853 protein-coding genes, 11 tRNA genes, 7 pseudogenes, 1 riboswitch and 1 other annotated feature (2 of these 873 cut by a window edge) are annotated in these 913232 nt (G+C 65.9%); of the genes and pseudogenes, 428 read left to right on the forward strand and 443 right to left on the reverse strand.

Annotated elements, in window-relative coordinates; all coding sequences use genetic code 11:
• A protein-coding gene (locus QGN17_RS02195; RefSeq protein WP_281042885.1) for an alpha/beta hydrolase family protein crosses the window boundary here: on the forward strand, positions 1-1970 show its 3' portion. It extends 58 nt beyond the left edge of the window; only the last 1970 of its 2028 coding nucleotides appear in the window; its start codon lies beyond the left edge, outside the window; its stop codon occupies positions 1968-1970.
• Positions 1971-2034: 64 nt separating this feature from the next.
• Here QGN17_RS02195 and rpsD read toward each other — a convergent pair whose 3' ends face one another.
• Positions 2035-2649 (reverse strand): 30S ribosomal protein S4, encoded by a 615-nt coding sequence (gene rpsD / locus QGN17_RS02200; protein ID WP_022688480.1) that lies wholly within the window; start codon positions 2647-2649, stop codon positions 2035-2037.
• A 209-nt stretch (positions 2650-2858) separates the two neighbouring features.
• Here rpsD and QGN17_RS02205 point away from each other — a divergent pair, with 209 nt between their 5' ends.
• Positions 2859-3167, forward strand: coding sequence for a chorismate mutase (locus tag QGN17_RS02205; protein ID WP_281042886.1), 309 nt, complete (start codon positions 2859-2861; stop codon positions 3165-3167).
• Here QGN17_RS02205 and QGN17_RS02210 read toward each other — a convergent pair.
• The 4 genes from QGN17_RS02210 to rpiB form a co-directional block, all read right to left on the reverse strand.
• Positions 3158-4255, reverse strand: a complete 1098-nt coding sequence (locus tag QGN17_RS02210; protein ID WP_281042887.1) for a TrmH family RNA methyltransferase — start codon at positions 4253-4255, stop codon at positions 3158-3160. The genes QGN17_RS02205 and QGN17_RS02210 overlap by 10 nt on opposite strands.
• Complete coding sequence (gene nrdR, locus QGN17_RS02215) at positions 4252-4713, reverse strand: transcriptional regulator NrdR (protein WP_281042888.1); 462 nt, start codon at positions 4711-4713, stop codon at positions 4252-4254. The genes QGN17_RS02210 and nrdR overlap by 4 nt, the downstream gene beginning before the upstream one ends.
• 122 nt (positions 4714-4835) lie before the next feature.
• Positions 4836-6140: a serine hydroxymethyltransferase gene (gene glyA, locus QGN17_RS02220; protein WP_281042889.1), complete on the reverse strand. Its 1305-nt coding sequence runs from the start codon at positions 6138-6140 to the stop codon at positions 4836-4838.
• Complete coding sequence (rpiB, locus tag QGN17_RS02225) at positions 6137-6589, reverse strand: ribose 5-phosphate isomerase B (protein WP_281042890.1); 453 nt, start codon at positions 6587-6589, stop codon at positions 6137-6139. The genes glyA and rpiB overlap by 4 nt, the downstream gene beginning before the upstream one ends.
• A gap of 74 nt (positions 6590-6663) precedes the next feature.
• On the opposite strand from rpiB, the gene QGN17_RS02230 reads away from it, so the two are divergent.
• From QGN17_RS02230 to QGN17_RS02245, 4 genes are all read left to right on the forward strand, one after another.
• Positions 6664-7200: a hypothetical protein gene (locus tag QGN17_RS02230; protein WP_281042891.1), complete on the forward strand. Its 537-nt coding sequence runs from the start codon at positions 6664-6666 to the stop codon at positions 7198-7200.
• A gap of 120 nt (positions 7201-7320) precedes the next feature.
• Complete coding sequence (locus QGN17_RS02235) at positions 7321-8424, forward strand: phospholipase A (RefSeq protein ID WP_281042892.1); 1104 nt, start codon at positions 7321-7323, stop codon at positions 8422-8424.
• A complete protein-coding gene (locus tag QGN17_RS02240) occupies positions 8421-8912 on the forward strand; it encodes a DUF3429 domain-containing protein (protein ID WP_281042893.1) in 492 nt (163 codons plus the stop codon). Before QGN17_RS02235 ends, QGN17_RS02240 begins: the two co-directional genes overlap by 4 nt.
• 62 nt (positions 8913-8974) lie before the next feature.
• Complete coding sequence (locus QGN17_RS02245; RefSeq protein ID WP_281042894.1) at positions 8975-10495, forward strand: thioredoxin family protein; 1521 nt, start codon at positions 8975-8977, stop codon at positions 10493-10495.
• A 43-nt stretch (positions 10496-10538) separates the two neighbouring features.
• On the opposite strand, the gene QGN17_RS02250 is transcribed toward QGN17_RS02245, so the two are convergent.
• The 3 genes from QGN17_RS02250 to murI form a co-directional block, all read right to left on the reverse strand.
• Positions 10539-10916: a hypothetical protein gene (locus QGN17_RS02250; RefSeq protein WP_281042895.1), complete on the reverse strand. Its 378-nt coding sequence runs from the start codon at positions 10914-10916 to the stop codon at positions 10539-10541.
• 176 nt (positions 10917-11092) lie between these two features.
• The gene (gene hemA, locus QGN17_RS02255; RefSeq protein ID WP_281042896.1) at positions 11093-12307 is read right to left on the reverse strand and encodes a 5-aminolevulinate synthase; all 1215 of its coding nucleotides are present in this window, start codon (positions 12305-12307) and stop codon (positions 11093-11095) included.
• Positions 12308-12420: 113 nt separating this feature from the next.
• Positions 12421-13215, reverse strand: a complete 795-nt coding sequence (gene murI / locus QGN17_RS02260) for a glutamate racemase (protein ID WP_281042897.1) — start codon at positions 13213-13215, stop codon at positions 12421-12423.
• A 106-nt stretch (positions 13216-13321) separates the two neighbouring features.
• Here murI and plsY point away from each other — a divergent pair, with 106 nt between their 5' ends.
• The 5 genes from plsY to topA are packed head-to-tail and all read left to right on the forward strand — an operon-like array spanning position 13322 to position 18545.
• Complete coding sequence (gene plsY, locus QGN17_RS02265; RefSeq protein WP_281042898.1) at positions 13322-13939, forward strand: glycerol-3-phosphate 1-O-acyltransferase PlsY; 618 nt, start codon at positions 13322-13324, stop codon at positions 13937-13939.
• Between the two features lie 17 nt (positions 13940-13956).
• Positions 13957-15081 (forward strand): DNA-processing protein DprA, encoded by a 1125-nt coding sequence (dprA, locus tag QGN17_RS02270; RefSeq protein ID WP_390902671.1) that lies wholly within the window; start codon positions 13957-13959, stop codon positions 15079-15081.
• A 22-nt stretch (positions 15082-15103) separates the two neighbouring features.
• Positions 15104-15598 carry a hypothetical protein gene (locus QGN17_RS02275; protein WP_281042900.1) on the forward strand — a complete coding sequence of 165 codons (495 nt, stop codon included), beginning with the start codon at positions 15104-15106 and terminating at the stop codon, positions 15596-15598.
• On the forward strand, positions 15595-15951 hold the full coding sequence (locus QGN17_RS02280) for a DMT family protein (RefSeq protein ID WP_390902630.1): 357 nt from the start codon (positions 15595-15597) through the stop codon (positions 15949-15951). Before QGN17_RS02275 ends, QGN17_RS02280 begins: the two co-directional genes overlap by 4 nt.
• A gap of 59 nt (positions 15952-16010) precedes the next feature.
• Positions 16011-18545, forward strand: a complete 2535-nt coding sequence (topA, locus tag QGN17_RS02285; RefSeq protein ID WP_281042901.1) for a type I DNA topoisomerase — start codon at positions 16011-16013, stop codon at positions 18543-18545.
• Positions 18546-18679: 134 nt separating this feature from the next.
• On the opposite strand, the gene QGN17_RS02290 is transcribed toward topA, so the two are convergent.
• From QGN17_RS02290 to QGN17_RS02315, 6 genes are read right to left on the reverse strand one after another with little or no spacing between them, the layout of a single operon-like run.
• Positions 18680-18871: a YqaE/Pmp3 family membrane protein gene (locus QGN17_RS02290; protein WP_281042902.1), complete on the reverse strand. Its 192-nt coding sequence runs from the start codon at positions 18869-18871 to the stop codon at positions 18680-18682.
• Between the two features lie 59 nt (positions 18872-18930).
• Positions 18931-20187 carry a TolC family outer membrane protein gene (locus QGN17_RS02295; RefSeq protein WP_281042903.1) on the reverse strand — a complete coding sequence of 419 codons (1257 nt, stop codon included), beginning with the start codon at positions 20185-20187 and terminating at the stop codon, positions 18931-18933.
• A 7-nt stretch (positions 20188-20194) separates the two neighbouring features.
• Complete coding sequence (locus QGN17_RS02300) at positions 20195-22615, reverse strand: ABC transporter permease (RefSeq protein WP_281042904.1); 2421 nt, start codon at positions 22613-22615, stop codon at positions 20195-20197.
• Positions 22616-22630: 15 nt separating this feature from the next.
• Positions 22631-23314, reverse strand: a complete 684-nt coding sequence (locus QGN17_RS02305; protein ID WP_281042905.1) for an ABC transporter ATP-binding protein — start codon at positions 23312-23314, stop codon at positions 22631-22633.
• Between the two features lie 11 nt (positions 23315-23325).
• Positions 23326-24585 carry an efflux RND transporter periplasmic adaptor subunit gene (locus tag QGN17_RS02310; protein WP_281042906.1) on the reverse strand — a complete coding sequence of 420 codons (1260 nt, stop codon included), beginning with the start codon at positions 24583-24585 and terminating at the stop codon, positions 23326-23328.
• Entirely contained in the window at positions 24585-24869 is a 285-nt protein-coding gene (locus QGN17_RS02315) for a UrcA family protein (protein ID WP_281042907.1), read from the reverse strand. Before QGN17_RS02315 ends, QGN17_RS02310 begins: the two co-directional genes overlap by 1 nt.
• 221 nt (positions 24870-25090) lie before the next feature.
• Between QGN17_RS02315 and QGN17_RS02320 the strand changes: the two genes are divergently transcribed.
• Positions 25091-26485 carry a sigma-54-dependent transcriptional regulator gene (locus QGN17_RS02320; RefSeq protein ID WP_281042908.1) on the forward strand — a complete coding sequence of 465 codons (1395 nt, stop codon included), beginning with the start codon at positions 25091-25093 and terminating at the stop codon, positions 26483-26485.
• Positions 26475-27815, forward strand: a complete 1341-nt coding sequence (locus QGN17_RS02325) for a sensor histidine kinase (RefSeq protein ID WP_281042909.1) — start codon at positions 26475-26477, stop codon at positions 27813-27815. Before QGN17_RS02320 ends, QGN17_RS02325 begins: the two co-directional genes overlap by 11 nt.
• Here QGN17_RS02325 and QGN17_RS02330 read toward each other — a convergent pair.
• The 3 genes from QGN17_RS02330 to QGN17_RS02340 are packed head-to-tail and all read right to left on the reverse strand — an operon-like array spanning position 27805 to position 29897.
• Complete coding sequence (locus QGN17_RS02330; protein ID WP_281042910.1) at positions 27805-28599, reverse strand: kinase; 795 nt, start codon at positions 28597-28599, stop codon at positions 27805-27807. The genes QGN17_RS02325 and QGN17_RS02330 overlap by 11 nt on opposite strands.
• Entirely contained in the window at positions 28589-29554 is a 966-nt protein-coding gene (locus QGN17_RS02335; protein WP_281042911.1) for a 2-hydroxyacid dehydrogenase, read from the reverse strand. The genes QGN17_RS02330 and QGN17_RS02335 overlap by 11 nt, the downstream gene beginning before the upstream one ends.
• Before the next feature lie 49 nt (positions 29555-29603).
• Positions 29604-29897: a hypothetical protein gene (locus QGN17_RS02340; RefSeq protein ID WP_281042912.1), complete on the reverse strand. Its 294-nt coding sequence runs from the start codon at positions 29895-29897 to the stop codon at positions 29604-29606.
• Positions 29898-30167: 270 nt separating this feature from the next.
• On the opposite strand from QGN17_RS02340, the gene QGN17_RS02345 reads away from it, so the two are divergent.
• Complete coding sequence (locus QGN17_RS02345; RefSeq protein ID WP_281042913.1) at positions 30168-30542, forward strand: hypothetical protein; 375 nt, start codon at positions 30168-30170, stop codon at positions 30540-30542.
• On the opposite strand, the gene QGN17_RS02350 is transcribed toward QGN17_RS02345, so the two are convergent.
• Positions 30539-31945 carry a helix-turn-helix domain-containing protein gene (locus QGN17_RS02350; protein ID WP_281042914.1) on the reverse strand — a complete coding sequence of 469 codons (1407 nt, stop codon included), beginning with the start codon at positions 31943-31945 and terminating at the stop codon, positions 30539-30541. The two genes, QGN17_RS02345 and QGN17_RS02350, sit on opposite strands and share 4 nt — an antisense overlap.
• Positions 31946-32057: 112 nt before the next feature.
• Here QGN17_RS02350 and QGN17_RS02355 point away from each other — a divergent pair, with 112 nt between their 5' ends.
• The 10 genes from QGN17_RS02355 to QGN17_RS02400 all read left to right on the forward strand — a co-directional run bounded on the left by QGN17_RS02355 (position 32058) and on the right by QGN17_RS02400 (position 43585).
• The gene (locus tag QGN17_RS02355) at positions 32058-33584 is read left to right on the forward strand and encodes an acyl-CoA carboxylase subunit beta (protein WP_281042915.1); all 1527 of its coding nucleotides are present in this window, start codon (positions 32058-32060) and stop codon (positions 33582-33584) included.
• Positions 33581-33952: a contact-dependent growth inhibition system immunity protein gene (locus QGN17_RS02360; protein WP_281042916.1), complete on the forward strand. Its 372-nt coding sequence runs from the start codon at positions 33581-33583 to the stop codon at positions 33950-33952. The genes QGN17_RS02355 and QGN17_RS02360 overlap by 4 nt, the downstream gene beginning before the upstream one ends.
• Before the next feature lie 10 nt (positions 33953-33962).
• Positions 33963-35144: an acetyl-CoA C-acyltransferase gene (locus tag QGN17_RS02365; RefSeq protein ID WP_281042917.1), complete on the forward strand. Its 1182-nt coding sequence runs from the start codon at positions 33963-33965 to the stop codon at positions 35142-35144.
• Positions 35144-35584: a methylmalonyl-CoA epimerase gene (gene mce, locus QGN17_RS02370; protein WP_281042918.1), complete on the forward strand. Its 441-nt coding sequence runs from the start codon at positions 35144-35146 to the stop codon at positions 35582-35584. The genes QGN17_RS02365 and mce overlap by 1 nt, the downstream gene beginning before the upstream one ends.
• A gap of 117 nt (positions 35585-35701) precedes the next feature.
• Complete coding sequence (gene scpA / locus QGN17_RS02375; RefSeq protein WP_281042919.1) at positions 35702-37849, forward strand: methylmalonyl-CoA mutase; 2148 nt, start codon at positions 35702-35704, stop codon at positions 37847-37849.
• A 92-nt stretch (positions 37850-37941) separates the two neighbouring features.
• Positions 37942-38952 (forward strand): biotin synthase BioB, encoded by a 1011-nt coding sequence (gene bioB / locus QGN17_RS02380; protein ID WP_281042921.1) that lies wholly within the window; start codon positions 37942-37944, stop codon positions 38950-38952.
• A 31-nt stretch (positions 38953-38983) separates the two neighbouring features.
• The gene (locus tag QGN17_RS02385) at positions 38984-39319 is read left to right on the forward strand and encodes a lysozyme inhibitor LprI family protein (protein WP_390902672.1); all 336 of its coding nucleotides are present in this window, start codon (positions 38984-38986) and stop codon (positions 39317-39319) included.
• Positions 39320-41314 carry an acetyl-CoA carboxylase biotin carboxylase subunit gene (locus QGN17_RS02390; RefSeq protein WP_281042922.1) on the forward strand — a complete coding sequence of 665 codons (1995 nt, stop codon included), beginning with the start codon at positions 39320-39322 and terminating at the stop codon, positions 41312-41314.
• Positions 41315-41459: 145 nt separating this feature from the next.
• On the forward strand, positions 41460-42551 hold the full coding sequence (gene wecB, locus QGN17_RS02395; RefSeq protein ID WP_281042923.1) for a non-hydrolyzing UDP-N-acetylglucosamine 2-epimerase: 1092 nt from the start codon (positions 41460-41462) through the stop codon (positions 42549-42551).
• Positions 42548-43585 (forward strand): enoyl-CoA hydratase/isomerase family protein, encoded by a 1038-nt coding sequence (locus tag QGN17_RS02400; RefSeq protein WP_281042924.1) that lies wholly within the window; start codon positions 42548-42550, stop codon positions 43583-43585. Before wecB (QGN17_RS02395) ends, QGN17_RS02400 begins: the two co-directional genes overlap by 4 nt.
• A gap of 56 nt (positions 43586-43641) precedes the next feature.
• Here QGN17_RS02400 and QGN17_RS02405 read toward each other — a convergent pair whose 3' ends face one another.
• Positions 43642-43833, reverse strand: a complete 192-nt coding sequence (locus tag QGN17_RS02405) for a hypothetical protein (RefSeq protein ID WP_281042925.1) — start codon at positions 43831-43833, stop codon at positions 43642-43644.
• Between the two features lie 118 nt (positions 43834-43951).
• Between QGN17_RS02405 and QGN17_RS02410 the strand changes: the two genes are divergently transcribed.
• Genes QGN17_RS02410 through QGN17_RS02420 form a run of 3 tightly spaced genes read left to right on the forward strand, consistent with a single transcriptional unit; the run spans position 43952 to position 47590 of the window.
• Complete coding sequence (locus QGN17_RS02410; protein WP_281042926.1) at positions 43952-46288, forward strand: ribonuclease R family protein; 2337 nt, start codon at positions 43952-43954, stop codon at positions 46286-46288.
• A gap of 3 nt (positions 46289-46291) precedes the next feature.
• Positions 46292-47383, forward strand: coding sequence for an AI-2E family transporter (locus QGN17_RS02415; RefSeq protein ID WP_281042927.1), 1092 nt, complete (start codon positions 46292-46294; stop codon positions 47381-47383).
• A 24-nt stretch (positions 47384-47407) separates the two neighbouring features.
• Positions 47408-47590 (forward strand): YegP family protein, encoded by a 183-nt coding sequence (locus QGN17_RS02420; protein WP_281042928.1) that lies wholly within the window; start codon positions 47408-47410, stop codon positions 47588-47590.
• Positions 47591-47694: 104 nt separating this feature from the next.
• On the opposite strand, the gene dcd is transcribed toward QGN17_RS02420, so the two are convergent.
• The 3 genes from dcd to QGN17_RS02435 all read right to left on the reverse strand — a co-directional run bounded on the left by dcd (position 47695) and on the right by QGN17_RS02435 (position 52530).
• Positions 47695-48249 carry a dCTP deaminase gene (gene dcd, locus QGN17_RS02425; protein WP_281042929.1) on the reverse strand — a complete coding sequence of 185 codons (555 nt, stop codon included), beginning with the start codon at positions 48247-48249 and terminating at the stop codon, positions 47695-47697.
• Positions 48250-48629: 380 nt separating this feature from the next.
• Positions 48630-52103, reverse strand: a complete 3474-nt coding sequence (gene mfd, locus QGN17_RS02430; RefSeq protein ID WP_281042930.1) for a transcription-repair coupling factor — start codon at positions 52101-52103, stop codon at positions 48630-48632.
• 139 nt (positions 52104-52242) lie between these two features.
• Complete coding sequence (locus QGN17_RS02435) at positions 52243-52530, reverse strand: FAD assembly factor SdhE (protein WP_281045127.1); 288 nt, start codon at positions 52528-52530, stop codon at positions 52243-52245.
• A 71-nt stretch (positions 52531-52601) separates the two neighbouring features.
• Here QGN17_RS02435 and recG point away from each other — a divergent pair, with 71 nt between their 5' ends.
• Positions 52602-54665 (forward strand): ATP-dependent DNA helicase RecG, encoded by a 2064-nt coding sequence (recG, locus tag QGN17_RS02440; RefSeq protein ID WP_281042931.1) that lies wholly within the window; start codon positions 52602-52604, stop codon positions 54663-54665.
• Between the two features lie 402 nt (positions 54666-55067).
• On the opposite strand, the gene QGN17_RS02445 is transcribed toward recG, so the two are convergent.
• Positions 55068-55397: a low molecular weight protein tyrosine phosphatase family protein gene (locus QGN17_RS02445; RefSeq protein ID WP_281042932.1), complete on the reverse strand. Its 330-nt coding sequence runs from the start codon at positions 55395-55397 to the stop codon at positions 55068-55070.
• A 693-nt stretch (positions 55398-56090) separates the two neighbouring features.
• Between QGN17_RS02445 and QGN17_RS02450 the strand changes: the two genes are divergently transcribed.
• On the forward strand, positions 56091-57284 hold the full coding sequence (locus QGN17_RS02450; RefSeq protein ID WP_281042933.1) for an HD-GYP domain-containing protein: 1194 nt from the start codon (positions 56091-56093) through the stop codon (positions 57282-57284).
• 18 nt (positions 57285-57302) lie between these two features.
• Here the strand turns inward: QGN17_RS02450 and QGN17_RS02455 are convergent, their stop codons facing one another.
• Together QGN17_RS02455 and tyrS are read right to left on the reverse strand one after the other, a co-directional pair.
• Positions 57303-57635: a PilZ domain-containing protein gene (locus QGN17_RS02455; RefSeq protein ID WP_281042934.1), complete on the reverse strand. Its 333-nt coding sequence runs from the start codon at positions 57633-57635 to the stop codon at positions 57303-57305.
• Positions 57636-57745: 110 nt separating this feature from the next.
• Positions 57746-58978, reverse strand: coding sequence for a tyrosine--tRNA ligase (tyrS, locus tag QGN17_RS02460; RefSeq protein ID WP_281042935.1), 1233 nt, complete (start codon positions 58976-58978; stop codon positions 57746-57748).
• Between the two features lie 31 nt (positions 58979-59009).
• On the opposite strand from tyrS, the gene QGN17_RS02465 reads away from it, so the two are divergent.
• On the forward strand, positions 59010-60110 hold the full coding sequence (locus QGN17_RS02465) for an anhydro-N-acetylmuramic acid kinase (RefSeq protein WP_281042936.1): 1101 nt from the start codon (positions 59010-59012) through the stop codon (positions 60108-60110).
• A gap of 14 nt (positions 60111-60124) precedes the next feature.
• A complete protein-coding gene (locus tag QGN17_RS02470; RefSeq protein ID WP_148287171.1) occupies positions 60125-60409 on the forward strand; it encodes a hypothetical protein in 285 nt (94 codons plus the stop codon).
• A gap of 7 nt (positions 60410-60416) precedes the next feature.
• Here QGN17_RS02470 and QGN17_RS02475 read toward each other — a convergent pair whose 3' ends face one another.
• The 5 genes from QGN17_RS02475 to QGN17_RS02495 form a co-directional block, all read right to left on the reverse strand.
• Positions 60417-61082 (reverse strand): DUF6975 family protein, encoded by a 666-nt coding sequence (locus QGN17_RS02475; protein WP_281042937.1) that lies wholly within the window; start codon positions 61080-61082, stop codon positions 60417-60419.
• Between the two features lie 235 nt (positions 61083-61317).
• Positions 61318-63360, reverse strand: a complete 2043-nt coding sequence (gene rpoD, locus QGN17_RS02480) for an RNA polymerase sigma factor RpoD (RefSeq protein ID WP_281042938.1) — start codon at positions 63358-63360, stop codon at positions 61318-61320.
• Between the two features lie 8 nt (positions 63361-63368).
• Entirely contained in the window at positions 63369-65243 is a 1875-nt protein-coding gene (gene dnaG, locus QGN17_RS02485; RefSeq protein WP_281042939.1) for a DNA primase, read from the reverse strand.
• Positions 65240-65641: a GIY-YIG nuclease family protein gene (locus QGN17_RS02490; RefSeq protein ID WP_281045128.1), complete on the reverse strand. Its 402-nt coding sequence runs from the start codon at positions 65639-65641 to the stop codon at positions 65240-65242. Before QGN17_RS02490 ends, dnaG begins: the two co-directional genes overlap by 4 nt.
• A gap of 108 nt (positions 65642-65749) precedes the next feature.
• Positions 65750-66202 carry a GatB/YqeY domain-containing protein gene (locus QGN17_RS02495; RefSeq protein WP_281042940.1) on the reverse strand — a complete coding sequence of 151 codons (453 nt, stop codon included), beginning with the start codon at positions 66200-66202 and terminating at the stop codon, positions 65750-65752.
• Positions 66203-66337: 135 nt separating this feature from the next.
• Between QGN17_RS02495 and carA the strand changes: the two genes are divergently transcribed.
• The 5 genes from carA to QGN17_RS02520 all read left to right on the forward strand — a co-directional run bounded on the left by carA (position 66338) and on the right by QGN17_RS02520 (position 72584).
• Positions 66338-67519: a glutamine-hydrolyzing carbamoyl-phosphate synthase small subunit gene (gene carA / locus QGN17_RS02500; protein ID WP_281042941.1), complete on the forward strand. Its 1182-nt coding sequence runs from the start codon at positions 66338-66340 to the stop codon at positions 67517-67519.
• Positions 67516-67926, forward strand: coding sequence for a ribonuclease E inhibitor RraB (locus tag QGN17_RS02505; RefSeq protein ID WP_281042942.1), 411 nt, complete (start codon positions 67516-67518; stop codon positions 67924-67926). Before carA ends, QGN17_RS02505 begins: the two co-directional genes overlap by 4 nt.
• Positions 67927-67935: 9 nt before the next feature.
• Complete coding sequence (gene carB, locus QGN17_RS02510; RefSeq protein WP_281042943.1) at positions 67936-71271, forward strand: carbamoyl-phosphate synthase large subunit; 3336 nt, start codon at positions 67936-67938, stop codon at positions 71269-71271.
• Between the two features lie 85 nt (positions 71272-71356).
• A complete protein-coding gene (gene greA / locus QGN17_RS02515; protein WP_022689044.1) occupies positions 71357-71836 on the forward strand; it encodes a transcription elongation factor GreA in 480 nt (159 codons plus the stop codon).
• Between the two features lie 106 nt (positions 71837-71942).
• Positions 71943-72584 (forward strand): rhomboid family intramembrane serine protease, encoded by a 642-nt coding sequence (locus QGN17_RS02520; protein WP_281042944.1) that lies wholly within the window; start codon positions 71943-71945, stop codon positions 72582-72584.
• Between the two features lie 10 nt (positions 72585-72594).
• Here QGN17_RS02520 and QGN17_RS02525 read toward each other — a convergent pair whose 3' ends face one another.
• From QGN17_RS02525 to QGN17_RS02550, 6 genes are all read right to left on the reverse strand, one after another.
• Positions 72595-72810: a DUF4170 domain-containing protein gene (locus QGN17_RS02525; protein WP_022689046.1), complete on the reverse strand. Its 216-nt coding sequence runs from the start codon at positions 72808-72810 to the stop codon at positions 72595-72597.
• A gap of 291 nt (positions 72811-73101) precedes the next feature.
• The gene (locus QGN17_RS02530) at positions 73102-73704 is read right to left on the reverse strand and encodes an MlaC/ttg2D family ABC transporter substrate-binding protein (protein WP_281042945.1); all 603 of its coding nucleotides are present in this window, start codon (positions 73702-73704) and stop codon (positions 73102-73104) included.
• A gap of 113 nt (positions 73705-73817) precedes the next feature.
• On the reverse strand, positions 73818-74351 hold the full coding sequence (locus tag QGN17_RS02535) for a hypothetical protein (protein WP_281042946.1): 534 nt from the start codon (positions 74349-74351) through the stop codon (positions 73818-73820).
• Between the two features lie 12 nt (positions 74352-74363).
• A complete protein-coding gene (locus tag QGN17_RS02540; RefSeq protein WP_281042947.1) occupies positions 74364-74735 on the reverse strand; it encodes a DUF3618 domain-containing protein in 372 nt (123 codons plus the stop codon).
• Complete coding sequence (locus QGN17_RS02545) at positions 74732-75067, reverse strand: phage holin family protein (RefSeq protein ID WP_281042948.1); 336 nt, start codon at positions 75065-75067, stop codon at positions 74732-74734. Before QGN17_RS02545 ends, QGN17_RS02540 begins: the two co-directional genes overlap by 4 nt.
• Positions 75068-75090: 23 nt before the next feature.
• On the reverse strand, positions 75091-75669 hold the full coding sequence (locus QGN17_RS02550; RefSeq protein ID WP_281042949.1) for a hypothetical protein: 579 nt from the start codon (positions 75667-75669) through the stop codon (positions 75091-75093).
• A 163-nt stretch (positions 75670-75832) separates the two neighbouring features.
• On the opposite strand from QGN17_RS02550, the gene eno reads away from it, so the two are divergent.
• From eno to QGN17_RS02570, 4 genes are all read left to right on the forward strand, one after another.
• Entirely contained in the window at positions 75833-77119 is a 1287-nt protein-coding gene (gene eno, locus QGN17_RS02555; protein ID WP_281042950.1) for a phosphopyruvate hydratase, read from the forward strand.
• A 55-nt stretch (positions 77120-77174) separates the two neighbouring features.
• Positions 77175-77489 (forward strand): FtsB family cell division protein, encoded by a 315-nt coding sequence (locus tag QGN17_RS02560; protein ID WP_022689556.1) that lies wholly within the window; start codon positions 77175-77177, stop codon positions 77487-77489.
• A gap of 310 nt (positions 77490-77799) precedes the next feature.
• Positions 77800-78861, forward strand: a complete 1062-nt coding sequence (pdhA, locus tag QGN17_RS02565) for a pyruvate dehydrogenase (acetyl-transferring) E1 component subunit alpha (RefSeq protein WP_281042951.1) — start codon at positions 77800-77802, stop codon at positions 78859-78861.
• 1 nt (position 78862) lies between these two features.
• Positions 78863-80293 (forward strand): pyruvate dehydrogenase complex E1 component subunit beta, encoded by a 1431-nt coding sequence (locus tag QGN17_RS02570; RefSeq protein ID WP_281042952.1) that lies wholly within the window; start codon positions 78863-78865, stop codon positions 80291-80293.
• A gap of 25 nt (positions 80294-80318) precedes the next feature.
• Here QGN17_RS02570 and QGN17_RS02575 read toward each other — a convergent pair whose 3' ends face one another.
• Genes QGN17_RS02575 through QGN17_RS02585 form a run of 3 tightly spaced genes read right to left on the reverse strand, consistent with a single transcriptional unit; the run spans position 80319 to position 83595 of the window.
• Positions 80319-81020: a TadE/TadG family type IV pilus assembly protein gene (locus QGN17_RS02575; RefSeq protein ID WP_281042953.1), complete on the reverse strand. Its 702-nt coding sequence runs from the start codon at positions 81018-81020 to the stop codon at positions 80319-80321.
• Positions 81020-81637 carry a TadE/TadG family type IV pilus assembly protein gene (locus QGN17_RS02580; protein WP_281042954.1) on the reverse strand — a complete coding sequence of 206 codons (618 nt, stop codon included), beginning with the start codon at positions 81635-81637 and terminating at the stop codon, positions 81020-81022. The genes QGN17_RS02575 and QGN17_RS02580 overlap by 1 nt, the downstream gene beginning before the upstream one ends.
• The gene (locus tag QGN17_RS02585; protein WP_281042955.1) at positions 81634-83595 is read right to left on the reverse strand and encodes a TadE/TadG family type IV pilus assembly protein; all 1962 of its coding nucleotides are present in this window, start codon (positions 83593-83595) and stop codon (positions 81634-81636) included. The genes QGN17_RS02580 and QGN17_RS02585 overlap by 4 nt, the downstream gene beginning before the upstream one ends.
• A gap of 139 nt (positions 83596-83734) precedes the next feature.
• Between QGN17_RS02585 and QGN17_RS02590 the strand changes: the two genes are divergently transcribed.
• The gene (locus QGN17_RS02590) at positions 83735-84409 is read left to right on the forward strand and encodes a squalene/phytoene synthase family protein (protein WP_281042956.1); all 675 of its coding nucleotides are present in this window, start codon (positions 83735-83737) and stop codon (positions 84407-84409) included.
• Between the two features lie 30 nt (positions 84410-84439).
• Complete coding sequence (locus QGN17_RS02595; protein ID WP_281042957.1) at positions 84440-84934, forward strand: EF-hand domain-containing protein; 495 nt, start codon at positions 84440-84442, stop codon at positions 84932-84934.
• A 140-nt stretch (positions 84935-85074) separates the two neighbouring features.
• Here QGN17_RS02595 and trmFO read toward each other — a convergent pair whose 3' ends face one another.
• The gene (trmFO, locus tag QGN17_RS02600; protein WP_281042958.1) at positions 85075-86400 is read right to left on the reverse strand and encodes a methylenetetrahydrofolate--tRNA-(uracil(54)-C(5))-methyltransferase (FADH(2)-oxidizing) TrmFO; all 1326 of its coding nucleotides are present in this window, start codon (positions 86398-86400) and stop codon (positions 85075-85077) included.
• 78 nt (positions 86401-86478) lie between these two features.
• Here trmFO and QGN17_RS02605 point away from each other — a divergent pair, with 78 nt between their 5' ends.
• The 4 genes from QGN17_RS02605 to QGN17_RS02620 all read left to right on the forward strand — a co-directional run bounded on the left by QGN17_RS02605 (position 86479) and on the right by QGN17_RS02620 (position 88543).
• Complete coding sequence (locus QGN17_RS02605) at positions 86479-87027, forward strand: HdeD family acid-resistance protein (RefSeq protein ID WP_281042959.1); 549 nt, start codon at positions 86479-86481, stop codon at positions 87025-87027.
• A gap of 60 nt (positions 87028-87087) precedes the next feature.
• Positions 87088-87360 carry a PadR family transcriptional regulator gene (locus QGN17_RS02610; RefSeq protein ID WP_281042960.1) on the forward strand — a complete coding sequence of 91 codons (273 nt, stop codon included), beginning with the start codon at positions 87088-87090 and terminating at the stop codon, positions 87358-87360.
• Positions 87357-87992 carry a hypothetical protein gene (locus QGN17_RS02615; protein WP_281042961.1) on the forward strand — a complete coding sequence of 212 codons (636 nt, stop codon included), beginning with the start codon at positions 87357-87359 and terminating at the stop codon, positions 87990-87992. The genes QGN17_RS02610 and QGN17_RS02615 overlap by 4 nt, the downstream gene beginning before the upstream one ends.
• A gap of 65 nt (positions 87993-88057) precedes the next feature.
• Positions 88058-88543: a hypothetical protein gene (locus QGN17_RS02620; protein WP_281042962.1), complete on the forward strand. Its 486-nt coding sequence runs from the start codon at positions 88058-88060 to the stop codon at positions 88541-88543.
• Positions 88544-88580: 37 nt separating this feature from the next.
• Here QGN17_RS02620 and gyrA read toward each other — a convergent pair whose 3' ends face one another.
• Positions 88581-91373 (reverse strand): DNA gyrase subunit A, encoded by a 2793-nt coding sequence (gene gyrA, locus QGN17_RS02625; RefSeq protein WP_281042963.1) that lies wholly within the window; start codon positions 91371-91373, stop codon positions 88581-88583.
• A gap of 315 nt (positions 91374-91688) precedes the next feature.
• Positions 91689-92447, reverse strand: coding sequence for a peroxide stress protein YaaA (yaaA, locus tag QGN17_RS02630; protein WP_281042964.1), 759 nt, complete (start codon positions 92445-92447; stop codon positions 91689-91691).
• 184 nt (positions 92448-92631) lie between these two features.
• Between yaaA and QGN17_RS02635 the strand changes: the two genes are divergently transcribed.
• Positions 92632-93921 (forward strand): tetratricopeptide repeat protein, encoded by a 1290-nt coding sequence (locus QGN17_RS02635; RefSeq protein ID WP_281042965.1) that lies wholly within the window; start codon positions 92632-92634, stop codon positions 93919-93921.
• An 82-nt stretch (positions 93922-94003) separates the two neighbouring features.
• Here QGN17_RS02635 and QGN17_RS02640 read toward each other — a convergent pair whose 3' ends face one another.
• On the reverse strand, positions 94004-94483 hold the full coding sequence (locus tag QGN17_RS02640; RefSeq protein WP_083891551.1) for an Lrp/AsnC family transcriptional regulator: 480 nt from the start codon (positions 94481-94483) through the stop codon (positions 94004-94006).
• Between the two features lie 171 nt (positions 94484-94654).
• Between QGN17_RS02640 and QGN17_RS02645 the strand changes: the two genes are divergently transcribed.
• The 3 genes from QGN17_RS02645 (at position 94655) to QGN17_RS02655 (ending at position 97520) form a co-directional block, all read left to right on the forward strand.
• Positions 94655-96367, forward strand: coding sequence for a sensor histidine kinase (locus QGN17_RS02645; RefSeq protein ID WP_281042966.1), 1713 nt, complete (start codon positions 94655-94657; stop codon positions 96365-96367).
• A 15-nt stretch (positions 96368-96382) separates the two neighbouring features.
• Positions 96383-97414, forward strand: coding sequence for a polysaccharide deacetylase family protein (locus tag QGN17_RS02650; protein ID WP_281042967.1), 1032 nt, complete (start codon positions 96383-96385; stop codon positions 97412-97414).
• Positions 97415-97444: 30 nt separating this feature from the next.
• Positions 97445-97520: transfer RNA gene (locus QGN17_RS02655), tRNA-Ile, on the forward strand.
• Between the two features lie 409 nt (positions 97521-97929).
• Here the strand turns inward: QGN17_RS02655 and QGN17_RS02660 are convergent.
• Together QGN17_RS02660 and QGN17_RS02665 are read right to left on the reverse strand one after the other, a co-directional pair.
• On the reverse strand, positions 97930-99132 hold the full coding sequence (locus QGN17_RS02660) for an amino acid aminotransferase (RefSeq protein ID WP_281042968.1): 1203 nt from the start codon (positions 99130-99132) through the stop codon (positions 97930-97932).
• A gap of 2 nt (positions 99133-99134) precedes the next feature.
• On the reverse strand, positions 99135-101393 hold the full coding sequence (locus tag QGN17_RS02665; RefSeq protein WP_281042969.1) for a TonB-dependent receptor: 2259 nt from the start codon (positions 101391-101393) through the stop codon (positions 99135-99137).
• Positions 101394-101650: 257 nt separating this feature from the next.
• Between QGN17_RS02665 and QGN17_RS02670 the strand changes: the two genes are divergently transcribed.
• From QGN17_RS02670 to QGN17_RS02705, 8 genes are all read left to right on the forward strand, one after another.
• On the forward strand, positions 101651-102586 hold the full coding sequence (locus tag QGN17_RS02670) for a LysR substrate-binding domain-containing protein (RefSeq protein WP_281042970.1): 936 nt from the start codon (positions 101651-101653) through the stop codon (positions 102584-102586).
• A gap of 69 nt (positions 102587-102655) precedes the next feature.
• Positions 102656-104083 (forward strand): 3-isopropylmalate dehydratase large subunit, encoded by a 1428-nt coding sequence (gene leuC / locus QGN17_RS02675; RefSeq protein ID WP_281042971.1) that lies wholly within the window; start codon positions 102656-102658, stop codon positions 104081-104083.
• Entirely contained in the window at positions 104080-104688 is a 609-nt protein-coding gene (leuD, locus tag QGN17_RS02680) for a 3-isopropylmalate dehydratase small subunit (protein ID WP_281042972.1), read from the forward strand. The genes leuC and leuD overlap by 4 nt, the downstream gene beginning before the upstream one ends.
• Positions 104685-105596: an alpha/beta fold hydrolase gene (locus QGN17_RS02685; protein WP_281042973.1), complete on the forward strand. Its 912-nt coding sequence runs from the start codon at positions 104685-104687 to the stop codon at positions 105594-105596. Before leuD ends, QGN17_RS02685 begins: the two co-directional genes overlap by 4 nt.
• A 96-nt stretch (positions 105597-105692) precedes the next feature.
• Positions 105693-106994, forward strand: coding sequence for an MFS transporter (locus tag QGN17_RS02690; protein WP_281042974.1), 1302 nt, complete (start codon positions 105693-105695; stop codon positions 106992-106994).
• 4 nt (positions 106995-106998) lie between these two features.
• A complete protein-coding gene (locus QGN17_RS02695; protein ID WP_281042975.1) occupies positions 106999-108204 on the forward strand; it encodes a M20 aminoacylase family protein in 1206 nt (401 codons plus the stop codon).
• 23 nt (positions 108205-108227) lie between these two features.
• Positions 108228-110234 carry a S9 family peptidase gene (locus tag QGN17_RS02700; RefSeq protein WP_281042976.1) on the forward strand — a complete coding sequence of 669 codons (2007 nt, stop codon included), beginning with the start codon at positions 108228-108230 and terminating at the stop codon, positions 110232-110234.
• Positions 110231-112627: a penicillin acylase family protein gene (locus QGN17_RS02705; protein ID WP_281042977.1), complete on the forward strand. Its 2397-nt coding sequence runs from the start codon at positions 110231-110233 to the stop codon at positions 112625-112627. Before QGN17_RS02700 ends, QGN17_RS02705 begins: the two co-directional genes overlap by 4 nt.
• A gap of 664 nt (positions 112628-113291) precedes the next feature.
• Here the strand turns inward: QGN17_RS02705 and QGN17_RS02710 are convergent.
• Positions 113292-113768: an Lrp/AsnC family transcriptional regulator gene (locus QGN17_RS02710; protein WP_281042978.1), complete on the reverse strand. Its 477-nt coding sequence runs from the start codon at positions 113766-113768 to the stop codon at positions 113292-113294.
• Between the two features lie 131 nt (positions 113769-113899).
• On the opposite strand from QGN17_RS02710, the gene QGN17_RS02715 reads away from it, so the two are divergent.
• The 12 genes from QGN17_RS02715 to QGN17_RS02770 all read left to right on the forward strand — a co-directional run bounded on the left by QGN17_RS02715 (position 113900) and on the right by QGN17_RS02770 (position 130374).
• Positions 113900-115129, forward strand: a complete 1230-nt coding sequence (locus QGN17_RS02715; protein WP_281042979.1) for a thiamine pyrophosphate-dependent enzyme — start codon at positions 113900-113902, stop codon at positions 115127-115129.
• A gap of 4 nt (positions 115130-115133) precedes the next feature.
• Complete coding sequence (locus QGN17_RS02720) at positions 115134-116147, forward strand: alpha-ketoacid dehydrogenase subunit beta (protein ID WP_281042980.1); 1014 nt, start codon at positions 115134-115136, stop codon at positions 116145-116147.
• Between the two features lie 2 nt (positions 116148-116149).
• Complete coding sequence (locus QGN17_RS02725) at positions 116150-117367, forward strand: dihydrolipoamide acetyltransferase family protein (RefSeq protein WP_281042981.1); 1218 nt, start codon at positions 116150-116152, stop codon at positions 117365-117367.
• A 4-nt stretch (positions 117368-117371) separates the two neighbouring features.
• Entirely contained in the window at positions 117372-118463 is a 1092-nt protein-coding gene (locus QGN17_RS02730; RefSeq protein WP_281042982.1) for a branched-chain amino acid aminotransferase, read from the forward strand.
• A 51-nt stretch (positions 118464-118514) separates the two neighbouring features.
• A complete protein-coding gene (locus tag QGN17_RS02735) occupies positions 118515-119648 on the forward strand; it encodes a M20 aminoacylase family protein (protein ID WP_281042983.1) in 1134 nt (377 codons plus the stop codon).
• Between the two features lie 91 nt (positions 119649-119739).
• On the forward strand, positions 119740-120606 hold the full coding sequence (locus QGN17_RS02740; RefSeq protein ID WP_281042984.1) for a helix-turn-helix domain-containing protein: 867 nt from the start codon (positions 119740-119742) through the stop codon (positions 120604-120606).
• A gap of 157 nt (positions 120607-120763) precedes the next feature.
• Positions 120764-122284, forward strand: coding sequence for an aldehyde dehydrogenase family protein (locus QGN17_RS02745; protein ID WP_281042985.1), 1521 nt, complete (start codon positions 120764-120766; stop codon positions 122282-122284).
• A gap of 86 nt (positions 122285-122370) precedes the next feature.
• On the forward strand, positions 122371-124704 hold the full coding sequence (locus QGN17_RS02750; protein ID WP_281042986.1) for a TonB-dependent receptor: 2334 nt from the start codon (positions 122371-122373) through the stop codon (positions 124702-124704).
• A 40-nt stretch (positions 124705-124744) separates the two neighbouring features.
• Positions 124745-125851, forward strand: a complete 1107-nt coding sequence (locus QGN17_RS02755) for a M14 family metallopeptidase (RefSeq protein ID WP_281042987.1) — start codon at positions 124745-124747, stop codon at positions 125849-125851.
• Between the two features lie 39 nt (positions 125852-125890).
• Positions 125891-127498, forward strand: a complete 1608-nt coding sequence (locus tag QGN17_RS02760; protein WP_281042988.1) for a GMC family oxidoreductase — start codon at positions 125891-125893, stop codon at positions 127496-127498.
• Positions 127499-127538: 40 nt separating this feature from the next.
• Positions 127539-128936, forward strand: coding sequence for a M20/M25/M40 family metallo-hydrolase (locus tag QGN17_RS02765; RefSeq protein WP_281045129.1), 1398 nt, complete (start codon positions 127539-127541; stop codon positions 128934-128936).
• A gap of 58 nt (positions 128937-128994) precedes the next feature.
• Complete coding sequence (locus tag QGN17_RS02770) at positions 128995-130374, forward strand: MFS transporter (protein ID WP_281042989.1); 1380 nt, start codon at positions 128995-128997, stop codon at positions 130372-130374.
• A 16-nt stretch (positions 130375-130390) separates the two neighbouring features.
• On the opposite strand, the pseudogene QGN17_RS02775 reads toward QGN17_RS02770, so the two are convergent.
• The 6 genes and pseudogenes from QGN17_RS02775 to QGN17_RS02800 form a co-directional block, all read right to left on the reverse strand.
• A pseudogene (locus QGN17_RS02775) lies at positions 130391-131144 on the reverse strand (IS5 family transposase).
• 274 nt (positions 131145-131418) lie between these two features.
• Positions 131419-131760, reverse strand: a complete 342-nt coding sequence (locus QGN17_RS02780; RefSeq protein WP_281042990.1) for a hypothetical protein — start codon at positions 131758-131760, stop codon at positions 131419-131421.
• Between the two features lie 77 nt (positions 131761-131837).
• A complete protein-coding gene (locus QGN17_RS02785) occupies positions 131838-132239 on the reverse strand; it encodes a DUF6481 family protein (RefSeq protein WP_281042991.1) in 402 nt (133 codons plus the stop codon).
• A gap of 217 nt (positions 132240-132456) precedes the next feature.
• Positions 132457-132744 (reverse strand): hypothetical protein, encoded by a 288-nt coding sequence (locus tag QGN17_RS02790; RefSeq protein WP_281042992.1) that lies wholly within the window; start codon positions 132742-132744, stop codon positions 132457-132459.
• Between the two features lie 32 nt (positions 132745-132776).
• Positions 132777-133475: a spermidine synthase gene (locus tag QGN17_RS02795; protein ID WP_281042993.1), complete on the reverse strand. Its 699-nt coding sequence runs from the start codon at positions 133473-133475 to the stop codon at positions 132777-132779.
• Positions 133476-133586: 111 nt separating this feature from the next.
• Positions 133587-133793 carry a cold-shock protein gene (locus QGN17_RS02800; RefSeq protein WP_281042994.1) on the reverse strand — a complete coding sequence of 69 codons (207 nt, stop codon included), beginning with the start codon at positions 133791-133793 and terminating at the stop codon, positions 133587-133589.
• A gap of 824 nt (positions 133794-134617) precedes the next feature.
• On the opposite strand from QGN17_RS02800, the gene QGN17_RS02805 reads away from it, so the two are divergent.
• Positions 134618-135613: a phosphatase PAP2 family protein gene (locus QGN17_RS02805; RefSeq protein ID WP_281042995.1), complete on the forward strand. Its 996-nt coding sequence runs from the start codon at positions 134618-134620 to the stop codon at positions 135611-135613.
• Between the two features lie 618 nt (positions 135614-136231).
• Positions 136232-136696 (forward strand): VOC family protein, encoded by a 465-nt coding sequence (locus QGN17_RS02810; protein WP_281042996.1) that lies wholly within the window; start codon positions 136232-136234, stop codon positions 136694-136696.
• A 228-nt stretch (positions 136697-136924) separates the two neighbouring features.
• On the opposite strand, the gene QGN17_RS02815 is transcribed toward QGN17_RS02810, so the two are convergent.
• A complete protein-coding gene (locus QGN17_RS02815) occupies positions 136925-137470 on the reverse strand; it encodes a TetR family transcriptional regulator (RefSeq protein WP_281042997.1) in 546 nt (181 codons plus the stop codon).
• Positions 137471-137481: 11 nt separating this feature from the next.
• Between QGN17_RS02815 and QGN17_RS02820 the strand changes: the two genes are divergently transcribed.
• The 3 genes from QGN17_RS02820 to QGN17_RS02830 all read left to right on the forward strand — a co-directional run bounded on the left by QGN17_RS02820 (position 137482) and on the right by QGN17_RS02830 (position 140806).
• Positions 137482-138594 carry an NADP-dependent oxidoreductase gene (locus tag QGN17_RS02820; RefSeq protein WP_281042998.1) on the forward strand — a complete coding sequence of 371 codons (1113 nt, stop codon included), beginning with the start codon at positions 137482-137484 and terminating at the stop codon, positions 138592-138594.
• Positions 138595-138827: 233 nt separating this feature from the next.
• Positions 138828-140408, forward strand: coding sequence for a winged helix-turn-helix domain-containing protein (locus QGN17_RS02825; protein ID WP_281042999.1), 1581 nt, complete (start codon positions 138828-138830; stop codon positions 140406-140408).
• A gap of 212 nt (positions 140409-140620) precedes the next feature.
• Entirely contained in the window at positions 140621-140806 is a 186-nt protein-coding gene (locus QGN17_RS02830; protein WP_281043000.1) for a hypothetical protein, read from the forward strand.
• A gap of 304 nt (positions 140807-141110) precedes the next feature.
• Here the strand turns inward: QGN17_RS02830 and QGN17_RS02835 are convergent, their stop codons facing one another.
• Positions 141111-143270, reverse strand: a complete 2160-nt coding sequence (locus tag QGN17_RS02835) for a TonB-dependent siderophore receptor (RefSeq protein ID WP_281043001.1) — start codon at positions 143268-143270, stop codon at positions 141111-141113.
• Positions 143271-143342: 72 nt separating this feature from the next.
• Positions 143343-143549 carry a hypothetical protein gene (locus QGN17_RS02840; RefSeq protein ID WP_281043002.1) on the reverse strand — a complete coding sequence of 69 codons (207 nt, stop codon included), beginning with the start codon at positions 143547-143549 and terminating at the stop codon, positions 143343-143345.
• Positions 143550-143747: 198 nt separating this feature from the next.
• Between QGN17_RS02840 and QGN17_RS02845 the strand changes: the two genes are divergently transcribed.
• The 5 genes from QGN17_RS02845 to QGN17_RS02865 all read left to right on the forward strand — a co-directional run bounded on the left by QGN17_RS02845 (position 143748) and on the right by QGN17_RS02865 (position 147406).
• On the forward strand, positions 143748-144662 hold the full coding sequence (locus tag QGN17_RS02845; protein WP_281043003.1) for a LysR family transcriptional regulator: 915 nt from the start codon (positions 143748-143750) through the stop codon (positions 144660-144662).
• 202 nt (positions 144663-144864) lie between these two features.
• Entirely contained in the window at positions 144865-145740 is an 876-nt protein-coding gene (locus QGN17_RS02850; protein ID WP_281043004.1) for an MBL fold metallo-hydrolase, read from the forward strand.
• A 109-nt stretch (positions 145741-145849) separates the two neighbouring features.
• A complete protein-coding gene (locus QGN17_RS02855) occupies positions 145850-146116 on the forward strand; it encodes a hypothetical protein (RefSeq protein WP_281043005.1) in 267 nt (88 codons plus the stop codon).
• Positions 146117-146163: 47 nt separating this feature from the next.
• Positions 146164-146796 carry a hypothetical protein gene (locus QGN17_RS02860; RefSeq protein ID WP_281043006.1) on the forward strand — a complete coding sequence of 211 codons (633 nt, stop codon included), beginning with the start codon at positions 146164-146166 and terminating at the stop codon, positions 146794-146796.
• Positions 146797-147007: 211 nt separating this feature from the next.
• The gene (locus tag QGN17_RS02865) at positions 147008-147406 is read left to right on the forward strand and encodes a MarR family winged helix-turn-helix transcriptional regulator (RefSeq protein WP_281043007.1); all 399 of its coding nucleotides are present in this window, start codon (positions 147008-147010) and stop codon (positions 147404-147406) included.
• A gap of 16 nt (positions 147407-147422) precedes the next feature.
• Here the strand turns inward: QGN17_RS02865 and QGN17_RS02870 are convergent, their stop codons facing one another.
• Together QGN17_RS02870 and QGN17_RS02875 are read right to left on the reverse strand one after the other, a co-directional pair.
• Positions 147423-147731 (reverse strand): hypothetical protein, encoded by a 309-nt coding sequence (locus QGN17_RS02870; RefSeq protein WP_281043008.1) that lies wholly within the window; start codon positions 147729-147731, stop codon positions 147423-147425.
• Between the two features lie 68 nt (positions 147732-147799).
• A complete protein-coding gene (locus QGN17_RS02875) occupies positions 147800-149563 on the reverse strand; it encodes a chloride channel protein (protein ID WP_281043009.1) in 1764 nt (587 codons plus the stop codon).
• 137 nt (positions 149564-149700) lie between these two features.
• On the opposite strand from QGN17_RS02875, the gene QGN17_RS02880 reads away from it, so the two are divergent.
• The 15 genes and pseudogenes from QGN17_RS02880 to QGN17_RS02950 all read left to right on the forward strand — a co-directional run bounded on the left by QGN17_RS02880 (position 149701) and on the right by QGN17_RS02950 (position 171793).
• Positions 149701-150282 (forward strand): ANTAR domain-containing response regulator, encoded by a 582-nt coding sequence (locus tag QGN17_RS02880; RefSeq protein WP_281043010.1) that lies wholly within the window; start codon positions 149701-149703, stop codon positions 150280-150282.
• Positions 150279-151481: a CmpA/NrtA family ABC transporter substrate-binding protein gene (locus tag QGN17_RS02885; protein ID WP_281043011.1), complete on the forward strand. Its 1203-nt coding sequence runs from the start codon at positions 150279-150281 to the stop codon at positions 151479-151481. Before QGN17_RS02880 ends, QGN17_RS02885 begins: the two co-directional genes overlap by 4 nt.
• A gap of 199 nt (positions 151482-151680) precedes the next feature.
• On the forward strand, positions 151681-152925 hold the full coding sequence (locus tag QGN17_RS02890; RefSeq protein WP_281043012.1) for a nitrate/nitrite transporter: 1245 nt from the start codon (positions 151681-151683) through the stop codon (positions 152923-152925).
• A gap of 60 nt (positions 152926-152985) precedes the next feature.
• Positions 152986-154203, forward strand: a pseudogene (locus tag QGN17_RS02895) (hypothetical protein).
• A 238-nt stretch (positions 154204-154441) separates the two neighbouring features.
• Positions 154442-156970, forward strand: coding sequence for a nitrite reductase large subunit NirB (gene nirB, locus QGN17_RS02900; protein WP_281043013.1), 2529 nt, complete (start codon positions 154442-154444; stop codon positions 156968-156970).
• Positions 156971-156975: 5 nt separating this feature from the next.
• Positions 156976-157314, forward strand: a complete 339-nt coding sequence (gene nirD, locus QGN17_RS02905) for a nitrite reductase small subunit NirD (RefSeq protein WP_281045130.1) — start codon at positions 156976-156978, stop codon at positions 157312-157314.
• 1 nt (position 157315) lies between these two features.
• Positions 157316-159922, forward strand: a complete 2607-nt coding sequence (locus QGN17_RS02910) for a nitrate reductase (RefSeq protein ID WP_281043014.1) — start codon at positions 157316-157318, stop codon at positions 159920-159922.
• Positions 159919-160737 carry a uroporphyrinogen-III C-methyltransferase gene (gene cobA / locus QGN17_RS02915; RefSeq protein ID WP_281043015.1) on the forward strand — a complete coding sequence of 273 codons (819 nt, stop codon included), beginning with the start codon at positions 159919-159921 and terminating at the stop codon, positions 160735-160737. The genes QGN17_RS02910 and cobA overlap by 4 nt, the downstream gene beginning before the upstream one ends.
• A 31-nt stretch (positions 160738-160768) precedes the next feature.
• Positions 160769-160996 (forward strand): hypothetical protein, encoded by a 228-nt coding sequence (locus QGN17_RS02920; protein WP_281043016.1) that lies wholly within the window; start codon positions 160769-160771, stop codon positions 160994-160996.
• A 282-nt stretch (positions 160997-161278) separates the two neighbouring features.
• Entirely contained in the window at positions 161279-161827 is a 549-nt protein-coding gene (locus QGN17_RS02925) for an RNA polymerase sigma factor (RefSeq protein ID WP_281043017.1), read from the forward strand.
• A 36-nt stretch (positions 161828-161863) separates the two neighbouring features.
• Positions 161864-162820 (forward strand): FecR family protein, encoded by a 957-nt coding sequence (locus tag QGN17_RS02930; RefSeq protein WP_281043018.1) that lies wholly within the window; start codon positions 161864-161866, stop codon positions 162818-162820.
• Positions 162821-162839: 19 nt separating this feature from the next.
• The gene (locus QGN17_RS02935) at positions 162840-165164 is read left to right on the forward strand and encodes a TonB-dependent receptor (RefSeq protein WP_281043019.1); all 2325 of its coding nucleotides are present in this window, start codon (positions 162840-162842) and stop codon (positions 165162-165164) included.
• A gap of 171 nt (positions 165165-165335) precedes the next feature.
• The gene (locus tag QGN17_RS02940; protein WP_281043020.1) at positions 165336-169967 is read left to right on the forward strand and encodes a beta strand repeat-containing protein; all 4632 of its coding nucleotides are present in this window, start codon (positions 165336-165338) and stop codon (positions 169965-169967) included.
• A gap of 57 nt (positions 169968-170024) precedes the next feature.
• A complete protein-coding gene (locus QGN17_RS02945; RefSeq protein WP_281043021.1) occupies positions 170025-171176 on the forward strand; it encodes a TIGR03032 family protein in 1152 nt (383 codons plus the stop codon).
• 17 nt (positions 171177-171193) lie between these two features.
• Positions 171194-171793: an OmpH family outer membrane protein gene (locus QGN17_RS02950; protein WP_281043022.1), complete on the forward strand. Its 600-nt coding sequence runs from the start codon at positions 171194-171196 to the stop codon at positions 171791-171793.
• A gap of 218 nt (positions 171794-172011) precedes the next feature.
• Here QGN17_RS02950 and QGN17_RS02955 read toward each other — a convergent pair whose 3' ends face one another.
• From QGN17_RS02955 to QGN17_RS02980, 6 genes are read right to left on the reverse strand one after another with little or no spacing between them, the layout of a single operon-like run.
• Positions 172012-173472 carry an aldehyde dehydrogenase family protein gene (locus QGN17_RS02955; protein ID WP_281043023.1) on the reverse strand — a complete coding sequence of 487 codons (1461 nt, stop codon included), beginning with the start codon at positions 173470-173472 and terminating at the stop codon, positions 172012-172014.
• A gap of 2 nt (positions 173473-173474) precedes the next feature.
• Positions 173475-174239 carry a sugar isomerase domain-containing protein gene (locus tag QGN17_RS02960; RefSeq protein ID WP_281043024.1) on the reverse strand — a complete coding sequence of 255 codons (765 nt, stop codon included), beginning with the start codon at positions 174237-174239 and terminating at the stop codon, positions 173475-173477.
• A gap of 25 nt (positions 174240-174264) precedes the next feature.
• A complete protein-coding gene (locus tag QGN17_RS02965) occupies positions 174265-175020 on the reverse strand; it encodes a nucleoside phosphorylase (RefSeq protein WP_281043025.1) in 756 nt (251 codons plus the stop codon).
• A 21-nt stretch (positions 175021-175041) separates the two neighbouring features.
• The gene (locus QGN17_RS02970; RefSeq protein ID WP_281043026.1) at positions 175042-175902 is read right to left on the reverse strand and encodes a carbohydrate kinase family protein; all 861 of its coding nucleotides are present in this window, start codon (positions 175900-175902) and stop codon (positions 175042-175044) included.
• Complete coding sequence (locus tag QGN17_RS02975) at positions 175899-176486, reverse strand: isochorismatase family cysteine hydrolase (RefSeq protein ID WP_281043027.1); 588 nt, start codon at positions 176484-176486, stop codon at positions 175899-175901. Before QGN17_RS02975 ends, QGN17_RS02970 begins: the two co-directional genes overlap by 4 nt.
• Positions 176486-177283: a GntR family transcriptional regulator gene (locus tag QGN17_RS02980; RefSeq protein ID WP_281043028.1), complete on the reverse strand. Its 798-nt coding sequence runs from the start codon at positions 177281-177283 to the stop codon at positions 176486-176488. The genes QGN17_RS02975 and QGN17_RS02980 overlap by 1 nt, the downstream gene beginning before the upstream one ends.
• Before the next feature lie 290 nt (positions 177284-177573).
• On the opposite strand from QGN17_RS02980, the gene QGN17_RS02985 reads away from it, so the two are divergent.
• The gene (locus QGN17_RS02985) at positions 177574-179841 is read left to right on the forward strand and encodes a TonB-dependent receptor (RefSeq protein WP_281043029.1); all 2268 of its coding nucleotides are present in this window, start codon (positions 177574-177576) and stop codon (positions 179839-179841) included.
• Between the two features lie 36 nt (positions 179842-179877).
• Entirely contained in the window at positions 179878-181059 is a 1182-nt protein-coding gene (locus tag QGN17_RS02990; RefSeq protein ID WP_281043030.1) for an MFS transporter, read from the forward strand.
• A 340-nt stretch (positions 181060-181399) separates the two neighbouring features.
• On the opposite strand, the gene QGN17_RS02995 is transcribed toward QGN17_RS02990, so the two are convergent.
• From QGN17_RS02995 to QGN17_RS03070, 16 genes are all read right to left on the reverse strand, one after another.
• Positions 181400-182374, reverse strand: a complete 975-nt coding sequence (locus QGN17_RS02995) for a YncE family protein (RefSeq protein WP_281043031.1) — start codon at positions 182372-182374, stop codon at positions 181400-181402.
• 58 nt (positions 182375-182432) lie between these two features.
• Positions 182433-183734 carry an MFS transporter gene (locus QGN17_RS03000; RefSeq protein ID WP_281043032.1) on the reverse strand — a complete coding sequence of 434 codons (1302 nt, stop codon included), beginning with the start codon at positions 183732-183734 and terminating at the stop codon, positions 182433-182435.
• Positions 183735-183801: 67 nt separating this feature from the next.
• Positions 183802-184539, reverse strand: a complete 738-nt coding sequence (locus QGN17_RS03005) for an IclR family transcriptional regulator (protein WP_281043033.1) — start codon at positions 184537-184539, stop codon at positions 183802-183804.
• Between the two features lie 39 nt (positions 184540-184578).
• Positions 184579-185688 carry an alpha/beta hydrolase gene (locus QGN17_RS03010; protein WP_281043034.1) on the reverse strand — a complete coding sequence of 370 codons (1110 nt, stop codon included), beginning with the start codon at positions 185686-185688 and terminating at the stop codon, positions 184579-184581.
• A gap of 38 nt (positions 185689-185726) precedes the next feature.
• Complete coding sequence (locus QGN17_RS03015; RefSeq protein WP_281043035.1) at positions 185727-186491, reverse strand: SDR family NAD(P)-dependent oxidoreductase; 765 nt, start codon at positions 186489-186491, stop codon at positions 185727-185729.
• An 11-nt stretch (positions 186492-186502) separates the two neighbouring features.
• On the reverse strand, positions 186503-187984 hold the full coding sequence (locus QGN17_RS03020) for an aldehyde dehydrogenase (protein ID WP_281043036.1): 1482 nt from the start codon (positions 187982-187984) through the stop codon (positions 186503-186505).
• An 86-nt stretch (positions 187985-188070) separates the two neighbouring features.
• The gene (locus QGN17_RS03025; protein WP_281043037.1) at positions 188071-188979 is read right to left on the reverse strand and encodes an alpha/beta hydrolase; all 909 of its coding nucleotides are present in this window, start codon (positions 188977-188979) and stop codon (positions 188071-188073) included.
• A gap of 11 nt (positions 188980-188990) precedes the next feature.
• The gene (locus QGN17_RS03030) at positions 188991-189380 is read right to left on the reverse strand and encodes a cupin domain-containing protein (RefSeq protein ID WP_281043038.1); all 390 of its coding nucleotides are present in this window, start codon (positions 189378-189380) and stop codon (positions 188991-188993) included.
• A gap of 89 nt (positions 189381-189469) precedes the next feature.
• Positions 189470-190732, reverse strand: coding sequence for an FAD-dependent oxidoreductase (locus tag QGN17_RS03035; protein WP_281043039.1), 1263 nt, complete (start codon positions 190730-190732; stop codon positions 189470-189472).
• On the reverse strand, positions 190729-191214 hold the full coding sequence (locus QGN17_RS03040; protein WP_281043040.1) for a hypothetical protein: 486 nt from the start codon (positions 191212-191214) through the stop codon (positions 190729-190731). Before QGN17_RS03040 ends, QGN17_RS03035 begins: the two co-directional genes overlap by 4 nt.
• 156 nt (positions 191215-191370) lie before the next feature.
• A complete protein-coding gene (locus QGN17_RS03045; protein ID WP_281043041.1) occupies positions 191371-191817 on the reverse strand; it encodes a hypothetical protein in 447 nt (148 codons plus the stop codon).
• Between the two features lie 22 nt (positions 191818-191839).
• The gene (locus QGN17_RS03050) at positions 191840-192793 is read right to left on the reverse strand and encodes an ornithine cyclodeaminase family protein (RefSeq protein WP_281043042.1); all 954 of its coding nucleotides are present in this window, start codon (positions 192791-192793) and stop codon (positions 191840-191842) included.
• Entirely contained in the window at positions 192790-193731 is a 942-nt protein-coding gene (locus tag QGN17_RS03055; RefSeq protein WP_281043043.1) for an acetamidase/formamidase family protein, read from the reverse strand. Before QGN17_RS03055 ends, QGN17_RS03050 begins: the two co-directional genes overlap by 4 nt.
• Before the next feature lie 28 nt (positions 193732-193759).
• A complete protein-coding gene (locus tag QGN17_RS03060; RefSeq protein ID WP_281043044.1) occupies positions 193760-194269 on the reverse strand; it encodes a hypothetical protein in 510 nt (169 codons plus the stop codon).
• 82 nt (positions 194270-194351) lie between these two features.
• Positions 194352-195020, reverse strand: a complete 669-nt coding sequence (locus QGN17_RS03065) for a M24 family metallopeptidase (protein WP_281043045.1) — start codon at positions 195018-195020, stop codon at positions 194352-194354.
• A gap of 136 nt (positions 195021-195156) precedes the next feature.
• The gene (locus tag QGN17_RS03070) at positions 195157-196359 is read right to left on the reverse strand and encodes a CaiB/BaiF CoA transferase family protein (RefSeq protein WP_281043046.1); all 1203 of its coding nucleotides are present in this window, start codon (positions 196357-196359) and stop codon (positions 195157-195159) included.
• A 191-nt stretch (positions 196360-196550) separates the two neighbouring features.
• On the opposite strand from QGN17_RS03070, the gene QGN17_RS03075 reads away from it, so the two are divergent.
• Positions 196551-197495 carry a LysR family transcriptional regulator gene (locus QGN17_RS03075; protein WP_281043047.1) on the forward strand — a complete coding sequence of 315 codons (945 nt, stop codon included), beginning with the start codon at positions 196551-196553 and terminating at the stop codon, positions 197493-197495.
• On the opposite strand, the gene QGN17_RS03080 is transcribed toward QGN17_RS03075, so the two are convergent.
• Genes QGN17_RS03080 through QGN17_RS03090 form a run of 3 tightly spaced genes read right to left on the reverse strand, consistent with a single transcriptional unit; the run spans position 197410 to position 202004 of the window.
• The gene (locus tag QGN17_RS03080) at positions 197410-198750 is read right to left on the reverse strand and encodes a cytosine permease (protein ID WP_281043048.1); all 1341 of its coding nucleotides are present in this window, start codon (positions 198748-198750) and stop codon (positions 197410-197412) included. The two genes, QGN17_RS03075 and QGN17_RS03080, sit on opposite strands and share 86 nt — an antisense overlap.
• Positions 198735-199841: a DUF917 domain-containing protein gene (locus tag QGN17_RS03085; RefSeq protein ID WP_281043049.1), complete on the reverse strand. Its 1107-nt coding sequence runs from the start codon at positions 199839-199841 to the stop codon at positions 198735-198737. Before QGN17_RS03085 ends, QGN17_RS03080 begins: the two co-directional genes overlap by 16 nt.
• 15 nt (positions 199842-199856) lie before the next feature.
• Positions 199857-202004, reverse strand: a complete 2148-nt coding sequence (locus QGN17_RS03090; protein ID WP_281043050.1) for a TonB-dependent siderophore receptor — start codon at positions 202002-202004, stop codon at positions 199857-199859.
• Between the two features lie 377 nt (positions 202005-202381).
• On the opposite strand from QGN17_RS03090, the gene QGN17_RS03095 reads away from it, so the two are divergent.
• Positions 202382-203719, forward strand: coding sequence for a metal-dependent hydrolase family protein (locus QGN17_RS03095; RefSeq protein ID WP_281043051.1), 1338 nt, complete (start codon positions 202382-202384; stop codon positions 203717-203719).
• 15 nt (positions 203720-203734) lie between these two features.
• Here the strand turns inward: QGN17_RS03095 and QGN17_RS03100 are convergent, their stop codons facing one another.
• From QGN17_RS03100 to QGN17_RS03115, 4 genes are read right to left on the reverse strand one after another with little or no spacing between them, the layout of a single operon-like run.
• Positions 203735-205441: an amidohydrolase gene (locus QGN17_RS03100; RefSeq protein ID WP_281043052.1), complete on the reverse strand. Its 1707-nt coding sequence runs from the start codon at positions 205439-205441 to the stop codon at positions 203735-203737.
• Between the two features lie 26 nt (positions 205442-205467).
• On the reverse strand, positions 205468-206766 hold the full coding sequence (locus tag QGN17_RS03105) for a cytosine permease (RefSeq protein WP_281043053.1): 1299 nt from the start codon (positions 206764-206766) through the stop codon (positions 205468-205470).
• A complete protein-coding gene (locus QGN17_RS03110; RefSeq protein ID WP_281043054.1) occupies positions 206766-207869 on the reverse strand; it encodes a DUF917 domain-containing protein in 1104 nt (367 codons plus the stop codon). The genes QGN17_RS03105 and QGN17_RS03110 overlap by 1 nt, the downstream gene beginning before the upstream one ends.
• Positions 207859-209502, reverse strand: a complete 1644-nt coding sequence (locus tag QGN17_RS03115) for a hydantoinase/oxoprolinase family protein (RefSeq protein ID WP_281043055.1) — start codon at positions 209500-209502, stop codon at positions 207859-207861. The genes QGN17_RS03110 and QGN17_RS03115 overlap by 11 nt, the downstream gene beginning before the upstream one ends.
• A 224-nt stretch (positions 209503-209726) precedes the next feature.
• Between QGN17_RS03115 and QGN17_RS03120 the strand changes: the two genes are divergently transcribed.
• The 3 genes from QGN17_RS03120 (at position 209727) to QGN17_RS03130 (ending at position 215837) form a co-directional block, all read left to right on the forward strand.
• Positions 209727-212408: a helix-turn-helix transcriptional regulator gene (locus tag QGN17_RS03120; protein WP_281043056.1), complete on the forward strand. Its 2682-nt coding sequence runs from the start codon at positions 209727-209729 to the stop codon at positions 212406-212408.
• Positions 212409-212659: 251 nt separating this feature from the next.
• Positions 212660-214768, forward strand: a complete 2109-nt coding sequence (locus QGN17_RS03125) for a TonB-dependent siderophore receptor (RefSeq protein ID WP_281043057.1) — start codon at positions 212660-212662, stop codon at positions 214766-214768.
• Between the two features lie 55 nt (positions 214769-214823).
• Complete coding sequence (locus tag QGN17_RS03130; RefSeq protein WP_281043058.1) at positions 214824-215837, forward strand: YncE family protein; 1014 nt, start codon at positions 214824-214826, stop codon at positions 215835-215837.
• Between the two features lie 9 nt (positions 215838-215846).
• On the opposite strand, the gene QGN17_RS03135 is transcribed toward QGN17_RS03130, so the two are convergent.
• Together QGN17_RS03135 and QGN17_RS03140 are read right to left on the reverse strand one after the other, a co-directional pair.
• A complete protein-coding gene (locus QGN17_RS03135) occupies positions 215847-217904 on the reverse strand; it encodes a M13 family metallopeptidase (RefSeq protein ID WP_281043059.1) in 2058 nt (685 codons plus the stop codon).
• Positions 217901-218995, reverse strand: a complete 1095-nt coding sequence (locus tag QGN17_RS03140; RefSeq protein WP_281043060.1) for a PepSY-associated TM helix domain-containing protein — start codon at positions 218993-218995, stop codon at positions 217901-217903. Before QGN17_RS03140 ends, QGN17_RS03135 begins: the two co-directional genes overlap by 4 nt.
• Before the next feature lie 255 nt (positions 218996-219250).
• Between QGN17_RS03140 and QGN17_RS03145 the strand changes: the two genes are divergently transcribed.
• Positions 219251-221395, forward strand: a complete 2145-nt coding sequence (locus tag QGN17_RS03145; RefSeq protein ID WP_281043061.1) for a TonB-dependent receptor — start codon at positions 219251-219253, stop codon at positions 221393-221395.
• 84 nt (positions 221396-221479) lie between these two features.
• Here the strand turns inward: QGN17_RS03145 and QGN17_RS03150 are convergent, their stop codons facing one another.
• The 3 genes from QGN17_RS03150 to pdxR all read right to left on the reverse strand — a co-directional run bounded on the left by QGN17_RS03150 (position 221480) and on the right by pdxR (position 225238).
• Positions 221480-223144 carry an amidohydrolase gene (locus QGN17_RS03150; protein WP_281043062.1) on the reverse strand — a complete coding sequence of 555 codons (1665 nt, stop codon included), beginning with the start codon at positions 223142-223144 and terminating at the stop codon, positions 221480-221482.
• Positions 223144-223650, reverse strand: a complete 507-nt coding sequence (locus QGN17_RS03155) for a hypothetical protein (RefSeq protein ID WP_281043063.1) — start codon at positions 223648-223650, stop codon at positions 223144-223146. The genes QGN17_RS03150 and QGN17_RS03155 overlap by 1 nt, the downstream gene beginning before the upstream one ends.
• 94 nt (positions 223651-223744) lie before the next feature.
• Complete coding sequence (gene pdxR / locus QGN17_RS03160; RefSeq protein WP_281043064.1) at positions 223745-225238, reverse strand: MocR-like pyridoxine biosynthesis transcription factor PdxR; 1494 nt, start codon at positions 225236-225238, stop codon at positions 223745-223747.
• A gap of 180 nt (positions 225239-225418) precedes the next feature.
• Here pdxR and QGN17_RS03165 point away from each other — a divergent pair, with 180 nt between their 5' ends.
• From QGN17_RS03165 to QGN17_RS03180, 4 genes are read left to right on the forward strand one after another with little or no spacing between them, the layout of a single operon-like run.
• The gene (locus QGN17_RS03165) at positions 225419-226030 is read left to right on the forward strand and encodes an FMN-binding negative transcriptional regulator (RefSeq protein ID WP_281043065.1); all 612 of its coding nucleotides are present in this window, start codon (positions 225419-225421) and stop codon (positions 226028-226030) included.
• The gene (locus QGN17_RS03170) at positions 226030-227430 is read left to right on the forward strand and encodes an amidohydrolase family protein (RefSeq protein ID WP_281043066.1); all 1401 of its coding nucleotides are present in this window, start codon (positions 226030-226032) and stop codon (positions 227428-227430) included. The genes QGN17_RS03165 and QGN17_RS03170 overlap by 1 nt, the downstream gene beginning before the upstream one ends.
• Positions 227427-228710, forward strand: a complete 1284-nt coding sequence (locus tag QGN17_RS03175; RefSeq protein WP_281043067.1) for an amidohydrolase family protein — start codon at positions 227427-227429, stop codon at positions 228708-228710. The genes QGN17_RS03170 and QGN17_RS03175 overlap by 4 nt, the downstream gene beginning before the upstream one ends.
• The gene (locus tag QGN17_RS03180; RefSeq protein WP_281043068.1) at positions 228707-231988 is read left to right on the forward strand and encodes an amidohydrolase family protein; all 3282 of its coding nucleotides are present in this window, start codon (positions 228707-228709) and stop codon (positions 231986-231988) included. The genes QGN17_RS03175 and QGN17_RS03180 overlap by 4 nt, the downstream gene beginning before the upstream one ends.
• A 129-nt stretch (positions 231989-232117) precedes the next feature.
• Here QGN17_RS03180 and QGN17_RS03185 read toward each other — a convergent pair whose 3' ends face one another.
• The 9 genes from QGN17_RS03185 to QGN17_RS03225 form a co-directional block, all read right to left on the reverse strand.
• On the reverse strand, positions 232118-233314 hold the full coding sequence (locus tag QGN17_RS03185) for a histidine-type phosphatase (protein WP_281043069.1): 1197 nt from the start codon (positions 233312-233314) through the stop codon (positions 232118-232120).
• Positions 233314-235563: a TonB-dependent receptor gene (locus tag QGN17_RS03190; RefSeq protein WP_281043070.1), complete on the reverse strand. Its 2250-nt coding sequence runs from the start codon at positions 235561-235563 to the stop codon at positions 233314-233316. The genes QGN17_RS03185 and QGN17_RS03190 overlap by 1 nt, the downstream gene beginning before the upstream one ends.
• A gap of 36 nt (positions 235564-235599) precedes the next feature.
• Entirely contained in the window at positions 235600-237012 is a 1413-nt protein-coding gene (locus tag QGN17_RS03195; RefSeq protein ID WP_281043071.1) for a sensor histidine kinase, read from the reverse strand.
• Complete coding sequence (locus QGN17_RS03200) at positions 237009-237707, reverse strand: response regulator transcription factor (protein ID WP_281043072.1); 699 nt, start codon at positions 237705-237707, stop codon at positions 237009-237011. Before QGN17_RS03200 ends, QGN17_RS03195 begins: the two co-directional genes overlap by 4 nt.
• 259 nt (positions 237708-237966) lie before the next feature.
• Positions 237967-239214: an MFS transporter gene (locus QGN17_RS03205; RefSeq protein WP_281043073.1), complete on the reverse strand. Its 1248-nt coding sequence runs from the start codon at positions 239212-239214 to the stop codon at positions 237967-237969.
• A 61-nt stretch (positions 239215-239275) separates the two neighbouring features.
• Positions 239276-239890 carry a glutathione S-transferase family protein gene (locus QGN17_RS03210; protein ID WP_281043074.1) on the reverse strand — a complete coding sequence of 205 codons (615 nt, stop codon included), beginning with the start codon at positions 239888-239890 and terminating at the stop codon, positions 239276-239278.
• A gap of 85 nt (positions 239891-239975) precedes the next feature.
• On the reverse strand, positions 239976-240869 hold the full coding sequence (locus tag QGN17_RS03215; RefSeq protein ID WP_281043075.1) for a phosphate ABC transporter substrate-binding protein: 894 nt from the start codon (positions 240867-240869) through the stop codon (positions 239976-239978).
• Positions 240870-240890: 21 nt separating this feature from the next.
• Complete coding sequence (locus tag QGN17_RS03220; RefSeq protein ID WP_281043076.1) at positions 240891-241871, reverse strand: ABC transporter substrate-binding protein; 981 nt, start codon at positions 241869-241871, stop codon at positions 240891-240893.
• Positions 241872-241911: 40 nt separating this feature from the next.
• On the reverse strand, positions 241912-242763 hold the full coding sequence (locus QGN17_RS03225; RefSeq protein ID WP_281043077.1) for an amidohydrolase family protein: 852 nt from the start codon (positions 242761-242763) through the stop codon (positions 241912-241914).
• A 218-nt stretch (positions 242764-242981) separates the two neighbouring features.
• Here QGN17_RS03225 and QGN17_RS03230 point away from each other — a divergent pair, with 218 nt between their 5' ends.
• Positions 242982-243887 (forward strand): LysR family transcriptional regulator, encoded by a 906-nt coding sequence (locus QGN17_RS03230; protein ID WP_281043078.1) that lies wholly within the window; start codon positions 242982-242984, stop codon positions 243885-243887.
• A 30-nt stretch (positions 243888-243917) separates the two neighbouring features.
• On the opposite strand, the gene QGN17_RS03235 is transcribed toward QGN17_RS03230, so the two are convergent.
• From QGN17_RS03235 to QGN17_RS03250, 4 genes are read right to left on the reverse strand one after another with little or no spacing between them, the layout of a single operon-like run.
• On the reverse strand, positions 243918-244775 hold the full coding sequence (locus tag QGN17_RS03235; protein WP_281043079.1) for an HpcH/HpaI aldolase family protein: 858 nt from the start codon (positions 244773-244775) through the stop codon (positions 243918-243920).
• Positions 244776-244793: 18 nt separating this feature from the next.
• Positions 244794-245867 carry a phosphotransferase family protein gene (locus QGN17_RS03240; protein ID WP_281043080.1) on the reverse strand — a complete coding sequence of 358 codons (1074 nt, stop codon included), beginning with the start codon at positions 245865-245867 and terminating at the stop codon, positions 244794-244796.
• Complete coding sequence (locus tag QGN17_RS03245; protein ID WP_281043081.1) at positions 245864-247045, reverse strand: acyl-CoA dehydrogenase family protein; 1182 nt, start codon at positions 247043-247045, stop codon at positions 245864-245866. Before QGN17_RS03245 ends, QGN17_RS03240 begins: the two co-directional genes overlap by 4 nt.
• A 14-nt stretch (positions 247046-247059) precedes the next feature.
• The gene (locus QGN17_RS03250) at positions 247060-247806 is read right to left on the reverse strand and encodes an SDR family NAD(P)-dependent oxidoreductase (RefSeq protein WP_281043082.1); all 747 of its coding nucleotides are present in this window, start codon (positions 247804-247806) and stop codon (positions 247060-247062) included.
• A 101-nt stretch (positions 247807-247907) separates the two neighbouring features.
• Here QGN17_RS03250 and QGN17_RS03255 point away from each other — a divergent pair, with 101 nt between their 5' ends.
• The gene (locus QGN17_RS03255; RefSeq protein WP_281043083.1) at positions 247908-251396 is read left to right on the forward strand and encodes an indolepyruvate ferredoxin oxidoreductase family protein; all 3489 of its coding nucleotides are present in this window, start codon (positions 247908-247910) and stop codon (positions 251394-251396) included.
• 16 nt (positions 251397-251412) lie between these two features.
• Here QGN17_RS03255 and QGN17_RS03260 read toward each other — a convergent pair whose 3' ends face one another.
• Positions 251413-252132: a GntR family transcriptional regulator gene (locus QGN17_RS03260; protein WP_281043084.1), complete on the reverse strand. Its 720-nt coding sequence runs from the start codon at positions 252130-252132 to the stop codon at positions 251413-251415.
• A 117-nt stretch (positions 252133-252249) separates the two neighbouring features.
• The gene (locus tag QGN17_RS03265) at positions 252250-254409 is read right to left on the reverse strand and encodes a TonB-dependent receptor (RefSeq protein WP_281043085.1); all 2160 of its coding nucleotides are present in this window, start codon (positions 254407-254409) and stop codon (positions 252250-252252) included.
• Between the two features lie 367 nt (positions 254410-254776).
• On the opposite strand from QGN17_RS03265, the gene QGN17_RS03270 reads away from it, so the two are divergent.
• From QGN17_RS03270 to QGN17_RS03290, 5 genes are all read left to right on the forward strand, one after another.
• Positions 254777-255799, forward strand: coding sequence for an amidohydrolase family protein (locus QGN17_RS03270; RefSeq protein WP_281043086.1), 1023 nt, complete (start codon positions 254777-254779; stop codon positions 255797-255799).
• Between the two features lie 312 nt (positions 255800-256111).
• Complete coding sequence (locus QGN17_RS03275) at positions 256112-256894, forward strand: ABC transporter permease (RefSeq protein ID WP_281043087.1); 783 nt, start codon at positions 256112-256114, stop codon at positions 256892-256894.
• Between the two features lie 3 nt (positions 256895-256897).
• Positions 256898-257674 (forward strand): ABC transporter ATP-binding protein, encoded by a 777-nt coding sequence (locus QGN17_RS03280; protein WP_281043088.1) that lies wholly within the window; start codon positions 256898-256900, stop codon positions 257672-257674.
• A complete protein-coding gene (locus QGN17_RS03285) occupies positions 257671-258222 on the forward strand; it encodes a cysteine dioxygenase family protein (protein WP_281043089.1) in 552 nt (183 codons plus the stop codon). Before QGN17_RS03280 ends, QGN17_RS03285 begins: the two co-directional genes overlap by 4 nt.
• On the forward strand, positions 258219-259451 hold the full coding sequence (locus QGN17_RS03290; protein ID WP_281043090.1) for a rhodanese-like domain-containing protein: 1233 nt from the start codon (positions 258219-258221) through the stop codon (positions 259449-259451). Before QGN17_RS03285 ends, QGN17_RS03290 begins: the two co-directional genes overlap by 4 nt.
• A gap of 43 nt (positions 259452-259494) precedes the next feature.
• On the opposite strand, the gene QGN17_RS03295 is transcribed toward QGN17_RS03290, so the two are convergent.
• From QGN17_RS03295 to QGN17_RS03330, 8 genes are all read right to left on the reverse strand, one after another.
• On the reverse strand, positions 259495-260844 hold the full coding sequence (locus tag QGN17_RS03295; RefSeq protein WP_281043091.1) for an LLM class flavin-dependent oxidoreductase: 1350 nt from the start codon (positions 260842-260844) through the stop codon (positions 259495-259497).
• A 24-nt stretch (positions 260845-260868) separates the two neighbouring features.
• Entirely contained in the window at positions 260869-263214 is a 2346-nt protein-coding gene (locus tag QGN17_RS03300) for a TonB-dependent receptor (protein WP_281043092.1), read from the reverse strand.
• 174 nt (positions 263215-263388) lie between these two features.
• Entirely contained in the window at positions 263389-264327 is a 939-nt protein-coding gene (locus tag QGN17_RS03305; RefSeq protein WP_281043093.1) for an aliphatic sulfonate ABC transporter substrate-binding protein, read from the reverse strand.
• Entirely contained in the window at positions 264324-264986 is a 663-nt protein-coding gene (locus QGN17_RS03310; RefSeq protein ID WP_281043094.1) for a peroxiredoxin family protein, read from the reverse strand. The genes QGN17_RS03305 and QGN17_RS03310 overlap by 4 nt, the downstream gene beginning before the upstream one ends.
• 102 nt (positions 264987-265088) lie before the next feature.
• Positions 265089-265925 (reverse strand): LysR substrate-binding domain-containing protein, encoded by an 837-nt coding sequence (locus QGN17_RS03315; RefSeq protein WP_281043095.1) that lies wholly within the window; start codon positions 265923-265925, stop codon positions 265089-265091.
• Between the two features lie 185 nt (positions 265926-266110).
• Entirely contained in the window at positions 266111-266305 is a 195-nt protein-coding gene (locus QGN17_RS03320; protein ID WP_281043096.1) for a helix-hairpin-helix domain-containing protein, read from the reverse strand.
• Between the two features lie 11 nt (positions 266306-266316).
• Positions 266317-268410 (reverse strand): catalase, encoded by a 2094-nt coding sequence (locus tag QGN17_RS03325; protein ID WP_281043097.1) that lies wholly within the window; start codon positions 268408-268410, stop codon positions 266317-266319.
• 295 nt (positions 268411-268705) lie between these two features.
• Positions 268706-269578: a LysR family transcriptional regulator gene (locus QGN17_RS03330; RefSeq protein WP_281043098.1), complete on the reverse strand. Its 873-nt coding sequence runs from the start codon at positions 269576-269578 to the stop codon at positions 268706-268708.
• Positions 269579-269661: 83 nt separating this feature from the next.
• Between QGN17_RS03330 and QGN17_RS03335 the strand changes: the two genes are divergently transcribed.
• The 3 genes from QGN17_RS03335 to QGN17_RS03345 are packed head-to-tail and all read left to right on the forward strand — an operon-like array spanning position 269662 to position 271815.
• Positions 269662-270159, forward strand: a complete 498-nt coding sequence (locus QGN17_RS03335; protein WP_281043099.1) for a lactoylglutathione lyase family protein — start codon at positions 269662-269664, stop codon at positions 270157-270159.
• A gap of 10 nt (positions 270160-270169) precedes the next feature.
• Positions 270170-271288, forward strand: coding sequence for an NADH:flavin oxidoreductase/NADH oxidase (locus QGN17_RS03340; protein WP_281043100.1), 1119 nt, complete (start codon positions 270170-270172; stop codon positions 271286-271288).
• A gap of 17 nt (positions 271289-271305) precedes the next feature.
• Complete coding sequence (locus tag QGN17_RS03345) at positions 271306-271815, forward strand: SRPBCC domain-containing protein (RefSeq protein WP_281043101.1); 510 nt, start codon at positions 271306-271308, stop codon at positions 271813-271815.
• A 121-nt stretch (positions 271816-271936) separates the two neighbouring features.
• Here QGN17_RS03345 and QGN17_RS03350 read toward each other — a convergent pair whose 3' ends face one another.
• Entirely contained in the window at positions 271937-272953 is a 1017-nt protein-coding gene (locus tag QGN17_RS03350) for an aldo/keto reductase (RefSeq protein WP_281043102.1), read from the reverse strand.
• A gap of 26 nt (positions 272954-272979) precedes the next feature.
• Positions 272980-273324, reverse strand: a complete 345-nt coding sequence (locus QGN17_RS03355; protein ID WP_281043103.1) for a carboxymuconolactone decarboxylase family protein — start codon at positions 273322-273324, stop codon at positions 272980-272982.
• A gap of 89 nt (positions 273325-273413) precedes the next feature.
• On the opposite strand from QGN17_RS03355, the gene QGN17_RS03360 reads away from it, so the two are divergent.
• Positions 273414-274313 (forward strand): LysR family transcriptional regulator, encoded by a 900-nt coding sequence (locus QGN17_RS03360; RefSeq protein ID WP_281043104.1) that lies wholly within the window; start codon positions 273414-273416, stop codon positions 274311-274313.
• Positions 274314-274394: 81 nt separating this feature from the next.
• Here the strand turns inward: QGN17_RS03360 and QGN17_RS03365 are convergent, their stop codons facing one another.
• Entirely contained in the window at positions 274395-275264 is an 870-nt protein-coding gene (locus QGN17_RS03365) for a LysR family transcriptional regulator (RefSeq protein ID WP_281043105.1), read from the reverse strand.
• Between the two features lie 126 nt (positions 275265-275390).
• Here QGN17_RS03365 and QGN17_RS03370 point away from each other — a divergent pair, with 126 nt between their 5' ends.
• From QGN17_RS03370 to QGN17_RS03410, 9 genes are all read left to right on the forward strand, one after another.
• Positions 275391-276068, forward strand: a complete 678-nt coding sequence (locus QGN17_RS03370) for a peroxiredoxin-like family protein (protein WP_281043106.1) — start codon at positions 275391-275393, stop codon at positions 276066-276068.
• A gap of 221 nt (positions 276069-276289) precedes the next feature.
• Positions 276290-276529, forward strand: coding sequence for an acyl carrier protein (locus QGN17_RS03375; protein ID WP_281043107.1), 240 nt, complete (start codon positions 276290-276292; stop codon positions 276527-276529).
• On the forward strand, positions 276526-277746 hold the full coding sequence (locus QGN17_RS03380) for a beta-ketoacyl-[acyl-carrier-protein] synthase family protein (RefSeq protein ID WP_281043108.1): 1221 nt from the start codon (positions 276526-276528) through the stop codon (positions 277744-277746). Before QGN17_RS03375 ends, QGN17_RS03380 begins: the two co-directional genes overlap by 4 nt.
• Positions 277743-278843, forward strand: coding sequence for a type III polyketide synthase (locus tag QGN17_RS03385; RefSeq protein WP_281043109.1), 1101 nt, complete (start codon positions 277743-277745; stop codon positions 278841-278843). The genes QGN17_RS03380 and QGN17_RS03385 overlap by 4 nt, the downstream gene beginning before the upstream one ends.
• Positions 278840-279547: a methyltransferase domain-containing protein gene (locus QGN17_RS03390; RefSeq protein WP_281043110.1), complete on the forward strand. Its 708-nt coding sequence runs from the start codon at positions 278840-278842 to the stop codon at positions 279545-279547. Before QGN17_RS03385 ends, QGN17_RS03390 begins: the two co-directional genes overlap by 4 nt.
• Entirely contained in the window at positions 279544-280626 is a 1083-nt protein-coding gene (locus QGN17_RS03395; RefSeq protein WP_281043111.1) for an NAD(P)/FAD-dependent oxidoreductase, read from the forward strand. The genes QGN17_RS03390 and QGN17_RS03395 overlap by 4 nt, the downstream gene beginning before the upstream one ends.
• 242 nt (positions 280627-280868) lie before the next feature.
• The gene (locus QGN17_RS03400) at positions 280869-283028 is read left to right on the forward strand and encodes a TonB-dependent receptor (RefSeq protein WP_281043112.1); all 2160 of its coding nucleotides are present in this window, start codon (positions 280869-280871) and stop codon (positions 283026-283028) included.
• Positions 283029-283170: 142 nt separating this feature from the next.
• Positions 283171-283656, forward strand: a complete 486-nt coding sequence (locus QGN17_RS03405) for a heparan-alpha-glucosaminide N-acetyltransferase domain-containing protein (protein ID WP_281043113.1) — start codon at positions 283171-283173, stop codon at positions 283654-283656.
• 66 nt (positions 283657-283722) lie between these two features.
• Positions 283723-284295 (forward strand): acyltransferase family protein, encoded by a 573-nt coding sequence (locus tag QGN17_RS03410; RefSeq protein WP_281043114.1) that lies wholly within the window; start codon positions 283723-283725, stop codon positions 284293-284295.
• Positions 284296-284325: 30 nt separating this feature from the next.
• Here QGN17_RS03410 and QGN17_RS03415 read toward each other — a convergent pair whose 3' ends face one another.
• From QGN17_RS03415 to QGN17_RS03445, 7 genes are all read right to left on the reverse strand, one after another.
• Complete coding sequence (locus QGN17_RS03415; RefSeq protein ID WP_281043115.1) at positions 284326-285096, reverse strand: GntR family transcriptional regulator; 771 nt, start codon at positions 285094-285096, stop codon at positions 284326-284328.
• A gap of 81 nt (positions 285097-285177) precedes the next feature.
• Positions 285178-287271, reverse strand: a complete 2094-nt coding sequence (locus QGN17_RS03420; RefSeq protein ID WP_281043116.1) for a family 20 glycosylhydrolase — start codon at positions 287269-287271, stop codon at positions 285178-285180.
• A complete protein-coding gene (locus QGN17_RS03425) occupies positions 287268-288083 on the reverse strand; it encodes a sulfotransferase family protein (protein WP_281043117.1) in 816 nt (271 codons plus the stop codon). Before QGN17_RS03425 ends, QGN17_RS03420 begins: the two co-directional genes overlap by 4 nt.
• Positions 288084-288146: 63 nt before the next feature.
• Positions 288147-290627, reverse strand: a complete 2481-nt coding sequence (locus QGN17_RS03430; RefSeq protein ID WP_281043118.1) for a TonB-dependent receptor — start codon at positions 290625-290627, stop codon at positions 288147-288149.
• Between the two features lie 148 nt (positions 290628-290775).
• On the reverse strand, positions 290776-291483 hold the full coding sequence (locus QGN17_RS03435) for a hypothetical protein (protein WP_281043120.1): 708 nt from the start codon (positions 291481-291483) through the stop codon (positions 290776-290778).
• Positions 291480-292619: an N-acetylglucosamine-6-phosphate deacetylase gene (nagA, locus tag QGN17_RS03440; protein WP_281043121.1), complete on the reverse strand. Its 1140-nt coding sequence runs from the start codon at positions 292617-292619 to the stop codon at positions 291480-291482. Before nagA ends, QGN17_RS03435 begins: the two co-directional genes overlap by 4 nt.
• Positions 292619-293668 carry an SIS domain-containing protein gene (locus QGN17_RS03445; RefSeq protein WP_281043122.1) on the reverse strand — a complete coding sequence of 350 codons (1050 nt, stop codon included), beginning with the start codon at positions 293666-293668 and terminating at the stop codon, positions 292619-292621. Before QGN17_RS03445 ends, nagA begins: the two co-directional genes overlap by 1 nt.
• A gap of 150 nt (positions 293669-293818) precedes the next feature.
• Here QGN17_RS03445 and ptsP point away from each other — a divergent pair, with 150 nt between their 5' ends.
• Together ptsP and nagE are read left to right on the forward strand one after the other, a co-directional pair.
• The gene (ptsP, locus tag QGN17_RS03450; protein WP_281043123.1) at positions 293819-296338 is read left to right on the forward strand and encodes a phosphoenolpyruvate--protein phosphotransferase; all 2520 of its coding nucleotides are present in this window, start codon (positions 293819-293821) and stop codon (positions 296336-296338) included.
• 13 nt (positions 296339-296351) lie between these two features.
• Positions 296352-298052: an N-acetylglucosamine-specific PTS transporter subunit IIBC gene (gene nagE / locus QGN17_RS03455; protein ID WP_281043125.1), complete on the forward strand. Its 1701-nt coding sequence runs from the start codon at positions 296352-296354 to the stop codon at positions 298050-298052.
• Positions 298053-298066: 14 nt separating this feature from the next.
• On the opposite strand, the gene QGN17_RS03460 is transcribed toward nagE, so the two are convergent.
• Both QGN17_RS03460 and QGN17_RS03465 read right to left on the reverse strand, forming a co-directional pair.
• A complete protein-coding gene (locus QGN17_RS03460) occupies positions 298067-298627 on the reverse strand; it encodes a cytochrome b (RefSeq protein WP_281043126.1) in 561 nt (186 codons plus the stop codon).
• Entirely contained in the window at positions 298627-299775 is a 1149-nt protein-coding gene (locus QGN17_RS03465) for a catalase family peroxidase (RefSeq protein WP_281043127.1), read from the reverse strand. The genes QGN17_RS03460 and QGN17_RS03465 overlap by 1 nt, the downstream gene beginning before the upstream one ends.
• Before the next feature lie 315 nt (positions 299776-300090).
• On the opposite strand from QGN17_RS03465, the gene QGN17_RS03470 reads away from it, so the two are divergent.
• Positions 300091-303543 (forward strand): DUF3857 domain-containing protein, encoded by a 3453-nt coding sequence (locus QGN17_RS03470; protein ID WP_281043128.1) that lies wholly within the window; start codon positions 300091-300093, stop codon positions 303541-303543.
• Between the two features lie 31 nt (positions 303544-303574).
• Here the strand turns inward: QGN17_RS03470 and virB11 are convergent, their stop codons facing one another.
• From virB11 to QGN17_RS03510, 8 genes are read right to left on the reverse strand one after another with little or no spacing between them, the layout of a single operon-like run.
• On the reverse strand, positions 303575-304552 hold the full coding sequence (gene virB11, locus QGN17_RS03475) for a P-type DNA transfer ATPase VirB11 (RefSeq protein WP_281043129.1): 978 nt from the start codon (positions 304550-304552) through the stop codon (positions 303575-303577).
• A complete protein-coding gene (locus QGN17_RS03480; protein ID WP_281043130.1) occupies positions 304549-305613 on the reverse strand; it encodes a TrbI/VirB10 family protein in 1065 nt (354 codons plus the stop codon). Before QGN17_RS03480 ends, virB11 begins: the two co-directional genes overlap by 4 nt.
• Positions 305610-306398 carry a TrbG/VirB9 family P-type conjugative transfer protein gene (locus tag QGN17_RS03485; RefSeq protein ID WP_281043131.1) on the reverse strand — a complete coding sequence of 263 codons (789 nt, stop codon included), beginning with the start codon at positions 306396-306398 and terminating at the stop codon, positions 305610-305612. Before QGN17_RS03485 ends, QGN17_RS03480 begins: the two co-directional genes overlap by 4 nt.
• Positions 306395-307594, reverse strand: coding sequence for a type IV secretion system protein (locus QGN17_RS03490; protein ID WP_281043132.1), 1200 nt, complete (start codon positions 307592-307594; stop codon positions 306395-306397). Before QGN17_RS03490 ends, QGN17_RS03485 begins: the two co-directional genes overlap by 4 nt.
• Positions 307591-309990: a VirB4 family type IV secretion/conjugal transfer ATPase gene (locus QGN17_RS03495; protein ID WP_281043133.1), complete on the reverse strand. Its 2400-nt coding sequence runs from the start codon at positions 309988-309990 to the stop codon at positions 307591-307593. The genes QGN17_RS03490 and QGN17_RS03495 overlap by 4 nt, the downstream gene beginning before the upstream one ends.
• The gene (locus tag QGN17_RS03500) at positions 309987-310262 is read right to left on the reverse strand and encodes a type IV secretion system protein VirB3 (protein WP_281043134.1); all 276 of its coding nucleotides are present in this window, start codon (positions 310260-310262) and stop codon (positions 309987-309989) included. The genes QGN17_RS03495 and QGN17_RS03500 overlap by 4 nt, the downstream gene beginning before the upstream one ends.
• Positions 310262-310570: a TrbC/VirB2 family protein gene (locus QGN17_RS03505; RefSeq protein ID WP_281043135.1), complete on the reverse strand. Its 309-nt coding sequence runs from the start codon at positions 310568-310570 to the stop codon at positions 310262-310264. The genes QGN17_RS03500 and QGN17_RS03505 overlap by 1 nt, the downstream gene beginning before the upstream one ends.
• Positions 310567-311175 carry a lytic transglycosylase domain-containing protein gene (locus QGN17_RS03510; protein ID WP_281043136.1) on the reverse strand — a complete coding sequence of 203 codons (609 nt, stop codon included), beginning with the start codon at positions 311173-311175 and terminating at the stop codon, positions 310567-310569. Before QGN17_RS03510 ends, QGN17_RS03505 begins: the two co-directional genes overlap by 4 nt.
• A 369-nt stretch (positions 311176-311544) precedes the next feature.
• Here QGN17_RS03510 and QGN17_RS03515 point away from each other — a divergent pair, with 369 nt between their 5' ends.
• The 3 genes from QGN17_RS03515 (at position 311545) to QGN17_RS03525 (ending at position 317364) form a co-directional block, all read left to right on the forward strand.
• A complete protein-coding gene (locus QGN17_RS03515; protein ID WP_281043137.1) occupies positions 311545-313347 on the forward strand; it encodes a phospholipase C in 1803 nt (600 codons plus the stop codon).
• Positions 313348-313433: 86 nt separating this feature from the next.
• Positions 313434-314870: a cytochrome-c peroxidase gene (locus QGN17_RS03520; protein WP_281043138.1), complete on the forward strand. Its 1437-nt coding sequence runs from the start codon at positions 313434-313436 to the stop codon at positions 314868-314870.
• Between the two features lie 124 nt (positions 314871-314994).
• Complete coding sequence (locus QGN17_RS03525) at positions 314995-317364, forward strand: TonB-dependent receptor (RefSeq protein ID WP_281043139.1); 2370 nt, start codon at positions 314995-314997, stop codon at positions 317362-317364.
• An 84-nt stretch (positions 317365-317448) separates the two neighbouring features.
• Here the strand turns inward: QGN17_RS03525 and pyrC are convergent, their stop codons facing one another.
• Positions 317449-318489, reverse strand: a complete 1041-nt coding sequence (pyrC, locus tag QGN17_RS03530; protein ID WP_281043140.1) for a dihydroorotase — start codon at positions 318487-318489, stop codon at positions 317449-317451.
• Positions 318490-318567: 78 nt separating this feature from the next.
• Between pyrC and QGN17_RS03535 the strand changes: the two genes are divergently transcribed.
• Positions 318568-319245 carry a hypothetical protein gene (locus QGN17_RS03535; RefSeq protein ID WP_281043141.1) on the forward strand — a complete coding sequence of 226 codons (678 nt, stop codon included), beginning with the start codon at positions 318568-318570 and terminating at the stop codon, positions 319243-319245.
• A 70-nt stretch (positions 319246-319315) separates the two neighbouring features.
• A complete protein-coding gene (locus QGN17_RS03540) occupies positions 319316-321328 on the forward strand; it encodes an SPFH domain-containing protein (RefSeq protein WP_281043142.1) in 2013 nt (670 codons plus the stop codon).
• Positions 321329-321434: 106 nt separating this feature from the next.
• Here the strand turns inward: QGN17_RS03540 and QGN17_RS03545 are convergent.
• Positions 321435-321511: transfer RNA gene (locus tag QGN17_RS03545), tRNA-Arg, on the reverse strand.
• Positions 321512-321592: 81 nt separating this feature from the next.
• Here QGN17_RS03545 and QGN17_RS03550 point away from each other — a divergent pair.
• Positions 321593-322105, forward strand: a complete 513-nt coding sequence (locus QGN17_RS03550; RefSeq protein ID WP_281043143.1) for a hypothetical protein — start codon at positions 321593-321595, stop codon at positions 322103-322105.
• On the opposite strand, the gene QGN17_RS03555 is transcribed toward QGN17_RS03550, so the two are convergent.
• Positions 322102-322734, reverse strand: coding sequence for a response regulator transcription factor (locus QGN17_RS03555; protein WP_281043144.1), 633 nt, complete (start codon positions 322732-322734; stop codon positions 322102-322104). The two genes, QGN17_RS03550 and QGN17_RS03555, sit on opposite strands and share 4 nt — an antisense overlap.
• Positions 322735-322962: 228 nt before the next feature.
• Here QGN17_RS03555 and QGN17_RS03560 point away from each other — a divergent pair, with 228 nt between their 5' ends.
• Positions 322963-323460: a BLUF domain-containing protein gene (locus QGN17_RS03560; RefSeq protein WP_281043145.1), complete on the forward strand. Its 498-nt coding sequence runs from the start codon at positions 322963-322965 to the stop codon at positions 323458-323460.
• Between the two features lies 1 nt (position 323461).
• Here the strand turns inward: QGN17_RS03560 and QGN17_RS03565 are convergent, their stop codons facing one another.
• The 7 genes from QGN17_RS03565 to QGN17_RS03595 form a co-directional block, all read right to left on the reverse strand.
• Positions 323462-323659, reverse strand: coding sequence for a hypothetical protein (locus QGN17_RS03565; RefSeq protein WP_281043146.1), 198 nt, complete (start codon positions 323657-323659; stop codon positions 323462-323464).
• A gap of 154 nt (positions 323660-323813) precedes the next feature.
• Positions 323814-325949 carry a M3 family metallopeptidase gene (locus tag QGN17_RS03570; protein WP_281043147.1) on the reverse strand — a complete coding sequence of 712 codons (2136 nt, stop codon included), beginning with the start codon at positions 325947-325949 and terminating at the stop codon, positions 323814-323816.
• A gap of 196 nt (positions 325950-326145) precedes the next feature.
• Positions 326146-326742: a 50S ribosomal protein L9 gene (rplI, locus tag QGN17_RS03575; protein WP_281043148.1), complete on the reverse strand. Its 597-nt coding sequence runs from the start codon at positions 326740-326742 to the stop codon at positions 326146-326148.
• Positions 326743-326754: 12 nt separating this feature from the next.
• A complete protein-coding gene (gene rpsR, locus QGN17_RS03580) occupies positions 326755-326979 on the reverse strand; it encodes a 30S ribosomal protein S18 (RefSeq protein ID WP_019833151.1) in 225 nt (74 codons plus the stop codon).
• Positions 326980-327008: 29 nt separating this feature from the next.
• The gene (gene rpsF / locus QGN17_RS03585; protein ID WP_281043149.1) at positions 327009-327437 is read right to left on the reverse strand and encodes a 30S ribosomal protein S6; all 429 of its coding nucleotides are present in this window, start codon (positions 327435-327437) and stop codon (positions 327009-327011) included.
• A 162-nt stretch (positions 327438-327599) separates the two neighbouring features.
• Positions 327600-328235 carry a cell wall hydrolase gene (locus tag QGN17_RS03590; RefSeq protein ID WP_281043150.1) on the reverse strand — a complete coding sequence of 212 codons (636 nt, stop codon included), beginning with the start codon at positions 328233-328235 and terminating at the stop codon, positions 327600-327602.
• A gap of 103 nt (positions 328236-328338) precedes the next feature.
• Positions 328339-329115, reverse strand: coding sequence for an acid phosphatase (locus tag QGN17_RS03595; protein WP_281043151.1), 777 nt, complete (start codon positions 329113-329115; stop codon positions 328339-328341).
• A gap of 74 nt (positions 329116-329189) precedes the next feature.
• On the opposite strand from QGN17_RS03595, the gene fabD reads away from it, so the two are divergent.
• On the forward strand, positions 329190-330125 hold the full coding sequence (gene fabD, locus QGN17_RS03600; protein WP_281043152.1) for an ACP S-malonyltransferase: 936 nt from the start codon (positions 329190-329192) through the stop codon (positions 330123-330125).
• A gap of 14 nt (positions 330126-330139) precedes the next feature.
• Positions 330140-330880, forward strand: coding sequence for a 3-oxoacyl-[acyl-carrier-protein] reductase (fabG, locus tag QGN17_RS03605; protein WP_281043153.1), 741 nt, complete (start codon positions 330140-330142; stop codon positions 330878-330880).
• Between the two features lie 71 nt (positions 330881-330951).
• Here the strand turns inward: fabG and QGN17_RS03610 are convergent, their stop codons facing one another.
• On the reverse strand, positions 330952-332196 hold the full coding sequence (locus QGN17_RS03610) for a glycosyltransferase family 87 protein (protein ID WP_281043154.1): 1245 nt from the start codon (positions 332194-332196) through the stop codon (positions 330952-330954).
• 132 nt (positions 332197-332328) lie between these two features.
• Here QGN17_RS03610 and QGN17_RS03615 point away from each other — a divergent pair, with 132 nt between their 5' ends.
• The 4 genes from QGN17_RS03615 to QGN17_RS03630 all read left to right on the forward strand — a co-directional run bounded on the left by QGN17_RS03615 (position 332329) and on the right by QGN17_RS03630 (position 335386).
• A complete protein-coding gene (locus tag QGN17_RS03615; protein WP_019833157.1) occupies positions 332329-332565 on the forward strand; it encodes an acyl carrier protein in 237 nt (78 codons plus the stop codon).
• Positions 332566-332701: 136 nt separating this feature from the next.
• Positions 332702-333958 carry a beta-ketoacyl-ACP synthase II gene (gene fabF / locus QGN17_RS03620; RefSeq protein WP_281043155.1) on the forward strand — a complete coding sequence of 419 codons (1257 nt, stop codon included), beginning with the start codon at positions 332702-332704 and terminating at the stop codon, positions 333956-333958.
• A gap of 10 nt (positions 333959-333968) precedes the next feature.
• The gene (gene mltG / locus QGN17_RS03625) at positions 333969-334928 is read left to right on the forward strand and encodes an endolytic transglycosylase MltG (RefSeq protein ID WP_281043156.1); all 960 of its coding nucleotides are present in this window, start codon (positions 333969-333971) and stop codon (positions 334926-334928) included.
• 119 nt (positions 334929-335047) lie between these two features.
• Positions 335048-335386, forward strand: a complete 339-nt coding sequence (locus tag QGN17_RS03630) for a hypothetical protein (RefSeq protein ID WP_281043157.1) — start codon at positions 335048-335050, stop codon at positions 335384-335386.
• 40 nt (positions 335387-335426) lie between these two features.
• Here the strand turns inward: QGN17_RS03630 and argC are convergent, their stop codons facing one another.
• From argC to serS, 9 genes are all read right to left on the reverse strand, one after another.
• Entirely contained in the window at positions 335427-336365 is a 939-nt protein-coding gene (argC, locus tag QGN17_RS03635; protein WP_281043158.1) for an N-acetyl-gamma-glutamyl-phosphate reductase, read from the reverse strand.
• Positions 336365-337288: a C40 family peptidase gene (locus QGN17_RS03640; protein WP_281043159.1), complete on the reverse strand. Its 924-nt coding sequence runs from the start codon at positions 337286-337288 to the stop codon at positions 336365-336367. Before QGN17_RS03640 ends, argC begins: the two co-directional genes overlap by 1 nt.
• Positions 337212-337544: a MarR family transcriptional regulator gene (locus QGN17_RS03645; protein ID WP_281045131.1), complete on the reverse strand. Its 333-nt coding sequence runs from the start codon at positions 337542-337544 to the stop codon at positions 337212-337214. Before QGN17_RS03645 ends, QGN17_RS03640 begins: the two co-directional genes overlap by 77 nt.
• 125 nt (positions 337545-337669) lie before the next feature.
• On the reverse strand, positions 337670-339055 hold the full coding sequence (locus QGN17_RS03650; RefSeq protein WP_281043160.1) for a leucyl aminopeptidase family protein: 1386 nt from the start codon (positions 339053-339055) through the stop codon (positions 337670-337672).
• 18 nt (positions 339056-339073) lie between these two features.
• A complete protein-coding gene (gene rimO / locus QGN17_RS03655) occupies positions 339074-340408 on the reverse strand; it encodes a 30S ribosomal protein S12 methylthiotransferase RimO (RefSeq protein ID WP_281043161.1) in 1335 nt (444 codons plus the stop codon).
• A 48-nt stretch (positions 340409-340456) separates the two neighbouring features.
• Positions 340457-341590 carry a GGDEF domain-containing protein gene (locus QGN17_RS03660; RefSeq protein WP_281043162.1) on the reverse strand — a complete coding sequence of 378 codons (1134 nt, stop codon included), beginning with the start codon at positions 341588-341590 and terminating at the stop codon, positions 340457-340459.
• Between the two features lie 52 nt (positions 341591-341642).
• Positions 341643-342743, reverse strand: coding sequence for a peptidoglycan DD-metalloendopeptidase family protein (locus tag QGN17_RS03665; protein ID WP_281043163.1), 1101 nt, complete (start codon positions 342741-342743; stop codon positions 341643-341645).
• 78 nt (positions 342744-342821) lie between these two features.
• Positions 342822-343580: a 5'/3'-nucleotidase SurE gene (surE, locus tag QGN17_RS03670; protein WP_281043164.1), complete on the reverse strand. Its 759-nt coding sequence runs from the start codon at positions 343578-343580 to the stop codon at positions 342822-342824.
• Positions 343580-344860: a serine--tRNA ligase gene (gene serS, locus QGN17_RS03675; RefSeq protein ID WP_281043165.1), complete on the reverse strand. Its 1281-nt coding sequence runs from the start codon at positions 344858-344860 to the stop codon at positions 343580-343582. Before serS ends, surE begins: the two co-directional genes overlap by 1 nt.
• Before the next feature lie 87 nt (positions 344861-344947).
• Between serS and QGN17_RS03680 the strand changes: the two genes are divergently transcribed.
• Both QGN17_RS03680 and QGN17_RS03685 read left to right on the forward strand, forming a co-directional pair.
• Positions 344948-345388: a host attachment family protein gene (locus QGN17_RS03680; protein ID WP_281043166.1), complete on the forward strand. Its 441-nt coding sequence runs from the start codon at positions 344948-344950 to the stop codon at positions 345386-345388.
• Positions 345389-345503: 115 nt separating this feature from the next.
• Positions 345504-346127, forward strand: a complete 624-nt coding sequence (locus QGN17_RS03685) for a hypothetical protein (RefSeq protein WP_281043167.1) — start codon at positions 345504-345506, stop codon at positions 346125-346127.
• A 72-nt stretch (positions 346128-346199) separates the two neighbouring features.
• Here the strand turns inward: QGN17_RS03685 and QGN17_RS03690 are convergent, their stop codons facing one another.
• Complete coding sequence (locus tag QGN17_RS03690) at positions 346200-346922, reverse strand: glycine-rich domain-containing protein (RefSeq protein WP_281043168.1); 723 nt, start codon at positions 346920-346922, stop codon at positions 346200-346202.
• A gap of 421 nt (positions 346923-347343) precedes the next feature.
• On the opposite strand from QGN17_RS03690, the gene dksA reads away from it, so the two are divergent.
• Positions 347344-347802, forward strand: a complete 459-nt coding sequence (gene dksA, locus QGN17_RS03695; RefSeq protein ID WP_281043169.1) for an RNA polymerase-binding protein DksA — start codon at positions 347344-347346, stop codon at positions 347800-347802.
• Positions 347803-347888: 86 nt separating this feature from the next.
• A complete protein-coding gene (locus tag QGN17_RS03700) occupies positions 347889-348290 on the forward strand; it encodes a PilZ domain-containing protein (RefSeq protein WP_281043170.1) in 402 nt (133 codons plus the stop codon).
• A 59-nt stretch (positions 348291-348349) separates the two neighbouring features.
• Here the strand turns inward: QGN17_RS03700 and QGN17_RS03705 are convergent, their stop codons facing one another.
• Positions 348350-348502, reverse strand: coding sequence for a YdcH family protein (locus QGN17_RS03705; protein ID WP_281045132.1), 153 nt, complete (start codon positions 348500-348502; stop codon positions 348350-348352).
• Positions 348503-348730: 228 nt separating this feature from the next.
• On the opposite strand from QGN17_RS03705, the gene QGN17_RS03710 reads away from it, so the two are divergent.
• Positions 348731-348928 (forward strand): YdcH family protein, encoded by a 198-nt coding sequence (locus QGN17_RS03710; protein WP_022690155.1) that lies wholly within the window; start codon positions 348731-348733, stop codon positions 348926-348928.
• 61 nt (positions 348929-348989) lie between these two features.
• On the opposite strand, the gene QGN17_RS03715 is transcribed toward QGN17_RS03710, so the two are convergent.
• Positions 348990-349463, reverse strand: a complete 474-nt coding sequence (locus QGN17_RS03715; RefSeq protein WP_281043171.1) for an Hsp20 family protein — start codon at positions 349461-349463, stop codon at positions 348990-348992.
• 204 nt (positions 349464-349667) lie between these two features.
• On the opposite strand from QGN17_RS03715, the gene QGN17_RS03720 reads away from it, so the two are divergent.
• Entirely contained in the window at positions 349668-350123 is a 456-nt protein-coding gene (locus QGN17_RS03720; protein ID WP_281043172.1) for a DUF1465 family protein, read from the forward strand.
• Here QGN17_RS03720 and QGN17_RS03725 read toward each other — a convergent pair.
• The 3 genes from QGN17_RS03725 to QGN17_RS03735 form a co-directional block, all read right to left on the reverse strand.
• A complete protein-coding gene (locus QGN17_RS03725) occupies positions 350120-350407 on the reverse strand; it encodes a 4a-hydroxytetrahydrobiopterin dehydratase (RefSeq protein WP_281043173.1) in 288 nt (95 codons plus the stop codon). The two genes, QGN17_RS03720 and QGN17_RS03725, sit on opposite strands and share 4 nt — an antisense overlap.
• Positions 350404-351408: a fumarylacetoacetate hydrolase family protein gene (locus QGN17_RS03730; RefSeq protein ID WP_281043174.1), complete on the reverse strand. Its 1005-nt coding sequence runs from the start codon at positions 351406-351408 to the stop codon at positions 350404-350406. Before QGN17_RS03730 ends, QGN17_RS03725 begins: the two co-directional genes overlap by 4 nt.
• Positions 351409-351476: 68 nt before the next feature.
• Positions 351477-353846: a putative bifunctional diguanylate cyclase/phosphodiesterase gene (locus QGN17_RS03735; protein ID WP_281043175.1), complete on the reverse strand. Its 2370-nt coding sequence runs from the start codon at positions 353844-353846 to the stop codon at positions 351477-351479.
• A 152-nt stretch (positions 353847-353998) separates the two neighbouring features.
• Between QGN17_RS03735 and QGN17_RS03740 the strand changes: the two genes are divergently transcribed.
• From QGN17_RS03740 to QGN17_RS03755, 4 genes are all read left to right on the forward strand, one after another.
• Positions 353999-354262 (forward strand): hypothetical protein, encoded by a 264-nt coding sequence (locus tag QGN17_RS03740; protein ID WP_281043176.1) that lies wholly within the window; start codon positions 353999-354001, stop codon positions 354260-354262.
• A gap of 41 nt (positions 354263-354303) precedes the next feature.
• Positions 354304-356559, forward strand: coding sequence for an FdhF/YdeP family oxidoreductase (locus tag QGN17_RS03745; RefSeq protein WP_281043177.1), 2256 nt, complete (start codon positions 354304-354306; stop codon positions 356557-356559).
• Positions 356560-356659: 100 nt separating this feature from the next.
• A complete protein-coding gene (locus tag QGN17_RS03750) occupies positions 356660-357412 on the forward strand; it encodes a class I SAM-dependent methyltransferase (RefSeq protein ID WP_281043178.1) in 753 nt (250 codons plus the stop codon).
• A gap of 132 nt (positions 357413-357544) precedes the next feature.
• A complete protein-coding gene (locus QGN17_RS03755; protein WP_281043179.1) occupies positions 357545-357850 on the forward strand; it encodes a hypothetical protein in 306 nt (101 codons plus the stop codon).
• 11 nt (positions 357851-357861) lie between these two features.
• Here the strand turns inward: QGN17_RS03755 and QGN17_RS03760 are convergent, their stop codons facing one another.
• The gene (locus QGN17_RS03760; RefSeq protein WP_281043180.1) at positions 357862-358341 is read right to left on the reverse strand and encodes a pyridoxamine 5'-phosphate oxidase family protein; all 480 of its coding nucleotides are present in this window, start codon (positions 358339-358341) and stop codon (positions 357862-357864) included.
• 147 nt (positions 358342-358488) lie between these two features.
• On the opposite strand from QGN17_RS03760, the gene QGN17_RS03765 reads away from it, so the two are divergent.
• Positions 358489-358674 carry a hypothetical protein gene (locus QGN17_RS03765; RefSeq protein ID WP_281043181.1) on the forward strand — a complete coding sequence of 62 codons (186 nt, stop codon included), beginning with the start codon at positions 358489-358491 and terminating at the stop codon, positions 358672-358674.
• 3 nt (positions 358675-358677) lie between these two features.
• Here QGN17_RS03765 and QGN17_RS03770 read toward each other — a convergent pair whose 3' ends face one another.
• The 6 genes from QGN17_RS03770 to QGN17_RS03795 all read right to left on the reverse strand — a co-directional run bounded on the left by QGN17_RS03770 (position 358678) and on the right by QGN17_RS03795 (position 363916).
• Positions 358678-360039: an amino acid permease gene (locus tag QGN17_RS03770; RefSeq protein WP_281043182.1), complete on the reverse strand. Its 1362-nt coding sequence runs from the start codon at positions 360037-360039 to the stop codon at positions 358678-358680.
• Between the two features lie 95 nt (positions 360040-360134).
• Complete coding sequence (locus tag QGN17_RS03775; RefSeq protein ID WP_281043183.1) at positions 360135-361220, reverse strand: FAD:protein FMN transferase; 1086 nt, start codon at positions 361218-361220, stop codon at positions 360135-360137.
• Entirely contained in the window at positions 361121-362050 is a 930-nt protein-coding gene (locus tag QGN17_RS03780; RefSeq protein ID WP_281043184.1) for a DUF4198 domain-containing protein, read from the reverse strand. The genes QGN17_RS03775 and QGN17_RS03780 overlap by 100 nt, the downstream gene beginning before the upstream one ends.
• Positions 362051-362061: 11 nt before the next feature.
• Positions 362062-362550 carry a DUF2271 domain-containing protein gene (locus tag QGN17_RS03785; protein ID WP_281043185.1) on the reverse strand — a complete coding sequence of 163 codons (489 nt, stop codon included), beginning with the start codon at positions 362548-362550 and terminating at the stop codon, positions 362062-362064.
• A gap of 11 nt (positions 362551-362561) precedes the next feature.
• On the reverse strand, positions 362562-363209 hold the full coding sequence (locus QGN17_RS03790; protein WP_390902673.1) for a PepSY-associated TM helix domain-containing protein: 648 nt from the start codon (positions 363207-363209) through the stop codon (positions 362562-362564).
• Between the two features lie 134 nt (positions 363210-363343).
• Positions 363344-363916, reverse strand: coding sequence for a TetR family transcriptional regulator (locus QGN17_RS03795; protein WP_281043187.1), 573 nt, complete (start codon positions 363914-363916; stop codon positions 363344-363346).
• A gap of 161 nt (positions 363917-364077) precedes the next feature.
• Here QGN17_RS03795 and QGN17_RS03800 point away from each other — a divergent pair, with 161 nt between their 5' ends.
• Entirely contained in the window at positions 364078-364743 is a 666-nt protein-coding gene (locus QGN17_RS03800; RefSeq protein ID WP_281043188.1) for an O-methyltransferase, read from the forward strand.
• 46 nt (positions 364744-364789) lie between these two features.
• Here the strand turns inward: QGN17_RS03800 and QGN17_RS03805 are convergent, their stop codons facing one another.
• Positions 364790-366772, reverse strand: a complete 1983-nt coding sequence (locus tag QGN17_RS03805; RefSeq protein WP_281043189.1) for a TonB-dependent receptor plug domain-containing protein — start codon at positions 366770-366772, stop codon at positions 364790-364792.
• A gap of 237 nt (positions 366773-367009) precedes the next feature.
• Here QGN17_RS03805 and QGN17_RS03810 point away from each other — a divergent pair, with 237 nt between their 5' ends.
• Positions 367010-367483, forward strand: coding sequence for a hypothetical protein (locus QGN17_RS03810; protein ID WP_281043190.1), 474 nt, complete (start codon positions 367010-367012; stop codon positions 367481-367483).
• Here QGN17_RS03810 and QGN17_RS03815 read toward each other — a convergent pair.
• Entirely contained in the window at positions 367468-368103 is a 636-nt protein-coding gene (locus QGN17_RS03815) for a TetR/AcrR family transcriptional regulator (RefSeq protein ID WP_281043191.1), read from the reverse strand. The genes QGN17_RS03810 and QGN17_RS03815 overlap by 16 nt on opposite strands.
• Positions 368104-368223: 120 nt before the next feature.
• On the opposite strand from QGN17_RS03815, the gene QGN17_RS03820 reads away from it, so the two are divergent.
• Genes QGN17_RS03820 through QGN17_RS03830 form a run of 3 tightly spaced genes read left to right on the forward strand, consistent with a single transcriptional unit; the run spans position 368224 to position 372357 of the window.
• Positions 368224-369687 (forward strand): efflux transporter outer membrane subunit, encoded by a 1464-nt coding sequence (locus tag QGN17_RS03820; protein ID WP_313790150.1) that lies wholly within the window; start codon positions 368224-368226, stop codon positions 369685-369687.
• Positions 369680-370810: an HlyD family efflux transporter periplasmic adaptor subunit gene (locus tag QGN17_RS03825; RefSeq protein ID WP_281043193.1), complete on the forward strand. Its 1131-nt coding sequence runs from the start codon at positions 369680-369682 to the stop codon at positions 370808-370810. The genes QGN17_RS03820 and QGN17_RS03825 overlap by 8 nt, the downstream gene beginning before the upstream one ends.
• Positions 370811-370827: 17 nt before the next feature.
• Positions 370828-372357, forward strand: a complete 1530-nt coding sequence (locus QGN17_RS03830; RefSeq protein ID WP_281043194.1) for a DHA2 family efflux MFS transporter permease subunit — start codon at positions 370828-370830, stop codon at positions 372355-372357.
• An 18-nt stretch (positions 372358-372375) separates the two neighbouring features.
• Here QGN17_RS03830 and QGN17_RS03835 read toward each other — a convergent pair.
• The 6 genes from QGN17_RS03835 to QGN17_RS03860 form a co-directional block, all read right to left on the reverse strand.
• Positions 372376-372451: transfer RNA gene (locus QGN17_RS03835), tRNA-Lys, on the reverse strand.
• A 96-nt stretch (positions 372452-372547) separates the two neighbouring features.
• A complete protein-coding gene (rodA, locus tag QGN17_RS03840) occupies positions 372548-373663 on the reverse strand; it encodes a rod shape-determining protein RodA (protein ID WP_281043195.1) in 1116 nt (371 codons plus the stop codon).
• Positions 373660-375774: a penicillin-binding protein 2 gene (gene mrdA, locus QGN17_RS03845; protein ID WP_281043196.1), complete on the reverse strand. Its 2115-nt coding sequence runs from the start codon at positions 375772-375774 to the stop codon at positions 373660-373662. The genes rodA and mrdA overlap by 4 nt, the downstream gene beginning before the upstream one ends.
• A 4-nt stretch (positions 375775-375778) precedes the next feature.
• Entirely contained in the window at positions 375779-376315 is a 537-nt protein-coding gene (gene mreD / locus QGN17_RS03850) for a rod shape-determining protein MreD (protein ID WP_281043197.1), read from the reverse strand.
• Positions 376315-377199, reverse strand: coding sequence for a rod shape-determining protein MreC (gene mreC, locus QGN17_RS03855; protein ID WP_281043198.1), 885 nt, complete (start codon positions 377197-377199; stop codon positions 376315-376317). Before mreC ends, mreD begins: the two co-directional genes overlap by 1 nt.
• A 139-nt stretch (positions 377200-377338) precedes the next feature.
• Positions 377339-378382 (reverse strand): rod shape-determining protein, encoded by a 1044-nt coding sequence (locus QGN17_RS03860; protein ID WP_281043199.1) that lies wholly within the window; start codon positions 378380-378382, stop codon positions 377339-377341.
• A 152-nt stretch (positions 378383-378534) separates the two neighbouring features.
• Between QGN17_RS03860 and mutL the strand changes: the two genes are divergently transcribed.
• Positions 378535-380307: a DNA mismatch repair endonuclease MutL gene (gene mutL, locus QGN17_RS03865; protein ID WP_281043200.1), complete on the forward strand. Its 1773-nt coding sequence runs from the start codon at positions 378535-378537 to the stop codon at positions 380305-380307.
• A 123-nt stretch (positions 380308-380430) separates the two neighbouring features.
• Positions 380431-380739: a hypothetical protein gene (locus QGN17_RS03870; RefSeq protein WP_281043201.1), complete on the forward strand. Its 309-nt coding sequence runs from the start codon at positions 380431-380433 to the stop codon at positions 380737-380739.
• A 157-nt stretch (positions 380740-380896) separates the two neighbouring features.
• On the opposite strand, the gene QGN17_RS03875 is transcribed toward QGN17_RS03870, so the two are convergent.
• From QGN17_RS03875 to miaA, 9 genes are all read right to left on the reverse strand, one after another.
• Positions 380897-381175: a hypothetical protein gene (locus QGN17_RS03875; protein WP_281043202.1), complete on the reverse strand. Its 279-nt coding sequence runs from the start codon at positions 381173-381175 to the stop codon at positions 380897-380899.
• 176 nt (positions 381176-381351) lie between these two features.
• Entirely contained in the window at positions 381352-382890 is a 1539-nt protein-coding gene (locus tag QGN17_RS03880; protein WP_281043203.1) for a 2-isopropylmalate synthase, read from the reverse strand.
• 244 nt (positions 382891-383134) lie between these two features.
• A complete protein-coding gene (locus QGN17_RS03885) occupies positions 383135-383755 on the reverse strand; it encodes a YceI family protein (RefSeq protein ID WP_281043204.1) in 621 nt (206 codons plus the stop codon).
• A gap of 72 nt (positions 383756-383827) precedes the next feature.
• A complete protein-coding gene (locus QGN17_RS03890) occupies positions 383828-384436 on the reverse strand; it encodes a YceI family protein (RefSeq protein WP_281043205.1) in 609 nt (202 codons plus the stop codon).
• A 241-nt stretch (positions 384437-384677) separates the two neighbouring features.
• Complete coding sequence (ilvC, locus tag QGN17_RS03895; protein WP_281043206.1) at positions 384678-385697, reverse strand: ketol-acid reductoisomerase; 1020 nt, start codon at positions 385695-385697, stop codon at positions 384678-384680.
• Positions 385698-385751: 54 nt separating this feature from the next.
• Complete coding sequence (gene ilvN / locus QGN17_RS03900) at positions 385752-386267, reverse strand: acetolactate synthase small subunit (RefSeq protein WP_110156212.1); 516 nt, start codon at positions 386265-386267, stop codon at positions 385752-385754.
• A gap of 4 nt (positions 386268-386271) precedes the next feature.
• Positions 386272-386607 (reverse strand): hypothetical protein, encoded by a 336-nt coding sequence (locus tag QGN17_RS03905; protein WP_281043208.1) that lies wholly within the window; start codon positions 386605-386607, stop codon positions 386272-386274.
• Positions 386607-388358 carry an acetolactate synthase 3 large subunit gene (locus QGN17_RS03910; RefSeq protein ID WP_281043209.1) on the reverse strand — a complete coding sequence of 584 codons (1752 nt, stop codon included), beginning with the start codon at positions 388356-388358 and terminating at the stop codon, positions 386607-386609. The genes QGN17_RS03905 and QGN17_RS03910 overlap by 1 nt, the downstream gene beginning before the upstream one ends.
• 73 nt (positions 388359-388431) lie before the next feature.
• Complete coding sequence (gene miaA / locus QGN17_RS03915) at positions 388432-389370, reverse strand: tRNA (adenosine(37)-N6)-dimethylallyltransferase MiaA (protein ID WP_281043210.1); 939 nt, start codon at positions 389368-389370, stop codon at positions 388432-388434.
• Between miaA and serB the strand changes: the two genes are divergently transcribed.
• Complete coding sequence (gene serB, locus QGN17_RS03920) at positions 389369-390244, forward strand: phosphoserine phosphatase SerB (RefSeq protein WP_281043211.1); 876 nt, start codon at positions 389369-389371, stop codon at positions 390242-390244. The genes miaA and serB overlap by 2 nt on opposite strands.
• A gap of 16 nt (positions 390245-390260) precedes the next feature.
• Here the strand turns inward: serB and QGN17_RS03925 are convergent, their stop codons facing one another.
• Both QGN17_RS03925 and QGN17_RS03930 read right to left on the reverse strand, forming a co-directional pair.
• Complete coding sequence (locus tag QGN17_RS03925; RefSeq protein WP_281043212.1) at positions 390261-390575, reverse strand: hypothetical protein; 315 nt, start codon at positions 390573-390575, stop codon at positions 390261-390263.
• A gap of 54 nt (positions 390576-390629) precedes the next feature.
• Positions 390630-391661, reverse strand: coding sequence for an SPOR domain-containing protein (locus QGN17_RS03930; RefSeq protein ID WP_281043213.1), 1032 nt, complete (start codon positions 391659-391661; stop codon positions 390630-390632).
• Positions 391662-391793: 132 nt separating this feature from the next.
• Here QGN17_RS03930 and QGN17_RS03935 point away from each other — a divergent pair, with 132 nt between their 5' ends.
• From QGN17_RS03935 to QGN17_RS03945, 3 genes are read left to right on the forward strand one after another with little or no spacing between them, the layout of a single operon-like run.
• Positions 391794-392507 (forward strand): ParA family protein, encoded by a 714-nt coding sequence (locus QGN17_RS03935; RefSeq protein WP_281043214.1) that lies wholly within the window; start codon positions 391794-391796, stop codon positions 392505-392507.
• A 15-nt stretch (positions 392508-392522) separates the two neighbouring features.
• Positions 392523-393125: a hypothetical protein gene (locus tag QGN17_RS03940; protein WP_281043215.1), complete on the forward strand. Its 603-nt coding sequence runs from the start codon at positions 392523-392525 to the stop codon at positions 393123-393125.
• A gap of 23 nt (positions 393126-393148) precedes the next feature.
• Entirely contained in the window at positions 393149-394567 is a 1419-nt protein-coding gene (locus QGN17_RS03945; RefSeq protein ID WP_281043216.1) for an SPOR domain-containing protein, read from the forward strand.
• Between the two features lie 31 nt (positions 394568-394598).
• On the opposite strand, the gene QGN17_RS03950 is transcribed toward QGN17_RS03945, so the two are convergent.
• Positions 394599-395849 carry a dihydroorotase gene (locus QGN17_RS03950; RefSeq protein WP_281043217.1) on the reverse strand — a complete coding sequence of 417 codons (1251 nt, stop codon included), beginning with the start codon at positions 395847-395849 and terminating at the stop codon, positions 394599-394601.
• The gene (locus QGN17_RS03955) at positions 395846-396835 is read right to left on the reverse strand and encodes an aspartate carbamoyltransferase catalytic subunit (protein ID WP_281043218.1); all 990 of its coding nucleotides are present in this window, start codon (positions 396833-396835) and stop codon (positions 395846-395848) included. The genes QGN17_RS03950 and QGN17_RS03955 overlap by 4 nt, the downstream gene beginning before the upstream one ends.
• A gap of 90 nt (positions 396836-396925) precedes the next feature.
• On the opposite strand from QGN17_RS03955, the gene mddA reads away from it, so the two are divergent.
• Complete coding sequence (mddA, locus tag QGN17_RS03960; RefSeq protein WP_281043219.1) at positions 396926-397663, forward strand: methanethiol S-methyltransferase; 738 nt, start codon at positions 396926-396928, stop codon at positions 397661-397663.
• A 27-nt stretch (positions 397664-397690) separates the two neighbouring features.
• On the opposite strand, the gene ruvX is transcribed toward mddA, so the two are convergent.
• Both ruvX and QGN17_RS03970 read right to left on the reverse strand, forming a co-directional pair.
• Positions 397691-398155 (reverse strand): Holliday junction resolvase RuvX, encoded by a 465-nt coding sequence (gene ruvX, locus QGN17_RS03965; protein ID WP_281043220.1) that lies wholly within the window; start codon positions 398153-398155, stop codon positions 397691-397693.
• On the reverse strand, positions 398152-399270 hold the full coding sequence (locus QGN17_RS03970) for a DUF3089 domain-containing protein (protein WP_281043221.1): 1119 nt from the start codon (positions 399268-399270) through the stop codon (positions 398152-398154). Before QGN17_RS03970 ends, ruvX begins: the two co-directional genes overlap by 4 nt.
• 82 nt (positions 399271-399352) lie before the next feature.
• Here QGN17_RS03970 and gatC point away from each other — a divergent pair, with 82 nt between their 5' ends.
• The 3 genes from gatC (at position 399353) to gatB (ending at position 402711) form a co-directional block, all read left to right on the forward strand.
• Positions 399353-399652 (forward strand): Asp-tRNA(Asn)/Glu-tRNA(Gln) amidotransferase subunit GatC, encoded by a 300-nt coding sequence (gatC, locus tag QGN17_RS03975; protein ID WP_110156200.1) that lies wholly within the window; start codon positions 399353-399355, stop codon positions 399650-399652.
• Entirely contained in the window at positions 399652-401133 is a 1482-nt protein-coding gene (gatA, locus tag QGN17_RS03980) for an Asp-tRNA(Asn)/Glu-tRNA(Gln) amidotransferase subunit GatA (RefSeq protein ID WP_281043222.1), read from the forward strand. Before gatC ends, gatA begins: the two co-directional genes overlap by 1 nt.
• A 117-nt stretch (positions 401134-401250) precedes the next feature.
• Positions 401251-402711 (forward strand): Asp-tRNA(Asn)/Glu-tRNA(Gln) amidotransferase subunit GatB, encoded by a 1461-nt coding sequence (gatB, locus tag QGN17_RS03985; protein ID WP_281043223.1) that lies wholly within the window; start codon positions 401251-401253, stop codon positions 402709-402711.
• A 31-nt stretch (positions 402712-402742) separates the two neighbouring features.
• On the opposite strand, the gene QGN17_RS03990 is transcribed toward gatB, so the two are convergent.
• Positions 402743-403627: an aldose 1-epimerase family protein gene (locus tag QGN17_RS03990; protein ID WP_281043224.1), complete on the reverse strand. Its 885-nt coding sequence runs from the start codon at positions 403625-403627 to the stop codon at positions 402743-402745.
• Positions 403628-403730: 103 nt separating this feature from the next.
• Between QGN17_RS03990 and QGN17_RS03995 the strand changes: the two genes are divergently transcribed.
• A tRNA-Leu gene (locus QGN17_RS03995) sits at positions 403731-403815 on the forward strand.
• 57 nt (positions 403816-403872) lie between these two features.
• A complete protein-coding gene (tig, locus tag QGN17_RS04000) occupies positions 403873-405549 on the forward strand; it encodes a trigger factor (RefSeq protein ID WP_281043225.1) in 1677 nt (558 codons plus the stop codon).
• A 60-nt stretch (positions 405550-405609) separates the two neighbouring features.
• On the opposite strand, the gene QGN17_RS04005 is transcribed toward tig, so the two are convergent.
• Positions 405610-406986 (reverse strand): hypothetical protein, encoded by a 1377-nt coding sequence (locus QGN17_RS04005; protein WP_281043226.1) that lies wholly within the window; start codon positions 406984-406986, stop codon positions 405610-405612.
• A 121-nt stretch (positions 406987-407107) separates the two neighbouring features.
• Between QGN17_RS04005 and QGN17_RS04010 the strand changes: the two genes are divergently transcribed.
• The 21 genes from QGN17_RS04010 (at position 407108) to QGN17_RS04110 (ending at position 426132) form a co-directional block, all read left to right on the forward strand.
• On the forward strand, positions 407108-408049 hold the full coding sequence (locus QGN17_RS04010) for a glycosyltransferase family 2 protein (protein ID WP_281043227.1): 942 nt from the start codon (positions 407108-407110) through the stop codon (positions 408047-408049).
• A gap of 73 nt (positions 408050-408122) precedes the next feature.
• A complete protein-coding gene (locus QGN17_RS04015; RefSeq protein ID WP_022689051.1) occupies positions 408123-408779 on the forward strand; it encodes an ATP-dependent Clp protease proteolytic subunit in 657 nt (218 codons plus the stop codon).
• Between the two features lie 113 nt (positions 408780-408892).
• Positions 408893-410161: an ATP-dependent Clp protease ATP-binding subunit ClpX gene (clpX, locus tag QGN17_RS04020; RefSeq protein ID WP_281043228.1), complete on the forward strand. Its 1269-nt coding sequence runs from the start codon at positions 408893-408895 to the stop codon at positions 410159-410161.
• A gap of 240 nt (positions 410162-410401) precedes the next feature.
• Complete coding sequence (locus QGN17_RS04025) at positions 410402-411289, forward strand: OmpA family protein (RefSeq protein ID WP_281043229.1); 888 nt, start codon at positions 410402-410404, stop codon at positions 411287-411289.
• A 199-nt stretch (positions 411290-411488) separates the two neighbouring features.
• Positions 411489-412964, forward strand: a complete 1476-nt coding sequence (locus QGN17_RS04030) for a DUF389 domain-containing protein (protein WP_390902674.1) — start codon at positions 411489-411491, stop codon at positions 412962-412964.
• Between the two features lie 90 nt (positions 412965-413054).
• The gene (lon, locus tag QGN17_RS04035) at positions 413055-415451 is read left to right on the forward strand and encodes an endopeptidase La (RefSeq protein ID WP_281043231.1); all 2397 of its coding nucleotides are present in this window, start codon (positions 413055-413057) and stop codon (positions 415449-415451) included.
• A 165-nt stretch (positions 415452-415616) separates the two neighbouring features.
• A complete protein-coding gene (locus tag QGN17_RS04040) occupies positions 415617-415889 on the forward strand; it encodes an HU family DNA-binding protein (RefSeq protein WP_281043232.1) in 273 nt (90 codons plus the stop codon).
• 175 nt (positions 415890-416064) lie between these two features.
• A tRNA-Val gene (locus QGN17_RS04045) sits at positions 416065-416139 on the forward strand.
• A 44-nt stretch (positions 416140-416183) separates the two neighbouring features.
• Positions 416184-416744, forward strand: a complete 561-nt coding sequence (locus tag QGN17_RS04050) for an NAD(P)H-dependent oxidoreductase (protein WP_281043233.1) — start codon at positions 416184-416186, stop codon at positions 416742-416744.
• Positions 416744-417217 carry a nuclear transport factor 2 family protein gene (locus tag QGN17_RS04055; protein ID WP_281043234.1) on the forward strand — a complete coding sequence of 158 codons (474 nt, stop codon included), beginning with the start codon at positions 416744-416746 and terminating at the stop codon, positions 417215-417217. The genes QGN17_RS04050 and QGN17_RS04055 overlap by 1 nt, the downstream gene beginning before the upstream one ends.
• A 177-nt stretch (positions 417218-417394) precedes the next feature.
• Positions 417395-417471: transfer RNA gene (locus QGN17_RS04060), tRNA-His, on the forward strand.
• An 89-nt stretch (positions 417472-417560) separates the two neighbouring features.
• A complete protein-coding gene (locus tag QGN17_RS04065) occupies positions 417561-418607 on the forward strand; it encodes a Leu/Phe/Val dehydrogenase (protein ID WP_281045133.1) in 1047 nt (348 codons plus the stop codon).
• A gap of 73 nt (positions 418608-418680) precedes the next feature.
• Complete coding sequence (gene ccmC, locus QGN17_RS04070; RefSeq protein WP_281043235.1) at positions 418681-419400, forward strand: heme ABC transporter permease CcmC; 720 nt, start codon at positions 418681-418683, stop codon at positions 419398-419400.
• Positions 419397-419525: a heme exporter protein CcmD gene (ccmD, locus tag QGN17_RS04075; RefSeq protein ID WP_281043236.1), complete on the forward strand. Its 129-nt coding sequence runs from the start codon at positions 419397-419399 to the stop codon at positions 419523-419525. The genes ccmC and ccmD overlap by 4 nt, the downstream gene beginning before the upstream one ends.
• Entirely contained in the window at positions 419522-419959 is a 438-nt protein-coding gene (gene ccmE, locus QGN17_RS04080; RefSeq protein ID WP_281043237.1) for a cytochrome c maturation protein CcmE, read from the forward strand. The genes ccmD and ccmE overlap by 4 nt, the downstream gene beginning before the upstream one ends.
• Positions 419956-421893, forward strand: a complete 1938-nt coding sequence (locus QGN17_RS04085) for a heme lyase CcmF/NrfE family subunit (protein ID WP_281043238.1) — start codon at positions 419956-419958, stop codon at positions 421891-421893. The genes ccmE and QGN17_RS04085 overlap by 4 nt, the downstream gene beginning before the upstream one ends.
• Entirely contained in the window at positions 421890-422429 is a 540-nt protein-coding gene (locus tag QGN17_RS04090) for a DsbE family thiol:disulfide interchange protein (RefSeq protein ID WP_281043239.1), read from the forward strand. The genes QGN17_RS04085 and QGN17_RS04090 overlap by 4 nt, the downstream gene beginning before the upstream one ends.
• A gap of 26 nt (positions 422430-422455) precedes the next feature.
• Positions 422456-422833, forward strand: a complete 378-nt coding sequence (locus tag QGN17_RS04095; protein WP_390902675.1) for a cytochrome c-type biogenesis protein — start codon at positions 422456-422458, stop codon at positions 422831-422833.
• Positions 422830-423483 (forward strand): tetratricopeptide repeat protein, encoded by a 654-nt coding sequence (locus tag QGN17_RS04100; RefSeq protein ID WP_281043241.1) that lies wholly within the window; start codon positions 422830-422832, stop codon positions 423481-423483. Before QGN17_RS04095 ends, QGN17_RS04100 begins: the two co-directional genes overlap by 4 nt.
• Positions 423484-423679: 196 nt before the next feature.
• Positions 423680-425608, forward strand: a complete 1929-nt coding sequence (locus QGN17_RS04105; protein ID WP_390902676.1) for a potassium transporter Kup — start codon at positions 423680-423682, stop codon at positions 425606-425608.
• A gap of 5 nt (positions 425609-425613) precedes the next feature.
• Positions 425614-426132, forward strand: a complete 519-nt coding sequence (locus QGN17_RS04110) for a 2'-5' RNA ligase family protein (protein ID WP_281043244.1) — start codon at positions 425614-425616, stop codon at positions 426130-426132.
• Between the two features lie 2 nt (positions 426133-426134).
• Here the strand turns inward: QGN17_RS04110 and QGN17_RS04115 are convergent, their stop codons facing one another.
• Entirely contained in the window at positions 426135-426542 is a 408-nt protein-coding gene (locus QGN17_RS04115; protein WP_281043245.1) for a DUF3775 domain-containing protein, read from the reverse strand.
• A 152-nt stretch (positions 426543-426694) separates the two neighbouring features.
• On the opposite strand from QGN17_RS04115, the gene QGN17_RS04120 reads away from it, so the two are divergent.
• Both QGN17_RS04120 and trxB read left to right on the forward strand, forming a co-directional pair.
• A tRNA-Met gene (locus tag QGN17_RS04120) sits at positions 426695-426771 on the forward strand.
• Between the two features lie 102 nt (positions 426772-426873).
• Positions 426874-427848 (forward strand): thioredoxin-disulfide reductase, encoded by a 975-nt coding sequence (gene trxB, locus QGN17_RS04125; RefSeq protein ID WP_022688505.1) that lies wholly within the window; start codon positions 426874-426876, stop codon positions 427846-427848.
• On the opposite strand, the gene QGN17_RS04130 is transcribed toward trxB, so the two are convergent.
• From QGN17_RS04130 to QGN17_RS04145, 4 genes are read right to left on the reverse strand one after another with little or no spacing between them, the layout of a single operon-like run.
• Positions 427797-428612, reverse strand: coding sequence for a hydrolase 1, exosortase A system-associated (locus QGN17_RS04130; protein ID WP_281043246.1), 816 nt, complete (start codon positions 428610-428612; stop codon positions 427797-427799). The two genes, trxB and QGN17_RS04130, sit on opposite strands and share 52 nt — an antisense overlap.
• A complete protein-coding gene (locus tag QGN17_RS04135) occupies positions 428597-429259 on the reverse strand; it encodes a hypothetical protein (RefSeq protein WP_281043247.1) in 663 nt (220 codons plus the stop codon). Before QGN17_RS04135 ends, QGN17_RS04130 begins: the two co-directional genes overlap by 16 nt.
• Positions 429256-429510, reverse strand: coding sequence for an acyl carrier protein (locus QGN17_RS04140; protein ID WP_281043248.1), 255 nt, complete (start codon positions 429508-429510; stop codon positions 429256-429258). The genes QGN17_RS04135 and QGN17_RS04140 overlap by 4 nt, the downstream gene beginning before the upstream one ends.
• An 11-nt stretch (positions 429511-429521) precedes the next feature.
• Positions 429522-430520, reverse strand: coding sequence for a GNAT family N-acetyltransferase (locus QGN17_RS04145; protein WP_281043249.1), 999 nt, complete (start codon positions 430518-430520; stop codon positions 429522-429524).
• 38 nt (positions 430521-430558) lie between these two features.
• Between QGN17_RS04145 and QGN17_RS04150 the strand changes: the two genes are divergently transcribed.
• The 12 genes from QGN17_RS04150 (at position 430559) to QGN17_RS04205 (ending at position 445791) form a co-directional block, all read left to right on the forward strand.
• Complete coding sequence (locus QGN17_RS04150) at positions 430559-432079, forward strand: acyl-CoA ligase (AMP-forming), exosortase A system-associated (RefSeq protein WP_281043250.1); 1521 nt, start codon at positions 430559-430561, stop codon at positions 432077-432079.
• Complete coding sequence (locus tag QGN17_RS04155; protein WP_281043251.1) at positions 432076-433317, forward strand: pyridoxal-dependent decarboxylase, exosortase A system-associated; 1242 nt, start codon at positions 432076-432078, stop codon at positions 433315-433317. The genes QGN17_RS04150 and QGN17_RS04155 overlap by 4 nt, the downstream gene beginning before the upstream one ends.
• Positions 433318-433421: 104 nt before the next feature.
• Positions 433422-434063, forward strand: coding sequence for an XrtA/PEP-CTERM system exopolysaccharide export protein (locus QGN17_RS04160; RefSeq protein WP_281043252.1), 642 nt, complete (start codon positions 433422-433424; stop codon positions 434061-434063).
• A gap of 29 nt (positions 434064-434092) precedes the next feature.
• On the forward strand, positions 434093-435631 hold the full coding sequence (locus QGN17_RS04165) for an XrtA system polysaccharide chain length determinant (RefSeq protein WP_281043253.1): 1539 nt from the start codon (positions 434093-434095) through the stop codon (positions 435629-435631).
• 14 nt (positions 435632-435645) lie between these two features.
• Positions 435646-436587 (forward strand): AAA family ATPase, encoded by a 942-nt coding sequence (locus QGN17_RS04170; protein ID WP_281043254.1) that lies wholly within the window; start codon positions 435646-435648, stop codon positions 436585-436587.
• Positions 436584-438191 carry a hypothetical protein gene (locus tag QGN17_RS04175; RefSeq protein WP_281043255.1) on the forward strand — a complete coding sequence of 536 codons (1608 nt, stop codon included), beginning with the start codon at positions 436584-436586 and terminating at the stop codon, positions 438189-438191. The genes QGN17_RS04170 and QGN17_RS04175 overlap by 4 nt, the downstream gene beginning before the upstream one ends.
• 11 nt (positions 438192-438202) lie before the next feature.
• Positions 438203-439240, forward strand: a complete 1038-nt coding sequence (locus QGN17_RS04180) for an XrtA/PEP-CTERM system-associated ATPase (protein WP_281043256.1) — start codon at positions 438203-438205, stop codon at positions 439238-439240.
• A gap of 41 nt (positions 439241-439281) precedes the next feature.
• On the forward strand, positions 439282-440133 hold the full coding sequence (locus QGN17_RS04185; protein ID WP_281045134.1) for an XrtA system polysaccharide deacetylase: 852 nt from the start codon (positions 439282-439284) through the stop codon (positions 440131-440133).
• The gene (locus QGN17_RS04190) at positions 440130-441188 is read left to right on the forward strand and encodes a FemAB family XrtA/PEP-CTERM system-associated protein (RefSeq protein WP_281043257.1); all 1059 of its coding nucleotides are present in this window, start codon (positions 440130-440132) and stop codon (positions 441186-441188) included. The genes QGN17_RS04185 and QGN17_RS04190 overlap by 4 nt, the downstream gene beginning before the upstream one ends.
• A gap of 4 nt (positions 441189-441192) precedes the next feature.
• Positions 441193-442374 carry a TIGR03087 family PEP-CTERM/XrtA system glycosyltransferase gene (locus QGN17_RS04195; protein ID WP_281043258.1) on the forward strand — a complete coding sequence of 394 codons (1182 nt, stop codon included), beginning with the start codon at positions 441193-441195 and terminating at the stop codon, positions 442372-442374.
• Positions 442371-443891, forward strand: a complete 1521-nt coding sequence (xrtA, locus tag QGN17_RS04200; protein WP_281043259.1) for an exosortase A — start codon at positions 442371-442373, stop codon at positions 443889-443891. Before QGN17_RS04195 ends, xrtA begins: the two co-directional genes overlap by 4 nt.
• Positions 443892-443895: 4 nt before the next feature.
• Positions 443896-445791, forward strand: coding sequence for an XrtA/PEP-CTERM system amidotransferase (locus QGN17_RS04205; protein WP_281043260.1), 1896 nt, complete (start codon positions 443896-443898; stop codon positions 445789-445791).
• Positions 445792-445794: 3 nt separating this feature from the next.
• Here the strand turns inward: QGN17_RS04205 and QGN17_RS04210 are convergent, their stop codons facing one another.
• Genes QGN17_RS04210 through fmt form a run of 3 tightly spaced genes read right to left on the reverse strand, consistent with a single transcriptional unit; the run spans position 445795 to position 447885 of the window.
• Positions 445795-446184 (reverse strand): DUF1801 domain-containing protein, encoded by a 390-nt coding sequence (locus QGN17_RS04210; RefSeq protein ID WP_281043261.1) that lies wholly within the window; start codon positions 446182-446184, stop codon positions 445795-445797.
• Positions 446185-446239: 55 nt separating this feature from the next.
• Complete coding sequence (truA, locus tag QGN17_RS04215) at positions 446240-446983, reverse strand: tRNA pseudouridine(38-40) synthase TruA (RefSeq protein ID WP_281043262.1); 744 nt, start codon at positions 446981-446983, stop codon at positions 446240-446242.
• Positions 446980-447885, reverse strand: coding sequence for a methionyl-tRNA formyltransferase (gene fmt, locus QGN17_RS04220; RefSeq protein ID WP_281043263.1), 906 nt, complete (start codon positions 447883-447885; stop codon positions 446980-446982). Before fmt ends, truA begins: the two co-directional genes overlap by 4 nt.
• A 53-nt stretch (positions 447886-447938) precedes the next feature.
• Between fmt and recR the strand changes: the two genes are divergently transcribed.
• The 7 genes from recR to QGN17_RS04255 all read left to right on the forward strand — a co-directional run bounded on the left by recR (position 447939) and on the right by QGN17_RS04255 (position 453408).
• The gene (gene recR, locus QGN17_RS04225; RefSeq protein ID WP_281043264.1) at positions 447939-448535 is read left to right on the forward strand and encodes a recombination mediator RecR; all 597 of its coding nucleotides are present in this window, start codon (positions 447939-447941) and stop codon (positions 448533-448535) included.
• A 74-nt stretch (positions 448536-448609) separates the two neighbouring features.
• Positions 448610-449146 (forward strand): peptide deformylase, encoded by a 537-nt coding sequence (def, locus tag QGN17_RS04230; RefSeq protein ID WP_281043265.1) that lies wholly within the window; start codon positions 448610-448612, stop codon positions 449144-449146.
• A 63-nt stretch (positions 449147-449209) separates the two neighbouring features.
• Positions 449210-450607 (forward strand): DNA recombination protein RmuC, encoded by a 1398-nt coding sequence (gene rmuC, locus QGN17_RS04235; RefSeq protein WP_281043266.1) that lies wholly within the window; start codon positions 449210-449212, stop codon positions 450605-450607.
• Positions 450608-450675: 68 nt separating this feature from the next.
• Positions 450676-450837: a hypothetical protein gene (locus QGN17_RS04240; protein WP_281043267.1), complete on the forward strand. Its 162-nt coding sequence runs from the start codon at positions 450676-450678 to the stop codon at positions 450835-450837.
• Entirely contained in the window at positions 450837-451505 is a 669-nt protein-coding gene (locus QGN17_RS04245) for a DUF969 domain-containing protein (protein ID WP_281043268.1), read from the forward strand. Before QGN17_RS04240 ends, QGN17_RS04245 begins: the two co-directional genes overlap by 1 nt.
• Entirely contained in the window at positions 451502-452413 is a 912-nt protein-coding gene (locus QGN17_RS04250) for a DUF979 domain-containing protein (protein ID WP_281043269.1), read from the forward strand. The genes QGN17_RS04245 and QGN17_RS04250 overlap by 4 nt, the downstream gene beginning before the upstream one ends.
• Positions 452410-453408: a DUF2891 domain-containing protein gene (locus QGN17_RS04255; RefSeq protein WP_281043270.1), complete on the forward strand. Its 999-nt coding sequence runs from the start codon at positions 452410-452412 to the stop codon at positions 453406-453408. Before QGN17_RS04250 ends, QGN17_RS04255 begins: the two co-directional genes overlap by 4 nt.
• On the opposite strand, the gene QGN17_RS04260 is transcribed toward QGN17_RS04255, so the two are convergent.
• The 7 genes from QGN17_RS04260 to QGN17_RS04290 all read right to left on the reverse strand — a co-directional run bounded on the left by QGN17_RS04260 (position 453398) and on the right by QGN17_RS04290 (position 459813).
• Positions 453398-453709 (reverse strand): PilZ domain-containing protein, encoded by a 312-nt coding sequence (locus QGN17_RS04260; RefSeq protein ID WP_281043271.1) that lies wholly within the window; start codon positions 453707-453709, stop codon positions 453398-453400. The genes QGN17_RS04255 and QGN17_RS04260 overlap by 11 nt on opposite strands.
• 64 nt (positions 453710-453773) lie before the next feature.
• Positions 453774-455024 carry an N-succinylarginine dihydrolase gene (locus QGN17_RS04265; RefSeq protein WP_281043272.1) on the reverse strand — a complete coding sequence of 417 codons (1251 nt, stop codon included), beginning with the start codon at positions 455022-455024 and terminating at the stop codon, positions 453774-453776.
• Positions 455011-455970 (reverse strand): arginine N-succinyltransferase, encoded by a 960-nt coding sequence (locus tag QGN17_RS04270; RefSeq protein ID WP_281045135.1) that lies wholly within the window; start codon positions 455968-455970, stop codon positions 455011-455013. Before QGN17_RS04270 ends, QGN17_RS04265 begins: the two co-directional genes overlap by 14 nt.
• A gap of 53 nt (positions 455971-456023) precedes the next feature.
• A complete protein-coding gene (locus QGN17_RS04275; RefSeq protein ID WP_281043273.1) occupies positions 456024-457229 on the reverse strand; it encodes a hydrolase in 1206 nt (401 codons plus the stop codon).
• Between the two features lie 54 nt (positions 457230-457283).
• The gene (locus QGN17_RS04280) at positions 457284-458375 is read right to left on the reverse strand and encodes a DUF481 domain-containing protein (RefSeq protein WP_281043274.1); all 1092 of its coding nucleotides are present in this window, start codon (positions 458373-458375) and stop codon (positions 457284-457286) included.
• Positions 458376-458401: 26 nt separating this feature from the next.
• Positions 458402-458869: an RNA pyrophosphohydrolase gene (locus QGN17_RS04285; RefSeq protein ID WP_281043275.1), complete on the reverse strand. Its 468-nt coding sequence runs from the start codon at positions 458867-458869 to the stop codon at positions 458402-458404.
• Entirely contained in the window at positions 458866-459813 is a 948-nt protein-coding gene (locus QGN17_RS04290) for an alpha/beta hydrolase (RefSeq protein WP_281043276.1), read from the reverse strand. Before QGN17_RS04290 ends, QGN17_RS04285 begins: the two co-directional genes overlap by 4 nt.
• A gap of 98 nt (positions 459814-459911) precedes the next feature.
• On the opposite strand from QGN17_RS04290, the gene QGN17_RS04295 reads away from it, so the two are divergent.
• From QGN17_RS04295 to QGN17_RS04310, 4 genes are all read left to right on the forward strand, one after another.
• The gene (locus QGN17_RS04295) at positions 459912-460835 is read left to right on the forward strand and encodes a histone deacetylase family protein (RefSeq protein ID WP_281045136.1); all 924 of its coding nucleotides are present in this window, start codon (positions 459912-459914) and stop codon (positions 460833-460835) included.
• Between the two features lie 60 nt (positions 460836-460895).
• Positions 460896-462791, forward strand: coding sequence for a 2-oxoacid:acceptor oxidoreductase subunit alpha (locus QGN17_RS04300; RefSeq protein WP_281043277.1), 1896 nt, complete (start codon positions 460896-460898; stop codon positions 462789-462791).
• 91 nt (positions 462792-462882) lie between these two features.
• Positions 462883-463914, forward strand: a complete 1032-nt coding sequence (locus tag QGN17_RS04305) for a 2-oxoacid:ferredoxin oxidoreductase subunit beta (RefSeq protein WP_281043278.1) — start codon at positions 462883-462885, stop codon at positions 463912-463914.
• A gap of 16 nt (positions 463915-463930) precedes the next feature.
• Positions 463931-465304 carry a cryptochrome/photolyase family protein gene (locus QGN17_RS04310; RefSeq protein WP_281043279.1) on the forward strand — a complete coding sequence of 458 codons (1374 nt, stop codon included), beginning with the start codon at positions 463931-463933 and terminating at the stop codon, positions 465302-465304.
• 115 nt (positions 465305-465419) lie between these two features.
• Here the strand turns inward: QGN17_RS04310 and QGN17_RS04315 are convergent, their stop codons facing one another.
• From QGN17_RS04315 to purF, 3 genes are read right to left on the reverse strand one after another with little or no spacing between them, the layout of a single operon-like run.
• Positions 465420-466250, reverse strand: coding sequence for a TIGR00266 family protein (locus tag QGN17_RS04315; protein WP_281043280.1), 831 nt, complete (start codon positions 466248-466250; stop codon positions 465420-465422).
• Between the two features lie 51 nt (positions 466251-466301).
• Entirely contained in the window at positions 466302-467015 is a 714-nt protein-coding gene (locus QGN17_RS04320) for an SDR family NAD(P)-dependent oxidoreductase (protein ID WP_281043281.1), read from the reverse strand.
• A 25-nt stretch (positions 467016-467040) separates the two neighbouring features.
• Entirely contained in the window at positions 467041-468498 is a 1458-nt protein-coding gene (gene purF / locus QGN17_RS04325) for an amidophosphoribosyltransferase (protein ID WP_281043282.1), read from the reverse strand.
• Between the two features lie 96 nt (positions 468499-468594).
• Between purF and hisI the strand changes: the two genes are divergently transcribed.
• From hisI to QGN17_RS04340, 3 genes are read left to right on the forward strand one after another with little or no spacing between them, the layout of a single operon-like run.
• The gene (gene hisI / locus QGN17_RS04330; protein ID WP_281043283.1) at positions 468595-468954 is read left to right on the forward strand and encodes a phosphoribosyl-AMP cyclohydrolase; all 360 of its coding nucleotides are present in this window, start codon (positions 468595-468597) and stop codon (positions 468952-468954) included.
• Positions 468955-468992: 38 nt separating this feature from the next.
• Entirely contained in the window at positions 468993-469403 is a 411-nt protein-coding gene (locus QGN17_RS04335) for a MerR family transcriptional regulator (RefSeq protein WP_281043284.1), read from the forward strand.
• A gap of 12 nt (positions 469404-469415) precedes the next feature.
• Positions 469416-471206, forward strand: a complete 1791-nt coding sequence (locus QGN17_RS04340; RefSeq protein WP_281043285.1) for an acyl-CoA dehydrogenase C-terminal domain-containing protein — start codon at positions 469416-469418, stop codon at positions 471204-471206.
• Here the strand turns inward: QGN17_RS04340 and QGN17_RS04345 are convergent.
• The 9 genes from QGN17_RS04345 to QGN17_RS04385 all read right to left on the reverse strand — a co-directional run bounded on the left by QGN17_RS04345 (position 471203) and on the right by QGN17_RS04385 (position 480511).
• Positions 471203-471661, reverse strand: a complete 459-nt coding sequence (locus QGN17_RS04345) for a GNAT family N-acetyltransferase (protein ID WP_281043286.1) — start codon at positions 471659-471661, stop codon at positions 471203-471205. The two genes, QGN17_RS04340 and QGN17_RS04345, sit on opposite strands and share 4 nt — an antisense overlap.
• 40 nt (positions 471662-471701) lie before the next feature.
• Positions 471702-472031: a hypothetical protein gene (locus tag QGN17_RS04350; protein WP_281043287.1), complete on the reverse strand. Its 330-nt coding sequence runs from the start codon at positions 472029-472031 to the stop codon at positions 471702-471704.
• A 113-nt stretch (positions 472032-472144) separates the two neighbouring features.
• Positions 472145-473065: a cysteine synthase A gene (gene cysK / locus QGN17_RS04355; RefSeq protein ID WP_281043288.1), complete on the reverse strand. Its 921-nt coding sequence runs from the start codon at positions 473063-473065 to the stop codon at positions 472145-472147.
• Positions 473062-474342 carry an MFS transporter gene (locus QGN17_RS04360; RefSeq protein WP_281043289.1) on the reverse strand — a complete coding sequence of 427 codons (1281 nt, stop codon included), beginning with the start codon at positions 474340-474342 and terminating at the stop codon, positions 473062-473064. Before QGN17_RS04360 ends, cysK begins: the two co-directional genes overlap by 4 nt.
• Positions 474343-474434: 92 nt before the next feature.
• Positions 474435-475805: an MFS transporter gene (locus QGN17_RS04365; protein ID WP_281045137.1), complete on the reverse strand. Its 1371-nt coding sequence runs from the start codon at positions 475803-475805 to the stop codon at positions 474435-474437.
• A gap of 65 nt (positions 475806-475870) precedes the next feature.
• Positions 475871-478159, reverse strand: a complete 2289-nt coding sequence (locus QGN17_RS04370; RefSeq protein ID WP_281043290.1) for an ATP-dependent helicase — start codon at positions 478157-478159, stop codon at positions 475871-475873.
• Positions 478160-478209: 50 nt separating this feature from the next.
• A complete protein-coding gene (locus QGN17_RS04375; protein WP_281043291.1) occupies positions 478210-478749 on the reverse strand; it encodes a hypothetical protein in 540 nt (179 codons plus the stop codon).
• A gap of 23 nt (positions 478750-478772) precedes the next feature.
• Positions 478773-479312, reverse strand: coding sequence for a 16S rRNA (guanine(966)-N(2))-methyltransferase RsmD (rsmD, locus tag QGN17_RS04380; protein ID WP_281043292.1), 540 nt, complete (start codon positions 479310-479312; stop codon positions 478773-478775).
• The gene (locus QGN17_RS04385) at positions 479309-480511 is read right to left on the reverse strand and encodes a pseudouridine synthase (protein ID WP_281043293.1); all 1203 of its coding nucleotides are present in this window, start codon (positions 480509-480511) and stop codon (positions 479309-479311) included. Before QGN17_RS04385 ends, rsmD begins: the two co-directional genes overlap by 4 nt.
• A 126-nt stretch (positions 480512-480637) precedes the next feature.
• Between QGN17_RS04385 and QGN17_RS04390 the strand changes: the two genes are divergently transcribed.
• Complete coding sequence (locus QGN17_RS04390; RefSeq protein WP_281043294.1) at positions 480638-481036, forward strand: response regulator; 399 nt, start codon at positions 480638-480640, stop codon at positions 481034-481036.
• Positions 481037-481089: 53 nt separating this feature from the next.
• Entirely contained in the window at positions 481090-482430 is a 1341-nt protein-coding gene (locus QGN17_RS04395) for an AmpG family muropeptide MFS transporter (protein WP_281043295.1), read from the forward strand.
• Position 482431: 1 nt separating this feature from the next.
• On the opposite strand, the gene QGN17_RS04400 is transcribed toward QGN17_RS04395, so the two are convergent.
• The 10 genes from QGN17_RS04400 to QGN17_RS04445 all read right to left on the reverse strand — a co-directional run bounded on the left by QGN17_RS04400 (position 482432) and on the right by QGN17_RS04445 (position 491446).
• Entirely contained in the window at positions 482432-483760 is a 1329-nt protein-coding gene (locus QGN17_RS04400) for a bifunctional folylpolyglutamate synthase/dihydrofolate synthase (RefSeq protein WP_281043296.1), read from the reverse strand.
• Between the two features lie 4 nt (positions 483761-483764).
• The gene (gene accD, locus QGN17_RS04405; protein WP_281043297.1) at positions 483765-484619 is read right to left on the reverse strand and encodes an acetyl-CoA carboxylase, carboxyltransferase subunit beta; all 855 of its coding nucleotides are present in this window, start codon (positions 484617-484619) and stop codon (positions 483765-483767) included.
• A complete protein-coding gene (gene trpA / locus QGN17_RS04410) occupies positions 484616-485428 on the reverse strand; it encodes a tryptophan synthase subunit alpha (protein ID WP_281043298.1) in 813 nt (270 codons plus the stop codon). Before trpA ends, accD begins: the two co-directional genes overlap by 4 nt.
• On the reverse strand, positions 485425-485616 hold the full coding sequence (locus QGN17_RS04415) for a hypothetical protein (protein ID WP_281043299.1): 192 nt from the start codon (positions 485614-485616) through the stop codon (positions 485425-485427). The genes trpA and QGN17_RS04415 overlap by 4 nt, the downstream gene beginning before the upstream one ends.
• On the reverse strand, positions 485613-486857 hold the full coding sequence (gene trpB / locus QGN17_RS04420; RefSeq protein ID WP_281043300.1) for a tryptophan synthase subunit beta: 1245 nt from the start codon (positions 486855-486857) through the stop codon (positions 485613-485615). The genes QGN17_RS04415 and trpB overlap by 4 nt, the downstream gene beginning before the upstream one ends.
• 97 nt (positions 486858-486954) lie before the next feature.
• A complete protein-coding gene (locus QGN17_RS04425) occupies positions 486955-487587 on the reverse strand; it encodes a phosphoribosylanthranilate isomerase (protein ID WP_281045138.1) in 633 nt (210 codons plus the stop codon).
• Between the two features lie 46 nt (positions 487588-487633).
• Positions 487634-488050 (reverse strand): GFA family protein, encoded by a 417-nt coding sequence (locus QGN17_RS04430; RefSeq protein WP_281043301.1) that lies wholly within the window; start codon positions 488048-488050, stop codon positions 487634-487636.
• The gene (gene pyrF / locus QGN17_RS04435) at positions 488047-488727 is read right to left on the reverse strand and encodes an orotidine-5'-phosphate decarboxylase (RefSeq protein WP_281043302.1); all 681 of its coding nucleotides are present in this window, start codon (positions 488725-488727) and stop codon (positions 488047-488049) included. Before pyrF ends, QGN17_RS04430 begins: the two co-directional genes overlap by 4 nt.
• On the reverse strand, positions 488724-489053 hold the full coding sequence (locus QGN17_RS04440) for a LapA family protein (protein ID WP_281043303.1): 330 nt from the start codon (positions 489051-489053) through the stop codon (positions 488724-488726). The genes pyrF and QGN17_RS04440 overlap by 4 nt, the downstream gene beginning before the upstream one ends.
• A gap of 74 nt (positions 489054-489127) precedes the next feature.
• Positions 489128-491446, reverse strand: a complete 2319-nt coding sequence (locus QGN17_RS04445; RefSeq protein WP_281045139.1) for a patatin-like protein — start codon at positions 491444-491446, stop codon at positions 489128-489130.
• 102 nt (positions 491447-491548) lie between these two features.
• Between QGN17_RS04445 and QGN17_RS04450 the strand changes: the two genes are divergently transcribed.
• The gene (locus tag QGN17_RS04450; RefSeq protein ID WP_281043304.1) at positions 491549-492037 is read left to right on the forward strand and encodes a DUF4142 domain-containing protein; all 489 of its coding nucleotides are present in this window, start codon (positions 491549-491551) and stop codon (positions 492035-492037) included.
• A gap of 4 nt (positions 492038-492041) precedes the next feature.
• On the opposite strand, the gene rnd is transcribed toward QGN17_RS04450, so the two are convergent.
• Positions 492042-493220, reverse strand: coding sequence for a ribonuclease D (rnd, locus tag QGN17_RS04455; RefSeq protein WP_281043305.1), 1179 nt, complete (start codon positions 493218-493220; stop codon positions 492042-492044).
• Positions 493221-493313: 93 nt separating this feature from the next.
• On the opposite strand from rnd, the gene aspS reads away from it, so the two are divergent.
• Together aspS and QGN17_RS04465 are read left to right on the forward strand one after the other, a co-directional pair.
• Entirely contained in the window at positions 493314-495125 is a 1812-nt protein-coding gene (gene aspS / locus QGN17_RS04460; RefSeq protein ID WP_281043306.1) for an aspartate--tRNA ligase, read from the forward strand.
• A 109-nt stretch (positions 495126-495234) separates the two neighbouring features.
• Complete coding sequence (locus tag QGN17_RS04465; protein ID WP_281043307.1) at positions 495235-496020, forward strand: polyphosphate kinase 2 family protein; 786 nt, start codon at positions 495235-495237, stop codon at positions 496018-496020.
• A gap of 45 nt (positions 496021-496065) precedes the next feature.
• On the opposite strand, the gene QGN17_RS04470 is transcribed toward QGN17_RS04465, so the two are convergent.
• The 4 genes from QGN17_RS04470 to QGN17_RS04485 are packed head-to-tail and all read right to left on the reverse strand — an operon-like array spanning position 496066 to position 501712.
• Positions 496066-497277, reverse strand: a complete 1212-nt coding sequence (locus QGN17_RS04470; protein WP_281043308.1) for a glycosyltransferase family 87 protein — start codon at positions 497275-497277, stop codon at positions 496066-496068.
• Positions 497278-497295: 18 nt separating this feature from the next.
• Entirely contained in the window at positions 497296-499119 is a 1824-nt protein-coding gene (locus tag QGN17_RS04475) for a hypothetical protein (protein ID WP_281043309.1), read from the reverse strand.
• Between the two features lie 44 nt (positions 499120-499163).
• Positions 499164-499643 (reverse strand): transcription elongation factor GreB, encoded by a 480-nt coding sequence (gene greB / locus QGN17_RS04480; protein ID WP_281043310.1) that lies wholly within the window; start codon positions 499641-499643, stop codon positions 499164-499166.
• Positions 499644-499648: 5 nt separating this feature from the next.
• The gene (locus QGN17_RS04485) at positions 499649-501712 is read right to left on the reverse strand and encodes a lytic transglycosylase domain-containing protein (RefSeq protein WP_281043311.1); all 2064 of its coding nucleotides are present in this window, start codon (positions 501710-501712) and stop codon (positions 499649-499651) included.
• Between the two features lie 93 nt (positions 501713-501805).
• Between QGN17_RS04485 and dapA the strand changes: the two genes are divergently transcribed.
• The 13 genes from dapA (at position 501806) to QGN17_RS04550 (ending at position 516754) form a co-directional block, all read left to right on the forward strand.
• Entirely contained in the window at positions 501806-502681 is an 876-nt protein-coding gene (gene dapA / locus QGN17_RS04490) for a 4-hydroxy-tetrahydrodipicolinate synthase (RefSeq protein WP_281043312.1), read from the forward strand.
• Positions 502681-503163 (forward strand): SsrA-binding protein SmpB, encoded by a 483-nt coding sequence (gene smpB, locus QGN17_RS04495; protein WP_281043313.1) that lies wholly within the window; start codon positions 502681-502683, stop codon positions 503161-503163. Before dapA ends, smpB begins: the two co-directional genes overlap by 1 nt.
• Before the next feature lie 107 nt (positions 503164-503270).
• Positions 503271-505328: a M13 family metallopeptidase gene (locus QGN17_RS04500; protein ID WP_281043314.1), complete on the forward strand. Its 2058-nt coding sequence runs from the start codon at positions 503271-503273 to the stop codon at positions 505326-505328.
• A 137-nt stretch (positions 505329-505465) separates the two neighbouring features.
• Positions 505466-507943: a hybrid sensor histidine kinase/response regulator gene (locus tag QGN17_RS04505; RefSeq protein WP_281043315.1), complete on the forward strand. Its 2478-nt coding sequence runs from the start codon at positions 505466-505468 to the stop codon at positions 507941-507943.
• Between the two features lie 41 nt (positions 507944-507984).
• A complete protein-coding gene (locus tag QGN17_RS04510; protein WP_281043316.1) occupies positions 507985-508332 on the forward strand; it encodes a response regulator in 348 nt (115 codons plus the stop codon).
• A 2-nt stretch (positions 508333-508334) separates the two neighbouring features.
• The gene (locus tag QGN17_RS04515; protein ID WP_281045140.1) at positions 508335-508784 is read left to right on the forward strand and encodes a DUF3455 domain-containing protein; all 450 of its coding nucleotides are present in this window, start codon (positions 508335-508337) and stop codon (positions 508782-508784) included.
• A 106-nt stretch (positions 508785-508890) separates the two neighbouring features.
• Positions 508891-509976, forward strand: a complete 1086-nt coding sequence (gene recA / locus QGN17_RS04520) for a recombinase RecA (RefSeq protein WP_281043317.1) — start codon at positions 508891-508893, stop codon at positions 509974-509976.
• A 222-nt stretch (positions 509977-510198) separates the two neighbouring features.
• The gene (locus QGN17_RS04525) at positions 510199-511032 is read left to right on the forward strand and encodes a class I SAM-dependent methyltransferase (protein WP_281043318.1); all 834 of its coding nucleotides are present in this window, start codon (positions 510199-510201) and stop codon (positions 511030-511032) included.
• Complete coding sequence (locus QGN17_RS04530; protein WP_281043319.1) at positions 511029-511649, forward strand: glutathione S-transferase family protein; 621 nt, start codon at positions 511029-511031, stop codon at positions 511647-511649. Before QGN17_RS04525 ends, QGN17_RS04530 begins: the two co-directional genes overlap by 4 nt.
• Before the next feature lie 143 nt (positions 511650-511792).
• A complete protein-coding gene (locus tag QGN17_RS04535) occupies positions 511793-513043 on the forward strand; it encodes a M24 family metallopeptidase (RefSeq protein WP_281043320.1) in 1251 nt (416 codons plus the stop codon).
• 53 nt (positions 513044-513096) lie between these two features.
• The gene (locus tag QGN17_RS04540) at positions 513097-513642 is read left to right on the forward strand and encodes a site-2 protease family protein (RefSeq protein WP_281043321.1); all 546 of its coding nucleotides are present in this window, start codon (positions 513097-513099) and stop codon (positions 513640-513642) included.
• Positions 513639-516302: an alanine--tRNA ligase gene (gene alaS, locus QGN17_RS04545; RefSeq protein WP_281043322.1), complete on the forward strand. Its 2664-nt coding sequence runs from the start codon at positions 513639-513641 to the stop codon at positions 516300-516302. The genes QGN17_RS04540 and alaS overlap by 4 nt, the downstream gene beginning before the upstream one ends.
• On the forward strand, positions 516299-516754 hold the full coding sequence (locus tag QGN17_RS04550; RefSeq protein WP_281043323.1) for a hypothetical protein: 456 nt from the start codon (positions 516299-516301) through the stop codon (positions 516752-516754). The genes alaS and QGN17_RS04550 overlap by 4 nt, the downstream gene beginning before the upstream one ends.
• Before the next feature lie 288 nt (positions 516755-517042).
• Here the strand turns inward: QGN17_RS04550 and QGN17_RS04555 are convergent, their stop codons facing one another.
• Together QGN17_RS04555 and QGN17_RS04560 are read right to left on the reverse strand one after the other, a co-directional pair.
• Positions 517043-518815, reverse strand: coding sequence for a cation:proton antiporter domain-containing protein (locus tag QGN17_RS04555; protein WP_281043324.1), 1773 nt, complete (start codon positions 518813-518815; stop codon positions 517043-517045).
• 98 nt (positions 518816-518913) lie between these two features.
• A complete protein-coding gene (locus tag QGN17_RS04560) occupies positions 518914-520134 on the reverse strand; it encodes an NADP-dependent isocitrate dehydrogenase (protein ID WP_281043325.1) in 1221 nt (406 codons plus the stop codon).
• 119 nt (positions 520135-520253) lie between these two features.
• Between QGN17_RS04560 and QGN17_RS04565 the strand changes: the two genes are divergently transcribed.
• A complete protein-coding gene (locus QGN17_RS04565) occupies positions 520254-520988 on the forward strand; it encodes a phosphatidylserine decarboxylase (protein ID WP_281043326.1) in 735 nt (244 codons plus the stop codon).
• Between the two features lie 56 nt (positions 520989-521044).
• Positions 521045-521899, forward strand: a complete 855-nt coding sequence (locus tag QGN17_RS04570; protein ID WP_281043327.1) for a CDP-alcohol phosphatidyltransferase family protein — start codon at positions 521045-521047, stop codon at positions 521897-521899.
• Here QGN17_RS04570 and QGN17_RS04575 read toward each other — a convergent pair.
• Complete coding sequence (locus tag QGN17_RS04575) at positions 521832-522056, reverse strand: hypothetical protein (RefSeq protein ID WP_281043328.1); 225 nt, start codon at positions 522054-522056, stop codon at positions 521832-521834. The two genes, QGN17_RS04570 and QGN17_RS04575, sit on opposite strands and share 68 nt — an antisense overlap.
• A gap of 294 nt (positions 522057-522350) precedes the next feature.
• On the opposite strand from QGN17_RS04575, the gene rpsB reads away from it, so the two are divergent.
• The 11 genes from rpsB to fabZ all read left to right on the forward strand — a co-directional run bounded on the left by rpsB (position 522351) and on the right by fabZ (position 533319).
• A complete protein-coding gene (gene rpsB / locus QGN17_RS04580; RefSeq protein WP_281043329.1) occupies positions 522351-523103 on the forward strand; it encodes a 30S ribosomal protein S2 in 753 nt (250 codons plus the stop codon).
• 105 nt (positions 523104-523208) lie between these two features.
• Positions 523209-524141, forward strand: a complete 933-nt coding sequence (gene tsf / locus QGN17_RS04585) for a translation elongation factor Ts (RefSeq protein WP_281043330.1) — start codon at positions 523209-523211, stop codon at positions 524139-524141.
• 165 nt (positions 524142-524306) lie between these two features.
• The gene (pyrH, locus tag QGN17_RS04590) at positions 524307-525029 is read left to right on the forward strand and encodes a UMP kinase (RefSeq protein ID WP_022691143.1); all 723 of its coding nucleotides are present in this window, start codon (positions 524307-524309) and stop codon (positions 525027-525029) included.
• Position 525030: 1 nt separating this feature from the next.
• A complete protein-coding gene (frr, locus tag QGN17_RS04595; RefSeq protein ID WP_281043331.1) occupies positions 525031-525594 on the forward strand; it encodes a ribosome recycling factor in 564 nt (187 codons plus the stop codon).
• Positions 525595-525641: 47 nt separating this feature from the next.
• Positions 525642-526334 (forward strand): isoprenyl transferase, encoded by a 693-nt coding sequence (locus QGN17_RS04600; protein WP_281045141.1) that lies wholly within the window; start codon positions 525642-525644, stop codon positions 526332-526334.
• Positions 526331-527128 (forward strand): phosphatidate cytidylyltransferase, encoded by a 798-nt coding sequence (locus QGN17_RS04605; RefSeq protein ID WP_281043332.1) that lies wholly within the window; start codon positions 526331-526333, stop codon positions 527126-527128. Before QGN17_RS04600 ends, QGN17_RS04605 begins: the two co-directional genes overlap by 4 nt.
• A gap of 5 nt (positions 527129-527133) precedes the next feature.
• Complete coding sequence (locus tag QGN17_RS04610; protein ID WP_281045142.1) at positions 527134-528288, forward strand: 1-deoxy-D-xylulose-5-phosphate reductoisomerase; 1155 nt, start codon at positions 527134-527136, stop codon at positions 528286-528288.
• A complete protein-coding gene (gene rseP, locus QGN17_RS04615) occupies positions 528285-529409 on the forward strand; it encodes an RIP metalloprotease RseP (protein ID WP_281043333.1) in 1125 nt (374 codons plus the stop codon). Before QGN17_RS04610 ends, rseP begins: the two co-directional genes overlap by 4 nt.
• Positions 529410-529532: 123 nt before the next feature.
• Positions 529533-532229: an outer membrane protein assembly factor BamA gene (gene bamA / locus QGN17_RS04620; protein ID WP_281045143.1), complete on the forward strand. Its 2697-nt coding sequence runs from the start codon at positions 529533-529535 to the stop codon at positions 532227-532229.
• Positions 532229-532843: an OmpH family outer membrane protein gene (locus tag QGN17_RS04625; protein ID WP_281043334.1), complete on the forward strand. Its 615-nt coding sequence runs from the start codon at positions 532229-532231 to the stop codon at positions 532841-532843. The genes bamA and QGN17_RS04625 overlap by 1 nt, the downstream gene beginning before the upstream one ends.
• A 53-nt stretch (positions 532844-532896) precedes the next feature.
• A complete protein-coding gene (fabZ, locus tag QGN17_RS04630; RefSeq protein WP_281045144.1) occupies positions 532897-533319 on the forward strand; it encodes a 3-hydroxyacyl-ACP dehydratase FabZ in 423 nt (140 codons plus the stop codon).
• On the opposite strand, the gene mobA is transcribed toward fabZ, so the two are convergent.
• On the reverse strand, positions 533285-533830 hold the full coding sequence (gene mobA / locus QGN17_RS04635; RefSeq protein ID WP_281043335.1) for a molybdenum cofactor guanylyltransferase: 546 nt from the start codon (positions 533828-533830) through the stop codon (positions 533285-533287). The two genes, fabZ and mobA, sit on opposite strands and share 35 nt — an antisense overlap.
• A gap of 97 nt (positions 533831-533927) precedes the next feature.
• Here mobA and rpmE point away from each other — a divergent pair, with 97 nt between their 5' ends.
• Positions 533928-534161 carry a 50S ribosomal protein L31 gene (gene rpmE / locus QGN17_RS04640; protein WP_281043336.1) on the forward strand — a complete coding sequence of 78 codons (234 nt, stop codon included), beginning with the start codon at positions 533928-533930 and terminating at the stop codon, positions 534159-534161.
• A 16-nt stretch (positions 534162-534177) separates the two neighbouring features.
• Here the strand turns inward: rpmE and QGN17_RS04645 are convergent, their stop codons facing one another.
• From QGN17_RS04645 to QGN17_RS04660, 4 genes are all read right to left on the reverse strand, one after another.
• A complete protein-coding gene (locus tag QGN17_RS04645) occupies positions 534178-535347 on the reverse strand; it encodes a CaiB/BaiF CoA transferase family protein (protein ID WP_281043337.1) in 1170 nt (389 codons plus the stop codon).
• 4 nt (positions 535348-535351) lie between these two features.
• Positions 535352-536542 (reverse strand): acyl-CoA dehydrogenase, encoded by a 1191-nt coding sequence (locus tag QGN17_RS04650; protein WP_281043338.1) that lies wholly within the window; start codon positions 536540-536542, stop codon positions 535352-535354.
• Between the two features lie 71 nt (positions 536543-536613).
• Positions 536614-536931: a PilZ domain-containing protein gene (locus tag QGN17_RS04655; RefSeq protein WP_281043339.1), complete on the reverse strand. Its 318-nt coding sequence runs from the start codon at positions 536929-536931 to the stop codon at positions 536614-536616.
• A 72-nt stretch (positions 536932-537003) separates the two neighbouring features.
• Positions 537004-537093: transfer RNA gene (locus QGN17_RS04660), tRNA-Ser, on the reverse strand.
• Between the two features lie 142 nt (positions 537094-537235).
• On the opposite strand from QGN17_RS04660, the gene QGN17_RS04665 reads away from it, so the two are divergent.
• The 8 genes from QGN17_RS04665 (at position 537236) to QGN17_RS04705 (ending at position 545037) form a co-directional block, all read left to right on the forward strand.
• Positions 537236-538282 carry a lytic murein transglycosylase gene (locus QGN17_RS04665; RefSeq protein WP_390902632.1) on the forward strand — a complete coding sequence of 349 codons (1047 nt, stop codon included), beginning with the start codon at positions 537236-537238 and terminating at the stop codon, positions 538280-538282.
• Between the two features lie 82 nt (positions 538283-538364).
• Positions 538365-539147 carry a septal ring lytic transglycosylase RlpA family protein gene (locus tag QGN17_RS20875; RefSeq protein ID WP_313790151.1) on the forward strand — a complete coding sequence of 261 codons (783 nt, stop codon included), beginning with the start codon at positions 538365-538367 and terminating at the stop codon, positions 539145-539147.
• A gap of 2 nt (positions 539148-539149) precedes the next feature.
• The gene (locus tag QGN17_RS04680; RefSeq protein ID WP_281043340.1) at positions 539150-540346 is read left to right on the forward strand and encodes a D-alanyl-D-alanine carboxypeptidase family protein; all 1197 of its coding nucleotides are present in this window, start codon (positions 539150-539152) and stop codon (positions 540344-540346) included.
• A gap of 2 nt (positions 540347-540348) precedes the next feature.
• A complete protein-coding gene (gene tmk / locus QGN17_RS04685; protein WP_281043341.1) occupies positions 540349-540972 on the forward strand; it encodes a dTMP kinase in 624 nt (207 codons plus the stop codon).
• On the forward strand, positions 540969-541955 hold the full coding sequence (locus QGN17_RS04690) for a DNA polymerase III subunit delta' (RefSeq protein ID WP_281043342.1): 987 nt from the start codon (positions 540969-540971) through the stop codon (positions 541953-541955). The genes tmk and QGN17_RS04690 overlap by 4 nt, the downstream gene beginning before the upstream one ends.
• Positions 541952-543463: a methionine--tRNA ligase gene (metG, locus tag QGN17_RS04695; protein ID WP_281043343.1), complete on the forward strand. Its 1512-nt coding sequence runs from the start codon at positions 541952-541954 to the stop codon at positions 543461-543463. Before QGN17_RS04690 ends, metG begins: the two co-directional genes overlap by 4 nt.
• A 33-nt stretch (positions 543464-543496) precedes the next feature.
• Positions 543497-544273, forward strand: a complete 777-nt coding sequence (locus QGN17_RS04700) for a TatD family hydrolase (RefSeq protein ID WP_281043344.1) — start codon at positions 543497-543499, stop codon at positions 544271-544273.
• Positions 544270-545037, forward strand: coding sequence for an MBL fold metallo-hydrolase (locus QGN17_RS04705; RefSeq protein WP_281043345.1), 768 nt, complete (start codon positions 544270-544272; stop codon positions 545035-545037). Before QGN17_RS04700 ends, QGN17_RS04705 begins: the two co-directional genes overlap by 4 nt.
• A 579-nt stretch (positions 545038-545616) precedes the next feature.
• Here the strand turns inward: QGN17_RS04705 and QGN17_RS04710 are convergent.
• Positions 545617-545690, reverse strand: a tRNA-Cys gene (locus QGN17_RS04710).
• A 141-nt stretch (positions 545691-545831) separates the two neighbouring features.
• Here QGN17_RS04710 and QGN17_RS04715 point away from each other — a divergent pair.
• From QGN17_RS04715 to QGN17_RS04740, 6 genes are all read left to right on the forward strand, one after another.
• Positions 545832-546461, forward strand: a complete 630-nt coding sequence (locus QGN17_RS04715) for a protein-L-isoaspartate O-methyltransferase family protein (RefSeq protein ID WP_281043346.1) — start codon at positions 545832-545834, stop codon at positions 546459-546461.
• 20 nt (positions 546462-546481) lie between these two features.
• Positions 546482-547948 (forward strand): TolC family outer membrane protein, encoded by a 1467-nt coding sequence (locus tag QGN17_RS04720; RefSeq protein WP_281043347.1) that lies wholly within the window; start codon positions 546482-546484, stop codon positions 547946-547948.
• A 7-nt stretch (positions 547949-547955) separates the two neighbouring features.
• The gene (locus QGN17_RS04725) at positions 547956-548549 is read left to right on the forward strand and encodes a DUF2497 domain-containing protein (RefSeq protein WP_281043348.1); all 594 of its coding nucleotides are present in this window, start codon (positions 547956-547958) and stop codon (positions 548547-548549) included.
• Between the two features lie 103 nt (positions 548550-548652).
• Entirely contained in the window at positions 548653-551298 is a 2646-nt protein-coding gene (locus QGN17_RS04730) for a valine--tRNA ligase (RefSeq protein ID WP_281043349.1), read from the forward strand.
• On the forward strand, positions 551295-551702 hold the full coding sequence (locus QGN17_RS04735) for a GNAT family acetyltransferase (RefSeq protein WP_281043350.1): 408 nt from the start codon (positions 551295-551297) through the stop codon (positions 551700-551702). Before QGN17_RS04730 ends, QGN17_RS04735 begins: the two co-directional genes overlap by 4 nt.
• Positions 551703-551839: 137 nt before the next feature.
• Positions 551840-553273: an MATE family efflux transporter gene (locus tag QGN17_RS04740; RefSeq protein ID WP_281043351.1), complete on the forward strand. Its 1434-nt coding sequence runs from the start codon at positions 551840-551842 to the stop codon at positions 553271-553273.
• Here QGN17_RS04740 and QGN17_RS04745 read toward each other — a convergent pair.
• A complete protein-coding gene (locus tag QGN17_RS04745) occupies positions 553242-554162 on the reverse strand; it encodes a diacylglycerol/lipid kinase family protein (protein WP_281043352.1) in 921 nt (306 codons plus the stop codon). The two genes, QGN17_RS04740 and QGN17_RS04745, sit on opposite strands and share 32 nt — an antisense overlap.
• Positions 554163-554218: 56 nt before the next feature.
• Here QGN17_RS04745 and fdhD point away from each other — a divergent pair, with 56 nt between their 5' ends.
• Genes fdhD through QGN17_RS04760 form a run of 3 tightly spaced genes read left to right on the forward strand, consistent with a single transcriptional unit; the run spans position 554219 to position 556539 of the window.
• On the forward strand, positions 554219-555013 hold the full coding sequence (gene fdhD, locus QGN17_RS04750) for a formate dehydrogenase accessory sulfurtransferase FdhD (protein WP_281043353.1): 795 nt from the start codon (positions 554219-554221) through the stop codon (positions 555011-555013).
• 9 nt (positions 555014-555022) lie between these two features.
• Entirely contained in the window at positions 555023-556015 is a 993-nt protein-coding gene (hemB, locus tag QGN17_RS04755; protein WP_281043354.1) for a porphobilinogen synthase, read from the forward strand.
• A complete protein-coding gene (locus QGN17_RS04760) occupies positions 556012-556539 on the forward strand; it encodes a GNAT family N-acetyltransferase (protein WP_281043355.1) in 528 nt (175 codons plus the stop codon). The genes hemB and QGN17_RS04760 overlap by 4 nt, the downstream gene beginning before the upstream one ends.
• Positions 556540-556570: 31 nt before the next feature.
• On the opposite strand, the gene QGN17_RS04765 is transcribed toward QGN17_RS04760, so the two are convergent.
• The 7 genes from QGN17_RS04765 to QGN17_RS04795 all read right to left on the reverse strand — a co-directional run bounded on the left by QGN17_RS04765 (position 556571) and on the right by QGN17_RS04795 (position 562161).
• Positions 556571-556990, reverse strand: coding sequence for a secondary thiamine-phosphate synthase enzyme YjbQ (locus QGN17_RS04765; RefSeq protein WP_281043356.1), 420 nt, complete (start codon positions 556988-556990; stop codon positions 556571-556573).
• Positions 556987-558834 carry a DUF885 domain-containing protein gene (locus QGN17_RS04770; RefSeq protein ID WP_281043357.1) on the reverse strand — a complete coding sequence of 616 codons (1848 nt, stop codon included), beginning with the start codon at positions 558832-558834 and terminating at the stop codon, positions 556987-556989. The genes QGN17_RS04765 and QGN17_RS04770 overlap by 4 nt, the downstream gene beginning before the upstream one ends.
• A gap of 29 nt (positions 558835-558863) precedes the next feature.
• Positions 558864-560684 (reverse strand): DUF885 domain-containing protein, encoded by a 1821-nt coding sequence (locus QGN17_RS04775; protein ID WP_281043358.1) that lies wholly within the window; start codon positions 560682-560684, stop codon positions 558864-558866.
• Positions 560685-560752: 68 nt separating this feature from the next.
• Positions 560753-561223 carry a phage regulatory CII family protein gene (locus tag QGN17_RS04780; RefSeq protein ID WP_281043359.1) on the reverse strand — a complete coding sequence of 157 codons (471 nt, stop codon included), beginning with the start codon at positions 561221-561223 and terminating at the stop codon, positions 560753-560755.
• A gap of 95 nt (positions 561224-561318) precedes the next feature.
• Positions 561319-561395 (reverse strand) — tRNA-Pro (locus tag QGN17_RS04785).
• Positions 561396-561446: 51 nt separating this feature from the next.
• Positions 561447-561713: a hypothetical protein gene (locus tag QGN17_RS04790; RefSeq protein WP_281043360.1), complete on the reverse strand. Its 267-nt coding sequence runs from the start codon at positions 561711-561713 to the stop codon at positions 561447-561449.
• Between the two features lie 163 nt (positions 561714-561876).
• Positions 561877-562161: a hypothetical protein gene (locus QGN17_RS04795; protein ID WP_281043361.1), complete on the reverse strand. Its 285-nt coding sequence runs from the start codon at positions 562159-562161 to the stop codon at positions 561877-561879.
• Between the two features lie 266 nt (positions 562162-562427).
• On the opposite strand from QGN17_RS04795, the gene QGN17_RS04800 reads away from it, so the two are divergent.
• The 4 genes from QGN17_RS04800 (at position 562428) to QGN17_RS04815 (ending at position 568649) form a co-directional block, all read left to right on the forward strand.
• A complete protein-coding gene (locus QGN17_RS04800; protein ID WP_281043362.1) occupies positions 562428-564710 on the forward strand; it encodes a glycosyltransferase family 4 protein in 2283 nt (760 codons plus the stop codon).
• Positions 564711-564761: 51 nt separating this feature from the next.
• Entirely contained in the window at positions 564762-566024 is a 1263-nt protein-coding gene (locus QGN17_RS04805; protein ID WP_281043363.1) for a glycoside hydrolase family 130 protein, read from the forward strand.
• Between the two features lie 100 nt (positions 566025-566124).
• Positions 566125-567804 (forward strand): energy-dependent translational throttle protein EttA, encoded by a 1680-nt coding sequence (ettA, locus tag QGN17_RS04810; protein WP_281043364.1) that lies wholly within the window; start codon positions 566125-566127, stop codon positions 567802-567804.
• Positions 567804-568649, forward strand: coding sequence for a hypothetical protein (locus QGN17_RS04815; protein ID WP_281043365.1), 846 nt, complete (start codon positions 567804-567806; stop codon positions 568647-568649). The genes ettA and QGN17_RS04815 overlap by 1 nt, the downstream gene beginning before the upstream one ends.
• A gap of 32 nt (positions 568650-568681) precedes the next feature.
• Here QGN17_RS04815 and QGN17_RS04820 read toward each other — a convergent pair whose 3' ends face one another.
• The 3 genes from QGN17_RS04820 to QGN17_RS04830 form a co-directional block, all read right to left on the reverse strand.
• Positions 568682-569131, reverse strand: a complete 450-nt coding sequence (locus QGN17_RS04820; RefSeq protein ID WP_281043366.1) for a hypothetical protein — start codon at positions 569129-569131, stop codon at positions 568682-568684.
• A 76-nt stretch (positions 569132-569207) separates the two neighbouring features.
• On the reverse strand, positions 569208-570725 hold the full coding sequence (locus QGN17_RS04825; protein ID WP_281043367.1) for a hypothetical protein: 1518 nt from the start codon (positions 570723-570725) through the stop codon (positions 569208-569210).
• A 35-nt stretch (positions 570726-570760) separates the two neighbouring features.
• Positions 570761-571393, reverse strand: a complete 633-nt coding sequence (locus QGN17_RS04830; RefSeq protein WP_281043368.1) for a carbonic anhydrase — start codon at positions 571391-571393, stop codon at positions 570761-570763.
• A gap of 66 nt (positions 571394-571459) precedes the next feature.
• Between QGN17_RS04830 and lipA the strand changes: the two genes are divergently transcribed.
• Both lipA and QGN17_RS04840 read left to right on the forward strand, forming a co-directional pair.
• Entirely contained in the window at positions 571460-572386 is a 927-nt protein-coding gene (gene lipA, locus QGN17_RS04835; protein ID WP_281043369.1) for a lipoyl synthase, read from the forward strand.
• Between the two features lie 24 nt (positions 572387-572410).
• Positions 572411-572857: a type II toxin-antitoxin system RatA family toxin gene (locus tag QGN17_RS04840; protein ID WP_281043370.1), complete on the forward strand. Its 447-nt coding sequence runs from the start codon at positions 572411-572413 to the stop codon at positions 572855-572857.
• Here the strand turns inward: QGN17_RS04840 and QGN17_RS04845 are convergent.
• Genes QGN17_RS04845 through QGN17_RS04855 form a run of 3 tightly spaced genes read right to left on the reverse strand, consistent with a single transcriptional unit; the run spans position 572833 to position 575062 of the window.
• Positions 572833-573393, reverse strand: a complete 561-nt coding sequence (locus QGN17_RS04845; protein WP_281043371.1) for a CinA family protein — start codon at positions 573391-573393, stop codon at positions 572833-572835. The genes QGN17_RS04840 and QGN17_RS04845 overlap by 25 nt on opposite strands.
• The gene (locus tag QGN17_RS04850) at positions 573390-573911 is read right to left on the reverse strand and encodes a hypothetical protein (RefSeq protein ID WP_022690488.1); all 522 of its coding nucleotides are present in this window, start codon (positions 573909-573911) and stop codon (positions 573390-573392) included. Before QGN17_RS04850 ends, QGN17_RS04845 begins: the two co-directional genes overlap by 4 nt.
• Complete coding sequence (locus QGN17_RS04855; protein WP_281043372.1) at positions 573908-575062, reverse strand: bifunctional 2-C-methyl-D-erythritol 4-phosphate cytidylyltransferase/2-C-methyl-D-erythritol 2,4-cyclodiphosphate synthase; 1155 nt, start codon at positions 575060-575062, stop codon at positions 573908-573910. The genes QGN17_RS04850 and QGN17_RS04855 overlap by 4 nt, the downstream gene beginning before the upstream one ends.
• An 89-nt stretch (positions 575063-575151) precedes the next feature.
• Here QGN17_RS04855 and dusB point away from each other — a divergent pair, with 89 nt between their 5' ends.
• The 7 genes from dusB to hflX all read left to right on the forward strand — a co-directional run bounded on the left by dusB (position 575152) and on the right by hflX (position 584685).
• Positions 575152-576156, forward strand: a complete 1005-nt coding sequence (gene dusB / locus QGN17_RS04860; RefSeq protein WP_281043373.1) for a tRNA dihydrouridine synthase DusB — start codon at positions 575152-575154, stop codon at positions 576154-576156.
• Entirely contained in the window at positions 576132-577241 is a 1110-nt protein-coding gene (locus QGN17_RS04865; RefSeq protein WP_281043374.1) for a two-component system sensor histidine kinase NtrB, read from the forward strand. Before dusB ends, QGN17_RS04865 begins: the two co-directional genes overlap by 25 nt.
• 4 nt (positions 577242-577245) lie before the next feature.
• Positions 577246-578688 (forward strand): nitrogen regulation protein NR(I), encoded by a 1443-nt coding sequence (ntrC, locus tag QGN17_RS04870; protein WP_281043375.1) that lies wholly within the window; start codon positions 577246-577248, stop codon positions 578686-578688.
• A 180-nt stretch (positions 578689-578868) separates the two neighbouring features.
• Positions 578869-581154 carry a sensor histidine kinase NtrY-like gene (locus QGN17_RS04875; RefSeq protein WP_390902633.1) on the forward strand — a complete coding sequence of 762 codons (2286 nt, stop codon included), beginning with the start codon at positions 578869-578871 and terminating at the stop codon, positions 581152-581154.
• A gap of 1 nt (position 581155) precedes the next feature.
• Positions 581156-582541 (forward strand): nitrogen assimilation response regulator NtrX, encoded by a 1386-nt coding sequence (gene ntrX / locus QGN17_RS04880; RefSeq protein WP_281043377.1) that lies wholly within the window; start codon positions 581156-581158, stop codon positions 582539-582541.
• A gap of 363 nt (positions 582542-582904) precedes the next feature.
• Entirely contained in the window at positions 582905-583390 is a 486-nt protein-coding gene (gene hfq / locus QGN17_RS04885) for an RNA chaperone Hfq (RefSeq protein WP_281043378.1), read from the forward strand.
• Positions 583387-584685, forward strand: a complete 1299-nt coding sequence (gene hflX, locus QGN17_RS04890) for a GTPase HflX (protein WP_281043379.1) — start codon at positions 583387-583389, stop codon at positions 584683-584685. The genes hfq and hflX overlap by 4 nt, the downstream gene beginning before the upstream one ends.
• Positions 584686-584793: 108 nt before the next feature.
• On the opposite strand, the gene gmk is transcribed toward hflX, so the two are convergent.
• Positions 584794-585474, reverse strand: a complete 681-nt coding sequence (gmk, locus tag QGN17_RS04895) for a guanylate kinase (RefSeq protein WP_281043380.1) — start codon at positions 585472-585474, stop codon at positions 584794-584796.
• A gap of 424 nt (positions 585475-585898) precedes the next feature.
• Positions 585899-586684: a nucleoside triphosphate pyrophosphohydrolase gene (gene mazG / locus QGN17_RS04900; RefSeq protein ID WP_281043381.1), complete on the reverse strand. Its 786-nt coding sequence runs from the start codon at positions 586682-586684 to the stop codon at positions 585899-585901.
• Between the two features lie 199 nt (positions 586685-586883).
• Between mazG and QGN17_RS04905 the strand changes: the two genes are divergently transcribed.
• Positions 586884-589286 (forward strand): DUF3772 domain-containing protein, encoded by a 2403-nt coding sequence (locus QGN17_RS04905; RefSeq protein ID WP_281043382.1) that lies wholly within the window; start codon positions 586884-586886, stop codon positions 589284-589286.
• A gap of 13 nt (positions 589287-589299) precedes the next feature.
• Here the strand turns inward: QGN17_RS04905 and QGN17_RS04910 are convergent, their stop codons facing one another.
• Genes QGN17_RS04910 through QGN17_RS04920 form a run of 3 tightly spaced genes read right to left on the reverse strand, consistent with a single transcriptional unit; the run spans position 589300 to position 592688 of the window.
• Positions 589300-590484 carry a BaiN/RdsA family NAD(P)/FAD-dependent oxidoreductase gene (locus QGN17_RS04910; protein WP_281043383.1) on the reverse strand — a complete coding sequence of 395 codons (1185 nt, stop codon included), beginning with the start codon at positions 590482-590484 and terminating at the stop codon, positions 589300-589302.
• A 40-nt stretch (positions 590485-590524) separates the two neighbouring features.
• Positions 590525-591019, reverse strand: a complete 495-nt coding sequence (locus QGN17_RS04915; protein ID WP_281043384.1) for a PaaI family thioesterase — start codon at positions 591017-591019, stop codon at positions 590525-590527.
• A gap of 22 nt (positions 591020-591041) precedes the next feature.
• Entirely contained in the window at positions 591042-592688 is a 1647-nt protein-coding gene (locus QGN17_RS04920; RefSeq protein ID WP_281043385.1) for a S10 family peptidase, read from the reverse strand.
• 109 nt (positions 592689-592797) lie between these two features.
• On the opposite strand from QGN17_RS04920, the gene ppk2 (QGN17_RS04925) reads away from it, so the two are divergent.
• Positions 592798-593727, forward strand: a complete 930-nt coding sequence (gene ppk2, locus QGN17_RS04925; protein WP_281043386.1) for a polyphosphate kinase 2 — start codon at positions 592798-592800, stop codon at positions 593725-593727.
• Positions 593728-593878: 151 nt separating this feature from the next.
• Here the strand turns inward: ppk2 (QGN17_RS04925) and QGN17_RS04930 are convergent, their stop codons facing one another.
• From QGN17_RS04930 to QGN17_RS04950, 5 genes are all read right to left on the reverse strand, one after another.
• Positions 593879-594889 (reverse strand): CorA family divalent cation transporter, encoded by a 1011-nt coding sequence (locus QGN17_RS04930; protein WP_281043387.1) that lies wholly within the window; start codon positions 594887-594889, stop codon positions 593879-593881.
• Between the two features lie 10 nt (positions 594890-594899).
• Positions 594900-596504, reverse strand: a complete 1605-nt coding sequence (locus QGN17_RS04935) for an inorganic phosphate transporter (protein ID WP_281043388.1) — start codon at positions 596502-596504, stop codon at positions 594900-594902.
• A gap of 64 nt (positions 596505-596568) precedes the next feature.
• Positions 596569-597987, reverse strand: a complete 1419-nt coding sequence (locus QGN17_RS04940; protein WP_281043389.1) for an efflux transporter outer membrane subunit — start codon at positions 597985-597987, stop codon at positions 596569-596571.
• Positions 597974-599164 (reverse strand): efflux RND transporter periplasmic adaptor subunit, encoded by a 1191-nt coding sequence (locus tag QGN17_RS04945; protein WP_281043390.1) that lies wholly within the window; start codon positions 599162-599164, stop codon positions 597974-597976. The genes QGN17_RS04940 and QGN17_RS04945 overlap by 14 nt, the downstream gene beginning before the upstream one ends.
• The gene (locus QGN17_RS04950; protein ID WP_281043391.1) at positions 599157-602342 is read right to left on the reverse strand and encodes an efflux RND transporter permease subunit; all 3186 of its coding nucleotides are present in this window, start codon (positions 602340-602342) and stop codon (positions 599157-599159) included. The genes QGN17_RS04945 and QGN17_RS04950 overlap by 8 nt, the downstream gene beginning before the upstream one ends.
• A 183-nt stretch (positions 602343-602525) precedes the next feature.
• On the opposite strand from QGN17_RS04950, the gene QGN17_RS04955 reads away from it, so the two are divergent.
• The 3 genes from QGN17_RS04955 (at position 602526) to QGN17_RS04965 (ending at position 605690) form a co-directional block, all read left to right on the forward strand.
• The gene (locus QGN17_RS04955; protein ID WP_281043392.1) at positions 602526-603437 is read left to right on the forward strand and encodes a LysR family transcriptional regulator; all 912 of its coding nucleotides are present in this window, start codon (positions 602526-602528) and stop codon (positions 603435-603437) included.
• A gap of 70 nt (positions 603438-603507) precedes the next feature.
• Complete coding sequence (locus QGN17_RS04960; protein WP_281043393.1) at positions 603508-604623, forward strand: glycosyltransferase; 1116 nt, start codon at positions 603508-603510, stop codon at positions 604621-604623.
• A complete protein-coding gene (locus QGN17_RS04965) occupies positions 604620-605690 on the forward strand; it encodes a glycosyltransferase family 4 protein (RefSeq protein ID WP_313790152.1) in 1071 nt (356 codons plus the stop codon). Before QGN17_RS04960 ends, QGN17_RS04965 begins: the two co-directional genes overlap by 4 nt.
• Here QGN17_RS04965 and QGN17_RS04970 read toward each other — a convergent pair.
• Together QGN17_RS04970 and QGN17_RS04975 are read right to left on the reverse strand one after the other, a co-directional pair.
• The gene (locus QGN17_RS04970; RefSeq protein ID WP_281043394.1) at positions 605687-606580 is read right to left on the reverse strand and encodes a glucosamine inositolphosphorylceramide transferase family protein; all 894 of its coding nucleotides are present in this window, start codon (positions 606578-606580) and stop codon (positions 605687-605689) included. The two genes, QGN17_RS04965 and QGN17_RS04970, sit on opposite strands and share 4 nt — an antisense overlap.
• A 37-nt stretch (positions 606581-606617) precedes the next feature.
• A complete protein-coding gene (locus tag QGN17_RS04975; RefSeq protein ID WP_281043395.1) occupies positions 606618-607847 on the reverse strand; it encodes a hypothetical protein in 1230 nt (409 codons plus the stop codon).
• Between the two features lie 205 nt (positions 607848-608052).
• Between QGN17_RS04975 and QGN17_RS04980 the strand changes: the two genes are divergently transcribed.
• Positions 608053-609396 carry a lipopolysaccharide biosynthesis protein gene (locus QGN17_RS04980; RefSeq protein ID WP_281043396.1) on the forward strand — a complete coding sequence of 448 codons (1344 nt, stop codon included), beginning with the start codon at positions 608053-608055 and terminating at the stop codon, positions 609394-609396.
• A 4-nt stretch (positions 609397-609400) separates the two neighbouring features.
• On the opposite strand, the gene QGN17_RS04985 is transcribed toward QGN17_RS04980, so the two are convergent.
• From QGN17_RS04985 to QGN17_RS05000, 4 genes are all read right to left on the reverse strand, one after another.
• Entirely contained in the window at positions 609401-610423 is a 1023-nt protein-coding gene (locus QGN17_RS04985) for a LacI family DNA-binding transcriptional regulator (protein WP_281043397.1), read from the reverse strand.
• Positions 610420-611613 (reverse strand): MFS transporter, encoded by a 1194-nt coding sequence (locus QGN17_RS04990; RefSeq protein ID WP_281043398.1) that lies wholly within the window; start codon positions 611611-611613, stop codon positions 610420-610422. Before QGN17_RS04990 ends, QGN17_RS04985 begins: the two co-directional genes overlap by 4 nt.
• A 7-nt stretch (positions 611614-611620) precedes the next feature.
• Positions 611621-612415 (reverse strand): transporter, encoded by a 795-nt coding sequence (locus tag QGN17_RS04995; RefSeq protein ID WP_281043399.1) that lies wholly within the window; start codon positions 612413-612415, stop codon positions 611621-611623.
• A 74-nt stretch (positions 612416-612489) separates the two neighbouring features.
• Positions 612490-613134: an RBBP9/YdeN family alpha/beta hydrolase gene (locus QGN17_RS05000; protein WP_281043400.1), complete on the reverse strand. Its 645-nt coding sequence runs from the start codon at positions 613132-613134 to the stop codon at positions 612490-612492.
• 210 nt (positions 613135-613344) lie between these two features.
• On the opposite strand from QGN17_RS05000, the gene QGN17_RS05005 reads away from it, so the two are divergent.
• From QGN17_RS05005 to QGN17_RS05025, 5 genes are all read left to right on the forward strand, one after another.
• A complete protein-coding gene (locus QGN17_RS05005) occupies positions 613345-613791 on the forward strand; it encodes a hypothetical protein (RefSeq protein ID WP_281043401.1) in 447 nt (148 codons plus the stop codon).
• 40 nt (positions 613792-613831) lie between these two features.
• Entirely contained in the window at positions 613832-615358 is a 1527-nt protein-coding gene (cysS, locus tag QGN17_RS05010) for a cysteine--tRNA ligase (protein ID WP_281043402.1), read from the forward strand.
• 74 nt (positions 615359-615432) lie between these two features.
• Positions 615433-616602, forward strand: a complete 1170-nt coding sequence (wecB, locus tag QGN17_RS05015; protein WP_281043403.1) for a non-hydrolyzing UDP-N-acetylglucosamine 2-epimerase — start codon at positions 615433-615435, stop codon at positions 616600-616602.
• An 11-nt stretch (positions 616603-616613) separates the two neighbouring features.
• On the forward strand, positions 616614-617987 hold the full coding sequence (locus QGN17_RS05020) for a class II 3-deoxy-7-phosphoheptulonate synthase (protein WP_281043404.1): 1374 nt from the start codon (positions 616614-616616) through the stop codon (positions 617985-617987).
• Positions 617988-618048: 61 nt separating this feature from the next.
• A tRNA-Glu gene (locus tag QGN17_RS05025) sits at positions 618049-618124 on the forward strand.
• Positions 618125-618342: 218 nt separating this feature from the next.
• Here the strand turns inward: QGN17_RS05025 and QGN17_RS20900 are convergent.
• From QGN17_RS20900 to QGN17_RS05110, 16 genes and pseudogenes are all read right to left on the reverse strand, one after another.
• Positions 618343-619401 (reverse strand): annotated as a pseudogene (locus QGN17_RS20900) (Arm DNA-binding domain-containing protein); the annotation flags it as partial.
• A gap of 346 nt (positions 619402-619747) precedes the next feature.
• Positions 619748-619990, reverse strand: coding sequence for a DUF2274 domain-containing protein (locus tag QGN17_RS05040; protein ID WP_281043407.1), 243 nt, complete (start codon positions 619988-619990; stop codon positions 619748-619750).
• Positions 619987-621138 carry a TrbI/VirB10 family protein gene (locus tag QGN17_RS05045; protein ID WP_313790153.1) on the reverse strand — a complete coding sequence of 384 codons (1152 nt, stop codon included), beginning with the start codon at positions 621136-621138 and terminating at the stop codon, positions 619987-619989. Before QGN17_RS05045 ends, QGN17_RS05040 begins: the two co-directional genes overlap by 4 nt.
• 56 nt (positions 621139-621194) lie before the next feature.
• The gene (gene trbG, locus QGN17_RS05050; RefSeq protein ID WP_390902678.1) at positions 621195-622061 is read right to left on the reverse strand and encodes a P-type conjugative transfer protein TrbG; all 867 of its coding nucleotides are present in this window, start codon (positions 622059-622061) and stop codon (positions 621195-621197) included.
• Positions 622062-622117: 56 nt separating this feature from the next.
• A complete protein-coding gene (trbF, locus tag QGN17_RS05055) occupies positions 622118-622885 on the reverse strand; it encodes a conjugal transfer protein TrbF (protein WP_281043410.1) in 768 nt (255 codons plus the stop codon).
• Between the two features lie 4 nt (positions 622886-622889).
• A complete protein-coding gene (gene trbL, locus QGN17_RS05060; protein WP_281043411.1) occupies positions 622890-624170 on the reverse strand; it encodes a P-type conjugative transfer protein TrbL in 1281 nt (426 codons plus the stop codon).
• Between the two features lie 113 nt (positions 624171-624283).
• Positions 624284-625000: a P-type conjugative transfer protein TrbJ gene (trbJ, locus tag QGN17_RS05065; protein WP_313790154.1), complete on the reverse strand. Its 717-nt coding sequence runs from the start codon at positions 624998-625000 to the stop codon at positions 624284-624286.
• Positions 624997-627444, reverse strand: a complete 2448-nt coding sequence (trbE, locus tag QGN17_RS05070) for a conjugal transfer protein TrbE (RefSeq protein WP_281043412.1) — start codon at positions 627442-627444, stop codon at positions 624997-624999. Before trbE ends, trbJ begins: the two co-directional genes overlap by 4 nt.
• The gene (locus QGN17_RS05075) at positions 627438-627722 is read right to left on the reverse strand and encodes a VirB3 family type IV secretion system protein (protein WP_281043413.1); all 285 of its coding nucleotides are present in this window, start codon (positions 627720-627722) and stop codon (positions 627438-627440) included. The genes trbE and QGN17_RS05075 overlap by 7 nt, the downstream gene beginning before the upstream one ends.
• Positions 627719-627949: a TrbC/VirB2 family protein gene (locus QGN17_RS05080; protein WP_449325355.1), complete on the reverse strand. Its 231-nt coding sequence runs from the start codon at positions 627947-627949 to the stop codon at positions 627719-627721. Before QGN17_RS05080 ends, QGN17_RS05075 begins: the two co-directional genes overlap by 4 nt.
• Before the next feature lie 101 nt (positions 627950-628050).
• The gene (gene trbB / locus QGN17_RS05085) at positions 628051-629037 is read right to left on the reverse strand and encodes a P-type conjugative transfer ATPase TrbB (RefSeq protein ID WP_281043415.1); all 987 of its coding nucleotides are present in this window, start codon (positions 629035-629037) and stop codon (positions 628051-628053) included.
• Positions 629034-629438, reverse strand: a complete 405-nt coding sequence (locus QGN17_RS05090) for a ribbon-helix-helix domain-containing protein (RefSeq protein WP_281043416.1) — start codon at positions 629436-629438, stop codon at positions 629034-629036. The genes trbB and QGN17_RS05090 overlap by 4 nt, the downstream gene beginning before the upstream one ends.
• 1 nt (position 629439) lies before the next feature.
• Positions 629440-631458, reverse strand: coding sequence for a conjugal transfer protein TraG (locus tag QGN17_RS05095; RefSeq protein WP_281043417.1), 2019 nt, complete (start codon positions 631456-631458; stop codon positions 629440-629442).
• Between the two features lie 386 nt (positions 631459-631844).
• The gene (locus tag QGN17_RS05100; RefSeq protein WP_281043418.1) at positions 631845-632969 is read right to left on the reverse strand and encodes a hypothetical protein; all 1125 of its coding nucleotides are present in this window, start codon (positions 632967-632969) and stop codon (positions 631845-631847) included.
• Positions 632970-633088: 119 nt separating this feature from the next.
• Positions 633089-635350 carry a hypothetical protein gene (locus tag QGN17_RS05105; protein WP_281043419.1) on the reverse strand — a complete coding sequence of 754 codons (2262 nt, stop codon included), beginning with the start codon at positions 635348-635350 and terminating at the stop codon, positions 633089-633091.
• Positions 635347-636501 (reverse strand): hypothetical protein, encoded by a 1155-nt coding sequence (locus QGN17_RS05110; RefSeq protein WP_281043420.1) that lies wholly within the window; start codon positions 636499-636501, stop codon positions 635347-635349. Before QGN17_RS05110 ends, QGN17_RS05105 begins: the two co-directional genes overlap by 4 nt.
• A 352-nt stretch (positions 636502-636853) precedes the next feature.
• Here QGN17_RS05110 and QGN17_RS05115 point away from each other — a divergent pair, with 352 nt between their 5' ends.
• Positions 636854-641050, forward strand: coding sequence for a radical SAM protein (locus QGN17_RS05115; RefSeq protein ID WP_281043421.1), 4197 nt, complete (start codon positions 636854-636856; stop codon positions 641048-641050).
• A gap of 96 nt (positions 641051-641146) precedes the next feature.
• Here the strand turns inward: QGN17_RS05115 and QGN17_RS05120 are convergent, their stop codons facing one another.
• A complete protein-coding gene (locus QGN17_RS05120; protein ID WP_281043422.1) occupies positions 641147-641338 on the reverse strand; it encodes a hypothetical protein in 192 nt (63 codons plus the stop codon).
• A 211-nt stretch (positions 641339-641549) separates the two neighbouring features.
• Here QGN17_RS05120 and QGN17_RS05125 point away from each other — a divergent pair, with 211 nt between their 5' ends.
• Genes QGN17_RS05125 through QGN17_RS05135 form a run of 3 tightly spaced genes read left to right on the forward strand, consistent with a single transcriptional unit; the run spans position 641550 to position 645622 of the window.
• Positions 641550-641843, forward strand: a complete 294-nt coding sequence (locus tag QGN17_RS05125; RefSeq protein WP_281043423.1) for an XRE family transcriptional regulator — start codon at positions 641550-641552, stop codon at positions 641841-641843.
• Positions 641844-641897: 54 nt separating this feature from the next.
• A complete protein-coding gene (locus tag QGN17_RS05130) occupies positions 641898-644912 on the forward strand; it encodes an HsdM family class I SAM-dependent methyltransferase (protein ID WP_281043424.1) in 3015 nt (1004 codons plus the stop codon).
• Positions 644909-645622 carry a hypothetical protein gene (locus QGN17_RS05135; protein ID WP_281043425.1) on the forward strand — a complete coding sequence of 238 codons (714 nt, stop codon included), beginning with the start codon at positions 644909-644911 and terminating at the stop codon, positions 645620-645622. Before QGN17_RS05130 ends, QGN17_RS05135 begins: the two co-directional genes overlap by 4 nt.
• A 202-nt stretch (positions 645623-645824) precedes the next feature.
• Here the strand turns inward: QGN17_RS05135 and QGN17_RS05140 are convergent, their stop codons facing one another.
• The 3 genes from QGN17_RS05140 to groES form a co-directional block, all read right to left on the reverse strand.
• A complete protein-coding gene (locus tag QGN17_RS05140; RefSeq protein ID WP_281043426.1) occupies positions 645825-646040 on the reverse strand; it encodes a hypothetical protein in 216 nt (71 codons plus the stop codon).
• Positions 646041-646104: 64 nt separating this feature from the next.
• On the reverse strand, positions 646105-647727 hold the full coding sequence (gene groL, locus QGN17_RS05145) for a chaperonin GroEL (protein WP_281043427.1): 1623 nt from the start codon (positions 647725-647727) through the stop codon (positions 646105-646107).
• 59 nt (positions 647728-647786) lie between these two features.
• Positions 647787-648101 carry a co-chaperone GroES gene (groES, locus tag QGN17_RS05150; RefSeq protein ID WP_281043428.1) on the reverse strand — a complete coding sequence of 105 codons (315 nt, stop codon included), beginning with the start codon at positions 648099-648101 and terminating at the stop codon, positions 647787-647789.
• Positions 648102-648373: 272 nt separating this feature from the next.
• On the opposite strand from groES, the gene QGN17_RS05155 reads away from it, so the two are divergent.
• The gene (locus QGN17_RS05155; RefSeq protein ID WP_281043429.1) at positions 648374-648610 is read left to right on the forward strand and encodes a hypothetical protein; all 237 of its coding nucleotides are present in this window, start codon (positions 648374-648376) and stop codon (positions 648608-648610) included.
• Entirely contained in the window at positions 648607-648876 is a 270-nt protein-coding gene (locus QGN17_RS05160) for an usg protein (RefSeq protein ID WP_281043430.1), read from the forward strand. Before QGN17_RS05155 ends, QGN17_RS05160 begins: the two co-directional genes overlap by 4 nt.
• On the opposite strand, the gene QGN17_RS05165 is transcribed toward QGN17_RS05160, so the two are convergent.
• On the reverse strand, positions 648863-649015 hold the full coding sequence (locus QGN17_RS05165) for a hypothetical protein (protein WP_281043431.1): 153 nt from the start codon (positions 649013-649015) through the stop codon (positions 648863-648865). The genes QGN17_RS05160 and QGN17_RS05165 overlap by 14 nt on opposite strands.
• Positions 649016-649062: 47 nt before the next feature.
• Between QGN17_RS05165 and QGN17_RS05170 the strand changes: the two genes are divergently transcribed.
• The 5 genes from QGN17_RS05170 (at position 649063) to QGN17_RS05190 (ending at position 651867) form a co-directional block, all read left to right on the forward strand.
• Positions 649063-649542, forward strand: coding sequence for an Hsp20 family protein (locus QGN17_RS05170; RefSeq protein WP_281043432.1), 480 nt, complete (start codon positions 649063-649065; stop codon positions 649540-649542).
• A gap of 95 nt (positions 649543-649637) precedes the next feature.
• Positions 649638-650153: an Hsp20/alpha crystallin family protein gene (locus QGN17_RS05175; protein ID WP_281043433.1), complete on the forward strand. Its 516-nt coding sequence runs from the start codon at positions 649638-649640 to the stop codon at positions 650151-650153.
• 118 nt (positions 650154-650271) lie between these two features.
• Positions 650272-650577: an NADH dehydrogenase ubiquinone Fe-S protein 4 gene (locus tag QGN17_RS05180; protein WP_281043434.1), complete on the forward strand. Its 306-nt coding sequence runs from the start codon at positions 650272-650274 to the stop codon at positions 650575-650577.
• Positions 650570-651181, forward strand: a complete 612-nt coding sequence (locus tag QGN17_RS05185; protein ID WP_281043435.1) for a hypothetical protein — start codon at positions 650570-650572, stop codon at positions 651179-651181. The genes QGN17_RS05180 and QGN17_RS05185 overlap by 8 nt, the downstream gene beginning before the upstream one ends.
• Positions 651182-651201: 20 nt before the next feature.
• Positions 651202-651867, forward strand: a complete 666-nt coding sequence (locus QGN17_RS05190) for a MarC family protein (protein ID WP_281043436.1) — start codon at positions 651202-651204, stop codon at positions 651865-651867.
• Positions 651868-652046: 179 nt separating this feature from the next.
• Here QGN17_RS05190 and QGN17_RS05195 read toward each other — a convergent pair whose 3' ends face one another.
• Together QGN17_RS05195 and QGN17_RS05200 are read right to left on the reverse strand one after the other, a co-directional pair.
• Complete coding sequence (locus QGN17_RS05195) at positions 652047-652373, reverse strand: hypothetical protein (RefSeq protein WP_281043437.1); 327 nt, start codon at positions 652371-652373, stop codon at positions 652047-652049.
• A gap of 594 nt (positions 652374-652967) precedes the next feature.
• Positions 652968-653873: a LysR family transcriptional regulator gene (locus QGN17_RS05200; protein WP_281043438.1), complete on the reverse strand. Its 906-nt coding sequence runs from the start codon at positions 653871-653873 to the stop codon at positions 652968-652970.
• Positions 653874-653950: 77 nt separating this feature from the next.
• On the opposite strand from QGN17_RS05200, the gene QGN17_RS05205 reads away from it, so the two are divergent.
• Positions 653951-654775: an oxidoreductase gene (locus QGN17_RS05205; RefSeq protein WP_281043439.1), complete on the forward strand. Its 825-nt coding sequence runs from the start codon at positions 653951-653953 to the stop codon at positions 654773-654775.
• On the opposite strand, the gene QGN17_RS05210 is transcribed toward QGN17_RS05205, so the two are convergent.
• Positions 654772-655233 carry a MarR family winged helix-turn-helix transcriptional regulator gene (locus tag QGN17_RS05210; RefSeq protein WP_281043440.1) on the reverse strand — a complete coding sequence of 154 codons (462 nt, stop codon included), beginning with the start codon at positions 655231-655233 and terminating at the stop codon, positions 654772-654774. The two genes, QGN17_RS05205 and QGN17_RS05210, sit on opposite strands and share 4 nt — an antisense overlap.
• Before the next feature lie 133 nt (positions 655234-655366).
• Here QGN17_RS05210 and QGN17_RS05215 point away from each other — a divergent pair, with 133 nt between their 5' ends.
• From QGN17_RS05215 to QGN17_RS05230, 4 genes and pseudogenes are all read left to right on the forward strand, one after another.
• Complete coding sequence (locus QGN17_RS05215) at positions 655367-655783, forward strand: organic hydroperoxide resistance protein (RefSeq protein ID WP_281043441.1); 417 nt, start codon at positions 655367-655369, stop codon at positions 655781-655783.
• A gap of 55 nt (positions 655784-655838) precedes the next feature.
• Positions 655839-656342 carry a DUF1097 domain-containing protein gene (locus QGN17_RS05220; protein WP_281043442.1) on the forward strand — a complete coding sequence of 168 codons (504 nt, stop codon included), beginning with the start codon at positions 655839-655841 and terminating at the stop codon, positions 656340-656342.
• Between the two features lie 15 nt (positions 656343-656357).
• Positions 656358-656804 (forward strand): annotated as a pseudogene (locus tag QGN17_RS05225) (DUF6130 family protein).
• Between the two features lie 23 nt (positions 656805-656827).
• A complete protein-coding gene (locus tag QGN17_RS05230; RefSeq protein WP_281043443.1) occupies positions 656828-657859 on the forward strand; it encodes an alpha/beta fold hydrolase in 1032 nt (343 codons plus the stop codon).
• Positions 657860-657863: 4 nt separating this feature from the next.
• On the opposite strand, the gene QGN17_RS05235 is transcribed toward QGN17_RS05230, so the two are convergent.
• The 3 genes from QGN17_RS05235 to QGN17_RS05245 form a co-directional block, all read right to left on the reverse strand.
• Positions 657864-659447, reverse strand: coding sequence for an ABC-F family ATP-binding cassette domain-containing protein (locus QGN17_RS05235; RefSeq protein ID WP_281043444.1), 1584 nt, complete (start codon positions 659445-659447; stop codon positions 657864-657866).
• A 688-nt stretch (positions 659448-660135) separates the two neighbouring features.
• A complete protein-coding gene (locus QGN17_RS05240; RefSeq protein ID WP_281043445.1) occupies positions 660136-660321 on the reverse strand; it encodes a hypothetical protein in 186 nt (61 codons plus the stop codon).
• 54 nt (positions 660322-660375) lie between these two features.
• Positions 660376-660723: a hypothetical protein gene (locus QGN17_RS05245; protein WP_281043446.1), complete on the reverse strand. Its 348-nt coding sequence runs from the start codon at positions 660721-660723 to the stop codon at positions 660376-660378.
• Between the two features lie 115 nt (positions 660724-660838).
• Between QGN17_RS05245 and QGN17_RS05250 the strand changes: the two genes are divergently transcribed.
• A complete protein-coding gene (locus QGN17_RS05250) occupies positions 660839-662542 on the forward strand; it encodes a chloride channel protein (protein WP_281045149.1) in 1704 nt (567 codons plus the stop codon).
• Positions 662527-662895 carry a hypothetical protein gene (locus QGN17_RS05255; protein ID WP_281043447.1) on the forward strand — a complete coding sequence of 123 codons (369 nt, stop codon included), beginning with the start codon at positions 662527-662529 and terminating at the stop codon, positions 662893-662895. Before QGN17_RS05250 ends, QGN17_RS05255 begins: the two co-directional genes overlap by 16 nt.
• On the opposite strand, the gene QGN17_RS05260 is transcribed toward QGN17_RS05255, so the two are convergent.
• On the reverse strand, positions 662874-663272 hold the full coding sequence (locus tag QGN17_RS05260; RefSeq protein WP_281043448.1) for a MarR family winged helix-turn-helix transcriptional regulator: 399 nt from the start codon (positions 663270-663272) through the stop codon (positions 662874-662876). The genes QGN17_RS05255 and QGN17_RS05260 overlap by 22 nt on opposite strands.
• A 398-nt stretch (positions 663273-663670) precedes the next feature.
• Between QGN17_RS05260 and QGN17_RS05265 the strand changes: the two genes are divergently transcribed.
• Positions 663671-664921, forward strand: coding sequence for an arsenic transporter (locus QGN17_RS05265; RefSeq protein WP_281045151.1), 1251 nt, complete (start codon positions 663671-663673; stop codon positions 664919-664921).
• Between the two features lie 303 nt (positions 664922-665224).
• Here the strand turns inward: QGN17_RS05265 and QGN17_RS05270 are convergent, their stop codons facing one another.
• Complete coding sequence (locus QGN17_RS05270; RefSeq protein WP_281043449.1) at positions 665225-665638, reverse strand: hypothetical protein; 414 nt, start codon at positions 665636-665638, stop codon at positions 665225-665227.
• Between the two features lie 850 nt (positions 665639-666488).
• Here QGN17_RS05270 and QGN17_RS05275 point away from each other — a divergent pair.
• The 3 genes from QGN17_RS05275 to QGN17_RS05285 all read left to right on the forward strand — a co-directional run bounded on the left by QGN17_RS05275 (position 666489) and on the right by QGN17_RS05285 (position 668823).
• A complete protein-coding gene (locus tag QGN17_RS05275; protein WP_281043450.1) occupies positions 666489-667283 on the forward strand; it encodes an SDR family oxidoreductase in 795 nt (264 codons plus the stop codon).
• Positions 667280-668245: a glycosidase gene (locus tag QGN17_RS05280; RefSeq protein WP_281043451.1), complete on the forward strand. Its 966-nt coding sequence runs from the start codon at positions 667280-667282 to the stop codon at positions 668243-668245. Before QGN17_RS05275 ends, QGN17_RS05280 begins: the two co-directional genes overlap by 4 nt.
• A 323-nt stretch (positions 668246-668568) precedes the next feature.
• A complete protein-coding gene (locus QGN17_RS05285) occupies positions 668569-668823 on the forward strand; it encodes a hypothetical protein (protein ID WP_281043452.1) in 255 nt (84 codons plus the stop codon).
• Between the two features lie 9 nt (positions 668824-668832).
• On the opposite strand, the gene QGN17_RS05290 is transcribed toward QGN17_RS05285, so the two are convergent.
• Positions 668833-669015, reverse strand: a complete 183-nt coding sequence (locus tag QGN17_RS05290; protein ID WP_281043453.1) for a hypothetical protein — start codon at positions 669013-669015, stop codon at positions 668833-668835.
• Between the two features lie 439 nt (positions 669016-669454).
• Between QGN17_RS05290 and QGN17_RS05295 the strand changes: the two genes are divergently transcribed.
• A complete protein-coding gene (locus QGN17_RS05295) occupies positions 669455-669961 on the forward strand; it encodes a peptidase S14 (RefSeq protein WP_390902634.1) in 507 nt (168 codons plus the stop codon).
• Positions 669962-670005: 44 nt separating this feature from the next.
• On the opposite strand, the gene QGN17_RS05300 is transcribed toward QGN17_RS05295, so the two are convergent.
• From QGN17_RS05300 to gntA, 4 genes are all read right to left on the reverse strand, one after another.
• Complete coding sequence (locus QGN17_RS05300) at positions 670006-670302, reverse strand: hypothetical protein (RefSeq protein ID WP_281043454.1); 297 nt, start codon at positions 670300-670302, stop codon at positions 670006-670008.
• A gap of 134 nt (positions 670303-670436) precedes the next feature.
• Complete coding sequence (locus QGN17_RS05305; RefSeq protein ID WP_281043445.1) at positions 670437-670622, reverse strand: hypothetical protein; 186 nt, start codon at positions 670620-670622, stop codon at positions 670437-670439.
• Positions 670623-671452: 830 nt separating this feature from the next.
• A complete protein-coding gene (locus tag QGN17_RS05310; RefSeq protein WP_281043455.1) occupies positions 671453-672085 on the reverse strand; it encodes an urea carboxylase-associated family protein in 633 nt (210 codons plus the stop codon).
• On the reverse strand, positions 672082-672789 hold the full coding sequence (gene gntA, locus QGN17_RS05315) for a guanitoxin biosynthesis heme-dependent pre-guanitoxin N-hydroxylase GntA (RefSeq protein WP_281043456.1): 708 nt from the start codon (positions 672787-672789) through the stop codon (positions 672082-672084). The genes QGN17_RS05310 and gntA overlap by 4 nt, the downstream gene beginning before the upstream one ends.
• A gap of 375 nt (positions 672790-673164) precedes the next feature.
• Here gntA and QGN17_RS05320 point away from each other — a divergent pair, with 375 nt between their 5' ends.
• The gene (locus QGN17_RS05320) at positions 673165-673800 is read left to right on the forward strand and encodes a Crp/Fnr family transcriptional regulator (RefSeq protein WP_281043457.1); all 636 of its coding nucleotides are present in this window, start codon (positions 673165-673167) and stop codon (positions 673798-673800) included.
• A 738-nt stretch (positions 673801-674538) separates the two neighbouring features.
• Here the strand turns inward: QGN17_RS05320 and QGN17_RS05325 are convergent.
• Positions 674539-675483 carry a LysR family transcriptional regulator gene (locus QGN17_RS05325; RefSeq protein ID WP_281043458.1) on the reverse strand — a complete coding sequence of 315 codons (945 nt, stop codon included), beginning with the start codon at positions 675481-675483 and terminating at the stop codon, positions 674539-674541.
• Positions 675484-675582: 99 nt separating this feature from the next.
• On the opposite strand from QGN17_RS05325, the gene QGN17_RS05330 reads away from it, so the two are divergent.
• The 4 genes from QGN17_RS05330 to QGN17_RS05345 are packed head-to-tail and all read left to right on the forward strand — an operon-like array spanning position 675583 to position 677789.
• The gene (locus tag QGN17_RS05330) at positions 675583-676104 is read left to right on the forward strand and encodes an SRPBCC domain-containing protein (RefSeq protein ID WP_281043459.1); all 522 of its coding nucleotides are present in this window, start codon (positions 675583-675585) and stop codon (positions 676102-676104) included.
• A complete protein-coding gene (locus tag QGN17_RS05335; RefSeq protein WP_281043460.1) occupies positions 676101-676784 on the forward strand; it encodes a type 1 glutamine amidotransferase domain-containing protein in 684 nt (227 codons plus the stop codon). The genes QGN17_RS05330 and QGN17_RS05335 overlap by 4 nt, the downstream gene beginning before the upstream one ends.
• A 26-nt stretch (positions 676785-676810) precedes the next feature.
• The gene (locus tag QGN17_RS05340) at positions 676811-677287 is read left to right on the forward strand and encodes an oxidoreductase (protein ID WP_281043461.1); all 477 of its coding nucleotides are present in this window, start codon (positions 676811-676813) and stop codon (positions 677285-677287) included.
• Positions 677262-677789 (forward strand): hypothetical protein, encoded by a 528-nt coding sequence (locus QGN17_RS05345; protein ID WP_281043462.1) that lies wholly within the window; start codon positions 677262-677264, stop codon positions 677787-677789. The genes QGN17_RS05340 and QGN17_RS05345 overlap by 26 nt, the downstream gene beginning before the upstream one ends.
• On the opposite strand, the gene QGN17_RS05350 is transcribed toward QGN17_RS05345, so the two are convergent.
• The 16 genes from QGN17_RS05350 to QGN17_RS05425 all read right to left on the reverse strand — a co-directional run bounded on the left by QGN17_RS05350 (position 677758) and on the right by QGN17_RS05425 (position 691058).
• A complete protein-coding gene (locus QGN17_RS05350; protein WP_281043463.1) occupies positions 677758-678090 on the reverse strand; it encodes a DMT family transporter in 333 nt (110 codons plus the stop codon). The genes QGN17_RS05345 and QGN17_RS05350 overlap by 32 nt on opposite strands.
• Before the next feature lie 172 nt (positions 678091-678262).
• The gene (locus QGN17_RS05355; protein ID WP_281043464.1) at positions 678263-680557 is read right to left on the reverse strand and encodes an FdhF/YdeP family oxidoreductase; all 2295 of its coding nucleotides are present in this window, start codon (positions 680555-680557) and stop codon (positions 678263-678265) included.
• Between the two features lie 44 nt (positions 680558-680601).
• Complete coding sequence (locus QGN17_RS05360; RefSeq protein ID WP_281043465.1) at positions 680602-680790, reverse strand: hypothetical protein; 189 nt, start codon at positions 680788-680790, stop codon at positions 680602-680604.
• A complete protein-coding gene (locus QGN17_RS05365) occupies positions 680783-681535 on the reverse strand; it encodes a Crp/Fnr family transcriptional regulator (RefSeq protein ID WP_281043466.1) in 753 nt (250 codons plus the stop codon). The genes QGN17_RS05360 and QGN17_RS05365 overlap by 8 nt, the downstream gene beginning before the upstream one ends.
• A gap of 5 nt (positions 681536-681540) precedes the next feature.
• Positions 681541-682440 (reverse strand): glycosyltransferase family 2 protein, encoded by a 900-nt coding sequence (locus QGN17_RS05370; protein ID WP_281043467.1) that lies wholly within the window; start codon positions 682438-682440, stop codon positions 681541-681543.
• On the reverse strand, positions 682437-683021 hold the full coding sequence (locus QGN17_RS05375) for an SAM-dependent methyltransferase (protein ID WP_281043468.1): 585 nt from the start codon (positions 683019-683021) through the stop codon (positions 682437-682439). The genes QGN17_RS05370 and QGN17_RS05375 overlap by 4 nt, the downstream gene beginning before the upstream one ends.
• Positions 683018-683686 (reverse strand): PIG-L deacetylase family protein, encoded by a 669-nt coding sequence (locus tag QGN17_RS05380; RefSeq protein ID WP_281043469.1) that lies wholly within the window; start codon positions 683684-683686, stop codon positions 683018-683020. The genes QGN17_RS05375 and QGN17_RS05380 overlap by 4 nt, the downstream gene beginning before the upstream one ends.
• Positions 683680-684786: an acyl-CoA dehydrogenase gene (locus QGN17_RS05385; RefSeq protein ID WP_281043470.1), complete on the reverse strand. Its 1107-nt coding sequence runs from the start codon at positions 684784-684786 to the stop codon at positions 683680-683682. Before QGN17_RS05385 ends, QGN17_RS05380 begins: the two co-directional genes overlap by 7 nt.
• Complete coding sequence (locus tag QGN17_RS05390) at positions 684783-685538, reverse strand: glycosyltransferase (protein ID WP_281043471.1); 756 nt, start codon at positions 685536-685538, stop codon at positions 684783-684785. Before QGN17_RS05390 ends, QGN17_RS05385 begins: the two co-directional genes overlap by 4 nt.
• Before the next feature lie 301 nt (positions 685539-685839).
• A complete protein-coding gene (locus QGN17_RS05395) occupies positions 685840-686751 on the reverse strand; it encodes a glycosyltransferase family 2 protein (protein WP_281043472.1) in 912 nt (303 codons plus the stop codon).
• On the reverse strand, positions 686748-687860 hold the full coding sequence (locus QGN17_RS05400) for a glycosyltransferase family 4 protein (protein WP_281043473.1): 1113 nt from the start codon (positions 687858-687860) through the stop codon (positions 686748-686750). Before QGN17_RS05400 ends, QGN17_RS05395 begins: the two co-directional genes overlap by 4 nt.
• 101 nt (positions 687861-687961) lie before the next feature.
• Complete coding sequence (locus QGN17_RS05405; RefSeq protein ID WP_281043474.1) at positions 687962-688453, reverse strand: nucleoside deaminase; 492 nt, start codon at positions 688451-688453, stop codon at positions 687962-687964.
• On the reverse strand, positions 688450-689013 hold the full coding sequence (locus tag QGN17_RS05410) for a ferritin-like domain-containing protein (protein ID WP_281043475.1): 564 nt from the start codon (positions 689011-689013) through the stop codon (positions 688450-688452). The genes QGN17_RS05405 and QGN17_RS05410 overlap by 4 nt, the downstream gene beginning before the upstream one ends.
• A 319-nt stretch (positions 689014-689332) precedes the next feature.
• On the reverse strand, positions 689333-690202 hold the full coding sequence (locus QGN17_RS05415) for a formate/nitrite transporter family protein (RefSeq protein ID WP_281043476.1): 870 nt from the start codon (positions 690200-690202) through the stop codon (positions 689333-689335).
• Positions 690203-690215: 13 nt separating this feature from the next.
• On the reverse strand, positions 690216-690680 hold the full coding sequence (locus QGN17_RS05420; RefSeq protein WP_281043477.1) for a DUF4126 domain-containing protein: 465 nt from the start codon (positions 690678-690680) through the stop codon (positions 690216-690218).
• Positions 690681-690770: 90 nt separating this feature from the next.
• Positions 690771-691058: a hypothetical protein gene (locus QGN17_RS05425; protein ID WP_281043478.1), complete on the reverse strand. Its 288-nt coding sequence runs from the start codon at positions 691056-691058 to the stop codon at positions 690771-690773.
• A 36-nt stretch (positions 691059-691094) separates the two neighbouring features.
• Here QGN17_RS05425 and QGN17_RS05430 point away from each other — a divergent pair, with 36 nt between their 5' ends.
• The gene (locus QGN17_RS05430) at positions 691095-691610 is read left to right on the forward strand and encodes a DNA -binding domain-containing protein (RefSeq protein WP_281043479.1); all 516 of its coding nucleotides are present in this window, start codon (positions 691095-691097) and stop codon (positions 691608-691610) included.
• A gap of 137 nt (positions 691611-691747) precedes the next feature.
• Here the strand turns inward: QGN17_RS05430 and ppk2 (QGN17_RS05435) are convergent, their stop codons facing one another.
• Positions 691748-692506 (reverse strand): polyphosphate kinase 2, encoded by a 759-nt coding sequence (gene ppk2, locus QGN17_RS05435; RefSeq protein ID WP_281043480.1) that lies wholly within the window; start codon positions 692504-692506, stop codon positions 691748-691750.
• Between the two features lie 352 nt (positions 692507-692858).
• Here ppk2 (QGN17_RS05435) and QGN17_RS05440 point away from each other — a divergent pair, with 352 nt between their 5' ends.
• On the forward strand, positions 692859-693062 hold the full coding sequence (locus QGN17_RS05440; protein ID WP_281043481.1) for a DUF5818 domain-containing protein: 204 nt from the start codon (positions 692859-692861) through the stop codon (positions 693060-693062).
• Here QGN17_RS05440 and QGN17_RS05445 read toward each other — a convergent pair.
• Both QGN17_RS05445 and QGN17_RS05450 read right to left on the reverse strand, forming a co-directional pair.
• On the reverse strand, positions 693059-693583 hold the full coding sequence (locus tag QGN17_RS05445) for an alpha-ketoglutarate-dependent dioxygenase AlkB (RefSeq protein WP_281043482.1): 525 nt from the start codon (positions 693581-693583) through the stop codon (positions 693059-693061). The genes QGN17_RS05440 and QGN17_RS05445 overlap by 4 nt on opposite strands.
• Before the next feature lie 56 nt (positions 693584-693639).
• Complete coding sequence (locus tag QGN17_RS05450) at positions 693640-693870, reverse strand: hypothetical protein (protein WP_281043483.1); 231 nt, start codon at positions 693868-693870, stop codon at positions 693640-693642.
• A gap of 91 nt (positions 693871-693961) precedes the next feature.
• Between QGN17_RS05450 and QGN17_RS05455 the strand changes: the two genes are divergently transcribed.
• The 3 genes from QGN17_RS05455 to QGN17_RS05465 are packed head-to-tail and all read left to right on the forward strand — an operon-like array spanning position 693962 to position 695350.
• Positions 693962-694381 carry a DUF1810 domain-containing protein gene (locus QGN17_RS05455; protein WP_281043484.1) on the forward strand — a complete coding sequence of 140 codons (420 nt, stop codon included), beginning with the start codon at positions 693962-693964 and terminating at the stop codon, positions 694379-694381.
• Positions 694378-695190, forward strand: coding sequence for an exodeoxyribonuclease III (gene xth / locus QGN17_RS05460; RefSeq protein ID WP_281043485.1), 813 nt, complete (start codon positions 694378-694380; stop codon positions 695188-695190). Before QGN17_RS05455 ends, xth begins: the two co-directional genes overlap by 4 nt.
• 10 nt (positions 695191-695200) lie before the next feature.
• On the forward strand, positions 695201-695350 hold the full coding sequence (locus tag QGN17_RS05465) for a hypothetical protein (RefSeq protein WP_281043486.1): 150 nt from the start codon (positions 695201-695203) through the stop codon (positions 695348-695350).
• Positions 695351-695703: 353 nt separating this feature from the next.
• Here the strand turns inward: QGN17_RS05465 and QGN17_RS05470 are convergent, their stop codons facing one another.
• Complete coding sequence (locus QGN17_RS05470) at positions 695704-697542, reverse strand: CHASE3 domain-containing protein (protein ID WP_281043487.1); 1839 nt, start codon at positions 697540-697542, stop codon at positions 695704-695706.
• Between the two features lie 100 nt (positions 697543-697642).
• Between QGN17_RS05470 and QGN17_RS05475 the strand changes: the two genes are divergently transcribed.
• Both QGN17_RS05475 and QGN17_RS05480 read left to right on the forward strand, forming a co-directional pair.
• Positions 697643-697882 carry a hypothetical protein gene (locus tag QGN17_RS05475; protein WP_281043488.1) on the forward strand — a complete coding sequence of 80 codons (240 nt, stop codon included), beginning with the start codon at positions 697643-697645 and terminating at the stop codon, positions 697880-697882.
• An 11-nt stretch (positions 697883-697893) separates the two neighbouring features.
• Positions 697894-698673, forward strand: coding sequence for a hypothetical protein (locus tag QGN17_RS05480; RefSeq protein WP_281043489.1), 780 nt, complete (start codon positions 697894-697896; stop codon positions 698671-698673).
• Positions 698674-698690: 17 nt separating this feature from the next.
• Here QGN17_RS05480 and QGN17_RS05485 read toward each other — a convergent pair whose 3' ends face one another.
• The 3 genes from QGN17_RS05485 to QGN17_RS05495 form a co-directional block, all read right to left on the reverse strand.
• Positions 698691-698840 carry a hypothetical protein gene (locus QGN17_RS05485; protein ID WP_281043490.1) on the reverse strand — a complete coding sequence of 50 codons (150 nt, stop codon included), beginning with the start codon at positions 698838-698840 and terminating at the stop codon, positions 698691-698693.
• A gap of 157 nt (positions 698841-698997) precedes the next feature.
• Positions 698998-699525, reverse strand: coding sequence for a DUF1543 domain-containing protein (locus QGN17_RS05490; protein ID WP_281045153.1), 528 nt, complete (start codon positions 699523-699525; stop codon positions 698998-699000).
• The gene (locus QGN17_RS05495) at positions 699522-701261 is read right to left on the reverse strand and encodes an FAD/NAD(P)-binding protein (protein ID WP_281043491.1); all 1740 of its coding nucleotides are present in this window, start codon (positions 701259-701261) and stop codon (positions 699522-699524) included. The genes QGN17_RS05490 and QGN17_RS05495 overlap by 4 nt, the downstream gene beginning before the upstream one ends.
• Positions 701262-701452: 191 nt before the next feature.
• Between QGN17_RS05495 and QGN17_RS05500 the strand changes: the two genes are divergently transcribed.
• The 3 genes from QGN17_RS05500 to QGN17_RS05510 all read left to right on the forward strand — a co-directional run bounded on the left by QGN17_RS05500 (position 701453) and on the right by QGN17_RS05510 (position 704384).
• Positions 701453-702007: an inorganic diphosphatase gene (locus QGN17_RS05500; protein WP_281043492.1), complete on the forward strand. Its 555-nt coding sequence runs from the start codon at positions 701453-701455 to the stop codon at positions 702005-702007.
• Positions 702004-702342 (forward strand): low affinity iron permease family protein, encoded by a 339-nt coding sequence (locus tag QGN17_RS05505; protein WP_281043494.1) that lies wholly within the window; start codon positions 702004-702006, stop codon positions 702340-702342. Before QGN17_RS05500 ends, QGN17_RS05505 begins: the two co-directional genes overlap by 4 nt.
• A 251-nt stretch (positions 702343-702593) precedes the next feature.
• Positions 702594-704384 carry an AsmA family protein gene (locus QGN17_RS05510; RefSeq protein ID WP_281043495.1) on the forward strand — a complete coding sequence of 597 codons (1791 nt, stop codon included), beginning with the start codon at positions 702594-702596 and terminating at the stop codon, positions 704382-704384.
• A 15-nt stretch (positions 704385-704399) separates the two neighbouring features.
• Here the strand turns inward: QGN17_RS05510 and QGN17_RS05515 are convergent, their stop codons facing one another.
• Both QGN17_RS05515 and tcuC read right to left on the reverse strand, forming a co-directional pair.
• On the reverse strand, positions 704400-704765 hold the full coding sequence (locus QGN17_RS05515) for a hypothetical protein (protein ID WP_281043496.1): 366 nt from the start codon (positions 704763-704765) through the stop codon (positions 704400-704402).
• A gap of 72 nt (positions 704766-704837) precedes the next feature.
• Positions 704838-706109 (reverse strand): tricarballylate/proton symporter TcuC, encoded by a 1272-nt coding sequence (gene tcuC, locus QGN17_RS05520; RefSeq protein WP_281043497.1) that lies wholly within the window; start codon positions 706107-706109, stop codon positions 704838-704840.
• Between the two features lie 162 nt (positions 706110-706271).
• On the opposite strand from tcuC, the gene QGN17_RS05525 reads away from it, so the two are divergent.
• Entirely contained in the window at positions 706272-706397 is a 126-nt protein-coding gene (locus QGN17_RS05525) for a hypothetical protein (RefSeq protein ID WP_281043498.1), read from the forward strand.
• Positions 706398-706420: 23 nt separating this feature from the next.
• On the opposite strand, the gene QGN17_RS05530 is transcribed toward QGN17_RS05525, so the two are convergent.
• From QGN17_RS05530 to QGN17_RS05595, 14 genes are all read right to left on the reverse strand, one after another.
• A complete protein-coding gene (locus tag QGN17_RS05530) occupies positions 706421-706705 on the reverse strand; it encodes a cytochrome C oxidase subunit IV family protein (protein ID WP_281043499.1) in 285 nt (94 codons plus the stop codon).
• Positions 706705-707337 (reverse strand): cytochrome c oxidase subunit 3, encoded by a 633-nt coding sequence (locus QGN17_RS05535; protein WP_281043500.1) that lies wholly within the window; start codon positions 707335-707337, stop codon positions 706705-706707. Before QGN17_RS05535 ends, QGN17_RS05530 begins: the two co-directional genes overlap by 1 nt.
• Positions 707334-709001, reverse strand: coding sequence for a cytochrome c oxidase subunit I (gene ctaD / locus QGN17_RS05540; protein ID WP_281043501.1), 1668 nt, complete (start codon positions 708999-709001; stop codon positions 707334-707336). Before ctaD ends, QGN17_RS05535 begins: the two co-directional genes overlap by 4 nt.
• Positions 708998-709927 carry a cytochrome c oxidase subunit II gene (coxB, locus tag QGN17_RS05545; protein ID WP_281043502.1) on the reverse strand — a complete coding sequence of 310 codons (930 nt, stop codon included), beginning with the start codon at positions 709925-709927 and terminating at the stop codon, positions 708998-709000. The genes ctaD and coxB overlap by 4 nt, the downstream gene beginning before the upstream one ends.
• On the reverse strand, positions 709917-710729 hold the full coding sequence (locus QGN17_RS05550; RefSeq protein ID WP_281043503.1) for an SCO family protein: 813 nt from the start codon (positions 710727-710729) through the stop codon (positions 709917-709919). The genes coxB and QGN17_RS05550 overlap by 11 nt, the downstream gene beginning before the upstream one ends.
• Entirely contained in the window at positions 710717-711007 is a 291-nt protein-coding gene (locus QGN17_RS05555) for a hypothetical protein (protein WP_281043504.1), read from the reverse strand. The genes QGN17_RS05550 and QGN17_RS05555 overlap by 13 nt, the downstream gene beginning before the upstream one ends.
• Positions 711004-711927, reverse strand: coding sequence for a hypothetical protein (locus tag QGN17_RS05560; RefSeq protein ID WP_281043505.1), 924 nt, complete (start codon positions 711925-711927; stop codon positions 711004-711006). The genes QGN17_RS05555 and QGN17_RS05560 overlap by 4 nt, the downstream gene beginning before the upstream one ends.
• Entirely contained in the window at positions 711924-712412 is a 489-nt protein-coding gene (locus QGN17_RS05565; protein ID WP_281043506.1) for a c-type cytochrome, read from the reverse strand. The genes QGN17_RS05560 and QGN17_RS05565 overlap by 4 nt, the downstream gene beginning before the upstream one ends.
• A complete protein-coding gene (locus tag QGN17_RS05570) occupies positions 712409-712924 on the reverse strand; it encodes a quinol:electron acceptor oxidoreductase subunit ActD (protein ID WP_281043507.1) in 516 nt (171 codons plus the stop codon). The genes QGN17_RS05565 and QGN17_RS05570 overlap by 4 nt, the downstream gene beginning before the upstream one ends.
• Entirely contained in the window at positions 712921-714273 is a 1353-nt protein-coding gene (gene nrfD / locus QGN17_RS05575; RefSeq protein ID WP_281043508.1) for an NrfD/PsrC family molybdoenzyme membrane anchor subunit, read from the reverse strand. Before nrfD ends, QGN17_RS05570 begins: the two co-directional genes overlap by 4 nt.
• Positions 714270-717044 (reverse strand): 4Fe-4S dicluster domain-containing protein, encoded by a 2775-nt coding sequence (locus QGN17_RS05580; protein ID WP_281043509.1) that lies wholly within the window; start codon positions 717042-717044, stop codon positions 714270-714272. Before QGN17_RS05580 ends, nrfD begins: the two co-directional genes overlap by 4 nt.
• On the reverse strand, positions 717032-717658 hold the full coding sequence (locus QGN17_RS05585; protein ID WP_281043510.1) for a cytochrome c3 family protein: 627 nt from the start codon (positions 717656-717658) through the stop codon (positions 717032-717034). The genes QGN17_RS05580 and QGN17_RS05585 overlap by 13 nt, the downstream gene beginning before the upstream one ends.
• A 112-nt stretch (positions 717659-717770) precedes the next feature.
• On the reverse strand, positions 717771-720059 hold the full coding sequence (locus QGN17_RS05590; protein WP_281043511.1) for an FdhF/YdeP family oxidoreductase: 2289 nt from the start codon (positions 720057-720059) through the stop codon (positions 717771-717773).
• Between the two features lie 50 nt (positions 720060-720109).
• The gene (locus QGN17_RS05595; protein ID WP_281043512.1) at positions 720110-721198 is read right to left on the reverse strand and encodes a transporter substrate-binding domain-containing protein; all 1089 of its coding nucleotides are present in this window, start codon (positions 721196-721198) and stop codon (positions 720110-720112) included.
• Positions 721199-721321: 123 nt separating this feature from the next.
• Here QGN17_RS05595 and QGN17_RS05600 point away from each other — a divergent pair, with 123 nt between their 5' ends.
• A complete protein-coding gene (locus tag QGN17_RS05600; RefSeq protein WP_281043513.1) occupies positions 721322-721534 on the forward strand; it encodes a hypothetical protein in 213 nt (70 codons plus the stop codon).
• A gap of 4 nt (positions 721535-721538) precedes the next feature.
• Here the strand turns inward: QGN17_RS05600 and QGN17_RS05605 are convergent, their stop codons facing one another.
• Together QGN17_RS05605 and QGN17_RS05610 are read right to left on the reverse strand one after the other, a co-directional pair.
• A complete protein-coding gene (locus QGN17_RS05605) occupies positions 721539-722948 on the reverse strand; it encodes a dihydrolipoyl dehydrogenase (protein ID WP_281043514.1) in 1410 nt (469 codons plus the stop codon).
• On the reverse strand, positions 722948-723586 hold the full coding sequence (locus QGN17_RS05610; RefSeq protein ID WP_281043515.1) for a glutathione S-transferase family protein: 639 nt from the start codon (positions 723584-723586) through the stop codon (positions 722948-722950). Before QGN17_RS05610 ends, QGN17_RS05605 begins: the two co-directional genes overlap by 1 nt.
• Between QGN17_RS05610 and QGN17_RS05615 the strand changes: the two genes are divergently transcribed.
• The 5 genes from QGN17_RS05615 to QGN17_RS05635 all read left to right on the forward strand — a co-directional run bounded on the left by QGN17_RS05615 (position 723542) and on the right by QGN17_RS05635 (position 728928).
• Positions 723542-725281: an MFS transporter gene (locus QGN17_RS05615; RefSeq protein WP_281043516.1), complete on the forward strand. Its 1740-nt coding sequence runs from the start codon at positions 723542-723544 to the stop codon at positions 725279-725281. The genes QGN17_RS05610 and QGN17_RS05615 overlap by 45 nt on opposite strands.
• Before the next feature lie 7 nt (positions 725282-725288).
• Positions 725289-726398: an HlyD family secretion protein gene (locus QGN17_RS05620; protein WP_281043517.1), complete on the forward strand. Its 1110-nt coding sequence runs from the start codon at positions 725289-725291 to the stop codon at positions 726396-726398.
• A complete protein-coding gene (locus tag QGN17_RS05625; RefSeq protein ID WP_281043518.1) occupies positions 726395-727813 on the forward strand; it encodes an efflux transporter outer membrane subunit in 1419 nt (472 codons plus the stop codon). Before QGN17_RS05620 ends, QGN17_RS05625 begins: the two co-directional genes overlap by 4 nt.
• Before the next feature lie 174 nt (positions 727814-727987).
• Positions 727988-728470: a DUF4142 domain-containing protein gene (locus QGN17_RS05630; RefSeq protein WP_281043519.1), complete on the forward strand. Its 483-nt coding sequence runs from the start codon at positions 727988-727990 to the stop codon at positions 728468-728470.
• Complete coding sequence (locus QGN17_RS05635) at positions 728467-728928, forward strand: YidH family protein (RefSeq protein WP_281043520.1); 462 nt, start codon at positions 728467-728469, stop codon at positions 728926-728928. The genes QGN17_RS05630 and QGN17_RS05635 overlap by 4 nt, the downstream gene beginning before the upstream one ends.
• 31 nt (positions 728929-728959) lie before the next feature.
• Here the strand turns inward: QGN17_RS05635 and QGN17_RS05640 are convergent, their stop codons facing one another.
• Genes QGN17_RS05640 through QGN17_RS05660 form a run of 5 tightly spaced genes read right to left on the reverse strand, consistent with a single transcriptional unit; the run spans position 728960 to position 732828 of the window.
• Positions 728960-729253: a plasmid stabilization protein gene (locus QGN17_RS05640; RefSeq protein ID WP_281043521.1), complete on the reverse strand. Its 294-nt coding sequence runs from the start codon at positions 729251-729253 to the stop codon at positions 728960-728962.
• A 17-nt stretch (positions 729254-729270) separates the two neighbouring features.
• Positions 729271-730164, reverse strand: a complete 894-nt coding sequence (locus QGN17_RS05645; protein ID WP_281043522.1) for an SDR family oxidoreductase — start codon at positions 730162-730164, stop codon at positions 729271-729273.
• 28 nt (positions 730165-730192) lie between these two features.
• Positions 730193-730789, reverse strand: coding sequence for a flavodoxin family protein (locus QGN17_RS05650; RefSeq protein ID WP_281043523.1), 597 nt, complete (start codon positions 730787-730789; stop codon positions 730193-730195).
• A gap of 52 nt (positions 730790-730841) precedes the next feature.
• Complete coding sequence (locus QGN17_RS05655) at positions 730842-731981, reverse strand: glutathione-independent formaldehyde dehydrogenase (RefSeq protein WP_281043524.1); 1140 nt, start codon at positions 731979-731981, stop codon at positions 730842-730844.
• Between the two features lie 25 nt (positions 731982-732006).
• Positions 732007-732828, reverse strand: a complete 822-nt coding sequence (locus QGN17_RS05660) for an alpha/beta fold hydrolase (RefSeq protein WP_281043525.1) — start codon at positions 732826-732828, stop codon at positions 732007-732009.
• Between the two features lie 214 nt (positions 732829-733042).
• Between QGN17_RS05660 and QGN17_RS05665 the strand changes: the two genes are divergently transcribed.
• Positions 733043-734131 carry a catalase family protein gene (locus QGN17_RS05665; protein WP_281043526.1) on the forward strand — a complete coding sequence of 363 codons (1089 nt, stop codon included), beginning with the start codon at positions 733043-733045 and terminating at the stop codon, positions 734129-734131.
• A 77-nt stretch (positions 734132-734208) separates the two neighbouring features.
• Here the strand turns inward: QGN17_RS05665 and QGN17_RS05670 are convergent, their stop codons facing one another.
• The 4 genes from QGN17_RS05670 to QGN17_RS05685 form a co-directional block, all read right to left on the reverse strand.
• Positions 734209-734703, reverse strand: coding sequence for a nucleoside deaminase (locus QGN17_RS05670; RefSeq protein ID WP_281043528.1), 495 nt, complete (start codon positions 734701-734703; stop codon positions 734209-734211).
• Positions 734700-735263 (reverse strand): ferritin-like domain-containing protein, encoded by a 564-nt coding sequence (locus QGN17_RS05675; protein ID WP_281043529.1) that lies wholly within the window; start codon positions 735261-735263, stop codon positions 734700-734702. The genes QGN17_RS05670 and QGN17_RS05675 overlap by 4 nt, the downstream gene beginning before the upstream one ends.
• Positions 735264-735508: 245 nt before the next feature.
• Positions 735509-735673, reverse strand: coding sequence for a DUF3309 family protein (locus tag QGN17_RS05680; protein WP_281043530.1), 165 nt, complete (start codon positions 735671-735673; stop codon positions 735509-735511).
• Between the two features lie 200 nt (positions 735674-735873).
• Positions 735874-736518, reverse strand: coding sequence for a glutathione S-transferase family protein (locus QGN17_RS05685; protein WP_281043531.1), 645 nt, complete (start codon positions 736516-736518; stop codon positions 735874-735876).
• A 181-nt stretch (positions 736519-736699) separates the two neighbouring features.
• On the opposite strand from QGN17_RS05685, the gene QGN17_RS05690 reads away from it, so the two are divergent.
• On the forward strand, positions 736700-737122 hold the full coding sequence (locus tag QGN17_RS05690; protein WP_281043532.1) for a DUF2231 domain-containing protein: 423 nt from the start codon (positions 736700-736702) through the stop codon (positions 737120-737122).
• Positions 737119-738444, forward strand: a complete 1326-nt coding sequence (locus QGN17_RS05695) for a PQQ-dependent sugar dehydrogenase (RefSeq protein ID WP_281043533.1) — start codon at positions 737119-737121, stop codon at positions 738442-738444. The genes QGN17_RS05690 and QGN17_RS05695 overlap by 4 nt, the downstream gene beginning before the upstream one ends.
• A gap of 11 nt (positions 738445-738455) precedes the next feature.
• Here QGN17_RS05695 and QGN17_RS05700 read toward each other — a convergent pair whose 3' ends face one another.
• Both QGN17_RS05700 and QGN17_RS05705 read right to left on the reverse strand, forming a co-directional pair.
• Positions 738456-739262, reverse strand: a complete 807-nt coding sequence (locus QGN17_RS05700; protein WP_281043534.1) for an exonuclease domain-containing protein — start codon at positions 739260-739262, stop codon at positions 738456-738458.
• 159 nt (positions 739263-739421) lie between these two features.
• Positions 739422-739757 carry a hypothetical protein gene (locus QGN17_RS05705; protein WP_281043535.1) on the reverse strand — a complete coding sequence of 112 codons (336 nt, stop codon included), beginning with the start codon at positions 739755-739757 and terminating at the stop codon, positions 739422-739424.
• Positions 739758-740065: 308 nt separating this feature from the next.
• On the opposite strand from QGN17_RS05705, the gene QGN17_RS05710 reads away from it, so the two are divergent.
• Positions 740066-741094 (forward strand): aldo/keto reductase, encoded by a 1029-nt coding sequence (locus QGN17_RS05710; RefSeq protein WP_281043536.1) that lies wholly within the window; start codon positions 740066-740068, stop codon positions 741092-741094.
• Positions 741095-741176: 82 nt separating this feature from the next.
• Positions 741177-741791, forward strand: a complete 615-nt coding sequence (locus QGN17_RS05715) for a DedA family protein (RefSeq protein WP_281043537.1) — start codon at positions 741177-741179, stop codon at positions 741789-741791.
• Positions 741792-741836: 45 nt separating this feature from the next.
• On the opposite strand, the gene QGN17_RS05720 is transcribed toward QGN17_RS05715, so the two are convergent.
• The 8 genes and pseudogenes from QGN17_RS05720 to QGN17_RS05755 all read right to left on the reverse strand — a co-directional run bounded on the left by QGN17_RS05720 (position 741837) and on the right by QGN17_RS05755 (position 747848).
• Positions 741837-742268: a DUF488 domain-containing protein gene (locus QGN17_RS05720; RefSeq protein ID WP_281043538.1), complete on the reverse strand. Its 432-nt coding sequence runs from the start codon at positions 742266-742268 to the stop codon at positions 741837-741839.
• Positions 742269-742553: 285 nt separating this feature from the next.
• Positions 742554-743564: a GlxA family transcriptional regulator gene (locus QGN17_RS05725; RefSeq protein ID WP_281043539.1), complete on the reverse strand. Its 1011-nt coding sequence runs from the start codon at positions 743562-743564 to the stop codon at positions 742554-742556.
• Positions 743557-743931: a hypothetical protein gene (locus QGN17_RS05730; protein WP_281043540.1), complete on the reverse strand. Its 375-nt coding sequence runs from the start codon at positions 743929-743931 to the stop codon at positions 743557-743559. Before QGN17_RS05730 ends, QGN17_RS05725 begins: the two co-directional genes overlap by 8 nt.
• The gene (locus tag QGN17_RS05735; RefSeq protein ID WP_281043541.1) at positions 743916-744839 is read right to left on the reverse strand and encodes a DJ-1/PfpI family protein; all 924 of its coding nucleotides are present in this window, start codon (positions 744837-744839) and stop codon (positions 743916-743918) included. Before QGN17_RS05735 ends, QGN17_RS05730 begins: the two co-directional genes overlap by 16 nt.
• A gap of 461 nt (positions 744840-745300) precedes the next feature.
• Positions 745301-745594, reverse strand: coding sequence for a plasmid stabilization protein (locus QGN17_RS05740; RefSeq protein ID WP_281043542.1), 294 nt, complete (start codon positions 745592-745594; stop codon positions 745301-745303).
• Positions 745595-745652: 58 nt separating this feature from the next.
• On the reverse strand, positions 745653-745841 hold the full coding sequence (locus QGN17_RS05745; protein WP_281043543.1) for a hypothetical protein: 189 nt from the start codon (positions 745839-745841) through the stop codon (positions 745653-745655).
• Between the two features lie 202 nt (positions 745842-746043).
• A pseudogene (locus QGN17_RS20880) lies at positions 746044-746181 on the reverse strand (DUF1543 domain-containing protein); the annotation flags it as partial.
• On the reverse strand, positions 746178-747848 hold the full coding sequence (locus tag QGN17_RS05755; RefSeq protein ID WP_281043544.1) for an FAD/NAD(P)-binding protein: 1671 nt from the start codon (positions 747846-747848) through the stop codon (positions 746178-746180). The gene QGN17_RS05755 and the pseudogene QGN17_RS20880, both read right to left, overlap by 4 nt.
• A 157-nt stretch (positions 747849-748005) precedes the next feature.
• Between QGN17_RS05755 and QGN17_RS05760 the strand changes: the two genes are divergently transcribed.
• Positions 748006-748191, forward strand: a complete 186-nt coding sequence (locus tag QGN17_RS05760; protein ID WP_281043545.1) for a hypothetical protein — start codon at positions 748006-748008, stop codon at positions 748189-748191.
• A gap of 59 nt (positions 748192-748250) precedes the next feature.
• Here the strand turns inward: QGN17_RS05760 and QGN17_RS05765 are convergent, their stop codons facing one another.
• Positions 748251-751091, reverse strand: a complete 2841-nt coding sequence (locus QGN17_RS05765; RefSeq protein ID WP_281043546.1) for a PAS domain S-box protein — start codon at positions 751089-751091, stop codon at positions 748251-748253.
• Between the two features lie 195 nt (positions 751092-751286).
• On the opposite strand from QGN17_RS05765, the gene QGN17_RS05770 reads away from it, so the two are divergent.
• Entirely contained in the window at positions 751287-751700 is a 414-nt protein-coding gene (locus QGN17_RS05770) for an MgtC/SapB family protein (protein WP_281043547.1), read from the forward strand.
• A 65-nt stretch (positions 751701-751765) separates the two neighbouring features.
• Here the strand turns inward: QGN17_RS05770 and QGN17_RS05775 are convergent, their stop codons facing one another.
• The gene (locus QGN17_RS05775) at positions 751766-752167 is read right to left on the reverse strand and encodes a hypothetical protein (protein WP_281043548.1); all 402 of its coding nucleotides are present in this window, start codon (positions 752165-752167) and stop codon (positions 751766-751768) included.
• A 504-nt stretch (positions 752168-752671) separates the two neighbouring features.
• On the opposite strand from QGN17_RS05775, the gene QGN17_RS05780 reads away from it, so the two are divergent.
• From QGN17_RS05780 to QGN17_RS05790, 3 genes are read left to right on the forward strand one after another with little or no spacing between them, the layout of a single operon-like run.
• The gene (locus QGN17_RS05780; protein WP_281043549.1) at positions 752672-753214 is read left to right on the forward strand and encodes a type 1 glutamine amidotransferase domain-containing protein; all 543 of its coding nucleotides are present in this window, start codon (positions 752672-752674) and stop codon (positions 753212-753214) included.
• On the forward strand, positions 753211-753561 hold the full coding sequence (locus QGN17_RS05785; RefSeq protein WP_281043550.1) for a hypothetical protein: 351 nt from the start codon (positions 753211-753213) through the stop codon (positions 753559-753561). Before QGN17_RS05780 ends, QGN17_RS05785 begins: the two co-directional genes overlap by 4 nt.
• A 17-nt stretch (positions 753562-753578) precedes the next feature.
• Positions 753579-753761 carry a hypothetical protein gene (locus QGN17_RS05790; protein WP_281043551.1) on the forward strand — a complete coding sequence of 61 codons (183 nt, stop codon included), beginning with the start codon at positions 753579-753581 and terminating at the stop codon, positions 753759-753761.
• A 30-nt stretch (positions 753762-753791) separates the two neighbouring features.
• Here the strand turns inward: QGN17_RS05790 and QGN17_RS05795 are convergent, their stop codons facing one another.
• From QGN17_RS05795 to QGN17_RS05810, 4 genes are all read right to left on the reverse strand, one after another.
• A complete protein-coding gene (locus tag QGN17_RS05795) occupies positions 753792-753986 on the reverse strand; it encodes a hypothetical protein (protein ID WP_281043552.1) in 195 nt (64 codons plus the stop codon).
• A gap of 118 nt (positions 753987-754104) precedes the next feature.
• Positions 754105-755052 (reverse strand): TIGR03557 family F420-dependent LLM class oxidoreductase, encoded by a 948-nt coding sequence (locus QGN17_RS05800; RefSeq protein ID WP_281043553.1) that lies wholly within the window; start codon positions 755050-755052, stop codon positions 754105-754107.
• 213 nt (positions 755053-755265) lie between these two features.
• Complete coding sequence (locus QGN17_RS05805; RefSeq protein WP_110156056.1) at positions 755266-756642, reverse strand: sensor histidine kinase; 1377 nt, start codon at positions 756640-756642, stop codon at positions 755266-755268.
• Complete coding sequence (locus QGN17_RS05810; protein ID WP_110155897.1) at positions 756642-757304, reverse strand: response regulator; 663 nt, start codon at positions 757302-757304, stop codon at positions 756642-756644. The genes QGN17_RS05805 and QGN17_RS05810 overlap by 1 nt, the downstream gene beginning before the upstream one ends.
• A 122-nt stretch (positions 757305-757426) precedes the next feature.
• Here QGN17_RS05810 and QGN17_RS05815 point away from each other — a divergent pair, with 122 nt between their 5' ends.
• A complete protein-coding gene (locus tag QGN17_RS05815; protein WP_281043555.1) occupies positions 757427-757981 on the forward strand; it encodes a hypothetical protein in 555 nt (184 codons plus the stop codon).
• Positions 757982-758033: 52 nt separating this feature from the next.
• Here the strand turns inward: QGN17_RS05815 and QGN17_RS05820 are convergent, their stop codons facing one another.
• Entirely contained in the window at positions 758034-758645 is a 612-nt protein-coding gene (locus QGN17_RS05820; RefSeq protein WP_281043556.1) for a glutathione S-transferase family protein, read from the reverse strand.
• Positions 758646-758750: 105 nt separating this feature from the next.
• On the opposite strand from QGN17_RS05820, the gene QGN17_RS05825 reads away from it, so the two are divergent.
• Positions 758751-759470 carry a helix-turn-helix transcriptional regulator gene (locus QGN17_RS05825; RefSeq protein WP_281043557.1) on the forward strand — a complete coding sequence of 240 codons (720 nt, stop codon included), beginning with the start codon at positions 758751-758753 and terminating at the stop codon, positions 759468-759470.
• A 137-nt stretch (positions 759471-759607) separates the two neighbouring features.
• Here the strand turns inward: QGN17_RS05825 and QGN17_RS05830 are convergent, their stop codons facing one another.
• The 6 genes from QGN17_RS05830 to QGN17_RS05855 form a co-directional block, all read right to left on the reverse strand.
• The gene (locus tag QGN17_RS05830; protein ID WP_281043558.1) at positions 759608-760375 is read right to left on the reverse strand and encodes a PP2C family protein-serine/threonine phosphatase; all 768 of its coding nucleotides are present in this window, start codon (positions 760373-760375) and stop codon (positions 759608-759610) included.
• Positions 760372-761388, reverse strand: coding sequence for a type VI secretion system-associated FHA domain protein TagH (gene tagH, locus QGN17_RS05835; protein WP_281043559.1), 1017 nt, complete (start codon positions 761386-761388; stop codon positions 760372-760374). The genes QGN17_RS05830 and tagH overlap by 4 nt, the downstream gene beginning before the upstream one ends.
• 11 nt (positions 761389-761399) lie before the next feature.
• Positions 761400-763064, reverse strand: coding sequence for a serine/threonine-protein kinase (locus tag QGN17_RS05840; RefSeq protein WP_281043560.1), 1665 nt, complete (start codon positions 763062-763064; stop codon positions 761400-761402).
• 82 nt (positions 763065-763146) lie between these two features.
• A complete protein-coding gene (locus QGN17_RS05845; RefSeq protein WP_281043561.1) occupies positions 763147-763884 on the reverse strand; it encodes a LysM peptidoglycan-binding domain-containing protein in 738 nt (245 codons plus the stop codon).
• On the reverse strand, positions 763881-765218 hold the full coding sequence (locus tag QGN17_RS05850; RefSeq protein WP_281043562.1) for a putative bifunctional diguanylate cyclase/phosphodiesterase: 1338 nt from the start codon (positions 765216-765218) through the stop codon (positions 763881-763883). The genes QGN17_RS05845 and QGN17_RS05850 overlap by 4 nt, the downstream gene beginning before the upstream one ends.
• Positions 765219-765779: 561 nt before the next feature.
• Positions 765780-766412, reverse strand: coding sequence for a tyrosine-type recombinase/integrase (locus tag QGN17_RS05855; protein ID WP_281043563.1), 633 nt, complete (start codon positions 766410-766412; stop codon positions 765780-765782).
• Between the two features lie 362 nt (positions 766413-766774).
• Between QGN17_RS05855 and QGN17_RS05860 the strand changes: the two genes are divergently transcribed.
• From QGN17_RS05860 to QGN17_RS05870, 3 genes are read left to right on the forward strand one after another with little or no spacing between them, the layout of a single operon-like run.
• Positions 766775-767953 carry an HlyD family secretion protein gene (locus tag QGN17_RS05860; protein WP_281043564.1) on the forward strand — a complete coding sequence of 393 codons (1179 nt, stop codon included), beginning with the start codon at positions 766775-766777 and terminating at the stop codon, positions 767951-767953.
• Positions 767954-767956: 3 nt separating this feature from the next.
• The gene (locus tag QGN17_RS05865; RefSeq protein WP_281043565.1) at positions 767957-769570 is read left to right on the forward strand and encodes a DHA2 family efflux MFS transporter permease subunit; all 1614 of its coding nucleotides are present in this window, start codon (positions 767957-767959) and stop codon (positions 769568-769570) included.
• Entirely contained in the window at positions 769570-771135 is a 1566-nt protein-coding gene (locus QGN17_RS05870; protein ID WP_281043566.1) for an efflux transporter outer membrane subunit, read from the forward strand. Before QGN17_RS05865 ends, QGN17_RS05870 begins: the two co-directional genes overlap by 1 nt.
• A 75-nt stretch (positions 771136-771210) precedes the next feature.
• Here QGN17_RS05870 and QGN17_RS05875 read toward each other — a convergent pair whose 3' ends face one another.
• Positions 771211-771705, reverse strand: coding sequence for a fasciclin domain-containing protein (locus tag QGN17_RS05875; RefSeq protein ID WP_281045155.1), 495 nt, complete (start codon positions 771703-771705; stop codon positions 771211-771213).
• Positions 771706-772131: 426 nt separating this feature from the next.
• Between QGN17_RS05875 and QGN17_RS05880 the strand changes: the two genes are divergently transcribed.
• Genes QGN17_RS05880 through QGN17_RS05890 form a run of 3 tightly spaced genes read left to right on the forward strand, consistent with a single transcriptional unit; the run spans position 772132 to position 778697 of the window.
• A complete protein-coding gene (locus QGN17_RS05880; RefSeq protein WP_281043567.1) occupies positions 772132-776781 on the forward strand; it encodes a hypothetical protein in 4650 nt (1549 codons plus the stop codon).
• Positions 776782-776837: 56 nt separating this feature from the next.
• A complete protein-coding gene (locus QGN17_RS05885) occupies positions 776838-777890 on the forward strand; it encodes a TIGR03032 family protein (RefSeq protein ID WP_281043568.1) in 1053 nt (350 codons plus the stop codon).
• Between the two features lie 51 nt (positions 777891-777941).
• Entirely contained in the window at positions 777942-778697 is a 756-nt protein-coding gene (locus tag QGN17_RS05890) for a Crp/Fnr family transcriptional regulator (RefSeq protein WP_281043569.1), read from the forward strand.
• A gap of 186 nt (positions 778698-778883) precedes the next feature.
• Here QGN17_RS05890 and QGN17_RS05895 read toward each other — a convergent pair whose 3' ends face one another.
• The 3 genes from QGN17_RS05895 to QGN17_RS05905 all read right to left on the reverse strand — a co-directional run bounded on the left by QGN17_RS05895 (position 778884) and on the right by QGN17_RS05905 (position 780898).
• On the reverse strand, positions 778884-779264 hold the full coding sequence (locus tag QGN17_RS05895; protein ID WP_281043570.1) for a response regulator: 381 nt from the start codon (positions 779262-779264) through the stop codon (positions 778884-778886).
• Positions 779264-780313 (reverse strand): sensor histidine kinase, encoded by a 1050-nt coding sequence (locus tag QGN17_RS05900; protein WP_281043571.1) that lies wholly within the window; start codon positions 780311-780313, stop codon positions 779264-779266. Before QGN17_RS05900 ends, QGN17_RS05895 begins: the two co-directional genes overlap by 1 nt.
• A 177-nt stretch (positions 780314-780490) precedes the next feature.
• Positions 780491-780898 (reverse strand): alpha/beta hydrolase, encoded by a 408-nt coding sequence (locus QGN17_RS05905; protein ID WP_281043572.1) that lies wholly within the window; start codon positions 780896-780898, stop codon positions 780491-780493.
• Positions 780899-781036: 138 nt separating this feature from the next.
• Here QGN17_RS05905 and QGN17_RS05910 point away from each other — a divergent pair, with 138 nt between their 5' ends.
• Positions 781037-783580 carry a PAS domain-containing protein gene (locus QGN17_RS05910; protein WP_449325350.1) on the forward strand — a complete coding sequence of 848 codons (2544 nt, stop codon included), beginning with the start codon at positions 781037-781039 and terminating at the stop codon, positions 783578-783580.
• A 112-nt stretch (positions 783581-783692) separates the two neighbouring features.
• On the opposite strand, the gene QGN17_RS05915 is transcribed toward QGN17_RS05910, so the two are convergent.
• The gene (locus QGN17_RS05915) at positions 783693-786284 is read right to left on the reverse strand and encodes an HWE histidine kinase domain-containing protein (RefSeq protein ID WP_281043574.1); all 2592 of its coding nucleotides are present in this window, start codon (positions 786282-786284) and stop codon (positions 783693-783695) included.
• 407 nt (positions 786285-786691) lie between these two features.
• Here QGN17_RS05915 and QGN17_RS05920 point away from each other — a divergent pair.
• Positions 786692-786940 (forward strand): annotated as a pseudogene (locus QGN17_RS05920) (PAS domain S-box protein); the annotation flags it as partial.
• A 24-nt stretch (positions 786941-786964) separates the two neighbouring features.
• Here the strand turns inward: QGN17_RS05920 and QGN17_RS05925 are convergent.
• Positions 786965-787117, reverse strand: a pseudogene (locus tag QGN17_RS05925) (ATPase domain-containing protein); the annotation flags it as partial.
• A gap of 148 nt (positions 787118-787265) precedes the next feature.
• Positions 787266-789065, reverse strand: a complete 1800-nt coding sequence (locus tag QGN17_RS05930) for an ATP-binding protein (RefSeq protein ID WP_281043575.1) — start codon at positions 789063-789065, stop codon at positions 787266-787268.
• 224 nt (positions 789066-789289) lie between these two features.
• Here QGN17_RS05930 and QGN17_RS05935 point away from each other — a divergent pair, with 224 nt between their 5' ends.
• Positions 789290-789436, forward strand: coding sequence for a hypothetical protein (locus QGN17_RS05935; RefSeq protein ID WP_281043576.1), 147 nt, complete (start codon positions 789290-789292; stop codon positions 789434-789436).
• Positions 789437-789464: 28 nt separating this feature from the next.
• Here QGN17_RS05935 and QGN17_RS05940 read toward each other — a convergent pair whose 3' ends face one another.
• Positions 789465-789638 carry a hypothetical protein gene (locus tag QGN17_RS05940; RefSeq protein WP_022690264.1) on the reverse strand — a complete coding sequence of 58 codons (174 nt, stop codon included), beginning with the start codon at positions 789636-789638 and terminating at the stop codon, positions 789465-789467.
• Positions 789639-789677: 39 nt separating this feature from the next.
• Positions 789678-790028 carry a hypothetical protein gene (locus tag QGN17_RS05945; protein ID WP_281043577.1) on the reverse strand — a complete coding sequence of 117 codons (351 nt, stop codon included), beginning with the start codon at positions 790026-790028 and terminating at the stop codon, positions 789678-789680.
• A 357-nt stretch (positions 790029-790385) separates the two neighbouring features.
• Between QGN17_RS05945 and infA the strand changes: the two genes are divergently transcribed.
• The 7 genes from infA to QGN17_RS05980 all read left to right on the forward strand — a co-directional run bounded on the left by infA (position 790386) and on the right by QGN17_RS05980 (position 793075).
• Positions 790386-790643 carry a translation initiation factor IF-1 gene (gene infA, locus QGN17_RS05950; RefSeq protein WP_022690262.1) on the forward strand — a complete coding sequence of 86 codons (258 nt, stop codon included), beginning with the start codon at positions 790386-790388 and terminating at the stop codon, positions 790641-790643.
• 204 nt (positions 790644-790847) lie between these two features.
• The gene (locus QGN17_RS05955; protein WP_281043578.1) at positions 790848-791045 is read left to right on the forward strand and encodes a hypothetical protein; all 198 of its coding nucleotides are present in this window, start codon (positions 790848-790850) and stop codon (positions 791043-791045) included.
• A 48-nt stretch (positions 791046-791093) separates the two neighbouring features.
• A complete protein-coding gene (locus QGN17_RS05960; RefSeq protein ID WP_026094902.1) occupies positions 791094-791300 on the forward strand; it encodes a cold-shock protein in 207 nt (68 codons plus the stop codon).
• 81 nt (positions 791301-791381) lie between these two features.
• Positions 791382-791594, forward strand: a complete 213-nt coding sequence (locus tag QGN17_RS05965) for a hypothetical protein (protein ID WP_281043579.1) — start codon at positions 791382-791384, stop codon at positions 791592-791594.
• A 103-nt stretch (positions 791595-791697) separates the two neighbouring features.
• A complete protein-coding gene (locus QGN17_RS05970; protein ID WP_281043580.1) occupies positions 791698-791856 on the forward strand; it encodes a hypothetical protein in 159 nt (52 codons plus the stop codon).
• A gap of 438 nt (positions 791857-792294) precedes the next feature.
• Positions 792295-792654, forward strand: a complete 360-nt coding sequence (locus QGN17_RS05975) for a response regulator (RefSeq protein ID WP_281043581.1) — start codon at positions 792295-792297, stop codon at positions 792652-792654.
• Positions 792655-792688: 34 nt separating this feature from the next.
• The gene (locus tag QGN17_RS05980; protein WP_281043582.1) at positions 792689-793075 is read left to right on the forward strand and encodes a DoxX family protein; all 387 of its coding nucleotides are present in this window, start codon (positions 792689-792691) and stop codon (positions 793073-793075) included.
• A gap of 13 nt (positions 793076-793088) precedes the next feature.
• Here the strand turns inward: QGN17_RS05980 and QGN17_RS05985 are convergent, their stop codons facing one another.
• Positions 793089-793946: a transglutaminase family protein gene (locus QGN17_RS05985; protein WP_281043583.1), complete on the reverse strand. Its 858-nt coding sequence runs from the start codon at positions 793944-793946 to the stop codon at positions 793089-793091.
• A gap of 91 nt (positions 793947-794037) precedes the next feature.
• Positions 794038-794628 (reverse strand): ferritin-like domain-containing protein, encoded by a 591-nt coding sequence (locus tag QGN17_RS05990; protein WP_281043584.1) that lies wholly within the window; start codon positions 794626-794628, stop codon positions 794038-794040.
• Positions 794629-794829: 201 nt separating this feature from the next.
• Between QGN17_RS05990 and QGN17_RS05995 the strand changes: the two genes are divergently transcribed.
• A complete protein-coding gene (locus QGN17_RS05995; RefSeq protein WP_281043585.1) occupies positions 794830-795561 on the forward strand; it encodes a spermidine synthase in 732 nt (243 codons plus the stop codon).
• An 896-nt stretch (positions 795562-796457) separates the two neighbouring features.
• Here QGN17_RS05995 and QGN17_RS06000 read toward each other — a convergent pair.
• The gene (locus tag QGN17_RS06000) at positions 796458-796670 is read right to left on the reverse strand and encodes a hypothetical protein (RefSeq protein WP_281043586.1); all 213 of its coding nucleotides are present in this window, start codon (positions 796668-796670) and stop codon (positions 796458-796460) included.
• 392 nt (positions 796671-797062) lie between these two features.
• On the opposite strand from QGN17_RS06000, the gene QGN17_RS06005 reads away from it, so the two are divergent.
• The gene (locus tag QGN17_RS06005) at positions 797063-797329 is read left to right on the forward strand and encodes a hypothetical protein (RefSeq protein WP_281043587.1); all 267 of its coding nucleotides are present in this window, start codon (positions 797063-797065) and stop codon (positions 797327-797329) included.
• A gap of 718 nt (positions 797330-798047) precedes the next feature.
• Here the strand turns inward: QGN17_RS06005 and copD are convergent.
• Positions 798048-798977, reverse strand: a complete 930-nt coding sequence (gene copD, locus QGN17_RS06010) for a copper homeostasis membrane protein CopD (protein ID WP_281043588.1) — start codon at positions 798975-798977, stop codon at positions 798048-798050.
• 3 nt (positions 798978-798980) lie between these two features.
• Entirely contained in the window at positions 798981-799355 is a 375-nt protein-coding gene (copC, locus tag QGN17_RS06015) for a copper homeostasis periplasmic binding protein CopC (RefSeq protein ID WP_281043589.1), read from the reverse strand.
• A gap of 130 nt (positions 799356-799485) precedes the next feature.
• On the opposite strand from copC, the gene QGN17_RS06020 reads away from it, so the two are divergent.
• From QGN17_RS06020 to QGN17_RS06040, 5 genes are all read left to right on the forward strand, one after another.
• On the forward strand, positions 799486-799764 hold the full coding sequence (locus QGN17_RS06020; protein WP_281043590.1) for a hypothetical protein: 279 nt from the start codon (positions 799486-799488) through the stop codon (positions 799762-799764).
• Positions 799761-800201, forward strand: coding sequence for a periplasmic heavy metal sensor (locus QGN17_RS06025; RefSeq protein ID WP_281043591.1), 441 nt, complete (start codon positions 799761-799763; stop codon positions 800199-800201). The genes QGN17_RS06020 and QGN17_RS06025 overlap by 4 nt, the downstream gene beginning before the upstream one ends.
• A complete protein-coding gene (locus QGN17_RS06030; RefSeq protein ID WP_281043592.1) occupies positions 800198-800782 on the forward strand; it encodes an RNA polymerase sigma factor in 585 nt (194 codons plus the stop codon). Before QGN17_RS06025 ends, QGN17_RS06030 begins: the two co-directional genes overlap by 4 nt.
• Before the next feature lie 67 nt (positions 800783-800849).
• A complete protein-coding gene (locus tag QGN17_RS06035) occupies positions 800850-802622 on the forward strand; it encodes a copper resistance system multicopper oxidase (protein ID WP_281043593.1) in 1773 nt (590 codons plus the stop codon).
• The gene (locus tag QGN17_RS06040; protein ID WP_281043594.1) at positions 802619-803695 is read left to right on the forward strand and encodes a copper resistance protein B; all 1077 of its coding nucleotides are present in this window, start codon (positions 802619-802621) and stop codon (positions 803693-803695) included. Before QGN17_RS06035 ends, QGN17_RS06040 begins: the two co-directional genes overlap by 4 nt.
• A gap of 200 nt (positions 803696-803895) precedes the next feature.
• Here QGN17_RS06040 and arsH read toward each other — a convergent pair whose 3' ends face one another.
• From arsH to QGN17_RS06065, 5 genes are read right to left on the reverse strand one after another with little or no spacing between them, the layout of a single operon-like run.
• A complete protein-coding gene (gene arsH / locus QGN17_RS06045; RefSeq protein ID WP_281043595.1) occupies positions 803896-804636 on the reverse strand; it encodes an arsenical resistance protein ArsH in 741 nt (246 codons plus the stop codon).
• The gene (gene arsN2 / locus QGN17_RS06050; protein ID WP_281043596.1) at positions 804633-805070 is read right to left on the reverse strand and encodes an arsenic resistance N-acetyltransferase ArsN2; all 438 of its coding nucleotides are present in this window, start codon (positions 805068-805070) and stop codon (positions 804633-804635) included. Before arsN2 ends, arsH begins: the two co-directional genes overlap by 4 nt.
• Positions 805067-806134, reverse strand: a complete 1068-nt coding sequence (gene arsB, locus QGN17_RS06055; protein ID WP_281043597.1) for an ACR3 family arsenite efflux transporter — start codon at positions 806132-806134, stop codon at positions 805067-805069. Before arsB ends, arsN2 begins: the two co-directional genes overlap by 4 nt.
• A gap of 1 nt (position 806135) precedes the next feature.
• Positions 806136-806561 carry an arsenate reductase (glutaredoxin) gene (gene arsC, locus QGN17_RS06060; protein WP_281043598.1) on the reverse strand — a complete coding sequence of 142 codons (426 nt, stop codon included), beginning with the start codon at positions 806559-806561 and terminating at the stop codon, positions 806136-806138.
• 14 nt (positions 806562-806575) lie between these two features.
• Positions 806576-806905, reverse strand: a complete 330-nt coding sequence (locus tag QGN17_RS06065; RefSeq protein WP_281043599.1) for an ArsR/SmtB family transcription factor — start codon at positions 806903-806905, stop codon at positions 806576-806578.
• A gap of 188 nt (positions 806906-807093) precedes the next feature.
• Here QGN17_RS06065 and lldD point away from each other — a divergent pair, with 188 nt between their 5' ends.
• A complete protein-coding gene (gene lldD, locus QGN17_RS06070) occupies positions 807094-808245 on the forward strand; it encodes an FMN-dependent L-lactate dehydrogenase LldD (RefSeq protein ID WP_281043600.1) in 1152 nt (383 codons plus the stop codon).
• A 93-nt stretch (positions 808246-808338) separates the two neighbouring features.
• On the opposite strand, the gene QGN17_RS06075 is transcribed toward lldD, so the two are convergent.
• Together QGN17_RS06075 and QGN17_RS06080 are read right to left on the reverse strand one after the other, a co-directional pair.
• On the reverse strand, positions 808339-808803 hold the full coding sequence (locus QGN17_RS06075; RefSeq protein WP_390902635.1) for a DoxX family protein: 465 nt from the start codon (positions 808801-808803) through the stop codon (positions 808339-808341).
• A 71-nt stretch (positions 808804-808874) separates the two neighbouring features.
• On the reverse strand, positions 808875-809147 hold the full coding sequence (locus QGN17_RS06080) for a BufA1 family periplasmic bufferin-type metallophore (RefSeq protein ID WP_281043601.1): 273 nt from the start codon (positions 809145-809147) through the stop codon (positions 808875-808877).
• A gap of 217 nt (positions 809148-809364) precedes the next feature.
• On the opposite strand from QGN17_RS06080, the gene QGN17_RS06085 reads away from it, so the two are divergent.
• The 4 genes from QGN17_RS06085 (at position 809365) to QGN17_RS06100 (ending at position 811407) form a co-directional block, all read left to right on the forward strand.
• Positions 809365-809904, forward strand: coding sequence for a sigma-70 family RNA polymerase sigma factor (locus tag QGN17_RS06085; protein ID WP_281043602.1), 540 nt, complete (start codon positions 809365-809367; stop codon positions 809902-809904).
• Entirely contained in the window at positions 809901-810542 is a 642-nt protein-coding gene (locus QGN17_RS06090; protein WP_281043603.1) for a DUF1109 domain-containing protein, read from the forward strand. The genes QGN17_RS06085 and QGN17_RS06090 overlap by 4 nt, the downstream gene beginning before the upstream one ends.
• Before the next feature lie 71 nt (positions 810543-810613).
• Positions 810614-810877: a BufA2 family periplasmic bufferin-type metallophore gene (gene bufA2 / locus QGN17_RS06095; protein ID WP_281043604.1), complete on the forward strand. Its 264-nt coding sequence runs from the start codon at positions 810614-810616 to the stop codon at positions 810875-810877.
• 56 nt (positions 810878-810933) lie between these two features.
• The gene (locus QGN17_RS06100; RefSeq protein ID WP_281043605.1) at positions 810934-811407 is read left to right on the forward strand and encodes a DoxX family protein; all 474 of its coding nucleotides are present in this window, start codon (positions 810934-810936) and stop codon (positions 811405-811407) included.
• 6 nt (positions 811408-811413) lie between these two features.
• On the opposite strand, the gene QGN17_RS06105 is transcribed toward QGN17_RS06100, so the two are convergent.
• Positions 811414-812301, reverse strand: coding sequence for a LysR family transcriptional regulator (locus tag QGN17_RS06105; protein WP_281043606.1), 888 nt, complete (start codon positions 812299-812301; stop codon positions 811414-811416).
• A gap of 124 nt (positions 812302-812425) precedes the next feature.
• Here QGN17_RS06105 and QGN17_RS06110 point away from each other — a divergent pair, with 124 nt between their 5' ends.
• From QGN17_RS06110 to QGN17_RS06120, 3 genes are read left to right on the forward strand one after another with little or no spacing between them, the layout of a single operon-like run.
• A complete protein-coding gene (locus QGN17_RS06110) occupies positions 812426-813403 on the forward strand; it encodes an alpha/beta fold hydrolase (RefSeq protein ID WP_281043607.1) in 978 nt (325 codons plus the stop codon).
• Positions 813404-813427: 24 nt separating this feature from the next.
• Positions 813428-814042, forward strand: a complete 615-nt coding sequence (locus QGN17_RS06115; RefSeq protein WP_281043608.1) for a glutathione S-transferase family protein — start codon at positions 813428-813430, stop codon at positions 814040-814042.
• Positions 814043-814070: 28 nt separating this feature from the next.
• A complete protein-coding gene (locus QGN17_RS06120) occupies positions 814071-814478 on the forward strand; it encodes a VOC family protein (protein WP_281043609.1) in 408 nt (135 codons plus the stop codon).
• Positions 814479-814540: 62 nt separating this feature from the next.
• Here QGN17_RS06120 and QGN17_RS06125 read toward each other — a convergent pair whose 3' ends face one another.
• Positions 814541-817306 (reverse strand): bifunctional aconitate hydratase 2/2-methylisocitrate dehydratase, encoded by a 2766-nt coding sequence (locus QGN17_RS06125; protein ID WP_281043610.1) that lies wholly within the window; start codon positions 817304-817306, stop codon positions 814541-814543.
• Positions 817307-817548: 242 nt separating this feature from the next.
• On the opposite strand from QGN17_RS06125, the gene QGN17_RS06130 reads away from it, so the two are divergent.
• Positions 817549-818676, forward strand: coding sequence for a zinc-binding dehydrogenase (locus tag QGN17_RS06130; protein ID WP_390902680.1), 1128 nt, complete (start codon positions 817549-817551; stop codon positions 818674-818676).
• Between the two features lie 14 nt (positions 818677-818690).
• Here the strand turns inward: QGN17_RS06130 and QGN17_RS06135 are convergent, their stop codons facing one another.
• Positions 818691-819941, reverse strand: a complete 1251-nt coding sequence (locus QGN17_RS06135) for a TetR/AcrR family transcriptional regulator (protein WP_281043612.1) — start codon at positions 819939-819941, stop codon at positions 818691-818693.
• A gap of 235 nt (positions 819942-820176) precedes the next feature.
• On the opposite strand from QGN17_RS06135, the gene QGN17_RS06140 reads away from it, so the two are divergent.
• The 17 genes from QGN17_RS06140 (at position 820177) to QGN17_RS06220 (ending at position 839121) form a co-directional block, all read left to right on the forward strand.
• Complete coding sequence (locus QGN17_RS06140) at positions 820177-821424, forward strand: acyl-CoA dehydrogenase family protein (RefSeq protein WP_281043613.1); 1248 nt, start codon at positions 820177-820179, stop codon at positions 821422-821424.
• A complete protein-coding gene (locus tag QGN17_RS06145) occupies positions 821421-822443 on the forward strand; it encodes a phosphotransferase family protein (protein WP_281043615.1) in 1023 nt (340 codons plus the stop codon). Before QGN17_RS06140 ends, QGN17_RS06145 begins: the two co-directional genes overlap by 4 nt.
• Before the next feature lie 14 nt (positions 822444-822457).
• On the forward strand, positions 822458-823234 hold the full coding sequence (locus tag QGN17_RS06150) for an SDR family NAD(P)-dependent oxidoreductase (RefSeq protein ID WP_281043616.1): 777 nt from the start codon (positions 822458-822460) through the stop codon (positions 823232-823234).
• Complete coding sequence (locus QGN17_RS06155; RefSeq protein WP_281043617.1) at positions 823234-824031, forward strand: SDR family NAD(P)-dependent oxidoreductase; 798 nt, start codon at positions 823234-823236, stop codon at positions 824029-824031. The genes QGN17_RS06150 and QGN17_RS06155 overlap by 1 nt, the downstream gene beginning before the upstream one ends.
• Positions 824032-824044: 13 nt before the next feature.
• Positions 824045-826078 carry a 3-hydroxyacyl-CoA dehydrogenase NAD-binding domain-containing protein gene (locus QGN17_RS06160; protein ID WP_281043618.1) on the forward strand — a complete coding sequence of 678 codons (2034 nt, stop codon included), beginning with the start codon at positions 824045-824047 and terminating at the stop codon, positions 826076-826078.
• Positions 826079-826113: 35 nt separating this feature from the next.
• Entirely contained in the window at positions 826114-827769 is a 1656-nt protein-coding gene (locus QGN17_RS06165) for a fatty acid--CoA ligase (protein ID WP_281043619.1), read from the forward strand.
• Positions 827770-827773: 4 nt separating this feature from the next.
• Positions 827774-828919: an iron-containing alcohol dehydrogenase gene (locus QGN17_RS06170; protein WP_281043620.1), complete on the forward strand. Its 1146-nt coding sequence runs from the start codon at positions 827774-827776 to the stop codon at positions 828917-828919.
• On the forward strand, positions 828916-829347 hold the full coding sequence (locus QGN17_RS06175; RefSeq protein WP_281043621.1) for an acyl-CoA thioesterase: 432 nt from the start codon (positions 828916-828918) through the stop codon (positions 829345-829347). The genes QGN17_RS06170 and QGN17_RS06175 overlap by 4 nt, the downstream gene beginning before the upstream one ends.
• Positions 829347-830546 carry an acyl-CoA dehydrogenase family protein gene (locus QGN17_RS06180; RefSeq protein WP_281043622.1) on the forward strand — a complete coding sequence of 400 codons (1200 nt, stop codon included), beginning with the start codon at positions 829347-829349 and terminating at the stop codon, positions 830544-830546. The genes QGN17_RS06175 and QGN17_RS06180 overlap by 1 nt, the downstream gene beginning before the upstream one ends.
• 1 nt (position 830547) lies before the next feature.
• The gene (locus QGN17_RS06185) at positions 830548-831654 is read left to right on the forward strand and encodes an acyl-CoA dehydrogenase family protein (protein ID WP_281043623.1); all 1107 of its coding nucleotides are present in this window, start codon (positions 830548-830550) and stop codon (positions 831652-831654) included.
• On the forward strand, positions 831651-832103 hold the full coding sequence (locus QGN17_RS06190; RefSeq protein ID WP_281043624.1) for a MaoC family dehydratase: 453 nt from the start codon (positions 831651-831653) through the stop codon (positions 832101-832103). The genes QGN17_RS06185 and QGN17_RS06190 overlap by 4 nt, the downstream gene beginning before the upstream one ends.
• Positions 832104-832123: 20 nt before the next feature.
• Complete coding sequence (locus QGN17_RS06195; RefSeq protein WP_281043625.1) at positions 832124-833296, forward strand: acetyl-CoA C-acyltransferase; 1173 nt, start codon at positions 832124-832126, stop codon at positions 833294-833296.
• Entirely contained in the window at positions 833296-834300 is a 1005-nt protein-coding gene (locus tag QGN17_RS06200) for an NADPH:quinone oxidoreductase family protein (RefSeq protein WP_281043626.1), read from the forward strand. The genes QGN17_RS06195 and QGN17_RS06200 overlap by 1 nt, the downstream gene beginning before the upstream one ends.
• A 308-nt stretch (positions 834301-834608) precedes the next feature.
• Positions 834609-837158 carry a TonB-dependent receptor gene (locus QGN17_RS06205; RefSeq protein ID WP_281043627.1) on the forward strand — a complete coding sequence of 850 codons (2550 nt, stop codon included), beginning with the start codon at positions 834609-834611 and terminating at the stop codon, positions 837156-837158.
• Between the two features lie 7 nt (positions 837159-837165).
• Complete coding sequence (locus tag QGN17_RS06210) at positions 837166-838143, forward strand: alpha/beta fold hydrolase (RefSeq protein ID WP_281043628.1); 978 nt, start codon at positions 837166-837168, stop codon at positions 838141-838143.
• 73 nt (positions 838144-838216) lie between these two features.
• A complete protein-coding gene (locus tag QGN17_RS06215) occupies positions 838217-838759 on the forward strand; it encodes a pseudouridine synthase (RefSeq protein ID WP_281043629.1) in 543 nt (180 codons plus the stop codon).
• Positions 838744-839121, forward strand: a complete 378-nt coding sequence (locus QGN17_RS06220) for a reverse transcriptase-like protein (RefSeq protein WP_281043630.1) — start codon at positions 838744-838746, stop codon at positions 839119-839121. Before QGN17_RS06215 ends, QGN17_RS06220 begins: the two co-directional genes overlap by 16 nt.
• Before the next feature lie 7 nt (positions 839122-839128).
• Here the strand turns inward: QGN17_RS06220 and QGN17_RS06225 are convergent, their stop codons facing one another.
• The 3 genes from QGN17_RS06225 to metE form a co-directional block, all read right to left on the reverse strand.
• Positions 839129-839935 (reverse strand): TrmH family RNA methyltransferase, encoded by an 807-nt coding sequence (locus tag QGN17_RS06225; RefSeq protein WP_281043631.1) that lies wholly within the window; start codon positions 839933-839935, stop codon positions 839129-839131.
• Between the two features lie 3 nt (positions 839936-839938).
• Positions 839939-840091, reverse strand: a complete 153-nt coding sequence (locus QGN17_RS06230) for a hypothetical protein (RefSeq protein ID WP_281043632.1) — start codon at positions 840089-840091, stop codon at positions 839939-839941.
• A 472-nt stretch (positions 840092-840563) separates the two neighbouring features.
• The gene (metE, locus tag QGN17_RS06235) at positions 840564-842888 is read right to left on the reverse strand and encodes a 5-methyltetrahydropteroyltriglutamate--homocysteine S-methyltransferase (protein WP_281043633.1); all 2325 of its coding nucleotides are present in this window, start codon (positions 842886-842888) and stop codon (positions 840564-840566) included.
• A gap of 267 nt (positions 842889-843155) precedes the next feature.
• A riboswitch (cobalamin riboswitch) is annotated at positions 843156-843390 on the reverse strand.
• Between the two features lie 242 nt (positions 843391-843632).
• On the opposite strand from metE, the gene QGN17_RS06240 reads away from it, so the two are divergent.
• The 6 genes from QGN17_RS06240 to QGN17_RS06265 are packed head-to-tail and all read left to right on the forward strand — an operon-like array spanning position 843633 to position 848033.
• Positions 843633-843962 carry an EF-hand domain-containing protein gene (locus QGN17_RS06240; RefSeq protein ID WP_281043634.1) on the forward strand — a complete coding sequence of 110 codons (330 nt, stop codon included), beginning with the start codon at positions 843633-843635 and terminating at the stop codon, positions 843960-843962.
• 39 nt (positions 843963-844001) lie between these two features.
• Positions 844002-844556 (forward strand): RNA polymerase sigma factor, encoded by a 555-nt coding sequence (locus QGN17_RS06245; protein ID WP_281043635.1) that lies wholly within the window; start codon positions 844002-844004, stop codon positions 844554-844556.
• Positions 844549-844935, forward strand: coding sequence for a hypothetical protein (locus tag QGN17_RS06250; protein WP_281043636.1), 387 nt, complete (start codon positions 844549-844551; stop codon positions 844933-844935). Before QGN17_RS06245 ends, QGN17_RS06250 begins: the two co-directional genes overlap by 8 nt.
• 9 nt (positions 844936-844944) lie before the next feature.
• Entirely contained in the window at positions 844945-845409 is a 465-nt protein-coding gene (locus QGN17_RS06255; protein ID WP_281043637.1) for a periplasmic heavy metal sensor, read from the forward strand.
• 42 nt (positions 845410-845451) lie between these two features.
• Complete coding sequence (locus QGN17_RS06260; protein WP_281043638.1) at positions 845452-846888, forward strand: DUF1800 domain-containing protein; 1437 nt, start codon at positions 845452-845454, stop codon at positions 846886-846888.
• Between the two features lie 5 nt (positions 846889-846893).
• Entirely contained in the window at positions 846894-848033 is a 1140-nt protein-coding gene (locus QGN17_RS06265) for a DUF1501 domain-containing protein (RefSeq protein WP_281043639.1), read from the forward strand.
• A gap of 4 nt (positions 848034-848037) precedes the next feature.
• Here QGN17_RS06265 and QGN17_RS06270 read toward each other — a convergent pair whose 3' ends face one another.
• From QGN17_RS06270 to QGN17_RS06330, 13 genes are all read right to left on the reverse strand, one after another.
• Positions 848038-849153 (reverse strand): alpha-hydroxy acid oxidase, encoded by a 1116-nt coding sequence (locus QGN17_RS06270; protein ID WP_281043640.1) that lies wholly within the window; start codon positions 849151-849153, stop codon positions 848038-848040.
• Positions 849138-849818 (reverse strand): Fe2+-dependent dioxygenase, encoded by a 681-nt coding sequence (locus QGN17_RS06275; protein ID WP_281043641.1) that lies wholly within the window; start codon positions 849816-849818, stop codon positions 849138-849140. Before QGN17_RS06275 ends, QGN17_RS06270 begins: the two co-directional genes overlap by 16 nt.
• 71 nt (positions 849819-849889) lie before the next feature.
• Complete coding sequence (locus tag QGN17_RS06280; protein ID WP_281043642.1) at positions 849890-852238, reverse strand: TonB-dependent receptor; 2349 nt, start codon at positions 852236-852238, stop codon at positions 849890-849892.
• A gap of 173 nt (positions 852239-852411) precedes the next feature.
• Entirely contained in the window at positions 852412-853158 is a 747-nt protein-coding gene (locus QGN17_RS06285) for an energy transducer TonB (protein ID WP_281043643.1), read from the reverse strand.
• Positions 853159-853320: 162 nt separating this feature from the next.
• Complete coding sequence (locus QGN17_RS06290) at positions 853321-853599, reverse strand: DUF3325 family protein (protein WP_281043644.1); 279 nt, start codon at positions 853597-853599, stop codon at positions 853321-853323.
• Positions 853596-855098 (reverse strand): PepSY-associated TM helix domain-containing protein, encoded by a 1503-nt coding sequence (locus tag QGN17_RS06295; RefSeq protein WP_281043645.1) that lies wholly within the window; start codon positions 855096-855098, stop codon positions 853596-853598. Before QGN17_RS06295 ends, QGN17_RS06290 begins: the two co-directional genes overlap by 4 nt.
• Before the next feature lie 20 nt (positions 855099-855118).
• Positions 855119-855394 carry a hypothetical protein gene (locus QGN17_RS06300; RefSeq protein WP_281043646.1) on the reverse strand — a complete coding sequence of 92 codons (276 nt, stop codon included), beginning with the start codon at positions 855392-855394 and terminating at the stop codon, positions 855119-855121.
• A gap of 67 nt (positions 855395-855461) precedes the next feature.
• Complete coding sequence (locus tag QGN17_RS06305; protein ID WP_281043647.1) at positions 855462-857624, reverse strand: TonB-dependent siderophore receptor; 2163 nt, start codon at positions 857622-857624, stop codon at positions 855462-855464.
• Positions 857625-857784: 160 nt separating this feature from the next.
• Positions 857785-859116: a M28 family metallopeptidase gene (locus tag QGN17_RS06310; RefSeq protein ID WP_281043648.1), complete on the reverse strand. Its 1332-nt coding sequence runs from the start codon at positions 859114-859116 to the stop codon at positions 857785-857787.
• A gap of 63 nt (positions 859117-859179) precedes the next feature.
• The gene (locus QGN17_RS06315; RefSeq protein WP_281043649.1) at positions 859180-859746 is read right to left on the reverse strand and encodes a DUF308 domain-containing protein; all 567 of its coding nucleotides are present in this window, start codon (positions 859744-859746) and stop codon (positions 859180-859182) included.
• A 94-nt stretch (positions 859747-859840) separates the two neighbouring features.
• Positions 859841-860482: a DUF1109 domain-containing protein gene (locus QGN17_RS06320; protein ID WP_281043650.1), complete on the reverse strand. Its 642-nt coding sequence runs from the start codon at positions 860480-860482 to the stop codon at positions 859841-859843.
• Entirely contained in the window at positions 860472-860975 is a 504-nt protein-coding gene (locus tag QGN17_RS06325) for a sigma-70 family RNA polymerase sigma factor (protein WP_390902681.1), read from the reverse strand. The genes QGN17_RS06320 and QGN17_RS06325 overlap by 11 nt, the downstream gene beginning before the upstream one ends.
• A gap of 181 nt (positions 860976-861156) precedes the next feature.
• Positions 861157-862002 (reverse strand): oxidoreductase, encoded by an 846-nt coding sequence (locus QGN17_RS06330; RefSeq protein ID WP_281043652.1) that lies wholly within the window; start codon positions 862000-862002, stop codon positions 861157-861159.
• A gap of 49 nt (positions 862003-862051) precedes the next feature.
• Here QGN17_RS06330 and QGN17_RS06335 point away from each other — a divergent pair, with 49 nt between their 5' ends.
• The 15 genes from QGN17_RS06335 to QGN17_RS06405 all read left to right on the forward strand — a co-directional run bounded on the left by QGN17_RS06335 (position 862052) and on the right by QGN17_RS06405 (position 875938).
• Complete coding sequence (locus tag QGN17_RS06335) at positions 862052-862654, forward strand: TetR/AcrR family transcriptional regulator (RefSeq protein WP_281043653.1); 603 nt, start codon at positions 862052-862054, stop codon at positions 862652-862654.
• Between the two features lie 93 nt (positions 862655-862747).
• On the forward strand, positions 862748-863323 hold the full coding sequence (locus tag QGN17_RS06340; RefSeq protein ID WP_281043654.1) for a hypothetical protein: 576 nt from the start codon (positions 862748-862750) through the stop codon (positions 863321-863323).
• Positions 863324-863484: 161 nt separating this feature from the next.
• Positions 863485-863796: a hypothetical protein gene (locus QGN17_RS06345; RefSeq protein WP_281045158.1), complete on the forward strand. Its 312-nt coding sequence runs from the start codon at positions 863485-863487 to the stop codon at positions 863794-863796.
• Positions 863797-863887: 91 nt separating this feature from the next.
• Entirely contained in the window at positions 863888-864607 is a 720-nt protein-coding gene (locus QGN17_RS06350; RefSeq protein ID WP_281043655.1) for a hypothetical protein, read from the forward strand.
• Positions 864608-864704: 97 nt separating this feature from the next.
• Entirely contained in the window at positions 864705-865727 is a 1023-nt protein-coding gene (locus tag QGN17_RS06355) for a LacI family DNA-binding transcriptional regulator (RefSeq protein WP_281043656.1), read from the forward strand.
• 168 nt (positions 865728-865895) lie between these two features.
• The gene (locus QGN17_RS06360) at positions 865896-867122 is read left to right on the forward strand and encodes an MFS transporter (protein WP_281043657.1); all 1227 of its coding nucleotides are present in this window, start codon (positions 865896-865898) and stop codon (positions 867120-867122) included.
• The gene (locus QGN17_RS06365; RefSeq protein ID WP_281043658.1) at positions 867119-868261 is read left to right on the forward strand and encodes a Gfo/Idh/MocA family protein; all 1143 of its coding nucleotides are present in this window, start codon (positions 867119-867121) and stop codon (positions 868259-868261) included. Before QGN17_RS06360 ends, QGN17_RS06365 begins: the two co-directional genes overlap by 4 nt.
• The gene (locus tag QGN17_RS06370) at positions 868258-869343 is read left to right on the forward strand and encodes a sugar phosphate isomerase/epimerase family protein (protein WP_281043659.1); all 1086 of its coding nucleotides are present in this window, start codon (positions 868258-868260) and stop codon (positions 869341-869343) included. Before QGN17_RS06365 ends, QGN17_RS06370 begins: the two co-directional genes overlap by 4 nt.
• Complete coding sequence (locus tag QGN17_RS06375; protein WP_281043660.1) at positions 869340-869705, forward strand: c-type cytochrome; 366 nt, start codon at positions 869340-869342, stop codon at positions 869703-869705. Before QGN17_RS06370 ends, QGN17_RS06375 begins: the two co-directional genes overlap by 4 nt.
• A gap of 4 nt (positions 869706-869709) precedes the next feature.
• Complete coding sequence (locus QGN17_RS06380; RefSeq protein WP_281043661.1) at positions 869710-870621, forward strand: hydroxypyruvate isomerase family protein; 912 nt, start codon at positions 869710-869712, stop codon at positions 870619-870621.
• Positions 870622-870634: 13 nt separating this feature from the next.
• The gene (locus QGN17_RS06385) at positions 870635-871204 is read left to right on the forward strand and encodes a gluconate 2-dehydrogenase subunit 3 family protein (protein ID WP_281043662.1); all 570 of its coding nucleotides are present in this window, start codon (positions 870635-870637) and stop codon (positions 871202-871204) included.
• A gap of 2 nt (positions 871205-871206) precedes the next feature.
• Positions 871207-872037: a sugar phosphate isomerase/epimerase family protein gene (locus QGN17_RS06390; protein ID WP_281043663.1), complete on the forward strand. Its 831-nt coding sequence runs from the start codon at positions 871207-871209 to the stop codon at positions 872035-872037.
• A 17-nt stretch (positions 872038-872054) separates the two neighbouring features.
• Positions 872055-873737 carry a GMC family oxidoreductase gene (locus QGN17_RS06395; protein ID WP_281043664.1) on the forward strand — a complete coding sequence of 561 codons (1683 nt, stop codon included), beginning with the start codon at positions 872055-872057 and terminating at the stop codon, positions 873735-873737.
• Positions 873738-873746: 9 nt separating this feature from the next.
• Positions 873747-875153, forward strand: coding sequence for a Gfo/Idh/MocA family protein (locus QGN17_RS06400; protein ID WP_281043665.1), 1407 nt, complete (start codon positions 873747-873749; stop codon positions 875151-875153).
• Positions 875150-875938, forward strand: a complete 789-nt coding sequence (locus tag QGN17_RS06405; protein ID WP_281043666.1) for a 3-keto-disaccharide hydrolase — start codon at positions 875150-875152, stop codon at positions 875936-875938. Before QGN17_RS06400 ends, QGN17_RS06405 begins: the two co-directional genes overlap by 4 nt.
• Before the next feature lie 63 nt (positions 875939-876001).
• Here QGN17_RS06405 and QGN17_RS06410 read toward each other — a convergent pair whose 3' ends face one another.
• The 4 genes from QGN17_RS06410 to QGN17_RS06425 form a co-directional block, all read right to left on the reverse strand.
• On the reverse strand, positions 876002-879586 hold the full coding sequence (locus QGN17_RS06410) for an ABC transporter permease/M1 family aminopeptidase (RefSeq protein ID WP_281043667.1): 3585 nt from the start codon (positions 879584-879586) through the stop codon (positions 876002-876004).
• A gap of 11 nt (positions 879587-879597) precedes the next feature.
• The gene (locus QGN17_RS06415; RefSeq protein ID WP_281043668.1) at positions 879598-880491 is read right to left on the reverse strand and encodes an ABC transporter ATP-binding protein; all 894 of its coding nucleotides are present in this window, start codon (positions 880489-880491) and stop codon (positions 879598-879600) included.
• Between the two features lie 106 nt (positions 880492-880597).
• On the reverse strand, positions 880598-880870 hold the full coding sequence (locus tag QGN17_RS06420; protein WP_281043669.1) for a hypothetical protein: 273 nt from the start codon (positions 880868-880870) through the stop codon (positions 880598-880600).
• A gap of 201 nt (positions 880871-881071) precedes the next feature.
• Complete coding sequence (locus tag QGN17_RS06425; protein WP_281043670.1) at positions 881072-881716, reverse strand: glutathione S-transferase family protein; 645 nt, start codon at positions 881714-881716, stop codon at positions 881072-881074.
• Between the two features lie 100 nt (positions 881717-881816).
• Positions 881817-881872: a sequence feature (sul1 is cis-regulatory element that is thought to sense ions involved in sulfur or methionine metabolism; They are found in Alphaproteobacteria), on the forward strand.
• Positions 881873-881937: 65 nt separating this feature from the next.
• Between QGN17_RS06425 and QGN17_RS06430 the strand changes: the two genes are divergently transcribed.
• On the forward strand, positions 881938-883428 hold the full coding sequence (locus QGN17_RS06430; RefSeq protein WP_281043671.1) for a SulP family inorganic anion transporter: 1491 nt from the start codon (positions 881938-881940) through the stop codon (positions 883426-883428).
• Between the two features lie 14 nt (positions 883429-883442).
• On the opposite strand, the gene QGN17_RS06435 is transcribed toward QGN17_RS06430, so the two are convergent.
• Entirely contained in the window at positions 883443-883991 is a 549-nt protein-coding gene (locus QGN17_RS06435) for a MarR family winged helix-turn-helix transcriptional regulator (protein ID WP_281043672.1), read from the reverse strand.
• Between QGN17_RS06435 and QGN17_RS06440 the strand changes: the two genes are divergently transcribed.
• From QGN17_RS06440 to QGN17_RS06450, 3 genes are read left to right on the forward strand one after another with little or no spacing between them, the layout of a single operon-like run.
• Complete coding sequence (locus QGN17_RS06440) at positions 883990-885126, forward strand: HlyD family secretion protein (RefSeq protein WP_281043673.1); 1137 nt, start codon at positions 883990-883992, stop codon at positions 885124-885126. The two genes, QGN17_RS06435 and QGN17_RS06440, sit on opposite strands and share 2 nt — an antisense overlap.
• On the forward strand, positions 885123-886685 hold the full coding sequence (locus QGN17_RS06445; protein WP_281043674.1) for an MDR family MFS transporter: 1563 nt from the start codon (positions 885123-885125) through the stop codon (positions 886683-886685). Before QGN17_RS06440 ends, QGN17_RS06445 begins: the two co-directional genes overlap by 4 nt.
• 1 nt (position 886686) lies before the next feature.
• Positions 886687-888156 (forward strand): efflux transporter outer membrane subunit, encoded by a 1470-nt coding sequence (locus tag QGN17_RS06450; protein ID WP_281043675.1) that lies wholly within the window; start codon positions 886687-886689, stop codon positions 888154-888156.
• Between the two features lie 21 nt (positions 888157-888177).
• Here QGN17_RS06450 and QGN17_RS06455 read toward each other — a convergent pair whose 3' ends face one another.
• From QGN17_RS06455 to QGN17_RS06485, 7 genes are all read right to left on the reverse strand, one after another.
• Positions 888178-888720 (reverse strand): nucleotidyltransferase family protein, encoded by a 543-nt coding sequence (locus QGN17_RS06455; protein ID WP_281043676.1) that lies wholly within the window; start codon positions 888718-888720, stop codon positions 888178-888180.
• Complete coding sequence (locus tag QGN17_RS06460; RefSeq protein ID WP_281043677.1) at positions 888717-889643, reverse strand: XdhC family protein; 927 nt, start codon at positions 889641-889643, stop codon at positions 888717-888719. Before QGN17_RS06460 ends, QGN17_RS06455 begins: the two co-directional genes overlap by 4 nt.
• Before the next feature lie 17 nt (positions 889644-889660).
• The gene (gene paoC, locus QGN17_RS06465; protein WP_281043678.1) at positions 889661-891871 is read right to left on the reverse strand and encodes an aldehyde oxidoreductase molybdenum-binding subunit PaoC; all 2211 of its coding nucleotides are present in this window, start codon (positions 891869-891871) and stop codon (positions 889661-889663) included.
• 3 nt (positions 891872-891874) lie between these two features.
• Positions 891875-892825, reverse strand: coding sequence for an FAD binding domain-containing protein (locus QGN17_RS06470; RefSeq protein ID WP_281043679.1), 951 nt, complete (start codon positions 892823-892825; stop codon positions 891875-891877).
• Complete coding sequence (gene paoA, locus QGN17_RS06475) at positions 892822-893457, reverse strand: aldehyde dehydrogenase iron-sulfur subunit PaoA (RefSeq protein WP_281043680.1); 636 nt, start codon at positions 893455-893457, stop codon at positions 892822-892824. The genes QGN17_RS06470 and paoA overlap by 4 nt, the downstream gene beginning before the upstream one ends.
• Positions 893458-893561: 104 nt before the next feature.
• Positions 893562-893873 (reverse strand): hypothetical protein, encoded by a 312-nt coding sequence (locus QGN17_RS06480; protein WP_281043681.1) that lies wholly within the window; start codon positions 893871-893873, stop codon positions 893562-893564.
• Between the two features lie 14 nt (positions 893874-893887).
• Positions 893888-895285, reverse strand: coding sequence for a L,D-transpeptidase family protein (locus QGN17_RS06485; protein ID WP_281043682.1), 1398 nt, complete (start codon positions 895283-895285; stop codon positions 893888-893890).
• A 254-nt stretch (positions 895286-895539) separates the two neighbouring features.
• Here QGN17_RS06485 and QGN17_RS06490 point away from each other — a divergent pair, with 254 nt between their 5' ends.
• Entirely contained in the window at positions 895540-897105 is a 1566-nt protein-coding gene (locus QGN17_RS06490) for an MFS transporter (protein WP_281043683.1), read from the forward strand.
• Between the two features lie 3 nt (positions 897106-897108).
• On the opposite strand, the gene QGN17_RS06495 is transcribed toward QGN17_RS06490, so the two are convergent.
• From QGN17_RS06495 to QGN17_RS06535, 9 genes are all read right to left on the reverse strand, one after another.
• A complete protein-coding gene (locus QGN17_RS06495; RefSeq protein WP_281043684.1) occupies positions 897109-898164 on the reverse strand; it encodes a LacI family DNA-binding transcriptional regulator in 1056 nt (351 codons plus the stop codon).
• A 5-nt stretch (positions 898165-898169) separates the two neighbouring features.
• Positions 898170-899660: a tryptophan halogenase family protein gene (locus tag QGN17_RS06500; protein ID WP_390902636.1), complete on the reverse strand. Its 1491-nt coding sequence runs from the start codon at positions 899658-899660 to the stop codon at positions 898170-898172.
• Between the two features lie 11 nt (positions 899661-899671).
• Entirely contained in the window at positions 899672-900703 is a 1032-nt protein-coding gene (locus QGN17_RS06505) for a cupin-like domain-containing protein (protein WP_281043686.1), read from the reverse strand.
• A complete protein-coding gene (locus tag QGN17_RS06510) occupies positions 900696-901415 on the reverse strand; it encodes a SapC family protein (RefSeq protein WP_281043687.1) in 720 nt (239 codons plus the stop codon). The genes QGN17_RS06505 and QGN17_RS06510 overlap by 8 nt, the downstream gene beginning before the upstream one ends.
• Positions 901415-902977, reverse strand: coding sequence for a tryptophan halogenase family protein (locus QGN17_RS06515; RefSeq protein ID WP_281043688.1), 1563 nt, complete (start codon positions 902975-902977; stop codon positions 901415-901417). Before QGN17_RS06515 ends, QGN17_RS06510 begins: the two co-directional genes overlap by 1 nt.
• A gap of 118 nt (positions 902978-903095) precedes the next feature.
• The gene (locus tag QGN17_RS06520; RefSeq protein ID WP_281043689.1) at positions 903096-906134 is read right to left on the reverse strand and encodes a TonB-dependent receptor; all 3039 of its coding nucleotides are present in this window, start codon (positions 906132-906134) and stop codon (positions 903096-903098) included.
• Between the two features lie 179 nt (positions 906135-906313).
• The gene (locus tag QGN17_RS06525) at positions 906314-907150 is read right to left on the reverse strand and encodes a glycoside hydrolase family 16 protein (protein ID WP_281043690.1); all 837 of its coding nucleotides are present in this window, start codon (positions 907148-907150) and stop codon (positions 906314-906316) included.
• Positions 907147-908916 (reverse strand): adenylyl cyclase, encoded by a 1770-nt coding sequence (locus QGN17_RS06530; protein ID WP_281043691.1) that lies wholly within the window; start codon positions 908914-908916, stop codon positions 907147-907149. Before QGN17_RS06530 ends, QGN17_RS06525 begins: the two co-directional genes overlap by 4 nt.
• A 57-nt stretch (positions 908917-908973) precedes the next feature.
• A complete protein-coding gene (locus tag QGN17_RS06535) occupies positions 908974-909879 on the reverse strand; it encodes an aldo/keto reductase (RefSeq protein WP_390902637.1) in 906 nt (301 codons plus the stop codon).
• Between the two features lie 104 nt (positions 909880-909983).
• On the opposite strand from QGN17_RS06535, the gene QGN17_RS06540 reads away from it, so the two are divergent.
• From QGN17_RS06540 to QGN17_RS06550, 3 genes are all read left to right on the forward strand, one after another.
• On the forward strand, positions 909984-911366 hold the full coding sequence (locus tag QGN17_RS06540) for an RNB domain-containing ribonuclease (RefSeq protein WP_281043692.1): 1383 nt from the start codon (positions 909984-909986) through the stop codon (positions 911364-911366).
• Between the two features lie 36 nt (positions 911367-911402).
• A complete protein-coding gene (locus tag QGN17_RS06545; RefSeq protein WP_281043693.1) occupies positions 911403-912014 on the forward strand; it encodes a TetR/AcrR family transcriptional regulator in 612 nt (203 codons plus the stop codon).
• 115 nt (positions 912015-912129) lie between these two features.
• Entirely contained in the window at positions 912130-912996 is an 867-nt protein-coding gene (locus QGN17_RS06550; RefSeq protein ID WP_281043694.1) for an SGNH/GDSL hydrolase family protein, read from the forward strand.
• 3 nt (positions 912997-912999) lie between these two features.
• Here the strand turns inward: QGN17_RS06550 and QGN17_RS06555 are convergent, their stop codons facing one another.
• On the reverse strand, positions 913000-913232 hold the 3' portion of the coding sequence (locus QGN17_RS06555; protein WP_281043695.1) for a DUF4139 domain-containing protein. 1288 nt of this gene lie beyond the right edge of the window; only the last 233 of its 1521 coding nucleotides appear in the window; its start codon lies beyond the right edge, outside the window; the stop codon is at positions 913000-913002.

The raw sequence follows: 913232 nt of genomic DNA on the forward strand, positions 1-913232 counted from the left end.
TGTTGGCGACCGCCGCGCTGGCGGCGGACAAGGCTCCGCCCAGCACATCGGGCGCCACGCGGGACGCCGCCGATATCTTTGGCGCGCGCGAGGCGATCATCGGCGCGGCGATGTCGCCGGACGGCAGCAAGGTCGCGTATCTTGCCGCCGATCACACCACCGGCACCGCGGTAATGGTCGCCGCTTCGGACGGCAGCAGCGCTCCGCACGTCGCCATGACATCGGACGGTGCCGAATCGATCCTGCGGTGGTGCGACTGGGCCGACAATACGCGCCTCGTCTGCGAGGCGACGGGGGCGACGAGCTACATGGGCAACCAGTTGGTCGGCTTCCAGCGGCTGATGGCTGTCGGTGACGACGGCAAGAACGCCAAGTTGCTGTCGAACCAGTCCTCCACCGCAATACAGGTGCGCCTCGCCCAGTATGATGGCGACGTGATCGACTGGATGGAGGGGACGACCGGCAAGCTGCTGATGGCTCGCGATCACGTTCCCGAAATGGATATCGGCACCAAGCTCGCCAAGACGGCGGACGGGCTTGGCGTTGATCTGGTCGATACGCATACGCTCGCGGCTTCCAAGGTGGAACAGCCCGATCCCGATGCGGTCAACTACATCAGTGACGGCAAGGGCACCGTCCGCCTCGTGGAACGCGAGGCATCGGGCAGCGGCGGGCAGCTCAGCGGTGTCCACCAGTGGTTCTATCGCCGGCCGGGAAGCCGACAGTGGGAGAGCTTCTCCACCCGCACGCTCGACGGCCCCGGTCTGCGCCCTCTCTCGGTCGATTATGCGACCGATAGTGTCTATTGCCTCGACAACAGGGAAGGGCGCGACAAGCTCTATCGCGTCGCCCTGGACGGATCGATGAAGACCGATCTGGTTTTCGAGGATCCGAAGGTCGACGTCGACGATGTCGTCCGGCTTGGTCGGCAGGCCCGGCTGGTCGGCGCCCGGATCGCGAGCGAGAAGGGCAGCGTCGTCTATTTCGATCCCGAATATCAGAAGCTGGCGGCCGCCTTATCCAAGGCGTTGCCGGGCCTGCCGCAGATCAACTTCGTCAGCAGCAGCGCGGACGAGAGCAAGCTGCTCCTCTCGGCCGGCAGCGACAGGGATCCGGGCCGTTATTTCGTGTTCGACAAGACGACCAAGCATCTCAACGAGATCGCGCTTGTCCGGCCCCAGCTGGAGAATGTGCCGCTGTCCGAGATGACGCCCGTGAGCTTCCGGGCATCGGACGGTACGATGATCCCGGCCTATCTGACGCTCCCGCCGAACGGCGTGAAGAAGGGCCTGCCGGCGATCGTGATGCCGCATGGCGGCCCGGCCTCGCACGACGATTGGGGTTTCGACTGGCTGGTCCAGTATTTCGCGCATCAGGGCTATGCGGTGCTGCAGCCCGAATTCCGCGGATCGACCGGATATGGTGACGGCTGGCTGCTCCAGAACGGCTTCAAGAGCTGGCGTACCGCGATCGGCGATGTGGTGGATGCGGGCCACTGGCTGGTGTCGCAGGGGATCGCGGCGCCGGACAAGCTGGCGATCGTGGGCTGGTCCTACGGCGGCTATGCGGCGCTCCAGTCCAACGTGGTAGATCCGGATCTGTTCAAGGCGGTCGTAGCGATCGCGCCGGTGACGGACCTCGATGCGCTGAAGCAGGAGTCCACCTTCTACACCAACCATGCGGTCGAATCCGATTACATCGGGTCGGGTGCCACCGTCGTCGACGGCTCACCGGCCCGGCATGCGGATCGCTTCAAGGCGCCGGTGATGATGTTCCATGGCACCAGGGACCAGAATGTCGGCGTCGCCGAATCCCGCCTGATGAACGACAAGCTGCGCGCGGCCGGCAAGCAGAGCGAGGTGGTGATCTACCAGGGTCTCGATCACCAGTTGCCGAGCGGCGAGATGCGCGCCGACATGCTGCGCCGGGCGGATGGCTTCCTCCGCCAGACCATGCACATCTCGGGCTGAGGACAAAAGAAAGGGGCGGCCCCCGCGATGGAGCCGCCCCTGATCTTTCGCCGAAGCGAAGCCGTTAGCGCGAGTAGAACTCGACGACCAGGTTCGGCTCCATCTTCACCGGATAGGGCACCTCGTCGAGGGCCGGCACGCGCTGGTAGGACACCTTGGTGGTGCCGTCCTGCGCCAGATAATCCGGAACCTCACGCTCGGAGAGGCCCTGCGCCTCGATCACCAGCGCCATTTCGGCGGCCTTGGCGCCCAGCTCGATCACGTCGCCGACCTTCACGAGGCGCGAGGCGATGTTGCACTTCACGCCGTTGACGCGAACGTGGCCGTGGCTGACCAGCTGGCGGGCCGAGAAGATCGTCGGCGCGAACTTGGCGCGGTAGACCACCGCGTCCAGACGGCGCTCGAGCAGGCCGATCAGGTTCTGGCCGGTGTCGCCCTTCATGCGGGCGGCCTCGACATAGGCCTTCTTGAACTGCTTCTCGGTGACGTCGCCGTAATAGCCCTTGAGCTTCTGCTTCGCCTTCAGCTGGATGCCGAAGTCCGAAACCTTGCCCTTGCGGCGCTGGCCGTGCTGGCCGGGACCGTACTCGCGCTTGTTCACCGGGGACTTCGGACGACCCCAGATGTTCTCGCCCATGCGGCGATCGAGCTTGTACTTGGCGCTGGAGCGCTTCGACATATGTCTTCCTTCAATTGCGTTCAGACCGTCCGGGGACGATCGGGAAATGCCCGGTACCGCGCTGGCGACTCGATGATGGAGACGACAGGGCACCCGCTTCACCAGGCGTGCGGGGCCAATTGCGAGCGGCCCCCTTAGCGATTGCTGCGTGAAACGCAAGTGTCATCATGCGCTGGCGGCGGGGTGGGTGGCCCCGCTAAGGGGGCGGGATGACGAATGTTCTTTCCCCCGAAGGCTGCACGAACATGATCGAGGTCCGCGCCGGCGTGGACGCCACCGACCGCGCGATCGCAGCACTGCTCGCCACCCGCTTCGGCTACATGCGCGCCGCCGCCCGCATCAAGCCCGAGCGTGGGCAGGTGCGTGACGAGGCCCGCAAGCGCGAGGTGATCGACAACGCCATGGCGGACGCGCGGGCGCAGGGCTGGCCGGAGCAGGTCGCCGCCGACCTGTGGGAGACGCTGGTCGAGGCCTCGATCGCCTACGAGCTGGATCGCTGGGACGAAACTCAGCGCTGACGCGGATTGGCCAGCGCGGACAGGACGCCGCGCAGGGTGCGGACCTCCTGGCTGTTCCAGCCCGGCTTGGTGAGCATGGTGCGCAGCGTCCGCCTGGTCGCAGGGGTGCGATCGGGCGGGAAGAAGAAGCCGGCGGCGTCGAGCATGCCGTCGAGTTGGTCGATCATCCCGTCCAGCTCCGCCTGCGGGGCGGGGGGATCGATATCGACCGCTGGGGGCTGTGCGAGTGCCTGCCCCTTCGACCATTCGTAGGCGACGAGGATCACCGCCTGCGCGAGGTTGAGCGAGCCGAATTCCGGGTTGATCGGCACCGTCAGGATCGACCGCGCGATGGCTACGTCGTCGGTCTCCAGCCCCGAACGCTCCGGCCCGAACAGGATCGCCGAACGGCCGGGCGCCTTCCAGATCTCGTCCGCCGCCTCGACCGGCGTGACCACCGGCTTGGTGACGCCGCGCTTGCGCACCGTGGTGGCGTAGACGTTCGAGCAGTCGGCGATGGCCTCGGCGACCGTCTCGAACACCTGCGCCTGCTCCAGCACGATGTCGGCGCCGGATGCGGCGGGGCCGGCCTCCGGATTGGGCCATCCGTCGCGCGGGGCGACGAGGCGCATCTCGGTGAGGCCGAAGTTCAGCATCGCGCGCGCCGCCTTGCCGATATTCTGGCCAAGCTGGGGGCGGACGAGGACGATGACGGGGGGCTTGGTTTGCGTTGCGGCTGTGCTTCGACTGCGCTCAGCACGAACGGATGTTTCCACGTCTTCGACCTCCGTTAGCCCTGAGCGAAGTCGAAGGGCACGCGAATCCCTCTCCGCAGGCGGTATTGCCAGCGCGCTGATCGTCGCCCAATCGCTCGCGATCAGCGCTTCCTTCTTGGTACGCGACCAGCCCTTGATCTGCTGCTCGGCGGCAAGAGCCTCGTCCCGCGTCGCGAAGCTCTCGCTCCACACCAGCTCCACAGGCCGCCGATCATGCGTGTACCCCGGCAACCCGCCCGCCTGATGCTGCGCGACGCGGCGCTCTAGATCGTCGGTATGCCCCGCATAATAGCTGCCGTCCGAGCAGCGGAGCAGATACGCCGAGAAGCTCACGCCTTCCCCACCTCGTTCACCGTGCCGGCGAACTCCTCGAAATCCCTGGCCTCGGTGAAGTCCTTGTAGACGCTGGCGAAGCGGATGTAGGCGACGGGATCGAGGCCCTTCAGCCCGTCCATAACCAGGCCACCGATCTGGGTGGCCGTGACCTCGCTCTCGCCCGATGTCTCGAGCTGGCGCTGGATGCCGGAGACGAGCTTGTCGATCTGCTCGGCGGTGATCGGGCGCTTGCGGCAGGCGATCTCGATCGAGCGTTCCAGCTTGGTTCGCTCGAACGCTTCGCGCTTGCCACCCGACTTGGCGACCGTCACCTCGCGCAGTTGCACGCGCTCGAAGGTGGTGAAGCGGCCGCCGCACCCTTCGCACTGCCGGCGCCGCCGGATCGAGGCGCCGTCCTCGGAGGGGCGGCTGTCCTTGACCTGGCTATCCTCGTGTCCGCAGAAGGGGCAGCGCATTCTCTGTTTCTCCGCACCGGCCCGCTCCCCCACCCGGCCTCCCAAACAGCGTATCCTAGATGGGAGGCCGGGTGGGGGAGCGGGCCGGTGCCGTTATCCGCGTGAGCGGATCAAAAGACTCATCAGTAGATCGGGAAGCGCTCGCAGAGCGCGCGGACCCGCTCGCGGACATTGGCCTCGATCTGCGCGTCGCCCTGCTCGCCATTCTTGCGCAGGCCTTCCAGCACGTCGGCGATCATGTCGGCGATGTCGCGGAACTCCGCGACGCCGAAGCCGCGCGTGGTGCCGGCAGGCGAACCGACGCGGATGCCGCTGGTCTTCACCGGCGGCAGCGGATCGAACGGGATGCCATTCTTGTTGCAGGTGATCGCCGATCGCTCCAGCGCCTCGTCGGCATCCTTGCCGGTGACGCCGAGCGGGGTAAGGTCGATCAGCGCAAGATGCGTGTCGGTGCCGCCCGAGACGACCGCCGCGCCACGCTCCTGCAGACGGCTGGCGAGCGCCTTGGCATTGTCGATCACGGCCTGGGCATAAGCCTTGAACTCCGGCTGGAGCGCCTCGCCGAACGCGACCGCCTTGGCGGCGATGACGTGCATCAGCGGGCCGCCCTGGAGGCCGGGGAACACCGCCGAGTTGATCTTCTTGGCGATCGCCTCGTCATCGGTGAAGATCGCGCCGCCGCGGGGCCCGCGCAGCGTCTTGTGGGTGGTGGTGGTCACGACGTCGGCGTGGCCGAAGGGCGAGGGGTGCGCGCCGCCCGCGACGAGGCCGGCGAAGTGCGCCATGTCGACCATGAACTTCGCGCCGACCTTGTCCGCGATGGCGCGGAAGCGGGCGAAGTCGATGTGGCGGGGGTAAGCGGAACCGCCGGTGATGATGAGGGTCGGCTTGTGCTCGATCGCCATCGCCTCGACCGCGTCGTAATCGATGAGGTGGGTGTCGCGGGTCACGCCATACTGCACGGCATTGTACCACTTGCCCGACATCGCCGCCTTGGCGCCGTGGGTGAGGTGGCCGCCGGCATCGAGGCTGAGGCCCATGATCGTGTCGCCGGGCTTGGTCAGCGCCAGCATCACGGCGCCGTTGGCCTGCGCGCCGGAATGCGGCTGGACGTTGGCGAAGCCGCAGCCGAACAGCTGCTTGGCACGCTCGATGGCGAGGGTTTCCACCTCGTCGGAGGGGGCGCAGCCCTGATAATAGCGCTTGCCCGGATAGCCCTCGGCATATTTGTTGGTGAAGACCGAACCCTGCGCTTCCAGCACCGCCTTGGAGACGATGTTCTCGGACGCGATCAGCTCGATCTGGTGGCGCTCGCGCGACAGCTCATGCTCGACGCCGGCGAAGACTGCGGGATCGGAATCCGCGAGGCTCTGCGTGAAGAAGCCGCTCTTGCGGATCTCGGGGATGGAGGCGGGCTGGGTGCTCATGCTGGCTCCTTCGCGAAGCTGGGGTGCGTCAGTTTCTCGACGCGGCCGGTGTGGCGGTCACCGGCGAAGCCGGTGGTGAGGAAGGTGGTGATGCAGGCCTTGGCCTGTTCGATGCCGATCAGCCGGGCGCCGAGCGCAATGGCGTTGGCGTCGTTATGCTCGCGGCAGAGCTGGGCGGACAGCGGCTCGGAGACGAGTGCGCACCGCAGCGCCGGGTGGCGGTTGACCGCGATCGAGATGCCGATGCCGGAGCCGCAGAGCGCGATGCCGTGCTCTGCACGGCCATCCGCCACCGCCTCGGCCAGCTTGTAGCCATAATCGGGATAGTCGACGCGGCCATCGGTCTCCGGCCCGAGATCGAGCACGTCATGACCTTCCGAGCGCAACCAATCGGCGATCTCGGCTTTCATCGCGAAGGCGGCGTGGTCGGATGCGATGGCTATGGCCATGGGCTTTCGGCTCCGTCGAGTCGGGAATGGCGCCTCCTTAGGGGCGAGGGTCCATGAAGGCTAGGGAGTATGACGTGACGAAGACAGGATGCGCGATCGCGGCCTTGATGCTGCTCGCGGCTTGCAAGCAGACGGCGGGCAACATCGGCAACTCGGCGAGCGCGACGGCCAATCGGGTCGGCAATGCCGCCGACACTCTCGCGGACCGCACCGACGACTGGGGCGACCGCGCCTCCAACCGGATCGACAATGCCACGGCGCAGGATCAGGCGCGGATCGGTAGGCTCAATGACAGGATGGCCGTGCTCGCTGATCCGGGCGTGCCGACCGACAAGTGGGTCGGTCGCTGGCGTGGGGTGGAAGGCCTCAATCTCGTGATCGCGAAGGATGGGAAGAAGGGCGCCGGCCACTACACGCTCACCCAGCAATATACGCTGGACGACAAGGGCGTGTTCGAGGGGACGGGGGTGGGGAACACCATCCAGTTCACGCGGCCCGACGGCGATCAGGTGCTGCGCGAGACCGATGGCGCCGCCACCGGCCTGAAATATCTCGCGACCAAGAAGGATTGCCTCACGGTGAAGCCGGGTGAGGGTTATTGCCGCGATTGATGTGACAGATCGGGCACGGCCGGTAAGGGGGATCGTATGAGTATCGTCGCTTTGTCCATGGCTCTGGCCGCAGCAGCGGCGCCTCCGCCGCCTCCGGTGACTGTCCCTTTGCCGCCGCCGATGTCCACCGTGATGTCGGTGACGGTGACGGCGGATCACCGCATCGTCGCCCGCATCGCGCTGATGAACGTGATGGACGATATCGCCATCCGCACGCCCGACGACTTCGATGTCGTCCTTCACGCGGGTGGACGCGACCTGCCGCTCACCCTCACGCGAAGCGACGGGCCGACGCAGGTGAAGGGGCATGATTATGCCACCGTCGATTATGCCGGCGCCGTGCCGGGCGACGTGACCGGGCGCGCGATCCTGTCGCTCGACAATCGGGCGGACGGCTATGCTTTCTCGATGGGCGAGCCGGCCAGCGGCACGCAACTCGCTGCGCAGGTTCCGGTCGCGGCGCCGACGCCGCAACCTGTCGCCGCACCGGCCAACCCGCCGCCTCCGCCGCGGATCGGCAACGGCTTCCTGCCCAATCTCTCGGCCTACAACCCGATCTACGCGGTCACCGGTCATGGCACCGACACCAACACGCGGCTGCAGCTGAGCTTCAAGTATCAGCTGCTGGGCCACCCCGACGACGGCAACTGGTACAGCGGCTTCCACCTCGCCTACACGCAACGCATGTTCTGGGACACGGCAGCGAACAGCGCGCCGTTCCGCGATGTGAACTACCAGCCCGAATTCCTCTATTTCTACACGCTGCCGAAGAACGAGGCGGGTGACCAGCTGGGCGTGCGCGGCGGCTTCCTGCACGAATCCAACGGGCGCTCCGGCACCGCCTCGCGCAGCTACAACATCGTCTACATCCAGCCGACGCTGGACCTGCCGATCGGGAGCTGGACCGCCTCGATCGGGCCGCGCATCTTCCACTATGTCGGCAGCCGCGACGGCAACGAGGATATCGCGCGCTATCGCGGGCATCAGGCGCTGGCCTTTTCGATCGCCCAGCCGGATGGCTTCAAGCTGTCGACCTGGAGCCGGCTGAACGTCTCGACCGGCAAGGGCTCCGTCGATGCCGATCTTAGCTATCCGTTGACGCACATCTGGCATGACCTGCCGCTCTACGTCGTCGTCCAGGGCTTCACCGGCTATGGCGAAGACCTTCTGGACTATGACCGCAAGCAGACGCGGTTGCGGGTGGGGATCGGGATCGTTCGATGAGCGAAGGCGAACTGGTGGCATTCGGGCGGGGGCGCAGGCCGCCGATGCAGGCGATCGTGCTGGGCGCCATGGGCCTGCTGCCGATGGTGATCGCGTTGTTCGTGCGGCTGGCGGCGGGGATGGACCCGGATACGCCGCTGCCCGGCAAGATCGGCGGCCTCGCGCTCACCTATGCGGCGATGATCCTGAGCTTCCTTGGCGGCATCTGGTGGGGCGTCGCCTCGACCCGCGCCAGCGAGGAGGAAAGATCGCGCCTGATGGTGATCGCGGTGGCGCCAGCCATTCTCGCGACCCTTCTCTACGGCCTGTCGGCGGACATGCCGGTTATGTGCTCCACTTTGCTCGGCCTCGTCATCGCACTGACTCCGCTGGTCGATCGGATGCTGGAGAAAAAGCGCCTCGTCCCGGCCTGGTGGATGAACCTGCGCCTGCCGCTCTCGCTCGCACTCGGTGCTTTGACCATCGGACTGGGCTTCGCGCTCACCTGAACCGGCTGCTTGCCCTTTGCCGGCGCTGGTCTACATATGTCGCCCTTCTGAGGGAGGCGTGGATGCGTAGTTCGGTAAGCCTGATGATGCTCGGTGTCGCGCTGGCGGTGGCGGGATGCCACAAACAGGCCGATCAGGCGCAACCGGGAGCGACCGAAACCTCCGCCAAGACGATTGCCTGGCGCGAGGGGGACGTCGACGACGCCTTCGCCGAGGCCAAGGAGAAGAAGAAGCCGGTCCTGCTCTATTGGGGCGCGAAATGGTGCCCGCCGTGCAACCTGATGAAGCAGACGTTGTTCAAGGATCCGGCGTTCATCGCCGAGACGGCGAACTTCATCCCCGTCCACCTCGACGGCGATGCCAAGGACGCACAGCTGTGGGGCGAGAAATTCGGCATCCAGGGCTATCCGACCGTCATCATCCTCACGCCCGACCGGCAGGAGGTGACGCGCCTCGCCGGTGGATCCACCGCCGGCCAGCTGGCCGACGTGTTGAAGGTGGCTGCCAACCGCACCAGCTCGACCGAGGATCTGCTCAAGCGCGCCGACGATCCGGCGAAGCTGTCGGCGGACGACTGGCGGTTGCTCGCGAGCTTCGACTGGTTCGACGATCCCAAGCATTTCGGAGACTATAAGAAGGGGGCCGCTTTCGTCGCGAAGCTCGCTGCCGCCGCGCCGGACCCCGCGCTCAAGCGTCACTTCGCGCTGACCAGCCTGTTCATGGCGGGCGACGGCAAGGATGTCGCCAAGCTCACGCCCGATCAGCTGGCGCAGGTGCGCGCCGTGCTGCCACCGATTCTCGACAGCTATGACGAGGTGAAGGCCAACCGGCAGGAGCTGAGCTACGGCACCACGCCGCTGATCCTCGCGCTGCCCGATCCGGCCGAGAAGCAGGCGCTGTCCGCGAAGCTGGTCGCGGCGATGGACCGGATGGCGGCGGACACGTCGGTACCGCTGGGCGACCGGCTCTCCACGATAAACCCCGAAATCGCGCTGTCCAAGGCGGCGAACGGCGGCAAGGTCTCGCCCGACGTGGTGGTCAAGGTGCGCGACCGCGTCGCGATGGTGAGCAAGGCGGCGACCGATCCCTCGATGCGGCAGGCGGTGATGCCCAATGCGGGCGACGCGCTGGCCGAGGTGGACGACAAGGCGGGCGCGGAGAAGCTCTGGAAGGCCGAACTGCCCAAGGCGGTCGCGCCTTATTACTTCATGGTCGATCTTGCCGGGCTGAAGGAGGACGAGAAGGATTATCCCGCCGCGATCGGCTGGCTGAGGCAGGCGGCCGAGGCCGCGCAGGGGCCGGCGACGCGCATCCAGTGGGCGATCTTCTATTCCAATGGCGTGATGCGCATGACGCCGAACGACAAGGCGGCGGTGGAGCACGCCGCCACGATGGTGATCGACGCGCTCGGCGCCAACGACGCGGGCTATGCCGAGCGCACACAGAAGAAGGCCGACGACTGGGCCAAGAAACTCCATGAGTGGAGCGGCAAGCATGATGGCCGCGAGGTGCTGACGCGCCTCGACGCGAAGATGGGCGCCGCATGTGCCAAGGGCGGCTGCAAGGACGTGCTGAAGGCGTAGAAGCCCTAGGCTACCGCTGCGGCTCAGGCCGCAGCGGTGCGGATCAGGGCTGCGTGCCCCCGTGCATCAGGCTGCTGACGGTCCAGTTCACGGGGGCGGCGCCCGGTGCCACGCTGCTGCCGTCCGCATTCACTGCGAGCGGATTCTGGTTGAGCAGGACCCGGCGATAATCGTCATTGATACGGTCGAGCTTGCGATCGAGCGCGGCCTGGTGATCGGCGGTGAGCGTGCCGCCGTCCTTGGCCTGCTGGGCGAGCGCGTCGCGGCGGAGCTGTTCGAGATTCTGGCGGTATCCGGCCTGAATCTGGCCTGGCAGCAGCTGAACCGCACCGCTCGCGCTCATCGTTACCGGGCCTGCCACGGCGGCGGTGGAAGCGAGAAGGACGACACCGACAAAAGACGGGACAAGGGATTTACGCATGATCGACTCCTCGATCCCCCCGAGGCGGGAAGCCAGTCCAGATCGCTTCCCACAATAGAAATAAGTTTGATTGTCGGCGCCCGCAATGGTCCGAAAGAAAAAGATGGATCAATATTGATCGTCGCGGCCGCCCCGCGCGATCCGCAGGACGTCAAGGTATCTGGAATGCGCCGAGCTTACGCCGCCTGGCGCAGCTCCAGACGGTCCCAGATCTCAACCAGCGCGCCGACCAGTTCGACCATCATCTCTTCGCTGTGGCTGGGGCCGGGCGTGAAGCGCAGACGCTCGGTACCGCGCGGGACGGTCGGGTAGTTGATCGGCTGCACGTAGACGCCGTATTCGGCAAGCAGGATGTCGCTGATCCGCTTGGCCTTCACCGGATCGCCGACCAGCAGCGGCACGATGTGCGTCACCGATGGCATCACCGGCAGCCCGGCATCCGCCATAAGCCGCTTGAGCGTCGCGGCGGCGGCCTGCTGGCCGTCGCGCTCGGCGGACGATCCCTTGAGGTGCCGCACGCTCGCCAGCACGCCCGCCACCAGAACGGGCGACAGCGAGGTGGTGAAGATGAAGCCGGGCGCGTAGCTGCGGATCACGTCGATGATCTGCCTGTCGGCCGCGATATAGCCGCCCATCACGCCGAACGCCTTGCCCAGCGTCCCCTCGATCACGGTGAGGCGATGGGCCACGCCGTCGCGTTCCGAAATGCCGCCGCCGCGCGCGCCGTACATGCCGACGGCGTGCACCTCGTCGAGGTAGGTCAGCGCGTTGTATTTGTCGGCGAGGTCGCAGATTTCCGCGATCGGGGCGATGTCGCCGTCCATCGAATAGACGCTCTCGAAGGCGATCAGCTTGGGCGCCTCGGGATCCTCGGCCGCCAGCAGTTCCTCCAGATGGACGAGATCGTTGTGGCGGAAGACGCGCTTCTCGCAGCCCGAATTGCGGATGCCCGCGATCATCGAGGCGTGGTTCAGCTCGTCCGAAAAGATGATGCAGCCCGGCAGCACCTTGGCGAGCGTGGAGAGCGTCGCCTCGTTCGAGACATAGCCCGAGGTGAAGAGCAGCGCGCCCTCCTTGCCGTGCAGATCGGCGAGCTCGGCCTCGAGATCGACATGGTAATGGGTGTTGCCGCCGATGTTGCGGGTGCCGCCGGCGCCGGCGCCGACATCGTGCAGCGCCTCCTCCATCGCGGCGATCACCTTGGGGTGCTGGCCCATCGAGAGATAGTCGTTCGAGCACCAGACCGTGATCGGCTTCGGCCCGTTATGGCCGTGGAAGCAGCGCGCGTTCGGGAACATGCCCTTGTTGCGCAGGATGTCGATGAAGACACGGTAGCGCCCCTCGGCATGGAGTCGGTCGATCGCCTGGGCGAAAACGCGCTGGTAATCCAAAGCTGCCACCTCAATCCCGCGTCCGGTCTCAGGCCGGCTGGTTAGCCGGTCATGCCCTATTATTCCATCCATACCTAGGGAGGAATTGCGATGGGACAAATCGTCCCAGTCGGTCAGAGCCGCTCGATCCGGGACAGACCGCGCGCGGCCAGAGCAGGGCGAAGCGTCTCCACATCGATGTCCGACGTGAACACCGCGAGGCCTTCCGGCGTAGCCTCGGGCCAGGGCTGGCCATCGGTGAGATGCGCCACGCGGCGCGCGATCCCCTCCGCGCCATCGACGAAGTGGACGGGGTGCGGGCTGGCCGCCGCCAGCTGATCGGCGACCAGCGGGAAATGAGTGCAGGCGAGTACCACCGTATCCACCTTGTCGCCGCCTGGCAGGCTGAACAGGCCGTCCATCACCCGCTTGTAATCGGCGGGGTCGCCCGGATGCCCACGCAGCGCCGCCTCGGCCAGTTCCACCAACCGCGCGGAACCGTGGCGGAGCACGATGCAATCGGACGCGAATTCGGCGGCCAGGCGATCGACATAAGGCTGGCGCACGGTCGCGTCGGTGCCGAGCACGCCGATCGCCCGCGTCTGGCTCGCGAGCGCGGCGGGCTTGATCGCGGGGACGGTGCCGACGATCGGCAGGTCCAGCGCGGCGCGCACCGCCGCCAGCGCGATGGTGGAGGCGGTGTTGCAGGCGATCACGATCAGGCGCGGCCGATAGCGCTCGACCAGCCGCCCCAGCAACGCCGGCACGCGTGCGGCGATCTCGACCTCGGTCTTGGTGCCGTAGGGGAAACCACCCGAATCCGCGGCGTAGACGATCGGCGCCGTCGGCAGGCGGCGGCGGACCGCGTCCAGTACGGAAAGGCCGCCGACACCGGAATCGAAGACGAGCAGGGGGCGTGTCGCATCCATGGCGGGCGATGTAGGCGGGGCGGGGATGGCGCGCCACCTAAATCCAGATTGTTGCGCTGGCGGCACCAGCCCCTATGCTTGGGCACCCTAGGAAGAGGTCGCGTCCTTGATTGCTACGAACTGGCTGGTGCTGGGCGCTGCCGCCCTGATCGGCTACCTGCTGGGATCGATCCCGTTCGGCCTGCTGGTCACCCGCGCTGGCGGCGCTGAGGATCCGCGCACCATCGGCTCCGGCAATATCGGCGCCACCAACGTGCTGCGCACCGGGCGCAAGGAATTGGCGATCATCACCCTGCTGCTGGACGCCGCCAAGGGCGCGGTGGCGGTGGTGCTGGTCGGTCATGTCTGGCCCGATCCGATGCCGCCCTCGCTGCCGGCGATCGTGGCGGGGGCCTTCGCCTTTCTCGGCCATGTCTATCCGGTCTGGCTGCGCTTCCAGGGCGGCAAGGGCGTGGCGACCTTCCTCGGCATCGCGCTGGCTCTGTCGTGGCCGTGCGGCCTTGCCTTCGCGCTGGTGTGGCTCGCGGCCTTCGCGATCACCCGGCACAGCTCGGTCGGCGGCATGACCGCCGCGATCGCCACCCCGGTTGCGGCCGCGATCATCAACCGGTCCGACCTGACGCTGACCTTCCTGCTGCTGGCGCTGATCGTGCTGTGGAAGCACCGCGCCAACGTCGAGCGGCTGCTCGACGGCACCGAGCCACGCTTCGGCAGCAAGGGCTAGAGCCGGTGCACGGGGGGATCGACGAGGCGGATGGTGGTGGATCCTCTCCGCGCGTCGATCGTGAGGATCGCATAGCCCGCCTTCGCCTGATGCGCACGCCGACTGTCGGCCCGGTCACCTACGCGCAGTTGCTGGCCCGGTTCGGCACCCCGGCGGCCGCGCTGGAGGCGGTCCCTGATCTTGCCCGGCGAGGCGGGGGCAAGCCGCCGACCGTTCCGCCGCGCGGCTCGATCGAGCGCGAGGTGGAGGCGGTCGAGAAGGTCGGCGCGCGCTACCTTTTCCTCGGCTTGCCGGGTTATCCGGCGATGCTGGCGACCATTCCTACCGCCCCGCCCGCGCTGATCGTGCGGGGCAGGCGGGCGCTGCTCGATCGGCCGGTGGTCGGCATGGTCGGCGCGCGCAACGCGTCGGCCTCGGCGGGGCGGTTCGCGCGCGGCATGGCGGCGGAACTGGGCGAGCGCGGCGTCACGATCGCCTCGGGCCTCGCACGCGGCATCGACACGGCAGCGCATCAGGGCTCGATGGAGGCCGGCACCGTCGCGGTGATCGCCGGCGGCATCGACGTCGCCTACCCGCCCGAAAATGCGGAGCTGCAGGAACGGATCGCCAACGAAGGCCTCCTGATCGCCGAACAGCCGCCCGGCATCGAGCCGCGTGCGCGCCACTTCCCCTATCGCAACCGGATCATTGCCGGGCTGTCGCAGGCGGTGCTGGTGGTGGAGGCCGCGCCGAAGTCCGGCTCGCTGATCACCGCGCGCTATGGCGGTGAATATGGACGCGAGGTGCTGGCGGTGCCCGGCTCGCCGCTCGATCCACGCGCGCAGGGCTGCAACCTGCTGATCCGCGAGGGCGCGACCCTCGTGCAGACCGTGGACGACGTGATGGAGGCGCTTCGCCCGATCGACCCGCGCATGCTGGGCGAGCCGGGTGGCGGAGGCTATGGCGTCCCGCGTCCGGCCGCCGATGCCGGCGATGCCGATCGCCGCGCGGTCACCGAACTGCTCGGACCCGTGCCGACGCCGATCGACGAGATCATCCGCCAGTCCGCCCTGCCGCCCGCCATCGTCCAGACCGTGCTGCTGGAGCTGGAGCTCGCGGGGAGGCTGGAACGCCATGCCGGTGGTCAGGTAAGCCTCGCCTGACCCGAGTCGAGAGGCTTCATCCATGGGCCCGTGGGGCGCACTCATCTTCGCGATCTTCGCGACCGCTTTCTTCATGGCCGGCCTCGGCCCCACCGTAGGGCCGTCCAGTCCGATCCTGCTGCTCGGCTTCGTGCTGGCGGCCCCGGTGGTGATCCGCGCGATCCAGCGCGTGGTGCGGCCGGATCCACCCGGCGGTATCCAGACCGGCCGCGTGATCATGTGGACGACGATGGCCGAGGCGGCAGCGATCCTGCTGGTGGTCAACGTCTTCCGCAACACCGGCCTGGATGACGTGATCCTGCCCGGCATCGCGCTGGTCGTGGCGATCCACTTCCTGCCGCTCGGCTGGGCATCCGGCCTCAGGCGATTCTACGCGCTGGCGGCGGCGATGGTCGCGGCCTCGTTCATCGGCTTCGCGATCCGCGGTACCGAGGGGACGCTGGTGACCGGTCTCGCGTCCGCCCTGACCTTGTGGTTGGGCGGCATCTTCGCCCTCAAGAGGCCGACCTACGGATGATCCCGCCCAAGCTGCTGCCGATCCTGCTGCTGACCGGCTCCAACCTCTTCATGACCACCGCCTGGTATGGGCACCTGAAGTTCAAGGATCAGCCGCTGTGGCTGGTGATCCCGATCAGCTGGGCGATCGCCTTCTTCGAATATTGTCTGGCGGTGCCGGCCAACCGTTACGGATCGAACGTCTATTCGGCCGCTCAGCTGAAAGGGATGCAGGAGGTGATCACGCTCACCGTCTTCTGCGGCTTCTCGGTGTGGGTGCTGGGGCAGAAGATCACGGTGAACCAGCTGATCGGTTTCGCGCTGATCGCGGCCGGCGCCTTCTTTCTCTTCCGCGATGGGGCGTCACACGCTTGACGGATGGGTAAAGCCGTACCCACTCTCGTACGCGTACACGTAAGGATCATTCCGACATCATGAAGCTCGTCGTCGTCGAATCCCCCGCCAAGGCCAAGACCATCGAGAAATATCTGGGGCCGGGCTACAAGGTGCTCGCCTCCTACGGCCACGTCCGCGACCTGCCCGCGAAGGACGGTTCGGTGAACCCGGACGAGGGCTTCGCGATGGAGTGGGAGAATTATGCGGACAAGGCGCGCCAGCTCAAGGCGATCGCCGACGAGGCCAAGGGCGCCGACGCGCTGATCCTCGCCACCGACCCCGATCGCGAGGGCGAGGCGATTTCGTGGCATGTGCAGGAGGTGCTCGCCAAGCGCCGCGCGCTGCCCAAGGACACCCAGCGCGTCACCTTCAACGCGATCACCAAGCCGGCGATCCTGAAGGCGATGGCGGAGCCGCGCGCGCTCGATGAGGATCTGATCGACGCCTACCGGGCGCGCCGCGCGCTCGATTATCTGGTCGGCTTCACGCTCTCGCCGGTGCTGTGGCGCAAGCTGCCGGGCGCCAAGTCGGCCGGCCGCGTGCAGTCGGTGGCGCTGCGTCTCGTCGTCGATCGCGAGCGCGAGATCGAGGCGTTCAAGCCGCAGGAATATTGGTCCGTCACCGCAGACATGGAGCAGGACGGCATCGGCTTCGTCTCGCGGCTGGTGAAGTGGAAGGGCGAGAAGATCGATCGCCTGACCATCGGGCAGGAAGGCGATGCGCTCGCCGCCAAGGCCGCCGTGGAGGCGGCGCGCCTCTCTGTCGTGTCCGTCGAGACACGTCCGGTCAGCCGCAATCCGCAGCCGCCCTTCACCACCTCGACGCTGCAGCAGGAGGCGGCGCGCAAGCTCGGTTTTTCGGCCAGCCACACGATGCGGGTCGCGCAGAATCTCTACGAGGACGGCCTGATCACCTACATGCGGACCGACGGCGTGCAGATGGACGAGAGCGCCATCTCCGCCGCCCGGAAGGCGATCGCCGAGCGCTTCGACGGCGGCTACGTGCCGGACAAGCCGCGCCACTACCAGACCAAGGCCAAGAACGCGCAGGAGGCCCACGAGGCGATCCGCCCGACCGATTTCAGCCGCGACAAGGCGGGATCGGGCGATCATGCGCGCCTCTACGACCTGATCTTCAAGCGCGCGATGGCGAGCCAGATGGCGTCGGCCCGCATGGAGCGCACCACCGTCGATTTCGCCGACGGCACCGGCCAGCTTGGGCTGCGCGCGACCGGGCAGGTGGTGCTCTTCCCAGGCTATCTGGCGGTGTACGAGGAGGGCCGCGACGATGAGGGCGACGAGGATTCGCGCCGCCTGCCGCGCATGAAGGACGGCGATTCGCCGGCGGTGAAGGAGGTGAAGGCCGAGCAGCACTTCACCCAGCCGCCGCCGCGTTATTCCGAGGCCAGCCTCGTCAAGAAGATGGAAGAGCTGGGGATCGGGCGCCCGTCGACATATGCGTCGATCCTCCAGACGATCAAGGACCGCAATTACGTCCGCGTTGAGAAGAACCGCTTCCATGCCGAGGAGAGCGGACGGCTGGTGACGGCCTTCCTCGAACGCTTCTTCGAGAAGTACGTCTCGTTCGATTTCACCGCCGAACTGGAGGAGGAGCTGGACGATATTTCCGGCGGCCGCGCTCAGTGGCAGGCGGTGCTGGAGGCCTTCTGGCGGGACTTCAAGCCGAAGACCGCCGAGGTGATGGAGCAGAAGCCCTCCGAGGTGACGGCGGAGCTCGACAAGTTCCTCGCGCCCTTCCTGTTTCCCGAGAAAGCGGACGGGACGGACCCGCGCCTCTGTCCCAATTGCGGGCAGGGCCAGCTGGCGCTGCGCGGCGGCCGCTTCGGTGCGTTCATCGCCTGCTCCAATTATCCCGAGTGCAAATATACCCGTCGCTTCGCGCAGGCGGGCGCAGCCAATGACGGTGCGGACACCGGGCCGGAGACGCTGGGCACCGATCCCGAGACGGGGCTTCCGGTCGAGCGCAAGGCGGGGCGGTTCGGGCCATACATCCAGCTCGGCGAGGGCAAGGAGGCCAAGCGCTCGTCCATCCCCAAGGATGCCGGCGAACTGACGCTGGAGCTGGCGCTCAAGCTGCTCTCGCTGCCCCGCACGATCGGCCCGCATCCGGAGTCCGGCAAGGATATCACCGCATCAATAGGGCGTTATGGGCCGTATCTCGCACATGATGGCAAATATGCGCGGCTGTCCTCCACGGCGGACGTGTTCGAGACGGGCATGAACGCGGCGGTGGTGAAGCTCGCCGAGGCGGCGGCTGGCGGTGGTCGCCGGCAGGGCGCGAGCCGCGAGCCGATCGCGACGCTCGGCGCCAATCCGGACGGCGCCGAGGTGAAGGTGATGGAAGGCCGCTTCGGCCCCTACGTCACCGACGGCACCACCAACGCGACCTTGCCCAAGGCGAAGGACCCGAAGGAACTGACGCTCGACGAGGCGCTGGTGCTGCTGGCGGAGCGTGCCGCCAAGGGCCCGGCCAAGGGCAAGAAGACCGCGAAGAAGGCGGCGGCTCCGAAGAAGGCTGCGGCCAAGAAACCCGCCGCGAAGAAGAAGGCATAATCTCCCCTCCCTGAAAGGGAGGGGGCGGGGGTGGGTTCGCCTGGGGCGGGCGTGACCTCGATCCGGAGAAGAACCCACCCCAAACCCCTCCCTTTCAGGGAGTGGCTTAAAAGGAGGGAGGGGCTAGGAAGCGCTCACCGCCCCCGCACGTAATCCGCGATCTTGCGATCCGTGTCCCATTGGCTGAGCGCATAGACAGCCCAGATCGCGGCGGGCAGCCAGCCGATCAGGGTGATCTGCAGGATCAGGCAGACGATGCCTGCGAGCGGTCGCCCGATCGTGAAGAACAGCAGCCAAGGCAGCAGGATGGCGATGATCAGTCGCATGGAAAGCCCTCCGGTTCGCCGGCAGGCTAACGGACCTGCCGGCAAAGTCGAGCCTGCCACTATTCGAACGCAGCCCGGTCGAGGGCGCCGACCGCGCGGAGCAGGGCCGCCTGCTGGATCAGCAGGTCGCTGCGGCTGCGCGCTTCCGCCAGCTGGGCGGCGCGCAGGCTTTCGTCGGCGACGAGGATATCGAGCGTCGACCGCAGATCGAAGCCGTATTCGGCGCGCACGCCCTTGAGCGCGAGGTCGGCGGCGACCGTCCGGTCGTGATTGGCGGAGAGCTGGGCGCGGGCGCCCTGCATCCCGGCCCAGGCGGATTCGGTGGCACGCACCGCCTCGCGCGCGGCGGCATCCCTGTCGAACTGCGCGGCGCGATAGTCGGCACGCGCCTGCCTCACCTGTGACGCCACCAGGCCGCCGGTGAGGATCGGGACATGCAGCACCACGCCCGCCGAGGCGGCGCGCGGAAAATAGTGGTCGTCGCCGGTGATCCGGCCGTCATAGCCGTAGGTGCCGCCGAGCGAGACGGTCGGCGCGCCATTGGCCCGCGCGGCATCGATCCGCGCCGAGGACGCGTCGGCGACGCGCTGGCTCTGGCGGTAGAGCGGATTGCTGTCGAGCGTGCGGTCGCGCGCCTGATCGAGGCCGACGGGGAGTGTCGCCAGCGTCGCGGGCGGCGGTGCGAGTGAGCCGGGATCGCTGCCCACCGTCGCACGATAGCCGGCGGCGGTGACGGCGAGCGTCGCCTCCGCATCGGCCAGCGTCGCGACTGCCGACGCGCGCTGAGCCTCCAGCTGGGCCACGTCGGTGCGGGTCGCCTTGCCGAGCTTGTAGCGGGCATTGGCCTCGGCCACCTGGTGGTCGAGCAGCTCGATGTCGGCACGCGCGATGTCGGCCGCCTGCTGGTCGTAGAGTAACTCCGCATAGGCGCCGACGACGTCGCTCAGCACTGCCGCCTGCGTGTCGCGCAGCCCCTCCGCGCCCGCCGCGACGTCGCCCTGCGCGGCGCGCACCGCCGAGGAGACGCGGCCGCCGGTCCAGATCGGTAGGTCGGCGGAGACGGTCGCAGCGCCGCCCTTGCCGTAATCGAACTTGTCGTAGCCACCGGCTGCGTCGGCCGATGCGGTGAGACGGCCACCGGCCCGCGCCTGCTCGGGCGTTTCGGCGAGCGACTCCTGCCGGGCGCGGGCGGCGGCCAGCACCGGGTTGGAGGCGTAAGCTTGGTCCACCGCCTGGGCCAGCGTCTCGCCGCTGGCAGGCGTCGCCAGCAGTGCCAGCAGAGCGAGCGCGCGCTTGTTCACGGCACCCTTACTCATGGCCCCCTTACTCATGACGGAGCGCCCAGGCCGGGGCTGCGCGGGCGGCGCGCAGCGACTGCGCGATCACCGTCGCCACCGCGATCAGCAGCGAGATCACCGTCGCCGCGACGAAATAGAGCGGCGACAGCGCGATCCGGTCCTCAAAGCCCGCCAGCCACGTCCGCATCGCCAGGAACGCCAGAGGCCAGGCGAACAGGTTGGCGATCAGCACGGGGCGCAGGAACTGGCCGACCAGCAGCCTGACGATGTCGGTCGATGAGGCGCCCAGCGTCTTGCGGATGCCGACTTCCTTCACGCGCCGCGCGGTGTTGAAGGAGGCGAGGCCCCACAGTCCCACGCAGCCGATCAGCACCGCCAGGCCCGCGCCGATGCCGAACAGACGGGCGGCGCGATCGTCCGGCTTGTAATAGCGGGTGAGATTCTGAGCGGCAGTCTTGGCCTCGAACGGCACCTCCGGAGCGATCCCGCGCCAGGCGTTGCGGAATGCGGACAGCGCGATCTGCGGATCACCCTGAAAACGGACGCTGGCGACCGTGTATTCCATCGGCTGCGAGGTGTAGTGATAGAGCGCGCCGGCAAGTTCCTTGCGCGGCGAATGGAAGCGGATGTTGTCGATCACGCCGACGATCACGCGCGGCTGCGCGGGGCCGTCCGGCTCGGTTTCCAGCACCGTCTGGCCGATCGCCTCATCGGGGTTGCGGAAGCCGAACTTCGACAGGGCCGCGCGGTTGATCACCACGTTGGCGGTGCCGGTGCCGGTCAGCCCGGAATCGTCCTGCCGGTGCGCGGTATCGAGGAAGCGGCCGGCAGCCAGTCGCGCGTCGTTTGTGGCGAACCAGTCCTTGCCGATGCTGTAGGTGCTGATCGAAGGCGCGCTGTCCTCGCTCTGGCCGGGGCGGTAGATTCCGGTCGCGTTGGTATAGCTCTCGTCGCCCGGCGCGCTGTCGGCGGTGGTGACCGCGACCGTCATCGGCAGGCTGCGGAAGGCGGCGAGCAGCGAGGCGCGCTGACCATCGTTGAGGCTCTGCGATCCGAAGGACGAGATCACCATCAGACCATCCCGCCTGAAGCCCAGATCGGCGCTGCGAAGATGGCTGGTCTGCGCGAAGAGCACGCCGGTGCCGATCAGGAAGGCGATGGCGAGCGCGAACTGGATCACGACCAGCCCTTCGCGCAGCCGTGTGCCCGTCCGCCCGCCGCCGGGGCTGCGCGCGGACGCCAGTACGGCGGCTGCCGGGAAGCGCGAGAGCAGCAGCGCAGGATAGAGACCTGCCGCCACGCCGACCACGATCGCCAGCAGGGCGAGCAGCGGCACGACGAAGACATAATCGATGGTCAGGGTGACGTCGCCGGCGGCATTGACCACCGGCAGCGCCATTTCGGCGAGCGCCAGCCCGATCAGCGCCGCGGCGAGCGCGGTGGCGATCGCCTCGCTCAGGAAATGGCGGACGAGCGCGCCGCGGCTGGCGCCCAGCACCTTGCGCATCGCCACCCCGCGTGCCCTGAGACCTGCGCGCGCCGTCGCCAGGTTCACATAGTTGATGATCGCGATCAGCAGGGTCAGCACGCCGACCAGCCCCAGCGTCGTCACCGCGAGCTTGCCGCCGGGGCGCGACAGATGGACATCACGGATCGGCACCAGAGGAAAAGCGAGCTGATCGCTCGGGCGGCCGTTGGTGAAGTCGTGCTGTGCGCGCCGATCGATGAAGGCGGGAAGGCGGGCGGAATAGGCCCGCATCGCCGCCTCGTTCGGAAACCGGAGATAGGTGGAGAGCGTCGCGCTGCCCCAATGATACCAGTTCGATCCGGGGATCTGGGTCGGCACCAGGCGCATCACGATGTCCCAGTCGAGCTCGGTATCGCGCGGTGCGTCGGCAAGGATCGCGGCGACCCGATAGTCGCGCGAGACGCCGAACAGGGCGATCGTCATGCGCTGGCCGATGGCGTGGCCGCCGGGGAAGTATTTCTTCGCGATCTTCTGGCTGATCAGCACGTTGTTGGGCGCGGCCAGGGCGGCGCGGGCGTCGCCTTCGATCACCGGCACGTCGATCACGTCGAAGAAGCTCGGATCGACCAATTCGGCGCCTTCGGTGGTGGCGTTGCCGTTGCGCAGCACGGTGGCCTGCGCGCCCTTCATGCGGGTGCCGACCGTTTCCGGAAAATCCTGGCGCAGCTGTTCGAGCAGGCCACCCATCGATCCGTCATAGTCGGCCGCCTTTACGCCATGCAGCGTCCAGCGGTTCTTGAGCAGGTAGGCCTGCTCGTGATGCGGCAGGAAGGTTTCGTAGCCCGTCTCGAAACGGACGTAGAGGGTCAGCACGAGGAACACTGCGATGCCCACCGCCAGCCCGCCGATGTTGAGCGCGGCGTAGAGCTTGTGGCGGACGAGCGAGCGGTAGAAGCTGATCAGCGCGAAGCGGTTCATGGGGATGCCTCCGGCTCAGATCGCGCGGGCGACGGAGGAGACGACGCGCCCGTCCAGCATGTCGATGCGGCGCTTCGCCATGTCGGCGTGGGATGGCGAGTGGGTGACCATGATGATCGTCGCGCCTTCGCCGTTCAGGCTGGTGAGGATGTCCATCACCTGCTGGCCGTTCTCGGTATCGAGGTTGCCGGTCGGCTCGTCGGCGAGGATCAGGCTGGGATCGCCGACGATGGCGCGCGCGATCGCGGCGCGCTGCTGCTGGCCGCCCGAAAGCTGGTGCGGGTAATGGCGCGCGCGGTGCGAGATGCCGACGCGGTCCATCGCCTGTTCGATCCGCTGTTTCTTGTCGCCCTGCGAACCCTTCCGGTAGGCAAGGCCGAGCGCGACATTCTCCTGGATGGTCAGCTCGTCGATCAGGTTGAAGCTCTGGAAGACGAAGCCCAGCGTCTGCCCGCGCATCTGCGCCAGCGCTGCCTCGTTCATCACCGCGAGGTCGCCATGATCGCCGAACAGGTAACGGCCGGAACTCGGCCGATCGACCGTGCCGAGGATGTTGAGCAGGGTGGACTTGCCGCAGCCGGAAGGCCCCATGACGGCGAGGAATTCGCCTTCGGCCACCTCCAGGTTGATGTCGGCGAGCGCGGTGGTCTCAACCTCGTCGGAGGCGTAGCGGCGCTGGATGGATTCGAGGCGGATCATGAAGCTCTCCGTCAGCGGATGTTGAGGGTGCCGCTCTTGTCGTAGGCGGCGGTGTTGGAGGTGACGATGCGGTCGCCGGGGGCGAGGCCGGACAGGATCTCGACCTGTTCGGGATTGCGGGCGCCGGTGCGGATCGCGCGGCGGCGGGCGTGGCGGCCGTCGGCGTCGATCACATAGGCCGAATTGCCGCCGCCGCTGTCGACCCAGCCGCCGACCGGGGCGGTCAGCGCCTCGCGGGCGGAGCCGAGCGTCACGCGGATGTCGGTGGTCTGGCCGCGGTTGAGGCCCTTCGGCGGTGGCCCGACGAAGCCGAGCTCGATACGGAAGCGGCCGTTGGTGACGGCGGGCAGCACCTTGGTGACGGTGAGCGTCAGGCCGTTGTCGCCGCTGGCGCGCTGGCCGACCGCGACACGGCCGAGATAATATTCGTCGACGTCGGCGACGAGCTTCCACGAACCCTCGCTGTCGACCTGGCCGACCGGATCGCCGGCTTTCAGCATCTGGCCCGGCTGAATGGTGAAGTTGGTGAGGCGGCCGGTGACGGGCGCGCGTACGATCAGCGCATCGAGCCCGGCCTGCACGGCAGCGAGATTGCTGGTGAGGCGCGCGCGCGTCTCGGCGAGGCGCGAAGCCTGAAGGTTCGCGGTCTTGTCCTCGCGTGACTGGCCGGAACGGAGCTGGGCGAGGCGTTTCTGCTGATAGTCCGCCTCCTCGCGATAGCTCTTCACGCCCTCGTCGGACACGAAGCCCTGATCATGAAGCTGCTGGCGGATCGAAAGGTCGCGGTTGGCCTTGATGAGATCGTAGCTGGCCGACGAGGTCTGGCTGGCGCGATCGAGGCGGCTCTTCTCCAGAGCCAGATCGTCGCCCGAAAGCGTGCCGAGCTGGCTGGCGATCTCCGCCTCGCGGGTCAGCACGTCGAGCTTGAGTGCCGGATTGATCAGGGTCGCGATCGGCTGGCCCTCGGTCACGGCGGTGCCGTCCTGCACCAGCAGCTTCTCGACCTGCCCGCCCGAGACGGCACCGACGAAGGTGGTGATGTTCGGCGCGACGGTGGCGCGGACGGGGAGGTAGTCCTCGAACCGGTTGCGCGCGACATTGCCGGTCTCGATGTCGGCGGCGGAGACGTCGGTCGATCCGCTCGACGGGATCAGCCGCCAGCCGAGCACGAGCAGCGCCAGCAGACCGACCGCCGCGGCAACCCAGCGCCAGCGACGGTCGGTACGTGGCCGCTCGATGCGGCGGTCCATGGCCGCGCCGGGCGTGCTCATCAGCGGGCCGACAGCTCGGCTGCGGCGCCGGCATAGGCCTGGGTGCGACACGCGCCCTCGGCGAACTGCTGGCCGGCTTCGGTCGTCTCGCAGACGCGGGCGGCGGCGAAGCGGATGCGCTTGGCGATCGCGGCGCGACCATCCGTGCTGGCGAGTTCCGCGCTCTGGTAGTGGACGGTCGCGGTCGGTGTCTCGGCCATCGCCGGATCGGCATAGGCGACGATGCCGGCGGTGCCGAGGAGGCTGGCTCCGGCGAACATCAGGGTGGTGACGAACTTACGCATGGGATCTCTCCTTTCCTCGTGGCCGGCGACATGTCGGTCACGGGAAGGACTGAGCAGGAGCCGTGCCAATTCGACGAAAGTCGGGAAATCGGGGCTTTTCGGGCGGGCGGCTACGATGGCTTGTTCTCGAACTGTCCGGATCCGGACAGTCGAGTGTCCGGAAACAGACGTTGTCGCCGCCGCCGAACGATGGCAGCAAACGGGCATAGAAGGAGTGGGTCTTGAGCGAAAAGCCGTTCGGTCTGTGCGTCGTGGTGGATGACGACGAGGACATCCTCCTCGCCGCGCGGCTGTTGCTGCGCCAGCTCTTCGCCGAGGTGAAGGTGACGCCGCAGCCGCAACAGGCGGTCGACTGGATGGCGGAAGCGCGGCCCGACGTGATCCTGCTCGACGCCAACTTCGCGCGCGGGGCGACGGACAGCAGCGAGGGCTTCCGCTGGCTGGGCAGGATACTGGAACGCGATCCGCACGTTTCGGTGGTGCTGATCACCGCGCATGGCGGGGTGCAGGTCGCGGTCCGCGCGATGAAGGAGGGGGCGACGGACTTCGTCTCCAAGCCCTGGGCGAACGAGAAGCTGCTCTCCGCCGTGCGATCGGCCGCCGCGCTCAGTCGCTCGCGCCGGCAGAGCATCGAGACGAAGTCGGCCAAGACTCCCGTCGCGCCGTCGGAAACCCCGCTGCTCGGCTCCTCGCCGGCGATGGCGCGCGTGCTGTCGCTGATCGAGAAGGCCGGGCCGACCGACGCCAACGTGCTGATCCTCGGCGAGAACGGCACCGGCAAGGAACTGGTCGCGCGGGAATTGCACCGCTTTTCAAGGCGCCGGGACAAGGCGATGCTCACCGTCGATCTCGGCGCGGTGGCGGAAAACCTCTTCGATTCCGAGCTGTTCGGCCATGTGAAGGGCGCGTTCACCGACGCCCGCGCCGATCGTGTCGGGCGGCTGCAGGCGGCGGACGGCGGCACGCTGTTTCTGGACGAGGTTGGCAACCTGCCGCTCCACCTCCAGCCCAAGCTGCTGACCGCGCTGGAGCAGCGCAAGGTGACCCCGGTCGGCGCCAATGCCCCGGTGCCGATCGACGTGCGGGTGATCTCGGCGACCAACCTGCCGCCCGATCAGCTCGGCAGCGAGAGCCGCTTCCGGCAGGATCTGCTCTACCGGCTCAATACGGTCGAGATCGAACTGCCGCCGTTGCGGGACCGGCGCGAGGACATCCCGCTGCTGCTCGACCATTATCTGCGCCAATATGCCGCGCGCTACGATCGCCCGGCGCCGGCGCTGCCCGACGACGTGCGAGATGCGCTGGTCGCCTACGACTGGCCGGGCAATGTGCGCGCGCTGCGCCATGCCGCCGAACGCGCGATCATCCTTGCCGACGGAGCGACGCTGGCGATCAAGGACTTCCCGTTGCCGAGGGCGGCATCGGCGCCGGTGCCGCATGTCCAGGCGTCCGCCGTGGTCGAACCGGTCGCGGCCGACCTCAACCTCGATCGGGCCGAGCGCCAACTGATCGAGCGCGCGCTCCAGAAGCATGGCTACAACATCTCCAACGCGGCCTCCGAACTCGGCCTGACGCGCGGCTCGCTGTACCGGCGGATGGAGAAGCATGGGCTCTAGGCAGCCCTTCGTCCTGCGGCTGGCGGGGCATATGGCGGTGCTGGTCGCATTGCTGTTCGGCTTCGCCTGGTTCCTGGCGCAGCCGGGCCATGTCGCGACGGTGACGCTGTTCGGCCTGCTCGCGATCGCCGCCGCCGCGGCGCTGTGGCGGGCGGTATCGCGCAGCAATGCCGAGATGACCCGCTTCGCCACCGCGATCCGCCACGAGGATCTGACGCAGGTGTTCCGCGAGAGCGGGCAGGGTAGCGGCTTCGACACGCTGGGCGCGACGCTCAACGCCGGCATCCGCCGCCTGCGCGACCATCGCGCGGCCGAGGCCGCCGAGAACCGCTTCGCCGCCACCCTGGTGGACGAAGCGCCGACCCCGATCCTCGCCATCGACGCGGACGGACGGGTGGAACTGTCCAACAAGGCCGCACGCCGCCTGTTTGGACAGGCCAAAGGCACGCGCGTCGCCGATCTGGGCGTCTATGGCGAGGGCTTCGTCGCGGCGCTCACCGATGTCGTTCCGGGCGACCGGCGGCTGTGCCGGGTGACGATCGGCGGCCTGCCGCAGCGCGCGATGGTGGCGGTGACGCAGGTCGAGCGGCTGGGGCGGCTGTGGCGGATCGTATCGGTGCAGATCATCCAGGGCGAGCTGGATGCCGCCGAAGTGGCGACACAGGCCGATCTGGTCCGCGTGCTGACCCACGAGATCATGAACTCGATGACGCCGGTGACGTCGCTCGCCGAGAGTGCCGTCTCGATCATGGCGGAGATCGACAAGAGCGACGATCCGGCGATCGGTGACGCTCGAATCGCGGTGGAGACGCTGGCGCGGCGCGCGGCCGGCATCATGCACTTCGTGGAAAGCTATCGCGAGTTCAGCCGCGCGCCGGCCATCGCGCCGCGCCGCTTCGTCGCGAAGACGTGGGCGGACGAGTTGGCGCGGCTCTATCGCGCGATGCCGGTGGGCGAGCGGGTGGAACTGGTCGTATCGGTCGTGCCCGATCGGTTGCAGTTGAACGCCGATCCCGAGTTGCTGTCGCAAGTCGTGCTCAACCTGATGAAGAACGGCGGCGAGGCGGCCAGCGAGCATGACCCGGCGCCGCGCGTTTCGCTGTCGATCGAGGCGTTACCGCTCGATCGGGTACGGATCATGGTGGAGGATAACGGGCCGGGCGTGCCGGACCAGTATCTCGGCGAAATTTTCCTCCCCTTCTTCACCACCAAGCGCGCGGGCACAGGCGTGGGGCTGAGCTTCGCGCGGCAGGTGGTGCTGCTTCACCACGGCGCGATCCGCTATGCGGGCGAGCCGGGCGGCGGCGGGAGCTTCGAGATCATCCTCTGATCCGTGGCGAGCGATCCTCGGCGAGCGGGATGACGAGGTCCGCGCGCGCCGGCATTTCGCTGAGGATGTGTCGCGTCAGCCGCTCGTAATGCTGGATGAAGCGGGCGATCTCGGCGTCGTTCATGCCGCCTTCGCGTTCACGGCGGAGCGCCTCTTCCTGCTCGATCCGCCAGCGCAGAACGATCTCGAAACCGGGCGCTGCGAGCAGGATCAGGCGGTCGATCCGCGCGAAGAAGGCTTGATAGGGACCGGCGAGCTGGTCGTTGACGTACTGCCGCCAGATGCCGTGCGCATCTTCCTCGCGCTCGAGCGCATTGACCGGATCGGCCAGCATGGCGGCCGCCTGCGGACGCGCGCCGACGCACCAGCCATCGAGGATCAGCAGGCGCGTCCCGGCGGGCGCAACTTCCCATTGTGAGACCGGGGCGCGATCGTCGGTCGCCTTGTCGAAGCGTGGCAGGCGCGCGGAGCGGCCCGCCGCCAGATCGTCGATCACGTGACGGCCGAGCACGAGGTCGTGCGTGCCAGGGACGCCACGCGTGCGCAGCAGCGGATGGATCTCGCGTGCCAACCGCTCGCGCTCCGCCTTCGTATGATAGACATCGTCGATCGACAGGATCGCGCTCGGCACGCTTTCTTGCCGGAAAAGGGCGGCCAGTCCGGCGGCCAACGTGGACTTGCCGCTCCCCTGCGCGCCGCACAGGCCAATGAGGAGCAGAGAGTCACCCAGCGCCGGTCGGATCGTCGCGGCGGCGAGATCGATGGTTCGAAGGTCAGGCGACACGGTTGGGCAATTCGCGGCCGGTGAAGAACGCCTCCAGATTGTCCGCCGCCTGCATCCCCATGGCGGTGCGCGTCTCGATCGTCGCGCTACCGAGATGGGGGAGCAGCACCGCATTCTCGCAGGCCAGCAGATCGGGATGGACGGCGGGTTCGCGCTCGTAGACGTCCAGCCCGGCCGCCGCGATCCGGCCTCCGCGGAGCGCCGAGGCAAGCGCCGCCTCGTCCACCACCGGGCCGCGCGCGGTGTTGATGAGGATCGCGCTCGGCTTCATCCGCGTGATCAGCGCCGCGTCGACCAGATGGCGGGTGCCGGCCCCGCCGGGGACGTGGAGCGAGAGGATGTCCGCCTCCTCCGCAAGCGTTTCCAGCGTATCGACATATCCCGGCTCGCCGGACGGGCGGCGGCTGTGATGGATCACCCGCATTCCGAACGCGGCAGCGCGCAGTCCCGTGGCGCGCGCGATGCGCCCATAACCGACGAGGCCGAGCGTCTTGCCGCCCATAGCCTGGCCCATCATGTGCGTCGGCCGCCAGCCGGCCCAGCGCCCGGCACGCAGCTCGCGTTCGCCTTCGCCCGCGCGGCGCGCGGCCATCAGCATCAGCAGGATCGCGATATCGGCGGTGGCGTCGGTGAGCGCATCGGGCGTGTTGGTGACGACGACGCCGTTGGCCTGAGCTGCGGCGAGGTCGATATGATCGACGCCCGCGCCGAAATTGGCGATGAGGCGGGCGCGCCGACCGGGCAGGGCAAGCAGGTCCGCGTCGAGACGATCGGTGATCGTCGGCAGGATCGCGTCATGTTCGCGCATCGCGTTTTCCAGTTCGATGCGCGTGCGGGGAGCGTCGTCGGGGTTGAAGGAGGCGTCGAACAGGCTGGTGAGTCGCGCCTCCACCGCGCCCGGCAGGCGGCGGGTGACATAGAGGCTGGGGCGGCCGGCCCCGTAATCGTCCTGCATTCGAGCGACTCCTTTGTCATGCGGGGCCGGCTCTAGCGCAGGATGATGGTCAGGCGCGATCCTCGGGTTTCTGTTCGCGGAAGGTCGCGGGAACATGGGGCAGCCAGCGATCGGCGACGATCACCCGGTGGAACAGGCGCGGCCCCATCACCGCCAGCGCCACCCCGGCGCTCGCCATCAGGAAGGTGATCAAGGCCAGCGGGTAGGCGATGGCGGGTTCGTGCCCGGCATGGCCGAAGCCGATGGCGAGCAGCAGATGCCCCAGGAACCAGGCGAGGCCCAGCATCGCAAGGCCCGCGCCATGTAGCATAAGAGATCGCTCGGCCTTGCTGGCGGGAAGCATGTCGGCCTTCTCCTGATGACGTCGAGCCTGCTATCTGGGGCCGATCCCCGTAAGGGTTCGAGCAGCGATCGCGGTGGATGCCATAAGGATCGCATAAACAGATCACCGCCTTTGCTGCACTGCAGTCCGTTCCAGCAATCCTGCGTTCACCCGGAAGGTCGCATTTCGCCGTTCTCGTGCTTGACAGCGTGCCCCTTATGGGTACGCGGCTGCGGTGCGGGATGCCGGATTTCCGGCGCGTGAGTCTGGCTTTTGAGCAAGGAGGAGAACATGGCGTATCGGGCGACCGTCCGTACCGACATCGATCCGCAGCCGCGCTCGCCGGACGTGGCGCCTTATCGCGTACCGCCGATGGAACCTGCGAGCTTCACCGATCTCGAGGAGCAGGTGATCGCGCTCGCCCGCACCGATCGCCTCGGCAGCATCGAGAAGCCCGGCCGACTCGAACGGATGGTCACCAAGCTGTTCGGCCTCAATTCCGAGCGGCGGGCGCTGGCCGATCCCCGGCTGGAGACGCTGCGCCGCGCGATCGTGGTGGCGCATCATCGCCATCACCTGCCCGACATGCAGGCGGCCGAACTGCGCGAGGCCGGTTTCAGCGTCGCGCAGATCCGCGCGATCGAGACGAAGGCGCTCAGCGCCTAATCGAACCGGTAGGGTACGACCTCGCGCCGTTCGGGGTCGATGCGCAGTGCACGGCCCGAAGGCGGAAAGGCGCGCTGCTCGCATCCCTCGCGCGGGCAGATGCGGCAGGAGACTCCGATCGGCGTGGCGGCGTCCGTGCGGGTCAGGTCGAGATGGTCGGCATAGACGAAGTCCTTGGCCTCGCCGATCTCGCAGCCGAGCGCGACCGCATAGCGGCGCGGTGATCGCGCATAGCTGCCGCTTTCCTTCACCAGCCCCTTGGCGATCGCGACGTAGCGGGTGCCCTCCGGCATCTCGGCGAGCTGGGTGAGGATGCGGTCGGGGATCGCCACCGCCTCGTGCATGATCCACAGCGGACAGGCACCGCCGAAGCGGGCGAATTGCAGGCGGGTGGCGCTGTGCCGCTTGGTGATGTTGCCCGCCATATCGACCCGGCAGAAGAAGAAGGGCGTGCCGCGCTGGTCGGGCCGCTGGAGGGTGGAGAGGCGGTGGCAGGCCTGCTCGAAGCTGACGGCAAAGCGGCGGCGCAGGCGATCGATATCGTGGCGCAGGCGGCGCGCTTCGGCGCGGAAGGCTTCGTAGGGCATCAGGATCGCACCGGCGGCATAATTGGCGAGGCCGATCGAAAGCAGGCGTGTCGCTTCCACGGAAGGCATGGTGGCGCGGGCGAGCACCTGCCCGATCTCCTCCGCCAGTTCGATGCGGGCGAGCTGGTGGGCGAGCTGGAAAGCGCGGCTCTCCGGTGCCTGCGCGGGATCGAGCGTCAGGATGCGGTGCGCGGGGTCGAAGGCGCGCAGCGGCGCCGACTCTGTGCCGGGAGTGCGCAGGGTGATGCGATGCCGGTCGCGCAATCGCTCGGCGAGCGCGTCCGGTCCCGGCTCCAGCGCGTCGCCGATCGCCTCGGCCGCCGTGTCGATCAGGTCGACATAGTTTCCGGCATCGTGGAACCAGTCACGCACCTCGTCCCACGGCAGGCGCCCGCCGGAGGGGGCGCCTGTGTCATAGGCGTCGTCGAGGCGCTGGAGCTGGTCCTCGGCGCGGCGCCAGGCGGCGTGCATCGCAACGAAACGGCGGGCGAGGGCGGGCTGCTGCTCCACCGCGCGGGCGAGCATCTCCGGCTCGGGCGGCGGCTCGGGCAGCAGTGCTTCGGCAGCGGCTTCGGCGAGGCCGGCGAGCAGGCGTGCACCCTCGTCCTCGTCGATGCCGGACCAGTCTGCGGGGAAGGCCGCGGCCAATGCCAGCGACACGGCAGCGGTGAGAGGGCGCCCGTCGGTTTCGATCTGCGACAGATAGCTGACCGAGATGCCCAGCCGCTCGGCCATTGCCACCTGGCTCATCCGCAGCCGGCCGCGCAGTTCGCGAACACGCGTGCCGGCATAGAGGGGGCGAGGGGCGCGGGGCATGTCTCCACCTATTTCACAAAAAGGTCATTCGCAACTTCACAAAACCACATTTGCGTCTCGCGCGGCGCTGCGGCAGGCCCTGCGCATCACCGCCGCCCAGGAAAGGAGAGCGATGCCCACGACCCTCGAGACGCTTGAACAACGCCGCGCCGAGGCCCGCCTGGGCGGCGGACAGCGGCGCATCGACGCGCAGCATGCCAAGGGCCGGCTCACCGCCCGCGAGCGGATCGACATCCTGCTCGACGAAGGCTCGTTCGAGGAGCTCGACATGTTCGTCGAGCATAATTGCGTCGATTTCGGCATGAACGAGACGCACATCGCCGGCGACGGCGTCGTCACCGGATCGGGCACCGTCAACGGCCGCCTCGTCTTCGTGTTCAGCCAGGATTTCACCGTGTTCGGCGGCTCGCTGTCCGAGCGGCACGCGCAGAAGATCTGCAAGATCATGGACATGGCGCTGAAGGTCGGCGCGCCGGTGATCGGCCTCAACGACAGCGGCGGCGCACGCATCCAGGAGGGCGTCGCCTCGCTCGGCGGCTATGCCGAGGTGTTCCAGCGCAACGTGCTCGCCTCTGGCGTGGTGCCGCAGCTCAGCCTCATCATGGGGCCGTGCGCGGGCGGCGCGGTATACAGCCCGGCGATGACCGACTTCATCTTCATGGTGAAGGACTCATCCTACATGTTCATCACCGGCCCGGACGTGGTGAAGACCGTCACCAACGAGGTCGTGACTCAGGAGGAGCTGGGCGGCGCCGTCGCCCACACCCAGAAATCCGGCGTCGCCGATCAGGCCTTCGAGAACGACGTCGAGGCGCTGCTCGCCGCGCGCGATTTCATCGATTTCCTGCCGGAGAGCAACCGCTCGGGCGCGCCCGTCCGCCCAACCGAGGATGCGTGGGATCGCATCGAGCCGAGCCTCGACACGCTGATCCCGGACAGCGCCAACAAGCCCTACGACATGCACGAGCTGATCGCCAAGATGGTCGACGAGGGCGATTTCTTCGAGCTCCAGCCGAACTATGCCGGCAACATCATCATCGGCTTCGGCCGGATCGAGGGGCGCACCGTCGGCATCGTCGCCAACCAGCCGATGGTGCTGGCCGGCGTGCTGGACATTTCGGCGAGCCGCAAGGCGGGCCGCTTCGTGCGCTTCTGCGATGCCTTCGACATCCCGATCATCACCTTCGTGGACGTGCCGGGCTTCCTGCCGGGCGTCAGCCAGGAGCATAACGGCATCATCACCCACGGCGCGAAATTGCTCTTCGCCTATGCCGAGGCGACGGTGCCCAAGATCACGGTGATCACCCGCAAGGCCTATGGCGGCGCCTATGACGTCATGGCCTCCAAGCACCTGCGCGGCGATTTCAACTATGCCTGGCCGACCGCCGAGATCGCGGTGATGGGCGCGAAGGGCGCGGTCGAGATCATCTTCCGCGGCAAGACGCCGGAAGAGATCGCCGAACGCACCGCCGAATACGAGGCCCGCTTCGCCAACCCCTTCGTGGCGGCGTCCAAGGGCTTTATCGACGAGATCATCATGCCGCATTCCACCCGCAAGCGCGTGGCGCTGGGGCTTCGCAAGCTGCGCAACAAGCAGCTCGAGAACCCCTGGAAGAAGCACGACAACATTCCGCTGTGAGCCGCAAAACCCTCCAGCTTCGCCGCGATGCGCAAGCCCGCTGGCTCACTCTGGACCAGTTCCTCGGTGGTTATTGCCATCAGGATTTCGAGCATGAGTTCGGCAGCGTCGAGAAGGCCATCGACGCGGCGGTGCTGGATCATGATCGAGAGGCACGCCTGCAGGTTGCACGCGAATGGTGGGATTGGAACGGGGCTACGGCAGCAGATTACGATGTGAGGGAAAAGGTGGCGGCGTTGGGTGTCGATGTCTGGTTCGAGGCACCGCACGACGCGCGCCAATTCATGAACATGGTCTACGACAAGCTGATCGTGGCCATTCGCAAGGATCAGCCGGGTTGGCGCCCTGGCGCGCAACCGGCCAACTGAGGAAGAGCATATGTCCACCACCGATCCCGTAGTCTTCCTGTCCTTCGCCCGCACGCCGATGGGCGGCATGATGGGCGAGCTGTCCTCGCTCACCGCCACCGAACTCGGCGCGATCGCCGTCAAGGGCGCGGTCGAGCGGTCGGGGCTGACCCCCGAGCAGATCGAGCGCTGCTACATGGGCTGCGTGCTGCCGGCCGGTCTCGGCCAGGCGCCGGCGCGGCAGGCGGCGATCTATGCCGGGCTGCCCAACACCGTCGAAGCGACCACCATCAACAAGATGTGCGGCTCCGCCATGCAGGCCGCGATCATGGCGTCCGACGCGATCGCCGCCGGCTCGGCCGACATCATCGTCGCAGGCGGACTGGAGAGCATGTCCAACGCGCCCTACCTCAACCTCAAGCACCGCGCCGGCGCGCGCATCGGCCATGACCGGCTCTACGACCACATGTTCTTCGATGGGCTGGAGGACGTGTACGAGAAGGGCAAGCTGATGGGCAATTTCGCCGAGGACGTGGCCGGCGAATATCAATTTACCCGCGAGGCGCAGGACGAATTCGCGATCAACTCGCTGACCCGCGCGCAGAAGCATACGGCCGAGCTGGGCAACGAGATCGTGCCCGTCACGGTCAAGACCCGCAAGGGCGAGGTGGTCGTCGATACCGACGAGCAGCCGCGCAACGCCAATCTCGCCAAGATCCCGACGCTGAAGCCCGCCTTCGCCAAGGACGGCACGATCACGGCGGCCAATGCCTCGTCGATCTCGGACGGTGCTGCGGCGCTGGTGATGACGCGCATGAGCGTCGCCGACAAGCTGGGCGTGAAGCCGATCGCGCGGGTGGTGAGCCACGCCGCCTTCGCCCACAAGCCGCAATATTTCACCACGGCGCCGGTCGGCTCGTCCAAGCGCGCGCTGGAGAAGGCCGGCTGGACGACCAAGGATGTCGACCTGTTCGAGGTCAACGAGGCCTTCGCCACCGTCGCGATGATCGCGATGCACGATCTCGGCGTGCCGCACGACGTGCTGAACATCCACGGCGGCGCTTGCGCGCTCGGCCACCCGGTGGGTGCTTCCGGCGCGCGCATCCTCGGCGCGCTGATCAACGGCTTGCAGATCAATGGGTTGAAGCGCGGTCTTGCTTCGATCTGTCTGGGTGGCGGTGAGGCCACGTCGATGGCGGTGGAGCTGGTGTGATGAAACTGGGGCGGCTCAACCATATCGGCGTCGCGACGCCCTCGATCGAGAAGTCGGTAGCCTACTACCGCGACGTGATGGGCGCGACGAAGATCCACGAGCCGTTCGACCTGCCCGCGCAGGGCGTGAAGGTGTGCTTCGTAGATACGCCGGGGGAGGGCAGCACCGCCGGCACCCAGATCGAGCTGATCGAGCCGCTGGGCGAGGCCTCGCCGATCCACGGATTCATCGCCAAGAACCCGGCCGGCGGGCAGCACCATATGTGCTACGAGGTGCCTGACATCCATGAGGCGAAGGCGTGGTTCGAGGGCAAGGGCGCCAAGGTGCTCGGCGAGCCGCGCATCGGCGCGCATGGTACTTTGATCTTCTTCGTCCACCCCAAGGACATGAACGGGGTGCTGACCGAGATCATGGAAACGCCCAGGCAAGGGGCGCACTGATATGGTGCGCAACGCCCATACCCCGTTCGTGCTGAGCGTAGTCGAAGCACGTGCCCCAAACGACACCGCCTGCAGCACGTCCTTCGACTTCGCTCAGGACGAACGGAGCTTTTGACGATGAGTGAGAAGCCAACGCTCGGTCAATGGCAGGCCGCCTCCGACAAGGAGGTGAAGGGCAAGGACCTCACCTGGCACACGCCGGAAGGGATCGACGTCAAGCCTCTGTATACCGAGGAGGATGTCGACGGTTGGGAACCCGGCCTGCCCGGTTTCGCGCCCTTCACGCGCGGCGTCCGCGCCTCGATGTATGCGGGTCGCCCGTGGACGATCCGCCAATATGCGGGCTTCTCCACCGCCGAGGAGTCCAACGCCTTCTACCATCGCAACCTCAAGGCGGGGCAGAAGGGCCTGTCGGTCGCCTTCGATCTCGCCACCCATCGCGGCTATGACAGCGACCATCCGCGCGTCACGGGCGATGTCGGCAAGGCGGGCGTGGCGATCGATACGATCGACGACATGAAGATCCTGTTCGACGGCATCCCGCTCGACAAGATGTCCGTGTCGATGACGATGAACGGCGCGGTGATCCCGATCCTCGCCTTCTTCATCGTCGCGGGCGAGGAGCAGGGCGTCCCTCAGGAGCTTCTGGACGGCACCATCCAGAACGACATCCTCAAGGAGTTCATGGTCCGCAACACCTATATCTACCCGCCCGAACCGTCGATGCGGATCATCTCCGACATCTTCGGATACACGTCCCGCAACATGCCGAAATTCAACAGCATTTCGATCTCCGGCTATCACATGCAGGAGGCCGGGGCGACGCAGGTGCAGGAACTGGCCTTCACCATCGCGGACGGCGCGGAATATGTGAAATACGGCGTCGCGAGCGGGCTCGATATCGACAAGTTCGCGGGGCGGCTCAGCTTCTTCTTCGCGATCGGCATGAACTTCTTCATGGAGATCGCCAAGCTGCGCGCCGCGCGCGTGCTGTGGCATCGGGTGATGACGAAGCTCGGCGCGCAGGACGAGCGCTCGAAGATGCTGCGCACGCATTGCCAGACGTCGGGCGTCTCGCTGACCGAGAAGGACCCCTACAACAACGTCATGCGCACGACGATCGAGGCGATGGCGGCGATGCTGGGCGGCACCCAGAGCCTCCATACCAACGCCCTCGACGAAGCGATTGCGTTGCCGACAGATTTCTCCGCCCGCATCGCCCGCAACACGCAGTTGGTGATCCAGGAGGAGACCGGCATGTGCAACGTCGTCGATCCGCTCGGCGGCTCCTATTACATCGAGAGCCTGACCAAAGAGCTGGTCGATCGCGCCTGGGAAATCATCGAGAAGGTGGAGGCCGAAGGCGGCATGGCGAAGGCCGTGGCGGCGGGCTGGCCCAAGGCGATGATCGAGGAGGCCTCGGCCGCCCGCGCCGCGCGGATCGATCGCCGCGAGGAGGTCGTCGTCGGCGTCAACAAATATGCCAAGGACAAGGAAGACCCGATCGACATCCTCGATGTCGACAACGTCGCCGTCCGCGCCGCCCAGATCGCGCGCATCGAGAAGGTGAAGGCGGGCCGCGACGAGGCGGCGTGCCAGGCCGCGCTCGCGGCGCTGACCGAAGGGGCGGGGGGCAAGGAGAACCTCCTCGGCCTCGCCGTCGAGTGCGCGCGCAAGCGGGCGACGCTGGGAGAGATTTCCTCGGCTATGGAGGCGGTGTTCGGCCGCTACGGCACCAAGCCGACGCCGGTGAAGGGCATCTATGGCGGCGCCTATGGCGAGGATGCGCGCTGGGTCGGGCTGATCGAGGGCGTCTCCGCCGTGGAGCGGCGCAAGGGCCGCAAGCCCAAGATGTTCGTCGCCAAGATGGGGCAGGACGGCCACGATCGCGGCGCCAACCTCGTGTCGTCGGCGTTCGGCGATCTCGGCTTCGATATCGTCGCGGGGCCGCTGTTCCAGACGCCCGCCGAGGCGGTGGATGTGGCGATCGCGGAGGATGTCGACGTGGTCGGCGCCTCCAGCCTCGCGGCCGGTCACAAGACTTTGATCCCCGAACTGATCAACCTTCTGCGCGAGAAGGGGCGGAGCGACATCAAGGTCATCGCCGGCGGCGTGATCCCCGCGCAGGACTATCAGGCGCTGTACGATGCGGGCGTCTCGGCGATCTTCGGGCCGGGAACGAACCTTGCGGATGCCGCCGCGGAGGTGTTGAAGCTGCTGGGCCACAATATGCCGCCCGAGAGCGAGAAAGAGAAAGCCGCGTGATGTCCTCCGATACCCTCTCCACCGTCCGTCCTGAGCCTGTCGAAGGACGTGCCGCAGGCGATGCGCGTGAGGCACGCACTTCGACAGGCTCAGTGCGAACGGGTCTTTCTGGTGCCGGCCGTAACGACTGGACCCGCGAGGAGATCGCCGATCTCTTCGATCTGCCCTTCCTCGATCTGGTGAGCCGCGCGCACGACGTGCATGTGCGCCACCATCCGGAGAACGAGGTGCAGCTTTCGACGCTGCTGTCGATCAAGACGGGCGGCTGTGTGGAAGACTGCGGCTATTGCAACCAGTCCGCCCACGCCGAGACGGGGCTGAAGGCCACCAAGCTGATGGAGGTCCAGCAGGTGCTGCAGGCAGCAGCCCAGGCCAAGGACCATGGCTCGACCCGCTTCTGCATGGGCGCCGCCTGGCGCAACCCCAAGGACAAGGACATTCCCGCGCTCGCCGCGATGATCCGCGGCGTGCGCGAGATGGGGATGGAAACCTGCATGACGCTCGGCATGTTGACGCCGGATCAGGCGCAGAAGCTGGGCGAGGCGGGGCTCGATTACTACAACCACAATATCGATACCTCGCCCGAGAATTACGCCAACGTGATCTCGACGCGGACGTTCGAGGATCGGCTCGACACGCTGGAGAATGTGCGCGGCGCGGGGATCAACGTCTGTTCGGGCGGGATCATGGGCATGGGCGAGACGCGCGGCGATCGCGTCGGCTTCATCCATGCGCTGGCGACGCTGCCGGTGCATCCGGGCTCGGTGCCGATCAACGCGCTGGTGCCGGTGGCGGGCACGGTGCTGGGCGACATATTGAAGGACGTGCCCTCGGCCAAGATCGACGACATCGAGTTCGTCCGCACGGTCGCGGTGGCGCGGATCACGATGCCGGAGAGCATGGTGCGCCTGTCGGCGGGCCGCGAGAGCATGCCGGACAGCACGCAGGCGCTCTGCTTCATGGCGGGGGCCAATTCGATCTTCACCGGCGACAAGCTGCTGACCACCGGCAACGCCGGCGACGACCGCGACGCCGCCCTCTTCGCCAAGCTCGGCATCGTGCCGATGCGGGTGGAGCAGGCGCATCTGGAAGCGGCCGAGTAACGTCGCAATGCCGGTCGCCCAACTTCTTCTGATGCTAGCGGCTGCGCAAAGTCAGCTCCCGCCCTGTGCCGAGGCTTATCCTAAGGGCGAAGCGGCAATGCTGGAGTGTGAGCGAGCGAGATACTCGACCGCTCAGACGGTGCTGGAAGGTTCGTGGCGCCGAGCGTTGGCCAATAACAAAGGCGATGACGCGCAGACCGTGTTGACCACTGCGCAAAACGCATGGGTGAAGTTTCGCGACGCGCACTGTGAGGCTGTCGCGTTTCCATCGAGAGGAAGTTCGCTGGCCGATCAGGTGAAGTTGGCGTGTCTGGCTGATTTGACCGAAGCGCGCAGCAATCAATTGGCCGAATTTGGGGGCGACTGAATGTTCAAGAAAATCCTGATCGCCAATCGCGGCGAGATCGCCTGCCGTGTCATCCGCACCGCCAAGAAGATGGGCATCAAGACCGTCGCGGTCTATTCGGATGCGGATGCGCTCAGCCCGCATGTGAAGATGGCGGACGAGGCGGTGCGGCTCGGGCCGCCGCCGGCCGCCGAAAGCTATCTGCTCGCCGACGCCATCGTAGAAGCCTGCAAGGCGACCGGCGCCGAGGCCGTCCACCCCGGCTACGGCTTCCTCTCCGAACGGCAGAGCTTCGCCAAGGCGCTGAAGGATGCCGGCATCGCCTTCATCGGCCCGCCGGTGAACGCCATCGCCGCGATGGGCGACAAGATCGAATCCAAGAAGCTGGCCAAGCAGGCGGGCGTCAACGTCGTCCCCGGCTTCCTCGGCGAGATCGCCACCACCGATGACGCGGTGAAGATCGCGAACGACATCGGCTATCCGGTGATGATGAAGGCCTCGGCCGGCGGCGGCGGCAAGGGCATGCGCCTCGCGTGGAGCGAGCAGGACGTGCGCGAGGGCTTCGAGGCGACCAAGCGCGAGGGCCTCGCCTCCTTCGGCGACGATCGCGTGTTCATCGAGAAGTTCATCGAGAGCCCGCGCCACATCGAGATCCAGGTGCTGGGCGATCAGCACGGCAACATCGTCTACCTGAACGAGCGCGAATGCTCGATCCAGCGCCGCCACCAGAAGGTCGTCGAGGAGGCGCCGTCGCCCTTCGTCTCGCCCGAGATGCGCAAGGCGATGGGCGAGCAGGCGGTCGCGCTGGCGGCGGCCGTGGGCTATTACAGCGCGGGTACGGTCGAGCTGATCGTCTCGGGCGCCGACACCACCGGCCAGAGCTTCTACTTCCTCGAGATGAACACCCGGCTCCAGGTGGAGCATCCCGTCACCGAGGAGATCACCGGGCTCGATCTGGTCGAGCAGATGATCCGGGTGGCCTATGGCGAGAGGCTGGCCTTCACCCAGGCCGATGTCGGCATCAACGGCTGGTCGGTCGAGACGCGCGTCTATGCCGAGGATCCGTATCGCAACTTCCTGCCCTCGACCGGGCGGCTGACCCGCTACAATCCGCCGAAGGAGAGCCGTTCGGATACCGCCGTCGTCCGCGTCGATACCGGCGTGGAGGAGGGCGGCGAGGTCTCGATGTTCTACGACCCGATGATCGCCAAGCTGGTGACATGGGCGCCGACCCGGCTGGAGGCGATCGACCTGCAGATCGGCGCGCTGGATGCCTATGAGATCAGCGGCGTCTGGACGAACATGGATTTCCTCTCGGCGCTGTCGCAGCACGAGCGCTTCCGTTCGGGCAACATCACGACGGGCTTCATCGCGGAGGAATATCCCGAGGGCTTCCACGGCGCGCCCGAGACCGAGGCGAATGCGCAGGCGGTCGCCGCCGTTGCCGCCGCGATCACGCAGGCGGATTCGGCGCGCTCGCTGCATGTCGATGGCCAACTCGGCACGCCGCTGGAGGCGGGATCGCATTGGGTCGTCCGCATCGACGGTGCGGAGCATGAGGTCGAGCTGGAGGCGGATTGCGCCGAGGTCGATGGCAGGAGCGTGAGCCTGACGCTCGGCTACCGGCCGGGCGCTACGCTGGTCGAAGCGGAGGTTGACGGGCAGCCGATCACGCTGCGCGTCGCCCGCAAGCGCAATGCGATGACGATCACCCATGCCGGCCGTGCGCGCACCGTGCAGGTGATGCGCCCGGCGGTGGCGGCGCTGCGCCGGCACATGATCGAGAAGATCCCGCCAGACATGTCCAAGTTCCTCGTCTCGCCGATGCCGGGCCTGCTGACCCGCCTGCTGGTGAAGCTCGGCGACACGGTGGAGGCGGGGCAACCGCTGGCGACCGTAGAAGCGATGAAGATGGAGAACATGCTGCGCGCCGAGAAGACGGCGGTTGTGAGCAAGGTGGCGGCGGGCGAGGGCGAGAGTCTCGCGATCGATCAGGTGATCCTCGAGTTCGAATAAGCATCATCGTCATTGCGAGCGAAGCGAAGCAATCCACAGCCACAAGCGCGGCGCCTATGGATTGCTTCGTCGCTTCGCTCCTCGCAATGACGAGGCTTCTGCAAACCCAGTGGCATTGTCACAGGCTCAGGCTAGGGTGGCCCGCATGACCTCTCCCAAGCGCGTCCACCTGATCGCCGCCGCGCGGCCCAATTTCATGAAGGTGGCGCCGCTCTGGCACGCGCTCACCGCCGCTGAGGATTTTGAGCCGGTGCTGATCCACACCGGCCAGCATTACGACGCCAACATGTCCGACGCGATCTTCGAGGATCTGGGTCTGCCCCAGCCGGACCATCATCTCGGCGTCGGCTCGGGCAGTCATGCCGAGCAGACCGGCAACGTCATGATCGCCTACGAGAAGATCGTGATCGCCGAACGCCCCGACTGGCTGGTGATCGTCGGCGACGTGAACTCGACGCTGGCCTGCGGGCTGGTCGGCACCAAGCTCCGCATCCCGACCGTGCATCTGGAAGCCGGCCTCCGCTCGCGCGACCGCGACATGCCCGAGGAGATCAACCGGCTGGCGGTCGATGCCATCTCGGACGTGCTGTGGACGCCATCGCCCGACGGTGACGAGAATCTGCTGGCCGAGGGCTGCTCGCCCGCGCGGATCACCAACGTCGGCAATATCATGATGGACAGTTTCGAGCTGGTCCGTCCCAAGATCGAGGCCGCCGCCGAGCCGGCCGCGCTGGGCCTGCCCGAACGCTACGGCGTGGTGACGCTGCACCGCCCTTCCAACGTCGATACGCCCGAGGCGCTGGCCGCGCTGGTCGAGGCGCTGCTCGCGGTGCAGGCGGTGCTGCCGCTGTGCTTCCCGGTTCATCCCCGTACCGCGCAGCGCCTCGCCGCCGCCGGGCTGGACGCGAAACTGGCCGAAGGGGGAGTGAAGCTGGTCGGCCCGCTCCCCTATGTCCGCTTCATGAGCCTCGTCGCCGGTGCCACCGCCGCCATCACCGATTCGGGCGGTATCCAGGAGGAGACGACCTATCTCGGTATCCCCTGCCTGACGCTGCGCGAGAATACCGAGCGGCCGATCACGATCACGCAGGGCACCAACCGGCTGGTCAACGCATCGACCCTGCTGTCGGCGCTGGAGGAGGCGCTGGCCCAGCCGCGTTCCGAGCGCGCGCGGCCGGCGAACTGGGATGGCAAGACGGCGACACGCTGCATCGAGGATCTGAGGAGACGGGGGTGACGGACGAAGTTCTGGTATCGGTCGAGGGCAAGGCGGGACGGCTGAGGCTCAACCGGCCGCGCGCGATCCATGCGCTGACCGAGGCGATGTGCACCGCCATGATCGGCGCGCTGCAGGGCTGGCGCGGGGGCGAGGCGGTGGAGGTCGTGCTGGTCGACCATGCCGAGGGTCGCGGATTCTGCGCGGGCGGCGACGTGGTGCAGGCCTCGACCGACGCGGCGGTGGCGCATGCCTTTTTCCACGAGGAATATCGGCTCAACCACCTGATGTTCACCTACGCCAAGCCGATCGTCGCCTTCATGGACGGGGTGACGATGGGCGGCGGCGTCGGCATCTCGCAGCCGGCGAAATACCGGATCGCGACCGAGAACACGCTGTTCGCCATGCCCGAGACGGGGATCGGCCTGTTCCCCGATGTCGGCGGCGGCTGGTATCTCTCGCGCCTGCCCGGTGCGATGGGCGAATATCTGGCGCTGACCGGTGCGCGGCTGGATGGGGCGGAGTGCGTGGCACTCGGCATCGCGACCCATTATGTGCCGTCGGACGCGTTGCCGGCGCTCAAGGCCGCGATCATCGACGATCCGCGATCGCTCGACGCGCTGCTCGCCGATGCCGGGATCGAGCCGCCGGCTGCCGGCATCATGGCCCGCCAGCCCAACATCGATCGGCTCTTCGCGCATGAAAGCTATGAGGCGGTGCTGGCCGCGCTGGCGGCGGATCGATCGGACTGGGCGGAGGCGACGCTGCGCACGCTGGGGAAGAAATCCCCGCAATCGTGCAAGGTCAGCCTCAGGCTGGTGCTGGACGGCCGCGACCGTGTCGATTTCGCGGACGAGATGCGCGCCGAATACGGCATCGCGGTACATGTCTGCCAGCGGCCCGATTTCCGCGAGGGCGTCCGCGCCCTGCTGGTCGATCGCGACAACAAGCCGGTGTGGGAGCCGGCGACGCCGGATGGCGTGACCGATCAGATGATCGACACGATCTTCGCGCCCCTGCCCGACGATCAGGCGTGGACGCCGATTGGGCGGTGATCCCCGTATAGGTTACTCCGTTCGCACCTTCATGCGAACGGAGTGATCGGGACGGCTTAGCGCCAATAGCAGCGGCGCACGCGGTGATGGTGATGCCACACGGTGCGGCAGACCTTGCGCTTGTGCCAGCCGTGATGATGGCCGGGGCGGCCATGGCCGTGATCCCAGCCCGGACGGGCGGCGGCGGGCGAAGCGGAGAAGCCGGCGGTGACGAGCGTGGCGGCGGCCACGATGGCAAGCAGACGCATCCTGATATCCTCCTGTTATGCAGTGGCGGGGTATTCCCCGTCCGTAACGATCCATACGCCGTTCGGTGCCATGTCGCCATAGTGACGCGGCGCTTGCGGGCGGCTAGATTGCGCGGCGATGCCAAAGCCCACCGTCGTCCCCGGCCTGCCGAGCCGCGAGCAGATCCTCCGCTTCATCGAGCAAAGCGACCAGCCTGCGGGCAAGCGCGAAATCGCGCGCGCCTTCGGCCTGAAGGGTAATGAGAAAATCCGCCTGAAGGCGCTGCTGAAGGACATGGCCGACGAAGGCCTGATCGACGGCGGGCCGGGCCGCGCCTTCCACAAGATGGGGGGCGTGCCGAAGGTGACGGTGCTGCGCGTGATCGACGTCGATGACGGGCAGGTGATCGCGACGCCCGAGCAATGGGTGGCGGAAGGCCTGCCGGCGCCGCGCCTGCGCGTGATGGAGCGGCGCGGCCGGGGCGGGACGGCGCTGGGCGTCGGCGATCGTATCCTCGCGCGTACCGAGGAGGCCGGCAAGGGCTGGGTCGCGCACCCGATGAAGAAGCTCGCGCGCGGCGAGGAACTGGTGCTGGGCGTCGTCCACAAAGAGGGCGACCGCCTGTGGCTCAAGCCCGTCGACAAGCGCGAGCGGCACGATCTGCCGATCTCCGATGCGGGCGAGGCCGATGTCGGCGATCTGGTGCTGGCGGAGAAGGCCGGACGCCCGCCGAAGATCATGGCGCGCGTCACCGAGATCCTGGGCGATCCCTTCGCGCCGCGCAGCTTCTCGCTGATCGCGATCCACAAGTTCGGGATTCCGGACGTGTTTCCGGAAAGCGCGCTGGAGGAGGCGGATCGGTCGGCGAAACAGAAACTGGGGGAGGGGCGGGAGGATCTGCGGCACCTGCCGATCGTCGCGATCGACCCGGCCGACGCGCGCGACCATGACGACGCGATCTGGGCGGCGCCCGACGAGGATCCAGCCAACGAGGGCGGCTGGCAGGCGATCGTCGCCATCGCCGACGTCTCCTTCTACGTCCGCCCCGGCACGCCGCTCGACAAGGAGGCGCGCAAGCGCGGCAACTCGGTCTATTTCCCCGATCGCGTCGTGCCGATGCTGCCGGAAATCCTGTCGGCGGACGTCTGCTCGCTGGGCGAGGGCGCGGATCGCGCGGCGATGGCGTGTCACCTGACGATTGATGCCAGGGGCGAGATCAAGGCCTTCCGCTTCAGCCGCGCCGTGGTGCGGATCGCGGCGGTGATCGCCTATGAGGACGCGCAGGCGGCGATTGATTCTGTTTCTACGCCAGCCCCAAATACCCCGTTCGTCCTGAGCGAAGTCGAAGGACGTGCAGCAAGCGATTCGCCCGAAGCACGCACTTCGACTTCGCTCAGTGCGAACGGACCGATTTTGGAAGCGCTCAAGAACCTTTGGGGCGCATGGGCGCTGCTCAAGGCAGCCCGGGATCGCCGCGAGCCGCTGGCGCTCGATCTGCCCGAACAGCGCGTGATGCTCGACGAGAAGGGGCGCATCGCCTCGGTCGCCGCGCGCGAGCGGCTCGACGCGCATCAGGTGGTCGAGGACTTCATGATCGCCGCCAACGTCGCGGCGGCGAAGGCGCTCGAGAAGAAGCAGGCGCCCGTCATGTACCGCATCCACGAGACGCCGAGCCGCGAGAAGATGGTCGCGCTCAAGGAGTATCTCGCCACCTTCGACGTGCAGCTGGCGCTGGGGCAGGTGGTGCGGCCCAAGACCTTCAACCACATCCTCGACCAGATCGAGGACCGGCTGGAGCGTCCCGAGATCATGACGCAGGTGCTGCGCACGCAGATGCAGGCGGTCTATTCCCCCAACAATATCGGCCATTTCGGGCTGGCGCTGGGCAGCTACGCGCACTTCACCTCGCCGATCCGCCGCTATGCCGATCTGCTCGTCCATCGCGCGCTGGTCGGCGCCTACAGGCTCGATCCGGCGGCCGAGGAAACCAGGCTCACCGCCGACGATGCCGCGCGCATGGAGGATCTCGGCGAGAAGATCAGCCAGGCCGAACGCCGCGCCATGGAGGCCGAACGCGAGACGATCGACCGCTATATCGCCGCCTATCTCTCCACCCGCGTCGGCGAGCTGGTCGAGACGCGGATCACCGGCGTGCAGCGCTTCGGCTTCTTCGCGACCGTCGAGGGGCTGGGAGGCGACGGGCTGGTGCCGGTCTCGACTTTGGGGGCCGAGCGGTTCCACCATGACGAGGCGTCGCACAGCCTGATCGGCGAGGAGAGCGGCGAGCGCTATCATGTCGGCCAGCGGCTGACGCTGCGACTGGTGGAGGCCAATGTCGCCTCCGGCGCGTTACGCTTCGAACTGCCCGAAGGGGCCAATCATATGCCGGGCCGCCGGCTGATCCGCCGCGACGGGCGCCGCCCCGTCGGCAAGCGCGGACGGCCGGCCAATATCCGGCATCAGGGGAGGCGATGATCCATGGGTGAACCGGTCGTGGCCACGGAGCCGTTGCCCCGCCAGATGCGCGCGCGCCTGATCCTGGCGCTGGCGCTGCTCGCGCTGGGCATCTGGATCACGCACAGCTTCCTGCCCGCGCTCGTCTGGGCGGCGGTGCTCGCCATCGCGTTCATGCCGCTCTACGAGCGCGCGGCGCGGCGCTGGCCGCGCTTCCGCAAGGGCGCGGTGCTGCCGGCGATCTTCACGCTCGGCATCGGTCTGCTCGTCGTGATCCCGGTCGGCCTCGGCCTGTTCCGCGCCATTGCCGAGATCAAGGACCTGATGCACTGGTTCTACACGGCGCGCGAGACGGGTATTCCGGTGCCGCATTGGCTCTATTCGCTGCCGTTCGAGCGTGACGCCGCCGTCGCCTGGTGGCAGGAGCATTTGACTACGCCCGAGGCGACGCAGGCCGAACTCGCCCGCTTCGACCAGCAGCGTATCCTGCAGCATACGCAGAAGATCGGCGGCGTGATCATCCATTCCAGCGTGATCTTCGCCTTCACCCTGATCGCTTTGTTCTTCCTGCTGCGCGACAGCGACCTGCTCGTCGCGCAGCTCCGTTCGGCCAGCAATCGCCTGTTCGGCCCGTCCGGCGAGAGGATAGGGCGGCAGGTGATCCAGTCGGTGCGCGGCACGATCGACGGCCTGGTTCTGGTGGGCTTGGGCGAGGGCGCGGTGATGGCGGCGGTCTACGTGCTGCTCGGCGTGCCGCACCCGATCCTGCTCGGCATCGCGACCGCGATCGCGGCGATGATCCCGTTCGGCGCGGCGGTGATGTTCGAGGTGGCGGCCTTCATGTTGCTGACGCAGGATTCGGTGACAGGCGCCATTCTCGTCAACGTGATCGGCTTCGCGGTGGTGGGCGTGGCGGACCATTTCATCCGCCCCGTGCTGATCGGCGGTGCGACGCGCCTGCCTTTCGTGTGGGTGCTGATCGGCATCCTCGGCGGGGTGGAGACGCTGGGGCTGCTCGGCCTGTTCGTCGGCCCGGCGACGATGGCGGTTCTCGTCATGCTCTGGCGGGAGTTCGTGGAACGCCGCTTGCCGTCCACGCCGGCTGATGTAGGTTAAGTCCTCCACTGGAGGAGATGTCCGATGGCGCACAAGTTCGTGATCAAGAAGGACAAGGCCGGCGAGTTCCGGGTCAATTTCGTCTACAATGGCGAGACGATCTTCGCGACCGAGGGCTATTCGAGCAAAAGCTCGGCGACCAGCATCATCGAGTCGATCAAGAAGAACGCGCCCGGCGCGCCGACGGACGATCAGACAGTAAGCTAATCCAAACCCGTTCGGGCTGAGCCTGTCGAAGCCTGTCCTTCTTCGGCGCCCGGCCTGAGGAAGGACAGCCCTTCGACAGGCTCAGCGTGAACGACTCCACCGATTCACAGCCGCGGCAGCGTCACCCCGCGCTGGCCCATATATTTGCCGGCTCGGTCGGCGTAGCTCGTCTCGCAGGGTTCGTTGCCCTGGAGGAAGAGGAACTGGCAGGCGCCCTCATTGGCGTAGATCTTGGCGGGCAGCGGCGTGGTGTTGGAGAATTCCAGCGTGACGTGGCCCTCCCACTCCGGCTCGAGCGGGGTCACGTTCACGATGATGCCGCAGCGCGCATAGGTGGACTTGCCGAGGCAGATCACCAGCACGTCGCGCGGCACGCGGAAATACTCCACCGTGCGGGCCAGCGCGAAGCTGTTGGGCGGGATGATGCAGACGTCGGTCTGGCGATCGACGAAGCTGTTGGCGGCGAAATCCTTGGGATCCACAACCGCGCTGTCGATGTTGGTGAAGATCTTGAACTCGTCCGCCACGCGCGCGTCATAGCCGTAGCTGGACAGGCCGTAGCTGATGCAGCCCTCGCGCCGCTGCGCCTCCACGAACGGCTCGATCATGCCATGGTTCAGCGCCTGCTCGCGAATCCAGCGGTCGGATAATATTGCCATGGCCAACCTTTCGCGGGATGCGGCGGAAGGAGCAAGCCCTTAGCGAAAGGCCGATCGGCACGGAGCCGTTCTGTCCGGCGGACGGCGGGATGCGGCGAGCCGAGCCGTTCGCACGCGCAGCATAGTCTGCGATTAACCATTCTCTGCTAGAGCCTGTCCCGGCAAAAGGTGATGTCGGGGGACATATGCTGGTTCAGATCGTGGGTGCGACCGTGTTTTCGGTAATGGCCGTTTCGTTGGCCGGTATCATGCAGCGCATCGGGAAGATGCTCTGACCTAGCCCTCTTCGTCATTGCGAGCGTAGCGAAGCAATCCACAGCCGCGAGCGCTGCGTCTATGGATTGCTTCGTCGCTGCGCTCCTCGCAATGACGATCGTATATCACCCCGCCGCCTTCGCCAGCCCCTTCGCCAGCTGCGTCGCGCCGTGCAGACGCGCGGCCGGGTCCACCCAGTTGCGGGTGATGACCAGCTTCTGATCCGGGCGCAGCTTGGCCGTGTCCTTCAGCCGCTCCAGATAGGCGAGCAGCCCCTTCACGTTGGGGAAGCCGCCGTCCGCGAACGTCACCAGCGCACCCTTGGCTCCGACATCCAGCCGCGAAATCCGGGCCTTCTTGCAGTCCAGCTTGATGCCGATCACGTCGATCAGGTTCTTCGTCGCGTCGGGCAATTTGCCGAAGCGGTCGATCATCTCGGCGGCGAAGGCCTCGATGCCGGCCTTGTCCTCGATCTCGTTCATGCGGCGGTAGAGGCCCATGCGCAGATCGAGATCGGGCACATACTCCTCTGGGATGAGGATCGGCGCGTCCACCGTGATCTGCGGCGAGAAATCGGTCTTCGACTCCGGAATCTCGGTGCCGCCCGACTTGGCGATGATGATCGCCTCCTCCAGCATCGACTGGTAGAGTTCGAAGCCGACCTCCTTGATGTGGCCGCTCTGCTCGTCGCCGACGAGATTGCCCGCGCCGCGGATGTCGAGATCGTGAGAGGCAAGCTGGAAGCCCGCGCCGAGGCTGTCGAGGTTCGCCAGCACCTGTAGCCGCTTTTCCGCGCCCTCTGTGGTGATCCGGCCGGCGGGCGTGGTGAAGTACGCATAGGCGCGCGTCTTGGAGCGCCCGACGCGCCCGCGCAGCTGGTAGAGCTGGGCGAGGCCGAAGCGATCCGCACGATGCAGGATGATCGTGTTGGCGCTCGGGATATCGATGCCGCTCTCGATGATCGTGGTGGAGAGCAGCACGTCGTACTTGCGATCGTAGAAGGCGGACATCTTGTCCTCGACCTCGGTCGCGCCCATCTGGCCGTGCGCGGTGACGAAGGTGATTTCGGGCACCTCCTCGCGCAGGAACTTCTCGATATCCGGCAGATCCTTGACGCGCGGCGCCACGAAATAGGCCTGCCCACCGCGATAATGTTCGCGCAACAACGCCTCGCGGATCACCACCGGATCCCACGGCATCACGTAGGTCCGCACTGCGAGGCGATCGACCGGCGGGGTCTGGATCACGCTGAGTTCGCGCAAGCCCGACATCGCCATCTGTAGGGTGCGCGGGATCGGCGTGGCGGTGAGGGTGAGGACGTGGACGTCCGCCTTCATCGCCTTCAGCCGCTCCTTGTGGGTGACGCCGAAGCGCTGTTCCTCGTCGACGATGACGAGGCCGAGCCGCTTGAACTCCACCTGCTTGGCGATGATCGCGTGGGTGCCGACGACGATGTCGATCGTGCCGTCTGCCAGCCCATCGCGCGTCGCCTTGGCCTCGGCGGCGGGGACGAGGCGCGAGAGACGGCCGATGCGGAGCGGGAAGCCTTCGAAGCGCGCGACGAAATTCTGGTAGTGCTGGCGGGCGAGCAGGGTAGTCGGGCAGACCAGAGCCACCTGCTGCCCCGCCATCGCCGCCACGAAGGCGGCGCGTAGCGCGACTTCGGTCTTGCCGAAACCGACGTCGCCGACGATGAGGCGATCCATCGGCTTGCCGGCGGTCAGGTCCTCCAGCGTGTCGACGATCGCGCGGTCCTGATCCTCGGTTTCCTCGTAGGGGAAACGATTGACGAACTCGGGGTAGGCGGCGTCCGGATCGAGTACCTCTGCGGGGCGGAGCGCGCGGGCGGCGGCGGTGGCCATCAGCTCACCCGCAATCTCGCGGATGCGCTCCTTCATCTTGGCCTTGCGGGCCTGCCACGCCACGCCGCCCAATTTGTCGAGGCCGACGCCCTCGCTGTCCGCGCCGTAGCGGCTCAGGACTTCGAGATTCTCGACCGGCACGTAGAGCTTGTCGCCGCCGGCATATTCGAGCTGCACGCAATCGTGCGGCGCCTTGCTCACGGGAATCGAGGTCAGCCCCTCGTAGCGGCCGATGCCGTGATCGACGTGCACCACGAGGTCACCCGGCGAGAGCGTCGCCAGCTCCTGCATGAAGGCGTCGGCGGATTTCTTGCGGCGCTGGCGGCGGACGAGGCGATCGCCCAGCATGTCCTGCTCGGTGAGGAGCGCCACGTCCGGCGTGGTGAAGCCGTGATCGAGGGGCAGGACGGTGAGCGCCACCGCGCCCTTCGCGCTGGCCTTGGCCGAGCCCAGTGCCTCCTGCCAGCTGTCGACCAGTTCGAGGTGATCGAGACCATGATCCGCCAGCAGCCCGGCTAGCCGCTCGCGCGAGCCGACCGAATAGCTGGCGAGGATCAGCTTGCGCCCATCGCGGTGCAGCTTGCGCGAGTGCGCCGCCACCGCCTCGTAGACATTCTCCTGCGCCGTCCGCTCGGGCGTGAAGTCGCGCGGGCCTTCGACGTCGAAGTCGAGCACCGTCGCGCTCTCCGGCTCGCGGAAGGGCGTGGTGAGGTGGAGCGGGCGGTCGGCGATCTGCTGCTCCCACTCCTGCTCGGAGAGGTACAGCGTGTCGGCCTTGAGCGGGCGATAGCTGCCCGGATCGCTCGACTGCGCGCGGACGCGGTTGGCGTGATAGTCGGCGATCGCCTCGAAGCGGTTTTGCGCGGCGGCAGGCGCGCCCGAATCGCGGACGATCACGTCCTCATCCGAGAGGTGATCGAACAGGGTCGCCAGCCGCTCCTCGAACAAGGGCAGCCAATGTTCCATGCCGGCGAGGCGACGGCCATCGCTCACCGCCTGGTAGAGCGGGTCGCCCGTCGCGGTGGCGCCGAAGCGCTCGCGATATCCGGTGCGGAAGCGCTTGATGCTGTCCTCGTCCAGCAGGGCTTCGCTGGCGGGCAGAAGGGTGAAGCCGTCGACGCGATCGACGGTGCGCTGGTCGGCGGGATCGAAGCGGCGGACGCTCTCGATCTCGTCGCCGAAGAAATCGAGGCGCAGTGCCAGTTCCTCGCCCGACGGCCACAGATCGACGAGGCCACCGCGCACCGCATATTCGCCCGGATCGGCGACGGTGTCGGTGCGGACATAGCCGTTGGCCTGCAGCAGATGCGCAAGCTTGTCGCGATCGATCCGCTCGCCGGGCGCGAGCTTGGCGACCAGCTGGCGGATGCGGAACGGGGTGAGCGTGCGCTGGGTGGCGGCGTTGACCGTCGTCACCAGCAGGGTGGGGCCTTTCGCCGGTTTCTGCAGTGCCTGCAGCGTCGCCAGCCGCTCTGCGGAGGACCGCAGCGAGGGGGAGGAGCGGTCGAACGGCAGGCAGTCCCACGCCGGGAAGGCGAGCGTGGTCAGTTCGGGGGCGAAGAAGGCGGCGGCGTCGGTGACGGCGCGCATCTGGATATCGTCGGCGGCGACGAACACCGCGCGGCTCTTCGCAGCGCGCGCGAGGTCGGCCAGCAGCCACGGCAGGAAGCCCGGTGGCACGGCCGAGAGGGTGAGCGGCCGGGTGGCCTTGAGGATTTTCTGGAGGGGGTCGGTCAAAACTACACCGTTCGAAATGGGAGCAACCCCAAACCCCGTTCGTCCTGAGCCTGTCGAAGGACGTGCAGCGAGCGCTGCGTCTGGGGCGCGCACTTCGACAGGCTCAGTGCGAACGGGGTGGGGGTATCGCGTAAATCCATCAATGCGCCCGCGAGGCCGGAGTACCCGGCAGCGGCACGTAATCCAGCGTCTGCATCGCGCGCATCAGCGGGCCATCATACGCCTCCGGCACCGGCTTCACGCCCATCGCCCAGGCCATGACGTCGACATCGTCCTCCACCAGCAGCGCCTCGAACCACGCCAGCTCTGCCTCGCCCCATTCCGGCGAATAGCGATCGAAGAAGCCGCCGATCAGGTAATCCGCCTCGCGCGTGCCGCGATGCCAGGCGCGGAAGCCGAGGCGTTTGAGGAGATGATCGCGATCCATATCCATCCAATAGCCAAATGGCCGGCGGGCGCTTCCGGCGCGCGTCGGCTCAGGGTAGAGGCCATGTAGGCATGAGACCGGACATCCTCAATCCATTGTTCGCCGAGGTGGAGGCGCTGAAGGGCGTCGGCGCAGCCTTGGCCAAGCCGCTGGCGAAACTCGGCATCGCGCGCGTCGTCGATCTGCTGTTCCACCTGCCGACCGGCATGGTCGAGCGGCGCCGGATCGAGCGACTCGACATGGCGGATGCCGGGCGCGGCGTGATCGTCACGCTGACGGCGGTATCCTACAAGGGATCATCCTCCCCGCGCGGCCCCTTCCGGGTGCACGCCACCGATGCCGAAGGAAACTATGTCAGCCTCGTCTTCTTCGGCGGCAATTCCGGCTGGGCGAGGAAGCAATTCCCGCTGAACGAGCCGCGCATCGTGGCGGGGCGGCTCGATCTCTACGGGCAGGAGCTCCAGATCGTGCACCCCGAATCGGTACCGCTGGAGGAGGCCGGCGAGATCGTCGAGCGCGAGCCGGTCTATCCGCTGTCGGCGGGCATCACCTCCAAGCGGCTGGCGCAGCTGGTCGCGCAGGCGTTGGAGCGGGTGCCGAGCCTCCCCGAATGGATCGAGCCGAGCCTGATCGCGCAGAAGGGCTGGCCCAGTTTCGCGCAGGCGCTGGAACGCGCGCATGGCGATCCCGCCGACGCCGTCTCGCGCGAGCGGCTGGCCTATGACGAGGTATTCGCCAACCAGCTCGCTTTGATGTTGGTGCGCGGCGCGACCCGCCGCCGCAAGGGCCGCGCGCTGGCGGGCGACGGGCGGCTGCGTGGCAAACTGGACCTGCCCTATGCCCCCACCGGCGCGCAGGCGCGTGCTATCGCCGAGATCGAGGGCGATATCGCGCAGGAAACGCCGATGCTGCGGCTGCTGCAGGGCGATGTCGGCGCAGGCAAGACGCTGGTGGCGACGATGGCGCTGCTGGTCGCGGTGGAGGCGGGGGCGCAGGGGGCTTTGCTGGCGCCGACCGAGATCCTCGCTCGCCAGCATTTCGCGACGCTGCAACGGCAACTCTCGCCGCTCGGCCTGACGGTGGCGATCCTCACCGGGCGCGAGAAGGGGCGCGCAAGGGAGTCCACGCTGATGGGCCTCGCCGACGGATCGATCGACATCCTGATCGGCACCCACGCCATCTTTCAGGAGGCGGTGGCGTACAAGGCGCTCGGTCTCGTCGTGGTGGACGAGCAACACCGCTTCGGCGTCGCCCAGCGGCTGATGCTGGCGGCGAAGGGCGAGCGTCCCCCGCACATGCTGGTGATGACCGCCACGCCGATCCCGCGCACGCTCCTGCTGGCGAGCCACGGCGAGATGGACGTCAGCCGTCTAGACGAGATGCCGCCCGGCCGCCAGCCGATCGACACGAAGGTGATCGCGGTCGAGCGAATGGACGAGGTGGTGGCGGGCCTAGGTCGCCATGTCGCGGCAGGCGGGCAGGCTTACTGGGTCTGCCCGCTGGTCGAGGAGACCGAGGCGGGCGACGATGCGGCGGCGGAGAGCCGGGCGGCGGCGCTGCGCCTCGCGTTCGGCGAGGAGAAGGTCGGTCTCGTCCACGGCCGCATGAAGGGGCCGGACAAGGATGCGGTGATGGCCGCCTTCCAGCGCAACGAGATCGCGGTCCTTGTCGCGACGACGGTGATCGAGGTCGGTGTCGACGTGCCCAACGCCACCCTGATCGTGATCGAGGGCGCCGAGCGTTTCGGCCTCGCCCAGCTCCACCAGCTGCGCGGCCGGGTCGGGCGGGGCAGCGGCAAGTCGACCTGCCTGCTCCTGCGCGACAACGCGCTGAGCGAAACCACGCGCGCGCGGCTGACGCTGATGCGCGACACCAATGACGGCTTCCTGATCGCCGAGAAGGACCTCGAACTGCGCGGCGGCGGCGAGATCCTCGGCACCCGTCAGTCGGGCGAGCAGGGCGCGCGTCTCGCCGATGCCACGCAGACGGCGCTGCTGATCCCCACCGCCCACGCCGACGCCCGTCTGCTCACCGATCGCGACGGCGGACTGGAGGCGCCACGCGGGCAGGCGGCGCGGACTTTGCTCTACCTGTTCGAGCGCGACGCGGCGGTGGGCCTGCTGCGGGCGGGCTAGAGGATGAGGGGGCAGCTCGAACCGCCCGCAAAAGGGGGCGGACGTCGCCCAATCCACGAAGCTATCATCGCGACGTGCGAAGCGGAGCGGCGATCCACTGCGACGGGTAGATTGCTTCGCTGCGCTCGCAATGACGGGATGTGGTGGGTTGCGGTCAGTCCTCTAACGGAATGGCGTTCGATCGTGACGAATGCTAGATACTCTGGCGATGGCGCTCTGGCTTATCCCATTTGGCCTATTCGTGGCTTACGCTCTTTGTAAGTTCGTGTCTGGTCTCATCAACATCGAGCCCACACGGGACGCCCCATTGCGCACCGAACAACAGATGTCGCAATCTGATGGGCACGGCGGATAGCTATCGAGGCAGCCGGAGCCATTTGAACGGCGTCAACTGGGACGATTTCAGCCTGACGGCAGATGTCGTGCAAGCCTGTTTTGCAGCAGCTTCACCAGTGCGGGGTCCATAAACTCGAACTCGTCGGGTATGTCGAGGCAGATCAATCGTTTTCCGCCAAGGAACGAGCGAAAACGCTTCTGCACCTTGGAACGATGCGCCTTCTCCATGACGACGATCACGTCGGCCCACGTCACCAATTCGGAGGTGAGAGGGTTGTCCGCGTCGTTGTTCGTGCCTGCGGAGGCCACCTCAAGGTCCGGCCGTGACGAGAATACCTGTTCAGCGGTTGGACTTCGAAGGCGATTTTGGCTGCACACGAATAGGACATTTTTCATTTAACGGGGCCTTCGGGATCAAGCTCGCAGCCTTATCGCCAATGACCGTTATCTGGAACCGCCGAACCAAGCCACAACGACCGGATCTGGAGCGCTAGCTGCCAACGACGACCGCCGGACGCACCTCGACTCCGAAATCAGGACAGGGGGAGAATACGGCCGGCGCGTCCGCGCCAACGGCACCCGGTGCTGGACGGCTTGGGTAAGCGAGTGCGGGTGTTGAAAGCCGCGTCCAGGCTTCGATGGATCGACTGGGCCTTCCATCGCTGGCACGATGGCATGGCCGTCAGAACGCCGATCCCTTGGTTTACTGACGTGCGAAGCATCGACTTGAACCGGATGACTTCGCGCCGGCCGCCGGGCCGATGCGCGAACGCCCCGGCCCGGTTCCCATCCCTCGATCCCGATGCGCTACGGGTTCGAATGATGCGACATCATATAACCTAATTGGTTTATTCTGTCAAGGGTGGCCCGTGCGAGCCGGCGGAAGCCGTTGCGCGATGCCCTCCGTGAAGGTCCGGTATCCCGTAAATCTACGCATATTCCATGTTGATTTGAATTAAGCTGTTTGTTTTTCGAAAGATACGACTTTTCAATATTTAGACTTTAGTCGCGAACTTTCGATCCGGGGGGATGGAAGACGTGACGAACACCAATCGCCATCAGGTATCCGGCAGGACAGGGCGCTAGCGCATGCTGCGTCGGATCAGCCCCTGCCATGTCCAGCTCGGCATGTATGTCCACGCGCTCGAGGGGCGCTGGGCGGATCAGCCGCACTGGCCGCGCGAGCGGTTGCTCGACGACGAGGGCGAGGTCGAGCAGCTGCGCCGCAGCGTGCTGACCTCGATCGTCATCGATACCGACAAGGGGCGATCGATTCCGTTCGCCACCCGTCGCACGCCCGCGCCCGCCGGTGGCACCGTCGCCGGGCTGCGCGTCGGCAAGGCGTCAGCCGACCCGACCATGAAGGGCCTGCTGCAGACCGTCGGCCGATCGCGCCGCGAGGTGATGCGCGTGGTCGAGGACGTGCGGCTCGGCCGGCCGATCTCGGTCGCGCGGCTGGGGCCGGTGCTCACCGACCTGTCCGAGCAGGTGGAGCGCAACGCCGCCGCCTTCCTGGGCATCCTGCGGCTGAAGGCGCGCGACGAATATACCTATCTCCATTCGGTCGCGGTGTCGGCGCTGATGATGAACCTCGCGCGGACGCTCGATCGGCCGGCGGAGGAGGTGTCCGCGCTCGGCATGGCGGGCCTGCTCCACGATGTCGGCAAGATCGCGATGCCGCCGGATATCCTCAACAAGCCGGGCCGGCTGACCGAGGAGGAATTCGCGGTGATGCGTCGCCATGCCGAGGATGGCGCGCGGATCCTCAAGGCGGGGCAGGGCGTGCCGGATGCGGCCTTCGACGTCTGCCTCCACCATCACGAGCGGATGGACGGCAAGGGCTATCCCTTCGGCCTCACGGGCGATCGGCTGAGCCTCGCCGCGCGGATGGGGGCGATCTGCGACGTGTACGACGCGCTCACCTCGCACCGCGCCTACAAGGATGCCTGGTCGCCGCAGAAGGCGCTGGCCGAGATGCAGAGCTGGGCCGGGCATTTCGATCCGGCTTTGCTTAAGGCGTTCCTGCGCAGCCTCGGCATCTTTCCGCGCGGGACGCTGGTGCGGCTGCGCGACAGCCTGCTCGGCGTGGTGATCGCCGACAATGAGGAGCAGCCGACGCGCCCGACGGTGCGCTGCTTCCACTCGATCCCGATGGATGCGCCGATCGCGCCGGAGGACGTCCGCCTCGCGCACGACAATGTGCTGACGCTGGAGGATCCGGCCGACTGGCGGATCGCGAACTGGCCGGCGGTGCGCGCGCGGCTGCTGGGCGAGGCGGCCTGAACCGCCCCGGCGGCTGGATCAGAACTCGTTCCAGGCCGGCTTGTCGTTCGGCGCGCGCTTCAGCATCATGCCGTAAATGTCCGACGCGATGGGTTCGAGGAACTCGCCGCCAACCCGGCCGCCCAGCGACCAGACGATCTTGGCGGCGCGATTGCCGACCACTGGCAGCTTCACCGCCACCACGTCCCCCGGTGCGAGCGGCGCCTGGCAGCGCGACATGAATCCGAAAGGCGAGACGTCGACTATCAGCACCGTGGTACGGATGCCGGCCGGCCCGTCGATCGGCGCGCGGAAGGACACGACGTCACGCGGTGCGCGACGGCTCTCGATCGTGGAAATTGCGGTCGCCATTACTCACAAACCCCCGGCTACATGGGGACTTTGTGCAAGTGCGGCATGAACGATGCATCAAGAGACAGCGTTAAGACGCGTTTACCGACGATCGTATAAGATCCGTGTCCTCAGCGCGTCAGGATGCCGTGGCGCTTCTTTCCGAGGCTGATCTTCACCGGAACGTCCTCCAGCACGATCTCGAAGGTGGGATCGGTGATCGCGAGATCGTTGAGGCGCACCGCGCCCTCGCCAATCTTGCGCCGCGCTTCGCCGTTGGAGGCGGCGAAGCCCAGCACGGTGAGCGCCTGCACGATCGGGATCGACCCGCCGTCGATACGCAGCGTCGGCAGGTCGCCGCCGGCAGCTCCTTCCTCGAAGGTCCTGCGTGCGGTCTCGGCGGCGTCGCGCGCGGCCTCCTCGCCATGCGCCATCGTGGTCGCGGCGTTGGCGAGCGCGATCTTGGCCGCGTTGATCTCGGCGCCCTCCAGCGCCTCCAGCCGGGCGATCTCGGCGAGCGGCAGGTCGGTGAACAGGCGCAGGAACTTGCCGACATCGGCATCCTGCGTGTTCCGCCAGAACTGCCAGTAATCGTAGGGCGCGAGCATGTCGGCGTTGAGCCAGACGGCGCCCTTTGCGGTCTTGCCCATCTTGCCGCCGTCCGCCGTGGTGATCAGCGGGGTGGTGAGGCCGAATACCTGTTCGCCGGCGACGCGCCGGGTCAGCTCGATGCCGTTGACGATGTTGCCCCACTGGTCCGATCCGCCCATCTGCAGGCGACATTCGGCGCGGCGGGCCAGCTCTAGGAAATCGTACCCTTGCAGGATCATGTAGTTGAATTCGAGGAAGCTCAGCGATTGCTCGCGATCGAGCCGCAGCTTCACCGAATCGAAGCTCAGCATCCGGTTGACCGAGAAATGCTGGCCGATCTCGCGCAGGAAGGGGATGTATTCCAGTCTGTCGAGCCATTCGGCATTGTCGAGCATGATCGCGTCGGACGGACCGTCCCCGAAGGTCAGGAAGCGCTCGAACACGCGCTTGATCGAGGCGATATTCTCCGCGATCGTCTCGTCCGTCATCAGCTTGCGCGCCTCGTCCTTGAACGAGGGGTCGCCGATCTTGCCGGTGCCGCCGCCCATCAGCACGATCGGCTTGTGGCCCGCCTGCTGGAGACGCCTGAGCATCATGATCTGCACGAGGCTGCCGACATGGAGCGACGGCGCGGTCGGATCGAAGCCGATATAGCCCGGCACCACCTGGCGCGTGGCGAGGGCGTCCAGCCCTTCCGCATCGGTCAGCTGGTGGATATAGCCGCGCTCGTCGAGTAGGCGCAGCAGTTCGGATTTGTACGGCATCGTCGTCATGGCGGCGGGGCGATAGCATGGGGGCAGGCGCATGGGTAGCGAGACGATGCTGGCGATCGGTCTGATGTCCGGCACCTCGCTCGACGGGATCGACGCCGCGCTGATCGAGACGGATGGCGAAGGCATCGTGAAGCCGATCGCCTTCCGCACCGAGCCTTATTCGGATGCCGCCCGCAAGCAGCTGCAGGAAGCCACCGCGCTGGCGCTGACCTACGAGAAACCGCGCCTCTCGCCCGAGATCGGCGCGGCGACCGAGATGCTGACGCGCCGGCACCTGATCCTGATCCACCAGCTGCTCGCCTCCGCCGGGAAAGACGCGAAGGATGTCGACGTGATCGGCTTCCACGGCCAGACCGTCGCGCACCGGCCCGATCGCGGCTGGACCTGGCAGATCGGCGACGGCGCGATGATGGCCTCCGCGCTCGGTGTGCCGGTGGTCCACGATCTGCGCGGGGCGGACGTGAAGGCGGGCGGGCAGGGCGCGCCGCTGCTGCCGGTCTATCACCGCGCCCTGCTGTCGGGCGCCACGCTGCCGGTGGCAGTGCTCAACCTCGGTGGGGTAGGCAACATCACCTTCGTGGGGAGTGACGGCACGCTGGTGGCGTTCGATACCGGCCCCGCCAACGGCCTCGTCAACGACTGGATGGCAGCGGAAACCGGCAAGGAGTTCGATGACGGCGGCGCCTTCGCGGCGACTGGCACGATCGACAAGGCGGTGCTGGCCGCGATGCTGGACAATCCATGGTTCGATCAGCCTCCACCCAAGTCGCTCGACCGGGCGGATTTCACCATCCAGCCGGCACGCGGCCTTGGCGCGGCCGATGGCGCCGCGACGCTCACCGCTTTCACCGCCGCCACCGTCGCCCTGGCGCTCGATCACCTGCCGGAACGGCCGACGAAGATCATCGTCGCCGGCGGCGGCCGCCACAATGCGACGATGATGGCCATGCTTTCGGATGCCTGCGAAATTCCCGTGGAGCCGATCGAGGCGGTCGGGCAAAATGGTGACGCGACCGAGGCCGAGGGATTCGCCTATATGGCGGTGCGGTCGCTGAAAGGTCTGCCGATCAGCTTTCCGGGCACCACGGGGGTGCCGGAACCGTTGACCGGGGGGCGGCTCAGCCGCCCGTGACGGGGAAAGAATCGATGCCGTTGTTGCCGTTGTTGATGCTCGCCGCCGCCGCTGCCCCTGACAACGATGGCAGATCGCGCGACGCCTGCCTGCGCGCGAGCGGGATGGATGGGGCGGCGGCCTCGGCGCCGGTCCATTTCTCGGATCGGTCGGCGCTCGACGTGCTGCTGGTGACGGGCCACTATCCGCCCCGCGTCAACAAGGGGCGCGCCGGCACGATGCTGTGCCTCTACGATCGCCGGACGAAGATGGCGCAGGTGCGCGACGCGGAGGCGTGGAGCAGGGCGCCGAAGCCCTAGCGCGAAGTCAGGCGTGGCGCCGCGCGCTTTCGCGGCTTTCGAGCAGATCCCACAGGCCGCGATGCTGGACGAGCAATTGCTGCGCCCCGAACGCCATGGCGCGCTCGATGCCCGGCGTTTCGGAAGCCTCGGTGGCGATGGCAAGCGTTTCGGACACGCCCGGCAGATCGAGCGGGGGCACCTGGATGCCGAAGCGCTGGGCCGCGGCATCGAGCACGCGGCGGATCGGCCGCCAGTCGAGCACCAGCGCGATCGCGGCGCCGATCGCGGTGCCGTTGCGTTCGGACTGGGCGAGCGTGGCGAGCGCATGGCTCTGGTTGGCAACCGCCGCCTCGCTCTGCGACTGGCCGAGCGTGGAGGGCAGCGGGCCGGCCGCGACGACGAGCCGCGTCAGATAGGAACGCTCCGCCGCGAAGCCGGGGGCGGCGCGATAGATGAAGGTGCGCGCGGTCGGGTGGACGACGCGCGCGGCGGCGTGATCGATCACGCCCGGATAGCGGCCGTGCAGCAGACAGACGAAATGCGCGATGTCGGCGAGGTTGCGGACGGCGGGATCGCCCTCCAGCGCCGGGGAGAGCGGATAGCCGTGGCTCGCACTGCCTTCCTTCGCGACCATGTCGGACAGGAGTTCGGCTACGCCGGACGGCTGCCTGTCGATCGCCTGCGATGCCATGCGCTGCCCTTTCGCTCGCGTGCCAACACGCGGCCCCGTGCCCGCGCTGTCGGTCGGCTCTACGCGAAAGGGGTAAAGGTGCGGTTTACGAGGACGGCTCATCCTCCCTGCGTGAAGCGCGGGGGGGGGGGGGGCGATGCGGGACGCCTGACACGAGAAGACCGCCGGCTTGCGCCGACGGCCCCTCCACCGGCTTCGCCGGTCCCCCTCCCCAGCAAGCTGGGGAGGATGAACGTTACTGATCGAGGAAGCTGCGCATCTTGCGGCTGCGGCTCGGGTGCTTGAGCTTGCGCAGCGCCTTGGCCTCAATCTGGCGGATGCGCTCGCGCGTCACGCTGAACTGCTGGCCGACTTCCTCCAGCGTGTGATCGGTGTTCATGCCGATGCCGAAGCGCATCCGCAGCACGCGCTCCTCGCGCGGCGTGAGGCTGGCCAGAACCCGCGTCACCGTCTCCTTCAGGTTCTGCTGGATCGCGGCATCCACCGGGATGATCGCATTCTTGTCCTCGATGAAGTCACCCAGGTGCGAATCCTCCTCGTCGCCGATCGGCGTTTCGAGGGAGATCGGCTCCTTGGCGATCTTCATCACCTTGCGGACCTTCTCGAGCGGCATCGAGAGGCGCTCGGCCAGCTCTTCCGGGGTCGGCTCGCGGCCGGTTTCGTGGAGGAACTGGCGGCTGGTGCGGACCAGCTTGTTGATCGTCTCGATCATGTGGACCGGGATGCGGATGGTCCGCGCCTGATCGGCGATCGAGCGGGTGATGGCCTGACGGATCCACCACGTCGCATAGGTGGAGAACTTGTAGCCGCGGCGATACTCGAACTTGTCGACCGCCTTCATCAGGCCGATATTGCCCTCCTGGATGAGATCCAGGAACTGCAGGCCGCGGTTCGTGTATTTCTTGGCGATCGAGATGACGAGGCGCAGGTTCGCTTCGACCATCTCCTTCTTGGCGATGCGGGCCTCGCGTTCGCCCTTCTGCACCATGTTCACGATGCGGCGGAATTCGGGCAGCGCCATGCCGGTGCTGCCGACGATCTCGCTGATCTCGTTGCGGATGCGATCGACCGCGGTTCCTTCCGCGGCGGCGAACGCGGCGAACTTCTTGTCGATGCCCTTCACGCGATCGAGCCAGCCATCCTCCAGCTCGTGATCGATATAGGCGTCGAGGAAGGCCTTGCGCGGCACCTTGTGGCGCTCGGCGAGGCGCAGCATCTGGCCGCCCAGCGCGGTCAGGCGCCGGTTGAACGCGTAGAGCTGATCGACGAGATGCTCGATCTTGGCGCCGTGGAACTGGACGCTCTCCACCTCGGCGGTGAGCTGCTCGCGAAGCGCCTGGTACTTGGCCTCCTCGCGCTCCGGATAGCCGCCGGAGTTCAGCGCATCGACGCGCGCCTGCTGGATCTTGGCGAACTGGTGGTAGAGGCTGGTGATCGTCGCGAAGCGCTCCAGCGCCAGCGGCTTCAGCTGCTCTTCCATCTGGGCGAGGCTGAGGGTGTTGTCCTCCTCGTCATCCTCCTGCGGGCGCGGCGTGCGGCGCTCGGTGAGACCGTCCTCGTCCTCGTCGGCGGACTGCTCCTCCTCCGGCTCTTCCTCTTCCTTGTAGGATTTGCCGGCGGTCTTCTCGGAGATTTCCCCGTTGTCGTCGCCGTCATCGTCGTCGGACATGTTCTCCGGCGCCGGGTCCTTGTTGAGCATCGCGTCGAGATCGAGGATCTCGCGCAGCTGCATCGTGCCCTCGTTGAGCGCGGTAGACCATTCGATGATGGCGTTGAAGGTGATCGGGCTTTCGCACAGCCCCAGGATCATCGTGTCGCGGCCGGCCTCGATGCGCTTGGCGATGGCGATCTCGCCCTCGCGGCTGAGCAGTTCGACGGCGCCCATCTCGCGCAGGTACATGCGGACGGGATCGTCGGTGCGATCGACCGTCTCCTTCTTCTTCTCGACCTGGAAGACCTCGCCCGAGCCGTCGTCGGAGGACTGCTCCTCGTCGGCGTCGTCCTGCTCCTGCGGCTTCTCGTCCTCGCCGGCGTCCTCGTTCTCGACGATGTTCACGCCCATCTCGTTGAGCGCGGCCATGATGTCTTCATATTTGTCGGGATCGATCTGATCCTGCGGCAGCGCCTCGTTCAGCTCGTCGAAGGTCAGGTAGCCGCGCTTCTTGGCGCGCGCGATCAGCTTCTTGAGGCCGGCCTCGTTCAGGTCGACGATCGGCGCATCGCCGTCACCGCCACCCGCACCGCCTGCAGTCGCTTCCGCTACGTTCGTCTTCGCCATGCCTACCCTCAGAATTCGGCCTGCTCCCTCAACTCGGAGAGCCGCCGTTCCGTTTCAACTTTCTCGCGCTGGAGGTGCTGCTGCTCCTCCCACGCATGCTCATCCGTTCCGTCGGCCAGTCGGGCCGTGGCTTCCGCGATCCGCGCATCGAGCTCGGAGCGCCTGACCATCACGTCGATCACTTCCCCCAGATCGCGACGCGCGCGCTCAGGGTCCGCATTGCCGCGCTGGAAGGAAAAGGCAAGCCCGTTCGCGCGGCCGGGCTTCCCGAGAAGGTCCAGACCACCGACTCGCCGCAATATGGTGCTTATGCCTTCATCTTCAAGCGCCTCGCCGCGCCATGCCGCCTCGACCAGCGCGGTACGCACCCGGTCGAGCGCCGGATCGGCGAAATGGAGGTGTGAAAGCGGCTCGGCATGGTCGCCGATCACGGCGGGCAGGCGGATCAGCCCGGCAAGGATGGCGCGCGCCTCGATGGGGCCGATGCCGGACTGGTTGAGCGCCTTGGTCGCGGCGTGGGGCGGGGGCGGGGCGTCCACCCAGCGGCCGCGCCGATCCTGCACCTTGCGGGGGCGGAAGCTGCCGGTACCGCCGGTGCGGGGCTGCCAGTCGCGACGGGGACCGGCGAACTTGTCGTCGATGCGCTGGCGGAAATCCTGAAAATACTGGTGCGATACGTCCTTGTCGGCGATGGCGCGGCTATGCTCGGTGAGGCGCTGCTTGAGGCCGGCGCGGGCTTCGGGCGTGTCGAGCGGCAAGGCGGCCTCTTCGTGGCGCCAGAGGCGATCAACCAGCGCTTCGGGCGTTTCGAGCAGCGCTTCCATCGCGGTACGACCACCCGAGCGGATCACGTCGTCCGGATCCTGCCCGCCCGGCAATGTCAGGAAGCGCAGCGTCCTGCCGGGCGCGAGGAACGGCAACGCCCGCCCGATGGCGCGCACCGCCGCCTTCTGCCCGGCATTGTCGCCGTCGAAGCAGAGGATCGGCTGCGGGTCCATCCGCCACAGCCGCTCCAGCTGCCCTTCGGTGAGCGCGGTGCCGAGCGGGGCGACCGCCTCCTCGATCCCGGCTCCGGCGAGCGCGATCACGTCCATATAGCCCTCGACCACGATCACGCGGTTGGCCTTGCGGCTCGCTGCGGCGGCGAGATCGAGGTTGAACAGGGTGCGGCCCTTGTCGAACAGCACCGTCTCGGGCGAGTTCAGATACTTCGGCTCGCCCTCGCCGAGGATGCGGCCGCCGAAGGCGATGGTCCGCCCGCGCGCGTCGCGGATCGGGATCATCAGGCGGCCCCGGAAGCGATCGTAGGGTTCGCGATTGCCTTCCTCCGGGCGGATCAGCAGGCCGCATTCGACGAGCTTGTCGTCGCCCGCCTCCTTGAGCGCGGAGCGCAGGCCGGTGCGGGTGTCTGGCGCGAAGCCGATGCGGAACTTGCGGGCGAGCGCCTCGGAGATGCCGCGCTTCTGGAGATAGGCGCGGGCGTGCGCACCCTCGGCGCGGCCGAGCTGCTCGACGAACCAGGCCTCGGCCTGCGCCATGACGTCATGCAAGGTGGAGGCGCGCTCGGCCTTCTCGCGGGCGCGGGGATCCTGCGCGGGCACCTCCATGCCGGCCGCCTGCGCGAGTTCCTTCACCGCATCCATGAAGGGCAGGCCGCGCTGGTCGGTCATCCAGCGGATCGCGTCGCCATGCGCCCCGCAGCCGAAGCAATGGTAGAAGCCCTTGTCGTCGTTGATCGTGAAGCTGGGCGTTTTCTCGTTGTGGAACGGGCAGCACGCCTTCCACTCGCGTCCGGCGCGCTGGAGCTTGGTGGTCTTGCCGATCAGCGCGGAGAGGAGGGTGCGGGCGCGGAGTTCGTCCAGCCAGGCGGGGGAGAGGGTCATGGGGTGGGGGCTGCGTTTGGGGCACGTCCTTCGACAAGCTCAGGACGAACGGTGTTTATGTGGCCGGCCTCTCCCCCCCCGGATTGTACGCTGGCCTCAAAAAACCCGTTCGTCCTGAGCGAAGTCGAAGGACGTGCCTCACGCGATACCGCCAGCTCCGAAACCCTTTTCCAGTCGCCCGCGATCAGGGCTTCCTTCTTGGCGCGCGACCAGCCTTTGACCTGTCGCTCTGCCGCCAGCGCTTCCGCCCGTGTGCTGAACGCCTCGCTCCAAACCAGCATTACCGGCCGCCGCCTTGCCGTGAAGTCACTGCCTTTCCCAGCTTCATGCTGTGCCACCCTCGCTTCAAGCGCGTCCGTATGTCCGACATAATATCGGCCGTCCGCGCATCTTAGCATGTAGGTCCAGAAGGCCACCGAATCTCCTGCGGCACGTCCTTCGACAGGCTCAGGACGAACGGGGAAAGTGTGCCGCGCCCCGACCCCTCCCGCAAGCGGGAGGGGAGATTAGCTCAGCCGCGCCTTCACCAGGCCGCTCGCCTTGGCCATGTCGAGGCTGGTGGCGTGGCGTGCCTTCAGTTCCGCCATCACGCGCCCCATGTCCTTCAGCCCCTCGGCGCCGATCTCCGCCTTGATCGCGTCGATCGCGGCGACCGTCTCCTCGTCGGACATGCGCCTGGGCAGGAAGCCCTCGATCACCGCCAGCTCGTTCGCCTCGGCCGCCGCCAGCTCGGGGCGGTTGCCTTTTTCGTACATCTCGATCGATTCGCGGCGCTGCTTGGCCATCTTGTTGAGCACTTCGACCACCAGAGCGTCGTCGTCGGCCGGAGCGCCGCCGGTGCGCGCCTCGATGTCGCGATTCTTGATCGCGCTCTGGATCAGGCGGATGGCGGCGGTTTTCTCGGCCTCGCGGGCCTTCATGGCCGTCACGAGGGCGGTCTTGATGTCGTCTCTGATCATGGGAACCCGGCAGAAATCGGAAAGGCGGAGCTATAGCGGAGACGGCCGGAACTTACTAGATTGACCCTGCCTGCCCGCACCCCTAGGACGCCGCCCGTTTAACCACCCGTCCACCACCTCAAGGAGAGCCAGCCGATGGCCGATACCAATACGCGCGTCCCCGATGGAGCGACCGGCGTTCTGGTTCTGGCGAGCGGCGTGGTGCTGTTCGGGCGCGGCTTCGGCGCGGTCGGACAGGCGGTGGGCGAGGTCTGCTTCCACACCGCGATGACCGGCTATCAGGAGGCGATGACCGATCCCTCCTTCGAGAAGCAGATCATCACCTTCACCTTCCCGCACATCGGCAATGTCGGCGCCAACGGCGAGGATATCGAGGCGACCAACGCCCACGCGCTCGGCTGCGTGGTGCGCGAGGATGTGACGGCGCCCTCCAACTTCCGCGCCGCCCAGCGTTTCGACGAGTGGCTGAAGGCGAACGGCCGCATCGGCCTGTCGGGCATCGACACCCGCGCGCTGACCCGATCGATCCGCGTGAACGGCGCCCCCAACGGTGTGATCGCGCATGATCCCGAGGGCAAGTTCGACATCCCCGCGCTGATCGAGCAGGCCAAGGCCTGGCCCGGGCTGGAGGGGATGGATCTGGCGAAGGACGTCTCCGCGCTCCAGAGCTACCAGTGGGGCGACGGCCTGTGGACGCTGGGCGCCGGCTACAAGGCGGACGAGGCGAAGGCCGACGCCCCCCACGTCGTCGCGATCGATTATGGCCTCAAGCGCAACATCCTGCGCAACCTCGTCGCCGCCGGCGCGCGGGTGACGGTGGTGCCGGCGACCGCCAGCTTCGAGGACGTGATGCGCCACGAGCCCGACGGCGTGTTCCTCTCCAACGGCCCCGGCGATCCGGCCGCGACCGGCGAATATGCCGTCCCGGTGATCCGCAAGCTGCTGGAGGTGGGCAAGCCGATCTTCGGCATCTGCCTCGGCCACCAGATGCTGGGGCTGGCGGTGGGCGCCAAGACCTACAAGATGCACCAGGGCCATCGCGGCGCGAACCATCCGGTGAAGCGCGTCGGATCGGTCGAGGGCGCGGGGCGCGTCGAGATCACCAGCATGAACCACGGCTTCGCGGTGGACGCCGACACGCTCCCCGCCAATGCCGAGGCGACGCACGTCTCGCTGTTCGACGGCAGCCTCGCGGGGCTTCGCCTCACCGACAAGCCGGCCTTCTCCGTCCAGTACCACCCCGAAGCCAGCCCCGGCCCGCAGGACAGCCACTATCTGTTCGAGCAGTTCGTGGGCGCGCTGGGGAAGGGGGCGTGAAGCGCTACGTCGCCTGCGTCATTGGGTGCGTTCTTCTCGGATCGTCGGCATCTGCCGCACCGACGTCGGCGGATGAGTGCGTAGGCGCGAAGCTGCCGGCGAGCCTCGGCGTGATCGATCAGATGGCGTCCAATAGCCTCGATCTCACCAAGTCTCGCGCAATCACACAGCTGTTTCTCGGTTCGCCCAAGGCGCTTGCCAAGCTGCAGCCATCGCTGACTCAGGCTGGGTACAAGGTGAGCCTCGATCCAGCGGGCGGTCGTTTGATCGCCGCGAAGGATGAGGTCGTCACCAGCGACTGGGTCAAATCCGTCATTCCGCAGATGTGTAACGCCGCCGCCCGAAACGCCGTCGAATATGATGGTTGGGATGTCGACGTTGCCGCCGATCACATTTCCTCAAACTGAAGAATAAAGATGCCCAAACGCACCGACATCTCCTCCATCCTGGTCATCGGCGCGGGGCCGATCGTCATCGGGCAGGCGTGCGAGTTCGATTATTCGGGCACGCAGGCGATCAAGGCGCTCAAGGAAGAGGGCTATCGCATCGTCCTGGTCAATTCGAACCCGGCGACGATCATGACCGATCCCGAATTCGCCGACGCCACCTATGTCGAGCCGATCACGCCTGCCGTCGTCGCCAAGATCATCGAGAAGGAGCGGCCCGACGCGGTGCTCCCCACGATGGGCGGGCAGACCGCGCTCAACACCGCGCTGGCGCTGTTCAACGACGGCACACTGGAGAAGTTCGGCGTCACCATGATCGGCGCCGATGCCGAGGCGATCGACAAGGCGGAGGACCGGCAGAAGTTCCGCGCGGCGATGGACAAGATCGGCCTCGAAAGCGCGCGCTCCGGCGTGGCGCACACGATGGACGAGGCGATGGCGGCGCTGGAGACGGTCGGCCTGCCGGCGATCATCCGCCCGTCCTTCACGCTGGGCGGCACCGGCGGCGGCGTCGCCTACAACAAGGAGGAGTTCGTCCGCATCGTCGGCACCGGCCTCGATGCGTCGCCCACCACCGAGGTGCTGATCGAGGAATCGCTGCTCGGTTGGAAAGAGTATGAGATGGAGGTCGTGCGGGATCGCAACGACAATTGCATCATCATCTGCTCGATCGAGAATGTCGATCCGATGGGCGTCCACACCGGCGATTCCATCACCGTCGCGCCGGCGCTGACGCTGACCGACAAGGAATATCAGATCATGCGCAACGCCAGCATCGCGGTGCTGCGCGAGATCGGCGTGGAGACGGGCGGTTCCAACGTGCAGTTCGCGGTCAATCCGAAGGACGGCCGCCTGATCGTGATCGAGATGAACCCGCGCGTCTCGCGCTCCTCGGCGCTGGCGTCCAAGGCGACCGGTTTCCCGATCGCCAAGGTCGCCGCCAAGCTGGCGGTGGGCTACACGCTCGACGAGATCATGAACGACATCACCGGGGCGACGCCGGCGAGCTTCGAGCCGACGATCGACTATGTCGTCACCAAGATCCCGCGCTTCGCCTTCGAGAAGTTCAAGGGCAGCGACGATACGCTGACGACCGCCATGAAGAGCGTCGGCGAAGTCATGGCGATCGGGCGGAATATCCACGAATCGGTGCAGAAGGCGCTGCGCGGGCTGGAGACGGGGCTGGCGGGCTTCAACCCGGTGCAGCATCTCGCCGGGCGCCCGCGCTCGGAGATCGAGGCGGCGCTGGCGCGGCCGACGCCGGACCGGCTGCTCTACGCGGCCCAGGCGCTGCGCGAGGGCTTCACCGTCGACGAGATCCACGCGATCGCGAAATACGATCCCTGGTTCCTGGAGCGCATCCGCGAGATCGTGCTCGCCGAGGAGGAGGTGCGCGCCAACGGGCTTCCCCGTGACGCGGCGGGGATGCGCCGCCTCAAGGCGATGGGCTTCTCCGACCGCCGCTTGGCCTGGCTGGCGCTGGAGAGCGCCAACCTGCGCCCCGGCACCGAGCGGATGCAGGCGCGCGGCTCCGGCCTGATCCACGATACGCTGGTCGCGATGACCGGCGGCGTGACCGAGGCCGAGGTGCGGGCGCTCCGCCACAAGCTCGGCGTGCGCCCCGTCTTCAAGCGCATCGACACCTGCGCGGCCGAGTTCGAGGCCAAGACGCCCTACATGTATTCCACCTACGAGGCGCCCGTCTTCGGCGAGCCCGAGAACGAGGCTATGCCGAGCGACCGGAAGAAGGTGGTGATCCTCGGCGGCGGCCCGAACCGGATCGGGCAGGGCATCGAGTTCGATTATTGCTGCTGCCACGCCTGCTTCGCGCTGGCCGATGCGGGCTACGAGACGATCATGGTCAACTGCAACCCGGAGACGGTGAGCACCGACTATGACACGTCCGACCGCCTCTATTTCGAGCCGCTGACCGTCGAGGACGTGCTGGAAATCCTCCACGTCGAGATGTCGAACGGCACGCTCCACGGCGTGATCGTCCAGTTCGGCGGGCAGACCCCGCTCAAGCTGGCGGCGGAGCTGGAGGCGGCGGGTATTCCGATCCTCGGCACTTCGCCCGACGCGATCGATCTGGCGGAGGATCGCGAGCGCTTCGCGGCGCTGGTGACGCGCCTCGGCCTCAAGCAGCCGCGCAACGGCATCGCGCGCTCGCGCGAAGAGGCGATCGCGGTCGCCGAGCGGGTCGGTTATCCGGTGCTGATGCGGCCGAGCTATGTGCTGGGCGGCCGGGCGATGGAGATCGTCGACAGCCAGGAGCAGCTGGAAAATTACATCCAGACCGCCGTGCAGGTCTCCGGCGACTCACCCGTGCTGATCGACCAGTATCTGCGCGACGCGATCGAGGTGGACGTCGATGCCATCGCCGACGGAACAGATGTCGTCGTGGCGGGCGTGATGCAGCATATCGAGGAAGCGGGCGTCCATTCGGGTGACTCCGCTTGCACGCTGCCGCCCTACAGCCTGTCCGACGCGATCATCGCCGAGATCAAGAAGCAGGCGGATGCACTGGCCCGCGCGCTGATGGTCGAGGGCCTGATGAACATCCAGTTCGCGGTGAAGGACGGCGACGTCTATCTGATCGAGGTCAACCCGCGCGCCAGCCGCACCGTGCCGTTCGTGGCGAAGGCGATTGGCGTGCCGGTCGCCAAGATCGCGGCGCGGGTGATGGCGGGCGAGAAACTCGCCACCTTCCCGTCGATCGAGCGCAAGCCGGAGCATATCGCGATCAAGGAGGCGGTGTTCCCCTGGGCGCGCTTCCCCGGCGTCGATCCCGTCCTCTCGCCGGAAATGAAGTCCACCGGCGAAGTCATGGGAATCGACAGCAATTTCGGGGCGGCTTTCCTGAAGTCCCAGCTCGGCGGCGGCGTCGTGCTGCCCACCAAGGGCCGCGTCTTCATCTCGGTAAAGGACGGCGACAAGGCGCACATCCTGCCCGGCGCGCAGGTGTTGGCGGAGATCGGCTTCACCATCGTCGCCACCGGCGGCACCGCCGATTACCTGACCCAGCAGGGCATCGCGGTGGAGAAGGTGAACAAGGTCGCGCAGGGCCGCCCGCACATCGTCGACATGATCAAGGATGGCGGGATCGACCTGATCTTCAACACCACCGAAGGGTGGCAGTCGCTGCTCGACAGCCGCGCGATCCGCGTGTCGGCGGTGGCGGGCAAGATTCCGTATTTCACAACCGCGGCGGCCAGCGTGGCTGCGGCGCGTGCAATCGCTGCGTTGCGGGACAGGCCGCTTGAAGTGCGGCCGCTCCAATCCTACTATACTCCGCTGCCGCTTTGATCTCCCGAACACGATAAGCGTAAGGAACGGCCCGGAGGGAGGGCCGGAAGGCGGTATATTTTGACGACGAAAGGCAGTGGGTAGGATGGCGACCGTCGAGAAGATGCCGATGCTCAAGGAGGGCTACGAGCTTATCTCCAAGGAGCTGGTGCGCCTCAAAACCATCGAGCGCCCCGAGGTGATCGACGCGATCGAGGAAGCGCGCGCCCATGGCGACCTTTCCGAAAACGCCGAATATCACGCCGCCAAGGAGCGTCAGGGCCAGATCGAGGCGACCATCGCCGATTACGAGGACCGGATGAGCCGCGCCGTCGTGATCGATCCGACCGAGCTTTCGGGCGACAAGGTGGTGTTCGGCGCCACCGTCACCCTGCTCGACGAGGACGACAAGCCGGTGAAGTACCAGATCGTCGGGCAGATCGAGGCGGACGCCAAGAAGGGCCGCATTTCGTACAATTCGCCGCTGGGCCGCGCGCTGATCGGCCGGAAGATCGGCGACGACGTCGAGGTGACGGTGCCGTCGGGCGACCGCTACTACGCGGTCGACAAGATCGAGTTCATCTGAGCCGACCGTCCATGACGATCGTCATGGCGAGCGAAGCAATCCGGCGCCGCGAGCGTAGCGGCATGGATTGTCGCGTCGCTACGCTCCTCACAATGACGGCCCGCTGATGCGCCTGCCGCCTGCGCGCGCGACGATCGCGATCGCCGCAGTCACCGCGCTCGCCTGGGTGGCGGCGGTGCTCGCGGGGCAGACCGATCGCATTGCGATGCTCGCCGGTTTCATTCCGGCGCGCGTCGGCAGCCTGCAGGTCGAGGGCGCGGCTCCGGTCTGGCTGACGCCGCTGAGCTGCACGCTGATCCATGCCGGCATCTGGCACATCGCGTTCAACCTGCTGATGATCGTGTTCTGCGGCCGGCTGGTCGAGGCATCGGTGGGGCCGGGCGGGGTGATCGTCACCTATCTGATCGGCGCCTACGTGTCCTGCGCCGCGCAATATGCGGTGGCGCCGCACTCCGGTATCCCGATGGTGGGCGCGAGCGGAGCGGGGTCGGCGCTGATCGGGGCCTACGCGCTTCTCTACAGCCGGCGCCGTGCGGTGGGCTGGGGTCCGTTTTCCGGCCAGTTCCTGCAGATCCTGTGGCTGGCCGCCGCCTGGATCGGGATCCAGCTGCTGATGAACTTCGCGTCCGGCGAGGTGCCGGGGACGCCGGACGGGGCGCTGATCGCGGCGCCCGCGCATGTCGGCGGCTTCCTGGCCGGGCTGGCGCTGGCCCGGCCGCTACTGCTGTTCCGCTACCGCGACGCCTGAGAATGAAGCCTTAGAGGTCGTTCTCTTCGAGCAGGCGGTGCAGGTGCACCACCACATACTTCATTTCGGCGTCGTCGATCGAGCGCTGCGAGGCCGAACGCCACGCATCCTTGGCCGACGCGAAATCGGGGTAGACGCCGACGAAGTCGATCGCCTTCAGATCCTCGAAGTCGAGGCCCTGCGGATCCTTCACGCGACCGCCGAAAACGAGATGGAGCTTGCTCATGAGTGCACCTGCCGCTGCTTCTGCTGATGGGGCAGGCGCCTAGGCTCGTTTGCCGCGCCGCACAAGAGGCGGCGCGACAACGTTGGCGTGAGCGGGTTGCCGTGGGTGCGCAGAGGGCAATACTCCCCGCAAGGGCGGGGAGGTGGCATGCGAGCATAACGCAGGGGAGGGCGGCGGCGGAGCGTCGGCGAGCGTGCCGCTGACCGCCCCCTCCGACGCCCTACGGGCGCCACCTCCCCCTGGCGGGGGAGGATTTTATGGCCGGAACCGAGGCTTCAGCCATAAGGGGCGTCAGCCGCGCGATTTCATGAACGCGACGAGCTTGTCGAAGCCGTTCTTCTGTACGTAGGAATCGAAGTCCGCCGTCTGGGTCAGCACCAGGTTGATGCCCGAGACGGTGAGGTTCGACACCTTGTAGCCGCCGCCGATCCGCTGCACCGTCCAGATTGCGTTGATCGGCGCCTTGCCGGGCTGCAGCACCTGGCTCACCACCGCCGCGCCATCGCCGCGCGGCACGGCCCGGATCACCTTCACCTGCGCGTTCGCATAATCGAACAGCCGGTCGGCATAGGTGTTGATGATGAAGCCCGGCAGCGCCGCCTTGTAGGCCGAATATTGCGCCGGGCTGATCTGCGGCTTCCAGCGCGCGATCAGCTTGTCGCCGATCTCGTCGACCGCGAAATACTGGCCGAGCAGGGTGCGGAACTGCGCGCGCGCTGCGGACTGGCTACCCGAATGGAGCGTGCTGAACGCCTGGCCCGACAGCGTGGTGATGAAGCGCGACGGGTCGCTGTTGTCGACGGCCGCCGCCGAGGCGGGGGCAACGCCCATCGTGGCGACGAAGCCGGAAGCGCCCAGCAGCGCGGCACCAAGCATCAGGCGGAAACGGGACATGCAACACTCCGTGAACATCGGCCGGAGATGCTCTCTCCGGGCCGTAAAAGATGGGCCGTGCTATGGCCGGGCCGACATGAACGCAGCCTGTGCCGGTTGGTTCACCGCTTGTTTCAGCTGCTCTTCTTCTTGGCGCTGTCGATGGCGGCGGCGCCGGCCGACCCGGCGGCGGCGATGGCGCCGTCCAGCAGCGACTTCATCGTCTCGCGGGCATGGTCCTTGCTGAGGCCCAGTTCGTCGAGCTTGTCGCGGCCGGCGCCCTTGGCCGCCTCGATCGCCTCGCCGGCGGCGCCGCGCACCTTCTCGCCCATAGCGCCCAGCACCTTGGCCTCGCGCTCGGTGCGCGGGAGGAGGGCGCCGAGCACGGCGCCGACGGCGATGCCGCCGATCAGTACCGCGAGCGGGTTGCTGTCGAAGCCGTCGGCCGTCTTCTGGCGCGCAGAGGCATAGGCCTCCGAAGCCTTGTCGCGGCCCGAGGAATAAGCGTCGGTCACCTTGCCGCGCGCCTGCTCGATGCCGTCCTTGGTGCGTTCGACGGCCGCGTGGGCGGTCTTGCTGGCCTTGGCATAGGCATCGTCGATGCCGTCGCGGATCGCCTGGCGGGTGGTGGTCGCCGGGGTCTCGTCGCTGCCGGAGGTCTCGGTCATGGGCCTTGTCCTTTACGAAGCGGGCTTGGGGGAGGGGCGTTTGCGGGGTGAACGGGGTTTGGGCGCGGAGGGTTCCTCCGCCTTCGCCTTGCGGCCGGCAAACAGCTTCGACAGCGGTTTGGCGGCGAGCAGCAGCCCGATGCCGGCGGCGGTCGCGGCGACGGTGGCGGGGCGTTCGCGTACCACCTGACTGGTGCTGCGGGCCAGTTCGGCGGAGCGTGTCTTCACCTGCTCCAGCGCCTCGTCCATCAGCGTGGAGGGGGCGATCTTCTGCTGGATCTGCTCGATCGTCGCCATCAGCCGGCCACGCGCGGCATCGACCTGCGATTGCGCGACATCGACGTCGTTGATGTTCGAGAAGAGGCGCTTGAGGACGCTCGTCATGCCGGCGTCTCCGGTTCGGGCCTGGCGGGCGGCCCGGCGAGCAGGCGGATCGCCAGCCAGCCGAGGAACGCGGCCATCGCCAGCCCGCCGACCAGCAGGATCAGGCCGGCCAGTGCGGCGCCGACATAGGGCGCCAGCTCCAGCACCAGCCCGAGCATCAGCGCGACGACCGATGCGAAGGCGAGGCACGCCGCGATCAGCAGCAGGATGATCGCCGTTCGCGACCGGCGCAGGATCGCGAAGCCCTTGCTCTTGAGCAGATTGGCTTCGGCCCGCGCCAGCGCGCGCCCGTCCTCGATCAACTGACCGATCAGGCCACCCAGACCCAGCATATCCCCCGCGATCCCCGGACGGCTCAGGAGGTCGTGCGCGGCTTGCGCTTGGGCGGCGCCTTGCGGGTGGCGGCGCTCACCGTCTCGGCGCCGTCGCTCGCGGCCTTCTTGCGGGGCGTCTTGGGTTCGGCCGCCTTGGCGGTCTCGTCCAGAGCTTCGCTGCCGGCCTTGACGATGCGGGCGATGACGAAGCCCGCCGCCGCCGCCGCGCCGATCGCGATCGCCGGCGAGCGGCGCACGAGATCGCGTGCGTCGTCGAGCAGTTCCTCGACATCCTTGTCGCGCAGCGAGGCCGAGAAATCGGCCACCGCGTCGCCCGCTTTGCGGGCATAGTCGCCGTAGGCTGCACCCAGCTTGTCGTCGATCGTGGACGCGCTGTCCGAAATCATCCTGGCGACCGAATCCAGCCCGGCGGAGGCCCGCGCCTTGCCCTCGTCGGCATATTCGCGCGCCTTGTCGGAGGCCTGACCCTTGAGATCGGCCGCCTTGGCCGATGCCTTGTCGCGGAAATCGGCGGCGTCCGCCTTCAGTTTCTCGCGGGTTGAGCTGTTCTGTGCACCGGGGATGACGTGATCGGTGCCCTCGGGGAGCGTCTCGGCCATGGCGAACCCTTTCGTTCGTTACGCGCGCGATCATAGACGCGCTCTCCCTCACAAAACCAGCCGTCTCTTGGCCGGTTCCGTACAAAGCGGCAGGCCGTGCCGATTGCCTCGCCGGTGTTGCGCGGCTAACAGCCGCCGCGAACCATTGGAGGGAGCCTTCCGCATGACCGCCATCATCGACATCCACGCCCGCGAAATCCTCGATAGCCGCGGCAACCCGACCGTCGAAGTGGACGTGACGCTGGAGGACGGCAGCTTCGGCCGCGCCGCTGTGCCCTCGGGCGCGTCCACCGGTGCGCACGAGGCGGTCGAGAAGCGCGACGGCGACAAGTCCCGCTACGGCGGCAAGGGCGTGAAGGATGCGGTGAAGGCCGTGAACGGCAAGATCGCCAAGCTGCTCGCCGATTTCGAGGCCGAGGACCAGGCCGAGATCGACGCCGCGATGATCGATCTCGACGGCACCGACAACAAATCGAAGCTCGGCGCCAACGCGATCCTCGGCGTCAGCCTCGCGGTTGCCAAGGCGGCGGCGGAAAGCCGGGGCCTGCCGCTCTACCGCTATGTCGGCGGCGTCGCGGCGCATGTCCTGCCCGTGCCGATGATGAACATCATCAACGGCGGCGAACATGCCGACAACCCGATCGACTTCCAGGAATTCATGATCGTCCCCCACGGCGCCGACACGCTGGCCGACGCAGTGCGCTGGGGTGCCGAGATCTTCCACACGCTGAAGAAGGGCCTGTCCGAAGCGGGCCTCTCTACCGGCATCGGCGACGAAGGCGGCTTCGCCCCGAACATCGGCTCGACCAACGAGGCGATCGAGTTCATCCTGAAGTCGATCGAGAAGGCCGGCTACAAGCCCGGCGAGCAGGTCGCGCTGGCGCTCGATTGCGCCGCGACCGAATTCTACAAGGGCGGCAACTACGTCATCTCGGGCGAGGGCAAGACGCTGACTTCGGCCGGGATGGTCGACTATCTCGCCGATCTCGCCGCGCGCTACCCGATCTGGTCGATCGAGGACGGCATGGCCGAGGACGACTGGGACGGCTGGAAGCTGCTCACCGACAAGATCGGCGACAAGGTCCAGCTGGTCGGCGACGATCTGTTCGTCACCAACCCGAAGCGCCTGGCGCGCGGCATCAGCGAGGGCATCGCCAACTCGCTGCTGGTCAAGGTCAACCAGATCGGATCGCTGACCGAGACGCTGGAAGCGGTGAACATGGCGCAGCGCGCGCGCTACACCGCGGTGATGTCGCACCGTTCGGGCGAGACCGAGGATTCGACCATCGCCGACCTCGCCGTCGCCACCAACTGCGGCCAGATCAAGACGGGTTCGCTGGCCCGTTCGGACCGGCTTGCCAAATACAACCAGCTCATCCGCATCGAGGAGGAGCTGGGCTCGATGGCGCGCTATGCGGGCAAGGCGGCCTTTGCGACGAAAGTTGCCTGATTCCAGTGAAAAGAGGCTTGAGTCGCGATTCGTTTGACTCGATAATGACGGCGTAATGCGAAGCAAGCGTCGTCCTGTCGAAATCATCCGAGCCGCGGCTCTGCCCGCGCTGGCCTTGCTCGTCATCGGCAATTTCGCGGGCTACGCGATCGCCGGGCCGAACGGTCTACTCGCGCTTGGTGACTACAAGACGCAGCTTGCCCAGAGGCAGGCTCAGCTCAAGGTGATCGAGGCGCAGCGCGCGGCGCTGGCCCGCAAGGTCGCGTTGCTGGATGCCAAGCATGTCGATCCCGATATGGCGGACGAACTGGTCCGCCGCGACATGGGCCTCGCGCGCCCCGACGAAGTGATCATCCAGACCACGCCGTAAGGCATCCAAATCTCCGCTCGTCCCGAGCGAAGTCGGGGGACTGCCGCAAATCCTTCCTTCGTTCGGCCTGAGCGAAGTCGAAGGCCATGCGCTGCGGCTACACTTCGACTTCGCTCAGTGCGAACGGATGTTTGCACGAGGGACAGCCCGGCTTCGCTCGGCGAAGCTGGATCATGTGACGTTTCCGGTAACAACATGCAATTCCTGCAATTGCGTCTCCTGCAAACGCAACCACACCCTCCCGTTGCGTGTTTGCGCTGTCAGCGCCTATACCACGCGCCAACGAAGCCCATTCCGAGAGGCCTGAATCGTGGCGAGAACACCTGCCAAAAGCCCTGCGGCTGCCAAGCCGAAGGCGGATCCCATTCCCAATCGCGAACGCCCCGGCGAGCCAGACCGCTATCAGGCGAGCAAGGAAGAGCTGCTCGAATTCTACCGCCAGATGACGCTGATCCGCCGCTTCGAGGAGCGCGCCGGCCAGCTGTACGGTCTCGGCCTGATCGGCGGTTTCTGCCACCTCTATATCGGACAGGAGGCGGTTGCCGTCGGCCTGCAGTCCGCGCTCAACGCCGAAACGGACAGCGTCATCACCGGCTATCGCGATCACGGCCACATGCTCGCCTACGGCATCGATCCCAAGGTCATCATGGCCGAGCTGACGGGGCGCCAGGCCGGCATCTCGAAGGGCAAGGGCGGCTCGATGCACATGTTCAGCGTCGAGCATAAGTTCTACGGTGGCCACGGCATCGTCGGCGCGCAGGTCAGCCTCGGCACCGGCCTCGCCTTCAAGCACAAGTACGCCAACGACGGCGGCGTCTGCCTCGCCTACTTCGGTGACGGTGCGGCCAACCAGGGCCAGGTCTACGAGAGCATGAACATGGCGGAGCTGTGGAAGCTCCCGATCATCTTCGTGATCGAGAACAACCAGTATGCCATGGGCACCAGCGTCAACCGCGCTTCGTCCGAGGACCAGCTCTATCGTCGTGGCGAGAGCTTCCGCGTGCCGGGCATGCAGGTGGACGGCATGGACGTGCTCGCGGTGCGCGGCGCCGTCGAGGAGGCCCTCAAGTGGGTCCGCGCCGGCAAGGGCCCGATCGTGATGGAGCTCAAGACCTATCGCTATCGCGGTCACTCGATGTCCGATCCCGCCAAGTACCGCACCCGCGACGAGGTGCAGGCGATGAAGGACAAGTCCGACTGCATCGACCATGTGAAGCGCGAACTGGAAGCGCTCGGCGTCACCGAGGAAGAGCTGAAGAAGACCGACAAGGATATCCGCCAGATCGTCGCGGAAGCGGCCGACTTCGCCGAACAGTCGCCCGAACCCGATCCGAAGGAGCTGTATACCGACGTGCTGGTGGGGACTTATTGAGATGGCGATCGAACTGAAGATGCCGGCGCTGTCCCCCACGATGGAGGAGGGCACGCTCGCCAAGTGGCTGGTGAAGGAAGGTGACGCGGTGAAATCCGGCGACATCCTCGCCGAAATCGAGACCGACAAGGCGACGATGGAATTCGAGGCGGTGGACGAGGGCACGATCGCTCAGATCCTCGTGCCCGAGGGCACCGACGGGGTGAAGGTCGGCGCGCCGATCGCGATGCTCGCCGCCGAGGGCGAGGATGCGTCGGCCGCCAAGGCTGCCCCCAAGGTCGAAGCGCCGAAGGAAGAGGCGACCCAGAAAGAGGCTAAGCCCGCCGTTCCCGACGCCACCACGCCGCACCAGATGGAGACCGCCGCGCGCGAGCTCGTCGCGGACGTCGCCAAGGCCGAGAAGGCCGGTGTCGATGCGCGCGATCCGGAGATTCCCGAGGGCACCGAGATGGTGAAGACCACCGTCCGCGAAGCACTGCGCGACGCGATGGCCGAGGAAATGCGCACCGACGACCGCGTCTTCGTGATGGGCGAGGAAGTCGCGCAATATCAGGGCGCCTACAAGGTGACTCAGGGCCTGCTCGACGAGTTCGGCGATCGCCGCGTGATCGACACCCCGATCACCGAATACGGCTTTGCGGGCGTCGGCACGGGCGCGGCGATGGCGGGCCTGCGCCCGATCGTCGAGTTCATGACCTTCAACTTCGCGATGCAGGCGATCGACCACATCATCAACTCGGCCGCCAAGACCAACTACATGTCCGGTGGCCAGATGCGCGCGCCGATCGTGTTCCGCGGCCCCAACGGCGCCGCTGCTCGCGTGGGCGCGCAGCACAGCCAGAATTATGGCCCGTGGTACGCCTCGGTGCCGGGCCTGATCGTCATCGCGCCGTACAGCGCGGCCGATGCCAAGGGCCTGCTCAAGGCGGCGATCCGCTGCGAGGATCCGGTCGTGTTCCTCGAGAACGAGCTGCTTTATGGCCAGTCTTTCGAGGTGCCCAAGCTCGACGATTTCGTGCTGCCGATCGGCAAGGCGCGGATCGCCAAGGAAGGCAAGGACGTCACGCTGGTGAGCTACTCGATCGGCGTCGGCGTCGCGCTCGAAGCGGCGGTGAAGCTCGCCGAGGATGGCATCGACGCCGAGGTGGTCGACCTGCGCACGCTGCGCCCGCTCGACACCGAGACGGTGCTCAAGTCGCTCGCCAAGACCAACCGCCTGGTGGTGGTGGAAGAGGGCTGGCCGACCTGCTCGATCGCGTCCGAGATCGCCGCCGTGGTGATGGAGCAGGGCTTCGACGATCTCGACGCGCCGGTGCTGCGCGTCACCAACGTCGACGTGCCGCTGCCTTATGCCGCGAACCTGGAAAAGCTGGCGCTGATCAAGGTGGACGACGTCGTCACCGCCGCGAAGAAGGTCTGCTACAAGGGCTGATGCAGGCTGGCCTGGCCGTTCGCGGTCAGGCCAGGTAGCTGGAGCAGGACGAGATGGTCTGTCCGTTCGTGTTGGTGACGCCCGAGGCATAGCTCCGGGCGTCATCGCGCACGATGTAGGACGACACGTAATGGATCTTCTTCGGCGTCACGAAGAAGTTGCCGAACAGCGGCTGGTACAGGTAGTTGATCTCGACGAACATCACGCCCGATCCGTCGGGTGCGACGACCTTGTAATTGGTGTCGCCCATGCCGGTATTGGCGATGTAGGTGCCGGATGTGCCGCTCGCTGTTCCATAATTTGACTGATAGTCGGTGGCCTTCATCTGCCCGATGCAACGCTGCCAGTGCAGCAACTGCTTGCCACCGGTCCCTTCCAGGCTCGAGAGGGTGATGCGGCCATAGGTCGTCAGCCCGAGGCTGGCGCCTTCGAGGCGGACGCCCTGCATGGCGTCGTTGATGTTGGCTTCGTCGATCGTATAGGTCGACAGGCCGGCCTCGTCGCCCATGCGCGCGGCGTTATCGGCGAGATCCATCGTATATTGGCTGATCCGCATGTTCACGAGCGCGAGATTGGCCAGCTCGATGCCGTAGAGGCCGGTCACCACGATCAGCGGCGCGGCAAGCGCGAATTCGATCAGGGCGAGGCCGCCGGAGTCACGACGCAGCTTCGCCCCGAGGCGACGGATACGGCCGGCCGGGCCGGCGAGGATGCGATGTGCAGGCATCAATTGCATCCCGATCCGGGGCAGCAGGTTTTGGGGCTGGTGCTCGATTGCGCGGTATAGGGCTGGTTACGCATGATCGTCTGCGACGTCATCGTGGCGAAGGTCGACAGGCCCGCCAGCTTGTAAAGCGGGAAGGGGCGCAGATACTTGATCGTGAGCGTGTAGACCGCGACGTCGCTTGCGCCGCCCTGCTGGCCGGTCGCCCCCTGATCGCTATCCCACGTCTGGTTGCCGTTCACATCGGTGAAGCATTCGGTCGCGGCATCGTATTTGCCGTTGTTGTTGCTGTCCGTATAGGGTTCCGGAACCTGCACCTTGGAGAAGCTCGAATAGCTCTGGTGCACCGAACTCACGATGCTGGCCGAGGCGGCGACACGCTGCACCTGCGTCAGCACCGACTGGTCGATCGTGGACCAGTTCTGCTGGCCGCCCTGGATGCCGGCGTCGCGGCCGGCTTTGCGGATCGCGCCGTTCAACGTCGACTGGACGTAGGTTTCGTAGCACATCTCCATCAGGCCCATGAGCATCAGCAGCATCACGGGCGCGATGAGCGCGAACTCTAGCACCGTGGCGCCGTCGTTCGAGCGGCGGAGCCTGGAAAGCAGTCGGCGCATCATTGCGAGACCCTCAGCATGGAGACGGCAGTCGCGATATCCTTGAACTTCGCGGACAGATCGGTGCTGCTATTGACGAAGATCGCGCGCTCGGGGTGCGCCGAGCCGACGCAATCGATCAGCGGTTGCGTGAGGCTCTGTCCCACTGCGACCACCCAGACCTGGATGTTCTTCTGCTGCGCCTTCTGACATTCCGCGAGGAAGCGGGCGTTGTGCCAGTCGTCCAGATCGCCCGAGGTGGTGCCGCGCACGCGCTTGTCCAGCGATTCGATGCCGGTCATCCCGTAGCTGAGCGGGCTTGTCGACATTGCACCGTCGGTCAGGAAGACGATGACGCGCTTTGGTTCCGCATGGCCTGGCCACTTCGCGGTGTCGTTGCCGAAGATTCCCTGCGGCGAGATCATGCGCAGGCCCCAGATCATGCCGGTATCGTGATAGGTGCCGCCGTGCGCCCGCAGCGATGCCATGTAGCTGACGACCGCGGCCCGATCCGCGCTGTTCTTCGGATCGCGGGGGGTCAGGCGTTGCGCGGGCTGGCCGCACGGGGCGTAGCCGGCATATCGTGCGTAGGTTCCCGCGAAGTTGGCATTCTGTGCCAGGCCCGACGATGTCGTGTCGGTGGCATTGTTTTCGCCGTTTTCGACATCGTTGGCGCTATTGTAGAAGCCGTAATCGCCGTTCGCGTAGGAGTAGGACTGGCCATTGCGGGCATATTCCACCGCGGGCCACATCGGTGCCCATGGTGACGCGGCCGCCGAGGCCGGGATCAAATCCGGGTTCATATCGGCGGGCAGCGCGTTGATATTGTAGCTGCTGACGTTGTTGTAGTTCCCGCTGCTCTGCTCGTCGATGCAGCCCTGCCAGGAGGTCGTCGCGCCGGTGACCTTGCTCGGGTCCGTAACGGAGCCAGAGGAGAGCGTGTTGACGAAGGCGCTCGTGTTGTAGGTTACCGGCTGGTACGTCCAGACCGGGCCGAGATTATAATATTGAACCGAACAGATGCTGTTGCTCCAGGTGCCGAGCTTGCCGGTCGCCGGATAGATATAGGCAGCCGCCGAGCGCGTGTTCGCGAGGGTGAAGCCCTGGCACGTCGTCTTGTTGTCGCTGGTGTTGGATGCGTTGCCGGACTTGGACACGGCATAGTCGCCGGTCACCTTGCGCGACTGATAGGTCCATTGTGTCGCGAGATAGTTGGTGCCGAGCGAGGTGAGCGCCGCTCCGGCGTTCACCGTCGATGTATAGGGCACGAAACCGTAGCGGACGTTGGTGCCCGGCGTCAGATTGGCGGCGAGCGTATCGTAGAAGGTCGCCACCGCATCTCGCACGGCCTGCAGCTTCGAACCGCTTTTCTCCGGGTTGTAATAGTCCGTGCTGCCGTCGGCCATCGTGTAGGGCACACTCGTCGTGCCGCAGCTCGTCGGGTCGGACGGCAGGCACGACATGGAGCCGGTGGTATCCAGCACGAACATCACGTCGGCGTCGGGCGTATCGAAGCTCGCCTGGCAGGTGACGGCGATCGTGCGGTTGGGCGCGCCGAACATGCGCATCAGTGTCATCGGCACCTGGGTGGATGCGGCGCCGTTGACCTGCGTAATACCGTTGCTGTCGGAAAAGGCCGTTGTCGTGAAGCTCTGCGAGCCGGCGACGAACCAGCTGCTCGCGGCCCAGCTCGATCCGAAATTGTTGTTGAAATAGGCATTGGCCTGGGTCAGCGCGGTGCCGCTCAGGGGCTGGCCCACCGCCTGCGTGTTGGAGTCCATGAACTTGCGGCCGGCGAGCACGCCCGCGTCGCAGGCGGTCTGCAGGCGCGTGCGGACCACGTACATGCGGCCGAGATCGATCGCCGATCCGGCGAAGGCGCACAGCGGGATCATCGCGGCAGCCATGATCGCCAGCGCATTGCCCCGCGCATCCCTGCGCAGGCGGGCCAGGAACCCGATTACCCCGTTCGATCGTGCCATCGTCCGCCTCAAATTCCCCACCGTCCGGCTCCGCAGATTCCGGTCCATTGGGCGCCCATGCCAGAGCGCGGCTCAAGGGCGCGTTCACGAGGATGGTTAACGGGATTTTTCGGGCGCGCCGGCTGTGCCAGAAGGCGGCATGGACCAGCCGATCTCCATCCAGCATCCCGAGCGCCTGCTCGCCGTCGCGCACGCACCGCGCCTCACACGCGACAGCCTCACCACCCTGTTCGCGCTCGACGAGCGGCTGGCCAGTCTCGTCTGGCGCGCCAGGGAGCCGACGATCGGGCTGATGCGGCTGGTCTGGTGGCGCGACGCGCTCGCCGCGCTCGATGAGCGGCCGCCGCCGGGCGAGCCGCTGCTCCACGCGGCGGCGGCGCTGCGGCCCGATCGCATCGCCGGGCATGACCTGGCCGCGATGGTGGAAGGCTGGGAGGTGCTGCTCGACGACCCGGACTGGACGGCCGAGACGATGGAGATGCACGCCCGCCTGCGCGGCGCGGCGTTGTTCCGCCTGGTCGGCCGCGTGCTCGGGCGCGAGCATGAGCGGATCGAGGCGGCGGGTGAGGGCTGGGCGCTCGCCGATCTCGCCCGGCAGGCGAGTGATCCGGCGACGGCGGAGAGGCTGCTCGCCATGGCGGAGGCGCCGCTCGACAAGGGGATCACCGGCGGGTGGCCGCGCAACCTGCGTGTGCTGGGTATGCTGGCGGTGCTGGCGCGCGAGGATGTGCGGCGCGGGCACGGGGCGCTGCGCCCGCCGGCCTCGCGCTGGCGACTGATGCGGCTGCTGGCGCATCGCTGGACGGGGCGTTAGTCTTCGCGCTGCGACAGGGGAGGCGTTGCGATGTGGCGGTATCTGGTGGGCGGCGTCGCGGCGCTGCTGATGGCGGGCGCGGGAGTGATGATCTGGTCCGGCCTCGCCTCGCGTGACAGCCGTATCCCGCCGCCTCCCGCCGCCGTGGTGGCACCGGTCGCGGTGGTGGCGCCGGCCTCTGTCGAGATGCCCGATCCGCCTCAGGCGACGGAAAAGACGAAAGAAGAGAAACGCTTCAGCCGCGCAGATCACGACAAGGACGGCAAGATCGAGCTGGCCGAATTCCTCCAGGCGCGGCGTCGGAATTTCGACAAGCTCGACACCAACCATGACGGCAGGCTGAGCTTCGACGAATATGCCGCCAAGGCCGAGGCAAAGTTCGCAGGCGCCGATGCCGACAAGTCGGGCGCGCTCACCCCGGCCGAGTTCGCCACGACCCGCGTGGTCCGCAAGACCAGGCCGCGCTGCCCGCCCGCGCAGGCCGCCGCCCCGGCACCGGCCGGAGCGGACGACGACGCCAGCTAAAGAAAATCCTCCCCCGCCAGGGGGAGGTGGCGCCGTAAGGCGTCGGAGGGGGAGGACGGCGGCGCCGTCTCGATCGTCCCGCCGTCATCCCTCTCCGTCAGGCTGCGCCTGCCACCTCCCCGTGGCGGGGGAGGAACAGGTCAGGCCGGAACAGCCGTGATCTCCTCGCGCCACTTCGCGAGGTCTTCCCGCGCGCGAGACGTGTAGGCGGCCTTGCGGTCGGCCTTCTTCGGCAGGCTCTCGAACGGTGGAAACAGGCCGAAATTGACGTTCATCGGCTGGTAGGTCTCGGCTTCCGCCTCGCCGGTGATGTGGCCAAGCAGCGCGCCCAGCGCCGTGGTCGGCGGCGGCGGGGGCAGGGTGCGCCCGCCCAGTTCGGCGGCGGCGAAGCGGCCCGCGAGAAGCCCGATCGCGGCGCTTTCGACATAGCCCTCGCAGCCGGTGATCTGGCCGGCGAAGCGGACGTTCGGGCGGCTCTTCAGCCGGAACGTGCCGTCGAGCAGGATCGGCGATCGGATGAAGGTGTTGCGGTGAAGGCCGCCCAGCCGCGCGAACTCGGCATTCTGCAGGCCGGGGATCATGCGGAAGACGCGCACCTGCTCGGCATGTTTCAGCTTCGTCTGGAAACCGACGATGTTCCAGAGCGTCGCCTGTTTGTTGTCCTGCCGCAGCTGCACCACAGCGTAGGGCCAGCGACCGGTACGCGGATCGTCGAGGCCGACCGGCTTCATCGGCCCGTGCCGCAGCGTGTCGACCCCGCGCGACGCCATCACCTCGATCGGCATGCAGCCATCGAAATAGGGCGTGTCCTTCTCCCACTCCTTGAACTCGGTTTTCTCGCCCGTGTTCAGCGCGTCGATGAAGGCGAGATACTCGTCCTTGTTCATCGGGCAGTTGATGTAATCCTTGCCGTCGCCCTTGTTCCAGCGCGACTGGAACCAGCAGGTCTCCATGTCGATGCTCTCGCGGTGGACGATCGGAGCGATGGCATCGAAGAAGGCGAGCGCGTCCTGCCCCGTCTCGGACTGGATCGCGCCGGCGAGGCTCGCGGCGGTGAGCGGGCCGGTGGCGATGATGGCGGGGCCTTCCGGCAGTGCGTCGATCCGCTCGCGGACCAGTTCGATGTTCGGATGCGCCGCGATCGCGGCGGTGACGCCGGCCGAGAAACCGTCGCGGTCCATCGCCAGCGCCGAGCCGGCGGGGACACGGTGGGCATCGCCTTCGCGCAGGATCAGCGAGCCGAGCGCGCGCATCTCCGCATGGAGCAGGCCGACGGCGTTCTTCTCGGCATCGTCCGACCTGAAGCTGTTGGAACAGACCAGTTCGGCGAGATCGTCGGTGTGGTGGGCGGGCGTGCCTTCTACGCCGCGCATTTCGGAGAGGCGCACCTTGTAGCCCGCCTCGGCCAGCTGCCACGCGGCTTCCGATCCGGCGAGGCCGCCGCCGATGATGTGAATGTCGTGCATGAGGGCGCCATAGCGCCAAGGAACCGGGGCGGCGACCGCTTTGTTGATCCACCGGGCGGGACGCAGGAGGAGAGAGACATGGCCACCGCCGCCGGCCCGCATCCCGTCAACCGCTGGACCTGGACGATGGCCTGCGGTGTGCTGCTGTTCGTCGCGGGCATCTTCTTCCTCGCGGCACCCGGCTTCACCACCGCCGCGATCGCGGTGCTGATCGGCTGGCTGCTGCTGTTTACTGGCGTCGCGACCGTGGTCATGGGCTTGCGCAGCCACGGCACCCACCGGCGCTGGACGGAGATTCTCTACGGCGCCGGATCGATCCTGGTCGGGCTGCTGGTGATCATCAATCCGGTGGCGGGCGCCGCCTCGCTGGCGCTGCTGGTGGCGCTCTGGCTGTTCTGGCGCGGCATGATCGAGTTCGGCGCGGCGCGGCTCGCCGGGCCGGGGCCGACGCGCGGGATGCTGCTGGGGATCGGTGCGATCAACTGGGTGCTGGCGTTGCTGCTTCTGTTCAGCTGGCCGTTTCCAGCAGTGCGGATGCTCGGCGTGTTCGTCGGCATCAGCTTCGTGCTGGGTGGCGTCGCGACCATGCTGGCGGCGTGGCAATTGCGAAGCATCGCGGCCGCTTGACGAATAATTCTACATATGTTGTAAGGCGACATGCCCGGAAACCGCCGCCCGTCGAAACAAATGATCGCGTTGTTGAACGCGCTGGCCGTCCGCGCGCAGGAATGGCGGCACGGCTATGACATCATGAAGGAGACGGGGCTGTTTTCCGGCACGCTCTATCCCTTGCTGATGCGGATGACCGAGCACGGGCTGGTCGAGGCCGAATGGCGCGAACCCGCGCAACCCGGACGACCTGCCCGCCACGCCTATCGGCTGACCGCCAGCGGCCTCGAACTCGCCCAACAGGTGCATCGTGAGGGCGCTTCGCTCGTTGGAAAGGTCTCTCCCGCATGAGCCTGCTGGCCGCCCGCCTGCTGATGCGGCTGGCGACCTGCTGTCTCGGCCGTGATCGGCGCGAGTGGGCGTGGGCGATGGAAGCGGAGTTCGAGGCGGCGGTGGAGGACGGCCGGCCGCTGGCCTTCGCGCTCGGCTGCTTCGCGGGGGCCTGCCGCGAAATTCCGGTGCAGCCGGAGGGGCGCTTCGCGCTCGCCAGTCATGCGGTGGCGATCGGTCTGCTGATCCCGGTCGCGGCTTTGCTGATGTCCGGGCCGCTCTTCGGGGTCTCGCTGCTGCACGGCGGGCCTGCCTCGATCCATGAGATGATGGGCAGTCGTGGCGGGGAGATGCTGCTCAACGTTTCCACTCGCAACGCCGCGCCTGCGCTGGTGCTGCTCGTCCTCGCGCTCACCGCCGGGCATCTCTCGCTCGCGTGGGCGATGCTGGATCGGGACTGGAACCGGGTGGCGTTCCTCGCGCGGCTGAACGCGGCGGCGACGTTGACATTGGTGATCGTGGGCAGCGTGCTGTTTCTCGACGAGGACTGGATCGTCCCGCCGATCGCCGGGCTGGCCGTGCAGCTGACGACGGTCATCTGTCTGATGTGGTGGAACGGTCGGATACGGAACGCCCTCGCGCCGGCGATCTAGGCGCGACGAAAGATCTTCACTGGAGACTGAGGATGGGGAGCCGTTTGCCCACGGGGGGCCGCGCGATGCGTCGCGCGGTGCTGATGTCGATCGCCATCTGCGCGGGCGGCTGCACGCCGCACCGGACGCCGCCGCCGAACCTCACCTTCGACGGCCTGCCGGTCAGCGGCACGCTCGCCTTCGCGAAGAGGAGCGGCTTCGTGAACTGCTTCGGCGATCCGATCTCGATGCGCTGCCGCAAACCGGGAATCATGTTTCAGGGAAAAGGGCCATATGAAGCCGCCGTCGATCTGGTCGGCGGGGACGGCAATGGCGGCTTCGATCACCTCATCCTGTGGAGCGAGGACGACCAGATGGCGGTGCAGGATGTCGGCGACGCGCTGGAGCGCACAGGCTGGACGGTCTGCTTCACCGGCCACGACAATGTCGGCGATCAGGAGATCTACACGCGGGCGGACAGGCGGCTCACCGTCTCGATCGATATCAGCTACTGGGCGATGCGGCGCCTGAGGCTCTTCCCGCAATGGCAGAAGCCCAAGCCCGCCTGCTGAACAAGCCGGGGGCGGCCGGGCCGCCCCCGCTCACGGTTCAGCTTTCGCTGCCGTCCGCCAGATCCTCGCCGGTGTCGCCGTCGACCTGCGGATCGGTGGCGGGGGCCACGGCCTCGTCGCCGAGATCGGCCTCCGCCTCGTCCTCGCTCTCCTCGATCCGCGCTGCCGAGACGACATGCTCGTCGTCCGCCACGCGGAACAGGATCACACCGGACGAGCCGCGCCCGATCACGCGGGTGTCGCCCACCGACATACGGATCAGCTTCGCCTGATCGGTGACGAGCATCAGCTGCTCGCCATTGTGCGCCGGGAAGCTGGCGACGACCGGGCCGTTGCGCTTCAGATTGTCGATGTTGGTGATGCCCTGACCACCGCGACCGATGCGGCGATATTCGTAAGCCGAGGAGCGCTTGCCGTAGCCGTTGGCGCACACCGTCATCACGAACTCTTCGGCATCCGCCATCGCCTGCATCGTGGCGGCGTCGAGCGTCGGCTCGGCTTCATTCTCCTTCCACGGCGCGGCGCGGAGATAGGCCTCGCGCGTCTCCGTGTCCTTGTCCCATTCGGTGCCGCGCAGGATCGACAGCGAGATCACCTCGTCGTCGCCGAGCAGCTTCGCGCCGCGTACGCCGGCCGACGTACGGCTCTGGAATTCGCGCACGTCGGTCGCGCGGAAGCGGATCGCCTTGCCGTTGCGGGTGGCGAGGAAGACGTCGTCATCCTCGGTCAGCAGCGTCACGCCGATCAGCCGATCGCTGGTCGTCTCGGCCGCATCATCGTCACCGTCGCTCTCGGAGAAGCGCATCGCGATCTTGCCGGCGGTGGGGATGCGGGTGAACTGGTCCATGCTGTTGCGACGGACGAGGCCCTTGGCGGTAGCGAACATGATGTGGAGGTTGCCCCATTCCTCCTCATTTTCGGGCAGCGGCAGGACGGTGGAGATGGTCTCACCCTCGGCCAGCGGGAGGAGGTTCACCATCGGCCGACCGCGCGCCTGCGGGGCGCCTTCGGGCAGCTTCCAGACCTTCTTGCGATAGACCTTGCCGGCGGTCGAGAAGAACAGCACCGGCGTGTGCGTCGAGGTGACGAACAGCTTGGTGATCGCATCCTCGTCCTTGGTCGCCATGCCGGAGCGGCCCTTGCCGCCCTTGGCCTGCGTGCGGAAGGCATCGAGCGGGGTGCGCTTGATATAGCCGCCGTGCGTGACGGTGACGACCATGTCCTCACGCTCGATGAGGTCTTCGTCCTCGATGTCGTCGCCGGCGGGCATCAGCGTGGACTTGCGCGGCGTGGCGAAGGCGGCTGAGACCGCGTCCAGCTCCTCGACCAGCACCTCGTAGAGGCGCACGCGATCGGACAGGATACGCAGCAGCTCACCGATCGAATCCGCAAGCTCCTTCAACTCGTCGCCGATCTCGTCGCGGCCGAGCGCGGTCAGGCGGTGCAGGCGCAGATCGAGGATCGCGCGGACCTGCGCGTCGGAAAGCACGTAGGTATCGCCCTCGATGGTCTTCTCGACCGCCTCGACCAGCGCGATGTACGGCGCGATCTCGCCGATCGGCCATTCGCGCGCGAGCAGCGCGGCGCGCGCCTCGGCGGGCGAGCCGGAGCCCCGGATGATCCGCACCACCTCGTCGAGGTTCGACACCGCGACGACGAGGCCGAGCAACAGGTGCGCGCGCTCGCGGGCCTTGAGCAGCTCGAACTTCGAGCGGCGGGTGATCACCTGCTCGCGGAACTGAACGAAGGCCTGGATGATGTCGCGCAGGCCGAGCAACTCCGGGCGGCCGCCACGGATCGCCAGCATGTTCGCCGGGAAGCTGGTCTGCGCCGGGGTGTGGCGCCACAGCTGGTTCAGCACTACCTCGGCGGTTGCGTCGCGCTTCAGATCGATGACGATGCGGACGCCTTCGCGGTTCGATTCGTCGCGAATGTCCGAGACGCCTTCGATCCGCTTTTCCTTGGCGGCCTCGGCGATCTTCTCGACAAGCCCGGACTTGCCGACCTGATAGGGGATTTCGGTCAGCACGATCGAGGTGCGGTCCCGCTTGGTCTCGACCTCGTGGCGCGAGCGCATAATGATCGAGCCGCGCCCGGTGTTGTAGGCGTTGCGCGCGCCGCCCTGGCCGAGGATGAGCGCGCCGGTCGGGAAGTCCGGCGCCGGCACGATTTCCATCAGCTCCTCGGTGGTGACGAGGGTGCCGCCATGGACCTCCTTGTCGATGTAGAGCTTGCAGGCGGCGATCACCTCGCCGAGATTGTGCGGCGGCACGTTGGTCGCCATGCCGACGGCGATGCCGCCGGCACCGTTGACCAGCAGGTTCGGGAAGCGTGCCGGGAGCACCGTTGGCTCGTCGCGCGAACCGTCATAGTTCGGCTGGAAGTCGACGGTATCCTTGTCCCAGTCCTCCAGCAGCGTCATCGCCACCTTGGCGAGACGCGCCTCGGTGTAGCGCATCGAGGCGGGCGGGTCGGGATCCATCGATCCGAAATTGCCCTGGCCGTCGATCAGCGGCACGCGCATCGACCAGTCCTGCGCCAGACGTGCCAGCGCATCGTAGATCGCGGCGTCGCCATGCGGGTGGTAGTTGCCCATCACGTCGCCGACGATCTTGGCGGACTTGCGGTATGGCCGGCCGGGGACGAAGCCGCCTTCCTGGCTGGCGTAGAGGATGCGGCGGTGGACCGGCTTCAGGCCGTCCCGCACGTCGGGCAGCGCGCGGCTGACGATCACCGACATCGCATAGTCGAGATAGCTCGACTTCATCTCGTCGACGATGGAGACGGGGGAAATGTCCGAAGGTTCGATGGTCGGCGGGGCGCTGGCCAAGGGGATGAGCTTTCCGGTTCTGTTATGGTCTGGAGCGCCCGGTGGGGCGCCTATCCGACCTCCCTAGACCAGCGCAGGGGCGGGCGCCAGCCCTACGCGTGCGCGCGTGCGCGAGGGCGCACGGAAAAAGCGGCCGGTGGAGGTTTGTTTGGAATCCGCCCTTCGGCGGATCGCCGCACCAGCCCGCGCTGGCGAGGCGCGTGACTCGCCTGCGCCCACCCGGCCTCCCAACGGCAGTATTCTATGGGAGGCCGGGTGGGGGAGCGGGCTGGTGCAGCCTCGAAATGCGCTCTTCCGCGCATTTCCAAAGGATACTCAGCGCTTCACGAACAGCCAGCGGCGCTCGTCGGAGCCGGACGCTTCGAAGGCATAGCCGTCGCTGTCGAAGCCCTTGAGCGCGTCGGCGTCGGTCAGCCGGTGCTCGCAGATGTAGCGCGCCATCATGCCGCGCGCCTTCTTGGCGCCGAAGCTGTTGAAGGTGAGGCCCCTGGACCGATCCTCCAGAAACTCGATGGTGAGGATCGTCGCGCCCTTCGGCGGATGGCGGTCGATCGCTTCCCAATATTCCTTGCTGGCGAGGTTGACGATGGTGCCCGATCCCTCCGCCGCCAGATCGTCCGCCAGCAGAGCGGAGATGCGATCCTTCCAGTGGCCGTAGAGATTGGTCGCGCGGCCCGGCGCCCAGCGTGTGCCCATCTCCAGCCGGTAAGGCCGGATCGCGTCGAGCGGGCGGAGCAGGCCGTAGAGGCCCGACAGGATGCGGACGTGATCCTGCGCGAAGTCGATCGCCGGCTCGTCCAGCGTGCGCGCCTCGAAGCCCGTGTAGACATCGCCGGCGAAGGCGAAGAGGGCGGGGCGCTCGGGCTGGTCGAGGAAGCCGCGATAGCGATCGATGTTGAGCTGGGCGAGCTTGTCCGAGATCGCCATGATCTCGCCGAGCTTCTTCTTCGACAGCTTCGCTGCGCGCGCCGCGATCGCCGCCGCCTCGTCCGCGAAGCGCGGCGCCGTGGCGGCGAGGTCCGGCAGGGGCTTGTCGAAGTCGAGCGTCTTGGCGGGAGAGAGCAGAGCGAGCATCGTCGCCGCCTAGACGCAGAGCGCGACGTCATGCAACCGCCGCGTTCAATGCGTGTTCAGCCCTCGGGCGCCAGTGTTTCAGGTGGTCCAGAGCTTGAACAGGGACTTGGCTTGAACAGAAACGGGGCAGGGGTTAGCACCCTTGCCCGCGGCGCACCCCTCGGTGCCGACAGAGGAGAGTTTCATGAAGTTCGTATCGACGACGGCGCTCACGCTGGCCCTCGCGCTCGGCGCGGTGGCGGTGACGGGCGCGACGCCCGCAGCCGCCAAGAAGAAGGACGATGCCGCCGACGCATCGAAGCCCAAATTCTCCGATGCCTTCCGTCAGGCCGCGCAGCCCGCGCAGAAGGCGGTGGAGGCGAAGGACTGGGCGACCGCCAAGACCGCGCTCGCTGCGGCGCAGGCCGCGGCATCGACGCCGGACGACAAGTATCAGGCCGGCATCATGGCCGTGATCGTGGCGCAGAACACCAACGATCAGGCCGCGCTCGGGCCGGCGATCGACCAGGTGCTGGCGAGCGGCAAGGCTCCGCCGGAGCAGCAGATCCAGCTCTACACCGCACAGGCGCAGACCGCGTTCAACGCCGGCAAGCTGGATGTTGCGGACAAGGGCTTCACCCAGGTCAACACGCTGAAGCCGAACGATCCGGAAATCCTGATCTCGCTCGCCGCCGTGAAATCGCGCGAGAACCAGACGCCGGCGGCCCTGCAATATACCGATCAGGCGATCGCCGCGCAGAAGGCGACCGGCCAGCCGGTGGACGAGGATTGGTATCGCCGCGCTCTCGCCATCGCCTATGACGGCAAGCAGCCGGCGGGCGTGGTGAAATACGGCCAGCAGCTCGTCGATGCCTATCCGCGTGCCGACATCTGGCGGATTTCTCTGCAGACCTATCGCGAGACCAGCCAGCTCGACCCGCAGGTCGATCTCGATACCCTGCGCCTGATGCGCGCCACCAATTCGCTGGCCGGCGAGCGCGACTATTACGAATATGCCAACACCGCTCTCAACAAGGGTTTCCCCGGTGAGGCGAAGGCGGTGATCGATCAGGGCATGAGCTCGAACATGATCGACAACAAGGCGCTCGCCACCAGCAAGGCGCTCGCCGAGATCAAGTCGATCGCCGGCCCGAAGGTCGCCGCCGACAAGGCGGATCTGCCCAATGCCGACAAGAAGGCGCGGGCCGCCGCGAACGGCAATCTCGCCTATCAGACGGCGGACGCCTATCTCGGCTACGGCATGTATCCGCAGGCCATCGATCTCTACAAGGTCGCGCTCCAGAAGGGCGGCGTGGATGCGAATGTCGTGAACCTGCACATGGGCGAGGCCCAGGCGCAGGGCGCGGACAAGGCCGGTGCGGCGGCGACGCTCGCCAAGGTGACCGGGCCGAGCCAGACGATCGCGCAATATTGGGCGATCTACGCCAACAAGGGCTCGGCCCCCGCAGCGCCGTCGCAGCCGGCCGCCAAGTAAGGCGCGGGCCGACAGCGGAAACAGGCCGGCGCCGCTTCCTTCGGGAAGCGGCGCCGGTTCGCGTTTCGGGGCGTGCCGCGATTCAGGGAGTGTCGACGGGCACGCCGGGCTGGTCCTTCGACGTGCGGATGGTCAGCGATGTCTTCACGCTGGCGACGTGCGGCGCGGTCGTCAGATGCGAGGTGAGGAAGCTCTGGAAGCTCTGCAGGTCGTGCGCGACGATCTTCAGGATGAAGTCGATCTCGCCGTTGAGCATGTGACATTCGCGGACTTCGGGGAGCGTCGCGACATGCGCCTCGAACCCGCGCAGATCCTCTTCCGCCTGGCTGCGCAGCGAGACGAGCGCGAAGACGGTGATGCCGTAACCCAGCGCCGCCGGGTTGAGTCGCGCATGATAGCCGTTGATGACGCCCGCTTCCTCCAGCGAGCGGACCCGGCGCAGGCAGGGCGGCGCGGTCAGCCCGGCGCGGCGCGCCAGTTCCACGTTGGTGATGCGGCCATCGTCCTGAAGCTCGGAAAGTATGGTTCGGTCGATCGAATCAAGCAATAAAGGTGAGGCCACCACAAGGCTTCCTTTCTCGGTATGGCTCAGACCTATAAGAATATTGCTGTGGAAGGCAATTGTCCCACTATGCGACGATGCGATAAAAGTCGCTTTGCCCCCCGGAAAAGGAACAGATAGTCAACCTTGATCCGGCAGGAGGATCCGCTCGCCGGGTGCGTGGAGGAGTGCGTGCGGTTCGATGATATGCTTGCCACGGTGCTAGCCCGGCCGGCCGAAAGGCCGGTGGACCGGGTCGCCCAGTGGCGGCAGCTGCTCGACCTGCTGGCGCAGCATCGGCCCGGCTCCGATCCCTCGCTCGCGCGGGAGGCGCTGGCGCGGCTGCAGGATCTGCGCCGCGACGTGCCGGTGACCATCCGCCGCGAGACGGCCTCCGCCTTCGCCGGCCGGCCCGTGCCGGCGCCACTGGTCGTATTTCTCGCCGCCGACGTCCCGGTCGTCACCAGCGCGATGCTCGGCCATGTCCGGCTGAGCGAGGCGGACTGGCTGGCGGTATTGCCGCGCCTGTCGCCGACCGGGCGGGGCGTGCTGCGTCATCGCCGTGATCTCGGTTTCCGTGTCGAGCGGGCGCTGGCGTCGTTCGGGCGCACCGACCTCGCGCTGCAGGGCGAGGGCCGCGCCGTCGGCGCCGGCGCGGCGGAACCCATCGTCGTTCCCGATCCCGAGCCTGCGTCCGTGGAGGATGTGCCTGCGACGATCGAGACGCCGGTGGAGCAGGCGCCACCCATATCCGTGCAGGCGCTGGAACATGGTGCGGGCGAGGGACAGATCCGCGCGATCATCGATCGCATCGCCGGCTTTCGCCAGCGTCGCGACGAGGCTCCAGTCGTCGGCGATGCCGAAGACCATCCGGACAGCTTCCGCTTCGAGACCGGCAGCGACGGCGTGATCCGCTGGGTGGAAGGCATCGCGCGGGGGCCGCTGATCGGCGAGACGATCGCGACGCCTGCCTCCGGCCCCGTCGGTGTCGATGCGCAGGCGCCGGGCGCCTTCCGCCGTCGCGCGCCCTTTCGTGACGCGCGGTTGATCGTCGCCGGCGGATCGGACGCGGCGGGCGAGTGGCGGATCGCGGGCGTGCCGATCTTCGCCGCCGACACCGGCCGCTTCCAGGGCTATCGCGGCACCGGTCGTCGCCCGCGCAGCGACGAGCGCGCCGAGCCTTCGCTCGGCCTCTATGGCTTCGGTCTCGATCCGGATTCGCTGCGCCAGCTGGTCCACGAACTGCGCACGCCGCTCAACGCGATCGGCGGCTTCGCCGAGATGATCCGCCGCCAGATGCGCGGGCCGGTTTCCACCGCCTATCGCGACCGCGCGCAGGCGATCGCAGAGCAGGCCGGGCGCCTGCTCGCGGCGGTCGACGATCTCGATGTCGCGGCGCGGCTGGAAACGCAGCGGCTTGATCTTCAGCGCGTCGAGGTCGATCTTGGCGCCATGCTCGGTTCGATCTGTGGCAATCATGCGGACAACGCGCGCGGCCGCGGTGCCGACCTCCAGTGCGTCGCCGCGCCCGGCCTGCCGCCGGTGCAGGGCGACCCCGCCGCGTTGAGGCGGATGCTCGGCCGGCTCGTCGCGGGTGCCAGCGCGCTGGCGGGTGAGGGCGAGACGATCCGCGCCGATCTCCGTCTCGCGCCGGAAGGCGGCCTCGCGCTCGCGGTGGATCGCCCGGCGCGGCTGGCCGGCATGGCCGAGGCGGCCCTGCTCGATCCGGGGTTCGGGCCGGATGGGGATGCGCCGGACGCGCCTCTGCTCGGTCTCGGCTTCTCGCTCCATCTCGTGCGCCGGCTCGCCGCGACCGCCGGCGGCACGCTGGCGATCGAGGCGGATCGCTTCCTGCTCCGCCTGCCGGCGGTCGCGTCGACAGGACATGCCGGGGCCGGTGGCTGAACAATGCGCGAGCGCATGGCCGACGGCCGGATCGATCGCCCGCCGGTCCCACGCGATCGGCTGAGTCCGCCCGCCGCGATCGGCCGGCGCTTCCTGGTGTTCGTCGACACGGAGGAGGAGTTCGACTGGACGGCGCCGCGCAGCCGCGACGCCACCGCCACCACCGCGATCGCCGCTTTGCCCGAGGCGCATCGCAGGCTCGCCGGCTTCGGCATCTGCCCGACCTATCTGGTCGATTACCCGGTGGCTTCCGCACCCGGCGCGATCGAGGTGCTGCGGCCGCTGATGGAGGCCGGCGAGTGCGCGATCGGCTCGCAGCTCCATCCCTGGGTGAATCCGCCGTTCGACGAGGTGCTGACGGTCGCCAACAGCTTTGTCGGCAACCTTCCCGAAGCGCAGGAGCGCGCCAAGCTGGAGGCGCTCACCCATCGGATCGCCGCCGCCTTCGGCAAGCGCCCGCAAGTCTATCGCGCCGGGCGCTACGGCATCGGCCCCAACAGCGCGAAGCTGCTGGAGGAAGCGGGCTACCGGCTGGACGTCTCGGTGCGTGCGCTGTTCGATTATTCGGATGAGGGCGGGCCGGATTTCACCCATCGCGACGCCATGCCCTGCTGGGCAGGCCCACAGCGCCTGCTGATGGAACTGCCGCTCACCGCCGCCTATACCGGTTTCGCACGACGCTTCGGCCACCATATCTATCCGGCGGCGGGCAGGGTGGCGCGGCTGCGCGGGCTGCTCGCACGGACGGGAGCGCTGGAGCGGATCGCACTGACGCCCGAGGGCACGCCTTTGCCCCAGGCGCTGCGGGCCATTCGCACATTGCTGGACGACGATGCGCGGCTGATCTCGATTTCCTTCCACTCGCCTTCGGTCGAGCCGGGCCATACGCCTTATGTGCGCGACGCCGCCGATCTGCGCGGCTTCTACGCCTGGTGGGACGGTGTGCTCGATCTGCTGGCGCGGGAAGGCGTGGAGCCGATCGGCGCCGACGCCCTGATCGCCGCCGCCTGGGCGGAGCGCGACGTCGGCTTGAAACTTGCCAGATGAACGATGTGCGGGCTATCGAGCGCGCGGGTGGGGCCTGTAGCTCAATGGTTAGAGCTGGCCGCTCATAACGGCTAGGTTGCGGGTTCGAGTCCTGCCGGGCCCACCATTGAAAAAATATCTAACAAAATCAATATGTTATATAAAAATATTCTGCTTTTGGATGTTCGTGCTGGAAAAATAAATTCGTAAAAATCAAGCTGTTATTCAAGGCCTTCGAATCGCCAAATTCGTCTTGGGGGCATCCATGTGGTCATTGATGGGGGCACCAACATTCTCCAGCATCTTGTCGGTCGAGCGCCAATCACCGCCGTAACCGCGCCCTAGCGCTGAGCCCAAATCCAGCCTTTCGGTCATATCGCGTACAATAGGTGCGTTGACGTCGCGTCGTGGGACTTAGCGGTCATTCCGGTGGTTCCCACCAACGACGGCTTCCGCCAGGATAGGACATTGTCCGCTTGATGCACCGTCGGTCGAATGTGAGCGAGCCTTGGTCGTAAGGAGACCTGCGAGCGGGGTTAGGCCAGCCATAGAAGCGCGCGAACGAATGCCGGCACCGTATCCCGCGTCAATCCGGCAATGTTGATCCGGCCGGAAGATGGTAGGTATACGCGCTGTTCGTCCCGAAGTCGCGCGACCATCATCGGCGTCAACGGCAGGGTCGAGAACATGCCCTGCTGGTGCGCGATCGGTGCCAGATTTGCCTTAGCCTGCGCTAGCAGAGTGCGGATCTCGCGCATTCGGCAGGCCATGTCCGATAGTTCGGTGCGCCAATCGGCTGCGAGCGTCGCGTCTTCCAGTATGATGCGGACGATCGCCGCGCCATGATCCGGCGGCATGGACCAGTTCGCTCGGGCGAGCGCGAGTAGATTGGACTGGACGATACCCGCCTGCCCAGTCGACCGCGACAACGCGTAAAGCGCGCCAACTCGCTCGCGATAGAGGCCGAAATTCTTGTCGCAGCTATACGCGATGAATCCTTCTCCGACGATGTCGAGCGTTGCTCGAACGCCCGCGACATCCTCCTCCAAGCCGCGTCCGAGCCCCTGATAAGCAAGATCGATTAACGGCAGGACGCCGCGCGACGCCATGGCCCGAGCGATGGCGATCCACTGGCTGTCGTCGAAATCGGCGCCAGTCGGGTTGTGGCAGCAGCCGTGGAGCAAAAGGACGTCGCCAGCATTTGCCGCTTCGATCGCGGCCATCACCCGATCGAAGCGTAACCGCTGTGTCGTGACATCGAAATGCGGATATTCCTCGATGGCGAGATGCGCTGACGCCATGATCTGCGAGTGATTGGGCCAGGTCGGCGTGCCGAGCCAGACGCGCGCGCCGGGACGAGCACGAGCAATCAATTCGGCGGCGAGGCGCAGCGCGCCAGTCCCGCCCGGCGTCTGCAAGCCGCAAAGGCGCGCGCCGTAGGGCTGTAATCCGAAAATGACGGGCATCAATGCCTCGACGAAGCCGACATCCCCTTCGGCACCGAGATAAGCCTTGGTCAGTTGACCCTCGACGAGCCGCCGCTCGGATTCCTTGACAGCCCGAAGCACCGGGGTTCGTCCCTCGTTGTCGCGATAGACGCCGACTCCCAAGTCGATTTTGCCTGGCCGCGGGTCACTCCTGAATGCGCTGATCAGCCCGAGCAAAGTATCGGACGGCTGCTCCGTTAGGCCGTCGAACAGGCTGGTGTAACACTCGATGAGCGAGGGATTGCCGCCCACGGCTAGAAATCCTTGCGCAGGGAGACACTGATGATGCGCGGGCGGATCAGATAGTAATCGGCATAGCCATCGGTGCCCGTGCCGGTGGAGAAATAGCTGTAGGCGGCCGACGAGATGCCCTTCGATCCGAACAGGTTCTCGATGCCGATCGATCCGTCCCAGCCGTCGCGGGCGAGTTTCGCGCGGACGTCCACCGTGGTGTAGGACGGCAGCGTCAGGTCGCTGTCGATCTGGGCGCGGCGGCTGCCGGTGTAGCTCAGCGTGCCGGACAGCGTCATCGTCGTGTCGAACGGACCCGCCGTCTTGAACTCGGGCTGCAGGCTCGCCTGGATTTTCGGCGTGCCGGGCAGGCGGGTCCCGGACGGCACGGTGAAATTGCCCGAATAGTCGCCGGCCACGTCGGTGCCGAAATTGCGCGTGCTCTGGAAGGGCGCGTCGGTCTTGGCATCTGTGTACGTCGCGCCGGCTGAGACGGTGAAGCTCCGCACCGGATGCCATTGCGCGCTGACCTCGACGCCCTTCGACGTCGCCTTGGCGACGTTCGAGACGATCAGGAAGCCGTTCTGGTCGGCCGAGGTGATCTGGGGGCGCTTCCAGTCGATATAGAAGCCGGCGACGTCGAAATTCAGCGTGCGGGTGGGCTGGAGGCGGATGCCCGCCTCGTAATTCCACAGATTGTCGGACTTGTAGGTCTTCGATCCGGGCGCGGTGTTGACGCCGCCGAAGCGATAGCCCTTCGCCGCGTCGGCATAGACGATGACGTGGCTGTCGAAGCGGTAGCGCGCCTGGAACTTGGGCGTGAAGCCGTTCTCGCTGTGCGAATAGCGGACGTCCTGCGCGCCGGCTTCCAGCGTCGCGACGCGCGTCTGGTGGAATTTGACGCTGGTATCGAAATAGCGGCCGCCTGCGCCCACTTCCAGCGCACCGAGATCGAGGTTCGCCTCGCCGAAGATGGCGCGTTCCTTCGCCTCGCCGTCGCGATGGACGTTGAAGAAGCTGTCGCCATAGGTCGGGTCGTCGGCGCCGACGAGATAGACGTCCTGCGTCCGGTGGAAATTCACGTTCTGCCCGAACGCGCCGATCAGCCAGTTGAACGCGGACTTGTCGGCCGAGGCCACGCGGAATTCCTGCGAGAAGCCGTTCGAGCTGCGCTGCTCGACGTTGCGGGCTTCCTTGACGTCGGGGAAGGGGCCGAAGCCGTAGATATCCTCCGACGGCACGTCGATGCCCACGGTCGCATCGGGCACCAGCAGGCGCGTCAGATCGCCGTCCAGGTTACGCACCTTGCTCTGGTGGGCGGTGAGCGAGGTCAGCTTCACTGGGCCGAGGCGGTAGTTGATCTCCAGCTTCGCCATGCTGAAGTGCGAGGTGTAGGAGGAGGGGCGCGGGGAATCATAATAGCGCACGTCGGGTCCAACGGATGCAGACGTGTCGCCCTGGTGCGACTGCTGATAGATATAGAGCGCGTCGATCGTCAGGTCTTCGACCGGCTTGAACAGCAGGAGCGCGCGGCCGCCCTTCACGGTGCGGCCGTTCACGTTGGTCTTTCCGGTGCCGATATTGTCCTGATAGGCGGGATCGTCCTGATACTGGCCGACCACCCGCAGCGCGAGCTTGTCGGTGACCAGCGGCAGGTTGAACGCGCCGTAGACGGACGGCCGGGTGTTGCCGCCCTGCGCTGAATCCAGCGTCGTCAGGAAGGAGCCGCCGATTTTGTCGAGATCGGGCTTCTTGAACGTGTAGTTGACCGCGCCGCCGAGCGAGCCCGAGCCGTAGAGCGCGCCCTGCGGCCCGCGCATCACCTTCACCGCATCGAGATCGAAGGCCGAGAGATCCGGCGTCGAGATATACTGGAAGGGATCGGTGAAGGGGACGTCCTCGATATAGATGCCGGTCGGCAGCTGGCCGACGCTGGTATTGTCCGACGAGGTGTTGGTGCCGATGCCGCGGATGGTGAGCAAAGATCCGTCGGCCGATCCCTTGTTGAACTGGATGCCGGGTGTCAGCTTGAAGATGTCCTCGGCATCCTTGGCGCCGGCGGTCTGCAGCTGCTGCGACGACAGGACGTTCACCGTGCCCGCGACGTTGCGCAGGTTCTGGAGCCGCTTGCCGACCACGACGATTTCCGGGGACGGCCCGCCGGCATCGGCGGCTGGGGCATCGCTCGCCTGCTGCTGCGCGTGGAGAGCGGACGGCATCGCCAAAGCAAGCGCCACCAGACTGATGTGGCAGGCCAGGCCCGGACGGGTCGAGACGCGCATGGTGAACCCCTTCTCTCTCGCGGCCGGGATATTCGCCCCGTTCCGCCCTTGGACGAGCCGCTAGCCGACGGGATGCCGGAACGCAGCCTTCTTCCTGCACGGACGCGCGTCTTCGGCTGCGGAAAAGTGGCTTTCGCCACGTTCCGGCCGCCGGATCTTCGCCGGCACGCGCCCTCTTGAAAGCCGATGCTATGTTATGGTGGTTTGGCCCGGCCAATGCCGAGATTGGATCAAACGATAAGGGCGGAGCATAACCGATGGAGCTGATGTGGCTCGAAGACTTCCTGGCGCTGGCGCGCGGGGAGAGCTTCTCCCGCGCCGCCGAGACGCGCGGCGTCACCCAGCCGGCGTTCAGCCGCCGCATCCGCGCGCTGGAGACGTGGCTGGGCGTGGTGCTGGTCGATCGCGACACGCACCGCATCTCGCTGACGGCCGCGGGCAGCCGCTTCGTGGAGGTGGCCGACGCGACCTTGCGCACGCTGGAACATGGCCGGCGCGAAGTGCGCGAGATCGCCGGCGCCTCGCAATCCAGCCTGCGCATCACCGCGACGCACGCGCTGTCGCTCACCTTCTTCCCGAGCTGGGTGCGATCGATCGAAGCGCTGTCCGCACAGGAGGTCTCGATCCAGCTCACCGCCGATAATATGGCGGCGGCCGAGCAGACGATGCTGCAGGGCCGCGCGCAATTCCTGCTGTGCCACCATCATCCGGCGGCGGCGACGGTGCTCGACCAGCGCAACTTCGCCTGCATCACGCTGGGCAGCGACCGGCTTGTACCGGTCAGCACCCGGACAGAGGGTGGGGAGGGGCCGCTCCATGCGCTCCCCGGCACGGAGAGCGCGCCGGTCTCCACCCTCGAATATGGCCCTGAATCGGGCATGGGGCGGATCGTCGCGGCGGCGCGGGCGGCGGGCGGGCCGGTCGCGCATCTGTCGTCCGTGTTTCGATCCCACGCGGTGCTGGTACTCACCGCCATGGCGCGCGAGGGCAAGGGCGTCGCCTGGTTGCCCGAGAGCCTCGTTGCGGAGGATATCGCCGCCGGCCGGCTCGTCCTGGCGGGGGACGATGCGTGGAGCGTGCCGATGGAGATCCGCCTCTACCGCCCGCGCGCGCGCCAGTCCCCGGCGGCGGAGGGCTTCTGGGCGCTCGCCTCGGCCGGGCCGAAGGGCAATATCGAAGAAGGCATCAATTGATAGACAGCCGGCATTGGCCCGCCGGAGAGGAGCGCCGCTAAGCATCGGCCTCTTCCCGGCGAGGTTCCGATGCCGTCTCCCCGTACGCTCTACGACAAGATCATCGACCGGCATCGGGTGATGCCGCTCAACGATATCGAGGGGCCGGGCGAGCAGTTGCTGCTCTATGTCGATCGCACGGTGCTCAACGAATATACCAGTCCGCAGGCGTTCAGCGGGCTGCGCGAGGCGGGGCGCACGGTGTGGCGGCCGGAGGGGGCGCTCGGCGTCGTCGATCACGTCAACTCGACCGCGCCCGACCGGACGGCCATCGCGCCCGACGCGGATGCGCAGCGCCAGATCGACTATTTCGCGCGCAACGGCCGGGATTTCGGGATCGAGATGTACGACGTGCTGCACCCCCGGCAGGGGGTCGAGCATGTCGTGCTGCCAGAGCTCGGCTGGGTGGTGCCCGGACTCGTCATCGCGGCAGGGGACAGCCACACCACCACCTACGGCGCGTTCGGCAGCGTCGGTTTCGGCATCGGCACCTCGGACATCGAGCATCTACTGGCGACACAGACGCTGCCCTACACGCGCCTCAAGTCGATGCGCGTGACGATCGACGGCACGGTGGCGCCCGGCGTGACCGCCAAGGACATGATCATGGCGGTGATCCGCGCGATCGGGGCGGCGGGCGCACACGGCCATGCGCTCGAACTGGCGGGCGATGCCGTCCGCGCGCTCGGCATCGAGGGGCGGATGACGATCTGCAACATGGCGGTGGAATGCGGCGCCCGCGTCGCGCTGATCGAGCCGGACGAGGCGGTGATCGACTATCTGTCTGGCCGTCCGAAGGCGCCGAAGGGCGAACTGCTTGAACAGGCCCGCCGCGTCTGGGCGGACCTGCGCAGCGATGACGGCGCGCGGTTCGACCGGGAGGTGCACATCGATGCTGCGGACATCGCCCCGATGGTGACGTGGGGCACCAGCCCCGATCAGGCGCTGCCGATCGACGGCGCGATCCCCGATCCGGCCGCGCTCCCCGCTGCCGAGCGACAGGATGCCGAGCGCGCCATCGCCTATATGGGCCTCACGCCCGGCATGGCGCTGGAGGCGGTGACGATCGATCGCGCCTTCATCGGCTCCTGCACCAATGCACGCCTCACCGATCTGCGCGCCGCCGCCGAGATCCTGAAGGGCCGCAAGGTCGCGCCGGGCGTGCGCGCGATGATCTCGCCGGGCAGCAGCACCGTCCGCCGCGAGGCCGAGGCCGAGGGGCTGGACGCGATCTTCACGGCGGCCGGGTTTGAGTGGCGCCAGTCCGGCTGCTCGCTCTGCCTCGCGATGAACGACGACGTGCTAGCGCCGGGCGAACGCTGCGCTTCCAGCACCAATCGCAACTTCGAAGGTCGGCAAGGCAGCGGCGGTCGCACCCACCTGATGAGCCCCGCCATGGTCGCCGCCGCCGCCGTATCCGGCCACCTCGCCGACGTGCGCCGGATGCCGCTGCCATGACCAGTAAGGGCTTCTCCCGCCTCACCGCGACGGCGGCCGTGATGCCGGCGGCGAACGTCGATACCGACGTGATCATGCCCAAGCAGTTCCTCAAGGGGATCGATCGCGCAGGCCTCGCGCGTGGACTGTTCCACGATCTGCGCTTCGACTCGGAAGGGCAACCCGATCCCGCCTTCCTGCTCAACCGGCCGGGATTCGAGGATTGCCGTATCCTCGTCGTCGGCCCCAATTTCGGCTGCGGATCGTCGCGCGAACACGCCGTGTGGGGGATGCTGCAATATGGCATCCGCGCGATCGTCGGCACCAGCTTCGCCGGCATCTTCGCGGACAATGCCGCCAATAACGGCCTGCTGCTGATATCGCTCGACGAGGAAGCGCACGCGCGGCTTGCGGCGCACCTCGCGGCGCGACACACTGCGCTGACGATCGATCTGGAGGCGGAGACTATCATGGTGGACGATCTCGTCCTGCCCTTCGCCATCGACCCCAGACGGCGGCGCGCGATCATGCTGGGGCTGGACAGGATCGGCGGGACGCTGGCTCATGCCGACGCCATCCGCGCCTTCCAGACGGACTATCTCGCCGCCGCACCCTGGCTTGCATGACGCCGGTCCGCGGCCATCCCGAGATCATGCCGGGCTTTCGCTGGCACGATGTCGAGACGGACGAGGTGACGATCCGAGCGGCGGTCGGTGGCGAGGGGCCGCCGCTTGTGCTGCTCCACGGCCACCCGCAGACCCACCTCACCTGGCACAAGGTCGCCCCGATTCTCGCCCGGCGCTTCACCGTCATTGCCAGCGACCTGCGCGGCTATGGCGACAGCGCGAAGCCGGAGGGCGGCGTCGATCATGTCGCCTACTCGAAGCGGGCGATGGCGCGCGATCAGGTCGAGGTGATGCGGCAGTTCGGCCATGACCGCTTCGCGGTGATCGGCCACGATCGCGGCGCCCGCGTTGCGCACCGCATGGCGCTCGATCATCCCGATGCCGTGTCGCGGATCGCCTTGCTCGACATCGCGCCGACCGCGACGATGTACGCGCGCACCGACATGGAGTTCGCGCGCCGCTATTTCTGGTGGTTCTTCCTGATCCAGCCCTTCGACCTGCCGGAGCGGATGATCGGCGCCGACCCGGACCATTTCCTCGATCGCCATATCGCGGACCAGATCAAGGTCCCCGGATCGGTGGACCCCGCCGTGCTCGCCGAGTACCGCCGCTGCTATGCCGACCCGGCGACCCGCCACGCCATCTGCGAGGATTATCGCGCCTCGGCCGGCATTGATCTTACTCATGACGCCGCCGATGCCGATGCGCGCATCCGGGCGCCTTTGCTCGCACTCTGGGGCCGGCTCGGCACGGTCGGCGCGCTGTACGACGTGCTAGATACGTGGCGGGAGAAGGCCACCCATGTCGAGGGGCACGCGCTCGAATGCGGACACAGCCCGCAGGAAGAGGTGCCCGATGCGCTGCTCGAAGCGCTCGACGGCTTCCTCGCGCCATTGCGGGGCGAATGATTTGATGACGAACAGGCATTGGGCATCGGCGGCGCGGGCGCCCTACGATGCCGGATCGTTTGCGCAGGACCGGGAGGACGGGCTTCGGTGACGGTGATGTCGGACCACAAGGCGCCCCCCGCCACCCTGACGCGCACCAACATGGTGGGCATCGTCGCGGGCAACGTCCTCGAATTCTACGACTTCACCCTGTTCGCCTTCTTCGCGACCCAGATCGGCGCGAGCATGTTCGCGCACGGCAAGGGCACGGACGGCCTGCTCCTCGCGCTCGCCACCTTCGCGGTGGGCTTCATCGCCCGCCCGATCGGCGCGGTGGTGATCGGCCGCTATGCCGACCGGCACGGCCGCAAGCCCGCCATGCTGCTGAGCTTCGCGCTGATGGGCGCGGCCTTGGTCGTCGTGGCGCTGACCCCGCCATCCTCGGTGCTGGGCGTCGGCAGCGCGATCATCATCACCGTCGCGCGGCTGGTGCAGGGCTTCGCGCTGGGCGGCGAGGTCGGCCCGACCACCGCTCTGCTGATCGAGGCGGCGCCGGCGGGCAAGCGCGGCCTTTACGGCGCGTGGCAGATCGCGAGCCAGGGGCTGTCCGCGCTGATCGCGGGCCTCGTCGGCCTCGCCATCTCCTTCCTGCTGAGCCCGCAGGCGGTGACCGAATGGGGCTGGCGGATCGGCATGCTGCTCGGCGTGCTGATCCTGCCGATCGGCTTTCATCTCAGGCGGATCATGCCCGAGACGCTGCATGCGCCGGTGGACGAGGCGATCGACCGCGAGGCGGCGGCGCTGCCGCTGGCGCGGGTCGCGGGCATCGGGCTGATGCTGATCCTCGCCGGCACGGTGACCACCTACACGCTGCAATATTTCAACACCTATTCGCTGGCGATCCTGAAGCTCAGCCCAACGCTCGCCTTCACCACCACCGCGATCACGGGCGCGAGCATGTTCGCCTTCGGGCTGCTCGGCGGCTGGCTGTCCGATCGAGTCGGCCGGCGCGCCGTGATCGTCTGGCCCCGGATCGTGCTGCTGGTGCTGATCTATCCGCTGTTCGTGCGGATCCTCGCCGCGCCATCGCTCGGCACGCTGGCACTCGGCGTGTTCCTGATGACCGCGCTCTACGCCATGTCGACCGCGACCGCGAACGTCTGCCTCGCCGAGAGCTTCCCGCGCGCACGGCGCAGCACTGCCTATGCGGTCACCTACACGATGGCCGTATCGGTGTTCGGGGGCAGCGCGCAGTTCCTGATCACCTGGCTGATCAAGCGGACCGGCGACACGATGGTGCCGGCCTGGTGGCTGCTCGGCGCGACGCTGGTCGGTGTCGTGGCGGGCGTGGCGATGCCGATGATCCGCGCGGGGCGCCGCCGGCTCCGCCCCGATCCCCTCATGCCCACCGCAGGATAAGCCGATGCCCCACGATCTTCCCGGCTATGACGACGATCTGCGCGCCTGGCGCCACCATATCCACAGCCATCCCGAACTCTCCTGGCAGGAGCATGGCACCGCCGCCTTCGTCGAGGAGAAGCTTCGCAGCTTCGGGATCGAAGATGTCGTCACCGGCATCGGCGGCACCGGCATCGTCGCGACGATCCGGCGAGGCAGCTCGCCCCGCGCGATCGGCCTGCGCGCCGACATGGATGCGCTGCCGCTCACCGAGCAGCCCGGCCGCGCGCATGGATCGCGGACGCCCGGCGTGATGCACGCCTGCGGCCATGACGGGCACACCACGATGCTGCTCGGCGCGGCGCGCTATCTGGCGCAGGAGGCGGACTTCGACGGGACCGTCCACCTGATCTTCCAGCCCGCCGAGGAGTCCTTCGGGCCGGAGACCCAGCCCGGCGAGAAGCCCGGCGGCGCCAACGCGATGATCCGCGACGGGCTGTTCGATCGCTTCCCGATGGACGCCATCTTCGGCATGCACAACCGCCCCGGCCTCGCAGCCGGCAAGCTGGGCGGGCGCGCCGGCCCGCTCTACGCCGCCGCCGACATCTTCGAGATCGTCGTGCGCGGCAAGGGCGTACACGCCGCGCGGCCGCACCTCGGCATCGATCCGGTGTTCGTCGGCGCGCAGATCGTCGTCGCGCTGCAGGGCGTCGTCGCGCGCATGACCAACCCGCTGGATTGCGGCGTCGTCTCGATCTGCCAGTTCAACGCCGGCACCGCGCCCAACATCATCCCCGATCAGGCGACGATGGTGGGCACCGTGCGGACCATCGAGCCCGACGTGCAGGACAAGATCGAGCGTTCGATCCACGAAGTCGCGACCGGTGTCGCCGCCGCCTTCGGGGCGGTGGCGGAGGTGCGCTACATTCGCGGCCACCCCTCGCTCCACAACGAGCCCGCCGCCTTCCGTGCCGCGCGCGAGGCGGCCATCGCGGTGGTCGGCGAGGCGCAGTTCGCCGACGTCGACGAACCGACGATGGGCGGCGAGGATTTCTCCTGGTTCCTGCGCGAGAAGCCCGGCTGCTTCATGCTGATCGGCAATGGAGACGGGGACTCCCGGGGCGCCACGATGCTCCACAATAACGGCTACGATTTCAACGACGACGTGGCGACGATCGGCGTCCGCTACTGGGTCTCGCTGGTCGAGCACCTGCTCCGCCCCGGCGGCTGAGCCTTCCGACAAGGGGATCGATCATGCGTACCCGACCGTCCCGCTTCATCCTGCTGGCCGGGATGGCGCTGCTGGCAACCACGGCGGGTGCCGCGCCGCGCGAGCGGGCGACGCGCGCCGAGATCTTCGCCGCGCCGGCCTATGACGCGCTGAAGTTCAGCCCCGACGGGCGGCAGATCGCGATGCTGCGGCCGACCAACGGCGTCCCGAATGTCTGGGTCGCGCCGGTGACGGACATCGCCAAGGCGGTGCCCGTCACCCGCTTCACCGATCGCGGTGCCGATGGCTTCCGCTGGGCCGCCGACGGCCGCTTCATCCTCGTCGAGAAGGATGTCGCGGGCGAGGAGGACAACCAGATCTATGCGGTGGACCTCCAGACGAAGGCCGTCCGCGATCTGATCGCCAACCCGGCGGTTCAGGCGCATATCCTGAAGACCTCGGCGAAGCTGCCGGGCAAGGCGCTGATCAGCCTCAACGATCGCGATCCGAAATATTCGGACGTCTATCTGGTCGATCTCGCGAGCGGAGCACGCACGCTCGTGCTGCGCAACGACCAGCATTATACCAGCTTCGTCGCCGACAAGGATCTGCACGTCCGCCTCGTCGGCCGGGTCGATCCGGCCGATGGATCGACCACCTATTACGATGTGGCCGGTGCGACTCCGCGCGCCTTCTTCCGCATCCCGCTCGCCGCGCTGCGCAGTTCGCGCGTGCTCGGGCTGACCGGCCCCGGCACGCTCCGCATGCTGAGCAGCAACGACGGCGATCTGGCATCCGTGGTCGACATCGACATCGCGACCGGCAAGGTCACGCCGCTCGCCCAGGCGAAGGAGGCCGACATTGTCGACCTCGTCACCGACGACAAGACGGGCGCCGTCCTCGCCACGGCGGAGGACCCGCTCGTCACCCGCTGGACGGCCCGTTCGCCGGATGTGCAGGCCGATCTCGATACGCTGGCGGCGAAGCTCGGCGCCGGCTTCCAGATCGACGACGAGACCGATGGCGGGAAATTGTGGCTCGTCCGCCAGATGCCGGCGGGGCGTTTTTATCTCTGGAAGCGCGACACCCGCACGCTGTCGCCGCTGGCCTCGGCCCGCCCGGCGCTGGAACAGCGCGCCATGCCGACGACGCTGCCGATCGAGTTCCGCTCGCGCGACGGGTTGCGCATCACCGGCTATCTGACCCTGCCGCCCGGCCTCGTGCTCGATGACGGCAAGCTCAAGTCGCCGATACCGCTGGTGCTCAACGTCCATGGCGGCCCGTGGCTACGCGATTCCTATGAATTCGATCCGGCCAACGTGTGGCTCGCCGAACAGGGTTATGCCGCGCTGTCGGTCAACTTCCGCGGCTCCTCGGGCTTCGGCAAGCACTTCATGCAGATCGCCGATCACCAATGGTCGAAGACGATGCACGGCGATCTGCTCGACGCGGTGCAGTGGGCGATCGGCCAGGGCGTCACGACTAGGGACAAGGTCGTGATCTGGGGCCTGTCCTATGGCGGCTATTCGACACTGGTCGGCCTGAGCTTCACGCCCGACATATTCCGCTGCGGCGTCGATATCGCCGGCCCGTCCAACCTCACCACCCTGCAGGATGACGCGCCGGACTGGTGGGCGTGGCAGCGCTCGCAATTCGTGCTGCGCATGGGCGACGGCAGCACGCCGGAGGGCAAGCAGGACCTCGCCGACCGATCGCCGATCACCCACGCCGCACAAGTGAGGAGTCCGCTGCTGATCGCGCAAGGGCTGAACGATCCGCGCGTGCGGCCCGCGCAATCGATCAAGATGGCCGAGGCAGTGCGCGCCCACGGCACGCCGGTGACCTTGCTGCTCTACCCGGACGAGGGCCATGTGTTCGAGAAGGCGGCGACCGACATCTCCTTCCACGCCATCGCCGAGCATTTCCTCGCGCAATGCCTGGGCGGCACGCCCCGCCCCTATGGCAAGGAGCTGATCGGCTCGGGCGTTCAAGTGCCGATGGGCGTGCAATATGTGCCGGGGCTCGAAGCAGCGCTGAAGGCCGGGCGATGAGGGCGCTCACTCTCCTCCTGTCGGCCACAGTCCTGTCCGCGACCGCCTTTCCGACCGTCGCCGAGCAGGTCCGCATCGATCGCGACGCGATGGGTGTGCCGCACGTCTTCGGCGAGACATCGGCTGCCGTCCTCTACGGCGCGGGCTATGCCGAGGGGCAGGACCGGCTCGCCGACATGGAGATGTCGCGCCGGCGCGCGCTGGGCCGCACTGCAGAGTTGCTCGGCCCGTCTGCCGTCGCCTCCGACATCATTTCGCGCGACCGGATGCTGCCGCCCGCCGAACTGCTGCGCATGTACCGCGCGCTGGCGCCGGAATATCGGCGGATGATGCAGGCCTATGTCGACGGCGTGAACCGCGCGATCGACGAGATCGCAGCCGATCCGGCACGCAAGACCCCTTATGAATTCACCCAGTGGGGCGCGAAGCCGGAGCGCTGGTCGCTGCTCGATTATCTGCAGATGGTCGCCGCCTTCCCGCGCGACCGCGAGGGCAACGAGTTGCAGAACCTCGCCTTCCTGAACGCGATGGTCGCGCGCTACGGGGAAGCGAAGGGCCGCGCGATCTTGGACGATCTGGTGCCGCCGAGCGACCCCGATTCCCCGACCGCGATCCCGGCGGGCGAGGATCTCGCGCCGGCACGGCCGATGCCGAAGGCGACCTATCTCACGCTCGACGCCGACAAGCCCGGCGCGCCGACTGCGCCACCTTCGACGTCTACGCAGGACCATAGCCGCTGCCTCGTAATCGGCCCGCAGCGATCGGCGAGCGGCAAGGTGCTTATGCTCGAATCCACCGCCGACGGACCGGAAATCCACCTGTACGGCGGCGGCTTCGACAGCAGCGGTTTCACCGGCCCGGCCTGGGGCGTGCCGATCATGGGGCGCGGCCCGCATCACGGCTGGCTGGTGACGTCGGGCATGTCCGACTCCACCGACTATTTCGCCGAAAAGCTCGATCCGAAGAACCCCTACCGATACTGGTTCGACGGTCGCTGGCGCCCGATGGAGCGGTGGCAGGAGACGATCCACGTCAAGGGCGCCGCTCCCGTCGTCCACGAAGTCGCCGAGACGATCCACGGCCGCATCATCTCCTGGGACAAGGCGCACGGCGTCGCCTATTCGGCGCGCTACGCCCAGCGGGGGCATGAATTGGATAACTGGGTCGGCGTCGTCGAGATGCAGCGTGCGCGCTCGCTGCAGGAGTTCGAAGCCAAGGGCATCGCGGCGCTCTCGACCGATTTCGGCGTCTGCTACGGCGACGAGCAGGGCAATATCGGCTTCTGGGAAACCGGCCTGCAACCCAAGCGCGCGCCTGAGGCCGATCCGCGCCTGCCCACGCCCGGCACCGGGCAATTTGAATGGCAGGGCTTCCTGCCGCTCGCCGAGCGGCCGCACATGCTCAACCCGAAGCAGGGCTATATCCACGCCTGGAACAGCAAGCCGACGACATGGTCGCGCGAGGGCGACGAAGGGCGGTTCGGGGCGACCTTCCGCACCTGGCTCGGCAACCGGCTGGGCGCCGCATCGCATGGAACGACCCTGCTCGACATGGCGGATTACAACCGCCAGATCTGGAACGCCTATGGCGCGCGCGACCGCAATCAGACCTCGCCCGATTTCTTCGCGTCCAGCCTGCGCGCGGCGGCCCAGGCGGCGCACGATCCTGAGGTGACGCAGGCGGTGGCGCTGATGACCTCGTGGAACGGTCTCTACGAGGATCGCGACGGCGACGGCGCCTACGACAATCCCGGCCTCACCCTGTTCCGTGCGTGGCTGCAGATCGCGCCCGACATGATCTTCTCCCGCGATATCGGCGACTGGTGGAAGACGATCGACGAGAAGCGCTACCTCAAATACCAGACCAGCTTCCTGCTGCGCGCGCTGCAGGGGCCGGCGGCGGGGCGGCCGCTCAGCTTCGACTATTTCGACGGACGCCCGCGCGAGGCGGTGATCGCTGACACCATCCGGCGGACGATCGAGGAGACGCGCAAGCGCTTCCCCGGCAAGCCGATGGACGCGTGGCGCACCCCGATCTTCTGGAAATATTTCACCGACCAGCCCGACGAGCCGGGCCGCCCATCGCTCCCCGACGATGACGAGCGCGGCACGACGACTTGGGCGAAGCTGGGCATTGGCCCGAAGATCGTGCCGCTCAACGGCGGCGAGGAATGGACCGGGCTGATGGAGCTGGGGTCCGCCGCCCCCGTCCTCTATTCGGTGACGGAAGCCGGGGGCCAGGACCAGTTCATCGATCCCGCCGGCCACGGCACGCCACACCTGACCGATCAGGTGATGATGCACGTCGACGGCCGCTTCAAGGCGATCGAGATGGACCCGGCCGCCGTCGCGCACGATCGTGTCTCCTCTGTCACTCTGACCTATCGGCATTGAGAGACGACAATCGGCCGTATGAAACGCCCTAAGCTCTCTGCGCGCATGCTGAGGTAACCTGTCGATCGCAACTGGCTAGGCGCCGGCATCTGCTGCGGACGGTCGACAATCAGGAAGCGTCTTGCGGCTCGGTATCGGCGAGAATCGGCGCGTAACTCGTCGGCGGTTAGCAAAGTTGCGAATGACCAGTTTGGTCGCGAACGGCCGGGCAGGGAGGCGCCCAAAGATGGTCATATCCGCGCCTTTGCACCGTTCCCGAATCCTGCCGGGCGGCTTCGACGTCAATCGATCCCGTTGACCGCAGCGGCAACGGCGTTGGGACCCCTAGTAGTTGGCGGCGGGGATCATGGGTTCTCAAGCCGGCCCTTCGCCTGAGACGAGCCAGAGCGAGAATGCGATCTCGCGCCGGACTGAACTCGATCACCCCGACTAAATTGCTGATCGATGCGATGATTGCAACCTTCCGTGGCGACGGAGGCTTAGCGACGCACGGGTGGCGGCGGCTCGGCGGGCGGCAAGCGACCCGGATGCACCGCCCAGGATTCCGGCGGGCAGGGATGTAGCACGGTGGGTGGAGGACGTGCACTGACGCGCGTCGCCAGACTGCTCCCTCTCTCGGAAGGCGTTATTCGCCATGAGATGTGGGGTGCCGCGAAACGTTATCTCACCGGGGTTGGCGATCGCTCACCAGTATCGGCAGCGTCGTGGTCAGTTTGACCGATTTGAGCGCAAAGCTCGAATTGATCGATCCGACCCCTGGCAGGTGGAGAAGAACCTTCTTGAGGAAAGCCTCATACTGCTCGATATCGCGTACGACGACGCGCAGCAGATAGTCTCGCTCGCCGGACATCGAAAAGCATTCGACGATCTCGGCGCGATCAAGAACGGTCCGCTCGAACCCTTCCAGGGTCTCCTCGTCGTGCTGGCGCAGTCGGACCTCCGCGAAGACGCTGACCCCGAGACCCATGGCCTTTGCGTCCAGGATGACGGCTCGCTCGCGGATCACGCCTGATTGCTCGAGCTTCTTCAGTCTCCGCCAGCAGGGCGTATGCGACAGGCCCACGCGCTCTGCGAGCAAGGCCGTCGGGATGTCCGACTCGCGCTGCAGGACGTCGAGAATTTTGAGATCGATCCGGTCCATGCAATCTGCATACTAACAAATCGCTATAACCCGCTACTCAAATTGCGCGACCAGGCCCGATCCGCAAAGGGAACGAACGGATTTTGCTCGATCCATCGTGGCATATTGCGTTTTCGATCCACGAGGGTTCCATGAGCAATTGTCCGCGCCTTGATCTCCACATTCCCGAGCCGGCTTCTCGCCCGGGTGAGCAGAGCGTCCTAGGTGTGCTGGTTCTTCCCGAGGCCGGCGAGACGCGACGGCCCGACACGCTCGCGCCTGAGCCGGAATTGCGTGACTTGCCATTCGGCTTGATCCGTGTCCTTGATGATGCGGGCAGGGCGGTCGGACCCTGGCAGCCGAGCATCTCTCCCGACCGGCTACGCCACGGCCTCCGCGCGATGATGCTGACGCGGGCGTTCGACGAACGCCTCTTCCGAGCCCACCGTCAGGGCAAGACCAGCTTCTACATGAAGTCCACCGGCGAAGAGGCAATTGGAGCCGCGCAGTCGATGGTATTGGGGCGGGGCGACATGTGTTTTCCCACCTATCGCGTGATGAGCTGGCTGCACGCCCGCGATTATCCTGTGACCGAGATGGTCAACCAGATTTTCTCAAATGCGAAGGATCCGCTCAAGGGCCGACAGTTGCCGATCCTCTATTCGGCGCGAGATTACGGCTTCTATTCGCTGTCGGGCAATGTCGGCAGCCGCTTCGGCCATGCGGTCGGCTGGGCGATGGCGTCCGCCTACAAGAATGACGACAAGATCGCGCTCGCTTACATCGGCGAGGGCACGACCGCCGAAGGCGACTTTCATGAGGCGCTGACCTTCGCGTCGGTCTACCACGCACCCTGTATCCTGTGCGTCACCAACAACCAGTGGGCGATCTCCAGCTTCTCCGGCATCGCCGGCGGTGACGAAACGACCTTCGCGGCCAAGGCGATCGCCTACGGGCTCCCCGGCCTGCGCGTCGACGGCAACGACTTCCTCGCCGTCTGGGCGGCGACCGAATGGGCGGCGGAGCGTGCGCGGGCCAACAAGGGCGCCACGCTGATCGAGCTCTACACCTATCGCGCCGGCGGCCATTCGACGTCCGACGATCCGACCAAATATCGCCCCGCCGACGAGGCCGAGACATGGCCGCTGGGCGATCCGGTCGAACGGCTGAAGCAGCACCTGATCGGGCTGGGCGAGTGGGACGAGGAGCGCCACGCCGCCCTTGCCGAGGAGCTGGATCAGCAGGTGCGCGCCGCCGTGAAGGAAGCGGAGGCGGTGGGCACGCTCGGCAAGTCCAAGCCGCCGGTCTCCGAGATGTTCGAGGGTGTCTTCAAGGAGCCTGACTGGCGCGTGATCGAACAGCGCCGCGAGCTGGGGGTCTGAGGCTATGCCGACGATGAACATGATCCAGGCGCTCAACAGCGCCCTCGACGTAAAGCTGGGCGATGACCCCGACACTCTGATCTTCGGCGAGGATGTCGGCTATTTCGGCGGCGTGTTCCGCGTCACCGACGGGCTGCAGAAGAAGCACGGCCTCAAACGCTGCTTCGATGCGCCGATTTCGGAAGGCGGGATCATCGCCAGCGCGATCGGCATGGGCGCTTATGGCCTGCGCCCGATCGCCGAGATCCAGTTCGCCGATTATATCCTGCCGGCCTTCGACCAGCTCGTCTCGGAAGCGGCGCGGTTGCGCTATCGCTCGAATGGCGAGTTCTGGGCGCCGATCACGGTACGCTCGCCTTATGGCGGCGGCATCTTCGGTGGCCAGACGCACTCGCAGTCGCCCGAGGCGATCTTCGCGCACATCACGGGGCTGAAGACGGTGATCCCGTCCACTCCCTATGACGCCAAGGGTCTGCTGATCGCGGCGATCGAGGATGACGACCCGGTGATCGTGCTCGAGCCCAAGCGGCTCTACAATGGCCCGTTCGACGGCCGCCACGACCAAACACTCAGGACTTGGGCTGGCCTGCCCGAGGCGGAGGTTCCGGAGGGCCACTATACCGTGCCGCTCGGCAAGGCTGCGGTGGTGCGCGAGGGGGGCGACGTAACCGTGCTGGCCTATGGCACGATGGTGCACGTCGCCAAGGCCGGGATCGAAGACGCGCAAGTCGATGCCGAACTGATCGATCTGCGCTCTATCGTGCCGCTCGACATCGACACGATCGTGGCGTCGGTCACGAAGACCGGCCGCTGCGTGATCCTGCATGAGGCCTCGCGCTTTGGCGGCTTTGGCGGCGAGTTGTCGGCCCTGGCGCAGGAACGGTGCTTCTGGGCGTTGAAGAGCCCGGTCCAGCGCGTCGCGGGATGGGACACACCATATCCGCACGCCTTCGAATGGGATTATTTCCCCGGCCCCGCACGGCTCGCGGCGGCGCTCCAGCGCGCGATGGAGGATTGAGCATGGGCCTCTATCAATTCCGCCTGCCCGATGTCGGCGAAGGGGTCGCCGAGGCCGAGGTCACCGTCTGGCACGTGAAGCCCGGGGATGTCGTGAAGGAGGATCAGAGCCTCGTCGATGTGATGACCGATAAGGCGACGGTTGACATGACCTCGCCGGTTGATGGCGTCGTGACCGCGATCCACGGCGTGGTGGGCGCGATGATGCCGGTCGGTTCGGTGCTGGTCGAGCTCGAGGTCACACCCGAGGCTGCAACCGAGCCCACTCCGGTTGCGGTGTCCGAACCCCTCGCGACGACCGTTGCCGCTTCCGCGTCCGCGCCGTCCTCCGGCTTCGTGCCACGCGCCCCTTCGGCCGACCTCATGCCGGCAGCTGCGCCTTCGACACGCCGTCGCGCCAAGCAGGCGGGAATCGACTTGCGGGACGTGCCGGGCAGTGGGTCCGGCGGCCGCATCACCTCGCACGACCTCGACGCGATATTGGCTCAACGGCAAGCGCCTCCGTCGAGTGTCGCTCCACGCACCGACGTTCACGAAACCAGGATCATCGGCTTGCGCCGCAAGATCGCTGAGAAGATGCAGGAGGCCAAGCGGCGCATCCCGCACATCGCCTATGTCGAGGAGGTCGACGTCACCGAGCTGGAGGCGTTGCGGCAGGATCTGAACGCCCACAAGGCGGCCGAGCAGCCCAAATTGACCTTGCTGCCGTTCCTGATCCGTGCGCTGGTCCGCGCATTGCCGGACTTCCCGCAGATCAACGCGCGCTACGACGATGATGCCGGTATTCTCCACGGCTATGAGGCGGTCCATATCGGCATCGCCACCCGGACGCCGGGCGGGCTTATAGTGCCCGTGATCCGACACGCCGAAACCCGCGACCTCTGGGCGCTCGCCGCCGAGCTGCAGCGCCTTGGCCAAGCCGCCCGCGACGGCAGTGCCAAGCGCGAGGAATTGTCGGGCTCGACCATCACCATCACATCGCTCGGCTCGCTCGGCGGCATCGCGAGCGCGCCGGTGATCAATCATCCCGAGGTGGCGATTATCGGTCCCAATAAGATTGTCGAGCGCCCGGTCGTGGACGGCAGTTTCGTGACCGTGAGGAAGATGATGAACCTCAGTTCCTCCTTTGATCATCGCATCGTCGATGGCTACGATGCCGCCATGTTCGTCCAGCGCCTTAAGCGGCTGATCGAACATCCCGCCCTGATTTTCATGGATTGATCCGATGACCTCCCTCTACCCGATCGCGATCGAGCCCAACCCGGCGGCGCTGGCGGCGGCCGATCGCGCGGTATTGCTCGCCGATCCGGGCTTCGGCCGGGTGTTCACCGACCACATGGTCACCGCCACCTGGACGGAAGGGAAGGGCTGGCATTCGGCGACGCTGGGCGCGCGCAAGCCCTTCACGCTCGATCCGGCCTGCGCGGTGCTGCATTATGCGCAGGAGATCTTCGAGGGCATGAAGGCCTATCGGTCCGACGACGGCGGCGTCACCCTGTTCCGCCCCGAGCAGAATGCTCGGCGAATGAACGAGAGCGCGCGCCGCATGGCGATGCCCGAAATTCCCGAAGAGCTGTTTCTCGAAGCGATCGACGCGTTGGTGAAGATCGACGAGGCATGGATCCCGGAGGGCGACGGCAGCCTCTATCTGCGCCCCTTCATGTTCGCCTCCGAGACCTTCCTCGGCGTAAAGCCGGCGAGCGAGTTCATCTTCTGTGTGATCGCCTCGCCGGCCGGCTCCTATTTCAAGGGCGGCAAGAAGGCGGTGTCGCTGTGGGTCTCCGATCATCTCAACCGCGCCGGGCCGGGCGGCACGGGCGCGGCCAAGTGCGGCGGCAATTACGCCGCCAGCCTGATGGCGCAGGCCGAGGCCTATGAGCATGGCTGCGATCAGGTCGTGTTTCTCGATGCGGTCGAGCATCGCTGGGTCGACGAGCTCGGTGGGATGAACATCTTCTTCCTGTTGGACGACGGCAGCATGATCACCCCGCCGCTGACCGGCACGATCCTGTCCGGTATCACCCGCGCCTCGATCCTCGCCTTGCTGAAGAAGCGCGGCATCCAGGTGACCGAGCAGCCCTACGCGATCGACCAGTGGCAGGCGGACGCGAAGTCCGGTCGCTTGCGCGAGGTGTTCGCCTGCGGCACCGCCGCGGTGGTGACGCCGATCGGGCATGTGAAGAGCACGGCCGGCGACTGGACGATCGGCAATGGCGACGGTGGCCAGCTGACCGACGAGATCAAGGCCGAACTGGTCGGCATCCAACGCGGCCGCGACGACGGTCCGGAAGGCTGGGTCCGGCGGGTCGCGATCTAGAGGATGAGAGAGACAGTGCCTTCAACGACAACCGATAGTCCGCCCGACGAATTGGCTCTCATCCGGCGCGACATTCACGCGCATCCCGAGCTGGCCTTCGAGGAACATCGCACCTCTGACCTCGTCGCCCGCGCGCTGACCGGCTGGGGCATAGCCGTCGAACGCGGCATCGCCGGCACGGGGCTCGTCGCAACCCTGAGCCGCGGCGATGGTCCCTCGATCGGCCTGCGTGCCGATATGGACGCACTTCCTGTCGATGAACTGGGCTCGGTAGCTCATAAATCGCGCCATGCCGGGCGCATGCACGCCTGCGGGCATGACGGGCATACGGCTATGCTGCTTGGTGCCGCCCGCGAGCTTGCAGCGGACGGGGGCTTTCACGGTACAGTCCATTTCATCTTTCAGCCCGCCGAGGAATGCGATGGTGGCGGGCGCCACATGGTGGAGGACGGCCTGTTCGCCCGCTTCCCGTGCGACCAGGTCTTCGGTATTCACAACTGGCCGGGCTTGCCGCTGGGCGCGATCGCGGTGCGCGAAGGCGCGATGATGGCCTCGTTCGATACGTTCGAGATCCTCGTGCAAGGCAAGGGCGCCCACGCCGCGATGCCGGAACAAGGCCATGATCCGGTTGTCGCCGGGGCAGCCCTGGTGTCCGCGTTGCAGACAGTGGCCAGCAGGATCGTCACTCCGAACGAACCTATCGTGCTGTCGGTCACGCAGTTTCATGCCGGCGACGCCTATAACGTCATCCCTCAGGATGCCGTGTTGCGCGGCACCGTGCGCTGCTTCTCGTCCTCTGTACGCGACAAAGTGGAGGCGGAAATGCGGCGTATCGGCAATGGCATAGCACAGGCCTATGGCGTCGCCGTGGCGCTCGACTACCGCCGCGGCTATCCCGCGACGGTCAACGCTCCGTCGGGCGTCGAAGCCGTCGTGCGCGCCGCGCGCGCGACAGTGGGCGACGCTGACCTGCGGACCGATTTCGCGCCTTCCATGGCGTCGGAGGATTTCTCGTTCATGCTGGAAGCCTGCCCCGGCGCCTATCTGTGGCTCGGCGCGGGCGTTGATAGCCCCGGCCTCCATCACCCGTGCTTCGATTTCAACGACGCGTTGTTGCCGATCGGCGTCCGCTTCTGGACGACCCTGGTCCGGCAGATGCTGCCCGAACGGCTGCCGGCGACCTGATCCTATGAGCCGGATAAGCGGGATCGCACGTCTTGACAGGCCAGCGGCAACCGAGAGAACATGCGGCGGCTTTGGTATCGGCTGATTTGTAATGGACTTGCAAACTCCAACCACGTTCCATGTGCGTAGTGGCGCGACGCAAGCCGTTCTACATGATGGCGGTCATGAGGATGGCACCGATGAAGTGGTCGAGGGAAGCTCCACTCTGAGATGTAAAATCCAGCTCGACGGATTTTCGCGATATGAATTCGGCAGAAATCCGTGCGTAATGGCGGGTTCTTCCCTTGTTTTCCTCTACAGTCCACCAGGAGAGACCAAGAGAGTCATCACGGAGCCGGACACGAACGAGCGTTCGATCACTTTTGTTTTTCCGGTGAGTGGTGATTGTCTGGATGATCTCGATCGGGAAGACCCCGAGGTGAACAATGTCCTGTCGCTATTCCGCGATACGACCGTATTTTCCCATATCAATGTTCCAGGTGGCCTTCTGCATCTGGCCCGGGATATATTCTCGTTGAACGAGGGGCGGCACTTTCAGAGAATACTTTCTCTAAAGCTCGAAGAGCTGTCATGTAATGTTCTGGACTTCTTTATCCATTATCATAATGGCCGCTCCGATGTGGCACTGGGTGCGCGCGAGCGTCGCCAGATGGCGGAGGTCCATAAGATCATCACAGAAAATATATCGGAATCGTACACGCTGGATTTTCTGTCTTCGCAGGTCGGCACCAATCGCACCAAGCTCAACCAGAATTTTCGAGCGACCTTCGGATTGTCGGTTTTCGATTTCATCCGCCAGACGCGGATGGAACTGGCCAATTCGCTGATTAGAGATGGCAAGCACAGCATCACGGAAATCGCCGAGGTCTGCGGCTACGATCATCTGAGCAATTTCTCCAGCGCATTCAAAACCCATTTCGGTCGCCCGCCCTCGGCGCTGCGCCAGATTTCCGCCTAGGCGGGGCCTCCGGCGCGCCGAGTGACGCCAGGCGGTCAGGTTGCACCCGCGCCGCCTGTCTCTGCTTATAATTCCGCTCGCATAAGCTTTGTGCGGCCATCAACACGACCATCGGCGAACCGTCGGTTATCCAGTCATGACGCGCTTGAGCGCTGACATGCTGGAAAGGCTCACCCGCCCGATGACATCCCGTTCGGAACCGCAGACTACCGTCGATCCCGGCCGCTTTTCCCAGTCCTGGATCGCAGGCGGAGCGTACGGATCGAACGAAGGGCTCTACGAGCATTTCAACCCCGCAACCGGCGCGTCAATCGGCAGAGTCGAAGTGGCTGGAGCGGAGGCGGTCGATCACGCCGTTGCGGCTGCACGCGCGGCCCAGCCGGGCTGGGCGGCGCTGAGCAAGACCGAGCGTGCGCGGATCATGATGAATTTCAGCGCACTGATATCGCGAGACGTCCTGATGCTCGCGGAACTCGAGGCGCTGGAGGTCGGTCGGCCGTGCAACGCAGCCGCAGGCCTCATCGCGGCCGTGCCTGAGATGATGCGCCGCTATGCTGGTCTCGCAGATCAGATTTCAGGGGATCTTTTCGAGGCGTCGTCCGCGCGGCTGGCTTTCGCGCGCAGGCGACCGCGAGGGGTGGTGGCCGCCATCGTCCCGTGGAACGTGCCAGTTCTCAACGTCCTCATCCGCGCTGTCCCGGCGTTGATGGCCGGTAACACGGTGGTGGTGAAGCCGTCAGAATATTCCCCGCGCGCAGCGGTTGCGCTAGCGATGATTGCGACCGAGGCGGGACTGCCGGACGGCGCGTTCAACGTGGTCATCGGGCTTGGCCAGCAGGCTGGCCAGGCCTTGGCCGAACACCCCGGCATCGATTTCCTCACGTTCACGGGGTCTACGGCGTCGGGGATGGCAGTGACGCGCGCAAGCGCGATGCAAAGTCTCAAGCCCGTCGCGGTGGAATGCGGCGGCAAGTCTGCGCAGATATTGCTCGACGACATATTCGAGGATGGCGGGATCTGGCCTCACATTTTCGTGTCCGCCTTCTGGAATTCGGGACAGTGGTGCGCGGCGAAGACGCGGCTGTTGGTTCCGGCCTCCCGACTTGCAGACACCATTGCGGGGCTGCGCGCGGCATCGTCGGAATTTCCTGTAGGCGATCCATTCGATCCGGCGACGGCCCTGGGGCCATTGGCGAACCGTGTCCAGCACGAGCGTGTCGAGCGCTATTTCGAGATGGCGCGCAGCTCGACCTCTTATGTAGAACTGGATTGTCCCAACCGGTCTGCCGAGAAAGGGGGCTGCTTTGCCCTTCCGGGCATCGCAACTGAGGTGCCGGACAATAGCCCGTTGCTCCAGGAAGAGATTTTCGGACCTCTGCTGTCCGTGCAGACGTTCGAAACGGTGGATGACGCGATAAGGATCGCAAATTCAACGAATTATGGACTGTCCGGCGCGCTGTGGACCAATGATGCCCACGATTCACACAAAGTCTCGTCGGAGATCGTAACGGGCAGTCTCGCCGTATACTCATCAGCGCGCGCCGCGCGCCCGGCGCTGCCGGATCTTGGATCCCTGCAATATTATGAGCCTCAGCGCCAATCGGGCTTCGGAGCCGATGGCGGTCTTGCCGGTCTTCATGCCTATACGACGGCGCAGGCCGTGGCATTCCACAATTAAACATGACGTCTCGGCGCCGTGGAGGAAAATTCTGGAAATAGATAATTCGAAATAACGAGAGGAAAACTCAGGATTTTGGGGGGTATATGAAGAAGATCGATCTCGTTGTAACCACTCTCGTCGGAACCTGTGTGTCATTCTTTGCGCTGCCATTTTCCGGGCAGGCGCAGGATGCCGCCGCCTCGTCCGCACCAGTTGCAGTTGGCGGCGCAGCCGAAGGGCAGGCCGATATCGTCGTCAGCGCACGCAAGCGTGACGAGCGACTGCAACAACTGCCGTTGACCGTTTCGGCCTTGACGGGCGCGGCCTTGGCAAGCAGCGGTGCTCACGACGTCAAGGACGTGCTGCGTGCCATTCCCGGCATTTCCTATTCGGGCGTCGATCGCGGGCTCAGCAACTATAATATCCGCGGTATCGGGACCAGCGCCAACAGCCCGACTGTCGGAATCTATCTCGACGACGTCGCGCTCAACACCCTTTCGACGTCTTTTTCTGGCGCTTTCGACCCCGCTTTCTTCGATATGGAGCGGCTGGAGGTGCTCAAGGGGCCACAGGGCACGCTCTATGGCGGCAGCGCGATGGGTGGTGCGATCAAATATGTCAGCCGCAGGCCGTCCCTTGTCGCAACGACCTTCGACAGCGCGCTGGGCGTGGCGGGCACGCATGGCGGCTCACCCGGCTATAACGGCGAAGGTGTCGTCAACATTCCGCTGTCGCCTACCATCGCTGTTCGCGGTGGCTTCTCCTATCGTCATGATGGCGGCTATATCGACAATGTCGCCGATGGGACGGTCACCTATTACAAGTTTGCCGCCGCCAATCCGCCGGCGGCCTTCTCGCCTGCCCAACGCGCGTCGCTGAGCGGATATTCGAACGACAATTATAATGATGCCCGCACGATGGTTGGTCGCGGCTCGATCCTCTGGCAGCCCGATTCGAGCCTGTCGGTTCTGGCACAGGCCTTCTACCAGGATTACCGCCAGGCGAATCCGACGCTGGGCTTTCCCGACCAGCACGGCCTGATCGCTTCCTACCGGATCGCGCAGCCGACCACCGACAAGGATGGCATCTATAGCCTGCAGGTGCAGAAGTCCTTCGCATCTGTCCAGCTGACCTCGCTCACGGCTTATTACGATCGCAATATCGCCTATGATCGGGACTACAGCTATTTCATCGGCGGCCTGATCCCGAGCCTCTACGGCCTGACCAGCATCAACAGCTCGGTCAGCAAGACGCATACCTACAGCCAGGAATTGCGTCTTTCATCGGACTACGGGTCGGCCTCGCGCTTCCAGTGGCTCGTCGGCGCCTATGCCTCCCGCCAGAACGACCGGCTGATCCAAGCGGTGAACACGCCCGGCGGCGAAGCGACGCTCGGAGGCACTACGCTCGGCTATTACGGCAATATCCAGACGATCACCAAGCAGGTGGCGGGATTCGCCGAACTGACCTATTCGCTGACCGACAAGCTGAAGCTAACCGCGGGCGGTCGGGTCTTCTACATCCACATCTACGCGAACTCGCTCGGCTCGGGCCTGCTGAACGGCGGTGTCACGAGCCTCGCCCGCAGCAGCAAGGAGAGCGGTGTCAACCCGAAGGCGCAGGTTTCCTACCAGGCGACACCTGATAATCTGCTATACGCCTCGGCGACCAAGGGCTTCCGGCCTGGCGGCCCCAATCGCAACAATATCAGCTCCGTCGTCTGCGGCTCGGCGCTTGCCGAACTGGGGCTGACGGCCGCGCCCACCGATTTCGGCTCGGACAATCTGTGGACCTACGAACTGGGGAGCAAGAACCAGTTCCTGGGCCGTGCAGTTACTGCCAATGCGTCAGTTTACTATACCGATTGGAAGAAGATCCAGCAGCAGGTGTCCCTATCCTGCGGCTTTGCCTATACCGGCAATGTCGGCAGCGCCGACGTCAAGGGCGCCGAGATCGAACTCAGCGCCAATCCGACCCGCTGGCTTCATATCGGAGGCAACGCCACATTTGCCGACAGTCGCATCACGGCGACGGCGACGGGGCTCACGGCACAGGTCGGCGATGGCATCCTCGGCGTCCCGAAATGGATGGCGAATGCCTATGCCGCTGTCGATTTCCCTGTGGGCAGCCTGGATGGCTCGTTCCGCGTGGATTATCAGTACCAGGGCAGGGCGCGCCGGCAATTCGAGAGGACGCTCACGACCGCATATCCCGATGGCACGACCGGCATGATCGCCAATCCCGCGCAGTTCCGTGCCGGTTATCAGCTCGTCAACCTGCAGGTGTCGGTCAAACACGGGGCATGGGATGCGCAGCTCTACGCCAACAACCTGTTCGACGTGCACCCGGCTTTCGATGTGTCGACCAGCCTCGGCGCGCTGACGGAGTCGGTGATCCGCCCGCGGACCATCGGCATCCAGACGCACTTCCACTTCTGAACGCCGCTGCCCCCAAACCAACCCATGCGAGGGATGTGTCATGTTCAACAGTGCCGATAGTTTCAGTCCTGACTATGCCGCCGCGCGCTCAAAATTCTTGGAACACGCGTCCGCGCATGGCGGTGGGTTGGAAAGCATCCGTCATCCCGAAAGGGGACCGGACGGTGCGGAACTGACCACGGATGTCGCATGGTTCGGGCCGCGGTCCGCCGACAAGGTGCTCGTCATGATCTCCGCGACGCATGGCGTGGAGGGATTTTGCGGATCAGGATCCCAGATCGATTTCCTGCGTCGCGGGGAGGTGGAGGCGGCGCCTGACGGCGTGGCGATTTTGATGATACACGCCATCAATCCATATGGGTTTGCCTGGATCAGGCGCACCACGCACGAGAATATCGATCTCAACCGCAACTGGATCGATTTTGCGCGCCCTCTGCCTGTCAATGACGGCTACGAAACCCTTCATGACGACCTATGTCCGTCCACGTGGGATCAGGCTTCTCAGGACCAGTCGCAGAAAGCGCTTGCTGCCTTCGCCGAGCAGCATGGTGAGTATGCGATGCGCCGCGCGGTGACCGGCGGCCAATATCGTCATCCCGACGGGCTGCACTATGGCGGCGTTGGGCCGAGTTGGTCCCGTGAGACGCAAACGCGCGTCTTCCAGACCTATCTCGATCAGGCCGGCATGATCGCCATCCTCGATTATCATACCGGGCTCGGCCCATGGGGCTATGGCGAGCAGATCGTCACCGCGCCGGTGGACAGCGACATCACCGCGCGGGCGCGCGACTGGTTCGGAGCGGGCATCACCTCCATCCGAGATGGCAGCTCCTCGGCGGCGGACCTCGACGGTGACGGGTTGAGCGCAGCGCCGGCGCTGCTTTCGCACGCGAAAGTCACCGCCGTGGCGCTGGAATTCGGCACCAAGCCATCGCCGGAGGTGAGGGCGGCAATGCGCGCCGACAATTGGCTCCACAGCCATGGCGACCCGCTCAGCCCGCAGGGGCAAGCGATCAAGCGGGAACTGCGCGATGCCTTTTACGGCGATTCCGACGACTGGAAGGGGCTGATCGCGGGACAGTCCCTGCTGGCCTGCCGCCAGGCGATGCGCGGATTGGCGAGCAGCCCGGCGGGCGCCACAGTCTGAAATCATCGCACGCCGCATCGCGACCATGAAGGGATAATCATGCCTGCCAGCAAGCCTGTTACGCCCGATGAAGAGTTCGATTACGTCATCGTCGGTGCCGGAAGTTCCGGATCGGCCCTGGCCGCAGCGCTTGCCCGCTCTTCGCAGGCGACGATCGCGGTGATCGAAGCGGGCGTGCGGCGATGGCCGAAGATCACGGCGATCCCGGCCGCGTTGCTGACCACGATCGGGCATCACAAATATGATTGGCGGTATGTCTCCGAGCCTGATCCCACGCGGTTCGGGCGGACGGAGGCATGGCCCCGCGGCTTGGGGCCGGGCGGCAGCGGCCTCATCAACGGCATGATCTTCGTGCGCGGCGCGCCGGACGATTATGACCAGTGGAGCCAACTGGGCGCGGATGGCTGGGCCTATCGCGACGTCCTCCCGCATTTCAGACGGTTTGAATCGACCGATATCGGGTCGGAGCAGTCGAGAGGCGGGCTGGGGCCGCAAACCATCTCGGCACTGCGTTACGTTCATCCGATGACCACGACCTTCATCGAGGGGGCGGTGACGGCGGGACTCGAATTCAATCCCGATTACAACGGCAGCCGTCAGGATGGCGTCTCGTATGTGCAGGCGACCCAATCCGGAGGAAGGCGGCACAGCCCCTACGACGCCTATCTGGCGCCGGCGATCAAGTCCGGCCGGATCCGGTTGATCGAGGGCGCCCACGTGAAGCACGTGCTGTTCGAGGGCAGGACGGCGACCGGCGTGCTGCTGGAACAAGGTGGGGGCGAGCGCACGATACGGGCGCGTCGCCTGGTCGTGCTCTCGGCGGGATCGCTGAACACGCCGAAGCTGCTGATGCTGTCCGGTATCGGCAAGGCCGCGACGCTGAAGGCGCACGGGATCACGCCGCTGGTCGAAAGCCCGGAGGTCGGCGCGAACCTGATGGAGCATGCCGGCATCTGGTTGCGCGCAGAGGTCGATCGACCAACTTTCAACCAGGAGGGGCGTTCCGTTCGCCGGATGGTGAACGTGGTGCGCGCGCTGATGGGGCAGGGGCCGGGCACGAGCCCTACTGCGCAGGCGGTCGGCTTTGTTCGCACTAAAGCCGGTCTCGCAGCCCCCGACGTCCAGATTCATTTCACGGCCTTCGGTCGCGAGGCGCTCGACCCGAAGCTTCCCGATCGTCGCTTGATCTCGGTCGTTCCCAGCGTCAACCACCCGCTGAGCCGCGGCGAAGTCACGCTCGCCTCGGGTGACTATCGTGACGCACCCCTGATCCATCCCCGCCTGTTCGCCGAACAGGAAGACGTCGAGACGCTCAAGCGGGGTCTTGCCAAATGTCTGGAGATACTGGGCAGCGAGCCGCTTGCGAGCCATGTCGTCCGTATCGAGAATCCGCCGCCCGAGGATCCGGAGGACCTTGATCGCCATATCCGGGAATCCGCAGGTCCCATCTATCATCCGGTGGGCACATGCCGGATGGGGTCCGACGAGCAGGCGGTGCTCACACCCGCACTGCATGTGCGCGGCACGCAGCGCCTGGCGGTCTGTGATGCGTCGATCATGCCCCGGCACGTCAGCGGCAACACCCACGCGGCGAGCATGATGATCGGCGACCGGGCGGCCGATCTTTTCCTGAAAAACGTCCAGTGAACCGGGTTCGGCAGCCGCGCCGGGGGGCTTCGTGACGCGGGTGATTGCCATAGACCGTGCGACCGGCGCCCTGCGCGAAGGGCGCTTCGCCGATCTGCTCGGAAAGCTCGTGGCGGCGCGCTCCGAAAGCCAGGCGGGAGATCGCGGGCAGCTCCGCGACTTCCTCGACAATGTCCTGCACCCCCTGCTCGCACGGACGGGGTTCGTGGCGCGCCGCCACGAGGCGCCGAACGGAGCCGACGGCGATTTCCTCATTGCGGAGCGCTGGGAAGCGGACGCACTCCCGACGATTCTGATTTATTGCCATGGCGACACAGTGCGGGGCGATGCTGCTAGCTGGTCGCCCGGACTGGAGCCCTTCGTGCTGACGAAGCGGGACCGGCGCTTCTACGGGCGTGGTACTGCGGACAACAAAGGGCAATTGGCGATCAACCTGCTGGCGATCGAAGCCGCCATCGCGGCGCGAGGCGGACACCTGGGCTTCAACATCCGCCTGCTTGCCGAGATGGGCGAGGAAATCGGATCGCCGGGGCTGCACGCGCTCTGCGCGGCGCGGGCAGCGGAGTTGCAGGCGGACTTTCTGCTGGCATCCGATGGACCAAGGCTCGCGGCGAATATCCCGACCCTCTTTCTGGGGGGGCGCGGAGCAGTGAATGTTGAGCTGCGGATGGATTGCCGCGATCGGCCCTATCATTCGGGGAATTGGGGTGGTTTGCTGGTCAATCCGGCTACCGTGCTCGCCAACGCCATCGCGGCGCTGGTCGATGCCCGAGGCATCATACGTGTCGCGGGTCTCCGGCCCGCCCCGCTTTCCGCCGAGTTGCGCGAGGCGGTCGCGAAGCTCACGCTCGCGCCGGAGACTGGCGACCCGATTACCGAAATCGCCTGGGGTGAGCCTGGCCTTCGGCAGGAGGAGCGGCTGTTCTGCTGGAACGCGCTGGAGGTGCTCGCCTTCGAGGCAGGCGATGTAGAGCACCCCCAGAATGCGATACCCCCGTCGGCGCGCGCCATACTCCAGTTGCGCTGCGTGGTGGGGACCGACGTCGCCGATGTCCCCGCGATCATTCAGGCATATCTGGCCGAAGCCGGTTTCGACGATGTCGCCGTACGTCTCGGCAACTTCCCACCGATGCCGGCGACGCGGCTGGACATGGATCATCCATTGATAGCCTGGGCGGCGCATTCGATCGAGCGAACGCTGGGTGAGGCGCCCGCGATCGTTCCGAACATCGGCGGCTCGATCCCCAACGATGCCTTTTCCGCGATATTGCGCCTGCCGACGATCTGGATTCCCCATTCCTACCCGGGATGCGGCCAGCATGGTCCCGACGAGCATATGCTGGAGGATATCGCTGCGGAGGGGCTGGCGATCATGGCCGGGATCTTCTGGGATTTGGGCGACGGGCTTGGCACAGCCGATCTGAACCATCGTGCATGAACGCCGCGCGCGCCCAGATTTCGCGCACGCCGCATGACGGCGCAACGGCGGGCATGACATGCGCCGCATGGATCGGTCTAAGTGTCTTCAGCCGCCTGAACTGCACAGGATGACAATGGATATTTCTGGATATGCCGCGAACGCCGATCAGGCCGGGAAGTCGCCACTGTCTGCGGCGAAGCGCGCAGCCTATGCCGGGATCGCCGTACCAATTGCGGTCATCAACGTGCCGGTCATCATCTATATCGCGCCCTATTATGCCACCGAGCTTGGGCTTGGGCTTGGCACCGTGGGAACGCTCTTCCTGGCGGTGCGCCTGATCGATGCGCTGTTCGACATCGTGATCGGCAAGACATCCGACAGGACGCCGTGGCGGTTCGGCCGGCGTCGCTCCTGGATCGCGATCGGGACGCCGATCCTGATGATTGCGACATGGTTTCTGTGCTTCCCGCCGCCCCATCCAAGCGCGACGCGGCTGGGTGTGTCGATCGTCATCTTCTATGTCGCCTGGACGCTGATTCAGATACCGCATCTCTCCTGGGGGCAGGATCTGGGTGTGGATAGCGTCGATCGCGGCCGGATGTCCGCCTGGCGGGAGAGCGGAACGATCTTGGGCACCCTTCTTGCCATGACGCTGCCGATCATAATACCTGCCGGAAACGAGACAGCGGTTGCCCATAGCGTCCACCTGCTGGGGGTCGTCGCTATCGCCGGCCTGTTCCTCACCGCCACCGTCGCCATCGCGGCCGTGGGCGACACCCCGCCGGAGGAGGGTAAGACCCATTCGCGTCTGATGGACCTTCTGACCGATCGGATCCTTGGGCCGGCGATCCTGGCCAACCTTCTGATGCAGATCGCAATCGGCTGCTATAATGCCGTCATATTCCTGCTGGTCGAAAAGGAATTGATGCTGACCGGGTGGTTCATGAAGCTGGTTTTCATGCAATATGTCATTGCCGTCGCGACTGTTCCGATATTCGTCTTCATTTCGAGGCGTATCGGTATGATGCGCTCCGCGATCGTGGGGGCTGTGCTGTTTATTTGTGGCCTCCTGGTTATGGCCTTCGCGCAGGACTCCGTTGCGATCGCCTGCTTGGCCTTTTTCCTGGTGGGTACAAGCGTCAGCGCCATCAATATCTCGACGCCGACGGCCATCGCCGATCTTGCTCGCCGGCGCCAGGCGATGGACGGCCTCGACAGAATGGGCGAGCATCTGGCACTTTACAACCTGACCCTGAAGCTCGGGCTCGCTATAGGTGCTGGAGCAGGGATGCTGCTTCTAGGCGTCGCGCAGAACCAGATGACCGGGGTAGCACCCTTTCTATTCACTCCGGCTCGAGTGGTGGGCTGCTACTTGTCTGCAATAATATTCGCTTTGAGCATTCCCGTATTCTCGTATTGTCAGCGCATCTTAAGGCGAGATGACATTATGAATTAGGGTCAGGACTCACTGATCAGAGCCAGAAGATGACGGTGGCCGCGAGTGCAATCGCCGAGAAGAAGGCGGTTGGGCAGCGGTCGTAGCGGGTGGCGACGCGGCGCCAGTCGTTCAGACGGCCGAACATGATCTCGATCCGATTGCGTCGCCTGTAGCGGCGTTTGTCGTATTTGATGGGTTCGTTGCGCGATTTCCGGCCCGGTATGCAGGGCTTGATGCCCTTTTCCTCCAGCGCATCCCTGAACCAGTCGGCATCATAGCCTCGGTCGGCGAGCAGCCATTGCGCCCTGGGAAGTTCGTCGATCAGGGCCGCGGCGCCGATGTAATCGCTGATCTGGCCGGTGGTCATGAAGAAGCTCAAAGGGCGGCCGTTGGCATCGGTGACGGCATGAGCTTGGTGTTCATGCCGCCCTTCGTGCGGCCGATCAGGCGGCCGAGATCCCCCTTTTTACCGCCAGGCTCGATGCCGTGCGGTGCGCCTTCAAATAGGTCGCATCGATCATCACCGTCTTGCGCTCGGCGCCGGCCGAGAGCCCTTCCATCATGCGCGTGAAGACGCCCATCTGACCTCAGCGCTTCCAACGATTGTAGAGCGTCTTGTGCGGGCCGTAATCCTTAGGCGCATCCCGCCAGCGCAGCCCGTTGCGATTGACGAAGATGATCCCGCTCAGCACGCGCCGATCGTCAACCCTCGGCCTGCCATGGCTCTTCGGAAAATATGGCTCCAGCCGCGCCATCTGCTCGTCCGTCAGCCAGTACAGGTCGCTCACAATCAGTCTCCTTGCGGAGCCTGAATCAGATCGCGGCGCTCACATCAATGGGTCCTGACCCTAGCGGCCAACAACCGCTGCTCGACTTTGAGACAGCGATAGGCACAGCGGCGCAGATGGCAAGCGACCATAGCGAGCCATAAGCGATATGGCAGCTGCTTGTCTGCTCTGAGCGGTGCATTGGAGCTCCGACCGGCCCGTCGGAGTTCGTAAATGGACGGAGTGGTTTTCATATGGGCCGTCGATCCAACTGGTTGTGGGATGTTCAAAGGGATCAGTCGGGCAGGTTGGTATTGAACGTCGCGCTTCTTAATGCCGGGTGATTATCGACATGCCCGCGCCGTAGGCGTCCATTCGCGGCTTGATCGCCCGTGTAGGCAAAGCAAGTCCCGGCCATGGCTCGGTTGATGGTGTTCGAGGCGCCGGCCATGGTTTCGGTCAAGAAGCGGCGTCCACGCGCGATATACCATGCACGTTCGAGTATCATCGCCGCTTCGAACTGATCTTCGTCGAACGATGCGCTCGCCCATCGCGCAAAGCCGGAAAGCAGAGGGCGCCCGGCCAGATCGAGCGGTCCCATAATGGCGGCATCCTCAACATCCCAGGAATGCACCATTGCCCCATCCCGTCTAACCAGCCACCCTCCGTCGCGAGGCGCGTCGGAGATGGTGGCCCATCCCCGCCGCCCATACGTCAGCGACGTCCCTGGCGCGCCTTTCGGGCCGCGTAACGCGCGTCGCGCGCCGCTTTCCGATCGGCTTCGGTCCAGTTTTTCCGCTCCGCGACCCTTTGTGCCTTGGCGCTGGCCTTCGCCTCGGCGGCGGCGTGCGCTTCCACCTTCGCGGCGGCTTCGAGGGCGGCGGCTTCCTGTAGCTCCTTCTCGCGCTTGGCGGCTGCAGCCGCTTCCTTGGCGAGAACGGCCGCGGCCCGCTTTTCCGCTTCGACTGCCTCGCGCGCTTGCCGCCGAGCGATCCGCTCGGCGATCACCGCTTCGTCCACCTTGGGTCTCGCCCGATACATGGCGAGTGCTGCACTCTTTGCGCGCGCGGCGGCTTCCTGTCTGTCTTGAAATCCGGGGGTCTTGAATGCTGGCATCTTTGTCTTGCTATCCTTATTTCCATCCGTAGCGACGCTATTGTCGAAGGTTCACGAGCAGATCTGGAAAAGATCCGGGAGCAACGCGCACAAGCGGCGGTGCATTCAGGCTCGGCTAAGACCGAAAGCACGAGACCCGATCAGCCTCGTTGACCGTTCGATTCCGTCCGGCAACAGCCGGCTCGATATACGCGGTTTATCGCCCTTGGCTAGGGCATCAGCCCGCGCGCTGGCGATAGAGCGAGCGATACCAGGCAGTCGGGCCCTGCGAATTTGCGCTTGTGGCCCGAAGCGGTAAAGCGGCGGCATGACTCGAACGCTCGGAACTGTCGAACGCGCCTATCAACTCGCGAAGGCGGGCAGCTGCCGCTCGGTCGACGACATCGTCAGGCAACTCAACGCTGAACGGCACGAAAGCCCACAAGCTCACCTTGCGGGGAAAAGCCTTCGACTGGAACTGCGCCGCCTGCTCAAGGCTCGTCATGACGGTGCGCGCACTGACCAAGGCGTGTCCATACCAAAGGCCGAATCGGCGTTCTAAAATTTCGGCGCTGACTGCTCGGATTCGGTCGTCGCTAGCCAGATCGTATGCCAGGTGTCGGGGTTTGCCTCGCCAGCGTCGACACTGAGTTCTTCCACCGCAAAACCGGCTTGTTTCAGGCGCTCGGAAAAAACAGGATCCTGATAGGCCGACCATACTGCCAACACACCACCCGGCCGCAGCGCCCGGTGGGCGGCGCGCAGCCCCCAATTGCAATAAAGCCGTTCGTTCGCGATGTGGATCAAGCTGTCCGGCCCATTATCGACATCGAGCAGGATGGCGTCGAAGCTGTCGGCCTGCTCCACGATCACGTCGTGGACATCCCGAATTTCGAGCAAAACCCTCGGATCACGAAGCGAATCCCCGAACAGCGGGGCCAACAGGCCGCTGGCCCAGGCCACGACTTTCGGCACGAGCTCTGCGACGACGATGGACGTGTCGGCGCTGAATGCGGTTCGGGCCGCCGCGAGCGTGAAGCCCATCCCCAAGCCGCCGATCAGAATGCGCTCGGCGCGTGCTCCGAGACGATCGGATACCAGCGTCGCCAGCGCTTCCTCGGATCGGTGGGCCCAACTACCCATCAACTGCTCGTCGTCGAACAGGATCTCGTAGTCCTGTCCATAGCGGACGAGTTGGAGTTGGCCGCCGCCCAGGATATCGGCGGTGTCGACAAGACTGCCCACGGTGTCAGTCACTCTCAATCTCCAGGATCGGCCGCGCCTCGGGGGAAGCGCGGCGGGATCGAGATGCGGATCTGTGAAACGTCCTGTGACGGCCGGCGGCGACCGTCAGTCGGCTGCGTCAGCTTAGGCGGGCTGGAGGTTCACCGCGGAGGTCTTGCCGCGACGATCAGTCTCGAGCTCGTAGGAAATCCGCTGGTCTTTATCCAGCGTCCGCATCCCCGCGCGCTCGACAGCGCTGATATGCACGAAGGCATCCGTGGTGCCATCCTCGGGCGCTATGAAGCCATAGCCCTTGTCGGCATTGAAGAATTTGACGGTTCCAGTGATCATATCATGTCCTTTCCTGCGCTGGGGCGTGCGCCCAACGGTTGCGCGCCGGCCTCTTGAAGCTAGAAAAGGATAGGAGGAGCAGAGCGGCCCGTATCCGTCGCAGGCAACGTCAGCGATCCGCTTATGGGCGATATCGGAAACGAAGCATAGCCTCAATCGGAACGACTCGGTCGAACATGTATTCCCGGTAGGCGAATGGCGAAGGTAGTCTATTCGTATCGGCGCGGCGGACCTCCGCCACATATTCGAGCGGAGCTAATCGGCGCACGAGCCACCGCTCGCCATTAGGTGCGCGCGCGGGCTCGCTACGCGAATTTATGCGAATGCTCGGGCGAGGCCTCTCCGTCCGGATGAGCACACCAGGTCTGGCTAATCCATGGGTGGTTCCGTTGGATGCCGGAATGGCCCATCTGCTTTGCTCGCGGCCGTTTACGGTGGAGATATGGCGTGCAACTCCCGATACTACCCGATCAATAGTAGGCACATCGCAGTCCAGAGGATTGCGGCCATAGGGACAAAGAAAAAAACGCTGGCGAAGATGCAACGATGCTGATCCGGTCTGCAAACCTGTCTAGCACGCCCGCCGCCCCTGCGCCGCTATCGAACGAAACGTCCGTCGAGAGCCCGTCAATCCGGCGCAAATCTGATCGGAGCTGGTCCGCCAAGGGATCCGGATCCGGTTCCGCTTGGCTCTGGCTGGACAACGCCGGGGACGAGGCACGGAGTGGGGGAACTGTCACAAAATGGTCACTACAGCTGGCCGCGCGTTCGGTCGAGCAAGAGTTCCGATAGCGCCGCTTGCTCCGCGAGGGTAGGCGCGTGGAATGAGCGGTTCGCGTGTTCATCGTCACCAAGTCGAACTTCGTTCTAAGGTGCCCTTCCTTCCCACCCGCTGGCTTATTCTGATCGTGACAATATCCGCGCTGATGGACGGCGTCCTGCTGCACGCGGCAGGGCTGTCGATCGCCGAAACCCCGACAGCGCTGGGCTTTGGCGTGTGGGCTCTCGCCGCAGCATTCTTTTGCATCCACTTCCGGATGCCAGCTACTGAACGACAACGAATTGCACGGGATTTCATTGAGGGATTGTCGCTCTTCGCTCTGATCAGCCTCTTGGGCGCGATCGCGAGCTATCCGCTCGCCGCTGGCCATCATGCTTTGGTGGACCCGGAGCTGGAGCGGGTCGATCTTACCCTGCATTTCCACTGGGTCAGCCTGTATGAATGGATCGCTGGTCATTCTTGGGCTCAGATGCCCGAGCGCGTGGCCTATCTCAGCATTTTTGCGACGCCAGCGGTGTTGATCGGCTATTTCGCCTGGACAGAGCGCCGCGCGGAAAGTCGCGCCTTTTTAGCGACCTTCTGGGTTGCAGCTGTCATGACACTGAGCCTCTTTCCGCTGTTTCCGGCTGCGGGGCCGTTTTCGAGCCTGTGGCGAGGAGCCGCTCCCTACATGCCGCTCAGCGCGTTGTACCAGGATCAGGTTATCTTGGCGCTACGCCAGCACGCCATCCATCAAATCGATCTCGGCGAGCTCCACGGTCTGGTCTGTGCACCAAGTTTTCACGCCGCGAGCGCCGTGATTTATATCGCAACGGCGTTACGCGTCAGGAGTCTGCGATGGCCGCTCGTCGCACTCAATATCTTGATGTTGATGGCAACTCCAGTGGAAGGCACGCATTATCTTGCGGACCTTCTGGCGGGCGGGATCGTCGCAGTCACAGCGCTTTGGCTCACCCCGGTGTTGATAAAAATGGCCGAGGGAGCAAGCTTTTCCTGGTTTCTGCGGATAAGGGAACTGCAACCCGTCGCCGCGGAGTGATCCTCCCTAGCGTAAGAAGTTCATCTTGGGCGGCGAGAGATGGCAAGATTCTTGTCCCCCAAATTTCTATGCAAAAGCCGATGCCGATGATCCAGTTGACAAAGGTCAACCGGCAGGTTTACGCCCAATGTCGGTCGTAGAAGCGCTTTTACGCTCGTCCCAATTGCCGTCCGTCAGCTTTCCGGCAAAGGCGGCGGTGGCCGATCATCGGGAAGGGGGCGGACTGGGACAAGGCGCTCGGGCAGCTGTCGGGCGGCAGCCTTGGATAGCTGCCCGACTGTTTTTGTGATTCCTGACGGACGGTAGCCGACTGGGTCCTGCCGATCAGCAGATCCCGACCCGCTGCCGAGGCTGGCCATTTCGTATAGCGCAGCAGTTCCGTTTCTTCGTCCTCAACCAGCGGTTTCGGGGAGCGGCATTCGGGAACAGATTTTGGGAACGCCTCATGTCGATTTCGCCAAGAGGCCGGCCTTGCCCGGCTGCCTGTCAATGGTTCCTTTCCGGGACGAGGCCTTGGCGTTAAGGCGCCACCATGAAGATCGTGTTCGCCATGCTGTGTCGGCTGCAGCCGGGGCGCAGGCCCTGACACCGCAGGCACGGCCGAGTGAGAGTCCAGTAATGACAGATCCCGCCAACGTAATTGCAGTGGACCACACAGGCTTCGCCGTATCGTCTCTGGACGAGGCCGTTCGATTCTGGACGGAAGCGCTAGGCTTCACACTTGAGCGGCAGTCGGAGATGGGGGGCGATTTCCTGCATCAGGTGACAGGTGTCGATGATCCGAGTGTGAAGACGGCGATCGTCAAGGCACCAGACGGCTACGCGGTCGAGCTGCTACAATATTCTAGAGGGCGCCAGAACGGAGTGGTGCCCAACTGCGCGGGATCGATCGGAGCCGCCCACCTCGCTCTGACCGTGAAGGATATTCATGCCGCCATTGTGCGCGTCGAGGCAGCAGGTTGGAAGGCGAAGGGTAGTCCGCTGCCGATCCCGGGCGGCCCACGGAAGGGAACTCTGGTGGCCTACGTTGCAGGCCCCGATCATATCACGATAGAGCTCATGCAGCCGCCAGCCCGTCAATGAAGCTAGAGCAGCTTCCCGCCTCATTATCGTCTTCGGGACGGCAGCCATAGCGCTCTCCGGCCCCTAACCTGACCATCCCACGCCGATCGCCGAAGCAAGGCTGCACAAGGCCGTGATGAATAGCTGCTGGTCGGCAATCGGGAGGCCGGCTCACGCGTCGGAACGGCGATAACTGGTCGCTTTCGCCATCTTTTACACCGGAAAGCCTCACCGCGCCTTGCCCCGGGATCAGGACAAACGCGACCAAGCTTGGAATGCTCGATCGAGATGCTGGCCCAGGCCGGCCGATGGATCATTGAACCACGACTCCATCGCCTGTCCGATTACCCCCATGCCGGACGCGGCCGCCAGCGTCGCGACGTCCTGGTCGACGCCGCGCATCCGCAAAGCTTCTGCCAGCAGCATGCTGGTGGCTGCGGCCTTGGCCAGATAGCGCTCCTGCAGCACGGGCGTAACGGCGATGATTGCGCGCGCCGGCTCGCTCAAGGGGCGGTTGCGCTCGAGCAGCGGGATCAAGGACACGAAAGCGCGGCGCAGCAGCGCCATCGGCGACAGGCCGTCGGACGCCTCCGCGATCGCGGCTGACAGGCCCTCGTGCAGCGCGTCTTCGTCGAACAGCACGTCCCGTTTGCTCGCGAAATAGCGGAAGAAGGTACGTTCGGTCACCCCGACGCGCGCCGCGATTTCGGTAGCGGTGGTACCGTCATAACCCCGCTCCTGAAAAAGCGCCAGTGCCGCCTCCTGCAGTCTGCGCCGCACATCCCCCTTGCTCATCGCCCTACACCTTGTCAGCCGCTGACATTAAATCTATGTCAGCCACTGACAGGCTACGGCTCCGGTTGCGACGGTGCAAGCCGCACCTGTCCGTTTCAGTTGTGCAGGAGATCGACATGATGATGGTCGCGTCCACCGCCAAGATAATGTGTACGCTGCGTTTCCACGAATTCGGCGAGCCGGCCGACGTTCTGCGGCTCGAGCGGGCTGCCATGCCCGAGCCGATGGCCGGCACAGTGGCTGTGCGGGTGGACGCCTGTGGGCTCAACCCGGCCGACTGGGCCTTGTGTCGCGGCCTGTTTCCCGGGGATCTGCCTCGGGGCATCGGGCTGGACGTGTGCGGCACGGTCACGGCGATCGGCGCGGGGGTGAACGACGTTTCGATAGGCGACCGCGTGTTCGGAGCAGCGGACTATCGCAACCATCCGACCGCCGGTGCCTCCGATCATGCGGTTTTGGACCATTGGGCACCGGTCCCGGAGGGACTGGGGCCGCTCGAAGCCGCCGCGCTGCCGATGGCGGTCGAGACCGCCTGTCGCTACATCGCCTTCCTCGATCCCAAGGCCGGCGAGACGTTGCTCATCAACGGCGCGGGCACGATGATCGGTTTCGCGGCGGTGCAGGTCGCGCTGCTGAAGGGCGTTAGGGTCGTCGCAACCGCCGGGCGAACATTTGCCGATCAACTGCGCGCGCTTGGCGCCGAGGTGACGGCGCACGGCGATGGCATGGTCGAGCGGCTGGGCGCGTTATTGCCGGCTCCGCCGGATCATGTGCTGGATGTCGCACCCGTCAATCTTACACCCGGGGGCGGCATCGCGAGCGCCCTGCCGGATCTCGTCAAGGTCGCCGGCGGCGATGCCAGGCGCGTCGTCACCGTTGCCGATTTTGCGGGCGCCGCCGCGACGGGCGCGCGGACCGGCATGGAAGACATCACGTCGATCGAGGACGTCATGCGGTGGGACCAACTCGGCATCTATGCCGCCCATGCCGCCGATGGTCGGTTCACGATCCCGATCGCTCGCACCTTCGCGCTTGAGGATTGGCGCGAGGCACTGGAGATCAGTCTGAGCGGAAAGTCGGGTGGGAAGCTTGTCCTGCGGATCGGATGCGATATCGGGGCTTGATCTGGCCGATCAACGACCGCTTACGACTTCCCAATTGCTGGCCGTCAGCTTCTGCTGCCTGACGACAGTCGAGCTTGATCAGCGCGATCCCGCCGGGGACGTCGCGCTGGCCTACGGTCCCGCGTGATTGTTGAAAAGTGAGAGACTTCCGCGCCGCCGCGCTTGGCCGCATTGACCATCCAATCGATTTCAGGCGAGGAGTAGTTGGTGAGGCGCTGACGGACGATTAGGGTATGAACTACGAGCGTACCACCCGATACGGCGACCTCGTCCTCGACAGAGAATGCTTGTTCGCGATCCGCGGCGGAAACAAGGTTCATTTCACCAGGAACGAACGCGCCATCCTGCTGGCGCTGTCGCGCAATCCGAACCTGCTCATGACACGCAGCCGCCTTCTGGACGAGATCGAAGCGGATGAGGACCGATCAGACCGCTACATCGATTTCCTCATCAACAGGATCCGGTTCAAGCTGGACGACAATTCCAAATCGTCGACGTTCATCCATACCCGCTATGGCGAGGGTTACACGTGGGTCGCGACGCAGAATGCTGTTGTAAAGATTGATGCATTCCTGGTCATCGCGGCGAAATTTTCTCCCGATCGCCATATCATAGGTCGAGATGCGTCCGCGCTGATCGAAAGGCTCCACAAGGCGATCAGCGCGGGTGTCGCGCCTCACAAGACGATCCTCGCGAGTGAGAACTGGCGCCACGGTGTCAAGGACAAGGTGCGCCACCTCCTGCACCTCAATTTTCAAGCCAGTGGCGAGACGATCTTTTGCGTGGTCACACTGCGTGAGATGCCGTCGAGGCGGATCACCATGTCTTTCCCGGTTGACCTCAAACCGTCCAACGCGGCGAGCCTCACAGCAGGAATAGACGAGATTTCTCGAACAGTTGTGGTCGCTCTGAATCGCAGCCTCGACAACGCATCGACTGGCCTCGGCCTGGCTTCGGGCGACCCGACCGAGGACCGCCTGCAGCAGACTTCCATCGTTCTGCTCGGTGCGAATCCGCGATGGACGAGCGGAGCCCAGCTCGCCGAGGAAAGGGCGCACCATCCCGGCAACGCCGATCTGGCATTCCAATGGTGCTTGCATCTCTTTTCCCGCCTCACCGTCGCGAATCCATTCGAATCCGTCGACTTGGCGGAGCGTCATCGCTTCGAACGCGAGATCGAGGCGACGGTGCTGGAGCACCTGCCTTCCGCAGAAGACAATCCGTTGCTGATGTTCGCCGCCGCCAAGTTGCTTTATTACATCGACCGTGGGCATCTCGAGCTCGCCGAAGATCTGGCCGACCGCGCGCTCGCCCGAACCGGCGACTCCACCGCTTCCTTTGCCCTCATGGGCCAGTTGCGTTGTGCGCGCGGCCGCTTTGACGAGGCGGTAGAATTCTTCGATCGAGGCACGAAGCAGATCGACCTCGGGCGCGATTTTCAACTCCATATCAGGACCATGAAGTGCCTCGCCCTTCTCGCGGCGGGGAGGCGCGCCGCGCTCGATGCCGCGTTGGCGCAGATCGACACGGCGCCGCCATGCCCTCACTACATCGCCTCCATGGTCGACTGGACTTTCTCGCCCCACGAGCAACCGCTGTCGGCCGCATCGGCAAGAGCGCTCGCCGCGATTGGCCCGACGGGTGCGGCGAACGCGATCGAATATGCCTACCTCACCTCCGTGCGACAGATGATCTCGGAGCAGGCCCGTGCGAATGTGATGCGCGGTCTGATCGCGCAGGTCATGCGCGTCCATGGCGTATCGGCGATTCCGGCCTTCTTTCGTAGCGCCATCGGGCTGAACGCCGCCGCGTGATCCGGTCCGCTCCCTGCTACGGGCAGCGATTGTTTTTCCCTCCAAATATTGAGCTAACAATTCGGCGATAGCTGGCTCGGGACGGCGGGGCGCGTCTGGGAAGGCTCGGACGCGCTCCGCCGACGTACATCAATAGCGATTCTTTGCGGGATGGCTTTCCCCGGGGGGCGGGGGGCTCGCGTACATCGATCCGTCACTTGGGAATTTCCGGTATGCTTTTCGATTGGCTGGCGAGCGCAACGACGAGGCGTCTTGCACGGGAGGAGGCCACCTACGCGATGCGAGAACATGGCGAACGCGCCGAGGATGCCGTCCGCACGAAGATGGAACAGACGACCAGCGAGCAACGCCGGCAGATCTATCGCCTCACTTTGAAGGCGCTGCGGGACTTGCGGTAGCCTCGCCGGTCCATCCATATTGGTGGAGCCGCCCTCGCAACAAGCCAGCTTTCCCGTTTAATCATGCCCGCATTCTCAGACGGCAGAAGCTATACTGACCGCGCTTCCGCTCAGGTGTCCCGGCGCTGCGACCTGCCGGTCAAAAGCGCGCCAATTGTCGATCATTCCCGATCTCACGCACGGATCCTAATTGCCGCCCGTCAGCATATATGCATCAATGACTGCCCCCCTGACATCGAGCAGTCGACGGACCAGTCCGTTTGGCGCTTGCCAGATTGGGGGAAAAGCAGCACGGGCGCCCAACTCAATAGCTGAAGCGCAGCGTGCCGATCGCACTGCGCGGTGCGGCGTAGAAGGCCTGGCCCCACTCCACCGAGTTCAGATATCTGACATTGGTGACGTTGCGGATGTTGACGCTGGCTTCGACATGCTCGGCGATCTTGAACCCGGCGAGCAGATCGAGCGTGGCATAGCCGCCCTGCCGGATCGGCAGTCCGTTAGAATCGTCGTTGCCGCGCACCGCGCTTTGATAGCGGAAATTGGCGCCCAGCTTGAAGTCGTGCCATTCGGGAATCTGGTAGGTGGCGGTCACTTTCAGCGTGCCGCGCGGCACGAAAAGACGCGCATCCGCGCCGGTGTCGTCGCGCAGGTGCAGGTGCGTGATGCCGCCGCCCAGCATCCAGCGATCGGTGACGCGGCCTGATATCTCGGCTTCCACGCCGCGCGCCGTCGTGGTCTGGCCGGTGTAGAAGGATCCGCCGATCGGCCCGTTGCCGTTGGTGCCGTCGAATGTCCCGGCGAAGGTGGCGAGGCCGCTCTGGCGGGCGCGGAACACGGCGGCGGTGGCGTAGAGCTTGCCGTCCAGCCAGTCGCCCTTGATACCCGCCTCGAGACTGCTGCCCCTGGCTGGATCGAGCCGCCGGCCGGTCGAGGCGACCTCGACCTGCGGATTGAAGATGTCGGTGTAGCTCGCATAGACCGTCAGGTGCTTCGTCAGGTCGAACAGCAGGCCCGCATAGGGGCTGACCTTGCTGTTGCTGCGCGCCTCGTCCGTTCCGTAGGAATCGCCCGTGGTGTCGAGCCAGATCGCGGTGAAACCGGCCACGCCCTTCAGCCGGTCCGCAAAGTCGATGTGCGCGGCGCCGTAGACGCGGGTCAGATGGTCCTCGAGATGACCCTCCCGCGTGATCGGGCCATAGGTCGGCACCGGGAAGCGCGCCGAAGCGAGCTGGCGGATGTCGCCATAATCGAGGGTGGCGTCGGTATCGGCGTCGGCCTCGGTCTGCGGCGCCCAGCCGCTCGACACGCCGAAGGCGAGCTGGTGGCGGCGGCCGAACAATTCGACGCTGCCCGAGGCATAGCCGTCGACGAGATATTGCTTGTAGCGATCGCGGAAGAGCGACGAATAGCCTTGGATGCCCTCGCCGGTCGCCGGATCCGGCCCGATCTCGCCGCCGGACGCATAGAGCACCCGCGCGTTCGACTTGAGATCGTGATAGGTGAAGACGCCGCGCAGCGTCCAGTCGCCGCCTACCTTCCAGGCGAGCTCGCCGAAGGCGGTCTGGTCGAGGTTGTTCCAGTAGGTCCAGGGCTGGCCGGTGTTGGCCGATCGTTTGTACGGGATGCGGCTGCCGTCGTTGAACACCAGCGGGAGCGCGCCCCAGATCACGCCGCGCGAGCGGTTGTCCTGGGCGGAATAGCCGATGGTGGCGGTCAGGTCCGGCGTGATGTCCGCCGCCAGCAGCACGCCGCCGACATCACGATTGGTGTGATTGTAGTCGAGGTAGGAGCCGCGCTCCTCATGCGCATCGATCACGCGGGCGCGGATCGTGCCGGCGGCATTGAGCGGGCCCGATACGTCGCCTTCGATGCGCCACATGTCGAACGATCCCCCCTGGGCCGATACATTGGCCTGGAACTGCGCGGTCGGGCGCTTGCGCAGATAGTTGATCGTCGCGGACGGATTGCCCACGCCCGTCATCATCGCGTTCGCGCCCCGGACGATGTCGACGCGCTCGTAAAGGACGGTATCGAGATCACCGAACTGGACGCCGCCCTGCAGCGCGACGCCGATCCCGTCGACCTGCCGGTTAGTCACGTCAAAGCCGCGCGATGTGTAGTCGGTGCGATCGGTCTCGTTGCGGTTGACGTTCACGCCGACCGCCTGATCGAGCACGTCGGCGATATTGGTCAGCGCGAAATCCTCGATCCGCTGACGATCGATGACGGAGATCGACTGCGGCGTCTCGCGGAGCGAAAGATCGAGGCCGGTCGCCGACGCGCTTTCGTTGAGTTGGGCTTCCTTCAGTTTGGCGGCGGTGACGACGATGTCGCTGCCCTGCTTGTCCTTCGCATCCGGATCGGCGGCCATGGCCGGGAGCGCGACGAGCGCCGCGCAGGCTATACCGGCCAGCAGGATCACCTGGCGGGATCGCGAAAAAGCCTGCGCCCGGAACGCCGTCATCATCTGTTCATGCCCTTCTTGCCCCGACGCGCGGCTCCATGCCGTCTCCATTTTTGCGAGTCAAACGCATTATCAAGAAAGCCTTTCGGCATCGGCATGCAGTGCGACCCCGAAAGCGCACAGGGCGGCAGCGGCGTCCGTGATGATGCTCCGAAGCGGTTGCGGCATCCCGTCGTCGATCGTCCCGACCTGGGCATCGGCGATCAGATGCAGCAGCCGGAGTTCGTCCAGATGGACGTAGGCCGCCCTCGGCGGCTGGATGGCGAAGCCGTGGCCCATGACGGTGCGAGCGATCTCGCGAAGGTGTTTAAGAAGCAGCCCTGTCTCAAAGGCGCCCAACTGCAGTCGTGGCCGACGTGGAGGGAGACTCCTAATTGCAGACCGACTGCTCTTTCAAATGCCCAGAGGGGATGAGCTCCAAAAAATACGCCGCCCGGTGAACTGTCGTCGGTTTGGGTTTCCCGCTAAGCCTCGAACATGCTCGACGCACAAAGCCTCGTCACGATTTTCCTCGCCAGCGTTGATACGGGCAGTTTCGCCGCCGCGGGTCGGAAACTCAATCTGTCACGCTCCTCCGTGGGCAAGGCGATAGGCCGGCTCGAAGACGATCTTGGTGTTCGGTTGTTTCATCGGTCCACCCGTCAGCTCGGGCTGTCGGAGGACGGGCATATCTTCCTGGAACACGCAAAGCGCGCCCAGGCGGAGTTAGAGGTCGCCAAACAGATTTTTGCCTCTAGTCGGGAGGTGCCCGCCGGAGTGCTCCGGGTCTCGGCGCCGTCGGCTCTGGGGCGCCACGCGATCGGTCCTCTGCTGATGGACATGGTTTCCCGATATCCCGATCTGAAGCTTTCGCTGTCGCTCACCGACCGGCCGATCGACCTGATAGACGAAGGCTATGACATGTCGATCCGCATCGGCGCTTCGCTCGATACGATCGGCATCGTCGGCAGAAAGATCGGCATGCAGAGGATGGGGCTGTATGCGGCACCTGCCTATCTGGTGGCGCATGGCGTGCCATCGCGCGTTGACGAGTTGGAGGAACATCAGATGCTCGTCTATTCCAAGGAACGGAGTTTGCGGTGGCGAATGTCGACCGACGCTCCCGCTGTGCGCGGTCTCATAACTGGGGTCGGCAAGGCGCGCTTCGACGATTTCGACCTGTTGGCGGATAGCGCGATACGAGGCCATGGGATTGCGAGCCTCCCCCATTGGCTCGCCGGCCCTCATGTGGTGAGCGGTGCCTTGGTGGAACCGTTGACGATCCCGTGCCGGGCATACGATATCATGGCTTTGTGGCCGCAAAGCGAGTTCTTACCGGCCAGAACACGGGCAGCGATCGATCATCTGGCACAGGCATTGCCACCTTTCCTGGCAGAGAGGATCGCGGCTTAGACGGCTCCGATTGTCGCTTACATCGCTACAATGTCGATCCCGAACGGCGCGCGATGGAGCGACGCCGCCCCGCTATAACGATCACACCCGCAGGCGGATCGACGATGGACGCAAGCGGACACCATCCACGCGCGGCCGATCAGGCTCGCCTGTCCCCATGGGGACAGGCGTCTGGGCCGAGTGCCTATTCGGAGATCGGTCCATGCTTCTGCCCCAGTTCCAGGCCCCCGGCGTCAACCGTCGCAGAATTGGTGAGATGCTCGTCACCATGATCAGCGACGGCTATCTCGACGTATCGTTCGACGTGCTGTCGGGGATCGAAACGGCCGAGGCCGAAGCGGTGCTCGCCGCGCACAACATATCGCAGCTGCCACGCATGAACATCAACGTCTATGTCGTGCAGACGACGCAGAACACGATCCTGATCGACGGCGGCGCTGGCGGCTTCAACGGATGGGGCGGCCGGCTTCCCGCCGCGCTTGTGGCTGCAGGCGTCGATCCTCTCCAGATCGACACGATCCTGCTGACCCATGCCCATCCTGACCATATCGGCGGATTGGCAGCGCCGCTGGCGCAGCCGCTCTTCCAAAATGTGCAGCGGCTGTTCGTTCATCAGGTCGAACATGCGTTCTGGACCAACGATAGCATAAGGGCGGGCGCCCCCGACGGCTTCAGACGCTTCTTCGACCTCGCGACCAATGTGTTCAGCGCCTATCGCGACAAGCTCGTTCTCTTCAGCGGGGAGAGCATCATGCCCGGCATCGATGCGGTGGCCCTGCCGGGCCATACGCCTGGCCATACCGGGTATCTTCTGAGCGACCGGGGCGAGTCCCTGTTGATCTGGGGCGCCATCGTTCATTTCCCACATGTCCAAATCGATCATCCCGAGGTCACCATCGCCTTCGACGCCGATCCGGACGCTGCGGCAAAAGCGCGACGGCGTATCCTCGACCGGGTGAGCGACGAGAAGCTTGCCGTCACGGGCATGCATTTCAACATGCCGACAGTGGGCCGGATCGTCCGTGCAGGCAGCGGCTATGCGCTGACCTATGACCCCTGGTCCCCAGCCTTGATCTAAAAGGGGTGGGCGGGGATTCATGCGCCGCCGATCGACGAATGCCGCAGCGATCAACTCCTCGGCCACCATGCCGACGTAAGTGCGCCCCCCTCTGACGGGAGATTTCACAATGCGTGAAGACACCGCCGCGAGCCGGCATGCGGGACCCGCTCTTCGGCCGGGCGACTGGGCCATCCTCGCCGCGGCGTTGCCTGCGATCGCCATCCTGTCGCAGGGTGTGCACGATCTTGCGATCAACTGTCTCGGCATCCCTTATCCTTACGACACCGCGGTTCCCGTCTGGGTCAGGTCACACGCTATGCGGCGGCGGTTCTGTTTTGCCGTCGCGCCGGGTGGTGGCTCGATCGCAGCAGTCTGCTCGTCGCAGCGGTTGTAGCCGGCACGACCATCGCGGCGACCGCAGAATCGCTTCGCACAATCGTGATGAACTGGGTGGTTGTCGACGGTACGAAGGGGCTGAATTGGCTGCCCGTGCTCGACGGACAGCTGCCGAAGGCGCTGACGAATTTCTATGAAGGTGCTGCGGCGCTGCTGATCGCACGCGGGACGCGCGGCGGTGGGAAGGCCGATCTGCTTTTGGCCATCGCCATCGCCGCTGCCAGTGCGCTAGGCTATTTCGTGCTGCTGCCGGCGATGCAAAACGGTTTGGACGCGATCGTCAGATATACGGGCGTTCCGGATCCCGTCCCGCTCTACCTGCCGCCCTACGGCTGGCATGTCCGAACCTATATCTATCTGACATTTTTGGAGCCGGTATGCGCTGTGTGGTTCATGGCCGCGCTGCTATGGCCGGACCTCATGCGCCGAACGCATCATCCTGTTGGCTGGTTTGTCCTTTTCCTGCTGTTTCTCGACGGCAGGGCGGCGTCCTTCGCATTGTTCAGCTTTTGGATCGCGAGGCCCTTTCCCATCTCCTTCCTTTCTGAAGGCCAATTCTTTGCAGAAACGCTGATCCTTGCTCTTCTCGTCGGTCTTCTACGGAAAATCCTCGACGGGCGCGGGATGAAAAACAGGAGAGTGGCTGTCAGATCCGATTGTGCCCCGCGTCGTTCGTGATCTTGACGAATTCCCGCCAACACGTAGTCAGAATATGAGCAGCCATTCGGTTAAGCGCGCCAATTGCCGCCATACGCGCGCCATCCTGGATCTTCCAAAAGCGGACCTCCGCTTCGGGCATCTCGCTGTGACAGATGCGGGTAGACGTAGTCCTACCGACGGACGTGCCGGCAGTGGTGCATCTCGGCCGTCGTCGCCGTAGAAGGCGCTAATGGACGAAGATCTAAGCGACGGTCATTATGAAGCCCTGGCGAGCATTCGTCACGAGTTGCGCCGCTTCCTGCACTTCAGCGAGCAAGCCGCCGCATCGTCAGGCGTCACACCCCAGCAGCATCAGGCTCTTCTGGCGATTCGGGCCTCAGGAGGCTCGATGCTCGTGGGGGAGTTGGCCGAACATCTTCTGCTGAAGCCGCATAGCACGAGCGAGCATGTCGATCGTTTGGTGAGATTGGGATTGGTCCGTCGTCTCGCGGGTAAGACAGACAAGCGCCAGGTGCCGATCGAATTGACCGCAGAGGGCGGCGCGCTGCTCGCATCCTTGTCGCGCGTGCATCGCGATGAGCTTCGGCGAATTCGCCCATTGCTGACGCAACTGATCGGGACGCTCTGATCTTCCTATCCTCTCGCTAAAGCCGATTGTTGGAGTGGTGAGTTGCAAGCTTCTGGAGCATGCGACGCAGGCGGTCTTGTTCTCGCCAAACCTTGCCGACGGGAATCAGCGCGAGCGCGCCGATGGCGAGAAACAGCATAATCATCTGGACGAACGGCCGCCGTGCCGCGCCGGAGATGATGAACAAGGATACGAACACTAGCCAGGGTCCAAGCTCGGGGAACCGCACCCATTTGAACACGTGCCATGCGACCCAGGCCGCGAGGGCGGCTGCTATGATACCGCCAAATACCTGGAGCATGCAGTTGGCAGACACGACAAGCATATCGCGGTCCCCCTGCTGGTGCGTATAGCGTCACGACATAAGTATCGTGAAGCGATATATGCTCCTGATCAAGTCGCTTTCGTGAAGCGGGAGCGCGCGGTTTCGGCGTGCCGATGAGCGCTCCGCGCCTTGAGAAGATCTTGTCTCGAGAGAATGCCGACGACGCGATGGGCCGTATCGACGATGGGTATGCGGCCGACCCCCGTCTCGATGATTATGTCGGCTATCTCGCCGCAGGGCGTCTCCGGATAGGCGGACGGTTGCGAAACGTCCGATAGCGTCTCAGCGAGGCTTGTCCTGCTATCGACACCCTCGACCTGCCAGCGCAGCGCGTCGGTTCGCGAGGCCATTCCCAGCAGCCGCCCTTCGGCGTCGACAACCGGATAGCTGCGATGTTTCGCCCCCTCGGCAAAATGGTCGCTCGCTGCGGCCACCGTCATGGAGCCGGGCAGGGCATCCGGATGTGGGGTCATCAGCTGGCCGGCCTGCAGGAACTCCAGCGGATCGACGGTATATTCCTGAAGGATGTGGCGCCCACGCCGCGCAATCTTCTCGGTCAGGATCGATCGGCGCGCGATCAGCACGCTGACCGCATAGGCAATGGCTGCCGCAGCGATCGTCGCGGGCAGGCCGTCGAGGTGGCCAGTCAGCTCGGCGGAGAAGAGGGCACCGGTCATTGGCGCGCGCATCGCCCCGCTCATGATCCCGGCCATGCCGATCATCGCCCAGAAACCCGCATCGCCTGGCAGGACGTGGCCAACCAGACAGCCGGTCGCGCCGCCGAGGATCAGCAATGGCGCGAGAATGCCGCCCGACGTGCCCGATCCGAGGGCGATCAGCCAGACGATCGCCTTCACGAACAGCAAGGCGAGCACCACGCGGGTCACGAGGCTGCCGTCGAGCAAGGCCTGGATGCTGGCATAGCCCGAGCCCAGCACATGGCGATCGACCAAGCCGCCGATGCCGACGAAGATCGCGCCGATCGCGGGCCACCACATCCAGTGGACGGGCAGGCGGTGGAACAGATCCTCTACCCGATAGAGCGTGCCGGAGAGCAGGGCCGCCTCCAGCCCGACGACGAGGCCGAGCGCGCCGGCGGCCGCAATCACCCACAGGCCGGCCGGCTGGCCGGAGGCGGTCGCGAACATCGGGCCTGCGCCGATCAGCAACGGTCGCCACGCGAAGGAGACCAGCACGGCCACCACCACCGGCACGAAGCTGCGAGGCTTCCACTCGAACAACAACACTTCGATCGCCAGCAGGATGGCGGCAAGCGGGGTGCCGAAGATCGCGGTCATGCCGGCGGCGGCGCCCGCGACGAGCAGGGTCTTCCGCTCGGCGGCGCTCAACTGGAAGCATTGGGCGAAGAGCGATCCGATCGCGCCGCCGGTCATGATGATCGGCCCTTCCGCGCCGAACGGGCCGCCGCTCCCGATCGAAACCGCGGCTGACAAGGGTTTAAGCAACGCGACTTTAAGCGACAGACGGCTTTCGCCGAACAGGATGGTCTCGATCGCCTCGGGAATGCCGTGGCCACGGATCTTGTCCGATCCGTAGCGCGCCATGACGCCGACGATCAGGCTGCCGATCACCGGGATGACCGCCACCGCATAGCCGACGGGGCTGTCGGTGATCAGCGCCGGCCCGGCGGACAACCTGCCGAACCAGAAAAGGTTGGTGGCGAGCGCGATCAGCTTGAGAATAGTCCAGGCGCCGAGCGCGCCGCCGCTTCCCACCACGATCGCCATCGCTGCGAGCAGCAGCATCCGCCAGTCCGCGCTGTGATCGCCGAGCGGGCGGTGGCGGAGGCGGTGAGGGGCATGAAGGTTCATGAAGCGGGCTAATATATCGTAGAGCGATATTATTCAATCTATCCCTTGTTCATCCGGTGACGCATTGCGAGGCGGATTGACGGCGCCGGTTCGCGCCGACACTTTCTTCGCGACTGCGGAATCGGGGTGGCTTGTCCTTGCGGATCGTGATCGTCGACGACACCGGGCTGCGCGCGAGCATCCTCGAGGATGGCCTCGCCGAAGCCGGATTCGACGATATCCACATCGTCCCGCCGCGCGGCGGCTTCGTCGCCCGGATCGAGCGCCTCGCGCCCGACGTGGTGCTGATGGACCTCGGATCGCCGAGCCGTGACACGCTGGAGGAGATGCTGGTGGTGAGCCGCGCGCTGGCCCGCCCGATCGCGATGTTTGTCGACCATTCGGACGACGACATGATCGGCGCCGCGATCGACGCCGGCGTTTCCGCCTACGTCGTGGATGGCTTGCGCAAGGAGCGGGTGAAGCCGATCCTCGATCTCGCCATCCGTCGCTTCAACGCCTTCGCCAAACTTCAGTCCGAACTGGACGAGGCGCGGACGGTGATCGCTGATCGCAAGACCATAGATCGCGCCAAGGCCATCCTCATGAAGAGCCGCAACCTCGCCGAGCCCGACGCCTATGCGCTGCTGCGCTCGACCGCGATGAATCAGGGGCGTCGCATCGTCGAGGTGGCCGAGGCGCTGATCACCGCCAGCGATCTTCTGGGAGATGGCGCATGACCCGGATTTCCGCCGCCTTCCTGCCGCTCACCGACAGCGCCGTGCTGGTCGCGGCGCGCGAGAAGGGGTTCGCCGCCGAACAGGGGATCGAACTCGATCTGATCCGCTCCGAAAGCTGGGCGACGCTGCGCGACCGGCTGGTCTACGGGCAGGTGCAGGCCGCGCACATGCTGGCGCCGCTGGCGATCGCTGTAACCTTGGGGCTAAGCCAGCACCCGGCATCGATCTCGGCGCCGTTCAAGCTCAGCGTCAACGGCAACATCTTCGTGATGGGCACGGTGTTCGCGGCCGCGCTCGATCCCGATATCGCGCGGCGCGTCGAGGATCCGATCGCCACCGCGCACGATTTCGCCGCCGCGATCGGCCTATACCGGCGCAAGCCGGTGATCGGCATCGTCCATCGTTTTTCCTGCCACGCGCTGCTGCTGCGCTACTGGCTGGGCTATGCCGGGATCGATCCGGATCGCGACCTCGTGTTGCGCGTCCTGCCGCCGTCGCTGATGGCGGCGGCGCTGGAGGCCGGCGAGATCGACGGGTTCATCGCGGGCGAGCCGTGGAGCACCGTCGCCGTGCAGGCCGGCAGCGCCGAGATCGTGATGGTCGGCGCGCGGGTCTGGCAGCGCGGCGTCGAGAAGGTGCTGGCCATGCGCACCGAATGGATGGACGCCAATGCCGAGACAGTCGACCGGTTGCTGATCGCGCTCGACCGAGCAGCGGCATGGTGCGACGACCCGGCGCATCATGGCGAGCTGGCCGAGCTTCTGGCGCGCAGGGAGTATGTCGGACAGAACGCCGAGGCGATGCTGCCGACGCTGGCCGGGCGGCTGATCGTGCGATCGGGCGAGGCGCCAGTCGAGGTGCCCGCGACGATGCTGTTCCACCGCGAGGCCGTCGGTTTCCCGTGGCGCAGCCATGCGCTGTGGATCTATTCGCAGCTGGTCCGCTGGGGCATGGCGGAACCGTCTCCTGAGGCGGAAGCCCGAGCGGCGGATGTCTTCCGCTCCGACATCTACCGGCGCGCGCTGGCCGATACGGGCGCGCCGATGCCGGGCGCGAGCCTCAAGGTGGAGGGCGCGCTGTCCAAGCCGATGGGCGTTGGATCGCACAGTGCGGGCTTGATCCTTGGTCCCGATCGATTCTTCGACGGCAAGACGTTCGATCCTGCTGATATCGAGGGATATTTGCGATCCTTCGGGTGATGAGAAATTTTGCACTTGCGAAATGAGACGATTCGATGAAGTCTTGAAGCGTCGCGCAAGGATGCGCGTCTAGCGGAGCAGCGCCCCAGCGCCGGGGCCGTCTCCATCAGATCAGCAAAGCCGCTGTCCGGCCGTCGCCATGCGCGAGGGGTCGGGGCGGCTTTTTTCATGTCCAACGCACTTCGACAGGGGATTCGATATGGCGACGGCCTATTGGCAGGACGGGAAGGCGGAGAGCGGGGGCAGCAGCTTCTGGAGCGCGGGGCACAGGCCCACGCTGATCGCGGCCTTCCTCTATTTCGATCTGGCGTTCATGGTGTGGGTGCTGCTCGGGCCGCTGGGGCCTGAGATCGCCAAGACCCTCCACCTCACCGCCGCGCAGAAGGGCCTGATGGTGGCGACGCCGACGCTGGCGGGCGCGATCCTGAGGGTGGTGAACGGCCTGCTGGTCGATCGTATCGGGCCGAAGCGTTCGGGCGCGATCAGCCAAGTGGTCGTGATCGCGGGGCTGCTCTCCGCATATCTGGCCGGAGTGAACAGCTTCGGCGGTACGCTGGCGCTGGGCGTGATCCTCGGTTTCGCGGGGGCCAGCTTCGCGATCGCGCTGCCGCTCGCCAGCCGATGGTATCCGCCCGAGCATCAGGGCAAGGCGATGGGCATCGCCGGCATGGGCAATTCGGGCACCGTGCTCGCCTCGCTGTTCGCGCCGATGCTCGCCAAGCTGTTCCGCTGGAACACGGTGCTGGGTCTGTCCTGCATTCCGCTCGCGATCGTCTTCGTGGTCTATCTGGCGCTTGCCAAGGATGCCCCGAACGCGCCCGCGCCGAAGCGCTTCATCGATTATCTGGAGCCGCTGAAGCAGGGCGATGCCTGGTGGCTGATGCTCTTCTATTCGGTGACGTTCGGCGGTTTCGTCGGCCTTGCCGCCTCGCTGCCGATCTACTTCACCGATCAGTTCGGGCTGACCACGGTCACGGCCGGCACCTGCACCGCCGCCTGCGTGTTCGCCGGATCGCTGGTGCGGCCGCTGGGCGGGGCGCTGGCCGATCGGATCGGCGGGGTGAAGACGCTGACCATGGTCTATCTGGTCGCCGCCGCCGCGCTGGCCGGGGTGAGCGGGGCGCCGACGCTGGCAAGCGCGCTCGGCCTGTTCGTGGTGGCGATGCTGGCGCTCGGCACCGGCAACGGTGCGGTGTTCCAGCTGGTGCCGCAGCGTTTCCGGGCCGAGATCGGGGTGATGACCGGACTCGTCGGCATGGCGGGCGGGGTCGGCGGCTTCTACCTCGCCTCGTCGCTCGGCTTCGCCCGGCAACTGACCGGCAGCTTCGCGCCCGGTTTCCTGATCTTCGCCGGCCTCGCTTTGGTGGCGGTGGCGGCGCTGAGCGCGATCAAGGGGCGCTGGCGCGCGACGTGGGAGGCGGCGGCCAACGGCATCCGAATCTGAGCTGACCGACCGGACGGGCGGCACACGGATGCCGCCCGCCGGGCCGACCAAGGGGCATCCATGAAGATATTCATCGCAACGGCCGCCGCGCTGGCCGCCGTAGGGCCTGCTTGTGCCCAATCCGTCACCCTCACGCCGCTCGCCGACCTTCGCGCGCGGTAGGAAAATGTCGATCAGGATGGGCTTCAGAAGGACGCCGACGCGCTCACCTTCCGCCTGCGCGGCGGCGTGCAGGCGAGCGACGGGCCATGGTCGACGCTGATCGAGGGCGAAGGGACGCTGGCGGCAATCGACCATTATGACGACGGCCTGCACGGCGCGAGCAACCGCCCGCTGGTCGCCGATCCGCAGGAAATCGGTCTCTACCGGGCGCAGATCCAGTACAAGGCGAACGACGTCACCGTCACCGCTGGGCGCCAGCGCATCGTGCTCGACGACGAGCGCTTCGTCGGCGCGGTCAACTTCCGCGACAATGGCCAGACCTTCGATGCGGTGCGGGTGGAAGCGAGCCCGATAAGGGGGCTGAAGGCCGACATTGCCTATGTGTGGAGCGTGCGGACTATCTGGGGCATCGACGGCAATGCCGCGCGCCAGCAGGCGATCTCCGGCAACAGCGTGCTGGCCAGCCTCTCCTACGCGACGCCGATCGGCACGCTGACCGGCTTCGCATACCTGATCGACGAGGATGAGTTCGCCGTTCAGAAGTTCGCGCTTTCCAGCCAGACCTACGGTGCCCGCTTCGCCGGCACCCATGCCTTCTCCAAGGCGGTGAAGCTCGGTTATCAGGCGAGCTACGCCACTCAGTCGGACTGGCACAGGAACCCGAACAACTATCGCGCCGATTATTATCTGATCGACGGCACGCTCGACGTCTCGTCGCTCAAGCTCAATGCCGGCTACGAAGTGCTCGGCGCGGCGCATGGGCATGAAGGCGGCACCGCATTCACAAGTTTCCAGACGCCGCTCGCCACCGGCTTCAAGTTCCAGGGCTGGGCGGACAAGTTTCTGACCACACCCGCCAACGGCGTGCGCGACCTCTACGGCAGCGCCGGCCTCGGCTGGAAGCAGGCATGGCCGGCCAAGGCGGTGACGTTGCAGGCGATCTATCACCGCTTCACCAGCGACCGGCTCGGCCTCCACTACGGCAACGAATGGGACGCCCTCGCATCCGCGAAGCTCGGCAAGACCACGGTCTCGGTGCGTTACGCCGATTATCGCGCGGACCGGCTGTTCACCGATACGCGCAAGATTTGGCTCCAGCTGGACTGGTTGCTGTGATTTTTGCCGCAGTGCAAAATCGGTACTTGAGCGGGACTTCGATTCGGGTCATCATCTCCTTCGAACGGGCAAGGACGCCCGATCGATCATAGCCGGAGCCATCCAGAGCGGGATGGCACCGGCCCATCGCCCCGGCGGGCACATCCGCCGGTCCACGATGCAGGCAAGGCCGCCATCCCGACGTCGCTGAACAAGCGAGGTCCGGATGGCGGCTTTTTTCATTTCCGGAGCAGCAGGCATGGATTTCCAGAGGCACGACAGCGTTGGAGAGGAGGCGGTGGTCGATCAGGCCGCCGCCCGTATCCTTCCGCATCTCGTCGTCATCGGCAACGGCATGGCCGGGTGTCGCGCGGTGGAGGAATTGCTGGCGCGCGACGCCGGGCGCTACCGCATCACCATCTTCGGCGCCGAGCCGCACGTGAACTACAACCGCATCATGCTCTCCCCCGTGCTGGCGGGCGAGAAGACGTTCGACGAGATCGTCATCAATGACCGCGCCTGGTATGCCGACAACGGCATCGAGTTGGTCGTTTCCGATCCGGTGGACACGATCGATCGCGTGGGCAAGACGGTCACGTCGCGATCGGGCCGCACCGTCTCCTACGACCGGTTGCTGATCGCGACCGGCTCCGATCCCTTCATCATCCCCGTGCCGGGGCGCGATCTGCACGGCGTAATCAGCTTCCGCGACATGCACGACGTCGATCATATGCTGGCGGCGGCGGAAGCCGGAAGTAGGACGGGTGGCGGCGACGCCGTGGTGATCGGTGGCGGCCTGCTGGGCCTGGAAGCCGCGCACGGCCTGACGCTGCGCGGCATGAAGGTCACGGTGCTGCACATCATGCCGACGCTGATGGAGCGCCAGCTCGACGAAGCGGCGGCATGGCTGCTCAAGACCGCGCTGGAAGGCAGGGGCCAGACGATCCTCACCGGCGCCGACACCGCCGAGATCTTCGGCGACGGCAAGGTCGAGGGCGTTCGCCTGAAGGACGGGCGCGAGATTCCCGCCAGCCTGGTGGTGATGGCGGTCGGCATCCGCCCCTCGGTGGCGCTGGCGCGCGATTGCGGGCTGGAGGTCGGGCGCGGCATCAAGGTGGACGACCATATGGTCACGTCTGATCCGGCGATCCTCGCGGTCGGCGAATGCGTCGAACATGACGGCATGGTCTATGGCCTCGTCGCGCCGCTGTGGGAGATGTGCCGCGCGCTGGCGGACGGGCTGGTCGAGACGCCGAGCGGCTATCGCGGCTCGGTCATCTCCACCAAGCTCAAGGTGGCGGGGCTGGACGTCTTTTCCGCCGGCGATTTCTCGGGCGGCGACGGCACCGAGGACATCGTGCTGCGCGACGCTTCGCGCGGCATCTACAAGCGCGTCGTGCTGAAGGAGGATCGCGTCGTCGGCGCGGTGCTCTATGGCGATACGGCGGATGGCGGCTGGTATTTCGATCTGATGCGCAAGGCCGAGGATGTCGCGGAGCTGCGCGACATGCTGATCTTCGGCCAGGCCTACGCCTCCGGGGGTGGGCGGGCGGACCCTAAGGCGGCCGTTGCGGCGCTTTCCGACGATGCGGAAATCTGCGGCTGCAACGGCGTCTCCAAAGGCAAGGTGGTCGCGTCGATCCAGGGTGGCGCCTGCAGCCTCGATGCGGTGCGCGCGACCTGCAAGGCGTCGGCCTCCTGCGGTTCCTGCACTGGGCTGGTCGAAACTCTGCTCGCGCTGACGCTGGGCGACGAGGTCGAGACCGGGCCGAAGACGATGTGCAAATGCACCAGCTTCACCCATGACGACGTCCGCCGCGAGATCGTCGCGCAGTCCATGCGATCGATCCCCGAGGCGATGCAGAAGCTGCACTGGTCGACGCCGGATGGCTGCTCGTCCTGCCGCCCGGCGCTCAATTACTATCTGCTCTGCGCGCTGCCCGGCGAGTATGAGGACGACCAGCAGAGCCGCTTCGTCAACGAGCGTCTCCACGCCAACATCCAGAAGGACGGCACCTATTCGGTGGTGCCGCGCATGTGGGGCGGCCTCACCAGCCCCAAGGAGTTGCGCGCTATCGCCGACGTGGTGGAGAAGTTCAACGCGCCGATGGTGAAGGTGACGGGCGGCCAGCGGCTCGACATCTTCGGCATCCGCAAGGAGGATCTGCCCGCCGTCTGGGCCGATCTCAACGCCGCCGGGATGGTCTCGGGCCATGCCTATGGCAAGGCGCTGCGCACGGTGAAGACCTGCGTCGGCTCCGAATGGTGCCGCTTCGGCACGCAGGATTCGACCGGGCTCGGCGTGAAGATCGAGAAGATGACGTGGGGATCGTGGATGCCCCACAAGTTCAAAATCGCCGTCTCCGGCTGTCCGCGCAACTGTGCCGAGGCGACGATCAAGGATTTCGGCGTGGTCTGCGTGGATTCGGGCTACGAGCTCCACATCGGCGGCAACGGCGGTATCAAGGTCCGCGTCACCGACCTGCTCTGCAAGGTCGAGACCGAGCAGGAGGCCATGGATATGTGCGCCGCCTTCATCCAGCTCTATCGCGAGGAGGCACGCTATCTGGAGCGTACCGCGCCGTGGGTGGAGCGCGTCGGCCTCGATCATGTGAAGAGCCGGCTCGTCGAGGACGAGGGCAACCGCATCGCGCTGACGCGGCGCTTCCTGCATTCGCAGAGCTTCTCGCAGGACGATCCATGGGCCGGGCGGGCGGCGGGTGCCGACCATCAGCTTCACCGGCACATGGCCGAATTCCAGCCGATGACGGCTGTCGCAGCGGAGTGATCGACATGATCGGGGACTGGATCGATATCGGCTGGGTCAACGAGATCCCGGTGCGCGGATCGCGAACCGTGCCGGTGGCGGGCGGCGAGGAGATCGCCGTGTTCCGCACCGCCGATGGCAGGATCTTCGCGCTCGCCAATCGCTGCCCGCACAAGGGCGGACCGCTCAGCCAGGGCATCGTCCACGGCCACAGCGTCGCCTGCCCGCTGCACAATTGGCAGATCGCACTTTCGACCGGCGAAGCGCAGGGCGAGGACAAGGGCTGCACGCCCGTCATTCCGGTGAAGATCAGTGGAGGCCGGGTGCTGCTCTGCCGTGCCTCGACGCTGAAGGCTGCCGCCTGACGTGAGCGTGCCCGTCCGCACCACCTGCGCCTATTGCGGCGTCGGCTGCGGGGTACTGGCCACGCCGACGGGCGAACGGTCGGTGACGATCCAGGGCGATCCGGATCATCCCGCCAATTACGGGCGGCTCTGCTCCAAGGGCACGCATCTCGGCGAGACGGTGGGGCTGGAGGGGCGGCTGCTTCACCCCATGATCGGGGACAAGCGCGCAAGCTGGGACAAGGCGCTCGATCTCGTGGCGCGGCGCTTCAAGGAGACGATCGCGCGGCACGGGCCGGACAGCGTCGCCTTCTACGTCTCCGGCCAGCTGCTGACCGAGGATTATTATGTCGCCAACAAGCTGATGAAGGGCTTCATCGGCTCGTCGAACATCGACACCAATTCGCGGCTCTGCATGTCGAGCGCCGTGGCGGGGCACGTCCGCGCCTTCGGGGAGGATGTCGTCCCCGCGAGCTACGACGATCTCGACGCGGCGGACCTGTTTGTGCTGGTCGGCTCCAACACAGCCTGGTGCCACCCGATCGTCTACCAGCGCATCCAGGCGCGCCGCGCGGCGTCGGGCGCCAAGCTCGTGGTGATCGATCCGCGTCGTACCGAGACGTGCGAGGATGCCGATCTCCACCTTCCGATCCGGCCCGGCACCGATGTCGCGCTGATGAACGGGCTGCTTGCCTATTGCCGTCGCGAGGGGCTGGTGGACGAGCCCTATCTTGCCGCCAGTGTCGGCGTGCCCGAAGGCTTCTGGGAGAACCTCGACGAAGGCCACGATCTCTGGACGATCGCGAAGGGCTGCGATGTGACGCCGGCCGATCTCCAGCGTTTCTACGATCTGTTCGCGGCGCATCCGCGCACCGTCACCCTGTTCAGCCAGGGCATCAACCAGTCGCGGCGCGGCACCGATCAGGTCAACGCGATCTGCAACCTCCACCTCGCCACCGGACGGATCGGCAAGGCGGGCGCGGCGCCTTTCTCGATCACCGGCCAGCCCAATGCGATGGGGGGCAGGGAGGTGGGTGGCCTCGCCTCCAGCCTCGCATCGCACATGGATTTCGCCGCCGACAACGTCGCGCGGGTGGGGCGCTTCTGGTCGGCGCCGCGCATGGCGACGAAGCCCGGCCTCAAGGCGGTCGACCTGTTCCGTGGCGTAGGTGAGGGGCGGATCAAGGCGATCTGGATCATAGCGACCAACCCGGCCGTCTCGATGCCGGACGCAGGCCGGGTGCGCGAGGCGCTGGCCGGCTGTCCCTTCGTCGTCGTTTCGGACGTGATCGCCGACACTGACACGACGCGCTACGCCCATGTCCGCCTGCCCGCCGCCGGCTGGGGCGAAAAGGACGGCACCGTCACCAATTCGGAACGCCGGATCAGCCGCCAGCGCCCGCTCTTCGCGCTGCCAGGCGAGGCGCGGCCTGACTGGTGGATCGTCAAGGAAATCGGCCGGCGGATGGGTTGGAATCACGCCTTCGCCTTCGATCGCCCCGCCGACGTCTGGCGCGAGCATGCCCGCCTCTCGGCTTACCAGAATGACGGCGCACGGCTGTTCGACCTCAAGGCCCATGCCGCGATCGGTAACGCGGCCTATGATGTGCTGGAGCCATTCTGCTGGGGCGGGCGGCCCTTTGCCGAAGGCCGCTTCCCGACGCCGGAAGGCCGGGCGCGGCTTGTCGCGGTACGGCAGGCGCCGCTCGCCGAACCGCTCGACGCCTGGCCGATGACGCTCAATACCGGCCGCTATCGCGACCAATGGCATACGATGACGCGCACCGGTCTCTCGCCAAAGCTCGCACGCCATCGCGAGGAGCCACTGGTCGAGGTGCATCCCAGCGACGCCGAGCAACTGGGCCTCGCCGAAGGCGACATCGCCCGTGTCGCCACGCCGCAGGGCGAGAGCCTGTTCCGCGTGACGCTCAGCGAGGGCCAGCGGCGGGGCGAACTCTTCACACCTATCCACTGGACCGATCGCCAGTCCACCGGCGGACGCACCGGCCTGCTGCCGCGCCCGCTGGTCGATCCGCATTCGGGCCAGCCCGGCTTCAAGCAGACCCCGGCGCGGGCCGAGAAGGCGGCGGTGGAATGGCGCGGCTTCCTGCTGCTCCAAGGCCATGCCGACCTGATGCCGGATTGCCTGTGGGCGACGCGGGTGACGGTGCCGACCGGCACGCTCTATGAACTGGCGGGCGCCGGCGATCCCGCGCGGCTCGATCGCATGCTGCCGAAGGGCGAGCGCGTAGAAGTGTCGGATGCAAGGCGCGGCTCGCGCAGGACGGCGATCATCGCCGACGGCAGGCTGGCCGCCGCTCTCTTCATCGTCCGCGACGACAGCCTGCCGCCGCGCGACTGGCTGATTGCACAGCTGGGCGAGGCCGCCAACGCCGCCGTGCTCGCAGGGCGCCCGGTCGGTATGCAGGTCGATCGCGGGCCGATCATCTGCGTCTGCTTCGATGTCGGCCTGCGCACGATCGTCTCGGCCATAGCCGAGCAGGCGCTCGTCGACGTCCCCGCTGTCGGCAAGGCGCTGGGCGCCGGCACCAATTGCGGCTCCTGCCGCCCAGCACTCGCCCGCATCCTCGCCGAGCATCCGCCCGTCCCAAAGGAAGGTATCGCATGACGCAGGACGACTTCGCGCCGGGGACGGTCTGGCTGGTCGGCGCCGGGCCGGGTGACCCTGAGCTGCTCACCCGCAAGGCGGAGCGGTTGCTGGGTCGGGCGGACGTGGTGTTCCACGATGCGCTGGTCGGCGCGAGAGTGTTGGCGCTAGCTGGGCCGGGTGCCGAACTGGTGAGCGTCGGCAAGAGATCTGGCCGCCACTCGAAGAGCCAGGAGGACATCAACGGCCTGTTGCTGAGGGCGGCGCGCGAGGGGCGGCGCGTGGTGCGCCTGAAAGGCGGCGATCCCTCCATCTTCGGCCGTTCGGCGGAAGAGATGGATTGCTTGGCAGCCGCCGGCATTCGCGTGCAGATCTGCCCCGGCATCACCGCCGCCAGCGCGGCGGCCGCATCCGCCGGCATCTCCCTGACGCTGCGCGGGCTGGCGCGGGGGCTTACTTTCGTCACCGCGCACGCACGCGCCGGAGAGACGCTGGCGATCGATTGGCCGGCGCTGGTCCACAGCGAGGCGACCCTGGCGGTCTATATGGGACGCAGCGCGGCCGGCGAGATCGCGCGCAACCTGATCGCAACGGGCCTGTCGGCAGAGACGCCAGTGCTGGTCGCCGTCGATGTTTCGCTGCCGAGCGAGCGCCTGGTCCGCGGCCGCCTCTCCGGGTTCCCCTTCCTCGTCGAGGCGGTGAGCGACGACAGCCCGACCCTGCTGCTGATCGGCGAAGCGACGCGGAATAAGCGTGCTGCGCCAGTCGTTGGTGAGGCTGTCGCCGCTCGATTGGCCACGTCGTCCCAGATTGAGCAAGGTCAGGAAGAACATTGAATGTCCCAATCGATCATTACACTTTTGGCCTGTGAGAAACCAAAGCATTTACCTAGCGGTGCCTTCGGGTGAGCTTGAGGTGTTCGTGACGGGCGAGGCTCTGGAAATGCTACGCGCGGACGGTCATCTGTTTCAGGATGGAAGTAGCCTCGTTCGACATTACCGTAGCTTCATGGCCGAGATCGCATTGGAGAAATATCAGCAGTCCGAAGAACGATCTCAAGTGATCGTTCTCAAGGCCGCAGACGTCTCCGGTTGATCAGGATTTCCGCATCCGGCCGGTTGCCCTACACAGAAAGCTTGCTCGAACCTGCTCCAACTTGCCGGGCACCTGTGCGCCCAATGCCGTCGTTCGAGGCTGGATCCTTCGGCGCCGAGACCCGCCCTTTGTTCGTCATCACGAGATCGAATTCCGGCAAGGCCGTTGCGGCTGCCGCGACTGGGAATGGATGTCAGGCGAAAAAGAAGGCGATTGTGCTGCGGTGAGATGGTGACCGCCATAGGACACGCGCTATAGAGTCGCCATGTTGGAGGTGTTGCGTTGACCGAAGCGGGTCCGGATGTCGATGTGGCGACGGAACTCGCGAACGCCTTCATGGCGCACAGGCCGCAGCTCGCCGGATTCCTGCGTGCCCATATGGGAAGCGGCCTTGCGGGGATCGACGTCGAAGATGTGATGCAGGAGCTCTGGCTGCGCTGCTGTCGGACGGACACGGCCAGTATCTCCAACCCCCGGTCCTATCTGTTCCGCATGGGCCATAACCTAGTGCTGAACCTTGCGCGCGAGGCTGCGCGTGCACGGGCGCGTGACGCGGAGTGGGGCTATGTCAACAATCGGGACAAGGATGCGGTCGAGATGCCTTCGGCCGAACGCAGCCTGCTGGCCAGCGAGCAGCTGGCGCTGGTCGACGATACCTTGCTGAACGTCGGGCATCGCGCGGCGGGCATCTTTCGCCGATATCGTATCGATGGGGTCGATCAGCGCCGGATTGCCGAGGAGTTCGGCGTCAGCCTGAGCACCGTGGAAAAGGATTTGCGCAAGGCCTATGACGCGCTGTTGGCGCTGGGGAGCCACCGTGATGAGGTTTAGTGCCGCCGGCGGTGTCCTGTATCCGGAGAGTCTATGATGAGTCCGGTTATCAGCGCAACGGCGCAAGAGTGGGTGATACGCACCCGGCATCCCGAATTCGAGGATTGGGACGCGCTGGGCTTGTGGATGTCGGCCGACGTTCGCCATGCGGACGAGTTCAATCGTCTCAGCCTGCTCGATCAGGATATCGCCGAGGCCGTCGCGGCCTTGCCGCCGCACGGTGAACCCATTCCGCTGCTGCCGCGGACGCGGTCTCGCTGGCATGGCTGGGCGCTTGCCGCGAGCTTCGCGCTGTTGGCAGTGCCGGCCGGATTGTTCGTCCGCCACAGGACAGTCGTAACGCAGCCGGCTTCCGAGATGGCGATCTCCACCCGGCCGGGCGAAACCCGGACGCTCGCATTCCCGGACGGTACGAGTATCGCCGTGGCGGGAGGCTCGAGCCTTACGATCGACAAGGCCGCGCGGCGTGTCGATATGGGCAGGGGGCTCGCGACCTTCAGCGTCGAGCATGACGCAGCCCATCCCTTCGCGGTGACGCTGGGCGACATCACCGTAACAGACGTCGGCACCGTGTTCGAGATCCGGCGTAGGGGCGACGAGAGTGTGGTCAGCGTCGGGCGGGGTGAAGTGCGCGTCGATAGCCGCGACAACCAACCTGTTCGGCTGGTCGCCGGGCAACAGGTCCGCCTTTCTTCGCAAAGGACTTTCGAAACGGGCGCCTCGGCCGACGGCTCTGTCGGCCAATGGCAGCGCGGCGTGCTGGAATATGATGGCGCAACGATCGCCGATGTCGCCGCCGACATCCAGGATCTCACCGGCGCCCAGGTAACCGCTTCTCCCGCAATCGCCGACCGGCGATTTGCCGGCACGATAGCGATGGCGGGCGATCCGGGGCAGGCCCTCCAGCATATCAGTCCGCTGCTCGGTGTGACGGTAAGACGACACGGCGAAGCGTGGATACTGGAACCGTCCTCGAATGCGATCACGCGCTAGCGGTTTCCTTGCCGTATTGATGCTTGCCGGCACGGCGCGGGCCGGCGCCCCCCGGACGCAACTCGATTTGCCGGCCGGGCCTCTCTCGAAGGCTCTAGCCGCCTTAGCGGCGCAGGATGGTACGAGTGTCGGAGTTGCCGAGGCCGGCCTGCTAAAGACCCAGCTTCCACCGCTCCATCTGGAGGGTTCGGCGGACGGGAAGCTCAGGCAGATCATCCGGACCGCGCATCTGACCGGGGCGCGGCTCGGGCCGGGACTCTGGCGCATCGAACGGCCGTTGCCGGGCCGCAACCAGGCCCCCGCCGCGCCGCAATCCCCGGTTCCCGCCGGGGAGATCGTCGTGCGGGCCTCCAAGCAGGACGAGCCGCTGGCCAAATATCCCGCCGAGGTGTTTGTCGTCGATGCGGTAGGCCTTGATCGTTATACGCGGGCTCCGGATACACAAGCGCTCACCGCGCAGGTGCCGATCCTGCTGTCCACCGATTGGGGCGGGGGACGCGACAAGCTGTTTCTGCGTGGCATCGCCGACAGCAGCTTCACGGGTTCGAGCCCCGCTCTGGTGGGGCAATATTTCGGCGACCAGCGCCTGACCTACAGCGCCCCGGATCCGGACCTGCGCCTGTACGACGTCGCCGACGTGGAGGTGCTCGCGGGGCCCCAGGGCACGCTCTATGGCGCGGGATCGCTGGGCGGGATCATTCGCGTTGAGCCGAACGCGCCGCAACTTGGCCGGGTCGCCGGCGCGGTGTGGCTGGGATTGTCCGACACCGCCCACGGCGCTGTCGGCGGCGACGCGGGGGCCATGATCAACTTCCCGCTCGTGGGCGACCGGCTGGCACTGCGTGCGGTCGGCTATATGGCGACCGACGCCGGCTATATCGACGACGTCGAGCGCGGACTGAAGAACATCAACCGGTCATTGACGCATGGCGGGCGGCTCTCGCTGCGCTGGAAATTGTCCGATCGATGGACCCTCGACACGAACGGCATCGCGCAGCGTATCGACAATCGGGACGCACCTTTCGAGACCGCCGGTGATCCGGTGCTCACGCGATCCAGCCTGTTCCCCCAGCCGTCCTACAACCTCTTCCTGTCGGGCAACGTCGTCGTCACCGGAAAGATCGGCACGCTCTCCGTCCACTCGACCACCGGGTTCGTGGATCAGTCGCTGGGCGAGCGGTTCGAGGTTCTGTTGCCGGCGAAGAGCATCAATCTCTTCGACGAGAAGGAACATGCCGATCTGATCTCTCAGGAAACGCGGGTCTCCGCCTCCTCGCCGCTCGCGGATTGGGTTCTGGGCGCAAGCTTCCTTCAGACAAACGAGCACGAAAGCCGCAGTTATGGGAGACCGGCTTATGTGGCGCCGTTGGCGCAGCTCCACCAGCGGACGTCCGAAGCCAATATCTACGCCCAGGCGACACGGCGGCTGATCGGAGCCCTGTCCGTCACGCTGGGTGGCCGTTTCGATCTGGACCATCTGTCCGGCGAAACGATCAACGTATCCTCGCCGTTCCAGGTACTCACCGAGGACTCGCCGTTGCAGGTGACTCGCGACAAGCGGCAGCGGGCGACCAGCGACGAACACCGCTTCGCGCCGTCGGTCGCCCTTTCCTATACCCCTCTTCTGGGATTGCTGACGTTCCTGCGCTACGAAGCGGGCTTCCGCCCCGGTGGCCTTACGCTGGGCATGGACGCTCAGCATTATGCGGGGGACCGGCTGGGTGCCGCCGAGCTGGGCCTGAGATACGGCGTTGCCGGCAAGGACGGTCTGGCCTTTTCTCTCACCGGGACGGAGAGCCGGTGGCGTGACATCCAGGCCGATATCCTGGACGGCATCGGCGAGCCGGCCGTCGCCAACATCGGCAACGGACATGTCGCGACGATCGACGCCACGCTGGATCTTCGCATCATGCCGGAGATACAGCTGCACGCAGCCGGTTTCCTTGCGCGCAGCAGGCTTCATTCCCCCGGCGTGCTCATCGACGACGACTACACCACGGTGCTTCCGAACGTCGCCCGCAATGGCGCCAGCGTCACGCTCGATTATGCGCATGATGACGCGGAGGGGTGGGGGTGGCGGGGCGGTATCCGTGTCCAGCATGTCGGGCCCTCGATCTTGGGTATCGAAACCCTCCGGACAGGCCGGCAGGGCGATTATACGACGGCCGCGCTCGATGCCGGGCTGACCGTCCGCCGGATCGCCTTCACGATCGACGTCACCAACCTGTTCGGCAGCCGCGCACCGGCGTTCGACGTTGGCACGCCGTTCGCATCGTTCATCGAGCATGACATTACGCCGCTGCGGCCCCGGACAGTGCGGCTGGGCATGCATTACAGCTTCTAGGGAATTTTCTTTCGGAACGGTTACGGGTCACGCGCTCGCCCGGTGTCCTCCCCTCAGACAAACATATCTGGGGGCTGTTCCATGCATGAACGCTGCGTCGCACGTATTCCCGTATCGCGTCTTGGTTCCCGTCTCAGGCTCGGCACCGCTCTTGGCGGAGGTGTTGCCGCCATGCTGCTGCTGGCTCCGGCGGCATCTGCCAACGTCAACCCGGCTTATCAGCTCTCCGCTCCGAATTTCAGCCTTCCGACGCGGAAAGCCGCCGCGTTGCCGCTCGATCTGACGATCCACACTGCCGAGGCCGCCCGATCCGCGGCCAGCCCGACCGTGAAAAGCACGGCGATCGACCTCGCGAGTGTCGGGCCTGTGGTGACCGGTACCAACTCGCCTGCGTCGAAGGTCGAGCAGTTTCTGTTGCTCGGCAATAGCAATGACACCCTGTTGAGCAAGGCGGAGGCGGGGATTCCCTCGCTCCTCTCCCCGTCCGAAGCCGCCCGTGCGGTCGGCCCGCAGGATCTCACGGTCCGCCCCGTGCTCCGCGCGGCGGCGACTCCCGCGGCGTCCGGCGACGTCAGTGTCACCTATGGGGACGTCGCGACGAGCGGGGACTACGCGCCTGGCATTTCCATCTCCTCGCCCGGCGGCCTCACGATCGCGGCCGGGACGGTGACGACCAGCGGAAACTCTTCCGACGGCATCGACGCGAGCGCGGCAGGCTCCCTCTCGATCGACGTGGCGGGCATCAGCACGACGGGCAACAACTCCACCGGCATCTATGCGACGGCGGGCGGAGATATCAGCATCACCGCCGGATCGATCTCCGACAGCGGCACCCTTGCGAAGGGCATCCACGCCGTCTCCTACAATGGCGACATCAGCATCGATGTCGGTAGCGTGTCGACCGTGGCTCCCGCGGCCACCACGGGCATCTACGCGCTCGGCCATGACGTAAGCATCACCGCGGGATCGGTATCCGCATTCGAAACGAACCGCTTCCCGGCGCTCGGCATCTATGCGGGCGGGATCGGCGCGGATGCCGACGTCAACGTGACCGTCAACGATTATGTCTATGCGCACGGCGCGCGGGCGCAGGGCGTCGTCGTAAATTCCGGCGGCACCGCCGAAGTCACCAACAACGGCTATATCGGTGTCGTCGAATTTCCCGGCGAGAAGTCCAACGGCGGCGCCATCAACGTCTATGCCGGCAGCGACATCACGATCACCAACAACGGAACGGTCAGTTCGGGTGTCAACGGAATCGTGGCGCATTCCACGTCCGGGAACATCACCATTTCATCGGATGGCAAGGTCGATGCCTACCAGAACGGCATCTACGCATCGACGATCAGTTACGTGCCCGACGGCGGCTACACGCAGAACGGGAATTATTACGCCACCTTCAAGCGCGTGGCCGGCGGTTCGGTGACGATCGACGCCAACCAGGTCAGCGGTGGTAGCGGCATCGGCCGGGCGATCTTCGCGGCCGGAAGCAGCGTCGATATCACGATCAGCGGCGGTGTATCGAGCCCCGGTTACGACGATGCGGTGGACGCGCTTGGCTATGCCGGCGGGGTCTCGATCCACAATGAAGGGGCGATTTCCGCAGCCAACGGGTTCGGCATCGATGCCCAGGCCTATGGCGACGTGACGATCGACGGCACCGGCTCCGTAGATGCGCCCAAGGTCGCGATCGGCGCGCTCAGCATCGGCGGATCGGTTTCCATCACCCAGGGTGACATAACCGGAAGCGTCAACGCGGAAGCGGATGTATCGCCGACGGGATCGTTCCTCGGGGATCCGACCAAATCCGTGTCCGTCGACGTCAACAGCGTGACGACCAGTGCCACCCAGGACAGCGCCATCGTGGCGCTCAACCACAATTACTACGGAAGCGTTTCGATCAAGGCCGGCAACGTCAAGACCTACGGCGACTATTCGGCGGCGATCGTGGCGATCGCCCCCCTCGGCACCGCCGACGTCACGGCCGATTCGGTATCGACCAAAGGTCTCGGCGCGACGGCCATCGCGGTATATTCCGCCGCGAACGTCGGCATCGATGTCGGCAGCGTGACGACGGCCAACAACAATGCGAGCGGGATCGAGGTCATCGGTGTGACCGGCCTGACGGGCGGCAAGGTCAATGTCGAAGCCGGCAGCGTGACCACCGCTGGCAACGATGCGGCCGGCCTGGTTCTTGAGAGCGACTCAGACACCACGGTCAACGTTGGTTCCATCACCACCGCCGGCACCGGCGCGCTGGGCCTCTACGCATCCGCGATCGGCGACGCGACGCTCGACATCACGGCCGGCACGGTCGCGACGACCGGCGATCATGCATCCGGCGTGTTGGCGTTTGGAAAGGGTGGGGCGATCGATGTCTCGTCCGGCACGATCACGACCAGCGGCACCAACTCCGCCGGCATCGTCACGCTTTCCTATGGTGGTCCGGTTAGCATTCAGGCGAACGCGATCACGACGAGCGGCGGCGGTGCGATCGGCATCGTGGATTATGCATTCGGCGCTTCGACGGACGTGACGGCCGGTTCGGTCGCGACGAGCGGCATCAAGGCGGCCGGCATGATCGTGGAGGGCGACACGGGCGTCACGATCAATGCGGACACCGTCACTACCTCCGGTGACAATGCCAACGGCATCGTCGCCCGCTCGGGCGGGCTCAACTCTTATGGCGTCGGCTATAGCGGCAACGCGAACATCACGGCCGGCAACGTGACGGTCAGCGGCTCGCTGAGCGCCGGCATCGATGTGGCCACTGCCGGGAGCGATGGCGCCGCCGCATCCGATATCGCCGTCAAGGCGGGGACCGTCACCGCGAGCGGCGATTTCGATGTCGGCATCGTTTCGAACAACAATTATGGCTCGACCACGATCGATGCCAGCACCGTCACTGCTCTCGGGCGTCGCGGCGTCGGCATCTACGCCACCGCGTCGGGCAATGTCGCGATCACAGCGCAGAATATCGCGGCAAGCGCGGGCGATATTCTCGTGCGCACCAATGCCGGCCAGTTCGGCGACGGAAGCGTCTCGATCGACCTGACGGGCAAGATCGCCTCGGCCGGGCAGACCGAGGATCTCTTCCCCGATGCGGCGGTCGCGGTGATCAACCAGTCGGGCACGACTGCCGTCAACGTGAGCAGTACCGGTTCTGTCACGGCTGCGGGCGACGCGATCCAGGTGCAGAACGGCGGCGGCGCCGTGAAGATCACCAATGCCGGGACGATCCAGGGCGGTAGCGGGTATGCCGTCGATGTCTCGGGCGTGGTGAGCTACGTTTCTCCCGATCCGACGCCGATCGTCACCGGCACGCCGGCGACCGAGATCGACAACCAAGGCAAGCTGATCGGCGCCGTCCGGCTGTCGGGTGGCGACGATCTGCTCACCAACAGCGGCACATGGGCGGTCGCCAAGGACAGCGACTTCAGCGGAGGCAACGACCTCGTCGTCAACAGCGGCACCCTGCTGGTCAACGCAGGCACTACGCCCGGAAACGTCTCCATGCTGGGTCTGGACGCGTTCCAGAATACGGGCGGTCTCGTGGATCTGCGCAACGGCGTGGCGGGCGACACGCTGACCCTGCCGGGCACCTACGTTGGCTCGAACGGGGCGAGGCTGGGCCTCGATGTCGGCGCGAACGGCGTGGCGGACAAGCTGATCGTTGGAGGCGCCGCGACCGGTTCGACCACCATCCTGATTAACGGCAGCGCCGCGAACGCGACGCTCCTGTCGAAGTCGGTGACGCTCGTGCAGGCGGGTGCTGGCACGTCGGCGACGGCGTTCAGCATTGCCGGCAATGACGTGGGCTTCGTGCGCTACGGCCTCGGCTTCGATGGCGGGACGAACAGCTTCCAGTTGACCGCCACGGCCGGATCGGCGGTGAACCGTCTGGCGAAGGCGACGCAGGCGGCGCAGTCGATCTGGCAGCAGTCGGCGGATGCGTGGAGCACGCATATGGCGGAGCTTCGCGATGGCGGCGATACCGGCCAGCGCGTCTGGGGCCAAGCCTATGGCAAGGTGGACACGTTGCACCAGCATGCGGGCGGCGACAATGTCGGCTACCGGCAGGATTATTACGGCTTCCAGACCGGGGTGGATCTTGCCGGCAAGCAGTCGGAAGACGGCAAGGCCGTCATCTTCGGCGTGACCGGCGGTTACCTGTCAAGCGACGTCAACTTCCGCGCCGGGGCAGAGCGGCTGCGCTTCGACACCGAGAACCTCGGCGGTTATGCGAGCTTCCGAACCGGGCCGTTCTTCGCCAACCTGCTGGGCCAGTACGACCATTACCGGATCAACGCCCACAACGGCGACGAGCAATGGAGCGACAGCTTCAATGGCAACGGCTATGGAGCGCAGGGCGAGGTCGGTGCACGGTTCGGCGGCGACGGCCTCTTTGCGGAGCCGGTGGCGAGCCTCATCTGGCAGAAGACTGATCTCGGCACGCTGCATGCGCTCGGCCAGTCGATCGACTTCGACAACGGCAGCGCGCTCACCGGCAAGCTGGGTCTCCGCATCGGCGGCACGTTCGACATGGGCAAGGGCGGCAAGGCGGTGTTCTACGCCCGCGCAGCCTGGGTCCACGGCTTCCATGGTGACGGTTCGGCCCTGCTCGAAAGTGGCGGCGCGTCCGACGGTGTCACGACCGCGAAGCTTCGCGATCATGGCGAGGGCTCGATCGGCGTGAACCTGTTGACCACCGGGCGCCTCTCGGGCTTCATCGAGGGTGATGCCGACGCCGGCAACTCCTACAAGGGCGGCGGCGGGCGCGTCGGCATCCGCTTCAAGCTCTGATCCTCAATCCCGGGAGGTGCCTGAGAGGGTGCCTCCCGATCCTTCTAGGCATATCCCATGTCCAACGCGAACGAGACGCCCGAATACACCGCCCCACAGCCGACCACCGGGCAGGCATTCGCGCCCGGCGAAGGGCCGGCGGCCGCTGCGCCCGGCACCACTAACATCTCCGTCTCTCGCGGGTTCAACGCCTGGCTCCAGGCGCACAGGCTGAGCCTTGCCTTTACCTCCTACCAGACCGGGCAGCTCTTCCTGGTCGGATCGCATCCCAACGGGACGGTCTCGTTCGATCAGCAGAATTTTACGCGCGCCATGGGCGTATGCTGGTCATCCGGCCGCCTCTATCTCGGATCGCTCTTCCAGCTCTGGCGGCTCGAAAACATGCTGAAGCCGGGTGAGATCGGGAACAAGGCCTTCGATGCGGTGCTGGTGCCCAGGAATGCCCAGACCACGGGCGATGTCGATATTCACGAGGTCGGCATCGATGCGGACGGTCGGGTGATCTTCGTCAACACCAAGTATAGCTGCCTCTGCACCCTTGATCTCACCCATAGCTTCAAGCCGATCTGGAAGCCGGGTTTCATCTCGAAGCTCGCACCCGAGGATCGCTGCCATCTGAACGGCCTCGCCATGGATGAAGGCAGGCCGCGTTACGTGACGGCGGTCAGCCGTTCGGACGTCCTGTCGGGCTGGCGCGAACGGCGTCACGAGGGCGGTGTCCTGATCGACGTCGAGACCGGGCTGATCGTTACCAACCAGCTCTCCATGCCGCATTCACCCCGCGTCGTGGGCGGTCACGTCTATGCGCTCGACAGTGGGCGCGGGCAGATCATCCGCATCGATCCGGCCACCGGCCACAAGACCGACATTGCCTTCTGCCCGGGTTTCCTGCGCGGGCTCGCCATCCACGACGGCCACGCCATCGTCACCCTGTCCAAGCCGCGCAACGGCACGTTCAATGGTCTGCTGCTCGATGGGGCACTGCGCGGACGCGATGCGGATCCCTGGTGTGGCATCCTGATCGTCAACCTCCAGACCGGCGATATCGTCGAATGGGTCCGGCTGGAGGGCCATATCACGGAGCTGTTCGACGTTGCCGCCATGCCGGGCGTCCGCTGCCCGATGGCGCTCGGGCCCAACACCGTCGAAATCCAGAACAGCATCTCCTTCGAACCGCTCGCCGCGCTGCCGACGGCTGCGGCGGCCTGAATCCGGACTCTGGAACCATGAAGCCGTTTGCATTCCTCGTGCTTTCGATCGCCCCGCTCCATCCGTTCGCAGCCCAGGCGGACGTTCCGCCGCAACCGGCCTCGGGCCTCGGCGGAACGCCGGTCGCAGGCCTCTGCATGCTTTCGCGACCAGCCGTATTCGCCAATTCCAAAGTGGGTATCGCTGCGGGCGAGCGTCTCAAGGAATTGACGCAGCAGGCCGATGCCGAACTCGCCCCCGATCGCAAGGCGCTCGAGGCCGAGAGGCAGGCCCTTGCCGATCAAGCGGGCAAACTCAGTCCTTCCGACCGGCAGGCCCGGGTCCAGGCGGTCGAGCAGCACGCCCGCGCGCTTCAGGCCAAGGCGGAGCAGCGCAACCGCGAGCTCGAAGCGACCAAGGTCAAGGTGATCGAGCAGATCGGCGCATCGATGCAGCCGATCGTTGCCCAGATCTACAAGGCGCGGGGCTGCGGTTTGCTGCTGGATCGCGGGAGTGTCATTGGCGGCAACATGGCCAACGATCTCACACCGCAGGTTGTACAGGCTCTCGATACGAAGATCTCCGCGATCTCCTTCAACCGGGAAGTCCTGACGGGCGCCGGAGATGGCAAACCCTGATCAATCGGATGCGCATGCACCACACTAGCAAGGTCGCGCATATGGACGATGCCCCTAGGAGAGCCCATCGACATCAGTCGGGCGGGAAACGAGCGACCGCTATCCTCCGATAGAGGTCCGAAACTTGTCAGTCAGCTTTCGGCCAAATCCGAACTTTGTCACGCCCGCCGGAGCATTTGTTTGTCTTGTAAATCGCAGATGCTGGGTGTCCGGGTGCGCTATGCTATGCATCGTAAACGCATCCGGATCAGTTTCGGTTCGAGATAGGCTGAAAGCCCCTCCGGCCCGAGTTCGCGGCCGATCCCGCTCAGCTTGCAGCCGCCGAACGGCGCCTGCAATTCGGACGTGTCGTTCACGTTGAGGCCGATCATCCCGAAATCCAGCTCTTCCGCGATCCGCCAGCCGCGTTCGAGATCCTCGGTATAGAGATAGGCCGCCAGCCCGTAATCGAGGCCGTTGGCGACGCCCAGCATCTCGTCGAGCGTGTCGAACGGGCGGACGGCGGCGAGCGGCCCGAAGCTTTCCACCGACATCGGCAGACTGTCGAGGGACGCCCCGTCGATCACGGTCGGGCGGAAGAAATAGCCGCCCTCCAGCCCTTCCACCGTCTCGGACGCGCCGCCGGCGACGATCCGCCCGCCCTTGGCCACGGCGTCGGCGATATGCGCCTCGGTCCGGGCGATCACGTTCGGGTTGAGGACGGGGCCGTAGGCGATGGCGGGATCGAGGCCGTGGCCGAGACGGATGGCGTCCGTCTGCGCCGCCAGTGCCTCGACGAAGCGTCCATGGACCTCGCGCTGGACGAGGATACGGTTCACCGCGATGCAGATCTGCCCCATGTTGGAGAAGGATCGCCGCAGTGCCGCCTTGGCTGCCGCCTCGATATCGGCGTCGGCCATCACGATGAAGGGCGAGTGGCCCCCGAGTTCGAGGCTCAGCCGCTTGAGATTGCTGGCCGCGCGGCGCGCGATCTCCTGTCCCGCCGCGATCGAGGCGGTGGCCGAGATCATGGCGATGCCGGGATGCCCGGCCAGCGCAGCACCCGCTTCCGGTCCCGTACCGGGCAAATTGGCGAGGACGCCGGCGGGCAGGCCCGCATCCTCGAAGCAGCGCACCACCTCGGCGATGGCGAACGGTGTTTCGTGCGGCGGCTTGATGATTGCCGGGCAGCCGGCGGCCAGCGCCGGGGCGAGCTTCCAGCAATAGAGATCGACCGGATAGTTCCACGGCACGATGCCGGCGACGATGCCGACGGGCACGTTCGTCACGACGTTGCGCACCTCGGGCGAGACGCTTGGCCGGAGCGATCCGCCGATGCGGCGCCCTTCCTCCGCATAATAGCGGATCACCTCGACGCCGAAATCGATCTCCTTGCGCGCATCGGGCAGCGGCTTGCCCTGTTCGAGCGTGAGGATGCGCGCGATCGCATCGGCACGCTCGGCGATCAGATCGGCCGCACGGTGCAGCAGTGCGGCCCGTCGATCCGCCCCGACCTTCGCCCACGCCCGGCGCACCTTCCGTGCCGCCTCGACCGCCAGATCGACATCCTGGCCGGTCGCGAGCGCCGTCGTGCCGATCGGCAGGCCGGTCGCCGGATCGACGACGGTGAAGCTCCCGCCCTCGACCGGCTGATGCCATGCGCCGCCGTAATAGAGCCCGGTCTCGTGGGTCTGTGCCATGCTCATCGTGCCCGCAGCCTGCGCCACAGTTCCGCGTAATTGCGGTCGTTCTGGGCGTCCGCGCTCTTCTTCTCGGTGGTGTTGGGGCTCACCATGATGTGCGTGTCTACGCCGCGCGCCTTCAGCTTCGCGACGGTCGCGGCGTTGATCGCCTGGCCGATCGCGATGGTGATGCTGGTCGATGTGGCGCCGGTACGCCCCACCACGCCCTTGACCTCCAGCCCGGCATCGCCCCTCGGCACGCCGGTATCGATCACCACGTCGGCCACCTCGAACAGTCGCTTGCCCGAGGAATGGCGGGACGGCGTGCTGGAGGAATGGGGCAGGGAGGTGACGCCGATCACCTTCATTCCCCGCGCCTTGGCGCCCAGCGCCATGTCGAGCGTAACGGCATTGAGGCCGGAGTGGGAGAAGATCAGCATCGCGTCGCCGGCCAAGGTCTGGTGCGAGCTCAGGATCGCATCGCCATAGCCTTCCTGCGCGTGGATGAAGCGATATTGCCGCGCGCCCATGTCACCCAGCACGCGGTGGAAGGAGATCATCGTGCTCTCCACGATCGGGCGGAAGCCGACGACGGTTCCGGTGCGGGGGAACATCTCCAGCGCGGGGAAGGCGCCGTGGCCCGTGCCGAAGGTGAAGACGAGGCGATCGGCGGCGATCGCGTCCGCGCAGATTTCGGCGGCCTCGTCGATCAAATGCTCCTGGGTCTGGAACACGGTGTCCAGGCGCGCGGACAGCATGCGGTGATAGTCGGCGATGATCGACATCGATGGTCTCCCGGATGCGAAGGGGTCAGGCGGGTTCGGCGGGCTGCAGGCCGGCGAGCGTATCGAGCGCGGTGAGGAACAGGCGGCGTTCCAGCAGGTCCATTTCCTCGCCGTCGATCTTGGCCTGCGTCTCGCTGTCGACGGTCGCGACGCAGAGGCTGCCCGCCGCCACGCCCAGCGCTCTTGCGGCGGTGAAGATGGCGGAGCTTTCCATGTCGGTGACGAGGACACCTTCGCGCAACAGGTTGCGGCGGACGTCGGCGACCCGCTGGCGGGTTTCGGCCTCCAGCGAGAACATGTCGCGGTAGAAGCCGTCGAAGCTCGCGAAGCGACCCTTGCGCCACGGGATGTCGGCAGCGGTGACGGCGCGTTCGAGGGTCTCGACGAGGCGTGGCGCGGCGGCGACCGGGCCGCCCGATCCGCCATAGGCGAGGGTCGCCCCATCGGTCCCGATAGCCTCGCTTGCGATCAGGAACTCGCCCAGCTTCACCGGAGGCAGGGCCATCGACGTGCCGATCCGCAGGAAGGTAGCGGCGCCCAGATCCGCCAGCTCATGCAGCACGATTGTCGCGATCGGGCCGCCCATGCCGAAGGCCGATGCGGTGACGCGCACGCCCTTGTGATAGCCGGAGATCGTCCGCAGCCCCCGATTTTCCTTCACCCAATGCACGTCGTCGAGGATCGCGGCGAGGCGCGATACCCGCCCCGGATCGCCGATCAGCAGCACGCGGTCCGCAATCTCGTTTTCGTCGCAGCCGATATACCAGGCGCGTTTCGCCACTTCTCTCTCCCTGTTCGGACGTTACAGGCCGGATCGCGGCCTCAAGAGGTCTGCCGCCGCCGAGACACCCGCCTCGACCGCGCGCAGGATGTCGGTCTCGCCCGCGATCAGCGCGGCCAGCGTGCCGCCGGCGAGCGTGTCGCCCGCGCCCGTGGTGTCGCGCGCGTCGATCGGGCTGACGGCGATCGGCGTGGTCCGCGTCTGCTCGTGGACCAGCACTTCCCCGGCGCCGTTGGTCTGGATGATGATGCGGTCGCCGCGATCGCCGCCCAGCGCCTCGTCGACCCAGGGAAGTTCGCGCGCATTGCAGAAGATGTAGCGCGCGCGGCTCGCCAGCTGCTGGCGAAAGTGGGGTGGGAAGGAGGCCGGATCGTTCTTGGTGACCCAGGCGATGACGGCGTCCGGCCGGGTCAGCGACAGGGCCTGTTCGGCCGCCTGCGGGGGCGCCACCGTCATGCAGACGAAATCCGCCGCCGCGAGGACGTCGGCCTGCGCTGGTGTCACCGCCTCGCGCCCTGACAGCCCGAAATCGATGAGGCAGGCACAGGCGCCATCATCCTCGTAGACGAGGAAGCAGAGCGGCGTGTCGCCGCCTTCGATCACCGCCATGCCGGCGTCGCTCATGCCCTGCGCGGTGCAATGGCCGCGATATTGCGCACCCGGCACATCGTCACCGATCCACGTTACCAGCGCGGTGTCCGCGCCGGTCCGCGCGATCGGCATTCCGGCATAGAAATGGCATCCGCCCGGCCGGGGCCAGGGGCCGCCGCCACGATGGCGGATCGGGGTGGTCCAGTGCGAGCGGAACTGGCCGGCGAGCTGGATCGGATGATCGAGCGCCGCATAGCCGACGAGCGCCACCCTTTTTGGTACACTGGTCATCCGAGCGCCGCTTCCGCATCGGCGAGCGACACGCTCCAGCCCATGTAGCGATCGATATCCTCGGCCGATGCGGCTTCCAGATTGGCGCGGTTGGAATTGGTCGCGTCGCGCGCCAGCAGGCAGCGATAACCGAGGCCGAACCCGTCCTGAATCGTGGCGCGCACGCACACGTTGGTCTTCACCCCCGCAACGACCAGACGTTCGATCCCGTTCTCGCGCAGTGCGGTATCGAGGTCGGTGCCGAAGAAGGCGCTGAACCGCCGCTTCACGATCGTGATCTCGTTGGCCGGGGTGGGCACGGCGGGGCCGAAGCCCTGGAAGAATTCGGCGTCGAACTCCGCCTCGATGCAGTGGCCGGGCAGCTTGTGGCTCTCGAAATCGGGGGCGCCCGGCCGATGGCGATCGGCGACGTGGACGATCAGCCGGCCTCGCTCGCGGGCATAAGCGAGCAGTCTCGTCAGATTGGGGACGATCGTCTCGACCGCCGGATAATAATTGCCGCCGTCCGGATGCAGGAAACTGTTCTGCAGGTCGATCAGGACGAGCGCGGTGCGCTCCGGCGATACGACGTCCCAGGCCAGCATCAGTGTGTATCAGCCGGTTGAGCGAACTGGTGCGGCGACCCCATGCTGGTGATGCCGCGATTGCGCGTCAGCCGCGTCTCATAGCTGTATGAGTCGCCGACGTAGCTGGTTTCGACCAGCTCGACGATGCGACCGGCTTCGTCGAAGGCGCGGCGGTTGATCGCCATCAGCGCGGTGCCCGAAGGGACGCCGAGCAGCGCGGCCTCCTCCGGCGAGGCGGAGCGCGCCCGCAACAGTTCGTCGGCATGGTCGGCGACGATGCCCACCTCTTCCATCGACTGATGCAGCGAGAATTCGGGGGCGTGCAGCAATTCGGCTCCATCCGCCGTCAGCGCCGGGATGCGCGACGCGACCAGTTCGGGGACGACGCTGTTGTGGATCGCCCAGGGGATGCCATCGACCATGCGCAGGCGGGAAAGCCGGACGGACGGAGTGCCGCAGCCATATTGCTGCGATTCCGCCGCCGTCAGCCAGCCGACGGATAGGATGCGATGTGATGGCGTCCGCCCCTGATCGCGAACGGCGCGCGAGAAGCCGGTCAGGAAACCCGGCTGGCGGTGTAGGGACGGGCGCGACACATAAGTGCCGTCGCCCTGCCGGCGGTGGGCGAGGCCTTCCTGCAGGAGGATTTCTATCGCCCGCACCACGGTGCCCCGGCTGACGCTATATTCGCGGCACAGCTGGGGTTCGCTGGGCAACTGGTCGCCCGGTTGCCAACGTCGCGACAGGATGCCTGCGCGGAGTTCGTCGGCGATCTGGATGTAGAGCGGCCCAGGGCGTGCCATCTGTCTGATCATGCTTCTCTCCTAGGTTCAACAGCTTGACTAGTCAACTGCTCGTTTTTCGACTTCTTTTATATCGCTGTTATAAAACAATAAAATTACAAAACCTTTGAAACGATCAAACGATCGGTTGACTAGTCAATATGTCAGGCGTAACGATTCGTGACGATCGCGTGAAAGCTCGGTCGCGGCAAGCCATCCCGCTCGCAAGGGTGTGAGAGATGGTCCGCGCCGGGAGGAAGACAGGGCATGAGCCGCCCGGCACATGCCCCTCTCAAATACTGCAAGTCATGAAGGGGCTGTGCATGACCGTTTTCGTCCGTAGATCGTCGCTTCTCGCCGGCGTGTCGCTGGCCCTGCTGTTCGGCGCAGGTGGTGCCGCGCTTGCGGCGGATGCCGCGCCCGAAGCGGCCCCCGCGCCGGATAGCGGCGAGATCGTCGTGACCGCGCAGCATCGCGCGGAACGTCTCGACAAGGTCGGCATCACCATCGATGCCTTCGACGGGAACCGCCTGCGCGAAGCCGGGGCCAGCACGGTGCGCGATCTGGCTTTCTATACGCCGAACCTCGCGGTGCATCTTCCCTTCGGTGAGAACAGCTATCCCGAAATCACGCTGCGCGGCATGAGCGCGGACAATTTCAACGAGACGTCGCCGCAGACCACCGGCGTCTATGTCGATGGCGTTTACCAGTCGTCCGCGCCGATGCTCGCCTTCCAGATGTTCGACCAGGAACGGGTCGAGGTGCTGAAGGGGCCGCAGGGCACGCTCTACGGCCGCAACACCACCGCGGGCGCGGTCAACTTCATCTCCCGCCAGCCTACCTTCATGTCGGAAGGTTATATCCAGGCCGATTATGGGCGGTACGACTATACCAATTTCGAGGGCGCCTATGGTGGCCCGCTGGTGGGTGACTCGCTGGCCGGGCGCTTCGCGGCGAAAATCGTGCGCCAGTGGGGCGGCCCGCAGGTCGATCCGACCGGGGGCGACAACAAGGGGCAGACGGACACCGGTTATTTCCGGGGATCGCTGCTCTACCGTGACGGGGACAAGCTGCGCATCTCGCTGGTCGGCCATGGCGGTTTCGACAAGTCGGACTCTTGGCCCTATGTCGAGGTCGCGGCGCTGGTGCCGCAGGGGCAGCCGAATGCCGGGCAGATCTGCCCGCAATGGCTGGCGGGCGACATTTCCGGCGCGAACGCCAATTGCGTGGACGTATCGGGCAACCGCAAGACCACCAAGAGCCCCTACGATAATCCGCGCAGCCTCTACGGCAAGCATGACGACAGCACCTACGGCGGCGTGGCGCAGATCGACTACAAGCCGATCGATGCGATCAAGATCACGTCCGTCACCGCCTACGATCATCTCAAGCGCCGCGAAGGGCTGGACGAGGATGGCGGCGTGGGCGTCGTCACCGATACCGTGCGCGGCAGCAAGGTCGATCAATTCTCGCAGGAACTGCGCATCGCCTCCGATACGAGCGGGCCGCTCAGCTGGATCGCCGGCGGCTATTATTCATGGGATCGCCTCAACGGCTCGCCGATCTTCATCTCGGATTTCACCGACTGGTTCGGCGCCTCGACCGCCGACTATGAGAAGCTGACGACGCAGACCGGCGCGATCTTCGGCCAGGCCGACTATAAGGTGACGAACACGCTCAAGCTCACGGCAGGTATCCGCGAGACTTGGGTGCATCGCCATTTCGACTATACCGAATATTCGATCCCCACGGGCGGCACCGCATCGGTCGCTTTCGCCGGCACCAACCACATGAACCAGAGCGACTGGTCCGGAAAGATCGGCGTCGATTACACGCCGACCGACCATGTGCTGCTCTATGGCAGCATCTCGCGCGGCTTCGATGCCGGCACGTTCAATTCCTATTTCCTGAGCAGCCAGGCAGCGCTCGAGCCGACCAAGCAGGAAACCGTCACCGCGTACGAGGTCGGCTTCAAGGCGACGGTCATGCCGGGGCTCAGGATCAACGGCGCGGCCTTCTACAATCGCTGGAAGAACATCATCCTGACCGAGATCGAGAACCGTACGGGTGTCAACGCTCCCTATCTCACCAACGGCAAGGGGGCCGACATCGCCGGCGGCGAACTGGAGATCGACTGGCGGCCGATGCGCGGCCTGAGCCTCAGCGGCGGCGCCAGCTACACCTACCAGAAGCTCGACGACCTGTTCGAGCAGGATCTGTTCGGCAACGTCGTCAACCTGAAGGGAGGGCGCCTCGCCAATTCGCCCAAGTGGACGCTCAACGGCACCGCCCGCTACGAGATACCGCTGTCGGAAAGCTACAAGCTCGTGCCGCAGTTCGACGTCAAATATGAAAGCCGGGCGCAGCGCGACCTGCTCAACACCAAGATCCTGCAGACGCCGCCGCACGCGCTGGTCAACGGACGTCTGGCGCTGCAGAACGACAAGGGTTGGGAAGCAGCACTTTGGGTGCGCAACCTCACCAACCGGATCTATGTGGCGGAAGGCTATCAGGTCGTCGGCGGCGGCTATTCGGGCCTCGTCTACAACATGCCGAGGACGTACGGGATCAGCATGTCGAAGAAGTTCTGAGCGGCGCGTCGAGCGATATCGGGAGGGAAGAACGGCATGGCCAACGGCGTGTCCGGCGAGACCGGAAGCATGAGGGGGCGCATCGCGGGCGCGATCGCACTCTATACCGCCGGGGGCCTGTTCTGGGCTTTCCTCCCTTTCTTCGTGGCGCTGCAGATCGGGCAGGGCGGCCTTTCGGCGGCTTCGGCCGGTTTGCTTGGCACCGGCTATCTGGCGGGTTTCACCTTGTCTTCCATGGCCGCGATATGGTGGACGCGCGCGTTCGACATCCGCGCTGTCATCGGACTTGCGCTTCTCGTCGTCATCGCCGGCTTCTCGATCCTCGGCATCTTGGGCGGCTTCGCGCTCAGCCTGGCCTGCTGTCTGCTGATCGGCTGCGCCATGGCGGCCTTGTGGGTGGTCGCCTACCGGATGATCGCCCAGTCATCCAAAGCGGACCGGAATTTCGCGGCGGCGATCGGCATTTCCTATCCCGCGCTGGCGCTGATCACCTTCCTCGCCTCGCACGTCGTCGTTCCGCATGCCGGGCTGGCCGGGGTGTTGCTGACGATCGCGGCGCTCGTCGCCATCCTGGGGTTGGGCGGGTTCAGGGTGCCGGCGAAGCTCGATATTTCGGTGGCATCCGGGGTCGGGGCCGAGGGCGGGCGGTTTTCCGCCGGGCTGCTCGCTCTGGCATCGCTGCTCGTGGTCGGCTTCGCGTTTGCGTGCATCTGGTCCTTCGGGGCCAGATTGGGCGCCGATGCCGGTTTCGACGATCGGATCGTCGGGGCGATCCTGTCGTCCAACCTGTTGCTGACGGGCATCGGCTCGCTTGGCGCGACCGCGATGGGCAAACGCTTCGGCCGCCTGCCGCCGATCCTGGCCTCGTTGATCCTGATGGGCTTCTGCATGGCGGGACTGGTCGCGCACGCCAGCCTTACGGTCTTCGCGCTCTCGATATGCGGCTTGGGCCTCGCCATGGGCGTGGCGATGCCGTTTCAGCTGGCGGCGATCGCCGCGGACGATCGCAACGGCCGGCTGGTGAGCCTGATCGCTGCGGTTCAGGGCGGCGGAACGGCTCTGGCTCCGCCATTGGCCGGCTGGGTGCTGGAAACCCATGGAGCGGGCGCGATCGCGCTGATCGGCCTCATTTCCATTTTGATCGGACTGGTCTGTTCCATCCTGTCCCACCTCGTTTCGATCCGCCGAACACGTGGCTTGCAGCGACGCGCAGAATGAAGAGCTGGTAAGGGCTTCGGATGAATGCACGCTGCGACGGCTCTCGCTGGACCGCTGCGCGAATAAGGTCCGAAGGAACCGAAAATCGCCGATAGGAGCCGGTCGCCTAACGGCCAAAGCTCACCGGGCGCGGATTGTGGAATTCTATGTGGACGGCGTGCGGCGGTTAACGGCTGTTGCCGAGCGCGGCACCTTCAACGTTGGGTAGCTAAGCTCGCAATGCTTCACCAGCTCCGACCGGCCTGGTTCAACGCGAGGCCAAAGTCCGATCGTCGAGGGTGAATAGGATAAGCGGCCGGACGCATCGCGCCCGGCCGCCATATCCCCGACATCGGACAGATCAGGATTTCGGCTTCATCACCAGAAGCTGGACGGTGCCGGGGAGCGGATCGACATCTCCCGCCTTGTTGAACGGACCGAACCGCGCGGTCGGCAGGTAGAGCGTGCCGGTCTTGGGATCGATCGCGCCCGTCCGGGTGCCGACTTGTGTCGGAACCTGCTCGATCATCCTGACGTCGCCTGGCCCATCGACCTGGAGGACCGTGAGAAGGCCGTCATAGGCCGAAGGTATGAAGACCCGGCGGGTGGTCTTGTCATAGATCACGGCGTCGGCGCCCTTGCCGACGGCCACTGTCTGCAATTCCTTGCCGGAGCGGGCGTCGAGCACCTTCAGCATGTTGTTGAAGCAAACCGACAGCAGGGTATCCGTCTGCTCGGCATAAGCGAGGCCGCTGGGATCCTCGCATCCCTGCATCTTCCAGCGACCGACGACCTTGCGGCTGCGCGCGTCGATCGCGATGATCGAGGCGGATTCGACGTCGTTGACGAACACCCGGCCCCGGCCGTCGGTCTGCGAAAATTCGAGTTCGCCACCGACCTCGATCGAGCCAGTCTGCTCCATCTTCACGGGATCGATGATCGCGATCTGGCCATGGCCCCCCATCAGCCAGACCTGCTTCCCCGTCGGTTCATAGACCTCGGAATCCGATTGCTGAACAAGGGAGAATTTGTGAAGGACTTTCCCTTCGTCGTCGGTGTTGAACATGATCGCGGAGCTGTTGCCGGCCAGCACGGCGATCGCCTTGTCGCCGCCCGGCAGCATGATAACGCCGCGCCCCTCGGAGCCGGGAATGAAACGCTGGTCCATCAGGCCGGAGTTCAGGTCCAGCTTGAACACGCCGTTGCCGCGCGTGACGAACAGCAGGTTGTGGACCGGATCGATGTTCGCATAATCCCACCAGCCGTCGGTCATCGGGATGCGATCGACGATATGGTAACCGGGCGCATCGGCGGCTTGGGCGGCGGGCGTGATCATTGCGGCCGCCAAGGCTGTGATCGGGGCAAAACGGCGCACGTTCGTGGTCTCCCTGTTTTTATGCTGGATCATGACGAGGTTGCAGTCCTTCGGCGCCGCCGCTTCGCGCGAGTGGCAGCAAGATCAGCATGGTGGCCGCGACCAGCCCGCTCAGTCCCATCACGAACGAGACGAGCAGCAGGCCCCGGCCGCTTTCAAAGAGCGCTCCTACCGCCATCGGCCCCAACGCCGAGCCGCCGCGCCCGAGGCCGATGACGAAGCCGGTACCGGTGGCTCGCAACGATGCGGGATAGGCGCGGGCGAGGATCGGATAGAGGCCGACGACACCGACATTGATGAAGAAGGCGGCGATGCCGGCCGTGATCGACATCCGGGTCAGATCGTGGAAGCCGAGGCCAAACACGCAGATGGCGACGAAGCCCGCGATCATCGCGCCGGTGACCAGCGGCCGCGCCGGCCAGCGCTGCACGGCCAGCCCGATCAGCACCGCGCCCGTAAGATTGCCGACATTGGCGGCGACGAGGACATGGCCGGCCTGCGCGGCGCTGTAGCCCATATCGACGACGATCTTGGGGATCCACTTCACGACGAAGTAGAACAGCATGATCTGCGCGAAATAGGCGACGGTGAGGAGCAGCGTGACGACCGCATAGCCGCTGGTGAAAAGCGTCCCGATCGAAGGCCGGGCGGTCGGCGCCTCGATCACCGGAAGCGCATCGATCGGTGGATGGCCGAGCTTTCCAAGCGTGGCGTTGATCCGTCTAACGGCGTCGTCGCGCCGACGCATCGCGAGGGAGTCGATGGATTCGGGGAGGAAGAGCCAGGCGAGCGGCAGCGCCACTGCAGTCGCGACTCCACCGAAGGCGAAGACCCACCTCCAGTCGCCCACACCGGCGAGCAGCGCCGAGGCGACAAGGCCGCCGAGGATCGCGCCGGTCGAATAGCCGGCGATGTTCAGAGAGACGTTCAGGCCCTGCCGCCGCGTGTTCGAGAATTCGGCCACGAGCGCACTGGTCGAGGAAAGCATGCCGCCGATGCCGAGGCCCGTCACCAGCCGGGCGATCGAGAGCCACGTCACGCCCGTTGCCGTAGCCGCTCCGAACATGCCCGCCATCATTACGATCAGGCAGCCGAGGATCACCGGCCGCCGCCCGATGCGATCGGCGACATTGCCGATCAGCGCCGATCCCGCAGCCATGCCGAACAACTCCATCGAGAGCACGACACCGAGCGCGGCCTTGTCGATGCCCCACTCAGCCGCGATGCCGGGTGACGCGAAGCTGATCGCCAGCACGTCGAACCCGTCGAGCGCGTTGAGCGCGATGCAGAGCGCGACGATCACGACCTGTCGCCAATGCATCGGCGCGGTGGCTATCAACGATGTTGGCCTGCCGATCATGTCGTCCATCCTGTGGAGGCGACCGGGGTCAGGTGCTCTGCGTGCCGAGCCGCTTTATGTGGGTGGCGACCAATTTGGCAGTCTCCTCGCGCCGCTCGAGGCAGCGGGACACCGGGCCGACCACGACGATCGATAGGTGCCGGGAGGGATGTGTCAGCGGCAGGGCCACGCCGGCGAGATCGGGCGTATATTCGGCATCGCTCTGATGATAGCCGCGCGTTTCTGCGGCGGCGAGTTCGGCTTCCACCCGTTCGGGCGAAAGTGGTGTCGTCGCCGAATAGGCGATGAAATCGATCTTGCGATAAAGCGTTTGGCGATCCAGAGGCTTCATCTGCGCCAGCAATGCCCGGCCGGCCGAGCTTGCATGGATCGGCACGCGATCCCCGACATGCGCGAAGCAGCGCACGGCATGCCTGGATTCGATGACGTCGACGAATGTCGCATGGATGCCGGACGGCGCCGAAATCGCCGCCGTCTCGCCGGTTTTCCGCGCGACGATCTGGAGCAGTCGCTGAAATTCGTGGGGCAGGGGATCGGCACGGGCGATCTTTTCTGACAGGATCAGCCAGCGCGGGCTTGGATAATAGGATCCGCGCGTTTGGGGCTCGTAAAGATACCCCATGCCCGCCAGCGTCCCGATCAGCTTGAAGGTGCTGGAGCGGGGCCAGCAGAGATCCTCCGCCACCTCGGTTGCTGTCGCGGGCGCGAGGCGGCGCGCGAAATATTCTAGGATTTGCAGGGCGTTCGCCGCCTGGCGGACCGTCATCGCACTCGCTCCCGACCAAGGCGCCACTCGGCCTCATAGCTATTTGGAGGCCGTGGTGGCGAGCGTCGCGTGCACGGCGCGTGCGGCGATCGCATTGCGGGCCAGTGCGCCGGCCGCTTCCGCCGTCTGGCGCGCGGCCTGTGCCGCTTCCGGCGTCACTGCGGTATGCTGGAGGAAGCCGTGGATCAGCGACGGAAATTCGACGTAGCTCACGACATTGCCGTTTTCCGCCAGCTTGGCCGCGTAGGCCCGCTCGGAATCGCGCAGCGGATCGAAGCCTGCGGTGGCGATCAGCGTCGGCGGCATCTTGCGCGATTTGCCGAGCAGCGGCGAGATTTCAGGCTGGGAGAGATCGTCGCCGGGGAAGACGATCTGCAGGACATAATCCGTGAAGGGTTTGTCCAGGTGGAAGCCCGTTCCGAACAATCGGGATGAGGCATAGGTCGCGCGCAGCGTGTCGACGGCGCGCATGTCCACTGCCGGGTAATAGAGGATCTGGCAGAGCGGCGCGGCCTCGCCCTTGTCCTGCCGGCGGGTGGTGACGTCGATCGCCATGTTGCCGCCGGCGCTGTCGCCACCGACGCAGACCTGATCCGGCGATCCGCCGAGCCGCTTTGCCTGCGCGACGGTCCAGGCATAAGCACTCTCGGCATCGTCCCACGCGGCGGGGTAATGCGCTTCCGGCGAGAGGCGATATTCGACGCTGACAACGATCGCCTTCGCATCGTTGGCGAGCTGGCGGGACGAGCGATCGGAGGCTTCGATGCCGCCGATGAACCAGCCGCCGCCATGATAATAGACGATGATCGGCAGCGGGCCGGATGCGATCGGGTGGTAGATGCGCACCGGCACTGAGACGCCGTCATGTTGCACCACCGCATTCTCTACCGACTGGACCTTCGGCGGCAGCGCAGTTTGACGCGTCCAATCGACCACCTGGCCCTGCCGGATGGCGGCGCGCCCCTTCGCGGTGACGACGTCCTCTTTCGGCGCATTGGGTGCTTCGGCCGCCTCCCTGGCGAGCATCGCCTGAATGCCGGGATCGAGAGTCTGGCCGTCGAGCTGCACCGGCGCCGCGCCGGCGGACGTAACGGCCGCGAGGCTCGAGAGGAGGATCGTCCGTACCGTGAGCGCCCGCAATCCCATCATGATCTCCCTTGAAAACGATATTCCGGTTGTTCGCGGCCTCAGCGCGCGGTGAAGCCGCCATCGACCGGCAGCGCGATGCCGGTGACGAAGCTCGCTTCGTTCGAGACGAGCCAGAGTACCGCGTCGGCGATCTCGCCCGCTTTCACCAGCCTGCCCATCGGAACCGCCGCGACGATCTTGGCCTCGTTCGCGGCCGCCTCGGCCGGGTCTCCGCTGCGGCCGGTGAAGCCGACCTTCATGGGCGTATCGGCAAGGCCGGGGCAGACGACGTTCACGCGGATATTGTCCGGTGCCATCGCCAGCGCGAGCGACTTGCCCAAGCCCATCACGCCCCATTTCGCCGCCGAATAGATGGGGCTCATCATCGAGCCTACGAGGCCCGAGATGGACGACGTGAAGACGATCGCCCCGCCGCCACGCTTGCGCATGTGCGGCGCGGCGCGGCCGGCGCCCAATGCCGCGGAGGTGACGTTGAGCGCGATCGTCTTGTCATAGGCGGCGAGATCGAGATCCTCGACCGAGGCCGGCCCCGGCATCCCGGCATGTGCCCACAGGATGTCCACCCCGCCGAGCGCTTCGGCCGCCTGATCGATGCTTTCGGTGGCGCCTTTCGCAGTGGAGAGATCTGCGACGATCGGCACCACCTTGTCGCTGCCGATCTCGCCGACCAGCGCGTTGAGCGCGTCCGAGTTGATATCGATCGCGGCGACGCGCGCGCCTTCGCGGACGAAGCGCTCCACGCCCGCCCGGCCCATGCCGGAGGCGGCGGCGGTGACGATCGCGAGCTTGTTTTCGAGACGCATGCTTCCAGTCCTCAATTCGCGAAGGGATCGGCGAAGGCGCCGGTGGTGGAGACGATGGTGGTGCGCGTCTCGAGGTAGGAATCGAGCGCCTCGATTCCGTTCTCGCGGCCCCAGCCGCTCTGTTTGACGCCGCCATAGGGGGTGGACCAGCGGATGTAGCGGTAGGTGTTCACCCACACCATGCCCGCCTCGATCCGTTGAGAGACGCGGTGCGCGCGGCCGGTGTCGCGGGTCCACAGCCCGGCGGTGAGGCCGTATCGCGTGCCGTTGGCGATCGCGACCGCCTCGTCCTCGCCGTCGAAGGGGATCAGCGCGGCGACCGGCCCGAATATCTCTTCCTGCGCGATCCGCATGTCGGGGGCGACGCCTGCGAAGACCGTCGGCTCGACGAAATAACCGCCGGCGAGGCCATCGCGCTCGATCCGCGATCCACCGGTGACAAGCTCGGCGCCCTCGTCGCGGCCGATGCCGACATAGGAGAGCGTCTTGTCGAGCTGCTGCTGGTGCGCCTGCGGGCCCATGTGGGTGGCCGGATCCTGCGGAATACCGACGCGCACGCGGGCGGCGCGCTGGCGGAACTGGTCCACCACCTCGTCGTAGATCGGCCGCTCGACCAGCACGCGGCTGCCGAGCGCGCAGCTCTGGCCGCACAGCGTCCACGCCGATGCGGTCGCGGCGTTGAGCGCCTGATCGAGATCGGCGTCGGCGAACAGGATGTGCGGGGCCTTGCCGCCCAGTTCGAAGGAGAAGCGCTTGAGCGTCTCGGCGCCGGTGCGCAGGATCGTCTTGGCGGTCTCGCCTTCGCCGGTGAAGGCGATCTTGTCGACCTGCGGATGCGCGACGAGGTGTGCGCCAGCAGTCGGGCCGTCACCCGGCACGACGTTGACCACGCCGGCGGGGAAGCCCGCTTCCTCGAACAGATGGGCGAGGGCGAGTGAAGAGGCCGGCGTCTGCTCGGCGGGCTTGAGCACCACGGTGCAGCCGGCCGCCAGCGCCGGGCCGAGTTTCCACGCCGCCGCCATCAGCGGCACGTTCCACGGCGTGATCGTGCCCACCACGCCGACCGGAAGTCGCGAGGTGAAAGCGTGGACGCTGTCGTCCATCGGGATGGTGCGGCCGCCGAGCTTGTCGGCGAGGCTGGCGAACCAATGATAATATTGGGCGTGCAGGCCGATGTCGCCGCGCGATTCCCGGATCGCCCGGCCATTGTCGCGCGTCTCCACCTGCGCCAGATCCTCGACCGAGGCGGCGTAGAGATCGGCGAAGCGGCGAAGCAGGGCGGCGCGCTCCCACGGCGACATCCTGCGCCATGGCCCTTCGAACGCCTCGCGTGCGGCCGCGACCGCACGGTCGATATCCTGCGGCCCGCCATAGGCCACGTCGCCCCAGCTTTCGCCCGTTGCTGGATCGATGCTGCTACGCACACCGCCGTCGATCGGGGTGACCCATTCGCCCCCGATGAAAAGCCGATCGAACCGGAACGCCCGCGTCATGGAACCTCTAATCATTTTCTGTGTGAGGACTGGATTGTCTCTGAATGGAAATTCGCTTCAAGGTATGAGGCGATACCTTGCGGTCATCACGGCCATGCGAAGGCGTAGCGCAGAGTCGAGGTGACGGAGCGGCTTGGCACCGTGATATGGCCCTCGCCCATATAGACTTCGGACTTGGTGCGCAGGCCGTAGCCGGAGAGCAGTTCCATCCGCTTGGCGAAGGCGACGGCGTCGTCGCGCTCCAGCGAGGTTTCCTCCAGTTCGCCGCACACCACCATCAGGCGGCTGACCTGCGGGATCTTGCCCGATTGCAGCCGCGCGACGAAATCATGCTCCTCCTTCTGCATCTCCTGATCGTGCCAGAAGAGCGAGGGGCTGGCCGCGATGATGGCGTGAAAGGCATCCGGCCGGGTGAAGAGCGTGTGCACGGCGAACAGCCCACCCAGCGAATGGCCGAACAGCGCCTGCCGATCCGGGTTGATTCCGTAGCGCCGGTTGACCTCGGCCCGCAGCTTGCCGGTCAGGAAGTCAAGGAACAGTTCCCACCCGCCGGCCGGCACCTTCGAGAAGGCGACGCGCCACGGTTGCGGAGCCGGGCCGCTGGTGAAATCGAAGAGGCGGTGTTCGTCATAGGGCTTGTCGGTCTTGTAGCCGATGCCGACGATGATCGATTTGGCAACTTCGGACCTGTCGTCCATCGACTGGATCCGCCGCGTCTCGGCGAAACCGGCGAACATCGCATTGCCGTCCAGCACGTAGAGCACGGGCCAGCCGCCGTCCGGCGCCTTGCCTTCAGGCTTCGACACGAAGATCTGGTAGGGATAGCCGCCGGGGCCTTGCAATTCCCATGTTTCCGTTTCGGGCAGGACGTAGCCGGGCGCGGCCGATGCTGTGGCTGCCGGCGCGGTCTGGGTGAAGGCTGGCGATGCCGCCGCGAGGCCCAGCACGAGCGCCATGGAGAGGGAGGGCTTGGGGTAAAAGCGTGTCTTGCGCATCGGGCTCTCCGTCAGGCTTGGCGTCCCACGCTCGATGCACGATCGATGTAGGTCAGGAATATCCGCAGCGTTGCATCGTGATGGGTGTTCATGATGCCGTGCGGGGTTTCGAGCGGGGTGTGGATATGGCTTCCCGGACAGACGGGGATCGTCCGGTCGGCGAGCAGCATCGCGCCATATCCGGCCAGGATATAATAATATTTGTCATAGGCGCCGAGCGCGGGATCGATCAGGTTGTGGACGTGCAGGCCTTCGCTGGCGCCCGGCGGAATCTCGTAGATCAGGAAGTTGGCGGGCGAGGGCGCGCGCCCAAAATCGAATATGCGAACTCCGAGTGTGCCGAGGCCACCATGGATGTTGTCATAGCGGCGGATGCCCTCGCGATCGGATTCGACGCTCACGGATCCCGCTGCGCCGGATGCCGCCGACAGAGGTGAGATCAGCATTCCGCTTGTGCCCGCGCCTAGCAAGGTTCGACGCGACAGCTCGGTCATGCGCGCCCCGTCGCCCTGCCGCTGGCTGCCTGCCACGCCTTGTGCGAGGCGAGGGCGAAGCGGGTCTCGATCTTGCCGGTGCCGGCCATGAGATCGGCGACGTATCGCGCGACGGCCAGGCCATGCTTGAAACCGTGGCCGCTGCCGCCGCCGACGACCCAGGTGTCGGCCCATGCCGGGTGGCGATCGATCAGGAAGTTGCGATCGTCGGTATTCTCATACTGGCAGACGCGCTGTTCGGCGAGCGGTCGCTCGGCCAGCGCGGGGAAGCGTCGGCGGAGGTAGGCGCACGCGTCGGCCAGCGCGCGATCCCCGACGCGGCGATCGTCGGTGTCGGGATCGACCGCTTCGCCGGGGCCATCGAGCGCGATCTTGAAGCCGCGCGCCTCGATATCTGGGAAACCGTAATGGAGATCGGGATCGCCGGCATCGACCCAGGCCGGCATATGGGGTGGGGCGAAGCGACCGTCACCGGCTTCCGGCGAGAAGAAGAACACGTCCTTGCGGATCGGCACGATGCGGGCGCCGATCACGTTCGGAAAGAGCTTGGCCAGCCAGGGGCCGCAGGCGAAGACGAAGCGGTCGGCGTTCAATCGCTCGCGGCTCGTGGCGACGATCGTCGTGAGCTTCGATCCGCCCGCTTGCGGCGGTTCGACCGACAGCTGGCGGAAGGTCCCGCCGGCCTTCACGAAGTCCGCGACCAGGGTCTGCACCGCACGCCGCGCCATCAAAGCGCCCATGGTGGGCTGGAGCAGGCCGACGCCAACGCCTGCGAAGCTCATTTGCGGCCAGCGACGGGCGAGATCGTCGGGCGCCATCTTCTCGACCGGAATACCCATCGACCGCTGGAGCGCGATGCTGCGATCGATCTTCGCATCGTTCTTCGGATAAATGTAGAGCGCGCCGGTCTCGTGGAAGAGCGGGCTCTCGTGCCGCGCCGACAGCGCCTTCCATTCGGCGAGCGAGTCCCACGCCCAGCGCGTGTAGAGCGGATCGCCGCCATATTCGGTGCGGATCAGGCGTGTCTCGCCGCCCGATGACGCGCGGGAATGGGCCGCGCCCCAGGCGTCGAGCAGCAGCACCTTCGCGCCTCGATGCTGGAGAACCAACGCTGTCCACGCGCCGAATACGCCGGCGCCGACCACGACGACATCCTGTCCCTTCGCTGGGCGGGCCTGCGCGGACCTTGCCGTCAGCGCGCCGGCGACCGCGATCCCGCCCAGCACGTCGCGGCGCGAGACCGGCCGCCGGTCCGTCACCGATCCTTGTCCGCATCCGGGTGCGCGGCGCGCCACGCATCGAGCCGGGCCAGCCACTGTGCGGCGGAGAGCGGACCCTGCGCCTTCGTCTCGCTGTGGGTGGCGACGTTCTTGCGGATCTCCAGCCAGAAGGCCGGACCGGTTTTCAGGTGAAGCTCCTCGGCCTTGGCGTCCATCGCGGCCTGCTGCGCGGGCGTGACGGGCGTCTTGGGATAGGGCTTGAACAGCAGCACGTCCCAGCCTTCGCCGTCTTCGTGCAGGAACATCTGCGTCGTCGGCTGGCCGCCGGCGTTCGAGACGATGTCCCACTGGGCCAGCTTCCGGATGAAGGCTTCCTGATGGCCCGGCGCCAGCTGGAACACCTCGAACGCAGCCTCCGGAAAAGGCTTGCCGTCGTCCGGGTTTACCGGCGGCGAGGCGAAGGCCGCGGACGGAAGCAGCGCGGCAAGGATAAACATGGATGTCAGGCCGAATGTCTTCACGGGAACCCCTTTCGTCGGATCAGGCGCCGCGAGCTTTCCCTGCCCGTTCCGGATCGCCGTTCGGTGAGGCGAGGCTAGTGAGCCTGCAATCGTCCAAGCAATGACGATGAGATGATCGCATCATAACCTGGCCGCTCAAGTCGGTCCGCCGGGTATTCAGGGGGCCTCGACGGGTAAGGACGGGCGCACGCCGAGGAAGCGGTAGTTGCGGTGCCAGTCGCCATCCAGCCAGATCAGGTCGATCGTGCGCTCGTCACCGTCGAACCAGAGCGTCGGCACGCTGCCTTTTCCGTCGATCTCGGCAGCGGAGCCGAGTGCCACCACGGGGTGGCGCACCTGTGTGTTCGGGAACGCCTCACCATATGCAAGGATGTCGCCCATGCGCGCCGGTTCGAAGCCACCCTCGCGGATCAGGCGAGCGGCCTCATCGGAGGGGATGTTGCGCGCGAAATGGAAAAGTTTGTATTCGCGCCTGCCGATCTGGTCGCCGGTCACCGGGAACAGCGCTTCCGCGAGAGAGGGATGGCGCCAGCCATAATGTCCCCGCGCGATGCGGGCCTCGAATTCGAGTTCGGCCGGAATTTCCAGCGTCGCGTCGGTCATCGTCATCTCCGGAAGTTCGAAATCAAAGCGTGATGGATTGCCCCGCCGACAGCGCGATCGCGCGGCGGTAGACCATGTCTGCGACGACGAGATCCTCCACGGCATGGCCCATCGCCTTGTAGACGGTCACTTCGTCGATGGATTCCCGGCCGGGCTTTCGGCCGAGCAGGATTTCGCCAAGCTCGGTTCCCCATGCGGGATCGATGCCGGCCAGTTCCGCGCAGCCTGCCGGGGCGGGGGCGAAGGCGATCCTTGCCTCGACGACCAGTCTGTGGCGTGCGGCGATGGCCGGATCGAGCTCGCCACAGGGCGGAGCATAGCCGACCGAGCTGATATGCTGGCCGGGGCACAGCCAGTCCATGTGGATCAAGGGATGCTCCGCATGTGAGCACAGGCACACGATATCCGAGGCGCGAACCGCCGCCTCATGATCCTCGATGGCGATCGCCCGAGGATCGCGCGCGGCGAGACGCTGCGCGCTCTCGGCGCCGTGCGACCCCACATAGATCGTCTCGATATCGAAGTGGCGGCTCATCAGGTCGAGATGTGCCTGCCCCTGCACGCCGGCGCCGAGGATAGTCATCGCGCGCGAATCCGGGCGCGCCAGCAGCTTCGCGGCAAGCGTCGCGGCGCCGGCGGTGCGCATGGCGGTGATATGCGCGCCGTCCATCAGCGCGAGTACCTCGCCCGTCACCGAATCCATCAGGATGATGAGCCCGAGATGCGTGGGAATGCCGGCTGCCGCGTTTCCGGGAAAGAGCGTCACCAGCTTCGTGCCGAACGGCAGGCCCGGCACGGCCGCCGGCATGGTCAACAGATGTCCCGCATCGCCGATGGCCATTTCGCCGCGTGGGGGAGAGATCGCGGTCTCGTCGGTGATCGTCTCAAAGCCCTTCGCCAGCACGTCGAGCAACTGCTCGGTATCGAGCAGCCGCGCCACCTCGGCCGCATTCAGCAGGAGCGCTTGCCGCCTCACTCGAAGATCTGCCGGGGCATGTAGAAGGAGACGACGACGTTGGGCATGTCGACGATTTCGCTGATGCGCAGGTCGCCCGCGACGCTGCACAGCATGTAGGCGTCCGCCGCACTCATCTTGTGCAGCCTGGTCAGCCGGTCGATCATGCCGCGTACGGCGTTGCGGCTGGCTTCCATCAGGTCCGGGCCGATGCCCATCGTCGCCTCGTAGCCCCGGCTATCGATGTGCCGGGTGACGGGTTCGTGCGTCACGAAACGTGGAAAGCGGAGGTTCTCGCCCTTCACCAGATCAAGCTTCACCGTGGCGCCCATCGGCGATTCGATCGCCGTACCGCAGACCTCGCCGTCGCCCTGCGCGCAATGTGGATCGCCGAGCGAGAAGAGCGCGCCCGGCACCTGCACGGGCAGATAGAGCTCGACACCGACGGTGAGATCGCGCGTGTCGAGATTGCCGCCCGTGGCATAGGGCGGTACCGTGCTGAATTCACCAGCCGCGGCCTGCTCCACGCCGACGATGCCGCAGAACGGCCGGACCGGGATCTTCGCGATGGACGAGAAGGCGGTCGGCGTGCCGAGCGATCGATCGTAGGTCCAGATATGCAGGCCGGGGTCGGGAAAATCGTCCGCCAGCAAGCCGAAACCCGGGATGATGCCGGTCCAGCCCCAGCCGCTCGGATTGAATCCAAGCAACGTGATCTTCAGGGCGTCGCCCGGCTCCGCTCCGTCAACATAGACCGGGCCGACGATCGGATTGACGCGCGCGAAATCGAGATTGGCGATGTCCTCGGCCGTAGAGTGGCGCGAGAGTTGCCCGCACACCGCGTCCATCTCACCGTATTCGAGCGTGTCGCCAGGTGCGACGGTCATAACCGGCGCGTGATCCCGGCACCATGTCAGATGCTCGTGATGGGCGTGGATGGTGTGGCATCGCGACTGCATGATGACCTCCGGATGGTGATTTGTGTGATCAGACGGGGCCGGACACGACGCAGCCGCCGGCTCGCCATCCGCGAGGATAGGTTACCGAATAGGCTTCGAGATCCCAGCCCCGATCACGCCAGTAGGTGTCGATCGCCCAGAGTCGGCCTGTCGCGTCGGCAACATAGGCGAAGAACCATCTCGACCGGTCGGCGGTCTTCAGGAAGGCGAACAGGTGCGCGAGCGGGATTCGCGCTTGCTTCTCGCCGCCGAGCGCTGCGAAGATCGGTTCGTCCACCGTTCCCTTCATCAGGCGATATTGCAGGAGAGTGGCACCGGCCACATCCGTTTCGGTCAGCGGCAGAAAGTGGCTGGCGAAATCGTCGCCGACATAGCTGATCGGCAGCTCACCCTCGCGATCGACCACGAACTTCTGGCGCGTGACGAAGTGCGTGACGCCCGCGACCTCGATCGCGTCCGCGACGACCTCCAGAATACCGGCGACTATCATAGGTGGGCGCGCGGTCGTCCGCCCGGAATTGAGATCGCCATTCTTCATATCGCAAATGCTCCCGGCGCCTGGCCGGCGCTCAAAAATCTGGTGCTTGCGGCCTTGCCGACGATGGGGCCGGCCGCGCCTGTCATCCGAAGAGAAGATCCTCGTAGAAGGCGCCGAACGGCCGGCTGGGATGCCGGATCTGGATTTCCAGCACCCACAGTCCGCCGCTCGGCACGAAATCCGCTTCGATCAGCGGGCCGTCGTGCTTCACCGCATGCGGGAAGTCCGACAGGCGATGCCCCGTCATCTCGAGATTCAGCAGCCAGCCGCGATGCGTCGCCTCCGCCTCGACGAAACGGTAGAGAGCGGGGCCGGTGAGTCCGTCCGAGCGCCAGCGCGCCTGCGCCGTATCGAAGATCGCCTTCACGTCGACGGCTGCCTTGAGCATCTCGGGATCGTCGCCGATGACGAAGGTCGCGCCCGCATCTCCCTCATGCCCGCGCCAAACCGGCCCAATATCGACGAAGAAGATGTCGTTTTCCCCGAGCATCACACCCGGATCCGATTTCTCCTCGAAATCCTTCAGCGTGTTGCGGCCGCAGCGGACATGGATGCCATGCCAGCCACGCAGCATACCGGCATCCTTCAGCGACCGCCGCATCAACGCCACCGCCTCCTCCTCGGCCATGCCGGGGCGGATGGCGGCGGCGACCCGGTGCATGATCGCCCGCGTCCGCTCGCGCGCCTCCAGCATGATCGCCGGATCGAAGTGTGCGCCGTTGCGCTCCTGTTCGGTCTGAATGTCCGACATCGAAATCACTCAATCCTTTCCGATGTCGGTCCGCAGGTGCTCAAGATATTGGCCGATCAACCTCTCGACTGTTGTTTCCATGAGAAGAAAATTGCGGTCGAAGGCGGCGGTCTTCAATGACAGTTTGGGTATCGTCTCATGCCGGGCCGACGGGATCGGAGACGACGCCCTCGAATAAGAGCGCCTCGATCTCCGCGTCGTCATATCCGCAGCCCCGCAGCACCGCGCGGCTATGTTCGCCGAGCGCAGGCGGCGGCCGGTCGTCGTGGCGATCGACCGAGCCGAACGTGATCGGATGGCCGATCGTCCGTTTGATGGACGGCGGGTAGAGCGGGCCGGGCGTGAAGAAGCCGATGTCGGCGAGATGCGGATCGTCCGGCAGATCGGCAAGCGACGCCACTGTCGAGCACGGAATGTCCAGCAGGGTCAGCCGCTCGATCCACTCGGCGGTCGTGCGCGAGGGCATCGCGTCAGCGACGACGAGATAGAGTTCGGGAAGATGCGCCTGGCGCTGTGCCGGATCGCGAAACCATTCCGTCTGGATGAGATCGGAGCGGCCGATCTCGTGGAGAAAGGCCTGCCATTGCGGCCCGGTATAGGGCAGGGCGGCAATCCAGCCGTCGCGGGTGCGGTAAGGGCGTCTGTCCGGATAGAAGAGGCGCGGATAGCCGATATCCGACACGGGGCCTGCGGTGGCGCCGGAGAGATGCTCGTTCAGCAACGTCGCGACCGCCGCCTCGAACATCGGAACCTCGACGTGAATGGCGCCGGCATGGCCGCTCGCCTTGGCGTAGAGCGCTGCGAGGATGCCCTGCACCGCGTGCAAGGCGCCCAGCTTGTCGGCCAGGATCGTTGGAACGTAGGCGGGGTCGCTGCTGACCTCCAGCGAGAGGCCGGCAAGTCCGCTCGCCGCCTGCACCACGTCGTCGAAAGCCGGGCGATTGCGGTAGCGGCCGCCCTGGCCGAAGCCGATCGCGGCGCAATAAACGATATCCGGATTGATGGCGGCCGCCGTCTCGAAATCGATGCCCGCACGCGCCGCCGCCTCGACCCGCATATTGTGCAGCAGGACGGTCGATCGCGACACCAGCCGCCGGACGATGTCCCGGCTCCTCGGCGCTTTCAGATCGAGCGCCAGCGCCTTCTTGTTGCGATTGTTGTTGAGGAACAGCGTGCCGCTGCCGTCCACCATGGGGTGGGATGCGCGGGAGATGTCGCCGGTAAGCGGCTCGATCTTGATCACCGTCGCACCGAGATCCGCGAGCATCTGCCCGGCATAGGGACCCATCACGACGGCACCGAATTCGAGCACCGTCACATTTTTCAGCAGATAATACATTCAGGCCATCACCATCGCTCGACGTGCCTCACGAAGTGGCAGCCGCCCGCTTCATCGCTATCGGCTGCCGGCAACCCGGCAATGGCCTTTTTGGTATCAGTTGATGACCGGGGCGCACCGGCCCGATGTCGCCTTGCCGGTATGTCACAAAAATGTATCGTACCGTCAGTCCACGGCCCCGGAGCGATGGCATGTCACGTCTCACGCTCTCCCAGCTCTCCGCCTTCATGAAGCTCGCGGAGACGTCGAGTTTCAAGGATGCGGCGACGCAACTCGGCGTGTCGCAGCCTGCGCTCAGCCGCACAATCCAGCACATCGAAACGCGAGTGGGCGTCCGCCTGTTCGATCGCGACACGCGCACCGTGACGCTCACGCCTGCGGGTGAACGGCTGCGCCCATCGGCGGCACGACTGCTGGAAGATTACGAGACCGTGTTTCGCGAGCTTCGCGAGTTCGTCGAGGGGCGCGAAGGCATCATCCGCATCGCCACGCTGCCGTCTGTCGCATCCGCCGTGCTGCCGGGTGCGATTCAGCGGTTCCAGCCGAAGTTTCCGGGGGTTCGCATAGAGATATGGGAGGATGTCGGCGAGCAGGTCCACAATGTCGTGCGGGAAGGTACTGCCGATTTCGCCATCGCGCCCCCGCCCGATCTGGCGGGCGATCTGCGCTATCAGGAATTGCTCAAGGACAGTATCGTGCTGGCCTGCCGGCAGGACGATCCGCTCGCGGCGATCGCCGAGCATAACTGGTCTTCCTTCGAGGGATGCCGCCTCGTGACGATGTCGCCGGAGACGGGTCTGCGCAAGATGGTCGAGAGCGGGCTCGCCCAATCGGGCGTGGTGGTCGAGCGGATGTTCAACTGCAGCGCGGCGACCACAGTCGGAGCCCTGGTGAACGCTGGGCAGGGCATCACCGCGCTGACCCGGCTGACCATGGCGCAGATCGCGTCACCGTCTCTCGTCTGGCGGCCGCTGGTCGATCCGGCGCTGGCGCGGTCGATCGGCGTCGTCCGGCACAAGGCGAGGTCCTTGTCGCCGGCGGCGCAGGCCTTCACACGCGAGGTGGAGCAGCAGGCGCGCGTGCTGCGGATGGGCGATCTTGCGCCCTCCGCGCTCGATCTCGTCCAGAGTGCCTGACGATTAGCCCATAGCCCACCCCCGCGACAATCGAGGCATCGAGCGCGGGCACCGTCGTCAACGTCACGCCACAGGCGGTTCCGGCGAGGACGAGAACGAGCGAGCCGATCCAGACGGCAATCGCTTCCCAGCGGATTGCGGGTAGGTCGCGGAGCGACGCCTCGGTATCGGCATGGCGGAACAGCGTGAAGGCGTCGATCACGTAGATCGCGGCGATCGGCGGCACGATCATGCTGAGGAACACCAGGAACGGGATGAAATGATCCATGATCCCCATCAGCGCGAAGGCCGTGCCGATCGCGGCGCCCAGCAGGGTGAACATCCAGCCCTTCACCTTCGGGAAGGTCGCGCCCAGCGCCAGCGCGCCGGAATAGAGATTGGCGGCGTTCACCGTCAGCATCGGCGTCGCCAGCAGGAACAGCAAAGGCGTGCCGAGGCCGAGCGATACGATCAGGCCGGAGACGCTTGTCTGGCCGGTGGCGAGCGCGGGCAGCGCGGCGACGGTCATCATCAGCGGCGTCGCGACGGGGAAGGACAGCGCCATGCTGCCGATCGCCCCTCGCTCGGTGCGGATATAGCGCGACAGGTCCGGCATCGTCGCGACCGCGATCATATAAGCGCCGACGACCGAGGTTACCGCGATGCCGAAGCGCATCGGCACCGGTGGATGGAGCGATGGTACGACGACCAGCCCGTGCCGCCGGAGTGCCACCGTCGCCACGGTGACGAAGATGATGCCGAGGAGCGGCACGACGACCAGCGCGAGCCGTTCCAGCGCGCGAATGCCGATCGGCGTCGAGGTCGCGGCCAATATGCTGCCGGCGATCACGAAGGCCGTGAAGCTATCGGGGAAGCCGTTTACCCTTGCGGCCACCACCATCGCCTCGCCGATGAAGGAGGCGTTGATGCCAAACGCGCAATATTGGACCAGGGCCAGCACGATGTTGATCAGGGCGGCGCCGTAGGTGCCGAACGAGCGCTGTACCAGCAGATAGGTCGATAAGCGCGTGCGCACGCTGACCACCGCGGTGAAGCAGCAGCCGATGCACAGGATCAGCGCGGCCAGGAAGGCGGCGCCCACCGCGCTGCCGAGACCGAGCGCCAACGCATTCTGCGCGCCGTTGAGGAAATCGGGTTGACCGATCGAAAAGCTGGCGACGATCAGTGCGACCCGCCACCCGGCCATTGTGGCCCCATCCGGCACGGGGCTGTGCGAGTATTGGTCGCTGCTGTCCGCCGTCACCTGTCGTCCCATCCGTTGAGCGCCTCGATCGGAACATAGTCTTCGGCGAAACCGAAAGCCGAGGGGCCGACGAAGGACAATGCTTCTGCGCTGCGCAGCATATGTGGCGCGGCGGCGGCGAGTACCTTCACGCGCTGGCCATATTTCAGGCGATCGGTGGTGATGCTGTCGGCCGTCTCGCGATCCATGATGGTGATGATGTCCGGGACCATCGCGCAGACCGCGCCATTGCGCCAAGCGATCAAATTCTCGTTCTGGAATTCCAGGTCCATGCGGCTCGCCCCGTCGAACGCCTCGATCGCCACGCGCCCCATCGCGAAGCCGCCGCGCGTCTCGCGTTCGAGATCGACGATCTTGCCGTCGAACAGGATGCCCCCAAAGGGATAGAGATCCGATGTCTGCAATGCGGCAATCAGCGCAGCGAACGGATCGCCGCCCTTTTGACGCGCGTCCCGGATTGCCGCGCCGATCGCGATCGCGGTCGAAATGCTGCTGGGAATGGCATGATCTTTCGTCTGGCGACCGGTCAGCGGATATTCGACCATGTGGGCGTCCCCGCCCAGTGCGATCGACACCTGCCGGGCGATCCGCTCGTGGACATGGTTGTCCTCCGTCTCGATGATCGCCAGCGAACCGCAGGCGCCCGTCAGGATCGAAGGGCATCCGGACAGACCATGGATGCTGAAGATCGACATTTGCGATTCCGGAAACGCACGCGCCATGCCATCGGCGTCGACCACCGGAATGCCCAATTCCGCAGCGGCGATCAGGGGCGCCAGTCCGTTGCCGCCGCCGATCTCGATCGGCAGCACCGCGTCGACTTTGCGCCCGGTCAACCGCTCGATACGGCGCAGACCGTCCACCGCCTCGCGTCCGTTAGGCAGCTTCTCGATCGAAACGGTCGGCGCGCCGATCCACCCACAGGGCACGACCAGCGCGTCATCCGCCAATTGTTCGAGCGAGATCAGCTCGAACGGTCCACGCCGGGCGATGCGCGCCTCGCCGAGCAACCGGTTGTGATACGGATCGCCGCCGCCGCCGGAGCCGAGAAACGCGGCCCCGCAGGCAAGATCGCCAAGCGCGGTGGCGTCGATCCGTATCATGCCGCGTCCGTGCGATCAGAAGCGATAAGACAATGACCCGGTGACGTTGCGCCCCGCCCCGTAGAGCGCCAGCGCGGAGTCGCCATAGGCGAGGCTGGTGTAGAACAGCTTGTTCGTCACGTTGCGGACGTTGACCGTCGCCCGCAGGTTCTGGAGGATATCGACGCCCGCCATCAGATCGACGATCGCATAGCTATGTTGGCTGATCGTCACCGGCGGGGTGAAGCTGGTCACGTTCGAATAGATCCGGCTCTGCCAGCGCATCTGGGTGCCGATCGAAAAATTGTGCAGATCCGGAATGGTGTAGGTGGTCGATGCCTTGAAGGTCTGGCGCGGGATGAAGGTACGGCCATGCGAGTCCGTCGTCAGGTTCTTGAGCCAGATCCGCGTATAGCCGCCGCTCAGCGCCCAGTTCGGCGTGATGTGACCCGCCACCTCGGCCTCGACGCCCTGCGAGCGAATGTTCTGGCCCTCGTAATAATAGAAGTTGCCGTAGACCGGATCGACCTCCGAACCGATGTAGGTGGCGAGGCCCTTCTCCTTGGTCTTGAACACGGTGGCTGTCGCATAGAGCCGCTTGTCGAAGATGTTGGCCTTCAGGCCCGCTTCCATGTTCGTGCCCTTGAGCGGCGCGAGCTGGGTATGATCGATCTTCTGCTCGGTCTGCGGATTGAAGATCGTCGTATAGCTGACATAGGCGGTGAGGAACGGAGTGATGTCGTAGAGCACGCCGGCATAGGGATTGAACTTGGTCGCCTTGGTGGACAGCGTCGCGCCGTAATTGGTGCCGGGCGCATCATATTTCGTCCAGCTCGCGCCGACGACGGCCTTCAGCCTGCTCGTGAAATGGATCTGGGACGCCGCGTAGAGGCGCAGTAGCTTGGCTTCGGCATTCTGTGCCAGATTGTAGGCGCCGAAGGCCGGCTCGGCGAACTGAAAGCGGTCCGGATCGTTGAAGTCAGGATATTCGTAGTACGAATTGCTGACGATGTCCGAATTGCCGAGCGCCTGCCACTGCTTGGTGCGATCGTGGGCGTAGGATGCGCCCAGCACCAATTTGTGATCGCCGCCCAGCACGTGGACGGTGCCGTTTGCCACCAGATCGTAGAGGTAGCGCTTGTCGTCCGTTTTGAACTTGGCGATGTCGCCATAATAGCCCGTGCCGGTTTCCTTGTCGGGGAAGCCGTACTGGTAATTGATGATCGGCACATCCTGATAGCGGCGGAAGGTGAAGACGCCCTTCATCGTCCAGTCGCCGGTCTTGTAGGCGAGTTCTGTATAGGCCTGCTGTTCGCGCGTGTTCCACTGCGCCCATGACGGCGCCGGATTGTCCGAGCGCTTGTACGGGATCTTGGTCCCGTCCGAATAGAGCAGGGTGAGCGATCCCCAGGTCGCGCCCTTGTCGTCATTCTCCTGCCGGTCGTAGCCGACGGTCAGCGTCAGGTCGGGCGTGATCTTGCCGGCCATGACGATGCCGTAGACGTCGCGGTTGACGTGGTAATTGTCGAGGTAGCTGTCGCTTTCCTCGTGCGCGCCGATCAGGCGGACGGCGAGCTTGTCGTTGAGCGGCACCGAAACGTCGGCCTCGGCGCGCCACTTGTTCCACGATCCGCCATAGACCGAGGCATTGACGTGGAAGCCGTCGAGCGGGCGCTTGCGGACATAGTTGATCGTCGCCGACGGGTTGCCGATGCCGGTGGTCAGGCCGTTGGCGCCGCGGATGATGTCGATGCGATCGTAGAGGAAGCTGTCGGTATCGCCATAATAGAGATTGCCGATCAGCGGCAGGCCGATCCCATCGATCTGGAAATTGGTAACGTCGAAGCCCCGCGCATCGAACTGGGTGCGATCGGTCTCCTCGCGCTGGACGTTCACGCCGACGACCTGATCGACCAGATCCTTGATGTTGGTAAGCGCATAGTCCTGGATACGCTTCTGATCGATGATCGTCACCGACTGCGGCGTCTCCATGAACTTGAGCGGCAGGCCGGTGGACGAGGTCGTCGGCGCGTTGACGCCGGTGACTACGATATCGCCGGGGGCGGCGCTGTCGGACTTGGCGTCCGCTTTCTTCGCTTCCGATTTCGAGGACGTGCCGTCATCCGACTGCGCGTGGGCGATCGTCGGTGTCGCGACCAGTGAAAGATATGCTGCACTCGTCATAAGACGATGCGTCAAGCGCCAAAATGCCGTCTGGCGATTATCGACGATTCTGCCACTCGAGGCGAAAGTATGTGTTTCGAATTTCCCCATTTTTTCTCTCTTTGTCCGGAGGATAACGGCATGCGTCGACGTGTCGTCGCCTGTCGTTTCGTCGTCCAAGGTGCCCATTCATCTTTTCTTGATTTCGGGGAAAAGCTGCGATCCGTGCGGGTTGCTGGCAATGACAAACTGGATATCGTCCCATACCAACCGGATCAGATGTCCGGCGGTGAGCCTGTTCGACATCGACTGATAACCAAGGACGCATTGTCGGACGCTTCGCATGCCGCCACTCTCGTCGGCTTGATGGTTCGCGTGGGGAGCAAGCGCAGACGATGATGGCGGCCCGTCCCACTCGCCGTGCGGTGCTGGCAGGATTGGGCACCGTGCCGCTCATGGGCGCGGCAGCAAGCCAGGCGGCGCCGACTATCCTGATCCGCAACATATTGTTGTTCGACGGGACGGGTTCGCCTCGTCAGCCGCGTAACGTCCGCATCGTCGGCGATCGCATCGACGCGGTGAGCGGCGGCGACATACCGGTTCCCCCAGACGCGACGGTGATTGACGGATTGGGGCAGACGCTGATGCCCGGTCTCACCGATGCGCACTGGCACATGTCGGCGGTCAAGGGCGTTCCGTGGATGGGATCGGACGACGGGCTTGCCGTCGCGCTGGTGCTGAAGGATGCGGAATTCCAGCTGATGCGGGGTTTCACGACGGTCCGCGACACTGCGGGCTCGGTCTTCGGGATCAAGGCGGCGATCGATCGCGGCGTCATGCCTGGGCCGCGCTGCTACCCGAGCGGTGCGGCAATCTCGCAGACCTCCGGCCATGGCGACGTGACCCCGCCCGATCAGTTGCCGACTGCGCTCGGCGGCGAACCCTCACGGCTTGAACTGCTCGGCATGATCGCGGTGGCGAACGGCGTGCCCGAGGTGCTTGCCGCGACCCGGCAGCAGTTGAAGCGCGGTGCCAGCCAGATCAAGATCATGGCGAGCGGCGGCGTCACTACCGACAATGATCCGATCGACGTGCTGCAATTCACGCTGGAGGAAATGCGCGCGATCGTCGCGGCGGCGACGGATTGGGGCACCTATGCCTGCGCCCATGCCTATTCAGCGGGCGCGGTGCGGCGTTGCCTGGAAGCGGGCGTGCTCTCGATCGAGCATGGCCACGGCATCGACGACGCGACCGCGGCCCTGATGGCGGAGAAGGGCGCCTGGCTATCGACCCAGCCGTTCGAACCCGGCGACAACATCCTGACGCCGGAGCAGGAGGTGAAAGCGCGGGAATCGCTCGGCGGAGCCGGATGGAAGCCGAGCGTGCAGCTGGCCAGGAAGCACGGCGTCAAGATCGCCTTCGGCACCGATCTGTTCGCGCGCACCCGCACGTCCCGCACCGAGAATGCGATGCTGCCGAGGCTGGGCACGATCTTCCCCAATGCCGAGGTGCTGCGCATGGCGACCTCCGGCAATTGCAGCCTTTTCGCGCAGAGCGGCAAGCGCGATCCCTATCGCGCGGCGCCGCTGGGCGTCGTGAAGCCCGGTGCCTGGGCGGACCTGCTGCTCGTACGCGGCAACCCGCTCGACGATCTCCACCTGCTGGAGGATTACGATCGCAACCTGTTGCTGATCGTCAAGGATGGCGTGATCCACAAGAATATCGTGGGCACCTGACAGGCGCAGACGCCTTCAGTCCAGCGAGCCGTATACCGGCTTGCCCTTGAAGATCGTGGTGAGCACCTTCGCGGTGTGGATCTGCTTGGGGGCCAAGCGGAAGATGTCCTTGTCGAGGATCACCATGTCCGCGCTCTTGCCGACCTCGATCGATCCGGTCTCATGCTCCAGCCGGTTCACCCAGGCGGGCTCCAACGTATAATCCTTCACCGCCTCCGCGAGGGTAACCGCCTCGCCGGGGAGCAGCGGCTTGAGTTCGGGATGCTCGGGATCGGTGCGGGTCAGCGCCACCTCGATGCCCCACAAAGGATCGGCCGAGGCGACGGGCCAGTCCGATCCATAAGCGATGCGCCCGCCGCCCGTCAGCACGCCTTGCTCCGGATAGATATACCGGCTGCGCACCGGCCCGATCGCCTTGATGCTGAGGCGCATATAGGGCTCGTCGCTGGCCCAGAGCGGCTGAAAGATCGCGGTGACGCCAAGCTTACCGAAACGCGGTTGGTCCAAGGACTCGATCACGTTCATGTGGCTGATCATGTCGCGGCTGCGGGTGAAGCCGGCGGCGCGCGCTCCCTCGAAACCGTCGAGCGCGACATGCACCGCACGATCGCCGATCGCATGGACGTGCGCCTGCAGGCCGTGCGCGTCGACCTGCTTCACCGCCTCCTTGAAGACCGCCTCCGATACTTGAAGATCTCCCCGATCGGTGCCGCCCTCATAGGGCTGCAGCATGGCCGCGGTATGCTGCGGGATCACGCCGTCGAGCAGGAACTTGATGCCGTTGACGCGGACGCCCTCGGCGTCGGCGCGGGTGGCGGTGGCGAACAGCGTCGGCAGCTGCTCCAGCCCCCGGCCATTGGCCCAGAGCAGGTCTAGCGTGGCGTTGGTGGTGAAGTTCCCGCGCTGCTGGACGGCGCGATAGGCGTCCACCACCGGACTCGAGCCGTCCGGTGCCACCTCGACCAGCGCATCCTGCCAGTTGGTGATGCCGAGCGCGTTCAGCGTGTGGAGGGTGAAATAGAGCGCGTCCTCGCGATCCTTTTCCGTCGTCGGTGGCACCTGCGCGTCGACGAGGCCCTGTGCCTCTTCCTCCAGGCATCCGACCGGCTCGCCATTCGCATCTCGGTCGACCTTGCCGTTTCTGGGGTCCCGCGTGTCCTTGGTGATGCCGGCATTGGCCAATGCTTTCGAGTTCACCCAGACGGTGTGCCCACCGGTCGACTTGAGGATGATCGGGCGATCGGGGGCGATCGCGTCGAGGATCGCCTTGTCCGGCACGCCGTTCGGCGGGAAATAGCCGTCCTTCCAGCCGGAACCGTAGATCGTGCCGTTACCCGGCGACTTCGCCACGCATGCGGCGACGATCCGCTTGTAGTCATCGACGGTGTTGCCGTCCTGCAGCGAGCAGCCGGTATGGCTGAGACCGCCGAACATCGGGTGGACGTGCACGTCGCCGAAGGAGGGGAGCAGGAGACGGCCGTGGAGATCGACCACCTGTGTGGCGGGGCCTTTCAGCCGCGCGATCTCCGCATCGGATCCGACAGCCTCGATCCGGCCGGCCTTGATCGCCACTGCCTGCGCCCACGGGCGCCGGGCATCGACCGTGTAGATGCGCGCCTTGGTGAGGATTGTGTCGGCAGGGAGCGGCAGGGCAAAGGCTGACGTGCCGGCCGTCGACGCCAGAAGGGCGAGCGCGATGCGGACAGGCTTGGCGATCGGCATCGAGGATCCTCCGGTCTAACTTGGGCTTAGCCATTGGCTGGGGCGAGACGGGCGGAGGCGTGGCCTCGGGCGAGGCGCAGCACGATGGCGTAGCCGACGGCCGCGACGATGGTGGCGTCGAACATCGGGACGCCGGTGACCGTTACGCCGAGATGCGAAGCAGCGAGTACCAGCGCCACCGATCCGATCCATGTTCCCACGGCGGGCCAGCGGAAGGCCGGCAGCTCGCGGATCGAGGCAGCCGGGTCGGTCGTCCGGAATAGGGTGAAACCGTCGATCACGTAGATGGCCGCGATCGGCGGGATGATCACGCCGAGGAACAGCAGGAAGGGGATGAAGGCATCGATGATCCCGGCCAGCGCGAAACTCGCGCCGATCACGCCGCCCAGAAGGATGAACACCCAGGACCGGACGGTTGGGAAGGTCGCCGACAGCGACAGTCCGGCCGAATACAGGTTCGACGCGTTGATGATCCACGACGACAGCACCAGTGCGGCCAGCGCGGCGACGCCGAAGCCCAGGCCGACGATCAGCGCCATGATGTCAGTCTCGCCAGTGGCAAGCGCGGGGAGGGCGGAGGCGATCATCATTACCGGTGTCGCCAGCGGGAAGGAGAGCAGCATGCTCGATACGGCGCCGCGCCTCGTATGGATGTAGCGCGAGAGGTCCGGCATGGTCGCGACGGTGGCCATATTGCCTCCGACCAGCGCGGAAAGCGCGACGCCGAAGGTCATCGGCTCGGGCGGGTGCGAACTCGCGTGCAGCACGATGCCGTTGCGCCGAAGCGCGGCGACGCAGACCGCGAGCATGACGACGCCGAGCAACGGCACGGTCACCACCGCCAGCTTGTCGAGCGTCCGGAAGCCGAAGACGGTGGAGGCCGTCATCAGGACGCTGCCGCCGATCACATAAGCCGTGAAATGGCCCTCGATCCCGTAAATCTGCTTCGCCGCCGCCGCCATGGCGCTGCCGAAGAAGGACACGTTGACGCCGAACCAGCCGAACAGCACGAAAGCGATCACGATGTTGACGAGTGCCGCGCCGAACCGCCCGAAGGATCGCTGCACCAGCAGATAGGTGGTCAGCCGGGTCCGCACGCTGATGATCGAAGTCAGCGTGCCGCCCGCGCTCAGGATCAGCCCGGCCGCGATGGCGATCAGCACCGCATTCCAAAAGCCGAGCGCGAGGCCCGTATAGGCACCATTGAGGAAGGCGGGAAGGGCGACCGCGAAGGACGAGACGATGACGGCGATGCGCCAGCCGGGCACGGTCAGATGCTCGGGCAGCGGCCCGTTGGCATATTGGTCCGCCGCCGACTCCGCCATCAATGCCTATCCCAGCCGTTCAATGCCTCGATCGGGCGATAGGGATCATCGAAGCCGAACGCCTCCGGCCCGACGAAATCCAACGCCCGGCGTTCGCGCAGGATATTGGGGGCCGAGGCGCCGACGATCTTCACGCGCTGACCGTATTTCAGGCGCTCGGTGGTGATCGTGTCGGCGGTCTCGCGATCCATCACGGTGATGATGTCGGGCACCATCGCACAGATCGTGCCGGCGCGGCGCGCGAGCAAATTCTCGTTCTGGAAGAGGAGTTCCATCTCACCCTCGCCATGGAGGCCGTCGATGGTCAGGCGGCCGATCGAAAAGCCGGCCCGCGTCTCGCGTTCCAGATCGGTGATCTTGCCGTCGAACAAGCTGCCGGCATAGCGGTAGATGCCGGTCGCGCGGAGTGCGGCGAACAGCGCCTCGAACGGATCTTCGCCCGCCGCGCGGGCTTCGCGCACGGCACGGCCGATCGCGACGGCGGTGGAGATGCTGCCCCCGATGGCATGTGCGCGGGCTTCGCGGCCGCTCAGGGGGTATTCGACCATGTGGGCGATGCCGCCCATGGCCACCGACACCCCGCGCGCGATCCGTTCGTGGGCGAGATTGTCGCTATTCTCGATGACCGTGACGGTCCCGTTTGCGTCCGTCAGCACCGAGGGGCAGGCGGAGAGCCCCCTGATGTTGAAGATCGCCATCTGGCTTTCGGGGAAAGCGCGGCCCATGCCATCGGCGTCGACGACGGGGACGCCAAGCTGCATCGCCGCCGCCAGTGGGGCCAGGCCGTTGCCGCCACCGATCTCGACCGGGAGTACCGCGTCGATCCTTCGGCCCATCACCTCTTCGAGGCGGCGCAATCCCGCGACCGTCTCGCGTCCGCTCGGCAGCTTCTCAACCGAGACGGTGGGCGCGCCGATCCAGCCGCAGGGCGCGACGAGCGCGCCGTCGGGCAGTTCCCCGAGTTGGATGAGCTCTATGCTCTTGTCGCGCGCCAGTTCGGCCTCGCACAGCAAGCGGCCGTAATAGGGATCGCCCCCGCCGCCCGAACCTAGGAACGCGGCCCCGTAAGCGAGATCCAGCAGGGCGGTGGCATCAAAGCGCATGGGCCACTCCCGCCACGGCATCGGCATGAACCCGATCGCCGCCCTCAGCCAGATCGGCCACCGCCTTCATCCGCACCTGAGCGGCGCGGCCGGGAAGATAGCTGAGGAAGATCTCCTCCACTTCGACGATCTGCACGGTAGCCGCATCGCCTCCGGCTGCGACGGCCTGCGCGGCCACGTCAGCCTTCATCGCATCGAGCGCTTCGGCTCTCGGCGTCGCATCGTAATCGAGCACCTTCTCGATCTGCGCGCCGACCTGCGCGATCGCCGCGCCGACCGCATTGGCGATCGGGGCATGGGGCGGGCGGATCACCTGCGCCGCGCCCTTCAGTATATCGGGCACGAGAAAGGCGCCTCCGCCCACCGCTAGCACCGTCGCATCGAGACGCGCGGTCTTCATCCTGTCGATGCCTTCCTCCAGCATGTCGCGGATGCGCGACGCGATGGCGGAGAGGGCGGCGTCGCTGAGTGCGGGCAATTTCTCGGGTGCACCGAAGCGGGCAAGGCCCAGCGCGACGCCCACGTCGCTCGCGGTCAGCGTGTCGCCACCGAACAGGCGCGCATCCTCGACGATGCGGAAGCCGACCGAATCCGGCCCTATGCGCAGCGCCGCGTCATCAATCGCTTCAGCCTCGTAAAGCGCTTCATCGAGATGGATGCGGGTGCCGCCGCCGAGACCGATGGCGAGGATGTCGGGCATCCGGAAGTTGGTCCGCACCCCGCCGATATCGACCGCCACCGAGGATTCGCGCGGGAAGCCGTTGGCGAGAACTCCGATATCCGTGGTGGTGCCGCCGACGTCCATGACGATCGCGTCGGTCAGCCCCGTGAGGAAAGCCGCGCCGCGCATGCTGTTGGTCGGGCCGGAGCCGATCGTCATCACCGGATAGGCGGCGGCCTGCGCGGCCGAGATCAAGGTGCCGTCATTCTGGCTGATATAGAGCGGCGCTTCGATCCCCAGCCCACGCAGCGCCTCTTCGAAGGATGCCGCAATGCGGACCGCCAGATCGGACAGCGCCGCGTTCAGGATCGCGGCATTCTCGCGCTCGATCAGGCCGATACGGCCGATCGCGCTGGACAGCGTCAGGACGGCGTCGGGGAATTCTTCCTTGACGATCTCCGCCGCGCGCATTTCCATGGCGTTGTTGACGGGAGCGAAGGCGCTGATGATCGCGATCGCGAATATGCCGGCATTTCGCAGCGTGTGCGCGGCTTCGCGCACGCCCGCCTCGTCGAGCGGCGCGATCTCGCGGCCGTCCACCTCATATCCGCCGCCGAGCAGGAAGACGTGATCGCCGATGCTCCCGGAAAGGCCGGCGGGCCAACCGGTCTTGGGGGGCAGGGCCTCGCCCGAGGGGCTGGCGAGCCGCAGGATGCCGACCGGCGAGAGATGCTTGCGCTCCACCAGCGCGTTGGTGAAGTGGGTGGTGCCGATCATCACCGAGGAGATGGCGCCGGGCGCGATGCCCGCATCCTCCAGCACGGTGCGGATCGCGGACGCGACGCCGCCGCTCACGTCGGCGGTGGTCTGCGCCTTGGTCCAGGCGACGACCTCACGTCCGTCCATCAATACCGCGTCGGTATTCGTCCCCCCGACATCGACCCCCACTCGCACCGAGCATGCTCCAATCATTCTGATTACGAACCCGAATTTCACGGTCCGGCCGGTTCGAGGCAATCTTCAAAACGGGTGACGGCGGGCGGCAGGCGGGTAATCGGGCCGGTCACGGCGGGTAAGGCGCGCGTTTTCGGTTGGCATCGCGATGGATGCGGGGTGTCATCGATATGACATGGAACGCCGCGAATCGCCCCGAAGGCGCCGATCCTGCCGGAATTGCGGCCACGGACTCGCTCGCGATGCGTGAGCTGATCCAGACCAAGACCGCGCCGCCCTGCTGGATGGGCGACAAGATCCGTCGCGACGATCTGCTGCGACGGCTGGACGAGACGCTGGAGAAGCGCCTTACGGTGATCCAGGCGCCCGCCGGCTACGGCAAGACCAGCCTCCTGCTCCAGTGGCGCCAGCACCATGCGAACGACGATCTGCTGGTCGCGTGGCTGACGCTGGAGAAAGACGATGCCGACCCCAAGCGGCTGACCCAGTATATCTCGCTCGCCCTCGGCGGCGCGGCCGATATCGAGGGGGCGGCCGCCATCCCGGCCGATCTGCCGCCGCGCGCGGCACTTTCCGCGATCATCAACCGCCTGCTCCGCGAGGAGCGGCAGGTCGTGATGATCTTCGATGATTTCCACCGCGCCGAAAATCCGGCGGTGGCGGAGTTGCTGCGGGCTTTGATCCGTCTCGCGCCGGAGAATTGCCACTTCATCGTCGCCTCGCGCGATCATCCGTGGCTCGACCAGGCGGTGCTGGCGGCCGAGGACCAGCTGCTGGAATTGCGCAGCGAGCATCTCCGTTTCTCCGCGCTGGAGACCGAGGCGCTGCTGCTGCGCAATCAGGGGATCGAACTCGGCCCCGACGAGGTGCGACTGATCTTCGAGCGTACCGAGGGCTGGCCGATCGCCCTGCAATTGATGCTGCTCTCGCTGCGGCGGCGGGTGGATCGCCAGCAATTCGTCGAGCGGCTGCGCGGATCGAGCCAGGAACTGGCGGCGTATCTCTCCGAACAGGTGCTGGAGGCGTTGCCGGCGGACGTCCGCGAGATGGTGATCCGCACCGCGCTGATCGACACGCTCACGGGCGACCTCGTGAACCTCCTGTGCGAGCGTGAGGATGGCTGGCTCATGCTCGAGCGGCTGGAGCAGCAGGGCGTGTTCCTGACGCCGCTCAGCGAGGAACGGCAGGCCTATCGCTATCATCAGCTCTTCGCCGAACATATGCGCGAGCGCCTCGCCAGGCACGACATGGCCAAGTATCGGCGCCTGCAGGGCATCGCCGCGCGCTGGTTCGCGGGTGAGGACAATGTCGGGCAGGCCGTGGATCACGCCATCCAGGCGCAGGATCCGGTGCTGCTCTCTGCGATCGTCGACGAGGTGGGGGCGTGGCGCCTGATCCCGAACGGCTTGCAGGATGTCGCCACCCGCGCATTGCAGGCGCTGCCCGAAAGCATCCTGTGGTCGACGCCCCGGCTGGTGCTCATGCGCGTCTATCTCGCGATCAAGCAGGGCGAGATCGGGCAGGCGCGCGCCGATTATGATCGCCTGTTCAAGGATGCGGACGCGGCGGATCATTCGGCCGATCTCTGGATCGAGATCCAGGTCGTCGGCGATACGCTCGTCGAATATGAGAATGGCCCCGTCACGCTCGAAGACCTGCTGGCGCGCGAGGCGCTGCTGCGGACGCTGCCGACCAACGATCACTTGCTGATGGGCAGCGTCTGCGAGGCGCTCGCCGGCAAATATTTCGAAACCGGTCGGCTGGAACGGGCGATCGATCCGACGCTGGCCGCACGCGAACATTATCAGGCGCAGGGCTGGCTCTATAGCGACATCTTCACACGTTTCCTCGAGGCGCGCGTCCGGCAGAGCCAAGGGCGGCTGAAGGATGCTGCCGCGATCCTGGCCAATGCGCGGGGCGAGATCGAGGCGTGTTTCGGCGCGCACTCGGATCTGGCGGCCAATTGCGCGGCATTCGAGGCGTGGCTGCTCTACGATCAGGATCGGCTGCCCGAGGCGTTGGCGGTGCTCGACTGGGCGCTGCCGCACATGGAGCAATCGGACGGCTGGGCCGATGTCTATGCCGCCGCCTATCTGACGGCAGCGCGATCGGCCAGTGCGGACGGCGATATCGAGGAGGCGCGGGGCTTGCTCGGCCGCGCCCGCAGGCTGGCGCGGCGGCGGCGGCTCAACCAGCTCGAATTGCTGGCGCAATTGTGCGAGTTGGAGTTGCTGATCGAGCGCCTGGAGGCCGACGATGTGGCGAACTGCCTCGCGGCCGAGATAGGTCTCGACGCGCTCGCCGACGACATGGCGCTGGAATCGCCACTGTTCCGGAAGGCCGCCATCGCCGCGTCGCTCTGCCGGGTGAAGCTGAACCTGGCCGAGGGTGCGGTGCCGGCGGCGCTCGACGAACTCGAACTGCTGCGCCGCTGGGGCAGCGAGCATGGCTGCGGGCGGCTGCTGATCGATGTCGATCTGCTGACGGCCTGCTGTTTCCACCGTCTTGGCGACAATGGCCGCGCCCAGTCCTTCTTCGACGATGCGGTCGGCGCGGCGATGTTCCAAGGCATCCGGCGGCCGTTCCTCGATGCGCGCAGGTTCGCCGAGCCACTGATCAAGGACACGCTGCAGCGGGCGCACCGGGTCGATCGCTTTCGTGACCAGTTTCTCAAGGAAATATGCCGTGCGCTCACCGCGCACCAAGGCAAGGCCAGTACGCAGGCAGGGTTCAACCCCTCCGAGATCGCGGTGCTGACCTATCTGAGCCGGGGCTATGCGAACAAGGAAATCGCCCGGCTGATCGAGATGTCGCCGGATACCGTGAAGTACCGGCTGAAGTGGCTGTTCCGTAAACTGGGCGTGGACAATCGTCGCGATGCAGTGATCGCCGCCCGCGAGCGCAATCTCGTTTCGGAAGCGTAAGGCGCCGATCGTACCAGGATGACGGCGACTGGCTCCGCCATCGCCGTCATATCGCCCAAAACTGGCCCGCGCAAAACACCCGACTTACCCGCGATGACACGGCCGTTACCCGTCAAAGGCATGGCGATGACGCGGCGGGCGGGTTTCTATGTCGCATCGGATCGCGAGACACTCGCAGAAACGATGAACCAAGGGACAGGTCACAGGATCGTCCGATTGGGGAGGCCGGCAACGTTCGGATGGGGGTATTCATGAACAAGCAGTTGAATGGGAAATGCCGCACCGCCGCCCGGTGCGCTTCTGCCCTTGCAACGATCATCGCGCTGGCGCCGGCTTATGCCCAAGAAGCGCCGACCGGCGATGCCGGCAAAACCGAGCAGGAGATCATCGTCTCGGCGACGCGGGCGGTGACGGCGACCAAAACGGACACGCCGATCATCCAGATTCCGCAGTCGATCAGCATCGTGACGTCGCAGCAGATCAAGGATCAGGGCGCGCTGACGATGCAATCCGCGCTGGAATACACCGCCGGCATCACCAATGCGGGCGACGATACGCGGGGTGACTTCAACACGATCCGCGGCTTCTCGGCTGTCAATTATCTCGACGGGCTGAAGCGCGAGTTCGGCTTCGTCTACCTGCCGCGCAACGAGGTCTACACGCTCGATCGCGTCGACGTGCTGCTCGGGCCGGCGGCGGTGCTGTACGGTGCGGGCAGCTCGGGCGGCCTCGTCAACATGGAGAGCAAGCGGCCGCAATTCCAGTTCGGCGGCGAGGTGACCGCGAGCTACGGCACCTTCGATCGCAAGCAGGCGCAGTTCGACATTACCGGCCCGCTCAGCGACACGATCGCGGTGCGCTTGGTCGGGCTCTATCGCGATGCGGACATGCTGGTCGATCACTTGCCCGACAATCGCAAGATCGTGCAGCCGTCGATTACCTGGAAGCCCGACGACAAGACTGAGGTCACGCTGCTCGGTCTCTACCAGCACGATTATACCGGGCCGAGCAATTACCTCCCGCTCGCTGCCACGCTCTACGCGCCGGAAGGAAAGCGGGTGAGCCGCCGGACGGAGCTTGGGGAGCCGGACTTCGACAAGGGGCCGAAAGACGACAAGTCGCTGACCCTGCTGATCGATCATTCCTTCTCGAACGCGCTCAAATTCCACAGCGCGTCGCGGTTGGAGGGCGATCACACCACCTACGGCCAGATCTACGGCGTCTATTATGTCGGACCGACCATTCTCGATCCGTTCGTGTCCGATCTGGGTGATGGCCAGAGCTACATTCCGAGGTCGCTCTTCGCCTATAAGGCGCATTATAAGAGCTTCGATACGGACAATAATCTGCAATTCGATTTCAAGACCGGCCCGTTCACCCACAAGATCCTCGCCGGCGTCGATTATTCCTACTTTCATCAGATGTCGCAGCAGGCGTTCGACTATCTGACGGTCAATCCGATCGACATCTACAACCCGGTCTACACTCCCGGCACCGTCGCGGATTACGGCCCGTTGACCCGGCAGGTGCTGATCGACACCGGATTCTACGGGCAAGACCAGATCCGCTTCGAGGATCGCGCCTCGCTGGTCGTCGGCGTGCGCCACGACCATCTCAAGAGCGAGAATAGCGGCCTGCCGAACCAGATCGACAACGCCACCACCTTCCGTGCGGGCCTGACCGTCGACGTCACCAAGGGCCTGTCGCCCTATGTGAGCTATTCGGAATCCTTCCAGCCGGTGAGCGGGCTCAGCCAGTTCGGCAACACCTACAAGCCGCTCTACGGCAAATCCTACGAAGGCGGCATCAAGTGGCAGCCGGTGCAGGGCGCGATGATCCGGGCGACCTATTACGAGATCACCGAGCGCAACCACCTCGTCCCCGATCCGGCACAGCCGCTCAATTCGATCCAGGCCGGCAAGGTGAAGTCCAAGGGCTTCGAGTTCCAGGGTAATTACAACGTCGCGCGCAACTTCACGGTGAGCGTGGCCTACGCACACAATTCGACCAAGCTGTCCGGCCAGGATCGCCAGCAGGACGTCACGCCCAAGGATACGGCCTCGATCTTCGGCACCAAGACGATCCCGCTGCGTGAGGACGTGTCGCTGCGGGTCGGCGGCGGCGTGCGCTATGTCGGCCACCAGATTTCCGGGGACACGACGGCGACGAGCATCCGCGTGGTCACGCCCCATTATGCGCTGGTCGACGCATTGGTCGCCCTCGACGTGAAAAAGTGGACCTTGCAGGTCAACGCCGTGAACCTACTCAACAAATATTATTATGCGGCCTGCGACACCTACGGCAGCTGCGAGAATGGCGATCCGCAGACGTTCAACGTGGCGCTGACCTACCACTTCTGAGGACGTCGGCTCCGGACGGCCGCGTGGCGATCCGGGGTTGATATTGGGGGATGTAATGCGCAGCCTGATCACGCTTTCCGCTCTGCTCGCCGTCTTTGCCGTATCGGGAGCGTCGGCTGAGCACGCGCCAGGCTATCACATCGTCGATCGCATCCCGATGAGCGACGGCTGGTGGGATTATGCCAGCTTCGATCCGGTCCACCGCAACCTCTTCGTCTCGCGCGGGAACGGCGTGTTCAAGCTGGACGTCGACAGCGGACTGATGGACCAGCGCTTCATTCCGGGCTCGGAGGGGCGGGGCGTGATCCCGCTGCCCGGCGGGGACATGGCGATCGCCAACATGGCCGGCTACAGCGCGTCGATCCTGTTCGCGACCGATGCCGAGGGCAAGGTCGCCAAGATGTTCGAGCTGGTCCAGGCATCGGACGCGGCCGTCTACGAGCCCACCGGCAAGCAGGTGTGGGTGATGGGCGGGCATGGCGAGATATCGCTGCTCGATCCGGTGAAGAAGCAGCAGACCGGCACGATCGAGGTGGGCGAGGAGCTGGAATTCTCCGTCACCGACGGGCGTGGCCGGGTGTTCGTGAACGCGCCTGAATCCGCCTCCGTCGTCGCGATCGAGGCGGCCAGCCACAAGATCGTCGGCCGCTGGAAGATGAAGGATTGCGAGGATCCGTCCGGCATGGCCTACGCCGTGGCGAGCGACGTCATCCTCTCGGTTTGTGCGAACAAGATACTGAAGGTGCTCGACGCACGCACCGGCGCCGAGCTGGAGACCGTGCCCGTGGGAGCAGGAGCCGACGCCGTGATCTTCGATGCCATGACGAAGCGCGCTTTCGTGCCGTCCGCGATCGACGGCTTGCTGACGGTCCTCGCGGTGAACGGGCCGCACGACGTGCAGGTGCTGGAACGGGTGCCCACCCAGATCGGCACGCGGACCGGCGCGATCGATCCGAAGACGGGCACTCTCTACCTTCCCACCGCCCGCTTCGGCGCGCTCAACAAGCTTGGCTGGCCGGAGGCGCTTCCCGGCACGGTGCAGTTGCTGATGATGAAACCACAGCCCTGAGGGGCCGGCTCACCAGATGCGGACGCGCTGCCCGGGCGATAGATAGAGGGCCTGTCCGGGTGCCACGCCGAAGGCCGAGTACCAGGGGTCCAGATTGCGCACCGTCCGGATCCGGAACGCGGCAGGTGCATGCACGTCGGTCGCGACCTGCGCGCGCAGCGCCTTGTCGCGGGACTTTGCACGCCAGACCTGCGCGAAGCCGAGGAAGAAGCGCTGATCGCCGGTCAGCCCTCCGATCACGGGCGGCGGCTTCCCATGTAGCGAGGCATGATAGGCGTCGTAGGCGGCTGCGAGCCCGGCAAGATCGGCGATATTCTCGCTCAGTTCCTGCTGCCCGTTGAGGTGAAGGCCGGGCGCCGCCTCGTAGCGATCATATTGCGCGGCCAGCGCAGCGCCTGCAGCCTTGAAATGCTGGAGGTCCGCCGGCGTCCACCAGTTGGTGAGGCGGCCGGAAGCATCAAAATCCGCGCCGCTGTCATCGAAGGCGTGGCTGATCTCGTGGCCGATCCAGGCACCGGCGGCGCCGTAATTGACGGCAGCATCGGCGCTCGGATCGTACATCGGCGCGACGAGCACCGCCGCCGGGAAGTTCAGCGCATTCTGCAGCGGAAGGTTCACCGAATTGACGCGCTGCGGCACCATCCACCATTCGCCGCGATCGACCGGCCGCCCAATCTTCGCCAGTTGGTGGTGATAGGCCCAGAGGCTCGCACGCTGCAGGTTGCCGACCGGGTCGTCAGCCTGGATCTCGAGATCGGAATAATCGCGCCAGCTATCCGGATAGCCGATACCGACCTGCATCGTCTCGATCTTGTGCCGCGCTTCCACCTTGGTTGCCGGTGCCATCCACGGGAGCGCCGCGACGCGGCGATCGAAGGCGGCCAAGATGTTGCGCACCATCGTCTGGATGCTGGCCTTTGACGATGCCGGGAAATAGCGCTGGACGTACAGGCGACCGACGGCATCGCCCATCTCGCGACCGACCTCGGCGACGGCCCGCCGCTGACGCGGCGCTTGCTGCTCGGTTCCTGTCAGGGTCTTCTCGTAGAAATCGAAATGCGCCCGATCGAACGCCTGCGGCAGCGCGATCGTCAGCGTGTTGAGGCGATGGAAGATCAGCCAGTCTTTCCACTCGTCTAGCGGCTCGCTCGCCACCAGCGTCGAAAGCTTTGCGATCGCCGTCGGCTGCCACACATCGAATTGAGGTTGGGAGGCGAGACCCGCGGTCGAGAAGAAGGACGCCCAGTCGATACCGGGGGCATTCGATGGGAAATCGGTCTGCTGCCAGATGATGTCGGCCTTGTGGATGTCCTGCGTCTCGACGATCGTCGCCTGCGCCGCGGCGATCTTCGTTTCCAGCGCCATAATGCGATCGGCGCCGGCCGCTGCATCGGTGCGGCCGGCAAGGGTCAGGAAGCGTTCGACATAGGCGCGATAGGCGGTGCGGATGCCGGCCATCGCGGGCTTGTCGGAGAGATAATAGTCGCGGTCGGCGAGCCCGAGGCCACCCTGCAGGAGATAGGGTATCGTCGTCGACGGATCGTGCAGCGACTGGGTGACGAACAGGCCGAACAGATTTTCGGTGTGCAGGCTCGTCGCGTTGATCGGATCGACGTCTGCGCGCAGCGTGGATCCCAGCTGCGCGGAAAGCTGCCGGCGATCCTGGATGGTCTCGATCGCAGCAAGATCGCCGGCGAGAGGTGCCAGGCCGCGACGCTCGATTGCATCCTGATTCATCAGCGCCGCATAGGCATCCGCGATGCGATGCTGATCCGATCCGGCCGGGGCGTGGGCGCCCGATGCTTCCAGCACGATCTCCGTGGTGCGGCTTTCGGACTTCCTGAACATCTCGAGGAAACTTCCGGCGCTGGTCCGGTCGGCCGGAATCTCAGCCGAGGCGCGCCAGGATCCGTTGGCGTAGGCATCGAAATCGTCGCCCGGCCGTACGGAATGGTCGATGCCGGCGAGATCGATGCCACCCGAAGTCGTGGCTGCGGCAATCGTCAGGGCGGCGCAGCCGAGCAGGATCGAGGCACGGACGGCGGCAGGGGCCGATCTTGCGATCATCGCGAATTCCCTTTGCGACGGGGTGTGCGTCGGAGCCACCAGAGGCGGGCGCCGATGACGATCATGCTGGCCAGCCACAGCCCGGTGAAGAGGACCAACAATCGCCCGACGAATCCGCCAGCCTCGCCGGTGTGAACCGGAAACAGCGCGTCGAACGCCTTGCGCGCGAACGGGGCCTCCGCCTCCGGGAACACGCCACGTATCCGGCCGACCGTGGCATCGACGAAGACGAAGCTCGCGCCATAGGCGCGCCGCCACTCGCCCGGCGTGCGAAGCCTCACCTGATAGGTGGCGTCGGCCCGCTGCGGTGGCGTGACGGCGGCGAGGCGGCTGCCCGGAAGCGCCTGTTCCGCTATCGTCACGGCCCGCGCGAAGCCGATCCGGTCGGCTCCGGAGATCGCTGCAACTTCCGGCGGCGACGCGCCCATCAAAGCGGAAACGCTATCGTCGAACGCAAGCAGCGCGCCGGCGCCGACGAGGGCAAGGGCTGGCAGCACGCCGATCAGCCCGACCGCGCGGTGCCAGGCGAAATGGCGGGCGACCGGGGCGCCGCGCCGGCTCGGCCGCAGCACGCGCAGCCAGGTTCCGCGTCGAGGCCAGGCGATGACGATGCCGCCAAGGAGGTTGGTGAACAGCAGGATGCCGCTCGCGCCGATGATCCAGCGCCCCGTCTGTCCAGCGATGAGCGACTGGTGCAGCACCACGACGCTATCGATCAGACGACGTGGCGCATTGGGCGGGTCGATCCGGATCGGTGTCCCGTCACCGCTGACCCGGATCGTGGTGTCGTTCCCGGCCTTGTCCTCGATGGTGAGATCGTAGCGATCGTCGAAGCCGGCGGATGTCCATGCCGAAACGAGATGCCGTCCGGAACCCACAGGCGCGAGAAGCGCGATCCGCCGCTCCAACGCCGCCGGATTCGTGGGAGCGTGCGGTGCCACCATGCTCGCATCGTCTATCTCCCAGTGGAAGACGATCAGCATTCCGGTCAGAGCCTGGAGGAGCCAGAGTCCGACCAGGGCAAGGCTCAACCATCGATGGATTGGGACGATGGTCTTCCGTATTCGCTGCAGCGGGACGAGCGTGGCCATCGCCGTTCGATGCTCTGAATTTTGGGTTCGGAACAGTTCCACTTTTTTCGGGACGACGGGACCAGTGACGGATTTTCAACGCTCGCCGCTTGGACCCCAGCAAATCGATAGAATTGGATGTTTGCCGGATCAGCGCGGTCGGGCGATGTCACAACACAAACAAAAAAATGGCGGGTGGTTGATCGATAACGGGTAACATCGCAGATGCGATGCAGTATCAAGAAGGGGGCAATTCTGATGATGCGTTTGATCAGCATGAAATCTGGCGTGGGACTGGCGGCGGTCGCGACGGCGATGGCCGTCTTTCCCTGTCCAGCCCAGGCCCAGACTGCGAACGATACCGGCTCGGCTGACGCGAAGTCATCCGCCGAAATCGTGGTGACCGGCCAGCAGGCGACCAAGCAGGTCAGGAGCGACGGCGATCTCGGCGCGCTCGGCCAGGTCGATGCGATGAGCACGCCGTTCAACATCACGTCTTATACGGCCCGCCTGATCCTGGACCAGCAGGCCCAGACGATCGGCGACGTCATGAAGAACGATCCGGCGGTCCGCGTGACCAATGGCTATGCCAATTCCTCGCAGATGTTCGTCATCCGCGGTTTCCCGCTCAACGGCGACGATGTTGCGATGGATGGCCTGTACGGCGTGACGCCGCGCCAGCTCGTGTCGCCGGAACTGTACGACAGCGTGCAAGTGTTGAACGGCGCCAGTGCCTTTCTGTTCGGCGCCGCGCCGGGAGGCTCGGGCATTGGCGGCGGGATCAACCTGATCCCCAAGCGCGCCACGGAGAATAGCTTCATCCGGCTGACGGGCACTTATACCGGCGCGAGCATCTTCGGCGGCAATGTCGATGCCAGCACGCGCTTCGGCCCGGACAACGATTTGGGCATCCGCGGGAACTTCGTCTATCGCGACGGCACGGGCGAAATCGAGCACGAGAAGCACGGCGCGACCGTCGCCGGCCTGAGCTTCGACTGGCGCCACGGTGCCGGCAAGCTGACGGTCGATCTCGGCTACGAACTGCAGAAGGCCAATTGGGTCGAGCCGGAGACGTTTGTCGGGGGGGCGGAGGTGCCCGAGCCGCCGAAGAACGACCACAATTACGGCCAGCCCTGGACCTATACGCATCTGCGCGACATTTACGGCATCGTCCGCGAAGAGGTGGAAATTGCCAAGGATACCAAGGTCTTCGCCGCCTTCGGCTTCCGCCAGGGGCGCGAGAAGGGCAATTACTCTGCGATCACCGTGACCGATGCCGCGACCGGGGCGGGGACCGCCTACGGTTTCCCGGTGGCGTTCAATCAGGATGCCTATGCGGGCCAGGTCGGCCTGCGCTCGGCGTTCGAGATCGCCGGCATCACCAACAAGGTGAACGTGGGTGCCTCGATCAATTGGTCGGAGAAGCGCGTCGCCTATATCTTCGAGGCCGATCCGACGACCTTCAATTATGCCACCAATCTCTACACCACGCCGATCGTCGATGAGCCGCCTGTGGTATTCGGTGGCGGCGATTTCGATCATCCGACCAAGACCGGCGATACCAACCTCGGGAGCATCTACGCCTCGGATACGATCGGCTTCCTCAACGACCGGGTGCTTGTGATCGGCGGCGCCCGCTACCAGAACATGGAAATCAACGGCTACGACTACAACACCACGCAGCGCAACGCGCACTACAACGATCATGCTGTAACGCCGGTGGTCGGCGTGGTCGTCAAGCCGACGTCCTACCTGTCGCTGTACGCAAACCGCATTGAAGGACTGGCACAGGGGCCAGAAGCCCCCGCCAGCACCACCAATAGCGGCGCGATCTTCGCACCCTATCGTTCGGTGCAATATGAAGTGGGCGCGAAGGTCAGCATCGCCAGTCTGACGGCGACGGCATCACTCTATCAGATCAAGCAGCCCAGCGCTTACACGGACAACACCAACACGTTCGTCGAGAATGGCGAGCAGCGCAATCGCGGCTTCGAGCTTTCGGTGAACGGCGAAGCGAGCCGCTACATCCGGTTCATCGGTGGCCTCACGCTGAATCGCGCCAAGCAGACCAAGACCGCCGGCGGCCTGCAGGACGGCAATTACGCGATCGGCGTGCCGAAGACGCAGATCAACTTCGGCGTCGAGGTCGTGCCGCCCTTCTTCGACAAGCTGACCGTGACCGGCCGCGTGATCCACACCAGCAGCCAGTTCGTCGATATCGACAACAATCTCTCGATCCCGAGCTGGACCACCTACGAACTGGGCGCGCGCTACATCATCGTGACGGACAGCCATCCGATCACGCTGCGCGCGACGGTGGATAACATCACCAACAAATCCTACTGGCAGTCGTCGTTCGGCGGCTACCTGCTGCCCGGCATCCCGCGCACTGCGCGCCTGTCGGCGACCGTGGAGTTCTGAGTATCGGGGTGGTGCGCCACGCGCCGCCCCAATGAAAAGGGGCCGGGAGCGACGAACGCTCCCGGCCCCTTTTCATCGTCTCGATCAGCCGAAGCGCTGTACGCCATCGACGATCGTGCGGATCACCTTGGCCTGTCCGAGCTTTTCCTTGTCCATCGCGAACAGATCGTAGTCGATGACGGTGAGATCGGCGAGGTAGCCGGGGGCGATCTGCCCCATGCGATCCTCACAGAAGCTCGCATAGGCGGCCTCGCGCGTATAGCCCATCAGGGTCGCCGAAAGCGACACGCGCTGCTCGGGATACCAGCCGGAGGGGTTCTTGCCGTCCAGCGTCTCGCGCAGCACGGCGGCGGGGATGCCCGTCAACGGATCGAGCGGCGCCACCGGCCAGTCCGATCCCATGCAGACATGCGCGCCGGACGCAATCAGGCTCTCGAACGCATAGGTGCGGGTAAGCCGTTCCGGCCCGATCCGCTTGATCGCCCAGCGGCCGTCGTCGATCGCATGATAGGGCTGGACCGAGGCAATGACCTTTTGCTTTGCGAAGCGCGGGAGTGCGGCGGGCGTCAGTGACTGCGCGTGCTCGATGCGGAAGCGCCGATCGCGCTCGCCGTTGGCGGCCGCCACCTCTGCCATCGTGTCGAGCACGATATCGTTGGCCTCGTCGCCGATCGCGTGGGCCGCGACCTGCAGCCCGGCCTTGTCCGCCTCGCCCATCCATTCGCGCAGATCCTCGCGCTTGGTGACGGTGATGCCGTTGGTGGTGGGATCGTCCAGATAGGGTTCGTAGAAGAGCGCGGTGCGCGATCCCAGCGAACCGTCGAACACCACCTTGGAGGCGCCCCAGCAAAACCAGTCGTTGCCATGTCCTTCCGCTTTGACGAGCGCGACGGTCTTTTCCCAATCGCGCAGCGGATTGAAGACGCGGAACCGCATGCCGGCATGGCCGTCATAGTGTTCGCGCCTGAGCGTATCGAAGGTGTTCCAGTCGATCTCCGGGCAGTGGACGCGGGTGACGCCCTTGCTGAGGCCCAGCGCGATGCCGGCGCGGAAAGCCGCATCGATTTCGGCAGCGCTTGGCGGGGGGATGCGGGAGACGACAAGATCCTTGGCCGCATCCTTGACCAGGCCGGTCGGATCGCCATTCTTGTCCCGCACGATCACGCCGCCCGGAACGTCGGGGGTATTGCGATCGATGCCGACGGCCTTGAGAGCCACCGAATTGAGCAGCATCATGTGCAGGTCGTAACGGTAGACCGCAACCGGCGTATCGGGTGTGGCCGCGTCGATCCATGCGCGGGTCGGCATTTCGCCACCCCAGCGATCGGCATCCCAGCCGCCGCCTTGCAGCCAGCGACCCTGAGGTATCTTGCTCGCCGCAGCGCCCATCTGGGCGGTGAACTCGGCCGGCGTCATCGCCGTGTCGAGCGCCACCTGCGAGAGGCGCAGCGAGCCCATCGTGAAATGGGTGTGGCAATCGGTGAAACCGGGCACCACGAACGCGCCGCCGAGATCGACGATCTGCGTCGTCTTGCCCGTCCGGGCGTGCACCGCCGCCGCGCCGACGACGGCGATGCGGTTGCCGACGATGCCGATCGCATCGCTGCGATCGGTGGCGCTGCGTCCGGTCCAGACACGGGCGTTCACATAGGCGATGTCGAGCGTTCGCCCGGCCATCGCGGCGAGGCTGCGGGTGCCGAGCAGCGCCGCAGCGCTTCCGGCCAATAGCGAGCGGCGATCCACGTTCATCATGGCACCTTCGTGTCGTCGGCGTCGGGATGCGCGGCACGCCAGGCATCCAGCTTCGCGATCCATTGCGCGGCCGAAATCGGGCCATAGGCCTTGGTATCGGTGTGCGACGCGATCATCTCGCGGATATGGACAAAATAAGCGGGGCCGCTCGGCATGTTGAGCGCCTTGCGCTTCGCATCCATGGCGGCCTGCTGCTCGGGCGTCGGCTTGCTGTCCGTCTCCGGCTTGTACAGCATCACGTCCCAGTCGACGCCGTCTTCATGGAGGAAGATCTTGATCGGCGGCTGGCCACCGGCGGCGGAGACTTCGTCGGCTCGCGCGATATCGCGAATGAACGCTTCCTGCTTGCCAGGCGCGAGCTTGAAGATCTCGAGATAGGCTTCGGGCCACGGCGCCTCGGCAGCGGCCGGCGGCGCCACCGCGTTTGGCGATGCCGCGGGCTTCGCCGCGATCCCAGGCAGAGCGAGCAGCGCGACTGCGCCGAGCGCGATCGTCGTTTTCATGGGTTCCCTAGCCTCCCTGTGTTGTGCTGCAGGCAGCTTCCCCAAATCTGGTTGGGTGCACACCGCCAGTTTTGCAGATCATGCGGGGCCAATATCAGCCGACCGCCTGACGGATGCCGCGCAGCGCAAGCCGCGCCTCATGGGACGTCAGGCTGGCGAATCCAAAGCGGAGACCGCTGTCGACATCCTCGCTCGTGGCGAACGAGCGGGACGAGGCGAAACGCAGCCCGGCGGCTGGGGCGCGTTCCTCGATGCGCTTGAGGTCTTCGGGGCGATGAAAACGCAACCAGAAGGCGAGGCCACCATCGGGTATCGCATAATCCGCGATCCCGCGCAGTTCCGAAGCGAGCGCTTCGGCGAACGTCTCGCGACGGCTCGCATATACCTGACGGACCTTGCGGGAATGCCGGCGCAGTTCGCCATTCTCGATCAGTTCTGCCGCAGCCTCTTCGGTGAGACCATTCCCCATCCCGTCCGTGAGCGACACGCGATGCGCGATCGCGTCGATCACTTCTTCGGGGGCCGCAATGTATCCGATGCGAAGGGCGGGAAGCAGCAGTTTCGACAGGGAGCCCACATAGATGACCTGCGCCGGTGCATAGGCCGCCATCGGCAGCAGCGGCTGGGATTCGAAATGGAACTCGTGGTCGTAATCGTCCTCGATAACGGCGAATCCGAACTGTCGCGCAAGATCGAGGACCCGAAGCCTGCGTTCCGGCCGGAGCGATACGGTCGTCGGAAACTGATGGTGCGGAGTGAGGAAGATGGCCCTGATCGGGTGGCGCCGGCATTGCTTTTCGAGATGGTCTACATCGATCCCTTCGCGATCGAGCCGGATCGGCACGACCTCCGCCGCGCAGGCCTTGAAGGCCGCCATGGCCGGTTCGTAGGTCAGTTCCTCGACAGCGACGGCATTGCCTGGGCGAAGCAGGATCTGGGCGGCGAGGAAGATGCCGTTCTGGCTGCCCCGCGTGATGCAGATGTTGCGCGAGGTGACGTGCAGGCCGCGTTCGCCGCGCAGCATGGCCGCGATCGCCTCGCGCAGTCGATCGGAACCACGCGGATCGCGATACTGTAGCCGGTTTTCGCGCGAAGTGCGCTGGATGGCAACGCGATAGGCCCGCGTCAGAAGATCTGGGGGGAGCAATCTCCCATCCGGCGTCCCCTCGTCGATCTTGAGGCCCTTCCCCTCGGGGACTGCGAGCGGGCGGGCTGGGGCGGCCTCGAAACGGTAGTCGGCGGACCCTGAAGGATCGGGTTCCAGGGGCGGATTGTCACGTCGCGCCGATCCGGGGAGGAGGGTGGACACCATCGTTCCGCGCGTGCTTTCAGACGACAGCCAACCCTGGGAGATCAGATCCTCGTACGCGAGCACGACTGTCTTTCGGTTGACGGACAGTGCGGCGGCAAGTTCCCGGCTGCTGGGCAGGAAACTTCCCGGCGGAAGGCGTCCGCTCTCAATATCTCTGATGAGCGCCTGCGTGATCTGCAGGTAGATGGGCGCATCGCGAGAAGTGTCGATCCGTTCGCCGAGGCTGATCTTCCAGGGTCGCAGCATTGGCTCCCGTCCTGTGCCGATTCTGGGCAATTCGATGAACCAGTCTAGATTCGGGCAACGTGCTTTCGCAAGCGGCGGATTGGTCCATCCAAATTTTCGGAATTGGCGCTTGTGCCATGCCGGGGGACCGGAGATGACTTTTCGCAAGAGGCATGGCTCAGGCTCCGGGGGCGAAGTCATGCCATGCGGTAACGATCGGGGGACAGGCGCATGGCGGATCTATTCGAGCGCTTCGAGCCCGTAGATGCCCGTGATTTCATCGCCGAATATCCGCTCGCGTGGCTGCTGGCGACCGGAGGGCAAGCGAACGAGGCGGCGCAATTGCCGCTTCTTGGCGAATATGGTGCTGATGATGACCTCGTAAGCCTGTTGGGCCACATTCCGCGTCGGCACCCGCTGGTGCCGGCGCTGGAGGCCAGGCCTGCCGGTCTGGTGCTGTTTCAGGGCCCGCAGGCCTATATCTCGCCAAACCAGGCCGGAATTCGAAACTGGGCGCCGACCTGGAACTTCATGCAGCTCAGCATCGAGGTTGAAATAGAGTTCCTGCCTGGCACGACGGGTGCAGCGCTTTCGGCCCTCGTCCATCAGATGGAAAAGCGGCGTCCGAACCCGTGGAATGCGGGCGAGCTGGGTGACCGCTACGATGTTCTCGAGCAGCGCGTCATCGCCTTTCGCGCGCAGGTGAAGCGATTGGTCGGGCGGTTCAAGCTGGGTCAGGACGAACAGCCCGACGTTCGCGCCTCGATCATCCGTTCGCTTGATGACAGGCCGCTGGCTTCATGGATGCGCCGGTTCGAAGACCGGGATGGAGGCGTGTCGTGATGACGGGTGTCGCCCGAGGTGCGATCGCGGTGATGGCGGCGCTGTCGCTCGGTATGGGGGCGCAATCGGTTTCCCCGCGTGGGATCGCGCCGTGGCGGATCGATCCCTTTCCCAGCACCTATCGCCCCCTGCCGCGTTCGGATTTCCTTCTGACGAACGCGATCGTCCTCGATGGCGCCGGGCACCACCTCGATCGGGGCGAGGTGCTGGTGCGTGATGGCAAGATCGTTCAGGTCGGCGTCTCTCTTGCCCATGCGCCGGGTGTTCGCGTAGTCGACGCGGGCGGGCGCTGGGTCACGCCGGGGATCATCGACGTCCACACGCATAACGGCACGTTCGTCGTTCCGCTGACCGATATCGACAAGGATTCCTCCGACGTATCGGAGCTGAACAGCCCCGATGTCGCGGACACTTGGATCGAAACGGCCGTCAACGTGCAGGATACCGGTTTTTCCCGCGCGCTCGAAGGCGGGGTTACCACCATGCAGATCCTGCCCGGATCGAGCCCGATCTTCGGTGGCCGCTCGGTGATCGTCCATCCGATCGAGGCCACGAACATCGCGGCGATGAAGGTGCCGGATGCGCCCCAGGGCTTCAAGATGGCCTGCGGCGAGAATCCCAAGAGCCAGGATGCCGATGCCCACGACATCCATGGCCCGACCAGCCGCCAGGGCGAAATCACCTACATCCGGGACGCCTTCATGGCCGCGCGGGACTATCGGGACGCATGGACCCGCTATGCGCAGGGCAAGGCGGCGTCACCACCCAGGCGGGATCTGAAGGCGGAGGCGCTGGCCGGGATACTAGCCGGCGACATCCATGTGAACATGCACTGCTACCGGTCGGATGACATGGCGACGATGCTGGAAGTGGCGCATGAATTCGGTTTCACCATCGGTTCCTTCCATCATGCCGTCGAGGCGTACAAGATCCCGGCCCTGCTGCGCAACGCTGGCACCTGTGCGGCCGTGTGGGGCGACTGGTGGGGGTTCAAGATGGAGGGGCTCGATGGCGTGCGTGCCAATGCCGCGATGCTCGATCGGGCCGGCGTGTGCGTCAGCATGCATTCGGATTCGGCGATCACCGGCCAGCGGCTGAACGTCGAGGCGGCCAAGGCCGGCGGGGCCGGGCGGGCGATCGGGATCGACGTGCCGCCCGAGCGGATGATCGAGTGGGTGACGAGCAACTCAGCGCGCATCCTCGGCATGCAGACGCGCATCGGTACGCTGGCGCCGGGTTACGATGCCGATCTCGTGATCTGGTCGGCCGATCCCTTCAGCGTTTACGCGCGGGCCGATCTGGTCGTGATCGACGGAGCGGTCGCCTATGATCGCGCGTCGCCGCCGGCGCATTCGCCTTCCGATTTCGAGCTCGGACGGACGGGAGCACCCCACCCATGAGGACCGCCTTGCTGGGCAGCGTCGCGCTCGCCATCCTGTCCGGGACGGCCGTGCGCGCGCAACCGATCGCGATCGTGCATGCCAAGGCATGGACGATGACCGCCGCGGCTCCGATCGCGGATGCGACGATCCTGATCGATGGCGGCCGCATCGTCTCCGTGACGCCGAGTGGGGCCGTACCCCAGGGCGCGGAGACGATCGATGCCAAGGGGCAGCCTGTCACCCCCGGCATCGTCAACTCGGCGACCCAGCTGGGCCTCATCGAGGTCAGTTCGGCGGCAGGGACGCGCGACCAGACATCCGAAGCCCATGGCATAGGGCCGGGCTTCGATGTCAGCCCGGCGCTGAACCCCAATTCCGCTCTCGTTGCGCTCGCCCGCGCCGACGGCCTGACGGGTGCGCTCAGCTATCCGTCGAAATCGGACGAGGCACCGTTCGCAGGGCAGGCGGCGCTGATCAAGCTGCGGACCGATGGCGGGATCCTGGATCGCCGCGGAGCCGCTGTGGTTGCGGTCATCGGAGGCAACAAATGGCCGAAGGATGCCGGCTCGCGTGCCGCCCAATGGCAATTGCTTCGCAGGGCGTTCGGCAAGGTCGCCGATGGTCGTCGTGGCGATGGCGGCAAGCATGGCGACCATGGGCATGGCGACGGTCCGCCGGGGCCGCCTCCGGGCAGCGATGATGCGGTGCTGGGCGACGTGCTCGGCGGTCGCACGCCGCTCGCCATCTTCACCGATCGCGAATCCGACATTCGCGAGGCGATCCGCTTCGCACACGATTTCTCCGTCCATGTGGTCATCATGGGCGGTGCGGAGGCCTGGCGCGCCGCTGCCGAACTCGCCGCTGCGCACATCCCGGTGGTGCTGGATCCGCAGGCCAATATGCCGACGTCCTTCGACGAGCTAGGCAATCGGCTGGACGCGGCGGCGATCCTCCAGAAAGCGGGTGTGGTCGTGGCCTTCGGGATGGCCGGCGGCGCCATCGAGGAAAGCTACAATGCCGGGCTCGATCTGCGGGAGGGCGCAGGGCTCGCGGTTGCCAACGGTATGCCTTATAGCGAGGCGCTGAAGGCGATCACCGTCAACGCGCACAGCCTGTGGGGTGGGGGCGACGGCACGCTGGCGGCAGGCCAGCCGGCGGACATCGTGCTGTGGGACGGCGATCCGCTCGAGCCTTCGACCAACGCGCTTACCGTGCTGATCGACGGCCAGCCGGTCTCGACGGACAACCGCCAGCGCGCGTTGGAAGAGCGGTATCTCCCGCTGGCAAAGCCGCAATGAGGGGGGCGTCGGCCGGCATTCTGGCGCTGCTCCTCGCCGGCAGCGCGATGGCAACCGTGCCGACCAATGGGATCGGCAGCGATGGGAGGACCCAGCAGGCGCCCGGCCAGAGCCTGCCGATGCAGCCGGCGCGGACCATCCGGATCCACGCCCATAGCGGCACATGGATGTCGCTCGACATATCGCGCGACGGGCGCCGCCTGCTGTTCGACATGCTCGGCGATCTCTACACGATGCCGCTATCGGGCGGGCCGGCGCGACAGCTGACGCAGGGCCTCGGGTTCGACACCCAGCCGACCTTCTCGCCCGATGGCCGATCGATACTGTTCGTGAGCGATCGCTCGGGCGCCGACAACCTTTGGGTGGCGGATGCCGATGGCGGCCACCCGCGCCAGATCAGCTTCGGGGACGACGATGCCGTCCTTGTGTCGCCGGCATGGGCGGCGGACGGGCGATCGGTCTTCGTCAGCCGCTATCGGGCCGATCTCAACAATGTCGAGCTCTGGCGCTACGGGCTGGATGGCAGCGCCGAACTGCTGGTGCCGATTCAGCCGAATGCCGACGCGCCCCGATCGGCCTGGCAGAGCGCGCTCGGCGCCGTCGCCGCTCCCGATGGCGAATGGCTCTATTATGCCAAGCGGATCGGTGGCATCGACTTCGACGAGGTCGATAGCTGGACGATCGTTCGGCGCGATCTGAAGACGGGGCGGGAGACGTCGATCGTCGCCGGGGCCGGCAGCAGGGGCGCCGACCACGACACGGCGTTCCGGCCCGCTCTGTCCCCGGATGGTCGCCTGCTCGCCTACGAGGTCCGCACGGCGGGCCAGACCCGGCTGCGGCTTCGCGATCTCGTGACGGGGACGGACAGGCTGCTCGCCGCGCCGCTCGATCCGGATCAGCTCGAGGCATCGCTGTGGCAGGATATCATGCCGCGCTACGCCTTCACGCCGGATGGCAAGGCGATCGTCATCAGCCGTGCCGGCGGCTTCGATCGCATCGCGCTCGATGGTGGAGCGACCAGGCGGCTTGCGCTCGACGCGGACATGCGGGTCGATGTCGGGCCGAGCACGCGCCACGCGATCAGCGACAGCAGCGGCCCCGTCAAGGCGCGGCTGATCCAGGCGCCCGTCGCATCGCCCGATGGTCAGCGGCTCGCTTATATGGCGCTCGGCGGCCTCTACGTGCAGGCGGCCGTCGATGGCGCCGCTCCACGCCGCCTGCCGACAGGCGCGGACATCGTCGCCGAGCCGGGCTGGAGCCCGGATGGGACCTGGCTCACCTATGTGAGCTGGAGCGAGGAGGCCGGCGGAACCGTCTGGATGATCAAGGCCGACGGTTCCGGGCCGCCGAAGGCGGTCAGCCGCTTGCCGGCCTTCTACACGGCACCGGCCTTCACGCCGGACGGCACGCGGATACTGGCGTTCCGCTCCGCCCAGGCGGCGCGGCAGCAGACCAATTTCGAATTTCCGCGTGTCCGCGATGCGGAACTGGTCGAGATGTCCGTGGCCGGCGGTGACGCACGCGTCGTCACCCATGGCGAGATCGGCGGCCGGCCGCAGTTTGTTGGCGGGGGGCAATCCGTCACCATCAAGGACAGGAACGGGCTGATTGCGGTCGATCTGGCGACCGGGGCCACGCACCCTGTCGCAAGGATATTGGGGCCGGGCTGGTATTTCATGCCGGGATCCGTTCCGGCGGACGATCTGCGCATCAGCCCCGGCGGCAGGTACCTGCTTGCCGGGATCGCGCAGCAGCTGTTCCTCGTCGAGGTTCCGGAGGGCGGGAAGGTTGCGGACCTCACCGATCCGGCCCTGCCGAAGCGGCGCATCACGACCGGCGGTGTCGATTATTTCGAATGGGGGGCGGGCGACGAGATCCAATGGTCCGTCGGCAGCAGCTTCCGGCGTGAACCGCTGTCCGCGGTGCTTCCCCTGGCGACCGGCGCGCCCGCGCTTCCGCCGAGCCAGCCGCCGGCGATCGCGATGAATGTCGAGGTCCCGCGTGCCGTACCTGAGGGCAAGCTGCTGCTGCGCGGTGCGCGGGTGCTGACGATGGCTCAGGGTGACCGCATCATCGACGACGCCGATATCCTCGTCGATCATGATCGCATCGCAGCGGTCGGCCCGCGCGGCTCCTTTACCCTGCCGGCGGATACCACGATCCGCGACGTGACCGGCAAGGTGATCGTGCCCGGCTTCATCGACGAGCACGACCATATCGGGGAGATACGGCGCGACGTCCTGAGCACCGAGGATTGGGGGCTTCGTGCCCGGCTCGCTTATGGCGTGACGACCAGCTTCGATCCCTCCACGCTCAGCATAGACATGCTGAGCTATCAGGACATGCTCGATGCGGGCCTGATGACGGGGCCGCGTCTGCGTTCGACGGGCATGGCGATCTTCTCGATGAACCGCTTCGCCTCACTGGATCAGGTACGCGCCGTGCAGCAGCGCTACCGGCAGGATTACGGGCTGGGCAACATCAAGGAATATCGCACCGGCAATCGGCGCGTGCGCGAATGGATGGCGATGGCGGCGCGGGAAGAAGGCCTGCAGCCCACCACCGAAGGCGCGCTGTCGATGAAGCTCGATCTTTCGCAGATCCTCGACGGGTTTGCCGGGAACGAGCATGCCCTCGCCGCCGCGCCGCTGGGTGACGACGTGATCGGCCTGCTGGTCGCGATGCACACCAGCTATTCGACCACTTTGATGGTGACGAATGGTGGGCCGGAGGCGTCCGACTGGTTCATCGTCCACAGGAATCCGTCGGAGGATGCGAAGATCCGGCAATTCTGGACGCCGCCCGCGATCGAGCAGAAGCTGATCGACCGGCCCGGTCTGCCGCTGCAGGATTATCGCTTCCAGCCGATCGCGGCGGATGCGGCCCGCGTGGCCAAGGCGGGCGGCCTGGTTGGGATGGGCGCGCACGGCGAGGTGCCGGGCATCGGGTTCCACTGGGAAATGGAAGCGCATGCGATGGGCGGGATGACGCCGATGGCCATCCTTCATGCGGCGACCGCTGGATCGGCCGAAACGATTGGACGGCTTGCCGATCTCGGCACGATCGAGCCGGGCAAGCTGGCGGATCTCGTCGTGCTGGACCGCGATCCCCTTGCGGACATCCGGAACACGACATCGATCGATATGGTGATGCGGGGCGGATTTCTCTATCTTGGTTCGACACTCGACGAGCTTTGGCCGCAGCGGGTTCCGCTGGCCGAGCCGTGGTTCCGGCGTGCCGCCCCGGACCAGTGGTTGCCGTCGAACCAGGCGCCGTAACTCTGGCGCATCACAGAATTTGAAGCCTAGTTCGTGAAGACAAACCGTTATGGGGGGCGTTCGCCAGACGCTCGGCCGGCCGCGCATCTGCCCCTTCTCCGGCCTTCGATTGCCTTTCGCGGTTTGCGATCACTTTGCCAATGGTGGGCCTCCGGGCTGCAGCGCCGAGCGCAATCCAGCCGCATCGCACCCGGCGGTATCCGCGCAACCCGCGAAGCGCAGCGTCTGCACCGCGGCGGGCGAGAGCGGGGTCAGGCCGCGCATCTCGTCGAGCGACTGGCTGCGAAAGCGGACGGCCAGTCGGTAACGGCCGGATCCGTCGGTCCAGCGCTCGAAGATCAGGGCGCCACCGGGCGGCGGGTCGTCGGGCGCGAACTGGGGCGCCTTCCAGTGCAGGCCCAGCGCCCCGCCGATCAGCGCGAGATTGGTGTCGTGGCCCACGAACAGGCTGAATGGCGGCGCATCCGGCGCGGACAGGGCATTGGCCACCTCGCCGAGCAGTGCGGATGATCCCGCGCGAGCGATCGCCGGCGGGCGGGCGGTCAACGCGAATTCCCGGCTGTGCAATTCCAGCAGATGGGTGATCGTATCGCGGGTCGCGCGGCCCCAGCCGACCTGGGCGAGCGGCTGGCCGTCGGCATATTCCAGCGCCAGCGTCTCGGAGAAACTGCCGCCGGTCGCCAGCGCACCGCCCAGCTTCACCCGTCCACCGTTGGCCGAAACGACGGTCGGTTTCGCGGCGATGCAGGGGGATGCGTGGCAATCGAGGATATGATCGATCGCGGCCCAATCGTCGGCCAGATCGCGATCGAGCCGCGACGCGCCGCCCTGAGGCAGTGCCGCATTCGCGGCGGCGGCCGTCTCGGCATTGGTCAGCGGCGACGTGCCGTCGAACGGTGAGAAGCGCGGATCCCGTTGTCCAGCCGCCTCATGATCCACGCTCGTCGTGCAACCCGGCAGCAGCGCCGCGACATAGACTTCGGCGGTACGCACCGTGCGCTGGTCGGTGTCGGCCACGGCGCGGATCGCCGGGCAACCCGATCCCAGCACACCGGCATAGGTCGCCCGATCGAAGGCGCCGAGCATCGTCACCGCCTGCTCGCCATGGTGGCTGAGTTCGCCCCAGCCCACATCCCAGGCTGGCCAGGGCGCGGGGGCGAGGCCGGCGGGCAGTGGCTCGGCCTTGGTGGGCGGGCGGATGCCGTGGCGCATCACCACCACCACCCGGTCGATCCGCCAGCCGGGAGCCGGGGTGGCCGATGTCGCGAACGATGCCGCCGCCGACGTCGCCAGCACCGCCGTCAGCACGCGCGTCACGGCGCGCATCAGAAATGCGTCTCCAGGTTGAAGAACACGCTGCGGCCGGGCTGGCGCAGGTAGAGATTGTAGGGCGACTGCTCGCCATCGGCCGTGGTCGACTGGGTGCCGGCATAATCCATGACGGCGTGGCTGTTGAACAGGTTGCCGACCTTCACCGAGGCTGTCACTTCATGCAGCAGCCCTGCGACATGATCGAAGTGCCAGCCGAACGCCAGATCGGCAGAGAAGGTGGTGCCGATGCGGCTGGTCGGGTCGTCGATCGTGCCGGCGGCGATGGCCACGCTGCCGTTGAGATAGCCGGCATCCATCGGCACGTTGCCATTGTCGTTGCCGTAGCGCGGGCCGACCCACTTGCCGATCAGCGAGGCGAACGGGCCGTGCTTGTTCTCGTAGATCAGGCCGGCGGCGGCGGTCCATTTCGGCGCTTCCGCCAGCGTCGCGTGGCTGTGCTTGTATTTGGCCGAGTTCAAAGTGGCGTTGCCGTAGAAGGAGAGGCCGTGCGCCAGCACATACTGGCCCTCGAATTCCAGGCCTTTGTAGATCGCGCCGCCGGCATTGACGTAGCTGCTCTCCTCCGTGCCGTCGACGATGGTGGTCACCGGCGAGAGGAAGTTCGAGAAATCGATATAGTAAGCGTCGGCCGAGAGGCTCCAGCGGCGGCCGTGGAGCACGGTGCCGACCTGATAGTTCCAGGTCAGCTCGGGCTTCAGGTCGGTCGGGTCCTCGACCTGGAACACGTCGATCGGCGGGGCGAGGAAGCCGCGCGCGACCTGCGCATAGGCCGACCAGTTGGGCGCGATGCGGTAGTTGGCCGCGATAGAGGGCTGCCAGGCGTGATAGGAGATATCGGTTTCGCCGTTCGCGCCGCCCTTGTTGATCGTGGCGTGCAGATCGCGCTCGTAGCTGGTGTATTTGATGCCGGGGTTGAGGCTGAGTCCATCGACCGGATGGAAGTCGACCTCCAGATACGGCTGCCAAGTCGTGCCCAGATCGCTATATTGGTAGGATAGCGCCGTGCCGGTCTTGCCGGGGACGGGGATGCCGCCCTGCGAGATGTCGATCGTTTCCGAATAGCGCTTGTCGTGCTGGGAATCGAACCAGACCCCCCATTTGAAATCTGCGAATTTGGTCGGAGCCTCGAAGCGCAGCGTGTCGCCCCAGGCGCTGACGACGGCGTTGGTGTGCTTGCCCTTGATGTCGGTGGCGTAGGTGGCAACCTTCTTGCCGATGTCTGTCGGGCTGTAGAAGGTCACGCCGTCATCGGCGGGATTGTCGTCCGACGCGTCGCTCGACTCGGTATATTTGTGCGTGAAGCCGTTGTGATAGACCTGATTGTCGATCTGCACCGGGCCGATGCTGGTCTGCAGGCGGAGATATTCGAAGTCTGTCGTGTAGTGGCTCGGCTGGTAGCCGAAATAGCACATCGCGGTCCTGTCTTTGCACAAACCGTAATCGTCGCCGTACTTTGCATATTCCTGCAGTGTGGCGCCCTGCGTGGTATACTGGAATTCGCGATTGTAGCTGGCGAGCGCGGTCAGCTTGGTGGTCGGGCTGATCTGATAGATCGCCTTGCCGATCAGGTTGTCGCGATGCTCGGCCGAGCCGGTGAGGTAGCCGTCGGTCTTCTCGTGCTGCCCTTCGGCGAACATGCGGAAGCCGCCAATATCGCCGCTGTCGACGCGGCCGCCGCCCGAGAAGGTGTTGAAGCTGCCCGCCGTGCCATAGGCATCGACGTCGAAATGCTCGAGCGGATCCTTGGAGAGGAAGCCGACAGTGCCGCCGAAGGTAGCCTTGCCGATCGTGCTGGCCGAGCCGGGGCCGCGATCGATCTGCGCCTGCTGCAGCGCATGGGCGATGAACAGCGACGAGGTGGTGTGGTGGAGATCCTGCGAGTCGCCGAACGGAATGCCGTCGAACGTGACGTTATACTGACCGTCCTGAAAACCGCGGATCGCCATCGTCTCGGCCTTGCCGATGCCGGGGCCGTTGGGGTTGGAGGTCCAGACGCTCGGCTGGAACTTGATGATGTCGTCGATGCTGGCGAGCGGCGGGATGTTGTTGGCGATGAAGCCGGACTGGATGACCGAGGTCGGCTGCATCGCGTCCAGTGGCATCGAGGAAGGCGCCAGCGGCAGCGCGTGGCCGATGACGGTGATGTCGGCGGCGGGCGCGGTATCGGGCGTGCCGGTCTGGGCCAGCGCAGGCGTCGCCATGGCGAGCAGCGAGGTGGCACATAGAAGTGTCGGACGGCGCATGGAGAACCCTCTTCGATGGATCGGTCGAAGGGGTCGCTACGCAGCCGGTATGACAGATCGCTCGGCGGAACCTGATATTCCTGCAAGGTCGCCAATTTCCGGAATTTGCGCGGGGAAGCGGATCTCCACGATCATCCCCGGCGCGCCGTCCAGCAGCCGGAGCGAGCCATCGTGGAACCCGACGATGGCCTTGGCGATGGCGAGGCCGAGACCGCTGCCACGCTTCGATCCCTTGTCTCTGCCGCGCTCGAACGGGCGCAGAACCCGCGCGCGATCGGCGTCGGCGAGGCCCGGCCCGTCGTCGGCCAGCGTCACCACCGCCTCCATACCCTCGCGGCGCATCGCGATGCGGGCGCGGGTGCCGACGACGGTATGCCGGGCGACATTGTCGAGCAGGTTCATGAACAGTTGGAGCAGCAGGCTGCGGTCGCCCATCAGGATGGCCGGCTCGAACGGCCCGATGACCAGCGCGCAGCCCGCCTCGACCAGCACCGGCTCCATCGAATTGGCGACATCCTCGAGCAGATCGTCGAGCATCAAAGCGGCGCGCGGCGCATCGTGCCGCCCGGCCTCGATCTCGGACAGACGCAGCAGTGCCTCGAAGGTGGCGATGATCGCGGTGCATTCGCGCTCGGCGGCGAGGCGCAGGGCGGCAAAGTCGGCCGGATCGTCGCCTTCGCGGGTCAGCAGCGCGCGCAGGCGGGTGAGCGGGGTGCGCAGATCGTGCGCGAGGTGGCTGGCGAAATGGCGCTGGCCCTCGACCATCTCCTCCATCCGCGCGATCATGCGGTTGAAGCTCTGTGCCTGCGCGGCGAAGATCCCCTCCCGATCGTCGACGGGCACGCGCTGCGAGAGGTCGCCGGCGGCGATCGCATCGGCGGTGGTGCGGGTGAGCGCAAGGCGCGCCGCGATCATCCGCGCCATCGCCCGGCTGGCGAGCACGCCCATCAGCGCCCCGAACAGCGCGAGGCACAGGACCAGTGCCGGCAGCATGTCGCGCACCACCTCCTTCATCTCGTCATGATGGAGGACGGTGAGATGCGCGCCGTCGGGCAGGCGGATGGTAAAGGCGCGGCCGTCCTTGGGCTTGGAATCGCCGTCGCGGTAGCTGAGTGTCACCAGTCCGTCGCGCTGCAGCGGCAGGTCCACCCGCCCGACGATGCGGCGGCCGGAGGCATCGTACAGCAGGGCGATTTTCATCGACGTGGAGCGCGATGCAGCACGCCGGATTACCCTGTCGGCGACCGAGACGGTGTCGCGCGGCGCACCCGGCGGCATCAGCTTGCCCATCTCCTTGTAGAGCGACGCGTCGAGCTCGCGTGAGAATTGCAGGCTGGTGAGCGCCAGCACGATCGAGGCGGCGACCGCCATGCCGAGCGCCACCGCCGCGCCGATCCGCAGCGAGAGCCGGCCGATGCCGGGATCGGTTTCGGGTCGGCGCGCGGTCACTGGCATTGCTCGCTCAGCAGCACATAGCCTTCGCCGCGCCGGGTGACGATCGGGTCGCAGCCCAGTTCGAGCAGGCGCCGCCGCAGCCGCGATATGTTGCTGTCCACCAGGTTGGGGAGCGGCTGGAAGGAATGGCTCCACACCCCCTCAAACAGCATCGCGCGGGTCACCAGCCGATCGGCATGGCGCATCAGGAACAACAGCAGCGAGAATTCGATCCGGTTGAGATGGCGCTGCGCCGCGGCGAAGCGGACGTTGTGGTTGGCGCCGTCGAGCCGCAATTGCCCGATCGACAGGCTGATCACGTCGCCATGCACCTGATGTCCGCGCCGGACGAGTGCGGCCAAGCGCGCGTCCAGTTCGCCGATGTCATAGGGCTTGGCGAGATAGTCGTCGGCGCCCGCATTGAGCCCCTCAACCTTGTCGCTCGAACTTCCAAGTGCCGACAGCATCAGGACGGGAGGCAGGGGACCTTGTTCGCGCAGATAGCTGAGCAAGCCGGTGCCGGTAAGGTCGGGCAGCATGCGGTCGAGGATGATGGCATCGAACACCGCCTCCGCGAAGGCCTCGATCGCTTCGGTGCCCGTGACAGCAAGTTGGCAATGATGGCCGAGCGCGCCGAGCTTGGCAGCCAATTCCTCCGCGATAAGCGGGTCGTCCTCGACAAGTAGCAATCGCAACGCCGCAGCCTTCAAATGTATCGGCAAACGGTCACCCGTAACGGTGGATTGTGACAGTTCGCAGAGGCTGTGCATTGGGCGCACGGCTGCGTGGCGATAGGTGTCGAGCTGGCTTGCTTGATCGGGCGAGACCCGTTGGCTTAACCGGGCGGCAGGTCCGAGCAGGCTGGCCGCGGATCGGCTAAAAGCGTCGCCACCATGCTCTTCCGGCCGTGATCAACGAGTCCCGACGTGAAAATGCCAGGGGCGGCTCACCCGGCATGTCGGGGCTCGATCATAGCAATCGTCCCGCCTTTTCGTTGAGCTTGACGGTGACGACGATCAGGATCGCGGCGATTGTCGATAGGGACGCCATGATGAGGAACGCCAGGACGTAATTGTGCCAGACATCGTAGCATCGGGCGACGAGCACCGGCCCGACGATCAGGCCGAGATGCGCGACCCCGAACATGAAGCCGAAGATACTGCCGAAATATTCGACGTTGTAGAGCTTCCGGATGAAGAAAGGCAGGATGTCGGTTTCCGCTCCGTAGGCGAAGCTGACGAGGAATACGGCGACGAGCGAAGCACTCGGCCAATGGACGAAGGCCAGCAGGATGCAGCCGACGGCCTGGAGCAGGAACAATGTCCCGCCGAGCCAGTGCGCGGGGATCCTGTCCAGCAGCACGCCGCCCAGGAAGCGCGAGACCATGGAGGCCATGCCGATCGTCGCGATCGCGGTCGCCGCGAGATAGCCCAGCCCCTTGTCCGACAGCGCGGCCGCGACATTGATCTGCACGCCCGCCATGACGAGCAGCACCAGCGTGAAGGCGACAGTCAGCGTCCAGAACGATGTCTGCCTGAGATATTCCATCTTGAGCAGCGAGGTCCGAAGCGCCTTGGGAGCAGCCTGTTCACGCTGCTTGATCTGGCCCCATGGCACCATCAAATAGGCGATCACACCCACAATGGCGGTCAGGACGGCGAGCCAGTAGAGTCCCTCGCGCCAGCCCACCGCATGGATCAGCTTGCCGATGATGAAGGCATTGACCATCTGCCCGGTGCCCATGCCGCTCACCGCGATCGCGATCGCGAGGCCCAGCGATCGATCGAAACGGCTCGAGAGCAGCCTGAGATAAGCGCAGGGCGACGCTGCGGCGGCAATGCAGCCGAGTACCACCGAGGCCGCCATATAGGCCGAGTGGGACGGTGGTGCCCACGCCAGCAAGGCGAGCGAGATCGGCAACCCGATCATCGCCAGCAGCACCATGCCGCGCGCACCCCACCGATCGACCGCGACACCAACCACGGGGAGAAGCGGCGTTTCGATGATCGAGACGATGGTCAGTGCGATGGCAACATCGGCGCGCGACCATCCGCTGCCGGTCGCCATCGGCTTCAGGAAGAGGCCGTACGTGCTGAGGAAGGCCGGGCTGAGCGAGGCCGCCAGGCCGACATGGCAGGCGATCACCAGGCGGATGTTGCTCCAGCTCCATTCGGACGGGGGGCTGGAAATGTCCGTCTTCAACACGTCAGTCGCCACCGGCGTCTCTCCTCGCACGCAACATTGTCTTCATCCGGACCGGTTGCCGGCCGCTCGCCAATCATGTTCTCGCGCAGGCGCGGAGCGCGGGATACTGTTCTGCGAAACGGGTGAAATCGGCGAGCTTCGGATGCTGTGTCTCATCGGCCAGATCCGGCATCATGGCGAGCGCAAAATCCCAGACGACCGCCACCGTGATATCCGCCAAGGTCAGTCTATCGCCGAAAAGCCACTGCCCGGTGACGCCGATTTCCCGTTCGAGCGACGTGAAGGCCGCTGTGCCTTGTTGCCGCACCCGCGCCATCCACGGCGGATGCCGGCGCTCCTCGGGGCGCTGGGTCTGCTCGTAGATCAGCTGTACCGTCTTCTCGCACCCCGCGAGCGCCAGGCCGAGAATGCGCTGATGTCGTTCATAATCGACGCGCGAGTCGGGAGTGAGCGGCACATGTGGCGCCAGCTCGCGCTCGATATAGCCCAGGATCAGCGTTGAATCCATCAGCACCACGCCGTCGTCCGTGATCATGGTCGGCGCCTTGACCACCGGATTGATCCTCTCGAATCGATCATATTCGCGGAAGACCGAGACCGGATCATGATCGAAACCGACGCCGACGTGATGCAGCGTCGCGGCCACGCGGCGGACATAGGGCGAGTTCATCATGCCGATCAGCCGCACGAAACGTCTCTCCGGATGGCATCACGGCACCGGATGAGGCCGCCCCGTTCGCCACAGGCGGCCGCGAAAGACGCCGCTGCGATCATCAGGCGCCCAGACCCCTGGTCACCTCATCGAAAAGCGCATCGATCTGAACGGCTTCGGGGATAAGCTGCTGACGCACCGCCCAGCGGACCAGCAATTCCATGCCACGCCTGTTGGCCTCGATACCCGACGGCCAGTTGTCCCGGCTGCCAGCAGCCATGCCGAGCATCTTGCTTTCGCTCAGCATACGGAACAGTTCGCGGGCATATTCGGGCGACTGGTCATGGAGCGACTGCTTCAGCACGGCCATGTGGTTGATCGGCAGGATGCCGGTGCGGCGGCTCCATTCCTCGGCGGCGCCTTCGGGGAACAGGCGACGCAGTTGGGGATGTTGCGCCGCAATCGCTGGCTGAAGCCCGACGAGGACGTCGATCTCGCCGTCGATGAGCATCTGCAGGAGATCGGACCCCTTGGGCGCGCGTTCCAGGAAATCCGGCTCGCGATATTCGCGCACGTGCGGTTCCTGGACACTGATCCAGCGCTGCGCTTCCAACGGAACGCCATGATCGTCCTCGAGGAAGCCACGCACCCACAGGCCGGTGGTCTGCGTGTAGGATCGCACGCCGATCCGCTTGCCAGCAACCCGTTCGGGCGTCAGCTCGCCACGATCGCCATTGTAATAGACGTAGTCGTGCAGCGGTTCGGCGACCGCGACGAAGGGCAGCAACACCAGCGGCTTGCCGGCGGCGCGGGCCTGCAGGAACGTCAGGAGCGCCAGTTCGCCGAAGTCGTAGGCCATTTCCCGCACCATCGCGGGAAAGCCGTTCGTGGTCGGTCGAACGTCGTCGAAATCGAGCGCGAGCCGGTCGGAACGGACCTGCCCGTCGATGAGAGCTTCGGTGCGCGGCGAGCGGCCGAGAAGGGTCTTCAGCACGGTTGCTTCGGGATTTGGCATGATCATGTCCCTGCTGGACGCTCAGTTCAATGTGACGAACAGATCGGACACGTCGGGCTTCCGCTTTAGCAGCCCCTGGTCGGCCGCGTAGTCGATCAGCGCATCGATGCTCGGCCGGTTGGCGTCGACCCCGTATGGCAGCGGGTCGCTTCCGACGACGGTGGCAAGCTGGCGATAGCGCTGGATTTCGGCGTCTCCGCCCTCGGGCGTATCCACCTGCGCGAGAAACGGTGCCTTGGCCGCGAGGGCGGCATCGAACAGCGATCGCGCCACCCACGGATGCTCCGCCAGGATCGAGTCCTTCACCACCAGCAGGCCGTGGTGAGGATAGATCCGGGTGCGACGGTAGAAATCCGAGGCACGGTCGAAGCCGTGATCGAACAGATCGTGGGCGGCCACCGGCTGCGGCGGATTGGCGCCCTGGCTCCAGTTGGCGTCAGGCGCGCCCTGACGGCCAATGCCCGCGGCACCGGTGAAGGCCGCGTCGAGGTCGCCGGCCTGCCACTGGGCGACGAGCGAGCGGCCAGCGGGATCGCGTACGACATTGGGCGGCAGCGTCAGCCCCGGAACGGCCTCCTCGTCATCGACGACCCACGTCACGCCGGAGGCATCGAGACCGTAATCGTCCTTCATGATGCCGCGCTTCCAAACGCCGGTTGTGACGGTGAAGGCGCGGACGCCGACCTTCCTGCCCGCGAGATCGGCTGGGGACCGAATGCCGCTGCCGTCCCGGCACAGGATGCCGTCGTGATGGAAGAAGCGATGCAGGAAGATCGGCAATGCTGTGAAGGGCGAGCCGTGCTCGCGCGCGATCATGTAGGTGGTCGGCGCCATCTCGCAGACGTCGAACTCGAGGCTGCGGACCATTCGCCGGAACGCGCCGATGATCGGGGTCACTTCGACGAAATCGGCGGCGACGCCATCGATCGGCACGGTGCCGTTCTTCAGGTCGGCCGTGTGCGGGGCGGTGCCGATCGCGATCTTGAGGGGAAGCTGGCTCAACTGTCGGGCCTTCCGTGATTGGGGTGAGCAGCGGCGGCTGTCAGAGCGCCTGCATCGCGGGATAGATCCTGAGTGCGGTGCCGCCGAAGACGTCGGCGCGCTGCTCGTCGCTGAGAAAATCGAGAGCGGCCTCGGTCGCCGCGATCATCTCGGGCAGGGTCCCCGGCGAGGCCGGATAGTTGGAGCCCCAGGCGATCCGCCCGGATCCATAGCTTTCGAAGATCCGGCCGAAGAAGGTCGCCGCCGATGCCTTGCCATCGGTTGCATGACTGACGTTGAATGGCGTGAGCTTCAGGTTGAGGTTGGAGAAAGCGGCAAGCTCGAACAGCTTGGCGCACCGATCGTAGGGCGGCCCATCGGAGACATCCGGCATACCCAGATGATCGAGCACGACCGTCACGCGGGGAAACCGACGCAGCAGGGTTTCGACCATGCCGAGGCCCGCCGGCTGGACCTGCAGGCAGATCGGCAAACCCGCATCGCTGGCATATTCCCAGGCGGGGAAGGTTATGGGATCGTCGAGCCAGGTGCTCTGGCCCGGCATCGTGCTGCCGGTCGTGAACAGACGCATTCCGACGCCGCCGCGGGCCTGCCAGTGTTTCATCCTCTCCACCGCATCGGGCGCGAGGACGTCTATCGAGAAAACGGCGGTCAGTCGGTCGGGATGCTGCATGGCCACGTCGCAGACATAGCTGTTGTCGTGCCCGTAGGTTGTCGACGACTGGACCACGGCGGCGAGATCGATGCCGGCCTCGTCCATTGCCGCCAAAAGCCGCTCACCCGTGAGCGGCCGTTCCTGCGACCAGGTCGAACGGTTTCCGCCGAGCGGGGCGAGCGGATACCGGGCTTCGTCATCGGAGATGACATGGGGGTGGATGTCGACCTTCTTCATGCGTCCTCCCACGCCCGTCGATGCGGGCTTTGCTGTCCGCCTGGGCGGCCCCATCCCGCGGACGGCAGAGGGCTGCGACCGGCCGCCAATTCGCGGTCGATCGCAGTCGCTCTCCACTGTTCCGCCGATGGATCGATGTGCTTTTCGCGATCCGGTTGACACTGCCGAATGGTTACAGTCAAATATCATTCTGTCCGATTTCGATAGCAGGTTGTTATATGCACCTCCGCCAGCTTCTTCAGTTCGAGGCGATCCTGCGCGAAGGCAGCATCCAGGGCGCATCGCGGAAGCTGAACATTTCGCAGCCCGCGCTGACCAAGAGTCTCATGCGACTGGAGGAAGAGCTGGGCGTGCCGCTCTTCGTCCGCGAGAGCCGGGGGACGCGGCCGACGCTCTACGCCGACGCGCTACGCGATTTCGCGAACTCGGCACGTGTCGGGCACGAACAGTCGGTGCGCCAGATCAAGGCACTGAAATCGGGCGCGATGGGCACGGTTTCGATCCTGGCGGCTCCGCTGATCGGCGATCGCCTCTTTTCCAGCCTGGTCACGCAGGTTCGCGCGCTCCAGCCCGACCTGCTGCTCTCTTTCACCGAACAATCGGGCAATCTTTACGAATCCCTCGTCGAGGGGCGGCACGATTTCCTCGTCGCGACTATCAACGAGAATGTCGATCTGATGGATCTGAACGGCCAGCGCCTGTTCGACGACCAGTTCCTGATCGCCTGCGCGCCCGGTCATCCCGTGGAGAAGATGGACCGCCGGAATATCGCCGCCCTGCTGGACTACCACTGGATATTCCCGACCTCGAGCTACTATCTGCGTCGCAAGATCGAGCAGATGTTCCAGTCCGCCGATGTGCCTCTGCCGTCGCCGGTGGCGGAGATCGCGTCGGTGTCGGTGATCAAATCGGTGGTGGAAACGTCCGACTACATCACCCTGATCGGTCGTTCCGCTATCTATAACGAGTTGCGCGATGGCCGGTTGTCGTCCGTCGAACTCGATCTGCCGATCATGCAGCGGCCGGTGGGGATGATCTGGCGCCGCAACCATGGTCTCAGCGTCGCCGCCTCGATCGTCATGAAGACGCTGCTGAGCATCGCGCGCAACAGCGAAACCGACTGACCGGAACGTCGGACGTTCCGGATGGCGTGATCAGTAGCCGGCAAGCTCCCGTGCCTGGCCGGCCACGCCGTAGCTTCGCACGGGGGCGGGCATGAGGAAGCGGTAGCCCTCGTTTCGCAGGCGCTCGACATTCTTCTCGCTGGTGTGCGGATTGCCGACGGCGACATCGTGTTTGTGGCAGATCGCGACGATCCGGCGCATCGCATCCACCACCTCCGGATGATCATATTGGCGCGGATGGCCGAGCGCCTGGCTGAGGTCGCCCTCGCCGATCAGAATCAGTCCGATGCCGGGGACGTTGGCGAGGATGTCGTCGAGATTCTCGATCGCCTCGGGACTTTCGCACATCAGCCCGACCAATATCTCTCCATGCGGGGCGAGCGGCCAGACGTCCGCCCGCGCATAATATTCGGCTTGAGTAAGTCCCCAATAACGCGCGGCATGTGCGGGGCCGTCACCGCGCGCGCCCTTCGGTTCGTAGAGCGGCGCGTGCTTCGGGCGGGCGTAGCGACAGGCGGAGACGGCGTTATAGGCCTGCTGCATCGTCGCGACGTGGGGCCATATCACCCCGTAGACGCCGCGATCGAGAACCTGCTTCGCCTGCGCCTGGTTCATCTCGATCCCGTTGGCGGGGATGCGGGCCAGCGGCGTCACCGACGGCGCGATCGATCCGGTTTCGGCGATGGTCTTCCGATTGAGCATGTATTGCAGCGCGTCGCCCAGCGCCTCGACGTCATAGGGGTGATGCTCCATCTCGAACACGACGCCGTCATAGGGTGCTTCGCCCAGTTCCTGCGCGAGCAGCCTGTCGGCCTTCGCGAAGGCGGCGTAAGCCGGCCTTCCTTCTTCCCACGCCCGAATGATGCCGTTGAGGCGCCCGATAGCCATATCGTGTCGATCCTTGCGTTAGAGGGAGGCGGACATTGCCTGCCGCCACGCGATGCCGGCAAGCTCGGGAAAGACCCTGGCGCGTTCCGCTGCCTGCGCGGAAGCGGCGGTGCCACGGATCACGCGGCCCCTGATGCCATGGAAGATTGCGGCCAGCCGGAAGAAGTTGAACGCCATGTAGAAGCGATAATCGGGGATTCCGGCGCGGCCGGTGCGGGCGCAGTAGGCCGCGACATAGGCCGCTTCCGACGGAAGATTCAGCGAGGCGAGATCGGCACCGGCAAGGCCCGCCACGATGTGCGGTGGCATGTGATACATCATCGCATGATAGGCGAAGTCGGCCAACGGATGGCCGAGTGTGGAAAGCTCCCAGTCCAGAACCGCGAGTATACGCGGCTCGTGCGGATGGAAGATCAGGTTGTCGATCCGGAAGTCGCCGTGGACGATGCTGGTCTCGTCGCCCGCCGGGATGTTGGCTGGCAGCCATTCGACAAGCCTGTCCATCGCGGGGTCGCGTCCAGCCTCGGCATCGTCGAGATACTGCGCCGTCCAGCGCCCGATCTGGCGGGCGAAATAATTGCCCGGTCGGCCATAGTCGGCCAGCCCGATCGCCGCATAGTCCAGGCTGTGGAGCCGCGCGATCGCTTCGTTCATGGCATCGAAATAGGCCGGCCGGTCGGCATCCGGTACGTCCGGAAGTGCCGCGTCCCAGAAGACGCGGCCTTCCACCATGTCCATGATGTAGAACCATGTGCCGATGATGGCCTCATCGGTGCACAGGGCATGAACGTGCGCGACGGGGTAACCGGTCCGTTCCAGCGCGTCGAGCACGCGGGCCTCGCGCTCGATGGCGTGGGCACCTTTCAGCAAAGGCCCCGGCGGCTTGCGACGCAGGACATACGATTTGCCCGGTGTCACCAGCCGGTAGGTCGGGTTGGACTGTCCGCCCTTGAACTGTTCGACCGTGAGGGGACCGGAAAAGCCGGGAACGTGCGCTCGCATCCATTCGGCGAGACGCGGCTCGTCGAAGTGGAAACCCTTCCGTACGGCGGTGGTGCCTTCATTGGTACGGGCGTCGGCAGCAATGTTCATGCCATGGCCTCTCGATGCTCGCGCTTGATCCGCTTCGCGAGCGACCATTTGTGGACCTCGGTCGGCCCGTCGTAGATCCGGAAGGCGCGGATTTCGCGGAACACCTGCTCGACGATCGTGTCGCCCGATACCCCGCTTCCGCCCATCACCTGCACGCAGCGATCGGCAACACGCATCAGCGCCTCCGACACCGCGACCTTGGTCATCGAACTTTCGGTGGTGCCCAGCGAGCCACCGTCGAGCACGCCGGCACACCAGTCGATCATCAGTTCGGCCTGCTTGAGATCGATCATGTTCTCGGCGAGCATGAAGCCGACGCCCTCATGGTCGATCAGCCGCTTGCCGAACGCCTCCCGGCGGCAGGCGTAAGCGGTTGCGATCTCGTGCGCGCGCGTCGCCGCGCCGTACCAGCGCATGCAGTGCGACAGGCGCGCGGGGCTGAGGCGGACCTGCGCATATGGGAAGCCTTCGCCGGCCGCGCCGAGCATCTGGTCGGCCGGCACGCGCAGATTTTCGATCGTCACCACGGCATGGCCGCCGGGCATCGAGCTGTCGATCGTGTCGAGCAGCCGCTCGATCCGGATCGCCGGATCGGGCAGATCGACCAAGAACATGCAGGCGCCGCCGGCGCTCTCGGCCGCCTCCGACTTCGCCATGACGATGCCCACCTTTGCCCCGCAGGCACCGGTGATGAAGGCCTTGCGCCCGTTGATGACCCAGTGATTGCCGTCGGGCCGGCAGGTGGTGCGCATCATCGAGGGATCGGATCCCGCACCGCCGTCAGCGGCAGGCTCCGTCATGAAGAAGGCCGAACGCGCTTCCCCGGCGATCATCGGCGCGAGGAAATGCGCCTTCTGCTCAGCCGTGGCGACCTTGCCGATCAGATACATGTTGCCCTCGTCGGGGGCCATCGTGTTGACCGCGACCGGGCCGAGTGGCGAAAGCCCGGAACGCTGCAGCACGATCGCCGTCTCGCGCTGGGTCAGGTGGGAGCCATCTGGCAGAATGTGCGGGGTCAGCACGCCGGCATCACGCGCTTTCGCGCGCATCTCGGCGACGAGATCTTCACCCGGCCCGTGGCCGTGCACGGCGAAGCGCGGATCCTTTTCGTAGGGGATCACAACGTCGCGAACGAATGTCTCGACGCGATCGGCGATCGCCTGCGCCCGGTCAGTCATGCCATATCTCCGCTCTAGAGGCCGCTCGTCAGATGCCCGCCGTCCACCGGGATCACGGCGCCCGTCATGTAGGTCGAAGCGTCTGACGCCAGGAGCAGAAGCGGGCCGTCGAGATCCTCCAGACGGCCGAGCCGGCGCTGGGGGATGCGTTTGAGCATCGCCTTGCCAGCCTCGCCATCCCAGAAGGCGCCGTTGATGTCGGTCGCGATATAGCCTGGCGCGAGTGCGTTGACGCGGATGCCGAAGCGCGCCAGCTCCAATGCAGCTATCTTGGTGAGCTGGATCGCTGCCGCCTTCGACACCGCGTAGGACGCGACGCCTCCGGCCTGTCGTAGCCCCAGGATCGAAGCGATATTGATGATCGCGCCGCCGCGTCCGCGCGCACGCATCGCGCGGCCCGCCAACTGGGTCAGCAGAAACATGCCGGTCGCGTTGGTGTCGATCACGGTCTGCCAATCCTTCACGGATTGATCGAGGAAGGGGGCTTCGCGGGTGATGCCCGCATTGTTCACCACGATATCGATATCCTCGATCGCGGGCGCGAGCGCGGCGATTCCGGTGGGGTCGGTCATGTCGAGGGTCACTGCGGTACAGCGCCGGCCCATCGCATCGATCTCGGCGGCTAGCCCCTCCAGCAGATCGGTTCGCCGCGCCGTGATCACGAGATCGGCGCCTGCGGTGGCCAGCGTTTTTGCGAAATGCCGGCCAAGGCCGCTCGACGCGCCCGTCACCAGCGCGCGCTTGCCGAGAAGATCGAACATCGGGACGCCTTTCCGCTCAACCAGGGGATGATTGCCAACCATCTGAAAATTACGTATGTCATAACACGTATATAAGTCAATTGACGAGTAGGACAGGCGCGATGGCGGAAGCGATGGAGCGGGAATCGACGGTGCCGGCGGGGCGCGCGGTGAGTTTGGCCGACAAGTTCATGCTGCGATCCGGTACGGTGCTGATCAGCGGTGTGCAGGCGCTCGTCCGCCTGATGCTGATCCAGGCGGAGCGCGATCGCGAGGCGGGGTTGAGAACGGCCGGTTTCGTCTCCGGCTATCGCGGATCGCCGCTCGGTACGCTCGACATGGCGTTCGGAACCGCAGGGGCCGCGGTCGCCGACCATGGCATCGTGATGCGCCCGGCGGTGAACGAGGAACTCGCCGCGACGATGATCGCGGGAACCCAGCAGATCGAGCAGAGTCGGGAGGCGCGCGTCGATGGCGTGTTCGCACTCTGGTATGGCAAGGGGCCGGGTGTCGATCGCGCCGCCGATGCGCTGCGACATGCCAATTATCACGGCAGTTCGCCGCGTGGCGGCGTCGTGCTTGCGGTCGGCGACGACCACCTCTCCAAATCCTCGTCGATCGTCTGCAACTCCGACGATGTTGTCGCCGGCATCCACGTGCCGCTCTTCTATCCGGCCGATCCCGCCGAGATCGTCGAATACGGCCTGCATGGCTTCGCGCTCTCCCGGCATTCGGGATCCTATGTCGCGCTGAAGATCATCACCGAGGTGGCCGACGCGACCCGCGCGGTCGAAACCGACGAATTGGCGCTGTCACCCGTCCTGCCGGATGTCGCGGTGCCGCCGCTTGGCCTGCACAATCGCTGGCCGGACAACGCGCTGGATCAGGAAGCGCGGCAGATCGAGCATCGGCTTCCGGCGGTTGCCGCCTATGTCCGCGCCAACCGGCTCGACAAGGTGAAGCTCAAGCGTCCAGGCGCCCGGATCGGCCTCATCGCGGCCGGCAAGTCCTGGCTCGATCTGCTGGAAGCCATGCGGCTGGCGGGGCTGGACGAGGCGCGGATGGCCGCGCTCGGCATTGCGCTCTACAAGCCTGCGATGATCTGGCCGCTCGAGCCGGAAGGCCTCGCCGGTTTCGCGGACGGGCTCGATACGCTGATCGTGATCGAGGAGAAGGGCCGCTTCCTCGAAAGTCAGATCAAGACGATTCTCTACGATGGGCCGCAAGCCCCGGCGGTGTGGGGAAAACAGGGGCCGGACGGAGCGGCGCTGCTGCCCGCCACCGGCGACATCACGCCCGAGCGGATCGCCGCGACCGTGGGAGGCCTGATCGCGACGCTGACCAGTGACGAGGCACTGGCGACCAAGGTCGCGCGTGCCGACACATCGCTTCTCGTTCAGGGGCGCTTCACCGTGCCGCCCGCGCTGCGGAAGCCCTTCTTCTGCTCGGGCTGCCCGCACAACCGCTCGACCGTCCTGCCGGAAGGCAGCCGCGCCACCGGCGGCATCGGCTGCCACAGCATGGCCACCTACCTCCAGCCCAACACCAGCATCTATGCGCAGATGGGCGGCGAGGGCCTCCACTGGGTAGGCCTCGCGCCCTTCACCGACGAAAAGCACATGTTCGCGAACATGGGCGACGGCACCTATTTCCATTCCGGCATCCTCGCCATTCGCCAGGCGGTCGCGGCGGGCACGAACATCACCTTCAAGCTACTCTACAATTCGGCCGTCGCGATGACCGGCGGCCAGTCGGTCGACGGGGAGCTTTCCGTTGCGCAGCTTGTCGACCAGATCCGTGCGGAGGGGGTGGGCACGATCGTCGTGTCGACCGACGATCCCGATCGGTATCCGGCGGGCGATCCGGTCCGCGCCAGGGTGGACGGGATCGAGAACCGCACCGAATATGATCAGCTCCAGCGTCGGTTGCGCGACCAGCCCGGCGTCAGCGTCATCGTCTACGAGCAGATGTGCGCGACCGAGAAGCGGCGCTTGCGCAAGCGCGGCAAGCTGGCCGATCCGGCGCGGCAGGTGTTCATCAACGAACTGGTCTGCGAAGGGTGCGGCGACTGCTCGATCAAGTCGAACTGCCTGTCGGTCGAGCCGGTCGAAACCACTTTCGGCACGAAGCGCCGGATCAACCAGTCGAGCTGCAACAAGGACTATAGCTGCATCGAGGGTTTCTGTCCCAGCTTCGTGACCGTCGAGGGCGCGAAACCACGGCGGACGGGCGCGCGCGCGAGCGGAGATTTCGATGCCTCGACCCTGCCGCTTCCCTCCCGCGACGCCTCGTCACATGAGCGCGTGGTCGTTGCCGGCGTGGGTGGCACCGGCGTGGTGACGATCGGCGCGCTGGTCGCGATGGCCGCGCACATGGGTGGCCGGCGGGTCGGCGTGCTCGATCAGGTCGGCATGGCGCAGAAGGGCGGCGCGGTCGTCAGCCACATCCATGTCGCCGACGCACCGATCCACGCTCTGCGTATCCCGCCGGAACAGGCGAGCCTCGTCCTCGTCTGCGACGAGATCGTCGGCAATCTACGCGACGTGATGGCCGCGATCGATCCGGGCGGCACCTATGTCCTCGCCAATGCCGACGTCGCGATCACCGGCGATTTCACGAAGGATCGCGATGCGACCCCCGATGGCACGCTGCTCGCCCGCCGGCTGGAGCAACGTGCCGGCAGCGACCACTTCGCGGCCTATCCCTTCACGCGGTTGTCGGAACGCCTGTTCGGCGATGCCATCGGTTCCAACCTGATGATGGTGGGCTTCGCCTGGCAGAAGGGCTGGATCGCGATGGATCTGGGCGATTTCGAGGCGGCGGTGACGCTGAACGCCACGGCGGTCGCGATGAACAAGGCGGCTTTCGCCTGGGGCCGCAGGCTGGCGGTGGATCCGGATGCGGTGCTGGCGGCAGCCGGCCTCGTCACCGCCGTGTCGCCCATCGAGGAGGACATGGTGGATCGCAGGGCCGCTTTCCTCGCTGATTATCAGGACGGGGCCTATGCGGATCGCTTCTGCACGCTGGTCACGAGGGTGGCCGAGGCCGAGGCGCGCTGCGGCGGCAAGGGTGCGCTCGCCCGGACGGTCGCGAAGGGGCTGTTTCGCGTGATGGCCTATAAAGACGAATATGAGGTCGCCCGTCTGTATACGGACGGAAGTTTCGGCCGGGCGCTCGCCGATGCCTTCGACGGCGAGGCGACGGTTCGCTTCCATATGGCGCCACCGATCTTCGCGAGGCGCGACAAAGCCACCGGCCATCTGCGCAAGCGCAGTTTCGGCGGATGGATGTTGCCGGTGTTCCGCCTGCTCGCGAAGGGGCGGCGGCTACGCGGCACGAAGCTCGATCCCTTTGGCTACACCGCCGAGCGCCGTGCGGAGCGCCAATTGGCCGGCGACTACGAAGCTCTCGTGATGCGCATCGCCGAGCATCTCACGCCAGCCGGGCTGGCGCAGGCCGATGCGCTTGCTGCTCTGGTGCTGGAGGTTCGCGGCTACGGGCATGTCAAGGAGCGCGCGATGGAGACCTACCGCGTCCGGCTGCCTGCAGCGATCGAGGCCTTTGAAGCGGCGATCGCAGCGGGCACGGAGGCGATGACCGTCGCGGTGTGACGCCCGCTTTGCGCCGTCAGCCCAGCTTGTGAATGGTCTCGAAGCTGAACACGAACGGCGCGCTCGGAAAGGTCAGCTCGAAGGCGACGACTGCACGTTCGTCGGTGTCGAAGGACACGCTGGAAAGTGCGAGTACGGGCGAAAGGGGGTCGACCCCGAACGCTTGCGCTACGTCCGGGCTGGCACCGGTCGCGCGCGCGTCGAACTGTGACCGGATGACGCCGACGCCGCTCTGTTCGCGCAGGATGCGATAGAGCGGCCAGCGGCGCAGCAACGCGGTGGTCACCTCGCCCGCGAACTTCGGAAGAAAATACAGCGTCCCGTATGACCACGGACGTTCGTCGCGATAGGCGAGGCGTCGCACGTAGGCGAGTTCCGGCTGGTCGGGGAAATATCCGGCGAACTGGGCCGGCACGGGCGCGAGGCCACGTTCGAGCACCTGTGCGGGCTTGTCGAAATCCCGCGCATAGAGCGATTCCAGCGGCGTGGATCCCTCGGCGGCGTGAACCGTGTCGCTGACAAAGGTACCGCGGCCGCGCTGTCGTACGATCAGGCCTTCCTCGCCCAATGCGCGGAGGGCCTGACGGACGGGGACCACGCTGATGCGGTGTTGCTCCGCCAGCCGGACCTCCGGCTCGATCCGGGTGCCTGCGGCGAGCCGGCCGCTCATGATGTCCGATCGCAGCATCGCCGCCAGTTGGTACCAGATCGGCAGCTTGGGCGAAAAATCGGTCATCGGGCTTGGACGGGTCTCGCTGTTCGATCCCCCCGTGCGCCAGCATTTTCAGCCGGTCAAGCCGGCCCTCCTGGGGGGCGGTGGATCACGCCACCGCCCCCGGACCTGTCGTGGGGCTTACAGTTTCACGCCGAACCGTACGCCGACGATCCGAGGCTCGCCAGGCAGGTGCGAGGTTCCGATGGCTGTGCGGGTCATGTCGACGTTATAATGCACATTCCCGATATTCTTCGCATAGACTCCGATCGAGTAACGATCGCCCGGCAGTGTCAAAGTGGCGCTCGCATTCTCGATATTGTAGGCGTCCTGCTTGAGATTGTTGTTCACGTTGAAGAAGATTGCCGATTTGTGGCTGATATTGCCTGAAAGATCGAGTTTTCCGATCGGTGTCGGGATCGTGTAGATCGCCGTCGCGACCAGAGAGAATTTGGGCGCGTTGAGGAGATAGTCGCCTGAAACGTCGGCGATACTCTGGATATTGCCTCCCAACGGGTTGGGCGTGAAGATCGAAGCCGCAGGGAAATTGGTGTATTTCGCGTCGAGGATCTCGAAGCCGCCGCTCAGGGTAAGCCGCGACACGGGATGGGCCGTGAAATCCACGTCGATACCGCGCACCCGCGCCTTCGCCGCGTTCTGCAGGCGTGTCGTGCCATCGGTCGGGCTGCGCGCGGTGACGACGATATTCTGATAGTCATAGTCGAACAGCGCGACGTTCAGCATCAGCTTGCGATCGAACAGTTCGGACTTCGCGCCGATCTCATAGGCGGTCAGCGTCGCGGGCTTGAGCGGCGGGAGGCCCGGATTGGAAAGCTGATAGACGCCGGCCGTAGCCCCGCGATTGATCGATCCGTAAAGCATCACCGGCCCGACCTTGTAGTCGAGCGAGGCGCGATAGGTGAACTGGTTGTAGTGGATGCTGCCGTCCGGCACCGGCGTCACGACGCCGGTCGCGCTGACGCTGTTGCTGTCGAGCAGATTGCGCGTCTCGAACGTCCCGCGCGCGCCAAGGGTGATATGCGCGCGCGGCAGGAAAGCCCAGGTGACGTTCGCGAAGGGCGCATAGGAATTGGTCGTCTGCCGCGCGTTGATCAGCACGTAATTGCCGGGCAGCGCCTTGCCGAACTGCTGATAATAGTTCGTCGTGTCCTGGTGGAGGAAGAAGAATCCGCCCAGCCAGGAGAGACGGGAGTCGCCCTTGGAACTCAGCAGAAGCTCGTTGGTGATCGCCTTGTCCACGAAATTCTGATCGAGAAGCAGGCGCGGATCGGGTGTGAAATCGCCTTCCGAGAAGGATTCGGCGTGAACGTGCTGGTAGCCGAGCTGGTCGGACAGCGTCGCCCAGTCGAAGTCGATCGACGCCTTGACGGAACCGCCCGCGCCTGTGCCGACGAAGCCGATCGGGTTGTTGTTGATCGTGTTGTAGAAGCCGGAGTTGGTGTAATCGACGCCGCTGCTGACCGCGATCGTGCCCGGCATGAGGGAGAAACTGCCGAGATCGCTGTTCTGGTGCTGGTAGAAGCCGCTCGCCACCACCGTCACGCGCGAACCCGGTTGCCACTTGGCCTTGCCGCGGATGTTCAGGCTGTTGCTGTAGAAGGCGGGAATGTTGAGATAGGTGTTGCGACCCCAGCCGTCGCCCTGATCGCGCCAGGAAACCGCGAGGCCGACAGCGAGATTGTCGGTCAGCCCGGTCGAGCCATAGGCCTTGATCTGTTTGGTGTCGTAGCTCGAATAGTCGAACGTTCCCTGGAATTCCGGCTTGTAGCTGGGCATGCGGGTGGTGATGTTGATGACGCCGGCGACGGCGTTGCGGCCGAAGGTCGTGCCTTGCGGTCCCTTCAGCACCTCGATCTGCTCGACGTCGCCCAGATCGGCATTTCCGGAAACGGGCGACACCAGATAGAGGCCGTCGACATAGGTGACGACCGGGGATTCGATGCCTGGGATCGACACGTTCTGGCCGATGCCGCGCAGATAGGGCAGGGGGGCGGCGGCTTTCTGATCCTGCACGAGGCCCGGAACGATCGTCGCGAGATCGCGCGATGAGGTGATGCCCTGGGTCGCAAGCGCCTTGCCGCCCACCACGGAGACCGCGATCGGCACATCCTGCAGGCGCTGGCTGCGGCGCTGCGCGGTGACGACGATTTCACCCACGCCGGCGGCCTCGGGCGAGGCGGGCGAGGCGGCGGCGGCCGGCGTCGCATCTGCAGCTGGCAAGGCGGCCGGGGCCGTCGGCGCCGCGGCCTGCGCATGAGCGCCGGTCGCGATCGCCAGCATACTCACGATTGCGACGAGCGGAATCCGATCCCCGATATGCCGAAATCCCATCGTCCATCCTCCCTCATATTTTGGGTTTGAGGCTGCAGGACAGCCTCCGAAGTAGCCGGGCCATCGATCGCGGATGATCCGCTTCGTAACCTCTTTGGCCGCCATGTCGCGCTGCCAGCTATAAGTGTCAAATAGCAGTGTGTCTGTTTGGTATAGCATTAAGATATCGGAAGTCGGTGCATAACGATCTGCTATGGAACGAGGACAGACTGCTATTTGACGGTGCGAGCGACCCGCCCGAGACGGTTGCCGACGGGAGAGCGGGCTCAACCGGGGTTGCACCCCATGGCATGGCCGGCGCGAGAGGATCGGCGTAATGATTATCGATTGTCATGGGCACTACACGACTGCGCCAAAGGCGCTCGGTGTGTTTCGCGACCTCCAGATCGCCGCGCTTGAGGATCCCGTCCGCAATCCGGCACGCGGTTCGCTGGCGATCAGCGATGACGAGATCCGCGAAAGCCTGCTCGGTGCGCAGATCAAGTTGCAGGACGAGCGCGGGATCGACGTGACGCTCTTCTCGCCGATCGCCGGGCATATGATGCACCACATCGGTAATGCCATCACCAGCCAGATCTGGTCGGAAACCTGTAACGATCTGATCCACCGCGTGACGAGCCTCTACCCGAGGCGGTTCATCGGCGTGTGCCAGCTTCCGCAGTCGCCATTGGTGCCGCCGAAGAGCGTGATCCCCGAACTGGAACGGTGCGTGAACGAGCTGGGGTTCGTGGCGTGCAACCTCAATCCGGACCCGTCCGATGGCCATTGGAAGGATGCGCCGCTCAGCGATCGCTCCTGGTATCCGCTCTACGAGAAAATGGTGGAGCTTGACGTGCCCGCGATGATTCACGTCAGCGGATCGTGCAATCCCTGCTTCCATCCGACGGGCGCGCATTACATCAACGGCGATACCACCGCGTTCATGCAGTTCCTGACATCGGATCTGTTTCGGGATTTTCCGACGCTGCGCTTCATCATTCCGCATGGAGGCGGAGCGGTGCCCTATCACTGGGGCCGCTATCGGGGGCTTGCGCAGGACATGGGCCGGCCGCCTCTGTCAGAGCTGCTGCTCAACAACGTCTATTTCGATACCTGCGTCTACCACCTTCCGGGCATCGAACTGCTGACGCGAGTGATTCCGGTCGATAACATCCTGTTCGCGACGGAGATGATCGGGGCGGTGCGTGGTATCGATCCGGAAACCGGTAATCCGTTCGACGATACCAAACGCTATATCGATCAGGTGGAGTGGCTCACCGGCGAGGACAGGGCCAAGATTTTCGAGGGTAATGCGCGAAAGGTCTATCCTCGCATCAATGCCATCCTTGATGGAGATTGAAACACGCGGACGAACGTTAAGGGAGGCCTGCGCCGCCCTACGGTAGAGTGCTGCCTGAACAGCTCCGCATATCTGCGATGGGCGTGAGGAGTCAGATGCCAAACCCCGCCCCGACCCGTTCGGTCCGGGTCGCGACGTTCGCCTTTCAGGCTCGATAAAAATTCTTCGGATGATGCTGGGATCACGATATTCCGATGTGCCTGGCCCGCAATCCCATCCCTTATTTGGCCTCCTCATAAGCGCCGAATCCGATCTCCATTGATTGAATCGTGCCCCTGCGCAGGCTGTCCCTGAACGTCAGGAGTCAATGTCATGCGGGCCGAAGCCTTTCGTCGGAGAAAGCCGTGGGAACGGCGATGGGTCTCGCCGATCCTGCTCCTGCTGCTGTGGCAGGCGGGATCGTCGATCGGCGCGATCCCGACCCGTATCCTTGCGTCGCCGGCCTCGGTGCTCGGCGAGCTGGGCAGCATGGTGGCGTCGGGCGAGCTGGCGCATCATCTGGCGGTGTCACTGTTGCGGGTTTCGCTGGGGCTGGCGATCGGCGTCGGCAGCGGCACCGCGCTGGGGCTTCTGGCCGGCCTGTCCCGCACGGGCGACGCCGCGATCGATCCTTTGGTGCAGATCAAGCGCACTATCCCCGTGGTGGCGCTGACGCCGCTGTTCATCGTCTGGTTCGGCATCGGGGAGGCGACCAAGATCGGTCTGATCGCGTTCGCCACCGCCTTCCCGGTCTATCTCAATCTGCACCAGGGTATTCGCGGGGTGGATCGTCGCCTGCTCGATGCCGCGCGCAGCTTCGGCCTCTCGCGCCTGCAGCTGGTCTGGCATGTCGTGCTGCCGGGGGCCTTGCCCTCGCTGCTGGTCGGCCTGCGTTACTCGCTGTCGGTGTCGGTGCTGATGCTGGTGATCGCCGAGCAGGTGAACGCGACCTCGGGCCTCGGCTTCCTGATCAACGACGCGCGCGAGACGATGCGGACCGACATCATCGTCGTCTGCCTGATGATCTACGCGCTGCTCGGCCTGGGCGGCGACTGGCTGGTGCGATCGATCGAGGCGCGGGCGCTCGCCTGGCGCCCGGCTCTGGTGGAGGCCTGAGAGATGAGCGAAGTGCTGCGCATATCTTTTCCCGAACCGCCGGTGCGCGAGCCGGAGCCGATCGTCCGGCTGAAAGGCTTCTCCCGCCATTTCGGCGAGACACGGGTTCTGGACGATCTCGATCTTTCGATCGCGCCCGGCGAGTTCGTGGCGCTGCTCGGCCGGTCAGGCTCGGGCAAGACGACCCTGCTTCGCACGCTGGCCGGGCTGGACGAGGCCAATGGCGCCTCCGCCGTCATCCCGGCATCGCGCGCCACCGTGTTTCAGGATGCGCGGCTGCTGCCGTGGAAACGGGTGTGGCAGAATGTCGTGCTGGGCGTGACCGGGGAGGATCGGCGCCAGCGTGCGGAAGAGGCGCTGCGCGAAGTCGGGCTGGAGCATCGCCCCGATGCCTGGCCGCTGACGTTGTCCGGAGGCGAGGCGCAGCGCGCGTCGCTTGCCCGCGCGTTGATCCGCAAGCCGGAATTGCTGCTGCTCGACGAACCCTTTGCCGCGCTCGACGCGCTCACCCGTATCCGGATGCACGCGCTCGTGCTCTCGCTGTGGCGGCGGCACCAGCCGGCGGTGCTGCTCGTCACCCACGATGTCGAGGAAGCGATGGCGCTGGCCGATCGCATCCTGGTGCTCGATGCCGGGCGGATCGCTGCCGAGGAGCGGATCACGGCACCGCGTGGCCAACGGGCTTCGGTGGTGCGGCCATTGCGCGGGCGGCTGCTGGGACATCTCGGCCTGCAGACTGACGGCGGCGTCTATGCCGATCTGATCGGGAGGGATCATTGAGCGACGCGCTCGCCCGCTGCGTCCGCGGTTTCGAGGCGCTGCTTGGCGAAGCGATAGATGAGGCCGAGATCCTCGATCGGGGGCGTGGTCTTCTGGCCGATCTGATTGGAAGGGACGACTGGCTGCCCGAGAGCCACGCCCGGCCCGATCCGGTGCGTTATCGCCAGTATCTGCTCCACCGCGACGCCGCCGCGCGCTTCTCGATCGTCAGCTTCGTCTGGGGGCCGGGGCAGGCGACGCCGATCCACGATCATACCGTCTGGGGTCTGGTCGGCGTGTTGCGCGGTGCCGAGGTTTCGGAGCGCTTCGCCGAGACGGAGAGCGGCCTGCACTGGCTCGCGAGCGACCGGCTGGAAGCCGGCGAGGTCGCTGCCGTATCGCCCCGCATCGGCGACATCCACCGGGTCGCCAATGCGCATGCCGATCGCGTGTCGATCAGCATCCACGTCTACGGCGCAGATATCGGCGCGGTCGAACGCCACGTCTTCGACGCCGCCGGCAACACCAAGTCCTTCATCTCCGGCTATGCCGATCTGGAGCCTGCATGACCCTGAATATCGTTACCCCGCACGACGTGCGGCGGATGCTGCTGCTGCGCCATGAACTCGCGTTGATCGACCTGCGCACCGAAGCTGCCTTCGCGACCGGCCATCCGCTGTTCGCGGCCAATCTCGACGCTGATCGGATCGCCATTGAGGCGGGCATCCGTATTCCCCGTGCCGAAGTGCCGGTGGTCCTCTACGACGACGGCGAGGGGCTGGTGGAACCGGCAGCCGCCAAGCTCTCCGCGCTGGGCTATCGGGATGTCCGTGCGCTCGCTGGCGGACTGGCCGGATGGCGGGACGCGGGGTTCGAGCTGTTCGAGGACGTCAACAGCTACTCCAAGGCGTTTGGCGAACTGGTCGAGCATCGTCGCCACACCCCGTCGCTGGCGGCCGAGGATGTTGCGGCGCTGATCGAGGAGAAGGCTGACATCGCGATCCTCGATGCCCGCCGGCCGGACGAATATGCCACGATGAACATCCCCGGCTCGTCGAGCGCGCCCGGTGCCGAACTGGTGCTGCGGGCAGGCAGCGCTGCGCCCGATCCCGACACGACGATCATCGTCAACTGCGCGGGGCGGACGCGATCGATCATCGGCACCCAGTCGCTGATCAACGCCGGCGTTGCCAACCGCGTGGTCGCCCTGCGCAACGGCACGATCGGCTGGACGCTGGCGGGGCAGGGGCTGGAGCACGGCTCCACGCGCCATGCCGGGTCCGGCGATGCCGGGGAGGCGCGCGATCGCGCCCGTCAGGTCGCCTATCGCGCCGGCGTGCGCCGGCTATCGTCCGACGATGCCGAGGCGCTCACGGCCGATCCTGATCGCACGCTCTATCGCTTCGATGTCCGTACCGCCGAGGAATATGTGGCCGGCCACATCCCCGGCTTCCGTCACTATCCGGGCGGCCAGCTGGTGCAGGAGACCGACATGGCCGCGCCGGTGCGCGGCGCGCGCATCCTGCTCGCCGACGATCTCGGCCCGCGTGCCGACATGACCGCCTCGTGGCTCGCGCAGATGGGGTGGGAGCTCTACGTCCTCGACGGCGGCTTCGACGGTCCGCTGGAGACCGGCGCTGCGCCGGCCTGGCCGCCGCTCGATCCTGTACGACGCTACAAGCGGCCCTATGAGGGCACCGACAACGCGCAGGCGGCGATGCAGGCCTATCTCGACTGGGAATATGGTCTCGTCGCGCAGCTCGAGCGCGACGGCACGCACGGCTTCTTCGTGATCTGATACGAAGAGGCAGGCCCGGCGCAAACCGGGCCTGCCTCCTCTCTCACTCCGCCGCTTCGAGTACCGGCGCCGGCTCGCGCCGGTTGGTCGGGATCGGCAGGCCGAGATGGCCGCGCAGCGTGCTGTGCTCGTAATCGCGGCGGAACACCCCGCGCTCCTGCAGGATCGGCACCACTTCGCCCGTGAACCGATCGAACTGGTCGGGATGCCCGAGGTGGATGTTCAGCCCGTCGAGTGCGCGCCCTTCGAACCAGCGGACGATCTCGTTCGCCACCGTCTCGGCGGTGCCGCCGAAGGGGGTGCGGCGCTGGCCGCGGATATGCTCCACCGTCTGGCGGAGCGTGAATCGGCGCGCGACGGCGAGGTCGGTCACCTTCTTGGCATTGGTGTAGAAGCTGTTCTTCGCATGCTCGAGCGCGCCGGTGGGAAACGGCGCGTCGAGATCGTACTGGCGGAAATCGTGCCAGCCGAACGAGCGGCCGAACTCGCCCAGCGCCTGTTCGAAGCTCTGGTCGTGCTCGCGCGTGCGCCGCTCGATGTCGCGCGCCTCCTCGTCGCTGTCGCCGACGAAGACGACCACGCCCGGCATGATCACGATCTCGTTCGGATCGCGGCCCAGCCGCGCGGCGCGGCCCTTGACGTCCTGGTAGAAGGCCTGGCCCTGCTCGATCGTCGCCGAATGGGTGAAGATGCCGTCGGCGATGGTGGCGCCAAGATCGCGGCCCTGATCGGAATCGCCCGCCTGGAAGATCACCGGCTCGCCCTGCGGCGATCGCTGGATGTTGAGCGGGCCGACCACCGAGAAGAAGCGTCCCTTGTGGTTGAGCGCGTGCAGCTTGGTCTCGTCGAGGAACTGGCCGGTCTCGCGGTTGCGGGGCAGCGCGTCATCCTCGTAGCTGCGCCACAGGCCGCGCGCGACCTCCAGATATTCGGTCGCTCGCGCGTAGCGTGTGTCGTAGTCGTAATGCTCTTCCTTGCCGTAATTGCCGGCCGTTCCGGCATCGCCGCTGGTGACGACGTTCCAGCCGGCGCGGCCCTTGCTGATCAGATCCAGCGAGGCGAAGCGGCGGACGAGGTTGAAGGGATCGTTGTAGGAGGTGGTCGCCGTGCCGACCAGGCCGATCCGGCTGGTCGCCACCGCCAGCGCGGAGAGCAAGGTCAGCGGCTCCAGCCGGTTGAGATAATGCGGCGGCGAATCCTTGGTGATGAACTGGCTGTCGACGATGAAGACGAGGTCGAACTTCGCCGCCTCGGCCTTGCGCACCGCATCGATATACCAGTCGATATTGACGCTGGCGTCGGCCGGGATCGATGGATCGAGCCACCGGTTGCTGTCGCCGGGGCCACCGACCCCGGTCGGCACCAGTCCGAGCTTGAGCTGTCGCTTGGTCATCGCTCTTTCTCCTGTGCTTGAGCGTCAGATGCGGGTTCTGAGGGTGAAGCCGAAGGTGCGCGGCTCGCCGAGCGCGGCGTTGACGACGCCGAACTGGGTGCTCACGGCCTTGGTGTTGAAGTAATTCTTGTCGGTGAGGTTGCGGACCCAGACGGAGACGTCCCATTTCCCGTCCGGCTTGCGCACGCCCGCATGGAGGCCGAAGAGCGCGTAGCCGGGGATCCACGAGAAGGGATCGAGGTTCACTGCTGCGTAGAAGCCCGACCTGTAGCTGGCATCACCGCCGCCATAGACATCCACCGTGCCGGCGTGGTGCACATATTCGGCGGTTCCGGTGAGCGACCATTTCGGCGCGCCGGAGGCCGGACGGCCGGACAGGTCCACCGTGCCCTGATACGAGGTCAGATACTGTGCCGGCGCGCTGCGATAGTGGACGTAATAGGCGTCGTTATAGGTGCCGGCGGCGGTGAGCGTCAGCCCCTCGACCGGATTGGCACGAGCATCCACTTCGACGCCGCGCGAGCGCAGCTTGCCGACATTGGTGATGTAGGCGACCACCGGCGTGACGGCGGTGTTGACGTAATTCGCCTGGTAATTGCTGTCGTCCGTCCAGAACAGGGCGAGGTTCAGTTCCGCCTTGCCGCCGAGGAATCGGCTCTTCAGACCCAGCTCGTAATCGTCCACCTTCTCGGGCTTGACGAAGATGTCGATGCCGTTGGCGGGCGCCACGAGGTTGATGCCCGGCGACTTGTAGCCGCGCGAATAGCTCGCATAGGCATGGACGTCCTGGCTGAGATCGTAGGCGGCGATGGCGGTGCCGGACAGGTTCTTGGTGTCGCGCGAGGCGTCGTAGCTGCCGATCGGCACCAGCGCCGCGCGCCGGGCCGCGACGGCCGCCTGGATCGACGGATCGAAGCTGGAGATCGGCGCGAGGTCGCCGCCGCCATAGGCATCGTACAGGCCGGTCTTGTGCTCGTAGGTGAAACGCAGACCGGCGGTCACGCGGAAACGGTCCGACGCGTTCCACGTCGCCTGGCCGTAACCCGCATAGCTGTAGGTCGCGGGCACGACATGGGCGTAGGCGGTTAGGCCGTCGAGCGCCGCCGACGGCAGAGCGGCGGTCGCTGTGGGGGAGGCGGTGTTGGGCGTGGTCAGCCAGCCGGCGGCATCGCGGCCATAGCCCGTGACCTGCAGGTCATTGGCCTTCTGCCAGAAGAAATAGAGGCCGCCGGTGAAATCGATCACATGGTGGCCGTTGGAGGCGGCGCGCAGTTCCTGGCTGAATTGCTGCTGGTGGGTGACGACGATCGACTGGGTCAGTACGTTGGCGCCGATCTGGTCGCCGTCGTAATTGGGTAGCCACTTCCAGTTGCGATAGGCGGTGATCGAGGTCAGCGTGATCGGGCCGGTGTCCCAGTCGGCGCGGCCCTGCACGCCCCAGCTCGGCATCTTGTCATACTGGCTGGAATCGAGATCGACGCGGCGCGCGAAGGGATCGATCGGGATCGGCACGTACCCGACGTCCGCCGCGCGCCGGTAGAAGCCGCGTACCTGCGTGCCGTTCGCCAGGGTCGTCGGGAGCACGCTTGCGATGCTGTAGAAGCCGACATCGCCCTTCTGGATGCTGTAATCCGCGATCAGGCGGAACTTGAAGTTGGTGGTGGGCGCATAAAGCACGTCGAAGCGGGCGGAATGATTGTCCAGCCCATCCCAATGCTTGCCCGCGACTGTATTGTAGATCAGGCCGTCGCGCTGGGTGCGCAGATAGCTGACGCGGAAGGCGATATCGTCGTTGATCTTGGAATCGAACGAGAGATAGCCGCGCAGGTAATTATAGTTGCCGTAGCTCAGTTCCGCCTTCGCCTCGGGTGTGAAGGTCGGCTCCTTCGTCTTGATGTCGATCGCGCCGGCGACGGTGTTCTTGCCGAACAGCGTGCCCTGCGGCCCGCGCAGGAGCTGGATGGAATCGATGTCGATCAGGTCGGTGATTACCGATCCGGTGCGCGGGCGGTAGACGCCATCGACATAGAGGCCGACGCCCTGTTCGAGGCCGTCGTTCGTGCCGCCCGCGTTGGTGCCGATGCCGCGGATGGTGATCGTCTGGTTGCGGCCGCTGATCCCCTGGATGTTGAGGCCTGGTAATTGCTGCACCACCTGCTTCAGGTTGAAGGCGCCCTGTTTGGCGATCTGCTCGGCCGGCAGCGCGGTGATGCTGATCGGCACCTTCTGGGCGCTTTCCTTGCGGTAGCGCGCGGTGACGGTAATTTCCTCTACCTGCGTGGCAGCGGTGGCTGCAGCCGCCTGGGCGGGCATGGCCACCGGAAAGACGCCTGTCGCCGTTCCTGCCAGAAGCAGAGCCGGATAGGTCATCCGTGAAATCGAACCGGTCTTCAACATGATCCCCCTTGGAAGGTTAGGGATTTTGGCTATCGGATTGGATCAAGCATACAAACAAAGTCTTTTTGGATCGCCCGATAGATACTTTGCTTATCATGATTTGTATTTGAATATGATCGATGATCATTATTGATGAGTGAGATATGATTATGAGAAACTGTTATCGAATCCCGATTTGACGTCGATATGGTGATCGATGAGTCCGGCGCGCGCGTATCGGTCCGCCGTCTTCTGCTGGTCGGCGATCAGCGCGGCGCCGATGCCGGACGGCAGTCGCCGCGTCCGTGCGGTCACGGTCTGCCAGACATCGACGGGAATACCGGTCTCCCGGTTGAGCAACCGCGCATAGTCGTCCGGATGCGACGCCGCCCAGTCCCACCCCTGGTAGAGGCGGCGCTTGTAGTCGGCGAGCAGAGGGCGCTTGCCGGCGATCGCGGGATCGCTGCCGAACAGCAGGGCGTAGGACGGCACCAGACCCGGCTCGAAGATCAGGCGCGCGCCCTGTTTCGCGGCGATGGTCGCGTTCGGATCCCAGATCGCCCAGCCGTCCACCGATCCGCCGAGCAAGGCGGCATTGCCGTCCTGCGGGGAGAGGAAGGCGAATTGCACGGCGTCGAGCGGACGGCCCTGCGCCTCCAGCGCGGCGAGGATGAAATTGTGGCCGATCGATCCCTTTGGCGTGGCGATCCGCTTGCCGGCGATGTCCTTCAGGGAGTGGATGGCGGAATCGCGCCGCACCACCAGGATCGGGCCGGGGCCTTCATATTTCTGCGCGCCGATCGCTTTCAGCGCGGCGCCGGTCCCGATCGAGAAGATGAAGGCCGCGTCGCCGCCGATGCCCGTGTCGATCGCACCGGCGTTGAGCGCCTCCAGCAGCGGCGCGGCGTTGGGGAAGGACGACCATTCGATATGGTAAGGCAGGCGATCGAGGTTGTGCGACGCCTCCAGCACGACCTTGGAGCCGCCTTTCTGGTCGCCGGCGAGCAAGGTGCCGGCGCCACCGCCGGCCCGGTTGCAGGCGGCGACCAGTGCCCCCAGGCCGAGGCCGAGCGCGGCGCGGCGGCCAATCCAGCCCGATCCGCTCATGCGGCGATGTCCCGTGCCAGTGCGGCATCGACGGTTGCGAGGATCTCCTCCTCCTCGGGCCGGTCGAGCCAGTCAGGGCTGACGGTCACAGCGCGCACGATGCCCCGGCCGTCGACCAGCAGCGCCGTCGGCTGCGGCAACTCCCACGAGCTGGTGCCGGTGATCTCGCCGGGCCAGCCGGGCGGCGGCGGATCGGGCTGGACGTCGGGCGCGAAGAGGATGCCGATCGCGCGGGACAGCCCGCCAGCCTCGTCGCTCAAGACCGGGAAGGGCAGGTCGAAGCGCGAGCGGATCGCGCGCAGCCGTTCGGGAACCTGTGGGCTGATCGCCAGCGTCCCGATGCCCCGGCGCTGCAATTCCGGCCACAGGGTCCGCGCATAATATGGCAGCGCGATGCTGCAGGCCGGACATTCGGCATAGCGGAAGAAGAGCAGCAGCTGGGGATGGCCACCCAGATCGGGAAGCGCCACGGTGCCGCCATCCAGATCCTTCAGCAGCTTGGGCGGCAGCGGCGATCCCGGCTGGATCACGGCGGCGGGATCGAAGCGATCGACGAGTTGCCGGCGCTGCGCCACGTTACGGGCGAGCTGGTCCGCCGGCCAGCTTCGCTCGCGCTCCGCGATCAGCGCGCCGAACAGGGTGGACAGGCTTTCGGACATCCTCGGCTCCTTGGGCAATCGGGCGGGCAGGCTAGAGGCGGCGGCGGGTATCGGACCAATGAGATCGGGCGCGCCCGCATCAGCATCGCTCATGAGCGAACCTCAGATCGCGCCGACCACTTCGGCCGCGAGCTGCGCCAGCTTCGCGGCGGGCCGGCCGAGATCGCTCTGCCTGCGCACGACGCAAGCCACGTCGGGTAGCGACGGCAGCGCGTTGCTCTCCAGCGGCGTGCCCTCCGGAAACAACAGGCGGGTGCGGCAGGTGAGGCCGAGGCCCGCCTCCACCGCCGCGCGCAGGGTCGAGATGTTGGGCGTCTCGAAGGCGATGCGCCACGGCCGTCCGGCGGCATCGAGCGCGCTGGTCGCCGCCTCGCGGAAGCGGCAGGGGCGATCGAGCACGGCGAGCGGAACGATGTCGCGCCGGGCGTGATCGGCCGATCCGTACCAGACCGTCGGCGCGATACTGATCGCATCCGGATCGTCGGCGGCAGCATAGCCGATGGCGAGATCGAGCATTCCGCGATCGATCATCGCGACCAGCTCGGCGGTGCCGGCGACGCGGGCGTAAAGCTGCGCGTCGGGATGGAGTTCTCCGAAGCGGCTCAGCACGCCGCCCAGCAGGGTTTCGGCGAAATCCTGCACCATGCCGACCCGTACCGGCCCCTCGAACTGGCCGGAATTGACCGCGGCGAGGGCTTCGTCATGCAAGGCGAGCACGCGGCGCGCATAATCGAGCAGCAACTCGCCCTGCGCGGTAATCACCAGCCGGCGACCTTCACGCGCGAACAGCGGCTGTTGCACCATGTCCTCCAGCCGCTTGATCTGCAGGCTGAGCGCGGACTGGGTGAGATAGACCTGTTCCGCCGCGCCGAGCATCGAACCGGCATCGACGATCGCGACGAAGCTGCGCAGCAGGTTGGTGGGCAGGTTGACGGTCATGGCAGGACACCGCCTACCGGGTCGATGGCGAGAGCCGCAAGAAATCTCTACTAAATGACTAGGAAATTTTGGTTGGCTGTTTCGGGGCTGACGGAGATGTCGCCCATGCTCAAGGATCGCCGGAACCGGTGCTTCCGGCAACCTTCATATCGACTGTCGGGCGGGGATCGGCCGCGAGTGCGAGATCAGACACGGAGATGCCGTGCCACATCGCCCGGCACCTTGTTCGCGAGACCCGGTACCTCGTTGAGTTCGCGCAGGGACGTGGAGCGGCCGCGTTCTTCTCGAGTGCGCACGATATCGTGCCCGTGCCCTTCCAGACCGGGAATAGCGTCCAACTGATCCCGGTCGGCCGCGTTCAAATCGATGGGGTCGGTCATGGCGCGGCCGATCAGGCCAGCATCCTGATGCTCGGTTCGCGATCGTAAAAGCGACGAGCAGCCGCCTTCAGGAAATCGTCGCCGAGGCCGGTCACGCCGTCGTCCGGCTCGATCCCGGCCTTGTCGAGAAGCGGTTTGGCGGTCTCGCTGGCGCCGATCGCCTTGAGATGTCCGAACGCGTCCATCACGAACTGGATGGCCGCGCCTTCCTTCGCCATCACGGCGGCGCCGTCTTCCGAAAGGATCACCGCGACCGCGTCGAAGATCTGCGACGGCGAGCCGAGCAGTTGGCCGTCCGCCTTCAGGACCTTGCCATCGGAGAGTTTCGCGCCGCCGATCCGGGGGGCCACGACAAACGCCTTGGCGCCGGCCTTTTCGATCGCCGATTTGAGCGTCGTGATCTCGTCCGCGTCCGAACCGTCCGCGATGAGGATGCCGATCTGGCGGCCTTCGATCGTCGCCTTCATGTTCTTCTGTATCGACAGCGCGTCGGACGGCTCGATGTCGATCGGCTCACGCGCCGCCTTCGCCATTTTCGGGAGGTCGATCCCGAGGCCATCCGCGACACGCCTGGCCAGATCCTCGTCAACATTGCGCAGGTTCGCGACCAAGCGCGCCGGTACCTGCTCCAGTCCCACCTTGGACAGCTCGAACACGAAGGAGGAGGCGATGTGTGCGCGTTCGCTGTCAGTCTGCGACTTCCAGAACAGGCGGGCATGGCTGTAGTGATCGGCGAACAGCTCGGCGCGGATACGCAGCTTTTCACCCGTCTCGTCGTGATCGGCGCGCCCCTTGGCGGTCGCGAAGCCGGTCATCGGGCATTCGCGCGGGCCGCCGTCCTCGCCATGCGCTGCAAGGCTGTTGGGCTCGTAATTCGCTCGCCCCTTGGGCACGGTCATCTGCATCTGCCCGTCGCGCTGGAAGTTCATCACCGGGCACTTGGGCGCGTTGATCGGGATCTGGTGGAAATTGGCGGTGCCGAGTCGCGATTTCTGCGTGTCGAGGTAGCTGAACAGGCGCCCCTGCAGCAGCGGATCGCTGGTGAAATCGATGCCGGGCACGACATTCGCCGGGCAGTAGGCGACCTGCTCGGTCTCGGCGAAGAAATTGTCCGGGTTCCGGTCGAGCGTCATGCGGCCGATGATGCGGACCGGGATCATCTCCTCGGGGATGATCTTGGTCGCGTCGAGCACGTCCCAGTCGAGGCTGTCGGCTAAGGCCTGGTCGAACGCCTGGATGCCCAGCTCCCATTCGGGGAACGCGCCGGTGTCGATCGCTTCGTAGAGATCGCGACGGTGATAGTCGTTGTCGGCCGCCTGCAGCTTCAGCGCCTCGTCCCACACGGTCGATTGGAGGCCAAGCTTCGGCTTCCAGTGGAATTTGACGAAGGTGCTCTTGCCGGCCTGGTTGACCATGCGGAAGGTGTGGATGCCGAAGCCCTCAATGGTGCGCAGCGAGCGCGGAATGGCACGATCGGACATCGCCCACATCAGCATATGCGTGGTTTCGGGCATCAGGCTCGCCCAGTCCCAGAAGGTGTCGTGCGCGGAACCCGCCTGGGGGTAGGCGCGATCGGCCTCCATCTTCACCGAATGGACGAGATCGGGGAATTTGATCGCGTCCTGTATGAAGAAGACCGGGATGTTGTTGCCGACCAGATCCCAATTGCCCTCGGTCGTGTAGAACTTCACCGCGAAGCCGCGTACGTCGCGCGGGGTGTCGACCGAGCCTGCGCCGCCCGCGACGGTGGAGAAGCGCGTGAAGACCGGCGTCTTCGTACCTTTCTTGAAGAGCGCCGCCTTGCAGATGTCGGAGAGGTCGTCGGTCGCCTCGAAGGTGCCGTGCGCCGCCGATCCACGCGCGTGGACGATCCGTTCGGGGATGCGTTCGTGATCGAAGTGGAAGATCTTCTCGCGCAGCACGAAGTCTTCGAGCAGCACCGGGCCGCGCTCGCCCGACTTGAGGCTGTTCTGGTTGTCGGAGACGCGAATGCCCTGATTGGTCGTCAGGTGGGCGTCGGCATCCCCATGCGATCCCTTCGCCGGCGCCTGCTGATGGGTTTCGCCGCCGTTGCCGGTCGTCGTCTCGAAGCGGGTATCGGCCATCACGTCCTCCGGGCTGTTCACATCGGCAAGACGCACGAAACACCTCGAAGATGCCCGGAAAATTGCCGTTCCTGATACAGGTTAGCGGCCGTCCGCAGGGCGTGCCCGGATCGCGCCGACCGGAGTGGCGACGGCGCATATCCTTCTGCCCGGACAGAAACGGACGGATGCCGCGAGGCGACAAGCGCAGCTTCGCAAACAGGCAGAATCGACCGGTCGCGCATATCGCCGCCCGCGCAACCGTTCGCGATCGACGACGAGGATTCCGCTCAGCTCCCGCCGATGGGTTCTGATCCTAAATCCCAAGCAATTTGGATAACGACCGCAAGACCTTGGTCGCGCGCGCGGGAAGCGGCCATTCCGCTCGATGGATCAGCCACAATGTATCGGTCACGGCCGGGCTGCCTTCCGCCACGCTGATCGCCTCGGGCTGCCTGAACGCCTGGCGTGCATAACGGGGCAGCACGGTGAAGCCGAAGCCCCGCGCGACCGGCTCGAGGATCAGGGCGATCTGATTGCTGAACCCGCGGATCGGCAGTTTGCGTACTCCCGGATTGCCGCCGAAGCGGCGCGAGAGCAGGCGGGTCGCCATCGCCTGCCCATCGGGATGATCGATGAAGCCGATCCGTTCGAGATCCGTCCAGCCCGTCACCGTCTCGCCCGCCGGAACAATCAGTTCGAGTGGCTCCTGCAGGAAGGCGGTGGCGGACAGCCGCGCATCGTCTGGCTTCGTTGTGGCGATGCCAAAATCGCACGCGTTGGACAGCAGCGCCTCGATCACATCCCTGTCGGGAGCGAAGCGGTGACGGATGACGAGTTCCGGATGCTCGGCCTGGATGTCCAGCAGCATGGGATAGAGCAGCAGCCCCACGCTGCCCGGTGTGATCAGGGTCACGTCGCCCTGCTGCGCTTCGTTGCCGGCGATGCGCGCCGCGAAGCGTCGGTCGGCAGCCTCGAGCTCGCGCGCATGGTCGAGCAGAGCCAGGCCGGCGGGCGTCCATTCCAGCGACCGGGGGCGGCGGATCACGATCGGACCGAGCCGCTCTTCCAGCTGACGGACATGCTGGCTGACGGCCGCCTGCGTGAGGTCCAGCGCGGCGGCAGCGCGGGTGAAGCTGCCATGTTCGGCGAGCGCTGCGGCGCTGCGGATCCAGAGCGGATTCAACATAATAAATTTTTATAGCAACGATAAGTCTATGTCGCTTCATTTTATGGATGTGGCGGACGACATGAGCGGAAAGGAGATCCGTCTTGTCGACCTATCCGCGCAGTTTCTCGCACATCGGTCTGTCCGTGACGGACCTTGATGCGGCCGTCACATTCTACACGGAGGTGATGGGCTGGTATCTGATCATGCCGCCGACCACGATCCGCGAGGATGAGAGCGCGATCGGGGTGATGTGCACCGACGTGTTCGGCGCGGGCTGGGGCTCGTTCCGCATCGCGCACCTCTCCACCGGAGACCGCGTCGGCGTCGAGATCTTCGAGTTCCGCAACGCCGAGCGGCCCGAGAACAATTTCGAATATTGGAAAACCAGCGTCTTCCACTTCTGCGTGCAGGATCCGGACGTCGAGGGGCTGGCAGCGAAGATCGTCGCCGCGGGTGGCCGTCAGCGGATGCCGGTGCGCGAATATTTCCCCGGCGATAAGCCGTATCGCATGGTCTATATGGAGGATCCGTTCGGCAACATCCTCGAAATCTACAGCCACAGCTACGAGCTGACCTATTCGGCCGGCGCCTACGCCTGAGGACGCGATCATGACCGCATTGTTCACACCCTTCACGCTGAAGGACATCACCCTGCGCAACCGCATCGCGGTGCCGCCCATGTGCCAGTATAGCGCCGTCGACGGTGCCGTGACCGACTGGCATCTGCCCCATTATGCCGGGATGGCGCGCGGCGGGGCGGGCCTGGTCATCGTCGAGGCGACCGCCGTCTCGCCCGAGGGGCGGATCACGCCTGGCTGCACCGGCCTGTGGAACGACACGCAGGCCGAGGGCATGGCGGCGATCGCGGGCGCAATCAGGGCGGCCGGTTCCGTCCCCGGCATCCAGATCGGCCACGCCGGTCGCAAGGCCAGCGCCAACCTGCCGTGGGAGGGCGACGATCATATTCCGAACGATGCACCCGGCGGCTGGCAGACCATTTCCCCGTCCGCGATCGCCTTCGGCGGCGGGTTGCCCAAGGTGCCGACCGAGATGAGCCTCGCCGATATCGAGCGGGTGAAGGCCGATTTCGTCGCCGCCGCGATCCGCGCGCGCGATGCCGGTTTCGAGTGGCTGGAGCTGCATTTCGCCCACGGCTATCTCGCTCAGAGCTTCTTCTCGATCCATGCCAACACCCGCACCGATGCCTATGGCCGCGACGCAGAGGCGCGCGGTCGCTTCCTCGTCGAGACGTTGCAGGCGGTGCGCGCGGTATGGCCCGAGCGCCTGCCGCTCACCGCGCGCTTCGGCGTGATCGAGTATGACGGCCGCGACGAGGAGACGCTGGGCGAGGCGATCGCGCTGGTGAAACGCTTCAAGGCCGATGGCCTCGATTTCGTGAACGTCTCGATGGGCTTCTCGACCATCGAGGCCAGGGTTCCGTGGAGCGACGGCTTCATGGCCCCGATCGCGCAGCGCATCCGCACCGAGACCGGTCTGCCGGTCGCGACCGCCTGGGGCATGGACAAGCCCGAGATCGCCACCGCTGCCGTCGATGGCGGGCAGATGGATCTCGTCATGGTCGGGCGCGGCCACCTCGCCGATCCACATTATCCGTTCCGGCTTGCCCGCGACCTCGGCATTCCCAAATCCTCGTCGCTGCTGCCCGATCCATATGCCTATTGGCTGGCACGCTATCCGGGGCCGCAGAACGGCGATCCGGTCGACTGAACGAAAGGCGAGAGACGATGAGCTACATCCAGTGGCCCGCCGGCTACGTGCCCGGCTTCACCGACAATTTCTGCTCCAACGAGGTGATCGTTGCGGGCCTGACGACCGCTGACGTCTGGCCGTTCCTCAACGAGCCGGGGCGCTGGCCGGATTATTACAGGAATTCGGCCGACGTTCGTTTCCACGACGGCAGGGGGCCGGCGCTGGAGAATGGTGTGCGCTTCTTCTTCAGCACGTTCGGCTTTCCTGTGGAATCGCAGGTCGTCGAGCACGTGCCGCCGGTCGAGGGCCAGCCCGCGCGGGTCGCCTGGCATGGCTGGTCCGGTGAAGGCGACGGTCGGCTCGACGTCCATCACGCCTGGCTGATCGAGGATCTGTCGGGCGGCCGGGTGCGCATCCTCACCCAGGAGACGCAGAACGGTGCCCCGGCCCGCGAACTCGCCACCGCGCGGCCCAATCCGATGATCAACGGCCATCAGGAATGGCTGGACGGCCTCGTCGCGGCTGCCCGCGCCGCACGGGGCTGATCGCGTCGCCGCAGCATAAGCGCCGAACCAGCGATCCAGCGGATATTGTCTCGGAGTTCGACGTCGGGTGGCCGTTGACCGGACGGCCACCCGTTGCCCGTCATGGCCGTGTTTGTCTCGCTCAGGCGTTTTTCTCGGGCGCCTCGCGACCGACCATCGCCATCTGCGCAGGCGCGTAGCGGTCTCCTTTCGCCGAGATGCCGTCGGCGGCGGCCCGGATCTTGGTCAAGTCGGCGGCGGTCAGTTCGATGGCGGCGGCGCCGATATTCTCCTCGAGGCGATGCAGCTTTGTCGTGCCGGGGATCGGAACGATGAACGGACGCTGCGCCAGGAGCCACGCGAGCGCGATCTGTGCGGGCGTCGCGCCCTTGTCGTCCGCGACGTGCTTGAGCAGATCGACGAACGCCTGGTTCTTCTCCATCGCCTCCGGCGCGAAACGCGGTACGCTGCTGCGGAAATCGTTGTCCGGCAGTTTGGTGTCCTTGTTCATCGCGCCGGTGAGGAATCCCTTGCCCAGAGGGCTATATGGCACGAAGCCGATCCCGAGTTCGCCGCAGGCATCGAGGATCCCGTTGGTTTCGGGGGCACGCCACCAAAGCGAATACTCGTTCTGGATCGCGGCGACCGGCTGGACGTCATGCGCCCGGCGCAGCGTCTGGACGCCGGGTTCCGACATGCCGAAATGCCTTGCCTTGCCCTCGGCGATCAGATCCTTGACCGTGCCAGCCACATCCTCGATCGGCACGTTCGGATCGACGCGGTGCTGATAGAGCAGATCGATCGTCTCGAGGCCAAGTCGCTTCAGCGAGCCTTCGACGGCACGACGGATATCCTCGGGCCGGCTGCTGACACCGCGGTTCTCGCGTGTCTCGGGATCGATGTCGAACCCGAACTTGGTCGCGATCACGACCTTGTCGCGAATGGGGCGCAGGGCCTCGCCGACGACATCCTCGTTGACGAAGGGGCCGTAGACCTCGGCGGTGTCGAAGAAGGTGACGCCGCGCTCGGCCGCGTCGCGGATGAGTTTCACGCCATCGTCGTGCGAGAGGCTCGTGGCGTAGCTGAAGCTGATGCCCATGCAGCCAAGCCCGATGGCTGAAACCGGGAGGCCGCTGCGGCCGAGTTCGCGAATCTGCATGTCGGATCTCCGTTGAACGTGAAAGGTCAGTCGGCCAGCGATGCTTCGGCGTCGGCTTTCTCGAACGCCTGACGCACGATGCCGATCGCTGTGCTGGCCGTCGGCCAGCCGGCGTAAAAGGCGAGGTGGGTCACCATTTCGACAATCTCGTCCCGCGTGACGCCGTTCTGGAGTGCCTTGCCGAGATGGAAGGGCAACTCGTTGGTGCGGTAGAGCGAGATGAGGCTGGCGACCGTGATCATGCTCCGGTCTCGCGCCGAAAGGCCAGGCCGCTGCCAGACGTCGGCGAACAGGACGGCGTCGGTGATATCGGTGAGCTTCGGGGCGATATCGCCCCAGGGCGCACGCATCGGTTCGGTCTCGCTGATCATGGCTGCTCCTCGTTGTCAGCCATCTAGTCCTGCGTGGCCGGTGGGATTAGATTGCACAATCGGGAAACGGTTTTGAGTATCATTCAACAATGGCGCGCAGGGATTTCAACGACCTTCTTGCCTTCCGCGCTGTCGCGATGGACAGGAGCTTCACCCGCGCCGCCGCGCGGATCGGTGTCTCCACCTCGGCCATGAGCCATGCGATACGTGGCCTGGAGGAACGGATCGGCATTCGCCTGCTCAATCGTACCACGCGCAGCGTAGTGCCGACCGAGGCGGGCGAGCGGCTGCTGGCCACGGTGTCGGCATTGTTCGACGGCGTTGAGGCCGAACTGGCGAGTCTGGGCGAATTGAGCGACAGGCCGGCGGGTACGATCCGCATCACGACGAGCGCACACGCTGCCAAGACCATATTGGAGCCGGCGCTGCTCCCGCTGCTTGCGAGGCATCCCCTGCTGAAGGTGGAATTGAGTGCGGAATCCGGCTTCGTCGATATCGTCGCCGAGCGCTTCGACGCCGGCGTTCGGCTGGGGGAGACAATCGCGCAGGACATGGTGGCCGTGCCGATCGGGCCGGATATGCGCATGGCGGCTGCGGCATCGCCGGACTATTTCGACCGGTACCCGCCGCCCGCGACGCCTCATGATCTGAGCCGGCACAATTGCATCAACCTGCGGTTTCCGACCTATGGCGGACTATACGCGTGGGAGTTCGAGAAAGACGGGCGTGCGCTGAACGTCAGGGTGGACGGACAGTTGACCGTGAACGACACCGCGCTTGCGCTCCAGGCGGCCATGGACGGGTTCGGCATCGCATACATCACCGACGATCAGGTTCTTCCGCTGATCGATGCAGGGCGCCTGATCCGGGTGCTTGAGGATTGGTGCCCGCCGTTTCCGGGTTATCATCTCTATTATCCAAGCCGCAGGCAGCATTCCTCCGGCTTCGCCGCCGTCATCGAGGCGCTTCGCTACCGCGCGGAAGGTTGACGGGAGAGGGGGGCGGATCTTCAACGCTTCGCACGAACGGCGGACTTTGGCCGGTTGCGAAGGTCGAGGTGCCGAAGAGCCTCAGGATCCGAGCGCTCTGGAGAGATGATCGACGATCGCCCGGACCTTCGCCGACGGCCTTGGACCCGCCGGAAAGACCGCATAGACTTCCGCGGGATCGAGCCGATAGGCCTGGAGCAACTGGCTGAGCTGGCCGCTGCGGAGTTCCTCTCCCGCCATGACGCGGGTCGCCAGCGCGATGCCCATTCCGGCCACGGCAGCCGCGAGGATGCCCGGCGCGGAATTGATCCAGAGCTTGGCCCTGACGTCGATCGAGGTGACGGTCTGGTTATGGGTGAAGCGCCAGCTCTCCCGGCCGAACACGCCATGCTGGACGATACAGTCGTGCCCGGCGAGTTCACCCGGATTGGCGGGCGAACCGTGTGCGGCGAGATATGCTGGCGCCGCGACCACCAGCCGCTCGATCAGGGCGAGCCTGCGGGCACCGAAGCTCGAGTCGTCCAGCGGCCCGACACCCAGGCGAATGGCGACATCGACACCCTCCATGATCAGGTTCTGCCGCGCGTCGCTCATGACGATCTCGACTCGAAGATCGGGATGCCGGGCCAGGAAGGCTGCCAGCGCGGGGATGACGGCGCGCGTGCCATAGAGCACCGGCATGGCGAGCCGGATCACACCGTGCAGCGAATCGACGCCACGGGCCGCCTGTTCGGCCTCCTCCATTTCCGCCAGCAGGTGCTTCGAGCGCTCCAGGAAGAGAGCGCCGGCTTCGGTCAGTGAGATGCTGCGGGTCGTGCGCAGCAGCAGCGTCGTGCCCAGCCTCGCTTCCAGCGTGCCGACGATCCTCGACACCGAGGGTTGCGACAACTTCAGTTCCCGCGCCGCGCGCGAAAGGCTGCCGCTCTCGGCAACGCGCACGAAAACAGCCATCTCCTGCCAGCGGTCACTCATTTGCTATCCGGATATATGTTGTCTGTAATCGACGGATACACGGCTTTTCTCGGATAACCTAATTCCCGGCTCACGGCGGTTCCGCCGCGAAAATGGAGAATGACGATGACGCTTCAGGACAAGCTCGACGCGATGCGCGATGATTTCGAGAACGGGCGTTTTCCGCTGGTGCCGACCCGCGATCAACTGGACACGATGCAGCGCGCGACCCAGCAGCTGATCGACAGCGGGCAGGCCGATCATGCGCTGAAGGCCGGTGACACGGCGCCTGACTTCACGCTGCGAGACGCGGACGGCAACAGCATCGGTTCGCGGGCGCTGCTGGCGAAGGGGCCGCTGGTCGCGACCTTCTATCGCGGCGTGTGGTGCCCCTATTGCAACTATGATCTGCAGGCGTTGGAAGAGATCCGGTCCGAGATCGAGGCACGGGGCGCCAGCCTCGTTGCGATCTCTCCGCAGACGCCGGCGAACAGCCGCAAGTCGCAGCGAGACAACAAGCTCGGCTTCCCGATCCTGAGCGATGCCGGTACGGCGGTGGCCGCCGAATTCGGCCTGCGCTTCGCGCTTCCGGACGAACTCATCGCGGTCTACAGCCAGTTCGGTAACGATCTGCCCAAGATCAACGACGATCCGGCCTGGGTGCTTCCGATGCCGGCGCGTTACGTGATCGGCACGGATGGCGTGATCGCCTATGCCGAGGTCAATCCCGACTACACCCGGCGCCCCGATCCGTCCGAACTGTTGCCGGTGCTCGATCGCCTGCGCGCCGGCATCGTGGCCTGAGCCTGCCCATCGGGTCGGCCGTATGATCCGTCCGCACGGATCCGGCCGACCTGATACTATGCCCCGACGGCGACACGCCGCCGCGCCGGATCTGGTCGTGGACGACGGCCTGATCCTGCGGCATATCGTCGCGAGCTGAAATTCGTGGACCCCAGAGGCTTGCCGAACGGTTGTGTCCCGACCAGACGGCGCGGTCGCTGGAATTTGGGAGCGTATCGCCCGTGCCGCCTACCCGAGACGACATCATCACCATCATCGCCGAGGAAGCACGGATCGACGCGGCGAAGCTGACGTCGGACGCCACGCTCGCTTCCCTGGACATCGCTTCGCTCGACGTGATGAGCGTGCTTTTCGCGATCGAGGACAAATATGGCGTCGAAATTCCGGTCGAGACGGTGAATCCGGCCGACACGCTGGGGCAGTTCGTGGACGCGATCCTGGCCAGGGTCACGGCTGCTTGACCATCCGCGTCGCCGTCACGGGCATGGGCTGCATCAGCGGGCTGGGGCAGGGCGTGGCGGAAGCCTGGGCGCGGACGGCGGAGGGGAGGAGCGCTATCGTGCCCTTCAACCTGCCGCGTGACGAGCAGCCTCGCACGATCGGCCCGGCGGCCCCGATCGGGGAGATCGACGACAGCGGTCTCGCCGCGCATTTCGATCGCCGCGCGCTCGGGCAGCTGGACCCGTTGTCGCATTATGCCGTGATCGCGGCGACGGAGGCGGTCGGCGAAGCGGGGCTGATCGGCGATCCCGTGCTGGACCGGCGTACGGCAATCGTTATCGGATGCGGCAGCGGCGGCAACGCGACGTTCGAGACAGCCTATCGTCGCCTCTACGAGCGCGGTCAGATCAAGGTTCATCCGCAGACCATCCCGACAGGCATGATCTCCGCCCCGGCCAGCCAGATCGCCATGCTGTTCGGCGTGCACGGCCCCGCCATGACGATCGCGAGCGCCTGCGCCTCCTCTGCCCATGCGATCGGCGAGGCGATGCACATGATCCGGGCGGGCCGCGCCGAGGTGGCGATCGCCGGCGGAGCCGAAGCCTGCCTGACGCTTGGCTCCTGGATCGCCTGGGCGTCCCTGGGCGCGATGGCGACGGACACCTGCCGGCCCTTTTCGATCGACCGGCAGGGGCTGGTGCTGGGCGAAGGCGCCGCGATGCTGGTGCTGGAGGCATGGGATCATGCCGTGGCGCGCGGCGCCGCGATCCAGGGTGAGTTGATCGGCTATGGCACGACGAGCGATGCCGCGCACATCACCATGCCCGATCGGGCAGGCATCGAGGCGGCAATCCGGGCCGCGCACGCCGACGCCGGGCTTGCGTTGGACGCGCCGGTTCTGATTTCCAGCCACGGCACCGGAACCCGGCTCAACGACGCTGCCGAGGCGCAGGCGATCAACGCCGTCTACGGGGCGGCGCTGGCGCAGAGCCTCGTCATCGCCACCAAGTCCGCCCACGGTCACCTGATCGGGGGATCGGGCGCGCTCGAGCTGCTACTCGGCCTCAAGGCGTTGCAGGCCGGGCTGGCGCCGCCCGTTTGTCATCATCTGGGGCGCGACCCGGACTGCGACGTGCCACTGGCACTCGCTCCAACGCCGATCGATCATGACTATCTCGTTTCCAACAGCTTCGCGTTCGGCGGGCTCAACGCCGTGCTGATCGGCCGCCGGGTATGAGCGCGACCGCCCATGTCAACCGGATCGGCACCGCCGTACCGCCGCACGAGGTCCATGAGGCTTTCGTCGCCTTCGTCGCTGGCACCATTGCCGACGAGCGCCGTCGTCAGCTGTTTCTGCGGATGGTCGCGCGGGCCGGCATCGAGCGGCGCTTCTCGTTCCTCGAGCCGGTGATCCTGCCCGATGGCCGGGTGACCGACACAGAAGGCTTCTACGGGCTGGGCGAATGGCCGGGCACCGCCGATCGCATGGCGCGCTACGCCCAGTGGGCGCCGAGACTCGCCGGGGAGGCGATCGCCGGGCTGGGGCTGGACAGGGCGGATAGCGCCGCCATCACCCACCTGATCGTGGCATCGTGCACAGGCTTCATGGCGCCGGGACTCGATCAGCTCATCGTGTCCGAAAACGGATTGGATGCCGGCGTCGAGCGCACCGTCGTCGGGTTCATGGGATGCTATGCGGCGGTGAATGCGCTGCGCCTCGCGCATCACATCGTTCGATCGTCTCCAGAAGCGCGGGTGCTGGTGGTCAATGTCGAGCTGTGCTCGCTTCATTTCCAGCGGACCGACGATCTGGAGCGTATGCTCTCCATGCTGCTGTTCGGAGACGGTGCGGCCGCCGCTTTGGTGACGGCCGATCCTCACGGTATCGCTCTGGAGGATTTCCGCGCCACGACGATCACCGATACCGCCGGCGCGATCACCTGGAAGATTGGCGGGCAGGGCTTCGACATGCACCTCGGCGGCGAGGTGCCGGGCGCGATCGGCCGTGCCCTTGCAACGGAGATCGCCGGCGGAGCGGCCGACGGATTGCTGCGCGGCGGTTCGCCCGGCGACTATGCGCTGTGGGCGGTCCATGCCGGCGGTCGTTCGATCCTCGATGCGGTCGAACAGGGTTTCGGGCTGGCGCCCGATGCGCTTGCCTGGTCGCGGGATGTGCTGCGCGATTGCGGCAACATGTCCTCCGCCACCTTGATGTTCGTGCTCGCCGCCATGCTGCGCGAGGCCGACGATACGGAACGCTCCGGTTTCGCCATCGCCTTCGGGCCGGGGCTTGCGGCCGAAAGTTTCCGTTTCACGAGACGGGCACGGCGATGATCGCGCTCTCCGCCCGATCCTCGCAGTCCGAACTGATGGACGGCGAGGACCTTTCGGCGGAGGAGTTCGCCGCGGTGGTGGCCGATCTGGCGCGGGTAAACGGCGTGACGCGCGCCCGCCCGCCGACGCTGTCCTTCATCCGTCGCGCCCTGCGCGGCGTGCCGAAGACGACGCCCATCACGATCCTCGATGTGGGCTTCGGCGATGGCGACATGCTGCGCGCGCTGGCCCGGATGCTCCGTGGCCGAACCGCGGTGCGCCTGATCGGCTACGACATCAACCCGCGCAGCGCTCCCGCAGCGCAGGCGCGCACGCCGGCCGGGCTGCCGATCGATTATATTACCGGCGATGCCTTCGCGATCGATCCCGTCGAGCATATCGATTTCATCATCAGTTCGCTGGTGACCCATCACATGGACGATGCGGAGATCGTCCGTTTTCTCGCATGGATGGAGGCGAGGGCCGTCCGTGGCTGGTTCGTCAACGATCTGCACCGGAACATCGTCGCCTATCATGGCTTTCGGCTGCTGGCTGCCGTTGCGCGCTGGCATCCGATCGTACGGCACGACGGTGCCGTCTCCGTCAGCCGCAGCTTTACCGGGGCCGACTGGCGAGCGCTGATCGCCCAGGCCGCGCTCGATCCGGCGACGGTTCGGCTACGCTGGCATGTGCCGTTCCGCTGGTGCCTCGCGCGTCGGCGATGAGCGAGGTGGTCGTCGTTGGTGGCGGACTTGCCGGAGGGGGCGCGGCGATCCGCCTGGCGCGCGCCGGGCTTGCTGTCCACCTGCTGGAGCGCGAACGAGAGCCGGTCGACAAGATATGCGGCGAGTTCCTGTCGATCGAGGCACAGCGCGCGCTGGACAGGCTGGGCGCCGATCTCGACCAGCTCGGCGCCTCGCGCATTTCCACCTTGCGTCTTGCCTGGGGCAGCCGCCGGATCGAAGCCTCCTTGCCGTTCGTCGCGCGCGGGCTGGGCCGCAAGCGGCTCGATGCGGCCTTGCTCGACCTCGCCGAGCGTACGGGCGCGAAGATAGATCGCGGGGTCGCGGTCCGCGCGGTGGAGCCGGGGCGCCTCGTCACGACGCGAGGAGACCTGGCGCCGACGGTCACTTTCGCCGCCAGCGGCAAGCACGATGTGCGAGGCATCTCGCGCGACGTGGCGGGTTGCGACACCGACTATGTCGGCTTCAAGGTCCATCTGCGCCTGCCGGTCCGTGCCAGGGCGGATCTCGACGGCAAGGTGGACGTCATCCTGTTCGAGGATGGGTATGCCGGGCTGCAGTTGATCGAGGATGGCATCGCCAATCTGTGCCTGTTGATCACCAAGCGCCGGCTGTCCGCCATCGGCGGCACATGGCGGGCGGTATTCGAGATGCTGCTGCGCGAGCCGTATGCCGCCATGCTCGCGGACGCCGAGGAGATATTCGCCCGCCCGCTCACCATCGCGGGCGTTCCATATGGCTATCTCCACCGCGACAGCACAGACGATCGCGTCTTTCGGCTCGGCGATCAGGCTGCGGTAATCCCCTCATTTTGCGGGGAAGGCATGGCGATCGCGCTGCGCAGCGCCGCTCTGGCCGCCTCAGTCGTCGTGGAAGGCGGTGACGCAGCGGCGTACCATGCCATGCTTCGCCGCGATCTCCGGCGGAGCATGGCGATCGCCACTACGCTCCAGCGGTGCGGCCGGACCGCCTTGCCACGCCATCTGCTGCTCGGCCTGCTCCGTATCCATCCCGATGCGATCGGGCACCTGATCCGCGCGACGCGCGTGGCGGCGTGCTGATCCGAGAGCTTCGCCTGGGCGCCATGCCGGGTGATTTGTTTCCCATCAACCTGTCGCTTTCCATGCAGCGAGCGTCGCGCTCCTCCTTTGTCATCCAGCGCGGGGCCGGGACCGCCGCTCATCGCTTTCGCGGTCGACGCGGGCGACGCAATGTTGGGACGTTGCGGGCAATTCACTTGGCTTGCCCGGTTCCCTGGGTCAGTGCGTGATGCACAAGCGAATATAGCGTCCAGGGAGTATTCATGTCCGACGTGTTGCGTATCCGGTCGGTTTCCGGCTGTTCGGCTATTCTGGTGGCGGCGGGCGCGAGTGCGGTGGCGGTCGCCCAGTCGGCGCCGCCTCAAAGCAGTACCGGCGAGATCGTCGTCACGGCCGAGAAGGGCTATGCCACCCAGCCGGATTATGTGGTGCAGAATGCCGATCTCGGTCCGCTTGGGCGTCGGCCCATCGCCGATACGCCCGCCTCGGTCACCGTCGTGCCGGAGGATCTGATCGTCAACAATCAGGCCCGCACGGTCAACGACACGCTGCGTTGCCTGCCGTCGGTCGAGGTCCGCGATCAGCAGGGGTTCGAGGTTTCCCGCCCGCAATCGCGCGGATTCCAGGGCAGTATCGTGCAGGATACGCGGCTGGACGGCCTCAACGTGGTCGGCACCACCGCCATCCCGGCCGAGAACCTTGCCGGCATCCAGGTGCTCAATGGCCTGAGCGGCGCGCTCTACGGGCCGCAATCGCCGGCGGGCGTGTTCAACTACGAGCTCAAGCGGCCCACGCTCGATCCGCTGTTCCGCGCGATCGGCAGCTTCGACTCCCAGGGACTGTGGACCGGGCAGATCGACGCCAGCGCGACCGCCGGCCCGATCGGCTACCGCTTCAACCTCGTCCATGGCGAGGGTGAGGGCTATGTCGACGGCAGCCACTTCAATCGCACGCTGATCTCTGGCGATTTCGACATCCATGTCGACGACCGGACCGTGATCGAGGCGGATGCCAGCCATTACGAGACGCGCGGCTACGGCCTTCCCGGCAGCATCGTTTATTTCGGCAAGACCAACATCCTTCTGCCCAAGGCGATCGATCCGACGCGGCAGGGCTATGGCCAGCCTTATGCCGGCGTCGATCTGAACACGGACACCGGCCTCGCCAAGCTCAAGCACGATTTCGGCGCGGGCTGGAAGCTGGAGATCGGTGGCCTGTACCAGAATGCCGATCGCGGCCTGTTCGGCATCACGAATACGCTGACCGACAATGTCGGCGACTACACCGTCACCAAGAATTTCACTGCGGTGCCGCGTTTCACGGTGGCCAGCAACACCGCCTCGCTGACCGGCACTCTCAGCCTGTTCGGCCTTGCCAACGACGTCGCGATCGGCACCAACGGCTTCGTCAACGGTCAATATGGCGCGCGCAACTCGATCGCCGTCGCGCTCGGCACCGGGAACCTCGCCGATCCGACGATCCTTCCCGACAAGCCGACCCCGGCCGATGGGGGCCAATACAAATCGGGGCGGCTCTTCGTGCAGTCGATCGTTGCGGGCGATACAGTCCATTTCGACGAGCGGCTGGCTTTGCAGGGCACGCTCAGCACCTCGTTCCTGAGTTCGAAGAGCTGGTCGAAGACGGGTGCGGTTACGAGTTCGGACACGGAGAATGGCGTCGTCAGCGGCACCGCGAGCCTGATCTACAAGCCGATCGAGGTGGTGACGCTTTACGCCACCTATTCCAACAGCGTGGAGCAGGGCGAGACCGCGCCGGCCGGCACCGCCAACGCCAACCAGATCCTGTCACCCTATCGCGATCGCCAATATGAGGCCGGCGTGAAATATCAGGTGACGCCGGGCTTCCTGCTCACCGCCGCCGGTTTCCGTATGACGCGGCCATTGGCGACGACCGACGCCGCTACCAACATCTTCGCGGTGGTCGGCACCCAGCGCAACTGGGGTGGCGAGCTGTTCGGGCAGGGCGCGGTGCTGCCCTCCCTCAGCCTGTTCGGGGGTGTCACCTATATCGACGCTCGGCTGGTCCATTCCGGCGTTCTGGCGACGAACGACAAGCGCGTCGTCGGCGTGCCAAAGTTCAAGAGCGACGTCTCGGCGGATTTCCATCCGGCCTTCGCCGGCGGCTTCGCGCTGACCGGAACCTTCCACTATGAAAGCGATCGCGCGGCGACCAACCTCAACAACAGCTTCGCGCCGGCCTATGCCACGGTCGATCTCGGTGCCCGCTATAACGCTGCGTGGTTCGGCCATCACGAGACGGTGCGGCTCAACGTGATCAACGTCGGCGACAAACGCTATTATTCCTCAATCGCGGACGGCAACATCGTCGGCAGTCCGGGTGCCAACACAGCTTATTCGGGCGCGCCGAGGACGGTGCTGGCGAGCGTCGAGTTCGATTTGTGAGGGAAGGGGCCTTTGCAGCGAGATGTGGAGAACGCCCCCCTTTTTACTCGCCTTGTCGTGTAGGTGGCGGCGTGCCAAGCCTGAGCCGTGATCGCGATACCAGCCGCACGATGCCTCGTTACGGTCGCCCCGTGTTGACCCGTTGAGCGCAACGCCTGCCGCCACCGGCCCGCTGCGGCCGCACGACCGGGCCGGCCGCCGGCTGGCCTCGCTCGATCTGCTGCGCGGGCTGAGCGTGATCGGCATGATCCTGGTCAATCTGATGGCGGGAATGTCGCATCGCGGGCCGGTCTTTCCGCTGCTGCTCCATTCCCGCTGGGCGGGTTTCACCATCGCCGATGCCATCTTCCCGGCCTTCGTCCTGATGGTCGGAGTGTCGGTCGCTTTGACCGCGCGGGATGGCACGCCGGACGCCCGCCGCATACTGCTCCGCGCGGGGCGGCTGGTGCTGCTCGGTCTGCTGTTCTCGAACCTGTTGTGGCTCTACGATATGACCGAGGGGCAGCCCCGGCTACCCGGTGTGCTGCAGCGGATCGGGCTGGTCTTCGCGGCGACGGCGCTGGTCTATCGGCGCGGCAACGGGCGGCTGCGCGCCTTGCTCGTAGCGGCGATCCTGCTGATCTACTAGCCGCTTTGCCTGCTGCCCTCGCCCGACGGGCTGTCGACCGACATCGGGGTCCCCGGCCACGATTTCGTGTCGTGGTTCGACCGCGCCGTGTTCGGAAGCTGGCGCTACGTCGCCGGGCCGAAGGGCTATGATCCGGAGGGGGTGCTCGGCACGTTGCCGACCTTCGCGGAGGCGCTGATCGGTACGCTGGTGGGTGACTGGCTGCGGCGCGGACAGCCGATCAGACGGACGGCGATCAGGTTGGCGCTTGCTGGCACCCTGCTGATCGCGGCCGGGGTGGCCTGGGGGCTGGTGTTCCCCATCATCAAGGATTTGTGGACGAGCAGCTTCGTTCTGGTCTCGGCGGGCGTCGCGATGGTAGTGCTGGCGGGCTTCCACCTCGCCTGTGATGGACGCGGGGAGAAGATGCGACGCGGGGATCTGCTCGGCAGCTTCGGGCGCAACGCCATCGCCGCCTACGCGCTGCACGAGTTGACCTCGTTCTTGCTGTCCGCCGATGTCTTCCAGTGGACCTATCGGTGGGCGCGACCGGTGGTCGGACCCGAGCTTGCCGCGCTGGTGCCGGTGATCCTGTTCATCCTGCTGCTCTGGTGGCCGATCGCGGCGATGGATCGACGCGGCTGGTATCTGAAGACCTGATCCTCGGAGCCGCCGCGCGCGATCGCAGCCCTAGCCGTCGTCGATGCCGGACAGCTCCGCCACGAAATCATAGGCGTCGCCGCGGTAATAGGATTGGGTGAATTCCACCGGCCTGCCGTCCGGCAGGAAGCCGCGACGCTCGATCAGCAGGCCGGGGTGACCGATTTCGACCCCGATCGCTTCTGCCTGTTCGGCATCGAAACCGACTGCGCGCAACCGCTGGAGCGCGCGCGTCGGCCGCGATCCGGTCTGCGCCAGCGCTTCGTAGAGCGAGTGGGTGACCGCCGTGATGTCGGGCAGGTAATGCGCCGGCAGGATGGTGTATTCGAGCGCCATCGGCTTGCCGTCGGCGAAGCGCAGCCGGCGGAAGCGATGTACGGCTGTGCCCGGCGACAGCGCCAGCGCCATCGCTTCGTCGGGCGAGACCATGCCGGTCGATTGCGAGAGCCAGCGGCTGCTGGGCTTCATGCCCCGCGATTCCATGTCTTCCGAGAAGGAGGAGAGTTTCGAGAAGATCTTCTCGACACGGGTGTCCCTCGCCTCGCGCCGCATATCGGCGATGAAGGTGCCGGCGCCGCGCTTGCGCACCAGCAGCCCCTCGTCGACCAGTCCCTCGATCGCCTTGCGGATGGTGACGCGCGAGAGATCGAAATCCTCGCACAGATCCCGCTCGCTTGGCAGCGCCTGCTCAGGCTTAAGCAACTGCGCGCCGATCGCGTCGCGGAGCAGATGCTGCAACTGCAGGTAGAGCGGCCCGCTGCCTCGTTCGGGAAGCGTGCCGACCAGTTCGGAAAGCGACATCGGGTCTCCCGCGTTTCTCATTCGGTCTCGAATCCGTCCTAACCAGATTCGAGAGGAAAAGGGAGGCTCCCTATCGTCGCCCTATCGGGTCTGGACCCATTCGAGGACGGTAAGCGGCGGACGTTGCAGGATGCGCGTGTCGATCGAGGCGCCGGTCAGCACGAAATAGAGGTCATGCCGGCCGGAACCGCCATGCAGCTGCGTGGTCAGCGTGTGGCGCGCAGCCTCGGCCGGAAAGCCCGCGAGGGGCAGCGAAGCGACCAGCGGGCCGTCGATGGCATCGGCATGAACCTCGATCTCGCCTTCGGGCGTGCGGGGCTTGGGCAATTCGAGGATCGGCGACTGGGCACCGAGCCGTTCGTTATAGGGGAGGTGCACCAGCGAGAGATCGAGCGCCTTCGCGGTGCCGAGATCGACGCCGCGCTCGACCCAGCAGGGCTGGCGCATCGCCACCTTGACGCGGGGCGGGGCGATCGCGCCGCCGGGTGGGGGCGACAGGATCAGGCCGGTGGTATCGGGCACGCAGAAATCGAGCGCGACGCTGGAGACGCGGCCGCCCGTGGCAGGCTGAGGCGGCGCGGGTGGCCCGCCGGCATCGAGGCCCATCAGCCGGTAGCGGGTGCGCTGTACGATGAGGCGCTTCGAAAAATCGTCCCAGTCGAGCCGGCCGGCGGGTGTCCAGCCCACCTCCGCAATGGCGGACGCGCGCGGGTAGGTGAGCTTTGCGGCCCATGCCTCGGTACGGGCGCGCTCGGTCCATAGCTGGCCCTGCAGGCCCAGCACATGCGCCTGCTGCGCCGGGGTGAGGCCCGCCGGCACGGGATCGTGGCGATAGATCGCCTCGGTGCGGATCACGTCCGTCCAGCTCGGCGGTTCGTCGGGCGCGGTACTCTGGCGATTGTCGAGATAGTAAAGCGGCGCCTGCGCGATGATGACGTCATGCTCGCTGCGCGCCGCCTTCGCCGCGCCTTCGCCGCCATGCCACGACATCACCACCGCCTGGGTATCCAGCCCGTCGCCGGACGCGCCTTCCTGAATCTCGTCCCAACCGACGATGCGGCGGCCATGGGCCTCGACGAATTTGCCGAGCCGGCCAATGAACCAGCGTTCGAGCGCGGATTCGTCGGTGAGGCCGAGCGCGCGCATCTTGGCCTGTACGGCGGGCGAGGCTTTCCATTGGGTCTGATCGACCTCGTCACCGCCGAGATCGATGTAGGGACTGGGGAACAGGTCCATCACTTCGGAAAGGATGTTCTGCACGGTCTCGAACGTATAGTCGTCGGTGTTGAGCACCTCTGGTAGCAGGCCCCAGTCTGCGGTCACCGGCTCGGCCTTGAACCCCGCGACGCCGAGTTCCGGATAGGCCGCGATGAGCGCGGTCGAATGGCCGGGCAGATCGATCTCCGGCATCACGTTGACGTGGCGACGCGCGGCATAGGCGACCACCGCGCGGATCTGATCCTGCGTGTAATAGCCGCCGTAGCGCCCCGGCGGATCGGGAAACACCGCCTGCCGCCACGCGCCGACCGATGTCAGCTTCGGATAGCGCTTGATCTCGATCCGCCAGCCCTGATCGTCGGCCAGGTGCCAGTGGAAATTGTTGAGCTTGTGGAGCGCCATCCAGTCGATGAAGTGCTCAATGAACGCCACGGATTGCATGTGACGGGCGGAATCGAGCATCAGCCCGCGCCACAGGAAGCGCGGCTGGTCGGCGATGTGGAGCGGGGCAAGGCGGCGCCCGGCCGCGCCGGGACGTTCGGTGAGCAACTGCCACAGCGTCACGCCGCCATAGAACAGGCCGGCGCCGCCGTTCGCCTGGATGGAGACGCCCTGCGCATCGACGTCGAGCATGTAGGCCTCGTCGCCACCGGCCATCGCCGCAGCGGAGGCGAAGCGGATGTCGCCGCGCCGGGCCGGGCCGGTCGCCAGCGTCAGCCGCAGCTTCAGCGTATCCGCCAGCTCGTCGCGCAGCCAGCTCGCCGCCTCGCGCGCCGCGCTGTCGCCGGCCGGGATCACGATGCGCGTGGCCGGGCCGATCGTCAGCGCCGCGCCGGTCCGCATCGCAATGGTCGCGGGGCGGGGGAGCAGGGCTGGCTCGGGCGCAGTCTGCGCCTGCGCCGCGAGCGGTGCGGCAAACAGGGCGGCGGCAGCGGCGGCGCGGGCACGCAAGCTCATATCACCGGCACTCCGTGGATATTTTCCTCGCGCCCGTCCCAGAAATTGGACGTGGCGTAATTGTGGTAGATGTCGGGCGGGATGCTGAGTGGCTTCTCGGCCGGGGTCACGCCCTTGCGGACGCGGTGCAGACCGGGCAGGCCGATGCGCAGATCATATTCGGTCTCGTCCGCCTCGACGGTGGCGGGATCGTGCGCGAAGCGCGGCTCGCCGATCAGGTCGTAGAGCCGGGCGAGCGTCGCCTCGGGCGCCTTGGTCAGGCTTTCGTAGCGGACCACGATCAGCCGTTTCGCGAATTCGGTGAACCACAGGGAACGCAGCGCCGAATGGGGGCCGCCGATCACGCCGTCGCGGGCGTTCATCATGATCTGGACGCGGCCGTAGATCGAAGGCTCGTTCTTGTAGTTGAACAGCGAGTTATACTGAAGCGGATTGGCCCGCAGGATCCGCTCGAAACTGTCGATGATGCGGAACACGTCACGCACGCAGCAGATGATCCGCGCCTGCGGAAAGAGCTGGGCCAGCATCGGCGCGTTGGCGGTCCACATCCGGTTGGTGTCGAAGATCAGATCGGCCGGACTGTCCTCGTAATAATTCTCGAACAGGCCACGCAGCACGCGGGCGCGCTTCCCATCATCGAAGAAGGACGAATATTTGCGCTCCGCCCCCATCGCATCGACCATGCGATCGACCATCGCGTAGAGCGGGCTGGTGACGCTCGCGTGGCAGCGGGGATTCTGGCGCAGCAGCGCGGAAAGCAGCGTGGAGCCGGAACGGGGCAGGCCGGCGATGAAGTGGAAGGTCTGCGGCATCGGGCTCCTCGGCGACGGGTTCGGCCAGTGACCGGACGCAGCTGCGCCCGGCCACCTCGTGCCTTAGAACTTGTAGCGGAGATTGGCACCGAAATAGCGGGCATAGTCTCGCGGCAGATAGGCCATCTGCCCGTATGTGAAGCCCATCACCGCCGGTTCGTAGGAACGCTCGTAATAGAGGTGGTTGGTGATGTTCTTGACGTACAACGTCGCGCTCCAGCGGCTGTCCTTGGGCGCGAGCGTGTAATAGAGATCGAAGATCGTGTAGGCCGCGACCTCCTGCAGCGGATCCTCGGTAAGCACGCTTTGCTGCTGCCCGCGATGCCGCATCTCGAAACGCAGCTCGGATGTCAGATCCGGGCTGGGGAAGTCCGTCGTATAGTCGATATAGGCGTTGTAGGCGTTCTTCGGCGCATTGGGCAGCCGCGCGCCCTTATAGTTGATCGGGTTGTTGACGCCCCGGATGACGTTGGGGATCAGCACGTCGTCGACCAGCGTGGCCTTGCCGAGATAGGTGTAGCCGCCACCGGCGCGCAGGCCCTTCGCCAATGTGGCGTTGATGCCGAATTCCAGGCCGCGCGTCACCGCGGTGCCGGCATCCACCACTGCCAGCTGGAAGCGCGGATCGCGGATGATCGTGCGCGCCTGGAAATCGTGATCGCGCAGATCGAAGGCGGAGAACTGGAAGTTCAGGCGATCGTGGAACAGGTTGGCGCGCAGGCCGGCTTCCCACTGGTGCGGCTTTTCGGGTTTCAGCGGATCGACTGCGCGGGCGGCGGACGCGAGGCCGTAATTGTCCCACGACACGCCCTTGAAGCCCGTGCTTTCCGTTCCGTAGATCATCACCGGACCAAAATTGTACTTGAAGCCGACACGGTGCGTGATCGCGTTGCGATGGCTGCTGGCACTCACCTCGCCGAACGGATCGTCGGGGTTGAAGAAATAGCTCGCGGTGGTGTCGTCGGGCAGGTGCTGCAGCGTCATGTGCTGCTGCTCCCACAGCGCACGCGCGCCGGCGAACACGGTCAGGCCGCCGATCGGATTATACTGGACGTCGCCGAAGAAGGCTTCGTTGTAGGTCTTGATCCGCGTCTGGAAGTCGTTGACCGTGTAGCGGCCGGTATAGCCACCGGTGCACTGGAAATTGTCGACCGGGCCGGTCGGATTGGGATCGGGATAGCCCGCGCCGTTATAGTAGCCGTAGACGGCGTCGTTGCAGGTGCGGTTGGTCTCGCGGTGATAATTGTCGTTGAAGTAATAGAAGGCGCCGGCGACGTAGCTGAGCCGCCCGGACGTATCTGATTCCAGCCGCAATTCCTGCTGCACGGTCCGCTCGCGCGACGGCCCGGCATAGTTCAGCGTGTTGAGCCCGGCCGGCGAATTGGTCAGCTGCGGCGCGGAGACACCCCATTCGTTGTCGTTGCTGTAGAGGTTATAGTAGCGATAGGTGCCGAGATAATGGATGGTCGCCCAATCCAGCTTCTTCTCGGCCGTCAGCGAGAAGGCGTAGCTGTTGGTCTTGCCCCAGGTGCGATCGTCGTAAAGGTAGCTCTTCGTGCCGTTGATGATCGGCGTCGAGACACCCGACGAGCTGACCAGGTTGATCCCCGAATTGGACAGCAGGTTGAAGAACTGCTGCGCCATCAGGTTGGGATCGCCGGATAATGTCGCCGATGCCTTGTGGACATCGTCCGCGCTCAGTTCCTTGAAGGCATAGGGGATGATGCCCGTCTTCTTGTAGCTGTATTCGCCCTTCAGCTTGATCGACAGCGTCGGGTCCGGTTTCCAGAGATACTGGACGCGGATGCCGGCGCCCTTCTCGGCACCGCCATTGGGCTCGCCGTCGTGGACGTTCTTTTCCCAGCCGCCCTGATAGGCGCCATACGCATTGACGTAGAGCGCCGACGTATCGCCGACCGGCACGTTCATGCTGGCCTTGAGGCGGTATTCATTGTCCTGCGCGAGATCGAGCTTGATCTCGCCGGTGGTCTTGTCGCTGAGCTTGGGGCCGCGCGTCACGATGTTGATCAGGCCGGCGACCGCATTCTTGCCGAACAGCGTGCCCTGCGGGCCCTCGAGGATCTCGATCCGATCGATATCGACCGCATCGTAATTCATCTGCATCGTGCGGGCGAGCGTCTCGCCATCGATCACGATCGCCGCGTCCGGCTCGACGCCCGACGCGTTGCTGACCGAACTGATGCCGCGGATGGAGAGCGTGTCTGTGCGGGAATCGCCGGTCTGCTGGTAATTCACCTGCGGGGAATGTTCGAGCACGTCGCGGATCGTCGCGAGGTTCTTCTTCTCGATCGCATCGCCGGAGATGACGTTCACCGTCAGCGGCACGTCGAACAGCTTCTCCTCGCGGCGCTGCGCGGTGACGACGATGTCGGTCGGCGAGGCATCCGCCGTGCCCGGCGTGGAGGCCGATACCGGCGAGGCACTTGCGTCGCTGGTCGCGGCGGGCGTGGCAACCTGCGCCAGCGCGGGCGTGCCGGTTGCGGCGAGAACCAGGGCGGTGGAAGACAATAGACGATGACGCATGCGATTTTCCCCTTTGTCGCTCTGCAAACACAGCCGGTGCGTCAGCGCCTATTTGTCTCTATGCTGTACGCAAGTGGTATTGTTGACGTATTATGACAACTTGATCAAGCCCTCATCTCGGAGCCTGGATCCGTGAAAAGTCGGCGGTTTACCGTGGGGTGAAGGTGAAATTGCGCACCACCACCTCGGACGGCACGAAACCGATCGGTTCCTTCCCGCGGAACTGCCAGAGATTGATTCGGGTCTTCTCGTTACCCGGTGTCGGCACGCCTGCAGTCAGGTGGGTGTGGCCGATGATGTGATTGCTGGCCTTGTCGGTGACCGTGCAGTCGAATACGCCGGGCGCCCAGCTGAACTCGATGATCCAGCCCTGCCTGCCTTCGCCCGATGCGAAGCGGCCATAATGGTCGGGCCGGTCGTCGGCCGGCTGCACCGAGCATTGGATGTTATCGGTGCGTCCGTCGCCCCAGCGCGAAAGCTCGATGTCGATCTCGCGATTGGCCTGCGCGGGGTCGAGATCGTAGGTGAACAGGCCGAACACGGCGTTGTCGGCGATTGCGTTGGCGCCGGCCGCGATGTCGAAGCGGTAGGTGCCGTAGCCGAGCGATTCCCGCGAGACGATCTCGGTCGATTCCCAGCGATAGTGGCGATAGGCGATGGTGAGGTGCAACGCGCCGTGGTCGTCGACGAAGACGGCCTTGCGCGCATCGGTGAAGACATTGGGGCCGGGGCCGGCGGGATCCCCGTCGCTGCTCTTGATGTCCCAGATGCGGCCCGCGAAATCGAGCGAGCGTGCCCCGCCGGCGGAACTGGCGAGCAGGGCGGCGATGCAGGCCGCGGTCGCCAGCGTCTTCATGTGCCGATCTCCCCTCCGATCCAGGTCGAGACCACGCGCCCGTCGGCGTCGAGCGCGACGAGATCGGCCAGCCGCCCCGCCTCGATCGACCCCATGCGATCGCTCACACCGAGGAAAGCGGCGGGGGTGGCCGATGCCATCATCGCGGCCTCCTCCAGCGTGACCCCCAGCATCGCCACGGCATTGCGCACCGCCGTCGCCATATCGAGATGCGAACCCGCCAGCGTGCCGTCGGCGGTGGCGCAGACGCCGTCTCGCACCTCGACGCGGCGGCCACCGAGATCGAACCAGTCTTCGGTGCTGCCCACGGTCGGCATCGCGTCGGTCACCAGCATCATGCGTTCGATCGGCTTGCAGCGCATCGCGAGGCGCATCGTCGTCGGCGCGACATGGCGGCCGTCGACGATCATCGGACAATAGACCGCATCGCGTTCGAGCGCGGCGCCCACCAGACCCGGTTCGCGCCCGGTCAACTGCGACATTGCGTTGAACAGATGGGTGACGCCGATGGCGCCGGCATCGAACGCCGCCGATGCGGTGGCATAAGGCGCGTCGCTATGGCCGAGCGCGACCACGGCGCCTGCTTCGCGCAACGCCCGGATCAGCGCCGGATCGGCGCGTTCGGGGGCCAGGGTGATCAGGGTCACGCCGCCCTTCAGACTGGTCAACAGCGCGACATGCTCGGGCGCCAGCGTGCGGAAGAAGGCGGGATCGTGGACCCCCTTGCGATCGGCGCTGAGGAACGGCCCCTCGATATGGATACCGATCACGCCGGGCACACCCTCCGCAATCGCCTGCTCCACGGCAGCGATGCCGCGTGCCACCGTGTCCAGCGTGTCGCTTATCAGGGTCGGCAGGAAGGCGGTGGTGCCGAAGCGGCGGTGTGCTGCGCCGATGCGCCGGATCGCGGCGACGCTGGTGTCGGCGTTGAACAGCACGCCGCCGCCGCCATTGACCTGGCTGTCGATGAAACCGGGGCAGAGCGTGGCGCCGCCCAGATCGTGGCGGAGGACGCCGTCGGGCACGGCATCGTCCGGCGCCAAGGCGGCGATGCGCCTGCCCTCGACGATCACCGCCTGCCCCTCGACGAAGCCGCCGGGCGTGAGCACTCGACCGTTGACCAGGGCGATCGTCATCACAGCGTTTCCGTCACCTTGGCGAGGTGCGGCGGACGATCGGGATCGCGCCCGCGCGCCGGGGCCAGGATGCTCGCCGCCTTGTAGAAGCCGACGATCTGCACGATCGGCTGGAGGAGCGGGTGGACGACCGGGCCGGGCAGCATCGTCGTGCCGTCGATGCCGGTGCCCGCCACGAACACGCGTGCGCCGCGATCGCGCAGCGTGGCGAGGGTGTCGCGGGTGGTCGCCAGCGAGGCGTCGTCCTGCGCGAAGGCGAGGATCGGATAGCCCTTGCCGGCCAGCGCCGCCGGGCCGTGCAGCACCTCGGCCGCGCTATACGCCTCGGCGTGCAGGCCGCTCGTCTCCTTGAGCTTCAGTGCCGCCTCGCGGGCGATCGCATAGCCGGCGCCGCGGCCCAGCGCGAACAGGCTGGAGGCATCGGCCAATGCCTCGACCAGCGGCGACCAGTCCGCCTGCCACGCGTCCGACAGCGCGTCGGGCAGCGCCTCGATCGCCAGACGGAGCACCTCGTCTTCGGACCAATGTGCGACCAGCAGCGCGAAGGCTGCGACCGAAGCCACGAAGGACTTGGTCGCGGCGACGCTGCGTTCCGGCCCGGCCTCCAGCGGCACCAGGGCATCGGCGGGCGCGGCGAGCGGGGACGCGGCGTCGTTGACCAGCGCCAGCGAGCGCGCGCCGCATTGCCGCGCGAGATCGACCATCGCGAGCAGATCCGGGCTGCGCCCCGATTGCGACACGGCGATGCAGATCGCCCCCTGCATTGCCAGCGGACGACGATAGACCGAGCCGACCGACAAACCGGCCGCGCCTGCTACGATGCCGAGCCGCTGCTCGATCAGATATTTGCCGTAGACGCCCGCATGATCCGAGCTGCCGCGCCCGGCATGGAGCGCGAAGGCGGGCGGCGTGCGGCGAAGCTCGGCGGCGATCCCGGTGATATGGGCGCCTTGCCGCGCGATCAGACGTGTCACCGCCTCGGCCGATTCAGCCGCCTCAGCCGCCATGCTGCTCGACGGCGCGGTATCCCACGATATGATGTTGCTCACGATCACCCCGCTTCCGAACAGACAATACCGGTAAGATACCAATGATCGCTTGTAAAGCTGATTTGGTCGGATACTATGCTCATATTCCACCAGGGGGTGCGGGGCAAAAGCGAGATGTCATATTCTGGTACTGGTTCTCGCGCGGATGATGTGATCGTCACGGCGCCTTGCGCGGGCTGGGTCGGGCCGCTGGCCGATGTCCCCGATCCCGTATTTGCGGACGGCATGATGGGCGCCGGCGTGATGATCGATCCGGTTGACGGCATCATCGTCGCGCCGTGCGATGCCACGGTGATCGCGCGCGCGGCGAGCGGCCACTCTGTCACGCTCCGCCTTGCCAACGGAGCGGAGTTGCTGATCCATGTCGGCATCGACACCGTCGCGCTCGGCGGGCGGGGTTTCGCCGCGCTGGTCGAAGCCGGGGCGGGCGTGTCGAAGGGTGATCCGCTGATCGGCTGCGATCTCGATGCGATCGCGCGTGCAGGGTGCAGCCTGCGGACGCCGATCATCGTCATCAACGACGGCTTTGTCGTCGCGCCGCTGGAGACGGGCCGAATGGTCGCGGCGGGCGATCCCCTCTTCACCGTGGTGAGCGAGACCGGCGTCTCGACCGTTGCGGCGGCCGATACGGCGGCGCGGATCGCCGAAGTGGCCGTCCCGCTCGCCCACGGTCTGCACGCACGGCCGAGCGCGCGCCTCGCCGCGATCGTGCGGGGCCATGATGCGGACGCGACGGTCCTTTGCGGCCCCCGCAGCGCCAACGGCGCCAGCGTGGCGGCATTGATGGCGCTGGGTGCCAGCCTGGGCGACACCCTGCGCATCGAGGCAAGAGGGGCAGACGCGGAAGTGCTGCTCGCCGCGATGATAGCGGCGATCGAATCGGGACTCGGCGAGCAGCCGGCGGCGATCGCGGCGCCTGTGGGCGAGGAGGTGTCCGCCGCCGTGGCCGTGGCGCCGGCGCTCCTGCTCGATGGCAGCGAAGTGCTGGCGGGTGTCACCGGCGCTGCCGGGATCGTGATCGGCATGGTCCGCCAGTTGCGTGCCGCCCAAGCCGCGCTTGATCGACCGGCAGGCTCTCCCATCGACGAACGCTCGGCTCTGGATGCGGCCCGCACCGCCGCCGCCGCGCGCCTCCATGCACTCGAAGACGAGGCCAGTCTTGCGCAGCGCGACATCCTCGCCGCGCACCGCGCCCTGCTCGACGATCCCGATCTTGCCGCACGCGCAGACGGCGAGATCGCCGCCGGCGCCTCGGCCGCGCAGGCGTGGCGCGCCGCCTGTCGCGCGGCGGCGGCGGCGCTTGCCACGCTCGACAATGCACGCCTGCGCGAGCGTGGCGAGGATCTGCTCGATGTGGAGCGGCAGGTGCTGACCATGCTGGCGGGCGGGGCAGAGGCTGGCGAACGCTATCCGGCCAACACCATCGTGGTCGCCGAAGCATTGCTGCCCACCGAATTTCTCGATTGCGCGGCGCGGGGCGCGGCGGCGATCTGCACGGTGGGCGGCGGCGCTACTTCGCACGTCTCGATCCTGGCCGGCGGCATGGGAATCCCCGCGCTCGTCGCCGCCGATCCCCGCGTTCGCCTGATCCCCGACGGCACCGCCGCGATCCTCGACGGCGATCGCGCCACGCTTCATGTCGCGCCGACCGAGACTGCGCGACAGGACCTCGCGACGCGCATCGCCGACCGCCGCCGCTTCCATGATGAAGCGGTGGGTCGCGCCGCCGAACCGGCGGCCACCCGCGACGGCACGCGCATCCTCGTGCTCGCCAATCTCGGCGATCCGGGGGGCACGCCCGGCGCGGTGAAGGCGGGGGCGGAAGGCTGCGGATTGCTGCGCAGCGAATTCCTGTTCCTCGATCGCGCCGCACCTCCCGACGAAGCCGAACAGCGCCGGCAGTATCAGGCGATTGCCGATGCGCTGCCGGAGGGCGCGCCGCTGGTGATCCGCACGCTGGATATCGGCGGCGACAAGCCGGTGCCCTTTCTCGACATGCCGGCCGAAGAGAATCCGGCGCTCGGCCTGCGCGGCATGCGCCTGTCGCTGCGGCACCCCGAATTGCTGCGCACCCAGTTGCGCGCAATCCTGGGCGTCACCGGCGCGCGCGGCGTCCAGACGATGCTGCCGATGGTGATCGATGCAGAGGAATTGCGCGCCGCCCGCATCATCTTCGAGGAGGAACGGGCGGCAGCTGGCCTTGACGACGCGCCACTCGGCGTGATGGTCGAGACGCCGGCTGCCGCCCTGCTCGCGGACACGCTGGCGCCCCATGCCGACTTCTTTTCGATCGGCACCAACGATCTGACCCAATACGCGCTCGCGATCGATCGCGGCAGCGTGCCGCTCGCACGGCAGGTCGATGGCCTGCATCCGGCCGTGCTGCGGCTGATCAAGTCCTGCTGCTTCGCGGCGGCACGCGCGGGCAGGCCGGTGAGTGTCTGCGGATCGCTGGGCGGCGATCCGCTGGCGGTGCCGGTGCTGATCGGCCTCGGTGTCGCGCGCCTGTCCGTGTCGGCGGGGCGGATTGCGGCCACCAAGGCGGCGGTGCGCGCGCTGGTGCTGGACGATTGCCGGCAGTTTGCGCGCGAAGCCTGCGAGATGGCGAGTCCGCAGGCGGTGCGGGAGGCGGTGCGTACGCGCTGGCCCGAACTGGAAAATTGGGGCTGAGGAGAGAGACAGGATGTTCGCGAAGCTCAATCTCTCGCTCCAGGCGCTTGGCCGGACGCTGATGCTGCCGATCGCGGTGCTGCCCGTGGCGGCGCTGATCCTGCGGCTAGGGCAGGACGATCTGCTGGGTCTGCCTTTCCTCGCGGCGGCGGGATCGGCGGTGTTCGCCAATCTGGGGCTGCTGTTCGCCGCCGGCGTCGCGGTCGGCCTCGCGCGTGAAAACCACGGTGCTGCGGGACTGGCCGGCATCGTCGCCTTCCTGATCGCCAGCAACGGCGCGCAGGCGCTGGTGGCTGTGCCGCATACGGTGGGGGCGGGGCTGGATGCGGCGAGCCAGGCCCTGGCGGTGGCGGATTTCCGAGCCAAGTCGATCGCGCGCCTCGGTGTGCCGCTCGGTATCCTGTCCGGTCTGATCGCGGGGCTGCTCTATAATCGCTATGCGACGATCCGGGTACCGGAGTTCCTGTCCTTCTTCGGCGGTCGTCGCTTCGTGCCGATCGTCTCGGGCCTTGCCGGCGTCGGCCTTGCGCTGGTGTTCGGCTATGCCTGGCCGGCGATCGGCAGCGCGATCGACGCGCTCAGCACCGGTCTCGCACATGCCGGCTGGATCGGCATGTTCGTCTATGGCGTGCTCAACCGCCTGCTGCTGGTCACCGGTCTTCATCATATCATCAACAATGTAGTGTGGTTCATCGTCGGCAGTTACGGCGGGGCAACGGGCGACCTCAATCGCTTCTTCGCCGGCGATCCGAGCGCGGGCGGCTTCATGGCGGGGTTCTTCCCGGTGATGATGTTCGGCCTGCCTGCCGCCTGCCTCGCCATGTATCGCGCCGCACGGCCGGAGCAGCGGGCCGGCGTGGCGGGCATGTACCTGTCGCTGGCGCTGACATCCTTCCTGACCGGCGTGACCGAGCCGATCGAGTTCAGCTTCATGTTCGTGGCGCCCGTGCTCTATGCGCTCCATGCCCTGCTCACCGGCGCGGCGATGGCGCTGATGAGCCTGCTCGACGTCCATCTTGGCTTCGGATTCTCGGCGGGGCTGCTCGATTACATGCTCAACTACGGGCGCGCGACGCATCCGCTGCGGCTGATCCCGGTCGGGCTGGCTTATGCCGTCATCTATTACGGGATATTCTCGTTCGCGATCCGCCGGTTCGATCTCAAGACGCCGGGCCGCTCTCCCGAGGCGGATGGCGCCCCGATACGTGACGGCGGTATTTCCGACCGGGCGCCACTTTTCGTCACAGCGCTCGGTGGAGCAAACAACCTCAACCGGGTGGAGGCCTGCACCACCCGGCTGCGTATCCAGATCGCCGATTCGGCACTGGTCGATGAGGCGGCGCTGGGCAAGCTCGGCGCACGGGGAGTAATCCGGCCCGGACCCGGTTCGCTGCAGGTGGTGCTCGGGCCGGTGGCCGATCAGATCGCCGGCGAGATCAATGCCGTGCTGGGCGGGCGACGCGAAGCGAAACCGGCCGAGGTTCCACCGCAAGACTTGGTTCCGGACGGCCCCGCCTCAATCGACGCCAGGCTGCTCGGCATGTTGGGCGGCGCGGGGAATATCGAGGATGTCCACCGCACCCGCGATCGCACGTTGATCACCTTGCGTAGCCCGGTCGCGGTGGCTCCCCGCATCGAGGGTATCCCCGATGCGCGCGCGATCGCGATGATCGATCCGCTGCACGCGCACCTTCTGCTGAACCCGGCCCGCTGACCCCTCCGTCGGCGTCAGGCCGGACCGCTCGGTCGGCGTCGCCCCGAGCGGAGCGTCGCCATGCTCCCGAACACGCCGTCGCGGAACACGAAGGCGTGCATCAGCGCCGCGCCGAGATGGGCGAGCACGGTGAGGAAAAGCAGGATGGCGAGGACCGTATGCGCCTCTCGCAACACCGCGTAGAGGCCGAGATCGTGCGGCACGATGGGCGGCAGGTGCAGCGCGCCGATCAGCACGATGGGATAGCCGCCCGCCGACAGCATGCTCCACCCGACGATCGGCACGGCGAACATCAGCGCGTAGAGCAGGTAATGAGACAGGTGCGCGACGGCCTTGATCGGCACCGGCATGGCGGCCGGCAGCGGCGGGGCAGGGTTGAACAGGCGATAGACCAAGCGGATGGCTGCCAATGTCAGAATGAGAATACCGAGCGGCCGGTGGATCGCGACGAGCGCGCCGTAATGGGTGTCCGACGAGACCATGCCGATGCCGATGAACAGCATCGCGACGATCATGGCCGCCATGACCCAGTGCAGCAGCCGGGCGAAGGCGGAGAAGGGGGGCGAGCGGTCCATCAGCGGACACTCCCGGCGCTGGAGGGGAAGCGGACGGCGCTCACGGGCGCCGGTTCGCCGGCGCGTCGCCGGAAGGATTGCGCATAGGCGGCGGACCGCGCGCTCAGGATCGGATCGTCCGACGGCCGGATGCCGTCCGGCAGGATCAGCGGATCGAAGGTCACGTCGCGGCAGGCGCCGTCCGCCTCGTCCTCCAGCCGGTTCACCGACAGCACGCCGAGCTGGACCTGACGGCGTCCCGCGGGCCAGGCGATCGAGGGATCGTTGGTCGGATCGCCCGGCTGCCCGATCGTCGCCACGAGGCGCCAGCGGATCGGCCCCCTGTGTATCCGGTCGAGCAGGGCCGTGAACTGGGCGTTGGGATCGCCGGCCGGCTTCGCGGCCGGCTTGGTGCCCGGCGGCGGCGGGGTTGGCGCTGCCTGGAAGGGATCTTCCGCCACCATGCTCCACCGCACGGGCGTCGAGCGGCCATCGGCATTCACGAAGACGAAGGCGTCGAGGCTGTTGTAGCTGGTGTTGGCGAAGGCCGAGGCAAGCGGCGTCGCCTTGATGATGGCGATGGCGCGCGCGCTGGCCGGGTGGCTTGCGAGGAACGCCTTCATGCGGGCGGGATCGGGCTTTCCGGTCTTGGGATCGGGCGTCGCGGCGGCGAGTTGGGCCGTGAAGTCCTGTACGTCGGGGACCGGGAAGACCGGGATGCCGTTCATGCCGGTGCGCCAGAACTGGCCGTCGGCCTGCGTGAAGTTCACCGCCATGCTGTGCACGACGGCTGGCATATCAGGGAGAGCGGGTTGTCCGTTGGCGATCGCGAAGCGGCCGAAGATCGGCGTCCGACCGGGAGCGAAGAGCTTGGCCCTGGACAGTTCCCGGCCGCTGCCATCACTCTCGAACCAGCCGCTGAAGCACACGCCCTTCGGGTGGTTGCGGCGGAAGCCGGGGTGCAGGCCGTTGGTCCGCTCGAACTGGTCCACGATCCGCGCCGGGGTCAGCCGCGATGGCGAGAGCCAACCACCGACATAAGCGAAACCGGTCGCGGCGCCGGCGAGCAGGATGCCGATCCCCGCCACGGCCGTCAGGTTCCTCGGGGCCAGCAGACGTTCGATCCGGTAGGTCTCCGCGTCACCGGCTGGTGCGTTCCGCTCATCCATCAAAAGCGTCTCCTCGGGTCACGGCGTGCATTCATGCCGGAAGTGCCTTGCTGTTCGCGCAACACGACGCGGCAGTTACGCCTCCACATCTCTTTTTGACGGACGCAGACCGTAATCAGCCTGGGGTGAGGCGTATCGCGGGTCGTGCCCGCCGTCCATTGCCGGGACAAGCGAGGGATGACGACGGATCGATCAGACAAACTTGTGTAAATCCAAGTGACACAATAGAATTCGCTCGGGGATACTGGGGCGGGGGCAGTCTGTAGCGTGCTTGCATATTTGAAACGGCCGTTGGTGCCGGCGGCTGTCATTCTGATGGCCAGCTTTCTCGCGATTCCGGGCCATACGGCCGACAGCGGTGCCGCGACCGCGCCGGACACGAAGCTCTCGATGTCGGCGCGAACGATTCCGGCCGAGCCGGTGCCGTCATGGATACGCGAACGCACAATCCCCGAGGCGACCAAGGCGCGGCTGGACGGCGCGCAGGACGGCATCGCCTATCTGCTGAGCGATGAGCAGTACCGGACCCGCGCCGATGGCCACGACAGCTGGTTCCGCCTGTCGACGGAGGTGACCAACCGCAGCGGACTGGAAGCGGCCGGCCAGATCTCCATCACCTACGATCCTGGGTTCGAGAGCGTGGGTGTCAACTTCGTCCATCTGATCCGCAACGGCAAGATCATCGATCTGACCGGCAGCACGCAATTCCGCGTCGTCGAGCATGAGGAGGATCTGGACGACGGCATCGTCAGCGGCACGCTCAAGGCCATCGCGAACCTGCCGGATGTGCGGGTGGGCGACATCATCGATTATGCGACCACCACGCATACACGCACCAGCCTGTGGCCGGGCCATGCCTTCTACCACCTGTCGCAGCGTTATTCCGATCCCTTGGCGATGCGCGCGCTGCGCTTCGTCTGGCCTGCGGGAATGGCGCCCGACGTCAAGGCGATCAACAGCGACGTCTCCGTCGCCCGGCATACCAGCGCCGACGGCACGGACTGGGAGTGGACGGCCATCGATCCGCCGGCGATGCAGGCGGAGGACGACGTTCCCTACACGGCGTTCCAGTGGGGCCGCATCGACATATCGACGATGAAGGACTGGGCGGAACTGGCCCGGTGGGCGACAGGTCTTTATCAGGGCGACGAGAGCCTGCCCCAGGACTTCTCCGCGCGGCTGGATGCCATCGCGAAGGCCTTTCCGGCGCCCGGCGACCGGCTGACGGAAGCCGCCCGCTACGTGCAGGACAATATTCGCTACGTCGGCGAGGAGATGGGCGAAGGTTCCTATGTGCCGCGCCGCCCCAGCACGGTGCTCGCGCGGGGATATGGCGACTGCAAGGACAAGAGCCTGCTGCTCGCCGTGGCGCTGCGCCGGCTGGGTATCGACGCGGTGCCGGCGCTGGCCGCCACCAAGACGGGCGATCGCCTGCCGGACAGGCTGCCGTCCCCGCTCGACTTCGATCATGTGGTCGTGCGCGCGGTGATCGACGGCAAGGTGATGTGGATCGATGCCACCGGGACCCATCGCGGCGGACGCGGTACGGCGATCGTGCCGGCGGACTTCGGCTATGCCCTGCCGATCCGCGTCGGCCAGACCGGGCTGGAGCATATGGACGGCTATGCCACCCATGTCGGCGACGTCAGCATCGTCGAACAGTTCAGCGTCGATGAAACCTCCGCCACGCCGCTGACCCTGCATGTCGAGACCCGCTCGACCGGTGCGCGCGCCGACAGCAGCCGCGCGACCTGGGCGGCCAGCTCCGTGGCGAAGATCGCGGACGGCAACGTCGAATTCTACCGCCGACGTTTCCCCGGACTGGTCGAGAGCAAGCCGCTGCAGTTGAGCGACGATCGCGACGGCAACACGACGACGATGATCGAGAATTACAGCATGTCGCGGGACGCGTTCGCCAAGGCTGGCATCCTCGCGAAGATGATCACAAGGGCCTATTTGCTGCAGGGCGTGCTGCCGGATCGGCAGCCCAATCCGCGCGTCCAGCCGCTCGGCCTGAACTATGATCTGGTGGACGAGCAGACCATCGACCTGCACGTCAAGGGCCGGGTGCTGGACCCGATGGCGGACCTCGATACCAAGGCGGGGCCGATCGCTTTTTCCCGCCACACGACGAAGCTGCCCGACGGCTTGAGGATGGTCTACCGGCTCGATACCGGCCCCCGCTATTTCGTGTCCGCGAAGGATGCCGAAGCGGTCTACGCCGTATCGGATCGGATCAAGGACGAGACCGGCATCGAATTCTATCTCGACAAGTCACCGCAGGCCGCACCCGTCCCGCAAGGTATCGACGCTGCGAGTTGGGAGCCGATCCGGCCCGACATGGCGAAGGCGGGCGACCTCATGCAGAAGACCGATCAGCCTTCCAAGTTGGCGGCGCTGTCGCTGCTGTCCGCCTTGTCGGACAAGGTGGCGCATCCTTCTGCCGTTGCCGGCCTGATCGACGGGATGAAAGGCGCGGTTCTCTCCGACCTGCAACGGCCGCAAGCCGCGCTGGCGGCGCTGCAATCCTCGGCCGCGCAATATCAGGGCAATGCCGCCATCCTTCGCCTGTGGATCGCCTACGAACTGGATCTCGGCACCGGCGAGTCCGTGGCCGCGGCGATGCAGAAAGTGGCGAAGTCGCAGCCCGATGCCCTCGCGGGGATCGATCGCCAGTGGGTGCGCATCGCGATGCAGAAGGTGCAGAAGCTGCCGTCCGCGAAGCGCGAGGCCGCGCGCGGCGACATGTGTATGGCGCTTGCCGGCGTCGGCTGGCAGCAGCAGCCGCGCACCGATTTCGGCGATGACACACTCGGTTGCGCGATCACCGCGGAAAGTCTGCGCGGTGATCTGAGCGATGCGCGCGCGGGCCTCGCCAAGGATCCGCCGACAGACACGCTGGTGACCCTCGCGATCGACCGGCGCCACCAGGCGCTCTGGCCCGACATCGACCGGAACGCCGGCGACGGTTTCCGCAAGAGCCTGGAAAGCGAGGCGGACCGTGCAACCGCCGCCGCCAAGGCGTCACCCAAGGACTATGAGGTGGTGGCCCACCAGATGCAGGCACTTCGTGCGTTGGGTCGCTTCGCGGATGCGCTGCAGGCCGGAGAGGCGCTTGCCAGGGACAAGACGCAGATCGAGGTGACGGGAAACGACGCCTTCTGGCTCGTCAACGAATATGCGTCGAACCTCCGTGCGCTCGGCCGGATGGATGAGGCCATCGCCGCTCTGGACGGCCTGCTCGCGCTCGGTCTCGATCGTTACCCCGAACTCGTCTCGATGGCGATCAATCGAGACGAGATGGTGATCGCGTCCGGCCGTTATCAGGCCGGCTATGACAGCCTTTCCGATCTCGAGGCCCGTCACGCCGATCAGCTTTCCTCCTACGGCAGGATGTGGGTGTGGGCGAACGAGGATTGTGCGCTGAGAGCGCTGGGGCGCAACGACGACGCGAAGGCGACAGAAGCCAAGCTGGCGACCAAGCCCGACGATAATTGGAGCGCGGCCACCGCCGCTGCTGCGTGCCGCAACGACAGCAATGCCATCGCAGACATGCTGGTGGCGCGCTTGCGGGACGATGCTGCGCGACCCATGGCGCTCGGTCTCTTCATCACCTTCGAGGGACGGGAGGCGCACACCCCATTAGAGACCGCGATGCGCGCGGCGGTCGCCAAGGCCCGCGCGGTTCCGGAAGTTCAGGCGGAATTCCGGAAATATGGCCGCGCGATCCGCTATGCGGGGACGACGAAAGGATGGAGCGAATTCTGACGGTCAGCCGGTGGCGTGACGTTCTTCGCGCTCAGTGGCGATCGCGTGAAATCCATTCGAGCGCCGTGATCCCGCGCCGGCCGTTCGCACGGCCGAGCTGGACGATGACGTCGATCATCGATCGCGCATAGGCAAGCGTATCGGCACGATCGAGGCCGAGCCCCGCCTGCATCACCATCAGCGCCAGTTGCTCCAGCGCACCTGCCGGCGAGCTTGCGTGGATGGTGGAGAAGGAGCCGGGGTGGCCGGTGTTGATCGCACGGAGGAAGCTCACCGTTTCGCGGCCGCGCAGTTCGCCGACGACGATCCGGTCGGGGCGGAGGCGCAGCGCCGCGTGCAGGAGGTCGTCGGTGCCGATGCGGGCCTCGCCCAGTTCGCCCTTCACCGCGACGAGGCCGAGGCTGTTGGCGTGGCGCAGCCGGACTTCGGGTGTGTCCTCGATCAGCACGATACGCTCGTCCGCCGGCACTTCGCGCAGCAAGGCGTTCAGGAAGGTGGTCTTGCCGCTCGACGTGCCGCCGGAGATCAGGATCGTGCGCCGGTCGCGCACCGCCCGTGCGAGGAAAGCCACGGGATCGACCTGTGGATCGGGCATCGGCTCACGGGTGGCATCGGTCAGGAGCGGGCCGTGGTCATAGGCCGAGAGAGGGAGATCGACGAGGCGGTGGCGCCGGATCGCCAGCGCCCAATGCGCGCGCGTCGCGGAGGGCGCCACGAACTGCACGCGCGCGCCATCTGGCAGCACGGCGGAGAGCAGGGGGCGCTCGCGGTTCACGCCCTGGTGGCTGATCCGCGCCACCTGTTCGGCGAGGCGCTGGAGATGGCGGTCGTCGATTTCGGGCAGCGCGACGCGGCTCATGCCCGCGCCCGCCGCTTCGACCCAGATCTCGCCGGGGCGGTTGACGAGGATCTCGGTCACGTCCTCTCGCGCGAGCCAGGGCTTGAGGGGGGCCAGATAGGCGTCGAGATAGACGCCGCCGCTCACCGGCAGGGCCTCGACGCTGCTCATCCGGCGTTGGAGGCGGTCGAGAAATCGAGATCGCGCGCGGTGAACACGCGGATCGGCTGACCTTGCAGCACCTTCACCGTGGGGGCGATGTTGGTGTCGCGCTCCGCGGCGACCGAGGCCGCGCTCTGCCCGCCCGACACGATCACCGATGCGTTGCCCGCGATCGACGACAGGCCGCCGACGACGGAGAGCAGAACGGCGGAGCTGAACCGCTTGAAGAAATGGCTGTCGACCTTGCCCGTCAGGCCGGACTCGCCGGAAAAATCCACCGCCGGAGAGCCGAGCGCAATCGAGACGCCATCCGGCCGGATGAGGCGCGACCAGATCACGTAGGCGCGGGTCTGTCCGGAAGAGAGGCCGGACTTGTATTGGCCGACGAGGCGCGAGGAGCGGGGGATCAGCACCTTGGTGCCGTCGAACGATTTCACGTCGCGGCTCACCACCGCGCGGACATAGCCCGGTAGATCGGTGTCGATCGCGGTTTCCAGCACAGCGGGGATCAAGGTGCCCTGCGCGATCGTGTTGGACGGCGACGTCATCGGCTCTGCGGTGGCGACGTCGGACGAGCCGCCGACGCGCAGCGCGAATTGATCGTTGTCGTCCAGCTTGTCGTTCGCCGTCTTGCCCGGTGTCGGCGCGGGGGTTGCGGCGGCAGCCGGCGTGGCCGGGGCCTGCGAATTGTCGAACACCATCGCAGGCGAGGCGGCGGCGGCGATGGCGGGGGCCGATACGGTTGGGGTGGGCATCGGCAGCGGCAAGACGGCTGCGGGACGCGGCGGCGCGACCGGCGCGGGAAGTGCCGCGACCGGGCCGGCGATCAAGGGCTGTGGGGCTGGCGCGGGCGTCCGGTGGGCGCTCATCGACCAGAAAGTGACGCCGCCGAGCAGCACGGCGATGCCGGCGCCAGCCACCAGGCCGAACGAATCCGATTTCCGGCCGCTCTGGGCGACCAGCGGATAGGCGTTGCGACTTGCGAGCTGCAGTTCGCGCGGCTCGGTGAGGAGGCGGGGGTCGCTGTCCTCGATTGCGCGGAGCAGGATGGGCTGGCGGGTCGTGGTCATGGCCGGGCGCTCGCGGTCTGAGCGCCCGCCGGCGGTGTCGCATCGGAGGCCGGGTGCGGGGCGGGGGTGAGCGTCGCCACGAGCTTGCCCTGGCGCAGCACGAGTTGCGGCGGCACGCCGTCCACCACGACATATTCGCCCTGCACGCGGTAATTGACCGGCCCCTCCTGCCCGTCCGGCTCGCGCTGGAGGATGGCGGGCATCGAGGCATCCTTCGGCCAGGCGAGCCAGGTCGACTTGCCGTCGTCGAAGGCGCGCATCGGCAGGATCTGCTTCGATCCGCCGGTCGCCCAATCGAAATGGAGATCGGCGGGCGTCGCCTCAGGCACCTTCTCGGCAACCTGCGGCGCCGGTTCGGCGGGGGCGGGCGGCGGCGCGATTGCGATCGCCGGCTTGGGGCTTGGCGGATAGGTGAAGCGCATGACGTAGACCGGCGTCCCCATCGGGGTCGAGACGAGATCGAACAGGTAGGTGCGGCGATCGGTCACCACCGTCATGTTGGTGCGCGCGCTCGGCATCATCGGCTTCACGAAGACGATCGAGGCATGCTTGTTGGGCGTCACCTGCCAGCTCGCGGAATCGCCGATCGCGATGTTGTCGATATGCTCGTCGTCGCCGAATTCGATTGTGGACTGGATACCGGTGTGACCGTGCACCGTCACGATATCGCTGGGATTGTAGAGGCGCGTGGCAATGCGTGGATCCTTCGCCAGCAGCGGCGTGGCGACCAGAGCGGCGTATGTGGATGCCGCGCCGAGCGCGGCGAGGGGCAGGAAGCGAATCATGACAGGCGGGCCTTGACGGGAGTCTCGGGGCGGGCGCGGAAGCGGCTGCCGACGCCGTCGAGACGGCGATCGGCGCGCGGTGCGGGAAGGGCGGTGGCGGGCGCCATGCCCATCACCACGGTCTGCGTGCGGGACGGGGCGGTGCCGGGCGTGGAGGTACTGCTCTCGGACGGGGGCAGGGCCGCCAGCATTCCGCGTACCCGCTCGCTCGTCGGGCGGGCGCCGCCGTTCGTATCGGGCAGGACTGGCGGCAGGATCGTGGCGGGCGATTGCGAGGCGGCAGCGGGCGTTGCGCCCTCGGCCTGCAGGAAGGGGATGCGCCAGCCGGCGACCAGACCGCTCGCGACCCGCGCAACCATGATCATCAGCGCGGTGTAGACGCAGGCGGCGAGGAACAGGGCGGTGGCGCTCTTGCTGGCGACCTCGGTCGAATCCATCAGCGCGTCGCGGATCAGCGGGGTGATGAGGCTGATCGCCGCGCCGCCGATCAGCACGGTGAAAAGCGGTGTAAGCGCACTCGACACCACCGCCTTCAGCCAGCCCTCGAACAGGCCGCGCGTGGCGGGGAAGATGGCGAGTACGATAAACACGGGTCCCAGCGCCAGCAGGGCCGCCAGCGCCACCTTGGCGGTGACCAGCACGCCGACCGTGCCGACCAGCAGCATCAGACCGGAAATCCACATCATCCCCTGCGGCGACAGGATAGAGATACCGGTGGAGGAAGCACCATTGCCGGTCGCGTTGGCGGCCGCGACGGCATTCTGCGCATTTTGCTGATGGGTGCTGTCGGCGATCGCCTGGAAGACGACATCCAGCTTGTCGGCGAAGGCGGCGGTGGCCGATCCATGGGTGCCGGCGATGACGGATGCGAGTTGGTCCGGCGCGCCGACCGCCAGCATCCAGATCACGTTCTGGTAGGCGAGCCACGATGTCGCGAAGGTCAGCACCATGCCCAGCGTCAGCATACGCGGCGTGAGCGAACCGATACCGAGCCGGGTACGGCCGGTCAGCAGGCCGATCGCGAAGATCGCGACGTAGAGCGTCAGCAGGATGGTCAGCGCCGGGATCAGCGCGCCGTGATCGCCGAAGAGGCGACCGAAGGCGATCTGGGTGCCCTCGCCGGTGCGGCAGTCGATCGCGCGGAGCGCCTGCGCGAGACCGCCGGTCTCGATGTCGAGGGCAGGGCAGGCGTTCACTCGGCCGCTTCCGAATAGGCCGGTTCGTCGCCGGTGACGGGCCATGGCGTGCCCGTCAGCGCCTCGAACCAGGCGGCGGGCGCGTCGCCCAGCTCCTCCCGCAGGCGATCGAGCTTGCGCACGCTCGCCTCGCGGCCGGAGAGCACCGTCAGCAGGTCCGGTTCGCCGGCGAGATCGAGCCGCGCCACCACCGAATGGTTGGCATGGCGGACGAGGAAACAGCGGCTGTGTGCGGGCAGCTGTCGGATCAGCTCCAGCTCGTGGTCGGAAAGACCGAAGCCCTCGCAATAATCCTCCGGCCGGGCGCGCGGATTGGGCGTGAAGATCATCGTCGCGGTCTGCTCGACGATCGCCGCCGATATGCGGCTGTCGAGCGCATCACGCGCCGATTGCGTTGCGAAGCCCACCAGCGCGTTGCGTTTGCGCAGCGTCTTCAGCCAGTCGCGGATGCGCGCGGCGAAGACCGGATCGTCGAGCGCCTTCCAGCCCTCGTCGATCAGGATCATCGTCGGCTCCCCGTCCAGCCGCTCGTCGACGCGGTGGAACAGGTAGAGCATGGTCGGCGTGCGCAGCGTCGGGCTGTCCAGCAGCGCCGTCATGTCGAAGCCGAGCGTCCGCGCGTCGAGATCGAGCGCGTCGACCGCGTTATCGAACAGCCAGGCATGTTCGCCGCCGTTGATCCACGGATCGAGGCGCGAAGCGAGGTCGCCCGCCTCGGGCCGGCGCGATCCGCTCAGCAGCTCGCGGAAATAGCGGAGGCGACGGAAGCCGGGATCGGCCTCCATGCAGGCATCGACCGCACCGGCGATGGCAGCCAGCTCGTCCGGTCCCTCGGCGGCGAGCATAACGCCCAACCAGTCGCGCAGGAAGGCGCGGTTGACGGGCGTGTCGGCCAGCGCCAGCGGGTTGAAGCCGGTCGGCTGGCCCGGCTGCAGCTGCGCGTAGTGGCCGCCACAGGCGCGCAGGAAGATCTCGGCGCCGCGATCCTTGTCGAACAGGATGGTACGGGGACCAAACTTCTGCGCCTGCGCGGCGAGGAAGTTGAGCACCACCGTCTTGCCCGAGCCGGACGGGCCGATGACGGTGAAGTTGCCGAGATCGCCCTCGTGGAAGTTGAAGAAATAGGGCGTCGCGCTGGTCGTCTCGAAGACGGTGGCGGCCGGCCCCCAATGGTTGCCGTCGGGCTTGCCGAAAGGCATGCCGTGGAGCGACAGGAAGCCCGCCGCATTGGCGGTCGAGATCAGCGCGCGGCGGACGAGATAGGCCTCGTTGCCGGGGAACTGGCCCCAGAAGGCCGGCTCCATGTTGACGTCCTCGCGCGCCGCGATCGCGCCCATGTCGGCGAGTGCCGCACCGGCAGACGCCATCGCGCCGTCGAGCGCGCCGAGGTCGTCGGCGCGGACCAGCAGCGAGAGGTGATGGTCGCCGAAGCCGGCCTGCCCTGCGCCCAGCGCGTCGCGGGCGGCGAGCATCTCGCGGCGCTCGGCCCCGGCCTCCTCGTCGGCGGAGCGGAGGCGGCGGATGGCGAGGTCGATCCGCTCGCGGGCGATTTGGCGGTCGGCAGGCGCGAAGCTCTCGGTCAGCACCAGTTCGTGCGGCAGGCGCAGGATGTTGTCGATCAGGCCGGCGCGGGTGGCGTCGGGATATTCCTTCACTGAGAGCATGCCGGAGAAAGAGCGTCCCCCGGCCTGTGCCGTCTCGATCGCGTCGAGGCCGAAGCTGACGCGCGCATAGGGGATGTGGTGGCCGAGGTCGGTGTCCTCGGGCGGCAGCAGCACAGGCCGCATCTCGCCATTGTAGATGGCGGAGAGGATCTCCAGCGGCTCGGAACACAGCCCGCCGACGCCCTGATAGGTCCCGAGCTGGCGCGCGCCATAGGCCTCCAGCGCGGCCACGAGGGCGGTCGCCGCGGCGTCGAGAGCGCGGATGTCGGCGATTTCCGGCTCGGCATCCTTGCCGGCCATCAGGCGCTTGAGCTTGTCCGGCCAACCGGTCTTGCCGCGCGCGGGGCGGCGGACGATGCTCAGCACCTGCTCGTTGACGAAGAGGCGGCGCGCGTCGAGCCGGCGTTGCCAGCGCTCGTTGAGGAGCGCGGCGAACGGCTCCTCCGGCGCGCCGTCGAGCGTCACGCGCACCCGGCGTCGCACGACATGGTGATAGACCACGAAACGCGCATCCAGCACCGATCGCAGCATCGTCTCGCGCACGGCGAGATGATGGTCGAGCGCGGCGTCGTCCTCGGTCTCGAAGGGGAGGCCAGGCACCTGGATCATCCGCATCACCGCGCCGTCGCGCAGGCGCAGCGTCCGGTCGTCGAGATGGCGCGCGTAAGGCAGGCGGTCGCCTGCCTTCGCCTCCCTGGCCCCCCAGGCCGCGGCTCCGGTCCAGTTCTTCATGGCGCGTAGCTGTTGCAGCCCCAGCGCTTGTGATTGCGCACGCGGGGGCAGCGGCTGACCTTGGTCAGCCAGAGATCGAACACCCGCGGCTCGCGCAGGCAGGCGAGATAGCCGATGCCGTGGACCAACAGCGCGACGGGCAACGCCCAGAAGCTGCGGGTGATCAGGAAGGCCTCCGTCGTCACGCCCATGTTGATCACGAAGAAGCTGTAGGTGACGCCCCCGAACATCTGCGGGCGGGTCAGCGCGCGGAAGACCGGGGCGCGCTGCATCAGTGCGCCACCATCGCGGTCGACTGGATGCCCGAGACGATCGCGCCCGCGCCGAACAGCACGAAGCAGCCGATGATCACGGTCGCGCCGAACCGCCAGTTCATCCGGCCGGTCAGCATCATGAAGCCGACCATCGCGACCGCGATCACCGCGACGGCGGTGGCGACATTGCCCATCAGCGTGCCCTGCAGCCAGCCGAGCGCGGCGATGATCGGGCCGGAGCCGGCGGGGTTGGCGCCGGCGGCTTGCGCGAAGGCGGAGGAGGGCAGCAGGGCGGCTGCGAGCAGGGCGGCGATACGCTTGGTCATGGAATGGCAAGTCCTGTCGAGATGTCCGGCGTCAGCCGGTCGATGATGGTGGAGACGTAGTTGCGCGTCTCCGCGATGCGCGGCAGGCCGCCGGCGCGGATCACCCGGCCCGGCCCGGCATTGTAGGCGGCGAGCGCACGCTCGACGTCGCCATCGAACGTATCGAGCATCTGGCGGAGGTAATGCGCGCCGCCGTCGAGATTGGCGGCGGGATCCCTCGCATCGACCGCCAGCGCGCGCGCGGTTCCGGGCATCAATTGAGTGAGGCCTACGGCCCCTTTGGTGCTGACGGCGGCGGGGTGCCAGCGGCTTTCCTGCCAGACCAGTGCGGCCAGCAGGCTCGGGCTGACGCCGTAGCGGGCTGCCGCCGTCTGCAGCGGCGCGCGCAAGGTATCCGGAACCTGCGTCGGCGCGGCGATCTGCGTGACGGCAGCGGCGGGAACGAACGGAAGCGTGTCGGGCTTCTCGGCGTCGCCGGCCTTCGCGGACACCCATTGGACTTCGGCGCCCCCGCTACGGACATGGACGTCGCCCTGGTCGTCGATCTCCAGCACATCGGCATGGGCGATCGTCCCGGCGCAGAGCGACAGGATCGAAAACGCCACCGATGCCGCCCAAAGCCGCAAACCCGCCCCACTCATACACAGAAGGATGAAGCGACCGTACGCCGCCCACGCCCGATCTCGGCTTTGGATGTGACGGATCGGCGTCAGTTCGGAGACGGAATGAAGATGCGACGCGGCAATGCTTTGAGAATGATTTTCAAAGGGTTCGCGCACGGCCGGATTTGCGGGCTATCGCCCGTTCGTTTCCCGACATTAAAAACTGTTAATGTCGGATCGTCACGCGCCTGTCACGTTCCGGTGGTGGGTCGACGCCGGGCACGGGGGCCGTGACCTGCAGCTTTGCTGGTATTCCTTTCCTGGGCGTGCGTCCTCCCTCGGCGCGCGTCCCGTTCGGCTGTGGAGAATTCCATGATCCGCAAGCATTTGTCTTCCGCGTTAAAAATCGGCTGCATGGCGCTCCTTCTGAGCTCCTGTGGTCACTCGCGCGATAGCGGCAGCAGCACGGGCGGCGGTGGCACCACCACGCCTGTTTCTGAACAGGACGCGCTGTCGACGGCGACGCCGATCAAGCATCTCGTCGTCATCTTCGGCGAGAACGAGTCGTTCGATCACTATTTCGGCACCTACCCGCAGTCGAAGGATCCGAGCGGCGAACCGACCGAGGCATGGGTCGCCCCGTCCAACGTCGCCAACGTCAACGGCTACATCCGCAACGCCTCGCTGCTGACCGCCAACCCGAACACCACGAACGCCTCCAACCTGGCGAAGGTGTCGGATGCGAGCATGCTCAACCCGTTCCGCCTCGACCGGTCGCAGTTCGACACGGCGAGCCAGAACCACGCCTACACGCCCGAGCAGCTGGCGACGAACAACCTGAAGATGGACGCTTTCGTGGCGAACACCGGCAAGGGCGGCACCGGCGGCACGCCTAGCCCGAGTTCGGGCGCGGCATCCGGTGCGTTCACCACCGCCGCGCAGGTGATGGGCTATTTCGACGGCAACACCGTCACCGGCCTGTGGAACTACGCCCAGAATTTCGCGATGAGCGACAACGCCTTCACCGACAGCTTCGGCCCGTCGACACCGGGTGCGCTCAACGTGGTTTCGGGCACCACTTCGGGCGCCGACAAGCTCGTGACGGGTGACACGATCCCCGACGGCCAGGGCAAGTTCACGATGGTGAACGATGCCGATCCGACCGGCGACATGTGCTCGAACGCGGCGATCGTCACGACCATGGCGGGCAAGAATATCGGCGACCTGCTCAACGCCGCCAAGATCACCTGGGGCGGCTTCATGGGTGGCTTCGACACGTCCGCGACCAATGCCAACGGCACCACCGGCTGCGCCCGCAGCACGGTATCGCCGAACACCAGCCGTACGGTGAAGGACTATACCCCGCACCATGCCTGGTTCCAGTATTACGCCTCGACGATGAACCCGAACCATACCCGTCCGAGCTCGACGGCGATGATTGGTCACACCGAAACCGCCGACGGCCCGGTCGATCCCAATTCGGCCACGATCTCGACCAGCAAGGCGGTCAACCACCAGTATGACTATAACGACTTCGTCGCGGCGGTGAGCGCGGGCAACTTCGCCTCTGTCAGCTACATCAAGGCGCCTGCGTTCCAGGATGCCCATCCGGGCAATTCCAACGCGCTCGACGAGCAGGCCTTCGTCGCCAAGGTGATCAACTTCCTCCAGCAGCAGCCGGACTGGAAGAACACCGCCGTGATCGTCACCTACGACGACTCGGACGGCTGGTACGATCACCAGTCCCCGAACGTGCTGCGCTCGTCCTTCGACGCGACCACGACCGCGAGCGTCAACCTGCCGAGCGGTACCGTCACAGGCGCCGACCAGATGAACTCGCAGGGCGTCTGCACCGGCCCGAACGCCAAGCAGGCGACGGACGTCAACGGCAAGAAGATCAACGGCCGCTGCGGCCCGGGCACCCGCATCCCGTTCATCCTGATCTCGCCCTACGCCAAGGTGAACTACGTCGACTCGACGCCGATTTCCCAGGCTTCGGTGATCCGCTTCATCGAGGATAACTGGCTGAACGGCCAGCGTATCGGGGGCGGCTCTGCGGATGCCGATGCGGGCAGCATCATGGGGATGTTCGACTTCTCCTCCGCCCCGCACACCACGGCCGTGTTCATCGATCCGACGACCGGCAAGAAGACGGCGACCGCCCCCACCGCCTGAGGCGTGGACGATCGCCGACGTCAAAGGCCCTCCTGCCGGCACGCCGGCAGGAGGGTTCTCCTTTTTCCAGATTTTCGCGAAGTGTCATGAACCAGCATCCCAGCACGCTTTCTTCCGACGATCCCACGGTGCCAGAAAAGATGCGGCCAAAACCATGGCGTTGGGTGGCCGGCTCGGCGGGCGGCGTGCTGCTCGCGCTGGCGGGGACGGCGGGCTTCTTCCTCGCCTATCCCGAAAAGGCACCGGCCTCGCTCGATCGGACGATCGAGGATGTGAGCGGCGAGAACCCGCATCCCGTCGCACTGATCCGGCCGCCGGTGCAGCCATTGAGTGCGCTGGCGCAGCTTGGCGAGAAGATCTTCCACGATCCGTCGCTGTCCGGCTCCGGCACCCAGTCCTGCGCGTCCTGCCACGATCCGTCGCGCTCCTACGGCCCACCCAACGATCGCGACGTGCAACTGGGAGGCGTGGACATGAGGACGGAGGGTCTGCGGCCGCCGCCCTCGCTCGCCTATCTCTATCGGCAGGGGCCGTTCGGCATCGGACCGACCGACCAGGAGAATGACTCCCCGATCCCGCTCGATCAACTCGCGCAGCAGGCGCAGGGTACGGCGCGCGCGACCAAGTCCGCCGGCACTGCACCCGCTGCCAACCAGATGGTGCCGAGTGGCGGCCTGTTCTGGGATGGGCGGGAAGATACGTTCATGGATCAGGCCAAGGGGCCGATGATGAACCCGGCTGAAATGGCCAACAAGAGCCTCTATGATGTCGCGGCGAAGCTGCAGCGCGCCAGGTATGTCTCAGATTTCAAGCCGATCTTTGGCAATGATATCGTCAACCAGCCCGCGATGCTGTTCACCGAGGCGATGTCGGCGCTGTCGCGGTTCCAGGTAGAATCGGCTTCCTTCCACCGTTTCGACAGCAAGTACGATCACTGGCTGGAAGGGAAGGCGCGGCTGAGCCATGCCGAGATCCGGGGAATGCGGCTGTTCAACGATCCGGACAAGGGCAATTGCGCGGCTTGCCACCTCAGCCAGCCGACCGCCGACAAGCTGCCGCCGTTGTTCACAGACACCGAATATGAGGCGCTCGGCGTGCCGCGCAACCGCCGTCTCGCGGCCAATCGCGATCCCAGCCATTTCGACATGGGGCTATGCGGGCCGCTGCGGACTGACCTCGCGAAGCAGACCCAGTATTGCGGCATGTTCCTGACGCCGACGCTGCGCAATTCGGCGAAGCGCGGGGTCTATTTCCACAACGGCGTCTATCACGACCTGAAGCAGGTGGTCGATTTCTACAATCTGCGCGAGGTCCAGCCGGGCGCGATCTACCCGCACGACGCAAGCGGCAAGGTCCATAAATATGACGATCTGCCGGCCCGCTACCACGCCAATATCGACGTCGCCGACGCGCCGTTCGATCGCAAGGCGGGCGACAGGCGGCCGCTCAGCGACGCCGAGGTGCAGGACATCATCGCCTTTCTCCGAACGCTGGACGATGGCGACAAGGCAACCGGCTACTGAGCCGTCACATTACGGTATGGTAACGACATTGAACTGACGCAAATCCATCGCGGATGTGAAACCGTCGCCCTGCATGGACGGCCCCGAGAGCGCGATGCGCGCCGATTTCCAAAGGGGCTGATCCATGAAGATGTCGTTCCGACTGCTCGCCGGCGTTGCCTGCGCCGCGCTGATTCCCGCGATAGCAAACGCCGCGGACACGGTTGCCGCCACCGATGCGGGGGCGACCACCACGGCCGGCACGGATGGCGCTTCGGCCGATCAGCCGAAGGACATCGTCGTGCTCGGCTTCGGCAAGAGCCGCCAGGTGCAGGAGATCAACGCCGCCGACATTGCGCGCATCGTGCCGGGCGCCAGCCCGTTGAAGGCGATCGAGAAGCTGCCGGGCGTCAACTTCCAGTCGGCCGATCCCTTCGGCGCCTATGAGTGGGCGGTGCGCATCTCGCTGCGCGGCTTCAACCAGAACCAGCTCGGCTTCACCCTCGACGGCGTGCCGCTCGGCGACATGAGCTACGGCAACGTCAACGGCCTGCACATCAGCCGCGCGATCATCTCCGAGAACGTCGCCCGTACCGAGGTGGCGCAGGGCGCCGGTGCGCTCGGCACCGCGTCGACCAGCAATCTCGGCGGCACCATCCAGTTCTACTCGGATACGCCCAAGGAGAAGATGGGCCTCACCGTCGATGGCACCTACGGCGCCGACGACACCGAGCGCGCCTACGTTCGCGTCGACTCCGGCAACATCGGCGGCAGCGGCCTCAAGGGCTATCTGAGCTACGCCTTCAACCATGCCGACAAGTGGAAGGGCGACGGCCCACAGCGCCAGCATCAGGTCAACGCCAAGATCGTCGAGGATCTGGGCGATCTCGGCAGCATCTCCGCGTTCGTGAACTTCTCCGATCGCCGCGAGACCGACTATCAGGATCTGAGCTACGACATCATCGCGCGTCGCGGCCTGCGCGACGACAACCTGACGGGCAATTACGCGCTCGCGGTCCAGCTGGCGAAGATCTACCAGAACCAGGTTGCGACGGCGGCCGGACAGCCGCAGCCCTGGTTCGGCGCTGGCATCGTCTTCCCGTCGGGCTTCAGCACGGTGGACGACGAATATGCCGACGCCGGCGGCCTGCGCCGCGACTGGCTGGGCGGCGTCACCTTCGACGCGCACCTGACGCCCGAGATCTACTTCAAGGCGACCGGCTACTACCACAACAACAAGGGGCAGGGCAGCTGGATCACGCCCTACACGGCCACCCCGGCGGGCGCGCTGAACCAGGATGGCAGCGTCATCACTGATCCGGGGGCGCTGTCCTTCCGCACTACCGAATACAGCATCCACCGGGGTGGCCTGATCGGTGCCGCGACCTGGGAACATGGACCCAACACCCTCGAGGTCGGCGGTTGGTTCGAGAGCAACACCTTCGATCAGGCACGCCGCTATTATGGCCTCTCTGATGGTGACGTGCAGTCTCGTCCGACGCTCGACTTCCAGAGCAATCCGTTCGCGACCTCGTGGCACGGCAAATACGACACCCAGACCTGGCAATACCATGTCACGGACACGCTGAAGCTGTTCGACGACAAGCTGGTGCTGAACGGCGGCTGGAAGGGCGTGAACGTCATCAACACCGCCAACATGCGCGTGGACGGCGGCCTCGCCTCGGGCCAGATCGGCGCGCGCGACTGGTTCCAGCCGCAGGCGGGCGTGGTCTACCACGTGACGCCGAACGCCGAGGTGTTCGCCGACTATACCGAGAACATGCGCGCCTTCGTCTCGTCGGCGACGACCGGGCCGTTCTCGACCACGCAGGTCGGATTCGACGCGATCTCGGGCAAGCTGAAGCCGGAGCGTTCGAAGACCGCCGAGGGCGGTCTGCGCGTCCATTACGGGCCGTTCCAGGCGTCGGCGGTCGGCTATTATGTCGACTTCACCAACCGCCTGCTGGTGATCACCAATGGCGTCGGCATCCAGGGTCTCGCCAACACGCTCGCCAACGTCGGCTCGGTCCACACCTACGGCGCCGAGCTGACCGCGACCTACCGCATCTTCAACCCGCTCTCGGTCTATGCGAGCTATTCGTACAACAGCTCCAAGTACGAGAACACGGTGATCGATGCGGCCGGCAAGCTGCAGGTCAACAAGGGCGACAACGTCGTCGATACGCCCAAGAACATGGTGAAGGGCGAGGTCGTCTATGACGACGGCCAGTTCATGTTCCGCGCCGGCGCCGACTATATGTCCAAGCGCTACGTCACCTACACCAACGACGTTTCGGTGAAGGGCCGCGTGCTGGTCGATGCCTCGGCGGGCTACACGTTCCGGAACATGGGTATGCTGGATGGCTTCAGCATCACCGCGAACGTCACCAACCTGTTCGACAAGAAGTATATCGGCACGATCGGGTCGAACGGTTTTGTGGCGAGCGGCGACTCCCAGACGATGCTGGCCGGTGCGCCGCGGCAGTGGTTCGTGACGCTCAAGAAGGTGTTCTGATCGGGACCGGTTCGGGGGTGGCGGAGCACAGCTCCGCCGCCGCCGGGACGGGCATATCTTAACAGGCCCGCGAAGGGCGGCCGTTCAGCCGGCGACGAAGCGCCAGCCGATGCGCTCGCCGGCATGGAATGGCACGACGGCGAGCGCACCGTCGCCGATACGATCGGGCACCGGCACCTCGGCGCGCTCCAGCGTCACGCGCGCTTCGTTGAGCGGCAGGCCGTAGAAGCGCGGGCCGTTTTCCGAAGCGAAGGCCTCCAGCCGGTCGAGCGCATCCTCCTCGTCGAACACCTGCGTATAGCTTTCCATTGCGTAGGGCGCGTTGAAGATGCCCGCGCAGCCGCACGACGTTTCCTTGCGGCCGACCGCGTGCGGCGCGCTGTCCGTGCCGAGGAAGAATTGCGGGGCGCCGGATACGGCCGCCTTGCGCACCGCCAGCCGGTGATGCTCGCGTTTGGCGATAGGCAGGCAGTAAGCGTGCGGGCGAATGCCGCCGTCGAAGATCGCGTTGCGGTTGATGATCATGTGCTGCGGCGTGATCGTCGCGCCTAGTTGCGGCCCGTTGGCCAGCACGAAATCGACGGCTTCGGCGGTCGTGATATGCTCCAGCACGATCTTGAGGCCGGGGTAATCGCGCGCCAGCGGGGTCAGGATCGTCTCGATGAACACCGCCTCGCGATCGAAGATGTCGATCGCGCGATCGGTCACCTCGCCGTGGATCAGCAGCGGCATACCGATGCGCTGCATCGTCTCCAGCACCGGAGCCAGCTTGAAGATGTCGGTGACGCCGTGCGCACTGTTGGTGGTGGCGTGGGCTGGGTAGAGCTTGCACGCGGTGAAGGCGCCCGACGCGAAGCCGCGCTCGATTTCGGCCGGGTCGGCAGCGTCGGTCAGGTAGCAGACCATCAGTGGGGTGAAGTCCACACCCTCCGGCACCGCCGCCAGGATGCGGTCGCGATAGGCCTCGGCCTGCGCGACCGTCGTCACCGGCGGGGTGAGGTTGGGCATCACGATGGCGCGGGCGAACTGGCGGGCGGTGAAGCCGGCCACGGCCTGCAGCATCTCGCCGTCGCGAAGGTGCACATGCCAGTCGTCGGGGCGGCGGATCGTGATGCTGTCGGTCATGGATCGAGCGCTTAGCCTTGGTCGGCCCGACGCGCCAGACCTGTGGCGTGCGCCTGTTGTGCGTGGCAGGATGACGACGTGCGGAATCGTGGCGGCATCGATGACGACTCGGACGATCGGCCGATCCTGCCCTGGCGACTGGTCGCGGGCGCATTTCTCCATTTCGTGGTGCCGTTCTACCTGATCGCCATCGTGATCGACGTCCTGCTCTTCGGGCCGCGTGAGGCCGGTGCGGAGGCAATGCTCCGTCACGCGCTGGCGGCCAGCCCCGCGCTATTGGGCGGTTATGCCGGCGCGGCGTTGCTCGCGACCTTGCTGGCGGGCGGGATCGATCCCGTGCTGCGCTGGCGGCGCGAACGGCGGTCGAGGTCGAACCCGGCGGTGATGGACAGTCGCCTTGCTGATCGGGTCGCTCGGGCGGCCGGACTGGGGAAGGGGCGCTTCGGTCCTCGTGCCGACGCGGCACTGGCCGCTTTGACGACGGCGCCATGGCAATACGGTCATCCCGGCCATCAGGCTATCGCGCGCGATCTCCTCGATACGGTAAGGGCTTCCACGGCCGCACTCGCCTCAGCCCCGCCCGAACGCCGCGCCGCGATCGCGGACATGGCGACCGCGACGATCGAGCGCCTCGCCAACGCCCGGCGCGAACTGGCCGATGAGAATGCGGCGCAAGACGAGCGCAAGGCGAGGGCTGCGGCGGGCTATGTCGAAATGCGGTACGGCCCGTCCGATTTCTCTGGCGACGGCGATTGAACAGGCGTAAATATTTCTGCGAACGCAAATAGAGCGCTCGTCTTTAAGGTCCAAAGGACACCTTTCCCAGATGACAAATATGTATGTGCTCGGCGCCTCGGCTGTCGTGGCCCTCGTCGTCGTCTTTCTTTTCACCCTCTCGCGCATGGTCCGCTACGTCGGCAACAACCGCGTCGCCATCGTCGAGAAACTGTGGAGCCGCAACGGATCGATCTCCGGCGGCCTGATCGCCTTGTCGCGCGAGGCCGGCTACCAACCCGCCGTGCTGCGCGGCGGCTACCATTTCTTCGTGCCGTTCCAATATCGCGTCCACAGTCAGCCGCTGGTGACGATCCCGCAGGGCCAGGTCGGCTACGTGTTCGCCCGTGACGGTGCACCGCTGGGGCCGACCCAGACGCTCGCCAGCAACGCCACCACGGCGGATTTCCTCGATGTGCGCGCGTTCCTGTCGAACGGCGGCCAGAAGGGCCCGCAGCGCACGATCCTGCGCGAGGGCACCTACGCCATCAACCTCGCCCAGTTCGTGATCATCACGCGCGAGCATATCTATGGCCTGATGCTGGAGCGCGCCGACGAGGCGCTGTTCACCCAGATGCAGGGCGTGATCGAGGGGCGCGGCGGCTTCATGGCGGTCGTGATCAAGGATTCGACCGACCAGATCGGCATCGTCACCGTGCATGACGGGCCGGCGCTCACCGCCGACCAGATCATCGCGCCGGAAGTCGGCACCGATCAGGCCGACACCGCCACCTTCCACAACAGCTTCCAGGATCCGGAGAAGTTCATCGCGGCGGGCGGCCGTCGCGGTCGCCAGCTGCAGGTGCTCGTCGAGGGCAGCTACTTCATCAACCGCCTGTTCGCGACCGTCGAGATGGTCTCCAAGACGGTGATCGAGGTTGGCCATGTCGGCGTGGTGATCAGCTATACCGGCGAGACCGGTCGCGATACGTCGGGCGAGGATTATCGCCATGGCGAGCTGGTCGCGCGCGGCCATCGCGGCGTGTGGAGCGAGCCGCTTCTGCCCGGCAAATATGCCTTCAACACCTATGCGGGCAAGATCATCGCGGTGCCGACCACCAACTTCATCCTGAAGTGGGATCAGGACGTCACCGGCCAGCACAAGTTCGACGAGAACCTGTCCGAGGTGTCGCTGATCACCCGCGACGCGTTCGAGCCGACGCTGCCGCTGAGCGTGGTCGTCCATATCGACTATCGCAAGGCGCCTTTGGTCATCCAGCGCTTCGGCGACATCAAGAAGCTGGTCGAGCAGACGCTCGATCCGATGGTCTCGGCCTATTTCAAGAATGTCGCGCAGAAGAAGACGCTGATCGAGCTGCTGCAGGAACGCTCGGACATTCAGGAGCAGGCCGGCGAGGAAATGCGCACCAAGTTCGGCAACTACAATCTCGAGCTGCAGGAGGTGCTGATCGGCACGCCCCGCGCGGCGGCCGGCAACGACCAGATCGAGAAGGTGCTCCAGCAGCTGCGCGAGCGGCAGGTCGCCGAGGAGCGCGTCACCACCTACGAGAAGCAGCGCATCGCCGCCGAGAGCGAGAAGGCGCTGCGCGAGGCGGAGGCGCGCGCGCATCAGCAGACCTCGATCACCGAATCCGAACTCTCGATCACGGTGCAGGAGAATCAGGGCAAGGCTGCGCTCAAGCGCGCGACCCAGGATGCCGAGCAGACCCGCACGCTGGCGAAGGCGGAGGCCGATCGCACCCGCCTGCTCGGCGAGGGCGAGGCGGCGAAGGTCGTGGCGCTCGCGGGCGCCGAGGCCGAGCGGATCACCCGCACCGGCCTCGCCACCGCCGAGACGATCGAGAAGCAGGCGGCGGCGTCCGGCGGCGCGCAGTATCAGCTGACCCGGCAGGTGATCGAGCGGCTCGCCGATGCGCTGGAGAAATCGGGCGTCGACATCGTGCCGAGGGTGCAGATCAACACCGGCGGCGCGGATGGCGCTCAGGGCGCAGGCGCGTTGCAGGCGCTGATCGGGATGCTGCTGAGCGAGAAGGGCATGCACATGCTCGGCGAGCCGGCAGCCGCCAATGACGCGAAGCCCGCAACCGACATCGCAGCGGAATAGGCTCAGGGGTGACCGGCGCGTTACGCGTGCCGGTCACCTACCCTGCAACGAAAAAGCCGGGCCAAAACTGGCCCGGCTTTCACCTGCGATCACGCAGAAATGTCGTTGGCGCGCCCGGAACGATTCGAACGTCCGACCCTCAGATTCGTAGTCTGATGCTCTATCCAGCTGAGCTACGGGCGCGTTGTGGAGGCGCTGTTAGAAGGAGTTTTGCGGGAGCGCAACCCCATTGCTACGATAAAAACACAACTCTAGACGGAAGCCATGCCAGCCCGCTTTCCTGAGCCCGTCCGTGCGATCCTCGCCTCTGCGCTCGTCATCGCGACGGCGGGGTGTGCCGGATCGTCCGATCCCTATCCTTCGCTCGCGCCGCGCCCGATCGAACAGATCTCCATGGCTGAGCCGAACCGGCCCGAGGCGCCGGCCGCCGTCGCCGATCCGGCGGCGGTGCAGCGTTATGCCCCGCTGATCGCGCAGGCGCAGGCGGCCGATGCGGATTTCCGGCGCGTGCTGGAGGAGGAGCGCCCGGCGCTCGTCAGAGGGCGAGGCGCCGGCGAGGGGAGCGACGCATGGCTTGCGGCGCAGGTGTCGCTCTCGCGGATCGAAACGGCGCGCGGACCGGTGGCGAAGGCGCTCGCGAGCCTCGATGCGGCGCGCAGCGGGCTGGATCCGCAGACTGATACGGGCGCGATGGTCGCGATCGGGCAGGCGTTCGATGCGGTCCAGCGGATATCCGATCGCGAGGGCGCCTCGCTGGCGCAGGCGGCCGGTCGCTAGGCGGCCTCGTCGCTTTCCACGGACGTTATTCCGGCAAGCAGGCACAGCCGCATCAAGGCGGGCAGGCTGTCGGCATCCAGCTTCCGCATCACGTTGGCCCGGTGCATCTCGACCGTGCGGACGCCGATGCCCAGCGCATCGCCGATTTCGCGATTGGCGCGCCCCGCCAACATGCCGTCCAGGACGTCGCGCTCGCGCGGGGTCAGGCGGCCGCCTTTCACCATGGCGTCGCGAACCTTCAGGGCATGGCGCACGCGCTGCGGCAGATGAGCGAAGGCCTGCTCGAGCATCGCCAGCAACGCGACATCGGCGAGCGGCTGTGCGATGAAATCGAATGCGCCGGCGCGGATCGCGCGCACCGCGGCCGGCACATCCGCATCCGCCGCCATGATGATCACCGGCAGATCGGGACGGATCTCGCCAAGTTGGCGCAGAAGATCGATGCTGTCCCCGTCCGGCAGGTCGGTATCGAGCAGGACGCAGCCGGGTTCGATATAGGCGGTCGCGTCGATCAGATCGGCAGCGGTGGCGAAGGCATGGGTGCGAAAGCCGGTGACGCGGAGGATACGGGCGAGCGAACGGCGCGTTTGAGGACTTCCGCCGACGAGGTAGACAATCCGCGTCGTCATCAGGCTTTCCATTCTCGCAGGTGCTCGCGGGTTCGATACCCGGCCGTGGCGGGATCATGGCGTATCGAGATGATCTTGTCCTCCCATTTCCAGTCGCGGGCGGCGATGCCGGTCGGCTCTGCTGCCTAGAGCCGCATAACTGCGTGGGTGTTGGAGGACGCTACCGTGTTTTTCCGGGGGATGGGCACTCCCGCGCGACCGTCTGTGGCGTTCGAGGGATCAGTCGAAGTGGGCGATATCTCCGGAGAAATCGGCGTTAACCATACTTGCGGCCTCATGGCAGCGCATTATCAAGGCGGAGTGCCTGATATCGAAGACCCATCCGCCTGCCATCGCTGGTTCTATGTGAGCCGGTGTCTCCTTCCCGCGAATTGGGTCGATGCGGCGGTGGCCGACATCGTTAAGGTCTCGCGCATCCGTAATGATTCACTCAGGCTGACCGGAGCGTTGCTCTTCACCGGGCGGCGCTTCGCGCAATATATCGAGGGAGCGGCCGAGCACGTCGCGGCGGTTCAGGAGAGCATCAAGCGTGACGCGCGGCATGGCGAGGTGCAAACCATCCTCGCCGGCGCCGGGGAGGGGCGACTGTTCGACGACTGGTCGCTCGCTTATGCGGGGCCGTCGCTTTTCCTGTCGGCGCAGGTGGAGTCGGTGCTCGACGAGGCGCCTCATTCGGCGGCGCGCCTGATCGGCATTCTCCGCGAATTCGCGACGCAGGAGAGCTGATCTAGCTACGCGCCAGCAAATCGGGCAGCAGCTTGATCGCGATCCGATAGACTTGTCGCCGTGTCCGGCTTTCCGTTCGGCGTATCCTCTCGCGCAATTCCTGTTCCGCGTCCGCGCCCTTCACGCGGATGGCGTTGACAGCTTCCTCCCGGGCCGCGCGACGAGTGGCTGCGGGAGCGAAATAATCCAGCAGATACATGATTCCCTACCGATCCATGTGCTTCGGATCCGCTCCCAGCTCATTTTTTCGCAAAATTAGGTGGGGAATCATTAACGCAGCATCAACCACGTTTTCCGTGTTTGCCGCAAACCGGCCCGCCCGGCGATACGTTCACCAGGCGGGCCCCGTCCATTCATTGGCCGGTCGGCGTCAGGCCGTGCTCTTCCAGCATCGGGCCGACATCCGGATCCTTGCCATAGAAGGCCTTGAACATCGGGCCGTAATCCTCGGTATGGCCCTTGCTCAGGATCATGTCGCGGAAGCGCTGGCCGTTCTCGCGGGTCAGCCCGCCATGATCGACGAACCAGTGATAGGCGTCATGCTCCAGCATCTGCGTCCACAGATAGGCGTAGTAGCCCGCCGAATAGCCGTTCGCCCAGATGTGGAGGAAGTAGCTGCTGCGATAGCGCGGCGGCACGTCGGTCGTGTCGAGACCCGTCTTGGCAAGCGCCGCTGCTTCGAACTGATCGACGTCCTGCTTGCCTGCCGAAGCCGGCAGCGAATGCCAGTCCATGTCGAGCATCGCCGCCGCGATCACCTCGCCCAGCGCATAGCCCTGGTTGAACTTGGCGGCCTTCTTGATCTTGTCGACCAACGCCTGCGGGATCGGTGCGCCGGTTTTGTAGTTCTTGGCATAGTGCGCCAGCACCTTGGGGTCGAACGCCCAATGCTCGTTGAACTGGGAAGGGAATTCCACCCAGTCGCGCGCGGTATTGGTGCCCGAGACGGTTGGATAGACCTGGTTCGCGAACAGGCCGTGCAGCGCGTGGCCGAATTCGTGGAACATCGTCGTCACGTCGTCGGAACTGATCAGCGCCGGCTGGCCGGCGGCGGGCTTCTGGAAATTGGCGACGTTGTAGATCACCGGCTTGGTGCCGAGCAGCTTGGACTGGCCGACGAAGTTCGACATCCAGGCGCCGCCCGATTTGTTGTCGCGCTTGAAATAGTCGAAATACATCAGGCCCAGTTCGGAGCCGTCCTTGTCGTAGACCGTGTAGACCATCACGTCCGGCTGATAGACGGGCAAGTCGGTGCGCTTCTTGAAGGTCAGGCCATAGAGCTGGTTGGCCGCGTAGAAGACGCCGTCTTCCAGCACGGTGTGCAGCTCGAAATAGGGCTTCACCTCATTCTGGTCGAGGTCATACTTCGCCTTGCGGACTTCGGCGGCATAATGATCCCAGTCCCAGGGCTTCAGCTGGAACTTGTCGCCATCCTTGTCGATCTGCGCCTGCAATTCGGCGGCCTCGCGCTTCTGCTCGGGCGCGGTGGCGGTGCCGAGCTGTTCCATGAAGGATTCGGCAGCCTCGGGCGTCTTCGCCATCTGGTCGTAGAGCGTGTAGGCCGCCCAGTTCGGATAGCCGAGCAACTGCGCCTTTTGCGCGCGCAGCATCGCCAGCTGCTGGATCACCGGGCGAGTGTCGTTGGCATCGCCTTTCTCGGCGCGCGTCCAGCTGCTCTGGAACAGCGCCTCGCGCGTCGCGCGGTCGGTCATGTCCTCCAGGCTCGGCTGCTGGGTGGTGTTCTGCAGCGGGATCACGAACTTGCCGTCGAGTCCGCGGCCCTTGGCATCCTGTGCGGCCGCCGCGATCTTGCCATCGTCCAGCCCGGCGAGCTTCGCCTTGTCATCGACCACCAGCGCGCCGGCCTTGGCGGCGGCGAGCAGCTTCTGCTGGAAGCTCGTTTCCAGGCTGGCGAGCTGGGTGTTGAGCACCTTCAGCTTGGTCTGGTCGGCGGCGGAGAGCTGCGCGCCGGCGTGGACGAAGCCGTCATAATAGATCTTGAGGACCTGCGTCTGCTCGGGAGTGAGGTTCAGCGAGGCGCGCTTGTCCCACAGCGTCTTCACGCGGGCGAAGAGCTTCGGATCGAGGTTGATCGCGTCCGAATGCTGCGAGAGCTTGGGGGCCTCGACCTCCTGTACCTTGTCCAGCGTGTTGTTGGTGTTGGCCTGCACCACCCCAAAAAAGGCGAGGCTCACGCGATCGAGCATCCGGCCCGATTTCTCCAGCGCGCCGATCGTGTTGTCGAAGGTCGGTGCCGCCGGATTGTTGGCGATCTTCTGCACCTCTGCGAGATGCTGCGCCATCGCCGTCTCGAACGCCGGTTGATAGTCGTCGTCCTTGATCAGGTCGAAGCGCGGCGCCTGGAAGGGCAGGGTGCTCGGCACGGCGAACGGGTTGGCGCGCGCCGGTGCGGCGGCATGGGCAACCTGGGCGCCGAGTGAGGCGGAGGCGACGAGCAGGACGGCGGAACGGAAGAAACGACTGGCCATGGATGAACACCCCTTGGGAATCGATCGAGCTCTGCGGCTCATGCGCGAGGGGGTGGGCCTTTGAGGCGGCCGGGGCAAGCCCAATGATACGTCCGGGCAGGAGCCGCCATGTCGTTCATCGAAAAGTCGGTCATCGAAAAAGGCCGCCCGCATCGCTGCGGACGGCCTCATTCTCATCGGTCCCGGTGGGAAGCGATCAGGCCTCGGCCTGCTCGTCTTCCTGCGCGGGGGCCTCGGCGGTGGCGCCCGGCTCGGCGTTGGGATCGTAATCCTCGGTGAAGCCGGCCTCGTCACGCTCGAACATCTCAGCCATGACATCGACGCCCTGCGCCTGCAGGTCCGCCTCTTCCGGCGAGCGGGCGACGTTGACCTTCACGGTCACCGACACCTCGGGGTGCAGGGTCACGCGGACCTCGTGCACGCCGATCGCCTTGATCGGCTTGTCGAGTACGATCTGCGACTTGGTGACGTGCGCGCCGTCGGCGTGCAGCAGCTCGGCGAGGTCGCGGGCCGAAACCGAACCATAGAGCTGGCCGGTGTTCGACGCCTGACGGATCAGGGTCACCGACTTGCCGTCGATGTCCTTCGATTCCGACACGGCCACATCGCGCTTCTTGGCGTTTTCCGCCTCGAGATGGGCGCGGTTCGCCTCGAAGACCTTCTTGTTGGCTTCGTTGGCGCGCAGCGCCTTCTTGTTCGGCAGCAGGAAGTTACGGGCATAGCCGTTCTTCACGGTGACGATGTCGCCGATGGCGCCGAGCTTCTCGACGCGCTCCAGCAGAATGACTTCCATGGGGGCGTCTCCTTACTTCACGACGTAGGGAAGCAGGCCGAGGTGACGGGCGCGCTTGATCTCGCGAGCCAGCTCACGCTGCTTCTTGGCGGACACCGCGGTGATGCGGCTGGGGACGATCTTGCCGCGCTCGGACACGAAGCCCTGGAGCAGACGGACATCCTTGTAATCGATCCGGGGAGCGTCCTTCGCGGAGAAGGGGCAGCTCTTGCGGCGGCGGAAGAATGGGCGTGCCATTTCTTGTGTTTCCTATCTCTCTGGAGGGCTCAGGCGGCGTCGCGCGGCGCTTCGTCGCGGTCGCGACGGGGGCCACGGTCACCACGGTCGCCGCGATCGCCACCACGACCGCCACGATCACCACCGCGATCGCGCTCGTTGCGGCGCATCATCGCCGACGGGCCGGCCTCATGCTCGTCCACGCGGACGGTCATGTAGCGGATGATGTCCTCGTTGATCGCCAGCTGGCGCTCGAGCTCCTGGATCGTCGCGGCCGGGCCGTCGATCTCGAGCATCACGTAGTGCGCCTTGCGGTTCTTCGCGATACGATAGGCGAGGCTGCGCAGACCCCAGGTCTCGGTCTTGACGATCTTGCCGCCGAGTCCCTCGACGATCTGGGTGGCGTTTTCCGCCAGCGCATCAACCTGCGCCTGGGCGAGGTCCTGACGCGCGAGAAACACATGCTCGTACAGAGCCATGTGGCCGTCCTTCCAATGTTGGCCGATCGCTGGCGGCCACCCCGTGTGGACGCCCCTCCGGCTGTCTTTCAAATAGTGAACGGGGCGCTGAGCCTGTGCTCGGCACCCCGGACGCGCGGGCCTATGAGCGAAATCGGCGGGAAATGCAAGCCGGGGAACGGCTCAGGCGCGCGACTTGTAGAAAATGTGCGCACCGATTTGGCGTACGCGCACGAAACGGCGCGACCAGTCCGGCGAGACGGCGATGGTATGGTAGAAGGTGGCGGATCCGACCGGATCGTAGGTCTCGCCGCCGAGCGCGCGGCGCGCGATGCGCAGCGCGGCGGCCCAGGCGCCGGTCTCGCGACGGCCGCGTTGGGCGCCGTCGCAGACGAAATCGAACTGGCAACCGCCGCTCGCGGCCGATCGCTGGTGGATCACGCCGCACACGCTGCCCGCGAAGGACGGCTTGCCGACGCGGTTGAGCACCACCTGCGCGACGGCGCGCTGACCTTCCTCGGATTCCGAGCGGGCTTCGTAATAGACGGCAGCGGTGAGGCAGTTGAGCGTCGCCTCGTCGTCGGCGTTGACGGAGCGGGAATGGCGGCTGAGCGGCGACCAGGACAGCATCTCGTTGAACATGTTCGCTACCCGATACGTCAGACGCGGCGGCCCGGCCGGCAGCGGATCGTCCAGCGCAACAGTTAATCCAGATTCGGTCGCCCGTTGCGAAGATGGCGGGCGCAGCCCGATCGACGGCGCGGTGCACGATGCGCACAGCAGCAGGATCAGGAGGCCGGCGCCCCGACGATCTCGCATCTCTCCCGTCGCCCCGTCTTGTTTAAAGTGGAGCGTTATTTAATCCGGACGAGTCTTTTTAAGGTTAAGATCGATTTTTCGACTTTGGTCTACCGTGTCGGATCTACAACAAGCGCTGTGCGACCAGTTTGGCTTCCACGTCGCATCCTGTCGGCCTGGGCGTCGCTGGATCGGCGGTGAGGCGCCGCAGTTCGGCACGGGCGGCCGCGGCATCCGCCTGATAGGCCGGAGTCTGACGCACCACCTGCATCGTCGATCCGGCCGAGAGCTTCCCGGCCTCGACCGCGCTCTCGTTATGCGCGCCGCAGATGAAGCGGCTGTCGCCATAGGCCCGTCCACGCGCGAGGATGGCGGTGGCGCGTTCCGGCAGCAGATCGGAGAGGGCGAGCGCCCATGTCCAGCCGAGCGTGGTGTGGCCGGATGGGTAATCGTAGCTGTCAGCCAGTTCTGCCTCGGGCTGGCAGATCTTGCCGTGATCGATCAGGAATGGGCGCCGCCGCTTGTAGAAATCCTTGGCGATATTGGTCTGGCGGCTGGTGTCGGCACGCGCCCGCGCGACGAGGGCCTCGGTGCGCGGCGCGTCTTCCGGCGTCAGCGCCACGCCGACCGCGCAGGAGAAATCCGCCATCAGCGATCGCTGATCGGTCTTCACGTCGCTGGTGGCGAGCTGCCAGCGCGGCGTGCCGATCAGCTTGCGGGTCTTTTTGAAGATCGTCCGGTCCGCCTTGTAGCGCGCGTCTCCGGCGATCGGGGCGGGCGGCAGTACCTGCATCAGATCGAAGGCACCTTCGGCGAGATAGCCCTGCGGCTTGGCGGCGCCGAGCGTGGTGGCAAGCGTTGCGGAGAGGATGGCGACGGCGGACAGGGCTTTGATACGCATGGGGCGGGGCGTGCCACGGCTTGCGCTTCGGCGTCCAGCTTTCTATCGCGCCCCCTTCATCCAAGGAGAGGATCATGCGCGCGTTCATCTTTCCCGGCCAGGGCAGTCAGGCCGTCGGCATGGGTCATGCGCTTGCGCAGGCCAGCGGTGTCGCGCGCGAAGTGTTTCAGGAAGTCGACGATGCGCTGGGGCAGAAGCTCGCGGCGTTGATGGCGGAAGGCCCGGCCGACGCGCTGATGCTCACCGAGAACGCGCAGCCGGCGATCATGGCGAACGCCATCGCGACGCTGCGGGTGCTGGAGAAGGATGGCGGCATCCGCCTTGCCGACAAGGCCGAGTTCGTAGCCGGGCACTCACTCGGCGAATATACGGCTTTGTGCGCGGCCGAGGCGCTCGCGCTGGCCGAGACGGCGAAGCTGCTGCGTATCCGCGGGCAGGCGATGCAGGCGGCGGTGCCGGTGGGCGAGGGCGCGATGGCCGCCCTGCTCGGCCTTGATTTCGCCGCTGCGCGCCAGATCGCTGCCGACGCCGCCGAGAACGAAGTGTGCGAGGCGGCCAACGACAACGCGCCGGGGCAGGTGGTCGTCTCCGGCACCAGGGCCGCTGTCGAGCGCGCGGTCGAGCTTGCCAAGGTGCGCGGCGGCAAGCGCGCGATGCTGCTGCCGGTGTCCGCGCCCTTCCACTGCTCGCTGATGGAGCCGGCCGCCCGTGCGATGGAGAAGGCGCTGGCCGGCGCCGACCTGCGCGCGCCACTGGTGCCGGTCTATGCCAACGTGACGGCCGCCCCGGTCGCCGATCCGACGAGCATCCGCACGTTGCTGGTCGAGCAGGTGACGGGCACGGTGCGTTGGCGCGAGAGCGTCGAGGCGATGGTCGCAGCCGGCGTGACCGAGTTCGTGGAGTTCGGCGGCAAGGTGCTCGGCCCGATGATCAAGCGCATCGCGCCCGACGCCACCGCGACGTCGGTGATCACGATGGACGATATCGAAGCGCTGGCGAAAACGCTCTGAGAGAGGACGGAAGCATGTTCGATCTGACGGGAATGACCGCGCTGGTGACCGGCGCATCCGGCGGCCTCGGCTCGGCGACGGCCAAGGCGCTGGCGGCGCAGGGCGCGAAGGTCGCGCTCTCCGGCACGCGCGGGGCGGTGCTGGCCGAGGTGGCCTCCGGGCTGCCCAACGATCCGGTGACGCTGACCTGCAACCTCTCTGACTCGGCGGAGGTCGATGGCCTGATCCCGCGCGCGGTCGAGGCGCTGGGCGGCAAGCTCGACATCCTCGTCAACAATGCCGGCATCACCCGCGACAACCTCGTCATGCGGATGAAGGACGAGGAATGGGATCAGGTGATCTCGGTCAACCTCGAGGCCGCCTTCCGCCTGATCCGCGCCGCCGCCAAGCCGATGATGAAGGCGCGCTTCGGACGGATCATCTCCATCACCTCGGTGGTGGGCGTCACGGGCAATCCGGGGCAGGCCAATTACGCGGCCTCCAAGGCCGGGCTGATCGGCATGTCCAAGAGCCTCGCGCAGGAACTGGCGAGCCGCAACATCACGGTGAACTGCGTGGCGCCGGGCTTCATCCGATCGGCGATGACCGACGCGCTGAACGATGCGCAGAAATCCGCGATCCTGACGAAGATCCCGGCCGGCGACCTCGGCGACGGCGGCGATATCGGCGCGGCGGTCGCCTATCTGGCGAGCCGCGAGGCTGGGTACGTCACCGGCCAGACGCTGCACGTCAACGGCGGCATGGCGATGATCTGATCTTATTCCTCCCCGAGCTTTCTCGGGGAGGGGGATCATCCGCAGGATGGGGGAGGGGAGATGCGCCGCGCCTACCCCTCCACCACTCGCCTTCGGCGGGCAGTCCCCCTCCCCAAGACAAGCTTGGGGAGGAATTTGAAGTCCAGCACCCACGCCCGCCTCAGCGTGATCGCGAAGACCGCGACCAGGGTGATCCAGTCTAGAGGCACGAGCGTCAGCGCCGCGATCTGGCGGCCGACGAACGGCACGAGATAGGCGATCGCGAGAATGCTTTTCTCATGTCCCAGCCAGCCCCGCTCGCGCGCGTCCGCGACGAGGAAGCAGAGCGCGCCGCCGAGGATCACGAGGTCGTAGTCCATCGCATAGGGCGTCGAGAGCAGGGCCGCGCAGCATACCGTCGCGCCGCGCAGCGCCGGGCTCGCCCAGCGCGCGGCGAGCGCGGCGCCGGCGATGGCGAGCGCGGTCGAGATCGCCTGAAAGCCGTAAGCGAGCGGGATCGGCGCACCCAGTGCCCGCGCGGTCGCGAAGCTGGTGACGATCTTCTCCCAGCCGGTCTCGCCGGTCTCGATCACGCGGGTGCGGGTGAGGATCAGCGAATCGTGGAAGGCCTGCCACACCGGCCAGCCCCAGATGGCGAGCGTGATCGCGACCAGCCCGAGCGACGAGATCGCGGCTCCGGCAAAGGCGCGCCGGTTGCCCGCCGCGATCAGCACCACCGGCAGCAGCACCGCGAATTGCGGCTTGTAGACGAGGCAGCCGAGCAGCAGCCCGGCCGTCCACGGCCTGCGATCGAGCAGCGCCAGCCCGCCCGCGAGCAGGCTCGCGGTTAGGAAGGCGTTCTGGCCATGCCCGATACAGACGAAGCTCGCCGGCGCCGCCAGCACCGCCAGCGTCGTGCCGGGGCCGGGCACGATCTTCCGCGCCACCATGACCGCACCCGCCAGTGTCGTGCCGAGCCACAGCGCCAATGCGGCCAGATACGGCATCGTCGCCAGCAGGCTCGCGAGCAGCAGGAAGGGCGGCGGATAATGCCAGCCGTAGAAGGGCACCGCCTTGGAATGATGCAGCGCCTGCTGGACCTTATAATGTTCGGGCCAGACCCAGGCGGCGGCGGCGCGACCGTGATCGGCCATCCAGCCGGCGGCATAGACGTCCGAGAAATCGGTGCCGATCGGCCGGCCCTGCGCGTCCAGCGTACCGTGCGACATCGACAGCAGGAATCCGTATCCAAGGATCGTCGCCGCCAGCAGGAAGGCACAGACCAGCCGCACCCGCCGCGCGTCCACCCAGTCGCCGCTTTTCCACGCCTCGCCCATCGGGCACGCCCTAGCACCGTTCCGGCTGCGAAAGTCCTAACGCTGTCGCCGGCCCCTCTTGCCAGCCTTCGCCGCCCCGTCTAGGGCGTTTTCCCAACCCACAATCCCTTCGATCAACATGGGAAGAGAGACATGAGCGAGACCGCCGAGCGCGTGAAGAAGATCGTCGTCGAGCATCTCGGCGTCGAGGCCGAGAAGGTCACCGAGGACGCGTCCTTCATCGACGATCTCGGTGCCGACAGCCTCGACATCGTCGAGCTGGTTATGGCGTTCGAGGAAGAATTCGGTGTCGAGATCCCCGACGACGCCGCCGAGAAGATCACGACCGTGAAGGACGCGATCGCCTATATCGACAGCCACAAGGGCTGACGAGAGGCTTCGCGTCGGGCCTCCTTCGGGGGCCGACGAGATTGACGGCCCTCCGACCCGGATCAACGGGGCCGGGGGGCCGTTTCGTTATGAGGCGCGTTAAACGAAGCGCCGAGATGAGAGGAAGGAGGCGCCGATGCGCCGTGTAGTCGTCACCGGTCTGGGCCTCGTCACGCCGTTGGGCGGGGATGTCGAGACGAGCTGGGCCAACCTGATCGCCGGCAAGTCCGGCGCCGGGCAGATCACCCGCTTCGATACCGCCGACCAGAAGTGCACGATCGCCTGCGAGGTGAAGCCCAAGGACCATCCCTGGGGCTTCGATGCGGGCAAGCGCGTCGATCACAAGGTGCAGCGCCAGGTCGATCCCTTCATCGTCTACGGTATCGACGCCGCCGGCCAGGCGCTGGAAGATGCCGGCCTCACCGATATGTCGGTGGAGGAAAGCTGGCGCGCGGGCGTTTCGATCGGTTCGGGCATCGGTGGCCTGCCGGGCATCGAAAGCGAGTCGATCGTGCTGCACGAGAAAGGCCCCGGCCGCGTCTCGCCCCACTTCGTCCACGGCCGCCTGATCAACCTGATCTCTGGCCAGGTATCGATCAAATACGGCCTGCGCGGACCGAACCACGCCGTCGTCACGGCCTGCTCGACTGGCGCGCACTCGATCGGCGACGCCGCGCGGATGATCGCCATGGACGATGCCGATGTGATGCTGGCCGGCGGTGCCGAGAGCACCGTCTGCCCGATCGGCATCGCCGGCTTCGCCCAGGCGCGCGCGCTGGCGACCACCTTCAACGATCGTCCCGAACAGGCATCGCGCCCCTATGACAAGGATCGCGACGGCTTCGTGATGGGCGAGGGCGCCGGTGTCGTGGTGCTCGAGGAATATGAGCACGCCAAGGCGCGCGGCGCGAAGATCTATGCCGAGGTGATCGGCTACGGCCTGTCGGGCGACGCCTACCACGTCACCGCTCCGCACCCGGACGGCGACGGCGCTTATCGTTCGATGGAGATGGCGATCCGCAAGTCCGGCCTGAAGCCGGAGGACATCGACTACATCAACGCCCACGGCACCTCGACCATGGCGGATCTGATCGAGCTGGGCGCGACCCAGCGCCTGTTCGGCAAGGATCTCGGCGGCACCTCGATGAGCTCGACCAAGTCGGCGATCGGCCACCTGCTCGGCGGTGCGGGCGCGGTGGAATCGATCTTCTGCATCCTCGCGATCCGTGACCAGATCGTCCCGCCGACGCTCAACCTCGACAATCCCGACGAGGGCACCGAGGGCGTCGATCTCGTGCCGCACAAGGCGAAGAAGCGCGAAGTGCGCGCGGTGCTCAACAACAGCTTCGGGTTCGGCGGCACCAACGCCAGCCTGGTGATGCGCAAGATCTGAGGCTGCGGGCGTGCGCCGGCTCCTCATCCTGGTGCTGGCGCTCGGCGCGCTGGCGATCGGTGTGCCGATGTGGATGTGGCGCGGCCCCGGCCCGTTGCCCAAGCCCACGATCGTCCAGATTCCGGAAGGGGCGACCATCGCCAGCGCCGCCAAGGCGCTGGAGGAAGCGCACGCCATCCGCAGCGCGACCTGGTTCCGGGGCCTTGCCGGCAAGCTCGGCTCCCGCGATCCGATTCGCGCGGGCGAGTTCCGGATCCCCGCGCACGCCAGTGCGGCGACGATCCTCGATACGCTACAGCACGGCCGCCCGGCGCTGAAGCTGGTGACGATTCCGGAAGGCACGCCTTCGGTGATCGTGCAGGACAAGCTGATGGCGACCAAGGCGCTGACCGGCAGTGTTCCGGTGCCGCCGGAAGGATCGGTGCTACCGGACAGCTACGCCTATCAGGCGGGCGATAGCCGGCTGATGATTGTCCAGCGGATGCAGAAGGCGATGGACAAGGCGCTGGCCGCCGAATGGACCGCGCGCGCACCCAATCTGGTGGTGACCACGCCCCGGCAGGCGCTGATCCTCGCCTCGATCGTCGAGAAGGAAACGGGTGTTGCCTCGGAACAGGCAATGGTCGCGGGCGTCTACAGCAACCGGCTCAAGCTCGGCATGGCCCTGCAGGCCGATCCGACCGTGATCTACCCGGTGACCAAGGGCCGCCCGCTCGGCCGGCGCATCCTTGAATCCGAATTGCACGCGAAGAACGGCTACAACACCTACGCCGAACCGGGGCTGCCGGAGGGGCCGATCTGCAATCCCGGTCGCGCATCGATCAACGCGGTGCTGCATCCGGCGGTGACGCAGGCGCTCTATTTCGTGGCGAACGGGCAGGGCGGCCATGTGTTCGCGGACACGCTGGCCCAGCACAATGCCAACGTGAAGAAATGGTACGCGATCCGCCACGCGCGCGGAGAGATGTAAGCCCCGCATTAACCACGCTGAACGGCGGCTGCACGGGCTATTCCCAGACGGTTCAGGACGAATCGCCGATATCCTCCTTCGACACCCGGTTGGGGCCGGGAAGCACAAGGAGGGACGTCATGCGCAAACCCATTCTGGCGGTGGTCACCGCCGCCACGCTCGCCGCTGGCACGATCGGAATGGCCGCTCCGGCCGAAGCGCGGGTCAGCACCGGAACGGCTGTTGCCGCCGGTATTCTCGGTCTTGGCGTCGGTGCGGCGATCGCGTCGGATCATCCGCGCCGGGCTTATTATGATGACGGCTATTATGCGCCGCCGCCCCCGCCGCCTGCGCCGGTCTATTATGCGCCGCCGCCGCCGCCGCCGGCCTATTCCTACGAATATGTGCAGCGCTGCCGTGTCGTGGAACACTGGAGCCCCTATTACGGGCGCTACGTGCGCGATCGTCGCTGCTATTGAGGCGGAAGGCCGTCGTCCCTCGGGGGCGGCGGCCCTTTCGTCAGAGCCTCAGCCCCTCGGTTTCCGGCAATCCTGCCATCAGGTTGAGATTCTGCACCGCTGCGCCACTCGCGCCCTTGCCAAGATTGTCGAGCGTGGCGGCAAGGCGCAGGTGGCCGGTCCGCGCATTGGCGAAGACGTAGAGCTTCAGCCGATCGGTGCCGGCGACATCCTCGATGGTGAGCGCCTTGAGTGCGGCACTTTCCTCCAGCGAGGCGACCTCGACCAGCGGCGAGGCCGCATAGGCGTCGGCCAGCGCGGCGTGGACATGCTCGACGGCGCGATCGGGCAGCTGCGAGAGGTGGAGCGGCACTTCCACCAGCATCCCGCGATAGGTATTCGCCACCGCCGGCGCAAAGATCGGCGGCACGGAGAGGCCGGCGTGGGCCATCATCTCCGGCACATGCTTGTGCTCCAGGGTCAGGCCGTAACCACGGAAGGCGGTCGGTGCCGCGCCATTCTCGAATTCCGCGACCATCGCCTTGCCGCCGCCCGAATAGCCGGACGTGGCGTTGGTCACGAGCGGGGTAGTGGCCGGCAACAGGCCCTCTCGTACCAGCGGACGGACGAGAGCCAGGAAGCCGGTCGGGTAGCAGCCCGGATTGGAAACGAAGCGGGCGGAGGCCAGTTCGGCGCGCCGGCCAGGCTCGATCTCCGCGAAACCGTAGGCCCAACCCCCCGCCGTGCGATGCGCGGTGGAGGCATCGATAAAGCGCGTCGGCAGATCCTCGGCGAGCGCCACCGCCTCGCGCGCCGCGTCGTCGGGAAGACAGAGGATGGCGATATCGGCGGCCGCCAGCGCATCGGCGCGCGCGGCGGCATCCTTCCGGCGTTCGTCCGGCAGCAGGGTGAGCGCGACATCGGCGCGGTTCGAGAGGCGATCGACGATCTCGATGCCGGTGGTGCCGGCACCGCCGTCGACGAACACGTTCACAGTCATCACAATCTCCGCAGCGCTGCGATGCCCTGGCCTTCGGGCTGGCGCGCGACCACGTCCGCGAGCGGCTCGGTCACGACCTGCATCCAGAAGGCATTGGCGTGCAGCAAATGGGTATCGTCGGCCATGATCCCAACATGGCCGGGGAGGAAGACGAGATCGCCCCGTCGGAGTTCGTCCCGCGCGACGGCCGCGCCGAGTTCCTGCTGCTGATCGCTGTCGCGCGGTGCCGCGATGCCGGCGAAGGAAAGCGCCAACTGGACGAGGCCCGAGCAATCGATCCCGTCGCCCGATCGCCCGCCCCAGCGATAGGGCACGCCGGTCAGGCGCGCGGCGATGGAAACATGGTCGGCATCGGGCACTGCCAACGGCGCGAGATGACGATGATGGATGAAGCCGCCGTCGATCTGATGGAAATCACCCTCGGTCGATCTGACGGCCAGGCGCGCGCCCATCGGCAGGCGCTCCACCACCGGCGCCTTGATGCTGCTTGTCGCGAATACCAACGCAGCCGGAGACGCGACGATATGCGTCGGCTCGACCAGCGAGCCGATCGCATCCACCGGCACGTAGCCTACATAGTTGTCGTGCGTGGAATATCCCCATGCCCAGTCACCGCTGGCATCCACGACCGCAAAGGATTCGCCGCGCAGCAATTCGGAGACGGCGGTTGCATCGTATGAGGGCGTCGCGCGCATCGGAACGGCAGTGCCAAGGCATCCGTGCAGCAGCGGCTTCGCATAATGCGGCGCGAACACGCGGTCGGCCAGCGCGATGTCCGCGATGTCCTTCCGGACGGCATAGATGCGGGGATCGAGCTTGGCCGATGCGCCGGCGAGGCGGAATCGGTCAGGCGTGCGCGATCTGGGCGACGGCCTGGGGTCGGCGGCGCTCCTTGCCGGCGATGAGGCTTCGGAAGCCTTCAAGAAATTCTGCTCCACGGCTGGTGCGCGTCACGAAGATGTTGCGGCGATCCCGCTCGTCCCGTTCGCGGCGCAGATAGCCGAGGCGGCCCAGCGTATTCAAGGCGCGAGTGACGACCGGCTTCGATACGCCAAGGATGCCGGCCAGCCCGCGGACGGTGTGCGGCCCGTTGGTCCGGTAGACCAGCAGCAGCAATGCCATCTGTCGGTTGGTGAGATCCGGCTGGCCCGAGCGGACGTAGGCCACGAGAGCTTCCATCCAGGTGCTGAGCATATCGTTCTTCACGCGAGCATCCTACGAATTGCGCCGCGACCATTGTCGCTGGACACAGAGGAAAACACGCGAAGAGGCCGATCGTTTCCTTCCCGTTCAAATGAACGGCGTCAGTTCGACGCGTAGCGCTTGCGGAGCATCGCCCAGACCGCGCGGAGGCCCAGTGCCTCGCCACCCTTCGGACGGCCCGGCTTGGCAGCCGGATTCCAGGCGAAGGTGTCGAGATGCGCCCAGGGCTGATCGTCGGGCACGAACTTTTCGAGGAACAGGCCGGCGGTGATGGTGCCGGCGAAGCCGCCGTCGGGCGCATTGTTGAGATCCGCGACGTCGGATTTCAGCATCTCGCGATAACCGGGCCAGAGCGGCAGGCGCCAGAGCGGGTCACCCGTTTCCTCGCCGGCGGCGAGCAGATCGGCGCACAGCGCTTCGTCATTCGCCATCAGCGCCGGCAGGTCCGGCCCCAGCGCCACGCGGGCGGCGCCGGTGAGCGTGGCGAAATCGATCACCAGTTCGGGCTTGCCCTCCGACGCCAGCGTGAGCGCGTCGCCGAGGATCAGTCGGCCTTCGGCATCGGTGTTGGCGATTTCGACGGTCAGCCCCTTGCGGGAAGGCAGGATGTCGCCGGGCCGCATCGCATCGCCGGCGATGGCATTTTCCACGGCGGGGATCAGCATGTGCAGCCGCACCGGCAGCTTCGATGCCATGATCAGATCGGCGAGCGCCAAAGCGTGCGCGGCCCCGCCCATATCCTTCTTCATCAGCCGCATTCCGGACGCGGGCTTGATGTCGAGACCGCCCGAATCGAAGCACACGCCCTTGCCGACGATGGCTATGCGCGGATGTGAGGCGTCGCCCCATTCCAGCTCGACGAGGCGCGGCGCGCGGGCCGGGACAGCGGCGCGCCCGACGGCGGCGACCATCGGGAATCCCTGCTCCAGCCCGTCTCCGCGCGTGGTCTTTGTGCTGGCACCGTGGCGGTTGGCGACGTCCTCGATCGCGCCCTGCAGTTCGGCCGGCCCCATGTCGTTGGCCGGCGTATCGACGAGATCGCGAACCAGTGCGACGGCGCGGGCGAGCGCGATCGTTTCCTCGATGCGGGCGGGATCGTTGGTGAGCAGCACGCGCTGCGGCGCCGGATCGCCCTTCTTGTAGCGATCGAAACGATGTTGGGCGAGCAGCCAGCCGAGCGCGCCGGGCCCAGGCTGGCCGTCGGGCAGGCGATAATTCCCCTCGGGCAGCTTCGTGGCGGCGGGGGCGAGATCCCATGGCCCCGACGTCTCTCCGATGCCGAGCGCACACGACCATTCGTCCGCCTTGTTGCCGGGGATCAGCGCGAACTCGCCGGCCTTCGCCTTGAACTGCGCCGCCGCGATACCGGCGCGCACGCGCTCGGGCTGGGCGGCGAGCCATTCGTCGAAGCCTTCGGCACGGACGACGTGGATGACATGCGCGGGCTGGCCGCGATCGGGGACGAGCAGCGAAGCGAAATCGGTCATGGGACCGTGTTAACGCCTTCAGGCCGGCAATGGCACCCCGAACAGATCATGGTCGTCGGCGTCCTCGATCTCGACGCGCACGATGTCGCCCGCGGTTAGGTGCCCCGCGTCGCGCAGATGCACCTCGCCGTCGATCTCTGGCGCGTCGGCCTTGGAGCGACCCGAGGCGCCTTCGCCGTCCACCGCGTCGATGATCACGTCCAGCGTGCGACCCACCTTCGCCTGGAGCTTGGCTGCCGAGATCGCGGCGGTCTTCTCCATGATGCGCTGATAGCGTTCTTCCTTGACCTCTTCGGGCACGGGATCGGACAGCGCATTGGCCGCAGCCCCCTCGACCGGCTCGAACCGAAAAGCACCGACTCGATCGAGCTGGGCCTCGTCCAGCCAGTCGAGCAGATACTGGAAATCTTCTTCGGTTTCGCCGGGGAAGCCGACCACAAAGGTCGATCGGATCGCGATGTCCGGCGCAATCGCGCGCCAGCCCTTGATCCGCTCCAGCACCTTCGCCTCATTGGCGGGGCGCTTCATCCGCTTCAGCACCGCCGGGGAGGCGTGCTGGAAGGGAATGTCGAGATAGGGGAGCACCAGCCCCTCCGCCATCAGCGGGATCACGTGATCCACGTGCGGATAGGGATAGACGTAGTGCAGCCGTACCCACGCACCGAGCTTGCCGAGCTCACGCGACAGATCAGTCATGTGCGCCCGCACCTCGCCGCCGCCCTTCAGCGGGTAGGAGGCATGGCGCAGGTCCACGCCGTAGGCCGAAGTGTCCTGGCTGATGACCAGCAGTTCCTTTGTGCCCGCGGCGACCAGCTTCTCGGCTTCGCGCAGGATCGCATCCGGCCGGCGGCTGACGAGATCGCCGCGCAGGCTCGGGATGATGCAGAAGGAGCAGCGGTGGTTGCAGCCCTCCGAAATCTTCAGATAGCTGTAATGGCGCGGCGTGAGCTTGAGATCGCGCTCCGGCACCAGATCGAGATAGGCGGACGGCGTCACCGGTGCCGCATCGTGCACCGCGCCCACGACCTGCTCGTATTGATGCGCGCCCGTGACGGCGAGCACATCCGGAAAACGCTCGCGGATCAGCTCGGCTTCCTTGCCCATGCAGCCGGTGACGATGACGCGGCCATTCTCCGCGATCGCCTCGCCGATTGCCTCCAGGCTCTCTTCCTTGGCGGAATCGAGGAAGCCGCAGGTGTTGACCAGCACGATGTCGGCGCCGGCATAATCGGCGGACATGGCATAGCCGTCCGAGCGGAGCTTGGTGAGGATACGTTCGCTGTCGACGAGATTCTTCGGACAGCCGAGCGAAACCATGCCGACCTTCGGCGGGGAGGGGAGTTGTGTTGCCATGGGGACGCGCGCACATAGGCGAAGACGCGGCGTTTTTCCAGTAGGCGCTCAATCCGCCAATGTGATGCGGTTCCGCCCCTCTAGCTTCGAGCAATAGAGCGCCTTGTCGGCGCGATCCATCGCTTCGGCCAGCATCTGCTCGGGCGACGATCCGCCGAGGACCACCGATGCGACCCCGAAACTGGCGGTGACGGGCGCCGGTGCGTCATTGTCCTTACCGCTGGCGGCGATGTCGATGCGGATCCGCTCCATCGCTTCCGCCGCCTGCCGGGCGGAACTGTTGACCAGAAGCAGCGCGAATTCCTCGCCACCGATCCGCCCGACCAGATCTCCGCCGCGCAGCCCGTGGGTCAGGCGCCCGCACACGAAACCCAGCGTCCGGTCGCCGGCGGTGTGGCCGTGGCGATCGTTGATGCTCTTGAAATGATCGATATCGGCGATGGCGACGGCGATCGCTTGGCGCTGGCGACGGCCGTTGGCGACGGCACGGAGCGCGGCCTCATGGAAACCGCGTCGATTGAGCACGCCGGTCAGCGGATCGTTGGCGGCGAGCGCACGCAATTGCGCGGCGACGTCGGAGGCAAGCAACAGGATCGCGCCGATACCGTTGGCGACGAACACCGGTGTCAGGCCAACCAGATAGAGCGTGACGAACAACTCGCGCCCTTCGCGATGGCCGGGGCCATGCGAGGCGAGATCGGTGATGACGAGGAGGAGCTCGAAAAGGACGAAGACGGAGATCGCGCCGATCACCGCCCATTCCGCCGGCTCAACCTTGCGGGTTCGCGGCATGATCGCGGATGCCGCGATCAGCAGCATGACGATCGTGAACAGACCCGAAGTCGCCGAAGTCCAACCGAACCGGCCGGGCAAGAGATAGGGAAGATCGCCGATGATCATCGCGGCGAGCGTGATTCCCACGAAGAGCATGTAGCGCGGGTACAGGGCAGCGCGCTGGCGCGCGCCGATCGCTACCAGCGCAGCCGGCGCCAGCACGAACAACAGCTCGAAAGGCCCCAGAATGTCCGCGAGGGAAGGCCGGAGCGCCTCCAGCACCTGCGCCAGGATCTCGGCGCCGTAGCAGAGGTAAGCGATCGACCAGCTCAGTGCGTGAGACTGTCGCCCGAGCGACAGCCACGCGATCGCCATCGCGCCCGACAAGATCAGGCTGATGACCAGCATCGTCCCGGAAATGATCGCATAAGCCTGCACTGACTCGCCCCCGTTCCGTCGGCTAGTTCTGTGAGGGCGGCAGGTAGCGCAGCGGATCGACCGGCGTGCGCTTGTTGCGAATCTCGAAATGCAGCTGCGGCTTGTTGACCGATCCGGTGGCGCCGGCGCGTGCGATAACGTCGCCGCGATGGACGGTCTGGCCGCGGGTGACGAGAATCTGTTCGGCATGGCCGTAGGCGGTGATCCAGCCGTCGCCATGCTTGATCAGGATCAGCCCGCCGTAGACGGCGATGGCCGAGCCGGCATAGGCCACCACACCATCTGCAGCCGCGCGGATTTCCTCGCCCTTTTCGGCGGCGATGTTGATACCGTCGTTGCGGCGGCCGTCGCCGGCCGGGCCGAACCTACCGATGATCGCGCCGGACAACGGCCACTGGAATCGTCCGGTGAAGTTGCTCGGCGTCGCGACCGCCTCGTCCTTGGGCAGCGGCTTCTTCGGCGTCGCGGTCGGTGCCTTGGGCGTGGCGTTGGAACTGAGCGCCGGTTCCGATCCGGTGGCGAGATCGTCGATGTCGAGGCTGAAAGCCTGCGCGCGCTGCTCGGGCGTCATGCGCGCGACTTCCGTGTCGCTCGGCAGCAGCAGGCGCTGCCCGGTACGCAGCGTATAGGGCGGCTGCAGGTCGTTCAGATCGGCGATGCGCGACCATTCGACGCCGTAAGCGCGCGCGATGGCGATGCCGCTCTGGCCCGAACGGACGAGATGGTAGCGACCGCCCGGAACCTTCAGCCGTTCGCCGGTGCGCACGACGAAGGGGGCGGGAATATTGTTGGCCTTGGCGATCGCCTCCGAACCCGCTCCGGTCCTGTTGCCGATCGAGCGGATCGTGTCGCCGTCCTTCACCACGTAGGTTGAATCCGGAATCGTCACCGCATCGGCGGCAACCGGCTTCGCCAACCACGAGGGCGTCGGCTGCTTCACCGAGCTGGGGATTTCGGTGGTGCGTATCGTGTCGTCGGCTGGATACGGTGTGCCGGCGGTCTGCCTCGGCGGGCGTGGCGCGGCGGGCTCGCCATAACCGGCGGGCGGCGTGCCGTGCGGAATGCAGCCGGCTACACCGATGCACGCCGATACTATCATCCATCGCCCGAAACGCGACGCCATGCCGATCCCCGCACTAATCCCCTGCGGGTCCATTAACCTTGATGGTGAACCCTGCCAAGCGCGATAAGCGCTTCCCGATCAATAGCTTGCCGCCAGTTGCGCCAGTGCATCACGATAGGTGAGATCAAGATGAAGCGGGGTAACCGTGACGTATCCGGAACGGATTGCGGCAAAATCCGTGTCATCGCCGCCGGTCTCCACGACGCCGTTGAACGACAGCCAGTAATAAGGGAAGCCGCGCGGATCGGTGTGCTTGATCATCTTGGCGCGACCATAGTCACGCATCCCTTGCGCGACGACGCGGATGCCTTCGACTTGCTCGGGTGGCAATGCGGGGAAGTTGATGCTGGCCAACATTCCCGGCGCGAACGGCGTGTCGAGCAGCGGCCGGATGGCGCGCTCGCCCCAGGCCTCGGCCGCCGCGAAGGGCACGTCCTCGCCGGCACCTTCCTTCGCATAGACCTGGCTCAGTGCGATCGAGCGGACGCCCGCGAGCGCGCCCTCCATCGCCGCCGAGATCGTGCCCGAATAGGTCGCGTCCTCGCCGAGATTGGCACCCCGATTCACGCCGGAGAGGATCAGGTCGGGCTTGCCGTCCATCACCTCCAGCAGCGCCATCATCACCGTGTCGGTGGGCGTGCCGGAGACCGAGAAGCGGCGCTCGGCATGCTTGCGCAGCCGCAGCGGGCGGGTGAGCGTGAGCGAGTGGCCTGCGCCGGACTGCTCCTCCATCGGCGCCACAACCCAGACGTCGTCCGACAGCGTGCGGGCAATCGCCTCAGCGACCTTCAGGCCGCGCGCGTGGATGCCGTCGTCATTGGTGACCAGGATGCGCATCAGGCAGGCTCGACCGCTTCGATGCCATTCATGTAGGGCCGCAATGCGTCCGGTACGCGAATGGCGCCGTCCATCGTCTGGTAATTCTCCATCACCGCGACCAGCGTGCGACCGACCGCGAGGCCCGAGCCGTTGAGCGTGTGGACGAAGCGCGTTCCCTTGGTTTCACCCGCCGGGCGATAGCGCGCGTTCATGCGGCGTGCCTGGAAATCGCCGCAGGTCGAGCAGCTGCTGATCTCGCGATAGCGCTGCTGGCCGGGCAGCCACACTTCCAGATCGAAGGTGCGCTTCGCCGTGAAGCCCATGTCGCCGGTGCAGAGCAGCATTCGGCGATAGGGCAGGCCCAGCGCCTCCAGCACGCTCTCGGCAGCGAGCGTCATGCGCTCATGCTCGTCCTCGGATTGCTCTGGCGCGACGATCGAGACGAGCTCGACCTTCTCGAACTGGTGCTGGCGGATGATGCCGCGCGTATCGCGACCGGCGGCACCCGCCTCGGCGCGGAAGCAGTTGGTGAGCGCGGTGAAGCGGATCGGCAGCTCCGTTTCCGCCAGGATCTGGCCCTGCACATAATTGGTCAGGCTCACCTCGGCGGTGGGGATCAGCCAGCGGCCATCGGTGGTCTGGAACAGATCCTCGGCGAACTTGGGGAGCTGCCCGGTGCCGAACATCGCCGCGTCGCGCACCAGCACCGGCGGCACGACCTCGGTATAGCCATGTGTGCCGGTCTGCATGTCGAGCATGAACTGGCTCAGCGCGCGGTTGAGCCTGGCAAGGCCGCCCTTCAAATAGACGAAGCGCGCGCCCGAGACAGTGCCCGCCGCATCGAAATCCATGCCGAGCGCCTTGCCCAGCTCGTCATGCTCCTTCGCGGCGAAATCGAACGCCGCCGGTTCGCCCCACGTCTTGACCACGACGTTGCCGTCCTCGTCGGCCCCTTCCGGCACCTCGGGATAAGGAAGGTTGGGGAGCCCGGCGAGCTGCGCGTCGAGCGCGGTGCCGACTTCGGCAGCCTCGGCCTCGATCTTCGGCATCGATGTCTTGAGCGCAGCGACCTCCGCCTTCTGGGCCTCGGCCTCGTCCTTCTTGCCCTGGCCGATCAGCGCACCGATCGCCTTGGCGGCGGCATTGGCGCTCGCCTGTGCGACCTGCAGATCGGTCAGCAACTGGCGCCGCCGCTCGTCGAGAGCGAGCAGATCGGCCGATTGCGGCGCGACACCGCGCTTGGCGAGGCCGGCGTCGAAGGCGGCGGGGTCGTCTCGGATCAGGCGAATATCGTGCATGGAGGGCAGGCTATGGCGACGGCTCGCGGCTTTCGCAACCGTCTCGCCCCGCTGACGTTGGTCGGGAAACAGCCGAAGGAGAAAAGTATGCGTATTCCCCGCAACGCGATGGTTCTCGTCACCGACGGGCGCAAGCGGCTGTTCTTCCGCAACGAGGGTGAGGCGATGGCGCCCAATCTCGTGGTGGTGTCCGCCGTCGAGCAGAACAATCCCAAGACGGGCGAACAGGTGACGGACTCGCAGGGGCGGGCCTCGTCCCCGGTGACGGGAGGCGGGGCGATCCCGTCGGCCGACGCGCACGACATCGAGGAGCAGCGCTTCGCCGCCGAGACCGCGCAGGAGCTGAGCCGCGCCGCGCTGGCCGGCGAATTCGAGAATTTGATCCTCGTCGCACCGCCCCGGACGCTGGGGCAATTACGCAAGACGCTGCATCAGGAAGTGGAAAAGCGGACGCTGCGGGAGGTCGCAAAGGATGTCACCGGACACCCCGTTGGTGAAATCGAGAAGCTGCTCGTGAACCTCGATTGATGGGTTGGATCGTTTCACCGTCCCAACGGTTCGACTCATCTATCCGCGCTTCGCTTTCCGCGTTGCCGCGCGTTTCTGATCTGTGTTCCAGCGTATTTCGGATGGAGGGTTCCACATGAAGTTGATCAAGACGGGGCTATTCGTGGGGGCGAGCGCGTTGATTCCGGCGGTGGCGCTGGCGCAGGCGGCACCGACGAGCGCACCGCCTGCGGCTGGTGCCGCCACGACAGCGCCGGCCGCTGCGCCGGCTGCCACCGCCCCGACGGCCCTCGCGGCCGGCGCGAAGGTTGTCGATACGTCGGGTGGACCGGTCGGCACGATCGACAGCATCGATGGCGACTATGCGGTGCTGGCCACCACCAAGAGCAAGGTACGACTGCCCAAGACAAGCTTCGCCATGGGGCCGAACGGCCCGGTGATCGCGATGACGGCGGACCAGATCGACGCCGCCGCTGCCCAGGCTGCCCCGGCGCAGACAGCGGCTGCCACAGCAAAGCCCACGGTCGCGCAGGGTGCTGCCGTGGCTGATATGCAGGGCGGGTCGGTCGGTACCGTTGCAGCGGTCGACGGTGAGTTTGCGACCGTGCAGCTCGCGTCGGGCACCAAGGTGCGTCTGCCGGTTTCGTCTTTCGCGGCCGGTGACAATGGCGGCCTCAAGATCGCGATGACCGCGCAGCAGCTCGGAGCCGCGGCAGGTGCCAGCAAGCCGGCGGGCGGAGCCGGCGGCGCCGGCAAATAAGGCGCTTCGCCAAAAAAGAAGAGGGCCGCGACGCACCCGCGTCGCGGCCCTTTCTGTATTAATCGGAGTGGCTCAGGCCGCGGTTGCGACCTTGGCCAGTTTACGCCGCGCGACGAGCGCCGCAGCCGCGCCACCGAACAGAAGCAGCATCGGCGGGGCCGGCACATCATGATGGGGCGGCGGGGGCGGTGGCGGCGGAGGATTATGGCCACCGCCGCTGCTCGTACTGGTGCTCGACGAGGTGGACGAGCTGGTGGAGGAACTCGTGCTCGACGACGAGCTGGTACTCGAAGAGGTCGAGGTGGATGTCGACGAGCCGCCGGTGGATGTCGAGGTGGACGAACCGCCGGTCGATGTCGAAGTCGATGAGCCACCGCTCGATGTCGAGGAGGTGACGCTGCCGCTGGTCGAGCTCGACGAGGTGGACGAGATGAACCAGCCACCCGATCCACCGCCGCCGCCGCCCCAGAAGCCGCCGCCGAAGAAGCCGCCGCCACCGAAGCCGCCGCCGCCGATGATCGCGGGAGCGACCGCGCCACCACCGTAGGACGGCGCCTCGAACGGGGCCGGTGCCGGCGCCGCCTGAGCGATGCTCACCGACGCGGGCGTGCAGGTGGTAGTGGTGGTGACGGTGCGGCGCGCCTGGCGGACGGCGACGCGGCGAACCGCGGGCCGATGAACCACCGCCTTCTTCGTCAGCACGCGCTGGGCGGGCGGGCGCTCCGCATAGTGCACGGCACCGCCGCCGATGACGGCGCCGCCGCAGGCGCAGGCGCACAATTTCGCGATGGCCATCCGTACTGACATCGCCTTGTCCCTTGCCCCTCGATCCTGGGGTGCGCTCCCTGCACCCGTCTATTGCCACAGCCGAGCCTGCGATGTCGCTTCGACTAATCGCGAACCAATGCGAAACCGTTAATCGCAAACTCAGGCATCCTCTCTCGCCTGTCCCGACGCCGTTGAAAAGAGAGGGTTTCGCGGGCGTACCCCGTATTTGTCCCGTTTTGTGCCACTGGAAATCGAGCCGTGGCGATAACTGCGATGTGTCCGCGATGCAGCAGCGGGCAACATTCCGGTTTCGTTGGGGAACATATGTGCGACGGGGCCGCTTGTGCGGCATTAACCCGCCGAGTATAGGCCCGCTCCGGGGACAGGAGCATCGCGGTGCAGGCGTCCGGCGGCCTGGTTGCGGCTCCATCGTGGAGCGGAGAGTTGCATGGCTACGGCGGTGGACACGCTGGGTGGGGAAATGGCGTCAGGTGCGGCGTCGCTTCCGGACGATTATCGACCTTCGGCGGACGAGCCCTTCATGGGGCCGAGGCAGCAGGCTTATTTTCGGCGCAAGCTGCTGCAATGGAAGGATTCCATTCTGGAAGAGGCCAAGGGTACCCTGGCCCAGCTCCAGACCGATTCGCTGCGTGAGCCGGATATCACCGACCGCGCGTCGAGCGAGACCGACTGGTCGATCGAACTGCGAACCCGCGATCGTCAGCGCAAGCTGATCTCGAAAATCGACGCGGCTCTTCGCAGGATCGAGGAGGGCGAGTATGGCTATTGCGAGGTGACCGGCGAGCCGATCTCGCTGGCCCGGCTCGAAGCCCGTCCGATCGCGACCATGACCGTCGAGGCTCAGGAGCGGCACGAGCGCAACGAGAAGATCTCGCGCGACGATTAAGGCTTTGGCGACCGTTGCGCGGCTAATGTAAGCGTTCGGGGAACCGGGGGCTTCGGCGTACAACATCGCGGAACTGGGACGTGCAAGTGGAAGAAACTCCGATCGGTAACCATTCGTCCGAAGGGGGCGCGGATTCGCAGCGTCGCGATCCGCGCGACAGTCTGTTCGTACTCGCGCGCATCAAGCCGGAGGGCGAGGCCGGCGATGGGGTTTCGGTACGGGTCCGCAACGTGTCCGCCGGTGGCCTGATGGCGGACGCCCCGGACGACTATCGCCCCGGTATGCGCCTCGAAATCTCGCTGGACGGCGTGGGCGAGGTTGCCGGCTCGGTTGCATGGGCGGAGGCCGGGCGCATCGGCGTGGCCTTCGATCACCCGATCGACAAGGCGCGTGCCCGCAAGACCAAATCGGGGAAGTCGGACGAACTGTTCCGCCCGACCGCGCAGAATTATCGTCGCCCCGGATTGAAGCCCGACACGCGCGGTTGATCCGACGATGGAGGGAGCGGCCCGCCGCGCCGCCATGGCGCGAGCGGACCGCGACGGCGTCAGAGCCTCGCCAGGGCTTCCTTGATCTTCAGCTTCTGTTTCTTGAGGCTGGCGATGACGATCCGATCCGGCGAAGGCCGGCGCGTCTCGTCGGCGATGCGGGCGTCCAGACCCGCGTGACGAGCAACCAAAGCGCTGGAATGATTGTCCATAGGATAGGTCCTCCTTGGTTTGGTCAGCACATTCCAGTAGATCACGATTCCCCGGACTTGTCGCGTGAACAAAGCACGAAAACGGTCGGCCGCCTGATGAAATGCGACAGTCCGTTTTCATGCGTATGACAGTTGCGAATCGGGACTTGCACCAGGCGCTGTCGCGGGGCATCGAAGGTTAACACCGTAGGGTCGTTCCGATCCTCGACGGGCAGGGGACAGGCTGGCATGGACGCCGATGACATCGGCCGCAGGCTCGCGCATCTGCGCACCGAGCACCGCGATCTCGACGCGGCAATCGTCGCGCTCGCCTCCATGCCGCAGACCGATCAGTTGCAGGTCGCCCGGCTGAAGCGCCGCAAGCTCGCGATCAAGGACGAGATCGCGATGCTGGGCGATCAGCTCATCCCCGACATCATCGCCTGACACGAAAAGGCCGGCCCGGCGAACCGGACCGGCCTCCCGACTGGATCGCAGTCGTGCAGGTTTACGCGGCGGCGAGCACCTGCGCCTCGCCCCCGATCGTCTGGCTCTCGGCAACGCCATCGATCGCGATGCGGCGCGGCTTCTTGTGCTCGGGCACTTCGCGCTTCAGCTCGATGTTGAGCAGTCCGTCGGCATAGCCCGCGCCGGTCACCTTGATGGTGTCGGCCAGCTGGAAGCGGCGCTCGAAGGCGCGCTTGGCGATGCCGCGATGGAGGAACTGGCGCTCGGCATCCTCGGCCTTCTGCTCGGCCTTGCCGATCACGATCAGCACATTGTCCTGCACGGTGAGCTCGAGCTCGTCACGACTGAAGCCGGCGACGGCCATGGAGATGCAGTAGGCATCCTCGGCGAGCTTCTCGATATTGTAGGGGGGATAGGCATCGCCCTCGCCGCGGGTGGCGAAATCGACGAGCCGATTGAGATTCTCGAAGCCGATGGACGAACGCAGCAGCGGCGCGAAATCCAGGGTACGCATGGGTCTTTCCTTTCAAAGCGAATGACCGTTGGTGGAAGGCCCGCGGGCAACCCGCCAGACCCGTCTTCCGCGCCCCCGACCGGGCGACGCGTCGACCAGCCTCAGATGGGGGAGGCCGATCCGCTTTCAAGGGCTGTTCAGGGATGGGACGGTGGTCGCAACGACGCGGTTCAGCGTCCCCTTCGGGCGTGGCAGCATATGCCCATGATCACCGCCCCCCTCGTGCTGAACCGCAAGCTGGTCGATGCCCTGTATGTCGAGGCGATGCTCCTCGCAGACGAGGCGCGCAGCTATTTCGATCTCAACGGGCGCGAGGAGCGCGACGCGCTGCCGCCGCTCCACCGCGTCGGCTTCTCCTGCGAATCGCTGCGGGTGACGACACGGCTGATGCACGTCATTGCCTGGCTGCTGACCCGTCGCGCGGTGGATGCGGGCGAGATCAGCGAGGCGCAGGCCTCGGCGCCGGAGCGCCGGCTGGGCCGCGCGCAGGGTCATGATCCGGAGACGGTCGCCGCGCTGCCGGAGACCGCCCGCCAGATCATTGCCGCGACCAGCGACCTCTACGCCCGCGTCGCCCGGATGGATCGCGACATGGCGCGTCCGCCGGTGCCGTTCAGCCCCGCGCAGGGGCTGATGCAGCTTCTGCAGGCGGCCTTCTAGGCCAGTTTCTCGATCGCGCGCGCCAGTTCGATGTCGCGCATCGAGAGACCGTCGGCATCGTGCGTGGTCAGCAGGATGTCCACCTTGTTGTAGACGTTGGACCATTCCGGATGATGGTCCGCCTTCTCGGCCAGCAGGGCCACGCGGGTCATGAAGCCGAAGGCGCCGACGAAATCGTCGAAGGTGAAGCGCTTGGCGATGCCGTCGCGCGCCGCGTCATGTTTCCAGCCGTCGAGCGTCGGCAGCAACTCCGCCCGCTCGGCCTCGGTCAGCTTCGCCGTCACGCGCCGACCTCCTGTTCGATGGCACCGAAGATCGAGTGGCCATGCGCATCCTTCATCTCGATGCGCACGACGTCGCCCGCCCTCAGGAAGGGCGTGGAGGGCTGGCCGTCGCGGATCGTCTCGATCATCCGGACTTCAGCGATGCAACTGTAGCCGAGGCCACCGTCCTTTACCGGCTTGCCGGGGCCGCCGTCCGCATCGCGGTTGGAGACCGTGCCCGATCCGACGATCGTTCCTGCCGACAGCGCGCGTGTCTTGGCCGCATGGGCAACGAGCGTGCCGAAATCAAAGGTCATATCGACGCCGGCGTCCGCCTTGCCGAACTCCTCGCCATTGAGGTGGACCAGCAGGGGCACATGGAGCTTGCCGTCCTTCCACGCGTCGCCCAGCGCGTCGGGCGTCACCGTGACCGGCGACAGCGCCGAGGCGGGCTTGGACTGGAAGAAACCGAAGCCCTTGGCCAATTCGGCCGGGATCAGGTTGCGCAGCGACACGTCGTTGACGAGGCACACCAGCCGGATCGCTGCCAGCGCCTCCTCGCGGCTGGCGCCCTGCGGGACGTCGCCGACGATCACCGCGACCTCGCCCTCCATATCGCAACCCCAGGCTTCGTCGGCGAGCGGGATCGGGTCGCGCGGCGCTATGAAGCCGTCGGAGCCGCCCTGGTACATCAGCGGATCGCTCCAGAAGCTCTCGGGCAGTTCGGCGCCGCGCGCGCGGCGAACCAGCTCGACATGGTTCACATAGGCCGATCCGTCCGCCCACTGGTAGGCGCGGGGCAGGGGGGAGGCGGCGTTGTGTTCGCGGAAGCGCAGCATCGGGATGACCTCGTGCTGCAGGTCAGTCGCGAGATTGCGCAGCTCCGGCTCGGCATGCTCCCAATCGTCGAGCGCGGCCTGGAGCGTGGGTGCGATGTGCGTCGCGTCCGCGCAAAAGTGGAGATCGTCCGACACGACGACGAGGCGACCGTCGCGGCCACCCTTGAGCGATGCGAGCTTCAATGAACTCTCCCAACTGATATCAATTGTTACCACCTAACCCCTGGCGAGGCCTGGCGGCAACCCTTGTATCAGGCGGACGCGAGTCGGCGAGCCTCGCTCCAGTGCGTACCGACCAATTCGGTGGCACGCTCGAACGGAACCGGGCGACCGAACAGGTAACCCTGCATCTGGTGGCAGCCGAGATCCGCCATGCGGCGCCAGTCGTCCTGCGTTTCGACGCCCTCGGCCGTGATCGTCATGCCGAAGCAATTGGCGAGCGTGACGATCGCCTGGATGATCGAAACAGTCTCCGAGCGGGTGGCGGCGCCGCGCACGAAGCTGCCGTCGATCTTCAGCTTGTTGAAGATCGTGCGGTTCAGATAGCCGAGCGACGAATAGCCGGTGCCGAAATCGTCGAGCGCGATGCGGACGCCGAGCGCTCGCAGGCGGCGCAGGACGTCGAGCGAGCCTTCCGAATCCTGCAGGAAGACGCTCTCCGTGACTTCCAGCTCCAGCCGGTTGGCGGCGAGCTTGGCGCGGGACAGCGCGTCGGAGATCATCGCGGGCAAGCCCGGCGATCCGAGCTGGATCGGCGAGAGGTTGACGGCCACGCTGATCGGCGAGGGCCATTGCGCGCAGTCGCGGATCGCGGTGCGGGCGACCCACTCGCCCATCTCGTGGATCAGGCCGATCTCCTCGGCCAGCGGCACGAATTCGGCGGGGCTGACGAAGCCGCGCACCGGGTGCTGCCAGCGGATCAGCGCCTCGAAGCCCTTCACCTCCTGGGTCTGGGCGTCGATCAGCGGCTGGTAGAACAGGCGGAACTGGTTGAGCTGGAGCGCGAGGCGCAGGTCATGCTCCAGGCGCAGCCGATTCTCGGCCTCGGTCTGCATGCTGCGCTCGAACTGGCGATAGGTGCCGCGCCCGGCCGCCTTCGCCTCGTAGAGTGCGAGATCGGATTTCTTGACGAGATCGTCCACCGTGTCGCCGTCGACCGGGCCGAACGCGCCGCCGATCGAGACGCCGATGCGCACAGACACGCCGTCCAGCACATAGGGTTCGGAAACCTGCGCGATCAGTGAGTCCGCCAGTTCGCCCACTGCCTTGCGGTTCTGCGCATCGTGCAGCACGACGCCGAATTCGTCACCGCCGAGCCGACCGACGATGCCGTGATTGCCGATTTGCGCGACCAGCCGCTCGGCGACGGTCTTGAGTACCGCGTCGCCCTTGGGATGGCCGAACGTGTCGTTCACCGGCTTGAAGCCGTCGAGATCGAGCAGCAGCATCCCGCACGGACGGCCCGAGGCGCGCGCCGACAGCAGGGCCTCGCCGAGCAGTTCGCGCATCCGCATCCGGTTGGGCAGCTCGGTCAGGACGTCGAGGCTGGCGAGCTGGCGCAGGCGCCGTTCCGAGCTGCGCGTCTCGGTCACGTCCGAGCAACTGCCCCGGAAGCCGAGGAAGCCACCGGCCGAATCGACGATCGGCGTACCCGAGAAAGCGACGGAGCGGCGGGTCCGTCCCTCGCCGAATTCCACCTCGATGCCGTTGAACGCGGCGCGGCCCAGCATTGCCGAGCCGAGCGCGCCGCTGCCGCCGATCAGGGCGGGAAGAGCATTGCCGACCAGCCTGTTCATCGGCCGGCTGAGCAACGCGGCGATGCCGGGCGTCGCATAGGTCAGGATATGGGCCGCGTCCGTCTGCCACAGGCAGCTCGTGCCGCGCTCCTCATATTCGCGCATCAATCGCGCGGCCGCCTCGACGTCCACCAGCTGGCGCGCTTCGCGGTCTGCACGGTCGGCCAGCAGATGGGCGTTGCGGCGGATCACGGCGAAGACGAAGCCGAAGTGGAACAGCACGAGCACCGTCAGCGGAATCGAGAAGCGGTCGCCGCCCAGATGAAGCGCCAGGCCAAGCCCGACAGCGAGGATGCCGGCCCAGATTACTGCGGCACTCGGCACGGCGGCGATCGCGAGCGCGCCGCACATCATCGCGCAGAAGGCGCCCACCAGCACGGTCTGTATGTCGTCGGGCTGTGCCGGGTAGACCGCGACCGGGATCGACGCCCAGGCACCCGCGACCAGGCCGATCATGCAGCCTGCCTCGATCAATATCCGTTTCGGAGGTTCGCGTCTCACGTAGAGCAGCGCGTTGTTCTCCAGCCTGCGAACCATGATCCAGCTGCTGGCGATCACGAGCAGGGACCAGGCGATGATGTGCGAAAGCTCGATCTGTCGGAACAATATGCCGGCGAGCACGAAGCAGCTGAGCACCACCGCTCCGGCGAGCAGCGGCGCGAACTGAGCCAGCGCCTCCAGCCTGATTGCGCGCAACTGCGCTTCCGGCGGCATCGTGTCCGCGATGACGCTCACCCCCGAATCCGCCTGTACGAGGCTGCGGGTCTTGGTCTTCCTGGCCGGGGCGTAGAGCATCCTGGGATCACCGCGTTGATTTGGGTCCATTCTGGTATGGTCGGAAGATTTCCATCCCGTTAAGCGATCTGCGTTTTGTCTTGCGCCGCATGGATCGGCCGGATTCGACTATCGAGGGCCTTTTCTTCGATTTGTCATGCAGGCTATGACGCGCTGTCCAGGCAGCATTGTGTATGAGTGTCATGATCTTCAAACCCAAGGGAGTGGATATCCACGTGGAAACCCGTGCGCGCGACCAGGCGCGCTGGGCGATCCGGGATCATGGTGACGAGGCGGAAGAGGTCATGCGCGCCAAGCTGGCGCGGGATCGGGTGTCGGACGCCGATCGCTATCGCTACAAGCTGACGCTCAAGGAAATTGCCCGACTGCGGCAGAGCGATCCCGAGAAATACGGGCGCGGCAAGCCCCGTGGATTGCTGGGCGCGATCAAGGATCTGCTGCCCTGACATCGCTGGCGTAGCGCACGATCCCGTCGTAGGGTGCCGGCATGGCATCCAGTGAACATGGCGGCGATCGCCCCGATGGCGTCGCGGATTATTCCGGCCCGGCCGGTGGTTGGGGTGCGCTGCGGGCTGTGGCGCTCGCGGTGCGAGATCAGATGGGCGCCAGCCCGGATACGCGCGCACTGCTGCAGATGAACCAGCCGGACGGGTTCGACTGCCCAGGATGCGCCTGGCCGGACCCGAAACACACATCCTCGTTCGAGTTTTGCGAGAACGGCGCCAAGGCGGTGACGTGGGAGGCGACCGCCAAGCGCGTCGATCCGCAGTTCTTCGCGCAGCATACGGTGTCCGAACTGTGGGACTGGACCGATCATGCGCTGGAGGATGCCGGCCGGCTGACCCATCCGCTGCGTTACGATGCCGCGAGCGACCGCTTCCTGTCGATCACCTATGGCGAGGCCTTCGCCCGGATCGGGGCCGTGATGCGGTCGCTCGATCATCCGGACGAGGCTGAATTCTACACGTCGGGCCGGGCGTCCAACGAGGCGGCGTTCCTCTATCAGCTCTACGCCCGCGAATTCGGCACCAACAACTTCCCCGATTGCTCGAACATGTGCCACGAGGCGACTTCGGTCGGTCTCCCGCAATCGATCGGCGTCGGCAAGGGGACGGTGACGCTCGAGGATTTCGATGCTTGCGATGCGATCTTCTGCATCGGCCACAATCCGGGCACCAACCATCCGCGGATGCTCTCGACGCTGCGCGATGCCTCCCGGCGCGGCGTGCCGATCGTGGTCGCCAATCCGCTGCGCGAGCGTGGTCTGGAGCGCTTCAAGTCGCCCCAGCACCCGACGGAGATGCTGCTGCCCCGCGATACGCCGCTGGCGTCGGCCTATCACTTGGTGAAGGTTGGCGGCGACGCCGCGATGCTGAAAGGCATGATGAAGCGGCTGTTCGAGCGCGATGCTCTGGATCACGCCTTCATCGCGGCCGAGACCACCGGCTTCGACGCGCTCAAGGCCGATATCGAAGCGACCGGTTGGGAGGAGATCGAGCGCCGCTCCGGCCTTGCCCGCGCCGCGATCGAGAGCATGGCGGACACCTATGCCGCCGCCGAGCGCGTGATCATCTGCTACGGCATGGGCATCACCCAGCACCGCCACGGCACCGAGAACGTGCAGCAGCTCGCCAACCTGCTGCTGCTGCGCGGGAATATCGGCAAGCCCGGTGCCGGCATCTGCCCGCTGCGCGGCCATTCCAATGTGCAGGGCGATCGCACCGTCGGCATCACGGAGATCCCCAAGGAGGATTTCCTCGCACGGCTCGACACCGCCTTCGGCATCGAGAGTCCGCGCAAGCACGGCCACAATGCCGTGGAGACGCTGGCGGCGATGCGGGAAGGCAAATCGCGCACGTTCATCGGGCTGGGCGGCAATTTCGCGGTGGCGATGCCGGATCCGGAGGCCTGCCACGAGGCGTTCCGCAAGCTCGATCTGTCGGTGCAGATCGTCACCAAGTTCAATCGCACCTGCCTGCTGATCGCGAAGCAGGACACGATCGTGCTGCCCTGCCTTGGCCGGACCGAGCAGGACGTGCAGGCAACCGGCCCGCAATCGGTGACGGTCGAGGATTCCATGTCGATGGTCCACGCCTCGCGCGGCAAGCTGAAGCCGGTCGCGGAAGATCTCATGTCGGAGCCGGCGATCATCGCCCGGTTGGCGCGCGAGACGAAGCCGGCGTCGCCTATCGACTGGGAGGGGATGGTCGCCGATTACGATCGCATTCGCGACAAGATCGAGCAGGTGTTCCCTGATTTCTTCGATTTCAACGCGCGCATCCGCCAGCCCGGCGGCTTCCGCCTGCATGTCGGCGCGTCGTTCCGCGAATGGGGGACGCCGGACAGGAAGGCGAACTTCCTGGTCTTTCCGACGATCGACGAGGATGATGGCTACGACGACACGCCGCTGACGCTCACCTCGATCCGCAGCCACGATCAGTATAATACCACCATCTACGGGCTGAACGATCGCTATCGCGGCATTACCGGGCGACGCGACGTGATCTTCGCCAACGCGGAGGATCTTGCCGCCGTAGGCCTCGCGCATGGCGACCGGGTGGACGTGATCGCGGGCAAGCGGGTTCTGGCAGGGCAGACGCTGGTCGCGCATCCGATCGCGCAAGGGTCGCTCGCGGCTTACTATCCGGAATGCAACGGACTGATGGCGTTCGACGATTATGACGGGAAGAGCGGCACGCCCTCCTACAAGTCGGTGCCGGTCCGGCTGCGCAAGGCGGCCTGAGCTTTCGACGAACGCGCGACGCTGATCGATCGGCGCCGGGCGCTCCCTTGATCCGGTCGTCGAGGCGAGGCAGCCTCGACGCACAACAGGGGAGGTTCGCATGAAGCGTTCGGCATGGATGGTCGCACTCGCGCTCGGGCTGGCGATGCCAGGCATGGCGGCGGCGCCCGATTTCCAGGCGGCAGTGACGGCACCGGGGCGGCCCGCCGACGCGGTGAAGATGGACGAAGGCCGCAAACCCGCGGAAGTTCTGTCCTTTCTTGGGCTGCAGAAAGGGATGTCGGCGGCCGATCTCGTCACCGGATCGGGCTATTGGGCGGAAATCATGGCGCGCGCGGTCGGTCCCAAGGGCAAGGTGACCGCGTTCGAGCCAAACCAGTTCTACACCAGCCCTGAGGAGCAGGAGACGTGGAAGGCGCTCACCGCGCGCCGGCCGGACATTCGGCTCGTCCGCTATCCGTTCGAGGCCTTTGCCGCGACGCCGAAGAGTTTCGACTTCGCGATCATCAGCCTGAATTATCATGACCTCTACTGGACGTCGGAAAAGTATCACATCCCGCGCACCGATCCGGCCGCGTACCTCAGGACGCTCTATGCGGCAATGAAACCTGGCGGGATCGTAGGCGTGATCGACCATGTCGGGCCGGCGGGCGACACGCGGGCGATCGTCGATAAGCTCCACCGCATCGATCCGGCGACCGTAAGGGCCGACTTCAAGGCGGCCGGTTTCGTGCTGGAGGCGGAAAGCCCACTGCTGGCCAATCCGGCGGACGATCATAGCAAGCTGGTGTTCGATCCCGCAATCCGCGGCAAGACCGATCGCTTCCTCTATCGTTTCCGCAAGCCGCGCTGATCGACATCAGGCCGGCAGATCTCTTTCGGCCGGAACGAACGATTTTCCCGTGCGGAAACGCAACGGAATGAGGGCATGGGCGTTTATCGCCCCGTGGCGCCATATCGGCGCTCAGGGGGACATGAAACGGCCATGCTGGGCCTGCTGGCAGCCATTGTTGCAATCATTCTCGGCGCCGCTGGCCCCCGCTTTCGCTGGAAGGGCGCTGGCTGGCTGGCAGCGGTCGCCATTTTCATCGGGATGATCGCGACATTGCTGGAGCAGCGCGAGGCAAGCACGCGCGGCGCGGAGTTCGTCGTCACCCCGGCAAGCATATTGCTCGGCCTGCTTCTCCAGGCGGTCTTCATGCTCACCTTCTACGGGATGGCCACGCTTGCCCGGTGGAGTTGGCGTGGCCTGACTCGCGTCGAGGACGAGATCCCGCCCGCCGACGGCTGAGCATCACGGCGTCAGCCGGCGGTGGTGCCGACCTTCGCGTGGCTGCCTTCTTCGCTCGGATTGATCTTCGCGCCGAACAGCATCTTCACCTTGCCGCTGATCGACATGTCGGCTTCCCACAGCTCGGCGCTGTCGATGTCGAAGCGCAGCAGCGCCAGATTGGGATCGTCCTTGCCGCCGGGAAACCAGGCCTCGACCTGCCGCGACCACAGCTTCTCGATCATCGCGAAATCGTTGTGAATCCTGGCGGTTCCGGACAGGCAGGCGAAATAATCATGCCCCTTCGACACGAACTGGGCCATGGCCTTGCCGCCCTTGGCGAGGCGATTGTCCTTGCCGATGAAGAACCAGATCGTATCGACCTGATCCTCGTCGAGCTGCGCGGTCAGCGGTTCGCTATGCTGGCCCGTCTCGGTCAGCCCGATCATCAGGAAGGGGCTGCTCGCCATGCGCTTCCAAAGGTCGCGCTTCAGCTGGGTTTCATCGGTCATCATCGTCTCTCCCATGCTTGCTGAGAGGAAGAACGAACGCCGGCTCCACTATTTCCGTGCTTTCTTCGACGGATGTCCAATGGATGAAGACGAAGCTAACCGTCTTTGCTCATGCGTCGTTAGCGAGCGATGGCGTTCAAGGAGCCTATGAACACGCACCTGATCAGACAGGCGATCGACAGCGCAACCGAGCGTGGTCTCACGGTCGAGGAAGCACTTTCTCACTGGCAGCTGGCGGGTGGGGCGGCTGCCGGCGAGCGGTCGGCACACTGGGTTTCGATCGGTTTCGGTATCGCGCGTGACGAGCGCGCGGCGGTGCGCATCGAACGCTGAACCTCAGCCTCTCGTCTGTATCCCCCCGGCGGCCGGCTCCCGGCGGGCCGACCACAGCATGAAGATATAGATGGGTAGCCCCGCCGCCGTCATGGCGAGGCTCCACAGGCTCGCTTCCCAGCCGGCGCCGTAGAAGGTCCACATCGAATAGACGAAGCCGGTGATCGCGATCACCTCGAACCCGCGCGACGCGCCGATCCGGCCCGTGCGGAGCAGGCGGAAGCCGGACAGCATGGCCGCCAGATAGAAGATGATCGACACGGATGTCGTCACCAGCACCATGAACTCGAACAGGTTGGCCAGGCCGCGCGTATAGTTGGCGAGCACGAGGGCGCTCGCCAGCAGGCTCGATACGATATGCGCGCGCTGCGGCGTGCCGTGGCGGTTCTCGCGATCGAACCAGGCGGGCAGCATCCGTTCGCGGGCGAGCGAGAGCAGCAGTTCTCCCTGCAGCAACACATAGCCGTTGAGCGCTCCGAGCGCGGCGATGACCACGAACAACGCGACCACGGGCGCCAGCGCGGGATGGACGAAGGTACCGAAGAAAAGCGCGAAGGGCGCGTTGGATCGCGTCGCCTCCGCCTCCGGCAGCAGCAGCGTGACCGCCGAGCAGGCCAGCAGGTAGATCAGCCCGGTGATCGCGGTGCCGAACAGGGTCGCGCGGGGAATGTTGCGTTTCGGGTTCTCGATCCGGTCCCCGGCAACCAGCGCGCTCTCGAATCCCAGCAGCGGGAAGAGGGTGAGCGTCGCGGCGATGCGGATGCCGTCCGATGTCACCGGGTGTGCGTCCAGGGACGGCAGGCTCGCCTTGCCGCTCGACAACAGCCACGCGCCGACCGCGATCGCGCCGGCCAGCGGCAACAGCTTCAGGATCGTCGTGATCGACTGTACCCCGCCGGCGCGCCGGACGCCCAGGCAATTGATCAGCGTCAGCACCCAGATGGGAACGACCGCCGCGACGGCCGGCAATCCGGGGGTGGAGGCGAGGCCCGGAAACAGGATGGAGAGGTTGCTGACCGCGCCCACCGCCAGCGTGGCGTTGGCGACCCATACGGAGATCCAGTAGCTCCAGCCGATGATGAAGCCGGCGGCGGGACCGAAGGCTGCGTGGGCGTAGGTCACCGGCCCGCAGCCGCCCGCCATGTCGCGTGCCAGCCGGGCCAGGACGTAGGCTACGCACAGGCTGCCGCCGATGGTGAGGAGCCAGCCATAGACCGAACTCCAGCCGAGCGGGGCCAACGCGGTGGGCAGCAGGAATACGCCCGAACCGATCATGTTGCCGACGACCAGCGCGATGCACATGCCGAGCCCGAGGCGGCCATGCGTCCTTGCCGCCGAAATTCCGCCCGCGTCCGTTCCGTCCATCCCCAACCCCGCAGCCCGATGATCCAGCATAGTCGGATCGCGTGCAGGGGGAATGGCGATTTTCCATGCCGTGCGCTGGCGCGAGCGCGCCGAGGCTATTCTTCGAGCAGGCGAGACAGTGCTGGGCTGACGTGTTCGTCGAGCTGTTGTCCGGACCGTACGACCATGCGCGCCGCCAGCCCCTCGCGCTCGGCGATCTCCGGTGCACGGGCGGGGCCGAGCACGATGAGGGCGGTAGCCCAGGCATCGGCGTACATCGCGCGATCATGGATGACGCTCGCGGCGGCGACATCGTGTCGCACCGGTCTGCCATCGGTCGGATCAAGTGTATGGACCCCACGCACATAATGGCCCGACGTCGCGACCGCGATGTCGTGCAGCCCGACGCGCAGGGGGGCTGGAGCAGCGCCGTCGAGCGCCTCCAGATCAACCCACCAGGGCTGGCCATCGGGCTTCAGACCCCGGCCAGCCAGCTCGCCGCCGATCTCAACGAGTCCGTCCTCGAAGCCTTCGGCCGCCAGCAGATCGGCGATAGCATCGACCGCGAAACCCTTGGCGATGCCTGAGAAATCGAGCCATAATCCGCCGGGCTGGATGAGCCTGCGACGCGCGGGGTCGTAATCGAGCCGATCCAATCCGGCACTGGCGCGCGCATCGTGCAAGGCGCTTTCGCGCGGAGGACCAGCGATCGTTGCCGCGCCATAGCCGAGCAGCGCCGCCGCCCGTCCATGGGTCGGATCGAAGGCGCCGTCCGTGCGCCGTGCGACGTCGAGCGAGGCTTCCAACACCGCGGCGAAGTCGGGTGGCAGCACGAACGCCGATCCCGCCGGCGCCCGATTAAAGCGGGAGAGAAGCGAATCCGGCTCCCACTGGCTCATCTCGGCGACGATCGAGGCGAGCCGGCCCTCGATCCGATCGCGCAGCCGGATCGGCATTGCCCCCGGATCGACGGCGTACAGGACGCGCCAGCCCGTTCCCAGCGCGGACCCCGAAAGGCCGGCGACGATGCGTTGCGGATCGCACCGGCCGAGTGCCGCCGTCGATACGGTCGTCGGCAGCGCGATACGGGCTTCGCGCGCGATCAGGGCGTCATCACCTCGAACGTCGCCGCATAGCTCATCTGGCGGTTCTCGGCGCGCTTTTCGCTCGGTTTGCTGTCTTCGGCCTCCGCGCCGAGCCAATACATGCCGGCTGCGGGCCAGCGGATCGCGACCACGCCGTCGGCGCCGGTGGTAAGCGCCATCTCGCCGACATCGTCCCGGTAGCGATCGCCGCCCGGAATGACGCTGATCTTCAGCCCCGCCGCCGGCTTGCCGTCGATCAGGAAGCGGAAGCGCGCGGTCTCGCCGGCGACCACGGCATTGGGATGGGTGATCGGATCGAGCTCCAGGCCCTTGCCGGTCGGCTTGAAAACCGTGGCGGTAGGCGCGCCTTGCGTCACGAAGGTTTCGATCTTGCTGACGCGTTCGGTCAGGTGAATATCGGTGGCGTCGGCCGGCACGTTCTCGAATGCCACCGGAGGCTGTCGACGCGGGCCGCCTTCCGGATTGGCGACCGCCGCATCGCCTCCGGTGCGGGGCTGTTCGCCCCCGCCGGGACCATCGGCGGCGCCGCGCTCGCCGCCACCGGCCGGTCGCCCGCCACGCGCCGGGCCGACCCGCCGCTCCTCGCCATTCTGCTTGAACGTCCCGGTGATCGTGCTCTGCTGGCTCGCGACCTTCCAGGTCCCCTGCTGATCGAGCTTCAGGTCGAACACCGAGCGGAACCTGCCCTGCATACCATTATAGGTCTCACCAGTGCTGCCGTCGGGCTTGGTGACGGTGATCGATGCGAGCTGGACCGGGCGATGATCGAAGAAGAAGACATGGTCCGATGCGGCGGCATCGAAGGTGACGACATTGTCGTCGCCGGCCAGCGACGTGTTGGACGGCAGGATGAACGGATGATCCGCCAGTGCCGCCGAGGACGCGAGCAGGGCGAAAAGCGATGTGGCGACGATACGACGCATCATGATCCGCCCCCTCACTTCGCTGCAACCACGACGGCGCCGAGTTCGGCCTTGCCGCTCGCACGACCGTTGGCGGCCGGAAGCGTGACCGGCACGCTGACCAATTCGCGCGTGCCATGTTCGCGCGCAGCCTCGACATGGACCACATAATTGCCGGCCGGGAGGTTGGCGGGCAGCGCAACGGAATAGCTGCCCGGCCCGCGCGTCGCCCCGCTGACGCCGTCCGCCGGCAGCTGCATCATGCGCCCGCTCTTGCGCCACCAGGAGCGCAGCTCGGATAGCCACTTGGTGCCCGGTTCCTTGCCGCCGTTCCTGAGCTGATACCAGACGAACAGGCTGCGCGCCTGGCCGCCGCCGGCCGGCTCGATCCATCCGGCCACGTAGGGCTTCTTGTATTCGGCCAGATCGATGCGCGGCACCGTGACGGTGATGCTCGCCGCCGATGCAACGGACGCCGGAACGATGATGGTGCCTGCGACGAGAGCGAGACGGGTAGGACTCATGGTTCGGACCCCTAGTGGATGAAGACGATGGCGACGATCAGCGGCACCGCGATGCCGAGGCCGACGAGCGGCCAGGTCTTCTTGCGATGCTTGGCGTGGAACTGGAGGAGCATCAGGCCGGTGCTGGTGAAGACGAGGACGGCAGCCGCGAAGGCATCGATGAACAGCCGCCACGGCAGGCCCGTATTGGCGCCCTTGTGCAGATCGTTGAGCAAAGAGATCCAGCCCTGCCGCGTGATCTCGGCCTTGATCGTGCCATCGGCGCGACTGACGCTCACCCACGCATCGCCGCCCGGCCGCGGCATCGCGACATAGACCTCGTCGTCGCTCCATTCGCCTGCGCGCCCCGCCGGATCGAGCCCGACCGACGATGCGACGGCTTCTGCCACCGGGCCGGGCATCGGCGCGTCATCGGCCTTCGGCGTGGCCTTCAGCATCCGCAGAAGCGATGGGGCCAGCGTGGCGGTCCGGTCCTCGACGACCGCATGGCCGGGGATCGAGGCGGCATGGTTCAGTGTGATGCCGGTCAGCGCGAACATCAGCATCCCCGCGAGCGAGATCGCCGCCGAGATCCAGTGCCACGTATGCAGTTGCTTCAGCCACCAGCCGCGCGAGATTCGCTTCTTCTTGCGGGGCGGCTCGATGGTGGGAGAGGGCATGTTCACCGTGTCGCGGTGCGTCAAAAGCTGGCGCATTGCAATGGTATTGATTGTCATTCGCAGAAAAATCGTGTTTCAGCGTCGATACCAAGCTGAAATGATTTCCCCGGTTGGCGGCGGCGCTGCTGCGCTCGCTAGGCTGTTTTCGCCATCTCGCGGTCGAGATAGGCGCAGAACATGTCCGCCAGCGCATCCGCATAGGCGGCGATCTGGTCCGGTTCGCGCGGGATGGAAGAGAAGTGGGTTCCGGCCGCCTTCAGCGTCGTCCGCGTGATGTCAGCCACGATCGATCGCGTCTCCTCGCTCGCTTGCGGCAGCAGATCGTGGATGAACGCGTGGAAGATCCGGCCGCTGGCGGCATGAATCTCCTGCGCCTCGGGCGCATCGCGATAGAGCGGTGCGGCATCGTCGAGCGCGCCCCGTATCTGTGCTTCCTCGCATTCCGATTGGATGAAGGCGTGGACCAGCTTTCGCAGTCGGACAAGCGGGGGTGCCGTGTCATCCTGCAAGATGTCTCCCAGCATCGCCGACGTGCTGCGCCATTCGTCGCTCTGCAGCCGGAACAGGATCGCGGCCTTGTTGGGGAAATATTGGTAGAGCGACCCGACACTCACCCCGGCACGCTCGGCGACGCGCGCGGTGGTGAAGCGCTGGGCGCCCTCGCTCGCCAGAACCTGAACAGCGGCATCCAGAATCGCCGAAACCAATTCGGTCGATCGCGCCTGGCGAGGCTGTTTTCGCGAGGAAACATGGGAAGTTTTGCGCGGTGCCACGATGGGTGCCCGGTAATGCGAATAGGAGATGCGACGAATTATTCGTATTTTTTCGGCGCGGGCAAGTCCGATCGCCCGCCCATCGGAGAAACCGGATGACCACCCTCGTCAGCGCCCCCGTGGCGCCCCTGCTCGATCGCCTGTTCGCGGAGGCCGAAGCAACACCCCCGTCCACCAGCCCTGCCTTCGCGTCCGTATCGTCGGACGAACGCCAGCGGCTGATGCGAAGCAAGGCCGATTATCGCGCGCTCTATGCGGCGCTCAAGGATTTCGCGCTGCCCGTGTCGCGGGATACCGGGCGCCTGCTCTACATCCTGGCGCGCGCCACGCAGGCGAAGGCGATCGTCGAGTTCGGCACCTCGTTCGGCCTGTCGACGCTGCATCTGGCATCGGCTTTGCGCGACAATGGCGGTGGCCGCCTGATTACCAGCGAGTTCGAGCCGTCCAAGCTGGCCACTGCCAAGGTGAATCTCGCCGAGGGCGGGTTGGCCGATCTGGTCGAGTTCCGCGAGGGCGACGCCCTGCAGACGCTCGCCACCGATCTGCCCGACCGGATCGATCTGGTGCTGCTCGATGGCGCCAAGGCGCTCTATGGCGACATTCTCGCATTGCTGGAGCCGCGTCTGCGCCCCGGCGCGGTGATCGTCGCCGACAATGCCGATTACTGCCCCGATTATCTGGAACATGTCGGCTCGCCGGCGAACGGTTACCTTACGATGCCCTTCACCGACGATGTCGAGCTGTCGATCCGGCTGGGCTGATCGCCTGACCGCCGCCGTGTCCCCAAGGGCACGGCGGCGGGGCGCCTCAGAAATTCGCGAAGCGGATCACGAAGCGGACGTTGCGGCCGGGCATGACCACCTCGTCCTTGTTGAGCGCGGTCGCCGCGCGTTGCACGTCGTTGGTCAGGTTCTGGCCGACGACGGCAAACTGGATGTTCGGATAGGCCTGGAATGGCCGCACCGCGATCTGCGCGCTCAGATCGTTGTAATGCGCCGTCGCCGTATCGAAATCGCCATAGTCGTTCTGCTTGCCGACATAGAGGTAGAGCAGGTTGGCATCGACCATCCTGCTCTTCCAAGTGAAGCCGCCGCCGATGCGGTAGGGCGGGATGCGCGGCACGTTGCCGCCCTGGCCCAGCGTCGCGCGGGTATAGTCGCCGAGCGCGTTGATCTCGAGGCTGGTGTCGTCACGCTTCAGGAGCGCGTAGGACGCCTTGCCCTCCAGCCCCCGGAAATGCGCGTTCTGCTGGCGGTAGAACAGCTCCTTGAGATCGCCGCCGTCGCCCTCCACGCAGGTGCCGTCATCGTCGCAGGTGCGGCCGGTGAGGTCGCCGTAGATGTAGTTGTGGAACCATGTGTAATAGGCGCTGCCCTCGAAGCGGAACTTGCCGCTGTCGACGCGGATCGTGCCCTCCAGGGAGTTCGCGCGTTCGATCTTCAGGTTCGGATCGCCCGTCTCGTAAGTGTTCGGGCCGTCATGGCCGCCGCGCGCGTAGAGTTCCGTCTGGCCGGGCGCCCGCCCGGTGCTCGACGCCGTGAGGCCGAGCTTCACGCCCGACGCCAGATCATAGAGCGCGCCGATCGAGCCGCTCACTGGCGTGAAGCGCGCCTTTGTGAATACGTCGGACTTCGGCGTGCCGTTGACTTGCGTATGCTCGACGCGGCCAGCCGCCTGCAGCTTCAGCGCGTTCGTCAGCGGCATTTCGGCGAAAATGTAGCCGGATTCGGTCTGGGTCAGCGTCGGGAAGAGATAGCTCGAATCCTCGCCGATCGCGGAGAAGCGGCGGCGCTGCACCTCGCTGCCGATCGCGAGGTTGGAGATCGGTCCGATCGCATTGAAGGTCAGCTCGGCGCGGCCGTCCCACTCCCGGTTCTTGAAGGTGGTGTCGACGGTGCCGTCGGGCTCGACCTCCTGATGCTGGTAGTCGGCATAGCTGCCCCAGAAATCGAGCTTCTTGAGGATGCCCGAACTGATGTCGATCGTGTCGCGGGTCAGCGCCTTGGTCTGGTGCATGACGATGTGCGTCGTGTCGCTCGGGATGCCGTAATTGGAATCGAAATGCGTGACGGCCGCGCCGAGCTGGCTGTCCCCGAAGAAGTAGGAGGCGCCGCCCGATACGCCGTCGCCGTGGAAATAGCTGTTCTGCTGGGTGCCGAGCGGCGTGTCGTAATCGCTGGTGTAACGATAGAAGGCGTCGGCATGCAGCGCGAAGCCGCCGCCCGCATTCACGTCCGCCAGGCCTGACACCTCGGCGCCGTTGTTGACCGTATTGTAGCTGCTATTGATCTCGCCCTGCACGGTCTGCGTCGGCAGGGCGAGCGGCACGCGGTTGTTCAGCACGTTGACCACGCCGCCGATCGCTTGGCTGCCGTAGCGCAGCGTCGACGGGCCTCGCACCACCTCGATGCTCTGGGCCGAGAGCGGATCGACCGGCACGCCGTGATCGGGGCCGATGTCCGACACGTCGGATACGCTCGTGCCGTCTTCCAGCAGACGGACGCGGGTGGCGTCCATGCCGCGGATGATCGGGCGGCTGGCGCCCGAGGCGAATTCGGTCGCGGAGATGCCCGGCACGCTCTTCAGCGAATCCGCGATATTGTCGCCGCCGGTCGCGAGGATCTGGCTGCGATCGACCCTGGCGACGATCGTCGGCGTGTCGGTGCCGAACGGCGAGGCGGTGACGACGATCGCGGGCGCTGCGGCGGGGGGCGATGCCGCGTCCTGCGCGGCGGCCATGGCGGGGACGAGCGCGACGACAGCCGCGCCCAGCAGATAGTGGGATCGCATGATATTGCTCCGTGAACCTTGGGTCGGGCGCCGATGCCGTGCGGCGACGCCCGGAGAGGCGTGAGCGCCTTTGTTATGATGTCGGTGGGTTCAGGAAAGGAACGGTGGGCCTCGACCGAGCCAGGCATGTGACCGGTAGCGCCGCGCCCACGGGATGAGTGACGAGGCCACGGCACTGGCCACTATGACGGCCGGCACTTTGAGCGCAGGCGGTGCCGAGGAAAGCAGGTGGGCGGCTTGCGCCAGTTCCAGACAGAACGGGCAGATGGCCGGATCGCGCCCGAGACCAGTGGCGGCCGCAATTCCGGAGTGGGAGGCCGCACGAGCGACTACGGCGTCCGACCCAGCTTCCAGCGGGTGTACGTGCGTCTCGATGGCGAGGCTTTGCCAAGCGAGCGTCAGCAGCAGGATCAGCGTCGGGATAAGCCTGCGAGCCAGCGGACGGCCGAGCCGATGGGCCGGTTTCCGTTGGGCGACGCGCGCTACACACTGGAAAGTTCGACTGTTCACCGATGCCCTGATGGATTGGAACCAGCACGCCGCTTCGCGCTGTTGCAAATTCGTTATGTTATAATATCTCGTCCGACAAGCGGGCTTTTTGACGGCCAGGTGATAGTCGTCGGGTCTGTGGCCGATGCGCCACGCATTCCCTTGGTCGGTCCCGCCTTGGGCGGAGCCGTCGCTGCCGACGCGGATCAGTCCGGCCGGTAGCACCGCAGGAAGGTGGCAGCGATCCGCACGGCCTCGCGGCGGACCTCCTCTTCGTCGCGTTGTTCGATGCCCCAGAGCAGACGCTGGGGATAGCCGCCCGCGCACAGACTGAGGAAGGTGCCGGCTGCCTCACCCGGATCGTCGCGGCGCAGCGCCCCTGTTTCCATATGGATCGAGAGGTATTCGGCCAGAAGGATCCGGCTTCGTCCGGGCGCGCGATCGTAGAAGATGCGCCCGATCTCCGGAAAGCGCTCGACCTCGCTGATGATCAGCCGCTGGAGCGCCAACGCATCGGGCAGGGTTATGCGGGAGATGAATTTCTCCCCGAAGCCGACCAGTACGGTGTCGATGGGGAGCGTCGGGTCGAGCAGCGCGCTCATCAGTGCGCGGAAGGTGACCGTCGCGGAATCGAGCACGGCGGCGAACAATTCCTCCTTCGAGGCGAAATAGCTCCACAACGTGCCCTTGGAGCCGCCCAGATCGGCGGCGATGCCTGACATCGTCGTACGGTCGTAGCCATTCTCCAGGAAAGCGCGGGTCGCCAGTTCGATGATCGCAGCCCGCCGCTCGGCCTTGCGCGTCTCGCGGCGACCTGGGGGAGGCGTTTCGGTACTCGTCATGAATTCGTACTATAGAGTACGGTTTTAGATTGACAAGCGATTTGGGCAGGCCCAGAGAAAAACCGTACTTCATGGTACGGAGATTCGATCATGCATCTCGCGGGTATTCCTCGGGCGCCGTTGCGCGCGGCTGCCCTGTCACTGCTGCTGTCCGGATGCGTGGCGGTTCCGAAGCTGGGGCCGCGCCCGGACGTTCGCTCCGCGCAGAGTTTCGCCGCCGGGCGGAGCCTCGCGCCGAACGCCGGGTCGGATGCGACCTGGCCGGGGGGCGACTGGTGGCAGGGCTATAACGATCCGCAGCTCACGGCGCTGATCGGGGAGGGGCTTGCCGGCGCGCCGGACATAGCGGCGGCTGTCGCGCGGCTCCATCAGGCGGATGGGTATCGCCAGCAGGCGGGCGCGGCGTTGCTGCCGCGGATCGACGGTTCCGGCTCGGTCGGCGGTGCCAAGCAGAGCGGGCGAACCGGAATACCGTTGCCCCCGTCACTGGGGGGCTGGAGGGACACCGCCAGCGCCTCGTTCGATTTCAGCTTCGATCTGGATCTTTGGGGCAAGAACCGCGCGAACCTGCGTGCCGCGACATCCGATGCGCAGGCCGCGGCTGTGGACGTCGCCGAGGCGCGCCTGCTCCTTTCGACCAATATCGCGAGCGCCTATGCCGATCTGGCGCGCTATTATGCGGAACGCGACGTCGAGGTGAACGCGGTGCAACTGCGGCTCGATACGCAGAAGCTGGTCGCCAACCGCGTCGCCATCGGGCTCGATACCAAGGCCGAGCTCAAGCAGGCCGATTCCGCCGTTCCCGCCGAGCGGGCGCAGCTTTCCGCGATCGAGGAGTCGATCGCGCTCACGAAGAACAGGATCGCCGCCTTGCTGGGGGCCGGGCCGGATCGCGGGCTGACCATCCAGCGGCCGACGCTGAGCTTCGCCGCGCGCACCGTGCCGGCGGACGTCACCACCGATCTGATCGGCCGTCGGCCCGATGTCGTTTCGGCGCGGGCGCGTGTGGAATCGAGTGCCGAGCGGATCAAGGCGGCACGGGCCGATTTCTATCCCTCGGTCAGCCTGTCGGGGCTGATCGGCGTCCAGTCGCTCGGCATCTCCAACCTGTTCCTGTCGGGAAGCAGCTACGGCAATGCGGGCGCGGCGGTAAGCCTGCCGATCTTCCATGGCGGCGAGATCAAGGGCAAGTATCGGGTCGCGCGCGGCACCTATGACGAGGCTGTCGCCACCTATGACGGCACCGTCGCGGGCGCATTTCACGATGTCGCCGACGCGGTGACAAGCCAGTCCAAACTCGCCGAGCAACTCTCGCAATCGCGCCAGTCGCTGTCCGACGCGCGGGATGCCTATGACATCGCCCGCCAGCGCTACGAAGGCGGGTTGTCCGATTACCTGACCGTGCTGACCGCGCAGAACAGCGTGCTGACCGAGCAGAGGATCGTCGTCGATCTGGAGGCGCGTGCCTTCACGCTCGACGTCGCGCTCGTCAAGGCACTCGGCGGCGGCGCTGTCGCACCCGTTCCACCCCCCACTTCCAGCGCCGATGCCGGCGCCGTTTCCTCGGAGACCCATCATGGCTGAGGCCGATCCCACGCATGACGTTGTCGCTCCTTCCAGGCCGGGCAATCCGAAACGTCGCAAGGCCTTGCTCGGCATCGGTGGCGCGGTGCTGCTCGCCGGTGTCGGCTATGGCGGCTGGTATGCCGTCGTCGGCAGCCATCACGTCAGTACCGACAATGCCTATGTCGGTGCCGACACGGCCCAGGTAACGCCGATGGTCGCGGGGCAGGTGGCGCAGGTGCTGGTGTCCGACGCGCAGACCGTGAAGCGCGGCGATGTGCTCGTCCGTATCGACGATAGTGACGCGCGGATTGCGCTCGCCGATGCGGAGGCGGCCCTCGCCAAGGCGAAGCGCCAGTTCGGCCAGACCAGTGCGACGGGCACCTCGCTCGCCTCCACGCTGGCCGCCAAGGATCAGGCGATCGCGGGCGCGCAGGCGCAGCTTTCGTCGGCGCAGGCCGCTTTGCAGAAGGCTTCGATCGATCTCGATCGCCGCAAGAAATTGGCACCAAGCGGGGCCGTTTCCGCCGACGAACTGACCTCGGCGATCAATTCCTACGCAGCAGCCAAAGGCAGCGCCGACAATGCCCGTGCCGCGCTCCAGCAGGCGATCTCCGCGAAGAATGCCGCCAGGGGCGATCTCGCCGCCAACCAGGCGCTCATCAACGGGACCACGGTCGTTACCAGTCCGGACGTGCAGGCGGCGCAGGCGAAGGTCGATCAGGCGCGCCTCGATCTGTCGCGCACTGTGATCCGCGCGCCGGTCGACGGCGTCGTCACCAACCGCAACGTGCAGGTCGGCCAGCGTCTGGCGCAGGGAGCGGCGATCATGAAGGTCGTGCCGATCCGCCAGCTTTACGTCGATGCCAATTTCAAGGAAGGGCAGCTTGCCCATGTCGTACCCGGACAGAAGGTGGAGATCACTTCGGATCTCTATGGGTCGGGCGTGGTCTATCACGGCACTGTGGTGGGTTTCTCGGGCGGCACCGGATCGGCCTTCGCGCTGATCCCGGCGCAGAACGCCACGGGCAACTGGATCAAGATCGTCCAGCGCCTGCCGGTCCGCATCCGCCTCGATCCGCGTGAGCTCGATGCCCACCCGCTGCGCGTCGGCCTGTCGATGGACGCCGATATCCATATCTGAACCCGGAGGCCGCCGAGATGGACAGCCCGCAGGAGAAACCCGTCACGCTGAGCGGGGCGCCCTTGCTGCTCGCCGCGCTTGCGCTGGCGCTCAGCAACTTCATGGTGGTTCTGGATACCACCATCGCCAACGTCTCGGTGCCGCACATATCGGGCGGCATCGGCGTGTCGCCCGATCAGGGCACTTGGGTGATTACCTCCTATTCGGTGGCGGAGGCGGTGTGCGTGCCGCTCACCGGTTTCCTGACGGCGCGGTTCGGCAGCGTGAAATTGTTCATCGCGGCACTGATAGGCTTCGCCTGCTTCTCGATGCTGTGCGGCATGTCGACCTCGCTCGGCGAGATCGTGCTGTTCCGGCTGGGGCAGGGCTTCTGTGGCGGCCCGCTGATGCCGCTGACCCAGACGCTGCTGATGCGCGTGTTCCCCAGGGAGAAGCACGGGCAGGCGCTGGCGCTCTGGTCGATGACCACCGTTACCGCGCCGATCCTCGGGCCGATCCTCGGCGGCGTGCTGAGCGACGATGCGTCGTGGCACTGGATCTTCTTCATTAACCTGCCGGTGGCAGCAGCCTGCATCGCGGGTGCGTGGATGCTGCTCCGCCCCGTCGAGACGGCGCTGAAGCCCGCACGGATCGACGCCATGGGCCTTGCACTGATGGTGCTGTGGATCGCCGCGCTGCAGGTGATGCTCGATCTCGGCCACGATCGCGACTGGTTCCACAGCAGCTTCATCGCAAGCCTCGCGGTGATCGCCGTAATCGGCTTCGCCGTGTTCTGCGCCTGGGAATTGACCGAGGCGCATCCGGCAGTCGATCTGCGCGTATTCCGCCATCGCGGCTTCTCGGCGAGCGTGGTGGCGCTGGCTTTCGCCTTCGGGACGTTCTTCACCTCGGCGGTGATCATCCCGCAGTGGCTGCAGGGTTCGCTCGGCTACACCGCGACCTGGGCGGGCTATGCGACCGCCTTCACCGGCGTATCGGCCGTCATCGTCTCGCCGATCGTCGGCAAGCTCTCCACGAAGATCGATCCGCGCAAGCTGGTGAGCTTCGGCATCCTCTGGTTGGGCGCGACGACATTGTTGCGCACGCATTGGAACAGCGAGGCAGATTTCTGGTCGCTCGCGATCCCGCAATTGCTGCAGGGTGTGGGGCTGCCCTTCTTCTTCATCCCGATCACCAGCATCGGGCTGGCGGCCGTGGACGAGGAGGAACTGGCGTCGGCCGCCGGCCTGATGAGTTTCCTGCGGACCATGGCAGCGGCGATCGGCACCTCGATCTCCACCACGGCGTGGGATAACGACACGCGCATCGCCCGCAGCGAGCTGGTGTCGAAGCTCAACAGCAACGACGTGGCGACGACTCTTCAAGGGCAGGGTTTCGGCATCGATCAGGTGCGCGGGATGATCGAGCAGCTCGTCAACGGAGAGGCGACGTCGCTCGCCACCAATCACATCTTCCTCGTGTCGGCGATCGTCTTCCTGTTCGCCGCCGCCCTGATCTGGGTCGCGCCGAAGCCGGGCCGGAAAGTCGCGCCGGGCAGCGCGCATTGACGGAAAAATGGAAGGGGGTGGTGGACGCACTTGGGCTCGAACCAAGGACCCGCTGATTAAGAGTCAGCTGCTCTACCAACTGAGCTATGCGTCCACACAGCGGAAGTGACCGTCGCCGGTCCTCGTTGGGAGGCGGCCAAGTAGCAATCGAATCGGGGGCTGTAAACCGCCTTTTTGTGCCCCTGCGAAATTATCCGAAGGCGCCGCCCGAACGGCGCTGTCCGCGGTCGATCGCCATCAGCAGACCGAGGATGATCAGCACCGTCATCACCGCCGATCCGCCGTAGGAGAACAGCGGCAACGGCACGCCGACGACGGGCGCGAGGCCCATCACCATCATCAGGTTCACCGCGACATAGAAGAAGATCGTGGTGGCGAGGCCGGCTGCCGTCAGCCGCGCGAAACGGGTTTCCGCGCGCTGCGCCACGCCCATTCCCCACCACACGACCAGCAGATAGGCCAGGATCAGCAGCACCCCACCGATCAGCCCCCATTCCTCCGACATCGTGGCGAAGACGAAGTCGGTCTGTCCCTCGGGCAAATAATCGAGATGGCTCTGGGTGCCGTTGAGGAACCCCTTGCCGAAGATGCCGCCCGATCCGATCGCGATCTTGGACTGGGTGATGTGATAGCCCTTGCCGAGCGGATCGAGATCGGGATCGAGGAAGATCAGCACGCGGTTGCGCTGATAATCGTGGAGCATCCCCCAGGCAGCAGCGCCGAGCGGGATGGTCGCGAGCGCGCCGCCGACGAACAGCCGCAGCGGCAGGCCGGCGAGGAACATCGTCACGATGCCCCCCGCCGTCACCATTGTCGCGGTGCCGAGATCGGGCTGGATCATGATCAGTGCCGCCGGCACGCCGATGAGCAGCATCGCCGGCCAGATCGCCGTCCAGCGCCGTATCTCGCCCGCGGGCAGAAGATCGTAGAAGCGCGCGAGGGTCAGCACGATCAGCGGCTTCATCAGTTCGGAGGGCTGGAGCCGGATGATGCCGAGGTTGAGCCATCGCTGGCTGCCACCCGCCACCTTGCCGAGCAGCTCGGTCGCGACCAGCGCGATGCAGAGGATCACATAGGCGGGCGCGACCGCCTGCTTGATCTGCTCCTCGCGCAGTCGCGAGATCGCGATGGAGAGACCGAGGAACAGGCAGAAGCGCGTGCCCTGGCCAAGCGCCCACGGCTCGAGACTGCCGCCGGCCGCCGAATAGAGCACGGTCAGCCCGAAGAAGGTGATGCCGATCACCGTCAACAGCACGCGCCAGGGAAGCTGCGCGAGCGGAGCAGGAACGAGCGAATTGCGGATCATTCGGGCGACCCCTCATTGCCGACGCTTGCACCCGTGCGGGGCGGCGTGCCGGCCTGCGTGTTTTCCGGCGCCTCGTCCGGCGGTGCCACGGCGGTGGCGACCGAGCTGTCCGGTGGTTGCGTGGCGTTGGCCTGCGCACCCATGTCGCCCTCATCGGGCGGTGCGCCCTGCGGCTGGGCGAGCGCGGCCTGCTTGGCGGCCCAGTCGGCCTTCTCGCGCGCCATGCGCGTTGCGATATCGCCGCCCCAGCCGGCCTGCATCTTGGCGAGCGTATCGAGCGCGCGCTGCTTGTCGTACAGATAGGTGAAGGCATCGCGCGCGACGCCCGCCGCGAAGGTGCCGTGCCCGGCATGTTCCATGATGAAGCCCGCCGCATAACGGGGCTGATCGACCGGTGCGAACGCGATGAACAGGCCATGATCGCGCAGTCGCCATTCGCCTTGGGTGCCGAGCGCAACGGCACGGCCCGCCGCGCGATCCGCCATGCTGATGCGGCGGACCTGCGCGGAGCCGGTCTTGCCGCCCATCGCGATGCCGGGCACCTGCATCCGGGCGCTGTTGGCGGTGCCGCCGGGGCCGACGACGGCACCCATCGCGGCGCGAACGATGGCGAGATGCTCGTCCGACACGCCCAGCGGCTGGGGCGGCATGTCGGAATGGCGATGGACGATGCGCGGTATGAGCGCCTTGCCGCTCGCGATCCGCGCCGCCGCGACCGCGATCTGCAGCGGATTTACCAGCGTGTAGCCCTGCCCGATCGAGGAATTCAGCGTGTCGCTGACCGTCCAGGCCTTGTGATATTTGTGCTCCTTCCAGGCCGGGTCCGGAACGGTGCCGTAGCGCTGGGAGGAGAAGGGCAGGGGGAATTTCTCGCCAAATCCGAGCCGTTTGAGCATCGCCGCGATCGTCGTCGTTCCCACCCGGCGCGACATTTCGTAGAAATAGACGTCGCAACTCTGTTCGACCGCCCGGTGCATGTCGATCGCGCCGTGGCCCTGGTGCCGCCAGCAGTGGAAATAGCTGTTGCCGACGCGGTACTGACCCGTGCACACGACATGATCGTCGGGCGAGACACCGGCTTCCAGAAAGGCCAGCGCGTTCAGTGGTTTGATGGTCGATCCGGATGGATAGAGACCCTGGAGCGTCTTGTTGACCAGCGGCAGATGGTCGTTGTCCGACAGCATGTTCCATTCATCGTGGCTGATGCCGCGCGAAAAACTGTTGGGGTCGTAGGCCGGCATCGAGACCATCGCGAGGATGTCTCCGGTCGCGCAGTCGATCACCGCACCCGAACCGGACTGATCGCCCATCCGCTCCGCGATATAATCCTGCAGCCCGGCGTCGATGGTAAGCTGGAGCGTCTCTCCGGGTGTCTCGGGGCGCGCCGGCAGTTCGCGCACCAGCTTGCCGCGCGCGGTGACCTCGGAAGGCTTGGCGCCCGGCTGGCCGCGCAGGAAGTGGTCGAAGGTCTTTTCCAGCCCCTGCTTGCCGATCTTGAAGCCCGGCGTAATCAGAAGCGGGTTCTTGTCCTTCTTGTAGTCCTCGGCGGAGGCGGAGCCGACATAGCCGATCAGATGCGCCACCGCCGGCCCGGTCGGGTAATAGCGCGAGAATCCGCGGGCTGGCACCACGCCAGGCAGATCGGGCAGGCGCAGATTGACCTGCGCGAAATGCTCGTAATCCAGATCCTCCGCCACCTGTACCGGCTGGAAGCCCGCCGCCTTGGGAAGATTGTCCTGCAGCCGCTCGATGTCCTCGGGTGCGAGCTGGAGAAGGTTCTGGAGCAGTTCGATCTCGCGCTTGGGATCGTCGAGCAGATCGGGGATCAGATCGACGCGGAAGTCCGACCGGTTGATCGCGATCGGCTGTCCGGCCCGATCGACGATCCAGCCGCGGCGCGGGGGGATCAGGGTGGACCGGGCGCGATTGCTTTCGGCGAGCGCGGCATATTTGTCGTGTTCGAACACCGTCAGCCACGCCATGCGGCCGGCGAGCGTCAGGCCGACGGCGCCCTGCGCGACACCGACGAACAAGGCCCGCCGGCTGAACGAGAAGCTCTGATGGGCTTCGGTGACGAGGCGCCCGGCGCGGCGGCCGTTGCCGAACTTCATGGCATCAATCCTGCGCGCGGATCTTGCCGATCGCCAGCCGCCAGCGGTCGAGACGCGCGCACAGTCGCCCGATGATCGGGAAGCACAGGATGGAGATGGCGAGCTGGGGCAGGATCAGGCGGACCGGCGTCGCGCCACCCGTCCAGCAGGCGATCGCCCAGCCGGCAAGCATCGCGAAAGCGATGGCGATCGCGGCGAGCAGCCATTCCTGCCAATAGTCGCGCCAGAGCAAGCGTCCCTCAACAAGATCGGCGAGCAACAGGCACGCCGTCCACGTCACCATCCCCGTTCCCAGCGTCTGCCCCGTCAGCAGGTCATCCGCAAGGCCAAGCGGCAGGCCGACCCACGCCGCCCAGATTTCCGGACGCAGGAGACGCCACGCCAGCAGCATCAGCAGGCCCAGCGGCGGCCACGTCGGGGAGAGCGCGACGGTGGGAACGAGCGATGTCGCGGAACCGAGCAGCGTCGAGATGATCGGCACCACCTGCGCGCGGATCTCGATTGCGCGGGTGGGGGGGGCGGAGCTGGTCGGCGCGCGCATCAGGGTTTGGTGGACTTGGCCGGCTCGGGCGGGGGCGGCAGGCCGGCGAAAGGCTGTTCGACCATCGCGTAATCCAGCTGCGCCGGATTGGCGAGCGGCCAGCCGATCGCGACGTCGCCATCCTTGCGCAGGATCACGGCGACCGGCACGTCGGGCGGATAGAGGCCGCCGGTGCCCGATGTCAGCACGATGTCGCCGCGATTGAAGGGATTGCCACCGGCGCCGAGCGGGCGGATCTCGATCGATCCGTCACCGCGTCCTGCGGCGAGGGCGGGCGCTCCACCGCGCGCGAGGCGGACGGGAACGACACTGGCGCTGTCGGTGATCAGCAGGACGCGCGACGCGATCATGCCGGCATCGACGACGCGGCCGACGAGACCCTCCGGCGAGCGCACCGGCTGCCCCGGCCGCACGCCCTGCGCGGCGCCGGCATCCAGCGTCGCGTAACGGCGGCTGCTGACCCCTGTCGAGCCGACGATCCGCGCCACCGCGATCGATCCGTTGCGGTTCTCGACCAGCTTGAGCATCCGCCGCAGCCGCTCGTTCTCGAGCGCCAGGATGCGAGCGCGGACCAAGGCGGCGCGGTCGCTGTCCAGTTCTTTCGCCATCGCGACATTCTTGGAGCCGGCGTAGAAATAGGCGCCGATCCCATCGACCACGCTACCTGCGCTGCGCACCACCCCCCGCGCCGCGCCGGAGATCGGCGCGGTGGTGTCGAGCGCGGCGCCCTTGATCGTGCCGAAGCCGGTTGGATCGAAATGCGCGGCCACGACCAGCCCGAGGCCGACGAGGATGCCCGTCACCGCGATCACGTAGCTGAAGAACAGCCCGTATTGCGCGCGCCGGGAGAAACCGGGCCGCTTGTTGCGGGACGGGGCCTTCATGATGCGATACCGCCGGACACAGACAATCCGTTCGCCCTGAGCTTGTCGAAGGGCTGCCTTTCTCTTTTCAAGAAGGAAGGACAGTGCCTCGACAAGCTCAGCACGAACGGGTTGCTCAAGGGTGCCTCTGTAGGATGCCTCAGGCGGTCAGCAGGACGCCGCGATAGACCGGCTCCTCGAGCGCACGGCCGGTGCCGAGCGCCACGCAGGTGAGCGGATCGTCCGCGATGGTGACAGGCAGGCCGGTCTCGTCGCGCAGCACCTCGTCGATGCCCTGCAGCAGCGCCCCGCCGCCGGTCAGCACGATGCCCTGATCGACGATGTCGGCGGCGAGTTCCGGTGCGGTATTCTCCAGCGCGATGCGCACGCCCTCGACGATCGTGCCGACCGGCTCGGCCAGTGCGTCGGCGATCTGGCCCTGGTTGATGGTGATCTCCTTGGGCACGCCGTTGACGAGGTCGCGGCCCTTGATGTGGATCGTCTCGCCGATGCCGTCAGTGGGCATCTTGGCGATGCCGACCTCCTTTTTGATACGCTCGGCCGTGGCCTCGCCGATCAGCAGATTGTGGTTGCGGCGGACGTAGGAGGCGATCGCCTCGTCCATCTTATCGCCGCCGACGCGCACCGAGGTGGTGTAGGCGAGGCCGCGCAGCGACAGCACCGCGACTTCGGTGGTGCCGCCGCCGATATCGACGACCATCGAGCCGACCGGCTCGGTGACGGGCATGTCGGCGCCGATCGCGGCGGCCATCGGCTCCTCGATCAGGAAGACCTGCGACGCACCGGCGTTCGAGGCGGCGTCACGGATCGCGCGGCGTTCGACCGAGGTGGAACCCGACGGCACGCAGATCACGATCTCCGGGAAGCGCCAGGCGCGCATCTTGCCGCCGTGCACCTTGTGGATGAAGTGCTTGATCATCTGCTCGGCGACGTCGATGTCGGCGATCACGCCGTCACGAAGCGGGCGGATCGCCTCGATCGTGCCGGGCGTCTTGCCCATCATCAGCTTGGCGTCCTCGCCGACCGCGCGGACCTTCTTGACGCCCTGGATGGTCTCGATCGCGACCACCGATGGCTCGTTCAGAACGATGCCCCGCCCACGCAGATAGACCAGCGTATTGGCAGTCCCGAGATCGATCGCCATGTCGTGCGACATGAATTTGAAGAAACGACTGAACAACATCGCGTGCCCGCTCTCGCCCACATTGCGCCGGCCTCGCCCGTCCAGGCCGGCATGATCCGGATGCACCGCTCCCACCGCCCCCGAAAAGCGGCTGAAAAACCTCTGATCGCAAGTGGTCGCGGAAGGCCGTCGCTTGGGCTAGGACTTGTCCCATGTCAATACGCCGCCTCCCCGAACATCTGATCAACCGTATCGCCGCAGGCGAGGTGGTAGAAAGGCCGGCCAGTGCGTTGAAGGAACTGGTCGAAAACGCCATCGACGCGGGCGCCACGCGCATCGCGGTGACGTTGGGGGATGGGGGCCTTTCGCACATCGAAGTCGCCGATGACGGTTGCGGCATGACGTCATCGGAAATGGCGCTCGCGCTGGAGCGTCACGCCACCTCCAAACTGCCGGACGATGCGATCGAGGCGGTCGAAACGCTCGGTTTTCGCGGCGAGGCGCTGCCCTCGATCGCGAGCGTCGCGCGGCTGACGATCGAAAGTCGCGTCAAGGGCGCGGACGGCTGGCGGCGAATCGTGGACAATGGCGTGGTCGTGGCCGAGGGGCCGGCCGCCTTGCCGCCCGGCACGCGGGTGCGGATGGAGGCGTTGTTCGAGCGGGTGCCGGCACGGCGCAAGTTCCTGCGCTCGTCCCGTTCCGAATATGCCGCCTGCGTCGATGTCGTGAAGCGGCTGGCGATGTCGCGCCCGGAGGTGGGCTTCACGCTGGAGCATGATGGGCGGCGGGTGCTGTCGGTGCCGCCCGGCGAGAGCGAGCCGCAGCGCGTCGCGGCGCTCACCGATCGGGAACTGGCCGGCAACAGTGTTGTGCTCGATCATGTCCGTGGCGAGGCGCGTCTGGAAGGCGTTGCCGGCCTGCCGACCTTCAATCGGGGTGTCGCGGACCACCAATATCTCTTCGTCAACGGCCGGCCTGTTCGCGATCGCCTGCTCGTCGGTGCCGTGCGGGCCGCCTATCAGGAAATGCTGGCGCGGGACCGGCATCCGGTGGTGGCGCTGTTCATCACGCTTCCGGGCAGCGAGGTGGACGTCAACGTCCATCCGGCCAAGACCGAGGTGCGCTTCCGCGAGCCGGCGCTGATCCGGGGGCTGATCGTGGGTGGCCTGCGCGCCGCACTCGATGCGGCCGGCCATCGCAGTGTCCAGCGGCCGGCGGAGGATGCGCTGGCGGCTTGGCAATCGGAGCCGATAGCGCCGGTCTCTCCGGCTCTGCCGCTGCCGTTCGAGCAGCGCCAATATGGCGTGTGGGATTCTCGCCCGAATTTCGCAGCGTCACCGGCGATCGCACCCGCGCCGCAGGGCAGGGCGGAGATCGCCGTCGCGGCCCCGCCGGCGGCGATCGAGCACCCGCTCGGTGTCGCGCGCGGGCAGGTGGCGGCGACCTATATCGTGGCCGAGGCGGAGGATGGCCTCGTCCTCGTCGATCAGCACGCTGCGCATGAACGCCTTGTGCTGGAGCGGATGCGCCGTGCCATGGCGGAAGGTGGCGTTGCGAGTCAGGCGCTGCTGTTGCCGGAGGTGGTCGAACTGGACGAGGCGGGCTGCGACAGGCTGGAGACCCGGCTGGAGGAGCTGGCGGCGATGGGATTGGAGTTGGATCGCTTCGGCCCACGCGCGATGCTGGTCCGCGCGGTTCCGGCGATGCTGGGTCGAACAGACGTGCGCGGCCTCGTGACCGATCTTGCCGACGAACTCGCCGCTTATGACGAGGCGTTGAGCCTGCGCGAGAAGCTGGATGCAGTCGCCGGCACCATGGCCTGCCACGGTTCGGTGCGGGCCGGGCGCGTGCTGTCGGTCGCCGAGATGAACGCCCTGCTTCGCGAGATGGAGGTCACGCCTCATTCCGGGCAGTGCAACCATGGTCGCCCGACCTGGGTGAAGCTCGGTCACAACGACATAGAAAAATTATTCGGTAGAAAATAGAACGGTTTTGAGAGCCTTGAGCCCTGCTCGATGTAGGTCGGGCTGTCGGTGTCGAGGGACGCGCCCCGTTGTAGTCATTGGAGATGCCGGATAGCCATCTAAAGGTCGTGATCGGGGGACTTTATGATCAAGGGTTTTTCGGCGGCACTTTTCCTAGCACTCGCCGTTGGCGCAGAAGCAACTGTGCCCCAGATGCCTATTGCCGAAGGCCCCTTTGAAAGCGTCATGCTGGCAACGCAGGCGGCCCGAAATTGCGGGTTCAGCGAACTTCGCGTCAACGTGCGACCTAAACAGACGCAATTGTATATTGATGGAGTGATGCCATCAGAGGAAGTTCAACAGTGCTTCGAATCTTGGATGACTCCGCGAGGAAAGAAGTTGAAATTCTCTCCTCGGTGGTGGAACGATAATTTCACACGCGATCGGCCATAAACGACTGCTTTCTGCCAAAATCGGGCGTTCAGCGGTCGTATATGGCAAGACTATAGCGAATCACGGCCATAACGGCATCGGCAGTCGCCTGGCAGAAATCAAAAAGCCTCGCCCGCAGATCGTGCGGACGAGGCTTTCCCGATCAAAGTCGAAGCCCTTATTCGGGGCTGGTCGACTTGTGATTGCTGTCGAACGCACCGGCGGCGGCGGCAATGCCGACGCCCGCGGCGCCAGCACCGGCCACGAGGGCGATCGTGCCGGTCTGCGTCATGTCCGAACGCTTACCCTTGGACGCGCCATTGATGCGCGCGCCGGCCACGACATTCGTGGTCGGAGCGGCAGCAACGGTACCCGTCGACGGACGAACGGCCGCGATGCCCGACTGGGCTGCAAGCCCGGCAACGGCAAGAACCGCCACCCACTTCGCTGAGATCATAATCAGCTCCCTTTTTATGCGGCATATATTGCACCGCATTGTGGCTATAACAGAGAATTCGCTCGCGAGAAGCTAGCGATTTCGACTATTTGGCTCTCAAATGCTTCAAGTCGGCTGTTTCAATTTTGCAACGCAGCGCTGCTTGATCCCCGCAACCCCTGCTCGAACGAGCAGAGTCAGCTGGCGATCGCGTCCGGCGCCCGCTTGCCGCGCTTGACCAGCATCTTGTTAAGCGCGTTGGTATAGGCGCGGACGCTGGCCACCATCGTGTCGTGATGCGCGCCGGTACCGCGCGTGGTGCGGCCGTTTTCGGACAGGACCACGGAGACCTCGGCCTGTGCATCGGTGCCGCCGGTGACGGCGTGAACTTCGTAGCGGTCGAGCATCGACTGCTCGTGCGGCACGATTTCGCGAATGGCGTTGAACAAGGCGTCGACCGGGCCATTGCCGCGCGTCGCCGCCGTTTTTTCCACGCCATCGACCTCCAGCGTCAGGATCGCGCGGGCCGGACCGGTGCCGCAGTGGATCTCCACCTCCTTCACCTGAATGGAATCGTGTCCGCGCAGCACCTCGTCGTCGACCAACGCGACAATATCTTCGTCGAACACAGCCTTCTTGGCGTCGGCCAGCGCCTTGAAGCGCACGAAGGCATCCTGAAAGGCGTTGTCGCCCAGTTCGTAGCCCAGCGCCTCCAGCTTGGAGCGGAAGGCGGCACGGCCCGAATGCTTGCCCATCACCAGATTGGACGTCGAGACGCCGACGCTCTCGGGTGTCATGATCTCGTAGGTGGACGAATCCTTGAGCATCCCGTCCTGGTGGATGCCGCTTTCGTGCGCGAAGGCGTTGGCGCCGACGATCGCCTTGTTCGGCTGTACCTGGAAGCCTGTGACCGCCTGCACCAGCCGGCTCGACTTCATGATCTCGGTGGAGACGACGTTGGTGCGCACCGGCATCACGTCGTGGCGCACCTTGATCGCCATCGCGATCTCCTCGACCGAGGCGTTACCGGCACGCTCGCCGATGCCGTTGATCGTCGATTCCACCTGCCGCGCACCCGCCATCACCGCCGCGAGGCTGTTGGCGACGGCGAGGCCCAGATCGTTGTGGCAGTGCGTGGAGAACACTGCTTTGTCCGCATTCGGAACGCGGTTGATCATGTCCTTGAACATCGCGCCGTAAGTCTCGGGCGTCGCGTAGCCGACCGTATCGGGCAGGTTGATCGTGCGCGCGCCGCATTTGATCGCGGTCTCGATCGCGCGGGCGAGGAAATCCGGATCGGAACGGGTGGCGTCCTCGGCCGACCATTCCACGTCCTCGCACAGATTGCGCGCGTGCGAGACGGTGCGTTCGATCTGCTGCATCACCTCTTCGGGCGACTTGTTCAGCTTTACCCGCATGTGCAGCGGCGAAGTGGCGATGAAGGTGTGGATACGGGGGCGGCGGGCGTGCTTGACCGCATCCCACGCGCGATCGATGTCACCGATCGCGGCACGGGCGAGGCTGGCGATCACGGCCTTGTCGGCCTGCTTGGCCACTTCGCTGACAGCCTCGAAATCGCCCTCTGAGGCGATCGCAAAGCCGGCCTCGATGATGTCGACGCCCATCGCCTCAAGCTGGGCGGCGACCTTCAGTTTCTCTTCCAGGTTCATCGAGCAGCCGGGGGACTGCTCGCCGTCTCGCAGCGTGGTGTCGAAGATCAGGATGGTATCGGTCATGTCTGCCACTCCGGTGCGCCAAGTCTCGCGGCGCGGAAATCGTCTGTGAACCCGGCATATCGGCGGGCGGCGATCTGTCCCCTCAGGCGCGGCGCAGGTTCCGGACCCGCGCGGAAACGACACGCCTCAGGGGCGCGTAAGTCGAAGCAGGGGAAGGCGGATCACCGCGGACATGTGCGAGCCTTTGTGGCAGGCCCCGTCGAATGTCCAGCAATTTCGTGCGCGGCGTGGCGTTATACGCGCATCATTGCTGCTCGAACGCCGCCGCGATCGTAATCTGCACCTGATCCGAAACGAGCGGCACGCCGCCGCCGATGCCATATTCGCTGCGGTTGATCGCGGTTCGTGCGTCGAAGCCGAGCGACTGCCCCTTGCCCATCAGGCTCTTGCCGGCGCCGTGCAGCTTCACCGTCATCTGCACGGGATGCGTCTGGCCGTGGAGGGTGAGGTTGCCGTTGACCAGCACCTTCCCGTCAGGCCCGAGCAGCACGCTGGTCGAGGAGAAGGTGGCGTTGGGCCAATGCTGCACGTCGAAGAACTTTGTGCCGATCAACTCGTCGTTGAGTTCCTTGCTGGTGGTGTAGATCGAATCGATCGGGATCGAGACCTCCAGCCTGGTCGCGCCCAGATTCTTCGGATCGAGCTTCAGCGTGCCCGATACATTGGAGAAGAACCCGCGAAAGATCGAGAAGCCGAGATGATCGAGCGCGAACATCACCTGCGTGTGGCTCGGCTCGATCGCGTAGGTGCCGGCGACGATACCAGCCGGATCGGGCTTGCCGGGCGGTGCGGAGGGCAGCTTCATCGGCGGCTGGGCAGTGGCGGGTGAGAGGGCGAGCAGGGCGGCAAGGGCAAGCAAGCGCATCGATCGGCTCCGGACACGAGAACGGGCCGCACGCTCGCGCGCCGGCCCGTTCCTGTCAAATCCGGAGAACTGTTACTGCTTCTCGAACGCGCCGGCGATGGTCAGCTCGACATGATCGGAGACGACGGGGACGTATTTTGTCACGCCGAAATCGCTGCGATTGAAGCCCATCCGGGCGTCGAAGCCGACGGTCAGGGCCTTGTCCATCGGGTTGGTACCGGCACCATGGAAATGGACCTGCATACGCGCTGCCTTGGTGACGCCGTGGATAGTGAGGTTGCCGTCGACCAGCGCGGTGTTGTTCGGGCCAACCGTGATCGCTGTCGAGACGAAGGTGGCGTTCGGGAACTGGGCCGCGTCGAACCAGTCGGCCGAAACCAGTTCTTCGTTGAGCTTGGGGTTGCTCGTCTGCACCGAGGCGATCGGGATGCTCACCGAAAGCTGGGCTTTCGTCGGGTTGGCGGGATCGAGCGCGAGCGTGCCGGAAGCGCCGGTGAACACGCCCCGGAAGATCGAGAAGCCCATGTGATCGACGGCGAAACCCACCTGCGTGTGGTTGGGCTCGACCTTGTAGGTGCCGGCGGTGACGCGCGCAGTTTCCGGAGCCCCCGGAATGGCGGGCGCCTGCGAAATGGCGGGAACGGCGGCGAGCAGGGCGATGGCAGGCAGGAAGGCGCGCATGCGGGGGAAACCTCCGGTGAATGGAGGCTCGTTTCTAGCGCGCCACCGGCGTTCGCCTAGCGAGACAAACTTGGCGGAAACGTTCGATAGAGTTGAAAAGCAAAAAGCCCCTCCCTTTCAAGAGAGGGGACGGGGTGTGTGGTGGGTCGCGATACGGTGATCGAGCCGATTGAGGCTAATTTCACGCGTGCCAATACCTACCCTCAAACCCCCTCCCCAAGAGGGAGGGGGCTTCGACAGTTCAGTTCTTGTCCTTGTCGACCAGCGCGCCCTTGCCAATCCACGGCATCATGGCGCGCAGCTTGGCGCCGGTCTGCTCGATCGGGTGGGCGGCGGCCTGCTTGCGGGCGGCCTTCAGCTCCGGCTGGCCGGCGCGGTTGTCGAGGACGAAGTTCTTGACGAACCGGCCGCCCTGGATGTCGGCGAGGACGCGCTTCATCTCGGCCTTGGTCTCGGCCGTGATGATCCGCGGGCCGGTGGTGATGTCGCCATATTCGGCGGTGTTGCTGATCGAGTAGCGCATGTTGGCGATGCCGCCCTCATACATCAGGTCGACGATCAGCTTCACTTCGTGGAGGCACTCGAAATAGGCCATTTCCGGGGCGTAGCCGGCCTCGGTCAGCGTCTCGAAGCCCGCCTGGATCAGGTGGGTCAGGCCGCCGCACAGCACCGCCTGCTCGCCGAACAGATCGGTCTCGCATTCCTCGCGGAAGTTGGTCTCGATGATGCCCGAGCGGCCGCCGCCGATCGCCGAGGCGTAGGACAGCGCCACGTCCTGCGCGTTGCCAGAGGCGTCCTGATGGATCGCGATCAGGCAGGGCACGCCGCCGCCGCGGACATATTCGGAGCGGACGGTGTGGCCCGGGCCCTTGGGCGCGACCATGATCACGTCGATTGTCGACTTGGGCTCGATCAGGCCGAAATGGACGTTGAGGCCGTGGGCGAAGGCGATGGTGGCGCCATCGCGGATGTTGGGCGCGATGTCGTCGGCATAGATCTGCGCCTGATGTTCGTCCGGTGCGAGGATCATGATGATGTCGGCCCAGGCGGAGGCCTCGGCGGTGGACATCACCTTGAAGCCGGCGCCCTCGGCCTTCTTGGCGGTCGCCGAGCCGGCGCGCAGCGCGATCACCACCTCGCCGACGCCGCTGTCGCGCAGGTTCTGCGCATGGGCGTGGCCCTGCGAACCGTAGCCGACGATCGCGACCTTCTTCTGCTTGATCAGGCCGGCATCGGCATCGGCATCATAATAAACGCGCATTCTCAAGTCCCCTTTCGGATGGGATGGGCCGCGTGGGCGGCCAAGGGTGTGGGTTCAGGCGGCCTCTCGTCCGCGAGCCATGGCGGCGACGCCGGTGCGGGCGACCTCGACGAGCCCGACCTCCCGCATCAGCTCGCAGAATTTGTCGATTTTCTCAGGATTTCCGGTAACTTCGAAGACGAAGCTCGCAATCGTGCTGTCCACCACGCGGGCGCGGTAGACCTCGGCGAGGCGCAGCGCCTCGATGCGGTGATCGCCGGTGCCGGCCACCTTCACCAGCGCCATCTCGCGCTCGATGTGGGGGCCGAGATCGCTGAGGTCGGTCACGCGATGCACCGGCACCAGTCGGTCGAGTTGGGCGATGATCTGGTCGATCATCTCGGGCACGCCATAGGTGACGATGGTGATGCGGCTGACCGCGTGATCCTCGGTGATGTCGGCCACCGTCAGCGAGGCGATGTTGTAGCCGCGCGCGGTGAACATGCCGGCGATCCGCGCGAGGATGCCCGCCTCGTTGTCGACGACGATCGACAGGGTATGCCGCTCGGCGGCCTGTTCCTTGATGTGCATGGGATCAGTCTTTCTCGGGCGCGAGCAGGACGTTGCCGACCATCGCGAAATGCCAGTAGAGGCGGCCGCCTTCCTCCTTGCGGGGATATTGGATGTTCACGGCGGTAAAGCCGAAACCATCCAGTACCTTGGAGACCGTTTCTCCGGCGTAGCGGGAGGAAATCTTGATCTTGTCGAACTCGTCGTCGCCGATCTGGGCTGGGCGATCGAGATGGACCACCCAGTCCGAATAAGCCGGCGTCGCCTGCGCGGTCCAGCCGGTCAGGTCCGGGTTGCCGCCGTTGAGCCGCCCGAAATCGAACGGCTCGGCGACATGCACAATGAGGCGCATCTTCGGCATCAGACGAGCGCCTTCGCCTCGTCGGTCGCTTCACCGACCACTTCTTCGGCGTGGAGGATCATGTCGGTGTGCGCCGCGCCCGACGGGATCATCGGGAAGCAGTTGGCGAGTTGCGCGACGCGGCAATCGACCATCACCGGGCCGGGCGTATTCAGCATCGCCTCGATGCCGCCGTCGAGGTCGCCGGGCTGCTCGATGCGCAGGCCGGTCCAGCCGAAGCTCTCCGCCAGTTTCACGAAGTCCGGCAGGGCCTCGCTGTAGCTCTCCGAATAGCGGGACGCATAGATCAGCTCCTGCCACTGGCGGACCATCCCCATATACATGTTGTTGAGGATGAAGATCTTGATCGGCAGGCGATATTGCGCGGCGGTGGACATCTCCTGGATGTTCATCAGCACCGAAGCGTCGCCCGACAGGCCGATCACCAGCCGGTCCGGATTGCCGACCTGCGCGCCGATCGCGGCGGGCAGGCCATAGCCCATCGTGCCGAGCCCGCCCGAGGTCAGCCAGCGGTTCGGGTCTTGGAAATGGAAATGCTGGGCCGCCCACATCTGGTGCTGGCCGACTTCCGTGGTGACGATCGGATCCTTGTCCTTCGTCATCTCCCAGATGCGCTGGATCGCCTTCTGCGGCATGATCTCGTGGTCGGACGCCGGGAAGGCCAGCGACTGGCGCGCGCGCCAGCCCTCGATGCGCCGCCACCATTCACCGAGATCGGCCTTCTCGTGGCCACGCGCCTTCCACGCCGCGATCATGTCCGCCAGCGCCGAGCCGACGTCGGCGACGACGGGCAGGTCGACGCGGACATTCTTGTTGATCGACGAGCGGTCGATATCGACGTGAATCTTGCGGCTCTCGGGCGAGAAGGCATCCAGCCGCCCGGTCACGCGATCGTCGAAGCGGGCGCCGAGGCAGAGGATCAGGTCCGCCTTGTTCATCGCCATGTTCGCTTCGTAGGTGCCGTGCATGCCCAGCATCCCGAGCCACGCATCGTCCGCCGCCGGAAAGGCGCCGAGTCCCATCAGCGTCGAGGTGACCGGGGCACCGGTCAGCGCCTGCAGCTCGCGCAGCAACGTGGAGGCGTAGGGACCAGCGTTGATGATGCCGCCGCCAGTGTAGAGGATCGGTCGCTCCGCCGCCGCCAGCATCTCGACCGCCGCTTCGATGGCGGAGGCATCGGCCTTCACCTGCGGGCGATAGGTCTTGTGCTGGAGCGGGCCGGTCGGTTTGGTGTAGCTGGCTGAGGCGATCTGCACGTCCTTGGGCAGATCGATCACGACCGGGCCGGGGCGGCCCGAGGTCGCGATGTGGAACGCCTCGTGGACGATCGCGCCGAGGCTTGCCGGATCCTTCACCAGATAATTGTGCTTGGTGCAGTGGCGGGTGATGCCGACCGTGTCCGCTTCCTGAAAGGCATCGGTGCCGATCAGTTGCGTCGGCACCTGGCCGGTGATGACGACCAGCGGGATCGAATCCATCAGCGCGTCGGCCAGGCCGGTGACGACGTTGGTCGCGCCCGGCCCGGAGGTGACGAGGACGACGCCCGGCTTGCCGGTGGAGCGGGCATAACCCTCCGCCGCATGGGCCGCGCCGCCTTCCTGGCGAACGAGGATGTGGCGGATCTTCGCCTGCTTGAAGATCGCGTCGTAGATCGGAAGTACCGCGCCGCCCGGATAGCCGAACACGACCTCCACGCCGAGGTCCGTCAGGGCCTGGACGAGGATATCGGCTCCGCTTCGTTCGGTCGTCATGGTGAATCACCTCAAAGATTACGCGCCCGCCGCATAGCAGCATCGCGGGAGGGGCGCAGCTACCGGCAACAAACTAGCGTGTCAACCAGTCGATAGGAAATAATGTGTCGATCTCAAAATTATCTGAATCATAAGATTGCGCGATGCGCGGCCAATCTTGCGGAGGCTGGTGTCGGAACCAAGTTCGCTGGCGTTTGGCATATTGGCGGCTGGCGGCTTGTGCGCGCTCGATCATCGCCTCGCGGGAGAGCGTTCCGGCGAGCCATGCGGCGATCTCGGATACACCGATGGCACGCATGGCAGGCAGCGCGGGATCGAGTTTTCGCGATGTCAGGGCTTCGACTTCCTCGACGGCGCCCTGATCGAGCATCGCCACGAAACGGCGGTCGATGCGATCGGCCAGCCAACCAATATCCGGCACCAGCAGGAGCGGGGCAAGGCGAATGGCGTGGCCGATACCGCCAACCTTCTCATGCTGCCAGTCCGCCAGCGTGCGACCTGTCGAGCGCACCACTTCCAGCGCCCGTGCGACGCGTGTCGTGTCGCTCGGGAGAAGACGGGCGGCGGCTTCGGCATCCTCGCGCTGGAGTGCGGAATGGGCGTCCGCCACGACCATGCCGCGGATTGCGGTGCGTACAGTGGGATCGATCTCCGGCACCGGTGCGATGCCGTCGAGCAGCGTGCGGATGTAGAGGCCGGTGCCGCCGACGAGGATCGGCGTCCTGCCACCGCCGTGGATGTCGGCGATGACGGCCCTGGCCTCGCTCGCCCAGATGGCGGCGTTGTGGGGATCGGCCGCATCGACATGGCCGAACAGCTGATGCGGGGCGCGCGCCTCTTCCTTCAAGGACGGGCGGGCGGTGACGACGCGCAGGTCGCGATAGACCTGGCTGGCGTCGGCGTTGACGATGGTGCCACCGATGCGTTCGGCCAGCGCCAGCGCCAAAGCGCTCTTGCCGCTCGCGGTCGGCCCTGCGATGAGCGCCACCGGCGGCAGATCGGGAGAATCCATGTTCACGGCAACGCTGATAGCAGCGGGCAAGCTCACGCGCGGCGATATTTCGGCTGGGCAGGACGCATTGCGTGATGCCGCGTGCAAGCCCAACGGCGCGAACTGGGTGGACGAGGGCGACGCCGCGGACCTTTGGTTCGATGGCGATCCGCTCGTCGCGCGTTCGGCTCTTGAGGCCATGCCGCTTGATGTGATCGTCCAGCCCACGCTGGGCCGCGCGAAGAAGCTGCTCGTCGCCGACATGGATTCGACGATGATCACCGTCGAGTGCATCGACGAACTCGCCGATTATGCCGGCATCAAGGACCGGATCGCCGCCGTCACCGAGGCAGCGATGCGCGGCGAGCTCGATTTTGCCGAGGCGCTCGATGCGCGGGTGGCCTTGCTCAAGGATCTCGAAGCCTCGGCGATCGATCGCTGCCGGGCCGAGCGGGTGCGGCTGATGCCCGGCGCCAAGGCGCTGATCCGCACGATGAAGGCGCATGGCGCGCGCACAGTTCTGGTCTCGGGCGGCTTCACCGTGTTCGCCGAGCCGGTGGCGGCGGAGATCGGCTTCGATGTCGCGATCGCAAACCGGCTGGGGATCGCCGGCGACCGGCTCGACGGGCTGGTTGCCAAGCCGATTGTCGATGCGGCGACCAAGCTCACCACGATCGAGGCCGAGCGCGTCGCGCTGGGGTTGGAGACGGTGGAGACACTGGCGGTCGGCGATGGCGCCAACGACATCCCGATGATCCAGGCGGCGGGGCTGGGGGTGGCCTATCATGCCAAGCCCAAGACGGCGGCGGCGGCAGGGGCGCGCGTCGATCACGGCGATCTGACGGCGCTGCTCTGGGCGCAGGGCTACAAGCGCAGCGAGTGGGTGTCGGACTGATCCAACAGGGCGGGGCTTAGCCCGCTTTCCGCATGTCCGTCGCGATCACGGCGAGCGCGAAGGCAACCGAGGCCTCGTTTCGATCGAAGCGGAGTTGCAGCCCCTGACGGTCCTGCCCGATCACCTCTGCGGTGACGGTCCCCGCCTGCGGATGGCGCAGCGTCACCGGCGTGCCGGGATCAAGCCGCGCATGGGTTTCGATCCACGCGCCAGCGCCGGAGACTTCGCGCAGCGCGACGGGCAGAGGGCGATCGGCGAGCAACAGGCAAAGCGGCCGCCGCCCCTCGGGCAGCAGCGTCCGGTCCTTTGCGAGCCATTTCCCCAACGCCATGCGACCCTCCACACCCCCAACGGCCAAGGATGACAGCGAAGCCCGAAGGAAGCGTTAAGGCGCGACCGGGAAGCAGGCCGAGCCGACGGCTGCGCAGGCCCTGGCCGCAGCGGCCTTGTCGGCGAGCGGGCCGGCCCGCAGGCGGACCACGGCGCCGGCCTTCTCGTAGCTCGGACGGAGACCGCCGAGCTTGCCCGAAACCTTGCCCCAGGCAGTCGCGGCACCCGCCTGCGAGCCGAAGGCACCAAGCTGGACCATCCATTTGCCGCCCGACGCGGCGAAGGCCGGTGCTGGCTTCGCTGCGGGAGTCGGCTTGGGAGCGGGCGGCGTCAGCGTTTCAGTCGCGGCCGGTGGTGTCTTGGCGGGCTTCGTCGCCTTGGGGGGCTTGGCCTGGGCGGTGCGGACCGGCGGCATGGCGGACAGGTCGCTCGGGCGGCTCGGCACCACGGAAGACGGCGCGGCGATGGCGGTTTCGCCGCCGGTGACGAGCTGGCGGCCGGTCGGCGGGATCGGACGAGCAGCGAGCTGACTCGCGATCTGCAGGCCCTTCTGGCGATCCTCGGCGCTCATGAACTGGTCCATCTGGCTGAGGCTGGTCGTCGCCTGCGGCAGGCCGGCCGCGGCGGCGCGGGTCATCAGGCCATAGGCTCTCGGCCAGTCCTTGGTGGCGAGGTCTCCGTTGAAGAGGGCGGTGCCCAGCACATATTGCGCGCGCGGATCGCCGGCGTCGGCCGCCTTGCTGATCCACGGCATTGCGGATCGCCTGTCGCCATCCTGAAACAGCAGGAGGCCGTAATTGGCGGCGCCCTGTATGTGTCCCGCCTGTGCGGACTTGCCATACCACGTCTTGGCCTGGCCGAGATCGGTGGTGACGCCGCGGCCGAGCTTATAGGCCTGCGCGAGGTTGAAGGCGGCATCGGCGTCGTTCGCTTCGGCCAGCGGGCGCCAGATCGCGACCGCGCTGGCATAGTCGCCACGCTGCCATGCATCGACACCGTCCTTCACCGTCGCCGCTGCCGCCGGCGCGGCGATCACTGCCGTCACTACCATCGCCCCCGCAAACCGCATCTTGGGAATCCTCTTCACAATCACTCCCGTTCGCACATGGGATATCACGCGTTAACGATAAGTGTGCGCAGAAAAGCAGGGGCTTTTTAACCGGATATTAGGCGTGCCTATGGGATGCGATGCTCAAATCTCACGGTTGAAGGGCAGGGCATGCGCGTTCTCGCATTGGCATCGCAGAAGGGCGGATCTGGTAAGACGACGCTCTCGGGGCATCTCGCGGTGCAGGCACAGTTGGCCGGCGCCGGCCCGGTGGTGCTGATCGACATCGATCCGCAGGGTTCGCTCGCCGACTGGTGGAACGAGCGCGATGCCGAGATGCCGGCTTTCGCCCAGACAACCGTCGCGCGTCTCGCCGCCGATCTGGAGGTGCTGCGCCAGCAGGGCTTCAAGCTCGCCATCATCGATACGCCGCCGGCGATCACCATGGCGATCCAGAGCGTCATCCAGGTCGCCGAACTGATCGTCATCCCGACCCGCCCGTCGCCCCACGATCTGCGCGCGGTCGGCGCCACCGTCGATCTGTGCGAGCGTTCGGGCAAGCCGCTGCTGTTCGTCGTCAATGCCGCTACGCCCAAGGCGCGCATCACGCACGAGGCGGCCATCGCGCTCAGCCAGCACGGCACCGTCGCGCCGATCACCGTCCACCACCGCACCGATTTTGCCGCCTCGATGATCGACGGCCGCACCGTGATGGAGGTCGATCCCAAGGGCCGTTCGGCGGGCGAGGTCGTCGATCTGTGGTCCTACATCTGGGATCGGCTCGAAAAGAATTTCCGCCGCACCGTCTTCGCGGCTCCCACCCCCGGCGCGGCCGTTATCGCGCCGCGCCCCGCGAGCGGCTTCGGCCGCCGCGTGGTCCAGTAAGGGAGGGCCGTGAGTATGCGTGACAACAAGGCTTTCGCGTCGCTCTCCTCGGGGCTGCTGGCCCGCAAGGGGCAGGCACGTCCGGCGATGCGGCCTCAGGGCTTCGGCTTCAGCACCACCGGGCTTGACGATCTCGGCTGGAACGACATGGGCCACGATGCCGGGCCGCGCCCCGCGACGCCCCGTCTGCCCGCGAACCTGGCTGGCCCGGCGGTGTCCGTGCCGATGCCGGTCGAGGTGCCGCCGGTCGTCCGTCAGCAGGAAGAGATCGCCCGCGAATTCGCCAGGCCGGCGGAACCGGAAGTGGTTGCCGAGCCGGTGGTCGAGGTCATCGCCGAGGCTCCCGCACCGGTCGCGCCGAAGCCCAAGGCCGCGCCGAAGAAGGCCAAGGCCCCGAAAGTCGCCGCACCCGCGCCCAAGGGCGTCGCGAAGCGTGGCGAGGGGCGCAAGGCCGCCTTCACGCTGCGCCTCGATGCGGAGCGCCATCTTCGTCTGCGCCTCGCCTGCGCCGTGCAGAACCGTTCGGCCCAGTTGCTCCTCACCGACGCGCTCGACCAGTTGCTTGAGTCTCTTCCCGACGTCGCCCGGCTGGCCGCCAGCCTGCCGGCGAAGGACTGACATTCACGCGGGGGACAGGAACCATGAACCGCAGGACTCTCGGCCGGATCGGCATACTCTCGCTGATGCTCGGCGTCTCGACGGTGGCGTGCACCACCGGCACCAGCCACATCGCCTCGATCGCCGATCAGGCGCCCAAGGCGCAGGAAAGCGCCGCGAAGTTCGCCGACAAGGCGCGCGACGCGCTGAAGGCCCACAAGGGCGTGCAGGCGGTGGATGCGGCGGAGAAGGCGGTCGCCTTCTCGCCCAACGATGCCTCCTACCGGATGCTGCTCGGCCAATCCTACCTCGCCGCCGGCCGCTTCGCTTCGGCCGAGACGAGCTTTCGCGATTCGCTGAGCCTCAAGCCCGATCAGCCCAAGGCGAAGTTCAACATGGCGCTGGCCGAGATCGGCGCGGGTCGCGCCGGCGAGGCGCAGGCCGTGCTGCATGACCTTGATGGCCAGGTATCGACGGCCGACCTTGGCCTCGCGCTCGCGCTGTCGGGTGACCGCCAGACCGCGATCGACACGCTCAGCAACTATGTCCGCTCGGGCAAGTCGGACGCGCAGGCGCGTCAGAATCTGGCGCTCGCCTTCGCGCTCAACGGCCAGTGGCGCGAAGCCCGCGCGGTCGCCATGCAGGATACCCCGCCGAGCCAGATCAACGATCAGATCGGCCGCTGGGCGGAATTCGCCCAGCCGCAGTCGGCTGGCCCCGTTCAGGTCGCCGCGATGCTGGGCGTGAAGCCGGCCAGCGATCCGGGGCTGCCCACCGCGCTGGCGCTCGCCGCACCGGCGCCGAGCCAGGCCCCGGTCGCGCTGGCTATGGCCGATCCGGCCCCAGTTCCGGCCCCGGCCGCGGTGCCGGCACAGGTCGTCGCCGCCGATACGGCTTCGGTCACCGTGCCGCTCGACGATGCGCCCAAGGCGGCGGAGATGCCCGCCAATGCGCCCGCGAGCGCGGTCGCGATGGTCGCCCAGCAGGTCGCGAAGCCCGAACGTGTCTCGACGCCGGAACTGCTGCGCGCGCCCAAATCGCCGTTCCGCAGTGCCGTGCTGACCGTGCAGCCCAAGCCGGTGTTGCGTTCCAGCGGCTATGTCGTGCAGCTCGGTGCCTTTTCCAAGGCGGGCGCGATCCAGGCGGCGTGGGATGAGGCCGCCAAGGCGATGCCGCGTCTTGCCGGTTATGCCCCGGCGCGTGCGCAGTTCAGCTTCTCGGGCGCGTCGCTCGTCCGCCTGTCGGTGTCGGGCTTTGCGGACCGGGCCTCGGCCGTGGCGCTGTGCGAACAGATCCAGGCGCGCAAGGGTGCCTGCTTCGTCCGCGCCACTGCCGGAGATGCGCCGCTGCAGTGGGTGAAGGCGGAGAGCAAAGTCCAGACCGCGCACGCGACGGCGCCCAAGGCCGCCGTGCCGGCGTTGCTCGCCCGACGCGATGCCGGCGTGCAGGTCGCCTCGCGCTAAGATCTTTCCAACGGGGGAAAGAGAGGGGCGGTCAGCCTACGGGCTGGCCGCCCTTGATCGTTTTCAGAACGCGACCCTGCACGGGCAGGCCATCGAACGGCGTGTTGCCCGCCTTGCCGGCCAGCTTGTCGCCGACGATCTTCCAGGGCTTGCCGTCATCGACGAGGATCAGGTCGGCCGGGGCGCCGACCGCCATGCGACCGGCCTCCAGCCCGAACAGCTTCGCCGGCGCGGTCGCCAGCAGATCGATGAGACGAGGTAGGGTGACGACGCCCTCCTGCACGAGCGCCAGCGAGAGCGTCAGCAGCGTCTCGGCACCCGCCATGCCCGGTTCGGCCGAGACGTAGGGCAGCCGCTTCGCCTCCGGCCCGCGCGGATCGTGGGCAGAGCAGATCAGGTCCACCGTGCCATCGCGCACCGCCTCGATCACGGCCTTGCGATCGTCTTCGGAGCGCAGCGGGGGTGAAAGGCGCGCGAACGTCTTGAACGGCCCGATCGCCTGATCCGAGAGCAGGAAGTGCGCCGGGCTGACCCCGCACGTCACCGCCACTCCACGCTTCTTGGCGGCACGCACCAGATCGAAGGAGCGCGCGGTCGAAAGCTGGCGGAAATGCAGCCGTGCGCCGGTCTCCTCGGCGAGCATCAGGTCGCGCGCCACCGCCATCGCCTCGGCGATCGCGGGGGCGGAGGCGAGCCCGAGCCGGCTCGCCATCTCGCCGTCGGTGGCGACCGCGCCCTTGGTGAGGCTGCCGTCCTCGGCGTGGGTGACCACGATCATGTCGAAGGCGGAGGCATAGGCCATGATCCGGGCCACCAGCTCCGAATCGGCGATCCACTGCCGCCCGGTGCAGACCGCGGCCGCGCCGGCGCGCTTCATCAGGCCGATCTCGGCCATCTCGCGACCGTCCAGCCCGCGCGTCGCGGCGGCGAGGGGGACGATCGAGACGGCATCCGCCGGGAAGCTCGCCGCCTGCCGGATCAGCGCCGGCGCGTCGAGAGGCGGCGCCTGATCGGGCATCAGCAGCGACGTCGTGATGCCGCCGGCCGTGGCCGCCTTGGGATCGATCGCGAAAGCGCCGACATCGACGAGGCCGGGCGCGATCAGCGCACCGCGCGCATCGGCCACCACGTCGGACTTGCGAAAGACGCCATGCTCGATCTCGCCGAACGCCTCGATGCGGCCGTCCTTGATGAGAACGCCGCCTTCCTCGACGGTGCCGGCGACCGGATCGACGATCCGCCCGTTGCGGATGGCGAGCGTGCCTTTCACGGAGCCGATCATGCCCAGCCCTCCACACCGCGCCGGCTCCGCGTCAGCACGTCGAGGCAGGCCATGCGGACCGCCACGCCCATCTCCACCTGCTCGGTGATCGCGGATCGCTGGATGTCGTCGGCGACGTCGGAGGTGATCTCGATACCCCGGTTCATCGGGCCGGGGTGCATCACCAGCGCGTCCTTCGCCGCCAGCGCCAGCCGCTCGCGGGTGAGGCCGTAGAAATGATGGTATTCGCGCGGGGAGGGAACGAACGCGCCGTCCATCCGCTCGAGCTGGAGGCGGAGCATCATCACCACCTCGGTGCCCTCCAGCGCGGCATCGAAATCGGTGTAGGCCTTGACGCCCATGCGCTCGACGGCGGGCGGCAGCAGGGTCGGCGGCGCGACCACGCGCACCTCGGCGCCCAGCGTGCCGAGCAGCAGGATGTTGGAGCGCGCCACCCGGCTGTGCAGCACGTCGCCGCAGATGGTGACGACGGTGCCGTTGATGCGGCCGATGCGACGACGGATGGTCAGCGCGTCGAGAAGCGCCTGCGTCGGATGCTCGTGGCGGCCGTCGCCGGCGTTGAGCACCGGGCAATCCACCTTGTCGGCGATCAGGCCCACCGCGCCGCTGGCATCGTGACGGATCACGATCACGTCGGGCTTCATCGCGTTCAGCGTCGCCGTCGTGTCGAGCAGCGTCTCGCCCTTCTTCACGCTCGACTGGGCGGCGTGCATGTTGACGACATCCATGCCCAGCCGCTTGCCGGCGATCTCGAAGCTGAGCAGCGTGCGGGTGCTGTTCTCGAAGAAGGCGTTGATCTGGGTGAGGCCCGCCAGTCGGTCGTCATGCTTGGCGGTGGCGCGGTTGAGCGCGATCCACTGCTCGGCCTCGTTCAGCAGGAAACCGATCTCCCACGGCTGCAGCCCGGCGATGCCGGTGAGATGCTTGTGCGGGAAGGGGTGGACGCCATCGGGGAGGGCGAACTCGGAGGGGACGTCATCGGCCATGAACGCGCCTCCTATCGGCGTGACGGGAGGGTGACAAGCGGCCGCGCTGTGATAGGCTGACGACACGATCCATCGACGGGGAGAACGGCCATGATCCGTTCGTTGCACCTGCTGTTCGGTATCGTTGCTTATGCGATTTTTCTCGTGGTCTTTCTTTACCTTGTCGGCTTCGTCGCCGATCTCCCGATGCTGCCGACGACGGTCGACCGGCCCGAGCCGACAATGCCGGCGGGCGTCGCCGTAATGGTGGATGTGGGGTTGATCCTGATCTTCGGCCTCCAGCACAGCGTGATGGCACGGCGGGGCTTCAAGCGCGCGTGGACGCGGATCGTGCCGGAGCCGATCGAGCGCAGCACCTACATGCTGTTCGCCTGCATCGCGCTGGTGCTGATGTTCGCGCTCTGGCAGCCGATCCCGGCGACGCTCTGGGATGCGCGCGGCGAGCCGTTGGGGATATTGCTCTGGGCACTTTGCGGCATGGGTTGGGCGATCGTGCTGCTCAGCACCTTCCTGCTCAACCATTTCGAGCTGTTCGGGCTGCAGCAGGTGTGGAACGCGCTCCGCCAGCGCGCGGCGGTCGCGCCGCAGCTGCGCCAGCCGCTCTTCTACAGGGTCGTGCGGCATCCGCTCTACAGCGGCTTCTTCATCGCCTTCTGGGCGACCCCGCACATGACGCTGGGACACCTGCTGCTGGCGATAGGGATGTCGGCTTACATGCTGATCGCGATCGTTTACGAGGAACGCGATCTGATCGCCCTGTTCGGGGCGGAGTATGAGGCATACCGGGGTCGCGTGGGCAAGCTGATGCCGAGGTTTTGGCGCTCCTAGAAACGCGAGACCAAACGGATCACTGGGTCAGGCGAAGCCCGCCATCGCATCGATGGCGCCCTGCAGGATGTAGGCGGCGGCCATCTTGTCGACCACTTCGGCGCGTCTCGCACGGCTGGCATCCGCATCCAGCAAAGTGCGCGTCACGGCGGCGGTGGACCAGCGTTCGTCCCACAGCAGGATCGGCAGTTCGAGCGGCTTGCAGTTGCGGGCGAACGCACGGATCGCCTGGGTGCGCGGCGAATCGGTGCCGTCCATGTTGAGTGGCAGGCCGAGCACCAGCCCCCGGATCGACTGGCTCGCCACCACCTTGCGCAGCGCCTCCAGATCGGCGCCGAACTTGGTGCGACGGATCGTCTCGGCGGCCGTCGCGATCGTCCAGCCGGCGTCGCAATAGGCCAACCCGATCGTCTTGGTGCCGACGTCCAGCCCCGCCAGCCGACCGCCTGCGGGCAGGGCGTCGCGATATTCGAGGGTGGATCCGGTGATCACCGCCGATGCTTCTCGTAGGTCGCGAGCCGCCGCGCGGCATCGGCGCGGATGTTCGCCCAGAACAGCGCGTAGTCGAAGACGTGGAAGTTGTTGCCCGGCAGCACCGCCACGCCAAATCCATCCGGCGGCGGGCCGATCAGCAGCAGCCCGGCCGGATCGCAGCGCGCCGGCACCAGATGCGGAACGAGCGTCGCCGACTTGTAGCCCTCGTCCGGCTTCACCGATCCTAGGTTGGCGCCGGCATCCGCCGCTCCACCCTGCGTGCCGGTGATCGGGTTGACGCAGAGCGCCGGCGTGTTGGCGCGTGGGCTTCCGGTGAAGCCGATCCCCGCGTCGTAGCGGGTGCGCAGCTGCGCCGGGTCCGCAGGCTCGGCGAAGCTCTCCCAGCTCAGGATGCAGCCATGCTCGTCGGGCTTGGTGCAGGCGGGCAGGCCGAGCCTGGGCAGATCCGCGGGGATCGAGATCGGCCAGCCGACCACATAGGCCGCTAGGATCCGCTTTCGGAGCTTCTTGTCGGTCGCGACCCGATCTCTCAGCAGGCGGAGCAGGTGGTAGCTGCCCTGGCTATGCCCCGCGAGGATGATCGGAGCGGCCGGCGGGGCTTGATCCAGAAAGGCGTCGAAGGCGCGGCGCACGTCCGAATAGGCCAGTTCCAGCGCCTTGGCGGCATCGGGCTTGGTGGTGAGGAACGCGCCCGCCGTCGCCTCGCGATAACGCGGCGCCCAGACCCTCGCGACGTTGGAGAAGGCCGAGGCCTCGCTCGACACCAGCACATGGGCGCGCTGGTTCATGTCCTTGTCGTCGATCGGCGCGTTCCAGTGGGCGCGGCTGAGATAGGTGGTGGGCGGCACGAAGAAGACGACCGCCTTGGTCTTCGCCGTGCCGGGCACGCCGGGCGGCAGCCAGTTGGCCGGATCGTTCGGCGCGCCGGGGCGCGAGAGCCACGCGCTCGGGTCGCGATAGTCCGGCCCGCCATCCGTGGGCGTGGCGAAGGAGACGGTGGGCACGAACGTCAGCCGCATCACCGCTTCGGGAAACAGCGTCCAGACGATGCCGCCGGCGAGGATGAGGAAGATGATCGCGGCGATCACGTAGAGGAAGCGGCGAGCGGCCATGGGGGGCAGGGCTTAAGGCGCGGGCGAAGTTCCGGCAAGGCCGCGCTTGAAGTGTAGGATTTCGGATGATAGCCGCGCCATCATGTCCGTAGACCTCGCCACCGTCCGCAAGATCGCCGGCCTCGCGCGCATCGCCACAACCGATGCCGAGGCCGAGGCGCTCCTTCCCGAGCTCAACAACATCCTTGGCTGGATCGAGCAACTCGGCGAGGTGAACACCGACGGCGTCGAGCCGCTGGCCGCCGTCATCCCCAACCATCTGCGCCTGCGCGACGACGTTGTGACCCACGACCAGACGGGCGGCGGCATCCGCGACGCCGTTCTCGCCAACGCGCCCCAGGCCGAGCATGGCTTCTTCGCCGTGCCCAAGGTGATCGAATAATGACTGATCTTACCAACCTCGGCATCGCCGACATCCGCGACGGCGTCGCCGCCGGCACCTTTTCCGCGCGCGAGGTGGCGAGCGCCTTCAACGCCGCGGTCGAGAAGGGCCGCCCGCTCAACGCCTGGCTGGTCGAGACGCCCGACCATGCGCTCGCCGCCGCCGATGCCGCCGATGCGGCGCGCGCGTCTGGCGATCTCAAGCCGCTTTCCGGCGTGCCGCTCGGCATCAAGGATCTGTTCTGCACCAAGGGCGTGGAGACCACGGCCGCCAGCGGCATCCTCAAGGGCTTCGTGCCGCAGTACGAATCCACGATCACGTCCAAGCTGTTCGGCGCGGGCGCGGGGATGCTCGGCAAGCTCAACATGGACCAGTTCGCGATGGGCTCGTCCAACGAGACCAGCGCGTTCGGCGACGTGATCTCGCCTTGGAAGCGCAACGACGGCGGCAATGCCGCGCTGGCGCCGGGCGGCTCATCGGGCGGCTCCTCGGCGGCGGTGTCCGCGCGGATGGCGCCCGGTGTGACCGGCACCGACACCGGCGGTTCGATCCGCCAGCCTGCCGCCTTCACCGGCATCTCGGGCATCAAGCCGACCTACGGCCGCTGCTCGCGCTGGGGCGTGGTGGCCTTCGCCTCCTCGCTCGATCAGGCGGGGCCGATGGCCAAGGACGTGCGCGACTGCGCGATCATGCTCGAGGCGATGTCCGGCTTCGATCCCAAGGACGCAACTTCGCTCGACCTGCCGGTGCCGGCATGGGAAAAGGGATTGTCGGGCGATCTCAAAGGCAAGCGCGTCGGTATTCCCAGGGAATATCGTGTCGACAACATGCCCGCCGAGATCGAGGCTTTGTGGGAACAGGGTATCGCCTGGGCGAAGGATGCGGGCGCCGAGATCGTCGAGGTCTCGCTGCCGCACACCAAATATGCGCTGCCGACCTACTACATCATCGCGCCGGCGGAGGCCTCCTCCAACCTCGCGCGCTATGACGGCGTGCGCTACGGCCTGCGCGACCTGCCCGACGGCGCCAACCTGCAGGAGATGTACGCCGCGACCCGCGCGGATGGTTTCGGCGCCGAGGTGAAGCGCCGCATCATGATCGGCACCTATGTGCTCTCGGCCGGATTCTATGACGCCTATTTCACCAAGGCGCAGAAGGTCCGCTCGCTGATCGTGCGCGATTTCGAGCAGGCCTTCGAAAAGTGCGACGTGCTGCTGACGCCGACCGCGCCTTCGGCCGCCTTCGGGCTGGGCGAGAAATCGGCCGATCCGATCGCCATGTATCTCAACGACGTCTTCACCGTGCCCTCGTCGCTGGCGGGGCTGCCGGCGATGTCGGTGCCGGGCGGGCTGGACGGGCAGGGGCTGCCGCTCGGCCTCCAGATCATCGGCCGCCCGCTCGACGAGCAAGGCGTGCTCAACGCCGGCCTCGCCATCGAGGAGCGCGCGGGCTTCACGTCGCGGCCGGGGCAATGGTGGTGATATGCATGAGGTAATCGGATTTGTTTTCGATTGCCTCGTTGACCTCATCGTCAACGTAATTTTTGAAGGGATCGCACGCGTCGGTCATCGCGTGTGTAACGTCTTTAGAGGCGAAATATGAGCAGCTATCGCATCCAGGGCGGCACCGGCGAGTGGGAGGTCGTGATCGGCCTCGAGGTCCATGCGCAGGTCACGTCGCAGTCCAAGCTCTTCTCGGGCGCGGCGACCGCGTTCGGGGCGGAGCCGAACAGTCAGGTCAGCCTGATCGACGCGGCGATGCCCGGCATGCTGCCTGTGCCCAATGCCGAGTGCATCCGCCAGGCGGTCCGCACCGGCATGGCGATCAATGCGCAGATCAACAAATGGTCCCGCTTCGACCGGAAGAATTATTTCTACGCCGATCTGCCGCAGGGCTACCAGATTTCGCAGCTTTATCATCCGCTTGTCGGCGAAGGCTCGATCGAGATCGAGCCCGAGGGGGCAGAGCCCAAGACGATCGGCATCGAGCGCATCCATGTCGAGCAGGATGCCGGCAAGCTGATGCACGATCAGCACCCGACGCGCTCCTACGTCGATCTCAACCGATCGGGCGTGGCGCTGATGGAGATCGTCAGCCGGCCGGACATGCGTTCGCCTGCCGAAGCAGGGGCTTACGTCAAGAAGCTCAGATCGATCCTTCGCTATGTCGGCTCGTGCGACGGTAACATGGAGCAGGGATCGATGCGCGCCGACGTGAACGTCAGCGTCCGCAAGCCCGGCGACGAATTCGGCACCCGTACCGAGACCAAGAACGTCAATTCGATCCGTTTCGTGATGGCGGCGATCGAGTATGAGGCGCGCCGGCAGGTCGATCTGATCGAGGATGGCGGCAAGGTCGTGCAGGAAACGCGCCTGTTCGATCCCGACAAGGGTGTGACCCGCTCGATGCGCTCCAAGGAGGACGCGCACGATTACCGCTACTTCCCCGATCCGGACCTGTTGCCGCTGGAACTGGACGAGGCGTTTCTGGAGGAGGCGCGCGCCTCGCTGCCCGAACTGCCCGACGCCAAGCGCAAGCGCTACGAGGGCGATCTCGGCCTCACCGCCTACAATGCCGACGTGCTGACGGCGGACGTCGAGACGGCGCGCTGGTTCGAGGCGATGCTGGCCGAGGGCGCGGCCCCCAAGCCCGCCGCGAACTGGGTGACGTCCGAGCTGTTCGGCGCGCTCAACCGGCTCAGCAAGGATATCGGCGAAAGCCCGGTGTCGCCGAAGCAGGCGGCTGATCTCAACAAACTGGTGGCGGACGGCACGCTCTCCGGCACGCTCGCCAAGCAGGTGTTCGAGGTGATGCTGGAGACCGGGCAGGACCCGGCGGTGATCGTCGAGGAGCGCGGCCTCAAGCAGACCAGCGACACCGGCGCCATCGAAGCCGAGATCGCCAAGGTGATGGAGGCCAATCCGGACAAGGTGGCCGAATATCGCGGCGGCAAGGACAAGCTCTTCGGCTTCTTCGTCGGCCAGACGATGCGCGCCATGGCGGGCAAGGCCAATCCGGCGGTGGTCAACGAACTGCTGAAGAAGGCGCTGGACGCCTAATCATCCTCCCCACGCTTCGCGTAAGGAGGATTTAGAACGGCACTCCGAACGTCATCGCCATCGCGAAGTCGTGCGCCTCGCCCGGCGCCAGCGTGACGACGCCGGGCTTGTCCGCGAACTCGCCGTGGAAGCCCTCGTCGTCGGCGTGGCTCGCCCACGGCTCGATGCACAGATACCCCGCGCCCGGCTTCATCCAGATGCCGAGAAAGTTCAGTCCGGCGAAATCCACCCGCACGCCGGGATGCTCGGGTACGCCGTACCACAGGCCACGGCTGTTCGGCCGATCGAGCACCAGTGCGTCATGCGCGAACAGCGAATCGCGGAGCAGCAGTTCGTCCCCGCCGATCGGTGTCGGCTTGGGCGCGCCGATCAGCCCGTCGGGCGTCACGCCGCGGATCGGTTCGGGTTCCTCGGCATCGAAGCGGATCAGGTGCTGACTCCTGGAATTGCCGCCCGTCCCCGGCAGCGGCCAACGGAGCGCGGGGTGATAGCCGAAGCCCGCCGGCATCGCCTCGTCTCCCCTGTTGGTCACCGTCGCGACCGTCTCCAGCACCGCCCCGTCGAGCCGATGGGTGACGTCAAGGCGGAAGGCGAAGGGGTAGATCGCCCGGCTTTCCGCGCTGTCCTCCAGCCGGAAGGTCACGCTGTCGGCGAGCACCTTGATCACCTTGAACGGCGTCTTCCGGGCGAAGCCGTGCTTGGCCATTGCGAATTCACGGCCGCCGAAACGGGCGATGCCGTCGGTCAGCATCCCTACCGTGGGAAACAGGATCGGAGCGCGACCGCTCCACCACCGTTCGTCGCCATCCCACAGCCAGTCCCGCCCCTGCGCGTCCGTCACCGACTGCAGTTCGGCGCCGAGCGGCGAGACGGTGACGGTGAGATCGGGCGAGGCGAGGGTGACGAGATCGGTCATGCTGCTCAAGATGCCTCCCCACATGCGCCGGTTCCACCCGAATCCTTCGCCTTGCCCTTGCGCGCCGGCCTGCTATAGACGCGCGCCGACCGGCGGTTGCCGCGCGGGCGTGGCGGAACTGGTAGACGCGCTGGATTTAGGTTCCAGTATCGCAAGATGTGGGGGTTCGAGTCCCTTCGCCCGCACCAGTCCCGCCGCCCGGGCTGGTGCCGCCTCAACGAGATTCGTGGGAAAGAAGAGCCGAGATGCAGACTGTCGAGACGTTGAACGAGGGCCTGAAGCGGGCGTACAAGCTCACGATCCCGGCGAAGGAAATCGCCGCGCGGGTCGAGACTCAGGTGAAGCAGCTGGCGCCGCAGATGAAGATGCCCGGCTTCCGCCCCGGCAAGGTGCCCGCCAACCTCGTCAAGAAGATGCACGGCCCGGCGCTGCACCAGGACGCGCTGAACGCGACGGTGCAGGACAGCATCCAGTCGCTGCTGACCGAGCAGAAGCTGCGCCCGGCGACCCAGCCGGCGGTCGAGCTGGACAAGGATTATGAAGAGGGCATGGACGCCGCGCTCGAGGTGAGCCTCGAAGTGCTGCCGGACGTGCCCGCGCCGCAGATCGAGGGCCTGAAGCTGGAGCGCCTGACCGTCGAGGCTCCGGAAGCCGAGATCAACGATCAGATCGAGCGCATCGCCGCCCAGTCCAAGCGCCATGAGGAGGCCAAGAAGGGCCACCCGGCGGTCGAAGGCGACCTCGTCGTGATGGACTACAAGGGCACCGTTGACGGCGTCGCCTTCGAGGGCGGCACCGGCGAGGGCATGTCGGTCGAGCTCGGCTCGGGCCGCCTGATCCCCGGTTTCGAGGAGCAGCTGGAAGGCGTGAAGCAGGGCGAAAGCCGCGAGCTGAACGTCACCTTCCCGAAGGACTATCCGGCCAAGGAGCTGGCCGGCAAGGACGCCGTCTTCGCCGTGACCGTCACCGAGGTGAAGGTGCCGGCCGAGCAGGTGATCGACGACGAGTTCGCCAAGCAGCTCGGCCTCACCGGCCTCGACCAGCTGAAGGAGCTGATCAAGGGCCAGGTGGAGCAGGAACTGAACGGCCTGACCCGCACCTACATGAAGCGCAAGCTGCTCGATCAGCTGGCCGAGGGTCACGACTTCCCGGTGCCGCCGTCGATGGTTGATGCCGAGTTCGCCCAGATCTGGCAGCAGCTGGAGCATGAGACCACGCACGAGGCCGATCCGGCCGCGGCGATGGCCGAGCTGGAGGCCGACAAGGCCGATTACCAGGCGATCGCCGAGCGCCGCGTGCGCCTCGGCCTGCTCCTCTCGGAGATCGGCCAGGCCAATGGCGTCGAGGTGACCCAGCAGGAGATGCAGCGCCTGATCATGCAGGCCGCTCAGCAGTATAACCCCAAGGATCGCGAGCGCTTCGCCCAGTACGTCCAGCAGGATGCGATGGCCGCCGCCCAGCTGCGCGCCCCGCTGTACGAGGACAAGGTCGTCGACTTCCTGTTCGGCAAGGCCGAGATCAGCGACCGCGCGGTGACCCGCGAGGAGCTGGAAGCCGCGATCGAGAGCGAAGACGGCTTTGCGTCCGGCACGCACGTCCACAACCATGATCACGATCATGACCATCACGGCCATGACCACGATCACGATCCCAAGCCCAAGGCGAAGAAGCCGGCCGCGAAGAAGGCCGCCGCTCCGGCCGAGGACGAGGTGAAGGCCGAGCCGGCGAAGAAGGCTCCGGCCAAGAAGGCTGCTGCCAAGAAGGCCGAGCCGGCCGCCGAGGAGGCCGAGGCCGCCCCGGCGAAGAAGCCGGCCGCGAAGAAGGCCGCGCCGAAGAAGGCCGAAGCGACCGAGGAGGCGGCCCCCGCCAAGGCTCCGGCGAAGAAGCCGGCGGCGAAGAAGGTTGCCGCCAAGGAGGCCTGAGCCTCTCCGGCTTGAAGGATCAGCCCGGTCGCGACACCGTCGCGGCCGGGTTTTCCTTTTCTAGCGGGCCGTCGTCGGGTGGGCGGCCGGCGAAGCCGGCTCGGCCTCGCGCCGCCACAGCGCCAGCGCGAACAGCGCGAAGCCGCTCGCCAGCGTCCAGGCGAACATGCGGTCCATGAAGCGGCAATGGACGATGAAATGCTGCGAGAAGAGCGCGATCCACAGCAGGATGGCGCCGTTCGATCCCGCCAGCAGCCAGGCGCGCATCCGCAGCGTGCCATCGGCATCGCGGGCGAGACGCCACAGGCCCCATGCTCCGCAGGCGAGCGCCGCGAAGATAGCGAGCGCGCTCATCAGGTGCATCCCGACCGCCAGCGATCCGGATCCGCGCCACACCGCCTCGACGAAGCCGCGCAGCGAGATATCCGCCTGTTCTCCGCCCGAGACAAGGCCGGTGCGGACCGCCAGCTCGTCGGTGATGCTGTGCAGGCCCGCGGAGCCGAAATTCTGCCAGACCAGCCAAAGTTTCGCCCCCATCGCCGCCGCGACGGTCGTCGAGAAAGCGACGATGCCGGACAGGACGGCGCGCGCCATCCTGTCCGGCGGGGTGTCGGGCGGCAGGGCGAAGGGCAAAGCGCCGATCAGGACGGCCCAGCCCAGCGGTATGCCGCCGGTCAGGAACTCGAACACGATCGTACCCAGTCCGAACAGCGCGCCCAGCGGCGCCACCACCCATGCTGCTGCTCCGCCCATGCAACGGCAGACATAAAGCGACAGCAGGAAGGCCAGCAGCACCATGTCGGCCGGGCCATGACCGAGCGACTGACCGAAGCTCTCCAGCCCGAACCAGCGCGCCAGCGTGCCGAACGTCACCAGCCAGAAGAGATGATCGAGCCGTCGCCCGCGTCCCGAGACGAGATGCACCAGCGCCAGCCCGATGCCGATCGCCAGGATCAGCGTCTGCCCGCTCTTGTAGATCGCGCGCAGAGCCGAGACCGAGATGTGCGGCAGGGCGTAGCGCGCCACGATCGTATGGCCGTGAATGTAGCGATGATACAGGAACGCCTGCGGCTGCGGCGTGCCGTCGGCCAGTGCACGCAGGCTGCGGCAGGGATCGTCGAAGGTGGCGAGCGGGCTTGTCGCCAGCGCCGATTTCGGCGCCGCCTGGTCGATCGCCTGATACAGGATCAGGCAATCGTTGAACTGGTGGATGCCGCGATCGGTGTCGCCCGTGAGGTAGGCGTCGTCCTGCAATTCGCCGCTCGCGAAGGCCGCGCGCACGGCGGCCGCCGCGTCAGCCTTCCGGTAACCGATGCTGTGATAGTTCGCCCACCACACGGCCGGCATCAGCAGGAGTGCGACGAGCAGCCCCACACCCGCCGCCGGTATCGCCGCCGCGACGGTCCACAGGAACGCCCGTTTCGCTTGTGTCCCCACGCCGATACGCCCGCCGGTGATTGATCGTAGCCCGGAAGCGTATAGGGCAGGGGCCGGGAGTAAAGGCGGCAGGCCATCGGGCCATGCCGTTTCTGGACAGTGTTCTGACACAGGGATGATGATGGTCGAGACTGCAGCCAAGCCCCGGATCGCCGTGATCCTGCCCTGCTACAACGAGGAGGCGGCGATCGGGCAGACCGTCGCCGGTTTCCGCGCCGCGCTGCCCGGCGCCGCGATCTATGTCTACGACAACAACAGCAAGGACCGCACGGTCGATTACGCCCGCGCCGCCGGCGCCATCGTCCGCACCGAGCGGATGCAGGGCAAGGGCAATGTCGTCCGCCGCATGTTCGCGGACGTCGATGCCGACATCTACGTGATGGCCGACGGCGACGCGACCTACGACGCCGGCGCCGCGCCCGCGCTGGTCGCCCGCCTGATCGACGAGAATCTCGACATGGTGGTGGGCGCCCGCCGGTCCGAGGTGGAACTGGCCTATCGGCGCGGCCACCGGCTCGGCAACAAGATGCTGACGGGGATGCTGGCGCAGCTCTTCGGTCGTAGTTTCTCGGACATCCTGTCGGGCTACCGGGTCTTCTCGCGCCGTTTCGTGAAGAGCTTTCCGATCCTGTCCGCCGGTTTCGAGATCGAGACCGAGATCAGTGTCCACGCGCTCGAACTCAGGATGCCGGTCGCCGAGATCGAGACCGAATATGGCGCCAGGCCCGAGGGATCGACCTCCAAGCTCTCCACCTATCGTGACGGCTGGCGGATCCTCAATACCATCCTCAACCTCTATCGGGTCGAACGACCGGTGCTGTTCTTCGGCAATATCGGCCTGATCCTGCTGATCGTCGCGCTGGTCCTCGCCATCCCGCTGATCGCTACCTACGCGCAGACCGGCCTCGTGCCGCGCTTCCCGACGGCGATCCTGATCACCGGCCTCACCATCCTGGCGTTCCTCAGCTTCTTCTCAGGCCTGATCCTCGACACGGTGACGCGCGGGCGGCGCGAGATGCGGCGCCTCGCCTATCTGGCGCTACCCCCGCCGGGCGAGGGCTGAACGTCCCCCTTGAACTCCCCTCGCCAAGCGCCGATGTAGTCCGGGCTAAGGGCAGAAGGACGCTTGAAATCCCATGACCGTTGAGACTCCATACGGCATCTTCCACAACGATGCGGCGGCCGGCCTCGTGCCGATCGTCATCGAGCAGTCGAGCCGCGGCGAGCGCAGCTTCGACATCTACTCGCGTCTGCTCCGCGAGCGCATCGTGTTCATCACCGGCGGCGTCGAGGACCACATGGCCTCGCTGATCTGCGCGCAGTTGCTCTTCCTCGAGTCCGAGAACCCGAAGAAGGACATCTTCATGTATATCAACTCGCCGGGCGGCGTCGTGACCGCGGGTCTCGCGATCCACGACACCATGCAGTATATCCGTCCGCGCGTCGGCACGCTCTGCATCGGCCAGGCGGCCTCGATGGGCAGCTTCCTGCTGTCCGCCGGCGAGCCGGGGATGCGGATCGCCACCACCAACAGCCGCATCATGATCCACCAGCCGTCCGGCGGCGCGCAGGGCATGGCGGCGGACATCGAGATCCAGGCGCGCGAGATCCTGCGGATGCGGCACCGGCTGAACTCGCTTTACGCGAAATATACCGGCAAGCCGCTAGAGGCGATCGAGCAGGCCATGGACCGCGACAAGTTCATGGAAGCCGACGAAGCCAAGGAATTCGGTCTGATCGACGAGGTGTTCGACAAGCGCCCGGCGCCGACCGAGGAAAAGGCGGCGGCCTGATATCGGGACGGGCCGAGCGGCGCGATGGGCGAATCCCCATTGCCCGCCCGGCCCAACCGGTTAGACTACCATTGCGTGACAGCCGGGCGTGGCCTGGCGTTTAGGAAGCGAATATGCCCAATCTGAGCGGCGGTGACAGCAAGAGCACCCTCTATTGCTCCTTCTGCGGGAAGAGCCAGCATGAGGTCCGCAAGCTGATCGCAGGCCCGACCGTGTTCATCTGCGACGAGTGCGTGGAACTGTGCAACGACATCATCCGCGAGGAGACGAAGTCGGCGCTGGTGTCCAAGAAGGACGGTGGCGTTCCCACTCCGCAGGAAATCTGCGACGTCCTCGACGATTACGTGATCGGCCAGTCCAAGGCCAAGCGCGTACTCTCGGTCGCGGTGCACAACCATTACAAGCGGCTGAACCATGGCGCCAAGGGTGCCGAGGTGGAGCTCGCCAAGTCGAACATCCTGCTCGTCGGCCCGACCGGCTGCGGCAAGACGCTGCTGGCGCAGACGCTGGCGCGCATCCTCGACGTGCCGTTCACGATGGCGGACGCGACGACGCTGACCGAGGCCGGCTATGTCGGCGAGGATGTCGAGAACATCATCCTCAAGCTGCTCCAGGCATCCGACTATAATGTCGAGCGGGCGCAGCGCGGCATCGTCTATATCGACGAGATCGACAAGATCAGCCGCAAGGCCGACAATCCCTCGATCACGCGCGACGTGTCGGGCGAGGGCGTGCAGCAGGCGCTGCTCAAGCTGATGGAAGGCACCACCGCGAGCGTTCCGCCGCAGGGTGGTCGCAAGCATCCGCAGCAGGAGTTCCTGCAGGTCGACACGACGAACATCCTGTTCATCTGCGGCGGCGCCTTTGCGGGCCTCGAGAAGATCATCGCGGATCGCCTGCAGGGCAAGTCGATCGGTTTCGGCGCGTTCGTGGCTTCGCCCGAGGAGCGTCGCACCGGCGAGGTGCTGCGCCAGTGCGAGCCGGAGGATCTGCTGAAGTTCGGCCTGATCCCCGAATTCGTCGGTCGTCTTCCCGTCATCGCGACGCTGGAGGATCTCGACGAGACGGCGCTGGTGAAGATTCTCGCCGAGCCGAAGAACGCGTTGGTCAAGCAGTATCAGAAGCTGTTCGACATGGAGACGGTAAAGCTCTCCTTCACCGACGAGGCGCTGATCGCGGTCGCCCGAAAGGCGATCGACCGCAAGACCGGCGCGCGCGGCCTGCGTTCGATCATCGAGGCGATCCTGCTCGACACCATGTTCGAGCTGCCCTCGATGGAGGGCGTCGACGAGGTGATGATCGACAAGGACGTGGTCGAGGGCCGCAAAGAGCCGATCCGCGTCTTCGCCAAGAAGCAGAAGGAAGCGCCCGGCGCGGCGTGATCTTTCGCAGAATCGGTTGAGAAAGGGCGTCCGGAGCGATCCGGGCGCCCTTTTCGTTGATATTCGGTCGATCGATGGAATGGCTCGCTCTGCCGTGCCAGTCATTTTACGTCCGATCGATTCACCGCAAAGTAGGCTCTGGCCATCGGCGGCGAACAGATGGTTCCCGATGAAGTTAATCTGGCAGACAGGTTGGCGCCAACAAATTGGGTCGTCTGTGTAACGACTAGGGGACCTAGGATGCATATTATTACCAAGAGGCCGGAAGTTCGTATTCTTGCTGCAGTGCTGACCATGTCGTCGGTCGGTACTCTTTATGCGCAGCAGCAGGATGCGACCGATCCCAACATCGTCGTCAACGGGGCCGTGCCGACGCCAGCCGCCGCGCCTGCCGAAGCCGCGCCGGCGATGACGGCCGGGCCGGACATCAAGGGTACGATCACCGCGCGCAACGACGACAAGATCAAGGTCACGGCCGACGACGGCACCAGCACGGTCGTCGCGGTCAACGACACCACCAAGGTGCGCGGTGGCGGGCTGTTCGGCGGCGGCAAGTTCGCGACGAACGCGCTGCTCAACGGCCTGCCCGTCTCGGTGAAGACGATGCAGTCGGGCGACGGGCTGGTGGCGAGCCAGATCAACCTGCGCAAGGGCGACCTGAAGACGGCCAAGATGATCCGCAACGGCACCGCCCAGGGCTTCGACGAACAGACCGCCGCGACCGAGGCGCTGCGCGGTCGCATGGGCGACATCGACAAATACAACATCAAGGGGACGACCAACGTCAACTTCGATACCGGCAAGGCCGATCTGTCCGCGCAGGACAAGGCGGAGCTGTGCAGCACCGCCACTGCGGCGCAGGCGCAGGAGAATGCGTTGATGCTCGTGGTCGGCTACACCGATTCGACCGGCGGCGACGATCTGAACCAGGCGCTGAGCGAGAAGCGCGCCGCGCGCGTGATCAATTATCTCCAGCAATCCTGCGGCTGGAAGCCGTATCGGATGCTGACTCCGACGGGCATGGCAAAGGCGGACCCGCTGGCCGATAACACCACGGCTGAGGGCCGGGCGCAGAATCGCCGCGTCGCGGTGAACATCCTCGTCAGCAAGAGCGTCGACGGGCTGTAAGCCTGCGCGGGGCGGGAACGACCCGCCCCGCAACGCCTCTTGTCGCCTGATCGCAACCTCTGGCAATCAGGGCCGTTGGCCTCGCCGGAGTTGACGACGCACGGATGACGCAAGGGGCAAGGGATTGAACGAAGCCGGGATCGATACGGTGGCGCCGGCCGAGGGCTGGCGCCGCCTGCCACTTTATCGCTGGTGGCGGATGCGCCTCGTCGGCAGCGTCGATCATGCGGCCGTGATCGCCGAGATCGTCGAGGATAGCGGCTGGTCGCCGCGCTACGCCTTCATGATCCTGATGTCGGCGGGCATCGCGGTGCTGGGGCTGCTGCTCTCGTCGCCGGCGGTGGTGATCGGGGCGATGCTGATCTCTCCGCTGATGAGCCCGATTCTGGGCCTCGGGTTCAGCCTCACTCTGTTCGATTTCGCCGAGATGCGCCGTTCGCTGACGGCGCTGGTGATCGGCAGCGTGATCGCGGTGCTGTTCACCGCTCTGGTGGTGCTGGCCTCGCCGCTCAAGGCGCCGACCGCCGAGATCCTTGCGCGCACCCGTCCTAACCTGTTCGATTTGCTGGTGGCGCTGTTCGCGGCGCTGGCCGGCACCTTCTCGATCATTCGCGGCAAGGGGGCGACCATCACCGGCGTCGCCATCGCCACCGCGCTGATGCCGCCGCTCGCGGTGGTCGGCTTCGGGCTGGCCACCTGGAATCTGCCGGTGCTGGGCGGCGCCTTTGCCTTGTTCCTCACGAACTTCGTGACGATTGCCCTGTCGGCGACGATCATGGCCCGTTTCTACGGCTTCGGCCATCGGATGACCGCGCAGCAGACCTGGATGCACAGCGCCGTGCTGCTGCTCGTCTTCGTGGCGATGGCGATCCCCCTCGGCATCTCGCTCTCGCGGATCGCGCGCGAGGCCTATACCGCGACGCAGGTTCGATCCTTTCTCACGGATCGATACGGCGCACGGGCGCGCGTAACCCAGCTCGACATCGATTTCGATGCCGACCCGATCGTGGTGCGCGGTGTCGTGATCGCACCGCGTGCGGCGGTGCAGGCGGCCGGCAATGTGCGCGCCGGTCTCGCGGAGAAGATCGGGAGGCCTGTCAATCTCCAGCTCGATCAGGTGGCGCTCGATCCGGGTACGAGCGCGCTGGACGCGCAGAAGGTCGAACTCGCCAAGGCGCAGGAAGCCCAGCAGGCCGAGGCGCAGAGTCGCAGCGTCGCACGACTGGTGGGTCTGGCGGCGGGCATCTCGCCCGACGACGTGGTGATCGATCGCGACCATCAGAAGGCGATCGCCCACGACGCCCCGCTGCCCGGCGCCGAGTTGTCCACCTATCGCGCGATCGAGCAGCGTGCGCAGGCGCTGGCCGATGGCTGGTCGGTCGAGATCGTACCGCCGCTCGGCGATCTGCCGCTGATCCGCTTCGCCGATGGCGCGGACACGCTCGACGGGCCGGCAAAGGATGCCGCCGCTGTCTCGATATGGGCCGCGCGGCGCTGGCATATCGCGGCGCTCGCCGTGCCGGGCCTGCCGGAACAGGTGCCGGCGCATCCCTCGCTCGTCGAGCGGCGGGCGCTGGCGATCAAGGCGATGCTCGATGCCGCCTCTATCCGTGCGGTGCCGGGACGCGGCGGAGGCGGTGCTTACAGGCTCCAGCCGTCCCAACCAATGGACTAGGCGCTGCGCCATTGATGAAGCGGCGCGGCGCCTCCATATTGCCGGGTGAACAGGGGCGGGACTCGTACACCGCCCCCGCCGGAGACTGAATTGACCGAATCCCTTCCCGTATTGCCGCTGCGCGATATCGTCGTCTTCCCGCACATGATCGTGCCGTTGTTCGTAGGCCGCGAAAAATCGGTCGCCGCGCTGGAAGCCGCGATGGCGGCGGACAAGAACATCTTCCTGGTGGCGCAGCTCGATCCGGCCGAGGACGATCCCGATCGCTCGGCGCTCTACGATCTCGGCGTGGTCGCCACCGTGCTACAGCTTCTGAAGCTGCCCGACGGCACGGTGCGTGTGCTCGTCGAGGGCAAGCAGCGCGCCACACTGGAGACGCTGGACGAAGGCGCGGGCAAGTCGCTCACCGCCACCGTCGCGCTGGTCGACGATCCCGCCGAGCCGGAAGGCCCGGAGGCGCAGGCGCTGATGCGTTCGGTGCTCGACCAGTTCGACAATTACGCCAAGCTCAACAAGAAGCTGCCGGCGGAGACATCCACCCAGCTCGCGCAGGTCGATACCGCCGCCAAGCTGTCGGACATGGTCGCCGCCAACATTGCGGTGAAGGTCGCCGAGAAGCAGGCGCTGCTGACCGAGGGCGATCCGCTCAAGCGGCTGGAGATGGCCTTCGCCTTCATGGAGGGCGAGCTTGGCGTGCTGAAGGTCGAGAAGAAGATCCGCAGCCGCGTGAAGCGCCAGATGGAGAAGACGCAGCGCGAATATTATCTGAACGAGCAGTTGAAGGCGATCCAGCGCGAGCTGGGCGCCGAGGGTGACGACGAGAGCAACGAGATCGCCGAGCTGACGCAGAAGATCGCGACGCTCAAGCTTTCGAAGGAAGCCCGCACCAAGGCGACCGCCGAGATCAAGAAGCTCAAGACGATGGCGCCGATGTCGGCCGAGGCCACCGTCGTGCGCAATTATCTCGACGTCCTGCTTGGCCTGCCGTGGGGCAAGAAGAGCAAGGTGAAGCGCGACATCCCGGCTGCCGAGGCGATCCTCAATGAGGATCATTACGCGCTGGAGAAGGTGAAGGAGCGCATCGTCGAATATCTCGCGGTGCAGGCGCGTACCAACAAGCTGAAGGGGCCGATCCTGTGCCTCGTCGGCCCGCCGGGTGTGGGCAAGACATCGCTCGGCAAGAGCATCGCCAAGGCGACCGGGCGCGAGTTCATCCGCCAGTCGCTCGGCGGCGTGCGCGACGAGGCCGAGATTCGCGGCCATCGCCGGACGTACATCGGCTCGATGCCGGGCAAGATCGTCAACAACCTCAAGCGGGCAGGGACGTCCAACCCGCTGTTCCTGCTCGACGAGATCGACAAGCTCGGCCAGGATTTCCGCGGCGATCCGGCCTCCGCGCTGCTCGAGGTGCTGGATCCGGAGCAGAACAGCAAGTTCCAGGATCACTACCTCGAGATCGACATCGATCTTTCGGACGTGATGTTCGTGTGCACCGCGAACAGCCTGAACCTGCCGCAGCCGCTGCTCGATCGCATGGAGATCATCCGTCTCGAAGGCTACACCGAGCAGGAGAAGCTGGAGATCGCCAAGGCGCATCTCGTCAAGAAGCAGGTCGAGGCGCACGGCCTGAAGGACGGCGAGTTCACGCTGACCGACGAGGGGCTGATCGATCTCATCCGCTATTACACGCGTGAAGCCGGCGTCCGCACGCTGGAGCGCGAGATCGCGCGGCTGGCGCGTAAGGCACTGCGTCGCATCCTGGAGAAGAAGGCCGAGGCCGTGACGGTCGATGCTGACAATCTCGCCGAGTTCGCGGGCGTCAGGAAGTATCGCTATGGCGTTTCGGATACCGAGGACCAGATCGGCGCAGTGACCGGCCTCGCCTGGACGGAGGTGGGCGGCGAACTGCTCACCATCGAGGCGGTGACCGTGCCCGGCAAGGGCATGGTGCAGACCACCGGCAAGCTCGGCGATGTGATGAAGGAATCGGTGCAGGCCGCCTGGTCGTTCGTCAAGGCGCGCGCGCCGGCATACGGTGTTCGCCCGAGCCTGTTCCAGCGCAAGGATGTTCACATCCACCTGCCGGAAGGCGCGGTGCCCAAGGACGGGCCGTCCGCCGGCATCGGCCTCGCCACCGCGATCATCTCGACGCTCACCGGCGTCGCGGTGCGCAAGGACGTGGCGATGACGGGCGAGGTGACGCTTCGCGGCCGCGTGCTGCCGATCGGCGGCCTCAAGGAGAAGCTGCTCGCGGCCCTGCGCGGCGGCATCCGCACCGTGCTGATCCCGGCCGAGAACGAGAAGGATCTCGCCGAGATCCCGTCGTCGATCAAGGACGGGCTGGAGATCGTGCCGGTCAGTCATCTCGACGAGGTGCTGGCCCGAGCGCTGGCTTCTCCGATCGTGCCGATCGAGTGGACCGAAGCGGACGAGCTTGCGGCGGCGATTCGCCCCGAATCATCCGGCGAACAGGCGATTCGGCACTGAATCCAAACGGAATCCAACGGTTCATCGCAAGGAGGGGCGGGTCGTATTGACTCGCCCCTTTTTTGCGCCCCTCATCTGCAACAAGGTCGCACAGGTGGTGCGGTCTGACAGTTCCACGCGGGCGCTTGATAAGGCCCGGACACGAGGACAGGGGGCTTTGAGGGAATGAACAAGCAGGAGCTTATCGGTGCGGTCGCTGAGTCTGCCGGCCTGACGCGCGCGGATGCGAGCAAGGCCGTGGAGAGCGTGTTCGACAGCATCTCGGCCACGTTGAAGAAGGGCGACGAGGTTCGCCTCGTCGGTTTCGGCACATTCTCTGTGAGCAAGCGCAAGGCGTCCATCGGCCGCAACCCGCGCACCGGAGAACCGATGTCGATCGCGGCGTCCAGCCAGCCGAAGTTCAAGGCCGGCAAGGGCCTGAAGGACGCGGTCAACTGAACCAGGGGACGAGGCGGCCGGTTCGGGGGAAGCGGCCGCCTTTTCTTTTGTTCGATATCAATCTGGCGCTGGACAGCGTGCGCAAGGCGCGCTAACCGCGCCGCCTCGACGGGAACATCTCTTCCCGTCGCGCCGGAACGAGGCACAGCCTCTCCAAACCCGGCAATCCGGACGTGGGCGCGTAGCTCAGCGGTAGAGCACACCCTTCACACGGGTGGGGTCACAGGTTCAATCCCTGTCGCGCCCACCACGTCCCTTCGCTATGGATCGCCTCGCAATGTCGGGGAATGATCCATGAGCGCGACGATCCTGCTGTTCCATTCCGATTATGCGCGATCGAAGGCCAATCGCGCGCTGGCCGAGGCTGCCGCGGCGATCGACGGGATGGAGGTGTGCGAGGTGGCCAGCCGATCGCGGCCGGATGCGATCGACGTCGATGCAGAAGTAGCGCATCTGCTTCGGGCCAGGCGGCTGATCCTGCAATTCCCGATCAACTGGTATTCCACCCCGCCGTTGCTCAAGGCGTGGCAGGATCACGTCCTCACCCGCATGTATTACATCCGCGCCAAGGAGGAGGGCGATCGCCTCGCCGGCCTTCCGGTGATGGTCGCGGCGACGGCCGGCAATGTGCCCGAGGCCTATGCCGCGGATGGCGTGAACCTGTTTCCGCTGGAGGAATTGCTGAAGCCCCTTCATTCCACCGCACATCGCTGCGGCTGGCAGTGGGCCGACCCCTTCACCGTCTATCGTGCCAACCGCCTGAATGCGGACGAACTTGCCGTCGAGGCGGATCGCTATGTCGCGCGGATCGGCGAGTGGGTCGCCTCGACCGCCCCGCTCGTGGGAGAAGGATGATGACCGAGGGCCGCCCGCCATTTCCGCCCTTCACCCGCGATACCGCCATCGCGAAGGTCCGCGCCGCGGAAGATGGCTGGAACGGCCGTGACCCGGCACGGGTGTCGCTCGCCTACACGCCGGACAGCCGCTGGCGGAACCGCAGCGAGTTTCTCACCGGCCGCGAAGCGATCGTCGCCTTTCTCACGCGCAAATGGTCCGCCGAGCTGGAATATCGCCTGATCAAGGAACTCTGGGCGTTCGAGGGGGACCGGATCGCGGTTCGCTTCGCCTATGAGTGGCATGACGCGCAGGGGCGCTGGTTCCGATCCTATGGCAACGAGAATTGGGCGTTCGACGCGAACGGCCTGATGCGCGAGCGGCACGCCAGCATCAACGACGTGGCGATCGGGGAGGCCGATCGCCTGTTCCGCTGGGATTCCTCCGGCCCTCGCCCCGCCGATCACGCTTCGCTGAGCGATCTCGGCCTGTAGATTCGCAGCCGCTTTTGCGGGGTGGGTCAGAAGCGTTCACCGGTTCGCGCTTCCACGAACGAATCTGTTGCGTTCGACGGCAATTCTATTATCGGTGCGCCTCCCGACGGACGCTGCTTGACGCGGCTCGCCGGGCACCCCTATGGCCGCGCCCACGCTGCCATGGACGGCTTAGTGGCGATCGTAGCTCAGTTGGTTAGAGCGCCGGTTTGTGGTACCGGAGGTCGCGGGTTCAAGACCCGTCGATCGCCCCACCGTCCTCCTTTTCGGCAGCGCCTGTTCGGGGGCGGGTCGGCCGGCTTCTCCGGATATGATGGTCAGGACCGGCCGCGAGGTGATCGCCATGGCCCCCTGGGACTATCCCGATTTCGACGAGCATGAAGGCGTCCATTTCTTTCGGGATGCGCGCTCGGGCCTTAGCGCGATCATCGCCATTCACTCGACCCACCTTGGATCGGCGGCCGGCGGCTGCCGTTACTGGAGCTATGCGCGCTCCGACGAGGCGGTGACCGACGCGCTGCGCCTGTCGCGCGGCATGAGCTACAAGAACGCGATGGCCGGCCTGCCGATGGGCGGGGGCAAGGCGGTGATCCTCGCCGACGCGCAGTCGCCCAAGTCGCCGGAGCTGCTGGCGGCCTTCGGTCGCGCGGTTGAGTCGCTCGGCGGCCGCTACGTAACGGCCGAGGATGTCGGCATCTCGGACGCCGACATGGTCGAGGTCTCGAAGCAGACGAAGCATGTCTCCGGTCTGCCCGTGGCGGGCGGTGCGGCGGGCGGCGATCCCGGCCCGTTCACCGCGCATGGCGTCTATCTCGGCGTCAAGGCGGCGGTGCGCCGCGCGCTGAAGCGTGAGGACATGGCCGGCGTGCACGTCGCCATCCAGGGTGTCGGCAGCGTCGGCGGCGGGCTGGCGAAGCTGCTCGCGAAGGACGGCGCGAAGCTGACCCTCGCCGACGTCAACGCCGATCGTGCCAAGGCGCTGGCCGCCGAATTGGGCGGCGAGGCGGTGTCGGCTGATGAGATCCTGCGCGTCGAGGCGGACGTGATCAGCCCCTGCGCGCTGGGCGCGATCCTCACCGCCGAGAGCATCGCGGCGCTGCGCGCGCCGGTGGTGGCGGGTGGCGCCAACAACCAGCTGGCGACGCCGGACGACGGCTGGCGCATCCATGCGCGCGGCATCACCTACGCGCCCGATTACGTGATCAACGCGGGCGGCATCATCAACGTCGGCCTCGAATATCTCGGCCAGGGCGACCGCGCCGAGGTGGAGAAGCGCATCGCCGAAATCCCCGGCCGCCTCGATACGATCTGGCAGGAGAGTGCGGCGAGCAGCGAGCCGGCCTCGATCGTCGCCGATCGTATGGCGCAGCGCCTGATCGGCCGCGCCTGACGCTTCCGGAAGCGGGCTAGCACCAAAGCCCGCTTCCCCCCGCGCGCCGGTCATCGTAGAGCGGGCGCGACACATGCACATCTTCGCCAACCCCGCCCGTTTTCTGCAGATCGCGCGCCCGCTCACCGGATGGTGCGGCTGGATCGGCGCGTTGCTGACGGTTGCCGGGCTGGGCGCGGGGCTGTTCCTCACCCCGCCCGATTACCTGCAGGGCGAGACGGTGCGGATCATGTACCTCCATGTGCCGAGCGCGTGGCTTGGCATGGCGGGTTGGAGCGGTATCGCCGTCGCCTCGATCATGCAGTTGGTGTGGCGGCACCCACTCGCCGCCGTCGCGGCACGCGCGGTGGCGCTGCCGGGCGCGGTGTTCACCGGCATCTGCCTCGCCACCGGTTCCATCTGGGGCCGCCCGACCTGGGGGACGTGGTGGGAATGGGACGGGCGGCTGACCTCGATGCTCGTCCTGCTGTTCGTCTACATCGCCTATATCGCGCTTGCCGAGGCGGAGGCCGATCGCGGCGGGCAGGGGCGGATCGCGGCGATCTTCGGCATCGTCGGCGTCGTGAACCTGCCGATCATCCACTTCTCGGTACTGTGGTGGCGCACGCTGCATCAGGGCGAAAGCATTTCGCTCAAGGGATCGACCATCGCGGGATCGATCCTGTGGCCGCTGCCGGTCGCTCTGCTCGGCTTCACGCTGCTGTTTGCGGCGATCGTATTGATGCGGATGCGCGCTATGCTGGCGCGCCAGAAGGTCGAGGCGCGGCTGCGCCGGATGGGGGCGGACGCGTGAACCAGTGGCATTTCGTCATCGCCGCCTATGCGCTGGGCGGCATCGCGATGCTGGCGTTGACGCTCGCCAGCCTCTTCCAGATGCGCAAGGCGGAGCGCGCGGCGGAGGCGTTGAAGCGCCGGTGAAAGCCAAGAATCAACGTCTCGTGCTGGCGCTGCTGGCGCTCGTCGCCCTGGTCGGCGCGGTGCTGCTCGGCATGTCCGCGCTGAAGGATCAGGCTTCCTATTTCTACAGCCCCAGCGATGCGCTTCGTGATCATGTCGAGATCGGCCGCGCGGTGCGGCTGGGCGGCATGGTCGAAAAGGGATCGCTGAAGCGGCAGACGGATGGCGTCACCATCACCTTCAATGTCACCGATGGCGCCGCGACCGTCGCCGCACGCTACACCGGCATCGTGCCGGACCTGTTCCGTGAGGGATCGGGCGTGGTGGCGGAAGGCCGCTTCACCGCGCCAGGCGAGTTCACCGCCGACACGATCCTCGCCAAGCATGACGAGAATTACAAACCGCCCGAGCTTGCCGGAAACGGCATGCACGAAACGGGGAGCCTGAAAAAGTGATCGCCGAGGCCGGCCTCGCGGCGCTGTGGATCGCGGCCATGCTGGCTGCGCTGCAGGCGTTCATCGGCCTGGGTTCGCTCAAGGCGGGCGGCGAGGAGCTGTTGCGCGCGGTGCGACCGGTTGCCGTGGCGCAGGCGGTGATGACGGTGGCGTCTTTCGCCGCCTTGCTCTGGCTGTTCTATTCCACCGATCTCTCGGTAAAGCTCGTTGCCGAGGACAGCGCGATCAGCGTGCCGACGCTCTACCGGATCGCGGGCGCATGGGGAAACCACGAAGGCTCGATGCTGCTTTGGGTCACGATCCTTGCGATCGCCGGGGCGGCCGTGGCCCTGCTGGAGCGACGCCTGCCGGAGCGGACGCTCGCTGCCACCATCGCCGCGCAGGGCGTGATTGCGCTCGGCTTCTTCGCCTTCCTGCTTTTCTCGTCCAACCCCTTCGCGCGGCTGGAGATCGCGCCCGCCGATGGCAACGGCTTCAATCCGTTGCTGCAGGACCCCGGCTTGGCCTTCCATCCGCCGACCCTCTATGTCGGCTATGTCGGCCTGTCGGTGGCCTTCTCCTTCGCGGTCGGCGCGCTGCTGACCCGCGATGTCGGCCCCGCCTTCGCCAAGGCGATGCGGCCGTGGGTGCTGGGGGCTTGGACCTTCCTGACGCTCGGCATCACGGCGGGCAGCTACTGGGCCTATTATGAACTCGGCTGGGGCGGCTGGTGGTTCTGGGATCCCACCGAGAACGCTTCGCTGATGCCGTGGCTGGCGGCGACGGCCCTGCTTCATTCGGTGACGGTGCTGGCGACACGCGATGGCTTGCGCGCATGGACGGTGATGCTGGCGGTGGTCGCCTTCTCGATGTCGATGGTCGGCACCTTCCTGGTGCGATCCGGCATTCTGACCTCGGTCCACGCCTTCGCGCTGGATCCTAAGCGCGGTGCCTTCATCCTCGTGCTGCTGGCGCTCTATATCGGCGGTGCGCTCGCACTGTTCGGCGCGCGGATCGCGACGGTGACGGAGGGCAACCGCTTCGATCCGGTGAGCCGCGAGGGCGCGCTGGTGGTCAACAATCTGTTGCTGTCGGTGATCCTGGGGCTGGTGCTGATCGGCACGCTTTATCCGCTCGCCGCGGAGAGCCTGACCGGGGAGAAATTGTCGGTCGGCCCGCCTTACTTCAATGCGACGACCGGGCCGCTGGCGCTGGTCCTCGTCGCGGTGATGGCGGCGGGACCGGTGATGCGCTGGCGGCGGGATGACATCGCCAAAGTGGCGAAGCGGATCGCGATCCCAGCGGTGTTGACCGTCATCGCGTTCGTCGCGGTGCTGGTTCTGGCGCCGGGCCTGCGCATCCTGCCGCTGCTGGGGCTGACGCTGGCGGCGGGCGTTGCGGCCGCAAGCATCGCTCCGCTGTGGAAGCGCAAGCTGCGTCGCACGCCGCTCTTCACCTGGGGGATGGTGATCGCCCATCTCGGCGTCGCGGTGAGCCTTGCCGGCATGGCGTGCGAGAGCGCCTTCACCAAGGAGACGCTGGTCGCCGCGCGACCGGGCGAGACCGTCACGGTAGGCCCCTATGCGATCCGTTTCGCGAGCGTCGATCCGGTGCCGGGACGCAATTTCACCGCCGTGCAGGCGACTCTGGTGGCGACGCGCGGCTCCTCGACGCCGATCACCCTCAAGCCCGAGCAGCGCACCTTCGACAACCCGCCCCAGCAAACCAGCGAGAGCGCCATCGCGACGCGCTGGGACGGCCAGCTCTATACGGTGGTCGGCGCGCCGGTGCCGGGCGGGCGCTGGCAGCTGCGCCTGTGGTGGAAGCCGTTCGTGACGTTGATCTGGCTCGGCGGCGCGCTGATCGCGCTGGGCGGGGCGCTGTCGCTGATCGGGCGCGCGCTGCCCCGTCACAGGCCTGTCGTCGAACATACCGGATTTGCGAGGTTCGGATGAGTTTGCGTACCGTCCGCATCCTGCTGTGGCTGCCGCTGGTGGCCTTCCTGATCGTACTGGGCCTGGTCTCCAGCGGTCTGATCAAGCCGCATGACGCCAGCGTCCATTCGCGGATGGTCGGCAATCCGCTGCCCGCCTTCTCGCTGCCCAGCACGCGCGCCGGCCAAGCCCCCGTCACCTCCGCCAGTTTTGCCGACGGAAAAGTCCGCCTCATCAACATCTTCGGCAGTTGGTGCGTGCCCTGCGCGGTCGAGATGCCGCAACTGGTCGAGCTGAAGCGTGAAGGTGTCATCATCGATGGCATCGCAAGCCGCGACACGCCGGCCGACAGCCTCGCCTTCCTCAAACGCTACGGCGATCCGTTCGACCGCATCGGCGACGACAAGACTTCCGCCGTGCAGATCGCGATCGGCTCGTCGGGCGTCCCCGAAACCTATGTGGTGGACGGCAAGGGCATCATCCGCGCCCAGCATATCGGCCCGATCCAGCCGCAGGACATGGCGGACATCCTTGCCGCCATGAAGGATGCGCAGTGAAAAGGCTCGCGGTCCTCGCGCTGCTGATGGTGCCCGGTGCGTTGCTCGCCGATCCCACGATGGCGCCCGAGCCGCTGTCCTACACCCAGCTTCCCGATCCGGCGCAGGAGGCGCAGGCGCAGGCGCTGATGCAGACGATCCGCTGCGTCGTCTGCCAGGGCCAGTCGATCGCCGATTCGGATGCCGATCTCGCCGGCGACATGCGCGCGCTCGTCCGCCAGCGGATCGCGGAGGGCGAGAAGCCCGAGGCGATCCGCGCATGGCTGATCCAGCGCTATGGCCGCTGGGTGAGCTACACGCCGCCGGTCGATGCGGTGACGTGGCCGCTGTGGATCGCGCCGATCCTGCTGCTGGGCATCGGCGGCCTGCTTGCGCGATCGGCGTTTCGGAGGCGGCGCGCATGATCGGCTGGGCGATCTTCGCGATCATGGCGTTCGCTGTGCTTGGCCTGCTGGCCTGGCCGGTGAAGCTCGGCAAGCCGGCGCTGATGCTGGTGGCCGCCGCCCTGTTCACCGCCGCCGCCGGATATGCCTGGCAGGGCGAGCCGGGGCTGGTGGGCGCGCCCGCTGCGGACAAGCCGCAGGAGATGGCGCCGGACACATTGTTCGCCAGCGAGCGGATGCGCTTCCTCAATCACTATGGCGAAACCGGCATCGCGCTCGGCACTGCCGACGCCTTCCATCGCTTCGGCGAGGATGAGGCCTCCGCGTGGCTGCTTCGTAATGCGATCGTCAAACGGCCTGCCGACGTCGATCTGCGTGTCGGTTATGCCCATGCCCTGTTCGTGCTGGCGCGCGGCCGCATGACGCCCGCGGTAATCCTGGCCTTCGATCGCGCCGATGGGTTGGCCCATAAGGACAATCCCGCGCCGGCCTATTTCCGGGGTCTCGCCTATCTGGAGGCGGGCGATTTCGACGGGGCGGACCAGACGTGGCGCGCGCTTCGCGCTGGCCTGCCGGTCGGTTCCCCGTGGATCGCGATCATGGATGCGCGCCTCGAATTGCTGGGCCTCCTGCGCCAGCGTGCCGCACAGGAAGACGCGCCGCCGCCCTGATGCGACGTCCCGCCACGGAACGGGCGGACGCGGCTGGCGTTGCAGCAGGGGCAGGGGGGTGCTAGGGCCACGGCCCATCAGCCGGATCGGGGGACCGGCGCGTGGCGGGGAACGTATTTGTGATTGTCCGACGTCATCGTCCTGATCCGATGACCAGCCGATGAACGATCCGCAGGCACAGGCTCCGGATCCGGCCATGCCGCCGAAGCCCGGCGACCAGTCGTTGATCCCGCAGGAGCATCAGCCGCACGCGGGCGAGAGCCTGCTCAAGCTGTCGATCGGCGCGATCGGCGTGGTGTTCGGCGATATCGGCACCAGCCCGATCTACGCCTTCCGCGAAACCTTCGCCGGCCATCACAAGCTGCTGCCCGACGCGCCGCACGTGATGGGCGTGCTCAGCCTGATCTTCTGGTCGATGATGGTGGTGGTGACGCTGAAATACGTCTCCATCATCATGCGCGCCGACAACAAGGGCGAAGGCGGGAGCCTCGCGCTGCTGGCGCTCGTCTCGCGTTCGCTCAAGGGCGAGAAGCGCTGGACCAAGGGCCTCGTCCTGCTCGGCGTGTTCGCCACCGCGCTGTTCTTCGGCGATTCGATGATCACCCCGGCCATCTCGGTGCTGTCGGCGGTGGAAGGTCTCACCGTCGTCGAGAGCGGGATGGGCGAGTTCGTCATCCCGATCGCGATCGGCATCCTGATCGGCCTGTTCATGCTGCAGGCGCGCGGCACGGCGCGGATCGGCGTGCTGTTCGGCCCGATCATGCTGCTCTATTTCGCGGTGCTGGCGGTGCTCGGCCTCGTCAATCTCGTCGCAATGCCGGGCGTGCTGTGGTCGCTGAACCCGATGCACGCGCTGGCCTTCTTCGCGCACGAGCCGCTGCGTGCCTTCCTCGCCATGGGATCGGTCGTGCTGGCGGTGACCGGTGCCGAGGCGCTTTATGCCGACATGGGCCATTTCGGTCGCCAGCCGATCCGGCTGTCGTGGCTGGTGTTCGTGCTGCCGGCGCTGATGCTCAATTATCTGGGGCAGGGCGCGATGATCCTGTCGGCGACGCCCGCCGACGCGATGGAGATCATCAAGTCGCCCTTCTTCCTGCTGGCGCCGGACGAGTTCCGCCTGCCGCTCGTCATCCTCGCCACGATGGCGACGGTGATCGCCTCGCAGGCTGTGATCTCGGGCGCGTTCTCGGTCACGCAGCAGGCGATCCAGCTCGGCTTCATCCCTCGCCTGCGCATCACCCACACGTCCGCCGCCGCCGCCGGTCAGATCTACATCCCGGTGATCAACTGGACGCTGATGGTGATGGTGATCCTGCTGGTGCTGGGCTTCAAGACCTCCACCAACCTCGCCGCCGCCTACGGCATCGCGGTGACGGGCGCGATGCTGATCGACACGCTGCTGCTGGCGACCCTGCTCTTCTCGCTGTGGAAGTGGAACAAGGCCGGGGCGGGCGTGCTGATCCTGCTCTTCCTGCTGGTCGATCTCGCCTATTTCTCGGCCAATCTCACCAAGGTGCCCGACGGCGGCTGGTTCCCGCTGCTGATCGGCTTCATCGCCTTCACCCTGCTTACCACCTGGGCGAAGGGGCGTGAGCTGATGCTCAAGCGCCTCAACGAAGTGGCGATGCCCGTGCAGGTGTTCGTGAAATCCGCCGCCAATTCGGCCGAACGCGTGCCCGGAACCGCCGTATTCATGACGACCGCGCGCGACGGCGTGCCGCACGCGTTGCTCCACAACCTCAAGCACAACAAGGTGCTGCACGAGCGCGTGATCCTGCTTACCGTCCGCATCGAGGATGTCCCCTATGTCAGCCAGGCCTATCGCACGCAGGTGAAGGAGTTCGGGCAGGGCTTCTACCGCATGGTCGTCCATTACGGCTTCATGCAGGAGCCGGACGTGCCTGCCGCACTCTCCAACGTGCAGGGCATCGGCGCGCCGCTCCGGATGATGGACACCAGCTTCTTCCTCGCCCGCCAGACGCTGATCGCCTCGTCTCGACCCGGAATGTGGGTGTGGCGCGAGAAGTTGTTCGCCTGGATGCTGCGTAATGCGGAAAGCGCGATGGAATTCTTCAAGCTCCCCTCGAACCGCGTGGTGGAGCTGGGCAGCCAGGTCGAGATCTAGGGGCGATGGCGGGCGAGGTCGCGCCGGTCATCGTCGCGGCCGAGTTCGGCAAGGCGGATTCCGCCTGGCTCGATCGCCTGCGCCGCGCGCACTTTCCGGTCGAACGCAACGTCCTGCCGGCGCACCTCACGCTGTTCCATCATCTGCCGCCGGCCCTCCTGGCCGAGCTCGATACGCGGCTGAAGGCGGCGATGCGCGAAATGGCGCGGCCGTCTGCGACCATCGGCGAACCGATGCTGCTGGGGCGCGGCGTCGCACTACGGGTGCGTTGCGCCCCGCTGGAGGCGCTGAGAGCCGACCTCGCCGACATCTTCGCAGGATCGCTCACTCCGCAGGACGCCGCTGGCTGGCGCCCGCACGTCACCCTTCAGAACAAGGTCGAGCCATCGGTCGCGAGGGCGCTGCACGCCGCCCTGTGCCCCGAATTCGTCCAGCCACGTCCGCTCGTGCTGACGGGGCTGGCGACGCACCATTATCGCGGCGGACCGTGGGAGCGGATCGCCCGCTATCGCTTCGCGGGCTGATCTCAGTCGATCTGGCCCACGCCCTCGCAGCTGAGATCGAACGCGGCAAGCCCGGCTTCGAGATTTTCGGACAGGGTGGGCATGTCCATCAGGAGGTCGATCGCCGGCTCCGCGCCGTCGTCGCCGGCCTCCTCCAGCGCATCCTCCCATTCCGAAGCATCGTAGGTGCCCTGTCCGACCAGTGCGAGCGCCAGCAGTTCGATCTGCTGGTCTTCGGCGAGATCGTCGATGGCGGTGCGCAGTTCGTCGACCGCCGTCTCGTCCAGCTCGTCCTCCAGCACGTCGCGCTCGTCGTCCGAATCATCGACCGGATCGTCATTGTCGGGATCGATGCCGGGCACCTGGGCCTCCACCTCGCGCGAGCGGACGATGATGCGGCAGATGATGTCGAGTGGGGTTGCGAGGTCCATCGGTTTTCCTTGAGTCAACGATCCGGCTTTTCGGCGAAACGACGCTTGGGCGCCCCGGTTCCGGACCATTGCGACATCCTGTTGACCAGCCCGGCGCACGCCCCTATAGGCCGCGCTTCCGAGGCGGCGACGCGCCCCTCGAAGGACGGCGGGGCGGAGTAGCTCAGCTGGTTAGAGCAGCGGAATCATAATCCGCGTGTCGGGGGTTCAAGTCCCTCCTCCGCTACCACCGTCAATATCCCCGGCGATCTGAGTGATCGGAAATACCGCGGTTGCGCTGACCGGCATCGACACCCTATCTCACGATCAAATCCCGATACGAAGGCTTGCAATGACCGCCACCCATTCCACCCGTATGCTCATCCTCGGTTCCGGCCCAGCCGGTCTCTCGGCCGCCATCTACGGCGCACGGGCGGGGATGGCGCCGATCGTCGTGCAGGGCATCCAGCCGGGCGGACAGCTCACCACCACCACCGATGTCGAGAATTATCCGGGTTTCCGCGAGGTCATCCAGGGGCCGTGGCTGATGGAGGAGATGCAGGCGCAGGCCGAGCATGTCGGCGCGCAGATGATGTGGGACACGATCGTCGAGGTCGATCTCACCCAGCGCCCGTTCCGCCTCGTCGGCGACGGCGGCCATGTCTATCTCGGTGATACGCTGGTGATCGCCACCGGCGCGCAGGCCAAGTGGCTGGGCCTCGAAAGCGAGCAGAAGCTGCGTGGGCAGGGCGTCTCCGCCTGCGCGACCTGCGACGGCTTCTTCTTCCGTGGCAAGAAGGTGGCGGTGATCGGCGGCGGCAACACGGCCGTCGAGGAGGCCCTGTACCTCACCAATCACAGCCATGACGTCACCCTGATCCACCGCCGCGATTCGCTGCGCGCCGAGAAGATCCTGCAGGAGCGACTGTTCAAGCATCACGGCATCAAGGTGCTGTGGAACACCGAGGTCGAGGAGTTCGTCGGCGGCGAGGGCAATGAAGGCCTCGTCGCGCTGAACCTGAAGGATACGCAGACCGGCGAGACGAGCACGCTCGACGTGCATGGCGGCTTCGTTGCGATCGGCCACCACCCCGCGACCGAGCTGTTCGAAGGGCATCTGGCGCTCGACGAGGACCATTACATCAAGGTCGAGCCGGGCACGACGCGTACCTCCGTGCCGGGCGTGTTCGCGTGCGGCGACGTGATGGACAAGATCTACCGCCAGGCGATCACGGCGGCGGGCACCGGCTGCATGGCCGCGCTCGATGCCGAGCGTTATCTGGCCGAGGCGGACTTCGAGGCCGAGGAAGCGGTCGCCGCCGAATAATCGATCAGGGTCCGCGCCAGCGCCTCGAACGCTGGCGGGTCGGCGAAGCTGTGGCTGGCGGTGGGGATGGAGACGATCTCCGCTGCTGGTTTGTCCTTTAGGCGGCGCCAAGCGGCGGCAAAAGCCTGGGCGGTGCCGTCGCCATCGGCGAGCACGATGCGCGTTTTCGGCGGCAGACCATCGGCTACGCGCCGGGCGAGACTGTCGTCGTCGCGACGTCCCGATCGGCGGAGGCCCCGCCAGAGCTTGCCGAGATCCACGCCGCCCCGCAGCAGCCGCATCCACGCCTGAGGATCGCGCAGACGTTGCCGGTAATGGCCCCGGATCGCGGCGGCGGGCGGCAGATCGTCCACCGGATCGACCACCCACGGATTCGCCAGCACCGCGCCGGACAGCCGGGGCAGGACGAGCGCAATCGCTGAAGCGCCGTCGCAAAGGCCGAAACCAAGAACCTGGGAAATATCGGGAAAGTTGTCCTTGAGCGCGGCCAGAGCTGCTGCTGCGTCCGCTCCGCTGTCCAGATAGCCCAGGTCGATGCCGCTACTGTCTCCCACGCCCCGGCGTTCGAAGCGTATCACGGCCTGTCCCGTTTCGGACAAGCGGGCCGCCAGTCGTTCATAGAGGCGATGCGGACCGACCCGTGTCTGTCTCCCGCCGACCACGAAGATCCAGCCGATGCGCGCATCTTCGGGGCCATCGAGTGTGGCGAGCAGCGTTTCGCCCTCGCACGGCAACGCAACAATCCGCCTCAAGCCTTTATCCAATCGGCAATGTCACGCGCGATTGCCTCGGCGGTCGCGGTGTCGAAATCCGGTTCGGGGCGGCGCCAGAGCGGATGCCCCTCGATCCGCGCCTCGGCCGGCCGATCATCGGCTGCGAGACGAACCGTCCGTACGACGGGTGATGCCTCGGTATCCGCGGCAGCGAGAGCCTCGGCGAGATCGGGGGACAAGGTGTAGCCAGCGGGATGCGCCGGATCGCTGCCACTGGCGATGGCGCTTCGGCGCAGGTCGCTGAGCAGCGAACGACCGCTCGTCGGCGCCAGCCGCCATGCCGGGACAGCCAGGGCACGATCGAGCAACGCTCCGCCGCGAAACGCCGCGACGGCCGGGTGTCGCCCGGTCTCGCCTTCGACGACGGCCGCCGCTGCCTGCACCGCTGACTGCCATTCCTGCCAGCGGATCGTTTCCAGCCCGCGCGGGCTTTCGCCGGTGCCCGGCAGGTCGGGAAGCCAGCAGCCGATGCCGTTATGGGCGAGTGTCCGGCAGACGCTCGCGATCAGCAGCCGGCATCTGTTCATTTCCTCGAACAGAGGTTGCAGAACAAGTAGTTGTGGGCCGTTTGTCTCACCATATGCGAGCATGAACTCACCGCCCGCATACTCGTGGATGCGCGGGCCGCGCTGGCTCATTCGCCGCGCTTGGCCTTCACGAAGGCGACCAGCCCGCCGAACGTTTCCAGCATCTCGCCGCCTACCTCATCATCCTCGATCAGGATGTGCAGCCGGTCCTCGATCTCGGTGAGCAGGCCGGCAACCGCCATCGAATCGAGTTCGGGCATCGCGCCGAACAGGGGGGTGGAGGTGTCGATCGCATCGGCGCGCGCGGCGTCCAGCCCCAGCACGTCGCGCAGGATCGCGCGCAATTGGTCCTCTATGCTCATCGCCAGACCGCCTAGCCGCCCCGGAACCGGCGGACAAGCCGCGCCGCGCGCTCACGCCCGATGCCGGCGAGGCCGCGCAGACTGTCGGGCCGATAGGCGTCGATCCGGTAGATCGGGTTGGGTGTGTCCATCCACTCGGCCTTGTAGGGTTCGTCGCCGAGGCCGAAGTCGATGCGTGTGACCCGATCCTCGTCGATCGCGGCGCGGAACATGGCGTGGCTGAGGATCGTGCCGGGCGAAATCTCCTTCGCGCCTTCGCGGTGCGCCAGCTTGTGGATCGTCGCCGTGCCGTTCTCGATAAGCCAGAGCTGCGCCGCAATGGCCCGGCCCCGCCCGTCCTTCGCGATGCCGAGCCGGAGCGTGCCGGCGGCCCCTTCCTGCTCGGCCAGCGCGCGCAGGAAGGGCATCGATCCTTCGGACGGCTTCCAGCTGTCGGCATAGATCGCCTCGTAATCGGCCCAGGCGGAGGCATCGAACCGGCGATGGATCGTGATGGCGAGCGGATGACGCTTCATCCGCCGCGCGGTCGTGTTGCGGAGCTGACCGGGCCGCTCGCGCCAGAACTCGGCGAAGGTCTTGCCCGTCACGTCGATCGTCCAGTTTGTGGACACACGATCGGTGAACGCCCGCCAGCCCGCATGCTTCAGGGCGGCGTCGAGCCGGTTCGCCTCGGCCAAATCTAGCGGATTCAGGATGAGGCGGCTGTAGCGACGGCCCGCGTCCACGAGCATAGCAGCGAGCGCGGCCGGCTCGTCGATGATCGGCCGCCACGCGAGGCCGTACCATTTGGAGAGCGCCACCGCCCGGCCCGGCCCGTCGCCGACGAGGAACAGCCAGCCGCCGTCCGCGTGCAGAACAGCGGGCGGCGTCTCCGGATGGAGGTGCGTTCCCATCAGGCGATACCAGTCCAGCCGGTCGAACAGGATCGGCCGGCGCGTGCGATCGAGCGCGTCGCCGGCGCGGGCGGCGATCGCATCCCAGTCATCCAGCCATTCCACCGAGACGGTCATCGCGCTATCCCCACGCGCAATCTGTGGCGCGGCGGGGGATGGAATTGCAAGCGGCGAGCGAATGGGATGGGCTGGAAGCGCTGCCGCAAAGGCTCGATCGGCTGACGCTGTGCGGACGGCCGGCCGATGTGGCGCTGATCGACCGCGAGGGAGAACTGGATTTCGCCGGCCTTGATCATGCGGTCGGCGCGCTCGCGGCGCATCTTGCGGATCGCGCCGCGCCGGGCGAGCGGATCGCGAGCTGGCTCCCCAAGACGCGGACCGCCTGCCTGCTGGCGCTGGCGTGCGCGCGAGCCGGGCTGGTGCATGTGCCGGTCAATCCGCTGCTCAAGCGCGCGCAGGTGGCGCACATCCTCGCCGATAGCGGTGCGCGGCTGCTGATTACCCAGCCGGCGCGCGCGACGCTTCTGGCGCCGGGCGATCTGCCGGAGGATTGCGCCTTGTCGAGCGAGGAGGGCTTGCTCGATTATCCCGCGCCGCTGCCGCCGTCCGACGGCGACACCGATGCGCTGGCGGCCTTGCTCTACACCTCGGGTTCGACCGGCCGACCCAAGGGCGTGATGCTGAGCCACGCCAATCTGTGGCTCGGCGCGGTCGCGGTGGCGCATTATCTGCGCGTCGAACCGCAGGACCGGACGCTCGCGGTGCTGCCGCTCAGCTTCGACGCCGGGCTGAACCAGTTGCTGTCGACCTGGGCGGCGGGCGCCTCTGTGGTGCCGCTTGATTATCTGGTGGCCAATGATGTCGTGCGCGCGGTGGCGCGGTATCATGTCACCACGCTGGCGGGGGTGCCGCCGCTCTGGCTGCAATTGTCCGAGGCGAAGTGGGCGGACGGGGCGGGCGACACGCTGCGTATTCTCTCCGCGACGGGCGGGCGGATGCCGGTGCCGCTGGTGCGCCGCTTGCGCGGACTGTTCCCGCAGGCCAGCCTGACATTGATGTACGGCCTGACCGAAGCCTTCCGCTCGACCCGCCTCGATCCGACGCTGGTCGATGCGCATCCCGAATCGATCGGGCGCGCCATTCCGTTCGCCGAGGTGATGGCAGTCCGGCCCGATGGTGCGCTGGCCGGTGACGACGAGCGAGGTGAACTGGTCCATGCCGGGCCGCTGGTCGGGCAGGGCTATTGGCGTGATCCGGAGCGGACGGCACTGCGCTACCGGCCGGCGCCGGCGGGATCGCGCTACGGCGGCACCGCCGTCTGGTCCGGCGATACGGTGGTGCGGGACGCTGAGGGGCTTTTGCGCTTCGTCGGACGCGATGACGAGATGATCAAGGTTTCCGGCAACCGCGTCAGCCCGACCGAGATCGAGGAGGCGGCGATCGCCAGCGGCGCGGTGGCGGAGGCGGTGGCGCTTGGTGTGCCGGACGAGCGGCTGGGGCAGGCGATCCGGCTGGTGGTGCGCGGATCGGGCGACGAAGCCAGGCTGGCCGCTCACTTCAAGGCCGAGCTTCCCACCTTCCAGCAACCGCGCGAGGTGATCTGGGTGGACGCACTGCCCCGAAACCCCAACGGCAAGCTCGATCGTGCTGCTATCGCGAAGGAGCATGGCGCATGAAGCCGCTCGGCCCGATCCCGCCCGGTTATGATGCCGACGCCGAAGGGCGCCTGCTGATCGGCGGTCATGACGTCACCGCATTGATCGGGCAGGCCGGCGATACGCCGCTGTTTGCCTACGATCTCGGCATGGTCGCGCGGCGCGTCGAGCAGCTGCGCGCGGCGATGCCGGCGGGGCTGGAGATCCACTATGCGATCAAGGCCAATCCGTTCGCGCCATTGGTCGCGGCTATGGCGCGGATGGTCGATGGCTTCGATGTCGCTTCGGACGGCGAACTGGCGCGCGCGATCGATGCGGGGATGGCGGCCGATCGCATCAGCTTCGCCGGACCGGCCAAGAAAGCACGCGAGCTGGAGGCGGCGATCCGCGCCGGCGCCACGATCAACCTCGAATCGGAACACGAGGCGGACCGCGCGCTGTCGATCGGCGAGGCGCTGGGGCTGCCGCCGCGGCTCGCCGTCCGCATCAACCCGGAGTTCGAGTTGCGCGGATCGGGGATGCGGATGGGCGGCGGCGCCAAGCCGTTCGGCGTGGATCAGGCGCGGGTGCCGGCGCTGGTACGGCGCATTGTGGATGCCGGGGCGGATTATCGCGGCCTGCATATCTTCGCCGGCTCCCAGTCGCTCGATCGTGACGCCATCATCGAGACGCAGGCCAACAGCGTCGCGCTCGCCCGCGTCATAGACCAGGAGACGGGGACGCGCGCTCCACTGGTCAATCTCGGCGGTGGCTTCGGCGTGCCGTATTTCGCGGGTGACGTCGCGCTCGACGTAGAGGTAATCGGCGCCGCGCTGGCCGAGCAGGTCGGGGACGAGGCATCGCGTTATGCGATCGAGCTCGGACGCTGGCTGGTCGCGGAGGCGGGCGTCTATCTCGCCCGCGTGGTCGACCGGAAGGAGAGCCACGGCAAGGTCTTCCTCGTCACCGATGGCGGGTTGCACCATCAGCTTGCCGCCTCGGGCAATTTCGGCACAGTCGTCCGCCGCAACTATCCCGTCGCTGTCGCGACGAAATTCGGCGCCGAGCCGGAGGAGGAGGCGAGTGTCGTCGGTTGCCTCTGCACCCCGCTTGATCGGCTGGCCGACGATGCCATGCTGCCCCGCGCGGACGCGGGTGACGTCATCGCGGTGTTCCTCGCCGGGGCCTATGGCGCCACCGCCTCGCCCGCCGCCTTCCTCGGCCACCCGGCTCCCCACGAAATCACGATTTCCCCCGAAAGCGCTGTTATCCTAACGTAAAAATAACCTCTCACAGCGTAGGCCGACGATCGGAAGACCCGCGAATGCGTGTGCCGAAGGCCTCGGCGCACGTCCCTTCGCGGCGAATGAAGGGGATTTAGGTCATGCGGTTCGAGGGCGCTTCGAAGACGGTACTGGCGGCGATGCTGTGCAGTGTCGTGACGGGCTGCGCATCGGGGGCCGGCGGTCCACCGCTGCCGCCCGCCAACTTCGTGTCGACGCAGGAAGAGCCGGGCGAGGCGTATGTCATCGGCCCGATGGACCAGCTCACCATCTTCGTATGGCGCAATCCGGAACTGGGCGGCAAGGTGCAGGTGCGTCCCGACGGCCGCATCACCACGCCGCTGATCGCGGACCTGCCCGCCGTGGGCAAGACGCCCGCGCAGCTCAGCGAGGACATCAAGGCCGCGCTGTCCAAGTACGTGCAGGATCCGCTCGTCTCGGTGATGGTCGACAATTTCCAGGGCACCTACTCGCAGCAGGTCCGCGTCGTCGGCGCAACCGACAAGCCGGCGAGCCTGCCTTACCGTGCCAACATGACGCTGCTCGACGCCATGATCGCGGTGGGTGGACTGTCCCAATATGCGGCAGGTGATCGTGCCAAATTGGTGCGCTTCGACAAGGCGACGGGTAAGCAGAAGGAATATCCGGTCCAGATCGCCAAGCTCCTGAAGCACGGCGATGTCCGCGCGAACGTGAAGCTCGAGCCGGGTGACGTCATCATCATCCCCGAGAGCATGTTCTAAGCGGCCGGTAGCGAGGCTTAGGCAGAGACATGCAGGCGATCCTCGACGAGATCCGGGTGGGCATCCACGCCGTCTGGCGCCGCCGCTGGCTGGCGCTGGCGGTGGCGTGGGCCATCGCATTGGTGGGGTGGCTCGCCGTCTCGCTGATCCCCAACACCTACCAGAGCACCGCGCGCGTCTACATCACGCCGCAGTCGATCCTGCCGCAGGCCGTGGGCATCAGCGCCAACGACCAGCAGCAGGACATCGACAGCTTCCGCCAGACGCTGACCTCGTCCGAGAACCTGACGGGGGTGATCAAGTCGACCCCGGCGCTCGCCCGCCAGGCCAGCAATCCGCGCGACCTCGCCAACGAGGTGACGCGCCTGGCCAACGCCGTCAGCATCAAGTCCACGCAGGACGATCTGTTCGATGTCAGCGTGGCCTTGTCCGGCGGCGGCTATTCGGATTCGCAGAATGCGCACCTCGCCCAGACGGTGACGCAGAAGCTGCTCGACGCCTTCTACACCAGCTATTCGGCCGGCAATGCCGACGAGGCCCAGCGTTCGCTCAAGTTCCTCGACGCGCAGCTCGCGCAGCGGGGCGCGCAGCTTCAGGATGCCGAGAACAAGCAGCAGGCGTTCGAGGCCAAATATATGGGGATGCTGCCCGGCACCGGCTCCATCGCGGACCGGATGCAGACGGCGCAGGGCCAGCTGCAGGATGTCGAGACCCAGCTCGCCTCGGCGCAGGCGGCACTGGCCGCGGTGAACGGCCAGATGGCCGGCACGCCCGCGACCATTCCCGGCGTCGCCGTTCCCGGCACCGTCGGCGGGCCGCGCCAGCAGCTCGCGCAGCTGCAGGGCCAGCTCGCCGCCGACCAGGCGCAGGGCTGGACCGACCAGCATCCCGATGTCATTTCGCTGAAGAAGCAGATCGCCCGTATCTCCGGCGCTGCGGCGGCGGATACCGGCGGCGGCGCGGGCAGCCAGCCCAACCCGGCCTATCTCTCTCTGCGATCGTTGCAGGCGGACAAGCAGGCGACCTTCGCCGCACTTTCCACCCGTCGCGCCCAGCTCCAGTCCGATCTCGCGACTTTCGCCGCCAAGCAGGCCGGCGCGCCCGAAATCACCGCCGAGCAGGCCAAGCTGTCGCGCGATCACGACGTGCTCCAGCAGCAATATGACAAGCTGCTGCAGGACCGCGAGGCGATCAAGCTGCGCGCCGACGCGCAGAATAGCGACGGCAGCGTGCAGTTCCGCGTCATCGCGCCGCCGAGCTTCTCGAAGGTGCCGGCCAAGCCGATGCGCCCGCTGCTGCTGACCGGCGTGCTGCTGGTCGCGGTGCTGGGCGGCGCGGCGGTCGCCTTCCTCAAACACAAGATGCAGTCCAGCTTCTCGACGCCGACCGCGCTGGCGGCGGCGAGCGGCCTGCCGGTGCTGGGTGCCGTCAGCTTCGTGCACAGCGCGAAGCAGAAGGCCGAGGCGGCGCAGCAATTCAAGTGGTTCGCGGGGGCGGGCGGCGCGCTGGCGGGGGCGTTCGTGCTCCTGCTCGCGGTCGAGTTCGTCCAGCGCGGGCTGATGGCGTGACGGGAGACGATGGCATGAGCAAGCACAGCCCGATCGCCCCCGATCCCAATGGCGGCGACCGCCCCAAGGCGCCGCGCGGTCCGTCGCTCGTCGAGCGGGCGGCGAGCGTCTACGATTTCGGCGAGAAGCTGCGCGGCACCGGCCAGCCCGAGGTTGCGCCCCGGCCGGTCGAGCAGCGCGCGGCGGTCTCTTTTGCGCCCGTGGCCCCGCAGCCGGTCGATTTCGGCGCTGCCGCCGCACCGCGCTTCGGCACGGTCGCGATCGAGGAACTGCGCGAAGGCGGGTTCATCGTGCCGGACAGCGGCGCCACCGCGATCGCGGAGGAATTCCGTATCGTGAAGCGCCAGCTGCTGCGCGGCATGGACGATGCGCCGAAAGGCCGCACCATCCTGGTCTGCTCGGCGCGCCCCGACGAGGGCAAGACCTTCTGTGCGATCAACCTCGCGCTCAGCCTCGCCGCCGAGAAGGATGTCGAGGTGGTGCTGGTCGATGCCGACGTCGCCAAGCCGGAGGTGCTTTCGACCCTCGGCCTCGAGGGCGGGCCGGGCCTGATCGATGCGGTTGCCGATCCGTCGGTGGACGTCGAGGGCTGCATCATCCGCACCGACATTCAGGGCCTCTCGGTCCTGCCGGCCGGCCGCCAGACCAACGAGGCGACCGAGTTGCTCGCGTCGGCCCGTACCACGCAGATTCTTGAGCGGCTGCGGTCACGTGATCCGCGCCGGATCATCCTGTTCGATTCCTCGCCGGCGCTCGCCGCCTCGACGGGGTCGGTGCTGGCGATGCACGCCGGGCAGTTGCTGTTCGTCGTCCGCGCCGAAAAGACCGGCGAGACGGAGTTGCGTGAAGCGCTCGAGCTGCTGTCGGCCTGCCCGAAGCCACAGCTCCTCCTCAATGGCGTTGAGTTCGGCGGGTCCAGCCGCCGCTTCGGCCAATATTACGGAATCGACGGATGAAGCGGCTCGCTCTTTCCGCCGCCCTGCTGACGCTGCCGGCGCTCGTCGCCGCACCGGCGGGCGCGCGGACCACCATCCATCCCTATATCGAGGCCCAGCAGGTCTTCACGGCGGACCTGACCGGCCACGATCAGGATGCGGTGACCTATACCGGTGTCGCGGCCGGCGTGGACGCGACTCTCGATGGCACGCACGTGCAGGGCCAGATCGACTATCGCTACGATCACTATTTCTCCTGGTCGCACAAATATCAGGACACCGACACCCACCAGGGCCTGGGTGTGATCACCTACAAGCCGACCCAGTCGCTCTCCTTCGACGCGGCGGGCCTCGCGACGCGGGCGAGCGGCGGCTTCGGGCGCCGCGCGCCGGGTTATGTGTTCGGCGACACCAGCAACACGCAGCAGATCTATGCGGTGCAGGCCGGCCCGAGCTACGCGACGCGTGTCGGAGACGTCGGCGTGAGTGCCGACTACCGCTTCGGCTGGACCAAGACGGGCAGCGGCAGCGACCTCGATCTGGGGCCGGGGCAGCCCGTGCTGCAGAACGATTTCACCACGATCAGCAACTCCGTCTATGCCTCGGCGGGCACCGATCCGGGCGGGTACGGCCTGCCCTTCGGTCTCAAGTTGTCGGGCGGCGCGAACCGCGATCAGGTCCACTTCCTCGATGCGCGGCTGGACAGCGTCTTCGGACGCGCCGACGCGACCATGCCGGTGTCCGATACCGTCGCGCTGGAGGGCGGCGTGGGCTGGGAGAAGAACCGCGCCACCTCGCGCCAGATCCTGACCGACGCGCAGGGCAATGCGATGCTCGACGAGGACCGCCACCTGCAGGCCGACAAGAGCAAGAAGCGCCAGCTCACCTACGATCAGGACGGCCTGATCTGGGACGTCGGCGTGCTGTGGCGGCCGAGCGCGCGCACCTCGCTGGAGGTGCATGGCGGCCGCCGCTACGGCGAGACCGTGGTGTTCGGCAAGTTCGAGCATCAGATCAACGCATCGAGCGCGGTCGAGGTTGTCGCCTATGACGACGTGACCAGCTTCGGCCGCCAGCTCACCAGCGAGGTCGGCGCGATGCCCAGCAGCTTCAACAGCTTCGCGCCGCCGATCCCGACGACGCTGGCCGGCTGCGTGTTCGGCGCCAATGGCGGGCAGGGCGGCTGCCTGCCGGCGCTGTCCTCGGTCAGCTCGAACTTCTATCGTTCGCGCGGCGTGTGGGCGAACTGGTCCTCGCAGCGGGGCCTGTGGACCTACGGCCTCAGCGTCAGCTACGATCACCGCCACTATCTGGCCCCGGTCTATGGCGACCAGATCTTCGGCGCCTCGGCCGCCAACGACCAGAGCGTGACGATCAACGGGGTCGCGGTGCGCAAGCTCTCGGCCAGCTCCAGCGTGGCCTTCAACGGCCTTGCCGCCTGGTATGACAGCGACGCGTTCGATACCTCGCCTTACTGGGTCTATGGCGGATCGGTGAGCTATTACCGGGATTTCGGCCGCCACCTTTCGGGCACCGCATCGGTCAGCGCCTCGTCCGGCGCCGGCGACAACCGCGACAACGACGTGATCGGCACGGCCCTCGTCTCGATCCGCTATACGATGTAAGGGAAGGCAGCATGTACGACCGCCATTACGGCTTCAGCGATCGCCCCTTCCAGCTCACGCCGGACGCGCGTTTCTGGTTCGAGAGCAAGACGCACCGCACCGCCATGGCCTATCTGGGCTATGGTCTTGCGCAGGGCGAGGGCTTCATCGTCATCACCGGTGACGTCGGGGCGGGCAAGACCACGCTGGTCGGCCACCTGATGGCCTCGATCGATCCGCAGCGGCTTCACGCCATCCGCCTCGTCTCGACGCAGGTCGAGGGCGAGGACATGCTGCGCCTCGCCGCCCAGCAGCTCGGCCTCGCGACCGAAGGTCTGGCCAAGGCGCAGCTGCTCGATCGGATCGAGCGCACGCTGCGTCTCCACGCCGCCGAAGGGCGCCAGACGCTGCTGATCGTGGACGAGGCGCAGAACCTGCCGCTGTCCGCGCTGGAAGAGCTGCGTATGCTCTCCAACTTCCAGAATGGCGGCCAATCGCTGCTGCAGATCTTCCTGCTCGGCCAGCCCGAATTCCGCGAGCGGTTCGAGACCAGTCAGCATCTGGAGCAGCTGCGCCAGCGCGTGATCGCCACGCACCATCTGACCCCGATGGAGGCCGAGGAGATTGCGCCCTATATCCAGCATCGCCTGAAGCTGGTCGGCTGGGAGAACAACCCCGCCTTCACCGAGGATGCCTGGGTCGCGCTCTACAAACATTCGGGCGGCGTGCCGCGCCGGCTCAACGTGCTGGCGGGCCGCGTGCTGCTGCACGGATCGGTCGAGGGGCTGAACCGCATCGACGGCGCGACCGTCGACATGGTCGCCGCCGATCAGGGCGAGGAGCGCGCCACCGTGGCCGCGCCGCCGCGCCGTCGCGCCGCCGATGCCGCACCGCCGACCGAGGCCGCGCCCGTCCGCATCGTCACCGCGCAGGATCCGGCGCTGCTGGATCGGATCGCCGAGCTGGAAGAGCGGCTGGACGAGCAGGAGGCGGCGATCCGCCGCGTGCTCGGCCTGCTGATCGACTGGGTAGAGCGCGAGGAACCTGCCAACCAGCATTACGCCCGCTGAGCGAGGATGCCCCGGTGATGCGCGACGCGCTCTCCGTCCCCATGCGCAACGCGCTCTCCGTCGATGTCGAGGACTGGTTCCAGGTCGGCGCCTTCGAGAAGGTGATCGACAAGGGCGACTGGCCACGCCTCGAAAGCCGCGTCCAGCGCAACACCGACGCGGTGCTCGACCTGTTCCAGCGGGCGGGGGTGAAGGCGACTTTCTTCACGCTCGGCTGGGTGGCGGAACGCGCGCCCGAGCAGATGCGCCGCATCGTCGCCGAGGGGCACGAGATAGCCAGCCACGGCTGGGATCACGACCGCGTCTTCACGATGACGGCCGAGCAGTTTCGCGCCGATCTGCGTCGCGCCAGGGCGGCGATCGAGGATGCGGCGGGCGCGCCCGTCACAGGTTATCGCGCGCCGAGCTTCTCGATCGACAAGCGCACGCCGTGGGCGCACGCCGTGCTGGCGGAAGAGGGTTATGCCTATTCCTCGTCGGTGGCGCCGGTGAAGCACGATCATTACGGCTGGCCCGAAAGCCCGCGCTTCGTCTGGAAGCCGGTGGAGGGGAGCGAGATGATCGAGCTGCCCGTCACCACCGCGAGGCTGGGTGAGCGTACGCTGGCGGCGGGCGGCGGCGGCTTCTTCCGGCTGCTGCCTTACAAGTTCAGCAGCTGGGCGATCCGGCAGGTCAACGGCGAGGCGGGACGGCCGGCAGTGTTCTACTTCCACCCGTGGGAGATCGATCCCGGTCAGCCGCGCGTGGGGAACGCGCCTCTGCGCTCCAAGGTGCGCCACTACAGTCGCCTTTCTGCGATGGAGGGCAAGCTGGAGCGGCTGCTCAAGGATTTCGCCTGGGATCGCGTGGATCGCGTCGTCGCGGGCCAGCGGCCCAAGTCTCTCGAACAATGAACCCGGCCGAGGCAGTGTTTCCCGTCACCATCCGCACGCAGGCCGACGAGCCGGCTATCGCAGCCTATGTCCGCGCGCATCCCGAGGGCACGCCGTTCCACCTTCCGGCATGGCTGAACGGCGTCGCCAAGGGGACCGGCCAGCGCACCCACTGGATTATTGCCGAGCGGGGCGGGCGGATCGTCGGCGTGCTGCCGCTGACGGCGGTGAAGTCGATACTGTTCGGCAAGGCTCTGGTGTCGAGCGGCTTCGCGGTCGGCGGCGGCGTGCTGGCTGACGACCGGGCCGCGACCGACGCGCTGGTGCAGGCGGGCTGGGCGCTCGCCGAAAAGCTCGACTGCCCGAGCCTCGAACTACGCGGCGGCCCGCTGCCCGAGGGGGAGGGCTGGATCCACAAGCTCGAAAGCTATGCGGGCTTCGTTAGACCCATTGAGCAGGACGATGACGCGCAGCTGAAGGCGATCCCGCGCAAGCAGCGTGCTGAGGTGCGCAAGGCGCTCGATGCCGGCATGACGGTAACCGTCGGTCGCGGCGCCGAAGATCGCCGGGCGCACTACGCCGTTTATGCGGAGAGCGTCCGCAATCTCGGCACGCCCGTCTTCTCGCAGAAGCTCTTTGCCTCCGTCATGGATGCGTTCGGCGAGGATGCCGACATCCTCACCGTCCGCGACGAAGGCCGCCCGGTTGCCTCCGTCCTCAGCCTGTACCACAACGGGACGGTGATGCCGTATTGGGGCGGCGGCACCTTCGAGGCGCGGAAGTTGCGGGCGAATGAGCTGATGTATTTCGCGCTGATGCGCCATGCCCGTGGGCGGGGCTGCACGGCGTTCGATTTCGGCCGATCGAAGCCCGAGACCGGCGCCTTCGCCTACAAGAAGAATTGGGGCTTCGAACCGCAGCCGCTCGGATACGCGATCCGCACCGCCGACGGCGAGGCCCCGCGCGAGGTGAACCCGCTCAATCCGAAATATCAGGCGAAGATCAAAGCGTGGCAGAAGCTGCCGCTGTGGCTCGCCAACCGACTGGGGCCGCCGATCGCGCGCGGACTCGGGTAAGGCGATGGGCGATTTGCTGTTCCTCGCCCACCGCGTTCCCTATCCACCCGATCGCGGCGACAAGATCCGCTCCTACAACATCCTGAAGCATCTCGCGAAACGCCACCGCGTCCATCTCGCCGCCTTCGCCGACGACGAGGCGGACGAGCGCGCGGCGATGGAAGGCCTGAAACCGCTGGTCGCCAAGATGCATATCGAGCGGCGCACCCGCTCGCGTGGCGCGGCGGCGACGCTGGCGCTGGCGACGCACAAGTCGGTTTCGGTGACGGCGTTCGCGCATAAGGGCATGGCGGGTTTCGTCGATCGCCTGCTGGCCGACGAACTGATCGAGCAGGTCTACGTCTTCTCCGGCCAGATGGCGCAATATGCGCCGTCCGACCGGCCGTTCGTGATGGATTTCGTCGACATGGACTCGGAGAAGTTCGCCGCCTATGGCCGTGCCGCCAAACCGCCGATGCGCTGGATGTGGCAGCGCGAGGCGCGGCGGCTGTTCCATTTCGAGCGCGAGACCGCGCGCCGTGCCGTTGTTTCTCTTTTCGTGAGCGAGGCGGAGGCGACGCTGTTCCGGGCGCGGACCAAGCTCTCCGACGAACAGGTGCAGGTGCTGGAGAACGGCATCGACCTCGACGGCTATCGGCCGGCGCCGCATCCGATGGGGCAGGCGCCGCTGATCGTCTTCACCGGTCAGATGGATTATCCGCCCAACATCGAGGCAGCCGGCAGCTTCGCGCGCGATGCCATGCCGCGCATCCGCGCGCGCTTCTCCGATGCACGCTTTGCCATCGTCGGTCGCAAGCCCGATGCTTCGCTCATCGCGCTGGCGGGACGGCATGGCGTCGACGTGACCGGAGAGGTGGCGGATGTCCGTCCGTGGCTGGTCGAGGCCGATGCGGTGGTAGCGCCACTGCGGATCGCACGCGGCATCCAGAACAAGGTGCTGGAAGCGATGGCAATGGGCCGCCCGGTCGTCGCCAGCCGCCAGGCGTATGACGGCATCGACGCCGAGCCGGGCCGAGACCTGATCGTTGCCGATGGCCCGCAGGCGGAGGCGGACGCGGTGATCGCGCTGCTGTCCGATCCGGGCCGTGCCGAGGCGATCGGTAGCGCTGCCCGTGCGCGGGTCGAGGCACGCTATGCCTGGGCTGCGCGGCTGGCCCCGCTCGACGCGATGCTGGAGCATATATGAGCGAGGCCGCGCTCCCCGCTGCTTCGCCCCGTGTGGCGCTCGAAGGCTGGCGCGCGCATCTCGCGGCGCTCGGTGCGCTGGCACTGGCGATCCTCGCCATCTTCCACCGCGATGCCGCCGCGATGGCTTCGATCTGGTGGAACAGCTCCACCTACGAGCATTGCCTCGTCATCGTGCCGATCATCGCCTGGCTGGTCTGGCAGCGCGCGCCGTTGCTGGCCTCCATCGAACCGAAGAGCTGGCCGCTGCCGCTGCTGTGGATCGCGCTGGGCGGGCTCGGCTGGCTGGTGGGCGAGGCGGCGGGCGTGTCGCTGGCGCGGCAGCTCGGGCTCGTCATGATGCTGCAGGGCGCAGTCGCCGCCCTATTGGGGCGGGGCGTCACGGCCGGGTTGATCTTCCCGCTCTTCTACGCGCTGTTTCTCGTGCCGGCGGGCGACGGGCTGATCCCGCCGCTGCAGACGATCACGGCGAAGCTCTGCATGATCTTCCTCGCCATCGTGCATGTGCCCGCCACCATCGACGGTGTGTTCATCGCGACGCCTGCCGGGCTGTTCAAGGTGGCCGAGGCCTGTTCGGGCGCCAAGTTCCTGGTCGCGATGATCGCGCTCGGCGCGCTGGTCGCCAATCTGGGTTTCCGAAGCTGGTGGCGCCGCGCGGCGTTCATGGTCGTCTGCGTGGCGGTGCCGGTGCTCGCCAACGGGCTGCGCGCCTTCGGGACGATCTGGGTCGCGCAATATCGCGGCGCGCAATCGGCCGAGGGGTTCGATCACGTCGTCTACGGCTGGGTGTTCTTCGGCGTCGTGATCGCACTGGTGCTGGCGATGAGCTGGAAGTTCTTCGATCGTCCCGCCGATGCACCGCCCTTCGATCTGGCGCGGGCGACGGACGAGGCGGCGAAGCAGCGCGCGTCATGGTCGCTGCCGGTCGCGGCGGTGGCCGCGCTGGCCTTGTCGCTCGCGGCGCCCGCGTGGGAAATCGTCGCGACGGGGTCGGCCGCGACCTCGCCCGACATCGCGCTGGCGACGCCCGGCGGCTGGACGGAGGTCTCCGATCCGAAGGGCACGCCGTGGCGCCCGCGCTTCGACGGGGCACACGGCCCGGCCGCGCATTACCGGAACGCGCAGGGACAGGAGGTGGATGTCGTGCTCGCCTATTTCGACCAGCAGGGCGATGGCCGCTCGCTGGTCGGCTTCGGCCATGGCGCGGTCGATCCCGATGGGCCGTGGGCGTGGACCGCGGACCTGCCGGCGCCGGCCGATGGCCGTGCCGAGCGGCTGGTGGGACCGGGCGAGCGGATCGTGGTGAGTTTCTACGATGTCGGCGGCATGATCACCGGCAGCCCGGCGCGGGTGAAAATCGAGACGCTCAAGCGCCGGCTGCTCGGCGGCCCGCAATATGCCGCCGCCTATCTCGTCTCCGCCGACGAGACGAAAGGCGGCCGCGCAGCGATCGACCATTTCCTTGGCGGCCTCGGCCCCATAAAGCCGGCACTCGATCATATGGTGGGAGTGCGCTGAGTCCATGTGCGGCATCGCCGGCATCTTCCATCTGGAAACCCCCAAGCCGGTCGATCCGGCGCGGGTGAGGCAGATGCTCGGCGCGCTCGCCCATCGCGGGCCGGACGGGGAAGGGGTGTGGACCGCGCCCGGCGTCGGACTCGGGCAGAACCGCCTCGCCATCATCGATCTCGCTACCGGGCAACAGCCGATGCACTCGGCGGACGGCAAGCTCACCGTCGTGTTCAACGGCGAGATCTACAATTACCGCGAGCTGCGCGTCGACATGGAGACGTGGGGCGCCGAGTTCCGCACCCAGTCCGACACCGAGGTGATCCTGCACGGCTGGCGGCGCTGGGGGCCGGCCTGCCTCGATCACTTCACCGGCATGTTCGCCTTCGCCTTGTTCGATGCGGACCAGCAATGCCTGTTCATGGCGCGCGACCGGCTGGGGGTGAAGCCGCTCTATTACACCGAGCTGCCCGACGGGGCGGTGCTGTTCGGTTCCGAGCTGAAGGCGCTGCTCGCGCACCCGCGCCTGCGTCGATCGCCCGATCTGTCGGCGGTCGAGGATTTCCTCGGCCTGGGCTACGTGCCGGACGACGCCTGCATCGTAGCCGGTGTGAAGAAGCTGCCCGCCGGCCACCACATGACGCTGCGGCGCAACCATCGCCTGCCGGAGCCGCAGCGCTGGTGGGACTTGGGCTTCCCCGCCGATGCCAAGGGATCGGTCAAGGATCTCGAACACCAGCTGACCGATTACATGCGGATGGCGGTGCGATCGCGCATGGTGTCGGACGTGCCGCTCGGCGCCTTCCTGTCGGGCGGAGTGGACTCGTCCAGCGTCGTGGCGTTGATGGCCGAGGCCAGCCGCTCGGCGGTGGAGACCTGCTCGATCGGCTTCGATCAGCCCGATCTCGACGAGACCAGCCACGCCCGCCTCGTTGCCGAACGTTTCGCCACCCATCATCGCGAGCGGATCGTGTCGCCCGACGATTTCGGGCTGATCGATACGCTGGTCCATCATTTCGACGAGCCCTTCGCCGACGCATCCGCATTGCCCATGTACCGGGTGTGCGAACTGGCGCGTGAGCGGGTGACGGTGGCGCTGTCCGGCGACGGCGCGGACGAGGCGCTCGGCGGGTATCGCCGCCATCGTTTCTTCGTGGCCGAGAACCGGGCGCGGGGCCTGCTCGGCAATCAGATGAGCGGGCGGGTGTTCGGCGCGCTCGGCCGGGCCTACCCCAAGGCGGACTGGGCGCCGCGCCCCTTGCGCGCCAAGTCCACCTTCGAGGCGCTTGCCCGATCGCCGGAGGAGGCCTATGCCCGCGCCATCGGCTTCACCGCGCCCGAAATCCGCGCGCGTCTGTTCACGCCCGAGGCAACGCGCACGCTCGGCGGGCACCGGGCCGAGGCGCGGATCGAGACGGCGATGCGCAACGCACCCGCCACGGACTGGCTCGGCCGCGCGCAATATGCCGACATGACGATCTGGATGCCGGGCGACATCCTGACCAAGGTCGACCGGATGAGCATGGCCGTCAGCCTGGAAGCGCGCGAGCCTTTGCTCGATCACAAGCTGCTCGCCTTCGAGGCGAGCCTGCCCCAGCCGATGCGGCTGCGCGGTGGGCAGGGCAAGTGGCTGATGAAGCATGCCATGCGCCGCTATCTGCCCGAGGACATCCTCTATCGCCCCAAGATGGGCTTCGTGACGCCGATCTCGGCGTGGTTCCGCGGGCCGCTGGCCGGCGAGGCCGATCGTATAGCGGGTGGCGCGGCGCTGGCGAATACGGGCTGGTTCCGTCCCGACGAGCTTCGCCGCGTCGCCAACGAGCACCGCACCGGGCGCGCGGATCACGGGCGCCTGCTGTGGCAGCTGCTGATGCTCGACAAGTCGCTGACGCGGCTGTTCGGGGCGTAACCCTCAGCGCTTTTGGGTGTTGAGCGCGATCGCGGCGCGGATCATCGCCTTGAACGCCTCCTCGTCGATCGGTTCGCCTTCCGCGATGTCGATCGCGCGGCGCGTGCCGCCATCCAGGCTGGCGTTGAACAGGCTGGTGCTGTCGGTCAGCGCCGCACCCTTCGCGAAGGTCACCTTCAGCTTGTTCCGATAGCTTTCCCCGGTGGCGATCATGCCGGCGTGCGACCAGGCTATGACACCCAGAGGATTGGTCGGCTTGCGCCACTTGATCTCTTCGATCACGTCGGGATCGGCCTCGCGTACCCATGCGCGAAGGCGGGACAGCACCTCGCCGCGCCAATCGCCGAGCGAGGCGATCTTGGCGTCGACCGAAGCGTCTGGTTCGTCGGTCATCCTCTGCTCCCTGTCATTCGCATCCCCATTGTCGAGAGCTTCCGCTCGTCGCGCGCTAGGCGGGGTAGAGCGCCTCCACGAAATACAGCCCGTCCGGCGGTGCGTTCAACCCCAGCTCGGCGCGGTCCTTCGCCTCGAGCGCGGAGGTCACGTCGTCTGCCGACCACTTGCCCTGGCCGACCAGCGCCAGGCATCCGACCATCGATCGCACCTGATGGTGAAGGAAGGAGCGCGCCGCCGCCTCGATCGCGATGCCGCCCTCGACGCGTCGCACGTCGAGCCGGTCGAGCGTCTTGACCGGGCTGTCCGACTGGCAGTGGACCGATCGGAAGGTGGTGAAGTCATGCAGCCCCACCAGCCGCTGCGCCGCCTCGTGCATCGCCCCTGCATCGAGCGGCGGTGCCACCCGCCACGCCTTGCCGGCCTCCAGTACCAGCGGCGCCCTGCGCTCGGCGATGCGGTAGATGTAGCGACGGCCGAGGCAGGAGAAGCGGGCGTGCCAGTCGTCCGCCACCACCTCGCAGGCGACGATCGCTACCGGATTGGGGCGCATCCGGGCATTCAGGGCCTCCATCAGTCGGAAAGGGGTGATCGGCTTCTCTATGTCGACATGCGCGGCCATGGCCGTGGCGTGGACCCCGGCATCGGTGCGCCCGGCGGCATGGACGGCCTGGGTCTCGCCGGTGACGAGGGTGACGGCTTCCTCGATCGCCTGCTGCACGCTCGGCCCGTGTGCCTGCCGCTGCCAGCCCATGAAGGGGCGGCCGTCGAATTCCACCGTCAGCTTGAAGCGGGTCACGCCAGCACGCTGCCCTTCGGAATGGCGAAGCCGCGGAGCAGCTCGGATGCCGCCATGGCGCCCCGGCCGGCGCGCTTCACCGTCAGCGGACGGATCGCGCCGGAGCCGCAGGCGATCAGCAGCGCGTCATCGATCGCCTCGCCGGGGTCTCCGGTGCCGTCTGCCGGTGTCGCGGCGAGGATCTGGATCCGCTCGCTGGCGAACTCGAAGAAGGCTCCGGGCATGGGATTGAACGCGCGCACCTGCCGTTCGACCGCCTCCGCGCTCTGCCCGAAATCGATCTTCGCCTCGGCCTTCTCGATCTTGGCGGCATAGGTGATGCCCTCGTCGGGCTGGGCCTGGGGCGGATAGGTGTCCGGCTCGGCGAGCACCTGCACCATCAGCCGGGCGCCCAGTTCCGCCAGTTCGCTCGTGAGATCGCCTGCCGTCTTGCCGTCGATCGGCGTGCGCCCTTCCAACCGCACCGGTCCGGTATCGAGGCCCTTTTCCATCTGCATGATGCCGACGCCTGTCTCCCTGTCCCCGGCGAGGATCGCGCGCTGCACCGGCGCGGCGCCGCGCCAGCGCGGCAGCAGCGAGCCGTGGACGTTGAGGCAGCCGAACCTCGGCGCCTCCAGCACAGGCACCGGCAGGATCAGGCCGTAAGCGGCCACCACCGCGACATCGAGGCCGAGCGCCGCGAACGCCGCCTGTTCGTCCGCATCGCGCAGCGTGAGTGGGGAGCGCACCTCCAGCCCCAGCGCCTCGGCCCGCTTATGCACCGGCGAGGGCTGCACCGCCTTGCCCCGCCCGGCGCGCCTCGGCGGCTGGGTATAGACGGCGGCGATGTCGTGCCCGGCCCCATGCAACGCATCGAGCGTCGGCACGGCGAAATCGGGCGTTCCCATGAAGGCGATGCGCATCCTGCCCCTCAAGCGCTTGGCAAGCCCCAGCGCAAGCCCATATGCATGTCCGCATGGCTTCCCCCGAAATCGAGGCGCTCACCCAGGCGCTGGCCCGCCTCCCCGGATTGGGGCCGCGTTCGGCCCGCCGCGCCGTCCTCCACCTGCTCAAGAAGCGCGAGACGGCGCTGACGCCGCTGCTGCGCGCGCTGGAGACAGTGAACGAGCGGCTCTCCACCTGCTCGACCTGCGGCAATGTCGATACGTCGGATCCGTGCGCGATCTGCGCCGATCCGCGCCGCGACCAGCGCTCGCTCTGCGTGGTGGAGGAGGTGGCCGATCTCTGGGCACTGGAGCGCTCGCGCCTGTTTCCGGGGCGCTTCCATGTGCTGGGTGGCCGGCTTTCGGCGCTGGAGGGGGTGCGGCCGGAGGATCTGTCGGTCGATCGGCTCGTCGCGCGGGTTTCGGGTGGCGGGATCGACGAGGTGGTGCTCGCCACCAACGCGACGCTGGAGGGGCAGACCACCGCCCACTACATCGCCGAGCGGCTGGAGAGTTTTCCGATCCGCCTGACGCGCCTCGCCCATGGCCTGCCGGTGGGCGGCGAGCTGGACTATCTGGACGAAGGTACGCTGGCGCAGGCGTTGCGCGCGAGGCGGCCGATCGACTAGCCCGCACGCGCGTCGATCACCGTGATCGAGACGGTTCGCTTGACCTTGCCGGTCGTGCTACATAGCTGCGCATCATGGCCATTCTTCCGATCATCGAAATCCCCGATCCGCGCCTGCGGCAGATCTCCAAGCCGGTCGAGATGTTCGACGCCGAACTGCAGACGCTGATCGACGACATGTTCGAGACGATGTACGACGCGCCGGGCATCGGCCTCGCCGCGATCCAGGTCGGCGTGCCGCTGCGCCTGCTGGTGATCGACCTGCAGGAGAGCGCCGAGGGGTCCGACGAGCCGGGTCCGAAGAACCCGCGCGTGTTCATCAACCCGGAATTCTCCGATCCGTCAGACGATCTGAACATCTATACCGAGGGCTGCCTGTCGATTCCGGATCAGTATGCCGATGTCGAGCGCCCGGCGACGGTGCGGGCGAAATGGCTCGATCGCGACGGCAAGGCGCATGACGAGCTGATCGACGGGCTGCTCGCGACCTGCCTGCAGCACGAGATGGATCATCTCGAAGGCATCGTCTTCACCGACCATCTCTCGCGCATGAAGCGGGATATGCTGCTGAAGAAGCTGGAGAAACAGCGCAAGCAGAAGCGCGCCGCATAACTCGCGCTTGCGCCGTAGGATTTCGCCTGTTACGTTCCCCCTTCGTTCCAATCGGAGGGGTGCGTGGAGCCTGTCGTCGCTGTTTTGATCGCCTGCATCACGCTGGTCGTCGGCCTGATCGCCGGATGGTTGCTGGCGTCGCGCAGCGTCGCGCCGCTGAAGGCGGAGCGCGATCGGCTCGACGAGCGTAGCCGCGCGGCGGAGACGGCGAAGGCCGCCGCCGAGGAGCGGGCCAGCGCCGCGCCCTTGCTGCGTACCACCCTCGACGAAGTGACGAAGGAACGCGATTCGGCGTTGCGCGATCTCGCGTCCGAACGCGCCGCCGCCGGCCAGCGCGCCGAGGCGTTCGAGCTGCGGCTGGCCGAGTTGCGCGAGGCGAAGGACGCGCTGTCGGCCCAGTTCAGCGAGATCGGCGGCAAGATCCTCGGTGAGGCCCAGAAGGCCTTTCTCGAGCGCGCCGACCAGCGGTTCGCGCAGGCCGACGAGCGCTCGGGCGAGCGGCTGAAGGCGCTGCTGAAGCCGGTCGAGACGACGCTCAAGCGGTACGAGGAGAATGTCGGCAAGATCGAGCGCGAGCGCACCGAGGCCTATGGCAACCTCACCGGCCTGATCAGCGCGATGCGCGAGGGGCAGGAGGCGGTGCGCGGCGAAGCGGCGCGGCTGGTCAACGCGCTGCGGGCGGCGCCCAAGGCGCGCGGGCGCTGGGGCGAGCAGCAGCTGCGCAACGTGCTGGAGACTTGCGGTCTCGCCGAGCATACCGATTTCGAGATGGAGGTGTCCGTCTCCACCGAGGATGGCCGCCTGCGCCCCGATGCGGTGATCCGCGTGCCGGGCGGCAAGAGCCTCGTGATCGACGCCAAGGTGTCGCTCAACGCCTATCAGGATGCCTATGCCGCGATCGATGAGGCCGAGCGTGCGCGTTTCCTTCAGGCCCACGCCGCGGCGATGAAGGCGCATGTCACCGCGCTGTCGGCCAAGGCCTATTGGAGCCAGTTCGAGGACGCGCCCGAATTCGTCATCATGTTCGTGCCGGGCGAGCATTTTCTCTCCGCGGCGACCGACGCCGATCCGGGCTTGTGGGACTATGCCTTCCAGAAGCGCGTGCTGCTCGCCGCGCCGACCAACCTCGTGGCGCTCGCCCGCACCGTCGCGGGTGTCTGGCGACAGGAGAAACTGGCGGCCGAGGCGCGGCAGATCGGTGCGCTCGGCAAGGAGATGTACGAACGGCTCGCCAAGATCGCCAACGACATGCGCAAGGTCGGCACCGCGCTCAACAGTGCCGTCACCAACTACAACGCCTTCGCCAGTTCGCTGGAGACGCGCGCGCTGGTGACCGGCCGCAAGTTCCGCGATCTCAATATCGAGACCGGCGATCGCGAGATCGAGGCGGTGCCGCCGGTGGAGTCGCTCGCCCGCAGCCTGGTCGCGCCCGAGCAGGAGACGCAGCAGGCGGCGGAATAGCGCGGATTTCCGGGGATAAGCGGCGGTGTTTCGATTGACCTTCTCTGCCGGACCGTCTCAATAAGCCGATGGCCTGGCAGTTCCGGATCGATCGTGGCAACCGCTTCACCGGAATCGTTGCCGGCGATCCGCAGGCGGTGATGCGGAATGGGGCGCCACAGCCCGGCATGGTCGGTTCGTATGGAGATGCTGTCGTCGCGGTCCGCTGCCGACGGGTGGGCACGCGCTGATGCTGGTGCTGTCCGGCATCGCCGTCATCATCCTGGGTTTCCTGCTGCGCTTCAATCCGCTGCTGGTGGTCGCCGCGTCCGCGCTGGTGACGGGGCTGGCGGCAGGACTGAACCCGGTCGCGATTCTCGCCGCGTTCGGCCACGCTTTCAACGAGACGCGCTACGTCACGATCATCTGGATCATCCTGCCGGTGATCGGACTACTGGAACGCTTCGGCCTGCAGGAGCGCGCGCGGGCGGTGGTGGCGGGCTTCGGCCGCGCGACGGCGGGGCGCCTGCTGATCGTCTATCTGCTGTTCCGCCAGCTCACCGCCGCGATCGGGCTGACCTCGCTCGCCGGGCCCGCGCCGACCGTCCGTCCGCTGGTGGCGCCGATGGCCGAGGCGCTGGCCGAGCGTCAGGCAGGCGGTCTGGACGAGGCCACGCGCGAACGGGTGAAGGCGCTTGCGGCGGCGACCGACAATGTCGGGCTGTTCTTCGGCGAGGATATATTCCTCGCGGTCGGATCGATCCTGCTGATGAAAGGGCTGCTCCAGCAGTTCGGCATCGTGCTGGAGCCGTCCCAGCTCTCGGTCTGGGCGATCCCGAGCGCGATCACGGCCTTCCTGATCCACGGCTTCCGGCTGTGGTGGCTCGATCGCAGGCTGGCTCGGGGGACGGCGGCATGATCGGCCTGCCGTTCGTCTATGCCGTCGCGGGGGCGCTTTTCGCCGTCTACGCGGGTCTGGCGGCGTTCGACCGACGCTGGGGCAATGCCGCGCTCTGGGGCCTCGTCGCGATCAGCTTCCTGCTGGGTGACCGGCTGGGCGACATCGGCAATGGCGTGCTGGTGCTGGCGATCGTCGCCATCGCCGGCACCGGCCTGGCCCGCGCGGGAAGGCCGCGCGCGGGGGCGGAGGCGCCGCGTGGCAACGCGATCTTCCTGCCGGTGCTGATCGTGCCGGTGGTGGCACTGGTCGGCACCTTCGCGGCGCGCTGGTGGCCGGGCTGGGCGGATCCCAAGCAGGCGACGCTCGTCTGCCTGGCCATCGGCGTGCTGATCGCGCTGGCTGCGGCGGTGGCCTGGCTGCGGCCGCGCCCTGCCACACCCTTCCGTGAGGGGCTGCGGTTGATGGATTCGGTCGGTTGGGCGGCGCTGCTGCCGCAGATGCTGGCGAGCCTCGGCGCGATCTTCGCGCTGTCCGGCGTCGGCACTGTGGTGGGTGGCCTGGTCGGTGGCCTGATCCCGGACGGCAGCCTGATCGGCGCGACCATCGCCTATGGGCTTGGCATGGCGCTGTTCACGATCGTGATGGGCAACGCCTTCGCCGCCTTCCCGGTGATGATGGCGGCGGTCGGCCTGCCGCTGCTCATCCACCAGCACCATGGTGATCCGGCGATCGTCTGCGCGATCGGGATGCTGTCAGGCTTCTGCGGCACGCTGCTGACGCCGATGGCGGCGAACTTCAACATCGTCCCCGCCGTGCTGCTGGAACTCAAAGACCGCAACGGCGTGATCCGCGCGCAGGCGCCGACCGCCTTGCCGCTGCTCCTCGTCAATATCCTCCTGATCTGGTGGCTGGCTTTTCCGAGATGACCACTGTTGAAACCGCATCCCGTTTCGCGCGCCTGACGCTTGGCCATATCGGCCAGGAATATCCCAACATGCTGATGCACATGCTGGCCGGGCCGGAGGATGTGCGGACGCCGTCCGAGCTGCACCCGATCTTCTACGGCAGCTTCGACTGGCACAGCTGCGTGCATGGCTGGTGGCAGCTGCTGAGGCTGCGTCGGCTGTTTCCGGACATGGCCGAGGCGCCTGAGATTGCCGCGCGGGCCGACGCGATGCTGGTGCCGGAGAAGGTGGCGGGCGAACTCGCCTATCTCGCGCGGCCGACGTCACGCGGGTTCGAGCGGCCCTATGGCTGGGCGTGGCTGCTCGCGCTGCACGGCGAGGCGGCGCGGCACGATGCGGGCTGGGCATCGGCGCTGGAGCCGCTGGCCCGCGCCTTCGACGATCGTTTCAAGGCGCACCTCCCGCAGCTCACCTACGCGATCCGCAGCGGCGCGCATTTCAACACCGCCTTCGCGCTGGTGCTGGCGCTCGATTGGGCGCGCGAGCATGACGCCGCGCTCGCCGACCTGATCGCGGAGCGCGCGCCGGCCTGGTTCGGGGAGGATCGCGCCGCGCAGGCGTGGGAGCCGAGCGGGGACGACTTCCTCTCGCCGACGCTCACCGAGGCGCTGCTGATGAGCCGCCTGCTCGATGGGCCGGCCTTCGTGCGCTGGTTCGACGCCTTCCTGCCGGATGCGGCGGGCGGCCAGCCCGCGACGCTCTTCGCGCCCGCTTATGTTTCGGATCGCAGCGACGGCAAGATCGCGCATCTCGATGGGCTGAACCTCAGCCGTGCCTGGTGCTGGCGCGGCGTGGCGGCGGTGCTGGGCGAGGGGCATCCGGCGACGGCGGTCGCGCGGTCAGCGGCCGAACGGCATCTCGCCGCGAGCCTGACCCATGTCGAGGGGGATTATATGGGCGAACACTGGCTCGCCACCTTCGCGCTGCTGGCCCTCGAGGAACCCGTCAGCCGTTGAGGTGATGCTGGCCCTGGTTGACGAGGAACTTCTCGTCGATCGAATGATCGAAGGCGACGCCGAAGCGCGTGTCCTCGACCCAGGCGACCTTGCCCGAAACGGTGAGTTCGCCGTGGATCAGCGTGACCGTCTCGCCACGCGCCGGCGCGCGTTCGGCATCGAGCTTCGCGCCCGAATGCGAGATGTTGAGCAGGTGGACCTCGATCGTGCCGAGATCGCATTCCATCCGCGCCGTCAGCAGCAGCCGCGACCGCTTGTTGTCCCGCTTGTCCAGCGGCAGCTCGAACGCCGATGCGGCCATGCCCGCCTCCGAAAGTAAACCCGGCGCGGTGATGGCACGAAAAACCCTAAATCCGGGTTAATATCTAGATCAGCTCGCCGAGATCGAGCGCTTCCAGCAAGGCGGCGCGGGCGCGCACGGCCTCGGGCCAGCCCCCGAGCGTCCCGATCTGATCGGGTGCGACGCTTTCGGGCCAGTGCGCGGCGATCACTGCCGCGAGCCGATCGAGCCTGGTCTCATCGACCAGGAAGCGCGGATCGACCGTCGCGGGATCGCAGACCACGCGCAGCCGCAGGCAGGCGGGACCGCCGCCATTGGCCATCGATTCGCGCACGTCGACAGGGATCAGCCGCCGGATCGGTCCGTTGCCCGCGACCAGCGCCTCCAGCCACTCCCACACGCGGCCGACGCCCCGCGCTTCCGTCGGCAGGATCAGCGCCATTCCGCCTTCCGGCAACGTGACCAGCTGGGCGTTGAACAGATAGCTGGCGATGGCGTCTTCGAGGCTCACCGCCTCGGCCGGCACTTCGACGATCTCGACGGAGGGCAGGCGCTCGCGCAGATCGGCGAAGAAGCACGCCTTGTCGGCGAAGGCGTGTTCGTGCGCGAACAGCACGCGCTCGTTGGCGACGGCAACGACGTCGTTGTGGAAGGCGCCGGCCGCGATCGCCTCGTCCGACTGGCGAACGAAGAGCGCCTCGTTCAGCCCATGGCGGCGGGCAATGGCCGCGCTGGCCTGCAGATGCTGGCGGGCGGGGAAGGGGCCGCTGGCCTCGCCATAGACGAACACCTCGACGCCGGGCGCACCGTGATGATCGCACAGGCGCATGTGATTGGCGGCGCCCTCGTCGCCGAACGGCGCGGGGACGGGGCGGTGCACCGCGAACGCCTCGTGCGCGAAGGCGAGCCTCAGCTGGGCCAGCGTGCCGGGCCATTCGTGGCTGCGATGCGGCATCGTGACGAGATTGGCGACGGTCAGGTGGCAGCGGCCATCCGCACTGTCGGGCGCGGGCGAGACGGTCGCGGCATTGGCCGCCCACATCGCCGAAGCGGAGGTCGCGGCCGGCCAGAGCGGCCCGGCGTTGGCGGCATCGGTGGCCAGACCCTCCAGCCATTCCGAATCCGGGCGCCGGTGCGGCAGCAGGATGCCCTGCGTCAGACCGAGCCGGATATTGGCGCGCATCTTCTCCAGCCCCTGCAGCGCGGCGGCGCGGGGGTGCGAGGTCTGCCCGGCATTCTTCTTCGATGCGAGATTGCCGAGGCTCAGGCCCGCATAATTGTGGGTCGGCCCGACGATGCCGTCGAAGTTGATTTCGACGAGGTCAGCGCGCGACATAGACGATCTCGTCACCGGCCGAAACGCCCAGCAGTTTCGCGCTTTCGGCATCGATCACCGCGTCGCCGTCTCTCTCCTCGATCGTGCCGTGGACGCAGACGAAATCCTCCAGCCGGCCCTTGGCGATCAGGCCCTTCTGGCCACCGGTCGCATCGGTGGCGACCAGGGTCGCGGCCTTGGCGTCCCGCACGGTGCGGATCTTGTCGGTCTGCGCGGCCATGGTCGGGCCGCCGTCGAAGATGTCGATATAGCCTTCGTGGTGGAAGCCCTCGCCCTCCAGCATCCGCATCGCGGCGCGCCCGGTGGGATGCGGCATCCCCATCACCGCGCGCGCCGTATCGGGCAGCATCGCGGTGTAGATCGGGTGCTTGGGCATCAGATCGGCGATGAACTGGTTGCCGTGGACCGCATTGAACTGGTCCGCCTCCTGAAAGCTCATGCCGAAGAACTTGCCGGCGAGGCCATCCCAGAAGGGCGATCCGCCGGCCTCGTCGATCACGCCGCGCAGCTCGGCGATCACCCGGTCGGCGAAGCGCTGGCGGTGCTGGCGGATGAACAGGTAGCGTGAGCGGGCGAGCAGGAGGCCGAGACCCCCCGCGCGCTCGCGCGGGTGGAGGAACAGGCCGCCGACCTCGGTCGTGCCCTCGTAATCGGTGGTGAGGCTCAGCATCTCGGCGCGGAAGGTGCGGCCGAGTTCCTGGCTCGCCTGGCTCAGCACGCCGATGCGGTAGCTGTAGAAGGGCCAGCGGTTGCCGATCGTCGAGAAGACCTGCCCGGTGCCGATGACCTGACCCGTCTCCACCTTCTCCAGCATCAACAGGTAGACGTCGTCGCCGGTGGTCTCCTCCGTTTTCGCGAAGGCCTGCGCCGAGCGTGTCAGCTTGGCGGCGAGCGCGTCCTTGTCGGCGGGCAGGTTGGTGAAGCCGCCGCCGGTCAGCTTCGCCATCTCGTAGAGCGAATCGAGATCGGTCGCGCGCGAGGCGCGGATGCGGAAGCCGCTCACGGACGGCCCCGCTCGGCGAGTTCGAGCAGCACGAGGGTGGACAGGCGGGCCCGTTCGGCCAGGCTCTCGACGATCAGAAATTCCTCCCCTGAATGGATGGCGCCTCCGCGGACGCCCATCGTATCGACCACGGGCACGCCGCAGGCCGCTATGTTGTTGCCGTCGCAGACACCGCCCGACGGTGCCCATGCGATAGTCTGGCCGAGCCGCGCGCCGCAATCCCTGACCAGCTCGAACAGGCGTTCGGCGGCGGGATCGAGCGGCTTGGGCGGGCGGGCGAAGCCGCCGTGGCAGTGGATATGGACGCCATGTTCGGCCGCGACCATCGCGATCGCGGCATCGAGATGCGATTGCGCGCGGGCCTGATCCTCTGGCGTCGCGGGGCGCATGTTGACGCGCAGCACCGCGTGATCGGGTACGACGTTGTTGGGGCCGCCGCCGTCGATCTTCGCCGGATTGACGGAGAGGCGCGGGCCTTTCGCCTTCGCAAGACGCAGCGCGAGATCGGCGGCCGCCAGAACCGCGTTGCGCCCGTCCTCGGGATTGCGGCCGGCATGGGCGGAGCGACCGGCGATGACGATCGAGAAATTGCCGCTGCCCGGCCGCGCGCCTGCGAGCAGCCCCTCCGGCGTCGCGGCCGGCTCATAGGTGAGCGCCGCTGCCTTGCCCTGCGCGGCGCGGGCTATCAGCGCGGCGGAGCCGTGGCTGCCGGTCTCCTCGTCCGAGTTGATCACCACCTCGTAGCCGACGCGATCGCTGAGCGGGCTGGCCTCCAGCCCCTTCAGCGCGGCGAGGATGATCGCGATGCCGCCCTTCATGTCGGCGACGCCGGGGCCGTTGATGTGGCCGTTATCCAGCGTGCGGATCGACTGGAAGGGATGATCGACGCCGAACACCGTATCCATGTGCCCGGTCAGGAGCAGCTGGACGGGCGCTTCGGGCCGGACGATCAGGTGCAGGTTGCGTCCGCGCTGGGCCGTGCGGGTGGCGCCGTCGGGCAGGATGGATTCGACCGGATCGGCTTCCAGCAGTTCCACCTCGCCCGGCAGATCCGAAAACGCATCGGCCAATCGACCGGCCACGCTCGCGAGTCCGGCGAGGTTCGCCGTGCCGCTGTTGATCGCCGCCCAATCGAGCGTCTGGTCGAGCATCGGCTGCCCGGTGGCGAGTTCGAGGCTGGCGTCGCTGTGCGATGGTGACATCCGCAACCATTAGAGCGGAGCGCGACGCGGGCCAACCCCCGCCGCTCCGCCGCCTCAGAACGAATAGACCAAGGCGGCCGCCGTGATTGTGTCGAAGCTCTTAGCCTGCCCCGGCACGTCGTCTTCGTAGGTGAGGTTGTAGGAAAGCTGGCCCTTGATCGGCCCGAACAGCTTGGTCGTGAGCGCCGTGGTCGAGGTAATGTTGGTATCGTTATGCTCGACATAGAGCGCGGAATTGTTGGTCAGTTCGATATTGCCATTGGGCTTCCAGTCGAAATTGACCGAGCCGCGGCCCGCCGGCTTGGTATCGCGCGGCTGGCCGATATAGCTGGTCTCGCGCACGGCCGGGCCGGCTTCGACGCTCAGCTTGAACTTGCTGTTCCGGGCCAGCGTATAGCCAAGGCCGACACCCTCGGTGAAGCGGTAGCGGATACCCAGGATCTCGTCGCGGTCGAACTGGCCGATGCCATAGGCATAGAGGCGATCGTCGATCTTGTATTGCGGCTGGTAGGCGGCCGTATCCTTGTCGGTCGAAAGCTGGCCGCCGCTCTTGGCGTAATCGGCGCGGGCGGACAGCGCATGGCGCCAGCGCAACCCCTCCTTGTTGAGCTTGAACGCGCCGTAGACGGCGACCGCATCGACATTGCCCTTGGTGTACGAGCCGCCGAGATCGACCTCGCCCTTCCAGTTGTCGAGGAAGGTGGCGGCGGCCAGCGCCTCGGCCTTGGCGCGCGCGTCGGCCGCCTGCTTCTCGGCGATCTGCGCGGCATTCTTGGCGGCGAGCGCGTCGATCTGCGGGCCGCCGTCCGGATATTGTTCGCGGGCCGCCTTCTCCACTGCGGCGAAGGTGGCGGCATCGTGCGTGCCGATCGCCTGCTCCAGCACGGCGCGCGCGGCGGGGGGCAGCGCCACCGCATTGGGGCTGGGCGGCGGCGGGAGGTAGAGGGTGAGCAGCGCGGGCGGTGCCTCGCCATCGGGTGCGTCGAACGATCCGCTCTTCGGCGGCGGGGCGAGCCAGATGATCGGGGGCAGCGGTTCCGGTTCCGTGACGGGGAGGACGACCGGCGCCGGTTCCGTCACCGGTGCGTGGGCGATCGCGGCCGTCGCGCTCGATGCCAGGCACAGGATCAGGACGCGAGACAACATGCGCGAAATTCCCCTTTGGTGATTTATCAGATCAGATGCGCGAACGCGCGTAGCACATTCTGGTAGAGCGCGCGCTTGAACGGCACGATCATGTCCGGCAATTCGCTCGGCTCGGCCCATTTCCAGGCGCGGAATTCGGGGTGGGCGGTCTCGATGGCGACATCGGCGTCGGTGCCGAGGAAGCGCATCAGGAACCACGCCTGGCGCTGGCCGCGATATTTGCCCTTCCACAGCTTGCCGACCAGCTCGGGCGGCAGATCGTAGTCGAGATCCTCCGCTGCGCGCGCGACGATCTCGACGAGGTGACGGGGGATACCGGTTTCCTCCTCCAGTTCGCGAAAGGCGGCCTGTTCGACATCCTCGCCGGGATCGACGCCGCCCTGCGGCATCTGCCAGGCCTCCGCCGTCGAATCGAGCCGCTGGCCGACGAACACCTTGCCCTCGGCGTTCACCAGCATGATCCCGGCGGCGGGGCGGTAGGGCAGGTCGGTCACGCGGCAATCTCCGAAAGCAGGGACTTGAGGGCGGCGAGGCTGGCGGCGACGTCGCCCGCCGACGAGGGGATGGCGCGGCGCATGTTGAGGAAGCCGTGGATGTTGCCGTGCGCCTCGCGAAAGCTCACCGGCACGCCCGCATTGGCGAGGGCGGCGGCATAGGCGCGCCCCTGATCGCGGATCGGATCGAGGCTGGCGGTGGTGACGAGCGCGGGCGGCAGCCCGGCGAGGTCCGCCTGCATCGGCGATCCGCGCCAGTCGGTGACGTCGGGGCGGTAATGGCCGTTGAACCAGACCATCGCTTCCTCGGTCAGCAGATACCCTGCCCCAAGCGCTTTGAAGGAGGGATAGCGGGTCACCATGTCGGCGGCTGGATAGATCGCCCATTGCGCGACCACCGGCAGCGCGGCGGGTGCCTCGCGCAGCGCGATCGCGGTAACGATGGTGAGCGTGCCGCCCGCGCTGTCGCCTGCGATCACCAGTCCGGTGGGCGACAGGCCGAGTTCGGTCGGCGCACTCGCGATCCAGCGTGCGGCCGCCTCGCAATCGTCCGGTCCGGCGGGCCAGGGGGCTTCGGGCGCGAGCCGGTAATCGACCGAGACAAGAGGCAGATCCAGCACGCGTGCGATCTCCGCGCAGGCCGAGTCGTAGCTCGCGAGATCGCCCAGCACCCAGCCGCCGCCATGGAAGAAGACGATCACCGGCCCCGGCTCGCGGCTCTCGCGCGGATCGTAGAGGCGCAGCGGGATGTCGCCGGCCGGGCCGGGCATGACGAGATCCCGCTTCACTGTGATCGCGCCGGTGGGCGGATCGGCGACGCCGGACATCGCGGCGGCGAGCTTGCGCGCGACCGTCGGCTCGACCTGATCGATCGGCGGAGACGGCACCGAGGCGAGATAGGCCAGGAAAGCGGCGACGTCGGGGCGGACGTAAGGCTCGGTCACGGACGACTCCTTGGGCGGCGGGGTGTCCGTTCCCTAACCGGCGGACGACAGGGATGAAACCCACTCGCGCGCCTGCCGTTGCCGGCTATGACGTCATGGTGCTGCGCTTCGTCCATCATCCCGATTATGTCTCGCCCGGTGCGCCGGGCACGGGGATGCTGTTCGACAAATACGGCCTTGTGCCGATGGCGCTGGACGAGATGGGGGCTGTCTACGAGGTGCATCGGCCGGATCCGATGCCGCGCCACTGGATCGAGGCGGTCCACGATCCCGATTATGTCGAGCAGGTGATGACCTGCACCGTTCCGCCCGAGAAGGAACGGCGCATCGGCTTCCCGATCAGCGAGCGGATCGCGCGCCGCGCCTTGCTGTCACCGGGCGGGACATGGCGGGCGGCGCAGCTGGCGCTGCTGCACGGCTTTGCGGCGAATGGGGCGGGGGGTAGCCATCATGCGCTCTACGACACGGGCGCGGGCTATTGCGTGTTCAACGACCTCGCCATTGCGGCCAGCCGGCTGATCGCGGAAGCGGCGGTGCGGCGCGTCCTGATCGTCGATCTCGACGTGCATCAGGGCGACGGCACGGCGGCGCTCACGGCGGGCCGCGACGATATCGTCACCTTCTCGATGCACGGCGAGAAAAATTTCCCGGCGCGCAAGGCTGTCTCCGATCTCGACGTCGGGCTGGCGGACGGAACGGGGGATGACGTGTATCTGGCCGCGCTCGCCGATCATCTGCCCCGCCTGATCGAAGACGTGCGGCCGGACCTGATCTTCTATCAGGCGGGTGTCGATCCGCATGAAGGGGATCGTCTCGGCCGCCTGGCACTCACCGATGACGGGCTGGAGGCGCGCGATCGCTTCGTGATGCGGCTGGCGGTGGAAGCCGGCATCCCGCTCGCCAGCGTGCTGGGCGGCGGCTACGGCAACGATCGCATGGCGGTCGCGCGACGCCATGCCCGCACGATGCTGGCGCTCGCCGACGCGCATGACCGCTTTTCCTCATTGACCGGCGGGCGCTGAGGCCTACCTTCCTCTTTGCAAGAGCGCTCCCAAGCGCCGGCGACATGAGGGTGTTTAGATATGGCCACAGCCACACGCGAGCTCACGCCCGCAGAGGCCCAGGCGCATCCCGCGCCAGAGTCTATCGTCGTCCGCTTCGCCGGGGATTCCGGCGACGGTATGCAGCTGACCGGCGGGCAGTTCACGCTTTCCACTGCGCTCGCCGGCAACGACCTCGCCACCTTCCCCGATTTCCCCGCCGAGATCCGCGCGCCGCAGGGCACGACCTTCGGCGTCTCGGCCTTCCAGATCAACTTCGGCTCGACCGCGATCGAGACCGCCGGCGACCAGCCCGACGTGCTGGTGGCGATGAACCCGGCTGCGCTCAAGACCAACGTGGAGGCGCTGAAGGCCGGTGGCCTGATCATTGCCGACGAGGGCGAGTTCTCGGCGCGCAATCTCGCCAAGGCGGGCTATGCGGAGGGCGCCAATCCGCTCGCCGACGGCAGCCTCGCCAAGTGGCAGCTGTTCAAGCTCAACATCTCGCAGCTGACCCTCGATGCGGTGAAGCCCTTCGGCCTCGGCAACAAGGAAGCGCTGCGCTGCAAGAATATGTGGACGCTGGGGCTGGCGCTCTGGATGTTCGATCGGGAACGGCAGCCGTTGATCGACTGGCTGAAGGCGAAATTCGCCAAGGCGCCCGAACTGGCCGAAGCCAACATCGCGGCACTCAACGCCGGCCATGCCTTTGGCGAGACGGCGGAGATTGGCGGCGATGTCGCCCGCCTCCAGCAGCACAGCGTCGCCCCGGCTCCCGCCGAGCCGGGCCTCTACCGGACGGTGACGGGCGCGGAGGCGATCTCGCTGGGCCTCGTCGCGGGATCGAAGCTCGCCGGCGTCGACATGTTCTTCGGCGGCTATCCGATTACCCCCGCCTCGGCGATCCTGCACCACCTGTCGCGCCTCAAGGAATATGGCGTCACCACCTTCCAGGCAGAGGACGAGATCGCCGCGGTGGCGAGCGCGATCGGCGCCTCCTATGCGGGCAAGCTCGGCGTCACCTCCTCGTCCGGCCCCGGCATCGCACTGAAGGGGGAGGCGATCGGGCTCGCGATCATGACCGAGCTGCCGCTGGTTGTGGTCAATTCGCAGCGCGGCGGCCCCTCGACCGGACTTCCCACCAAGACCGAGCAATCGGACCTATATCAAGCGGTCTACGGCAGAAATGGCGACGCGCCGATGCCGGTGATCGCCGCTCGCTCGCCCGCCGACGCCTTCGACTGCGCGATCGAGGCCTGCCGGATCGCGACGCAGTTCATGACGCCGGTGATGCTGCTGACCGACGGCTATATCGCCAACGCCGCCGAGCCTTGGAAGGTGCCGGACATGGGGGGCTACGAGCCATTTCCTGTCGCCTTCCGCACCGAGGCGCCGGCCGAGGGCGAGAAATTCCTGCCCTATGCCCGCGACCAGAAAGGCGCGCGGCCGTGGGTGAAGCCCGGCACGCCCGGCCTGCTCCACCGTATCGGCGGCATCGAGAAGAAGGTCGAGACCGGCAACATCGATTACGGCCCCGCCAACCACCAGGCGATGACCGATGCGCGCAAGGCCAAGGTGGATGGCATCGCCGCGCATATCCCGCCGCAGGAGGTGACGCTCGGCGAGGAAAGCTCGGCGCTGGTCGTGATCGGGTGGGGATCGACCTTCGGGCCGATCCACCAGGCGGTGCGTCGTGCGCGGGCGAAGGGGCTGGACGTCAGCCACATCCACCTTCGCCACATCTGGCCCATGCCCGCTAATCTTGACGATCTTCTGAGGACTTACGGGAAGATCCTCGTGCCGGAAATGAATACCGGCCAGCTCAAGACCGTGCTGCGCGACCAGTATCTCGTCGACGCCCGCCCGCTCAACAAGGTCTCCGGCCAGCCCTTCCGCATCGCCGAGATCGAAGCCGCAATCGAGGGCGCGCTGAACTGATGCTCACCCTGTCCCCGATCGTGTCGAGTGAAGTCGCTACACGATCGGCCACGTCCCTCGACTTCGCTCGGGACGAACGGAGCCTGCGATAATGAACGACATGACTCCCATCACCTCCAAGCCCAAGGATTGGGAGACCGACCAGGAGGTGCGCTGGTGCCCCGGATGCGGCGACTATGCGATCCTGAAGGCCGTTCAGCGGACCATGCCCGAACTCGGCGTGAAGCCGGAGAATACGGTCTTCATCAGTGGGATAGGCTGCTCTTCTCGCTTCCCATATTATATGGAGACCTACGGCTTTCACACCATCCACGGCCGTGCGCCGGCGGTGGCGACGGGAGTGAAGCTTGCCAATCCGGAACTCGACGTGTGGATCATCACCGGCGACGGCGATGCGCTGTCGATCGGCGGCAACCACACGATGCACCTGCTGCGTCGCAATCTCGATTGCCAGATACTGCTGTTCAACAACGAGATATACGGCCTTACGAAAGGCCAATATTCGCCGACCAGCCGGGTCGGTACGCGCTCGCCCTCGACGCCGTTCGGATCGGTCGATCGCCCGGCCAACCCCTGTGCCTTCGCGCTGGGTTCGGGCGCGCGCTTCGTCGCGCGGGGGATCGACGTGCACAAGAATCTGCCGACCGTCCTCAAGGCCGCACACGCGCACAAGGGCGCCAGCTTCGTCGAGATCTTCCAGAACTGCATCGTCTACAATGACGAGGTGTTCGCGCCCTTCACCGAGAAGGCGCAGGCGGCCGCCAGGCAGCTCTGGCTGGAGAATGGCAAGCCGATGCTGTTCGAGGGTGGAGCCAAGGGGCTGACGCTCGATGTCGGGACGCTCACGCTCAAGGTGGTCGATGTCGTCGATGGCGACTGGCAGGCGGCGGGCGTGATCGTTCATGACGAGACCAATCGCGGCATTGCCCACATGCTGGTCGAGATGCCGTTCGGCGACTACCCGGTGGCGCTCGGCACGATCTACAGCAGCCCCGCGCCGACCTTCGAGAGCGCGGTGGTCGAGCAGAACGCCAGGGCCTCCGAAGGCAAGGCGGCCGATCTGCAGAAACTGATCGGGAAGGGCCAGACCTGGATGGTCGGGAAGGAACCACGGGCGGAGTGAGGGCGTAGGGGGCGGGATGACCAAACCCGTCCTGCTCTGGTTCCGCCAGGATCTTCGCCTCTCCGATCAGCCCGCGCTCGTCGCCGCCTGCCATGGCGGGCCGGTGATCCCGGTCTATGTGCTCGATGACGACGGACCGGGCGATCACGCCATGGGTGGCGCCTCGCGCTGGTGGCTGCATCACAGTCTCGCCGCGCTGGGACAGGCGCTGCGCGACAAGGGGTCTCGGTTGATCCTGCGGCGCGGGAATGCGGCCGACGTGCTGGCGGAACTGGCGGCGGAGTGCGGCGCTACGGCCATACACGCGATTCGCCACTACGAACCATGGTGGGTGGCGTCGGAAGAGGCGCTCGCGGACAGGCTCGATCTCGTTCTCCATGACAGTAACCAGCTCGCGCCGCCGGGATCGATCAGCACGGGGGCGGGCAAGCCGTTCAAGATCTACACGCCGTTCTGGCGCGCGCTCTCGCAGCATATGCCGCCGGATGATCCCGCGCGGATGCCTGCGAAAATTCCGACGCCGTCGAAATGGCCGTCAACCGAAGCGCTGGGATCGTGGGATCTGCTGCCGACGAAGCCGGATTGGGCCACAGGCTTCTCCGACTGGGAACCGGGCGAGGAGGGCGCCCGCGCGCGGCTCGATCAGTTCATCGGCGAGGCCAAGGACTACGAGGCGACGCGCAACCTGCCTTCACAGGAAGGCACCTCTCGCCTCTCGCCGCACCTGCATTTCGGCGAGATCACGCCCCGGCAGGTCTGGCATCGCGTGGCGGGCGAGGGCGGCTCGGTGCGGACGTTCCTCGGCGAGATCGGCTGGCGCGATTACGCGCAGGGCATCCTGCTGCAATATCCCGATGTCGGCCGAAAGAGTACGCGCGAGCAGTTCGACAGGATGCCGTGGCGCACGGGCAAGGCGGCCAAGGCCGATCTGCGCGCATGGCAGCGGGGCCACACCGGCTACCCGATCGTCGATGCCGGGATGCGCCAGCTCTGGGCGATGGGCTGGATGCACAACCGGGTGCGGATGATCGCGGCGAGCTTCCTGATCAAGCATTTGCTGATCGACTGGCGCGAGGGCGAGCGCTGGTTCTGGGACTGTCTGGTCGATGCCGATTACGGCAATAACGGCGTCAACTGGCAGTGGACGGCGGGGACGGGGGTGGATTCCAACATGTTCCCTCGCATCATGGCGCCGCTCAGCCAGTCGGAAAAATTCGATGCGGCCGACTATATCCGCGAATGGGTGCCGGAACTGGCCGATCTGCCCGACGACGCGATTCACGATCCCGACGAGGCGGGGTGCCGGCCGGAGAACTATCCTGAAAAGCTGATCGGCCACCGCGAGGCGCGCGAGCGGGCGCTCGCGGCGTATAGGCGGGTGAAGGGATAGCTCCTTCGATCCGTTCGTCCTGAGCGAAGTCTAAGGACGGGCAGCAAGCGCTGCGTTTTCAGCCCGCACTTCGACTTCGCTCAGTGCGAACGGAGTTTGGAATTCCGGCGGGAGCCTACTCGTTCCCTCCGATGAAATGCCCGAAATCGCCGAGGATCGATCCCTCGCCGCGATTGCCGCCCTTGCCACCGGCCGCGAGCAGCATCCGCCCGGCGAGGCGCGAGAAGGGCATGGACTGGATCCAGACCTTGCCCGGCCCGGTCAGCCGCGCGAAGAACACGCCCTCGCCGCCGAACAGCATGGATCGCACGCCGCCCGCCCGCTCCAGGTCGAAATCGACGCTCGGCGTATAAGCGGCGACGCAGCCGGTATCGACGTGGAGCTGCTCGCCCGGCGCCAGCGTCCGCTCGGTGAGCGTGCCGCCCATCTGCACGAACACCCAGCCGTCGCCGGACAGCTTCTGCATGACGAAGCCCTCGCCGCCGAACAGGCCGGTCATGATCCGCTGCTGAAAGTGGATGCCGATGGAGACGCCCTTGGCGGCGGCGAGGAAGGCGTCCTTCTGGCAGATCAAAGTACCGCCGAGATCGGCGAGGCGCAGCGGCAGGATTGCGCCCGGTGTCGGCGAGGCGAAGGCGACCCGCGCCTTGCCGGAGCCGTTGTGGGTGAAGACGGTGGTGAACAGGCTCTCGCCGGTGACCAGCCGGCGACCGGCGCCGAGCAGCTTGCCCATGAAACCGCCTTCGCCGCCCGATCCGTCGCCGAACACGGTGGTCATGCCGATCGCGGCATCCTTCCAGACGAAGGCGCCGGCCTCGGCCACCGCGCTCTCGCCGGGATCCAGCTCGATCTCGACGAACTGGAGTTCCTGACCCTTGATCTCGAAATCGATATCGTCGGCGATGCCGGCGCGGCGCTGATGTTCCCACGGACCCGGAGAGGGCATGACGGCCTCCTTGCTATTGGGAGGCGGAGCCTAGCCGGGCGGTGTGACGGATCAAGCGGTCAGGCTGGTGACCAGGCCGGGTTCGTAATCGTCCACGATCAGCCGCGCGATCTTCGCTCCGGCATCGGCCGGCTGCTGGATCGTCGCGGGATCTTCGCCCGGATAGGCGTCCGCGCGCATCCTGGTGGCGGTGGCGCCGGGGTTCACGATCGCGACGCGGATCGTCGAGAGGTTCACCACCTCGTCGCCATAGGCCAGCACGAGGTTTTCGAGGGCCGCCTTGGAGGCCCCGTAGGCGCCCCAGTACGCGCGCGGCTGGCGCGCGACCGTCGAAGTGATCGCGACGACGCGGCCCCGCTCCGAACGGCGAAGCATCTGGTCGAAATTGGCGAGCATCGCCTGATTGGCCAGCACGTTGAGCGTTAGCAGCTGGTTGAAACGCTTGCCGTCGATCGAGGGCACCGGCGCAAGATCGCCGAGCAGGCCGGCGTTGAGCACAAGGATGTCGAGCGCATCCCAGCGTCCGCCGATCGCGGTGGCGAGGCGCGCGATCGAGTCGCTCTCGGTCAGGTCCATCGGCGCGATCGTGGCGGAGCCCCCGGCCGCGTGGATGCGCTCTTCCAGTTCCTCCAGCCCGCCCGAGGTGCGCGCGGTCAGCACGACATGGGCACCGGCGGCCGCCAGCGCCTCGGCCGTTGCCGCGCCGATGCCGCGCGAGGCGCCGGTGACGAGCGCGAGTTGTCCGGCGAGCGGCTTGTCGGTCATTCTTCGCACATCCTGTGAAGAAGGGTTACGCCGCCCGCTCGCCCAGCAGCGAGAGCTGGTCGCCGGGTGCCACCTCTTCCTGGTCGGTCAGGTGGGTCGGATAGTCGCCGGTGAAGCACGCGTCGCAATATTGCGGCTTGCCCTCGTCACGGGCTTCCTCGCCGAGCGCCCGGTAAAGCCCGTCGATCGAGAGGAAGGCGAGGCTGTCGACCTTGATATAGTCGGCCATCTCGGCGACCGACATCTGCGCCGCCAGCAGCTTGGCCCGCTCGGGCGTGTCGACGCCGTAGAAGCAGGAATGGCGGGTCGGCGGCGAGGCGATGCGCATGTGCACCTCCTTGGCGCCGGCATCGCGCATCATCTGCACGATCTTGAGCGACGTCGTGCCGCGCACGATCGAATCGTCGATCAGGATGATCTTCTTGCCGTCGATCAGGGCGCGGTTGGCATTGTGCTTCAGCTTGACGCCGAGGTGGCGGATGCCGTCGCCGGGCTGGATGAAGGTGCGGCCGACATAGTGCGAGCGGATGATGCCGAGCTCGAACGGGATACCGGAGTGTTGCGCATAACCGATCGCCGCCGGCGTGCCCGAATCGGGGACGGGGATGACGTAATCCGCCTCGACCGGGTTTTCGCGGGCGAGTTCCACGCCGATCTGCTTGCGCACCGAATAGACGCTGGTGCCGTCCACGATCGAATCGGGACGCGAGAAATAGACATGCTCGAAGATGCAGGGACGCGGGCCGATCGGCGCGAACGGGCGGTGCGAGCGGATGCCCTTCTCGCTGACGATCACGATCTCGCCCGGCTCGACCGAGCGCAGGAAGGTCGCGCCCACCATGTCGAGCGCCACCGTTTCCGACGCGAAGACATAGGCGTCGCCGACGCGGCCCATCACCAGCGGGCGGATGCCGAGCGGATCGCGGCAGGCGAGCATCCCCTCGGGCGTGGTGCAGACGAGACTGTAGGCGCCCTCGATCTGCTTGAGCGCATCGATGAAGCGATCGAGCAGGGTGCGGTAGCTGGAGGTGGCGACGAGGTGGATGATCACCTCGGTATCGCTGGTCGACTGGAAGATGGAGCCGCGCCGGACGAGATCGCGCTTCAGCTTCATCGCGTTGGAGATGTTGCCGTTATGCGCCACCGCGAAGCCGCCCGAGGCGAGATCGGCGTAGAGCGGCTGGACGTTGCGCAGCGCCGTGTCGCCGGTGGTGGCGTAGCGGACGTGACCCGCCGCCATCCGGCCGGGCAGCGCGCGGATCACGTCGTCGCGGTCGAAATTGCCGGCGACATGGCCCATCGCGCGGTGCGTGTGGAAGCTCTTGCCGTCCCACGCGGTGATGCCGGCGGCTTCCTGTCCGCGGTGCTGGAGCGCGTGCAGGCCCAGCGCCACCATGGCGGCGGCGGTGTCGGCACCGTAGATGCCGAAGACGCCGCACTCCTCGCGCAGCTTGTCGTCATCGAAGGGATGAGTCGTGAGCATCGTCGGGCGATTCCGTTCGCAGTATCGGGGTTGCGCGCGCATATAGGGAATGACTTCGCACTTGTCGCCCCTTTGTCACATAGCTAGCCGAAGGTCATGGTGAACGACCGCGAGCAGGGCACGGCCCTCGATCCGAAATTTGATGCGAACGGCCTGATCACGGCGGTGGCGAGCCACGCCGGGACGGGCGAACTGCTGATGCTCGCGCACATGAATGCGGAGGCTCTGGCCAGGACGATCGAGACCGGCGAGGCGTGGTTCTTCTCCCGATCGCGCAATCGGCTGTGGAAGAAGGGCGAATCGTCCGGCCATGTGCTGACGGTCCGCGAAATGCGGATCGACTGCGATCAGGATGCGCTTTGGCTGATCGTCGACCCGGCGGGACCGGCCTGCCACACCGGCGAGCCGAGCTGCTTCTATCGGCGGCTGGATGGCGGCGAACTCGTCCGCATCTGACTTGACCTTAACGTAAACGTCAACTAATCGTTCGGGTCATGAACGGCCCGGCCACCATCGACACGCCCGACCTTCACAATCGGGATACCTACACCATCACCGATCTCGCAGAGGAGTTCGGCGTCACCGCCCGCGCGCTGCGCTTCTACGAGGACGAGGGGCTGATCGCGCCCGAGCGTGTCGGCCTCGCGCGTATCTATTCCAAGCGCGATCGCGCGCGGCTGGCGTGGATCCTGCGCGGCAAGCGCGTCGGGTTCAGCCTGTCGGACATCCGCGAGATGATCGATCTCTACGATGTCGGCGATGATCGCCACGAGCAGCGTCGCGTGACCGTCGCCAAGTGCGACGCGCATATCGAGAGCCTCAAGCGCCAGCGCGCCGATATCGATTCGGCGATCGCCGAGCTCACCCAGTTCGTCGAAGCGGTCAGAGCCGCCGACAGCCAGTAAGGAGTTTTCAGGATGCCGACCTACACGCCGCCGGTGGCGGACACGCGTTTCGTGCTCGATCAGGTGCTGAAGCTCGATCGCTTCTCGAACCTGCCCGGCTTCCAGTCGGCGACGCCGGACATGGTGGAGGCGATTCTGGATCAGGGCGGCCGCTTCTGCGCCGATGTGATCTTCCCGCTCAACCAGTCGGGCGATGCCGAGGGCTGCACGCGCCACGACGATGCCTCGGTGACGACGCCCAAGGGCTTCAAGGATGCCTACAAGCAGCTCGCGGAAGGTGGCTGGATCGGCCTTGCCGCGCCGGAAGAGTTCGGTGGGCAGGGCCTGCCGCACGTCGTCGCGACGGCGTTCGAGGAATATCTGATCTCGTCGGGCGTCGCCTTCGCCATGTATCCGGGGCTGAGCCAGGGTGCGATGGCGGCGATCCACGCGGTCGGATCGGACGCGCAGAAGGCCCTCTATCTGCCGAAGATGGTGACGGGCGAATGGACCGGCACGATGAACCTCACCGAGCCGCATTGCGGCACCGATCTCGGCCTGATCAAGACCAAGGCGGTGCCCAACGACGACGGCACCTTCGCGATCACCGGCACCAAGATCTTCATCTCGGCCGGCGAGCACGACATGTCCGGCAACATCGTCCACCTCGTGCTGGCCAAGCTGCCCGGCGCGCCGGAGGGATCGAAGGGCATCTCGCTGTTCATCGTGCCCAAGTTCCTGCCCGATGCTGACGGCAATCCCGGCACGCGCAACGGCGTCGCCTGCGGGTCCATCGAGGAGAAGATGGGCATCCACGGCAACTCGACCTGCGTGATGAACTACGACGGCGCCACCGGCTGGCTGCTTGGCGAGGAGAACAAAGGCCTCGCCGCGATGTTCATCATGATGAACGCGGCGCGTCTCGGCGTCGGCCTGCAGGGCCTCGGCATCGCCGAGACCGCCTACCAGAACGCCGTCGCCTATGCGAAGGATCGCCGCCAGGGCCGCGCGCTTACCGGGCCGGCCGAGCCCGACAAGCCCGCCGACACCCTGTTCGTCCACCCCGACGTCCGCCGGATGCTGATGGAGGCGAAGGCCAATCTGGAAGGCGCGCGCGCGCTGATCCTGTGGGGCGCGCTGCAGAACGACCTGTCGCACCATGCCGCCAGCGAGGAGGATCGCGCCGCTGCCGACGAACTGCTCGGTCTGGTGACGCCGGTGATCAAGGGCTACCTCACCGATCTCGGCTACCAGATCGCGACCAACTCGCAGCAGGTGTTCGGCGGCCACGGCTACATCCGCGAATACGGCATGGAGCAGTATGTCCGCGATGCCCGTATCGCGATGATCTACGAGGGCACCAACGGCGTGCAGGCGATGGACCTCGTCGGCCGCAAGCTGCCGCGCCACGGCGGCAATGCGGCGATGGCGCTGTTCGGGCTGATCTCGGCCGACATCGCCGAGGCTAAGGACGGCCCGCAGGCGGAACTCGCCGGCCATCTGGAGAAGGCGGTCGGCCAGCTGCAGGCGGGCGCGATGTGGCTGATGCAGAACGGCATGAAGGACCCGAACAATGCCGGTGCCGCGGCTTATCCGCTGATGACGATGATGGGCATCGTCGCGATTGGCTGGATGTGGCTGAAGATGGCGCGCGCCGCGCAGGTGCAGATCGACGCGGGCGAGGGCGACAAGGCGTTCCTCGAAGCCAAGCTGATCACCGCCCGCTTCTACGCCGAGCGCGTCCTCCCCGACGCCGGCGCGCTTCGCCGCAAGCTGGAGGGCGGTGCCGAGGCGATCATGGCGCTGCCGGTCGAGGCTTTCTAAAGGCTGAGATGCAGGAACTGGTTGAAGGCGCTCGGCGTGTAGTCGCCGAACGCCTCGCCGTTCGCGAAACCGCGTTTGCGATAGAGAGCCAGCGCGGGATCGAAGGCCGGGCCGCTGCCGGTTTCTAGGCTCAGTTGAGTGATACCGCGACGCCGTGCCTCGGCGATGATGTGATCGAGCAACGCGGCCGCCACGCCCCGGCGCAGGTGATCGGGGTGGGTGCGCATCGATTTGAGTTCGGCGCTGCCTCCGCCCAGCACCTTGAGCGCACCGATGCCGGCGAGCGTGTCGCCGTTCCATACGCCCCATACCGTCACGTCGGGCATCGTTAGTCCCGACAGATCGAGCGCGAAGACGCTGTCGGCGGGCGAATTGGCGTGCATTCCGGACAGGTGCAGCGCGAGCAAGGCGCGCGTCTGCTCGCCGGTCAGGTCGTCGGGGCGAATGTCGAACATGCCGGCGATCCTAGCGACCGCCGGCACGGTTCGTCATCCCTTAGCGGCGATACTGCCGATCATGCTTCTGCACGCGGATCGAGGCGCTCAGCGCGTTGAAGCGGCGATCGAGGTCGGCACGCTCGGCGATGGTCAGGCCGGGGCGCGAGCGGCGATAGTCCGCCTCGCGACGCTCCAGCGCGACGAAGCGGGTGCGCAGGCTGGCGGCCTCGGCGCGGGTCAGCGCGCCCGAACGCACGCCCTGCTCGATGCGGTTGTAGAGATTCGCCTGGCGACCGTTGATCGACTGCCACGGCGCCGCGCTGGCGATGCCGGGGACGATGGCGGTGAGGCTGGCGGCGGCTACGAGGCCGAGAATAGTACGCTTCATGATGTCACTCCCGAATGACCGTCCCCCCGGATCGGTGCATCGGGAATAGATCGATGCCGCTGAAGCGAGGCTGAGCAACCCGTTGCCGGGCGTTCAGCCTCGCATCGTCCGGATCACGCTTCAGGCAGGAAATCCGGCACCGAGAGATAGCGCTCGCCGGTATCGTAGTTGAAGCCGAGCACCTTCACGCCGTTGCCCAGCTCCGCCAGCTTCTGCTTGATCGCGGCGAGAGTCGCGCCGGACGAGATGCCGACCAGCACGCCCTCCTTCGTGGCGGACTGGCGCGCCATCTCCTTGGCATCGGCCGGATCGACCTGGATCACGCCGTCGAGCAGCTGGGTGTGGAGGTTGGTCGGCACGAAGCCGGCGCCGATGCCCTGGATCGGGTGCGGGCCGGGCTGGCCGCCCGAGATGACCGGCGACAGCGTCGGCTCGACCGCGAACACCTTGAGGGCCGGCCATTCCTTCTTCAGCCGCTCGGCGACGCCGGTGATGTGGCCGCCCGTGCCGACGCCGGTGACGATCACGTCGAGCGGGCTATCGGCGAAATCGGCGAGGATCTCCTCGGCCGTCGTTCGCACGTGCACGGCGACGTTCGCCGGATTCTCGAACTGGCTGGGAATCCACGCGCCCTCGGTCTGCTCGGCCAACTCGGCGGCGCGCTCGATCGCGCCCTTCATGCCCTTTTCGCGCGGAGTGAGATCGAAGCTCGCGCCATAGGCCAGCATCAGCCGCCGCCGCTCCACCGACATGCTCTCCGGCATGACGAGGATCAGCTTGTACCCCTTCACTGCCGCCACCATGGCCAGGCCGATGCCGGTATTGCCGGATGTCGGCTCGATGATCGTGCCGCCGGGCTTGAGCTTTCCGCTCTTCTCGGCGTCCTCGATCATCGCCAGCGCGATGCGGTCCTTGATCGAACCGCCGGGGTTGGTCCGCTCGGACTTGATCCATACCTCGGCGTCGGGGAACAGCTTGGCGTAGCGGACGTGGGGCGTGTTGCCGATCGTCTCCAGGATATTCCGGGCCTTCATGCTGCCGTTTCCTTCTCCAGGGGGATGTCTTCGAGTGTCTTGGGGGGATCAAAGGTCTTCGCGCGCTTCAACTCGGGGAACCACCAGCTCCAGCTTACCGCGACCAGCACCGCGCCGACGCCGCCCGCGATCACGGCGGGGACAGGGCCGATCAGGCCGGCGAGAAAGCCGCTCTCCGCCTCGCCCAGCTCGTTGGAGCCGGAGATGAACAGCGAGGAGACGGCTCCGACGCGGCCGCGCATGTCGTCCGGCGTCCACAGCTGGATCAGTGACTGGCGGACATAGACCGATATCATGTCCGCCGCGCCAAGGATGGCAAGGCACAGCAGCGACAACGGCATCCAGCGCGAGAGGCCGAAGCCCGCCGTCGCCAGCCCGAAGATGCCGACCGCGATCAGCATCTTGACGCCGACATTGCTCTTGAGCGGACGGATGCTCAGCGTCAGCGCCATGATCGCCGATCCGAAGGACGGCGCCGCGCGCAGATTGCCGAGACCTTCGGCACCGACGTGCAGCACATCCTTGGCGTATACCGGCAACATCGCCGTCGCGCCGCCGAGCAGCACCGCGAACAGATCGAGCGAGATCGCGCCCAGCACCAGCCGGTTGCGGCGGACATAGTGGAGTCCGTCGATCATCTGCGCCCACGGATTGGTCGATCCGCCGATCGCGCGGCGGGGCAGCGGACGGATGAACATCAGGCAGACGAAGCAGGTCGCAAACAGCGCCGTCGATACGGCATAGGGAACCCAAGGCGCCGCAGCATAGAGATAGCCGCCCAGCGCCGGGCCGATCACCGAACCGCTCTGCCAGCTGATCGAGCTGAAGGCGATCGCGGTCGGCAGCACGGCGGCCGGTACCAGATTGGGGGCGATCGCACCCAGGGCAGGCCCGGCGAAGGCGCGTGCAACGCCGAGCAGCGCCGCGATCCCGAACAGCGCTGGCAGGGTGGTCGTGCCGCTCCATGCGAGCAGCCCGAGCGTGGCGGCGCAGCACAGTTCCAGCAGCGCGGTCGATCGCGCGATGAAGCGGCGATCGACGCGATCCGCCGTCCAGCCCGTCACCAGCGTCAGCGCCAGCAGCGGCAGGAATTGCGCAAGGCCGATCCAGCCGAGCTGCAGCGCGGCCGCATGCACCCCCATCGTCCGGCGTGCGATGTCGTACACCTGCCACCCGATCACGATCACCATGGAGAGCTGCGCGATCGTGGAGGCGAAGCGTGCGACCCAGTAGAAGCGGTAATCGCGGAAGGTGAAGGGGTGGGGAGCCTTGTCCATCGCTGCCGTCCTTAGGACCGCCGCCGCCATCCGCGCAACCGCGCCGTGGTGGCGCGACGAAAGAAAGTCTATCCTTGCGCTAGGAAATGGGCTCAGGCGGCGCCCGATTCCAGCTCCCCGGCGCTGGGGCGGCGCAGCGCCGGATTGAGCCGCGCGAGGCTGCACGCTCCCGCCACGATGGTGAGCGCCATCGCGATCAGCGCCGGCATCCGGCCTTCGCCCAGGCCCATCGCCAGCAGGGTGGCGACCAGTGTCGCGCCGAGCGTCTGGCCGGTGAGACGCACCGTCGATATGAGGCCGCCCGCCGAGGCCATGCGGGTTCGCGGCGCTGACCCGACCACCAGCCGCGCATTGGGCGAGAGGAACAGGCCGAAGCCCGATCCGCACAACGCCATCCGCCACGCCACGTCGAACCAGTGCGGTTGCGCGGGCAGCATCGCGAGGAGGAACAGGGCGACGGTCGCGATCGCCATGCCGATCCCGCCCAGAAAGCCCGCCGGCACTTTGTCGGACAGGATGCCGGCGGTCGGCGCCACGAACATGGTGGTGAACGGCCAGGGTGCGATCATCGCGCCGACCTCGCCGGGGGTGAAGCCGTAACCGTGCTGCAGACGGAAGGGCAACGAGAGCAGCAGCAGCATCGATGCGACGAAAGCGAACAGCGCGCATGTGGCGGACAGGGCCAGCACCGGCAGCTTGAGCAGATCGACCGGCATGATCGGATGCGGCTCGCTCAGTTCGTGACGGACGAGCAGGATGGCGAAGATCAGCCCGGCACCGACGATCGCGCCCGCCACCACCGGCGATCCGCCGTGGACGCTGGCCTCCAGCCCCGAGATGGTCAGGCCGAAGGTCAATATGCAGTAGACGGCACCCAGCCCGTCATAGCCCACGCCGCGTGGGGGGACATCGGGCAGGCCGATACGGCCGAGCAGCAGGGACAGGATCGCGAACGGCACGCCCACCGCGAACACCCAGGGCCAGGGCGCGACCGCGAGGATCGCGCCACCCGCCGTCGGTGCCAGCGCCGCCGATACCGACACGAACACCGTGTTGAGGCCAAGTCCGCGCCCGAGCTGCCTGGCCGGATAGATGGAGCGGATCAGCGCCGCCATCACCGACAGCGCGGCCGCGCCGCCGAGCGCCTGGAAGGCGCGCACGATGAGAAGGAACGGCAGGCTCTTGGCGAAGAAGCAGAGTGCCGTCGCGATCGTGAAGACGAGCTGGCCGCCCTGATACAGGCGCTTGAGGCCGATCCGGTCGCCGAGCGCGGAGAAAGGCAGCAACGTCATCACCAGCACCAACTGGTAGACGGTGACGACCAGCACCGAGGCGGACCCGTCCACCTTCAGGTCGCGCGCGATGGTGGGGAGCGCGACGCCGGCGATCTGCCCGTCGATCACCGTCAGCACCGTGCCGAGCGAGATGGCGGCGATCGCCAGATAGCGCCTGGGCGTCGGCATCCCGTCCGCAGGGGTGCCCCCGCCACCCTCCTCGCGATCGGCCCTGCGGGGAGCGAGCGCCCAGATCATGCCGGGGTTACGAAACTGTCGAGGACATGCTTGGTCCCGCTATGTTCGAAGGCGATGGCGAGTTTGTTGCCCTCGATCCCCTCGACGATGCCGTAGCCGAACTTGGTGTGGAACACCCTCTGCCCGATCTCGATGTCGGAGCGCGGCTTGGCGGCGTAGGAGGCGGCCGACGCCTTCACCTCGACGATCCGCCCGCCATTGCCCGATCGCGCCGCCGGCTCGCCGAGCGCGGCCGCCCGCTGCCAGCCGGGGCCGCGCCCGGTGCCGCGCTCGATATGCGCGAAGGGATCGGTGCGCTCGCTCCACTGCGCGCGCCAGAGCGACTCGCCGCCCGACATGGTGGTCTCGGCCTCGACATGCTCCTCGGGCAGCTCGCCGACGAAGCGCGAGGGGATGGAGGAGGTCCACTGGCCGTAGATGCGGCGATTGGCGGCGTGGATGATCACGCAGCGCCGCCGCGCGCGGGTGATCGCGACGTAGGCGAGGCGGCGCTCCTCTTCGAGGCTCTTGGTGCCGCCTTCGTCGAGCGCGCGCTGCGAGGGGAACAGCCCTTCCTCCCAGCCGACGAGGAATACGGTGTCGAACTCCAGACCCTTGGCGGCATGGACGGTCATGATCGTCACCTTGGGCTGCCCGGCGTCGTTGGCGTCATTGTCCATGACGAGGCTGACATGTTCGAGGAAATCCCCGAGCGTGTCATATTCCTCCATCGCGCGGGCGAGTTCGGTGAGGTTCTCCAGCCGTCCGGCGCTCTCGGCCGACCGATCGGCCTGGAGCATCGCGGTGTAGCCGCTCTCGTCGAGGATCTGGCGACACAGCTCCGGATGGACGAGCGAGTTGGAGAGATCGCGCCAGCGGGCGATGTCGCCGACCAGTCTTCCCAAGGAGTTGCGCGCCGCTCCTGCCAGTTCGTTAGTGTCGCAAAGGCGCGCGGCGGCGAGCGTCAACGGCACGCCTTCGGCGCGGGCGAGGGTGTGGATCTTCGCCACCGCCTTGTCGCCGAGGCCGCGCTTTGGCGTGTTCACGATCCGCTCGAAAGCCAGGTCGTCGGCGGGCTGGTGGACCACACGGAGATAGGCGAGCGCATCCCTGATCTCGGCGCGCTCGTAGAATCGGAAGCCGCCGACGATGCGATAGGGCAGGCCGATCGCGATGAAGCGATCCTCGAACTCGCGGGTCTGGTGCTGGGCGCGCACGAGGATCGCGCAGTCGTCATAGCGGCCGCCCTGCCGGCGGTGGCTCTCGATCTCGTCGGCGACGCGGCGGGCTTCCTCGGGGCCGTCCCACACACCAACGACGGTAATCTTCTCGCCTGATTCCAGGGCTGTCCACAGCGTCTTTCCCAGGCGCTGGCCATTGTTGGCGATGACTTGCGACGCGGCGGCGAGGATGTGCGGGGTGGACCGGTAATTCTGCTCCAGCCGGATCACCTTGGCGCCGGGGAAGTCATGGTCGAAGCGCAGGATGTTCGCGACCTCCGCCCCACGCCACGAATAGATGGATTGGTCGTCGTCGCCGACGCAGCAGATGTTCTTGCGCTCCTGCGCCAGCAGCCGGAGCCACAGATATTGGGACGAGTTGGTGTCCTGATACTCGTCCACCATGATGTAGCGGAAGCGTTGCTGATAATTTTCAAGCACATCGCGGTGGGTCTTGAGGATCGTCAGCATGTGCAGCAGCAGGTCGCCGAAGTCGCAGGCATTCACCGCCTTCAGCCGCTGCTGATAGGCATCGTACAATTCTCCGCCCCGGCCGTTGGCATAGGCCTCGCTCTCCGCCGCATCGATATCGGCGGGCACCCAGCCGCGATTCTTCCAGCGATCGATCAGCCCGGCGAGCTGACGCGCGGGCCAGCGTTTCTCGTCGATGTCGGCGGCGAGGATCAGTTGCTTGAGCAGGCGCAGCTGGTCGTCGGTATCGAGGATCGTGAAGTTGCTCTGCAGGCCGACCAGCTCTGCATGGCGCCGGAGCATCTTGGCGGCGACCGAATGGAAGGTGCCGAGCCACGGCATCCCCTCCACCGCGTCGCCGACGATACGGTGTACGCGTTCCCGCATTTCGCGGGCCGCCTTGTTGGTGAAGGTGACGGCCAGGATCTCGCTCGGCCAGGCACGGCGCGTCGCGATCAGGTGGGCGAGGCGCGCGGTCAGCGCCGCCGTCTTGCCCGTGCCGGCGCCGGCCAGAACGAGTACCGGCCCCTCGGTGGTGAGCACGGCCTCGCGCTGCGGCTCGTTGAGGCCAGTTATGTAGCCGGGTTCGGAAGATGCAGGGGCCGGGTGAGTCACGCCCGAACAGGTAGGGAACGCGGGCGGTCAGGGCAACCGCCTGATCCGCTTTAGGGAACGCCGATCGTGTCTTCGGGCTGCGTCGGGTAAATCTGGAGCAGTGCGCGGGTGAGATCGGTGGCGACCGCCTCGTCGGTGCCGTTCCGCGCGCCGGTGGAGCGCACCGTGACGGCGGAGCCGCTCCACACGACGCTGTTATCGGCGCGGTTGCGGATGCGGACGTCTATTTTCGTCCGCCGCAGCGCGACGATGGCCGAATTGCCGGTGGAGAGCGGCACCACGACGCCGGTGCCCACGACTTCCGCCGGATCGCGCGGCCCCTTGCCCATGCCGGTGCCGATGTCGGCGCGGCTCAGCGTCAGGTCGACGACATAGGCGGTGTGCGCCGGGTCTTCGAGGATCGTGAAGCCCTTGCTGGTCAGCGCGTCGCGCGCGGCATCCGCGAAAATGTGGAGAGACGGGTCATAGTCCCCGTCGACGCTCGGATGCAGCGTGGTCGTGCCGCCATGGGGCGGCGGGGCCGCCGCCAGCGAAGGGGCCGCGACAAGCCCTGCGAGCGCCAGCGCGAGGCCCAGGATCAGTCTTTTCATACGCATCTCCAACACCCGGTCGCTCAGCCCAGATAACGGAGCAGCGTGACCTTCGCCTTGCCATATTGGCGCTCGGCCTCGACTTCGAAACCCTGCGGCGTCACCTCTTCGGCGCGCTCACCCTCGACGCTGGCCAGCGCGCCCGCCGCCAGCCAGCCGAGCCGGGCCAGCCGTTCCAGCGTGGGCACGCCGGCACGCATCGCATAAGGCGGGTCCATCATCATCACGTCATAGGCGCGCGGCGCCGGCCCCAGCGTGTTGACCGCCTGCGCGCGAATGTCTGGCTTCACGCCCAGCGCGGTGCAATTGGCGCGCAGGACGTCGAGCGCGGCCTTGTCCTGCTCGACGAAGGTGCACGATGCGGCACCGCGCGACAGCGCCTCCAGCCCCAGCGCGCCGGTGCCCGCGAACAGATCGATGATCGCCAGATCCTCGAAGCTGCCGAGCCGGCTCTGCAGCATCGAGAACAGTGCTTCGCGCGTGCGGTCGGCCGACGGGCGCGTCTCCATGCCTGCGGGCGCCTTGAGCGTGCGGCCGCGCCACTGGCCAGCGATGATCCTCATCGTATCGTCTTCCGGAATTCCTCAAGATCGTGCTGGCGCACCTCGACGACCTGACCCACCGGCAGATCGGCCAGCACGAACTCACCATATGCGGTGCGGATCAGGCGCGAGACCTGCAGGCCGAGATATTCGAGCACGCGCCGCACCTCGCGATTCTTGCCCTCGGTGATGCGGATCTCGATCCACACGTTGCGGCCGGTGCGTCGCTCCAGATTGGCGTCGATCGGGCCGTAGCGGATGCCGTCGATCTCAACCCCGTCGGAGAGCGACTCCAGCATCTCCTGCGTCACCTCGCCATAGGCGCGGGCGCGGTACATGCGCGGGATGCCGGTGGAGGGCAGCTCCAGCTTGCGCTTCAGCTCGCCGTCGTTGGTAAGCAGCAGCAGGCCTTCGGTATTCAGATCGAGCCGGCCCACCGGAATGACGCGCGGCAGGCCGGGCGGCAAGCGATCGTAGATGGTCGCGCGACCGGCCGGATCGAACGCGGCGGTGATCAGCCCGGTCGGCTTGTGGAACAGGAACAGGCGCGAGGCCTCGGTCGCGGCGACCGGCTGGCCGTCCACCGTCACCCCGGCGAGCGAGGTGAGGATCGTTGCGGGCGTGTCGATCACAGTGCCGTTGAGCGCGATCCGCCCCTCGGCGATCATCCGTTCGATCTCGCGGCGCGAGGCGACGCCGGCGCGGGCCAGCAGCTTGGCGATGCGCTGCGGCTCGCGGCTGGCGTGATGGGCTTCACGCGCGGCGCGGTTGCCGGCGGCGACGCTGCCGTCCTTGCGGACACGGGCGGCGGGGCGCTCGGTTCGCCTGGGTGCCGCGTCGCTTTGCGCGGGAGCGTCCTTCTTCGGGCGCGGGGCGGTGTCGCGCGCGGGGCGCGGCCGATCCGTTCTGGCGGGTTTGACGGGCGAGGCCTCTTCGCGACGGGGCGGGCGGGCGCGCTTGTTCGCCGGTGCCGGGACGGTCTCGGCAGCGGCTGCCCTGGCACGCGCAGTACGCACATCCTGACGGCCGCTGGCGACGCTGCCGTCCTTGCGGACACGGACCTGCTTCACCGCAGGCTCGGCGCCCGCTTCGGCGGCTTCCCGTGGTTCGCGGCGGACGCGCGGACGGCCGGGGCGTTTCGCCTTGGGCTTTGCCTTCGCCCAGCCCTTCTTCTTGGCGCCGGGTCGGCCATCGTCGCCGGGTCGGCGTGGCGCGCTCACTTCCTGTCTCCGCTGCTTCGGGGGTTCGGAACCGCCTTCCGCGCTTATCGATTGATGGTCAAGGGGCGCTCGTGTCGCGTGGGAGGTTGGATGTTCGGACGGGGAAGGCCAGGTGAGGAGGCGCAGTTGCGCCGCATCCTGGTGGTGGAGGACGACGCGCTCGTCGCCTTCGACAACGAATATGGCCTGAACGACGCCGGCTTTACCGTGGTCGCCACCGTCGACACCGCCGAGGATGCGGGGCAGCGCATCGCGGAGGGCGGGATCGATCTGGTGCTCGCGGACGTGAGCCTTCGTGGCGAGGGGACCGGCATCGACGTCGCCCGTCTCGCCTTCGCGGCCGGTATCCCGTTGCTGTTCGTGACCGGCCAATGCCCCGCCGAGGCGCGCGGCTTTGCCGCCGGATGCCTTGCCAAGCCCTATTCGCGCGCCGACCTGCTGGCCGCGATCCTCGCGGTCGAGGCGCGCAAGTCGGGCCGCAAGGCGCGGCGGCTGCCCAAGGCGCTCCACCTGTTCGGCGACTAGGCGCCGTCCCGATCGCCCCTTTCACATCGGCGAAGCGCCGCTAAGGTGCGCCGATGACCGACACTCCCGAGGCCACCGGCTGGCGCAGCCACCTCCCTGCATCGATCCGTCCCTATACCGAGCGGGAGACGCTGGCCGCCTTCTTCGTCGGCGTGTCGTCTGGTTTTCCTTACGCGATGCTGGGCGCGACGCTGACGACCCGGCTGGCGCAGGACGGGATCGACAAGAAATCGGTGACGGCGTTCAGCCTCGCCTTCCTCGTCTACAACTTCAAATGGCTGTGGGCTTGGGTGGTGGACGGCGTTGCGCTGCCCTTCTCGAAGCAGCTCGGCCGGCGTGTGACGTGGTTGTTGCTAGCGGGTCTGCTGGTGATCGCGGCGGTGATCAACCTCGCGCTGGTCGACCCCAAGGCGAGCCTGATGGCGACGGCGTGGGCGGCGATCCTCGTCGGCGTGGCGGGCGCGACCTTCGACATCGTGATCGACGCCTATCGGATCGAGACCTTGAAGCCCGAACAGCTCGGGCCGGGTTCTGGCATGAGCCAGTACGGCTGGCGGATCGGCGCGACGGTGGCGAGTTCGCTGGCGCTGCTCGTCGCCGCGAGATGGGACTGGCATTGGGGCTATGCGGTCTGCGCCTCGCTGGCTCTCCCGGCGATGCTGACGGGCCTGATCGTCGGCGAACCGGAGCGCCATCGCGAAGTCTCGCAGCGCAAGGGCGCGGCCGAGGTCTGGGCCTCGATCGCCGGCCCGCTGAGCGACTTCTTCCGGCGCGAGGGGGCGTGGCTGATCCTCGCCTTCATCCTCGTCCACAAGATCGGCGACACGCTGTCGCAGCTGACGGTGCGGCTGCTGTTCGTCGATCAGGGTTATTCCAACAACGAGATCGCGATCTACGATGTCGGGATCGGCTTCTGGGCGTTCCTGATCGGCATCTTCATCGGCGGCTGGCTCTACGCGAAGCTCGGCCTCAAACGATCGGTGATCTGGAGCCTGTGGGGGATGACCCTGCCCAATCTCGGATTCGCGGCGCTCGCCGCCTACGGCCACACCAATTGGGGGCTGGCCACCGCGATGGGGTTCGAAAACCTGACCAGCGGTATCGCTGGCGTGACACTCGTCGCCTATTTCTCGGCGCTGTGCGACCTGCGCTTCACCGCCGCACAATATGCGCTGATCTCGGCCGCCGCGAGCATCGTAGGCCGCTTCGTCACCGGCGGCAGTGCGGGCGCGCTGATCGAGGCGATGGGCTATGTGAACTTCTACATCCTCACCGCCGTGCTGACGCTGCCGGGGGTGGTCCTCTTCTGGTGGATGATGCGCACCGGGCTGGTCGACCGCTCGATCGGCAGCGCGGGGACCGAGGAGCCGGACGGGACGACGGCGACCGTATAGGTCAGTCCGGTAGCTGCTCGTTCTCGCGCAGCACTTCGCCCGCCAGATAGAGAGAGCCGAGGATCAGCACATAGGGCGGCTCGGTGCGGTCGGCGTGGCGGCCGATCCAGCCCAGCGCCTCGGCGACGCCCGCGGCCGGCATCGCGGTGAGGCCGACATGCTTGGCCTGCGCCGCCAGATCGGCGGGGGCGTGATGCTCGTGATCCGGCACCGGTACGGCGTGGAGCGTCGCATGGCGGCCCGCGAAGGCGCGCAGCACGCCTTGCGCATCCTTGTTGGCGAGCAGCCCCATGACCAGGTGGAGCGGCTTGCCGGCGGGCACGGCGGCACGCAGGTGGTCCGCCACCACGCGGGCCGCCGCCGGATTGTGGCCGCCATCGAGCCAGAGTTCCGAACCCCTGGGCAGCAGGTCACGCAGCGGCCCCGCGACAAGCGGTTGCATCCGCGCCGGCCACTCGGCCCAGCCCATCGCCGCGCGCATCGCCGCTTCGGGCACGGCCAGCGCCTGCTGGTGGCGAAGCATGGCGATCGCCAGCCCCGCATTCTGCGCCTGATGCGCGCCGGCGAGGCGGGGGGCGGGAAGGTCCAGCCGCCCCTCCAGATCGCGATAATGCAGCCGCCCGCGATAGGGTGCCGAATCCCAGCTGGTGCCGCGGGCTATCACCGGTGCGCCGGCCTGCTCCGCCACCTCGGCGACGGCATCGGCCATCTTGGGCGGATAACGCTGGGTGACGAGGTTGATGCTGGCCTTGGCGATGCCGGCCTTCTCGGCGGCGATCATCTCGGGCTTGTCGCCGAGGAAGGCCTGGTGGTCCATGCCGAGCTGGCAGATGCCGGTGACGGCGGGCGCCGGCAGCACGTTGGTCGCGTCGAGCCGGCCACCCAAACCGACCTCGATCACGCAGGCATCCGCGCGCACCTCGGCGAAGGCGAGGAAGGCGGCGGCGGTCGTCACCTCGAAGAAGCTCGGCTCGATACCGTCGGCGATATCGAGCACCCGGCCGAGATAGGCGGCGAGCGCCTCGTCGTCGATCAGCTGGCCGGCCAGCCGGATACGCTCGTTGAAGCGGACGAGATGCGGGCTGGTATAGACGTGGACCTTGTACCCCGCCGCTTCCAGCGCCGCGCGCAGGAAGGCGCAGGTCGATCCCTTGCCGTTGGTGCCGGCGACGTGGAAGACGGGCGGCAGCGCCTGTTCCGGGTTGCCGAGCCGCTCCAGCAGCAGCCCGATGCGCTCCAGCCCCAGGATGTCGCGGCCGGGCGACAGCGCCGCCAGCCGGTCCAGCTGGCGCTGCACCTCTGGATTTTCAGACCGCGCGTGATCCGCCATGATGTCAGGCGGCCGCCTTCTCCGGCACCAGATAGGCGATCAGCCGCGCCAGCGTCTCGCGCAGGTCCTTTCGGTGCACCACCATGTCGAGCATGCCGTGATCCAGCAGATATTCCGATCGCTGGAAGCCCTCCGGCAGCTTCTCGCGGATGGTCTGCTCGATCACGCGCTGGCCCGCGAAGCCGATCAGCGCGCCCGGCTCGGCCAGCTGGACGTCGCCCAGCATCGCGTAGCTCGCCGTCACGCCACCGGTCGTCGGGTCGGTCATCACCACGATATAGGGCAGGCCCGCCTCGTGCAGCTTCTGGATCGCTACCGTGGTCTTGGGCATCTGCATGAGGCTGAGGATGCCCTCCTGCATCCGCGCGCCGCCAGCGGCCGTGAACACGATGTACGGAGCCTTCTCGGCGATCGCCGCCTCGACACCCGCCACGAAGGCCGCGCCCACCGCGAGGCCCATCGATCCGCCCATGAAGGCAAAATCCTGCACGCCGACCACCGCCTTGCGACCCTCGATCTCGCCCTTGGCGTTGAGGAAGGCGTCCTGCTCGCCGCTGGTCGTGCGCGCGGCCTTGAGGCGCGCCGCATAGGTCTTGGTGTCGCGGAACTTCAGCGGATCCTCGCGCACGGTCGGCGCGGGCAGCGGCGTGTGGACGCCGCTGTCGAAGATCGTGTCGAAGCGCTTGGCAGCACCAATGCGGCCGTGATGGTCGCACTTCGGGCAGACATTCTGGTTTTCCTCATATTCCTTGAGGAAGGTCATCGCGCCGCATTGCGGACATTTGTGCCAGAGATTCTCCGGCGTGTCGCGCTTGACGACGAAGGGGATGGCGTTGCGGACCCGGTCGATCCAGCTCATGCTTCTACTCCTACGCGGGCGGTCCGTACCGCGTCCGCCAATTGTGATACCAGCGCACGCGCCGGTTCGGGATCGCCGCCGGCCTTGGCGAGCGCATCGACGATCGCCGACCCGACCACCACGCCATCCGCCACCCGCGCGATCGCGGCGGCCTGTTCCGGCGTGCGGACCCCGAAGCCCACCGCGATCGGCAGATCGGTGCCGGCGCGCAGCTTGGCGACGGCGGCCTCGATGCTGTCGGTCGCGGCCTGCTGCAGCCCGGTGATCCCGGCGACCGAGACATAATATAGGAAACCCGATGCGCCCTCCAGCACCGCTGGCAGCCGCGCGGCATCGGTGGTGGGGGTGGCGAGGCGGACGAGATCGACGCCCTTCGCGCGGAGCGCCGGGCCGAGCACGGCATCCTCCTCGGCGGGCACATCGACGCAGATCACGCCGTCAATACCTGCGTGCTCAAGGGCTTGCGCGAACCAGCTCGCACCCCGGATGAGCATCGGATTGGCATAGCCCATCAGCACCAGTGGCACGTCGGGATGCTTCGCGCGGAAACCCCTGGCGATGGCGAGCACGTCGGCGGTCTTCGTGCCGGCGCCGAGCGCGCGGATGTTCGCCTCCTGGATCGCGGGGCCGTCGGCCATCGGATCGGTGAAGGGCATCCCGAGCTCGATCACGTCCGCCCCGGCCTCGGCGATCATGTCGAGGATCGCGGGCGTGTGCGCGGGCGAGGGATCGCCGGCAGTGACGAACGCGACCAGCGCTGCGCGGTCGTCGGCGCGCAGGCGGGCGAAGGTGGTGGCGAGGCGGCTCATCGTTTTGCTCTTTTCTGGCGCCGTGTTTCCATGCCGACGCAGCAGACAGTCAGGATCAACCAGACCAGCGCCATCTGCCAATCCAAATGCCAGGGCTTATGCCAGAACACATGGCTCTGAATCTGGCTGAGCAGAATCAGCAAGCCGGTAAAGAGGGCGGCGCCGCACCACAGCTTGGGCCGGCTCATATCTTCACCCCCATCTCGTCCGCGACGGTGAAGATGTCCTTGTCGCCGCGGCCGGAGAGGTTGAGGACGACGATCTGGTTCTCGTCCATCTCCCGTGCCTTGCGGACGATTCCTGCGATGGCGTGCGCGCTTTCCAGCGCCGGAATGATGCCCTCCGCGCGGCAGCAGAGCTGGAAGGCGTCCATCGCTTGCGCGTCGGTGATGCCTTCGTACTTCACGCGGCCGATCTCGTGCAGCCAGCTATGCTCGGGGCCGATGCCGGGATAGTCGAGCCCCGCCGAGATCGAATGCGCCTCGGTGATCTGGCCGTCCTCGTCCTGCAACAGATAGGTGCGGTTGCCGTGGAGGATACCGGGCTGGCCGCCGTTGAGGCTGGCGGCATGCTTGTCGGTGTCCATGCCGTGCCCCGCCGCCTCGATGCCGAGCATCGCGACACCGTCATCGTCGAGGAAGGGGTGGAAGAGGCCGATCGCGTTCGATCCGCCGCCCACCGCCGCGACCAGCAGATCGGGCAGCCGGCCTTCCGCCTCCAATATCTGTTGCTTGGCCTCGATCCCTATCACCGACTGGAAATCGCGGACCAGCTCCGGATAGGGATGCGGGCCGGCTGCAGTGCCGATGATGTAGAAGGTGTCGTGGACGTTCGCGACCCAGTCGCGCAGCGCCTCGTTCATCGCGTCCTTGAGCGTCTGCGCGCCCGACGTGACCGGCCGCACCTCGGCACCGAGCAGCTTCATGCGGAACACGTTGGGCTGCTGGCGGGCGACGTCCACCGCGCCCATGAAGATCGTGCAGGGCAGGCCGAAGCGCGCCGCGACCGTCGCGGTGGCGACGCCGTGCTGGCCGGCGCCGGTCTCGGCGATGATCCGCGTCTTGCCCATGCGCAAGGCGAGCAGGATCTGGCCGATGCAATTGTTGATCTTGTGCGCGCCGGTGTGGTTCAGATCCTCGCGCTTGAAGTAGATCTTTGGGCCCTTGCCGGCGGGCGCGTCCTTGCGGAGCGCCTTGGTCAGCCCTTCCGCATAATAAAGCGGCGAGGGGCGGCCGACGAAATGCTTGAGCAGGCCGTCCAGCTCGGCCTTGAAGCCGTCATCCGCCTGCGCCGCGCGATATTCGCGCTCGAGATCGAGGATCAGCGGCATCAGCGTCTCGGCGACGTAGCGACCGCCGAATTCACCGAAATGGCCGTCGGTGTCGGGCTGTGCGCGCAGCGAATTGGGCAATGTCAGGGCGTCGGTCATGTCTCAAGTCTTCCGGATAAGGGTGGGCGTCCGCTTCGTCGTGGGAGAAGCGATCAGCGCCATCGTGCTCCGGCGCACCCGGTGAGAACGGCCCGTTTCAACATGCGGATACCGCTTTGCAGAAGGCGGCGATCTTGTCCACATCCTTGACGCCCGGCGCGCTTTCCACGCCCGAGGACACGTCGACCAGCCGCGCGGCGGTAATGCCGATGGCTTCAGCGACGTTCGCTGCGTCGAGTCCGCCGGACAGTGCCCAGGGCAACGGGTGCTGAAAGCCGTCGAGCAGCTTCCAGTCGAAACGCAGCCCCATGCCGCCGGGCAGCGTGCCTTTCGGCGTTTTGGCATCGTAGAGGATGCGATCCGCGACCCCGCGATAGGCGCGCGCGGCGTCGAGATCGGCACGGGTCCGTACCGGCACCGCCTTCCACACTTCAACACCGAGCCGCGCCTTCACCGCCGCGACGCGCTCCGCCGTCTCCTCGCCGTGGAGTTGCACGCCGGTGAGGCGCGCCGCCGTCACGGCGTGGGTTAGCAGCGCGTCATCGGGATCGACGAACACCCCGATCCGCCCGAGATGGCCCGGCGTTGCCAGCTGTCCGGCGCGTTCCGGCACGATGTCGCGCGGGCTTTTCGGGAAGAAGACGAAGCCGACATGACTCGCCCCGCCCCCGATCGCGGCATCGACGGTTTCGGGCGTGGAAAGCCCGCATATCTTGGCGGAAACTGGCATGATGGGCGGCATATAGGCACGGAAAGGCGCCACGCCCAGCGCGAAGCTAGCGCGGCTCGAACCGTAGCACGCCCGCTAGCCGTGCCTCGCCGCCATGATCATTGGGGTGGCGCTCCCCGTCGAGCACCGGCACTTCCGCGAAATCGAACGGACTGACGCCATCGAGGCACGCGACGTTGACGCCATATTCGTTGGGGTTCGATCGGCGCTGGTGGTGCGTGTAGATGCCGCAGACCGAGCAGAAGAAATGCTCCGCCGTGCCGGTGTTGAAGCGATAGCTGGTGAGCTTGTCCGCACCCGCGATGATGGTCACGCCGCCCATCTTGGCGGACACAGCAACGGCGCCGCGGCGTCGGCAAAGGGAGCAGGTGCAACGGCGGATCGTGGTGAAGCCGTCCGTCAACTCCGCCTCGAACCGCACCGCGCCGCAGTGGCAACCGCCCTGCATCGCGGATGACGTCAAAGCGTCGCCTCAATCGCGCGGGCGGCGATGTCGGGATCCTCGGCCTTGGTGATCGGGCGGCCGATGACCAGCACGGAGGCGCCGTGATCGAGCGCCTGGCGCGGCGTCACCACGCGCTTCTGGTCGCCGACCACGCCATCCGCAGGCCGCACGCCGGGGACGACGAAGAAGCCGCCCGGCCAGAGCTTCTTGGCGGCCTTCACCTCCGCGCCCGAGCAGACCACACCGTCCAGCCCCGCCTCGCGGGCGAGTTCGGTCAGGCGCGTCACCTGATCGTGCGCGTTGCCGCGGAAGCCGACGGCGTCGATGTCGCTCTCGTCCAGCGAGGTCAGCATCGTCACGCCCACTACCTTGGTACCGAGCGGCGCGGCCGCCTTGGCATCCTCCATCATCGCGCGGCCGCCCGAGGCGTGGACCGTGACGATCGCCGGCTCCAGCGTGGCGAGCGAGTGCATCGCCTTGCCGACCGTGTTGGGGATGTCGTGCAGCTTGAGATCGAGGAAGATCGGCAGGCCGAGCGCCGCCATCTCGCGCACACCGGGGCGGCCGTTGGCGGCGAAGAATTCGAGGCCGAGCTTGATGCCGCCGACATGGTGGCGAACCTTGGCGGCGATCGCCTTGGCATGTTCGATCTCTGGCGTGTCGAGCGCGACGAAGATGGGAGAACGGTGGGTCATGGCGCCTTGTCTGGGATCGGGGCGGGCGGCTCGATGATCGAGCCGGGCGCCGGCGTCAAGGCCGGGGCGGGATCGACACCGCGTATGTCGGCCAGTGCGCGCTCGTGACTTTCGATCCGGCGCTGCAGTCGCCAGCGCGAGGCGCGGTGCCAGCCGAAGGTCGGCAGGAAGCCGATCAGGAAAGCGCCGAACACCAGGATCGGCAGCTTGATCTCGAGGATCAGCCCGCCCCACAGCATCACCTTGACAGGCTGCCAGTTGTTCATCGCGAACACCACCGCGACGATCGCGAGCACTACCCAGAACAGGGTCTTGAGAAACTGCATGGTGCCGAGACTATGCGGGATCGTTGCGGGAAGCGAGTCTCTTGGCCCACCCTTTCAAGGGAGGGGCCGAAAGCTCACCCGACCTCGCGCTCCAGCGCATCGAACAATTCGGGCACATGCTTCAACCGGTCCCGCTCTTCGGCAAGGATGGCGCGGAACAGCTCGCGCTTCATGCCGGCGATCGCGCCGGGGCGGAGCGTGCGGCCGGCGGGCATGGTGGAGGCGACGATGTCGATCAGCCGGTCTGCGCCGTGGAGGCGGCCCCAAAGGTAGTCGTTCTCGCGATAGGCGCGGCTGAAGAAGGCGCCGAAGCTGTTGAACTGGATGCCCTTGAGCGTCGCCTCGGCGCCGCCCGAGCGGATCGCGCGGGCATCCTCCGGCGCGATGCGATCGACCTTCACCGGATCGAACTCGTCCAGCCCTTCACCTTGCAGCAGCGGCAGGATGGCGATGTCGTAGAAGGGGAAGCCGAGATAGGCGAGCAGCATCCGCCGCCGCGCATCGCCCTTGGGCAAGGCGGTGAAGGCCGTGGCGAGCCGCACGTCGGCGGCATCGTCGAGAGCGGCGAGGCCGCGCGTCTGCGCCACCCAATCGAGCGCGGCGCCGGTCTGCTCGACCGCTATGCGCGCAGCGGCGCGCGACGGCTCATCGAAGAAATCGTCCGATTGCCGGTCGAGATAGGGCGTGAGCGCGTCGAACAGCCCTTCGCGCATCGTCTGCGCGGCTTCGCGCGGCACCTCGCCCGCCTGCTCCATCGCCTCGATCCGGCGGGCGAGGAAGCGCAGGCGGCGGATGCGGAACCGCAGATCGTGGCGGCGGAAGAACAGCACCGCCGCGTCGGAGGCGCCATTAGCGGACAGCGCGTGCATGTCGCGCAGGCCCTGTTCGGAGACGTAGCCGGCGATCGCGTCGCGATAGGCCGGCAGCGAGGGTCGGTGCGCCGGGCCGGCGAGCGAGTGGAGCAGGATCGCCAACTCCTCCGACACGCTGTTGAGCTTGAGGTGGCCGTAGGAGGCGAAGGCGTAGCCCGCACCCTTGGTGGCCCGCTCGTGCGCCTTGGCGCGCCAGCTCACCAGCCGCGCGGGCGTCGGCGAATCGAGGAAGAAGGTGGAACCGAGCGCGTCTTCCACCGCCGCCTCCACCTCGGGACGAATCGCGTCGGTCAGGCTGCGCATCCGCTCGATCCGCTGCGACCGGGCCTCGATCGATTCGAGATTGTCGCGGATCGGCTGTTCGCGCGGAATGTCGGACATCGCGCCGAAGATCGTCTGGAAGAATCCCGGCAATTCGGCCGCGCCGCCAGACAGGCGGAAGCTGCGCTTGCCCGGATGCGGATCGATATAGACGAAGCGGCGATCGACCTCGCGCCGCGCCGGCCGGTTACGCAGCGCGTTGACGGCGGGGCGGAAGGGCGCGTTGGCGAGCACCGATCCGTCGATGAGAGCCGCTGATTCGACATGGCTGGCGGCATGGTGGCGGGGAAGGGCGCGGGCGAGGAAGTCGTCGCGGCCGGGCCATTCGCGCTCGCGTTCGGCCAGCACCGCGTCCAGTTCGCCGACATGGAAGGGTGGAAAGGCGCCGGGGAAGCTGGCCGTCGCGCGCGCCGCGAAGGCCAGCTCGGCCGGGTCCGCGATGGTGCGCACGCCGTCCGCGTCGGGCAAGCCGCGATCGGTGAAGCCCAATGTCAGGCGATGTTCGGTCTCCATCACCTCGTCGGGCGAATGGAGCTTCAGCCGCTCGGGGTGGCCGTGAAAATCGGTGACCGTCACCATCAGGTCGAGCGGCTGGCCATCGGGCAGCAGCGGCGGGCCGCCGGGGCCGGTCGCCATCGCGTCGAGCGCGTCGAGGATCAAAGCGGTGAAGCCCGCGCCGGCGAAGGGCGGCTCGAACCAGCGACCGCGCACGAAGGCACCCAGTTTCGAGCGGACCTCGGCACGGGCGGCGGGTTCGACCGTCTCCTCCAGCCCCGACTGGCGGCTCGCCCACGCCCAGGCGATCGGCGTGGCCCACAGCTTGGAGAAACGGTTGCCGGCTTTGGCCTCGGGATCGACCAGTTGCTCGACATCGGCATTTTCCAGCCAGAGCTTCGTCAGCGGCTCCAGCGTCTGTCCGCGCGAGATCGCCTGCGCGAGGAAGATGCCGTTCAGCCCCCCCGCGCTCGCGCCCGCGATGATGTCGACCAGCACGCGCAGGTGGACGTCGCCTTCCTGCGCCATGCATTCCAGCAGGCGGCGGTAGACGGCCTCGCTCTCGGTCTCGCACTCGTCGCCGGCCACATACGCGCGGCTGGCACGGGCGAGATGCCAGATCTCCTTGGTGATGCCGTGCATATACACGGCGAGGCTGATTCCGCCGTAGCAGACCAGCGCCAGCCTCAGTTCCTTCTCCCGCATATTGGGGCCAGAGGTGGCATGGCGGCGTCGGGGCGGCAAGGGGCGGCATCGCTTTCATGCGTGATGCGTTCTAGGATGGCGTCCGGGGGCAGGAGACAGCCGATGCGTATCCGCACCCCGATGGGAATCCTTTTCGCAATCGCTCTGTCGATACCGGCATGGGCAGCAGCGCCGATGTCCGGCCGCGATTTCGTCGCAAAGGCCGGCGCCGGCGACATGTGGGAGCTGAAGGAGGCGGCGATGATGACGACCTCCACCAACAGCGACGTTGCCGCCTTCGCGAAGCAGATGACCACCGACCACACGCAGAGCACCGCGATGGTGAAGGCGGCAGCCAAGGCGGATGGCGTGGCGGTGACGCCGGTGATGTCGCCGAAGCAGCAGGCCGATCTCGCGGCGCTTTCCGCCTCGAAGGGCGCGGCGCGCGACAGCCTCTACATCACCCAGCAGAAGGCCGCGCACGCCGATGCGCTGGCGCTGATGCAGGGCTATGCGGCGTCGGGCAGGGCGCCACACCTCAAGGCCGCCGCCGCGAAGATCGCGCCGGTGGTGCAGGGGCACATCGACATGCTGGGCAAGCTGGCGCTGTAGCGCCTCAGCCCTCGGCGTCGTCCAGCCGGGTCATCTTGAGCTTGCCGTTCTGCACGGCGAAACCCATGCGCCCCTCGACCAGATCGAGCGCGTCGCGGCCGAACTGTTCGTAGCGCCAGCCTTCGAGGATCGAGAGGCCGTCGCGCCGCCCCGCCGCCAGCGCTTCCAGATCGTCCGAACGCGCGATCAGCCGGGGCGCGACGTCGGTTTCCTTGGCGCGGATCTTGAGCAGCAGCTTGAGCAGGTCCGCCACCAGCGCGCCATCCTTGCCGAGGCCGGGCTTGCGATCCTCGCGCGCCGGCATCTCGTCGTCGGGCAGGTTGGTCGCCGCCTCCAGCGCGCCCATCAGCCGCGCGCCGATGTCGTTGCCGGCCCAGCTTTGCGAGAGGCCGCGCACCTTGGCGAGATCCTTCTGTTCGCGCGGCGGGTGGCTGGCGATGTCGGCCAGCGTCTCGTCCTTCATGATGCGGCCGCGCGGCAGATCCTTGCCCTGCGCCTCGCGCTCGCGCCATGCCGCCAGAGCCTTGAGGCGACCCAGCACCTCCGGGCGGCGGCTCGGCACCTTGACGCGGTGCCATGCCTGATCGGGTTCGTTGACGTAGTTGGCCGGATCGCCCAGCCGCTCCATCTCCTGATCCAGCCACGCGCCGCGCCCGGTGCGCTTCAGCTTGTCGAGCAGCTTGGGGAAGATCTTCACCAGATGCGTGACGTCACCGATCGCATAGTCGATCTGGCGCTTGTCGAGCGGGCGGCGTGCCCAGTCGGTGAAGCGCGCGCCCTTGTCCAGCTTGATGCCCGTCCAGCTCTCGACGAGGTTGGAATAGCCGACCTGCTCGCCCATCCCCAGCGCCATCGCCGCGATCTGCGTGTCGAACAGCGGGAAGGGCGTCTTGCCGGTCAGGTTGTGGACGATCTCGAGATCCTGCCCGCCGGCGTGAAAGACCTTCAGCACCTCGTCATTGTTGACCATCAGGTCGAGCAATGGCGTCATGTCGATGCCCGGCGCCTTCGGATCGATCGCGGCGGCCTCGTTCGAATCTGCGATCTGGATCAGGCACAGCTCCGGCCAGTAGCTGTTCTCGCGCATGAACTCGGTATCCACGGCCACATAGGGGCTGTTGGCGAGGCGGCTGCAAAGGTCGGCAAGGGTATCACTGTCTGTGACAAGCGGATGAATAAGCATGAACCTTCCATAAACAGACCGCCGCGCCTTGACAAAGAGGGCTTGGCGCCGGAAGCGCACGGCCTTTCATTATTCAGACGGACCGTATCTCCGATGCACGCCTATCGCACCCACACCTGCGCCCAGCTTCGTGCCAGCGACGTCGGGCAGAATGTCCGTCTTTCCGGCTGGGTGCACCGCGTTCGAGATCATGGCGGCGTGCTGTTCGTCGATCTGCGCGATCATTACGGCCTCGTCCAGATCGTCGCGGATTCGGATTCGGAGGCGCTGCGCGCGCTGGAGACGGTGCGCGCCGAGAGCGTGATCACCATCGACGGCGTGGTCGAGGCGCGCGCCAAGGAAGCGGTGAACCCCAACCTCGCCACCGGCGAGATCGAGGTGCGCGCGAAGAGCGTAACGATCCTCTCCGCCGCCGCCGAGCTGCCGCTGCCGGTCGCGGGCGAGCAGGAATATCCCGAGGACGTGCGCCTGCGCTACCGCTTCCTCGATCTGCGCCGGGAGACGCTGCACGCCAACATCGTGACGCGCACCAGGATCATCCGCGACATGCGCCGCCGCATGGAAGATGCCGGCTTCACCGAATATTCGACGCCGATCCTCACCGCCTCCTCGCCCGAGGGCGCGCGCGACTTCCTGGTGCCGAGCCGCATCCACGAGGGCAAGTTCTACGCGCTGCCGCAGGCGCCGCAGCAGTATAAGCAGCTGCTGATGGTTGCGGGCTTCGATCGCTATTTCCAGATCGCGCCCTGCTTCCGCGACGAGGATCCGCGCGCCGATCGCCTGCCGGGCGAATTCTACCAGCTCGATCTGGAGATGAGCTTCGTCACGCAGGAAGACGTGTGGAACACGATGGAGCCGGTGATCGCCGGCGTGTTCGAGCAGTTCGCGGAAGGAAAACCGGTGACGCCCTCGGGCAGCTTCCCGCGCATCCCCTATAGCGAGGCGATCCTGAAATACGGGTCCGACAAGCCGGATCTGCGCAACCCGATCGAGATCGTAGACGTCACCGATCATTTTCATGGCTCGGGCTTCGGGATCTTCGCCTCGCTGGTCGCGGGCGGCAGCGTGATCCGTGCGATCCCGGCGCCGGGCGCGGGGGCGGGCAGCCGCAAGTTCTTCGACGACATGAACAATTGGGCGCGCGGCGAGGGCTATTCGGGCCTCGGCTACATCAACATCAAGGATGGCGTCCCCGGCGGCCCGATCGCCAAGAACCATGGCGAGGAGGCGACCGCCAAGCTGATCGCGGCGCTCGGCCTCGGCCCGAACGACGGCGTGTTCTTCGCGGCCGGCACCCCGGCGGCGGCGGCCAAGCTCGCCGGCCTCGCGCGCACCCGTGCCGCCGAACAGCTCGACCTGATCGACAAGGATCGGTTCGCGCTCTGCTGGATCGTCGACTTCCCCTTCTACGAGTGGGACGAAGACGAGAAGAAGGTCGAGTTCGCGCACAACCCCTTCTCGATGCCGCAGGGCGGGCTGGAGGCGCTGAACGGGCAGGATCCGCTGTCGCTCAAGGCCTTCCAGTACGACATGGTCTGCAACGGCTACGAGATCGCCTCCGGATCGATCCGCAACCAGTCGCCCGAGACGATGGTCAAGGCGTTCGAGCTGGTCGGGCTGTCGAAGGCGGACGTCGAGGAGCGTTTCGGCGGCCTCTACCGTGCCTTCCAGTACGGCGCGCCACCGCATGGCGGCATGGCGGCGGGCGTCGATCGCATTGTGATGCTGCTGTGCGGCGCGCAGAACCTCCGCGAGATCACGCTGTTCCCGATGAACCAGAAGGCCGAGGATCTGCTGATGGGCGCGCCGTCGCCCGCCGGCATCAAGCAGCTGCGTGAACTCCACATCCGCACGCTGGAAGCGCAGAAGGATCTTCCCAAGATCGTGGAACCGCACAAGGGCTGAAGGTCTTTTCCTCCTCGGCCGTAACGAACGAGGAGACTGTGCCGTGGTGGGACGCACCCCGCGTTACCCTATCTCGCAAGCGGGCAAGCGGTCGCCTAGCTCCAAGAGCATGGCGATCCGCTTGGCCGACTATGAGAAAGACACGAAGCTGGACGGCGACTATGCCGAGCAGCTCGCCGCCGTGCAGGCGCGTCTCGAGCAGATCCAGGTCGCGCACATCGTCCACAAGCGGCGTGCGATCATCATGTTCGAGGGGTGGGACGCGGCCGGCAAGGGCGGCACCATCCAGCGGCTAACCTCGGGCTGGGACCCGCGCTATTTCGAGGTCTGGCCGATCAAGGCGCCGACCCCGCCCGAACTCGCGCGCCACTTCCTCTGGCGCTTCTGGACCAAGCTGCCGCCCGACGGGCACATCAACATCTTCGATCGCAGCTGGTACGGCCGCGTGCTGGTCGAGCGCGTCGAGGGTTTCGCCTCCGAGAAGGAATGGCGCCGCGCCTATGACGAGATCAACGAGTTCGAGGCGCAGCAGAAGGATAGCGGTACGCCGGTGATCAAGATCTTCCTGCACACCACGCAGGAGGAGCAGGACAAGCGGCTGAAGGCCCGGCTGGAGCATCCCTGGAAGCGCTGGAAGCTGGCCGCCGACGATTTCCGCAACCGCGACAAGCGCGATCACTATCTCGCGGCGATGGAGGATATGTTCGATCGCACCGACACGCGCTGGGCGCCGTGGAAGGTGATCGACGCCAACCACAAGAAATATGCCCGCATCGCCGCGCTGACCCACATCGCCGACGTGCTGGAGAAAGCGGTGCCGATGAAGCCGCCGGCGGCCGATCCGGAGGTCGCGAAGCTCGCCAAGGAGCATTTCGGGATCGATGTAGAGGGGTGAGGTCGTTCCCCTCCCTGAAAGGGAGGGGTTAGGGGTGGGTTTGTCTCAGGATACGGAGACGCCCACCGCCGGCCAACCCACCCCCGGCCCCTCCCTTTCAGGGAGAGGAGAAAAAAGACCCTCCGCCCGCATCTGCACCACCAGAGCGACAAGCAGGATCCCCGGTACCAGCGGGATGCCTGCCATCGCCAGCAGGATGCAGCCCTGCGGCACGAGGAATCCCGCCCCCAGCGCGGCACGCTCCCAGCCGGTCATCGCATCCCAGCGGCGATGCAGCGTCAGTATCATGCCGAGCGTGGCCACCGTCATGTCGTAATCGAAGGCATAGGGCAGGACGAGGAAGGTCGCCGTCGCCGCCGGGAAGCAGAGGCTCGCCAGTGGCACGCCCGGCTTGGCGGCGCGCCACAGCAGGACGACCGCCGTCACCGCCGTCGCCACCTGTGCCATGCCGGCCAGCGGCATGGTCAGCGCGTGCTGGCGCATGGTGACCATCGTGCTCGTCATCATCGTCTGGAAGAACTGGCCGCCCATGCCCATCGTCGAGACTTCGAGCGTAGCGGTCGTGTGGACATAGGTGCGCCACAGATCCGGTCCGAAGGCGATGAGACTCGCCACGCCGATCACTCCCACGCCGGCACCCGAGACGAGCATCGTCGTCCATCGCATACGGCGCAGCAGCAGCAGAGGAATGAGCAACGCGACGTGCGGCTTCACCGCCATCAGCGCGGTGGTGATGCCGGCGCGCTTCGGCTTCACATCGAAATCGCGGAACGCCAGCAGCCACAGCGCCCCCATCAGGAAGCCGAAATGCCCCGCCCACAGGTTGATCGTCGCGGCGGGCGTGGCGAGCGCCAGCCAGGCGGGCAGTCCCGCCTCGCGCATGTACGGTCGCGCGGCGAAGAAGAACAAGGCTGCCCCGCCGATCGTCCACAGCGCATAGGCCAGCGCATAAGGCAGCGCCCCGAACGGCACGTCGAGCAGCAGCGAGGTGGGCGGATAGGAATAGATGTGCAGCGCCAGCGGGCCGAAATTTGCCTGCAGGAAATCGTGATAGCGGCCTAGGTCGTAGAGCGCGTCGAGCCTGCCCTCGATCGCCAGTCGCCCGCCGGCCCAGAGGTTCAGGAAATCACGCCCCCACATCACATTGTCGCCGACACGGAAACCGTGAAGCTGGGAGATATCGATAGCGAATAGGCCGATCATCAGCAGATTGCCGACGATCCATAGATAGCGCTCGGTGACCTGCTGAAGCCGCATCCTGCCGCCCTAAACTGGTCAGGTTGAAGCGGCGTTAACCGTGAGGGCGCGTTCCAGCCGCTCGATGCGCGCGTGGAGCGCCGCCTCGCGGGTAGCACGGCGCTCGACGATGAAGGCGGCGCGGGCAATCGGTTCGGCCACGTCCGCCAGCGCCTCGCGCTCGTCCTTGCCGAACAGGCTGCCGTCCGGCCGCGCGCCGAGCAGCAGCCAGCCGACCGTTCCCGCCTCCTCCAGCACCAGCGGCACCCGCACCGGAAACACCGGGTCGTCGCGATCAAGGTCGATGCTGTCGGTCGCCGGCTCGGGCTGGCGGGATTGCCAATTTTCGACCTGCGCTGTCTCGACATCCCGTATCGCGGCGACCCGCCAGTCGCTGCCCGTGCCCAGCAGAATCGCGGAGCGCGACGAGCGCACGCCATGCGTCACCCGTTCGAGAACGACGGCCAGCAGAACCGGCAATTCGGCCGTCTCGCGCATGTCGGCAAGCAGGCGCGGCAGGCCCTGCTGCAACCGTACCAATGCCTTCTGGAAGCGATGTTCCGCCCAGTGGTGGATGCGGCCGTGCGCCGGCGCCACCACGGCCGTCGCGATCGCGGCGGCGACACCGGCGGAGAAAGTGCCGGCATTCTGGCCGAGGAACTGGCCGCCGGCCACCTCCAGCGCGGTTTCCGATCCGGCGAAGACGGCGCCCAGCATCAGCGTCAGGCAGGCATAGGCGGCGGAGCGGCTGATCAGCGCGTCGGCATCGTACAGGCGATAGCGCAGCAGCGAGACCAGGAAGCCGAGCGAGAAGGCCCAGGATTCGAGACTGCTCAGGGCTTCGCCGGCAATGTCGAGCCAGATGCGCAGCGCCGGATCGGTGCTGGCGTCGAGGACGAACTGGATCGCGACATAGAGGACGAGCAGGGCGAGGCAGGTGATCAGCCCGAACAGCACCCAGCGCATCTGCTGGCGCGCCATGCCGGGTGGTAGCCGGCGATAGCGCAGGACCACCGAGACGACGGCGAGCAGGAAGGCCAGTGCCTGCACCACGAACAGCGGCGTCGACCAGACGTCGGACAGATAGGGCGTCGCGAAGTTGGCGAAGACACTCAGCACCGACAGGGCGAACGCCCAGCGCGCCGTGCGGCCCTGCAGGCGGCCGTCCGGAAAGAAAAGCAGGCCGATCATCAGCAGCGGCGTCGAGGCGCCGAGTGGCAGAACCTTCAGCCAGGTCGGCAGCGGAGGATAGAGTTGCGCCAGATAGGCGAGGTTGAGCACCATGCCGGTGCTGATCAGCGCCACCACCGGATCGCGCGCGCGGCGGCGGAACAACAGCAATGCGGTCAGCAGGAACGGCACCGATCCGATCGCGGTGAGCGCGATGATGGTCCGGCTATGGCCGATATAGTCGATACCTGCATGGGCGTAGCGTTGTTCGAGATGCGCCCTGCTCGGCATGGTCACGATCACGCGCGGCGCGGCATCGCCGCTGCGGATCGTGAGCCTGATCCGCGTGCCCTCGGGCCGTGCGAGCAGGGCGACCACCGACGGGTCGTTCCAGCTCATGCCGGGTGCGATGGCGTGGCCGTCGATGGCGACCAGCATGTCGCCCGATTGCACCGCACTGGTTTCAGGTGCCTCGCCGAAGCGATCGAGGACGATGCCCTCCGGTGACGACTGCGCGATGAGGCCGGCGCGGCGAAAGGCGGTTTCGGCCGGCTCCGATCGCAGCGTCGTCACCACCATCGCGATCTGCGAGGCGACCGTGATCAGGAACAGTGCGATCCACGCCAGCCGATAGGCCGGCAACCACCGTCTGCCGATCAACGGCAACGTCCATGCGCGCGCTGTATCCCCCATGATCCCAAGGCTTAACCACTCGGGGCGCGCTGTAAAGCCGTTGATCAGGCGGGATATTCGATCCCGATCACCTCATATTCCTTGATCCCGCCCGGCAGCGTCACGCGGCGCAGGTCGCCAAGCGCCGCGCCCCGCAGCGCGCGGGCGAGGGGCGAGTGCCAGCTGATCCGGCCTTGCCCGGCCTCCGCCTCGTCCTCGCCGACGAGGGTGACGGTGCGCTGGTTGTCATCCTCGTCGGCGATCGTCACGGTCGCGCCGAAGAACACCTTGCCGCGCTCGGCCTGCTTGGCGGGATCGACGACCTGCGCCGCCTTCATCTTCTTCGACAGGCGGTTCAGCGTCCGGTCGATCTCCCGCAGCCGCTTGCGGCCATAGATGTAGTCGCCATTCTCGGAGCGGTCGCCATTGCCTGCCGCCCAGCTGATCGTCTCGACCAGAGCCGGGCGCTCGGTCTCGAACAGCCGCTGATACTCCGCGCGCATCGCCGCATAGCCCTGCTGCGTGATGTAGTTGGGCCGGTCCATGCCAATCAGCCCGGATTGCGCTTGCCGAGATAGTAGGACAGCCGGTTGGCGTTGCTCTGCCCGGTGCGGTTCGGGTTGATCGTGTCGTAGACCACCACGTTGGCCAGCACGTTCTGAACGTAGCCGCGCGTCTCGCCGAACGGGATCGCCTCGATCCAGTCCACCGGGTCGACCCCGCCGGAACGCGGATCGCCGTTGGTGGCGAGCCATTTGCGGACGTTGCCCGCGCCCGCATTGTAGGCCGCGATGGCGAGGATGTAGTTGCCGCCGAACGCATCCATCATCCGCCCGAAATAGGCCGATCCCAGCTCCATATTGTAGCCGGGATCGCTGGTCAGCCGCATGAAGTCGTAGGGCAGGCCAAGCTGCCCCGCCTGCTCGCGCGCGGTGGTCGGCATCAGCTGCATCATGCCGCGCGCGCCGGCGCCGGAGACGGCCTGCCGGTCGAACTGGCTCTCCTGCCGCATGATGCCGTGGATGAAGGAGAAATTGTTGGAGAGGTCGCTCGGCACCGGCAGCGTCGGGAAGCCCGAGCGGACATAATCGCTGGCGCTTTCCGGCTTGGCGGCGCGTTCGGCCATCACACCCAGGTCCATTCGGTTCAGTTCGCGCGCGAGGTTGGCGGCGAGCAGGTGGTCCGAATCGGACAGCGCGGCCTGCTGCCCGATGACGCGGAGGAACACGCTCTGGTCGGTCCAGTCGCCGAGCTGCCCGAGGATGCGCGCGGCCTTCACCACCTCGCGGCTCTCGAACGTGGCGCGATCGGCCTCGGGGATCTGCGTATAGTCGGCAAGCTGAGGGGCGGGGACGGGGCGGCCCGTCCGCTCCAGCGCGAGCTGGCCGTAGAACTGGTCGGGGAAGGCGGCGGCGTTGGCGAAATAGCTCTGCGCGCTCGCCTGATCGTTGGCCAGCAGTGCGGCGCGACCCGCCCAGTAATAGCCCTTGGCGCGCGAGTACGGGCTTTGCGAGGCGTCGCCGTAGAGGCGGAACATCGTCATCGCGTCGGCCGGGTGCTGGAGGTGCTGCATCGCCGCCGTACCCGCCAGCCAGGCGAGGCTGGTGTAGACGTCGCGCTGGGCGAAGGGCAGCGTGCGCAGATCGGCGCCGATCGGATAGATGTCGGTCAGCTGGCTGGCGATGCCATAGGCCTGCGCCCAGTTGCCGTCATTGGCGGCCCCCTTCGCGAACGAAAGCTGCTGCTCCATGAAGCGGCGACCGTCATAGGCCGGTGCATCGAGCCGGTGCGGCTGCGCCATCTCGATCCGCGCGACGCCTTCCTGCCCCGTCATGCGCAGCCAGGTCGAGCGATCGATCAGGTAGCCAGCGTCGTTGTTCGCCGTCGTGCCGAGCGCCGATGCCCGCTGCGCCGCATCCGGCGAGCGGAGCTGATAGGCCAGCCGCGCGCCGTAAAGCGCCTGCCGGGCTGGGCTGACCAAGGCGAGCTGTCGCTGCGCCGCACCGGTGTTGCGCGCCCAAAGCAGCGCTTCCATGCGTTTGTCCTGATCGTCCTGCGTCAACGCGGAGCCGAAGGTGGTGGTCAGTCGCCCCTCGTCGACGATGTTGAGCTGGCCCGACGCCCATGCCGCCTTGGCCGCCGCCTGAGCCTCGGGCGCACGACCGCGCGCATAGAGCGCCTCGGCGAATCGGAGCTGTGCGGTGCCGGTGGTCGGCGGGAAGCGGGTGAAGAAGGCGATCACGGCATCCGGCGGCGTAACGTCCGCCTGGATCTGCTGTTCCGCCATTTTTCGCATCGCCGATTCGCCGGGCCAGCCCGGATGGGCGAGCAGGAAATTGGCGTAATCCTGAAACAGCAGGTTGCTCGACTGCCGCAGGCGTCGCCACTGGACGAGTGCTTCGGCGATCGGATCGGCCTGCAGCCCGGCGCTGCTCGCGGCCGGCGGCGCGTAGGTATAACCGCCTGTCGAGGCGGGCATCACGGCGGAAAGACCGAGCTGGCTGCGATACCAGGCGACCTGCTGCGGGGTGAGCGAGGCACCGACGGCGGCGGCGGCGAAGAGCGCGAAGGGACTGACTAGCATCACCCGTCGATGGAGCATGCTGGACATCATGCCAACCCGCTCCTTATCAGGCGCTGAATGTGACGATCCCCCGTCATGGTGTGGATCATGCCGCACTGCGGTGGCGGCGTGAAGGAGTGGCAGATGTTTTCGGGCTCGATTCCCGCCTTAGTGACGCCTTTTCGCGACGGTCGCTTCGACGAGGCCGCGTTCCGCTCGTTCGTGGACTGGCAGATCGCCGAAGGATCGAGTGCGCTGGTGCCGTGCGGCACGACCGGCGAATCGGCGACCATGTCGATCGCCGAGCACGACAAGGTGGTCGCGGTCTGCATCGAGCAGGCGGCGGGCCGCGTGCCGGTGATCGCGGGCTGCGGTTCCAACGATACGCTGGTGGCGCTCGACCATATGCGATCGGCCCAGGCGGCCGGCGCGGCTGCGGCGCTGGTCGTGCTGCCTTACTACAACCGGCCGAATCAGGAAGGCATCTACGCCCACTTCGCCTATCTGGCCGATCACTGCGACCTACCGATCGTCGTCTACAACGTGCCCGGACGGACGGTGACGGATATCCAGCCCGAGACGCTCGGCCGGCTAGCGAAGATCCAGACCATCGTCGGTATCAAGGATGCATCGGGCAAGGCCGAGCGCGTCACCGCGCAGCGCCTCGCCTGCGGTGAGGATTTCTGCCAGCTGTCGGGCAATGACGACATGGCGCTCGGCTTCATGGCGATGGGCGGGCGCGGCTGCATCTCGGTGACCGCCAACGTCGCGCCGCGCCTGTGCGCCGAATTCCAGAACGCCTGCCTGCACGGTGATTGGAGGCAGGCGCTGGCGTTGCAGGACAAGCTCTTCCCGCTCCACACCGCGCTGTTTACCGATGCATCGCCAGGCCCGGTGAAGTATGCGCTGAACGCGCTTCGCCCGTCATTCCCCGACGAAATCCGTCTGCCCATGACCCCGGCCGGCGAAGCGAGCCGCAAGGCGGTGGACGCTGCGCTGAAGGTCGCCGGGCTGATCTGATGTCCCGTCCCAAGCCCATCGAATTCGAGAAGACCAAGATCGTCGCCGAGAACCGGCGCGCGTGGCACGAATATTTCCTCGAACAGTTTTTCGAGGCCGGCATCGCGCTGACCGGCACCGAGGTGAAGTCGCTGCGTTTCGGCGAAGGGACGATCGCGGAGAGCTATGCCGAAATCAGGGACGGCCAGGTCAACCTAATCAATGCCAACATTCCGGAATTCAGCCACGGCAACCGCTTCAATCACGAACCGCGCCGGCCGCGGAAGCTGCTGCTCCACGAGCGCGAGATCAACAAGATGGCGCAGGGCGTCAACCGCGAGGGGATGACGCTGATCCCGCTCGCCATCTACTTCAACAAGCGCGGCCGCGCGAAGGTCGAGCTGGCGCTGGCGAAGGGCAAGAAGCTCCACGACAAGCGCGAAACAGCCAAGGAACGCGACTGGAAGCGGGATCAGGCGCGGATCATGCGCGAGCGGGGCTAAGCGCCTGTTGCAAGATTGAAATGGCGTCGTGCGGCCGGTCGCAGCCTTGCAACAGCCTGTCCCGGTGCTACACATCCCTCATACACCAAAGGTTGAGGGACCAGAGAATGCGCCTGACTTTCGTCGCCCTGTTGGCGTCCACCATGCTCGCCGGTGCTGCTGTCGCAGCGCAACCCGATTTCGCCACCCCGGTCGTCTCCGGTGGTGCGCCCGCCGTTGCGGGGCAGCCGACCTACGGCACCTTCGGGTTCGACACCGCCGGCATGGACAAGAGCGTGAAGCCGGGCGACAATTTCTACGATTATGCCAGCGGCACCTGGCAGAAGACCACCGAGATCCCCGCCGACCGTTCCAGCTACGGCATGTTCCACAAGCTGCAGGACCTGAGCCTCGCGCGCACGCGCGGCATCCTCGAGGATGCCGAGAAGCAGCCCGACAGCAAGATCGGCATGTTCTACGCGAGCTTCATGGACGAGGCCGCTGCCGACAAGAAGGGCGCGACGCCGATCAAGCCGTGGCTCGCCGACATCAAGGCGGTGAAGGACAAGGCCGCGCTCGGCACCGAGATGGCCAAGCTCAGCCGTCTGGGCGTCACCACGCCCTTCGGCACGGGCGTCGGCCAGGACGACAAGGCGCCCGACACCTACATCGCCCAGTTCGGGCAGGACGGCCTTGGCCTTCCGAACCGCGATTATTACCTGAAGGACGACGCCGCGCTGGTGAAGAACCGCGCCGCCTATGTTGCCTACGTCACCAAGCTGCTGACGCTGGCCGGCGAGCCGAACGCGGCGGCGCGCGCGCAGGCGATCATGGCGTTCGAGACCGAGATCGCCAAGGTCCACTGGGCGCCCGAGGACACCCGCGACGCCGACAAGGTCTACAACAAGTGGGCGCGCGCCGACTTCGACGCCAAGGCGCCGGGCTTCCCGTGGGCGACCTACATGACGGGCCTTGGCTATGACGGGCAGAAGGACTTCCTCGTCGCCGAGCCGACCGCCTTCACCGGCGAGGCAAAGCTGTTCGCGAGCACGCCGCTTGCGGTGCTCAAGGATTACATGATCGTCCGCACGCTGGATGATTATGCGCGCTATCTCTCCAAGGATTTCGTCGACACCCAGTTCGCCTTCCACGGCACCGAGCTTTCCGGCACGCCGCAGAACCAGCCGCGCTGGAAGCGGGGCGTGAGCCTCGTCTCGGGCGGCATGGGCGAGGAGATCGGCAAGGTCTACGTCGCCAAATATTTCCCGCCGGAGGCCAAGGCGGCGGCCGATGCGCTCGTCCACAATATCATCGCGGCGATGGGTGCGCGCATCAAGAATCTCGCCTGGATGGCGCCCGAGACCAAGCAGAAGGCGCTGGAGAAGCTGGCCGCCTTCACGCCGAAGATCGGCTATCCGGACAAGTGGCGCGATTATTCGACGCTGGTGATCAAGCCGGGCGACCTCGTCGGCAACGTCGCGCGGTCCAACGAGTTCGAATATCAGCGGGACCTAAACAAGCTCGGCAAGCCGATCGACCGCGGCGAGTGGTTCATGACGCCGATGACGATCAACGCCTATGCCAACCCGGTGATGAACGAGATCGTCTTCCCGGCCGCGATCCTGCAGCCGCCCTTCTTCGACCCGAAGGCGGACCCGGCGGTGAATTATGGCGGCATCGGCGTGGTGATCGGCCACGAGATCAGCCACCATTTCGACGACCAGGGCCGCAAGTACGATGCGCACGGCATGTTGACCGACTGGTGGACGCCGCAGGATGTGACCCGCTTCACCGCGATGACCGACCAGCTCGTCAAGCAGTATGACGCCTACGAGCCGCTGCCCGGCCTGCACGTCAATGGCAAGCTGACGCTGGGCGAGAATATGGCGGATCTCGCCGGCCTCGCGATCAGCCACGACGCCTATGAGCTGTCGCTGGGCGGCAAGCCGGCGCCGACGATCGACGGCTTCACCGCCGACCAGCGCTTCTACCTGGGTTATGCGCAGGTGTGGCGCACCAAGTATCGCGAGCCGACGCTGCGCCGCCAGGTGCTCACCGATCCGCACTCGCCGGGTGCGCAGCGCACCGATGAGGTCCGCAACAAGGATCTCTGGTACAAGGCTTTCGACGTGAAGCCGGGCGATAAGCTGTACCTCGCGCCCGACCAGCGCGTGAACGTGTGGTGATCGGCTGACGCCCTTCCGCGAGGAGGGATGATCTGATCGGGAGGGGAGGAGCGGTCGCCCGCTTCCTCCCCTTCGTCTTGTCTGACGCGCGGGAACAGGCCGTTGACGAAGCGGCATTATCGGGCCGAAAGAGAAGCATGCGTCTCCCCGTCCTTCGTGCCGAACCCGTGCCGCTCCGTGCCGCCGCTCCGGCCAAGGCGGCACTGACGCCCGACCGGCTGATCGCGGCGGGCGTTGCGGGGCTGGGCGTCGCGTCCGCGGTCATGCTGGCGCGCGCGGCCGGCGACTGGCGCTTCGCGGTCGGGTTTCTCGTCGGCTTTGCCGCGATCGCTGCCGCCATCGTGCTCGCCGCGCGGATGCGGATCGGCGTGGTGGCGAGCGAGGAGAGCCCGCGCCCGGACCGCGCGCTGCTGCGCGCCGCGCTGGATGCCTGCGAGGAGCCTGCCGCGCTCACCGACCGCGCCGGCCGCATGATCGCCGCCAACGTCGCGTTCTTCGATCGCTTCGGTGCGGCGGCCGTGCCGCCGACGCTGCCCGGCCTCGATCTCTATGCCGAATCCATCGCCGCCGCCGGCCGATCCGCCTGGCGGGAGGGCGATGCGGAGACGGCGCTCGGCAACACCCGCATCCGCCTGCGCGTGCTGCGCGCCGGGGTGGGCGAGGATCATCTACTCTGGCGGATCGGTGACGGGCGCGGCGAGGGGCGCACCGATGCGTTGCGCCTGGTCGGTGGGGCGTTCGGCGACCGTCTCGGGCGTGCCGGCCTGATGACCGCGCTGATCGACGAGCGCGGTCGCGTGCTGGTCGCCAATAAGGTGTTCGCCGCGCGCGCGATCGGCCCGCAGGCAACCAGCATCACCGGTCGCGATTTCGCCGCCTGTCTCAGCCAGGACGAGGACGGAGCGCTCCATTTCGCGCGCGACCCGGAGGATGCGGACCCGCTACGTTTGCTCCATATTCCGCTCGACGACGGCGAGCTTGCGGCCGGTGCCGCCGCGATGCTGCTGTTCGACGATCCCGCCCAGCGCGTGCCGGAAGCGGTGACGCGGCCGGACGATCTCTACGGCCTGCTCGGCATGTTGCCGCTCGGCCTCGCGCTGATCGACCGCGACGGGCGTTTCCTTTTCCAGAACGAGGCGTTCCGGGCCGCCGCCGGCATGGGCGAGGCGGAACATGCCGTTTACCCGAGCGATCTCGTCGTGAAGGAGGACAAGTCCGCGGTATCGGATGCCGTCCGCCGCTTTGCGGGCGCGAAGCCGGCCTCCTCCGGCCCGTTCGGCAATGCGCCGATCTTCTCGGGCGACATCGCCGTCCGCCTGCGCCACCGGCCGGACGAACCGGTCTCGCTCACGGTCGCCTCGGCACGCGGACTGGGCGACGCGTCGGTGATCCTCAGCCTCAAGGATTCGGCCGAGGAGGGCCGCCTCCAGCGTCAGGTCGCGCAGGCCACCAAGATGCAGGCGGTGGGCCAGCTCGCCGGCGGCGTGGCGCACGATTTCAACAACATCCTGACCGCGGTGCTGGGCCATTGCGACCTCATCCTGATGCGCCACACGCCCGGCGACAGCGATTATGACGACATCCAGCAGATCCGCCACAACGCCAACCGCGCTGCCGGCCTGACCCGCCAGCTCCTCGCCTTCTCGCGCCAGCAGACGCTGCGCCCGCAGGTGCTGCAGTTGCCCGACGTGATCTCGGAGGTTTCCAACCTGCTGCGCCGGCTGATGGGCGAATCGATGCAGCTGGTCATCAACCACGGCCGCGCGATCGGATCGGTACGCGCCGATCCCGGCCAGCTCGAACAGGTGATCGTCAATCTCGCGGTGAATGCCCGCGACGCCATGCCGCAGGGCGGCACGCTGACGATCCGCACCTATGGCGTGAGCGCCGCCGAAGTCCGCCGCCTCGGCGCCGACGTGCTGCCGGCGGGTGACTATTCCGCGTTCAGCGTCACCGACACCGGCACCGGCATCCCGCCGGACGTGCTGCCCAAGATCTTCGAGCCGTTCTTCACCACCAAGGATGTCGGCAAGGGCACCGGCCTCGGCCTCTCGACCGTCTACGGCATCGTCAAGCAATCGGGCGGCTTCATCTTCGCCGATTCGGAAATGGGGAAGGGGACGAGCTTCGTCGTCTACCTCCCCGTCTTCCACGGCGAGACGGCCGCGCCGGAGAAGGAGAAGGCCAAGGAGGCACCGCAGGAATTGTGGGGATCGGGCTCGATCCTCGTGGTGGAGGACGAGGATATGGTCCGCTCCGTCGCCGAGCGGGCACTCAGTCGCCAGGGCTATCAGGTCCGCACCGCCGCCAATGGCGAGGAGGCGCTGGAAATCCTGTCGCACGTGCCACCGGGCGAGAAGAGCAGCGGCTTCGACCTGCTGATTTCCGACGTGATGATGCCGACGATGGACGGCCCCACCATGGTCGCCCATGCGCGCGAGCGCTTCCCCGATCTGCCGATCCTGTTCATGTCGGGCTATGCCGAGGAGCAGTTGCGGAAGTCGATCAACCTCGACAACGTGTCCTTCCTGGCCAAGCCGTTTTCGGTGCAGCAGCTGGCCGAGGCTGCGCGCGACGCGCTCGCCCGCCATGCCAAGGCCGAAAAGGCGCGATAAGTGCTTGTCGGCCCACGGCTTCGGCGGCTAGGCGTTAACGCATGACGAGCCGCTCCATCCTGATCGTCGAGGACGAATCGCTGATCGCGATGATGCTCGAGGATTTCATCGACAGCCTCGGCCACGCCGTCGCCGGCACCGAGGATACGGTGGAGGGGGCGCTGGCGCAGACGGAGGCCGGGGGGTTCGATCTCGCCATCCTCGACGTGCACCTCCACGGCAAGGCCTGCTGGCCGGTGGCCGATGCGCTGGCCGATCGCGACATCCCGTTCATCCTCGCGACCGGTGGCCACACCGAGGAGCCGCCCGCCCGCCATGCGGCCGCGCCGGTGCTCTCCAAGCCCTTCACGCTGAACGGGATCGAGCAGGCGATCGACGCGGTCGGGTGACCATGCTTCCCTTGCTCCTGTCTCTTTTGGCGGCCGAACCGTTCGATGTCGCCGCGCATTCCGCGATCCTGTCCACGCATGCCGAGGGCGCGCAACTCTACGAATGCAAGGCGGCGGCCGACGGCGCGCTGCACTGGGTCTTCCGTGAGCCGATCGCCACGCTGATCGTCGACGGGCGGACCGTCGGCCGGCATTATGCGGGGCCGAAATGGGCGCTCGACGACGGCAGCGTCGTGCAGGGCAAGATGGTCGGGACGACGCCCGGCGCCACCGCCGCCGACATCCCCGAACTGAAGCTGCAGGTCGTCGATCGGCATGGCGATGGGCGATTGAAGGAGGCTGCGTTCGTGTACCGGCTTCATACGAAGGGCGGGGTGCTGGATGGTACCTGCGCCATGGCCGGCGCGTTGCAGTCGGCGCCCTATTCGGCGGATTACGTTTTCACCAAGTGACGGTGTTCCACTCTTGTTCCATGTGAACATACATGGTACATGGCTGCCCATCGAGGACGCGCATTGATGCCCGCGCGGTCCCGCTCTAACGATGGGAGGACTGGCAATGGCCGCATCACTCAAGGTTATCGGGGCAAGCGCGGATATGATCGACAAGCTGGCGGTTTCGGACAGGCAGAAGGCGCTCGACGCCGCACTGGCGCAGATCGATCGCGCCTTCGGCAAGGGCTCGGCGATGCGGTTGGGGTCCAAGGAAGCGATGCAGGTCGAGGCGATCTCGACCGGGTCGCTGGGTCTCGACATCGCGCTCGGCGTCGGTGGCCTGCCGCGCGGTCGCGTGATCGAGGTGTACGGCCCGGAAAGCTCGGGCAAGACGACGCTGGCGCTCCACGTCATCGCCGAAGCGCAGAAGAATGGCGGCACCGCGGCTTTCGTCGATGCCGAGCACGCGCTCGATCCGGTCTATGCCAAGAAGCTGGGCGTCAACATCGACGAGCTGATCGTCTCGCAGCCCGATACCGGCGAGCAGGCGCTGGAGATCACGGACACGCTGGTCCGCTCCAACGCGATCGACGTGCTGGTGGTCGATTCGGTCGCGGCATTGGTGCCCAGGGCCGAGATCGAGGGTGAGATGGGCGACAGCCATGTCGGCCTGCAGGCGCGCCTGATGTCGCAGTCGTTGCGCAAGCTCACCGGATCGATCAGCCGCTCGCGCTGCATGGTGATCTTCATCAACCAGCTGCGCATGAAGATCGGCGTGATGTACGGTAACCCCGAGACCACGACCGGCGGCAACGCGCTGAAATTCTACGCCTCGGTGCGCCTCGACATCCGCCGCACCGGCCAGATCAAGGATCGCGACGATATCGTCGGCTCGGCGACCCGCGTGAAGGTGGTGAAGAACAAGGTCGCGCCGCCGTTCAAGCAGGTCGAATTCGACATCATGTACGGCGAGGGCATCTCGAAGATCGGCGAGATCCTCGATCTTGGCGTGAAGGCCGGTCTCGTCGAGAAGTCCGGTGCCTGGTTCAGCTACGACAGCGTCCGCATCGGCCAGGGGCGTGAGAACGCCAAGAATTTCCTCCGTGAAAATCCGGAAATGGCCGCCAAGCTGGAAGCCGCCATCCGCCGCAAGACTGATGACGTCGCCGAAGCGATGATGACGGGACCGAGCGAAGAGGACGACGTTTAAGGCAGGCTGAAGGGCCTGGCCCCACTCTTTCCCCTCCCTGAACGGGAGGGGGTAGGGTGGGTCAGCGTAGAAGAGGCTCGAAGGCTCTTCTTCGTTCGATGCCGGACGGTCGTTTCTTGCCGGGCGGCGCTGGAATGGCTGCGGTTCTTCTACTCTGAACTTCCCTCGCACGTGCAGCCTTTGTCGCTTTTCACCTGCTGCCCACGGGTCTAGCTTCGGTCCATGGATAAGGAAGAATGGGCAGGCCGCGTCGGCGACGTGTGGGCCACCGAGCAACGCCGCACCGATCGCACCTTCGAGCCGGTCGACAAGGCGCTGGTGGACGCGGCAGTCGCCGCCGTCGAAGGGATCGCCGCTCCGCATATCCTCGACGTCGGCTGCGGCGCGGGGACGACGAGCTTCTCGCTGGCGGCGCGTCTACGGGATGCTGGGATCACCGGCATCGATCTCTCGCCCGCGCTGTCCGGCGCTGCAACGGCCCGCGCCGCCGCGCTGCCGGACGGGATCGCAGGACGCTGCCGTTTCGAGCAGGCCGATGCGACCGTCTGGGCCGGGGGATCCGGCTTCGACCTTCTCGTTTCGCGCCACGGCGTCATGTTCTTCGACGATTCCGTAGCGGCCTTCGCCCATCTGCGCACGCTGGCGAAGGTAGGAGGGCGGCTGGCCTTCTCCTGCTTCCGGTCGCCGAAGGAAAATGACTGGGTCGCAAAATTCGCGCACCTGATGCCCGGTGGTGCCGCCGATCCCCACGCGCCCGGTCCCTTCGCCTTCGCCGACCGGGATCGGGTCGCGGCGATCCTCGCCGACGCGGGATGGCAGGATGCGCGCGCCACCGCGCTCGATTTCGCCTATGTCGCCGGCGCGGGGGACGATCCGGTGGCCGACGCCAACGATTTCTTCCAGCGTATCGGCCCCGTCTCGCGCGCCATTCGCGAACTGGACGACGCCGGTCGCGAGGCCCTGCGCGTCGCGCTCGACGAGCAGGTCCGCGCGCATCATGCGGACGGTGTCGTCAGCTTCCCCGCCGCCGCCTGGATCTGGGAGGCCCGTGCATGATCCGCGTTCACCACCTCGAGAATAGCCGCTCGCAGCGCGTCCTCTGGCTGCTGGAAGAACTCGGTCTTCCCTATGAGGTGATTCGCTACGAGCGAAACCCCAAGACCATGCTCGCCCCGCCAGAGCTGCGCCGCGTCCATCCGCTCGGCAAATCGCCGATCCTAGAGGATGAGGGCATCAAGCTGATCGAGACCGGCGCGATCGTCGAGCATCTCGTCAAGAAGGGAGACGGCTTCGGCCCGCCCGACGATCTGCCGGGGATGCTGCTCTGGCGGCAGTTCCTCCATTATGCCGAAGGCTCGCTGATGCCGCCGCTGCTCGCGCTTCTGGTTGTGAACCGGCTCGGCCTGCTCGGTCGCCCGGCGAGGAAGCCGATGCTCGCCATGTTCGCGCAGCATCTGCGCTACCTCGAAAGCGAACTCGCCACGCGCGACTGGTTCACCGGCACGGAGATCACCGCTGCTGACATTATGCTGAGCTTCCCGCTGGAGGCGGCGACGCAAAGGGGCGGTCTGGATGGGCGCTATCCGAAGTTGCAGGCGTGGCTCCAGCGCATCCATGCGCGGCCGGCCTATCAGGCGGCGCTCGCGAAGGGCGGGCCTTATGCCTATGCGTGAGCCAACCAATGCGCGCGGGTCCGTTCGTCCCGAGCGAAACGGAGGGATGTGAAGCGGGCGGTTTGTCTGCGGCCCGTACCTCGACTTCGCTCGGCACGAACGGATTGTTGGTGGCGAATGTCGGTAAGGGGAGTGGGGCTGCAATGATATCCGACCGTCGAACGTTGCTCACCGGCATCCTGGCCGCAGGCGCCACGCTCGCGCTCCCGCAACGCCTGCTCGCCGCCACCGGCACCCCGCTGCCTGCACCACCGGCCTACACCCCCCCCGCCATTACCCAGGCCGAGCGCGAACGCCGCATCGAGGAAGCCCGCCGCCGGATGCGCGCCGCCGGTATCTCCGCGTTGCTGATCGAGCCGGGATCGTCGCTGATCTACTTCACCGGCATCGAGTGGCACCGCAGCGAGCGGCTCACCTGCGCGGTGATCCCGGCGAACGGCGACATTGCGATCGTCATGCCCTTCTTCGAGGAGCCGTCGATCCGCCTCTCGCTCGCCATCCCGGCGGAGGTCCGCATCTGGAACGAGGACGAGGATCCGCTCGTCACCGTCGCCGGCATCCTCAAGGATCGCAAGGCGGCCGCCGGACCGATCGCGATCGAGGAGACGATGCGCTATTTCGCGGTCGACGGGCTGAAGAAGGCGCTGCCCAACGCCGCGATCGTCTCTGGCGCGGGCGTCGTGCGCGGGTGCCGGATGCACAAGTCCCCGGCCGAGATCGCGCTGATGCGCCATGCCACCGACATCACCATCGCCGCCTATCGCTGGCTGGTGCCGCAGGTCGCGCCCGGCATGAAGGCGAGCGCGGTCAGTTCCATGATGGACGCGGCCACCCGCGCGATGGGCGGATCGCCCGAATTCTCGATGGTGCTGGTCGATGCCGCCGCAGCCCTCCCACACGGCGTGCGCGAAGACCAGACGATCGGCGAGAACAGCCTCGTCCTGATGGATTGCGGCTGCACGGTCGAAGGCTATCAGTCGGACGTGTCGCGCACCTTCGTGGTGGGCCGCCCGAGCGACCACCAGCGGCAGGTGTGGGATCAGGTCCATCGCGGCCAGCAGGTCGCCTTCGCGGCGGCGAAGATCGGCGCGGCGGCGGCCAGCGTCGACGATGCGGTGCGGCGCTTCTACGAGGGGCTGGGCTACGGCCCCGGCTACAGGCTGCCGGGCCTCTCGCACCGCACCGGCCACGGCATCGGGCTGGACGGCCACGAGCCGGTCAACCTCGTCCACGGCGAGACGCAGGTGCTGGAGCCGGGCATGTGCTTCTCCGACGAGCCCGGTCTGTATCTGCCCGGCCAGTTCGGCGTGCGGCTGGAGGATTGCTTCCACATGACCGAGGCGGGGCCGGCCTGGTTCAGCCAGCCGCCGGAGAGTTTGGAGCGGCCGGTGTGATCATGGAGAGATTTTGGCGCGGCCTTTCGAGGATAATCCTCGTTTTGGGCGGATTGATCGGCATCGTCGCGCTCGCGGGGGGCGCACAGGGCAGTCCCATCGTCTACGTCTTTGTGTTTTCGTTTCCGCTGATAGCGTTCGCCTGCGTGTTCATTCACGAGGCGGGGCACGCGATTGCCGGTTTAGCTACGGGGGGCCGGGTAACGAGTTTTCTTGTGGTGCCTTTTGAAATCCGTTTTCGTCCAACCTCGTTTAGATTGAGAGGAAAGGCGGAGAGCGGCGACATCGGCGGCAAGGTCAAGCTCGACTACGCTGGGCTTCCCCGATCTCGTCGCAGCATTTTCATCATGGTCGGCGGAGGCCCGGCGGCCAATCTTCTTGTCGGTATTCCGCTGCTGTTTTGGGTGGCACATTCCAGTGCTTCCGGACTTGCCCAAGGGATAGCTGCGTCCGTCAGTTGGGCGTCGATTGCAATGGGTCTCGGAAATCTCTGCCCTTACCGTCGTGGGAGGCACGCCACAGACGGCTTGCAGTTATGGCTTTTGGCACGAACGCGTGACTTGAGCGAAAGCCCGGCCTCCCCTAAATCCGCCGAATGACATCGACCAACGACATCCGCCGCTCCTTCCTCGACTATTTCGGAGGTCAGGGGCACCAGATCGTTCCCTCGGCGCCGCTGGTGCCGCACAACGATCCGACGCTGATGTTCGTCAACGCCGGCATGGTGCCGTTCAAGAACGTATTCACGGGCCTCGAGACGCGCTCCTACAACCGCGCCACCTCCAGCCAGAAGTGCGTGCGCGCCGGCGGCAAGCACAACGATCTCGACAATGTCGGCTACACCGCGCGGCACCACACCTTCTTCGAGATGCTCGGCAACTTCTCCTTCGGCGATTATTTCAAGGAGCAGGCGATCACCCACGCCTGGACCCTGCTGACGAAGGAATGGGGCATCCCGGCGGACAGGCTGACCGCCACTGTCTATCATACCGACGACGAGGCCTTCGATCTCTGGAAGAAGATCGCCGGGCTTCCCGAAAGCCGCATCATCCGCATCCCCACCAAGGACAATTTCTGGGCGATGGGCGACAACGGGCCGTGCGGGCCGTGCTCGGAGATCTTCTACGATCATGGCGATCACATCTGGGGCGGCCCTCCGGGTTCGCCGGAGGAGGATGGCGATCGCTTCGTCGAGATCTGGAACCTCGTCTTCATGCAGTTCGAGCAGCAGGCGAACGAGATCGTCGGCGAGCTGCCCAAGAAGTCGATCGACACCGGCATGGGGATCGAGCGCGTCGCCGCCGTGCTCCAGGGCGTCACCGACAATTATGACACGGACACGTTCAAGGCGCTGATCGCCGCCTCCTGCGCGCTCACCCGCACCGATGCGGAGGGCGACCGCCGCGCCAGCCATCGCGTGATCGCGGACCATCTGCGCTCGTCCTGCTTCCTGGTGGCGGACGGCGTGCTGCCCGCCAACGAGGGCCGCGGCTACGTGCTGCGCCGGATCATGCGCCGCGCGATGCGCCACGCCCACCTGCTGGGCGCCGCCGAGCCGCTGATGCACAAGCTCGTCCCCGCTCTCGTCACCGAGATGGGCGCGGCCTATCCCGAGCTCGCGCGTGCGCAGCCGTTGATCGAGGAGACGCTGAAGCTGGAGGAGACCCGCTTCCGCCAGACGCTCGCCAACGGGCTTCGTTTGCTCGACGAGGCGACGGCGGGGATGGGCGAGGGCGATACGCTGCCCGGCGCCACCGCGTTCAAGCTCTACGACACGTTCGGCTTCCCCTACGATCTCACCGAGGACGCGCTGCGGGGCCAGAACATGGCCGTCGACCGCGCCGGCTTCGACGCCGCCATGGCCGAGCAGAAGGCCGCCGCCCGCGCCGCCTGGAAGGGTTCGGGCGAGACGGCCGCGCAGGAGATCTGGTTCGACATCGCCGAGGAACTGGGCGGCACCGAATTCACCGGCTACGCCGCCACCGAGGGCGAGGGTACCGTCGTCGCCATCGTCCGTGACGGCGCGCGCGTGAACGCCGCGATCACCGGCGATGAGGTGACGATCCTCACCAACCAGACGCCTTTCTACGCCGAGAGCGGCGGACAGGTCGGCGATGTCGGCATCATCACCGGCGAGGCCGGGTTCGAGGCGGAGGTGACCGACACCTCCAAGCCGCTCGGCCGCCTCCACGCGCACAAGGCGGTGATCGAGGGCGGTGAGGTGAAGGTGGGCGATGCCGTGTCGCTCAAGGTGGATGTCGAGCATCGCAACGAGGTGCGCGCCAACCACTCGGCCACGCACCTGCTCCACGCGGCGCTGCGCAACACGCTGGGCAAGCATGTCAGCCAGAAGGGCAGCATGGTCGCCGCCGAGCGGCTGCGCTTCGACTTCGCCCACCCCAAGGCGATGACGCCGCAGGAGGTCGCGCTGGTCGAGGCCGAGGTGAACCGCCATGTCCGCGAGAACGGATCGGTCGGCACGCGGCTGATGACGCCTGACGACGCGATCGCGGCGGGCGCGATGGCGCTGTTCGGCGAGAAATATGGCGACGAGGTGCGCGTGCTTTCGATGGGCAAGGTCGGCGACGGCACCTATTCGGTCGAGTTGTGCGGCGGCACGCATGTGAACGCGACGGGCGACATCGCCTTGTTCAAGATCGTCTCAGAGAGCGCGGTGTCGAGCGGCGTGCGACGCATCGAGGCGCTGACCGGCGAGGCGGCGCGCGTGTGGCTGACCGGGCGCGAGGACAGCCTCAAGGAAGTCGCGGCGGCGCTCAAGGCCTCGCCCGACGAGGTGCCGGCGCGCGTGATCTCGCTGATCGACGAGCGCAAGCGGCTGGAACGCGAACTGGCCGAGGCGAAAAAGGCGCTGGCGCTGGGCGGCGGCGGTGCCGGCAAGGCCGAGACGGCGGTGGAGCAGGTGGCGGGCCACGGCTTCATCGGCCAGGTGATCGAGGGGCTGGACCCGAAGGGCCTGCGCGGGCTGGTCGACGAGGCCAAGCAGAAGCTCGGATCGGGCGTGGCGGTGCTGGTCGCGGTCAATGAGGGCCGCGGATCGGTCGCGGTCGGCGTGACGGACGACCTCAAGGGCGCGGTGAGCGCGGTCGATCTGGTGAAGGCGGCGGTGACGGCGCTCGGCGGCCAGGGCGGCGGCGGGCGGCCCGACATGGCGCAGGGCGGCGGGCCGGATGGCGGTCAGGCGGCCGAGGCGGTCGCGGCGGTGAAGGCGGCGCTGGAAGGGGTGAAGGCGGCGGCTTGACCGACCAAGTCTGGCTCAGCGCATATCAGAAACCTTACGATTGGAGGCCTGCCGTCAAGGCGTGGTCGTCCGGCGCGGGCGATGTCGCGGCCAAGGAACTGTGGGGCAATCTTTACCATCAAGGTTCGATTGGATCGGCGTCACTCGCAGCGGCGCCGGATCTGGTTCGCCTCCTGAGCGATCTGGAGCGGCCCGATTGGAGCGCTTATGCATTGCTCGCTTCGATCGAGCAAGGTCGTGCGGATGGAGCGTTGCCGCCAGAACTTGAAAGCGCTTACCAAGCGGCTTGGGCTGATCTTGTTTCGCTCGCGTTTCGCGACTTGCGAGAAGCCAGCGATGACTTGCTCGTCAGGAGCATTCTGGCTGTTATCGCCCATGCGAAGGGGCAGCGTTCGTTGGCGGCGCTGGCGCTTTGTACGGAAGACGAGCGGCGAGAGATGCTCGCCGGATAGGCTCAGATTTGCGGTAGCTGACAAACCTGCCTCCGTTCGCACTGAGCGTAGTCGAAGTGCGGGCTTCATGCGCGGCGCTTGCGGCCCGTCCTTCGACTTCGCTCAGGACGAACGGGGTGCATGAGGCGCAGTCGCTGAACTTTCTCATCCTTCCCCGCCATGGGGAGGTGGCGCCGAAGGTGACGGAGGGGGAGGGGGCGATGCGCTCTCCGATAGAACGCCGCCGTCCGCCCCCTCCACCACCCTGCGGGTGGTCCCCCTCCCCCTGGCGGGGGAGGATTTGGGCGGTCACACCTCGCCCATCCTTCTGCCGCGCTCCTTCGGCGCCTCGCTCATTCCGCCCATCTCCATGATCTCCGCCCTTTGCTCCGCGCGCTTGTCGTGGATCGAGGCGATCACCGGGCCGACGGCGACGCCGATCTCGGTCAGCACCGCTTCGGAGAGCTGGAAACTCGATTCCAGCTGCTCGGGCACCGCGTCGGTGGCGCCGGCGCGGTAGAGCTGGGCGGCGTTGCCCGCGTCGCGGGCACGCACGATGATGGGGAGGTCGGGATGATCGCCCCGGATGCGGCGGGTGAGGCGCAGCTGCGCGACCGGATCGTCCATCGTCAGCACCACCGCCGCGGCTTCGCCGAGATGCAGCCGGTCGATCATCTCCGGCCGGCTGGCGTCGCCGAACAGGACGGAGAAACCCTGCGCGCGGGCGCGGGAGACCACGTCCACGTCGGTCTCCACGGCCAGATAGGGCCGGTCGTGCGCTTTCAGCATCTCCGCCACCAGCCGCCCGACGCGGCCGAAGCCGATCACCAGCACGCGGGGCTGGCCGGAGGGGGCGGGCGCATCCTCCGCCTGCTTGGTGCTGCGCCGCTCGACGCGCTTCGCCACGTCCTGCCCGGCACGCGCGAGCAGCGGCGTGATGGTGAGGCCGATCGCCGTCACCGTCTGCCAGAAGGCGGCGGTCTCGGGCAGTACCAGTCCGGCCGCCTGCGCGGTGCCGAGAACGATCAGCGTGGTCTCGGAGGGGCTGGCCATCAACAGCCCGGTCTCCGCCGCCACGCCCGGCCGCGCGCCGGAGAGACGGAGCAGCACTGCCGTCACCACCGACTTGGCGATGACGATTCCTACCACGGCGAGCAGCAAGGATGCCCAATTCTCACCGATCGCGGCGAGATCGATGCTCATCCCCACCGTGATCAGGAACACGCCGAGCGCGAGGCCGCGGAACGGCGCCGTGATCACCTCCACCTCGGTATGATATTCGGTCTCGGCGATCAGCAAGCCGGCGAGCAGCGCGCCGACGATCGGCGACAGGCCGGCCGACGCGGTCGCGATCGAGGCGAGGATCACGACGAGCAGGCTGATCGCCAGGAACAGCTCCGGGTTCTTCGCCCGCGCGGCTTGCGCGAACAGCGGCGGCAGGAGGAAACGGCCGGCTACCAGCAGGATCGCCACGGTGATCCCGCCCGTCAGCAGGGTCTGCCCGAGTTCCGCCCAGCCGCCGCCCGCCGTCGGCCCCATCGCGGAGAGCGCGAAGATGATCGGCACGAGCGCCAGATCCTCGAACAGCAGCATCGCGAAGGCCGAGGAACCGACCGGCCCGCTCGTTCCCACCATGGGCAGCACCAGTGCGGTGGAGGACAGCGCCAGCGCGAGGCCGAGGCCGAGCGAGCCGGACCAATCCTCTCCGATCAGCATCAGCGTGCCGCCGATCACGCCCGCGCTCAGCAACAGTTCGGCAGCGCCGACGCCGAACACCTTGGCGCGCATCTGCCACAGCCGCTTGAACGACAGTTCCAGCCCGATCGCGAACAGCAGCAGGATGATGCCGAACTCCGCGAACGGCTCGATCGCGTGCGGATCGCTGATCGTGACGTGGTACAGGCCCGGCCAGTGCGGCACGAAGCGCCCCAGCCCATGCGGCCCGAGCGCAAGGCCGACGAGGATGAAGCCGATCACCGGGTTCACCTTGAAGCGCGCGAAGGCCGGGATCACGATGCCCGCCGCGCCGAGGATCACGAGCGCGTCCGAGAAGCCGGTGGAGGTGGGGGAGAAGCCTGCCATGCGGGCATCATTGCAGATCGGTAACGTCGAAGGCCAATGAAAAGGGGCGGCGGAGCCGTGTCGCTCCGCCGCCCCTTTCAATCTGTTGCTCGGAGAGATCAGGCCCAGGTGGCCATTTCCTTCTCGAGGTTGACGCGGATCGCGTCGAAGAACTGCTCGGTGGTCATCCAGTTCTGGTCCGGCCCGACGAGGATCGCGAGATCCTTGGTCATCTGGCCGCCCTGCACGGTGTCGATGCAGACCTTCTCCAGCGTCTCGGCGAAGCGGGTGACGTCCGGCGTGTTGTCGAACTTGCCGCGGAAGGCGAGGCCCTGCGTCCAGGCGAAGATCGAGGCGATCGGGTTGGTCGAGGTCGACTTGCCCTGCTGGTGCATGCGGTAGTGGCGCGTGACGGTGCCGTGCGCCGCCTCGGCCTCGATCGTCTTGCCGTCCGGCGTCATCAGCACCGAGGTCATCAGGCCGAGCGAGCCGAAGCCCTGCGCCACCTGATCCGACTGCACGTCGCCGTCGTAATTCTTGCAGGCCCAGACGAACTTGCCGCTCCACTTGAGCGCGGAGGCGACCATGTCATCGATCAGGCGATGCTCGTAGACGATGCCGGCGGCCTGGAACTGATCCTTGAACTCGGTCTCGAACACCTCCGCGAACAGATCCTTGAAGCGGCCGTCATAGGCCTTGAGGATGGTGTTCTTGGTGGAGAGATAGAGCGGCCAGTTGCGGCCCAGCGCGTAATTCATGCTGGCGCGGCCGAAATCGCGGATCGATTCGTCCAGGTTGTACATGCCCATCGCGACGCCCGAGGCGGGGAAATCGAACACGTCATGTTCGATCACGTCGCCATTCTCGCCTTCCCACTTCATGGTGAGCTTGCCCTTGCCGGGCACGCGGAAGTCGGTTGCGCGATACTGGTCGCCGAAGGCGTGGCGGCCGACGACGATCGGATCGGTCCAGCCGGGGATCAGGCGGGGAACGTTCTTCATCACGATCGGCTCGCGGAAGATGGTGCCGCCCAGGATGTTGCGGATCGTGCCGTTGGGCGACTTCCACATCTTCTTCAGGCCGAATTCCTCGACGCGCGCCTCGTCGGGCGTGATCGTGGCGCACTTCACGCCGACGCCGTACTTCTGGATCGCCTTGGCGGAATCGATCGTCACCTGATCGTCGGTCTGATCGCGATACTCGATACCGAGATCGTAATAGTCGAGATCGATCTCGAGATAGGGCTTGATCAGGCGCTCGCGGATCCATTCCCAGATGATGCGGGTCATCTCGTCGCCGTCGATTTCGACGACCGGGGTCTTCACCTTGATCTTGGCCATGCGGGCGCTCCGTAGCTTGGGCCGGCAGGACACCGGCGCGAGGGGTCGGGAGGCGCTTAGGACGCGATGCGTTGCGGATCAACCGTGACAGCGGGTTCGGCAACGCTTAGACACAGGCGATGACATCGCTCGAAAAGCCCGATCTCGGCACCAGCACCGTGCGCTGGCGCTGGCCCTCCGTCCATCCCGAAGGCTACAAGTTCGCGGCTATCGCGGCGCTGGTTAGCCTTGCCCTGTTCATCTTCGTGGCCGAATGGCTGGGCTGGATCGGGGTGATCATCACGATCTGGATCCTCGCCTTCTTCCGCGATCCGATCCGTACCACGCCGAAGGATCCGAAGATGATCGTGGCGCCGGCCGACGGGCTGGTGACGATGATCGCGAACGTCCCGCCGCCGCGCGAGCTGGTGGGCGAGGGCGGCCTCGGCACCGAGCCGGTGACCCGCGTGTCGATCTTCATGTCGGTGTTCGACGTCCACATCAACCGGTCGCCGATCGCCGGCACGATCAGCCGCGTGGTCTATATCTCGGGCAAGTTCCTCAGCGCCGATCTCGACAAGGCGAGCGAGGAGAACGAGCGCCAGCACATCCTGGTCGAGGGCAAGGACGGGATGCGCATCGGCTTCACCCAGATCGCCGGCCTCGTCGCGCGGCGCATCGTGCCGTTCGTGAAGCCCGGCGACATCATCGCCGGCGGCCAGCGTGTCGGCCTGATCCGCTTCGGCAGCCGCGTGGACGTCTATCTGCCCGCCGGCACCGGCGCGCAGGTGCTGCTCGGCCAGCGGACGATCGCGGGCGAGACGGTGCTCGCCGTCGCCGGCCGCGACGAGCGGATCGACGGCATCGCGCAGTGACGCAGCGTTCGCCCTCCTTCGCGCCTCTGCCGCTTCGGCCGGCGGGGACCTGAGCCATGGCGCTCCCGTCCCGATTCCGCGATCGGCCGCGCCGTGGCATCCCGCTGCGCGCGGTGGCACCCAATGCGGTGACCGCGCTGGCGCTGTGCTTCGGCTTGTCGGCCGTGCGCTTCGCGATCGGCGCGGCCTACAATGCCGATCCCAACGGATGGTCCAAGGCGGTTCTGTGCATCATCGTGGCTGGTGTGCTCGACGGTCTCGACGGTCGCATCGCGCGCCTGCTCAAGGGTGAGAGCCGCTTCGGGGCGGAACTCGATTCGTTGTCAGACGCCATCGCGTTCGGCGTCTCGCCGGCGGTCGTGCTCTATCTCTGGTCGCTGCAATATATGCCGCAGTTCGGCTGGACGATCGCACTCAGCCTCGCGGTTTGCTGCGCCTTCCGCCTCGCGCGCTTCAATTCCCAGATCGACGCGACCGAGCAGCCGCGCAAGGCCGCCGGATTCCTCACCGGCATTCCGGCGCCTGCCGGGGCCTATGCCGCCTTCGTGCCGATCTATCTGTGGCTCGCCGCCAACGACGCCGGGCTGACGTCGACAGCGACCGTCCTGCGTTCCACCTATGTGGTCGTGCCCTGGACGATCCTGGTGGCGCTGCTCATGGTGTCGAGCGTGGCGACCTACAGCTGGTATTCGCTGCGCCTGCGCCGTCACGTCCGTTTCGAGGCGCTTCTCTTGATCGTGCTGGTGGGTGCCGCCGTGATCGGCGCGCCCTGGCCGACGCTCTCGATCGTGATCGTCGGCTACCTGTTGACGATCCCGTTCAGCGCGCGCTCCTATGCCCGGATCAGGCGGCAGCGCTCCACGGACGCGCGGCCGTCGCCGATGCCGCCTGCCAGCGACCTGCCGTCCTGACGCGCACGGGGCGATGCGCAGGGCGCGGTGCCGGATCGATGGAGAGGCCCAGCGCCGCCATGATCTTGTCCTGATCCTGCATCAGCAGGAAGACCGTCAGACCGAGCGCACCGAAAGCCACCAGCGTGAAAGCGAGCGAAGCAAGAACGTGGACCATGACATGACCTCCCAGATCTGAGGTTCCGCCCTTTCCCGAGGGTGCAGAACGACTTGCCGTGTTTCGCGTTCCGTATGTTCTCTATTTGTTCCGTTGTCAAGCGGGGCTGTTTCCCGCGCGCCGTCGCCCGTGTTCGTCGCCTCGTCGCGGAATCGTCGAAAAGCGGCTTCCGGGTTGCATTGCGCGGCCCGTCCCGCTAAGGGGTCGCCCATCCCACACGCGGGGCGACATAGCCCGGTGCCGGCATGTGCTGGTTCCTGCCCCGCGGAGGTTCAACCGGAAGGAGATATCCCTATGGCGGCACCGTCCGTCTCGATGCATCAGCTGCTCGACGTTGGCGCGCACTTCGGCCACCAGACCCACCGCTGGAACCCGAAGATGAAGCCCTACATCTTCGGCGATCGCAATGGCGTCCACATCATCGACCTGTCGCAGACCGTGCCGCTCTTCGCGCGCGCTCTCGATTTCGTGTCCGACACCGTCGCGCGCGGCGGCAAGGTGCTGTTCGTCGGCACCAAGCGCCAGGCGCAGGAGCCGATCGCTGACGCCGCCCGCCAGTCGGGCCAGCACTTCGTCAACCATCGTTGGCTGGGCGGCATGCTCACCAACTGGAAGACCATCTCGGGCTCGATCAAGCGCTACAAGGCGCTTGAGGAGCAGCTGGCGGGCGACACCGCGGGCCTCACCAAGAAGGAAGTCCTCCAGCTCACCCGCGAGCGCGACAAGTTCGAGCTGTCGCTCGGCGGCATCCGCGACATGGGCGGCATTCCGGACGTGATGTTCGTGATCGACGCCAACAAGGAAGAGCTGGCGATCAAGGAAGCCAACACGCTGGGTATCCCGGTCGTCGCGATCCTCGATTCGAACGTCTCGCCCGACGGCATCGCCTTCCCGATCCCGGCGAACGACGACGCCAGCCGCGCCATCCGCCTCTATTGCGAGCTGATCGCTGAAGCCGCGACCCGTGGCAACCACGGCGCCCGTGCACAGTCCGGTGCCGATCTCGGCGCCATGGACGAGCCGCCGGCGGAAGCGGCGCTCGCGTAATAATTTTGTCGTGTGCTCCCGCGTAGGCGGGAGGCCGGAAACTTCGGTTCTCTGGGTCCCCGCCTGCGCGGGGACACGCGTTTTTCAAGCGAAAGGAATAGGGACATGGCGGAGATCACCGCTGCGACCGTCAAGGAACTGCGCGAGCGCTCGGGCGCCGGCATGATGGACTGCAAGAAGGCGCTGAGCGAGACCAACGGCGACATGGAAGCCGCCGTCGACTGGCTGCGCTCGAAGGGCCTCGCCGCCGCCGCCAAGAAGTCGAGCCGCACGGCCGCTGAAGGTCTGGTCGGCGTCGCCGTCGCCGGCACCAAGGGCGCGGCCGTCGAGGTCAATTCGGAGACCGACTTCGTCGCCAAGAACGATCAGTTCCAGGGCTTCGTGAAGGCCGTCACCGGCATCGCGCTGGAAAAGGCGATCGAGGATATCGAGCAGCTGAAGAACGCCGCCTATCCGGGTGGCGGCACCGTCGCCGACGCGCTCACCGCGAACGTCGCGACGATCGGCGAGAACCAGACGCTGCGCCGCGCGAAGGTGCTGGAAGTGTCGCAGGGCGCGGTCGTGCCCTACGTCCACAACCAGACCGTGCCGGGCCTCGGCAAGATCGGCGTGCTTGTCGCGCTCGAATCGGATGCCGGCGTGGACGTGCTGGAGCCGCTCGGCAAGCAGCTGGCGATGCACATCGCCGCCGCTTTCCCGCAGGCGCTGCACCATGACCAGCTCGATCAGGACACGATCGAGCGCGAGCGCGTGATCGCCCGCGAGAAGGCCGCCGAGAGCGGCAAGCCCGAGAACATCATCGAGAAGATGGTCGAGGGCGCGGTCATGAAGTTCAAGAAGGAAGCCGCGCTCCTGTCGCAGCTCTTCGTCATGGACAACAAGACCCCGATCGAAGAGGTCGTGGCCAAGGCGGGCAAGGATGCCGGCACCAAGATCGTGCTGAAGGACTATGTCCGCTTCCAGCTCGGCGAAGGCATCGAGAAGGAATCGTCGGACTTCGCCGCCGAAGTGGCTGCCGCCGCCGGCGTGAAGGCCTGATCCTTCGACCGAACAGATGGGGCGCCCGCCGGTCGATCCGGCGGGCGCCTTTTCTTTGCCTGCGATACGGCTGCACCAAATCTCCTCGCCGCCATGCTTGGCAGGGCGCACCCCCGCCACTAAGGTGCGCGCCACTTCGAGACAGACACGGATTCTCCCCACCTCATGACGCGCCCGACTTTCCGAAGGATTTTGCTCAAGCTCTCGGGTGAGGTGCTGATGGGGCCGGGCCAGTTCGGCATCGATCCCGACACCGTCCTGCGCGTCGCCAAGGAGATCGTGCAGGTCAAGGAAGCGGGCTACGAGCTGTGCATCGTGGTCGGCGGCGGCAACATCTTCCGTGGCATCGCCGGCGCCGCCAAGGGCTTCGAGCGCGCCTCGGCCGATTACATGGGTATGCTCGCCACCGTGATGAACGCCATCGCGGTGCAGAACGTGCTGGAGCAGCTCGGCGTCGAAACGCGGGTGCAGTCGGCGATCCCGATGGCATCGGTGTGCGAGCCGTTCATTCGCCGCCGTGCCGAGCGCCATCTTGAAAAGGGCCGCGTGGTGATCTTCGCCGCCGGTGTCGGATCGCCCTTCTTCACGACGGATTCGGGCGCCGCGCTGCGCGCCGCCGAGATGAAGTGCGACGCGCTGTTCAAGGGCACTTCGGTCGACGGCGTCTACGATGCCGATCCCAAGAAGGTGCCGGACGCCAAGCGTTACGACGAGATCGGGTTCAGCGACGTGCTGAGCCGCGATCTCAAGATCATGGACGCCAGCGCGATCGCGCTGTGCCGCGACAACAACATTCCGATCGTCGTCTTCAACATTCGCGAGCAGGGCAATCTGCTCAAGGTGCTCGCCGGAGAGGGCGTGGCGACGATCGTCCGCAACGGAGAATAAGATGGCGGGACCAGTTTACGACAAGGCCGATCTCGAGCGCCGCATGGCGGGCGCCGTGGAGGCTCTCAGGCATGATCTTCAGGGCCTGCGCACCGGCCGCGCATCCACCGCGCTGCTCGATCCGGTGAACGTCACCGTCTACGGCGCGCAGATGCCGCTGAACCAGGTGGCGACCGTCTCGGTGCCCGAGCCGCGCCTGATCTCGGTGCAGGTGTGGGACAAGTCGAACGTCGGCCCGGTCGACAAGGCGATCCGCTCGGCGGGCCTCGGCCTCAACCCGATCGTCGACGGCACGACGCTGCGCCTGCCGATCCCGGATCTGACCGAGGAACGTCGCAAGGAACTCGCGAAGCTGTGCGGCGGCTATGCCGAGAAGGCTAAGATCGCGGTGCGCAACGTCCGCCGCGACGGCATGGACAACCTCAAGACCGACGAGAAGAAGAACGGCCTGTCGGAAGACGAGCGCAAGCGCCACGAGACCGAGGTGCAGAAGCTGACCGACGCCACGATCGCCGATATCGACACGGTGACGGCGGCGAAGGAGAAGGAAATCCTCGGCAAGTGAAGCCTGCGAGCGCCAGCGCTGCCGCCGGGGGCGGCACCGATCTGACGATGCCGCGCCACGTCGCGATCATCATGGATGGCAATGGCCGCTGGGCGAAGGCCCGGATGCTGCCGCGCGTGGCCGGTCACAAGCAGGGTGTCGAAGCGGTGAAGCGCACGGTGCGTGCCGCCGGCGACATGGGCCTGGAGGCGCTGACGCTCTACGCCTTCTCGTCGGAGAATTGGCGCCGGCCGGCGGCCGAGATCGCCGATCTGATGGGGCTGCTGCGCCGCTTCATCAAGTCGGAGCTGGAGGAGATCGCGCGCGAAGGCGTGAAGCTGCGCATCATCGGCGATTATCGCAAGATGGAGCCGGATCTCGTTTCGCTGCTTGATGATGCTGTGGGAAGAACAGCCTCCAACACACGGCTGACTCTCGCGATTGCGCTGAACTACGGCGCGCAGGACGAACTGCTGCGTGCCACTCGCCGGCTGATGCGCGAGGCGCGGGCAGGGGAGATCGATCCCGACGGGCTGGACGATGCGGCGTTCGAGAAGAGGCTCGATACGGACGGCCTGCCGCGGCTCGATCTGCTGATCCGGACTTCCGGCGAGCAGCGCCTCTCGAACTTTCTGCTGTGGCAGGCTGCCTATGCCGAGCTGGTCTTCACGGACACGCTCTGGCCGGATTTCGACCGTGCCCATCTCGCCGCCGCGATAGAGACGTTCGGGCGGCGCGAGCGGCGCTACGGGGGGCTATGACCGCCGATCCTGCCGCCGTTCCGCCGAAGAAGAAGTCCGACCTCGCCATCCGGACCGTCACCGGCATTGCCCTCATCCTCGTTGCGGTGGCCTGTCTGGTCTACGGCAAGGACCCGTTCTGGCTTTTGCTGACCTTCGCCGGCCTGGTGATGGTCGCCGAATGGTGCGGGCTTGTCGCAGTGCCGCGCTGGCAGATGTGGATCGCGCTGATCGGCCTGCTCTGCGCCTTCATCCTCGAAAACAACCATGTCGATGTGCCGCAGACGGCCAGCTGGTACACGCTGCTCGCGGCCACGCTCGCAGCCTTCGTGTTCAGTCGCAATGTCAGGCTTGCGGCGGGGATGCTCTATGTCGGGCTGCCCGTGCTGTCGCTGTTCTATATCCACGATCAATATGACGGGATCGACCTCAGCTTCTGGACGCTGGCGATCGTATGGGCGACGGACATCGGTGCCTATTTCTCCGGACGAACCTTCGGCGGACCCAAACTCGCGCCGGTGTGGAGCCCCAACAAGACCTGGTCTGGCCTGATCGGCGGGATGATCGCGGCGGAGGCGGTGGGTATCGGACTGACCCATGTGCTCCACGTATCGATGCGGCTTGCGGTGCTGGCCGGCGTCCTTGCGGTGGCGGCGCAGATGGGCGACCTGTTCGAGAGTCAGATGAAGCGGCGCGCGGGCGTCAAGGATTCGGGCAAGTTGCTGCCGGGACACGGCGGCGTGATGGATCGCCTCGATGGATGCGTGCCGGTGCTGTGCATCGTGGCGCTGATCGTGGCTTCGGGTTATTTGTGAGCATGATGCGGACGGTTACCATTCTCGGCGCGACCGGATCGGTCGGCACTTCCACCCTCGATCTGGTCGAGCGCGAACCGGATCGTTTCCGGATCGAGGCGCTCACCGCCTACAGCAATGTCGACGATCTCGCGGCCGCCGCGAAGCGCACGCGTGCGAAGATCGCGGTGATCGGCGACGCGGCGCGCTACGATGCGCTGAAGGCGGCGCTGTCCGGCACGGGGATCGAGGCGGCTGCCGGCCCCCAGGCGATCATCGATGCGGCGGCGCGCGGCGCGGACTGGACGATGGCGGCGATCGTCGGCCTCGCGGGTCTGGAGCCGACCATGGCGGCGATCGGCGCGGGCAAGTCCGTGGCGCTGGCCAACAAGGAATCCCTGGTCTCCGCCGGCTCGATCATGATCCGCGCGACCGAGGCGGCGGGCGCGCGCCTGCTGCCGGTCGATTCGGAGCATAATGCCGTCTTCCAATGCTACGAGCCGGAGCCGGGTCGGGTCAGCCGCATCATCCTCACCGCGAGCGGCGGCCCGTTCCGCACCTGGAGTCGCGAACAGATGCGCACGGTCACGCCGGCGCAGGCGGTGAAGCACCCGAACTGGTCGATGGGCGCCAAGATCTCGGTCGATTCGGCGTCGATGATGAACAAGGGCCTCGAACTGATCGAGGCGCACCACCTCTTCCCGATCGGCGCCGACAAGCTGGAGGTGCTGGTCCACCCGCAGTCGGTGGTGCACTCGATGGTCGAATATATCGACGGATCGGTGCTGGCCCAACTCGGCTCGCCCGACATGCGTGTGCCGATCGCCCACGCGCTGGCGTGGCCGGCGCGGATGCGGACGCCCTGCCAGCGGCTCGATCTCGCCGCCGTCGGCAAGCTGGAGTTCGAGGCGCCCGATTTCGATCGCTTTCCGGCCCTGGCCCTCGCCAAGGAGGCGCTGGCGGCCGGCGGTGCCCGCCCGGCGGTGCTGAACGCCGCCAACGAGACCGCCGTCGCGGCTTTTTTGGCGGGTGAGGTCGGCTTCCTCGATATTGCCGCAATCGTCGCCGAGGTTCTGGCGCAATATGAACCAGATGCACCCGAAACTCTCTCCGAAGTGGTGGCGATCGACGCCGAGGCCCGCCACAAAGCCGCATCGGTAATGCGGAGGATGGCGGCGTGAGCGCTCTCGGTGGCTTTGTCTGGGCGGTGATTAGTTTCCTGCTGGTGATCGGGCCGCTGATCTTCATCCACGAGATGGGGCATTATCTGGTCGGCCGCTGGTGCGGGGTGAAGGCGGAGGCCTTCTCGATCGGCTTCGGCAAGGAAGTGGTCGGCTGGACGGACAGGCGCGGCACCCGCTGGAAGCTCGCGGCGCTGCCCCTGGGTGGATACGTCCGCTTCGCGGGCGACATGAACCCGGCGAGCCAGCCCAGCCCGGAATGGCTGTCGCTCCCCGCCGAGGAACGTCGGCAGACCTTCCAGGCGAAGCCGGTGTGGCAGCGCTTTCTGATCGTGCTGGCCGGGCCGGCGACGAACCTTTTGCTGGCCGTATTGTTGTTCGGCGGCCTGCTCGCGACCTACGGCGAGCCGTTCACTCCGCCGGTCGTCGCCGAGCTGATGCCCCACTCCGCCGCAGCCAAGGCCGGCCTGAAGCCGGGCGACCGCATCGTGAGCATCGACGGCGAAGCGATGCGTCGCTTTCAGGACATCGGTTTCTATATCGAATTGCGGCCCGACACCGATATCTCGGTCGAGCTCGACCGTGACGGGCGGCATCTGCTGTTGCCGGTCCGCACCGGGGTAACCGAAGATAAGACCAGCCACACGCGGCTCGGCGTGCTGGGCGTGATGAGCGGCGGTGGTGGGATGCGGCCTGTGCCGTTGGCGGAGCTTCCAGCGCTCTCGACGGACTATGCCTGGGGGGCGTTCAAGAGCACGTTCGTCGGCATTGCGCAGGTAATCGGCGGAGAGCGATCGGCGAAGGAACTGAGCGGCCCGATCGGCGTGGCCCGAGTGGCCGGGCAGGTGGCCGACATGGGTTGGTTTCCGCTGATCGCCTTGATGGCGGTCATCTCGATCAATCTGGGGTTCATCAATCTGCTGCCAATCCCGATGCTCGATGGCGGCCACCTTATTTTCTATATCGTCGAGGCGGTTCGCCGGAAGCCGGTCGAGCCGCAGGTGCAGGAGTGGGCCTTCCGATCGGGGCTTGCACTGCTGCTGTGTCTCATGCTGTTCGTGACATTCAATGATCTCGGCTCCGCCGGGTTGTGGCAGAAGCTGGCCGGGCTGATCGGGTAAGAGGGATCCGGAGGCTTGGCGGCTTGATCGACCGCCCCTGATCGGGCAGGGGCGTAATACTGGGAGCAGCGACGCCCAAGCGTGGGGCGTCGTGCAATCGCGAGGGCGGGTACAAGCGTGAATATCGAAGGCAAGCACAGCCGGATCGTGTCCGTGCTGCTGATCGGAACGATCCTCGGCGCCGGCTATGCCGTGCCCGCCGAAGCCGCCAAGACGCCGAAGCCCCACGGCGTTCCGGTGCCCGTTGGCGCGCCGGCTCCCTCCGTGCCGGCTCCGGAGGCGGCCTCGCCGTCCGAGACGATCCGCACGATCAAGGTGACGGGCAACCAGCGCCTCGAGGCCGAGACGGTGCTGTCCTACATCAGCCTGCATGTCGGCGGCACCTACACCCGTGAGGCGGGCGATACGGCGCTGAAGGCGCTCTACGCGACCGAGTTGTTCGCGGACGTCCAGATCAAGGATGAGAATGCCGGCGACCTGATCATCCAGGTGCGCGAGAACCCGGTCGTCAACCGCATCGTGCTGGAAGGCAACAAGCGGCTGAAGAACGACAAGATCATGCCGGAGATCAAGCTCTCCGCGCGCGAGATCTTCACCCGTTCCAAGGTACGCGCCGACGTCGGCCGCATCATCGAACTGTATCGCCGCCAGGGCCGCTATGCCGCGACGGTCGATCCGCAGATGGTGCTGCTCGACCAGAACCGGGTCGACGTGGTGTTCGAGATCCATGAGGGCGACAAGTCCAAGGTCCGCCGCATCAACATCATCGGCAACGACCATTTCTCGGACAGCCAGCTCAAGGGGCAGATGGCCACCAAGGAGGCCACGCTCACCCACTTCCTGTCGTCGGGCACCAGCTACGATCCCGATCGCATGGCCTACGACCAGCAGAAGCTGCGCCAGTTCTACCTGACGCAGGGCTATGCCGACTTCCGCGTGGTCTCCGCCGTCGCCGAACTGACGCCGGACAAGAAGGACTTCATCATCACGTACGTGGTGGAGGAAGGGAAGCGCTACAAGTTCGGCGACATCAACGTCGAGAGCGACATCCGCGACATCAAGCCGGACATGCTCAAGCCGCTGATCAAGATGAAGCCGGGCGACTGGTATAACGCCAAGGCGGTGGAAGACACGGTCGACAGCATGACCGAGACGGCCGGCCTGCTCGGCTATGCCTTCGCCAACATCGATCCGGACTTCAAGCGCGACGGCGACAAGCTGACGATGGGTGTCACCTACAAGGTGAACCAGACGCCGCGCGTCTATGTCGAGCGGATCAACATCAACGGCAACACGCTGACGCAGGACAAGGTCGTGCGCCGGGAGTTCCGCCTGTCCGAAGGCGATGCATTCAACGGCTATTCGGTGAAGCGTTCGCGCGATCGCATCCGCTCGCTCGGCTATTTCCAAGACAAGCTGGAGATCGACCAGAAGCCGGGTTCGGCGCCGGACAAGGTGGTTCTCGAAGCAAACGTGCAGGAGAAGTCGACCGGCCAGCTTCAGGTCTCGGCCGGCTATTCCAGCCTCGAGAAGTTCATCATCAGCCTGTCGATCGAACAGAACAACTTCCGCGGCAAGGGCCAGACGGTCCGCGCCTCTGCGGACTGGTCGGCCTACTCGAAGTCGGTCAGCCTCGGCTTCACCGAACCCTATCTGTTCGACAAGAATCTGGCGCTCGGCTTCGACATCTTCCGGCGTGATTACCGCTCGTTCGACTATACCAGCACCGACAGCCGGAACACGACCTACAACCAGACGACGACGGGCTTCCAGATTCGCCTCGGCATCCCGCTGACCGAATATTGGACGCTGGCGACCCGATATGGCCTCAGCCAGGACAAGGTGTCGCTGGACAAGGACATCTATTACAGCACCTTCAATACGAGCGGGACACTGGCCTGCGATCCGATCGTGGCGGGCCGTTACCTCTGCGACGCGGTGGGTAACCGGACCACGTCGTCGGTGGGCTACAGCCTCGTCTACGACAATCTGAACAACCGTATCCTGCCGACATCGGGCAACCGCTTCGTGTTCAGCCAGGATTTCGCGGGCCTCGGCGGCAGCGTGAAATATGTCCGCACCACCGTGCAGGACGACAAATACAAGAATCTCGGCAGCGGCTTCATCCTCAACTTCCACGCGGAGGGCGGCTACATCCTCGGCTATGGTGCGAAGCGTTACGACGACGTCGGCAACGAGCTGGACCAGATCCGCCTGACCGACCGCTTCCAGCTCGGCAGCCCGCAGATCCGTGGTTTCGACATCCGCGGTGTCGGCCCGCGCGTGACGCGCTACGCCTACAATACTGACGGCACGCTCAACATGACCAAGGACGGCCGCCTGCAGGACGACGCGCTCGGTGGCCGTGCCTACTATCTCGGCCATATCGAGATGGCGATCCCGCTCGGGTCCGGCGCCAAGGAGGCGGGCTTCAAGCCGTCGGTTTACGTCGATGCCGGCTCGGTGTTCGGCACCAAGGCGCCAGCGACGCTGGATGAGCCGGCGGGTTCGCCGGGTCTGACCCGTCCGATCCTGGACGGCGACGGTAGCAAGCAGTGCCAGAACACGACGGACTCCAGCCTGTCCAAGCAGCCGACAAGCGGCGTCTGTCCGTCGGGCACGAGCCTCTACGCCTCCACGATCAGCCCCTTCAAGGAAATCTATACCGGCAACAGCTGGAAGCCGCGCGTGTCGGTCGGCTTCGGCGTCTCATGGAATTCGCCCTTCGGGCCGCTGCGCATTGACATCGCCAAGGCGCTCGTCAAGCAAAAGGGCGACGATACCAAACTCTTCAATTTCAACGTGGGAACCCAGTTCTGATGACCAAGATGTTCAAGTCGGCCATGCTGGCCGCCACCGCCGTTGCGTCCTTCTCGACGGTGCCCGCCCTCGCTGCCGATGGCGGCACGCTGGTCGTCGATTTCGACCAGGTGTTCCAGAACTCGGCGGCCGCAAAGAGCGCCACCGCCCAGATCCAGGCGAAGTATCAGCCGCTCGGCGCGCAGCGCAAGGCGGCGTTCGACAGCGCCGTGGCCGCGTACAACGCGCAGGTCGACGCCATCAAGAAGGCGACCAAGCCCGGCGCCCAGCCGAGCGATACGCCGGCCCGCCAGCAGGCCGCGGAGCGCGTGCAGCAGGCCCAGGATTCGGCCGAGCAGCTCAACCAGGAAGTGAACCAGGTGATGGGCTACGTCCGCTCGCAGATCGTCGATCATGCGCGCCCCGTCGCCGAGCAGATTCGCGCCGAGCGCAAGGCCACCGTGGTGATCCCGAAGGACGGCGTACTCGCCTCCGATCCGGCTGCCGACATCACCTCGACGCTGATCCAGCGCCTCGACACCAGCTTCCCGACCGCCAGCATCGTGCTGCCGCAGCAGCCGGCGGCGGGTGCCGCGGCCGCTCCGGCCAACCCGAAGGCGCCGCAGGGCCGGTGAGCGAGGCCGTGACGGAAAGCGCCGCGATCGGTCCGCTGGATATCCGGCGGGTGATGGCGGCGCTGCCCCACCGCTACCCGATGCTGCTGGTCGATCGCGTGGAGGAGATCATCCCCCACAAGTCGATCCGCGCCATCAAGGCGGTGTCGATGAACGAGGAGTTCTTCCAGGGGCATTTCCCCGGCCGCCCGATCATGCCGGGCGTGCTGATCGTCGAGGCGCTGGCGCAGGCCGCCGGCGTGCTCGCGGTGGAGAGCCTCGGCCTCGCCGGATCGGGCAAGCTCGTCTATTTCATGGCGATCGAGGGTGCGAAATTCCGTGCCCCGGTCGAACCGGGCGTGCTGCTGACCCTCTCCGTCGAGGTGACGCAGATGCGCGGCAAGATCTGCAAGTTCGCCGGAAAGGCGCTGCTCGGCGAGAAGCTGGCGGCCGAAGCCGAGTTCACCGCGATGATCGCGGACGCTCCGAGCGACTGAACTCCGCGAGATCCTCCGGCGTGTTGATATTGGCCAGCCCGTCGCCCCAGGCGATGGTGCTGGCCTTTATCGTTTCCGCCCAGGCGCGAACCGAGCGGGACCGGCCGCTCGCGAGATAGGCGGCCAGCCCCTCGGCATGATCGGCCGACCACAGGGCGATGGTCGGTTGGCGCTGCAACAGGGCATCGGGTGCGCCGAGCATGTCCAGCAGATCGCCGGGCAAAGCGGGGAGATCGCAGCTGCTCGTCAGCACCGCGTCGAAGCCGTGATCGCGCGCATGGGCAAGCGCGCCGGCCAGCCCGCCGAGCGGCCCGAGGCCTGGCTCCGGTCGATCGTCGACCCGCGTCAGGCCGGGCCAGTCGCGTCCTGCTACGACCAGTCCGTCGCACTGCCCGCGCAGCCGTTCAGCGACATGCTCCAGCATCGGACGGCCATCGATCACCGCCAGCGCCTTGTCGCTACCGAAACGGCTCGATCGGCCGCCGCCGAGGATCGCGCCCAATACCCTCATCGGCCCGCTCTCATGACTTGCGGAAGCCGGGGGTTTCGATTATCGGAGCCGCCTTCTGGAGCCGGTCGGAAACCGGCACCCTCTGGAGTTTTCGACCGTGAAGCAGAACACGCACCCCGATTACCACTTCATCACCGTCCAGATGACCGACGGCTCGACCTACCAGACCCGCTCGACGTGGGGCAAGGAGGGCGACACGCTGCTGCTCGACATCGATCCGCTGGCGCACCCGGCGTGGACCGGTGGCCGCGGCCAGCTGCTCGATCAGGGCGGCCAGGTGGCGCGCTTCAACAAGCGTTTCGGTGCCTTCGGCGCTCTCGGCAAGAAGTAATCGGCTCGGGGGCGCCTCAGCGCTCCCCGTTCAACTCCGATCGTATCGTCGCGCCGTCCGCGTCCAGACGCGGTGCGGCGCGATGTGCGTTCTGGCGCTCGCCGTCGATCACGATCGGGCAGGCAAGGCCGGGCAGAGGCCCGTCCGGCCCCGGCGACGCGATCGCCATGCCGCGCGCGACCACCTGCGCGTCGGCGAATACCGCATCGACCGGGTTGATCGGCCCGCCCGGCACCCCGTGCTCTTCCAGCTTCGCCGCCAGCGTGTCGCGTGGCCACAGCACGATCGCCTCGGCCAGCGTCGGGATCAGCGTCTCGCGGTTGTTCACCCGCGCGGGGTTGGTGCGGTAGCGCTCGTCCTCCGCCAGCGCATCGAGACCGAGGATCGCGCACAGTTTGGCAAACTGGCGATCGTTGCCCACCGCGACGATGATGTCGCCGTCGATGGTTCGGAAGGTCTGATAGGGCGCGAGATTGGTGTGGGCATTGCCCATCCGCGCCGGCGCCTTACCCGTCGCCATGAAATTGAGCGCCTGGTTGGCCAGCACGCCGACCTGCGTGTCGAGCAGCGCCATGTCGATATGCGCGCCGACCCCGGTCTCGTTCCGGCGATGAAGCGCGGCGAGGATCGCGACCGTCGAATAGAGGCCAGTGAATAGGTCGGCATAGGCGACGCCCGATTTCTGCGGCGCGCCGTCCGGCTCGCCGGTCAGCGACATCGCGCCGCCCATCGCCTGGATGATGAAGTCGTAGCCGGCGCGCGGCGCGTAAGGGCCGGTCTGGCCGAAGCCGGTGATCGAGCAGGTGATGATGCGCGGGTTCACCGCCGAGAGGCCGGCATGGTCGAGACCATATTTGGCCAGCGCGCCGACCTTGAAATTCTCCAGCACGATGTCGGACCGGGCGGCGAGCGCGCGCACCTCGGCCTGCCCCTCCGGCGAGGTGATGTCGATCGCGATCGATCGTTTGCCTCGGTTGGTGGCGTGGAAATAGGCGGCGTCGAGCGAGCCGCCTTGCGGGTCGGTGAGGAAGGGCGGGCCCCAATGGCGGGTGTCGTCGCCTTCCACCGGCCGTTCGACCTTGATCACCTCGGCGCCAAGATCGGCGAGCAGCTGCCCCGCCCATGGCCCGGCGAGGATGCGCGCCAGCTCCAGCACGCGCACCCCTGCGAGCGGTTTCGCGCTCATGACGTCAGAACGCGCTGATGCCGGTGATCGCCCGGCCGAGGATCAGGCCATGGACGTCGTGCGTGCCCTCGTAGGTGTTCACCGTTTCGAGGTTGGCGGCGTGGCGGATGACGTGGAATTCCGCCGAGATGCCGTTGCCGCCGTGCATGTCGCGCGCGACGCGGGCGATCGCCAGCGCCTTGCCGCAATTGTTGCGCTTGGCGAGGGAGATGAGGTCGGGCTTGAGGACGCCTTCTTCCATCAGGCGGCCGATGCGCAGCGAGGCCTGCAGCCCCAGCCCGATCTCGGTGAGCATGTCAGCCAGTTTCAGCTGCACCAATTGCTTGGATGCGAGCGGCACGCCGAACTGCTTGCGATCGAGCGTGTAGCCGCGCGCGGCCGCGAGGCAGGCTTCCGCCGCGCCCATCGCGCCCCAGCCGATGCCGTAGCGTGCGCGGTTGAGGCAGCCGAACGGGCCCTTCAAGCCTTCCACGTTGGGCAGCAGCGCATCCTCGCCGACTTCCACGCCGTCCAGCACGATCTCACCGGTGATCGAGGCGCGCAGCGACAGCTTGCCCTCGATCTTGGGCGTGGAGAAGCCCTTGGTGCCCCGCTCCACCACGAACCCGCGGATCTTGCCGCCATGCGCGTCCGACTTCGCCCACACCACCGCCAGATCGGCGATCGGCGAGTTGGTGATCCACATCTTGGCACCGTCGAGGCGATAGCCGCCGTCGATCTTGGTCGCCTTGGTCCGCATGCCGGCGGGATCGGAGCCGGCGTCCGGCTCGGTCAACCCGAAGCAGCCGACCCATTCGCCGCTCGCGAGCTTGGGCAGATACTTCTTGCGCTGCTCCTCCGATCCGTAGGCGTAGATCGGGTGCATCACGAGGCTCGACTGCACCGACATGGCGGAGCGGTAGCCGCTGTCGACCCGCTCCACCTCGCGCGCGATCAGGCCGTAGGCGACATAGCCGAGGCCCGCGCCGCCATATTCGTGCGGGATGGTCGCGCCGAGCAGGCCGAGCTCGCCCATCTCGGTCATGATCTCGCGATCGAAGCGCTCGTCCAGATAGGCCGAGGTGACGCGCGGCAGCAGCTTTTCCTGCGCATAGCCATGCGCGGTGTCGCGGACGAGCCGCTCCTCGTCGGTCAGCTGGTCGTTGAGATCGAAGGGATCCGCCCAGTCGAGCGGGGTGATGGTGGGTTCGGCCATGACATCCTCAGGCTAATTCGTTGCCGGAGGCAAAGCCGGTTATGGGGATGTTTGCAACCCCCGTGACGGGCTCAGGCCCGGCCCACCCGCTTCAGCCAGCTCATCTCGCGATCGTCGAGCCGGCGGTGGAAGGCGAGGCCGAAGAAGCTCTCGTTGGACCAGGCGACGGTGGCGACGATCTGCTTGCCAGCCGCATCGAGCACGATCTCGTCGCCCTTTTGGAGCTCGCTGGTATCGGCGGCGAGCATCGCGCCCCCGGTCGACAGGTCGATCACCGCGGCGGCGAGCGGAGCGGCGCGATAGGCCTTCACGGTCGCATCGAGCAGTACCCCATGCCGCTCCTCGCTCCGCAGCGCGACCTTGCCGATATACGCTGCCGACGACGCCATACCTGTGTTCCCCTTGATCGTTTCGGGGGCATGGTACGCCGCGATGACTAACAGGCTGTTAAGCACAGGGAATGGCGGAAGAGGTGGGATTCGAACCCACGGTGGGCGTGAACCCACGACGGTTTTCAAGACCGTTGCCTTAAACCACTCGGCCACTCTTCCGTGTCGGCGCCCGCCCTATCCCGGTCGCGGCCCAATGTGCAAGCGGCGCGACGAGGTGGGTTTGCGTGGCCGCGTCGCTATGCCATGAGCATGGGCCAAGGAGGCGGCGAAGTTGCGGAAATCTGCGAGAATCCTGGGTTTGATGGTGGCGGTCGCGGCCGGTGCGCTGGCGCCGATGCGCGGCCCGGACGGGATTGCGGCGCAGGCGCAGACGCCCGGCGGGGATCAGCAGGCCGCATTCCAGGCCTATCTGCAGGACTTTCGCAGCCGCGCGCTGGCGCAGGGTGTGACGGCCCGTACGCTCGACACCGTGCTGCCTACGCTCACTTACAGCCAGCGTGTCGTCGATCTCGATCAGTCGCAGCCCGGTGGGTCGCCGACATCGCCGGCCTCGGCCATTCCCTCCTTCGCCCCCTATCGCGCCAAGCATGTCAGTGACGCGTTGATCGCCAAGGGGCGCGCCGCTTACGCGGCCCAACGTTACCGTCTCCAGAAGATCGAGGCGGAGACCGGCGTGCCCGAATCGATCATGGTGGCCATCTGGGGACAGGAAACCAGCTACGGCGGCTATACCGGCAATTTCGATCTCGCCAATTCGCTGGCGACGCTCGCTTTCGAGGGCCGCCGCCGCGCGTTGTTCGAGGGGGAACTGACGGCGACGCTCAAGCTGATCGATCGCGGCATCCCGCGCAGCCAGCTCAAGGGCAGCTGGGCGGGCGCGACCGGCTATCCGCAATTCCTGCCTTCCATGTACCTGCGTCTCGGCCGCGATGGCGATGGCGATGGCAAGGCCGACATCTGGACAAATCCGGCCGACGCGCTCGCCTCGATCGGCAATTATTTCGTCAACGCCGGCTGGCGTCGCGGTGAGCCATGGGCGGTGCCTGCCTCGGTGCCGCCCTCGCTCGATCGCGACAGCATCGCGACCCGCATGAACAGCCCGCGCTGCCCGCGCGTCCACGCTCGCCACAGCCGCTGGCTGACGATGCGCGAGTGGCGGGCGAGGGGCGTCGTCCAGCTTTCCGGGCCGGCCGTCGCGGACGATGAGCTGGCCACCCTGCTGGAGCCGGACGGCCCCGGCAACACCGCTTACCTGACCTTCGGCAACTACCGGGCGATCCTCGATTACAACTGCTCCAACTTCTATGCGCTCTCCGTCGGCCTGCTCTCGGACGCGGTTTCCAACTGAGCGCTGGCTCGCGCTGGGTGTCGGGCTGCTGCTTGCCGGGTGCGGCGGGGGCGGGATCCATCATCTCGTCAACGACACGCCGGTGAAGCTCGGCCGCCCTTACACCGTGCGCGGCCAGACCTATGTACCGACCGACGATCCGAATTACGACCAGATTGGCGAGGCGAGCTGGTACGGCAATCAGGAGCAGGGCAACCACACGGCGAGCGGCGAGACCTTCTATCGCCAGCGCCCCAGCGCCGCGCACAAGACGCTGCCGTTGCCGAGCTATGTCGAGGTGACGCGGCTCGATACCGGGCAGCGTATCCTCGTGCGGGTCAATGATCGTGGACCGTTCGCGCGCGATCGCATCCTCGATCTCAGCAAGGAAGCTGCCGACGAACTGGGTATCGTCCGCGCCGGCCGCGCCATGGTGCGGGTGCGGCGGGTGACGCCCAAGAGCCGCGACCGCGACAAGCTGAGGCGGGGTTATCCGGTGGTGCTGTCCTCGGTCGCGCCCACCGCGACGCCGCCGCGCACCGGGCGGGTTGCGCCCTATATAGCGCCGACCGTTCAGCAGCCGGTGGCGGTCGCCCCCAGCCCGGAGCCTCTCTACACACCGCCCCAAGCCTATACGGCACCGCCTCAGCGCCGCATCGTCGTCGCCACGCCCGCCGATCCCGACGCCGCCGACGCACTGGCGGCCTCGCTCACGTCCGAGGGCGCGCAGGTTCAGCCGACCGCGAACGGCTACCGCGTCGTCACCGGCCCTTATTCCGATGACGCCAGCCTCTCGGCAGCGCTGGCGCGGTTGCGCGCGCGGGGCTATCAGGGGGCAGCCGTCATCGACGCCACACAACCACAAGAGCCGAACGGAACACCCTGATCATGAAGCCTGCCCAGTATGCTGTCGCCTTTCTCGTCGGAACCTCGCTGACGGCGCAGGCCTTCGCCGCGGCCCCTCCGTTCGACACCACGGCGCGCGTAGCCTTCATGCAGGACATGAATTCGGGCGCGATCCTCTACCAGAAGCAGCCCGATTTCCGGATGCCGCCGGCGTCGCTTGCGAAGATGATGACGGTCTACGTCGCGTTCAGCCTGATCAAGAGCGGCGACCTGAAGCTCGACCAGAAATTCACCATGTCGCCCGAGACGTGGCAGAAGTGGCATGGCCAGGGCTCGACCATGTTCATTGCTGCGGGCGAGCAGGTGTCCGTGGCGGATCTGCTGTCCGGCATCATCACGCTGTCGGGCAACGATGCCTGCGTCGTGCTGGCGGAAGGCATCGCCGGCACCGAGCCGGCCTTCGTCAACCTGATGAACCAGCAGCGTGAAAAGCTGGGGATGAACAACTCTCATTTCGGCACCGCCAATGGCTGGCCGGACAATGGCGTCACCTATGTGACCGCACGCGATCTCGCGACGCTGGCCGAAGCGACGATCCGCAACTTCCCCGATCTCTACAAGCAGTTCTACGCGAAGCCGAGCTTCCAGTGGGGCAAGACCATGGGCGGCGCCGACATCAGCCAGGAGAATCGCGATCCGATCCTCGGCAAGGTTCCTGGCGCCGACGGCCTGAAGACCGGTCATACCGAAGAGGCCGGCTACGGCTTCACCGGATCGGCCGAGCAGAATGGCCGCCGCCTCGTCATGGTGCTGGCCGGCATGGGCAGCTGGAACGAGCGCGTGAACCAGTCGATCAGCTTCATGAACTGGGGCTTCTCGGCGTGGCGCCTGAAGCCGCTCTTCGCCAAAGGCAAGCGGGTGGAGACGGCCGAGGTGCAGGGCGGTTCGTCCTCCACGGTCGGCCTCGTCGCGCCGAACGATCTGGCGGTGACGGTGCCGCTCGGCATGGGCGGCATCCTCGGCGCCAAGGCCGGCGGCGACGCGCCGCCGATGAAGGTGGTCTATGACGGCCCGATCAAGGCGCCGATCAAGGCCGGTCAGCACATCGCCGATCTCGTCGTCTCGCCGCCGGGGCAGGATCCGCAGACGCTGCCGCTGGTCGCCGAGAGCGACGTCGGCGAGGCGGGCTTCTTCGGCCGCATCTGGGCGTCGATCAAGGCGCTGTTCAGCTGGCTCTAAGCGTGGCGCGGGGGCGTTTCATCGCGCTGGAGGGCGGTGAGGGCGTCGGGAAATCGACTCAGGTCAGGGCCTTGGCCGCCGCTTTGCGCGGCCGGGGTCATGACGTCATCGAGACGCGCGAACCCGGCGGCAGCGAGGGGGCGGAGGCGATCCGTCGCCTGTTGCTGGAGGGTTCGGCCGATCGCTGGACGCCGGGCGCCGAGGCCTTGCTGTTCGCGGCGGCGCGGGCGGATCACGTCGCCAAGACGATCCGCCCGGCGCTGGAGGCGGGGCGCTGGGTGGTGACCGATCGCTTTCTCGACAGCTCGCTCGCCTATCAGGGTGGGACCGGCGGCATCTCGATCGGGCAGCTTCGCCAGCTCCATCAGGTGGGATCCGATGGCCTGCTGCCCGATCGGACACTGCTGCTGACGCTGCCTGCGGAGGAGGCCGCGCGGAGGGCCGAGGCGCGCGATCGCGGTGCATCGGATCGGATCGGCGGGCGCGATGCGGGCTATCACGCGAAGGTCGCCGAGGGCTTCGCATCGCTGGCGGCCGGCGAGCCGGAGCGTTTCCGCCTGGTCGACGCGCTGGGTGACGCCGCGACCGTGACCGGGCGCCTGCTCGCGGCGCTGGAGGATCTGTGAGCCTGTACGGCCAGACCGCGCAGATCGCCGCGTTCAAGGAAGCGCGCGCGTCCGGTCGGATGCACCACGCCTGGCTGCTGACCGGCCCGCAGGGGGTCGGCAAGGGGAGCTTCGCGCGCGCCGCCGCGCTGCGTCTGCTGGCGGACGAGGCGGGGCCGCCGGTGCGCGATCCGGGGCTGGAGACGCCGCCCGATCATCGCATCGCCAAGCTATGGGAGGCCGGCAGCCATCCCGACGTGATGACGCTGGAACGGCTCTATCGCGACAAGACCAAGGATTATGCGCGCTCGATCACGGTCGATCAGGTGCGCGGCCTGTCTCGGCTGTTCGCCACCTCGCCCAGTTTCTCGCCATGGCGGGTGGTGATCGTCGATGCCGCCGACGACATGGAGCGCAACGGCGCCAACGCACTGCTCAAGCTGCTGGAAGAACCGCCGGCCAACTCGCTGTTTTTCCTGGTCAGTCATGCGCCGGCTCGCCTGCTGCCGACGATCCGATCGCGCTGCCGGGTGCTGCGCTTCGATCCGCTCGGCCCCGCCGACATGGCTGCCGCGCTACGCGAGGCGATGCCCGAGGCCCAGGACCGAGAGATCGCCGAGCTGGTCGCCACGGGGGACGGCTCCCCCGGCAAGGCCGCGCGTTTCGCCGGACTCGACGTGGCGGGACTCGATACCGCCATGGACGCGATTATTCGATCGGGCGATCCTGATAATGGCGGGCGAGTCGCGCTGGCTCGCGAACTGGCGCTGAAGGCCGCGCAGCCGCGCTATGAAATCCTGCTCGAGCGCCTGCCGACCCGCATCGCCGATGAGGCGAAGAAGCGTGACGGACAGGCGCTTGCCGATGCGGTGGCCGTGTGGGAGAAGGCGCGCGCCCTGGCCGGGAGCGCGGTGCGCCTCTCGCTCGATCCCCAGGCGACGGTGTTCGAGCTTGCCGGGATGCTCGCGTCGCTAAACAGAAATGTGGGCCAACCATCTCGATGACCGAGAAATTCTACATCACGACGGCGATCAGCTATCCCAACGGCAAGCCCCATGTCGGCCATGCTTACGAAGCGATCGCGACGGACGCCATCGCGCGCTGGAAGCGGGCGCAGGGGCGCGACGTGCGCTTCCTCACCGGCACCGACGAGCATGGCCTGAAGATGGCGCAGAAGGCCCGCGACCTCGGCATCACGCCGCGCCAGCTCGCCGATGATATGTCGAGCCAGTTCAAGGTGATGGATGACGCCCTGAACATCTCCTACGACCGCTTCATCCGCACCACCGATGCGGATCACTATGCCGCCAGCGCCGCCATCTGGGAGGCTATGAAGGCCAAGGGCGACATCTATCTCGGCCGATACGAAGGCTGGTATTCCGTCCGCGACGAAGCCTTCTACGACGAGAAGGAAATCACCGAGACGGACGGCGTGAAGCTGTCGCCGCAGGGCACGCCGGTCGAGTGGACGGTCGAGGAAAGCTGGTTCTTCAAGCTATCCGCGTATGAGAGCAAGCTGCTCGAACTCTATGAGACGCAGCCCGATTTCATTCGGCCCGATACGCGCCGCAACGAGATCGTCAGCTTCGTGAAGGGCGGCCTGTCGGACCTCTCGATCTCGCGCACCAGCTTCGATTGGGGCGTGCCGGTACCGGACGCGCCGGGCCACGTGATGTACGTCTGGGTCGACGCGCTGACCAACTATCTCACCGGCGCGGGCTATCCGGGCGACGCCTCGTATTATTGGCCGGCCGACCTGCACGTCATCGGCAAGGACATCGTGCGCTTTCACACGGTCTACTGGCCGGCCTTCCTGATGTCCGCCGACCTGCCGCTGCCGCGCCAAGTGTTCGGCCACGGCTTCCTGCTGAATCGCGGCGAGAAGATGTCCAAATCGACGGGCAACATCGTCGATCCGCTGGAGATGGCGGAGGCCTATGGCGTCGATGGCCTGCGCTACTTCCTGCTGCGCGAGGTCAGCTTCGGGCAGGATGGCAGCTATTCGGATGAAGCCATTGTAACGCGGGTGAATGCCGATCTCGCCAACGGTCTCGGCAACCTCGCCCAACGCTCGCTGTCGATGATCGCCAAGCAATGTGGTGGCGTGCTGCCGGGCGCGGGAGACGAGCCGGCGCCGGTGCTGCCGTCGGCGCTCCTGCCGCGTATATCGGAAGCGATGGACGAGCTGGCGCTGCACCGCGCGCTGGAAATCATCTGGGAGGGCGTTGGTGAGGCGAACCGCTATTTCGCCGACATGGCGCCATGGGCGCTGCGCAAGACCGATCCGGCGAAGGCCGATGCCGTGCTCTACTGGACGGCCGAGGCGGTGCGGCAGCTGGCGATCCTCGTCCGCTGGGTGATCCCGGCGAGCGCGGACAGGCTGCTCGATCAACTCGGTGTCGCAGCGGACGCGCGCGGTCTCGTGGCGCTCGATACGCCTCTGACGGCCGGTGCCACTCTTCCTGCCCCGCAGGGTGTCTTCCCCCGGCTGGAGATGCCCGCCGAGGCCTAGCCATCGCACGAGCATGGCCCTATCTGCCGGGCCATGCTCGTCGACAGCCATTGCCATCTGAACTACGCCAAGCTGGTCGAGCGGCAGGGAGAAGTCCTCGCCGCCGCCCGTGCCGCCGGCGTCACCACCATGCTCAACATCTCGACGCGCGAGCGCGAGTGGGGCGATATCGTCGCCACCGCCGAGCGGGAGCCGGATGTCTGGGCCTCGATCGGCATCCACCCGCATGAGGCGGACGAGCATCCGGACGTCGATACCGCGAAGCTGGTCGAGGCGGCGCGGCATCCCCGTGTGGTGGGGATCGGCGAGACCGGTCTCGATTATTATTACGATCATAGCGATCGCACCCAGCAGCAGACGAGCTTCCGCGCCCACATCGCCGCCTCGCGCGAGACGGGGCTGCCGACGATCATCCACACGCGCGATGCGGAGGAGGATACCTATGCGATCCTTGTCGACGAGATGGGGAAGGGGGCATTCCCCGCGCTGATCCATTGTTTCACGGCGAGCCAGGATTTCGCCGACAAGGTGCTGGCGCTGGGCCTCAGCATCTCGATCTCGGGCATCGTCACCTTCAAGAGCGCGAAGGAACTTCAGGAGGCGGCGAAGACCATTCCGGCCGATCGTCTGCTGATCGAGACCGATTCGCCCTTTCTCGCGCCCGTGCCGCACCGGGGAAAGCCCTGCGAGCCAGCCTTCGTCGCTGACACCGCGCGCTTCCTGGCCGATCTGCGTGGCGAGCCGGTCGAGCAGTTGATGGAAACGACCGCCGTCAACTTCTTCAATCTGTTCACGAAGGCGCGCGCATGAGGATCCGGCTGCTGGGTTCTGGCACCTCGTCCGGTGTGCCGCGTATCGGCAACGATTGGGGCCAGTGCGACCCCAGGGAGCCGAAGAATCGCCGCCGCCGCGCCTCTCTGATCGTCGAGACCGACGAGGTGCGTATCCTCGTAGACACCTCGCCCGATCTGCGCGAGCAGCTGCTCGACGCGCAGGCCAGCCGCTTCGATGCGGTGATCTGGACGCACGATCATGCCGACCACACCCACGGCATCGACGACCTTCGCCAGATCGTGATCCTCAATCGCGCGGCGGTGGAGGGCTATGCGCGGCCCCATACGCTGAAGTCGATGCAGGAGCGCTTCTACTATGCCTTCGAGGGCAAGGACGGCTATCCGCCGACGGTCCGCGCCAACGAGCTGCCCGACGATTTCCGCATCGGTGATCTGCGCATCCGGGTGGTCGACCAGCCGCACGGCGCGATCGAATCGGCAGGGCTGCGCTTCGACTGGAACGGCTATTCGGCGGCCTATGCCACCGATTTCAACGCGCTGACCGATGATATGGCGACGCTCTACAAGGGCGTTGACCTGTGGATCCTCGACGCGCTGCGCCGCAAGCCGCATCCGACGCATCCCAGCCTGGACAAGGCGCTCGGCTGGATCCAGCGGCTCAAGCCCGATCTCGCAGTGCTGATGCACATGGACAACAGCATGGATTATCGTACGCTCGAGGCGGAACTGCCCGACGGGGTAGTGCCGGGTTATGACGGCATGGAACTCGATTTCTCCTGACGGAAAATGGCCGGCGCCGGATGACAGCGCCGGCCGGGGGGTCAGGGGCTGCAGGGATGGCCCGGATGATCCCATCCGCCGCCGGGAGGGCCGCCCGGATGACCGTGCCAGCCCCAGCCGGGGTGGCCGCCATCGTGATGGCCCGGATCATGGCCCCAAGCCCATCCGCCACCGCCATGATAGCTGGAGGACTGGAGAAAGCCGCCCGCCGGCCCGAAGTGGGACGCTGGTGATAGAGGTGCCGTCGATGGACGGATCGATGCCAGGGCAGCGGACGGTAATATCGCTGCAGTCAAGGCGCAGACAAACAACGTGGCAGGCCGCATGAAAGCCTCCTACGATTGAGCTACACGACAGTGTGTTGGCGCGACGCGTCCCCAATGACGCGCCGCAGCAACAGACATAACATTGCCGGTTTGTAACGGTGAATCGGGTCGTCGCGACTAAACATCGCTCTGTCTAGTCGGGTTAACAGGTGCAATTCGTGCAGTTGTTAACGCGTGATTTCATTGCGCGCACATGTGCGGCGCAGCGATTTTGTTCGCTGCATGCGTTAACGAAGCTGAGAGGAGCAGTATCTGGAGGCCCGAGCCGGAATCGAACCGGCGTAAACGGATTTGCAGTCCGGTGCGTAACCACTCCGCCATCGGGCCGCCAGAGGCGCGCCCAATGCGACGGGGCGCCGCGCATGTCAATGCGCATCCTCGTTGCGGCGCGTCACGGTTCGCCGTAGAGATCGCCTTGCGATATTAGTGTATTGCCAAACTAACACAGTTGTGCGAGGGCAAGGAATTATGAGCGAAGCGGATTTCTCGTCGCTGCGGGGCGCCATGGTGTCGAACCAGTTGCGCACCAACAAGGTCACCGATCCGGCGGTGCTCGCCGCGATGGGGTCGGTGGCGCGCGAACGGTTCGTCGGTGGGAGCCAGGGCGGCGTCGCCTATCGTGACACGATCGTGCCGCTGGGCGAGGGGCGCGGCCTCAATCCGCCGATCGCGACCGGTCGACTGCTCAGCCGTGCGCAGCCGCGCGCCGGCGAGAAGGTGCTCGTCGTGGGTTCGGGCACCGGCTACGCGGTGGCTTTGCTTGCCGAGATGGGCTGTGTCGTCACCGCGCTGGAACAGTCGCCGGCGCTGATCGCGCAGGCGCAGGTGGCCACGGTCGAAGGCCCGCTGGCGGCGGGCTGGCCGGCGGGGGCGCCCTATGACCTCATCTTTCTGGATGGCGCGGTCGAGCATGTTCCCGATGCGATCGTCGATCAGCTTGCCGAAGGCGGTCGCCTGGTCGGCGCGATCGACGAGCGCGGGGTGACCCGGCTGGTGATCGGTCGTCGCGTGGCGGGTGGTTTCGGCCTCGATTTCTTCGCCGATGTGGAGACGGCCACGCTGCCGGGCTTCGCGCCGGCACCGGCGTTTACGTTCTAGGATATCAACGAGGGGGGAGCATGCGGCGTGTGGGTGTAAAGGCGGGTGCGGCGTTGACGGCGCTCGCCATGGGGCTGGCACTGCCGCAGGCGGTGGGCGCGACGACGCTCACCGATGCACTGGTCGCGGCTTACAAGGGCAACCCCACGCTCACGGGCACGCGCGCGCAGCTGCGCTCGACCGACGAACAGGCCGCGATCGCCCGTGCGGGTGGACGGCCGACGCTGGGCGCCAGCGTCGGCCTCACCCAGGGCGTCGACAATTATCGCAAATTCTCGAGCTTCAACCAGCAGCTTACGGCCGGCGCACAGCTCAGCGTGCCGCTCTATCAGGGCGGCCGGGTGCGCAACGCGGTGAAGGCGGCGGACGCGCGCGTCGATTCGGGGCGCCAGTCGCTGCGCTCGACCGAAGGGCAGGTGCTGGTCGATACCGTCACCGCCTATATGGACGTGCTGCGCGATCGCGCGATCGTGGGGCTCAACGAGAATAACGTGAAGGTCCTCCAGACCAATCTGGAGGCGACCAGCGATCAGTTCCAGGCCGGCACGCTGACCCGCACCGACGTCGCGCAGAGCCAGGCGCGGCTGGAGGACGGGCGCGCGCAGCTCGCTTCCGCGCGCGCCACGCTGACGAACAGTGAGGAGAATTACCGCCGCGTCGTCGGCGTTTCGGCCGACACGCTGGAACAGCCGCCGGCGCTCCCGGTGTTGCCGACCGGCCCCGATCAGGCGGAGGACACCGCCATCGACAACAATCCGGACATCGCCGCCGCCGCCGCCGCGGTGAAGGCCGCGCATTTCGATGTGCAGACCGCGCGCGCCAGCCGGATGCCGACGATCACCGCGCAGGCGAACAACAATTACGCCCGCTACACGCAGGGCGCGTCCAACATCTACACGAGCGGCGCGGCGCAGTTGCAGGGCGATTCGACCTCGGTCGGCGTGTCGTTGAACGTGCCGCTCTATCAGGGCGGCCTGCCCTCGGCGCAGATCCGGCAGGCGCAGGATCTCGAACAGGTGGCGATGGAGCAGCAGACCGCGACCGAGCGCCTTGTGGTCGCCAACGCGCGCGCCGCTTTCTCCAGCTACGTGGCGACGCAGGAGGTGATCAAGTCGAGCGAGGAGGCCCTGAAGGCCAACACGCTGGCGCTGGAGGGCGTCCAGGCCGAGCAGAGCGCCGGTCTGCGGCAGGTGCTCGACGTGCTGAACGCCGAGCAGGAAAAGCTCAGCAGCCAGGTGACGCTGGTGAGCGCCCAGCATGATTCCTACGTCGCGGGCTTCACCCTGCTCAACGCCATGGGGCTGGTGAACTACCAGCATCTCGGCCTGGAGGGCGGGGCGCTCTACGATCCCACCGTCAATTATCGCCGCGCCAAGCACGCGCTCAGCGACTGGGAGGAAAATCCCCGGCCGCAGCCCATCGCCAAGCCGGTCTACGGTCCGCAGATGGTGTCCGAAAATCCCCCCGTGACAGGGCAAGCGAACTAGGCATAACATGGCCGCCATGGCCCAGCCCAACCAGGAACCGTCGATGGAGGACATCCTTGCCTCCATCAAGCGCATCATCGCCGAGGACAGCGAGGCGGTAGGCGTGCGCCCGGCCAAGCTGCGCCGGGAGGCGATGGCCGCCGTCGCGTCCAGCCCGATCGTGACGTCCGTTCACGAGGCGGAGCCTGTCGAGCAAGACAGCGTTGAGGAGCCGGAAGCCGAGGTCGTGGAACCGACCGCGGAGGCCGAACCCGAAGCCGTCGCCGAGACGGCCGAAACCCCCGATGTTCTGGAGCTGACCAGCCCGATGTCCGAAGCCACCGCCACCACCGAAGCGCCCCAGCCGTCGACCACGGGCGCCTTCGCCTCTGCCGCGTCGCTGGACGGGCTGCTCTCCTCCACGTCGGCCGAAGCCAGCCGCAGTGCGTTCGCCGCGCTGACGCAGCTTCAGGTGCGCAGCGAGGAGGGCAAGTCCAACACGCTCGAAGGCCTGGTGTCGGATCTGCTCCGGCCGATGCTGAAGGAATGGCTCGACCGCGAGCTGCCCGGCATCGTCGAGCGGCTGGTCGCCGTGGAAGTAAAGCGGCTCGCCGGTAGCTGATCCCTCCGTTGCCCGGCGGAGGCCGGGCTTCCTCTCGGAATTCGGTCTCTCGCACCGGGCTGCTTGGCTTTTGCCGTCTCCCCCTGCTAGGCGCGTCCCCGCCATGACCGAACTGCCCAAAACCTTCGACCCCGCCGCGATCGAATCCCGCTGGTACAGCCATTGGGAGGAGGGCGGCCTGTTCCGCCCCGCGCGGCCCGACGCTGAGCCGTTCACCATTGTCATCCCGCCGCCTAACGTGACGGGATCGCTGCACATCGGCCACGCGCTCGACAACACGCTGCAGGACATCCTCGTCCGCCACGCGCGTCTGCAGGGTAAGGACGCGCTCTGGGTGGTCGGCACCGATCATGCCGGCATCGCGACCCAGATGGTCGTCGAGCGCCAGATGAACGCGAAAGGCGAGAAGCGCACCGATTATTCGCGCGAGCAGTTCGTCGACAAGGTGTGGGAATGGAAGGCCGAGAGCGGCGGCACCATCACCCGCCAGCTCCGTCGGCTGGGCGCGTCGTGCGACTGGGCGAACGAGCGCTTCACCATGGACGAGGGCTTCTCGAGGGCCGTCATCCACGTCTTCGTGAAGTTGTACGAACAGGGCCTGCTCTATCGCGACAAGCGCCTGGTCAACTGGGATCCGGGCCTCAAGACCGCCATCTCCGATCTCGAGGTCGAGACGAAGGACGTCGCCGGCAAGTTCTGGCACCTGCGCTATCCGCTCGAGGACGGCTCGGGCTTCATCGCGGTCGCCACCACGCGGCCCGAGACGATGCTCGCCGACATGGCCGTCGCCGTCCATCCGACCGACGAGCGCTACACCGCTTTGATCGGGAAGAAGGTGCGGCTGCCGATCACCGGTCGCCTGATCCCGATCGTGGCCGACGAGCATGCCGATCCGGAACTGGGATCGGGCGCGGTGAAGATCACGCCGGGCCACGACTTCAACGATTTCGAGGTCGGCCGCCGCGTCGGCATCGCGCCAGCCGACATGCTCAACATGCTCGATGCCGAGGCGAAGATCGTCCAGTGCGGCGGCGTGCCGGAGGATTGGATCGGCCTCGATCGCTTCGAGGTGCGGCGGCTGGTGGTCGATCGGCTCAAGGCGGACGGCGTGCTCGTGCCGCATGTCGACAAGGAGGGCGTCGAGCATGACGCCGAGCCGCGCACCATCGCGACGCCGTTTGGCGACCGTTCGGGCGAGATCATCGAGCCTTGGCTGACCGATCAATGGTATGTCGACGCCAAGACGCTCGCCGCCGGCCCGATCGAGGCGGTGCGCGACGGGCGTATCAAGGTCGTGCCCGAGACGTGGAGCAAGACCTGGTTCAACTGGTTGGAGAATATCCAGCCCTGGTGCGTCTCGCGCCAGCTCTGGTGGGGCCACCGCATCCCGGCCTGGTATGACGAGGACGGCAACGTCTATGTCGCCGCGTCCGAGGCGGAGGCCAAGGACAAGGCCGGCCCGCGCCGTTCGCTGACCCGCGACGAGGACGTGCTCGATACCTGGTTCTCCTCCGCGCTGTGGCCGTTCGGCACGCTCGGCTGGCCCGACGTCGATCCGCGCGAACTGAAGCGCTACCCGAACGACATCCTCATCTCCGGCTTCGACATCCTGTTCTTCTGGGATGCGCGCATGGCGATGCAGGGCATGCATTTCCTGCAGGACGTGCCGTTCAGGACGCTCTACCTGCACGGCCTCGTCCGCGACGCGACCGGCGCCAAGATGTCCAAGTCGAAGGGCAATACGGTTGATCCGCTGGGCCTGATCGATCGTTACGGCGCCGATGCGCTGCGCTTCACGCTGGCCGCGATGGAGAGCCAGGGCCGCGACATCAAGCTCAACGAGAACCGCGTCGAGGGCTATCGCAACTTCGCCACCAAGCTGTGGAACGCGGCGCGCTTCCTGCAGGCGAACGGTGTCGGGCCGTCCGCCTCGCTGGAGGCTCCGTCGGCGGAGGCCCCGGTCAATCGCTGGATCATCGCCGAGACCATCCGCACCGTGCAGGCGCTGGACCTCGCACTCGCCGACCTGCGCTTCGACGAGGCGGCCAACACCATCTACCAGTTCGTCTGGTCGCGCTTCTGCGACTGGTACATCGAGCTGACCAAGGGGCAGGTGGACGAGGAGACGAAGCTCGTCGCCGGCTGGGCGTTCGACCAGATCCTCGTGATGCTCCACCCGTTCATGCCGTTCATCACCGAGGAACTGTGGCATTCCGGCGGCCGCACCAGCGACCTCATCACGGCGCGCTGGCCCGAAGCGGACGCAAAGTCGCTCGATCCGGAGGCTGCGAAGGAGATCGACTGGCTGATCCGTCTGGTGAGCGAGATCCGCGCGGCGCGGGCCGAACTCAACGTGCCGCCGGGTGCGCGCCTGCCGCTGCATGTCCGCGAGGCGGGTGACGTCACGACGTCGCGAATCGCGCGCCAGCAGCCGGTGATCGCCCGCCTCGCCCGCGTCGACAGCGTGGAAGGCGACGCGCCGGCCGGTGCCGCCGCGCAGATCGTCGTGGACGAGGCGACCTTCGTCCTGCCGCTCGAAGGCGTGATCGACATCGAGGCCGAGCGCACCCGTCTCGCCAAGGGCAAGGCGGCAGCGGAGAAGGAGCGCGACGGGCTTGCCGGGCGCCTCAACAACCCGAGCTTCGTCGAGCGCGCCAAGCCGGAAGCGGTCGAAAAGGCGCGTGCCGACCATGCCGAAAAGGCGGCGGAAGCCGAGCGGCTCGGCGCGGCACTGGCGCGGCTGGGGTGATCGCCCGGCTTCGCGAGGACGAAATCCCCGCCGCCATCGCGCTCTGGCACGCGGCGGGGTTGGTCTCGCTGCCGAACGATCCGGATGCCGATGCCCGCGCCGCGCTCGATTGCGCGACCGGCACGATCCTCGCCGCGCATGACGAGGCCGGCGCGCTCACCGGCACCGTCATGGCGGGCTATGACGGCCATCGCGGCTGGCTCTACTACCTCGCTTCCGATCCCGCCCGTCGCGGCGAAGGGATCGGCGTCGCGCTGGTGGCGGCGGCCGAACAATGGCTGGCGGAACAGGGCGCGCGCGTCATCCGCCTGATGGTCCGCGCCAGCAACGAGCAGGTCGCCACTTTCTATGACGCGCAGGGCTATGAACGCGGGGACTTCCTCGTCTTTGGCAAGCGCCTCTGACGCCCGGCTTTTAATGTAGGATTTGCTGTGTCATGGCGGGCGTGGGCGATGCCGTCGTGGCTGGTCCGCTAGGGCGCATGACGTCGTTTTCGGCTCATACGTGTCAACTTTGTCAATTTCACAGGCGCGGCGATCGGATGGCTGACCAGAACGCACCAAGGCCGGCTTCCCCGCGCGCTCAGGGCGGACGGGATCTCACCACCGGGCCGATCGCGCGCACGCTCGTGCTGTTCGCGCTGCCGACGCTCGGTACCAATATCCTTCAGTCGCTGAACGGATCGGTCAATTCGATCTGGGTCGGGCGTTTCCTGGGCGAGAGCGCGCTGGCGGCGACCTCCAACGCCAATCTGGTGATGTTCCTGATGCTGGCGGCCGTGTTCGGCTTCGGCATCGCCGCGACCATCCTCGTCGGCCAGAATATGGGCCGGCGCGACATTGAGGCAGCCCGGCGCGTGATGGGTACGGCGGTGGGCAGCTTCGCGATCCTGTCCCTGCTGGTTTCGGTGATCGGCTATCTGGCCTCCCCGGCGATCCTCCATCTGCTCGCCACCCCACCGGACGCGGCGCGGCTGGCCGAGGCCTATCTGCGCGTGATCTTCATCGCGATGCCGGCTGCTTTCCTGATGACGGTCATCACCATGGGGATGCGCGGCACCGGCGATTCGGTGACGCCGTTCATCATCATGATCCTCAACGTGGTGCTCGACAGCGGGCTGAACCCCGTCTTCATCCGGGGCCTGTTCGGCGCGCCCCAGATGGGCATTGCCGGCTCCGCGACCGCGACGGCGATCGCCTCCTACGTCAGCCTCGTGGTGCTGATCGCGATGATCTACGGGCGCGATCTCACGGTGCGCCTGCGGGGGAGTGAACTGCGCTGGCTGCTGCCCGATCCGGCGCTGCTGAAGGTGATCGTCGCCAAGGGCATCCCGATGGGCCTGCAGATGTTCGTCATCTCCTTCGCGGGGCTGACGCTGATGGGGCTGGTCAACCATGCGGGCACGGACGTGGTCGCGGCCTATGGCGTGACGCTGCAGCTGTGGACCTACATTCAGATGCCGGCGCTGGCGGTCGGCGCGGCCGTCTCGGCGATGGCGGCGCAGAATGTCGGCGCGGGGCTCTGGCCGCGCGTCGATGCGGTGACGCGCTCGGCAATCGTGATCAACCTCGTGATTACCGCCGCGCTGATCCTGCTGGTGACGTTGGTCGACCGGGCGATGCTGGCGCTGTTCCTCGGGCAATCCAGCCCGGCGCTGCCGATCGCGCGGCACATCCATCTGGTCGCGAGCTGGTCGTTCCTGATGTTCGGCGTAACGATGGTGATCTTCGGTACCGTGCGATCGACCGGCGCGGTGGTCGCGCCGCTGGTGATCCTGGCGATCGCGATGTTCCCGGTGCGCCTGGGCGCGGTGTTCGCGCTCAGGCCGTTCATCGGGATCGAGGCCCTGTGGTGGACGATGCCGATCAGCTCGCTCGCCTCGATGCTGATGGCGCTCGGCTATTACCGGGCGGGCACCTGGCGGAAGGTCCACATGCGGACGGTCAGCCCGCGGGAGACGGCGCCGCAACCCTGATCGCGCGTCGCGCGATCCGGGCGGTCACCGGCGTCTTCGCCAGTACCTCGCCATCGATCGAGATCGGCATCGGCTTCTCGGTCGACAGCCGGATCGCCTGGCCTTCATATTCGCGCGTGGTCTTCCTGCGCTCGCGATGGCGGAGGACGGAGAGCAGCCAACTCCGGATCAGGTGGCCGCGCGTCTCGCCCATCACCACCTGCACGACGATCCGCCCCGAATCGACCGCCGCCTCGTCGACCAGTTCGACCCCGCCATGATAGGGGCCGTTGGCGATCCGCACCTCGACGGCATCCATCGTCTCGACCGCCGATCCGGTATCCACGGTCAGCCGGAACGCCTTGAACTTCCAGAGCTGTCGCGCCGCCCATAGCAGATAGCCCGGTCGCCCCAGCCAGGCCTTCAACCCGTGCGGCACCGTCTGCGCAATCTGCGGCGCGATGCCCAAAGTCGCGCAATTGGCGAAATAATCGTCGTCGATCATGCCGAGATCGATGCGCCTGGCGGAACCCTTTGCGATCACCTCCACGGCGCCCGGCAGATCGAGCGGGATGCCGAGCGTGCGTGCGAAACTGTTGGCCGTGCCGAGCGGCAGCACCGCGAAGATCGTGTCGCTGCCTACAACATGATCGACCGAGCAGGAGATCGACCCGTCGCCACCGCCGACGATCACCATCGGCGCGCCGGATGCGATAGCCTCCTTCACGCGATCGGGCATGGTGGAGGGCTTGCGGATCGCCTCCGCCATGCTGAGTTCGACACCGGCCGCCTGCAGCAGCCGACACGCCTCCTTGAACAGCTTCCGCCCCTTGCGCGACTTGGCGTTGACCAGCAACGCGGCGGTGCGCGGCAGGGCATAGGTCGGCCCGGCGTCGCGAACCTGATCCATCGGGATCTCCACCATCTCCATCTGCGGTCCTCGGCCGATTTCTGCTAGGAGGCGGAATGATCGTTTCGGCCACGCCCGCATCCTTCCATCGCATCACGCCCGACGGCGCAATCCGTTCCATCGAAAGAGCGCTGGCGGTCGAGATGCCGGTGGCGATCGAGATAGATGGCATCGGCTATGCGGTGATGATGGCGACGCCGGATGCGCTGGACGATTTCGCGCTCGGCTTCTGTCTGTCCGAACGCCTCGTCGATCGCGCGGAGCAATTGCTGGCGGTCGAGCCGCACGAGGCGGAACGTGGCGTGCTGCTGCGGCTCGCGCTGGCGGCGGAGGTGCGCGGCCGGGTGATGGATCGGGTGCGGCATCGCATCTCCGAATCGTCCTGCGGTCTGTGCGGGATCGAAAATCTGGAGCAGGCGCTCCGGCCGCTGCCGGGCATCGTGGCCGCGAACGTTCCGATCCCGACCGAGTCGATGTTCGCGGCGCTCGACGCGGTGCGGGCCGAGCAGCCGCTGGGGCGCGAGACGGGCGCGGTCCATGCCGCCGCCTTCTGCGGGCCGGACGGCGCGATCCGGCTGATCCGCGAGGATGTCGGCCGCCACAATGCCTTCGACAAGCTGGCTGGCGCAATGGCGCGGGCAGGGGAGGATTGGCGGCAAGGCTTCGCGCTCACCACTGCTCGTCTCTCCTACGAACTGGTCGAGAAGGCGGCGCTGGCCGGGTGCCACACCCTCGTCGCCATCTCGGCGCCGACCAGCCTCGCGATCGAGCGGGCGAAGGAAGCCGGCATCCGCGTCGTCGCGCTCGCACGGCCCGATGCGATGCTGGAAGCCGCGGCGTCGAGCGACTAGGTACACCTCATGACCGCTTCCTTCCCCGCGCTCCGCCTGCGCCGCACCCGCGTCGCCCCCTGGTCCCGCCGCATGGTCGCCGAGCATGTGCTGACCCCGGCCGACCTGATCTGGCCGCTGTTCATTGCGGACGGCGTGGGTGTCGAGGAGCCGATCAAGACGCTCCCCGGCGTGTCGCGCTGGTCGATCGACAATATCGCGAAGCGCGCGAAGGAAGCCCAGGCGCTGGGCATCCCGTGCATCGCGCTCTTCCCCAACACGCCGCAGCATCTGCGCACGCCGGACGGGCGCGAGGCGCTCAATCCGGACAATCTGATCTGCCGCGCGGTGAAGGCGATCAAGGATGCCGCGCCCGATGTCGGCGTGCTGACCGACGTCGCGCTCGATCCCTATACCGAGCATGGCCATGACGGGCTCGTCGACGAGGCGGGCTACGTCCTCAACGACGAGACGATGGCGCTGCTGGTCGAGCAGGCGGTGGTGCAGGCTGACGCCGGCGCCGACATCATCGCACCCTCCGACATGATGGACGGTCGCGTCGCCGGGATACGTGCCGCGCTGGAGGACAAGGGCCACCGCAACGTGCAGATCATGGCCTATGCCGCGAAGTACGCCTCCGCCTTCTACGGCCCGTTCCGCGATGCGGTCGGATCGCGCGGCCGGCTGAAGGGCGATAAACGCGGCTACCAGATGGACCACGCCAATGCCGAAGAGGCGCTGCGCGAGGTCGCGATGGATCTCGCCGAGGGCGCCGACACGGTGATGGTAAAGCCGGGCCTGCCCTATCTCGACATCATTCGCCGTGTGAAGGAGCGGTTCGAAGTCCCTGTCTTCGCGTATCAAGTCTCCGGCGAATATGCGATGATCGAGGCTGCCGTCGCGGCCGACATGGGCGACCGCGACGCGCTGGTGCTGGAAACCTTGCTGGCGTTCAAGCGGGCGGGCTGCTCGGGCGTGCTGACCTATCATGCGGCGCACGCTGCAAGGCTGCTGGGCGCATGATCGAGACCGAGCGGCTGATCCTGCGCGGCTGGCGCGACGAGGACCATGCGCCGTTCGCGGCGATGGGGCGCTCGGCCGCGGTCATGGAGCATCTCGGCGATCCGATGGACGACGATCAGGTTGCCGCCGCGATCGCGCGCACCCGCGGCTTTCAGGCGTCGCACGGATATACCTTCTGGGCGATCGAGCGGCGCGCGGACGGAGCCTTCCTCGGCTTCTGCGGTCTGAAGCCCGGCACTGTCGGCCCGATCAAGGGAGAGGTGGAGATCGGCTGGCGCCTACGCGAGGATGCGTGGGGGCAGGGCTATGCCCGCGAGGCGGCGCAGGCGAGCCTCGACTGGGGTTGGGCGAACCTCGATACGCCGAAGATCATGGCGATCACCACACCTGCCAACACGGCGAGCTGGGGCCTGATGATCCGGCTTGGCATGACGCGCCGGCCCGACCTCGATTTCGGCCACCCGCAGTTCCAGCCGGGCGACAGGCTGTACGAGCACATCACCTACGAGATCGCGCGGCCTTAGAAGAAGCGCCCCTCCCTGAAAGGGAGGAGGATCACGCCCCGATCAGATGCGCCGCCACCTCGCGCTGATGAGGCCTGTGGCGGTGTTCGAACAGGTAGATTCCCTGCCACGTTCCCAGCACCGGTCGCGCGTCACGGACGGGGATCGACAGCTGCACCGACGTCAAAGCGGTGCGTAGATGGGCCGGCATGTCGTCTGGCCCCTCGTCATCGTGGCGATAGCGGTTCGGGTCTTCGGGCGCGATGGTCGCGAAGTAATCCTGAATGTCCGCCCGCACCTCGGGCGCCGCATTCTCCTGTATGAGCAGCGACGCCGAGGTGTGACGGCAGAAGAGCGTCAGCAGCCCCTCGGACACGCCCGCATCGCCCACCCATTCCAGCACCGCGTCGGTAAATTCGACGAGGCCCTGTCCATGCGTGTCGATGACGAGCGTGCCCGAGGCCTGCCTCACGCCCTGGCCGATCCGATATAGCCGTCGATCACGCCTTCCAGCAGCTCCAGCGGTACGCCGCCGGTGCGGATCACGACATCGTCATATGCCGCGAGATCGAACTTGGCGCCGAGCGCCGCCTTCGTCTTGTCGCGCAGGCGGGTGATCTCGTTATGGCCCATCTTGTAGCCGCAGGCCTGACCGGGTGCGGCGCAATAGCGATCGACCTCGCTGGTCGCTGCATTCTCGCCCTTGCCGCTTTCGGAGGTGAGGAAGCGCACCGCCTGCTCCCGGCTCCAGCCGAGCGCGTGGATGCCGGTATCGACCACCAGGCGGCAGGCGCGGAACTGCTGCGCCTGCAGATAGCCGATGCGGCTCCACGGATCGTTGTCGTAGAGGCCGCTCTCGTCGATCAGCTGCTCGGCATAGAGCGCCCAGCCCTCGACGAAGGCGTTGAAGCCGGTGAGCGAGCTGATCGAGGGCACCTCGTCATGATGCTCGGCGAGGTAGGCGAGCTGCCAGGTATGGCCCGGAATACCCTCATGCGCGCAGAGCGAGGCGATCTGGTATTTCGGCCAGAGCGAGGTGGACTTGAGGTTGATGTAATAGATGGCCGGGCGCGATCCATCGAGCGCGGCGGGGTTCATGTAGCCGAGGCCGGCACCGTCCTGAATGTCCGGCGGTACGCGCTTCACGATCACGTCCGCCTTCAGGCCCAGCTTGCTGAACTTCGGCATGATCTTGCGGACCATCGCGATGCGCTCGTTGCAATAGGCGATCAGGTCGGCGCGGCCCTTGTCGGTATCGGGGTAGAGGAAGCGCGGATCTTTGTTGAGCGCCGTCACGCGCTCGCCGACCGTGCCCTTGGTCATCCCCTGCGCCTTCAGGATCGCCTCCATCCGCGCTTTGATCTGCTCGTTCTGGTCGAGGCCGATCTGGTGGATCTCCTGCGGGGTGCGCGTGGTGGTGGTGCCGAGGCGGAGCGCCCAGGCATAATAGGCCTCGCCGTCGGGCAGGCGCTGCACGCCCGCCGTCATCGGCGCGTCGGCGGTGGAGGCGGCGAAGGCCGTGATCTCGCGATCGAGTGCCGGGTAGACCATGGTCTCCATGATCTTCGCGGCCTTCTCGCCATAACCGGTGAGGCCGAGCTTCTTGGTCTTCTCGTCGAGGTTAGTGACGAGGGTCTGCTGCGCGGCCGGCGTCGCGCGGAAGCCCTTGAGGATGCCCATCGCGTTGTCGGCGATGAACTTGGGCGGCACCACGCCGATCGCGGCCTTCTCCTTGAGCTGGACGGTCTCCTGTTCGATCTGGCGCGCGAAGGCGGAGACGCGGGCGAGATAGGCCTCGGCATCGGCCTTGCTCTTGATGTCGTGGGCGGAGACGAGGAAGTCCGGCACCGATCCGGCCGCGCCGTTCTGCTGGGTCACTTCATAGGGGCCGGTGCCGCCGAAGAAGCCCGCGCCCGCGCCGCCGCCATATTTGAACTTTGTGCCGTCGATCCCACGCTCAGTCGCGTATTTCACGGTGTCGTAGCGGATCTGTGCGGGCGTGGAGAGTGCGGCGCGGTCGGTCTTGAGCAGGCGGTCGTGGATCGACTGGATCGTGGCGTCGAACTTCGCCTCCGACGCATCGCTATTCTGAGAAAGCTCGCCGCGCAGCGCCGCCAGCTTGCCCTTGTCCAGCCCGAGTTGGGTCGCCGTTTCCGGCGTCTGCATCAGGATCTCGTCGGTGAAGCCGTCGAGCTGATCGAAGAACGCCTTGTCCGCCGGCGTGGCCGCCGCCTCGGCCGTGCCCGGCAGCAGCGAGAGCATGCCGCCGGCAGCCGCGCCCGCGAGCAGTTCGCGGCGACGAAATCCCTGATTCATCCTTGATACTCCCTGATATTCTCGTGACGTCATGACAGCGTCGTGATCCACTGATCGCCGATCTGCTGAAGGATTTCCAGCGGCACCCGGCCGTGCGCCAGCACAGCATCGTGGAACGCCTTGATGTCGAAGCGCTGGCCCTGCTTCGCCTTCGCCTTCTCGCGGATGCCGGTGAAGGTGGAGTGGCCGAGCTTGTAGCTGCAGGCCTGCCCCGGCGTCGCGCAATAGCGTTCCACCTCGCGGGTGGCGAATCCCGGCGCCTCGCCGTCCTGATCGACGAAATACTGGATCGCCTGCTCGCGGCCCCATTTCAGGTGGTGGATGCCGGTATCGACCACGCAGCGATTGGCGCGGAACAGCTGGAACTTGAGATAGCCCAGCCGCCCGAGCGGATCATCGTCATACATGCCGATCTCGTCGGCGAGCTGCTCGGCATAGAGCGCCCATCCCTCGCCATAGCCCGAGAAGCCGCCGGTCTTGCGGATCAGCGGCAGGTTCGTGTTGGAAAGCGCGAGGCCGCCTTCGAGCTGATGGCCCGGCAGGCCCTCATGATAGATCGTCGTGGCGAGGCAGAATTTCGGCCATTCCGCGCTGTCGTGCAGGTTGAAATAGACGATGCCGGGGCGCGATCCGTCGATCGCCGGCGATTGCGAGAAGGCGGAGGCGGCGCCCGCCTCGGTCTGCGGCGGCACGCGTCGCACCTCGAACTGGTAGGGCGGCACGCGGCTGAACACCGTGGGCAGCTTGCCCCGGATCGCGTCGAGCCTGCCGTTGCAATAGGCGATCGCCTGCAGCTTGCCCTCGTCGGTGTTCGGATAGAGCTGGCGCGGATCCTTGTAGAGCGCGGCCATGCGCTCGCCGATCGTGCCCTTGGTGAAGCCCTGCTGGCGGAGCAGGCCGTCGAGGCGCGAGGAGATCATCTTCGCCTGATCCAGCCCGAACTTGTGTACCTCGTCGGGCGAGAGCGCGGCGGTCGTCGTGGTGCGCAGCGCGGTGGCGTAATAGGCCTCGCCGTCGCGGAACTTCCACACGCCCGCATCGTGCGTCGCCTTCGCGCGAAGCTGCTTGGCATAGGCGATCTGCCGGTCGAGCGCAGGGCCGATCTTCTGGTCGTAGATAGCGGCGGCCTGCCTGCCATAATCGTCCCCCAGTCCCTTGGCCGCCGCACGCCTGGCGATCGAGGTGACGACGAGGGCATCGGCAGCCGGCACGCGCGTCTTGGTGAGCTGGGTCAGCGTGGTGTCGAGCAGGAAGTCCGGCGGGATCACGCCGAGGCCGGCGTCGTGCTTCATGCGCGCGGTGTTGTCGTCGATCTGTTTGCCGAAGGCCTCCAGCCGTGACAGATAGGCGTCCGCATCAGCCTTGGTCTCGATCTTGTGCTTGGTGTCGAGGAAGTCCGGCACGTCCTGATAGGCGCCGGTCAGCTGGCTGACCGCGTAGGGCGAGGGGCCGAAGGACGAACCGCCGAAATCGAAGCTCTGCACGGCGGCGGCCGATTTCTGCGTGTAGAGCACCGTGTCGTAGTCGATGCGGTCATTCTCCGAGAGTGCGCCGCGATCGATCTTCGCCAGTGCCGCGAGGTTCGATTGCGTGAGCGCACGCGATGCGGCGCGGCCCGCGTCGCTCTGGTCGGAGAGCTTGCCCCGCAGATCCGCGTTCGCGCCCTTGTCGAGCCCGAGCTGGGTCGCGCCTTCCGGGCGCAGCCGCAGGCCCGCCGTGAACATCCGGTCGAACAATGCACGCAGCTCGGGCGAGGGAGCGGCACTGGTCGCGGCCCGTGCCCAGCCGGGCAGCATCGCAGCGGCGCCCGCCGCGGTTGAGGTGAGCAGAAACGCACGGCGGTCGATCATGTGATGCCCCTTGATCCGCCCCCCGGCGGGGCGGAAGCTAGGCCGGGGCAGGGGCCGTGCGCAAGCGCTTATCCCCGGAGCGGTGGCTGCTTTTCCACGGCGAGGCGCACCGTGGCGATCGCGCCCTCGGCCTCCTTCACCTCCTTCATGATCGCGGCGCGGTCGCGGTGATCGAGGAAGGTGCCGGCCTCCAGCGAAGCCACCACCACCTGCATGACGTCGATCGCCTCGCGCACCGACGCGGCGACGGCCTGCCGGATGCTGACCGCCTCGTCCAGCAGACCGTCGGCCTTCTTGGCAAGCACGTAACCGCTGTCGTCGGCGAAGAACTGGAGCAGCCGCTGGTCGGGAATGATCGCGATGAGCTGGCGGATCTCTTCGGCGCGGAAGCGCGTGCGACTGGTCAGCCGCCCGTGCAGCGTTGCGTAGGTGAGGCCGAGCTTCTCCGCCGCATCCTCCAGCGAGATCAGCTTCTCGACCACCAGCAGCTGGTAGGCGAGCATCGCGAACCCGCAATGCCTGTGCGTCTCGACCGTCATGCAAATCGTCCCCTGATCCCTTGGCGCTAGGGACCAAGCCGCGCGACGCTTGTCAAATAGGGAAATGCCCAATGGGGGAATGCCGGCCGGCAAAGTGGTCGGGGAGACAGGATTCGAACCTGCGACCCTCTGCTCCCAAAGCAGATGCGCTACCAGGCTGCGCTACTCCCCGACGGCGCCGTCCCTACGGATGGCGTTCGGCCGGGTCAATCGCGTTGCTGGGTTACCAGCGTCGCGCCTGCATTTGCTGGACCTGGATCCGCTCCTGAAGATCGGCGATCTGCCACTGCCTTGCCGTCATGCACCTGTCGTTCCGGCAGATGAGTGGCTCTTGCGGCTTCTTCGCTTTTTTCGGCTTGGCGGAATCCGCCGCCGACTGCGCCGGAGGTGTCGCAACCTGCGGTGCGATGTCCTGAACGTCATTCTGCGCTGCCAGTTGGAACGGCGCCACCAGCGCAATGCCGGCAAACATGACCCAGACCCGCTTCATCGCCAATGCCCCCGAACCGCTCCAACGATCCGCAGGAATGCTCTTCCTCCGGGCAAGTCAAGGCAGGCGCCGATCCGCCGCAAAGAAAACGGGCGCCTCCACATGGGAAGCGCCCGCTTATCGGCAGGACCGCCGCACGGATGCGCGGCGGCGACAGGCCGGATTACTTCTTGGCGGCGTTGTCGATCGCGTCCGCCTTGTTTTCGGCGTCCGACTTCACCGCATCGGCCGAATTGTGCGCGGCGTCGGCAGCGTTATCGAGTTCGTTGGCGGCCATGGCGTTCGACGAATTGTCGGCAGCGGCCGACAGCATGTCGCCCTGGTTGTCGAGAGCGGCGGCGGCGTTGTCACCGGCGTTGGCGACCGCATCGGCCTGGTTGGTGCTGTGGCCGCAAGCCGCGAGGCTCATCAAACCGGCGGCGGCGAACACGAAGGCGATCTTCTTCATTTCGGGCAGCTCCCTAATTACTCGAGCACTTTTCTGTCTTCGGGCGCGGCAGCCGCCGTCCCCGGCGAGACGGCATAGCGCGCGCAAAGCACCGGTCAACGCCTCAGATGGGGTGTTTTGTTCCATCCGTCGCATAAGTTCGCGACCGCAACAAATTTTTGTGCAACCATGTTCCGGTTCAGACATTGAGCGGGTGAGGGGCGAACTGCGCATAGACTAACATCCATGCTTTTCAGGATGTTGTGCGACGCGCGAACGGGATGTCGATGATGGACTCAGCAAACGGGCCGGACGTTCGCAAGGTTGCCCTGATCGGCAACAACCCGCCTCGATTGTGTGGCATCGCAACATTCACGCGGGATGTCCGCAACGGGCTGCTCGATGCCTTTCCCGACCTCACGATCGACGTCTACGCGATGAACGATCGGAGTGCCCACCATGTCTATCCCGATGAAGTGGTCTGCTCGATCGATCAGGATGATCTGTCGAGCTATGCGCGCGCCGCCCATCGGATCAACGCGAGCGGCGCCGATGTGGTCTGCGTACAGCATGAATATGGCATATTCGGCGGCGCGGCGGGCGCACACCTGCTGAAGTTGCTCGATCGGGTAACGGCGCCGGTGGTCGTGACGCTTCACACCGTGCTGGAGCAGCCAACGCCCGAGCAACGCGCCGTGATGGAAGCGTTGGCACGTCGTGCTTCCACGCTGATCGTGATGGCGGAGAAAGGGCGTCGCATTCTGCAGGATGTCCACGGGATCGCGGAGGATCGTATCGCGGTCGTTCCCCATGGCGCGCCGGATCGCGCGATGGGCGATGGCGAGGCGATGAAGCGTCGGTTCCGCTGTGACGGTCGTAAAGTGCTGCTGACGTTCGGCCTGCTCTCGCCCAACAAGGGCATCGAAACGATGATCCGCGCGATGCCGACGATCGCGGCGCGGCATCCGGACGCGCTCTACGTCGTCCTGGGCGCGACTCACCCCCATCTCGTCGCGCACGAGGGCGAAGCCTATCGCGAGCGGTTGATGGCGCTGGCCGACGAACTTGGCGTATCCAGGCACGTCCGTTTTATCGATGGCTTCGTCGAGCAGCCTCGACTGCTCGATTTCATCGCGGCAGCCGACGTCTATGTGACGCCCTATCTCAACGAGCAGCAGATCACCTCGGGCACGCTGAGCTATGCGGTGGCGCTGGGCAAACCTGTTGTCTCGACTCCCTATTGGCACGCGGCCGAACTTCTGGCCGGGGGGGTAGGCATGTTGGTCCCGTTCGGTGACAGCAGCGCGTTCGCCGCGCGGATCATCGAACTGCTCGATCGGCCCGAAACGCTGGACGAGATGAGCCGCCGCGCTTGGTCGGTCGGTCGGTCGATGACCTGGCCGGCGATCGCGCGGGCCTATGTCGCGATCTTCGAGGAGGCGGTGCGGTCGCAGCCCGCACGACTGTTTCCGGGGGTGGAGCGCAACACCGATCCCGTCCCGCCGCGTCTGGGAGCCGTCGAGCGACTGAGCGATGGCGTCGGCATCATCCAGCATTCGATCTTCTCGGTGCCGGATCGCACCCATGGCTATTGCGTCGATGACAATTGCCGCGCGCTGATGCTGATGCACCGGATCGACGGGCCGGACAGCGTGCGCGCCGACGAACTGGCCGCCATCTATGCCGCCTTCGTGCAACATGCCTGGAATGGTCAGCGTGGCCGCTTCCGCAACTTCATGGCGTTCGATCGGGCCTGGCTGGAGGAGGAAGGATCCGAGGACAGCTTCGGCCGCACCCTCTGGTCGCTGGGCGACACGGCGGCGCGGGCGCGAAGCCATGAACTGCGCCGCTGGGCCTCGCACCTGTTCGATCAGGTCGCGCCGCACGTCCGCTCGCTCGGCTCGCCTCGTACCTGGGCCTTCGCCATGATCGCGGCCGACGCCATGCTGGAAGCGCATCCGGGGCACGAACTGGCGGTGGCTTTGCTGCGCGATCTGGGCGCACGTCTGCACGCCCGGCTCGCCGAGGCGCGGTTGCCGGGCTGGGAGTGGTTCGAGGCGGTGCTCGCGTACGACAATGCCCGGCTGCCCGAGGCGCTGCTGCGTGCCGGCCGCCGCCTCGACGATCCGGTCATGCGCGCAGAAGGGCTGGCGACGCTCGCCTGGCTCGATGCCCAGCAGAGCAACGACGACGGGCAGTTCCGCGCCATCGGGACGGACAGTTTCGGGCGCGAATATATGCCGCCGCTGCCGTTCGACCAGCAACCGGTCGAGGCGTGGGCGTCGATTGATGCCGCGCGCATCGCGCACGAGATCACCGGCGAACTGCGCTGGGAGGAAATGGCGCGCAAGGCCTATGCCTGGTATCTCGGTGCCAATGACGTCGGCCTGCCGCTCGGCTCGGTGATCGATGGCGGTTGCTTCGATGGGCTGATGAGCGACCGGGTTAATCTCAATCAGGGGGCTGAATCCGTTCTCGCCTTCCAATTTGCCTGTTGCGCGATGCGTGAAATGGCGGAAAAGGCCGAAGCTGAAGGTTCTGGTACGAAGGCCGGCATCGTCGCCTCCTGATCCGCAGGGGGCGCTTCGCCGGGGGTGGGAGGCGTTTTGCTCGACCTTGTGATGCACTGGCCGCTTCGGCTCCAGGCGGATGCCTCGCGCGTCGTGGTCCGCCCGTTTCATCTGCCAATCGATTCCAAGAACGGCCAGAAGAGCCGCCCGCGCCGCATCGTCGAGGCTGTGCTCGAGATGGACGAGCAGCAGGCCAAGCGCGAGCTGAGCGTCGTACTCAAGGATTTCGAGGCGCGCCACTGGCAGACACGCAGCGTGTTCCGCACGCGCTATGCCCAGATGGCGATGGCGCTGCACCTCGACGACGACGAGATTTCGGACATCAAGCAGCAACTCATCGGCGCCTTCTTCTGCAACGAATACAGCTATGCCGCCGCCGCGATCATGAACCCCTCAATCGTGCGGCACCCCGATCAGTCCGGCCTGTCGGAAGGCTCGTCGCGGATCATCATGTCCGTGCGCACCGTGGGAGAGGGGCATATCTCCTCCATTGCGTTTCGTGAGGGTATCCTGTCGCCCGGCACCCGCTTCGAGCTGGCGCCCGAGCCACCTTTCGCCACTGCGGCGGACTCGGCCAAGGAATTGGGTAACGGCGCGATCGAGGTGCACCGCCATCGCGACTCGACGCTGTCCGGAACCGTCATCTTCCCGCTCACCTCGGCCCAGTCCAAGGGGCTGGAGGATCTGCGCCTCGTCGAATTCACCCACGACGACGGCACGGTCGAATGGCTCGGCACCTACACCGCCTACAATGGCGAGAGCATCCGGTCGGAGATGATCCGCACGCGCGATTTCCGCAGCTTCACTCTCGCCCCGATGTCCGGACCGGCGGCGCGCAACAAGGGCATGGCGCTCTTTCCGCGCAAGATCGGCGGGCAATATGTGATGGTCGGCCGGCAGGATGGGGAGAACCTGTTCCTGATCCGCAGCAACAAGCTCGACCACTGGGGCGAGGGCGAGTTGCTGATGACGCCCCGATACCCTTGGGAAATGGTGCAGATCGGCAATTGCGGATCGCCGATCGAGGTGGACGAGGGCTGGCTGCTGTTGACCCACGGCGTCGGCGCGATGCGCAAATATTCGATCGGCATCGTCCTGCTCGATAAGGATGATCCCTCGAAGGTGATCAAGCGCCTGCCGGTGCCGCTGGTCTCGCCGGCGGACGAGGATCGCGAGGGCTATGTGCCCAACGTCGTCTACACTTGCGGCGCGATGCGGCACGGCGATCTGCTGTTCATGCCCTATGCGGTGGCGGACAGCTCCGTCGGCTTTGCCTTCGTGCCGATCAAGGAACTGATCGACGCGATGGTGTGAGGCCGCGACGCGCCACCCGACGTTGCTTTTCGGCCCCTGATCGCTAGATAAGCCCGGAAAATCCGAACACTTCGAACCCCTCAGACGAGCGAGTATCCGCATGGCCGGCCAGTACGCCTATGTCATGAAGAACATGACGAAGACCTTCCCCGGCGCTCCCAAGCCGGTGCTGAGCAACATCAACCTGCAATTCTACCACGGCGCCAAGATCGGCATCGTCGGCCCCAACGGTGCCGGCAAGTCGACGCTCATCAAGATCATGGCCGGCATCGATACCGAATTTTCGGGCGAAGCGTGGCCGGGCGAGAACGTAACGGTCGGCTATCTAGCGCAGGAGCCGCAGCTCGATCCCAACAAGACGGTGCTGGAGAACGTCAAGGACGGCGCCCGCGACGTCGCCGACATGCTCGATCGCTTCAACGCCATCTCGGCCGAGATGGGCGATCCCAAGGACGACACCGACTTCGACAAGCTGATGGAGGAGATGGGCGTCCTTCAGGAGAAGATCGACGCGGTCGACGGCTGGACGCTCGACAACCAGCTCGAGATCGCGATGGAGGCGCTGCGCTGCCCACCGTCCGACTGGTCGGTGGAAAGCCTTTCCGGCGGTGAGAAGCGCCGCATCGCGCTCACCCGCCTGCTGATCCAGAAGCCCTCGATCCTGCTGCTCGATGAGCCGACCAACCACCTCGACGCCGAGAGCGTCCAGTGGCTGGAAAACCACCTCAAGGAATATGCCGGCGCGGTGCTGATGATCACCCACGACCGCTATTTCCTCGATAACGTTGTCGACTGGATCCTCGAGCTCGATCGCGGAAAGTATTTCCCCTACGAAGGCAATTATTCGACCTACCTCGACAAAAAGGCCAAGCGCCTCGAGCAGGAGGATCGGGAGGAGAGCGGCCGCCAGACGGCGATCCGCAACGAGCTGGAGTGGATCCGGCAGGGGCCGAAGGGCCGCCAGACCAAGTCCAAGGCGCGTATCGCCAAGTTCGACCAGCTGGTCGAGGCGCAGAAGGATCGCGCACCCGGCAAGGCCCAGATCGTCATCCAGGTGCCCGAGCGCCTCGGCGGCAAGGTCATCAACGTCGAGGGCATCTCGAAGAGCTTCGGCGACAAGAAGCTGTTCGAGAACCTGTCCTTCATGCTGCCAGCCGGCGGCATCGTCGGCGTGATCGGGCCGAACGGCGCGGGTAAGTCCACGCTCTTCAAGCTGATCACCGGGCAGGAGAAGCCCGACAGCGGCACGATCGAGATGGGCTCCACCGTCCACCTCGGCTATGTCGACCAGAGCCGCGACGATCTCGATCCCAAGCACAATGTCTGGGAGGAGGTTTCGGACGGACTCGATTATGTGAAGGTCAACGGCCACGACATGTCGACGCGCGCCTATGTCGGCGCGTTCAACTTCAAGGGGCAGGACCAGCAGAAGAATGTCGGCAAGCTCTCGGGCGGTGAGCGCAATCGCGTTCACATGGCCAAGATGCTGAAGCGTGGCGGCAACGTGCTGCTGCTCGACGAGCCGACCAACGACCTCGACGTCGAGACGCTGGGCGCGCTGGAAGAGGCGATCGAGAATTTCGCGGGCTGCGCCGTGGTGATCAGCCACGATCGCTTCTTCCTCGATCGCCTCGCCACGCACATCCTCGCCTTCGAGGGCGACGGCCATGTCGAATGGTTCGAGGGCAACTTCGAATCCTACGAGGAAGACAAGCGTCGCCGTCTGGGCGATGCAGCCGATCGGCCGGGCGCGGGCGCGTATAAGAAGCTCACGCGCTGATGCGCCGCGCTCTCCTGTTGCTCGCGAGCCTCTGGGTGCTCGCGGCAGCGGGAGAGCCGGCTCCTCTCTCTCCGCAGGCATTCCGCGATCGCTTTGCGGCAGCGGTCGCTACGGCAACGGGCCATGCGACCAAGCCGATCGACGACTATACGTTCGATGCGAAAAGCTCCGACGGCAGCGACATCACGATCAACACCGACAACGCCTACGCCGCGTATCGGGCAGACCCGGCTCAACTCGATGCGATCATCGGTCGTTATACGCGAACTCTGGCGGGCACTGAGGACGCGGAGCACGACGCGACCGATCAGCTGATCGTGATCGTGCGCCCGTCGGATTATCTGGCGCGAAACCTGCCATCGGGATCGCAAACGGGGGGCTTCGTCGCGCCCCGGCCCATGGCTGGAGATCTCTCCTATTTTCTCGCGGTGGATTCACCGGAAAGTATTCGCACGGCCGGCAAGAGCGACCTCGCCCGATGGCATATCGACGAGGCGACGGCATGGAAGATCGCAATCGGAAATCTCGGCGCGCGGGTTGGCTCGATTTCGGTCCTGCATCTCGGCGCAGATGATGGCGCGAATGGCATTGGTGCGGCCAGTGGTCTCGCGCCCAGCATCCTCGCGGACCCGACCTATTGCGCGAAGGATTCTCCAGCAGGCGCGAACGGCGAAATCATACTGCTGTACGCCAAGGACTTCTTCCTGTTCACGATCCCCGCCGACAAGGCGATGACCAGCAGGTTCTGGACATCCGTCAAGGCTGAGATCGGCGCGGGCCGATCATTGTCGTCCACGCCACTGGCGTGCCGGGACGGGCGCTGGCAAGCCGTTCCCATACCCTGACCGCGCCCGAAGGGGCGCGGTCAGCGGCGACATCAATAATAATCGGCTGGATCGGGCGCGGGCGAATTGCAGGCCCGGTTGCTGCCGTGACGGCAGGCATAATCCTGCACGCGCCACGCTTCCATGGCGTCGGCATAGGCGCGCTTCTGGTGGGCATAGTGGACATCCTGGCGGGCGACCTGACGGCCGTGCGCCTGCATCGCCTGATCGTAGGCGGCGAGATCCTGCTGATACTGCGCCTGGCTGGCGGCGTTCTGGGCATGGACCGACTGGATGCTGTTCTGCACGCTGCCGTTGGCCATGGTCGTGCCGGGATCGACGCCCGGCGCGACCTGACCCGGCGGCACCGTAACCGATGCGGCGGCCGAGCCGTCGTTAGCAGGCTGATGCGGGTCGCTCTGCGCCAACGCGGCGGGATTGATGCTCGCCGTCAGCGCAGCGAAGGCTCCGGCCGCCAGCAGGGCAAAAGGAACGCGGGTCATCCATGGTCTCCCTCAAGCACTCGCCCCCCATGTTGATGATGGGGCGCAAACGGCCGGAGGTCGGCAGCGGTTCCGATCAGCGTCGAACCTGCCACGCGCGCGGCCAGCACCGCCCGTCGTCGATCGGCGAGACGAGCACGGGCGGGATGGCGGGGAGCATCCAGCCCGGAACGCGCGTGGCGTCGGCGAAATAATTCTCCTTGCCGTTCTGCGGGAAGGCGATGTCGGTGCCGCTCCACAGGTCGCAGCTTGTCTGCGGTGCGGGGCGGTTGATGACCGCGCGAATTACCTCGCGCAGCGGCGTCATCGCGCCGACCATCAGCATTCCCGCCAGACAGATGGCGGCTCCGCACCGCACGCCGGCAAGGATATCGGCGGACAGCACGGCCAGGATCAGCAGCGCGGGGATCGATGCCCGCATCTCAAGGTCCACACCCGCGCCGATATGCGCGAAGGGCAGGAGAAGCAGGCTCATCGTCGCGAGGGCGAAGGTCGCTGGACCGAACCTGCCGCCGCGCTGCGCCAGCCAGATGATGGCGACGAAGGGGATCACTTCCAGCATTTCGAACAGGCAGTAGATGGCGGTCGGGAGGGTCTCGAAATACAGGCCGAGCTTCGCGGGATCGACTTGCATGTACCGGATTGGCGCGGCGGCCAGCAGACAGGCGACGGCAGGGATGGCGATGTCTACGCGCTTCAGCCGCAGACCGGCCAGTGTCTCGACGCCGGCCAGCGCGACGAAGGGCAGCATCCCGATTTCGGCGAGAGGCGACCACAACATGCCCAGCGGCACGCTGGCGAGCAGTGGGAAGAGTGGCGCTTTGCCACTCCGCCACAGGAGGAAAAGGAGGCTGCCCAACCACCCGGCGAGCGCATGATGCGGCACCCAGAAGGCCAGCGTCACGGTGGAGGAATATTGCAGGCCCGCCCAGTCATCGATGTGATGATCCAGCGGCCAGAGCGTCGAAGGATCGGTGAGCAACTCGCCGATCGTGTCCAGCCCGCTGAACAGGACAAACACGACGAGCGCGATCGTCCGTCCGCGCGTCGTATCGAACAGAAGCGATCCCAGCGCCAGCAGCGCGCCGCCGATCAGCCCGTTCTGTACCAGCATCGCCCATTCGGCGACAGTCACCCCGCCGATCTTCCCGAACAGCGCGGGCGCCAGATACATGCCGAGCGGCGCGCGCATCAGCTGCGGGTCGCCATGTCCGCCGTAGAGGAAGGGCCACGGCCAGCGGACCATGTCCTGCAGCACCGCGTCGCGAACCAGCCAGTCGGTATTGGCGAAAAACAGCCGACCCTGCCCGCCGAGCAGCATCATGGCCAGCCCGACCGCCATGCAGATCAGCAGGCGCCGGACAGGGATAGTCGCATCGAACCGGATGCGCGCCGTCATGCCGGCGATCAGCGCGGTCGCACCGATGCCCACGATCCAGACCAGTGCCGGGGTCAGGCCGAGGAAACGGAGCAGCAGCAGATTATCGAGCGCGAACAGCCCGAGCAGCCCCGCGACCAGCCATGCGGGGTCGATGCCGTGGCGGGCGTCAGCGGCGGGGGCGGGCGAAGATGTCTCCATCATGGTCCCCGCCATGGCCCATCGACCGTATATTTATCGTAATCGCGCCGTCAGGCCGGCTTGAATGCCCCGCCGGTCTCGTCGAGCAGCTGGAGCTGGCCCTCGCGGATGCCGAACCATGCGCCGCGCAGCGTCAGCGTGCCTGCCGCCTCGGCCGCCGTGACGAAAGGGAAGGTGCGCAGGTTGGCGAGACTGACCTTCACCGCCTCGCGCTCCATGATGCGCTGGGCGTCGTCGCCTTCGCCATGATGCGCGACGACGTGCGCGCGCGCCTCGTCCAGCATATCGACCCAGTGACCGACGAAGCCGCCTTCCCCCGGCGCCTTGCCCGCGAATGCCTGGGTCAGCGCCGCCTTGCAGCCGCCGCAGAATTCGTGGCCGAGCACGATGATCTCTGGCACCTTGAGCTGGGTCACGGCGAATTCCAGCGCGGCGGAGACGCCGTGGCGGCTCGCGTCGGGCTCGTAGGGCGGCACGAGGTTGGCGACGTTGCGGACGACGAAGATCGTACCGGGCGCCACATCGAAGATCTGCGCCGGGTCCACCCGACTGTCCGAACAGGCGATGACGAGCGTGTCGGGCGACTGTCCTTCGGCCAGATCGGACCAGCGATCGCGCTGCGCCTTCCAGCCGTCGTTGCGGAAGCGGCGATAGCCGGCGAGGAGATCATCGAAGCTGGACATGGCCGTTTGACTAGGAGTGCGCGGCGGGGCTGGCAAGACCGCCCCGCAATCGCTATCTGCGCGGACATGACCGAACCGTTGCAGGAAGCCCGCCCGCCCCGCATCCGCAAGCCGGACTGGATCCGGGTGAAAGCGCCCACCTCCGTGGGCTTTTCGGAGACGAAGGCGCTGATGCGCCGGCTCAATCTCGCCACCGTGTGCGAAGAGGCCGCCTGCCCGAACATCGGCGAGTGCTGGACCAAGAAGCACGCGACGGTGATGATCCTGGGCGACACCTGCACGCGGGCCTGTGCCTTCTGCAACGTGAAGACCGGCATGCCCCGCGCGGTCGATCCGTTCGAGCCGCAGCACACCGCCGATGCCGCCGCCGAACTGGGCCTGGAACATATCGTCATCACCTCGGTCGATCGCGACGACCTGCCGGACGGCGGCGCCTCGCAGTTCGTCAAGGTGATCGAGGCGCTGCGCCGCACGACGCCCAGCACCACGATCGAGATTCTCACCCCTGATTTCCGCAACAAGGCTGAGAGTGCGGTCGAGAAGATCGTCGCGGCGCGGCCCGACGTCTACAATCACAATCTCGAGACGGTGCCGAGGCTCTATCCGACGATCCGGCCCGGTGCGCGCTATTATGCCTCGCTGCGCCTGCTGGAGAGCGTGAAGAAGCACGATCCGTCGATCTTCACCAAGTCCGGCCTGATGACGGGCCTGGGTGAGCAGCGGCTGGAGGTCCATCAGGTGATGGACGACATGCGCTCCGCCGACATCGATTTCCTGACGATGGGCCAGTATCTTCAGCCCACCCCGCGCCACGCCAAGGTGGAGGAGTTCACCACGCCGCAGGCCTTCAGCGCCTATGCGGCGATTGCGCGCGCCAAGGGCTTCCTGCTGGTCGCCGCCTCGCCGCTGACGCGTTCGAGCTACCATGCCGGCGATGATTTCGCGAAGCTGCGCGAGGCGCGTGAGGCGAAGCTGGGGAAGGTGCGGGCCTGACCCGGCCACTCCGTTAGACGATCAATGCCCAAGCACACCGAAACTCGCCACTTGCCCTATAGCCCCGATCAGATGTTCGATCTGGTCGCGGACGTGGCGCGCTATGGCGAGTTCCTGCCGTGGGTCGCGGCGGTGCGCGTCCGGTCGGACAGCGAGACCGAGATGGTCGCGGATCTCGTCGTCGGCTTCAAGAGCCTGTCGGAGCGCTTCACCTCGAAGGTGACGAAGGAGCGCGCGAGCCGGATCCATGTCGAGTATATCGACGGCCCGCTCGCCTATCTCCACAACGAATGGGGATTCCGGCCGGACGGGCAGGGGGGCACCCACGTCGACTTCATGGTCGACTTCGCGTTCAAGTCCCGTATCTTCGAGATGCTGGCGGGCCAGGTCTTCGACAAGGCCCTGCGCAAGATGATCGGCGCGTTCGAAACCCGCGCCGCCCAGCTTTACGGGGCCGGGGTCGGCGCCTGAGGCGTCAGCGCCTCGCCCACGCCGGGCGGGGGCGAGGGGAGCAGCAGTTCCAGCGCGCACAAGGCGGCCTGCAGCCGGATCGCGGCGCGGCCGAGATCGCCGAACTCGCGACGATCCGCCACGACGTCGTCCGGATCGCCCGAACGCGACGCGCGCGCGAACACCACGGTGCCCACCGGCTTCTTCTCCGAACCGCCGCCGGGGCCTGCGATGCCGGTGATCGCCACGCCGATATCGGCGTTGGTCTTCTGGATCGCGCCCTGCGCCATCGCCCAGGCGGTCGCCACCGAGACCGCGCCGAACGTCTCCAGCACGTCGGATGCGACGCCCAGCATGTTCATCTTGGCGTCGTTGGCATAGGTGACGAGGCCCGCCTCGAACACGTCCGAACAGCCGGCGATCTCGGTCAGCGCGGCGGAGACGAGGCCGCCGGTGCAGCTTTCGGCCACCGCGATGCGCAGGCCCGCCGCGCGGTTCTCCTCGATCACGCGGCGCGCCGCCTCGATCAGTTGCGAAGGAAGATTGGAATCGGTCATGGTTCGGCCCCTTCGCCCTTCGGCGGGCAGACCGCAAGCCCCTTCACGCGGCCCGGCCCGGCCAGCTCCAACGCCAGCAGGATCGCCTCGGTCATCCCGTCGGCCCTGAGATTCCCGGCCAGTTCGACCATCGAATCGATATTCTCGCAGTCCTTCAGCGGGACATGATCCTCGATCTGCTGATCGACGAACTGCCTGGCGAGGCCGGTGATCGTGTCGTCGGAGGCGAAACCAGCGAGGTTCTGGCCGGTCGCCTCCTGAATAGCTTGCCGCGCCGCCGCCGGATCGACCGGCGCCTCGGCGCGATAGCGGTTGGCGAGGCCGACACCCTCGTTCGGCAGGAAGGCGTCGCGCGGCAAAGCGGGCTTGCAACGCGTCGCAAGCGCCTCGACCGCATCCGGCAGCGCGAGGCGGATCAGCGTGCGCATGTCGTGATGCGGGATGCAGACCGGGCGCTCCGCCTGAACCTGCCCGGCGATCAGGGCGGTGGCGGCGATCGGAAGGGCGAGTCGTTTCATTCCACGGGCAACCTTACGCTTGCCACGGCCTGTGCCGCCATGCCCTCGCGACGCCCGGTGAAGCCCAGTTGTTCCGTCGTGGTCGCCTTCACGCTCACCCGGTTGATCGACAAGGCCAGCAACTCAGCAATCCGCTCTCGCATAGCCTGGCGGTGCGGACCGATTTTGGGTGCCTCACAGATGATGGTCAGGTCGACATGATCGATGATCCCGCCCCGTGCCGAGACGAGGCTCGCGGCGTGCTGGAGGAAGGCGCCCGAGTCGGCGCCCTTCCAGCGAGCGTCACTCGGCGGGAAGTGGCTGCCGATATCGCCGTCCGCGATGGTGCCAAGCAGCGCATCGGTGATGGCGTGGAGGCCGACATCCGCGTCGCTGTGGCCGGCGAGCTTGTGGCTATGCGGGATCTTCAGGCCGCATAGCATGATGTGATCGCCTTCCGCGAAGGCGTGCACGTCGTAGCCCATGCCGACGCGTGACGTCATGATCGCACCCAATCGCGCCTCGGCGGCGGCGAAATCGGCCTCGTGGGTGAGCTTTTCGAGCATGATGTCTCCGGGGACAGCAAGGACTGTGTGGCCGGCCGCACGCGCGACCTGCGCGTCGTCGGTGGGTTCGGCGTCGCCCGACCAGTCGCGATGCGCGGCGAGGATTGTATCGAAGCGGAACGCCTGTGGGGTCTGCACCCGCGCCAGCCCCTCGCGCGGCACGTTGTCGCCCAGCACGCCGCCGTCGGCGCGCACCAGAGTATCAACCATGGAGAGGGTCGGGATGGCGCCGGCCTTGTCCTCCAGCGCCGCCAGCAGCCGATCGATCACGGCGGGGGGCAGGAAGGGCCTTGCCGCATCGTGGATCAGAACCCGCCCGGCATCGCCGATCGCTTCCAGCCCGGCACGCACCGACTCGCGCCGTGTCGCCCCGCCGGATGAGGATGTCGCCACGCGCTCGCCCAGCGCCTCGGACAGCTGGGCTTCCTGGCCTGCGCCGATCACCACGTGCACCGCGTCGATCGCCGGATGCGACGCCAGCGCATCGACCGCGCGCGCGATCACCGGCACGCCCGCGACCTTGCGATATTGCTTGGGGATGCCCCCGCCCATGCGCGAGCCGCTGCCCGCCGCCACGATCAGCGCGACCGTCCTGTTCTTATCCATAAGTCGGGGCGATTAGCGGAGGCCGCGCTTGCCCGCCAGCCGGTTTCGGGGTAGGCGGCTGCCTCTTTTTCAGGCATTTTGTGGATACCATGCGTCAGCCGCTCCTCAGGCCGATCCAGATCGGCCCCGTCACCATCGACACGCCGGTGATCCTGGCGCCAATGACGGGCGTGTCGGACCTGCCGTTCCGCAAGATGGTGCGCCGCTATGGATCAGGCCTGAACGTCACCGAGATGATCGCTTCGCAGGCGGCGATCCGCGAGACCCGCCAGTCGATCCAGAAGGCGGCGTGGGATCCGATCGAGGAGCCGGTTTCGATGCAGCTGGTCGGCTGCAGCCCCAAGGAGATGGGCGAGGCGGCGAAGCTCAACGAGGATCGCGGTGCCGCGATCATCGACATCAACATGGGCTGCCCGGTGCGCAAGGTGGTGAACGGCGATGCCGGATCGGCGCTGATGCGCGACGTGCCGCTCGCCACCGCGTTGATCGAGGCGACGGTCAAGGCGGTGTCCGTCCCTGTCACGCTCAAGATGCGGATGGGCTGGGATCATGACAGCCTCAACGCGCCCGAACTCGCCCGCATTGCCGAGGATCTCGGCTGCAAGATGGTGACGGTCCACGGGCGCACCCGCAACCAGCTCTACAAGGGCACGGCGGACTGGGCCTTTATCCGCCGGGTAAAGGAAGCCGTTTCGATCCCGGTGATCGCCAATGGCGACATCTGCACGGTCGACGATGCCGAGGAGGCGTTGCGCCAGTCCGGCGCGGACGGCGTGATGATCGGGCGCGGCGCCTATGGCCGGCCGTGGCTGCTCGGCCAGACGATGCGCTACCTGCAGACCGGCGAGCGGCTGGACGATCCGTCGTTCGACGAACAATATGCCGTGATCGTCGAGCATTACGAGATGATGCTCGCGCATTATGGCATCGAGACCGGCGTCAACATGGCGCGCAAGCATCTCGGCTGGTACACTAAGGGGCTGCACGGCTCGGCCGAGTTCCGCAACACCGTAAACCAGGTGCCGGACGCGAAGCAGGTGCTGCGCATGCTCGATGAATTCTACGCTCCATGGCGCTGCCGGGCAGCCGCCTGATCCGCTTTCGCCGGGGGGCGGAAGAAGCGGGGGAGCCATCGCCGGCGGAGCTCTTCGCCGCGCTGCCGACTGCCATGCTGGTGATCGACGGGCAGGGCGTGGTGCAGGATTGCAATCCGCCGGCCGAAGCGCTGCTCAATCTCGCGCGCAGCGTCGTCGTCGGCCGTACGGTCGAGGAGATGACCGGCCACCCGATGACCTCGATCGCGCCGGATCAGCCGGTCGCCGCCTACGATACCGACATGGTGATGCCGGGCGGTCGCCACTACCGCGCCGACATCATGGTCGCGCCGCTGCCCGATCGGCCGGGCTGGCGCATCCTGATGATCCATGGCCGCGCGCATCACGATTTGTCGGCGCGTCGCGGCGAGCAGAGCAGTCGCGGGCTTCCGGCGGCGGCGGCGGCTTCGCTGCTGGCGCATGAGATCAAGAACCCGCTGTCCGGCATCCGTGGTGCCGCCCAGTTGCTCGAAAGCGGCGCCCCGCCCGAGCAGGCTGAGCTGACCGGCCTGATCCGGGGCGAGGTCGATCGCATCGCCCGGCTGATCGATCGGATGGAAGGCCTGTCGGACACGCGGCCCCGTCCGCTGGAGCCGCTCAACATCCATGTCGTGCTGGGCCACGCCCGCGATCTCGCGCGCGCCGGCTTCGCGGCGGGGCGCACGATCCGCGAGCTGTACGATCCCTCGCTACCGGACGTGCTCGGCAATCGCGACGCGCTGGTGCAGGTGGTGCTCAATCTTCTCAAGAACGCCGCCGAAGCGACCGGGGAGGGCGGGCTGATTACGCTCACCACGGCCTATCGCCACGGCGTCTCGGTCGCGAGCCTCGGCGGTGGCCAGCGTGTCGCATTGCCGATCGAGCTGTGCGTGATCGACGACGGACCCGGCGCGCCCGTCGCTATCGCCGAGCATCTGTTCGATCCGTTCGTCACCTCCAAGCCTTCGGGCAGCGGCATCGGCCTCGCGCTGGTCGACAAGCTGGTGGGGGAAATGGGCGGCATCGTGGAATATGCGCGTGAGGGCCATCCGGAGCGGACCGTCTTCCGCCTCCTGCTCCCCCGCGCACCTGCCCTGGGAAAGTGACGTCATGAGTTCAGTATCCGGCCGTATCCTCGTCGTCGACGACGATGCCGCGATCCGCACCGTGGTGCGCGAGGCGCTGCGTCGCGCAGGGCATGTCGTCGAGACCGCGGGATCGGTTGCCGACATGCGCCGTTCGCTGAGCAGTTTCGCGCCCGACGTGCTGGTCACCGACGTCATGCTCCCCGACGGCGACGGACTGGAACTGGTGCCCGAGATCCTGAACCGATACCCCGGCCTGCCGGTGATCGTGCTGTCGGCGCGCAACACCCTGGCGACGGCAGTGCGCGCGACCGAGCAGGGGGCGTTCGACTATCTGCCCAAGCCCTTCGACCTGGAGGAACTGGGCCGCGCCGTCTCGGGCGCGCTCGCCAACCGCGTCGCAGCCAATGACGAGGGCGAGAGCGAACGCCACGACCTCCCCCTGATAGGTCGCTCTCCGGCAATGCAGGCGGTCTATCGCACGATCGCGCGCGTGGTCTCGAACGACCTCACCGTGCTGATTCTCGGCGAGAGCGGCACCGGCAAGGAACTGGTCGCCCGCGCGATCCACGAGCTGGGGCAGCGTGGTTCCAAGCCGTTCGTCCCGGTCAACATGGCCGCGATCCCGCGCGAGCTGATCGAGAGCGAACTGTTTGGCCACGAGCGCGGCGCCTTCACCGGCGCCGCCCAGCGCACCGCCGGCCGGTTCGAGCAGGCGGCGGGCGGTACACTGTTCCTCGACGAGATCGGCGACATGCCTCTGGAGGCGCAGACCCGGCTGCTGCGCGTGCTGCAGGAAGGCGAGTTCACCACCGTTGGCGGCGCGCGCCACATCAAGGCCGATGTCCGCGTGATCGCGGCCACCAACAAGGAGATCGAGCGGCTGGTCGCAGAGGGCGGCTTTCGGGAGGATCTCTATTACCGCCTCAACGTCGTGCCGATCCGGCTCCCCGCGCTCCGCCAGCGGATCGAGGATGTCGGCGAGCTGGCCCGCCACTTCCTCGATCGCGCCGCTGCCGACGGCCTGCCGAGAAAGTCGCTCGACGAGGCGGCGGTGCAGCGACTCGTCCGCCACGGCTGGCCGGGCAACGTGCGCGAGCTGGAGAACCTGATGCGCCGCTTGGCCGTGCTGGTCCGCGAGGAGCGGATCGGCGGGCCGGCGGTCGATGTGCAACTCGGCAGCGCCGCCGCCGAAGCCGCGCCCGCGATGGAGGGTGATGGCGGGCTGGCCGGATCGGTGGAACTGCACCTGGCGCGTTATTTCGCCGGTTTCGGCCGCGATCTGCCGCCGGACGGCCTCTACGAACGCCTGCTCGCCGAGATCGAGCCGCCGCTGCTGCGCATCGCGATGAGCGCCGCCAAGGGCAACCAGATCCGCGCCGCGCGCCTGCTCGGCATCAACCGCAACACGCTGCGCAAGAAGCTGACGGAGCGGGGCATCGACCCGACAGCGGCGCGGCGGGGATAGCGTCTCGTATCTTGGTCATCGAGAGACGCGAAGCGGCGTGGCGATCCGATGCGGCCAGCAAATCGCTTCGCGGTGCTCGCGATGACGAAAGCGCCGAACCTTGGGTCACATGACACATCCTTAACCCCGGCAGGGCCGATATGTGTTGTATCGGCAACGCTGCGTGGTAGAACAGCCACGATGGACGCGGCGCAAGCCCCCACCTCCTCGACATCTGTAGACCGGCGGCCCCGCTGGCGCCGTCGTTTTGCCGTCTTGCAGCGGCGCGGCGCGCTGATGATGGCGGTCGAGATTCTCACCGGAATCGCCGCTTTGGCCATCTCGGCGGGGAGCTGGGCCTATATCTCGCAGGCGGGATCGCCCGAGACCCTGCTGACGCCGCCGCTCGTCGCCCTGCTGCTGGTGGCGAACCTCGTGCCGTGGATGGGCGTGCTCGTGCTGATCGCGCGGCGGATCGCGCTCCAGCGCGTGGCGGGGTCTGCCGGCGGTCGCCTCCACGTCCGCCTCGTCGCGATCTTTTCCGCCGTGGCAGCGGTGCCGACGCTGCTGGTGGTGATCTTCGCCTCCCTGCTATTCCAGTATAACGCAACCTTCTGGTTCGGAGACAGCGCGCGCACTGTGCTGGAAAGTTCGGATCGCGTGGCGCAAGCCTATGTCCGCGAATATCAGGACAACCTTGGCCGCAATATGCAACCGATGGCCATCGATTTCCGTAACGCGCTGTCCGACATCACGACTCTGGACGATCCGCGCGTGCCTGCTTTCATGGTCGAACAATGGGTTGGGCGGCAGCTCAGCGAGTTGGCTTTGCTGAGTGTCGGAAGTGATGGCACGCCGCATATCCTGCTCGTCGCCAATCCCAATTCGACGCGCAACGCGGTCACTATGCTGCCGAAGGCGGAGATCGCGGCTCTGGGTGACGGCAAACCGAAGACGGACGTGACCTCGGACAGGATCGAGGCTCGTCTACTTATCGATCCCAAGGCGCATCTCTATCTTTACGCCTCGCGTCGGATTGATCCGCTCGTCGTCGCGCAGGCGACCAAGGCGCGATCGGCGCTGGGCGACTATACCAGCCTTCTCAATCGCTCACGGACTCTCCAGCTGCGGTTTAACGCTCTGCTGCTCGGCGCGTCGCTGCTGATCGTGGCGGCAGCGATCTGGATCGCCTTCACGGTCGCGAACCGCATTACCCGGCCGATCACCGATCTGGTCGGCGCGGCGCGGCGGATCACGCTGGGCGATCTCACCGTCCGCGTGCCGCCGGCCGTCCGCCGTGACGAGGTCGGCGCCCTGGCCACCGCTTTCAACCGCATGACCCGCAGGATCGAGGAGCAGACCGGCGCGCTCGTCACCGCCAACGCCCAGATCGACCAGCGCCGTGCGCTGACCGAGGCGGTGCTGTCGGGCGTCAGCGCGGGCGTGATCTCGGTCGATGGCGACCGCCGCATCCGCCTGTCCAACCAGTCGGCCGACCGGATGCTCCGCACCGACGAGGAAGGGACGATCGGTCGCCCGCTGTCCGAACTGTCGCCCGAGCTGGACCGGCTGATCGGCGAAGGGCAACGCGAATCGATCGTCCAGATCGCTTCGGCGGGCGAAATGCGGACGCTCGCAGTGACACTGGTGCCCTCCGACGGCGGCCACGTCCTGACCTTCGACGACATCACCCAGCAGCTGCTCGATCAGCGTCGCGCCGCCTGGTCCGACGTCGCGCGCCGCATTGCGCACGAGATCAAGAATCCGCTCACCCCGATCCAGCTCGCCGCAGAACGGCTCCAGCGCCGCTATGGCAAGGATGTGCCCGCCGACGACACCACGTTCGAGCGGTTGACCCAGACGATCGTCCGCCAGGTCGGCGACATGCGCCGCATGGTCGACGAGTTCAGCTCCTTCGCGCGCGTGCCCAAGCCGGTGTTCCGCGCCGAGCCGATCGTCGAGATCGCGCGGCAGGCCCTGTTCCTCCACGAAGTCGCGCACCCCGCGATCCGCTTCTCGCTCGACGCGCCCGATCCCTCTCCGATGCTGGTGTGCGATCGCCGCCTGCTCGGGCAGGCGCTCACGAACATCGTGAAGAATGCATCGGAAGCCATTGTCGAGAAACATGAAGAGGGCGAGCCGGTGAGCGGCGCGATCGAGATGGTGATCCGCGCGGGCGAGAACCGCCTCGCCATCCAGGTCAGCGACACCGGTATCGGCCTGCCCGCCGAGCGCGAGCGGCTGACCGAACCTTATATGACGACGCGGGCCAAGGGCACAGGCCTGGGCCTCGCCATCGTCAAGAAGATCGTCGAGGAGCATTTCGGCACGATCGGCTTCACCGATCGGCCGGGCGGCGGCACCGTCGTCTCGATCCTGCTCGATACCGATACGCTGGCATCGCTGGGAAGCGACGCCATGCCGCCCGAAGACGGCGGCTCCGGGGACGAAACCCGCCCCGAACTCACGCGCATGAAGGCCGGCTGATATGGCATTGGACGTTTTGATCGTCGACGATGAGCAGGATATCCGCGAACTCGTCGCGGGTGTGCTGGAGGACGAAGGCTACGGCGCCCGCACCGCCGCAAACAGCGACGATGCGCTGGCGGCGATCCGCGAACGCCGTCCGAGTCTCGTGCTGCTTGACGTGTGGCTGCAGGGATCGAAGCTCGACGGGCTGGACCTGCTCGATGAGATCAAGCGCCGCGATGCCTCGATCCCGGTGCTGGTGATCTCCGGCCACGGCAATCTCGATACCGCCGTCGCCGCAATCCGCCGGGGCGCGACCGATTTCATCGAGAAGCCGTTCGAGGCCGAGCGGTTGCTCCTGCTCGTCGCGCGCGCGACCGAGACCGAAAGACTGCGGCGCGAAAATGCCACTCTGCGCGCGCAGGTCGGGCAGGACGAGGAACTGAACGGCCAGTCGGCGGCAATCAATCAGGTCCGCGCGACGCTGAAGCGCGTGGCGGCGACCGGCAGCCGTGTGCTGATCACCGGTCCGGCCGGTGTCGGCAAGGAAGTCGCGGCGCGCCTGCTCCACAGCTGGTCGACCCGGACGCGCGCACCGTTCGTGGTGGTGTCGGCCGCGAGGATGACGCCCGAACGCGTTGAGGAGGAATTGTTCGGCGTGGAGGAGGGCGGTGACGTCCAGCGCCCCGGCCTGCTCGAACAGGCGCATGGCGGCACGCTGTTTCTCGACGAGATCGCCGACATGCCGCTCACCACCCAGGCCCGCATCCTGCGCGTGCTGACCGACCAGAGCTTCACCCGCGTCGGCGGCACGCAGATGGTGAAGGTGGATGTCCGCGTCGTGTCGGCAACCGCGCGCAACCTTCAGGACGAGATCGATGCACGCCGATTCCGCGAGGATTTATTCTATCGTCTCAATGTCGTACCGGTGAATCTTCCGGCACTGGCCGAACGCCGCGAAGACATCCCGGCGCTCGTCCAGCACTTCGCCGCGCGCTACGCGGCGGAGCGGCGAGTGGCGACGCCCGAGGTGTCGGCGGAGGCGCTGGCAGCGTTGCAGGCCTATGACTGGCCGGGCAATGTCCGCCAGCTTCGCAACATCGTGGAGCGGACCCTGATCATGGCGCCCGGCGACCGGCTTGGCCGCATCGATGCCGACATGCTGCCGTCCGAAGTCGTGTCCGATCAGCAGCAACTGGCACCGGGCAACGCCGCCAAGTCGATCATGGGCACGCCGCTGCGCGAGGCGCGCGAGACGTTCGAGCGCGAATATCTCCGCGTCCAGATCCGCCGTTTTTCGGGCAACATCTCGCGCACCGCGACGTTTATCGGCATGGAACGATCCGCTCTCCACAGGAAGCTCAAGTCACTGGGGCTGGTGGATATGAAGGATGGCGAGGAGTAAGCCCATAAGCCCGTTGTGCGCGCGCGCCCTCGGGCCTACATGTTCGCAGGTGCGGAATCGGCAATCGTCGAGCGTCCGTGTCCAAGAACATAGCTGACGAGAATGAAGGAATAAGCGCGAATGAGCCCGGAAGAGACTCCCGCTGTTGAACCTGGCGCTGATGAAACGGGCGCTGTCGAGGTCGAGGCCGGAAAGCCCGCCCGCTTGCCGCGCAAGAAACTGGCCCCTAAATTCTCCGCACCGCCCCCCGAGCCGGAGGTGGTGTCCGAGCCGGAGGCGCCCGCGCAAACGTTGGCACCTGAGGCCAAGGCAAAGACCACCCGCGGGAAAGCACCCGCCAAGAAGACCGGAGAGAAGAAAACCGTGTCTGAAAAACCGAACAATCTTCAGGACATGTTCCTGAATGCCCTGCGCAAGTCGAAGACGCCGGTGACGATGTTCCTCGTCAAGGGCGTGAAATTGCAGGGCATCATCACCTGGTTCGACAATTTCTCCGTGCTGCTCCGCCGCGACGGCCAGTCGCAGCTGATCTACAAGCACGCCATCTCCACCGTGATGCCCGCCCATCCGATCGACCTCGCGCCGATCGAGAAGGCCTTTGCCGAGACCAAGCGCAGCGTGCTGCTGCAGGAGATTTTCCTGAATGCCGTAAAGGCATCGGGCGATCCGGTGACGATGTTCCTCGTCAACGGCGTGATGCTGCAGGGCGACGTCGCGGCCTATGACCTGTTCTGCCTGCTGCTGCGCCGTGACGGCCAGAGCCAGCTTGTCTACAAGCACGCCATTTCGACCGTCCAGCCGCTCCATCCGGTGAATCTCTCCGGTGTGGACGACGAGGAGGACGATTGAGCGGATTCGGCCGCGAGGACAGGGACGGCATCGTACGCGGAGGGCGCGCGATCGTCGCGCTCCCCGAAATCGGCCCGCACAACCGCACCGCTGAGGCACGACTGGAGGAGGCGGCAGGCCTCGCCGGCGCGATCGGGCTCGACGTCGTCGAGAAGCTAGCCTTTCGCCTGCGCCAGCCCAAGGCAGCGACTCTGCTCGGCTCCGGCCAGGTCGAGGCGCTGGCCGAAGCCGCGCGCATGGCCGAGGCCGAGCTGGTGGTGGTCGATGCCGCCGTCACCCCGATCCAGCAGCGCAATCTGGAGAAGGCGATCGAGGCCAAGGTGATCGATCGCACCGGACTGATCCTCGAAATCTTCGGCGAGCGCGCGGCGACGGCCGAGGGCCGGTTGCAGGTCGAGCTTGCCCACCTCGACTATCAGGCGGGTCGGCTGGTGCGGTCGTGGACCCACCTCGAACGCCAGCGCGGTGGCTTCGGCTTCCTCGGCGGCCCCGGCGAAACGCAGATCGAAGCCGACCGCCGGATGATCCGGGATCGCATGGCGAAGCTGCGCAGGGAGCTGGAACAGGTCAGCCGCACGCGCGGCCTGCACCGCGACCGGAGGCGTCGGGCGCCATGGCCCGTGGTCGCGCTGGTCGGCTATACCAACGCAGGGAAATCCACGCTTTTCAATCGGATGACGGGTGCTGACGTCATGGCGAAGGACCTCCTCTTCGCGACGCTCGATCCGACCATGCGGCAGATCCGCCTGCCGGGGCTCGACAAGGCGATCCTGTCCGACACGGTGGGCTTCGTCTCCGATCTGCCGACCCAACTCGTCGCCGCCTTCCGCGCCACGCTGGAGGAGGTCACCACCGCCGACATCATCGTCCACGTCCGCGACATGTCGCACCCTGACAGCGAGGCGCAGGCCGAGGATGTCGCGCGCGTGCTGGCCGAGATCGGCGCCACGGACGAGGAGGGCAGCGTGCCTATGATCGAGGCGTGGAACAAGGTGGACGCGCTGGATCCCGAGGCAGCGGCCGTGCTCCGCGCCGAGGCCGCGCGTCGCGACGACGCGGTGGTGCTCTCGGCGCTGACCGGGGAGGGGGTGGACGACCTGCGCCGCTTCGTCTCCGATCGCCTGAGCCGGGGCGCCCGCGTCCGCACCGTCCGCCTGCCGGCGAGCGACGGTGCCGCGATCGCCTGGCTCCACCAGCATGGCGAGGTGCTTGCGAGCGATGCGACCGGCGAGATGGTGAGCCTGGACGTGCGGATCAGCGACGTGGATTGGGCGCGCTTCGAGGCCCGGCCTTGAGCGCCTTGCGGAAGCCGCAAAGCTGGCCCAGCCTGACGCCACCGCTGCCCACAAATATCTCGGATCGAATGGATCCCAAGGGAAATTGCTGAACGCCTTGGGGCGGACCTAACCCCGCATCAATTTCCGGGTGAAGCCGATCAGCCCCAGCTGCCGGTGCCGTCGCAGCCGTTCCGCGCGCAGGATCAGCCGGACCTGCGCGAAGCAGCGCTCCACATCGTCATTGACCAGCACGTAGTCGTAGCCATCCCAGTGGCCGATCTCGGACACCGATCGCTCCATCCGGCGATCGATCACCTCCTTGGCGTCGGTACCGCGCGAGCGCAGGCGGCGGTCCAGCTCCTCCATAGAGGGCGGCAGGATGAACACGCGCACGACGTCGCCGGCCGCCTGCTGGTAGAGCTGCTGCGCGCCCTGCCAGTCGATATCGAACAGCACGTCGCGGCCATCGTGAAGCATCTGCTCGACCGGCCCGCGCGGCGTGCCGTAGCGATGATCGAAGACGTGCGCCCATTCGAGAAATTCGTCGTCCGCCACCATCCGCTTGAACTCGGGCACGTCGACGAAATGATAGTCCCTTCCGTCCACCTCGCCGGGCCGCATCGGCCGCGTCGTCGCGGAGACGGACATGGATATCTGCCCGTCCGCCTCGATCAGCTTGCGCGAGATGGTCGACTTGCCCGCGCCTGAGGGCGAGGAGATCACGAACAGCAGCCCACGCCGCTGTGCCTCGGTCTCATGCGCGGGGCGGCGGGGAAGGGGAATGGGGGAATCGTCAGGTTCGGCCATGGCCGCTTCTGCCCGCTCGTAGCGCGGGGCGTCAATCCGCTTGACAAATATAACCATTTAGGTTATACGTCACAACCGTCACCCGCATCCCTGATCATGGTGCGACGTGACGGAAGTGAAAGCCGGGGCGGATAGTGTCCGCATCCGAGCTTCCAGCGGCCGGCGCGCCGGGCATCCGGGTGGATTCCCGCAAACCCACCGTCAACCAGGCCAGCGCAGGCCCGCCGCTCCCGTGCCAACGGGGTGTCCATCCTGCGTCCGCCCCAACCGGGATAGTTCCCACCCCGGCGATCAATGCCGAGGAAAAGGGACGATAGGCCCTCGCGGGAAAAGAACCCCGCAAACCCCCGCGATGCACGAGGCACGCGCGGGGCGCCGGCCGCCTTCCAGCCCTGATTCTAGGGGATAAGTGTGTCCAGCGATCCTACAGCCCCCGCGCCTTGGCCGCCTGCCAGAGCGCTTCCTTGTCATCGAGGCTCAAGCCGGCAAAGGCGTCGCCCGCCTCCGCCTCCATCGCTGCAAACCGTCGTTCGAACTTGGAATTTGCCGCGCGCAGAGCTGCTTCCGGATCGATCTTCATATGGCGACCCCAGTTGACCAGCGCGAACAGCAGGTCGCCAAATTCTTCGGCCCGCGCGACCTCGTCCGGCGCCGAAGCGATCTCGTCCAGTTCCTCGATCACCTTGGCCCGTGGGCCGTCCTCATCGGGCCAGTCGAAGCCGGTACGCGCGGCTCGCTTCTGCAGTTTCTCCGCGCGCATCAAAGCGGGAAGGCCAAGCGCCACGCCGGCCAGCGCGCCCGTCTCTTCGCGGCTCGCCCGTTCCTCGGCCTTGATCTGTTCCCAGCCGATTTGCGCAGCCGTACCGTCGCTGCGCTCGGTATCGCCGAAGACGTGCGGGTGGCGGCGGACCATCTTGTCCGAAATGCTCTCGATCACGTCGGCGAGCGCGAAGTGGCCGGCTTCCTCGGCTATCCGCGCATGGAAGACGACCTGCAGCTGGAGATCGCCGAGTTCGCCCTTGAGGTCCGCCATGTCGTTACGTGCGATCGCGTCGGCGACCTCATGCGCTTCCTCGATCGTGTACGGCGCGATGGTCGAGAAATCCTGCTCGACATCCCACGGACATCCGGTCTCGGGATCGCGCAGTTTCGCCATGATGCCCGCGAGGCGCTCGATCGCGCCACCGGGAGAATCCCGGTTTTCCGCCACGGGGGGCTGCGAGGGGGCCTTGAGGGGACTAGAGTATGGGGCTGTATCATGGCTCATTGGTCAGTCCGATAATATACATTATGTAAAACATGGACCGATCCGGAGTGGAGGATCGGGATCTTCCCTGCTTATCGCGGCCTCCGCGCAAAAGCATCCGCAAAGGCTGTCCCCGGCGTTTCGGAGGCGTTAGGAAGCGCGGATGCTGCGCCGTCTGCTCCTGCTGTGTCTCGTCTTGCTGGCGGCGCCCGCCGCCGCGCAGGACGTCGATCCGATCATCGCGTCGATCAAGGCGCTCGACCAGGCGTCCGCCGATTATCAGTCCATCGACTCTGCGTTCAACGAGCGTGCGACGTCGAGTCAGGCGGATACAATGAAGGATCGCGCCGCCGCCGTGAAGCAAAGCGCGGCCGATCAGGTAAGCACGCTGCAGGACCAGCTTCAGCTCGTCGATGCGCGGGCGGCGCAGCTCGGCCCGGTCGCGCCGGGCGAAACGCCGGACATCACCGCGCAGCGCAAGCTGCTGACACAACAACAGTCGATGATCGGCTCCGCGATCAAGCGGGGCAAGCTGCTCGGCACCGAGGCGGACCAGCTGGCCACGGAGATCGGCCAGACCCAGGCGGACGCCTTTTCCGAGAAGATGTCGGAACGGGTCGCATCGCCGCTCGGCCGCCAGTTCTGGGGACCGCTGATCCGCTACCTGCCGCGCGATATACGTCGCCTGTCCGCCTTCTTCGCGGCCGAGGGCGATGCGATCGTGCAGGGGACGAAAACCGGCGGGGTGCCCGCCGCGCTCCTTGGGCTGGTACTCGGTCTGGGTCTGATCGGCCCGGCACGGTTGGCACTTCGCAGCGCCGGACGGCGTTATGTCATCGAACGGGTTCCCGGCAGTCGCATCCGCAGGTCGGGCCTTGCCTTGTGGCTGACCATCGTCGGAACGCTGGTGCCGGCTCTGGCGGCGGTGTCGCTCATCACCGGCCTGCGCGCCGGCGGCATGATCGCGCAGACCTGGGATGCGCTGGCGACCCACTTCGAGATTGCGAGCCTGATCGCGGCGCTGATCTCCGCCCTGGGGGGCGCCCTGCTCCAGCGTCGTCAGCCGTCATGGCGACTGATCGGTATCACGGACGAAACCGCGCACCGGCTCCGCCCGCTGACGTTCGCGGCGTCGGCGGTCACGATGCTGAGCGTGCTGCTGGTTGCGGTGCGCGACGGCATGGGGGCGAGCGGCCCCGCGCAGGCCGCCGTCGATGCGGTGACCGCCCTCCTGTATATCGGCTTGGTGCTGGGCATCCTGCTCAGTGGCGCCAGAGCCCGTGCGCAGCTGATCCGCGAGGCCGACGAGGACCGCGGCGATCAATCGATCATGGCGTTCCTGTCGCTTGCCGCGTGGGGCGTGCTGATCCTGTCCGCGATCTCGCTGCTGACCGGCTATGTCGCCTTCTCCTATTTCCTGGCGCGGTTCGTGATCTGGATGGCGGTGGTGGCGGCGACGCTCTACCTGCTCCTGGTCGCCGTCGACGATATCTGCACCACCGTCTTCGATCGCGACGGCCGGGTGGCCAACGCCTTCCATCACGGTTTTGGCGTGCGGCGCAGCCTGGTCGACCAGTTCGGCGTCACCCTGTCGGCGCTGCTGCGGCTGCTGCTGATCCTGCTCGCTATCGGAATGGTATCCCGCCCGTTCGGATCCGACGTACCAAGTCTCTTCAGCCAGATCGCCACGATCGCGCAGGGCGTGACGATCGGTCAGGTGACGATCTCCCCCGGCGCGATCCTGCGCGCGGCCGCGGTACTGGCGGCCGGCCTGTTCGTGGTGCGCGGTATCCAGAAATGGCTGGTGAACCGCTATCTGCCCGCGACCGAGCTGGATGCCGGTGCGCGCAACTCGATCGCGATGGTGGCGCGCTATACCGGGCTGATCCTCGCCGTGCTGTGGGCGCTGGCCTCGCTCGGCATCGGGATCGAGAGGATCGCCCTCCTCCTCTCGGCGCTGTCGGTCGGCATCGGTTTCGGCCTGCAGGCGATTACGCAGAATTTCGTATCGGGCCTGATCCTGCTCGCCGAACGGCCGGTGAAGATTGGCGACTGGGTACGGATCGGCGATCAGGAGGGCGACGTGAAACGGATCAGCGTGCGCGCCACCGAGATTCAGATTGCCGATCGTTCGACGCTGATCGTCCCCAATTCCGAGCTGATCACCAAGAGCATCGTCAACAAGACGCTGGCCGATCCGCTCGGACGGATCCAGCTGCAATTCTCCGTGCCGCTCGGCTCCGATGTCGACGAGGTGCAGCGTATGGTCATGGACATATACGAGCGGCAGGGCGCGGTGCTCGACGATCCCAAGCCGAGTCTGTTCATCGACAGCATCGCGGACGGGCGGATCAACTTCAACGGTTTCGCCTTCGTCAACTCGCCGCGCGCGGTCTACGGCACCCGCAGCGACATCTGGTTCCGGCTGCTGTCCGAATTGCCCAAGGCCGGCATCGAACTGGGCACCACGCCACAGCAGGTACAGTGGATCAACGGCGTGCCGACGGGAGCGGAAGGGATCATCGGCGACGAGGCGCCCGATCCGACGCTGCATCCGAAAGACTAGGGCTGCCGCCCGATCAGAGCGCCTGCCCGCAGGCCCAGCCGCTCGCCCATGCCCATTGGAAATTGTATCCGCCGAGCCAGCCCGTGACGTCCACTGCCTCGCCGATCGCGTAGAGGCCGGGCACCGCCCTCGCCTCCATCGTCTGTGAGGAGAGGCCGGCGGTGGCGATGCCGCCCACCGTCACCTCGGCCTTGGCGAAACCTTCGGTTCCGCTCGGCGTGAAGCGCCAGTCGGCAAGCCGGCGCTCGGCCGCTTCCAGTGCCCTGTCGGGCAGGTTGGCGAGTTCACCGGCCAGCACCAGCCTCTCGGCCAGCGCCTCGGCGAGCCGGTCGGGCAGCAGGGCGCCGAGTACCGATCGCGCCCCCGCCCTCGGCCGCGCCCTCTTGGCGTCGCGTAACCAGCCGGTGGGCTGATCGGGCAGGAAGTCGATTCCGATGCTCTCGCCATGCCGCCAGAAGGATGAGATTTGAAGGATCGCCGGCCCGGACAGGCCGCGATGGGTGAACAACGCTGCTTCACGGAACGCCGTCTTGCCAGCGCGCGCGACGACCTCGGCCGCGACGCCCGAAAGCTCGCGGAACAGCGCCTCGTCCGGCCCCAGCGTCAGCGGCACCAGCGCGGGGCGTGGCTCGACCAGCTTGAGGCCGAAGCGCTTGGCCAGATCGTAGGCGAAGCTGGTCGCGCCGATCTTGGGGATGGAGGGTCCTCCCGTCGCGATCACCAACTGCGGCGCACTCGCCTGTGCCCGGCCATAGGTCACCATGAAGCGCCCATCGGCGTGGCTCAGATCCCGGATCGGTTCCCCGCAATGGCTGGCGACCCCACCCTTCGCGCATTCGTCCAGCAGCATCGTGACGATCTGCTTGGCCGATCCGTCGCAGAAAAGCTGGCCGAGCGTCTTCTCATGCCAGGCGATGCCGTGCGTTTCTACGAGCGCGATGAAATCGGCGGGAGTGTAGCGGCCGAGCGCGGACTTCATGAAATGCGGATTGGCGGAGATATAGTTCGCCGGTCCTGCTCCCAGATTGGTGAAGTTGCAGCGCCCTCCGCCTGAGATCAGGATCTTCTTCCCCGGCGCCTCGGCATGATCGATCACCAGCACGCGCCGGCCGCGTTGGCCCGCGGTGAGCGCGGCCATCAGCCCCGCTCCTCCCGCGCCAAGGATGATCGCATCGAATGTGTCGGCGGCTGGCGTCATGGCGACGCCCTAGAGGCTAACCCCTCCCCTCGCCACCCCGTCAGCTCGGCAGATCGAACACCAGCAGCGTGGATGTCGCCGACGCGCAGAGCTTGCCCTGCCCATCCACCAGCTTCGCCTCGACGAAGGCAGTGCGCCGTCCGATGCTGAGCACGACGCCCTCGGCCCGCACCGGCTCTCCGCCGGGCTTCAGCGCGCGGTGGTACGACACCTTCAGTTCCAGCGTCGTATAGCCCTGCGTCGAGGACAGCATAGTATGCGCCGCGCAGCCGCAGGCGCTGTCCAGCAGCGTGGCCGCATAGCCCCCGTGGATGCTGCCGATCGGATTGAGTGCATTGGCGCCCGGCACGCCGGCAAACACCACCCGCCCCTTCTCGATCTCCGCCAGATCGAAATCCAGCGTGTCGGCGATCGGCGGCCTGCGCCCCGCTGCCTTCAGGGCGCGCAGTTGCTCGATGCCGCTCAGCGTGCCGGCGCTCTCCTCGATCACGTTCATTCTGACACCCTCATCGTTGTTGTACGGATCGGACGCCATATCGGCGCCCGATCCGTTTCAATCAACGACTGATATTGTCGGTCCGCCGGATGAAGCTCGCCACGTCGTCGTGCAGCTTCCGCGCCGAATCCGCATGTGCGTAGACCATGTGGCCGGACTCGTAATAGTGGAACTCGATATTCTTCTGCAGCTCCGCCGGGATCGGCAGGTGATGCATCTCATACCAGCCCTGATAATAAGGCGTTGCGAGGTCGTAATAGCCGCCCGCCGACATCACCTTGAGCTGCGGGTTATACTTCATGGCCTGCGCGAGATCGGGCATCACGCTGGTACCGACCATCTTGAGTGCCGGGGCGCCGGGCGTGGCGTGGCTCCAGTCCCACGGGCCGAACACGTCGATGCTCGGCTTGAACACCTCGTCCTGCCCGAAATGCAGATCCTTGCGGACGTAGGAATTGAACGCGCTGATATAGGCCGAGCTGAGCGCAGCTGACTGCGGATCGTAATCCGCATCCTTGGACAACGGGTCCATGTCCGCGCCCGAGAAACGGGTGTCGAGGCGGCCGGTGGTCAGCCCGGCGTCGTCCTGCAACTCCTTCGAGAAGGCCGGGCCGTCGATGCGCAGGTCCGACTTCAGGATGTAGCCGACGGGCAGGCCGGTGTAGCTCGCCAGTTTCTGCGCTATCTGCTGCTTGGCGGCAGGATCAAGCTCGCTGCCCTGAGCCAGTGCCGAGGCATATTCGGTGGTCGCGAAATGCTCGACATCCTTCAGATAAGCCTGGAGATCGGCCGGGCGTCCGCCGGGGATCTTGTTGTGATACCAGGCGGTCGCGGCCATCGTCGGCAGCTGCGTCACATAACCCTCGACATTGCCGGGATTGGCGCCCTGAAGCCCCGCGAACAGGCTGAAATCGAGGATCTGCGAGAGCAGAACGACGCCGTTGAAATCGATATTGTCGTCGGTGGTCAGCTCGTTGATCAGCACCGCCGATCGCGGCGTGCCGTAGCTTTCGCCGAACAGATATTTGGGCGAGTTCCAGCGGCCATATTTGGTGAGGAACGCCTTGATGAACTGATCGAAGGCGTAAGCGTCGGCGTCGATGCCGAAGAAGGCCTTCTCCTTGTCCTTGCCGGCGATGCGGCTGAAACCGGTGCCCGGCGCGTCGATGAAGACGAGGTCGGAGGCATCGAGCAGGCTGTTGGCGTTGTTGACCAGCGCATAGGGGGCGGCCGGCGTATGGCTGTCGTCCGCGGTCACCACCCGCTTCGGGCCGAAGGCGCCCATGTGCAGCCACACGGTCGAGGAACCGGGGCCGCCATTGTAGAGGAAGGTGATCGGCCGATCGGCCGACGGTGCGCCCTTGGCGAAATAGGCGGTGTAGAACATCGAGGCTTCGGCCTGCGCGTTCTTCTTGTCGCCGAGATCGCTGTCCGATTTCTCGCGCCAGGCGGTATCGTCCCAGCCCTTGGGATGCACGACGATCGTGCCGGCAACCGCATGATAGGCAATGGCCTTGCCGCCGACCGTTACGCTGCCTTCGCTGTCGGCCTGTTCGGGCGCGAACAGCACGCCCTTGTCCGGCGCGGCCGTGGCGGCGGGATCCGCCTTCTTGCCGGTCTTGTCGGTCGGCCCCTTGGTGTCGGCGGCATGCGCGGCGCCGAGCGCGAAGCATGTGGCGGCGGCGAGCAGAAGGCTTTTGCGGATCATGATTGCCCCTTTGGTGTCCGGTTTGGGCAACACACTAGCCAGCCGTTACGCCTCCGCCAAGTGAAACACTGTCACGGGGCTGAAATGATGCGGGCCTAGCTTTCCGACCATGGAAGCGAGCCAATCCGACATCGCCCAATCTGACTTAGACCGCCTCAAGGCCGAGATCACAGACGATTTCGACGAAGAGCTGGAGATGAGCCTCGAGGACGACCGGCTCGACGAGATCGCCGAAGGCCTTGCGGACGGCGATCCCTCGTATCGCGGCTTCGATCGCAAGGTCTATTTCCGCGAGCTGTTCCGGCTCCAGCACGAGCTGGTCCGCCTGCAGGACTGGGTGGTCCACAAGGGCCTCAAGGTCGTCATCCTGTTCGAAGGTCGCGACAGCGCCGGCAAAGGGGGCGCGATCAAGCGCATCACCCAGCGCCTCAACCCTCGCGTCTGCCGGATCGCCGCCCTCCCCGCGCCCAACGAGCGTGAGCGGACGCAATGGTATTTCCAGCGCTACGTCCAGCACCTGCCCTCCGCCGGCGAGATCGTGCTGTTCGATCGCAGCTGGTACAACCGCGCCGGCGTCGAGCGGGTGATGGGCTTCTGTTCCGAGGACGATGTGGAGGAGTTCTTCCGCTCGGTTCCCGAGTTCGAGCGGATGCTGGTCCGTTCCGGCATCATCCTGCTCAAATACTGGTTCTCGATCACCGATCAGGAGCAGCAGTATCGCTTCCAGGCGCGTATTCAGGATCCGCTGAAGCAGTGGAAGCTGTCGCCGATGGACGTGCAAAGCCGTGCCCGCTGGGAGGATTATACCCGCGCCAAGGAATCGATGCTCCAGAACACCCACATTCCCGAGGCGCCGTGGTGGGTGGTGGAAGCGGTCGACAAGAAGAAGGCCCGGCTGAACTGCATCAGCCATCTGCTTGAGCAGATTCCCTATGGTGATGTGCCGCACAGCGAGGTGGTCTTGCCCCCGCGCAAGCGCCATGCGGACTATGAACGCCACCCGGTTCCGCGCGAGATGTACGTACCGGAGACGTTCTGAGCCGACAAAATCCTCCCCCGACAGGGGGAGGTGGCGCCGAAGGCGACGGAGGGGGAGGGCGACGAGGGGCTCTCCAATGAAGCTCCGCCTCCCGCCCCCTCCACCATGCTTCGCATGGTCCCCCTCCCCCTGGCGGGGGAGGATTTAGGGATCACCCCCCTCGCCCCTTCACCAGCCCCATCGCGCGGAGCAGGATCCAGCTCAGCAGCGCGGAGAAGATCGCCACGAATGTCGCCAGCAACGTCCCGTGCTCGCCCTGGGCGAACGGAAGGCCGCCGGTGTTCATCCCGAAGAAGCCGGTCACCAAGGTCGCCGGCATCATCAGCGCGGTGAGGATCGAGAGCAGGTAGACGTTGTCGTTGGTCCGCTGCGCCGCCTGCAGGTCGAGCTCGTCGCGCAATAGCTTGAGCTGGTTCTGCGCCGCGACGATGTCCTGCTCCAGCGCCGCCAGACGCGGCTGGAACTGGCGCGCGACGGGCGCCAGCAGCGGCGGCAGATCCTCGGCATTGCCCATGCGCTGCAGCGTCACGCGGAAGCCGCCGGTGATCCGGTGGAGCTGCGCCGCCCGCCTGCGGGCGGCGATCAGGTCGCGGGTATCGGGCGCGATATCCTCGGCCAGCAATTGCTCTTCCGCGTCGAGCAATTCGGTCGACAGATCGAGCGCCAGCGTGGCGAGATTGTCGGCGAGCACGTCGAGCAGGAGCGCGAGCGCCTCGGTCGCGTCCTCCGGATTTTGGCCGCCCTCCAGCCGCTCGCGGAAGATATCGGCGCTGTGCAGCGGCTTGTAGCGGCCTGTGATCAGGATGCCCGGCTGGAGCGCGACGTGCAGCCCCGCGATCCGCGCGAACGACTCCGCGTCCAGCCCGCGCTCGAAGTCGTGGAGTACCAGCCCCGCCGTATCGCCCTCGATCGCGAAGCGCTGGTGGCTGTCGCGCTTGAGCATCAGTGCATGGATGGTCGGCGGCAGTTTCGCCTCACCCTCCAGCCAGCGCAGGCTGCGCACGTCCGAGAGGTTGAGGTGCACCCAGCGAAAGGGTGCGTCCGATGGGGGAACCGAGGCGTGGAGCTTGCTCTCCCCCTCTTCCGTCCGATGATAACACCAGACGAGGCCGGGCTGCCGGACAGTCTCCCGCAGCTCGGCCCCGCGATCCTGATACTCCAAGGCCTGTCCTTCAGATCACCTGCGACAGGATGAGGTATAGCGTACCGGACAGCAGCATGGCGACCGGCAAGGTGACCACCCAGGCGGCGACCATGTTGCGGAGGGTCGACATCTGCAGGCCGGACCCGTTGGCCGCCATTGTCCCCGCCACGCCGGACGACAGCACGTGGGTGGTCGACACCGGCATGCCGAAGCCGTCGGCGAGGCCGATCGTCGCCATCGCCACCAGCTCGGCCGAGGCACCCTGCGCGTAGGTGAGATGCGTCTTGCCGATCTTCTCGCCGACCGTCACCACGATCCGCTTCCAGCCGACCATCGTGCCGAGGCCGAGCGCGAAGGCCACCGCGATCTTCACCCAGGTCGGGATGAAGCGCGTCGCCTTGTCGAGCGAGCCCTTATAGTCCTTCAGCGCCTTGCCCTCGTCGCCCTTGAACGGGTTGCTGTCACCGTCGGTCAGGTGCTTGATCGTCTCCGATGCGAGATACATGTCGTTGCGGACGTTCTTGGAGGCAGCCGCCGGAACCTGGCGGATCGAGCCATATTCGGCGATCTGACGATCGATGCCCCCGACCAGCGCGCCGAGTGCCGGCACCGTTTGCGGGGTGGACGACTTGTTCTCCAGATAGGCGGTCAGCGTGGCGCGGGCATCGGTGGGAGCCTGCACACCGCCGCCATGGCTTGCCAGCACCTGCTCGACCTTCGCGGAGCCGGCGTGGAACTGCTGCTCATACTGCGCCGGCACCGCGCGGTTCAGCGCGTAGGCGGTCGGCACCGTGCCGATCAGGATCAGCATGATGAGGCCCATGCCCTTCTGGCCGTCATTGGAGCCGTGCGCGAAGCTGACGCCGGTGCAGGTGAAGACCAGCAGGCCGCGGATCCACCAGGGCGGCGGCAGGCCGTCCTTCGGCTCCTCGTAGAGCTTCTTGTTCCTGATCAGCACCTTCATGCCGAGGAACAGCAGGCCCGAGAGGAAGAAGCCGAGCAGCGGCGAGAAGATCAGCGCCTCGCCGATCTTGGTCGCCTGGCCCCAGTCCACGCCCGACGTGCCCGAACGGCCGTGGAGCAGCGCGTTGCAGACGCCGACGCCGATGATCGATCCGATCAGCGTGTGCGAGGAGGAATTGGGGATGCCCCACCACCAGGTCGCGAGGTTCCAGATGATCGCCGCGATCAGCAGCGAGAATACCATGGCAAAGCCGGCGTCGGATCCCACCTGCAGGATCAGTTCGACCGGCAGCAGCGAGACGATGCCGAACGCCACCGCGCCGGTGGAGAGCAGCACGCCGAGAAAATTGAAGAATCCCGACCAGACGACCGCGATATTGGCGGGCATCGAGTTGGTGTAGATGACGGTCGCGACCGCGTTGGCGGTATCGTGGAAGCCGTTGACGAACTCGAAGCCCAGCGCGATCAGCAGCGCGATGAAGAGCAGGAAGAAGGGCAACAGCGCGCGGGCGTGCACGCCCGCTTGCGCCGAGTCGTTGTAGACCGACCAGGCCACGAACAGAATCGCCGCGAGCACCGCCGCGCCGAAACCCGTCGCGCCGGCCAGGCCTAGCCCCTTGTCGAGATCGGGGCGCTGCACGCCCCCGACGTCACCCGCAATCGTCGCCATCGCTCGATACTCCGCTCGATATCGGGCGGCACGTTAACCAAGCGATGTGACAGTTGCGGGTCGATCAGGGCTGCGCGATCCCGACCAGCGCCCGCACCGTATCCACCGACGTGGTGAGCTGGCGGGTATGCAGGTCGAGCAGCGCCCGCTCGGCATCGAGCGCGGCGGTCTGCGCGGTCACCACCTCCAGATAGTCGGACGCGCCGTCACGGTAGCGGGTCAGCGCCAAGTCGCGCGTCGTCTCGCTGGCCTGCGCGGCGTCGCGCTGGTTGCGCTCCTGCGTCACCAGATCGCGGCCGGTGGCAAGGTCGTCTTCCACTTCCTTGAACGCGGTGAGCACGGTCTGCTTGTAGGTTGCCGACGCCTCGTTGAATTCGGCCCGCGCGACCCGCACCTGCGCGGCGCGCTTGCCGCCGTCGAAGATGGTGAGCGCCGCCGCTGCCGGGCCGAGCGCCCAGAAGCTGCTGGCGGTGCCGAACAGGTTCGGCCCGGTCGTCTCGAAGCCCCCCGCCCCGCCCAGCGAGATCGCCGGGAAGAAGGCCGCGCGCGCCACGCCGATCCGCGCGTTGGCGGCATAGACACGGCGTTCGGCCGCATCGATGTCGGGCCGGCGCTGGAGCAGGGTCGACGGCGTGCCGGTCGGGAAGGCGGGCGGTGCCGACTGGCGGGTATCCGGCGCCAGCGAGAAGCTGGAGGGACTCTCGCCGACCAGCACCGCGATCGCGGTCTCATAGGCGGCACGTTGCGAAGGCAGGCTCGCCAGTTCCGCCTTGGCCGAGGCGAGCTGCGCCCGCGCGCGCGACGTGTCGAGGCCGGACGCGATGCCGCCCGAATGACGTACGTCGGTCAGCTCATAAGCGCGCTGATAGGCCTCCACGGTCTGGCGAAGAAGCCCCTCGCGGGCATCGAGACCGCGCATCTGGAAATATGCGGTGGCAAGACTGGTCTGGAGACCCAGCCGCACCCCGGCGAGGTCCGCGGCGCTGGCCTGCGCCTCGCCTTTGCTCGCCTTCACCTGGTTGCGGATGCGACCGAACAGATCGATCTCCCAGTTCAGCGACGCACCTACCTCATAGGCATTCTGCGTAACCGTCTTGCCACTGCTCAGCGGGCGGTTCCTGGCGTAGCGCTCGCGCTCCGCATCTCCGCTCACTCCGATCGTGGGGTAGAGATCCGCATTGGCCGCATGCAGCGATCCAACCGCCTCGTCATAGCGCGCGACCGCTGCGGCGAGCGAGGGGCTGCCCTTTTCGATCCGGCCTTCGAGATCCGTCAGCACCGGGTCGCCGACCGCCTGCCACCACGCGGCGGGCGGAGCGTCGGCGGCGGGCGCGGCGACGCTCCAGCCGGTCGGCACCTCCTTGTAGGTGGAGGTCGCCGCCACCTGCGGGCGATGATAATCGGGCGCCAGCGAACATCCGGCCAGCAAGGATCCGGACGTCGCAAGCAGCGCGGCGGCGAGCGCCGGCTTACTGCTTCGCATCGGCGCCACCCTGCTGCGGCTGCATGACCTTCACGGGATCGCCGGTCTCGATCGAATCCGGCGGGCTGACGATGATCCGGTCGGTCTTGGTCAGACCGGATGTCACCTCCAGCGTGTCGCCCATGTCGCGGCCGATCTTGATCTGGTGAACAACCGCCTTGTTGTTCGGACCGACCGTTGCGACCAGCGTGCCATCACTGCGATAGAGGATGGCGCTGGCCGGCACCACGACCGAGCCGGAGGTGCCGGTGATCGGGAAGCGGACCTGCGCGTATGCGCCGGGCTTCAACGCGCCGTCACCATTGGTGGCCTGTAGCTCCACAAGCACCGTGCCGGACTGCTGATCCACAGCATCCGCCGTGCGCGTCATCACCGCATCGAAGGTGCGACCAGGATATTCCGGCAGCGTCAGCGTGGCGTGCAGGCCGGGGTGCAGCTCGGCGGAATAGGCTTGCGGCACCCGAACATAGATACGCATCTTGCTGACATCGGAGACGGTGAACAGCGGCTGGGCGTTGCTGGCCCCGGCAGTAACGAGCTGGCCGATCTGCGTCGACCGGCTCGTCACGACGCCACCGAACGGAGCGACGATGCGCGAGAATCCCTGCAGCGCCTGTAGACGGCTCACGTTCGCCGCGGCGGCATTGGTGACCGCACGCTTGGCAGCGAAGTCACCCGATTTCTCGTCGGCTTCCTGCTTGGAGACGGCATCCTTCTGGAGAAGCGTGGCCCAACGCGCCGATGTCGTAGAGGCAAGCGCCTCGTTGGCCTTGGCGGTCTGGAGATCGGCGCGCGCGGCGGCGAGCTGCTGGTCGACGTCCGGCGTATCGATTACCGCCATCACCTGCCCGGCCTTCACCGGAGAACCGATATCAACGAACCACTTGCTGACGTAGCCGTTCGTCCGGGCGTAAAGCGGAGCGGAGTTGAACGCCTGCACATTGCCGGGCAGCACCAGCGCATTGCCCGCATCCATCGCCGTGGGCAGCGCGACCGATACGGTGGAAACCGACTGATCCTGCGTCCAGTCCTTCAGCGCGTTTTCCGAACGATGGCGCGAGAAGATGCCCCAGGCCACCGCCAGCATCGCGACGATCAGCGCGATGATGCCGATCTTCTTCAGCGTACCGTTGTCCACCGACGGCGCCTCCCCGTCATGGGTGGTCACGTCATGCATGGGCTTCCTCCAGGCGGTCGGCGACGCTGTGGTCCGGGCGCCCCTTGCGGTGGGCGACGCTGAACACGACGGGCACGAACATAAGCGTTGCAAAGGTGGCGACCATCAGGCCGCCGATCACGGCGCGGCCGAGCGGAGCATTCTGCTCGCCGCCTTCGCCCAGCCCCATGGCCATCGGCAGCATACCGATGATCATGGCGAGCGCGGTCATCAGAACCGGCCGGAAACGGGTCATGCCCGCCTCGAAGGCCGCCTTGGTGGCGTCGCCCAACTCCTCCAGCTTCTCGCGGGCGAAGCTGATCACGAGGATCGAGTTGGCGGTCGCCACGCCCATGCACATGATCGATCCGATCAGCGCGGGCACCGAAAGCTGCGTACCGGTGAGGAAGAGCATCCAGACGATGCCGGCGACGGCGCCGGGCAGCGCCGTGATGATCACGAACGGATCGAGCCAGCTCTGGAAGTTCACCACGATCAACAGGTAGATCAGCACGATCGCACCGAGCAGGCCGAAGAACAGGCCGCTGAAGGCGGTGTTCATCGTCGCATACTGGCCGCGCATGGTGACCGTCACGCCCTTGGGCGCCTTCATCTTCTTGATCATGGCGTTGATGTCGCCCGCCACCGCGCCCAGGTCGCGATCCGCCGGCGTCGCGTAGATGTCGACGGTCGGCTGGATGTTGTAGTGGGTAACGACGGTGCTGCTCGCGCTGCGCTGGATATTGGCGACACCGCCAAGGATCTGGGGCGCTGCATTCGTATTCGCGCCCGTGACCGGGATGTTGTTCAGCTCGTTCATCGACCGGATGCGATATTCCGGTGCCTGCGCGACGACGGTATATTGCACGCCGTTTTCCGGGTTCACGAAGTAGACCGGTGCCGTCTGCGAAGTACCGGCCAGCGCGTTTGCGACCGACGTGGTGACGTCCTTCTCGGTCAGCCCGTATTGCCCGATCCGTGAACGGTCGGCGATCACCTTGAGCGTCGGATAGCTGGCCGACTGCTGGATGCGCCCGTCCGCCGCGCCGGGTATGGCTTTCAGCCCCTTCAGGATCTGCTGGGCGAACGCCATGTTCTGATCGGCCTTCTTGCCGCTGATCTGGATATCGATCGGCGCGGGCGAACCGAAGTTCAGGATCTGGCTGGTGATGTCGGCCGGCAGGAACGCGAAGTCGGTTCCGGGGAAGGCGCGGGGCAACTGCTCGCGCATCGTTTTCACATAGTCCGCGGTCGGATGGTGATCCTCGCCGAGCGTGATCAGAATGTCGCCGTCCTGCGGGCCGACCGTGCCGGAATTGTTGTAGGTCGTGTTGATGCTCGACACGGGCAGGCCCATGTTGTCGACCACCGTGACGAGCTCATTGGGCGGGATGATCTGGCGGATCTTGCGCTCGATCCGGTCGAACTCGGCTGCCGTGTCCTCGATGCGCGAGCCGACCGGCGCACGGACGTGCAGCGTGATCTGCCCGGCATCCACCGTCGGGAAGAAGTTGCGGCCGAGGAACGGCACCAACAGGAACGACAGCACGACGATGACCAGGAAGCCGATTGCGAACGGCTTGCGGGCACCAAGCGCCCTCTGCAACAACCCGCCATAACCATGGCGCACCTTCTCGAAGCGAGCCTCGAACCCGCGCTGAAAATTGACCAGCGGATTCCGGCTCGTCTGTGCACGCGCATGTTCGTGCGCGGCATCGTGCGGCTTCAGCAGATACATTGCCATCGTCGGCACCAGCGTACGCGACAGGATGAACGATCCGATCATCGCGAAGACCACGGCCAGGGCCAGCGGCACGAACAGGAAGCCGGCCACGCCGGGCAGGAAGAACATCGGCACGAACACGATGCAGATGCACAGCAGCGAGACGAAGGCCGGCGTCACGATCTGCGCCGCGCCGTCGAGGATCGACTGGACGACGCCCTTCCCCTGCTCGAGATGCCAGTTGATGTTCTCGATCGTCACCGTCGCATCGTCGACCAGGATGCCGACCGCGAGGCTGAGGCCGCCCAGCGTCATGATGTTGAGCGTGTTGCCCGTCATGCCCAGGAAGATGATCGCGAACAGGATGGCGAGCGGGATCGAGATCGCGATGATCACCGTCGAGCGCCATGATCCGAGGAACAGCAGGATCATGATCGAGGTCAGCGCGGCGGCAATGGCGCCTTCCTTGATGACGCCCGAAATCGCGGCGCGCACGAACAGTGACTGATCGCCGATCGGCTGGATCTTGAGCTGCGGCGGCAACGTCGCGGCGATGCTCGGGATCTTGTCCTTCACGCCCTGGACGATGGACAGCGTCGAGGCCTTGCCGTTCTTCAGCACGGTCAGCAGCACCGATCGGGTGCCGTCGACGTGGACGACGTTCTGCTGCGGCGCGAAGCCATCGCGGACGTGGGCCACGTCGCGCATGTAGATGGTGGCACCGTTGACCGTTTTGACCGGCAGGTCGTTGAACGCGTCAATCGAATCCGGCGAGTTGTTCAGCGCGATATTGTATTGGAACTCACCGATCTTGGCGAAGCCGACCGGATTGATCTGCTGCTGCGCCGCGATCGCGTTACCGACGTCCTGCGCCGAAAGCCCCTTGGACTGGAGCGCCTGCGGATCGAGATCGATCTGCACCTGACGTTGCTTGCCGCCCGACGGATACGGCATGGCCGCGCCGGGAATGGTGACGAGCGCCGGGCGGATCTGGTTCTGCCCCAGATCGAACAGCGTCTTTTCGGACAGGCCGTTGCCGGAGATCGCCAGCTGCAGGATCGGCACGGTCGACGCGTTGTAGTTCAGGATCAGCGGCGGAGTGACGCCCGGCGGCATCTGCTTCAGCACCGTCTGCGACACGGAGGTAACCTGCGCGGTCGCGGTGCGGATATCGGCGCCCGGCTGGAAGAAGATCTTCACGACGCCGATGCCGTTCATCGAGTTGCTCTCGATATGCTCGATGTCGTTGACGGTGGTCGTCAGCACGCGCTCGAACGGCGTGATGATGCGGCCGGACATGTCATCCGGCGACAGGCCGGTATATTGCCACGCCGTCGCGATCACGGGCACGCCGATGTTCGGGAAGATGTCGACTGGGGTGCGGGCCGCCTGGAGAACACCGCCGATGGCGATCAGGATCGCCATAACGATGAAGGTCAACGGCCTGGCAAGGGCGATCCGGACGATCCCGTTCATCGTGCTGCGCTACTCCGGGAGGCGGCCGGGAAGGCAGCCGAAAGACAGGCGCCGAACCCCATGCCCGCACCGCCGAGGGGGGATGACGGGGGCACAAGGTCCGGACGCCACCGCCATTGCTCCCGCTGTCATTGCTAGTCCAGTATGGATTTGCAACGGATCGAGACGTATAAGCTATCGATCATGGAACTCCGTCACCTCCGCTACTTCGTGAAGGTCGCCAGCGAGCTGCATTTCGGCCGCGCCGCCGAGGCATTAGGCATCTCGCAGCCACCACTCAGCCAGCAGATCCGATTGCTTGAAACGGAACTGGGTGTGCAACTTTTCGAACGATCGAGCCGGAAGGTGCGGCTGACCACCGCCGGGCGGCTGTTTCTCGAAGAAGCGAAGGCGACATTGGCGCAGGCGGATCACGCCGTCCGCGTCACCCGGCGCGCCGCCACCGGCGAGGTGGGCGAGCTATCCATCGGCCTCTCCGCATCGACGCTGTATGTCGAGATGGTGGCCGACGCGATCAGCACCTTTCACCACCAGCATCCCGACGTGCATCTCATCTTCAAGGAATTATCGATCGATGCCCAGCGCGATGCGGTCGAGAATGGCGGCCTCGATCTTGGTTTCGTGCGATCTCGCGCAAAGCCGATCCTGCCCGAAAGCGTGACGAGCACCTGCCTCATCACCGACAGGATGTATGTCGCCATGCGCAAGGGGCATCGACTTTCGGCCTGTGCGGGGCCGGTCGACGTCGCCGAACTGGCCGGCGAGCCCATGGTCCATTACCCCTATGATCGGGAGGGTTTCCTCGACGATCTTCGCAAGCTGTTCGGTAGCATCGGCCATCGCCCCCGGCTGGTGCAGGAAACCCACGAGATGTCGACCCTGCTCGGCCTCGTTTCCGCGGGGTTCGGAATTTCGATTCTGCCGGGTTCGCTGCGGCGGTTGGAAGTCGATACACTCCACTATCGCGAGCTGAGCGGGGAGACCGCGCTCAGTTCGATGTGGCTGCTCCATCGCAGCGAAGGAGCGAGCGCAACGGCACTGCGCTTCATCGATCTTCTTCGACCTGCCGACCAGATCGCGACCCGCGCGGCCTGATGATGCGGCCTGATGATGGTGCCCGATCTCGGCTTTGCCGCCATGTTCGGGCAATGCTAACCGCGCGTCCATGACCGCCTCCGCTCCGCCCGCCATAAGATCGATCGGCATCGTCCTGCACGATTTCCCGCTCGGCGGCACCGAGCGCATCGCGCTGCGGCTGGCGCACGCATGGATCGAGCGCGGCGTCGCGGTCACGATCTTCGTTGGAGAAGATCGCGGACCCCTGCGCGCGCTTGTTCCGACGGGAGCACGACTGGTCCTTGCCGAGCCGCCTATCCCGAGAGGACGTGGATCACGCAAGCGGCTGGGCACGGCGGCGGCGGTATTCTTCACCCACAATCCCGTCGACGGCCTGTTCGTCCCCGGCAATTTCCATTGGGAAATCGTCCCGGCGCTCGCCCGTATTCCTCATCGCCCGCCGGTACTCGTGCAGATCAGTTCGCCGCTGCGGATGAAGCCCCGCGGTTTCCTTCGTCAGTTCGCGTTCGAGCGGCGGATGCGTCGCCTGCTACGCGACGCCGATGCACTGATCGCGATGGGGCCGCTGCATCGGGCGCAGGCGGACAGCATCATGGGGCGGGCGGTCGCAACCGCGATCCCCCTCCCCGCCCTCGATGACGAGCGCCCCGTCAGGGCTGGATCGGGAAAGACCATCCTCGCTGCGGGACGACTGATCCATCAGAAGGGCTTCGACCTGCTGATCGACGCCTTCGCCGATCTCGACGATCCGGAGGCTCGATTGGTGATTGCCGGCAGCGGCCCGGAGGAAGCCGCACTGGCCGGCCGGATCGCGGCCCGAAAGCTGGGCGGCAGGGTCGAACTCGCCGGCTTCGTGCCGGACATCGCCCCGCTGCTCGACGAGGCACGGCTGTTCGTGATGGCGTCGCGGTTCGAGGGGTACGGGGCGGTGATCGTGGAGGCGCTGGGCGCCGGCCGCCCTGTCGTCGCGACCGCCTCGACGCCGGCGGTCGAGGATGTGCTGGGCGATCCGGAAAGCGGCATCGTCGTGCCGATCGAGGATGTCGGCTCGCTCCGCAATGCCATGCGTGCCTTGCTCGATCGCCCCGCCCCGGATCCCCACCACCTTGCCGGCATCGTCGATGGCTATCGCATCGGTGCGGGCGCGAAGGCCTATCTGGATAGCTTCCGGTCGGTGCTCGCCAGTCGGCGCGAGGTCGCATGATGCGGATCGCCTATGTCATCAATTCCGTCGAAGGCGGTGGCGCAGCCTTGCCGGTCCCTTCGATCGCCGAGGTTTTGCGCGGCTGCGGCGCGGAGGTTCGCATCTATGCCCTCACGCGCCGGGATGGCCGCGCGATCCCGCCGATGGAGGCGGCCGGGCTGGAGGTCATCGTACGCGACGGTGGCGAGAAGGATCATCTCGCCGCGCTGGGCTGGCTCGACGAGCGCATGGCTCAGGATCGGCCGACGCATATCTGGACGTCGCTCACCCGCGCGACGCTGCTTGGCCAGATGGTTGGTCTGCGCCGCCGCATCCCCGTGGTCAGTTGGCAACATGCCGCCTACCTCAAGCCTGCTAACCGGCGGCTGCTGCGTCTGCTCCAACCCCTCTCCCGCCTATGGGTTGGGGATTCGGATGCGGTGACGAAGCTGACCGCCGAGCGGCTCAAGGTGCCGCCCGGCAGACTCGTCCAGTGGCCGATCTTCCGCGCCGATCCCGCCGCTCCGACCGCGAGGGGGTGGAACCCCGGCGAACCCGTACGGATCGGCAGCCTCGGCCGCCTCCATCCGGTCAAGGGTTATGACGTGCTGATCGATGCACTGGCCCAGCTTCCGGGCGGCTTGCCAGCCCTGCAGGTCGTCATCGCCGGCGAAGGGGCCGAGCGCGACAATCTTCAGCAGCGCGCCGATGCCGCGGGTGTCGCGATCAACTTTGCCGGCTATTCGGCGAACCCGCGCGATTTCCTCGCCGGGCTGCACCTCTACGTCCAGCCTTCCCGTTCGGAGGGGCTGTGCGTTGGCGCGCATGAGGCGATGCAGGCGGGGCTGCCGGTGATCGCCAGCACGGTCGGCCAATTGCCCTATTCCGTCACCGCCGGCCGCAACGGACTGACCGTGCCACCTGGCGATGCCGCAGCGCTGGCGACGGCATTGGCCGAACTGCTCGCGCACTCCGACCGCCTTGCGATACTCGGCACCCAGGCCCGCAGTGACGTCCTCGATCGCTTTTCATCGGATCGCTTCCGTGAGGCGGGGTCTGCGATCGTCGAGCGGATGCGGCGCTTCTAGAGCTTCGCCAGCTCGCGCCTTGCCAGCACCGCCAGGCTGCGGGGAGACAGCAGCTTGCGCTTCACGTCGATCAGCGTCGCGTCGCCGATTGCGGAGAGCGTGTGCAGCCCCGCATCGAACGGCGCGAAACTGCGGGGCATGGCGAGTGGTTCGCCGAGTTCGGCGTCGAACAGGTCTGGCGTCAGCCTGTGGACGGTCAAAGGCCGGATCGCGCCGCCATAGGTCCGGCTGCAATCCTGCACGGGAATGACGAGCGCACCGTCAAGCACCACCGGAGTCCCGCCCGGCCTGCTGCCGTCGGTGCCGATCCGGACCGGGTTCCGCGCATGGGATGTCCATGGCCCGTCGATCCGCTCGGCCCAGGCTGCGAACAAGGCGCCGGTCTTGCTGCGCTCGCCGCCGTCGGCGGCCGAATAGAACAGCCACCACAGGCCGTCATGGAAGACCGGCGTCGCATCGATCGCGACATGGCCGAGCGGCAGCGCGCCGACGGGTTCCCACCGCCATGGAAATTCGGCAGCCCGGTACAAGGTGAGCCGACCGGATCGATAGGCCTCGGGGAGCATATATGTCTCGCCCTCCGCCTCGAGCACGAACGGGTAGGACAGGTGCCACGGCTCGGTAAGTACGGGGCGCAGATCGAGCAGGCTCCCGTCGCGCGTCATCACCAGACACTCGATCGTGCCGTGCCGGGTGCGATAGTCGTAATGCTCGACGAAGATGTGGCGCCGGCCGTCCCGCTCGATCCCGAACGGATCGGCGAGGAAGCGGAGATACCCCTCCGCCGGCAACCAGCGACATGCGAAGCCGTCCACGGTCCCCGCCCGCAGCACCGCCTCGATCGGCGCCTCGACGATCAGCGGGCGCCAGATATCCTTCGCGAGCGGCATGGCGCCTCCCTCTCACGCCTTTTCGCGATGGGCAAGATCAGGCGGCGACGACGCTCGACTGATCGACGGGGCGTGCCGCTGCGGGGCGCAACGGAACGACCGAGCGGACGGTCGGACGCTCCAGCGCCGAAAGCACCGCATCGGCCGCGCGCGACGCCGAAGGCTGATCCGTCAGATCGAAACTGCGGCCGAACAGCTCGCGCTGAACCGGAAGATAGTCCGCATGGCTTGCCACGGCGCGATCCAGCGCCGCGCCAAGGTTCTCCGGATTCTCGATCACCGGACCCGTCCGCCAATGGGCATAGTTCGCGTCGCCCTGCCATTCGACGCCGTGGCTGTTGAGGAACAGGCAGGGGCGCGGGCGGTAGAGGAATTCGTAGATCTGGCTGCTCACGTCACCGAGATAGATGTCGGCCGCCGCCGTGTAGGTCATGTCGGTGCAGGCGCGGCTGCCAAGATCGACGTGGATGTTCGGTGCATCGAGCACCTGCTGATCGATCAGGCCTGGGCGATCCACCCGCAGCTTGTCGATCGTCAGCACGAAGCGCCGGTGGAACAGCATCACGTGCGGCGCGAAGATCAGATTGTAGCGATCGTCGTGCAGGAAATGTTCGAGTACCGCGCGCCCGTGGCGATACCAGGACGACAGATGCGGCGAGACGTGCGGATTGTAGAGTACCGTCGGCTTGCCGTTCGCCTGCATGGGCAGACGTGGCGGCACCGCCGGCATCAGGTCGAACTTCGGATAGCCGACGGTCGACAGCCGTTCCGGCGCGACGCCCGCTTCCTGTATCAGCCGCTCGCGAATCTTCGGGCCGGACACCAGCACGTGATCGAAACCCGCGCTGCTCTTGTTGAAGCCGATGGCACGATCGCCCGCGCCGTGTCGCGTGTGGATCAGGCGAAGCCCGTCCAGCCCGTACCGGGTCTTCAGCAGCAGCGAAGTCTTCTCGGCTACCACCAGCGCGTCCAGCGAGCCGAAGAAATCGAGATTGTCGCGGTAGATTCCGACCTTCGAGACCGGCAGCACGGCCTCCAGATGCCGGGCGGCGAAACGGGTGAGACGGGTGCGCAAACCGAGTTGCTTGATCGGGATATCCATCCCGGCGGCCGTCAGGTGCCGGCGCACCTCGTCGGTCAGCCGGCGGCTCGTCGTCGCGATCACGATGTCCTGCGAAGGCGCCTGCAGCGCCAGCGCCATCGCGATTGGCAGCGAATGAGCGACCTGATGGATCTGGTCGTGATTGAAGAGGAAACCGATCTTCATAGCCGCCGTGCGTAGATGCATCTGTATGTATGAGACGTAGCCGAGCCGACCGACCCGCAGCCTGTCCTGCCCATTAAAAGACGCTCATGGAATCTTTGATGACACGGACCGACGTGCATTTCGCACGGAATGGGGATAATGCGTGGCCGACCGACAGACCGGCGCCTCGACGCGGAGGGTGTGCGGCTAGATCACCGAACGGAAAATGCAAGCCGAATCAGCCCTGAAACGCGTGCTCGCCAATCTTGCGCACCTGCTTGGGGGCAAGGCAGCGGCAGGGCTCATGAGCCTCGTCTATCTCGTGATCGTCGCCCGCACGCTGGGCGTTCACGATTATGGCGAGCTGGTCCTCGTGAACGGCTATGTCGTGTTCCTGGGCAGTCTGATCGCCTTTTCCGGTTTCCATGGCGTGGTGCGATACGGCGCGCTCGCGGTCGAGGCCGGCGATCCGGAGCGACTGGCGCGGATCGTACGCTTCATGGCGCTGATCGAAGGGATGCTCGGCATCCTGGCGTTGGTCGTCGCGCTGGTGGCGGTGCCCTTCGTCGGCCCGCGGCTCGGATGGTCGGCCGAGGCGATGCGCATGGCCGTGCCCTACAGTCTCGCCGTGTTCGCCAATGTCCGCGCCACGCCGCAGGGGCTGCTGCAGATTGCGGGGCGTTTCGATCTCGTGGGACTGCATCAGGCGGTATCGCCGAGCGTCCGCCTGATCGGCACGCTGATCGTCTGGGCGTGCGGCGGCGGGCTGGACGGGTTCCTGCTCGTCTGGCTGCTCTCCTCGATCGCTGAAGGCGGGGCCATGTGGGCGCTCGGCCTCGTCGCATGGCGGAAACTCGCCGTGGGTCAGCGGCTACGTGGCCCGTGGCGCGGACTGCTGCGGGATGGGGAAGGCTTTGGGCGCTTCATCCTGGTGACCAACTTCGATCTTACCTTGCGCGAACTGGCGCCCAATCTCGCGCCGCTGACGATCGGCTGGATGTTGGGTCCGGTAGCAGCCGGTCTCTTCTCGCTGGCGCAGCGGGCGACCACCCTGCTCCAGCAGCCCGCGATCCTGCTCTCGCAGGCGAGCTATGCGGTGCTGGCCGATCTCGTCGCCAAGCGCCGCTTCGACCAGCTACGCCGCACGGTATGGCGCAGCGCGACGCTGGCGGGCGCGCTCGGGACGCCGATCGTGCTCGCCTTCTGGTTCGCGGGCGATCGCCTCCTGCCAATGCTGGGTGGACACACCTTCCAGGGCGGCGTCGCGATCGTGACTCTCATTGCGGGAGCGCGGCTGGCTGCGCTGATCGCATCGCCGATCACCTCCGGGTTGACGGCGCTCGGCAAACCCCAGCGTTCGATGACGGCGACGCTCGCCACCAATCTCGCGCTCTACCCTCTCCTGCCGCTCCTGATCTGGTGGCTGGGGTTGCACGGGGCAGGCCTTCACGCGCTCGTCCAGAACGTGATCGCGACCGGGATGCTGATACTCTTCTTCTACAAGGACGCGCGCGATCCCCTGCCCGAACCGGCGACGCCGGTCGCCCGCCCGATCGAGACCATCGCCTGAACGCTTACGATGCAGGCGGGGCCGTGCTGCCCCGGACGATCAGCTCATACGGCAATTGCTGGTGGAAACGCCGATCGGCCGGCGCCTCGCGGTAGGCCGGGTCGATCAGTATATCGACCGCCGCCGCAGCCATGTCACCGACCGGCTGACGGATGGTCGTGATCGGAGGCCAGGCGACGCGTGCCGTCGGGCCGTCGTCGAAGCCGGCGATCGAGACGTCACCCGGCACCGATATGCCGAGCTTGGCAGCGGCCGCCGACACGCCGAGCGCCATATCGTCATTGCTCGCGAAGATCGCGGTAGGGCGTTTCGACCGGCCAAGCAGCGCTTCGCCGCCTTCGATGCCGGCACGGAAGGTGAAATCGCCGGGAACGATATTGGCCGCGTCGACCGGCAGGCCGGCACGATGCATGGCGGACAGGAAACCGGCCCGGCGCTTGGGTGTCGCCGCGTGGCTGGGAATACCCTCGATGAAGCCGATGTCGCGATGCCCGAGCTGCAGCAGATAATCGGTCATCGCGAAGGCGGCGCCTTCCTCGTCGATATCGACGACGCCCGAGCGCCCCTCGTCCTCCCCCGGTGAAATACGGACGTATGGCAGCTTGATCGCCTCCAGCCGTTCCAGCAACGATACCATGCGGCAGAGCGGCGGCGTCAGGATCGCGCCATCCAGCCGCAGGCTGGCGATGCCGTGCATCAGATCGATCTCCCAGCCTTCGATCCTGCTGTCGACCGGCTCGACGACGAGATGGTAATGCCGCTGACGGCTGCGGATCAGCGCGCCACGCTGCATACCCGCCGCATAGCCGGACCAGGCCGGATCATCGAGGAACATGCCGAGCAGGTAGGATCGCGCGCTCGACAGACTGCGTGCGAAGGCGTTGGGGCGATAGCCCAGTTCCTCGACCACCCGCATCACCGTATCCCGCAATTCGGGACGGACGTGGGCTTCGCCATTCATCACGCGTGATACGGTCTTGGTGGAGACCCCGGCTTTTTCGGCGACATCCTTGATGGTGACGGTCATGCGGTTCCCATAGCCAGACGGCGTGTGCGGGCGAAGGCGAAGATCACGCAATAACACAATACGGGTACGGAGAAGGACCGGGCGAGGCCGATGCGATCGGCGACAAGCCCGGTGGCCACGGGGATGATGGCACCACCGACGACGGCCATGCAAAGCACCATCGCGGCGATCGGAGCATCCGCTTCTTCGTCCGGCAGGGCGAGCGCGTAGACCAGCGGAAATATCACCGAGTTGCACAGGCCGATCGCCAAGATCGCCACCGCGCCCGGCAGGCCCCGCGCGAAGATCGAGACCGCCAGCAACAGGACGGCTCCCGTGCTTGCCACAAGGAGGATCGGCGCCGGGCCGATCCGACGGAGCAGGAAAGCTCCCACGAAACGGCCGATCATGGCGCCCGCCCAATACAGGCTGATCAACCGCCCGGCGAGCACCGCCGACAGTCCCACGGTATCACGCAGCATCAGGTAGTTCACGGCAAGCGTACCGATCGTCACCTCCGCCCCGACATAGACGAAGATGGCCAGGGCGCCGAAACGCATCCGTCCTGTGCCGCCGACGGCGCCGAGCCGGTGCAGCATCGGTCCACCCGAGCGAGCTTGGACCAGCATGTCGCGATTCAGCCAGAATGTCGTCGCCAGCAGGATCAGCCCTCCCGCCCCGATGGCGAACGGCAGCAGCGGTGCGGCCGCATCGCCTTCGCCCAGCAGGAACCATGCACCGATCAGCGGCCCCATCACCGTGCCGAACGAGTTGAACGCCTGAAGCAGCGTGAAGCGCGATGCCATGCGCGTCGATGGGCCGAAGACCGTCGTCACCGCATTTCCCGAAATCTGCAGGAAGGTGACACCGGAGGACATCACCAGCAAAGATGCCAGAACCAGCGAGAAGTTACGCTCGCCCTGCGCCAGCACGAAGAAGAGGCAACCCGCCGCCATCGTCGCAAGCCCGATGGCGATGGCGCGCATATAGCCCAGCCGAACCGACCACAAAGCGATCGGAAGGGCGAAGATCAGGTAACTCGAATAATAGGCCAGGTGCACGCACAGCGCCTGCGCGTAATCCAGGCCGAGCGTCATCTTCAGTCTGGGGACGAGCAGATTGACGACCGAGTTCAGCACGCCGCCGCCCAGATAGACTCCGATCAGCAGATGAAAGAGCCGGTCGATCCGTGCCTCGTCGCCGGTCTTCATCGTCTACTCAGAATCGCTGCGCCACGCCGAACACCAGCTCGATCCGGGGCGTCGCGCGGGTGGCCCCGACATAGGCCGAGAGATCGATCTGTCGGTCCTTGCTCGGCTGCCATGCCGCGCTGAAATCGATCGAGGCCTGCGTCTCGTGGCCCGAAGGATCCTCGTCGCGCATCGCCCAGCCTTCGGCGCTCAATTGCCATGCCTCACCGATCGAACGGGTGACGGCGGCCGCAAGCGCGTAGGCAAGGTGCCTGCCATGGCGATCGGAATCGGCGGCCGCGTCCACCTCGGGGTCGAGAGTCAGACGCCAATTTTCGGCCAGATCGGCGCCGAACGGCACCACCACGCCGGCGCTCCACGTTCCCGCACCCATCGGGCTCTTGCCTGCGGGAAGCGTCACGCTCGGCTGGATCGCGAGGGCCGTTCCCTTGTCATCCGGGTGACGGAGGTTCTGGCGAAAGGACAGCGTAAGATCGCCGGCCCCGCTACCATGACCGATCGCGTCGGTCATCCGGTCGCGCGAGCGGGTCCAGCCGTATCCGTCCCACCCGATCCGGGCCTCCAGGCTGTCATTCACCCCATAGACCAAGAGCAGATTGCTGGTCGAATAATCGTCTTCCACGGTATCGGAACCGCGGCTGTGGGCGTAATCGAACAGGCCAGCCTCGATCTGGAAATGGCCGGGGTCGAGCGTGCAGCTCGGTGTCGCCTTCCCCGGTCGATCGACGCACAGATCGCGTTCTTCCGCCTGCGCGGCGCCAGCGAGCCCCGCAAGCACACCCAACGTCGCGACGAACGCCATTCCCCTCACGACTGCCCCCTCTTTCGTCGACCGACCCATGCCGGATAGGGGCCGAGAAAGGAACGGTTTTCTGATCAGGCGGGCACGGCGACGACCATTTCCGGCTCGAACCGCACCGCATCATCGTCAAGCCGGCGGGCGTCGCGCGCGCAGACATGATCGAGCAGCCGGTCCAGGATCCGCTGGCCGTCTCGCCACTCGCCAAGGCCGGAGGCGGCGTTGATATGCCCCGCTTCCCCGGCATCGCACCAGGCAGCGAGCCAGTTCCCGGCCATCTCCCGCGATCGGTGCATCTCGCACCAGGGATCGTTGCGGCTGGCCACGACGACGGTGGGAAAGGGCAGCACGCTGCGCGGCGACGGCGCGAACTCCGCGATCCGCCGGTCGAGGCTCACCCGGTCGAGATCGGTCGGCGCGACCAGCAACGCCCCCGCCACCGGCCGCGCGGCGCCCTCGCCCGCCAGAGCGGCCCACCATGCGACGAGATGGCACGAAAGGCTGTGCGCGATCAGGACTACCGGCCCCCTCGCCTGCGCGATGGCGCGCTCCAGACGCGCGATCCACATGTTGCGCGACGGCTGCGTCCAGCTGCCGAGTTCCACACGCTCGATATTCGGGCGATTTTGCTCCCAGCAGGTCTGCCAGTGATCGGCGCCGCTGCCATCCAGGCCGGGCAGGGTCAGGCATAGGGGTGTCCGGCTCAGGCGATCCTGGAACATGGCGGGCATCCTTCCGATTGAGGCGGAAAGATGGCGAGACAAATTGTCGAGTGCAACCGGGGGTTATTCATCTGGGCGCAATCTTTCGTCCCCTTCGCGCCAAAGAGCCGCCGGCGCGCGCCGAAGCGTTTTGCGAACCGTTCGCAATTTTCTTGACCCTCAAACTGGATGCGGCATTATTGAGAATGAATCGCAGATGAGGAGAGCGTCATGTACGATCTGATCGACCGGCCGGTGATGCAATTGGCCCCCGGAGGACGCTTCATGATCTGGGCGATGCGGGGCTGGATCCAGTCCGCGACGCGAGGGAATTGCCCGCCCGGCGCCCTCGCCCCGGCCTTCGCGCGCCATGGCGTCCTGCCCGCGCTGCCGCACCTCCACATGATGCTGGCGGAACTCAACCGGCGCGCGAACCGCCAGATCGCCTTCTCGCCGCTCGCCTGCCATTGCATCGGTGATGACGAGGCCGTGCTGCTGCAGGTCTGCCGGGACGCGACGGACAATCCGCCTCGCGCTCGCGCGACGCTCGCGCTGCTGCTGGAGGAGGAAGCGGTCGGCCCGGCCTTCTCCGCGCTGATCACGGCCATGGCCTTCCTGCGTGAAGGGGGTCTCGACTCCATCGTCCTCCAGCAGGACGGTGCGTTCGATCCCCGCTGACGCTCTTTCCGCCGGCGCCGCGAGCGGCTAAGGCGCCGGCATGACGCAAACCGGCGCCCCGCTCACCCTCTTCAACAGCCTTACGCGTTCGATCGAGGCATTCCAGCCGATCGACCCGAAGATGGTGCGCCTCTACAGTTGCGGGCCGACCGTCTATTCGACCGCCCATCTCGGTAACCTGCGCGCCTACGTGTTCACCGATACGCTGCGCCGGGTGCTGAACTGGAAGGGCCATGCGACCACGCATGTCATCAACATCACCGACGTCGGCCACCTGACGTCCGATGCCGATGCCGGCGACGACAAGATGGAAATCGCCGCCCAGAAGGCCGGCACCACTATCTGGGATGTCGCGGCGCGCTACACCCAATTGTTCAAGGGCGACCTGAAGGCGCTCGGCATCCTTGATCCTGCGATCTGGAGCGTCGCGACCGACCATATTCAGGATATGATCGCCTTCGCGCAGTCGCTGGAGGATCGCGGCGCGACCTACGAGCTCGACGGCGGCCTCTATTTCGATGTGACCAAGGTGCCGGACTATGGCCGCCTCGCCGGGCAGCAGGCCGGCCCGGAAGTCGGGCGCATCGAGGTCGTCGAGGGCAAGCGCCACCCGGCCGACTTCGCGATCTGGCGAAAGTCCGCGAGCGGCGAGAACCGGCAGATGGAATGGCTCTCTCCCTGGGGGCCGGGCGCGCCGGGCTGGCATCTCGAATGTTCGGTGATGAGCCTCAAATATCTCGGCGAGCAGTTCGATATCCACACCGGCGGCATCGACCATCGCGAGATCCACCATTGCAACGAGATCGCGCAGAACCAGGCCTATAACGACACCGCGAAGACCGGCGCCAACATCTGGATGCACAACAATTTCCTCGTCGATCGGACGGGGAAGATGTCCAAGTCCAAGGGCGGCGTCGCGACACTCGGTGCGCTGGTCGCGCGGGGCGTGCATCCGCTCGCCTATCGCCTGCTCTGCCTCGGTGCGCATTACCGGTCCGAGTTGGAATTCTCGCTCGATGCGGTGGCGGCCGCGCTGACCCGGCTCAAGCGGCTGGTCATGGCGGTGGGTGCGCTCAAGCTCGAAGCGGCACTGGACGAAGCGGCATGGCGCCCCGTGCATGAGGCTTCGTTCGGTAAGGGCGCCCCGCTCGACTGGCAGCGGCGTTCGCTGGAGGAGGGGCTTTCCAGCGATGCCCTCACCTTCGTCGCGCGGTTCGACGAGGCTTTGGCGGGCGATCTCATGACGCCGCAGGCGCTTCCGGTTCTCGATGCGGTCCTCACCTCCTCGCTTGCAGCGTCGGAGAAGCTGCGTCTGGTCGCTACCTTCGATCTTGCTTTGGGTCTGGGGCTGCTCGATCTCGATCGCCGCTCGCTCTCGGTGCGCCCGCACGATGCCGCCGTCACGGATGTAGAGGTCGAAGCCCTGCTCGATCAGCGGCAGCAAGCCCGCGCGGCGAAGGATTTCGGATCGGCAGATGCCGCGCGCGACGCACTCAAGCAGGCCGGCGTCGAGATCATGGACGGAGACCCGCTTCGGTGGGAATGGCGGGCGCTGCTCGCGGATTGATCCGTATTAGACCAATTTTGCCATGACTCCGGACTGATTGCTGGTCAGGATACCCCAACAGCTTGGGGGCAGGCATGGCATTGTCGGGGACTGTCAGGATTCTCTGCATTGCCGGAACGCGACCGGAAGCGATCAAGCTCGCGCCTATACTTCTGGCAGCTGCCTCGCGCGCCGATCTGGATTGCCGGCTTTGTGCCACGGGCCAGCACGAGGCGTTGTTAGACGAGGCTCTGGAGGATTTCGGACTGATGCCGGACATCCGGCTCGATCCGTTGCTCCACGATCCCTCGCCCGATGTCATGATCGCGCGCTTCGCCGACGCGCTCGAGCCACTGCTCATGGCGGAGCGGCCCGACATCGTTCTCGTGCAGGGGGATACCAACTCGGCTTATGCGGGCGCGCTAGCGGCCTATCGGTTCGGCATCCCGGTCGGCCACGTCGAGGCGGGGCTGCGCTCCCACGATTTCGATCAACCCTGGCCGGAGGAGCGCAATCGCGTGATGATCGATCGGCTTGCGGATCTGCTCTTCACGCCGACGCCGGAATCCGCCGCCAACCTCGAGTTCGAGCGCGAGGTCGTGAAGGGCCGCTGCCTGATCACCGGAAACACCGGAATCGATGCCCTTCTCGCGATGCGATCGCGCCTGAAACTCGAACAGCCGATGGGCAAGCGAGCGTTGCTGCTGCTCACCTGTCACCGCCGCGAAAACATCGGTGCCGGTATCGAGGCCATCTGCGCGGCGGCCCTGCGCCTGGCCGATCGTGGCGACGTCGACATTCTCTGTCCCGTTCACCCCAATCCCGCCGTCGGCGACACGGTGCAGCGCCTGCTCGGCGACCATCCCGCGATCAAGCTCACCGGCGCGCTGCGCTATCGCGATGCTGTCACGGCCATGGCCCACGCGCGCCTCATCCTGACCGACAGCGGCGGCATCCAGGAGGAGGCGCCGGCGCTCGGAACTCCGGTGCTGGTGCTGCGTGAGGTGACGGAACGGCCGGAGGGTATCGCCAGCGGCAATCTCCTGCTCGTCGGCACCGATACGGATCGCATCGTTGTAGAGGCCAGCCGGTTGCTTGACGATCCCGCGCTCCACGCGGCGATGGCGCGGCCGTCGTTCCCCTTCGGCCGGGGCGATGCGTCGGTGAAGATCCTCGATGCCATCGAACAATATTTCTCGTCAGGGCCTTCAGACGATCATCCATTGCCTTTCGCGCGTACGTGGATCATGGACGGCGCCCGATAAGGAGTGAGACGATGGCCACCGCATGGGCCCCCGAAAGCTGGCGCAACTTCGAGGCGCGACAGCTGCCCGACTATCCCGACCGCCAGGCGCTTGCCGCCGCGGAAACGCAGATTTCCAAGTTCCCCCCGCTGGTCTTCGCCGGCGAGGCGCGCGCGCTGACGGCCGATCTGGCCCAGGTCGCGGCCGGCAAGGGATTCCTGCTGCAGGGCGGTGACTGCGCCGAGAGCTTTGCCGAGTTCCATCCGAACAATATCCGCGACACCTTCCGCGTCATCCTGCAGATGGCGGTGGTACTCACCTATGCGTCCAAGCTGCCGGTGGTGAAGGTCGGCCGCATGGCGGGCCAGTTCGCCAAGCCGCGATCGGCCCCGACCGAAACGGTCGATGGTGTCGAGCTGCCCAGCTATCGCGGCGACAACGTCAACGATATCGCCTTCACCGAGGAATCGCGCCGCCCCGATCCTGATCGGATGATCCGCGGCTACAACCAGTCGGCGGCGACGCTCAATCTGCTGCGCGCCTTCGCGCAGGGTGGCTACGCCAATCTCGTGCAGGTCCACCGCTGGACGCTCGATTTCATGGGTCGCTCGCCCTGGGCGGAGCGCTATCAGCATGTCGCCGATCGCATCGGCGACGCGCTGGACTTCATGTCGGCCTGCGGGCTCGATCCGGAAACCGTGCCGCAGCTTCAGGGCACGCACTTCTACACCAGCCATGAAGGCCTGCTGCTCCCCTACGAGCAGGCGATGACGCGCCAGGATTCGCTGACGGGCGAATGGTACGACACGTCGGCGCACATGATCTGGATCGGCGACCGCACCCGCTTCGAAGGTTCGGCGCATGTCGAATATCTGCGCGGGATCGGCAACCCGATCGGCATCAAGTGCGGCCCGAGTCTGGAGCCGGACGTGCTGTTGCGCCTGCTCGATACGCTCGATCCGGCGCGCACCCCGGGCCACGTCACGCTGATCACCCGCTACGGCCATGACAAGATCGAGAAGGGTCTCCCGGCCCTCGTTCGCGCCGTGAAGCGCGAGGGACGACCGGTGGTGTGGTCGTGCGATCCGATGCACGGCAACGTCGTGAAGGCCGCCAACGGTTACAAGACGCGCCCGTTCGAGCGCATCCTGGCCGAGGTGCGCGGCTTCTTCGCGGTGCATCGCGCCGAGGGCACGCATGGTGGCGGCATCCATGTCGAGATGACAGGCCAGAACGTCACCGAATGCACCGGCGGCGCCGTCGCGATCACCGATGAAGGGCTCGCCGCGCGTTACCACACGCACTGCGATCCACGCCTCAATGCCGGCCAGTCGCTGGAGCTCGCCTTCCTGCTCGCCGACATGGTGAACCAGGAAATGAAGGAGCGGGAACGCCACGCGGCCTGAGCTGCATTTTCTGTGTTGACGGGGGGCCGGCTCGCCCATAGAGAGCCGGCCTCCGCTTCACGGCCCCTTCGTCTAGCGGTCTAGGACGTCGCCCTCTCACGGCGAAAACACGGGTTCGAGTCCCGTAGGGGTCACCAGCGCGCTTCTCCCGATTTCTCAGAACCTTAGTGCTCCCCAGCACCCCAAAAGGCTGCGAAATTCCGGGCAAAATCGATACTTTCTGGTCCAATTTCGGTCCAAAAACTCCATTGAGCTTCGACTTCTCGCGACCCGCATCCGCGCCGTCGATCCACTTCGAATAGTGCTTGAATAGCATCGCCGTGTTGGCGTGCCCGAGCTGCCGCGCGATGTAGGCCGGATTGACCCCGGCCATCAGCGCCAGCGTCGCGAAGGTGTGACGGGTCTGGTAGGCGTCGCGCTTGCGCAGGCCCAGCCGCAGCAGGGTCGGATGAAAGTAGAGCTTGCGCTGGTCCTGCACGTCCGGCCACGGCAAACGGCTCGATGGGTTTTCGAAGATCGGCGCGTCGGCGCCCTTCATGAAGCTGAACGACCGCTGGCGGTCTAGAACGCCAAGCGTCCGGTCGGTGAGGTCGACATCGCGGATGCTCGACGTCTTGGTGGACTTGACCACCGCGCGCACCCGCGCGCGTTCGATGCGGATCGCCCCGCCATTCCAGTCGATGTCGCCCCATCGCACCACGATCTGTTCGCTCGGCCGTAGCCCCGTGCCGAACGCGAACTCGTACCAGTGGGCGACCTGCGGGTCGTAGCGATCGTAGAGGCTCGCGATGATCGCTTCCATCTCCTCGGCACGAAACGGATCGGGCTTTGGAGACTGGTGCTTCAGGTTTTTGATATTGAGTGTCGGTGCGCGATCGATAATCTCGTCGTCGAGGGCGGCTGCGAAGACGCCGCGCAATGGGATCAGACTGTTGTTGACGGTCTTGCCGGTCACGCGCTTGGCGAGTTCGGCGACGATCGCCTTGATCTCCGACGGCCGGATCGAACCGATCGGACGATCGCGGAAATGCGGCTTCCAGACCTCCTCGATTGCGCCCAGGTAGCAGCTGTAGGTGGATTTCTCGACCGTCAGGCTAGCCAGCCACCTGTCCGCGAAGTCGCAGAAATAAGTGGTCTCGGCCTCGCGCTCGGCAAGCGCCTGCTGCTCCGCTTCGGCCTGCCGCTCGGCCTCGGCACGGGCAAATTCCGAGTTGGGAAACGTCCGCGCATAGTCGAAGAGATCATATTCGATCTCATGGTGCAGCCGCGCCATCAGACGCTCGGCCGCCTTGATGTTGGCGGGCGTCGGGGCGAGGTCGAGATATTCGCTGCATCTCCGGCCCGCCCAGGTGAAACGAACCCGGATGTTCGAGCTCAGCGCCTGTACGCCGGTGCCTGGCCTCCCTCGACCCATAGACTAAACCCTTCCATGTCGATGCAGATGTTGCCGTCCGGCGCGCGGCGATATTCCCGCCCGGCGATCCAGATGCCCCTGGCGATCTTCATGTAGACCGCGCGCTCGGAATAGCCGGTGATCTCCGCGAATTTCCGGATGCGGACGAAGCGAGCCCAAGACGGCACACCGGAGCGACCGGGTGCCCGTCCGGTTGGATGATCGGGATCCCGCATGGGTGCCTCCATCCGCCCGTCCTGCTCCGATTCGCATTGCGCCGATCTCCGCCTGGACGAGGCCGGCACCGTGCCGGCCTCGTCCGGTTTGATCCCCTGCGAGGCAATGACCTCCCGAATATTTTCGTGCGTCATGATGGCATCCCTCCGCCGGCGGCATCCGGTAACGCCCTATGCTTGGCGAATGCGCGATCGCTGGCGAGAAACGCGGCCAGCATGTGCGGAACGAGATCGGCCACGGCCACCTGCGCGCCATATGTTGCCCGGTAGAGATCCGCATAGTCGCCGAGCATCTGGTGAAGCTCCGGGAGCACAGCGATCGTCATCTTGATCGGCGTCAGATCGGGGATCTTCGATAGCTTGATGCTGGTCATTTCGCGGCTCCGGTCCAGCGACGCAGAACCAGGTCGCGGTGGACGATCAGGCGAATGGGTGCGCCGGGCCTGATCGTGATCGTCGGCTGGATATTGAGCGTCTTCGAGGTCAGCTGGTCGCCGGCGCGCGACACGTTCTGTTCGCCCGACTGCCGGATGGCGTCGACCAGGCCGCCGCGACCGCTGAACTGCAGGTCCGCGCCGATCCCCAGCAGGGTCGAGATCGCAACACCCTTCAGAAGCTGCCAAGTGTGGAAGTCCACCTTGTCTTCAAGCCCGGAATAACCCGACGCGTCGGTCGCAGGCACATTGTCGATCGAGATCGAGCTGCTGTCCGGCCAGATGATCCTCTGCCAGACGACAAGGGCGCGGCGCTGGCCGAACGCCACCACGGAATCGTAGCTGCCGATTAGTCGGGCGCCCTGCGGAATGAGCAGGATGCGCCCCGTCGCGGTGTCGAAGACGTTTTGGGTGACCATCGCCGTGACCAGCCCCGGCAGATCGGATCTCAGCCCGGTGATGAGGCTGCCGGCGATGATCGTGCCCGCCGACAGCATATTGGGCGAGGCCGGCGCCATCATCGGGTGCGCATTGACCACGCCTTCCGTGTCGAGCGTCTTCACGAAATCGGCCTTATGCCCCTGCGCGTTCGGGTCGTTCCCTGGATCGAGACTGGTTTGGGTGGTAGTCGGAGGGGTCGTCGCCGCCGTTACCGATGATGTCGGCGCGGGTGCTGAATCGGACTTCGTCTGCACAAGCAGGCCTGATTGGCGGGCTTCCCGCAGGGCATCCGCCGCCTTTTGTTGCTCCGCCGCCACGGCGCTCTCGGCCACGCCCGGTTGCTGCCCTGCATCCGTTACCAGCGTCGACTGCTGGTGTTCGAGGATCGGCTTGCCGAGATCGCCGGGCAGTGGCGGTCCCAGTTTCGGAACGGCACCATAGCTCGACGGAAGGCCACTCAGTGCGTCGGGCGTACCGGACTGGGCTGGCTGCGAGAGATCGGACTGCTGGTCGCCTGCGGTGTGGATATGCGGTCGCAGTGCGACGTAGCCCAGCGTCGCCACTCCGCCCGCGCCGACGGCGGCGGCGCCGATGATCACGCCACGCTTGAACCGGGCGGCGAGCTGCGGCCGGGCGCGCAGGACCAACGTCTCCGGATCGACCTTAGGCGGCATGGCAGGGGCAGCGGGAGTCTCGGCCTCCATCAGCCCCTCCTCTGAACCGCTGTCCGCGTCACGCGCACGACGTCCTGGTGCTTGAGACCGAGGCGGAGTTCGGCGGCGTCGAACAGGCGGTCGACGACGTAGAAATGGCCGCGCTGCCGGAAGTTGACGAGTTCGGCCTCGCCCTTCGGGCCGACCAGGAAGAGCGGCGGCGCTTCCCCCTGCCCGAGCGCTGCCGGGAATTCGATGAATGTCTGCCGGCCGTCATCGAACGCGCGCAGCGGGCGCCAGTCGGGATTGTCGCCGCTGATCGCGTAATTGAAATGGAGTGCCGTCAGATCGACGCCCGATGCCACGGGTGCGGCGGCCTCGGCGTCCTTCGCAGCCCGCTGGATCGCCAGCAGCTGGTCTTGCGGATAGGTCCAGGACAAGGCCGACATCGCCGTCGCCGGCGTGCTCGACAGCGCGATGTGGTAGGTCCGCCTGTCTGTCGTCACGACCAGATTCGTTACCAGCCCGGCCGAGAAGGGCTTCACCAGAATATGCGAGCGCTTGGCGTCGCCCGTGCCGCTGCTCGTGTCGCCGATCACCCAGCGGGCGGTGTCGCCGGATGCCACCGCGCCCAGCACCTCACCGGGCTGGAGCATGATGTCGGTCACCTGGCCCGGCGCCGCATAGGCGCGGTACACGACGCCGTCCGAGAAGGGGTAGATCTGCATGGCGGCGACGAAACCGGACGGGATCGGCGCCATGGTCGCCGCCCGATTGGCTACCGTCACCGTCCGAACATCGACGGAACTGACAGGATGACGCGGCTCGCGGTCCGGAACCGCTATCGGGGCTGGTGCGATCACGGGGGTGGTTGCCGAAGACGACGACGGCCCGGTCGCGGGCGCGGCCGGTGGCATATCGGCGGCAATCAGCGTCACAGCGCCGATCAGCAGGATCGATTTCTGATTACGGTTCACGGCTGGACCTCCTTCGTGGGTTGTGAGAGATCGGCAGCGGCCGGTGCGACCGCGCTCGGCGCGGCAGGCGCAGGCGGCATGGGTTCGAGCTCGCGGCTCCAGTCGATCGCATCGACATAGATGCCGAGCGGGTTCTTCCGGAGCGTGTCGGCGTTCGCCGGCGGTTGACGCACGATGGTGAGAATCGCCGTCCAGTGGCTGGTCCCGGACGCGGCACCGTGATCGTAGGCTGTCTCCGTCCATTTCACCTGGAAGGAGCGGTCGGAGGCCCGCACGACGCTCGTCACCTCGACCGAGACCGTTCGATCGCCAAGATCGGAAAACGGATTGGCGGCCCGCGCATAGTCGCCAATCGCCTGACCGCCGCGACGGGTCACGAAATCATAGGCCTCGAGCCAGCTGCGCCGCATCAGCACCGGATCGAGCGACACTGTCCGGATGTCGCTGATGAAATGGGCAAGATGCCAGGCGATCTGCGGGTCGGTCGGCTGATAGCCAGCCTCGGCCGGCGATACCGCCCTCGCCTCGCCCAGCCGGTCGACCTCGACAACATAGGGCGTGACGCGGCTCTGTGTGGATTGCCAGATTAGCCCAATCGCCATCGCGCCACTGAGCCCCAGGCAACCGAAGGCCATCAGCCGCCAGTTGCGGGCCTGGACGCGGGCCGACCCAATCCGCTCGTCCCAGAGCTGACCGGCACGCGCGAACGGCGTCTCGGGCTCGGGCGTGCGGCCGTAGCGTTGCAAACTCCGTCGGAATTGCATGGGCTCAATCCTCCTTCTCGGAAATGTCTGGGGTGGCGGCCGCGCCGCCGCTGTCACCTTCGCGCAGCGTCTGTGCGACGGTTTGGCGCACATGGCGGGCCGATTGCTGCGACTGGACGGCGCGCGCCCAGGCCGGCATATCGGGCGCGTCGTTAGCGGCGGCCGGGGCTTGGCCGGTCATGCTGCTCCAGGCGGCGTTACGCCCACTCTCCGCCGCTGAACGGAGACCGAAAGCGTCGGACATACGGGCACGAGCCGCGCCGCCAGCCGCGCGGCCGACACCGGACAATCCGGCGGAGATGCTCGAGGAGCCGGCCGCTTCCTGGCCCATGCCGTAGGCGGCCTTCGTGGCGGCGCCCATGGCGGTGCCGGCGCGGACCGCACCAAGTGCGGCGCCAGCGGCTGCGCCGCCGACCGATGCGGCCGCCATTGCGGCGCCCGCAACGCCGACGGCGGTGCCTACCACAGCGCCTGCGCCGAGTTGGGGCGCGCCGGCGACCAGGCCCGACGCGATGGACGGCCCGTAGATGCCGAGGCCGAACATGGCGAGGCTGGCGAGGACCAGGCTCATCGCCTGCCCGATGTCGGGCTCCTTGCCCTGGAGGGCGGCGGTGAACTCGGCGAAATAGTTGGAGCCGATGCCGACGATGACGGCGAGCACCATCACCTTGATGCCCGAGGAGACCACGCCGCCCAGCACACGCTCGGCCAGGAAGCTGGTGCGGTTCCAGAAAGCGAAGGGGACGAGTACGAAGCCGGCGAGCGTCGTTAGCTTGAACTCGAGGATGCAGACGAACATCTGCACGGCGAGGATGAAAAAGGCCAAGACGACGATCGCCCAGGCCAGCACCAGCACCACGATCTCGAGCACGTTGTCGAAAAAGGTGGTGAAGCCGGTCAGCTGGCTCGCTTGCTGGAGCAGCGGCCAGGCAGCCGAGAAGCCGATGCCGGCGAGCTTTCCGGGCTTGAGCAGGTCGGCCGCCGACATCGTGCCGCCGCCGGCCTTGAGACCGAGTGCGGAGAAGCTGTTGAAGATGATCTTCGAGAGCGACGCGAAGTTGGTCAGGATGTAGGCGAAGGCGCCGACATAGAGGATCTTGCGGACGAAGCGGATCATGATGTCCTGCTCCGACCCCGTCGCCCAGAAGAGCGCGGCGAGCGTGACGTCGATCCCGATCAGGATGGCGCTGAGGCTGTGAAGGTCTGGGCCGAGCAGGCCGAAGCCGCTATCGATGTAGCTCGAAAAGCTACTCAGAAACTGATCGATGACATTGAGATCGCCCATATTCGCAGATCCTGTGAGGAGAGTCGCGGGACGCACCTGGGGGGAGCGACCAGGCGCGCCCCGCGACGACGCGGCAGGAGGTGTGCGACTGCCGCGCCGATCCGGCCCCCGGCTTACTGGGGGGTGTAAGCGGAGCCGGAACCTAGGAACTTGGTGGTGGCAGCCTGCCCGTCGGACTCGGCCTGGTCGCGGCGCGCCTGATCGATCGCCTGCGCACGGTACTGGGCGGCGACCATCTGCTCGATCTGGAACTGCTGCTTGGCTGTGAGCGCGAGCAGCTGGTTGGTCGCCTGCGCCGCCTGCAGCGCGCCGCTCGCCCCTTGGCTCTTGGCGATGATGGTGTTCAGGCTAGTCGCGTCGGACTGGACGTTCTCGACGATCTGGGCCTGCACCGTCATCGTGTGCTGGTAAGCGGACATCGCCGTCCGGTAGCGGGTGTTGGCCTGATTCGCCCTTTGAGCATTGGTCATCAACTGGCTGAAACTACTCGGGAAGAGTTGCTGGAACTGGTTCTTCATCGTGTCGACGCGGAACTGGATGCCGGACGCTTGGCCCATCAGCGTCTGGATCTGCTGGAGCGTCGCGGTCAGCGGCCCCAGCTCCGAGAATCCGATCGTCTCCAGATTGCGCGCTTGATTAAGCAGGCTGGTGGCCTGGTTCTGCAGCGACTGGATCTGGTTGTTGATCTGCTGGAGCGTGCGCGCGGCCGTCAGCACGTTCTGGCTGTAGTTGCTAGGATCGAAGACGATGATGGCGTCGGCCGGTGCCGGCACCAACGTGGTGGTCGATACCGAGGCGAGCATCATCACGATTGGGATCAGACGTTTCACGACAGGTCTCCATTGGTCTGGGGGGCAGCGAAATCGGTGATCAGCGCCGGCGCCCAGGCCGGGCCCGCGGCGCGCAGGAAGTGCGCGGCGAAATCTTCGGTCCCATGCTCGGCGAGGATCGAGTCGATCGTCTTCTGGCTGGCGGGATCGGACGATCCGCAGAGCGACAGCGTGACCGGGCCGAGCCCCAGTTCGAACAGGCGGTTCCCGCGTGCGGACTGGAGATAATAGTGCCGCTTCGGTGTGGCGCGGGCGATCAGCTCGATCTGGCGCTGGTTAAGCCCGAAGCGCTCGTACGTCGCCCTGCCCTGTGGCTCGATCGCGCGATCGTTGGGCAGGAAGATGCGCTGTGGGCAGCTTTCGATGATGGCGGGTGCGATGGTGCTGCCGGCGATGTCGGCGAGGCTCTGGGTCGCGAACAACACGGCAACATTGCGCTTGCGGAGCACTTTCAGCCATTCGCGGATGCGCGCGGCGAAGAGCGGGTGGTCGAGGAAGATCCAGGCCTCATCGAGGATCAGCAGCGTCGGCCTGCCGTCGAATCGCTCTTCCAGCCGATGGAAGAGATAGGTCAGCACCGGTGCGACGACGCCCGCCTGCCCCATCAGCGCCTCGGTATCGAAGCACTGGACCTGCGCGATCCGGAAGCTCTCGTCCGATGCGTCGAGCAACCGGCCATAGGGTCCGTCGATCGTGTAGGGGGCGAGCGCGGTGCGAAGCCCGTTGGACGGCAAGAGCAGGCCGAGACCGGTCAGTGTCCGCTCCGCGACAGGCGCGGTCGCGAGATTGCCGAGCGCCGCCCAGATGGCATCCTTGATCTCGGGCGTGACCAGCACCTTCTCGTGAGCGAGTAGCGCCGCGATCCACTCCGCCGCCCAGGCGCGCTCGCTCTGCCGATCGATGTGGCGCAGCGGCTGGAAGGCGATCGCGTCACCCTCCTCACCGCCGATGCCCAGCGCATGATGCGCGCCGCCCATCGCCAGCACGGCCGCGCGCGCCGAATAGCCCTTGTCGAAGATGATGACCTGCGACTCCGGATAGCGGCGGAATTGCAGGGCGAGCAGTGAGAGGAGGACCGATTTGCCGGCACCAGTAGGACCGACGACCAGCATATGCCCGACGTCACCGATATGGGTGGATAGCCGGAAGGGCGTCGATCCCGACGTCTTGGCGATGAGCAAGGGCGGCCCGCCGAGGTGGCGGTTCTCCGCTGGCCCCGCCCAGACGCTTGATAGCGGCATCAGGTGGGCGAGGTTCAGCGTGTGGACCAGCGGCTGGCGGACATTGGCGTAGGCATGTCCCGGCAGCGACGACAGCCAGGCTTCGACCGCGTTCACCGTCTCGCGGATCACCGTGAAGCCGAGCCCGTTGACGATCCGCTCGACCGCCCTCGCCTTCTCCTCGACCCGCTCGCGATCCGTATCCGCGACGGTGATGGTGGTGGTCAGATACCCGAAGGCGACATGGTCACCGCCAAGTGCCTGGAGCGCGGCATCGGCATCGGCGACCTTGTTGTCGGCGTCGCTGTCGGTCAGTGCCGTCGGCTGGTTATACATCACCTCACGCAGCATCGCGGTGACCGACTTGCGCTTGTTGAACCACTGGCGGCGCAGTTTGGTCAGCGTGTTCGTCGCCATCGCCTTGTCGAGGCTGATGAAGCGGGTCGCCCAGCGATAGGCGAAGTCGGCGGCGTTCAGCGCATCGAGGATTCCCGGCCGGCTGAGCGTCGGGAAGCCGAGCACGGTCAGCGTGCGCAGGTGCTGATCGCCGAGCCGCGGTTCCAGCCCACCGACCAGCGACGTGTCGGCGAGCAGCCCGTCGAGGTACATGGGCGACTCGGGAACGGTGACGTCATGCCGCCGTGTCGAGATCGTCCGGTGCAGGTAGGTGAGCGTCTTGCCCGAGGTGAGCACGCGTATCTCGGGCATGAAGGCCGCGAAGAGGTCGAAGGCCCGGTCGGTCTCGGCGATGAAGTGGATCAGCGCGCCCCGCCAGTCGCGGCCCTTCGGCGCCTCTGGGCTTTCAATCAGCGACCGCGTCGCGCTGTCCTGGCCATCGGGTTGGGGCAGCCAGAGCAGCGTCAGATGGTAGGCGCTCTCGAAATGCTGACCCTGTTCGAGGAAATCTGCGCGGCGCTCGCGATCGACCAGCCAGGATGCCGCGTCCGGGAATGCGCTGTCGGGATAGGTGTTCGCCTCGTGCCGCTCGGCGTCGAGGAAGAGCGCCCAGCCGGTGCCGAAGCGCTTGAGCACGTTGTTCGCCCGCGCGCAGGCACCGACCAGTTCGGCCTCGGTCGCGCTTTCGAGATCGGGGCCGCGAAAGGCGAATGTCCGCTGGAAGCTGCCGTCCTTGTTGAGGACGATGCCGGGCGCCACCAGCGCCGCCCAGGGCAGATGGTCGGCAAGTCGGTCGGCGGACGAGCGATATTCGGCGATGTTCAGCATACCCAGTGGCCTTTCTGGCGGAGATGGCGGGCTAGGACCGGCGCGAAGCTCGGATCTCGGCGCGCTGCGAGAATGGCCGCACTGTGGCCGATCGCCCAGACGACCAGCCCGGCGACCCATTGCTGGAGCCCGAGCCCCAGCGCGGCGGCCAGCGTGCCGTTGACGATGGCGAGGCCGCGCGGTGCACCGCCGAGGAGGATCGGGCTGCCGAGGCTCGCGTGGATCGGGACTTCGAAGCCGGCGATGTGATCGCCAGCCTCGTCGCGGGCGGTGGTCATGCGACCAGCGCCCCGCCGCCGAAGCTGAAGAAGCTCAGGAAAAAGCTCGATGCGGCGAACGCGATCGAGAGGCCGAAGACGATCTGGATGAGCCGGCGGAACCCGCCGGCCGTCTCGCCGAAGGCGAGCGTCAGGCCGGTCGTGATGATGATGATCACCGCGACGATCTTGGCGACAGGGCCCTGCACCGAGTCTAGGATCTGCTGCAATGGAGCTTCCCACGGCATGCCCGTGCCCGACGCCTGCGCCGCGGTGGCGGTTAACAGGGCGAGAGGAAGCGCAAGCCACCAACGGCGCGGCGAACGGGCACGACAAGAGACGAGCATGGTCAGACTCCTTTGAGGTTTGGGGCAGTGAGGAGATCGAAGAGGGCGAAGCCGCCGTCCGGATCGACGCCGGCGACGCGCAGCACCTGGTCGACGCGGCGCCCGGCACCGCGACCGGCGATGAACACAATGATGTCAATGGCGTCGGCGACGAGCGCGCGCGGCACCATGACGACGGCCTCCTGGACGAGCTGCTCGATGCGGTTGAGCGCCGACGCCGCGCTATTGGCGTGCACCGTCGCGATCCCGCCCGGATGGCCGGTGTTCCAGGCCTTGAGCATGTCGAGCGCTTCCGGCCCGCGCACTTCGCCGACGACAATCCGGTCTGGGCGTAGGCGCAGGGTCGAGCGGACGAGGTCAGTCATCGAGACCGTGCCGGGACGGGTCCGCAGTGCCACCGTGTCGGGCGCCTGACTCTGCAGCTCGCGCGTATCCTCGATCAGGATCACGCGCTCGTCGAGATGAGCCATCTCGGCCAGCAGCGCGTTCGCAAGCGTCGTCTTGCCCGAGCTCGTCCCGCCGGCAACGAGGATGTTGCGCCGCTCGACGACCGCCATCGACAGGATGCGCGCAGTGTCCGCATCCATGAAACCATCGGTCACATAATCGACCAGCCGATGGATGCGCGTCGCGGGCTTTCGGATCGAGAAGCATGGACCGGTCGAGACCGGGGGGAGCAGGCCTTCGAAACGCTCGCCGGCAACGCCTTCCTCGCGTGGCGGCAATTCCGCCGACACGATGGGCGCGTCACTCCTGATCTCGGTCCGCGCGTGGCTCGCTACCAGACGGACGATACGCTCGACCTGGTCGGCATCGATGGTGATGCCCGTCTCGACGCGCCCTTCGCCGAGCACGTCAAGGCGAAGCTGACCGTCCGGATTGACCATGATCTCGAGCACGCGTGGATCGGCGAGCGCTGCCGCGATGCCGGCGCCCATGGCGGTGCGAAGCATGGCGCGCCGCCGATCAGCGGAGACGGAAGCGGTCATCGGCCGCCCTCCCCGCGCGTATCGAGGGTGCGGCGCCCCGAGGCGACTGCCTGCCCAACCTGCTCGATGAAGAGATTGAAGCGCTCGCGTCCCTTGGCGCGGCCGGCCTGATCGGTTTCCGCAAGCGGCGGATGAATGGCGAGCTCGTAGCGGATGAAGAGCGCGAAGGACTCGAGCAGGATGTGGTCGGCCCGTTCGATCCGCGAAAGGGCAGCCGTGATGCGGTCAAGCCGGAGTCCGAAGCGATCATCGAGATCGTGGTGGCCCTTTCGGGTCAGCCATTGCTCAAGGGCTTCTTCGAGCATCGCTGACTTGTTTGCACCCGGCTTGGCGGCGAGCTTTTCGAACCGCTCGGAGAGTGCCTCGCTCAGATGGAGCTGGTGGCGGATCTTCCCGGCCATCTCAGCGCCCTCCGAACAGGTCATCGCAGCGGTCGCCCTCGCCCACGCCGAAAGCGAGGTTCGCATTGCCGCGCGCCTGGTCGATCAGGCGGGCTTCGCCTTGGTCGGTGTCGGCATCATCAAGACCAAGGGCATTGGCCGCTTCCGGCTCCGGCTCGGGAGAATGATCGTCAGCCGCCAGGCCGGGGTGGCGCTGCTGCTCGAGGCCACCGTCATTATGGTCGGCCGCTTCCTCAGTCCGGGCGGAAAGCAACTCGTGAGTACCGCTCGTTCGACCTGTCCAATCGTCCGGTCGTGCCGGCGGACGATCGGCATAATCGCCATCGCCCAGGACCGGCGGACGCACCACGCGCTCCTTGAATGCGGGGTCTTCATAGTAGCGGAGCTTCGTCGCCTTGATCGGCGGCAGGCCCGACACGAGGATCAGCTCGTCCGTCGCCGGCATCTGCATGACCTCACCGGGTGTCAGCAACGCGCGGGCGGTTTCCTGGCGGCTGACCATGACGTGGGCGAGCCAGGGCGCGAGCCGGTGCCCGGCATAGTTGCGCATCGCGCGCTGCTCGGTCGCAGTACCGAGCGCGTCGGAGACGCGCTTCGCGGTCCGCTCGTCGTTGGTCGCGAAGGCGACGCGGACATGGCAATTGTCGAGGATCGAGTTGTGGTCGCCATAGGCCTTCTCGATCTGGTTGAGGCTCTGGGCGATCAGGAAGGCACGCACGCCATAGCCCGCCATGAAGGCGAGGCTCGTTTCGAAGAAGTCGAGCCTTCCGAGCGCTGGGAACTCGTCCAGCATCATGAGCAGCTTGTGGCGACGCCCATCCTTCTCAGCATGGAGCTGCTCGGTGAGGCGGCGGCCGATCTGGTTGAGGATCAACCGGACGAGCGGCTTCGTCCGTGAAATGTCGGAGGGCGGCACGACGAGGTAGAGCGAGACCGGCTGCTTCGCCTCGACGAGATCCGCGATCCTCCAATCGCAGCGCGATGTGACCTCGGCGACGGTCGGATCGCGATAGAGCCCGAGAAAGCTCATCGCAGTCGAAAGCACGCCGGAGCGTTCGTTTTCTGATTTGTTGAGCAGTTCGCGCGCGGCAGAGGCGACGACCGGATGAACCAGCGGAGCATCGTTCGTGCCTAGATGATTGGTTTCCATCATCCGCCGGAGCGTTGAGACGAAGCTGCGTTGCGGATCGGACAGGAAGGTCGCGACGCGGGCGAGTGTCTTCTCTTCCTCCGCGTACAGGACATGGAGGATGGCGCCGACCAGAAGGGCGTGGCTGGTCTTTTCCCAGTGATTTCGGCGCTCAAGGGCCCCTTCCGGGTCGACCAATATGTCGGCGATGTTCTGCACGTCGCGCACTTCGTTGGCGCCACGCCGAACTTCGAGCAGCGGATTATAGCGGGCCGATCGGGGATCGGTCGGGTTGAGCAGTAGGCAGTTCGAGAACCGCTCCCGCCAGCCGGCGGTCAGCTGCCAGTTCTCGCCCTTGATGTCGTGAATGACCGCCGATCCGGTCCAGCCAAGCAGCGTTGGCACGACCAAACCCACGCCCTTGCCGGAGCGAGTTGGCGCGAACGCCATGACGTGCTCGGGACCGTTGTGGCAGAGGTAACGTCCGTGCAGCCGCCCGAGGAAGAAGCCGACATCACCGTACAGTCCTGCGCGCGCGATCTCGCCGTCGGTCGCCCAGCGAGCCGATCCATAGGTCGTGAGCAGACGTCCTTGGCGTGCGCGCCACAGCGATCCGACGACGGCGGCACCGCAGCCGACGAAGCCGCTCGCGCCGGCAATGGCGCCGGCGTCGCTGAAAATCCGCGGGGCGTAAGCATCGAAGTGATACCACCACGAGAAGATTGACCACGGGCGGTAGATGGCGAGGTTGAATAGATAAAACCACGGCCGGCCGAGTTCAGGCTGGTATTCGAGCCGAGCTGCCGCCCACTGCGTCGCAAACCAGATGCCGAGCACGACGATCGCGAAAACCACGACGATCTGCCCGAGAAGGAGCTTGGTTGGCGACATGAGGCTCTCCCACCGCGCGGCCAGCGCGGGATGAGCCAAGGATCAGCGATCGATTGATTCGAGGGTATGTGCACAGTAACGCGCCGAGACGCGCAGTAGCGCAATTTGGCCGTTTGAAGGCTGACAGCTTTCGGGAACCCGATAAGAGATACCAGTCGTTTGCGTGCCGGCTGACAGCCTGTTTCTAAGAGCGATGAGCCAATAGGACCGGCAGGCTTGGCTACGCGAAATTCAGAAGCGGCCAGACCAGATTCCGCGACGGTTCGCATCTACACTCGGCGGTGACCAGCCGTGGGTTTCGCGACCGGGCGTCCGGTCCAGAGCCGGATGCAAAACCGTCTTAGGCCTGACCATCTCGACTGAGCCGAGCCTGACAAACCGCAACGCTATCGGGGTGGCGACAGAAATCGTGGTTCGGGTGTGCGATCCGAGACCTGATCGCTATTCTGGCGTGCCTGCCAGAAGTCGAACAGGTCGAGGCCTGCGTCGAGTGTCTCGACATGGACGACCTCTCTGGTTTCTTCCTCGTCGTACGGTGCGGCAAGGCCCGCGAGCGTCGCGGCGTCGCCCACCACGACATAGCTGAACCGTTTCAACGAGCCCGGATCGATCGTCGCCGCGCCATTCGCATAAGCGAGCGCCATCCCGGGTTGGACCCCGATGCGATAGATCTCCGGCCCGACGACCTCGTAATAGGGAAGGTCGCCAAGTGGACGGTGGATCAGGAGGTGCGGAGGGGCCAGAAGATCGGACGCAACGCTCACCGGCAGCCGGGCGGTGCGCCCCTTGGTGCTTTCGCGGTAAACGGTGAGTTTGAGTGTCTCCTCGCGAGGCCGGCTGGAGGTCGTTTGAAAGTTGATCGCCCCGTCGGACGACATGGCGATACGGCGAAGATCCTCCTCGGACCTGACCGCGGGCAGGCTCGTCAGGTAGACATAGGCGACATTCACGAGCTCCCTCGTGCCCTGCAGGTTCCACCGGGACGAACGCAGCTCGCCGCTGGTTCTGATCGCAGCATAGGCAGCCGGATTGGTGATGTGCGAAAGGTGGATGTCGAAGTCCTCATCGTCCCGTTGCAGGCATTTGCCTGAGGCGTATCGCAGCAACCGCGAAGGCGCCTCGACGATGCATCGATAGAGTTGTGCGCCGTCGACATAGCCGCGCACGAACCCATCGGAGCGTATTTCGACTATGACGCGGGTCGGATCCGTTTCGCGTGGCCCGCCGACATCGATGCTGAAGCGCGCGACATGGAGGCCCGGCTCTATATTGAAGCCCAAGATCGGCGGCCCGAAGAAACTGGGCTGATAGAAATGCCAGCCGCCCCGCTGCACGAACATCAGCTCCGGGAGCAGGATGCTTCCGAATCGTGCGTGCCCAAGCCTCAATTTCACCAGCCCCTCGAACCGCTCGAGCTCGGCATTTCCGAAAGCGGGCGAGTAGCGTGACGGCGGTCCGGCGAGGCTCGGATCAAAAGGCGCCCGCGCACTGCGGTCTTTGCGTCGCGACATAGGATCTCAGACTCCGCTCAATTCTCAAGCCAATGTACCGTCCGCTCCCTGTCCTTCCCTTACGGCACACGGCACACCGGAGTGAGTGGCAAATGCATCTCCATTCGAGGTGATGGGGATCAGAGGCTTTTGCGAGCGCCGGTCGGCCGGACGAGAGCCAGCTCGTCAGGCGGGGTTTCCAGGATCCTTTTGCGCAGTGCGGCCGCTGGATAGGGAAGGTGGACGCTCGCGTCCACGACCTCCCGCGTATCCGATGCCGTGAGGCGCAGGCGTCCCAATGCGATCGCGAGGAGAAATTCGAGACTTCCCTCGTTCGCCGGCGGTTTGGCGACAAAGGTCCGCTTGACCAGATCCGCCATCTGCCGGCTCAGCTGCGGCATCGAGGCATAATAGAGTTCCTGCGGCAGCGCGCAGCGCAGCAGCGACGCCTGGATGACGCCGTCATTGTAGCGGCCGAACATGCCCGGATCGATGACGCGCTGTGTGAAGGAATCGCTGACCAGCTTCGGCGCGTCGCCATATCGAAGGTTCTCAAGGACCGACGCCATCGTGAACACGACGTCGCCCTGCGACACGCTGCGATACAGATCTCTTTTCCAGAACGCGAAGGTATCGCGCAGTTCGAGCGGATGGCCGTCCGGAGAAGACAGGAACAGCTCCTCGACGGCGAGCGATCCCGTCTCGCGCAGCCGGTCCAGCCGGGCGTCCAGAAAATCCGTCTCTCTGCTGTCGCCTGCGTCGGTCGCGTCTTCGAGGAGCAGGCTCAACAGTTTGAACTCGGCTTCCCACGCCGAGCGGGCGGGCCGGTCCGGAAGAATCAGAGATTCAATGGGTCTTACGACATGCTCATAACCCTGGCCCGAGGCGCTCAGGCTGTTGAACTTGAGATTGTTGACGAGCTGCTTGCTGCGATCGGTGTGGCTGTGCTTCGAAAAGCCGATAATATAGGTTCGTGGCGTCTCGCCGAACGGATCGCGCAGGTCGCGGCTGATGCCGTCCAGATCGTGCCCCTGGCCAACGCTCCCCGCAATGACAACGATGCCACCGTCGAGAGCGCCGCTTTTGGCCAGCGAGCGCAGGTCCTGTGCGGCGATCGGGCTTGTGTCGTGGTTGTCGGATACCTTCAGGAATTCCGCCGCGAGTTTTCCGCTGGCCTCATCGTCGAGATGGACCAACGCGGTCAGGTGACGAGGCGCGTGGCGATGCACCGCCGCCTTGAACCGCGTCTGAAACCGATCGACGGCGAGCAGTCTCGCCGGGTCGATGCCGACCTGCCGAAAGGTGTCCCCGTCATCGTCCACGGCTCTGAGGCCGAAGCCCTCATGGCCGTGATAGTTCTGCATGAACTCGCGTAAGCTCTTCGGCGCATCGTCGCGCAGGATCGCGATCGGCTCGTAGCACACCGAATCGGCCAGAAACTGGTCGCCGACGAACCGGATCGGACGCGACTGGGCATCGCACAACGCGCACTTACCCTCGCGATATTCGGCACTGACCATCGGTTCGGCGCCCGCCCAGAACACCTTGTCGGCGGAGAGATCGCACACGATCGGAGGTGTGCCCGCCTTTGCAAACGAAAATAGCGTGACGACCTCGTCGGCGCGAAAGCCTTGATCGCTCACAAGCCGGCGCGCGAGGTTGCCGCTGGTCGTTGCCGAGACCAGGGCGGCGCGATGGGGCGTTCTCGGGATGGACTGCTCCTGGGAAATCGCCCTCCATGAAGAGAAGCTGCTGATCGTCGGGATCGGAAGATCGGGCGCCAGCAGATGGCGCAGGAGAGCAAAAGCGTGGGCGACGCTGGCGATCGAGGAGGTGTCGATCCAGAGATCGCGCGTCTGCTCCGGCACGCAAGCCAGCAGGCACGCGGCGACGAACATCGTTTCCGGGCCGTCGACAAATACGTTGGCGGCCCGGATGAAGGCCTGGGAATGCTTGCCCGAAGGGTGGACGAAATGCTGCCCATCCTCGGCGCGGATCAGGGCACCGCGCCGGACGAAGATTTCGCGCAGTCCCTGATGAAGAAGGGAGGCGAAAAGGTCCTCGTCGATCGTCGGAGCCGCGGCTTTCCCAATCCTTACCGTGCGGGCGCATTTCCCTCGGCGATCCAGCCCGAGCAGCACCAGGGGCACAGTGTTCGTATCGATCCGCCAGTCATCGGAGGCATGACCGCTTGCCTGGATCTGCTTTTTCGCATGGTCAAAGACGTCGTCCCGCACGATGATGAGGAGCGCGGTCGGCAACAGATGCCGGTCGATGTCGGCTGCCATGTCGGTGTAGAGCGTAGGGAGCGGCAACGTGTCGGCGGGCGTGAAAACGACCTTCCACGTCGGATACACGCCGTCGTCGGATTGCGAGGCCCGATAGGAGAAAATGTCTTTCACCGACGACCGCCAAACAAGGGAATGAGCAAGGTGAGGAGGGTTCCTTCGGCCTTGGCCATTTCCGTCGCGACATGCGTGGCCGAGGCGGCGTCGAGGAGCTGCAGGTCCGCCGGCTCGAGTGGAGCGTCCGAAGCTGTGTGAAAATCCTTGTAGAAGGAGGTTCTGCCTGTCCGCAGCCGCAGAAAGCCGCCGTCCGATTTGAGGCGCCTTACGGTTCGACGCAGACCCTTGCCGGCCCCGTCCCGACCGTAACGCAGCTTGGGATCATGGAAGCGCGACTGGACGAGCCGTTGCTCATCGCCGATCGGTGTTTCCGCCTGCAGCTCCGTGCCGAGCGCGCGGGCGGCAAGGCCGGGCCCACTGTCGAAGATAGAAATTTCCAGAACTTGGGTGTGCTTGGATCGAAACCTGCCCGTGATGCCCTGCAGATAGCCGGCGAGGGGCGCATAATCTCCGGTGAGTGTCGGTATGTCGCCGGGCTCGACCTGGTGCGTCTGGGCATGGAGCCCGCGTATCGACTTCCTGTACTGGTTGCCGCGCGCATCTCGCCTGGCATAGCGATGGGTGTTGTCGATCAGCTCGCGCATCATGACGCCGACATCGCCTGCGTAGCGCGCCACTTCGTCCGCTCTCGCCTGGTTGACCGAAGCACGAAGAACGTCGCTGGCCAGCTGTTGGAATTCGACCTCGGTGCGCAAAACCGCGCCTTGCGGACCTTGCGCATAAAATGGAGTGAGGTAGCCGAGACTGCTGTGGTCCGCGCAGAGCAGCGCCACCGCATTGCCTTTCGTGGTTTCGACGAACCTGCTTTGGTCCATCGCAAAAGAGACCCGCGCAGCAGCCTCATAGGCCGCGCGCCGCCAATCCTCCCGATGCGGTCCCGTGATCGCTCTGGCCATCAGGATTGCGGTGAGGCCATGGGGCCGCATCGCGAGATCATGGAATGTCCGGTGCGCGTCGAATTGCGGGAACAGCTCGGCATCAGGCGATCGGCGTGCCCAGGTGCACATCACCTGGGCCAGGGCGGCCGAGCCTCCGAATGCTGCATAAGAAAGGCGTTCGGCCAGCAGCAGGGGCGCGGGGTCCTGCGCGATCTGGGCGAGATAGGATTCGCACGCCGAGATGCTGCCATTCTCGCCGATACGGATCATGTCGACAGCTCACCTCGCGATATGTCTCGGGGCTTCACTAGGGGTTCAATCCGGCATGTCCAGTGGGCCGGGGACGGATCTCGCGGGCGCGTACAGACCTCGGGCATTCGAAGTCCCGCCCCTTCCGGCCGTCTCGGGGCGCCGCGTCCTTCCGCAACGGCGTCGACAATGCCATCCGCGCTTTGTGATGGAGCACGGGACGTCATCATTCCCCAAGCTTGCGCTTCGGCGACGTTAGAAGGCATAGCGACCCCGGCTTTGCCGGACGAGACACGCGCGCTCGGCGGGGGCTCAGGCCTGGGGGACGAAAGAGGCGTGCAGCCATAGGGTGTGAGCCTTTGCTAACGACAGTATGAAGCAGCACCATATCTTCATCGCGAGCACCGAGTGGGGCGGCTCTACCGGGGGCATCAACCTCTTCAACAAATCGCTCGTAGAGGCGTTGGCGCGCGTGGTCGGCGATCGGGTCAAGATCCACGCCGCTGTCACATCCGGCGATGCGGGATTGCCTGTCGGCTTGGCAGCTTCGATCGAGTTCCTCGACTATGACGGGACCGGCATTTCGCTTGCAAAGGCTATCGAAGGGACCCTGCCGGTAACGGGAGATCGGCCGAGCCTCCATATTTTCGGGCACGATGTCCATACCGGCGCCCATGCCATCGAGGCCCGCGATCTGCTGAAGAGAGCGGGCTATGATGTCCGGGCGGCGACCGTCTGCCATATGGACTATTCCGCCTATGAGCATCTGAAGGATACCGATGCCGGAGCGATCCTCGACAAGGCGCAGAGGCAGCGCGACATCGTCTGCGCGGCGGACGATGTCTATGCGGTCGGCCCGTTATTGTGCCGGAATTTTGAACGACTGCGGCAGGCAGAGGCCAGCGAGACACGGGTACACCAGATCATCCCAGGCTTCCCAAACGCATTTGTGGATAGGGCGCAGGGCAATCCGTCCTTGGCACTCAAATTCTTCTTTTCGGGCCGGATCGATCCGGCACTGGATCGCCTGAAAAATAGCCGCCTCGTCCTGCGATCGCTCGTCAAAGCCTATGAAAATGGATCCAAGGACCCGGAATCGCGATGGCGTCAGCGCGGCCAATTCTTTTGCTACGGCTTTCAGGCCGGTTCCGATCATCGCGACTGGTATTGCGACGATCTCTCCGAACAGGCTCTGAAAACGCACTTCACGCTTCATATGGAGGATTTCGCCGGCCAGGAGCCCATGTTTCGCCAGCTTCGTGACAGCCATGTGGCGATCATGCCGTCAACACATGAGGGCTTTGGCCTGGCGGGTTGGGAGGCGCTCTGCGCGGGCGTACCGCTGATCTGCTCCGAACAATCGGGGCTGGCACTGTTCCTGCAGAACCTTTTCGCGCGAGATCATGATCTGCCCAGTGAGTCGGTCGTCATGGTCCGCCTGACCGAGGGGCCGGATGACGAGGCAACACTCGCCGGGGCCATGCACGAGCTTGCGCGCGCCTATGAGCGACGTCGAAGTCATGCGGAAAAACTGTCGGACCATCTCAGGGAGCATTTCTCCTGGGATGATTGTGCGCGTTCTGTAGCCAGCGCGATAGGTCTTGCGCCGATCGGCTCAGTAGATTGGACCGATCGCCAATATCAGGGGCAGGTCGCCACACGTGGCTCGATCCAGGCCGGGCATGACGCCAAGGAGATCGAAAGGGCGCTCAATCTGGCCAAGCAGGGGCGGGCATTGAGCGAATGGAGTGTGACTTGCACCGCGCTCAACTATCTCAGCGACATCGCCAAAGAGCGCAATTATGCCAGTCTCGATCGCGCTCGGCGTCAGATCGACACCATCGCCCAAGGGATCGGCAAGGCCTATGCGAGCGATCAGGCGCAGCAGCCAGATGTCCGCCGATCCGGCCGCTTCGATGTCGCCTGGCGTTTCATGGCCGCTGCGTCGGGCCTCCAGGAGACGCTCGGAAAATTTGAGACGTGCCATCCCGCGGAGATGATGGACGAGATCGAACAAGACAGCTTTCTCCGCCGTGAGTTGCTTCACTACGCGATGAAATTCAGCGATCGGTTCGACGGTGTCTCGAGCAACGTTGCGTACGAGCTGTTTTCAAGGCTGGCCGCCTTGAACCGCGACGATCATGCGTTTCAGACACGCTTCGCGCGTCTGGAGTCGATCTCTCCACCGCTGTCTTCGCTCGGGATTTTCGATCCGACGATCAGTCCGGCCTATCGCGAGGAAAAGGCGCGATGCGACAAGATTCGCGCAGGCGCGTTCGATTTCAACGATCTGCTGGCCGACGAGGGGGCGCTCGGGCCGACTGCGCTGGCACTGTCGACGATCGATAGGAGCCTTGCGGGGCGCGGGATCGACCAGCTATTTCGTGCGGGACAGGAGCATGGCTATGTTCCACCGCCGTTAAAATGGCGGGGCGACAAGCTGCTCAGGGCGGCACTCCTCGCGGCCGCCATCCGCCCGCGTGCACTGCTCGATTTCATCTCGGCTCTCGCTCGCGATGAGGAAGAGGCGTTGCGCTGGGCTGCTATCGATCTCGCTTTCTCGCCCACGCTCCGTGCCCGTCTGTTCCAGGCGAGTCGGGCAGGTCAGGTGGATTTGAGTGTCGCACAGCTCAAGGCCGCCCTTGGCGGGGTCGTCGACCAGGCGCTCGAGGCCGAAGGCTGCCATCCTTGGATGCAAAGAGAGTTTCTTAATCGATTTCAAAGGGAGCATCTCACCCCGGCACTCAAGACTGTCGAAGAGCGCTTCACGCTCACCGATTTCCCGATCGGCCGCACTCTCATTGGCGCGGCGCCCGGGGAGGAGGACAATTGGCGGTTCAAGGACCTCCATCCCGAAGTTCGAAGCGCCGCGCGCAAGCTGCGTGACCATGTCCAGCGGATCATGCTCGTCATGCCCCCGATTTCCAGCGGTGGAGACGCGCAGCAGGTTTCACAAACGTCCACACCCCCAATCGGCCTGGGGATGATCGGCAGCCGGCTGCTTTCTTGCGGACACGATGTTCACCTGCTCGATTGCCATCGCGATCCGTCCCTAGTGGACACGGTGCTGAGAGCAGCATCGCATTGCCAGTGGGTGGGCTTTAACGTCGTGCTGCCGACCATGCGCTCCGTTCTGGGCATGGCTGCGCAGATCAAACGCTCTGCCAATCCGCCGCTTGTCGTCCTGGGTGGACCAGCCGTCAACGCCCGGGCTCTGCGAAGCGCTGCGGTCGACGAAGAAGAGCTTGAGAGCTGGGATTTCGAGATATGCGCGGATGGCACGGACGGTTTCGCGGCGCTCGTCGATGCGACCGCAGCCAGCCGGTCCGAATTCGCGAAAGGTATCGTTCCCAATCCGCGCAGCCGCCATGTGATCGCGACGTGCCGCTCGATTGCTTCCGACGTCGTCCTGGACGGCAACAACAACCCGGTCTGGCACGAGCCCGTCGTCCTGGACCGTCGTATTTTTACGACGTCTGGCGCGATCTACGAACCTGGACAGACCCGGGCGCATGGCGCGGCAGTCGAGGCGCACGTCGTGATGTCGCGAGGTTGCGACTGGAACTGCACCTTCTGCACCGAGCGAAAGACACAGTCGGGCGGCGAACGGCGCCGATCCGTCGAAGCCGTCGGTGCCGAGTTGATCGAATTGTCGCGCCGCTATCCCGACCTCCGCATTCAGTTCGTCGACGATAATCTTCTTCCCCAGATTGCTGCGACGGATTCGTCCGAGCGCAAGGGCAGAGGGCTGGATTGGACGGGCCAATTTCTGGACCTGCTCGACGGTATCAGCGGGCGCAAGCGTGGCCGCTTCGGCTGGCGAGGCATTTTCAGAGTCGAAGATTTCTTGGCCTACGAGAAGGAAATCCCGGATTTTATCGCTCGGCTGGCGGCGAGCGGTTGCCGCATGCTCGCCTTCGGCGTGGAGCATGGCGACGAGGAGCACCGGCGGAAGATGAAGGCCGGGGCGTCGGCCAGCAATTCCGAGTTCAAGGATTTATTCGAGAGACTGGCAAGGCAGTCGATCCATTCCAAGGCCTACCTCGTCCTGGGCGGTCCGAAGGAAACGGCGGCAACTTCGGAAAGCACCATCCGCTTCGCGCTCGAATCGGGAGTTAGCATTGCCTATTTCGCCATCTACAAGGAGTTCGTGCCGGCCCTCAAAATGCTCGCCCAGGAACAGTCCGCGGACAGCCGGATCCATGATCAATATTCGCGTTACGAACAATTGGAGATCGGGTGGGATGACATATTCATCGCCGCATCGAATAATCCGACCGACCCGGCGTTGCGCGCGCTGGCCGGCCATGCCGGCTTCGCCCAACTCGCGGACGTCACGCAATGCCTGCAAACCTATCGCAAACTCGAAAACCTAGGGTTCCGCTTCGCGGACCTGGTCAAGTATAGCGACATGCACGCATCGGTCGGCCCGGCATCGCACATTCTGCTCCGGGTCAATTTTGGCGATCAGGAGCTCTTTCGCAATATCCTCGCCTCGGCCTATCTCCGTTTCTATCTCCGCCCTGAATTCGTCGAGACTTACAAATCCCTTCTGGCCGAGGGCTATTGATAGAGAAATAAGGGGTCTTCATTCGCAACGGACGCCCGCCCGACGGGCCGAAAAGGAAGACGGATGTGTCAGACTATCGGCCGGCGGGCGAGGCCCTTATTGTCTGCCCTCGTTGACGACGGCATCCGCCAGCTGGCGCAGGGCGTGCCGGTGCCTGGCGGCCATGGTTCGCAGGCGCGCCCTGATGCCGAGGCGCGTGAGGCTGACCGAGGCGGACAATAAGGGATGAAGAGCCTTTTCCATGGCGCGCCAGATCCTACGGATGCCATGCAAGAGCAAGTCGATCATTACGGGCACAGTTATCGATATGGTCGATCTATGCGATCCAGGTGCCGGCACTCCTGCAACAGTCGGGAGCGTCATGATCCCGGCTTCACGATCGTGAAACGGATCGAAGGTTTGCATCGGGGGGAGTCCACCACGCCCTCAACCCGCATGGCGGGCTTTCCACACATTAAATAATGTGATAGTTTACATTAATCTATGTAGCGGCACGCCCATGATGGTCTATGCGGAGTTTCTCGAGGAGCTTGACAGAGCCGGGTTGAGTGTCCGGGCTTTCGCGGAATTGACCGGAATGAACCCCAATTCGATTTCGAACTATGCGCGCGCTGGCGAGCTTCCCACCCATCTGGCGCTGATCGCCGTTCTCGTGGGAGAGGTGCGTGCGCTCGGCGGTGATTTCCGTCGTGCGATGGCGAAGGTCGAGCGCGCGCCCAAGAAACCCAGGGGTGGTGCGCGCCTCGGTCATTTCGGCGGAGACCGGCAGACCAATCTGGACCTCAAGTCATGATCCATGCCTGCGCCGCGCTCTATGGCATCCAGGCTCGTTACGGGCGTCGCTATCATGGGTGATATTGCGGCCTTACTCGCCGACTTTGGCGGCGATCCGGCGAGCCTCAGGCTTCTCGACGCCGACGGGCCGGACCTGCTGCCCTACGCGACGCTTCTGACGGCAAGGCGGAACGGAAACGCTGCGCTCGAAAGCGTGGGCGCCGTCTACGAATGGCAGGGCGCGCCGCTTATCTTCCTCGTGGATGCCGACGATCTTCACGATGACGACCACCTTCACCGGATCAGGCGCCTGCTCGCGATGCGCGGCGACGCACCTTATGTCGGGGTTCTGGGCCCAGGCAGGCTCACGGTTTATCAGATCGCGCTCGACAGCAAGTCTCCTCGCCAGGCGCGGGTGGATTGGGGCGATGAGACGGCTCGCGGCATGGCCTTCGCGCGTCTCGGCAATATTCGCCCGCACGCGGCCATCAATCAGCGTAACTGGATCTCAAACGTCGTCCTCAATCTGCTGTCCGGATCGATCAGCAGTCTGATCGCGATCAAGGGCGTCTCCGACGAGGATGCGATCTCGCTCGTGGGGCGCGCGCTCTTCACCCGCTTCCTGGCGGACAGGGGCTTGCTGCCGGCCAGCCTGTCGGCGGATGATGAGGGCGCTAGCCTGTTCGATACACGCGCGGTTGCCGAACAGACTTCGGCCTGGCTCGATCTGACCTTCAACGGCGATCTCCTGCCGCTCAGCGATCGCATGTTCGCGCGGCTTCCCGAACGTGCGTTCGCGATCCTCGGCGACGTGCTTCGGCGTGCGCCCGACGGTCAGCTATTCCTCGGCTGGCAAGAGAAATGGGACAATCTCGACTTCGCCCATATCCCGGTCGGAGTGCTCAGCCAGGCTTACGAACTTTATCTGCGAAGCCATGCACCGGCCCGCCAAAGGCGGGAGGGTGGCTATTATACGCCGCGGCCGATTGCCGATCTGCTGGTGCGCGCATCGTTTCGCGCGCTGGAACGGCAGGATTCGTGTCACAAGGCCCGGGTCCTCGATCCCGCCGCCGGTGCCGGCGTCTTTCTGCTGACCGCGTTTCGCGAGCTCGTCGCCGAACATTGGCGCGTCGAGGGCAGACGCCCCGATACCGACGCGCTCCGATCGATCCTCTACGAGCAGATCACCGGGTTTGACATCAACGAGGCCGCGTTGCGCTTCGCCGCGCTCGGATTGTATCTGTCGTCGATCGAGCTCGACCCGGACCCGCAGCCCGTCGACAAACTCGGGTTCAAGGATCTGCGCGGCAGGGTGCTCCATCGCATCTGCCGCGAGGTGGACGTCGAAGGTTCAGCACTCGGAAGCTTGGGGCCGCTCGTGGGCGACGAGCATGTCGGCCGCTACGACCTGGTCGTCGGAAACCCTCCATGGGCGAGCGGTACACAGCTTTCTGACTGGCATCTGGTCCGCGCCAAGGTCCGGCAGATCGCGGCCGACAGAAAGATTTCGATACTCTCGCCTCCGCTTCCCAACGAAGGGCTCGACATCCCCTTTGTCTGGCGCGCGATGGAATGGGCGAAGCCTGATGGGCAGATCGCGTTCGCGCTGCACGCGAGACTGCTGTTTCAGCAGGGTGACGGCATGCCGGAAGCGCGCCAGGCCTTGTTCGAGGCCCTCGATATAAGCTCGGTCATCAACGGCGTGGAATTGCGGCAGACGAGAGTTTGGCCCGAAATCACGGCGCCGTTCTGCCTCCTGCTTGCCAAAAACCGATCCCCCAGTTCAAGTGCGGGCTTCCGGCTCATAAGCCCTCGGATCGAGGAGTCGCTGAACGACGCGGGCAGCATGCGGATCGACGCGCTCAATGCTGAGGTCGTACCACCTTTCCTGTTCGCCGAGACGCCCGATATCCTGAAAATCCTGTTCCGCGGGACCAAGGCCGATCTCGGTCTCGTCGAACGCATTCGGAACCGTGGCTTCCTCACGCTCGAGGCCTTTTGGAAGGAAGCGATCGGCACCGGCGACCGCGGACAGATGCGTGGCAGCGGCAATGGCTACCAGAGATTTCGGGACAGCAGCCGGGTCCGGAAGAAGGGCGACGGCAAGCCTGGCGTCGATGCGCGCTATCTGCATGGCCGCCGCGAGATGACGGCACCGACCTTCTCCCGGGTTTTCACCGAGGCGAGCGCGCTTCGTCCCTTTGCGCAAGACCGCATCCATGACCGGCGGTCGCCCGAGCTATTCGTCGGGCCGCTCGTCGTCGTGCATGAGGCGCCGCCCGTTCTGACCGGACGCATCGGAGTGTCGGTGTCGGACGAGGATGTCGTCTTCAACCAGAGCTTCTACGGATATAGCCCGCACGGCTTTGCCGAGGCGCATATCCTCGTCCGCTACCTTGCTCTCGTGCTGGGAAGCGAGCTCGTGACTTGGCTGACGCTTGTGACCAGCGGCCGATTTGGGGTCGAGCGGGAGGCGATCGAGAAGGCGACGCTCGATCGCATTCCGATACCCGATTTCAGAACACTGACGCGGTCGCAAAAGGGCGAAATCCTTGCCCTGTTCTCGGCTTTGCAAGACGACGAGCGATCCTGGCCCGCAGTTGATCGGTGGGTTGCCGAGCTTTACGGTCTTGGTACGCGCGATCTGCAGGTCATTTCCGACACTCTCAGGTTCAATCTGCCCTACGCCTCCAACAAGCGCGGCGCGCAGGCCATTCCGATAGCAGAGGAAGAGTTGCGCTTCTGCGAGACGTTGCGCGCTGAGTTACAGCCTTGGGCCGAAAGGTTCGGCTCGAAGGTCGACGTTCGCCGAATGGAGCAACCGGCCAACTCACCCTGGCACGGCATCGAAGTCGGCGTTGTGGGTCCGGATGACCGCACCGCCGTGGATCAGCAAGATTGGGCTGGACTGCTGCGCGCAGCGGACGATGCAGCGGCATCCGAAATCGTCATACGCGACGAAACGGGCGCTTTGTTGATCGGCCGACTGGCGCAGCGGCGCTACTGGAGCGAAACGCAGGCACGCCTCCTTGCGCAACGCATCATCTGGTCGCATGTCGATATCTTCAAGGGGCCGGCGCTCTCGTGAGGGCGGCGTCGATCCGGCCGCGCGCAGATCAGGTCGCCGAATTGACGCGCGGCCTGGCGTTGCCTTTGCCGGAAGTTCCGGCTCTCCATCTCGAGATTATCGGGGAGAGCCTTTTCAGGGCTTTCGGAGATATTCGATCGACCGCATCCGCCACGGTGGGGACCGGAACCGAGGCGGAAGTGACAGCTCTCCTCGAAGCGCGTCTCAATGCGATGATCGACGATGATCCGTTCTGGAGGCAGCTTGTCCTCTGCGTTGCGCGGGGAAAAGAAAGCCTGAGTTTCGACGGCTCGCATCTCGAGAAGCGACCGGATCTGTCGATCTATCTCTCGAACCGGCACAGAGGCTTCCCGCTCGTGGCGGAAGCCAAGATCATCGACACGACAGCAGCGAAGAGCGAGGCGCTCTATTGCGACAATGGTATCCGCAGGTTCGTCGATGGTGAATATGCCTGGGGTAGCCGCGAAGCCTTCATGATCGCCTATGTGAGAGACGGATCATCGATCGGCGCTACTCTCACGCCTTTTCTCGCCAAGGCCAGAGCACAGCGTCCCCCAGGCTATCTTGTGGAAGACCTCCCCGCCAATGTCGGTTCGGGGAGCGCGGGTATCGCCATGTCGCGCCATGGTCGCGACTTCGCCTATCCTCCTTCGTCTGCAGCGGATGCACGTCCGGGGCCAATTTCCGTATGGCATCTCTGGTTGGCTTAGGCGCCAAGAACGCCCGGGCTATCAGATCGGTGACGAGGCGCTCAGTCCCAGACCAAGCCGTCGGACATACATCCGTCTGCCCCAAGCGGACCGTCGGCGATCAGGGACGGCGTCGCGGCGCCGCTATGACCGAGATTGGGCGCCTAGCAGATAGGCTCCTTGTGCTGGAGTACCCATTCTGCTTCGTGCGTCGATTTTATTCTCAAGTCCGCTCAACATTTCCCCACAATGCAAAGGCGCGTTCAACGGCATCAAACGCCTCCGCTCCCGCTCCGCGGTCAACCAGCCAAAGCCTGATGTCGTAGATGCTTGCCTCCGACACCTCCGGGAAATCGGCCACGATCGCCGCTAGAGTGGCGATATCGCGATCCGGATAGCTTGCCTGGCTCGATAGCCACTTGGCGAAGGATTCAGCCATTGCGGTCCTCTCCATGCGCAACGCGAGAGTGGGGCCGCGGTTTGGAGACCGCGGCCCCTTCAGCTCAATAGTCCATCGCGGGCATGGTTGCCGCGGGCTTCTCCTCCTTGGGCAGCTCGGCGACAAGTGCCTCGGTCGTGATCAGCAGCGCCGCGACCGACGCCGCATCCTGAAGGGCCGTGCGCACGACCTTCGCCGGATCGATCACGCCCGCCTTGACGAGGTCCTGATACTCGCCGGTCGCCGCGTTGAAGCCCCAGTTATAGTCATGGTTCTCGAGCAGCTTGCCGACGATATAGGCGCCATCCTCCCCGGCATTCTCGGCGATCTGGCGCGCGGGTGCGCGAAGTGCCCGTCGGACGATGTCGATCCCCGACTGCTGGTCGTCATTGGCGGCCTTGATGCCGTCGAGCGCCTCGATGGCGCGCAGCAGTGGGATGCCGCCGCCCGGCAGGACGCCTTCCTCGACCGCGGCGCGCGTCGCATGGAGCGCGTCGTCGACGCGATCCTTCCTCTCCTTGACCTCGACCTCGGTCGCGCCACCGACGCGGATCACCGCGACGCCGCCGGAAAGCTTGGCGAGCCGCTCCTGCAGCTTCTCGCGATCATAGTCGCTGGTCGTGGTGTCGATCTGCTGGCGGATCTGGCCGACACGGGCATCGATGTCCGCCTTCGTGCCGACGCCGTCGATGATCGTGGTGTTGTCCTTGTCGATCGTCACCTTCTTGGCGCGGCCGAGCATATTGACGGTGACGTTCTCGAGTTTGGTGCCGAGTTCCTCGGAGACGACATTGCCTCCGGTCAGGATGGCGATGTCCTCGAGCATCGCCTTGCGACGATCGCCGAAGCCCGGCGCCTTGACCGCCGCGACCTTGAGACCGCCACGCAGCTTGTTGACAACGAGCGTGGCGAGCGCCTCGCCCTCGACATCCTCGGCGATGATCAGCAGCGGACGGCCCGACTGCACGACCTTCTCGAGCAGCGGCACGAGCGCCTGCAGGTTGGAAAGCTTCTTCTCGTGGATCAGAATGTAGGGATCGTCGAGCTCGACCTTGAGCTTCTCGGCATTGGTGATGAAGTAAGGCGACAGATAGCCGCGGTCGAACTGCATGCCCTCGACCGTCTCGAGCTCGGTCGCGAGGCTCTTGGCCTCCTCGACAGTGATCACGCCCTCGTTGCCGACCTTGTCCATCGCCTCCGCCAGGATGCGGCCGACCTCCTCGTCGCCGTTGGCCGAGATGGTCGCAACCTGCGCGATCTCGCTGTTCGCCGAGACCTTGCGCGCGTGGCTCTCGAGGTCCTTGACGACGGCGCCGACGGCAAGGTCGATGCCGCGCTTCAGGTCCATCGGGTTCATGCCAGCCGCGACCGCCTTGGCGCCTTCGCGCACGATAGCCTGGGCGAGCACGGTCGCCGTGGTCGTGCCGTCGCCGGCCTTGTCATTCTGCTTGTTGGCGACCTCGCGCAGCATCTGCGCGCCCATATTCTCGAACTTGTCGGCGAGCTCAATCTCCTTGGCGACCGTCACGCCATCCTTGGTGATGCGCGGCGCGCCATAGCTCTTGTCGATCACGACGTTGCGGCCCTTGGGCCCCAGCGTCACCTTCACGGCATTGGCCAGCACATCCACGCCGCGCAGCATGCGATCACGCGCGTCCGACGCAAATTTCACGTCCTTGGCAGCCATGGTATTTGTCTCCTGTCCTTTCAGAGATTGTGATTGAAGATACGAGCAGGGCCTGACGATCAGGCAGCCTGCTTCAGGGGTACGACATTGTCGATGATACCGAGGATGTCGCTCTCCTTCATGATGAGCAGATCCTCGCCATCGACTCGGACCTCGCTGCCCGACCATTTGCCGAACAGCACCCGGTCGCCGGCTTTGACGGCGAGCTCGACCAGCTGGCCGTCCTTGTCGCGCGCACCGGCGCCGACTGCGACCACCTCGCCTTCCTGGGGCTTCTCTTTGGCGGTGTCGGGGATGATGATCCCGCCGGCGGTCTTCTCCTCGGCCTCGACCCGGCGCACGAGCACGCGATCGTGAAGGGGACGGAAATGCATGAGCACAAACCTCCTGTTGCTTCAGCGATGATAGGATCTGCCGGCACTCGCGCGACGGCAGTCGCGGGCGGGCCACAGGGGAACGGACAACCGCCTCCGGGCACCCGCGCAGCGCATTTTTAGCACTCGTCGATTTCGACTGCCAAGAGAAAATTTTGTCGCTGCCGCGCGCTGCACCACTCTTGACGGAAAGCTCGCATCGAACAAAATTTTCGGGTTGCCGGTAATTTGCTGGCCGAGAAAGGAGCGGCAATCAGACAGGAGGTATCGCCATGTCCGAACCTTTTTCCCGCTATCTCCATCCCTTCGACGTAGTGCAGCATCCGAGCCTGGAGCCGGAGGTCAAGCGCGCCATCCTCGCATCCTGGGCGTCCGACCGGTCGGCTGTGAAAGACCAGCCTGCTATGCGCAGGCCCCCGGGCGCAAAGCGCGCCGTCCGTATCGATGAAGTCTTCGCGGCAATGCGGGCGCTCGATGAACCGCCGGCTAGCGGCGGATCGCTACAGTGAGCGATCGGGCGTTCATCGCGCAGCTGGAGGGCTATGGGCTCACCACCGCCGAAATCCTTTATCATCGGCCTTATGCGCCCTCGCTCCTCCAGCTGTTCGTCTGGCAGGAACATGATCTGGCGCCCGACTTTCCGGTGCTTTTCGACTTCCTCGATCATTGGCGGCTTGAGATCAGGGCGGCGCTCCATTCGGTGAGGATTGCCCACGACCGGTTGATCTGGCCCACCGAATGGCGAGCCGTGGACGGGATCATCACGATCCAGTGAGCTGCTGGACGACATCCCGCCCCTGCGAAAATTTTTTCTCGCCGAAAATCTTGAAGGCCGATTTTTCGTTTCCTAGCTCATCTGTGCCGGGCGCCGTGTTCGGGTCCGGTGGGACATAGAGGGCGCTGGCTCCCGACATTGCCGGCGCTCCTTGTGCCCAGATCGCTTCATTGGGAGGATTTGGATATGAGGACCAACTTCGACTTCACGCCGTTCCGGCGTTCCACCGTCGGTTTTGACCGGCTCTTCGACCTGCTCGAAACGGGCACGCGCGCCAACACGCCGACCGACGGATATCCGCCATTCGACATCGTGCGGGAAAACGAGGACAGCTACCGCATCACGCTTGCGGTTGCCGGCTTCGCGCCGAACGAGATCGAGATCGTCGCACAGCAGAACCAGCTGACCGTTTCCGGCAACAAGACCGACCAGGACGAACAGCGCCAGTATCTGCATCGCGGCATCGCGACCCGTACCTTCGAGCGTCGCTTCCAGCTCGCCGACTTCATCGAGGTGGGCCATGCCCGCTTCGAGAACGGCCTGCTCTCGATCGAGCTCAAGCGCGTCGTCCCCGAGGCGATGAAGCCGCGCAAGATCGAGATCGGCGGCGGCCATCCCGCCAACGACCGGATCGAGGCGCCGAAGGCCGAACACAGGGCGGCCTGATCCCGTTCCGAACCGGCTCGCCGGCGTCGTTCCCTGCGGGGGACGGCGACCGGCGGGTCATGCCCAGTTCCCAGCCCAACGAGGAGATGATCATCATGGCTATTCGTGATCTCATTCCCTGGAGCCGGCAGGAAAACCGGCTGCCCATACCCGTGAACGGCGAGCGCGATGTCGAAAGCCATCCGCTGCTGTCGCTGCATCGCGAGGTGAACCGCCTGTTCGACGATGTCTTCCGCGGCTTCGGCGTCCCGTCGATTGCCAGCTTCGACCGCGGGCCCGGCTGGCCGCAGCTCGAGCTTGCCGAGACAGACAAGGAGGTCCGCGTCACCGCCGAGCTGCCCGGCCTCCACGAGAAGGATATCGACCTTCAGGTCGAGAACGGCGTGCTGACGATTCGCGGCGAAAAGAAAGCCGAGGTGGAGGACAAGGAGCGCGGCTATTCGGAGCGTAGCTACGGCCGCTTCGAACGGCGCATCGGCCTGCCCAGGGGCATCGACCGTGACAGGGCGAGCGCGACCTTCAGGAACGGCGTGCTCACTGTGACGCTTCCCAGGACGGAGGCGGCGAACGAGAATGTCCGCCGTATCCCGATCCATGGCGCGGCCGCTTGAGGATATGGCCCGGGACCTGCGTCCCGGGCCTGTCCGTCGCGAAGCCCGGCCGGAGACGGCGGCGAACGACAATGGCGTTCCAGGGCCGCATCCGTCGAGTGCATTGCCACCGGATGCATTGGCGATCATCGAGCCGACGCCGATCGCCACCAACCAGAGCGGGCGGGCGCGTTGCGATCAATGGCGGCTGCGCTTTCCAGCGCGGACGCGGCCCTTCGTCGATCCGCTGACCGGCTGGACGGGCGGCAGCGATCCGCTGGCCCACGTGGTTCTGCGATTCCCGAGCCTCGAAGCGGCCGAGCGATACTGTCGCTTGCAGCACCTTCGCTTCGAGGTTCGCCGGCCGGCGTCGCGTCCGGCTCACGTGATGCCAATCAAGCCGGATCCATTTTGTGAACAGCAGGAAAGGAGCAGACATGCGTAAATTCGGCACACCTGCCTTGGCCGGCGTCGTGGCGCTGGCAGTCGCTGGCGCCGCGTTGGCCGCCAGCCAGGACATGCACATCATGAAGGTCGGCCTGCCCGACGGATCGTTCGCCAGGATCGAATATGCCGGCGACGTCGCGCCCAGGGTGACGGTTGCGCCGGCCTCCGGAGCCGTGCCCATTGCCCTGTTTAATGCCTTCGACACCGCGCCTTTCGTGGCATTCGATCGCATTGCCGCCTCGATGGACCGCGACATGAATGCGATGGTCCATGAGATTGGTGCTCTTCAGCCTCCTCTGATGCCTGACGCCGGCAAGCTCGATCTTGCGGCGCTTTCCAAATTGCCGCCGGGCACGGTGAGCTATCGGTTCGTCTCGACCAGCAACGGCAACGACATGTGCGGCCGCAGCGTCGAAGTGACGTCGTACGGGCCGGATGAGAAGCCGAGGGTCGTGTCGAGCAGTTCGGGCGACTGCACGTCGACGAAGCGGGCGCCGACGCCGACCCGGCTCGATTCGCCAACCGGGCCAGCGGTACCCGCGTTGAGGCGAGCCGGCGAGACCGACGTGGCTAAACGCTCACGCGCGGCCAACACCATCTGAATCAAGGCGGAGGCGGCCTTATGCGCCGCTCCGCCCGCATCCTGCCCGAACTTCCCATGCATGTGCCTCCCAGCGTCCTCTCCAGCTTCGTCATGCTGCTGGTCACGATTGGCCCGATCGAGACCGCAGTGGTCTTTGCCAGCCTGACTGCCGGTGTCCATCGTGGCGAGCGGGCAAGGCTTGCAATCCGTTCGACCGCGATTGCGGGGTTGGTCCTGCTGCTCTTCGCCATCGGCGGCAACTTCACGCTCGGTCTGCTTCATATTTCGATGCCGGCCTTCCGCGTCGCCGGGGGGATATTGCTCTTCCTTCAGGCTCTCAGTCTGACCTTTTCCGGGCCCGGCCTTTCCTCGATCAGCGAAGGCGAGCGCCATGATGCCGAGCGTCCCGGCGATATCGCCGTGTTCCCTCTGGCTTTTCCGCTGATTGCCGGGCCGGGCGCGCTGTCCGCGGCCGTGCTCCTGATGGGAAGGACCGAGGGCTGGATAGAGGTGACCGGCGTGCTTGCCATGATCGCCGTCTGTCTTGCTCTGACCTACGCCGCGATGCGGATGGCCGAGCGGCTGGTGATCCTGCTGGGCTTGACCGGAGCCGACGTGGTGCGGCGTATATCCGGTGTCTTGCTTGCGGGTTTAGCCACGCAGTTTGTTTTCGACGGCCTTGGAAGCGCTTCGTTCATCCGGTGAGCCTCTTGCCATAGCACGATCAAGGATCTTTGAGCGCAAAGCCCTTCTTCGCCGCCCCGATGCCGCAGGAATCACTGGGAAACGCAGCGCCGTGAAGTTGTCGCGCGCCGAAGCAAGGAACTGGGTCGATCTCTTGATCGCTGATACCCACCCGAGCAAGCGAGACGCGCCGAACCTCATCAGAACCTATCGAAATCCACAACGTAGGTCTCGGTGGGATGGGCGCCTATGAGATAGGGGTCGCCGCGTACTATTCCTCGATTAGGAGTGCACAGGTAGATGAGCTTGCGATGAGCGGCCTCAAGAATGATGATCGTCTCTTCCCTAAGCTTGCCGAACATCTTTCCCACCTCGACTTCATAATCGCTCCCGTTCTGCCGAAAATACACCTTTCGTATGCGACGCTCGGTGGTGGAAAGGCCCTGCTCAATGAGAAACGCGCGAACGCCTGTCCAGATCTTTTCGGCCTCCTTTTCTCCGTTGGTATAGGGCACATAGAATTTCATGCGGCGCTTTCCTTGCGCAACGAGTTCAAGAGAACGATTCTAATTCTCTTTTTTGTATTTTTCTCGGGCCGCATTATTTTTCTACGCCGTGAATTTTACGAGAATTGCTAAGCAGCTCATCTCTGTTAAGATGCATCGAGAATTTGCGTCATGTGTGCGATCGTGCATCTTGGCCAATTGGGTTCGGGGACTGGCTCCCACCCTTGGCCGGATGTTCATTCCGAAGGAGCTCGGCGCGCGTGTCTTGCATCCAGCACACGGCGCAGTTGCGGGCTTCGACGACGAAGCCATCTACCGTGCCTAGCGAACGCCAGCGAAGCCAAAGATGTTGATGTGGTCGCCGCACCTTGCCTAAACCAGCCGTTTCGCGGACCATAATCCAGATCAATGTGCAGTGCTAGATTGTATCGGAAGCGTGACAATCTCGGTCTGGCGCGGCTCCCAGATCCCATCTGTTTGGTTGCAGAACGTCATTGGTGAAGATCTGTGCGCAACCGGACCGACCGGAATTAGGATAGGATCGGAAGCTCGGGAACGACCGGCTTGGGCGCAAATCTGAAATTGGCGCGAAACAACTTTCCAAACCGATCGCGATCAACTTTCCGTCACAACTTCTATCAGCGCGCGGAGCGCAGCAGATGGGTGTCGTCGGCTCGGATGATAAAGGTAGAGCCCTTCTTCGACCGGCGTCCAGCGTTCGAGCAGTGGTATGAGCCGGCCGGCCGCGACGTCCGCCGCGACGCGCCACTCCGCTACGTAGGCGAACCCCGCCCCCGCAAGCGCGGCATGGCGCATCAGCCCCGGATCGTCGAGCGTCAACGTACCCGGCACGTCGATCGCGAAATCTCGCGCCTCGTCGCGGAATTCCCAAGGATAGCTGGCACCGTTGGCAAGCTGGATCCGGATGCACCGGTGATCGAGAAGATCGGCCGGAACGCGCGGCGCCCGCCTGCCGACGAGATAAGCCGGCGACGCCACGACCATGAAACGGACAGGGCCGGAGATCGGAACGCTGGCCATCCCCGTCGGTACGGATCTCGCCTGTCGGATCCCCGCATCGAAACCCTGCGCGACGATATCGACAAAACGCCCCTCTGTGACCAGATCGATGGCGACCGCAGGATAGCGTTCCAGGAAGGGCAGGATCAGCGGCTCCAGAATCTGGCGAGCCGCACCGGACGAGCAATTGATCCGCAGCGTACCGCCCGGCGCATCGCGCTGGTCCGTCGCATCGTCGATGGCCGCACCGATTTCGCGTAACGCCGGCATCATGCGCGCGACGAAGCGCTCGCCTGCCGGCGTCAGCGCGACGCTGCGGGTGGTCCGCGCGAAAAGCTGGACGCCAAGACGTTCCTCGACGCCGGCAATCGTCCGGCTCAGTGCCGTCGTCGAAAGACCGAGATCAAGCGCGGCTTTGCGAAAGCTCCGCTGCCGGGCAACGGCGGCGACGGCCTCCAGTTCGAGCAGGCGCCCCGCCCTGATTATCCCGCTTCTCGGCATGATATGATGAATATCGTCTCCCTTATCGGGATCATAGTCCCATTCTATCTCACGGCCTTCATCATCCGGAGGTCATCATGCCACAAACCTGGCTCATCACCGGCAGTTCGCGCGGTCTCGGTCGCGCGCTCGCCGAGGCCGTACTCGAAGCCGGGCACAATCTCGTCGCCACGGCGCGCGCGCCCGAGCAGCTTGCCGACCTGGCCCGACACTTCCCCGATACGATGGTGGCGGTCGCGCTCGACGTGACCGACGCGCAGGCGGCCAAACAGGCCGTGGCGCTTGCCGTCGAGCGGTTCGGCACGCTCGACATCCTCGTCAACAATGCCGGTTACGGCGATCTGGCGCCGATTGAGGATGCCAGCCTGGAAAGCTTCCGCCGCCAGATCGAAACCAATCTGTTCGGCACGATCATCGTGACGAAGGCCGCGCTTCCCCTGTTCCGGGAAAGGCGATCGGGGCGCTTCATCCAGATCTCGTCGATCGGCGGACGCGCCGGCGCGATCGGGCGCGGCCCCTATTCGGCCGCGAAGTTCGGCGTCGAGGGTTTCTCAGAGGTGCTGGCGCAGGAGGTGCGGCCGTTCGGGCTCCACGTCACGATCGTCGAGCCCGGCGGCTTCCGCACCGACTTCGCCGGTGCCTCGACCCTGATCGAGGATGGCCATCCCGATTATGCGGAGACGGTTGGCGCCGTCGCCGCACGGCAGCGCGCCTATGACGGCAACCAGCCCGGTGACCCGGCCAAGGCGGCTCAGGCGATCCTCACCCTCGCCGCCCTGCCGGCACCGCCGCTGCGGCTCGTGCTGGGCAGCGATGCGTTCGACCGGGCCGCCGCGCTGGACCAGGCCCGCATCGACGAGTTGCACCAGTGGCGCGCACTCAGCCGCTCGACCGACTTCTAAACGGCATCGTCCCTGAGATGGCTGAGCAGGTTGTCGCGCACCCTGGCGACCGTAGTCTGCACCTGCCGGAACTCGTCCGGCGCGAGCCCCGTCGCCGCGACCAGTGTGCGCTGGGCGCCCTTCTCGCGCAGCGCACGCCCCGCATCGGTGAGGCTGACGATCACCTGCCGCTCATCCTTAGGGTCGCGGCGGCGGACGAGATAGCCCAGCGACTCGAGCTTCTTGAGGATCGGCGTCAGCGTGTTCGATTCGAGAAACAGCTTCTCGCCCAGGCCGCTCACCGTCTGGCCGTCCTCCTCCCACAAGGCGACGATCGCGATCCACTGCGTATAGGTGACGCCCAGCTCGTCAAGGATCGGCTTGTAGGCCCGGCCATAGGCCAGGTTCGCGGAATAGATGGCAAAGCACAGGAAATCGCCGAGCTTGGGCAGATCGGGTTTGTCGGGCGGCGTGGGCATCGAATTGTCTCCGTGATGACCATCCTCATATAGATCGCGTCCGATTGAATCGGAAGCGTTGACAAAGTGTGCGACCCAATCTAATAAACTCGTATCCGATCTAATCGGATGCGATGTTAAATGGAGACACGCCATGAGCCTGATCGACAAGGTTCTCTACACCGGCCGGACCCATGTCACCGGTGGGCGCGACGGCACCGCGCGCAGCGACGACGGCCGCCTCGACATCCGCCTCTCGCCGCCGGGCAGCCCGGCACCCGGCACCAATCCCGAAGAGCTCTTCGCCGCCGGCTGGTCCGCCTGCTTCATCGGCGCGATGACCATCGCCGCGAAGGCGCAGGGCATCGCACTGCCCGCCGGCACGGCAGTGGATGCCGAGGTCGATCTCGGCACCGGCGAGGGCGGCTATTTCCTGCAGGCCCGCCTCAATGTCAGCCTGCCGGGTATCGAGGCCGGGGCGGCACGCGCCATCGCCGATGCCGCGCACCAGACCTGCCCCTATTCCAAGGCCACGCGCGGCAACATCGCCGTGGAAATCGCCCTCGCCTGAGACAGAGGACAGCGCCCGGCCGCTGCGCCGGGCGCCCTTCACCGGAGCTACCGCCATGACCCGCACAATCGCCCCGAATTTCCGTTTCCACGCCGTCTCATTCGTCGTCGCTGCCGTCGCGGGTCTCTCGACCTTCGGCACGATCGCGGTGATGCTGCCCGCCTCGGCCATGTTCCTCGGCTGGGTTGCCTTCAACATGGCGCCGTCGATGCGGGAAGGGCTCGCCAATCTCGGTTGCTTCTTGATCGGCCTCGTCTTCGGGATCGGCACCGCGATCGCGATCGGTTGGCTCACCCCCTCGCTGGGCGCCGGCGCGACGCCGGTTGCCGTCTCCGGCATCGTGGTCCTCGTGCTGAGCCTCAGAAATCTCGCCCCGCTCAACAATCCGCTCGCCTATTTCCTGGGCCTCACCAGTTTCTTCTATTCGGGCTTCGCGCCGACCGGCACCACCTACGCGATCCTGGCCAGCGCCGGCGTCATCGGCGCCGCCTCCTGTGCCGCGGCCACCCTGCTGCAGACGCTGGTCGATCCGACCGCGGCCCCCGAAGCCGCACGCTGAACGCCGGAAAGTCCGATGACCCGCATCGACGCCTATCTGATCGCGGTCGCGCTCGCCATGACCGCGATCGGTACAGCCGCCCATGCCCAGAGCGCGGCGGCCGTGCTCGGCCCGGCCGGCGTCGTCCCACTCGACGCGCCCCAACCGCCAGCCAGGCTGATCGTCGACCCGCCGCTTCCCGGCCCGCTCTCCGAGGGCAAGGTCTTCATCCAGTATGGCGCCCAAAATCTCCGCATCGAGCCGGTGTTCGGCCCCGCCGCGCTCGCCGTCACCCCGCGCATCGGCCACATCCACGTCGTGGTGGACGGCGCCCCCTGGCACTGGGCCGACGCCAGCGGCTAGCCGCTGATCCTCGTCGGTCTGCCAGCCGGCCACCACACGGTCGAGATCATCCTCGCCAATGCCAACCATCAGCCGCTGGATCGCAAGACGCTGTCCTTTATCGTGCCGCCCGTGAAATGATCGTCCAGCAAGGAGTGTCCGCCATGACCAACACTTCCCCGGAAACCGTGATCCTCAGCCGCCGCAGCCTGCTCGGCATGGCGGCCGTGACTGTCGCCGCGAGCCAGTCCGGCCTGCTCGCCACCGCTGCCCGTGCCGCCTCAGTAGCGGCCGGTGATTTCGGCCCACTTCGCCAGATCGACGCCGGCCCGCTCTCGATCGGATATGTCGAGATGGGGCCGGCCAACGGCGCGCCGGTGATCCTGCTCCACGGCTGGCCCTACGACATCCATGCCTTCGCCGAGGTGGCGCCGCTGCTCGCCAAGGCCGGGCACCGTGTGATCGTCCCCTACCTGCGCGGCTATGGCAGCACCGTCTTCCGCTCGGTCGATGCGGTGCGTAACGGCCAGCAGGCCGCCCTCGCCTTCGACGTGATCGCGCTGATGGACGCGCTCAAGATCCGCCGCGTGACGCTGGGCGGATTCGATTGGGGTGCCCGCACTGCCGATATCGTCTCGGCACTCTGGCCGGATCGCGTCGCGGGTGTCGTCTCGGTCAGCGGCTATCTGATCGGCAGCCAGAAGGCCAACGCCGCGCCGCTGCCGCCGAAGGCCGAGCTTGCCTGGTGGTATCAATTCTACTTCGCGACCGAGCGTGGCCGGATCGGCTACGCGCAGAACCGGCACGATTTCAACAGGCTGATCTGGCAGACCGCTTCCCCGCAATGGCATTTCGACGATGCCACCTACGAACGCTCCGCCAGGTCCTTCGACAATCCCGATCATGTCGCGATCGTCATCCACAATTATCGCTGGCGGCTGGGTCTCGCCGAAGGCGAGGCGCGCTACGATGCGACCGAGGCGACGCTCGCCACCGCGCCTGCGATCACCGTGCCGACCATCACCATGGAAGGCGACGCCAACGGCGCGCCGCACCCCGATCCGGCGGCCTATCGGGCGCACTTCACCGGCCGTTACGAGCATCGCCTGATCACGGGCGGCATCGGCCACAATCTGCCGCAGGAGGCGCCTGCCGCTTTCGCCGATGCCGTGCTGGCGGTCGGTCGTATGGCCTGAGCGCTCAGCCTGTCAGATCGACGCGCCGCACTACATCGATCGCGTCGAGAAAGGCCTCGTCATGGCTGACCACCAGCAGCGCACCGTCATAGGCCGTCAGCGCCGCCTCGATCGCGGCGATCGAATCGAGATCGAGGTGGTTGGTCGGCTCGTCGAGGATCAGGAGTTGCGGCGGCGTCGGGCTACCCAGCGTGCAGGCGAGCCCCGCCCGCAGCATCTCACCGCCGCTCAGCGTGCCGACCCGCTGCAGGGCGGCGTCGGCCCTGAAGCGGAAGTGGGCCAGCGCCGAGCGGCACGCAAAGTCATCGGTCCCCGGGTTGAGCCGCTGGTAATTGTCGGCGATCGACAGCGCGGGATCGAGGAGGGCCGCCGCCTGATCGAACATCGCGAAGCGCGCGACGCGGTCGACCGAGCCAGACCATGGCGCGATGCGGCCGGCGATCACGCCGAGCAGGGTCGTCTTGCCCGATCCGTTCGGCCCCATGATCGCCACGCGCTCCGGCCCGGTCATGGTCAAAGAGAGGTTGCGGATCACCGGTGACGCCTGGTCGTAGCCGGCGGTGACGCGGTCCAGTTCGAGCACCATCTTGCCGCCGGGCAGCCCGGTCGGCGCGAGCGAGACCTTCATCGTCTCGAGCCGCTCGATCCGGTCCTGCGCGGACGCGGCGACGGCCGACGCCTCGCCTTTCTGGCGTTCGGCGAGCCGGGCATTCTCGCCGCCGCTATTCTCGGCGCGCTCCTTCCGCGCGCCGATCAGAATGCGCGGCATGTCGCCCCGCGCTCCCTTCCGGCTGCCGGCAGCGTCGCGTTTCTGCTTCCGCTCGATCGCGACCTGCGCCTTCCGCTCGATCTCGCCGAGCTGCCGCTCCGCGACCTTCAGGTCATGCTGCGCGGCGGCCAGCTCGATCGCCTTGCGCTCCCGATAGTGGCTCCAATTGCCGCCATAGCGTGTCGCGCCGAGCGAAGTCATCTCGACGATCGCGTCCATCGTCTCCAGCAGCTCGCGATCATGGCTGACGACGATCGCACCCCCACGCCAGGACGCGAGCAGATCGAGCAGCGCCGCCCGCCCCTCGCGATCGAGATTGTTGGTCGGCTCGTCGAGCAGGAGGATATCGGGATCGGCGAGCAGCACGCCGGCGATGGCGGCGCGCGTTCGCTGCCCGCCGGACAGCGAGGCCAGCCGGGTCCCGGCATCCGCCTCCAGCCCGACCCGCGCCAGAGCGGAGGCGAGACGGGCTTCCAGCGTCCAGTCCGCCTCGGCCAGCTCCGCCGCTGTCGCCATACCGGCGTCCGCCCTGCGCAGGATGGCGAGATCGTCCGCAATGCCGAACAGATCGGCGATGGTTTCGCCCAGGCCGACCTGTACGATCTGGCGCAGCACGGCGACGGTGCCGTCGACGACGACCCTGCCGGCTGTCGGCTCGCGCTCGCCCGCCAGCAGCTTCAGCAGGCTGGTCTTGCCGACGCCGTTGCGCCCGACGATGCCGACGCGCTCGGCGTTGAAGACCAGATCGAGATGGGAGAAAACCGGATGGCCGTCCGGCGTCGACCAGCCAAGGTCGAGCGTCGTGATCGCAGCGGGCATGAACATGATTTCCCTGAAGGCAAGACGGATCGCATTGCTGTCAGATCGAAATCACATGGCTCAATATATCCTGGTTTAATCGGGGCATCGTAGGGCCATTGGATATTCTCGGCAACACGATCCCGGCAGGCTCGGCCCATCGCCATCCAGTTACCGATCTCGAACAAGCCAAAAAGCAGACCGCCCAAAATTAAGAGCGGTGCGGCAGCACTCGGATGGCCGCAATTGGCGCGCTTTTGACCGGCAGGTCGCAGCGCCGGGACACCTGAGCGAAAGCGCGGTCAGTACCCACAATCGCCACGCTTATCTATTGCGTGGGTCGATAAAACCGTCTTGGTCTCACTCGGCATCGGCCAGCACCGGATTTAGAAGACCGCCTATCGATGCGGAGATCAAGGACGAGGATATCAGAGTGGGTGACCGAAGAGACCCCGTGGTCGGCGTGCGGCTCGCGCACGAGTTGATCGCCAAGATCGACAAACATGCGAAAAAGCACGGCGCCTTCCGATCCGAATCAATCCGATCACTTCTAGAGGCGGGTTTGGAGGCGACCCAGCGCGACGACGCACAGCGGCGAAGGCCACCGAATGGCCGCAGTTCATCACGCCGGATCGGAGGCGGGCATGATTAAACGGGAAAGCGGGCTTGTTGCGAGGACGGCTCCACCAGAATGGATGGACCGGCGAGGCTACCGCAAGTCTCGCAGCGCCTTCAAGGCGAGGCGATAGATCTGCCGGCGTTGTTCGCTGGTCGTCTGTTCCATCTTCGCGCGGACGGCATCCTCAGCGCGTTCGCCATGTTCTCGCATCGCGTAGGTGGCTTCCTCCTGCGCAAGACGCCTCGTCTTTGCGCTCGCCAGCCAATCGAAAAGCATACCGGAAATCCCAAGTGACGGATCGATGTACGCGAGTCCCCTGCTGAAACATAGTTACAGGTCCGCAACGCCATCGCGATTAACGCTTTTGCCGTAGCAGCCGCATTTTGAAGTCGATCCCGGTGCGGGAAAGATCTGGTTCACGATCGAAAGCTGCCCGTCCGAAAGCAGGAAGGCCGCGCAGGTTCGGGAACAGCGAGAATTGGGCGCCTTGCCGCCGCAACGGCCCAACCGCGAGCCGATGATCGAATAGAACGATCCCAGCTCTACGTAAGCCCGCTCATCTGACCATTTCCGGAGCCATTGACGGTGTTTATCGAACTCGTACGCCCGCTCGCCCTGCGTTCCATGGCGCAAGGTCATGTCATGATCGGAAGTGCTCGGCTCCAGCTCGCTTGCCATATATCGCTCTACGATATATCTGCTCGCGAACCCTCAGACGAGTGTCGCCGTGACCGCTTACACGCAACCCGATTTCACGCGGCGACCGCTCGCCGATCATAGCGTCGATGCGCGCATGCTGCTCCTTGCCGCCATGGCGCTGGTGGTCGGCACCGGTGGGGCCGTCGGTGCATGGCTCCTCCTCAAGATGATCGCGATCGCCACCAACCTGTTCTGGTTCGGACGGCTGTCGGCCGGGCCCGCGCTAATCACCGACAGCGCCATCGGACTTGGCGTGTTGGTCATGCCCCTGGTTGGCGCGCTGATCATCGGCCTCATGGCGCGCTACGGATCGGAGAAGATCCGCGGCCACGGAATTCCCGAGGCGATCGAGACCATTCTGTTCGGCGAGAGTCGCCTGTCGGTGAAGGTTGCTTTGCTTAAGCCCCTGTCTGCAGCCGTTTCGATCGGCAGCGGCGGCCCATTCGGAGCCGAGGGTCCGATCATCATGACCGGGGGCGCGATCGGATCGCTTTTCGCCCAATGCTTTCATCTGAGCGCCGCGGAACGCAAGACATTGCTGGTGGCGGGCGCGGCAGCCGGGATGACCGCGATTTTCGGGACGCCGCTCGCCGCAATCCTGCTCGCGATCGAGGTTCTGCTGTTCGAGTGGAAACCCCGCAGTTTCGTGCCGGTGGTGGTCGCGGTGCTGGTGTCCTTCGTCTGGCGGCCGCTCTTGCTCGGATCAGGCCCCATGTTCGCGACCGCCTCGCTCGCACCGAGTGGTCTGTGGGTGGTCGGCGCTTCCAGCGCCGTCGGTCTCGTCGTCGGCCTCGAGGCCGCCTTGCTCTCCACCTTGCTCTATCGCGTGGAAGACCTGTTCCACCGCCTGCCCGTCCACTGGATGTGGTGGCCCGCCATCGGCGCGATCTTCGTCGGTATCGGCGGGCTGATCGATCGGCATGTCCTGGGTTCGGGCTATGCCAGCATCCAGGCGCTTCTCGACGGCAGCCTCGCCATCCGCGTCGTGATGGCGCTGCTGTTTGTGAAGGCGGTCGTCTGGTTGATCGCGCTGGGATCCGGCACGTCAGGGGGTATCCTCGCTCCCCTTCTCATCCTGGGTGGAGCGACCGGCTGCCTGATTGGGCATGCCTTGCCGGGCGACGTCGGCTTCTGGGCGATGATCGGCATGGCCGGGATCATGAGCGGCGCCATGCGCGCGCCGATGACAGGCGCGCTGTTCGCCGCCGAGCTGACCGGGCACTTCGAAAGCCTGCCTGCGACGATCGCCAGCGCGGGTGCCGCCTATGCCGTCAGCGTGCTGCTGATGCGCCGCTCAATTCTCACCGAGAAGATCGCGCGGCGCGGACGCCACATCCTCCAGGAATATACGGTCGATCCGCTCGATTTCCTGCAGGCGGGCCAGCTCATGACACCTCATCCGGACACGCTGCCCGGCTCCATGAGCATAGCCGCTGCCGGGAAGTTCTTCGCGGACGGTGCGAAGCATCGGAGCTATCCCGTCGTCGATGCGGACGGGCGCCTGCTGGGCCTCGTTTCGCGCACCGACGCGCTTCGCTGGCGCGTCTCCGACACGGATCACGACGTCCGCCTCGCGGATACACTTTCCGACATCTCTCAACCCGCCGCCCATCCCGAGACGCCATGCGGCCTGATCGCGGACATGATCATCGAGAGCGGGGTCGGCCGCGTGCCTATAGTCGACCGCGAATCCGGACGCGTGGTCGGCTTGCTTTCGAGGCAGGACCTGCTCAAGGCACGGAGTACGCACCGTAAGGCCGAAAGCGATCGGTCCCGCTACGAATGGCGGTCGAGCTGACAGACATGCTCGACATACTCGGCAACTGTCTGGCCCAGGTGTTCGGAGGAATGGCCGTGGCCGCGTTCTTGGCCTGGTCGTCGTGGCAGGTCTTCAAGCTGCTTCGCCGGCCCGCCCTTGGCCCCTGGATCGCGATGCTGTCCCTGCTCGCAATTCCTGGCGCCGCCCGACGCCCGCTCGTCCAGATGGTGATTCTGTTCCTCGCCATCGCCGCGCTCACGCTGATCCCCGTCGGCAGAGCCTGGAGAGAGCAGGATCGGCTGCGTCGCATGCTCCGAAGACTTGCTAAGAGCGGCATCACGGGTAGGCCGGCAACTGCGAAGACCTCGGATCAGAGCGTCCCGATGAGCTGAGTTAGCAACGGGCGAATTCGCCGAAGCTCTTCGCGATGCACCCGAGACAATGAGGCAAGAAGGGCACTGCCCTCTGTGGTCAGTTCGATAGGCACCTGTCGCTTGTCCGATGTGCCTGTACGGCGGCGGACCAGCCCCAATTTCACCAGCCGATCGACATGCTCGCTTGCGCTATGCGGTTTCAGCAGGAGCCGTTCGGCCAGCTCACCGACCAGCATCGCCCCACCTGAAGCGCGGATCGCCAGCAGGGCTTGATGCTGCTGAGGCGTAACGCCCGACGAGGAGGCAGCCTGCTCGCTGAAATGCAGGAAACGGCGCAGTTCGTGCCGAATGCTCGCCAAAGCCTCGTAATGCGCGTCGCTCAGATCTTCGTCCATTCCTGCCTTCTACGGACGCCGCGCCAAAGATGCATCTCCATCGATCCCTGCGACAACAGGAACCTGTGCGCGGTCCGATGGCTGACCATCGGCAATTGCGTCAGCCCGCACCCCTTCGCTGCTGGGCACGGCCGACAAGTTCGTGAACAAGAGCACTCAGATCGTCTCGGCTGATGTCGAGCGCGTCTCCGTAATCGGCAAGGACCTCGTCGAGATCATGTCGAGGTCGTTTGCGGGGACGCGCGCGATCAAATCGACGTGCTGGTTCGCGATGCCGAAGCCATTCCCAAGCGCGGCTTATCCGTTGCTCTGGGACGCGACTGTCACGCCATCGGGGCCTGGCCCATTGCCGGTATCGAGGGTAGCCAGCTTGGCCCCAACAAGAACGGGTGCGGATGGTGACGGTCGCTGTCGGCGCGACGTGGTTGATTGCGGGACTTTCGACGGCGGGCGTCATCAGCCGGCCCATGCGCTGGCCCGAATGGATCTGGGCCGTCGCAGGCGCTTTTCTCCTGCTCGGCCTTGGTCTGATGCCGCTCGGCGCGGCAGCCGGCGCCATCGTTAAGGGATTCGACGTCTATCTGTTCCTGACCGGCATGATGCTGTTGTCGGAGACCGCGCGCGAGAATGGCGTATTCGACTGGGTTGCCGCCACCGCCGTCAACAGCGCGGGTCAATCGAGCAGCCGGCTCTTCCTGCTGGTCTATGCGACCGGCGTCGTCGTCACTACCTTCATGTCCAACGACGCGACCGCGGTGGTGCTGACGCCAGCGGTCTTCGCGGTCGCAAGACAAGCCAAGGCCGAACCGCTGCCCTTGCTTTTCGCCTGCGCGCTGATCGCCAATGCCGCGAGCTTCGTGCTTCCGATCTCCAACCCAGCCAACCTCGTTCTTTATGGCGGGCACATGCCGCCCCTCGTGCAGTGGATGGGATCGTTTGCACTCCCCTCCCTTGCCTCGATCATGGTGACATATGCCGTGCTTCGTCTCGTCGAGCGCAAGCGGCTGGCCGGTGATTGCGCCTGCGATGTCGAGCGTCCCCAACTGACCCCAGGCGGCAAGGCGGCCTTTGCCGCTATCCTGCTGACCGCTCTGGTGCTGCTCGCAACGTCCGCGTTCGACCAGCCGCTCGGCCTACCGACGGCAGCGGCCGGCATCGCGACCGCGCTCGGTGTTTCGGCGCTCGGCAAGCGCTCCCCGCTGCCGCTGGTCCGCAACGTCTCATGGGGCGTGCTGCCACTGGTCGCAGGCCTCTTCGTCCTCGTTGAGGCGCTCGATCGGACCGGCGTCATCTTTATGGTGTCCAGCGCCATTCGGAACGCCTCTCAGGACCCGATGAAGGCAGCCGCTGCCTCAGGCACGATCCTCGCGTTCGTCTCGAACCTGATGAACAACCTGCCCGCTGGTCTCGTTGCCAGCACCGCCGTCGCTCAGGCTGCACCGCCCCGGATCGTCACCGATGGCCTGCTGATCGGCGTTGATCTCGGACCCAACCTGTCGGTCACCGGCTCGCTTGCGACCATCCTCTGGCTCCAGGCGATCCGCCGCGAGGGCGAGGACGTGACGTTCCTCGCCTTTCTCAAGGTCGGAGCGATCGCCATGCCGCTGGCCCTCCTGGCGGCCTTGGGCACTCGCCTGCTGATCGGATGAGTGAGGCGCCTGATTACCTCAGCGGTAGGCTAGCGATTGAGCGTGAACGTCTTGGCGAAGACGCTCAAAAGCCTGCTGATGAGTGCGGAAGGCCTGCAAAATCCAGGAACGCGTGTTGATCGCTTTGCGACCGGCTCCGGCTCGCCCCTACCGCACCAAGCCTGGAGCATTGCTTCACCCTCAGCACGTTCGATTTCCCGCCAAATGTCGTGACCGACCGCTCGATCCTCATGCATATTCGATCCCACCCTGCTCCAACCACTATCTCACGGATGCATTAAATTGCTGTGACAATTCCGGTATTTAATTGCGCCCAGATAGCCACTTCTCCGCAAAACCCGCTTCATGGTGCGTTGTGCGATGCTCCCGCGCGAAGGCCTCCGCATCATCTTCCAATTCGAAAAGCGCGATGGTCCGGTGTTCGGTCCGCCACACTCCACCCGTGGTCCAGCCACGTGAGATGGATAGCTTGATCAGCGCACACCCTATGATCACTGCTGACAGCTTGCCGAACGGCTCGTTTTCGCGCTCGATTTCCACTGTTGGGTGCTGGTCGTCGCTGTAGTAGATGCGGTGCAGAGGCTTCTGAAGTGCCACGGCAAAATCGTAAGCGATGATCGCCGGAGCGGCGAACAAGCGATCTTCGAAGACGTATTTGGAATCTCGGTCACGATGAGCTTCGGCGATCATCGAGATATGGAGCGGATAGTCCCCCACGCTGAAACCCTTGCATTCTGTCCTTGGGCAACAATGCGCGCGAGGGCGTGTTGGGTCCGTGACCCTCGCTTGTAAAACTGGCACCGGCGATTCGCTAAGGGCGCCGGGCAGTGTCCAGCGCCCCAAGACGGCTATTGCGGGTTAGTCGTGGTCGTCGCCGTCTTGGTGTGAACCATCGTCCCATGCGGCGTCTTTATGATCGTACGATGGGTGTAGTGCGTGACCTGCTTGTGCCGCTTTCCATCATTGTGTGTGGTCGTTTGGACCGCCAACTTCTGGTGATCCACGACGGCTGGCGGCGTCCCTTGGGCAAATGCCGCTGAACCAACTCCGATCAGGGCCAAAAGGCCCAGAGTTTCCTTTTTCATACCTTGCTCCTCTCTCGCGCACACGTGGTCGACCCACCCCTCCACCCCGACGGCCGGTTAGGGTTGCCGGTTTCGGACGCCGCCATCAGCGGAAGATTTCACCGTCCTCGAACGCGTACCTCATCTCGCCGAATACCGCCCGCGTAGCTCGACATACGCATCAAGTGGTCGTTGAGATCCGCTGATCTGTCTAACTGGAAGCGGCAGGTTCCGAGAGCACGCAACGAGTAGACCACCGGCAATTGGGAACAGTCATATTCGACGCGGCGACTGGCATTATACGCGTTGCCCGCGCGAGAGGCACATGAGGAGAATGTAACGCAACCGTCGCGGCACAGCGCGGTTTCACCAAGATGGACCGCTTCTCAGCGCCGTCATTCAAGGCCTTGCAAGCCAAGATAGCTCGACGCCGAGACCACCGCAAAACTGGAGCACAGCGACGACAGGTCCGATCGCGACATGGACGGATCGCTCCGGCGCAGATGATTTTCAGGAAGGGAGCCTTTGCAGTGACCCAGCGTGTCATCGTCGTAACGGGCGCGGAATCTGGCATCGGAGCAGCCTGCGCGGCCGGTTTCGGCGCGCTGGGAGATCGAGTCGCGGTGCTCTACTTTTCCGATTGTGATGGCGCGGACCGGAGCGTCCGGGCCATCGAGGAAGGCGGTGGCGAGGGCCTCGCCGTTCAATGCCACGTGCAGGACGAGGGCTCGGTCGATGCGGCGTTCGCCGAGATCGCGAAGCATTGGGGTGAGCCCGACGTGCTGGTCAATTCGGCTGGCCTCAACATGAGCGGCGTCGAGGTTCGCGACATGTCCCTTGCCCAATGGCAGAGGTTGCTGGACACCGACCTGACCGGAGCTTTCCTCACATCGCGCCGCTTTCTGCGGACACGCGGCGAGAAAGCCGGACCGGCCGCCATCATCCACATTTCGTCGATCCACGCTTACACCGTCCGCGCCGGAGGTGCTGACTATTGTGCCGCGAAGGGCGGCCTGTCCAACCTGGTCGAGACCCTCGCGATCGAGGAAGCCGGACGCGCCATTCGCGTCAACGCTATCGAGCCGGGCATGATCCTGACGCCGATGAACGAGCGCGCCGAGGACGATCCCGCCTATCGGCGCACGCTTGAGCACAACATCCCGCTCGGACGGGCCGGCGATCCGTCCGAGGTTGCCAATCTCGCGGTCTTTCTTGCCTCCGACAAGGCTCGATATATTACCGGCGCCCGGATCGTGATCGACGGCGGCCTGTCGCTGATGCAGGCACTCGGCGCATGATCGCTGATCCTGCAGCGCCGCCGATCGACGATGCCCACGTCAAGGACAGGGTGAGCCCGCGGCACATCAGGCTCGATTTCAACGTCGAACTGATCGAGGACGTGCGGATGGAAGGACCGGCGGCGCTCATGGAGCGCGATTGGATGAGCCCTTATGTCTGGCTCGACGCCGATGGCCGCTATGGCTTCATGGTCCGGGCCGTGCCGAAGCCGGGCGCGCCGCGTTCGGACACGGGGATGGTCTGGACCGGATGGAGCGGCGACGGAAGAAACTTTACCATGCTCGACGCTCCATCGATCGTTCCCGGCCCCGACGCCTTCGATGCCGGCGGCGTCGAGGATCCCACCGTCGTGCAGCGCGAGGACGGCTCGTATCTCGTCTATTACACCGGAGTTCTGGCCGATCAGGCGCATGGCGAACTTTGCTATGCGTCCGGCCCGTCGCTCGATCGCCTGCACAAGCGGGGCGTGGTGCTCGCATCGACCAAATCGGAGGGCAACACCAAGGAAGCGACGATCGAACGGACGGCAGACAGCCAATGGCGGCTCTTCTACGAATATGCTGCGGACAACGCGTCTCGCATCGGGCTCGCTCTCGGCGCCGACTGCGCCGGCCCCTGGATCGAGCAGCCGACCCCGTTCATGCCGCGCGAGCAAAGCTGGGACGATTGGCATCTATCCACCGGACCAATGCTAACGGACGATCCCGACATCCCGGTCATGTTCTACAACGGGGCAACCCGCGATGCCCGCTGGCGGATCGGCTGGATCGCCTTCGATCGCGACTGCCGCACCGTTCTCGATCGCTGCATCCAGCCGTTGATCACGCCCCCGCCGGTCGATGACCGCACCGCCACCGACATCGCATTCGCGGCTTCCGTCATAGTCCGCGAGCACGCGATCTGGCTGTATTATTCACTTGAGGATCGCCGCCTGGCGCGTGCCCGGATCCGTCGTAGCTGACCGTACCTCCTACCAGCGCCAAAATTCGAACGGCGGCTATTTGATCCGATCAATAATTTTGCGAAATGCAAGAATCGGCGACCTTCCAGACAACATCGCAATCCATATTTCTGCGGCTAACCCACCGGCAAATCAGAGCAATCCGGTGGATTAAGCTGTCTGCTCTGCTATGCTCGACCTCGTCCCGTCCTCAAGCTGATGAGATCGCTGTGCGCGTCACTCTCGCAATCCTAATGGGTTGCGCGGCCTCTGGCTGTTCCGCCTCGGTCCCCGGTCCGGCAACGCCGGTGGGATTGACTTGCACGGCGTCCAACGGAGCGGTCGTGCGGCTCAATCTCGATCTGGCCGGCCGTACGTTTCAGAAGGAGGGGTTTCCCCGTCTCCCGATCGCGTCCTTGAGCCGTCGCCAGATCGTGCTGATGCGCGCCGAAACGGCCGGCTTCACGGTGACTGCGTCGATCGACCGTGCCGCGATGGACTACGTTGCCTTGTCTGAAGACCGTAAGTCTCGTGCCCGAACGGAAACGCGCTACGCATGCGCCGCCGGCCCGGCTTTCGAGGTCGCCAGCAGGCCATGACGCAAGCGATCAGACCTGCGGAGGACCGCCGCGCTCCAGATTGCTGAAGACAAGCCTCTGCGCACACCAAAGCTCAAAGGCGCCGCCCTCCGAATGGGCCGCCTTGCCCAATTCGATTGCTTCGCCGTCGTCGGAAGCCTCGAGATCGGTCCCGAGCTTGATCGTACCCCGCGCTTTATCCAGCGTGTACATACGGTAGTGCACTATCCGTGTCCCCCACATTTTCGACGAAATCTACTCGGGACAGCGGGAAACGCGCATTGTTCTAAATCAGCTTCAGCGACACTGTCTAAGCCAACCTTACCGGGAGTCCCCGGGCCTAGCCTGCCTCGATGGGGATCCGGAACTGGGTTCGTTGTGCTAAGAGGCGAAGTGCGCGCTTCTTCCATGACGTCCTCACCTCACCTTCGAGCAATCATCGATGAAGTACCTTCGTTTCGTCGGCTGCGGTTCTCGCGCCAAGATTAATCCCGCTTAGCACGATTGTCGTACCCCCTCGGATTTCTTGGGGAACGCTGAGGGGCAGTTAGGGTTCTGGCGTCGGCAATCGAGAGGAAGGAAATCGTCCGTGAGTTCAAACCTGCTGTCGGCCGCCGATTTCAGCGCTCCGTCCATCCTCCTGCATGGCGGGGTGGACTACCAGATGTATCAGAGTTTCCGGGATCAGTTGGTGATCGCGCCGACAGAGGGGTTGGTCACCGTGGAGCTTTCGACCTTGGGGGGCGACCCCGAGGTGGCGCGCATGATGGGTGAGGACATCCGCTTCCATTCGGAGACCGAGCCTCAGCGCCGCTTCGTCTTCCTCGGGAAAGCGGCGATCTACTCGGCGGGCACGACCTTCATGAGCTTCTTCGCCCGGGAGAACCGCTACCTCACCCGCGGAACGCGCCTGATGATCCACGAGCGCCTGCTCACCAAGACCATTCAGATATCCGGCCCCCTCACCACCTGCATTCCTGCCTTTAAGGCGACGCTGAACGAGATCGAGGCATCGATAGCCATTCAGAACGAGGGTTTCGCGAACCTCGTTCATGGCTCGAAGGTGGCGTTGGATGAGGTAACGCGGCGCGCACCGGAGAACTGGTACGTCGAGGCGAACGAGGCGCTCGAACTCGGCCTGATCGAGGGGATCCTCTGATCGGACTCTCGGAAGGGTTGCGCCTGGCGCGCCGCCCGGCGGCATCAGGCCGCCGACTTCAGCCTCGGCGCTGTATTTGACGGCCCACGCACGTCGATGATCTGAAACCAAGACGCCGGCATCCGCTCGCTCCCGTCGTCCAGCCGGATCGGTTCCGGCGCGGAAAGCGATAGGTCGTCGGCCCCGAGCGCGATGCGACCGCCCCCAAACCAGCGCATCGATACCGCCTTCGCCTTCACGTCTTCCATGATGCGCGCGACCGTCTTGGCGCCTAGCGCAAACCCGGGATCACCGAGTTCCAAGAGCGCGTCGTGGTCGAGATCAATAAGCCAGATCGCCACTACGACACGCGCTTACGGCGTGAGGCCGGAGGTAGGGTCGGGAAGATTGAATTGCTGGATAGCGGTGGCCATCAATGCCGAACGCCGCAGCGAATTATCAGATCCAGCTCATCCGGCGTTAGCGACGCCTCATTTTACCGAAGGTCTCGCAGCGCCTTCAAAGCAAGGCGATAGATTTGCCGGCGTTGCTCGCTGGTCGTCTGCTCCATCTTCGCGCGGACTGCATCTTCGGCACGCTCGCCATGTTCTCTCATGGCGTAAGTGGCCTCTTCCTGCGCAAGACGCCTCGTTTTTGCGCTTGCCAGCCAATCGAAAAGCATACCGGAAATCCCTAGGAGACGGATCGATGTACCCAAACCCCTTGCTGAAACAAAGTTACAGGTTCGCAATGCCACTGGGATTTGCGCTTGTCCCGCAACAGCCCCTTTTGAAAGCGATCCCAGAATGGGGCATCTTGGCCGAGCTCAAAACCGGACGGACCGAAAATAGGAGACTCACGCAGGTTGGGGATCATCGAAAATTGGCGCAGGGCAGCCCCGCTCCGCCGCATTCCGACGCGCTACCTTGCAGGAAACAGATAGCGAGCGCGCCGGGCGCGGGACTGCTCGATCATGATAACGACCGCAGGCGACCCTGATATTTGTCGTTCCCGTCAACACTTGGAACGCCCAGTCGACGCGTGGGCGAACGACCGAAAGGAGATCGCGAGCGGCAAAGGGGGGCCGGAAGAGCCGCTTCGACCCCGATCAATAGAAGAATTAGCCGCAAGCTTCACGAGACGCCGTGCCAAGAGGCACTGCCGTCGGCCCCGCCGCGCTATCGCGGCTGGCGCGCCGTTCATATTCCCGCGCCATCTCCTCATACGAGGCTCGCGCCGCAGGATCGCTTGAGCGCGACGCAGCTTCGCGAGACTCCTGCGCACGAAGAAGGTGATATTCGATATCGATCATGGACATGCGAGTCCTCCGAAAAAAAGCGGGAGCTCTCATCTGTCTCTCGGTCACTGCCATGCTTGTTGCCGAAAGCAGCGGTAAGGCAGCAATAGCAGATCTCGGTTTAACGTCGCTGATTCATGTCAAGGCGCACACCGCAGGCAGCTCGAGCCGTGCTGCCAATGCGGCACGGGGGTAATCATTTTGCGGCGAATGTTTCAGGCGTTCGAGGGCGCGCCGATCGGAATGTCGTCGCTGCCGAGGAATTCGATCTGATAGTCGATCGGCCGGAAGCTCCCGCCATTGGATGCATAGGCCGAACACGCCGTCAGTCCGATCACTAGGTCCATCTCCGCTTGAAACGAGATGCGGTCGCCGGGCTTGCTGACCGGCGGAAGGACCGATAATTTTCCGGTTTGAGCATCGACGGGCACGTTCATGAAGCAGTTGAACGCGACCGGAATACGATCGGGCGCGACGCCATAGGGCTCAAGCGCCTCCGCGAGATTGCCGAAGCATCCGCGATGCACCGGCTTGTCGGGATAGAAATGCAGAAAGGTGTCGACCGAGCACGGCGTCAGCAGAAAGTCGTGGCAGCCGACCGTGTCGTCAATGATCGTGAGCATCGGCCTCGAACGGTTCGAATAGAGCACGTGGCCGGTCGTGAGGGCGATCGTTTCGGCATAATCCAGAGTCCGGCCCGACGAGATGACCTCGTTCACGTCCTCGCTGCTGAATGCCAGCAGGTCGGCAACCTGGCATCCCTCGGGATCGATGACGGTGAGGGTCGCGCCGGCTGGAACCTTGAAGGCGGTCCCGCTGCGCGGCGGTATCCGCTCGACGTCGCTCATGCATCGTCTCCCGAATAGCTGAACGGGCATCGCCACTCGCTGCCGACCGCGCGGCCACTATATTGGCGGGCTTCGCTCGCCTCGCCATGGCGCGCGAGCATCGGATTGCGAGAGCCGGCCAGAGCCTCGTCCCTAGTCATGATCTTTTCGCGCATTCCCTCGTATTTGCCGATGTCCCGGAGTGTCTCGAACTGATCGTGCAGGTTGAATACCATGGTCGGACGGTCGAAGCGGCGCGCCGGCCGGCTCGCATGTGGGTGGAGGCCGACCACGAAGAAAGCCTCGCCGCCGAAGCTCAGTGAGAAGTGCGGGCTGGCCGGGTCCGCGCTGACACGGTCGTCGTAGGATTGTCCTCGCCAGACGTCCTTGTCGGAGATGGACTGGATGCGCTCCCACATGGCGCTCTCAAACGCAGCTTCGGTTAATTCGGCCGGCCCTTCGAAGATTATGGCGAGGCTGCGGAAGAGCCCGGGATTCTGCTGGTAGCTCTTTGCGAACAGCAGCAGTTCGTCGTGGATGCGAAGATCGTCCCACGCACTCGTCAGATCACGACATCCAACGACCTCCAGCGTCCCTCGCGCAAGCGCGGACTTGGCGCCCACGCATGGGAAAGAGGGATCGGCGACATAGGATTTCAGCGCGCGTTCGAGGCCTTCCTGGCTCTTGGGGTGCCAGGGGAAGAGAGAAGATCGATGGGATGTCATGGCCGGATAGACGTAAGCGAGCGGGCGAGAGTTCCGCACAAATCCCGATCCTGATTTCGATCAGCACGATTTCCGCACAGGCGCTACAGATGATCGAAGCGTCGTCCGCAGCTGAGCAGTAGGCCGACCCCCCAATCGTCTGCGGGAGTGGACTTTGCGACCGGATCTCGGAGCGCGTCGCAGCTTGTGCACGCACCTCCATAGCCCGCTATCATGGATCAGTGCGATCCGTCCGTGCGGGCTGTTAGAGCTTCGGGATAATGCAGCCTACAGGGACAAACGCTTTTGCTTCCTCCACATCGTCTCCGTGATTTCTCGCTGCTCTCCTCCTCCGATATAAGCGCGCTTCAGGCCCTCGGGGGGCCTACGATTATCTTGCCCCGCAGATCGATTATCCGGCCTCAGGGCACGACTGACCGATCCGCCTACTTCCTCGTGGACGGATGGCTCGCGTCCTCGATGCTGCTCGCCGACGGTGAACGGCAGATTCTCAAGCTTCACCTTCCCGGTGACATGCTCGGCAGCACCAGTATGTGCGTTGAAGACGCCATCGACACGTTGATGGCGCTGACGCCGGTCACCGTCAGAAAGGTGCCTCTTGCGCCGCTAGGGCAACTCATCGTGACAAATCCCCGGATTGCGATGTTCCTGCTGTTGTCAGCGCAGAAGGAACGCGTCGCGCTTATGGACCTGCTCGCATCGAATTCCAGGACCAGCCCGATAGCTCGATTGGCTTTTCTTCTGCTGAACCTTCATCAACGATTGTCCATCGTCGGGCAGGCCGGGTCAGACGAATTAGAAATTGCGATCAATCAGGAGCAGCTCGGAGACATCGTGGGATTGACCCCCGTGCATGTGAACCGCGTACTACGACAAATGACCAACGACGGTCTCATCGAGCGGCATAGGCGTCAAATTCGGATCATCGATTTCGAACGGCTTAGGGAGCTTTCCAAGATACCACTGCGCGACATGTCGATCGCTTCGAGCTGGCAGCATATCGTGGCATGACTCGGTGCCAGAGCGAGATGCCTCAAAGTCGAAGGAGCGCTGCAAATTTTTCAAAAATTTGATTGTGGATAGTGAACTGGGTGTCACGATACCCTTATTTTGAGCCGCTGGCGGAGTTCTTCGCCACCTGCCAAATGCCTCATCATGCGGCGGGTTCATTGGAACGAGCATGCCACTTCGCTTCCCGACGCGGCGTCCTCGTTCGTGTCGGAAAGTTACGATGAAAGTCGGTCCCCGAGTTCACGGGCAGAATATGGTTCTTCGGGTAGCGCAAGCGATCCACGAAAATGATCCCAACGCATCAGCGCCTTGGAACAGTCTCGATACGGAACAGCTGGCAACGCGCCTACGACAGGCACAAGCTGCCTTGGCCGCCATGCGAGTACCTACAGATTCCATGTTGCTGGCTGCGATCCGATTGGATCGGAAATGCGCCATCGAGCATCAATGGCCGATGATGATCGATGCCGCCTTGGAAATATAGCCTAAACTTTCCGAATATCCAAAACGCAATCATCGCCAATCGAGAGCTTCTTTCGGCATGAGCGAGAGCTGGCGGAAGGCATTCGGGGCGCACTTCAAGGGCGGGAACGACCGGAACCGGCCCAGAAAAGCCAAGCTGCTCGCGACCACTTATTGCCGTTCCGACGCCCGAGCCGCGTTCCCAGTTGCCGACCGGCAGCTAACCTCTGCGACCAACCATGTCGTCACGGCGCAAATCTGAGCGATACAGACCGTCTAATCAGTTCCACAACAGCGCAGGAGTTCGCCGCTGAGCGCATCGACCGTCCCGCAAGTCTCGAACAGGAGTGCCCGGGCCCAGCGATGGCCTTCGTCGCTATGGGTACGCCCATGCCAAACGGCGAGTTTGGTAAAACCCGGGATGGCGACTGGCGGCTCGAGAAGCGCCAATCCGTCGCCTGCGGCAGCGAGCCGACGTGGAGCGACCGAAATCAGATCGGTTTCGCGCAGCACCTCGGCCAGCGCGAGGAAGCTGTGAAATGAGAGCGCCACATGTCGTTCGCGTCCCAGATGGGCCAGAGCGTCGTCAGTTACGCCATGAAAGGATCCGCCGGAAAACGAGACGAGCGCGTGATCGAGCGTACAGAAGCGGTCGAGCGAGATACCGGCTGCACTCGCGTCGGGATGACCTGCACGCAGCGCGCAGACATAGCTCTCGTCGAACAGGCGCCGGGAGTGAAGGTCGAGCGGCGCGGACTCCGGCGTCATCAGTGCAAGATCGAGTTCACCCCGCTCGAACTGCTGCGCGACTCGATCATTGTCGACCGGCCGGGTCGCGACCCGGATACCGGGGGCGTAGCGGCGCAGCTTCGTGACGAACGGCACTACCACCGCCTGGAGCGCATAGTCCGTGGCCGCCAAGGTCAGCGTGAATGATGCCGTCGCCGGATCGAACGCCGCCGGCCGCAGCAGCGCCTCGACGTTGGCGAGGACCTGCTTAATGGGTTCGGCAAGCGCCAGCGCGCGCAGAGTCGGCTGCACGCCACGCTGTGAGCGCACGAACAGGGTGTCGTCGAAACTCTCGCGCAACCGTACCAACATGCCGCTGACCGCAGGCTGGGTGACGCCGAGCCGCTCCGCCGCCTTGCTAACGTTACGCTCGTCGAGCAGCGCGTCGAGCGCGCGCAGCAGGTTGAGGTCAATCGTTCTGATATCACGCACGATGATACGCCTGATAGATGGGTCTTATTTGCCTTATCATCGCACGAGGACCATCTGCGGGGAAGCGGCAACCGACCCATAGTACCGAGGGCAAGCGTCATGATGAACGATGTCCATTGGCCCGACGACCATCTCCCCGGCTTCAGCGACAATTTTGCCTCCAACGAGGTGATCGCGGCGGAGCTGACCGCTGCCGATATCTGGCCGCTGCTAGCCGAGGCGCCGCGCTGGCCGGATTATTACGCCAACAGCGCCAACATCCGCTTCCGCGATGGTGCCGGTCCTGAACTGGCCGAAGGCACGCGTTTCTATTTCGAGACCTTCGGCTTCCCGGTCGAGGCCGAGGTGGTGGAATATATCGCGCCCGCCGGCGATGCGCCGGGTCGCGTCGCCTGGCACGGCTGGGCTGGCGAAGGCGAAACCCGCCTCGACGTCCACCACGCCTGGCTGGTCGAGAACCTGCCCGGCGGCCGTGTCCGTATCCTCACCCAGGAAACGCAGAATGGCGTGCCGGCGAAGGAACTGGCCACGACAAGGCCCAACCCGATGATTAACGGCCATCAGGACTGGCTCGACGGCCTCGTCGCGGCGGCCCGCAACGCGAAAGGCTCACCCCCATGAAGATCCTCATCATCCTCAACTCTCACGACCGGATCGGCGACAGCGATCGCAGGACCGGCCTGTGGTTTGAAGAACTGACGACGCCCTATTACGCTTTTCTCGATGCCGGCGCGCAGGTGGACATCGCCTCGGTCGCGGGCGGCAAAGTGCCGATCGATCCGCATTCGATCGAGGAGGCGGACAAGAACCCCGCCAGCGTGACCCGTTTCCTCGCCGATGCCGCCGCCATGGCGAAGATCGGATCCTCCCCCGCCATCGCGGACGTCAGCGTGGACGACGTTGATGCCGTGTTCCTGCCGGGCGGTCACGGCACGATGTGGGACATGCCGGAGAATGCCACGCTCGGCGCTTTGCTGTCCGATCCCTGGGCGAAGGGCAAGGTCGTCGCCGCCGTCTGCCATGGCCCGGCAGGCCTCGTTGGCGCCAAAGACGAGACCGGCAAGCCTCTCGTCGCCGGGCGCCCCGTGGCCGCCTTCACCAACGAGGAAGAGGAGATGGCCGGTTTGACCAAGCAGGTTCCCTTCCTACTCGAAACCCGCATGCGCGAACTCGGCGCGCACTATGAGAGCGGCGCGGCCTTCCGGCCTTTCGCGCGGCGCGCAGGCAAGCTGGTGACCGGCCAAAACCCGCAATCCTCCGAAGAGGTCGCCCGCCTCGTCCTCGAAGCCGCGCGCGGCTGATCCCTTTCCCCGGCCAAGGAGCCTTCATGTCCGCTTTGTTCGAACCGTTCACGCTAAAGGGCGTCACCCTGCGCAATCGCATCGCGGTGCCGCCGATGTGCCAGTACAGCGCCGTCGACGGCGTCACCAACCGCTGGCACTGGATCCACTATCCGTCGATCGCGCGCGGCGGCGCCGGCCTCGTCATCGTCGAGGCGACCGGCGTGTCGGCCGATGGCCGGATCACGCCGGGCTGTACCGGCCTGTGGGATGACGGCCAGATCGAGGGCATGGCGCGGATAGCAGCCGAGATCAAAGCGGAAGGCTCCGTCCCCGGCATCCAGATCGGCCATGCCGGCCGCAAGGCGAGCGCCAATCTTCCGTGGGAAGGCGACGATCATATCCCCGCCGGCGATCCGCGCGGCTGGGAGACGATCTCGCCGTCCGCCATCGCATTCGGCGGTGGCCTGCCGCGATCGCCTCGTAGAGGTCACGCTGATGGCTCTCACGATCAGCGGCGATGACGGCGCCCGCCTCCCCGCGACCGCGTTCGGCCGCTATCAGAGCATCGCCACCCTCGCGAGCTGCTTCGGCAATCTGGCGCTCGCCGCCTGGGTCGCTCGCGCGCGCCGCACGGGGCCGATGCTATTGGCTTTGCTCACCTGCGGTGGCGCCTGCGCGGCGCTGACAACCACCACCTCGCCGCTAGGCTTCGCGGTCGCGCTGGCCCTCTACAACGGCAGCTGGTTCGTCACCTATCCGTTGCTGCTCGGCATCGGTTATGCGGTCGAGCCATCGGGCCGGCTCGCGGTGCTATGCTCGGCGACGTGGCTGGCGATGACCTCGCTCGGCTCGCTGGTGACCGGAGCGATCGCGCAAGCGTTCAGCAGCTACGTTCCGGTTGGGCCGATGGGCCTCGTATTCTGTCTGGCCGCCCTTCTCACCATCTGGCCGTTGCTCCGCCGCCTCGATACCACGGTGACTGCACCGTCGATCAGGAATGCCCAGCCTTCGACAGCAGGTTGATGACGAGCGTACCCGCGATGATCAGCCCGATCGCGGCGAGCGCCGGCGCGTCCAGCCGCTGCTTGTAGACGACGAGGCCGATGATCGAGATCAGGACGATTCCGATGCCCGACCAGATCGCATACGCCACGCCCATCGGGATCGAGCGCAGCACGACCGACAGGCAGTAGAAGGACGCGACATAGCCCAGCACGACGATCGCTGTCGGAAGCGGCTTGGTGAAGCCATCCGCCGCTTTCAATGCCGAGGTTGCGATGATCTCGCACCCGATTGCGCCGGCCAAATATATCCAAGCGAGCATATTGTTCCCCCGGGCGCGACGCGATGGCGCTACCTGTCTCGACCGTGCGTGTCAAAGCGCTGATGGACAACATAGATAGGCAACCTTGAAGCAGACTGTCTGCAGCTAGGCAGAAGTTCCAAGCATGGGATCGACTGAGATTGGGCGCTGACCCGTCCAGCCGGTCGCATTTCTAATTTGTCGCAGCGATCCGCACCGGCACAGACTTGGCGGCCGGCACGTGGCTCTCCTCCGCGTGGTGCTCGACCGGCATCAGGACGTTGGCCTCCGGATAGTAAGCGCCGAGGCACCCGCGCGGGATGTCGTAGGGCGTGACGATCAGGCCGTCCCGGCGGCGACAGACACCGTCCGCCGCATCGCTTTCCAACGCGACGACCTGGCCTTCGCAAAGCCCGGCATCGGCGATGTCCGCCTCGTGCATGAGCAGCACGTCGCGCGTGCCTTTGATGCCGCGAAAGCGATCGTGATAGCCGTAGATCGTGGTGTTGAACTGGTCGTTGGAGCGAAGCGTCATCAGGCGATAGCGGCCGGCAGCCTCTCCGAACCCCGCCGCCGAGATGTCGGTGGGCGCCAGGAATTCCGCCTTCCTGCTTGGTGTCTCCCAGATGCGCTCGGCCGCCTTGTTGCCCTTCCAGAAGCCGCCGGGCGTGAACAGGCGCTGGTTGAAATCCTTGAATATGGCGGGATAGGTCTCCTCGATTGCATCGCGGATCGTGGAATAGTCGGCGACCCAGGCCTCCCAGTCCACCTTCGGATTGGGGGGCAGGATCCGCCTGGCAATACCGGCGACGATTGCCGGCTCGGAAAGTAAGTTCGGACTTGCAGGCGTCGCCTTGCCGCGCGAGCCGTGGATGCAGCTGGTCGAATCCTCGGTGGAGACCGCCTGCGGCCCGCTCGCCTGCACGTCCCGCTCGATCCGGCCGAGGCAGGGCAGCAGGTAGGTCACCTTGCCTGCGAAGAGATGGTTGCGATTGAGCTTGGTCGCGATCTGGACGGAGAGATCCAGCTTCGGCCAGGCCGCCTCCATTGCCTCCGTCTCGGGCACCGCACGCAGGAAATTGCCGCCGAGGCCGACGACCGCCTTCACCCATCCGTTGATCACCCCCCGACAGGTCTCGACCGTGTCGAGCCCTTTCTCGCGCGGCGCCTTGAAGCCATACTGCTTTTCCAGCTTCTCGACCGGAACCAGCTCGGTCTTCTCGGTGATCCCGACGGTGCGCTGTCCCTGGACATTGCTGTGTCCGCGCACCGGAGTCGGCCCGGCGCCCGGCTTGCCGACGTTGCCGCGCAGGAGCAGCAGGTTGACGATCATCCGGACGTTCTCGACGCCCTTGACGTGCTGGGTGATGCCCATGCCGTAGATCGCCATCACCGCCTTGGCCTTGGCATAGATCCGGGCAGATGCCTCCACCTCCTCGCGAGCGAGCCCGGTCTCGTGCTCGATATCGGACCAGGCGGTCTTGCGAACGGCGGCGGCGAAATCCTCGAAGCCCGTGGTGTGCTGCGCGATGAAATCGTGATCGAGCACCGGCAGATCGCCTTCGGCCTTGGCCAGATCGTCCCAGTGGATCAGGAATTTGCAGATGCCGATGATCGCGGCGATGTCGCTTCCGGCGCGCAGCTGATGATATTGGGTGGAGATCGCGGTTTCCCGGAGCGTCGCCATCTCGATCGGATTCTGTGGATCGGTGAAGCGCTCCAGCCCCCGCTCCTTCAGAGGATTGAAGGTGACGATCTCGACGCCGCGCTTTCGGCACGCGCGCAAATCGTGCAGCATGCGCGGCGCGTTGGACCCGACATTCTGGCCGAAGAAGAAGATCGCGTCGGTCTCCTCGAAATCCTTCAGCTGCGTCGTGCCGACCGGTACGCCGATGGCCGCCTTCAACCCGACCGAAGTAGATTCGTGGCACATGTTGGAACTGTCGGGCAGGTTCTGATTGCCGAACATGCGCGCCATCAGCCCATACATGTAGGAGGCCTCGAGGCTGGTCCTGCCCGAGGAGTAGAACACCACCGATTTGGGATCGAGGCGCTTCAGTTCCTGCCCGATCTCGTCGAAGGCCTCGTCCCATCCCACCGCGGCATATTGGTCGGTCGCAGGATCGTAGCGCATGGGGTGGGTCAACCGACCGTGCTGCTCCAGATCGTAATCCTTCCACCCCCGCAGCTCGGTCAGCGTGTGCTCGGCAAAGAAATCGGGCGTGGTGCGATAGTGGGTCAATTCCCAGGCGGTCGCCTTGGCGCCTTCCTCGCAGAATTCGGCCGGGTGATGGTCGGCGGGCTTGGGCCAGGCGCAGCTGACGCACATGAAGCCATCCGGCTTGTTCTGGCGGGCGAGCTCGCGATAGCCCTCAGGCCCCGGATGCTCGCGCGGCAGGATGTCGGCGAGCGAGCGCACCGATCCCCAGCCGCCGGCCGGTCCCTCGAACGGCTCGATCTGAGGGTCGTCGTCACGCTGCTTCGTCACGGGTCACCTCTCGACTGCGTCTGCCCGAACGCCCTGCCACCTGTTTAGACCTCGGGCGTCGCCTGATCCCTGGCTTCGCGTGCAGCCGTGATCAGGCTGGTTCCGGTCTCTTCCGCCGCATCCGGCGTCATCGAAATCGCGATTCCATCTGGTCCATCCAGCAGGACCAGACCTTCCTCGGCGACAGCCTTTCCGCCGATTTCGAAGGGAGAAACGTTACGCGGATCATTCATCCGAACTCTCCTTGCCCAAGCGCCCCTCCGGATCGGGGGACCGGTTCTTCAAATACAGATAGGTGGGATCGAACTGCCCGATCTGTTGCAGCCGTGGCAGATCGGCGATCTCGACACGCGAGGATCGGAACGTGCAGATTTTCTCCTCGCGAAGCATTCGAAGCACGCGATTGACGTGGATGGCGGTCAGGCCCGTAATTTCACTGAGATCCGTCTGGTTGATCGGCAGCTGAAAGCTTGTGCCGTCGCTGTAGCCGATAGCTTCCAGCCGGGCATTGGTTTCCGAAAAGAAGTGGGCCACCCGCCCCACTGCATCGAGGCGCCCGAGACGAAACAGCCATTCGCGATGCATCGCGGCGTCGAGCAAGGTCGATCCCCACAGCTTCTGCGCAAGGTCGGGATCCTCGCCCGTCAGGCGCTTGAGCGTGGTGTGTGGGACGATCCCGATCTCGACTTGGGTCAGCGTTGCGATCGAGTGATCAAGCACGTGCAACGGAAAAGCGTGGAGATCGACAAAGTCGCCCGGGACGTGGAAGGCCACGATCTGTCGGCGCCCTTCGCTATCGTCGATGTACCGGATCATGAAACCCTGCACGAGCATCGTGCTCTGTCGGAGATGTTCGCCTCGATCGAGCAGGGTTGCGCGGGCCGGCATGCGCCGTCGCTCCGCGACCGATTGTTCGAGCCGGTCGCGTTCCTGCTCGGTAAGCACCGCGATCGTCCGGTTACGGAGGAAGAGTTCCATGCATCTCATGCAGTGAGAACCCTTTGCTGTTCTATCCGATCCTCATCCGTATCAGCGAAAGAGCCCGGCCATGTCACAAAGGATGCAGACGTCTCTTCGAGGGTTGGCCCTCGGCGAAACTCAAGCTTATCCGTCGTCCATTCGACAAGTCCCATGCCGTGGAACGCCCGCAGCCAACCCTCCATCGGCCACCGGTTCCAGCGCCGTCGGAAGAAGTTAGCATTGCGGACAATGTCTGCCACATGCTGCACCGGGGGCTCAAAGGTGTCGTGGTGCTGGTGGCAGACAACCGACCCGCCGACGAAATAAAGCGGAACGTCGTTCTTCGCTGCGCGGAATCCGAAGTCGGTGTCCTCCGCGCCGTACCCGACGAACTGTTCATCGAAGCCACCAAGGCTTTTGAAACGCCGGGCATGGATCCCGAACGCCAGCGACCAGAAGAGGCCTGGGTTACGCTCCTCGCGGATACCGCTGGCTGGAAACGTCCGAACGGGATGGGATTTGCCGCGCAGCATCAGCTCCGCTTCCGACCAATCGCCGCGCGCCTCACCGGGACCAAGGTAGCGCACGTCCGCGCAGACGACGCCATCGGCGGTGTGCATCGCCGTGAGCATCCCATCGATGCAACCCGCCATCGGAATGCAGTCCACATCGAGGAAAAGCAGATGCTCGTGCTGCGCAAGCGACGCGGCCCGGTTACGCGCTTTGGCGAGCGGGAGGTCGGTCCCGTCCAGCCGCTCGACGATGACTGGGAACGGCATCTCGTCCAGCCGGGCCGGATCGTCGCTCATGTCGACGACCACGAGTTCATCCGGCATCCGGCCGCTTCGGCGGAGACCCTCGGCGAGTTGTTGCAGGTGCGCTTCGCGGTTCCGCACGATGGTCAGCACGGAGACGCCGCTCACATGCGCCTCCATAGATCGAGCCGATACCGGTCGTGACGGTCACTTCTCTCCTGCTCGAAGCAGCCTTTCAGGTCCGCCCAGAGCGTCTCTACCGCTTCGTCCGCGCTATGCGGATAGTCCGTCTCGCCTGTATAGTGGACGAGCAGTATGCGGCCGCCGGCCGCCACCCCTCGTTGCAACCATTCGCTGGCCCGATCGAGGTCTACGACGCCCCAATAGTAGGCGACCTCGGACAGGACGACGAGGTCGAACGTTTCTTCCGGTGCTTCTTTGGGGAAGGCCATCCGCTTCAGGCTGAGCCCCGGCCGGTCGCCCACCCGCTTTAGTGCCAGGGACAGGGCCCTCGGGCTGATGTCGATCGATACGAGTTCGTCGCAAACGGTAACGAGCCGCTCGGTGAGCACGCCCTGCGCGCAGCCCACCTCGAGCGCACGGGCGTATCGACGGCCGGCGATCGCCTCCATCGTCGCGTCGAACTTGCGCGACTCGTATTCGCTTGTCGCGAGATCCCACGGATCGTCGTCGCCTTCAAAGATCCCTTCGAAATAGGCGGCGTCCAGGCTCGAACTGGCGATCGTCATAGACGGCTCCGGAGATAGAGGGTGTCCGCCCTGTCCATCGAGCGCATCTCCCGCGGGAGCCGGAAGCCATCACCAAAGAGCGGCGAAAGCTGACTCCGGTGCGCGCTGAGGGCATGCCGCCTGCGTCCAGCCGCCATGTCCCGCGTCTGGATCCGGCGAGATGCGACAGGATCGGGGTCGCTCCACACGCTATACGTGAACAGCGAGATCAATCGCCGCGCCCGCCTGATGGCTGCGCGCGCCAGCCAATGGGCGGCGACGTGATCGCAATGGCTCTCCGCGACGTCGGTGACGGCGATCGCGTCGACCCGTTGCCGTCGGAGCAACGCGCCGATGCGCATCGCCTGGGCTTCGAACTCAGGAGAGCCCTGACTGGGCGGCTGTGCGTCCTGCCAGCCGAGCCAGACTGTGGGCACATGCCTCCCCGTCAGTCGATATAGTGCGGTCCGTGCTTCCGCTCGGCGCGCGCATCCCAGGCGGGGCGTGCCTTCGGGATGTGACCCGGTCCCGTTGTTCAGATAGATCACGCCAGCAAGACGGTCGTCACCGGCTGACTGAGCGATGAGGCTTCCGACGCCGATGGTCTCGTCGTCGGGATGCGGCGACATGACCAGCCAATTGGCGGACCTCCAGACGGAGCGATCGAGACTGACTGCGATCACCACAGCCGGTCCTCCGCGTCCCACCGGTCCGCTTCGATGAAGGCGGTCGCCGCTCCGTCGCGAGCGTGATCGGGACCAGCCTGCCTGAGATACAGCGAGAGATCCCGGATGATCTTGTCCATCCGCTCTCCGTCGAAGGCGCTCCGGGTCCCGACGATCCGGGCCGCCGCCTCCATCACCTTGAAACCTGCATCCTCGACCACGCTGCGCGTGAGTTTCGAGATAGAGACCGCGTCCGCATGCTCCGCCGCCGCCCGTCTCGCTGCCTCGGCGACCCAGAACCCGGCCGTTCGCGTTGCGGTCAGAGCTTCCGCGAACCGGGCACGTTGTACAGGATCGCCGCGTGCTGCCTGCGGCATCGCCTGTCTGGTCTCCGCGAGAAGGGCCTCGATGCCGCCCAGCTGGACCGCGCAAAATCTCCAGGCCCCCGCCGCGAAGCGCGGATCGAGATCGTAGTCGCCTGGCGCGCCCAATAGCATCTGAGGCTCGGCCCGGATGCCATCGAGCGAATAGGTCCCGCTGACGCTCGCGCGCATCCCACGCACGCGCCACCCGGACGTGTCCGACCGGTCGCCATCATTCGCTGGCACGATCACCACCCGCCGGTCGGCTCCCGGAGCCGCGGCGGTGATCAACGCATAGTCGAGGCCGCCACTGCCGCTGGCGAACATCTTGCTTCCAGAGAGCATTCCCTCCTCGCCTCCGGTTATGGAGACACCGGGTTGCGGTTCCGTCGCCCACACCCCGAACCAGGCTCCGCGGTCGAGCATCTTGCCGAGCCACGAGATCTGCTCCTCGGACCCATACCAACCGAAGAGAAGGAGCGCGTTTACGTGTCCCTCGAAGAGTCGTCCGACGCTGAGGTCCCCTCGACCGACGATGCGCAGACCATCCTTCATTGCGGCATAGCGGGCCTGTTCGGTCTCGAAGCGCCGACCTCCGGCGCCGACCGGGGCGAACACGCGGTGGAGACCGGAGGATATGACGATGCGCAAGCTCTCCGTCGGATACCGGGGGGAGGCGTCGAACCTCTGACCGAGGACCGCGAGGGCTTCTGCGATCCCGCCTGCGGAGTCCGTCACGTGATCGGGCTTGGAGCTCATGCCGACCTGCTCCGGACCTTGCTCGTCTCGTCCGCGACCATGCGCAGCCATCTGGCGGCATTCTCGGCGCCGTGTGAACTGCCGAGCCGGCCGATCGCATCGGTGCCGAGCGACCGCGCGCGGGCAACCAGTCCGCCCCATCGCTCTGCGGCAGGCAGATTCAGGCAGACTATGGCGGCGCCCAGAGCGGAAAGCCGTCTTGCCTTCGACAGCTGCTCCTCGAACGGCCTTTCCTCGGGGACGCAAATGAAGGGCTTCCGATGGGCGATCACGGACCCGACGAGACCGTCGCCTGCGCCGCCGATCACCACGCCCGCCGATGCGATCATCCGTTGCGCGTCGTCGACCCATCCCCGCAGTTCGAGGTTCTTCCGCATCGAGCTCGGCACGGAGCACGGACCGATGACCCGCCAGCGGAGCGTCGGGTTCGCTGCGGCCGCCTCGGCCCAGATTTCACCGTCCGACGGCATTCCTCCCCGTCCGACGACGACGAGGGCCACGTCATGCTCGACAGGGGAGGACGTCATCGGCGCTGACAATATGCCCGGCGCGTAGAACGTCTTGCGGCGTATCGCGTCGGGTGTCCGATCGTCGTCCAGATCCGGATGGAAGGGCGCGAGCAGATAGGCGGCGCCCCTATAGGCGTCGAAGTGCGGCCGGTCGAACCGGTGCCCACTAAGGCGCACGTAGACGGTCGGCACCGAGGCCAAGCGTGCCAGCATCGCCACCTCGACCGAGACGTCGACGACCATGAGTGCCGGGCGCGCTTCCGCGATCCAGTTCGTCATCCGTGCGACCCGGCGGCGCACGCCCTCATGGTCGATCGGTGCGTAGTGGAGCGCGGACGGTCGCTCGCCATGATCCGACCCGTCGAATCTCGCACCGGGAAGGCGATCATCCGGAACGTCAACATGTGGCACCTGGCCGGTGCGCTGGGAGAGTCCGGATCCGATGAGCGTGAAGTCGCGTCCGGCGGCCTGGGCAATAGCGACCGCCCGCTGCCGATGGCCATCGCCATGGTGGTGCACGTAGTAGCCTATCGGTCGCGCCACGTCAGAACTCCGGAAGCATCATGTCGCAGGGCATGGGCGCGAGGGACTGCTCGGCGATCGCTATGGGAGCACCTCCCGAGATCGCTCTCTGCTCCCTGCGCCACTGCGCGCGCGCGCGCCAATGCGCGAACGCCGGAACCATCGGGGCCAGTCCGCCATGGGATGCGTCCATCCAGCGGCGCATGTCGCAGGCCATGCCGCCCTCCGCACGTCCAGCGATCCGGGCGGACGCTCTTGTCCAGACCGACGCCGGGTGGACGAGGACCCCGCCGGCGTTCACCGCCGCCGTCACGAGGGCGTTGTCCTCTCCCACGGGAATGAGCGGCACTCCCCCCGCCCGCCGATACAGCGAGACGGTCATGGCGAGACTCGCACCGGTGTGATCGCCGTGACGTGGCGACGGATCCCACATCTGCGGATCCAGCGTGTCCTCTATGGTACGAACGCACTGCCAGTAGAAGTCGAACCGGCGCTTCAGCGAGACGATCTCGGGCGGGGTCTCCTGCGTCTCGTCGAGCTCGATACGGCCGCCGACCACCCGATCCGCAGCCGCGGCGCTGAGGTTCGCGGCTATCCACCCCTCGGGCGGCCTGCAATCCGCATCCGTCGAGATGAGAAGCCCATCGTCGTCCTCGAGGAGATCGGCGCCGACCTCCATCGCGCAGCGCCTAGCGGACCCGACATGCGCGAGGTCCGGTTCGAAATCGCGCTCGATGATCTTCAGCTGCAAGGCCCCGGCCGCGCGGTCGGCCGCGGCGATCGCCGCGCTCGCGGTACCGTCACTTGAATTGTTTATGCAGATGGCGACGAGAACTGGCTTCTCGACCGTCTGTCTCGCCAATGCGGCGATGAGCACTCCGATGTGCGCGGCCTCGTCGCGGGCAGGCACGCAGACGCAGAACGGCCTGCTCATGCGACGCTCAGAGCCGCAGGCATGACGGCGTCGATATCGCTTCGCTCGGAAACCATGATCGGCGCGAGAGATATCTTCTCGTACAGCCTCTGGTACGCGTCCACCATGCACGAAGCGTCGCAGGTCGTCTCCGCCCGGCGCCGACAGGCGTTCCGATCGAGTTCCACCGCGCGCTGCACCGCCCCGGCCAGCGATTGGACGTCGTCCGGACGCGCCAGCACGCCGCATTCTCGATCGAGAATGTCCGGAACGCCGCCTCGCTTGAATGCGGCCACGGGCGTTCCACAGGCCAACGCCTCCGCGACAACAAGCCCATAAGGCTCCTCCCACCGTGGCGTGCACAACGCGGCGCGGGCACCGCCGACGAGAGCAGCCAATTCGCCGTGGTCCAGATGCCCGACGTGGATGGCGTCGCTGCCGAGCCAGGGTGCGATGGCTTCGTTGTAGAAGGCGCGATCCGATATCGGACCCGCGATGCGGAGCGGGAACCCCGCCGATCGGGCGGCATCGATCGCAAGATCCAGCCCCTTCTCAGGAACGATGCGGCCGTACCAGACGAGGTAGGGTTCAGGCGACGGATCCTTGGTAAAGGGAAACTGGGCGAGGTCGATACCGTTCGGAATGACCTTCTCGACCTTCGCCACATGCTGCCACATCCTCGCAGTGGCGGCCGACACCGCAACATAGCGGTTGCCCGGCCGGCTCAACCGGATGCCGCTTTCGAGCCAGCAGAAGGGTGGCGTGTGCAACGTGGTGAGGATCGGAGTGGCGAGCGTATCCGCCATGCTCACCGGCAGGTAGTGGAGCGAGTTGTTGTGGATGACGTCGAAATGACGGTTTCGAAGCTCGGTCATCAAACGCAGATACGCGTGATGCTCCCTGAAGAATGCGACGTCGTTGGCTTCGGCTATCCCCGTCTCGAGTAATGAGGTCTCGTCACAGATCGCCTCGACCCCAAGGGTCGGATCGGATTGTGTCGAAGCGAACAAGGTAACGTCGTGTCCACGCGCGCGTAGTTCCCGGGCGAGCATGTGCGTGTGCATCTCCAGCCCGCCTGCAAAGGGTTCGCGTATCGCATGTTTCAGATGCGCTATGATGCCGATGCGCAAGACCGCCCTCCAGAAAGACAACGCCCCGATGCGCGGTCGATACCGGAGATTAACGTATTAAAAGAAAAGTATATCCCTGATCTAGATCAGTGCTCATCTTGCTACAGATTAGTCTGCTGGCTTTCTAGGACGTCGTCCGGTCGAAAGCATAGTTGTGCACATTCTTTTCGAAGGCAGCCGCCTTCGATGTCGAGGTCGTCGCGATAGGCGTCCCGCACGAAGTCCATTGTATCGAGGTTTCGATCTTCGAAATACATGCGGTGGACATCGTCGCGGCCGGCGCCGAAGACGATCCGCTGAACCTTGGTCCAGATCGTCGCCATCGTGCACATCCCGCATGGCTGAAGCGTCGCGTACAGCGTGGCTCCGTTGAAGTCAGGCGCGTCGCCTGTCTTTGCCGCCTCGCGAAACGTCACCATCTCGGCATGTGCCGTCGCGTCGGTCCAGTCGTCCGTCCGATTGCGTCCGCTCGCGATCAGCCGCCCGTCGCGAACGAGCACGGCGCCGATCGGAGACTTCTCCGGCTCGGCGCAGTCCTGCGTGGCGACGCGGATCGCCTCTCGCATCCAGCGCTCGTCTTGGTCGCTGATCATCCCTTGAGGAAGGGCTTGCCCTCGTGGGCCACGAGGAGGTCGTGCATGTCCGAGGCGTGGTCCTCCTCCTCGGCGAGGATGTGCTCGAGCATGATCCGCGTGGTGGGATCGTCGTCGCCGAAGTATCGGATGAGCTCCTGATAGTGTTCGATGACGATCCGCTCGGCGATCAGGTTCTGCTTGATCATCTCGACCAGATTGCCGCCGTCGCCATATTCCGTAGCCGATCTCGAGGCGAGCCCCTCGGGATTGAAGTTGGGCACGCCGCCCAGCTGGTCGATGCGCTCCGCAGCCATCAGCATGTGTTCCTGCTCGGATTCGGCATGCTCGACGAACTCCGCCGCGACGCTCTTGGAGGTGATGCCGTCCGCGGCGATCGCATGCATGCGGTAGCGCAGCACGCAGACGAGCTCTGTTGCGACGACGGACTGCAGCAATTCGATCGTTTTCTCAGGATCGCTCTTGTAGGTCGGCATGATGGCGCCGTCGTCGAGCGACTTCCTCGCCCTGTCACGCAGCGTCTTGACGTCGGTGAGGAAGGGATCTGCCGCTTCAGCCATGGTGCACTCCGGGACTGGGTGGAATGCCGCTTACAAGATTTCCTTTGACCGCCGGTTCCACCCGAGAACGATTATCAAGGATTGTATTCACCTTGATCAACGTTCGGGTGCTGCGATTTAGGCTGTCATTTATCCGCGTCATTAACTGCATCCCGACGTATCGTGCCCCTAGCGTCGGTCCGAAGTCCAATCGGCTCTCGTACCCGATAAGCGGTCCTCACGCTCACAGACCAATGAAAAAGCGTGACGTACCCTGGCTCGGGCACGACCGAACCAGCGCTCGAACAAGGAGATGCACAGCGACTGGAGCGATGCGAAGTCAGCCTGCCTTGATCTCACCGCGGACCTGCCCGTGCGCGATCACGGCGAACAGTCCGGTCCCGCCGATGATGTTGCCGACCAGCGCGGGCAAGATGAAGCCCATGATGGCCTTCCCCAGGCCAATGCTGCCTGCAAGCCAGAGCAGCCATGCCTCGGTCGAGCCGGCCACGACGTGGCTGAAACCGCCGATCGCGATGACATAGGTGATCATCACGATGATCCAGAACTCCGATCCGCGGGCATTGGGCATCATCCAGGCGATGCTCGCGACGAGGAAACCGGCCGGCATGCCGAGCAGCAGCGTGTGCCAGGCGTCGTGCGCGGCGACCGGCGCCGCGACTTCGATCGCGGACGCTCGTGCCTCAGGTGAGAGTATCGCGCCGCCGGCGATCAGTGCGGCGACGAGCAGCGTACCGGCCATGTTGGCCCCGAACACCGTGATCCAGAGCTTCGCGAGGCGGCCTAGGTTGCGACGAGTCGGGTGCGTGGCGATCGGCAGCACCGCGGTCACGGTGTTTTCGGTGAAGAGCTGAAGATTCCCGATGATGACAATGACGAAGCCGACGCAATAGCCGAACGAGGCGACGAGCTTCGTCCATGGTGCGTGCGGCAGCGCCAGAACGAGAAACGCCTCTGCCAGGACCGATACCGATATCGCGACGCCCGCCGCGAACCCGGAGAAGAGCAGCGAAAGGACCGGGCGGTCGAGCTCCTCGTCGCCCTGGAGGCGGATGACCTCGTGAACGACCTTCGCCGATCCCGCCTTGCGCTCGGCGACCGATTCTGCCTCACTGTCGGACAGGCCCTCGGACGGACCGCTCTCGCGATCCTCGGCATCAGCGCCCTTGGTGCTGGGATCGACCGTCATGCGGGACGTACCGTCAGGCTGCCGCGGCCATGGCCGGGAGGCGCGTCACCGCCAGGCCACTCGCGAAGACGGCGGCTTCCTCGACGAAACCGGTGGCCGTCTGGCCGAACCGCGCCATCGCGGCACAGCGCAGGCGCCAGCCGAGATAGGAAGAGGCGAGCGCCGTCCCGACTGCGACGGCCGCGCCGAGCAGCCGCCGATCGCGCGGGGCAAGGGCGGCGCCGGCATAGGCGGCTGTCATCGCGCGGGTGGCAAGACCGATCGGCACGATCCGGTCCGGCGCGGACTTCATTTTGTCTCCCACCATCTCGGCGGCGGCCAGCGCGGCCGTTCCGGCAGCAACGACAGGGTGCTCAAGCAGACCTTGCGCGGGAAGTTCGGGCGGGAGCGAGCCGTTCCGAGTAGCGACCGCGACCACGGCGAGCGGCGTCATGCCACGCTGGCCGGCGACCAGCCCGATGAGAAACGAACGAAGCATGCGATACTCCTCGTCGAAACTGCTTCCGGACGCAGAACCAGCGATCAGCCTGTCTGGTTCACTTGCCATAGGAACGGGCGTGCGGCCGGGTCACAGCATCTCGAGGGCCACGCGGCCGCGCGGTCGAGGAAACGCACGGTCGAGCGCTTCGATCTCCGCGGATGCCAGCTCGAGGTCGGCCGCGGCGCGGTTCTCGTGGACGTGCGCGATCGACGAGGCTTTTGGGATGACGATCACATCGCGCCGCCGTGGCTGCGTCGAACTCCCGCGTACCGGTCGGCTTGGGAAGACCATGGCCAGTGCTCCGGGAGCGCACGCCGAATTGCCCGGCGTTTTGGCCTTGAAGATCTGGAAGATCCGTCTGTCGCGGTGCCCCACGCACGACCGGTTTGGTCGCGTTCGGTGCTTGCGAGCGTGCTCACAGCCAACGTGGCAAACATCCATGCGCCAGCTTCCGAACGGGTCGATCTCCGGCTACTCGCACCGTTCGTCACGATCGTCATCGGGCACAATGAAACGGAGCATCTCCTGTTCAGCGACGGTCGTCGCTTCCTGCGCATTGACGTCATCGAAGGAACGCTGATTGGCTGCCCTTCCTCACTGTCCTACCTTCTCAGGGGACTTACTCAGCTTCAGGGTCCGATAGCCTCTCTCAACCGGCTGGCCCGTCTGGTGAGCTTTGGCGGATTCCATGCCGAGAAGCCGTCTCCGAGCAAGCGGCATCACCGTTGGGTACTGGAATTGCGCGTTGCCGATGCGCTCGCCGGCGGAGCCGATCAGCAAGAGATCGCCCGCGCGCTCTTCGGACCAAGGATCGCCGACCGGCGGTGGCGATTGGACAGCCCATCATACCGCAGACAGGTGCAGCGCCTCGTCAGCGAGGCTCGATCAATGCTGCGGGCACCGCTGGCAATGTGGCGTAGGGCTTGAATGACGGAACAAGGCGTGGAAACAAGCTCGAACCAAATCAACCGAACAGAGTTGGCCAGGCCACGGCCTCGACGAGCAACCTATGCGACGGCCGACCAGACGCTCTATTGACGGATCGCCTCGGGGGCCGAGGCACGTCACTTCGCCAGGCGGCCGTCCTCGATCGCGGACTTCTCGAAGGTGAAGAGGATGTCGGGATCAGGGCCGTCTATCTTCGACCCGATGTCCGCCGGCGCGACCTCCTTCACCAAATGCCGTATCACCGCGAGCCGGGCCGGCTTCTTGTGATCGGCGCGGACGCAGACCCAAGGCGCCAGCGCCGTGTGGGTGCGCTCGAGCATCGTGTCGCGCGCCTTTGAATAGGCCTTCCATCTATCTTGAGCGACCTGATCCATGTCGCTGATCTTGAGCGCCTTCAGCGGATCGTCCTTGCGCGCCTCCAGCCGCTCATTCTGCTCGGACTTGTCGATGTCGAGCCAGATCTTCACGATCCTGATGCCGCTCTCGACGAGCATCCGCTCGAAGTCGGGCGCGTCGCGCAGGAACTCCGCCTGCTGGCCTTCGGTCGAGAAGCCCATCACCACCTCGACGCCGGCGCGGTTGTACCAGCTGCGGTTGAAGATCACGAGCTGGCCGCTGGTCGGAAGATGATCGACGTAGCGCTGGAAATACCATTGGCCGAGCTGCACGTCGGACGGCTTCGGCAGCGCCACCACGCGCGTGGCGCGCGCCGTGAGATGCTCGGTGATGCGCTTGATCGTGCCATCCTTGCCGGCGGCGTCCCGCCCCTCGAGCACGACGACCGCGCGCTCCCCGGTCTTCATCATCGACTGCTGCATCCTGAGCAGCGCGAGTTGGAGGTCGCGCACCTGCTTTTCGTAATCGTGCTTCTTCATGGGGCTGTAACATGCCAGCGCCGCCGATGTTTCAGATGGCCGGGGCCGGAGTGTGCACGCCCCGAACGACAAAGGGCCGCCCCGCGAGGGACGGCCCTTCCATTGTTCAGCCGCCGCGGCGGCATGTCGATCCCGGGATCCTGCGGCCCGCACCAACGGTGCCGGCGATCCCGGCGACGCCTCAGGCGCCGACCACTCCCGTGGAGCGGATCGAGCCCAGGTCCTGCCTAAGCGGCGTGAGACAATGAGACATTCGATCACCTCCTTCCATGCTGTTGAACTCGAACAGGGACATGGGGATGGAGATCCCGATTGTAAGACCCGATTCACGTCGCTCGACTAGGATTTGCGGATGAACAGGATCGGGACGAGGATCGACGAGACGGGAACGCTGGTCCGGGACGGCGGCGGCTTCGCGCTTCGGCGCGACGTCGGAGGGCGCTACCAGCTCGATCTCCACCGCGTGCCGGTAGACGAGGTCGAGAAGCGCGTCCGCATCGTCGGCACGCTCGTCTCGGAAGGACTCGTCGACGTCGACGGCGTCTCGATCGCCTAGATCAGGACCGACCGTCCTCGCGCCGACGCGCTGCGGAAGGTGACCGACCAACGCGTCCGATCCATCTCGACGATGCTATGCTCCCAATCGTGCCGCGCCTCATCGGACAGATGATAGGCACCGCGCGGCTCAAGCGGGAGCGAGGCGCGATCGAAGCGTCCGTCCGGCCGCCGACGACGGAACCGCATGTCGGCGGGCGCGCCGAGCGACAGCCCCACGACGTGCTCATAGATCGGGCGGTCGCGGTGCCAACCGATCCCGGCTCCGGGATCGTATCGGATCAGCAGCGCCTGGATCAGCGTTCCGGCGTCGATACCGGCGAAGGCGGCCATTCGATCACGGATCGGCATCAGCCAGTCGGGAATCGGATCGGCCCGCGCCGCCCGCTGCGTCTCGAAGTCGTAGCTGAAGCCGAACGAGCTGGTCAGCCGCCTCCCCGTCCATCCCTGGAAGCGGAACGGAGTCAGATCCGTCGCGTCGATCGCCGCGACCAGAGCGCGCTCCTCAGCTTCGTCGACCAATTCGGGCCGCGAGGCTAAACCAGGCAGGACCGGGGCGTCGAAGAGGTCGAGCACGGCTAGAACGGCATCTCGGCGACGAACTCCGCGAACTCGCGGAACGTGTCGCCGAAGGTCGGACGGCCGTCGACCACCACGACGGTGGCGAGTGCAGCCGCCTGCCGGAGGGCCTCCTCGCTGATTCCGTCATGTTCGTACTCAGTGCGCCACCGGAGCAACGCAGCAGCCCGATTGGCGTCGAGAGGCGGCGATCCGGCGGGGTCAGCACTGAAACCAGTCTCTATGAGCATACGCCCTATATAGAACATAGGACGAACGATCCAAGGGGCGATCATCCGCGCACCCGACTGATCCTCAATGCATCTCGCGCGTTGCACCCGCATGCCGTCACATGACCTCGAACACTTCGTATCCGCACAGGAGCAGACCTACGTCCGTGCCCTCGACGAGGTGCGCGCCGGTGCCAAACGCAGCCACTGGATGTGGTACATTTTCCCCCAGATCGCAGGGCTCGGGCACAGTCCGATGGCTCAGCGCTACGCCATCGCAGACCTTGAGGAGGCGAGAGCCTATCTCGGTCACCCCATTCTCGGCGGGCGGCTGCGCGAGATCGTCATGGTTCTCCAGGATCTGCCAGACGCCGAGCCAGAGGCGGTGTTCGGTCACGTCGACGCGATGAAGCTGAGGTCGTCCCTCACGCTTTTCGCCCTCGCGGACGCCGAGCCAACCTCACTGTTCCACCAGGCACTCGACCGCTGGTTCGATGGTCGGGAGGATCCGGCAACCGTTGCGCGGCTGTGAGGATCGCCACCTACAACGTCAACGGGGTCAACGGCCGCCTGCCGGTGCTGCTGCGCTGGCTGGAGGAGACCTCTCCCGACATCATCTGCCTTCAGGAGTTGAAAGCTCCGGACGAACGCTTCCCGGCCGCCGCCATCGAGGCGGCCGGCTACGAGGCGATCTGGCACGGCCAGAAGAGCTGGAACGGCGTCGCGATCCTGAGCCGCGTCGGCACGCCAGTCGAGACCCGGCGCGGTCTGCCGGACGACCCCGACAACACGCAGAGCCGCTACATCGAGGCGGCGGTGAACGGCGTCCTCGTCGCCGGTCTCTACCTGCCGAACGGCAATCCCCGACCCGGGCCCAAGTTCGACTACAAGCTCCGATGGTTCGAGAGCCTGGTCGCGCATGCCGCCGAACTCGTCGCAACCGACATGCCCGTCGTCATCGCCGGCGACTTCAACGTGATGCCGACAGACCGCGACGTCTACAGGCCGGAGCGCTGGCTCGACGACGCCCTGTTCGCACCCGAGGTGCGCGAGGCCTATGCACGCCTGCTCGCGCAAGGATGGACGGACGCGCTACGCGCCATGCACCCAAGCGAGACCATTTACACCTTCTGGGACTATCTCCGAAACGCCTACGCCCGGAACGCGGGATTGCGCATCGACCATCTCCTGCTCAGCCCCGCTCTCGCCCCCCGTCTCGCGGCTGCCAATGTCGACCGCGACGTCCGCGGCTGGGAGAAGTCGAGCGATCACGCACCGGTCTGGATTGAACTTGCAAACAAACCCGTCCGCGCATCGAGGCGGAAGGGGCCGAAGATCTGAAGGAGCGAACATGTCGATCGAGGACACCATCGTCGAGACACCGGACGGTCCGATGACCTGGGCCGAATGGAAGAAGAAGAACCCCGTGCAGGTGCCGTCGCGACGCACCAGGGGGAAGGATCTGCCCAATAAGGTGAAGGTCCGGACGGAGGACAAATAATCCTCGCGCCGGTCACGCCCGTCGCTGGTTCGGACAACATCGGCGCACACCGTATTTGAGAAAATCCCCAACAACTCGGGAACGGCTACCGGCCCGCGTCAGGGGGGCGCCGCCTCGGTGAAACGCCGGTTTTAGACGACGCCTTGATCGGGTAAGCCGTCGCAAAGCTGCAGCGGGATCGCGCGATGCATCAACCGGACACGCGTCTCGAGCCCTAGCCCGGAGATCCTATAGCTTCAGACCGGGTGGCGCCTTTTATTGCAGGTCCCGTTCGCGCGCTCTCAGCGCCAACAGCCCATCCGGTCGGGCCCTCGCTACGGCAACTGCCGCCTGCCCTTACTGGCTAGACGGCTTCACCCGTCGAGCACGTCGCGGACCTTCTTGGCGAGCGCCTCGATCGAGAAAGGCTTGGCGACGAACGCCACGCCGTAGTCGACGATGCCATTGTGGACGATCGCATTGCGTGTGTAGCCGGTGGTATAGAGTATCTTGAGATTGGGGCGCTCCCGGGAAGCGCGATCCGCGAGTTCGCGTCCCGTCATGCCAGGCATGACGATGTCGGTGAAGAGCAGGTCGATCCGCGGCTGCAACGCAAGCTGCTCCAGCGCCTGGTTGCCGTCGCCTGCCTGAACGACGGTATAGCCAAGCTCTCTCAGCGCATCCACCGTCATGTGCCGAACCTGAGCCTCGTCCTCGACGACCAGAATGATCTCGTCGCTCTGGCCACGCGGCAGCTCGCTGCGCTCTGCGGCCGTCAGTGCCAGCGTCTCCTCGCCGATGTGACGCGGCAGATAGAGCTTGATCGTCGTGCCCCGGCCGATCTCCGAGTAGATCTTGATATGGCCTCTCGACTGCTTGATGAAGCCGAAAACCTGGCTGAGCCCGAGGCCTGTCCCTCGCCCCACGCCCTTGGTCGTGTAGAAGGGCTCGAAGGCGCGCTCGATGACGCTGTCCGGCATACCGGTGCCCGTATCGGTCACCGACAGCATCACATATTGTCCGGCGGTGACCTCGTCGTGCGCGGCCGCGTAGCGCTCGTCGAGTTCGCAATTACCTGTCTCGATGGTGAGCTTTCCGCCATCGGGCATGGCATCGCGGGCATTGACCGCGAGATTGACCAGCGCGCTCTCGATCTGGGCTGCGTCCGCGCAAATCCGCCAGAGGCCGCCAGCGAGCACGGTCTCGACCTGCACCCGTTCGCCGAGCGTGCGCCGGAGCATCTCTGACATGCCGCCCACCAGCTTGTTGGTGTCGAGGACTTTTGGTTCGAGCGGCTGCTGGCGCGAAAATGCCAGCAGACGAGCAGTTAAGGTGGCGGCGCGCTCCGCACCTTCCGAAGCGTTGTCGAGGCATTGCGCGATCTTGGGATGTTCGCTTCCTGTAAGGCGCCGCCGCGCGATGTCGAGGCTGCCGATGACAATCGCGAGCATGTTGTTGAAGTCGTGCGCGATGCCACCGGTCAGCTGGCCGACCGCTTCCATTTTCTGGAGTTGGCGCACCTGGCTTTCGGCGGAGTGGCGATCCTCGATCTCCTTGGTGAGCTTCTGGTTCGCGCGCTCGAGGGCCGCGAGCCTGCGACTGGCATCGCGAACTGCGAAATAGGCGAGAATGAGCACCAGTGCGGCGCTGACGAACAACGCGGCCCGCGCTGCGATCGTGAACCAGCGGAGGCTCTTGACGCGGTCCGCCAGCAGCCGGTTTTCCTCCGAAACCATGCGCGCCAGCACGGCTCGGACCTCTACCATGTAGCGCCGGCCCGTATCCGTGCGCGCCACGGCGACTGCGTCCCGGCCCCGTCCGAGATGGGCGAGCGCGATGCTTCCGCCCAGTTCGCTCAGCTTTTGCTGAACCGCAGGGCGAAGATCATCGAGATTTTGACGTTCTCTTGGATTGTCGGCCGTGCCCTCGCGAAGCGCATCGAGTTCGGCGGGAATGCGCGCCACCGCCGCCTGATAAGGCGCAAGATAGATGCTCTGTCCGGTCAGGAGGTAGCCGCGCTGTCCCGATTCCGCGTCGGTGATAAGGCTGCCGATCAGGTTGATGCGATTCTCGACCTCCAGCGTGTGGCTCACCCAGCCTACGGCCGCCTCTTGGCGTGCGGACAGCCAGATCGCAGCCACGGCGCTGGCGATCAGCAGCACGAAGCCAAGACCGAGCGGCACCAGCGCTCGAAAGGAACGATGCGTCAACATGCTTCACTGTCCGGATGCAGACCGCTTGCGGTCGTCACCCCCCGCCAGGAAGCTATACGGAGAGCGTTCGAAACCGCAACTCTCGTCGCTGGACGATCATATGTCGGCAGCGACCATGGAAAGCGGCGCAGTTCCGCAAATCGCGTGCTTCACGCGCTCAATCTTCATCGGCCCCCGTGGCTGCCCGTGGATCGAGAAGGATCGACGTCCGTTTAGCGAAAAGGCCGTAGCTCAGACTGCGCCCGAAACAATAATAATGGAGATGGGCATGCCGATTCTTCTCTGGCTCCTGGGAGTTCCGATCCCGATCATCCTCATCCTGCTCCTCGTCTGGCATTGAGAGGAGCGAACATGCCACCTGAACTCACACGCGACCGCGTCGAGGCGGCGCGCTCCGCCGTCAACTGGGCTTCGGTCTTCGCTGGAGCCGTCGTCGCTATTGCGACGACCTTGATCCTCATCGCCCTGGGCTCTGGCCTTGGCTTTGCGGCAGCCTCGCCGTGGCCGGGTTCCGGGCCGACAATCACGTCTTTCGCGATCGGCGTCGGGATCTGGCTGATCGTCACCCAGTGGCTGTCCGCAGCGTTGGCCGGCTACATCACCGGACGCCTGCGAACGAAATGGACCGGTATCCACACTCACGAGGTGATGTTTCGCGACACCGCGCACGGCTTGCTCGCGTGGGCGGTGGCCACTGCGATCGTCGGGGGTGTCGCACTGTCGGCGACCGTCTCGGCATCTGGGGCGGCGGTGACCGCATCGACGACCGCCGTAAACAACGCGGCCGATACGCTGCTTCGTACGACGCATCCGGGCCCCGAAAGTTCGGCGGCAGTCCGCGCTGAAATCACCAGGCTGCTCGCGCGCGACGATCTTCAGGCCGATGACAGAAGCTATCTTGCCGCAGAGGTCTCTGCACAGACGGGCATCTCGCCCCAGGAAGCCCAACAGAGGGTCGATGCTGCTTTGACGTCGATCCGCGAGGCCGCCGACAAGGCCCGTAAAGCATCGTCGGCGCTAGGCTTCTTCACGGCTCTCTCGATGCTGATCGGAGCGTTTATTGCGAGCGTAGCGGCGGCGTACGGGGGCCACCAGCGCGACGAAACGGCCGACTTGATCGACGCGATCTGAACGGTTGACTGGAACGCTCAATCGACACCAGAGCGCTCCAACCGCGCGTAGCCCGATTTCCGGGCTGCGCGCGGCGACAATCCCTTTTCGGGCTGATGAAGGGAGCGGAACCGCGGCATGTCGACTTTGACGAGGCCCTTCAGGGTCAATTCGCTGGCGGTCTGCATTCGTGAGGCTCATTGTCGGACGTGCGATGGCACCCGACCCGCGCGACACGTCAGAGCGGCATTCTGGAAGCTGCGGACGAAAAGGCTGTCTCACGTTTCGCGAGCAATAGGGGCGCGATGCAGCAGCCATCAAAACAGTAGCTTGAACGGGCCAGCTTCACGCGCTGAGGTCCGCCTTGCGGTTCCTGATCGGTAGATATTCGCATGTGAAATGAAGCGGGTGTGTCTGCTCACTCCGGATGAGATGGATATAAAAGCGCTGATCGCTCCCTACACCGTCCAGCGCAAATGCCTGCTCAGCTTCGTAAAGATCGTCGCGATGGGCCGCATCCCAATCTTTGACCGTCCGTAGCGCGCGACACTTCGCCTGGGCGACGCCCTTGGCGACGACGAACATGTTGCGATGCTTTTCCGAGAAATCGGCCGGGTCGTAACCGCCGAGATTGACGTAATAAAGCCTCTCGGCCCCTTCATAGGGCTCGGATCGAAGCGACACATCGTATCCATCGGCATGATCGATCTCGGCCCAGCAATCGATGTGGAGGCTCCCGGGCCTGCCCCACCATTGACGCCGAAGCTCATTGTGGGTCTGGTCAATCGAGGAAGCGACGACGAAGCGCATATCGTGGACTTCGATGTTCGCCCGCGCGACTTCGCCGCCGATGTAGATCGCGAAAAGCTTTATACCGTCTCCGTTTCCGGCCGGGCTTGGTTCGGGGACGTTCCCACGTCACGGTCGAGCGCCTGAGCGAGCTGCTCGCCGACGACCAGCCCCATTTCGTGCGAGCTGGTGATGCCTTGGCTAAAGGGGTGCCGGCCAAGGATGAAGGGCAGGCTCAGGCAAAACAGCCGGTCTGCCGGAATATCGTCTGCCACGGGGTGAAACTGATCGTCGATGGCGATGCCTCTTGGTGGCGTGTCATCGGCCGTCGGCTCGTCGTGGACGATCCCCTGCTTTCGAAGCGAGGGAAAGGGAAAATCTTTGGCCTCCAGCGGGCGCTGACCGGTCGCCTCGATGAACGCTGGGAAATGGATGTGCCGCTCGCCGAGATGGAGGGTCGCGCCGCCCTCAGCGCAATGGCTGTCGATAGTGTAATCGTCGCCGAGCTCGATGAGGTCGAGCTTCCCGGCGCGATGCAGCGCGAGCATCCGCTCGATCGATTCATGCGGGACGGTCGCATAGTCGTCGACGAAGACCGGCTTCCAGAATCGCGAGAAGCACGCGAACTCGGCGTCGTCCAGGTGCGGTATGATGAGCTCGATCACCTCGTGCATGCGCAGGATCGCGTATCGCCAAGGGACCGTCGTCTCGGTCTCGAAGTTCCGCCTGGCTTCTTCCAGATTGCGCTGCGCCCAATCGAACGGGTCGGCGGCGATCCGCTCCGCGAAGAAGCGGTCGCAGAATTCCTCCATGTCGAGATCGGCGAGGTCGATGCGCGCGGCATAGCCCGGATCGGCTGCGGCCAGTTCCTGCTTGAAGAGCGCATAGGCCTTTTCCAGCAGCTTTTCGTCGGCGTCCGCCTCAATGAGCATCTGCATCGCCTCTTTCGTGCAGATCGACAGCGGCTCGTAAGGGATCGGGTGGAAGAAGTCGGCCTCCGGCAGGAGCCCCTTGCGCGACATCATCGTCAGCCGGAAAGCCTCGGCATCGGAATTGGGCCGGTAGCGAAGATCGTCACCTTGCTCGAGAAAAGAGCCATGCTCGACGGCAACCGCGACAGCCGCATCGATGGCGGTAAGCGAGGTTCCGCGAATACCGACGTGGCCGGGCGAAATCCTGGCGAGCGCGGATGCGGGCCAGGGGCTGAGGAAGTATCCGGGTCGCACTTCGGGCTCCTCCGGCCATTGGTGTCCAGTCGCCATGACGACATGGTCGAAGCGCGCCTGGAATGCCTCGCCACGCCTCGGCTGTATCGACAGGTGGATGCCGTCGGTCCGGTTGACCGCATCGGTGACGCGGCAACGAGTCCGGACGTCGACATTCACGTCCTTCGCCCGCGCCCGGTCCAGGATCGCCTCAAACTGGTCCCTGAAGTACTCGCCCAGCGCGAGGCGGGGATAGAAGGCGCGATCGTCGATGTCGCGATGATCGATCCCGAAGGTGCGCAGGTGGTCGACGGGTTGCCGTCGGAGCCATTCGACCAGCGTTTCTTCCAGCGGAGGCAATTCGATGCTCGCGATGTTCGACAGCATCGCCGGGTCGTTCCAGCCCGGGCGATACGGTGTCCCGCGACCGGCAACGGACTGCTCCTCGAAGATCGTCAGCGCGTATGGCGCATCGGCACGGCTCACCAGCGCATGCAGGGTGTAGATGGTCGTCGGGCCCGCGCCGACGAAGGCGACCGATGGATGCATATTCGCATAATGCGCCGTCGAGCGTTCGGTGCCCTGTCGAACAAGCCGAGCGCGCTTCAATGCCAAAATGCTGATCCATGTTTTGAAACCTCGGGCACGCATCGATTTCCAGCCTGGTCGGCCTGGCTCCGCCTGCGCTGTCACACCGCAAGGATCGACGCCGGTCGCGCAACCGGGCGGTTCGGATCAAAATCGATGATCGGCCCGTTCGACCGGTCACACAGGCGCGGTGCTCACCGCAGGAATAGGACGATCAAATGGACCTGGCAGCGATCGCGCACCGACTGGATGCCGAACAGGGGATTTGCCGCGTCGTCATCGAAACGCCCAAAGGCAGCCGCTCGAAATACACTTGGGACGCGTCGATCGAAGCCTTCGAGCTTTCGGCCTTGCTTCCTGCCGGCATGAGCTTTCCACTCGACTTCGGGATGGTGCCCTCGACGCTCGCGGATGACGGGGACGCGTTGGACATATTCGTGATCGGCGAAGAGCCTGCCGCCGTCGGATGTGTGATCGACGTCCATATTCTCGGCGTCATCAAGGCAGAACAGACGGAGCGCGGGCACACCTTTCGCAACGACCGTCTTATCGGCCGCGGGGCGCTTTCGGTCAGCTACGATCATGCCCGTCATGTCTCCGACCTCGGCACGCCGTTCGTCGAGCATCTCGGCCGGTGGTTCGCCAACTACAACGCACTAAAGGGCAAGGGCTTCGAAGTCATCGGAATTGGCGATTCCGCCGAGGCCATCCGGCTGATTCAGGATGCGGCCCGGCGATGGGAGGCGGCGCGCATAGCGAGCGTCGGACCATGATCCGGCCGCTCTACCGCGCCACCCGGCACGTCTCGAACACGATAGCCGATGCCGCGGGGCATCCGGCGGCGCAACTGGGCGTCGTCGTGCTGTGCGTCGCGTGGTGGGCGCTTGGCGGCAGCGAGACAGCGCTTGCGTCGTCGGTCTCGATCGGAAGCTTTGTGCTGACCCAGATGGTTCTAAACCAGCAACGTCGCCGCGAACTCGCACTCCAGCTCAAGATCGACGAACTCATATTGTCGAAGCGCGGTGCGCAGGACGAAGTAGCCGGCATCGAGAGTAAGACGGAAGCCGAGATAGAAGAGATCCGTGCGGGCCGGGAGGCCGGCGAATAGCCCTTGCCCGCCACCCCATCCTGTTTAGGAGCGCTCCTCTAGCCTTGCCAAGCTGGCGACAAGACGCGAAGCCACGACTTGCGGCTAGCGTGCCATCCCGCCCAGAATTTTCACGGCGGCTTGGGAGAAATTGAGGTCGCGCTCACCGTCTGAGCGAGGCTCCACTCGGAAATTCCGTTCACGCACCAACCCGAGAGGGAACGCGTCGCCCCGCGAAGCGTCGAGCAAGCGTGGTTGTCAGGTCGATCCTGTTGCGTTTCACGATCGGCCTGGCAGCTCTTTCCATCTCGATCCTGGCAGTCTTGTTGTACCTGCCGGTCGATCGCCTTCGCGCTCCGATCGAAGCCGCGTTGAGCCGGCGGCTCGGAACGCAGGTACGGATACACGCCTTGTCTCGCGTATCGGCACCATCTTTCACACCGCTCGTCGACATCCAGGGCTTGAGCATCGACCAGCCCGGTTGGGCCGGACAAGGTCATTGGGCCGAGGTCGATCATGCGCGCTTCCGTCTGCCCCTGATCCCGGCGCTGTTTGGTCGCTTTCACCCCCACGACTTGGTGATCGACGGCATGCGCCTGTTGCTCGAGCGCAGGCGGGACGGCAAGAAAAACTGGACGGCAGGGTCGAGCCAGAGGCAGTCCATGGTGTCACCCGCAGGCTTGCGCATTCACAATAGTCGCATCGTCTATCGGGACGCCAAGCGAGATCGCGCTTTCGACGCTCGGTTTGCGACACGCCCGGATGGCGCCCTCATTCTTTCCGGAACCGGCACCGTCCGCGACCGGCCAGTCCGGATCGTCGCGCAGGGCGCGGCCGTCGCCCATGGCGGGCCGTGGCCGTTCTCGGCGAGGATCGAGGGTCCCACGTTGCGCTTCGCGATCGCGGGAGCGATGGACCGTGCGCTCGACAGTCAAGACATGACGATCGACGTCTCGGCGCGCGCCGACGATCTGAAGACGCTCGATGCCATCATCGAAGCGGGACTTTTCGAGACCCAGGCGGTCAATCTGGCCGCGCACGCGCGGCACGAAGGCGGCACCTGGACAATTACGGGGCTGCGTGGCTCAGTCGGCCACTCCCACATTACAGGGCAGGTTTCCGTCGCCAATCGGTACGGCCGACACAGGATCGACGGCTCGATACTCGCGGATCCGCTCGATTTCGCCGACTTAAGCTCGACCGAGCATCTCGCGCAGCAGGCGGCCTTGAAGCGGCAGGGCAAGCAGCGGCTGATCCCCGACACGCGGGTCGATCTGGCCAAGCTCGCCCACACCGATGGGGTCATCAGGCTTGACGCCCGGCAAACCGTCGGCAGCGCCTCGCCGCCCTTGTCGTCGATCAAGGCCACTCTGACGCTCGATCACGGCCTACTCTCTGTCGCCCCGATCGAAGCCCGGCTCACCAAGGGCGTCGTGACCGGTTCGATCGACGTCGACCAGCGCGGTCGGGCCGTGCCGCTGGTAACGATCGCGCTCGCTCTGACGAGAAGTGATCTATCGGCGTTCAGCCCGCAGTCGAAAGTCGCCGGCCAGCTTGCGGCACGTGTCCGCCTCGTCGGCGCGGGCCGCTCGATCGGCGACGCGGTCGGCCATTCGAACGGCCTGGTCCATCTCGTGACGGGGCAAGGCCGGCTTCCCGCTCGTGTCGCAGCGATGCTCGGGCTGGATGCCGGCAGGGCGCTGACAAAGTCGCAGGCCGACCAGAGTGAACTCCGGTGCGCTCTGCTCGACATGCCCGTCAACAACGGAAAGGCAGCGCTCGGCGCGATGCTGCTCGACACGAGCATGTCCCAATCGCGCGGAACAGGCCAAATCGACCTCGCGACCGAGAGCGTTGCGCTGCGTCTCACGGGAGCGCCGAAGAAAGCAGGGTTGATCCAATTGCCCGGCGCGATCGAAATTGGGGGCACGCTAGCCAAGCCGAGCGTCTCGCTTCCCCGTAGAGACAAGTCGGCGGGTGCCGTGTTCAAATCGATAGGACGGGCGATCAAGGGATCCCAGCCGGTATCGCAGGACGTAGATTGTACGAAGCTCGTCAGATAAGGCTCGATCGGTCGGTCAGCCGACTGGTCTCAGCCTGGGCTCCGGCACGGAGAGGCTCACGACCTCGACCAGCCTGAACCACAATCTCGGCATTACCTCGCTCCCGTCGTCGAGGCGGATCGGTTCCGGGGCCGCCAGCGCGAGCTCGGAGGCATCGAGCGTCATGTGCCCGCCGCCGAACCATCGCATGGACACCGCCTTCGCCTTCACATTCTCCATGACCCTCGCAACGGCAGGAGGGGTGAGGTCGCCGGTCTCTCCAAGCTCCTCGAGAGCGGCGCGGTCGAGATCGATCGTCCAACGTGCCACGCCGACGATCGCCTCGATCCGAGCGCAGTGGTCGGCTCGGGAAAAGTAGAATTGGTCGAGAGCGGTCGCCATAAAGCGTAAACGCCGCAGCGGGTTATGCGATCCCGCGATACAGACCTGACCGCTCGTCGCCGCCTGGGAGCCTCATATTGGTTCCTCGCGCGCGAACGGCGTGGAAATCAGGACCGCGGCCAGGCTGACCGCAGCGACGAGCGTCAGCCAGACGCCTGCGATGGCCTGGCTGTGGCTCGCTCCAATCGCCCAAGTGACGATGAAAGGCGTGAATCCGCCCACGGCTGTCGCCAGGCTGTAGGCGAGGCTGAAACCCGAGGCGCGCACCTCGGGCGGCACGATTTCGGTCAGATAGACGACCATCGCAGAGTTGTAGCTTGCATAGATGGCGGACAGCCACAGTTCGACCAGAATGAGCTTGGCGACGGTCGGCGAGTTGGTCAGCCACAGCATGGTTGGATAGGCGGTCAGGATCGCGAGCGTTGTGCATCCGATCAGGATCGGCTTGCGTCCGATCCGATCCGAGAGCGCGCCCATCAGTGGCAGCCAGACCAGGTTGGAGGCACCAACGGCAGCCGTCACGAGCAGATTGGCGCGCTCGGGCAGACCGAGCAGCTTGCCAAAAGTCGGTGTGAAGGCGGTGATCATGTAGAAGCTGACGGTCGTCATCAGGACGAGGCCGAGGCCCATCAGCACTCTTCCGCGCGACTCCCAGAGCGTGCGCAGGATTGTTGCCGCTTCCACATCTCTGCGCTTCTCGAACGCCTCGCTCTCGCGCAGATGGCGTCGCAGAACGAAGAGCAACGGTACGAGAAGACAACCGATGCCGAGCGGGATTCGCCATCCCCAGTCGGCGAGCGAAGCAGTGTCGAGCCGCCAAGTGAGCAGCACGCCGATCAAGGCGGCGGTGATCACGGCGACCTGCTGCGATGCGGATTGCCAAGAGACGTAGAAGCCCTTGGCGCCGGGCGGCGCCATCTCCGCGAGATACACGGACACGTTCCCAAGCTCGGCGCCAGCGGAGAACCCCTGCAAGAGACGCCCGGCAAGCACGAGTATCGGCGCCAGCAGCCCGATCGTCGCATATCCTGGCGTGACCGTGAGCGTGACGATGCCGACACTCATCAAGGCGAGTGTCAGCAGCAGCCCGGCACGTCGCCCGTGCCGGTCCGTGAAGGCGCCGAGAATGATGGCTCCGAGTGGCCGCATGAGGAACCCGACCCCGAAGGTCGCCAGGGATTTGAGCAGCGTGCTGAAGGCGTCGCCGGAAGGGAAATAGGCCGCCCCGATGGCGGCGGCGAAATAGCCGAATACCATGAAATCGTACATTTCGAGAAAGTTGCCGCTGGCGATGCGAACGACATCGAGCGCGGTCAGACGGGTTCCGGGAGAGCGAGACGTCATGATCCGATCCTAACGGTGTCCGGAGCCGGCAGGCCAGCCACTAGTCCTCACGCGAGACTTTGCGACGCTTGCGGCGGGGGTCACTTCGAGACGATCGGCCGGGCCGCCTGGATCCACGAGGCAGGCGTCGGCGTTGGGACCGCGATAGTCGAAGGAGCGGACATGGCCGACACGGACAACCAAACGGGGAAGAAGCCCGCCCGCTATCTCGGTCTCTACATCGCGGTCGCCTTCATCGTTGCGATCGTCATCGTCGTGGCATCGATCCATCATATGGGCACCCGCTGACCTTCGATCACCAGGCCGTCGCCTCAACGGGTCCAAAGGTCGGCGAAGGTCATCAGGAAGAGAAAGCTCAGCCAGACGACGCCGGCGAGCGCGGTTGTTCGCACCAGCGCACTCGATTTGCCGAGGCGCATGAACCCGATGAGGACCAGTCCCGCCTGTGCGATTACGATCGCGAGGCTCGCGACGAGCTTGAACGGAAGCCCCGGGACGAGAGCGTAAGCGAGGCTTATCCCGCCGAGCAGGAGCAGCGCAGCCCAAATGCCGCAAGGCGCGAGCAGGATCCGCCGGCGATCGGCTTCGTCCGGCATTACCGACCCACCAGATAGAGAAGCGGCCAGAGCAGCAGCCAGACGATGTCGACCAGATGCCAGTAGAGCGTGGTCACCTCGGCGACCATCCAGCGGCGTGCAAGCGTTCCCCGTCTTTCGAGCCAGAGCAGTCGCGCCACGCATCCGAGCCCGATCGTCAGGTGGATCGCATGGACGAGCGTGATGAACCAGTAGAAGGACCAGAAACGCGTCGCCCCGGTCTCGCCGGTAAAGGGGAAATCCGGCGCCGCCGGAAAAAGATGCTCGGCAAGGTCCTCGCGATATTCAAAGCCTTTCACTACCAGGAAAGCCGTCCCCAGCACGAGGGTGAAGACGATTCCCCAGCGCGCCGCCCGCATCCATCCGTCCCGTGCGGCGCGCTCCGCGATGGTCAGCGTGGCGCTGCTCGTCATCAGCAGGATCGTGTTGACCGTGCCGAGAAGCAAATTGGCATGGGCGGCCCCCCTGGCGAAGCCAACGGGATCCTGCATGCGCGCGACGGCGTAGAGGAAGAAGAAGCCGCCGAAGAACAGGATCTCGGTCGCGAGAAAAAGCCAGAGCCCGAACACCATCGCTTCGCGCTGCCGCTCCGCCTCCTCGAACGGCTCGACGAGGATCGGCGTCGCGCTCACGCCGGCTCGTCCTGCCGGGTCTCGTCGGCTCCGCCCGGTGCTTCGTCCCAGTCATGATAGGCATAGGGCTCGGTCAGCACGACCGGTGGCTCCAGGAAATTGTGCTTGGGTGGCGGCGAACTCGTGGTCCACTCCAGGCCCGTAGCCTCCCACGGATTGTCGCTCGCGCGCTTCCCGTTGAGCAGTGAATAGGCGAAATAGCCGAGCGGCATCAGGTAGCCGATCGCGAGCACCACCGCGCCGGTCGATGACATCACGTTCCACACCTGAAATTCCGGCGGATATTCGTGATACCGGCGCGGCATGCCGAGATAACCAAGAATGAACTGCGGAAAGAAGGTGAAATTGAAGCCGAAGAAGAGCGTGATCGCCGCGAAGCGCGCGAAGCTCTCGGAGTACATGCGTCCCGTGATCTTCGGCCACCAGAAATGCAGGCCGCCGAAGAAGGCGGATACGGCACCGCCGACCATGATGTAATGGAAATGGGCGACGACGAAATAGGTGTCGGAGAGATGCACGTCGACCGGGATGGAGGCCAGGAACAGGCCGGTCAGCCCACCCAGCGTGAAGAGACCGACGAAGCCCAGAGCATAGAGCATCGGCGCGGAAAAGCGGATCGAGCCGCGGTAGAGCGTGCCAGTCCAGTTGAACACCTTGATCGCGCTCGGAACGGCGATCACGAACGACAGGAAACTGAAGATCATGCTCGCAAAGGGCGACTGCCCGGCCACGAACATATGGTGGCCCCATACCAGGAAGCCGATCACCGCGATTACCAGCATCGCATAGACCATGAACTGATAGCCGAAGACCCGCCGGCGCGCCTCGCAGGCGATGATTTCGCTGACCACGCCCATTGCGGGCAGGATCATGATGTAGACGGCCGGATGGCTGTAGAACCAGAAGATGTGCTGGAAGAGAACCGGGTCGCCCCCTGCCCTTGGATCGAAGATCGGCAGGCCCAGCAGGCGCTCTGCGCAGATCAGCAACATCGCCATTGCCAGCACGGGCGTCGCCAGCACCATGACCAAGCTGGTCGCATACATCGCCCAGGCGAAGAGCGGCAGGCGCATCCAGGTCATGCCTTTGGTGCGCAGCAGATGGACGGTCGCGATGAAGTTGATGCCCGTCGCGATCGAGGAGAACCCGACCACGAAGATGCCGAAGGCCGCGAGCAGGACGTAGCTGTTCGAATAGAGCGTCGAGAGCGGCGTGTAGAAGGTCCAGCCGGTATCGACGCCGCCGAGCAACAACGCAGCGAGCGTGAAGATGCCGGCGATGATGTAGAGATACCAGCTCATCAGGTTGAGTCTGGGAAAGGCGACGTCCTTGGCCCCCACCATCAGCGGCAGCAGGAAGTTGCCGAGTGTCGCCGGGATCGAGGGAACCAGGAAGAACCAGACCATGATCACGCCGTGCAGCGTGAAGAGGCGATTATATTCGTCCGCCGTCGTGAAATCGCCCTGCGGTGTGAAAAGCTCCAGCCGGATCATCGTCGCGGCAGCCCCGCCGATGAAGAAGAAGCCGGTGATCGAAATGGCGTAGAGGATCGCGATCCGCTTATGATCGGTCGACAGCAGCCACGAACGCAGCGTCGTGCCTTCGGTCAGGTAGCTCGTCTCGCCTGGTTCGCGCGCGAGCAGACCGGTATCGTCACTCCTCATCGCGCCTGGCTCCGCTTGCCATCCTGGGATTTGATGTAAGCGACCAGCGCCACGACCTGCTCCTCGCTGGCGACTCCCTGATAGGAGGGCATGGTGGACTGGTAACCCGCCGTGACCTTGGCCTCGGGGCGTTCGATGCTCTCGCGCAGATAATCCTCGTCGGCCGTGACGCGGTTGCCGTCCGCCAGCACCACCTGGCTGCCATAGAGGTTCGCAAGCGACGGCGCAGGGACGCGTGCCTGCGCGCCATGGCAGGCTGAACAGCCGAGCGCGGTGAACAGCTGCGCGCCCTCGCCCGCCAGATCCTCGCCATGTGGCTGCTCTGCGAGCCAGCGTGCATAGGCCTCAGGCTCCATCACCGTGATCGTGCCCGTCATGCGGGCATGATCAGTGCCGCAATATTCGGTGCAGAAGAGGTGGTAGTCGCCCACCTCCTTCGCCTCGAACCAGGTCGATGTGTAGCGGCCCGGCAGGACATCCTGCTTGATGCGGAACGCCGGCACGCCGAAGCTGTGGATGACGTCCTGGCTGGTCATCTCGAGCTTCACCGGCACGCCGACCGGCACGTGTAGCGCGTCGATCTCGCGCACGCCTTCGGGATGCTGGACCTTCCACATCCATTGCTTGGCGACGACATGGATTTCGAGCGCCTTCTTTGGCAGCAGGAAATGCGGCAGCTGGGCGGCCGCCGCCCACCAGAAGATAAAGAGTGCTACGAACAGTGTGGCGACCGTCCAGCCGATCTCGACCTCGCGGCTCATGATGTCGGGCAAGGGCCCGCGGTTAGCCTTGGTCCCCCGCCGGTACTTGATGGCGAAGGTGAGGATGAGGCCGCCGACGATGGCCATGATGACGACGCTCAGGGCCACGAGGCCCCAGAAGATCCGGTCGACCGCCGGTGCCAGGGTCGAGGCCTCAGGCAGCATCCTGGGCCCTCCGATGCCGGCGCAGGCTGCCGAAAACGAACAGCCCAAGCCCCAGGCAGATCAGCAAGCCACCGATGCGCAGGCCGACCACGATCGGGCCGGCATAGACGCCGTGTGCGCTTGCCAGCCCGTAACAGATTGCGCTGACACGCCAAATGAGACCCGTGTCGGCCTTGGGGGTGGGCGGAGCGAGTGCGACGTCCTGCCATGCGCCCGCGACCGCAGCCTTCAGTTGCGCGGCGGTCGAGGCCGTTTCGGGCAGCAGCGCCGAAAGCCGCCCGCCGGGTGAAAACACATAGATGGCGGCGTCGTGGGCGAACTGGTCGGCCGCCGCGTCATAGACGGCATGATAACCGAGCGCCTGTTCCGCGCGTGCGACCGTAGCCGGCAGTCCGGTCAGCAGCTCCATTCCGGCCGCTTCGGCGAACAATCCTTTCAGCCGCTGCTCAGCAAGACGGCGTGCCAGCAAGGGACCGTCCTGATCCATTCCGATCACGATCATCCGATAATCGACGCAGGGCTTCAGCCCGGCATCGTGGAGCGCACCGGCCGTCAGGGTCACGCCGGGTCCGCAAATGTGGCGGCAACTGTAATCGGCGAAGAGGAGCACCGTCGGAGTGGCTCCAAGCGACACGCGATAGGGTCGACCGGACTGGTCGATGAACGAAAGGCCGGCTGGGAGCGCGGCGCCTGCCGGCGGGGTTGCGCCGACATCGGCCAATTGCGCAGGCGTGAGCGCCGCCGACGCCGGATGTACGAGCAGAACCGCCAAAAAGGCCAGCCAACGTGTCAGTCGTTCCACAGCGCGTCTCCCCGGGCTGCAGTCGCTGCCATCGCGCGATCGATGCCTGCTGGCGGTCGCGAGGCTGGAACCGGTTGCCGGTCGCGAGGAGCGCTGTCGATCGTCTCCAGCTCGGGCTGTGGGAAGCGCACCGGATCGGCGCGTGTCCGGGCGGCATAATATCGGTTGTAGAAAAGCCCTGTCCCGACCACGAGGATGAGGAGCAATACAACGAACGCCGCGAGCCCCTTGAGCGCCGGCCGATCGTCGACCTGCCAATCCTCATATTCCTGGCTCATATGGCGGCTCCCCATACGCATGCGCTCGTCGCGACAATCCCGGCGAGAACCGCCAGCAGCCCAAGCCATCCCGCAGGTCCAGCTGCGATCCAGCAAAGCGTCAGGCCGAGAGCGAACAAGGCGGCCACACCGGCCCGGCGACGCGATGAGTCATCTCGACCAAGACCGACGAAAAGGATCGGCACCAGCAGGCCGATCAGCAGTGCCGACCCCGGCAGAACCGCGGCCGGCATGCCCTGCCGCCCGGAATACCAACCGACATGCGCTGGAAGATTCCCAAACCAGACGATCGCGAAATCGATGTAGAGCAGATAGGCGAGGCCGAGCGCGCTCGCGACGAGCAGGTAAGCAAGGTCGCGACGTTGTGTCGGGCTGCCGAAGCCCGCCGCACAGGCGAGCGCAGATGCGCCTCCGATCTGGATGACCGCCAGCATCATCGGCGCTGCGGAATTGGGCTGGGCCGGCGCGCTCCCTAGCAGCCAGTCATATCCCATCACCGACACGATCAGTCCGTGGGCGAGCAGCAATGGTCCGGCCGGAAGCACCCGACCTCCGGCCAGAGCGCGCGCAAGCCACGCCCAGAAGGCCCACGCCACCGCCGAGCGCAAGGCGAATGCCGGGGGCGAAAGCCAGATGTGGAGGTGACCATCGGGCCAGTGGAAGAGCGCCTGACCAACGATCAGCGGTAGGGCGAGCAGGGCCAGCCATGGTGTCCATCCAAGCATCGGCTTCAGCGCCGCATCCCAATCGGCACCGACGACGCGCGCGATCAGAAGCAGCGCGACGGCTCCGATCGGCGGTGCGCTCAGCCAGAGGAACGCGGCCCTCCAGCCATCGGCGGCGGCGCGCGGTGCGATGGCGACCAAGGCGAGCAGCACGGCGAAGCCCGCCATAGCGAGGAGGACGACACGGAGTCTCACGCCCCTTTCCCTGTCGGCTCGCCGGCGCGAAGCCGCTTCAGAGCCTCGACGTAGGCGGCGATCGCCCAGCGATCGGATGGTTCGATCCGATCCGCAAACGGGTACATGACACCCGAACCGTGGGTGATCACGTCGACGGTCCGGCGCGAATGATCCTGCGAGCCGAAGGCCGGTGGACGCGGGAAGCCGCGCTGCACGACACGCCCCTCGCCTCCACCGTCTTCGCCGTGGCAGGCGGTGCAGAAGATCCCGTAGCGGTCCTGTCCTCGCTCCAGCAGCGCCACGGTGACGGGTGGAGGTTCGTCGAGCGCCACGTCGCGCGCCGGCTGGTCCTGGGCGATGCTGCCGTCCGGCGCAACGCTCGATACGGCCGGACCGCCCTTCCAGAGCGTCGCGTCGCCCTGAGCGTCGTGGCGATCCTGCCTGGTCATAGACAGATCGCAGCCGACCAGCGGCAGCAACAGGATCAGCCACTGCGCCCTCATCGGGTCACCATCCGGCTGTGCACGGCCCCGGCATCGGCCAGCATGGCGAGCACATCGCCTCCATCGCCCGCGTCACAGGCAAGCGCGATCACGAAATGCTCGGACGAGGCCCGTTCGACCTCGGCGATGTCGAATGCCGGATGATGCAGCCGGGTGAGCCCGGCACGCACGATGAAGGCGATCATGCCGGCGACACCGGCCGCAAGCGCTCCGAACTCGATCGGAGCGATCAGGAACACCTGCCAGCTGTGCAGCGGCCGCGCGCCGCTGTCGAACGGGTAGGATTGGGTCGCGGTCCACCAGATGAAGCCGTAGAAGAGCAAAGCGGCCGCCAGCCCGCCCGCGATCGCGATCCAGGCGATCGGTGCCGCCGACTCTTCGCCGATCGCGCCGATCTCGACAGGATAGGGCGACCAGAGCCCGACCACACGCCTCCCGGCCTCGTCCGCTTTGGCGACGCCCACACGGAACGCCGCCTCGTCGGCGAAGCTCGCGAGCGCGAGCGCCGTCACCGGGTGCTCCCCTTCGCGGCTTCGGCCAGCTCGCGGATCTCGTACATCGGGACCAGCGGGATAATCCTGGAGAGCAGCAGGAATGCGAAGACGAACAGCCCGCCGGTCCCAAGCAGGATCGCGAAATCGACGAGCGTTGGAACGTAGAGCGTCCAGGCGGCCGGCTCATAGCCGATCGACAGCGTGTTGCAGATGATCAGGATGCGCTCGAAATACATGCCGACCAGCACGCCTGCCGAGACGACCACCAGCACGGGCACGGAGCGCCGAAGGGCCGGGCTCCAGAAAAGCTGCGGAAGAAGGCAGTTGCCGAGGATCATTCCATAAGTGAGCCCGGCATAAGGCCCGGTGAAGCTGAACCGCAGGAAGCGCAGGTCAGCGGCCTCGCCGGTCCAGAGCGCCGACATCCACTCGCTGCCATAGGACAGAAGCATCACTGAGGCCGCGGCCAGCAACATCTTTGCGCAGGCGTCGAGATGGGCCGGGCGGATCATCGCCTCGAGGCTGAGCGCCGCGCGGATCACCAGCGCCAGGAGGACGACCATCGCGAACCCGGAGAAGAAGGCGCCGACGACAAAGTAGGGCGGGAAGACGCTTTCGGTCCATCCGGGCATCAGCGAGGCGGCGAAGTCGAGACCGACGATCGAGTGAACCGAGCAGACCAGCGGCGTCGCGATCACCGCCATCACCCGCTGCAGGCGCTGGTGCGAGCGCCACTGCGCGGGCGTGCCCTGCCAGCCCAGGGCGAACGCCCCCCAGATCCGGCGCCAGTGCCGCGGTCCGTCGCGGTCTCGCAACGTCGCAAGATCGGGGATCAGGCCGAGATAGAAGAAGATCAACGAGAAGAGCAGATAGGACAGGATCGCCCAGAAGTCCCAGACGAGCGCTGAGCGCCATTGCGGCCAGAGCCCCATCGTATTCGGATAGGGCGCCATCCAGTAGAAATACATGGGCCGCCCGAGGTGGATGATCGGGAAGAGCCCCGCGATCGAGACCGCGAGGATCGTCATCGCCTCGGCGAAGCGGTTGATCGCGTTGCGCCATTTCTGCCGCGTCAGGAGCAGCAGGGCGGAGATCAGGGTCCCGGCATTGCCGATGCCGATCCACCAGACATAATTGGCGATCGGAAAGCCCCAGACGACCGCCGAGTTGTTGCCCCACATGCCCGGGCCGTAAGCGAACGAAATACCGGTCGCGAGGACTCCGATGCCGGTGACGCCAAGCGAGACGAGCACGGCGATCCACCAGCGCTTTCCGGCTTTGCCCTCGACCAGCGGACCGGCGATCGCATCAGTGATCGCCTTATGGTCGGACATGGAAGGGAGCAGCCAGCGCGCCGCGTCGCTCATGCTGTGCCCTTCCCTTCACCGACGTCGCGGACCTTGGCGAGATAGGTGGTTCGTGGACGGGTGCCGAGCTCTTCCAGCAGTGCATAATGACGGGGGTCATGGCGGAGTCTCGCCACGTCGGAGGTGGGATCGGCGATATTGCCGAAGCGGATCGCCTGTGTCGGACAGGCCGCCTGGCAGGCGGTTACTGGCGTCGTGAGCGCTTCGCCCGTCGCGTCGGCCTCGTGCTTGGCCGTCTCGATCCGCTGCACGCAATAGGTGCATTTTTCCATGACGCCGCGCGCGCGCACCGTGACGTCGGGATTGCGTTGCGCGGTGACGGGCGCGGGATCGAGATCGCCCCAGAGATCGGCGCCGGCATAATCGAGGAAGTTGAAACGGCGCACCTTATAGGGGCAGTTCGCCTGGCAGGTGCGCGTGCCGATGCAGCGGTTATAGACTTGCAGGTTGAGACCCTCGGCGCTGTGCACAGGCGCCTCAACCGGGCATACCGGTTCGCATGGCGCCGTCTCGCACTGCATGCAGGGTACGGGCTGATATCCGCCACCATGCTCATGCTCGTAGCGGTCGACGCGCAGCCAGTGCATGTCGCGCCCCTTGCCGATCTGCTCGGGCCCGATCGCGGGGATGTTGTTCTCGGCCTGGCAGGCGACCACGCAGGCATTGCAACCGATGCAAGCCGACGTGTCGATCACCATCGCCCATTGCGGTGCGTCGGCTGGTCGCTCAGGCCCGACCCCGAGCAGTGTGGCGCGGGAGGGCGGCTTCGGTATCGTCTCTCCGGGAGCCACCACGGGGAAGAGCGAGGTAGCCTCGCCATCGAGCGCAAAGTCCTTCTGATTGCGCGGCGTGTGGGCCTTCGCGCCGGTCGGGACCAGCGTCACCTCCCCGCTCAGCCAGCCGCCACGAGACCCGCGCAAACGGTAGGCGTCGGTCCCGGCACCGAGAGTGCCCGGTGCCGTCGCAATGGGCCCACCGGCGGTTCGCCCGTGGCCCAGCGGGAGAGTCGCGACCCCGTCGGCCTGCCCTTCGACGACCTTGATCGGAGCGCTGAGCCCGGCGAAGGCAACGAGATCCTCGTCGCCGACGCCAAGCCGCCGCGCGTCGCCGGGCGAGATGCGGAGCGCCGCCCCCCAGACCTGGCGTGTCACGGGATCCGGGCATTCCTGCGCCCAGGCATTGGTCGCGCCGCACCCGTCCCAGAGCGTCGGCGAGGGCGGCAGGGTCACGATCGTTGCCGCCGATGCCCGCCCCGGCGCCGGCATCACCAGTCTCGCGTCGCCTGGGGAATCGGGAGCCGCCGCCGTGCCCTCGATCACGCCCGCCACAAGCAGGTCGCGCCAATGGCTGTCGTCGGTCGCGTTCCACTGGCGGCGGACACGGTCATGATCGGTGGGACGCGGCCCCGCAGGATCGAGCATGGCGAGCGCAGCCAGCGCGCTTCGCCCGCCGAAGAGCGGTTTCACCATCGGCTGGATGAGACTGGCGGTCCCGTCCGGGCCACGCGCATCGCCCCAGCTTTCGAGGCTGTGAGCCAAAGGCGCGCGCCACCGCGTCGCCATCGCCGTCTCGTCGGGAAAGGCCGAGAAGGAGACGCTGAGCGGCACGCGTCCCAGCGCCTCGGCGAAATGCCAGGACGGAGGCGCGTAGAGTACCGGATTGGCATCTAGCACCATCAAGGTGGAAACGCGCCCGGCGGCCATGTCGCGCGCCAGGCCCGCGAGGCTCTCGATGTGGCTGGATGGATCCGGATCGACCGGGTCGATCCAGTCGACCGGCGCGTGGAGGCGCTGATTGACCCAGGCGGCAAGGGCATGAACCTCGGGCGGCTGCCCGCGCCCGGCCATGACGACCGCCCGGCCCTGCGCTTCACGGAGGTCCCTGATGACAGAGGCAACGAGGGTAGCCGCGTCGGGCGGCAGGTCGACGCCACCTGCGTTTCCCATCCCCAGCGACGCCGCCACGGCAAGCAGGGCGTTCACGACCAACGCCGGATGCAATGCCACTCGCCGGTCGGCGCAGATGCCCGACTGGGTCGGAGATGGTTCCAGGACGTAGGTGCGCTGCGGTTTGCCGGTCGCGCGCCGTCGGTCGGCCCAGGCGCGGGCGAAAGCCACCTGATCGGGTCCCGGTCCGAGCGGATCGGCATCGAGCAGCACGAGCACGTCGGCCTCGGCCAGGCGCGCCCGCATCGTGAGCGGCCGCCCGAAGGCGAGAAGCGCGCCCTCACGCTCGGCATCGTCGTCGATCGCCTCCGAACGGATGTGGCGCAGCCCTGGCATCCGCATCCGCGCCTCGGCGATGCGGGAGAGGAGGCTCGGTGAAGTCACGCGACCCGTGAGTAGTACCGCACCCTCGCCGTTGCTGCCTGCCAGCCGCGCAATCAGCGCCCGCTCGAGCATCGGCCAGCCGGCTATGCCGTCGGGGCCGGCCGGTGCGCGAAGGCGCTGCGGATCGTATAGGTCAAGAATCGCGGTCTCGGTGAAGAGATCGGTCGCGCCAAGACTGGCCGGATGCGTTGCCGAACCTTCGAATTTGATCGGCCGGCCGTCGACGACCAGCGCGGTAGCGCCGCGTCCGTAGCCGCCGAGCGTCGTTGTCGTCGCATAACGCCGAACCCGCCCGGCGCGATCGCCGTCCTTGTCCTCCAAGGCGGGGACGATGGGCTGGTCGGGCTTGGAGCACCCCGCGAGACTAGCCGCAGCGCCCGCCGCGATCAGCCGCAGCACCTCTCGCCGTGCGACAAAGTCGGGTTCGCTCAGCGATGGCATGTCGAGCAGTCCGTGAGTTTGCGGGATCGCTCGACACCGAGCAGATGCGCGTGGATGCGCTGGAGTTCTTCGTCCGGGATCGGTGCGTCATAGGGGCGCGACCATGTGATCCGGTCCTGGGGCACAAGGCGCTTTGCAGGATCGCGATGGCAATCGAGACACCATTGCATGGTCATCGGCGTCGCCTGCGCGGTCAGCGGCATTTGGCGCAGGTCGCCGTGGCAGGCAGCGCAGGGCACGCCGTTGCGGACATGGACGTGATGGTCGAAGTACACGTAATCCGGCAAGCGGTTGACCCGCGACCAGACGAGCGGCGTCCCCGTCGCCAGGCTATTGCGCACCGGCGCCAGCATCTGGGCGTTGGTCCAGATCTGCGAATGGCAGGTCATGCAGACCTCCGTGGTCGGCACCGTCGCCTTCGCGCCGGTCTCGACACCGACATGGCAGAAGCGGCAATCGATCCCGAGTTCGCCAGCATGATGCTTGTGGCTGAATGGGACCGCCTGCTCGACGAAGCGATCCTGCCCGGTGATCGTGCCGGTATGCTGCAGGATGAGGACGAAGACGAGGAGCAGAGGCGACAGAAGCAAAAGCACCAGCGCCGTGCGCGCCACGCTGTTCGCTCCGGGTCGGAATAGCTGCGCCAAACCGTCGATCTTCCCCTAGAACCGGCCTTTCCCCTCGACCGGCCCAACGCACGCGTGCCCAATGGTTTCCCGGGCTCGATCAGGGACAGATCCGGACAGGCACCGACTTGGCCGCCGGAACGTGGCTTTCCTCGGCATGATGCTCGACCGGGATCAGCACATTAGCTTCCGGATAGTAAGCGCCGAGGCAACCGCGCGGGATATCGTAGGGCGTGACGATCATGCCATTGCGCCGGCGGTGGACACCGTCGTCCGCGTCGCTTTCGAGCGCCACGATCTGTCCTTCCGCGAGGTCTGCCGCCGCAATGTCCGCTTCGTGCATGAGCAGCACGTCGCGGGTGCCTTTGATCCCGCGAAAGCGATCGTGATAGCCATAGATGGTGGTATTGAACTGGTCGTTGGATCGCAGCGTGATTAGCCGATATCGACCATCCGCGTCCTTGAAGCCCGTGGCCGATATGTCGCCCGGCGTCAGGAATTCAGCTCTTTTGCTCGGCGTCTCCCAGATACGTTCCGAGGCCTTGTTGCCCTTCCAGACCCCGCCGGGCGTGAACAGGCGCTTGTTATAATCCTTGAAGATCGCCGGATAGGTCTCCTCGATTGCATCGCGGATCGTCGAATAATCTGCAACCCAGCCGTCCCAATCGACCTTGGGGTTGTCGTCGAGGATGCGTTTGGCGATCCCGGCCACGATCGCCGGCTCCGAAAGCAGATAAGGGCTGGCGGGCTTAGCCTTGCCGCGGGAGCCGTGGATGCAACTGGTCGAATCCTCGGTCGAGACCGCCTGGGGTCCGCTCGCCTGCGCATCCTGTTCGATGCGGCCGAGACAGGGCAGAAGATAGGTCACCCTGCCTGCGAAAAGATGGTTGCGATTGAGCTTGGTCGCGATTTGCACAGACACGTCGAGGCGTGGCCAAGCTTCCTCCATCCGTCCGGTCTCAGGTACGGCACGCAGGAAATTTTCTCCGAGCCCGACAAACGCCTTCACCGATCCGTCGATCACGCCCCGGCAGGTCTCGACGGTGTCGAGGCCTTTCTCGCGTGGCGCCTTGAAGCCGTATTGCGCTTCCAGCTTCTCGACGGGCACCAGTTCGGTCTTTTCGGTGATGCCGACGGTGCGCTGCCCCTGCACGTTGGAGTGTCCGCGAACCGGGGTCGGGCCGGCGCCGGGTTTTCCGACATTGCCGCGAAGCAGGAGCAGATTGACGATCATGCGGACGGATTCGACGCCCTTGACGTGCTGGGTGATGCCCATGCCGTAGATCGCCATCACCGCCTTGGCCTTGGCATAGATGCGCGCAGATGCTTCCAGCTCCTCGCGGGCAAGGCCAGTCTCGCGCTCGATGTCCGCCCACTCCGTCCTGCGGATGGCGGCGGCGAAATCCTCGAAACCCTTGGTATGCTGGGCGATGAAGTCGTGATCGAGGATCGGCAGATCACCGTCCGCCTTCGCCAGATCGTCCCAGTCGATCAGGAATTTGCAGATGCCTATGATCGCCGCGATGTCGCTGCCGGCTCGCAACTGGTGATATTGGGTCGATATCGCGGTCTCTTTGAGCGTCGCCATCTCGACCGGGTTCTGAGGGTCGGTGAAGCGTTCCAGCCCCCTCTCCTTCAGCGGATTGAAGGTGACGATCTCGACGCCGCGCTTCCGACAATCGCGCAGGTCGTGCAGCATGCGCGGCGCGTTCGATCCGACGTTCTGGCCGAAGAAGAAAATCGCGTCGGTTTCCTTGAAATCCTTGAGCTGGGTCGTGCCCACCGGCACGCCGATCGCGGCCTTCAGGCCGACCGATGTCGATTCGTGGCACATGTTGGAACTGTCCGGCAGGTTCTGGTTGCCGAACATCCGCGCCATCAGCCCGTACATATAGGAGGCTTCGAGGCTGGTCCGGCCCGATGAATAGAAGACGACCGATTTCGGATCGAGCCGCTTCAACGCACCTCCGATCTCGTCGAAAGCCGCCTCCCATTCGACCGCCGCATATTTGTCGGTATCAGGGTCGTAGCGCAGTGGATGCGTGAGGCGACCATGCTGTTCGAGGTCGTAATCCTTCCAGCCGCGCAGCTCGGTGAGCGTATGCTCGGCGAAGAATTCCGGGGTCGTTCGATAGCGGGTAAGTTCCCACGCGGTCGCCTTCGCGCCTTCCTCGCAGAACTCGGCCGGATGATGATCGGCAGGCTTGGGCCATGCGCAGCTCACGCACATGAAGCCGTCGGGCTTGTTCTGGCGGGCTAGCTCCCGATATCCTTCCGGTCCCAGATGCTCGCGAGGCAAAATGTCCGCCAGCGATCGGACAGAGCCCCAGCCGCCGGCCGGCCCCTTGAATGGCTCGATCTGCGGATCGTCCGAACTCTGCTTGGTCACGCGCTGCTACTCCTAATGGGCGGGTCGGGGCGGAACGAAGCACCGTCGCTTCACTGGTCCGCTCCGAGCGTTTCGGTCACGAGCGCATTCCAGGGTTGGCCGTCGATCCGGCGAAGAAGGGACTCGTTGATCCCTTCACGCAGCTTCGACCCCTGAGGCAGGCCGAAGGCGTAATCCTGTCGGCCGAAATCGCCCGGAACCAGCTTCAGTTTTCCGCTGTAGCTTTGCTTGATGACATAGCGCAGCAGCGGACGATCGTAGACGAACGCGTCGATCTGCCCCGACGCCACGGCGTCCAGCCCCGCCTTGATCGAAGTAAAGCGCTGGAAGCCGACATTGGTTCGGTTGAGCCAGTCTTCGGCCGCCGAGCCTTCGATCGATCCGACCTTTGCACTGGCGAGGTCGTCCGCATTCTTGATTTGGCCGCTCAGCCTGCTTTCGGTAAGCGACGAGGCGATCATGCCGGTGAACGTCGATATTATGATGATCGCCGCAAACATCCAGATCGTCGCGATCACGCGACCGGCGAGAGTGCGCGGAGCCTTGTCGCCATAGCCTACCGTCGTCATCGTGACGGCCGAGAACCAGAAACCGGCGCCGATGCCGCGGCTCGCCGGTCCACCGAATTGCTCGTCATTGGCCCGTCGCTCGGCCCACCAGAACAGGATCCCGATCACCAGCAGCACGGCGACCAAAGCGAGCACGGCTTGAAGGAAACCCCATGTGAAGAAGTTCCGGAGGAGAACGAGCCAGGCCGGTGGCGACTTGCCGACCGCGATACCGAAACCCGTCGTGTAATAAGGGTGCGTGAAATCGATCTTCAGTTCGCGCCCCGGCGTTACGGTCAGCGCTCCGACGCTCGCGGCATATCGGCCCTGCGCGACGCCGTCGACCATGTCCGGCAGGCTGGTCTCCTGGAGCCGGAAGTTGAGGTTCAGATCGTGGGCGACGCCGCGCCAGAGGTCGATCGCCAGGCCCTGCCACTGCCCGTCCGGCCGCTTCATCGCAAAGGGCGGCGCCTCGTGGGTAGCGACGACGAGGGTGCCGGGAGACGAGTTTGGTGCCATCGGTGCCTGCGCCGCGACGGGCGACGCAAGCAGGGCGAGGATCAGAAGCAACACGGAGCGAAGCAACGTCACACGCCTCTCCCAACAGCCTCATTTGATGAGAGAACCTTCGGGCAGCTTATTGTGTCCGGGCGCCCGTGTTTCAGCGACGCATCCGCGGCGAGACTTGATCGTTCATACGGCCAGGAGATGATGATGAACGACCCGAAGACCGAGGCAGGGCGACGCGCCAACGATCCGGTGGAACTGGAGGAGACAATCTCTTCCAAGGACCGGAGGGACGATAAGCCGCCGACACCGGAGACTCCGCCCAAGTCTGAGATGGACGAGGCCGCCGCAGAGAGCGCGCCCGAGCTCAGGGATATTCGCGTCAACGGTAAGATCGACAGACCTGACGGGAAGAACTGAAATCTCAGCCTCCCGACGGCGTCCCCTCGTCGCGCGTTTCCGGCGCGGAGAGGCCGATCTGCTTACAGATCGCGCGCAGCGCGCGCTTCAATCCCTCCTCCAGCGTCGGGTGATAGTAAGGGCGATCGAGCAGATCTTTCGTCGTGGCCCCGCTCTCGATGGACCAGGCCAGCAGGTGTCCCAGATGATCGGCGCCGGGGCAGAGCAAGACCGCTCCGGTCAGCCGTCCCTCGCCGGCCTCGGCGAACAGACGGGCGATCCCCTCCGCTTGACCATCGATGCGCGCCCGGCCCTGCTGGCGATAGTCCGTATCTCCCGCGAGAAGCCCCTTGCCCGCCCGCCGACCGATGAGGACAAGCGGTGGATCCGTGAACATGATCGAGAACGGCACGCAGCGGCGGCCGGGTTTTCCATCCGGATGTCGTGCGGCATTGGTCCCGGCAATAGCGCCCTCGGCAGACGCCTCGTGGAGAACCGGCCGATCCGCATCAGCATCGCCCGCAATGTAGATCGCGCTCGTCCCGCAACGCATGGTTTCGCGATCGAACAGGGGAACGCCCTTGTTGTCGAGCTCAAGCCCGGCAGCTTTCAGATCCAGGTCACGTAGGTTGGGCGGCCTCCCAGCCGCGACGAGGACATAATCGAAGAGGCCGTTGCCGGCCGTCGCGCCCTTCCATTGCAGGGCGGCCTTGCCGTCTTCGGTTCGGGCGGCGATCTCGACGCCGAGTGCGATACGCATATCCTGCGCGAGGATCGCCTTGAGACGATCGGCGATCGTCTCGTCATCGATGCCGGCGAGCGTGCCGGCCTTGTCGAGCAAAGTCACGTCAACGCCAAGTCGGGCCATGGCCTGGGCAAGCTCCAGTCCGAGTGGTCCCGCGCCCACTACGGCCAGCGTACTGGGGAGCTCCGGAAGCTCGAAGATCGTTTCGTTCGTCAGCACGAGATCGGAAATCGGCTCGAAGGTCGACGGTATTTCTGGGCGCGAGCCGGTTGCGACCACCACCGCCTTGGCCTCGATCGTCCTTCCGTCGCTCAGCATCAGGGAATGCTCCGCCACGAACCGGGCTCTCGATTGCACAGCGATGCCATCAGGGAGTTTTTCAATCTCTTCGCGCGTGGCGCCTGCAAAATGATCGCGCTCATGTCGCAATCGGGCCATCACCTCCGCGCCATTGATGGTCGGCGCTGCACGAACTCCGAACACGTCCGCAGTGCTGGCGGCGTGCGCCACGCGGGCAGCGGCGATCAGAAGCTTCGAGGGCATGCAGCCGACATTGGCGCAGGTCGTCCCGATGAACTCGGGATCGATGAGCAAGGTCTTCGCACCCGCTCGCCGGGCGGCTCGCTCTGCCGAGAGGCCGGCGGTCCCGGCCCCAATGATCGCGACGTCGCAATGCAAAGCGTCGCCCATCACCCCTCACCCCACAGGCGACGCACCTTCGCCACGGAAGACCGCGCCAGCATCCGATGGAAATGATCGTTCACGTGCGACGGCAGGGAGATCTTGTTCGGCTCCGCCCAGCGTTCGACGTAGAAGAGCGCCGCATCGGCGATCGAGACGGTCTCCCCCACCGCATAGGCCGCGCCGGCCATTTGGCTGTCCAGAAGGGCGAAGGCGCGTTCGACGATTTCCCGGCCCTGATGCTCAACCTTCGAGCGACCAAGCCCGAGCGTTCCGTGAAGCGCGTCCTGCGGCTCGAAATAATCGGGTTTGAAAATCCGGGTGAAGCCCTGGCCGTGAATCGTCCCCTCGATGTAATCGAGGATCTCGACCATCCGCGTCTCTGCCTCGGCATCGTCCGGAATCAATCCTGCTTCCGGATAGGACCGCGCTATCCAGGTGCCGATCGCACCGAATTCCGTCAAAACCGAGCCGTCGTCGCGCAATAGAGTCGGCACCTTGCCCTTCGGATTGATCCGGAGGAATTCCTCGGCCCGCGTCCCACCGCCCGCGACGTCGATCTTCTCTGTCTCGAAGGTGGCACCGGCCTCCTCGAGCAGGATATGGATGCCGATCGCACAGGTGTGCGGACCCCAGTAAAGCTTCATCTTTCATATCCCTGCCATCCAGCGCCCATTCGAGAACCCGCGACGAGCGATTTCGGCTCCGCACCTTCGCGAAGCCGGGCGCCGCGAAAATTTCTCCCGATCACGACGGAACGTCCCCGCACCGGTCGGATTGTAACGGCGTCAGCCAAAGGGGACCGGGGCAATTTGGAATTCAGATCCGCGATAGGGTTGCTCGGCATAGTGCTTGCGGCGATCGCGGCTCAGCTGAACGACGCTGTCCTCAATACCGCCTTATCGGATGTCGCGGGCAATATCGGATTGTCCGAAGACACGGCGACATGGCTGCAGACGTTGTTCATCACCGGCCAGGTGCTGGGCATGTGCTCCTCGCCGTCGCTCGGCATCGGACTGTCCTTCCGGCGCTTCGCCCTGTTCGCCGTATTCATGAATTGCTTCCCGGCGCTCCTCATGACGCTTGGCGGCTACAATGGCGGCGCCGTCCTGACTTTGCGTTTCCTGGAAGGGCTCGGCGCAGGCTTCACCATTCCCCTGATCCTGACCATCGCGCTGCGGACGGTCGGACCTGGCGTACGGCTCTACGCGCTTTCGGTTTATGCGATGACGGCGACGCTCACACCCAATCTGGCCACCAGCTTCGCGGGTCTCTGGATCGACGGTGTTCGCGACTGGCATTTCGTTTTCCTCCAACCCCTTCCCTTCTGCGCGCTCGCCGCGATCTGCATCTGGTGGGGACTACCGGCGGAGGAAGGCGAGATCGACCGGCTGAAGAAATTTGACTGGCCGGGCCTTCTGTTCGTCGCGACCGGATGGGGCAGCCTGACAATCGTGTTCGAACAAGGCGACCGGTTGGACTGGTTCAACTCGCCGCTGATCATCGTGCTCACGCTTCTGGCCGCTGTCTCGCTTCCCGCTCTCTTCATCTCCGAGCGCTTCGCTAAGGTGCCGTTGATGAAGTTCAGCCTGCTGAAGGAAGGCAACCTCGCTTATCCGGTGCTGACGCTGATCCTGTTCCTCGTGCTGGCCCTTACCGCCAGTACGGTGCCGGTGAGCTTTCTCGAGCAGGTTCAGGGCTACAAGCCGCTGCAGGCGCACACGGTCACTTTGATCGTCGCTTTACCGCAATTCGTGCTGCTGCCGCTGACCGCGTGGATCCTCGATCACCGTCACATTGACGCGCGTTGGGTGAATACCACCGGCTATGTGCTCGTCATCGTCGCGTGCCTGGGCTGCGCCCAGCTTACCAGCAGCTGGAATCGCGACCAATTCTACCTGTGGCAGATCGTCCAGTCGGTCGGCTTCGCCTTCATCGTGATGCCGATCCTGATGATCGCGACCAATGCCATCGAGGTCGACGAAGCGCCCTACGGCTCGGCGCTCGTCAACACGCCGCGCGCCGTGGCCGAGGGGATCGGCGTCTGGGCGATCGAACTTATCGCGCGGTGGCGCGGTGGCCTGCATCGCGATCGCATTGTCGATCTGGTCGGCCAGAACAGGCTGACGCTTGAACAGCTCCACCTCCTTCCCACGACGGCGACCGAAGGGCCCGACACCGTCTATGCTACGATCAATGGGGAGATCACGCGTCAGGTCGCGACGCTGACGACCATCGACACCTATGTTCTGCTGGGATCGATCGCGATCGTGCTGATGATCGCGCTCTGGACGATACCCCACCGCACCTATCCGCCGCGCATCGCGCTGGCCGAGAGTTGAGGACCCCATGGCCGACGACGATAAGCAGGACAAGGACGACAAGAAGGCGGATGAGCCGCCGAAGGCACGCTGGCCATGGATCTTGGCCGGCATCGTTGTCGTCGTTTTCGTGATCGTGATCCTGCTGATCGTGTTCTTGCCCCATCGGCGGGTCCGGACCGACGATGCTTATGTCACCGCGCATTACACGATGCTGGCGCCGCGGGTCGCCGGGCAGATCGACAGCGTGCGGGTCGACGACAACCAGCCGGTCCACGCCGGCGATCTCGTCGCGACGATCGATCCCCGCGATCTCCAGACGGCGCTCCAGCAGGCCCTGGCCAATCGCGAGAGCGACAGGGCACGCGTCGACCAGGCGAGCGCGCAGGTGGCCCGCCAGCCGGCCCTGATTGCCCAAGCAGCGGCGCAGGTTTCAAGCGCGAGAGCGAAACTCGCGCTGGCTGAGGCCGACCAGCGGCGCTACGCCAATCTCGCGACCAGCGGTGCCGGCACGTATCAGCAGCACCAGCAGGCCGATGCCAATCTTCGGGATGCGCAGGCCAGCGTCGCCGAGGCCGAGGCCGAGCTTTCAAGCCAGCGCCATCAGCTCGACGGACTGAAAGCGGATCGCGAGGCAGCGGTCGCGCAGGTCGCTCGAGACGACGCCGCGATCGCGCAGTCGAAGCTCAATCTGGACTATACATACATCGTCGCCCCTATCGACGGCACGATCGCGCAGAAATCGGTGCAGGTCGGCAATCAGGTGACGCCAGGCGCGCCACTGATGGCGCTGGTGCCGCTGCACGACGCCTTCATCATTGCCAATTTTCGAGAGTTGGAACTACGTCACATGCGGCCCGGCCAGCACGCACGCATCCATCTCGACGCCTACGACACCGTGCTCAACGGCGTGGTGGCTAGTCTTCCGCCGTCGTCGGGCGCGACCTTCTCGCCCATCCCGCCCAATAACGCGACGGGCAACTTCACCAAGATCGTGCAGCGCCTGCCAGTCAAGATCGTGCCGCTTCCCAACCAGCCCCTTGCCCGCCTGATGCGCGCGGGCATGTCTGTGGAGGTGACGGTCGACACCCAGCTCTACGACGTGGTCGGCGCCCATCGCCGCCAGGCTCCGCAATGAAGCTGCTGCTTGGCGCGACCGTGCTGCTGTCCGGCTGCACCGTCGGGCCGAACTTCGAACGACCCAAAGTCGAAACGGCATCCACCTATGGCAGTCAGCCGCAGGACGTGGCGAGCCGCACCTATGGCGGTGAGGTGGATACCCGCTGGTGGACGAGCTTCGGCGATCCCGAACTGACCGCGCTGGTCGATCGCCTCGCCAAGCAAAATCTCGATCTCCAGCAGGCTGCCGAGCGGATCGGCCAGTCGCGGGCGCAGCGCACGATTGCCGCGTCGCAAGGCCTACCGCACATCGATGGTGACGCGAAATATACGCGCAAACGCCAAAGCGCGAATGGCGAGGCCTCGCTGGAGGAGCCGGTGCCGGGCGCTCCGCTCGAATATGATCTCTACCAGCCGCAACTGCAGGCAAGCTGGGAACTCGATCTGTTCGGCAAGGTTCGCCGCACGGTCGAGGCTGCGAACGCGCGCACCGAAGCGGCGATCGAGGCACGCAACGGCATCGCGCTTTCGGCCATCGCCGAACTTGCGCAGGATTATATGCAACTGCGCCAGTTGCAGACGCAGGAGGCAGTGCTGCGCCGCAATCTGGCCGCCGCGGACGACCGCGTGGCGCTAACTCGCAATCGCTTCGCCAATGGCGTCGCGACAACACTCGACGTCGCCCAGGCCGAGGCCGAGAGCGCCGCCATTGCGCAGAGCATGCCGGACCTGCGCAATCGCGAGGCAGCAATGGCCAACGCGATCGCGTTGCTGCTCGCCGAACCGCCCCGCGCTCTCACCGACGAGCTCGGCCGTCCGGCGACGCAGCCGTTGGTCCCACCGGCCGTGCCGGTAGGCCTGCCTGGCGAGCTGATGCGCCGACGCCCCGACATTCGTCAGGCCGAAGCGCAACTCCACGCCGCGACCGCGGAGACCGGCGTCGCTGTCGCCAGCTTCTTCCCGTCGATCAACCTGATGGGCAATTTCGGCTTCGAGAGCCTGGGTCTCGGCAGCCTGTTCAACTGGTCGTCGCGGGCCTTCGCGGTCGGACCGACCATCTCGTTGCCCTTTTTCGAAGGCGGCCGCCTCAAGGGCAATCTCGAATTGCGCAAATCCGAGCAGCGCGAGGCGGCAATCGCCTACCACTCCGCCGTTCTGGCGGCTTGGCACGATGTCGATAACGCGCTCACCGCCTACGCCGAGGCACAGCATGGCGGACAGGCCGCCGCCGCCACGCTGGCGGCAGATCGGCGAGCACTGGCGGCAGCTGAGGATCGGCAGCGACAGGGCATTGCGACCATGCTCGATGTCGTGACGGCGCAGCAGGCGGTCTATCGCGCGGAGGACACCGTCACGCAGTCGCAGGGCCAGATCGAGGTTTCGCTGGTGACGCTCTACAAGGCGCTCGGCGGGGGATGGGAGATGGCCTCGTAGACCGATATCTGGCCTTTTCTCCGGGTCGGACGGGCTGTCGAATTCGACATGGGCTGACTGGAAAACGGGCTAACCCTCGATAAATCCGAAATTTTCCGGGGCCGCATGCATCGGGCTCGACCGAACGATCACGTTCGTCGTGCGTTAGCGCCGCACAGGAAAAGGAGATTGGCCATGAAGGCATTGATAATCGGCGTCGCCGCTGCGGCGCTCGCGACGACGGCTGCGGTCGGCGAAACACCTTCCAAGGCGGAATTCGTCGGCAAGGCCGGTGCTTCCGATACGTTTGAGATCGACTCGGCGCGTCTGATGGTCACGTCCCAGAATCCATCGATCAAGGCCTTTGCCACGCAAATGATCACGGATCACTCGAAGAGCACCAAGATGGTCCAGAGTGCTGCTCGCCTCGATCACGTCGCTCTCAAGAAACCGTCGATGAGCGTCGGCCAACGCAAGGACCTCTCCGCGTTGAAAGCGGTCCCTGCGGGCAAGACCAAGGACGATCTCTACGTGAAGCAACAGAAGGCGGCTCATGACGATGCGCATGCGCTGATGGAGGATTATGCGGCGAATGGTACCGGCAGGCACCTCAAGGCCGCTGCCGGGAAGATCGCGCCGGTGGTAGAGAAGCACCAGTCGATGCTCTCCTCGATGTGACCGAGGGCGATCGGATGGACGGAGGCGCGCACGATAAGATCGCGGTGAGTGCGCGCCACCTGGACCGGAGCGCGGAAAAGCAGGTCGACAGCGCCGACCGGCGCACAGAACTCGCCGCCGATCGGACGATATTGGCAGCGGAGCGAACCTATGCGGCGTGGGTCCGCACAGGTCTCGCGGCGCTCGCATCGGGCATCGGTGCACGTGCGCTGCTCGAAGGGACCGTGCCGCACTGGATGGTGGGGGCCACCGGGAGCGTACTCGTCCTTTTCAGCGCCTTCTGCTTTGTAGCGGCGGTCTGGCGCGAAATGGAACCGGGTGCCCCGCCGCCCAAGCCGGATACACGTCGGCTACCGTCCGCGCTGCTCGTCGTCGTCAACGGATTCCTGATGATCGTTGCACTCGCCGCTCTCGTTGGAATCTGGTCAACGCACGTCCCCACTGCGCTGCATCGATAGTGACCGTCGACGGCTTCGATCGTCGCCGCATTCAGCCGTTGCCGTTGCGGCGGCGGGTTTCCCAGCCCTTGCGAGCTGCTGCCGAGCGCTGCTCCGGCGAGCCGGACTTGTGCGCCTTGCCGCCGCGCGACGAGGCGCTGTGATTGTCCTTTTTGCCGCGACCAGAACCGGACTTGTTGCCGCCGCCGGATTCCTTGTTCACCGTCGCCCAGGCGCGCGCCTCGGCTTCCTTCTTGGGAGTGCCGCGCTTCTCGTAGCCTTGCTCGATATGCTCGGCCTTGCGCTTCTGCTTGGTCGTATAGCTGCTCTTATCGCCACGGGGCATCGTCGCTCTCCCTGTCCTCAGGCCACGCCCGCCCCGCCAGTCACACCATAAACCTCGCCGCTGATGTAGCTCCCCTCCTGGCTCGCCAGCAGGACGTAAACGGGCGCCAGCTCGACCGGTTGCCCCGGCCGGCCGAAGGCGCTGCCCTCTCCGAATTTCCGGACCTTCTCCTGCGGCTGGCCACCGCTCGGCTGGAGCACGGTCCAGACCGGGCCGGGCGCCACGACATTGGCGCGGATGCCTTTCTCGATCAGCTGTTTGGCGAGTGCCTGGGTGTAGGCGACGATCCCGGCCTTGGTCGTCGCATAGTCGAGCAGGATGGCGGACGGATCATAGGCCTGCACGGAGGCGGTGGTGATCACCGAGGCACCCGCCTCCAGATGGGGCACAGCCGTTTGGACGATCCAGTGCATCGCATAGAGATTGGTCTTGAGCGTGCGATCGAAATCCTCCGACGAAAGCTCTTCGACGCTCTCGCGATATTGCTGGCGCCCGGCGTTGATCACCAGGATGTCGAGACCGCCAAGATCAGACACCGCTTTTTCGACCATGTCACGGCACCAGGCCTCGTCGGTGATGTCCCCGGGCAGTGCGACCGCCTTGTGGCCATCCGCCTCGATGAGTTTCACGACTTCTTGCGCATCCTGCTCCTCGTCGGCGAGATAGGAGATGGCGACATCGGCGCCTTCGCGCGCGAAGGCGATGGCGGCCGCCCGGCCGATGCCGCTGTCGCCACCCGTGACCAGAGCCTTGCGACCGGCGAGCTTGCCCGAGCCTTTGTAGCTCGTCTCGCCATGATCAGGTTTTGGGTCCATCTCGCGCGCAAGGCCCGGCGCGTCCTGGGGCTGCTCGGGAAATGGCGGTCGGGGATATTGCGCGCGCGGATCCTGCTTGGTCAGGCGATCGGGCATGGCTTTCTCCATAGTCGTCCGCGGGCGTTCAGCCCGGATAGCTGTTGTCCCTGAGCAGGCTGGCGAGATGCACCGCGTTGGACGCGACCATCTTCGCGGTCTTGGCGACCATCTTCGGCGTCTCATCCAGGTCCTTGAAGTCGGTCGATCCCATCGCCTCGCCGACCCAGTAGCAGGCGGCGACGGCCGGGATCGTCCAGCCGACATCGTTGAGCGCCTGGAAGATCTGGGCCGAGGCGAAGTGGGCGCCGTCCTCGTTGCCGACGATCGCGGCGACAGCGACCTTGCCGTAGCTTGGCATGCGGCCCTGATCGTCGGTTTCCTCGAGGAAGGCGTCCATGCGCTCCATCACGCGTTTGGCGACGCTGCCTGCCGAGCCCATCCAGATCGGCGTGCCGAGGATCAGGATGTCGGCCGCCAGGATCTTCTCCCTTATATGCGGCCAGTCGTCACCGTCGCCCTCGTCCGAGGTGACACCGGGGCGTATGTCAAAGGCGGCGGCGCGAACCGTCTCGGCGACCGTCGCGCCCTTCGCCTCGAACTCCTTGGCGAGGACAGCGATCATCGCGTCGGTGGAGCTTTCGCCGTTCGCCTTGAGCGTGCAGTTGACCGGTTGGACGAGCATGGCTTTGTCTCCGTTGAGTATGTTCTCGCGGGCTTGGCACACCCATTGGCGATCAGGCCGCCGGCTTCAGCACCACTTTGGTCCAGCCATCGTCGCGAGCATCGAAATGCTTGTAGGCATCTGGCGCCTGGTCGAGCGGCAGCCGGTGCGAGATGATCTGGGAGGGTTTGGCCCGCCCATGCTCGATGAGGTTCATCAGCCGCCGGTTGTAATGCTTCACGTTGCACTGGCCGGTGCCGATCGTCTGGCCCTTGAACCACAGGCTGCCGAAGTCGAACGCGATCTTGCCCTCCTTCTGGAGATCTTCAGGCGCGTTCGGATCCTCGGGGATGAAGACGCCGACGACGCCGATGCCGCCGGTGGCCTTCGTGCTCTGCACCAGGCAGTTCATCGTGTAGTTGCTGCGCTCCTTGCCGTGCCGGTCGCAGCACTGATAACCGACGGCCTCCACGCCACGGTCGGTGCCCCGGCCGTCGGTCGCATCGAGGATCTGCTGGACGGGATCGCCCTTGCGCATATCGATGGGGATCGCGCCAATCGCCTCGGCGAGCTTGAGGCGATCGTCGTGGGCATCAACCACGAAGATCTGGGAGGCGCCTCGGATCTCGGCCGAATGCGCTGCCATCAGACCGACCGGACCAGCGCCGTATATCGCGATGCTCTCGCCGGGCAGCAAACCGGACAGCTCGACGCCGTGCCAGCCGGTTGGGAAGATGTCGGAGAGCATGACATAGTCATCCTCTTTCTCCTGAGCGTCCTCGGGCAGCTTCAGGCAGTTGAAGTCCGCATAGGGCACGCGCAGCATTTCGGCCTGGCCGCCCTGCCACGGTCCCATCTCGGCAAAGCCGTAAGCGGCGCCAGCGGCGCCGGGATTGGTTGTCAGGCAGAAGCCGGTAAGCCCCTTCTCACAATTCTCGCAGAAGCCGCAGCCGACGTTGAAGGGCATGCAGACCCGGTCGCCTTTTTTGATGCGATCGACGCCCGCACCGACCTCGATCACTTCACCGAGATTTTCGTGGCCGAAGACCTTCCCCTTTTCGAAGCTGGTGCGCCCTTCGTACATGTGCAGGTCCGACCCGCAGATGTTGGTCGTGGTCAGCCGGATGATCACATCGGTCGGTTTCTCGATCTTGGGATCGTCGATGGTGTCGACGGAAACGTCCTTGGGTCCGTTGTAGACGACGGCCTTCATGGGCTCTCTCCTTGGGTCGCTGCGCTCAGAGCGCGATGAAGTTCAGCAGGTCGCTGGTCAGGCGATCGGGCGCGGTCGCGAAGAGGCCGTGGGGCTCGCCCTCATATTCCAGGAAGTTCGCGTGAGGTATGCCCCTGGCGGCCGCGCGGCCGGCGGCATCGATCGGAACGGTCTTGTCGCTGGTACCGTGAATGATGAGCGTCGGCATCGTGAAGGAGGCGAGATCGGGCCGGAAATCGGTGCGGCCGAACGCGTCGACGCAATCGATCGTCGCCTTGGGGCTGGCCATCACGGCCAGCTGGAACGTCCAGTCGAGCAGCGCCGAACTCACCGGGCTCGACACCATGCCGACGCCGTAAAATTGCTTGGCAAAGGTCTGGAGGAAGTCGAACCGGTCCTTGCGGATATTCTGCTTCATCTCCTCGAAGACCGAGGCATCGACGCCATCCTCGTTGCTGTCGTCCTTGAGAAGATAGGGCACGACCGAGGAGATGAGCGCAGCCTTGGCGACGCGCTCCGGACCATGGCGCGAGAGATAGCGCGCGATCTCGCCACCACCCATGGAAAAGCCGACCAGCGTGGCGCCGCGGACATCACCCGCCTCGAGAACAGTCGCGAGGTCGTCGGCGAAGGTATCGTAGTCGTAGGGGCCGACCGGATGTCCCGATTGTCCGAAGCCACGGCGGTCGTAGGTGATCACGCGGTGGCCCGCTTCGAGCAGTGCGAGCGTCTGATATTCGAACATGTCGCCGGTCAATGGCCAGCCATGAATCAGGACGACGGGAGCGCCCGAGCCGGTGTCCTTGACGTGCAGGTTCGTTCCGTCGCGCGCCTGGGCGAAGGGCATGGCATCTCTCCTTGGGATCGAGATGTCTGAACAGACGGGCCGGTTGGCCGTTCCTGAGAAATCCAGCTTTTTCCGTCGCTTTTACCTGGATCAATGTGCGCCTGCGCTCATCCGATCGTTCCCGGCGACCAGCGGATCAGAGAGCCATCTTCCGCGCGAAAATGGAACGTCGCCGCAGGCTGGCCGGTTGTGGTGATTCGCCGAGGAGATCCACATGCCCCCCATCACGCCCGTTCGCTTTTCGCCGGCCGTCGAAGACGTCGCGCCTGATGAGGCCGAGACGATCGAGGGTCTCAACGACGCCTTCGATCTCATTCTGGAACGCACGTCCGAGGATGGTGGGCATGCGATCCGGTCGGTCCATGCCAAGTCGCACGGGATTCTCGAGGGCGAGCTGACGATCGACGGCGGCCTGCCCCCCGAACTCGCGCAGGGCCTTTTCGCCAATCCGGGAATCCACAAGGTCGTTCTGCGCATGTCTACAAATGCCGGCGACATCCTTCCGGACAGTGTGAGCCTCCCGCGCGGTCTCGCCATCAAGGTGCTCGACGTCGAAGGCGAGCGTCTGCCGGGCGCAGACGGCAATACGCAGGACTTCGTCATGGTCAACGGCCCGGTCTTCCAGGCGAAGACCGCCGAAAAGTTTCTCGGCAACCTGAGAATGCTCGCCAAGACGACCGACCGGATGGAGCGAACCAAGATCGCGCTCTCAGCCGTCCTGCGTGGCGTCAATAACGCGCTTGGAGCTGTCGGGATCGAAAGCCCTGCGATCAACTCGCTGGGCGGCGCTCCCAATGTCGAGCCGCTCGGCGAAACCTATTACAGCGCCACCCCCTTCCGCTACGGCGATTATATCGCGAAGTTCAGCCTGAGGCCGGTCGAACCGGCAATGACGGCTCTCACGGGCAAGATCATCGACGTCGATGGCCGGGACAATGCCATCCGCGAGCACGTCCGCGACGAGATGCGCAGCATCGATGCGGTCTGGGAATTTCGCGTCCAGCTCTGCCATGATTTCGAGAAGCAGCCCGTCGAGGATTCAACGGTCGAATGGAGCGAGGATGAGGCGCCTTTTCAGCGCGTTGGCATTATCCGCGCCAATGCGCAAGACAGCTGGCAGCAGGAGCGAGTCCGCGAGGTGGAGGACACAATGCGGTTCAGCGTCTGGACGGGGCTCGCCGCTCACCAGCCGCTCGGGAACATCAACCGCGCGCGTCGCGACACCTACCGGCACTCGGCCGATTTCCGCGCCTCGTTCAACGGCTGCCCCTATCACGAGCCGCGCGCCGCGGAGTTGTCGTAGCCCTGGGAAACGGGAGCGACGCTCGAGAATCGCGAGCGCGGACCAGGTAGAATCTGGAGGAGCCGTCGCGCCGTCCCCTAAAGATTGCCCTGCTCGCTCTCCGGCACATCGTCGCTCGGCCGAAAATAGAGCGCGGCGCATTCGTCCTTCAGGCACCCGCCGTCGATGACGAGATCGTCGCGATAGGCGTCCTTCACGAAATCCATCGTGTCGAGGTTGCGATCCTCGAAATACATACGGTGCACGTCCTCGCGCCCCGCGCCGAAAACGATGCGCCCGACCTTGGTCCAGATCGTTGCCATCGTACACATGCCGCAGGGCTGGAGCGTCGAATAGAGCACCGCCCCGTCGAGGCCGGGTGCGTCCACAATTTGGGCGGCCTCGCGAAACGCTACCATTTCCGCATGCGCGGTCGCATCGTTCCAGGCATCGGTTCGGTTCCGTCCACGCGCAATCACTTTGCCTTCGCGGACAAGCACGGCCCCGATCGGAGACTGGCTCGGATCGGCGCCGTCCTGAGTCGCGACTTCGATCGCGACGCGCATCCATCGTTCGTCGTCAGGACCGATCATCCCTTGAGAAACGGTTTGCCCTCGTGGGCGACGAGCAGATCGTGCATGTCGGAGGCATGATCCTCCTCCTCGGCGAGGATATGTTCCAGCATGATCCTTGTCGTCGGATCGTCATCCCCGAAATAGCGGATCAGTTCCTGATAATGCTCGATGACGATGCGCTCGGCGATCAGGTTCTGCCTGATCATATCGACGAGATTGCCGTCGTCACCATATTCTGTGGCGGAGCGCGATGCGAGGCCCTCCGGATTGAAATTGGGGACGCCTCCAAGCTGGTCGATCCGCTCGGCCACCATGAGCATGTGCTTCTGCTCGGAGACGGCATGTTCCTCGAACTCGGCCGAAACGCTTTCCGACGTGATGCCGTCGGCCGAGATGGCATGCATCCGGTACCGCAGCACGCAGACAAGTTCTGTTGCGACGACCGACTGGAGGAGCTCGATCGTCTTCTTTGGGTCGCCCTTGTAGGTGGGCATCACCGCACCGTCGTCGAGCGACTTGCGAGCGCGCTGGCGTAGGGTCTTGACGTCGGTCAGGAAGGAATCGGCTCCGTCTGCCATGGCTCGCTCCGATACTGATAAGGATCGAGCCTAGAAGCCCCCGGCCAGTGCGTTGTTCCTGTAGAGAGTCGTTCGCAAAGGATGTTCGTCAGATCAAACGGGCACCCATCAAAGTGCCGACGGCGTCGCAACCTTGTCCCGGGACCATAGTTGGCCAAGCTGCAGGCGCGCACGACCGGAAGCTAGAATCGTTACTGCAACGACTTAGTGTGAAATCCCGCGGCACAGTGCTCGGCCCTCGGTGCTCAGAGCGCCCGACGGCGTGACATGAGCCACAGGACCAGCACGACTAAAAGGATGAGGCCGAGACCGCCGTCAGGATAATATCCCCAGTCGCCGCTATAGCCCCAAGTCGGCAGACCGCCGATTAGGGCAAGGATCAGCAGGATGATCAGGATCGGATGCAGCACGGCGAAGTCTCCTCATTCCATGCTTGACCCAACCGCCCTGCGACCCAAACGATCCGCGCCGGCATTGGACGGTGACCGGGTTGATGATGAGATTTGTGCGTGATGTCCCATCTGAGTTCGATGGCGGGCGTTGCATAATTTAGACCCTCGATCGCTTCGATCGACGGGAGGGCATGGGCCAAGGACTTGCTCGCCCCGACCTAAAAGAGTGGCACCTCGAAACCAGGATCGGCTTTCGCCATCGCCCGACGGAAGGCAGCACGCTCTCCGATGCGCAACAGGTAGGCTCGGATGTTCGGATAGGGCGAGAGGTCGCGCGGCGCGAACACGCGCATCGTCGTCAGCGGGAAGGCCGAGATAATGTCGGCAGCAGTGAAGCTGTCCCCCGCCAGATAGTCGACGCCGGAGAGGCGCTCTTCGATCTGCTCGTAGGCACGATCGAGGCGCTCGCGAAGGGCGCCGACGACGCCCCCATCTCCATCCTTCAACAGGCCGGCGACCATATCCACCATCGCGGCCGGCATCAGCGATCCATTGGCGAAGTGAAACCAGAACAGGTAGTCCGCATAACCGGGTTCGCCTGGGGCGACTCTGAGGCGGCCCTCGCCATGAACCTCGATTAGGTACTCGATGATCGCACCCGACTCCCCGAGGACGAGGTCGCCGTCGGTTATCACCGGCGCGGTGCCGAACGGCGTGAGCGCGCGATACTCTGCTGGCGCCAGGCGCGTCCGACTGTCGCGCTGATAGGTTCGCAATTCGTAGTCCAGGCCAAGCTCCTCGCAGAGCCAGACGATCCGATCCGACTGCGAGATCCCGAGATGGTGAACGACGATGCTGCTCATGAAGGCGCCAACGCGGCAGTGCGCCGTCCGTGCCGAACAATCTTCCGGCTGGCCGCACTATCGACGAATGCTCTCACGGTAGTCCCGCCCGTCACGGGATCGCGACCCATCGGTCACCTCCGGGGAACCCTCTGCCCTGTCGGAACGTCTCACAACCGGGCGGCAGGGTGGAGACAAGAGCATGCCGTCCTACGTCCAGGCTCCCGAGCAACGCCGACCGCTTTTTGCCAGCCTGATGAGCTTTCCGGCCTCCTGCTTCGTCCTGACCCTGCTGACCGACATCGTCTATGCGAATTCCTACAACATGGCTTGGGAGACCGCGTCCGTCTGGCTCCTCACGATCGGATTGCTCGCCGCCTTCGTGTTCGTTTTGATCGGCCTTTTCCAGGCATTCGTGCAGGGTCTGTGGCCGAGCATGACCTCGCGGATCGGGTTCGCGATCGTATTGATCCTTTCGATCTTCAATGCGTTCATTCATAGCCGCGACGGCTACACCTCAGTCGTTCCGACAGGGCTCACCCTCTCCGCGATCGTCGTCATCTTTCTGCTGGGAGTGGGAATCCTCGAACATTTCGCGATGTCGCGTCGGGAGTCGATCGCATGAACCGCGCCGAGCTCAGCCGGAGGACCGGCGGCATCGTCCTCGCCGTCACCATGCTGCTGGCGGCCACCGGCTGCCACAAACAAATTGCCCCGCCCGACGACCAGATCGGACCCAATCCGACGCTGCCCGAACCGAACGAATATCTCCTGCCACCGATGAAGACGGCGACCTCCAAACCTTGGTTGAACGGGGAGATGCCGATCGCCGGACCAGAACTCAAGGTCCAGCCGTTCGCGACCGGTCTCATTCATCCTCGATCGGTGTTCGTTCTGCCCAACGGCGACGTCTTGGTCGCGCAGTCGGACGGGCCAAAGCCACCCGTCAATCGCCCGAAAGATGTGGTCATGGGGCTGATCCAGGCACATGCGAAAAGCTTCGGCCCCAAGGCTCCCAACAATATCCTGCTGCTGCGCGACACGAATGGCGACGGGATCGCCGACCACCGCTTCACCTTCCTCGAGGGCCGGCATTCCCCGTTCGGCATGGTGCTCGTCGGCAACGATCTCTTCATCGCCGACACCGACGCACTGATCCGCTATCACTATACGCCTGGCCAGACGAAGATGATCGATCCCGGCACCAAGGTTACCGATCTGCCGGGAGGACCGATCGATCATCATTGGACGAAGAGCCTGACGGCGAGCGCCGATGGCACCAAGCTTTATGTCGGCGTCGGCTCGAACAGCAACATCACGGAGAACGGGATGGTGGCCGAGGAAGGGCGGGCTGCGATCTGGGAGGTCGACCGCGTCACGGGCGCGCACCGTCTCTACGCGACCGGCACGCGCAATCCCGTCGGCCTGGCCGTCGAGCCGAGCAGCCACGTCCTTTGGGCGGTCGTCAACGAGCGCGACGAGCTCGGTCCCAACCTCGTTCCCGACTATCTGACCTCCATTCGAGACGGAGGCTTCTACGGCTGGCCCTACAGCTATTGGGGCCGGCATATCGATCCGCGCGTCATGCCGCAGCGGCCCGATCTCGTCGCGAAGGCGATCGTGCCCGATTACGGCCTGAGCTCTCATGTCGCGCCGCTCGGTGTCACCTTCTCTACCGGCAATGCCATTCCCGCTCAATATCGGGGCGGTGCCTTCGTCGGAGAACACGGTAGCTGGGACCGGGATCCGTTCAACGGCTACAAGGTGATCTACGTCCCCTTCACCGGCGGGCGGCCTTCCGGAAAGCCGGTAGATGTCCTGACCGGCTTCCTGACCGACGGGAAGACCGCGCATGGGCGACCCGTGGGCCTTGCAACCGATACCCAGGGTGCCATCCTCGTTGCCGACGATCTCGGGAATGCGATCTGGCGGATCAGTGGACGCTGAACCGAGACATATCAGGGGCCAAGCCGCATCCTCAGTTCGTCTTCCCCGACGATCTCGATCGGTTGCCCCTTCCGGCGAATATCCTCGGCACGGCGAAAGGCCGGGCTCGCGCTCACGAACCGGCCGAACGGCTGCTCGTTGCTGATCACGAGCATCGTGGTGTTCGTACCCACCGAGGCGACGACGCGCGCGCCGGCTTCCGCCAGAAGGCGCGCGAGCGACCCGTCGCGACGCGCGCCCAGAATGGCGATCCGCTCGCCCTTGAGCGGCCCGAAGGGAGAAGGTTTCGGCGCCGCCCCCCCACCGGGATTGGCCGGCGTCACCCATCCCTTGAGATCGATGCCGGTATGCTCGATCGCCCGAACGATCACCATGCCGGCGGCACGGGCGTCGCTGAGCGCGTCGTGATGCTTGTGTGGCACGCCTAGAAACCGGGTCAGCGCGTTCAGGCGATGACTGGGGAGCTCCGGCCAGGCGCGCTTGGCAACGCGCACGCTGTCGAGCCAGATCGGCTGGATCATGGTGCGTTCGTGAACGCGGCACGCCGACGCCAGCGCGCCCTTGTCAAAGAACGAATGCGCGACCGTGATCCGGCCTGAGAGCATGGCGTCGATCTCGGAATGGACATGCGGAAATGTCGGCTGTCCAACGACATGATCGGCTGTTATTCCGTGAATGCGGATATTGAACGGCGAGAAGTCATCGCACGGGTCGACGAGCGTCTCATATTCGAAGATTTCCCGGCCGTCCCGAAAGCCGACGATTCCGATCTGGCATATGCTGCTGACGCGCGAACAGGCCGTCTCGACGTCGATCACGACGAAATCGGGAGCGGCCGGGCGTGACGCCTCGTCGGCGCGCGCGCTGGACATGACCATGGTCGCTGCGTTCATGACCGGAACATAGCATGTCCGGGCCGTTGCGACAGGCATGCCGAACGTCGCACCGAGAGTGCTGCTCGGTGCGCTCTCGCGCGATCAATCGTCCTGTTCGTTGCCGGTACCACCGGTACCTGCGGTTCCGCCAGGCGAGCCCGGATCCTCCATCGGCGACTTCCCGGCGCGACGCGGATGCTCGCGCTCGGCATCTTCGTCGTAACCGGACGACGGTGCCGGTTCGCCGCTGCCCGCTGGAGAGTGTGAAGGTGCGTCCGAGGCCGGGAAGCTCTCGTCGGATGCAATGTCGACGTTAGCGTCCTCGTCGCTGGGATCCGACTTCAACGCGTCGTGTTGCTCGGCATCGTGGGCTTCGCGCACCTCGGGGACCGCGTGCTCGCTGCCTTCGCCGGTTTTGTCGTGGGGTCGATCGGTCATGGTAGCCACTCCTCCTCTGGCGCCTCCACAATCTGCACTCTTCGGCGCCTTTCCGTCCAAACGATCGAAGGAGGCATTCGTCGCCCGTCGGGCAAAGCGGCTGGGGCTTCGCTTCAGCGCAGTAGACGCCCGGTTTGCACCAGCCGGTAGCTGAACGGGTGCGGGACTGGGGAACCTCCCTTTCGACGGACGGGTTTGACGGTGCGTGGCCGCTGACCCGCAATGCACAATACCGTATCGGTGCAGCGCCGCACCGTTTCATCCCCAAACGGCGCGAACGAGCCCGCCGATCGACGGAGAGCCGCCTGATGAGCCAAGACAGCCGCGCGAAGGCGCTGTTCAAGCCTGAATTCCGCTTCGGTATGGGCGGCGTGCCGCTGGGCAACGAGTTCAACAAGATCCTCGACCGAGACGCCGAGGAAGCCCTCGCGGCTGCATGGGATTTGGGTGTACGCTATTTCGACGTTGCACCATGGTACGGCTTCGGGCTGTCCGAACGCCGCTTCGGGCATTTTCTGCACAACCAGCGGCGTGACGACTTCCTGATCTCGTCAAAGGTAGGCAAGCTCTTCAAAGCATCCCGCGACAACGCCCGCGAGGATTATTTCCCGCTGTCCGATTCACCCAACGACATCATCTTCGACTATACCGCCGACGGTGTCAGGCGCTCGATCGAGGACAGTTTGCAGCGTATGGGGCTAGACAGCCTCGACGTCGCCTTCGTCCATGATATCTCCCCCGACTTCGCCTACTTTCCGAACGGTTGGGAGGAGCAGTTCGCCATCGCGGAGAAAGGTGCATTCCCTGCCCTCTCCAGGATGCGCGATGAGGGCATCATCAAGGCCTGGGGGATCGGCGTAAACTGCCCAGAGCCGATCCTCCGGGTGATCGACGTCGCTGATCCCGACATTTGCCTATGTGCCCGGCAATACTCGCTGGTGGACCACAAGAATGCGGTCGAAGAGGTTTTTCCTGCCGTGCGCGAGAAAGGCGTCTCGCTCGTCATCGGGTCGGCCCTCAACGCGGGCTTCGTGTCCGGCAGCCCGCGCTACAATTACGGTCCGAAGAACCACGAAATCCCGACCGATGCGATCGCCAAGCGCGAGGCGTTGCGAGCCGTTGCGGCAAGCCATGGCGTGGACCTGCGAACCGCCGCGCTTCAGTTCTCGGCCGCGCCCGATGTTGCCGTGGCGCTCGTCGTTGGCGCCAGCAGCGCCGAGCAGATCTCGCAGGATTATAACTCGATGCAGGCGAAGATTCCGGCCGCGTTCTGGGACGACCTCAGGGCCAAGGGATTGATCGAGCAGGCCGCCGCAATACCCGACGGCGGAGACTGACGACCGCGAACCCGACGGAACAGGCGACGTCCTGCCGAAACGTGGCTGGCGTCGCCGAGCCGCTCGGCGCACAAGGGGCACAATGCCGCTCCAAGCTCTTATCGCCCGCTTCGGCTTGGGCGCGGTTTTCCTAGGGTCCGGTCTGGAGGGCGAGACGGCGGTGATCGCCGGAGGCATTCTCGCGCATCAGCATATCCTGTCTTTGCCCGGCGTCGCCATTGCCGGCGCCTTGGGTTCCTTCTCCGCAGACCCAGCCTTCTTCCTTTTCGGCCGCCATTTCCGGGACCGTCCGCGCGTCGAAAAGATGCTCGACAAGCCGGCCGCCGAACGTGCCATCGACACGCTCGAAAAGCATCCGATCGCCTTCGTCCTCGGATTCCGTTTTCTCTACGGACTGCGTACCGTCAGCCCGGTCGCGGTAGGCACATCCGACGTCTCGCAAGTCCGCTTCTCGTGTCTGAATGCGATCGCAGCAGTCCTATGGGCGGTTCTGTTCACGGCGGTAGGCTACGGCCTCGGCGGACCGTTGGGGCAATATTTTCAACGCCCTAAATCGATCGTGCCGTTCTTAGTGGCCGGTCTTCTCATCCTGGGCGTCGGCCTCTTCGTAATGCGCAAATTCTTTGGACTGATCCCTACCCGACGGCGCAGGCCAGGCAAGGATGGCCGGTCGACGACGGCCAGACGAAGGGAATAGACTGTCCGATCACCAACAGGCGCGCTGCACACTGGAGCATTTCGCTCATACGAAAAGGTCGATCCGCTTCGCGTCCGGGAAAACTGCTTCAGCAAGGAGCGAGCGGTGGCAGGTCGCCGGATCGCGCTCGAAACACAACAAGGCGGTCGGGAGCTCGGCGGCCATTTCCTTCAGCATTGCGGATTGGACGATCGCCTCGGGAAGCTCAAGTTGACCCGCATAGATCTTGGCCAGTCGATCGTGGTTGCCTTTTCGCGCAGCCTCGCGGCCTTCGGGCGGCGTCCCGAGTGCCTTGAGCCCGACATAGTCGATGCCTGCTTCCCTCAAACCGGCCGCCAGCACGTTCTTGGAGAAGCCCGGTCGGCGCGAAAGCGGTACGGCGCGAATGTCTGCCAGGAGCTTGACGCCCGAATCTTGTAATGTCGCCACGAGTTCAGCTTGCGTGGCGCCTTCGTAGCCGATCGTGAAGATTTTCATGGTGTGAAGATGGGGGCTTGCCGGCTGTTCGCAAAACTTATTTCCGGCCGCGACCTGCGCCTGTGCCTGATCGCCAGGCGCTTACCGCGCCAGGTAGCGACCAGACCCAGAGGTTCCGCGATGCGCACGGGAAGGACCGCTCCCGCCGGAACCCGCCATTCCCCATTCCGTCAGACGATTGGTCAACAATACGTCTCAGACGCGACACTCAGTTGACTATTATATAAGCCTAAAACTGTCGATTGTTCGTGTGACCGATAAACGCCCTCTGCACGATGAAGGAAGCTACAGCTGGCCGGAAAAACGAGCGCGATGGGTTGCCGGGTTGGTGCCCATGTGTCGCTGAAAGGCCCGGCGCAGTTGCTGCTCGTCGGCATATCCCGCCTTATCGGCCACGGTCTTTAGAGGCAGATCGGTTTCCTCCAGCGCGCGGCAGGCCGCCTCCAATCGCATGAGCTCGACCGTCTTGGCTGGCGTCCTGCCGACCTTGGCGACATAGGTCCGCGCGAATGTTCGTGGCGCCATCGCCGCTCGCGCTGCAAGCCGGGCAACCGATAGGTCCGATGCGAGATTAGCGGCCATCCAGCCATGCAACTCCGCGAACCCGTGGTCGCGCGATTGCGCAACCAGCGGCACGCTGAACTGGGATTGACCGCCAGCGCGCTTCATGAACACCACCATCTGCCGTGCCGCGTCGATGGCGACCCGGGGGCCGAAATCGTCCTCGATCAGCGCCAATGTGAGATCGATGCCGGAACTGACACCGGCCGAGGTCCACAGCGCGCCATCGCGAATAAAGATGCTGTCGGCATCAATGTCGATCATCGGATGCCGGTCCTTTAGCTTGTCCAGCCACGCCCAGTGCGTCGCCACCCGCCGGCCATCGAGCTGACCGGCGGCCGCGAGCAGGAAGGCGCCGGTGCATACCGAACATAGTCGGCGCACCGAGGACACCCGCGCGGCAATGAAATCGCGCAAGGCTTGGGAGACTTCATAATCTTCGCCCCAGCAACCGCCGGGCACGATGAGGGTATCGATCGGCAGAGCGGTAAGCGAGGAGACCGGCGTCGTGACGACTGGCAACCCGGCACTGGTCAGGACCGTGCCGCCGGCACCAGACGCAACGATCGTTTCGTATCGCGCGAGGTCCCCTGCCGCCACGCCGCGATTGGCCGTGGTCAGCGCCTGCAACGGGCCGGCGAGGTCGAGCAGGTTCATCCCGTCATAGGCCAGCAGCACTATGCGCAGCGGGCGGTGCCCGGGCGCCGCCGGTCTCTCGAACGCGTTGTCAGCCATGGAAGCCCGGATACTCCAAGTCGAGCGCGACGCCATAGGCCGTTGGCGCGCCATATGCCCGCGCGATGCCGTGCAGGACGTCGTCGAGCACCTGCCCGGACTTGCCGGTCGGCATGGTGATGGTCCGGGCGGCGTGGGAAGTCGAGGTGTCGGGAAGCACAGTCAGGCCATGGCGCGTCGTCACCGGCTCTCCGTCTGCGCTGAGCGCATGGGCCTGCGCGCGCCCCGTCCGGCTGTAGGCGTCTGCGGTCAATGCCAACGCGACTTCGTCCACGTCGTTGCCGATCGGGATGGTCAGCTGCTGGGGTCGGTGCAGCCAGCCATTAAGATATTGGGTCGTGGCAAATGCGGTCAGGTTGCTGCCCAACCGGGGATGGAAAGCGCATGGGCCTGCGCGCGCCCCGTCCGGCTGTAGGCGTCTGCGGTCAATGCCAACGCGACTTCGTCCACGTCGTTGCCGATCGGGATGGTCAGCTGCTGGGGTCGGTGCAGCCAGCCATTAAGATATTGGGTCGTGGCAAATGCGGTCAGGTTGCTGCCCAACCGGGGATGGAAAGAGCGGCTGTCATGGACCGGGCTCCAGTCGCTCACACCGATTTCGGTCGCCACGGCGGCCGCCCGCGCGTGGCCAGCTATCGCCTCAATCAGTGCCAGCGAAGTTGGAACGGCTGCGCTGATCCCTGCGCTGGAGACGATCCTTCCCTCCGCGACATAGCGGCGATCATCGAGCCAATGGACCTGGGGATAATGCGTCTTGCGATAGCCCGCCGTCGCCCAATGGGCGGTGGCGCGGTGGCCGTCCATCACGCCACTGTTGGCGAGGACCAGCGCGCCATCGCAGATGCTGACGAGCGTCGCGCCCCTGGCGGCCTGACCCTTGATCCAGGCGAGCAAAGCGGGATTCTGCTGGTGGACCACCGCCGGCACCACGACATAATCGGCACCATCGGGATAGCGCGCGTCGAACTGCGCGGCAGAGGCCTGCGGCTGCAGACGCAGCGCCGGCCGCATCGTCATAGGACCGGGATTGATTGCGATGGCCAAGACATCGGCGATATCCGCCTGCCGGAGAATGCCATAGGGGACGACATAGTCCGTCAGTTCCGTGCCGCTATTCTCTCCGATCACCGCGATGACCGGCCGGGAGCGCTCGAAGCGTGGCCGATAGGTGGCGATCGACTCATCCACCAATGTGGTTTCGGATGCCGCGTGTTGGGTTGGGGCGTGGCCGCCATCGGCGGCCGCTGGTCCGCACCCCGCTACGAAGGCGGACATGGCGATGAGCAGCGAGTATCGATTGGAAGAGCGAGAAAGATGCATGGGCGCAAATCCAGTTAAGAGAGCGCGCTTCTTCTCAACCGACTCACGCCTGGCTCAAATGCCAACTTTCTATCATTTTCTGCCACGCGCTCTGCGGGTCAGATGGTCAGGAGCGAGGGGAATTTGGGCTGGCCGACGTAGCCGCCGGACAGCGCGGCGCCCCATGTCGTCGTTGCTGCGGCTTTTGTCGCAGCCCGAAACGAGGTTCGTCCACAGCGGGAGGCCCCGTCAGCATCCGACCAGACGTTCCCATTCGCCAGCCTAACGTTCGACGCCGCTAGCTGCCGCTCGCAGCGGCCCATGTCGTCGAATTCCTTGCAGGCCATCGCCACGGACCACTTGTTAGGAATGGTGACCGACCCTTGACCATCCGCAGGTTCGTCGAACGGCTCGATCTGCTGATCGTCGTCGCTTGGTCACGCGTTGCCGTTCCGGCGGCGGGTTTCCCAGCCCTTTCGGGCCGCGGCCGAACGCTGCTCCGCCGAGCCGGACTTGTGCGCCTTGCCACCGCGTGAGGACGCGCTGCGATTCTCGGACTTGCCGCGGCCGGAGCCGGACTTCTTCCCGCCGCCGGTTTCCTTGTTGACGGTGGCCCAGGCGCGCGCTTCGGCCTCCTTCCTGGGCGTGCCGCGCTTCTCGTAGCTCTCCTCGATATGCTCGGCGCGGCGCTTCTGTTTATCGGTGTAGCTGCTCTTGTCGCCCTGGGGCATGGCGGCTCTCCTCTCGTCTCGCAGCCTAACGCGCGGCGCTCGTACAATGTCCGCCGCTTTAGGGAGCGACGATGTCCTTGGCCTTGTTTTTCAAGGGGATATATTCGCAGGTGAAACGAAGCGGCCGTTCCTCCGCGCAGGGCGTGAGGTGGATGTGCAGGCGCTGGTCGCCAGCCGCCCGGTCGAGCGCAAAGGCCTGTTCCGCCTCGTAGAGGTCGTCGCGGTGCGCGGCGTCCCAGCCCTTCACAGATCGCAGCGCGCGCCTTGGCCTTTGCCACGCTGTCCGCCACGACGAATATGTTGCGATGCTTCTCCGAGAAATCGGCCGGATCGTACCCGCCCAAATTGACGTAATAGAGCTTGTCCGGCCCACCATAAGGCTCGGGTCGGAGTGATACGTCGAAGCCGTTGGCGTGATCGATCTCGGCCCAGCAGTCGATATGCAGGCTACCCGGCCTTCCCCACCATTGCCGCTGCAGCTCGTCATAGGTGTCCTGTAGCGAAGCCGCGACGACGAAGCGCATATCGTGCACCTCGATATTCGCCTGGGCATGTTCGCCGCCGATATAGATAGCGAAAAGCTTCATGAGGTCGCGGCCTCCCGGACTGTGTCCTGCTCGGGTGGTTCATCGACCTTTCCCGCGATTGCTTTCGCCAGTTCCTCTCCAACGATCTCGCCCATTTCGTACGAGCTGGTGAGGCCTTGGCTGAACGGGTGACGGCCGAGGATGTAGGGCAGGCTCAGGCAGAAGAGGCGATCCTTCGGAAGCTCTCCCGACACCGGATGGAATTGGTCGTCGATCGCGATGCCGCGCGGTGGGCCGTCCTCGGACGAGGGCTCGTCGCGAATGATCCCTTGTCGGCGGAGCGATGGAAAGGGAAACTCCCGAGCCGCGAGCGGCCTCTGGCCGGTCGCCTCGATGAAGGCGGGGAAATGGATGTCGTCGCTGCCCAGCGAAAGGGTCGCCCCGCGCTCCCGGCGATGGCTGTCGATGCGATAATCGTCGCCGAGCGCGAGCAGGTCGAGCTTGCCTGCACGGTGCAGAGCCAGCATCCGCTCGATCGATTCATGCGGAACGGTCGCATAGTCGTCGACAAAGACCGGCTTCCAATGATGCGAGAAGCGCGCGAACGCGTCTTCGTCGAGGTGCGGCACGATCGGCTCGATCGCCTCGTGCATCCGCAGGATGGCGTAGCGCCAGGGCACCGTGGTTTCGGTCTCGAAATTCCGCTTCGCCTCTTCGAGATTGCGCTCCGCCCAGTCGAAGGGATCGGCCGCCATCCGCTCGGCGAAGAAGCGGTCGCAGAAATCCTCGACGTCCAGATGCTCGAGGTCGACGGCGTCCGCATAAGCGGGATCGGCGTGCGCGAGCTCGGCCTTGAAGAGCGCGAAGGCGCGTTCGAGCAGATCGTCGGGCTGATCGGCGACGAGCGCTTCGATCGCCTCAGTTGTGCAAATGGCGAGCGGTTCGTAGGGGATCGGATGAAAGAAGTCGGCCTCGGGCAGCAGCCCCTTTCGCGACATCATCGTGATGCGGAATGCGTCCGTTCCGGGAGCGGGTCGATAGTCCAGCCTCTCCTCCCCCTCGACGAAGTCGCCATGCTCGACGGCGACCGCGACCGCAGCGTCGATCGCCGTCAGCGAGCTTCCTCTGATGCCGACCTTGCAGGGAGGAATGTTGGACAAGGCGGCGGCAGGCCACGGGCTGAGGAAATAGCCCGGCCGCACCTCCGGCTCTTCGGGCCACTGGTGCCCGGTCGCCATCACAACATGATCGAAGCGGGCTTCGAACGTCTCTCCGTCCTTCGGCGTCACGGACAGCCGGATGCCATCCTCCACGTTGACGGCGTCGGTGACACGGCACCGCGTCCGGACGGCGACCTCGATACCCTGCCCACGGGCGCGATTGATCGTCGCCTCGAACTGATCGCGCAGATACTCGCCGAGCGCGAGCCGGGGATAGAAGGCGCGATCGTCGATGTCGCGGCGATCGATCCCGAAGGTGCGCAGGTGATCGGCCGGCTGGCGCTCAAGCCAGGCGACCAGCGTCTCCTCCAGTGGCAGCTCGATGCTGGCGATATTGGAAAGCATGGCGGGATCGTTCCAGCCAGGCCGATAGGGCGTTCCCCGGCCCGCGACAGGCTGCTCCTCGAAGATCGTAAGCTCAAACGGCGTTGTCGCGCGGCAAACGAGCGCGTGGAGCGTGTAGATGGTAGTCGGCCCAGCGCCGACGAACGCCACGGATGGAAGCATGCTCGCATAATGCGTGGATCGACGATCCGTGCCGCACCCTTAATCGAAGTTAGAAAATCATGATAAAACATTGGGATGAGCCGAACGACCGGAACCTCGACACAGTCCTCCCGGTTCTTCTGCGAGACAGATCGAACTGTCGGGAAAGGAAACGAGGATGAGCGTCGAAGGCAAGATCAAGGAAGCCGCCGGCTACGTGAAGGAGGAAGCCCACGAGCACGGCAAGACCCCGGAGAGCCAGCAGAAGGCCCAGGAAGGTCGCGATCTTCGCAACGAAGGTCGTATCGAGGACGGCAAGCCGCCGAAGACCGGCGCGCCGGGTTCGGGCGACCACGGCAAGTAAGCCGCTCGAACCGTTACGGAGTTTCATCCGCCGCCGGGACCGATCCCGGCGGCGGTTCCTTATGTCCCGACTGTCCGATCTTGAGGGACGGCATCGGGCTCGACGGCCTCCGCGATGGCCCGGGCGAGTTGCCCCTGGTTGAACGGCTTGCCGAGCCGCACGACCTCGCGGCCTGCCGACACGCCTTCGCCGTATCCGCTGGCGATGATCGCCGGAATACCGGGTCTCAAGGCGTCGACCGCCGTGATCAGGTCCGTGCCGGTCATGTTGGGCATCGCCTGGTCGGTGACGAGCAGGTCGATATCCTCGCGCTGGCGGAACAGCTCCAGCGCTTCCTCCGCCGTGTCCGCCTCGACGACCTCATGCCCGAGATCCTCAAGCAGGGCGACGGTGTTGATCAGCACGAGCGCATCATCGTCGACCGCAAGTATTCTCAAACGAGGCACACTGGGCGTGTCCATCTCGACGACAACGGATTCCGACCCACCGGCTTCCTGTGGCGCCACTGGCAACCAGAGGACGGCGCTGGTGCCGGCGCCGATCTCGCTCAGCAGCTCGAACGATCCTCCGATCTGCTGCGCCAACCCATGCACCATCGGCAGGCCGAGGCCGGTCCCCTTCCCCACCCCCTTGGTCGTGTAGAAGGGTTCGGTCGCGCGCCGCAGCGTCTCGGCATCCATGCCGCTGCCCTGGTCCTTCACGACGAGCCGGACGTAGGCGCCCGCGCTCAGCTTGGTGCCGGGGCCGGCCGGCAGATCCTCGCAGGTCGCGGATATCAGGATAGGACCGCCGCCCGGCGTTGCATCGCGGGCGTTCACGATGAGATTGAGCAGCGCCATCTCAAGCTGGTTGGCATCCGCCCGCACCGCGGGAAGCTTGAGCGGAAAATTCGTCGAGATCGGCCATTCCGGCCCGATCGAGCGCTGCACCAGATCGTTCATGCCGGACAGCAGCTGCGGCAGGTCGACGGTGTCGACGTTGAGCTCCTGGCGCCGCGCGAAGGCCAGCATGCGCTGCGTCAGGGTTGCGCCGCGCTTTGCCCCCTCGGTGGCGTTGCTCAGCAGCCTGCGCGACAAGGGATCATCCGGCAGACGCTTGCCGAGCAGTTCGAGGCTGCTCAGCACCGCCATCAACAGGTTGTTGAAGTCATGCGCGACGCCCCCCGTGAGCTGGCCGATCGCGTCCATCTTCTGGGATTGGAAAAGCGTCTCGCGCGCCGTTTCCAGCTGCCGCTGGGCTTCCTCCTTCTCGGTGATGTCGCGGGTGATCTTGGCGAAGCCGATCGGGCGGCCTTCGTCGTTGCGGATCGCGTCGATCACCACGCTGGCACGGAAACGCTCGCCATCCTTGCGAACCCGCCAGCCTTCGGCAAGGAAGCGCCCTTCCCGGCGCGCCGTCTCCAGCGCACGATCGGGCTCGCCCCGCGCGCGATCCTCGTCCGTGTAGAAGCGGGAGAAATGCTCGCCGATGATCTCGTCCGGCTCATAGCCCTTGATGCGGCGCGCGCCCTCGTTCCAGCTCGACACATGGCCTTCGAGGTCGAGCATGTAGATCGCATAGTCGGTCACGCCCTGGACGAGATGGCGGAACTGCTCCTCGCTGTCGCTCAGCGCTTCTTCCACGCGGCGGCGCTCCGTGACGTCGCGGCCATAGGCATAGACGAGGCCGTTCTCCAGCGTCGTATGCCATTCGATCCGCCGATAGCTGCCGTCCGCCGAACGGAAGCGGTTCTCGTAGTCGTTGAGCTCCTGGCCACCGACCGCCCGCGCGAGCGCATCATTGCTGCCCGGAATGTCGTCGGGATGCATGAAGTCGGCAAATGGCCGGCCGACGACCTCGTCCACCGGATCGCCCAGGATTCGCGTCCAGGACGGGCTGACCGAGCGGAACAGGCCATCGGCGTCGACCACGACGATGAGATCGCGCGAGACGCTCCAGATCCGATCGGCGCGACGCCGTTCCGCCTGCAGCGTCGCGATACCGGCCAGCGCGCCGCCGATCTGGCCGGCGATCAGCTGCGCGACATGCAGGATCTCGGGATCTTCCGGTCGATAGGGATTGAGGCCCAGCACCAGAGTTCCGGCATGCGGCTCCCCGGTCGGACCCGGAATGGCGATCGCGATCGCGCTCGTCGCCGGACGATCCCAGTCGCCCATCGGCCAGTCTGTGTCGGAGGGAAGCGCGATGATCTCTTCGGCCTGCCCGAGATCGGTAGGGAGGATCGCTCGCACCTGTTCGAGGATGCCCTGATCGTCCCCGCCCGGCTCCTCGCCCGCAAATTTCAGGACGGCGAACGGGAAGTCCCGGCGATTGGTCGCGAACACCGACCGCGCCGCCTGATGGATCGCGGCCTTGTCCTTCGCGCCGGCGAGCGCAGCACCGAGGCGGCGCAGGGTTTCCAGCCGACGCTCGTTGATGATCCGCGCTGTCTCCTCGCTGACGATGCACAATAATCCGCACACCGCGCCATCCGATCCGAAGAGCGGGCTGTAGGAGAAGCTGTGGTAGGTCTCTTCCGGATAGCCGCTCCGCTCCAGCAGGAGAAGCATCGCCTTGTTCCAGGTCGCCTCGCCGGCCTGCACCCGCTTCACCTGATCGGCGACGTCGGCATAGACCTCCGACCACACCTCCCGAAAGGGACGACCCAGCATCTCCGGGTGCTTGATCCCCAGCGTCGGGATGTAGGCGTCGTTGTAGAAGAACTGGAGCTCCGGTCCCCAGCCGAGCCACATCTCGAACCGCGAGGTCAGCAGCATCCGCAGCGGAATCTTGAGCGCGTCTGGCCAGTCGCGAGGCTCGCGCATGGGCGTGCCTTCCCAGTCGTGCTCCTTCATCACCCGGGCCATTTCGCTCATGCCGGGAAAAATGTTGGCAAGCTCGTCGTCGAAAGCGTGGCCCATCGGTCCCCCTTGTGCGCGATCCCAACGTCCGCTCGCGCGATTGGATGCGCAAGCCCGTGCGCGCGAAACGGTACGAACCGGCGGTCGCGACCGAGACTGTCCAGCCCCGCCATCGCCGCTCCCATTATTGTCTGGCGTCGTCGATGATCCCGCATTGGCTTGCCTGGCGTGGTCGGCGCGGCGCATAGTTGCCGGATGATCGATCCTCAGGACTGGCTGGGCATGCTGCTGCGCCTGGCAGTGGCGGCAGCGATTGGCCTCGCGCTGGGCTTCGAGCGCGAATGGCATGGTCATGACGCGGGCATGCGAACCCACGCGCTGGTGGCGTTGAGCTCGGCGATGATCACGATATCGTCTCTGCTCCTGTTTCTGGAGCTCAAGCACGAGGGCGGCGCGAGCGATCCGCTGCGCGTCATCCAGGGCCTCGCGCAGGCCATCGGATTCATCGCCGGCGGCCTGATCTTCATCCGCGGTCGCGGCGTGAAGAACATGACGACCGCAGCAAGCCTGTGGATGGCGGCTGCGGTGGGTATCGGCGCGGGCGCGGGCCAAACCGGCGCGGCGCGACCCACGCCGATGAATAGTCGGGCTATAATAGCGAGCAGGTAGAGCCTGCCCTGCGACGCCCGCGCCCAGCTTTCCGGGCGCCGGCGCGAAGAGCTCGATCCCCGTCGTCAGCGGTAGATCAGGAGCAGCGCGGCGAAAATGACAATGATCGCGATCAGCGAAATTCCGAGCACGTAGCGCATGGCGCCCAGCGTCTTGCCGCCGCTGGCCTCGGTTCCTGTCAGGATCGTATCGTCACCGGCATTTCCGGAGCGCTCGCCGGCCCGCTTGGTCAATCGCGCCTCGGCCCGTTCGTCATATCCGGACGACATGGCAGGCTCGCCATGCCGAACGGATGCGTGAGACGGTGGATCGGACGCGGGAAAGCTCTCGTCATTGGCGATATCCGCCATCGCCTGCTCGTCTGACGGATTCTCGCGCAAAGCGGGATGGTCCTGGGCGTCGTCTGCCTCGCGCACGGGTGGCACCGGATGTGCGGCCATCGCGCCATCGGCTTTGCGGTCGGTCACAATGACCTCCTGTCTCCTGGAAGCCCGATCAACGCGCGGACTGGGTCCTTGGGCCCACCGGCGCCGCCGTTCATGCCGGTTGATCGCCCATCAAGCCCGCGGAGCTTCCACGTTCGGCAGTTTGGGCGCGTTACCCCGGTTCGTTCGTTGATGCAGCTCCATTGGATATACTGGAGGATGGCATGACCATGGCAGATCGCAGCCACAGCAGCGTTTCGCCCGATGATATCGACCGCGCCAAAGGCCCCAGCAAGGGCGTCGAGGATTTTGGAGGGCATGATGCAGAGGCCGAGGGTGCCGCGGAATCCGGGGTAGGACAGGCCGCCCAGGCCGGCGCCCCCAAGCCCCGTCAGGCCCCCACGGATAGACCCGAGGTCGGCGAGAAGCCCGGCAGACCGGGGCGATAAACGTCTGGTGCGATCAATAGAACGAGCCGTGGCTTGGCACGGAACGGCGGCACGGACAGTCCGTTGAGGTTGGCAAATCCAGCCACAGGAGAGACGTATGCCGATGATCGACAAATCGAAGGTGCTCATCCTCGCAACCGACGGTTTCGAGAACAGCGAACTGTTCAAGCCGCGTGCCAGCCTGTTGGACGCCGGCGCGCAGGTGACGTTGGCGTCCATCAAGAAGGAGCCGATCCAGGGCGTGGTGCACGACAGCGACGAAGGCGAGACGATCACGCCGGACCTGACGCTGGGTGAGGTCGAGGCCGACGACTATGATGCGCTGCTGATCCCCGGCGGCGTCGGCAATCCCGACACGATGCGGATGGAGCAGGACGCACTTGCTATCGTTCGCGCCTTCTTCGCGGCCGACAAGCCGGTGGCGGCGATCTGCCACGGACCGTGGCTGCTGGCGGAGGCCGATGTGATCGATGGTCGCACCGTGACGAGCTGGCCCTCTATCCGCACCGACCTGCGCAATGCCGGTGCCGAGGTCGTCGACAAGGAAGTCCAGGTGGACGGAAAGCTCATCACCAGTCGCAAGCCGGACGACATTCCGGCTTTCACCGAGGCCCTGATCAAGTCGATCGAACAGGATTGAACCCGACCATCGTCGCTACCGGCTTTCGTTCGATGCCGGTGGCATTCGACAACATGAATTCGGCGGAAGAGCAGATTTCGCAGCTGCTTCCGCCGGCATTCGGCATGAACAGACCCATTACGGGGATAGCCAATATCTATCGACTCTATCGCATGAATGCGCTGACAGAGGACAACCGCAGCGTCGAGAATATCGAGGCTTTCAGCGATGACGAGGCAATCGGCCGAGCGCTCGACCAAGCGGGCGATTACCGTATCGAACTGTGGGACGGTGAGCGGAAGCTCGTCGCGATCAGTGGCCGAAACGGCCTGGGCGAGCTGACGATTTGCGCCCCCACGGATACTTGATGTTTCGGAGAACTGACATGCCCGGACCCAAGCAAGATCGTCCGCCGCTGCCGAGAAGAGCAAACCGGCCCAAGACCTTGGGAGATCCGTCACTCACCGACGCGGAACTGCACGAGGCCCAGCGCAAAAAGGGCGATCCGGTGATTGGTCATGGCCCGGACGGCGACACTGACACTCCGGCTGACCAGCGGAAACGCTGACCCTCGGATCTTCATCGCCCTGCCACGATCTCATGTCTGGCCGGTCTGGGATGTCGCGGCCGCGATCGCGGCGGCATTGTCCCGCTCGATCTCGTCCTTCGACCGCTTTCCTGCCGGCTTCCTGGGCGTCGCCTGCTCGGCCGCATCACGGCTCATGACGATGTCGGCGGCATAGGTGCGCTTGTCGTCCAGGGTGTCCGCGGCGGGATGCTTGATATCGGTCATGTTGGCTCCTTCCTGTCTGCCCAACGAGCGCCGGGACGAGCCGACGCGACGATCTCGCGTCCGTATCGGTGACGCGAGCGAAAGGCCGGACCGATGAAGCCATCTTGTCCGAGCACAGCTAGAGACGCGGACGAAGCTCCGTCTCGAAGAATTCGATGAACCGCTTTTGCTGCTGCCCCGGGCAGGTCAGCACCACATGATCGAACCCGGCATCGACATAGCGGCGAATGACCGCGAGATGCGCCTCGACATCCGGCCCGGCGGCGATCGCATCCGCCAGATCCTCGGGACGAACGAACCGGGAGGCGGATTCGAAGCCTTCGACATCGCGCAGCTCGCTGTTGACCGGCCACCCCAGCGCCGAGAAGCGGAACGTCTCGTGGGCCTGTTCCAGCCCCGCCTCCTCGCTCTCCGCATAGGAAAGAACCGCCTCCGCATAGGCGGGGCCCTGCTTCGCCTTGCGGAAGCCGTCGACCAGTTCGGCCTTGGGCTCGGTCGCCATGATGCCGTCGGCCGCATCGACGGCGAGAGCGACCGACGCCGGGCCGCTCACGCCCACGATGACGTCTATGGGCTTGTCAGGCAGGTCATAGAGACGAGCGTGATCGACCACATACCAGTCTCCTTCGAAGCTGTGCACGCCACCCGTCCAGAGCATGCGGAAGATCTCGATCGCCTCGCCGAGCATGGCATGGCGTTCCGGCGTCGACGGCCAGCGCTCCCCGGTGACGTGCTCGTTCAGGCGCTCGCCGGCGCCGACGGCCAGGGTGAACCGGCCTTTCGACATCACGCCGATCGTTGCGGCGGCCTGCGCGATGATGGCGGGGTGGTAGCGAATGATCGGGCAGGTGAGCCCCGTCGCGATGCCGATCCGCGAGGTCGCCTGCGCGATACCGCCGAGCACGCTCCACGCGAACGAGGCATGGCCCTGCGATTCCAGCCAAGGATGAAAATGGTCGGAGATCGAGACGAAGTCGAAGCCCGCGGCCTCCGCGGCAAGAGCATTCTCGATCAGCGCAGCCGGCTCGTGCTCCTCGGTCATCAATTTGTATCCGAACTGCACCATCCGATCCTCCATCAGAGGCCTATTCAATTCGGTGCACACGGAATTGATCCGGACACTAGATAGCTCTCTTGGCAAGTCGACCCATCGAAGCGGTGGTTTGAACCTAAAGGCGCAGCAGCGGCTGAATCATCGCGCAGACACGGCCTTTGGCTACAAGCTGACGGTCGGCAAATGGAGTGCACGCAGAGAGTCGGGAATGACCGGCATTGGCGCTCAGCTGCCCCCGTTTGGAAGGCGCACAAGTGCTGCGACCCCGCCAAAGCCACTCACGTCTTCTTTAAGCTCCAACAATCCGCCATGCAGTTCCGACAATTCGCGGCTGATCGGCAGACCGAAGCCATGGCCGCTTCCGGCTTCGTCCAGCTTCCTTCCCTTCAGCAACGCGGTGTCGATCTGTTTCTCGGTCATGCCGGCGCCGTCGTCAGCGATCGTGGTCAGAACGTCCGGTCCGTCGCGGACCGCGCTAATCCGGACTCTCGACCGGGCATGGCGCCACGCATTGTCCAGGATGTTACCGAGCAGCTCGTCCAGATCATGCGGATCACAGCGCACCGCGAGTTCCGGCGGCAAGGAAATCTCCGAGCGGATGTCGCGATCGGAATGAATCTTCGCCATCGTGACGACCAGACCTTCGATCACGGGCAAGAGCGGCACGGAGATGCCCTTCGTGCCGATCTCCGCCGCCCGCGCCCGCCCGAGATGATGCCTGATCTGATGCTGCATCCGGTCGGCCAGCGCGACGAGAGCCGCATCGCCTTCTCCGGATCGAGCAGCGAGTTCGAGCCGCAATGTCGCGAGCGGTGTCTTGAGGCCGTGGGCGAGATTGGCGACGTGCCCGCGCGCGCGCGCCAGCGCCTGCTCGTTGGTCTCGATCATCGTGTTGAGCTCGTCGACCAGCGGCAGCAGCTCGGTCGGTTCCGTGATTGCGATCGTCCGCCGGCGACCGACGCGCACCTCTCCCACCATGTTCCCCAGCCGTCGCAACGGCCTCAACCCAATGCGAAGCTGGACGAGCACAGCGAGGAGCAGGAAAGCGGCAAGCAAGGCCAGCGACAGCAGCAGCGGCCCCGTCGCGGCGCGCAGCGGACGCTCGACGATGGCGCGGGGGCCGACGGCGATGACGAACGCATCGCCTCTCGCGGTCGGGATCGTCGCGATCCGCCCGTGGACAGCCCGGCCATCGGCACCGATGCCGTCGAGCGGGCGGACGCGCCACGGATCATCCGGTCGCCCATGATGACCCGGCGGTGGCGGCGGAGCTTCCCAATCGACCGGCAATGGCAGGTGGGCAGGGCCGAGCGAGTTCGAGCGAAGCTTCCCCGCCGGCGCGACCAGCTCCCATGCCCATCCCGATCCCGGCGTGTCGAACGGCGGCACGTCGGCGGCACGCGCGGCATCCAGCGTGCCGTCGGGGCGCACGGCCCGCGCTACGACCGCGATCTGCGCGTCAAGCCGTTCGTCGAGGCCGTGCATCACGAACCGGCCGAGGACGTGGCCGATCGACAGCGCCGCGAGTGTCAGCGCCAGCGTCGTCGCCACCAGCGCGGTCATGACGAGGCGGCCGGTCAGCGAGCGGGGCAGCAGGCGCATCATGCCACCTCGACCAGACGATAGCCGAGACCCCGCACCGTCTCGATCCGCTCGGCTCCGATCTTGCGGCGCAGGCGCCCGACGATCACCTCTAGCGAATTGGAATCCGGATCGGCATCGCCCTCATAGACGCGCTCGAGCAGATCGAGCCGCTCGACCACGATACCCTTGCGTAGCGCGAGGCAGGAGAGGACGCGCCACTCGAACGCCGTCAGCCGGAGCGGCAAGCCATCCAACTCGAACTGCCCGGTCTGTGCATCGAAGCTGAGCGGCCCGCAGCGTATCACGTTGGCCGCGTGCCCCGCCGCGCGGCGGACGAGCGCGCGCAGGCGCATCACCAGCTCCTCGATGCGAAAGGGCTTCACCAGATAATCGTCGGCACCGGCCTTGAAGCCCTGCACCTTGTCAGACCAGCCGTCCCGCGCCGTCAGGATCAGGACGGGCAACTGACGCCCGGCCTGCCGCCAGCCGGTCAGCACGGTCACGCCGTCGATCTTCGGAAGGCCGAGATCGAGCACGGCGACGTCGAACGCCTCGGTTTCGCCGAGATGCGCCGCATCCTCTCCGTTCGCGGCGACATCGACGGCGAAATGCTCGGCGCGGAGCGCGCGGGCGATGCTGTCGGCGAGCGCCTCATCGTCCTCCACCAGCAATACCCGCATCGCCGTCTCCTCGATCCCGCCCGACTAGCCACGCTTGCTAAACCGAAACTGAACCGCGCGGTTCAGCGGGCGTCGGACGGCGGAGGCTAGGATCTCCCCATCATCGGACAAGGAGATTGATGATGGATTGGAATTTCATCGGAAGACGGACACGGATAGGTCTCGCGACGGTCGGGCTGCTGCTCGCCGGCGGCGCGGCGGGAGCGGTCGCGATCGAAGCGACCCGCCCGCCGGTCGAGATGGCGCCCATGGCCTCGATCGCGATCGCGCGGCTCGCGCAGACCAGCGGCCCCGTCACGCTGCGCGGCCGCGTCGCCGAGGTCTACGGCAACAAGTTCCTGCTGGTCGACGGCAGCGGCAGGACGCTCGTCGATACCGGCCCGCGCGGCGACGATGGCGGGCTGGTCACGCTGGGGGCCACCACCACCGTGCAGGGGCGCTACGAACGTGGCTTCGTCCATGCGAGCTTCCTGGTCGATGGTGGCGGCAACGTCACCCAGCTCGGCCCGGTCGGCGGGCCACCGCATCACGACCGGCATGGCCCGCCGCCGCCGCACGGTGGCCCGGATCGAGGCCCTCCGCCACCGCCGGGTGCCGATGAGGACGCTGCCCCGCCTCCCCCGCCTGTCGCAGCCAATCCGCCGGCGGCCGGCGCAGCGGCTCCGGCCGCACGGTGAGGGCACGCGCGATCCGGCGGCACGACTGCGCTGCCGGATCGCGCACCCGGCTTCAGGCGGCCGCCTGAAGCCCGGATTGATCGTCCAGCGCCTGCCCGCGCACGGCGGCCGGTCGGCTCTGGCAGCGACCGATATAGGCATCGATGGCGTCGTCGGCCGGGTAGGCGCGGCGACCGAAAGCGAGCGCGCTGCTGATCAGGAAATCGGGACCCGTGAAACGGTCGCCCATCACGTAGGAACCCCGCGCGAGCGCCGCTTGGAGCCTCGCGACGACGGCATCGTGATTGCGCTGCTTCTGCGGCGATCCCGCGAGATCGCCCGACAGCCCGGCAAACAGCGCCGGCTCCAGCTCGGCGACATACCATGCGATCCAGGTGAGATAGGCGCCACGGCGCGGATCGCCCGGCGCGGGGGCAAGGCCGGCCTCCGGAAAGGCATCGAGCAGGTGGAGCACGATCGCGACCGATTCCGCCACCAGCGATCCGTCGTGCATGAGAGCGGGCACGCGCTTGTCCGGGTGGGGATTAGCCGGGTCGCCGCTGCCCTCCCCGGTCATCGGCCGGAAGATCGAGACGGGACGGATCTCATAGTCGACGCCCAGTTCCTCGAGCAGCCAGATCATGCGGGACGAACGGGATTGCGGGGCGTGATACAGGGTGATCATGGTCTTCTCCTCAAGGCCCGCGAACGATCATGGAGCCATGTCGCGAGGCGATTTCGCTTGTAGAGGCGACCTACTGACAGCATCCTGTCAGTAGGAGTATCGACCATGCGCCGCGCCGACCGCCTGTTTCAGATCATCCAGATCCTGCGCCGCTCCACCCGACCGGTGACGGCGGGGGAGATTGCCGCCGAACTGGAAGTGTCGACCCGCACCGTCTATCGCGACATCGCCGATCTGATCGCCCAGCGCGTGCCCGTCCAGGGCGAGGCCGGCTTCGGCTACATCCTAGACGACGCGTTCGACATGCCGCCGCTGATGCTGACCCCGGACGAGATCGAGGCTGCCGTTCTCGGTGCCCAGTGGGTCGCGGGCCGGGGCGATCCGGTGCTGGCGAACGCGGCGCGCGATCTGATCGCGAAGATCACCAGCGTCGTGCCCGAGCGGCTGCGCCCGTTCATCGCCGATCCGACGATCGGGACGCGCCCCTGCGGATTGCGCGTCGCCGACAGCATCGATCTGGCGCATGTCCGCACTTGGGTGCGCGAGGGTCGCAAGATCCGACTCCTCTACGGCGACGAGCGGGGCGAGAGGACCGACCGGATCGTCTGGCCCGTCATCATCGGCTTCCTCGACGATATCCGCATGCTCGCGGCCTGGTGCGAGCTGCGGCAGGATTTCCGGCATTTCCGCACTGACCGCATTATCACGGCCGAGTTTCTCGACGTGCGTTACGACAGCCGGCCCAGCGTCCTCCGGCAGCGATGGAAGAGGCACCTCGATGAAAAGCCTGCCGTCGGCAGGAATACATCACCGGTTCGTCCATGACCCGACGACGACGCTAACCGTTTCAGGATCGCTCTTACCGCGGCTCAGACCTAACCCATCCGAAAGTCGATATCGCAAAAGCAGACCGACCGAATTTGGCGCATCGTTGCCGCAACGCTGCGGATATGGCGCGGCTCTTAAATGATTTCGACCAACAACAAGCTAATGTTGTCCTGGCCGCCGCATGAGAGCGCTTCTGCGATCAGGGAGTCAGCCCTCGACGGCAGTAGGCGCGGTGCAGACTGGATCAATCTGTCGAGCGCCATCGGCGCCGATATCAGGCCGTCCGAACAAAGAAGAAAAAGGTCTCCGGCCAGCGCATCGCTGGTTGCGCGATCAAGCAACAGATCCTCCGCGGCCCCGAGCGCGCGGGTTACGACATGGGCTTGCGGATGCAGCGCCGCCTGCGCGGCATCAAGCGCGCCCTGGTCGACCAATTCCTGCACGACCGTGTGGTCATGCGTCAGCTGGGCGAGTTGGCCATCACGCAGACGATAGGCGCGACAGTCTCCAGCCCAAAGGATCGTCATGGCGCGGTTCTTCTCGAACATTGCGACGATCGTCGCGCCGCTCATCGGCGAGCCTTGCCGCGTGCGCTCGTGAAGATGCCGGTTGACTTCACTCAACGCCGCCCCGAGCGAATCCGCACTCACTTGACCATCAAGCGCAACTGTCTGCAGCATCGCGATCGCCGCCTCGGCGGCGGCGTCGCCCGCCGCGTGGCCGCCCATGCCATCAGCGATCGCCCACAGCCGGTGTTCGGACATGTCGAGCACACGATCCTCGTTAATCGTGCGCACCCGACCGACATGGGTGCGGCTCACCGAGCGGACATAACAGGCCGCAGAATCCGCCGCTGGTGCCGCCGTCTGGCGCAGCCAGCCTGCCAGTGCCCTGAGGTTCATGCCTCGGCGGCCGTCGCTCTGCGCTCCGCCTCGTCATAGCCTTCGACGAAGGCTCGTTCGAGCGAGCCCCCTGCCCCCTCGTCGAGCTGGCGGCGAAGCTCGCCGTGGCGGGCGCCGACCTCTTGCCACTGCCGGCTGGCGCGGCTCTTCAGCAGCGAAACCCGGTCGGCGATCGCGCCATCGATGCCGGCGGGATCGAAGCTGTCGACGGCCGCGCGGAGCGAGGCCTGCAGGCCCGAAAAGGTTGCGACCAGGTGGCGCTTGATGTCCTGGAAAGATGAGCGGAGCGCGGCCGGGCCAGAGAGAAAGCCATTGCTCCCGCTCAGCAGCAGGTCGATCGCCAGCCTCTGGGTCGGTGCCCATTTGAACGGGTTGTTGCCGGCGCCGCTGATCGTGGTGCGCGTGAGATGGTAGCGCGCCTTTGCGCGATCCCGCTCGCTCATCAGATCGCCGATGCCCAGCACCATCTGGCGATAGACAGCACCGGCGCGGCGCATGATCTCGGTCGGTTCCTCGTGCGAGAGCAGCGAGACGTCCAGTCCGGCACCTTCGCAGAAAGCCTCCAGCAGCGACCCTTCCGAGAAATTGCGAACCGCCGCGGGGGCGTCGCTCCATTCGCTGGGAACGATCGTGGAGTCGCCGAGCGGCGGCGTCATCACCAGGGTCCGGTTCTCGCCGCCGGCGCCGAGCGCCTCGTGCGGAGCCGGCGCGACGACGAGCCGGTAGCGGCCGATCCGCAACGTGCTCGGCATCGGCAGCGGGATATCCACCGCGTCGGGATGGCGCGCCCCGCTCTCGTCGTCGAACACGCCGTTTGTGCCCGTGCTGCGCAGCACGACGCCGCCGCGATCCGCCGACAGCTCGCAGTGCGCGCGTGAGATCTCGCGATCGGGATCGGGAATGGTCCAATCGGACGACGGATCGCGACCGATGCGCAGCACGCCGTCGCGCAGCAGCCGCGCGTCAATCGGATGGACCAGATCACCCTCGTCGAACAAGCGCAGCATGAACATCGCAGGACTCCTCAGGCTGCCCGGCGATGCGCGACGCGAGTCGCGACCATCGAGGAGGAAGCGGCCCCCGGTGCCTCCGCCAACCGTGCATCGATCGCGGCGGCGGCATGGTTGAAGGCATCGAAGGCGGCGCCGAGCTCGTCGCTCCTGCGGTGGGAGAGGCGGAAGGCGGTGTCCCCGGCCGCGACATCGTCCAGCGCACGGCGGAGCCGGCGCAAGGGCCGGGCGATGAAGGTGCCGCTCAGCCAGCCGATCGTCGCAACCACCGCCATGATGAAGATGGAGAGAGCGATCAGCAGCCCGCGCGTGAGGCCGACAGCGCCATCCAGCGCGGTACGGCGGAGCAGCAGATCGACCTTGCCGACGTCGGTGCCCGCATAGCGGATCGGGCGGACGAAGCGGAAGCCGCGACCGCCGGTCGCATCGGTCGCCGCTGTGACCCCCATATCGGAGGCAACGGGCGCCTCACCCAACACGGGAATGTAGTGGTGGCCGATCAGGCCGGGGTCGCTGGCGGCGCGGACGATGCCGCCGGCATCCGCCACGATCAGACGCCGCACGCCGACATCGTTCGCCGCCGTATCGACGAAGGCCTGAAGCGGCGCCCAATCCTGCTGCACGGGCGGCAGGCTGGCATTGTCGGCGACCTGCAAGGCCGCATTGCTGGTTACGAAGGCGGCGATTGAGCCGCCCGACACCACCGCCATATGCTCGAGCGCAGCTTGCTGCCTATCGAGCACGATCCATACGCTGCTACCGAGCGCGAGCGCCGTCGCGCCGATCAGGACGAGCGGCAGCTTCACGCGCAGCGCGAGGCCACGGCGCCGCGTGGGTTCCTCGACCGACACCGCATCGAGTTCGCGCTGCAGCGCCTGCCGCAATTGCGTGCCATCGGCGAAGCGCTGGTCGGGCTTCTTGGCGAGCAGCTTATCGATGATGAAGCGCAGGCCCTTCGGACAATCACGCGCCGAACGCTCGACGGGCTCGGGCTGCTGCTGTGTGATCTGCAGCGCCAGCGTCGCGAGACCATTGCCGTCGAACGCCACCTTGCCGGTGATCATTTCGTAGAGCACGGCGCCAAGCGAGAAGAGATCGGAGCGGTGATCCACCGGCACGCCGAGCGCCTGCTCGGGGCTCATGTAGCGCGGCGTGCCGATCAGCTGGCCGACCTGCGTGCGGGCGAGATCGGCGCCGGCAGGATCGACGTCGCCGATCCGCGCCACCCCGAAATCGAGCAGCTTGGCGGTGCGGCCGTCTGCCGAAAGCATAATGTTGGAGGGCTTCACGTCGCGATGCACCACACCCTGCGCATGCGCATAGGCAAGCGCGTCGGCGAGCTGGATGCCGATCGCCAGCACGCGCTCGTAGGGCATCCGTCCCTGCGCCTGCATCATCTCGTCGAGCGGACGACCGGAGATCAGCTCCATCGCGATATAGGCGGCACCGTCGGCCTCGCCGACATCGTGAATAGTGGCGATGTGCGCGTGGCTGAGCGTGCCCGCCGCCGTCGCCTCGCGCAGGAAGCGCTGGGCGAGCTCGGGATGGCGATGATATTCGGGCTTCAGCGCCTTGATTGCGACGATGCGGTCGATCCCGGTGTCACGCGCGCGGAAAACCTCGGCCATCGCGCCTTCGCCGATCCGCTCCTCGATCCGGTAACGCCCAAGCATTCGCATCGTCATATCCAGCTGAAAAAAGCCGACAATCCGATGCTTTAGACGAAGGTCGGTTAAGCGTTCGTTTGCATCTGCCGTCGGCTTAGCGCCGCTTCGCGACGGTCTGCGCGATCCGCCTCGCCCGCGCGAGATCGCGCGCGATCAGCGGATTGGACGGATCGAGCGTGGAGGCGCGGCCGAGCAAAACCACCGCATCGGTCACCCGCCCCTGATTGAGCGCGACCAAGCCGAGACCACGCAGCTTGAGCGCGGTCGCCGGATCCGCTGCAGGGGCCTTGGCTGGCGCACCGGCCGGCGAGCCGGGCTGGGGCTTGGGCTTGCTACGGGACGGCGCCTTGTCCTCCGCAGTTGGCACGGGCTTCGGTGGCGGAGCCGGACGGGGCGCCTCGCCCGGGATGCGCAGGACAGTGCCCGCGCTCAGCGCCGCCGGTCGCCCGACATGATTGTATCGGGCTAGCTGGTAGAATTTCAGCCGGTTGCCGAGAAAGCGTTGCGACAGGCCGACCATCGTGTCGCCCGGCTGCACCGTATAGGCGAAGCTCCTGTCACCGAGCAGTTCGACGGGATCGCGCTTGATCGATTCGAGCAGCACGTTGGCCTGCGGATCGTTGGGATTGGCCTTGAGCAGCGGCTTGAGCTGCTTTTGCGCCCCCTTCTCGTCGCCCTGGTTGAGCAATTCGACGGCGGCATCGAGCGGCGACGCCACCGGCGCGACCGACGCGGGAGCACGAGGAGCGGCGTCCCGTCCGCAGGCGGAGAGCGCGAGCAGAGGCGCGACAGCACCCAGGATGGCAAGCCGATGGGCCGAAACGGTAATCATGCACGCAACCTTTCGGACACGGGATCTGATAGGGGCGCCAGCAGGCCCGAGAGACGGCGCTCGTCCTGCACGAACGCCCGAAATGCAGCCGGATCGAGCGGCCGCGCGAAATAATAGCCCTGGAAGTGGCGGCAGCCCTGCGCGTTCAGCCAGCTATATTCGGCCGCCGTCTCGACGCCCTCGGCCAGCACGCGGATGCCCAGCCCCTGGCCGAGTTCGAGGATCGCGCGGCAGATCGCCTGGCTGTCACGCCGCCGATCGACCGCGGTGACGAATTCACGGTCGATCTTGAGCTTGTCGAAACGCAGTGTTCTGAGCGTGCTGAAACTCGAATAGCCGGTGCCGAAATCGTCGATCGCGATCGCGACCCCTAGCCGGCGTAGCCGCCCGAACAACGCGGCGATGCGATCGACATCGCCGGCCGCGATCGTCTCGGTCAACTCGATCTCGAACAGATCGGACGAGAGCGAATGGCGCGCCAACGTGCGCTCGATCAGGGTGACGAGGTCGCGGCGATCGAGCTGGTGGCCGGAAATGTTGACGGCGACGCGCAGCGGACCGAGGCCGAGCCGCCGCCACGTGCCGGCTTCGCGGCAGGCGGCGTTAATCGCCCACAGCCCGATCTCGTCGGCCAGCCCCGCCGCCTCCATGATCGGCACGAAGCGTGTCGGGGACACGAGGCCGTGCTCGGGGTGCCGCCAGCGCAGCAGAGCCTCGGCGCCACACACTGCGCCTGCCTGCGCATCGACGAGCGGTTGATAGGCGAGTTCCAGTTCGCCGCGCGCGACGGCACGACGGAGATCCTGCTCAAGGGCATAGAGTTGCTGTGCCGCGATCAATGGATCATCGGTCGCGGGGGCAGAAATATCGGCCCCGCCACTCCGGGAAGCACTGACACGGGCCAGAAGCGTGGCGGGCGCGATTCCATGGTCCGACATGTGCGCGTGACTGATGCGGATTTCGGGGAGAACCTCGCGCTGGCCGAACGACACCGCCTCGCCCAATGCATAACCGAGCGCCTGCAACTTGGTGTCCGCCACCTCGGCCGGCGTCTCCGTCCCGAACCAGACTGCCAGTCTGGCGCGATCGACCTGCGCGACCAGCGCTCCGGCGCCCAGCATCCGCACCACCCGCTCGGCGAGCGCGGCCAGCACATGGTCCGCCAGCGCCTCGTCGAAGGCCTGCAGACGCTCAAGATCCAACAGATGGATGACGCCGAGCACCCCGTCCGGGCTTGCGGCGATCGCCGCGAACAGCGGCTCGCGGGTCGGCAGGCCGCTCACAGGATGGCGATGGAGCAGGCGCTGCTCAATCGCCGTGACGCGATCTGCCATTTCTTCGGCCGATGCCTCAACAGCTGAGATGCTCCCCGATCGAACACCCATGGTCGGCATGGCCGATGCCGCCAACTCGCGCATCCGAACTGCGACCGACCCCAGCCGTACCTCATGATCGATGAGCGAGAGAAACACGAGGAGGACCAGCCCCGCGCATAGACAGGCAAGCGCAAAGCTCGCCGCCGGGCCTAGGCGCGGCGGTATCGTGAGGAAGAAAACGAGTGCGTGCGTAAGCCCGATCGCCAGTACGCACCGCGCAAGCAGCGTCCCGCTGCCGCGACGCATCCCGTCCGCCATCGATCCGCCGTGCGCTCGCCGCATGAACGTCCTTTCCAGGCGGACGTCATGCGACGCTTTGAAAAACAACAGGTTAAAAAGCGATTGGAAACAAATCGGTCAGCAAAAAGGTGTGAGCACCTATTCGCCTATGAACCCGGTTGTCTGAGAATCTCGGATCAAGGGCGACCGTCCGCGTTTCCCAGAAGCCAGCAGCCGCGGATGGCTCGAATTAAGTGCGGAGCAGATCGGCTCCTCCTTTGAGCGGGGGAGCCGACGCGTTCAAATTTCTGTACTCTCTGCAAGGGTCAAGGCATCCTCGACATCGACGCCGAGATACCGGACCGTGTTCTCTATCTTGCTGTGACCGAGCAGGATTTGGACTGCCCGGAGATTTCCGGTCGCCTTGTAAATGATCGACGCCTTGGTTCGCCTCAGCGAATGCGTGCCATAGTCCTCGCGTCGAAGCCCGACGCCCGTTACCCACTCATCGACGAGGCGAGCGTACTGCCGCGTGCTGAGGTGATCGGAGTGGTCGATCCGACTGGGAAAAACATAATCCCCCAACGCACCGCCGCGACGCTGCAACCAGGCAAGCAGACTGGCTCGAGCGTCCGACAGCAACTCGAACTGCACCGGCCTTCCAGTCTTCGTTTGCGTCACGGTAGCCCGCGTCCGAATCTGACAACCACTAACGATATCGCCGATTTTGAGACGAACGACGTCGCATCCTCGAAGTTTGCTATCGATCGCGACATCGAACAGCGCCCGATCGCGAAGCCGACGATGATGATCAAGATAGAAGCGGATACCCCATATCTGTTTCGGCTTCAGCGCGCGCTTCGCACCTACCTTGCGCCCGGCGTTCCAGGCCTGCCGGTCGCCCGCGCCCGGATCATATTCTGAAGTGCCCATCTTTCTTCTCCTGTGGCCAGATCGGCCGAGGCGAAAACGTAGGGACAGCCCCTCCATCGCTATTGGCGAGCAAGACCCGCCAGGCCGTTATTGTCGGAATTGACGCCCTTCCCATCATGGCCACGATCTGATCGCGCTCGAAAGCGGACCGACGGGAAACAGGAAGGGCTCTCAGGCTCCGTTACGACCGAGGATGGGCACCTTTCCGTAGGTCGGCTTTTTGAGGGAGGCATTGCTCGCGGCGCACGATCGCTTCCGCGAGCATGCATGGAATACATGGAACGAAACGCAGAGTCTCGCGTCAGGCTAGCGGCAAAGGACGGCCCGCGTTCGGGAGGGCCGAGTGCCGGGAGCTGGCCAGAATGAGCGATCGCGACGACCACGACCGCGAAGATGCTGATCAAAAAGATGGCAAGCAAGAGGACGAGGACAAACCGCACGACGCCGAGGGCGGCGAAGATGATGGCGGTGACGACGAGGAGAAGGACTCCGGCCCGCCGCTCTACAAGAAGCCGATCTTCTGGATCATCCTGATCATCGTCGCTGCGGTGTTGATCGTCGGCGGCACGCTATTCTGGCTGCACAAGCGGCAATATGCCACAACCGATGACGCCTTCGTCGATGCGCATGTCGTACGGATCGCCGCCGAGGTTCAGGGCAAGCTGACCCAGGTAGCCGACATCGACAACCGACACGTGAAGGCCGGCACCCTGCTGGCGACTATCGAGCCCTACGCGTCCGCTGCTTCTCTCGATCAGGCGAAGGCACAGGCAGTGCAGGCCGATGCCGGCATCCAGCAGGCGCAGGCACAGGTTGTCTCCGCGCAGGCACAGCAGCGGCAGGCGGAGGCGCAGGCTCGCGATCCGGAGGCGCAGGCCGCAAAGGCCGCCGCCGATCTGCAACGCTATCTCGCGCTCCAGAAGCTGGATGCCGCCGCCGTGTCCGGCTCTCAGATCGATCAGGCGCGAGAAGCCGCGAAGAGCAGCGCCGCACAGGCCGCCGCCGCCCGCCGCGCGGTTGACAACGCCGCCGCGCAGGTCGCGGTCGCGCAGAAGCAGGTAAAGGCGAACGAGGCGCAGATGCAGGCGGCCGAGGCGCAGATCCGCTCGGCGCAGGTGACGGTCGGCCATCTCGACATCCGCGCGCCGGTTTCGGGCCAAGTGGTAAACCGCAACGTCAATCTCGGTTCCTATGTGTCGCCCGGCACGCAGATGATGGCGATTGTGCCGGATCAGATCTGGGTGACCGCCAATTTCAAGGAGACGCAGCTTACCCATATGGCGATCGGCCAGCGGGTGACGATTTCCGTCGATGCCTTCCCCGATGTCGTGTTCGATGGCCACGTGGATTCGATCCAGCGCGGCGCTGGCCAAGCTTTCGCGCTGCTGCCCCCGCAGAACGCGACGGGCAATTACGTGAAGGTCGTTCAGCGCGTGCCGGTGCGTATCCTGTTCGACCGGCCTCGCCGTGACAGCCCGGATCCGCATGCCTACCCGATCGGTCCGGGCATGTCGGTGGTGCCGACCGTCAAGGTGCGCTGAGCGGTGGCGAGCGCCGCGAAGGGGAAAAGGAAGAAGAAAGACGATCCGGATGCCGGCTGGTCGAACGAGCGATCGGCGGCGGGCAATCGCAACCCCTGGCTGATCGTCCTCGTGATCAGCCTCGCCACCTTCATGGAGGTGCTGGACACCGCGATCGCCAATGTCAGCCTCGCGCACATCGCCGGCAGCCTCGCCGTCTCCAACGACGAGGCGACGTGGGTGCTGACCTCCTACCTCGTCGCCAACGCGGTGATCGTGCCGATCTCGGGCTGGCTGAGCGACGTGATCGGACGGAAGCGTTTCTACATGCTCTCGGTGCTGCTGTTCAGCATCGCCTCGCTGATGTGCGGACTGGCGCCGAGCCTCGGCTTTCTGGTCATCTCGCGCATCCTGCAAGGGATCGGCGGAGGCGGCCTCGCGCCCTCCGAGCAGAGCTTCCTTGCCGATACCTTCCCGCCCTCCAAGCGCGGCATGGCGTTCGCGGCCTATGGCGTGGTGGTGGTGATCGCTCCGGTGCTCGGCCCCTCGATCGGCGGGTGGATCACGGACAATATCAGCTGGCACTGGATCTTCCTGATCAACGTGCCGGTCGGCGCGATCTCGCTGGTGCTGGTCCATTTCCTGGTCGATGAGCCCGAGGCCCTGGAAAAGGAGCGGAAGGCGAAGATCCGCAAGGGCCTGAACGTCGATGCGATCGGCTTCGCGCTGGTCGCGTTGGGCCTCGGTTGCCTGGAGGTGTTCATGGATCGCGGCCAGCGCGACGATTGGTTCGGATCGGGCTTCATCACCGCAATGGCGATCATCGCGGTGATCTCGCTGGTGCTGCTGGTGGTGTGGGAGCTCAACCAGAAGGAGCCGATCGTCGATCTGAAGCTGCTGGGTGTACCCAATTTCGCGGTGTGCTTCGTGATGATGCTGGCGGTCGGCGTGATCATATACGGCTCTACCCAGCTCATCCCGCAGCTGCTGCAAGAGGTGTTCGGCTACACCGCGACCGATGCCGGATTGGCGCTGACGCTGGGTGGTGCCGCAGCTTTGCTGGCGATGCCCTTGGTAGGCGCGCTGTCCGGCAAGATACAGGGCCGCTTCTTCCTCGGCTGGGCCTTCTTCATGCAGGCCGCCTCGATGTGGTACTTCACGCGGATCAACGCCGACGTGTCGTTCGATCATATCGCGGTGGGGCGGCTGATCCAGGCGGTGGCGATCCCGGCTTTGTTCGTGCCGATCAACGCGCAGGCTTATGCGGGTCTGGCACCCAGCCGCTACAATCATGCTTCGGCGCTGATGAACGTGGCGCGCAATCTCGGCGGGTCGATCGGGATCTCGACCGCGCAGGCGCTGTTGCTGCAGCGTGAGCAGTTCCACCAGAATCGCATCGTCGAAAGTCTCAATCCGCTCGATCCCAATTATGTCGAAGGGCTGAAGCAGATCGGCACGACGCTGGGCGGTGCGACCGGCGGTGATGCCGACCAGTCTCAGCTCGCGGCCCTCTACCAGATGGCGACCAAGCAGGCGGCGATAATCTCCTATATCGATGTCTTTCATGTACTGGCGGTGGTGATGATCCTGATGGTGCCGCTCTCGATCCTGCTGAAGCCTGCGAAGGGAGAGCATTGATGCGCCGGATCGCCGCCCTCGCCTCCTTGCTGGGCACGGCCGCCTGCACGGTCGGGCCGAACTATCACGAGCCCAAGCCCGAGGTGCCGGCCGCCTTCGCCGCGCCGCAGCCGACGGGGGCCGCCGATGTCGATCTAGCGCATTGGTGGACGGCGTTCCACGATCCGGAGCTTGAGCATCTCATCGAGATCGGCCTGCAAAATGCGCCCGACCTCCAGACCGCCGCCTCCAAGGTACGCGAGGCACGGCTGCAGATCGTTCAGGCGCGCGCGCAGGGCCTGCCCGAGATCGATGCGACCGGGAGTGGCCAATATACGAGGATCAAGCGCGTCGGCGGATCGGACGCCAATCAGCTGATCGACCAGATACGGGGAAGCCAGCCGGGCGGATCGGGCAGCGGGAGCGGATCGTCTTTCTCGATCCCGAAATATTACGCCACCGCCTCGGCCGGGTTCGATGCAAGCTGGGAGCTGGACCTGTTCGGTGGCGTCCGGCGTGGCGTCGAGGCGGCGCGGGCGCAGGCCGAGGCGGCGGAATGGGATGCGCGCGACGCCCGCGTCAGCCTCGCCGCGGAGATCGCCAGCGATTATCTCGCTATGCGCAGTTACCAGGAACAGGCCCGCATCGCGCAGGCCGAGGCCGATCGTCAGGGTCGATCGCTTTCGATCCTCCAGCATACCGCGCAGGTCGGCTTGGTGCCTCAGGGCAATGCGATCCGGCAGCGCACCCAGCTCGCGCAGGCGCAGGCGCAGGTGGCGCCGCTGGAGGGGCAGGCGCGCACCCAGATGCATGCGCTGGCCGTATTGATCGGCGAGCAGCCCGAGGCACTGGTCGACGAGCTTGCGCAGGCGCGCGCCTTGCCGCCGGTGCCGCCCGAAATCCCGCCCGGCCTGCCGATCGACCTGATCCGCCGCCGCCCGGACGTGCGCGCCGCCGAGCGCCGGTTGGCGGCCGCCACCGCGCAGATCGGCGTCGCGGTGGCGGATATGTATCCCAAGATCTCGCTGACCGCGTCGGACGCGCTGAGCTGGCTGTGGCTAGGCCATTTCTTTCTCGGCAAGACGCTCCAGCTGACCGGTCAGGGGCAGGCGAGCTTCCCGATCTTCGATTTCGGCCGGCGCCGCGCCCAGGTGGATATCAACAAGGAAGAGCGCGAGCAGGCCTATATCGCGTGGCGCCAGACTGTCCTGGGTGCGTTGCGCGATGTCGAGGACGCGCTGGTCCGCGTCGATACCGAGCGGACCAGCAATGATCAGCTGCGCTCCGGCGTTGCCGACGCACAGCGGGCGCTCGGCACGGTCGAGGCGCAATACAAGGTCGGCCTGTCGGACTATACGCCGGTGCTGGATGGCCAGCAGACCCTGCTTCAAACACAGAACAGTCTCGCCCAGAGTGACGTGCGGCTGCGGCAGGACATGGCATCGCTTTACAAAGCGCTCGGCGGGGGGTGGCAACTCGCTTCCGCTCGGGGCTCTATAGGACCGGCGGCAGCATCCCCCGCGTCCTTAAATGAACGAATGGCAACTCTTGGCGTTCGCAGCAGGCGTCAGAATGACCGACATTAGGCGCGTAACCGCCATTCCGTGACACTCTCGTCCAGTGCCGAGAAGCCGGGCCGACTTGCGACCCGGCTCGAGAATTCACGGCATCAGGACAGTATCTACGACGTGAATCACCCCGTTGGACTGCATCACGTCCTTGATGGTGACGGTCGACATGCCACCCTTGGCATCGGTGAGCATGAGCTTCCCGCCCATCATCGTGGCGGTCAGCGGTTCGCCCTCGACCGTAGTGAGCATGGCCTTGCCTCCGCCTTGCTTGATCGCGGCAGCGATATCCTTCGATGTCATCCGGCCGGCAACGACGTGATAGGTCAGGATCTTGGTTAGCTGATCCTTGTTCTCGGGCTTCATCAGCGTATCGACGGTGCCGGCGGGCAGCTTGTCGAAGGCCGCATTCGTTGGCGCAAACACCGTAAACGGCCCGGCGCCCGAGAGCGTATCGACCAGCCCGGCAGCCTTGACGGCGGCGACCAGCGTCGTGTGATCCTTCGAGTTCATGGCATTTTCGGGGATCGTCTTCATCTGCGACATGGCGGCGCCGCCCACCATCGGATTGGCCAAGACAGGCGTCATCGCAATCGCGGAAACCGCGATCGCCAAAGCGGCGGAAAGGTTGCGAAGCTTCAGGGCTTTCATGGCTCGTTCCTCTCGTGGACAGCATTCATGTTGTGCGAATGCCTCAAAAGATACGAACATTATCGGGCCTCGGATGCACAGCTTCACTTCGTTGATCTGTATCAACTCGCTAGGGTAGACGCTCACAAACAAATACTCGGTGCGAATACGAAACAAAGTTCGCAATCCCGGCAATATTTTTGACAATTCCTATAACGCGATAATCACACCCGAAACGACAATACGTCGCTCTACGTCCGATAGGGCGAATAGTTTCAGGCGCTTGGTAAAATAAACTTCTTGGCGGCCTCTGATCTTCTGCTTAGCCCAAGCGCGCTTTCAAAGCCTCCGTGATGAAGAGAGGCTTGCATCAGGGAGGAAAGCATGGACCGGCTCGCTCGTGGCTTCGACGTATCCGCTCGCTCGGCTTCGCTAGCGCCTTCGCTCAAGACCACGACCGCGCTCGGCAGCGTCCTGGCCGCCATTCTCGTCGGAACGCCCGCCCTCGCCGTCAACGAATGCGGCACCGCGACCAGCGGCATAGTCACCTGCCATGCGGCCGGCAATCCCTATGCAGCTGGCATCACCTACATGCCGACCGACAGCCTGACGCTAGTCACCGATTCCGACGTGATGGCCACCAACACGATCGATGTCCGCGGCACCGGCACTACCCACGTCACCAACAACGGCACCATTACGACGACCGGCGCCGGATCGACCTTCTCGGCCGGCGCGGACGGCATCCTCGCCAGCGGCACGACCGGCACAATCGTCGATGGAACGGGCGCGATCTCGACCAGCGGGCTCGATGCGCGCGGCATCGATGCGAGCAGCACCGGCGGCGACGTCACCGTCAATGTCGGCGACGTCACCACCACCGGCACCGGCGGCGGCGGACCGGGCTTCTTCCCGAACAGCTCGGCGATCTTCGCCAACACCGATGCCGGCGCGATCAGCGTAACGGCCGGCACGCTCAAGACCGCGGGCGACTTCGCGGCGGGCGTGCAGGCGATCTCGAACACCGGCGACATCACCGTCAACACCGGCGCTATCACGACGACCGGCAACAATGCCAATGGCGTGCTGGCGCAGACCTACGGCACCGGCACCGCCGCCGTGACCTCGACCGGCACAATCAGCACCAGCGGCCAGGCGGCCAACGGCGTCGCGGTCTATGCCGGCAATGGTACCGCAACCGTCAACGTGCAGGACGTCAACGCTACCGGTTTCAACGCGGCCGGGATCGTCGCCACCGGTGGCACCGCCGCGAACGCCACCTTCGGCTCGATCACGACCGCCGGCTCGTTCGGCCAGGGAGTCGTCGCGCAGGCGGGCGGCGACGTGACGGTGTCGGGCACGAACGTCACGACCTCGGGCGTCGATGCGGCAGGCATCTACGCCTTCTCCGACACCGGCGCCGCGAACGTCACGACGACGGGCACGATCGCCACCACCGGCGCGTCGTCGCGTGGCGTTTACGCCTATTCGAACAGCGGCGACGCGACCGTCTCGGTCAACAACGTGACGACGACCGGCAACAATTCCGGTGCCGTCGTCGCGCAGGGCGCAAACGCGACGGTCACGGTCTCGGGCAATGTCTCGACGCAGGGTACCGCGATGTACAGCCCGGCGCCGATGAACGGCGTGATGGCGACCGCGACCGATGGCGATGCCAAGGTAACCAATAACGGCACCATCACCACCAACGGCAACGCCAGCAGCGCCATCGTCGTCTCGGGCACCAGTTCGGCGACCGTCGACGGCACCGGCTCGGCCTACACCAATGGCAACAATTCAGATGCGGTGGTCGCGACATCGGTCGGCGACGTGTCGGTGGCGCAGGCCAAAGTCGGCACGACGGGTGACTATTCGCGCGGCGTGGTCGCCACCTCGACCGGCGCCGGCAATGTCGATGTGAACGTCGATACCGTCACGACCAGCGGCACGGCGGGCAGCAGCTTCTTCTTCCTGCCCAATTCGGCCGGCATCGTCGCCACCGCCAATACCGGCAACGTCACGGTGACGAACAAGGACGTCACCACCGCCGGCATGAGCGCAACCGGCATTCGCGCCTCATCCTATTCGGGCGATGTCACGGTCAATGCCGGCAACGTCACGACGACGGGCGGCAACGCTGTCGGCATCCAGGCGACCGGCAATTATGGCGGCAACGTCGTCGTCACCTCGACCGGTACCGTCTCGACGGCCGGCGACAGCGCGATCGGCATCTATGGCACGGCGCGCCAGGGCGATGTCACGGTCAATGCCGGCGACGTTTCGACGGGCGGCTTCAACTCGGCCGGTATCCGCGCGCTCGGCGACACGAGCGCGACGGTCAGCGCCAACAACGTGACGACCGCCGGCGCCTTCTCCGCCGGTATCGATGCGGAGGCGACCGGCGACGTCAACGTCACCGCCGGCAATGTCTCAACCGGCGCGGTGGATTCCGCGGGCATTTACGCCTTCTCCGACACCGGCAATGCTACGGTGGCCAGCACCGGCACGATCGCGACGACGGCGGCCAGCTCGACTGGCGTCTATGCCTATTCAGGCACCGGCGACGCGGCCGTCACGGTCGAGAACGTCTCGACCACAGGCAACGACTCCAATGCGGTGATCGCGACCGGCGCCAACGCCTCGGTGACGATCAACGGCAACCTCTCGACGCAGGGCATGAAGGCCTATTCGGCCAATTACGCCGACGCCGTGAACGTCACCGCGACCAATGGAACCGCTACGGTCGTCAACAACGGCACGGTTTCGACCGCGGGCGACAACGCCTTCGGCATCTCCGCGTACGGCACGCAGGGCGTGGCGATCAGCGGCACCGGCACGGTCTCCACGGCCGGCTACGGCGCCATCGCGGTCGATGCCTCGGCGCTGGCAGGCCCCGTCTCGGTCACGACCGGGAATATCAGCACGATGGGCGATGGTGCCGACGGCATCCGCGCTCAGGGCAACGGCGCGGTGACGGTAAATGCCGGCAACGTCACGACGGCAGGCGGCCTCGCGATCGGCGTCGAGGCGACCGGCCTCGGCACCGATCCGGTCTCGGTCACCACCGGCGCGGTCAAGACGTCGGGCGACAATGCCTCGGGCATCCTCGCCTATAGCGGCGGCGGATCGGTGACGATCCACGCGGGCAGCGTCGCGACGACGGGCGCCAACGCGGTCGGCGTGCAGGGCCGTGGCGCCGGCCCGGTCAGCATCACCACCGGCACCGCCTCCTCGGCCAGCCGCGAGGCTGTCTATGCGGGCAGCTTCACCGATGCCGCGACCGTCACCCTCAACGGCGCGACCAGCGGCGGCGGCGGCAACGCGGTGTTCATCGCGGCGGCGACCGACGCGACGCTGAACCTCGGCGCCAACGGATCGCTCACCCAGGCGGGAGGCAATGCCGATATTCTCGCCGGGGGCACCGCGACGGTGAACAATGCCGGCACGATCACCGGCGACGGCACCGCGCCGATCATCAACGTGTTCAACGCGACGCCGCTGACCTTCAACAACAGCGGCACCTTCACCGGCACGATCGGCTTCGCAGCCGGATCGAACGACACGGTAAACAACAGCGGCACCTACAACGCGAAATACGATCAGGATTTCGGCACGGGCACCGACACGTTCAACAACTCCGGTACCTTCAAGGTGCTGCCGGGCGCCGCTGCGGCAGGCACGGTGCATCTGACCGGGCTGGAGGCGTTCAACAATTCGGGCCTCGTCGATCTGCGCAATGGCCATGCCGGCGACATGCTCGATACGTCGAGCACCTTCGCCGGATCGGGCAACAGCACGCTCGGCATCGATGTCGCCTTCGGGACGGCGGGCGGCACCTCGACATCCGACCAGCTGAACACGGCCGGCGCGATCACCGGATCGACCGGCGTGATCGTCAACCCGGTCGGCGCGAACGGCGCGGTGCTCAATTCCGGCACTGTGTTCGCGACGGGCGGGGCCGGCTCCTCGGCGGGTGCGTTCAGCGTCGCCGCGCAGTCGGTGAACCAGGGCTTCATCCACTACGGGGTAAGCTTCAACGCCGCGAACAACAGCTACAGCCTGGTTGCGACACCCGGAGACGCCGTCTTCCGCGCGCTCAAGATCAACGAAGGCGCGCAGCAGCTCTGGTACAAGTCGGCGGATGCCTGGTCGTCGCACATGAGCGATCTGCGCGATGCCAAGTTCGCCGGCGGTGGAGCGGACGGCGGCCGGATCTGGGGACAGTTCTACGGCGGCACTGTCACCCGCAAGGATGGCGGCACCGACACCACCTTCGGGCAGAGCCGGGCGGTCAACCTCTCCTACCGGCAGGATGCCTACGGCTTCCAGCTCGGCATGGATCTCGGCTCGCGCGACATGGGCTCGGGCAATCTCGTGTTCGGCGTGACGGGCGGCTACCTCAATTCCGACCTGACCTTCCAGAACTCCGCCGACCGCGTGAACTACTCGGTCGCCAACATCGGCGCCTATGCGAGTTATGTCTCGGGCAGTCTCTTCGCCAACGTGCTCGGCAAATACGATTATTACTGGATCAACTCGAAGAGCCCGCTGGCGGGCTATGCCGACAAGTTCCACGGCATGAGCTATGGCGTGCAGGGTGAGGTCGGCTTCCGGCTGGGCGGCGACAGCTTCTACGCCGAGCCGGTCGCGACGATCGCCTATGTCCGCACCGATCTGAAGGACATCCATGCGCTCGGCTCGACCATCGACTTCGACAATCTCGACGGTCTGCGCGGCAAGGCCGGCCTCCGCATCGGTAGCAAGATGGACATGGGCGGCAACACCGCCGTGATCTACGCACAGGGCAATTATGTCCACGAATTCAAGGGCAAGGATGGCATCGACTTCATCAACGGCCGCCAGTCGCTCGATTACCGCAACGACCGGCTGCCCGATTATGGCGAGGCCAAGATCGGCTTCAACGTCACCACGCCGGGCGGCGTGACCGGCTTCGTCGAGGGCTTCGGCGAATATGCCAAGCATGGCGATTACAAGGGCGGCGGCGGCCGCGCCGGCATCCGCATCAAGTTCTGATCGCGGATGACCGCCCCACGGGCTAAGCCGGCTCCTCGGGAACGAGGAGCCGGTTGATGTCGACGATCAGCAACCCCGCGCAGGGCGATACCAGCATATCGGTGTCGCGCGGGCTGGCGGGCTGGCTGGAGGCGAACCGGGTCGGCCTCGGCTTCACCTCCTACCAGACCGGCCAGCTCTTCCTCGTCGGCGTGCTGCCCAATGGCAGCGTCTCGTTCAACCAGCAGAACTTCACCCGTGCGATGGGCATCTGCCGCGACGGACCGCGCCTTTGGGTCGGATCGCATTTCCAGCTGTGGCGGCTGGAGGAGATGCTGCGTCCCGGCGAACAGGCCAACGGCTCGTTCGACAGTTGCCTGGTGCCCCGCCACGCCTTCACCACCGGCGACATCGACATTCACGAGATCGGCATCCTCGCCGACGGCAGCCCGATCTTCGTCAACACCAAATATAGCTGCCTCGCCACCATCGATCAGGTCCACAGCTTCCGGCCAGTGTGGCGGCCCGATTTCATTTCGAAGCTGGCGGGTGAGGATCGCTGCCACCTGAATGGCCTCGCCATGGAGGACGGCGCCCCCGCTTATGTGACGGCGGTCAGCCAGACCGACGTGCTGAGCGGCTGGCGCGCGCGGCGCGATCAGGGCGGTGTGATCATCGAAGTTTCGACCGGGCGGGTCGTGACCGATCAGCTCTCCATGCCGCACAGCCCGCGGCTTGACGGCGATCGCCTCTACGCGCTCGATTCAGGGCGCGGGCAGCTCATCGCGATCGATCCGGAAACCGGCACGCGAGACAATATCGCCTTTTGTCCGGGATTCATGCGCGGCCTCGTCATCCATAACGGCTTCGCCATCGTAACTGCTTCCAAGCCCCGCGACGGCAGCTTCAAGGAGCTGGCGCTGCAAGGGGAGATCGAGAAGCGGGATGGCGAGGCCTGGTGTGGCGTTTTCATTATCAACCTTCGGCATGGCGACATCGTCGAATGGATCAAGCTCGACGGCGCCATCGCCGAGCTGTTCGACGTGGCGGCGCTTCCCGATGTACGATGCCCGATGTCGCTGGGTGTCGGAACGCTGGAGATCCAGTCTACCATCTCGTTCGACGCGTAATCTCCGCACGGCGCGGAATGACGACCTCCGCGACATTGCGCTGCTGCGCTGATGTCGAATTTTTCGCGCCATCGTTTTTCCGCGTTGGCGGATTTGGCGGCAGACGAGAAGGCGGCTCTTGCCAAGCTAGCCGGTGAGCCGGTCTTCTTTTACCGCAATCAGGTGCTCCGTCACGAAGGAGATGCTTGCCCAGGTCTCTTTGTGCTGTTCAAGGGCTGGGTAGGCAGCAGTATCCGCCTGGGCGACGGCAATCGCCAGTTTCTGAAAGTCCATATGCCCGGTGATGTGCTCGGCGCCCCCAGCCTGCCGCTTACGCACGCCGCAGACACGCTGGTGGCATTGACCGATGCCAAGGTCGGTCCGGTCGATCTGAACGAGTTGAGCGCGATCTTCGCACGTTTTCCTCGCCTCGGGATACTGTTCTTCCTGGCTGCACAGGAAGAGCGAATCGTCTTGATGGACAGGCTGGTCAGCGTGGGGCGACTGAGCGCCAATCAGCGGCTCGCCACGTTGCTTATCCATTTTCACGAGCGCCTGGTCGCGATCGATCCGAGAACCGGCCCGGAGTTTGAGCTTCCGCTCTCGCAGGAGCAGATTGGCGATATCGTCAGCCTCACCGCCGTGTCGGTCAATCGCGCGCTGCGGAGTCTTCAGCACGAGGGATATATCCATCGCAGAGGCAAGATCATCGACATGGCGGACATCATCGGATTGAGAAATTTGGCATCGCTGCCAGCGCGACACCTCCAGCGCAATCCGTCATGGCTTCCAAGACATTCTAGCTTGAAGGATGCGCCTCAAGGCTAGATGTGCCGTCACCCTCGGCCATCTGACCAGCGCAGTGATGGGCATGATTTACGACAGGCTTTTGGGGTCGAGCACAAGATCGATTGATGGCGGCAATGGGTGCGTAACTGCCGGCCGCATTCGACCAACGTCTACCTTTGGTCCCCAAATGCAAAACGCCTGAACGCGAACCTCCCGGATTAGCATTCACGCATCAAGCGCGGCATGCAGATCACGAACCAGGCGCCGACTATCCAGCGGCTTACCATAGAAACTCGTTCGATCCGGCAGCAGAGCGTCGTTGGCCAGCTTCTGCGCCGAGACGACGAAAAGCGCTGCAGGCGGCCAGCGGTTGCGAATATAGTGGACGAGCTTGATCCCATTCATCGATCCCGGCATCTGGACGTCGGTGACGACGGCCCCGATCTCGGGGTGGCTTTCCATGATCCGGATCGCCTCGTCGGCATCCTCCGCATCGAGAACCTGGAAGCCATGCTCCTCCAGCATGTCGACAAGTTCGAACCGAATGATCGGTTCGTCGTCGACCACCAGCACGGTATGCTGAGCTATGGTGATGACCTGGCCCATCAGAGCAGACCCGCCGCTCCGGACACGGCGGCCAACGGTGCGTCCAGTGTGAAGATGAGGCCCGAAGGCCGATAATCAAGCACGCAATTTCCTTTGAAGGCGGATTTCAATGTGCGCTCGATCAGCGTCGAGCCGAACCCTTTCGACACCGGAGGCGTGACCGTGGGTCCATGCATTTCCGTCCAGCATAAAGTGAAACGAATGCCTTCGGGATTCGGGGCCGGATCGATTTTCCAAGATAGATCAATTCGCCCTGCCTGCACGGAAAGCGCCCCATATTTCGAGGCGTTGGTCGCGAGTTCGTGCAAGGCCAGCGCCATGGCGATCGCCTGAGAGGACGACAGTTGCACCAGTGGGCCGCCGACGCTGATATGGTCGCTCTGATGCCCGGCGAGAGCGACCTCCGCGAGCGCCCCGAGATCGGCCGCATCCCATTCCGAAGCCGTGAGCACGTCGGTCGCGCGGCCCAGCGCCGCCAATCGTTCGCTGACACCGGCCTTCGCCTGATCGAGCGTTGTCGAGCGCCGAAGCGTTTGCAGCGTCACGGCCTGAGTCACCGCCAGAACGTTCTTGAGCCGGTGGCCCAACTCCCGGTTGAGGATCTTGAGTTGCTGGTCGGCCCGGACTGCGAAGCTGGTCTCGGTTACCGTGTCCAGCATGCCGACGATCGCACCATTCTCGTCGCGGATCGGGCTGTAGCAGAAGGTGAAATGCGCTTCCTCGTCCGCGCCAAACCGGTCAGTCTTCATCGCGAAATTCTCGATGAAGGTCGGTTGACCGGTGAAGGCACGCTCCACGATCGGCCCGATCTCATGCCAGGCTTCGGACCAGACGTCGGAGAACGGACGCCCCAGCACCGCAGGCTTGTCACCCAGGATCGGGAGAAACGCATCGTTGGGAATCGTCACCAGCCCGGGACCCCAGACAATGCATTGCGGAAAACGCGAATTGACGATCAGGCTGACCGTCGTTTTCAGAGCGGCCGGCCAATTCTCGATCGCGCCCAGCGGCGTCGCGGCCCAGTAGTGCGATCGGATCGCTTCGGCCATTGGGGTATCAAGTCCCAGAAACCCCATCCACGGCAAAATCCTCTGGAGGCTCGGCGGGTTCGAAAGGCCGCTGAGAGATTATAAAAACGCTATATGCTGGTGGCAATGCGCTGGCACAGGGCGGAGGTGATAGATTGAAACCGTCCGATGGAAGACTTCGTTCCTGCGGATCCGAACTCAATGCCCGCCTCCGACTTCGCGGTTCAAGAACCGGGTCAGGTCGTCCAGCACCGGTGCCCGCCCTCGCAGTGGCTTCGCGATCGCGGTGACGAGCCCGGCGTGCCCGACCGCAGGATATCGTCGCCGCTCGACGGGAACTCCTGCCGCCTGGAGCTTGGCGCCGAGAGAGTCGCTGTTCGCCGGGCGGACGGTACCGTCCTTGTCGCCCGTCGCGAGGAAGGCCGGCGGATCGCCCGGCTCGACATAGTGGACAGGCTGTGTCGAAACCGGATCGGCCGCTCCGCCGAAAGTCTGCTGCACGACCGGACCGTCGAACGGCAGGAAGTCATAGGGGCCGGCCAGCCCGACCAATGCCTTGACGGCCCGTCGGTCCGCCCCGAGCCAACGCGGGTCGAGCGCCAGCATCGCCGCGCCATATCCGAGAGCCTTGACCGACCGCCGGTATCCAATAGCGAAATGTCAGTGTCGGGGACGCGGCTGATCGGATAAGTCTCCGCAATGGCGACGAGGCAAGACTCTGATTTGCAACAGCTCAGTGGGAGCTTGGAGGTCGTGCCCGCCAGCCGACCCGCTTTCCTCCTGGGTGGAGGCGCTTGCGCAGACCTGATCTTCGCAAGGGACTGGACGGCGACCCCGCTGGGACCGATCGAGGCTTGGTCTCCGAGCCTGAAGACCGCGATTGCGATCCTGTTGCGCTCTCCTGTCCCCATCGTGATGCTCTGGGACCCGGACGGTGTCATGCTCTACAATGATGCTTATTCGGCCTTTGCGGGAGGCCGTCATCCCTCGCTGCTGGGATCCGTCGTCTGTGAAGGGTGGCCAGAGGTCGCCGATTTCAACGCGAACGTGATGAAGGTCGGCCTCGCGGGCGGCACGCTCCACTATCGTGACCAGGAGTTGACGCTTCACCGCAATGGCCAGCCCGAACAGGTCTGGATGGATCTCGACTACTCGCCGGTTCTAGGTGAGGACGGTGAGCCTGCCGGCGTGATCTGTTTTCTGGCGGAAACCACCGAACGTGTGGCCGCCGAGCGGCGGACGGCGTTCTTACTATCCCTATCGGATGCACTCCGACCACTTCAGACGCCGGCCGACATCATGTCTCTGGCTGCTGTCCGTCTCGGCGAGGCACTCGATGCCAGCCGCGTATTCTACGCGGAGATCGCCAATGGCCTGATGACGGTCGAGCGTGATCACGCCCGCGGAGTATCGTCGATCGTCGGCGAGCACTCACTCGAGGCGTTCGGGCCTGATCTGCTGCGCGCCTACACTACCGGAGCGCCGGTTGTGGTTCGTGATGTGGGCGCGGATGAGCGGCTCGGGAAGGAGGCGCGCGAGGGTCTCCAGTCCCGAGAGGTTGGCGCCTTCATAGACGTTGTCCTGTTCCAGGAGGAGCAGTGGGTCGGGCTTTTGGCGGTGCAGAACGCGACAGCGCGAAGCTGGACGCTCGCCGAGCAAAGCCTCGTGCAAGAGGTGGGCGAGCGCATCAAGCCGGCGGTCGAACGGGCGCATGCCGAAGCGAGACTACGCGCGCTGAACGAGACGCTGGAGCAACAGGTCGTCGCGCGTACGGAGGAACTGCGCCGCTATCACAACATCGTTGAGGCGACTGTCGCACCGATCTGCGCGTTCGATCACGATCTACGCCTGATCGCCTTCAATCAGGCGCACAATGACGAGTTTCGCCGGGTCAACGGCTTCGACACGAAGATTGGCGACATCTTCCCCGATCTATTCATCCCCGAGCAGGGCACCACGATGCGCCGTTTCATGGCTCGGGTCCTTGCCGGCGAGACCTTCACCGTGCGCGAGGGATTCGGCAGACCGGAGCTTGGCACCCCGATCTGGGAGATCACCTACACTCCACTCCGCGATGGGGCCGGCCGGGTGATCGGAGCCTTCCACCACGCCAACGACATCTCGGCTCAGCTCGTGGCGCAGGCCGAACTCGAAGCGGCTCAGGAGGCGCTGCGCCAGAGCCAGAAGATGGAGGCGATGGGGAGCCTGACAGGCGGCGTCGCGCACGATTTCAACAACCTTCTGACCCCCATTATCGGCTCGCTCGACATGCTTGTGCGCAAGGGACTCGGTAGCGAGCGAGAGCAGCGGCTGATCGGCGGCGCGCTCCAGTCCGCCGAACGCGCCAAGACGCTTGTCCAGCGCCTGCTGGCCTTCGCACGCAGGCAGCCCCTCCAGGCGACTGCCGTCGATCTCGGCGCGCTGATCGAAGGCATGGCCGAACTGATCGGCTCCACGATCGGGCCAAGCATCAACGTCCGCCTTGATGTGGCTCCCGCACTGCCGTCGGTGAGGACCGACGCGAACCAGCTCGAAATGGCACTGCTGAACCTGGCGGTGAACGCGCGCGACGCGATGCCCGAAGGCGGAGAGCTCATCTTCGAGGCGAGACCCTGCACCGTGGCCAGCGACCACCTGCCCGGAATCAAGATGGGAGACTATGTCTGCCTCGGCGTCCGCGACACCGGGACCGGAATGGACGAGGCCACGAGGCAGAAAGCGATCGAGCCGTTCTTCTCGACGAAGGGTGTCGGCAAGGGCACCGGTCTCGGCCTGTCGATGGTCCACGGGCTGATGGCTCAGCTTGGCGGCGGTCTCACGATCGATAGCGCTCCAGGCCAGGGAACGACCATCAATCTGTGGCTGCCGGAAAGTGCCGTCGCCGCCGTCGCCACGGAGGAGGAGCGTTTTGAACTTCCAGACTCGCAAGAGCGGGTAGGCACCGCACTGCTGGTCGAGGATGAAGAGCTCGTTCGATTGAGCACGGCGGACATGCTGGCATCGCTAGGTTATGAGGTCACCGAGGCGGATTCGGCTGAAGAGGCGATAAGGCTGGTGCGAGACGGCCTTCGCCCCGACCTGCTCGTCACCGATCATCTCATGCCTGGCATGAACGGCGCCCAGCTGATCCGCGAGCTCGACTTGCTCGTGCCGGACCTGCCTTCGCTCATCGTGTCGGGCTACGCGGAAGCAGAGGGCATCGACCCCGAACTCCTACGATTGACCAAGCCCTTCCGGAAAGACGAGCTGGCGGCAATCCTCGCACCATTGTCCGCGCGACGGTCCTGATTTCGGGAGCAGCGCTGCGAAGGTGCTGCGTGCAAGATCACGTTCGACGATTGGCGTGCGAAGCCGGGTTCACTGATTTGCTCGGCACCGCCCGAGCCCTTGCTTCTGCGGGTCACGGAAACAGATCGTCTATGCCACGGGCGATGTTGTGCGTCGTATAGGGCTTTTGCACCACCGTCATGTGACGATGATCGACGGGGAGGTTGGCCTGCTCGCCGTAGCCGGACGCGAAGAAATAAGGGACGCCCAACTCTTTCAGCCTGTCTGCGACGCCGAAGCTTGTCTGGTCACCGAGGTTGATGTCGAGGATGGCGTAATCGACCTGCTCCTGATCGAGGATCGCGTGCGCCGCTTCCGGCGTCGATGCCGTCAGCACGGTCGCGCCGAATCTGTCGAGAATGTCCTCGGCATCCAGCGCGATGATGAGGCTGTCTTCAACCAGCAGAACCGTCTTCCGGCCGAAATGGCTGACGTCGATGGGCTGCTGGCTCGAGACGCCGGGACGTGGGATGCGTATCTCCGGGCCCTTGAAATTCTTGGGCTGCGAAACGTGTCGGGCCGGAATGCAGAATTCTGCCTGCACGCCACCGACGGCATAGTCGATCTTTGCATGGCCACCGAGGTCATAAGGGACGGATCGATTGACGATCGTGGTCCCGAACCCCTTGCGCGTCGGGGGCTTCACCGGCGGCCCCCCCACCTCTCTCCATGTGATGATGAGATCGTCCTTGGAGTCCCGCGACCAGTCGATATGGACCTCGCCGTCGCCGGAAAGGCTGCCGTATTTCGTCGAGTTGGTCACCAGCTCATGGATCACCAGCGCCATCGATGAGTACGCTTGCGGGTTGAGCAGGACCGGCTCACCTCGTGAGATAATCGCGCTTTCACGTGTCGCGGCGAATGCGGCCGCCTCGGCGTCGATGAGCGCCTGCAGCGGCGCCGGCCCCCAATGGTCATCGGTGATCTGGTTATGGGCACGAGCGAGGGCATGGATGCGCCCATCGACGAGCCTCACGAAATCCTTCACCTCGGGGCTGTCAGGCTGCGACTGGCGGATCAGCCCTCGAATGACGCCGAGGATGTTGCGGACCCGGTGGTTCAACTCGGCGATCAGCATCTCCTGCCGTGCGGTCGACTGCCGTCGCTCTGCAGCCGCCTCGTCCGCCAGACGGAGCACCACCTCGATCAAGGTGGCCCTGAGCGTCTCCGCAACTCTGATCTCTGAGGTCGTGAAGGGCTCGGCGCGACCGGTCACATTCTCACGCCACTCCGCAAAACTCTCGCGGGGGGTAAGCCTCGGCCCGTTCGGGCCATATTCGACGGGCTTGTGAGGATCACCAGCCCAACGGACCGATTGCAGGATCTCCTCGCGGAACAGTATCACATAGTCCCGGGGCGACCGCGAGATCGGGATGGCCAGCATGCCGGCGGCCTTCTCGGCGAAATGCCCGGCATCCTCGATGAGTCCGCCGATATTGTCGGTCGTGAAAACCCGGCCGGCAGCGAGCCCGTTCAGAGCGCGGACGATCCTCCGAAAATCCTCGGTCGGAGGCGTCACGCCGGAGAAGGCGTAATTGCCGTTGATCCAGACCCCGACTCCGGTTGCGGGAATGGCGCCCGTCAGGATATCGCCGAGCCAATCCGGATCGTTGAGAAGGGTCTCATCGGACGCAACGGCCCCCAGAAGCTGGTCGGAGATGTCGCGGGCGCGCCGCTCATAATCGACGATCTGGCGGCGTTCGCGGCTCTCCAGCCGCATGGAAAAGCTCTCCGCGAACTGCTCGCAGACCGAGCGCCGTTTGAAGGTTGGCGATCGCGGCGAGTAGTTATGACAGGCAAAAAGACCCCACAGCTCATCGTCGACGATGATCGAGATCGAAAGGGACGCGGCGACCCCCATGTTCTTCAGATACTCGATGTGGATGGGCGACACCGATCGCAGGATCGACAGCGACAGATCGAGCTGGTTGCCCGCCGCATCGATCTGGGGAACAATCGGAACAGGCTCCGATGCAACGTCGCGAATGACGCGCACGAGATTCCGTTTGTAGAGCGCGCGCGCCTGCCTCGGGATGTCGCTTGCCGGATAGTGCAGCCCCATGAAGCTGCCGATGCCCGGCTTGCAGGCCTCCGCGACGACCTCGCCATCGCCGCTCGCGGCAAACTTGTAGACCATCACGCGATCATAACCGAGGAGCGAACGGACCTGGCGCGCACCCTCCCGGTAGAAGGCGGCCAAGTCCTTGGCCCGATCGAGACGCGACATCATGGCGCGCACCGAGATCGACACTTCGTCGCCGGGCGCGCCCGCTTCCGCCTCGATCACGATCTGGCTGCCGGAATAATGGATCGCGACATCGTAATGTTGGCCCGATGTGCCTATCTCCCGACCGAACAGCCGTTCGACCATGTCCGGCTCGGAGAGGTAGGAGAGCTTGTTCCGGAGGTCGTGAAGCAGCGTAGACGGCACATAGTCCGCGAGCGGCAAGCCGATCAGATCCTCCGGATCGGAGCCGAGCAGACTGCGGATGTTCTTCGAGACACGCGCGATCAGCCAGTCGCGGCTGACCGCGATCAGGAAGCCGGCGGGCTGAATCGCGCCCAGGAGATGAATCGGCTCTCGGTCGCAGTTTGTCAGGTCGACTGGTTCAAGGTCCGCCAAATCGGCTCCTATCGATAAGTCAGCCGAAGGCTGGATCGCCACCCAACCGCATGCGCATCAGGGTTGGCGGGATCGGTTAAACATCAAAGGCTTCGGCACCAAACCCCAATGGCGAAAAAATGATCCACGCACAGGCTCGCCGGACGTAACTTTGCAAGCCGGACACGCGGGATGCGGATCTCGATGGCAAGTCCCTCGGGTCGCCAGTCCCGGCTGATGACACCATTCAGGCTCCGGAGAAATGTTGTCTCGAGACGTGTCCCGAGGCCTTCCCGTGATGGCGTCCCGTATCCGCTTGCGACCTGCTCGAACCATTTCAGGCAAAGGTTCGCTTTGCGAGGCTTTCTCCATGAAACGGGAGAGTCTCAAACAGCAGTCGCTCTCTTGACCTTTGAGCGTAGAAGCCGCGCCGACTTTCGGCCTCTGGCGCGTTCGGTTAAGGTTATGAGATGGATGAGGAAGATACCGTTCCGTTGACCGACGTAGCGACCCTGGCTGAGCCGGTGCGGCTCCAACTCCTCTTGAATGCCGTTCGAGACTACGCGATCTATCTGCTCGATCGGAACGGCTATGTTAGCAGCTGGAACACCGGCGCTGAGCGCTTTAAGGGCTATAAGGCCGCCGAGATCATCGGGCAGCATTTCTCGCGCTTTTATACCGATCAGGACCGCGAGGCAGGCCTACCGGCCAGAGCACTGCGCATCGCTGCTGAGGAGGGCACTCGCGCCTTCGAGCAGGAATTGCGTCGCGATCGTGGTCTTGCCGGTGCCCGGATTGCCCTCGAGCAGGAAGACGCGGCTGCGTGTCAGGCCCCCCGCGAGGACGGCGTCGAGCCCTTCGATGCCGATGGCGGCCTTGGGCGTTCGTTCGGCCATTCAAGCTCCTTGATGAGTCCCGCCGGACGCTAATGGCATACACGGAGGCGGGCGCGCTGGGATTTCCCGGCTATCGCCCCGTCCTACCTCTTATGTATCGAGAAAGAAACCGAAACGGCGGAGGCGCGGGCACATTCCGGACGGCCGTCTATCGGCCACGAGACTGGCGGGCATCGCGCAGGACACGCGACAGTTCGTCCACCGAATACGGCTTGTGCAGCAGCGCGAAACCATGACGCGCGTCGTCGGCCAGCACGTGGCTGTAGCCGCTGGTGAGCACGACCGTCAGCGCCGGCCAGCGCTTGCCGACCTGCCGGCCGAGTTCGACGCCGTCCATCCCCGGCATGACGACGTCGGAGAAGACGATGTCGATCAGGTCATGCTCGTGCTCAAGAATGGCGATGGCCTCGCGGGCGTTGGCGGCGCGGCGGGTCGTGAAGCCGAGGTCGCCCAGGAGGTGCGAGGCGAACTCGCCGACCTGATCATTGTCCTCGACGATGAGGATGCTGGCTTCGGCGGCGACGACCTGCTCGATCGGCAAGAGCGCGTCGGCGGCGTTCGGCGCCTTGGTGCGCGGCAGATAGAGGCTGAACGTCGTGCCCTCGCCAGGCTGGCTGTCGACGTCGATCTCGCCGCCGGATTGCTTGGTGAAACCGTAGACCTGGCTGAGCCCGAGACCCGTGCCCTTGCCGACCTCCTTTGTCGTATAGAATGGCTCGAAGATGCGCTCGAGCTGGTCGGCCGGCATGCCCGATCCGGTGTCGGACACGGAGACTTTCACGAAATCGCCCTTCGCCGCCGCATGGCCGCGCCGCGCGGGGACCGCACCGGCCGCCTCGATCGCGATAGTGATGCGCCCCTCCCCATTCATGGCATCGCGGGCGTTCACCGCCATATTGACGAGGGCGGTTTCGAACTGGCTGGCATCGACCTCGACGAAGCAGGAGGCGCAGATCGGATCGACCACGAGATCGACGCGCGAACCGACGACGGTGCGCAGCATGTCCGCGACGGAGCCGACCTTCATCGCCGCGTTGAACACCTCCGGCTTGAGCGCCTGACGGCGCGCGAAGGCGAGCAGCTGGCTGGTCAGCTTGGCGGCCCGGTCGGCCGTCTCCGCAATCGCGTCGATATACTTCTTCTGCTTGTCGCGCGGCAGTTCGCGGCGCGACAGCAGCTCGGCGGACGACCGGATGATCGTCAGAAGATTGTTGAAATCGTGGGCGACGCCGCCGGTCAGCTGGCCGATCGCCTCCATCTTCTGCAGCTGGCGAACCTGATCCTCGGACGCCAACAACTCCCGCGACCGCTCCTCGACCCGGACCTCCAGCGTTTCGTTGAGTTGACGCAGCGCCTCCTCGGCGATCGTGCGGTCCAGAATGTCGGCCGCCTGCCGCGCGACGATGTCGAGCATCCTCAGATCCCGGTCGGACGGCTCGTGCGGCTCGCTCCAATGGTTCGAGATCATGCCGAGCAGCTTGCCGCTCCGTGACAGCAGAGGCGTGGTCTGGGCCGACCGGATGCCGGCGCTGCGGAAGGCGGCGAGGTCCGGCGTGCCGGCGATCTCGTCCCACTCCTCGAAATCGGGGACGATCGCCCGCTGGCCGAACTTCAGCGCCAGCGTGCAGCTGCTGAACGCCTGGGGGCTGACCCATTGCCAGAAGCCTACGGCCTCGGGCGGCAGGCCACGATGCGCCAGCAACTGAAGCTCGCCACCATGGCCCGACGGATCGTCGGCGGGGCAGAGCAGCTGCATCGTTCCGAATTGCGATCCGGTGATCGCGACGGCGGCCTCGACGATCTTGCCGTAAAGCTCGAAGCGATCCTGCTCGTTGATGAGCGCAACGCTGATCCGATGAAGCAGATCGATGTCGGAGAGTTCGCCGGAAGAGCTATCGTCGAGGCTGCCGAGCGGCAGCACCTGCGGGCCATGTGGCGAACTGGTCATGCCGGAATTCCCCTGGCGGTACGAAAGCGGACGAACGCACCTCGTGCGCACAATCTTTCAGGAGCGTCGAAGTTCCGGGCTCGGCGGCTCCGGGCCCGAAGCACCGGGTGCCGCGTTGAGCGTCCATGAAAGATATAGAGACAGTCGACGATCACGTGCTGCTCCGGACGAAATGGGACGGCCGTGATCGCCTGCTGTTCACGAGCCATCGTGTATTGAACAAAATGGCCGGCAGAAAGATGGACCGACCGACCGCCCGGCGGTTCGTCGATCAGCATCGCGAGGAGATCATCGCGATGGGCAAGCGGCGCCTCGCCAGCGGCCCCGCCGACGCGAACAGGGTCATCTTCGTGGAAGAGCTGACCGAGTAGATCGCGCCTCTGCGAAATTCTCGCCCAGTCAGTTCGACGGATCCTGATCGGCATCCAGTTGGCGATCAATATCCTCGGCGAGAAGATCGAGCTGGTCGAAGGAGGCGAGGAACTCGAAATCGACACCGCCCTCCGTTTCGATGCGCAGGCGATATCCGCCCTCGCGAGGCTCGATCGCAAAGCTCTTCAGGATGTTCGCCACGACTTCCTCCTGTTTTTGTGATGCGAGAGGCCGGAAGGCTCAGATCGCCGGGACCAGATAATTCGGCTTCAGGAAGATGAGATTGTGCGTCAGGCTTGCCACTCCGACATCGTCTCCCGCTTCCAGCGCGTCGGCGATCAGCGACCACATCCCTGCGCTGTGCGTGCAGCGCTCCTTGGTCTGCCGCTGCATGGCCGACAATGCCTGCCGGGCAGCACGCGAGGACCATTCGCGATAGAAGCCGATTTTCTGCTCCGCCGTGATCATGGGCGCCTCGCCGCAGCGCATGGACGGGGGGCATGCGACCCCGAGATGAAGGTGGTCATTCGGATCGCTGGCCTCGTTGGTGCGCAGGGGCGCCCTGCTGTCCGTCACGAGGATGCGGTTCAACTCCGTGAATGTTGCTTCTAGCACGCTCGCTGTGGAGTGTCGCCCGAATTGGTCGTTATTTGCTGCGGAAAAGCCGAATCCACCATTTTCAATGGCAAGATTGCAATCTCACTCAAATAGGTCCATATAGACGACGCTAACGTCGCCTGCGACGGAATTTGGCGCTACGGCGCTGCTTTCCCTTACATGCTTCCAGCTGCGCGAGTTTCTGCTCGCAGCAAGACTTGTTCGTGGAAAGTTAATATTCCGATGAAATCAGCCGTGTTGGCCCTTTTTCGTGGTCTTTGGTGCCTTCATTTTGAAGCGGGTGCGCAGCCGGATTCGGCACCGCCCGTTTCGGATCGGACGCTCTGATCGATGGCCAAGGAGGAGCTTCTCTCCATCGAAGGCCTCATCGACGAAATCCTGCCCGACGGCCGTTTCCGGGTCCGCCTGGAAAACGGCTTCAGCATCATCGCCTATACGGCCGGCCGGATGCGGCGCGGTCGCATTCGTTCGGTGGTCGGCGATCAGGTGCGAGTCGAGATGACGCCCTACGACCTCGAAAAGGGCCGGATAGTCTATCGCGAGCGCGGCTCGGGCCCGACACCGGCGTTCCAGCGCAAGCGACGATAGCATCGTACACTCAACATCGCGCGAGCAGATCGCGCCGAAGGACATATGAACTACTTGAAATCCATTGCCGACGCTCTGTCGGCGACCACCTTTAATTTTCGCAGGAGTCCAATTTCTCCGCGACGTTCCATGACTTTGTCCCAGACCGAGCTTCGGCAGATCGTCGCCGAAGCCCTGGGCTGATCCTCTCACCGGGAGCCTGCCATGTCCGTCACCAGCGAATTCTACCTGGCTCGCGCAGCGGAATGCGCACGCGAGGCCGAGACCACCCTGCTGGCGAACGTGCGCGAGCGCTGCCGCCGATCGGAGGAAGCCTGGCTCGCCATGGCGAACCGGCTTCGGAAGGGCGAGCGGCTGCGCGACGAGGCGGCGGCCGAGAAGGCCAAGGTCGAAACAAACTGAATTTCCATCATGAAGACGCGCCATCCGGCGCACCACAAGGAGTTTCCCATGATCACTGGAACCGTAAAATTCTTCAATGCCGACAAGGGCTACGGCTTCATCGCTCCCGAGGACGGCAGCGGCGATGCCTTCGTCCATATCTCGGCGGTCGAACGCGCCGGGATGCGCACACTCGATAAGGAGCAGCGCGTCTCCTACGAGCTGGAGACCGATCGCCGCGGCAAGACCTCGGCGGTGAACCTTCAGCCGGCATGATGGAAAGGGCGCCTCCGGGCGCCCTTTTCTTTTTGGGGCGGCGCATTCGGCCCGCTTATTCCTCTGTTTCGGAAGACCGCCATGTCACGCGCATTCTGCGTAACGCTCCACATCGACGAGGTGATGGCCGCCTGCGCCAGGAACAACGCCACGATCAGCACCGTCGAGCCGCTGCATTCGGGCGGCACCCGCGTCGTCCTGATCAACTCCCACGACGCCGCCGTGATGGGCCGCGTTTTTGCCGGCAAGCTGATCACCGGCAACGTCGTCCGCACGCCCTTGCGGGTGCGCTGACGGAAAAGTCGTCCACCTTCCGGAGTCGGATCACATGCATATTCAGGAATGGTTCGATCGCAGGCGACGGATACGAGCCGAGGCGCAGGACGAGGCGGTCTATATGCTGCGCGACCATGGCGAAGCCGCCGAACTGGCGATCGAGCACGAACTTTCGAAAGTTCCAAAACCGTGCCGGCGCCGAACGATGCTCAAGATGGCCAAGACCAGGGTCGGCAAGTTGCGTCGCCAGCGTCAACTGAAGACGCGCCGAGTCATCTGACCGCTTCATGGCGGACGAATGCATCCCCTGGGATTTCGAAGCGAAACTTTCGTGGCCGGGACGCGTCGCCACGGAAGTCGGCACGCTCCGGGGCTGCGTTCGGGCATGGTCCGCCCTTAGCGAAATCGATCAGTCGGCCTGCGCTATCCATTGCGTCGCGAAGGTCTGGATTTCGGACTGGCACGAAGGACGCACGGTCATATCGTCCATCGGTATCCAGCAACTGGTCAGTCGGCTGGAAACCGGATGGCACCACAGGGGTCATTGACCACCTCGTTGCCGCAAACATGCCACATGCGCGATTTCTTCGCTGAGGCCCGGAACGCGGCGGCGCGCCCGCTGGTTGTCGAGTCCTTGGTTTCCGAGGCTGAGTCGCAGCTCCCCTCGCAGGCGCAAGCCGAAAGGGGATGCAAGCGATGATCGTCTCGGACAGATCCGTTGAGTAAGCCGACGATATTGGTCGTCGAGGACGAGGTGTTCATCCGTCTCGATACGATTGACCGACTGGAAGAAGCCGGCTTCGAAGTCATCGAGGCCGGCGATGCCGACGAGGCGATCCACATCCTCGAAACCTGCGCCCATATCGGCATCCTGTTCACGGACGTCGAGATGCCGGGCAGCATGGATGGTTTCGCGCTGGCGCGGGTCACGCGCGATCGCTGGCCACCCATCGAGATCGTCGTGGCGTCGGGCCGACGACGCCCGGATGCGACGTCGCTGCCGGATCGGGGCCAGTTCTTCGGGAAGCCCTATGACTGGCCGGTCCTGATGAGCGCCCTGCACGAGATCGCAAAGTAGCGCCATGCCGCGAATGTTCGTGATCGACAGGAAGATGTCGCGCGCCGCCGATATCGCACGTCTGACGATCGCGCCCCTTTTCGTTATCGCGGGGACCGTACACCTCCTGCGCCCGGCCTTGTTCGAGCCGGTGATGCCGCCTGGCGTGCCGCATCCCCTTCTCGTGATCATGGTGACGGGCGCGGCCGAGCTGGCTGGTGCTGCGGCGCTGTTCGTGCCGAAGCTCCGTTGGCTGGCCGGTACGATGCTGGCCGTTTACGCGGTCTGCGTATATCCGGCGAACATCCTCCATGCTGTCCGCGATCTTTCGACCGGAACCGGCCTCGGATGGGCCTACCATTATCCCCGCCTGTTCGCTCAGCCCTTCATTTGCTGGTGGGCCTTGACCGCCGGTGGCGTGACCGGCGGGCGCCGGTCCTAGAAGCGGTTGCCCCTTACAACAGGCGAATCCGCACCGATACCTCCATCGACAGGAATGCATCGGCGTCGCCAAGATAGCCCCCGGTCACCGGCATGATTTGCCGGTTGAAGCGGGCGAAGGCGACGGGCACGAGATGTCTGCTGCCGACGCGCCGGTGGGTCGGATCGAAGGTGATCCAGCCCGCGCCTGGAAGATAGACCTGCGCCCAGGCATGGGTGGACCCCGCATCGTCGGCAGGTTGATCGGGGTCGACCAGATATCCGGAAACCGCGCGTGCGCCCATGCCGAGATGGCGCACCGCCTCGATGAACAGGGCGGCGATGTCCCGGCAGGATCCGCTGCCCAGCGTCAGCGTCTCCGCCGGCGACTGTGTCCCCTCCTCGTCACGCACCCGATAAACGATGCTGTCCAGCATGCCGGCGTTCAGATCCTTGAGCAGCGATAGCGTGTCGGTCTGCGGGCCAAGGACGAAGCCGCGCGCCCATGCGCCGACGGCCTCCGCGCCGGACGTCAGCCAGTCGGGCTGTGCCAACGCACCCAGATCGACCATGTCGTCGAGCGTATAGGCGAACGGATAGCCATGAGCGCCGGGATCGATCGCGAAGACCGGCCATTCCGGCGCTCTGTGCTCGACCTCGACTTCGCTCGTGATCGCCAGCGCGTCGGTGGCATCGGAGAAGCTGGCGGTGGCGATCTGGTTTCCGAAGACATCGACCGTCCACAGAATGTTGGCTTCCGGCTCGCATCGCAGCGATCGGGATAGGGTGGTCAGCTCCGCATCGTCGCGCGGCGTGAGCACCAGGCGTTGGGCCTGGAGCGTCACCGGAATGGCATAACGATAGACGGTTCGGTGCTCGATCTTCAGCCGCATGGGCGGCCCGTGCGGCGAGCTTCATTACGCACGGGCAACTCCCGGTCATGGTAAAGGCCGGCACCGTTGGCAATGCCGGCCCGACGCGCGATCATGCCATGCTGTGCTTGAGCGCGCTCATCTTGTCGTGCCCCGCCCGCACCGAGGTGTAGGCCTCCCGGACCACCGCGAGGCTCTCGGGCGACAGGCGTTCGTCCCGCATCGCCGTTTCGAACTTAGCCTTGATGTGGTCCTCGCCGCGCTCGACCTCATTGACAATCGCCTTGTCGTTGTTCGAGGTGAAAGCCTGTTTCAGGTCGAGGAACGTGCGGTGCGCCGCCGCCAGGAAGCTGCTGCCGGTTTCGGGCTCGCCGCCGAGACGCTTTACCTCCGTCTGCAAGGCGGTCGCCGCAGTGCCGCGATCACGCGCGAAATCAGCGAACAGGCCGGCGAACTGTGTGTTCTCCGCATCCTTGGCCGCATCCTCATAGCCCTTCATGCTGTCGAGCGTGGTCGTCGTCAGTCCGTTGAGGACAGAAATGTCGTGATCGCGGTCCATGATATTTTCCTTGATGGGGAGTGGTCTGAACGAACCGCGAGCCGCATCGGGCCCGGCATCGAAATTTTCGCGGGCTATTTCGATCGCGAATATTTGCCGGAATCCGTCGCGGGTCGATTGCCAGTAGCGATGAAACATGACCATGGTCGCCACATCCTCGCGTGACGGACGCCATCCTGGCTAACAGCGTGATCGATTTTCTGATCGGATATTTCCATGGGCCAGCTTCGCACGACCAACAAGCGCCACAAGCGCGCCCTGACCGCGCGCCAGAGCCCCAGGAAACCGGCTCAGGACAGCAAGAAAGCCGCCACTCCGTCGAAGGAGAAAGCGTAGCCCGGTCCCGTGCCCCTGGAAGCCGGCGCGGCGCCGTCACCCATTCCCGTCGAACTGATCGACACCGCTGACCTCCCCGATGGCGGCTACCTGCGGTTGCTGCAGCGAGGAAATGATTTCTCGATACGCTTCGGCTCCGAAGAGCTGATGGGCAATCGTGTCCGGCATTCCGAGGAAGCGCTGGCGACGCTTGGCTGCCGGCATCTTGCCGAGCACGGCGGGCGGGTGTTGATCGGCGGCCTGGGGATGGGGTTCACGCTGGGCGCCACGTTGAGCGCCCTCCCGCACGCCGCGACCATCATCGTCGCCGAACTCGTGCCCAAGATCGTGACGTGGGCCGCCGGCCCGCTGGCGCACATCTTCGGGGCCAAGCTCGCCGATCCGCGTGTGTCGATCGAGATGGCCGACGTCCATGACGTGATCGTCCGCGACGTCGGACAGTTCGACGCGATCCTGCTCGATGTCGACAACGGCCCGGACGGCCTCATCCATCTCGCGAACGAACGGCTCTACTGCAACTGGGGCCTGCGTGCCGCTTATGCCGCCCTGACACCGGGAGGCGTTCTGGCCATCTGGTCGGCCTATCGCGACGAAGCCTTCGTCGAACGCCTGATGTCGGCCGGCTTCGACGTGGATGAGGTTGGCGTCGAGGCGTATCCGGGCGAGGAATATGGAGTTCACACCATCTGGCTCGCAACGAAGCGAGCGGTGGCCGTTTCATCGCAGGAACGCCGTTCCTAGCGTCGGCCCTTCGCCATTCCCCTCGCTTCGAAATGCGTCGTGGGGTCAGGGATGCGCGAAGCCGTGATCTGGATTTTCGCTGACTGAAACATCGCTCTGCACGGCGCAGGCCCTGCTCATCGGGCTTTTTTGCATTTGCAACCGCCTGGGCGCGAAGTTGCCGCGCTTCGCGGGATTCGGCCGCGAGGGCCTCCTTGGCCCATGCTGCTGCCGCACTGATAGACACCGATCTTACATTTTCGAGCGTCGTACCGGCGGCGCGCCGACGGTGAAGACTTTCCTGTGCGCGGCACAATGCCGATGATGGGGTCATGGGTACGGCCTTCCGGATATGGGAGAACAACGCGTCTCGCTGAATGGATCAGCTCTTCGCAGGCAGTGGCACACCCTTCGTGGACGGGTTGGAAGCGTTCCGCTTGGGCGGGCCTTCCTTCTTCGGTTTGCGGATTTCCTTGTTACCCTTGCGATCGCTCTTTGCCATATTGGTGCTCCTCGAAGGCGTTCGAGCCGGGTGGCCAACGCTCTGATCCCATTCAGGAGCAGCTTCTCCGCCGCACGCGACGGGCATGTTTTTGATACGATCGCCGACAACCCCGGGTCGAAATGACACCCGAAGCATTCAGCCATCTCGGTTCAGTCGCGGGTCCGGGCGGCGCGACGCGCCGCCTTTTCCGCTTCCAATTTCGATTGGATTCGCCACCGGCCACCCGGAGGCTTGATCATCGCCCTGCCACAACCGGCGCATGTGGTCACGAACCGCCCATAATCCCAATGGCTGTGCAGGAGATCCGCGGAATGCAAACCGAGGAGGCGATGAAGGATCACAGGATCGTTCCCTCACTCGTGATGCGCGACTAGCACGCGGCAATCATGCACCGGCGAAATCCGTCCGTCAGTCATGCAACGAGCGTCGCCAAGTCCGCAATCGAGCCTGCCGACCTCATGGGAATCCCGGCCGGATAGGGACGATGCGGGAAACCGGCGGCATTCAATCTTGCACCATAGCCTCGTGCCAGCCCTTCATGGGCGAGGCGCGAGGGCATGCACGCGGCACTGGCGGCATTCGCCAGCGAAACCTGCTCGCGATGGAGCAGTTCATTGATATCCATGTCGGACCTCGTCGTTGAGCGCGGGCGCTGCTTGTCCCGCTGTCACGAGGATGCTGGAGAAAACTCCGTGATGATCTTCATTTAGCACAGTCCGAACGGGACGTCGTTGTTAATCGTAGACGCCATGATTATAGCTGAGTCTCGGCATTTTTTGTCGCCATTGCGATAGTCGGACGCCGATAGCTGATGTAATGTCACCGCATCGCTGACCGACTCCTTGCAGGCATTCAGCGACCGAGAGACGTGATCTTGTGCTCCCGCTTGCCAGAGGGAGCTGCGCATGCATGATCCAACGATGGCAACAGTCTACGTGAGCGGTAATGGGGCACCACTGCGAATGATCCGGCGCGCCGACCGAGCCGGCGATACGAAGGCCTTTCTACATTTTGTCCGTGAAGGTCGGGCTGCTGACGGAAGCGCAGAAGCTCATGCCTGAACGGAACGATCGCACGCACATCCTCCAGAGCTGGCATGAATGGGAACTAGGCGGTCGAGAGCGCCGCATCGTGCTCGTCGTAGAAACCGATTTGGAGATGCGGCCGGAGGCAGACGCGTTCGACGCCGATTTGATGGAGGAAGTGCGGCAAGCAGCACTGGCCGAAATGGCCGCATCGCCATGCGCCATTCATCTGGTCAGGATCGTTCCCCGTCGGGACTGATCAAGTACGGGAGCTCATACATTGATGATTGAGCGGTCCGAACAGATCTTTATATGTTTGACCGCTCCAGCTCTTCGAGAGTGGTAGTGCCCGAATTCGCGTTCTTGCCATGGCCAATCTGGCCGTAGGAGGAGACGAACGATGGGTACTTCAGAATACGATCCCGGTGCAGACCACTGGCAAGCTTGGAACGCGGGGCGCAGGTGTCGTGGTCAGCATTTTTCTTAAATCTAATTCCGGCAATCCCGCACGGAGAAAAATATTTTTGTCATATGCGCCCATTTCGGATCGATGCGATATTTTTCGATGATGATTAGTTATCCGTGATGCTCTATAGCCGCGACCCGAGCCAAATTAGAGCACTAAGGATAACCGGAGATTTTTGACAATTATCGAGAAATATGGAATAGGTTTTCTAGATTGATCCATAGTGATCTATTCTTTGGTTCGAGTCCCGTAGGGGTCACCAAGCAGGCCACCGAGGGTCGCCTGCTGACGCCTTTGCGGACCATGCCCCGACCATGGCGATGCAGGCCTTGATGGTGTCGACATCGGTTTCCTGCTGTTAGCGAGAATTCCCTGGCTTCCTCACCGCCCATCGGCCGAGGGTGGCTATGGACTTCAAGATGGCGGCGATGTTGAGCCTCACCTTCCGTGCCGTCATGGCTGGCGCCACCCACGCGATCGAGGTTGCTGCGGATCGGTGCCCCGGACATGTCTAACCGCCCGCGGGCGGCGAAAGGGTCCCGAACCAAGCCACCAAGCCCAGGATCGTCGTCAGCATCGCCGTTTCGGTCAGCAGGCTGACACGTAGTCGGGACAGTGACCGTGCGGCGTCGCCGCTTTCCTTCAGAACCCGTTCCAGAGCTGGGGTCAGGCGATACCGGTTCAAAGCCGCCAGCACGATCATGCAACCAAAGGCGGCAAGCTTCACCAGCAACAACCGGCCATAAGGATCGGCCATAAGACTGGCGATATGGTCGATGCCGATGAGGAACCATGTATTGATGAGGCCGGTTACGACCAGCGTCGCCACGATCAACGTGCCGAGCCCGGAAAAACCTCCGAGCGCCCGTTCGCACAACGCGGCATGACCATGGCTCGCGTCATTCGGCGACCGCAGCAACAGCCAGCTCAGGCCGACCAAAGCCCCCGTCCATACTCCCGCCGCCCAGAGATGCGCGAGATCGGCCACCAGAGGCGTCCACCCCGCCGCGCCCTCATCGGAAGCGCCGTGACCGAACCATGCCATCGTCGCCAGTGCGACGCCGCCGCCCGCAGCCGACACCATGCGGGAAGCGCCGGGCGCTCGCCTTGTCAGGATCAAAGCCATGAGGATGACGAGAAGCGCTCCCACGCGAACTTTCCAGGCGCGGCCCATCGCTCCGCCATCCAGAAGCATGGAGATTGTCGCACGGTCCACCGCTGTGAGCGCGGTCCCCGACATCGAGGCCGCGAGCGCGATCAGCTGGAAGACGGACAGGATCATGGCCAGCAGCGTTGCGATGCCGACGATCCATGCCCACGGGCCCGGCGGCGATCGCCGACCATCCCGCCAGGCCCAAAAAACGAAGCAAGGCAGGCCGAACGTGATCGCGAGCGTGAGGTAAAGGCCCAGGCGCGCGGCGATCACGGCCACATCCGTCATCTCTCAGCGCACCGTAAAGGCGTAGGCGGCCTGGACGCGATGGGTGTCGGTCGAGACGACGTGATAACGCACTTCGTAGGATCCCGCCGAGAGCGGCTTGTCCGGCGTGCCGGTGAGGGTCAGGCCATCCGGCGAAACGGCGCTGTGAAGCGCGACCTGCATTGGTTGAGCCATCTTCATGCCCGGCATGGACGTCATGACGAGATCGACCCCGGAGAAGGCCGGCATCAGCCTCTCGGAGAAATGCAGCTCGATGCGACGGACCTTGGTATCCGTCGATTGCGCGGCGGGGATCGTCGAGAGCAGCTTCGGGTGGGCTTGGGCCGCTGTCGTGAAGGCCAGTGCGGCGAGGCATGTTGCGGCGAGTTTACGGTACATCGACATCTCCATCGGACGGCTGATCCCACAAAAGGGATACGCCGCCGCTCGGTCCAACCCTGCAAAAATCTCTGCGAGGGGTAGGATTGACCGATGCGTAGTTCAGGGATGAGACGAAAAGGCGCAGATGATGGACGATCTTGACGAGTTGCTGGACCGACTGGCCCGATCCTCGACCCACCCCGGCCTCGATGCGCTCGATCGAACCGTGTTCGCCGGCATCGATGCTGTGCGGCTCGCACGCAGGGCGAATCGGTTGCTCGCACTGGCATCTGCTGCTGCTGCCCTCGTGATGGGCATCGCCGGTGCCACTATGCCGTCGGCTGCGGCGCAGGCCGCGACGTCGCTTTCGCCCTTTGGACCGGCGGCCCCCCTGGCGCCATCGACCTTGCTCGGAACCGACCAGTGACCGGTATCCGCCAGATCCTTCTGACGGCGTTGATCGCATTCGTCGCCGCGATCGGCGGCGTACTGATCGGTCGCGCGATAATCCCTCCCAGGCCGGCGCCGAGCGCGGAACTTCACACATTGCTCCACCATCATCTCGATCTCGATGCGGACCAGCAGGTAAAGCTGGACCGGATCGAGACCCGTTTCAGCGCTCGCCGGGCCGCGCTCGAAGCGGAATTGCACAACGACAATGCGAGGCTCGCGACGGCGATCGAAGCCGAGCATGGGGACGGGCCGCAGGTTACCGCCGCCGTCGATCGATCCCACCAAGCGATGGGGCAGCTGCAGAAGGCGACTTTGTCCCATATCTTTGCCATGCGACAGATCCTGCGCCCCGATCAGGCGGCCAAATTCGACGCAGCCGTGACGCACGCGCTGACCGCCGACACACGGTGACGCCCGCATCAGGCGATCTCGACGATGCCGCGCTCGCGGCGCTCGCACTGACCGGCCGGCAGGATGCGTTTGCCCGGATCATGCGCCGGCATCGTGAGCCGATCTTCCGGCTGATACGCGGCCATATCGGCGACGCCGACGAGGCGCTCGATCTCACGCAGGAGACGTTCGTGGCAGCCTATGCGGCATTGGACCGTTTCGATGTCGCACGCCCCATGCGCGCATGGCTTGCGCGGATAGCAATCAACAAGTGCCGGGATTGGGGGCGGAGGCGCACCGTCCGGCGATTGTTTCGCCAAGCCGAGCCTATCGATGTCGGCGCGATCCAGGTCGCGGACGATGCGCCAGGCCCCTGGGCCATCGCTCGGAGCCGTGATGATTTGCGGGTCCTCGCCACGGCGATCGCCACCCTGCCCGCCTCGATCAAGGAACCGTTGCTCCTCCAGGTTTTCGAGGAGTTGACGCAGGCGGAAATCGGCCGGACACTCGGGATCAGCGAGAAAGCCGTCGAAACCCGGATCCGGCGAGCGCGCATGATGCTTGCCGAGCGGCTGCGTGAGGCGAGATCCAAGAAGAAATGAGATCGCCCGAGGGGTATGGCGCGTGACCGCGTATTCCAGAACGAGAAGCGGACAACAGGGTCAATCGATGGATCATATGCTGGATCGTCGCCAGCTCCTGCGCGGCGCAACCTGGCTCGGCGGCGCTGCCGGCCTCGCAGCGTGGATGCCCGCCTGGGCGCAATCCGTGTCCGCCGGTATCGCCACGCCACTGCCAACCGTCACGGGCGAGGAGATCACCCTGCGGATCGCGCGTCAGGCGATGATGATCGACGGCAGGCCCAGCCGCGCGATCGGGATCAACGGAAGCGTGCCGGCACCGCTCATCCGTCTGCGCGAAGGCCAGAATGTCCGCCTCAAGGTCATCAACGATCTCGATGTCGACAGCTCGGTGCACTGGCACGGCCTGCTCGTGCCCGCGCAATTCGACGGTGTTCCCGGCATCTCTTTCCCCGGCATCAAGCCCCGCTCGACCTTTCTTTATGAGTTCCCGATCCGCCAGTCGGGCACCTACTGGTATCACAGCCATTCGGGTTTTCAGGAACAACTCGGCCTTTATGGCCCCATCCTGATCGATCCCGCCGATCACGATCCGGTCCACTCGGATCGTGATCACGTCGTGGTGCTATCGGATCACAGCCAGCAAAGCCCCGAGTTGATATTCCACCGCATGAAGGTCGATCCCGGCTACTACAACCGCCAGCAACAGACGCTGGCCGGCTTGCTCTCGGGCAAGGATCAGCCGCTCAAGGACCGCCTGTCGTGGGGCGGAATGCGGATGGATCCGACCGACATCGCCGACGGTACCGGTCAGGCCTACACCTATCTCGCCAACGGCCATGGCCCACGCGACAATTGGACGGCGCTGTTTACTCCCGGCGAGCGCGTTCGGTTGCGGATTATCAATGCCTCGTCGATGACGACCTTCAACGTGCGCATCCCCGGCCTGCCGATGACGATCGTACAGGCGGACGGGCAGAATATCCGTCCGGTAGAGACGGACGAATTCCAGATCGGTGTCGCGGAGACGTTCGATGCGATCGTCACGCCGCCCGATGATCGGGCCTATACGCTGGTCGGCGAAAGCGTCGATCGATCCGGACTCGCCCGCGCGACACTGGCACCGCGTGCCGGCATGGTGGCACCGGTTCCGCCTTTGCGCCCGCGTCCGCTCGCTACCATGAGGGACATGGGCATGGGTGACATGGCGATGTCGGGCGGCGGCATGGACCATGGCGGGATGCAGGGCATGGAGCATGGCACGATGACTGCCATGCCGGGCATGGACTCGGGCGCCATGGGATCGATGAAGATGCGGGACTTCGGCAACGCGCCGGAGATCAAGCGCGGCCCCGGCGTTCAGGGCATCGCACCTATGCCGGTCGATCGAACGGGCGAACCTGGACAGGGACTGGGCGACGTCGGTCATAGGGTGCTGGTCTATCGCGATCTCGTCGCCCTCGAGCGGAACCCCGACGTCCGAGCGCCGTCGCGCAGTCTCGACATCCACCTTACCGGCAATATGGAACGGTTCATGTGGTCGTTCGATGGCGTGAAGATGTCGGACACGATGGAACCGATCCCCTTCGTCGCAGGCGAGCGCGTCCGCGTCACGCTCATCAACGACACGATGATGGGACACCCTATCCACCTGCATGGCCATTTCTTCGAGCTGGTCACCGGTCACGCCGATCATGGCCCGCGCAAGCATACCGTGCTCGTCCAGCCCGGCGGCAAGGTCAGCTTCGACCTGACGGCCGACGCGATCGGCGACTGGGCCTTCCACTGCCATCTGCTCTATCACATGGCGGCGGGCATGATGCGCGTCGTCAGCGTGCGGCCGAGGGGAGAGACGGCATGATGCGGATCGCATCTCTCACCTGGGTCGCCATCTGCGCGATCGCGACACCAGGCCTCGCCCAGTCCATGCCGGGAATGGACATGAAGGGCATGGAAATACGACCTCAAAAGCCGAAGCCCGCGGCCAGGAAGGCACAATCCAAGGCCGCTCCCCGACACAAGGCTCCCGTGCCGGCGGGGGACATGCGCGGAATGGACATGTCGCCACCAGCACGCGCGCCTGCATCTGCGCCGGACCACGCCGGAATGCCGGGCATGGACCATGGAGGCATGGCTGGCATGGATATGTCTGGCCCCGCCGCGATGTCGGGGCCGGCGGGCACCGATCTTCCCGCCGGACATGATCCGGCGCCGCCGCTACCCGCCGACCATTATGCCGACCGCTTCTTCCCAGCTGAAGACATGGGCCGTTCGCGAGAGGCGATGATGCGCGAGGATGGCGGACAGACCATCCATCAGATCCTGTTCAATCTGGCCGAAATCCAGATCCTCAACAGCCATGCCGGCTATCGCTGGGACAGCGAAGGCTTCATTGGCGGTGACATCAATCGCCTGTGGATCAAGAGCGAAGGCGAAGGCACCTTTCGCGACGGTGTTGATAGCGCGGAGGTGCAGGCCCTCTTCAGCCACGCGATCGGCCCCTATTACAATCTCCAGGCGGGCGTGCGGCAGGACATCCGGCCGACGCCGAGCCAAACCTATGCCACGGTCGGATTCGAGGGATTGTCGCCCTACGAATTCGAGACAGAGGGCGCTCTCTTCCTCTCGACCAAGGGAGATCTGCTGGCGCGTCTCGAAGCCTGGTACGATCAGCGGATCACCCAGCGACTGGTGGTTCAACCGCGCGTGGAACTGAATCTGTCGGCGCAGGACGTGCCACAGGATCGTTACGGCGCGGGGATCGTCGACGCTGAACTTGGGCTGCGCCTGCGCTACGAGATCAAGCGCGAGTTCGCCCCTTATATCGGCGTGTCATGGGAACGGAAGACGGGACGGAGCGCCGAATGTGCGCGCGCCGATGGGGAGCGTCCGGATCAGACCGGGTTCGTGATCGGCGTGCGAACCTGGTTCTGAGCTCATCATTACCAGAGCGACCCAATATCGCACGGACTGCAGTCAGCCTGTGCTGCATCGCATCGAGCGCTGGCCTCGTCGATCTTCGCAAAGATCGCCCACGCCATTTCAGGATGCTCGGCCGAACGTTCGCCATCGAATGGTGCGATCAGAATAGAAGAGCGCAAGATTGATGACTACGGCGAACGTATGCGCCAGGATCAGCGACCAGTGGAAATGCCTGAATGATCCTCCGCATCGATAGCCAAGCCCACTGCCTTGCGCTCCGAATAGCGATCGACGAGTTGAAAGGTGTGTGGGCGCATGAGAACCGTAATCCGCAGCAATTCCTCCATCACATCCACAATTCGATCGTAGTAGGCCGACGGCTTCATCCGGCCGGTCTCATCGAACTCCTTGTACGCCATCGCGACCGACGACTGGTTGGGGATCGTGAACATCCGCATCCACCGCCCGAGCAGGCGCAGCGTATTGACCGCGTTGAACGACTGCGAGCCGCCCGACACCTGCATCACCGCCAATGTGCGCCCCTGGGTTGGCCGCATTCCCTTCATTTCCAGTGGGAGATGATCGATCTGCGCCTTCATGATGCCCGAAATCGCGCCATGGCGTTCGGGGCTGCACCACACCTGCCCCTCCGACCACATCGACAATGCGCGCAACTCATGCACGGCGGGGTGGTCGTCGCCCTTCACCTGATCGGGCAGCGGCAGATCCGAGGGATCGAAGATCCGCGTCTCCGCGCCGAAAAGCTGGAGCAGCCGGGCAGCTTCCTCGACGGCAAGCCGCGAGAAGGAACGCTCGCGCAGTGATCCGTAGAGCAGAAGGATGCGCGGCGGCGGCAGGTCTTCACCAAGCCCGAGCGCTAGCCGCGCAATCACGAAAGCCGGATCGAGAGCCGGAAAGCGATCAGGTTCGGGAAGCACGCGAACGCGGGTCATGCGAGGTCCTTGACGAGATAAGCGGCGCTTGCGGGGCAGAGCGAGGTGAATTGCGCGGTCGATCCGATAGACGCCGGTGCCGATGAACGCTCCGCCCGCCGATAACCATGCGCGTGGAAGAAGTCAGACGACGTCTGGGTCAGCAGATGCAGCCGTTCGGTGCCATCCTGACGCGCAGATGCTTCGGCGTGGTTGACGAGCAGCGCCCCGAAGCCCTGGCGCCTGCGGCGGGGCAGCACGACGAGCGAGCGCAGCAGCCGATCGACGCCGATGCCCTCGATGCCGACGAAGCCGATCGCGCCAGCATCGTCGGACAGACGGAAAAAGGCACGCCCAGGTTCATGCAGATCGTCTGTCGGCAAGCCGGCGGCGTCGAGCGCGCGCGCCAGCGCGTCGTCGACGGAGTCGAGGGGTGCGAAGATCACCCCTTTCATGCCGTGCCCCGTTCGTACCAGCCGCGTGTGCTCTTCGCGATCGCAACCACTGACAGCATGACGGGCACCTCGACCAGCACGCCCACGACGGTTGCCAGCGCGGCCCCCGAATTGAGTCCGAACAGCGAGATCGCCGCCGCGACGGCCAGTTCGAAGAAGTTGGAGGCACCGATCAGCGCGGCGGGCGCCGCGACACACCATGCCACGCCAAGCTGGCGCGAGAGCAGGTAGGCAACGCCCGCGTTCAGATAGACCTGGATCAGGATCGGGACGGCGATCAGGGCGATGACGAGCGGCTGCCGAACGATCTGTTCACCCTGGAAGCCAAAGAGCAGGATCAGGGTCGAGAGCAGCGCTACAAGCGAGACCGGCCCTAGCCGGGCGAGCAGCCGCTCGAGCGCCGCCCTGCCGCCCGATGCGATCACCGACGTGCGGACGATCTGCGCGACCATGACCGGCACGACGATGTAGAGACCGACAGAGATCAGCAAGGTCGCCCAAGGCACGGTGACGGAAGCGACACCGAGCAGCAGCCCGACCAGCGGCGCGAAAAGGAATACCATGAGCAGGTCGTTCAGCGCGACCTGGCTGAGCGTGTAGGTGGGATCGCCGTCGCACAGGTTGGACCATACGAAGACCATCGCGGTGCACGGCGCGGCGGCAAGCAGGATCAGGCCGGCAATATAGGAGGACACGTTGCCGCCCGGCAGCAACGGCGCGAACAGATAGCCCAGGAAGACCGTGCCGAGCAGCGCCATCGAGAAGGGCTTGACGCCCCAGTTGACGACCAGCGTCACGCCGATGCCACGCCAGTGCCGACGCACCGATCCGAGCGCCCCGAAGTCTATCTTGAGCAGCATCGGCACGATCATCAGCCAGATCAGCACCGCGACCACCAGATTGACACGGGCCATCTCGGCCGATGCGATCGCGGCAAAGGCTCGAGGCGCAGCATGGCCGAGCGCGATGCCGACGACGATGCAGAGCGCGACCCACAAGGTCAGCCAGCGCTCGAAGAGGCTCATCGGCGGTTTCGCCGGCGCCGCGTCCGCGATCGACGCCATGTCAACGCAGCCGTTCGCCGGCGGCGTTGACGACCTGTTCGCCGTCTTCCTTGGCGAAGGCGCCACGCTGGACGTTCGGCAGGATTTCGAGGACCACCTCCGAAGGCCGACAGAGCTTCACCCCGAGCGGCGTCACGACCAGCGGCCGGTTGATGAGGATCGGATGTGCCATCATTGCGTCGATCAGCGCCTCGTCGGAGAGCGTCTCATCGTCGAGGCCGAGATCGGCATAGGGCGTGCCCTTCTCGCGGAGCAACGCGCGCGGCGTCATGCCGGCGGCACCGATCATCTCGACGAGCAGAGCACGCGACGGCGGGGTCTTCAGATATTCGACGACATGCGGTTCGACGCCGGAATTGCGGATCAGCGCCAGCGTGTTGCGCGACGTTCCGCACTCGGGATTGTGATAGATGACGATGGTGGTCACGGACGGTCCATCCTTCAGCAGCAGGTAAGATCCGCGAGCAGCGGCTCGCAGAGTTCGGGGCGTCCCTGGCAGCAATCCTTGGCGAGAAACGTCATCAGGGCGCGAAGCATGTCGATGTTGGCGCGCTGGATCTGCTGGCGTCCGCGCCGCTCGGCAATCACCAGTTCGGCCTTGGCAAGCACGGCGAGGTGGGTCGAGAAGGTGCTTTGGGTAAGACCGCTCGCCTCGACCAGCGCGCCGGTCGGCAAGCCATCGGGTTCGTGCCGAACGAGCAGACGGAAGGCGTTCAGCCGGGTCGGGTGGGCGAGTGCGGCAAGTCCCGCAATTGCTGATTCCTGCTGCATAGATCGGCTTTATCCGATCATAACTCGACGCACAATACGCATCGGTTATTTCCGATGCAAACGAGGTAGTAACGGCCGATCGGATGCAGGCCGCGGTTCGGCAAGGTCAGCACATGATCCGGATCGACTGCCTTGACGCGATGTCGATAAATAGGAGCCAAGCCCCACGATTGCGGTATCACGGCAGCATGATCATTTCGTCGACCCTCGATTTTCGCGAAGCGGCCCGCAGGCGCTTGCCGCCATTCCTGTTCCATTATGCGGACGGCGGCGCCTACGCGGAGACGACGCTGAAGCGAAACGTCTCCGACCTTGCCGAGTTGGCGCTCCGTCAGCGGGTGCTCAAGAACGTCGCCGATATCGATCTCTCTGCCGAGCTGTTCGGGCAATGCCAGCCGTTGCCGATCATACTCGGCCCGGTCGGCATATCGGGCATGTATGCGCGACGCGGTGAGACGCAGGCAGCGCGTGCGGCGCATCGTGCCGGCATGCCGTTCACCCTTTCGACCGTGTCGATCTGTTCACTTGGCGAGGTGACCGCCGCCTCGGCGGGGCCGACGTGGTTCCAGCTCTATGTGATCCGCGATCGCGCCTTCATGCGCGATCTCCTGGCGACCGCGAAGGCAAACGGCGCCAGGGCGCTCGTCTTCACCGTCGACATGCCCGTTCCAGGCGCCCGCTATCGCGACGCCCATTCTGGCATGTCCGGCCCCCACGCACCGCTGCGGCGCGTGATGCAGGCCGTGACCCATCCGCGCTGGGCTTGGGATGTCGGCTTGTTCGGACGGCCGCACCGGCTCGGCAATCTCGAACCGGTCCTGGGCAAGGCGAGCGGCCTGAACGACTATATGGGCTGGCTGGGTAGCAACTTCGATCCCTCGATCGCATGGTCGGATCTCGACTGGATCCGGTCGGAATGGGACGGGCCGCTGATCATCAAGGGCATTCTCGATCCCGAGGATGCGCGCGAGGCCGCCGCGATCGGTGCGGACGGGATCGTCGTTTCCAACCATGGCGGACGCCAGCTGGACGGCGTGTTGTCGACCGCCCGTGCCCTGCCCGCCATCGCCGACGCGGTTGGCGATCGGCTGACGGTATTGGCGGATTCCGGCGTCCGATCCGGCCTCGACGTGGTCCGTATGCTGGCGCTGGGCGCGCGTGGCGTGCTGCTCGGCCGCGCCTGGGTTTATGCGCTCGCGGCGGGCGGCGAGGCTGGGGTGACGCAGTTGCTCACGCTGATGGAAAAGGAAATGCGGGTCGCAATGGCCCTGACCGGCGTTCGCAACCTGGGCGAGATCGATTCCTCCATTCTGGCCGAGGTGCGTGATCGGGCGCTCTGATTTTCCGGCAGAGGGATAGCGGTCACCCGATCCTGTCTCTCGATCCGAAAAACGCGACCGGAAAGCGAACCTCCCCTCTCCCGATGTCTCCGATCAGGATCGTTGCGACTGCAACGGCGCCTCCAGCCCCAGCCATCGATCGAGAGTCCAGTTGCCGCCACCCATGGCGATCAGCGGGAGGAGCAACCCTGCCCAGCTCAGATGAGTCGGCCAGGCGTCAGGATAGACGAAGATCTCGATCACCGCGGTCATGCCAAGCATCACCAGCGCGGCAGGCCGCACGAACAGGCCCAATGCCAGCAATATCGGCGCGATATTCTCGACATAGGCGGACAGGTGCGCCGCGACGACAGGGTCGATGACAGGCAGCGCATATTCGGTGCGGAACAGTTCGTAGGTCGCATCGGTGATATGCAGGATGCCGTCGACCTTCGTGCGCCCCGACAGGAAGAAGACGGCCCCGATACCCAGGCGGGCGACCAGCAGCAGCAGGGATGGAGGCGAAAGCCACGCCGCGAAACGCCCGGCACGGCGATAGAGTTCGATCGGCATCGACATGGCGTTCCTTTCGACGAGGCAGAATGGTCCGCTCCGCCGCGGAGCGATCGGCGGCGGAGCGCCCACGTGGATCACGCCTTGGGGGTCAGCGAGCCGAAGCCCTTGGGCGTCTTGGTCGTGGTGCAGGTGCCGGCCTTGACCAGCTTCCAGGCATTACCCTGATAGTTGACCTTGGCCGTACCCGCGCAGGTCGTGCCGGCGCCCGCCTTGCAGTCGTTGTGGCCGGCGAGCGCGACGCCGTAGCATTTTTCCATCGGCGCCTTGCCGGCATCGGCGGCATGGGCGGCCCCGGCAGCGAGCGTGACGGCGAAGGTTGCGGCAAGCGCCGCGTGGCTGCGGATCATGATCTGTCTCCAATGATGAAAGGCCCCTCACGAGGGCGGCACCGTCACGAACGGCGCCGCCCTATGGCCGGTTGGGAGGGAGCGGCCGGCCATGTCGGGGCTTACGTGCCCTCGCGGCCCGCCGTTACGGAATGTGCCGGGAAAAATTCTCGCCGGGAAATTTGCGTGCCACGTAACCCCGCGCCATCCTGCCGCGTAGGCCCGTGCGGGAGGCCCAATGCAGGCAAGTGAGGCACAGCTGAAGGCATGGATGACGTCAGGGCTCGACGGCGATGCCGGCGCGCACGAAGCGCTGCTGCGCGCGCTCGTGCCGTTACTCAGCGCTTTCTATCGTCGCCGGCTGCGTGATGCGGAAGGCGATGTCGAGGATCTCGTGCAGGAAACATTGATCTCGGTGCATACCAAGCGCGCCACCTACGATCGCGACCGGCCCTTCACGGCGTGGCTCTATGCGATCGCCCGCTATCGGATGATCGACCATTTCCGCCGGCGCCGCGTCGTGGTGCCGATCGAGGACGTCGAGGCGATCCTGGTGGCGGAGGGCTTCGAGGATGCGACGGCCGCCCGCATGGATGTGGATGCCTTGCTCTCCACGCTGTCGCCCAAGCAGGCCCGCGCGATCCGCGACACCCACGTCGAGGGCCTCAGCGTCGCCGAGGCGGCTTCCGGCGCCGGCATCGGAGAATCGGATGTGAAGGTTTCGGTCCATCGCGGGCTCAAGGCGCTCGCCGCGCGTATTCGCGGAGACCGGGCATGAAAACCGACGATCTCATCCGCTCGCTCAGCCGCGATGTTCCCCGCATCACGCGCGGCGCGCTGGGCCGCCGGATCGCGCTGGGTATCTTCGGCGGCGGCATCGTGACGATGCTGCTGGTCGCGGGGCTGCTCGGCATCCGGCCCGATCTCCATGCGGCGATGCACGGCTTCTCCTTCTGGATGAAGTGGGCCTACACCGTCTCGGTCGGGATCGGTGCCGTGGTCGCTGTCATGCGCCTTGCACGACCGACGGGATCGAGCCTGCGGAGCCTGTGGTGGTTGGTCGTCCCCGTGCTGCTGCTCGGCGGCATCGGCATCGGCGAACTGGCGGACACGCCATCGAGCAAGTGGCTGGCGATGTGGCTCGGCGCGAGCTGGAAGGTGTGCCCGTGGCTGGTGCTGACCCTGGCGATGCCGATCTTCATCGGCCTGCTCTGGTCCTTCCGGCGGCTCGCGCCTTCCCGATTGCGCGAGGCGGGCGCGGCGGCGGGTCTCGCGGCGGGCGCGTGGGCGGCGACGATCTATTGCCTCCATTGTCCGGAGGTGTCGGCGATCTTCGTGCTCACCTGGTACAGTCTCGGCATCCTGCTGGCCGCCGGCGCCGGTGCGCTGCTCGGCCCGCGCCTGCTGCGCTGGTAGGTGCTGTAACCGCCCCTAAGGGGTCTGCGTAGGGAAGGAGCCATCCGGCAAAACCTTCTCAGGAGACCGACATGACCCCTTCGAAATCCGCCGTCAGCTTCGCCGCCGCCGCCGCGATCATCGCCCTCTCCGGCGCGGTCGTCACCGCTCCCGCCTTTGCCAAGGATGCGAAGCAGGTCCATTGCTACGGCGTCAACGCCTGCAAGGGCCAGTCCGACTGCAAGTCGGGCAATCATGACTGCAAGGGCATGAACGACTGCAAGGGCCAGGGCTTCAAGGCCGAGACCGCCCAGCAGTGCACGGCGGACGGCGGCAGCCTGACCGCGCCGAAATGATCGACCTGCCCGGCCGCGTACGACGCGGCCGGGTTCCTCTTCACGAAGAGAGCGCGATGTACGATTTCAAGCAATGGGCGGTGTCGCCGCTTCCCCTTCCCGGCTGCTGGGCAGCGTTGCCGTTGCGGCTGATCGTAGGCTTCGGCTTCATGCAGCACGGTTACGCCAAACTGGCGCGCGGGCCTGAGCATTTCGCGTCGGTTCTGCAGGCGATGGGGATGCCTTTCCCGCATCTGCTGAGCGATGCGACCATCGGCGTGGAACTCATCGGCGGACTGTTCACGCTTGCCGGCGCGCTGATGCCGATCACGGCGATCCCGATGATCGTGGTGCTGCTGGTGGCGATCGTCACCGTGCACCTGCCCAACGGCTTCAGTTCGATCAAGCTGCTGTCCTACGACGCTGCCGGCGCCCATTTCGGACAACCCGGCTACGAGACAGACCTGCTCTACATCGCCGGCATCGTCGCGCTGTGCATCATGGGCACCGGCCCCCTCTCGGTCGACCGCTATCTGAGGCGCGCGGCGTAAACGGGGTTAGAGCGCCGCACCGCGCAGCCTTTCACGCGCGAGGTCGGCGAAGACGCGGATGTTGGGCGTATTGCGACGGCCGCTCTGGAAGAGCAAAGATACCGGCAATGCCAGGCTGCCGGCGTCCATGCCGATCTGACGAAGCCGGCCAGCGCTCAGGTGCCCGGCGACCTGATAGGACAGGGTGCGGACGATCCCAAGCCCCGCAACCGCCGCATCGATCCCGGCCTCGACGCTGTTGACCGACAGACGGGCCGGCCCCCGCAAGCCTTTGCCGTGATCGCCTTCCCAGGCCCCTTGCGCCCCTGCCTCGTTCTCCACCGCGATCAGTTGATGGCGGCGCAGATCGGCCGCCTGCATCGGCTCTCCCTTCGCGTGCAGATAGGCCGGGCTGGCGCTCAATACCCGTCGCACCTCGCCGATCTTCATCATGTGCAGGGCGCTGTCCGGTAGATCGGCGATCCGCACCGCGACGTCGATCCCTTCCTCGACGAGGCGGACGACGCGATCGAGCAGGAGCAGGCGGACGTTGAGACCCGGATGGCGCTCGATCAGCTCGACGATGATCGGCAGGATGTGCAGCCGCCCGAACATCACCGGCGCCGTGACGGTCAGCGTGCCGCGCGGCGTGACGCTGCCGCCGCGCGCCGTCTCGAACGCGCCGTCGATCTCGGCGATACCCGCGCGGCACCGATCGAGGAACTGCCCACCCTCCTCCGTCAGACGGACACTGCGAGTCGTGCGTACCAGCAGCGCCAGCCCCAACGAGGCCTCCAGCGATGCGATCGTACGCGTGACCGTGGTCGGCGACAGGTGCAGGCGGCGCGCGGCCTCGGCAAAGCTCCGATGTTCGGCGACGGCGATGAATGTTCGCAACGCCCGCAACTCTTCCATGCGTCCTCCTTGCCCGCGATTATCATCTCAAATCGCAATAATGAAGTGTATCATCGACGGATTATCATCGACTGTAAGGATTGCGACATTGTGGGGGTCAGACACGCAACCCTGAGGTCCGATCATGAAGAGATTCCTTGCATCCGGCGCCCTCGCCGCGCTCCTGCTGTCCACCACCGCTTCGGCTCATGCCGCGCGGGTTCCGGTCGAGGCGCCCCACACGCTGCCCGCCAGTTCGGTGATCCATTACCGCACCGCGAAGATTGAGGGTCTCGACATCTTCTATCGCGAGGCTGGACCGGCTGATGCCCCGACTGTCCTGCTGCTGCATGGCTTTCCGAGTTCGTCGCACGAGTACCGCAACCTCATCCCCGCGCTCGCCGATCGCTATCACGTGATCGCGCCCGATTATCCAGGCTTCGGCCAGAGCAGTGCGCCCGATCACAAGGCCTTCGCCTACACCTTCTCGAACCTGACCGACGTGACCGAGGCTCTTCTCGCGCAAAAGGGCATCAACAGCTACACGATCTACATTCAGGATTATGGCGCGCCCGTCGGCCTGCGGCTGGCGATCCGCCATCCCCAGCGGGTCGCCGGCCTGATCGTCCAGAACGGCAACGCCTATGTCGACGCGCTTCAGGATTTCTGGACGCCGATCAAGGCCTATTGGTCGGACGGATCGGCCGCGCATCGCGACGCGCTGCGATCCGCGCTCACATTGGACACCACCCGCTGGCAGTATCTGAACGGCGTGAGGGATCCGAGCCGGGTCGATCCCGATGCGTGGCTGCACGACCAGGCGCTGCTCGATCGGCCCGGCAATGCCGAAATCCAGCTCGATCTGTTCTACGACTATCGCACCAATGTGGCGCTGTATCCCCAGTTTCAGTCCTTCTTCCGGACGCGCAAGCCGCCGACGCTGATCGTCTGGGGCGCCAACGACAAGATCTTCCCGGCGGCGGGCGCCCGTGCCTACCTGCGCGACAATCCGCAGGCCGAACTGCACCTGATCGACAGCGGACATTTCGCGCTGGAGGACCGCGCCGACGAGATCGTCCCGCTGATCCGCGACTTCCTCGACCGCACCCTGCCGCGCCGCTGACCCCATTCCTTTGGAGACACCGCCATGAAGCTCTATCATTTCCCGCTGTCCGGCCACGCCCATCGCGCCGCGCTGTTCCTTTCGCTGGCCGGCGTCGCGCACGAGCTGGTCCCTGTCGATCTGCCGGCGGGCGCCCACAAGCAGCCCGAGTTTCTGGCACTCAACCCGTTCGGTGAGGTGCCCGTGCTCGACGACGAGGGCACCGTCATCGCCGACTCCCATGCCATCCTCGTCTATGTCGCGCGCAAGGTCGGCCCGTCGCACTGGCTGCCGAGCGATCCTGCGACCGAGGCGGAGGTGCAGCGCTGGCTGGCCGTAGCGGCCGGCAAGATCGCCTATGGCGCCTGCGCCGCCCGATTGATCACCGTGTTCGATGCGCCGTTCCGCGCCGACGAGGTGATCGGACGGGCGCACGCGACGCTGGCCGTGATCGAGCAGGTGCTCATCGGACGCGCGTGGATCGCCGGGACCGATCGGCCGACCATCGCGGATGTTGCGCTCTACTCCTATATCGAGCGCGCGCCCGAGGGGAATGTCGATCTCTCCGGCTATCCCCGCATCCTCGCCTGGCTCCGGCAAATCGAGCAATTGCCCGGCTTCATCCCGTTCGCCCGCACCCGCGCGGGCCTCGAGGCCTGATCCGGCCACTCTTCAGGGGAGAGGCATCATGCCCTTCGATACACTGACGTTCGATCATGTCGGCATCCGCGTCACCGACCTCGCCGTCGCCGAAGCCTTTTATGGCAGGCTGGGCTTCGTTCGGGATCCCGACGAATTCAGTGAGGCCGGGAAAGCCTGCGGATTGGTTCACCCGACGGGACTGCGCATCCACCTGATCTTCAACGGCGAAGCCAGCGCGGAAGGCAATGTCCTGCTCGACGTGCCGGTCAAGCGCCCCGGCTATACGCACGCCGCGTTCATTATCGACAGCATGAGCGAACTGGTGGCGTGGCTGAATCGCGAGGGCATCGCGATCACGGAAGGCCCGGTCGAAATGGGGCACGGTCGGCGGATCGTCTGCTTCATCCGCGATCCCGATCGCAACGTGATCGAGTTCAACGAAGTGCGATCGTGAAGGCGGCGGACGCGAGCTTGCGCCGCGCCGCCTTCAACAATGCCTGGTGTCGTTGGGGGTGATCAGGCCGCCTTCGGAGGGGCGAACTTGGTCAGATCGATCCCCTCGACGGCCGCCTTATATTCCTCCGCGCTGGGCGTGCGGCCGAGGATGGTCGACAGCACCACGACCGGGGTCGATGCGAGGAGAGACTCACCCTTCTTTTCGGCGGTGTCTTCCACGACGCGGCCCTGGAACAGGCGGGTCGAGGTGGCGAGGACGGTGTCGCCCTTCGCAGCCTTCTCCTGGTTGCCCATGCACAGGTTGCAGCCCGGACGCTCGAGATAGAGGATATTCTCATACTCGGTGCGGCTGGCCGTCTTCGGGTGGGTGTCGTCGAACTCGAAGCCCGAATATTTGCGCAGGATCTCCCAGTCGCCCTCGGCCTTCAGCTCGTCGACGATGTTGTAGGTCGGCGGCGCGACGACCAGCGGCGCCTTGAATTCGACCTTGCCCTCGGCCTTCTCGATATTCTTGAGGATCTGGGCGATGATCTTCATGTCGCCCTTGTGCACCATGCACGATCCCACGAAGCCGAGATCGACCTTCTTCGTGCCGCCATAATAGGAAACAGGGCGGATCGTGTCATGGGTGTAGCGCTTGGAGACATCCGGGTTGTTCACGTCCGGATCGGCGATCATCGGCTCGTCGATCACGTCCAGATCGACGACGATCTCCGCGAAATACTTGGCGTTGGCGTCGGGCGCGAGCGCGGGCTTCTCGCCCGAACGGATCTCGGCGATCCGGGCATCGGCCTTGGCGATCAAGCCCTTCAGCGTGCCCGCCGCATTCTCCATGCCCTTGTCGATCATGATCTGGATGCGCGCCTTGGCGATCTCCAGCGATCCGATCAGCGCCTCGTCGTTCGAGATGCAGATCGAGGCCTTGGCCTTCATCTCGGCCGTCCAGTCGGTGAAGGTGAAGGCCTGGTCGGCCAGCAGCGTGCCGATATGGACCTCGATGATGCGGCCCTGAAACACGTTCTCGCCGGCGGACTGCTGCAGCATCTGTTGCTGCGTGGCGTGCACCACGTCGCGGAAGTCCATGTGGGGCTGCATCTTGCCCTTGAACGTGACCTTCACCGACTGCGGGATCGGCATGGTCGCCTCGCCCGTCGCCAGCGCCAGCGCAACGGTGCCCGAGTCTGCGCCGAAGGCCACGCCCTTGGACATGCGGGTGTGGCTGTCACCGCCGATGATGATCGCCCAATCGTCCACGGTGATGTCGTTCAGCACCTTGTGGATGACGTCGGTCATCGCGTGATAGACGCCCTTGGGATCGCGCGCGGTGATCAGGCCGAAATTGTTCATGAAGCTCATCAGCTTCGGAATGTTGGCCTGCGCCTTCTTGTCCCACACCGATGCCGTGTGGCAGCCCGACTGGTAGGCGCCGTCGACCAGCGGCGAAATGACGGTGGCGGCCATCGCCTCCAGCTCCTGCGCGGTCATCAGGCCCGTCGTATCCTGCGAGCCTACGATGTTGACCTTCACGCGCACGTCCGAACCGGCGTGCAGCACCTTGCCCGGCGTGACGCCGACGGCGTTGCGGTTGAAGATCTTCTCGACCGCGGTGAGGCCGACGCCCTCGGCCGTGACTTCCTTGTTCGCGGCGTAGACCGGGGTCGGTTCGACGCCCAGCGTCTCGGCCGCGAAGGTCTGGAGCTTCTTGCCGAACACGATGGCGTAGCTGCTGCCCGCCTTCATGAACTCCATCTTCTGCGGCGTGAAGGCGGCCGCGACATCGACCAGTTCGTTGCCGGCCTCATCTGTGAGCTTGCGGTTCTTCACGTCGATCTTGAGGACGGTGCCGGTCTCGACCGAGAATTTCTCCTCGAGCACCGGATTCCCGTCATTGTTGAGGATCGGCTTGCCGTCCGGGCCGGTCATCTTGACCCAGTTCTTCAGGTTGATGCCAATGCCGCCGGTCACGTCCACGGTGGTGCCGAAGATCGGCGAGATGCCGTTGGTGCCGGCGACGACCGGCGCGTAGTTGACGAAGGGAACGTAGGGGCTCTGCTGCTTGCCGGTCCACAGCGCCACGTTGTTGACGCCGGACATACGCGAGGAGCCCACGCCCATCGTGCCCTTCTCGGCGATCATCATCACGCGCGCGTCGGGATGCTGCGCCTTGAGCGCGACGATCTGCTGCTGCGCCTCCGGCGAGATCATGCACTGGCCGTGGAGTTCACGATCCGAGCGCGAGTGGGCCTGGTTGCCCGGCGACAGCAGGTCGGTCGAGATGTCGCCCTCGCCCGCGATGAAGGTGACGACCTTGATCTCGTCCTCCACATCGGGAAGCTTGGTGAAGAATTCGGCCTTGGCGTAGCTTTCCAGCACGTCCTTGGCGACCGCATTGCCCGCCGCGAAGGCATCGCGGAGGCGGGCCATGTCGGCGTCGTAGAGGAAGACCTGAGTCTTCAGCACCTCGCCCGCCTGGACGGCCAGCGCAGCGTCATCGCCCAGCGCGATGTCGAGCAGCACCGCGATCGAGGGGCCGCCCTTCATGTGCGACAGCAGTTCCAGCGCAAAGGCCGGCGTGATTTCGGATACGGTCGCTTCGCCCAGGATGATCCGCTTCAGGAACGCCGCCTTGACGCCGGCCGCGCTCGTCGTGCCGGGAAGCGTGTTGTAGATGAAGAATTTCAGCGCCTCGGGCCGGTTCTCGTTGCCGACATCCTCGATGATGGCGATCATCTCGGCGAGGAGCGCACCGTCGTCGATCGGCTTGGGAGCGAGCCCCTGACCTGCTCGGGCTTCGATTTCGGTCAGGTAATCGGAATAGAGGCTCATCTTTTCCCACCGTGATGGAGTGCACAGAAGCGAACGCCTGCCGCTCATCGGCCACAAGGGGCGAACTGACGCGCGGGTAGGCCAAGCATGGCCTGCTGACAAGATGCCGCATTGCAACGAAAGGCACCCGACGCCCCTCATACATCGCCCGCAATCGCTGTCGATCAGACCATAGTTGGGTTATGAGACTGGCCACCGAACGGTGCGAAGCGGGCATCGGAATATAATGAGGAGAGCAGATGATGGCATTCCACGGACGCGAACTCAGGACCACGCTGACCGAGGATGGGACGCTCACCCTCAGCCTCGAGGATGTGGCCGTTCCCGCCCCTGGGCCCGACGAAATCGTGGTGCGCGTCGAAGCGGCCCCGATCAATCCCAGCGACCTCGGCCTGCTGCTCGGCCCCGCCGACGTGCGGACGATGGAGAGCGCCGGCACTGCGGAACGGCCCGTCACGACGTTTCGCCTCCCCAAGGCGATGCTCGGCGGCCTGCGCGCGCGGGTCGGCCAGTCGCTCGCGGTTGGCAATGAAGGCGCCGGCATCGTCGTCGCGGCCGGCGAGAACGCGAAAGCACTGGAAGGGCGTCGGGTCGGCATGGTGGGCGGTGCGATGTTCGCCGACTTCCGGGTGCTGAAGGCGAAGGAGGTGCTGCCACTGCCCGATGGCGCCACCTCCGCTGAAGGCGCGGCCATGTTCGTGAACCCGCTGACCACGCTTGGTTTTCTGGAAACTATGCGGATGGACGGCCACAAGGCGATCGTCCACACCGCCGCCGCCTCCAATCTCGGCCAGATGCTCCAGAAGCTTTGCCTCGCCGACGGCGTGCCGCTGGTGAATATCGTCCGGTCCGAACAGCAGGCCGAAATCCTGCGCAAGCTCGGCGCCACGCATGTGCTGGACAGCCGCGCCGAGGATTTCCGCAAGAAACTGGCCGATGCCGTCGCCGAGACGGGTGCGACGCTGGCCTTCGATGCGATCGGTGGCGGCGATCTCGGCAGCACGATCCTTCAGGCGATGGAGCAGGCGGCCAACCGCAACGCCACCGAATATAGCCGCTACGGATCGAGCGTGTTCAAACAGCTCTACGTCTACGGCGCGCTCGATCCCTCCCCCTCGACGCTCAACCGCATGACCTTCGGCTTCCAGTGGAGCGTGTCGGGCTGGCTGCTTTTCAACTTCCTGCGGCGCGCCGGTGCGGACGCCAATGCGCGGATGCGCCAGCGGATCCTCGATGAACTGACCACCACCTTCGCGAGCCGTTACACCGCGACGATAGGACTGGCAGAAGCACTGCAACCAGAGGTGCTCAAGATCTACGAGCGGAAGGCCACGGGCGAGAAGTATCTGATCGATCCGACGCGCGGCTAATCGGACAGAAGCGGCTATTCCGGATCGAAGAGGCCGTCGCCCAGCACGGCTTCGTAGGTGGCGATGGCCTCGTCGATCGACTGGCCATCGCCCGCGCCCTGAAGATCGTGGGCCGCGTTGATCGAAGCCAGCAGCAGGTGCGCGGCGATCAGCGGATCGACCGGCCGCACCGTCCCCTCGCCCATCGCCTCTACGAGCGCCCCCATCACGGCCAGCGCGAAGCGCTCCGCCTGCAGAAAGGCCAGATCGCGTACGGCCGGCGGCATCGCCTGATAGGCCGTGACGCGCAGCAGCGGGAATTCGTTGGCAAGCTGGAGAGCCAGTGCCGAGGTGACGGTGGTCGAGATACGCCGCCACGGCGAGTCATGCTCGCGGTACGCCTTGGCTCGTAAATCCGCCAGGCGGCGGCGGCTGATCCGCCAGCAGGAGACGATCAGATCGTCCTTGGCATCCAGGTGGTGGTAGAAGCTGCCCTTGGTCCGATTGAGTTCGGCCATGATCCGCTTGACCGAAGCGCCGCGATAACCGGTGTCGTTGATCAGCCGGATGGCGACCCGCAGAAAACTCTCCTGCTCGCCCGGCTCGGTGACCGGATCGGGTTCCACCACGCGGACATCCCACGGCGTGCCGGGCGTCGTGATGCCGCCGTCGAGGATATGGAAGAAGCGCCGGCGGACGTTGGGAAGATCGCCGATCGCGAACTGACCAAGCCAGGTATATTGCCAGAACAGCGCCTCGTTGAGGATGTGGGCGCGTGCGGTAAGCAGGCGCTTGTGCGCCTCATCACGCGGCGGGCCGAAGAAGCCCCGAACCTCCCGCATGACGGCGCGGTATCGGGCGACCAGGCGACCGCGCGCCTCCTCATCCATCGATCGCATCTCGGAGAGGTTGGCGATCGGACGACCACCCTCCCGCTGCGCCTGCGCGAACTCGTCAAAGTAAAGCGCTATGTAGCGCTCGACACAGGCGCGGGGCGTGGGTTCGGCGGCCGCTGAGTGGACCATGACCTCCAATCGCGCCAGCGCATCGTCGAAGATGGCGGCGAGCAACTGATCCTTGCGGCGGAAATAATAGGTCACGCTGGTCGTGGTGAGGCCGAGTTCGCCCGCCACCTCCGCCAGCGTCATGCCACGCATACCTTTTCGGTTGAGCAGGATGGTCGCGGCATCGACGATCCGCTGTTTCTGCCTCTCATAGCGGCTGGCTTGATCGGGAGCCGGGATCCCGGTCTCGACATCGTCGTTGGTGGCCACGGAAACGCGCATACGCCGACTTATCGCCAAAGCCCATTCCTGTCGACCCGAAGATCACGTAGATTCTCGCCGATTTCGAATATTGGGTCAAATTCCGAAACATGGCGCACACAATGCCGTTCCGACCCCAGTACGGTATTAAAAAGGTGCCTGACGGGCTGGACAGCAATTCTCCTTGCCGCCATGAACGGCATAAATTCGAACTTGGGGTACGCAACCCGAGTCGATGAACGCAAGGAGCGGATGAATGGACTTTACGCTCACCGAGCGAGAGCGGCACTTCCAGGGCCACGTCCGCGATTTCATGAATGCGCAGGTCCGCCCACGTCTCGCCGAATGTGCGCGCGAACTGGAAACCGGCGATCGCTGGACGCCGCTGGAGACGATCGAAACGCTCAAGCCAAAGGCCAGGGCGGCTGGTCTATGGAACCTGTTCATGCCGCCCGCCTCCGGCCACGCGCATGTCGATGACAGCTTCGCCTTCGAGGGCACCCAGCTCAGCAATCTGGAATACGCGCTGTGCGCCGAGGAGATGGGGCGCATCGTCTGGGCATCCGAGGTGTTCAACTGCTCGGCGCCCGATACCGGCAACATGGAGGTACTCCACCGCTACGGCACGCGGGAGCAGAAGGATCGTTGGCTGAAGCCGCTGATGGCGGGCGAGATCCGTTCCGCTTTCCTGATGACCGAGCCGGAGGTCGCCTCGTCCGATGCCACCAACATCCGCACCTCGATCGTGCGCGACGGCGATCATTATGTGATCAACGGGCGCAAATGGTGGTCTTCGGGCATGGGCGATCCGCGCGCGAAGCTCGCGATAGTCATGGGCAAGACCAACCCGGACGCACAGGCTCATGCCCAGCAGGCGATGATCCTTGTCGATGTCGATACGCCCGGCGTGAAGGTCGAGCGGCTGCTGTCGGTCTACGGCTACGATCACGCGCCGCACGGCCATGCCGAGGTGACGCTCACCGACGTGCGCGTGCCGGCGGAAAATCTCCTGCTCGGCGAGGGGCGCGGCTTCGAGATCGCGCAGGGACGGCTCGGGCCGGGGCGCATCCACCACTGTATGCGCACGATCGGCGCGGCCGAGGAGGCGCTGGAGGCGATGGCGCGGCGGCTGATGTCTCGCACCGCCTTCGGCAAGCGTATCGCCGAGCACAGCATATGGGAGGAGCGCCTCGCCCGCGCCCGCATCGACATAGAGATGACCCGCCTGCTCTGCCTCAAGGCTGCCGACATGATGGACCGCGCCGGCAACAAGGCGGCCCGCAACGAGATAGCGATGATCAAGGTGCAGGCGCCGATGATGGCGCTCAAGATCATCGACGATGCGGTGCAGGCACATGGCGGCGGCGGCGTCTCGGGCGATTTCCAGCTGGCGGCGGACTGGGCGAACATCCGCACGCTGCGCCTCGCCGACGGGCCGGACGAGGTCCACGCCCGCGCCATCGCCCGCGCCGAACTCGGCAAGTATCGGGACGCCGCCCGGTGAGCGATCTCGACGATCTGGCGCTGAAGGTCTGGCTCGACCGAACGCTGCCCGATTTCGACGGCGCGGTTGCGATCGAGAAATTCCCTGGCGGCCAGTCCAATCCAACCTACAGGATTGCGACGTCGGCCGGCCATTTCGTCCTGCGCCGCAAACCGTTCGGCCAACTGCTCCCGTCGGCTCATGCTGTCGAACGGGAATACCGCCTGCTGGCCGCGCTGCACCCGACCGGCTTTCCGGTACCCCGCCCGATCGCACTGTGCGAGGACGCGGGCGTGATCGGTGCCGCCTTCTACCTGATGGAACTTGTAGAGGGCCGCACCCTGTGGGACGGCACCCTGCCCGATATCGCGAAGGCCGACCGCCGCGCTTATTACGAGGCGATGATCGATACACTGGCGGCGCTCCACGCGGTCGATCACGAGACGGTCGGACTTGGTGATTTTGGCCCGCCGGGCAATTATTTCGAGCGGCAGGTCCAGCGCTGGACCAAGCAATATCGCGCCTCGCAGACCGACGACATCCCGGAGGTCGAGAAGCTGATCGAGTGGCTGCCCCGCACCCTGCCGGCGCAGACCCGCACCTCGATCATTCACGGCGACTACCGGATCGACAACCTGATCTACGCGGCGGACGCGCCCAAGGTGGCGGCGGTGCTGGACTGGGAGCTGACCACGATCGGCGATCCGCTCGCCGACTTCACCTACCTCGCGATGAACTGGGCGATGCCGCGCGACGGGCGCTCCGGCCTCGCCGGCGTAGATCTGGATGCCGAGGGCCTGCCGCCGCTTGATGCGATGGTGGAGCGGTACTGCACGGCGAGCGGGCGCGACGGGCTGCCCGATCTGCACTGGTATTTCGCCTACAATCTGTTCCGGCTGATCGGCATCGTCCAGGGCATCAAGAAGCGCATGATCGACGGCAATGCCTCGAGCAGCAGGGCAGCCGATACCGTCGCCAAGCTAGGGCTGCTGACCCAGGCCGCCTGGGCCGAGGCCCGCAAGGCCGGTGCAACCGACTAAGGAGAGAGACGCGCATGGATTTGTTCGATCTGAGCGGCAAGATCGCGATCATCACCGGATCCTCGCGCGGTATCGGGCGCGCCATTGCCGAGGCATATGCCGATGCCGGCGCGAAGGTGGTGATCTCCAGCCGAAAGCAGCCGGCCTGCGAGGAAGTCGCTGACGCGATCAACGCGAAGCATGGCGAGGAACGCGCTGTCGCCGTCGCAGCTAGCATCTCGGACAAGGCGGCGCTGGAGGCGCTGGTCGCAGAGACCCGCCAGCGCTTCGGGCAGATCGACATCCTCGTCTGCAATGCCGCATCCAATCCCTATTACGGGCCGATGGCGGGGATCAGCGACGAGCAGTTCCGCAAGATCTTCGACAACAACGTGCTCGCCAATCACTGGCTGGTCAGCATGGTCGCGCCCGAGATGATCGAGCGCAAGGACGGCGCGATCGTCATCGTCTCGTCGATCGGCGGTCTGATCGGATCGGACGTGATCGGCGCCTACAACGTCTCAAAGGCGGCGGACTTCCAGCTGGTCCGCAACCTCGCGATCGAGTTCGGCAAGCACAATGTCCGCGTCAACGCGATCGCGCCGGGCGTCATCCGCACCGATTTCGCCAAGGCTTTGTGGGAGGATCCCAAGGCCGAGGCGGCGCTCAAGCGCGTGACCCCGCTCGGCCGCATCGGCGAGCCGGACGAGATCGCCGGCGCGGCGGTGTTCCTCGCCTCCAAGGCGGGGTCCTATGTCACCGGGCAGGGCATCGTCGTCGATGGCGGCACGACCATCAAGGGCGGCCTGTGATGGCGGGACGGTTCGCAGGGAAGAGCGTCCTCGTCACCGGCGCCGGATCGGGCATCGGCCGCGCCACCGCACGGCTGTTCGCCAGCGAAGGCGCGAAGGTGCTGGCGGTCGACGTGACCGACGGCGTCGAGGAGACCGCCGCCGGGCATGACGGCATCTTCGCAATGCGCGGCGACGCGGGCAGCGAGGCCGACGTCACCGCGATGATCGCGGCGGCGATCGAAAAGCAGGGCGGGATCGACGTGATCTTCGCCAATGCCGGGATCAGCGGCGGCCTGCCCGGCATCCTCGATCAGAGTGTCGAGGATTGGCAGGCGCTGTTGCAAGTCAATTTGATCGGCCCGTTCCTTGCGATCAAGCATGGCGCGAAGGCGATGCTCGATGCCGGAAAACCTGGCGCGATCGTCTGCACCGCCTCGGTCGCGGGCTTGCGAGCCGGCGCCGGCGGGCCGGCTTATTCTGCTTCCAAGGCGGGGGTTATCAACCTCGTGCAGACGGCGGCGCAGCAACTCAGCGGATCGGGCATCCGGGTCAACGCGGTCTGCCCCGGCCTGATCGAGACGGGCATGACCCAGCCCTTCTACGACCTCGCCCGCGCCAAGGGGAAAGGCGATCAGCTGGGGATGCTCAACCCCCTCAAGCGCGGCGGCGAGCCGATCGAGATCGCCACCGCCGTCGCCTTCCTCGCGTCCGACGAGGCCAGCTACGTCAACGGTCATGCGCTGGTCGTCGATGCCGGCCTCTCCTCCTCCCATCCCTTCGCCCGGCCGCGCGGCATCGGCGAAACGACCTTCTGACGAAAGGCTCTCCATGATCGAGACCAAGCAGCACGACGACGTCCTCGAGATCGTGATGACCAACCCGCCGGTCAACGCGCTCGGCGCGGGCGTCCGCACCGGCTTGTCCGAGGCGATCGCCAAGGCGCAGGCCAATCCGGCAGTGAAGGCGATCGTCATCCGGGGCGGCGGCAAGATGTTCTCGGGCGGCGCCGACATCACCGAATTCGGCAAACCGCCGGTCGGGCCGATGCTGCCCGAGGTTGTCGACGCGATCGAGGCGAGCGACAAGCCCGTCGTCGCGGCGATCCACGGCATGGCGCTGGGCGGCGGGCTGGAGGTGGCGCTGGGCGCGCACTACCGCATCGCCGCGCCCAAGGCGAAGCTGGGCCTGCCCGAGGTGCTGCTCGGCATCCTGCCGGGCGCGGGCGGCACCCAGCGGCTGCCACGTTTGATCGGGGCGGAGGCGGCGCTCGGCATGATCGTCTCGGGATCGCCGATCCCGGCGACCAAGGCGGCGCAGGCCGGCCTGATCGATAGACTGGCGGAGAGCGACGAGACGCTGGGCGATGAGGCGATCGCTTTCGCCCGCACGCTCGACGCGCCGCGCCGCACCGGCGACCGCACCGTCTCGGCGGATGCCGGGGTGTTCGAGAAGTTCGCCGCCGACAACGCGCGCAAGATCAAGGGCCTCGACGCGCCCAAGGCCTGCATCGAGGCGGTGAAGGCGGCGACCGAACTGCCGCTCGATCAGGGGCAGCAGAAGGAACGGGCGCTGTTCATGCAGCTCGTCACCGGCGAGCAGTCCAAGGCGCTGCGCCACGTCTTCTTCGCCGAGCGCACCGCCGCCAAGATCGACGGCCTGCCCAGGGACATCCAGCTCCGCCCGATCAGGCAAGTCGGCGTGATCGGCGCCGGCACGATGGGCGGCGGCATCTCGATGAACTTCCTGTCGGCGGGCATCCCGGTCACCATCGTCGAGATGGCGCAGGAGGCGCTGGATCGCGGCACCGGCGTCATGCGCAAGAATTACGAGGCGACCGCCGCCAAGGGCCGCCTGACGCCCGAGCAGGTGGAAAAGGCGATGAGCCTGCTCACCCCGACGCTCGATTTCGGCGCGCTCGCGCACTGCGATCTGATCATCGAGGCGGTCTACGAGAATATGGACGTGAAAAAGGAGATCTTCGCCAAGCTCGACGGCATCGCCAAGCCGGGCGCGATGCTCGCGTCGAACACCTCCTATCTCTCGATCGACGAAATCGCGACCGCCACCAAGCGCCCGCAGGACGTGCTCGGCCTCCACTTCTTCTCGCCCGCCAACGTGATGAAGCTGGTCGAGGTGGTGCGGGGCGCGAAGACGGCGCCCGATGCGCTGGCAACCGGCATGGCGCTCGCGCAGAAGATCGGCAAGGTGCCGGTCGTCTCCGGCGTCTGCTACGGCTTCATCGGCAACCGCATGCTGATCCCGCGCCAGACCAACGCCAACGCGCTGCTGCTGGAGGGCGCCACGCCCGAGCAGGTCGATCGCGTGCATACCGCCTTCGGCATGCCGATGGGGCCGTTCCAGATGGCCGACCTCGCCGGTGTCGACATCGGCTGGCACCGCGATCCCGAGCGGATCGAGAGCCTGCAGGATGCGCTCTGCGCGCAAGGCCGCTGGGGCCAGAAGAAGCAGGCCGGCTTCTACGATTACGACGAGAAACGGAAGCCGACGCCGTCGCCCGTCGTCGCGCAGATCATCGACGATTTCCGCGCGAAGGCCGGGATCACGCCGCGCAGCATTTCGGACGACGAGATCATGGTCCGTACGCTCTACACGATGGTCAACGAAGGGGCCGACATCCTCGCCGAGGGCATCGCCCAGCGCGCGTCGGATATCGATGTCGTGTGGAATTACGGCTATGGCTGGCCGCGCCACAAGGGCGGCCCGATGTTCTGGGCGGACCAGATCGGGCTCGACACCGTGGTCGACGGGCTGAAGCGCTACGAGACTGCGCTGGGCGGGGATTTTACCCTCTCGCCGTTGCTCGCGAAGCGCGCCGCCGAAGGCAAGCCGCTCGACCGGTAAAACCGGCGAGCCACCCCAAGAGAGAGGATCGCAACATGCCCCTTCGCTTCGCCGAGCCGGCGCCCGAGGCCTACCAGTTCCCGCTGACCATCCGCCACCTGCTCGACAGCGCGATGATGACCGCGCCCGATCAGGAGATCGTCTATCGCGACCAATCCAGCTACACCTATCGCGAGTTCTTCGGCCGCATCGGCCGGCTCGCCTCGCTGCTGGAGGGCGTCGGCGCCGAACAGGGCATGACGGTCGCGGTGATGGACTGGGACAGCCATCGCTATCTCGAGGCCTATTTCGCGGTGCCGATGATGGGATCGGTGCTGATGATGGTGAACGTGCGCCTTCCCCCGCCGCAAGTCGCGTACACGCTCAACCACGCCAGGGCCGAGATCCTGCTCGTCCACCGCGACTTCTTCCCGCTGGTGGAGGCGATCTTGCCGTCGCTGCCGCATGTGAAGGCGGTGATCGCGATCATGGACGGGACGGAGGGTGCTTTGCCGTCTTATGCCACCGGCGAATATGAGGCGCTGTCGGCCGCGGCCTCGCCCGATTATCCGTTCGAGGATTTCGACGAGAATGCCGTCGCCACCACCTTCTACACCACCGGCACCACCGGCAATCCCAAGGGTGTGACCTTCACCCACCGGCAGCTGGTGCTGCATACGCTGGTGGCCAACGGGCCGGGCGGCGGATCCAAGGCGGCGCCGGGCTTCGGCTATGGCGATGTCTACATGCCGTTGACGCCGATGTTCCACGTCCATGCCTGGGGCGTGCCCTATATCGCGACGATGCTGGGGCTGAAGCAGGTCTATCCCGGCCGTTACGAGCCGGACCTGCTGTGCCGCCTCGCGACCGATCACAAGGTCACCTACTCGCATTGCGTGCCGACCATCCTGCAGATGATCTTCCAGGCCGCCGACCAGACCGGCAAGGATCTTACCGGCTGGAAGCTGACGATCGGCGGGTCGGCGATGAGCAAGGCGCTCTGCTCCGAAGCGCGGCGCCGCGGCATGGAGGTGCTATCGGGTTACGGCATGTCGGAAACCTGCCCGATGGTGTCCATGGCCCGTCCGGATGCAGGCGAGACCGACGAAGACAGGATCGTCGCCCAGCTCACCACCTCGGGCGTCACTGTGCCGCTCGTCACCGCGCAGATCGTCGACGACGCGATGAACGTGTTGCCGCGCGACGGCAAGGCTCGCGGCGAGCTGGTGCTGCGCGCGCCGTGGCTCACCCCCTGCTACACCGGCGATGCGAAAGCGAGCGAGACGCTGTGGCACGGCGGCTGGCTGCACACGCAGGACATCGCCACGATCGACCCCGACGGCACGATCACCATCCGCGATCGCCTCAAGGACGTGATCAAGACCGGTGGCGAATGGATCGATTCCATCCACCTCGAGGAACTGGTCGCCACCGCCGAGGGCGTCGCCGAAGCCTCCGTCGTCGCGATCCCCGATGCGAAGTGGGGCGAGCGGCCGCTGGCGGTGGTGGTGCCCAAACCGGGAGCCACGATTACGCTGGACGCGCTCAACGCCCCCGTCGAGGCGGCGATCGCCGAGGGGGCGATCACCCGCTACGCCCGGCTGGAGCGCTTCGAGATCGTTGCCCAGCTGCCGCGTACCAGCGTCGGCAAGATCGACAAGAAGGCGATGCGCGCCTCCTATGCCGAGGCCCCGCAGGCAGCGGTAGCCTGAGGCGGTGGAGGGCTTCGCCTTCCACTACGGCCCGCGCCTGCTGGCGGGAGAAGGGGCATCAGCGCGGATCGGTGACCTGATCCCCGACGGGCCGGCGCTGTTCGTCACCGACGCCCAGGTCGTGAAGCTCGGCCTCTCGGACGCCGCGCTCGCAGGGTTGCGCGAGGGTGGGCGCGAGATCGCGCTGTTCGATGCGGTCGAGGCCGATCCGTCCCGAGCCACGCTGGAGGCGGTGGTCGCGGCGGGGCGGAGCCGCCATGTCGAAAGCGTGGTCGGCTTCGGCGGCGGCAGCCCGATGGATGTCGCCAAGCTCGCAGCCTACCTGCTCGGGTCGGAAGATGACCTCGATGCGATATGGGGCGTCGGCAAGGCGCGTGGCACCGGCTTGCCGCTGGTGCTGGTGCCGACGACGGCTGGCACCGGATCGGAAGCGACACCGGTTTCGATCATCACGCTACCGGGTGACGAGAAGCGCGGCGTCTCGTCGACGGCGCTGATCGCCGACCATGCCGTGCTCGATCCGCTGCTGACGCTCGGCCTGCCCCGCCCCGTCACCGCCGCCACCGGAATGGACGCGATGGTCCATGCGATCGAAGCCTATACCTCGGCGCACCTCAAGAATCCGCTGTCGGACATACTCGCGCGCGAGGCGCTGCGCCTGCTGGCGGGCAATCTTCTGACCGTCTGCGAAACTCCCGGCGATGTCGCGGCGCGATCGGCGATGCTGCTTGGCGCGCATCTCGCCGGCGTCTCCTTCGCGAACGCGCCTGTGGCGGGCGTGCACGCCCTCGCCTATCCGCTTGGCGGCCGTTTCCACGTACCGCATGGCCTCTCCAACGTGCTGATGCTGCCCCATGTGCTGGGCTTCAACATGGGCGCCGCATTGCCGCTCTATGCCGAACTTGGCCCCATTGTCGATCCGGCGCTTGAGGGCCTTGGCAGTCAGGCACAGGCCGCAGGACTCGTCGAGGCGCTGCGCCGCATGTCGGTGGAGGCCGGGATGCCGCAACATTTGCGGGACGTCGGTGTCAGCGCCGCCGATCTGGATACGCTCGCCGCCGATGCCATGTTGCAGGAGCGATTGCTGCGCAACAATCCATGCCCGATCGCGCTGCAAGACGCGCGCCTGCTCTACGAGGCGGCGCTATGAGCCGCGCACCGCTCCGCCCCCGCTCGGCCTATCGACACTGGACACCGATCACGACGCGCTGGCACGACAACGACGTCTACGGCCACGTCAACAACACGGTCTATTATGGGTGGTTCGATACGGCGGTGAACGCATGGCTCGTCGAGACCGAACTGCTCGATGTCGAGGCAGGCGATCCGATCGGTCTGGTCGTCGAAACGGGGTGCCGCTACGCCGCGTCCCTGGCCTTCCCGCAGAAGGTCGAGGTCGGGCTGGCCGTGGCGAAGCTCGGCACCTCCAGCGTCACCTATCATCTCGGCATCTTCGCGGAAGGTGCGGCCGATGCCGCCGCCGAAGGCCATTTCACCCACGTCTATGTCGGCCGCGACAGCCGCCGCCCCGTTCCCCTGCCCGCCGACTGGCGGGACATGCTCGAAAGGCTGATCTGATGGATCTCCGTTTTTCGCCCGAAGAAGAGGGTTTCCGCGAGGAGGTGCGCACCTTCCTGAAGCAGAAGCTGCCCACCCGCATTTCCGACAAGGTGCGGACCAACAAGCGCCTCACCAAGCAGGATATGGTCGATTGGCACACCATCCTCAATGAGCGCGGCTGGTATGCGAACCACTGGCCGAAAGACTATGGTGGTCCCGGCTGGTCGGTCGCGCAGGCGGCGATCTTCGATGTCGAGAGCGCGCTCGCCCATGCGCCGCGCATCATCCCCTTCGGAGTCTCGATGCTGGGTCCGGTCCTGATCAAATACGGGTCGCAGGCGCAGAAGGATTACTGGTTGCCGCGCATCCTCGATGGCACTGACTGGTGGTGCCAGGGCTATTCGGAGCCAGGCGCCGGCTCCGACCTCGCCAGCCTCAAGACCAGCGCGGTGCGTGATGGCGACCACTATGTCGTCAATGGCCAGAAGACCTGGACCACGCTCGGCCAACATGCCGACATGATCTTCTGCCTGGTGCGCACCTCCACCGAGGGCAAGAAGCAGGAAGGCATCTCCTTTCTGCTAGTCGACATGAAGACGCCGGGCGTCGAGGTTCGCCCGATCATCCTGTTGGATGGCGAGCATGAGGTGAACGAGGTGTTCTTCACCGACGTACGAGTGCCGGCCGAGAACCTCGTTGGTGAAGAGAATAAGGGCTGGACCTATGCCAAGTATCTGCTGACCTACGAGCGCGCGGGACTGGCGGGCGTCGGCGGATCGATGGCGGCGTTCGATCATCTCAAGGAAATCGCACGGACCCAGCGCAAGGGTGGCAGGCCGCTTGCCGAGGATCCGCTGTTCGCGGCACGCCTCGCCCGGCTGGAGATCGATCTCGAGAATATGAAGACGACCAACCTGCGCGTGCTGGCCGCATCGGGCAACAGCGGATCGGCGCCGCTGGAAATGACCGCGATGCTCAAGATCCGGGGCACCGAGATCCGGCAGGAGATCACCAGCCTGACGCGCCGCGCGCTCGGCCCCTACGCGCAGCCGTTCGTCAGCGAGGCGCTGGACGAGGGCTTCAACGGGGAGCCGATCGGCCCGGATTACGCGGCGCCCGTCGCCGCCGATTATTTCAACAATCGCAAGCTCTCGATCTTCGGCGGCTCCAACGAGGTGCAGCGCGAGATCATCACCAAAGCCCTGCTGGAGCTCTGACATGGATTTCCATCACAGCGAGGATCGGCAGATGCTGGCCGACACGCTCGGCCGCTATCTCCAGCAGCGTTACCCTATCGATGTGCGCAACAGGATCAGCGGATCGGAGGACGGTTGGTCGCGCGAGCATTGGGCGGCGCTCGCCGAACTCGGCGTCGTCGGCGCGCTGTTCGGCGAGGAGGCGGGCGGCTTCGGCGGCACCGGCTTCGACATCGCGGCGGTGTTCGAGCAACTCGGCAAGGCGCTGGTGGTCGAGCCGTTCCTCTGCACGCTGATGGCGGGCCGCATGCTGGCCAAGGCGGGCGGGCAGCATGCGTTGCTGGGCGACGCGATCGCCGGCACCACCATCCTCGCCTTCGCGCACGATGAGCCGCAGAGCCGCTATGATCTGGCCGACGTCGCGACACGCGCGATGCGGAACGGCGACGGCTGGGTACTGACCGGCATCAAGGCCGTCGTCCCGCAGATCGAGGCGGCGGACCGCGTCCTGGTTTCCGCGCGCATTGACGGTGAGCCGGGCGACGAAAGCGGCATCGGATTGTTCCTCGTCGACAAGGCGGCCGCTGCACTACGCGGTTATCCGATGATCGACGGTGGACGCGGCGGCGAACTGACGTTGAATGCGACGCCCGCAACGCTGATTACAGAGGACGGTCATGCGCTGATCGAGGATGCTGTCGCCGCCGGTATCGTCGCGCTCGCGTGGGAGGCGATCGGCGTGATGGACGTGCTCAAGGCCTCAACCCTCGATTATCTCCGCACCCGCAAGCAGTTCGGCGTGCCGATCGGCAAGTTCCAGGCGCTGCAGCATCGCATGGCGACCGTCGCGCTGGAGATCGAGCAGGCACGCTCCGCCGCGATCAACGCCGCCGACGCGCTCGGCAAGGACCGGCGCACGCGCGAGCGCGCCGTCTCCGCCGCCAAATATACGATCGGGCGGGTCGGCACGCTGGCCGCCGAGGAATCGATCCAGATGCACGGCGGTATCGGCATGACGTGGGAGCTGCCGCTATCGCACTTCGCCAAGCGGCTGACGATGATCGGTCACCAACTCGGCGACGAGGACCATCATATCGGCCGCTTCGTCGCGCTCGGTCACGCCGCGTGAGCGAAGCGCTCGTGGCCCTGCGCGCCGCCATCGGCGTGCGGCGCATGTCCGACTGGCTGGTGGTCGATCAAGCATTGATCGATCGCTTCGCCGATACGACGCTGGATCATCAGTTCATCCATGTCGATCCCGTCCGTGCCGCCGAGACCCCGTTTGGCGGCACGGTGGCGCACGGCCTGCTGACGCTCTCGATGCTGCCCCACCTGATGAGTTCCATCGCGCAGCCCGATCGGCCGCCGGCGCGGATGGGCGTGAATTACGGCTTCGATCGGGTGCGCTTCGTGCACCCCGTCCGCTCCGGCAGCCGCATCCGCGCCGGCGCGACGCTCGCTGCGATCGAAGAGATCACGCCGGGTCAATTCCAGCAGACCCACGACATCGCCGTGGAGATCGAGGGCGAGGCCAAGCCCGCTCTGGTCGCCACCTGGCTCACCCGTTTCTTCCTTTGAACATCCGACAGGAGAAAACCATGCGCGATGCCGTCATCGTCTCGACCGCCCGCACGCCGATCGGCCGTGCCTATCGCGGCGCGTTCAATGCCACGCCTTCCCCCACGCTCGCCGCCCATGCGATCCGTGCCGCCGTCGAGCGGGCTGGCGTCGACCCGGCCGAGGTGGACGATTGCATCATCGGCGCCGCCTTGCCGCAGGGCGTGCAGCACACGATCGGCCGCACCGCAGCTTTACGCGCCGGCCTGCCGGTGACGGTCGCGGGCATGACGATCGACCGGCAATGCGCATCCGGCCTGATGGCGATCGCGACCGCCGCCAAGCAGGTGATCGTCGATCGCATGGATGTCGTGGTGGCCGGCGGCGTCGAGTCGATCTCGATGGTGCAGACCCCGCAGATGCGCGTCGCGCCCGATCCCGAGCTGCTGGCGATGCATAAGCATGTCTACATGCCGATGCTGCAGACCGCCGAGGTGGTGGCCAAGCGCTACGGCATCTCGCGCGATCGGCAGGACGCCTATGGCCTGCGCTCACAGCAGCTGACCGCGAAGGCGCAGGCGGCAGGCGCGTTCGATCAGGAGATCATCCCCGTCACCGCGACGATGTCGGTTGCCGACAAGGCGACCGGCGAAACGTCCCACAAGGAGGTAACGCTGGCGAAGGACGAGGGCAATCGGCCGGACACCACCGCCGAAGGCCTCGCAGCGCTCAAGACCGTGGTGGAAGGCGGCGTGATCACCGCCGGCAACGCCTCGCAGCTGTCGGACGGATCGTCGGCCTGCGTGGTGATGGAGGCTGGCCTTGCAGCGGAGCGCGGGCTCGCCCCGCTCGGCCGCTATGTCGGCATGGCGGTGGCCGGCACCGAGCCCGACGAGATGGGGATCGGCCCGGTGTTCGCCGTGCCTAAGCTGCTTCAGCGCTTCGGCCTCGGCATGGACGATATCGGCCTGTGGGAGCTGAACGAAGCCTTCGCCGTGCAGGTGCTCTACTGCCAGGATCGGCTCGGTATTCCGGATGACAGGCTCAACGTCAGCGGCGGTGCCATCTCCATCGGGCATCCTTACGGCATGTCGGGTGCGCGTATGGTCGGCCACGCGCTGATCGAGGGGAAGAAGCGCGGCGCGAAGCATGTCGTCGTCACCATGTGCATCGGCGGCGGCATGGGCGCGGCCGGCCTGTTCGAGGTGCTGTGATGAAGGCGCTGCTTTCCCGCCAGCCCGGTGGCCCCGAGACGCTGGAACTCACCGATGTGCCGACGCCCGAGCCCGGCAAGGGCGAATTGCGCATCCGCGTGTTGGCCTGCGCGATCAACTATCCCGACGTGCTGATCATCGAGGACAAATACCAGTTCAAGCCGCCCCGCCCCTTCGCGCCGGGCGCCGAGGTCTCGGGCGTGGTCGATGCGATCGGCGAGGGCGTGGAGGGCTGGGCGATCGGCGACCGGCTGATCGCGGTAGCGCGCGACGGCGGATTGGCCGAGGCGATGATCGTGCCGGCCTCCGGCGCTATCCGGATGGCGGCCGATGCCGATCCGGTCGAGGGTGCGGCGCTGATCTTCACCTATGGCACGACCATCCATGCGCTGATCGATCGCGGGCAACTGAAGGCCGGCGAGACCCTGCTGATCCTCGGCGCGGCCGGCGGCATCGGTCTGTCCGCGATCGAGATCGGCAAGGCGATGGGCGCGACGGTGGTCGCCGCCGTCTCGAGCGAAGAAAAGGCTGCCGCAGCGCGCGAGGCCGGCGCCGATCGCACGATCGTCTACGGGCGCGGACCTTTCGACAAAGAAGGATCGAAGGCGCTCGCCCAGGCCTTCAAGGATGCGGTGGGACCAAAGGGCGCGGACGTGATCTACGATCCGGTCGGCGGCGACTATGCCGAACCGGCGCTGCGCAGCATTGCATGGGAGGGGCGTTATCTGGTCGTCGGCTTCCCGGCCGGTATCCCGAAGCTGCCGCTCAACCTGACGTTGCTCAAGGCTTGCGACGTGCGCGGCGTGTTCTGGGGCGCCTTCGTGGCGCGCGAGCCGGAACGCCATCGCGCCCATGTCGCGCAATTGCTCGACTGGTGGCGGGAGGGGCGCATACGCCCGCGCATCGATCGCATCTACCCGCTCGAACAGGGCGGCGAGGCGATCACGCGGCTAGCCAGCCGATCGGCAATCGGAAAGGTTGTCGTCCGCATCGACGACGCCTGACCCTATTTTCAAATTTTACCGAACACCTCTTCGGGCGCCGCTTTATGAGAGCGGCGCCCAATCCTATACCGACCGGAATTACGTTGTGCAAAGCGGCAAGAAATGCCCGCGTTGCGAAAGTGCTACACCCACCACATTCCTGTCCATACCCTATATTCAATTCGACTTGACGCATCGAAAGGCTTGCCCCATCCTCCTCTCACCAAACGGGCGTCGCGCACCGAAGCATCGGGCGCGGCGGACCGGGGCGAGGCGGCGAAAGACCCCCACCCCGCGTCGGCCCGACGGGAGAGGAAGGGGATCATCTGATGCACACCAAGGCCAAGTTGTGCGTTGCCGTGTCTGGCGCGGCGCTGTTCGCCGCGACTTCGTTTTCAAATGCGATGGCGCAGACCGCGCCCGCTGCGGCGACCCGTCCGGTCGCAACGGAAGACGCGCCGAGAAGCGTCGACGAGATCATCGTCACCGCGCAGAAACGCTCCGAAAATCTCCAAAACGTCCCCATCGTCGTCACGACCGTGACGAAGCAGTTGCTGCAGGACAGCGGCGTGAAGGACATCAAGGATCTGGCACTGCTCGCCCCCGGTCTGCTCGTCACCTCGACGACCAGCGAAGCGTCCACGACGGCGCGCATCCGCGGCATCGGAACGGTGGGCGACAATGCCGGGCTCGAATCCTCGGTCGGCATCGTGATCGATGGCGTCTATCGCCCGCGCAACGGCGTCGGCTTCGGCGACCTCGGCAATGTCGAGCGGATCGAGGTGCTGAAAGGCCCGCAAGGTACCCTGTTCGGCAAATCGGCGACGGCCGGCGTGATCAACATCCTCACCGCCGCACCCAAGAACGAGTTCGGCCTCGACGCCGAACTGGAAGCCGGCAATTACGGCGCCATCGGTGGCTCGGCGGAGATCACCGGGCCGATCGTGAAGGACAAGCTCGCCGCGAGCCTCTATTTCGCCGATCGTCAGCGCGACGGCTTCTTCGACGTTGATACCGGCCAGGGCCCACGCACCTCCACCCACGATACCAATCGCGATTTCTACACGATCCGCGGCCAACTGCTGTTCACGCCGACCGACACGTTCAAGGCGCGCCTGATCGCCGACTATTCGAAGCGGCACGAGGAATGCTGCATCGCCGTCATCACGCGCGCCAGCCAGGCGCCCGCGCCCAACCTCGCCAACAACATCGTCGCGGCGCTGGGCGGCAACGACGGCGACCCCGAACATCCCTATCGCCGCCAGGCCTACGCCAACCAGCCCGACGGCCAGCGGGTCCGCGACGGCGGCGTATCGCTGCAGGCCGATTGGGAACTGGGGCCGGGCACCCTCACCTCGATCAGCGCCTATCGCGACTGGAGGACGATCGCCGGCTTCGATGCCGATTTCTCCACTGCCGACATCGACTATCTGCCCCCGGACAAGAGCAATTCCACGCGCTTCCGGACGTTCAGCCAGGAGCTGCGCTACGCTGGCACATCGGGCAATCTCGACTGGCTGATCGGCGGCTTCTACAGTCACGAGCGGCTGAACCAGAATACCAGCGTCCGCGTCGGCAAGGACTTCACGCCCTATCTCAGCCTGCTCTTCTCCTCGCTGGTGGAGGGCCATCCCGATCCGACATTCCTGCAGACCGGGCTGACCTTCCCGTTCGTCGGAGGCGTGAACTATGCGGCGGGATCGGGGTCACTCGATCGCTATCGCCAGCTCGACAAGACCTACGCGCTGTTCACCAACGAGACCTACCATTTCAACGACGCGCTGAGCTTCAACGTCGGGCTGCGCTATTCGATCGACCAGAAGATCCTCAACCAGACGAGCAGCAATATCGGCAACGGGTCCGGCTGCGCAGCGGCGAATGCGGCGTTCGGGATTCTGGAGGCGGTGAACCCGGAAGCGGCGGCACAACTCGCGCAGGTCAACGAGACGATGTGCCTGCCCTTCCTCAGCCCCGGCTACAACAATTTCACCAACCGCCAGTCGCATACCGAACATGTGCCGACCGGAACGGCCAAGCTCGCCTATCGTTTCGGGCCGCAGCTGATGGTCTATGCCTCCTACGCGCGCGGCTACAAGGCGGGCGGCTTCAACCTCGATCGCGTCCAGTGCACGGTCGGCGAGGCGGATTGCCTGCCGGGCAGCGCGGCGGTGATCACGCCGATCCGCAACACGCGGTTCAGCGACGAGACCAACAACGCCTTCGAGGTCGGCGAGAAGGCGACCCTGCTCGATCGCAAGCTGCTGCTGAACGCCGCGCTCTTCTACCAGAGCTACAAGAACTTCCAGCTCAATACCTTCAACGGCCTGGTGTTCGTCGTGGATTCGATCCCGAAGGTGATCAGCAAGGGCATCGATGCCGATTTCGTTTGGTTCGCCTCGCCGAAGCTCACCTTCCAGGGCGGCCTGACGGTGGCCGATACGCGCTATCACCTGACCGGCACCGAGTTGGCCGATCTCGAACTGCGCACCGGTTACCAGGGCGGCCGCCATTCGCGCCTGTCGCTGGCCCCGCTCTACTCGGCTTCGCTGTCCGGCACCTATACCCAGCCGATCGGGGAGGATTATCAGCTGCGTTTCAATATGGGCGCGAAATATTCCTCGAAATACAATACCGGTTCCGATCTCGATCCGGGGAAGGAGCAGAAGGGGTACGTGCTGGCCAATGCCCGGCTCGGCTTCGGCCCCAGCAACCACCGCTGGTCGGTCGAGATGTGGACCGAGAACATGTTCGACACCCACTACAAGCAGGTTGCGTTCGACAACGGCTTCCAGAACGTGCCGACCAACGCGACCGGCGTGCTGGACGCCTTCCTCGGCGCGCCGCGCACCTTCGGCGCGACGCTCAGGCTGCATTACTGAGACGGGGATGGCCGCTCGCTTCATCGAAACGAATGGGGTCCGTCTCCATGTCGTCGAGGAAGGGAGCGGCCCCCTCGTCCTGCTGTGCCACGGCTGGCCCGAGACGGCTTACAGCTGGCGCCACCAGATCGGGGCGCTGGCGGCGGCGGGCTATCGCGTCGTGGCGCCGGATCAGCGAGGCTATGGGGCGAGCGATGCGCCGGAAGCCGTCGACGCCTACGACATCGCCCAACTTACCGGGGATCTCGCGGGTCTGGTGACGGCGCTCGGCGCGGAGAGCGCGGTCGTGATCGGGCATGACTGGGGCAGCAACGTCGCGGCGCACGCGGCGTTGCTGCGGCCGGACATCTTCCACGCGCTCGGCCTCCTGAGCGTTCCCTACGTCGCGCGCAGCCGGACACGGCCCTCAGCGCGGTTCGAGCGCGCGACGCGGGACCGGGAATTCTATCAGGCCTATTTCCAGCAGCCGGGCCGGGTCGAAGCGGAACTGGAAGAGGATGTGCGCCGCGCCCTGCTCGGCATCCTCTACACCGCCGGCGGCGATCGCACGCATGAACGGCCGGGCGACAACCGCTCCTTCGCCTTCTTCGCCAAGGGCGAACGGATGATCGACAATCTCATCGTGCCGGATCATCTGCCGCACTGGCTGTCGGCGGACGATCTGGACGTCTTCACCGATCAGTTCCGGCGATCCGGTTTCCGGGGGGCGATCAACTGGTATCGCAACCTCGATCGCAACTGGGCGATCACCCCGTTCCTGCAGGGCGCGAAGATCCTTCAACCCACCATCTACATCGCCGGATCCGCCGACGGCGTGCCGATCATGCTCGCCGACGACGTCGCGGCGATGGACAGCTTAGTGCCGAACCTGCGCGGCAAGCACGTCCTCGACGGTATCGGTCACTGGACACAGCAGGAGGCGCCCGAGGCTGTCACCCGGCTGCTGCTGGATTTTCTCGGCAAGCTCAAGGCGGAGCGGGGTTAGGTGCATTCATGCGTGCGGGCGCTTCGTCGCTGATCTAAGGCGACATCATGAGCAAGCTCGTGAATGTCGGCGCATGGCGCAGTTGATCCTGTTCAACAAGCCCTATGGCGTGCTGAGCCAGTTCACCGATCGTGGCACCGATACCGCGCGGGCGACGCTGTCCGACTTTATCGATCTGCCGGGCATCTATCCCGCCGGCCGGCTGGATCGAGACAGCGAGGGGCTGCTTCTGCTGACCGACGACGGCAAGCTGCAGGCGCGGATCGCGGATCCCAAGTTCAAGCTGCCCAAGACGTATCTCGTCCAGATCGAAGGGGAGCCGGACGATGGCGCGCTGAAGCAATTGCGGAACGGCGTGCAGCTGAACGATGGCCCTACCCGCCCCGCGCTGGTCGAGCGCATCGACGACCCCGCCTTGTGGCCCCGCGATCCGCCCATCCGCTTTCGTGCCAGCATTCCCGATCGCTGGCTGAAGCTCACCATTCGGGAGGGGCGAAACCGTCAGGTCCGCCGGATGACGGCGGCGGTGGGCCATCCGACGCTGCGGCTGGTGCGATGGGCGATCGGGGACTGGTCGGTCGCGGACCTCCCGCCCGGCCAGTGGCGCGCGGCGTGAAGATCTTCTTCGACGGCGGCTACCGACCCTCCACCGGCATGGAAACGGCGATCGTCGTCGGCGGCCGCAGCTTCATCCGGCGCGACCATGGGGCGGGCAACAGCATGGCTGCCGAATGGCTCGCCCTGATCGAGGCGATGCGCCACGCCAGCGAGCGGGCTTTGGTCGATCCGGTGCTGCTCGGCGACGCGGCGGCAGTCATCGCGCAGGCAAACGGCACCGCCCGATGTCCGCCATCCTGCGCCGATCATCTGCGGACTTTTCTGGCGCTGCCACGACCACCGGGCCGGGTGCGGATCCGCTACGTAAAACGCAGCCAGAATCTCGCCGGCATTGCTCTCGCCGGGCTGCGCGATCGCTGACGCGCGATCAGCGCGATGCGGCGAACAGGTGGTGAAGAACGATGCCGCTGGTGGTCGCCACGTTCAGCGAGTCGAAGCCGCCGGCCATCGAGAGCCGGACGGTATGTGCGCGGCCCATGAGTTCCGGGGAAAGGCCGGGGCCTTCCGCGCCGAACAACACGGCATTCCGATCCGCGACCGCCATGTGTTGCAGTTCGCGTTCGCCGCGCGGGCTCAGAGCCACCGTCGCGAAGCCATGACAGTCGAGCAGATCCAGAATGTCCGTTCCTCGATCGACCTGCGCGAACGGCACGAGCAATGTCGCACCGACCGAGACCCGGATCGCCTTGCGGTAGAGCGGATCGCAGCAGTCCGAATCGAGGATCACCGCCCCGACACCGAACGCCGCCGCGTTTCTGAATATACCGCCCATATTGTCGTGGTTCGCGATGCCCGACAGCACCAGAATGTCCGCGCGCGCCGGTAGGCCGCCCAGCAAAGCCTCGGCCGAAGGCGCATCCGCGCGTCGCCCGATCGCCAGCAGCCCGCGATGCAGCGCGAACCCGGCAATCGCATCGACGACAGCTTGGGAAGCTGCGAAGACGGGGGTGTCCACGTCGAGCCTGCCGAGCACGTCCGCGAGGCTTTCGAGGCGATGGGCGGCGACCAGCACCGAATTCAGCCGGAAGTCCGCCGAGGACACCACCTTCTCGATGACGACACGGCCCTCCGCCACGAAGCATCCCTGACGGCCCACAAGATCCCGCTCGCGGATATCGCGATAAGCCTCGATGCGCGGATCGGCGACATCGTCGATGGTGATGATGACGGGCACGGCTCAGTCTTGCGTGAAGCGCTTGACCTTGTTCGGCAGATCCTTGCCCTTGGTCCGGCGCGACGGCGTCTGGACCGGGTTCTTCTTCTTCCACTCGGCCCAGCTCATCGGCCCCTCGGGCGTCTGTATGATCATGTCTTCGAGAGAATCCGCCATCGAGCCGTTCTACACGATGCGGCCGCGCGGTGCACCGTTCATCGTCAGCAAGATCGGGCGCGATCCTTTCGGTCCGGAAGGAGCAGCGCAGTCGCCCTCACCGCTCCCGGCGGTTCGCCCATAGAAGAAGGCGGCCCAGCGAACACGACATGGCCTCGCAATTGCCCGGCACAGGCTTTCGATCATGCAGAAGAGCACGCTTCAGGAAACTGACGATATTTCCCGTCCGATGCCCTGCGCGCCTGTGCGCCGCCGCGGCCCCCGGCAAAGCCCGAACCTTCATCGTCCCCAAGCCCCAGAAAATTCCGATACCTATGGGACGCCGACGGAGATCGCGACCCGCAGCCCGTTCGACCCAAATACTTCGCACCCCAGCAATTCGGGTTGCGCAGGTGGTGACGCCCCTGGTTATCAATGTTTTCAAGGCGGGCGAGATCGGAGCGCGGTTGCCGGCCGCGCTCCTCCAACCCGATCAGCCGAGCGTCGCGCGAACAGCCCTGGCGGCATCGACCATGTTGATCAGCGCTGGCCTCACATCCTCCCATCGACGGGTCTTGAGACCGCAATCGGGGTTCACCCACAATTGCGCCGGTGAAAGACGAGCGCTCGCCTTGATCAGCAGTGTTTCCATTTCCTGTGTCGAGGGGATGCGGGGCGAGTGGATGTCGTAGACGCCCGGCCCGATCTCGTTCGGATAGGCGTATCCCACGAACGCGTCGAGCAGTTCCATCTTCGAGCGTGACGTCTCGATCGAGATCACGTCCGCGTCCATCGCACCGATGGAATCGATGATCTCATTGAACTCCGAATAACACATGTGCGTGTGAATCTGCGTCGCGTCGGCGACGCCCGCAGCGGTGAGGCGGAAACATTCCACCGCCCAGTCGAGATAATGCTGCCAGTCGGCCCTGCGCAACGGCAGCCCCTCGCGCAGCGCCGCCTCGTCGATCTGGACGATCCGCGCCCCTGCCGCCTCCAGATCGAGTACCTCGTCGCGGATCGCGAGCGCGATCTGGCGGCAGGTCTCCTCACGGGGCTGGTCATCGCGGACGAAGGACCAGTTGAGGATCGTCACGGGGCCGGTGAGCATACCCTTCATCGGACGGGCTGTCAGACTTTGGGCGTAGCGCCACCATTCCACGGTCATCGCCGCGGGACGCGAGACATCGCCGTAGATGATCGGCGGACGGACGCAGCGGGAACCGTAGCTCTGCACCCATCCGGCGCGGCTGAACGCGAAGCCGGACAGTTTCTCGCCGAAATACTGCACCATGTCGTTGCGCTCGAACTCGCCATGCACCAGCACGTCGATGCCGATCTCTTCCTGCCAGCGCACCGTGCGAGCGGTTTCATCCCTGAGGAACGCCTCGTAACCGGCGTCGTCCAGATCGCCCCTATCGTGGGCGGAACGGGCTTTCCGCACCTCCGGCGTCTGCGGGAACGAGCCGATCGTGGTCGTCGGCAGCGGCGGCAAAGCGAGATGCGCCTGCTGCGCCTTGATGCGCTCGACGAAGGCCGATCGGCGTTTCGCCATGGTGGCGTCCACACCCGCGAGCCTGTCGCGCACCTCGGGGTTCCTGGTGAGCGGCGAGCCGGCACGGTCGGCAACCGCCGCGGCGTTCCGGTTTAGCGCGTCCCTCACGCTGTCGCGCCCCTCGTTCAGCGCCCTGGTGAGCGTCGCCAGTTCGTCCAGCTTCTGCGTGGCGAAGGCCAGCCAGCCTTTCATTCGAGGATCGAGCCTCGTTTCCAGATCGAGATCGACCGGCGCGTGAAGCAGCGAGCAGGACGGCGCGATCAACAGCTTGCGGCGAGCGCTCGCGATCGGCTCCAGCCGGTCGAGCAGGGCGTTGAGATCGGCCTTCCAGATGTTGCGGCCGTCGATCACGCCGAGCGAGAGGAGCAGGTTCGCGCGCGCCCCCGCCAGCACCGCGTCAATCTGCTCCGGCGCGCGCACGAGATCGACATGCAACCCCGCCACCGGCAAGGCGAGCGCGGTGGCGAGATTGTCGCCGAGCGAACCGAAGTAGGTGGCCAACATCAGCTTGAGGCCCGTCAGCCTGTCGGCGAAAACTCCGTAAGCGATGGCGAACGCGGCGCGCTGCGCGTCATCGAGATCGAGCACCAGCGCCGGCTCGTCGATCTGCACCCAGTCCGCGCCGGCATTCTGGAGCCGGGTCAGCAAGTCGACATAGACGGGCAGCAGGCCCGGCAGCAGCGAGAGCGGATCGAAGCCCTCGACCTTGGACTTGGCGAGCAGCAGATAGGTGACCGGGCCGAGGATCACCGGCCGTGTGTGGTGGCCCAGCGCCTTGGCCTCCACAAACTGATCGATCGCCTTGTGCGAACTGAGCTGGAATGATTGGTTCGGCGACACTTCCGGCACCATGTAATGATAGTTGGTGTCGAACCATTTGGTCATTTCCTGCGCCGGCACGTCGCCCTGCCGGCGGTGCCCGTGGCTGCAGCTTTCGTCGCCCGCATCGGTTCGGGTACCGCGCGCCATGGCGAAATAGACATCCAGCGAGTCCGCCGTGCCGAGCGGCCGATAGAGGCTGGGGATCGCGCCCACCATCACGCTGGTGTCGAGCACCTGATCGTAGAAGGAGAAATCGTTGCTCGGGATCACCTGGATACCGGCGGCCTTCTGCCGCTCCCAGGTCGCGGCGCGCAGACCTCTGGCGGTATCGAGCAGCGCGGCCTTGTCGATCCTGCCGGCCCAGTAGGCCTCTACGGCGATCTTGAGTTCGCGGCGCGGGCCGATGCGGGGAAAGCCGAGGTTCGCGGCGGTAACGGGCATGAATGATCTCCTTCGGCCGGGACGCGTGTCGCCGGCCGTCATGTCGAATTCGGAAAAAGGTGGAGGGTTAGGCGCGCCGCGTCAGCTCGACGGGCGCGGTCGCACGGGCGGGCCTATGGCCGGCGGCAACGGATTAATGGGCATCGGTCAATCGCCTGCATGATGGGCGGAAGACCTTGGAGGGCGCGCGAACGATCGAGGATGCCGGCACGCACGTCCGGCCGGATCTGCCCTTCGCGCGTCCACCGGAGGAACCCCCGTCCGAGGAACGTTATCGCGTCGGAGGCAGGTCTCCTGGCTCGCGGGTCAGCACGTCGGCTCCTGTCTTCCCAGTGCCCGCGCGGGGCACCAGTGACATCCATCGGAACCGCCGCTCACCGCTCACAGTTGCGGGGGCAGCGCCGGATTCCACCCGTTCGGGTGCCACCGGCTTCCCGTCTTAGCCCCGTCGCGCAGGCTCATTTCTAAGCCTGGAACGGGGAACCTCGACGGAAGGGTTAGACACCGGCGCCGAATCCCTGTCAAGAAAGATATAAAGACATCCTTATATTGTAAAATGAGGCATCGATCTGCCCGCTTGGCGAAGGTGCAACGGAATCCGGGTGTCGGTGCGTGCAAGGACAGGACAGCATCCTGTCCCACGGAGTTCCGGTCATGAAGATCCGCCGATCATCACTGATATTCGCGCCATCGGCCCTACTGGCCGCATCGATGGCCTGTTCGCAGCCGGCATCGCAGGCTACGATGCCCGGCATGACGCTGGATCAGTATCTGAACCGGCAGACCGCGCGGATCATGGCGGCCGATACCGACGGGGACGGCCGGATCAGCCGTGCCGAGATGAGCGCCCTGCCGGCGAAGGGTGGACGCGATCCGGCGCGCCTCTTCGACCGGATGGATGCCAATCATGACGGCTATCTCGACAAGACCGAGATTCAGGCGGCGCTCACCCGGCGTTTCCAGCGGATGGATCGCGACGGCAACGGCGTCGTCACCCCCGACGAGCGAATGGCCGGCAGGACGCAGCGCGGACAGAAGGGAGCGGCAGACGAAACCACCGCGCAGCAGCCCTGACAGGATGGAACCGCCGCATGTCCATTGGAGACGCCTTGCTTGAGCGCGGACGATCCCGATACCGGGCTGGTCGCGCGCGTGGGTCGCGGCGACGAGGCGGCCGTCCGCCTGCTGGTGAACGCCAAGCTGCCCCGGCTTCTCGCGCTCGCACGCCGGATGCTGGGCGATGGCGCCGAGGCGGAGGACGTCACGCAGGAGACGTTCGTGCGGGCGTGGCGTCAGGCTGCCCGCTGGCGCCCCGGTACCGCGCGCTTCGACACATGGCTGCACACCGTGACCCTGAACCTCTGCCGCGACCGCCTAAGACGGCGGCGGGAGCAAACCATGCCCGACCTGCCCGAGCAGGCGGACCCGACACCAGCCGCCGATATCGCGATGGACGACGCCGCGCAGGGTCGGGCCGTGCAATCGGCCATCGCCGCTTTGCCCGAACGTCAGCGCGAGGCCATATTGCTCGTCCACTACCAGGATCTTTCGAACATCGCGGCGGCGGCAGCGATGGAGCTCAGCGTCGAGGCGCTGGAAAGCCTGCTCGCACGCGGCCGCCGATCGCTCCGTGCCACCTTCGCTGCCCGAGGTTCTCGCGATGACTGAGCCCCTGACCGAAAGCCGCTTCGTCGAACTGGCCGATGCCTATGGCAGCGTGATCGCGCGTTGGCCCAAGGCCGTGCGGGCGCAGGCGATGGAGATGGCGAAGCACCCCAGGATGCAAGCGGTACTGGCGGATGCCGAACGGCTCGACGCGCAGCTCGATCTCTGGACGGTGCCTTCGCCGGACCCGGCATTTGCGGACCGGATCCTGGGCGCCCGCCCAACCCGATCCATTTCTCGGCGCGCGCGCTTGTGGTGGTCCGGCATCGGGATCGCGACGGCGCTGGCCGGCGCCGCTGCCGGCTCGGTGGCTGCGGCGGTGGTGCTGCCTGCCGGCCATGCCGCCTCCGACGACGCCACCGCCTTCGGCGATCTTGGGTAGGAGAACTGAATGTCGTCCCGCACGCTCAAGGTCATCTGCGCCGTTTCGATCCTGCTGAACATCTTCCTGATCGGCGCGGTGGCCGGTGGCGCCGCATGGTTGCGCACGCGACCTCCCCTGCTCGGCGTAGGGTCGATCCGCGTCGTCGGCTCCGAGCTTCCAGCCGACGAGCGCCGGGCGTTCCGCCGCGCCCTCCGCGAGGCGCGCCAGGAAATGCGGCCGACTGCAATGGCAGGCCGGCAGGCGCGCGACGATGCCGCCGCGTTGCTGCGCGCGCCGACGTTCGACCGGGCCGCGCTCAGCGATGCGCTCGGCCGCGTACGCGCCGCAGATATCGCGATCCGCGCGCATGTGGAGGAGCGGGCCATCGCCTTCGCCGCATCCCTCCCGCCGGACGAGCGGGCGAAACTGGCCGAAGGCATCGAGCGGCGTCGCGTGCGGGCCGCGGCACAGGCGACGGAAACGCCGCGCTGACCCGTTGAAGGGTGACCATCCTGTCGGAAGGGTAAGCGTTCCATGCCAGTCACCGGCCTGTCACCCGCCGCGATCGCGCTTAACCGTTTCGGCCTGGGTGCGAAGCCATCCGACGCCGCGCCCACCGATCCGAAGCGCTGGCTGACCGGTCAGTTCGATCGCTTCGACACCAGACCAGCGGACTTCGCAGCTCTGCCGGATGCAGGCGCGATGGTGAAAGCCTATCGGGAGCAGCAGCAGGCGATGCGCCAGGCCGCGCGTCTTGCCGCGCCGCAAGCACCCGACATGCCATCGGCGAAGCCGACGCGCAGTGCCGACCAGATCGCCGCCCGACAGGATTTCGCGCAGGATGTGCAGGCCTTGTACCGTCAGGCAATACAGGCCCGCACCCAGAGCGCGCTGCAAACCGCGGCGCCGTTCGTCGAGCGGATGGTGCATTTCTGGTCCAACCACTTCTGCATCTCCGCCGATAATCCGCAGACCAGCGCGTTTGCCGGCGCCTTCGAGCGTGACGCGATCCGTCCACATGTCCTGGGCCGGTTCGAGGACATGCTGCTGGCGGTCGAGCATCATCCGGCGATGCTGATCTACCTGAACCAGATCCAGTCGATCGGCCCGAACAGCCTCGCCGCCCAGCGCGCCGCGCGCCGTGATCCGGGGAAGGCACGCGGCCTGAACGAGAATCTCGGGCGCGAGATCATGGAATTGCACACCTTGGGCGTCCGATCCGGCTATACCCAGACCGACGTCACGGAGTTCGCCCGCGCACTCACCGGCTGGAGCGTCGGTGCGCAAGGCCCGCAGGACGACGGAAACGCCGGCGATTTCGCCTTCAGGCCCAATCTTCACGAACCGGGCCCGCGCACGATCCTTGGCAAGGTCTATACGCAGGCGGGCGAGGATCAGGCGAAAGCCGTGCTGGCCGACTTCGCACGCGCACCCGCAACGGCAACCCATATCGCGACCAAGCTCGCCCGGCATTTCGCCGGAGACAATCCGCCGCCGCCCCTCGTCCAGCGCCTCGCGGTCAGCTTTAGCCGGAACAAGGGCGATCTGCCTGCCCTCTATCGCACCTTGATCGACAGTCCCGAACCCTGGGCACCCGCCCCGCTCAAGTTCAAGACGCCGTGGGAGTGGACCATCTCCGTGCTGCGCGGTCTGGGCCGGACCGAGATCGGCCAGATCCAGATGGCTGGCGTTCAGAGCCAGCTCGGCCAGCCGGTATGGAAGCCCGGCTCGCCGGCCGGATGGGACGACGTTGCGGCAAGCTGGGCCGCACCGGATGCGCTCCTGCGCCGCGTGGAGTTCGCGCAGCGGCTGGTCGCGCCGCTCGGTGACACGCTCGACGCGCGGACGATCGGGCCGAGGCTCGTCCCGGCTTCGCTGAGCGCGGCGACCACCGAGCAGATCGGACGCGCCGAAAGCCCCGGCAGTGCGCTCGCCCTGCTGCTCGTTTCACCCGATTTCCTGCGGAGGTGACCAATATGATCGACCGCCGTTCCTTTCTCTCCGTCTCCGCGATGGGCGCGGGCGCGATGCTCGTCGCGCCGCGCATGGTCCTCGCCACCGTGCCGACCGAGCGCCGCTTCGTCTTCATCATCCAGCGCGGTGCCGCCGACGGGCTCAACATCGTCGTTCCCTACGCAGATCCCGCCTATGCGAGGCTGCGCGGGGCGCTGGCCATCGATCCGGCGGGCGCGACCAAGCTCGACGGAACCTTCGCGCTGCATCCCTCGCTCGCCGAGACCGCCAGGATGTATAGCGAGCGTCAGGCGTTGTTCGTCCACGCCGTCGCTTCGCCCTATCGCGACCGCTCGCACTTCGACGGCCAGAACGTCCTCGAAACGGGTGGACGTCAGCCTTATCAGCTCAAGGACGGCTGGCTCAACCGGCTGGTCGGCATGATGCCGAAGGCGAAGGACGAGGCTATCGCCCTCGCCGCGACCGTCCCCATGGCTCTGCGCGGGGCGGCACAAGTGACCTCCTACGCGCCATCCTCCCTGCCCACCCCGTCGGACGACCTGCTACTGCGTGTCGGCCAACTCTATGCCGCCGATCCGCAGCTTCATCCGCTCTGGTCGGCGGCACTGGAGGCGAAGGGCCTCGCCGAAGGAGCCGCTGCGAAGCAGGATCCGGCGAGCCTCGGCAAGCTCACCGCCAGCTTTCTCGTCAAGCCTAACGGCCCGCGGATCGCGATGATCGAGACGGGCGGCTGGGATACGCACAGCGGGCAGCAGGGACGCCTGGCGGCCCAGCTCAAGGCGCTCGACACGCTGTTGGGTTCGTTGCGCGACAATCTCGGGCCGGCCTGGTCGCAAACCGCCGTGCTGATCGCCACGGAGTTCGGCCGTACGGCCGCCGCGAACGGGACTGGCGGCACCGACCATGGTACCGGATCGGTCGCGATGCTGGTCGGCGGAGCGATCAGGGGCGGCCGGATCATGGCCGATTGGCCGGGTCTCGGCGCGTCCGCCCTCTATGAAGGACGGGATCTCAAGCCGACGGCCTCGATGGACAGCCTGATCGCAGGCCTTGCGGGCGAGACGTTCGGGATCGATCCCGCGCACGTATCGCACACGCTGTTCGGCGTCACCGACGCGATGCCGGGTCTCGCCATGACCTGACGGATCACGCCTGTCGGTGGGGTAACAGCCGGCCGCTGTCCAATAGCTCTATCCGTGGGCAGCCGAGCTGCGCCATGGCGAGTTCCAGCTCCGTGCGCAGGATGTGGAGCATATGGGCGACACCCGACAGGCCCGCCACCGCCAGCGCGTGGAATACCGGGCGACCGATCAGCACCACCTTAGCCCCCAGCGCGAGGGCGGTCGCGATGTCGGAACCCGATCGAAAGCCGCCGTCGACGAGGATCGGCAGACGGTGCCCGGCCCGCGCGACGACATGCGCCAGAACGTCGAGCGCGGCGGGGAAACCATCGAAAACCCGGCCGCCATGATTGGACAGGACGATCGCCTCGACGCCACTGGCCACGGCGCGATCGACGGCTTCTCCAGTGACCAGTCCCTTCAGCAGGATCGGAAGATCCGTCACGGATCTGAGCCACTCTACGTCGGCCCATGTCGGTGCGGCATCGGCCAGCGGTGTGCCGAAGAGGATGTGTCCACCCGCAACGCTATGCTGGCGAGGTTTTGCCATGCCTTGCAGATTGGCCGCCTCGATCCCGGCTGGAAGCGTGAATTCGGATCGCTTGATCGCCGCGTCGATGGTCAGGACGATCGCCTCATAGCCGGCCGCCTCCGCCCGCCTGACAAGAGTTAGACTGTCCGCGCGATCCGGCTGCAGATAGAGCTGGAACCAGAGCGGAGCCACTGGTTTCGTCAGCTCCCGCGCGGCCGATCGGCTCGCCTGCGCGACATGTTCCAGAGAGACGCTGGACAACGTGCTGAGAATGAAACCGGTCTCCAGCGCCGCCGCCGCTCTCGCCGCCGCCATTTCACCGTCGGGGTGGGCGAGGCACTGGTAGGCCAAGGGCGCCACCATGATCGGCGCGACATGGGCGCGGCCGAACAATTCGGTTTCGGTGCTGGCGCCGCGTAGATCCGTCAGCACGTTCGGCAGCAGGCGCCATCGATCGAAGGCGGCCCGATTGTCGCGGAGCGCGCTGTCGCTCCCGCTTCCCGACTGGATATGATCCCAGCTGGCGGCCGGCAAACACGCCTCTGCGTGCTTCTCATAGTCCGCGAGTGTGCGAATTTCGGGTGGGATCGCGCTCAGGTCGTCGACCATTGACGCAACAGATTGTGATAGACGTTGGTCAGCGTGTCGATGCCGCCGTGATCGGGATGATCCGCCGTCAGATCCTGGATCGCGCTATCGAGATCGAAGAGCAGGCGGCGCTGCTGATCCTGTGCCACGAAGCTCTGGATCCATGTGAAGGCTGCGAAGCGGGTGCCACGCGTCACCGGCGTGACGCGGTGCAGGCTGCTGCCGGGATAAAGGATCATGTGCCCCGCCGGCAGCTTCACCCGATGCCCGCCGAACAGATCGTCGATGACGAGTTCTCCGCCGTCATATTCGTCCGGATCGCTCAGGAATATGGTGGCCGAAAGATCGGTGCGGACGTGGCTCTGCGCGCCGGGCACGGCGAAGATCGCGTTGTCGACATGGTTGCCGTAGGCGCCTTTATCCTCATAGCGATTGAAGCGCGGCGGCATGATCTTCGCCGGCAGCGCGGACGCGATGAACAGCGGGGTCTGGCCAAGCCGCTGGACCAGCCGCGCTCCCAATTCCTGCGCGAGTGGATCGTCCAGGCGAAGCTGGAGGTTGGTCTTGACCGAGATGGCGCGATGGCCCGCCGTTCCCCGGCCATCATGCCAGTCTGCTGCTTCCAGTTGCGCACGGATCGCCTGCACCTCGGCCTTGCCGAGCAGTTCCGGAATCTCGATGACCATGAGGCTTCCTCGCCTAACGGCTGGATCAAAGCAACAGGACGGGGCGACATCCGCCGCCCCGTCCGATCCGATTACAGCTTCACGTTGAGCGTCAATACCGCCGAGCGGGCATCGCCCGGCGTCGCCCAGCCGTTGTTGCGGATGCGCGTGTAATAATGCGCGTTGGTGAAGTTCTTCACGTTGATCTGCGCCGAGATGTTCCGCGTGAAGTCGTAGGCGAAGTAGGCCTGATGGACCCAGTAGGACTTCGCCCGCAGAACGGTCGGTGCGGCGAGAGTCGGCGTGTTGAACGCGAAGCTGCCCTGATAGGTGGCGCCATAGCCGACCGAAAGGCCGAAAGGCAGCTTGTAGGTGGTGAAGATACTGCCTGAATTCTTCGGCGTCTGGGTCAGCAGCGAGCCGGCGCCGGGATCCGGATTGTCAACGCTGTTGGCACAGCCGGTCGAGCCAGGATTCTCCAGGCAGAAGCGCGACACGGAACGGATGAGCTTGCTCTTCAGATAGGTATAGTTCGCGGTGATCGTCCACGCCTTCGTGACGCGACCGCTGGCGCCAACCGCGATGCCGTCCACACGCGATTTGCCGTCGAGCTGTTGGTCGGGCACCGCCGGATCGTTCGAGGCGACGAGATATTTGTCGCGCTCGTTCCGGAAAGCCGCGACGGTCAGCAGCAGGCCGTCGAGCACCTGCGCCTTCGCGCCGATCTCGTAATTCTTGGCCGACGCCGGATCGACGCTGCAGGTCGCGGCGGTGCACGATCCGTTGACCGCATTCTTGGACGGCGTCTGCGAGTTGCCATAGGCGACGTAGAGGCTCACCGCCTCGATCGGCTTGTACGTCAGGCCGAGGCGATAGGAGAGCAGCGTGTCGTCGTTGGTGAACGTGGTGCCCCTCGTCACCTGCCCGAGCGTCGCCGCGTCGGTGGAAACCGTATCCGCCCGATACGAACCTTCATTGCGCTCGACGCGGACGCCACCGCTGAACTCGACCTTGCCCAGCTTCATCGTATCGAACAGATACGCCGCATAGTTGGTGAGTTCGCCGGCCTGACGCGCACTCTCGATGAAGTTGACCGGCCCGGTCCAGACATTGCTGCCATAAGCGAAGCCGGCCGGCCCGGTCGCGAGCTGGTTGGGATCGGTGAAATCCATCAGCGGAAGCGCCGGTATGGTACCGTCGGCATTGCGCAGAACGTTCCCGGTCGAAAGATTGAACTTCTCCCAGGTGACCGCACCGCCGACGTCGATCGTGTGCTCGATCGGACCGGTGTTGAACACGCTCTTGACGTCGATCTGGTCGAACATCAGCTGGTTGTCGGTGACGCGCTCGTTACCGCGCGGGCCGGACGGCTGATAATAGCCCGGATACGCGCAGGCCGCGCCCGCCGAGGAGACACCGTTCGCGAGACAGTAGGTGCCCTGCGGCGGATCGACGATCGTGCGCTGGCGCACATCCTGCCAGCGCGCGAGGTTGCGGATCGAGGTCGTGTCGCTGAATTCGTGATCGAACGTCATCGTGAAGCGATCGACGTTGATCCGCTGGGTATCGAGGTTGCGGTAGCCGAAATAATCGCTGCGATCGACGCCCGGCACCGGCCCGTTGAAATAGGGCACGCCATATTGCGGGATGTTGTGATCTTCCTGGTGCAGATAGGCGAGCGTCAGGCGGGTCGGGCTATCGATGCCGATGGTGACGGACGGCGCGATGCCCCAGCGCCTGGCATTCTCGACATCGCGACCGGGCACGTCGTTGCGATGATACATGGCGTTGAGGCGCACCGCGATCAGGTCGTTGACCCGCTTGTTGGTATCCACCGTGCCACGATAGTAATTCGCCGTACCGACGCCCCCGCTCAGGATCGTCTGATCCCTGGCGAGCGGATTCTTGGACACGATGTTGATCGAACCGCCCACCGAGCCGACGCCGGAGATCACGGAATTGGCGCCGTTGGTAACCTCGATCTGATCGGTGTCGAACGAGTCGCTGCGGTTATATTGTGCGGAATCGCGCACGCCATCGACCGTGATATCGGTGTTGGCGCTGTAGCCGCGGAAGTTGATGCTGTCGCCATAACCGCTGCCGCCCTCGCCGGCGCCGAAGGTGATGCCCGGCACGGTCGAAAGCGCATCCTTCAGGCTCAGCAGGTTCTGCTGTTCGAGAACCTCGCCGGTCAGCACCGTGATCGTCTGCGGCGTGTCGCGAACGCTACGGGTCCGCTTGGGCGATTCCAGCTGGTTGCCGGGCGCGTCGTCGATCGCCGTATCGGTGACGGTGACACCGCCCAGCGCCTTTTCCTGGGGGGCTGGCGACGAAACGTCAGCCGATTGAGCGATCGCGCCGGCGGGAACGAGGGCCGCACCAATGCAGGAAGCTGCCAGGAAAGTCCGAGTTCTGCCGTTCGTCAGCGAGCCGCGACGCATATTTTACCCCTTTGTTGCGATTGAGTATCGATCGCATATTGCGATTCATTCTTACCTGCAACAGCTAATGACTCGCTGTCGCAATTGAGAGCGATGGATGTGCCGTTCGGTCGATTGATGGGTCGGGCTGCCGCTATCTCTTGCCCGACCGCTGATTATTCGCGACTTTCGGATCAGGCTTTCAGGACGAACGGGATCGTCACATAGCCCTGCACCATCACCGGCGTGCCATTTTCCACGCTCGGCGCCCAGCGCCAGCGCCGGACGGCGCCGAGCGCAGCCCGATCGAGCCGATAGGAGCCGCTCGTCGAAGCGATCTCCACGTTGGCCACGCGGCCATCGGTGTTGAGTGTCACCATGAGCTTCACAATACCCTGCTCGTGGAGCCGGCGGGACTCCACCGGATAGGTCGGAGGTACAGCGTCGATCATCTTGCTCGACAGATCGCCCTTGTTGACCGGACCGGTCGCGACGACCGGCTGCGGCGCAGCGACTGGCGCGGGTGGTGCGACGGTGACTGTCGGCACCGGCGGCGTTGGTGCCTTGATGTCGGAAGTGACGATGGCGGGAATGGTGACCGGCGGAGTGACGATCGGCGGCGGCGCGAAGACGGGCGGAGGTGTCACCTTCGCCTGCTGGGGCTGTGGCTTCGGTCGCGCCGCCGGCGGCGGCTGCAACGAACGGAGCGAAACGACGACCAGCCGCTTCGGATGAACGGCGTCGTGATGCACGTGGATGGCGGCAAAGGCCGCCAGCAGGGCGGCGACGACCGCGATCGAAAACAGCGCCGCAACCGGGCGCGCACCGCCGGATGGCTGGTAGGCCGAACGCGTCCATGGCTCATGCACGGGCGCGGTTTCGATCAGGGACCATTGGCGCGTTGCGGGCGCCTCTCGTGACAAAGCCAGAACCGTAGCCACGCCGACCTCGCGCTCAATGACTGTATATTGCGAGTCAGTCGCATACTCAGAAGTATGCGGTGCGTCCAGATCATTCAGACAGCGTTCAGTCGATGAACGCCGCATGTCACGACTATGTCATCCCTGAAACAGATTGAACGAGACGACGGCGTCGTTGCGTCGCTAACGCGATCTGAGATGCCGGCCCAAGGTCACGCACATCACCGAAAATGCGGCGCCGACGGTCGATAGTCCGGCGAACGTCACGACCACCGATCCGAACCCGACACGTTGGCTCAACGAAAACCATGAAGCAGCCAGCAAAAAGGCTCCGGCCACCCTGATCCGCGCCGGACGGGAAAGGTGCCGACCGCGACCGAGCAGCGCCTCGCGATAACGGACGCCCGCCGCCGCGAGGCAAAGGAATCCGACGATGTTGAGGATCAGCGCGACGAGGATCATCGGGCCACCCGGCGCGTCCTTGTCGCGGCCAGCCCCGCATACCGCGCCGCGACTGCAGCCAAAGCGGCAGTCACGAGCATCACCAGGTCGAACACCGGATAGATCAGGCTGTCGTGGCGCGCGGCGAGCGACAAGCTCGGCCCGACGGCGATCAGGCTGACGACCGGAACCGCTGCGAAGGCAAGCGCCGTGATTGCGGCGATATCCCGCCACGCCCGCTGCGGCCTGCGGATCATCGCCCAGAGCGCCGCAATTCCCCACACGATGAAGAGCGTCGCGATCTCCCGGTCCGGACGATCGCTCGCCGCGACCGGCAGCAGGCGGTTGGCCAGGAAATAGGAGGCGAGGGCCAGCGGGAAGCCTGCGATCGTCGCCACGTTCATCCGCTCGACGATCCGGAACCCGATATGGGGTCGCTCGGGGTCTGGCAGACGCTGCCGCCGCTTCGCCGTCCACAGCACGAGGCCGGTCGCCACCATGGCGGTGCCGAACACGCCGGAGAGGAAATAGAGCCAACGCAGCGGCAGGTTTGCATAGCGTCCGGCGTGGATTCCCACCATGACGCTTTCGGCGCGCTGCGCCGTGCCGCGCGGGGGCGATGGCTCTCGCGGTTGCCCGGTCACGCCATCGAACAGCATGGTGTCGCCGCGCGTGTCGAACCCGGCGGCGGGCGAGGTCGTGATCGCCACGCTCGCATTGCGGTCCCCCGGTGACTGCACCCACAGATAGCCGATCTCGCGAGCATCGAACACCTGCGTGGCGCGCAAGACCATCGTGCCGAGCGGCGCCAGCGGTTGGCGAACGCCCGCCGCAGCCGCGCTCGCGCCCGTCGGAAATGCCGCCGCATAATAAGCGCCGCCGCTCGTGAAGGCGGCCGCCACCGGGGCCGGCGCGTAGAGCGACGCGAGGCTTACCAACCCGGTATAGGTAATCATCAGGTGGAAAGGCAGCGCGAGCACGGCCGTGACGTTGTGCGCATCAAGCCAACTGCGCTGCCCCTTGCCGAAACGCAGCATGAAGAAATCGGCGAAGATCTTCTTGTGGGTGATGATGCCGGACAGGATCGCGACGAGCATGAACATCGCCGCGATACCGACGATGATGCGCGCCCAGATCACCGGAAGATAATGGAGATCGAAATGCAGGCGATAGAGGAAGTAGCCGCCCGACGTCGCCCGCGCCACGACCTCGCGCCCCTGCCCGTCGAGTGTCGCACTGGTCCGGCCCCCGGATGCCGGATCGGCCGGCTGCCAATAGACCTGCGTCACCGCGCCCCGTCGGCCGGGCGGCGCGATGTACCAGCTGAGCGCGTCCCCCGCATGGCGTGTCAGCCAGGCCTGCGCGCCGGCCACCGCCTCGGCCTGGCTATGGGCCGGCGCGACCTCCGGCTGCATCCACCGGGTCACCTCCTCCTGAAAGTAGGCGACCGTCCCGCACAGGAACATCACGTAGAGCAGCCAGCCGAGCAGCAGGCCCGACCAAGTGTGCACCGTCGACATCGACTGCCGAAGCCCGTTCTTCACGATCGCCCGCCGATCATGATCGACCAGCCAACGAAGCCTGCGAGCAGCAGCCCCGCAACGGCCCAGCAGATCCACATCCGGCCCGGCCGACGCGTGGCGAAGGCCCAGAGGATCAGCACGGCATAGATGGCGAAGAACACCATGAAGCCGATCGAAACCGCATCGACGGGGCGACCCGGCAGGATGCGCACCAGCGCCGCCGTCACCAGCGAGGTGAGGGCATATCCTGCCGGGATCGCCGCCAGCCGGCCGGCGCATTCCAGATGGCTCATCCGTGTTTCCGGGCCGTCATCGACACACCTTCACGTCATGCACGGGCACGTCAGGCGCGGTTACCCATCACCAGCTAAACCCGATCGTGCCCTGCACGGTGCGACGATTGCCATACCAGCACCAGGCATATTGCGCGAAGCAGCTCGTCAGATACTTCTTGTCGAACAGGTTCGTCGCGTTGACGCCCAGCGTCACGCCCTTCAGGCGCGGATTGACGCGCTCCAGATCGAACCGCATCAGCGCATCGAACACCGTGTAGGCGGGCGTGCGCATCGGCGTGACCTCGGTCTGCTGCAGCGGATTGGTGTAGAAATCCGCGTAGGTGCTGTCGACGTGGCGCACCGTGCCGCCGATCGCGAAGCCCTGCGCCGGGCCGGATTTCGGCGCCCATTCCAGCGTCGCCGAGATACCGCCCTTGCCCACCGTGTCGAGCGGCTTGCCGATATTCTGCGCCACCGCATCCTCCAGCACCTTCACATGCTGGCGGCTGAAGGCGAGCCGTCCGTTGAAGCCGTAGGGAAGCGAACCACTCGCCTCGATCTCGATGCCGCGCGAGCGCACTTTGCCCGACTGGTGGTAGCTGAACAGCGAGTCCGGCACCGCCACGTTGGTCTGGTGGATGTCGAACCAGGCACCGGTGATCAGGATGTCGGTACCGGGCACCTGATATTTGGCGCCCGCTTCCAGCTGCCTGCCAAGCGATGGCTTGGGCAGGCTGCCGTCGGACAGGATGCTCGACTGCGGCTCGAACGAGGTCGAATAGCTGACATAGGGAGCGACGCCCCACTTCGTCTTGTAGAGCGCGGCCGTGCGCCAGGTGAACTTCTTGTTGTGCTGAACCTGGGTGCCGTCGGTCTGGCGCGTCCAGTCCTGCCGGCCGCTCACCGTCACGTTCAGGCCGCCCAGCGACATCTGATCCTGCGCGTAGACACCCTGCTGGCGCTGGCGAACGCCGGTGAAGGACGGCGTGGTGTATCCGTCCCCGGCATAGTTGATCACCTCATAGGGGTTTTGAGGGGTCGGCATCGTGCCATACACGGGGTTGAACACGTCGATCGACGTCCCTCCGCCGAAGGCGTAAAGTTCCTTCGAATGCGCCACCTGGCGATCGACGCCGATCAGCAGCGCATGGTGGATCGGGCCGGTGTCGAACTGGCCGCTGAGCTGATTGTCATAGGTCCAGTTGTTGAGCTGTTCGCGCGTCGCATAGGAGTAACGCGAGAAGAGCGTCGGCGCGGCGGAGGGCGAGCCACTGTAGAAATCCGCCTGCGTGCCGCCGGTATAGACGATGCCGAGGTTGGTCTTCACATATTGGTAGCGCCCCGAGGAACGGAATGCCCAGCCGCCGCCGAAATCGTGCCGGAGAATGTAGGTGACGCCGGCCTGCTCGCGGCTGAAATAATCGCCCGGCTCGCCGCCGTAGAATTTGGTCGAGATCTTGCCCGCGGGATTGTCGATCAGCGTCCCGAGCGTCGGGAACACGCCATAATTGCCGTTGTACGGATCGTGCGAATAGGCGCCGAGCAGAGTGAAGGTGGTCGAGCTGCCCGAACCCACCGTTACCGCGCCCGACACCGTCTCGCGGCGGCGCTTGCCGTAGGTCTGCTGGTCATGCGCGCCGTTGACGCTGCCATAAAGGCGCCACAGCGCATCGCTGCCGATGCGGCCGCCCATGTCTCCATCGACACGGTAGAGATCGTAGTTGCCGTAGGTGCCCGCGACCGAGCCGTAGAAATCACGATCGAGCGGCAGCTTGCTGACTTCGGACACGAAACCGCCGGGGCTCGATGCGCCGTACAGCGCGGAGGCCGGGCCTTTCACGACCTCGATCCGCTCCAGGCGAGATACGTCGACCTGCGGCGAGGCATAACCGCTCCCGCTGCCGAACTGCTTGAGCCCATCGAGATAGACCGGCGCATCGAACCCGCGCAGCTTGAACTGGTCGTACACCTCGGCCGAGGCGCCACGCGTTTCGGGCGTGACGCCGGCGACGAAGCGCAGCGCCTGGTTGAGGTTCTGCAGGCCGAGGCGCGAAATTTCCGAAGAGTCGATGACGCTGATTGACTGCGGCGTCTCGGCGATCGGCGTGGCGCTCTTGGTGCCGGCGGACGCGTCCGTTTTGGGCAGGTCGCCGGTCACCACGATATCGTCGGCTCCCGCCACGGACGAAGACGACACCGCCAGCGGCATTGCAGCCTGACCGGCGCTGCCCGCCAACGCCGTACCCACGAGCAATCCGACACGAACACTTGCAGAAAACATGATCACGGCCCTTTCGATTCGGGCCGCAGTTAATGATAATGCGACAGCCTCGCAATATCGTTTTCAGGCGTGAGCGAGATTCGTATACCGCTGTTGCGTCGGCGCCCGACGGACCGGGATCGCCCGGTCACTTCTTCGGTCGGCCGGTCTCGGTCCAGCGGGGCGTGAATGTTCCGTCCGACAGCCATCGCACCGGCTCGATCAGGGACTGGATCGCGCCCGTCATGTAATCGATATCGAGATTGGCGATCGTGTCGGTGGGCTGGTGGTAGGTCGGCACCTCGCCCCACCCCGAAAGCGTGTGGGCAACCACGCCTTTCAGGGCCAGCGCGTAATTGTCGGATCGCTCGAAAAACTTCTGCTTCGGATAGGGATCGGCAACGACATGCGCGCCCTGCGCTTGCAACGCCGAACCGAGATCGGAACGATCGAACCCGGTCATCATCAGCGCGCCCTTGGGGAGGTACGGATCCTGCGCGCCGATCATCTCGAATTCGATATTGGCGACGATATCGGTGAGCGGCACCGCCGGATGCGCGCCGTAATAGGTCGAACCATACAGGCCGATCTCCTCGCTGCCGTAACAGACGAACAGGATGCTCCGGCGATGCGGCTTGCCCGATGCAAGCGCGTGCGCCAGCTCCAGCACCGCCGTCGTGCCCGACGCGTCGTCGTTGGCGCCGTGCATGATGGTCCCGTCATCGCGCTGGCCGAAATGATCGAGATGCGCGGACAGCATGATCACGCCTGCCTTGGGATCGGTGCCGGGCAGATAGCCGATCGCGTTGCTGGTGATCGAATCGTCGCGCGCGATCGGTACCGTCAGGTGGACCTGGTCGCCGGCCTTGATTGCATCGACGCTCGCGGCCGGCAAGGTGACGAAGGACGGGCGCGGCTCGGGAGGCATCTCGGCCAGGTAGCGCGGCATGTTCGTCTTGCCGCCGATCGTGGCGAACCACTCCGCCGCGCCGCTGCTATCCTTGGCGATCAGCAGGCCGATATGCCGCGATCGCACGGCGCGCCATATGTCGAACGGCGGCACGTCGGCCGCCGTGAACACCACCACGGCGGCCTCTTCGGGAAGGGCCGCGATGCTGTTAGCGATCACAACCGGACCCTGCACATCGGCCGCCGTCGAACCCACGATCAGCCGCAAGCCGTCGACCGCCTTGCCCGCAATCTCCAGCCGAGGGTCGGAGGCGACATGCGTGCTCACCACGCTGGCCGTCTGAACATAGCCGGGCATGCCAGGGGCCGGCTTCAGCCCGTAGCCCTCGAACTGCGATGCGACATAGGCCGCCGCGACAGCCTCATCATGGGTGGCGCTGCCCCGCCCACGCAGCGCGTCGCCCGCCAGGAAATCCTCGTGGGCGCGCACCCATTCCGGGCGGACCGTCCAGGGGGTGGCTGCGGGGGCGGCCGTCGCGAGCAGAAGCGTCGAAAGCAACATGATGCGCATATACAATCCTCTTTGCGGACGACGTGGACGAGCCGGGCGGGATCGTCAAACGGTTGCCGCGTCTCAGCGCCTGATAAAGAGCACAGCGGCGGAGATGGCGAAATAGAAGGCACCGAAAGCCGCGTAAGGGGCAACGTCGGCCACGCTGACGGCCGCGGCGGGATGGATCGCCTTGACCAGGAAGTGCCCGCCCGCGAGCGTCGACTGCGCACCGCTCAGGATCTGCGGCCATTGCGCGCTGGCACTGCGCCAGCGACGGACGCCGGTCGCGAGCTGGAGGATGCCCGACAGGGCCGCCCAGATGCCGATCACCCCGATCGCGTGATGGAGATCGGAACCGGCTGTGACGGCCACCGCCAGCGTGACGGCGGCGCTGGCGATGGCGTTCAGCATCTGCGACGGATTGGCACGCAGCCCGCCCGTCCGCATCGCGTCCACGCAGTTCGCAAGGCAATCCCACGCGGGATAGGCGATGAGCAGCGCGATCCCGATCGGCGGCTGGGTCTTGCCGACGGTGAAGGCGGCCGCGACCCACAGGATGGAGAAGAGTGCACGGCCGGAATAATAGCGCTTCAGCCAATGAGGCGACGCTTCGGCGGGATGGGCGTTCTGGGACACGGTGGCGGTCATGACGGTCTCCTTGTCATGCGAGGTTGGAGGACGCGCACCTCCCCGCCCGGCGCAGGATTGCGTCCGGAGAGAAAGCGACGACGGGTGAGCGGGACTAGAGGCGGAAGCGTCTCGGCAGGAGCCAGCGCGCCATCGCGGTGACGACGGCAACGCCCAGGGAATACCAGACGACGACATAGAGCGGATCGTTCATCGGGCAGCAGATCGTGAACACCAGTGCACCGCAGGTCGCAGCCGCGAAGCCGGCGGCAAGCGCACTCTCCCCCGGCCGAACCGGCGCCGCCCGTCGCATCAGCACCGCGACCGCCGCCATCATCGGCAGGGACAGGACGATGATGGCGGCCGAACACATGATCCCGTGCGCAGGCGACAGGCGATCGAGCAGCGGTCGGCCGGCATCGGCGGACGAAACCAGAAGCAGTCCGCCGATCATGAGCAGCCCGGCCAGCCCAAGCGCGCCCCTCAGCCCACGGCGCGGTAGAAACGGCGGCGCGAAGGATCGCATCGCTACCGCGCAGCTGAAACCGGCGAGCAGCGCGAGGCTGCCGATCTTCCACATCATGAACGGCTCAAGGATCATCCGCCCCATGTCCGGCCGCATCAATCCCGCGGCGAGAACCAGCAGCGTTTCGATCGCCGCCAGCACCAGCAGCCAGACACTATCGCGCAGCGCGCTTCGCCGCCTCACCGGCGCGAGGTCGGCCGCCAGATCGAGGATCAGGGCATCATTCGACATGGTCGGTCTTCTCGATGAATGCGGTGAGGCGGCCGAGGCCGCGATGGATGTTCATTTTCACGGCCGATGCGGACTGGCCGGTCTCCTGCGAGACCTCCTCGATGCTGTAGCCGTGGAGTTTCACCAGCAGGATCGCCTGCGCCTGCGCGGGACGAAGCTCGCCCAGCAGCCGTTCGAGCACCGTGGCGCTCGTCACCGACGCCTCATGATCGCCGACTGCGAGATCGTCAGGCAATTCCTCGGTCGGGCGCCGCCCCATGCTGCGCAGCTGATCGATCCACTTGCGCTTGGCGATCGCCGCCAGCCAGACGCCGAGCGGATAATGGGGGTCGTAGGTATGACGGCGCCGGTGAACCGCGAGCAGGGTTTCCTGCACCGCATCATCGATATCGCCCGGCGGCAACCGGCGCTGGAAATAGGAATGGAGCCAGCCCGAGATTTCGCCGAGCAGCCGTTGGTATGCGCCGCCATGGCCATCCTGCGCGGCCACCATCAGCGCACCCCACTCGTCCCGCACCACCGTACTCGCGGAACTGCGAGGCCCCTGACGGGCAGCGGCGCGGGACGGCATCAGCCTCGATATGGGGTTGGCGACCATATGGTGTTATTCGACGGCACTGTGCGACCGGTCACCTCGGCCGGACAATTTTCTGCACAGCATTGAGACTCTATGGTCAGGCAGCAAACGCCGTCGAGCGCGACAGCGCCTCCCAGGTCGCGATCTCCGCCTTCATGCCGTCGAGCTTCTGCTCCACCAGCCCGAGCGCATCCTCGCCCAGAAACAACCGCACGGGCGGGTGCGGGGCTTCGATCAGCGCCAGCAACGCCTGCGCCGCCTTGGCCGGGTCGCCCGGCTGATGGCCGTTCTTGGCCTGCCGCGCGGCGCGTATCGGGTCCATCACGACGTCATAGTCCGCGATGCTGCGGGCGGTGCGATCCATCGAGCGGCCTGCCCAATCCGTCCGGAACTGGCCCGGCGCCAGTGCGGTGACGCAGATCCCGAAACCCGCCAGTTCCTTGCCGAGCGCCTCGGATATGCCTTCCAGCGCGAACTTGCTCCCGCAATAAAAAGCGATACCCGGCATCGTGATGAAGCCTCCCATCGACGTCACGTTGACGATATGGCCACGCCGGCGCGCGCGCATCCCCGGCAGCACCGCCTTCGTCATCGCAACCGGGCCGTAGACGTTGGCGGCGAACTGGCGCTGGAGATCATCCATCGAGGATTCCTCCAGCACACCCTCATGGCCATAGCCGGCATTGTTCACCAGCACGTCGATCGGCCCCATCCGCTCTTCCGCTTCGCGGACGGCCGCCGGGATTGCCTCGTAATCGGTCACATCGAGCTTGAGCGCGAGTGCACGCTCCGTCGCCAATGCCGCGAAGAGGGCCGCATCCTCGTCCCGACGCACGGTGCCGATCACCCGATGGCCGGCGTCGAGCGCTCCCTGCGCGAAGGCGCGCCCCAGGCCCGAACTGACGCCCGTAATAAGGAAGGTTTTCGTGGTGATCGATGGCATGGCATATCTCCGGTTCATTTCGACAACTATATCGTGATATAAATAGCTGATGGCCAGGATCAAGAACCGTCCCCCGGTGTCCGTCGTCCGTGGCGAGCCGTTGCGCCAGACCGTGCTCGACGCGGCAGAGGCTCTGCTGCGCGATGGCAAGGCCGATTTCTCGATGCGCGATCTCGCGGCACGGGCCGGCGTCAGCTTCGCCACCCCCTTCAATCAGTTCGGCAGCAAGGCCGCGATCATGCACGCCCTCTCCGCGCGGCGGATCGACGAGATGACGAGGCGGTTTTCCGCCGCACCGTCCCTGTCCGACGCTGTTGGCCGCGTGCTCCTCGCCACCGCGATCGGCGTCGAGGTGATGCTCGAGCAGCCGGAGGTGAACCGAACCGTCATGGGATGGATCGGAACGGCCGCCTCGCCCTCCGGGCGGGTACTCGCACATTCCTCCGTCTTGTGGGCGCTCGCAATCGGCGCAGGAGACGGGTTGACGCGCGATCGCCGGGAGGAGGCGCTGCGGGTTTTGCCCTCTCAACTCGCTTTCGGCTTCCGTGGCGTGCTGTCTTTCTGGACGGCGGGCGAACTGCCGGGCGAGGCGCTGGCCTCGCACGCGCGAGAAGTCGCACGCGGCTTGCTGGCAGGCTTCATGGAACGCTAGTCCCGGCCCGGCGTCATAGGCGCAGCCGGTTCGACTGCTCCTTGGTGAAAGGTGCTGCTGAGAATGACACGAGTAACGATTGTACGCGGAACCGTGCTGGCCGCAGCCGTCACAGGGTTCATCTCGCTCGCTAGCGCCGCCGCCGTTGCGCGCGAATATGCCTTGCGCAAAGTCGGCGATTGGACCGTGACGGCGAGCAAGGATGGCAAAGGCTGCTTCCTGACGCGCGAATATGAGCCGAATGGCGGAACGACCCTGCTCCTGGGAGTCGATACGGATGGGACGAACCGGCTTTCGCTGCTCAATCCCAACTGGTCGATCAAACCAGAGGACAAGCTGAAGCTGAATTTCCGTCTGTCCAACAGCAGCTACCCCGCGCACTTCGCGGTCGGCATCGCCTCGGACGGCAAGCGGGGTTTCGTGACCAGCTTCGGGGCGAAATTCCCTTCGCTCTTCGCGACATCCAAGACCCTCGATGTCTCGCGCGGCGATGTTCCGGTCGAGCGCCTGGACCTCGGCGACGCGAAAGCCGCAATCCGTCAGCTGGGCAAATGCGTCGATGAACAGCGCGATGCACCGGCCGACACGGAGACGGGAACGGCCCGATCCGACGGCATCCCCAAAGACCCGTTCGCACCGACGACAAAATCAAAACTGAAGCGTCAATGAACCTGAACAGCTCGTTCATGCGGCGAGGCGAAATAAAATCGGGGCAGGCCCACATCAAGAAACCATCGATCGAAGAAGATGCACGGCTGAACAGAATCGATATTGTCGGAATATCGCGGCTCGGGTTGCTAGCTCCGGTTGGTTAACGATTGGAAGAACTGATGCCCGCTTTCGCGTCTAAATCCGCCCTTGCCGTCCTGACTGTGGCCGGTGCCCTCAGCCTTGGCGGTTGCGCCACGAAATCCTACGTCCGCGAGCAGATTGCGCCGGTAAGCCAGCGCGTCGATGCGCTCGAGGCGAAACTTCAGGATACCGACGGCACGGCCAAATCGGCGCTGGCGCAGGCGCAGGCCGCCTCCGGCCAGGCGCAGCAGAATGGTCAACGGCTCGACCAGTTGGGCAGCCGGGTCGATGGCATCGACCAGCGGCTGACCGTTCAGGAGCAGAAGCGCGCCAAGCGCCCGCGCCATTGATGGCTCGTAGCGGAACACCCTAACCTCATTGCCGTCCCCGGTCGGCCGCCTTCCACGAGGGCGGCCGACGCTTGTCGAGTTCTCTGAAAAGATGATGTTCATGTTGCGGGCGGCAGTCGGCTTCGCGTTGATCCTTCCCACCGTCGCGGGCGCCCGCCCGCCCGTTCATGCCAAGGCGCTACCCATTCATGCGAAGGCAAGGCCGGCACCCAGCAAGCCCGCGCCCGTCATCGCCCCTTCCCCATCGGCGCAGCGGGTGATCGATTGGGTCGCCGCATCGAAGGACAATCGCTCGCTTCCCTGGGCGGTGGTCGACAAGACCAACGCCGCGCTGTTCCTGTTCGACGCCACCGGCAAACCGCTAGGCGCAGTGCCGGTGCTGGTCGGCATCGCGAAGGGTGACGTCGCCACTCCGGGCGTCGGCAGCAAGAAGCTCGCCGATCTCGGCCCGGCCGAAAAGACCACACCGGCCGGACGCTTCCTCGCCAAATTCGGGATGCCGGTGGCGGGGCAGCGCGTACTCTGGGTGGATTACGCGACCTCGGTGGCGCTCCACCCGATCCCGAGCGATGCCGGCCCCAGGGAGCATCGGCGCGAGCGGATGCTCTCCCCCACGCCCGACGACAATCGCATCACCTTCGGCTGCATCAACGTGCCCAAGGCCTTCTACGGCAAGGCGCTCAGCCCGGCGTTTCGCAAGAAGGGCGGCTATGTCTACGTGCTACCCGAGACGAAGCCGCTGGAAGACGTCTTCCCCCGCCTGCGGATCCAGCCCACCGCGAATGGAGATGCGGAGAGCGTTGCGAGATAAGCGTAGCTCTCTGTCGAAAGCCGCGGATATGACATAAGGCATATCCCTTCGGCTCTCGATGGATCGCGATGTCTTCTTCCAGCACACTTCCGGCTTCATGACGACCATTCGCGATGTCGCGGCGGCTGCCGGCGTTTCCAGGGCGACCGCCGCGCGCGTGCTCGCCAATCCCGAAATGGTCGCGGAGGCGACGCGCGCCCGCGTGATGAAGTCCGTCGAGGAACTGGGTTATACCCGCAATTCGGTGGCCGCGAGCCTGCGCACCACGCGGACGGGGCGCATCATCGTCACGGTGCCGGATATCTCGAACCCCTTTTTCTCACGCGTGATCCGCGGCGTCGAGGAAGCGGCACAAAAGGCCGGCTATGCCGTGCTGCTCGGCGATACGCGCAACGAGCGGGAACGCGAGGAGCAATATGCCGAGATGCTCAACCGGCGGGAGGCGGACGGAATCATCTTCCTCGGCCATCGGCTGCCGACGACGCTCGCCCGACTGCTGGATCGCGACGGTGCCCGCGCCCCCATCGTCAACGGCTGCGAGTTCACACCGTCGCTCGGCGTATCGAGCGCGCATATCGACAATGCCGGGGCCGCCCATGAGGTCATGCGGACGCTCTATGAGATGGGGCATCGCGACATCGCCCTCATCACCGGACCGGACGATAGCCCGCTCACCCGCGACCGACTGATCGGCGCCCGCAAGGCCGCCGAAGATCGTGGCGCCGAAAGGCCGATTGTCGAGAGCGGGGATTTCACGATCGAATCGGGGCGGCGAGCGGGAATGTCACTGTTGACGCGCGACCGGCCGCCGACCGCGATCTTCTGCTTCAGCGACGAGATGGCAATCGGCGCGCTAGCGGCCGCGCGGTCCGCCGGCATCGCCTGCCCCCATACCATCTCGATCGTCGGCTTCGACGACATCCAGATGGCCCGCTACGTCGATCCGCCGCTCGCCACCGTGCGCCAGCCGATGGCCGAAATCGGCCGCAGGACGGTGGAACTGCTGCTCGACATATTGAATGATCGGCAAGACACTCCCGTCTCCGCCACGCTGCCCCATCAGTTGGTCGTGCGCGAAAGCCTCGGCCCCGGACCGCACCTCGTCGCGTCGAACACCTGACCCGCTCTTTTCGATTTTAAATTTCCGAATTCGATATTGCCCCTTGCAATGAGATCGATCTCATGGTTGGTAAGGGGCAAGAGCGACGCTCACGCTTTCGGGCTGTGACAACGATCGCCGGATGAGAGACGGGCGGGCACTGCCTCGCCCTGGGAGGGTGCGCCGGGAATGGTGAAGCTGCGTCTGTCGATCATGATGTTCGCGCAATATTTTGCGTGGGGCGTCTGGCTCGTGCCGCTCGGCACCTACATGAGCAAGGGGCTCGGCTTCGACACGATCATCGGTGCGGCTTACGGCATGGTCGGCATCGCCACCGTGCTCTCCACCCTGTTTGTCGGCATGATCGCGGACCGTTTCATGGCGGCCGAGAAACTGCTCGGCATCCTTTCGATCTGTGCCGGTGCGGCACTCTTCTGGGTATCGACCGTCACCGCGTCGCCTTCCCTGTTCCTGTTCGGTCTGCTCCTCCACTTCCTGTTCTACGCCTCCACCATCCCGCTCGCGACGGCGATCGCCTTCAACGCGATCGGCGACATCGGCCGCGAGTTTCCGGCGGTGCGGGTGTGGGGCACGATCGGCTGGATCGTTGCCGGGCTGCTCGTCGGCCTGATCGCCGGCGCGGCGCAGACCGCGCTGCCGATGCGGATGGCGGCGGGCGTCTATCTGGCACTCGGCCTCTACGCCTTCACTCTGCCCGCCACACCGCCCCGCGCACGCGGCCGCGTGGTCAGTATCTCGGCGATCTTCGGGCTGGATGTGATCCTGCGCCATCGCGAGGCGGCCTTCTGGATCTTCATCGCCTGCACGCTGGCGCTGATGATCCCGCGCAGCTTCTATGACACCTATGCCAACGCCTTCTTCGCCGACAAGGATCTGCACCTGAGCCTGTTCGGCAAGCGGATCGAGGCGACCGGCATCCAGACCGCCGGGCAGATCTTCGAATCCCTGATCCTGATCAGCCTGCCCTTCCTGCTCGGCCGGCTCGGCATCAAGCGCGTGCTGGTGATCGGGATGGGCGCATGGGCGGTGCGCTTCCTTTTGTTCGGCTTCGGTTATCATGGCGCGACGGCCATCATGCCGATGGTGCTGCTCGGCATCATCATCCACGGCGTGTGCTACGATTTCCTGATCGTCTCCGGCCAGATCTACGTTGATCGCAAATTCGATGCGGAGGCACGGTCTCGCGCGCAATCCTTCTTCAACCTGATCACGCAGGGGATCGGCATCGTCATCGGATCGAATATCGCGGGCGTGGTGTACGGCGCGAACATCGGCACCGATGGCGTCCATGACTGGCGCGCGATCTGGATCGTGCCGGCGGTGATCGCCTTTATAGCGATGCTGCTCTTCGCCCTCACCTTCCGCGAGAAGATCGCCGAGGCGCCCGCCGCATGACGCAGCGTCCTCTCCGGCTCGGCCTGCTCGGCGGCGGACCGGGCAGCTTCATCGGCGCGGTGCACCGCATGGCCGCCGGCCTCGATGGCCGCTTTACGCTCGTCGCGGGCGCGTTCAGCCGCAGCCTCGACAAGTCGCGGGCGCAGGCAGAGCGCTGGGGTGTTGCAACCGATCGCGCCTATGACGGCATAGAGGCGATGCTCGCCAGCGAGCAGGCGCGCGAGAACGGCATAGAGGCGATTGCGATCGCCACGCCCAATGACAGCCATTTCGCCATCGCCAAGGCAGCGCTGGAGGCCGGCCTCCCTGTCATCTGCGACAAGCCGATGACCGCGACCCTCGCCGAGGCCGAGGCACTGGCGCCGATCGTCGCGGCGAGCCGCCAGCCCTTCGCGCTGACCTACACCTACACCGGCTACGCGATGATCCGCGAGGCGCGCGCCCGCGTCGCGGCCGGCGCGATCGGCCGCGTCCGCAAGATCACGGTCGATTATCCGCAGGGCTGGCTCTCCGATGCGATCGAGGGCGAGAATATGCAGGCGGGCTGGCGCACCGACCCTGCCCGCGCCGGTGCGGGCGGCGCGATCGGCGATATCGGCGTCCACGCCTTCCAGCTCGCCGAATATGTCAGCGGCTTGCAGGCGAGCGAACTGGTTGCCGACCTGCCGCGTGTCGTGCCGGGGCGCAGGCTCGACGATGACTGCAACATCCTGCTGCGCTTCGCAGGTGATGTGCCCGGCGTGCTCACCGCTTCGCAGATTGCAACGGGCGAGCGCAATGGCCTCAGGCTGCGCATCTACGGCGACAAGGGCGGCCTCGAATGGTGCCACGACGCGCCGGGCGACCTGGTCCTGCGCTGGCCGGATGCGCGCAGCGAGATCTTCCATGCCGGCGCGCCAACCCTCAGCCCCGACGCCCAGCGCGCGATCCGCCTTCCGAGCGGCCACCCGGAAGGCTTCATCGAGGCGTTTGCCACACTCTATTCCGATTTCGCTGACGCGATCCATGGCATATCCGGCCGGCTCGACACGGTGCTGCCGGGCATCCGCGATGGCCTGCGCTCGATGCGCTTCGTCGGCTGCGCCGTCCGCTCGCACGACGCCCGCGCGTGGCTGCCCTTCCCCGGAGACCCCGCATGAAGACGATCAAGGGCCCCGGCATCTTCCTCGCCCAGTTCCTCGGCGACGAAGCGCCCTACGACACGCTCGACCATCTCGCCGAATGGGCCGCGGGCCTCGGCTACAAGGCGGTGCAGATCCCCTGCACGCCCAAGCTGATCGACCTCGAGACCGCCGCCGAGAGCCAATCCTATTGCGACGATCTGCGCGGCCGGCTCGACAAGCACGGCATCGCCGTCAGCGAGCTTTCAACCCACTTGCAGGGCCAGCTGGTCGCCGTGCATCCCGCTTATGACAACCTGTTCGACGGCTTTGCGGCCGAGCATGTGCGCGGCAAGCCGGCCGAGCGACAGGCCTGGGCGGTGGAGCAGGTGAAGCTCGCCGCGCGCGCCAGCCGCAGGCTCGGCCTAGACGCGCATGCCACCTTCTCCGGCGCGCTGGCATGGCCCTATGTCTATCCTTGGCCCCAGCGGCCCGCCGGTTTGATCGACGAGGCCTTCGCCGAACTCGGCAAGCGCTGGCGCCCGATCCTCGACGCGTTCGAGGAGCAGGGCGTCGATTGTGCGTTCGAGATCCATCCGGGCGAGGACCTGCACGACGGCGCCACCTTCGAGCGCTTCCTCGATACCGTCGATCAGCACCTTCGCGCGCGCATCCTTTACGACCCGAGCCATTTCGTGCTGCAGCAGCTCGATTATCTGGCCTTCATCGACATCTATCACGACCGGATCAGCTGCTTCCACGTCAAGGATGCCGAGTTCCGGCCGACCGGTCGCTCCGGCGTCTATGGCGGTTACCAAAGCTGGGTGGACCGCCCTGGCCGCTTCCGCTCGCTCGGCGACGGGCAGGTCGATTTCGGCGCGATCTTCTCGAAGATGGCGGCCTATGACTATCGCGGTTGGGCCGTGCTCGAATGGGAGTGCGCGCTGAAACATCCGGAGGACGGCGCGCGCGAAGGCGCCCCCTTCATCCGCGATCACATCATCCGCGTCACGCCCCACGCCTTCGACGATTTCGCGGCGAGCCGTACCGATCGCGCCGCCAACCGCAGGATTCTCGGCCTTCCGCCGGAGCATCAAGGATCACGAGGAGAGTTTCAATGAAGCCAGTCCACGGTTTCGTTGCCGTTGTGGCGATCACGCTCGCCGCGCCAGCCGTTGCGCAGGATGCCGGCGCGCAGGCTTTCGGCATGTGCAAGGCCTGCCACACGATCGACAAAGGCGGGCGCAACGGCGTCGGCCCAAATCTTTCAGGTCTGTTCGGTCGCAAGGCGGGATCGGTCGCCGGGTTCAATTACTCCCCCGCGATGAAGACCTCGGGCATCGTCTGGGACGAGAAGACGCTCGCCGACTTCCTCGCATCGCCCGGCAAGAAGGTTCCGGGCACGAAGATGCCGATCAGCGTGTCCGATCCCGCCAAGCGCGCGGCGCTCGTCGCCTATCTCAAGACCGCGACGGTGAAGTAAGGCAATGGGCCCCTCGCGGCGATCCGTTCTGGCCGGCACGCTCGCCGGGATCGGCACGGCGGCGATTGCGACGAGCGGTCGCGCCGCCAGCAACGCCGCGCGCTTCTCGCTCAAGTTCGCGCCGCACGAAGGCAGTTTCGCCAGCCGTGGCGGAGTGATCGAGCAGATCGCCTACGCCGCCGATCAGGGTTTCACGGCGTGGGAGGATAACGAGGCGACGTCGCGCCCCGTCGCCCAGCAGGAGGCGATGGCGAAGGCTTTTCGCCAGCGCGGCATGACGATGGGCGTGCTGGTCGCGAGCATGCCGAAATGGAGCCAGTACCGCCCGCTGCTCGGTTCCGGCGATCGGACGGAGCAGGATGCGATGCTCGCCGATATCCGGGCTTCGATCGATGTCGCCAAACGGTTCGACGCGCGATGGATGACGGTGGTCACGGGGTTCATGGACCCGAAGGTGCCGGTCGACATCCAGACGGCGCGGATCATCGAAGTGATGCGCCGCGCGGGCGACATTGCCGCGCAGCATGATGTCGTGCTGGTGATGGAGCCGCTCAACACCATCACCAACCACCCGAACATCTTCATGCGCACGATCCCCCAGGGGTTCGCGGTCGCCACGGCGGTGAACAATCCCTCGGTCAAGGTGCTGGCCGATCTCTATCACGCACAGATTCAAGCCGGGAACCTGATCCCGACGCTGGACAGCTGCTGGGACGAGATCGCCTACATCCAGTTCGGCGACAATCCTGGGCGGCTGGAGCCGGGCACCGGCGAGATCAACTATCACAACATCGTGCGCTGGCTGAAGGCACGCCGCTATGCCGGGGTGATCGGCATGGAGCATGGCAATTCGCTCGACGGGCGGGCCGGCGAGGATCGTCTGATCGCCGCCTACCGCGCGATCGACGCGGCATGAGAGAGGACCGGAGATGATCGACCGCAGGCACGCGCTGGCCGGCATGGCGGCACTGTTCGCCGCGCCGCTGTTCGCGCCCATCGCCCGCGCGGCAGGCCTTGCCGGGCCGGCGACGCGCCCGGTGGTGAGCGAGGGGGCGCCCAGCGTGCAGGTGTTCACACCCGCCCAGCACACGCTGATGACGCAGCTGAGCGAGCGCATCCTGCCCACCACCGATACGCCCGGCGCGATCGCCGCCGGCGTGCCCGCCTACATAGCGAAACTGCTCGCCGATTGGGCGCTCCCCGCCGAGCGCATTCCCATCCTCGCCGGTCTCGACGCGATCGAGGCGAAGAGCCAGCAGGATTACAAGATTTCCGCGACGCAAGCCTCGCCGGACCAGCAGGACGCTCTGCTCACCGCCGCGATGAACGCACAATTCGCGGGTGGTGCCGCCTTCTTCGAAGCGTTCCGCCAGCTCGTGATCACCGGCTACTACACGTCCGAGATCGGGATGACGCAGGAGCAGGAATATCTGCCCGTCCCCGGAGAGTATCACGGCGACTATCTCTATTCCAAGGTCAACAAGGTCTACACGGCATGATGATGAACCGACGCGCTTTCGTCGCGAGCGCGGGTGCGCTCGCGGCTGCCTCCACGTTCGGCGGGATCGCCCGCGCCGCGCAGATCCGCAAGATCGGCCTCCAGCTCTATACGGTGCGCGAGATCTTCCAGAGCGATCCGGTCGGCACGCTCGAGAAGGTGGCGCGCATCGGCTACCGCGAGGTCGAATATGGCGGCGGCAATTACGACACCATGGATCACGCGCTGCTGCGCAAAACCATGGACCGGCTGCACCTGACTTCGCCGTCGCTCCACATCCCGTACGACACCCTGCTCAACAGGTTCGGCGATGCGGTGAAGATGGCGAAGACGCTCGGCGCCGACACCATCGTCGTCCCGTGGCTACCGGAGGAGCTGCGATCCGAAACCGCATTCGCCGGGGTCGTGGAAAACGTGAACCGTTTCGCGAAGCAGGCGCGCGGTGCGGGCCTCGGCCTCGCCTACCACAATCATGATTTCGAGTTCCTCAACCGGTCGGGCAACGGAACGCTCTATGACAAGCTGGTCGACGGCACCGATCCGTCGCTGGTGAAGCTGGAGCTCGATCTCTATTGGGCGGTCCATGCCGGGCAGGACGCCGGCAAGCTGATCGATCGGCTCGGCACCCGGCTCTATGCCTTCCATGCCAAGGACATGAAGGCGGATCGTTCGATGGCCGCCGTCGGCACCGGCACGATCGACTTCGCCGCCCTCTTCAAGCGACCGGGTGCAGCGAAGGTGCAGCATTTCTACGTCGAGAATGACGAGGCGCAGGCGCCCTACCTCCCCGACATCACGACCAGCTTCAAGAATCTGCGCGCGCTGCGCTTCTGATCGCGGAAGGCTATCCCATGGCATCGACCAACAAGTTCGACGCGATCGTCATCGGTTCCGGCGTCAGCGGTGGCTTCGCGGCCAAGGAGCTGACCGAGAAGGGCCTGCGCGTGCTGATGCTCGATCGCGGCTACATGGTCGAGCATGGCGAGGGCTACCCCTATGACGGCAAGCCCGCCTTCGAGCTACCGGCGCGCGGCGATGTGCCGCAGGCGATCGTGGATAGCGACTATTTCATCGCCAAGCACGGCTATCTCTCGACCAGCAATGTCCAATTCTACAATGACGACCGGCTGAACCCCTACGCCTACGATCAGGGCAGCAAATTCTATTGGATCCGCCCGGCGGCGGTCGGCGGCAAGTCGCTGATCTGGGGGCGCTGGAGCTTCCGCTGGAGCCCCGCCGATTTCGAGGCGAACAAGCGCGAAGGGATCGGCGGCGCATGGCCGATCGGCTATGACGACGTTGCGCCGTGGTACAGCTATGTCGAGAAATATATCGGCGTTTCCGGCTCACGGGAAAACCTGCCCTATCTGCCGGACAGCGAATTCCAGCCGCCGATGCCGATGAACGTCGCGGAAAAGTGGTTCAAGCAACGGCTCGAATCCGGCTTCCCCGGCCGCAAGCTGATCAACGCGCGCCTCTCCAACATGACCGAGGACAAGCCCGAGCAGAATCGCACCAAGTGCCAGTTCCGCAATCAGTGCTCCAACGGCTGCTCGTTCGGCGCCTACTTCTCGACGCAGGCCGTCACGCTGCCCGCAGCACGCGCGACCGGACGGCTGACCGTGCGGCCCGACGCGGTCGTCTCTAACCTCGAATATGATCCGGCGAAGAAGCGCGTCACCGGCGTGCGCTTCGTCGATGCCAAGACCGGGCAGGCCGAAATCGTGAAGGCGGATATCGTATTCCTCTGCGCCTCCGCCATGGGATCGGTGCAGATCCTGATGAACAGCCGCGCGCCGGGATCGGAGCGCAGCTGGTTCGACACCAGCGGGATGCTCGGCCGCTCGGTGATGGATCACATCTTCCGCGTGAACATCTCCGGCGAGGTGCCGGGGATGACCGAGTTCATAGAATATGGCCGGCGTCCCGGATCGGTCTACATCCCGCGCTTCCGCAATATCGGGCAGGACGAAGGAGTCGGTTTCCGGCGTGGCTATGGCTATCAGGGCGGCGCGAGCCGCAGCATGGCCAAGCCGGTCGGCTTCGGAAAGGCGATGAAGGAGGGCATGCGCAAATATGCCCCGTGGCGCTTCTCGATCGGCGCGTTCGGCGAATGCCTGCCCTATGACGACAACCGCGTATCGCTCGTTCCCGACAAGCTCGATCGCTTCGGCATCCCGCAGATGCGCTTCGACGTCACCTTCCGCGACAACGAATTCAAGATGATGGCGGACGCACGCCAGCAGGGCGAGATCATGCTGCGCCAGGCCGGTCTGCTCAACGTCACCAGCGACGAGGCCGAACATGTGCCGGGCGACGCGATCCATGAAATGGGCGGCGCGCGCATGGGCAACGATCCGCGCTCGTCGGTGCTCAACAAGTGGAACCAGGCGCATGAGGCGCCCAACCTGTTCGTCACCGACGGTTCGCAGATGAACTCGGTCTCCTGCGTCAATCCGTCGCTCACCTTCATGGCGATGACCTGCCGCGCGGTCGATCATGCGGTGAAGCTGCGCCGGGCAGGCACGATCTAGGAGAGCGGCATGACGATCGATCGTCGCACATGGCTCACCGGCGCGGCGGCCGGCGTCGCGGGGATGGCGCTCCCCGTGCAGGCCGCGAAGCGCCACCGCCGGATCGCTCCCAGCGATCGGGTCAACGTCGCGGCGATCGGTGCCGGCGGCATGGGCGCCGCCAACATGGAGCAACTCACCAGCCAGAATATCGTCGCGATCGCCGACCCCGATCTGTCGCACGTCGCCAAATCGTTCGTGGACAGCAGCGGCGCCCCGATCGCCGAACGCGCGGCGCTCAAGGCCGCCTACGACAAGGCCGACAAATACGCCGACTATCGCCGCATGCTCGATACCCGAAAGGACATCGACGCGGTGGTCATCGCTACGCCCGACCAACATCACGCGGTCGCCGCGAAGATGGCGATGGAGCGCGGCCTTCACGTCTATGTCCAGAAGCCACTGACCTACACGGTGCGCGAGGCGCGACTGCTCGACGAGCTGGCTCGCACCAATCCCCGCCTCGTCACCCAGATGGGCAATCAGGGGCATTCGGGCGACGACGGGCGCCGCGTGGTCGAGTTGATCCGTGGCGGTGCGATCGGTGCGGTGCGCGAGGTCCATGTCTGGACCAACCGGCCGATCTGGCCGCAAGGCGTCGCCCGGCCTGCCGCATTGCCAACGCCCGCCGGGTTCGACTGGGACGTTTGGCTCGGCCCGGCGACGGTCGATTGGGGCTACAATCCGCTCTACGCCCATTTCAACTGGCGCGGCTGGCAGCCCTTCGGCTGCGGCGCGCTGGGCGACATGGGGGCGCACCTGCTCGATTTCCCGGTCTGGGCGCTGGAACCGGGCCTGCCGACCCGTGTCGAGACGCGCCACTCCGCCTGGGGCGAGAACCAACGCACGCCGGACGCCGGCGAGGGAGACCAGCGCGGCAGCTACCCGCTCGCCACCATCACCACCTTCACCTTCGGCAACGCAAAGGGCGGGCCGCTCACCATCACCTGGTATGACGGCGGTCTGATGCCGCCCACCCCGCCAAGGCTTCCCCCAGAGGCCGTGATGAAGCCCGAGGGCGGCGTGATGTTCGTGGGTGCGCAAGGCATGCTGATGCACGAAACCTACGGCGAGAAGCCGGTCCTGATCGGCGATGGCACCGCCCAGCGCGCCGCCGCCATCCCGCAATCGCTGCCCCGCATCAAGGATGGGCGGCAGGGCCACGAGATGAACTGGATCCGCGCGATCCGTGGCGAGGAGGCGATCTCCTCCCCCTTCGCTGTCGGCGCACCCCTCACCGAAACCATGCTGCTCGGCATCGTCGCGATGCGGGCCGGCCAGCCGATCGAGTATGACGGCGCGGCCGGCCGCATCACCAACCTGCCCGACGCCAACCGCTATCTCGACAGAACCTACCGAAAGGGATGGGAGCTATGAAATCGATCCTCGCGGGCACCGCCCCGCTTTTGCTGCTTGCGCTCCCCGTCGCGGTCGCCGCGCAGCAGGCCAAGCCGGAGGATACCGAGCAATGGTCCCCCGCCGTGCCGGTGGTGACTCCCGGTCGCAGCGACACCGCCTCGCCGCCGTCGGACGCGATCGTGCTGTTCGACGGCAAGTCGCTCGATCAATGGGCCAACGTGAAGGACGGCGCGCCTGCCGGCTGGACCGTGGCGGACGGCATCGCCACGGTGAAGAAGGAGGCCGGCAACATCCAGACCCGTCGCTCCTTCGGCAGCTATCAGCTGCATCTCGAATACCGCATACCCGCCAACGTCACCGGCAAGGGGCAGGCGCGCGGCAACAGCGGGCTGTTCCTCGCCTCCACCGGGCCGGGGGATACCGGCTACGAGCTGCAGATCATGGACAGCTACCACAACGACACTTACGTCAACGGGCAGGCAGGCGCGATCTACAAGCAGTTTCCGCCGCTGGCGAACCCGGCGCGCAAGCCAGGCGAATGGCAGAGCATCGATGTCGTGTGGACCAAGCCGACCTTCGCCGCAGACGGTAGCGTGAAGACGCCGGCCTATCTCACCGCCTATTTCAACGGGGTGCTGGTGCAGGATCACGTCGCGCTGCGCGGTGAGACGCTCTACATCGGCAAGCCCAGCTACAAGCCCTACGACAAGGCGCCGATCAAGCTGCAGGCGCATGGCGATCCCAGCCCGCCGATCAGCTATCGCAACATCTGGGTGCGGGATCTGGATCGATCCGCTTCCTGATCCCGAAGCAAGACTAACCTAAAGGGCGGCGAGAGCTTTCTCTCGCCGCCCTTCATGTTTTGATCAGCCGACCGTCGCGATCACGTTATCGTCCGAATTGCGATCGATCAGGATATTGTAGGGATCGGCGCCCGCGTAGCTCGGCTTGTCCTTGGTCACGAGCTTGATCTGCTGCACGCCGCCATGGACGGCCATGCGCTGCAGCGCGAGCACGTTCTTCGCCGCGAACAGGCCGCGGCCCGGCATCGCGGTAAACACGCCGTAATCGATCCGCTCGGCCAACGGCGCCTCCGTCTCCACGCCCTTGCCGTCGGCGTAGAATTTGTGGGCCTCGACCGTCAGCGTCGTCTCGTAGCGGCCGTCGGGCAACTTGCGAACGGTCGCCGCCTTGGTCTTGATATCGTAGAGCGTGATTTTCTCGAACAGATCGGTGATCAGCTGGTTCTCGGCCGGCGTCGCGCCCTTGCGGAACTCGGCAATCAGATCGAGCGAGCGCGGGTAAGGCGCCGGCTTGAACTTGAAACGCTCCAGATACCGACGGAGCGCGGCGTTCACCCGATCCGCACCCAGCTCATCCTTGAGCCGGTACATGACCAGCGAACCCTTGCGGTAGTGGATATATTGCTGATCCTCGACACGATCGAGCGGCAGTTCCTCGATCACCTCGCCGCCGCGCGAACGCAGGTAGCGATCCAGCTCGAACTGCAGGAAGCGACGGATCTGGTCGCGCCCGTAGAGCTTTTCCATCACCATCAGTGCTGAATATTGGGCGAGGCTCTCAGTGAGCATGGTCGCGCCCTGCATATCGGCACCGACCGCCTGGTGCGCCCACCATTGGTGACCCAGTTCGTGCGCGGCGACGTAGGTGACGTAATCGATCTTGGTCTTGTCGGAGAGGTCCGCGATGAAGCCGATACCTTCCGAATAGGGCATCGTCCCCGCGAAGGCCTGCGCGAACTGCGCATAATCGGGGAACTCGATGATCCGCGCCTGCCGGAACTGATACGGCCCGAAGGCGGGCTGATAATAATCCAGCCCGTGCGCGAAGGCGGCCAGCATCCGGTCGACATTCTGCGGGTGCTGCGCATCGTAATAGACGGCGAGGTCGATGCCGCCATGCTTGATGTGCTTCTCCTGATAATGCGCGGACTGGATCGAGAAGAAGTTCTGGATCGGCGCATCGGTGACGAAACGCGCCGTGCGGCGGCCGTTCGTCGTGGAATCCGCCATCTTGTAGCCCGGCGCGATCGGTGTTTGATCGGCATCGGTGGTGACGGTGATGTCGGTGTTGATCCAGTCGGCGTGAAGCTGGTTGAACTTCGTGCCTGAAAGATCCTCCAGCTTGGCCGGGCGAAGCTCGGCGGGCAGGCCGTATTTGCGGCGTTTCACCCGGTCCTGCAGCAGCCCATCGCGCGCCATGCCGACGATCGGCACGATCTCGCTATTGTCCACGAAGGTGCCGTTGTCGACGACGCGCATGTCGTCGCCATTGTTGCGGAAGCCGATCTGGTGGCGGACGGTGGTGAAGGCGATATGCGCCACCGCACCCGGCGCCAGCGGCGTGGAGAAGCGATAGATACGATACTGGAAGCGCGGATAATCCTTCTCCAGCGTCGCGCCGGAGACGGAGAGCGAAGTCCATTTCGTATCGCGCGTGCCCATGCGGACATGGACTTCGGACAGCGGCACCGTCTGGCGGTTGACCAGATCGAGTACGCCGGTGGTCACCAGCTTCCGATCGTGCGGCCAGAGATCGACCTTCACGTGCGCCATGGTGACGGCGGGCTGCAGCACCTTCTCATAGGGCAGCAGCTGCTTCTCGTAATCCGCCTGATACTGGTCATCATCGAGCGGGGTGCGATATTCGTTCCAGACGTGGGTGTTGGTGAAACACCACGCGCCGATCCCGGCGAAGGCGACAACCGCCACCGCCGCGACCACGCCCGCCGATCCGTTCAGCCGTCGCGGCAGGCGCCGGATACGGGGCATCAGCCGTGTCTCGGTGCCGCGCCGCCAGAGCGCATGGCTCAGCACCAGCAGCAGCAGCGCGAAGGCGCCCCAATAGGCCCGGAACGACCAGGCACCGATCCAATACTGCCCCTGCCCGTTCATGTCGGACAGCGGCACGGACGGCACCTGCGCGTAATTGTAGAGATCGTCGCCGAGGCCGAGCTTGGCGAACACCACCTGGGAGACCAGGAAGATCAGCATGATCGCCCAGCCGACGAACTTGTGCGGGCTGATCGCCTGGACGAACACCGCCAGGATGGCGATCAGCAGATCGTCGGCCGCATTGGGCAGCACGTACCAGACGATATACTTGCCCAGCTCGAAATGATCGTAGCCGTGGATCAGCTGCATCACCATCGCGCCGAGCACGCTGATCAGCAGGGTGGAGATCAGCACCAGCGCGACGGCCAGCGCCTTGGGCACCGCGAAGGCCCAGTCAGGCACCGCACTCGCGTCGATGATCTCGTGCGTCTTGCGATCGCGCTCGCGCCAGACCAACTCGCCGCCATAATAGATGGCGATGATCAGCGGGATGATCGTGAAGCTGCCGTTGAGCAGGTTGATCACGACGCGCGTCACCGGCAACACCGGCGTGCCGAAGATCTCGCCGAGACTGGTCAGCGCGCCGATCGCGTTGAACAGGCCGAGCGCCAGCAGCACGACATAGGCCGGGCTGCGGAACACCTGCACCATCTCCAGCCGCGTGCGGGCACGCAGCTGTGCCCAGGCGGTCGCGCGATCGAAGCGCGGATCGGGCAGCGGCCCGGCAGGCGGCGGCGTCTCGATCGTCTTGGCCGCCTGCGCGGCGATCGCGTCCCGCTTGCGCGCCGCGCGCGACGGGCGCGTGCCGAAGCGGAAGAGCGAATAGGCCAATGCCAGGAACGCCGCCCCCACCACGATCCAGATCGCCCGGTTCCACAACAGCATACCGTCCACCGGCGGGGTCAGCGTGTTGCGCTCGGTCGCGGTCCAGTATTTCGTCGCGTAGGAAAACGCCCCGAAGCCCAGCGGCTCACCATAGCCCAGCTGCACGTCATGGCTGTGATCCCGCGAGAAGACGACGTTGACGATCGTCCAGAGCACCAGGAACGCGATCACGCCGACATAGGTCGCCATCATCGATCGGGTCACGGTCGCCAGGGAGAAGAACAATGCCGAGGTCAGGAACAGGTTGGGCAGCGCGATCCACAGATAGGGCGCGAGGTAGAAGGACAGGCTGTTCGGCCCGAGCTGCTCGGAATCCATCCACGGCATCAGCGTGCCGATCCAGATGGCGAGCGGGATGAACAGGAAGCCCAGCGTTGCGGCCAGGTAAGCGCCCAGATAACGACCGAACAGATAGCCAGTCTTGGTGACACGGGTGGCGCGAACGATCGGGCCGAAGCCGGTCTCGTCGTCACGCACGATCACGTTCGCCACGAAGGCGGTCGAGACGAACATGTAGAAAAGCGAGAAGATCAGGTAGATCTGCCCAATCGCATAGGGCGCATTCTTGTGGACATTGCCGCCCGATCCGATCTGGATCTGGTCCGACGTGGTCGCCCCGAAGGCGAACAGGCCGAACAGGATGGCCGCCACCCAGAAGACCGGGTTGCGCATCTGGTAGCGAAGCTCGAAGCCCGCAATCTTGAGGAACATGGGGGCGCTCCTCAGGCGGCGACGGGCGTGACGGGACGACGCGAGGCGTCGAGCGTCGAGAAATAGACGTCCTCGAGATTGCCGGTCACCGGCGTGAACCCCGGTCCCGGCGAGCCGTCCGAGGCGACGTGGATGATCGTGCGGCCGGCGAACAGACGGGTCGAGATCACGCGATAGTCGCGCATGTGATCGTCGAGTTCCGCCCGGTCGATCGTCTTCTGCCAGACACGGCCCTGCGTCTCGGCGATCAGATCGAGCGGCGCGCCTTCCAGCAGGATGCGCCCACCCGCCAGCACCGCCATGCGCGGGCAGAGATCCGCCACGTCCTCGACGATGTGGGTGGAGAGGATGACGACGACATTGTCGCCGATCTCCGCCAGCAGATTGAGGAAGCGGTTGCGCTCTTCAGGATCGAGGCCGGCCGTCGGCTCGTCGACGATGATCAGGCGCGGATTGCCGATCAGCGCCTGTGCGATGCCGAAACGCTGGCGCATACCGCCCGAAAAGCCAGCCAGCGCCTTCTTGCGCACGTCCCAGAGATTGACCTTGTGGAGCAGCGCCTCGACCGTCTGCTTGCGCTCGCCACCATGGCCGATGCCCTTCAGCACGGCCATGTGATCGAGCATGTCGTAGGCGGAACCGCGCGGGTAGACACCGAAATCCTGCGGCAGATAGCCGAGCGTGCGGCGCAGCGCCTCCGGCTCCTTGAGCACGTCGAGACCGTCGAACAGGATGCTGCCGGATGTCGGCGACTGGAGCGTGGCAATGGTGCGCATCAGCGTCGACTTGCCGGCACCATTAGGCCCCAACAGACCGAACATACCGGCCGGAATGGTCAGGTTCACGCCATCGAGCGCGCGCGTTCCATTACCGTAGACATGGCTCAGCCCCGTGATCGTCAGCATGCATGCACCCCTTACTGCTTCATGCCAGACTAACTACTGTATTATGATTGTAAAGCACAGGATCGCACCGAAACACATTTCGGGAACGAAATGCTCGGCGGGGCCGTCAGCCCGTCTGCGGAAGCTCGTCGAGCAACAGCCATTGCTCGGCTGGGATGCGCGATGCGAAGACGCCGAAATCGGCCTTTCCGATGAGACCGCGGACATGGGCCTTGTCCGTCATGTCGGCCGTGAGCAGCGCGAACCGATCGCCCTCGCGGAAGGTTGTCTCGATCTGCCCCAGGATGTGGCGTTCGAGATCCGGATCCTGCCGGCGGGCGCTGCTCACATCGGACAGCACCCGGATCGGGATGTCCGTCGCCCGCAGTTCCGCGATCATGCTCCGCAACTGGGCGTAATGATCATCGACCGACTCCCGATCCCATCGCCCGGTTCCCGTGACGTATATGATCCCGACTTCGGGATCGAACCTGCGCTCGATCGTCATCTGCTCGACACCCGTTGGAAGCCGACAGGGTGCGCCCAAGTCCGGACAATAACAACCGCTGATGGCCATAATCGGCACAATTCCGCGGAAAATCTAGGAGGTCGGCGCGTTGACCGCCCGTTGCGCCTCGAACGCACGCCGATAAGCAGGACGCGCCTCGCCACGGGCGACATAAGCGCCGAGATTGGGATATTCGTCCAGCAAACCGGACATACGCAGGCGAAGCAGGACCGAGACCATCAGCAGGTCGCCGGCAGAGAATACGTCGTCGAGCCACTCCGCCTCACCCAACCGGACGGACAGTTGCGCGAGGCGCGCGCGGATGCGATCGAGCACCAGAGGAAGGCGCTCCGCCGCCCACGGCCTGTCGCCCTCGATGATGCGCGCCACTGTGAGGTCGAGGATGGGCGGCTCGACCGTATTCAGCGCCGCGAACATCCAGGTGATCGCACGCGCCCGTGCATCGGGATCAACCGGCAGCAATCCTGCGCGCGTCTCCGCGATGTGGAGCACGATGGCTCCCGTCTCGAAAATCGCCATACCATCCTCTTCATAGGTCGGGATCTGGCCGAACGGATGGAGGGCGAGGTGCGCGGGTTCCTTCATCGCGGCGAAGGAGACGAAGCGGACGTCGTAAGGCTGCGTTACCTCCTCCAATGCCCAGCGGATGCGCGTGTCGCGGGCGAGTCCCTTCCCGCCATCGGGCGAACATTCAAAGGCCGTGATGGTCGGTCTCATGCGTCCCTCCCCCCCATGCTCTGCCAAATCGTCCCGCGCGCCATGCAGCCTATCACAAGCCTTGCTTTCGCGATCATAGTCCGTATCAGGCCAGTATTCGCAAGGATCCGGTGCAAGTCCGGATGGCTATCCCGGCCGCCGATCCGCCGGGCAACCCACGCACGATATTCCCTGTCGACGCTTGTTCCAAGCCGCCGGCTCGTGCGCGTGTGATGGCAATCATGACCAATCTTTCCTCTTCGCTCCGGGCCGAATGGCTGCCCAGCGCCCAGCAGGCGCGTCGTGACGTTCTGGCCGGCATCGTCGTCGCGCTGGCCCTGATACCGGAGGCGATCGGCTTCTCGATCATCTCCGGCGTCGATCCCCGCGTCGGCCTTTACGCGTCCGTGGTGATCGCGATGGTGATCGCGCTGCTCGGCGGACGGCCGGCGATGATTTCGGCCGCTACGGCCTCGGTTGCCGTGGTGGTGACGCCGCTGGTCCATGACCATGGTGTCAACTACCTGTTCGCCGCGACCATCCTGATGGGACTGATCCAGATCGTCGCCGGGTTGGTGCGGCTGGACCTTCTGATGCAATTCGTTTCCCGCTCGGTGATCACCGGCTTCGTCAACGCGCTCGCCATCCTGATCTTCATGGCGCAGCTGCCGCAATTCACGGGCGCCGGCTGGCAGACCTATGCGATGGTCGCAGTGGGCCTCGCGATCATCTATCTCTTCCCGCGGCTGACCAAGGCCATCCCCTCCCCCTTGGTCGCGATCCTGCTGCTCGCGGCCGTCAGCATCCACTGGCACCTGCCGGTACGCACCGTCGGCGACATGGGCCGCCTGCCGGAGGGTCTGCCGAGCTTCGCGCTACCCCATGTGCCGCTCACCTGGGAAACGCTGCGCATCATCGTGCCCTATGCGATCACCATGGCCGCGGTCGGCCTGCTGGAATCGATGCTGACGGCGCAGATCGTCGACGACATGACCGACACCGAAAGCGACCGGAAACGCGAGTGCATGGGGCAAGGCGGCGCCAACATCGCCGCCGCCCTGTTCGGCGGCATGGGTGGCTGCGCGATGATCGGGCAGACCGTGATCAACGTCTCGTCCGGCGGTCGCAGTCGGCTCTCCACCTTCACGGCGGGTGCGGTGCTGCTGTTCCTGCTCGCGGTGCTCGGCCCCTGGGTGGGGCGCATCCCGATGCCCGCTTTGGTGGCGGTGATGGTGATGGTGTCGATCGGCACGTTCAGCTGGAATTCGATCCCCAATCTGCGCCGCCATCCACCCACGTCCTCGATCGTCATGCTGGTGACCGTGATCGTGGTGGTCGCGACGCGGGATCTGTCCAAGGGCGTGCTGGCCGGCGTCTTGCTGTCGGGGATATTCTTCGCGGCCAAGGTACGGCGAATGTTCGCTGTTGAGCGCGAACAAAACGGCGCGGGTGCCGTCTATCGCGTGAGCGGCCAGCTCTTCTTCGCCTCGGTCGATCGCTTCGTCGCTGCTTTCCGGGGTGAGGAAACGGCGGAGCAGATCATCATCGACGTCTCCGCGGCCCACTTCTGGGACATTTCGGCGATCGGCGCGCTCGATCGTATCGTCGCCCGCCTGCGGGCGATGGGCAAGGAGGTGGAGGTGATCGGCACCAATCGCGCCAGCGCGGACCTGATCGACCGCTTCGCCCTGCACGACAAGACCGGCGTCGAGACCGGCGCCGTGCCCCACTAGCGACGTTCAGAGGATTATGGCTGGGGCTCGACGTCCGCGAGATGCTCCAGCCGATCCGCGAGCTTGCCGACGATCCGGATAAGCTCGGTCAACTCCTCGTCCTCCAGCGCGGCGAACACCTCGCGAATATAATCCTGACGCGTGGCTTCCGACGCGCGAACCACCACCTCGCCTTCCGACGTAAGGGTGATCCGCTTCGCCCGACGATCGTTGGGATCGGGATCGCGCCGCACGAGGCCATCCCGCTCCAGCCCGTCGATCGCTTCCGTGATCGTCCGTGGCGCGAAACCGAACGATGACGCGAGATCGATCGAACGGGCAGGCCCTTCCCGAACGATATGAGACAGCAGTTTCGTTCGCGCGAACGAGGCGCCGCGCGCCGTCATCATGCGGTCGAACAGGCGATGGGACCGCAGGTAGAACTCCCTGAGGGCATCCGCCGCGCGTTCCTGCTCTTGATGACGTATATTATGAGGGGCCATACAATGAGGGCTTGTCACAGCTGTCCCGATTAGGCAAGGGGCGTCAATCACCGGCACCGCCGGAAAGGGAAAGTTGCGCATGTCCGATAATAGCGAACCTGCCGAGAAGCCGACCAGGAAGGGCCTTAGCCCCCGCGCCCGGCTGATCCTGATGATCGTCGGCGCGGTCGTGCTGGTCGCGATCATCGTCTGGTTCATCCACTACGAGACTCGCGGCAAATATCTGGAGGGCACCAACGACGCCTATATCCGCGCCGATGCGGTAACGGTCAGTCCGAAGGTGACCGGCTATGTCGAGCAGGTGTTCGTCGCCGACAACCAGGACGTGAAGGCGGGCCAGCCGCTCGTCCGTATCGACGCGCGCGACTACAAGGCACAGACCGCCCAGTATCAGGCGCAGATCGACGTCGCGAAGGCCAATGCCGACAATGTTCGCGCCGGCATCCGCGAGCAGCAGGCGGCAATCGATCAGGCGCGGGCGCAGTTGGCATCCAGCCAGGCGGACGCCCGCTTCGTCGCCGGTGAAGTGGCGCGCTACGCGCCGCTGGCCGCGAGCGGGGCGGAAACGCGCGAGAAACTCGCCACCCTCCGCAACCAGGCGACGCAGGCCGCTAAGACCGCCGCCGCCAACGCCGCCGCGCTGACCAGCGCCGAGCGCCGCATCGGCTCGCTGCAGGCGCAGGTCCGCCAGGCCGAAGCGCAGGGCGAGAGCGCCAAGGCGCAGCTCGCCGCCGCCGACGTCAATCTCGGATCGACGATCATCCGCGCCTCGGTCGATGGTCGGGTCGGCGACAAGAGCGTGCGGGTCGGCCAGTATGTTTCGCAGGGCACCCGGCTGATGTCGGTGGTGCCGCTCCGGGCGATCTACATCAGCGCGAACTTCAAGGAGACCCAGCTCGGCCTGATGCGCCCCGGCCAGCCCGCGCACATCAAGGTCGATGCCCTGCCCGGCGTCGATCTGAGCGGCCACGTCGAGAGCGTGTCGCCGGGCACGGGGGCGCAATTCTCGCTGATCCCGCCGCAGAACGCGACCGGCAACTTCACCAAGATCGTCCAGCGCGTGCCCGTCCGCATCGCGATCGATGCGGGGCCGGACGCGCGGCGCGTTCTCGTCCCCGGCCTGTCGGTCGAGGTCACGGTCGATACGATCAGCGCCCGCGGGGACATCAGCCGGATCGAGGATCAGGAAAAGGCCCGCAGCCGGAGCGGTCAGTGAGTTCCGCTCCCCCCGCATCGAGCGCGTCGGCTACGCCCGAGCGGGCGGATGCGGCGGCCTGGCTCGCCGTCGCGGCGGGCACGATCGGTGCGCTGATGGCGACGCTCGACATCTCGATCGTCAACTCCTCCCTGCCGACGATCCAGGGCGAAATCGGCGCCAGCGGTACCGAAGGCACCTGGATCTCGACCGCCTATCTGGTCGCCGAGATCGTGATCATCCCGCTTTCCGGCTGGCTGGAGCGCGTGTTCGGCCTGCGCACCTTCCTGATGATCGCGACCACCCTGTTCGTCGCCTTCTCGATGACCTGCGGCCTGTCCGACACCCTGCCGATGATGATCGTCGGCCGCATCGGCCAGGGCTTCACCGGCGGCGCGCTGATCCCCACCGCGATGACGATCATCGCCACCCGCCTGCCGCGCGAACAACAGCCGATCGGCAACGCGATGTTCGGCATGACCGCGATCCTCGGCCCGGTGCTCGGCCCGGTGCTGGGCGGCTGGCTGACCGAGAATGTCAGCTGGCACTATGCCTTCTTCATCAACCTGCCGATCGGCTTCAGCCTGCTGACGCTGCTGATCATCGCCATGCAGCACCAGGCGCCGCGCTGGGAATTGATCCGCGAGGCGGACTGGTTCGGTATCCTCGGCCTCGCCATGGGCCTCGGCGGGATGACCGTGGTGCTGGAAGAGGGCGAACGCGAGCAGTGGTTCTCCTCGCCGGAAATCCGCTGGCTCACGCTGGTGTCGGTGCTCGGCTTCATCTCGCTGTTCACGGGGCAGATCGTGTCGCGCCGGCCGGTGATCCGCCTGCGCCTGCTGCTCAACCGGCAGTTCGGTGCGGTGGTGGTGATGGTCACGATGGTCGGCATGGTGATCTACGGCACATCCTATGTGATCCCGCAGTTCCTGTCCCAGATCAGCGACTATAACGCGCTTCAGTCGGGACAGGTCGTCCTGCTCTCCGGCGTCCCGATGATCCTGATGATGCCCTTCACACCGAAGCTGGTGCAGATCATCGACATTCGCGTCTCGGTGACGCTCGGCATGGCGATCCTCGCCTACAGCGCCTACATGGAGACCGACATCACCTCGCTGAGCGACGGGCATACCTTCGCCCAATCGCAGCTGCTGCGCGGCGTCGGCACCGTGTTCACGATGATCTTCCTCAATCAGGCGGCGATCCGATCGGTCGATCGCGATCAGGCGAGCGACGCCTCGGGTCTCTACAACACCGCCCGCAACCTGGGCGGCAGCCTCGCGCTGGCGAGCATCGCCGTCATTCAGGACCAGCGGATCTGGTTGCACAGCCGCCGGATCGAGGAATCGATGTCGGCCAATTCGGATATCGTGCAATCCTATATCGCGGGGCAGACGCAATCGCTGGGCAGCAGCGACGCCGCCTACCAGAACCTCAACGCGATCATCCAGACGCAGGCGCTGACCATGACCTATGCCGATCTGTTCTGGTTGCTGTCCGTGGGCATCGTCTGCGTGACCCCCCTCGTCCTTTTCCTGCGCCCGCTGCCCAAAGGCGCCAAGCCCGTTGCGAGCCACTGAGATGACGCGTCACCTGCCTCTCCTCCTTCTTCCGGTCCTGCTCTCGGCCTGCACGGTCGGCCCCAATTACGCCGGGCCGCCCGACGCCGCGCCGCACGCATCCAAGGCCGGCCGGTTCGCGCGTGCCGATGAAGACCTGACCACCACCGCGCAACCAGGGGTCGCGCACTGGTGGGAAGAACTCGGCGATCCGACGCTGAACACGCTCGAGCAGCGCGCGCTCGCCGCCAATCCCGATCTGGCCGGCGCCGAGGCCCGGCTGCGGCAGGCCCGCGCCTCGCTGCGTGAGCAGAAGGCCAATCTGCTGCCCAAGGCGGATGCGACGGCGCTCTACGCCCATGCGCGCTTCCCCGGCCTCAACCTCGACAACTCCGATTCCGGATCGGACAGCGGCAGCGGGGGATCGAGTGCGCTCGATCTCTACAATCTCGGCTTTGACGCGAGCTGGGAGGTCGATCTGTTCGGTGGCCAGCGTCGCGCCATCGAGGCGGCGCGCGCTACGGCGGAGTCGGCCCAGGCCAACCTCGCGGACACGCAGGTCAGCCTGACCGCCGAACTGGCGCAGGCCTATCTCAACCTGCGCGACCGGCAGCACCGCATCGCGCTCAACACGCAGGCGATCGCCCGGCAGGAGCAGATGCTGGCGCTGACCCGCCAGCGCTTCGCCAGTGGCACCGCCTCGCGCCTCGACGTCGAGCGATTGAGCCAGCAGCTCGACAGCACGCGCGCCGATACGACTCCGCTCACCGCCGAGCGCGACGCCTATCTCGACGAGATTGCGACGCTGACCGGCGACGAGCCGGGCGATCTGGACACGACGCTCACCCCGATCCAGCCGATCCCCCTGCCCCCCGCGCAGGTCGCGATCGGTGATCCGGCCGCGATGCTCCAGCGCCGCCCCGACATCCGCGCCGCCGAGCGCACGCTCGCGGCGGATACCGCGAAAATCGGACAGGCCGAGGCCGGACGTTTCCCGCGTCTGTCCATCATGGGCATCATCGGCGTCGGCGGCACCAGCCCGGCCGACCTCACCCATCTCGACGACTTCACCGCGCTGATCGCCCCGCAGCTCAGCTGGAGCTTCCTCGATTTCGGGCGGAACAAGGCGAAGGTGCTGCAGGCGCAGGGCGTGCGCGACGAAGCCGAGGCCAAGTACCGCTCGACCGTGCTGGCCGCGCTGCGCGACGCCAACGACTCGCTCTCGCGCTTCCGCGCCCGGCGCATCACCGTCGCGACGCTGGCGCGCGCCAAGGCGTCGGCGGACATGTCCGCCTCACTCGCCGAAGAGCGCTACCGGGCGGGCACGTCGACGCTGATCGACCTGCTCGACGCCCAGCGCCAGCAGATCGACGCGACGCAGAACCTGTCCAACGCGCAGGCCGCGCTCACCGGCGATTTCGTCTCGATCCAGAAAGCTCTCGGTCTGGGCTGGAGCGATCCGTCGCCCGCCATGCAGACCAGCGCGCGTTAAGGCTGGGCGCGTCCGACGAAATCAGGAACGGGGAATATCCTCGGGCCTGTCGATATCGATGAGGTGCTGCGGATCGGTGAGTACGATTTCGGCCCGGTCCAGTAGATCCCGCGCACCGCGATCGCCGGTGAGGTCTTGCAACGCGTCGAACCAGCGCGAACCGAACAGCGCCGGCGGCGACCGCTGCCTTCCATCACCCGATGCGATCCGCGCATCGCTTCCCCGGCAAGCGGCCAAAAGCCGGCCGAGGTGATCGACGGGAATGTATGGCATGTCGGCCAGCGCGATCATCACCGCTTCCGCGCCGGCCTGCCGAACCCGGTTCATTCCCAGCCCGATGGAACGGGCCATCCCCTCCTCCGGCCGATCGTTCTCGACCAGGTCGAAGCCGGGCCAATCCGGCCTGCCAGGCCGGGTAACGACGATATGCGCAGTGAAAGGAAGTTGAAGCAGCGTGCGCGCCGCATGTTGCCCAAGCGGCACCCCTCGCAGTGGAGCGCTGAGCTTGTCCGCCCCGAAGCGGGTCGACCGCCCCGCCGCCAGCAGCAGGGCCGCGATCTTCACCCGCGTTCGCGCCCCAGCGCCGCGACCATGCCGGCCGCGACCGACAGCGCGATTTCCGCCGCCCCGATTGCGCCTATATTGATTCCGGCCGGTCCATCGATGCGCGCAAGGTCGCCTTCTCCGATCCCCGCCGCTGCCAACCGCTCCAACCGCGCGGCGTGACTGCGCCGCGAGCCGAGGGCCGCGACATAACCGGTCGGGTGGGCCAGCGCCGCAATCAGCGCGGGATCGTCGATCTTGGGATCATGGCTCAGCGTGACGACGGCGCTGGCCTTGTCCGGTCGCCCCGCAGCAATCGCCTCGTCCGGCCAACGATCGTCCAGATCCATGCCCGGAAAGCGCTCGTCCGTGAGGAAGCGGCCGCGCGGATCAACGATGATCGGCCGCACGCCAAGCGTCCGCGCGATTCCTGCGAGGCTCTGCGCAATCTGCACCGCGCCGACGATGAACAGCCGTCGGGGGGGCAGGTAGTGGTTTGCGAAAGCATCGCCCCCATCCGCGCGGGCCAAGAAACTGAGACCGCTGTCGAGATCGGTGGCGATCTGGACGATCTGCCCGTCGCCCCGCCCCTTGGCGATCACGTCGAACAATGCTGGCGGGAAACCGCGATCCGAAACCGGCTGCACCAGGACTTCGATATTGCCGCCACAGGGAAGCCCAACCTCCCAGGCCGACGCGTCCGATACGCCGTAGCGGCGCCGCTCTGTCTTTCCGCTGACGATGACCTGCTCGGCAAGCGCGATCACCTCGCCCTCGACACATCCGCCGGACACCGATCCCTCGAACCGGCCATCCACGTGGACCAGCATGTGGCTGCCTTTCGGCCTTGGCGCCGAACCCCAGGTCGATACGACGGTGGCGAGCGCCATCGGGGCGCCGCGCCACGCCTCGAAAGCGGAAAGGATTGTCTCGTGATCGTGCATGATGCGGATGCCGGCCGTCAGACCATGTGCGGCAAGCGATCCAGATGCTTATCGAGCGTGATCGGATAGTCGCGCACGCGCACGCCCGTCGCATTGTAGACCGCGTTCGCCACCGCCGCGCCGACGCCGCAAAGCCCCAGCTCACCCACGCCCTTGGCCTTCATCGGCGACGAGATCGGATCTTCCTCATCCAGAAAGATCACGTCCTGATGCGGGATGTCGGCATGGACCGGCACCTCGTAGCCGGCGAGATCATGATTGACGAAGAAACCGAAGCGCTTGTCGACCGCCAGTTCCTCCATCAGCGCGGCGCCGACGCCCATCGTCATCGCGCCGATCACCTGGCTGCGCGCCGCCTTGGGATTGAGGATACGGCCCGCCGCGCAAACCGCGAGCATACGGCGCACGCGGATTTCGCCGGTCGCGGAATCCACTGCCGCCTCGACGAAATGCGCGGCAAAGGTCGATTGCTGGTAGCGTTTGTCGAGGTCGCCATATTCGATATGGTCCTCGGCAATGAGGTCGCCGGACTTTGCCGCGTCTCCCAGCGCGATGGCACGCCCGCCCGAGCGTACCCGACCATCGACGAAATCGATCGCCTCGGCATTGAGGCCCAGCGATTGCGCGACCATGCCGCGCAGCTTCATGCAGGCGGCATACACCCCGGAGGTGGAATTGTTGGCACCCCACTGGCCACCCGATCCGGCGGAGGCGGGAAAGGCGGAATCGCCAAGTGTCACCGTCACCGCCTCCAGCGGCACGCCCATCGTCTCGGCCGCCGTCTGGGCCAGGATCGTATAGGTGCCGGTACCGATGTCGGTCATGTCGGTTTCGACCGTCAGCCGACCCCGGCCGTCGAGGCGGACGCGCGCCGCTGACTTCATGAGCAGGTTGTTGCGGATGCCGGCCGCGACGCCCATGCCGACCAGCCAGCGGCCATCGCGCACACTTCCCGGCTGGGCCACGCGCTTGTCCCAGCCGAACTTGTCGGCGCCGAGCTTGAGGCACTCGACGAGCTGGCGCTGCGAGAATTTGCGTTCGGGCTTCTCCGGATCGACCTGCGTGTCGTTGAGGATGCGGAATTTCACCGGGTCGATCCCCAGTTTCTCCGCCATCTCGTCCATCGCGATCTCGAGCGCCATCAGCCCCGGCGCCTCGCCTGGCGCGCGCATGGCATTGCCTTCGGGCAGATCGAGGACCGCCAGCCGCGTGGCCGTCATCCGGTTCGCACCGGCATAGAGCAATCGCGTCTGGTTGACCGCCGTCTCGGGGCCGCCATCGGGCAGATCGCCCGACCAGCCCTCGTGACCGATCGCGACGAGTTTGCCGTCATGGCCCGCGCCGAGGCGGATGCGCTGGATGGTCGCGGGGCGGTGGGTGGTGTTGTTGGCGATCAGCGGACGCTGAAGCGCAACCTTGACCGGCCGCCCCGCCGCCTTCGCGCCCAGCGCCGCGAGGATCGCATCGGCCCGCACGAACAGCTTTCCGCCGAAGCCGCCACCGATATAGGGCGAGACGAGCCGCACCTTCTCGGGCGGGATACCGAGTGTCTTGGCGACATCGCCCTTGCTCCAGGCGATCATCTGGTTGGATGTGTAGAGCGTCAGGCTGTCCCCATCCCATTCCGCGATCGAGGCGTGCGGCTCCATCATCGAATGGCTCTGGTCCGGCGTCGTATAACTCTCGTCGATCCGCACGGGCGCCGATGCGAAGGCCCCCGCGAAATCGCCGACCGCCGTATCGGACTTGCCGCTGAAAGCATTCTCGGCCGGCGGAGGAGCGCCATTCCTGGCTTTCGCGAGATCGAACCGGCCAGGCGCGCGCGCATAGTCTATTCGAACGAGGCCGGCGGCCGATCGCGCCTGCTCGAACGTGTCCGCCACCACCAGCGCGACCGCCTGATGATAATGATCGATGTCCGGGCCGCCGAGCAGCTTGGCGGTGTTGAACTGCCCCTTGCCCAGCTTGCCCGCATTATCGGCCGTGACGATCGCCCGCACACCCGGCGCGGCGCGCGCGGCAGCGAGGTCGATCGATGCAATGCGGCCCTTGGCGATCCCCGCGCCGACGATATAGCCGTAGGCCGGGTTCTTCACCGCGTCGTGCCGCTCATAGGCGTAATGCGCGCCACCCGTGGTCTTGAGCGGACCGTCCACCCGGTCGGTGGCCTTCCCGACGACTTTCAGGCGATCGATGGGATTCTTGCCTGCAGGGGTGTCGAATTTCATGGCTCAACCCCTCGCCTGTGCCATCACCGCGCCGATCGTGCGCTCGACGAGAGTGAGCTTGAACCCATTGTCCGGCGTCGACCTCGCGCCCGCCAGCAATCCGATGGCGACGGCCTTCGCGCCGCGCGGCATTTCCGCCTCGGCCGCCTCGACCCGCCACGGTTTCGGCGCGATCCCGCCTACGGCGACGCGCCCGCTCCCATCCTTGTGGATGACCGCTCCGATCGAGACGAGCGCGAAGGCGTAGGAGGCCCGGTCGCGAACCTTGTGGTAGATGTGCGTACCGCCGATCGGCCTGGGCAACGTCACGGCAGTGATCAGCTCGCCCTTTTCAAGCGTTGTCTCGACATGCGGGGTGCTGCCCGGAAGGCGATGAAGATCGGCGATCGGTATCGAGCGGGCCGATCCGTCCGGCTTCATTGTCTCGATCGTCGCGTCCAGCACGCGCATCGCGATCGCCATATCGCTCGGATGGGTGGCGATGCACGCCTCGCTGGTGCCGATCACCCCCAACGGCCGGCTGTAGCCGCCGATCGCCGCGCAACCGCTGCCCGGCTGGCGTTTATTGCAGGGCTGGTTGGTGTCGTAGAAATAGGGGCAACGCGTCCGCTGGAGGAGGTTGCCGGCCGTGGTCGCCTTGTTGCGCAACTGACCCGAGGCGCCCGCGACCAACGCGCGGGTGAGCAGGCCATAATCCCGCCGCACCCGCATATCGGCGGCAAGATCGGTGTTGCGAACCAGCGCCCCCACCCGCAGGCCGCCCTCCGGCGTCGGCTCGATCCTGTCGAACCCCAGCCCGTTGACGTCGATCAGGTGCCCCGGCGTCTCGACCTGTACCTTCATGAGATCGAGCAGATTGGTGCCGCCGGCGATGAATTTCGCCCCCGGCGTGCGCGCAGCCTTGGCCGCGGCGTCCTTCGCGGACGTCGCGCGCTCGTAGGTGAAGGGCTTCATGCCTCGCCTCCCGCCACTTCGGCCATGGCCTCCGCGATGTTGGAATAGGCGCCACAGCGGCAGATGTTACCGCTCATCCGCTCGCGCATCTCCATGTTGGTCGCGTGCATCGAGCCCGTGATGTCCTCGCTCACATGGCTTGGAATACCGGCCTTGATCTCGTCGAGCACGGCGACCGCCGAGCATATCTGGCCCGGCGTGCAATAACCGCACTGATAGCCGTCATGCTTGATGAAAGCAGCCTGCATGGGATGGAGCCTGTCCGGTGTCCCAAGCCCCTCGATCGTGGTGACCGCATCGCCTTCGTGCATCACCGCGAGCGTCAGGCAGCTGTTGATGCGTCGCCCATCAACGATGACCGTGCAGGCCCCGCACTGGCCGTGGTCGCACCCCTTCTTGGTGCCGGTCAGATGAAGATGCTCGCGCAGCGCGTCGAGCAGGGTCGTACGCGGATCGAGTTCGAGATCGTGCGGCTGCCCGTTGACGACCAGCTTCGTCGCCATCGTCTGAGCCGCGGCAGGAGGTCGCCCCGGACCGGGAGCCGCGACGGCGACGGATGGGATGGCCATCGTCGCAGCACTACCCGCCAGGACGCCACGTCGGGAGAAATCGAGCTCGCCGGTTTTAGGCATGGGACCACCGTTCGCCTGAAGAGGGCGCAGGATACGCTGTCGGGACATCATAGGCAAACGTCCAGCGACCCGAAACGGTCGCAACGTTCGCGAAAATACCGGGCTTATTGCTGGCGGTTGGTGTCCGCCGGTGCGGTGTCCTCGTCACTGCCGCCCGATCGATCGGTCCGCGCGGTCATGCCGGTCGCGTCGGCATCGTCGAGCACCTGCTGCTCGGCCGGCGTGGGCGGCAATGGCTTGGCCTTTTGCACGACCGGCTTGGGTGCCACCACGGGCGCCGGCTTCGGTTCGGGCTTGGGCGCGACCGGCTGGGGCGCTTCCTTCACCTGCTCTTGGGCGACAGGCTCCTGATGGCGGTTACAGCCAGCGAGCAGCAACCCGGCGCCGATGGCAATCGCGACGACCGAAGACTTCATGCGCATACCGTCCTTCATCGCGTCGCCACCATCTGCTTGGCGCGGTTGGCGCCTGCCTCGATGCGATCGGCAAGGACCGCATCCCATCCATAGGGATCGCCAAGGAAGCTCACCCGCCCGTCCGCGCTGGCATAGGCCGTCCAGTAGAACAGGAACACGGCGATCGGGTCGTCCAGCCGCGCGCGCACCGTGTCGCCCTTCTTGAGCGCGGCGTCGATCGCGTCCGGCGTCCACTGCTCGCTGCCCTGGAGCGCGAGCTTGGCGAGATCGACCGGATGCGCGAGCCGCACGCAGCCATGGCTTGCGAGCCGGCTGTAACGATCGAACGTGCCCTGCGTCGGCGTGTCGTGCAGGTAGACGCCGTACGGATTGTCGAAATCGAATTTCACCTTGCCCAGCGCGCTCTTCTTGGGGCTTTGCTGGAGCCGCGCGGTCGGGCCGGTGCCGATCACCTTGAAGCCGTGTGCGGCGAGATAGCCCTTGTGCGCGCGTTCCTTGGGCCACAGCTCCTTGGTCGCGATCGAGTTGGGCACGTTCCAGGGCGGATTGAACACGATGCTGTGGATTTCGGAGGACAGCATCGGCGTCTCGTCGCCCGGCCGCCCCGTCACCGCCCGCATCGAGGTGACCGGCTTGTCCGCGTCGAACACTGTGAGCACGGCGGCGGCGATGTTCACCTGTACGCGATGCTGGGGCAGCTCCGCCGGCAGCCAGCGCCAGCGCTCCATATTCGCCTCGATCTGGCGGACGCGATCGTGCGCGGGCACATTGAGCGCGGCGAGCGTGTCCTTGCCGACGATCCCGTTCGGCTCCAGCCCATAGCGCTTCTGCGCACGCTGGACTGCGGCTGCAAGAGCGTCGTCCAGCTTGTCGCCGGTCTTGGACACGGTGCTATCCTCGATCGCCAGCCGCTCCCGCAGTGCCGTGACGCGATCCCCGGTCGCACCGAGGCCGAGCGACGGCCCTTCCGGCACCAGTGGCCATCCGCCGGCCTTGTCGATCGCGCGATAGGTGGCGAGCGCCTTCTTGAGCGTATCGTAGCCGGCATAGGGCGGCGGCAGCGAGGCGAACCACGCCTCCAGCCTGTCCTGCGCGACCGCGTCCGTGAAGGCCGGCCAGGGGTCATAGGCGGCCGGGCGGAGGCCCCAATTGTTCTGGAAATCGCCGAGCGCCAGTCGGCCGCTGTGCAGCGCCTTGGCGTAATCGAGCGCGGCGGTGATCAGTGCATTGTCGTCCTGACGATCCGGTGCCGCGCTGCTCGTCTCCGACGGCGCGATACCGTTGGCGGCGGCGGTATCGAGGAAGGCACGCAGCTGCGAACGCTGTTCGTCGGAAAGCTGGGGCAACACGCGCGGCGGCACGATCACCGGCGGCTGTGGCGCGACCGGAACCGACGGCGCGGGCTGGACCATAGGCGTCGCCTGCGGGGCCTGCGCCGCCACGAGGGCGGGCGCGGGAAGCGCGATCAGAACGCGTCGGAAAAGGCCACGTTTCACAGAAAAAAGACTCCAGACATTCGCCCTAGCTAGACGCCCCCGTCGCCGCTCGTCAAAAGGCTTTTCTTCCCGTCTGCGCGCTCGCACGACTGGACCGCACAAGGTCAAGCATCGTAGCGTCCTCTGCAATCAAGCGGGCTTGAGCCGGCGGTCATGATCATCGGGTGGGGATGAACGACGTGGCATCGAAACAGGCGAACGTGCTGTCGGATCGGCAGGCCTTGTGGGCATTCATATTGGGATGCGTCGCAGTGACGGTGGGCGTGCTCGCCCACGCGCCGATGTTCCTGATGGCGCGTGCCATGCACTACCGGCTGGCCGGGATGCCGATGGGGATGGGCATGATGGCGGGCATGGCGCTGATCGTGATCGGCGTCGCGGTCGCGGGCTACGGCCTTCTCCCCCGCAACGTCGCCGCGCAACGGGCCGCCGCCGCCCGGATCGCGATCGCCGCGCCGGAGGACGCGCCGCTCGGCTGGGCACACTGGCGGCTGATGATAGTCCTCACCGTCGCACTGATCATCGACACGATGAAACCCGCCTCGCTCGGCTTCACCATCACGGGCATGGTCGGCGAGTATCAAGTGCCCAAGGCGACCGTCAGCCTGGTGCCGTTCGTCGCCCTGCTCGGCACCGTCACCGGCTCCTTCCTGTGGGGCGTGATCGCCGACATCTACGGCCGCAAGGCCTCGATCCTGCTATCGGCGGTGATGTTCGTCGGCACCTCGATCTGCGGTGCGATGCCCAGCCTCGCCTGGAACGCCGGCATGTGCTTCATGATGGGGCTGGCGGCCGGCGGAATGCTGCCGGTCACCTACGCGCTGCTCGCCGAGATGATGCCGAACCGGCATCGCGGCTGGGCGCTGGTGACGGTCGGCGGCCTCGGTGCGGTGGGGGGCTATTTCGTGGCGAGCGGCACGTCCGCCCTGCTTCAGCCGGTGTTCGGCTGGCGTGTGCTGTGGCTGATCAATTTGCCGACCGGGCTGATCCTCGTCTTCCTCGGCGCGCTGATCCCCGAATCCGCCAAGTTCCTTTTGGCGCGTGGCCGCGCGCAGGAGGCCGAGCAGGTGATGAAGCTGTTCGGATCACATGCGGAGACGGTAACGCGCGAACGGGCCGCCGTCGCGCGGCAGGGCTATGCCGCGCTGACCGGGGTCAGGCTGATCGCCAAGATCACGGCGCTCAGCATCTGCGCGCTCGCCTGGGGACTGATCAACTTCGGGCTGCTGCTGTGGTTGCCCGCCGATCTGGTCAGCAAGGGCTATTCGATCGGCGTTTCGAGCCGGCTGCTGGCGGAATCCGCGCTGATCGCCTGCCCCACCGTGGCGGTCGCCGCATTGCTCTACAGCCGGTGGAGCAGCAAATGGGCGCTCGTCACCATGACCTGCGTGACGCTGGCGGGGTTGGCCCTGATACTCCGCCTCGAAGCCTCGGGCGTGGGCAATCCGGTGCTGCCCGTCGCGTTGCTGATCGTCGGTACCAACGGCATCATCGCGATCCTGCTGCCCTATGCGGCCGAGAGCGTGCCGCTCGGCGTACGCGGCCGGGCGACGGGATGGGTGGCGGCCTGCACCAAGGCGGGGGGCCTGATCGCGCAGGCGCTCAGCATCTCCGCCGCCGTTCCACCGATGAGGACGGTCGCGGCGGCGGTGATGGTGCCGACCGCCCTCTCGATCATCCTCGTCGCACTGTTCGGCCGGGAGACGCGGGGACGGGATCTGCGCGATCTCGAATGACCATCACGCCGATCGGGGCGCGGAGGTCGATGCGCGGGGGATCAGCGCAGCCTCGATCGTCGTGGTCGCACCGGGGTGCGCTTTGCCCCGCCGCTCGGCAATGATGAGTTCGACCGCGCGCGAGAACACCGCCGCGATCGGCTGGCAGATCGCGGTCAGCGGCGGATGGGCGAAACGCACGATCGGCGTATCGTCGAAGCTGACCAGCGAGAGTTGCTCGGGCACCCTGACGCCGCGCTCCCGGCACAGTTCCAGCGTCGCCAGCGCCATCTGATCGTTGCTGGCGATGATCGCGGTCGGCGGCGAGGCGCTGTCGAGCAATTCCGCCGCCGCGACCTTGCCCGAAGCGAAGGAAAAATCCCCGGTCGCGAGCAGCCCGTCCGTCTTCGCACCGCCTTCGGCCATGGCCGCCCGCCACCCCTCGACACGCCAGCCGCTGACCTCATAGCTGTCCGGCCCCGCAATCAAACCGATGCGGCGGTGCCCAAGATCGAGCAGGTGGCGGGTCGCCAGACGTGCGGCGCCCTCATCTCCCATCGTGAGCGTGAAGCCCGGCCCGTCCATGCGCGAGCCGATCCGCGCGAAACTGATCCCCCAGTCGCGCAGCAGATCGAGGATCACCGGATTGTGCGAGTGCGGCGGGGTCAACACCACGCCGTCCGGCTGCACCGCCGCGATCGTCGCGGAAAGCTCGCGCTCGATATGGTCGCTGTGCGTGTCGATCAGCTCGATCAGGAAGCGATAGCCATGCTCGGCGCAGGTGAGCATCCCGCCGAGCAGCATCTGGTCCACCCAGTCCGTGCCCTCTTGGTCCCGCCAGTCGGCGATGGTGCGGTCGCGGTCGTTGAGCGCGAGGATCAGGTGCGACTTCGATCCCCCCATCAGCCGCGCGGCGATCGAGGGGACATAGCCCAGTTTCTCGATCGAGGCCTGCACCCGCTCCATCGTCTCGGGGCGGACGTTGGGATCGCGATTGATGACGCGGCTCACCGTCTGATGCGAGACCCCCGCATCGGCCGCGACATGCCGGATGGTGATCGCCTGGCGCGTGCGGGCCATCCGGATCAGGCGGCCCTGGCGGGATCGGCGCCGCAGTAACGCGCGATATAGGCGGCATGTTCGGGCAGTCCCGCCACGGTGCGCGACACCTGCTCGCGCAGGGTGCCGAGCAGGCCCGCCAGTTCGTCGTCGCGCAGCTTGCCGGCGATCGGATGCCAGGTGCGGGGCGTGATCCCCTGCCCCATCATTACCTGCACCCAGCTATTCTCGGCGAACAGTTCCTCGTTCCTGCGGAATACGCGGCCGGTCTCGCGGAACAGCTCGATCTTCTGGGCGAGCGTGTCGGGGATCGCCATCGTTGCGCACTGGCGCCAGAACGGGCTGTCGCGCCGCTCGGTCGCCTTGTAGTGGAGGATCAGGAAGTCGCGGATCTGGATCATGTCCTGATCCTGCTGATCGTTGAACTCGGCGACGTCGCGCGCGCTGATCTCACCCGCCGGCATCATCCGGATCAGCCGCAGGATGGCCCGCTGGATCAGGTGGATGCTGGTCGATTCCAGCGGCTCCATGAAGCCGCCCGAAAGCCCGATGGCGATGCAGTTGCGATACCATTGCCGGCGCCGCGATCCGGTGACGAAGCGCAGGTGGTTGGGCTCGGTGAGCACCTGCCCCTCGACATTGCCGAACAGCCGCTCCAGCGCCTTTTCACGGCTCAGATAGCGGCTGCAGAAGACGATGCCGTTGCCGGTGCGGTGCTGCAGCGGGATGCGCCATTGCCAGCCCGCGTCGTGCGCCATGGCACGCGTGTAGGGCACGGGCGGGCGGACATTCTCGGTCTGCACCGCGATCGCGGAATCGCAGGGCAGCCAGTGGGTCCAGTCGTCGAAGCCCGCGTGGAGCGTCTGCTCGATCAGCAGCGCGCGGAAGCCGGTGCAATCGAGGAACAGGTCGCCCTCGATCCGGGTGCCGGACTCCAGCACCAGAGCGGCGATGTCGCCGGTCTCGCCATCGAGATCGACCTGCGCGATCTTGCCCTCGACGCGCTTCGCGCCGTCCTTCTCCGCCATCTGCCGCAGAAAACGCGCGTAGAGAGAGGAATCGAGCTGGTAGGCGTAGTTCATGCGATCATCGGGCAGGTGTGCGAACTTGCCCTGCAGCGCGGCGACCAGTTCCAGGCAATAATCGTCGTAGGATTGGGTGTGGCCCTTCGACAGCCCGTGCAGCCAGAAATGCTGGAAACCGGCGGACCAGTGATCCTTCCCTGTCGATCCGAAACTGTGGAAGTAGCGGTCGCCACCGTCCTTCCACCCATCGAACAGAATACCGAGTTTGAAGGTCGCCTGCGTAGCCCGCATGAAATCCGCCTCGGCAATGCCGAGCAGGCGGTTGTAGTTGACCAGCGGCGGGATGGTGGACTCGCCCACGCCGATCGTGCCGATCTGCTCGGACTCCACCAGTGTCAGGTCCACCGTCGCCCCCATCGTCCGGGCGATGGCAGCGGCGGCCATCCAGCCGGCGGTGCCGCCGCCCGCAATCACGATCTTGCGTGGGCGCATGGAATCTCCGTTCATCGGCTCAGCTGTCTCAAGAGGAAGGCGCGCAGGCGGCCCGCGCTTTCGGCGGTCAAGGGATCGAGCACCGAGCGACCGCCTTCGGGAATGTGGGCGACAACATCGTCGCCGTTGCCGAACACGTAGTGATCGAACAGTTCGCGCCAGTGTTGCTTCTCGTCGTCGGGCAGATCGCGGATCGCCATGATCGCGTGGTTGAGCGCGTCCTGCGGCTGGCCCATCCAGCGCGGCGTCTCGCGCCACCAGTAATTGAGCAGGATGTTGAACTGCTCCAACCCCTCGACATGGTGCCACCACATCGAGGGAATGTAGAGCGCATCGCCCGGCTCCAGCTCTGCGACCAACGCGTGGTCGAGCGCCTCGCGGAAGCGGGGGTGCGCTACGAAATCGGGATCGTGGAAATCGACCATGCTGATGGCGCGCCCGGCCGGCGTGTTGTCGATCGGACCGAGATAGAGGTTGCGGAACTGTTCGCGTGGGAAGAGCGTGAAACGGCGCCGCCCCGCCGCCACGCAGGCGAGATTGTGCGGAAAGTCGTTGTGCGCAGCGATCCGCGTCCGCGTGCCGATCCAGATGCTCGCCAGCGCCGAGCGATCGCCGAGGTCGACATGGTTCGCCTCGTGCAGCCCGGTGAAGAAATCGCGCACATTGATCGAAGCGAGGTAGATGGGCGGTGCTTCCGCCATCGTCTCGGCACGGTCGACATGTGCGAAGATTTCGGGGAGCTTACCGCGGAAAGTCTGGAAGTTCATGCCCATCGCCGCGTCGTAAAACATGCGGCCGTCATTGCCCTCGGTGCCGACCGAGACGGTGAACGGCACAGGCTTGTGATGCTGCAACAGATAATCGCGCGCTGCCTTGCCAGATCGCTTGGCCGCAGCGACCAGCGGCCAGTCTGCGACCAGCCCGCGCACCACGAAGGGCCGCTCCGCCGCGCGCAACGTGCGATCGAGATCGGCCGCGTCGGCGACCGCGATCTCGGGCACCGCAGGGAGCGCGCGCAGCAGGCCGGGATCGGCCTCAGCCATGGCGGAGGCGCCAGTTCTTGCGCGCGATCAGCTTCGCGAAATTGCCGATCGAGGCGACCGCCATGAAAATGGGGAGCAGGTAGCCGCTCAGGTGAAGCTCACCCAGCGCATCGGCATCGAGCGAACGCAGCCGGTCCTCGTCGATCGTGTGGAAGCCGACGAGGCGGTTGGCCGATCCGTCGTCGAGCGTGATGTCCAGCGTCAGCGGCTCGAGCAGTTCGTGGCGACGCAGCGCCTCGAAGAAACCGGCATAGTCCTGGTAGCCCGCGTCCAGTTCGCAGAGCTGGGCCGAGACGCGCTCCAGATACGGCGTCGCGCGCCCGTCCTGATCGAAGACCCGCACGCCCTCCCCGTCGCGATCGATGCGCGGGCTCGCCATGTCGATATGAACCTGCTTGGCTTCGAAGCCATCGCGGCGCCCGCCGATCAGGAAGGGCTGGATGTCGACCGAGAGCGGCCGATAGCCGGCATCCCAATGCCCGTTCGAGACGAACAGATTCTCACCCGCCTCGAAGCCGAACAAGGCGACCGCCGTGAATTTGTCGCGATCCAGGTCGAGGCGGAACAGGATAGGGTAATCGAGCTGCAGCTTGCGGAATTCGGACGGCACCGCGAGCGCCATCATCATGTCGTCGCCAAGTTCCGCCGCGCGATCGGTACGGATGCGAAGGTCGCGATGGGTGTCGGCGGTGAGGATCGCGTGGCTGGACATCAGGAGGCATGTTCCTTGAGATCGACCACGCCCGCGTCACGACGCAGTGCGGCCAGATAGGCGCGGTTGGTGGGAAGGCTGGCGACGAGCGATCGCCCGCGCTGCTCGACCTGGCGCAGCATCGCGGTGGTATGCTGCAGCGTGCCGATGCGGATCGCCCCCGGCTCGGGCGGCGCGAAACCCATGCCGTACAGCACATATTGGTGGCTGGCCGCCGGAAACACCTCCTCGATCGCGGGGAAGTCCCGGTTCGAAGGCGGCTGGTGCTTCCACAGCCGCAGTAGATCGACGAGACGCTGCGGAACCGAAGCCGGATCGCGATGCGCGCGCCAGTAAGGCTCCTCGCGGCGGCTGAGCAGATAGTGAAGTTTCAGGAACTCAACGATCCGATCCCAGCGATAGCGGAACAGCGCATTGAAGCGATCGGCATGGATATCCATCACGTCGCGCGACGCCGGGAAGTTGTCGAGCAGCGCGTTGAGCGACAGCTCGATCAATACGATCGCCGAGGCTTCCAGCGGTTCGAGGAAGCCGGCGGACAGGCCGATGGCGAGGCAATTGCGCTCCCAGAAGCGCTCCCGATGGCCGGACCGGAACGCCAGGCGACGCGGGTTCAGATCATCGATCGAAACACCCGGCATCGCCCCGACGAGATAATCGGCGAGGATTCCCGCCGCGTCATCGTCGCTGGCATATGCCGAGGAATAGACGCAACCGATGCCGCGGCGGGTCGGCAAACCGATATCCCAAAGCCAGCCCGCCCGGTGAGCGGTCGCGATCGTCTGCGAAGCTATCGGCGAGTCATCTGCGACAGGCACCTGCACCGCCAGCGCGCGGTCGTTGAACAGCACATCGCTGCGATCAAGAAAGGGCACGCCATATTCGCCAGCGATGAGCAGCGCGGTGTGACCGCTGCAATCGAGGAACAGATCGCCGGTGATCTCCCCCGATCCGCGGGTACGGACGGCGGCTATGTCTCCGTCTTCCACGCGATCGACGCCGACGACATGGTCGCGCACCAGCCGCACGCCGAGCTTCTCGGTGGCATGTCGGGTGAGCAGCGCCGCGAGCTTCCCGGCGTCGAGATGATAAGCGTAGTTCAAAGCGCCGGCATAATCCGGCATCGCCCGCTGGCGCGGCGCCAGATCCGCCGCGCAGACATTTGACTGCGTGGCGACCGTCGCCGCGAAGGATCGATCGCCCGACAGACGCCAACCTTCCACGATCGCGGCCGGTTCGCCTTCGATCGGCGGTACGAATGGGTGATCATAGCTCTCGTCCCCGCCGGCCACCCAGCCGTCGAAGCGCGAGCCCTGCTTGAACGAACCGTCGCAAGCGAGGAGGAATTCCGCCTCGGATATGCCGATCCGCTCCAGCGTCCGGCGCATCGTCGGCCACGTCCCCTCGCCGACGCCGATGGTGGGCACGTCGGGCGATTCCACCAGGGTGACGTGGATCGGATGCGCGGCATCGGCATCGGCGCGCGCGGCGATCAGGCAGGCAGCCAGCCACCCGGCCGTACCACCGCCGACGATCACGATCTCGGAAATGGGCCTGTTCACCGTCCTGTCCGTTCGTCTGTCCGAGCCATCCTGTCCGTGCCGTCTTGTGCGCCCCGAACAGGCAAAAGGCCACACCTTGCCGGGTGTGGCCTTTCTGTTACCGGATCGGGCCTTACGCTCAGAAGTTGATACGGACGCCGGCCGAGTAACGCGCCGATCCCGGCGACACATAGGTCACGTTCCGGCTCGAACGCTGATGCTGGCGCTGCGACGAGTTGGTCAGGTTGATACCCTCGAAGAACACGCTGAAGTTCTTGCGGAACTCCCAGCTCGCGCTGGCATCGAGCTGATTATAGGATTCGACGTAGGTCGGGTTCGGCCCGCCGCCGGCAAGGAACTTGGCACGCCAATCCCAAGCGATGCGCGCCTGGATACCATTCTTGTCGTAGAAGCCGACGACGTTGGCGGTATCCGACAGGCCGAGCAGCGCGAACTGGCTGACACTGGCGGGAAGCGCATTGTTATACTTCGCCGACCCATCCACCAGCGTATAGTTCAGGATGACACCGAAGCCGGTATCCCAGAAATTGTGCTGGAGGCCGAATTCCCATCCGTGGATCGTCGCCTTCTGGTCGCTGTTGTACGGTTGCGAGATCTGGAAATCGAGCGCGTTGTCTTCGGGCAGACCGAAAATGTCACCCAGATAATTGCCCGCCGCATCGCGCCCGGTGATGTTCACCGAGTCCGGATAGTGGGTGAAGATGTAGTTCCGTATATCCGTGGTGTTGGCGTTGGCGCCGAGCGCGGCGATGGCGGCCTGGTAGCGCGGGCCGTCGGCCGGGTTGGTCAAACCGAACGCCGGGGTATCGACGCGGGTCTGGCCGATGAAGTTGCTCACCTTCTTGTGGAAATAGGCGATCGAAAGGTAGCTCGTCGGTGTGTAATACCACTCCGCCGACAAATCGATATTCTTCGACTTGTACGGCAGCAGGCCCGGATTGCCCTGCGAGCCCGTGCCGTTGGCGATGCGGAACAGCTGATCCACCGTCTGGCCGCCCTGCAGGCTGTTATAATCGGCACGTGCGATCGTGTGGCTGTACGAAGCACGCAGTTTCACATTCCGGATCGGCTGGAAGTCGAAATCGACCGCCGGCAGCCAGTTGTGATACTTGCCCTTCAGCGTGGTGAAGGCGCTGTCACCCGAATAGATGACGTCGAATTCGTTGGCCGACACCCACCGGGTGCCGTTCGGCACCGGCACGAGCGCCGATGAGTCGATCGTCGTCTTTTCATAACGCAGGCCGGCGAAGACATGCGCGGGGCGCCCGAACAGATTGAACTTGCTGTTGATCTGCAGGTATGGCGCGTAGGTCTTCTCGTCGAGGCGGCGATCGGCCGTATAAGGCAGCAGGCACTGCCCGTCGCCACCGCAGGTGCCGTACAGGCTGTCGATCAGCGCCACCATCTTCTTCACGTCGAACGTGTAGAATTGCTGGATCATGTTCGGGTCGTTCGCACCCGGCAGACCCGAAAAGCCCTTCGGCAGGTTGGTCAGGTGGAAAAGGTCGTCCGGAATATCGGACGCCGGGCCGGCGCCACCCCAGGTATCGTGCTGGTTGACGCTGTAGGCCGTACGAACCTTGTTATCGATGTAGGAGAAACCGAAATCGAGGCTCTCGATGAAGTCGAGCGCGCCGGTGCGGTTCTCGTAGTGACCGATGAACTGCCCCTGATTGATGCGATCCTTGAACAGGGAGTTGCGGAATGCATTGCCCGTCGGCGTGATCAGCGACGCATCGAGCGGATCGATACCCGGATACATCGAATAGGAGATGGTCGGCAGATAATGAGTGAAATCGATCGTCTGGTCCTCGATACCGAAGATCGCGGTGCCGACCGAGTTGCTGTTGCCCAAACCGTTGTGTGGCTTCGACTGCGCCGTCGAATGATGGCCGTCGAGCGTGATCGTCAGGCCATCGATCGGCGTCTTCCAGGCCAGATTGCCACCCAGCGACCGGTTGATGTTGCGAACCGAGGTGAGCGAACCCGAATAAGCAAGATCCTTCACTTCGTTGGCGTTGAAATGCTCCGAATAGAAATCGGGGCCGGAGACGGGACCGTCCGTCCATGCGCTCGTCGTATTGTTGTGGTTGAACCAGATGCCGACGCTCTGATCGAGGGTGGTCACCGTCTGCTGCGAGAAGGTGTAGTCGAGCGTCGCCGTCAGGTTGTCGGTCGGCCGCGCCTGGAGGACAGCCTGCCCGTTGATGCGCTCGCGCTTGAAATCGACCAGATCGTAGCCGCCATTCTGCGGCACCTGATAGACGTCGGTCGGCCCGGGATGGTTCGTGATGTTGCCGTAGCGCGGATCACCCGGCTGGGCGAGCGAGCCCCAGTTGTTCTCGTTGCCCAGATAACCGTCGCGCCAGCCGAAATTGGCCGAGTTCTGGCTACCCTTGCGAAGCTGATAGATACCGTTGACGAGAATGCCTATCCTGTCGTCCGCGAAGGTATCGCTGAAGATGCCCGACACTTCCGGCGTTACCGGATCCTTGCCGTTGCGCGAGGTGTCGAGGACGCCCTTCGCCGAAACGCTGCCGTGCAGGCCCGGCTTGTCGAACGGACGCGGCGAGCGGATGTTGATCGTGGCGCCGATACCGCCCGATTCCACCGTCGCGCGGCCGGACTTGTAGACCTCAAGCGCGGCCACGCCTTCCGACGCTAGGTTGCCGAAGTCGAAGGAGCGCGACGCGGGCGCACTGAGGCCATCGCCGATGAACGCGGTCGGCATCTGGCGGCCGTTGAGCGTGACGAGATTGTATTCCGGGCCGAAACCGCGGACGGTCACGAACTGGCCCTCACCATTGCTGCGCGAAATCGACACGCCGGTGATGCGCTGGAGCGATTCCGCGAGGTTCGTATCGGGGAACTTGCCGATGTCCTCGGCAGAGATCGCATCGACCACGCCCTGGGCGTTGCGCTTCAGGTCCGCCGATTTCTGCAGCGACGCGCGGATACCGGTGACGATGATCTCGTTGGCCGCTGCCGGATCGGCCGGGTTTGCCGCGCTCACCGCCAGATTGGCGGGCTGCTGCGGCGGAAGACCAGCCGGTGCGGACGTGTCCTGCGCCATGGCGATCTGCGGAATGCCCACCAGAGCCGCAGTCGATACGCCGATGACGAGATGCGAAAGCGAACGAGCCCTCAGGCTGCGCATAATCCCCCTCCTAGACCCTGCCCGACTTTGTGTCGCGCATCGTTGTGAACGTTCACTTCCGGATTCGGCCGACTCAAGTCAAGCCTTTCCCCCAGATGAACGATGCGATTTATGTCGAATTATGACAGCGCTTGTCAATTTGTGTCATCAGCGCCACAGTTTTGGCGCGACGCTTTCGATCAGCGTTCGCGCGTGGGCACGTCCGGCCAATAGCGAACATAATCGACAGTCATTCGCTGGGGGAAAATTGCATCGTCGATCCCCTCCTTGCCGCCCCAATCCCCACCGACCGCGACGTTGAGGATCATCTGATACGGGCGGGTGAAGGGCCAAGCCGCCGCACCGCCGGGCCGATCGTCGCGGACTTCCATATAGGCGCGATCGTCCGTGCCGATCCGGATGCGGTGCGGCAACCATTCCAGTTGGTAGCGATGATAAGCCGAGCACGCGGTGGCGACGCCGATCTCGGCGCCGCGCTGCGTTCCCTTCAGGTGGTTGAACGCGCCGCTGTGCACCGTGGCATGGACGACATTCGGCTGCCAGCCGACCATCTCCATCACATCGATCTCACCCTCATCAGGCCAGGTGCCGGTCGACGGGAGCAGCCAGATCGCCGGCCAGATCCCGCGTCCGCATGGCAGCTTTGCGCGGATCTCGTAGAAGCCGAAGCCCATCGCCTCCCGCGATACGAGCTTGGCCGAACTGTAGGCCTGCCCGCCCCAATCCTTGACGCCGGCCCGCGAGAGATTCTCGCGCCGCGCCTCGATGACGAGCGCACCCCGCTCGATCCGCGCGTTGGCGGCACGATGTCCGGCATAATATTGCTTTTCGTGATTGGGCCAGCCGGTCGGGTTGCGATCCACATCGAAGCGCCATTTCGCATCGTCGATGCCGCGCCTGTCGAACTCATCGGACCATGCGGCCCTGCCGATCGGCACCGCCATCGGAGCATCGACGCGATAGTTGGTCGCGCCCAGTGTCGCGGCCTGCAGCATCAGCAGCATCGAGGCGATCATCGCTTTTGTCCCTCCTCGACCGGATAGTGCCGCAGCGTCTGGCGATCCGCACCCGGTCGTGCCGCAGCACCGGTATCGTTCACGAGATGTGCGATCGTCCCCTTGCCTCCACCGAGCGAGATGGTCGTCACGCTGGCGAAGGTCACGTCCGGCCGCTGCGGCGCCTCGATCGCACTGCGCAGCACGATGCTCGGGTCGGCGGTGAAATTCGCATAGATGCCGAGACCGACCGCATCGTGCCGCCGCACCGTATCCGCGACCTTGTAGGCGGCCCAGCCGTCCGGATCGTCGGCCCGCCACGCGGATTGGCTCGGGGGATCGTAAGGCAGTTCGCACTGGAAGAAGTAGGTCGCGCCGCGATCCCCCGTCCACAGCACCTGATGCCGGCGAAAGTGCTCGACGAACAGGCCGTAGATGGTCACATCGTCGCCGTTGACCACCAGCCCCTGCTCGGCCGTGCTCTCGTCCCAGCCGACATGGACCTTTCCGTGCTGCCGATCGCCGTGATCGGCCCGCCAGATCCACAGATGATCGGCGATGGTGTGATCGCGATTGATTTCCAGCGCGGTGTCCACCTTGCTGACGGTCGCGCCGCCGATCCGGAAGAACAGATCCGCGAGCAGCACGGGATCGCGACCGTCGTCGCGCGCGCCACCGCGACGCCCGACCTGCAGCAGAACCGGCGAAAGCTCAGCGCCCGCATCGAACAGCAGCCCCGCCACCGTTACGCCGGGCACATCGCCGATCCGCATCAGTACGGTGCCGGTATCGGCCACCAGGGTCGCAAGCCCCAGCCCGAGAATGATCGTCCCCGGCCGATCGACCCGGATCGGCTCGGCAAAGCGGTGGATGCCCGGCGTGAAGAGGATGTGTCGCCCCCGCGCGATCGCCCCGTTGATCGCCGCGGCACTCGTACCGGGATGCGCAATCAGGAAGTGCGACAGCGGGATGGGTTCGCCCGCGGCGTCGCCGCCGGCCCAGCTCGTGCCGCGTGCATCGCGACGCTGGGCCGGCCGGAAGACCGACCACTGCCCGGCGTCATCGACGAACAGGAACGGCTTCTCCCTGATCCTAGGCGTGGTGGGAACGGTGGTATAGGGCGGATCGGGAAAGCTGGTCGCGGGCGCGCCATCCACGCCGACGAACATCATGTTCCAGTTGGAGCCTTGCCAGCCGCCGATCGAGCTGCCGCGCGTGAGCCACTGCTGCTGCGTGCCTGATCGGATCGTACCGCGAATGTGGCTGTCGGCAAGGAAGCCGCCGCTCGACCAGCCGCCGTCGTCGAGGACCAGATCGCCATCGAGATCGACCCGGCGATAGGGCGCGGCCTGCGACACCGCCCAGCGATCCATCCCATCCGGGGAACTGACCGCCAGATTTTCAACGCCGCGCCAGAAGTTGACCAGCGCCATGCCGTGGTTCCAGTCCGCCTCGGCATGGACATGGCCCGTGATCCGCACATCTCCGGGTCGCCTGCCCAAGCCGGCCACCTGGGTGTAGAAGCCGACATTGACGTCGAACGCATAGCGGCCGGGCTTGAACAGGATCGCGTGGCGCCCGTCACCGAACTGGGCCGCCTCCTGATCCCCGAAGATCGCGTCGATGCGCTGCTGCACAGCCTCGCGCGGCATCGATGGATCGATCAGCAGGACGTTGGGTCCGAAATCGGGGTCACCTGCCGTGCCTACCCGTTCCGCGAGCAGCGGTGACACGCCCGCCACCGCCGCCGCGCCGCCGATATGCCCGATGAAGCGGCGTCGGTTCATTCCGGAAGCCATCCCATCTCTCTCCTGGTTCGCCGGTCGTTCGCCGGCATTCGTGGGTCAGGGCATCTTCGTGCCGAGCGAGGCCTCCAGCACGCGATACCAGTCCGCCCGGTTCCAGCGCACCCGATACGCCTCGTTGGCGCGCGCGATGCGCGCTGCATCCTGCGTGCCGAGGATAGGGATCGGGCGGGCCGGGTGCGCCATCAGCCAGGCATACGCCGCGGCGGCGCGATCCACGCCCGCCGTCTCGGCCGCAGCATCGAGCAGCGCTGCGACCGCGCGATCGCGATCGCTCTCCGGCTTCATCAGTCGCCCACCACCGATCGGCGACCATGCGAGCACGGCCATGTTGCGCTCCATCGCCTGATCGAGCACGCCATCGAACATCGGAGCGACGTAGAGCGGTGACAGTTCGGGTTGCTGACTGACGATCGGCACCGGCAGAAACCGCGCCAGCGCCTGCACCTGCGCCGCGCTATGGTTCGAGACGCCGATCGCCCGGATCTTGCCCGCCTGCCGCGCATCGTCGAGCGCACGTGCCGCCTCCTCGGGATGGGTCAGCAGATCGGGGCGATGGATCTGATAGAGATCGACGTGGTCCACGCCCAACCGACGGAGTGAATCGTCGAGCGCCTGCCCCAGCCATGCCGCGCGGGAATCGTAAGGCACGCCCGGACGGATGCCGCCCTTGGTCGCGAGCACCATCCGGTCGCGAAGCTCGGGCGCCTCCCGCAACACACGCCCGAGCAACGTCTCCGACGCGCCGAAACCGTGATGCTCCCCATAGATGTCGGCGGTGTCAAGCAAAGTGATCCCGGCCGCCAGCGCAGCGTCGACGAGGCGCCGCGCGCCCGCGACGTCGTCCCCGTAGAAGCGCCACATTCCCCATGCGATCGAGCTGACCTCGATACCACTGTCCCCCAGCGGCCGGAATCGTGCGGGCGGCTCGATGAAATCGGACAAGGCATCCTCCACTGACAACGCTGTAATTATGCGTGGCTTGTACGACATCCGTGCGCGCTGCCAAGGGGCTGGCATCCGCGGCCGGCTGAAGGCATGGTTCGGGCGTGAAGACCCTTATCGATCCCGATCACGCGCTGGCCGACGGTCTCGCGACGCTCCGCACCGAATATCAGGTTCCGACGGATTTTCCGCCCGCCGTAGTCTCCGCCGCGAGCGATGCTGCGCAAAAACCGCTGACGGAACATGTCGATCGCAGGGCGGTGCCGTTCGTCACACTCGATCCCGCGTCATCCACCGATCTCGATCAGGCTCTCGCAATCGAGGCTGCGGGGAACGATCTGCTGCTCCACTACGCGATCGCGGACGTCGCCTGGTTCGTCGATGACGGCAGCGAACTCGACCAGGAAGCCTGGCGGCGCGGCGAGACCCTTTACCTGCCCGACGGCAAGGCAAGCCTCTATCCGAAGCTGCTGAGCGAGGGGGCGGCCAGCCTGCTCGCCAATGTCGATCGCCCGGCGGTGATCTTCACCGTCCGCGTCGCGCCGGATGGCACCGCGTTGTTGGACGGCGCCGAACGCGCGGTGATCCGCTCAACCGCGAAGCTCGCCTACGAAACGGTGCGGCCGGAGGATCTTCCACAGGGCTTTGGCGAACTCGCGCGTCGCATCTCGGCCGCCGAGGACGCGCGGGGAGCCGCCAGGGTCGATCCGCCCGAACAGGAGGTCGCGCCCGACGCGAACGGAACCCTGCGATTGACGTTCCGCCCCCGCCTGGCCGCCGAGGACCAGAATGCGGCGCTTTCGCTCGCCACCAACCTCGCCGTCGCGAAGCTGCTGCTGCAACACAGGACCGGGCTGTTCCGCGTGATGGCTCCGCCCGACGCGGCCTCCACCCAGCGCCTGCGCCATAGCGCCGCTGCCTTCGGCCTCGACTGGCCGCAGGACGAGACGCTCGACCAGTTCAGCCGGACTCTCGATGCCGGAGCCCCCAAGCAGGCGGCTTTCATGCTGGCCATTCGTCGTGCCGGGTCGGGCGCGTCCTACGCCCCCTATCGCGACGGCGTGACGCCCTGGCATGCGGCGATGGCCGCGACCTATGCGCAAGCGACCGCTCCGCTTCGCCGCCTCGCGGACCGTTATGTGGTTCGCGCCGCGCTGGCGGTGGCCAACGGCCAGCCGGTTCCGTCCGCCGTGCTGGACGCGTTCGAGAAACTGCCCGCCGTGATGGCGAAGGCGGATGCGCGTGCCGGCCAGATCGAGCGCGCGGTGATCGATCTCGCCGAGGCGGCGCTGCTCAACGGCCGCGAGAGCGAAACCTTCCCGGCGCGCGTGATCGATGCCGACGATCGCGGAGGCCGCGTCCAACTGTGCGACCTTCCCGTCGTCGCGCGCGTGGACGGTGCCGGCCTGGAGCCGGGCGCGTCCGTCACGCTTCGCCTGACGAGCGCCGATCTCGGGAAGCGGAGCGTGCGGTTCGCGCAGGCTTAATTCGACACTGCCGAATTGGTCGTGTAGCGGTCTTGCATGGGCAGGCGATCGGACCATAGCCGCGACGAGCTTCGACGGCTGATCATCGAGGAAGGCCATCGCCATATGGCGGAGGTGGGCTTCGCCCGCTTCTCCGCGCGCGAGGTCGCCAAGCGGATCGGCTATACGATCGGCACGCTCTACAATGTGTTCGGCAGCTACGATCGCATGGTGCTGGCGATCAACACCCGCACCTTCGCGCTGTGGGCGGAGCATCTGCGTAGACTGCTGGCGGAGACGCGGGAAGATCCGATCCGCACGTTGGTGGAGGCCTATTTCAGCTTCGCGCGGGACAACCGGAACGCCTGGATGGCGATCTATGACCACCGGCTCCCGCCCGACGTGCCGATGCCCGATGAGGAGGCCGCACAGCGCGGTGTGCTCACCGAGATCGTGACACGCGAGGTCGCCGCCGTGCTGCCGGAAGTGTCCGCCGAAACGGTGGCAGGCCTCGCCCGCTCGCTGATCGCCACGGTGCACGGCCATTGCCTGTTCGCGCTCAATGGCACCTTCGCGCTGATGGGCGAGGAGCATCCACTCGACATGGCGCTCGCCCGCGTCCGCGAGTCGATCGCGGCTGCGCAGGGCACTGCAGCGCCTACCGCCTGACGCCCACTCCTCCCCTGCGCTCGCCAAAGTCGGACATGCGCAGTTGAGGGCTTATCCTTTTCCCTTCCACGCTCTACAGGCCGATCCCGATTGATCGTCAGGGAGTCCGGCAATCGTGCAGCGTTTCATTCGGCCTGTTCTTGCTCTTGCCGGTTTTGTCGCCTCTTTCGGCGTGGCGACCGGCCCGGCCACAGCGCTGCAGATTGCGAGCGGTGAGAAGTATGTCGCGATGGGTAGTTCCTTCGCCGCCGGTCCGGGCGTCGGTCGCCGGGCGGAAGGCAGCCCGTCCCTTTGTGCGCGGTCGGCTGACAATTATGCGCACCTGATCGCCGAACGGCACCAGCTGCAGCTGATCGACGTGAGCTGCTCGGGTGCCACCACGCTCGATGTCCTCTACAAGCGCCAGTACGGCGTGCCGCCGCAGATCGAGGCGGTCGACGCCGCTACCCGGCTCGTGACGATCACGATCGGCGGCAACGACGTCAGCTACATGGCGAACGTCATTGCGTCCTCCTGCCTGACGCGCGGGGGCGCCGCAGCACGTTGTCGCCCGACCGCCGACGCCGATGTCGAGCGCGTGTTCACCGAGCTGGAGGCGCGGATGACGGCGGTGGTGGATGCCACGCGCGGCCGGGCACCCAATGCCATGATCGCCCTGGTCGACTATTTCACCATCGTGCCGGACCATGGCGGCTGCCCGAACCTCATGCCGCTGAGCGATGCGCAACTGCGGGGTGCCGCGATGGTGGCGAAGCGGCTGGCCGAAATCACCGCGCGCGTCGCCGAACAGCGCCACGTCCGGCTGGTCAAGCTGTCGGCCGCCTCGGCCGCGCACAATGTCTGCTCGCGCGATCCGTGGATCCTGGGCTTCGAGCCGCACAACAGCTCGCCCGATTTCCGCTTCCCGCCCTATCACCCCAATATCGCGGGCATGATCGGCGCGGCGGACACGATCGACCGAGCGCTGTTCCCGCCGCGCTGAGGGTCAGCGCGGCAGGCGATAGTCCAGCTTGGCGGAGCCGTTGGCGGGAAGCGTGAGGTTCCACGTCTGGATGCCGTCTATCCGCTCCAGCGGGGCACTGGTATCGACATAGGCCTGCTCGCCCGCCGTACCGATCGCAATCTCGATCCTGACCGGATAGGCATTGGCGTTGGTGACGCTGACATGCCGATCGCGCCCCTGCACCGTCTGATCGACGAGGATCTGGCGACTGATGC

The sequence above is a fragment of the Sphingomonas oryzagri genome (genome assembly GCF_029906645.1).
GTDB lineage: Bacteria > Pseudomonadota > Alphaproteobacteria > Sphingomonadales > Sphingomonadaceae > Solisphingomonas > Solisphingomonas oryzagri.

What these genes read in the sequence shown, in the direction of transcription:
- QGN17_RS03415 (WP_281043115.1), bottom strand. Translation starts at nt 285,096, where the DNA reads ATGTCGCTTTCCGAACTGGTCGGCACGCTTCCCGAACGAGGCAGCGGG.
- QGN17_RS02570 (WP_281042952.1), top strand. Translation starts at nt 78,863, where the DNA reads ATGGCGATCGAACTGAAGATGCCGGCGCTGTCCCCCACGATGGAGGAG.
- recG (WP_281042931.1), top strand. Translation starts at nt 52,602, where the DNA reads ATGAGACCGGACATCCTCAATCCATTGTTCGCCGAGGTGGAGGCGCTG.
- arsB (WP_281043597.1), bottom strand. Translation starts at nt 806,134, where the DNA reads ATGGCGTCGATCGCGGACGCGGCGCCGGCGAAACCGCCGATGAGCCTC.
- QGN17_RS05165 (WP_281043431.1), bottom strand. Translation starts at nt 649,015, where the DNA reads ATGTCGGGAGCCAGCGCCCTCTATGTCCCACCGGACCCGAACACGGCG.
- QGN17_RS04790 (WP_281043360.1), bottom strand. Translation starts at nt 561,713, where the DNA reads ATGAAGCGGGTCTGGGTCATGTTTGCCGGCATTGCGCTGGTGGCGCCG.
- QGN17_RS03460 (WP_281043126.1), bottom strand. Translation starts at nt 298,627, where the DNA reads ATGGACCGCTCGCCCCCCTTCTCCGCCTTCGCCCGGCTGCTGCACTGG.
- QGN17_RS03025 (WP_281043037.1), bottom strand. Translation starts at nt 188,979, where the DNA reads ATGCGCAAGACACGCTTTTACCCCAAGCCCTCCCTCTCCATGGCGCTC.
- paoA (WP_281043680.1), bottom strand. Translation starts at nt 893,457, where the DNA reads ATGCCTAAAACCGGCGAGCTCGATTTCTCCCGACGTGGCGTCCTGGCG.
- QGN17_RS05690 (WP_281043532.1), top strand. Translation starts at nt 736,700, where the DNA reads ATGCCGTCCTACGTCCAGGCTCCCGAGCAACGCCGACCGCTTTTTGCC.
- QGN17_RS03165 (WP_281043065.1), top strand. Translation starts at nt 225,419, where the DNA reads ATGGCGGATCTATTCGAGCGCTTCGAGCCCGTAGATGCCCGTGATTTC.
- QGN17_RS04820 (WP_281043366.1), bottom strand. Translation starts at nt 569,131, where the DNA reads ATGACCCGCGTTCCTTTTGCCCTGCTGGCGGCCGGAGCCTTCGCTGCG.
- QGN17_RS06315 (WP_281043649.1), bottom strand. Translation starts at nt 859,746, where the DNA reads ATGACCGCCACCGTGTCCCAGAACGCCCATCCCGCCGAAGCGTCGCCT.
- QGN17_RS03685 (WP_281043167.1), top strand. Translation starts at nt 345,504, where the DNA reads ATGAAGTTGATCAAGACGGGGCTATTCGTGGGGGCGAGCGCGTTGATT.
- QGN17_RS02470 (WP_148287171.1), top strand. Translation starts at nt 60,125, where the DNA reads ATGCCGTTGTTGCCGTTGTTGATGCTCGCCGCCGCCGCTGCCCCTGAC.
- QGN17_RS05005 (WP_281043401.1), top strand. Translation starts at nt 613,345, where the DNA reads ATGTACGATCTGATCGACCGGCCGGTGATGCAATTGGCCCCCGGAGGA.
- QGN17_RS06470 (WP_281043679.1), bottom strand. Translation starts at nt 892,825, where the DNA reads ATGAAGCCCTTCACCTACGAGCGCGCGACGTCCGCGAAGGACGCCGCG.
- topA (WP_281042901.1), top strand. Translation starts at nt 16,011, where the DNA reads ATGAAGCTCGTCGTCGTCGAATCCCCCGCCAAGGCCAAGACCATCGAG.
- QGN17_RS04600 (WP_281045141.1), top strand. Translation starts at nt 525,642, where the DNA reads ATGCCGCGCCACGTCGCGATCATCATGGATGGCAATGGCCGCTGGGCG.
- QGN17_RS03690 (WP_281043168.1), bottom strand. Translation starts at nt 346,922, where the DNA reads ATGGCCATCGCGAAATTGTGCGCCTGCGCCTGCGGCGGCGCCGTCATC.
- QGN17_RS05215 (WP_281043441.1), top strand. Translation starts at nt 655,367, where the DNA reads ATGAGCCTGATCGACAAGGTTCTCTACACCGGCCGGACCCATGTCACC.
- QGN17_RS03325 (WP_281043097.1), bottom strand. Translation starts at nt 268,410, where the DNA reads ATGGCCGATACCCGCTTCGAGACGACGACCGGCAACGGCGGCGAAACC.
- QGN17_RS06150 (WP_281043616.1), top strand. Translation starts at nt 822,458, where the DNA reads ATGGATTTGTTCGATCTGAGCGGCAAGATCGCGATCATCACCGGATCC.
- QGN17_RS04500 (WP_281043314.1), top strand. Translation starts at nt 503,271, where the DNA reads ATGCGCCTGACTTTCGTCGCCCTGTTGGCGTCCACCATGCTCGCCGGT.
- QGN17_RS02875 (WP_281043009.1), bottom strand. Translation starts at nt 149,563, where the DNA reads ATGAACCTTCATGCCCCTCACCGCCTCCGCCACCGCCCGCTCGGCGAT.
- nrdR (WP_281042888.1), bottom strand. Translation starts at nt 4,713, where the DNA reads ATGCGCTGCCCCTTCTGCGGACACGAGGATAGCCAGGTCAAGGACAGC.
- QGN17_RS04720 (WP_281043347.1), top strand. Translation starts at nt 546,482, where the DNA reads ATGCGGCGTGTGGGTGTAAAGGCGGGTGCGGCGTTGACGGCGCTCGCC.
- wecB (WP_281043403.1), top strand. Translation starts at nt 615,433, where the DNA reads ATGGCATTGTCGGGGACTGTCAGGATTCTCTGCATTGCCGGAACGCGA.
- QGN17_RS02205 (WP_281042886.1), top strand. Translation starts at nt 2,859, where the DNA reads ATGACGAATGTTCTTTCCCCCGAAGGCTGCACGAACATGATCGAGGTC.
- QGN17_RS03720 (WP_281043172.1), top strand. Translation starts at nt 349,668, where the DNA reads ATGATCACCGCCCCCCTCGTGCTGAACCGCAAGCTGGTCGATGCCCTG.
- QGN17_RS02610 (WP_281042960.1), top strand. Translation starts at nt 87,088, where the DNA reads ATGATCGCGTTGTTGAACGCGCTGGCCGTCCGCGCGCAGGAATGGCGG.
- QGN17_RS03480 (WP_281043130.1), bottom strand. Translation starts at nt 305,613, where the DNA reads ATGACCACGACCCGCCAGCCCATCCTGCTCCGCGCAATCGAGGACAGC.
- QGN17_RS03070 (WP_281043046.1), bottom strand. Translation starts at nt 196,359, where the DNA reads ATGTATTATCTGCTGAAAAATGTGACGGTGCTCGAATTCGGTGCCGTC.
- copD (WP_281043588.1), bottom strand. Translation starts at nt 798,977, where the DNA reads ATGACGGATGTGGCCGTGATCGCCGCGCGCCTGGGCCTTTACCTCACG.
- QGN17_RS05735 (WP_281043541.1), bottom strand. Translation starts at nt 744,839, where the DNA reads ATGTCCGCCTTCGTAGCGGGGTGCGGACCAGCGGCCGCCGATGGCGGC.
- QGN17_RS05580 (WP_281043509.1), bottom strand. Translation starts at nt 717,044, where the DNA reads ATGCCATCGCTGAGCGAACCCGACTTTGTCGCACGGCGAGAGGTGCTG.
- QGN17_RS04830 (WP_281043368.1), bottom strand. Translation starts at nt 571,393, where the DNA reads ATGTCCAGCTTCGATGATCTCCTCGCCGGCTATCGCCGCTTCCGCAAC.
- mddA (WP_281043219.1), top strand. Translation starts at nt 396,926, where the DNA reads ATGATCCGTTCGTTGCACCTGCTGTTCGGTATCGTTGCTTATGCGATT.
- QGN17_RS04310 (WP_281043279.1), top strand. Translation starts at nt 463,931, where the DNA reads ATGACCAAACCCGTCCTGCTCTGGTTCCGCCAGGATCTTCGCCTCTCC.
- QGN17_RS05075 (WP_281043413.1), bottom strand. Translation starts at nt 627,722, where the DNA reads ATGACCACCGCCCGCGACGAGGCTGGCGATCACATCGCCGGCTTCGAA.
- QGN17_RS02415 (WP_281042927.1), top strand. Translation starts at nt 46,292, where the DNA reads ATGGGTGAACCGGTCGTGGCCACGGAGCCGTTGCCCCGCCAGATGCGC.
- QGN17_RS03745 (WP_281043177.1), top strand. Translation starts at nt 354,304, where the DNA reads ATGGCATCCAGTGAACATGGCGGCGATCGCCCCGATGGCGTCGCGGAT.
- QGN17_RS05900 (WP_281043571.1), bottom strand. Translation starts at nt 780,313, where the DNA reads ATGGCCGAAGCGATCCGATCGCACTACTGGGCCGCGACGCCGCTGGGC.
- QGN17_RS02585 (WP_281042955.1), bottom strand. Translation starts at nt 83,595, where the DNA reads ATGGCACGATCGAACGGGGTAATCGGGTTCCTGGCCCGCCTGCGCAGG.
- QGN17_RS04665 (WP_390902632.1), top strand. Translation starts at nt 537,236, where the DNA reads ATGGTGGCGGTCGCGGCCGGTGCGCTGGCGCCGATGCGCGGCCCGGAC.
- QGN17_RS04050 (WP_281043233.1), top strand. Translation starts at nt 416,184, where the DNA reads ATGAGCGCGACGATCCTGCTGTTCCATTCCGATTATGCGCGATCGAAG.
- mrdA (WP_281043196.1), bottom strand. Translation starts at nt 375,774, where the DNA reads ATGAAGTTCGGCAACGGCCGCCGCGCCGGGCGCCTCGTCACCGAAGCC.
- QGN17_RS03015 (WP_281043035.1), bottom strand. Translation starts at nt 186,491, where the DNA reads ATGCGTCTCGAAAACAAGCTCGCGATCGTCACCGCCGCCGCCTCCGGC.
- QGN17_RS04510 (WP_281043316.1), top strand. Translation starts at nt 507,985, where the DNA reads ATGACGAGCCGCTCCATCCTGATCGTCGAGGACGAATCGCTGATCGCG.
- QGN17_RS06240 (WP_281043634.1), top strand. Translation starts at nt 843,633, where the DNA reads ATGCCCGGCATGACGCTGGATCAGTATCTGAACCGGCAGACCGCGCGG.
- QGN17_RS04990 (WP_281043398.1), bottom strand. Translation starts at nt 611,613, where the DNA reads ATGAAGACCGGCGACGAGGCACGGATCGACCGGCTCTTTCATCTGCTG.
- QGN17_RS04350 (WP_281043287.1), bottom strand. Translation starts at nt 472,031, where the DNA reads ATGAAGCGTACTATTCTCGGCCTCGTAGCCGCCGCCAGCCTCACCGCC.
- dnaG (WP_281042939.1), bottom strand. Translation starts at nt 65,243, where the DNA reads ATGACCCTCTCCCCCGCCTGGCTGGACGAACTCCGCGCCCGCACCCTC.
- QGN17_RS02580 (WP_281042954.1), bottom strand. Translation starts at nt 81,637, where the DNA reads ATGATGCGCCGACTGCTTTCCAGGCTCCGCCGCTCGAACGACGGCGCC.
- QGN17_RS05675 (WP_281043529.1), bottom strand. Translation starts at nt 735,263, where the DNA reads ATGGCAGACGGAGCCGATTCCTTCCTGACCGACGTCAAGACCCTACGC.
- QGN17_RS02605 (WP_281042959.1), top strand. Translation starts at nt 86,479, where the DNA reads ATGGCCACCGCCGCCGGCCCGCATCCCGTCAACCGCTGGACCTGGACG.
- QGN17_RS04025 (WP_281043229.1), top strand. Translation starts at nt 410,402, where the DNA reads ATGCATATTATTACCAAGAGGCCGGAAGTTCGTATTCTTGCTGCAGTG.
- QGN17_RS02455 (WP_281042934.1), bottom strand. Translation starts at nt 57,635, where the DNA reads ATGGCGACCGCAATTTCCACGATCGAGAGCCGTCGCGCACCGCGTGAC.
- QGN17_RS02840 (WP_281043002.1), bottom strand. Translation starts at nt 143,549, where the DNA reads ATGGGCCACGGCTTCGCCATCCAGCCGCCGAGGGCGGCCTACGTCCAT.
- QGN17_RS03240 (WP_281043080.1), bottom strand. Translation starts at nt 245,867, where the DNA reads ATGAACATTGCTGCCGACGCCCGTACCAATGAAGGCACCACCGCCGTA.
- QGN17_RS02730 (WP_281042982.1), top strand. Translation starts at nt 117,372, where the DNA reads ATGACCTCCCTCTACCCGATCGCGATCGAGCCCAACCCGGCGGCGCTG.
- QGN17_RS05040 (WP_281043407.1), bottom strand. Translation starts at nt 619,990, where the DNA reads ATGACCAGCATCAAGCTATCGAAGATCCCCGATCTGACGCCGATCAAG.
- QGN17_RS05205 (WP_281043439.1), top strand. Translation starts at nt 653,951, where the DNA reads ATGCCACAAACCTGGCTCATCACCGGCAGTTCGCGCGGTCTCGGTCGC.
- rpsF (WP_281043149.1), bottom strand. Translation starts at nt 327,437, where the DNA reads ATGGCTCTGTACGAGCATGTGTTTCTCGCGCGTCAGGACCTCGCCCAG.
- QGN17_RS04650 (WP_281043338.1), bottom strand. Translation starts at nt 536,542, where the DNA reads ATGGCCGAACCCACCATCACCCCGCTCGACTGGGCGGATCCCTTCGAT.
- QGN17_RS05955 (WP_281043578.1), top strand. Translation starts at nt 790,848, where the DNA reads ATGTCCGTCACCAGCGAATTCTACCTGGCTCGCGCAGCGGAATGCGCA.
- QGN17_RS02740 (WP_281042984.1), top strand. Translation starts at nt 119,740, where the DNA reads ATGGACTTGCAAACTCCAACCACGTTCCATGTGCGTAGTGGCGCGACG.
- QGN17_RS06200 (WP_281043626.1), top strand. Translation starts at nt 833,296, where the DNA reads ATGAAGGCGCTGCTTTCCCGCCAGCCCGGTGGCCCCGAGACGCTGGAA.
- gatA (WP_281043222.1), top strand. Translation starts at nt 399,652, where the DNA reads ATGACTGATCTTACCAACCTCGGCATCGCCGACATCCGCGACGGCGTC.
- QGN17_RS02700 (WP_281042976.1), top strand. Translation starts at nt 108,228, where the DNA reads ATGCGTACCCGACCGTCCCGCTTCATCCTGCTGGCCGGGATGGCGCTG.
- QGN17_RS03425 (WP_281043117.1), bottom strand. Translation starts at nt 288,083, where the DNA reads ATGCCGCAGACCTTCCACTTCATCGCCGGCCTGCCCCGTTCCGGCTCC.
- QGN17_RS06430 (WP_281043671.1), top strand. Translation starts at nt 881,938, where the DNA reads ATGACCAATCTTTCCTCTTCGCTCCGGGCCGAATGGCTGCCCAGCGCC.
- QGN17_RS02685 (WP_281042973.1), top strand. Translation starts at nt 104,685, where the DNA reads ATGACGCCGGTCCGCGGCCATCCCGAGATCATGCCGGGCTTTCGCTGG.
- QGN17_RS06075 (WP_390902635.1), bottom strand. Translation starts at nt 808,803, where the DNA reads ATGTCGATGCCGATCGAACTCTATCGCCGTGCCGGGCGTTTCGCGGCG.
- QGN17_RS04165 (WP_281043253.1), top strand. Translation starts at nt 434,093, where the DNA reads ATGCAGGCGATCCTCGACGAGATCCGGGTGGGCATCCACGCCGTCTGG.
- QGN17_RS03550 (WP_281043143.1), top strand. Translation starts at nt 321,593, where the DNA reads ATGCCAGCCCGCTTTCCTGAGCCCGTCCGTGCGATCCTCGCCTCTGCG.
- QGN17_RS04315 (WP_281043280.1), bottom strand. Translation starts at nt 466,250, where the DNA reads ATGCCCTCTCCGGGTCCGTGGGAACATCAGCGCCGCGCCGGCATCGCC.
- QGN17_RS03005 (WP_281043033.1), bottom strand. Translation starts at nt 184,539, where the DNA reads ATGACGGTCCGCCAGGCGGCGAACGCCCTGCAAATCCTAGAATATTTC.
- QGN17_RS03355 (WP_281043103.1), bottom strand. Translation starts at nt 273,324, where the DNA reads ATGATCAGCGAGACCGAACCGATGCGTGCGCCCTGGGGCGATATCGCC.
- trbL (WP_281043411.1), bottom strand. Translation starts at nt 624,170, where the DNA reads ATGGGCGATCTCAATGTCATCGATCAGTTTCTGAGTAGCTTTTCGAGC.
- QGN17_RS02575 (WP_281042953.1), bottom strand. Translation starts at nt 81,020, where the DNA reads ATGCCTGCACATCGCATCCTCGCCGGCCCGGCCGGCCGTATCCGTCGC.
- QGN17_RS02295 (WP_281042903.1), bottom strand. Translation starts at nt 20,187, where the DNA reads ATGAGTAAGGGTGCCGTGAACAAGCGCGCGCTCGCTCTGCTGGCACTG.
- QGN17_RS04465 (WP_281043307.1), top strand. Translation starts at nt 495,235, where the DNA reads ATGGCGATCCGCTTGGCCGACTATGAGAAAGACACGAAGCTGGACGGC.
- QGN17_RS03950 (WP_281043217.1), bottom strand. Translation starts at nt 395,849, where the DNA reads ATGATCGGCTCCGTGAAAGGCACGCTCGCCATCCGCAACGGGCGGATC.
- QGN17_RS05220 (WP_281043442.1), top strand. Translation starts at nt 655,839, where the DNA reads ATGACCCGCACAATCGCCCCGAATTTCCGTTTCCACGCCGTCTCATTC.
- QGN17_RS06530 (WP_281043691.1), bottom strand. Translation starts at nt 908,916, where the DNA reads ATGAACCGACGCCGCTTCATCGGGCATATCGGCGGCGCGGCGGCGGTG.
- QGN17_RS06135 (WP_281043612.1), bottom strand. Translation starts at nt 819,941, where the DNA reads ATGCGCGTTTCCGTGGCCACCAACGACGATGTCGAGACCGGGATCCCG.
- scpA (WP_281042919.1), top strand. Translation starts at nt 35,702, where the DNA reads ATGAGTGAGAAGCCAACGCTCGGTCAATGGCAGGCCGCCTCCGACAAG.
- ettA (WP_281043364.1), top strand. Translation starts at nt 566,125, where the DNA reads ATGGCCGGCCAGTACGCCTATGTCATGAAGAACATGACGAAGACCTTC.
- QGN17_RS05880 (WP_281043567.1), top strand. Translation starts at nt 772,132, where the DNA reads ATGGACCGGCTCGCTCGTGGCTTCGACGTATCCGCTCGCTCGGCTTCG.
- QGN17_RS06265 (WP_281043639.1), top strand. Translation starts at nt 846,894, where the DNA reads ATGATCGACCGCCGTTCCTTTCTCTCCGTCTCCGCGATGGGCGCGGGC.
- QGN17_RS04980 (WP_281043396.1), top strand. Translation starts at nt 608,053, where the DNA reads ATGCAAGCCGAATCAGCCCTGAAACGCGTGCTCGCCAATCTTGCGCAC.
- QGN17_RS02310 (WP_281042906.1), bottom strand. Translation starts at nt 24,585, where the DNA reads ATGAGCACGCCCGGCGCGGCCATGGACCGCCGCATCGAGCGGCCACGT.
- QGN17_RS03940 (WP_281043215.1), top strand. Translation starts at nt 392,523, where the DNA reads ATGCGTGACAACAAGGCTTTCGCGTCGCTCTCCTCGGGGCTGCTGGCC.
- rpsB (WP_281043329.1), top strand. Translation starts at nt 522,351, where the DNA reads ATGGCGGCACCGTCCGTCTCGATGCATCAGCTGCTCGACGTTGGCGCG.
- QGN17_RS06525 (WP_281043690.1), bottom strand. Translation starts at nt 907,150, where the DNA reads ATGATCGCCTCGATGCTGCTGATGCTGCAGGCCGCGACACTGGGCGCG.
- QGN17_RS05615 (WP_281043516.1), top strand. Translation starts at nt 723,542, where the DNA reads ATGGATGCCGATCGCACAGGTGTGCGGACCCCAGTAAAGCTTCATCTT.
- QGN17_RS02390 (WP_281042922.1), top strand. Translation starts at nt 39,320, where the DNA reads ATGTTCAAGAAAATCCTGATCGCCAATCGCGGCGAGATCGCCTGCCGT.
- QGN17_RS05850 (WP_281043562.1), bottom strand. Translation starts at nt 765,218, where the DNA reads ATGGCAGATCGCGTCACGGCGATTGAGCAGCGCCTGCTCCATCGCCAT.
- QGN17_RS05340 (WP_281043461.1), top strand. Translation starts at nt 676,811, where the DNA reads ATGTCCGCTTTGTTCGAACCGTTCACGCTAAAGGGCGTCACCCTGCGC.
- QGN17_RS05855 (WP_281043563.1), bottom strand. Translation starts at nt 766,412, where the DNA reads ATGGGCACTTCAGAATATGATCCGGGCGCGGGCGACCGGCAGGCCTGG.
- QGN17_RS05650 (WP_281043523.1), bottom strand. Translation starts at nt 730,789, where the DNA reads ATGCTCGTCCAACCGGTCAACTGCACGCTCAAGGCGAACGGCGAAAGC.
- QGN17_RS02955 (WP_281043023.1), bottom strand. Translation starts at nt 173,472, where the DNA reads ATGGCACAGACCCACGAGACCGGGCTCTATTACGGCGGCGCATGGCAT.
- QGN17_RS03395 (WP_281043111.1), top strand. Translation starts at nt 279,544, where the DNA reads ATGAGCGAGGTGGTCGTCGTTGGTGGCGGACTTGCCGGAGGGGGCGCG.
- QGN17_RS03885 (WP_281043204.1), bottom strand. Translation starts at nt 383,755, where the DNA reads ATGCGCTTGCTTGCCCTTGCCGCCCTGCTCGCCCTCTCACCCGCCACT.
- QGN17_RS03715 (WP_281043171.1), bottom strand. Translation starts at nt 349,463, where the DNA reads ATGCGTACCCTGGATTTCGCGCCGCTGCTGCGTTCGTCCATCGGCTTC.
- QGN17_RS05895 (WP_281043570.1), bottom strand. Translation starts at nt 779,264, where the DNA reads ATGGGCCAGGTCATCACCATAGCTCAGCATACCGTGCTGGTGGTCGAC.
- QGN17_RS04575 (WP_281043328.1), bottom strand. Translation starts at nt 522,056, where the DNA reads ATGGTCCACGTTCTTGCTTCGCTCGCTTTCACGCTGGTGGCTTTCGGT.
- purF (WP_281043282.1), bottom strand. Translation starts at nt 468,498, where the DNA reads ATGCTCACGACTCATCCCTTCGATGACGACAAGCTGCGCGAGGAGTGC.
- QGN17_RS06085 (WP_281043602.1), top strand. Translation starts at nt 809,365, where the DNA reads ATGCAGGCAAGTGAGGCACAGCTGAAGGCATGGATGACGTCAGGGCTC.
- QGN17_RS05485 (WP_281043490.1), bottom strand. Translation starts at nt 698,840, where the DNA reads ATGCAGACCGCCAGCGAATTGACCCTGAAGGGCCTCGTCAAAGTCGAC.
- QGN17_RS05525 (WP_281043498.1), top strand. Translation starts at nt 706,272, where the DNA reads ATGGCCGACACGGACAACCAAACGGGGAAGAAGCCCGCCCGCTATCTC.
- QGN17_RS05600 (WP_281043513.1), top strand. Translation starts at nt 721,322, where the DNA reads ATGAACGACCCGAAGACCGAGGCAGGGCGACGCGCCAACGATCCGGTG.
- QGN17_RS03590 (WP_281043150.1), bottom strand. Translation starts at nt 328,235, where the DNA reads ATGCGAGATCGTCGGGGCGCCGGCCTCCTGATCCTGCTGCTGTGCGCA.
- QGN17_RS06410 (WP_281043667.1), bottom strand. Translation starts at nt 879,586, where the DNA reads ATGTTCCTCAAGATTGCGGGCTTCGAGCTTCGCTACCAGATGCGCAAC.
- QGN17_RS05415 (WP_281043476.1), bottom strand. Translation starts at nt 690,202, where the DNA reads ATGACGGTCGATCCCAGCACCAAGGGCGCTGATGCCGAGGATCGCGAG.
- QGN17_RS02535 (WP_281042946.1), bottom strand. Translation starts at nt 74,351, where the DNA reads ATGACCGAGACCTCCGGCAGCGACGAGACCCCGGCGACCACCACCCGC.
- QGN17_RS03305 (WP_281043093.1), bottom strand. Translation starts at nt 264,327, where the DNA reads ATGAGCGGATCGGGCTGGATTGGCCGCCGCGCCGCGCTCGGCCTCGGC.
- QGN17_RS03055 (WP_281043043.1), bottom strand. Translation starts at nt 193,731, where the DNA reads ATGCAGTCGCGATGCCACACCATCCACGCCCATCACGAGCATCTGACA.
- QGN17_RS02945 (WP_281043021.1), top strand. Translation starts at nt 170,025, where the DNA reads ATGTCCAACGCGAACGAGACGCCCGAATACACCGCCCCACAGCCGACC.
- QGN17_RS04645 (WP_281043337.1), bottom strand. Translation starts at nt 535,347, where the DNA reads ATGAGCGCGAAACCGCTCGCAGGGGTGCGCGTGCTGGAGCTGGCGCGC.
- nagA (WP_281043121.1), bottom strand. Translation starts at nt 292,619, where the DNA reads ATGACGATCGCCCTGGTCAACGGTCGAGTGCTCACGCCCGGCGGCTTC.
- QGN17_RS06035 (WP_281043593.1), top strand. Translation starts at nt 800,850, where the DNA reads ATGGATCATATGCTGGATCGTCGCCAGCTCCTGCGCGGCGCAACCTGG.
- QGN17_RS06325 (WP_390902681.1), bottom strand. Translation starts at nt 860,975, where the DNA reads ATGGTGGCCGCGCAGGATGGCCATGGCGGCGCATACCAACGGCTGCTC.
- QGN17_RS06375 (WP_281043660.1), top strand. Translation starts at nt 869,340, where the DNA reads ATGAAGCCAGTCCACGGTTTCGTTGCCGTTGTGGCGATCACGCTCGCC.
- QGN17_RS06020 (WP_281043590.1), top strand. Translation starts at nt 799,486, where the DNA reads ATGGACGATCTTGACGAGTTGCTGGACCGACTGGCCCGATCCTCGACC.
- QGN17_RS02340 (WP_281042912.1), bottom strand. Translation starts at nt 29,897, where the DNA reads ATGCTTCCCGCCAGCAAGGCCGAGCGATCTCTTATGCTACATGGCGCG.
- QGN17_RS06420 (WP_281043669.1), bottom strand. Translation starts at nt 880,870, where the DNA reads ATGATCGCGGAACTGCGGGCGACGGACATCCCGATCCGGGTGCTGTCC.
- QGN17_RS06065 (WP_281043599.1), bottom strand. Translation starts at nt 806,905, where the DNA reads ATGCAGCAGGAATCAGCAATTGCGGGACTTGCCGCACTCGCCCACCCG.
- QGN17_RS05405 (WP_281043474.1), bottom strand. Translation starts at nt 688,453, where the DNA reads ATGATCAGCGACCAAGACGAGCGCTGGATGCGAGAGGCGATCCGCGTC.
- QGN17_RS02940 (WP_281043020.1), top strand. Translation starts at nt 165,336, where the DNA reads ATGCTGCTGCTGGCTCCGGCGGCATCTGCCAACGTCAACCCGGCTTAT.
- QGN17_RS04700 (WP_281043344.1), top strand. Translation starts at nt 543,497, where the DNA reads ATGCTCGTCGACAGCCATTGCCATCTGAACTACGCCAAGCTGGTCGAG.
- QGN17_RS05720 (WP_281043538.1), bottom strand. Translation starts at nt 742,268, where the DNA reads ATGAAAATCTTCACGATCGGCTACGAAGGCGCCACGCAAGCTGAACTC.
- QGN17_RS02855 (WP_281043005.1), top strand. Translation starts at nt 145,850, where the DNA reads ATGCGTGAAGACACCGCCGCGAGCCGGCATGCGGGACCCGCTCTTCGG.
- QGN17_RS02715 (WP_281042979.1), top strand. Translation starts at nt 113,900, where the DNA reads ATGAGCAATTGTCCGCGCCTTGATCTCCACATTCCCGAGCCGGCTTCT.
- QGN17_RS05260 (WP_281043448.1), bottom strand. Translation starts at nt 663,272, where the DNA reads ATGGACGAAGATCTGAGCGACGCGCATTACGAGGCTTTGGCGAGCATT.
- QGN17_RS03790 (WP_390902673.1), bottom strand. Translation starts at nt 363,209, where the DNA reads ATGCCCTCTCCCACCATCGAGCCGCCCCGCAAGAAGAAGCGAATCTCG.
- QGN17_RS02870 (WP_281043008.1), bottom strand. Translation starts at nt 147,731, where the DNA reads ATGCTTGTCGTGTCTGCCAACTGCATGCTCCAGGTATTTGGCGGTATC.
- QGN17_RS03770 (WP_281043182.1), bottom strand. Translation starts at nt 360,039, where the DNA reads ATGGACGGAACGGACGCGGGCGGAATTTCGGCGGCAAGGACGCATGGC.
- QGN17_RS02540 (WP_281042947.1), bottom strand. Translation starts at nt 74,735, where the DNA reads ATGACGAGCGTCCTCAAGCGCCTCTTCTCGAACATCAACGACGTCGAT.
- QGN17_RS06405 (WP_281043666.1), top strand. Translation starts at nt 875,150, where the DNA reads ATGAAATCGATCCTCGCGGGCACCGCCCCGCTTTTGCTGCTTGCGCTC.
- QGN17_RS04825 (WP_281043367.1), bottom strand. Translation starts at nt 570,725, where the DNA reads ATGGCGGGGACCATGATGGAGACATCTTCGCCCGCCCCCGCCGCTGAC.
- coxB (WP_281043502.1), bottom strand. Translation starts at nt 709,927, where the DNA reads ATGCTGCCTGAGGCCTCGACCCTGGCACCGGCGGTCGACCGGATCTTC.
- QGN17_RS06355 (WP_281043656.1), top strand. Translation starts at nt 864,705, where the DNA reads ATGACGACCATTCGCGATGTCGCGGCGGCTGCCGGCGTTTCCAGGGCG.
- QGN17_RS06100 (WP_281043605.1), top strand. Translation starts at nt 810,934, where the DNA reads ATGTACGATTTCAAGCAATGGGCGGTGTCGCCGCTTCCCCTTCCCGGC.
- QGN17_RS02325 (WP_281042909.1), top strand. Translation starts at nt 26,475, where the DNA reads ATGGGCTCTAGGCAGCCCTTCGTCCTGCGGCTGGCGGGGCATATGGCG.
- QGN17_RS02385 (WP_390902672.1), top strand. Translation starts at nt 38,984, where the DNA reads ATGCTAGCGGCTGCGCAAAGTCAGCTCCCGCCCTGTGCCGAGGCTTAT.
- QGN17_RS03970 (WP_281043221.1), bottom strand. Translation starts at nt 399,270, where the DNA reads ATGGCCGCTCGCCGCTTCCTCTACGTGATCGCCGCGATCATCTTCCTC.
- QGN17_RS05310 (WP_281043455.1), bottom strand. Translation starts at nt 672,085, where the DNA reads ATGAGCGACGTCGAGCGGATACCGCCGCGCAGCGGGACCGCCTTCAAG.
- QGN17_RS05610 (WP_281043515.1), bottom strand. Translation starts at nt 723,586, where the DNA reads ATGAAGCTTTACTGGGGTCCGCACACCTGTGCGATCGGCATCCATATC.
- QGN17_RS05275 (WP_281043450.1), top strand. Translation starts at nt 666,489, where the DNA reads ATGATTTTCAGGAAGGGAGCCTTTGCAGTGACCCAGCGTGTCATCGTC.
- QGN17_RS02705 (WP_281042977.1), top strand. Translation starts at nt 110,231, where the DNA reads ATGAGGGCGCTCACTCTCCTCCTGTCGGCCACAGTCCTGTCCGCGACC.
- QGN17_RS02980 (WP_281043028.1), bottom strand. Translation starts at nt 177,283, where the DNA reads ATGATCAGACAGATGGCACGCCCTGGGCCGCTCTACATCCAGATCGCC.
- QGN17_RS02240 (WP_281042893.1), top strand. Translation starts at nt 8,421, where the DNA reads ATGAGCGAAGGCGAACTGGTGGCATTCGGGCGGGGGCGCAGGCCGCCG.
- QGN17_RS04095 (WP_390902675.1), top strand. Translation starts at nt 422,456, where the DNA reads ATGGTGCCCGGTGCGTTGCTCGCCGATCCCACGATGGCGCCCGAGCCG.
- QGN17_RS06460 (WP_281043677.1), bottom strand. Translation starts at nt 889,643, where the DNA reads ATGCACGATCACGAGACAATCCTTTCCGCTTTCGAGGCGTGGCGCGGC.
- QGN17_RS03520 (WP_281043138.1), top strand. Translation starts at nt 313,434, where the DNA reads ATGAACCAGCATCCCAGCACGCTTTCTTCCGACGATCCCACGGTGCCA.
- QGN17_RS06365 (WP_281043658.1), top strand. Translation starts at nt 867,119, where the DNA reads ATGACGCAGCGTCCTCTCCGGCTCGGCCTGCTCGGCGGCGGACCGGGC.
- QGN17_RS02530 (WP_281042945.1), bottom strand. Translation starts at nt 73,704, where the DNA reads ATGTCCCGTTTCCGCCTGATGCTTGGTGCCGCGCTGCTGGGCGCTTCC.
- QGN17_RS03000 (WP_281043032.1), bottom strand. Translation starts at nt 183,734, where the DNA reads ATGCATTGGCGACAGGTCGTGATCGTCGCGCTCTGCATCGCGCTCAAC.
- QGN17_RS05465 (WP_281043486.1), top strand. Translation starts at nt 695,201, where the DNA reads ATGTCGATCGAGGACACCATCGTCGAGACACCGGACGGTCCGATGACC.
- QGN17_RS04365 (WP_281045137.1), bottom strand. Translation starts at nt 475,805, where the DNA reads ATGCCGACGCCCAGGCGCTATCTGGCGATCGCCGCCATCTCGCTCGGC.
- QGN17_RS03465 (WP_281043127.1), bottom strand. Translation starts at nt 299,775, where the DNA reads ATGGATGAGCGGAACGCACCAGCCGGTGACGCGGAGACCTACCGGATC.
- yaaA (WP_281042964.1), bottom strand. Translation starts at nt 92,447, where the DNA reads ATGCTCGCTCTGCTCTCTCCCGCCAAGACGCTCGACTTCGACAAGCCC.
- QGN17_RS03095 (WP_281043051.1), top strand. Translation starts at nt 202,382, where the DNA reads ATGGCGGCCCGTCCCACTCGCCGTGCGGTGCTGGCAGGATTGGGCACC.
- QGN17_RS02350 (WP_281042914.1), bottom strand. Translation starts at nt 31,945, where the DNA reads ATGCCCCGCGCCCCTCGCCCCCTCTATGCCGGCACGCGTGTTCGCGAA.
- QGN17_RS03680 (WP_281043166.1), top strand. Translation starts at nt 344,948, where the DNA reads ATGCGTATTCCCCGCAACGCGATGGTTCTCGTCACCGACGGGCGCAAG.
- QGN17_RS05630 (WP_281043519.1), top strand. Translation starts at nt 727,988, where the DNA reads ATGAAGGCATTGATAATCGGCGTCGCCGCTGCGGCGCTCGCGACGACG.
- QGN17_RS03525 (WP_281043139.1), top strand. Translation starts at nt 314,995, where the DNA reads ATGAAGATGTCGTTCCGACTGCTCGCCGGCGTTGCCTGCGCCGCGCTG.
- QGN17_RS04730 (WP_281043349.1), top strand. Translation starts at nt 548,653, where the DNA reads ATGACCGAACTGCCCAAAACCTTCGACCCCGCCGCGATCGAATCCCGC.
- QGN17_RS04135 (WP_281043247.1), bottom strand. Translation starts at nt 429,259, where the DNA reads ATGAGCCAGCGCGGCCCGCGCATCCACGAGTATGCGGGCGGTGAGTTC.
- QGN17_RS04395 (WP_281043295.1), top strand. Translation starts at nt 481,090, where the DNA reads ATGACCGACACTCCCGAGGCCACCGGCTGGCGCAGCCACCTCCCTGCA.
- QGN17_RS02450 (WP_281042933.1), top strand. Translation starts at nt 56,091, where the DNA reads ATGCTGCGTCGGATCAGCCCCTGCCATGTCCAGCTCGGCATGTATGTC.
- QGN17_RS04805 (WP_281043363.1), top strand. Translation starts at nt 564,762, where the DNA reads ATGCACTGGCCGCTTCGGCTCCAGGCGGATGCCTCGCGCGTCGTGGTC.
- QGN17_RS04475 (WP_281043309.1), bottom strand. Translation starts at nt 499,119, where the DNA reads ATGGGGGATACAGCGCGCGCATGGACGTTGCCGTTGATCGGCAGACGG.
- QGN17_RS02885 (WP_281043011.1), top strand. Translation starts at nt 150,279, where the DNA reads ATGACCCGGATTTCCGCCGCCTTCCTGCCGCTCACCGACAGCGCCGTG.
- rpoD (WP_281042938.1), bottom strand. Translation starts at nt 63,360, where the DNA reads ATGGCGAAGACGAACGTAGCGGAAGCGACTGCAGGCGGTGCGGGTGGC.
- QGN17_RS06310 (WP_281043648.1), bottom strand. Translation starts at nt 859,116, where the DNA reads ATGCGCATCATGTTGCTTTCGACGCTTCTGCTCGCGACGGCCGCCCCC.
- QGN17_RS02245 (WP_281042894.1), top strand. Translation starts at nt 8,975, where the DNA reads ATGCGTAGTTCGGTAAGCCTGATGATGCTCGGTGTCGCGCTGGCGGTG.
- QGN17_RS03110 (WP_281043054.1), bottom strand. Translation starts at nt 207,869, where the DNA reads ATGCGCTTTGATGCCACCGCCCTGCTGGATCTCGCTTACGGGGCCGCG.
- QGN17_RS04065 (WP_281045133.1), top strand. Translation starts at nt 417,561, where the DNA reads ATGGCCCCCTGGGACTATCCCGATTTCGACGAGCATGAAGGCGTCCAT.
- QGN17_RS03230 (WP_281043078.1), top strand. Translation starts at nt 242,982, where the DNA reads ATGCACCTCCGCCAGCTTCTTCAGTTCGAGGCGATCCTGCGCGAAGGC.
- QGN17_RS06165 (WP_281043619.1), top strand. Translation starts at nt 826,114, where the DNA reads ATGCCCCTTCGCTTCGCCGAGCCGGCGCCCGAGGCCTACCAGTTCCCG.
- QGN17_RS03710 (WP_022690155.1), top strand. Translation starts at nt 348,731, where the DNA reads ATGGACGCCGATGACATCGGCCGCAGGCTCGCGCATCTGCGCACCGAG.
- QGN17_RS06215 (WP_281043629.1), top strand. Translation starts at nt 838,217, where the DNA reads ATGGCGCAGTTGATCCTGTTCAACAAGCCCTATGGCGTGCTGAGCCAG.
- fdhD (WP_281043353.1), top strand. Translation starts at nt 554,219, where the DNA reads ATGATCGTTTCGGCCACGCCCGCATCCTTCCATCGCATCACGCCCGAC.
- QGN17_RS04760 (WP_281043355.1), top strand. Translation starts at nt 556,012, where the DNA reads ATGATCGAGACCGAGCGGCTGATCCTGCGCGGCTGGCGCGACGAGGAC.
- QGN17_RS04940 (WP_281043389.1), bottom strand. Translation starts at nt 597,987, where the DNA reads ATGCGAAGCAGTAAGCCGGCGCTCGCCGCCGCGCTGCTTGCGACGTCC.
- QGN17_RS02935 (WP_281043019.1), top strand. Translation starts at nt 162,840, where the DNA reads ATGCTTGCCGGCACGGCGCGGGCCGGCGCCCCCCGGACGCAACTCGAT.
- trpA (WP_281043298.1), bottom strand. Translation starts at nt 485,428, where the DNA reads ATGAGCCGCCTCGCCACCACCTTCGCCCGCCTGCGCGCCGACGACCGC.
- QGN17_RS06255 (WP_281043637.1), top strand. Translation starts at nt 844,945, where the DNA reads ATGTCGTCCCGCACGCTCAAGGTCATCTGCGCCGTTTCGATCCTGCTG.
- QGN17_RS05665 (WP_281043526.1), top strand. Translation starts at nt 733,043, where the DNA reads ATGCCCCCCATCACGCCCGTTCGCTTTTCGCCGGCCGTCGAAGACGTC.
- QGN17_RS03065 (WP_281043045.1), bottom strand. Translation starts at nt 195,020, where the DNA reads ATGTCGGACATTCAGACCGAACAGGAGCGCAACGGCGCACACTTCGAT.
- carB (WP_281042943.1), top strand. Translation starts at nt 67,936, where the DNA reads ATGCCCAAACGCACCGACATCTCCTCCATCCTGGTCATCGGCGCGGGG.
- metG (WP_281043343.1), top strand. Translation starts at nt 541,952, where the DNA reads ATGACCGAGAAATTCTACATCACGACGGCGATCAGCTATCCCAACGGC.
- eno (WP_281042950.1), top strand. Translation starts at nt 75,833, where the DNA reads ATGACCGCCATCATCGACATCCACGCCCGCGAAATCCTCGATAGCCGC.
- cysK (WP_281043288.1), bottom strand. Translation starts at nt 473,065, where the DNA reads ATGAAGGCCCGGAATATCCTGGAGACGATCGGCAACACGCCCCACGTC.
- QGN17_RS05505 (WP_281043494.1), top strand. Translation starts at nt 702,004, where the DNA reads ATGATCCGGCCGCTCTACCGCGCCACCCGGCACGTCTCGAACACGATA.
- rplI (WP_281043148.1), bottom strand. Translation starts at nt 326,742, where the DNA reads ATGGAAGTCATTCTGCTGGAGCGCGTCGAGAAGCTCGGCGCCATCGGC.
- QGN17_RS05175 (WP_281043433.1), top strand. Translation starts at nt 649,638, where the DNA reads ATGGCTATTCGTGATCTCATTCCCTGGAGCCGGCAGGAAAACCGGCTG.
- fabD (WP_281043152.1), top strand. Translation starts at nt 329,190, where the DNA reads ATGCGCGCGTTCATCTTTCCCGGCCAGGGCAGTCAGGCCGTCGGCATG.
- QGN17_RS05385 (WP_281043470.1), bottom strand. Translation starts at nt 684,786, where the DNA reads ATGAGCTCCAAGCCCGATCACGTGACGGACTCCGCAGGCGGGATCGCA.
- leuD (WP_281042972.1), top strand. Translation starts at nt 104,080, where the DNA reads ATGACCAGTAAGGGCTTCTCCCGCCTCACCGCGACGGCGGCCGTGATG.
- QGN17_RS04705 (WP_281043345.1), top strand. Translation starts at nt 544,270, where the DNA reads ATGAGGATCCGGCTGCTGGGTTCTGGCACCTCGTCCGGTGTGCCGCGT.
- QGN17_RS06495 (WP_281043684.1), bottom strand. Translation starts at nt 898,164, where the DNA reads ATGGCCCGCACGCGCCAGGCGATCACCATCCGGCATGTCGCGGCCGAT.
- groES (WP_281043428.1), bottom strand. Translation starts at nt 648,101, where the DNA reads ATGCATTTCCGTCCCCTTCACGATCGCGTGCTCGTGCGCCGGGTCGAG.
- carA (WP_281042941.1), top strand. Translation starts at nt 66,338, where the DNA reads ATGGCCGATACCAATACGCGCGTCCCCGATGGAGCGACCGGCGTTCTG.
- QGN17_RS05375 (WP_281043468.1), bottom strand. Translation starts at nt 683,021, where the DNA reads ATGACGATCGCCAGTTCGAGCCTGGACGCCGCCTATTTCGAAGGGATC.
- QGN17_RS03150 (WP_281043062.1), bottom strand. Translation starts at nt 223,144, where the DNA reads ATGAACGTGGATCGCCGCTCGCTATTGGCCGGAAGCGCTGCGGCGCTG.
- QGN17_RS05815 (WP_281043555.1), top strand. Translation starts at nt 757,427, where the DNA reads ATGGATTGGAATTTCATCGGAAGACGGACACGGATAGGTCTCGCGACG.
- nirB (WP_281043013.1), top strand. Translation starts at nt 154,442, where the DNA reads ATGGATTTCCAGAGGCACGACAGCGTTGGAGAGGAGGCGGTGGTCGAT.
- QGN17_RS03800 (WP_281043188.1), top strand. Translation starts at nt 364,078, where the DNA reads ATGACCACCCTCGTCAGCGCCCCCGTGGCGCCCCTGCTCGATCGCCTG.
- QGN17_RS05740 (WP_281043542.1), bottom strand. Translation starts at nt 745,594, where the DNA reads ATGCCCCAGGGCGACAAGAGCAGCTACACCGATAAACAGAAGCGCCGC.
- ilvN (WP_110156212.1), bottom strand. Translation starts at nt 386,267, where the DNA reads ATGCACATCAAGGAACAGGCCGCCGAGCGGCATACCCTGTCGATCGTC.
- QGN17_RS02985 (WP_281043029.1), top strand. Translation starts at nt 177,574, where the DNA reads ATGACCGTTTTCGTCCGTAGATCGTCGCTTCTCGCCGGCGTGTCGCTG.
- QGN17_RS03430 (WP_281043118.1), bottom strand. Translation starts at nt 290,627, where the DNA reads ATGCGTCATCGTCTATTGTCTTCCACCGCCCTGGTTCTCGCCGCAACC.
- QGN17_RS06270 (WP_281043640.1), bottom strand. Translation starts at nt 849,153, where the DNA reads ATGGTCGACGACCTGAGCGCGATCCCACCCGAAATTCGCACACTCGCG.
- QGN17_RS04265 (WP_281043272.1), bottom strand. Translation starts at nt 455,024, where the DNA reads ATGTCGCGCGCTGACCTCGTCGAAATCAACTTCGACGGCATCGTCGGG.
- QGN17_RS03500 (WP_281043134.1), bottom strand. Translation starts at nt 310,262, where the DNA reads ATGCAGCGCGCCCCGGTCTTCCGCGCGCTGACCCGCCCGCAGATGTTC.
- QGN17_RS03750 (WP_281043178.1), top strand. Translation starts at nt 356,660, where the DNA reads ATGAAGCGTTCGGCATGGATGGTCGCACTCGCGCTCGGGCTGGCGATG.
- QGN17_RS05185 (WP_281043435.1), top strand. Translation starts at nt 650,570, where the DNA reads ATGCGTAAATTCGGCACACCTGCCTTGGCCGGCGTCGTGGCGCTGGCA.
- QGN17_RS04030 (WP_390902674.1), top strand. Translation starts at nt 411,489, where the DNA reads ATGCGCCTCGTCGGCAGCGTCGATCATGCGGCCGTGATCGCCGAGATC.
- QGN17_RS06450 (WP_281043675.1), top strand. Translation starts at nt 886,687, where the DNA reads ATGACGCGTCACCTGCCTCTCCTCCTTCTTCCGGTCCTGCTCTCGGCC.
- QGN17_RS04775 (WP_281043358.1), bottom strand. Translation starts at nt 560,684, where the DNA reads ATGATCGACCGCCGTGCGTTTCTGCTCACCTCAACCGCGGCGGGCGCC.
- QGN17_RS04260 (WP_281043271.1), bottom strand. Translation starts at nt 453,709, where the DNA reads ATGGCCGCATCGGCGTTCGAGCTGCCGCTGGACAAGCGGGACAACAAG.
- QGN17_RS06400 (WP_281043665.1), top strand. Translation starts at nt 873,747, where the DNA reads ATGACGATCGATCGTCGCACATGGCTCACCGGCGCGGCGGCCGGCGTC.
- QGN17_RS02615 (WP_281042961.1), top strand. Translation starts at nt 87,357, where the DNA reads ATGAGCCTGCTGGCCGCCCGCCTGCTGATGCGGCTGGCGACCTGCTGT.
- QGN17_RS05410 (WP_281043475.1), bottom strand. Translation starts at nt 689,013, where the DNA reads ATGGCTGAAGCGGCAGATCCCTTCCTCACCGACGTCAAGACGCTGCGT.
- QGN17_RS04400 (WP_281043296.1), bottom strand. Translation starts at nt 483,760, where the DNA reads ATGGCGGATCACGCGCGGTCTGAAAATCCAGAGGTGCAGCGCCAGCTG.
- QGN17_RS03555 (WP_281043144.1), bottom strand. Translation starts at nt 322,734, where the DNA reads ATGACGACGCGGATTGTCTACCTCGTCGGCGGAAGTCCTCAAACGCGC.
- QGN17_RS03260 (WP_281043084.1), bottom strand. Translation starts at nt 252,132, where the DNA reads ATGACCGATTTTTCGCCCAAGCTGCCGATCTGGTACCAACTGGCGGCG.
- serS (WP_281043165.1), bottom strand. Translation starts at nt 344,860, where the DNA reads ATGCACGATATTCGCCTGATCCGAGACGACCCCGCCGCCTTCGACGCC.
- QGN17_RS02635 (WP_281042965.1), top strand. Translation starts at nt 92,632, where the DNA reads ATGAAGTTCGTATCGACGACGGCGCTCACGCTGGCCCTCGCGCTCGGC.
- fmt (WP_281043263.1), bottom strand. Translation starts at nt 447,885, where the DNA reads ATGCGCATCGCCTTCATGGGAACGCCCGATTTCGCCGTGCCGACGCTC.
- QGN17_RS03170 (WP_281043066.1), top strand. Translation starts at nt 226,030, where the DNA reads ATGACGGGTGTCGCCCGAGGTGCGATCGCGGTGATGGCGGCGCTGTCG.
- QGN17_RS06175 (WP_281043621.1), top strand. Translation starts at nt 828,916, where the DNA reads ATGAGCCGCGCACCGCTCCGCCCCCGCTCGGCCTATCGACACTGGACA.
- mutL (WP_281043200.1), top strand. Translation starts at nt 378,535, where the DNA reads ATGTCAATACGCCGCCTCCCCGAACATCTGATCAACCGTATCGCCGCA.
- QGN17_RS06415 (WP_281043668.1), bottom strand. Translation starts at nt 880,491, where the DNA reads ATGCTGACGATCACGGGGCTGAGCCATGTCTACGGTAATGGAACGCGC.
- trbF (WP_281043410.1), bottom strand. Translation starts at nt 622,885, where the DNA reads ATGCAATTCCGACGGAGTTTGCAACGCTACGGCCGCACGCCCGAGCCC.
- QGN17_RS04780 (WP_281043359.1), bottom strand. Translation starts at nt 561,223, where the DNA reads ATGACGGTCGAGACGCACAGGCATTGCGGGTTCGCGATGCTCGCCTAC.
- QGN17_RS02495 (WP_281042940.1), bottom strand. Translation starts at nt 66,202, where the DNA reads ATGATCAGAGACGACATCAAGACCGCCCTCGTGACGGCCATGAAGGCC.
- QGN17_RS05660 (WP_281043525.1), bottom strand. Translation starts at nt 732,828, where the DNA reads ATGCCCTTCGCCCAGGCGCGCGACGGAACGAACCTGCACGTCAAGGAC.
- QGN17_RS02275 (WP_281042900.1), top strand. Translation starts at nt 15,104, where the DNA reads ATGGGCCCGTGGGGCGCACTCATCTTCGCGATCTTCGCGACCGCTTTC.
- QGN17_RS02595 (WP_281042957.1), top strand. Translation starts at nt 84,440, where the DNA reads ATGTGGCGGTATCTGGTGGGCGGCGTCGCGGCGCTGCTGATGGCGGGC.
- QGN17_RS02520 (WP_281042944.1), top strand. Translation starts at nt 71,943, where the DNA reads ATGCGCCTGCCGCCTGCGCGCGCGACGATCGCGATCGCCGCAGTCACC.
- QGN17_RS03495 (WP_281043133.1), bottom strand. Translation starts at nt 309,990, where the DNA reads ATGAAGAACTGGACCGGAGCCGCGGCCTGGGGGGCCAGGGAGGCGAAG.
- QGN17_RS06300 (WP_281043646.1), bottom strand. Translation starts at nt 855,394, where the DNA reads ATGAGCCATCTGGAATGCGCCGGCCGGCTGGCGGCGATCCCGGCAGGA.
- QGN17_RS05670 (WP_281043528.1), bottom strand. Translation starts at nt 734,703, where the DNA reads ATGATCGGTCCTGACGACGAACGATGGATGCGCGTCGCGATCGAAGTC.
- QGN17_RS03735 (WP_281043175.1), bottom strand. Translation starts at nt 353,846, where the DNA reads ATGGACCCAAATCAACGCGGTGATCCCAGGATGCTCTACGCCCCGGCC.
- fabG (WP_281043153.1), top strand. Translation starts at nt 330,140, where the DNA reads ATGTTCGATCTGACGGGAATGACCGCGCTGGTGACCGGCGCATCCGGC.
- QGN17_RS05625 (WP_281043518.1), top strand. Translation starts at nt 726,395, where the DNA reads ATGAAGCTGCTGCTTGGCGCGACCGTGCTGCTGTCCGGCTGCACCGTC.
- tig (WP_281043225.1), top strand. Translation starts at nt 403,873, where the DNA reads ATGCAGACTGTCGAGACGTTGAACGAGGGCCTGAAGCGGGCGTACAAG.
- QGN17_RS03330 (WP_281043098.1), bottom strand. Translation starts at nt 269,578, where the DNA reads ATGTTGAATCCGCTCTGGATCCGCAGCGCCGCAGCGCTCGCCGAACAT.
- QGN17_RS04335 (WP_281043284.1), top strand. Translation starts at nt 468,993, where the DNA reads ATGAACGGCCCGGCCACCATCGACACGCCCGACCTTCACAATCGGGAT.
- QGN17_RS02770 (WP_281042989.1), top strand. Translation starts at nt 128,995, where the DNA reads ATGCGCCGCATGGATCGGTCTAAGTGTCTTCAGCCGCCTGAACTGCAC.
- QGN17_RS03345 (WP_281043101.1), top strand. Translation starts at nt 271,306, where the DNA reads ATGAGCTACATCCAGTGGCCCGCCGGCTACGTGCCCGGCTTCACCGAC.
- QGN17_RS05845 (WP_281043561.1), bottom strand. Translation starts at nt 763,884, where the DNA reads ATGATTACCGTTTCGGCCCATCGGCTTGCCATCCTGGGTGCTGTCGCG.
- QGN17_RS02345 (WP_281042913.1), top strand. Translation starts at nt 30,168, where the DNA reads ATGGCGTATCGGGCGACCGTCCGTACCGACATCGATCCGCAGCCGCGC.
- QGN17_RS03140 (WP_281043060.1), bottom strand. Translation starts at nt 218,995, where the DNA reads ATGGCCACGCTCGTCCCGCTGCAGCGAATACGGAAGACCATCGTCCCA.
- QGN17_RS05530 (WP_281043499.1), bottom strand. Translation starts at nt 706,705, where the DNA reads ATGCCGGACGAAGCCGATCGCCGGCGGATCCTGCTCGCGCCTTGCGGC.
- QGN17_RS06295 (WP_281043645.1), bottom strand. Translation starts at nt 855,098, where the DNA reads ATGTCGACGGTGCACACTTGGTCGGGCCTGCTGCTCGGCTGGCTGCTC.
- QGN17_RS03250 (WP_281043082.1), bottom strand. Translation starts at nt 247,806, where the DNA reads ATGTTCGATCTTCTCGGCAAGCGCGCGCTGGTGACGGGCGCGTCGAGC.
- QGN17_RS02445 (WP_281042932.1), bottom strand. Translation starts at nt 55,397, where the DNA reads ATGAAAAATGTCCTATTCGTGTGCAGCCAAAATCGCCTTCGAAGTCCA.
- QGN17_RS06290 (WP_281043644.1), bottom strand. Translation starts at nt 853,599, where the DNA reads ATGATCCTCGTCGCGCTGATCCTCAACATCGTCGGATTCCTTTGCCTC.
- QGN17_RS04680 (WP_281043340.1), top strand. Translation starts at nt 539,150, where the DNA reads ATGAAGCCTGCCCAGTATGCTGTCGCCTTTCTCGTCGGAACCTCGCTG.
- QGN17_RS02650 (WP_281042967.1), top strand. Translation starts at nt 96,383, where the DNA reads ATGGCCGACGGCCGGATCGATCGCCCGCCGGTCCCACGCGATCGGCTG.
- QGN17_RS03615 (WP_019833157.1), top strand. Translation starts at nt 332,329, where the DNA reads ATGAGCGAGACCGCCGAGCGCGTGAAGAAGATCGTCGTCGAGCATCTC.
- QGN17_RS03785 (WP_281043185.1), bottom strand. Translation starts at nt 362,550, where the DNA reads ATGAGTCCTACCCGTCTCGCTCTCGTCGCAGGCACCATCATCGTTCCG.
- pyrC (WP_281043140.1), bottom strand. Translation starts at nt 318,489, where the DNA reads ATGACCGACAGCATCACGATCCGCCGCCCCGACGACTGGCATGTGCAC.
- QGN17_RS06485 (WP_281043682.1), bottom strand. Translation starts at nt 895,285, where the DNA reads ATGGTCCAGCCCGCGCCGTCGGTTCCGGTCGCGCCACAGCCGCCGGTG.
- wecB (WP_281042923.1), top strand. Translation starts at nt 41,460, where the DNA reads ATGACCTCTCCCAAGCGCGTCCACCTGATCGCCGCCGCGCGGCCCAAT.
- QGN17_RS03090 (WP_281043050.1), bottom strand. Translation starts at nt 202,004, where the DNA reads ATGACGAGTGCAGCATATCTTTCACTGGTCGCGACACCGACGATCGCC.
- dcd (WP_281042929.1), bottom strand. Translation starts at nt 48,249, where the DNA reads ATGGCAATATTATCCGACCGCTGGATTCGCGAGCAGGCGCTGAACCAT.
- QGN17_RS04470 (WP_281043308.1), bottom strand. Translation starts at nt 497,277, where the DNA reads ATGCGGCTTCAGCAGGTCACCGAGCGCTATCTATGGATCGTCGGCAAT.
- QGN17_RS06110 (WP_281043607.1), top strand. Translation starts at nt 812,426, where the DNA reads ATGAAGAGATTCCTTGCATCCGGCGCCCTCGCCGCGCTCCTGCTGTCC.
- QGN17_RS04150 (WP_281043250.1), top strand. Translation starts at nt 430,559, where the DNA reads ATGGAATTGCAAGCGGCGAGCGAATGGGATGGGCTGGAAGCGCTGCCG.
- QGN17_RS03860 (WP_281043199.1), bottom strand. Translation starts at nt 378,382, where the DNA reads ATGTTGTTCAGTCGTTTCTTCAAATTCATGTCGCACGACATGGCGATC.
- QGN17_RS03780 (WP_281043184.1), bottom strand. Translation starts at nt 362,050, where the DNA reads ATGATGCGTCGTATCGTCGCCACATCGCTTTTCGCCCTGCTCGCGTCC.
- dapA (WP_281043312.1), top strand. Translation starts at nt 501,806, where the DNA reads ATGTTTTCGGGCTCGATTCCCGCCTTAGTGACGCCTTTTCGCGACGGT.
- QGN17_RS03755 (WP_281043179.1), top strand. Translation starts at nt 357,545, where the DNA reads ATGCTGGGCCTGCTGGCAGCCATTGTTGCAATCATTCTCGGCGCCGCT.
- QGN17_RS06120 (WP_281043609.1), top strand. Translation starts at nt 814,071, where the DNA reads ATGCCCTTCGATACACTGACGTTCGATCATGTCGGCATCCGCGTCACC.
- nrfD (WP_281043508.1), bottom strand. Translation starts at nt 714,273, where the DNA reads ATGAGCGACGCGGCGCGCTGGCTGCTCCCTTCCATGTCCGACCATAAG.
- QGN17_RS05350 (WP_281043463.1), bottom strand. Translation starts at nt 678,090, where the DNA reads ATGCTCGCTTGGATATATTTGGCCGGCGCAATCGGGTGCGAGATCATC.
- QGN17_RS05080 (WP_449325355.1), bottom strand. Translation starts at nt 627,949, where the DNA reads ATGCCGTGGGAAGCTCCATTGCAGCAGATCCTAGACTCGGTGCAGGGC.
- QGN17_RS03295 (WP_281043091.1), bottom strand. Translation starts at nt 260,844, where the DNA reads ATGACCAAGCGACAGCTCAAGCTCGGACTGGTGCCGACCGGGGTCGGT.
- QGN17_RS05305 (WP_281043445.1), bottom strand. Translation starts at nt 670,622, where the DNA reads ATGCTTTTCGATTGGCTGGCAAGCGCAAAAACGAGGCGTCTTGCGCAG.
- QGN17_RS05190 (WP_281043436.1), top strand. Translation starts at nt 651,202, where the DNA reads ATGCGCCGCTCCGCCCGCATCCTGCCCGAACTTCCCATGCATGTGCCT.
- ntrX (WP_281043377.1), top strand. Translation starts at nt 581,156, where the DNA reads ATGGCATTGGACGTTTTGATCGTCGACGATGAGCAGGATATCCGCGAA.
- QGN17_RS04910 (WP_281043383.1), bottom strand. Translation starts at nt 590,484, where the DNA reads ATGACGCCAGCCGCCGACACATTCGATGCGATCATCCTTGGCGCGGGA.
- QGN17_RS06205 (WP_281043627.1), top strand. Translation starts at nt 834,609, where the DNA reads ATGCACACCAAGGCCAAGTTGTGCGTTGCCGTGTCTGGCGCGGCGCTG.
- QGN17_RS03630 (WP_281043157.1), top strand. Translation starts at nt 335,048, where the DNA reads ATGCGCAAACCCATTCTGGCGGTGGTCACCGCCGCCACGCTCGCCGCT.
- QGN17_RS04605 (WP_281043332.1), top strand. Translation starts at nt 526,331, where the DNA reads ATGACCGCCGATCCTGCCGCCGTTCCGCCGAAGAAGAAGTCCGACCTC.
- QGN17_RS05640 (WP_281043521.1), bottom strand. Translation starts at nt 729,253, where the DNA reads ATGCCCCGTGGCGATAAGAGCAGCTATACGACCAAGCAGAAGCGCAAG.
- QGN17_RS05330 (WP_281043459.1), top strand. Translation starts at nt 675,583, where the DNA reads ATGATGAACGATGTCCATTGGCCCGACGACCATCTCCCCGGCTTCAGC.
- QGN17_RS04505 (WP_281043315.1), top strand. Translation starts at nt 505,466, where the DNA reads ATGCGTCTCCCCGTCCTTCGTGCCGAACCCGTGCCGCTCCGTGCCGCC.
- gatC (WP_110156200.1), top strand. Translation starts at nt 399,353, where the DNA reads ATGTCCGTAGACCTCGCCACCGTCCGCAAGATCGCCGGCCTCGCGCGC.
- QGN17_RS03320 (WP_281043096.1), bottom strand. Translation starts at nt 266,305, where the DNA reads ATGACCGACCCCATCGATTTGAACGCGGCCGACCGGGATCAGTTGGAC.
- QGN17_RS04140 (WP_281043248.1), bottom strand. Translation starts at nt 429,510, where the DNA reads ATGAGCATAGAGGACCAATTGCGCGCGATCCTGCGCGACGTGCTGGGG.
- QGN17_RS02305 (WP_281042905.1), bottom strand. Translation starts at nt 23,314, where the DNA reads ATGATCCGCCTCGAATCCATCCAGCGCCGCTACGCCTCCGACGAGGTT.
- QGN17_RS05360 (WP_281043465.1), bottom strand. Translation starts at nt 680,790, where the DNA reads ATGAATGATCCGCGTAACGTTTCTCCCTTCGAAATCGGCGGAAAGGCT.
- QGN17_RS06210 (WP_281043628.1), top strand. Translation starts at nt 837,166, where the DNA reads ATGGCCGCTCGCTTCATCGAAACGAATGGGGTCCGTCTCCATGTCGTC.
- frr (WP_281043331.1), top strand. Translation starts at nt 525,031, where the DNA reads ATGGCGGGACCAGTTTACGACAAGGCCGATCTCGAGCGCCGCATGGCG.
- mobA (WP_281043335.1), bottom strand. Translation starts at nt 533,830, where the DNA reads ATGAGGGTATTGGGCGCGATCCTCGGCGGCGGCCGATCGAGCCGTTTC.
- QGN17_RS04935 (WP_281043388.1), bottom strand. Translation starts at nt 596,504, where the DNA reads ATGGCGACGATTGCGGGTGACGTCGGGGGCGTGCAGCGCCCCGATCTC.
- QGN17_RS06000 (WP_281043586.1), bottom strand. Translation starts at nt 796,670, where the DNA reads ATGGATATCAATGAACTGCTCCATCGCGAGCAGGTTTCGCTGGCGAAT.
- QGN17_RS04530 (WP_281043319.1), top strand. Translation starts at nt 511,029, where the DNA reads ATGATCCGCGTTCACCACCTCGAGAATAGCCGCTCGCAGCGCGTCCTC.
- QGN17_RS06155 (WP_281043617.1), top strand. Translation starts at nt 823,234, where the DNA reads ATGGCGGGACGGTTCGCAGGGAAGAGCGTCCTCGTCACCGGCGCCGGA.
- QGN17_RS04985 (WP_281043397.1), bottom strand. Translation starts at nt 610,423, where the DNA reads ATGACCGTCACCATCAAGGATGTCGCCGAAAAAGCCGGGGTCTCCACC.
- QGN17_RS05810 (WP_110155897.1), bottom strand. Translation starts at nt 757,304, where the DNA reads ATGCGGGTATTGCTGGTGGAGGACGATGAGGCGCTCGCCGACAGCATC.
- QGN17_RS02930 (WP_281043018.1), top strand. Translation starts at nt 161,864, where the DNA reads ATGAGTCCGGTTATCAGCGCAACGGCGCAAGAGTGGGTGATACGCACC.
- QGN17_RS02805 (WP_281042995.1), top strand. Translation starts at nt 134,618, where the DNA reads ATGAGCGGTTCGCGTGTTCATCGTCACCAAGTCGAACTTCGTTCTAAG.
- QGN17_RS05980 (WP_281043582.1), top strand. Translation starts at nt 792,689, where the DNA reads ATGTCGCGCGCCGCCGATATCGCACGTCTGACGATCGCGCCCCTTTTC.
- QGN17_RS05090 (WP_281043416.1), bottom strand. Translation starts at nt 629,438, where the DNA reads ATGGCCGGGAAGATCCGCCACCAGCTCCATCTGAGCGAGGCACTCTCC.
- accD (WP_281043297.1), bottom strand. Translation starts at nt 484,619, where the DNA reads ATGAGCTGGATCGACCGGGTCCGCAACGCCATCCCCTTCGTCGTCAAG.
- QGN17_RS02235 (WP_281042892.1), top strand. Translation starts at nt 7,321, where the DNA reads ATGTCCACCGTGATGTCGGTGACGGTGACGGCGGATCACCGCATCGTC.
- QGN17_RS04445 (WP_281045139.1), bottom strand. Translation starts at nt 491,446, where the DNA reads ATGCGGGAGAAGGAACTGAGGCTGGCGCTGGTCTGCTACGGCGGAATC.
- QGN17_RS04515 (WP_281045140.1), top strand. Translation starts at nt 508,335, where the DNA reads ATGCTTCCCTTGCTCCTGTCTCTTTTGGCGGCCGAACCGTTCGATGTC.
- QGN17_RS05870 (WP_281043566.1), top strand. Translation starts at nt 769,570, where the DNA reads ATGCGCCGGATCGCCGCCCTCGCCTCCTTGCTGGGCACGGCCGCCTGC.
- paoC (WP_281043678.1), bottom strand. Translation starts at nt 891,871, where the DNA reads ATGAAATTCGACACCCCTGCAGGCAAGAATCCCATCGATCGCCTGAAA.
- QGN17_RS06125 (WP_281043610.1), bottom strand. Translation starts at nt 817,306, where the DNA reads ATGAGCCTCTATTCCGATTACCTGACCGAAATCGAAGCCCGAGCAGGT.
- recA (WP_281043317.1), top strand. Translation starts at nt 508,891, where the DNA reads ATGGCCGCATCACTCAAGGTTATCGGGGCAAGCGCGGATATGATCGAC.
- QGN17_RS05455 (WP_281043484.1), top strand. Translation starts at nt 693,962, where the DNA reads ATGCCGTCACATGACCTCGAACACTTCGTATCCGCACAGGAGCAGACC.
- QGN17_RS04245 (WP_281043268.1), top strand. Translation starts at nt 450,837, where the DNA reads ATGCTGGTGCTGTCCGGCATCGCCGTCATCATCCTGGGTTTCCTGCTG.
- rpsR (WP_019833151.1), bottom strand. Translation starts at nt 326,979, where the DNA reads ATGGCACGCCCATTCTTCCGCCGCCGCAAGAGCTGCCCCTTCTCCGCG.
- QGN17_RS04950 (WP_281043391.1), bottom strand. Translation starts at nt 602,342, where the DNA reads ATGAACGGGATCGTCCGGATCGCCCTTGCCAGGCCGTTGACCTTCATC.
- QGN17_RS03155 (WP_281043063.1), bottom strand. Translation starts at nt 223,650, where the DNA reads ATGAAAACGACGATCGCGCTCGGCGCAGTCGCGCTGCTCGCTCTGCCT.
- QGN17_RS05765 (WP_281043546.1), bottom strand. Translation starts at nt 751,091, where the DNA reads ATGGGCCACGCTTTCGACGACGAGCTTGCCAACATTTTTCCCGGCATG.
- QGN17_RS06105 (WP_281043606.1), bottom strand. Translation starts at nt 812,301, where the DNA reads ATGGAAGAGTTGCGGGCGTTGCGAACATTCATCGCCGTCGCCGAACAT.
- QGN17_RS06230 (WP_281043632.1), bottom strand. Translation starts at nt 840,091, where the DNA reads ATGGCGGATTCTCTCGAAGACATGATCATACAGACGCCCGAGGGGCCG.
- QGN17_RS03270 (WP_281043086.1), top strand. Translation starts at nt 254,777, where the DNA reads ATGATTATCGATTGTCATGGGCACTACACGACTGCGCCAAAGGCGCTC.
- QGN17_RS06440 (WP_281043673.1), top strand. Translation starts at nt 883,990, where the DNA reads ATGTCCGATAATAGCGAACCTGCCGAGAAGCCGACCAGGAAGGGCCTT.
- QGN17_RS04040 (WP_281043232.1), top strand. Translation starts at nt 415,617, where the DNA reads ATGAACAAGCAGGAGCTTATCGGTGCGGTCGCTGAGTCTGCCGGCCTG.
- QGN17_RS06130 (WP_390902680.1), top strand. Translation starts at nt 817,549, where the DNA reads ATGGCATTCCACGGACGCGAACTCAGGACCACGCTGACCGAGGATGGG.
- QGN17_RS03350 (WP_281043102.1), bottom strand. Translation starts at nt 272,953, where the DNA reads ATGCAGATTCGCGAACTCGGCCGCAGCGGCCTCCCGGTTTCAGCCATC.
- QGN17_RS03565 (WP_281043146.1), bottom strand. Translation starts at nt 323,659, where the DNA reads ATGTATCTGCTGGATTATTTCGCTCCCGCAGCCACTCGTCGCGCGGCC.
- QGN17_RS05195 (WP_281043437.1), bottom strand. Translation starts at nt 652,373, where the DNA reads ATGAAATTCTATGTGCCCTATACCAACGGAGAAAAGGAGGCCGAAAAG.
- QGN17_RS06545 (WP_281043693.1), top strand. Translation starts at nt 911,403, where the DNA reads ATGGGCAGGCGATCGGACCATAGCCGCGACGAGCTTCGACGGCTGATC.
- QGN17_RS04625 (WP_281043334.1), top strand. Translation starts at nt 532,229, where the DNA reads ATGACCAAGATGTTCAAGTCGGCCATGCTGGCCGCCACCGCCGTTGCG.
- QGN17_RS04205 (WP_281043260.1), top strand. Translation starts at nt 443,896, where the DNA reads ATGTGCGGCATCGCCGGCATCTTCCATCTGGAAACCCCCAAGCCGGTC.
- QGN17_RS02355 (WP_281042915.1), top strand. Translation starts at nt 32,058, where the DNA reads ATGCCCACGACCCTCGAGACGCTTGAACAACGCCGCGCCGAGGCCCGC.
- QGN17_RS05515 (WP_281043496.1), bottom strand. Translation starts at nt 704,765, where the DNA reads ATGGCGACCGCTCTCGACCAATTCTACTTTTCCCGAGCCGACCACTGC.
- QGN17_RS04865 (WP_281043374.1), top strand. Translation starts at nt 576,132, where the DNA reads ATGGCGCTGCCGGGCAGCCGCCTGATCCGCTTTCGCCGGGGGGCGGAA.
- QGN17_RS03420 (WP_281043116.1), bottom strand. Translation starts at nt 287,271, where the DNA reads ATGAGCTTGCGTGCCCGCGCCGCCGCTGCCGCCGCCCTGTTTGCCGCA.
- QGN17_RS02410 (WP_281042926.1), top strand. Translation starts at nt 43,952, where the DNA reads ATGCCAAAGCCCACCGTCGTCCCCGGCCTGCCGAGCCGCGAGCAGATC.
- QGN17_RS02405 (WP_281042925.1), bottom strand. Translation starts at nt 43,833, where the DNA reads ATGCGTCTGCTTGCCATCGTGGCCGCCGCCACGCTCGTCACCGCCGGC.
- QGN17_RS05710 (WP_281043536.1), top strand. Translation starts at nt 740,066, where the DNA reads ATGAGCCAAGACAGCCGCGCGAAGGCGCTGTTCAAGCCTGAATTCCGC.
- QGN17_RS04270 (WP_281045135.1), bottom strand. Translation starts at nt 455,970, where the DNA reads ATGGCGAAGCTGACCGGCGGCGGCTTCACCAACCTGCCCGCCGACAAG.
- QGN17_RS05890 (WP_281043569.1), top strand. Translation starts at nt 777,942, where the DNA reads ATGTCGAATTTTTCGCGCCATCGTTTTTCCGCGTTGGCGGATTTGGCG.
- tsf (WP_281043330.1), top strand. Translation starts at nt 523,209, where the DNA reads ATGGCGGAGATCACCGCTGCGACCGTCAAGGAACTGCGCGAGCGCTCG.
- QGN17_RS03805 (WP_281043189.1), bottom strand. Translation starts at nt 366,772, where the DNA reads ATGCGATCCCACTATCTGCTGGGCGCGGCTGTCGTCGCGCTCGTCCCC.
- QGN17_RS04275 (WP_281043273.1), bottom strand. Translation starts at nt 457,229, where the DNA reads ATGTCACCATCGCACAGCGACGCCAGCCTCGAACTCGCCACCGGGCAG.
- QGN17_RS04845 (WP_281043371.1), bottom strand. Translation starts at nt 573,393, where the DNA reads ATGACCGATTCCAATCTTCCTTCGCAACTGATCGAGGCGGCGCGCCGC.
- ppk2 (WP_281043386.1), top strand. Translation starts at nt 592,798, where the DNA reads ATGGAAGCGAGCCAATCCGACATCGCCCAATCTGACTTAGACCGCCTC.
- QGN17_RS06260 (WP_281043638.1), top strand. Translation starts at nt 845,452, where the DNA reads ATGCCAGTCACCGGCCTGTCACCCGCCGCGATCGCGCTTAACCGTTTC.
- QGN17_RS05240 (WP_281043445.1), bottom strand. Translation starts at nt 660,321, where the DNA reads ATGCTTTTCGATTGGCTGGCGAGCGCAAAGACGAGGCGTCTTGCGCAG.
- QGN17_RS06395 (WP_281043664.1), top strand. Translation starts at nt 872,055, where the DNA reads ATGGCATCGACCAACAAGTTCGACGCGATCGTCATCGGTTCCGGCGTC.
- QGN17_RS05825 (WP_281043557.1), top strand. Translation starts at nt 758,751, where the DNA reads ATGCGCCGCGCCGACCGCCTGTTTCAGATCATCCAGATCCTGCGCCGC.
- QGN17_RS06195 (WP_281043625.1), top strand. Translation starts at nt 832,124, where the DNA reads ATGCGCGATGCCGTCATCGTCTCGACCGCCCGCACGCCGATCGGCCGT.
- QGN17_RS04920 (WP_281043385.1), bottom strand. Translation starts at nt 592,688, where the DNA reads ATGATCCGCAAAAGCCTTCTGCTCGCCGCCGCCACATGCTTCGCGCTC.
- QGN17_RS05450 (WP_281043483.1), bottom strand. Translation starts at nt 693,870, where the DNA reads ATGCTCATAGAGACTGGTTTCAGTGCTGACCCCGCCGGATCGCCGCCT.
- dusB (WP_281043373.1), top strand. Translation starts at nt 575,152, where the DNA reads ATGCGTCAGCCGCTCCTCAGGCCGATCCAGATCGGCCCCGTCACCATC.
- QGN17_RS06480 (WP_281043681.1), bottom strand. Translation starts at nt 893,873, where the DNA reads ATGAAGTCTTCGGTCGTCGCGATTGCCATCGGCGCCGGGTTGCTGCTC.
- QGN17_RS03540 (WP_281043142.1), top strand. Translation starts at nt 319,316, where the DNA reads ATGACAAATATGTATGTGCTCGGCGCCTCGGCTGTCGTGGCCCTCGTC.
- QGN17_RS06520 (WP_281043689.1), bottom strand. Translation starts at nt 906,134, where the DNA reads ATGCGCAGCCTGAGGGCTCGTTCGCTTTCGCATCTCGTCATCGGCGTA.
- QGN17_RS05960 (WP_026094902.1), top strand. Translation starts at nt 791,094, where the DNA reads ATGATCACTGGAACCGTAAAATTCTTCAATGCCGACAAGGGCTACGGC.
- QGN17_RS04375 (WP_281043291.1), bottom strand. Translation starts at nt 478,749, where the DNA reads ATGAAAAGACTGATCCTGGGCCTCGCGCTGGCGCTCGCAGGGCTTGTC.
- QGN17_RS05480 (WP_281043489.1), top strand. Translation starts at nt 697,894, where the DNA reads ATGCCACCTGAACTCACACGCGACCGCGTCGAGGCGGCGCGCTCCGCC.
- QGN17_RS03760 (WP_281043180.1), bottom strand. Translation starts at nt 358,341, where the DNA reads ATGACCGATGAAACCCAGCTGAAGCGCGACCTTTGGAAGCGCATGGCG.
- QGN17_RS03815 (WP_281043191.1), bottom strand. Translation starts at nt 368,103, where the DNA reads ATGACGAGTACCGAAACGCCTCCCCCAGGTCGCCGCGAGACGCGCAAG.
- QGN17_RS02690 (WP_281042974.1), top strand. Translation starts at nt 105,693, where the DNA reads ATGTCGGACCACAAGGCGCCCCCCGCCACCCTGACGCGCACCAACATG.
- QGN17_RS03595 (WP_281043151.1), bottom strand. Translation starts at nt 329,115, where the DNA reads ATGCGTATCAAAGCCCTGTCCGCCGTCGCCATCCTCTCCGCAACGCTT.
- QGN17_RS05335 (WP_281043460.1), top strand. Translation starts at nt 676,101, where the DNA reads ATGAAGATCCTCATCATCCTCAACTCTCACGACCGGATCGGCGACAGC.
- QGN17_RS04175 (WP_281043255.1), top strand. Translation starts at nt 436,584, where the DNA reads ATGAAGCGGCTCGCTCTTTCCGCCGCCCTGCTGACGCTGCCGGCGCTC.
- QGN17_RS02785 (WP_281042991.1), bottom strand. Translation starts at nt 132,239, where the DNA reads ATGCCAGCATTCAAGACCCCCGGATTTCAAGACAGACAGGAAGCCGCC.
- QGN17_RS06185 (WP_281043623.1), top strand. Translation starts at nt 830,548, where the DNA reads ATGGATTTCCATCACAGCGAGGATCGGCAGATGCTGGCCGACACGCTC.
- QGN17_RS06320 (WP_281043650.1), bottom strand. Translation starts at nt 860,482, where the DNA reads ATGTCGAATGATGCCCTGATCCTCGATCTGGCGGCCGACCTCGCGCCG.
- QGN17_RS03765 (WP_281043181.1), top strand. Translation starts at nt 358,489, where the DNA reads ATGAACACGCACCTGATCAGACAGGCGATCGACAGCGCAACCGAGCGT.
- QGN17_RS02365 (WP_281042917.1), top strand. Translation starts at nt 33,963, where the DNA reads ATGTCCACCACCGATCCCGTAGTCTTCCTGTCCTTCGCCCGCACGCCG.
- ppk2 (WP_281043480.1), bottom strand. Translation starts at nt 692,506, where the DNA reads ATGAAGAAGCACGATTACGAAAAGCAGGTGCGCGACCTCCAACTCGCG.
- QGN17_RS04090 (WP_281043239.1), top strand. Translation starts at nt 421,890, where the DNA reads ATGAGTTTGCGTACCGTCCGCATCCTGCTGTGGCTGCCGCTGGTGGCC.
- murI (WP_281042897.1), bottom strand. Translation starts at nt 13,215, where the DNA reads ATGGATGCGACACGCCCCCTGCTCGTCTTCGATTCCGGTGTCGGCGGC.
- QGN17_RS04345 (WP_281043286.1), bottom strand. Translation starts at nt 471,661, where the DNA reads ATGTTCGACATTCGCCCCGACGACCTGACCGGCGAGCAGACGCGCGCC.
- QGN17_RS03245 (WP_281043081.1), bottom strand. Translation starts at nt 247,045, where the DNA reads ATGACTGACCGGGCGCAGGCGATCGCCGATCGCGTCGAGACATTCGTT.
- QGN17_RS06380 (WP_281043661.1), top strand. Translation starts at nt 869,710, where the DNA reads ATGGGCCCCTCGCGGCGATCCGTTCTGGCCGGCACGCTCGCCGGGATC.
- QGN17_RS05935 (WP_281043576.1), top strand. Translation starts at nt 789,290, where the DNA reads ATGGCCGGCAGAAAGATGGACCGACCGACCGCCCGGCGGTTCGTCGAT.
- QGN17_RS03890 (WP_281043205.1), bottom strand. Translation starts at nt 384,436, where the DNA reads ATGCGCGCCTTCCTGCCTGCCATCGCCCTGCTCGCCGCCGTTCCCGCC.
- QGN17_RS05280 (WP_281043451.1), top strand. Translation starts at nt 667,280, where the DNA reads ATGATCGCTGATCCTGCAGCGCCGCCGATCGACGATGCCCACGTCAAG.
- QGN17_RS04180 (WP_281043256.1), top strand. Translation starts at nt 438,203, where the DNA reads ATGTACGACCGCCATTACGGCTTCAGCGATCGCCCCTTCCAGCTCACG.
- QGN17_RS02835 (WP_281043001.1), bottom strand. Translation starts at nt 143,270, where the DNA reads ATGACGGCGTTCCGGGCGCAGGCTTTTTCGCGATCCCGCCAGGTGATC.
- QGN17_RS05125 (WP_281043423.1), top strand. Translation starts at nt 641,550, where the DNA reads ATGATGGTCTATGCGGAGTTTCTCGAGGAGCTTGACAGAGCCGGGTTG.
- QGN17_RS03275 (WP_281043087.1), top strand. Translation starts at nt 256,112, where the DNA reads ATGCGGGCCGAAGCCTTTCGTCGGAGAAAGCCGTGGGAACGGCGATGG.
- QGN17_RS03740 (WP_281043176.1), top strand. Translation starts at nt 353,999, where the DNA reads ATGATCTTCAAACCCAAGGGAGTGGATATCCACGTGGAAACCCGTGCG.
- QGN17_RS06370 (WP_281043659.1), top strand. Translation starts at nt 868,258, where the DNA reads ATGAAGACGATCAAGGGCCCCGGCATCTTCCTCGCCCAGTTCCTCGGC.
- QGN17_RS03505 (WP_281043135.1), bottom strand. Translation starts at nt 310,570, where the DNA reads ATGACCAAGCGTATCGCCGCCCTGCTCGCAGCCGCCCTGCTGCCCTCC.
- QGN17_RS03945 (WP_281043216.1), top strand. Translation starts at nt 393,149, where the DNA reads ATGAACCGCAGGACTCTCGGCCGGATCGGCATACTCTCGCTGATGCTC.
- QGN17_RS03125 (WP_281043057.1), top strand. Translation starts at nt 212,660, where the DNA reads ATGAACAAGCAGTTGAATGGGAAATGCCGCACCGCCGCCCGGTGCGCT.
- QGN17_RS05235 (WP_281043444.1), bottom strand. Translation starts at nt 659,447, where the DNA reads ATGCCCGCTGCGATCACGACGCTCGACCTTGGCTGGTCGACGCCGGAC.
- QGN17_RS02800 (WP_281042994.1), bottom strand. Translation starts at nt 133,793, where the DNA reads ATGATCACTGGAACCGTCAAATTCTTCAATGCCGACAAGGGCTATGGC.
- QGN17_RS03080 (WP_281043048.1), bottom strand. Translation starts at nt 198,750, where the DNA reads ATGGGACGACAGGTGACGGCGGACAGCAGCGACCAATACTCGCACAGC.
- QGN17_RS04955 (WP_281043392.1), top strand. Translation starts at nt 602,526, where the DNA reads ATGGAACTCCGTCACCTCCGCTACTTCGTGAAGGTCGCCAGCGAGCTG.
- cobA (WP_281043015.1), top strand. Translation starts at nt 159,919, where the DNA reads ATGACGCAGGACGACTTCGCGCCGGGGACGGTCTGGCTGGTCGGCGCC.
- QGN17_RS05830 (WP_281043558.1), bottom strand. Translation starts at nt 760,375, where the DNA reads ATGAACCTCAGGGCACTGGCAGGCTGGCTGCGCCAGACGGCGGCACCA.
- QGN17_RS05440 (WP_281043481.1), top strand. Translation starts at nt 692,859, where the DNA reads ATGAACAGGATCGGGACGAGGATCGACGAGACGGGAACGCTGGTCCGG.
- QGN17_RS05605 (WP_281043514.1), bottom strand. Translation starts at nt 722,948, where the DNA reads ATGGGCGACGCTTTGCATTGCGACGTCGCGATCATTGGGGCCGGGACC.
- QGN17_RS06080 (WP_281043601.1), bottom strand. Translation starts at nt 809,147, where the DNA reads ATGATCCGCAGCCACGCGGCGCTTGCCGCAACCTTCGCCGTCACGCTC.
- QGN17_RS05695 (WP_281043533.1), top strand. Translation starts at nt 737,119, where the DNA reads ATGAACCGCGCCGAGCTCAGCCGGAGGACCGGCGGCATCGTCCTCGCC.
- rpsD (WP_022688480.1), bottom strand. Translation starts at nt 2,649, where the DNA reads ATGTCGAAGCGCTCCAGCGCCAAGTACAAGCTCGATCGCCGCATGGGC.
- QGN17_RS04560 (WP_281043325.1), bottom strand. Translation starts at nt 520,134, where the DNA reads ATGGCCAAGATCAAGGTGAAGACCCCGGTCGTCGAAATCGACGGCGAC.
- QGN17_RS05100 (WP_281043418.1), bottom strand. Translation starts at nt 632,969, where the DNA reads ATGTCGCGACGCAAAGACCGCAGTGCGCGGGCGCCTTTTGATCCGAGC.
- QGN17_RS02990 (WP_281043030.1), top strand. Translation starts at nt 179,878, where the DNA reads ATGGCCAACGGCGTGTCCGGCGAGACCGGAAGCATGAGGGGGCGCATC.
- QGN17_RS02760 (WP_281042988.1), top strand. Translation starts at nt 125,891, where the DNA reads ATGCCTGCCAGCAAGCCTGTTACGCCCGATGAAGAGTTCGATTACGTC.
- QGN17_RS04100 (WP_281043241.1), top strand. Translation starts at nt 422,830, where the DNA reads ATGATCGGCTGGGCGATCTTCGCGATCATGGCGTTCGCTGTGCTTGGC.
- QGN17_RS04360 (WP_281043289.1), bottom strand. Translation starts at nt 474,342, where the DNA reads ATGGACAAGGCTCCCCACCCCTTCACCTTCCGCGATTACCGCTTCTAC.
- surE (WP_281043164.1), bottom strand. Translation starts at nt 343,580, where the DNA reads ATGCGCATCCTGGTCACCAATGACGACGGCATCCACGCGCGCGGCCTG.
- QGN17_RS02695 (WP_281042975.1), top strand. Translation starts at nt 106,999, where the DNA reads ATGCCCCACGATCTTCCCGGCTATGACGACGATCTGCGCGCCTGGCGC.
- QGN17_RS05110 (WP_281043420.1), bottom strand. Translation starts at nt 636,501, where the DNA reads ATGATCCGTATCGGCGAGAATGGCAGCATCTCGGCGTGCGAATCCTAT.
- QGN17_RS05860 (WP_281043564.1), top strand. Translation starts at nt 766,775, where the DNA reads ATGAGCGATCGCGACGACCACGACCGCGAAGATGCTGATCAAAAAGAT.
- QGN17_RS03190 (WP_281043070.1), bottom strand. Translation starts at nt 235,563, where the DNA reads ATGCGCCGTCCGACACTTCTATGTGCCACCTCGCTGCTCGCCATGGCG.
- QGN17_RS03060 (WP_281043044.1), bottom strand. Translation starts at nt 194,269, where the DNA reads ATGAAGAATGGCGATCTCAATTCCGGGCGGACGACCGCGCGCCCACCT.
- QGN17_RS02725 (WP_281042981.1), top strand. Translation starts at nt 116,150, where the DNA reads ATGGGCCTCTATCAATTCCGCCTGCCCGATGTCGGCGAAGGGGTCGCC.
- QGN17_RS03130 (WP_281043058.1), top strand. Translation starts at nt 214,824, where the DNA reads ATGCGCAGCCTGATCACGCTTTCCGCTCTGCTCGCCGTCTTTGCCGTA.
- QGN17_RS03875 (WP_281043202.1), bottom strand. Translation starts at nt 381,175, where the DNA reads ATGATCTCAGCGAAGTGGGTGGCGGTTCTTGCCGTTGCCGGGCTTGCA.
- QGN17_RS04945 (WP_281043390.1), bottom strand. Translation starts at nt 599,164, where the DNA reads ATGCATGACGTGACCACCCATGACGGGGAGGCGCCGTCGGTGGACAAC.
- QGN17_RS02950 (WP_281043022.1), top strand. Translation starts at nt 171,194, where the DNA reads ATGAAGCCGTTTGCATTCCTCGTGCTTTCGATCGCCCCGCTCCATCCG.
- QGN17_RS02970 (WP_281043026.1), bottom strand. Translation starts at nt 175,902, where the DNA reads ATGACCAGTGTACCAAAAAGGGTGGCGCTCGTCGGCTATGCGGCGCTC.
- glyA (WP_281042889.1), bottom strand. Translation starts at nt 6,140, where the DNA reads ATGAGCACCCAGCCCGCCTCCATCCCCGAGATCCGCAAGAGCGGCTTC.
- QGN17_RS03280 (WP_281043088.1), top strand. Translation starts at nt 256,898, where the DNA reads ATGAGCGAAGTGCTGCGCATATCTTTTCCCGAACCGCCGGTGCGCGAG.
- QGN17_RS03990 (WP_281043224.1), bottom strand. Translation starts at nt 403,627, where the DNA reads ATGACCGATCTCGTCACCCTCGCCTCGCCCGATCTCACCGTCACCGTC.
- QGN17_RS05140 (WP_281043426.1), bottom strand. Translation starts at nt 646,040, where the DNA reads ATGGCTGAATCCTTCGCCAAGTGGCTATCGAGCCAGGCAAGCTATCCG.
- QGN17_RS02435 (WP_281045127.1), bottom strand. Translation starts at nt 52,530, where the DNA reads ATGGATCGCGATCATCTCCTCAAACGCCTCGGCTTCCGCGCCTGGCAT.
- QGN17_RS06280 (WP_281043642.1), bottom strand. Translation starts at nt 852,238, where the DNA reads ATGCGTCGCGGCTCGCTGACGAACGGCAGAACTCGGACTTTCCTGGCA.
- QGN17_RS03370 (WP_281043106.1), top strand. Translation starts at nt 275,391, where the DNA reads ATGACGCTTCAGGACAAGCTCGACGCGATGCGCGATGATTTCGAGAAC.
- QGN17_RS04555 (WP_281043324.1), bottom strand. Translation starts at nt 518,815, where the DNA reads ATGGCAGGCTTCTCCCCCACCTCCACCGGCTTCTCGGACGCGCTCGTG.
- ntrC (WP_281043375.1), top strand. Translation starts at nt 577,246, where the DNA reads ATGAGTTCAGTATCCGGCCGTATCCTCGTCGTCGACGACGATGCCGCG.
- QGN17_RS04340 (WP_281043285.1), top strand. Translation starts at nt 469,416, where the DNA reads ATGCCGACCTACACGCCGCCGGTGGCGGACACGCGTTTCGTGCTCGAT.
- QGN17_RS02745 (WP_281042985.1), top strand. Translation starts at nt 120,764, where the DNA reads ATGCTGGAAAGGCTCACCCGCCCGATGACATCCCGTTCGGAACCGCAG.
- QGN17_RS03400 (WP_281043112.1), top strand. Translation starts at nt 280,869, where the DNA reads ATGTCCGACGTGTTGCGTATCCGGTCGGTTTCCGGCTGTTCGGCTATT.
- QGN17_RS03135 (WP_281043059.1), bottom strand. Translation starts at nt 217,904, where the DNA reads ATGATCGCAAGATCGGCCCCTGCCGCCGTCCGTGCCTCGATCCTGCTC.
- QGN17_RS06275 (WP_281043641.1), bottom strand. Translation starts at nt 849,818, where the DNA reads ATGGTCATCGAGATTCCGGAACTGCTCGGCAAGGCCGAGGTGCAGGCG.
- QGN17_RS03085 (WP_281043049.1), bottom strand. Translation starts at nt 199,841, where the DNA reads ATGATACGGATCGACGCCACCGCGCTTGGCGATCTTGCCTGCGGGGCC.
- QGN17_RS05130 (WP_281043424.1), top strand. Translation starts at nt 641,898, where the DNA reads ATGGGTGATATTGCGGCCTTACTCGCCGACTTTGGCGGCGATCCGGCG.
- QGN17_RS04795 (WP_281043361.1), bottom strand. Translation starts at nt 562,161, where the DNA reads ATGAAGAAGATCGCCTTCGTGTTCGCCGCCGCCGGTTTGATGAGCCTC.
- trmFO (WP_281042958.1), bottom strand. Translation starts at nt 86,400, where the DNA reads ATGCACGACATTCACATCATCGGCGGCGGCCTCGCCGGATCGGAAGCC.
- QGN17_RS02995 (WP_281043031.1), bottom strand. Translation starts at nt 182,374, where the DNA reads ATGATCACGCCCGCCGCCCAAGCCGCCGATGCGCCCGGTTACCATATC.
- QGN17_RS05795 (WP_281043552.1), bottom strand. Translation starts at nt 753,986, where the DNA reads ATGACCGATATCAAGCATCCCGCCGCGGACACCCTGGACGACAAGCGC.
- QGN17_RS04240 (WP_281043267.1), top strand. Translation starts at nt 450,676, where the DNA reads ATGGCCTGGCAGTTCCGGATCGATCGTGGCAACCGCTTCACCGGAATC.
- QGN17_RS04305 (WP_281043278.1), top strand. Translation starts at nt 462,883, where the DNA reads ATGAACGACATGACTCCCATCACCTCCAAGCCCAAGGATTGGGAGACC.
- QGN17_RS04840 (WP_281043370.1), top strand. Translation starts at nt 572,411, where the DNA reads ATGCCCAAGCACACCGAAACTCGCCACTTGCCCTATAGCCCCGATCAG.
- QGN17_RS03570 (WP_281043147.1), bottom strand. Translation starts at nt 325,949, where the DNA reads ATGGCCAGTCGTTTCTTCCGTTCCGCCGTCCTGCTCGTCGCCTCCGCC.
- QGN17_RS02845 (WP_281043003.1), top strand. Translation starts at nt 143,748, where the DNA reads ATGCTCGACGCACAAAGCCTCGTCACGATTTTCCTCGCCAGCGTTGAT.
- QGN17_RS04425 (WP_281045138.1), bottom strand. Translation starts at nt 487,587, where the DNA reads ATGCCAGTTTCCGCCAAGATATGCGGGCTTTCCACGCCCGAAACCGTC.
- QGN17_RS05200 (WP_281043438.1), bottom strand. Translation starts at nt 653,873, where the DNA reads ATGCCGAGAAGCGGGATAATCAGGGCGGGGCGCCTGCTCGAACTGGAG.
- QGN17_RS03255 (WP_281043083.1), top strand. Translation starts at nt 247,908, where the DNA reads ATGGCGGAAGCGATGGAGCGGGAATCGACGGTGCCGGCGGGGCGCGCG.
- trbE (WP_281043412.1), bottom strand. Translation starts at nt 627,444, where the DNA reads ATGCTGAACATCGCCGAATATCGCTCGTCCGCCGACCGACTTGCCGAC.
- nirD (WP_281045130.1), top strand. Translation starts at nt 156,976, where the DNA reads ATGATCGGGGACTGGATCGATATCGGCTGGGTCAACGAGATCCCGGTG.
- QGN17_RS04800 (WP_281043362.1), top strand. Translation starts at nt 562,428, where the DNA reads ATGATGGACTCAGCAAACGGGCCGGACGTTCGCAAGGTTGCCCTGATC.
- QGN17_RS03225 (WP_281043077.1), bottom strand. Translation starts at nt 242,763, where the DNA reads ATGAAGAAGGTCGACATCCACCCCCATGTCATCTCCGATGACGAAGCC.
- QGN17_RS06360 (WP_281043657.1), top strand. Translation starts at nt 865,896, where the DNA reads ATGGTGAAGCTGCGTCTGTCGATCATGATGTTCGCGCAATATTTTGCG.
- QGN17_RS03020 (WP_281043036.1), bottom strand. Translation starts at nt 187,984, where the DNA reads ATGACGCGGGCGTTCCGGTTCGATCGGCTTTTCATCGGGGGCGAATGG.
- QGN17_RS06140 (WP_281043613.1), top strand. Translation starts at nt 820,177, where the DNA reads ATGGACTTTACGCTCACCGAGCGAGAGCGGCACTTCCAGGGCCACGTC.
- QGN17_RS03905 (WP_281043208.1), bottom strand. Translation starts at nt 386,607, where the DNA reads ATGCCGAAGATGCGCCTCATTGTGCATGTCGCCGAGCCGTTCGATTTC.
- QGN17_RS03115 (WP_281043055.1), bottom strand. Translation starts at nt 209,502, where the DNA reads ATGATTGGAGCATGCTCGGTGCGAGTGGGGGTCGATGTCGGGGGGACG.
- QGN17_RS05390 (WP_281043471.1), bottom strand. Translation starts at nt 685,538, where the DNA reads ATGGTCGTCGACGTCTCGGTCGAGGTGGCGATGCTGGCACGCTTGGCC.
- QGN17_RS03180 (WP_281043068.1), top strand. Translation starts at nt 228,707, where the DNA reads ATGAGGGGGGCGTCGGCCGGCATTCTGGCGCTGCTCCTCGCCGGCAGC.
- arsH (WP_281043595.1), bottom strand. Translation starts at nt 804,636, where the DNA reads ATGACCCGCGTTCGCGTGCTTCCCGAACCTGATCGCTTTCCGGCTCTC.
- QGN17_RS04965 (WP_313790152.1), top strand. Translation starts at nt 604,620, where the DNA reads ATGATGCGGATCGCCTATGTCATCAATTCCGTCGAAGGCGGTGGCGCA.
- QGN17_RS05245 (WP_281043446.1), bottom strand. Translation starts at nt 660,723, where the DNA reads ATGGCAAGCGAGCTGGAGCCGAGCACTTCCGATCATGACATGACCTTG.
- QGN17_RS06505 (WP_281043686.1), bottom strand. Translation starts at nt 900,703, where the DNA reads ATGGCTGAGGCCGATCCCGGCCTGCTGCGCGCGCTCCCTGCGGTGCCC.
- QGN17_RS03925 (WP_281043212.1), bottom strand. Translation starts at nt 390,575, where the DNA reads ATGGCGTTGGGGAAATGGCTCGCAAAGGACCGGACGCTGCTGCCCGAG.
- lipA (WP_281043369.1), top strand. Translation starts at nt 571,460, where the DNA reads ATGACCGAACCGTTGCAGGAAGCCCGCCCGCCCCGCATCCGCAAGCCG.
- QGN17_RS03880 (WP_281043203.1), bottom strand. Translation starts at nt 382,890, where the DNA reads ATGACCGATACCATCCTGATCTTCGACACCACGCTGCGAGACGGCGAG.
- QGN17_RS05970 (WP_281043580.1), top strand. Translation starts at nt 791,698, where the DNA reads ATGCTGCGCGACCATGGCGAAGCCGCCGAACTGGCGATCGAGCACGAA.
- QGN17_RS05885 (WP_281043568.1), top strand. Translation starts at nt 776,838, where the DNA reads ATGTCGACGATCAGCAACCCCGCGCAGGGCGATACCAGCATATCGGTG.
- QGN17_RS03390 (WP_281043110.1), top strand. Translation starts at nt 278,840, where the DNA reads ATGATCGCGCTCTCCGCCCGATCCTCGCAGTCCGAACTGATGGACGGC.
- QGN17_RS03310 (WP_281043094.1), bottom strand. Translation starts at nt 264,986, where the DNA reads ATGTCCGAAAGCCTGTCCACCCTGTTCGGCGCGCTGATCGCGGAGCGC.
- QGN17_RS02300 (WP_281042904.1), bottom strand. Translation starts at nt 22,615, where the DNA reads ATGAACCGCTTCGCGCTGATCAGCTTCTACCGCTCGCTCGTCCGCCAC.
- QGN17_RS05620 (WP_281043517.1), top strand. Translation starts at nt 725,289, where the DNA reads ATGGCCGACGACGATAAGCAGGACAAGGACGACAAGAAGGCGGATGAG.
- QGN17_RS04995 (WP_281043399.1), bottom strand. Translation starts at nt 612,415, where the DNA reads ATGGCGTTCGTCGCGACGTTGGGTGTGCTTGCGGGGCTCGCTGGCGCC.
- QGN17_RS05790 (WP_281043551.1), top strand. Translation starts at nt 753,579, where the DNA reads ATGCCCGGACCCAAGCAAGATCGTCCGCCGCTGCCGAGAAGAGCAAAC.
- QGN17_RS05210 (WP_281043440.1), bottom strand. Translation starts at nt 655,233, where the DNA reads ATGCCCACGCCGCCCGACAAACCCGATCTGCCCAAGCTCGGCGATTTC.
- QGN17_RS05395 (WP_281043472.1), bottom strand. Translation starts at nt 686,751, where the DNA reads ATGAGCAGGCCGTTCTGCGTCTGCGTGCCTGCCCGCGACGAGGCCGCG.
- QGN17_RS05170 (WP_281043432.1), top strand. Translation starts at nt 649,063, where the DNA reads ATGAGGACCAACTTCGACTTCACGCCGTTCCGGCGTTCCACCGTCGGT.
- QGN17_RS03235 (WP_281043079.1), bottom strand. Translation starts at nt 244,775, where the DNA reads ATGGCTATCGGGCGCCTCAACGGCATCATTCGGGCGTGGGAAGAAGGA.
- QGN17_RS04255 (WP_281043270.1), top strand. Translation starts at nt 452,410, where the DNA reads ATGACCACTGTTGAAACCGCATCCCGTTTCGCGCGCCTGACGCTTGGC.
- gmk (WP_281043380.1), bottom strand. Translation starts at nt 585,474, where the DNA reads ATGGCCGAACCTGACGATTCCCCCATTCCCCTTCCCCGCCGCCCCGCG.
- QGN17_RS02815 (WP_281042997.1), bottom strand. Translation starts at nt 137,470, where the DNA reads ATGAGCAAGGGGGATGTGCGGCGCAGACTGCAGGAGGCGGCACTGGCG.
- argC (WP_281043158.1), bottom strand. Translation starts at nt 336,365, where the DNA reads ATGACTGTGAACGTGTTCGTCGACGGCGGTGCCGGCACCACCGGCATC.
- greA (WP_022689044.1), top strand. Translation starts at nt 71,357, where the DNA reads ATGGCGACCGTCGAGAAGATGCCGATGCTCAAGGAGGGCTACGAGCTT.
- QGN17_RS05685 (WP_281043531.1), bottom strand. Translation starts at nt 736,518, where the DNA reads ATGAGCAGCATCGTCGTTCACCATCTCGGGATCTCGCAGTCGGATCGG.
- QGN17_RS02865 (WP_281043007.1), top strand. Translation starts at nt 147,008, where the DNA reads ATGGACGAAGATCTAAGCGACGGTCATTATGAAGCCCTGGCGAGCATT.
- QGN17_RS04010 (WP_281043227.1), top strand. Translation starts at nt 407,108, where the DNA reads ATGGTCGAGACTGCAGCCAAGCCCCGGATCGCCGTGATCCTGCCCTGC.
- aspS (WP_281043306.1), top strand. Translation starts at nt 493,314, where the DNA reads ATGCACGCCTATCGCACCCACACCTGCGCCCAGCTTCGTGCCAGCGAC.
- QGN17_RS06345 (WP_281045158.1), top strand. Translation starts at nt 863,485, where the DNA reads ATGCCCGCTTTCGCGTCTAAATCCGCCCTTGCCGTCCTGACTGTGGCC.
- QGN17_RS05645 (WP_281043522.1), bottom strand. Translation starts at nt 730,164, where the DNA reads ATGCCCGATCGCCTGACCAAGCAGGATCCGCGCGCGCAATATCCCCGA.
- QGN17_RS04105 (WP_390902676.1), top strand. Translation starts at nt 423,680, where the DNA reads ATGCCGCCGAAGCCCGGCGACCAGTCGTTGATCCCGCAGGAGCATCAG.
- QGN17_RS03185 (WP_281043069.1), bottom strand. Translation starts at nt 233,314, where the DNA reads ATGCGCGCCGTGACGCGCGTGCTGACGGCGGTGCTGGCGACGTCGGCG.
- QGN17_RS05800 (WP_281043553.1), bottom strand. Translation starts at nt 755,052, where the DNA reads ATGGTGCAGTTCGGATACAAATTGATGACCGAGGAGCACGAGCCGGCT.
- arsN2 (WP_281043596.1), bottom strand. Translation starts at nt 805,070, where the DNA reads ATGAAAGGGGTGATCTTCGCACCCCTCGACTCCGTCGACGACGCGCTG.
- QGN17_RS06040 (WP_281043594.1), top strand. Translation starts at nt 802,619, where the DNA reads ATGATGCGGATCGCATCTCTCACCTGGGTCGCCATCTGCGCGATCGCG.
- QGN17_RS02335 (WP_281042911.1), bottom strand. Translation starts at nt 29,554, where the DNA reads ATGCAGGACGATTACGGGGCCGGCCGCCCCAGCCTCTATGTCACCCGC.
- QGN17_RS04190 (WP_281043257.1), top strand. Translation starts at nt 440,130, where the DNA reads ATGAACCCGGCCGAGGCAGTGTTTCCCGTCACCATCCGCACGCAGGCC.
- QGN17_RS02825 (WP_281042999.1), top strand. Translation starts at nt 138,828, where the DNA reads ATGAACTACGAGCGTACCACCCGATACGGCGACCTCGTCCTCGACAGA.
- QGN17_RS02250 (WP_281042895.1), bottom strand. Translation starts at nt 10,916, where the DNA reads ATGCGTAAATCCCTTGTCCCGTCTTTTGTCGGTGTCGTCCTTCTCGCT.
- groL (WP_281043427.1), bottom strand. Translation starts at nt 647,727, where the DNA reads ATGGCTGCCAAGGACGTGAAATTTGCGTCGGACGCGCGTGATCGCATG.
- QGN17_RS05760 (WP_281043545.1), top strand. Translation starts at nt 748,006, where the DNA reads ATGAGCGTCGAAGGCAAGATCAAGGAAGCCGCCGGCTACGTGAAGGAG.
- QGN17_RS06115 (WP_281043608.1), top strand. Translation starts at nt 813,428, where the DNA reads ATGAAGCTCTATCATTTCCCGCTGTCCGGCCACGCCCATCGCGCCGCG.
- QGN17_RS02315 (WP_281042907.1), bottom strand. Translation starts at nt 24,869, where the DNA reads ATGCGTAAGTTCGTCACCACCCTGATGTTCGCCGGAGCCAGCCTCCTC.
- QGN17_RS04185 (WP_281045134.1), top strand. Translation starts at nt 439,282, where the DNA reads ATGCGCAACGCGCTCTCCGTCGATGTCGAGGACTGGTTCCAGGTCGGC.
- QGN17_RS05985 (WP_281043583.1), bottom strand. Translation starts at nt 793,946, where the DNA reads ATGCGGCTGAAGATCGAGCACCGAACCGTCTATCGTTATGCCATTCCG.
- QGN17_RS06510 (WP_281043687.1), bottom strand. Translation starts at nt 901,415, where the DNA reads ATGTCCAGCCACGCGATCCTCACCGCCGACACCCATCGCGACCTTCGC.
- QGN17_RS04570 (WP_281043327.1), top strand. Translation starts at nt 521,045, where the DNA reads ATGGCGCTCCCGTCCCGATTCCGCGATCGGCCGCGCCGTGGCATCCCG.
- fabZ (WP_281045144.1), top strand. Translation starts at nt 532,897, where the DNA reads ATGGCGGCGCTGCCCCACCGCTACCCGATGCTGCTGGTCGATCGCGTG.
- trxB (WP_022688505.1), top strand. Translation starts at nt 426,874, where the DNA reads ATGACCGCCACCCATTCCACCCGTATGCTCATCCTCGGTTCCGGCCCA.
- QGN17_RS06090 (WP_281043603.1), top strand. Translation starts at nt 809,901, where the DNA reads ATGAAAACCGACGATCTCATCCGCTCGCTCAGCCGCGATGTTCCCCGC.
- mreC (WP_281043198.1), bottom strand. Translation starts at nt 377,199, where the DNA reads ATGAAGGCCCCGTCCCGCAACAAGCGGCCCGGTTTCTCCCGGCGCGCG.
- QGN17_RS02550 (WP_281042949.1), bottom strand. Translation starts at nt 75,669, where the DNA reads ATGGCCGAGACGCTCCCCGAGGGCACCGATCACGTCATCCCCGGTGCA.
- QGN17_RS04565 (WP_281043326.1), top strand. Translation starts at nt 520,254, where the DNA reads ATGACATCGCTCGAAAAGCCCGATCTCGGCACCAGCACCGTGCGCTGG.
- QGN17_RS04905 (WP_281043382.1), top strand. Translation starts at nt 586,884, where the DNA reads ATGCTGCGCCGTCTGCTCCTGCTGTGTCTCGTCTTGCTGGCGGCGCCC.
- tagH (WP_281043559.1), bottom strand. Translation starts at nt 761,388, where the DNA reads ATGTTCATGCTGCGCTTGTTCGACGAGGGTGATCTGGTCCATCCGATT.
- QGN17_RS04170 (WP_281043254.1), top strand. Translation starts at nt 435,646, where the DNA reads ATGAGCAAGCACAGCCCGATCGCCCCCGATCCCAATGGCGGCGACCGC.
- tcuC (WP_281043497.1), bottom strand. Translation starts at nt 706,109, where the DNA reads ATGACGTCTCGCTCTCCCGGAACCCGTCTGACCGCGCTCGATGTCGTT.
- clpX (WP_281043228.1), top strand. Translation starts at nt 408,893, where the DNA reads ATGCCCAATCTGAGCGGCGGTGACAGCAAGAGCACCCTCTATTGCTCC.
- QGN17_RS05555 (WP_281043504.1), bottom strand. Translation starts at nt 711,007, where the DNA reads ATGAGCCAGGAATATGAGGATTGGCAGGTCGACGATCGGCCGGCGCTC.
- QGN17_RS02720 (WP_281042980.1), top strand. Translation starts at nt 115,134, where the DNA reads ATGCCGACGATGAACATGATCCAGGCGCTCAACAGCGCCCTCGACGTA.
- QGN17_RS04300 (WP_281043277.1), top strand. Translation starts at nt 460,896, where the DNA reads ATGGCCACAGCCACACGCGAGCTCACGCCCGCAGAGGCCCAGGCGCAT.
- QGN17_RS04115 (WP_281043245.1), bottom strand. Translation starts at nt 426,542, where the DNA reads ATGGACCTCGCAACCCCACTCGACATCATCTGCCGCATCATCGTCCGC.
- QGN17_RS04655 (WP_281043339.1), bottom strand. Translation starts at nt 536,931, where the DNA reads ATGGCGTCGTCGGCAGCGTATATCGGCAAGGTCGCGCTGCGGAGCGAG.
- QGN17_RS04525 (WP_281043318.1), top strand. Translation starts at nt 510,199, where the DNA reads ATGGATAAGGAAGAATGGGCAGGCCGCGTCGGCGACGTGTGGGCCACC.
- QGN17_RS06435 (WP_281043672.1), bottom strand. Translation starts at nt 883,991, where the DNA reads ATGCGCAACTTTCCCTTTCCGGCGGTGCCGGTGATTGACGCCCCTTGC.
- QGN17_RS05770 (WP_281043547.1), top strand. Translation starts at nt 751,287, where the DNA reads ATGATCGATCCTCAGGACTGGCTGGGCATGCTGCTGCGCCTGGCAGTG.
- QGN17_RS05500 (WP_281043492.1), top strand. Translation starts at nt 701,453, where the DNA reads ATGGACCTGGCAGCGATCGCGCACCGACTGGATGCCGAACAGGGGATT.
- QGN17_RS04815 (WP_281043365.1), top strand. Translation starts at nt 567,804, where the DNA reads ATGCGCCGCGCTCTCCTGTTGCTCGCGAGCCTCTGGGTGCTCGCGGCA.
- QGN17_RS06385 (WP_281043662.1), top strand. Translation starts at nt 870,635, where the DNA reads ATGATCGACCGCAGGCACGCGCTGGCCGGCATGGCGGCACTGTTCGCC.
- QGN17_RS02960 (WP_281043024.1), bottom strand. Translation starts at nt 174,239, where the DNA reads ATGTCGATCATCGCCGACTATCACCGCATGCTGTCCGCGCGCCTGGAC.
- QGN17_RS03120 (WP_281043056.1), top strand. Translation starts at nt 209,727, where the DNA reads ATGCGTGAGCTGATCCAGACCAAGACCGCGCCGCCCTGCTGGATGGGC.
- QGN17_RS03100 (WP_281043052.1), bottom strand. Translation starts at nt 205,441, where the DNA reads ATGCCGATCGCCAAGCCTGTCCGCATCGCGCTCGCCCTTCTGGCGTCG.
- QGN17_RS06250 (WP_281043636.1), top strand. Translation starts at nt 844,549, where the DNA reads ATGACTGAGCCCCTGACCGAAAGCCGCTTCGTCGAACTGGCCGATGCC.
- copC (WP_281043589.1), bottom strand. Translation starts at nt 799,355, where the DNA reads ATGTACCGTAAACTCGCCGCAACATGCCTCGCCGCACTGGCCTTCACG.
- QGN17_RS06425 (WP_281043670.1), bottom strand. Translation starts at nt 881,716, where the DNA reads ATGAGACCGACCATCACGGCCTTTGAATGTTCGCCCGATGGCGGGAAG.
- QGN17_RS04770 (WP_281043357.1), bottom strand. Translation starts at nt 558,834, where the DNA reads ATGAATCAGGGATTTCGTCGCCGCGAACTGCTCGCGGGCGCGGCTGCC.
- QGN17_RS04110 (WP_281043244.1), top strand. Translation starts at nt 425,614, where the DNA reads ATGGCGGGCGAGGTCGCGCCGGTCATCGTCGCGGCCGAGTTCGGCAAG.
- QGN17_RS04280 (WP_281043274.1), bottom strand. Translation starts at nt 458,375, where the DNA reads ATGTTGTCTCGCGTCCTGATCCTGTGCCTGGCATCGAGCGCGACGGCC.
- QGN17_RS02710 (WP_281042978.1), bottom strand. Translation starts at nt 113,768, where the DNA reads ATGGACCGGATCGATCTCAAAATTCTCGACGTCCTGCAGCGCGAGTCG.
- QGN17_RS02490 (WP_281045128.1), bottom strand. Translation starts at nt 65,641, where the DNA reads ATGCTAAGATGCGCGGACGGCCGATATTATGTCGGACATACGGACGCG.
- QGN17_RS05780 (WP_281043549.1), top strand. Translation starts at nt 752,672, where the DNA reads ATGCCGATGATCGACAAATCGAAGGTGCTCATCCTCGCAACCGACGGT.
- alaS (WP_281043322.1), top strand. Translation starts at nt 513,639, where the DNA reads ATGACATCGACCAACGACATCCGCCGCTCCTTCCTCGACTATTTCGGA.
- QGN17_RS04320 (WP_281043281.1), bottom strand. Translation starts at nt 467,015, where the DNA reads ATGACCGACAAGCCGCTCGCCGGACAACTCGCGCTCGTCACCGGCGCC.
- QGN17_RS03650 (WP_281043160.1), bottom strand. Translation starts at nt 339,055, where the DNA reads ATGACCGATTTCGCTTCGCTGCTCGTCCCCGATCGCGGCCAGCCCGCG.
- QGN17_RS05230 (WP_281043443.1), top strand. Translation starts at nt 656,828, where the DNA reads ATGACCAACACTTCCCCGGAAACCGTGATCCTCAGCCGCCGCAGCCTG.
- ccmC (WP_281043235.1), top strand. Translation starts at nt 418,681, where the DNA reads ATGCACATCTTCGCCAACCCCGCCCGTTTTCTGCAGATCGCGCGCCCG.
- QGN17_RS02420 (WP_281042928.1), top strand. Translation starts at nt 47,408, where the DNA reads ATGGCGCACAAGTTCGTGATCAAGAAGGACAAGGCCGGCGAGTTCCGG.
- hemB (WP_281043354.1), top strand. Translation starts at nt 555,023, where the DNA reads ATGACCGCTTCCTTCCCCGCGCTCCGCCTGCGCCGCACCCGCGTCGCC.
- QGN17_RS03360 (WP_281043104.1), top strand. Translation starts at nt 273,414, where the DNA reads ATGGCGCGCAGGGATTTCAACGACCTTCTTGCCTTCCGCGCTGTCGCG.
- recR (WP_281043264.1), top strand. Translation starts at nt 447,939, where the DNA reads ATGGCTTCCCCCGAAATCGAGGCGCTCACCCAGGCGCTGGCCCGCCTC.
- QGN17_RS02975 (WP_281043027.1), bottom strand. Translation starts at nt 176,486, where the DNA reads ATGCTGGCCTGGGACGTCGTATCGCCGGAGCGCACCGCGCTCGTCCTG.
- QGN17_RS05155 (WP_281043429.1), top strand. Translation starts at nt 648,374, where the DNA reads ATGTCCGAACCTTTTTCCCGCTATCTCCATCCCTTCGACGTAGTGCAG.
- QGN17_RS06160 (WP_281043618.1), top strand. Translation starts at nt 824,045, where the DNA reads ATGATCGAGACCAAGCAGCACGACGACGTCCTCGAGATCGTGATGACC.
- cysS (WP_281043402.1), top strand. Translation starts at nt 613,832, where the DNA reads ATGACGCAAACCGGCGCCCCGCTCACCCTCTTCAACAGCCTTACGCGT.
- QGN17_RS03105 (WP_281043053.1), bottom strand. Translation starts at nt 206,766, where the DNA reads ATGGCGGAGTCGGCGGCGGACCAATATGCCAACGGGCCGCTGCCCGAG.
- QGN17_RS03075 (WP_281043047.1), top strand. Translation starts at nt 196,551, where the DNA reads ATGTCACGTCTCACGCTCTCCCAGCTCTCCGCCTTCATGAAGCTCGCG.
- QGN17_RS03955 (WP_281043218.1), bottom strand. Translation starts at nt 396,835, where the DNA reads ATGGCCGATGACGTCCCCTCCGAGTTCGCCCTCCCCGATGGCGTCCAC.
- QGN17_RS02475 (WP_281042937.1), bottom strand. Translation starts at nt 61,082, where the DNA reads ATGGCATCGCAGGCGATCGACAGGCAGCCGTCCGGCGTAGCCGAACTC.
- QGN17_RS03515 (WP_281043137.1), top strand. Translation starts at nt 311,545, where the DNA reads ATGATCCGCAAGCATTTGTCTTCCGCGTTAAAAATCGGCTGCATGGCG.
- QGN17_RS04855 (WP_281043372.1), bottom strand. Translation starts at nt 575,062, where the DNA reads ATGGATAAGAACAGGACGGTCGCGCTGATCGTGGCGGCGGGCAGCGGC.
- QGN17_RS03660 (WP_281043162.1), bottom strand. Translation starts at nt 341,590, where the DNA reads ATGCTGGTCATCAGCCTGATCTTGTCGGGCGCGATGGCGATCGCGTGG.
- tyrS (WP_281042935.1), bottom strand. Translation starts at nt 58,978, where the DNA reads ATGACGACGATGCCGTACAAATCCGAACTGCTGCGCCTACTCGACGAG.
- infA (WP_022690262.1), top strand. Translation starts at nt 790,386, where the DNA reads ATGGCCAAGGAGGAGCTTCTCTCCATCGAAGGCCTCATCGACGAAATC.
- QGN17_RS05120 (WP_281043422.1), bottom strand. Translation starts at nt 641,338, where the DNA reads ATGATCGACTTGCTCTTGCATGGCATCCGTAGGATCTGGCGCGCCATG.
- QGN17_RS05965 (WP_281043579.1), top strand. Translation starts at nt 791,382, where the DNA reads ATGTCACGCGCATTCTGCGTAACGCTCCACATCGACGAGGTGATGGCC.
- QGN17_RS02560 (WP_022689556.1), top strand. Translation starts at nt 77,175, where the DNA reads ATGCGAAGCAAGCGTCGTCCTGTCGAAATCATCCGAGCCGCGGCTCTG.
- xrtA (WP_281043259.1), top strand. Translation starts at nt 442,371, where the DNA reads ATGAGCGAGGCCGCGCTCCCCGCTGCTTCGCCCCGTGTGGCGCTCGAA.
- QGN17_RS04875 (WP_390902633.1), top strand. Translation starts at nt 578,869, where the DNA reads ATGGACGCGGCGCAAGCCCCCACCTCCTCGACATCTGTAGACCGGCGG.
- QGN17_RS04160 (WP_281043252.1), top strand. Translation starts at nt 433,422, where the DNA reads ATGCGGTTCGAGGGCGCTTCGAAGACGGTACTGGCGGCGATGCTGTGC.
- QGN17_RS04145 (WP_281043249.1), bottom strand. Translation starts at nt 430,520, where the DNA reads ATGACCGTCTCGGTGGAATGGCTGGATGACTGGGATGCGATCGCCGCC.
- hisI (WP_281043283.1), top strand. Translation starts at nt 468,595, where the DNA reads ATGGTGAACGACCGCGAGCAGGGCACGGCCCTCGATCCGAAATTTGAT.
- ctaD (WP_281043501.1), bottom strand. Translation starts at nt 709,001, where the DNA reads ATGAGGAGTGACGATACCGGTCTGCTCGCGCGCGAACCAGGCGAGACG.
- QGN17_RS03830 (WP_281043194.1), top strand. Translation starts at nt 370,828, where the DNA reads ATGGACAGCCCGCAGGAGAAACCCGTCACGCTGAGCGGGGCGCCCTTG.
- QGN17_RS05095 (WP_281043417.1), bottom strand. Translation starts at nt 631,458, where the DNA reads ATGTCGCCAACCAAGCTCCTTCTCGGGCAGATCGTCGTGGTTTTCGCG.
- QGN17_RS05470 (WP_281043487.1), bottom strand. Translation starts at nt 697,542, where the DNA reads ATGTTGACGCATCGTTCCTTTCGAGCGCTGGTGCCGCTCGGTCTTGGC.
- rpiB (WP_281042890.1), bottom strand. Translation starts at nt 6,589, where the DNA reads ATGGCCATAGCCATCGCATCCGACCACGCCGCCTTCGCGATGAAAGCC.
- QGN17_RS05475 (WP_281043488.1), top strand. Translation starts at nt 697,643, where the DNA reads ATGTCGGCAGCGACCATGGAAAGCGGCGCAGTTCCGCAAATCGCGTGC.
- rnd (WP_281043305.1), bottom strand. Translation starts at nt 493,220, where the DNA reads ATGCTTATTCATCCGCTTGTCACAGACAGTGATACCCTTGCCGACCTT.
- QGN17_RS04610 (WP_281045142.1), top strand. Translation starts at nt 527,134, where the DNA reads ATGCGGACGGTTACCATTCTCGGCGCGACCGGATCGGTCGGCACTTCC.
- QGN17_RS05020 (WP_281043404.1), top strand. Translation starts at nt 616,614, where the DNA reads ATGGCCACCGCATGGGCCCCCGAAAGCTGGCGCAACTTCGAGGCGCGA.
- QGN17_RS05930 (WP_281043575.1), bottom strand. Translation starts at nt 789,065, where the DNA reads ATGACCAGTTCGCCACATGGCCCGCAGGTGCTGCCGCTCGGCAGCCTC.
- QGN17_RS05345 (WP_281043462.1), top strand. Translation starts at nt 677,262, where the DNA reads ATGGCTCTCACGATCAGCGGCGATGACGGCGCCCGCCTCCCCGCGACC.
- QGN17_RS03645 (WP_281045131.1), bottom strand. Translation starts at nt 337,544, where the DNA reads ATGGAAGCTCTCGTGGCCTACGTCCGCTCGGGCCAGCCGGATCTCACC.
- leuC (WP_281042971.1), top strand. Translation starts at nt 102,656, where the DNA reads ATGCCGTCTCCCCGTACGCTCTACGACAAGATCATCGACCGGCATCGG.
- QGN17_RS05805 (WP_110156056.1), bottom strand. Translation starts at nt 756,642, where the DNA reads ATGCGCCTGCTGCCCCGCTCGCTGACCGGCCGCCTCGTCATGACCGCG.
- gatB (WP_281043223.1), top strand. Translation starts at nt 401,251, where the DNA reads ATGAGCAGCTATCGCATCCAGGGCGGCACCGGCGAGTGGGAGGTCGTG.
- QGN17_RS06335 (WP_281043653.1), top strand. Translation starts at nt 862,052, where the DNA reads ATGGCCAGGATCAAGAACCGTCCCCCGGTGTCCGTCGTCCGTGGCGAG.
- QGN17_RS04850 (WP_022690488.1), bottom strand. Translation starts at nt 573,911, where the DNA reads ATGAAACGACTCGCCCTTCCGATCGCCGCCACCGCCCTGATCGCCGGG.
- virB11 (WP_281043129.1), bottom strand. Translation starts at nt 304,552, where the DNA reads ATGAGCAGCGTCGAGGCCCTGCCGGTGAGCGGCGGCGTCTATCTCGAC.
- QGN17_RS02755 (WP_281042987.1), top strand. Translation starts at nt 124,745, where the DNA reads ATGTTCAACAGTGCCGATAGTTTCAGTCCTGACTATGCCGCCGCGCGC.
- QGN17_RS04440 (WP_281043303.1), bottom strand. Translation starts at nt 489,053, where the DNA reads ATGCAGTTTCTCAAGACCCTGTTCTGGGTAGTGCTCGCGATCGTCGCG.
- QGN17_RS05875 (WP_281045155.1), bottom strand. Translation starts at nt 771,705, where the DNA reads ATGACGCCTGTCTTGGCCAATCCGATGGTGGGCGGCGCCGCCATGTCG.
- QGN17_RS05365 (WP_281043466.1), bottom strand. Translation starts at nt 681,535, where the DNA reads ATGGAACTCTTCCTCCGTAACCGGACGATCGCGGTGCTTACCGAGCAG.
- greB (WP_281043310.1), bottom strand. Translation starts at nt 499,643, where the DNA reads ATGGACCGGCCCAACTACATCACGCAGCAGGGCTATGCGGCGATGCGC.
- QGN17_RS02670 (WP_281042970.1), top strand. Translation starts at nt 101,651, where the DNA reads ATGGAGCTGATGTGGCTCGAAGACTTCCTGGCGCTGGCGCGCGGGGAG.
- QGN17_RS04485 (WP_281043311.1), bottom strand. Translation starts at nt 501,712, where the DNA reads ATGATGTCCAGCATGCTCCATCGACGGGTGATGCTAGTCAGTCCCTTC.
- QGN17_RS03870 (WP_281043201.1), top strand. Translation starts at nt 380,431, where the DNA reads ATGATCAAGGGTTTTTCGGCGGCACTTTTCCTAGCACTCGCCGTTGGC.
- QGN17_RS06500 (WP_390902636.1), bottom strand. Translation starts at nt 899,660, where the DNA reads ATGCGCCCACGCAAGATCGTGATTGCGGGCGGCGGCACCGCCGGCTGG.
- QGN17_RS04055 (WP_281043234.1), top strand. Translation starts at nt 416,744, where the DNA reads ATGACCGAGGGCCGCCCGCCATTTCCGCCCTTCACCCGCGATACCGCC.
- QGN17_RS03300 (WP_281043092.1), bottom strand. Translation starts at nt 263,214, where the DNA reads ATGACCTATCCGGCTCTGCTTCTGGCAGGAACGGCGACAGGCGTCTTT.
- mce (WP_281042918.1), top strand. Translation starts at nt 35,144, where the DNA reads ATGAAACTGGGGCGGCTCAACCATATCGGCGTCGCGACGCCCTCGATC.
- serB (WP_281043211.1), top strand. Translation starts at nt 389,369, where the DNA reads ATGTTCACGGCAACGCTGATAGCAGCGGGCAAGCTCACGCGCGGCGAT.
- QGN17_RS04745 (WP_281043352.1), bottom strand. Translation starts at nt 554,162, where the DNA reads ATGGATCAGGTTCGCGACGCCGGGCCGACCTATGCCCTGCCGCGCACC.
- QGN17_RS03045 (WP_281043041.1), bottom strand. Translation starts at nt 191,817, where the DNA reads ATGACCGACGCGACGCTGGAAATTCCGGCCGAACTCGAATTCGAGGCC.
- rsmD (WP_281043292.1), bottom strand. Translation starts at nt 479,312, where the DNA reads ATGAGGATCATCGCTGGCCAGTGGCGCGGCCGCACGCTCAAGGCGCCC.
- QGN17_RS02465 (WP_281042936.1), top strand. Translation starts at nt 59,010, where the DNA reads ATGGGTAGCGAGACGATGCTGGCGATCGGTCTGATGTCCGGCACCTCG.
- QGN17_RS02545 (WP_281042948.1), bottom strand. Translation starts at nt 75,067, where the DNA reads ATGCTGGGTCTGGGTGGCCTGATCGGTCAGTTGATCGAGGACGGGCGC.
- QGN17_RS02780 (WP_281042990.1), bottom strand. Translation starts at nt 131,760, where the DNA reads ATGGTGCATTCCTGGGATGTTGAGGATGCCGCCATTATGGGACCGCTC.
- QGN17_RS03610 (WP_281043154.1), bottom strand. Translation starts at nt 332,196, where the DNA reads ATGGGCGAGGCGTGGAAAAGCGGCGACTGGGTGGACGCGCGGCGGGTG.
- ilvC (WP_281043206.1), bottom strand. Translation starts at nt 385,697, where the DNA reads ATGCGCGTTTATTATGATGCCGATGCCGATGCCGGCCTGATCAAGCAG.
- rimO (WP_281043161.1), bottom strand. Translation starts at nt 340,408, where the DNA reads ATGGCAACACAACTCCCCTCCCCGCCGAAGGTCGGCATGGTTTCGCTC.
- QGN17_RS02280 (WP_390902630.1), top strand. Translation starts at nt 15,595, where the DNA reads ATGATCCCGCCCAAGCTGCTGCCGATCCTGCTGCTGACCGGCTCCAAC.
- QGN17_RS02830 (WP_281043000.1), top strand. Translation starts at nt 140,621, where the DNA reads ATGCTTTTCGATTGGCTGGCGAGCGCAACGACGAGGCGTCTTGCACGG.
- QGN17_RS03385 (WP_281043109.1), top strand. Translation starts at nt 277,743, where the DNA reads ATGAGCGCGACCGCCCATGTCAACCGGATCGGCACCGCCGTACCGCCG.
- mreD (WP_281043197.1), bottom strand. Translation starts at nt 376,315, where the DNA reads ATGCGCGCGCCGACCAGCTCCGCCCCCCCCACCCGCGCAATCGAGATC.
- QGN17_RS04415 (WP_281043299.1), bottom strand. Translation starts at nt 485,616, where the DNA reads ATGAGCCGGCCCAAGCTGTGGTGCGGCGCCGCCCTCTTTACCGGCTTG.
- QGN17_RS03340 (WP_281043100.1), top strand. Translation starts at nt 270,170, where the DNA reads ATGACCGCATTGTTCACACCCTTCACGCTGAAGGACATCACCCTGCGC.
- QGN17_RS03485 (WP_281043131.1), bottom strand. Translation starts at nt 306,398, where the DNA reads ATGATTCGCTTCCTGCCCCTCGCCGCGCTCGGCGCGGCATCCACATAC.
- QGN17_RS03825 (WP_281043193.1), top strand. Translation starts at nt 369,680, where the DNA reads ATGGCTGAGGCCGATCCCACGCATGACGTTGTCGCTCCTTCCAGGCCG.
- QGN17_RS05705 (WP_281043535.1), bottom strand. Translation starts at nt 739,757, where the DNA reads ATGACCGATCGACCCCACGACAAAACCGGCGAAGGCAGCGAGCACGCG.
- trbB (WP_281043415.1), bottom strand. Translation starts at nt 629,037, where the DNA reads ATGACCGCTTCCGTCTCCGCTGATCGGCGGCGCGCCATGCTTCGCACC.
- QGN17_RS03215 (WP_281043075.1), bottom strand. Translation starts at nt 240,869, where the DNA reads ATGCCAAATCCCGAAGCAACCGTGCTGAAGACCCTTCTCGGCCGCTCG.
- QGN17_RS04155 (WP_281043251.1), top strand. Translation starts at nt 432,076, where the DNA reads ATGAAGCCGCTCGGCCCGATCCCGCCCGGTTATGATGCCGACGCCGAA.
- QGN17_RS05820 (WP_281043556.1), bottom strand. Translation starts at nt 758,645, where the DNA reads ATGATCACCCTGTATCACGCCCCGCAATCCCGTTCGTCCCGCATGATC.
- pyrH (WP_022691143.1), top strand. Translation starts at nt 524,307, where the DNA reads ATGACGCGCCCGACTTTCCGAAGGATTTTGCTCAAGCTCTCGGGTGAG.
- QGN17_RS04250 (WP_281043269.1), top strand. Translation starts at nt 451,502, where the DNA reads ATGATCGGCCTGCCGTTCGTCTATGCCGTCGCGGGGGCGCTTTTCGCC.
- QGN17_RS03175 (WP_281043067.1), top strand. Translation starts at nt 227,427, where the DNA reads ATGAGGACCGCCTTGCTGGGCAGCGTCGCGCTCGCCATCCTGTCCGGG.
- QGN17_RS06350 (WP_281043655.1), top strand. Translation starts at nt 863,888, where the DNA reads ATGATGTTCATGTTGCGGGCGGCAGTCGGCTTCGCGTTGATCCTTCCC.
- QGN17_RS05290 (WP_281043453.1), bottom strand. Translation starts at nt 669,015, where the DNA reads ATGTACACGCTGGATAAAGCGCGGGGTACGATCAAGCTCGGGACCGAT.
- QGN17_RS04725 (WP_281043348.1), top strand. Translation starts at nt 547,956, where the DNA reads ATGGCCGCCATGGCCCAGCCCAACCAGGAACCGTCGATGGAGGACATC.
- QGN17_RS05655 (WP_281043524.1), bottom strand. Translation starts at nt 731,981, where the DNA reads ATGAAGGCCGTCGTCTACAACGGACCCAAGGACGTTTCCGTCGACACC.
- QGN17_RS04915 (WP_281043384.1), bottom strand. Translation starts at nt 591,019, where the DNA reads ATGGCGTCCGATCCGTACAACAACGATGAGGGTGTCAGAATGAACGTG.
- QGN17_RS02810 (WP_281042996.1), top strand. Translation starts at nt 136,232, where the DNA reads ATGACAGATCCCGCCAACGTAATTGCAGTGGACCACACAGGCTTCGCC.
- nagE (WP_281043125.1), top strand. Translation starts at nt 296,352, where the DNA reads ATGTTCGCGAAGCTCAATCTCTCGCTCCAGGCGCTTGGCCGGACGCTG.
- QGN17_RS05990 (WP_281043584.1), bottom strand. Translation starts at nt 794,628, where the DNA reads ATGGTCATGTTTCATCGCTACTGGCAATCGACCCGCGACGGATTCCGG.
- QGN17_RS04210 (WP_281043261.1), bottom strand. Translation starts at nt 446,184, where the DNA reads ATGACCGACGAACCAGACGCTTCGGTCGACGCCAAGATCGCCTCGCTC.
- QGN17_RS04740 (WP_281043351.1), top strand. Translation starts at nt 551,840, where the DNA reads ATGGCTGACCAGAACGCACCAAGGCCGGCTTCCCCGCGCGCTCAGGGC.
- QGN17_RS03435 (WP_281043120.1), bottom strand. Translation starts at nt 291,483, where the DNA reads ATGAAGACGCTGGCGACCGCGGCCTGCATCGCCGCCCTGCTCGCCAGT.
- QGN17_RS03010 (WP_281043034.1), bottom strand. Translation starts at nt 185,688, where the DNA reads ATGATGGGATTGCGGGCGCTCACGGTACGGACGATCCTCCTCTCGAGC.
- QGN17_RS05755 (WP_281043544.1), bottom strand. Translation starts at nt 747,848, where the DNA reads ATGCTTCCATCCGTGGCGTTCGTCGGCGCTGGGCCGACTACCATCTAC.
- QGN17_RS06390 (WP_281043663.1), top strand. Translation starts at nt 871,207, where the DNA reads ATGAACCGACGCGCTTTCGTCGCGAGCGCGGGTGCGCTCGCGGCTGCC.
- QGN17_RS05000 (WP_281043400.1), bottom strand. Translation starts at nt 613,134, where the DNA reads ATGTTCCAGGATCGCCTGAGCCGGACACCCCTATGCCTGACCCTGCCC.
- QGN17_RS03365 (WP_281043105.1), bottom strand. Translation starts at nt 275,264, where the DNA reads ATGGCTGTTTTCGTGCGCGTTGCCGAGAGCGGCAGCCTTTCGCGCGCG.
- bufA2 (WP_281043604.1), top strand. Translation starts at nt 810,614, where the DNA reads ATGACCCCTTCGAAATCCGCCGTCAGCTTCGCCGCCGCCGCCGCGATC.
- QGN17_RS04970 (WP_281043394.1), bottom strand. Translation starts at nt 606,580, where the DNA reads ATGCCGCTCGCGAAGGATATCTGGCGCCCGCTGATCGTCGAGGCGCCG.
- QGN17_RS04715 (WP_281043346.1), top strand. Translation starts at nt 545,832, where the DNA reads ATGAGCGAAGCGGATTTCTCGTCGCTGCGGGGCGCCATGGTGTCGAAC.
- QGN17_RS03910 (WP_281043209.1), bottom strand. Translation starts at nt 388,358, where the DNA reads ATGACGACCGAACGAAGCGGAGCCGATATCCTCGTCCAGGCCCTGACG.
- QGN17_RS04195 (WP_281043258.1), top strand. Translation starts at nt 441,193, where the DNA reads ATGGGCGATTTGCTGTTCCTCGCCCACCGCGTTCCCTATCCACCCGAT.
- QGN17_RS03315 (WP_281043095.1), bottom strand. Translation starts at nt 265,925, where the DNA reads ATGACCGTCAACCTGCCCACCAACCTGCTGCGCAGCTTCGTCGCGATC.
- QGN17_RS04015 (WP_022689051.1), top strand. Translation starts at nt 408,123, where the DNA reads ATGACCGTTGAGACTCCATACGGCATCTTCCACAACGATGCGGCGGCC.
- gntA (WP_281043456.1), bottom strand. Translation starts at nt 672,789, where the DNA reads ATGACATCCCATCGATCTTCTCTCTTCCCCTGGCACCCCAAGAGCCAG.
- metE (WP_281043633.1), bottom strand. Translation starts at nt 842,888, where the DNA reads ATGCCCGTTACCGCCGCGAACCTCGGCTTTCCCCGCATCGGCCCGCGC.
- QGN17_RS03290 (WP_281043090.1), top strand. Translation starts at nt 258,219, where the DNA reads ATGACCCTGAATATCGTTACCCCGCACGACGTGCGGCGGATGCTGCTG.
- miaA (WP_281043210.1), bottom strand. Translation starts at nt 389,370, where the DNA reads ATGGATTCTCCCGATCTGCCGCCGGTGGCGCTCATCGCAGGGCCGACC.
- QGN17_RS04450 (WP_281043304.1), top strand. Translation starts at nt 491,549, where the DNA reads ATGCGTATCCGCACCCCGATGGGAATCCTTTTCGCAATCGCTCTGTCG.
- def (WP_281043265.1), top strand. Translation starts at nt 448,610, where the DNA reads ATGGCCATTCTTCCGATCATCGAAATCCCCGATCCGCGCCTGCGGCAG.
- QGN17_RS03145 (WP_281043061.1), top strand. Translation starts at nt 219,251, where the DNA reads ATGAAATCTGGCGTGGGACTGGCGGCGGTCGCGACGGCGATGGCCGTC.
- pyrF (WP_281043302.1), bottom strand. Translation starts at nt 488,727, where the DNA reads ATGACCCACCGTTCTCCCATCTTCGTCGCGCTCGACACGCCAGAGATC.
- QGN17_RS06330 (WP_281043652.1), bottom strand. Translation starts at nt 862,002, where the DNA reads ATGCCATCGATCACCACGAAAACCTTCCTTATTACGGGCGTCAGTTCG.
- QGN17_RS03665 (WP_281043163.1), bottom strand. Translation starts at nt 342,743, where the DNA reads ATGGCGTCGCGTTTCGGGCGATGGATGATAGTATCGGCGTGCATCGGT.
- QGN17_RS02525 (WP_022689046.1), bottom strand. Translation starts at nt 72,810, where the DNA reads ATGAGCAAGCTCCATCTCGTTTTCGGCGGTCGCGTGAAGGATCCGCAG.
- QGN17_RS02290 (WP_281042902.1), bottom strand. Translation starts at nt 18,871, where the DNA reads ATGCGACTGATCATCGCCATCCTGCTGCCTTGGCTGCTGTTCTTCACG.
- QGN17_RS02620 (WP_281042962.1), top strand. Translation starts at nt 88,058, where the DNA reads ATGCGTCGCGCGGTGCTGATGTCGATCGCCATCTGCGCGGGCGGCTGC.
- QGN17_RS05420 (WP_281043477.1), bottom strand. Translation starts at nt 690,680, where the DNA reads ATGCTTCGTTCGTTTCTCATCGGGCTGGTCGCCGGCCAGCGTGGCATG.
- QGN17_RS02890 (WP_281043012.1), top strand. Translation starts at nt 151,681, where the DNA reads ATGGCGACGGCCTATTGGCAGGACGGGAAGGCGGAGAGCGGGGGCAGC.
- QGN17_RS05250 (WP_281045149.1), top strand. Translation starts at nt 660,839, where the DNA reads ATGCTGCTCCTTGCCGCCATGGCGCTGGTGGTCGGCACCGGTGGGGCC.
- QGN17_RS05725 (WP_281043539.1), bottom strand. Translation starts at nt 743,564, where the DNA reads ATGGCTGACAACGCGTTCGAGAGACCGGCGGCGCCCGGGCACCGCCCG.
- QGN17_RS05715 (WP_281043537.1), top strand. Translation starts at nt 741,177, where the DNA reads ATGCCGCTCCAAGCTCTTATCGCCCGCTTCGGCTTGGGCGCGGTTTTC.
- QGN17_RS02850 (WP_281043004.1), top strand. Translation starts at nt 144,865, where the DNA reads ATGCTTCTGCCCCAGTTCCAGGCCCCCGGCGTCAACCGTCGCAGAATT.
- QGN17_RS03935 (WP_281043214.1), top strand. Translation starts at nt 391,794, where the DNA reads ATGCGCGTTCTCGCATTGGCATCGCAGAAGGGCGGATCTGGTAAGACG.
- QGN17_RS05840 (WP_281043560.1), bottom strand. Translation starts at nt 763,064, where the DNA reads ATGCGAATGCTTGGGCGTTACCGGATCGAGGAGCGGATCGGCGAAGGC.
- QGN17_RS02860 (WP_281043006.1), top strand. Translation starts at nt 146,164, where the DNA reads ATGAACTGGGTGGTTGTCGACGGTACGAAGGGGCTGAATTGGCTGCCC.
- QGN17_RS02665 (WP_281042969.1), bottom strand. Translation starts at nt 101,393, where the DNA reads ATGCGCGTCTCGACCCGTCCGGGCCTGGCCTGCCACATCAGTCTGGTG.
- trbG (WP_390902678.1), bottom strand. Translation starts at nt 622,061, where the DNA reads ATGCCACCGGCCGCGCCCGCGACCGGGCCGTCGTCGTCTTCGGCAACC.
- fabF (WP_281043155.1), top strand. Translation starts at nt 332,702, where the DNA reads ATGCGCCGTGTAGTCGTCACCGGTCTGGGCCTCGTCACGCCGTTGGGC.
- dksA (WP_281043169.1), top strand. Translation starts at nt 347,344, where the DNA reads ATGGCTACGGCGGTGGACACGCTGGGTGGGGAAATGGCGTCAGGTGCG.
- QGN17_RS05565 (WP_281043506.1), bottom strand. Translation starts at nt 712,412, where the DNA reads ATGAGGGCGCAGTGGCTGATCCTGTTGCTGCCGCTGGTCGGCTGCGAT.
- QGN17_RS03705 (WP_281045132.1), bottom strand. Translation starts at nt 348,502, where the DNA reads ATGGACAATCATTCCAGCGCTTTGGTTGCTCGTCACGCGGGTCTGGAC.
- QGN17_RS05255 (WP_281043447.1), top strand. Translation starts at nt 662,527, where the DNA reads ATGGCGGTCGAGCTGACAGACATGCTCGACATACTCGGCAACTGTCTG.
- QGN17_RS05905 (WP_281043572.1), bottom strand. Translation starts at nt 780,898, where the DNA reads ATGCTGGCGCTCGACCCGCGTTGGCTCGGGGCGGACCGACGGGCCGTC.
- QGN17_RS02750 (WP_281042986.1), top strand. Translation starts at nt 122,371, where the DNA reads ATGAAGAAGATCGATCTCGTTGTAACCACTCTCGTCGGAACCTGTGTG.
- QGN17_RS03470 (WP_281043128.1), top strand. Translation starts at nt 300,091, where the DNA reads ATGGCCAGCTTTCTCGCGATTCCGGGCCATACGGCCGACAGCGGTGCC.
- QGN17_RS04960 (WP_281043393.1), top strand. Translation starts at nt 603,508, where the DNA reads ATGACCGCCTCCGCTCCGCCCGCCATAAGATCGATCGGCATCGTCCTG.
- QGN17_RS06180 (WP_281043622.1), top strand. Translation starts at nt 829,347, where the DNA reads ATGGATCTCCGTTTTTCGCCCGAAGAAGAGGGTTTCCGCGAGGAGGTG.
- lldD (WP_281043600.1), top strand. Translation starts at nt 807,094, where the DNA reads ATGATCATTTCGTCGACCCTCGATTTTCGCGAAGCGGCCCGCAGGCGC.
- trpB (WP_281043300.1), bottom strand. Translation starts at nt 486,857, where the DNA reads ATGACCGACGCCCTGACATTGCCCAATTCGCTGCGCGCACAGCCCGAC.
- rodA (WP_281043195.1), bottom strand. Translation starts at nt 373,663, where the DNA reads ATGATCCGCAATTCGCTCGTTCCTGCTCCGCTCGCGCAGCTTCCCTGG.
- QGN17_RS02590 (WP_281042956.1), top strand. Translation starts at nt 83,735, where the DNA reads ATGGACCAGCCGATCTCCATCCAGCATCCCGAGCGCCTGCTCGCCGTC.
- QGN17_RS05115 (WP_281043421.1), top strand. Translation starts at nt 636,854, where the DNA reads ATGAAGCAGCACCATATCTTCATCGCGAGCACCGAGTGGGGCGGCTCT.
- QGN17_RS03265 (WP_281043085.1), bottom strand. Translation starts at nt 254,409, where the DNA reads ATGCTGGCGATCGCGACCGGCGCTCATGCGCAGGCCGCGGCGCCGACG.
- smpB (WP_281043313.1), top strand. Translation starts at nt 502,681, where the DNA reads ATGTCCCGTCCCAAGCCCATCGAATTCGAGAAGACCAAGATCGTCGCC.
- QGN17_RS04535 (WP_281043320.1), top strand. Translation starts at nt 511,793, where the DNA reads ATGATATCCGACCGTCGAACGTTGCTCACCGGCATCCTGGCCGCAGGC.
- QGN17_RS04975 (WP_281043395.1), bottom strand. Translation starts at nt 607,847, where the DNA reads ATGAAGATCGGTTTCCTCTTCAATCACGACCAGATCCATCAGGTCGCT.
- QGN17_RS06490 (WP_281043683.1), top strand. Translation starts at nt 895,540, where the DNA reads ATGAACGACGTGGCATCGAAACAGGCGAACGTGCTGTCGGATCGGCAG.